Source organism: Pantoea sp. ICBG 1758 (assembly GCF_002928325.1).
Taxonomy (GTDB): Bacteria; Pseudomonadota; Gammaproteobacteria; order Enterobacterales; family Enterobacteriaceae; genus Pantoea; species Pantoea eucrina.
This window is the reverse complement of the sequence record NZ_POWL01000001.1, coordinates 283,213-1,191,630: the sequence shown is the minus strand read 5'-3', so window position 1 is coordinate 1,191,630 and position 908,418 is coordinate 283,213. Positions and strand designations below refer to the sequence as shown.

The window sequence follows — 908,418 nt, the reverse complement described above, 5'->3', positions numbered from 1 at the left end:
CCGGGCGCTTTGAAGTCCGTACCGGTACCACAAACACCTCTAACTATGCATTCAGTCAGTCCCGGTTCACTGCAAAAGGCGTTCAGTGGATAGGTGGGCTATGGACGGCTTATAAAGCACGCCGGGGTGATGTGTGAGGGCACTCCTGACGCCAGAGATAGCCCCGCGCACCGGGATAGTAATCCTGAAGCCCGGCAGTGAGCTCATGAGCCTCTTTCGCGGTCGGGTACTGATCAGCATACCTGACGGCGATATGAGGGACCTGCCATCCGGCCGCATCAACAACACCTCACAGCCGCTTCTGGACGATAAGAGCCTGTCCGGCTTCTTCACCAGTGACAGGGTGATTGCTGCTGCTGGTGGCATGCCATCGCTGACAGGTTGGCTGGAAAGCGTTAACCACTGTCAGCACTCTACACCTGACGGTTATCACTACCATGAGCTGACGGCGCTGCCGGTGGCGAACGGCGCGATCAGAGTCTGCCATCATCATGATAATGAGCTGCGTGATAACGGTGTGCCGGCGGCGCTGGAGAAGGTGGCCACCGCCAATGTATCAGCGTGGATCATCAGCACCGCATGCAACCAGGTAGGACTAAGCCGTGAGCACATCATGACGCTGCCAGAGCTGTGCTGGTGGGCATCTATCAAAGGGGTTATCGATCTCATTCCCGAAGCGCCAGCGCGCCGCCTGCTGCGTCTGAAGAAAGAACCTGACCTGACGGGGACAATCAAAGAGGCTGCTATCAAGCCAGAGCGATCTGGTCAGGAAATCATTCAGGAGGCGGGAGAAGCTGTAAAGCAGGTAATTGGTCTGGCAGCTGACCCTGAATCACCAGAATCATATATGGCTCGCCCGAAGCGTAAGCGCTGGGTAAACGAGAAGTACACACGTTGGGTCAAAGCACAGCCCTGTGCATGCTGCAATAAGCCTGCAGACGACCCGCATCACATCATCGGACACGGACAGGGAGGTATGGGAACGAAAGCGCACGACTTATTTGTGATCCCGCTATGCAGAGCGCATCACGACGAGTTGCACCGCGACCCGGCAGCATTTGAGCAGAAATACGGTAGCCAGATTGAGCTGCTGTTCAGGTTCCTTGATCGCGCGATTGCAGTCGGTGTGATCGGGTCAGATAAAAAGTAAAAACTGTGTGGAGAGATAATATGCGTGACATGTCACTAATATTGGAGCGCTGGGCTGGTTGGGCGCGCTTAGGAAATAACAATATTGGCTACTCAACGATTGCTGCTGGTTTCAAAAGCTTAGTGGTAAATGAAGCAGGGAAAAATTTAACGTGCAGCGACGATGAAGGGTTATTGATTGATTCCTGTATGGCTAAGCTCAAAGAAAAACGCCCTGATGAATATCAAATCATCGTGGAATATTATCTTTTTAATATATCCAAGAGAAAAATAGCGAAGAAATTAAAGTGCGATGAAAAGCTTATAAGAATAAAGGTTAGCATGGGTGAGGGATTTTTAGATGGCTGTTTGTCATGGGTAGACCATGGCTTAAACATCTAATGTGTAAAGCAGGCAATAGCCTGCTTTTTTCAGAGGTGAGGTATTATCCAGTTTATTTTTCTCCAAGTGCCAATAAATGATATGATGGACACTATTAAATTAGATAGCCCAAGTAATACCATGGCAAAATCCAAGCGGAGTGATTTTACAAGCACTGTTTCTGGTATAAACATAGATATAATTGAAAAGACACATGCGAAAATAAGTGTCGTACCAGTGGTTAATAATGTGCTGATTAGTTTTGGTAGTATATTTGTTGCTTTTAATGAGCTGACAATACCATTAGGGTTAGAACCGGCGGAACTGAAAATAGAAATTGCGGCTAACACAAACCCAAAAAGTATACCAGCAACAGTAGACATTACGCCAGCTACGGTGAGAATCTCTACATGTGGCATTGGATTTGAAATATAATAAATCACACACATCAATATGGCGCTAAAAATTATATTTTTTATCACTTTAGCCTTCATAGTCTTCCCTTAAGCTCGGCTTACAGTTCGTATTGGTTCAAGTACTCTTGATTTTCAATTTTAGCACCTATTAACGCAGTGCGCACATCGTTGAAATCAGCATAGCCGTTTATAGTTCTAACATGCTTTTCAGCGATAAGAACCTGGTCTAGTAGACTTTTGGTTTTTACGTCGGATGGTTGGGTGACATTGGCCTTTTTGACTAAAAAAGGAACTTTTTCGATGAGTTCTTTTATGCCCGACTTAACTTCGTCCGATAGGTAGCCTCGTACCAATTTTTTGGTAGAAGCTCTTCCTCTTAGAGTCAGTTTTAAATGAGAGCCGCCCATGCCAGCCATCATTTCAATCATGCTTTTTGAAAAAGAATTAGACAAATCATAATCGGTTGCATTGAATTTCCTTGGTGCTGCTAAAGCAATATCGCAACTCCTCAGGATGCTACCTGTTTCCAATAACTCTTTTACACTATCTTTTTTCCATATTGCCTCGAAAGCAACTGGCTTACTTACATCAGAATGTTGAAAAAGGATAAGGGATAAATCAGAGTCCTTCGGGCCTAAATGATTTTGAGATAAAATCAAAAGGTCTTTCTTGTAATAATATAAAAAATAAGTACGTTCAACTATGTATTTTTTATCATCAAGAAGTATGTTGTGCTCAGCCCAGTTTTCATCACCAATATAAGGAAGGTGAAATCCATCCCGAGAGCATGAAATATAACCGTAATAAAAATCGGCATCAGTATCTTTGTTTAGAAAAACTAACTTTAACTTTTTCTTATCAGAGTTGGTAGTATACCAATTGCTGGTAGGAGTTACTGTTTTTGTATATAAATTCTCGAAGGCAAGTTGAGCATTTGAAACATTCAATTTTGTGCCAGATGAGCTGGTATAGAAGCCTATACGCATTTTTTTTAGATTGTTGTTTGATGCATTACTGTTCACGACCATGTGACAACCCCACCTAAATTATTGAATTTAAAAGTTAACTTTGTTTAATGCTAATGTGCTTGATCTTAATTGGTCTAATGTACCAAAAAAAATTAGCGCGGTCCGCAAAAAGTATCGTAATGTGATAAGAGTCGTTTCTTTGCTCAACCACTTAAGCCATAAATGAGGTTAAGTTTAGGAAGCTTGCTCCACACAATCCCAAAGGCGTTCTGGCATGGCTGGCTCATAACCCAAACCATGCGGGACTGCATATCCCTACGCGCCTTTCATATTGTGCTGAATGGCATTACTAAATAAACCCTGTGGCTGACGGGCCATGTAATTACCGCGTAATGCGTCAGGGTCACATAACAGAAGGTCGCCATGAGCGGCCTTTTTTCGTTTTTGCGCCCGGCCAATCAACACCAGATGACTCTTACCAGATATGGTCGAGGCGCAATTTTTATTTATGACTACAGACAGCACCGACCGTAATCGCGGAGGTGAGCATGAGTATCAACCATATGAGCAAATTAGCTTCGGGAGCGGCATACGGCGCGGCAGGCTCTGCCGTAGCAAATGGCGTGTTAACGAGACTCAGCCCGGATGAATGGAGTGCTGTTGGTGTTATCGCCGGTATTGTTCTGGCGCTGATGACATTTGCCATCAATGCCTATTTCAAAAGGAAAGTTTCTCTGGCGCAGATTAGGGCACTGGAGCAGCGCGGCTACATCGCATCCGATCAGCTGGGAGAGGAATAACAATGGCTATGTCAGCCAGCTTGCGTAACAAACTTATTGCCGCAGCGGGCGGCGGCTCCATGCTTATTGCCTCGCTATTTATTGGTGGCAAAGATGGGGTAGAGGGCCGTGTTTATGAGCCCTACAAAGATGTTGCTGGAGTCTTGACCGTCTGCGATGGACACACGGGCAACGACATTATTAAGGGCAGAAAATATACCGACCGGGAATGTGATCGCTTGTTATGGAATGACCTGCAGCCGGTAAAAAAGGTGGTAGATAGCTTGGTCAAGGTGCCGCTGAATGAATACCAGCGCGCATCGCTTTACAGCTTCACTTACAACGTTGGTGCTTCGGCATTTTCAAAATCAACGTTGCTGAAGAAGCTGAATCAGGGTGATCAAACTGGCGCTTGTGAAGAGTTACGCCGCTGGGTGTATGCCGGCGGTATGAAGTGGCGCGGCCTGATGAATCGTCGTGATATGGAGCGCTCTATGTGCTTGGCGGACGGCCCAAATGGCATTTAGTGGCAGAACATTGATCATCGGAGCCATGCTGATAGTGCTGATTGCAGTTTGCTATATAGCAGATCGCTATCACGACAAATATATAACAGCCAGTGATCTGGCTACTCAGCGCCAGCAGACCATTGACGACATGCAGGCGCGTCAGCGGGATGTGGCCGCCCTTGATGCGAAATATACACAGGAGTTAGCTGATGCTCAGGCGAGTATTGATCAGCTTGAACGTGATGTTGCTACTGGCAAGCGCCGGTTGCAGCTCAACGCCAAATGCCCAGCGATCAACACCACCAGCACCGCCAGCGTGGATGATGCAGCCAGCGCCGGACTTACTGACGCCGCTGAACGGGATTATTTCACCCTCAGAAGCCGAATCGAGTTCGCTGGAAAGCAAATAGCCGGTTTGCAGCAGTACATCAATGAGCAATGCAAATAACCAGAGGTAAGCATGAGCGAAGCTAAACCGCAGGATGGCACCACGATTAAGGGATACCGCACGCTGGATCAGAAAGAAATTGAAGATATGGACGATCTCAAGAACGTCAGCCGTGAGTTTTATCAGTTGCTGGAAAAGCAAAAAGCGTGGGTGCAGGACAAATTATCTGTAACAGGCAACCATTCAGCTGAAGCTCACGAAGCGGGCCGCTGCCTGTCAATTGCTCGCACCAAAATGCAGGAGGCGTGCATGTGGGCATGTCGTGCGGTTGCACGCCCTGATGCAGACTGCTAAAGAATCCAACGGTTAACCAAACAGTAAATCTCTGAAAAACTGATTTAGCTTTCTCACTTATTCTCACCAATGTAAAATGAACCTTCTTTAAAAGGAGGTTTTATGGTCAGTACATGGGGAACTGTTTGTGTTGGTATTATAAGCTCGCTTTCAGCATTAATAGCTTGCTGGATGGCCAATAGTGCAGCTGAAGCAAGGATGAACAAGCAGCTTGAGATTGAAAGACAGAAAGATTGGCATCAGGTAAGGATAAGCAAAGCGGAAGAAGTATATGCATCACTTCTAAAGTATAAAAACTTTGTTTTTAACACGCATATGGATTGGATAGCGCTTGCATCAGGAGAGCAAACGTTAGAATCAATAATTCAGAATATCAAAAATAGACCTGAAAATGATGCTGATATGATGATGGCTCGTTTAGGCGTTTATTTTCCCAAGCTGCTCCCTGACTTCAAACAAGCTAAAGAAATAAACAAGCCAGCAAATCAATGTTACTTTCTTCTTTCAGAGGGAAAAGATATTGATGATGATAAAAGAAAGGAAATGTTGAGGACTATTTTTCATGTGGATGAAGAATTTTGTGCGGCAATGGATGGGCTTCTCGTTAAGTTAAGCCGTGAGGTTGCTCAAGTCTAACCGCCCAAGTGGCGGTTTTATTTTATTCTGAAAATTGCATTCTCAGAGTTCAATTTTCAGAATAAATATAATGAATTATCCGCTATTGGTTTCACCATTGCCGTGCATCTATCACGTATACCCAGCAGGAAATTCTAAATGGACGTAATCATTGATGGTGTGCGCTACGCACCTACGGGTGATCACGCCTGCAGGATTGGTATTGCTATCAGCACACATAATCGTCATGAAGTGCTGCAGCACGCTTTGGAACATCACTTAAAGCATCTGCCGGCCGGTGCGCTGGTTGTCGTGATTGATGACGGTTCAGCCATACCAGTGACCGTGTCTGATGAAATAATGGTTATTCGCTGTGAAGAATCGCGTGGCATTGTTGCAGCTAAGAACGCCAGCCTTGAGGCGTTGATAGATGTAGGGTGTGAGCACCTTTTCCTGTGGGACGATGACGCATGGCCTGTCGCTGGTGGATGGGAGCGTCCATATATCGAATCCCCCGAGCTCCATCTGGCATATCAGTTTCAGGACTTCGCCACCGGCCAAAAGCTTAATGACATTGCGGTACTGTACCGGGACGACAAGCATATAGCCTATACCGGGCAGCGCGGCGTAATGCTTTACTATCATCGCAGCGCTATTGAAAAGGTAGGCGGCTTTGATCCTGTTTATCAGCGTGGCATGTATGAGCATTCAGATTTAGCGTTGCGCATTCATAACGCTGGGCTGACCAGTTGGGCATTCGCTGATGTGGTCGGGTCAGATAAGCTGATTTACTCGCTTGATGAACACCAGGCGGTAGAGCGATCAGTACTAAAGCCTGACCGTGAGGCGCAGGTTAAGCGAAATGTCACCATTCACAATGCCCGCCGGGATGCTGGTTACACCGGCTACGCAGAGTATCGGCAGCAACGTAACGCAGTAATTACCACGCTGCTAACCAGCCAGCCCGACCCACAGCGCGGCGCAAAGATGCCGGCATCACCTCAGGTACTGGATAAGTGGGCTGCATCGGTAAAAGGCGGTGAGGCGGTTGTGCTGGCGGATGAACTGAATACCGCGCCAGCAGGCGCATCGCTGGTGGCTGTTCCTGATGTACAGATGAATGTCTACTTCAGGCGCTGGTTGCATATCTGGCAGTACCTGCGCGATCACCCTGAGCATCAATACGTCTGGTGTACCGATGGCACTGACGTTGAGATGCTGCATGCGCCGTGGGAAGAGATGGAGTCAGGGCGGATATATGTTGGCTCAGAGCCAAAGACATACGCAGACGCCTGGGCTAAACAGAATCACCCCGAGGCTATCTATCAGGCTTTCCTCGCTGACTACCAGCATGACGTAATGCTCAATGCTGGCCTGCTGGGCGGCTCACGTGCTGACGTAATGGCGATAGCGCACGGCATTGTACGGCTTTATTACCACATTGAGTCACTGCGGTTCTGGCATAAAGAGAAAGCCGCCGCAGCAGTCGGGGACATGATCGCCTTTGGCATTGTGGCGCATCGATATGCTGACAGGCTGGTGACCGGCCCGCGCGTTCATACGGTATTTAAGACGGACGGCATCGGTAAAGAATTTGCTTGGTGGAAACATAAATAGGAGAAGGGGCTAAATTTCAGCCCCTTGTAACGCCAATTTTCATCAGCTTATATATTGGATCGAATGCTGAATCCTTGCTGAGTGCCCAGGCGGCAACGCTAAAACAACATTCCAGTTTCCAGTTGATGGGACTGAAATATTTGCAGGAAAGCGTGTATAGAACCCGCCATATGTTCTACAGCTTTCACCTCTTCTGTACTTGTTAAAGTTAGTGTCGTCCATCACCAGAACGTTTATCTGGTGTGAGCACTTCACTGAAACAACTGTTCCTGCCTGTAGATATTTTTTGTCATGCAGAAAAGACATGTAGTTTCCTTTCCCAGAGGTAATCAGCCATCCCTCATTGCTGTGTGCGTCTGTGCCCAAAACACGGACGGGCTGAATACTCAACATATCCTTATATGTAAATCAGCAAAATCCTGATATTCGATCAGTGGTTTTAGGTGCATAAGGTCTATGGAAACCAAATTTATAGTGGTCGGGCATCACACCCGCCGCATGCAGGCAGAACAGCTGGCGTTGTTACTGAGCGGACACCTGCTGATTGATGAAGGCCAACACGGCGCGAACTGGAATCACCGCCGGGCTATTGCGTGGGCCAGCGAGCAGAGCTGCAGAGTTGTGATTGTTGAAGATGATGCGCTACCTGTTGCTGAATTTATTCGGGTGGTGCCGCAATGGCTCACACGCTTCCCTGAAGATATGGTGAGTTTCTATCTGGGTACCGGCAGGCCGCCTCAGTATCAGCTTGAGATAGCCACCAAGCTTATTGACGCCGATAAGCGCCAGGCAGACTACATCACCATCAACAGGCTGATTCATGGCGTCTGCTACAGCGTGCCGGCGCATAAGCTGCAGCAGGTCCTGAGCAGATGGAACTGCGGTTCGCCAGCTGACTATGCAGTCAGCGATGCCTGCGGAGGCGCAGTGATTTATCCATGCTATTCGCTGGTGGATCATGCTGACGATTCTCCGGTAGAGCAGCACCCTGACAGCACACCGCGAACAGAACGCCGCAGGGCGTGGAGGTTGCATGCCTGAGCGTATTCCAAGAGCGTGCCGCAAACGTGGCTGCGCAAAGACAACTACTGACCGTTCAGGCTACTGTCCTGACCATGTCAATGAGGGCTGGCAACAGCATCAGGCAGGTAAGAGCCGGCATGAGCGAGGATATGGCAGTCAGTGGGATATCAGGCGTGCGCGCATTCTGACCCGCGATAAGCACCTGTGCCAGAAGTGCAAGCGCGATGGCAGGGCTGCAGCGGCAAAGACTGTCGATCACATCACTCCCAAAGCACATGGGGGTACCGATGAAGACAGCAACCTTCAGGCATTGTGCTGGTCATGTCACAAGCGCAAGACAGCAACGGAGAGACTCAAATGAGGCAGAAGCGCGTTCAGCTCGCACATATCTATCGAGGCAAGACTTTCATCGGTTATGGCATAGCAGTTGATGGCGAGCTGTTGAGCCAACAGCTGAGCACCACCATTGGCACCGACGCAGCCAGCCGACCGGCAATCACCGCCGTCTTCAATCTTGATGCGGAAATGAACGAGAATCCAGTGCGCATCGACCTGAATGATAATAGTTCGCAATAGATGTCTCATTTGACATTTATTCTCATTAAGTGGGGAGGGCGGGTCAAGAGTTCAGGGCTTTAGACCTAAAGGACCGCCGCCTAGCTTTTTTTCACACCGCCGCAGGTTAGAAACTTTTTTTTGGGGTTCCCTGACCAGGCATTAATAGGAGTTTTTGATTATGCCCGGACCGCCGAAAACCCCGACTCATCTGGCTTTAGTGAAGGGTAACCCTTCCAAACGCGCTGTTAACAAAAACGAACCGAAACCGCCCTCAGGGGTTCCCCCCACGCCAAAGCATTTTGACAAGATGGGGAAGTACTGGTTTAAGCGCATTGGCGAAGAGCTGGACGCGGTCGGCGTACTGACGACGCTGGACGGTCGAGCGCTTGAGTTACTGATCGAGGCTTATACCGAATACCGTCACCACTGCGAAACGCTGGACCGTGAGGGTTACACTTATGCGGTCTATAGCGAAGAGGAGCCTGATGAAGATCAGGAGCGTGAGATCAGAATGATAAAGCCGCATCCGGCAGCAGCTATGAAAGCCGATGCGTGGAAGCGTATAAGAGCGATGCTTGCCGAATTCGGCATGACCCCGGCCAGCCGCTCTAAGGTTGGTGTAAAAGGCCCGGCAGAAGCCGACCCACTGGATGAATTTCTTAAAAAGCGCAAATGATGAATGGCAACTGTTCAGGCTGGTATCCAGTACGCAGAGCGCGTGCTGTCTGGCGAGATAGTTGCTGGCGAACTGGTGCGTCTCGCGTGCCAGCGTTTTCTCAATGATTTAGAGCATGGGCCAGAGCGCGGTATCTACTTCAGCGAGGACCGCGCCCAGCATATTCTCGACTTCTACAACTTTATTCCCCACGTCAAAGGGGGGCTGGCGGGCAAGCCTATTGAGCTCATGCCCTGGCATATCTTCATCCTGATAAATCTGTTCGGGTTCACTATTCCGCTTATCGACGAGATGACCGGCGAACAGGTTTATGACGACGATGGTGATCCGGTTATGGTCCGCCGTTTCCGCACCGCCTACAACGAAGTGGCACGTAAGAACGCCAAATCGACGGTTTCATCCGGTATCGGGCTATATATGACCGGTGCGGATGGTGAGGGCGGCGCAGAGGTTTACTCAGCAGCCACAACCCGCGATCAGGCGCGCATTGTGTTTGATGATGCCAAAAACATGATTAAGAAAGCCCCCCGCACGCTGGGTCGTCTGTTTGGTCACGTGAAGCTGAACATCCATCAGGAGAGGACAGCATCTAAGTTTGAGCCACTTTCCAGCGATGCGAACAACCTGGACGGTCTCAACATCCACTGCGGCATAGTCGACGAGCTTCATGCACACCGTACGCGTGACGTGTGGGACGTTCTTGAAACAGCGACCGGAGCGCGCCTCCAGTCTTTACTTTTCGCCATCACAACGGCTGGAACGAATAAAGAGGGCATCTGCTTTGAGCAGCGTGACTACGCCATCAAGGTGCTGCGCGGCGTGGTGGATGACGACACTTATTTTGCAGTGGTTTACACGCTTGATGAAGATGACGATCCCTTTGATGAGGCCAACTGGCCGAAAGCAAATCCGGGGCTGGGTGTCTGTAAGCGCTGGGACGATATGCGCCGCCTGGCAAAAAAGGCGAAAGAGCAAATTGCAGCCCGGCCAAACTTTTTTACCAAACACCTCAATATCTGGGTCACTGCTGAAAGCGCCTGGATGGATATGGATCGCTGGTCAAAAATGCCTGCCATAGGAGCCGCAGAAGAACGAAAAGCCTGGCCGCTTTGGGTCGGCGTCGATTTGGCAAACAAGATTGATATCTGTGCTGCAGTCAAGGCGTGGCGCGATCCATCCGGTGAAACGCATATGGAAGGGCGATTCTGGTTGCCAGAGGGGCGGCTGGAAACGGCACCGGCGCATATAGCTGAGTTGTATCGTAAATGGGCTGACGCCGGGCATCTTGAGCTGACTGACGGCGATGTCATCGATCACGCCATGATCAAGGCTGACATTGTGGAATGGGTTAAAGGCGACAATATCAAAGAAATTGCGTTTGACCCGTGGAGTGCGGTGCAGTTCAGCCTGTCACTGGCTGAAGAGGGCCTGCCACTGGTGGAAGTGCCTCAGACTGTCAAAAACCTGTCTGAATCCATGAAATCAGTGCAGGCAGAGATTTACGGCAGCAAGTTTCACCATGATGAAAATCCGGTCATGGCCTGGATGATGTCAAACGTCACGGTCAGACTGGACAAAAACGACAACATCTTTCCCAACAAAAGCACGCCGGAAAACAAAATTGATGGCCCGGTTGCGCTGTTTACGGCCAAGAGCCGCATGCTGGTTAACGGCGGAAACGATGCTCAGGACCTGAGCGGCTTCTTTGATTCTCCGATAATGATAGGTTTCTGATGAAAAAGAATAAGCAGCCTGGAAAGGTAAAAAGCGCACTGCTGAACTGGCTGGGTGTACCTATCAGCCTGACAACGGGAACATTCTGGGAGGAGTGGTTTGGTACCAGCAGCAGCGGGCAGGTGGTCACAGCTGATAAAGCTATGCGTCTGTCAGCCGTGTGGGCATGCGTCAGGCTTTTGAGTGAGTCCGTTTCAACCTTGCCGCTGAAGGTTTACGAGCGGCAGGCAGACGGATCGCGTAAAGCAGCAACGAATCACCCGGCCTATGCTGTGCTGTGCCGGAGGCCCAACGGGGAGATGACACCATCACGTTTTATGCTGATGGTAGTCGCCAGCATCTGTCTGCGCGGTAACGCATTCGTAGAAAAGAAGTACATTGGCAATAAGCTGGTTTCACTGATTCCGCTTTTGCCACAAAACATGGTCGTTAAGCGGCTTGATAGCGGAGCGCTGGAATACACATACACCGAAAGCAAGCAGAAGCGCGTTATCCCTCTCAAAAACATTATGCACATTCGCGGGTTCGGGCTGGATGGCGTCTGCGGCATGATGCCCATGATGACTGGTCGGGACGTGATCGGTGCGGCGCTGGCGGTTGAACACTCTGCAGCAAAAATATTTGAGAACGGTATTCAGAGTTCCGGGTTCCTCTCTTCAGAAACCGCTCTGAACGAAGAGCAGCGTGAACGCCTGCGCAGATACATGCAGAACTTTACCAGCTCAAAGAACGCCGGAAAGATAATGGTGCTCGAGGGCGGCATGAAGTATCAGGGCGTCACCATGAACCCTGACGATGCGCAGATGCTGGAAAGCCGCTCATTCAGCATTGAAGAAATCTGCCGCTGGTTCCGCGTGCCGCCGTTTATGGTTGGGCATGCCGACAAACAGAGCAGCTGGGCCTCAAGCGTTGAGGGGATGAACCTGCAGTTTTTGACCAATACCCTGCGGCCACTGCTGGTAAATATCGAACAGGAGATATCGCGCTGCCTGCTGGATGGTGATGACGATCTGTTTGCTGAATTCTCAGTAGAGGGCCTGCTTCGGGCAGACAGTGCTGGCCGATCTGCATACTACACGACCGCGCTGCAGAACGGCTGGATGTCGCGTAATGACGTGCGCCGGCTGGAAAATCTACCGCCCATTGATGGTGGTGATATCTATACGGTTCAGCTGAACCTGACGCCGCTCGATCAGCTGCGTGAAAACAACGTTGGCGCTCAGGCCAGCAATATCATGAAGCTTCACGCCTTTCTTTTCCCGGACATTCCTCCGGAGCAGTCACCGCTCAAGAAAGCGGCTTAGGAGAACCAATGAAGAAAATAAACACTCTTCCGGCGGCGCCGGAGGGGCGGCTTTCTGCGTCCGGAAAACGTGATTTGCCAGCCGCTGCCATTGATCGCTGGGATGGAAGCATTCGCGCCGCTGCGCAGTCAGGCGAAAACACCATCACCATTTTTGATGTCATCGGTGAGGACTGGTGGGGCGATGGTGTGAGCGCAAACCGCATTGCCGCCGCTCTGCGCTCACTCGGCGGGAGTAATGTGACAGTTCACATTAACTCGCCGGGCGGAGACATGTTTGAAGGGCTCGCCATTTATAACCTTCTGCGCGAATACCAGGGGAAAGTGACGGTTAAGGTGTTGGGGCTTGCAGCCTCTGCAGCCTCAATCATCGCAATGGCCGGAGACGAAGTCCAGATAGGCCGCGGTGCTTTTCTGATGATCCACAACGCATGGATTGTGGCCGCCGGCAACCGGAACGACTTCCGGGAGTACGCCGATTATCTGGAGCCGTTTGATAAAGCAATGGCTGATATCTATGCCGCCCGCTCAGGTATGCCGGTGGAAGAAATTCAGTCGCTGATGGACAAAGAGTCCTTTATCGGCGGTGGCGACTCTGTTGCAAAAGGCCTGGCCGATGGGCTGCTCTCGTCTGATGAAATCACCAGTGACGATGAAAGTCCCGCAGCGGCTATCCGCAAAATCGATGCATTTCTGGCGAAGGGCGGCATGCCGCGCTCAGAACGCCGGAAGCACCTGAAAGCTTTGGGCAGCATGCCGGGCGCTGCTGCCAAAGAGAACGACAAGCCGGGCGCTGTCGAAGAAGTAAATCCTGAAGTAATTAACTCCCTCAAATCTGCGCTGGCGTCGCTCGGCGAATAAGGAAAAGAACATGTCTCAAGTAAACGAACTTCTGCAGCAGGTATCGGCCAAGCTGGAAAAGGTTTCATCAGAATTCAGTCAGAAAGCTGATGATGCGCTGGAGCAAGCCCGTAAATCCGGCACTCTTTCAACTGAAACCAAAAATGCCGTGGATAAGATTGCAACCGAACATAACGTGCTGAATGAAGCCTTGAAAACGCTGAAAGCGTCTGTGGGTGATCTGGAGCAGCACGTTGCCAGCATGCCGCTGAACGCGGCTAAAGATATTGTGCAGTCGGTAGGCCAGCAGCTGGTTTCTGCTGAAGTGATGAAAGATATCCGCTCCAGCATGGAGGGCGGCAAGCGTCTGAGCATCCCGGTTAAATCGGAACTGACCACTGTTGACGTTCCGGGGCAAATCATCGCACCTCAGCGCCTGCCGGGCATCGATCAGACTCCAAAGCAGCGCCTCTTCATTCGCGACTTAATTGCGCCAGGGCGCACGCAGTCAAACACGATCTATTACGTGAAGCAGACCGGCTTCACCAACAATGCAGCAGTCGTAGCGGAAAATACCACGAAGCCTTACAGCGAAATTTCTTTTGCTGAAGAGACCACACCGGTACGCACCATCGCGCACATGTTCAAAGCATCTAAACAGATTCTGGACGATTTTGCGCAGCTGCAATCCACTGTAGATGCAGAAATGCGTTACGGCCTGAAGTATGTTGAAGAACAGGAGATTCTCTTTGGTGACGGTACCGGCGCGCATCTGAAAGGCATCATCCCTCAGTCTGTCGCTTTTAATCCGGCTTTCGCTGTAGAAAAGCAGTCCGGTATTGATGTGCTGCGTCTGGCTATGCTGCAGGCTCAGCTGGCGCGCTTCCCGGCATCCGGTCACGTCCTGCACTTCACCGACTGGGCTCGAATTGAGCTGACCAAAGACGAACTGGGTCGCTACATCCTGGCGAACCCGGCGCAACTTACCACGCCGACTCTGTGGGGCCTGCCTGTTGTGGCAACTGAAGCCGCTCAGTTCCTGGGTAAATTCCTGACCGGCGCGTTCAACTCTGGCGCTCAGATTTTTGACCGTGAAGATGCGAACGTTGTTATCTCCACTGAGAACGCCGACGACTTTGAGAAAAACATGATCTCAATTCGCTGTGAAGAGCGTCTGGCGCTGGCGGTATATCGCCCTGAAGCGTTTGTATTTGGCTCACTGACAGGTGCTGGCAGCTAATCATCAGAGCGGCCTTAGGGCCGCTATTTGAGGTAATCATGATCGAGCTTATGACGGTCAAAACTCACTGTCGTATCGATGATGACGACACCAGTGAAGATGACCTGCTTACTATCTATATCGGCGCGGCAAAGCGGCATGTGGAGACTTTTACCCGCAGAACGCTATATGCCACTAACACCGACCCCGGTTATGAAAGCGACGAGGACCGGCTGTTACTGGATGATGATGTGCGTACAGCGATGCTGTTGCTGGCGGGCCACTGGTTCGCTAATCGCGAAGCTGTATCCGATAAATCGCTAAGCGAAATTCCCTTGGCTGTAAACGCGTTACTGCAGCCTTACGTGATTTATGGGGTCTGATATGGCTTGCAAAGGCTGCGCTGCTCGTCGTGAGTGGTTCAAGAGATGGAGTCGAATTGCATATGAACGAGCAACAGGTAAGCGAATTACTTCAAGCAATGAGCGCTCAGACAAAAGCGATAAGCCGCTTGGCTGACTCTAATGAAGCGCTGGCGGCTGTCATGTATCAGGTTTTTTCGGAAGAGATCGATCAGGCCAGCAGTGAGATGCCTGCTCCAAGCTACCTGAACGGAAAGGCGCGGGGGTGACTGATGCAAGCTGGAAGACTCAGACATCGCGTTACCCTTCAGCGTGCTGTTAAAACTCAAAGCCCTGTAACTGGAGCTGCATTAACAACATGGGAGACAGTGGCAATAATTCGTGCAGAAGTTGCTGCAGCATCTGCCAGAGAATTTGTGGCGGCTATGGCATCACAAAGTGAGGTTACAACCCGCATCACAATCCGTTATCGCGAGGGCATAAGCAGCCGTGATCGCATCCTTTTTCGGAACAGAATTTATAACATTGAGGGTGTGCTGCCCGATCCCGAAAGCGGCCGCGTTTACCTTACTCTTCCGTGCTCAGAAGGGGTTAACGATGGCTGATGGTGTTGAATTCTCGCTGACCGGTCTGGATGATCTTTTGGGTAAGCTTGAGGGCGTAAGTGACGATCTGAGGAAGAAGGGAGGGCGGGCAGCGCTCAGGCGTGCAAGCAACATCATTGCTGATAAAGCAAGGTCCAATGCCCGGCGTTTTGACGATCCACAAACAGGGCGAAGCGTGGCCGACAATATAGCCGTTCGCTGGAATGGAAAGTTTTTCAAGCGCACTGGTGATCTTGGTTTTAAGGTCGGCGTTCAATACGGAGCAAAACTGAGCAGGCACCCTGACAAAGCTGTTAATTCACCGACCCCGCACTGGCGGCTGCTTGAATTTGGCACAGAGCATATGGCGGCGCGGCCTTTTATGCGTCCGGCAGCGGATTCCAGCGCTGGTATTGCAATCGATACGTTTGTAACCGAATACGGTAAATCTCTGGATCGCGCTATTGCCCGCGCCCGTAAGAAAGGAGTGCCGCCATGATTGCTCCCATTTTCCCTGTGTGTGCGGCCAGTGAGGCTGTAAATGCACTGATAGGAGGTGAGAGGCTCAGGCTATACCCGTTTGGTCTTCAGGATGACAATGTAATCTATCCATACGCGGTCTGGCAAAACGTGGGCGGTGAGCCTGAGAACTATCTGAACCAGCGGCCTGACGTAGATTCATTTGCTTTGCAGGTGGACATTTTTACCAATACGCCCGACGAGGCGATTGCAGTTGCAACGGCTCTTCGCGACGCCATTGAGCCTCATGCCCACATTGTCCGATGGGGGAGTCAGAGCCGTGACAGTGAAACAAAACGCTACCGCTATTCCTTCGACGTTGATTGGATAGTGCCTCGCTGAAACCCAGTTGATTAACCCGCCGGCCATGAGCCGGTTTTTTTATGTCCGGAGATAACTATGTCTGTACTTTCGCAGGGCACACAACTTTACGGCCTTATCCGTGGCGTTGTTCATGAAATTGAATGCATCACCTCATTCAATCCGGGGAGCAGCCCGGCAGATCAGATTGAGGATACTTGCCTCAGTGAAAAAAACACGCGCACTTATCAAAAAGGATTGCGCACGCCGGGCCAGGCTTCGGTGACAGTGAATGCAGACCCAGATAATGAATCGCATTATCTGTTCTGGCAGCTTGCTGAGATGGATGAATATGCCAACGACATTATTCAGTGGGTTATTGGCTGGTCTGATGGCGAATCAATGCCAACTGTAAGCGATGGTGAAATGGTACTGCCGCCTGACCGTACCTGGTATACCTTTCAGGCGTATGTCAGCGACTTCCCATTTGATTTTCAGGCTAACTCAGTCGTTTCTACTGCAGCAACAATGCAACGCAGTGGCCGCGGTGTCTGGATTCGCAAATCGGGCGCGGGCTCTTAATCTTAAGGGGCTGCGGCCCCGCCTCACACAGGTTAATTATGAAACTGTCACTTGAAGAACTGAAAAAAGCTGGTGCTTTTACCGGGCGTCCGGTTGAGAAGCAAATTTCCTGGAAGCAGGGGGATGCAGAACTTAGCGCCACGATCTTTGTGCGCCCAATGGGGTACCACACGGCCACATCTGATGTGCTGGCAATGGGCGGAAAAGTCGACGGTGTTGCTGGTCGCATAGCAGCATCAATCTGCGATGAAGAGGGTAAGCCAGTCTTTACGCCTGCGGACATTACCGGTGAAGCCGATCCCGAGCGCGGCTCCCTTGATGGTGCGCTGACCATCGCACTGCTGGTGGCGATTCAGGAAGTTAACGATCTGGGAAAGACTTCGAGCTCAGTGCCGAAGACGAATTCTGGTGCGAACTCGTCCTTAACGGCATCGGCGGACGAACTATTGCCGAAGCACGCGAGTGCATCAGCTTCAGAGAGTCCCAAATCTGGGCCAGATTCCGTGAGCGTTTCGGAAGCCTGAATCCGATGATGCGGATGGAATGGGGTGCTGGAGTAATAGCGAGTACCATTGCTAACGTCAATCGTGACGGGAAAACCCCTCCATTCAGCCCGACTGACTTCACTCAGCATTTTACCCAGGTAAAGCAAACGGCAGAGCCTATATCACTTCAAAATGCGATGGCAGAGTGGTCGTAAAAATTAAGTAAGCAGGAGCATTCTTTCTTTCATTTACAACGTAACAGCATTAGGATTTATCCCATCCACTACTAATGGGAATAGGGATATGAAGAAGCTTATAAGCTTGCTGATAACTGCGTTAGTTCTTACAGGATGCGTATCTAAATCCATTAATGATGTAAGGGAAACAGGAGAACATGTAACGCTAGAGTCTAAGCGGGACGTGGATGAGGTATCCCGATGCATCCTTTATAAATGGCAAAACAAGAAAGATATTTTTGGTGGGGTTTTTGGCGCTAATATGCAGCCGTTGCCTAATGGAAACACCATATACGTCGACGGCAATATGTTTATAGCCGACGTTACAAAAAAAGCGGAAAACAAAACTCAGGTTGAATTACATTTAATAAACCTGAGAAATGGCTGGGTTGAGCTCACAAAAACCTGCTTATAAAATTATTGCCAGATAAACCACAGACCCCGCATAGCGGGGTTTTTTATTGCGGAGAATTTATGGCATCTCGTTCACTTGGCACTCTAACGATAGACCTGATTGCAAAAGTGGGTGGCTTCGTTTCTGGTATGGACCGAGCTGAAAGGGCTTCTGCAGATTGGTCCCGACAGGTTAGAGAGGATACGGCTGCCATATCTGCATCTATTGCATCAGTTGGGATAGCCATGCAGGCTGCAGCTATCACTGCAGGGACTGCAGGATTTGCATTGCTGAAATCAACATCTGAGCAAATCAATGCTGTAGACCAGTGGGCGCGTTCACTTAAAATTTCAACACAAGAACTGCTTGCTTGGCAGTATGCTGCTGAAAATGCCGGGGTGGCCGGTGATAACATGGCCGATATATTTAAGGACCTCAGCGACAAAATCGGTGATGCCATCCTTAATAAATCTGGTGACGCTGTAGATGCTCTGGATGCGCTCGGCCTGTCAGCGGAAAAGCTTTCAAAAGCGTCCCCTGATAAGCAAATGCTGGCAATTGGCGAAGCATTATCAAAAATAAGCACTAATGCCGGGAAAATAACAATCCTTGAAAGTTTAGGGAATGACCTTTCAAAGCTCCTGCCGCTTTTTGATAACAATAACGCGAAGCTCAAAGAGTTTATACAGCAGGCAAAAGATTACGGCATTGCGCCTGACCAGCAATCAATTGATGACCTGATTAAAGTAAATGACCTTTTTCAGGATATGGAGGATCAGGTACAAGGCCTCAAAATGGAGATAGCTGCGGGCCTTGCACATGTTGACCTGAGCCCATTAAATAATTCGCTATCAGATATAAAAGAGGTGCTGACAGACCCTAAGGTGTTACAGGGGATTGCAAACCTTGTAAGTGAGGTGGCGCAGCTTGCCGGTTGGCTTATAAAAGCTGCAGCAGGAGCAGGAAAGCTCGCCGCATCGTCTGGAAACCGCATGGCAGCGCTTGGAAATAAGGTGGATTTGAATAATCCTGACCAGGTACAGGCGCGTATCGACTACCTCAATAGCACTTTGAGCGGCAGGTCTGATGGAATGTACGGCGGAAGCCAAACATTCGTCGGCTGGATTTTGGGGAAAGAAGATAGCCTGAAATCTGTTTCTGATGAAATTGCAGGCTTAAATAACCGGCTTGCAGAGCTTAAGAAGAGTAAAAAGGAATTAGCCATTCCGCCCACAGTCAACAGTGATACAGCATCATCGCTTCTGGGCTTCGATTTGGGAGAAGGTGAGACCAACGGTAAACCCCCAAAGCCGAAAAAAGATACAGCCGCTGCAAAACTGGATTCAGCTTTCAAAGCTGTTGAGCGCAATTACATGCGCCAGATTGAGCTTATTGATACTACCGGAAAAAAAACCAATGTAGTGACCGAGCAGCAAAAACTGCAGTTTGATATTGCTGATGGCAAATTACAGGGTCTCAACGATACGCAGAAAAAGCGTCTTGAACTGCTGGCATCGGAAGTTGACCGCCTTAACGCAGTGAAAAAGGCCAATGAAGAGAATGCTAAAGTGGCCGCGTTTGTCGCTAATCTCCAGGCGCAGAACAGTAACGCTCAGTCGTCACTAAATATCGATGTGCAGGGCGCTGGGCTTGGCGATAAGGCGCGTCAGCGCATGAAAGAGCGTCTGGATATAGAGCGCGATTACCTCGATCAACAGCGCGCTCTTCAAACGCAGTATCAATCAGGCGACATATCAAAAGCTGTTTACGATCGCGAAACCAGCGCGCTGAAAGCAGCCATGTCTGAACGCCTGAATATTCAGGAGGACTATTACAAAAGCATGGACGCCATGCAGTCTGACTGGATGAGTGGTGTCAGTGATGGCCTGGCCGACTGGCTTGATACATCCTCAGACTATTCCTCCTCAGCAGCAAATATTATCAGTAGTAGCATGGATAGCGCTCTGGATAACGTGGCTGATATGTTAATGGGGAATAAAGCCAGCTGGAAAGACTGGGCAACATCTATTCTCGGCATGATCACTAAAGTGGGATTGCAGATGGCCGCTGCAAACCTCGTTAGCGGCATAGCCAGCTCTGTGGGAGGAGCATTTGGTAGTGCCGCTACCGGGGGGGCATCCTCAACCGCCGGAAATGCGTTCGATAATGGCGCTTACAGCAACCTAACGCTGAACGCGAAAGGTGGTGTTTACGAGTCTCACGACCTCAGTAAATACAGTGGTTCCATTGTAAGTTCGCCAACACTTTTTGCTTTTGCAAAAGGAGCTGGACTGATGGGTGAGGCAGGGCCCGAAGCTATTATGCCGCTAACGCGTGCAGCTGATGGATCGTTGGGTGTCCGCGCTTTAGGAAGCAGTGGTGGCAGCAGCGGGCTTACGGTCTCGGTTAGTGCGCCAGTTAATATAGCTGGTGGTGGCGCTGGCGAAACAAACACTGCGAATACGACAGCTGCAGCGAAGCAATTGCAGGGCATGATAGAAAAAACCATTAACGATTGGGCAAAAAGCCAAATGTCTCCGGGTGGTGTGCTTTACCGGCCTGGCTAATTGCGATAACTAAATTTGGATAGATCATGGCAATCGATGAATTTAGCTGGTGCGTCAGAACGGGGGCAGCGGAAGAGCTGACTGTGTCGACGCTGGAGGCGCAGTTTGGCGACGGCTATAAACAGGTGGCCAGCACCGGCATCAACAGCGCACGTGAGTCATGGCCGGTATCCTGCAGCGGCAATAAAAATGAAATGGCACAGGTAAGGGCGTTTTTGAAATCTCATGTCACCTCGTCGTGCTGGTGGGTTAATCCGTGGGGTGAGCGTAAGCTCTACCGCGTCAAAGCTGATTCAATCCGGCCCAGCTTCGTTAACGGTAATTTTGTTGAAATTGCTTTTACGCTCGAGCAGGCTTTTGCACCGTGACATGTCACAAGATAACAGGGGCGCATATGCGCCCTTTTTTATTGGGTGAAATATGAGTTTTTTGCAGGATATACAGCAGCTGGAGCCGGGCAGCTTGGTTCAGCTGATTGAGGTGGATGGCACTGATTTTGGCATGGATACCGTACTCCGCTTTCATGCCTACAACATTTCGGCAGAGGGATGGGAATCATTTGCAGCGGACAACCTGCCATCAATTATCTGGCAGGGAAAGGAGTACGATCCGCATCCTTATGAGCTGTCAGGGCTTGAGATGACCAGCTCAGGCTCACAGCCAACCCCGAAACTATCTGTCAGCAATGTGGGAAACTTTGTCGCCGCTCTTTGCCTGCAGTTCGATGATCTGGTTAAAGCCAAAGTGAAGATTCACACCACGATGGCAAAGTACCTGGATGCAGCAAACTGGACGGCAGGAAACCCCAGCGCAAACCCGCAGGAAGAGCGCGTGCAGCTTTTTTACGTGAACGCGAAAACGGCTGAGAACCGTTCAGTGGTTGAATTTGAGCTGTGTTCCCCGTTCGACATCCAGAGCCTGCAGCTACCATCCCGGCAAATTACGCCGGTATGTACCTGGTGCATGCGTGGCTGGTACCGCACCGGCACCGGATGCGACTACGCGGGAAACCGATATTTTACCAAAGACGGCACGCCAACAACTGATCCGTCCAAAGATGTTTGCGGCGGCCGTCTGGCTGACTGTAAGCAGCGTTTTGGCGAAACACAGCCGCTTTCTTTCGGTGGATTCCCGGCGGCTAACCTTCAGGGCAAATAATATGCGTGAAAAGCTTTTGACTGCGATACGTGAGCACGTGGCCGCTGAATATCCAAATGAAGCGTGCGGACTGGTTGTTCAGTCCGGGCGAGTCCAGAAATATATCCCCTGTACCAATACTTCAGAGTCACCAGCCGAGCAGTTTGTGATAGCGCCGGAAGAAAAACGGGCCGCTGAGAAGCAGGGCGCTATTCTGATGGTGATTCATTCGCACCCTGATGTGCCGCAGCTCATACCGTCCGAAAGAGATCGGGTGCTGTGCGATTACTCCGGCGTTGAGTGGGGAATCATGTCATGGCCGGACGGCGATTTCTGTACCATCAGCCCGCGCGGCGACCGGGAACTGGTGGGACGGCAGTGGGTGCTGGGCTATGCAGATTGCTGGACACTAATCATGGACTACTACCGGCAGGAGCATGGGATCACACTCAATAACTGGTCAGTAGATTATGAGTGGTGGCTGGACGGCAGCGAGAACCGCTATGACGATAACTGGCAGGCCGAGGGCTTTGCAGAAGTTGAGCCGGATGATATGCGTGAGGGTGACATGATTATGATGCGTATCCAGTCGCGGGTAACAAATCACGCAGCAATTTATCTGGGCAAAAACCTGATGCTTCACCATAACCAGGGCAATCTTTCAACGCGGATACCGTACGGGGATTATTGGCGCAATCGCACCGTGCGGATTGTTCGTCGTAAGGAGCTGATCGATGCTTAAAACAATGCGGCTGAAAGGTCTGATGGCTAAAAAATTCGGGCGAGTACATCAGTTTCATGTTGCTGACCTGCGCGAGCTGCTGCGGGCCATGTGCTCTCAGGTGCCTGGCTTTAAAAAATATGTCTCTAACGCGCACCTCAGCGGCGTGCGCTTCGCTTTTTTTAGTGGCAAAGAAAACATCGGCATTCAGGAGTTCGATATGTGCTCTTCTGAAAGTGAATTTGAGATGGAGCCGGTGCTGGAAGGAGCAAAGCGCGGCGGCATGCTGCAGATAGTGATCGGTGCCGTTGCGCTGGTGGCCGCTTACTTTACCGCTGGCGCATCTCTTACGGCTATTGGCCTGAGTGCATCTACTGCTACAGGTGTGACTACTGCGCTGACAGGGCTGGGTATCAGCATGATGCTGGGCGGCGTGGTACAAATGCTGACACCGCAGCCCAAATATAACCCTGGAGCATCGTCCAGTACAGACAACAAGCCGAACTATGCCTTTGGCGCACCGGTTAACACAGTTGCAATGGGTTACCCGGTGCCGGTGCTGTACGGCCAGCGTGAGATAGGCGGAGCCATTATCAGCGCTGGCAGCTTTACCAGTGATCAACAGTAATTATTAGTCAAACCAGGCAGACATTTTTTCGCTTGCTTGTGCTTTAACATTGTCATCGATATACATCGAAACAGCAGCCAATGAACCTGCAAGCACGCCCAAATCATCTGAAAAACCAACTACAGGTATTGCATCCGGTACTGCATCGATAGGTAAAACAAAATATGCAAGGGCAGCATAAATTGTTGTTTTAGCCCAAATCGGGGTATCAGGTCTTTGTGCAGCGAAATAAAGCCAGAGTGCTTTCTCTACGACTTCGCTCCCTGCCTTTTTTGCGTATTTAACAATTTTCGACCAAAAACCATCATCGTTGAAATCGTTAGCGGTAGTGAACTTATTTTCCATGTTTCTCTCCTGAATTTAATCGCAATCGATCATCGGCAGTTAATCGCCAGACTTTATCTTTTTATGGATTAATATCGCCATGCATGAATCTGTACATAACTATTTTTCAGGGTGGAAGGGCGGCGGCGGAAAACCGCATACGCCGGGTGAACAGGCGGATGACCTGCTTTCAGTCGCAAAGCTCAAACTGCTGCTGGCTATCTCAGAAGGGGAAATTCAGGGCGATCTGACGCCTCAGCAGATTTATCTGAATGATACTCAGCTTGCCAATGATAACGGCACATATAATTTCACAGGGGTGGTATGGGACTGGCGCAAGGGCACGCAGGACCAGACTTACATTCAGGGAATGCCTGAAATTGATAACGAGCTGGCCGTGGGTGTTACCGTCACGCAGGCCGCACCCTGGACGCGTCAGTACAATAACCTGACGCTGGATGCGGTACGTATTAAGCTGAGTTTGCCTGCGCAGTACGCCTATAAAGATAACGGCGACATGATCGGGACTGAGACGCGCTACGCTATCGATTTGTCTACAGATGGGGGGGCGTGGCGTCAGGTTGTTGACGGCAGATTTAATGGCAAGACAACGTCAGAATACCAGCGCGATCATCGTATAGAGCTGCCTAAAGCCAGTACGGGCTGGTCAATCCGCGTGCGCCGCCTGACCGCTGAATCTACCTCTGCAAAGCTGGTGAACGCCTTTAAGGTTTTCTCGTTTGCTGAAGTGATCGACAGCAAACTGCGTTATCCCAATACCGCGCTGCTTTATATCGAAGTCGATGCCTCCCAGTTTAACGGTCAGGCCCCCAAGATTACCTGCAAACCGAAAGGCAAGCTGGTGCGTGTGCCGACGACATACGATCCCGTCAACCGCACGTACAGCGGCAGCTGGCAGGGCGACTTCAAATACGCCTACACGAATAACCCGGCATGGGTTTTTTATGACCTGGTGCTGGATAAGATTTACGGGATGGGCAACCGCGTCGACGCTTCCATGATTGATAAATGGGAGCTGTACAGCATTGCGCAGTACTGCGACGAGATGGTAGCGAACGGCGCGGGCGGCAAAGAGCCGCGCTTTACCTGCAACGTGTTTATCCAGAGTCAGCAAGACGCCTATACCGTTCTGAAAGATATCGCAGCGGTATTCAGGGGCATCACTTTCTGGGGCAACAGCCAGATTTTTGTTAACGCTGACGTGCCGCAGGTAGACGCCAGCGGCAATGTTGATGTGGATTTTGTTTATCACGCTGCCAACGTGGTCGACGGCCTTTTTACTTATGCCGGCGGCAGCTACAAAAACCGTTATTCCTCATGCCAGGTGGGGTGGTCCGATCCGCGCAACCATTATTCAGATACGGTTGAGGGCGTTTACGATTCAGAGCTGGTAAGGCGATATGACGTCCGCGAAATGACGCTGACAGCAATTGGTTGCACATCTCAGAGCGAGGCGCACCGGCGCGGCCGCTGGGCGATACTGTCAAACGCAAAAGATGGCACGATTTCATTCGGCGTAGGCCTCGATGGCTATATCCCGGTCCCGGCTGAAATCATCGGGGTAGCTGACCCATTCCGCAGCGGTAAACAGAACGGCGGGCGAATCAGCTCAGCCAGTGGTAAAAGCATCAGGCTGGACAGAGCCGTTGATTATGGTCCGGGCGATCGGCTGGTGATGAACCTTCCGGACGGCACCGCGCAGACGCGCACAATCGCGTCCGTCAGCGCTGATAAGCAGACAGTGGCAGTTGCTACCGCTTTTCGTCTCACACCTGACACAGGCGCTGTGTGGGCCATAGATAGCGATAAACTTGCCATCCAGTACTTTCGGGTCACCTCTATTGCTGCAAACGGCGACGGCACCTTTACGGTTGCTGGTGTGCAGCACGATCCGAATAAGTATCGGTACATTGATGACGGCGTCCGGATTGAGCCGGCACCGATTACGGTCACGCCGATCAAGGTTCTCAAAGAGCCGCAGAATATCAAAATCTCTCAGGTCAGTTTCGTTGAGCAGGGGCTGTCAGTTGCCTCTATGCAGGTGACATGGGATCGGGTCCAGGGGGCAATCAGCTATGTTGCGCAGTGGCGCAAAGACAAAGGCGACTGGGTAAACGTCAGCCAGACCAGCGCGCAGGGCTTCAGCATAAACGGTATTTACACCGGCGTTTACGATGTGCGCGTGCGCGCTGTGAATGCGGCTGAGGTGTCCTCCCCGTGGGGGTACGCGGACTCCACGACGCTGACAGGTAAAACCGGCAAGCCCGGCACGCCTGTAAATCTGCTGGCTTCCACAAATGTCGTCTGGGCTATCGATGTCATCTGGGGATTTCCGGAGGGGTCAGGCGACACGGCATATACCGAAGTTCAGGTAGCGACCACAGCAGACGGCCTGAATCCGCAGTTTCTGGCATACGTGCCTTACCCCGGCGTCAGCTATCAGCACGGGCCGATGCCTGCAGGCGTTCACCGTTGGTACAGAGCACGTCTAGTAGACAAAATCGGCAACTCAGGTGACTGGACAGCATTTACAGAAGGCATGACCAACGTCAATGCCAACGATCTCATTGAAGACAGCTTTAAGGACTTCATGGAGTCAGAGGATGGTCAGGCGCTGCTTGATCCCCTTATCACTGACCCTCAGGCGATAGCGGAGGAGATTCTTGCCAACTACGACCATGTAGAACAGCAGTGGGCACACTTTGGCGAAAACAGCGCCGGCATCCTACAGGCGCAAAAAGTAGCGGCGGACGCTGAGAAATCAGTAGCAGAACTGCGCACCGATGTGGTTGCGAAGTTTGACGAGCAGGAAGCCGCTATCTCCGAAAAAATGACGGCATATGCTGATGCTAATGGCGGGTCCGCTATCTACACGCTGAAGGCGGGCATCAAATATGGCGGCACAAACTATGATGCCGGCATGTCCGTAGCTGTAACCATCAACGGCTCCGAAGTAATCACGCGCTTTGCGGTTAACGCCAATCAGTTTGTGGTTGCCAGCGGCAGCGGTAACAACATGTTCTCGCCTTTTATCATCCGTAACGGTCAGGTGCTGATTAATCAGGCTTTCATCGGAGATGGCTGGATTGAGAACGCCATGATCGGCAACTTCATCCAGTCAAATAACTATTCCCCCGGTAGAACAGGGTGGAGCATAAATAAAAATGGCAGCGCCGAATTCTCCGGTGCAACCGTAAGAGGGAAAATTTACGCCAGCGAGGGTGAGCTTAACAATGTTCTGATTAATGAAGACTGCACAATATTGGGAACGCTTAATGCCTCACGCATTAACGGCCCACTCATGCAGAGTAAAAGTTTCGTCTTTGCGCAATCAACCACAAACGCCTCAAATACCGTTTACTGGGATGGGACGAGAGGTAAAGGCGACGTGCCGATGACTCTGACCGGTACCGTGATGCGCTTTAGAAATAACAATCAGACAGAATCGCGTTTGGTTGTTGCCGGGCAGACGATCAATCCGGCGGGTAACCCTGTGTTGTCCAGCGGCGAAATGACCGTTTATTCATTTAGTATAGATATCGGCACAAATTCATCTTCAGTGCAATTTTTTGCAGGCGCGCTTAATCAGGGCAGCGGGCAAAGGTGTACCTGGGTTGCTCAGCTTTTTGCATCGCCTACCGCTAACCAGTTTCACACATAGTTCTTTCATAAAACTTAAATCTTACCCGGCCAGCGCGCCGGGTTTTTTATTGTCCGGAGAAACCTATGCCAGCAGGCACTATTGCTTTAACAAACGGCTCTGCCACAGTCACCGGTAGTGGGACCAGTTTCACATCAGAACTGAAAGCGGGAGATTTTATCTATGTGATGGTCGGCGGCGCTCCTTATACGCTGGTGGCTTCTGCAGTGGGTTCGAACACACAGGTAACACTTGCCATCGCTTATGACGGACCAACATCGTCAGGCCTCGCCTGGGTGGCTGCGCCAGCACTTATGCAGGCTGCGATCACGCAGAAGATTTTAAATGACTTCGCCACCGTGGCTCGCGGCCGCATTCTGGATTTCCAGAACTGGCAAAAAATCTATGGTGACGCACAATCAGTGACTGTTACTCGCCCCGACCGCACTACCTTTACCGGACCCAGCTGGGGATATATGGCAAATCAGTTCAGCAATAAACTGGATAAAGCTAAAAGCCTCGATGATTTGACAGATAAGGTTACAGCCTGGAATAACATTGCGCGGTACGGTTCTACTGCCAACACAGCAGTTCAGGGCAATGACACACGAATTGTTAATGCTATGCAGACAACAGGGGGGCAGTTTTCAGGAAGGGTTGATTTTAGCAGTTCTGGACTTGCAGTATTCCGGGGTGGAGTTAACGTTTATGACACCACATCATATTTTAATTCTCAGGTTTTCATTGGCAATGCCGGTAATGAGCCACTGCAGCTTGGTCCCGGCGGGTCAGGAGGAAATACGTGGCTGCATTTCACAAAATATGGTGGAAGCGACGGCTGGCGTATAGGTGTACTCAATGAGACGAACTTGTATATAAAATATTATGGCAGTGGGGGGAATGGTGCCACCGCTCTAAACCTGCCTTATGGCGGAGTAATTTATAGTTCATCAAATACCACGAAAGCATCAGATGGAACTTTGAAGGCTGCATCACCAGTTGCGCGCATCGTTCAATGCAAAGGTGTCACAGAGCGCAGTGATGTCGATGAGACAGGTTTCGTATGGTGCGGCTGCGGAACAGCGAATGCAGAGGCTGAAGGTATCAGCATTAAGCGATTTGATGCTGGCGTCTATGTCCTTACAGGTTCTGCCGGATTGGCTAAAGAAGGATGGCAGCTTCTTCCGCCTCGTGATCCTCAAGGTTCAGGCGATTTAGGGATTGTGGAAGCTGAAGAAACAGAAAGTGGTGGGCTAAAAATAAGCCTCTACAGGCGACGCTACAGGTTAAATGCTGACAACGGGGATATTGAAGTAGTAAAAGGCGATCTTATCGACGTACCGGTTAACAGCTGGATTGATGTTCGTCTGAATATGCCGGAAAACTCAGTGTTTAACCTGAAGCAGAAAGCCATGCTGGAAGCTGCCGAAAAGGCAGAGCTTGAGTTAGGCAGTTAAAAAAGCCCCGGCAACGGGGCAATTAATACCGATGTAAAGCAGTTTGCATGACTATTTTTTGGCTTCAAGATTTTTGTCAGTTTTTTTTAATATTACATATGCGATGATGCAGCTTGCTACTGCAGATATTATAAAGGCTAATATAATCCCAGTAGTGAAATAGGCTTTGCCGTTTAAAATTTGAGAGTTTATTAGAAATGGTTTTAAAGGATCAAATGCTGCCGCAACAAAAGGGCAAAAGCATAAGAGCAAATTGCTATATCTAGATAGTCTAGGCTCGGAAATGAGTCTACCCTTTCTGTCAAAACAGAAAAGATGGATTAGCGCAATGCTACAGTATGCAAAATTCAGTAATAAAAGCATTGCGGTCCAGAATTTCTTGTCTTTTTCATACATCAATTCCGTGCTGGATAAAAGTCCTAAAATTGTGAACCCAAAAACATAGAAATATGAAAATATTAAAACCAGCCACAGCCATGCTTTAACATTTATTTCGGGAATCTTGAATCCTTTCATGTTGATGTTCCTTGATTGATTTATTTGAAAAGTAAAGTGATACGCTGAGATTATTTATGAACGTAAAAAGTTTATCTTTTATACGTCTAACTTATTGCATATTCTTCAAAGTTGCTCTGATGAAGTGCACAGTTAACTAACTCAATTCATTTCTTACCATCTACCTAAAGCGGCAGTCAAGAAAATCCCTTACGATGGGGCAATCCTGTACCGCGCCGATCTGAGCAGGCTGCGGGATGGGAGCTTAAACAGTAACCATTCACGCCAGCCGCAGCAAATAAATATCCATACTAGGCAACAGCTTCGCAAAAGATATGCCTGACGTATCTTGATCAGATCCACCGATCGATACTACTGTATCTATATACAGTTATTATCAGAGGAGGATTTTATAATGCCACGCGAATACCAGATTAAAGAAGCATTCATCAGTTCTATTAAGCGCGAACCATCAGGCCGCAGCACCGTCACCACTGCTGATTTTGTGATGGAGCTGAAGCGCGTTAACTGGAACTTCACGCTCAAAGCAGCCAACGACTGGATACGGAGTCACACAACCACCTTTCGCGACGTCTCAACGCAGGAGGGTGAGAACATGACGTGGTTCCGGTTCAACCCTAACGGTGGCCTCTGATGGGATTCCCTTCACCGGCGCAGGACTATATAGAGCCGCGGCTCAGCCTCAACTCAGTATTCATTCCAAATCCGGCCACGACATTTCGTGTCGATATACCAGATGGCTTCCTGCTGGTTGATTCAGCCGCGAAGGTAAAACCCGGCAACAGGATTGCTTATCAGTGGAATGGTTATTCAGGGCTGGGCAAGATGTACCGCAACAGCCTGGTGACAGAAGAGGGTGAAGTGATAGAGGGTGAGCCGCTGAATGATGTCATCGTACTGGGAAAGGTGACATGCGAGGTGCGGCACGTTTACGATGATGGCAGACCAACAATTTAAAAGCTGAGCCTTTAAGCGCTCTTTGGCTGGCGCAGAATTTAAAAATTAATTCTGCGCTAGCCGGCATTTACAGAATTACATAAACCACTCGTCAGCCGATTCCCATGTTTCCTGCAGAACCTCAGATACCCGCTCACGATCGGCATCTTTATCTCGCGCCCGCAACACTGATAAGCCATCATTGCTCGCTGTCTTAACTACTACCCTTAATTCACTGTAACTGCGGCTAAGACGCCGTGTGAGCTCTTCCCGCAGTGCATCCATAGACCCTTCAGGCATTTTCCCTGCTTTATCCCTTCCAATGCTTACTTCTACGATCATATACACCTCCTTGCTTACTGAAAAAATGGCACTACCAATTATAGGTAGTGGATGGATATACAGCTTATTTATATACTGTGATTTTATACAGTTCAAATAATGAGAAGTGTAATTCTGAAATTTCCGTTTACTGGCAGGCAATTGCGCTCAAAAAACTGTCGATGTGATTAATTTTTATCAGGCAGCGCGGCATCCAGCTGGAAACTAATTCCAGCTGGATGAGAGGTAAGGAAGATTTATAGAGTAAAAATTAGTTTGTACACATGTGTGTACATAATATTTTCATTTTCAATTTTCACACCCCTGAATCAGCATGAATAAAGGGATTGTCAGCTATTGCAGCCATGTCAGGTAAAGAAGGGTGAAAAAGGGCAGGTAATCCATGGCGGGCGCGGGCACGGTCGCAGGCTTCGTTAACGACGCCATTTTCCCCGGACATCGCAAATTCACGGCAGGGAGAGGGGCGCTGCTCATAGATACCGCAGGAGACGCAGCTACCGGGCTCGCCCTGCAGAGCAACGCAGCGCGGCGTGCGATCGCTGGTGCCGCGCATATTGCGCATCAGCAGGTTTAGCGGCTCGGTGAGTTCGGCTGGCACTGCGCCACCGGCATCATCGGCTTCAGCCCAGTAAAAGGAAACGCGAAAATAGGCGCAGCAGGCGCCACAGGTCATACAAGGGTTAGTTATATCGCTCATCTGATCGCCCGCCACTCCTGAGGCATCGAACCAAAATCACTCGGGATCAGCAAAGTAATCACGTTATGAAACTTCAGCAACCTGTTTTTGATCTTTTTTCGCGCTGGCAAATTTGATCTGTGTCAATTCATTGTTAACTAAGCATTTATTCTGCCAGCCAGTTAATGAAATCTGCGCTGAAAACCGTTACATCTGTGCCGCGAAAATTTTTAATTCAGGCAAAGGAGTGATGATGAAACTGGCAAAATGCGCACTGTTCCTGGCGATGGCGATACCACAGCTGGCGCTGGCTCATCAGGCGGGTGACTTTTTTATGCGCGCCGGTACGGCAACGGTCCGTCCGACAGAGGGGTCAGATAATGTGCTGAACATGGGTGAATTCAGCGTCGATAATGATACGCAGCTGGGGCTGACATTCACCTGGATGGCAACCGACCATATCGGAATTGAGCTGCTGGCTGCCACGCCGTTTCGTCATAAAGTCGGTCTTGGTCCGACCGGTAACCTGGCCACGGTGCGTCAGCTGCCGCCCACGCTGATGGCGCAATACTATTTCCTCGACAGTAACAGCGCGGTACGCCCTTATGCAGGCGTTGGCATCAATTACACCACCTTTTTTGACGCAAAGCTGAATCAGACCGCCAGGGATGCACAGCTCAGCGATTTGAGCGTTAAAGACTCCTGGGGCATTGCGGGTCAGGTGGGGCTCGATTATCAGATTAACCGTGACTGGATGCTGAACGCTTCGCTGTGGTACATGGATATTGATACTGAAGTGAAATTCAGACATCAGGGCGTACAGCAGAATATTAATACGCGTATCGATCCGTTTGTCTTTTTCTTTGGTGCAGGCTATCGCTTCTGAGGCAGAAGAAGGGCGACCTGCCGGCCGCCCTTTTGGTATTACTTGATCTGCATATTATTAACAACAGACTTCACGCCTGCCACGCTGCGCGTAACGGAAACGGCGCGGTTAGCCATCTGTGGCGAGCTGACAAACCCGCTCAGCTGAACCTTACCTTTGAACGTTTCAACATTGATTTCTGTAGATTTCAGCGCTTCATCATTCAGCAGCTGCGCTTTTACTTTCGTGGTGATGACGGTGTCATCAATATAACCGCCGGTGCCTTCTTTGGTTGGCGTTGGCGCACAGGCGCTCAGTGTCAGTGCCACAAATGCAGCCATAAAAATTCCCGCAACGACCTTGAACAATTTCATTTGGTTATCTCCCTGTCATAGATGGATTCACACCGTAACGCAACGGCGCATTTAAGTGTGGGTCGGCCCTGAATAATCGGCAACCTGCTGGCAGAGAAAAAGTGAAAAAAGCTGGCGCTCAGGCAGAAAGGATGGGGGTGGCGGAAAAAAGAGTGTGGCCCCGTCGGAGTGACGGAGCCACAGCGATTAGCGGGTGGCCGCTTTCAGGCCGCTGACAAAGGCTTTCAGCTCACGCAGCAGCGTTGCCGGGTCGCGCTGATTTTTCTCAATGATGCGTACAATGGCGGAACCGGAGATCGCTCCCGCTGCGCCTGCAGCAATCGCTTCACGTACCTGCTCCGGCTCGGAGATGCCGAACCCCTGCAGGGCAGGCGGCGCCTGAAACTCACGCAGTTTATCAATCAGATGGTGAAGCGGCTGACTGGCGCGGTTTTCAGCACCGGTCACCCCTGCGCGCGACAGCAGATAAGTGTAACCGCGGCCATGCTGAGCCAGTTCACGCAGCAGGTCATCGCTGGCATTAGGCGGGCAGATAAAAATCGGCGCAATGTTGTGACGCAGCGCAGCCTGGCGGAAGGGGGCTGACTCTTCAACTGGCACATCAGCGACCAGTACCGAGTCGACGCCCGCGGCGGCACACTGCGCATAGAACGTATCGATGCCGCGGCTGAACACCAGATTAGCGTACATCAGTAAACCAATGGGCAGATCGGGGTATTTCTGCCGCACTACCTGCAGCATTTCAAAGCATTGCGCCACCGTGGTGCCGGCCGCAAAAGCCCGCAGCGTGGCGCTCTGAATGGTGGGTCCATCTGCCAGCGGATCGGAGAAAGGGATCCCCAGCTCCAGCGCATCAGCGCCGCCTTCAACCAGCGTATCGATAATCTGCAGTGAGAGCTCCGGAGAGGGATCGCCCAGCGTAACAAAAGGGACAAACGCGCCTTCCTGACGCGCTGACAGGCGTGAAAACAGCTGATTATAACGCTCCATCAAATCTCTCCTTTCGCTTTAAGCAGATCGTGAACCGTGAAAATATCTTTATCGCCGCGACCGGAAAGGTTAACCACCAGCAGCTGCTCTTTTTCCGGATTTGCCCGCATCATTTTCAGCGCATGGGCCAGCGCATGAGACGATTCCAGGGCCGGAATAATCCCTTCTGCGCGGCACAGCGTTTTAAACGCGTCGAGCGCTTCATCATCGGTAATGGAGACATACTCTGCGCGCCCGATGCTGTTCAGATGCGCGTGCTGCGGACCAACTGACGGAAAGTCGAGGCCGGCGGAGATAGAATAAGACTCTTCAATCTGGCCCTCTTCGGTCTGCATCATTGGCGCTTTCATACCAAAATAGATACCAACCCGGCCGTGCTTCAGTGGCGCGCCGTGCTCGCCGCTTTCAATACCGTGGCCAGCGGGTTCAATACCAATCAGGCCCACGCTGCTCTCTTCAATGAAATCAGCAAACATGCCAATCGCATTGGAGCCGCCGCCTACGCACGCCAGCACGGCATCGGGCAGGCGGCCTTCCGCTTCGAGGATCTGCGCTTTGGTCTCTTCGCCGATCATACGCTGGAATTCGCGCACGATGGTTGGGAAGGGGTGCGGACCTGCTGCGGTTCCCAGCATATAGTGTGCGGTTTCATAGCTGCCTGACCAGTCGCGCAGCGCCTCGTTACAGGCATCTTTCAGCGTAGCTGAGCCGCTGTGAACCGGGATCACTTCCGCGCCCATCAACCGCATCCGGAACACATTGGGAGACTGACGCTCAACATCTTTCGCCCCCATATAAATACGGCACTTCATGCCGAGCAGCGCGCAGGCGAGCGCGGAGGCGACACCATGCTGGCCGGCGCCGGTTTCCGCAATGATCTCATTTTTCCCCATTCGCTTTGCCAGCAGCGCCTGACCCAGTACCTGATTGGTTTTATGCGCGCCGCCATGCAGCAGATCTTCGCGCTTCAGATAGAGGCGGGTTTTCGTCCCCTGAGTCAGATTACGGCACAGGGTCAGCGCCGTCGGACGACCAGCGTAATTTTTCAGCAGATCGGTAAACTCCTGCTGAAACTCAGGATCGCGCTGCGCTTCAACAAAAGCAGCTTCCAGCTGGCGCAGAGCCGGCATCAGGATTTGCGGAACGTACTGGCCGCCAAATTCACCAAAATAGGGATTCAATAACGTCGACATAATTGATCTTTCCTCAACGGCCCGCACTGGCGGGCCAGCAACATTAGTAAGCGCGTAATGTGGTAAATACCGCAGCAATTTTGCCGGCATCTTTTATGCCAGGGGCGGACTCCACGCCGGAGTTAAAATCAAGACCAGCGCAGCCCAGCTGGGCTGCCGTCACGCAGTTATCAGCGGCGAGACCGCCAGCCAGCAGCACGTTGTCCAGCGACTCTCCCTGCAGCAGCGACCAGTCAAACTGCTGCCCGCTGCCGCCCTGGCCATTATCAAACACGTAGCGATCAACGTGCGGCCAGTCGCGCGCCGGCAGGCTCTCTTTGACACTCAGCGCTTTCCAGATTTGCGTCTGTGGCGGCAGCGCCTGACGCAGCGTGGCAACATAGTCGCGATCTTCGGCGCCATGCAACTGCACTGCTGCCAGATTTAGCTCTACCGCCAACGTGACAACGTCACCAACCGGCGCATTACGAAACACGCCCACATAGCGCAGCGGCGCTGCGGCCATCACGCGGTGTGCCTGGACAGTATCGATTTTGCGCGGTGAGCCTTCAGCAAAAATCAGACCGCCATACAGGGCTCCCGCTTCACTGGCGGCGCGCGCCGCTTCCGGCTGCGTCAGGCCGCACACTTTATTATCACCCAGCAGCACGCGACGTACCGCAGCTGCCAGGTCAGCCTCTTCCATCAGCGCCGAGCCGATGAGAAAACCGTTAGCAAAGCGGCTCAGCTCACGCACCTGCGCATAATTATGAATACCGGATTCACTGATGACCGTGACGCCGTGACTGAGGCGCGGTGCCAGCTCGCGGGTGCGGTTAAGATCGATCGAAAGATCGCGCAGGTCGCGGTTGTTGATGCCCACCACCTGAGCGTCGAGGGCAATCGCCCGTTCCAGCTCCGCCTCATTGCTGACTTCGGTCAGGATGCCCATGTTCAGGCTGTGAGCCACTGCGGCGAGCTGCCGGTACTGTTCATCATCCAGTACGGAGAGCATCAGCAGGATGGCGTCCGCCTGGTAGTGGCGCGCCAGGTAGATCTGATAGGGGTCGATGATAAAATCTTTGCACAGCACGGGCTGGGTCACCGCCGCGCTGACAATCGGCAGAAAAGCGAAGTCACCCTGAAAATATTTCTCATCCGTCAGTACCGAAATGGCAGACGCGTGATGACGATAGACGGCGGCGATGGCGGCAGGATCGAAATCCTCGCGGATCACCCCTTTTGACGGTGACGCTTTTTTACACTCAAGGATAAAAACGGTGCGGGTGCCGCGCAGGGCGTCATAAAAAGAGCGCGTTGCCGGCTGCAGTTCCGGGTGGAATGTCTCCAGCGGCTGCTGCTGCTGACGCTCTGCTATCCAGATCGCCTTATCCTGCACAATTTTCTCTAATACGGTGCCTTTAATACTCATCTCATCCTCTCGCTGCCAGTGCAACCACGCGCTCATAAGCCTGTCCGCTGCGAATCGCGGCAATGGCCCGCTCCGCGTTGTCGCGCAGGTCTTCATGACCAAACACTTTCAGCAGCATCGCCACGTTAACGGCGACCGCCTGCTCATGCGCGGGCTCTCCTTTACCCTGAAGTAAACGGGTCAGAATGTCACGGTTTTCTTCCGGCGTCCCGCCCGCCAGCGCCTCTTTGTCATGCATGCCAAAACCAAAGTCATCCGGCGTCAGCTGATAGCAGGTAATTTCCCCTTCGCGCAGCTCAGCCACCTGCGTGGCGCTGTGCAGAGCGACCTCATCCATTCCGCCGCCGTGGACCACAGCGGCCCGCTGATAGCCGAGCACCTTCAGCGTTTGCGCGATGGGCAGCACCAGCTCCGGGCTGTACACGCCAATCACCGCCAGCGGCGGTCGGGCCGGATTGATCAGCGGGCCGAGCACGTTGAACAGCGTGCGCGATTTCAGCTGCTGACGCACCGGCATTGCGTGACGAAAGCCGGTATGGTACTGCGGCGCAAACAGGAAACAGACATTAAGATCGTCCAGCGCCTGGCGCGCCTGCTGCGCGGGCATGTCCAGATTAATACCAAACGCTGCCAGCAGATCGGAGGAGCCGGATTTGCTGGAGACGCTGCGATTACCATGTTTGGCCACTTTAAGGCCGCAGGTTGCGGCCACAAACGCGCTGGCGGTCGAGATATTAATGCTGTTACTGCCGTCGCCTCCGGTGCCGACGATATCAGCAAACGCATAGTCAGGACGCGGGAAAGGTTTGGCATCAGCCAGCAGCGCCGATGCGGCGCCGGCTATCTCCTGTGGCTGCTCGCCGCGCACTTTCATGGCAATCAGCGCTGCGGCCAGCTGAGTGGGCTCCAGCTGACCGGTAATAATGGCGCTGAACAGCTGGTGGCTCTCCGCCTGGCTCAGCGTTTGCGCCTGATACAGTTTTTCCAGAATAGTTTGCATCTTTATCTCCCTGTTACTGCGCCAGCGCCCAGGCCAGCGTCTGCTCAAGCAGGCGTGCGCCCTGGGTGGTGAGAATCGATTCAGGATGGAACTGAAAGCCGCAGACGCGATCGGCATCATGCCGCACGGCCATGACCATGCCGTTGTAGCTGGCGTTAACCGTCAGCTCAGCGGGCGTATTACTCCCCACCAGCGAGTGATAGCGTGCCACCGGCAGCGGATTACTCAGGCCGCTGAACATCGCGCTGCCGTCATGCTCTACCGCAGACGCCTTACCATGCAGAATTTCACCCGCCTGGCCCACGTGGCCGCCATACGCTTCAACGATAGCCTGATGACCCAGACAGATACCGATAATGGGGAGCTGGCCGCGCAGCGCCTGCAGCAGGGCTGGCATACAGCCCGCATCAGCCGGCGCGCCAGGACCGGGTGACAGCATCAGCACCGGATTTTCCATCTGCTGCAGCCGCGCAATCAGCGTCTCAGCCGGCACGCTGTTGCGGTAGATCACTACGTTGTGACCAAAGCTGCGCAGCTGATCCACCAGGTTATAGGTAAACGAGTCGATATTATCGAGCAGCAGGATATCAGCCATCAGAACATCTCCTTGCAGTGGTGCGCGGTTGCGATAGCGCGCAGAACTGCGCGTGCTTTGTTGCGGCTTTCATCCGCTTCAGCCTGCGGGACAGAATCCAGCACCACGCCGGCACCCGCCTGCACGGTAGCCACACCTTCTTCGACCCAGGCGGAACGGATCACGATGCAGGTATCGAGATCGCCGGTCGCCGTGAAGTAGCCCACGGCACCGCCGTAACTGCCGCGCCGCGTGCCCTCTTTTTCAGCAATCAGCTGCATGGCGCGTACTTTAGGCGCGCCGCTCAGCGTGCCCATATTCATACAGGCGCGGTAGGCGTGCAGGACATCCAGATCGTCACGCAGCGTGCCGACCACGCGGGAGACCAGATGCATAACAAAAGAGTAGCGGTCAACTTTGGTCAGATCGGCAACGTAACGACTGCCGGGTTTGCAGATACGGGCAAGGTCGTTACGCGCCAGATCCACCAGCATCAGATGTTCGGCCAGCTCTTTATGATCGGTACGCATCTCCAGCTCGATACGGCTGTCGAGATCGCGATCCAGCGAGCCGTCGGCATGGCGGCCGCGCGGGCGGGTGCCGGCAATGGGGTAGATCTCAATCTGGCGCGACTGCGCGTCATACTTAAGCGAGCTTTCCGGTGAGGCACCAAACAGGGCGAATTCCCGATCCTGCATAAAGAACATATAGGGGCTGGGATTGCTGTTCTTCAGCGTTTCATAAGCGGCAAGCGGTGACGGACAGGGTAGCGAGAAGCGGCGCGACGGCACGACCTGGAAAATTTCACCGATGCGGATAGCCTGCTGCAGCGACGCCACCACCTCGCAGTAAGCATCATCGCTCTGGCTGGTGCTGAGCGTCATCTGTTCCACGCGCTGCACCGGCAGGGCGGGCGCCGGCTGTGTCATCTGGCCGTGCAGCTGCTCAATACGGCTCTGCAGACGCTGAAACTCACTGGTTGACGGCGTAAACAGGCTCGCCTGCAGGCGGGCTGAACCCTGCTGGTGGTCGATAATCAGCAGCGTTTCCGCCAGATAGAAGCAGTAGTCGGGACAGCACTGGTCGTTGCGCAGCGCCGGCAGCGCTTCAAAGCCGGCGACCAGGTCGTAAGCAAACAGTCCGCCCAGCAGCATCGCTTCACGCTCATCGGCAGGTGTATTAACCAGTTGCGGAATCAGACGCAGCGCATCAAACACCGAGAAGGCTTTTAGCCGCGAATCTTCATCCTGTACATCATTCGCCGTAGCAAAATGCAGCTCACGACCATCCGGACGAACGTCGATTTTTACGCTCTCAGGCAGAGCGGCATCCAGCAACGGCAGCAGGGCACGGCCATTTTCAGAGAGCGCCTGTAAAGTCACGGTCTGACCAAGGGCGCTGATGCGCAGTGCACTATCAACAATCAGCAGGCTTTTCAGATTTTTTTTGCTGTCGATGTCCGCAGACTCAAGCAGCAGAGTGGCCGGACGTGCGCCGCACAGTTGATGAAACACCGCGGCCGGATCTTCGCGATAGGGTGCGTTTCCGGTAATCAACTTCAATGTAGGTTTCGCATTTGCCATGATAATTTCTCTGAAATTCGCTCAAAAAAAAGCCCGCATGGTGGCGGGCTCAGGTATCTGCACAGGAATCAGGCTTGTGCACAATAACGCCACCCGTTACAGGAAGACGTACGCCAGCTATCTGTTAACCGCATTGCTACCTGACTCATGGCAGATACCCACTGTGTGTGAACTTGTGTACTAGTTAACTGGTTCGGGTGAAAAATGTCAATACCCTTTCTCAGTTAACAACAAAATCGCTATCATGCCCGCTGATTTTTAGCCGTGCTCCGGAGTTACTTTGTCAGATATTAGCCGTTTCCCGCTTTACGATCTTCACAGCCATACCCGCGCCTCCGATGGATTGCTGACCCCAGCGGCCCTGGTTCAGCGCGCGGTTGATAAGCAAGTTGGCGTGCTGGCCATTACCGATCACGATACGGTCGCGGGCGTTGCTGAGGCGCAGGCGTTTGCACAGGAGCAGAAACTGCCGATAAAAGTGCTGGCCGGTCTGGAAGCGTCCACGCTGTGGGAAAATCACGAAATTCATATCGCAGGCCTGAATATCGATTGCGATCATCCGGCACTTAAGGCCTTTCTGGCAGCGCAGCACCAGTGTCGTTATGAGCGGGCGCTGCAGATTGCTGAACGGCTGGAGCGGGCCCGCATCCCCGACGCACTGGCGGGCGCACAGCGGCTGGCACAGGGTGGGGTGATTACGCGCGGTCATTTTGCCCGTTATCTGATTGAACAGGGTAAAGCTGAGAATATGGCCCAGGTGTTCAAACACTATCTGGCGCGTGGCAAAACCGGCTATGTGCCACCACAATGGTGTACAATTGAACAAGCTATTGAAGCTATTCATCATTCCGGCGGCGTCGCGGTGCTGGCGCATCCGGGACGCTACGGCCTGTCGGCAAAATGGCTGAAGCGGCTGATTGCCTTTTTCGCACAAGCGGGAGGCGACGCGATCGAGGTGGCGCAGTGTCAGCAGCCGCCTAACGAACGCACCCAGCTGGCAGGCTATGCGCGCGATAATCAACTGGCAGCATCGCAGGGGTCCGACTTTCACCAACCCTGTCCCTGGATTGAGCTGGGGCGTAAACTCTGGCTGCCGGGTGGCGTTGAACCCGTCTGGGAACGCTTTCCCGCTCTGGCCCCCGCTTCAACTGCCTGAGACAGATGACAAGAGGTTTTTATGAGTCAACGTTTTCACATTCATCCTGATAACCCGCAGCCGCGCCTGATTAATCAGGCGGTGGATTATCTCAATAAAGGCAGCGTCATTGTCTATCCCACCGACTCCGGCTATGCGCTGGGGTGCCGGCTGGAAGAAAAAAACGCGATGGAACGTATCTGCCGTATCCGTCAGCTGGATGGTAACCACAACTTTACGCTGATGTGTCGCGACCTCTCAGAGCTTTCGGTTTACTCTCAGGTCGACAACTCAGCCTTTCGTATCCTGAAAAACAACACCCCAGGTAATTACACTTTTATTCTCAAGGCGACGAAAGAGGTGCCGCGCCGCCTGATGAATGACAAACGCAAAACCATCGGGCTGCGCGTGCCTTCGCATCCGGTTGCGCTGGCGCTGCTTGAGCGACTGAATGAGCCGATGATGTCGACATCACTGATGCTGCCCGGTAATGACTTTACGGAATCCGATCCGGAAGAGATCCAGCACAGCATCGGAAAACTGGTCGATCTGATCCTCGATGGCGGCACGCTGGGGCAACAGCCAACGACGGTTGTCGACCTGACGGAAGACACGCCGGTCGTGGTGCGCGCAGGTGCCGGAGATACGCGGCCATTTAGCTAATCGCCCGGCCAGGCCAGGTGTCGCTACGTGACAGGCGCCTGGCTGAGATTGCGCTCAAGCCAGCGCTTAAAATCGCCATAGGGAATATAGAGTGACACATCTTTAAGGATCACTTTTCTGCTACGTCTGTTCGCAATTTCATGACTGTATCCCACAATCACTCCGGCAATGGTTTCATCACTGTTATAGACCGCGCCGCCTGACATTCCCTGAGTCACACCCGCATTAGATGCCATTGCCATACAGGGTTTTTTATTCCAGCGATTAGTAATAGCCGTGCGCGCCAAATTAACGCCGCTCGATTCAACCGGCATGGCAGAAATAAAACTGTAGCCATACATTTTAATCGCTTCTCCGGGCGCGCTGGTACGAAACCTGGCCAGCGTATCAGGACTATTTTTGTGATAAATAATCGCAACGTCGCAATAAGGATGATAGGCCTTAACGCGCTGCACAGACGTTTTAGCAACGTGCGCCGCTGTCAGGCTGTACTCCGGCGTAAGGGGAATAGTTGTACCGAGAACACCCAAACCCAGCACTGTCGGCACGCCTGTTACGCTCATATCAACATGTTCAAGCGCCGCTTTGCTGTATTCAGTCTGTCCAACGGAACAACCGGTTAGCGCCAGCGCGAACAGCGCCGGGCAAAGTACGGTTATTTTCATTGTTACGATCTTCTTTAAGGCGCGTCAGTAACATCCCTGGTGAGGAGAGCAGACACGCTAATTAATTATGTCAGCATGTACGGGCATATAGACGGGATATTTTCCGTTAAAACAGCCGTCATGCAGAGTGACGTTAATAATTTGTTATAAATAGCTTTAGGCTTAATAAAATAATATTTCTTCGAATCTACATCTGGCCTGCTGCTTTATTTTACACCGCTTTTATTTATGCACAAATTCAGCGCGCTAATAGATGGCAATAAAACAGAATATAGAGCCTTAAACCAACCTGTAGCGCGGATTATACGCACAACCTACTCAGGGCGAGGTGAAATTTTGTTTTAAGCTGGTTGGGTAGATGATTGTGTGGTTTTCGTAAGCGATAGCACTATTTTGCCGTGCAGCCGGGGCCTGAGCGGTTTTAGCGGGTTCATTGCTTTAAAGCGATTTCCCCGGTCGGGCTCATCAGGCATCAATATAATACGAGCTTCTCTATCGCCAGGTCATTGACCAGGCTGTAAACAGGAGAGTGTCAGGGATAAAAACGCCTGTCGTCATGAACGGCAAAACCGGCAGAGGCGGGAAAACGCCGGCCGGCTATTATCGGCAGCAAAGTTAAAGGTGTTAACGCAACCTTAGCTGGTGTAAAATCGCAGGCCGTTTGCATCCGGTCAGATTGATGCGCAACGTTAACAGTTTCTGACAGAGGACGTGGTAATCCCGCTGTCTTACCCATTCTTACCACGACGCCTGGGAAGGCGACAACGAGGCAGCTCCATGAGCGAAAAATTACAGAAAGTATTAGCGCGCGCCGGTCACGGCTCGCGCCGCGAAATCGAAACCATGATTTCCGCCGGACGCGTCAGCGTAGATGGCAAACTGGCCACGCTGGGCGATCGCATTGAAAATGACAAAAGCCTGAAAATTCGTATTGATGGTCACCTGGTCTCTATTGCCGAGTCCACTACGGAAGTGTGCCGCGTGCTGGCTTATTACAAGCCGGAAGGGGAGCTTTGTACCCGTAACGATCCGGAAGGGCGCCCAACCGTGTTTGACCGCCTGCCGCGCCTGCGTGGATCGCGCTGGGTGGCAGTGGGTCGTCTGGACGTTAACACCTGCGGTCTGCTGCTGTTCACTACCGATGGGGAACTGGCTAACCGTCTGATGCATCCAAGTCGCGAAGTTGAACGCGAATATGCGGTGCGTGTTTTTGGCGAAGTGGGTGACGATAAAGTGCGTCTGCTGAGCAAGGGCGTTCAGCTGGAAGATGGCCCGGCTGCCTTTAAAACCATTAAGTTTGCTGGCGGTGAAGGGATCAATCAGTGGTACAACGTTACCCTTACCGAAGGACGCAACCGCGAAGTGCGTCGTTTATGGGAAGCGGTAGGCGTTCAGGTTAGCCGCCTGATGCGCGTGCGTTATGGTGATATTCAGCTGCCAAAAGGCCTGCCGCGCGGCGGCTGGATGGAGATGGAGCTGCCGGCGGTAAACTACCTGCGTAAGCTGGTGGGCATGCCGGAAGAGACCGTTACCAAAGTTGCCGTTGAGAAAGATCGCCGTCGCACCAAAGCGAATCAGATCCGCCGCGCAGTGAAGCGTCACAGCAGCGCCGGCAATACCACTCAGCGCCGCAGCAGCAAACGCGGCGCCTGATGGCTGTGTGCCGCTGCCCCGGCAGCGGCTACCAGTCAATTCCCTGTTGCGCCTGGATGCCGGCATCAAAGGCATGTTTTACCGGGCGCATCTCAGTCACGGTATCTGCCAGCTCCAGCAGGCGCCGGTGACAGCCGCGTCCGGTAATAATCACGCTTTGCGCAGACGGACGCTGTTGCAGAGCAAGCATCAGCGCCTCCAGATCCAGATAATCCATGCTCACCATATAGGTGATTTCATCAAGGATCACCAGGTCAACATCGCTATCAGCCAGCATGCGTTGTGCCTGCTGCCAGACCTGCTGGCAGGCGATCGTATCCGTGCTGCGGCTCTGGGTCTCCCAGGTAAATCCGGTGGCCATTACCTGAAACTCAACCCCGTGCTGCGCCAGCAGATTACGCTCGCCGTTGGGCCACTCCCCCTTAATGAACTGTACCACTGCCACCTTTTTTCCGTGGCCGCAGGCGCGCAGCGCCGTACCGAAAGCCGCCGTGGTTTTTCCCTTACCGTTACCGGTAAATACCATAACGATACCGCGATGTTCTGTCGCCGCAGCGATGCGCGCGTCAACCTGCTCTTTCAGGCGCTGCTGACGTTGCTGATGGCGATCGCTCATGCGCTGGCCGGACCCGCTTTACGTCCGGGCTGAGCATCGAAGCTCATGCCCGTTTTACGCCGGCTATCATCGCCCATCAGGTAGAGATAAAGCGGCATTAAATCGGCCGGAGTTTTCAGCAGGTTTGCATCCTCCTCCGGAAACGCGCTGGCGCGCATCTTCGTACGCGTGCCGCCGGGATTGATACAGTTTACGCGCAGGGCGTGGTTTTTATACTCATCGGCGAGCACCTGCATCATGCCTTCAGTGGCAAATTTAGAGACGGCGTAAGCGCCCCAGCCGGCGCGCCCGGTGCGGCCTACGCTGGAGGTAGTGAATACCAGCGATCCCGCCTCTGATTTCAGCAACAGCGGCAGCAGAGCCTGCGTCAGATAAAAGGTGGCATCGAGGTTGATCTGCATCACCTCGCGCCAGAGGGCCGGCTCAAGATCGGCCAGCGGAACAATTTCACCCAGAATACCGGCGTTATGCAGCACGCCGTCCAGACGCGGCACGCGCTCAGCAATCTGCGCGGCCAGCTGCTGACATGATTCAGGCGTGGCGGTCGCGAGATCCAGCAGGTATGAGCTGGCGGGCTGCTTATTAAGCTGGTTAATCGCCGCTTCTGTCTGCTGCAGGGTAACGGCGTTACGTCCGAGCAGGATAACGCGGGCGCCGTAGCGGGCATAGGTCAGCGCCGCTTCCCGGCCAATGCCGTCTGATGCGCCGGTAACCAGAATAATGCGGTTTTCGAGTAGATCGCCTTTAGGCTGATAGTGCACAGCAATCTCCTTCAGTCAGTGGTAGAGGTTTCTGGCTTTATGCCTGAATTCGCCAGCCGGTGCAATGCTACAGAGGAGCATTCTGTGCCGCCTGCGGGCTTTTCAGGCGACGAACCGGGTTAAAGCAGTTACACTCAGCTGTTAATTGTAATTCACTGTTTAATAAGGCGGCAGAATGGATTTTTTCTCCAGCTATGGGCTCTTCCTGGCCAAGGCTGTCACGGTAGTGATCGCCATTGCGGCCGTAGTATTTATCATACTGAATGCTGCGCTGCGCAAACGTCATCACGCCGGTCAGCTGCAGGTGACGCATCTGGATGATGAGTATCGTCAGATAAAAGAGGATCTGCAGCTGGCTAAAATGAAGCCGCAGGTACAAAAAGTCTGGCTGAAACAGCATAAAAAAGAAGAGAAGCTGAAAGCGAAAACAGAGAAGCGCAACGCAAAAAACGGCGTCACTGAAACCGCGAAGCCGGTACTCTATGTGCTTGGCTTTAAAGGCAGCATGGACGCGGGTGAAGTCGCCTCCCTGCGTGAAGAAGTATCCGCTGTACTGGCCGTAGCGCAACCGGGTGATGAAGTCCTGCTGCGGCTTGAAAGCCCGGGCGGGGTGGTGCATGGCTACGGTCTGGCAGCGTCGCAGCTGCAGCGCCTGCGCGACGCGGGTCTGCGCCTGACCGCCGCCGTAGATAAAGTGGCCGCCAGCGGCGGATATATGATGGCCTGTGTGGCAGATCGCATTGTCGCCGCGCCGTTCTCCATTATCGGTTCAATCGGCGTTGTGGCGCAGATCCCCAACTTCAACCGGCTGCTGAAGCGCAATGATATTGACGTGGAGCTGCATACTGCAGGCCAGTACAAACGTACCCTGACGCTGTTTGGTGAAAATACCGAAGAGGGGCGTGAGAAGTTCCAGCACGATCTGGATGAAACGCATCAGCTGTTTAAGGGCTTTGTGCAGCAAATGCGTCCGTCGCTGGATATGAACCGGGTAGCGACCGGCGAACACTGGTATGGGCAGCAGGCGCTTGAACTGGGTCTGATTGATGAAATCGGCACCAGTGATGCCCTGATTATCCGGCATATGGAGCGCTTCACCGTGCTGGGCGTACAGTATGCGCGTAAGAAAAAGATGATGGATCGTTTTACCGGCAGCGCCAGCCAGGCGGCAGAACGGCTGTTGCTAAAAATCTGGCAGCGTGGCGAAAAGCCTCTGCTGTAACAGAAACCCGGCTCCGGCCGGGTTTTTTATGCTTAGCAACGGGTGAGTCCCATTTACTTCGGCCGGGTTGTGAAATGAATTCCATTTTTGTCCCGAATTATCCGACTTTTTTTGACAGCGCATTTTCTCCTTCTATATTACCTGCCATTCTGTTGCCACTTATCCGTGTTCACGCCTGCAGCTGGCGCAAAATTAAACAGAGTGCTATTTAAGTTGCGTATCAGATTTTATCAGGTAGAGTGTGGGCGATTCAGCTTTCAGGGAGTTCACACCAGGATGTGTGATGATGTCAGGCGGAAAAAGTGTAGTTAATCATAAGGTTGCGCACACCGTTTTAAACTGAATAGTGGCAGTCCCCGCCAGCTTGAAAATCAGATTGCTGGCAGCAATATTAAACCCACTGGGTTTTGGGGCATTAATCCTCTCCCGTTTATCAGGACGTTTCAATCAGGTAAAGGTACATATGGGTAAAGCACTCGTTATCGTTGAGTCCCCGGCAAAGGCCAAAACAATCAATAAATACCTCGGTAATGACTACGTGGTGAAATCCAGCGTCGGTCATATCCGCGATTTGCCGACCAGTGGTTCAACGACCCGTAAAAGTACTGACGGTGAGAAGGTAAAAACCGGGAAAAAAGTTAAAAAAGATGAAAAGGCGGCGCTGGTCAACCGAATGGGTGTTGATCCGTGGCATGGCTGGGAAGCTGATTATCAGATCCTGCCAGGCAAAGAGAAGGTTGTGTCTGAACTTAAGAGCCTGGCCGCTGACGCCGATCATATCTATCTCGCAACCGACCTTGACCGCGAAGGAGAAGCCATTGCCTGGCACCTGCGTGAAGTCATTGGTGGCGACGACAAGCGTTTCAGCCGGGTGGTGTTTAATGAAATCACCAAAAATGCGATTCGCCAGGCGTTTGAAAAGCCGGGTGAACTGAATATCGAGCGGGTTAATGCCCAGCAGGCGCGCCGTTTTATGGATCGCGTTGTGGGGTATATGGTTTCGCCTCTGCTGTGGAAAAAGATCGCCCGCGGTCTCTCTGCCGGACGCGTTCAGTCGGTAGCGGTACGTCTGGTGGTTGAGCGCGAGCGCGAAATCAAAGCGTTTGTGCCAGAAGAGTACTGGGAGATCGACGCAGATTTTGCTACGCCAAAAGGCGATGCGCTGGCGATGCAGGTGACGCATCAGGGCGACAAAGCGTTTCGTCCGGTTAACCGCGAGCAGACGCACGCGGCGGTCGCGATACTGGAAAAAGCGCGTTATGAAGTGCTGGATCGTGAAGATAAACCGACCAGCAGCAAACCTTCTGCACCTTTTATTACCTCAACGCTGCAGCAGGCTGCGAGCACACGTCTCGGCTTTGGCGTGAAGAAAACCATGATGATGGCGCAGCGGCTTTATGAAGCGGGTCACATCACCTACATGCGTACTGACTCCACGAACCTGAGCCAGGATGCAGTGACCATGGCGCGCGACTATGTCGCCAGCGAGTTCGGCAAAAAATACCTGCCGGAAGCGCCGGTGACCTATACCAGCAAAGATAATTCGCAGGAAGCGCACGAAGCGATTCGCCCGTCAGATGTCAACGTAAGCGCTGAGCAGCTGAAAGATATGGAAGCGGATGCGCAAAAACTTTACCAGCTTATCTGGCGCCAGTTTGTGGCGTGTCAGATGGTTCCGGCTAAATATGACTCCACCACGCTGACCGTAGGCGCAGCCGAATTCAGGCTCAAGGCAAAAGGCCGCACGCTGCGTTTTGATGGCTGGACGCGCGTTATGCCGGCACTGCGTAAAAACGATGAAGACAGGACGCTGCCGCCAGTAGCGGTAGGGGAAATACTGGATCTGACTGCGCTGCAGCCGAGCCAGCATTTTACCAAGCCTCCGGCGCGATTCAGCGAGGCGTCGCTGGTGCGCGAGCTGGAGAAGCGCGGTATTGGCCGTCCCTCAACCTACGCGTCTATTATTTCCACTATCCAGGATCGTGGTTATGTACGCGTTGAGAACCGTCGTTTTTATGCTGAGAAGATGGGTGAGATCGTCACCGACCGGCTGGAAGAAAATTTCCGCGAGCTGATGAATTACGATTTCACCGCTCATATGGAAAACAGCCTCGATCAGGTAGCCAACAATCAGGCGCAGTGGAAAGGCGTTCTCGACTCCTTCTTCAGTGACTTCAGCCAGCAGCTGGAGCAGGCTGAAAAAGATCCGGAAGAGGGCGGCATGCAGCCGAATCAGATGGTGCTGACCTCAATCGACTGCCCGACATGCGGTCGCAAAATGGGCATTCGTACGGCCAGCACCGGCGTATTCCTCGGCTGTTCGGGCTACGCCCTGCCGCCAAAAGAGCGCTGCAAGCAGACCATCAATCTGATCCCGGAAAACGAAGTGCTGAACGTGCTGGAGGGTGACGACGCGGAAACCAACGCGTTACGTGCCCGCCGCCGCTGCGTTAAGTGCGGCACCGCGATGGACAGCTATCTGATTGATAACAGCCGCAAGCTGCACGTTTGTGGTAACAATCCAGAGTGTGATGGCTATGAAATTGAGCAGGGCGAGTTTCGCATCAAGGGCTATGATGGCCCTATAGTCGAGTGCGAGAAATGCGGGTCGGAAATGCACCTTAAGATGGGACGCTTTGGCAAGTATATGGCGTGTACCAACGAAGAGTGTAAAAACACCCGTAAAATCCTGCGCAATGGCGAAGTCGCGCCGCCGAAAGAGGATCCGGTACCGCTGCCTGAGCTGCCGTGCGAGAAGTCAGATGCCTATTTTGTGCTGCGTGACGGAGCAGCCGGCGTCTTCCTTGCGGCTAATACGTTCCCGAAATCGCGCGAGACCCGCGCGCCGCTGGTGGAAGAGCTGAAGCGCTTCGCTGACCGTCTGCCGGAAAAGCTTAAATATCTGGCAGAGGCACCGGCAGCCGATCCGGAAGGAAATAAAACCCTGGTGCGTTTTAGCCGCAAGACAAAACAGCAGTACGTTTCGTCTGAAAAAGAGGGTAAAGCAACCGGCTGGTCAATGTTCTATATTGACGGTAAATGGCAGGAAGCGAAAAAATAACTCTCCGGGGCTGGCATCTGCCAGCCCCGTTTACTTTCCCCGCCTTATAACCTAACGTTCTTTATTCGGTTAAAAACTGATATAGTTGTTATAGTTTTTCTATTCTCAATTCGCTCTGTTCCTCACATCTGCATCATGGGCGGCTGCCGGCACGCACGTTAGTCGCTAACGGGAAGATATAACTATGAAACTGCAGCAGTTGCGCTATATCGTGGAAGTGGTCAATCACAATCTCAACGTCTCATCAACCGCTGAAGGTCTCTATACCTCACAGCCTGGCATCAGCAAACAGGTACGTATGCTTGAAGATGAGCTGGGGGTGCAGATATTTGCCCGCAGCGGCAAACATCTGACGCAGGTTACGCCAGCCGGTGAAGAGATTATCCGCATAGCACGTGAAGTATTATCAAAAGTTGATGCGATTAAATCCGTAGCGGGCGAACACACCTGGCCTGACAAGGGATCGCTTTATGTCGCCACCACGCATACGCAGGCGCGCTATGCGCTGCCGGGCGTAATCAAAGGATTTATCGAGCGCTACCCTCGCGTTTCACTGCATATGCATCAGGGCTCCCCTACGCAGATTGCTGAAGCGGTATCCAAGGGCAACGCTGACTTTGCCATTGCTACTGAAGCCCTGCACCTCTACGACGATCTCATCATGCTGCCCTGTTACCACTGGAATCGTGCGATTGTGGTAACGCCCGACCATCCGCTGGCAGGCAAAGACAACGTGACTATAGAGGAGCTGGCCGATTTCCCACTGGTAACCTACACCTTTGGTTTTACCGGCCGCTCCGAGCTCGATACAGCGTTTAATCGTGCAGGTCTGACCCCGCGTATCGTGTTTACCGCAACTGACGCAGATGTAATTAAAACTTATGTACGGCTTGGCTTAGGTGTGGGTGTGATTGCCAGTATGGCGGTTGACCCGGTAGCCGATCCGGATCTGGTTCGCATTGAAGCTTCAGAGATTTTCACCAATAGTACGACCAAAATAGGCTTCCGCCGCAGCACCTTCCTGCGCAGCTATATGTATGATTTTATTCAGCGATTTGCACCGCATCTCACGCGTGATGTGGTAGACACCGCTGTTGCTCTGCGCTCCAATGACGACATTGAAGCGATGTTCCGCGATATCAAACTCCCTTTCAAATAATTCGCCAAATCATGAATTTACCGGGGTGTCCAGTGGGCACCTTCAGGTTTCCCCTCGCTTAGCGCCATCAGTAGTTCAACAAAAGCTGACATTTTTCTGTAAATAAAACATGCATCACAGGTTTTTTCATTGTTATTAATTAATTGAGAAACAGTACACATTTTTCGGTTCACTTCTTTGCACACTGCCAGGATTATTCCCATACTCCAGTTAACACCTGATGAAGAAGGGCTTTATTACTGAGGTTTCTTATTTAACTCAAATTTAAAGTGGTACTAATTGTTGTTTAACCCAAATTTCAGTCGCCGTTTTTTTAATAGTTCTGAGGTCTGTGTTTTAATAAGGCTAATCAGTTTTCGAAGCTTTGATTAATAGCGTTAATCGTTGTGCTCAATAAAAATAACTGGATTTTTGGACTTAAGAAGTTTAGGATTCATCCTAAATCTTAATCGTTGTTATCAATCGTTTTGTTGAGAGTGATTATCAAAAACTATGGCTACGAGAATAACTGTACAACCCGACTTCCGGGCTAAGAGCACCAAGGTTCAGCGTACCGGTAACACCCGTCGCAAAGCCTGGTTGGCTGTCTTCGCTGCTTCAGCGCTGTTCTGGGTAGTGGTGGCATTAATGATTTGGCGTTTATGGGGCTAAGCCATGTGGGCAAACTCACTCAGTCGTAAATATCCGGTCACTGCACGGCAGCCAAATACACCTGCGTGCAAAGCAAAAGAAGCTCCTGCTGCTGAGCAGTCTGTAGCGATTCCTGCTTCCTGGGATCTGAGTGACAAGCAGCGCAGCTTTATCGAATCTTTTATGGATCCAAAACTCAAATAATTGTTGTTGCACTTATTTTTAGCATCTGATGTTGCTTTGATTTTTTCCGGTTATTCCGGCGGGCCAGCAAAAAGCCCATGACCTTACACTGCAAATAAGCGTCGACAGTAGATTACTGAAGATTAAAGAAAATTTAGCCCGAGAACCGGGAAGGAGTGACGAATGAATACAACCACTTTTTCATGGCTTAGCGTTTATGCTTTCTCATTTGCCTTCTGGGCAGCGGCAGCCTGGGCTCTTATGTAACCGACGCTTCTTATCACCGAATTTATGGAAATGCCCCGACTCAGGTCGGGGCATTTTTGTTTGTAGCACCCAGTGCCCTTTCGGGTTGTTATCAAAACGTTAACGAAAATGTGGTCTATCTTTAAGCTAAACCTTGCACTCTCTGAGGTTTAGCCTAAGGAATTAAAGGAGGAGACATGTCGTTAACATTACGCGAGCAAAGTCAGGATACGCTGGCGGTCGGGGCACACACCTATCATTATTACAGTCTGGCTAAAGCCGCACAGCATACCGGCAATATTGATCGCTTACCGAAATCGATGAAAGTGCTGCTGGAAAACCTGCTGCGCTGGCAGGATGACGAGTCCGTTACCCTTGAAGATATTCAGGCGCTGGCAGACTGGCAGCAAACCGCCCACGCTGACCGGGAGATTGCATATCGTCCGGCACGCGTGCTGATGCAGGATTTTACCGGCGTACCCGCCGTAGTCGATCTTGCCGCTATGCGCGAAGCAGTCGCACGACTGGGCGGAGATGTGGCAAAAGTTAACCCTTTGTCCCCGGTGGATCTGGTTATTGACCACTCCGTAACCGTCGATCGCTTCGGTAACGATGACGCCTTTGGCGAAAACGTCAGGCTGGAGATGGAACGTAATCACGAGCGCTACGTTTTCCTGCGCTGGGGACAGAAAGCGTTCAACCGGTTCCGCGTGGTGCCGCCGGGTACCGGCATCTGTCATCAGGTTAATCTGGAATATCTGGGTAAATCCGTCTGGCATGAAGAGCTGGAGGGCAAAAACGTTGCCTGGCCTGATACGCTGGTGGGTACCGACTCGCATACCACGATGATCAATGCGCTGGGCGTGCTGGGCTGGGGCGTTGGCGGCATCGAAGCGGAAGCGGCTATGCTGGGTCAGCCGGTTTCAATGCTTATTCCCGATGTGGTTGGCTTTAAGCTGACTGGCAAACTGCGTCCGGGCATTACCGCGACCGATCTGGTGCTGACCGTTACCCAGATGCTGCGTAAGCATGGCGTTGTCGGCAAATTTGTCGAATTCTACGGTGACGGGCTGGCCGATCTGCCGCTGGCCGATCGCGCAACAATCGCTAACATGGCACCCGAATATGGTGCCACCTGCGGTTTCTTCCCGATTGATGACGTCACCCTGAGCTATATGACGCTGACCGGGCGCGATGAGCAGCAGGTTAAATTGACGGAAGCGTATGCGAAGCAGCAGGGCCTGTGGCGAAATGCGGGCGACGAGCCGATCTTTACCAGCACGCTGGCGCTGGATATGGCTGACGTCGAATCGAGTATCGCAGGACCTAAGCGCCCGCAGGATCGGGTGGCGCTGGGCGATGTGCCCGCCGCGTTTGCCGCCAGTAATGAGCTGGAGATCAACCACGCACAAAAGCCGCATAAAGCGGTCAGTTACCGCGACAGTGAAACCCGCCAGTCGCATCAGCTTGATGATGGTGCGGTAGTTATTGCCGCGATTACTTCCTGTACCAATACGTCAAACCCCAGCGTGCTGATGGCCGCCGGCCTGCTGGCAAAAAAAGCGGTTGAGCGCGGGCTGAAGCGCCAGCCGTGGGTAAAAGCTTCCCTGGCCCCCGGATCAAAAGTGGTATCTGACTATCTGGCCACAGCCCGTCTCACGCCTTACCTGGACAAACTCGGTTTCAACCTGGTGGGGTATGGCTGTACAACCTGTATTGGTAACTCAGGGCCACTGCCGGATGAGATCGAAAGCGTTATAAAAGAGGGCGATCTGACCGTTGGCGCCGTGCTCTCCGGGAACCGTAATTTTGAAGGCCGTATACATCCGCTGATTAAAACTAACTGGCTGGCTTCACCCCCGCTGGTGGTGGCCTATGCGCTGGCCGGCAATATGAACATCAATCTGCAGAGCGAGCCTATCGGTCAGGATCAGACCGGCAAAGATGTTTATCTCAAAGATATCTGGCCATCACCGGAAGAAATCGCCGCCTCGGTGCAGCTGGTTAACAGCAGCATGTTCCGCAAAGAGTATGCGGAAGTGTTTGACGGGACGCCGGACTGGCAGCAAATCTCCGTGAGTGAAGCGGCAACCTACGACTGGGATGAAGGATCGACCTATATCCGCCTTTCACCTTTCTTTGATGACATGGAGAAAACGCCAAAGCCGGTTGAGGATATTCGCGGCGCCCGTATTCTGGCGATGCTGGGTGACTCAGTCACCACTGACCACATTTCGCCTGCGGGGAGTATTAAGGCTGAGAGTCCGGCGGGACGCTATCTGCTGGCGAAAGGCATAGAGCGTAACGACTTTAACTCCTACGGGTCGCGCCGTGGTAACCATGAAGTAATGATGCGCGGTACCTTTGCCAATATTCGTATCCGCAATGAAATGGTGCCCGGTACGGAAGGCGGCTACACCCGGCATTTTCCGGGTAATGAAACGCTGGCTATTTATGATGCCGCAATGAAATATAAAGAAGAGGGCGTGCCGCTCGCCGTGGTGGCCGGGAAAGAGTACGGTTCAGGTTCCAGCCGCGACTGGGCTGCTAAAGGACCGCGCCTGCAGGGAGTACGCGTCGTGATCGCTGAGTCTTTTGAGCGTATTCACCGTTCAAACCTGATTGGTATGGGGATCCTGCCGCTGGAGTTCCCGGCGGGCGTTACCCGTAAGACGCTGCAGTTAACCGGTGAGGAGCGGATAGATATTGCTGACCTGACGCAGCTGACGCCGGGCTGCACGGTCAATGTTACTCTGACCCGCGCAGACGGCAGTGAGGAGCAGGTGGCCGCACGCTGCCGTATCGATACGGCAACGGAACTGACTTACTACCGCAATGACGGCATACTGCACTATGTTATCCGCAATATGCTGAACTAAAAAAAAGCCGGGCTTGCCCGGCTTCTTTTCTCTCAGGATTTCGGCAGCAGATGCCCCATCTTTTCCGCTTTGGTATCGAGATAGTGGGCATTTTTTGGATTGCGCCCGACGATCAGCGGCACGCGCTCAACAATATTAATGCCCGCTTCGCTGAGGATCTCAACCTTGCGCGGATTATTTGTCAGCAGGCGCACTTCATCGATACCCAGTAATTTGAACATATCAGCGCACAGGGTGAAATCACGCTCATCAGCGGCAAAGCCCAGCTGATGGTTCGCCTCGACGGTGTCATAGCCTTTATCCTGCAGCGCATAGGCGCGGATTTTGTTCAGTAAACCGATATTACGGCCTTCCTGACGGTGATACAGCAGCACCCCGCGCCCCTCTTCAGCAATCGCTGTTAACGCCGCTTCAAGCTGAAAGCCGCAGTCGCAGCGCAGACTGAACAGCGCATCACCGGTCAGACACTCAGAGTGGACACGCGCCAGCACCGGCGTATGATCGCTGATATCACCGTAAACCAGCGCCACATGATCGTGGCCGGTTGCCAGTTCTTCAAAACCTACCATCAGGAAATCTCCCCATGGCGTGGGCAGTTTAGCTTCTGCTACCCGTTTAAGCTGCATGTGATTCTCCAGAACCTTCAGAGGATGCGCTATCATCTTGATAACGCACGGGCCGACTGACCCGAAAATTGTGTCTATTGTGCCATATCCACAAGCAGGCCCGCTAATCAGTCAGAAAGATTGTAGTGATAAAGCACGATTATCCAAGCCGCTTTAGGTATGTTATTCTTTTTTCAGCTAAAGTTATTCAGCAAACGCATTATAACCCGCAGGAAAAGCCAAAGTATGTTGAAAATAGTGCAGCGCACGACTCTGGGTGCCTTTTTATTAATTGCGATGCCACTCTGCGTCTGGCTGTCGGGCTGGCAATGGCAGCCGGGTGAAAGCGGGGGAGTGCTGCGCTTTTTGTTCTGGATGACGGAAACCGTCACCAGCCCGTGGGGGATTATCACCAGCAGCGTGCTGAGCGCCTGGATGCTGTGGTGTCTGCGCTTCCGCCTTAAGCCTGCTATCCTGCTGCTGATTATCATGAATGGCGCGATTCTCGCCGGGCAGTACACGAAGTCATGGATTAAAGAGCAGGTGCAGGAGCCGCGACCCTATGTGGTCTGGCTGGAGCAGCAGCATGGCATCAGCAACGATGAATTTTATCAGCTGAAACGGCAACAGCGGGGCGAGATGGTTAATGGGCTGCTGGCCAGCGATACGCAAATTCCCCGCTGGTTAAAGCAGCACTGGGCATTTGAAACAGGATTTGCTTTTCCTTCCGGCCATACTATGTTTGCTGCCAGCTGGGCGCTGCTGGCAATGGGCCTGCTCTGGCCGCGTCGCCGGGTGGTGACGCTGGTGGTGCTGTTCAGCTGGGCCATTATGGTGATGGGCAGCCGGCTGGTGCTGGGTATGCACTGGCCGCGCGACCTGATTGTCGCAACCCTTATCTCCTGGCTGCTGGTGACCGTCGCGACCTGGCTGGCGCAGCGCTTTTGCGGTCCGCTTACGCTTCCGCCTGATGAGCAGCGCGAAGTCAAAGCGCGCGACGACGGATTGTAATCAGCCGAACTGCCCCCATATAGCTGATTACGCTTGCGCAAAGCCAGCTAACTGATAACGTGAAAGCAGCATGGTACGCGCTTTTTTGGCATACTCTATTGGAAACTCTACGACAGGACGCATTGTGAAATATTTGCTGATTTTTCTGGTGGTACTGGTCATTTTTATCATTTCAGTGACGCTGGGTGCTCACAATGATCAGGTGGTGACGTTCAACTATCTGCTGGCGCAGGGTGAATTTCGTATCTCCACGCTGCTTGCGGTGCTGTTTGGCGCCGGTTTTCTACTGGGCTGGGCAATCTGCGGACTATTCTGGTTACGCATCCGCGTTTCACTGGCACATGCTCAGCGTAAACTGAAGCGTATGCAGGCGCAAAACGAACACGCTTCGGCAGCCACCACCGTATCGACTACAGGTCGTCGGGATTAATGTTCAATGCATGAATTGCTGTTTCTGCTTCTCCCGGTCGCAGCGGCCTACGGCTGGTATATGGGACGACGCAGCGCGTACCAGAATAAGCAACAGGAAGCGAACCGCCTGTCACGAGAGTATGTGGCCGGGGTAAACTTTCTGCTTTCAAATCAGCAGGATAAAGCCGTCGATCTATTCCTCGACATGCTGAAAGAAGACAGTGGTACGGTTGAGGCGCACCTGACGCTCGGTAATCTGTTTCGCTCACGCGGCGAGGTAGATCGCGCTATACGTATTCACCAGTCGCTGATGGAAAGCGCCTCGCTTACCTACGACCAGCGACTGCTGGCGATTCAGCAGCTTGGCCGCGACTATATGGCGGCGGGCCTCTACGATCGCGCAGAAGATATGTTCAGTCAGCTAACGGATGAAACCGATTTTCGCATTGCCGCTCTGCAGCAGCTGCTGCTGATTCATCAGGCAACCAGCGACTGGCAGAAAGCGATCGACGTTGCTGAGAAGCTGGTAAAACTGGGAAAAGAGAAGCAAAAAGGCGAGATTGCGCACTTCTATTGTGAGCTGGCGCTGCAGGCGATGAGCAGTGACGATCTCGATCGCGCAATGTCGCTGCTGAAAAAAGGTGAATCGGCCGATCATCAGAGCGCGCGCGTTTCCATCATGATGGGACGCATCCTGATGGAGCAGGGGGAGTATGCGAAAGCAGCACAGCGTCTGCAGCGGGTGCTGGATCAGGATAAAGAACTGGTCAGCGAAACGCTGCCGATGCTGGAAACCTGCTATCAGCGGCTGGCGCAGCCAGAGGTGTGGGCCGGTTATCTGCAGCGCTGTACCGAAGAGAATACCGGTGCCGCCGCTGAGCTCTATCTGTCAGATATTCTGGAGCAGCAGCAGGGGCCGGAAGCGGCACAGCTCTATATTAATCGCCAGCTGCAGCGTCATCCGACCATGCGCGTCTTCCACCGGCTAATGGACTTTCACCTGCATGAAGCGGAAGATGGCCGGGCAAAAGAGAGTCTGATGGTTCTGCGCGATATGGTTGGTGAACAGATCCGCACCAAACCGCGCTATCGTTGCCATAAATGCGGTTTTACCGCCTACGCACTTTACTGGCACTGCCCATCCTGCCGGGCATGGTCTTCAATAAAACCGATCAGAGGACTTGACGGGCAGTAACAGCTATTTTTAAAAAAAACAGGCACAATAGTTACAACGTACTTTTCTAATAATCGCCTTATCGCGCATCAGACACCGGCATATGGCTCAACAGGTCACGTATCCCGGGCGTAAGATTGTTCTGCCGCAGCATGGCAGGTAGAATGCAGGCCGTTTGTTGCCCCTGTGCCTGCTTATGAGGAAACGTTATGTCTGTAACCCCTTCACCCATTCTGGTGGCGCTCGACTACAGTAATCTGGATGACGCACTGCGATTTGTGGACCGTATTGATCCTGCTCAGTGTCGCCTCAAAGTAGGCAAAGAGATGTTCACGCTGTTTGGTCCGTCAGTGGTCCGGACATTGCAGGCACGCGGATTCGATCTCTTTCTCGATCTGAAATTTCACGATATCCCCAACACCACCGCACATGCCGTAGCCGCTGCCGCAGAGCTGGGCGTCTGGATGGTGAACGTGCACGCCAGCGGGGGAGCACGCATGATGCAGGCTGCACGCGAGGCGCTGCTGCCTTTTGGAAAAGATGCACCGCTGCTGATTGCTGTAACCGTGCTGACCAGCATGGATGAAGAGGATCTGCGCGGACTGGGCATCACCCTGTCACCGGCGCAACAGGCAGAGCGGCTGGCGCGCCTCACGCAACAGTGTGGCCTGGATGGTGTCGTCTGCTCAGCCCATGAAGCGGCTGCATTCAAACAGGCGTTCGGCAGCGAATTTGCGCTGGTCACGCCCGGTATTCGACCGGCAGGCAGCGACGCTGGCGATCAGCGCCGTATTATGACGCCCCTGCAGGCGAAGCAGGCCGGGGTTGATTATATGGTTATCGGCCGTCCGGTTACGCAGTCAGCCGATCCGGCGGCCACGCTGCAGCAGATTATTACATCGTTACAGGAGGCGTAATGGCGCAGGACAATCCACTGGTTTACTCCACCGACAGCGGGCGTATTGTGCCGGCAGAGGAGAAGCCACAGCGACCGCGCGGCGACGGTATTGTACGCATTCAGCGTCAGACCAGCGGACGTAAAGGCAAGGGCGTCTGTCTGATCACCGGTATCGATCTGGACGACAGCGCGCTGGCTACTCTTGCCGCAGAACTGAAGAAAAAGTGCGGCTGCGGGGGGGCGGTAAAAGAGGGCGTGATTGAGATTCAGGGGGATAAACGTGACCTGCTCAAAACGCTGCTCGAAGCCAAAGGCATGAAGGTTAAGCTGGCGGGCGGTTAATGAAAGCGGGCCACGCATTGTGGCCCGGACAAAAAGGTGTCTGCTGTGTAGCCTGCAAAAAATTAACGGTCGATTTGATGGCCGATAATACCGCCCACCGCCGCGCCGCCCACGGTACCCAGGCCACTGCCGTTGGTCAGGACTGAACCACCAATAGCACCGGCACCGGCACCAATTGCCGTGTTGCGATCGCGTTTAGACCAGTTTGAACAGCCGCTCAGCGCAACAACTAATGTTGCTGCCAGCACGGCAACGGATACACGTTTCACTGTTGTAGTCATAGATATCTCCTTGATGATTGGCTCAGAGGCAACAGCAATAAGTATAGATGCCCGACGGCAAAGTTCTTTATTCCCGGATGGAAAAGTTGGGCCAGGCCGCCGGGTTTATGCTGTCTGCCAGCGTAAATATCCTGAAACCGAATGGTCCTGTTTAATTTTAAACGCTGCGGCGCAGTCGTCAGACAGAAAACGCTGAATCTGCGCCGCATTTATGACGAGACAGCGACTTTCCACTGAGCATTCAGCCATTCTTTCCATAACATCCGATCCCCTCTCTGCGCACAATCTCTCTATCACAGACTGGTGGAGAACAATGATGCTGGAAGCGCTAAAGCAGCAGGTACTGGAAGCAAATCTCGATTTACCGCGCTACAACCTGGTCACGTTCACCTGGGGCAACGTCAGCGCCATTGACAGAGAGCAGGGTGTACTGGTGATCAAGCCTTCAGGGGTGCGATATGAAAAGATGCAGCGGGATGACATGGTAGTGGTAGATCTGGAGAGTGGTGCGGTGATCGAAGGCGCGCTACGACCCTCATCGGACACGGCCACGCATCGTGCGCTTTATCAGGCGTGGCCCGATATTGGCGGTATCGTTCATACGCATTCGCGGCATGCAACCATCTGGGCACAGGCAGGACGCGACATACCCGCCTGGGGCACGACCCACGCGGATGATTTCTACGGCACGATCCCCTGCACCCGCGCCATGCTGCGCATGGAGATCGAGCAGGAGTATGAGTGGAATACCGGACAGGTCATCATCGAAACTTTTGCCCATCGTAATATTCAGCCCACCGCAATTCCCGCAGCGCTGGTTAACTCTCACGGGCCTTTCGCATGGGGCAGCGATGCGGCGGCGGCAGTACACAGTGCGGTGGTCCTGGAGGAGGTCGCCTATATGGCGCTGCATACCGAACAGCTGCGAGCTGAACTCCCGCCTATCTCGCAAAATCTGCTGGATCTGCACTACCTGCGCAAACACGGTAAAAACGCGTGGTATGGACAATAAGGCTGTTCTTACAGCCTCAGGCGCCTGCGGGCGCTTTTTTTATCGCAGCATCAGTAAATTCCTGGCTAACGATGCGTGATTCACGCGCGTGCAGTATGCTAAATCGTCTTTATTCACAACGCGTTAGGCGATCTCATGTACTCTGGCTTTCGCTCTGCTCTATCCTGAAATGGCGCTAATGATTTTTCACCCCCCTGTTCAGGGATACTTCTGGATTTTGCTTTATAAATCAATCTCTCATTTGGTCTGGCCTCACTCTGCATTACGCTGATGTGGCGTTAAACGCATCACATAAATATTAGAGGATGAGACTATGACCGTTATTAACCAACCAACCTGCCGCCTGTTTACCGAAGCGGGACAGACCACCCAACTTGTTGCTTACTACGAGGAAGGGCGTCGCACCATGTGGATGATGTTGCGGGCTCAGCCACGCCCAAGCTTCAACCATGAATTAATCGAGGAGATCATGAACCTGAGCTATACGGCTCAGCGCTCCGGACTGCCGATCGATTTCTGGGTAACCGGCTCTTTAGTCCCACAGATGTTCAACGCCGGTGGCGATCTGCGCTTTTTTGTTGAGTGCATTCGCAACAACCGTCGCGAAGCGCTGCGTGCCTATGCCCGGGCCTGCGTCGACTGCATTCACTCGGCGGCTCGCGGGTTTGATACTGGCGCGGTAACGCTGGCGATGATTGAAGGCAGCGCTCTGGGCGGAGGCTTTGAGGCCGCGCTGGCGCACCATTTCATTCTGGCACAGAACAGCGCGCGTCTCGGTTTCCCGGAGATTGCGTTTAATCTGTTCCCGGGAATGGGTGGCTATTCGCTGGTCGCGCGTCGTTCCGGTATGAAGCTGGCAGAAGAGCTGATCTGTGAAGGAGAGTCGCACAGTGCAGAGTGGTATGAGACGCGCGGCCTGGTCGATAAAGTGTTCCAGCCGGGTGAAGCGTACCGCGCGACGCGCACCTTTATCGATACCTTACGGCCTAAGCTGAATGGCGTGCGTGCCATGCTGAAAGCGCGCCAGCGCGTACTGCAGCTGTCACGTGCTGAACTGATGGATATTACGGAGGACTGGGTAGATTATGCCTTTACGCTTGAACCCAAGGATATCGCCTATATGGAGCGCCTGGTGCAGTTACAAAATCGCCACAGTGCTTCATTACGTAAAGCCGGATAACACTTCCGCGCAGCGTTAAACACGGGCAGGATGCTTCAGCCAATGCCCGAGCTGTTCTGCGGGCATTGGTTTGGCGTAAAAATAGCCCTGGCGCCCATCCACACCGTTAGTGAGAACAAATTTCTCTTCCGCTTTGGTTTCAATACCCTCTGCAATCACCTGCAGCTCAAGGGCTTTGGCAACCGCCACAATCGCGCGCACTAAAGATTGCGAAACCGGTTGTTTGTTGATATCCCGGACAAAACTCTGATCCAGCTTAATGGCATCAATGGGTACCCGTGCCAGCTGAGAAAGGGAGGAGTAGCCGGTGCCAAAGTCATCAAGATGTACCTGCGCCCCAAGCTCCTGAAACTGTTTCATGAGCTTAAGCGCACCCGCTTCATTCTCAATCAGGCAGCTTTCAGTTAATTCAATATCGATCGGGGATTCCGTCAGCCCCGCTTCGCCCAGCGCATTTTTCAAATCGCTGTAGATGCTCTGATCGATAAGCTGTTTCGCGGAGACGTTGACGGCAACGCGCAGAAAAATGCCTTCACTGCGCCACTTTATAATCTGCTGCAGCACATTAAGCATGACCCAGCGGCCCAGCGGGACAATGAGACCGGACTCTTCGGCATAGGGGATAAAGTCGCCGGGCGAGACCATGCCGCGTTCCGGAGAGTTCCAGCGTACCAGCGCTTCGGCGCTGCGCACCTCGCCGTCGCGATCGACCTTAGGCTGGTAATAGACCACCAGGTGATCCTGCTCCAGCGCTTTACGCAGATTGGTATCGAGCCAGAGGTATTCAAAGACCCGCTTGTTCATTTCGCTGGTGAAGATGCAGAACTTGCCGCGGCCATTCTCTTTGGCATGATACATGGCCGTATCCGCATTGCGGATCAGGCTTTCGCGATCTTCGCCATGCAGGGGAGCCAGTGAGATCCCGATAGAACAGCCGCTGTAAACCTCAATAAGCCCGATGCGAAAGGGCTGCCGCAGCCGCTCAAGGATACGCGACGACATCGCCTCCAGCGCCGCCTGACTGGTATGCTCAGCCAGCACCACAAATTCATCGCCGCCAAGACGCGCCAGCGTCTGATCTTTGCCCAGGCAGCTGAGGATAGCCAGCGATACCGCCTGCAGCAGCTGATCGCCGAACATATGACCGTAAGCGTCATTTACCTTTTTAAAATTGTCGAGATCGAGGTAGACCACGCCGGTCTGAGAACCGTTCGCCAGCTCCAGTGCCAGGCTAATTTGCTGGTGAATAGCGTTACGATTAGGCAAACCCGTGACCGTATCGGTATTTGCCAGCACCCGAAGCCGCTCCTGTGCCCGTCGCTCTTCGGTGATATCCGTACCGGAACAGATGAGGAAAATTTCATTTTTCCCGCTGCCGCTGTGAACGAACTTATTACGGAACAGAAACAGTCGCTGACCCTTTTTGGTTTTGACCCAGCGCTCAACTTCATACGAATTTCCGTCGCGGAAAAAACCGGTGATATTACGGCGTGAAGCCTGCGCCTCCTGCCGGGTCATAAATAGCTGAAAGACGTTGCGACCGATAACTTCCTGCTCTTTCAGGCCGGTATACTCTTCACTCAAACGATTAAAGCGCTGAATGTTACCGCGCTGGTCGAGGATAACGATAACCGAGTTAGCTTCAGATACCACCTGTTCGGCGAAAGAGAGTCCCTGGGTGAGATCGCGGGCAACCGACGACGTATCACCCCATGCAGAGGCGGTGCCGGCCCAGGTAGACTGGTTCACTTTACGTCCGACAAAGTGCATTGGCACCGGGGTTCCGTGCAGCGGCAGAGTAAGATTAATGCTGGAGGTGATCACCGTCATCGCCCGTAACAGACTGGCCTGCGCCGGAGTAAGCGAAACGGCCAGATTGGTATTGGCATTTTCATCTTCGGCAAAATGCAGTGCGTCACTGTCAGAGGTTAACCGCCAATGGGGGCTGGTGGTGCCAAACAAGGCATACAGCAAGGTTTGCCCCTGTTCATCGGTCATTTAAACTTCCTCCGGCCATGTCTCTAAGACTCTATCTCATTATTTTAGCAACAGTATTCAACCTCCTGCGTAAGCACAAGATGCAAACCGAATATATTTTTGTTTTTATTAAAGAATGGCACGAAAAAGCCCCGAAAACGGGGCTTATAATCATCAGCAGGGACATCTGCCGGGGTTTCCAGCCTGGCTCGGAAAGCGGGCATTGAGACAGTGCCGGTGAAAAGTGCGCTCATCCATGGGCGACATTTCAGGATGATGGAGGCGCATATGCTTCAGATAAGTTTGATAATCGTGCACGCCAACCATTAAACGAAAGCTCTGCTGCAATCCGCGCCAGATTTGCTGCCAGCGGGAGAGCGGCGGGGTATCAGCGGCACTCACTATCAGTAAGCAGCGCTTTATCTGCCAGCCTGCGCCGGGAGGCGTCCAGCGATAGATGGACTCAGACATGGCGTACCTCCTTACGCAGTGAAACCTCTGCTTCGCGCACGGTCGGTGACGTGCTGCGGAGCGCACGACGAATAACAAAGAAGGCGGCAACCAGCATGGTGACTGCAACCAGCATAAAGAAGCCGCACAGCGCCGCGTTGATCTGATTGCTGAAGATAATGGTCTGCATATCCGCCACGCTTTTGGCCGGGGCGATCACGATGCCATTGTCGATGCCCTGCTGAAATTTGCGCGCCTGAGCCAGAAAGCCGATGGCGGGTTTTTCATGAAAAATCTTCTGCCAGCCCGCGGTCATCGAGGTGATAAATAACCATGCGGTAGGGAGAATAGTGACCCACGCGTAGCGCTGTTTTTTCATCTTAAACAGCACCACTGTCCCGAGGATCAGCGCCATTGAGGCGAGCATCTGGTTACCAATGCCGAACAGCGGCCACAGCGTATTGATCCCGCCCAGCGGATCGACCACCCCCTGATAGACAAAAAAGCCCCAGCCGGCAACGGCAACGGTGGTGCCGGCCATATTCCCCAGCCAGGAGCGGTTGCTGCCCATTGCCGGAACCACGGTACCCACTAAGTCCTGCACCATAAAACGGCAGGCGCGGGTGCCGGCATCCACGGCGGTCAGGATAAATAAGGCCTCAAACAGAATGGCAAAGTGATACCAGAACGCCATCATCGCGCGACTGTTGAATACCTCGGTGATGATGTGTGCCATACCCACGGCGAAGGTGGGTGCGCCACCGGCGCGTGAGAGCACCGTACTTTCACCGACGTCACGTGCAATGCCGCTCAGCATCTCCGGCGTGACAACAAAGCCCCAGCCATTAATCACCTGCGACGCGTTCTCGACGGTGGTTCCAATCAGCGCAGCCGGGGAGTTCATGGCGAAGTAGACGCCCGGGTCCAGTACCGAGGCGCAGATCAGCGCCATAATAGCCACGAACGACTCCATCAGCATGGCGCCGTAACCGATAAACCGGATATGGCTTTCGCGCTCTACCAGTTTAGGCGTGGTGCCGCTGGAGACCAGCGCATGAAACCCGGAGATAGCCCCGCAGGCAATAGTGATAAACAAAAACGGGAAGAGCGCACCGGAGAACACCGGGCCGGTGCCATCAATGAATTTTGTGACCGCCGGCATTTTCAGCTCCGGCATAGCAAACAGAATTCCTATTGCCAGCCCGACAATAACGCCAATCTTCAGGAAGGTGGAGAGGTAGTCGCGCGGTGCCAGCAGCAGCCAGACCGGCAGCGAAGAGGCGACGAAACCGTAGATCACCAGCACCCACGTCAGCTCTGTGCCTTTAAGGGTAAAGAAGGGGCCCCAGTAAGGATCGGCGGCCACATCGCCTCCATAGATAATCGCTGCCATCATCAGTACAAAACCGATAAGGGAAACCTCAGCAATTTTTCCCGGACGCAGAAAGCGCATATAGACGCCCATAAACAGCGCAATGGGAATGGTGGCTGCGATGGTGAAGAGTCCCCACGGGCTGTTAGCGAGTGCTTTAACCACCACCAGCGCCAGCGCAGAGAGAATAATGATCATCACGCCCAGCGCACCGAGCATCGTCACCACGCCAGCAAAAGAGCCCAGCTCCTGGCGCGCCATTTCACCCAGCGAGCGCCCGTCACGGCGGGTAGAGATAAACAGGATCAGGAAGTCCTGCACCGCGCCGGCGAGCATCACCCCCACCAGAATCCAGATAGTCCCCGGCAGAAAGCCCATCTGTGCCGCCAGGATCGGTCCGACCAGCGGTCCTGCACCGGCAATGGCGGCAAAGTGGTGACCAAACAGCACCCATTTGTTGGTCGGAACATAATCCAGACCATCGCTGAGGCGCTCTGCCGGCGTACGGCGGCGATCGTCAAGTTCGAAGATGCGGCGGGCGATAAACAGGCTATAGAAGCGGTAGGCGATGCTGTAGCAGGCGACCGATGCAATAACCAGCCAGACCGCATTGACATGTTCGCCGCGACTGAGCGCAAGCATGGCAAATGCGCCAGCACCGATTAACGCCACTGCTAACCAGACGATGCCGGTTTTGACGTTGTTCATGAGTTAACTCCTTGTAGAGGCCGGAAAAACAGGCAAGCGAAATACAACGAGTTAAAAGTAAGGTAAAAAAATGTTAACGAAAGGTAGTAAAAGCAGAAGTGTGAAGCGCGATACAAATTTTAAAGCAGAGCAGAAAAGAAGAGGCGGGATAACAGCTGTTATCCCGCACTATGAGCGCCGTCAGGCTGCCGGGCGGGCAACCACGCTGCGGGTCTCCATGCGCACTTCGGCGATGGTGACATCAATGATATCGGTGACGCGATACACCACTTCACCTTTAATCTGCACCGTGCCGCTCTCCTGCGAGCAGACCAGCTCATCGCGTACCGCATGAATAAACGGCGCCGGAATAAAGGCCACCGCACCGTTTTCCTGCAGGCGTACGCGCATACCACCGCGCGATACATCAATGATCTCGGCGCTGAATTTGCGCTCGCTGCCGGCGAAAGGCGTCAGGAAACGCGCATAAAGCCAGTCACCCACATCGCGCTCAGCCATCCGGTTAAGGCGGCGACGCTCACCCATGATAACCGTAACGTCACTCTGCGGACGGGCAATGCTCTCACCGCGTACAATAGCTTTCAGCAGGCGATGGTTGATCATATCGCCAAACTTACGGATAGGTGAGGTCCACGTTGCATAGGCATCCAGACCCAGACCAAAGTGCGGGCCGGGTTCGGTGCCAATCTCAGCAAAGCTCTGGAAACGGCGAATGCGGCTGTCGAGATACTGTGTCGGCTGCGCGTCGAGTTCGCGACGCATCTGACGGAACCCTTCCAGTGTCGTAATGGCCTGCGGATCGACGGTAATGCCGTGACCAGCCAGCACGCCGGCTACCTGTTCAGCGTTGGCCAGATCGAAGCCGGTGTGCAGGTTGTAGATGCCAAAACCCAGTTTTTTCTGCAGCACGTTCGCCGCGCAGATGTTGGCCAGAATCATCGCCTCTTCAACCATGCGGTTAGCGATACGACGATGTTCAGCGATAATATCCAGCACTTCGCCTTTCTCTCCCAGCAGGAAGCGGAAATCGGGGCGATCTTTAAATACCAGCGCATGGGTCTGACGCCATTCACTGCGCGCCAGGCAGAGACGATGCAGCAGACGGATCTGCTCAGCAATCGCCTCATTTTCCGGCTGCCAGCTGCCGCTGTTTTCCAGCCAGTCTGAGACGTTGTCGTAAACCAGTTTGGCTTTGGATTCAATCCAGGCTGCAAAGAAATGCACGTCGTCAGCGAGTGCGCCATCCGGCTGGACCGTCACCCGGCAGGCGAGCACCGGACGTTTCTCATGCGGGCGCAGCGAACAGATATTATCGGAGAGCTCGCGCGGCAGCATAGGAATGTTAAAGCCGGGAAGGTAGTTGGTAAACGCGCGCCGGGCGGCCAGCTTATCAAGCTCGCTGCCTTCCGCTACGTAAGCGGTCGGATCGGCAATAGCGATGGTCAGCAGCAGGCTGCCATCCGCCTGCGCTTCCGCATAGAGCGCATCGTCCATATCCTGCGTACTGGCGCTGTCGATGGTGACAAAGTTCAGCGCGGTGAGATCTTCACGCGTCAGCTGCTCATTCAGCATTCCGCCGCATTCACTCTCTGGCGCTTCGCGCTCCAGGTTATGGCGCGACAGCGTGACCCACCACGGCGCCAGGTGGTCGTCTGCGGTAACGATAAATTCAGTCAGCTCAGCATAAAAGCCGCGATCGCCTTTCAGCGGATGGCGACGCATTTCAGCCACAGCCCAGTCACCGTTCTGGAAATCGTGCGTCAGACCGCGCACGGCGCGACACTGAATGGCATCTTTCAGCAGCGGATGATCCGGCACGATGGCAAGACGATCGTCTTTTTTCTGCACCCGGCCGACGAAGCGCGTCAGAAACGGCTCAATCAGGGTATCCGGCTCTGCACTTTCACGATCTTTATCGGTGTGGATCACCGCGGTGATACGATCGCCGTGCATCACTTTCTTCATTTGCGGTGGCGGAATGAAGTAGCTTTTCTGAGCATCAACTTCAAGGAAGCCAAAGCCTTTTTCTGTGCCTTTCACAACGCCTTCGGCGCGCGGAGTCTGCGCGTGAAGCTTCTCTTTCAGCTGCGCGAGCAGCGGGTTATCCTGGAACATAATTTAGTCAGTTTCGTGGCCTAAGAGCGGTGGACAGTTTTACGCGAATCAGGGGCGCGCGGCAAGGTTAAAACGGGTTAAAAAGCCGCAGAGCGCGGCTTTTGTTTCAGAGAATAACGCGTAATCAGGCGATACGCTGCGTGGGCAGGGCGGCGCTAAGCGTGAGCTTCACCGGCACCGATTTAGAGGTCGGCGTTCCGCTGATATCGCCGTAGCTTGAGAGCGGTACCAGCGGGTTGGTTTCCGGATAGTAGGCTGCGAGATTCCCGCGCGGAATGTTGTAAGGCACCAGTTTAAAGCCGCTGACGCGACGGGTCAGGCCATCATTCCAGAGGGTTTCAATATCCACCTGCTGACCTTCGGTAAAGCCCAGCGCCGCCATATCCTCAGGATGAATAAACACCACTTCACGCTGACCATAGACGCCGCGATAACGATCGTCGAGACCGTAAATCGTGGTGTTGTACTGATCGTGTGAACGCAGCGTCTGTAGCGTAAACGGCACGGTCACGTCGCTGCCGAGCTGAGGAAACAGCGAGTCGGGCAGGGCGGACGCGCTGAATTCAGCACGCTGCGATGGCGTATTAAAGCGCAGCTCTGCCGCCGCGTTGCCGAGATAAAAACCGCCAGGCTGGTCGCACTTTGTATTGAAATCAGCAAAGCCCGGGATCGTTGCGGCGATATGATCGCGGATAATATTGTAGTCCGCCGCCATGCCGAGCCAGTCGATATGATCGCTGCCCAGCGTCGCGTGGGCGATACCTGCCACAATGGCGGTTTCTGAACGCTGCGTCTCCGCCAGCGGGATGCCCACGCCTTCTGAAGCGTGAACCATACTGAATGAGTCCTCAACGGTAATGAACTGATTACCACCAGCCTGACGATCGCGCTCGGTGCGGCCCAGCGTAGGCAGGATCAGCCCTTCATGACCCGGCACCAGATGACTGCGGTTGAGCTTGGTGCTGATATGCACCGTCAGACCACAGTGCTGCAGCGCGGCTTCCGTAACCGGAGAGTCGGGCGCTGCCGCCGCCAGATTGCCGCCGAGAGCAATCAGCACTTTCACTTCATCACGCAGCATGGCGCCCAGCGCTTCAACGGTATTGTGACCGGCATTACGCGGGGGTTCAAAACCAAAATGGGCGCCCATGGCATCAAGGAAAGGCTTAGAAGGCTTTTCATCGATGCCCATGGTGCGGTTGCCCTGCACGTTGCTGTGGCCACGTACCGGGCAGAGGCCGGCACCTTTTTTACCCAGCTGACCAAACAGCAGCTGCAGGTTGACGATTTCGCGTACGGTGTCGACGGAGTGCTTATGCTGCGTGATCCCCATCGCCCAGGTGATAATCACCCGTTCCGCGCTCTGATAAATGGCCGCCGCTTCGCGGATCTGCGCTTCGCTCAGGCCCGACTGCTGCACAATCTGCTGCCACGAGGTGTTATCTACCGCGTCCAGATAGGCCTCAACGCCCTGCGTGTTTGCGGCGATAAACGTCCGATCGAAAATGCCCGGCTCACCGGCGGCAAGGCGCGCGCGCTCCACTTCCAGCAGCGCTTTCACCATGCCGCGCAGGGCGGCCATATCGCCACCGAGGTTGGGCTGATAGTAGGCGGAACTGATGGTGCCGGCTTTGGATGTGACCACTTCCAGCGGCTTTTGCGGATCGGCAAAGCGCTCCAGACCACGTTCACGCAGGGTATTAAATGTCACAATTTTTGCGCCGTGATCGGCAGCGTGACGCAGGCTGTGCAGCATGCGCGGATGGTTGGTCCCCGGGTTTTGCCCGAGCACAAAAATGGCGTTAGCGTGATCGAAATCGTCGAGACGAATGGTGCCTTTTCCGACACCGATGCTGCGTTTCAGGCCGCTGCCGCTGGCTTCATGGCACATGTTGGAACAGTCAGGGAAGTTATTGGTGCCCATCACACGACCAAACAGCTGATAGAGCCAGGAGGCTTCATTGCTGGCGCGCCCGGAAGTGTAGAGTTCCAGCTGATCGGGATGGTCCATCGCTTTCAGGTGCTGAGCAATCAGCGCAAACGCCGCATCCCAGCTGATGGGTTCATAGTGATCGGTGGTGCTGTTATAGCGCATCGGGTGCGTCAGACGCCCCTGATACTCGAGAAAATAGTCGCTCTGCTGATAGAGCGTGCTGACGCTGTGCTGAGCAAAAAACTCAGGCTCGACCACGCGTCGCGTCGCTTCCCAGGTCACCGCTTTGGCGCCGTTCTCACAGAAGCTAAACGTACTTTTATTATCATCGCCCCAGGCACAGCCGGGGCAGTCGAAGCCGCGCGCTTTGTTCATGCGCATCAGATTACGCATATTTTTCAGGGCAGCTTTGCTGTCAAATACGAAACGGGTGGTCGCTTCCAGTGAACCCCAGCCGCCAGCAGCAGCGCGGTAAGGCTGAATTTTACGTTTAAATTTCATGGTAGTCGCAGGCTTATTGTTTATGAGTTGTTATCAGAATATGTCTTGTGTTGAAAAGAAGTGTGCGACTGAGAACAGAGGTTGTCTAATTGATTGACTTAATTGAGCGATAGGCGGCGTTTATCGCCATGGCGGCAAACTGTGATCTACTTCAAATTACCTCAGCTCTGAGAGACACGCGGCTGCGTAAGCAGCGTAATAGTGGCTAATAATTGCTCTTTCACCGTGTGAAGGAGCGCGTCATGAAACAACTCACCAGCCAAATCCACGCGTTTGGTAAAGCGCTGATGATGCCTATCTCGGTTATCGCCGCCGCTGGCATATTTCTCGGACTGGCCGCCGCGCTGCAGAACCCGGCGATCACCGGTGAAGCCTTTGCACAGATGCAGGTGCCACAGCTGATCATCGGCTTTATCCGCAAGGTTGCCGGTGCACTTTTTGCCAACCTGCCGCTGTTCTTTGCCGTTGCCAGCGCAATCGGGCTGGCGAAAGCGGAGAAACCCACGGCCGCTTTTGCCGCCGTCATTGGTTATCTGATGATGAACACAGGCATCAGCGCCACCCTGGCAGCCAAAGGGCTGACCGCCGCAACCACCACGCCGCAGGCGCTGCAGCAGGCGGGGATGGATCAAACCAGCGCGATGATGCTGTCGGCAGAATATATCCAGATGCTGGGCATTTTTACCTACAACATGAGCGTACTGGGCGGGGTGATTGCCGGGCTGCTTACGGTAGTACTGCACAACCGCTTTTATACTCAGCAGCTTCCGGTGGCGATCAGCTTTTTTGGCGGACGCCGCTTTGTGCCGATTATTACCGTGGTTGTGCTGCCGCTGGCGGGCGTGCTGCTGGCGCTCATCTGGCCAACTATCGGAGCCGGTATTGCCTGGGTCGGAGAGATGATTGGTAAAAGCGGGCAATATGGCGCCTTTCTGCTGGGAGCGTGCGAACGGCTGCTGATCCCGACCGGCCTGCACCATATTCTGAACGAGACGGTGCGCTTTACTCCGATTGGCGGGATGGCCACCGTCGAGGGACAGAGCGTCGTCGGCGCGCTCAATATCTTTAACAGTTCGCTGACGCATCCGGGGGCGATTCCGGATGACACCGTACGCACCGCCACGCAGTTTCTGGCGCAGGGCAAAATCCCGGTCATGATGTTTGGTCTGCCGGCCGCCGCCCTGGCGATCTACCATACGGCCCGTCCGGAGCATAAGCAGCGGGTAAAAGCGCTGGTGCTGGCGGGGGCGCTGACCTCATTTACCACCGGTATTACTGAGCCGCTGGAGTTCTGTTTTATCTTTGTCTCACCGGTACTTTATGTGCTGCATGCGCTGCTGACCGGCCTCTCGTTTATGCTGATGTCGATGCTGCACCTGATGATTGGCAACGTGCAGGGCGGCGCTATCGATCTGGTGGTATTCGGCATTCTCGGCGGCAGTAAGACCCATTGGTGGTGGACGCTGGTGCTGGGTGCCTGTTACGCGCCGCTTTATTACTATCTGTTTCGCCTGGTCATCACGCGTATGGGGGTAGAGACGCCGGGACGCGAGAGTGAAGATGAGCAGAAAGCGCTGCAGGTCACGGCAGACGATCGTACCAGAGTCATTATCAGCGGTCTGGGCGGCGAAGCGAATATAGAGGAAGTCGATTGCTGCTTTACCCGCCTGCGGGTACGCGTCAAGGCAATGAATGAGGTAGTTGATCAGACGCTGCTTTCCACCGGAGCTAACGGCGTTAACCGCGTGACGGAACATGATGTGCAGGTGATCTATGGCCCGCAGGTTGAAAAAATTGCGAATGAAGTCAAACAGGCGCTCGGGGTAAGCTGATTTGTAAGCCTGCTAATAGTGAGGATCGCAATCATTGTTAAAAGCGTCGGGCGGATATTTGCGATAGTAACGCTGCCCTTTCAAGAGCTAAGCCATTGCGAGTGCCGGAGATAAGCGCCGGGTAGGGCATTACCCTGAAGCTGCCTGCGGGCAGCTTTTTTGTGCGCAGCGCTTACCGGTTATGAAGCGCAGAGTGCATAAAAAACCCACCTGTCGGTGGGCTGGCTGAGAACAACGCTGGCTCTTTATCCTGTAAACGCACTTACAGGAATCAGTAACACGTACCGCCAGCATGGTGCGAGCCGGTACCGCCGTGAGGGTGGGTCCCTTTAGGACAGGCAACCGCTGCCGTTGAAAAAACAAATGCTGCAGTTAAAACCAGAAGCGTGGCGACTTTTTTCATTTTTATAGTCCTTTTGCTGTGTGCAATCTTTGCACACCTAATGTATCAGAATAATCCTATAAGTAAATGTTTATTTATCATTAATGCTTATGAGTTATCCCCCAGCCCGTATCGCTTACCGGCTCAGGCAGAGACAGCTGACAGCTGGCCAGACCGCGCTTGCCCCTCTGTTTGCTCTGTCCCGGCATCGTCGGGTAACCAATATGTTATAATCAGGTCATACGTTAAATTGTCTTCGCGGGCAGTATCAGTTTGCCATCGGGTAAGGCTCACCAGCTGCTTTAACAGCAATCTGAAAACGTCTGGCACCACAGTTATCCGCCGTTAGCTCATTGGACAGAGCGCTGGCTACTTAGGGCAGAGAGCGGGGTTAAAATCCCCGACGGCGGTCCAGCCCTCATTTTGCAACATTAAAGGCACTGCATCGGCAGTGCCTTTTTCGTTTTCACCCCCGCCAGTCAAAGCGATTTCAAATCTATCCGTTAGACAGCGGGCATCTTTTACACGCGAATAGCCGTAATCGCGGCCTTCTCATTATGATCAACTAAAGCTGCATCGGGCATTTAGCGGCGGGAAGGATCAGGGAAGTTCCTCAGGTGGCAGTGAGAAGTTTAACCGGGCTTGTTCTGTTCACCCTGTCATCAATCCCTGCACAGAAAAGGAGCCGCAGCTGCCGATACCGGCAAGCCTGCTCAGTGATTGCCCGGTGCCGGCTCTTCCGAAACTGACGACCTGGGGTGACAGCATCCTGCTTAACTTCCGGCTGCTGGATCCACTGAATAAATGCAACGGCAAATTGAGAGCCATCAGCAGGATTGACGAAAACAGAGCCTCGCAGCACGATGCATTCAGGGAATGTTAGCCCTGGTTAGGTGCAACTTTCCATGCGGGTAATTTGGGTGATATAAGAGACCAAATTACCCGCATGGAAGCCATGATGAAAAAATCGTTTTTTTTAGCTCTTGTCGTACTGCTGGCTGGTTGTCAGTCTAATCCGCAATCTCAGGTCAGACTAAAGGCGAAGCAATCTTCTAAATTTCCAACTGCGGTCGAGTTGAAGAATCAATGTGAGTCGCAAATTCCTCAGGCGAAAGCAGACAGAGATACACTTCTGTGGGTATGCCAGTTCACTTCTGCCATACAATATCGCCTCTTTGATACTGATCTATACCGAGGCAAGATCTGCACCCTGCAAGTTACACAGCCAGTAGGCCAGCAGCCTACGGATGTCATGGTGCTTGAAGGAAACCAAAAGCTCTGTGCTGCAGCAGTCGACGCTATAAAGGGAGCCATAGAGTCAGAAACATTTCCTATGCGTCCGAAAAGCATGAATGAAGTTATACCAGTTCGTGTCGCACCTCAGTAGAAAGAGCCGGGCTTCTCTGGAGAAAATCGGCTAACGAATTATCCAGCAAGGAGTAGCGGCCATTGGCAGGTTGTAATTCAGCCAAAGAGCAGCGATTCACACCGTTTTTTAACCGCCCCCAGGCGGTTTTTTGCTGGAATTAATAAGCCAGGCATCTGCCACATCACGGTGTATTAATCAATGGGAAGCAGGTCTCAGCTGCAGCGGTAAAGCCTGGAAACAGGATTGCGTCTCAGTAGAACGGCTATTCAGGACCGGGGAAGGTGTATCGCAATAGCCTGGTGAAAGAAGAGGGTGAGTTGATCGAAGGTGAGCCGCTGAATGATGTCATCGTAATGAGAAGGTAACGTGCGAGATGCGGAACAGAGATGTTTCATTTTGACATTCATGCTGAGCTACCTGATGATCCGCACTCTGTATCTGAGCAATTTTTTATTTATTACGCAGGTTAGTACATAATAATTTTATCAGATGTTTTATAGTTCATAAGTCATTGATAGGTAATCAAAATAGACATAAAACAATTAATTTACCTGTGTAATCTTGAGCGGGAGCGCCATTTTGGTCGGGCGGCAGAAGCGAGTTTTGTCAGCCAGCCCACGCTCTCAATGCGGCTCAAAAACCTCGAGCGTGAGCTGGGGTTATCGCTGATTAACCGCAGTAATAACTTTGACGGCTTTACCCCGGAAGGTGAACGGGTGCTGACCTGGGCGCGGGAAATTGTTTCCGTCTATCAGGGACTGAAGCTGGAGGTTGAATCTCTCAAACATGGCGTAAACGGCACGCTGCGGCTGGGCGTGATGCCGCAGTGCAGCGTGGCGCTGCCGGCGCTGCTTAAAGCGGTCGAGACGCGCTATCCTCAGCTGGACTACCGCGTCGCGGCGATGAGCGCCGATCAGCTACTGGAAGCGCTAAACAGCCATACCGTCGACGGCGGGATCGGCTTTTTTGAGCTCACCGCTCTGCGCGAGCTGCATTTTCAGACGGCACTGCTGAACGACGGCGGGGTGGAAGCGATTTTTAACCCGCAGCACTTTCCGGCGCTGCTGAAGCAGCAGCGGCTCTCACTGCATACCCTGGCGGCGCAGCCGCTCTGTCTGGCTGAACCCACGCGCTATTTCCGGCGCTATCTGGACGGGCAGCTGCGCGAAACCGGCCTGCTGCCGCGTGTAATAGTTGAGAGCGCATCCATTATGCAGCTGCTGCAGAGCGCACAGGTTGGCCTCGGCGTGATGGTTTCACCGTGCGGGCATCTGCTGCCAGAGCTGCTGCAGAATCTGGCACGCCGCCCGATCGATATGGCACCAATGGGACGACAGGCTGCGCTGGTAATCGCAGAGCCGGGACGTGCCTCACCGCTGGCGCAGCACTTTTTTGATGAGGCGCGCCGCCATCTTCATGACTGACGCGTCTCTGCCAGCGCCATAGTAAGCCGGTCTTCCCAGCTGGCCAGCGCCACTCTCTGCAACAGCGTAAACAGGGCGGTATGATCCCAGCCGCTGTTGATCAGCGGCTGCAGGTGGGCGGCACTAAACCGATCGGGCTGACGCGTCAGCTGCCCGCTCAGCGCAGCCACCGCGTCGCGATGATGCGCAGCGTCAGCCAGCAACACTTCCCGCCACTCACCGGCGTAGCGTGTAAAACGCTGACGACAGCCGTGAATACGCGCGCTGACCGCCAGCGCCAGCGCCTCCGCCTCAGGGTTAACCGGCATCAGCTGCTGTTTCAGGCGCTGCAGGCCGCTCAGAACCGGCGCATCATACATCAGCAGCCAGCTCAGCGGCTCCAGATCGCTATCATTCAGACAGTCAGCCTGCGCGCTCAGCTGCTGCGGGCTGGCGTAACGTCGCTCCAGCGGCTTCAGCCCGGGCGAGCAGAGATTATCTTCAGCAAACAGCGTGGCGCAGGCGTCGGGCGGCACTGATGCGCCAGGGATCCAGCGTACCGGCTGTGCCAGCAGCGCCTGCACGCCAGCCACCATCCGCGCCTGAAATCCTGTGAAACCGATAATCTGGGTCAGCGTAATGATATCGGGCTCTGTCAGTCCCACCGCCTCCAGCGCGCCGAGGCTGTGAGCGTTAATCAGCGCCGGCTGCATCGCCAGCTGACGAGCATACTGCGTCATCTGCGTCAGGCGATTGTTGCTCTCGCGGGAAGAGTCGGGACCGGGGAGCGGGTTGAGGCGCGCTGAGTAGTGATTGCACAGGCGCTGAACGCCCGCTACCTGGGCGACCGTCAGGGCCGCGCTCAGCCGGTCGTAGAGTGTCAGCGTATGCGTGTGCGATGCCGTCAGGCTGTCAGGAAACAGCAGCTGGCTTACATCGCGAGCCGCCAGCAGCGCCGGCTGAAAATGGCGAAACAGCGGCTGTAAAACCGTTGCTTCCTGCTGCAGGCCGAGCAGGAATCGATCGTTAACCAGGGCGGCCTCGGGGACCAGCGGGGCGGTGGTGGAGGTGTATGGGCGAGCCTGGCTTTCATACAGCCAGAGGTTATGGCCGGTAAAACGGCGTTGTTCCATAATCCATCCTTTCGCTAAATTCGGGCTGAGCGTACGACGGGAAATTCTGAAAAGCGTGTCGCCACTCGGGGGCAGGCTTATCGTCGCTGATGGTCAGGCGCAGGCAAAAGAATGAAGGGGAATAATTAATATCGAATGGGTATATAGTGCGGTCAGAGAGGGAGTGGGGCGAGTCAGGCTCGCCCCTGCAGAACTTATTTCAGTTCCAGCTCGTTCATTGCAGCGATGCTAAAGCCGCCATCAACGTGAACAACTTCACCGGTGATACCACCTGCCAGGTCGGAGCACAGGAAGGCCGCAGAGTTACCTACGTCTTCAATGGTCACCGTACGGCGAATCGGGGTAACCGCTTCACAGTGAGAGAGCATCTTACGGAAATCTTTGATGCCGGAGGCAGCCAGGGTACGGATTGGACCCGCAGATACGGCGTTGACGCGCACGCCTTCCGGACCCATTGCGTTAGCCATGTAGCGTACGTTAGCTTCCAGCGACGCTTTCGCCAGACCCATAACGTTGTAGTTTGGAATAGCACGCTCTGCGCCCAGATAAGAGAGGGTCAGCAGGGCTGCATTCGGGTTCAGCATCGCGCGGCACTCTTTGGCCATCGCCACGAAGCTGTAAGCGCTGATGTCGTGCGCGATTTTAAAACCTTCGCGGGTCACGGCATTGACGTAGTCACCATCCAGCTGATCGCCCGGGGCAAAGCCGATAGAGTGCACGAAACCGTCAAATTTTGGCCAGGTTTTTGCCAGCTCAGTGAACAGGGCAGTGATGCTCTCATCTTCTGCCACATCGCAAGGCAGAACAATGTCTGAACCCAATTCTTTAGCGAACTCTTCCACACGACCTTTCAGTTTGTCGTTCTGGTAGGTGAAAGCCAGTTCTGCGCCCTGCTTATGCATCGCCTGCGCAATACCGTAGGCGATGGAGAGTTTACTGGCAACGCCAGTAATCAGAATGCGCTTACCGGAAAGAAAACCCATAGCTGTAATCCTTATGGTCATTGTTGTTGGCGGTCGTGATGATTAAAAAGTATACGACCGACGTTAATCGACGTGCGGATTCTAGCACGTCTGTGTCAAATACGGTAAACCGCACCGCGTTTTCCGCGAGACGGGCGGCATTCAGAGCGCGCGCCGCCAGGCTTCAGCGGTCAGCGCTTCACCAAAGTGGCTGGCGATGAGCCTTTTGGTCAGCTCATGCAGCGGCGAGGCTAAAACATCTGCGGTGCCGCCGCGCTCAACCACTTCACCCTGATGCATCACCAGCACCTGATCGCTGATATGTTTCATCATGCCAAGATGCTGCGTGACGTAGATATAGGCGATGCCATGTTTCTCCTGCAGCTCCAGCATCAGGTTAACCAGCTGAGAGCGCATGGTCATATCCAGCGAGGCGAGCGCCTCATCGGCCACGATCACCTTGGGCTGCAGGATCAGCGCCCGCGCCAGCGCCAGGCGCTGCTTCTGGCCCGGCGCCAGCATATGCGGATAGTATCCTGCATGGTCGCGCAGCAGCCCGACCTGACGCAGCGTGCTGATAATACGCTGCTCGCGCGCCTCATCATCCAGCTCCGTATTCAGACGCAGCGGCAGGTCGAGGATCTGACTGACGCGCTGGCGCGGATTCAGCGAGGTCGACGGGTCCTGAAAAATCATCCGGATGCGCTGGCTGCGATAGCCGTAGTCGCCATAGCTCAGCGGATGATCGTCAATCAGCATTTCACCGGCACTGGGAGCCACCATGCCGCTCAGCATCTTGGCCAGCGTGGATTTGCCGGAGCCGTTCTCGCCAATGATTGCCAGCGTCTGCTTTTCACGCAGCGTAAAACTGACATTTTTTACCGCCTCGACGTGCTGGCGACGAAACAGCCCGGTGCGATAGCGATAGGTTTTGCTCAGGTTGCGTACTTCCAGCAGGGTTTCCATTACTGACGCTCCCGGTTAAGCGGAAAGTGACAGGCAAACAGATGCGATTTACTGCCGGTCAGGCGCGGCGTTTCAACGCATTTGCGCTGCGCGTAGGGGCAGCGCGGGCCGAGCCGGCAGCCAATCGGCAGATGCTCCAGCGACGGAATCGCGCCGGAGAGCGTGTTCAGACGGCTTTTGTGCGGTAGCGCGCTGCCAAAATCGGGCATCGCGCGGATCAGCGCCTGCGTGTAGGGGTGGTGCGGCGTGCTCATCAGCTCTTCGCTCTGCGCGGTCTCCACCGTCTGTCCGCAATACATCACGTTAATGCGGTCAGCCCATTTGCTCATGGTGCGCAGATCGTGGCTGATCAGCAGAATCGTGGTGTTGTTATTCTGGTTCAGGCGGCTCAGCAGGCGAAATATCTGCGCCTGGGTGGTAGGCTCCATGGCGTTAGTCGGCTCATCGGCAATCAGCAGGCGCGGCTGATTTGCCAGCGCAATCGCTATCATCACTTTCTGACACTCACCCTCGGTAAGTTCGTAGGGAAAGCTGCGCATAATATCTTTGTGATCGCGAATACCTACCCGGTGCAGTAATTCAATAGCGCGTGCTTTGCGCCAGAACCACAGGCGCTGATACCAGCGGCCCTTATGCGTCCAGCGTGGGATCGCCTGCATCAGCTGGCGGCCGACGCTCTCCGAGGGATCGAGACAGGATTGCGGCTCCTGAAAAATCATCGAGACATTGTGCCCCATGATTTTACGCCGTTCGCGCGGCGAAAGACGCTGCAGATCGATGTCGTCAAACACCATACGATCGGCGGTTACACGCCAGTTATCTTTCGTTACGCCGCAGATCGCTTTAGCCACCAGGCTTTTTCCGGAGCCTGATTCCCCCACCAGCCCGCGGATCTCTCCCTCGCTCAGCGTCAGGTTAATGCGGTCCACCGCCTTGACCGGCCCTTCGGGCGTCATAAACTCAATCGTCAGATTGCGGATATCCAGTAGCGGCATTATTCAGCTCCTGCCTCAACCGCGCGACGGATACCGTCGCCCAGCAGGTTAACAATCAGGACGCTTATCATCAGCGCCGCACCCGGCAGCATCACCGTCCAGGGCGCAACATAGATCAGCTCCAGCGCATCTCCCAGCATCGCTCCCCATTCCGGCGAAGGAAGCTGTGCGCCCAGGTCCAGGAAGCCCAGCGCGGCGATATCCAGGATTGCCATCGACAGTGAGCGGGTAAACTCACCAATCAGCAGCGGCAGGATATTGGGCAGCACCGCGTTCCAGAGAATGCTGAGATTGCGGGCGCCGTCCAGACGCAGCGCCACAACATACTCTTTCTCCAGCTCATCGTGCACGGCGGTGTAGATCTCCCGTACCAGCCGCGGGATCAGCGCCAGCAGCACCGCCAGCATGGCGTGCGCCAGCTGCGGCCCGAGAAAAGCAACCACGATAATCGCCAGCAGCAGTGACGGAATTGACAGCAGCGTATCCAGAACGTGGTTCATCACGGCGGAACGCACGCCGCGCGTCATGCCCGCCAGAATACCCAGCAGCAGCGCGGCCAGCGCGGCCAGCAGCGTCACCACCAGCGCGGAACCCACCGTCGGTGCCACGCCGCTCAACAGACGGCTCAGCACATCACGGCCCAGGTCGTCAGTGCCGAGGAAAAATGAGACGTCGCCGTAGCGTGACCAGGAGGGCGGCAGCAGCTGATAGCCCAGAAACTGCTGATCGATGCCATACGGCGCGATCAGCCGGCCAAACAGGCAGAGCAGCAGCAGCGTGCCAAAGCCATACAGGCCGATCATCGCACCCGTATCGCGGTAGAAGTGATGCCAGCTGAGGCGCAGCGTGCTTGGCAGCCGCTTCTCGGCGTAAACGTTATCGATGGGCATACCACTCCTTGTGCTTTAGCGGGTTCAGGGCGGCGCCAAGAATATCAGAGAGAACGCTGACGATAATCACCAGCCCGCCCGCCACCATTACGCCGGCGGAAATGGCCGCATAATCCTGCTGGCGGATGGCGTTAATCAGCCAGCGTCCCAGACCCGGCCAGTTGAAAACGACTTCGGTGATCATCGCCAGCGTCAGCATGGTCGAAAATTGCAGTCCCAGCCGCGGGATCACCGGTGGCAGGGCGTTATGCAGCACGTGACGGCGGATTACGGTGAAGCGCGACAGGCCGCGGGTAGCCGCCGCTTTAACATAATTTTTATCCATCACTTCACTGGTACTGATGCGCAGCAGCCGGATCACTTCGGTGGTGGGTGCCACGGCGAGCACGATCACCGGCAGCACCATATGTGACAGCGCGCTCAGCAGCATCTCATGACGCCAGCGCGACGGACTCAGCCAGGCGTCGATCAGCGCAAACCCGGTGACATTCTGCACCGGATAAAGCAGGTCGAATCGACCCGATACCGGCAGCCAGCCGAGCGTTAGTGAAAAAAACAGGGTAAACAGCAGCGCCAGCCAGAATACCGGCATGGAAAAGCCCAGCAGCGCCAGCGCGCTGATCGCTCTGTCCGGCCATTTTTTACGCATCACGCCGGCACAGATACCGAGCGGGATCCCGGCCAGCAGCGCGAGCACAAACGCAAGAACGCACAGCTCCAGCGTGGCAGGGAAAACTTCACGCAGCTGCAGATCAACCGGCAGCCCGTTAATGCTGGAGACGCCAAAATCAAACTGCAGCAAACCCTGGGTCCAGAACCACCACGCATCGAGAAGCGACGCGCCTTCGAGCGGCGCGTTTGGGGTGAAATAGCTCAGGCTGAAGCTCACCAGCGACAGCAGAAACAGGGTGATCACCAGCAGCAGCAAACGGCGCAGTAAATAGATAATCATCGGTTACTCTCCGCTCTGCTCATCACGATGTACGCCGGCGAAAGAGGCGTTGCCAAACGGACTCAGTACCAGCCCCTGAATATCGTGCCGGTACGCCTGCACGCGCAGTGAAGAGGCGAGCGGCAATACCGGCAGCTCCTGAGCAAGCAGCTGCTGTGCACGGTCATAGCTTTCAATCCGCGCGGAGAGCTGCTGAGAGAGCAGGGCGCGCTGCAGAGACTCATCGAACGCCGGGGAACACCAGTGAGCATAGTTGGTCTGGGAACGGATCGCCGCACAGCTGAGCAGCGGACGGAAGAAGCTATCAGGATCGTTGCTGTCGGTGGCCCAGCCGCTCAGGGTTAAATCGTGGTTCATCGCCATCAGCTGCGCTTCCTGAAAGCGGCCCTCAACCGGGGTGATAATAACGTTAACGCCGACCTGCGCCAGATCCGCCTGCAGCAGCTCGGCGGTTTTAAGCGGGCTGGGGTTCCAGGACATGGAGGTGGTTGGCACCACCAGACGCAGCGTCAGGTTTTCGATGCCGAGGGCTTTCAGCGCCGCGCGCGATTTGTCCGGATTATATTCCGTTACGCGGGCGTCGCTGTCATAGGCCCACGAGGCGCGCGGCAGGATAGACGCTGCAGTTTCCGCCGTGCCGTAATAAATGGACTCCATCAGGCGCTCATTATTGATTGCCAGCGCCAGCGCGTGCCGCACTTCAGGCCGGTCCAGCGGCGCTTTACGGGTGTTAAACGCCAGATAAGCGATATTCATGCCGGGGCGCAGCGTCATGCGCAAACGCGGATCGTCGCGCAGGATCGAGAGCTGGCTCGCCGCCGGATAAGCCAGTACGTCACACTCGCCGGTCAGCAGTTTTGACAGACGGCCGGTGCCGCCAACGCCCAGGTCAATCACCACCTGCTGCAGGCGCGGTACGCCCTTCCAGTACCAGGGATTACGCGCCAGGCGCAGATACTGCCCGGTACGATACTCGCTCAGCTGATAGGGACCGGTGCCCACCGGTTCGCGATCCAGCTTCTCCTGCTGCCCTTTGGCATCCAGCTGCGCGGCATACTCCTGTGACAGTACCGGCGCGTAGTGGGTAGCGATATGCCATAAAAAAGAGGCGTCAGGCGCGTTCAGGCGGATCTCCACGGTATAGCGATCCAGCTTTTTGACGCTCTGGACGGAGTCGGCAAACTGCAGGCTGTCAAAATAGGGATAGCTGCCGCCGTTAACATTATGCCACGGATGATGCCGGTCAAACATCCGCGCAAAACTGAATACCACATCATCGGCGTTCAGCGTGCGGCGGGGCGTAAAGCTGGCGGTATGCTGGAAAGAGACATTCCGCCGCAGATGAAACCGGTAGGTTGCGCCGTTATCGCGCACTTCCCAGCTCTGCGCCAGATCGGGTATTAAACGATAAGTGTAAGGGTCAACGTCCAGCAGTCTGTCGTAGAGCTGCGCGGCCAGGGTATCAACCACCAGGCCGCTGCTGACCATCTGCGGGTTAAAAGTGTTAACGCTGCCGTTTACACAATAGACAAAGCCGGTCTGACGGATCGATTCCGCAGGCGCAGCAGACGCGCTCAAAGCGCTGAAACTCAGCAGCAGCGAGAAGAGAATTTTTAGCATAGAACTCAACGATTCTGAGGCAATAGCCAGAGTGTATCGCAAACCGGTAAGAGTTCCCAAACTCCCCCGCACGCCAGCAGCAATAACAGCCATATCGTCCAGAAAGCAGGCGCAGTAACTGTGTGGGAATGAGAAAAATTCTCAATAAAGCTTTACAGATGATAATAGGAATGATTATTATTCACCTGCGCTTCACCGGTGGCTCTGCCGGAGAAGAGCACGACATTGCTCACATTGCTTCCAGTATTATGTTGCCCGCCCTGTGCGGGCTTTTTTTTTCTTCCTGACTGGCGCGGCAGCGGCGTTGGCTGCGTTCAGCAGAACCGGTCACATACTGATGTATGCTCCCGGTCGCGGCTTCACTTGCCGCCTTGCTGCCACACCAGTCAGTTTGAAAAAAGGCTGTCTGGTCTGCGGCAGCTGCACTGGCCGCGTTCAGCAGAACCGGTTACATACTGATGTATGCTCCCGGTCGCGGCTTCACTTGCCGCCTTGCTGCCACCTTACTGCTCACTCTCATCCCGTACCTGAATATCATGCTTTTTCATCATTGCCCGCAGCTGATGATAGGTCACACCCAGCAGCCCGGCCGCGCGCCGCTGGTTAAACTTTGCCTGTTGCAGGCTCACTTCCAGCAGCGCGCGCTCCTGCTGATACTGCCACTGGCGCAAATCGAGCGGCAGCGCGGGCAGGGCTGCAGATTCGGCAGGGCGCTGCCGCTCTGCTGAATCTGTGGCACGTGAAGCAAACGGATTGATGATGATCGTGTCCAGCGGCTCTTCGGTGCTGCGGTGACGATACACGGAACGCTCCACGACATTCTTCAGTTCGCGCACGTTGCCGGGCCAGTGGTAAGCCAGCAGCTCCCGCTGCGCACGTTCGCTGAAGCCGGGAAACAGCGGCAGACGCAGCTCGCGACACATCTGAATAGCAAAATGCTCCGCCATAAGCAGAATATCGCTGCGTCGCTGGCGCAGCGGCGGCAGCTGCACCACATCAAAGGCGAGACGATCCAGCAGGTCCGCCCGGAATTTTCCGGCAGCAGCAAGCGCGGGCAGATCTTCATTGGTGGCGCAGACCAGGCGTACATTAACCTGCAGCGCGTGATTACCGCCAACGCGCTCCAGCTGACCATATTCAATTACGCGCAGTAGCTTCTCCTGAACCAGCATCGGTGCGGTCGCCAGCTCATCAAGAAACAGCGTGCCGCCGTCGGCGCGCTCAAAGCGGCCAAGATGACGCTTCTGCGCGCCGGTAAAAGCGCCCGCCTCATGCCCGAAGAGTTCCGAGTCGAGCAGGCTCTCATTAAGCGCTGCACAGTTAAGCGAGATAAAAGGGCCCTGCCAGCGTTCAGACAGATAGTGCAGCCGGCTGGCGATCAGCTCTTTACCGGTGCCGCGCTCACCAATGACCAGCACCGGTTTTTCCAGCGGTGCCAGCTGAGACACCTGCTCCAGCATCTCAAGAAAATTATTCGACTCGCCCAGCAGGTTATCGTTGCCATTAGCCATGATGAATTTCACCAACAGTTGTGTAATTTACTCATCCTGGCCTTTCGCAGCAGGAATGTAAACCCAGCGCACTCAATAAAATCAGCTACTTAAAAGTTGGCACGCATCTTGTAAGCACTACAGGCGTCCCGACCATATACATGACAATATTGAGGAACATCATTATGGGTATTTTTTCTCGTTTCGCTGACATCGTAAACGCTAACATTAACTCGCTGCTTGAGCGCGCAGAAGATCCGCAGAAACTGGTACGCCTGATGATTCAGGAAATGGAAGACACGCTGGTTGAGGTACGTTCAACTTCAGCGCGCGCGCTGGCTGAGAAAAAGCAGCTGCTGCGCCGTATTGAACAGGCTGAGGTCCAGCAGTCGGAGTGGCAGGAAAAAGCGGAGCTGGCTATCAGCAAAGAGAAAGAGGATCTGGCACGCTCTGCGCTGATTGAAAAACAGAAACTCACCGATCTGATTAGCCTGCTGCAGCAGGAATCAACGCAGGTGGATGAGACGCTGGAGCGAATGAAAGGCGAGATCGGCGAGCTGGAAAACAAGCTCGGCGAAACCCGCGCCCGCCAGCAGGCGCTGACGCTGCGCCATCAGGCGGCTTCCTCATCACGCGATGTTCGTCGTCAGCTCGACAGCGGCAAAATTGATGATGCGATGGCGCGCTTTGAGTCCTTTGAACGTCGTATCGACCATATGGAAGCTGAAGCGGAAAGCCAGCGCTTTGGTAAATCAAAAACGCTGGATCAGCAGTTTGCTGAGCTGAAAGCTGATGATGAAATCAGCCAGCAGCTTGCCGCACTGAAAGCCAGAATGAACCGCGGTGAGTGATCGCGTCCGGGCCCGTTTTCGGGCCCGGCTGAAACGGTGTAGATGATTAAGGAGAGTCAATGAGCGCACTTTTTCTTGCCATACCCCTGACGATTTTTGTGCTGTTTGTCGCACCCATCTGGTTATGGCTGCATTACAGCAACCGGCGCAGCGCAGGTGAACTGTCGAATAATGATATGCAGCGGCTGCAGCAGCTGACGCAGGAGGCGCAACGTATGCGCGAGCGCGTTCAGGCGCTGGAAGCGATTCTTGATGCGGAGCATCCAAACTGGAGGCAGCCATGACAGGCGATCGCAAACTCTGGCGCATTCCGCAGCAGGGCAAAGTACGCGGCGTGTGTGCCGGCGTAGCGGAATATCTCGACATACCGGTGCGTCTGCTGCGCGTCATCGTCGTGCTGTCACTGTTCTTTGGCCTGTTTATGATCACCGTGACCGCCTATTTTATTCTCGGCTATGTGCTGGATGAGAAACCGGCCACGCTGCCGGATCAGAAGCAGCCAACGGCCCGTGAACTGCTGGATGAGCTGGCGCTGACCCTGAGCCAGGATGAGCGCAGCGTTCGCGATGTAGAGCGTTACGTGACCTCTGAAACCTTCAGCGTGCGCAGCCGTTTTCGTCAGCTCTGATCCCCGGACCCTCGCGGGTCCGCATCTCAACTCATAAGGGGCTTTATGCACACTCAGCGAATGACTGCTCTGCGCCGTCGCGCAACACCTGCGTTGAAGTCGGCCGGAAAATTCATCATTATCAGTGCGGTAACATATGGTCCCGGCGGGCTCGCCGGCTGGGCTGTTAAATCGGTGGCGCGCCGTCCGCTGCGCCTGTTGCTGGCGGCCGCCCTGGAACCGCTGCTGAGCAGGGCGTTTCGCCGTCTGTCAGCGCGATTCATCAGGGAGAACGATGAAAAAACTGCAAAATGAACTTGTCGCGTTGATGAACCGCGGCGTGGATCGTCATCTGCGCCTGGCGGTCACCGGACTGAGCCGCAGCGGCAAGACCGCGTTTATTACCTCGCTGGTCAATCAGCTGCTGAACGTCCATCACGGCGCGCGCCTGCCGCTGTTTTCAGTGGTACGCGAAGAGCGTTTACTTGGCGTCAAGCGCGTGCCGCAGCGCGAGCTCGGTACGCCGCGCTTTACCTATGATGAAGGGCTGGCTCAGCTCTACGGCGCGCCACCCGCATGGCCCACCCCAACGCGCGGCGTCAGCGAAATGTGCCTCGCGCTGCGCTACCGGCCTGATAACTCACTGCTGCGTCACTTCAAAGATACCGCCACGCTCTATCTTGAGATCGTTGACTATCCCGGTGAATGGCTGCTCGATCTGCCCATGCTGGCGCAGGATTATGTCAGCTGGTCGCGGCAGATGCGCGGGCTGCTGCAGGGCGACAGAGAGAAATGGTCAGCCCGCTGGCGTGAGCTCTGCCATAACCTCGATCCGCTGGCACCCGCTAATGAAAACCAGCTGGCAGAGATTGCCGCCGCCTGGACAGATTATCTGCACCACTGCAAAAGCCAGGGGCTGCACTTTATTCAGCCGGGCCGCTTTGTGCTGCCGGGCGAGATGGCGGGCGCACCGGCGCTGCAGTTTTTCCCGTGGCCCGATGCGGATGAGCAGGCTGTGAGCAAACTGGCACAGGCGCCGGCCGGCAGTAATTTTGTTGTACTGCAGCAGCGGTATAACTACTACTGTTCGCACGTGGTGAAAGGCTTCTATAAAAATTATTTTCTGCGTTTTGACCGGCAAATTGTGCTGGTGGACTGTCTGCAGCCGCTGAACAGCGGGCCGCAGGCGTTTAATGATATGCGTCTGGCGCTGACTCAGCTCATGCAGAGTTTTCATTACGGTCAGCGGACCCTGTTCCGGCGCCTCTTCTCCCCGGTGATAGACAAGCTGCTGTTTGCCGCGACGAAAGCCGATCACATCACCGCCGATCAGCACGCCAATATGGTGTCGTTGCTGCAGCAGCTGGTACAGGATGCCTGGCAGAACGCCGCATTTGAAGGTATCAGCATGGATTGCCTCGGACTGGCCGCCATACAGGCTACCGAAAGCGGCCTGGTGGATCACCGGGGCGAGAAGCTGCCGGCACTGCGCGGTGAGCGGCTGACAGATGGTGAGCCGCTCACCGTTTATCCGGGTGAGGTGCCGCCCCGTTTGCCGGGGAACAGCTTCTGGCAGCAGCAGGGGTTTCAGTTTGAGCAATTCCGGCCGCAATCGCTGGATATAGATCGGCCTCTGCCGCATATCCGCATGGATGCCGCGCTGGAATTTTTACTGGGAGATAAATTGCGATGAGTGATGAGACGCCGTTAAAAGCGCGAATCGATTTTGCCCGTCCGCTCAGCAGCGATGCGCAGCCACCGCTGCGTGCTGCGCAGACGTTTGACGTAAAAACCGCCGATTTTGTCGCAGCGACCGGGGCAGATCCGCTGCCTGAAGGCGCCGGTGAAAAGATGGTGGAGGCGGCGCTGCGACCTAAACGCAGCCTGTGGCGTAAAATAGCCGCTGCGGGCGTGGCGGTGTTCACCGTGAGCGTGCTGGCTCAGGGCGTACAGTTTATGCACGATGCGTGGCAGGCGCGCGACTGGTTTGCCCTGGGCAGCGGGGCGGCAGGCGGGCTGATTGTGCTGGCTGGTGCCGGCGCACTGATTGCGGAGTGGCGGCGTCTGTGGCGGCTGCGCCAGCGCGCAGAATCGCGCGATGTGGCGCGTGACCTGCTGCAGAGTCACGGCATCGGCAAAGCACGCGCCTTTTGTGAAAATCTCGCGCAGCAGGCGCGGCTCGATCAGGCGCATCCGGCGCTGCAGCGCTGGTATGCCGCGCTGCATGAGACGCATAACGATCGCGAGATTGTCACGCTCTACGCACAGCTGGTGCAGCCGGTACTCGATCGCCAGGCGCGCAGTGAAATCAGCCGCCACGCCGCGGAATCGACCCTGATGATTGCCGTCAGCCCGCTGGCGCTGGTGGATATGGCGTTTATCGCCTGGCGTAATCTGCGGCTGGTGAATCGTATCGCCGCGATTTACGGCATCGAACTGGGTTATTTCAGCCGTATCCGTCTGTTTCGTCTGGTGCTGCTCAATATGGCCTTTGCCGGCGCGTCCGAACTGGTGCGCGAAGTGGGGATGGACTGGATGTCGCAGGATATCGCGGCGCGTCTTTCAGCCCGTGCCGCACAGGGTATCGGTGCCGGGTTGCTGACCGCGCGGCTGGGCATAAAAGCGATGGAGCTGTGCCGTCCGCTGCCGTGGCTGGAAGAGGATAAACCCCGCCTTGGCGACTTCCGCCGCGACCTGGTGAGCCAGCTTAAAACCTCGCTGGCAAAAGGCAGCTCCGCCTCAGAGCAGAGTGCTAAATAATCAACGTTCCTGTCACTTTCATTCTGCTCCCATGCTAAAAGGCAACGTAAACGTTGCCTTTTTCGTTTCTTCCCGGCATAAGCAGCTCTGTCTGACCCGGCGAAAAGGGGAATCTGTGCTGCACTGTCAACTTTTCATGACACAGCCCTTCTGGGGTGCTGCAAGTTAGCGTATTATCTCTGAAATCAAAACCTGACTAAGGCTTACTGCCATGCGTTTGGAAGTTTTTTGTCATGACCGAATCGGTCTGGCGCGTGAACTGCTCGACCTGCTGGTCGCCCGCAATATCGATTTACGCGGCATCGAAATTGCCCCGCAGGGCCGCATCTATCTCAGCTTTTCTGCGCTGGAGTTTGACGCTTTCAGCAATTTGATGGCAGAGATCCGGCGCACGCCCGGCGTCACCGACGTGCGTACCGTGGCATATCTGCCCTCTGAGCGCGAACATCGCGCGCTCAGCGCGCTGCTGGTGGCGATGCCGGAGCCGGTCTTCTCTATCGATCTTAAAGGCAAAATTGAGCTGGCCAATCCGGCGGCGCAGCATCTGTTTGCGCTGGATGAGCAGAAAATCCGCAATCACAGCGTGGCGTCACTGATTGGCGGCGTTAATTTTCAGCGCTGGCTGGAGAGCGAACGGGTAGAGGCGCAGACCCAGCATGTGGTGATTCAGGGGCGTGACTTTCTGCTGGAAGCGCGACCCATCTACCTTGCAGACAGCGATGAGCAGGGCGATAACCCGGTGGGCGCAATGATCACGCTGAAGTCCACGGCGCGTATGGGACGTCAGCTGCAGAATCTCAGCGTCACGGATGAGTCCGAGTTTGACCATATCGTGGCGGTGACGCCTAAAATGCGTCAGGTCATTGAGCAGGCGCGTAAACTGGCGATGCACGATGCGCCGCTGCTGATTGTGGGCGATACCGGCACCGGCAAAGATATGCTGGCGCGCGCCTGCCACCTGCGCAGCGCACGCGGTAAAAAACCGTTTCTCGCGCTCAACTGCGGTTCGATTCCGGACGACGTGGCGGAGAGCGAGCTGTTTGGCCACGCGGCCGGCGCCTATCCCAACGCGCTGGAGGGGAAAAAGGGCTTTTTTGAGCAGGCCAGCGGCGGCTCGGTGCTGCTGGACGAAATCGGTGAGATGTCGCCGCGTATGCAGACCAAGCTGCTGCGTTTTCTCAACGACGGGACCTTTCGCCGCGTAGGCGAAGATCATGAAGTGCATGTTGATGTCCGGGTGATCTGCGCCACGCAAAAGAACCTGATTGAGATGGTACAGCGCGGGGAGTTCCGCGAGGATCTCTTTTACCGGCTCAACGTGCTGACGCTGAATCTGCCGCCGCTGCGCGAGCGTCCGCTTGATATTCTGCCGCTGACAGAGATGTTTGTGGCGCGTTTTGCCGATGAGCAGGGGCTGCCGCGCCCGCGCCTGTCACCGCAGCTGCTGCCGTTCCTGACGCGCTACAGCTGGCCGGGCAATGTCCGGCAGCTGAAAAACACGCTCTATCGGGCCATGACGCAGCTGGAAGGTTATGAGCTGCGTCCGCAGGATATCGTGCTGCCGGAGCAGGCGCTGGATGTGTCGCTGGGTGAAGAGGCGCTGGAGGGATCGCTGGATGAGATCACCGGCCGCTTTGAGCGTTCGGTACTGACCCGGCTCTATCTCTCCTATCCCAGCACGCGTAAGCTGGCCAAACGTCTGGGCGTATCGCACACGGCGATTGCCAATAAACTGCGTGAATATGGATTAGGGCAGAAGCGCGGAGAGAGCGAGTAGCTGCGCTGGCCTGTTCTGAACAGTAAAAACCGTCCCGTAAGGACGGTTTTTTATGAGCAACTTACTTCAGCGCGGCCAGCGCTGCATCGTAATCGGGCTCTTCGGTGATCTCATTGACCAGCTGGCTGTAAAGCACCTTGTCATTCTCATCAAGCACCACTACTGCACGGGCGGTCAGGCCTTTTAGCGGGCCGTCAGAGATAGCGACGCCATAATTCTCTTTGAACTCAGAGCCGCGCATAGCGGAAAGCGTGACCACATTGGCGACGTTCTCCGCGCCGCAGAAGCGTGACTGGGCAAACGGCAGGTCAGCTGAAATGCAGAGCACTACGGTGTTGCTGGTATCACCGGAGCGCTCGTTAAACTTGCGAACCGAGGCGGCGCAGACGCCGGTATCGATACTCGGGAAGATGTTCAGCACTTTGCGCTTTCCGGCATAGTCTGCCAGCGAAACATCAGCCAGATCTTTAGTGACCAGCGTAAAAGGCTGCGCCTGCTCGCCTGCCTGCGGGAAGTGGCCGGCAACCGGAACAGGATTACCCTGAAAGTGAACGTTCTGTGACATACAATCTCCTTTTTAAATGAAAAGTCAGCGCAGCGCGCGACTTTACGAAAACCGTTAAAGTTTATGCCATAATTTTTAGGGGTTTACGATTACCTTTCTTACAATAATCGCTCAGCTTCACATCAGGCGCACAATTTTAAGGTGTAAAAATGAGAACAGTGAAGAGTTATCCTGAAGCCTGGCCACTGCATTCGCCGTTCGTTATCTCGCGCGGCAGCCGGACGGAAGCGCAGGTTGTGGTGGTGGAAATTGAAGAGAATGGTATTAAAGGCACCGGAGAAGCGACCCCGTATGCCCGTTATGGTGAGAGCGAGGCCTCAGTGCTGGCGCAGATTGCCGCTCAGCTGCCCGCGCTGCAGCAGGGCTTAACCCGAAGCGCGCTGCAGCAGGCGATGCCGGCGGGTGCGGCGCGCAATGCCATTGATTGTGCGCTCTGGGATCTGGAACGCCAGCAGCATGGGCAGACGCTGGCCGCGCTGTGCGATCGCCCTCTGGCCGGGCAGGTAGCCACGGCGCGCACCATCAGTATCGATACGCCGGAAGCGATGGCCAGCAGCGCGCTGGCGCTGTGGCAGCATGGTGCAAAGCTGCTCAAAGTGAAAATGGATAATCATCTGATCAGTGAGCGGCTGGTAGCGATCCGCAGCGCGGTGCCGGAAGCGACCCTGATTATCGACGCAAATGAATCCTGGGAAGCGGAAGGGCTGGCGGCACGCTGTCAGCTGCTGGCGGATCTAAATATTGCGATGCTGGAGCAGCCGCTGCCCGCCGGGCAGGATGCTGCGCTGGCAAATTTTGTCCATCCGCTGCCGATCTGCGCAGATGAGAGTTGCCATACGCGCGACAGCCTGGCGGAACTGGCGGGGCGCTACGAGATGATCAATATCAAGCTGGATAAAACCGGCGGCCTGACAGAGGCGCTGGCGCTGGCCGCTACCGCGCGTGAGCAGGGATTTACGCTGATGCTGGGCTGTATGCTCTGTACCTCGCGCGCTATCCGGGCCGCGCTGCCGCTGGTTTCACAGGCCGCCTTCACCGATCTGGATGGCCCGACCTGGCTGGCAGCAGATGTCGATCCCGCGCTCTCATTCAGCTATGGCACACTTAATGCGGCGCCTGCCAGCGCAGCAGATTAATCATCGCCTCAAGATAGCGTTCGGTCGCCTCATCAACGGAAATCGGCGGCATTTCCGCCGTAATGCAGAGTAGCCCCAGATCGGCGCACCAGCTGCCAAAAGAACCCGGCGTGGCGTATCCCACGCTGCTTACCACCGGCAATGCGGTCTGCTCACCCAGCCAGCGCGCCAGCGCGCTGTGATGGGGATCGTCGATACAGGCCAGCGGTTCATGCCATGAGACCACCCAGCGCGGCTGCAGCTGATGGATCAGCTGGCACAGCGCGCTGGTTTCGGGTTCGGAGGCGGGCTTCTCACCAGTAGAGAGCACCACATCGCGTGCGTCAGCGGCGCTGTTCCAGCGGTAGTGCGTATCGCCCCGCTGCCAGTTAGCGGCGGGAAAGTTACGGTTGAGATCGACGCCGCGCGCGTTGGCGCGCAGCCCGAGCTGACAGCCGTCCGGATTCACGGCCAGAATGACATGATGGCGGCGCAGGGAGGCTGGCAGCGTCCGCAACGCGGCGGAAAGCGTGGCGATTGCGGCGTTCTCATCGCCGTGAGTGCCGGCGATGATCAGTCCGCTCTCTTCATCAGCTGACTGCGCCGGAAACCAGAGCAGCGGGGCGCCGAGCGCCGAGCGACCATACTGCTGCCAGACCGCATCAAGCTGACCGCGCTGCGGTCGCGGGTGATGAAATGACATATCAGGCTCTCCTGTGAGCGGCTCTGCAAACGAGCGGGGCGCGCGCCTGTCCGGCACTACATTAACGGTAAACAGCAAACCGGGAAATAGCTACATACCAATCAGCAATTTGCGTTACAGTTGCCGGAGTTGCTGGCGACATTACGCACTTCAGGTCGCCCTTTTTTCTGTTAAGGAGTGATGATGAAGCCTCTGTTTTTCCCCACGGCGCTGGCGCTGATCGTCAGCAGCACGTTTTTTCCGGCTACTGCTGCTGAAATACCGGCGGGCGCGCTGCTCGCCAGCCAGCAGACAATTGTTCGCCACATCAAAGATGAACCCGCCTCGCTTGATCCCATGAAAGCCGTGGGATTGCCGGAAATTCAGGTCATGCGCGACCTGTTTGAAGGCCTCACCAGTCAGGATGCAAAAGGCCAGATTGTGCCCGGCGTCGCTGAGAGCTGGAGCAGTAATGACAATAAAATCTGGCTGTTTACGCTGCGCAAAGATGCGCGCTGGTCAGATGGCAGCCCGGTCACTGCGCAGGATTTTGTCTACAGCTGGCAGCGTCTGGTCGATCCGAAAAACAGTTCGCCTTTTGCCTGGTTTGCGGCGCTGAGCGGTATTGAAAATGCGGAAGCGATTACCAAAGGCAGCATGAGTCCGGAGAAACTGGGCGTAACGGCCACCGATGCCACCCATCTGAAAGTGACGCTGTCACGACCGGTGCCGTGGCTGCCAGCCATGATGGCCAACGCCGCGCTGTTTCCCGTGCCGCAAAAAGTTATCCAGGCTGAAGGTGACGCGTGGACCGCACCGGGCAAGCTGGTGGGAAATGGCGCCTATCAGTTACAAACGCGGGTCGTAAACGAAAAGATTGTTCTGGTGCGCAATAAACATTACTGGGACGACAAGCATTCAGTGCTGACGCAGGTGACCTTTCTGCCCATCAATGAAGAGTCCAGCGCCACCAAGCGCTACCGCGCCGGGGATATCGATATCACCGAATCATTCCCGAAAAATATGTTTGCGCTATTGAAAAAGAGTCTGCCGGGTGAGGTCTATACCCCTGACCAGCTCGGGACCTACTACTACGCCTTTAATACGCAGAAAGGACCGACGGCTGATGTGCGCGTGCGTAAAGCGCTTTCGTGGAGTATCGATCGCCGCATTATTGCGGAGAAGGTGCTGGGGACCGGCGAGAAGCCGGCGTGGCATTTTACTCCCGATGTGACGGCCGGTTTTACGTCACAGCAGAGCTATCTGCAGCAGCATAGCCAGCAGGAGCTGAATGCGCAGGCGAAAGCGCTGCTCGCGGCAGCGGGCTACGGTCCAGCTAAGCCGCTGCATCTGACGCTGCTCTATAACACCTCAGAAAGCCATCAGAAAATTGCTATCGCCGTCGCCTCGATGTGGAAAAAGACTCTGGGCGCAGAGGTTACGCTGCAAAACCAGGAGTGGAAAACCTATATCGACAGCCGCAACAGCGGAAATTTTGATGTGATCCGCGCCTCGTGGGTCGGTGATTATAACGAACCCTCTACCTTTCTCAGTCTGCTGACGGCCAGCCACAGCGGGAATATTGCGCGTTTCAACAGCGCGGAGTATGACGCGCTACTGGCGAAAGCGAGTACCGAAACCAGCGTGCAGGCGCGCAATGCAGATTACAACAAAGCGGAGCAGATCATTGCCGACCAGGCACCCATCGCACCGCTATATCAATATACAAACGGCCGCCTGATAAAACCGTGGGTAAAAGGCTATCCCATCACCAACCCGGAAGATGTGGCTTACAGCCGCGAGTTGTGGATTGAAAAGCACTGAGTACCTTGCGTCACGTTTGCATACACCGGCGCGATTGCAACTGAAAGGCGCGGCGCTAGACTGTAGCCTGTTGATTGAGAGCGTGGAGTGGGGACGTGAACGTTATTGAAGGGAAAGCATTACAGGTATCAGATGCCATTATTGCCTGTCAGTTTGATGGCAAAGGTGGCGTTATCGCGATTAAAGATGACGATATCATCCACTGCGAGCGCCACTGCTGGCTGCATCTGAATTACGCGCAGCGCCAGAGCGCGGAGTGGCTGCAGAATACGCCGCTGATCCCCGATGCCGTGCGCGATGCGCTGGCAGGCGACAGTATGCGGCCGCGCGTCACGCGGCTTGGCGACGGCTTTATGATTGTGCTGCGCAGCGTGAACCACAACGCCGACTCGCGTCCCGATCAGCTGGTGGCGATGCGCGTATTCATCAATGACAAACTGATCGTCTCTACGCGCCGCCGCAAAGTCAACGCGATAGATGAAGTGCTCAATGAGCTGCAGCATGGTAATGGCCCGGCAGACGGCGGCAGCTGGCTGGTGGATGTCTGCGACGCGCTGACCGATCACGCCAGCGAATTCATTGAAGATATGCATGACAAGATTATTGAGCTGGAAGATGCGCTGATGGATCAGCAGGTGCCGGCCAGAGGCGAGCTGGCGCTGCTGCGCAAGCAGCTGATCGTCATGCGCCGCTATATGGCACCGCAGCGTGATGTCTATGCGCGACTGGCCAGCGAGAAACTCCCGTGGATGAGTGACGACGACCGGCGACGCATGCAGGACGTGGCGGACCGTCTGGGCCGCGGCCTGGACGATCTCAACGCCGGCGTGGCGCGCACCGGCATCCTCGCTGACGAGGTCGCCTCGCTGCTGGCGGAGTCGATGAACCGCCGGACGTATACCATGTCACTGATGGCGATGATTTTTCTGCCTGCGACCTTTCTTACCGGACTGTTTGGCGTCAACCTCGGTGGCATTCCGGGCGGTAACTGGCAGCACGGTTTTCTGCTGTTTTGTCTGATCCTGCTGCTGATGGTCGGGGGCGTGGCGGTATGGCTGAAAAAACGCAAATGGCTGTAGCAAAAGCGGGAAAAGCTGATCGATATCAACTCACCCTGCGGAAAATCGCGGCACACTCTCTTTCGCAGGTGAATGCAACGTCAGGCGATGGGCGTTGTACTCCATATTGTCTTACTTCCTGTTTGCGAATTACTGCATAGCACAGTTAATTCCTCTGACACCGGCCCCAGGGCCGGTTTTTTTTATGCTGGCTTGTTCAGCAAAGCTTTCCTACGCTTAAAGTACGTTCCGCAACAGGAGAAAGCGATGCAAGCTATCCACGCCAGTGAACCGATCCCAACCGACCCGGTGCCGATTCCGGAGCCTGTTCCGCAGCCGCAGCCCATTCCGGAGCCGGAGCCGCCGCACGATCCCGATGTGCCACCCATCAGCGATCCGCCGCCGCATCAATAAAAAAAGGCGCGTTCCCGCCGGGATACGCGCCTTTGTAGTTCTCAGCAGAACTACTTTATCTCTAATACATCCAGCCGCAGCTTCGCGGTGGCTGCTGCATCCTCATCCGGCTGCCAGCCCGCGGGCTGCATCGGCAGCGTTTCGCGATCGAAGCCAATATCACCACCATCAACCACTTCATCGCCATGGCGGATGCCTTTGAAATCGAACAGGCTGATATCCGCCATATGCGAAGGCACAATGTTCTGCATGGCGCTGAACATGGTTTCAATGCGGCCCGGAAAACGTTTATCCCAGTCGCGCAGCATATCGGCCACCACCTGACGCTGCAGGTTGGGCTGCGAACCGCACAGGTTGCAGGGGATAATCGGGTACTGGCGCGCTTCAGCAAAGCGGATAATATCTTTTTCACGGCAGTAGGCGAGAGGGCGGATAACAATATGCTTGCCGTCATCACTCATCAGCTTGGGCGGCATGCCTTTCATTTTGCCGCCGTAGAACATATTAAGAAACAGCGTCTGCAGGATATCGTCGCGATGATGGCCGAGCGCAATTTTAGTACAGCCCAGTTCGCTGGCGGTGCGATAGAGAATACCGCGACGCAGACGCGAGCAGAGTGAGCAGGTGGTTTTGCCTTCCGGGATCTTCTCTTTAACAATAGAGTAAGTATCTTCGGTGACAATTTTATACTCCACGCCCAGCGTCTCAAGATAAGCGGGCAGAATATGCGCCGGGAAGCCGGGCTGCTTCTGATCGAGATTGACCGCCACCAGCGAAAAATTCACCGGCGCGCTCTGCTGCAGGCTGCGCAGGATCTCCAGCATGGTATAGCTGTCTTTACCGCCTGAGAGACAGACCATGATGCGGTCGCCTTCTTCAATCATGTTGAAGTCAGCAATCGCTTCGCCGACGTTGCGGCGCAGGCGCTTCTGCAGTTTATTGAAGTTGTATTGCTCTTTTTTTGTTACGTCTTGATTTTCTGACATTATTTTCACGCTTGAGAGTGCCGGCGAACAGAACAGGCGGCTGAAACCCGCATTGGCGGTCATAAACCTGTAGTTATGGATGCGTATGGTACGGATTGCGCGCGCGAATACCAGCCTCGCGTGAACGCTTTTAATCTGTTGCCGCATCCGTGGCTAATAATTTTGCTCTGTCTGCGCCTCTATACCATCTCCAGTGACTGCACCCCTTTAATATCCATGACCTTCTCATAAAGGCTGTGGCGCGGTGCCCGGCGGGAGAGTGTGACCTCTACGCTGAGTTCACACAGGCCGCTCTCTTCGTCACGGTTGACCACCGCGATATGCCCGTAGCGGATCCCTTCACGCTGCAGCACCAGTAACACCAGCGGGACGCTTTTGGCTTTCAGATGCACAATCAGCGTATGATGGCGGCCAATCAGCCAGTGGCTGAGGCGGCGAAAAACCTCCAGCACGACCAGCGCCAGCAGCGTGCCATAAATGCCAATTTCATACATCCCGCTACCGATAACCAGACCGATGGCGGCGGTAACCCAGAGGCCCGCTGCGGTAGTCAGGCCTTTTACGATCTGCTTCTGAATAATGATGGTACCGGCCCCGAGAAAGCCCATACCGCTGACGACCTGCGCCGCGATGCGGCTGGGATCAAGACCCACATGGTCGCTGCTGAGCATATCGGCAAAGCCATATTTCGAGACCAGCATAAACAGGGCGCTGCCGATCCCCACCAGAATATGGGTACGCAGACCCGCCTCTTTTGCCCGCATCTGACGCTCAAGTCCGATAAGCCCGCCGAGAACGCCGGCCAGCGCGATGCGTAACAGCATATCGGTTAACATAATTTCCCCTGAGCAATTGAAATAACGGATTATTTTAGAAGATAACCGGCAAAAATCTTCTCTTCAGGATAATTCTGCTTGCAATGAAAGGTCTGAAATTTTGTAAAAAGCTATGTCCGCACTCGATTCGCAGCAGAGGCTGTCATATGCTGTGAGCACTTTTCGTCCCCTGTCCCCGGAGTCCGACTAATGAAAGCTGCCTCTTTACTGCTGGCTGGTGCAGCACTGCTGCTCTCCGCCTGCAGCAGTACCCCTGATAACGAACCGCCGCAGCAGGCGACCGCGGCTCACGTCCAGCCGCACGTCGTGATGTCCGCAATGGCAGAAAGCAGCTGCAGCGGTGCCGGGGGCACGCTGGCATTTTCCCGCCAGCTGGATGGTTCACGTATCGGCATGTGTCAGCTGTCAAACGGCCGCCGCTGCGATGAACAGGCGCTCATGGGTGGCACGTGCGCCCGCTGATGCGGGCGCACCATTTCAGGGCTTAACCCGGTTCGGGCACGCTTCGCCTTGATCGAGCTGCTGCAGATTACCCAGCGTGGTTTCTGAGATGGCGGTCAGGGCTTCTGCGGTCAGAAACGCCTGATGTCCGGTAAACAGCACGTTGTGGCAGGCAGAGAGGCGGCGGAAAATGTCGTCCTGAATAACGTCGTTCGATTTGTCCTCAAAAAACAGATCGCGTTCATTTTCATAGACGTCCATTCCCAGCGACCCGATCTTCTGCTGTTTTAGCGCTTCAATAGCCGCCTGCGAATCGATCAGGCCGCCGCGGCTGGTATTGATGATCATCACGCCATCTTTCATTTCGCTGAACGCCTGCGCGTTAAGCATATGATGATTTTCCGGCGTCATCGGGCAGTGCAGCGTAATCACATCCGAGCGGGCAAACAGCGTTTTCAGATCGACATATTCTGCACCCAGCTCAAGCGCAGCGTCGCTCGGGTAGGGATCACAGGCCAGCAGCTTCATGCCAAATCCTTTCAGGATCCGCAGCGTAGCCACACCGATTTTCCCCGTACCGACCACGCCTGCGGTTTTATTGTGCATGTTGAAGCCGGTCAGGCCATCAAGCGAAAAGTTTGCGTCACGGGTGCGCTGATAAGCGCGATGAATGCGGCGATTCAGCGCCAACATCATACCCACCGTGTGTTCCGCCACCGCTTCCGGGGAGTAGGCGGGCACGCGTACGACCTCCATGCCCAGCTCAGCAGCCGCCTGCAGATCGACGTTATTGAATCCGGCACAGCGCAGGGCAATATACTTAATGCCCAATGCCGCCAGCTCTTCCAGTACCGCTCTGCCGCAGTCGTCATTTACGAAAATACAGACCGCGTCACAGCCGGCAGCATTTTTTGCCGTATCCTCGCTGAGCAGGAAATCAAAGAACACCAGCTCAAATCCAAAACGGGCGTTGACCTGTTCAAAATATTTCTGGTCATAGTGCTTGGTGCTGTAAACCGCAACTTTCATTGTTTCGCTCCTGAAAAATGCCATGTCGGTATCATTAAAGGATAACGGTTTCTGCGCGACTTTGCTTTTCTTCACGCAGCAGGCCAGGCTAACACCTTCATTTGCGAATGATTACGTGCCATCATTTCGGCAGGAAAATATAAACAACAGGATAGTTACCCGCCATGACGCGTGGCCTTCGCCGACTACTTGCCGCCTTGCTGGCGCTGATTCTGCTGCTGCTGGGCCTGCTGCTGACGCTGACGCAGTGGCTGCCACGGCTGGCCGGTATCTGGCTGCCGGATGAGACGCGCATCGAAATTGAGGGCAGGCCGGGCTGGCAGCAGGGCGCAGTGACGTTGCCGCAGCTGCGTTACCTGACGGGCAGCTGTACGCTGGCTAAGGTTGAGCAGGTGGCGCTGGGCCGCTCACAGCAGCGCTGGCAGCTTAGCGCACAGCGCGTCACGCTTAACAGCGCCTGCTGGCAGTCGCTGCCGCCGCAGCCAGCTTCTGCCGTACCGCGTACGCTGGCCGACTGGCAGCAGCGCCTGCCGGGGGCCGATGTACATATCGGCAGGCTGGCCGTCCTGCCGTGGCAGCACTATGCTGGTGAACTCGATCTCACGCTTGCACCGGAACAGCAGCAGCTGCGCTATCGCGGCGATAATCTCAGCCTGAACGCACGCCTGCAGGGCCAGACGCTGACGGTCGACTCTCTTAAGTTACAACATCCTTTTCTGACACAACCGCTGACGTTACATGGCAGCGTAGCGCTGCCCACATTTGCGGATGGCTTGCCGGTAACCGGCGCACTGCAGAGTGAGCTAAGCGTGGCTCAGTGGCCGCAGCCGCTGACGCTGGATCTGCAGTGGCAGCAGCAGCAGGGTAAGCTGATCGTTCAGGAGCAGGGCGATGAGACACCGCTGCTTGAGCTGCCGTGGCAGAGCGACCGCGATACGTTTCAGATCGCCGACGGGCGCTGGCGCTGGCCTCTGGCCAGTCAGATGCTGTCAGGCGGCGTGGGGCTGACCCTGACCGGATGGCAGCAGGGGATGGACAATCTGCGCGTGCAGGGGCGGCTGAATCTGCTGACGCAGGGGCGCGGCGGTAAAGGTAATGTGGTATTGAGCGTCGGGCCGGGACCGCTGCGCGTAACGGATAACGCGCTGCCGCTGCGCATTACCGGCGAGAGTAAATTTGCCGGGCTGCAGCTCTATGGCAGCCTGCCCGGCGAGCTGCGCGGTGCACTCAGCGCGCCGACGCTGACGTTCCAGCCAGGCGCACTGCTGCGCCTGCGCGGCCAGCTGCTGGATCTCCCTGAAGTGGATGAAGCGCGCTGGCCCCTGGCGGGTGTTTCACTTTCAGCGCAGGGCATTGATGGCCGGCTGCAGGCGATTCTGACGGCGCATAAGCGCGACTATGGTCACTTTACGCTGCATCTGGATGGCCGCGCTGCCGCGTTCTGGCCAGACAGCGGCAGCTGGCGCTGGCGCTACTGGGGCGACGGCAAACTGCAGCCGTTTAACGCAGAGTGGGATGTTACAGGCACCGGCAGCTGGCTGGATCAGCGTATTACGCTGGATACGCTCAATACCGGCCTGAATCAGCTGGCGTGGGGGCCGGTGCAGATTGACCGGCCGCGTATCCGGCTCACTGCGCCGCTGCGCTGGCAGCGGGATAGCACGCAGCCCGGTTTTGCAGGCAGTTTTCGTCTTGATGCGGGGCAAACGCACTTCAGCTACGGCGGCTGGCTGCCGCCTGCAGGGCTGACGTTTGATGTGAAAGGTCGCGATCCGGCACGGTTTTTATGGCGCGGTGAACTGCGCGCTGAAGATATCGGCCCGCTGCGCGTGCACGGACGCTGGGATGGTGAGCGGCTACGCGGAGAGGCCTGGTGGCCGGCACAGTCGCTGCGCGTGTTCCAGCCGCTGCTCAGCAGCGACTTAAAAATGCGTATCCGCAGCGGTGAGCTGCGGGCGCAGGTCGCGTTTTCAGCCGGAGCCAGTCAGGCATTTCAGGCTGGCGGCTTCTTTGCGGTTCAGCAGGGCAGCCTGCAGCTGCCGGACAGTGACATCAACGGCATCGACTTTGCGCTGCCGTTTCGCTATCGCGCTCAGCAGTGGCAGCTGGGACGGCGCGGACCGGTTTCGCTGCGTATCCGCGAGGTTAACAATCAGTTTGCGCTGCAGAATATCACGGCCGATCTGCAGGGTTACTATCCCTGGCAGGAGAGACAGCCGCTTACCCTGAGTAACGTGACGCTCGATTTACTGGGCGGGCACGTCAGTATGCCGGCGCTGCGCATGCCGCAGCGCGAAGCGGCCAGGATTTCGCTGCGCCAGATCGATCTCAGCCGGCTGGTAACGGCACTCAAGCCCAAACAGTTTGCTATGTCGGGTAAGGTCAACGGTGAGCTGCCGCTCTGGCTCAGTAATCCGCAGTGGCTGATCAGAAATGGCTGGATCGCTAACAGCGGGCCGCTCACGTTTCGGCTGGATAAGGATACGGCAGACGCGATTGTAAAAGACAATGTCGCCGCCGGGGCAGCGCTGAGCTGGCTGCGTTATCTGGAGATTTCACGCTCCTGGGCCACACTCGATCTGGATAATACCGGTAATCTGGTGATGCAGTCGCAGGTCACCGGCGTCAGCCAGTTCAGCAACCGGCGCCAGACAATCAATCTCAACTATCGTCATCAGGAGAATCTGTTCCAGCTATGGCGCAGCCTGCGCTTTGGCGATAATTTACAATCCTGGGTGGAGCAGAACGCCACCCTGCCATCAAAGAGGGATCCCTGATGATGAGGTTAAGAGGTGCGCTGCTGGCAGGCAGCGTTGTGCTGGCAGGATGCGTACCGCGGATTGAAGTGGCCGCTCCTGATGCGCCGATTACGATAAATATGAACGTGAAAATTGAACATGAGATCCACATCAAGGTGGATAAAGATGTCGAGGCGCTGCTGCAGAATCAGAGCGGGCTGTTCTGATGGCCCGCAACCGAACAATACGCGCCGTTGCGCTGCTGCTGGTTTTGCTGGCCGGGTCTGCCCATGCGCTGACGCTTGATGAGGCGCGGCAGCAAGGGCGGGTCGGGGAAACGCTGAGCGGCTATGTTGCTGCACGGCAGCAGGATGAGGTCACGCTGGCGCTGGTGAGTCGCATCAATGAGGGCCGCCGGATGGCGTATCAGCGCATTGCCGGGGAAAACAAACTCACAACCAGCGACGTCGCGCGGATTGCCGGAGAGAAGCTGGTGAGCCGGGCCAGCGCAGGGGAATATGTGCGCGGCATCAACGGCCAGTGGCTGCAGAAGTAACCGGTGGCGGGAGGCTCAGCGCTTTCCCGCCACCGGGTGTGGCTTGCGAAGGATCTGCTGCTGTCAGGCATTACGCTGCACTGCTGGTACGTAAGACTGCCAGCGCCGGCTGCCCTTCAAGCAGCGCGGCACGCATTTCGTTACGGTCGAAGCTGTGGCGTGTACCATAAATATTTCTTTTGTCATTGTGTATATCATTAAACAGTTTTGAATAGGCGTCATTAACCATCCTCCGGGTTATTGACTGTACTGAGTTAGCACGCTGGCGCCCACTTAAGCTCTGCGAATTACGACGTAAGGTTGCGGAGGTTGCGTTTTTACTTCCAATGTCTTCCTCTACCCGACTGACGCGCTGCTGCATAGTCGGTACGCCATATTTTATATTGTGCCCGATAGTGTTATTTTTTGATAGCGTGAAAAATCTGGCGTTAGCGCCTGAATTAACCGCATAGCGATTAGCCTGATCGCATAGCTTACGCAGATCGATTTCTTTATTTTCTTTTTCTGCCTGATCAATGATGTCACTTATAGCATTAAATATTAGCTCCTGTTTTGCTGCGTTATAAAGAAAGAGAGCATTGGAAGGACTATTGTCATATGCGTTTATTATTTCAGTCATTGATTTACAGCCTTCAGATTTGGTTCTGGCGGTATTTTCAAAGTGTGCTATTTTTTCGCTCTGTTGCTGCCGGAATGTATCTGTCAGTGACGAAATATAACTTTTTATCGATGACCAGAACTGCGCAAATTGATGCTTAATTTGGGTTAGCAATGAGGGCGCGCCTTTATGCCCGGCTGTAGTTTTTGCCTGAGTAGTGACAGGGTCAGGTTTTGCTTCTGCCAGAGAAGATGCTGACACACTCGGTCGGGCGATAGAGATATCCTGTACTCTCGCAACTGGCGCTGCTACAGCCGTCGCTATAACCGGTGCAGCGATAGGGCGTGTTACGGAAGAAGATGGCGTGCGGTTGCCCGTACTATGAAGTTTTTCAAAAGCTGATGTCAGCTGCGAAACCTTCTTTTTAGCTTCAATTACAGCGATTTCGCGTGTGTTTTTAACATTGGCATTCAACTGTGCGTCATAGTTACCCGTTCTTTTAATGGGCATCTCAAACATTTTAATCTTGTCGCTCACACCCGAAAAAGAGTTAACGGTTGCAGTTTGTCCGGGCAGCGTATCGCTTACATGGATATAGCATAACAGTAAGGCCATATTATTCTCCTGGTAAAAAAATTATTATTTGAGTAAAAGTTCAAATGTAGTTCCAGCCTGCACGGCTGGATTTGATTGCGGATTAATCGTGCCACGTTACTGGTGAGAAAACTTTCGTATTTCGATTTTTATTAAAGGTCGGGCGGTGCTGCGCTTTAATTAAAATGCGGGCGCGGGTTGTCAGTAACAGGGTTGAAATCGTAAAGCAGAATGAGAGAGTGATACTGCAGTGTAAATCAAAAAAGCGGGCAGCCGCCGGGAAGCAAAGATATATTGACGTTAAAATAAAAAACCGGGCGCTCAGGCCCGGTAAAATGAAGCAGAATATCTTTTTTTATTAATCAGGCAGAGACGCGCTGTTTAATCGCATCTTTCGCATCAGCGGTCGCTTTGGTCGCCACTTCCGGACCGTAGGCGATACCTTCCGCGAAGACAAACTCAACGTCAGTGATGCCGATAAAGCCAAGGAACAGCTTCACATACGGCGTCAGCAGATCGGTTGGGGTATCTTTGTGGATACCGCCACGGCTGCTCAGGATCACCGCACGTTTGCCTTTAACCAGACCTTCCGGACCCGCTTCGGTGTAGCGGAAAGTCACGCCCGCGCGGGCAATCAGGTCAAAGTAGTTTTTCAGCTGCGTCGGGATGTTGAAATTGTACATCGGTGCCGCAATAACAATGGTGTCATGCGCCTGCAGCTCAGCGATCAGCGCATCAGAGAGCGCCAGCGCCTCCTGCTGACGTGGAGAAAGTGGCGCATCTGAAGGACGCAGAGCACCCACCAGTTCACCATCCAGTACCGGTACCGGATCGGCAGCCAGGTCGCGTACGGTTACGCTGTCGCCGTTGGCGCGCGCTTCTTCAGCGTAAAAATCAGCCAGCTGACCTGACTGTGAATAACCGGCAAGGATACTGGACTTCAGAATTAATACGTGGCTCATAATAGGTTCCTGTGGTTATGCGGCGGGCTTCCCGCTCAATGCGTCATACTCTACGGCGTTCACCGGCAGCGTAAAAGCGTAATAATTCGAGGCCAATGTTCGAATTAATTGAATAAGCCAGCCGGAGCGGCTCAGCCAGCAGGCTGAGAATATGCTATTATGGCGTCCGGTAATTGATTGAATCTGCCGGGAAAGCGTCCCGGCGCCGCGCGTGTTTTCGCCGTGCTGCACTAACAGGTAATCCATCCCTATGTCATCATCCATTGAATCACCTTTAGCACCACTCTGGGCCCGGCTTGATGCGCTGACGCTGCGCGATCGCCAGCGCCTGCAGCGACGTCTGCAGGGTGCGGCAAAGGTGAAAAACAGCGCCGCACAGCAGACCATTGCCGCAGAGCTGGCGGACGAATTCAGCGTTGCCGAACAGCGCATCGCCCGGCGCGTGGCCGGCACCCCGCGCATCACCTTTCCGGAAAATCTGCCGGTCAGCCAGAAGCAGCAGGCGATATCAGACGCGATTCGCGATCATCAGGTAGTGATTGTTGCTGGTGAAACCGGATCGGGTAAAACTACTCAGCTGCCAAAAATCTGCCTCGCGCTGGGACGCGGCGTGAAAGGCCTGATCGGGCACACGCAGCCGCGTCGTCTGGCAGCCCGCACCGTGGCGAGCCGCATCGCGGAAGAGCTGGAGACCGCGCCGGGAAGTACCATCGGCTATAAAGTCCGTTTTACCGATCAGGTCAGCGACAGCACGCAGGTCAAACTGATGACCGACGGTATCCTGCTGGCGGAGATCCAGCAGGACCGGCTGCTGCTGCAGTACGACACCATCATTATTGATGAGGCGCATGAGCGCAGCCTTAACATCGATTTTCTGCTGGGATACCTGCGTGAGCTGCTGCCGCGCCGCCCCGATCTCAAAGTGATCATCACCTCCGCCACTATCGATCCGCAGCGCTTCTCGCGTCACTTTAATAATGCGCCGGTTATCGAAGTGTCAGGCCGGACTTACCCGGTGGAGGTGCGCTACCGGCCTATCGCGGAAGAAGCGGATGAGAGCGATCGCGATCAGCTGCAGGCCATTTTTGACGCCGTGGATGAGCTGGGGCAGGAGAGCCGTGGCGATATATTGATCTTCATGAGCGGGGAGCGTGAGATCCGCGACACGGCCGATGCGCTGATGAAGCGTGATTTGCCGCATACCGAGATCCTGCCGCTCTACGCGCGTCTCTCCAACGCCGAGCAGAATCGCGTGTTTCAGTCCCACAGCGGGCGGCGCATTGTCCTGGCCACGAACGTGGCAGAGACCTCGCTCACCGTGCCGGGCATTAAATATGTCATCGATCCCGGTACCGCGCGAATCAGCCGCTACAGCTATCGCACCAAGGTGCAGCGCCTGCCGATTGAGCCGGTTTCACAGGCTTCGGCAAACCAGCGTAAAGGGCGCTGCGGCCGCGTTTCGGAAGGGATCTGTATCCGGCTTTACTCCGAGGCTGATTTCCTCAGCCGGCCCGCCTTTACCGATCCGGAGATCCTGCGGACCAATCTCGCGTCGGTGATCCTGCAGATGACCGCCCTGGGGCTGGGCGATATTGCGGCGTTCCCGTTTGTGGAAGCGCCTGACAAACGAAATATTCAGGATGGCGTGCGGCTGCTGGAAGAGCTGGGCGCCATTACTCTTAATGAAAATGAGCACTACCGGCTGACGCCGTCCGGTCGTACCCTGGCGCAGCTGCCGGTGGATCCGCGGCTGGCGCGGATGGTGCTGGAGGCGCAGCGCTTTGGCTGCGTGCGCGAAGTGATGATTATCGCGGCGGCGCTCTCGATTCAGGACCCGCGCGAGCGGCCGGTCGAGAAACAGCAGGCGTCCGATGAGAAACATCGCCGCTTTGCTGATAAAGAGTCTGACTTTCTCACCTTTGTTAATCTCTGGAACTATATCCAGGAGCAGCAGAAAGCGCTGTCGGGCAACCAGTTCCGCCGCCAGTGTAAAAGTGACTATCTCAACTATCTGCGCGTGCGCGAATGGCAGGATATCTACACCCAGCTGCGTCAGGTCGTGCGTGAACAGGGGATGCCCGTCAACAGCGAGCCGGCACCTTATCGTGAGGTGCACTGTGCGCTGCTGACCGGCCTGCTGTCGCATATCGGACAGAAAGATGCGGAGAAGCAGGAGTTTACCGGCGCGCGCAACGCCCGCTTTGCCATATTCCCTGGCTCCGGTTTGTTTAAAAAACCGCCGAAATGGACCGTGGTGGCAGAACTGGTAGAAACCAGCCGCCTGTGGGGCCGGGTGGCGGCACGCATCGATCCGGAGTGGATTGAGCCGCTGGCTCAGCACCTTATCAAGCGAAGCTACAGCGAACCGCACTGGGAGAAAGCACAGGGCGCGGTGATGGCTACGGAAAAGGTAACGCTCTACGGGCTGCCCATCGTGCAGGCGCGTAAAGTGAATTACAGCCGCATCGATCCGCAGCTGAGCCGCGAGCTGTTTATTCGCCATGCGCTGGTTGAGGGCGACTGGCAGACGCGCCACGCCTTTTTCCGCACCAACCTGAAGCTGCGCAGTGAAGTTGAGGATCTGGAGCATAAATCACGCCGCCGCGACATTCTGGTGGATGACGAAACGCTGTTTGCGTTTTACGATCGCCGTCTGGGCAAAGAGGTGGTCTCTGCCCGTCACTTTGACAGCTGGTGGAAGCAGGCCAGTAAAGAGAATCCGGACCTGCTCAACTTCGACAAGCAGATGCTGATCAAAGAGGGAGCAGATAAGGTCAGCCAGCTCGACTACCCTAATGTCTGGCAGCAGGGCAACCTGAAGCTGCGGCTCACCTATCAGTTTGAGCCAGGCGCCGATGCGGATGGCGTGACCGTTCATATCCCGCTGCCGCTGCTGAACCAGGTGGATGAAGCGGGTTTTGAGTGGCAGATCCCTGGCGTGCGGCGTGAGCTTATCATCGCGCTGATTAAATCGCTGCCCAAACCGCTGCGCCGCAATTTTGTGCCGGCCCCCAATTACGCGGAAGCGTTTCTCGGTCGCGTTCAGCCGCTGGCACAGCCGCTGCTGGATGCGCTGGAGCGTGAGTTCCGGCGCATGTCAGGCGTGACGATTGAGCGCGATGCCTGGCACTGGGATCAGGTGCCCGATCACCTTAAAATGACGTTCCGCATTGTGGATGAGCACAACCGCAAGCTGCAGGAAGGTAAAGATCTGCATCAGCTGAAACAGGCGCTGAAAGGCAAAGTGCAGGAGACGCTGTCGAAGGTTGCCGATGATGGTCTGGAGCAGAGCGGCCTGCACATCTGGAGTTTTGGCGACCTGCCACAGAGTTATGAGCAGAAGCGCGGCAGCTATCAGGTCAAAGCCTGGCCGGCGCTGGTAGATGAAAAAGATAGCGTGGCGATCCGCCTGTATGACAGTGAAGAGGAGCAGCAGAAGATGATGTGGCGCGGTCAGCGTCGCCTGCTGCTGCTGAACATTCCGTCACCGGTTAAATATCTGCATGAAAAGCTGCCGAATAAAGCCAAGCTCGGGCTCTACTTTAATCCGTATGGCAAAGTGCTGGAGCTGATAGACGACTGTATTGCCTGCGGCGTGGATAAGCTAATGGCGGAGGCGGGCGGCCCCGCGTGGCAGCAGCAGAATTTTGAGCAGCTGCGCGATAAAGTGCGGGCGGAGCTGAACGACACCGTGGTGACGATTGCGCAGCAGGTTGAGCAGATCCTCACCTGCGTGTTCAATATCAACAAATTTCTGAAAGGCCGCGTGGATATGACGCTGGCGCTGGCGCTGGCAGATATCAAACAGCAGATGAGCGGTCTGGTCTATCGCGGATTTGTCACCGGCAACGGCTACGATCGGCTGGGGGATACGCTGCGCTATCTGCAGGGAATCGAGCGCCGTCTGGAGAAGCTGCCCGCCGATCCGCACAGCGATCGCGCCCGCATGCTGAAGGTACAGGCGGTGGAACAGGCGTGGAACGTCTGGCGCAGCAAGCTGCCGCCGCAGCGCCGGGATGATGCCGATGTAGTGGCGATCCGCTGGATGATTGAAGAGCTGCGCATCAGCTACTTTGCTCAGCAGCTGGGTACTCCCTATCCGGTTTCAGATAAGCGGGTGCTGCAGGCGATGGAGCAGCTGAGCTGAATGCATAACGCATGCAGGTGTGCGTGACCGCGCGCCTGCCTGCTTACTCAGCCAGCTCTTCGAGTTTATCTTTAAACGAGGTCACGGCAATGGCCCGGTTGTCCGCGCGATAGCGATCGACCGGCGCCGGAGCCGAACTCTGTACGGCGATGAGCTGCCAGCCATCATCTTTTTTCAGCAGCAGCGGGGAGCCGCTGTCGCCAGGCAGCGTATCGCACTGGTGCGAAAGCACGGCGCGCTGCGCCCAGCCGGTGACTATACAGTCGCTATGCGAATAGAGTGAATCGAGGTGATCGGCCGGATAACCCGCCTGCGTGACTTTGCGTCCGCTCTCTTTGAGCGCGGCGGTGAGATCGCTGCGAGAGCCATCAAACAGCGGGATCGGCACAATACCTGAAGGGGGGTTGTGCAGGATCACCAGACCATAATCGTAAGGCGCGGCGGCAGAGGGCACAATCCAGCCCTCGCCATCGGCCTGCAGGCGCCGCGCCAGCGACGGCTCAACCCGGGCATCTATATCGTGAATTTCGTAACGCCAGCCTTTTTCACCCGCCATAAAGCGCAGCGCAACCGGCTTATCGAATCGGCCTGGCGGTGTCAGCAGGCAGTGGCCGGCGGTCAGGGCCAGATGAGCAGAGATCAGCGTGGCGGTGCAGAGGTTGCCGCTTTCCGTCTCCAGCTGACCAATGGCATCCCAGGGCGCAGCGGCCACGTCGCTTATTGCCTGGCGATGGTCTTTACCAAAAAACAGCGTCTTGATCTCTTCGGGACTCAGCCCGTCTTCATCATCGGCGTGTGCTGTGAGGGTAAAGCCGAAAATACCAATAAATAACAGAATTGCCAGGCGCATAGTTCTCTCGACAGGGAGAATAAAAGGGAGTTTTTGTTATCACGCTTAGGCGATAACTATAGTCGGTGAGCGGTAAAAAAGGGAGAAATATTGGAGTAATCAGCGCGCTACAGCCATCAAATAAAAAAACTGGCCGCGACAATGCCGCAGAGAATCATCACAAAGAGAATAATTTCGAAGCGATAGCGACGCACCATTTTTCGCTACTCCAGTAAATAAACACCCGGCATAACCGGGTGTTTTAAACAACATCGTGGTGTTGGCGCGAACTTATTTCGCTGATTTTTTCATTTTGTGATGCTTTTTAGCTGCCTGCGCTTTCTGCGCAACTTTAGCGTGGTGCTTTTTAGCCGCCTGCGCCTTCTGTGCAGCAGGTTTAGCGGATTTCACGTGGTGCTTTTTGGCAGCCTGCGCTTTCTGTGCAGCGGGCTGAGTTGATTTTTTGTGATGCTTTTTAGCGGCCTGCGCTTTCTGTTCAGCAGGCTTGGTTGCTTTTTTATGATGCTTTTTCGCAGCCTGGGCTTTCTGCGCAGCAGCTTTATGTTTGTGATGCACCATTTTATGTTTAGCTGGCACAGCGGTAGTGGAGCTGGTGGTGGCAGTTGCCGCCGGAGCAGCGGTTGTCTCAGCAGCAAAAGCAGCAGAAGAGAGACCCATAGCAGCGGCGATTACCAGTGCACATAATTTTTTCATCGCTTAATCCTCGGACTATTTTTCATATGTAGCCCACTGCGGGGCCGGTGAAAACACTATATGAAAAAGCGATTTCGCTTTCCGTGAGGGATTGGTATCGGCGTGTAACGGATTGTACAAGGCGGGAAAGTGGCGGCCGTTGCGGCCGCCTGCGGGATCAATCTGCGAGGTAGCGCTGCTCAAGGTGCTGACGGAAATAGTCCGGGTTCAGCGCTTCACCGGTGGCGTTGCGCAGCAGCTGTTCAGTCGGGAAGCGACTGCCGTGCTGCCAGATATTCTGCTGCAGCCAGTCAAATACCGGCTGCAGCTCGCCGTTAAGGATCAGCGTCTCCAGCTGCGGGATCGCGCGCTTAACCGCCTGATAAAGCTGTGCCGCATACATCGCACCCAGCGTATAGGTCGGAAAGTAACCGAACGCGCCGTCGGTCCAGTGGATATCCTGCATACAGCCATCGCGATAGTTGCCACGGGTATCAATGCCGAGCGACTGCTGCATTTTTTCATCCCACAGCGCCGGAATATCCTCTACCTCAATCTCACCTTCAATCAGCGCGCGCTCAATCTCATAGCGCAGAATAACGTGTGCCGGATAGCTCAGCTCATCGGCATCGACGCGGATAAAGCCAGGCTTGACGCGCTGCGCCAGACGAATAAAGTTAGGCGTCTCCAGCGCAGGCTGCTCACCCATCAGCGCGACGACCTGCGGCTGAATATGCTGCAAAAAGGCGCGGCTGCGGCCCAGCTGCATCTCCATAAACAGGCTCTGCGACTCATGAATCGCGGTAGAGCGCGCCAGGGCCACTGGCTGACCGCGCCACTGCTGTGGCAGATTCTGTTCGTAGCGCGCGTGCCCGGTCTCATGGATCACACCCATCATGGCGCTGAGAAACTCGCTTTCGTTGTAGCGCGTGGTGATGCGCACGTCGTCCGGCACACCGCCGCAAAAAGGGTGGGCGCTGACATCAAGACGACCATGATTGAAATCGAAGCCGAGCAGCTTCATTACGCTCAGCCCCAGCTGCTTCTGTGACTCAACGGCAAAGGGTCCCAGCGGCTGAAGCGGCGCCTGCGCCTGCTTTGCCACCGCCCGCTGCAGTAAATCAGGCAGCCAGCTTTTCAGCGCGCCAAAAGTGGCGTCAAGCCGGGCGCTGGTCATGCCTGGCTCATACAGATCCAGCAGCGCGTCATAGCGCGACGTGCTGGCCGCAGCGGCGCGCAGCTGCGCCTCTTCCCGGCTCAGCCGGACAACCTCTTTGAGGTTAGCGCTGAAGCCCTGCCAGTCATTCGCCGGGCGCTGCGATCGCCACGCATGCTCGCAGCGCGAGCCCGCCAGCGATTTTGCTTCGACCAGCGCGGCGGGAAGCAGCGTTGCCTGACGCCAGGCGCGCTGCATCTCCGCCACGTTTGCCTGCTCAACATCGTTCAGCGACTCCTGCTCAGCAGCAGAGAAAAGCCCTTCCAGCGCCGGCGCGGTCAGCAGCTCATGCATAAACACGCTGAGTTCGGCCAGCGCTTCGCCACGCGCCTGACTGCCGCCGGGCGGCATGGTAGTCTGCATATCAACCCCGGCAATCGCACCGAGGTGACCGAAACGGGAAAGGCGCTGAAACGTGCGGGTAAGTTCCTGATAAGCTGATGTCACAGCCAGATCTCCTTAAGCGGGTAAGCGGGGGGGTGTCTCACGCAAGGGTAAATCAACCGGCCAGCAAAAGCGAACGCTGGCGCCGCCGAGCGGCGAGCTCTCGATCACCACCTGACCCTGCAGCGCCTGGGCAATCGAATGGACGATAGCCAGCCCGAGGCCGCAGCCGCCGGTCGCGCGATCGCGGCTGGGATCGAGACGAACGAAAGGCTCAAAAACCCGCTGGCGCTCTTCGGCCGGAATGCCGGGACCATCATCCTCTACCTGCAAAATGCCGGTTGTGCCGTCAAACCAGAGGCTGACGCGCAGCCGCTCAGTAGCGTAGCGCAACGCATTATTGACGAGGTTATCCAGCACCCGCTCCATCAGCCGCATGTCGGCGCTGCCGGTATTCTGCAGCTGCGGAATATCCAGCGCGATCTGCGTGTGCGGCTGCATACTCTGTACATCAGCAATATAGAGCCGCAGCCACTGCGCCAGGTCGAACGACTGCAGATGCAGGTCGACCCGCGGACGGTCCAGCCGGGCATAGGTCAGCAGTTCTTCAATCAGGCTCTCCAGCTGGCCCACATCGCGATTCAGCGCGGCGGACTCCGCCTCTGTCAGGTTATCGCTCATTTCCAGCCGGTAGCGCAGGCGCACCAGCGGCGTGCGCAGCTCGTGGGCGATGCCATCAATCAGCTGTTTTTTGCTGGCCACCAGCGTATTGATGTTATCCGCCATCTGGTTAAACGCCACGCCGAGACTGTGAAGGCTGGAGGTGCTTTCAAAATGGGTGCGCACGTCCAGCTCACCGCGGCCAAAGCGCTCCGCGGCTTTCTCCAGCCGCTGCATCTCCTGCCAGTGCGGACGCAGCCAGATAAATACCGGCAGTGCCAGCGACATACCGATAAACGCCACCAGCGCAATATCCAGCAGCCGCATCTGATGCAGATAAAACAGATAGGGGATAGGCCCGACAGAGAGCACGTAGTGGCTGCGGGGAATATGCTGCAGAAAGGTGTATTGATCGTCGAGCGCGACAATTTCGCCGGCGCGCAGACGTTTCATATCCCTCTCATCAAGCTGGTATTTGCTCATGGGTTCGATATTGAGATCGAAGGAGAGGTCAAGATCGAGACTGCGGATAGTTTTGTTCCAGTCACGCGGCGGGATCTCGCGCAGCTCGCTGCGCATCAGAAACAGCGAGCTGGCCATCAGGTCATTCATCGACTGCCGGCCAGCCCGCTCGGCGGTAAACTTATACACCAGGCCCACCAGCAGGGTCATCACCAGAAAGCAGACAAACAGCAGCAGGTAAAACTGAATAAAGAGCTTTCTCATCAGCTGCGGGTATCCCAGGCCTGAGGCGCAAACAGGTAGCCTTTGTTGCGGATGGTTTTGATGCGAAACGGCTCAGTCGCGCTGTCATAGAGCTTTTTGCGCAGCCGCGAGATAGCCACATCAATACTGCGATCCATGCCGTCATAGCTCACGCCGCGCAGCGTCATCAGCAGCGCGTCGCGATCGAGGATCTCGCCGGCGTGGCTCGCCAGCTGCCACAGCAGATCGAAGTCGGCCGTTGAAAGCGTAATGTTCTCATCAAACAGCAGCACCTGACGGTTCAGCGCATCGATGGTCAGCGAACCAAACCGCAGCACTTTCTGCGACTGCTGCTGTGCCGGCGTGCTCTCCGGCTTGTTGACCACCGCCTGGCGCAGATGCAGACGCAGCCGCGCCAGCAGCACGGCAGGGGGCGTGGTCTTGAGAATGTAGTCATTGGCGCCCATTTCAAGCGCGAGAATATGGTTCATATCGCTGTCGAGCGAGGTCAGCAGGACAATGGGACCACTCCAGTGCGCCCGCAGGTCGCGGCAGAGCGTCATGCCATCTTTACCCGGCAGCATAATATCCAGCAGGACCAGATCCGGCTGGACGTTAAGAATCGTCGCCTCGGCGCGATCGCCGCGCGTTTCGACCACCACGTCAATATCATGGCGACCCAGATAGGCGGCGATCAGCTCGCCGACTTCCGGCTCATCTTCAACATAGACAATTTTGTTCATAGGTAAGCGCGCTGAAAAAGAATGGCAGCAGCATAGCTTTTCCTGGTCCTGAGCACTACGCTACCGCACGAAATATCCCTGTCTCACTGGTATGTATACCGTGAAATGTGCCATTATTAGCGGCGCGTTAAGGCGCAAGGTTCGGAACCGCATTGAAAAACAGGAGGAGTGCGAGGGTGTCTGATAAAGAGCTGGCTTCAGCCGGATACAGTGATCGCATCTGCTTCAATTACAGTGACTTTCTCTCCGCTTCCTGCAAAAAACGCTGGAGCTTTGTTGACGCCATTTACGGTGTCATGCCCATTTTTGGCATGGTAACCCGTAAGTCCGCTCACAGCTTACAGGCCAGCGACGATCATCTGAAAGAATTAGCGTTGCAAATCATTTCAACGCAGGTCAGCGATGAGATCAATATCGCCCGGCTGATTACGCTGGCGGAGCAGCAGCATATCAGCCGGTTTGATATTCAGCTGCCTTATCCGCTCTCTGCGGAACAGCTTGATGGGATCCACCTCGAATACAGCAAACCCCTGAATCTTACACAGCAGAACGATCTGCTGTGCGTCTCCATTCCGGCACTCGCGCATTGATTACTGCGTAAGCTGCCACAGCGCGGGCAGCGATGCCGCCATCAACAGCACAATCGCCATGCGTTCCAGCTGCAGCAGCGGCTTGTCACCGCGTCCGCCGCGGCGCGCGTAGAGAAACAGCAGCAGTCCCGGCGCGTAAAGCACCACGGAGAGCAGCAGATGCAGCGGGCCTGAGGCGTAGAGCAGCCAGAGGCCATACAGCGTGGCACCCAGCCCGATGCTCATCGCCAGCGGTTTCTGCTGGCCGCGCACCACCTTCATCAGATAGAGTCCCACCAGCAGGTAAGGCACCAGAATCATCTCTGAGGCGATCGTGAGCAGGGTATTGTAGTCAGCGCCGGTCAGCGCGATGGCGATCAGGCAAACCTGTACGCTGCCGTTGGTCAGCCACAGCGACGCCGCAGGCGAGTTATGACGGTTCTGTCGGGCGAGGCTGCGCGGAAATGCACCCTGCCGGGCAGCAATAAAGGGAACTTCAGCCGCCATGATGGTCCAGCTGAGATAGGCGCCGCAGACCGAGACAATCAGCCCCGCGGCTATCACCGCATCGCCCCAGTGACCCAGCAGATGCGTCATCAGCCCGGCCATTGACGGGTTGCGCAGCTGCGCCAGCTCAGCGCGCGGGATCACACCCAGCGAGAGCAGCGTGACCAGCAGATAAACCAGCAGCGCCGCCAGCACCGCCAGCAGCGTGGCGCGCCCCACATCCTGTTTATTGCGCGCGCGCGCCGATACCACCACGGCACCCTCAACGCCGATAAAGACCCACAGCGTGATAAGCATGGTCTGCTTGATTTGCTGCCACAGCGGCTGACCCAGCTCAGCGCCGCTGAAATCGAAGCTGAACCGGTCATAATTAAATGCCAGCAGCGCCAGCACCACAAACAGCAGCAGCGGGACCAGCTTGCCAAGCGTGGCCAGCATATTAATGCTCGCTGCGGTCTGCACGCCGCGCAGCACCAGCCAGTGTACCAGCCAGAGCAGCACCGAAGCGCCCAGCATCGCCTGCCAGGTGTTACCGTCGCCAAACACCACGTGCTGCGGCGTATCGGTAAAAAAGCTCAGCGCAGAGAACACAATCACCAGATAAGAGACGTTGGCGATCACGGCGCAGAGCCAGTAGCCCCACGCCGAGCAGAACCCCGTCAGCTCACCAAATCCGGCGCGGGCATAGGTAAAGATACCGCCGTCGAGCTCCGGTTTGAGCCGCGTCAGCAGCAGCATTGCGAGGGAGAGAAAAATGATACCCACCCCGGTGATGAGCCAGCCGATGAGCAGCGCCGCCGGACCCGCGACGGCCGCCATATTTTGCGGCAGACTGAACACGCCCGCGCCAAGCATGGAGCTGAGCACCAGAGCCGTCAGCGCGCTAAGACCTAATTTTTTATCCAAAATGCCTTTCCTGAACAGCAGAGTATGCTGGGTCGTGAACTTTCCGTAGAAGTGTAGTGCACCATCAGGCGCAGATTAAAACGGAATCCCCTGAAAACAGGCGGCAGATTTTACGAGGAGGAGAGGGGGATGGCAATGCAAGAGTATGCAGATTTGTGCAGGAACTATGCAAACAGCAGGGCAGTCTGGCTGCCCCGCTGCATCATTATTTAAACAGGTCGGCGGTAACGGTAAGGTTGCCACCGCTCTGGTTCTGCCACTGGCGCGTGATGTGGTAATACTTCGCGCCTTTGGCGATAGCCCGCTTGCCGACGGCCTCTGAAATCTCAGTCGGCGTCCCGAAGTGATCGGAGAAGGTGATGGTATCAAACGGCTGCATCTGCGCGGCGGTAATCGCATTGACTTCCTGCACGCTGCGGCCGTCTGACTGCTTCACCGTATAGCGTTTGCCGGTTGAACTCTGCGTCTCAAAGAAGCGACCTACATTGGTGCTCGGCGTATCAGAAGAGGCTACGCCCGGCAGCGCCACGCGCGACGCCGCTGCGCCGCCAGCGGCCAGCGCGGCTTTTCCGGCTTCAGAATCAGCAGGAATCGAGTTTGATGTATCCTGGACGATACGCGCTTTGGCATCAGCTTTATAGACATAGGCGGTGACGTACTGATTGCCGCCGTTATTGGCATCAACCTGGCGCACGATAAAGAATGAGGCGGCGCCTTTTTTCTGTGCGGCTCTGGAGATCGCATCATTTACCGCAGGCTGGCTGGAGAAGAAGCCACTGACTGAAACCGTGTCGAACGGTTCAAGGCGGTAGGCTTCCGCTTTCGGCAGCTCTTTAACGCCGTTGATCACGCGATACTGCGTATCGGTCGATGCTTTAGCGGCGTCCGCTTTGTATAAATCTGCGGTGACGCGCCAGTTGCCGCCGTTACCGTTGGTATCATTGATGCCCTGAACGTAAAACGAGTCAGCGCCTTTCTCATCTGCTGCTCTCGAGACTGCGCTGGTGGCATCACCGATTGCGTTGAAGCGGCCGTTGATATTAATACGTTCGAATGGTTTCAGGCCGGCCGCTTGTTCCGGCGTCAGCTCTTTGGCAGCAAACGCGTTAGCTGCCAGCAGCGATAACAGAGTAGACGCCAGAATGGTGTTCTTCAGCTTCATAAAAATGATCCTTCGCCTTACGCAAAATGAGTACGAAAACGTGCTGGACTCTTGATGTATAACAGATTAGCCGCTGATTATTGCATGTAATAATCAGCCTGTCTCAGCCAATTTAGCGTGAATGCCGTATGGATGCATGTCTCTTTTTGCGGCAATATTTTTTCTGAAATCGCGGACGCATCTGTCGGGCAGTTAAGCGCGTAGCCCGTTCAGGCTACGCGCTGCGGTATAGGATGTTGTTAAGCGGGGCAATGGATCAGGACGGGCGTAATCATGCAGGGGCGCCGCAGCGCCCGTGACGGTTAATCCTCTTCATCTTCCTCATCATCACGATCGACCGGCGATTTAAAATCATCCGGCTTGATGGCCAGTAAATCACAGCGCAGATGATCAATAACTTGTTCAGCGGTGTTGCCAAGAAAGGCCGCCGAGAGGCCGGTACGGCCAATCGTACCAAGCACGACAATACCGGCATCCAGCTGTGAAGCGATATCGGGGATCACCTCTTCCGGCAGGCCTTTAGCGACGTGAGTAAACTCTTCACCAATGGAAAATTTCTGTCGCAGCGCTTTCATCGCCACCAGATGCTGACCGCGGATAGCGTCGTTATAGACGCTGGGATCAAAATCGGGCAGCTCAATGGCGATATTAATCGGCGTAACCGGATAAGCGCCCACCAGATGGACTTCGGTGTGATTTACCATTTCCGCCAGACGCGCGGTTTCGCGGATCAGTTTCTGATTCAGCTCATCGTGATGCGGCTCTTCGCTGGCGAGGTTTACCGCCACTACCGCTTTACCGCCTTCCGGCCACGGCTGATCTTTTACCATCCACACCGGGCAGGGACATTTACGCAGCAGATGCCAGTCGGTGGGGGTAAAAATAACCGACTCCAGCCGGTCATGCTGGTGTGCCATTTTCAGCACCAGGTCATGATTGTGCGCCAGCACCTCCTGAATAATCGCTTCAAAAGGGCGGTTGTGCCAGACCACTTTGATTTCGATATCCACGCCGGCATCCAGATAGGCCTGCGCCTGCTCACGGATCCACTCGGTGCGCTGGCTAATCACCCCTTTGCGCATATTGGTGCGCTCATCAGGCGAAAGCAGGGTGGTCATTTCATAGGAGAAATCATAGATAGGCAGAAACGCTTTAATTTTTCCGCCGATGCGTTGATTCAGATAAACCGCGCGACGCAGCGCCGGCTGATCGTCCTGCTGAGGATCGATCGCGACCAGAACATGTTGGTAACGGGACATAGCGCACTCTCCTTAGACCCAGGCCATATGGAATAAAGATAGCCTAAGTTCCGGGCGTGCAGAAGCGGAAAAGGTGTAGCCGGATCAATAAAATAACAATTACTGACCCGGCATTGCCTCAGGCGGGTTGTTCCGCCTGACCCGCCAGCTCAGAGAGCAGGGCGTGATCTTCAATAGTGATATATTTGCCTTTAACAGCCAGCATGCCGCTTTTCTGAAAACGCCCCAGCAGGCGGCTGATGGTTTCAACCGTCAGTCCCAGATAATTGCCGATATCGCCGCGCGTCATGGTCAGCCGGAACTCGCGCTGCGAAAAACCGCGCTGGCCAAAGCGCCGCGAGAGATTCCAGATAAAGGCGGCCAGACGCTCTTCAGCATTTTTTCTGGAGAGCAGCATAATCATATCCTGATCGCCTTTAATCTCTCCGCTCATCAGACGCATCATCTGCTGACGCAGTGCGGGCATTTTGCCTGACAGATCGTCCAGCGTCTCAAAAGGGATTTCGCAGACCATGGCCGTCTCCAGCGCCTGTGCGAAGCCCGGGTGCTTAGCGTTAACGATGGCATCAAACCCGACCAGGTCGCCTGCCAGATGAAAGCCGGTGATCTGCTCGTCGCCCTGTTCGGTAATGGTATAACTCTTGATTGTGCCGGAGCGAATGGCATACAGCGACTTCAGTTCGTCACCCGCCTTGAATAATGTCTGGCCTTTCTGAATCGGCTTTTTACGTTCGATGATGTTGTCCAGCTGATCAAGCTCATGCTCATTCAGTGTGAAAGGAATACACAACTGGCTGATACTGCAATCCTGACAGTGGATCGCACATCCGCCAGACTGAATACGTCGAATGCTGCGTTTTTCCTGGATCATATCTGTACGCTCGATGATTATTGACTGCCGTCAATTTTACCATTTTTCTTCCTGCTGTGAATGCATGCAGGCTGGATCTGGCACAAAAACCTTACAAATAATGGGTATTCGCCCGATTGATCTCACCCGCGCGGCGTTACAGCATCCGGCCTCTGCGGTGCAGACCTTTTACCCCGTACGGCAACCTTTGCTATTCTTCAGTTTTATCAGTATGCCGTGCGCATATGCTTAATCGGGTATGGGGAAACATGATGAACCTTGATGATGAAGACCTGTTCCGCGATGCCATGGGGGATGTCACGCCCCTGAAAGATTGTGCTAATACGCAGTGGCTGCGTGCGCCCTCCACTAAAGCGCCACGGACTGTGCCGCCGGAGAGCGAAGAGAACTTTCTTACGCGCGGTTTTCTGGAGATTGTCCCGCTCACATCACCGCTGGAGTACCGGGCAGAAGGCATTCAGCAGGGCGTCGTGGATAAAGTGCGGCTGGGCAAATATCCGCTGGAGGCCAGCCTGAATCTGCTGCGTCAGCCGGTGGAGACCTGCCGCCAGTCGCTGTTCAGTTTTATGCAGGAAGCGCGCCGGCAGGGGCTGCGTAATTTGCTGATTATTCACGGCAAAGGACGTGATGACGAGTCGCATGCCAACATTGTGCGCAGCTATCTGGCGCGCTGGCTGCAGCAGTTTGATGCGGTGCAGAGCTTCTGTACCGCACAGCCGCAGCACGGCGGTGCGGGCGCGCTTTATGTGAGTTTGCGTAAAACTGAGCAGGCGCGGCTCGACAACCGCGAGCGGCATGCAAAGCGCAGCCGCTAATGGTGAAACTTGCGGATCGTGGCGATCAGCACTTCGGCGCTGAGGCTGAGCGGATAGCCGCTGCGGGTGATGATCCCTACCGGTTCGCCCGGACCGGGTGAGGCGAGCGGCAGTGCATGCAGGGCATGGTGTTCAAGATCCTCCTTGACCGCGCCAGAAGGAACAAACCAGACGTAGTCGTAGCGCAGCGCCAGCTGGCGGGCAAGGGAGGTAGAGGAGGTTTCAACGCAGTCCGGAGGCAAACTGCAGCTCTGCTCATCCAGCATATGCTGCGCGATGCGCCGCGGCGCGGTGCCTTCCGGCGAGATCACCACCGGCCACTGCATGGCGCGGGACAGTGTGACGTTGTCACTTAAAAGCGGATGTTCCGGCCTGACGACCAGCTTCAGTGACTCCAGAAACAGCAACTCATAACTTAACCCCGCCATCATTTCACTGCTGGCCATGCGGCCAATGCCGACATCAAATTCACCGGCGCGCAGCCCGGCCAGCAGCACGTTGTTGTGCAGCGTGGCTACCTGCACCGTGGTGTTTGGCTGCTGCTCATGAAAGCGGTTCAGAATCTGCGGTAACATGCCCATTGCCGCCGTGGTCAGCGCCCCCAGCCGGATAATAACCGGCCGTCCCGGTGCCGGCGCGTTAAAGCTTTGCGCAGCATGATTCAGCGCGTCCAGCACTTTTACTGCGTAAACCAGAAACTGTTCGCCCGCCGTGGTCAGCTGCGCGCCTGAACGCCCGCGATCCAGCAGGCGCGCGCCTGACAGCTCTTCAAGCTCATTCAGGGTCTTGGAGAGCGCAGGCTGGCTCAGGCTGAGCGTCTCTGCTGCACGCCCCAGCGTTCCCTGTTGCGCAACGGCGACGAAAGCGTGCAGATGGCGCAGGCGAATGCGCTGGCTGAAAACCGTGTTTTTATCCATAGGGTCAACGTAATCCGTAAGGGCTGGCGAGAGCAACCAGCAAAAATGCGTTCTGTTAACTTAATTGCAAAATGAATTTAACAAAAGTCTTTTCATACACGGCCTCCCTTAACCCCTTGTTTTTGCAACCTGGTCCCGACAGGCTGAAAAGCAGTTTTTGCAAAAGTATGTTTTATCAGAGGCTTAAATCGTTCTGTTTTTGAGTGAAACGGGCGTCATGTGAAAAAATTGTGCAGTACAGGGTTAACGATGGGCTATCATATCCGCCGTTTTTTTTACCAAAACTGATGACCTTTTTGCTGAACAGCAGGAGTTAAACCGTGACCAGCGCCGAAGCCGTAGATGTTCGCCAGTTAATCAACCGTCATGCGCTGAGCCGCTGGCAGAAACGGCTTATCGCGCTCTGCTTTGTGATTGTGGCACTGGACGGTATGGATATCGCGCTGATGGGGTTCATTGCGCCCGCGCTAAAAGCAGGCTGGGGCGTAACAAACCATCAGCTGGGCATGGTGATCAGCGCCGCGCTGATTGGTCTGGCGCTGGGGGCGATGGTGGCCGGGCCGCTGGCCGACCGCTATGGGCGCCGCATCATGATCCTGCTCAGCGTGCTCTTTTTTGGGCTCTGGACGCTGGCCACCGCGCTGGCGCAGAACATCGAGCAGATGATGCTGTTTCGCTTTCTGACCGGACTGGGGCTGGGCGCCGCCATGCCCAACGTGGGCACGCTGGTGGCGGAATATGCTCCTGAACGTCGCCGATCTTTTATTATCACCGTAGTCTTTTGCGGCTTCACCTTTGGCGCAGCGGCTGGCGGATTCGCAGCATCCTGGCTGCTACCGCGCTACAGCTGGCACGCGGTGTTACTCATGGGCGGCATTTTGCCGTTGCTGGTGCTGCCCTGGCTGATGTATGGCCTGCCGGAGTCGGTGCGTTTTCTGATTCACCAGCGCGCGCCGGCGGCGCGTATACACGCGATCCTTGAGCGTATGCTGCCAGGAGAGGTGGCGCCAGGCAGCCGCTATCACGCCAGTGAAACTCTGAACGTGCGGCGCGGCGCGATAGCTACCGTGGTATCAGAATCCTATCTGTTTGGCAGCCTGATGCTCTGGGGCGGCTATTTTATGGGACTGTTTCTGGTCTACCTTATTGGCAGCTGGCTGCCGTCGCTTATCAACACGCTGGGGATGTCGCTCACCGAGGCCGCGATTGTCACGGCCATGTATCAGGCGGGCGGCACGCTGGGCTCGCTGTTTGCCGGCTGGCTGATGGACCGCATGAACGCCAGTCTTGCGCTGGCGACCATCTACTTCTGCGGCGGCATTGCGATAGTTGCGCTTGGCTTCTCTCCGGCGCAGGTCGGATTGATGAGCGCAATCGCGTTCTGCAGCGGCTTCTGTTTTAACGGCGCCAATACCGGCATGAATGCGCTCTCCGCTCACTTCTATCCCACACACGCCCGCGCCACCGGCTCAAGCTGGATGCACGGCGTAGGCCGTATCGGTGCGATTCTCAGCGCGTTTGCCGGCGCAGAGTTGCTGACGCTGGGCTGGGCGTTTAGCCAGATTTTCCTGCTGCTGGCGATACCGGCCGTGCTGACAACCCTGATGCTGGTGCTCAAGTACCGCTTTGCCGATCCAAAACCGGGCGTGGAGTGACAGGGCGATCACACTTCAGGGAAAATTTTACCTGCGCTGCGTGCCTTGATTTAGAGTAACAGCACTGTTCCGGCTCAGGACCCCTGTTATGGAAAATTTTCTCAGCTCTGATGCGATCCGTACGCTATTTTCACAGGCCATGTCGGCCATGTATCAGCAGGAAGTGCCGCAGTATGGCGCGCTGACGCAGCTGGTCAGCGCGGTTAATGAACGCACGCTGGAAGCGAACCCCGCGCTGAAAGATCGGCTGGCAGCGGCGGATGAGCTGGCGCGGCTGAGCGTTGAACGCCATGGCGCTATCCGGGTCGGGACGGCCGCCGAGCTTTCTCTGCTGCGGGAGATGTTTGCCGTGATGGGCATGGAGCCGGTGGGCTATTACGACCTGTCGCAGGCGGGCGTACCGGTTCACTCCACGGCTTTCCGGCCCGTGAGCGAGGCCGCGCTGCGCCGCAATCCGTTTCGCGTTTTCACGTCGCTGCTGCGTCCTGAGCTGATTGACGATCCGGCGCTGCACGCCCGAGCGATGGCGATACTCGGCGCGCGTGACATCTTTACGCCCGGCTGCCGCAGGCTTATCCGGCGTCATCAGGAGCAGGGCGGCCTCAATGCCAGAGACGCAGCCGCGTTTGTCAGCGAGGCGCTGGAAACGTTTCGCTGGCACGCGCAGACCACGGTGGACAGCAAAACCTATCATGCGCTGAGCCAGCAGCACCGGCTGATCGCTGACGTTGTCTGCTTCCGCGGCTGCCATATCAACCATCTGACGCCGCGTACGCTGGATATCGATCGCGTGCAGGCGCTGATGCCGTCACGCGGTATCGAGCCAAAAGTGCTGATTGAAGGCCCGCCGCGGCGCCAGGTTCCGATCCTGCTGCGGCAGACCAGCTTTAAAGCGCTGGAAGAGGCGGTGCATTTCAGTGACGGTACGCCGGGCACGCACACGGCGCGCTTCGGCGAGATAGAGCAGCGCGGTGCGGCGCTGACCCCGGCCGGCCGGGCTCTGTATGACCGGCTACTGGCTGCCGCGGGCTCCGGCAGCGATAATGCGCAGCATCAGCAGCGCCTCAGTGAGGTATTTCGTGATTTCCCCGATGATGAAGAGACGCTGCGCGAGCAGCAGCTCGCCTGGTTCCGCTATCGTCTGACGGAGCGCGGCGAACAGCAGCCTCCGCGCGCCGGAGAGAGCGTGTCAGCCCTGCTGCAGGCTGGCCGGCTGCAGGCAGAACCTATCGTGTATGAAGATTTTCTGCCAGTCAGCGCGGCGGGCATATTTCAGTCTAATCTGGGTAATGCGGTAACAACGCGCGAGGCGGGTCACGCCAGTCAGGCAGCGTTTGAAGCGGCGCTGGGCGCGTCAGTACAGGATGAGATGGCGCTCTATGCGCAGATGCAGCAGCGCAGTCTGATTCGCTGCGGCATTCACGAGGGATAACAGAGAGCCGGTCAGCGAAATCAGCGATGATTTCAGCAGCCGGCGATTTTTTATCATTATAATGGCAGAAGCATATGCGAATACGCTTCTGCTCAGCGGCACCGTTCAGAACGGTTACGCTTTTTCCCCGATGTAAGCATGGTATTCGATCAAATCCGCCCGTTCAGGATGAAACTCATCTGACCTGCCGGATTCAGCCCCGCCACAATAGACTAAACAGCCTGCCGACAGTAAGCCAAAATATTTGATGATCTCATTCAGCGATCCGGGTCATGTTTCGGCATAATCTGCAAATGCTTTAAGAACATAGACATTTATCGGGTCGCTGCAAATAATGAGGCACGCTTTATCAGGGAACCCGATATGAAAAATGAACCGCGTCTGAGGATCAAGACAGCAGAAGGCGAGCTCAGCGGCCTGATGGATGATGACATCTATGTTTTCAAAGGGATACCTTATGCTGCGCCGCCGACGGGCGCGCTACGCTGGCGGCCACCTCAGCCGGTTACCCCCTGGCAAACCGCACGCGACGCGACCGCGTGGGGAGCAGCGAGCTGGCAAAATCGCGAATACTGCATCGGCATCGGTGGTGGCGATCCGGGCACTTTCAGTGAAGATTGCTTATATCTCAATATCTGGACCCCCGATCCTGAGCCTGGCGCACCGCTGCCGGTGATGGTCTGGCTGCACGGTGGTGGTTTCACCCTCGGTGCCGGCAGCCTGGATCCTTATCAGGGTAAAGCGCTGGCCGCACAGGGCGTGGTAGTGGTCACCCTTAACTACCGGCTGGGCCATCTTGGTTTTTTCTCACATCCCGCGCTGGATGCGCAGTATAAGGCGGGCGCAACCGTCAATAACTTTGCGCTGCTCGACCAGATAGCCGCACTGCAGTGGATCCAGCGCAATATTCCCGCCTTTGGCGGCAACCGTCGCAATATCACGCTATTTGGTGAATCGTCTGGCGCCCGCAGCGTACTCTCTCTCTGCTGTTCACCGCTGGCAGAAGGGCTGTTTCACAAAGGCATCGTCCAGAGCAGCTACAGTCTGCCCGATCTGACGCAGCCGCAGGCGCGGCAGAAGGGAATAGAGGTCGCCGCCCATTTCGGACTGCCGGAGAACGCAACGGCAGAACAGCTGCGCGCGCTGCCCGGCGATGCATTCTGGTCGCTGGCACAGCCGCTGGCGCCGGGACCGGTGGCGATCAGCGGGGATGCCGTGCTGCCAAAGCCGATGCTCGACACCTTTATCGCCGGCCGGCAGCATCGCGTGCCGCTGATGATTGGCAGCAACAGCGATGAAGCCAGCGTACTCAACTATTTTGGGGTCGACGCGCGCGGCGTGCTGCTGCAGATGCGCGAGAAGAACCGCTTCACCTATCGCCTGCTGAAATGGTTATACGACATTCATGATGATGCGCTGCTGGGACGCGCGGTGGCACGCGACATGGCGTTTACCGTCATGCCGCTGCTGATCGCGCAGTCGCAGTCCGGTACCGGCATGCCCGTCTGGCGCTACTGGTTTGACTATGTTTCTGAAAATGCGCGCGATCTCTACCCGCACGGCGCCTGGCACGGTAATGAAATCCCCTATGTGTTTAACGCGCTGGAGACGCTGCCGCCGCCCGATAACCGGCCTTATACTGCCGCGGACAAAACCCTGGCGGCAGAGGTAAGCGCATACTGGGTGGCGTTTGCCAGGGATGCCACTGAATTCAGCTATCGCCTGCGCGGTCGCAATGAAACGGAGTGGCCCGTCTGGCGCACCGGAGAGGATGTCACGCTCGCGTTTGGTGAACAGGGCCGTGCGGTTACCACTTTAAAAAAGCGCTTTATGCGTCGCCGTTTGCGCCTGTTCCGGCTGATGATGCGCAGCCACGTGCAGCTGTAATGCCGGTAGCAGACTGGCGCACGATTGCGTTGCTCCCCCCCGCTGCGCTGGCGCTTATTTAGCTTACAAAACGGTTACATTTTCCCTGCCTGCTGCCGATAACCGCAATATGCCCGATTTTATCGGGCGATAACGCGTATCAATCCAGGGGAACAGGTATGGGTATCTTTAAAAATTTTACGATTCGCGCGGTTTTACTGGCGCTGCTCGGGCTGTTTTGCCTGCTGTGGTGCGGCGTCGGTCTGTTCAGCGTTTATGCGCTGAATGCGCTGGGGAAAGGCAATGAGGTCGATCGCCAGCTGGTGAATCAGATGACGGTGCTGAGCAAAGGCAACGATCAATATTTTCGGGTAGTAACGCGTCTGTCGCGCGTGATGGAGAGCCGTACCGCCGGCGCGGCAATCAGCACAGAAGCCTTTGCCCCCGTTGAGCAGGCGCTCAGCAGCATGAAAGCGCAGCTGGATCAGTTTAAAGCGATGGCACCCGGTCCGATGGATCCGGCAACAGCGCAGAGCGTAATTAACAGCTGGCAGAAACTGCTGGATGAGGGCATTGCGCCGCAGGTCGCGCTGGCGCGCCAGGGCACGCCTGAAGCGTACAAAGCGCAGGCGACCGGCGTGACGCCGGCGCTGAGCCGCGCGTTTGGCGCCACTGCCGAAACCTTTAATCAGTCCGCGGGCAGCAAACTGGATGCAACACGGGTCACGGTAGACCGGCTGACAGGCATGACCAAAGTCATCATCGTGATGGCGGTGGCGGCAGGTCTGCTGATCCTGCTGTTTACGGACAGGTATCTGGTGAGCATGCTGGTCAGGCCGCTGGCGCGGATCCGCGAGCACTTTACGCTGATCGCGCAGGGCGATCTCAGCCAGCCAATTGAGGATGCAGGCCGCAACTGCGTGGGCAAACTGATACCGCTGCTGCGCGCCATGCAGGAGAGCCTGCGCGATGCCGTCAGCGCTATCCGCAGCGGGACAGATAATATCTACCGCGGCGCGTCGGAAATCTCCGCCGGCAACAATGACCTCTCTTCACGCACCGAAGAGCAGGCGGCCGCGCTGGAACAGACCGCGGCCAGCATGGAGCAACTCACCGCGACGGTGAAACTCAACGCCGATAACGCCCGTCAGGCCAGCGCGCTGGCTGATACCGCGACCGGCACCGCGCAGCAGGGTGGTCAGCTGGTAGGCGAAGTGGTTGCCACGATGCAGGGCATTTCCGGCAGCTCGAAGAAAATTGCTGAAATTACCAGCGTCATCAACAGCATCGCTTTCCAGACCAATATCCTGGCGCTCAATGCGGCAGTTGAAGCGGCGCGTGCCGGTGAGCAGGGGCGCGGCTTTGCCGTAGTGGCCAGCGAGGTGCGCAATCTGGCACAGCGCAGCGCCGGAGCCGCAAAAGAGATTGCCAGCCTGATTGCCGACTCGGTGGAGCGGGTGGACAAAGGCTCCGTGCTGGTAAGCAGCGCCGGCACCACGATGGATCAGATCCTGACGTCCGTGCAGGATGTCAGCGAAATTATGAAGCAGATCGCCGCGGCCTCCGAAGAGCAGAGTAAAGGGATCTCGCAGGTTGGCACCGCAGTCACGGAGATGGACAGCGTGACGCAGCAGAACGCCTCGCTGGTTGAGCAGGTCTCTGCGGCGGCGAGCGCGCTGGAGCGGCAGACGGAAGCGCTGCAGCTCTCCGTCGCGCGTTTCCGCCTCTCTGCCGCCGCGCCGGTTCATCATGCGCCGCCGGTTTCCGCTGCTCCGCTGCGTCGTCCGGCGCTGGCTGGCGCTACGCCGGCGGCGAAACCCGCAGCCAGTGAGGAGTGGGTCGCTTTTTAGGCACGGCTGAGCCACGACACCAGCTCAGCGAGCAGCGGCGGGGCGCGCTTATCCTGACGCTGCAGTAAACTGTACGCCGCCCCGGTTGCCACGCTGCCGGGGAACGGCGTCACCAGGCGCTGCGCCAGCAGATCGTTTTCAATCAGCGTGATATCCGCCACCGTAATACCAAACCCCTGTATTGCCGCACTGATAGCGAGATCCATCGTGGCAAAATGCTGATTACGCTGCATCACCAGCTCAATCCGCTGCTGCTGCAGCCAGTGCTGCCAGTCACGCCGGTCTGGCGTCGGATGCAGAAACGTCAGCGCGCTCATCTCTTCAATTCGCTGCGGGATCGCCATCCCGGCGGCCAGCACCGGCGTCAGACGCTCATCAAACAGCCGCAGCGCATCGGGTGGCGGCAGACCATAAACAATCGCCGCATCGAACTCCTCCAGCTGAGAGAGATGCTCCTGGGTCGTGGTCAGCGCGACATGCGTTGCCGGGTAGCGCTGTTCAAACGCAATCAGGCGCGGGAGCAGCCAGCGCATAATGCAGCTGGGCGCTTTCAGCCGCAGCGTCTGCGACGGCTGGCGCGCCCGTTCCGTTACCGCCAGCAGCTGCTGATAGCTATGCTGCAGCTCCGGCAGCAGCGCCGCGCCGCGTTCAGTCAGCCGCAGGCCACGCGCATGGCGCTGAAACAGCGCAAAGCCCAGCCAGTTTTCCAGCGTGGCAATTTTGCGGCTTACCGCACTCTGCGTCAGGTACAGCTCGCGCGCCGCATGCGTCAGATTGAGACAGCGCGCCGTCACCAGAAACGCGTTAATCGCTGTCAGGGGAGGAGCAGAACAGGCCATAACATCCTCAGCTATGCAATTTTCTCATGGCTATTATGACGACAATTCGCTTGTCGTCTCAAGGCGCTATGCGTTGAATAACGATCTGATCTTTCAATCTTACTCTGTCAGTCAGCGAGGCCGCAGCAATGAGCATCACCACGCCAGTTTCTCTCTGTTCAAAACAGCCCGATGTGGGCACCACGATCTTTAGCGTGATCGGTCAGCTCTCGGCCCGCCATCAGGCGATTAACCTGTCGCAGGGCGCCCCCAATTTTCCCTGCGATCCGCTGCTGGTGGAGCTGGTGGCGCAGGCGATGCACGACGGCCAGAATCAGTACGCGCCGATGACAGGCCTGCCGGCGCTGAAAAACGCGCTGGCGGAAAAAGTGCGCACGCTTTATGGCCAGCATTATGATGCTGACAGCGAAGTGCTGATCACCGGCAGCGCCAGCCAGGGGCTCTATATGGCGATTTCAGCCCTGGTGCACGCAGGCGATGAAGTGATTTTTTTTGAGCCAGCCTTCGACAGCTATGCGCCGGTGGTGCGCCTGCAGGGCGCCACGCCGGTAGGGATCAAGCTGCAGCAGCCCGATTTTGCCATTAACTGGGATGAGGTACGCGCCCGTCTCTCACCGCGTACACGCATGATCATTATTAATACGCCGCATAATCCGACCGGACAGGTGCTGACGCCGGCAGACCTGAGCGCGCTGGCGCAGCTGACGCGCAACACCGATATTATTGTGCTGTCAGATGAGGTGTATGAGCATATTCTGTTTGATGGCCGTCAGCATTGCGGTATGGCGACCCATCCGGAACTGGCGCAGCGCAGCGTTATCGTCTCGTCATTTGGCAAAACCTTTCACGTCACCGGCTGGCGGGTTGGCTACGCGCTGGCACCGGCTGCTATCATGGCAGAAATCGTCAAGATCCATCAGTTCATGATGTACGCGGCAGACACGCCGATGCAGGCGGGGTTTGCCTGCTATCTCGCGCAGCCGGAGCACTATCTGCAGCTCGCTGCGCTCTATCAGGCAAAGCGCGACCGGCTGGCCACGCTGTTGCAGGCGTCACCGTTCAGGCTGCTGCCCGCCAGCGGATCCTTTTTTATGCTGGCGAGCTTTCGCGATTTCAGTGACGAGAGCGACAGCGAAATGGTAAAACGTCTTATCGTTGATTACGGCGTGGCGACCATTCCGCTCTCAGCGTTTTATTCAGATGGCACCGATAACCGATTAATCCGTCTTTCGTTTGCTAAAGATGACGCCACACTTGAGGCGGGCGCAGCTGCGCTCTGCCGGGTTACAGGGTAAAAGAGGACATATAATGAAAAAACTAAACGCGCTGTTTATTGCACTGGGCATGATCGCATCGGCACAGACGCTGGCGCAGACCAGCCTGCGCTATGGCGTGGAGTCACAATACCCGCCGTTTGAGAGCCGCAACGCGCACGGCGAGCTGGAAGGCTTTGATATTGAGCTGGGTAACGCCATCTGTAAAACCGGCAACTTCAATTGCAGCTGGGTGGAGAGCAGCTTTGATGCGCTGATCCCAGCGCTGCAGGCGAAAAAGTTTGATGCGATTAACTCCGCGATGAACATCACCGAGGCGCGGGCAAAAAGCATCGATTTCACCAAACCGATTTACCGTATTCCCAGCATGCTGATTGTGAAAGCGGGCGAGAAGCTGCAGCCTTCAGCAGACGCGCTGAAAGGCAAATCGGTCGGCGTGCTGCAGGGCTCTATTCAGGAGACCTATGCGAAGAAACACTGGGAGCCTCAGGGCGTGACGGTAACGTCCTATCAGGATCAGAACCAGGTCTATAACGATATGGTCGCCGGTCGTCTGGACGGCACGCTGGTGATGTCGGCGGCCGGGCAGTCCGGCTTCCTGGATAAGCCGCAGGGGAAAGGTTTTGCCTTTGCCGGCGGACCGGTTGAGGATGACGCTATCCTGGGCACCGGCATCGGTTATGGACTGCGCAAAGGCGACAGCCAGCTGAAAACGGCGCTGGATGAAGCTATCAGCAAGGTTCAGGCGGACGGCACCGTGACCCGGCTGGCAGCCAAATATTTTCCGGGCATTGACGTGACTGCCAGCAAACAGCCCTGATAAAGAGCGGGCAGGCGCAACGCCTGCCCTCTGTCAGGCTGGCCTGGCAGCCAGCGCGCACAGCGCCTCCGCCACCTGATACGACTTCACAAATGAGGGGATCGGCAGAAACTCAAAGCGCGAATGAAAATTGTGCGCGCCGGTAAAAAAGTTAGGCGTCAGCAGACCTTTCGCTGACAGCGCAGAGCCATCGGTGCCACCGCGCATCGGGATCACTTTCGGCGTCACGCCAGCCTGCGCCAGCGCGGCAAACAGCAGATCGATGGCGCGGCGATCTTCACCAATCGCATTGCTGATATTGCTGTAAACGTCGCCGATCGTCAGCGCCACCTTGCCGGTGGGATAGCGGGCGGCAATCTGTTCGGCAACCGTTGCCAGCTGCTGTTTCTTCGCGGCAAAACCCTGCAGATCGAAATCACGAATGGAGGCTTTCAGCACCGCCTGGCTGGCGTTCGCCTGCATCTCATTAAACCAGATATAGCCTTCGCGGCCCTCGGTCTGTTCCGGCGTCGCCTGGCGATCAAAACAGCTGATAAAATCATGCGCCATCAGCAGCGGATTGACCAGCACCCCTTTCCCTGACATCGGATGCGCCGGCACGCCGCTAAACACCAGCTCAGCGCTGGCGCCGTTGAAGCATTCATAGACCACCTCTCCCAGCTCACAGCAGTCGATGGTCCAGGCGAAATCGACGTTAAAACGCCGCTCAAGATCCAGCGCTTTGGCACCGCGCAGCCCAATCTCTTCGTCCGGCACAAACGCGACCACAACATCGCCGTGCGCGCCCTGCAGATTCGCCATGAGCGTCATCACCACGCTTACCGCCGCTTTGTTATCCGCACCCAGCACGCTGGTGCCGTCGCTGAAAATAATCTCCTGACCGCGGTAAGGCAGGATCTCCGGATGTTCCGCCACGCGCAGCCAGATTTGCTGCTCAGCATTAAGACAGAGGTCGTCGCCGGTAAAGGTCAGCGTCTGCGGATGGATATCGGGCGAGAGGCCAACGTCCACGGTATCGATATGGGTAATAAAACCGATACGGGGTGCGCCAGGCGTGTTGCCGGGCTTAACGGCGGTTACGGTGGCGTGCTGGTCAATCTCGACCTGCTGCAGCCCCAGGTCTCGCAGCTCCTGTGCCAGCAGCGCAGCCATCTCATGCTGAGAGGGCGTACTGGGCAGGGTGGTGGCCTTTGCATCACTCTGGCTGGAGACCGCCAGATAACGATAAAACCGCCGGGTCAGTTCCCGGGCAAGCTGGTCTGTCATCACAATTCCTTATCAGTAAGGGTCCGCAGGTGATACGCCTGGCGGTGAAAACATGTTATCAATGAAATAAATAGCGATGCAGACCAACATAAGTCAATAAAAAGCGAGAAACAGTATGAAAATGATGATGAGCAAACTGACGCTAAGCCTGCTGGGCGTGGCTGTGGCGGGCAGCGTATCCGCGAAGACGCTGGTTTACTGTTCTGAAGGCTCCCCGGAAAACTTTAACCCGCAGCTTTATACCTCCGGCACCAGCGTGGATGCCAGCGCCGTACCGCTGTTTGACCGGTTGGTGGACTTCCGTCCCGGCACGACCGATTTACAGCCTGCGCTGGCAGAACGCTGGGAGATCAGCCCCGATGGCAGGGTTTACACCTTCCATCTGCGCAAAGGCGTAAAATTCCACAGCAATAAACTCTTCACGCCGGGACGCGACTTCAATGCGGACGACGTGATTTTTTCTTTTATGCGGCAGATGGATGCAAAAAATCCCTATCACACCGTATCCGGCGGCAACTACGCGAACTTTGAGAGCCTGGAGCTGGCAAAACTCATCACCGCCATTGACCGCGTAGATGATCACACCGTGCGTATCACGCTGGCGCACCCGGAAGCGCCTTTTCTCGCCGATCTGGCGTGGTATTTCGCCTCCATTCATTCCGCCGAGTATGCGGACAAAATGCTGAAGGCGGGCACGCCGGAAAAGGTTGATATGCAGCCGATTGGCACCGGCCCGTTTGAGCTGGTGCAGTATCAGAAAGATTCACGCATTCTGTATAAGGCGTTCCCGGCTTACTGGCAGGGCAAAGCAAAACTGGATCGGCTGATATTTTCAATCACGCCGGACGCCTCGGTGCGACTGGCGAAGCTGGAGAAAAATGAGTGCCAGGTTATGCCGTTCCCGAATCCGGCCGATCTCGATAAGATGCGCAACAATCCCGATCTGACGCTGGAGCAGAAGTCGGGCCTGAACACCGGTTTTCTCTCGTTTAACACCACCAAAGCGCCGCTGGATAATGTGAAGGTGCGCCAGGCGCTCGCAATGGCCATCAATAAACAGGCGATTATCGACGCAATCTTCAAAGGCACCGGCACGGTAGCGAAAAACATTCTGCCGCCGGGCGTCTGGAGCGCGGATCAGCAGCTGAAAGATTACGCCTACGATCCGCAACAGGCCAAAGCGCTGCTGCAGGAGGCGGGCATCAAACCCGGTACCGAAATCGCACTCTGGGCGATGCCGGTGCAGCGCCCCTATAATCCCAACGCGCGCCGGATGGCTGAGATGATTCAGGCGGACTGGGCGCAGGTGGGCATCAAAGCCAGCATCGTCAGCTATGAGTGGGGCGAATACCTTAAGCGGGTCAAGAGCGGCGAGCATCAGGCGGCGCTGATGGGCTGGACCACCGCCACCGGCGATCCGGATAACTTCTTTGGTCCGCTCTACAGCTGCACATCAGCGAATGGCGGCTCCAACTCGTCAAAGTGGTGCTATCAGCCGTTTGAGAAAATCATTACCGCCGCGCGCGCCGAGCAGGATCATGATCGGCGCGTTGCGCTCTATCAGGAAGCGCAGCAGATGATGCATGACCAGATGCCGGCGGTCATGATCGCACACTCCACTATTTTTGAACCGGTGCGCAAGTCGGTCAGCGGCTATCAGGTTGATCCGTTTGGCAAGCACAACTTCTATCCGGTCGATATTAAGCAGTAAGCGCTGGATCTTCTGCGCTCAGCTGCTGCTGCAGGAACGCGAGGAACAGCGTCAGGGCGGCGCTGCGGGGCCGCCCTGACTGCGCCTGCAGCTGGAGTGTACGCTGACTGAGCTGTTCGATATTAATGCTCCGCAGGGCGAGCTGATGCCGTCCGGTCTGGCCGCGTACGGTAAAGGCGCTGCAGATTGTCACCGCCTGCGGCGTCTGCAGCAGAAAGTTAAACAGCGCCGAGAAGTTGTCGCAGGTTAACACCGGCTCAATCAGCTGGCCGCTCATGTGGCTCGCCAGTTCAAACAGCTGGCGTACGGTCGTATTTTGCTGCGGCAGCGCCAGCGGATAGTGGCTGAGCTGCGCCAGCGTAATAGCGGACGCTGCGGCCAGCGGGTGCTGCTGCTGCATCAGGAGCAACACCGGCGCAGGCCAGGAGCCGATAACCTCCACTCCCTGTTCAGCACGCAGGCTGAACTGCAGCGCAATATCGCACGCGCCCTGACGCAGCTGCTCTGCCACACCCTGTGCGTCTGCCACCTGTACCTCAAACAGCGTGGCCGGGTGGTCAGCGCGAAACGCGGCGATCAGAGCCGGTAGCAGGCTGAACGCCAGACCATCGGTACAGGCCACGCGGATCAGCGTGCGCCGCATCGCACGTAATCCGTTGATTTCCGCCAGGGCATACTCCATATCGAGCTGCGTTTTTCGCACGTGATGCGCAAAGATTTCCCCCGCCTCCGTCAGCACCATCCCGCGCGCGTGGCGCTGAAACAGCGGCGTGCCAACCTGCGTCTCCAGCCGCTGTATCTGACGACTGATAGCGGAAACGGCCACGTAGAGCTGCGCGCTGGCCGCGCTGAGCGATCCTTCCCGGGCAACCACCAGAAAATAGCGAAGTTCAGTGCTTAACATCGACGTGCCTCATGATGTGCATGCCTCAGAAACGGGCAGGGAAGCTTTGCTGTAAAAGCAAAGCATACTCGATAAATTGATAATTGTGGCAAAGCAGTGATTTCGTAACTATGTCAGCACAATAACGCAAACAGAGATGCAAACATGACACGAGATCGGGCGATATCAGCCGCGCTGCGCTACTTCGACAGCGGTGAGTTTCAGCAGCTGCTGGCGAGACGCGTGGCGCTGCGCACGGAGAGTCAGCGACCAGATCGTGCGCCGCAGCTGGCGCATTACCTGCGCGAGGAGATCGGCCCGCAGCTGAGCGCGCTCGGTTTTGAGCTGCACTTTATCGCCAACCCGCTGGCGGATAAGCCGCCGTTCCTGGTTGCCATCCGTATGGAAGCGGCGACGCTGCCCACGCTGCTGAGCTATGGTCACGGCGATGTGGTCTTTGGTGACGATGAAAACTGGCGCGCCGATCTGGATCCCTGGCAGCTGACGGCAGAGGGCGATCGCTGGTATGCGCGCGGCAGCGCGGATAATAAAGGCCAGCACTGCATAAATCTGGCGGCGCTGGAGCAGGTCTGGCACGCGCGGGGCGGCCGGCTCGGCTTTAACTGCAAACTGCTGTTTGAAATGGGTGAGGAGATTAGCTCGCCGGGCCTGGCGGAACTCTGCCGGGAACATGCTGCGCTGCTGAAGGCCGATCTCTTTATCGCGTCAGACGGACCGCGCGTCAGCGCACCCCGTCCGACCCTGTTTCTCGGCTCACGCGGCGCGGTAAATTTTCGTCTCACCATCAACGCGCGCGACAACGCCTGTCACTCCGGCAACTGGGGCGGCCTGTTGAGTAACCCCGGTACCCGGCTGGCCCATGCGATCGCAGCACTGATAAGCGCCCGCGGTGAGCTGCAGGTCGCCGCGCTGAAACCTGACTCTCTGACGCCCGCGGTGCGTGCGATCCTGAGCAGCATCCGCGTGGGCGGCATGCCGGGCGATCCTGCGCTTGCCTGCAACTGGGGGGAGCCGGGGCTGACGCCTGCCGAACGCCTTTATGGCTGGAACACGCTGGAAGTGCTGACCTTTATCACCGGCAATCCGGCACGCCCGATGAATGCTATCCCCGCCAGCGCCACGGCGGTATGCCAGCTGCGCTTCGTGGTGGGAACCGACTGGCAGCGGCTGGGCGAGCACGTTACGGCTCACCTTGCCGCCGCAGGCTTTACTGACGTTGAGGTTGAGGTGCTGCACGGATCGCCGGCAACGCGTTTTGATCCGACCGATCCGCTGGTGGAGTGGGTCATGCATACCATGACGGCGCTGTGTGAGCAGCCTCCGGCGCTGCTGCCGAATCTGGGCGGATCGCTGCCGAACGATGTGTTTGCGGACATTCTGGGATTACCGACGCTCTGGGTGCCGCACTCCTATCCGGCCTGCGGGCAGCATGGCGTCAATGAGCATCTGCTGACGCCGGTGGCGCGCGAAGGACTGCAGATCATGACCGCGCTGCTGTGGGATCTGGGCGAGCGGGGTGACGCGCTTATTGCACAGCATCGTGCCAGAGCAGGAGGTGCGCAATGAGCAGCCTGAACCCGGCCGCCACGCTCGCGGGGAGTAAACCTGCGCTGCATAAAACGCTGTTTGCCACCTGCATCGGCAACGCCCTGGAGTGGTTTGATATTGCGGTATATGGATTTTTTGCCAGCTATATTGCCCACGCCTTTTTCCCGGTCAGCGATCCGGCGGTCTCGCTGCTGCTGACCTTTGGCAGTTTTGGCGTCTCATTTCTGATCCGCCCGCTGGGGGCAATCGTGCTGGGTAACTACGCCGATCGCCACGGACGCAAGCGGGCGCTGCTGCTCTCAATCAATCTGATGATGCTGGGCGGGGCGATCATCACTTTTATGCCGGGCTATGCGCACATCGGGCTGCTGGCGCCGCTGCTGATTCTGGTAGCGCGGCTGATTCAGGGATTTTCAGCTGGCGGCGAGTTTGGCAGCTCGACGGCCTTTCTGGTGGAGCACTATCCCGAGCGCAAAGCCTTTATTGCCAGCTGGCAGTTCGCGACCCAGGGAGCCAGTACGCTGATGGCCTCTGCGTTTGGGCTGGGGCTGACGCAGCTGCTGAGCGAAAGTGAAATGCAGGCGTGGGGCTGGCGCATTCCGTTTGCCTTTGGGCTGCTGATTGGTCCGCTGGGTCTCTATATCCGCCGCCATGTGCATGAGCCCGCAAGCTTTGCCGACCGCCCGCCGGAGCCCGCGCCGCTGAAGCGTCTGTTCGGGCGCCAGAAGCAACTGATGCTGCTGGCGATTGGCCTGATGGTGATCTCGACGGCGGTTAACTACATGCTGAACTATGTGCCGACCTGGGCGACCAAAAATCTCCACCTTTCAGGCAGCGCGGCCTTTACCGCTACGCTGCTGGGCGGGGTGATCCTGACGCTGGTGACGCCGCTGATGGGCCTGTGGGCGGAGCGCGTTGGCCGCGCACCGCTGATGTGGGGATCGCTGATACTGTTAATGGTTACCATCTGGCCGGCGTTCCGGCTGTTAGCGAACCATACCACGCCGGTGACGCTGATTTTGCTGGTCTGCTGGATGGCGCTGCTGAAGTCGGTCTACTTCTCCGTGGTGCCTTCAGTGATGGCCGATCTCTTTCCGATGGGCACGCGCGCCAGCGGCATGGCGATCAGCTATAACGTCGCCGTTACCCTCTTTGGCGGCTTTGCGCCCCTGATTTGCACGCTGCTGATTAGCTGGACGGGAAGTAGCCTGGCACCGGGCTATTATCTGATGGCGATGTCGCTGCTGAGCGGCGCGGCGTTGCTCTTTAGCCAGAAGCATATCCGTTAAGGCGCAGACGTCGGCTGCTGCCGCCGCAGCGGTGCCGCTTTACGATCCCGGCACCGCTGCACCGCTGGCGATAAACCAGGCCAGAAACGTTACGCCGGCAACAATAATGGCAATGGGAAACAGCAAACCAATCTTCATAGCAATCCTTATTAAGCGAGCCGGAGCAGCGCGCGATGCGTTTTCATCATGCTGAACAGTTCAAACTGCGTGGCATCCGCGATCTGCCGCAGGCGATCGCCTTTATGGTAGTCAATGTGCTGAATCTGCCCGAGCTGACGCCAGACCACAATAGCGGAGGCGAGCAGCGCACAGTTCTCTTCGCTCTGCAGGCACTCAACCGTGGCGTAGCGGGTTTCATCCAGGGTATTGATAAAAACGCTCAGCGCAGCGGCTGGCACAATCGCCCGGATATCCTCAAGCATGACGTGGCTGACGGCGCGCGACAGAATCAGCGTTACTCGTTTACTGTTCATAACGGTCCCTGTGGAGAGAGTCAGTGGGATTATAAAGGGCAAAACGGACAGGATGCGAGGCGTAATACAAAAAGCGGGCTCCGGCAGCGTGCGTCCCTGCAGCTGCCGGTCGGTCAGTCAGCCATTAGAGCGTAACTGCGGATAGCGGCGGAAAATCGCCACGCACCAGAACAGCGAGAAAAGCCCTATCAGCGCCCCGACGTTACCCACGTCTGAGAGCTGCAGATGCTGGCTGACCTGGCTGCCGAGCAGTGCGCCGGCTCCGATACCGATATTATAAATACCGGAGAAGAGCGACATCGCCACATCGGTGGCATCCGGGGCCAGTGACAGCACGCGAACCTGCATCGCCAGTCCGATCATCATCATCGCCATGCCCCAGATAATACAGAGGGTAATAATGGCGGTCGGGCGCACCGCTGCAAAAATCAGCAGTCCCATACAGAGCGTGATCAGCGCAATAGCAGCGATTAACATCGCAGACGGGAAGCGGTTACCCAGCGTACTGAACAGAATACTGCCGAGAATGCCCGCAGAGCCGAACAGCAGCAGCAGCAGGGTGGTAAAATTGGCATCCGCGTTCGCTACCACCTGCATAAAGGGCTCAATATAGCTATAAGCGGTGTAGTGCGCCGTGACCACCAGCGTCACCAGCAGATACATCGTCACCAGCGCCGGACGGCGGAACAGCATCGGCACGCTGCTGAGTGAGCCGGTATGCTCGCTGGGCAGCCGCGGTAACACACGCACCAGCAGGATCATCAGCACCAGCGCCGAGAGGCCAATCATGCCAAACGTGGTGCGCCAGCCGAGATACTGCCCGATTACGCGCCCGATAGGCACCCCCAGAACCATTGCCAGTGCGGTTCCGGTGGCAAGCATACTCAGCGCCTGCGTTTTCTTACCCGCCGGTGCCACGCGAATAGCCAGCGAGGCAGTAATCGACCAGAACACGGCGTGTGACAGCGCAATCCCGACACGGGACACCACCAGAGAGCGGAAGTCCCAGGCAAACGCTGAGAGCACGTGGCTGCCGGTAAAGAGAATAAACAGCACCGCCAGCAGCAGACGCCGCTCAACGTTGCGCGTCAGCAGCATCAGCGGCAGCGACAGCAGCGCCACCACCCAGGCATAAATGGTGAGCATGATCCCCACATCTGCCGTTTTCATCGTAAAGCTTGCTGCAATATCAGAAAGCAGGCCGACCGGCACAAATTCAGTGGTATTAAAGACAAACGCCGCAATGGCCAGCAGGACAACGCGTAGCCAGGCTGTTTTACGGGAAACGGTAGATGTTTGCATGAAGTTCAAATTAGTCAGACAGCAGGTTAACGGGAGCAGAGACGCCTCAAAGGTGATTTGCGTCACAAATTATCTCTATTGTGGCTGATGAACCGGCAGATGGAAACCTGCTAAGGCTTTTTTATTCCTCTGTTTATTACCGGCATCAGCCGCTGACGGGGAAAAGCGCGGAATTCAGGGCTGACAGAGTGGCGACGTAACCCTTATTTATAACAGTGTGACTTCAGACCAGAATTATCAGAGTCACACCATATGTTTCAGGGCCACGCTATTACAGGGGGTCAGGTTTTTTTTTACACCCACCGGGCAGCAGTGCTCACAGCCCATGGCGCCCGGATAGAATTTACGCGCCTGCTGGATCGCCGCGTTCGGCGCATAAAAAGTGCCAAGAAAGCGCCGCGCAGGGTCGGCAGGGAGGAACGGGCAGCCTTTTGCGTGCACCACATGATTATTGTTATACCCGGCATGTTTATCAACATAGTAAAAAAGCGCCATTAACCACCTCATTGCTGTAAAAAAAAACGTCTGACTATTATTGGAATAGAAAAGATTATAACGATGAATTGCAGTTTTGTTTCAGGTGGACCTGGAGAAAGGTGGCAGAAGCGGAGCCGGGGCGCTCCGCCTGGCCATAAGCGCGGGTCAGAGGCGGCGGCGCAGCAGCAGAAAACCGGTGAGCAGTGCCAGCAGCAGCAGCAGCGTAATAAATAACGTGACGCCCGGCCAGCCGTAACTATGCCAGAACAGGCCGCCCGCCGTACCGGCCAGGCTGGATCCGGCATAGTAGCTGAACAGATAGAGTGAAGAGGCCTGGCCTCGGGCGCGCCGGGCGCGGGTTCCCACCCAACCGCTGGCAACGGCGTGAGCGGCAAAAAAACCGGCGGTAAAGAGCAGCATGCCGGGAACGATCAGCCACAGGGTGGGCGCCAGCGTCAGCAGCAGTCCGGCCAGCATAATAGCGATAGCGCTCAGCATCACCGGCGCGCGCCCAAAGCGGCCGGTCAGGGCTCCTGCTTTTGGCGAACTCCATGAGCCGGTGAGATAGACCAGCGACAGTAATCCTACTACCGCCTGGCTGAGAGTCCACGGCGCACTCATCAGCCGGTAACCAATATAGTTAAACAGGGTGACAAACGCGCCCATCAGCAGAAAGGCTTCGGCAAACAGCAGCGGCAGCCCGCCGTCGCGCCAGTGCAGGCGGAAGTTGATCAGCAGATGGCGCGGGCGGAGCGAGGCGGGGCGGAAGTGACGCGATGCGGGCAGGATTTTCCAGAACATCAGCGCCGCCGCCAGCGAGCAGCAGCCGGTGACGCCAATGGCGATTCGCCAGGAAAAGAGATCGGTGATCACCCCGGTGAGCAGACGGCCGCTCATGCCGCCAATGGAGTTACCGCTGATATAGAGTCCCATCGAAAAAGCCACCACCCGGGGATGCATCTCTTCGCTCAGATAGGTCATGCCAACGGCGGCCACGCCGCTGAGCGACAGGCCGATCAGCGCACGCATCAGCAGAATGGCGTGCCAGCTCTGCATCATCGCCGACAGCAGCGTACACAGCGCCCCCAGCATCAGCGCCGTTACCATCACCGGCTTACGGCCAATAGCGTCTGAAAGCGGACCGGTAAACAGCAGCCCCAGCGCCATCAATCCGGTAGAGAGCGAGAGCGAGATGCTGCTTTGCGCCGGCGTAATGCCAAACTGCTGCGACAGCACCGGCAGAATAGGCTGGACGCAGTAGAGCAGAGCAAAAGTGGCAAGGCCGGCAGAAAACAGCGCCAGCGTCACCGGCAGGAACTGCGGTGAGTCGCGCCCGATGCGGGACGGGGTGGCGTCAGCAGTGACGTCGATAGGGTTACGCCATATCAGCGAGGTAAGGCGGCTCACAGGATATCCTTATTGAGAGAGAGTGATTTACTGTAGAAAGGCGTTAATGAGATGTACAATATATTAATCCTCTCAACTGATATGTTAAAAATATGGCTATCGAGCTGCGTCACCTGCGCTATTTCATTGCTGTCGCTGAGGAGCTGCATTTTGGCCGCGCGGCGCGGCGCCTCAATATTTCTCAGCCGCCGCTCAGCCAGCAGATCCAGCAGCTGGAGCAGAGCATTCAGGCCCGACTGCTGGTGCGCACCAATCGCAGCGTACAGCTGACGCCGGCCGGTGCCGCTTTTCTGCAGGATGCGCGCACTATTCTGCTGCAGGTAAACCAGAGCGCTGACCGGGCGGCACGCATTCATCAGGGGCAGCAGGGCGAACTGCGCATCGGTTTCACCTCATCAGCCCCGTTTACCGGACTGGTTTCCGATGCGCTGTTTCGTTTTCGCCAGCGCTGGCCGGAAGTGCATATTCATATGCAGGAGCACAACACCCGCCAGCAGCTGACGCCGCTGCTTGATGGCCAGCTCGATCTTGGTGTGATGCGCAATACGCCGCTGCCGGCAGATCTGCATTACCAGCTGCTGCTGCGGGAGCCGTTATATGCGGTGATGCACCGCGATCATCCGCTGGCGCAGCACCGCAGCCTCTCCGTTCGCGCCCTGACCGGGGAGCCGTTTATCTTCTTTGACGCGCAGAGCGGTACGGCGCTCTACGGTGACATTCTGGCCCTGCTGCATCGCTATCACGTCAGCCCGGTTATCACGCAGGAGGCGGGTGAGGCGATGACGATTCTGGGACTGGTAGCGACCGGGCTGGGGATCTCGGTATTGCCCGCTGCGTTTGCCCGGGCGCGGCTCGCCGATCTGATCTGGATCCCGCTGGAGGAGAGCGATGCGCGCTCGGAAGTGTGGCTGGTCTGGTCAGCGCTGCGGGAACCCACCGCCCAGATGCGCAACATGCAGGCGCTGATGCTGGAAAACGCTGAAATCTGACGCAATCAGGGCAGACGGAGCCGAACAATCTGTGCGACCAGTCACATTTCCAGCCAAATAGTTAACGCTCTCCGGCAAAGTGCCTCACCATAGCGAATGTTTATTTAGAAGCGCGAAAATATCCGGGAGCAGGGTGTGAATCGGGAGAGTCAGCCTGGTCATATTGACCACATCAAACAGACTAACGCAGGCGTAGTCTACCGTCTGATTGACCAGCATGGGCCGATATCACGTATTGAACTCTCCAGGCGGGCGCAGCTGGCACCCGCCAGCATTACTAAAATTGTACGCGAAATGCTGGATGCGCATCTGGTGCAGGAAACGGAGTTTCAGGAGCCGGGCAGCCGCGGTCGTCCGGCGATTGGTCTCGTGCTTGATACCCTGGCGTGGCACTATCTGGCGATACGTATTCAGCCCGGCGCAATCACGCTGACGCTGCGCGATTTAAGCAGCCGCGCACTGGAAGAGGATCGCCTGCCGCTGCCCGTGACGTCTGACGTGCCGCTGCTGCAGACGCTGCAGACGCTGGTGGATGCGTTCTTTATCCGGCATCAGCAGCGGCTGGAGCGTCTGACAGCTATCGCTATCACCACCCCGGGTCTTATCAACGCCGCCTCCGGCGTGGTGCATCGCATGCCGGGCTATGATGTAGAGGATATGCCGCTGGGCGAAACGCTGGCGCAGCGTTCCGGCCTGCCGGTGTTTGTGCAGCATGACATCTCAGCGTGGACGCTGGCAGAGGCGCAGTCTGGCGCATCGCGCGGCGCGCAGGATGTTATTCAGATTGTTATTGATGAGACCGTAGGCGCAGGGGTCATCAGTGGCGGTCAGCTGCTGCATAAAAGCGGCCGTGCGCTGGTGGAGATAGGGCATACCCAGATCGATCCCTGGGGCCAGCAGTGCTATTGCGGTAATCACGGCTGCCTGGAGACCGTGGCCAGCACTTCCAGTCTGCTGCAGCTGGCGCAGCAGCGGCTGGCGCTACAGCCTGACAGCCCGCTGCATCAGCAGCCGCTGACGCTGGAAAACCTCTGCCGCGCTGCGCAGCAGGGTGACCGGCTGGCGCACGATGCGATTGCCGGCGTGGGGCATCACGTCGGGCGTATGCTGGCGATGATGGTGAATATTTTCAACCCGCAAAAAATTCTTATCGGTTCGCCACTCAATCAGGCGGCAGACGTACTTTTCCCCGCCATAAACAGCACTGTCCGGCAGCAGGCGCTGCCCGCTTACAGCCGCGATCTGGAGCTGGTGCCTGCGTTAATGAGCGATCCCGGTACGCTGGGGGCGGCAGCGCTGATCAAAGATGCCCTCTATAACGGTCATCTGCTGATTAAACTGCTGCAGGGATAACTACAGCCCACCTTAAGTTTGCGCTAACGCAAGCATCCGGCGGCGTCAATTACCTACACTGCCTTCTTCGCAGGCTATCCATGCTGCTTACTGGAAGGAGTGGAACAGGTGAAAACGCTATTTGTCACAGGTACCGATACCGGAGCAGGAAAAACAGTGGTTGCATGCGCGCTGCTGCAATTGCTGGCACAGGCAAACATCTGCGCCGCAGGTTTTAAACCTGTGGCAAAAGAGGCGCGCGCCACGCCGGAAGGATTACGCAACCGCGATGCAGAACTGCTGCAGCAGGCGTCAGGGCTGACGCTCAGCTATCCGGCGGTTAATCCGGTTATTCTGACCGATGATGCGTCCGGACCGGGGGCACGGCAGCATATCGATTACGCGCTGCTGGATCGTCATCTGGCCGATCTGCAGACGCAGGCGGGATATGTGATCGTGGAGGGCACAGGCGGCTGGCGCAGCCTGATAAACGATCGGCAGCCGCTCGCCGGCTGGGTACAGCAGCAGCAGCTGCCGGTCGTGCTGGTCGTGGGGATAAAAACGGGGTGTATTAATCATGCGCTGCTGACAGCGGAGGCGATTGCGCACGATGGCCTGACGCTGGCAGGCTGGGTCGCAAACCGCATCAATCCGGGTTTGGCTCACTATGCGGAGATTGTCAGCGTGCTGCGCGACCGGCTTGCCGCGCCGCTGCTGGGAGAGCTGCCTTATCTGCCGCGCGCTGAGCAGCGCGATCTCACGCGCTATATCGATCCGGAGGCGTTAACCGGGCCGGCGTTTTCCTTTACCAGGGCACAACCCGCAGCCGTCAGCGTGTCAGAACACGATTAACGAGCCACGCGTGCGCCGCTTCCGGCGCACGCAGCGTTCAGGGGTTCAGACGGCGGCGGGTCCGGCCAGAACTGAGATAATCCGCTATGTAATCCTGCGAAATTTCGCCGCTGTAGCGACCATCTTCATCGACAATCGGCATCCAGACGGTATTGTGCTCATACAGCTTTGACAGCACCACGCGCAGGTTCTCTTCAGCTTTACCGGTGACGCGAAAGTGGTGCAGCAGCTCTCCGCACTGGCCGGCAGCGCCGCGCGCTTCGCGCCGCTTCACAAATCCGAGCGGCCTGCCATCCTCATCGACAACCGTAACGGAACGCATATCGTTGTCATCCATGGTGGCAAAGGCCTCTGTAAGCGGCGTACTGCGGCGTACGGTAATGGTGGGCTGCTGGTCAGTGACGTCGCCCGCCTGTACCAGCAGCAGGCGCTTAAGGGTGCGATCCTGACCAACGAAGGATCCGACAAAGTCATTAGCAGGTTTTGCCAGCAGCTCATCCGGGCTGGCGCACTGCACAATTTTTCCCTGACCAAACACCGCAATGCGATCGCCGAGCTTCAGCGCTTCATCAATATCGTGGCTGACCAGCATGACCGTTTTTTTCAGCTGTCGCTGCATCTCCAGAAACTCGTTCTGGATTACTTCGCGGTTTATCGGATCGACGGCGCCAAACGGCTCATCCATCAGCAATACCGGTGGATCGGCGGCCAGGGCGCGGATAACGCCAATACGCTGCTGCTGACCACCGGACATTTCACGCGGATAGCGATGCAAAAATTTAGTCGGGTCCAGCGCCACCATGCTCATCAGCTCCGTAGCCCGTTCGCGGCAGCGCTTTTTATCCCAGCCCAGCATACGCGGCACCACCGTAATATTCTCCTCAATCGTCATGTTCGGAAACAGGCCAATCTGCTGGATCACATAGCCGATGTTGCGGCGCAGCGTTACCGTATCCTAGCCGCTGGTATCCTCTCCGTTGATATAAATCCGGCCGCCACTGGCCGGTATCAGCCGGTTAATCATCTTCAGCGTGGTGGTTTTGCCGCAGCCGGAAGGGCCGAGCAGCACGCACATTTCGCCTGCCGGTACATCCAGGCTGACGTTATCAACCGCATTGAAGGCCGCGCCGCTCTTCTGGGTAAAGGTTTTCGTCAGGTTTTCCAGTTTAATCATTAGCGAATCCCCCTCGGGGTCAGTGCCAGCTGCAGCCGGTGCAGCAGCCAGTCAAGAAAGATAGCCAGCAGACATATCATCAGCGCGCCGGCAATAAGCATGCGTACATCGCTACCGCCGATGCCATCCAGCAGCTGCAGTCCGAGACCGCCTGCACCGATAACGGCGGCGATCGCCATAACGCCGACGTTCATCACCACCGCCGTGCGGATGCCGCCGAAAATCACCGGCAGCGCCATCGGGATCTCTACCCAGCGCAGCCGCTGCCAGAACGTCATACCGATGCCGCGTCCCGCTTCGCGCAGTCCGGAGGGCAGGTTTTCCAGCGCCGTATGGGTGTTCCGCACAATAGGCAGCAGCGAATAGAGAAACACTGCCGTGATGGCGGGCAGGGCGCCGATGCCCTGGCCGATCTGCGAAAACAACGGGATCATCAGCCCGAACAGCGCAATAGTCGGAATGGTCAGTACAATAGTGGCGACGCCCAGCACCGGTGTCGCCAGCCACTTAAAGCGGACAATTAAAATGCCCAGCGGTACGCCAGCCAGGATGGCAAAACCAACCGCCACCAGCACCAGCCAGGTGTGCTGCCAGGTCAGGCCGAGCAGCATCTGCCAGTTATCAGTGATGTAATAGAGGGTATCCATGGTGTCTCCTTACAGCATGTTACGGGTCTGGAGGAAATCGCGTGCAACCTGAGCGGGTGACTGATGATCGATATCCACCCGCTTGTTCATTTCTGAAATAGCGTCATCAGTAATCAATGCTGACAGCTGATTCAGCGCTTTCTCCAGGCCAGGATGTGCAGCGAGCACCTCTTTACGTACCACTGGCGTGACGTTGTAACTGGGGAAGAAGTGCTTATCATCTTTCAATACCAGCAGGTCAAAGCCTTTGACACGGCCATCGGTGGTATAGATCAGGCCGGCGTCCACAAACCCGTCACGGACCGCGTTATAGACCAGGCCGGGATACATCTGACGGATTTGCGGGCGATCGAGCGGCAGTTGATAAACTTTTTGCAGCGGCTTCAGGCCATCGGAGCGACCAGCAAACTCCAGGTCGAGTCCCAGCCGCCAGTTATGCTCCGGATCGCTGGCGCGCACCTGCTCCATTTTGCTGACCAGCTGCGACAGGGTGGTGATACCCTCCTGCTCTGCGCGACGTCGCTGCATGGCGAAAGCGTAAGTGTTGTTCATCGGTGCCGGTTCAAGCCAGACCAGGCCCAGTTTCGCATCCAGCTTTTTTACTGTTTCCCACGCCTGTTCAGGAGACATGGGCTTACTGATGTGGTTAAAAATAATGAGCGAGGTGCCGGTATATTCCCATGTCATATCGATCTGTTTGTTGATCATGGCATTACGGCTGATGGTGGTCGCAATATTGGTCTTAGGGACGATCGTAAACCCGTTTTTCTGCAGCCACAAAACGGACAGGGCAGACAAAATATGCTGTTCAGTAAAGCTTTTGGTTGAGAGCGTAATGGGCGCAGCCGCCAGCGCTGACTGATTAAGCAGTAGCGCAGCGCTCAGGGCCAGCACAGCGCCGCGCAGCCGGTTGAAAAACAGCCTGGTGGGGGTCATCAAAACGTGCTCCATGAGTTAAGTTGCAGCGTGTGGCGAAAGAATGCGGCCCAGCGCGGCCAGCAGCATGTCCAGGATCAGGGCAATCAGCGCGGTAGCGGCCGCACCCAGAATCAGCGTCGGGAAATCGTTCAGATAGATCCCGGGGAAAATCAGCTCGCCATAGCTGCTGGCGCCTATCAAAAAGGCCAGCGGCGCGGTGCCGACGTTAATTGCGGTGGCGATGCGCACGCCGGCTAATATCACCGGCAGCGCGTCCGGCAGCTCAACCTGGCGCAGCCGCTGCAGGCGGGTCATGCCAATGCCTTTAGCCGCCTCGGTCAGCGCAGGTGGAACCGCGCACAGGCCGGCATAGGTATTGCGCACAATGGGCAGCAGCGAGGCAAGAAACAGCGCAATCAGCGCCGGTCGCTCACCGATGCCCACCACGACCATAGCCAGCGCCAGCACGGCCAGAGGCGGGAGGGTATTGCCGACGTTGAAGATCTGCATAACATATTCAGCCTGACGTCGCGCAAAAGGACGGCTCAGCAGAATCCCGGCAGGGATCCCCACCAGCAGGGCGCAGAACATGGACCAGAAAACCAGCCAGAGATGCTGCTGGCCAAGATAGATCAGATCGGTCTGGCGGGCGCGCAGCGTATCCGGACCAATGCCCCAGATCAGAAGCGCAACGAGTAGCGTAAGAGTGAGAAGAGCCAATCCGGTGCGCCGGATCAGCGATGCGTGAGGCATAACCGTTTTCTCCCTGAATAAACAGAACTATCAGCTATGATTGCTCTGCTGAGCGGCAGGATAAGAGGCCGCGTTCGATAGCAAAATTTTATGGTTAAGGTGCGGGTTGCCTGCGTTAATTCGGCATAAATTCACAGATAATTAACCTGACGGCTAAAAGTCTATAGCAATCTCTGATCGGCAACGCCAGCATTTAACGCAAAAAACAGCTGACAGTGAGGGGTCAAAACCGCCTGCAGCCCGCACCGGGTACGGGATGGTATGACAATAAAAAAAATTCATCGAAAAAGGTTACCCTGTCACATAAGCACGGGCTGTGTGGCGGGATAAGAGAGAGTAAAACGGGATAAGGAGCGTTATGTCAGAGCACGCTGAAGTTTTGCGCAGCCATCGTCCATGGATTTTGTTTGCCTGTATGCTGGCTATGTTTATGGCCGCGATTGAGGTGACGATTGTGGCGACGGCGATGCCTACGATCATTGCCGATCTGGGCGGCTTCGCGCAGTTTGGCTGGGTATTTTCTATTTATCTCCTGACGCAGGCGGTGAGCGTGCCGCTTTATGGCCGTTTAGCCGATATATGGGGACGTAAGCGGCTCTTTTTTGTCGGGGTATCGCTGTTTTTGTTTGGCTCAGTGCTGTGCGGCTTTGCTCATACCATGACATGGCTCATTCTGTTCCGCGCCTTTCAGGGGCTGGGAGCGGGTGCCATTATGCCGCTGACCACTACCATTGTGGCGGATATCTACTCCCCGCGTGAACGCGCCACCGTTCAGGGCTGGCTCTCCAGCGTCTGGGGCGTGGCGGCAATTATCGGACCGCTTAGCGGTGCGTGGCTGGTGCAGCACTTTAGCTGGGCGGTGATCTTTTGGGTCAACGTGCCGATAGGGCTGATCTCTATGCTGCTGCTGGCGCGTTTCCTGCCCGCCCGCCCGGTCTCCGCCGCAGGTGCGCTGAATATTACCGGCAGCTGCTGGCTGATGATCAGCGTCACTGCGCTGCTGGTGGCGCTGCTGCAGGCGGAAGCGCTCGGCTACTGGCTGCTGCCGTTTCTGCTGCTGGCAGGCGTGGCAGGCTGGCGTCTCAAACGGCACGAACAGCAGACGGCGGCACCGCTTTTCCCGCTTGCGCTGTGGCGCAGCCGTCTGATTGTGGCAGGCAACGCCGGTAATCTGATTATCGGCGCCACCATGATGGGCATCAGCGCGTTTCTGCCCACCTGGATCCAGGGGATCACCGGCGGTACGCCGCTGCAGGCGGGCAGCGCGCTGGCGATGATGTCAATTGGCTGGCCGATTGCCAGTACGCTCAGCGGTCGCCTGATGCTCGTGACCTCTTATCGCTTCACCGCTCAGCTTGGCGCACTGTTACTGATCGCTGGCAGCGCGCTGCTGCTGCTGCTCCACGCGGAAAGCTCCGTGCTGCAGGCGGGCTTTACGGCCTTTGTTATCGGCACCGGCATGGGCATGACCAGCACCACGTTTCTGGTTTCCGTGCAGAACCATGCGCAGTATGAGATCCGCGGTATCTGTACCGCCTCTATTATGTTCAGCCGGATGCTGGGTTCAGCGCTGGGAACCGCACTGATGGGGGCGGTTTTAAACATCAATCTGGCGCAGCGGCTGCCGCAGGCGGAGGATCCGATGCAAAAAATCATGTCGCCGGAAAGCCGGGAGGCGCTGCCGGTTGCAGAACTGCAGCTCTGGACGACCCAGATTGCCGCATCGCTGCACTGGGTATTTATCGTGGCCTTGCTGATCGCGCTGCTGACGGTGTGGATCGCCTGGCTGATGCCGCGTCAGCGACCGGAGATGGAATAGAAGAGAAGAAGCGGGGCAGCGGCGGCTGCCCCGGTTGCAGGTTACTGCGCTGACATATCCTGAGAGCTGCCGGCGCTGTCGGGTGCGCTACCCTCTGCATCCCGCATATTCTTTTTATAAACAATTTTTTGCGTATCATTTTCACAGTGGCCGACCACCTGACCGCCCGCCTGGTCGGCCTGATCGTTTGGCACGATATCCAGCGTAAAATCTGACTCCGCCACGCCATTACTGACAATTTTTTTACTGATATCGGCGCGAACGCTGTCGCAGGAGGCCTGAGCCATCAGCGGCAGCGTCATCACACCCAGCAGCAGTACCAGAGAACCCTTTTTCATCGCAAACTCCTTGTTGACTGTCTCTCTGAACACTATAGCAGCAGCGCCGCGTTACGGCGCGACCGGACGACCGGTGCGGCGATCGAGGCAGCGCAGGGTATTCTCTTCCCAGTAAGCGTTGACGTTATAGCTCTTGTCGCAGGCGTCGCGGGTATCAAACGCGCGGTCCGCTTTGTCGAACTCTTTCTCTGTCCGGGTATTAATCTTGCTGCGCAGATTACGCGTATCGTTCCACTGCTCTTTACTCTGGCGGGCGGCTTCATTGCTGGCCGCGCTATTGCCATCTTCCACGATCAGGCGATCGGTACGGGCAGCGGCAAAGGGAGCGCTCAGCAGCACGCTGGCCGTCAGCAGCGCCGTAAACAGAACGGAAGCATAGTTTTTCATGATGTTGTCCTTTAGTCAGACCCGGTCAGCCGTGCGAGGCTGTTGCCGTAACAGCGGCTAGTATATCATCCTGCTTTTGCTGCTCACCAGCGGTGTGCAGCGCGTTGAGGGAACAGAGAGCAGAGTTATGCTGATCAAGACCGCACTATTATTTTTCATTACGGCTGTCGCAGAGATTGCGGGCTGTTTCTTGCCCTGGCTCTGGCTGCGTAAAGGGATAAGCGCCTGGCTGCTGTTGCCGGCTGCGACGAGTCTGGCGCTATTTGTCTGGCTGCTCACGCTGCATCCGGCGGCGAGCGGGCGGGTTTACGCGGCGTATGGTGGTGTCTATGTGTTTACAGCGCTGATCTGGCTGCGCGTGGTGGATGGGGTACGGCTGAGCGCATGGGACTGGGCGGGCGCGCTGATAGCGCTGTGCGGAATGCTGATTATTGTCACCGGCTGGGGAAAAGCGTAACAGCGTCACCCGGTACTATCAGGTGACGTTGTCACACACGGTTATGCGTCTTTATGCACTTTCAGCCCGGCGGTGGTCTGGCTGACCGGCATAATCTCCAGCGTGTTGATATTGACGTGCGCTGGCAGCGTGGTTACCCAGTAAACGGCCTCGGTGACATCCTCTGCCGTCAGCGCCGTTGTACCTTCATACACCGCGCCGGCGCGATCGTCATCGCCTTTAAAGCGCACGTTGGAAAATTCCGTTCCGCCTACCAGACCCGGCTCGATATCGGTCACGCGCAGCGCGGTGCCGTGGAGATCGGTACGCAGATTCAGGCTGAACTGGCGCACAAACGCTTTGGTTGCGCCATAGACGTTGCCGCCCGCATAGGGCCAGCTGCCGGCAATGGAACCGATATTGACGATATGCCCGACGTTGCGCTCTACCATGGCAGGCAGCAGCGCCCGGGTCATGAAAACCAGGCCTTTGGTATTGGTGTCGATCATATTCTCCCAGTCATCGACGCTGGCTTTATGGGCTGGCTCAGTGCCCAGCGCCAGGCCGGCGTTGTTGACCAGTACATCAATGTTGCGCCACTCTGCCGGCAGCGCAGCGATGACCTCCTCGATAACGGCACGATTACGCACATCGAGCTGAACGGTATAGAGGTTTTCACCCAGCTCATCCTTCAGCGCCTGCAGCCGTTCGGCGCGCCGCCCGCTGGCGATCACTTTATGGCCTGTGGCAATGAAGCGACGGGTAATACTTTCACCAAACCCCGCAGTAGCACCGGTAACAAAAATAATCATCTCACTGTTCCTTAACTGTTTTCAGGTAGTCCGCGTTTAACCATATCACCATCATTCTTCGCCTGCTGAAAAAAAGCGGTCGGCAAACTCTCTGTCGCCGGAATGCGTTAACAGGGTGCAGGCGTGCACCGCGCTGATGCATCATGGTGCAGCGTGAGCGGTCGCCAGCAGATCTTAACGCCGGTGCAGATGCACGTAATCGTTTGCGCATCCGGTTGCCTCTCTTTTAGCCTAACCTTATGATTTAGCAGGTAAATAACCCTTAACTGGCACGGCTTTTGCACACTCATTTTATCTTACTGAGAGGATGAGTTATGAATGCTGACAACGAGACGCTGCTGCGCGCCAGTTTTTTTGATTTTACCCGCACGGTAGATCAGCCAGAGGCGCTGAGTGACGCCGCACGCTATCTCGCTGATGGTCTGCTCACGCTGCGTGCAGGAAAAATTGTCAGCCTGGAAAGCTGGAGCAGCGCGGCGCTACGGGTGGATAGCCGGCGGGTCACGGACCTGCGCGGCAAGCTGATTGTGCCGGGGTTTATCGATACCCACATTCACTATCCGCAGACGGAAATGATGGGCGCGTTTGGCGAACAGCTGCTGACCTGGCTGAATAACTATACCTTTCCGGTTGAGCAGCAGTATCACTGTGCAACCCATGCGGCAAAGATGTCCGATTTTTTCCTGCAGCAGCTGCTGGCTAACGGTACCACTACCGCACTGGTGTTTGGCACGGTGCATCCGCAGTCGGTTGACGCGCTCTTCAGCGCGGCGGAGCGGCTCAGCATGCGGCTCATTGCCGGTAAAGTGATGATGGACCGCAACGCGCCGGACTACCTGACTGAAACCCCCGAAACGAGCTATCAGCAGACGCGGGCGCTGATTGAGCGCTGGCACCGGCGCGGCCGTCTTGGCTATGCGCTGACCCCACGCTTTGCGCCGACCTCTTCGCCACAGCTGCTGGAACGGGTAGGTCAGCTGCGGAGAGAGTTTCCCGATACCTGGCTGCATACGCACCTGAGTGAAAATCCGCAGGAGGTGGCGTGGGTCAGAGAGCTTTTTCCCGAGCGCAACGGCTATCTCGATGTCTATCACCACTATCAGCTCACCGGCGCACGCAGCGTATTTGCCCACTGCCTGCATCTGCAGGACCATGAGTGGCAGTGCCTGCACGACACCGGTTCAGCCATCGCATTTTGCCCTACTTCAAATCTGTTTCTTGGCAGCGGGCTGTTTGATCTCAAACGCTGCTGGCAGGAGAACGTGCGCATGGGGATCGGCACCGACGTTGGCGCTGGTACCACCTTCAACCTGCTGCAGACGCTGGGCGAGGCGTATAAAGTCGGGCAGCTGCAGCACTATAAGCTGACCGCCTGCGAAGCGCTTTATCGCGCCACGCTGGGCGGGGCGCAGGCGCTGGATCTCGACGATAAAATTGGCAGCTTTACGCCCGGCAAAGAGGCGGATTTTGTGGTGCTGGATCCGGCCGTATCGCCGCTGCAGCAGCTGCGTCATGGCAACAGTAAAGATATCTTCGAGCAGCTATTTGTTCTGATGACGCTGGGTGACGATCGCAACATTGCGCAGACCTGGGTAAATGGCCAGCCGGTGTGGCAAAAAGAGAGGGCGGGCAGCACGCCGGGTTGTTGCCCGCACACCGGCGTGCCAGGATAAAGGCTCTCTGCCGCAGGCTATTGCGGCGTTGCTGATTATCAGGAGCGATAATGAACCGATCCGCCAATCCCTTTTTTAGCGCCAGCACGCTGCCGTATCAGGCGCCGCCGTTCGATCAGATACGCGAAGACGATTTTCTGCCGGCGCTGGAAGCGGGCATCGAAGAGAAGCGCCGCGAAGTCGCCGCGATTATCGCAAACCCTGCGCCACCGGACTTTGCTAATACGTTTGAAGCGCTGGAGCGCAGCGGCCTCTTACTGAGCCGGGTGTGGCAGGTCTTTTCAGCCATGACGGCAGCGAATACGTCGCCACGCCTGCAGGAGGTGGAAGAGATCATTACGCCCGCCCTGGCGGCGCTGCACGATGAGATCTACCTCAATAGCGCGCTCTTCGCCCGGCTGGAGGCAGTCTGGCAGCAGCGCAGTACCGCCTGCCCGGACGCAGAGGCGGTGCGGCTGACGGAGGTTACCCGGCAGGCGTTTCAGCTGGCCGGAGCCAGCCTGAGTGATGATGAAAAACAGCGGCTGCGCGACATCAATCAGGAGCTGGCAGGCCTCAGCACCCGCTTTGGTAACCGGCTGCTGGCGGCGACGCAGTCAGCCGCTTACACCGTCAGCAGCCCGGAGGCGCTGACGGGACTCGACGATGCAGCGCTGGAGCAGGCGCGTGCCGCTGCGGCCGCACGTGGTCTGGATAATCAGTGGCTGATCCCGCTGCAAAACACCACGCAGCAGCCAGCGCTGAGCCGGCTAACCATCCGCGCCACGCGGGAAGCGCTGTTTGAGCAGGCGCTGAAGCGCTGTGAGCGTAACGATGTTAACGATACGCGGCCGCTGGTTTCGCGTATGGCGCAGCTGCGGGCGGAGCAGGCCGCGCTGCTGGGCTATAGCAGCTATGCGGCGTGGAACCTGCAGGATCAGATGGCGAAAACCCCGGATGCCGCGCTGGACTTTATGCGCAATATTGTGCCGGCAGCCTGCGAGCGCGCCGGGCGCGAGGCCGCAGAGATAGAACAGCTGATGGCTGAGCAGCAGCAGAGATTTGACCTGCGCGCCTGGGACTGGAATTTTTACGCAGAGCAGGTGCGCCAGGCGAAATATGACTTTGATGAAGACGCTATTCGCCCCTGGTTCGCGCTGGATAGCGTGCTGGAGCGCGGCGCGTTCTGGGCCGCCACGCAGCTTTACGGTATTCGGTTCAGCCGGCGCCACGATCTGCCGGTCTATCATCCGGATGTGTGCGTCTATGAGATTTTCGACGCCGATGAGACGCCGCTGGCGCTGTTTTATACCGACTTTTTCGCTCGTGATAATAAAAGCGGCGGGGCATGGATGGGCAACTTTGTTGACCAGTCTGCGCTGCTGGATCAGAAACCGGTGATCTACAACGTCTGCAACTATACCAAACCGCAGCCTGGCCAGCCGGCGCTGCTGAGCTGGGATGATGTTATCACGCTGTTCCACGAATTTGGTCATGCGCTGCACGGCCTGTTTGCCAGCCAGCGCTACGCCAGCCTCTCCGGTACGGCCACGCCGCGCGATTTTGTGGAGTTTCCGTCGCAGATTAACGAACACTGGGCCAGTCATGAGGCGGTGTTCGCCAGCTATGCGCGCCACTGGGAAACCGGGGAGCCGATGCCCGCTGCGCTGCGCGAAAAAATGGTACAGGCCGCTACCTTTAATAAAGGTTATGACATGACCGAACTGCTGGCCGCGGCGCTGCTGGATCTGCAGTGGCACTCCCTCTCCGCGCACGATAAGCCACAGGATGTGGAACATTTTGAACGGCAGGCGCTGCAGGCAGAAAACATTGCGCTGTCAGCAGTGCCGCCGCGCTATCGCTCCAGCTATTTTCGTCACATCTGGGGAGGAGGATATGCGGCAGGCTATTACGCCTATATCTGGACGCAGATGCTGGCTGACGATGGTTATCAGGCGTTCACTGAACAGGGTGGCCTGACGCGGGAAAACGGGCAGCGCTTCCGGGATCTGGTCTTGTCACGCGGAAACAGCAGCGATCTGCAGCACGTCTGGCTGAGCTGGCGCGGTAAAGCGCCAGCGCCAGAGCCGATGCTGCGCCATCGCGGATTAAGCGCAGAGTAGGGCAGAAGCGGTGGCGCGCTATCCCATCGGGCCACCGCAGATTGTGTCGCACATGCCAGCCAGCACCCGCTCGCCGCTTTCGGTTTTTAGCTCTTCATACCAGGCTGCCGTCAGCGCGGGCTCTTTACCGTGCGTCACGTCGCAGCGCTTGCGTGCCTTCAGCACCAGGTCGCGGGTGCGGTCCAGCCGGCGCGCCTGATAGCGCAGCAGCGCATCTTCCACCCCCAGCGAATGTGTCGCCAGCGTTTGTGCCAGCACCACGGCATCTTCCATTGCCGCGCAGCCGCCCTGACCAATATCGGGGGTGGTGCTATGGGCTGCATCGCCCAGCAGCGCCACGCGTCCGCGCACAAAGCGGGTAAGGGGTTCGGTATCGTGTATTTCGACCCGGTTAGTGGTGAGCGGATCGAGCTGCGCTATCAGCCGCTGCACCGGTTCGGCCCAGCCAGCGAAATAGCCGCTGAGATCGGCGCGCAGCGTGGTGCGATCCTGAGCGAGGCCGGCAGGTAGCGGCACATCAAAGAAGAAGTAGAAGCGGTTGCCGGCAACCGGCATCAGCGACACGCGCTTGCCGTCGCCGACAAAAGTGGTCCACTGATCGGCGGGTGCAATCGCTTCATCCACGCTAATCAGCCCGTTCCAGTTTACATAGCCCGCATAGCGACGCGCCACGCGCTCGCCCAGAACCGCCTCGCGCAGTACAGAGTGCGTGCCGTCCGCAGCGATCAGCAGGTCGCCTGTGGCTTCGCTGCCGTCGGCAAAGAAAGCGGTAACGCCCTGCGAGGTTTGTTCAGCATGCGTGACGCGCCTGCCAAAGCGAACGCGCGTCCGGCCATAAGTATCAAGCAGCATCGCCTGCAGCCCGGCGCGTGATACCGGCGCAGGATATTCACCGGTGCGCTGCACCAGCGGATCCAGGCTGAAGCGGGTCAGGGGGGCACCGCTTCGCGCATCGTGATAAGCCATCCAGGCCATATTGCCGCTCAGCGCGCGCAGCGGCTGTTTCAGACCGAGGGCATTCAGGCATTTCACGCCGTTAGGCCAGACGGAAATGGCTGCGCCAACCGGTTTCATCTCCGCAACGGCCTCATAGACTTCCGTCTCAAAGCCCGCCCGTTCCAGGGCGATAGCAGCACTCATTCCGCCGATACCGGCGCCAATAACAATCACTTTCATCATGCTCTCCTGTGCTCAGACAGGGAGATATTGCAACTTCTGTACCAGATGCGTGCCAACAGACAGCGTGTTGATAACTATGGTTTTTTATAAAAGAGACATAATGATGAAACGATTGTTGCAGTGCGTTCGCACTTTTATAGTGCAACTCTATGCGCATGAATCTTTTGTTTCATGCGGCATTCTGACCAGATTTTGCGCATACTTAAAGCTTCAGAGCGGAGGATTAATCATGAAGTGGATAATTGCGTTAATGATGGCGTGCAGCGTAAACGCGATGGCGCAGAGCAGCTGGCAGCCGTCGCCCAAATCGCCGTCTGCTATGTTTACTCCGATCGCGTCAAAATGCGATCTGTCGGCCTGTCAGCAAAACTGCTACGTACAGCAGTCACAGTGCAAAAATGATAGCGGCGGCGGATGTGGCTCGCTGGCGCAAATTTGTGTACAGAACTGCACCAGCCAGTGTCGCTGAGTATCAGCGGGTCTCGCGCCAGATGTCGCGCATCGCCAGCTCCAGTTTTTTAAACTGGTGATAGCGCGCGTCGTGGAAGCTGACCCACTCCGGCCGCGGCTGCCGCTCTTCCGGCTGCAGACGCACCGCATGCTGCACCGCATCCGTCAGATCCCGCCACACGCCCACGCCAACGCCTGCACAGAGCGCGGCGCCCAGCGCGCCGGTTTCCGTACACTCTGCCACCCGCACCGGAATATTCAAAACATCGGCAAACATCTGCGGCCAGATGACGCTGCGCGCGGCGCCGCCTGAGAGCGTGGCACGGGTAAATGGGAGGCCGGCAGCGTGCAGCCGGTCAATATGCGCCCGGTGAGCAAAGGTCACGCCCTCAAACAGGGCAAACAGCATATCTGCACGGGTATGCCAGCCGCCCAGCCCGTAAAAGCCGGCGCGGGCCGGTTCCGGTTTGCGGCCGGAGTAGAGGTAGGGGTGATAAAACGGCAGATGCGGATCCTGACGGATCTGCGCCACGCACTCGCTGCTCTGCACCGCGCCTTTTCCTCCGCGCCGGTCGTCAAATTCCCGCAGAAACCAGTTGAGGTTAGCCGCCGAGGTTGCGCTGGCCTCAATCGCCATAAAGCGATCCCGCTCTATCATTGAACTCATGGAAACCGGGCGAAGATAGTCAGGTTTATCCACCACAACCTGATTGATACTCCACGTACCCGCTACGATTGAGGCGTCACCGCAGCTGACGACCCCCGATCCCGCTGCGCTGGCCACCACATCAAACAGACCCGCCACCACCGGTATACCCGCCGGCAAACCGGTGCGTGCCGCCGCCAGCGCGGTAACATAACCGCTGACAGCGCTCGATTCACGCAGCGGCGGCAGCCAGGCTGCTGCCTCCTCAATGTCATAGAGTGCCAGCAGTTCACTGCTGTAATCGCGAACGCGATAGTCAATCAGCCCGGCACCCGCCGCATCTGAATAGTCGCTGCTGAGCGCGTCGCTGAGAAAATGGACGATAACATCTTTAGCGCTCAGTACCGCACCGATCTGCTGCCATATCTGAGGCTGGTGCTGTTTAACCCAGCTCAGCAGCACCGGCGTGGAGGCTGCCCACGGCGTCTGGCGGGAGAGGGTATAAATGGCGTGCTGTTTTTCAGCCTGCTCCAGCGCAGCGACAATATCGTCCGCCCGCCGATCGATCGACTGAATGCCAAGCTGCGGCTGCAGCGCCCGGTCCAGCGTATAGAGGCCATTGCCGTGTCCGGCGGCGCCCACTGCAATGATATCCTGTGCGTCCGTGCCCGCCTGCAGCAGGCAGTGACGGATCGCCTGTTCAGTACCGTGCCGGATGGCGGCTATCGAACGCTCGGCGTAGCCCTCCTGCGGCTGCAGCGTTTCGCCGCTATGCTCAGCCACGGCCAGTATCGTCCCGCTGAGATCAAACAGCACCGCCTTGATCATCGTATTACCGGCATCAATACCCAGGATTTTCATATCCGGCTCCGTAAAACCGCAGAGGAGAGCGCGCACAGAACGTGCGCCAGGTCAGGCGTCAGCCTGCTGATAAAGGGCCAGCGCATCCTCGCCGCTGGCACCCTGATGAATAATGGCCATCAGGGCGGCGACGACCCGGGCAGGAGAGGCGTGCTGATAAACATTGCGCCCATACACCATGCCGCTGGCACCCTGCGCCATCAGCAGCGCGCTTTTGTGCAGTACCGCACCGATCTCGCCTTTACCCCCACCGCGCACCAGCGTCGGACAGCGCGCCGCCTCTACCACGCGGTGAAAATCAGCCGGATTATCGGTTGGATCCGCTTTGATAATATCGGCGCCCAGTTCGCGCGCCAGCCGCACCAGCGGAACAATCTGCTCTGCATCGCCCAGTGAACCGTAGGCGGCCCCCTGACCGGCGGGTGCCATCACCAGCGGCTCAATCATCAGCGGCATGCCGTAGCGGTCGCACGCATGGCGCAGCCGGCCAATATTTTCGATGCACATGCGAAAAATCGCGGGTTCATCGGGGATAAGATAAAGATTCACCACCACGGCGGCCGCATCCAGCTGCAGCGCCGCCAGAACCGGCTCATCGGGATTATGCAGCACTGCCCACATCTCGCGATGGCGCACGGCGTTATAGGCGTTGCCGACGTCGGTGCGCAGCACCAGAGCGGGTTTCGCTCCTTCCGCGCACTGCAGCAGATCTGCCTGTCCGTAATTGAGCTGAATCGCATCGGGCTGCGCGGCAATCAGGTTCTGCATCACCGCGTCAATATTCTCAAGCCCCTGCAGAAAATCGGGTTCATTGGCAATACCGTGATCGACCGCTACGTCCAGACAGCGGCCGTGACGGAATAACCGCTTCATGCGTGCCTTATTGCTCGCTGACATGCTGTGCCTCCTGCTGCATCACCGTAGGGTAGAGGCCATGCAGACCGTGAAAACGCGCCAGCGACGCGCAGCAGCGCTGCAGCTGCTGTACCCGCTGACGCTCGCTCCAGCCCAGCGTCTGCGCCATCAGCAGCGAGATCTCCTGAATGAGCGGCGGGGTCAGCTCGCCGCCGATCGCCAGCGACGTGCGGCGCACCAGCAGATCTTCCAGCTGGCACACCTGCTCATGCTCTGTCAGATAGCGCAGTTCCGTGGCGCTGTAATCGGCGTGATGATGCAGCGGACGGTCGTCATCGCGCAGCAGCGACAGCAGCGGTAAGGCGCGGCTGCCGTAACGTTTTACCAGCTGCGTGACGCGCGGCAGCGGCAGCGCATGCTGCTGCGCCAGCTGGGCGATCCAGGCGGGCTGGGCCGCCGGAGCAGGGAAGTCGCGCCCGCCGCCAATCGCTAAATCAGTGGTGGAAACATGGCGCTTTTCGCCCAGCAGCCGCAGAACGCGATCGGCCGCCTCTTCACCGAAGCGGCGAAAAGTGGTCCACTTACCACCTACCAGACAGAGCGTGCTCCAGGCGCGGGTGGGATCGGGCGGCAGCATCACCAGCGAGTGGTTACGTGATATCTGACCGCTCAGCTTTGCATCACTGGCAGGCAGCGGACGTACGCCGCAAAAGGTGTAGACCACGGCGGACTCCGGCACCACCACCTCAGGAAAGACAAAGCGCAGCGACTCAAGAATATACGCTTTCTCGGCTGCCTCGCAGACCACGTTATCGGGATCGTCAACGCGGATATCCGTTGAGCCGGCCAGGACTTTACCTCCCCACGGATAGAGGATGCAGACGCGCCCCTCCTGATTCTCGAAGTAGACCATTTCACCATCAAGCATGCGCAGCAGCTCCGGATGATCGAGGATCAGATGTGACCCTTTGGTGCCGCCAATCAGTTTCTGCCGGGCGCTTTTGGGCGCGATCTGCTGGTTAAGCCGATCAATCCACGCGCCGCCGGCATTGACCAGCACGTGTGGCTGCAGGCGAAACTGCTCTCCGCTCAGCGTATCTTTCAGCGTGACGCTCTCACCGTCGCTGCTGATTAACTGCATATAATTCAGCGCCAGCGCGTCGCTGCAGGCGCGCTCCGCATCCTCCACCAGCTCAAGCCCCAGCCGTTCAGGGGCGCTGATCCACGCATCATAGTAGCTGGCGCTATATTTCACCCACGGCGCAAAGCCCGGCCAGCGATCGCGGGTTGCCGCCTCGCTTCGTACCTGATGTTTAGGCATGGAGCCATACTGGCGCGTATAGAGGTCATACAGGCTGAGGCCGGTTTTGATCAGCAGCGCACCGCGCCGGGCAGGTTTGTCACTGAGGCGCAGAAACCGTCGCGTGGCGTTGACCATGCCGCCGCCGAAGGTTTCCACCGGCACCGTCGTCCGCAGCGGGAAAACATAGTGCGACGCGTTTTTCAGCAGCCGGTCGCGCTCGATCACCGACTCTTTAACCAGACCAAACTCACCGGTTTCAAGATAGCGCAGGCCGCCATGGATCATGCGCGACAGGGCACCACTTGCCGCCTGACACCAGTCATCGCGCTCCACCAGAATAGCCGGGATGCCCTGAAGGGCCAGTTCGCGAAAGGTACTGATGCCGTTTATGCCGCCTCCGGCAATCAGGACCGGTGTAATCTGACGCTGGCGCAGCCTGTCGAGACGCTCATTACGGGTTAACACAGTAGCCATAGCACGCTCCCTGACGGTGAAGGCTTATCCGTCAAAGGTATAGGAGTGCGCAGCCAAAACGGCAAACCCGCTTACTCAGGATGTGACTCTGTTCACTTACACCACGAATGGGCATGTGGGGTGGGCCGGGGGCGGATATACTATGCGCACCGCTTTTGGTTCTGAGGAATAAGGATTATTCATGCGACGCCGCGTTATGGCTACATTTTTGCTGTTTATCGCCACTTCCGCTGCTGCCCGGGCACCGGATAACATTATTGAGCCGCTGATGGCGCGCTTTGCGGTCCCCGGCATGGCGGTTGCCGTGCTGAACAAGGGCCAGACGACCTTTTATAGTTACGGTGTCACTTCAACCGATCGCGGAGAGCCGGTCACCTCCCGCACGCTGTTTGAGATCGGCTCGCTCAGTAAAACCTTTACCGCCACGCTCGCCAGCTACGCCGTACAGCAGCATAAAATGCAGCTTCGCGACAGCGCCAGCCAGTGGCTGCCTGCTCTGCAGGGCAGCGCGCTCGATCGCGTTACGCTGCTAAACCTGGCGACGCATACCAGCGGCATGCCGCTGTTTGTGCCGGAGGAGGTCACGGATAGCGCGCAGCTGATGCAGTGGTATAAGGCGTGGCAGCCTGAGGCAGAGCCGGGAACAGAGCGCGTCTATTCAAACCTCGGTATCGGTATGCTCGGCATGATAGCGGCGAAGAGCCTGAATATGTCATTTATGCGCGCAATGGAGTCGATGCTGCTGCCGGCGATGGGAATGCATCGTACTTTTCTTCAGGTGCCGCCGCGCGCCATGCCGGATTACGCGCAGGGCTACGATAAACAGAACCGGCCGGTACGCGTGACGCCCGGGCCGCTGGATGCAGAAGCGTATGGGCTGAAATCAACGTCAGAAGATCTGATTCGCTGGATCGGCATTCAGATGGGAGAGGTTAACGTGGTACCTGCCTGGCGGCAGGCGGTGGCTGCCACCCATCAGGGCTATTTTCGCACGGCGGCATTTACGCAGGCGATGATGTGGGAGTACTACCCGCTGCCTGTTACTCAGCAGCAGCTGGTGGCGGGGAACAGCAGCAAAATCATACTTAACGGTATGCGGGCCACGCCGGTTTCTCCTTCTGCGCCGGTGCCGCTGCGCGCCTGGTATAACAAAACCGGCTCAACCAATGGCTTTTCAGCCTATGCGGTGTTTATCCCTTCCCAAAGGGTGGGGCTGATTATGCTGGCCAATAAATGGATACCCAATGACGATCGCGTTATTGCTGCAGATGAGATTATCCGTGCGCTGGCAAAGTGAGGAGAGACGATGAATATACGGGCATTGCGGGCTGAGGATTATGTGGCCTGGCTGCGGTTATGGCAGGGCTACCAGCAGTTTTATCAGACAGAGATTGATGAGGCGACGACCGGCGAAACGTTCCGGCGCATGCTCTCCCGTGCGGAACCGATGTATTGTCTGGTGCTGGAGCAGGGTGGCAGCATGGTGGGGCTGGTGCATTTTCTGACGCATCGCTCCACCTGGACGCGCGGTGACTACTGTTATCTGCAGGACCTGTTTGTCGCAGAAGCGGCGCGCGGTAACGGTGCGGGTGAGGCGCTGATACTGGCCGTCTATGAGCAGGCCAGAGCGCGCGGCTGTTCACGGGTCTACTGGAACACGCAGGAGGGAAACTTCGCCGCACGGGAGCTGTACGACCGGCTGGCAACGAAAACGGAATTTATTCAGTATCGCTATCTGGTAGCACCTTAGTAGTTACAACAAACATTATTATTTTTGTATTAACATAGTTAGCCACCTCTGCGAAAAGAGCCTGACAGAAGAAATAAGCCGCGGGCAGGGCAGCCCGCAGGAACTAAGCTTTTTTTACCTCACACTTTCAAATGAAACCTCCTGCCAACTGTGACCGCGTCCGGTTTTCCGCCACAACCGGCTTGCCATACGCCAGCTGCGTGTTATGAATGAAACGTTATTAACTTTCATTTGAAACCAGAGCGAGAGGTGATTTCTGTGACCACTTTATTCTCTTCAGAGCAGCAGCCCGACGATTTCAGAAAAAGCATTCGTCAGATGAAGCAGCAGCTGCGCCAGCAGATCGGAGATGTGGAGGCGCTGTATAAGCAGGTGCGGGAGAGCGTGGTGACGGAGCTTGCCGCGGCCAGAAATGAAGAGGCGCAGTCTGGTTCCGCCTGGCCCCAGCTGAGCTGGCAGGCGATAGCCGCAGGTGAAATCAGTGAGGCGCAGAAAGCACATATCCGGCGGCGCGGCTGTGTTGTGGTAAAAGGTAATTTCAGCCGCGAATGCGCGCTGGGATGGGATGCATCGATGATGCGTTATCTGGACGATAACGATTTTATGACCGGCTACCGGGGACCGGGAGATGATTTCTTTGGCAATCTTGCGGCGTCGCGGCCGGAAATCTATCCGATTTACTGGAGTCAGGCGCAAATGGCCGCGCGGCAGAGTGAGGCGATGGCTGCCACCCAGCGATTCCTCAATCACCTGTGGCGGTTTGATTCTCAGGGTAAACGCTGGTTTGACCCTGATGTCAGCATTATCTATCCCGACCGCATCCGCCGGCGGCTGCCCGGCACAACCTCTAAAGGGCTCGGTGCGCATACCGATTCCGGTGCGCTGGAGCGCTGGCTGCTGCCGGCTTATCAGCAGGTATTCAGACATATCTTTAATAACCGCTTTGCACAGTACGACCCGTGGGATGCGGCATACCGCACAGAGGTAAATGAATACCAGTCCGGTACTACCACAAAATGTTCGGTATTCCGTACGTTTCAGGGCTGGACGGCGCTCTCTGATATGCAGCCGGGTCAGGGTTTGCTGCACGTTGTGCCGGTGCCGCAGGCAATGGCGTTACTGCTGCTGCGTCCTCTGCTCAGCGATGTACCGGAAGAGGAGCTATGCGGGGTTGAGCCGGGTAAAGTCCTGCCGGTATCGGAGCGCTGGCATCCTGAACTGATTGCCGGACTCTGCTCCATTCCGGCGCTGGAAGCGGGCGATTCCGTATGGTGGCATTGCGATGTGATACATTCTGTCGCGCCGGTAGAAGATCAGCAGGGCTGGGGTAATGTGATGTATATTCCGGCCGCGCCGATGTGCGACAAAAATCGCGCTTACGCGCATCAGGTGGCGCAGGCGCTGACAGAGGGTGTTTCACCCGGTGATTTCCCGCGTGAAGATTATGAGGTTAACTGGCAGGATCGCTTTACGCCCCAGCATCTGAACGCCCGCGGCCGTCAGGCGCTGGGCCTTACTGACTAACTGCAGGACACTATGAACGCACGTCATCAGTCAATTATCGAGCTGCTCAGTGCGCGCGGCAGCGTCAGCGTCAGCGAGCTGGCGCTGACCACCGGCGTCTCTGAAGTCACGATGCGCCAGGATCTTAACCAGCTGGAAAAAGAGGGGCTGTTGCGTCGGGTGCATGGCTCCGCCGTTGCTGCGGGCGGTGACGACGTCAGCGCCCGGATGCAAACCCGCCTTGCCGTAAAAAAACGGCTGGCCGATTATGCCGCCTCTCTGGTGAATGCAGGGGAAACGGTATTTATTGAGGGGGGCAGCACCAATGCGCTGCTGGCACAGGCGCTGAGCGAGCGGCATGACGTTACGCTGGTCACGGTAAGCCACTATATTGCCGGCCTGCTGCGTGAAAAGGGCGGCGACGTCATTATTCTCGGCGGTCTGTTTCAGAAAAGCAGTGAGTCGGTGGTCGGTCCGCTGACCCGGCTCTGTATTCAGCAGCTCAGCTTTCATAAAGTCTTTATCGGCATTGATGGCTGGGATCGCGCCACCGGCTTTACCGGGCGCAACATGCTGCGCTGCGATGTGGTTCATGCGCTGCTGGAAAAGCCTGCGCACACTATTGCGCTGACCGACTCCTCTAAATTTGGTCAGATCCACCCTTATGCGCTGGCGCCGCATCAGCCGTTCAGGCAGCTGATTACCGACAGCGAGCTTGATCCGGCCGCTCAGGCGCTGCTGACGGCGCAGGGAACGGAGGTCACGCAGATTTAACCTGGCGGTGCAGAGCGCTATTTTACTGACCGGTCAGCGTTATATCAGCAGCGCCTGCGCCGTGACCTCATCAGTGATCAGCCCGGAGAGCTGACCGCTGCTCAGCACGGCACGAATAGCCGCCACTTTACTCAGGCCACCCGTCAGCGCCACAATCTCACTGCGGTTCTGGCTGAGCGGCACGGAAAGTGTCCGCGCCGTCAGTGAGTTGTGGATCAGCGTGCCGTCGGCGGCAAAAAAGTGGCCCAGCAATTCTCCCACCGCGCCGGCAGCTGAGAGGGCGTTGATCTCCGCCTCTTCGAGCATGCCGGCTTCAACCAGCTGAGCCGCCGGCTCTACCGTCCCGATACCGACCAGCTTGACCTCACTGCGCGCGGCCATATCAAAAATCTCGCTGACGCCGCGCTGCGCCAGCAGAACATCGCGATCTTCTTCAGTGTTCGCAAAGAACGGCACCGGCATCATGTAAGCCTGCGCGCCGGTTTTGGCGGCGATGCGGTGCATAACATCATGCGGGTTGAGCGCATAGTTGCGCGTCAGGCAGCCCAGCAGCGACACAAAACGCGCCTGTGGTGCCTCAAGGCGCGCCAGCTGATGGATCGCCGCGGAGAGGGTACGGCCATGCCCCAGCCCGAGCGTAATCGCGGGCGCGCCGAGCAGCAGCTGGCGCAGATAGTCCGCGCCAGCCATCCCCAGCGCCCGCACCGGCAGCCCGGTTTCACCCAGATCGGGCGCAACCTGACAAAACCGCAGGCCAAAGTGCTGACGCAGCTTATCCTCCAGCGCCACGCAGTCGAGAATATCGCCATCAATGGTGATTTTTACTGCGCCTTCCGCCACCATGCGCGCAATCAGGCGGTGCGTTTTTACCGAAGGCAGCCCCAGTCGTTTAGCGACTTCAGCCTGAGTCAGGCCGCCTACGTAGTGCAGCCAGGCCGCACGCAGCGCCAGAGAGTCATCACGATCGGCAGAAGCAGGTGCGGATTTCATGTCTTTGTCCATTCAGAGTAGAAGACGACGCGGGCTCCGGCCCGCGTGTTTAGCTGTGCGCTCCGGCGGGCCGGTGCGTCGCCAGATGCAGGTCCGCCACGCCGGTTTCAATATGGCTGGCCCAGAAAGCGACGCTCTCTGCGATCTCCGCCACGGCGCGACTGTCGGTGGGCTCGCGCTCTTTGAAACTCAGCTCCAGGCAGATTTCATTATCCTGCGCGCCGCCACGCGCCAGCGCCTCCAGCAGCGGCTGCGGCTGAATACGGCCGCCGTCATTGTACTGCATTGTAAACGGACGATGCCCGCCTTTATCCATCATGCTCTGCTTGATATGAATGATCGGTGAGCAGCGCGGCACAGCTTCGGCCCAGGCGTAAGGATCGTAATCCTGCGGATCGGCCGAGGTCACATCACCGTGATCAATATCCGCCATCATCCACATTGGCAGGGCAAAATCGCGCTGGCTCAGGCGCTGCTGCAGTGCCAGCGCGGCGGGAATGGTTTCGCCAAACTCGCGCGCCACACTCATCGGCTCCCAGAAAAGATATTTCAGCCCCGCCGCGCGCGCATGTTCAGCGACCTCCTGCCAGCAGTCAGTGGCGATATCGATAAGCGTTTCGCGGCGCTCTGCGTCCCGGAAGTCGCGCTGCGTAAAAATGGCAAATTGCGAGCCGATAGCCACACCGCCCAGTTCAGCGGTGATATCCGCAAAGGTTTTGAACCAGTCAATATAGTAGCGGCGCACCGCAGCATCGGGATGACCAAAGTGGTTCAGTCGCCCGTAGGGGCCGGTCATACCGGAGGTGACGCGCACGCCGGTGGCGTTCAGCGCCTGCTGCATACGACGCGTCATTGCGGTTATCGTCGCGGCAGGCCAGCCCGGATTGATAAATTCATGGGTCAGCTGCAGGTCGCGAATGCGGATCTGTTCCGCCACCGTGATAATTAAGTCGTGCGGATCGGCAAAGCGGTTAACCAGCGGATTCGTATTAAGCGAAAGAGTCAGGGCCATATCAGTTCTCCTGTCCGGCACGGGCGCGCAGCGGGATCACGCGCGCGGAAGCCGCTTCAAACCAGGTGATGAACGCATCGCGCTGCGCCGGGGTAAGGTGCAGCTGATGTTTAGTGCGCCGCCACAGAATATCCTCCGCCTGCTGCGCCCACTCGTGGTCAGCCAGATAGCGTGCTTCTGCTTCATACAGCAGTCCGCCAAAATGGCGTCCCAGATCGCTCAGCGCCGTTGCATCTGCCAGCAGCTGTGCGATGCGCGTTCCATAAAGACGGGCGTAGTGTTTACGCAGCGGCTGCGGCAGCCATGGCCAGCGCGCTTTGCACTGTTCAAGAAAGGTTTCAAAGTCGGCGTCAGCCATATCGCCTCCCGGCAGCGTGGCCGCACGCGTCCAGTCAGCGCCCATCTGCGGAAAGAAGGGGGCTAGCTTCTGCAGGGCGTGCTCTGCCAGCTTGCGGAATGTAGTGATTTTCCCGCCGAAGACGTGCAGCAGCGGCGCATCCTGCTGGTTATCGAGGTCAAACACGTAGTCGCGCGTCACCGCGGAGGGGTTGCCTTTGCCGTCGTCAAACAGCGGACGCACGCCGGAGAAGCGGGTAATAACGTCAGCCGGGCGCAGCTTAACTTTGAAGTAGCGGTTAACGACGTCTAACAGATACTGTTGTTCCGTATCGTCGGCGGTCACCGCTTCCGCTTTGCCTTCCCACGGAATATCCGTCGTGCCAATCAGCGCTTTATCGCCTTCATAAGGATTGATAAAAATCACGCGCTTATCGGTGTTCTGCACCAGATACGCCTGCTGACCCTCCCAGAATTTAGGCACGATAAGGTGTGAGCCTTTCACCAGACGCACCCGGCGCTGGCTGTGGCTCTGCGTCACGTCGCTGACAATGTCCAGCACCCAGGGTCCCGCCGCGTTGACGATTGCCCGCGCAAACAGCGTGCGGCGCTCGCCGCTGCTGACATCTTCAAGGGTTATCTGCCACCTGCCGGCCAGGCGCTGTGCGGCAACGCAGCGCGTGCGCGGCAGAATGGTTGCGCCGCGCTCAGCGGCATCCAGCGCGTTCAGCACCACCAGCCGCGCGTCATCGACCCAGCAGTCGGAGTACTCAAACCCTTTTTTATAGCTGTCGAGCAGCGGGGCGCCTTCGGGATCGCGCGTCAGATCGAGTGAGCGCGTACCGGGCAGTTTCTTACGGCCGCCCAGATGGTCATAGAAGAAGAGGCCGAGCCGTACCAGCCAGGCAGGGCGATCGGAGGGGCTGTGCGGCAGCACAAAGCGCATCGGCCAGATAATATGCGGGGCAGCATTCAGCAGCACTTCCCGCTCAATCAGCGCTTCGCGCACCAGCCGGAACTCATAATACTCCAGGTAGCGCAGGCCGCCGTGCACCAGCTTCCCGGAGCGGGAGGAGGTGCCCTGCGCCAGATCGTCTTTTTCACACATCGCCACCGACAGGCCGCGACCGGCGGCATCACGGGCGATACCGGCGCCGTTAATGCCGCCGCCAATAACAAACAGATCCAGCATAGTGTCACTCATGATTGACTCCGTTACAGGTATTCAGCGCCTGCCAGCAGGCCGGCAGATCGCTGCGGATCTGCTGATAATGAGGAAACAGCGCGTCATAGCGCTGCATCAGATCGGGCTGCGGCGCTTCCGGTGCATCAAGCAGCGGGCGGACCCAGGTTTCGGCACACGCGGCCATAGAAGAGAACGCGCCCACTGCAACCGCGGCCATCATTGCCGCGCCGGCCGCGCCCGCTTCTTCACGCTGGCTGATACGCACCGGGGCACCGATAGCCGCCGCGAGGATCTGCCGCAGCGGCGCTGAGCGCACCGCACCGCCGGTCAGACGGATCTCGCCGGGCCGATCCTGACCCATCGCCTGGTAGCAGTCGCGCGCCGCCATCCCAATTCCCTCTACCACGCCGCGCACCAGGTCTCCAAAAGTGTGCTGATAGTGCAGGCCGGTAAAACCGGCACGCGCGCTGGCATTCACGAAGGGACCGCGTTCGCCCGCCAGTGAAATATAGGGATGAAACAGCAGCGTGCCGGGCGGGGTGCGCGTCAGCCAGCTATCAATCTGCGCCACCAGCCGGGCGTGATCGGTTTCGCAGCCAAAGCTCTGCAGCAGGTCTCCGGCGACATTCAGCAGCCAGTCCAGGTTCAGCGTCGAGGCCATATTGGTCTGAACCTGCGTGACATAACCGGGCCACGGCAGCGGGATCACGTAGCCGGTCTGCGCCGGATTGAGCCAGACATCATCAACAGTAACGCTGCGCAGATGGACGCCGGTTGAACCCACAATCGAACAGGCGGTATTGGCCTCGCCGGTGTGGACGCCCGCGCCCAGCGCCGTCATCGCCATATCCACATAGCCCAGCACTACCGGGGTCCCGGCCCGCAGGCCCGTCAGCGCTGCCGCCTCGCGGGTCAGGGGATGCGTGGTCTCTGTGCCCTCGACAATCTCCGGCAGCAGATGACGCCGGTGCGTCAGCCCCAGCGCGTCAATCACGGTGTCGTCATAGCCGGCGTGACGAAAGTTGCCAAAGGTAAAACTCGCCTCAGACGGGTCGGTGGCGCGTACACCGGTCAGGTTAAGGTAGAGCCAGTCTTTGCAGTGCAGCGCGACGTCAGCCTTTGCCAGCAGTTCAGGAAAGTGCCTGTCCATGTGTGCCAGCTGCGCCCCCTGCTGGCAGGTATTGAGTCCGGTGCCGGTGGCGCTGAAGCGCGCCTGCGCCAGCGGATGCTGATTCAGCGTGGCCACCGTGGGGGCCGCCCGGGCATCGAGCCAGATCCAGGCGTCACCCACTGGCCGATCTTCCGCATCCACCAGCCAGCTGCCGTCCCCCTGAGCCGTCACGGCTAACGCTACTACGCGGACTGCCAGGTTGTCGATATGGTCGCCGAGCTGACGCAGGGCGCTGGCTGCATCCTGCCAGGTTTGTGACATCGACTGCTGCGCTGCGCCACCTGCTGCGCGATAATAGCGGTTACGTACCGACGCGCAGGCCAGCTGTTTGCCGGTCAAATCAAAGGCTACCGCCTTGACCACCGAGGTACCTGAATCCAGGCCCACAATGATATCGTCACTCTCCACCGACACCTCCACCTGGTATGTGCTGCGGGCTGCCTGCGATCCCGCCGTATGCCGTGTTAACGGCGTGTGATTATTATGCTGCTGCTAGTGATACTTCTTTTCTCACTTAGATAACATATCTTTTGTATTAAATTTCAATACAGATAAAATATTTCATTTCACTTAGCGAGCAGGATCACGAAATCACCGCCCGGCTGAGTCACCTCCAGACAACTTATACTCGCCAACATCCCTGACATAAGGGAATTTAAACCTTTATCAGCGGTTGCGGTTCAAACAGCGATCCAGATCGCTCTCCTGAAAAAATCGCCGCCGGGCTGTTGACATTTTAGTCACATCAGCACAATTCTCATCACATTAGTTATCACATATATAACACAGCCAGCGTTAATTCCGGGCTGTTAACCCGATGAGGTGTCGTTATGTCTGATGTTTCAGTGCTCGCACACCAGCTTGACCGGCAGCGCAGGCGTCGCCTGCTGCTGACCGCCGTGCTGAGCTGTGCCGTCATAGCCGGCATTGCTCTGGATACCCACGTTGTCAGAACCGACGCCGCCGGGCAGACGCAGCAGGGCTTTTCACCAGACAGCTGGGCGGAACAGCACTTCCCTGAGGTGAAGCAGAGCGTGGAGCGTCGCGCCGTTGCGGCGCAAACGCTGGCCGCAGCGCTGCAGGCGAACCAGCAGGCCGCCGCCGCGCAGTATGGTGTCGGCTCGCCGCTGCCGGTGATCCCGGTCAGGCTGGAGGGCGTGGTGCAGCCGGGAGAGAAGGGGATTTTTCCGCTGCAGGTCGCCGGCGTGCCGGAGAGCCTGAAAGTACGCCTGCAGACCGGGCCGGCCCTGAGCGGTACCGATCTGCGCGACGCCAGCGGCACTATTCAGTTCGGCGATTTTACCAACCAGATTGAGTATCAGAACGCCGGGGCAGCGCTGAACCGCGCCATGAAAAACAGCGTTCTGGAGAAGCTTGACCGCAACGCGCTGCCGGGCAAGACCGTGGAGGTCATCGGGGTGTTTCGCCTCCTTAATGCCAGTAACTGGCTGATCACACCGGTCAGCGTGGAGGTTAAATGAAACCCTTTCCTGTTAATCCGGCGCTGTTAAAAGGTGAAGTGGTGCTGCAGGCGCGTAACGTCAGCAAGGTGTATGGCTCAACGCATGCGCTAAAAGGCGTGAACTTTGAGATACGCCGCGGCGAAGTCACCACGCTGTTTGGTGAAAACGGCGCCGGCAAGTCGACCTTAATGAAGATTTTATCCGGCGTGATTACGCCAACATCCGGGGAAATTTTGCTCAATGGCGAAAGTAAGCTATTTCACTCCGCCACCGAGGCGCGCGGCTGCGGTATCTCCATTATTCATCAGGAGCTGAATCTCGCGCCCAATATGAATGTCCGTGACAACATCTTCATGGGACGCGAAATCATGGGGGCTACCGGCGTTGACTACGACGAAGAGGCACGGCTGACCCGGCACCTGATGGCGGCGCTCGAAGAGGATATCGATCCGCTGACGCCGGTCGAGAACCTGCGTCTCGGCCAGCAGCAGATTGTGGAGATTGCCCGGGCGCTGTCGGTAAATTCGCAGATCCTGATCATGGATGAACCAACCTCGGCTCTGAGCGCCGCCGAAGTCCGGGTGCTGTTTCAGGTGATCCGCGATCTCACCAGCCAGGGCGTCGCCATCGTTTATATCTCCCATCATCTGGAGGAGGCGCTGGAGATCACCGACCGCGCCGTTGTGTTGCGCGACGGCGTGATGACCGCCTGGGCGCAGCGCAGCGATATCGATCTTGAGTGGATCGTGCGCAACATGGTGGGGGAGCATTTCGATCTCGGCTCGCCGCCGCAGGGTTACGCCTTTGGCCCGCCCGCGCTGACGGTTGAAAACCTGACGGTGAAGAGTAAAACCGGCATCCGGCTGGTAGACAACCTGTCGCTGACCATAAAGGCGGGCGAGATAGTCTGTATTTATGGCCTGATGGGAGCAGGGCGCACGGAGCTGCTGGAGTGCATTGCCGGACGTATTGCGCAGAGCAGCGGCGATATCCGGCTGCAGGAGACGGAGATTAGCCGCTTATCTCTGGCGCAGCGTATCGCTATCGGGCTGGCGCTGGTGCCGGAAGATCGGCAGCGCGACGGACTGGTACAGACCATGAGCGTAGGGGAGAACCTGTCGCTGGCCAGCATCGGTGAGTTTGTCCGGGGACTGATGCTCTCCGCCCGCCGTGAGAAGCAGCTGGTAAGCGATACCATTCGCAACGTCACGGTGAAAACCGCAGGCGGTGACGCGGCGATCGGATCGCTCTCGGGCGGTAATCAGCAAAAAGTTGTGATTGGCAAGATGCTGGCGACGCGGCCCAACGTGCTGCTGCTCGATGAGCCAAGCCGCGGCATCGATATCGGTGCCAAAGCAGAAGTGTTTCGCCTGCTGGCAGAGAGTGCGAAGCAGGGGCTGGCGGTGGTTTATACCACCTCCGAGGTTGGTGAATGTCTTAGCATCGCTCACCGCATCGTGGTGATGAGCAAAGGGCGTATCTCCGCCATTTTCGACGCCAGCGTGAGTAAAGAGCGCATCATGGCGGCGTCGGGTGAAGCACTGGTGGCATAACATGAAAAACGGAGTGAAAAGTATGACCGATCAAACGCAAACGCTGGCCACCTCGCCCGCGGCGAATGCCTCCCGCACTACAAAACAGCTTAACCTGGCCCGCCTGCTGCTGGAGGGACGCGCCTTTATTGCGCTGCTGGTGATTATCGCGACGTTTTCGTTTCTGTCGCCTAACTATTTTAGCGGAGCTAACTTCCTGACGATGGCGTCACACGTGGCGATATTCGGCCTGCCCGCTATCGGTATGCTGCTGGTGATCCTGAATGGCGGCATCGATCTCTCGGTCGGCTCCACGCTGGGACTGGCTGGCGTAATGGCGGGCTTTATGATGCAGGGCATCAGCCTTGAGGCGCTCGGCGTGGTGCTCTATCTGCCGGTGTGGGCCGTGGCGATCCTGACGCTGGTCGTGGGCGCGCTGGTAGGGCTGGTGAACGGCGTACTGATTGCCATCTGCCGCGTACCCGCCTTCGTGGCCACGCTTGGCACTATGTATGTGGCGCGCGGCATTGCGCTCCTGATGACTAACGGTCTGACCTATAACAAGCTTTCCGGCAGTGAATCCCTGGGCAACACCGGCTTTGACTGGCTTGGGTTTAACCGGCTGTTCAACATTCCGGTTGGCGTGCTGGTACTCGGCGCGGTGGCGCTGGCGTGCGGTTTTCTGCTGAGCCGTACCGCGTTTGGCCGCTGGCTCTATGCGTCAGGCGGCAATGAGCGCGCCGCCGATCTCTCCGGCGTGCCGGTGAAACGCGTGAAGATTAGCGTATATGTGCTGTCAGGTATCTGTGCCGCGATGGCGGGGCTGGTGCTCTCTTCGCAGCTCACCTCTGCCGGCCCGACGGCGGGTACCACCTACGAGCTGACGGCGATTGCGGCCGTGGTCATTGGCGGGGCGGCGCTGACCGGCGGGCGCGGTAACGTGCGCGGCACGCTGCTGGGAGCATTCGTGATTGGCTTTCTCTCTGATGGTCTGGTGATTATCGGCGTTTCTGCCTACTGGCAGACGGTGTTTACCGGGGCCGTGATTGTACTGGCCGTGTTACTGAATACGCTGCAGTACGGGCGACGCAGCCGCTGAATTGCGCGCGCCGCTGCGGTGCGCGTTTATCCGTAAAAAAAACCTGTACCCTGATAATAACGGAGTCACTATGTTTACCAAACGTCTTATGCTTGCCGCTACCGTCGCCATCAGCACCTTTGCTGCACCAGGCTGGGCCGATAAAGGTCTGATGACTATTATCGTCAACGATCCCTCTAACCCTTACTGGCTGACGGAGGGCCAGGTCGCGCAGAAGGCGGCTGAAAAACTTGGCTACAGCGCCAAAGTCAGCGCCCATAAAGGCGATACCAACGCGGAAAGCCAGCTGATCGATACCGCCATCACCAATAAGTCTAAAGCGATCATCCTCGATCCCGCCAACGCTGACGGCTCCATCGGCTCGGTGAAAAAAGCGATTGCCGCCAATATTCCGGTGTTTGTCATTAACGCAGAGCTGAATCAGAGCGGGCTGGCGAAAGCGCAGCTGGTTTCAAACAACGCGCAGGGCGCCGCTGCTGGTGCCATGGAGTGGGTGAAGCAGGTGGGCGACAGCGGTAACTATGTTGAGCTGGTAGGACCGCCCTCGGATAACAATGCGGCAACCCGCGCCAACGGCTTTGATACCGTGCTGTCGCAATATCCCGATCTGAAAAAGGCGGGTCAGGAAGTGGCGAACTGGGATCGCACGCAGGGCTTTAACAAGATGCAGTCGCTGCTGCAGGCGAATCCGGATGTCAAAGGCGTGATCAGCGGTAACGATGAGATGGCGCTGGGCGCTATTGCGGCTCTGAAACAGGCCGGCAAACTGGGGCAGATCAAGGTCGGGGGCTTTGACGGCACGCCGGACGCGGTCGATGCGGTGAAAGCCGGCACGCTGGCCTATACCGTTATGCAGCCGGTCGCGCTGTTTGCACAGAAAGCGATTGAGCAGGCAGATACTTTCCTGAAAACCGGAAAAACCGGCGCACCGGCTGAAAAACAGCTGTTTGACTGCGTGCTGATCACCAAAGAGAACGCCGGCAACTTCATTTCACCGTTTGTGCTTAAACAGTAACCGCAGCATCCCCGGCTGGCCGCAGCTGGCCGGGGTGCAGGCGATCGGTTATTTGCATTAATGGGTATAACGCGCTGTAATTACAACTAATCCTGCATTTTACTCCTCTCCGGAACTTATATGGCGCATAACCCACACGACACGCTGCCTGGTGTTTTCACGGCGGATACGCTGCCCGGCGACAGTCGCCAGGCACGCCAGCAGGCGCGCCGCCAGCTGATCGCGGAAGCGGTCATGGCCGAGGGCGCCGTACGAATCGAAGATCTGACCGCGCGGTTTGGTATCAGTCTGATGACCGCACACCGTGATATTGATGAAATGGTCGAGCGCGGCCTGCTGCATAAGTCGCGCGGGGTGGTATCGGCTACCTCAACCAGCCTGGTGGAATCGAGCGATATCTATCGCGCCACGCGCCAGCTGGAGGAGAAGCAGGCGATTGCCGAAGTGGCGGCCAGCTATCTGGAGCCGGGGCAGGCGCTGTTTCTGGATGATTCCACCACGGTGTTTCAGCTGGTGCGGCAGCTGTATGCGAAAGCGCCGCTGACGGTGATCACCAACTCGCTGACCCTGATGAACGAGCTGCGTAACGGGCGGGATATTACCCTGATGGGGCTGGGCGGGCAGTATCACCCCTGGTGTAACGCGTTTATGGGGCGCATGACGCGCGAAGAGATCGCCTCGCTGCGCGCAGATATCTTTTTTGTCAGCATGTCCGCCATTGTGGATGACGCGGTGTTTCATCAGTCAGCAGAGACGGTAGAGACCAAGCGCGCCATGTTTGAGTCGGCACAGAAGCGTATTCTGCTGATGGATCACACCAAGTTTGGCCGGCGCGCGCTGCATCGCTTTGCCGATTTGCGCGAGTTTGACGTGGTGATTGTGAATCAGGGCACGCCGCTGCCGCTGCTGCGTCGCATGCAGGATAACGGGGTCAACGTGGTGGTTGCACCGATCAAGCGCGCCGCTGGCAGCCCGGAGTAAACCGGGCTATTTAACATAATAACAGACCTACCTCATCGGCCAGCGCCTCCAGCCAGACGCAATCAGCAGGACAGCACCCGGCGGGGAGGTATCCTCAGCTGCCTGGCACGGCTGTTCGGTCAGCTTTTTTGCACGGAGAACCAGCTATAACAGCTATCGGCCAGTTTTTTCCCCGCGCGGATAGCGTAGCGTTCGACATAGCGAAACAGCAGCGCAGCCAGCGCGACACTGCCGCTTACCGACAGCGCAAAGACCAGCAGCTTTGTGCCTGCGCTGGCGTCAGCCGGCAGCTGGTTGAGCAGCACGCGGCGCAGCGGATAGTGCACCAGATAGAGGGAGTAAGAGATGTTGCCGAGGAAATTCAGCACCGGCTGCGGCGCTGACTGTCGTTCGTCACTAAGCAGAATGACGCAAGCCATGATAATGGCGGCCAGCCAGTAGCCGCCGTGCAGGCCAAACGGCTGCGGGCCTGTCAATAATGCGATACCCGCCGCGGCGGCGAGCGCTAACCAGACAATGCGTCGTCCGCGGGTGCGCAGCGCCGGCATGTTGCCGCTGACGACCAGTTCGGCCAGCAGCATGCCGGTAATAAACTCAAATACGATGGTATTGCTGCTGAGTTTGATCCACGCCTGCCACCAGGCGTTTACCACCAGGTCCGGAGACGCCTGAGAGGAGAGGGTGACGCTGCCGTTATAGGCCAGCTGAAAGCCGACGGAGGCGGTAAGAAAAATCAGGCTGCAGACCAGGCTGCGCTGACGATAGCTGATACACATTGCCAGCGTAAACAGCGTATAGAACAGCACTTCGTAGGTCAGCGTCCACGGCGGCCCCAGCGCGCTGTAACCAAACACCGGTCCGGCACTGCTGTAGTCCTGCAGGCAAAAGTAGAGTACGCAGCCCATCTGCTGAAATTCACGTTCGTTATAAACCAGCGTCCAGGCCGCCAGCCAGACCAGAAAAAACACCGGCCAGATACGAAAGAAACGCTTAATCAGAAAAGGCAGTGGACGTTCAGCGGAGTGTGCCGTAATAAAGGTCATGATAAAGCCGCTGATGATAAAGAAGATATCGACGCCCAGCGCGCCCGGAATATGCGCCGCCATACCATCCGGTAACAGCAAAGCGTTATGCGCAACAACAACCAGCAGCGCGGCCAGCCCGCGCAGATACTGAACAGAAAGGAACTTCATTTAACACATCCTGTGGCCGATCGGGTGGTCCGGAGGTACTTTGTCAGAAAGTACCACGATAAAAGATGACGCATGAATACATGCTAATTGAATCCCGCCGGGCGGTCGCCGGATTTATGCGTGAGCCGGGGTCGGGCGCAGGTTCTTTTACCAGGGGGCGGGCGCATGTTCACCAGGAGCGCATTAATGCGCCCCCTACAAAATTCGCCGGAGCGCCCGGATAACACGTCATCATTCAACGCACGCCCATAAAACCCACAGGGGCGCCATTAATGGCGCCCAGGCCCGCGCGGTTGTCGGATCCGGATCGCATACGGTTTTGTAGGGGCGCCATTAATGGCGCCCAGGTACGTGCGGCCGATTCTGTATAAATGTCTATTCTGCGATATATTACCGGGTGCCACCTTAATGCGCATAATGTATATTATGTTAAATGATGGATTTCATCCGCAACGACGCAATGACCTCAGACCTCTGTCAGACCGTTTTCCCTGCTACCCGCCTCACCTCTTCCGTTGAGATCATTAGCCTTCTGCTTTTTCTGCTGCAGTCGCCGCTGCTTATCCTGGCGAATACGCTCCACATACTTTTTCATGTCCGCTGCTTTAACCGGTAACGCTTTCTGCCAGAATGCTGCCGGCACATTATAGCTTTCCGGTTCAGCTGCAAATATTGTCATCAGCTGTTCAACGATACGGTACAGTGCCATCTCATACCGCATCAAAATTCTTCAGGATAACTTTTACGCCGCTCTACGCCACTTCAGCTGACGTGTCGATCAGCGCCTGCAGGCGCTGGCGATAAGCGGTGTCGAACTGCGCCGGCACGCGACGAATATAATCAAATGCGTGTTCAGCCGCCTCACCGCTCAGGCTGGCGAGATGCGCGAGCGCCTCGTCGCAGCTGGGGATTAAGCCTTCCTGGTGCTGATAGCGCGGCGGCAGCGCGGTCCAGATTACCGCATCAAGGCAGCGATCCTGCGCCCAGTCGCTAAGCACACCCGGCGTATGCTGCGGCTGCAGCAGTATGCCGACGCCATCTTCACGCTCATTAGGGATCGCCTCGCGCAGACGCAGTGCCGCCACCGCTTCCGGCAGCGAAACGCTCGCCAGTACTGCCCAGTAAACGTTAACTGGTGCCGCGTTCATACAGAGCGCCGTAGCCAGTTCACCGCCATCGCCAATACGACAGAACTCCACCGGCAGCGCCGGACCATCCGCATGCCACTCGCCGGCCACCGGCAGTTCACCAGGTTTCCAGATCAGTGACCCCCATGCTAAACAGGCTATTTTCACCGCTGTCCCCCTATTAATGATGTTATTTAACGCGTGAGCACCCGTTATTAAAGGTAGCGCAGTTCGCGATTCCCGCTACGCTTCCTGCAAATTGCCTGCAGCTCTCACACTTTTCTCGCCGTTTCTCTCACTTTCAGGCGGCCTGTGCCACACTTGCAATACCGTCTATTGGTAAGGAAAACTGATGCGTTATTCTCTTATTGCCCTGGTCTGCACCGCGCTGTGGAGCGCCGGAGCGGGTGCGCAGCCTCTGCCGCAGCGCCCGCCTGATACGCTGGTCCCTGAACAGTATCTCTCCGCAGTTAACACCGATGACAGCATAACCTGGCGACTCTGGGCACCCTCTGCAAAAGCGGTGGATGTGGTCACCGGCGCCACGCCTGACCGCTATGTCGCGCATCCCATGACTAAGGATGAGCGTGGTATCTGGCGCTTTACCAGTGAACCGCTCGCCCCGAGCCTGTATGAATATTTCTTTAACGTAGATGGCTTTCGCAGCATCGATACCGGCAATTCCCTGCCCAAACCACAGCGACAGGTCAATACCAGCCTGATTCTGGTGCCCGGCAGCCTGCTGGATACGCGTCAGGTCCCGCATGGCGAAATCCATACCCTGACCTGGCACTCAGAGGTGCTGAAGCGCGAGCGACAGCTGGCGGTCTGGGTGCCACCGGGCGCGGCGGACGCCGCGGATCCCCTGCCCGTGCTCTATTTCTATCACGGCTTTGGCGACACCGCGCTGTCGGCGGTAACCCAGGGACGCATCCCGCAAATCATGGATAACCTGCTGGCGGAAGGTAAAATTGTCCCGATGCTGGTGGTGATCCCGGATACGGAGACGGATATCAGCGATGCCATCCCCGAGACCTTTGCGCCCGCCTCCCGGCGTGAAACCTTCTATCCGCGTAACGCGCAGGCAGCCGATCGTGAGTTAACGCAGGAGATTATGCCGCGTATCGCTCAGCGCTACCGCGTGCGCAGCGAGGCTGGCGGCCAGGCGCTGGCGGGCCTCTCTCAGGGCGGTTACCAGGCGCTGGTCAGCGGTATGCGGCATCTGGATCGGTTTGCCTGGCTCGGCATCTTCAGCGGCGTCACCACGGAAACCGTGCCTGACTTTCGTGTTACCGCACAGCTGAAAAAGCCCGCCGCAATCAATCGTCAGCTGCGCCTGTTTGCGCTGGCGGCAGGTGACGAAGATATTATCACCGGCCGGGATATGACCGGACTGCAGGCGCTGCTGGAGCAGCAGAAAATCCGGCATGAGTGGCACAGCTATGCCGGTCTCGGGCATGAGATGGATGTCTGGCGTCCGGCTTATATAGCGTTTGTCCGGCAGCTGTTTAAACCTTCAGACGCCTCAGACGCCCGGTAGCGCCCGCCACAGCGTCAGCTGGTTCTCTGCCGGCTGACGCTGATAACTGACCCGATCCACGCTGGCGTAAATCAGCGGCCAGCCCCGGCCGCCCTCAGCCAGCAGAGCGATGTCATCAAAACCGCGCTGCGCGCGCTCCATAAGTGCCTCAGGCACCGGTTGCCCGCTATCGGACAACGTGACGGTGACGCCCTGCTCATCACAGGAAAAATGCACCCGGTAGTGCTGCTGCGCATCATCCTGATAACCGTGGCGGATAATATTGCTCGCCGCCTCGCACAGCGCCAGATCGAGCGGGTAGATCCAGCTCTCCGGCAGCTGCAGCGGCTGCAGAAAACGACGCAGCGCGTTGCCGAGACGGGTCAGGCTGTTGAGCGTAGCGGGCAGCGTCAGCATCTCTGCGGCCATTGCGTGGTGCATAAGCCCCTCCTTATTGCAGCGTACGCAGCGCCTCTTCGCGATCGGCGCACAGCGTAAAGACCCGGTCCATCCGGGTCAGCGTGAACATACTTTTGATGTTGCTGTTCAGGGCACACAGCATCAGCTGGCCGCCGTTAAGTGATTTCAGGATAGAGATCAGCGCGCCCAGACAGCTGCTGTCGATGAAATCCACGCGTGAAAAGTCGAGGATCAGCGCGCGCGTGCCCTGCCGGATCTCCTCCAGCACCTGCTGCTTAAAGGGCAGCGCAACGGCGGCGTCCAGTCGTCGTACCACCGGGGTCAGAATGCGGGTGTTATCGACGGTGTCAGATTCAAACTTCATGTGCAGACTCCTGTTCGTCCGGGTTCAGATGTTCAATAACCAGCAGTGAGATATCGTCGCCTGCCGGTGCGGTACTGTCAGCGGGCAGGTCACGCCAGCGGTTAAGCTGCTGGTGCAGCGTCTGCAGCAGACTCTCTGCCGGCTGGCAAGCCTGCTCCGCGAGCAGCGCCTGCAGCCGCGCCATGCCAAACATCTCCTGCTGTGGATTTTCACACTCTGTAATGCCATCGCTGTAGAGGCAGAGCCGCTCGCCGGGGGCCAGCGTAAAACTCACCTCCTCCCAGCTCAGATCGTTAAGCAGCCCGACCGGCGCACCGCCCTCACCGACGATGCGGATTGTGCCATCGCGCGCCACAATGAGCGGTGGCGGATGCCCGGCCTGACAGAGTCGTCCGGCACCGCTCTGACGATCAATCGCGCCATACACCATAGTGAAATAGCTGGTTACGTCGCTGCTTTGCGCCACAAAGCGCTCATTCAGTATCGCCACCACGTCGGCGGGCGGCGTAATCGTCTCGCCGCTATAGAGAAACCGCTCTACCGTACGGCCATGCAGAAACTGGCGCGCCACCGCTACCGACATCATTGCCGCCGACACGCCATGCCCGGAGACATCGACGCTGTAAAAACCGAGCGCCTGCCCGTCCAGCGGAAAAAAATGAAAAATATCGCCCGAAACCCAGGCCGAAGGTATAAACAGCCAGTCGGCAAACCAGCCGGCGTGATGAATGGCGTGCGGCGGTAATATGCTGCGCTGCAGCGCGGCGGCAGCCTGCAGGTCGGTCTCAATCTGCTGCAGCGCCTGCTGCAGGCTCTGATTGCGGCTCTCCAGCGTCGACTCCAGCTGCAGAATGCGCTCTCCGGCATGCAGGCGCGCCTGCAGCTCGACCCGGTTTACCGGCTTGCGCAGAAAATCATCCGCACCGGCGGCGAAGCCGGCGCGTAGATCGTCGGTGCTTTCACGTACCGTCAGCAGGATCACATAGATATAACGCTGCCGGAACTGCTGGCGCACCTGACGGCACAGCGTCAGCCCGTCCATGACCGGCATCTCCCAGTCGCTGATCAGCAGATTAACCGGATGCTGCCGCAGCAGCGCCAGCGCCTGCTCACCCTCTTCAGCTTCCAGCACGTGATAGCCCCACTGCCGTAGCAGACCGGCCAGCAGCTTACGCCAGGTAAGCGCATCATCAACAATCAGTACCGACTGGGCGGAAACGGGCTGCATATATACCTTCCTAAAACGGCAGGAACCAGATCAGAGATACCGTGCCTTCACGAAACTTTGCATTCGCACTGCTTCTGCCGGGAAAGCGGGTACCGCTATAGTTGCTGTACTGCAACGAGAACGAGCCAGGCGTATAGCCGGCATAGCCAAAGCTGTAGCTGTAATCTCCGTTCCACGGCTGCTGCTGGCTGGCGTGCGGATACCAGAACGCGGTGGCGCGGACGAAGAAGTGCTGTTTAAAGGTGTAACCGCAGCCGCCCAGCATGACCTGCTTGTTGGCGCGCAGATCGTTATCCGCCAGCGAATAGTAGCGCGGCACCCAGCTGTAGCCGAGCTGGCAGGTCAGCGCATCCCCGTCGTTAATCAGCAGGTGACGCTCAAGGGGTTTGGGCAGCGAAAATTTATAGGCAAACGTAAATGCCCCCTGCTCAAAGTAGGTAAAGCGCTTAGTGCCGGAGGGAAACAGATGGTTATCGCCATAGTTGCTGTAGACCAGGCTAAAGGTGTTGGCATGCCAGTCGTCATAGCCAAAGCTGTAGCGGAAATCGGTGGTGTAGCGGTCAAAATCGGTGATCGGTGCGCGCAGGGTGACGTTAGCAAACCAGTAGCTGTAAGGTGAATACTGCAGGCTCAGGTTCAGCAGCTGATTGATCTTCTTTTTTTGCTGCGCAGATTCAGAGCCGTTCGGGATGGTCAGCCACTGCTCTTTCAGCCCGCTGGAAAAACTCAGCGCGCCGGAGAAGGTATCTTTGTTACCGGAAAAGAGTCGTCCCCAGCGGCTGGTAAACACGCCCGCCTGAATCGGCTCACTGCTCTCTGCTCCAGCCCCTTTATCCGAGCCGGTCTCTGCCGCTGAGGCGTTAAACGTGCCTGCCACCAGCATGAACACACCGCACGTTATCCCTGCCCGCTGCCCGAATTCCATCTGATGTCTCCGATCAATTAGGAATAAAACGCCCGCCAATCTCTTTTTTAGCCATCCACCACAGCAGGCCGAGTGCGCCCAGATGGATAGCGGTGTTGCGCAGCCACGCCTGCTGCCACAGATCAAAAGTGACAAACTGGCTGACGCCCAGCACCACAAACACGTGCAGGATAAAGGTGTAAAGCGAATGCTGACCAAGCGGGATCAGAAACCAGCCCGCCACTTTATTGATGGGCCACCAGCAGCGGGTAAGGATCAGATAGACCAGCAGAATCAGGCAGAAGTCGTTGATGACCCGACACGGTCCCAGCGCGTTCTTGGCGGCGAGATGGTGATAAAACCAGTTAAAATCGGCGGGCGGGATGATGTGCAGCAGCAGCGCCGGCGGCATAAACGGATTGGTATGGTTCTGCGCAACAAACATCATCACCAGCGCATAAATCACCATCAGCGTGATCACCACATAGCCTGCCGGGGTGCGCGCCAGCGAGGTCAGCTCATCTTTAAACCAGCCGCAGCACATGCCCAGCACGTAGATCAGCTGCCACGCCAGTAAGGGAAAGGCGAATTCAAACTCGGAAACCGTCAGCCGCAGCGGCCAGCGCTGGTAAGCGAGATAGCCAAGCAGCGAAGCAGCGATAAGCCAGCCCGCGCGTCGCGTCTGCAGCAGCCAGAGGAACAGCGGGCTGACCAGCAGCAGGCAGATATAGAGACCCAGGATCTGCGTCTGATGAGGGCCTATCTGCAGGTAAAGCACAATATTAAACCAGGTCTCTTTGATCTGCGGCGTAGCGGGAAACAGCGCCCAGACCGTACCGGAATAGCGATCGACAAAGTGCGTAACCTCAAAGGTGTTAATCAGCGGCAGCGCGGAGAGCAGCAAAATCAGCAGCACAATGACGATATTCACCAGATAGATCTTCCCGGCCCGCCGCCATAGCGTCCAGCCAATCGTCAGCAGCACCTCTTTTTGCAGCCGCTGCCGGTTGAGCATACCGAGCATAAAGCCGGAAAGGATGACAAACCCTTCAGCCCCCGTAGTCAGGCCAAACCGCTCCCAGGTAAAGATATTGATCGCAGAGAGCAGTTCAGTATGAGCCACGACCATCATCACCAGCGCAATCCCGCGCAGCATATCAATGCGCAGATCGCGCCGGCCAGGCACAGCATAACGCCATGTGTGCGGCACGGTGACAGACGGCGCAGCCGCGACGGCAGATTCGCTCATAACGCATTAGTCCTGCTGATAAAGGATGAGTAAAAACATTAATATAATATATATTTCAGATGTAAGGAAAAGTGTAGCCCCACTGTGTAATAAATCACCTTTTAGCAAATATAGCGCTAAATAAGCTGTTAAAACCGCAGTTTGCCAGCTATATCTTTTCTTATATCGTCATGTTCTGTAAACGTCAGCAACAGAAAGCCAGACGCAAATAATAAATTTTAGTGATCTGTTTTAATATTATTCATTCATTTAGCTTGCCTTAACGCGTTCACCAGGTCAGATGCCCTTTTTTGCAGGATGTGAGACAGGATGCCATGGACCACTACTTTTCCCGTTTTGAACAGCGTCGTCCCCCTCCGGCGCTGCAGACACCGCGCTGGGTTATTATCTGCTGGCAGGTGCTGGCCGTTGCCGGACTGATTCTGGGCGCAAACTACATTCGCTGGCGCTGGATGTCCTCGCTGAACCCTGATGCGCTCTGGTATGCGGTGCCGCTGGCGCTGGCAGAGACCTGCGCCTGGTTTGGCACACTGCTGTTCACTATCAACATCTGGCAGGAGAAAGATCCGCCCTGTCCGCCTGCGCCGGAGGAGATTAACCAGTGTCTGCTGCCGGCGGAACAGTCCGCATCGCGTCCCATCCGGGTTGACCTGTTTATTGCGACCTACTCAGAAGATCCGGAGCTGGTCAGGCTGTCGATTCAGGATGCCTGTAAGGTGCACTATCCCGCCGCTATCGATTACAAGGTGCACGTGCTGGACGATGGTCGTCGCCCGGAGATGCGCGCGGTGTGTGAGCAGGAAGGTGTCAATTACATTACCCGCGACAACAACACCGGGTTCAAGGCGGGCAATATCCGCAACGGCATGGAGCACACTGACGGCGATTTTCTGGTGATCTGCGATGCGGATACCCGTGTTTTCCCGACGCTGCTGGTGCACACGCTGGGCTATTTCCGCGATCCGGACGTCGCCTGGGTGCAGACGCCGCAGTGGTTTTATGACCTGCCTGAAGGTGAGCGTCTGCCGGCATGGCTGCGGCGCCGGACCGGCTGGCCCGGCTGGCTGCTTGGCAGCCTGAGTGAAAAGCTGTTTGGCCCGCTTACCGTGGGCAGCGATCCCTTCTTTAACGATCCGCGTATGTTCTACGACGTGATCCTGCGCCGCCGCAATGCGGCCAACGCGGCGTTCTGCTGCGGTGCCGCCTCTGTCCACCGGCGCGAAGCCGTTATGCAGGCCGCCCTGCGCAGCTACGCGTTTAACGTGGAGGAAGAGATTGCGCGCTTTACGCAGGATATCCGCGATGAGGAGACGCGTCAGGCGCTGTCACAGGCGATGCGACCGCACATTATTGCCGACACGGAGCTAACGCCCTATAAATTCCACGTCTCTGAAGATATCTATACCTCAATCGTACTGCACGGTGACGCCGGTCGCCGCTGGCGTTCGGTGATGCATCCGGGCATTGAATCCAAAATGCTCTCGCCGCAGGATCTGCTGACGTGGATGATCCAGCGCTTTAAGTACGCTGCGGGTTCGCTGGATATTCTGTTTCATGACAAAATTTTCAGCCGCCGCCGCTTTAAGCTGAGCGCGGCACAAACGCTGATGTATGGTACAACGTTCTGGTCCTACCTGGCCTGCATCTGGAACACGGTGTTTCTTATCTCGCCGCTGATCTATCTGTTTACCGGTATTCCGCCGGTGGCCGCTTACTCAACGCCTTTTTACCTGCATTTTCTGCCGTTCTTTATCGTCTCTGAGCTCGCCTTTATGTTCGGCACCTGGGGGCTCTCCGCGTGGGACGGTCGCGCCTCTTATCTGGCGTTCTTCTCTGTCAACCTGCGGGCGCTCGGTACGGTGCTGCGCGGGGAAAAAATCAAGTTTCACGTCACGCCAAAGGAGCGGCAGAGCGGGCGTTTTCTCTACCTGGTGAAGCCGCAGCTGGCGATTGTGGCGCTGACGCTGCTCGGGCTTATCTGGGGCGGTATACAGGTAGCGCGCGGCAACGTCGATGACCCTTCGGGTTACGTCATCAACATTTTCTGGGGAGCCGTCAACATTGCGGCGATGCTGCCTATGATTATGGCTGCGCTCTGGACGCCGCCGGCACAGGAGACGGCAGACCATGAGCCTTAAAGCGGGACTCTATAGCGCACGCAGCTATCTCACCATTCTGATCGGCTTTCTGATCGGCTTTGCCATTGTGCTGTGGGTTGAACATCAGATGCCCACCCGCACGGAAACCACCGATGGAATTATCCTCAGCGAAAGTTTTCCCGCGCTGCCGGAGACGCGCGAGCTGACGTTTGAGGAGGCGGTGTGGGCACGCGTGGCGTGGCAATACTTTGTCAATAACACGCAGCCCAACGGGCTGGCTAACGCGGAAGCGGATAACCCCTGGCTGAGCCTGTGGAGCAGCGGCAGCTATCTGCTGGCAACCATTGCTGCCCGCCAGCTGGAGGTGATTGACGCCGCTGAGTTTGACGACCGCATCGGCTCCGCGCTTGAGGCGCTGGGCAGGCTGCCGCTGCAGCCGGATAAACTTCCCGCCGCTTTTTATCAGGCTGAAACCCTGACCCCGCTCGACCAGGATCCGGCGCGCCCCGGCTCCGCTATCGATATGGGCCGTCTGCTGATGCCGCTGCAGATCCTGCTGTGGCGCTATCCGCAGCACGCTGCCGCCGTACAGCAGCTGCTGGCGGGCTGGCAGCTGAATGCGCTGCTGCAGAGCAGCGGTCCGCAGGGTGCCAGCCTGCCGGTCAATCGCTGGGTGATCCGCAGCGACGACCCGCGCGGCAGCTACGGCTACCGTCTCTATGCGGGCAGCGTGCTGCGGCTGATCAACAGCACCGCGGGACTGGCGGTCAGTCAGCCGCCGGACGGACTCAAGATGATTGAGATCGAGGGGCATGCGGTGCCTGATGAAGGGATCCGCACGCCGTGGGGCAAGCAGCCGTCGCTCATCAGCTCGCCCTATCTGCTGACCGGGCTGGAGCAGGGATTTGACGCGCGCAGCGGTGAGATCAGCTGGCGCATTATGCAGATCCTGCAGCAGCGCACCGGCAAACCTGACTCACGGGGGGATATCAGCGCCGACTACGCCGAACAGGCACCCGATTTCAATGCGGCGCTGCCGGGCCGACAGCCGCAGCGCGGCGCACCACAGCATACCGTCGCCCCGCTGCCCAACCAGGCGCTGCTCTCGGTCCGTACCGCCTTTGCCTGGTATGCCCTGTTCCGCAATCGCTGGAGCGACGCGCTGCGCCAGCAGATGCTGCCGCTGCTGGTGCCCGGCAAAGGCTGGCAGGCGGGATTTAACCCTGACGGCAGCGTGAACGCTGCCCTGAATGCCGATACCAACGCGATGGTGCTGGAGAGCCTCTCCTATATCGCCCACGGACAGCTGCTCTGCCTGGGCTGCCTGTCTCAGCCCCCCGCAACCGCACGCAACAAGGAGCAAGAACGATGAAAGTGCTATCGCTACAACACGCTGGCCTGGCGGGGCTGACGCTGCTGCTGACCCTGTGGATGCTGCCGCTGCAGGCGGCCGTCAGCCTGCCCGCCTCCGACTATAAAAGCCGCCACGGCGAGCTGACCGCGCGGGAGATGCAGGTGGCGCGCAACGCCTGGTCCTATTTTGTCGCCAACTATCAGCCCACTACCGGTCTGGTCAACGCGGTGAATAAATACCCCTCCACCACCATGTGGGACAGCGGCTCTTACCTCGCCGCGCTGACGGCAGCACGCGAGCTGGGGATCATTGATAAAGCGGAGTTTGATCGCCGCTTTTTGCAGTTTATCGCCACGCTGAACAAGCTGGTGCTGTTTCAGAACCAGGTGCCAAACAAAGCCTATAACACCATTACCGGGCAGAAAGTCGATTACCTGAACAAACCGGGCGAGATAGGCTTCTCCGCTATCGATATTGGCCGCATGCTGCTCTGGCTGAAGATTATCAAAGAGCGCTATCCGGAGCATGGCAACAGCATTGATAACGTCGTGCTCGGCTGGGACTTTACCCACGTGGTGGATGAGTGCGGCACGCTCTATGGCGCCTATCTCAATAAGCAGAAGCAGCCTCAGTACGTACAGGAGGGCCGGCTTGGCTATGAAGAGTATGCGGCGGCGGGCTATCAGCTGTGGGGATTTACCACCTGTCAGGCGAGCCGGCCTGAGCCTTATGCGCTGGCGGATATCTACTGCGTGCTGGTGCCCTACGACTCGCGCGATCCGCGGCTGACCAATCAGCATAACTACGTGGTTACCGAATCCTATCTGCTGCATGGCCTGGAGATGGGCTGGGACAACAGCGACGATCGTGAAGCGCGCCCCAACAACCACTCTCATCCGTGGATGAAGAACTTCGCCGATCGGGTCTATCAGGCGCAGGAGAACCGCTACATGATCACCGGTACCCTGACGGCGCGCTCCGAACACCAGCTCGATAAATCCCCCTACTTTGTCTATGACACCGTCTTCAGCGACGGCTTCAACTGGAACACCATCACCGATAAAGGCCAGTATGTGCCCAATGTGGCGGCTGTTTCGCTGAAGGCCGCACTCGGCATGTGGGTGCTGTGGAACTCCCCTTATACCGATCGCCTGTTTGACGCGATTGAAAACGCCGATGAGAAAGACAAAGGCTACTACGAAGGGCTCTATGAGAATGGCGACGGCCCGATCAAAGAGTTCACCGCCAACAACAACGGCATCATGCTGGAAGCGCTGCTGTTCAAAAAACAGGGCAAGCTGCTGCGCTTTAACACTAACGATGCGCGCAGCCGCAGCTATGCGCCCTCCCTGTGGGAAAAGCGCCTGGTAGATCTGTTTGAAGAGAACAACACGCGTCGCAACCGGCCTTTCCTGGAGGTGACGCCCGGCATAAAAACCTGGTGCGATCAGAGCGGGACCGCCGTGCGCAGCGCACCGAAGTGCAGCGCCTGCAAATGCGCCCGCTGCGACAGCAGTGCGCCCGTTAAACTTCCGCCGGTAGCGACCTCATGCCTAAAACCCTAGTGCGTATCACCGGTCTGGTCGTGGCTCTGCTGCTGGCGCTCGGGGCCTGGCTGCTGCTGCGTCACGAGGGAGACGGCTGGCGCTGGCTGGTGAACGGCGGCTGGCACACCACCGCCCGCACCGGCGCGCTGACGCCTGAAGAGCAGCGCTGGGCCGCGGTGGCCTGGCGCTACTTTGAGAATAACAGCGAGGCGAACAGCGGTCTGGTTAGCGGCAGCGACCGGCGGCCGGTGGTCAGCCTGTGGCAGATGGGCGATACCCTGATTGCGCTCACGGCTGCGCGCGAACTGCAGCTTATCGACGATCGCCGTTTTGACCACCAGCTCAGTCAGCTGCTCGGCAGCCTCAATCGCCTTCCGCTCACCCAGAGCGGCGTGCCCAATCTGCTTTATAACAGCCGGACGCTGTCGATGGTGGGCTACAGCAATACGCCACAGGTGATCGGCTGGTCCTCACGCGACATGGCGCGTCTGATGATGGCGCTGCAGGTGGTCGCAACGTTTCACCCGCAGTACGGGGAATATCTGCAGCGCATTATCCTGCGCTGGAACTTCTGCCCGGTGGTGGATAAGCAGGGCCAGCTCAGTGCGGGCATGTGGCAGCAGCAGCAGATGCGCATCCAGCCAGAGGGGCGGCTGGGCGACAGCGAATACAGCGCCGCTGGTTTCGGGCTGTGGGGCTTTGCTAACCAGCAGTCGCTGCAGCCTCCGGCGCAGCACGTCATTATCGACGGGCTGGCGCTGGATATCGACAGCCGCGATCCCCGCACCACCTGGACGCCCGCCGCCCTTACCACGCTGCCCTGGGTGCTGAGCGGAATGGAGTATGGCTGGCAGCTGCCGGGCGCCGACCGCGCGCAGATCCGGCAGCAGCGCCAGCGCGCCAGCCTGGTCTATCAGGTGCAGGAGCGTCGCTGGCAGCGTCAGGGCATTTTAACCGCCCGCAGCGATTTCGCCCTGAACGTCGCGCCGTGGCACGTTAACGACACCATTTTCGCTAACGGCTACGCCTGGAACACGCTGACCGATGACAATAAATGGGTGCCGACGCTGGCGCAGGTCTCCACCCGCGCGGTATTTGGCCTCTGGGCGCTCTGGGACACGCCGTTTACCGATGCGCTGATGCGCACCACCCGGCTGCAGTACGATCCGGCGCGCGGCTGGTATGAAGGCCGCACCGAGGCGACCGGGGAGTACAACCGCGCTATCACGCTCTCTACCAACGCCACAGTACTGGAAGCGCTGCTTTTCAAAACCCACATGAAGCCGCTGATCGACAGCAGAAATAGCGAGAACCGCCAGTTTTTCCGTCAGCAGCTGGCCGATCCGTTCCGTGTGCCGCAGCGCTGTCTGCCGGTCACCGCCCCGCTGGCCGAAGAATAAGGAGAAACTGATGCCGGAAAGCCTGTTACCCAAAGCGCTCGATTCCCTGCGCGCCGCGGTGCTGATGTATGACGCACAGGAGCGGCTGGTGGCGTATAACCAGCAGGTAGTCTGTTTCTACCCCGGAATGGAGCAGCGGATCCGCGTCGGCATGACGCTGACCGAGCTGGCGCAGGATTTTATCGCTTCCGCCTACATGACAGAGGATGACCGCAGCCGTCAGGCGATGATCGATAACCTGATAAGCCGCTGCCGGCTCGACAATCACAGTGAGATGCGGCGCATCGCTAACCGGCAGGTGTTTGTCCAGCATAACCGCACGCCTGAAGGCGGCATCGTCAGTCTGCATATTGACGTCTCGGGCTATACGCTGATTGACGCATCGCGGCGGCAGCTGCACGCTGACTTTGTGCTGGCGGCGGAATCGACCCAGATTGGCATCTGGGACTGGCAGCAGCAGCACGATCTGCTGCAGGTCAACGATGCGCTGCTCAATATGCTGGGCTATCCGCGTGAAACCTGGCACTACAGCGCCACTTTTCTCGATACGCTGCTGCACCCGGACGATCGCGAGCCGCTGCAGCAGCTGTTTGCCTCCGCCAGCAACAAACAGCTGCCGGTATTTGAACGGGAAATTCGCCTGCTGCACCGCAGCGGCAACTATCGCTGGATGCTGCTGTCCGGTCAGGTGGCCAGCGTCACGGTCAGCGGCGAGACGGAGCGCGTCATTGGCACGCTGCAGGATATTACCAAGCGCAAAGAGGCAGAGCAGCTCTCGCTGCAGGCGATTGCCGCTGCGCACGCGGCCAATGAAGCCAAAAGCGCGTTTCTGGCGAACATGAGCCATGAGATCCGCACGCCGATGAACGGCATTCTGGGTATGACCCAGCTCTGTCTCGACACCCGGCTGACTGCGGAGCAGCGCGAGTACATGACGCTGGTCTATCACTCAGCCCACACCCTGCTGCGCATCATTAACGATATTCTCGACTACTCCAAAATAGAGGCGGGAAAAATTGAGCTGGATGAAGAGCGGTTTGAGATCCGCCCGTTCCTGCACGCCGTGGCGCGGCCGCTGATGCCGGCCGCCAGCGAAAAAGCGCTGGAGCTGCTGATTAACGTCACCCCGGATGTTCCCGCCACCTTTCTCGCTGACACCGTACGCCTGCGCCAGATCCTGACCAATCTCATCAGCAACGCGCTGAAGTTTACCCATCAGGGCGAGGTTGAACTGGCCGTGACGCGCGATGCCACGCACAACCGGCTGCGCTTTCAGGTGCGCGACACCGGCATCGGTATTCCACCGGAGAAGCAGCAGCTTATATTTGAATCGTTCAGCCAGGCAGACACCTCGACCACCCGCAAATATGGCGGCACCGGGCTCGGGCTGACCATCTCTGCCCGGCTGGTGGAGCGGCTGGGCGGTTCGCTGACCGTACAGAGTGAACCGGGGCGCGGCAGCACGTTTACCTTCTCTCTGCCATTGCCGGCAGAGACAGAGAGCGATCCGGTGCGGCATTCGCCGCGCCTGGCACCGTTACCGGTACTGGTGGTGGATGACAACGCCACTAACCGCCATCTGCTGAGCGACATGCTGCGCAATATGGGTCTGCAGCCCAGCCTCGCCGCCAGCGCCGCCGATGCGCTGGCGCTGCTGCAGGCGCAGCCGGACTTTCCGCTGATCCTGCTGGATGCGCAGATGCCCGATCGGGATGGCCTTGACCTGGCGCGGGAGATCCGGGCAAACCCGCAGCTGGCAACCAGTCAGATTATTATGCTCAGTTCAATGAGCCGGGCGATGGATGCAGAACAGCTGCGGCAGCTCGGCGTGAATAAGTTTCTGGCTAAACCGATCGATCAGCGTGAGCTCTATGACGCGCTGGCGGGTGCCTCCGGGCAGCGCCAGCCCGCCAGCAGTGCGGAAAGTGCGCCGGCCAGCCCCGTGGCCGACCCCGCCACGCAGGCGCTGCGCATTCTGCTTGCCGAGGACAATCTGGTGAATCAAAAGCTTGCCGCCCATTTCCTCACCCGGCTCGGTCATGAGTTCGCCATCGCCGGTAACGGGCTGGAGGCGCTGACGCTGCTGGAGCAGGATGGCTGGGACCTGGTGCTGATGGATCTGCAGATGCCGGAGCTGGATGGTGAAAAAGCGACGCGTCTGATCCGCGAACGTGAAGCCGCCGCATCGCCGCCCCGCCACCAGCGCATCATTGCCATGACGGCGCACGCGATGAAAGGCGACCAGGAGTACTGCCTGCAGAATGGCTTTGATGGCTACGTCGCCAAGCCGGTTAGCCAGGAGATGCTGCATCAGGAGATCAGCCGGGTCATGGCGCTGCCTGACCCGGCGGCAGGCGACACGCCTGCGCCAGCCGGCAACGCCGCCGCGCTGGCGCAGCAGCTTGGGCTGGACGCGACGCTGCTGCACGAACTGCTGCTGCTGTTTGCCGATTCGCTGACGGAGATCGAAACGCAGCTGCTGACCGCGCTGAGTGAAGGCGACTGGACGAGCGCGTCACGCCACTGCCACAAGCTGCGGGGCGAAGCCGCCATATTTGGATTCACAGACTTAACCCATACGCTGCAGACCGCTGAAACGCAGATCCGCCAGGGTGACGCCATCGATGCCGCCCGGCTGCGCGAAAGCCTGATACACGAGTGTACGCGGGTGCGTCAGCAGCTGCGCGCCCTGCTGGAGGAGAAGTGATGCGTGGTTTACTGTCCCTGTTACTGATAGTCAGCCTGCCCGCAGCCGCAGCCAGCGAGGTGCCGGTCAGCTGGTCGCTGGCCGGACAATGGCGCGTGCATGACGCGAATACGCCCGGCTTTGAGGGCTGGCGCGAAGCGGACAGAAAATGGCCGACGCTGCGCGTCCCTGCCAACTGGTATAGCGCCGGTCGCGATCATCAGGGCGCGCTCTGGTACCGCCATGAGTTCTCGCTGCCGCCGCTGCAGGCGGACCAGCGGGCGACGCTGGAGTTTGACGGGGTCGATTACATGGCTGACGTCTGGCTCAACGGCCGGCGGCTGGCGCAGCATGAGGGATATTTCCAGCGCTTTGCTGTCGATCTCACTGACAGCCTGCGCCGCTACAACCGGCTGGCCGTGCGGGTCGACAGCCCGCGCGAGGCGACGCCGGGCACTTGGCCGCTGCACAAGAACCTGATGAAAGGGATCCTGAACCAGCACGATACGCGTCCCGGCGGAGCCTGGAGCGATCGCGGTCAGGAGGCGAACTCCGGCGGCATCTGGGCGCCGGTACGGCTGCGCATCAGCCGGGGGGCAACGATCGATCGGCTGATCCTGCGTCCCGACTGGTCTCAGGGGCTGGCGCAGCCGCAGCTCTCTGCCGGGCTGCACTACCGCGCCCCGGTCGCGGCTGACGTCACGCTGACCCTGCGCGCCACACCGGATAACTTTCCCGGCCAGGCGTTTGAGCTGCAGCAGCGCGTACGGCTGGAGGCGACCGGCGATACGCCCGCGCATCTGCAGGTCACGCTGCCGATGCCGGCGGCGCGGCTGTGGTGGCCGGTGGGCTACGGCAAACCCCATCTTTATCAGGTCAGCGCCACGCTCCGTGACGATCGCGGCGTGATGGATCGGCGCAGCAGCCGCACCGGTCTGCGCAAGGTGGAGGCGCTGGAAAATAATCAGGGCTGGCGCATCAACGATCGGCGGATCTTTGTTCGCGGCACCAACTACATCGGTTCCCCGTGGCTCAGCACCATGAACAAAGCGCGCTATCTGCGCGATTTTACGCTGGTGGAGAAGATGAACGCTAACGCTATCCGCGTGCATGGTCACGTGGCGGGCCGGGCGCTTTATGAGGCGGCTGACGAGCGCGGCCTGCTGATCTGGCAGGATGTGCCGCTGCAGTGGGGCTATAACGACTCTGCCGCCTTTGCGGATAACGCGGTGGCGCAGACCCGCGCCATGACCGCGCAGTTTGGCAACTCGCCGGCTATCGTGGTCTGGGGCGGCCAGAACGAGCCGCCGTTTAACTCGCCGTGGATGGAGAAGCGCTTTCCCGACTGGCATAAAGATCTTAACCGCACCCTGACCCGGCGCGTGGCAGAGGCGCTGGCGGAAGATCGCAGCCGCATTGTGCATCCTTACTCTGCTGTGGAAGAGCACTACTGGGCAGGCTGGTATTTTGGCACGCTGAATAATCTGCTTGAGCCGGCGAAAACGGCCACCGTCACGGAGTTCGGTGCGCAGGCGCTGCCCGATCTGGCCACCCTGAAGAGCATCATTCCGCGCCGCGAATGGTGGCCAGCCTCAACCGAACCCGGCGATCCGCTCTGGACGCGCTGGAAATATCACAATTTCCAGCCGATCCAGACGTTTAAAAACGCGGGCATCAGCCGGGGCAAGAACATCCATGACTTTATCAAAAACACCCAGCGCTATCAGGCGCAGCTGGTCGCCGTGGCTGCCGAGAGCTACCGGCGGCAGCGCTTCCAGCCGGTGACCGCGCTGTTTCAGTTTATGTTTGTGGAAACCTGGCCCTCAATCAACTGGGGCGTGGTGGATTACCTGCGTCAGCCGAAAGCGGGCTATTACGCCCTGCAGCGCGCCTACCAGCCGCTGCTGCCCTCTATCGATCCGCATACCCTGAACTGGCAGGCCGCCAGACCCGGCGCGCTGTCACTCTGGGTAATTAACGATCTGCCGCAGGCGTTTCCGGCGCTTACGCTGCGCTGGCGCGCCACTCAGCAGGGTCATCTGCTCGCGCGCGGTGAACGGCAGGTCGCGGCGGCGGCTGATACCGGCAGTAACGTGCTTGATGTGCCGCTCACCCCCGTCAGCGCTACTCCGCTGCGGGTGCAGACCTGGCTTATCGACGCACAGGGTAAAACGCTGGCAGAAAACCAGCTGGAGCTGGAGGTGGCACCCGCCGACGCCAGATAACTGCCCGCCCGGCACGGCAGCGGGCGTGGCGGTTTACTCATCGTTGGTAAAGCGACCGACGCGGGTGGCGCCGGCGAGCGCGTGACCTTTAAGCTGAGCGATCAGCGCATCATGCGTCAGCCCGGCCGGCAGCCTGTCCGGCGGCAGATCGGTGGCGATAATCACAAAGTTGTAGTGATGCATGCCGCTGCCCGCAGGCGGACAGGGTCCATAGTAGTGCGCCGTGCCTGGGCTGTTGGTGCCGCCGGTATAACCGGTTCCCCTGCTCAGCTCGCCGCGCGCAAACTGCTGCCGATCCGCCGGAATGTTATAGGCGACCATATGCACCACGCCCAGCCCTTTCGCACCCACCGGATCGGTCATCAGCAGCGCAAAGCTGCGTGTGCCCGGCGGCGCATCGCGCCAGCTGAAGGCGGGTGAGAGGTTCTCGCCGCTGCACGCCGGATTGCCCGGTTTATTGCCGGCAAACGCCTTCTGCAGCATACCGCCATCCTGAAAATCGGGCGACTGCAGGGTAAATACCGGCGCGGCCAGCGCGCTGACCGGCAGCGCCAGCGCCAGTAACGCCATTTTTACGCTGTTCATAACAAGCTCCCGTAATAAATCGCTGAGCATCAAGTATATAACCTGTTCAGCCGCGCGCGGGCGACTACACTGCTAATCGCGCCCTCTTACCCGCAAGGAGTCCGGGATGTCTGTCCCACCGCTGTCGCACTTTCTACCCGCCACGCGCCTGTGGTTTACACAGACGTTCGATCAGGCGACGCCGGTTCAGCAGGCGGCCTGGGAGGCGATCGCCGGCGGCAGCCATACGCTGGTTGTGGCGCCGACCGGCTCCGGCAAAACGCTGGCGGCGTTTCTGCACGCCATCGATGCGCTGTTTCGCGAGCGCAGTCCGGATGCCGCCGTTGCGCACGAAGAAACCACGCGCGTGCTTTATATCTCGCCGGTTAAAGCGCTGGCCGCCGACGTGGCACGCAACCTGCAGCTGCCGCTGGCGGGCGTCAGCGCATGTCGTCAGCAGCAGGGCGAGCCGGCCATCACGCTCCGTTGCGGGATCCGCAGCGGCGATACCCCGGCGCGCGAGCGGGCAGCGCTGCGCCGCCATCCGCCCGATATCTTAATCACCACGCCGGAGTCGCTCTATCTGCTGCTGACCTCGCAGGCGCGCGATACGCTGCGCGGCGTCACCAGCATCATCGTTGATGAAATTCATGCGCTGGCGGGCAACAAACGCGGCGCCCATCTGGCCCTGTCGCTGGAGCGGCTCGATGCGCAGCTGGCCCGGCCGGCGCAGCGTATCGGGTTATCCGCAACGGTAAACCCGCCGGAGACCGTGGCGCGCTTTCTGGCCGGTCGCCGCCCGGTCACTCTCGTCAACCCGCCGCTGCTGCGCCCGCTGCAGCTCCGCGTCACGGTCCCGGTGCCGGATCTCACGGCTCCCCCGCCGCTGCCGGGGAGCGAAAGCGAAGCCGGCGCGCTCTGGCCGCATCTGGAAGCGGGAATACTGGCCGCGGTGCTGCGCCATCACACCACGCTGGTGTTTACCAATTCGCGCGCGCTGGCAGAGAAGCTGACGGCGCGCCTTAACGCCCGCTGGCAGCAGCAGCAGCGCGATGACGCTGCAGAGATTGCACGTGCGCACCACGGCTCCGTTGCCCGGGAGCAGCGCCTGCTGATCGAGAGCGCGCTGAAGAGCGGTGCGCTGCGCTGCGTGGTGGCCACCTCCAGCCTGGAACTGGGGATCGATATGGGCAGCGTCGGACAGGTGATTCAGGTCGGTACGCCGCCGTCGGTCGCCAGCGCCCTGCAGCGCACCGGACGCGCCGGACACCGGCCGGGCAGCACGCCGCAGGGGGAATTCTGGCCCCGATCGCGCAGCGATCTGCTGCAGACGGCGGTGATCGTCACGGCGATGCTGGCGGGCGAAACGGAGCCGCTGACCGTGCCGGAAAACCCGCTGGATATTCTTGCCCAGCAGACCATCGCTGCCGCCGCCATAGCGCCGCTGGAGGCTGGCCGCTGGTTTAAGCAAGTCACGCGCAGCGCGCCTTTTCTGACGCTGTCGCGGCACGATTACGATGCGGTGCTGGCGATGCTGACGGGACGCGACGACACTGACGCTTTCGCCCTGCTGCGCCCGCGGCTGATCCACGATCCGCAGACGGATCGCATCACGGCCCGGCCCGGCGCAAAGCTGCTGGCGATTATGCACGCCGGCGCCATTCCCGATCGCGGCAGCGTCAGCGTGATGCTGCCGGAGGGTGAGGCGCAGGCCGGTACCCGCCGCGTGGGCGAGCTGGATGAGGAGATGGTTTACGGCTCGCGCGTCAATGACATCGTGACGCTGGGAGCCACAACCTGGCGTATTCAGCAGATTATGCGCGACCGGGTGATTGTCACACCGGCACCGGGACGCACCGCACGGCTGCCGTTCTGGCAGGCGGATGCGCCCGGACGCGCCGCATCGCTCGGCGCGGCGCGCGGCCGCTATCTGCGTCAGGCCGCAAACGGCACGGCAGAAGACCCGGCGCTGGACGCGCACGCCCGGCGTAATCTGCAGACGCTGCTGCGTGAGCAACAGGTGGCGACCGGACAGCTGCCGGACGATCGCACGCTGCTGATTGAGCGCTGTGCGGACGACAGCGGCGACTGGCGCATTATTCTGCACTCGCCGTGGGGCAGACGCGTACACGCGCCCTGGGCGCTGGCGCTGGCCGATCGGCTCGCGGAACAGCATGGCATAATGGCTGACGTGGTCGCCAGCGACGACGGCATTGTGACGCGTCTGCCGCCGCATGCCACATTTTCACTTTCCGACTGGCTGCAGTTTACGCCGGATGAGTTACAGCAGCGGGTCAGCCGCGCCGTCAGCGGATCGCCGCTGTTTGCCGCCCGCTTTCGCGAATGCGCCGCCCGCGCCCTGCTGCTGCCGGGTCAGCGTGCCGGGCAGCGCACCCCGCTCTGGCAGCAGCGGCTGCGCGCCGCAGAGCTGTTTGACGCCGTGCGGCCGTTCCCGGATTTTCCGCTGCTGCGGGAAACCGCGCGTGAATGCCTGCAGGATGTCTATGATCTGCCCGCGCTGCAGCAGCTGATGGCGCAGATCCGCGCCGGAGAGGTGCAGCTGCGCGAGGTAACAACTGACGCGCCCTCGCCCTTCGCTGCCGCGCTGCTGACCGGCCATCTGGCTGACGCCGATCGCCGGGCGGTGCCGCAGGCTGAGCAGCTGGCCGCACTGCTGGCGCTGGATACGTCACTGCTCAGCGAGCTGATCGGGGCGCTGCCGCCAGAGCAGCTGCTGGACGCAAACGTCATTGCGCAGACGGAAGCGCTGCTGCAGCGCCTGACGCCAGCACGCCAGGCTACCGGCGAGGAAACGGTGGTGGATCTGCTGCGCGAACTGGGGCCGCTCAGCGCCGGAGAGATAGCCCGGCGCTACCGGGGCGCGCCGCCGCTGGCAAACGTGCTGGAGACCCTGCAGCAGGCGGGCCGGATCCTGCCGGTTACGTCTGGTGCGCAGGCCTGTTTTGCGGTCGCAGAAGATGCCGCCCGCCTGCAGGCGCTCTCCGGTGGCGGCAGCGCAGTGCCGGAGAGCGCGGTTCGCCCGCTGCAGGGGCTGGTCAGCCGCTATCTGCAGACGCACACGCTGGTAAGAGCCAGCCAGGTCGCCCGGCATTTTGGCCTCGACGCCGGCACGGCAGAGAGGCTGCTGGCGGAGACGCCGGGTGTCGTCAAAAGCGAACCCGCCTCCGGCGGGGTGCAGTGGATCGCCGCGCCGGTATTCCGGCGTCTGCGGCTGGCATCGCTGCAGGCGGCGCGTGAGGCGACCCAACCCGCTGCGCCGGCGGCATGGGTGCAGGCGCTGACGGAGCGCCACGCGCTTACCGCCCGGCTCAGCGGTACAGAGGGTCTGCGCCGGGTGATCGCGCAGCTGGCCGGCGTGGCCCTGCCTGCCGGGCTGTGGGAGAGCCAGATTTTTCCGGCGCGTATCGCTGATTACCAGCCCGCGCTGCTGGATGAACTGCTGGCGAGCGGCGAGGTGCTCTGGCGCGGCAGCCGCGCAGCCGGCACGCGACAGGAGCGGGTGGAACTCTGCCCGGCTGACGCCGCTGCCGCAATCATGACGCCACCGGCGGAGACGCAAGTCGTGACGCTGTCACCTCTGCAGCAGCGTATCGTGGCGCACCTGCAGCAGCACGGCAGCGCAACCTTCCTGCAGCTGCAGCTCGCCACCGAGAGCGACGCCGGTGATGGTGCGTCACCGGAAACCGACGCGGCGCTGTGGGATCTTGTGTGGCGTGGCTGGATCACGTCGCAGAGCTGGCAGCCGCTGCGGATGCCGCCGCTGCGCAGCAAAACGCGTCCGGCACGCCGTCGCCGCATGGCCGGACGCCATTTTGGCGCGGCACCCGGCGGCGCCGGGCGTCCGGCCCTGGCCGCCACCGTGACGCTGCCCGGCAGCTGGACGCTGCTGAATATCAGACCGGCGTCCGATACGGTGCGGGCGCTGGCGCTGACCCGCGCCCTGCTGGACCGCAGCGGCGTGGCAACGCACGGCGCCGCCCGCAGCAGCGCGATCCCCGGTGGTTTTCCGGCGCTGCAGCCGGTGCTGCGCGCGATGGAGGATGCCGGACACCTGCTGCGCGGGCGTTTTGTCAGCGGCATGGGGGCCGCGCAGTTCGCTGAGCCGGCGCTGATTGAGCGTATCCGTCAGCTGCAGCGCGCGCCGTCCGCTGCGACGCTGGCGCTGGCTACGCTGGATCCGGCTAATCCGTTTGGCACCCAGCTGCCGTGGCCGCTGACCCTCTCCGGGACGAAACCGCTGCGGCGCAGCGGCAGCTGGGTGGTGCTGTTTCAGGGAGAGCCGCTGCTCTGGCTGCCGCCCGGCGGTAAACAGCTGCATACGTTTATGGCAGATATATCGCCGGAGATCCTGCAGCAGGCGCTTGGCGCGCTAGCCGCGGCCCTCCGGCGCGAGCCGCGCCTGCGCTTTACGCTGGAGCAGATTGATGGTTCTCCGGCCAGCCAGTCGCCGCTGACGGCGCTGCTGAAACCGGCAGGCTTTGCGCGCGTACCGGGCGGCTACAGCTGGGATGGCTGAGCGCGCAGGCGCAGAGCGTGCTGCTGCAGGGCGGCGCGCTGGCCGGCGGTCGCCTCCGGCCACGCCAGCTGCGGAAACAGATAGAGCCGGACGCTGAACAGATGAAACAGCGGCGTAAACAGGCGTTCATCATCCAGCGCCAGCGCTTCCAGCTGCAGCAGCAGCAGATCCAGCGTCTGCTGCAGTTCAGCGTGCGGGGCGCTCTGCAGCGACTTCAGCCGCTGCTTCAGAAAGCGTCCCAGCTCATAGAAAAACGCCCCGCTGTCGAGCAGGTAATTACCCAGCAGCACCCGGTGCCGCGCATAGTAGTCGAAGCTGTTGACGCCCAGCCACACCTCATTAAGCAGCATACCGGCGCTGCTCATATCTGACTGCGGATCGAGACGCAGACGCGGCAGCACCATGTTGACCTTATCCAGCATCAGGCTGATAAAGCGCTGCCGGGCCGGCAGGGATGAGCCGTTGCGCTCAATCTCCTTAATAAAGCGCAGCAGCTCGCGCAGTCCGCGCCGCACCGCGCGCCGCGCACTCCACGACGGCCGCTTGTTGCGCATAATGGCCGTGGCGATCGCGGCAAACAGGACACCGGTCACCGAGGCTATGGCGTTATTCACCAGCAGCACCAGATCCGGCTTCAGATGGTGACCAAAACCGATCAGTCCCGGGATCTGAATCGCCACGCTCAGGCCAATCAGGTTGGTTGCCGGGCGGGCGATTGTCAGCGCCAGCATAATAAGCCCCGGCGCCATGCAGATTATCAGCGCCTCAAACGAGGTCGCCTGCGGCAGCAGCAGCGCGACATACACCAGGCTGATACCAATGGCGATCAGCACGCCGCGCACGAACAGCTTCATTGAGGTGAGCGGCGTATCGAGGCTGGCGAAAAAAGAGCTCAGGATCGCCGCCATAACCGGGGCAGACGCACCGTCGCGCCACCCGCTTCCCATCCACAGCAGGCAGCTGCCAAAGGTGGCGCAGAAAGCGGTCAGCGCCGAAAGACGGATAAGCCCGCGATCAAAGAAGCGGTGGGTGCGTCTGCCGCGCGCCAGTGCGGTGTCACCCGACAAATCGCTCACCATGCCACTGACGCTCTGATACGCCCCGGCGATGCGCACAAAGTCGATCATGCGCTCCAGCAGCCCGCTCAGCAGCAGGCAGTGTTCCACCGGCAGCTCGCCGGCGCGCCACGCCGCGTTGATCTGCGCCTGCCGGTGGGTCAGCTCCAGCTGAATGCCGATCACATCGCCCGGCGCCTCTCCGTCGCTGAGCCACTGCAGGAACTGCTGAAATCCCTGCGCCACATAGTCAGGCAGCAGGATATTGCGTGCGGCCAGGCGCTGCAGGCGCAGCTCGATGGCGGTCAGCGTCGGGATAAGATAGGAGAGATGCTGATACTGCGCGCTGACTAAGCGGATCAGCCGCCGGGCAGCGTCACCCTCATAGACGCAGTGGGTGATCAGAATTTCCACCTGCTGCGGTGCGGTAGCCATCTGCGTCAGGATCGCTTCCCGCTCGGGCGAGACGGCGCTAACCGGCCCGGAGAGCAGATCGTGACAGAGCCGGCGGCCGGTGAGATACCACTGCGTCACGCTCTGCTCCAGCAGGCTGCGCATGGAGACCGGAAACAGCAGGCCGTGTATCAGGCTGCTGCAGACAATGCCTAAGGTGATCTCTTCAATACGCGACAGCACCGTACTGGTAATGCCCCACGGCGTGTAAACTTCCGGAAACCCCATAATCGCCGCGCTGTAGCCCGCCAGCATAAACACATAGCTTTTGGGCGTCCGGTCATGCAGTGAGAGCCAGAGACAGCCGCTGACCCAGAGTGAAATCACCAGGCTGAACAGCAGCGGATGCGCCACCGTCAGCGGAAAAATCAGAAAGATAAACAGGCCGCCCAGTAGCGTGCCGAGCAGACGAAACAGCGATTTAGAGATGGTCGAGGCGGAGTAGAGCTGCGAAGCGACAAACACCGTCGTCAGCGCCCAGGCGGGGCGATCCAGGTTAATCTCCAGCGCCAGCCAGAGCGCCAGAAACGCAGCGAGCGTGGTTTTTAAGGCAAAGAACAGAGCGGGTCGGGTAAGCCACGGCATGTCACAGGGACCAGAAGGCACTAAGTGCGGCGTATCCTGCCAGATTGCTGCCTGCGCTCACGCAGATAACTACGACAAATTGTTTCGTCATCAAAATTTATGCTGGATGATACGCCCCGCGTGTGCGGTTATCCGTTAACGCCGCTTATCGAAGCTGCCGGTGCCGCAGCGACCAGCGTAGTGGCTGCACGGCACCGGAGGGAATCGTCCGGTTAACAGATAAAATGTGTCGGCGATCACATTTCTCAGCTGTGCGGCGGCTCCATAAAATTATTTTGTGCAGACCGCCGCCTGCACAGCCGTCAGTAGTGCACGATCGTCACCCAGTTGGCATCGCTGCCCACCGGCGCTTCACCGGTGCGCGTCAGCGCCCCGCTTTGCGGATCGATGCGGTAACTGCCAATCACCGCGCTCTTCTCGCCGCTGACCACCAGCCCGCGTCCGTCCGGGGTAATGGCAAACCCGCGCGGCTGCTTCTCCACCGGCCAGCTGCCCGCTAACGTCAGCGCCCCGCTCTCTGCATCTACCCGGTAGCCGCTCAGCGTACTGCTGGTGCGCTCGCTGACGTAGAGAAAGCGCCCGTCCGGCGTGAGATGAATATCGGCGGCCCAGATACGCGGCGTGGGATCGCTGTATCCCGGCGGCCGTTCGCGCCCCTCTGCCAGATGATAAGAGGCGGCAACCGCGCTGGGGGATTCAGCAACTTTTACCAGCGCCCCGTTCGCCTCACGCCGGAACTGCGTGATCACCCCGCCCATTTCGCCAATGTTATACAGAAAGCGCCCGTCTGCGGACATTACCGAGTGGCGCGGGCCGTTGTTTTTAGCCGTAGCGACATACCCGCTGCCGAGCGCGGCCAGCGTGCCGCTGTCGCTCAGCGTCAGCTGCAGCACGCGGTCGGTGCCGAGGTTGCCGACATACACCGTTTTGCCGGCTGGATCCGCAATGGCCGAGTGAGCGGCAGGCCCGGTGGCGTACCGGCTCACCGGCGGTGCGCTGAGTGTCGCTTCCGGCGTCAGCCGGTATACATCAACGACGTTACCATCATACGAAGCCGCCAGCAGAAAACGCCCCTGCGGCTCAGCGACGATCCAGGGATAACTGGCGGCGGCGGGCACCTGCTGCTTCTGCGTCAGGTCGCCGCTGCGGCGATCAATCACCCAGCTTGCCAGCTGCAGCGGCTTGCTGCGGATCGCCGCATAAAGATGGGTTTTATCGATGCTGAGCGCCAGCGGCATCACCTTGCCGTCCGCCGGAGTATGGCCCAGCAGGTGCAGAGCGCCGTGCTGATCCAGACTGTAGCGCGCAATCGTGCCGTCGCCGGCTTCTGAAACATAGACGTAAGTCTGCGCCAGCAGCGGCGTACTGCCTGCCAGCGTCGCCAGCAGCAGCGCGGCGCGTAACGGTTTTATCATAACAATCTCCGGGTCAGGAAACGGCACATGCGAAGCAGCACGGTCCGGGGGGATCTGGCAATCGGTCGCTCTTATATAACACCCTTCCGCGAATGAGTGACAAACTATTGCGGCAGACCGGTCGCGCAATATCCGCTAACGGCAGTGCGCTTATCCTCAGCTACACTTGCCTCACCCGTTTGTCATAAGAGAGGTAACTATGTCGCAACACGCTGTATCAAACCAGGCCTGGCTGCTGGCTTCCCGTCCCGAGGGCGAACCGGTAAAAGAGAACTTCCGGCTGGTGGAACAACCGGTGCCGGAGATCAAAGAGGGTGAGATGCTGCTGCGCACGGTGTGGCTGTCGCTGGATCCCTATATGCGTGGCCGCATGGATGACGGTAAATCCTATGCGCCGCCGGCGGAACTCGACCAGCCGATGGTTGGCGGCACGGTGTGTCAGGTTGAGTCATCAAAGCACAGCGATTTTAAAGCGGGCGACTGGGTGCTGGCCCAGAGCGGCTGGCAGACCTATGCGGTTTCTGATGGCGAAGGCGTGGCAAAGCTCGGCGAGCTGGCTCACCCCTCCTGGGCGCTCGGCATTCTCGGCATGCCCGGTTTTACCGCCTATATGGGACTGATGGACATTGGTCAGCCTAAAAAGGGCGAAACGCTGGTAGTGGCGGCGGCGACCGGTCCGGTCGGCGCGACCGTGGGCCAGCTGGGCAAGCTTAACGGCTGCCGCGTGGTGGGCGTCGCCGGGGGTGAAGAGAAGTGCCGCTATGCGATTGAAAAGCTCGGCTTCTCCGCCTGTATCAATCACCACAGTGATGACTTTGCCGACCAGCTGGCTGCGGCCTGCCCGGACGGTATCGATATCTATTACGAGAACGTCGGCGGTAAAGTGTTTGACGCGGTATTCCCGCTGCTGAACACCGCTGCCCGCGTTCCGGTCTGCGGCCTCGTCTCGGGCTACAGCAGCCGCGACCTGCCGCCGGGACCTGACCGCACGCCGCTGATCATGGCGGGGATCCTGAAACGCCGTATCCGCATGCAGGGCTTTATCATCTTCCAGGACTACGGCGACCGCTATCCTGAGTTTCTGAAAGCGATGACGCCGCTGGTTGAGCAGGAGAAGGTGCACTATCGCGAGCATGTGATTGAGGGGCTGGAGAATGCACCGCAGGCGTTCTTCGATATGCTCAATGGCAAAAACTTCGGTAAAACCGTGGTGAAAGTCAGCTGATACCTCCCGCCCGGGTGCCGCCACGGCACCCGGTTTTACCTCACGGCAATAACGGTAAAACGCACCGCTACCCGGCCTGCTACGCTCTCTCCCCCACAACAGGAGGCAGCATGAGTTCCATTATCGATCTTTTCGCTCAGCATAAGAGTGAGCGCAGCTATACCGATCAGCCCGTAGAGGATGCGGTACTTGAGCGAATTATTTCAGCGGCGTACTACGCGCCTACCTCGGTCAACTCCCAGCAGGTATCCGTCGTCGTCACCCGCGACGCCGCGCAGCGCCAGCAGATTGCCGCCATTGCCGGCGGGCAGCCGTGGATCGCGAAAGCGCCCGTGTTTCTGACCTTTGTCCTGGATATGCATAAGTCGCGCCTGGCGATAGAAGCCAGCGGCCGTGAGCAGATTGCGCAGCAGAGTATTGAAAGCGTGGTCTCCGGCGCCACCGATGTGGGCATTGCGCTGGGATCGGTCATGGCCGCCGCGCGGGCTGAGGGGCTGGGTATTGTGCCGATTGGCGGCATCCGCCGCGATCCGGAAGCGATGATCGCACTGCTGGATCTGCCCGACTATACCTTCCCGGTTGCCGGGGTGGTCATCGGCCACGTCGACCAGCCTGCGCACCAGAAGCCGCGTCTGCCGCTGCCGACTTTCCGCCACGAAGAGCGTTATCAGCAGGCGGATCTGCCGCAGCATATCGCTGATTACAACGCGCAGCTGGTGCAGCACTGGCAAACTACCGGCCGCAGCGATGGCGAGAGCTGGAGCGACAGCGTCAGCGGCTACTACCAGCACATTTACTTCCCGCACGTGCTGGCGGCGCTCCATAAACAGGGATTTGGCACCGATAAATAATCCGATCCGCCCGCAGGCCGGGCGGATAATCCGGGGCTTAACGCCCCTTTTTTTTGCGGCCGGGCTGGGTAAAGCGTTTGCGGTTCGCGCCCTGGCCCCCCGCTTTATCGCCCTGCTTTGCAGCCGCAGCGGGCGCTTTTTTCGCCGGCGACGCCGTTTTTTTCTTCGCCTGCGCCTGCCGGGTTTTAGTATCTTCTGATGACGAATCCTCAATCAGCTTAAACAGATCGATCAGTTCATCATCGGTCAGATCGCGCCACTCGCCGAGCGGAATCCCCTTCAGGCTGACGTTCATGATGCGCGTACGCTCAAGCTTCGTCACCTCATAGCCAAAGTGTTTGGTCATGCGGCGGATCTGGCGATTGAGCCCCTGCACCAGAATAATGCGGAACACAAACGTCGACTCTTTTTTAACTTTGCACTTTTTTGTTACCGTGCCCAGCATCGGCACGCCACCCGCCATGCCCGCGATAAATTCATCAGTGATCGGTTTATCAACCGTCACCACATACTCTTTTTCGTGGTTATTACCGGCGCGCAGAATTTTGTTAACCAGATCGCCGTGGTTGGTGAGGAAAATTAACCCCTGCGAATCTTTATCCAGCCGGCCGATAGGAAACACGCGCTTGCTGTGGTTCACAAAGTCGCCGATATTGTCGCGCTCACCCTCTTCCATGGTGGTAACAATGCCGGTGGGTTTGTTAAGCGCAATCAGCACCAGATCGTCGGCGTCACGCGGCTCAATCAGCTGGCCATTCACCCTGACCTCATCTCCGGCGTACACCTGAGCACCGACGGCGGCGCGTTTACCGTTAATAAATACGTTGCCCTGTTCGATATAGCGATCGGCATCGCGGCGCGAGCAGATTCCGCTCTCGCTGATGTATTTGTTCAGGCGGGTAGATAAGTCAGGCAGCATGGTTCCTCCGAAAAAAAACGGACTATACCTCAACTGCCGCCGTTGCGTAAGGCTGTCGCACCTTCCGCGTACGCGCATAAATCCCTGCACACTGCAGGGTTGTTTAGCGTCAGACGCCAGGCGACAATCCCCGGCCACTGTTTCTGGCTTCTCACGGATTTTCTATGACACAACCACAACCGGCGAGCCGACTGGCCTCGCTGCGCCTGTTTCTGGCCCGCTTCTGGCCACATCCCCTGCCCGTGGCGCGCAGACAGCGCCTGCTGGCCAGCCTCGGAGCCGGGCTGGGCCTTATGCTGACGAGTCTCATCAGCCACTGGATGCTGGGTGCGGTAAACCTGTGGTTTGTCGCGCCAATGGGAGCGTCTGCGGTGCTGCTGTTTGGCCTGCCCAATAGCCCGCTGGCGCAGCCGTGGTCGATTATTGGCGGTAACCTCGTTGCCGGCGTTATTGGCGTGACCACGGCACTGCTGATCCCGCAGCCGGCACTGGCGTGCGGAGTAGCCGCCTGTCTCGCTATTGCGGTGATGTTTCAGCTGCGCTGTCTGCACCCGCCCAGCGGCGCGGTGGCGCTGACGGCGATTCTCGGCGGCGGCAGCGTGGCGCAGCTCGGCTACCACTTTGTGCTGACGCCGGTGATGCTTAACTCTGTCTGCCTCGCGCTGCTGGCGATCGTATTTAATAACCTCGCCGGACGCCGCTATCCTCATCCGCTGGCGGCCGCCGAGGCGAAACCGCAGCCGGTGGCGATGCCGGTTCCGCTCACGCGCGACGACCTGCATCAGGCGCTGGAGAGCGGGCCCCTGCTGGATATTGATGAGGACGATCTGCAGCTGCTGCTGCAGCGCGCCGAAGAGATTGCAATCCGGCGCGTTCAGATACGCTAAAGCGCGCTTTAGCGCGCCTGTACCAGGCTCAGCACCGTGCGGATATTCTGCGCCGAGGTCGCGATGATATCGATGGCCCCGGTGCGCAGCGCCCCGAGTATCGCCATCGCCTTGGTATTCTCTGCGGCTATCGCGATCACGCACGGGATCCGGCGCAGCTCATCAATGCTCAGCCCGATCACGCGCTCATTCATGACCGTCTCCACCGCTTCACCGCGGGCGTTGAAAAAGTCATAGCCGGCAATATCACCGGTCACACCCTGATTAACACTGGCGTCGATAATTTCACGCGGGGTAAACCAGCCCAGCTTCACCATGTAGCTGTTCTCATTCATATCCCCGATCCCCACCAGCGCCACATCCGCTTTACGCGCGCGATCCAGCGTCTCTTTTACCGTACCGTTCTGCATAAAGCTGTCGCGCAGCGCGCGGTTCTCCACGTAGGCGGGGGCATAGAGCGTTTCGCTACTGCCGCCAAACTTCTTTGCCAGCCGGCGGCTGATGTGATCGGCGTTGATGGCGTCGCCCGGGCGGTGCGTGCCGCCAATACCGCTGATAAACAGGCAGTTGCGGTCGGGCACCTGACCCGGATGATCGGCCACCGCCGCCACGTTACGCCCCTGACCGACAGCGACGATAGCGTTATCTTTCAGCGTCTGCGCCAGATGGGCAGACACCAGCGCGGCTACCTGACGGCGCTGCTCGTCGCTGTCGGCGGAATCCAGCGCAATCAGCGCCCGCTGCAGGCGCGGAAAAGAGCGCTGCAGCTGCTGCTCCAGCCGGGTACTGAAAACCGGATGGTAGCGCACGCTGATTTCCACAATGCCCTCTTCGCGCGCGCGTTTAAGCAGTCGCCCGACCTTGATGCGCGAGATACCAAATTTACGCGCGATCTCCTCCTGCGTGATGGCATCCTGATAGTAGGCGACGGCAATCTCGGTCAGCAGCTCAGCATCCTGACCCGGCGTGGTATTCTCCATCTCTTCTCTGTCCTGTGTAACGCGGTCGTAAGCAGCCGTAAGTTATAGCACTCATCGCGGCCGCCCCGCTATGCTCTGCCACCGGCGAGCGCGCTGGCCTCTTCAATAATCTGCGCCAGCGCCTGCGGGTCGTGAGCAAAGCGGCCAAGAAACAGGCCATCCACATCACTGCCCAGTCGCTGGATCAGACCCGGTCCGGCGCTGCCGCCATATATCACCTTCAGCGTAATACCGGCGGGCAGCGGCAGCGTCCGCAGCCCGGCGCAGACGGTACGAATATAGCTGTCGGGGGCCGGCTGCGGCGCGCCAATGGCCCACTGGGGTTCATAGGCAAACAGAATCTCGCCCCGCAGGCGATGCGCCGCCGCCTGCGCCAGCGCATCGTTAAGCTCTGCGGCACAGAGCGCAATCGCCTCCGCGGGCGTGCCCTGCTCCGACTCGCCAATACAGAGCACCGGCGTCAGCCCGTGCTGTAGCGATATCGCCACTTTGGCGGCAATCTGCGCCGCATCCTCGCGGAAGTGTCGCCGCCGCTCCGCATGACCGATTTCAGCCAGCGAACAGCCCAGCTCCTGCAGCATGCTGGCGCTGACTTCACCGGTCCAGGCGCCATTTTCCGCCTGGCAAACATCCTGTCCGCCAATGCGTACCGGCGTGCCCGCGAAGATCTCCGCTACGGCAGGGATCGCCGGATAGGCGGGCAGGATAAACAGGCCGACCCTGCCGCTTCTGATCGCCGGGTGATCGGCCAGGCTGGCGACCTCGCGGCACCATGCCAGCGTTTGCTGATAGCCAAAGTACATTTTGAGACTGACACCAAGTAAGCGTTGTGGCTGAGACATCATGCAGCTCCCGGTTATAGCGCGCCCTGACCCTGATGGTCATTTGTTCATATGAACAGTAAACGAATTAATGAACCTGTTTCAATGCGCGTTCAGAGGATCTGTGACCTGGCGCAAGGCCCTGTCGCGCCTTAAAACCTGCCACCTGACTCATCTATCGCGATCGCGCTCACAAAACCATCATATTACAAATGAACATGCATTGAACAAATGTTTAACCCTGTGGCACGCTGTGATCCACGCCTGGATGCAGGCCCTTTTTCTTTACCGGAGAACCGCTATGAAAACGATTGCAATCGGTGCTGATGATGCGGCTGTCGATCTGAAAAATATCATTAAGACGCTGCTGGAAACGCAGGGTTATACCGTGACAGATTTTACCAACGATGCTGATAACGCCCGCCCTATGTACCCGGATGTTGCCTGGGCGCTGGCGACCGCGATTCAGCGGCAGGAGTTTGCGCGCGGCATCCTGCTCTGCGGCACCGGTATTGGCGTAGCCATCGTGGCCAATAAAGTGCCCGGCGTGCGGGCAGCGCAGTGTCACGACACTTTCTCTGCCGAGCGGGCGCGTAAAAGCAATAATGCCCAGATCATGACGCTGGGCGCGCGCGTGGTGGGTCCGGAGCTGGCAAAAAATATTGTGAATGCGTGGCTGGCGGCGGAGTTTGAGGGGGGCGGTTCTGCGGCAAAAGTAGAAAAGATAGATTTTTACGAGCACGCGGCGCAGCGCTGATCGCCCCTTCTGCCCGGCGCGCGGGGTGTTCCGGACAGGGTGAGTGGCGCTCGCTTCAGATTGCGTAACTAATCAGGCAAGCGCAGCGCATGCTGCTACGCTTAAAGGCTGAGATTACCCTTACAAAATCTGGAGATATTATGAGCAGTGATAATCGCAAACCGACCACCACGGATGCGGGCATTCCGGTAGCCAGCGATGAACACTCCCTGTCGGTCGGGCCTGATGGTCCGCTGGTGCTGCACGATCACTATCTGATTGAACAGATGGCCAACTTTAACCGCGAGCGTATTCCGGAGCGTCAGCCCCATGCAAAAGGCAGCGGCGCATTTGGCCATTTTGAAGTGACAGAAGATGTCAGCCGCTATACCAAAGCCGCCGTTTTCCAGCCCGGAACCCGCACTGATGTGGTGATGCGCTTCTCCACCGTAGCCGGTGAACGCGGCAGCCCGGATACCTGGCGCGATCCGCGCGGCTTCTCTATCAAGTTTTACACCACCGAAGGCAACTACGACATGGTGGGCAATAACACGCCGGTGTTTTTTATCCGCGACCCGATGAAGTTTCAGCACTTTATCCGCTCGCAGAAGCGCCGGGCGGATAACAACCTGCGCGATAACGATATGCAGTGGGATTTCTGGACCCTCTCACCCGAATCTGCGCACCAGGTGACCTGGCTGATGGGCGACCGCGGCATTCCGAAAAGCTGGCGCCACATGAACGGCTACTCCAGCCATACCTATATGTGGGTTAACGCCGCTGGTGAGAAGTTCTGGGTGAAATATCATTTTAAAACCGATCAGGGCATTGAGTTCCTGACGCAGGAGAATGCCGACACGCTGGCCGGTCAGGATGGCGACTACCATACGCGCGACCTGTTTAATTCTATCAAAGAAGGCAATTTTCCGAGCTGGACGCTCTATATGCAGATCATGCCGTTTGCAGAAGCGGACAGCTACCGCTACAACCCGTTTGATCTGACCAAAGTCTGGCCGCACGACGACTATCCGCTGATCAAAGTCGGTAAACTGACGCTGGATCGCAACCCCACCGATAACCATGCCCAGATTGAACAGGCGGCGTTTGAGCCGAATAACCTGGTTCCCGGTATCGGCCTGAGCCCGGACAAAATGCTGATGGGCCGTATTTTCGCCTATGCAGATGCGCACCGTGCACGTCTTGGCGTTAACTATAAGCAGATCCCGGTGAACGCGCCGCAGGCGCCGGTCAACAGCTACAGCAAAGATGGTGCGATGCGCATTAATCCGGTCTCCGATCCGGTCTATGCGCCTAACTCCAAAGGTGGTCCGGTGGCCGATGGCGAGCGCTACCCTACCGATTCCACCTGGCAGTCGCAGGGCGATATGGTGCGTTCACCTTATACGCTGCGCAAAGATGACGATGATTTCGGCCAGGCGAATCAGCTGGTGAATAAAGTGATGGATGATGCCGCACGCGATCGTCTGGTAAACAACGTTGCCGGTCACCTGCTTAACGGCGTGGAGGAGCCGGTGCTGTCGCGCGCTTTCACCTACTGGCGTAATATCGACAAAACTATTGGCGATCGTATTGCGCAGAAAGTGCAGAGTGAACGTGCGAAAGCGTAATCTCTGATGCAGCGTCCCGCCGGGCGGCGGGACGCTGGTTAACCCTGGTGTGATACGTCCTTCTTTACTTCAGACGAAACGCTACCACGCTGTCGCCCGCTTTGGTGCCGAGCGATCCGTGCCCCCCCGCCGCGATTACTACATACTGCTTGCCATCTTTACCCATATAGGTTGACGGCGTGGCCTGTGCGCCTGCGCTGAGTTCGGTCTGCCACAACAGCTCGCCGGTGGTGCTGTCATAGGCGCGGAAGAAGTTATCTGCCGTCGCACCGTGGAACACCAGATCGCCAGCGGTCAGCAGCGGCCCACCGTGTGCCACCATCCCCATCGGGAATCCCAGCGGGAAGCGGCCTGGCAGGAAAGTGGTTTTCAGGTTCTTCGTGGTGCCGATACGACGCAGCCACTCCGTTTTCCCGGTTTTCAGATCAACCCCCACCAGGCGGCCCCACGGCGGTGCAATGCAGGGAATACCCAGACCCGACGCGAGCTGCTGAATGTGGATCGCATAGTCGCCGTGAAAGTTTTCATTCCAGTAAGGCTGACCATCTTTGGTGAACAGGCGCTCGGTCGCCGTCTGCGGCGTGCGCTTGATCAGATTATATTTATACGCCAGGCGTACCGGCGCAGCGATCAGCATCTGGCGCTCCGGATCGACCGCGACGGATCCCCAGTTAAAGACGCCAATATTGCCCGGGAACACCAGCGTGCCCGCCTCGGTAGCTGGCGTCCACGGATTGCCATCATAACGCAGACGATGAAAATCGATCCGGCAGGCGATCTGGTCAAACGGCGTAATGCCCCACATCGATTTTTCCGTCAGCGCCTGCGGAATAAAGTTCAGGCTGGAGACCGGCTGCGTGGCGGCAAATTTTTCGCCGGGAACGCCGCCTTCAGTCGAGACTTTCACTTCGTTCACCGGATAAACCGGCTGGCCGGTCAGACGATTCAGCACAAACAGGTTGCCGGTTTTGGTCGGCAGGATCACTACCGGCTGCTTCTGGCCCTGATAATCGATATCCAGCAGTGAAGGCTGTGACGGGTTGTCGCGATCCCACAAATCGTGGTGCGAGCTCTGATAGCGCCACTTAAACGCACCGGTCTGCAGATCCAGCGCCACCAGCGTGTCGCGGAACTTCTCGGTGTTACTGTCAGCGTCGCGTTCAATCCCCACTTCATCCGGTGATGCATTACCAAAGGGAACGTAGACCAGGCCATTTTTGACATCGGCGCTCAGCGTTGCCCAGGCAACCGGCGTATCCTGCGGATAGCGCTTATCTGCGGCAATCGGCGCGGTCACATCCGGCGTGGCCGGATCGAAATTCCACACCAGGCGGCCACTCTGCGCGTCATAGGCACGAATGACGCCGGAAGGATTGCCTTTCTCAAAGCCGTTATCCATGACCGATCCACCCACGATCACCAGATTACCGGCCACCAGCGGAGCAGACGTCTGCATCAGCGCGTGCGGGCGGATCTCACCCATGTTTGCGCGCAGATCCACCACGCCATCGCGGCCAAAATCAGGGCAGCGCTTGCCGCTGTCGGCATCCAGCGCAATCAGGCGCGCATCGGTGGTGGCGTTGAAGATACGCTTACGGCAAAGCGCAGGCGCACTGCTGCTGGTTTGTGCAACCGGTGCGGCGTAGTAGCTGACGCCGCGGCATGTCTGATGCTGCTGAAGATAAGAGCGGTTTTTCTCCGGCGTATATTTCCATTTCACCGCCCCGCTTTCCGGATTGAGCGCGTGGACTTCATTATGCGGCGTGCAGAGATAGAGCATATCGTTGGCTTTCAGCGGCGTCGCCTCAAACGTATACTCGGTGGCATCGCTCTCCTGACGCATATCACCGGTATGATACTCCCAGGCGACTTCAAGGTTACTGACGTTCGCTTTGCTGATCTGTTTCAGCGCTGAGAAGCGTTGCCCCGCTGGCGTACCGCCATAGGCGGCCCACTCATTTTCTGCGCCAGGCTCGTTTACCGGCTCGCGTGCATTGGTGATGGTACCGGCCTGCGGCAGCGGATCGTAAAAACAGAGACCGATGACGACCAGCACCATAATTGCCACGGTGCCGCCGAGCAGCGGATGAAAACGGCGTTCGCCGCGGGTAAGCGGCCTGACAACCCACGGCATCGCCAGCCACAGGCCGATCACGCCAAACAGGTCGCCGCGCGGGATCCACTGCCACTTATCAAATCCCGCTTCCCAGACGATCCACGCCAGCGTGATCCACATCAGTACCGCATAGAGCGTCAGCGCACTGCGCTGTTTGCGGAACAGTAAAACAGCCGTCAGCAGTAATCCTGCCCCCATCATCGCGTAGAACGCGCTGCCTCCATTGAGTAACAGCTGACCACCCATATAGAGCAGCGCTATCGCCAGTATCGCCATTACGATACTGGTGAGTTTTGTTATCATGCCAATCCCTCAGTTTTGTTCATTAATTTATGCCGTTACGACATCGCAGCAATTCCAACAAAATATTAACTTATGTAAGCACTGTGTAAAAACCCGTGAGTTTATGTGTTGTCAGATCCGCTAATGAATCAAGCGTTGCTTAAGGCTTGCCGTCAGCGACAGGCTCACCATGTGACTGAAATCACGTTTAATTTTGATAGATTTAATTAATCATTGCCGCAGCGATTGCGCACCTTTTGCTAACTCACTGGCATAACAGATGGCGTGAGCGCGTGCACGATAACAGGCCCGGCATCATAAAAATGATTACCGTCAGGCTCGCTGAATGGCTTAAATGAGGGGCAATAGGGCCAGCAGCACGCTTTGATGAAATTGATTAACGGGTCCGCGCAGCCGGTATACGAATTATCCTGGCGTAAATTGCCTGCTGCCATTTAATTTGCCGCTACGCCTGACAATTCTTCCGATTGGTTTTACGTTGAGCCGGGGTTTAATCATTAAATAACGCAGCGTAATTTCAGTTTGGGAATTTCCTCAGCCTCTGTTTTTTCAGGAAGAGTGATATAAATCACCTGACTGCTCTATAGCAGATCCGCAGATAAAAAGAAGGTTATTATGATCAGCGCAGATTCCCTTTATCGTAAAATACGGTTTCCATTTAAATTTACACACGCAGCGTTAAAATTCCCGGTTGCCCAGGCACATGCGCGGCAATATCAGGTGATGTCACCTGAACAGACGATCGATTTGCTGCTCAGTAACGACAGGTTATCCGTATGCCGGTATGGGGATGGAGAACTGGAGATGACACTGTTTAAAAATATTGGCTTTCAGTCATTTGATGAGCGTCTTTCTATCAGACTGAAAGAGATCATGCGGCGCGGTACGCGTGACGATAACCCCTGCCTGCTCTGCATGCCGGATGCTTTTCGCTCCACCCGCAATATGCGTTTTGGCTCAGCCCTGTTCTGGTTTTTTCATAAAGCCTTTTTCTTTCGCCGCTATGAGCCTTTATTAAAAAAAACGTATCAGTATGGAAATACTTCGGTAACGCGTCCTTATCATGATTATATTGATAAACAGCAGGCGACCCGCGTATTTGCTAAATTCAAACAGCTTTTTTACGACAAAAAAATATTGATCGTTGAAGGCAGCGGCACCCGGCTGGGTATCGGCAACGATTTAATGGACGGCGCACGCGAAATAAAGCGTATTACCACGCTAAACCGTAATGCATTTTCAGTCTATAACCAGCTCTATACCAGTGTGCTGGCGCATGCCCGCGAGTATGACTTAGTGCTGATTTCGCTGGGTCCGACGGCGACCGTGCTGGCTTACGATCTCAGTCAGCAGGGGATCCGCTGTATTGATACCGGGCATATCGATATTGAATATGAGTGGATGCGCAGTGCGGCGCGTACCAAAACGGAAATTGCGGGCAAGAATGTCAATGAAGCGGGCGTGTTGCTGAGCGACGATCAGCACGACACGGATGAGCACTATCGTGGTCAGATTTTACTGCATGTCGGATTACCTCAGGAGCCGATGGTGAATGGCGTGATCCTGCAGCAGCCCGTGGTGTAATTCTGCACCCTCAATGCACGCTTAAGCATCCAGTCTGGTGCAGCGCAGCAACCTTTACGTTTCCCGAAGCATAAAGTGCTTGCTGTTCTGCCCGGTTTTATCCCTCTTCGCGCTGATATGACCCGGCTCAGAGATTCTGGCATTACCTTTGCTTACTCATTCCTGTGTTCTTCACAGGAGTTATGCCATGAAAGCCTCTGCTGTCCGCTACCGTATCTTTTCATTATTGTTCCTTATTGCGCTGATTAATTACGTTGACCGCGGTGCACTCTCCTTCGCTGCGCAGGCCATTTCGCAGCAGTTCCATTTCAGTAAGGTCGAGCTGGGCGCCGTGCTGGGGTACTTTGGTTTTGGCTATCTGTTTGGCTCGCTCTGCGGCGGTTTTCTCGCCGACCGGTTTGGCACGCGCAAAGTGTGGCTGATGGCCGGCGTGCTCTGGTCGCTGCTGGAGATCGCCACGGCCTGGGCAGGTGAAATTGGCGTGGCGCTGTTTGGCGGCTCCGCCATCATGGGGTTCGCCGCGCTGCGCGTACTGTTTGGCTTTGCCGAGGGTCCTGCCTACGCGCTGATGAACAAGACAATTGCGCACTGGGCGCCGGATAATGAACGCGGCATGGCGCTGGGTATCGGCCTGCTGAGTACGCAGGTAGGCTCGCTGCTGACCGCCCCCATCGCGGTTGGCCTGCTGCTGCTGACCAACGACTGGCGCATGATGTTTATCCTGCTTGGCGTCTTTTCGCTGCTGGCGATGCTGCTGTTTGCCCGCTACTTCGCCGATACGCCGCAGCGGCATCCGGCGGCGAACGACGCTGAGCGTGCGCTTATTGTACAGGGGCAGCGTGCTGAAGCGCATGATGAGCGCCCGTTACCCTGGTGGCGCTTTTTCACCAGCCGCACGCTGGTGTGTAATGCGCTGGGCTATTTCAGTTTTCTCTATATCACCTTTACGCTGGTCACCTGGCTGCCAAAATATCTGCAGGATAATTTTCATTATGACCTGCACTCGCTCTGGTATATCGCCATGATCCCGTGGAGCGGAGCCTGTCTGACGGTGCTGCTCGGCGGACGCCTCGCCGATCGTTTGCTGGCGCGAACCGGAAATCTGCGGCTGGCCCGCAATGGCTTTGCGGCGATTACGCTCTGCGCCACCGCCTGCTGCTTTATGGCCATCCCGTTTGCCGGTTCGGCGGCCGCGATCATCGCCCTGATGACGCTGGGAAACGCACTCAATGCGCTGGTCAATAATGTTTACTGGTCGGTGGTTATAGACGTTACGCCAAAGGCGTCGGTGGGTGCATTCAGCGGGATGACGCTGGCAATTGCTAACCTGGCCGCCATTATTTCACCCATGCTGTGCGGCTGGCTGGCGGAGTATTACGGCTATAACGCCATGTTTACCGCGACTGCCGTTATCGCCTTTGTCAGTATGCTGGCCATGACATTGCTGCAGCCAGAGAAACGCCTGCAGTCAGCCCCCGCCGTTTCGTCAGCACCGGCCGCCAACGTCATTTTGTAGGGGCGCCATTTATGGCGCCCTGGCCCGGGATATACATCCGCCTTCACGGGCCGCATTAATGCGGCCCCTACGGAAGATATCTACGCCATTCCGTAGGGGCGCCATTTATGGCGCCCTGGCGTCCACCTTCACGGACCGCCTGAGCGGCCACGAAAAAAGGCGGAGGGGTGAGCTCCGCCTTGTTTCAAGTTCCGGTCAGTGCGCCTGACCGGTCAGTTGCAAAAGGGCAACGATGATTTGCAGGATGATCCGGACGATGTCCAGGAGTAATCGTACAAGTTCCATCACTTTCCTTCTCCTCTGACAGGAGCGCGCGCCGTTCAGCGGCCGGGGCCCTGACCCTACCCGCCGGCCGCCTGAGCACATCTGTGAGGAGCGCTGAGCGGCACTCATTGCTAAAGCCACAGGCCAGCACCACCTGGAACCTGCCGGGATTTGACTATCCGCGCCCCTGAGAGTCATCAGAAAGCAACGATACTCCGCCCGCACTCAACACTGTATAACCATACAGTAATTTCCTGAAACTTGAAATATTTCCCGTCACATTTTATGATTCGCTGTGTGAGGAGTGCTGAGCACCCCGTTCGCCGCGCGGTTACCCGCCGCTTAAGCGAACCAAAAAAAAGGATTTGGCTGACCAGCCAAATCCTTTTCTATTTTTACCGGTAAAAATTACTGCGCCGCGCTGATGCGCCAGATCGCATCCCCCGCATCGTCCGCTATCAGTACCCCACCCTGATTATCCGTTGCCAGTCCCACTGGCAGACCACGCACGTTCTTCTCATCGTCCGTCAGGAATCCGGTGACTACCGGCTGTGGCTTACCGACCGGCATGCCGTTTTCAAATTTAACCCATACTACTTTGTAGCCATTAAGCGGCGTCCGGTTCCAGCTGCCGTGCTCGCTGATAAACGCGCCGCCGCGATACTGCGGCATATTGTCCGCGCCGTAGAACAGCAGTCCGAGCGGTGCAACGTGCGAGCTCAGGGCGTAGTCCGGCTTGATCGCTTTCGCCACCATGTCAGGCCGCTGCGGCCGGACCCGGTCATCCACGTGCTGGCCAAAATAGCTCCAGGGCCAGCCGTAGAAGCCGTTATCCTGCACGGAGGTCATATAGTCAGGAACCAGATCGGACCCGATTTCATCGCGCTCATTCGCGATCGCCCACAGCTTGCCGCTCTGCGGCTCCCACTGCAGTCCGGTAGGATTGCGGATGCCGCTGGCGTAAATGCGGCTCGCCCCGCTGGCGGCATCCACCTCCCAGATCGCTGCGCGCTGATATTCCGCACCCAGTCCGTTTTCGGTGATGTTGCTGTTAGACCCGACGCCAACATAGAGTTTACTGCCATCCTGGCTGGCGAGCAGCGCCTTGGTCCAGTGATGGTTAAGCTCGCCACCCGGCAGCGCCGTGACCTCTTCCGGCGCGGTGCGGATCTCCGTCTGCCCGGTCTGATAAGGGAACTTCACCAGGCTGTCGGCATTGGCAACGTAGAGCGTGTTGCCAATCAGCTGCATACCAAAGGGCGCATTCAGGTTTTCGATAAAGAGATGCTGCTCCCATTTACCGTTAACGTTACGCAGCAGTGAGATACGGTTGCCGCCCGGCGCACCTTTGCCTGAGGATTTCTGCACAATGCCCATAATAAGCTGCTTCGGCGCCGTGACCGGATTTTTTACCCCGTTGGCCTCGGCCACCAGCACATCTCCGTTTGGCAGTACGTAGAGCTGGCGCGGGTGCATCAGCTTCGCCGGGATCCGCTCTATCTTCAGTCCGTCCGCCACCTTTGGCGTTTCGCCGGTTTTCCACGGCGTCCCTTCCGGTACCTGCATAGGCGGCATGAAAAAGTTCTGCGCTTTAGGCAGCTCGGGATTGGGTCCGGTCTGTTTTTGCGGATCGAGAGAAGATCCGCTGTCGCAGGCGCTCAGTAGCGCAGCAAGACTGACAGCACTCAGAATGCGCAGTTTCATGGACGACCTCCCGGGATACGGCGCGCGCGCAGCGCCAGCTGTACGTTGGCGATCAGCAGCAGCGCCACCACGATGGTCGACAGCGTGACGCCCATGGGCACCACCGCATACGCATCACGGCTATGGATAAAGGCGTTAACTATGGCCACCAGCACCGCCAGCAGCGAGAGCCAGAAATGCATTTTCTCACCGGCAGTGACGCCGCGAAACAGATGAATCAGGCTGATAATTCGCGGCAGAATAGCCAGCAGCAGACCAAATACAATCAGCCAGCTGGCGGCTTTGGTCCACATCACCACAAAGGTCTGCAGATAGAGGATGTCAAACAGCCAGGCGGCAAAAAAAAAGCCCAGCGGCAGTGGTTCCAGCAAGGCATACAGCGTAATGCCGAACGCCGACTTTCCCGAGGTATGAAACATGGCACGCTCCCTTTAGAGTTTTCAGACGGCGGCGAGCCGACAGGCTTCGCGACGCCGCCAGAGAAATATTAGTAAAGATAAAGGGTAATGCGCAGAAAACCGGCAAAAAAGCTAACAGTGTGGCCGGTAGTGTGCCAGTTCGCGCGCATCGTGGCTGCAAAACAGCGCAACACCGCTTTGGGGCTGCAGCGAGAGTTCGCGCAGCCGCTGCTGATTAATACGCCACGCTTCGCGATCGCTGCACATTAGCCGCTGATAGGCGCGCAGGCCCGGCGTACAGTGCCGCTGGGTGTGATGCATCTCTCCGCGATAAAACCAGGCGTCTCCCCCATGCAGCAGCCAGCCACCGCCGTGGCGGATCGCCACGCCTGCGTGTCCGGCGGTGTGTCCCGGCAGCGGCACCAGCAGGATCTCATCGCTGAGATCGTCAATCGCTCTTACCGCATCAAACCCGAACCAGCGTTCACCCTCGCTGGCGTAGCCGCGCCAGCCATCGTGCGCGGTCCACTGCTGTGGCCGGAAGCGCTGACGCGCCAGCCAGCTCTGCTCACGTCCGCTGCGTACCGTATCAAGCTCACGCTGCAGAAGATGGATCCGCGCCGCCGGAAAATCACTGATGCCGCCTGCGTGATCAAAATCGAGATGGGTCAGAATAATATGACGCACATCTTCCGCCTGAAAACCCAGCAGCTGAATTTGCGCCAGCGCGCTCATCTGCTCACTGTAACGAATATTATTCAGCAGACGAAAAAAACCAGAGAGCCGGCGTTCCGGATAGCGCATATCATTAATTCCCAGTCCGGTATCCACCAGAATCAGGCCGTGGCGATCGCTTTCAATTAACAGACAATGACACACCAGTTCAGCAAAGGGACCCCGGCTGAAGCCATCAAACAGCGCCCCGCCCAGCGGGCACATGCAACCACAGTTCAGATGATGAATACGCATACTCTCCCTCACTGCGGCGCCCGAAAATATCCCGCCGCGATAATCAGAAATTAGTCTGTTATTCAGGTATGCATCAGTTGCGGCATTATTGCAAAAATTTAATTGCTGCCTTCAATAAAGCCAGCCGCAAAAAAATAAAATAACCGCAGCGCCGGGATAATTGTCCGGATAATTATTACTTTCCTGTTTTAAAGATTATTAATCAGCGCAAATTGAACCAGCTATTATTAAAAAAGGCGCCCGCAGGCGCCCTCTGTTATCCGCTGAACTGTTCAGCCCACCATAAACGCAGCAGCAGTCCCCAGCGGCTGCTCCAGCCGCTGGTGGTACTGACAACACGGCCCTGATAGAGCACGATAAACGTCGGCGTGGCGGCGATTTGCCAGCGCTGGCCCAGCTCGCCGCGCGCGTCGTTAACGGCTAACCCCTGCAGGCCTTTTTTTGCCAGCCACCGGGTCACCTGCGTATCAGAACCCGAGCGCAGCGCCACGCTGACTACCGGCACGCCCTGCTGGCTGAGCTTCGCCACAACCGGCGTGGTCAGTTTGCAGACGCCGCACCAGCTGGCCCAGACGTAAACCAGCACCGGTTTCGATGCGCTCAGCCCGGCCAGGCTCTGCTCACCCTGCAGCGTAGTAAGCGGCTGCTGGGCCAGATCGGCAGGCAGCTGCGGCGCGCGCAGCCAGTCGACCGCCAGCATAATCAGCACGCCTGCCAGCAGCAGCCAGAGCGCTTCACGCAGCCAGCGCTTCAGCCGGCTCACGGTGCCGCCTTCAGCGCATCTTTCACGGCCGCCTCCAGCTGGGCATAAGGCACCGCACCGCTGATCAGCTGATTACCCACCAGCGTGGCCGGGGTTCCCTGCACGCCCAGCTGCTGCGCCAGCGTCAGGTTGTGATTAATGGTATCCAGGCTCGCTTTGCTCGGTGTCGACAGGCTGATACCGGTTTTTTTCAGCGCGGCGCTGATGCTGGCCTCGTCGTGATTGCCTTTTTTCGCCATCAGCTTTTCATGCAGCTTCAGAAAGTTTTTTGGCTGCTGCTCCCAGACCGTCAGCGCCAGCCGCGCTGAACTCAGCGAGCTTTCGGCACGATAAGGCAGCGGCTTAATGACCACCGCAACCTGCGGATGCGCTTTCAGCAGCGTGGTGATATCACCCTCAAATTTTTTGCAAAATACGCAGTTGTAATCGGTGAAGTAGACCAGCGTCAGCGCCGGTTTTTCAGCGCCGATGCGGGGTGAACCGGCATCGCTGAACAGCATGTCACGATTTTTTTCAACCATTTGCGCCACCACGTTCTGCTGCTGTCGCGCGGCTTCTTTATCAAAGGCATCAGCGGCCTCAGCCAGTATGGCGGGATTCTGTACCAGCGTTTCGCGGATCAGCGCTTTGATGCGCGCCTCCTGCTCCGGCGTAAAAGGAGCGGCAGCCAGTACCGGTGCGCTCAGCAGCAGCATTGCAAACAGAGATTTTTTCATTATTTTTTCGCCTTACTCAGTGTGGAAAGCACCGCGTCGCGACTCAGCAGCGGTGACAAAATCTGACCCTGCGGCAGCGCCGGGCCATAAATCTGATTAAACGGAATCGCCGCCCGATCGCGCTGGCGCAGAAAGTCGCCAATGGCGGGGTCGGGCTGTGTCCAGTCGCCGCGCAGCAGCACGATATCGTCAGCGCTCAGCGCGGCACGAACGTCAGGCTGATTCAGCACCCGGGACTTATTGACCTTGCAGGTAATGCACCAGTCAGCGGTGATATCGACAAACACACGCCGGTTCTGCTGCAGCGCCGCGGCGATAGCCTGCTCTGACAGCGGCTGCCAGCGCAGTTCACCGGCATCCTCTGCCGGACGCATCAGCAGGAACAGCGCGCTCGCTACCGTCAGCGCGATGGCGACGGCGCCCGCCTGCTGCAGCGCGCGGCGGCGCAGCAGCCAGATTAGCAGCAGCAACAGCAGCGCGGCGGCCAGCAGGCCTGCTGCACCACTGCCCCAGTGCGGGATCAGCAGCGTAACCAGCCAGAGCGTCGCCAGCAGCATCAGAGTGCCCAGCAGCGTACGCAGATGCACCATCCAGCGTCCCGGACGCGGCAGCCAGCGTGCGACGCCCGGCAGCGCGGCCACCAGCAGCCACGGTACGCTCATGCCGATACCCAGCGCCGCAAACAGCAGCCAGAGCTGGGGCAGTGGCGCGGTCAGCGCATAGGCTACCGCCGTGCCGAGAAATGGCGCGCTGCAGGGCGTTGCCAGCAGAGTGGCAAACGCACCCTGCGCAAAATGCCCCGCTAATCCATTCCCCTGGTGCGTGGCCAGCCGGGTGTTGAAGGCGGAGGGCAGACGGAAATGCAGCAGATCAAACAGGCTGGCGCTGAACAGAAACATGACGCCGGTCATCAGCAGCAGGAATCTGCTGCTCTGGAACTGTATGCCCCAGCCCAGCGCCTGACCGCTCAGGCGCAGCGCGCTCATCAGGAGTGCCAGCAGCAAAAAGGAGAAGAGGATCCCGGCGCTGGAGGCCAGAAACTGCAGGCGCGTCTGGCGGCGCGTCTGACCCTGCTGCTGCACCAGACCGCTGAGCTTGATCGCCATGACCGGCAGCACGCAGGGCATCAGATTCAGCACCAGGCCGCCGAGCAGCGCCAGCAGCAGCACCGACCAGAGCGTCGCGCGCGTCCCGCCGCTCAGCAGGGGCTCTGCCTCAATAGTCACCTGGCTCTGCTGCGCCAGCCCCTTATCGCCGATCACCAGCGACAGCTGGCGGCCGCGCAGGTCGGGTGCCGCATCGCCCCATTCATCGGTCACGGCCACGCGCGCGCTGAGCGTGTTGCCCTGCACGCTGATCACCGGTGCTGCCAGCATGCTGCCCGCCGGATAGTCAAAGAAGAGTTCCGGCGTGCTCCAGCCCGCCTGACGTACCGCGCGGATCTGCAGCTCACCGTTAACAAAACTGGCATTGAGCTGGTCAGTCAGGCCGGAGTCAGGCGGAACCTCTCCCATCGCGCGGGCAAAGTCGCGGTCAAACGCCGCCGCGGGCGGCCGGGTCAGATCGAGGCTGAACGGAAAATCCGTCAGGATACAGACGTCGCTGCACGTAGAGAGCGTCAGCGTGCCGGTAAGCGTATCGCTGCCCGGCGGGCGCTGCAGCACGCTCGGCAGCGTGACAGTGCCTTTATAGCCCTGCGTGGTCAGCCCGCTGACGTCAAAGCGCGCCGGTACAGGCCAGAACCACTGAGCGCTAATGCCGGGCGTCTGCCAGGCGATGACGGGTGCCACGCCGCCTTCTCCCGGCGTGCGCCAGTAGGTTTTCCAGCCGGGTTCCAGATGAATATCCAGCAGCAGCCGGGTGTCGCCCGCCTGCGGCGCGGCGCGCAGGCGCACCTCAGCGTGGCTGTTTTGCGCGTTGCGCAGCCAGCCGGTATCCGCAGCCTGCGCACTCAGCACGCAGCCTGCCAGCAGGAGCAGCAGGCTCCTGATTAAAACAGTCATGATAAATTCTCCGGTAAATAACAGGGGGTACGCGAAACAGCGTGCGGTGTTATTCCCGGAAGACGCAGAGCGTAAGATGTCGCCGTCGCAGCGGCGGACGGTGCGACTGATGACGCCAGAAGAAAGAGAGGCGTTGCGGAACGGCAAGCGCGGCGACCAGCGCCATGACAAGCATCAGCAGCGGCAGCGCCGCATCAAAGACCGGCGTGCTGGCGCTGAGGGATTTTGCGCTCAGCGCACAGGGCTTGTCACTGCTGGCGGAGGCATCCTGCGCGCCGGACTCACTCAACACGGCAGAGACGGTAACAGGCTGAACGGGCATACTGAAGCTGCGCTGTACCAGACAAAATGCCAGCACCAGACAGGCGAGTGCCAGGATCCACGTTGCGCGTTGGGGCGATATCATCATGCCGCAGCCTCAGAGAAAAGTGCGGGCATTTTATGTAACGCCGCCGCAAACGCCAAGTTTTGCCGTGTAAACTTTTGTCGGGACAGGCAGCGGCGCCGGTGTGTACCGGTTTAGTGCCGGTTGATCAGCAGCCGCCAGCGCCGCCGCTGACGCACCAGCCGCCGGAAAAGCTGCTGCATGCGCGGCAGCGTCAGGGCAGAGACCGCCTCAGGCGTCAGGATCGCGCCGCCCGCTTCGCGCCGCAGCAGATCCTGCGCCACCTGCCGGTTAGCGTACGGCTGGCAGCGTTCCCGCAGCGTCTGCTGCCATGCGTGCAGCATTTCGGCATCACACTCGCTCAGCGCCGTCTTCATATCCAGCAGAAAGCGCCGGCAGTGGGCCAGCAGGCGTACCCAGTCGATATCGGGCGACTGCAGCGCAAACAGCAGTCCATCCACATCGGCGCAGCGCTCATAGCGGGCCGTGACCACGTAGCCTATCTGTTGATCCACACGCAGCCGCTGAAAAAAGCGCGGTGCCAGAAACAGCCCCAGCGCCTGCAGCGCCGCCAGGCTGATATCATCCGGCGTCGTCAGGGGGATAAACAGCAGCAGCGCCTGGTCGCGCCCCTGGCAGGCGACGGGCGTAATGCCGCGCCGCAGCGGTGGCGGCGCAGAGGGCGCTGTCTGTTGCCTGAGGCTCGCCAGACTCTGGGCGGCGCAGTGATTGAGGTGCCGATCGTGCCCGCACCACGCCGCCTGCCAGCCGCGGACTGCCGCCGGATACAGCAGCTGAAACGGCAGCGTCTGCAGCAGCTGGCGGATAACAATGGTCGCGGGTTCAGGCGGGTCGCCGGCCTCATCCGCTGCGCTCAGCTGCGCCGTGATAGCCGGCAGCAGCTGCCAGGCCACGGCGGCGTCGGCCGGAATATCCAGCAGCAGCTGCCAGATCCCCTGCTGCTGCTGCCAGACGCCACGCCCACCCAGATGACGCAGCTCTGCCAGCAATGGCCGCAAACGCCGCTGACAGGCCACTCCCGCGTGGTTAGCCAGCGGCTGGTAGCACGCCGGGCGCAGCAGCAGCGTCTCCGCCGGCTCAACCGGCAGCGCCTGCGGTAACGCGGCTGCGCTGCCGCAAAAACCTGCCGCGGCAGCCTGCAGGGCGCGCGGCGGAAACTGCCAGCGCACCGCCGCCGGTAAGCCACCGCAAAGCACGCTGCTGCTGCAGCGCAGCGTAAATCCCTGCGTGATGCAGGTCAGAGCATCGCTCAGCGGCTGCCGGGTCAGCAGGCGCAGCCGGCCAGCCTGCGTCAGCTGGCGGATCGCCAGGACAAGGTCAGGAGGCAGATCGGCCGCAGGCGCTTCTGCTGCCGCCCGCAGCCGCAGCTGACGCAGCGGCGTCTCAGCGCGGAAGTCGCGCTGCGCCAGCTGCAGATAGTGCTGATGCTGGCGCTGCGTATTGTGCTGCACGGCCTGCAGATGCTGCCAGACGCGCTGCTCTATATGTCGGGCCTGCGCAGGTGAGATCTTCGCTGCACTGAAGCGCAGCGCGAGCAGCGCGTGCCGGGTATCCTGCCACAGCCAGCTGACCTGCAGCGTGTCACACGCGCCCTCACTGCGCAGCTGATGCAGCAGGCCGCCTTCAGCCTCATCGAGCCAGTAGCTGCGCAGGAGAGTGACACTGTCACTAAGTGTGCGATCGAAGGGGGTTAAAAGCGTCAGCCAGAATGCGTTCTCACCCGGCAGCTCAAGCTGCGCGAGCGCATGGCTGCCGGGCTGCCGGGGCACCACCGGCAGCGCCGGTACCTCGCCGCCCGGCAGGCGATCAAAAGCTGCGGCCAGCGTTGCCAGCTCATCCAGCGACTGCGGCCCGGAGAGCCAGAGCTCCAGACTATTTGCCGTAAAGCGGGTCTGATGGAAGTGGCGCAGCGTACGCTGCAGCTCCGTGACGTTGTCACCAAAAGCCGCCCTGCTGCCGGCGCGAAAGCGCCTGAAGCGCCCGCCCAGCGCGTGCAGCAGCGCCGCCTCGCTCAGCGTCTCGCTGTGGCTCTGCAGCAGCTGATACTCGGCATCGATAACGGCGCACTCCTGGCGGATGGCGTCAGGCGCGAGGTTCGGGGCGATCAGCATATCCGCCAGCCGCGTGATGCCGCCTTCCAGCGCGGCGGCCGGCAGCTGAAAAAACCACGCGCTGCGGCTGAGCTGAGTGGTGGCGTTGACCTCGCCGCCCTGCTGCTGCACCCATGGCATCAGGCGCTGGCTGCCACTGAAGCGCGCGCTGTCGCAGAACAGCAGATGTTCAAGCAGATGCGCCAGTCCCGGCCAGCGATCGGGCTCATGCAGGCTGCCGGCCCCGACCTGCACCAGCGCCGCGGCCTCGCGGGCGTCAGGCTGGTGATACAGGTGGCAGCGCAGGCCGCTGGCCAGCGTCAGGGTACGCTGCATCATCAGAGACGCTGTTTGACAATCAGCGCGGAGTTGGCCCGGTTGCGGAACTGCAGCTGGGCAATTTTAATATCGCTGCAGTTTGCCTCACGCCGCGCCTCGAGGATCTGCCCGTGATGCGGCGATTTGCTGCAGACCGGATCGGTATTATCAGCGTTACCGGTCAGCATATACGCCTGACAGCGGCAGCCGCCGAAATCTTTCTCTTTCTCATCGCAGGAGCGGCACGGCTCCGGCATCCAGTCAAAGCCGCGGTAGCGGTTAAAACCAAACGAGTCATACCAAATCGACTGCAGGCTCTGCGTCAGTACGGAGGGAAATTCAACCGGCAGCTGGCGCGCGCTGTGACAGGGTAACGCGGTGCCTTCCGGGGTTACGCTGAGGAAAATTGAGCCCCACCCGCCCATGCACGGCTTGGGACGCTCTTCATAATAGTCCGGCGTCACAAACAGCAGATTGGTCAGGTTGCCGCTCTCGCTCATGCGCGCCCGGTAGCGTGCGACCGTCTCTTCCGCACGGGCGATCTGCTCGCGCGTCGGCAGCAGCCCCTCGCGGTTCAGGTGCGCCCAGCCGTAAAACTGGCAGGTTGCCAGCTCAACGTCATCGGCATCCAGCTCGATACAGAGGTCGATGATTTTATCGATCTGATCGATGTTATGCCGATGCAGTACAAAGTTCAGCACCATCGGGTAGCCATGCTTTTTCACTGCCCGCGCCATCTCCAGCTTCTGCTGAAACGCTTTTTGCGAGCCAGCCAGCGCGGCGTTCAGCGTTTCATCGCTGGCCTGAAAGCTGATCTGAATATGGTCCAGACCGGCGTCCGCAAAGGCGTCGAGCTTTTTCTCTGTCAGGCCAATGCCGGAGGTGATCAGGTTGGTGTAAAAGCCAAGGTCGCGCGCGGCGCGGATCAGCTCGGGCAGATCTTTGCGTACCAGCGGCTCGCCGCCGGAGAAGCCGAGCTGTACGCTACCCATGGCGCGCGCCTGGCTGAACACCTCAATCCACTGTTCGGTGGTCAGCTCTTTCTCCTGCTGCGCAAAATCGAGCGGATTAGAGCAGTAAGGACACTGCAGCGGGCAGCGATAGGTCAGCTCCGCCAGCAGCCAGAGCGGCGCATTGACGGCAGGTTTATTCGGGTTCACGACACTGGATCCATTTCTGTTCAACGGCTGACTGCAGGAAATCTTTCACGTCGTCGCCGACGCCGCCAGCCTCGGGAAAACGGGCGTCAAGCGTGCTGACGATCGCGGCCACATCCTGCTTACCGGTCACCAGCTCCAGGATGGCCGCTGCCGTTTCATTCAGTTTCGCCATGCCTTCCGGATAGAGCACGACGTGGCTCTGCTGCGCGGCTTCCCACTGCAGACGATAACCGCGCCGGAAAGCGGGGATCAGGGTATCTTTCATGCGCTTACACCAGTCTTGTTGTGTGCCAGGCCGCCCGATTGGTGACCGTATGATAAGGCGGACGCTGCAGCACATAGGCCATAGTCATGGCGTCAAGCATCGTCCAGAGAATATCGAGTTTAAACTGCAGGATCTCCAGCATGCGGTTCTGCTGTTCCGCCGTGGTAAAGCGCTCCAGCGCCAGCGCCAGCCCGTGCTCAACGTCGCGGTTAGCCTGGCTCAGGCGGCTGCGGAAGTAGAAATACCCCTCCTCTTTGATCCACGGATAGTGCTGCGGCCAGCTGTCGAGGCGCGACTGATGGATCTGCGGCGCAAACAGCTCGGTCAGGGAACTGCACGCCGCTTCCTGCCAGTCAGCGCGCCGGGCAAAATTGAGATAGGCGTCAACGGCAAACCGTACGCCGGGCAGCACGTGCTGCTCCGACAGCAGCGCCTCACGCGTCAGGCCTACCGCCTCACCCAGCTGCAGCCAGGCTTCAATGCCGCCATCGCCATCGTGACTGCCGTCGTGATCGAGAATGCGCTGTACCCACTTACGCCGCGTGGCCGGATCGGGGCAGTTGGCCATGATCGCGGCATCTTTCAGCGGAATAGTGGTCTGGTAATAGAAACGGTTTGCGACCCAGCCCTGGATCTGCTCGCGCGTTGCCTCACCGTTATGCATCGCTTTATGGTAAGGGTGATGAATATGGTAGTAAGCGCCTTTGGCGCGCAGCGCCTGTTCAAACGCCTCGGGGGTCAGAGCGTCGGTGATCACGATGCGGACTCCTGCAGATGGATCGCCATCCCGTCCTGGCTCACTTCAATGCCCTGCTGCGTCAGAAACTGGCGCTGCGGCGAGTGTTCGTCGAGGATCGGATTGGTGTTGTTAATATGAATAAGAATTTTGCGCTTTGCCGGCAGCGCGGCCAGTAGCGCCATCAGGCCCTGCTCTTCAGCCAGTGCCAGATGGCCCATCGCCCGTCCGGTATTTTTGCCGACGCCTGTGGTCAGCAGTTCATCATCCTGCCAGACGGTGCCGTCAATCAGCAGGCAGTCCGCTTTCTGCAGCCACGGCATGATCACCCCATCCGGTTCGCCCAGACCCGGCGCATAGAGCAGCGTCTGTCCGCTGGCGCGGTTTTCTATAAACAGCGCCACGTTGTGCCCCGGCAGCGGCCGGTCGCGGTACGGAGAGTAAGGGGGGGCGTTGCTGAGAATCGGGATCGCAGTAAACTGCAGATCGGGACAAACCGCCACGCTGAACGGCTCAAGCGGCGTCAGCGCATGATGCTTCAGGCCGCCGTTCCAGTGCTGCAGCATGGTAAAGACAGGAAAACCGCTGGTAAGGTCGGCATGCACTTCAGGGGTGCACCATACCTGATGCGGGCAGCCTTCGCGCAGGCTGAGCAGCCCGGTGGTGTGGTCAATCTGACTGTCGGTCAGAATAATACTGCCGATCGCGGTGCCGCGCAGCACCCCTTTTTTCACCAGCTCAGGCGTCTGCGCAATCTGCTGACTGATATCAGGCGAGGCGTTGCATAACACCCAATTTTCTCCGTCATCACTGACGATAATTGAGGACTGGGTGCGCGCCTGCGCCTGAATGGTGCCGTTACGCAGACCGCTGCAGTTGGCGCAGTTACAGTTCCACTGCGGAAAGCCACCGCCTGCCGCTGAACCGAGAACTTTAATAAACATGTGAAAGACCGAAGCAGAAAAAGAGAATGCCCGCACGAGCGGCGGGCAGAGAGTCTTAGCGGTTGGAGATGTACAGTGTCACTTCCAGGCCCAGACGCAGGTCAACAAACTCAGGTTTTTTCCACATAGTGTTCTTCCTCATCAATGAAAACGCAGAGCAGGCTCTGCCATAAATGCCGCTGGCGACTGCAGGCAGTACACCAGGCGCGGCGATGTTGCGCCAATGTCGCGCGGAGATCAACCCTGATTCATCAGGGAAACGCGGTTCAGGCCTGCCAGATCTGACGCAGCACGCGCTGCCAGTTGCCCCACGCGAGCTGTTCAGTCAATGCCTGATCATAGCCGAGACTTTGCAATAGCGCATAGAGCCGCGGTAAACCGGTAACATCTTTTAACGTCGCTGGTACGCTGATGCCGTCAAAATCCGATCCCAGCGCCACGTGATCGCGGCCCATAATAGCGATCAGATGCGCGGCGTGTTTAACAATTTCCGTCAGCGCGGTGCTGTCATCGCGTTTTCCGTCACTGCGCAGGAAGGCGTTGCCGAAATTTATCCCCACCACGCCGCCGCTGTCGCGAATGGCACGCAGCTGATCGTCAGTCAGATTGCGCGGCTGTGCGCAGAGCGCGTGTGCGTTGGAGTGCGTGGCGACCAGCGGCAGCGTGCTGAGCCGCGCCGTCTGCCAGAAGGCTTTTTCATTCATATGCGAGAGATCGATAACCATACGCTGCTGACAGGCCAGCGTAATCAGCTGCTCCCCCTCCTCCGTCAGCCCGTCACCGCTGTCGGGCGATCCGGGAAACGCGCCGGTGACGCCGTGACCAAAGCGGTTAGGCAGATTCCAGAATGGCCCGATGCTGCGTACGCCAGCCTGATAAAACGCCTGCAGATCTGCGCCGGCACCGTCGAAACCGTCGGCGCCTTCGATATGCGCCACCAGCGCCAGTACGCCATCGCGCCGGCAGGCGGCAATCTCCTCCGCGTTCAGGCAGAGCCGGGCGCGTCCGCCTGATTCCGCCGCCAGCGTTTTCAGAATCGCGAGCTGCTGCCAGAGAATGGTGAGCGGCGGCAGCTGCTCCCCGGCGCGCTCAGGCGCCACCTCGCTGAGATAGCCAGCCGGGGGCACAAACAGCGCAAACAGCCCGCCGCCAAAGCCGCCCTGCTGCATGCGCGGAAAGTCGAGATGCCCGGTTTCTGTACCGGAGAAAAATGCGCGCGCCGGATCGTCGCGATGATGCAGCCAGAGCCGCAGTAACAGGTCGTTGTGACCGTCGAACGTAATAAATGACATAGCCTGCCTGAGCCGGAAACCGTGCCGCTATGCTACGCGCCCGCACCGCTTTCGCCAACCTGTCCGTTTTGCACGCGTGGTTGTCCGCTACGCGCAGGCGGGCAGCGATCCACCTGCGCCACACTACAGGCTCTGCTAAAGGAGACGACGATGCTGACTCACCCTGCTGATAAATATTACCCGACCCCTGTGCTGCCGCTGGCCGATCGCCAGTGGCCGTCGCGCCAGCTCACTCACGCGCCGCGCTGGCTCTCAACGGATCTGCGCGACGGCAACCAGGCACTGGCGGTGCCGATGGACAGCGCCCGCAAGCTGGCGTTCTGGCAGCTGCTGCTGCGCTGCGGCTTCAGCGAAATTGAGGTGGCCTTTCCTGCCGCATCGCAGACCGACTATGCGTTTGTGCGGGAACTGATCGAGAAAGATCACATTCCGCCCCATGTCACCATTCAGGTGCTCACCCAGGCGCGCAGCGATCTGATCGATCGCACGTTCGACGCGCTGACGGGCGTCCGGCAGGCGATTGTTCATCTCTACAACGCCACCGCCCCGCTGTTTCGCGAGCGTGTCTTCTGCCAGAGCAAAGCGGAGATTGTCGCCCTGGCGTGCAGCGCCGCCCGCCAGATCCGCGACCGCTGTGCCGCGCAGCCTGATACGGCGTGGACGTTTCAGTATTCACCGGAAACGTTCTGCTTTACCGAGCCGGACTTTGCGCTGGAGATTTGTGAAGCGGTAGCGGCGATCTGGCAGCCTGGCCCGCAGCGACCGATGATTATCAACCTGCCCGCCACGGTGGAAGTGAACACGCCTAACGTCTACGCCGATCAGATTGAATACTTCTGCCGCCACTTCAGTCAGCGTGCGGCGGTGACCATCAGCGTACATCCGCACAACGATCGCGGTACCGGCACCGCCTGCGCCGAGCTGGCGCTACTGGCGGGGGCCGATCGCGTCGAGGGCTGCCTGTTTGGCAACGGCGAGCGCACCGGCAACGTTGATCTGGTGACGCTGGCGCTGAACCTCTACACCCAGGGCGTGGCACCGGGGCTTGATTTCAGCGATATGCAGCAGGTGATTGAGACGGTGACGGCGTGTAATCAGCTGCCGCTGCATCCGCGCCACCCTTATGCCGGTGAGCTGGTCTTTACCGCCTTTTCCGGCTCCCATCAGGACGCCATCCGCAAAGGCTTTGCCGAACGTGCAGCGCGGCAGGAAACCCGCTGGCAGATCCCTTACCTGCCGCTCGATCCGCGCGACATTGGCTGCAGCTATGAAGCGGTGATCCGGGTTAACAGCCAGTCGGGCAAAGGCGGCAGTGCCTGGCTGCTGGAACAGAACCACGGACTGCAGCTGCCGCGCGCGCTGCAGCAGGATTTCAGCCAGCGGGTGCAGCAGCAGACTGACACGAACGGCGGCGAGATGACGCATCATGCCCTCTGGCAGCTGTTCTGCCACCACTACGGCCTGACGCAGCCGGCGCGCCAGCTTGACACGGCGGAGAGCCAGAGTGACGAACGGGCAACGTGTATCCGCCTGCAGTTTACGACGGCATCGGGCGGGCGCATGCTGAATGGCAGCGGTAACGGCCTGCTTTCCGCCGCCGTCAGCGCGCTGCAGCAGCACTACGGGCGCGCAATCGCCATTGAGGATTACCATGAACATACGCTGGGTAAACGCAGCGACAGTCGCTCGGTTGCCTATATCTGCTGTACTGACGCAAACGGCAAACGCGCCTGGGGGGTCGGAATCGACAGTGACGTAACGCGCGCCTCGCTGCAGGCGCTGCTCAATGCGGCGAACGCCTTTCTGCCGGCGGAAAGTAGCCCGCCGGTGAAACGCCCAGCACGCGGCGAAACATCGCGCTGAACGCACCCGGGCTCTCGTAGCCGAGATCCAGCGCCACCCGCAACACGCTCTCTCCCTGCGCCAGCCGCATCAGCGCCTGGCTCAGCCGGGCGCGCCGCAGCCAGTCGCCAAAGCGCAGTCCGGTTTCGCGGCTGAAATGGCGCGACAGCGTGCGCTCTGCCACGCAGAGTTCCGCCGCGGCCTGCGTCAGCGTCCACGGCTCTCCTGCGCTCTGCTGGATCCGGGTACAGAGCGCCAGCAGGCGCGGGCTTTGCGGCATCGGCAGGTCAAACGGCAGCACATTCATCACCCTGATCTCATCGAGGATCAGCTCATAAATGCGTTCGCTGCGGCTGCCGGGAGAGTAGCCCTCCGGCAGCGACAGCGCGCTCACGATCAGTTCACGCAGCAGCGCGGAGATCTGCACCACCTGACAGCTGGCCGGCAGATCAGCGCGCGCCAGCGGATCGATAAACAGCGTGCGGGCAGCGACCTGGCCGCCCGTCTGCAGCGCATGCCGCGTGCCGGCTGGCAGCCAGACCCCGCGGCTGGGCGGCACCATCCAGCTGCCGTGCGCCGTCTCCACCCGTATCACGCCGCTCAGAGTATGGATCAGCTGCGCACAGGTGTGATAGTGCCACGGCTCGCGGGCACCGTGCGCGTAATCGTGCGCAAAGGGTATCAGCGGGCGCCGGGAAAAATCGAAGCTTATCTGTTTACTCATCTCCGCGCTTCAGCCAGGCGTAGACGGAGGCCAGATCCTGTTCGCCGTAGCCCGCCTCCACTGCCTGCTGCCAGAGCTGCGCAATGTTCTCCAGCGCCGGCAGCCGGGTCTCTCCCGCCGCCTCCAGCGCCAGTTTCGCATCCTTCAGTGCCCAGGTAAGCTGCATCTGCGGGGTGTAGTCGTCGCTGGCAATCGCGCCGAGTTTGACCTTCGCGTAGGGGGCCGCCAGCGGACCGCCCTCCAGCACCTGCCACAGATCGTCAGTGCTGAAACCAAACTGCTCTGCCAGCCGCGTGCTCTCGGCCAGGCTCTGCATCAGGCCAATCAGCCAGCTGTTCACCACCAGCTTCATGCGCGAGCTGGCGCCCGCCTCGCCCAGCCACTGCGTGCCTTTGCCGATCGCGGCAAACACCTGTTCAGCATCCTCAGCCCGCGTGCGGTCACCGCTGGCCAGCACCAGAATCTGGGCGTTTTCCGCCGGCGCTTTGGTGCCGGAGACCGGCGCATCAATAACGTTGATATCGGGACGCGCCGCGGCGATCTGTGCGATCAGCGCGTCGGTTGCCGCGACGCCAATGGTGCCCATCTGTACCAGAGTGGCATTCTGCTTCAGCACCGGCGCGATGCGCGCCGCCACGTCGCGGGTGGTATCTCCATCGGCCAGCATCGTGATCACCACATCCGCCTGCGCAGCAGCAGCTTCCGCGCTGCCGCTCAGCTGCAGGCCTGCCGCCTCCAGATCTTCTCCTTTAGACCGGGTACGATTCCAGCCCTGCACGCGAAACCCTTTTTTCAGTAAGCTGGCGGCGAACGCATGGCCCATCGCTCCCAGACCCAGTACGGCTACAACCGGTTGCTGACGCATTTTCTCTCCTGATGATGTAAGCACTTCTCTTTACAGTGACAGAAAGCGTAGTACGCAGCCAGAGGTGCGTGGCGCGACGATAACGTTTTCATCATACCGGCCACGATCCGCGCGGTTTTTTACGCTTTTCAATCAAATGACATAACCGGTAACATACCGCTCACTGAGCTTTTCTGATTTCTCTCTTTTTCTGACGGTTTTGATTATGAATATTGCTTTACTGCGTCAGGCGCTGCTGCTGCCGGCGCTCCTGCCGCTGCCGCTGCTCGCCGCAGATAACGCAGAGCGTACGCTGGTGGTCAGCGCGGCACCCGCGGCCAGCGGCCTCTCTGAACTCGATACGCCCGCTGCGGTAAGCGTCGTGAGCGGCGAGGATATGCGCCGGGCCGCGCCGCGCGTCAATCTGTCGGAGAACCTCGCCAGCGTGCCTGGCCTGCAGATACTCAACCGGCAGAACTACGCCCAGGATCTGCAGCTCTCGGTGCGCGGCTTTGGCTCGCGCTCAACGTTTGGCGTACGCGGCGTTCGTCTTTACGTCGACGGTATCCCCGCTACCATGCCGGACGGCCAGGGGCAGACATCGAATATCGATATCGGCTCGGTGGCGCACGTGGACGTGCTGCGCGGCCCCTTTTCAGCGCTCTATGGCAACGCATCAGGCGGCGTGATTAACGTTGAAACCGCCAGCGGCGAACAGCCCCCTGTGCTGGAAGCGGGCAGCTGGTACGGCAGCTTTGGCAGCTGGCGCAACAGCATAAAGGCCAGCGGTGCGACGGGAGACGGCACGCAGCCGGGCGACGTCAGCTACACCCTTTCCGCTTCACGGTTTACCACCCACGGTTATCGCGACCACAGCGCCGCACAGAAAAACCTCGGTAACGCAAAGCTCGGCGTGCGCATTGATGAGGTGAGTACCCTGACGCTGCTGTTTAACAGCGTGCATCTGGAGGCGCAGGATCCGGGCGGCCTGACCGACGCACAGTGGCGCGATAATCCGCGTCAGGTTGCCAGTAATGTCTCTCTCTATGACGCCCGCAAAAGCGTGGATCAGACCCAGGCGGGCGTGCGCTATCAGCGCGAGATGAGCGAGCATGACGACCTGAGCCTGATGCTCTGGGCCGGCGAGCGTGAAACCACGCAGTATCAGTCCATTCCGGTTGTGGCGCAGAACAGACCCGGTCATCCCGGCGGCGTGATTGCGCTGACGCGCCACTATCAGGGTATCGATACGCGCTGGACCCATCGCGACGCGCTGTTCAGCGTGCCGGTGACGCTGACCGGCGGTCTCGACTATGAGACCATGACGGAAAAGCGCAAGGGCTACCGCAACTTTACCCCGGACGGCACGCTGGGCGTGCAGGGCGAGCGCCGCCGCGATGAGCGCAACCGGATCTGGAACCTCGATCCCTATTTACAGAGCGCCTGGCAGCTGACGGACGCGTGGTCGCTGGATGCGGGCGTGCGCTTCAGCACGGTGAACTTTACCTCGGACGATCGCTACGTTACCGAAAGCGATCCCGACGACAGCGGCAGCCGTCGCTATCACCGCTGGCTGCCGGCCGCCGCGCTGAATTACGCTATCGATTCGGGCTGGAACGCTTACCTCTCCGCCGGACGCGGCTTCGAGACCCCCACGCTGAATGAGCTCTCCTATCGCGCCCGCGGTACCAGCGGCCTGAACCTGGATCTGCAGCCCGCCACCAGCGAGACGCTGGAACTCGGCACGAAAAAACGCCTCGGCAACGGAATGCTCAGCGCCGCGCTGTTTCAGACCGATACCCGCAATGAGATTGTTTCAGCCGGCAGCTATGAAGGACGCTCAACCTTTAAAAACGCCGGTGAGACGCGCCGCCGCGGCCTGGAGCTGGCGTTCGATCAGCAGATTGGCTATGACTGGCAGCTGAAAGCGGCGTGGACGCTGCTGGACGCCCGTTACCGCAGTAACGCCTGCGGTGACGAGAGCTGTCGCGGCCATCGTATTCCGGGCATTGCGCGTAACATGGCCTATGCAGGCATAGCGTATGCGCCGGAACAGGGCTTTTACGCCGGGGCTGACGTGCGCTATCTGAGCGATATTGCGGCCAATGACGAGAACAGCGTGCGGGCGCCCGCCTACACGCTGGCTGGTCTGAACAGCGGCTACAAGTGGCACATCAGCGACTGGATGCTGGATCTGTTTGGCCGCGTGGATAACCTGCTGGATCGCCACTATATCGGCTCGGTGATTGTGAATGAGAGCAACGGACGCTACTACGAACCGGCGCCGGGTCGTAATTACAGCGCCGGTCTTAATGTAAGCTACACCTTTAACTGACCGCCCGGTGCCTGACCAAATCAGGCACCGGCAGGCCTTACTCCGCCAGCAGCGCCAGTACCTCTGCGGTGCTGCCGGTCTCACCCAGACGCGGAAAAATGCGCGTGACGCTGTTTTCATGCGTGTGCGCATCGAGGCAGGTCATGGCGTCGGTGGCCAGCGTCACGTTATAGCCGAGCGCATACGCCTCGCGCGCGGTCGACTCTACGCCAATGCTGGTGGCAATGCCGCACACCACCACCTGCGTGACGCCGCGCTGCTGCAGCTGCGCGTGCAGGTCGGTCTGATGAAATGCACCCCAGGTTTTTTTCGTGATGCAGATGTCATCCGCTTGCGGCTGCATCTCCGGCACCAGATCTGCCCAGTCGGCAGGTAAATCAGCGTCATGGCGCGGCATCTCATTGCGCCCCGGCGCGCCGCCCGCGACGTTAACCCGTACGACCGGCAGACTGCGCGCGTGAAACGCGCCAGCCAGCTCACCGGCGCGCGCAATCACGTCGTCAGCGCTCAGCGGTGCCACCGGCAAACGGACAATGCCGTGCTGCAGGTCAATGATAATCAGGGCGGTGTGTGCATCAAGCGTGGTTAGTGCCATGGGGACTCCTCGTCAGTTCGTTAGCAGAGAGATAGTGTATCAGACTGTGGAAACGCAGCGGCGTGGCGAGCGGATTCGCGTAACTGTGCGGTTTATCGGCGGCAAACTGATACGCCTCACCCGCCCGCAGCCGCTGCGCGCCCTGCTCCAGGCCCAGCAGCAGCTCGCCCTCCAGCACCACCACCTGTTCAATGACCCCGGCCTCGTGGGCAGAGGAGCTGCTCTGCGCGCCGCCGGCGAGCGTCACCTCAAGCAGATCAACCCCTACCCGGCTATCAAACGGCAGCAGCGGGCGAACCTGCATCTGTGCGCTGGCCTCGCTGAATACCGTGGTGCTGGCGGAGTGTGGCGCGCTGCCGTGGATAAAGCGGGAGAATGGCACGTTGAAGCCGGTCACAATCTTCCACAGCGTAGCTACCGTGGGGCTCGATTCGCCGCGCTCAATCTGTCCCAGCATCGCTTTACTGACGCCGGTACGGGCGGCCGCCAGCGTCAGGCTCCAGCCCCGATCCTGACGCAGCTGCTTCAGCGTCTGGCCTAACTCGTGTTGCAGATTATCCATATCGTCTCCTGAAAGCGTACCCTCCAGTGTATCACTTGTCGCGGCAGGGCACGCGTGCCACAATGTGCGTTATAACGCACAACAGGACGTTTTCTATGCATCTGGCTGACACCCGCTCTCTCCCGTTTATTCCGCTGCTGGTCGCCGGTTTTGTCGCCGTGCTGGTCGGCTACAGCAGCAGCGCTGCCATTATCTGGCAGGCGGCGCAGGCGGCGGGAGCCACACCGGCGCAGACCGCCGGCTGGTTTACCATGCTGGGGCTGGCGATGGGGGTGGCCACGCTGGCGCTCTCGCTGCGCACCCGCCTGCCGGTTATTGCGGCCTGGTCAACGCCGGGTGCAGCGCTGCTGGCGACCAGCGTGGAGGGGCTAAACCTGAATGAGGTCATCGGGGTGTTTGTGGCGGTTAACCTGCTGATCCTGCTGAGCGGCGTAACCGGGATATTTGCCCGGCTGATGCGCTTTATTCCGCCCGCGCTCGCGGCGGCGATGCTGGCGGGTATTTTACTGCGCTACGGCATCGGCACCTTTACCGGCCTGGAAAGCAACGCCGTGCTGTGCGGCACCATGTGCCTGGTCTGGCTGCTCTGTCGCCGCTGGCTGCCGCGCTACGCCATTATTCTGGCGCTAATCGCCGGGGCGGGCGTCACGCTGCTTCAGCAAAGCGTGATCCTGCCGCCGGACTCCTTCAGCTTTGCCCTGCCGGCATTTGTGATGCCGCACTTTACGCTTGCCGCTCTGACCGGCGTCGCGCTGCCCTGTTTTCTTATCACCATGGCCTCACAGAATGCGCCCGGTATCGCCACGCTGCAGGCGCACGGCTATCAGCCGCCGGTCTCCATGCTGACCAGCTGGACCGGGGCCATCGCGCTGCTCTGCTCGCCGTTTGGCGGCTTTTCGGTCTGCGTGGGGGCGATCTCAGCCGCTATCTGTATGGGCGATGAGGTCGACCCCGATCCGGCGCGCCGCTGGATCGCCGCCGTCTGCGCCGGGGGGTTCTATCTGCTGGCCGGGCTGTGCGGCGCGCTGATTGCAGCGCTGCTCGGCGCGCTGCCCGCCGTGCTGATTGCGACGCTGGCGGGTCTTGCGCTGCTTAATACCCTCGCCGGCAGTTTGCAGCGCGCGCTGCAGGAGCCGGATCAGCGCGACAGCGCCATTATTACCGTGATGATCACCGCCAGCGGCATCTCTCTGGCCGGTATCGGCTCCGCCTTCTGGGGCATGGCGGGCGGCGTGCTGGTCCATCTGCTGCTGACCGCTCGTCGCCGCGGTTAATCCGTAACCACTTCATACCGGAGCCGGGGAAAAACAGCCTGTTTACCCCCTCTTTTCGCGCCTTTGATTTTCCGTATTTGGCTTAAGATCACTTTTACGCCATCAATACACGATGTTTTGCACGTGACCTCCATCGATAAGGGCCAACGAGTGGCAAAAACTTTTCTGCGCAGCGGCAAGCTGGATTCGGTACTGGCTCTGGGTGAGAGCGGCCAGCCGGTATGGATCTCCGCGCTGCAAATTCGCGAAACGCTGCGGCTGCGTCATCAGGATGCGCTCGCCAGCTGTCTCGCTATTCCGCAAGCCAGCGACAGCGGCGATCGCCTTGACTGGTACGCCCCGCACGCGGGTAAGGTCAAATCCTGGCTCGCCGCCAGCGACAGCGAGCGGCGCCGGGCGCTGGAGCTGCTGACGCAGTACCAGCAGGCGCTGCAGGCGCTGAGCGAACGCGCGCGCGCGGCGGACAAGCCGGCGCTGCGTCTGTTTGGTGCGCTGCTGGGCAAAAGCTTTCAGTTTCCCGATCAGCAATATGTCTATCTGGTTGACGCTAAACCGGTGATCACCTTCTGGGGCTTTGTGGATCCGCTGGCGCGCACGCGCGATGACGCCCTTGCCTGCCTGCGCGACACGCTGGAGCTGACGCTGCCGGCGCTGGTAGCAGAACCTGAGCCCTCCGTCATACCGGAGCCGGTGCGTACTGAACCGGTTGCTGAGCCTGAACCAGAAACTAAACCTGAACCTGAAGCCGTTACGGCGTCTGAGCCGGTATCGCCTGAGGCACCGCCGGTGGCAGAACCGGCAGCGCCCGCTCCGGTCCGCCGCCCGTCCCGCCTGCGCCCGCTTGCCCTGCTGCTGCCGGCGGCGGCAGTAGCCGCGGGCGTCACGCTCTGGATGCAGCGCAGCGAAACGCCTGCGCCCGCGGCTGACCTGACGGCAGCCGTAGCCCCCGCCCCGGTCAGCGCGCCGGTTCTGCCCGGCGTACTGGTCAAAGCCGCGACGCTCTCCGCGACGCTGCCGCAGCGTATGGCTGCGGCTCCCGCGGCACCGGCGGACGCCGCACCGCCAGAAATTGTGGCGGAACATACCGAAGCGGCAAAGGCGGATGACCTGGTTATGACCACGGATGACGCCCGCCTCGGCTCGGTGAAATTTATCGACGGCACCTGGCGCGTGACGCTGCGGCAGACCAACCTGCCTACCGGCAAACCACCCAGCCTGCGTTATAAAATCCGCAACGGCAAAGGCACCGCCTGGATCAGTCAGGGCGATAATATTCGCTGTAAAGCGGATATCACCGCTGCGATGACCAGCGCCGGAACCATGGTGGTACGCAGCCGCTATACCGCCAGCTGCAGCGACAAGTCGCGCTATCGCATGCCGGAGCTGATATGCAAAGCGGGCGACGGTATTGCCAGCTGTAACGCACAGTATGGGGCTGAACAGGCCTTCCCGTTGACGATTAAGCGTGAGAGTAAGTAACCATGTTGGCTCCTCTGATTGATGACAAACAGAAAATCACGCTGATTGAAGCGAGCGGCGTGCAGTTTCTCGACTTTGGTCTGCGCCTGCCTTCTGCTCAGGCGCGCCGCCAGTTTGTGCGCCAGACCGCCAACGGTCCGCTGCTGCGCCTGCACGTGGATGGCAATAACGGTAAATTCCTGCTCTACCCGGAGGAGGGAGGCGCGGCCGAGGTCGTACGCCCGGAGTCGGATGTCGCCCTGACCGACTCCCTCGCCCTGCTGGCTAATCAGTGGCTGCCGCTGCCGGTGCTGCGCTGCACCAGCGGTCGCCGCTTTATCGGCGGTCCCGATAACTGGGCGCGCGCCCGCCTTGCGCCGCTCAGCGAACCGGATGCAGCGGGCCATACGCACCGCATTACCCTCGCCTTTGACACTCGGCTGGTAACGGAAGCAGAAGGCGGTGAACAGCTCGGCCTGAGCGCGGCCGACGCGCAGAACGGCGTGAGTTTTGCGCTGGCGTGGCACAACTATGAGCTGGGCGAGTTTCTTGACCTGACCTGGGTCGACGGCTGGCTGCGTGAGACCTTTGTGCAGCGGGCGGTCGCGCTGGAATCGCGCGGGGAGCTGGCGCTGACGCAGGCGCTGCGCGAGTTTGAGTATCAGGCGCATTATCTCAATCTGCTGGAGCTGCTGGGTGAGCAGCTCGATCTGGCGGAGATCGCTATTCAGGCGGCGTCGCTGCAAACCCCGGCGGTCAGTGTGGATCTCATTCTCGATGTCGGCAACTCGCATACCTGCGGCATTCTGGTGGAGGATCACCCGGAAGAGAGCAACGGCCTGCGTCAGACGTATGAGATGCAGCTGCGCGATTTATCGCAGCCGCACCGCGTGTATAACGAACTGTTCGACAGCCGGCTGGAGTTCGCAGAGGCGAGCTTTGGCAAAGCGAGTTTCTCACTGCAGAGCGGGCGCGATAACGCATTTATGTGGCCTTCGCTGACCCGCGTGGGGCGCGAAGCGAGCCGTCTGGCGCTGCAGCGCGCCGGCACGGAAGGCAGCACCGGTATCTCCAGCCCGCGTCGTTATCTGTGGGATGAGGCGCGCTATCAGCCAGGCTGGCGCTTTAACGCTGGCGGTCAGAGCGAAGAGGCGCAGGCTATTGCGCTGCCCTTTACGCTGATGATCAACGATGAGGGAGAGCCGCTGCAGGCGCTGCCGGAAGAGAATCGCCTGCCGGTGTTTTCCGCCAGCTACAGCCGCAGCGCGCTGATGACCTTTATGCTCTGCGAGCTGCTGGCGCAGGCGATGATGCAGATGAACAGCGTTGCACAGCGCCAGCGCATGCCGCAGAGCCAGGCGCCGCGCCAGCTGCGGCATGTGATCCTGACGCTGCCCTCCGCGATGCCCAAGCCGGAGCGGGAGATATTTCGCCGCCGCATGCAGGAGGCGCTCGCGCTGGTGTGGCAGGCTGAGGGGTGGGACGCCGCGCCCGCGCACCGCCCGCTGCCGGATGTGCAGATGGAGTGGGACGAAGCCACCTGCGGCCAGATGGTGTGGCTGTTTAATGAAACGCAGGTGAACTTTGCCGGGCGGGCGGAAGATTTTTTCAGCAGTATGGCGCGCCCCGATCGCCCGCGTGAGAGCGATGAGCTGCCGGGCAAAAGCCTGCGCATCGCCTCAATCGACATCGGCGGTGGCACCACCGACCTCGCGATCACCCAGTACCGGCTGGATGATGGCCAGGGCAATAATGTGAAAATTACGCCGCGCCTGCTGTTTCGCGAAGGCTTTAAGGTTGCCGGCGATGATATTCTGCTGGATGTGATCCAGCTCTGGATCCTGCCGGCGCTGCAGCAGAGTCTGCAAAAAGCGGGCGTCACCCTGCCCGAGCCGCTGATGCAGAAGCTGTTTGGCCACGACAGCCGGATGGATGGACAGGCGACGCTGCGTCAGCAGGTTACGCTGCAGCTGTTTATCCCGCTGGCGCAGGCGGTGCTGGAGCGGTATGAGAACTGGGATCCGCTCGACAGCCACAGCGAGATCAACGCGCTGTTTGGCGAACTGGTGCCGCAGCAGCCGGCAGGCGCGGTGCTGGCGTTTGTGAATGGCGAAATTCAGCGCACGCTGGGCAGCGAGAGCCGGTTTGATCTGCTGCAGGTGCCGCTGGTGGTCAGTATGGCGCAGCTGCACGGCGAATTTTTGCAGCACCGTATGGCTATTATCCCGGCGCTGCGCGCCATGTGCGAAGTGGTGTCGCTCTATCAGTGTGATGTTCTGCTGCTGACCGGCCGGCCGTCGCGTTTCCCCGGCATCCAGGCGCTGGTGCGTCACCTGCAGCCGCTGCCGGGCAGCCGTATTCTGTCGCTGGAGGGGTATCACACCAGCGACTGGTATCCGTTTAATAAACAGGGACGCATCGATAACCCGAAATCAACCGCGGCGGTGGGCGCGATGCTCTGCCTGCTGGCGCTCGATCTGCGTCTCAGCAGCTTCTGGTTCCGCGCCGGTGATTTTGAGCCCTATTCGACCATTCGCTATCTTGGCGTTCTGGATGAAAATGCCACGCTCAGCGATGATAATCTCTGCTACAGCGAAATCGATCTCGACAGCAGCAGTTTTGCCCTGGATCGCAAAAGCAGCTTTCGCATTCGCGGCAACGTCTGCCTCGGTTTTCGTCAGCTGGAGAACGACCGCTGGCCGGCGTCGCCGCTCTACAGCCTGAGCATTACCGACCCGCAGCTGGCGCGCAAAGTCGCGGGCGAAAGCGTGCTGCGTATTAAGCTGGCAGCAGAGCCGGGACCAGATAATAACGGGCCGGAGCGGCTGATCCTCAGCGACGCGCGGCTGGATGATGGCACGCGGGTGCCGCTGGAGCAGCTGAGCCTGAAGCTCAATACCCTTTCCGGCAGCGGCAATGCCAACGCGCAATACTGGATTGATAGCGGCTCGATCAAGCGTATTTAGGTTATAAATCAATTACTTAATGTGATTTGTCGCTGAAAAAACATACTACATTTCACGACAAATCACACCAAAGCGCTACATATAAATCAATAACTTACGATCTCATTTCGAACGCCATTTAACACGCTTTGATAAGCTTTTCCCCTTCGAGAATGCGACCATGAAATCTCGGTGAATCACTAATGCAACTGGAGAGGAAATGAGAGGAGAACTTATCTGGAAAAATTAACCTGATCAATTAATGGTCGTTTAAGTGTATAGCAAAGCCCCTTCTGGGGCTTTCTCATTTGTAATTTTAAATGAGTAAAAAAATGAAAAAATCTAAAACACATCGTCCGATTATAAATATATATTTTTATTCTCCTGGTAATATCATGAGTAAGGAACCTGACTTAATTATTGATAATAAGATTGAAAGAAATCAATTTTCAACCCGAAATGAGTTTGAGAAAATCATAAAGAGAAAAAAGTTAAACTCTTTTGCTTTCCGGTTTTCTAAGGGCAAAACTGACAAAAGGATGACATCTGAAAGCTTTCATGACTTTTGGATTGAAAGAGGTTGGGGAATCAGAAGGAGCGTCAAAAATGATCGTAACCTGGCTAAAATTTTAAGGCGTCTTATGCCTAAAATTCAACATTCAGCGCGCTGGGTTTACCGTGGAGAAAGTCTGGATGATTTCAAAAAAGGGAAAGTAGGCTTTTGCTGGACAGAAAAAAAAGAAGTTGCCTATAAATTTGCGAAATATGTAAACAATTCTGGCTCAGGCGGAATTTTGTTGAAAGCCTTTGCCTCCAGTGAGGCCATCCTCGCGGGACTGCACCCAAGAAATGAAAGTTCTGTTTTGCAAGAATTTGAAATCACTGTTAATCCTTTCATGCTTGACGAGATTGAAATAATCGAAGTCTACCCTCATGAAGTTGAATAATACCCCTTGATTAGAAGGCAAACCTTAATTTGCCTTAACCAGTCTAATTAGCATGTTTTGAGAGGTTTTTTAAAATCAAGCCTTTAGAATGCAACTTTTTAAGTTGGTTATTCCTAATGATTAAACTCCTTTCAACAATCCCTCTCATTTCATGTTTAATCGGCTGTTCTGATCCTAGCGCCCCATTATGTTATGCGAAAATGAAATTAGGAGAAAAAGTCTACGAAGTGCCCATTTTTTCCTTTAATGGAATGCCTGATAGAGAATATTTAGCTGGAGGTCCAGTTTTTGGATGGACTAATAAATATCAATTCACGGATTTTTCGCAATGCGATAATAAGATTTGGTAATAATCATCTGTATTAAAAAGGAGACGATATGAATTCCATGATTGATTCAAAAAAATTTACTTATGGCGCAATCTCTATCATGAGTATGATTTCGCTTATTGATGGCACACCCGCACCAGAACAGGAAGAAGAGATGAATCGAGTTATCCTGGAAAATGAAAGAATACATTCTAATCTTGAATATGCTTTTAAAGTTAAATCAGAAGTCGAAAAGAAATTGAAATTAGATTTCGCAGAAACCTCTGAAGATATACTTTTAGATCTTGCCAAAATGAAAATAAACAAGAAAGATTCTTTTGATATTGTTGAATTAGGCATTGAATTTTTGAAATTCACAGACGTAATTTCATTACGAAAGGTTGGTGTCATTTCTTATTTCGCGTCAATTCTGAATGTTTCTCTTTCTCAACCTGTTTTTTCTCTCATTGGATAATGAATATTGGCGCTCATCTGAGCGCCTTCATCCTTCTGCGCATGTCACACACTCTGATAAGTTTTCCCTTTTCAATATGTAATCATATGTCAGCTGATGTAAGCAAAAAGGAGAAGATATTATGTATGAAATTCTTGAACATATTATTGAATTCAAGCGAGATGAAATCGCTGTAACGAAAAAACTGGTTTCGTTAGGCGCACTTGCTGAAATATCCTACAAGTTAGGACGTCGAGATTTTGTTTCGGCCCTGCGGCGTAATCTCAAGTTTGGAACCCCTGCCATCATTGCTGAGATCAAGAAGGCAAGCCCGTTCACCGATCTTGTTCGTCCTGATTACTACCCAAAGGAAATCGCCCTGTCTTATCAATTCGGCGGAGCTGTATGTTTATCGGTCGTCACTGATGAACAGTTCTGTCAGGGTTGCCCCCAAGACATCATAGACGTTCGTCATAGTGCTGACCTGCCCGTTTTACGCAAAGACTTTATTGTTGACCTCTATCAGGTCTATGAATCATCAGCGATAGGCGCTGATTGCATCTTACTTAATCCAGCTCTTCTGGATGACGTCCAGCTGAATGAATTTGAATCTTTAGCCAATGATCTTTGTATGGCTGTTCTTGTTGAGGTGCAAACGCCTCAAGAGCTTGAACGCGCTTTACATATGAAAACGCCGCTCATTGGCTTGAATAATCGTAATTTAACGACGCTCAAGGCTTCAATTGAAACCACACTCAGGATTTGCGACCAGGTTCCTGACGATCGAATTGTGGTCAGTGAAGCAGGGATAACAACACCAAATGATGTTTCGAGACTCAGAGAAGCAGGCATTAATAGTTTTCTGGTTGGAGATGACCTGATGCGTGCTGAGTTTCCTGGCTGGGAACTTGAGAAGCTGTTTTTCAAAGCATGAAGGAAAGGCGCTCACTGAGCGCCTTCTGTTTTTCTCGCTCAGACTGAGAAGTAAAGACTGATTTTTCCGGTAATGTGCCCCTTCTGATTTCACGGATTCGGAAGGTTTCAATGCAGTTTGATAAGCTATATGCCATTCAGATTTTAAAACTCTTCAAGGACTCAGAGCAAGACCACCTGACGGTTTTAGACATCAACGAAAGCGGCATTAACATTAAGACCTCAAAGTTCTATCACCACCTGAACCACCTCAATTTAGATGGTCTGGTTGAGCTGTGTAATGGCGATGAGGGTATTGGCTACTTCCCTGCCCCGATAGATGATGGGAGCATGGGGAAATGGAACATTCTTGATCTGAGAATGACACCGCGCGGTTATCAGTATCTGGAATCGTTATGAAAAAATGGCGCTCAATGAGCGCCTTACTTTCAATTCAGCGTTTCAGAGTTAAAGGGGTGTTCGGATAGTGGCTTCTCGTCTAGGAACTGGGACAGAAAATCCACCAGCCTTTCAAAATGCTCGCCATGTGGTCGCATACTTTTAAGAACAGCGATATGAGAACGCTGATACGGTTCCGGCATCATGCGAAAGAACAAGCCGAAAGCGAATTTTAATGCTTCGATTTCCTTCCCCACTTCATCAAGATCATCAATCCTGGTGTCAATTCTGAAGTTATAAATCACATTCATCTTATTTTTGTTCATATTACTTGATCCAGTATGACAAATGACGCTTGAAGGGAACGCCGAGATCGAGAGCGAACTGTTCAATGACAGAGATTTTCGGCGCGGTGATTTTCACGTTTTTTTTCAGATACTGAACACCTATATCGATCGCCAGTGCAGCGAAATCGGGACGCAATTGCATCGCGCGAACCTCAGCAAACAGTAAATCTGAGCCGTGGAAAAAATCATCTTTCAGTCGCTTCTCGATATGCTTTTTCGCCTGTATGACAAAATCATAATTCATAGCCATATCTTCATTCGCAAGGATCAGGCTCATCGCAGCCTTCTTTTCCTTAATGGTGGCGGGCTTATGAATGAAAGAGATCAGAGTGATGAGGGCGACGGTCACATAGGCAAATTTCTGTGCTTCAGTGGTGTTATTCATACTTTTCGATACTATCCAGCCTTTAAAAAAGAAAAGCGCTCTGAGAGCGCCTGAGAGCGTTTAAGCGGTAAGACGCGCAAGATCTGGACTATGCGGACGATCCCGATAGAACTTGCGAGACTTCTCACTAACACACGGACACGGAGAAACCTTAGAGGCTGAATTCATCTGAAGGATCTCTTGCATCTTCGCGCTGAGATAATCGGGGTCGTGAGTCACCCGCGCCCTGAACTCTGATGGCGTGCAACCGCAATAGCGACGGAACAAACGCGCCAGAGATTGCTGACTTGAAAAGCCGTTGTCATAACAGATATGAGTGATGCGGCTCTTAGTCCGAGCGAGCGCTTTTGCGACCTCTAAAACCCGACTCATGCGAATGTATTCAGACAACGTGTAACCCGTCACCTCACGAAATAAGCGTTGAAAATGCCAATGTGTATAGCCGCTCAGTTTTGTGACATCCGACGCCTGAATTTCAGTATTAATGTGATCGTTGATCCAATGTGTCATTTCTATGACAGTCAAGACACGAACGTTATAATTTCCGCTGTTCATTGTTCCGCACCTCAATATTAACTGAATCCCTGAACATCCAAATCAAATACATGTTCGATTCGGCATAAAGCAAAATAAATATACGAAAATTTAAAAAGCGCATTGCTTGTGATTTTGCAATTCATCCGCCGTGGTAAAACAAATATTCAACTTTCTCAACAACTTAAGGAGAACCTGAAAATGTTAAGACTCATTGGATTATTAATGGCTATTGCTGGCGCGCTATTTCTCTGCGAACACTTCCTTTTGGCGAAAGAATCTTTCGCTTCTGAGGTCGATCTCAGTACGATTCACGAAGATATTAATAATCTAATAACCGTTGTTACTGAATGTTTCTTTATTCTCTTTGGTCTTGTCCTGCTTGCTGGTAATTTCACTGAACGAAAAAAATCTGAGTCTGTGATTAAGCGAACGCATAATCTGACTGAAATTGAAGTTTCAACCCTCGTTCATGAAACCCCGACAGGATCATTCGAGCTGGATGAATCCTCTGTTGAAGAGTTGGCGCTGTCGTATCAGACAGAGTGTCCTCACCGGAATGTAAATGACATTATCAGTCTGAAAAGTCTGGAAATTGCGGCAATTACCCAACTGCTCCCATCGGCGGTGCGAGACCTGTTCGAACCTTTACTGAGGTCAAAGTTGGTTCAGTTCGATGACTCCCGAACAGGTGCGTGAGATACCTACGTTGCCGTTTAAATACATAAGTAATGATTTCGCTCAGATTGTGCATCCCTGTGCGATTCGGTAAGTAATAATCCCTCCTCGTAATGTTCTGCCGCGTAGCGTTAGAATGTTTCGCAGACGTTTGAGGATATTCCTTATCTTTACTTTGCTGTGTGACTTTCGCCGGTTGGCTAACCGGCTTTTTTTCTTCCACCCTCTGACGAATGACCCGCATAGAAACGAATTCGATCGCCTCGAACAGGTCAACAGATTGTTCCATCACAGTCACTTCAACCGGCTTAACCTCTTCTGCTACTGATTCCAGTGAATCACAAACAGATTCACTCCACTCAGTAAACCAGCGCGCAAATTTCACTTCGTTCAGCGAAAGCTTCTGGCTATCGGGTTTATGACGAGAAAGCGTGAAAAGCGCATAACCCAGAATTGAAAGTGACACTTCCACCACCGAACCACGATGGATCGTCTTCACTTCGGTTTTCGCCATGACGATTTCAGAATGGTTCTCGTCAAGAAGCTGGAAAAATTCTGTCTTGTTCATCGGTTTACCTTGTAAACATTTTTGTTTCGCATTCAGTCCATCTTAACGAGACGATTGAGCGCTGTAAACATTTTTGATGACAAAATACCAGCGGTGGGGAAAGCTCAGTTTGATACGCGGGAGGGTCAGAATGGGCAATAATGACGGCCTGTCAAAGCAGTTGGCAGACCTAACAACCTGGATTACTATCGAGTTAACTTGACTCAACCGGCTTCAGCTTATCCACTGAAGCCGGTTTTTTTATGGCAGCTTCATAAACATTCATTCACTGTAATCAGTAACGCCTTAAGTTTTAACCTCGTTCTCTTTTGAAATCACAATCACGGTTTGGTCCTGAATGTTTTCACTCGATTTAAGAATCATTTCGCTCCAGTCCTCCTGAAAAGCATCCCAGTTAGGGATCACGAAGATTTCCTGGCCATCGCTCTTAATCACATTCATTTTCGGGTTCATGAAGGCACTGGTAAGCCGCCCTTCCCAGAAATGCGCGCTTGCAAGGGTCATCGGCCCAGGCGTGATCCCGATATTGTATTGGTTTAAAAAATAATCAAAAAATTTTGTGGCCAGAAACTGAAAGGCATCAGGTTGACCGGGGACAAGCGAACTCCATACAAGACATTGAGTCAGCTTTTTGTTCAGAGAGGAATAATTTGAGAGGTTTAAAATATGATCGGAAGGAAGGTCGAAGAGACGGATAAGGAAAAGTGTTTCAGGATCAGGGTCAGAGGATATGATCCGAAACTCATTGCAGATAACAGAGCTTACCAGCCGATAAGGCTCAGGCAAAATGAAACCAGGTATCGAACTCACTTTTCCAACGTAATTCATGAACATCTTTGAATTTTCACGGTTAAGGCTGTTGTCGTTCAAAAGAACAGTAATTTGAGAGTTCTGCATGTGAAATACCTTTATTTTTTATCAAAAATTTCACAGCATTTTAATAATCACACTCCCTTTTCCCTCCCAATTCATGCGAATTTTTATCTTTATATGCGGTCTAAGCGACAATTCATTGAGCAAAAAATCATCAGGAATTAAGATTTCGCTTAGATTGATCCATTTTCAAAATTGTTCAGAGGTATTATTTAGATGAGCCATGTGCCTTTGGCTCTGCCACGGATGATCTTCATCCTAAACTTACTCTCTCTGGTTTCTTGCCAGAATACCCATCGGAAACGATGGGTTTTTTTTATTTTAAATATGGCCACCACGAAGGCCAGTCAGCTGATTTTTAAAAGAGTCTTGATCGCCATCTTCAAGATAACCTAAAGCATCAATCAGGCTTTTGATTTTTTGCTTTTCGTCTTCAAGTTGAGAAGACATGTCCTTAATGATTTTCTGTTGAGCATGAGCGGTTGTCAAAAGCAATCCGTTCATCTCCATGAGGTCAATACTTTTGTAAGCATCATCATCTGGAGTGGTGTTTACCGCTTCAGGAAGTAACATTTCAAGTTCCTGAGCGATTACACCAAATCGATGATATTTCCCTTTAACGATAATCTCACTATCAATGAATTTTCCCGCTTCATCCTGGATTTTCTTAGTGGCTTTATAATCTTTAAAATTAAAACAAACTGGATGAACCCTTTCGATTATCGAAATCGCCAGTTCCTCATCGGCATCAATGATATTTTCTTTCAGCCTTTCATCTGAATCGCTCAAAGAGATGATTTTTGTTGCACCATCCACAATCAGCATTACCTGATTAGCACCGACATCAGTAAACGCTCTGATTCGTCCACCTACAGACTGATTTCCATTGGGACAATCTAAAATCCCATCGTATGAGAACGTAAACGCTGTTTCCTGAATAGTATTATCCTGGTTGACAACACGGACATGAAGACCTCCGACACCCCCTCCACGGTTAATGACAATATCGCCCTCACCCTGACCGCCGGTTTCATTCCAGAGAAAGTGCATCCCCTGAGCGGCAACATTATTGTTAATACTGCCATTAACGCTCATGGTTGAGGTATGTACCCAAAGACCATTGAAATCGACGTTGGATATGTTCAGAAAGGATGCCTGAACGGTTCCCCCATTGAAGGACAGACCAAAGAAATTGTTATCATTATTAAGTTGGAATTGTTGTGTGGCCCTCACGATTGGCGCAACCGTTGTTCCTGCGCTATCGACTGCAACCAGCTGTCCCTCTTCCCCTGGCATGGTCCATGTTTTTGTGGCTACGGTCGATGTGCTGGCATCAATCAGACGGATTTCACCCGTGACACCCGTTCCCCATGTGACGCGAGGCCGAAAAGCAAGTGTTGCAAAGTCAGTGCCGTTCAGTTGATAGACCGAACGTAAATCGCCACCGAACGTCACGGTTCCTGAATCAGGTGCGGAGGCATCACCATTAATGACGTTAAAGTTCGTATCAGCTGCATTAAATGTGCCTGACACACGAATGATCCACATCCCTGAAGCAGAGGGTGGACGAACTTCATTGATCCCATTTTGATAAACCCCGCTCGAACGAGAGGCATCAATATTCATTTGTGAAAGTCCTGTCACGGCACTATATCCACTCAGGGGATGCATAACGTTATTAACAGTGACAACGGGGGAAGCTGAACCTTGCGCTGAATTCCAACTCAGCCAAACCTGACCATCAAAAGTTGAACCGAACTGAGCTGTGATGTTCGGCAATGCACTGGAACGGATTTCACCTGGCAACATGCCATCTTCATCACCACGAAGGAAAACCCCCTGAATGGAACCGGACTGGCGACCATTCAAATCAGGAAGCCGGAATGTTGTAGAACCATCACCGTCAGAATAATAGGCTCGTGGTCCAGTCGTTCCTGTCCAGTTAGCCTCTTCTGTGCTGACAAACAGCCCTGAAGCAACAGCGTTCCAGAGGTCGGGATAGTCTGAACGGTTCAGCATCTGACCATCAGCAGCAAGATAGCCAGCAGGTAAAGAGGCGCGTGTTCCATTCATCCACATCACAGCACCGATGAAATTATTCATCACGCCGTTAAGTGTTGCGCCATTTGATCCGCCACCACCAGCAACCGCTGAATTCAATTGCCTTAAAGTCACCAATTCGGCATCACGAGAAGCATCCACACCAACAGAAACCGAGCCTTTGAATGCGACTGACGAATCGCTTGCTGACGCAATACCAGCATCATCGAGGGTGATCAGCTGCCCTTCATCATCGGGAAGGGTCCATATCTTAACCACTTCAGCGTCAGGATTATCATCCGTAACCAGCGTGGAATCTGTAAGAACGATTTCACTAGTGGCTGGTGTGGTCCCATCTGAAACTGTTCTAAGTTCTGTGAAAGCACTTGAACCACCAGAGGCAATAGATCCTTTAAAAAACACATCGTTCGTGTCTGTGTTGATGTGGTCAATGGCTTCGGCCAACGCGTTGTTATTCTCAAGTGCGGATGCGGCATCTTCTGCCCTGTCGGCGCTCTTTCTGGCGTTAGTTGCGCTTTCAGCTGAATCACTTGCTGAACTGGCGGCATTGGTTTCTGATGTGGCGGCGGCTGACGCGCTGTCAGATGCATCACTGGCGCTTTGAGCGGCGTTCGATTCGCTGGTTCCCGCTGAGGTCGCACTATCTGCGGCATTCCCTTCACTGGTTGCCGCATTGGTTTCACTGGTTGCGGCTGCGCTCTGACTTTCTGCTGCTGCCTGCTGGCTGGCAGCGGCGGCATCTTCAGAGGATTTGGCGTTGGTTTCGGATGTGCTGGCGTTTGTTTCACTTGCTGCGGCTGCTGTCGCACTTTTAGCGGCTGCTGCTGCACTTGCTGAGGCCTGATCGAGTTCATCGCCGATTGAGCTGGCTGAATCGGCGGCTTGCTGAGCGCTGTCGGCTGCATTGGTTGCTGATGTGCTGGCATCTGAGGAACTTTGCGCAGCGGCATCTTCAGAGGCTTTGGCATTCGTTTCGCTCGTGGCGGCTGCTGTCGCGGCTGCGCTGGTCTGGTCTGCGATCTGCTGCGCTTTATCAAGGTCTGTTGCATTAATTCCTTTCGACACTTTTACCCAACTCGGACCCGAGATTTTCGTTCCATCAGGTGCGATGATAGTCACATCCCCATCAACGGTCAGAAGTTGGTTCCAGTTCGCTTTGTCTGTATTCAGCTCACGAATAGCCAGGGTAGTCTGATTGATCAGATCAGTCGGAACAGACACGAGTTGAGCACCTGAAATCACACGATAGCTTAACCCTGAGGCTGTCGGTCCAGTAAAGTCGCCTGAAAGTGTTAATTCTGTGTCTGAAGGGACTGACGTCACCGGCAATGTATAGTTCGTACCACCATCAGTACAAAGCAGATATTCACCATTTTCAACTTCTGTAGTGAAAGAGGTTCCGTCGCCCGTGACAGATGAGCTTCCATTCGTTAATGAAATCGAACCTGCTGGCATAATTACGCCTCATCGATATTTAATGCATTAGATGAAAGTTGTTTAAATAAAGAATGAATTACCGATTTTAAAGGGGGTTTATCTTCTATAGGCTTAAAGAATATTTATCCGATGTGGTTTTCTGATTTAAATATTGCCTGCACGAAGAGAGTTCAGATTATCTTTGAATGCATTCTGATCATCATCGGCAAGATAACCCAATGCCTCAATAAGTGATTTTATTGTTGCTTGTGATTTGTTCAGTTCGTCTTTTAATGTGGCTTTTTCTTTGCGAAGATTCTGAACACAAACAATCATGTCAGCCAGAATAGCGCGGTCTTTGACACCCATTACTTCAAACTTGTTCCCATCCTTATCAGTGTTTTCTCCTCCCAAATTGGTATAGCAAGGATCGATTTCATCCATTTCCTGGGCGATATAACCCCTGTCCTTTTCGCCGGTTTTCCACCACTCGAACTCAATGACCTTAATAGCATCGATCCGTTCGCCAGAACCGACTTTCACTGGTTGGATATTATCTTTCAGGCGAACATCCGACCCACCTGTAACAAACTGCCCCCCTGGTGAATAAGCATTGCCATCTTGCCTGAAAAACCAGTTATGATCGGTTCCATAACCATTCAGGTTGAAAATTCCTTGTGAATAATTTCCGACATATTCCTGGTGATACATGCCAAAAAATGCACCGCGAGCATCTCCGCCGACCCCTCGTCCAAACAACATTGAACGAACAGCTGGTGAATTAAGGAAATCGCCATTATTAGGCGTGCCGGTAGCCGTAACAGCGGCAGCAATATCAGCATTTGATGACAGGATTTCACCATTTAGCGCTGTCATTCCGCCAGGAACGACCATCGCACCATTACCTGTCATGAAGAAGTTCCGTGATGCCCCCCCATCTTGCGACACCTCAAACACCAGACCACCATCAGCTGAATTACGGTATGCCCGCATCTGGCCGAAGCTTTGCGCCGTTTCTGAACGATAGTTTCCGCCGTTGCGATTATTGTCGCTTCCGGTTCCTGATCCTTCACGGTAAGTCATGCCTGATCGACTGAAGATAACAGTGTCTGTCAAAATCTCGTCTGTGGTTTTATCGATAATATCCAGCATTGCTACGGGTGTTTGACCTACTGTCAAATTAACGCGCAGCTGAGCTGCTGCGAGGTTATTTCCGCCCGCGTTATAGATAGAATCGATTACACCTCCATTGACGACAGAACCTGAAGCCGGAAGCGCTTCATCCGCTGTGATGACCTGAAAGCTTGTATCGGCTTTGAATATGCCATTAACCCGAATCATCCAAATACCCAGGGCGGATGAGGGACGAATCTCAGTAGGAGAACGTCCGTATCCTGCATAGCTCTTGCTGGCGTCAAAAGTCAGATCATTGCCCGTTAGCGGCGTATTCTGGACTATTGGAGAAGCGCCAACCGCAGGCGAACTTATGTTGTTATTAACGTATGGTGCGCCATAGGCTTTATCTGTTGTCCCTTTACCTATAGCGCCCCTAACTTGCGAGTTTGTCTTATTGATCACTCCTACCGCGCCACCTGCTGACCATGAGCCAACTATGTTTGGTGCGCCGTCCTGATGAGCTTTACCGACATTAGGGTTAACGACTCCTACGCCTCGCAAATACAGGTTAGGAACGGAGGTGGATTGCGTCCCGTTCAGGTCAGGAAGTCGGAATGTCGTTGAACCATCACCTGTTGAATAAGAGGCCTGGTTATTGTGCCCCCCCGAATCAATACCCGCCAGCCAGTCATCGTCAGAAACTGAGATGAAAAATCCACTTTCAACAGCATTCCACAAGTCAGGATAATCTGCACGATTCAGAATCTGTCCATCAGCGGGGAGATAACCCGGCCAGATCGCAGCTCGCGAACCGTTAAACCATTCAACCGCACCCAACGCATTATTCATCACGCCATTTAGTGTTGGACCGCCTGAAACAGAACCCGCTGTTGCCGATCGCAACTGGCGAAGGGTCACGAGATCATTATCTTTTACCGCTTCAACCCCAACACTGACAGCGCCGTCAAAGGTCACATTGCTTTCTGAAACGGATTCGATGCCGGTATCAGCAAGCCGGATTAATTGGCCTTCTTCATCTGGCATAGACCACGTTTTAATGACTGTCGCGTCCGGCTCTTCATCGGTAACACCCGTATTATCGGTGAGGACGATTTCGCTTGTTGCGGGTGTGGTTCCATCTGAAATAGTGCGTAATTCCGTGAATGCACTTGTTGCACCTGATGCGATTGAGGCTTTAAAAAACACATCATGGGTATCGGTGTCGATGTGATCGATGGCGTTCGCAAGTGCGTTATTGTTCTCCAGTGCATCGGCTGCGGCCTCTGCACGATCTGCGCTTGCGCTGGCGCTGGTGGCGTTATCTGCCGAATCACTCGCTGAACTTGCGGCGTTAGTTTCTGATGTGGCGGAAGCGGTGGCGCTGTCTGCTGAGTCGCTCGCGCTCTGCGATGCGTTCTGCTCGCTGGTGGCTGCGGCATTTGCACTATCTGCGGCATTCGCTTCACTGCTTGCCGCATTAGTTTCACTGGCGGCGGCTGCGCTCTGACTTTCTGCTGCGGTCTGCTGGCTGGCAGCGGCGGCATCTTCAGAAGCTTTGGCGTTGGTTTCTGATGTGCTTGCGTTTGCTTCGCTGGCTGCGGCGTCTGTTGCACTTTTAGCGGCGGCTGCTGCACTTGCTGACGCCTGATCGAGTTCATCGCCGATTGAGCTGGCTGAATCGGCGGCTTGCTGAGCGCTTTCGGCGGCATTTGTTGCTGAAGTGCTGGCATCTGATGAACTTTGCGCGGCGGCATCCTCAGAAGCTTTGGCGTTCGTTTCACTTGTGGCAGCAGCTGTCGCGGCGGCGCTGGTCTGGTCTGCGATTTGCTGCGCCTTATCAAGATTGGTCGCATCAATCCCTTTTGAGACGGCTGGCCAGCTCGGCCCCGTGGTTTGCGTTCCGTCAGGATTGGTAATGGTCACATTACCATCTTCGGTCAGCAGTTTTTGCCAGTTGGCCCGATCTGCCTGGTCCTGAAGAAGTGCGTTCGTAACCTGTGTTATTAGCCGAGTGGGAATAGCTTGCATCTGTGATGAGGGGATGACGTTAAACGGTAATTCGCTCTTAGTCGGTCCAGCAAAAACAGGTTTAATCGTCAGGCTAGTATCACTTGAGATTGCGCTGACAGGATAAGCATAACTGATTCCGTCGCTCGTAAAGGCGATGTAATCACCAATTTTTACTTCATTTGTGAAGGAGGTTCCTTCTCCTGTGACAGTTCCGCTTCCGTTCGTTAAAGAAATCGAGCCTGCTGGCATAATTTCGCCCTATCTATATTTAAATCATCTGAAGGAAAAATCGTTTAACTATGAGAGAAGTTTTTTCTTATAAAAACAAAAAAAATTTAATAAATTAAAGTTAAAGAATATATAAAAAAGCCTGGCTAACGGGCCTCAGTTAATTAGCTAGTTAGTGAAAAATGATATTTTGTTTATCTGTGCTCTTACTTGCACGGACAAGCTATGTCGATAAAGTTATTGTCATACTTTTCAGAACGAACTTGCCGCCCAGGCCACTCCGCTAGTGCTTCTCATGACGAGAATGTTTCCCGTAAATGTCACAGCCCCATTATAATTTCGGCTATTAACACGAAGATAAATCGCCTCAGTAGCATCAAAAGAAGAAGCAGGAATATTCACTGTTACAGTTTGATTTCTTGCGCCACTTTGGTTACCAGCTTCAAAGGAATAACCCACGGAACCATTTGCAGTTACAAAGTCAACCACGTTTCTTTCACCACCGAAATTAAATTGAATGGGTTGAGTGAACGTCGCAATGCGAGGGAAAGGAGCGCCGGGGAATGTACAAATCAAATATAATTGGCCTTTTACGATTGAATTAGGATTACTTAGCTGTGAACCAAGATGAAACAAATTGCCTTCACCACGGCTATCAGACCCAATAATCAGATCACCCTGGATGTTTTGCGCACGAAGAAGCTGAACATCACAGGTTCCATCGATTGTGACGTTGGACATATGGCCACTAGTGGCTTCAATGTCTCCACGAACCGTCACGCCACTGAATTCAGCACCGCCGTTTTTGTTAATGGACCAGCCTGTCGATCCTGAAACATAATTGTTCGACTGAATGAAATCCCCGATCTTCGCATTCGTGATCGAGGCGTCCTGAATGAAAGCCTGATTAATAAAGGTCTGGCCGTTGAAGACGCTGAACGCCAGCTGAAACTGACTCGGATCGGAACCTGAATAAATCCCGAACTGGTTGGCGTTGAAGATGGTGGTCGCGGTATAGCCACCCGCACCATTAGGCGCAACACCGAGCGCGAACCCTGCACCATAAAACGTTCCCCCCCGTGTCACACCCGCACGAAGCGAGAACGTCGCCGTTCCGGTTCCATCATCCTGAATGTTGGCGGTCAGTTTGGTATCAACAAGGGCTGACGTATCATCCTGAACGGCCTGAAGCTGCGTTTCAAAGGTCGCTATGGAAGATTGAGCATCGGCAAGGGCTTGTTGAACCGTTGTGATCGAGGAATTAATGTCGCCGAATTCAGCCTGAACTTCCGTATCAAGCTCAGCGAGTGCCTGAGTATTATCGGCAACCGTGGTCTGAACAGTCAGAATTGAGGCCTTCACCTCGCCATACTGCTGAAACTGAAGATTGCTCGTGGCGTTATTAGCCAGCGAGTTCTGAAGAACCGCCTGAGAGAGGTCATCGAGGTTGTCGGTCATCTGCTGGAAAGCGGGTGACGCCTCAATCTCATTACTGATGTCGCCGATAATATCTGGGATGTTGTCCGATGCCTGACCTCTTATCCAGTCCGTATAGCCTGACTCATTTCCTGATTTGTCCACCAGCTGCGCGCGGAACCAGAATCCCTGACCCGAAAGCAATCCCTGCATCACATAAACATGGCTGGGATAAGCGACATCAGAAAGCAACGTGGCATCCGTTCCATCGGCATTCGTTGCATATTGAATTGTGGTCTTCAACGTGTCTTCGGTGTTGTCCGGGAATCCCCAGGTTAATGTGATGCCCCAGACAATATCCGTTGTTGCACTGAACCCGAGTGGCTTCGGTGGGTTGCCGACCTTGCCGGTTAATTCGACCGGATCAGATGTGGTCCAGCCAGATGAAATCTCAGCGGCATTAATGGCGCGAACCCGAACCGTGTAAGTGCCGGTATAGATTGCCGGAACCTCAAATGAAATCGTTGAGGTGCGCGGCACATTGATCCAGTTACCCGAATTGCGCCGCCATTGTGCCTCATAGGCAAGCGCGTTCGCGGTCGGATCCCACTGAACGCGCATGGTTTGAAGGCTGATTCCTTGATTCACCACGCTGTATTCACCGATCACGATGTTTTGTGGGGCATTCTGTGTGCCTGCGGGAATGACACTGACAGGACGTGAATCGAGCTGCGCGCCGGTATCGATGGCATCATATTTTGAGGGATCGTAAGTGCTACCGGTAATGCTGAAATTACCGTCATCGTCCATCGAGATCATCGAGACGCGATAGAGTTGCGCCAGCACGTCGGCGGATTCCACCACCCACACCGATTCCGCCTCAGGCGTTTCTGAATAAGCCGTTGAGACGGTCACAAGGTTTTCAGCGATCGACTCAATCGTTCTCGCCTCAGAAATCCCCGAAGGCAGGTTAAGCTGAAGCCTGTCGCCTTCACTCGCATCAGGCGTTCTGTCGAGAGTAATGACACGACCGTTCACGGAACGGATTCGCCCACCGGCAATCCTGCCTGAAAGGTATTCATCCGCAACGGCGATGATATAGCCTGGAAGCGGAATATCACCATCAAGCCCCACCTGAAACGTGATCACCCGGTCCTGAACGTTGGTTAAAATCCCCCACCGACCGCGCCGATCTGCTTCGCTCTGGCGGGTGCAGGCGATCGCCGTCAGTTCGAGCTGATTAAACGTCTTGTAACGGTTAACAAGATCGGGTTCAAACACCGGCTGAACCGCATCCGCATACCCGTTATCAGGATCGGAATAAGACACCAGTGCTGAGGTATAGCGCGTTTTGGTGTTCGAGCTGGAGTAAGCAAACTGACCATCGATCACATTGGCGTTTGTATAGTTGTAATCGACATCGCGCGGCATATCCGCCAGCGCCACAATCTGATCGCCTGCCCAGTACGTCATTCCCCGGAATATCGCCGCAAAGTCGCGAAAGACGGTATAAGCATCCGAGCGGTTCTGAACATACACATCGCATTTAAAACGCGGTTCGGTTCCGCTGCCGCCCTTTCCGTCTGGAACCAGCTCATCGCAATACTGGGCGACAGTATAGAGCGTCCATTTATCGATGTTGTCGGCGGTCAGCCTGTCACCGAGTCCGAACCGATCGGTGACAACAAGATCATAAAAGACCCAGGCAGGATTATCGGTCCACGCGAATTTAAACGTGCCGTCCCATTCGCCTGAATAGGTGCGCGCATCTGGATCGTAATTATCCGGCACACGGATAATTCGCCCTTTCGGCTCACAGGTGATTTGAGGAACGTTCCCGGAAAACTGACGGGAATCAAATTCCATATAAAGAAGCGCGGTCAGCGGATAGCGAAGTTTGGCATCGATAACTTCGGTATAGCTTTCGAGCGTCATGGTATCGCCGACGCGCGCGGAATTCTGAACCGGCGTGGTTCGGGTTAAACGAACGGTCCATGTCGAACCATCCTGCGGCAAATCGACGCGATGGCTTCGCTCATAGCCCGTTGTTGTCTTGCCGGTAACAGCGGTATCAATGACCGTCTGAAATGCGCCGCCATCCGTTGAGACCGAGATGTTATAGGCGATCGAATACCCATTCAGATCCCCGTTATCTTCCTGTTCGAACAACGATGGCCACTGAATGCGAAGACGTATCGCCGACAGCGTGGAATCCGTAAACGTTCGGGTAAAGCCGGACGTTTCTGTGATGGCTGTTCCCACCGCAATTTCGTTTTCTGTTCCCGGCAAACCCTGAATATAAGTCTGGTCCTGGGTGCCTGGGCGAAACTCCCATGTCACCCCGCTGAAGTTACTTGACCCATCCGCGTTATTCAGAGGTGTGCCATCGAGAAAAATATTCTGTCCGGTCAACTCACCGCCAAATTCCCCTTCACCCAGTGCGATAAGGATTTTCTCTTTCGCGACAGACTGAAGATCATCCGGCTGTTCGACCGGCGTTCGTGGCGAGGATGAGCCGCCCTTATTACCTGAAATCTCTTTCTTTGCCATATCGCGCCCATAAAAAAAGACCGCCTGGGCGGTCTATTCGGATGACAAAAGTTATTGCTGGTCTTCGACGTAGATTCCGGCGGAGACGATCGCCCCACCGATTCGCCGTTTCCCATAAAGCAGCGGAACCGGATAGCCCTGAGAGGCGGTGTTGGTGGGCTGGCCAAAGGCATATGACGGCTGATTATCAGAATCGTCTTTGTACGATAAGCCCTGCGCCTGAGGAGAAAGCATCTGGACCACCCCACCGAGCGTGACGGCCACGCCAGCCTGGAAGACAAAGTTACTTCCGGCAATGGCTGAACCCCACGGCGCGAAGGTCGCGATAGCTATTAACGCCACACCGACAATCGTCTGAAGCAGACCCGCGCGCTTACTGCCCATGATGACCGGCACGATTCGGATCACATCACCTGAGACAGGTTTTTTCAGATCATCGAAACCGATATTTTGTTTGCCTGTAAAAACCGAAAACGTGAGGCCTCGCTTTCGGCTCGAAATCATGTATTTCTCAAAGCCTTTAATGGTGGCCGCCAGCGCGGGACAGGCTTCCTGTGTGCGGGAAATCAGTCGGTGATGCACCTTCCCGAAGGTTTTACCCAGCACGCCACCCAACTCGATTCGCGTCAGCATTTCAGTCATGGGTGTTCCTTATTGCTGGTCTTCAACATAAACTCCGGCGGAGATAACCGCACCACCGATGCGACGCCTGCCATAAAGAAGTGGCACGGGATAACCTTGAGCGGCGGTATTCACGGCGGGGCCAAAGGCATATGACGGCGCATTGTCTGCATCATCCTTATGCGCGAGACCAGGCGGTTGTGGGGATAGCATCTGGATCACCCCGCCTATCAACATCGCCCCGCCAAACTTCGCAATCCCCGCTCCAACGGCTGATGCTGTTCCGCCCGTGAAGTAACTGATGGCCACGCCGACCACCACCAGCACCGCCCCGATGATCGTCTGAAAAAGACCGCTGCGTTTACTGCCAATGAGGACCGGCACTATCTTGATCGTCTCGCCGGTAACGGGATAACTCAGCTCTTCGAAGCTGATGTTTGTCTTGTCTTTGAAAACCGAGAAGGTCAGGCCGCGTCGCTTGCTGGTGATCATGAAAGATTCAAACCCTTTAATCGTGGCGGCGAGCGCGCGCGCAGCTTCCTGCGTTCGCGTGATAGAACGATAATGCACTTTCCCGAAGGTTCGACCGAGCACCCCGCCCAGTTCGATTCGGGTCATTACTTCAGCCATATTTCACCCACAAAAAAACCCGCTCAAGGCGGGTTTGCTGCGCTGTTCGGAAAGCCAGACAAATAAGCGGCGGCGAACCGCCGCTATCAGCCCCTTACCGTTTAAGTTCGTAGCTCAAACCTGCATCGACCTCGATGAGCTTCGTTTTCACACGAAAATCACAAAGTCTGTCTCGTTCTAACCACACACTCGCGAGGATGGTGAGACAGATCAGGACAGCTATCGCTGTCGCCTTGTTTAGCATTTTGAGCCTCCTTAATTGCCTTACGGCGGGTAAGGGGCTAGAATCATGTTGTCTAGGCATGAAACCGGCCCCAGTTGAGTTGAAAAATTCGCTGGGGCTTTCTTCTGTCTGCCGACAACTCACGCTCCCGACACACATCCGAAAGCGCAGCGCCGGTATTTTATTGTTCTGTGAAACAGAAAAATGCTCAATCTATGCGCCTCTTCCCCTGATCAACAAAAGCATTATCAAATATCTGAATAATCACGTTTAACATTAACCAGCTTCGGCTTGCTTTTATCTCAATGAGACTTAAGCTAAGGATTTATAACCCACCATGCGTGATCCTTTTTGATAAATCAGCGACGAAAAGGTGTCGGTTTTTTCCATTTGAATGAAGAATCTTTTTTTTCTTCTTCTTTAGATTGCATGGTTTTGCGTTTTCTCAGAACAATTTTGACTGCTTTAGCTTTAACAATCTCGCGGTCATGTTTGCTGAATCCACCCTTTGGAGAATTTATTTCAGCCTTGTTAATTTTTTCTTGAACGTCTCTCTTCTCATCTTCCGTTAACGAGACGTGATGGCTGAGTTTCGGGGTTTGAACGAATCTGATCCGTGAGAGTTCATCATCAGTAACAATTGCCCCCAGAAGTTGTTCGAATGAAACCGGTTGGGTTTTCCGACTCTTCCGAATCAACTGAGCACATAACTTGAGAACCTTACGCCGATATGGCGAAGGCAACCGCTTAACCTCAAGCTTCTTCTCTTCATGCTCAAGTATATTAATGATGAGCTTTCGCTCTTCATCTGAAAATTGAACGTTCAGATTCATGCTGTTACCTCGTGAACGTGGTATGTCCACGTAACCTGTGCTTCAATTAGTGTCTTCATAACCTCTCCTGGAGTTTTTAATGAAGAGCGTGAAGAAATGATTCATTATCACGGCGGTCCCATTACGCCTGAGACCTGCGCCATCCGTGCATGGAAAGCCCGTCATGCGTTTATCTCTTTTGCTTACCCCAAACAAATTCATCTCGCGTCTGAATACTGCCAGTCATTCGCACTGGACAACGGCGCGTTTACGGCATGGAAAGCCGCTGGGGGGAACAAAACAGACTGGGACGATTATTATGAGTTTGTGGCGCGCTGGAAAAATCATCCGGGATTCGATTTTGCGATCATCCCTGACGTTATCGACGGCGGCGAATCAGAGAATGATGCCCTGCTTGAGGAATGGCCTCACGGCGATTTTTCCGGCGTGCCGGTCTGGCATATGAACGAAAGTCCAGAGCGGTTTATTCGCCTGTGTTCGGTATATCACCGGGTCGCGATTGGCAGTTGCGGAGAATATGACGTTTCACGGCCAAAAATCGCTGTGGCGCGCATGAAAGACATCATTCGGCATGTTACCGACACGCATAATCAGCCGATTGCGAAGCTCCACGGTTTACGGATGCTCAATCCGCAAATATTCACTGAACTGCCGCTTGCCAGTGCTGACAGTACAAACGTTGCAAGGAACATCGGCATCGATAAGGCCTGGAAAGGCGCTTATGCGCCCGCCTCAAAAGAAACACGCGCGGCGTTGATGGTTGAGCGTATCGAATCGCATAACAGTCCGGGTGAATTGAGGTATTCCGGGAAAGCGGATCGCGTCCAAAATCCATTACAACTCGCTATATGAGGGAAAGGAATGAAACGGATTTCACCCATCCCTTCAAGAATGAACGCTGACTGACTCAATGCCTGCCCTAATAAAAAACCCGCCGAAGCGGGTTTAAAGAAACGTATTATCAGACTTGTAACGATCTGAAAATGGCGGCAAGTTGCATATAGTCAGCCTCACCTGTTGCAGCTTCGACAATCGCGCTCTCAAGAACATCGCGGTCATTTCGCAGCGTTATGCCATTGCATAAGAGAAATTGCATTGCCACAACAAACGCCGTCCGCTTATTGCCATCATTAAAAATATGTCCTCTTGCGATAGCGACTGTATATAGACCAGCAATCACAAAAAGATCTGGCTCGATCTCACCATAAGAGAGCGCATTATTAATGCGAAAGGCGACAGATTCCGCTCGACCTGCATCAGATATGCCCGATAAGCCAGGCGAACGCCTTAAAATATAGTCGTGCGCCTCTATGATCCCTTTCCCATCGATCAGTTTCATCGATCGGAAAGTGCCTCGATCACATCACCATGCCGCTCAAAGATGAAACTCAATTCCTGTTCGATTTTCAACCGTTTAAAGGCCTCATAATCTTCAAACGAAATGACCGCCTTCAGAGGTTTTCCGCGTTGGGTTAACACGACATCCTCAGTTCCGTTCATGATTTCCGCCATGTTCTGACGGGCTTCTGCGCTACTCATTTGCATAAGATGACCTCTTGTTATGTACATCTTTAATATACATATAAGAGGGGCAAAAGTAAAAAAATAAACCCGTGTGCGTCAATCAAAAAACCCGCCGAAGCGGGTTTGTGTTACTTGATAGACGTGGGATGGATGCCTAAGGGATCATCACCGATTGAGGAAATCCGAAAGCGTTTCGTTTCATGAGGTTTTAAGGTCACGGAAATCTCTTTGAAAAGACTATCAGCGGACACTGAACACAATCCACGGCCTTGATCATCGCCTTTGAAACCTAATAAATGATCACCATGAGGAACGGCGATGGTAAGGGTTTCGCCGGTATCGATTCGCGCAATATCCATTCCGTCAAGCGTAGGCACGCCATAACATCCGCCCATCATATAACCAGTATCGCGGGTAATGGTGATCGCGGCATCGCCTTTGCCATGATAGGAAATCCGATCGGCGGGAACGTGTTTCGCCTGAGAAGGACTGACAGGCGACGTTGCGCATCCGGCTAACATTAACGCGCTGAGTAAGAGAAGACCTGTTTTTTTCATGATAAACCTGTGAAGCATTTTTGTTTACAGATAGTTTACCGTCATGATCATCGCAGATTTTTCTTTTAATGCGAAAAAGCGGTTAGTCATTCCACTGAACATCCTCATAAAACCTTTCATTTTACTCAAAAAGTGTGTGATACCTGACAATCTTGATCGTCCTTTCCCGCCAGTACCCGCCGTAAGGGGTTCGATTGCTGGGACGGCCATAAAGATGATGAAGCATCATGTTCCCTTCGAGATAGATGCCCGCGTGGTTCCACTTCTTACTTTGGATCTGCATCATAATGAGGTCGCCAGGTTGAGGTTTGCCGACAAATTCCCGAAATCCGCAATCAAACCAGTTATCCCGATAAAGGTTTTCAGGGTGGCCATCTTCCCACCACGGAAAATTAACGCGGTAATCGTGAAGTTCGATGCCGTGAACCTGCCGAAAGTAGCTCATCACCAGCCCCCAGCAATCCGTGTGACCGAGCACAAACGGACGTTCGATAAGCGGTAATTCACCCCGAGGATAAATCCATTTCAAATCCCCTTCAGGCCAGCTCACGATGACCCACGGTACACAGGAATCATCACACATCGCCCGATCGAGCTGACTCGGTTGCGTGGTGGCGTCTGGATGGCTATGCACAATCGCAGAAATGACGCCTAAATCCTCAGCGGCGGCGAAGTCTTTGGGATTGAGAATGAACTGATCAGTCGGGCTGGCGGAAAGGTTCTGGCAGGGAAAATAAAACTCCTGCTCGCTATTCTGGACCATGACGCCGCAACATTCTGACGGGTAATCTAGTTTTGCGTGCTCAAATATGGCGTTTTTAATTTGCTGGTTCATGATACCGCCCATAAAAAACCCCGCTTTCGCGGGGTTCGGCTTAACCATAAATTTCGGTCAGTATTGGAGAATGTTCGGGCAAATCGATGTGTTTGAACGTGACCAGATCTTTAGCGGCGACATACTCAATCACCGATCTGTCAAGGGCATTCAGAAAGCCCCGCTCGTTCGAATCAAGATAAACGAGAATTTCCTGATGAAAGGCTGGTCCGTAGAAATTCATTCGCGCCTGAGAAACGGATTTAGGTGGGATCTCTTTTTTCTGCCAGCCCGTTATGTCTCCCAGAGACTGGACCCGAACAAACTCATCATAATAGTGATAATAGAAATAGTTCTCGTAATAGAGTGAAAGATAAATTAAGGCAAAGCAAAGTTGATTTTTGAAATGGTTTTCCCGATCTTTCAGCGCTTTTCGCAGGAGCGGATTCTGAATATAGCTGAGCGCCACATCATAATGAATGTCTCCGGCGGGTGAAATAATCCATTCAAATTCCATCATAAGACCCCCTTAAAAAGTGGCGCTCAGGCCAACATTCCAGCCAATGTTATCGGCTTTGCTGTTGCTGGCCGTGGTCGAGACAGCGGCATAAGCGTTAATGACCTGACCGAGCGGCATGTTCGCACCCACGGTGAAATCAACCCAGTTTTTATCTCGCTCAGAGACCGACGTTTCAAAAGCGGTTTGGGTGGATTTGATCCCGGCGCGGACGTCTGAATTCGTGTCGCCCCATGCATGGTTATACTTCACCTGTGCAAACGGGTTCACCGGTAAGTTTTTGGTGTCGATGCGCCAGCCAATGGATCCGGTCTGGGTATGTGCATCCTGCGCACCGAAACGCATCGCCGATTCACTGTTACCTTCTTCGCTGTACCCGCCAACATGAACATAATCCAGTGAATAACCGAGAACGGGACTCGTTGAAACAGTGTCTGTAATCGGGAAATCCCAGCCAGTAAGAACGCGAAACCCTAAATCCTTGCCGCTCGCGCTGCCGTCTTCCGTCTTCCGATAGGAACCCAGATTGAAGGAACGGTGAATGCTGTCAAAGTCCAGATCGGCATAATGCAAATCGCCACTGATCCAGCCCCGGTTAAACAGACGAAGTTGGCTATAAACCCCGAACATATTACCGCGAAGCTTATAATTAAAATCACCTGTCGGATGTTCCCGGTTGTCGCTGGTGGCATAAAGCAAACCGACTTGCCAGTTTGGAAGGACGTTATAACCAAAGCCGAACGTGAAGTTCGAGGTATTGGCATTGCCATTACTCGAATTATCGTCGGTGTCGTTGATATGCTGACCGGCATAGCCAAAGAATGAGGTGAAATCACCTTTAGGACCGTTCTCGCGCAGCTGCTGAAGGTTCCCGTCCAGTGAACTCTGGGTGTCTCCTATCAACGCCTGAGGGGCAACAGAGAGCGCGCCGACCTGTTGAGGGGCGTTCAGGATAGACTGAATATAATCCGCGATGATGGCGTGAACAGCAGGCGTGGGATGAAAGCGGTCCGCAAACAGATAGTTTTCATCTTTGTTGAAGCCTGGCTGATCAGAATGGCATTCGTTGGCAGCGGTTCCGGTCGGACAAGCAGTCCCGACCGTATTCGTCAGACCGAATTTCGCCGGATCGGCAATGATGTCATCGAACAAACCGGCCATATCCGCCCGCACGATGTTCCCGTGAAGTTGAGAGAGACCCGCATCTTCCTGCTGATTGTAAGAATCCGCCAGCTGGTTCACCTCACCATCAAGCGCCTTCCAGCTGGAAAACAGCTTATCCGCGATTGTTTGCTGCTGAGTGGGATCAGAGGATGAAGCGCTAGCCAACTTCACAAACGCCGCATGAACGGCGGCTTCGCGCGACGCAAGGTCGGGTGTCTTCACACTGTTCAGCGCCTGATAAACGGCTGCAACCGCCTGAGGACCGAGCGACGAGGCGACCGTTTCCGCCACAAAGGGCGTATTGCCCAGATGGGGAACATTCGGGACAATGACTGTTCCCGCACCGGCATCGAGAAGTTCTTTAACCTGACTCACGGCGGCGTTCGCGCTGTTGGTGATGGTCTGCGTAGCAGTGGCGGGATTTTCAGGGGCATTGGCGACATCGTTAGAGCCTATCCAGTGGATATAAACGCCATGCGGATCCGCTTTGCCGCCCGTGGATGCGAGGTAGTTAGCGACCTGATCCTGAGTATTGACGTTCTCGGGGTTCAGTCCCGGTAACGCATCCGCGTTTGCCTGGGCAAAGTTATTTCCGCCTTGTGAAGAAGGCTTAAGCGTTAAGCCATAATGAGATGCCAGATGATCATCATAAAGGGCATTTTTATCGCCATCCACAGTAAAGCGCCCCACGTTACCGCTATCACTCAGACTGTCACCAAATACGGTCATCGAGGAAAAATGTTGCGCGAACACCGGCATCGAGAGTGCCGACAGAATGCTTCCCGTGATGAAAGACTTCTTAAAACCACTTTTCATGAAATCTCCAAAAACCTCAAAATTAGAATTTATTTTCAACACTTTAAAGAACAGAGCGGTTTTCAAGATCTCAAAACCGTCAACTGATTATCTTTAAATCAATGTTTAGGAAATCTCATTCTGAGCGAAAATAACTTAGGTATTCGATGAGGTTTTTGAGGGAAAAAAAACCCGCTTTCGCGGGTTGGGTCTTATTCGGAATGATTTCGGATAAATTCGACCACCAGGTCGTCAAACCGTTCGGGTTCCTCAATAAAGGGCATATGCCCGCTATTGTTAAACAGAACGAATAATGAATTGACGATCTTGTTCGCAATAAAACGGCCTGAGATCGGTGGACATACCCAGTCATGCTCACCTGAAATAATCAGGGTGGGAACGGTTATCTTCTGAATCTCATCACTCAGATCGTAATTCGGAATGATATTCGCCACAAAGTGATCCATCACTCGGGTCGTCGGAACACTGTAGCGGATCACGGGCAAAAACATGTTTTCATTACCCGGCGCGAGATAGTAAGGGCCGACCTGATTCAGGAACTTGCGATGAACTTCAATGCGCTTTTTGTCCATCATCTCTTCAAGGCTGGCAGGCATAAAGAGCTTCGTCGCAATGGACACCACCTCTTGCGGCGCGCGTTTAACCAGCGTCGGCGTTTTCTGGGATTCCTTTTCGCCTGGCGTAAACTGATGGCCCGCGCTGGTATTACACAACACCAGACCTTCAACCAAATCAGGATGGCGAAGCGCCACCATCAGCGAGACAAAACCGCCAGCCGAATGGCCCAGGAAAAACGCTTTCTTGATCCCGAGATAATCACAAAGTGCTTTGGCATCATCAGCACAATTTTCGAGGGTGATCGACTCAAGAGGCACATCAGAAGATCGGCCCTGTCCCCGCATATCCCAGTAAATGAGATTAAAGGGAAGCGCAAGCGGATCAAGGCCCGGACGAAGATAGCCATGATCAAACCCCAGACCACCATGCACCACGACAACCGTGGGTTTTTCCTTGAGTTGTGATGTAACCGCATCGAGCTTTTCACCCACCACATCGAAGAAAATGCTCATGTCGTTAATTTTTGCAAACATAGGCTCAGTCCTTTGTCATTTGCTCAAGGAAAAAATCTTTCACTTTCTCAAAGAAATCGATCGGCTTTTCAGCGAAACTCAGATGGCAGGAGTCCGGGAATTCGACATAAACGGAACCGGGGATCTTACTGTACATCAGGCGCGAACCGCTGGGTGGCGTCAGCCAGTCATGAGCACCGGCAACGATCAGCGTCGGTGCGGAAATCTTATCCAGCTCATTACGTAAATCGTAAGCGGGATAAAGCTCGGTGACAAAGTGATCCAGCATGGCCACGTTCATTCCTGTGTAACCAAAAACACCGTCGTAAAGATCCATAAACTGATCCGCAAAAAAGAACGGACCGACCGTCTTCAGCATTTCATCCACCAGCCCGCGCGTTAACGTCTCTTCCGTCACGACACCTGGCGCATAAACCCGAAGGCAGGTTTCCACCACTTTTTCGCAGGCACGTTCAGACAGCATGGGATTCGGTGCGACCTGATCATGAACCTTGTGAACACTGGGTGCAGTATTGACCAGCACCAACGCTTTCAGGCGATCATAGTGACGCAGGGCAAAATGCAGCGCCACGAATCCGCCTGCGCAGTGTCCGACAATATAGACTTTCCCGAGACCGAGATAATCGATAAGGCCCGCCACATCATCCGCCATCGATTCGAAGGTGATTTTGCGAACATCAGTGACGTCAGTTCGGCCCGAACCCGGCAAATCCAGATAAATCACCTGCCCCAGCAGGCTCAGCGGATCCATCGTATTACGGAGATAACCGTGATCAAAACCGGAAGCGCAGTGAATCACAATAAAGGTGGCGCGAGGTTTTAATTTGGAGGTCTGAGCATTCAGGCCTTCTCCAACAACATCAAAAAAAATCTTTTTACCATTCACATTTGCAAACATAAAAACCTCTCTTAAAGTTAAAGGCCAGAGGTAAGAATCAAATCCCTTTGACAGGGTTTTACAACGACACCATCACTACACTTGAATATTCTTATTAATGAATCCTTTTACCTGATCGTAAAAACGATCGGGTTCCTCAATAAAAAGAAAATGCCCAGAGTCGTTAAATACGACAAAATCGCAATGTTGCATTTTTTTTGCGAGCATATGGGAACCAACAGAAGGCGTCGCCCAGTCATGGAAGCCTGACATAATCAACGCAGGCGTTTTCACCAGGCTGATTTTCCCGAGCGACGTAAAGAAAGGATTCAGACTCCGAAAATGATTCACCATGTTCATCTTGTAATGAACATTCATCCAGATGGAATCGAAGCGATCCATATTTTTCGGAGCCATATAATACGGCCCGACGCGCGTTGCATAATCGACAAAGGTTGCTTCGCTGAGCGGATTCGGATTAAAGAAAAAATTATGGGCAACATCGAGCAACTCACCCTGAACACGATCTTTCAGGAATGGGGTCGGATAACCCTCTTCATCCTTGCCAGGAAGAACCGTCATCCCCATCGAGCTTGAGACCAGAATCAGACCCTTCACTTTTCCCGGATGACGGATCGCGAGTTTCTGGGCGATGAAGCTCCCTGAGGCGTGACCAAAGACAAACACCGATTCCAGACCGAGATAAGTAATCAGTGCGGCCACATCATCCGCCATCGTGTCGAACTGAATCGTCGACATTGGCACATCAGATGAACGGCCCTGACCGCGCATATCGGCGTAAATAATCTGATAATCGGAGGAGAGGTTATCCAGTGACGGACGCAAATAAGCATGGCCATAACCATAGCCGCCTGACAGTGCGAGCATCACTGGCTTATTCGTAGACGGATCATCCATGTTTTCAAATTCGGTATCGACAACATCAAAGAACAATGTGGCATCGTTTAACTGAGCTAACATGAACACCTCACTCCAGAAGATGATTTGATAATAAGAAAGGCGAATAAATAAGCTGCACAAACTGAGCGATCAGGTTCTTAATAGCGACGTGCCGGGGAACCCCCCGAACGATAAGGGGTTATCTTGTCCGAAACGCAATTTACAGCCGGTAATGGTTCCCGAGCAGGTGTCGAGGCTCGGATCAGAGACAGGATTATTGAATTTGTCGAAATAATTGGTCCCGGCATAATCACAACCATCACCGGATCGGTATTTCCCTCTCATGCACCATGTACACACCGCATGAAGCTGCCGGGTCGGAATTTGCAGCCCCTGAAGGTCCATCGGACTCGACAGCTGAAATTCTACCTGTACTTTGGTTTCACTCGATTTCGAGTCGATGTAGAACACCCGAAGTTTTTCTTGCGTCGGATCGGCGTTCGCATTGCCGTCCGGGAAATTGGCCGCATCGAGATAGGTCGCGAGCGTGTCATGAATCGACACCTTCGCCTGAAGCATGTCCTGAAACTGCAAACAGAGCGCGGTAATCGATCCATTCAGGTTCGCAACCGTTAGCCGTGGACTCGGTGCGCTCCCGGTTGTCGATACCTCCAGGCCTTCGATTTTACAGGGCCATGCGGAATATTCCTGACCTTGCCAGAATATCGATTTAGCGGGTAATTTCGTTTCATCGCCACCTGCTGCCAGAATTTCGGCTTCGGTGTGTGCGATGTTATGGGCATGGAAACGAAGCACTTCATCCACGCCAAACGCGGAACCGTCAACTTCGTAAAGTCGGATTTCAGATCCGGGTTCAAGTTTCTGATAGTCACTGGTTAAGCTCATGGGGCATAGGCCTGAACGAAGGTGGTGGTCATTTCAAAGAGACCCGCACCGAGCGCGGTGGGGTTATAAGAGGAACAGCGATAGAGACCCAGATCTTCGCCAGGAGGTTGCCAGGCGAAGGCGCGATAGCCCTGATGATCGTCGAGAAAATCTTTAATTTCGCCAATAAAAGATTCTGTGCCTGTAAAGGTCAGGTTCCAGTTCTGGCTGCGGGTATTGATGCCGTTTCCGGCAACCTGGGTATAACCGTCACCGAACTGGACAGATCGAACATTAAACGTCATGTCACCCGATGCGTTAATGCGTGCGCACCAGGTAAAAGTGTCGATAGCCATAGCTCCGCCCTAGCGTTTTCCGCGAACCACACGACCAATATCGCCATCATCACGCAAATCGCGCGCGAGATTGCGCTTATAGCGTTCATCAACGAAGCGTCCGATCTCATTACCGAACTGACGCCAGTCTGCGCTGTTCGTGGTGGACTGCGATCCGCTGTCAGAAATCGTGATGTTGACCTGAACACCACCCGCCGGAGCCTGAACGCCGGAATTCAGGCCGCTCGCTTTCACACCCAGCGAACCATCTGCGGCGCGCTGAAGGGGAATAATCGCCTCAGGCCCATCTTCGCCCATCAGGCCAGCGCCACTCGCGAACCGGAACATCGTCGGCGAGCTGACGACAGAATTACTGAAGGCGCTTAAGCCGCTGGCATAGATGCCCCCTTTCGCGTTCGCCGTGGTTCCGCCACCGAAGAAGCTCGAAATCCCGGAAATCGCGGAACTGAACAACCCACCTGATCCGCTGAACAGATTCGAGGCGGCGGCCTGAAGGGCCACTTTCTCGATCATCTGGAGAACGGACACACTCCACTGTTTCCAGCTCACGGTGTTCCCTTCCAGGGCGGAATTCACATTATCCAGCGCGGAAGACATGGCCGAACTCACATCATCTTCAACGGTCGAGGAGATGTCAGAGGTTTGTTCCACCCAGTTCTGAAAACCGGTCGATGCGCCATCGAGCCAGTCGCCCTGAAGTTGGTCCAGTTTTTTATAGTAATCCTGCTGATCGCTGATCCGGGTCTGAAGGGCTTTCTGAAGCGCGGCGGTTTCACGGGTATACACATCGGCATCTATATCCCCGCGTGTGCGTTGGTTATCCAGATCCTGTTGTTGCTGAAGATAATCCTGGCGAATGCTGATGATGTCCTGAAGGCGTTGCTTTTCGGTATCGCTCAAACCAAACCCGGACGTGTTGACGTTGTTCGAGGCACGGGCGTTCAGGTTCTGGTTCTGAAGATTGGTCATGTATTGCTGAACCGTCAGATTATCCTGATTCGCCTTTTTCACGGCGTTCAGGCGGTCCACTTCTGTCGCCAGATCGCGAAGGCGGGTTTTCTGGGTGTCATTGAGCGTTTTGAGGTTGCCGCTTTGCAGATTGAAATTCAGCTTCTGAAGTTCTGTTACCTGCTGACCACGCTGGGCGCTGGTGTTGATGGTGGCGATCATGCGCTGATATTGAAGTGTGGCGTTATTGTATGTGCTCGCCAGCTGCTTCGCGGCCTGATTGGCCTGATTGGTCTCGCCGGTATTGAGTTTATAATTTGAGGTGCGCGTTGCGGCCTGAGTGGGAAGATGAATGTTGCCCAGTCCGAGTGAATTCAAGCCGGAGTTTTGCTGGGCGTTATAGGCGGCATATCCTCCTGCTTTAAACCGGTCCCCCACCTGAGAGAGTAACGAGGTGAACTGAGCAGCACGGGCGGCAATGGTTCCGAAATCCGCCACCAGGCTCGCGACACCACCAACCAGCGTCGTTAAGCCCTGAAGCACGGTCGGATCGGTGAAGACTTTTCTCAGCTGATCCAGCCCGCGTTGAAGCGGGGACAAATCGACCTGAGCCAGCCCCGCCGCAATCTGCGTTTTAAGACCGTCAACCTGTCCTTCAAGATCGCGAAAGAAGTTCGACACCTTCACCAGTCCCTGAATCTGGTCTTCGCTCGGAGCCAGACCGTAATCTTTCGCGTCTTCCTTAAATTTATTCAGCTGCTTGTTGTTATCCTCCAGCAGCGGCAACAGGCGAGAACCGTCATTCACCAAGCTTTCGAGGATATTGGTTTTGCCTGCCGTCGAAATATTCGACTTGTTTAAGGCGTCCCCGATTTCCGTGAGGATCTTATCAGGCGAGAGTTTTTGCAGCTTCTGCGCAGAAAGCCCGAGGGTATCGAGCGCCTGAGCGGCATCACCGGACTTGTTCAGAACGGCATCACCGATTTTATCGTTGATGTCTTTGAAGATGTCGGAAATCTGATCGCCTGCTATGCCTGCCTGTTTGGCGGCATATTGCCACTGAAGAAGATTTGTAGTGGAAATGCCCAGTGATTTCGCCCAGCGATCGGTTTCTGTCACCTGGTCGGCGGTATTCTTGACGAGCGACAGAGTTGCTGAACCGATACCCGCTGCGGCACTGCCAGCGGCGACGGCAACGCCTGCGAGCGCTGCGCCAACCTCCAGGGCGGCGGCTTTGGTGTTACGTCGCCATTTATCGGCGGCGCGCTCAGATTGGTTCATACCGCTGATAAACCCGCCGACTTTGGCGATCAGGTCTATCGTAAGCGTACCGAGGGATCGCGTTGCCATAATATCCCCATAAAAAAACCCGCCGAAGCGGGTTTGTTTTTACAAGTAAGACCGAAGACACCTCTTCAGCTCTCTTAAATACTCTTTGCCGAGCCAGTGGGGCATGTTCTCATAAATTGGCCCAATCTCATGAAAATTCATTTCAAATAGCTCAGAGGCCGATCTGTTAGGGTCTTTGTGAATAAACTGAAGTGCCTGAAGAAGGATCATGTCATAATTCAATGCAGGAGGACCATCCTGATAATTTACAATATAACCTATCCCGTTCTTTAAAAGCCTTGCCCGATCAAGCGCGTCATAACGAGAAGTCGATCGTTTGTTAATCAGATAAGCGCCATAAAAGGAGAAAATAAATCCCAGCGCGAGTAGAATATAAGATCCGCGAATTTTCTGAAAGAAAGGATCATGATTCATCAGGTTGTGAAGTGTAAGCAGTGTGACAAACAAGCTAATAAATAAAATGACAATGCCTTTGGATCTGTATCGTTTCATGTAACCTCTTTATTATAAAAAGTACAGCAAAACGATTTTAATAAAGGGCAACGTCAAATCTTATCAATCAGAGCGATAGTTAGAAGCCTAACTAATGCCAAGTATTCATGGCATCCTCAAGCGAAATGGGTCCATCATCATCAGGTTCTGGTTCGCTGAAGTGCTGTGTGAAATCGGTGGGCTGGAAGAGCGGTTTTGCGGGATCGCGATGGGCGTTCGCAATGACCGAGGCCACCACACCACCTGACCATTCCGTTCGAAGACCGGCATTCAGAGAGCCATATTTATGTCGGTAAAGCGCCCAAAGTTGATATTCAGGGCGGGACAGGGATTCTTTCGCCTCTGCAATGGTTTTCCCGCCGATTCCGTTCAGCACTAGCTCACACCAGAATTCGTCTTCTTCGGTGAGCTGGTAGCCTTCCCCAGATCATTCACTTCCTGAATGGCCACCAGCAGTGCAACAGTCAACGCGCCATCAAGCGGCCCGCGATCGGGATTGGCTTCGCCGGTAATGTCAGCAACCGTGAACACCGGCTTTCCTTCTTCATCACAGACCGATGCCGCGATGCGTCCGGCGATGCCGTCGATTTTACCGCCGATCGCCATGATGTCAGAGGTTGCAGCCTGATACCCCATCGGACGAATGAACACGGTCGCCTGAAAGGTGTCTTTGCCCTGCTGCCATTCGATCTCACGTTCAACCGGCCTTCCGGTAAACGCACCGAGGTTTTCAAGATTTTCGAGGGTGAGTTTCATTTTTTGTCCATGAAAAAACCCGCACGAGGCGGGTTCTGTGAAAGCTGCGCTTTGCGACAATTCTTCGCCTGATGGCGGGGACGAACCCCGCCTTCAGACCCCTTAACTGTTAAGTTCGTAGCTCAACCCGGCGTCAACCTCAAAGACATTCGTTTTAATGCGAACATCACAGAGCCTGTCACGTTCCAGCCAGATAACAGCCAGAATGGTTAAACAGATGATCGCAGCCATAACTGCGCCTTTGTTTTGCATGGTTGAGCCTCCAAACTTGCCTTTCGGCGGTTAAGGGGCTACTCTTGTGTTGCGAAGACAAGGGTCGCCCCCTCCAAATGATAAAAAGTTTGCTGGGGGCTTTCTTTTGCCTGCCGATCACTGATGCTCACGACAAACAGCCGAAAGCGCAGCAATGAGATCTTAACAGAATCGAAATCAGAGAGAAATGAAAAACCCGCCGAAGCGGGCTGTGAGGCTTAAGATGAAAAAGACTTTAACTTTTCATCATGAAGGCTAAACATAAATTGTTGCGAACCGTTATTGAAATAATCGACCTCAATAATCGCGTTTTTGTGTTTCTTCGCCTCTTTAATGAAGGCCTGACCGTCAGTCATATACATAACATTGTTCGGATAGGTATTTATCATTTCAAGATGGAAACGATGAACTTTACCGCCATCAAAACTCACTGAGGCATAACAGCCGTCATAACCGCATTCAAATTGACCGTTATTGGTGGTTAAGTAAACCTCGCGAACGGGCGCATGAGGTTTATATTTTTTCATATTCAGATTGCCGCTGACGGTCATAATATGAAGCCAGGTATCGCGATCATACGGAAAAGCAAATTTGATTTTATTCTGTGATGCATTGTCACCATATTCTTTAATGGTGTGACGAAGCTGGTCATTTTCAAAATGATATTGCCAGTTTTTAATCACCTTCACTTTTTCAGTCACGGGGGTGGTTGGCAGTGACAGATTCAAACTGTTCATCTTCGTCAGGGTTTCATGCTTCACATCTTCAACGGGTTTGACGGGTTCAACCGGATTCGCCTCAACATACCACTGAAAACCGATAACCGCTGCCGCAACAATCAAACCACCCTTCCAACGTAAATTTTTCATTATTTCCCCCTCAACTCAATGAAGGGGATTATACAATGTATATACTTATGTCAGGTTGCCAAATGTGCTACGAACCCGCATCCGCGACCTTAGGAACCCAGATCCCCGCGCCCGAACGCTGGATTGTGCCGGTTGACTGAACCACGGTGTTCGCCTGGAAATCAAACGGGAAATCGGACACATATCCTTTGAAAACATACCAGGTCCGATCGGATGGGAGGATCAAACCATCAACGGCATTATCGGAATCCGTACTATCAACCGTGGGTTCGGAATCCCCATCACTCCACCCGATAGCAAATACCAGATCGGACTGGTCGGCGGTTTCGGCGAGATTACTCAACATCAGATGACTCTGGTTATTCGGATCCGCGTTCAGGGTCAGCGAAGCCTGCGCCGGGGTGCGCAGCCCTTTTTTATAGGTGCGCGTGCTCTTTTCGCTTAGACAAGTATCTTCAATCTGATCGGCTGGAGAAGAGCCGGGGTTAAAGGCAGTGATACATTCAATCTCCCCGACTGTGACATTGTTATAAACCCAGAGTTGGGTTCCTTGCGTTAAAACAGACATGATTTTCTCCACGCGAAAAAAAACCGCCCTGAGGCGGCTGGGTGGGATGGGTTATCGAAGAACCATCCAGTCAACGTCGAACGAATAGCGATAACTTTTGGTTTCATCATCCTGGACGTGATCGCCCCAGCGGGTGATGTAGGAATGCGGCTCGATGGCATCCCGGATCGCCAGCGCGATATTTCGGGCCTCTGCGGCGGTCTTTGCGAAAACGTCGACCTGAAGCGAGAACATATCGACATCCGGCAAGGTTCCCAGAAACATCTGCGGTGAACCGGCATAGTTCTGAAATGTGCCATAGGGATAGGTGGCCTTTTCAGGTTTATTGGCAAAATCATAAAAGCGGAGAATGGTCGGCCCGAGATATTTCATCACATCAGGACTTTGGGCGAGCACTTCGAAAATAGGTGCATTCATCATGATGGCTGGCTCCGCTTTCGGGCGCGCTTGATGGCGCGATCGAGGGATTTTTCATACTCGGTGGTAAAGGTATGCAGCACATCATTCATGCTGGCTTCCATCGCCGGTCGCATTATCGGGCGCGCCCGCATTTTTTCGGTTCCGAATTCGAGTAATCGCCAGTGTGGGGTCGGCGCGTTCTCTCCCAGATCGGGATGGTTTACAAGAACAGCACCATGTAAAACCCCAATGCGAAAAGCAATATTTCCATGCTGTTTGAACTCCCGACCATTCCAGCGAAGCGCAATATTATCTTCAATGCTTCGCCCGGTATGCGGATCATCTACGCGTGCGGCGATTTGCTGCGCACGCCTCACGATAATGTTCCCGGCTTTGCGAAGTGCAGCGCGCCCGCCTCTGCGCCTGAGGTCATCAGACACTTCGAACAGCTTACCCAGAAGGGAATCCACCCCCACGATCGAGAAATCAACACCATCAGCCATCGTTTACCCCTTCTGTGCAAGGTAAGGTCATGTAATCCAGGCCGGACCAGAGATCGGGAAGAATGGCCGCGATGTTGTAAATTTTCCCCCGGAACAGGATCCGCCAGTCGCTGGTCACATCATCCCGATAACGCATCGTGATGCGCGCCCGGATTTCTGACTGAATCGCGTTGGCGGCGATAAATTCCCGTCCTGAGAGTGGCGCGACCTCCGCCCATACTGACGCTTGTGTTTCCCAGATTTCGGTGATGTCACCGGTAATCGGATCCTGAATGTCGCGATGAGACTGAAGGTCGACATAATGCTTTAATATGCCCGCTTTCATCGGTCATCCTCGCGGTTTCCCGTTCAGGTAAATTTGAGCGGGATGATCATCGTCTTCAGACAGGAATGAATCGTAAATCACGGCCACGAGGCTTTCATTCGATTCAGCGAGTCGGTTTATCGCGGCTGTCTGTTGGCTGAGTGCCTGGATCAGATTTTCTTCCAAAGGTGCGTTCATAAGCTAAACGGGCCATTTTTTTAAGCCACGCACGACGCGCAGCACATCCGGCGCAGGCCATGACCCCTCCTTAAACAATCGTGGGTTTACGAAGTGAATAAATCAGGCTGGTGACGGTAAACGGGAGATAACCCTGATGGTAAGTGGTTTCTTCTTCCCCATTTCGCACACGATCGAGAATGCCGATTAAAAGCAGGGTCGCCATCTTTACCCGATCGAGTTCGTTCGTTCCCTCAATCACCGCGCCATTATCATCGACCAGCAGATCGCGCGAACTCTGGATGTAATCCAGAATGGCGGCGCTGGCCGAATAGATTTTTTGCTGAAGCTCATCATCTCCGGCAGTCTGATCGATGCGAAGATGCGCTTTCGCCTCATCAAGCGTCACGAAGGCGATCATGAATTGCTCCTTCCATCCCGCCCTTTTTTAACGGCGAGCCGCCAGCCTGTTGAACCGACATCGTTAGGCCGGTTATCGGTTTCTTCGTAGCAGTGCCAGATAGAACCGCCGAACGTCACGCAGTCGCCAGGGTAATAGGTCTGTCCAGCCTGATAGACATCACGGTAAATCATCACAGGAAGAGTGAAATCCCGCTCTTCGGTTTCGCCGTTTGATTTACTCATGCGAACCGTAAAGTGACGATCCCCTTCAACGTTCACATCGATGTCATTCAGCCCGTTCACCACACATTCAAATCCGCTCAGACCTGAGGTTTTCTGGTAAGCCCGCCATAATCCGCCGTTATGAATGGCATAGGTTCCGCGCGGATAGCTCTTATTGACGTTAATTTCAGGTAACACCTCGATCTGAAGGCCGTCTTTTCCGTCCTCACCCTTACCCGGTTCAGGTGCAGGCAGCGCGGCGACGGCGTTCTGAACCGCTTCGGCGATCATTTTGGCAAAGTCGGGCAGCTCAATCGGTTCCGGGTCCGGGAACTGAATACCGGCAACCGCACCGGCGACGAGCGCGGCAATGTCAGGTAACGGTTCTGGTTCTTTCGGTTGAGGGATCTCGATGGCAGCAACGGCTTCTCTCACCATTTTTTCAATATCCGGTAAGGGTTCGGGTTCAGGCATCGGGTATTCAGACACGGCACGCTCTAACAGCCTCGCAATGTCGGGTAATGGTTCAGGATCTTTGGGTTTGGGTATCTCGATAGCGGACACCGCCTCCTGAATCATTGCCTTTATATCCGGCAGTGGCTGCGGTTCGGGGATCGGGATGTCGATACCCTTAACCGCCTCTTCCACGAGCTGTTGAATATCAGGCAACGGCTCGGGGTCTTTAGGTTGAGGGATCGCGATAGAGGACACGGCCTCCTGGACCATTGCTTTTATATCCGGCAGTGGCTGAGGTTCGGGGATCGGGATGTCGATGCCCTTCATTGCTTCTTCCACCATCTGCTGAATATCGGGCAATGGCTCAGGGTCTTTCGGCTGCGGGATCGCGATAGACGACACGGCTTCCTTAACCATCGCTTTAATATCTGGTAGTGGCTTCGGCTCAGGGATCGGGATGTCGATGCCCTTCACCGCCTCTTCCACCAGCTGCTGAATATCGGGTAGCGGCTCAGGTTCAGGAAGATCAATTTCACTCACCGCTTTTTGAATCATCGATGCAAAATCCGGTAAGGGTTCGATCTCAGGAACCGGAATTTGCCTCATCACCTCGCGAGCGATGGCCTTCACATCAGGCTCAGGTGGGGTGAACGCCTCAATCGCATCACTGATCATGGCCGGAATGTCCGGCAGCGGCGAAGGTTCCGGTAACCTGATGTTCTCAATGGCCGATTTGATGATGGTTTTAAAATCCGGGAGCGGCTCAGGCTTCGGCAACTCAATCGCCGCGACGGCAAGATCAACCGCTTCTTTCACCATCACCGAGAAATCGGGCAACGGTTCAGGCTGGTAAACCTCAATGCGATCAACCGCTGCATTCACCATCTTTTCCACATCAGGCAGCGGTTCCGGTTGAGGGATCTCAATCTCTGAAACGGCTTTCTCTATCATTTGAGCGAAATCCGGTAGCGGCTCAGGCTGAGGGATCGGGATGGCCTCGATAGCTGATTTCACCATTGCACCAATATCGGGCAAGGGTTCGGGCTGAGGGATCGTGATGCGAGACACCGCCTCTTCGACCATCGCTTTAATGTCCGGCAGCGGTTCGGGTTCGGGCTGAACAAATTGTTCCACCACCTGATCAATAATCGCCTCAATGTCAGGCGGAATGGCGGGTTCAGGTTTCGGGATCTCGATTTCACCCACGGCTTTTCGGACCATTTCAGCAATATCTTCAGCCGAAGGATCACCTTCACGGGCAACACGCACCGCATTCAGAACCATTTCCGCTATATCCGGTAACGGTTCATGTACCGGGATCGGGATATGCGACACCGCGTCCTTAACGATAGCGGGAATATCGGGTAATTCCGGCGCATCTGGAATTTCAATCATCGCATAGACCATCGAGGCAATGGCAGATTCATCGACAGCGTTCTTTTCGATCTCTTCCACTTCTTTTTTCAGGTCAAGCACGAGTTCTTTATGTTCGGTCAGCAATGTATGACATTTAAGATTGATCTCGTAAGCTTCCTGAAGATTTTTATTGAGATAAGCAATCGTATTATCTTTATCTTCAAGGTGAGGTTGAAATTCATCCCGAATATTATCGACGGCTTCTTTAATAATCTCATGCGTCGACTGACCGAGCGTTTTTATTAATGACATTTCGCGTTCTGAAATCATTTCATTCTCGTTATTTTCGCTATGTTCATAATAAAGGATTAAGGCGCGAACATTCTCAGCTTCATTTTCGGTAAGAGGTTGATTAGGATCAGGTTGATTCGAGGCGGGTGGATTATTATCAGAGCTGTCATCATCAGAATTAATCGATGAAGATCCTGAGCTTGAGGAAAAGGGATTATCCTGCGCATCACGTTTCGCCAGCGCTTCCAGTGAATAATTCTGCTGCTGAAGATAAGGCGTATCACCCCCTTCAACCGGATCCATATTTTCCTTAATGCGCGCCTCATTCGGGGCAAGGAAACCGGCTCCGATGCCGTCGCCATAGGATTTATATCGCGCGGCGGTGTCCATTCTCAGAAGACGGCTGTGGTCGAACTCTACACAGGTCTGATCGTTCAAATCGAACGTATCCGCAAGCAGGCCTTCTATGGCCGTCATATGAACCTGAAGGCACTGTGAGTAATACGCCTGCTCAAGCGCCTCGATGTTGTTATAAGACGGGGTTTGACCGGTATCGATTTTATAGAGCGGGACGCGAAAGGTTGACGCCACGAGCTGATTCGACAGATTGAGCTGTTCCACCAGCTGCGAATCCGTCGCGGTCTGCGCCACGGCGACGAAAGCCGCGCCATCAGCAAGCAAGGCTGTTTTACCTGCATTCTCGCCCGTATAACCTTCGTTCCAGTTATCTTTAATCTCGCGCGCTTTATCCGCATCCACCGATCCGGGGACAGTGATGATCCCGCCAGGCTTGCCACCGTTCTTAAAGGTATGTGCGGAATTTCGTAACATCGCCTCACCGCCGATCGCAGCCAGCCCAGAGGCATAGACGGGTGAGAGTCCGCAAAGCGGATGAAAGAAAGTGTTGAAGCGATCGTGAATCAGTTCACGAGCTGGGACATAAAGCCCACCTGGCAAGCCGTTCAGCTCATCGGTCAGGATGGAATAGAAGATTTCACCATCATCGGAAATATAGGGGATCACACGACGCGGATCTAACACGCGCAGCTGGCGCACGCGCCCCGCTTCATCCCGAAGTTTGAGAATATACGCGTTTCCGTGTGCCAGCTTTGAAATCATCCAGAGTTCAAAGAACTGCATGGAGGTTTGATAGAAATTCGGTTTCTCAAGGAGTGGCGTGAGTTCTGGATTGTTCACCTTCACCCACACCCCGTTAGACTGGCGACGCTTAACGGCCACGGGCATCTTTGCAATATCGGCAGAGATCAGCGAAATACAGCTGAAGATGGCCGGAAACGCTAAAACACTGTCCAGCCTGATTTCAATGTTGCGTTGCCATGCTCCGCCGAAAGGCTCAAGAACCCGACTCCATGCCCCAGCATGAAGCGAATGGAGGGCTTTAGATTTTTCTTTGGGCTTTCGCCGGAGGAAATTGAACATCTATCAAACCTCATTCGCTGATTTTTTAGATTTGCGTGGCTTTATGGTTTTTTCGAGGGTGGGAAGGATTTCAACGAAACCACCCATCTGAAGGATGAGGGCGTGATCGCCGCGAATGAATTTCTTCTCCCCGGCGAAACTGTCATGCGTGGCTTTTAAGTAGCGAACCTGAATCATAATTGTGGGCGGGGTGAACCCCGCCCTTCTCCTTAGCTGCCAGCGGTGACGCTGTAATCCACGCCGGTCACAACGGAAACCGCCGCTTCACGACGACGCGCCCAGTTGATCCAGCGTTCGGCACGGACCGCGACGCTGTTCGTCTGGAACATGCTCACCAGCTCGATCGGGGTTGGGGTGAGCGAATCGTGAGTGGGGGTGGACTGCATTTCCAGAGACGCTTCGGTTGAAATGTCGATGGCTACGCCGCCATCATCAGCCAGATAGATGTTCGGGGCGTCCACCAGGATCAGCGAATCATCGATGTACTGAGACACAAGCACCGGCAGGCCGTTGAACGTACCGCCGAACATGGTCATGTCAGGGTATTCACGTTGCCCCAGCGCATTTTTACGCTGAGAAAGCGTCAGCGCGGTTGTGCTGGACATCAGCCACACTGCGCCGGTTGGCGACAGGTTGGCATCGATGAACACAGACAGCGCAATGTTCGCATCTTGATCGGGAATACCTGTTGAAGGCGAAGAAGCTGCACCGTTGGTAACGGATGCTGGCGAAACCCCATCAACCGCCGTTTTGGTCGGATCGATAAAGTCTTTATCCAGGCGCTCGATCACGGCATCGGCCAGCGACTGGCGAACCAGCGATTCAGCGGATGGCGTGGAGAGGCGGATCACCTCATCGGTCAGGACGGCAATCGCGGCGACTTTGGTGAACCCTAAGGTGATCTGGCTGAAGTCGAAGCTGGTCAGCGGTTTCGCCTTCCCTTCTCCCACCCAGTTCGCCGCACCGCCTGAGTTCTGCCCTTTAATGCGAACGTTGAACGGAATACGGGTGAAACCGGGGATGCCATTCGCACCGAAACGGCCAATGATGGTTTGGGGACGCAGGAAATCGATGAAATCTGCGGTGTAATCCTGCACGGTCACAAGATTACCGGCCCAGTTTGGATCAGAAGTAGACCCCGCACTGATGAGATCCTTCATCACAGACTGAAGTTTTACATCATCAGGGTATTGATGTTTAGCCAGATAGGCCGCTTCTGATTTCACGCCTTTGGTTGCGGCCAGCAGTTTCGCCATACGGGCAAAACCGATGCCTTTTTCAAGCTGCTTTTCGACGTGGATCACAGCTGGCGCCTGGACAGTTTTGGTCGTGTTCACCACATCGCCGCCTGCTGCGGGTTGAACCGGTTTGGCACTGGCGGCTTTCTGAGCTTCCAGATCGCGCAGTCGTCCCAGATGCGAATCAATGCTTTTCACTTCATCACTGAGTTCGTCATATTTTTCGGTTTCTTCCGCATCAAGGGTGCGGCCTTCGGCATAAGCCTTTTCCATGACTTCCGCGCGTTCGGCGTCAAGAGACGCGCGTTTGGTCTCAAACGATTTGATTTGTTCGCCTACGTTCATTTTTTTACTCTTGGGTGTGATGGATTTGGTCATCAGTGCTGAAGCGCCAGCGGGGGTTTTAAGGTGAACAACTTTTGGAAGTTGTTTTTGGGAAGCTTCGGAAGTGCCTGACGCGGCGCGAAGCTCCTGATCGATCGATTTCACGGTTGAAATCGTGCCTTCTGCATTAGCCGGAACCGTCACAACAGAAAGTTCGTACCATTCCCATGATGAAAAGCGGATCCCGCCATCATCAATAAAGGCGTATTCAATCGGGCGAAACCCGATCGATAACCCCTTAACCAGTCCGAGCCGGATAGACTGCCACGCCTCATCGAGACGCGCGGCGAGCTGGCTTGGGGCATCAGCCCGCGCGAGCTGGGCCTTTATTTCTATCCCCTCATCCGTCACGCGCGCGGACGTGACTTCACCGATCGGGGAAAGGTGGTCATGTTGCCAGAGAAGCGGGATCGGCAAACTGAACTGAGCACCGTCCGGCATCACCACATCCCCATAACGATCGGGCGTGGGTGTCGTTGCGATGCCGGTAATTTGCCGGGTGTTCTCGTTAACGGCTTTCAGCTGTAACAGGCTCACGGCGCGTTGATTATTCATCACGCGAGCCTCAGCGAGTGGATGCCCGAACGCGGGCTTAGATTGTGAATTTTTTGATCAAAGGCTTTGATAACCTGCCTGTGTCTCGCCGTTAAAGCGCGATTTCACAGAAGGACAAACCGTTGATAAAAACAAAGAAAGGCCAAAATTTAAGGAATCTCCGTCTTCCCGTTCACCAACGGGAAGAAATCAAACGTTTTTCAATCTCGATCGCAGTGTTGGCCATAACCGTCATGCTGCTTTGTTTCTTGAAAACGTAAAGGAGTCGCTATGTTCTCAAAAAGTTATGAAGTCGATCCCAAACACATTGATTTTCAGGGCGTGATGGACGGGCTTTATTACCCGTTCTATTTCGAATGGGCGCGCCATGATTATCTTTATGAAGAAATGGGCGTTGACATCGAACAGCTTTTTGAGCAAGGCCAGATGTATGTGGTTCTTGAGTACAATCTGAAATACCGGAAAAGTGTTCGTCGGGGTGAAACGGTTGTTGTGACCTGTGAGGCGGAGAAGCACGCGAAGCCGAATCGGATCAACATGGTTCAGAAGATGTTTCTCGATGGAACCATTGCGGCGGAGGCGGTATTTACCTGCACCTGTCTTTATCATGGTCGCCCGGTCATCCCGAAAGCGTTCTTTTCCAGTCTTAACTTTAAATAATCTTCAGGGCGATTCGTTCGCCCTTTTCCTTCATTTCTTTCAAGGACATCTTTGCTGACACATGAAAATTAAAAAGATTTTCTCAAAATTTTTCGGCCTGTCAGGCCCGCAATATAAAGAAGTGGATGGCGTGCGTTATTACACCATCGATAATCATGTTGCTCGCGTGGAAATTGAAGAAGAGACGGGTTTTTATGTTGGATACTTTGAAGAAATGCGCGCGATGTCTTGCTTTTATGCATTTTATGAAGTCGACATTCCTGCTAATGGCGCTGAGGCACTGAAAACCTATCTCAATCATTGCAACCTTTATAATATCAATCCCTACAAGGAATAAAAAAAAGGAGCCGAACGGCTCCTTTTTCTTTATCCCCAGAATGATTCCGAATCGAATGTATAGGGACGGATATAAGGGGGAAGGTCTTCTTCCCGATATTCGCAATCGAGGTAAACGATGAAGCCCATCACCGGAACTGTTATCGATCGGCCATGCCTGACGCCAATATTGCTTAACACTTCATCAGGACTGAATTCGCCGCTTTGTCTCATCGCGACGAGATTAATTAAGAGATCAGACGTTTTCATTTTTTTGCCGTTTTAGTAAAAAAAACCCGATTCTCGCAAATTTTTTACGCCAGAAAATCATAATCCATGCGATTAAAGGCATAAAAAAAGCCGCTTTCGCGGCTTGTTTTCAGTCTTTACGTTTTTCTAACGCATTAATAACATGTCTGGCACGGTCTACTTCATCCGATTTAACCGCCCAGATCAGCGCCAGCGCCCAGCCGATGAACGTCCAACCGAAGAAGATGTTGGTGAGCATGATCGCCCAGATGTTCATGCGGTAACGCAGGATCCCGATAAAAGTCGGAAGAAAATAAAGCACGAGGAAAATAAACACAGACATAATCTAACCTTATTGCTAACTCATAGCGAATATCGCCAAACCTTGAGATACATAGTAGATACTTTGTATCTACATTGCAAGGGTTTTCACTTAAAGATTCAGATTGTCGGTGATTGACAGATATTTAACGGATCAAAGCGAGCGGAAGCGAGACACAAAAAAACCGCTTTCGCGGCTTGGAGGTTAAATCATATTAAAAAACGCTTCATCAAATCGGGCGCTGAGTGAATCCTCATGCTGCTGGATAACAGAATTCAGCTCATGCATCGCGTCAGCTGATCCTTTAACGCCTGCTGAGCGCAGTTCCTGCTGAAGAGAAACCATTAAGCGCTGAATCGCCTCAACATGGGCTTTCTGCGATGCCAGCAAAGCCAGGTCGCGGATCTGATATTCTTCGTGTTTCATGCTAGCTCCTGAGTCTTCATCTCGATTTTATATATACATTGTATATACTCAAAGCGAGGCGATCAAGCCTCAGATAAAGAAAACCCCGTAATCTTTCTTCGTGGGTCCGGGGTTAAGGGCCATCAGTGATACGGCATCGAACAAGGCCATCAGGGGATCGATTTTGCCCACCCCACTCGCCTGTTTGGTGATAAGGGTGGCATTACTTGAGGTGACGATTTTCGCGTTCCCGACACACCAGTTCATCAGCGGTTGTTTCGCATGGATCAGTGTGCCTTCGGCAAGCTTGCGTTCAGTGGTCTTAATCGCGCCTCCGAGACGCCAGCCCTGGCTGATGCCAATGATGGAATCCTGAGGAAGGCCCGCTTCAACCATCGCATCGAGCAACATGCCCACCCCCGCTGGGTCCATTCCGACCTTATCGAGGAGGCCAGCATTGAAGATTTGCATCACCATCTGGCTGATTTGTTCAAAATCCTCGCCGACTTCATCGATAATCGTGAAATCACCGTTGGCAACGAAATCATTCAGACGGCTCTCTTCGCTCTTGCGTCGTTCGATCGCCTTACGGGTTGCCCAACCATGCGACCATGAAAGCCATTCGCGCGAATGCTTATCGCGTCCGACGATTGTCAGCCCCAGCAGGTCATCCAGGCCACCGCCATCGATACCCACACAAATCACTTCAGAACGTTTCAGGATGGAATCGAACGTGATTGAATCATCCTGCTGGGACTCCCAGTAATCCGCACCCGGCCACCGATCGTTTCGCAGGTTAAGGCCGATTTCTATGTTCAGGTGTTTGGCCAGAAACTGCTGATATGTGCCATCCGTTTTGTGCTGGTACTTCTTAAACTCACCTTCAAGCCAGTCACGGTTGACCGATCGTCCGATGTTCGGATTGGTGATATAGAAGTTATTCGGATCTTCGTAAGCCTTGCTTTCAATCATGTCTTGCGGGAATTCATACAAAATTCCGAGCGTTTTGGGGTCTTTAATGATCCCGTCTCGCACATCGCGCCAGTAATCGAGCTTCTGTTTGAAGATACCGGCGGGAGGTTCATCGCTTTGCGTGGTGAGGAAAATTACCCATCCTTCATTTCGGGAAACCTGACCACCCAGGGCTTCCATGAACATCGATTCAGCTTTAGCGCGTTTACCGAATATCCACAATTCATCCACCAGCACCCGCCCGGACTTCTTACCGGACACCGTATCGGTATCGGCGGCAACCACTTTGAGGGAATTGCGATTCACCCGATGGGTAATGGTGCGGGTATGGTCCTGAACGTGAAAAATATCTGACAGCTCTTCATCGGATCGGATCATCGATGCAGCCGGTTTAAAACTGTTATCCGCCACCTCTTTCGTCGGAGCCAGAATCAGGTGTTCTTCATCCTCGCGCCAGCACAAAATCAGGGCCGTCATCATTACGCCTGCGGCGATGGTCGACTTCGTGTTTTTTTTGCTGATGAGAAGGCCATATTCTCTGATCTTCTGAAACCCGGTTTCAACGTCATAGCCGCCGAAGATCGCTTTCACGAAATCAAAGATGAACTGATCGCAACATTCCCCGAAGGTGGGCTTGCCGGGGAGATCTGACACGCGGAGTTTTTTGAAAATGTTAAGCGCAATCTCAGCCGTTTCAGGATAAATCGGCGGAGGGATGATCGATTTTTTATTCAGTAATCGTTCGGCCCAGTCAGGGCAATCGGTACGCCATTCCATCGAAGACCTTTGTCTAAAATAAGCTCGGAATGAGAATCTTTAGGTCGAGGTAATCGATAAGTTCTCAAAACCTAGCGAGAGGATGTCTGAAAATGCGATCGAGCCGAATAATCGAAAACTTTACGCTTCACAAAGATTATCAAACGACCGAAGAACTGACGCGCCAGCTTGAACTGGTGAAATTTACACTTGGGCTTTTCTTTCGTCCGCTCCCCCTCGCCCATCAGATGGAACTGATCGGTTTAATGGAAAAGCTGGGCGGTGATTTTAAGGAAATGGGGGACTATCTTCGCCAGTTTAAGCAGGAAAAGGACGCCCCTGAGGTTGTTTTAACCGCTAAATCACGTTATTAACGACAATTTTAGGCGGTGTCATGGCTGAAAAAGCCCCTGCCGCCTTCTTCGCCGCCATGTTCTTCGCCTCTTTCTTCCCGGTTTCACCGACTTTAGCGGACACATAAGGCGCAAGCTTCGCGGCGGCATCCATTGCCAGCTTCGGATCGGTGTAAAGATGCTGGTTCATGATCATCTCAAGGACCACGAGAGGATCTTTAATCTTTTTCGAGGTGACGAGTTTAGGAACAGGCGGATCTTCAGACACCTCTTCAGGAAGGTCCGCCGGTTGCGGGATAACAGGTTGCGGAACCGGCTCAGGCGCAGGAGCTGGCGCGGGATTCATCGCCTTAATGCGTTCAATGTATTCCAGAACGTCTTTATCCTTTGATAGCTCGTGACCTTTATATTTTGCACTTGCCGCACTGTAACCGGCTTTAATGGCGGACTGAGTTTTATTATTACCACTCATCCAGTGTTCGGCAAAATTCCTTTTTTTTGTGGTGAGCATAACGATGTCTCTTTCTACATTTATTTTTCTAAAGCCATACGGATTTGTGAACCGTTTTTCAGTGTATAATCACAATACGTCAGCCCGTTATGTTGGGTAGCCTTGTTGCCTGGATTATTCACAGAAACGACTGGGCTTGCCTCATCAGAGATCGGGTCAATGCCCTTCCATTTGCATTCCAGTGTGGAAGGAGAGCAGTAAATGAAACCGGGGATCCCGTCTTCAATCTGGACTTTCCCATTGGTGCGGACGTTTTCAGGCAAAGGACACCTCACTTCCGCCGCAATGGCAGCACAAGAAACAAAAGACAGGATTGAAATAAGCATTATTTTCTTAAACATGGGGTAATTCTCCTTACTTTTTGAAGAGATTAGGGAATTTTGGCGTTATTTTTTCTTTGAATCGTGTTTTTTGGCGAATAATTTCGCGTGAGAAAGGCAATCTTCGAATATTTTGCCCTTTTTGCCTGATGAGGTTGCTCGTTGAAAAAAGGCGACACCTTCACGCGCGCCAGCACTCGCCGCTGACTTATCGAATCCGAGACGAAGGAGTTCGGACGCAATATTGCTTTCGATAAATTCAAGATAATTCATGAGATGATCACCCGTATTTTTTCAAAACCGGGAAGTTAGATTTCTATGTAAAATAAAAATCCGCCATAAAGGCGGATTTAGGAAATATGTTATAAAAAATAAATAGTTATTTCTTTAACAAAGAAAGTCGGATCTGATCACCTGAATCAAGCTTGTAATCACAATACGTTAAGCCGTTGTGTTCGGTCGCTATGCTGCCACTGGTCAGCGATACCACTTTATGTCCTTCGGTGGCAAAAGGATCGAATCCTTTCCAGGAACATTCTGAAGAGGAAGGTGAACAGTAAATCATGCTTGAAATACCGTCAGAATCTTTTTCAATATGGGTAGAAACAACGGTATCAGGAGCCGGACAATCGACCGCTTGAGCAAGGCCAGAGAACGAAACAGCAGCAAAAAAAGAGCCAATAAGCATTATTTTCTTCATATTGCATGTCCTTAAGGTCTGTATATTGATGAATTACTGATTTTCCTTTTAAAGGAGACTCTATTTTATCGCTCATTCTTTTTGAGTGGTTTGTTTTTTTGCAAACTGCTTCGCGTGAAATAAGCAATCGTCGAAAATCTTTCATTCCCGACTTGATGACTAGTGGAGGTGAAAATAAAAAATGCTTTCGCACACTTCGAGTTGAAGTGGAGTTTTGTCGAAACACAGTTTTGTTAATTGCTTTGGAAGATTTTTTTCAATCGTTGTCATACTTCTTCCAGCATTTCAATTTCAAAGCCAGGCAATTCCAGTTGAGAAAGTTTATTCACGACATCTTCAGCATTTCGAATCTGACGTTTTTCCTTTTTCCTTAACTGCATTAATCCGCTTCCTTTCTGACCATGTTCTTCAAACGAATATCGTTCAGCTAACGTGACGCGCGTTTGCATTTGAGCGATTGTCATGGTTTTAAAGGCTGAAAAGTCCATAAAATTGACATTTATTCGCCCTTCTAACTCGTCCATCCGGTCAAAAACGCGCGCCTGAGCGTCATAATCGTAAGACATTGCCATCAGACAAGCCTCGCGACGGGGGAATTTATAGATTTTGCGGGTGTTGGCTGCGCCCTTACCCGTTGTGAACGTATCATCGGCTAAAAATTTAGCCGATGATAAACCGAGCACTTTCGGTACTTTAGCGATGAAATTCTTATGGAGTAACTCAGGGAAATTTTTACAAGGAAACGTCTTCCCTTCCTGTTCTGCTTTTTTCGCCCGGACATCATTGATGAAACCAACAAGCTCAAGACTTGTCATGGTGGCCACATCCGGGGCGGGCAAAAATATCGGTAGGTCGCTCATTTACCCTCCTCATGAGTCGGGTGATTAAACAGATACCTGAAAACGATCTACTGGTTAAAAGTCAAGGTAGATCACCTGTCAGAACGAAAAAAAAAATTTAAGTGATTGGGGGCGAGGTTTAAAAAGACTTGACATTACTATTTTTTTTACCCCCCCCACTTATTGGGCACAAAAAAAATCAACCACCTAAGTGATTGATTTTATTATTTAATTTCAAATCAGTTGATTTAATTCAACTCGAAATAAAATTATTGATTGAGTCAACCTTTATCAGGTGAGCCATAGTCGTTATAAAACGCATTCAACGCGGTATGGAATGCATTAAGATGATCTTTAAATTTTTCTTCAGGTACTAATAGAAAATTATCACCACTTTTTGAAGTGAGGCGATGACCGAAGAGTGGGTTCCTGTGATGAATAAGATCTAAAATCTGCTGCGCTTCCTCAGCGGGAAGGTCTTTCAATGTATCAAAAAATCCCATAGATTTTTTCCTCAAGATATATAAATCAATTCAGGGTTTAAATTAAAATCAGATTATTTAACAAGCAGTCCGCTAATCTCTTCTTGAAATTTGTTTTGAACATCTTCAATTGCAGAATGAAAGTCACTAAAAAATGATTTAACTTTTTCTTCAGGTACAAGCAGAAAATTATCGCCACTCTTTGAAGTCAGTCGGTGAACCGATGTGAGGTCACCAGAATCAATAGAGTTCAAAAGATCTGGAATCTTTGCAGGATCCAAAGGCTTAGAGTTACCGAATAAAGACATATTATTAATCCTCAACATTATGAAAATATTGAATCTTAAGAATCTAAGATTCAGACCATGTGGTTACTACAATACTCGCCCCACCTGGCGATTTCGCTTTTATATAAATCACCGTGGGCGGACGAATTTCGAGAACATCAGATCGGAGCATATGCCAGTAAGAACTGGATGCTGAATCGGCATACATAACCGCGCCGATCAATGTTGTGATATGAGCACCATTGGAGCCATCCGTTATCTGAACGGGATCTGACGTTAAGTTTTTAATGTCCGACATAGTGCCTCGTTAGTATAAGAAACGAATGGTGGTGATATAGCGTGACGACCATGCCAGCGAAGAGAACGGAATAACGGCCTGATTATTCGTGAACGACACTATCGCTCTTGAATTATCGGAATAGTCGATCTGAATTTGTGTTGCGAGGCCAGGATTCGTCACAATCGCTTTTGCCGCTTTCCGGGTGTTCTGCTCAGTTTCACCATTGAAGATGGGTGAAGTCGGAACGGTTCCGGGTTCAATCTGCGGCGCGGTAGCTTGCATATTCTCAGACGTCAATTTGCGATAAACAGACGCAACAAAGGAACCTGTGGGAACGGCTGGACATTTCTCATAAAGATAACTGGTCGTGGTTTCGCGCTGGGTATAAAAGCGAAGTTCTGAAGCCATATCGTTCGTAAAAGGCAGAATCACGCGTGACCAGTCTGATCCCGTGTTGGGGTTCGTGTCAGGAACCAGAAACGCACCCTTCGTTTCGTTATAGACCCCTACAAAGACTTTCAGGCTTTCAGAATTGATAATGGGAAACTGACTCCCTTCTGAATCTGAAACAGTGATTGTGGTTCCCTGAGGGAACATCCAGCTGGCATTCGTGCCAACCTGGGCAAGATCGGTAATAGCCGAATCAATCGCGTAATTTGTCGTACTTGGTTCGGGTTCGTGGCGACCCATCACCTGACCATTAACATATTCAAGCGGCCATTCGTTTTCAGCGCTCGTGGCAAGATTCCCGGCTTGATCCAGATAAGTATGTGCCGGACCCGTATAAGTGACACGAGAATCTAACGTTTCTGCCGTCATATCGATGGGCGACAAATCTGGGATATTGCTCAGAAACTTAATTCGGGTAAGATAGCGTTCACTCCAGTTCCAGGTGGCAAACGGCAACGAAATCGACGCTTCACCGCTGAAGGGAATGACTGAAATCATTCTGTCATCATAAATCAGCGCCAGACCCTGCGAATTGCCCTGATTAGCGATGGTTACTGAAGAAGCCGCCCTTTCGCCCTGAACATCGCTTTCATTAATAATCGGCGACGTCGAATAGGGATAATTGCTGTTCTCAATTTGTCCGATGCCAGCATGAAAATTTGACGCATCAGCGACGCGCGCAAACCACGAAAACACGTAATTACCATTATTCATTGCATTGGTTTGCGTCAGGAAAACAAACGGAATCCCGGAAGAATTATCGAGATCACGTCCTAACCAAATTCGCGTCCGGCTTTGGGTGGAAACATTTCGGGCAAAAACGAGTCGCGTCCAGTCAGCCGTTAATGAATAAGCCGTGCCAGGCTGGAGATCAATGCCGTTGACATCCTGTGAAACCAGATAGTATTCAGAGATGGCCGGGACAAGACAAATTCCGCCGCCATCCGGTGCGCCTGTCGCATCAACATTCAGGGATGAGCCAGTTGAGACAATCACGTTCGCTGACGTTTCCACGGCGCGACAGTTTTCTTGAAAGTTCGTGGTTTGAGGTTCGGGCAGGCTACGACCGACCGGCTCACCGTTTTTAAATTCAAGCGGCCAGTCATTCTCATCCGACTTCATCAACACACCTGAATCAGACCAGTAAAGATGAGCTGGACCAGAATACGTGACGCGCGGATCGGTTTGTGGGTTTAAAAGATTAATATCATCGGGTGCAGGCGGAACAGGTGTGACCGCCTTACCCTTACCGGCCTCAGAAAAGCCAGTCCAGATTTCAAGCGGGATCACACCTGAACTGTCAACTTTTCCACCCACTATGCGATCAGCCGTAGTAAAGATCATAATGACCTCGGTTAACGAATCATATGCGCGAGTTCATGAATAAACATATCGTAAACATTCCGTGAAATAATCATGACGGGATCGCCCTCTTCACGAATAATTTCGATCGTATCTTGCTCAACCTGATCAAGAATTTCGCTAACGTCATCAATAAATTCAAATTCTGAATAAGATTTCATGTTTTCATGTCCTGCATGGTTTTTTTCTTGTGACAGCCTTCATCACCACAACAGAGGATCTGGGTGTTTTCAATCACATCTTCGCCGCCTAAATAGAGCGGAATAATATGATCCAGCTCGAACCCGTGCGGATATTCGGTCAGTTTGCCGCACATCACACAGCGCGGGTCACGTTGCCAGACTTTCAGCCGACGCTGTTGAAGCGTGACGCCGGTTATCCGTTTATCGGCGACTTTCATCGTTTTCAGCCGATGTGGATTCAGGCTGTTCAGTCTGGGTTTCAGCGTCGTTAATCGGGCCAACGTTCACCCCCAGTGAACAACCGCCAGGCTTTTCGACGCTCACGGCGAGGATGGCCATCAGGATGCACCTCAACCGCCGATAAATCGGCATGGTCCACCAGCGAATAAACGGGATAAATCACCCGGCCTTTATACTTATCCGTGATCGCGGAATCTGCTCCCTTTCGCTCATCCCAGTTTTCGAGAATACGCGGCAAATAATGGGTCGGAACCGAATAACAGACACCATGAAACAAATGGGAAAACATGATGTAATCCAGTCGTTGTTTATCGGAATCGATGAGCCGCATCGCCATTTCAAGCTGCTTATGCGGCGGTCTGCCAGTTCCGAGATAAAAACTCACGATATTGTCAGGAAAACGATCTATCCAGTGATAAACCTGATATTCGAACCCAGCGACAGGTAACGCATCATCTTCAAGAACAATGACACGCTCGTTTTGTTCAGCCGACCATTCCAGCACGCGCCGATGGTTCCAGTTACTGCCGTGATTCTCTTCATCCATAAACAGCATGGCATCAAGCTTCACGGCGAGTTTTTCAGCGACATATTTCCGTGAATGATGCCCAACGACCGCAAACTTTATTTGTGCATCCAAAATGCGAAATCCTTTCCTATTCCATTCGTTTTAAACACGGTATGAACCCGAGGCCCGAAAACCAGACGATGAAAATGGCGATACCCGACGATCCCAAAAGCGACCATATCGCCGACCGCATACGGCTTTTTGCGCTTGTCCCAGAAATTTGAGGATTCGACGTTTGAATAAATCCGCAAAATGCTGTGCGCGAACATCATGACATCTTCACGCGATCCACCCAGCAAACCGGCATTAAGCATCACATCATGAACATGTGCCGCCAGAAATTGCTGATAAACCGGTTCTGGATGATGTTTCGCCACCCAGGAGTCAGCATAGGTTTTCGGCTCAGAACCGACATAAATTTTTCCGGGTTCCATCTGATCCCACGGTTCCCGAAGCATTTCGACATCCGTTCCATCAGTGACCCAGACCTTCTCGATTTCAGGGTGATCGCGCAGATATTGCCAGACGTTAAACCAGCGCAGGAAGTAGACATTCATGCTCGATTCATAAACCGGAAACAGCATCGCCTCTTTCGGTGCGTCGCGCAGCTGGTCCGCGAGTACAACCGCGCGCGCGCCTCGAATTGACGTCGACCACTTTTCCAGTAAGGCCGGATCCACGTCAAAATGGCGATTGCGCTGCGGATCGGGATAACCGGTCAGAAAATTGGTGATGACAACGTTATGGCGATCGTAAATATTCACGAATCCCGAATATTCGGTTTCGCGGCGGTGATTGTAGATCCCCACATTCCGTTTCACCTGTTGTTCGCGTTCGACACGATTCACAGAGCGTTTGATGTTCATGTGTTCGTCGAGGGAATAAATCAGCCGGTTTGACCCTACCACGTCCGCAAACGCCCAGCTGGTCAGCCCGCGATGATAAATGCGCAGCGCGAGATCAGCATGTTCATACATGCCTCGCTGATAAATCGGATCGAACCCACCCGCCGCATTAATCGCGCTGCGGTGATAATAGAGCATCACCCCACGCTGACCGGTGTAAGCAATATGCTTATCATCCTGATAGAGAACCGAGAGATCCCGCAATTTGATGTTAACGGCCAGATCCAGAAACTGATAAGACAGATGCGGTTCAGGGGAATCGATATAAGGTTGATGCCAGTCCTCAACAATCGGCCAGGCGTCATCATCAAACAGAAACAGCTCTTCACAGCCTGCATCGAGCAAGGCGCGAAGGCTGGCGTTTTTCGCCTGAACGATGCCACGAGAAGCGTCGAACCGGATAAGTTCGATCCCTTCAGGCACAATCGCGGGAATCGTTGACCCGTCATCCACCACAACCAGTTTCGCGCCGCCAGGAAGATATTTCAGATGATGTTCGAGCGCTTTGGCGAGCGTATCGGGTCGATTATAGGTGGTAATGGCCACACCGATTTTTGACACTTCCCGCGCGTTTGGGCTGAAGTGAACACCATTAATGACGACATCCATAATCGATCCGTTAATCGTTGCGAGACATGATATTCAGTAAGGCAATGAGCGAGGCGATCTGAACATCATTCGGTTCGACCAGCTCAGATTCCTTTTCAGGGGTTTCCCCTGCTTCACCTTCCTCGTTCGGCCAGTATTTCAGGCTCAAAGAATAACGACCATCATTCGGGGCGAAATTACGCATCACATCTTTCAGCTTCCAGAACAGGATTTCATGCTGGTCATTGAAGCCGCCGTTTTCGGTCTGCGTTTCAATTTCAACGAACTCCGCATTGTCCTGATCGCGCTCACCTGCGCGAAGAATCGATTTAATGCCTGCTTTGCCCACGGTTTGACGCGGACGGCCTTCGATTTTGATACGAACCGGCAAGGGGATCGGAAACTCAGAATGACCGTTTACCCCGGCATTGATGATTTCGCCGTTCTCATCATAGAGAGACCAGTGAAGCGGGGTCTTAAGCTGGGTATAGCCGTTTTCCAGATGCTGGATCGTCAGGTCATACTTTAAGGTGTCGGTCATGTCCGTTGCTCTTGATTTATGTTGTTGCCTTTAAGGGATACCAAAGTAAAAAAATGGCGGCAAGAACCTGCGGATTAGTTCGCACACTTTGACACGACTTAACACACAAAGAAATTACCCTTCTCACTCCGTTATAATCACTTAAGGATTTGAAATGACGCAGATATTGACACCCCATCCAGGCGATGAAATAAAGCGCCTTTTAAAACTGCTGAATGTGACGCAAGGAAGGCTGGCGCATGACATCGGTGAATCACCCGTGCTGGTCGACAGGCTGATCAAACGTAAAACCGCGCTGACGGCAGCGGTAGCTATCAAGATCGCCAAAGCCATCAGCACCACGCCTGAAGCCTTGCTGGAAATGCAGGCTCGCCACGATATTTCCCGTGCAAAACGCAAGGAAGACGCGGAGAACGTGCCGATTTATCCTCTGCCCGATTCACTTCCGCTGGATCGCTCAGATTGAGCCATTAACATTTTTGTTTCATTTAAAGTAACTCTCCCCAACAAAAAAGAGGGAGTTACTTTTCATGAGTGAGAATATTCATCCCCATCCGGGTTTGGTTCTCAAATGTCGTCTGCGTGAATTAAAGCTGGCGTTTTTCGAGCTGGCGCTTCGAATAAATTTTGATGAGGATGAAATGAAAGACGTGATCGACATGAAAATGCCCATGTCTCTCACGCTTTGCACTAAATTATCGCAGTTCTTCAGTGAAGAACTCGATTTCTGGATAAAGCTTCAGGTGAATTATGAACTGAGCCTTGTGGCCTTTGAGACGAGTTATCCCACGCGAGTCAAGCGCGATATAATGTTATTGCCCTTGCCGGACAAGTTCGGCTGATCCTCTTGCCTCAAGGGTATAAATCAAATCGATAAAACAGAGCGCCGCAATCACGCTCAGTTTACTCTTCTCAGTCTGACCGTCCTCAAGACAGGCTTTAGCCTGCAAAAGCTCGTTGCGAGCCTGCGCGAGCTTTTTCATTTCAGAACCGTTCATGTGATCACCTATAAAAACAGCGCGTCGCCAATGCGATCAAGCAAATTCTGAACATTCGGCGTAATGCCATCACCCATTAATGCGACCTCCTGGGCATAGGCATAAATCTTTTCGCACATCGCCTGATCGCTGACGATACGACTCATATTCATGAGAATACGATTCGCGGTCCGGGTGTAATCCGTCGACAGTTTGTCTTCGAGCGAATCCGCAATAATTGCATTGACGAATTTGCTGTTTTGCAACGTAGGTTCATATTCGCGAATATGCTCAATGAGCTTCACCTGTCGTTCCGTGGGATAGCGTTCAGCGAAGGCGATGAGATAAATCACATCGATGAGGATGATGGCAAAGATAAGTTCTTTATCATCCGGGTTCAGGGTTTCTGTGGGTTCGATCATCTTACCTCCTTTAGGTAATCGGTTAAAAACTTAGCGATTTACCTTTGAAGATAACGACCTGAATCGAAAAAGCCTCTTAGTCTGTGCGATCTAAGTAATAATCGACGTCGAGCGCGAGGGTTTCCGCCAGTTCCTGAGCAAGGGTGATCTCGGATTCGGTCAGCTCGCCTTTCTCTTCCACCAGCACCATATAAATGACCTGAACCCGATGCGCCATATTTGGCCAGTCCGCTACCGGTTCCAGCGAAAAGAACAGCTGATCGAGCGCCGTATGAAAATCCCGTTCTAATTCTGCCTGCTGGCGCGACATGAGTTTACGACAGAGAAACCGCCCTTCTTCAGACAGGTCAAGCGCTTCAATCAACTCAGTGATCGCAGGCTTCAGATCCTCATTCACCTCGCCGTTCGCAAACAGCGCCAGATTCATGACGTTAATTCTGGCAATGAATTCCATCAGGGTCAGATCAGAAACTCTCATCATGCCTCCCTCAGCGGTCCCGGTTAGCCTTCAGCAGCAGATAGACGACACCCAGCAACACCCCATCCGAGAAGCTGGCGGCAAGGGTTCCCAGAAAGTGAAAGATCAGAAAGAAAACCAGAAGCCCCGTAAAATAAATATTTTGCGGGTATTTATTATTCAAGGTGATTCTCCAGCCGTAACCCGAGGACCAGGGCGATCTGTTCGAGCACCTTCATTTCTGATTTCTCAATTTCGCCGTCTGCCTCAGCGATGGCCACTGCGACATCAAGCACATCTTCCGCTTCACGCTGATCGCCCTTCACATCCTCGATTTCGCGCATCGCCGCGCGCCGTCCGATCTTGAAATCGGTCTCCAGCAAATTGACGATTTTGGTCGAGATTTCGGCCAGCTCGCTCGTGAAATTATAGAGAACCGGATTCGTCTTCAGCACCTGGTCGATTTTGGCGCGCTCAATCGGATCACAATTCCCATCCGCGAACGCCACCAGCCAGGCTGCATTCACGACAGCTTGCGCCAGATCACGTTTTTCAAATTTGGTGATGTCATTGGTCACGCGGCGAGCGCGTTTCTTTAAGAAACCGAACATATTTTATCCTTTAGAGGGTGAGCCGTTTCCCAGGAGAACATCCAGTGAGAGAGCCGAATGAACCCACCCGACTCACCCTTTAAAGGATCTCTCAGTAAACATCGCTTGGGAAAAGCGACAAAAAAAAGCCTGAACACGAATGTTCAGGCTGTATGAATGGATATACCAGAAGTAAGGAATCAACACACACGTAACATCAACGTTTTTCCGAGCGCTGACATTGCTTTTTGAATTGTGTCAATTTTCGTGGTGTGGTTCAAATTTAAAATGCGGGTGATTTCCTGTCGGGGTAAACCGATGCGTTTCGCGAGTTCGGAGTTTGACACCCCTTGTTCAACCACCTCATTCAGCAACAGCACCTTCGCGGCAATGCTGAGCGGCACGTCAATGAAATGGCCATCGACCTCACCCGGAAGCGGTATCGCCTCGCGCGCCGTGAATCGGTCATCCAGGACAGCGATCAGCGTTTCCCGACAGTTTTGCAAGGCGCACTCTGATGTCTCCCCATGTCCCTGAGCTTCAGGAATGTCACGACAAAAAATGATAAAACCGCAGCTGGAAGGTATAACATCGACCGGGTATCGCATATCACTGTTCATTCTCCGTGTGAAAGACACGAAGTGTAATCAAAATTGTGTCACTCAGCCAGCCAGAACGCTCAAAAAAAAAGCCCTGACTTGCGACAGGGCGAAACGTTAGCAAATGCTACTGGTTGAGGTATGGAATAGCGGTATCAGGTGATAAAATTAAATTGTTCAGAATATAAATTCAAGACTTTACACAAACCAGAAATCACGTCCATTTTTTCAGGCTCAACGTCTTTATTACTTTTCACAACATCAAGCGCCATATTGACGATTTCAACGGCCTCTTCATGATCGAGTTCCATCCGACCCAGATCGGATAAAATCGCTTCCTGTGCATCAGGATAATTAAGCTGAAGGCGTTCTTTCACCTCGTCAAGCGCCTCAAGAGAAAATTCAATCTCCTGAATTAATCGCCGGGAATCATGAAGCTGAATATAAATTTCTTCTAGCTCGTTTTCGGTCTGAGGCCCGGTTGCAAAGGAAACGAGGGACATCGCCGCCACGGCAGCAAACGCAAATTCCTGATTGTGCGTAATTTCTAAATGGTCCATAAGTGGCTTCTCACATTTGGATTATTATTGACAGGTCGGGTTAAGCGCAATTCTAGCCCGCTGCTCGTGTCGCCACATATGCATTTTTGCAATTTCAATCGGATGAAAAATAATCAGCACAAATCACGACGACGTTTCAATGAATGCGAATTTTTGGAAATCGCTCAGATTAATACGCATTCATTTTAGGGGTGAAATAATCTTGTCGATGCCGTTTTATTGTTTGCTGGTTTAAAACGGTCATAATCTAAAGATGTTATCCACTGTTGTTTCAGTTTGGCCTTCATGAAGAAGGCCATTTTTTTGGCCACTACCAAACCAAAAGAGTTCACCCTCGCTCACACACCTTGCCATAAGGAGAAAAACGATCGCAAAACAACTCTTCCGGGGTGGGTAAACGTGTGAGGAGAGTGAAGGCGAGAGTCGTAAACCAGCTTGCAGAGGAGCGGTGTTTCACAGGTTCACCGGACGGTTTCCGACTCTCTGCGTTTAGCTTATGCAGTTTTTTTCAGGCTTTCAAGATAACCCAGGTAGTTTTCGCACGCTTTAATACATATTTTGGTGAGAAACTTTCTTTAAAGCGTTATTCGCGCGTGTCTCCTCCTCAAAACAAACCTGAATTAACTCCTTAAAGACTGGAAACAGGTAGCGATAAAACGACGCCTGTGAGAGTTCCGGCATAATTTGCTTTATCGCACTCCGCAGGTGTTCGCCCTTCACTCGCCTGAAACCGAATCCTTTACACCGACTACAGGTCTTCATGACACGCTGGTGGGTTTCCGCAATCTTCGGCACGTCTCTCACGATGCCACGCCCTTTGCAACTCGGACAGCGGTTTTCTGGCGTCGCCGCAGTACGGCAATAATCTTCATAAGCAAACAGAGCCATCAGATAAATCATCCGGGCGCGCTGACGGCCAGTGAGTTCGGCCACCAGCTTCAGCTTCCCGATTCGCGCCCGTGTGAGCTTCATCAACGCCGTAACCGCTCTATTTTTGTCGTTCTGGCTTAACCCCATCTTGCCAAAGAACGCCGACATGCCAAACCCGGCATTAGCCTCCGCCATGCCGATCGCCGCCATCACCTCGGACATCTGAAGGGTGTCGGCGCTGGTTCCTCGCGGTTCATCACTGACACGGGAGGATTTCGGGAAATGAAAGCGAACGGTTTTTTCCAGATTCATAGCGCCTCCTTACCTGCGCGCAGGCGAATAAGGTGTTCGGTTCGTCGGGAGAAGATCTCTTTGAGGCGAACAAGATAGCTGATGGTGTAGGGTTTGAAGGTGTTATCACATTCCAGGCGGATCACGATTGACAGACCAAACCGATCAATCAGCCCGCGACGCAGATTCGGAATGTTACCGGATAGGTCGCGGTTACAATGCACGCAAGAGGTCACGCAGTTGAACACATTGAAACGCAGCTGACTGGCGCGGGCGCGGGAACGAAAATGACTGGCATCGACAAAAGCGCCTGGTCGATCCGGGTTGTTATCATTCAGAACGCATCCGCAGGCATGACAGGGACGACCGGCATCACGCACCCGAATATATTTATTGAAAGCTTCCTGGGCTTCTTTTAAGAATTCTCGCCGTTCTTTTTGTTTGAAGGGTAATCCGGCACGCTGACGGCGGCGTTCGGCGCGAATGCGGTAGCGCTCATCCTGCTTTCGATTCCAGGCTATGGCACATTGATAGTTAGAACAAACATGCTGCGTTGTCATCCACGGGGTGAACATCAGATCGCAGATGGGGCATCTTTTTTGTTTTGGATGTGTGGTCATCATGATTCCTTTTTTAAAGGCTTAAACATGACGTTGAGGGATAAAAAAGCCAGCAAACGCTGGCTGAAGATGGATTCTAATTTGTTATTGCCAAAGGCGATTAATGAACGACCTTTGCGACGGGGGAATATAGTTCGACATCGGTAAAAAAGCACTGACAACAAAAAAACGCGGGTCAGCGGTCAAACTCTTCTGGGTCTGAACGCCTCGCTTTTGATAATAGGCTATCAGATTGCTCGCTTCATTATCGCTCATCGGGTAATGCTGAAACCATGATCTTTTCATTCGCTGTTCCTTACGTTCCGAAGAAGTTGATCGAAAGTATAAACCTGAGATTTATATTTACATGAATCGCTGGTGGAAAGTGCCTTAATCTCTTTGGGTTCCGTTTTAGGTCGGGGTTTTCGTTTCGGCTTATAAGCATAACCAAAAGCGGGGTAATAAGCGGTAATCCGGTATTTAGCCCCCAAACCTTTCACAATGACCCGCCTGAGCTTGTAATGTTTGAACATCTGAAACACGACATCTTTCAGGAGATAAAACGGAATATTGTTCCGGCAGGTTTTATAAATTTCCTCAACCGTCCCTTCCTGTTTAACAGCAAGATAATCGATCACAATTTTTTCAACCTGATCGATGACCGCCTGATCAATATCATCGTTTTCCATGACACCCCTTTAACTGAAGAAGCGAATCGCTCGCCGCATTGATGGCAACGGTAATATCGTTAAGTCTGAAAGACGCGGTTTTAATCCGTGCGCGGGTATTGGTCTCTTCCCGTTTCAGGTTATCAAGCCCTTCCCGCCGACGCTTTACCTCTGCGCGCAGCGCGCGAAGATCCCAGTCTATGCGGGTCTCTTTTTTGGCAAGGCGAAGCAGATATTCGAACGGTTCAAGGGTGGCGTGACAGTGACGGCAGGTTATTGATCGATGGTATTCATTAACCAGAATGCTCGAATGGGTACAATGCCGAGCCTCAGGCGGCGGTTCTGCTTCGACAAAATTCTTCATTTCATTGATGTCAGCGTTGGGATCCGACCTTTCCCAAATGCTGACCACGTTGTTTTCGTTATCTGATGCCATGATCATTCCTCTTGTTGGCGTTTCAGAGCGAAGTATTCAGAGTTAACGGGGACGCGAACAAAACAGCCAATATCGAGACACCACGCCTGAACCTTCGTCATGAACTGGAACATTTCACCGACCCTGAGCTTAGAGGTATGGCGTAAGGTTTCCCTCACAATCTGAGCGCCTGTCGTGACATCGGTGTAAGTGGTCTCCTCGAAGCCGAGGAAGGTATATTTCATCGCGTCTTTGCACCAGGCGGGTGTGCAAAACGAGCGACCATGAAGGATCAGATACCGGCTCAGTTCACCCATCCAGGCATGGAACATGGCGTTCTGTGAGAGGGTGCGTTTTTCGGACCACGGTTCAAGCCGAAGCCTGAATGAACGACCCGCTCGAAGTTCCGTTTCGAGCGCGCGTTTAATATCGACAAAATTGAGCTGATTTATCCGAATCCCTTCAGCTGGGATTAACATCACTCCTCCTGTTTCTGGTCTCGCTTAAATTCAATGCGCTGACGCGCGATTGAGAGATAATCCGCCTCTTTTTCAATGCCAATAAAATCGAATCCATGAATGGCCGCCGCTTTACCGGTCGACCCGCTGCCCATATAGGGATCGAGAATGGTTCCGCCGGGTGGTGTCACCAGCAAACAAAGCCAGCCCATCAGGCTCGTGGGTTTTACCGTGGGATGATTATTTTTAGATCGTGAATTAGAAACGATTGAAACGCCCTCTTCCCGATCGAGTTTGCCGGTTTTGGCACAATAGAAATAGCGGGCCACGCTGCCTGAATCGTTATATTCACGGCTCAGGTGGTTATCCATGAGGAATTTTGTTCCTTTGACGGTCGTCTGACGGCTCGCCTCGCTCCGGTTCCCTGTGGATGAGGAATGAGGGAAAAGTTTTGTGACCTCAACACTGCCATCATGACAGAAGTTTGCAGGCCAGCGGCCATCGACAAGCGATCCTGTGCCTTCCTCAGGCATTCCTGAAACCGACATCTGTAAACTGTTCCCTCCTGGTTTGTTATGAGAAGGTGGGTTGTAGCGCGTTTCATTTCCAATACGACAGGCATCGATATTTATTGCACCCGTTCCATGCGCGAGAACATTCGCAGCAACCGGCCCGGAAAAAGGTTTACGGGCCATACAAATCGGCTCATGGGCAGGTTTAAGCGCCGTTCCCCAACCATCCCACTCTTTAGCGTGTTCTGAAGTGGGGACCGTCAAATCAAAGTCACTTTTATAACCGGCGCTGTCAGGATTCCCTGACGTGAACTCACCCGTTCCGCCCGCGATGCCGTTTGAGCTATGGCCGATAACGGTCGGTTCAACGCCTTCAGATTTATCGATTGCCTTGCTGATATTGTGAGATTTAGGGAACCCTGACCCGTAAACCCACATAATTTGATCCCTGATTTCAAACCCGGCCATGCGAATCGCTGTCGTCCCTAAATCATAGGTTCGTGCGCCAAAGAAGGAGAGAAGATGACCACCCGGTTTGAGGACGCGAAGACATTCACGCCAGACTGACGGTCCTGGCACAAAACTATCCCAGCTCTTCCCCATGAACCCATTCCCTCGATGTTCGTAATCATCGCCGTTAAGCCAGCGCGTTAAGACTTCGGTCATATCGGGAGGTTTGCTTAAGCCATACGGTGGATCGGTAATGATACTGTCAACAGAGTTTTCAGGCAGGGTTTTAAGCACATCCAAACAGTCACCATGATGCAGATCCAATTTCATAACAGTCTCTTTTACTTCAGGGGAGAAAGTTCACAAATCAAATCTTGGAGAGAATGCCATTCTGGCCAGCATAGCATGGCCAAATTCATCATAGAAACGGTCTGAAATAAGGGCGCGAACGCCCTTTATTTAATGACTGGCTTTCAGCATCGCTTTCATTTTGGCGATATGGCGGCGCGCCACTTCAGGTGATGACGTAATGGTTTTCTGTTCGACTTGTGGGATGGGTGACGGAACAGAAAAACCAGAGGAAAGTTTCGCGGCAAGTTTTTTTATTTCCTGATCACAGACTTTCAGCGCTTCTGAAACGGTTAAGGAAAGGCTCGTCATTTTTGCACTGACAGCCGTCACTAACCAGTATTGCGCGTTATCTTGCCAGGGATAATCTTCAGCAGAACGAAACTGAAAACGGGTTGCCCTGAAACGCATCACGAGATCGTATAGATCGGATGCATCCGGCAAACCGAACTTATTTATTTCCCCTGCTTTGCACCACGATATAAATTCACCAGGCGAAGGAAGAAAAGGCTTATCATGTTGGCGCGCCCTTCTCATTCCGGCTTCTATCTGGTCTGAATGATAAATCTCATTTTCAGCAATGGCTTTTATCCATTGGCGTCGCAGCTCGTTTAATTGCTGCTGATCCTGAATCTGATTCATCATGGCCGGAAAAGTGGCGCGGAGTTGCTTGAATAACACGTTGAAGGTTTCAATCGCTTCTTTCGGTAATATATCCGAACGCTTTTCGTTGTGTGACTGTGCCAGCAAAGAAAGCTGGCGAGTGTCCTGATTTTTTATTGCCTGGGCAAATTGTTTCATAATTCAAGTCCCTCAGCCCAGTCGGTGTTATCAAAATCGAGTTGATTCTGATGTTTCCCGACATTGACTTTTCGGTTCTTCAACTGGGACTGCAAATAAAGACTGTCCCAGTGGTCACGAAGTTTTGTAGGACTTAACACAATTTCTTGCCAAAATCTATCAGAATTGGCCCATTTGAAAACTGTGGCTATCTGCTGGTGATCGCAAGATTCATTCTCGCGAAGTAACCGAATTTGATTCGCCCAACCCGACCAGCTGATTTTTTTGAGCTTGATGCCCAGCCCTTCCACCAGCGAACACATCCATTCAGCGAGGGTAAGATCATCGGCGGTTCCCCAGTGTAGGCCAGAAGGCGATTCAATAGCAGCGTCGGGACGCATGGTAGATCGGGATCCTCGTGAGGATCCAGTTTTTTTCGGTTTCGCCGACATGATCTTTTTAAGATCAGTATTGTTATCAGTATTGTTCTGTGTACCGAGGGGTGTACCGTCAGGTGTACCGGGGGGTGTACCGCCTACCACCTTCAAACCCGCGCCAGCACTGGGATTAGGTGTACCGTGGGGTGTACCGTCAGGTGTACCGAGGGGTGTACCGCGTGATCTGCTTTCAAATTGCGGGTCTACCTCCTGATAATCGCAATAATTTGTGATGAAGATCGTCAGCGCGATCGGGGTGTTCGACATGATGATCATGTTGTGGCGTTCAAAGAACTTCAGGATCCGCAAGACGTGACGTTTTGAGATCGGCGAACCTTCATGGTCATGAATGCGGCTGGCGAGAAGAGTAGATGTCGTGACCAGCTCGCCGGGTTTCAGCTGCCAGTCGCGATTTAAAAACTCAACCGAACGCGGACGAAATGAGGCTTCAGAAAGAAGCCGGATCCAGACGGCGAGTTTAATCGGATCCTTCGCCCAGTCTGCCAGGAGAAGACTTCGAAACAGTGAAAAATGCCCCTGTTTCTGGTTATGCACTTTGTTACCCCTGACCTGATTGTCTTGGGTGAAATCATGCAGCGTGAGACGCGGTTTCACAGACGAACCTCCTTGCGGGAGGCATGGCTAATAACCTTAATAAATGTAATGTTTTTTAGTGCGCGTTTTATTTCGTTTTCGGTGTTATAATGACACCGACACGTTCTGGAATTCATAGATTCACCTCTGAAATTGGTCAGCAAAAGGATCTCCGCCCCACGGAGATCCTTTTTTTATTGTGATTCAGATAGGGTGTTGTGAATGAACAAAGGAAGCGAATTTGGTCGCGTTGCCTTGTTTGAACTTGACGATTCGTGAATAATGTGGGGGCTTAACTTGCTGTGCTATTCCTTCTCAATGCGTTCATTTCCCTCAGGATTTGAACGCATTTCTCTTATCAGGATCTGAGCGACCTCTTTCGCCAGCCTCCGCAAATCCTCATCGTCAACATCATGGCCGATATAGGCCAAAAATCGCGCAAATTTAGGAATGTGAGTTTTTTTCCAGCGAGAAATTTGTGATCGATCAATCCCTATCGCATTCGCGATCTTCTCTGTTCCATGCAGGTTAATCGCGTTTAACAGGGTCGACTCAATCTTTAAAGCCGTGTGAATCTGTGTAGCTCGCATTAGATAAACTCCTGAGTGTTGTCATTGGTATGGGTGCGAACGCTTCTGAGCACTCCGCGAAGGTAGCCGTGACTTAAAGACTGGTCACATTATCTTCAACGATACAGCCTCAGATGTATTTAAAACTTGCCGATACCGATTAACACGATAGACAAGGCTTTAAAGCGTTCACTTTGCTGTTGCGCTATGATGCGCCGCATCAAGCGCGATTACGAAAGTAATCGTCATTTTAAATGCGCAGATTGTTAAAGAGCGTTGAACGATTCCGATCAGGTTCGTGGGAAAAGTTCGGGTAAATCGGGGCGAATCTGGTGTGGTTTGAATTGTCCATCGGTTGCCCGTGCCACCTTGATCACATACTGGGGGGACACATGGTTAACACCGTGAAGCCATTTCCACACCGCCCCTTGTGTGACGCCGCAGGCATCGGCCAGTTTCTTCTGGCTTCCGCTTTGCTCGATGGCGAAACGGATGATTTCATTCACGGGATTTAATTACCTCAGTATTTAAAAGAAAGCAAATCATAACTCTCCAGGTAGTCAATTTTCAACACCTGGACACTACGAGGTTCAAAGATTGAGATGTCACTTGCTGAGCGCCTGAAAGCGATGTTGATTGAACGAGGATATTCACAAGGTGAACTGGCGAGACGGGTTGGCGTCACGCAAGGCACGATTTACAAACTGGCTTCAGGACATGCCAAATCAAGTAAACGCATTGTTGAGATTGCGCAGTCACTCGGTGTGCGCGCGGAGTGGTTGTTGACGGGTAATGGTCCGCAGTATATTACGGAACCCGGCGAGGATAATCCCCTTTCAGGTCAGGAAGAATTGACCGCCGATCCTGAAGGCCTTCAGATTATCGACTTCGCCCTTCCTTATCGCGATGGCGAGATTGCAGTTCCTTTACTCCCTGATATAGATAGTGCTTTTGCTAACTCGCCGTTTCCTTTCACTGAATATAACGGTCCCGTAATGCGAATAGAAAAGGACGTATTGACTGATTTTGGTGTGAATGTAACTGCCGCGAACTTTGTGGCTTTTTTCGTGACCGGCGACAACATGGATCCGGTTATGCCAGAGGGAACGCAGATTCTTGTCGACATGAACGATAAACGGATTGTCGATGGCAAAATGTATGCGCTGGATCAAAGCAGCTGGCGAAAAGTCCGGTTATTATACCGCTCCGGCCCCTCAGAACTTACGCTGAAAAGCTACAATTCCCAGTCTTTCCCGGACGAGAAGATCCCAATGGGAGAGGTCGATATTCTTGGCCGCATCGTTTACCTTCAGCGCAACGTTTAATTACCTTTCAATCACTTATTCCTGATTCGTTTCCATCGGAATAAGTGACTACCTACGGATTAAAAGTACATACTTTGCGACACAAGTCACATTCTGACATCCCTTCTTAAAACCTAAGTAGTTGACCGTTCAAATCTCATGGTATTTAATGGCGCTGTTGAACGGCGCAACTCAATGACGTCGGTCGCCCGGCGGATTCAGGAAGAATGGCAATGGTGCGAACGTCAGGTGTTCATTCCGAACGTTCTCGCTCAGAAAATTCCGAATGAATACTTAGGTTTGTTGGCAAACACAAATCACACAGATTGCGAGTCTTTTTTGTCTCAGCCGTGGTTGTTTAAGTCCATATTCGGGGATCCAGACGGCTTTGGTTTGTGTTTATCTCTTTCGTTAGTGCTGCTAATGCCTTTTGGATCTTAAGTGAAATTTTAATTCGTCCTCTGAAATTTCTGGCCGAGTTATCGTTTGAACGTTTCGTTATAACGTGCATCAACTTAAGACAAAGGAGTTATAATGGCTGCATTAAATACCCTGCCCAACAAACTCTGGAGACCCCTCGGAGAGGTCAAGGCGTTTGTTGAAAAAATGAGTAATGGTGTTCGTCTTCCTCAGATGAGCCAGAAAATAAAAAGCTTCGCCTCGCTCAGCCGCAAAGATAAGGACATTCTGATCCGTTATCTCGATGAACGCGATTGCATCAACGTGATCCAGGCAAGACCTCTCAAAGGTGGGAACCTCTGCACATTCTTTTTTCATCAGAAATATCCCCTGCCCTCGACCATACCCGGATATGACTGGAACGGCATCAAGCCGAAACGCATGATGCCGGTTGAAGATATTCCGAAACACCTTCTTCCCGATGTGGATGAGTCGCCCGAGCCGGATGAGGTAGACGAGCCAGAACCCGTGCCTGAAATAAAATTGGCCGAACCTGTTGCTTCTGTCGATGAACCTGAAACCGATGACGATACACGCGGCAATCAAGCCGAAGATCTACGCAAGCGCGCGCTACAAATGCTGATGGAAGCCGATAAAGCCGATTCGGACAGGACATCAAATCTTATTACCAATGAACTGAAACCTAAAATCGATGATTTTATTGCCCGGTTAAATGTCGCTAATGATGCTGTACAAAGCACACTCGACACCCTTTATGACCAGATGGGTGAAGTCGATAAAATATCGATGGAATTTAAAAAGTTTTGTTCATCACTCTGAATCCTGATTAGGCCCATCTCGGGCCTTTTCTTTTACTGGAGGAACCATGTTCACCCTTACTCAGATCCAGACCCTTTCCCTTCCCCTTCGTCATTATCTTTCCCGCAAAATTCACAATCTGATCGCCTTTTTAAAAGAGAAAGGCGATCCGAGTGTTTATTAATTATGAAGGCCTTATGAAAACCGATTCTGCTTCTCAAAATCTCGCTGAGTTCGAGTTTATTTCAGCCATGCTCGACTGGCTTCAATCAGAGGGTATTACATGCGACTCTCCCTCCATGACAACCGACGCATCAACGACATTATCACCCATTTATCCGATGAGGACCGGGAACACATCCGACACGAGGTCGAACGCCTCCATACGTTAAAAAAACCGAATCCGTTACTCGATGCCGTCGCGGATTACTACCCTAACGAGTTCACCAAAATCGCCGATGAATGGCTGTCCTTCTCCGATGTGGATTATCAGGTAAAGATGTCTGAGCATTTCTGGGATGCCTTAGAGGCGCGCGTGACCCGCGAGTTTGCCATTCAGCGTTATCTCAATGGCGAAAGCTGGGAGGGATAATGGATCCCGGCGTTTATTTTTCCCTCTCTAATGCGGACTATCATCACGGCGACGGCATCAGCAAATCCCAGCTCGATGACATCGCGATCAGCATGGCGGTTTATCAGTGGCGCAAATCCGCCCCGGAAGATGAACTGAAGAAAGAACCCCTGACCTTTGGCACTGCCCTTCATTGCCTTCTCCTTGAGCCGGATGAATTCGACAGTCGCTTTATCGTGTCTCCTGAATTCAACCGGCGCACCAATATCGGAAAGGATGAGGAACGCGCCTTTCTCGGGCGCGCCGCTGCCCTTAAGAAAACCGTGCTTTCCGCCGAGGTATGGCGAAAGCTCGGGCTAATGCGTGATTCGACACTTGCACACCCTTCCGCGCGCTGGCTTCTCGAACAGGCCGGACATGCTGAAGCCTCGATTTACTGGCGCGACAGGGAAACGGATGTGTTATGTCGGATCAGGCCTGATAAGTTCCTGTCCTCGATGCCGGTCATCATCGATGTGAAAAAAGTCGCGGAGATGGCGCGTTTTCCGCGTCACATCGCCGAATTCCGCTATCACGTTCAGGATGCTTTTTATCGTGAAGGGTTTCGTGAGCACTTTGGCGAAACCCCGATGTTCGTGTTCATTGTCGTCAGCGAGTCGATCGAGTGTGGACGCTATCCTGTGCGCGTCTTTTCCCTGACGCCTTATGATGTCGAGGTGGGGACACATCTCTTTCGGGCGAACCTTCGCACCTATGCCGATGCCATTGCCAGACAGGATTTCGGCGGCATTGAAGAAATCACCCGTCCCGACTGGGATAAAAAGAAGGATTTTTTATGAGCAACCTCATTCAACACGATCCCTCAAATACCCGTTCGGCCATCTTTAACCCCACCAGTCTTGAAAAGCTTCAGGCGTTTGCCGAACAGATGGCGCTGAGCCGTGTCACCATTCCCGCGCACCTGAGCGGAAAGCCTGCCGATTGTCTGGCTGTTGCCCTCCAGGCGGTGCAATGGAACATGAATCCCTATTCCGTCGCGCAGAAAACCAGCGTGGTGAACGGCAACCTCTGTTATGAATCGCAGCTGGTGAACGCGATTGTCACCAGCTCGCGCGCGGTGAGTTCCCGCTTTGAATATGAGTATGGTGGACCGTGGGAAAAACATCGCCCTGGCGATCGCACCCCTGCCGCTGAGAAAGGCTTGTTCGTGCGCGTCGGCGCAATCCTTGCCGGTGATACCGAACGGACATGGGGCGAGCCGCTTTACCTTGAGTTTGTGAAGGTAAGGAACTCCCCATTATGGGTCACGGCGACAAAGCAGCAGCTCGGTTATCTCGCCGTGAAATACTGGGCGCGGCTCTATACGCCCGATGTGATTCTGGGCGTATACACGCCGGATGAAATGGGTCAGCCGGTTGAACGGGATGTGACGCCGCCCGCTGCTGCGCCACAAAATGCGCTCGATCTCAATCAGATCATCAACCGATCAGCAGAGGCGCAGCCCGACCCCACCGAGAAAGAAACCCGCACGCCTGCCGAGCTGGTGGAGTCGTTCACCTATGCCGCCCAGAAGGCGAAGACTGTAGAGGAGCTGAACCAGTTCTATCACTACTGCACCGCGCATATCGGGGAAGATTCCGTTCTCTCAGCGGTCGCGACTGAGGTTTATGAGACGCGCCACGCTGAACTTCAGTGAGACACCGACACTTCATTTTTTTAATCCTTTTGTGCGCTAATGCGTAAATCCGCCTGGATCGTGAATTTTTTTAGCGTTGCTTTAGGGAACATGCTCTTGATTTATCGAATAGAGCTATTCAGAGGGAAGTTAATGAATAAGTTACTTAACCGGTTTTCCTGGGATGATCTGAAAATCATTCAGGCGATTGGCGAGTACGGAAACCTGTCGCGGGCTTCGGCTTTTCTTGACATCAATAATTCGACGTTGTTTCGTCGTCTCGGTGCGCTGGAAGAGTTGCTGGGTCTCACCTTGTTTCTTCGTCACCGAACACAATATGTCCCGACTTCAGCGGGCGCGGAACTGATCGCCCTGGCGATGAAGACGCGCGAAGAACTGAAATGCACGCTGAGCAATGTAACCGAAGAGGTCCGGGGTTTTATTGGTGAAATCCGCATAGCCACGAATGACGCCCTGCTTCACGACTATCTCACGCCGCTCATCGCCAGCTTTTCTATCCAGAATCCGCTGATCAGTTTCTTTGTCTCGATAGGAAATGAAGATGTGAACCTTGAGACGGGTGGCGCAGATATAGCGTTCAGGGCAACGAACACCATTCCAGAAACATTATCAGGCCGGAAAGTCGGGATCGCGCGCTGGGCGATTTATGGCAACAAAGCCGAATGGGAAGGCGTAAGCGTCAACATTGAGCAGCTGAAGAATCATCGCTGGCTCGGGTTTACGCCTTCTCTTTCTTGTCTGCGTGCGCATAAGTGGGTGGAGAGCAACGTAGATAAAGACAATATCGTTTACCGAGGAGATTCGGTGTTATCACTGGCAAGCGCCATTCATAACAGGATGGGGATCGGCTTGCTGCCGGTCATGCACTCGCGCCACTATGATGATCTTGTTCGCCTGAGTCCGGTCTTTACCGATATTGAAGAGGAGCTGTGGTTTCTTGCGCATCCTCAGGTCAGGAAATCGGCAAAAATTCGCGAGTTCATTAATCATTGCGCGCAATATATCCAGGAACATGAGGCGGAAATATTCGCTGAATAATCGCTTAGATTGATCCGCTTTTTTGTGAAGGTGATCGTAATGTAGTTATCAGAGGGGCGGATAACCTGACCGCTTTCAATTTGGTTCCTCGCCTTGCTGAGTTGAAAGTGAATCCTCCTGTAGTGTGGCTCCCCTCTAATCCAGTAAGACTGGAATAATAATAATCGAAGTGTCGTGTAGTTCAATCCATTGCCTGAACGGAAACGTTCGGGCTTTTTTTTGTCTTTTTTTCGTTGGTTGTCATATTTCTGTCATATAACGACGCATTGAACCGGTTTATTAAAGTGAGCGGATCAGATTTTATTTTTTCAATTCCCTTTTTGCAAAACTGAAAAAACAAAGATGAGTTGAGTGGGTTATAGTTTTTTCCGTCGACAGGAAAGCCTCAGTTAAAGATTTTCCTAAGACCTTTTAATAACTAAACTCAATTTTAAGGATGTCACATGACTGATATTAAAGCTGTAGCCGTTGAACCTAAAAACCTGCTGAATCCTCATAACCATGCGCTGATTCTGCTGGACCATCAGTCTCAGATGGCGTTCAACGTCAAGTCAATCGACATCGGTTCTCTGCGTTCTAACGCAGCGATTCTGGCTGAAACCGGCAAAGCCTTCGGCGTGCCAACCATCGTTTCAACCATCAGCCGCAGCGACTTCGCCGGTCCGGTCTTCCCGGAAATCACGAAGGTGTTTCCGAACACCAAAGAGTATATCAACCGCACCACCTCGGACGCGATTGAAGATCAGAACTTTGTTAATGCCATCAATGCGACCGGCAAAAAACGTATCGTTATCGCTGGCCTGTGGACCTCAGTTTGCCTGAACGGTCCGGTTCAGGGGCTGCTGGAACAGGGCTTTGAAGTGTATGTTGTGGCTGATGCCTCAGGTGACATGTCTCATGAAGCGCATGTTATGGCGATGCACCGTATGATCCAGTCTGGCGCAGTGCCGATCACCTCAACCGCCTACCTGCTGGAACTTCAGCGTGACTGGGAACGCAAAGAGACCTATCCGGCCACAATGGAAATCTCTCAGGCCCATGCAGGCGCGTTCGGTATCGGCATTCAATATGCCTATGATATGGTTCACGGTAATCGCGGCATTGAATAACCGCGACACCCTCAAATCGGTTTAAAGGTTTCCCCACCAGGGAAAAATAAAACCTGACAATCTGTTGTGCCTCTATCCTCGTTGTGTTCGTCAGGTTTTCCCCCGCTCAGGCGGGGTTTTTCATGTCTGAAATTCATCATCCCCTTTTCTTTTCGCTGGTCGCTTATGACCGGCGCTTTTTTTCGTGGGAGCAATCATGTCTTTTATTACCTTGCGAGAATGGAACAGCCGCCAGCTACTGCCCCGATCAATGGAACAGGTCCGGCGATGGGTCAGAGAAGGCAAGCTTTACCCCGCCCCTTTTCTTGATGGCCGCACATACCTCATTCAGGAAAACGCGGTTCGCATCGATCCGATGCAACCCAAACAATTCACGGCAAACCATCCTAAGCTCGTCCTCGCAGAACGCATCAGGAAGCAAAACAAAAAATAACTTCGCTCAGTCTGATAAATTTCATTTTGTCGTAATGTCATTATCCTCATTCATGGTTAATGCAGGAGTGATGAAGTGGAAGAAGGGTTTTATAAAGTCACATTCGTTCATGCTAATGGCGCGTCAGCTTCTGTGATCGTTAAAGAGGCGCATATTCTGGGCCGGGGTTTATCCATTTCCGTTTATGGATCCTTCTATGGGGCATCCCTGATCCTGAATGTCGCACGCAATAACACCACCAATATTTCCCCCATTCTTGACGATTATCAGGCCTACAGTTTTTCAGGTGGCCTTGAAAAAACAGCCGAAGGTTATGCGTTTGAACTGGACGATCATACTGATATTCCGGTTTACATTACATTTACAAAAACCGCAGATCTCACAGGTGACGAATGTTTGACGGAATTTATCGATTAGTTGTTTCTCACCCCGCCGGTGTTGCCGAGCACTTTCGCGCTGCCGTTCTTGAAGGTGAACTTACCGCATGGAATGCGAATTTTTCATTGTCAGGGTCAGTAAATTATTACAACGCAGAAATTTACCTCCGCACCCTCAACAACGGCTCCTTAAAGGCCTCGGTGATTGGGTCGCGAGGTCATTATTCCTTTCAGGGATTTACGACGATTCACAGTGACGGATTTATCGTCATTGAACCGGATAGTCTTCTGTTGGTTATCGTAGGAATACGAGAAGATAATTATTTACATATATAGCTGGAGTTGGTTGCTATGCAGAAAGTTAACTATTATGCCTGTCAGACGCCCACACGTTTTAGAGAAAGCGAGCGCTGTTCAGTCACCCGCCTTTTAACCCGCCCTGACATCGCCAGGATAAAACAGGTTCTCAACGTCAATTCAGAACAGCTGGCCGATATTTTCGGGGTAAGCCCCTCGCTTGCGAGCGGGTGGGTAAATTGTACTCGCAAACCGATCGGGCCTGCGCGTAAACTGTTGTTGCTGGTGGAACAAAACCCTCAGATTGCAGAACTATTAAAAGCGCTTTAAAGCTTCCCTCGCTCCGCAGGCGTCCTCGCAACGCCTGCTTTTTTTTGAACAAAATTCAGGCTTCTTTTGCATTTAATCACATTGTTGAAGAAATCATTTGCATATAATGGAACAAATTCAACAAATTCTTTACCTACCTTAGGAGATCTCTCAAACCTGAGGTTGAATAATGCATCTGCGAAGCCTGAAGCCCCAGATATTTTCCCGTAAAGTTGAGAAGCCGATCCCCCCAGCTGTTAATGAAAAAAAGAGTTCGCCCTCTTCCCTCTCACCTTCTAACCCGGTCGCCTCAACCGGCGCGCTGAAATGTAAAATCCAGCTTAACCGAAAAGGGAAAGCTGACGTTGAGGTTCTTGAAGGCGGTCCCATCCTTGAGCCACTTCTCAAACAAACCGTTGCGAACGATCGCATGACGTATCAGGCCTGCGACGCCACGCCCGATCGCGAGCGCCATGTTCTGCTGGATAAGCAGGGACGGCTGCTGTCTCTCGCGCGCACACCTGAAGGGTTTATTGGTGTCACACACAGCCAGCAGCCGGACGCCTGGAAATCGGTTGAAAAAAAGGGGCTGTTTCATCGTTCAAAATCCCTTCCTCCGCCTGCCTTATCAGTGAATAACGCGTTCGTTTCAGTCGCCGGAAAAAAAATTCCTCTCCCCGGAAAAGCATTGAACGAAACCTTGACCGAAACCACCTCTGATCCCTCTGGCCGCTACCGGCTGCATATGAAACACCTCTTTCGCTTCAACGACACCACCGCCAGCTGGGAGCCACACGGCAACCAGAGCGAGAAGAAATCGCTTCTCTCTGTCCAGGCGGACGGGAATGTCTGGGCGGTCACGGCTGATAAAAAAATCTCGCCGGTCGCCCCGCTCAAGGGCGGCTTTGAAACCCTGAACGATCAGATCCGTGCCATCGGTTCGACGACGAGCACCAGCGAGAACCGTCAGCCGGTGATCGAACTCGACAGCAAGGTTGAACATTTCTCTGTAAGCCGTGAAGGTCACGCCATCGTTCAGACCGCCAATGATGACGATAAAATTCAGCGCATCCGATGGATCGAGAATATTCGCGAACCCCAGTCAATGGTGGAACTCTATTTGCCCGAGGGAATGAGTTGCCGTAAGACGGCCATCTTTGACAAAACGGTGTTTGCGCTCGATTACCGTGGCGCGCTGCAATGCGCCCCGTTGCCCAGTAAGCATGACCGGGTATTGCATTTCGATTCGGGGGCGATGAACGTCCGCACCCAGAAAATCAATGAGGCGATAAAAAAGATTGTGGGTCCGGGATTTAAGTTTGAAGAGATTGGCAACGTAGAGGATGACCGGCTTCATGTGGTGGTCAAGGACAGCCAGGAAAGGAAGCACTTTATCGCGGTAAAACTTGATCGGGAGAAGGTTGAGGTCGACAGCAGCTGGAACATCACGGACGCGATGATCCTCGATCACCAGAAAGGCCTGACGCCCTTTCAGCCTCAGGAAAAAGACGTTATCGATCTGGACCGGATGGGAAAAGTCACAGTCTATGATAATCGCCCCTATTTTTTGAATGAACGTTCCGGCCAGTGGGAACTGACGAACGAAGATCGTTCAGACCGGCTCAAACTGTCACGCCTGCGCGCGGGTCTTGATGGCCAGCCGTGGATGATAAGCGTTAATTCTGAGGTTAAAAAACTTAAGGTCCGGGAAGCAACCACCAAACTCACCCATTCAAACGCTGTGTTTATGCTCCCTCAGGTCAAGAAATCGGTGAGTATCGATCAGGCGATCTCAGGGATGGAGGAAAACCATTTTCTGAGCGATGTGGCCGCAGCCGATCCGGGAAACGTCATTACGCTCAATCACTATGGCCAGCTCCATTTTCACACAGGAGGTTCTAACCGCATCATCAGCCGTGAACAGCTGGCGGAAATGGCCGACCGGCCCGATTTAAAAGTGTCTGAAATCGCGATGACAAATACCCGCGATCTGGTGATGCTTTCCAGCCGGGGTGAGCTGATGACCATTAATGAACGCCAGTGGTCAGGCGGGAAAATCCATCCGATGCTGACCATCAAGCCGCCGCTCAATTCCGCTGGCGTCCCGACCCGGTTTATCGCGCTTCATACCATTGGACCAGGCATCATTGCGTGTGAAGATCCTCAGCGCGAACTGTGGACGCGTGACGGCGGGGTTTGGGTGAAGACAGCGCCGCGCCAGACTCAGCCCGACAGGATGACCGATCAGCTCGATGCCCTCAAAGAACACGATCATGTCACCCAGTTCGCAAAGGGAAATCTTCGTTTTAAATCCCATGTTCATCTGGGCGGAATGGAAAAACAGCAGAAAGTTAAAACCCCTTTAAGCGCGCGCATAAATGCTTTTGTCTTCCGGCCCACGATGGAATGGCCCCGTCCCCTGAAGAATCTCGGGAACGCGATTCACCATCAGGTATCGGGTCGGGATGGTCTGGCCGATCTCTATAAGGTTCAGCCCGAACTCTCTACGATGATCCGTACTATCCCCGGCCCCGATACGCCGCTTCAGACGCCGGTTAAAACGAAAATTTCCTCGTTGAGTCAGGTCTTCAAAACGCCGGAAGAAGAAAAGCTGTTTCAGGATCTGAATGATTTCGCCGACCTTCTGTCTGCCTCTACCAGCCATTACAGCAAAATTATGGGCAGGCATTATGGGTTTCTTGATGCTGAATTTCGGCCACTGACCAGACCAAAAATAAGACGCAACACCTCATCCCGTTTTAATCCTGCGACGACCCGCGCCACGAACCTCGGGGAAAGCTTCCAGCGTCTGTTGCAATATTACCCGGTCGATCTGGATAACAGCGCCGGAAACCTGCTGGAGAGGATGGTTGAAAAGAAGGTGGTCATCAACGAACAAAAAGATGTCATCCCGATGGGCATGAACCGCGATGCCTTTGACAAAATCGCCCTCGTGAAATCCCGCCTTATCCATGACTGTCTGTGTCTCTATCATCTTCATAAACTCGTGGATGAAATTCAGGAGGGTTTATTACCCAGCGTGAACCGGTCTGAGTTTGTGGAGAAGATGACGGCGCAGGCGGCGTCGTTGCGTTTCAATCTGTGGGACCAGAACCCGGTCAAGGCGTTCACCGATCAAGGCTTTTATAATCATCGCCAGCTGGAAGCGGTCTATGATGCCATTCGACAAACCTCTAAAGCGTTCAGTAAAGAAGATCATGGCGTGAATATCACCTCACGATCCGTTCTTGAGGCGAACACGCAGCACGAACTTCAGCAAAATTTGCTCGACACGCTGAAATCGATGGAGACCGGCGAAAGCATTGCCTTTAGCCGTAACTATGGCGCGAATGCCTCGGTCACCTCTTATTTCAGCTCAGCGGTGTTTATTGGCGCGAATGCGACAGGTCGTCTTGATCGCGGGTTTATGATGAATATCGGACGAACAGAAAATGCCTTCACGGTCTCGTTTGCGCGGTCGTTTGCCGCGTCGGGAACCCTGAGCGTCGCGCTGGTGGATAACCTGTTTTCGGCGTTCGATCCGGCACATCCGGTTTTTCTCGATGCGGGGCATCATTTCCCGATGTCAAAGACCTTACTGTTAGGCGGCGGCGCAACCCTTTCGGGAAGAGACTCGAAAACCTTTCGGGTCACGATGACGGTCGGTGAATCCGAACTCGCCCCGTTTATCGAACAGCTGGTGTCCGGCGAGCTGGATCCCGTTGAGGTGATGAGCCGGGGAAGCCATCACCAGACGGACAAGATCCGCCAGCATGATCTGAACCTGTCATTGTCTGCGCAGGCGAGCGCCTATGTTACCCTTCCGCTCGTCGATAACCGCGTGCCTCATGAAACCTCGATGGTGCGGTTTCGTGCGCAGGCGGGCGCGAGTTTGTCCGTTGCAGGCGGAAGCCGTGAGCGTTCGCGATCGGTAACAGGTGCGGGGCTGGGAATGAGCCGAACCGCAAACCGTGTGACCGGATTCGATCGGGGCGGTGTAGCCGCGCAATTCGACATCCCGACCGGCCCCCGTTTTTTCAGTAATGGCAGCGTGGAAAACGTAACCCTTTATGCCTCTTCGACAGCCGCGTTCACCGCCGCATTTGATAATCGCACGAACCATAAGCTGAGGATTGAACTCACCGACGCCCCTGAGGTGTCTACCACCCAGATTGAGGGGATGATTTCCCGGCTTGAGCGTTACTTTACTGACAATGATTCCCAGATGATGATGGCGAGGCTTAAGCGTAAACGTCCGAATACGCCGGTTGTTTCACCCAAAGATAAACTCGCCGAACTCAACACGCATTTTGCGCAATGGTTTCCCTCTCACGATCCCAACACGCCGTCCCGGTTTGGCGAGCTGCGCGGGCATGGTCATAAAGCCGCCCTGCTGGCCCTTCAGTCGCTGGTTCGGTCTCAGGAGGCATTCGAAAAAAAAGCCCAGCTCATTTCGCGGGCGGAATTTCAGACGACTTATCAGAATCTGGCGCGTCTCGATCACAACAGTTTCAGTCACTATGTCGGGAATATGACCGGTTTCGGCGGCTCACTCAGTAATGCCGACCGGCTTAAGGGAATGATGGAAGACGATCACCAACTTGCGGGTTTTATCGATAAGCTCAGAGAGAACCCGCACGCGATCGCAATGGTCAATCTCGAATTCAATCCAGCCACCCGTGAACGCATCGAGCGGGAATGGGCGCAAGAGAAGCTGACGCAGGAACAGATCGGCGAGCTGCTGAAGGACCGCCGGAATATCCGACTAAAGTCGGTGGTCTTTACTCAGACAATGCGAAAATCGGATGGATTCGCCTCACCGAATTTTATTCTGGGCGGCTCTAATGGCGCGTCGGTTTCGATGACAGAACATTTAGGGACCATTCATTTCAGCTATCTCGATGACAATGAAATGACCCCGGCAAGCTATGTGCTTAAAGGTCGTGTTGCGTTGCGTGAGAACGCGATTACCGCCGCGATGGATTCCGCGCGCGAAGCCGGGTTTGTGCTGCGCGCCATGAACTAACCAAAGGGATCAGGGGGAACACCTGCTTCACGGGCGAGTTCCCGATAGATCTGCCGCACTGAGGCGGCATAGTTGGCGCGAACCTGCTTCAGTTTCAAGGCGGGTCCGGTGTTGTACATGCCCACGGAATCCCATGACCGGCCATACCGCTCGAAGAACCCATTCAGGATCCACGCCCCCGCCGCCACACACACATCAGGTTCAGTGAGTAACCGATTGCGCGTGATGTTGAATTGCCTGAGCCTGCGAAAATGGCTTGAGTTAATTCCCATCATACAGACATCTTCTGTCCGATCGCTGTTGGCATGGTTCACAGCATGGTTATAAAGATGGGATTCCTTTCGGGCAATGGCCTTAAGCAGCAGCGGCTTGATGTGAAACTTTTCCCCGACCCGCTGAAAGCTGTCGGCGTGCGCCATCGGTGTCAGCAGAAAAAGAAGGGCGAAGAGTTGCCCTGAAAAATTCACTTGCACGTTTCATTATCCTCCTATTGTGATGAGATTTAAGTGAAGAAAGCGCGCTTTAGGTTCCAGCGGTGCGGATCTTTGGAACTACTCGGGGATTTTTCTCACATAAAAAAAGCCGGTCACTGATTCCGGCGATGTGATCACTCATTTAAAGGAAACCCGATGAACGTTACCAACAACAATGACGGCTTCAGTCCGAACCTGCCTCCAGCAGGACCGGCCACCAGCGGCCCAGGTAATTTCCCGCCCATGAATAACGCCTTGCCCTCACCCACGGGGAACGGTTCCGCGTTGAACTATGATTCACAAGTCAACCCCAGCACGATCAGCATGGGTAATTCAGCGCTGAATGGGGCGAACGTCATGGCCGCGTCTCCCTTGCAGGATCAGAACCTTTCAGGCGGCCTGATGGGGACGATTGAAGACATGCTTCAGCAGTTCCTGGCGAAGTTACAAAACCTGCTTCGTATGTCGACCGGTGAGAATGATGGTGTGCAGGGTCAGCAACCGGCAACGGCTTCCTCTTCAGCCCTTCAGGATCTTGCCCCACTTGCCGCTTCCGCCGCCGCACCTGCTGCATCCTCTTCGCCGAATGTGGGGAATGTGCGTCTGGCCACGCCATCAGAATCAACCGGTGACACCTCAATGAAAACCAGCGATGCCGATCTTCAGAAGCTGGTGGACAAATACGGCCCGGAATATGAACAGGCCTCGAAAGAAACCGGCGTGCCTGCGAAGCTGCTGGTGGCACTCACGATGCAGGAATCAGGCGGTGACGTTAACGCCAAATCAACGAACCCCGGCAACGGCAAAACCGATTCTGGCATGAACCAGATCAACCCAGACACTTACGCCGGAATGCGCGCCGCGCACCCGGATAAGTTGGGGGCGAACGCAGACGATCCGAAGAATCAGATTATGTGTTCTGCGCTGATGCTCAAAGAAGGCAAAGACAAATTCGGGTCTTATGATGCCGCCCTGCGCGCCTACAATTCAGGCGATGATCAGGTTGATAAAAACGATTTGTCTCACGTCACTTTAGGCGATCCGAATTACGTGAAAGAAGTTAATGCCTATGCGGCGAAGTTTCATTAATATGACAGGCGATCTTCGGATCGCCTTTTTAATATCCTGTGCTCGCGCTTCTCAATCTGTGCGCATTATTTTGAATTATTTCAATCCCGACGATCGAATAATTCAAATTGCATTTCATCAGTTTTTTATTTTGATTTTAAGCAGGTGTTTTTTGTGCTTAATGAAATAGATAAAACCGATTGATACGGGATAATGAGCTATTCATAGCAAAATAACAACAATCTTTATAATGTTTTTTAACTACTTGAATTTAATGAATTCGCTTTCTCAAAACATATAAATGATGTCGCTCCGCCTGTTCTGGTTTGTGACGGTTCCATTATATGGGAATATAAATTAAGTCATATCCTATATAACGTCCTTTATAGACTTTTATAAGTTTATCCCTATACGATAAACGGAACCAGAATCAGTTTATCGACAACGAGAAGAAAAACATGACTCTCATTTGTCGATTACGCGGAGCGGCAATTATGCATTCAGAAATATTACCAATTTTAATTAATGATAATGTCCATGAATTCACGGATTATCTTTCCCATTGGGTCAGTAAACTCGCCCCGCTACCCATCGACTTTCTGATTGAAGGTGAAACAGGCACGGGAAAAGATACGTTCGCGCGCCTGGTGTATGAGGCAAGCGAGCTGACTGGCCCGTTCATCGGCATCAACTGTGCCGCGATCCCTGAAGGCCTGGCAGAAGCTGAATTTTTTGGCAGTGTTCAGGGCGCTTATACAGGCGCGCCAAAAGCCCGCGTCGGGCATATCGAGGCCGCGAATAACGGGATCCTGTATCTCGATGAAATCGACTCGATGCCCCCTTCACTTCAGGCAAAGCTGCTTCGCGTGCTGGAAACCCGTTCGGTGATGCGCTTAGGGGCGACCGACACCACTCAGGTGAATGTTCGCGTCATCGGTGCGGCACAACGTCCGCTGGCTGAGCTGGTGGAAGAAGGTGCATTTCGGGCCGATCTGTTTTTTCGCTTAACGACCGTGAAGCTCTCGCTTCCTGCGCTGCGGGAAAGAGTCGACAGCATTGTGCCAGGGTTCCGGCGCTTTTCCATCGCTGCCGCCAAACAGTTCAAGGTTGACCTTCCGGCAATGGATGAAACGCTGGCTCAGAATTTATTGCTGCATAGCTGGCCTGGCAACATGCGCGAGCTGAAAGCGGCGGCCATGCGTTTTGTGCTCGGGCTGGATGTGCTCGGAACGAATTATTCAACCGGTAAGACCACGCTTAAAGACCGTTTAAGCCAGTTTGAAACCTGCATCATTCAGGACACCCTGACGCGCCATGATAATCAGGTGCATGTCGCGGCCTTCGAGCTGGGGATCCCGACCCGCACGCTTTATAACAAGCTCAAGGCGCTGAATCTGATGGTGAAAACACAAATTTAATGTCAGCACGGGAACCAGAACGCGGTTCTTTTCACTTAATCATTGAATATCCCGATATTCACCTTCGACGTTTAATTTTTAGGAGATCCTCAATATGCCAGTCAGCTCAACAGGTGTTTCAACCGGTGCGGCGAACCAGAACGCCGATCAGTTCCAGGCGCAGATGGACACCATCGAAGCAAAATCCATGCAGAACACCCTGGATAAATCTGAACGTGATGTGAAAGATGCCTATGTGTCAGGCTATCAGAACTCCGTCACCACGATGATCAGTGCCGCAAACCAGGACAAGATCAACTTCTGATGCCGAGGAAGGCCTTCGGGCCTTCCTTTCTGGAGGACCAATGAAGATCACACAAGACGCTTCATCCCTGTTTGCCGGTTCAGGCGACCTGAGTTCTACCCCAACCAGCACACCGACCGCTTCCGATGCCAACCTGTTCACCAACGCCATGAACGATGAGAGCGACAGCCAGCCGATATTAGGCGGCGTGCTGCATCATGCGACCGCGATGTTCGATCAGGTGAACGATGAGAAAAACCGTATCGATACCTCGATGCGGCGTGCGGCGAAGAGTACCGACCCGATGGCCATGAATAAGGTCGAGTCGCAGCTGTCGAACTACTATCTCGAAAACATGATGAATACAAAGATTGTCTCTAAGGCCGTTCAGAGCCTTGATAAAATCACTAACCTGCAATGACCATGAAACGAACGCTGATCGCCGCAAGTCTCTTTCTGTTGGTCGGGTGTGATTCGGATGTGATCCTGAATGCGGGTCTGACCGAACCCGATGCCAACGATATAATTTCTGAACTCGCGCACTATGACATCACCGCCGATAAGCAGATTGATAAAACCGGCGTGACGCTGCTGGTTCCTCAGTCCCAAATCGACCGCTCAGTTCGCATTCTTAATGCTGCCGGTTTACCCCACAAGGCCCGAACCAATCTGGGCGAAATGTTTCAGAAGAATGGCATTATCTCAAGCCCGCTTGAAGAGCGCGCCCGTTATATCTATGCCCTGTCTCAGGAGCTGGAATCCACCCTGTCTCAGATTGATGGTGTGGTGCTGGCGCGCGTGAGTGTCGTTCTCCCTGAACGCGTCGCACCCGGCGAACCTGTTCAGCCTGCGAGCGCATCGGTATTTATCAAATATACCTCTGAACTTGATCCTGATGCCATTCGCCCGCGAATCCACCAGCTGATCGCGGCATCCATTCCCGGTCTGAGTGGGAAAGCGGATGACGGGATCTCCATTGTCTTCTTCCCGGCAGTCCCCTATCACGATCATATCAATATGGTTGCAATCGGTCCTTTCACGATGCTGGAAACCACGTTTGACACGATGAAAATCAGTCTGCTCGTTGTGCTCATCCTTGCCTTGCTGGGCGGTGTTGGCCTGGCGGCATTCCGACAGATTAAGCGCCGTAAGCAACCCGGAACAGAACTGGCGGTGACAAATGATTGACGGTGAACACTGGCTGAACTGGTGGGGCGCGGGGTTTGTGTCGGACATTCATGAATCCTGGCACACCTTGCCCTGGTTTAGTTTCAGCAAGGAAGAAAGGCAGATGCTTTATCAGGAATCGCCCAGCGCGATTTGCGCATTGTGCCAGATAAAACCCAGCAAGATCCCGAACCCCGAAGAGCGGGTGTTAAAGATTATCGACCTCTCTCCGATGCGCCTTCAGGGGATGCTGCGCCTGATCGCGGCACTCAGCAACGGCGACTATGAACACCTTCACGATTTGGATAAGGAATGGTGTGAGCGCATCAGTAAAGCCATCAGGCCCGAAACGTTTTTACCGACAGGCGTGGACTTTCGCGAACCGCCGTTTGCGCTGGCCATCCTTCAGAAAATTTTTCTGCCTGCTGTCTGGGCACGTCTCAGGCTGCGCTTTTATCAGGATCACGTTTTACGGTCGGAAGAAGAAGCCGAGGCCTTTTCTGTGGTGAATCGAAAACGCCTGCGCGCCCTGATCGATGCTGCAATCTGGCGGATGGAGAGTCGATGATTACCCTGCGTGAAATCCCGTTTGATTTTGAACCCGAAATTATTGAAGACGTTCTGATAACCGGGCTTTGGTTTGATCAGCAGTACCAGGCGAAATCCTTGATCGAAGAAACCGAAGCCTATTGTCAGGAACTTATAGAACAGACCAGAAAGGACATCGCTGAGATGGAAAAGAAAGCCAAAACCGAACATGAAGCGCGGCTGGCCCAGATCCTGGAAGAGATGGAAAGTAACTTTCTCGATAAGAGTGAAGGACTGTTTGCCGAATGGCTTTCGCAACGTGAGCGCGAGGCCGATGAGATCACCGATCGCGCGAGAAAACTCGTTGAATCGGTGTTTCTCGCCATCCTTAACCAGTTGCCGGATGAAGACAAGCTTCACGCCGTCTTTCGTCAGATCATGCGCGCCGCCGATAAACGCACCCAGGCGACGCTCTATTTCCATCCCGATAATGAAGCCGAGTTAACCGAATGGCTCTCGGACATTCATCAGGTGATGTGGACCCTCAGTCCTGATGACCAAATGAAAACCGATGAGCTGGTGTTAAAAACCGAAAAAGGCGAACTCTCGCTGAGCTGGCGCGGCTTTCAACAACACCTCGTTTCACGTCTGATGTAAGGAAATCCCATGTCCAATATGTTCGATATTCAAAAGCGTCTCGATCACAATCTCGCGACCTCAAGCCACCACGTCAACGAACTCGCGAAGTCGATGGATGGCCAGTCGCCCACGATGGCCGATCTGTTTGAGTTCAAAAACGCCCTCAGGAAACAGGCCGTCGCGAATCTCGCCGATAACCAGCTGTCGACCCTGAAGCACAACCTCAGCAAATCAATTATTGAATCTATCAGCTGATCCATAGCGGGAAACCTAAGGGCTTCACAGTGTTAAAACGTTCAACGCGCCTCATTCGATCTGCCTTGCTTGCCCTCACCGCGTCATCAGTCAGCCTGAGCGTGATGGCTCAGACGCCGAAGAGCTGGGACGAAGGGGCTTATGCCTACGCGGCTGAGAACACCCCGCTTCGGACAGTTCTTCAGGATTTTGCCGCAAGCCATAGCGTTAACCTGAACATGCCTGAGAGCTTCACCGAAAACGTTCAGGGACGGCTGCGCGCCGATTCCCCAACCGACTTTCTGAACAGGCTCGGTCTTCAGTATCGTTTCCAGTGGTTTGTGTATAACGACACGCTTTATATTTCCCCGCAATCGGATCAGGTCTCGCGGCGAATAAAAGTCTCCGCCGATGCCGCCCCCGATTTAAAGCAGGCGTTAACCGATGTTGGATTACTCGAACCGAAGTTTGGGTTCGGGGAATTGCCTGATGACGGCGTGGTGATTGTGACCGGCCCGCCTGAATATGTTTCGCTGGTGCAGGACTTCAGCGCAAAGGATAAGGACAAGAAAGAGAACAAGGAAATGATGGTGTTTCCGCTGAAATATGCCTCTGTCGCGGACCGAAATATTCAGTACCGTGATAAAACGATTCTTGTTCCGGGTGTCGCCACCATCCTCGCTGAACTGCTGGGTCAGAAAAGCGGTCGTTCCGCCTCGGGGATTCAGCAAACCGCAGGCGGAGACGATTCAGGGCTTAAGGGCCGGATGGAACAAACCATTCGCGACCAGTCGGATTCGATCCTGAACAGCCTGGTGAACGCACAAACGTCCGGGCCAAAAGATGACAGCGAGGATGACGATGATCTTCATCCCTTTGTTTCTGCCGATGTGCGAAATAACGCCCTGTTGATCCGCGACAACCCGAGCAAGCGTGAGGATTATCAGTCGCTGATTTCTCAGATCGACATTCCCCAAAAGCTGGTGGAAATCGATGCGATGATTGTGGATGTCGATCGGAAATCGCTGAACGAGCTGGGCGCGAACCTCAGGGGAACGTTCGGGAACATCAGCGCCGGTTCTACCCTGTTCCGGGGAGCGAGTTCGTTATTCGTCACCGATTATAATCGCTTCTTTAGCCAGATTCAGGCGCTGGAAGGGTCCGGGAATGCCTCTGTCGTAGCGAATCCCTCTATCCTCACGCTTGAGAATCAGCCCGCCGTTATCGACCTGAGTGATACCGCCTTTATTACCGCGACCGGCGAACGGGTGGTGAACATCCAGCCTGTCACGGCGGGAACGAGCTTGCAGGTTGTGCCGCGCGCGATTGGCCGGGGTGAACATCAGACGGTTCAGCTGATGGTGGACATCGAAGACGGCAAGGTTGACCGCGATGATGATCAGGTAGCGACCGGCGATCAGAAAGTCACGATTTCAACGCAGGCGCTTGTTCAGGAAAATGGTTCGCTCGTGATGGGCGGCATCCACTCGCGGGAAACCGGGGACATGAGCCATCGAATCCCCTTGCTGGGTGATATTCCGTATATCGGCCATCTGTTCTCCTACACCCGTCACGAAACCAATCAGCGCGAGCGTCTCTTTATCATCACCCCGCATCTCATCGGCGATCAGGTGGACCCGACGCGCTATATCTCTTCACAGGATCGCCAACTGCTGGCCGACAACCTAAAAGGGATTGAGAACCGCCAGCAGTATTCGGCCCAGCGCGGTGTCATCGAGAATGCATTTCGGGATCTGGCAGAAAACAAAGTGCCTGACGGGTTTGATTCTGGCGGTGAAGGGGTGAACATCAATCAGCTTTGCACCCTGCCACCCGGCCTCATGTTCGATAATACCCGAACCGAGTGGTTTAATAACCGGACCGTTCAGCTCAGCGTGGGGCTGATTAAGAACATGACCTCGCGACCGATTCGCTTTGATGAGGCGAGTTGTTCAGATGATGACGTGCTGGCGGTGGCGGCATGGCCGGGTTCTACCCTTGCACCTGGACAGAAAGCCGAAATCTATGTTGCCTTCCGATCGCGAGGTGAATCGCGCCGGTCGCGTGAATCCCTTCTCTCTTCTCCGTCTCTTATCCGTTATCAGGAGCCGTAATGACCAGGATGATCACACTCTGTTTATTCGCGGCGCTGTTGTCAGCCTGCGCCAGCCATAAAGACAACTGCGAGGATATGTCCTGTCGCCCTCAGTCTGATAATCATCACCTTGTGATCTGGTGGCCCTCCTCGATGCGGGAAGGCGATCAGAATTATTCGACTATGCCGGTCAGGTAATAAAAACGGGAACTGAATCAGCGAATATTTTACTTAATTTATGGCATTACTCGTTATATTCAAACACCAGAGGAATCATCATGCGATTTAATTTAGGTCATCTTCATACGCGAAGCCGGGACATGTCCGAATCTTCCCCTTATGCCGCCACTGCTCAGGATCGGTTCTTCATGCGTAATCAGATGCGTGAAGCCGGGATTGGCGGAAGCGGCCCCTTGACCGATCCGGGTGAAATGGTCGGTCATATGTTCAGCGGCAATATGCGCAATAACCTGTTCGACGGCGCGAACTCTGACAGCTTCGGCATGGGTCAGGATACCGCGAACCTCGGTCTTTCAATGTGGAACAACTCCAGTTCGAACCCGGTCTTTCAGGGCCAGCAGCCAGGCGGCGCGAGCATGGGCGCAGTGGTTCCTGAATCTCATCTTTATTCCATCCTGGAAGAAGTGCTTCGCAAGATGGGGATCAATATGCATGGGTCCATTTTTAACCCGAACGCGAACCCCGCCATTACCGGCGCGATGACTGATGGCCTGACAAGCGGCCTTCAGAATCGCGCGGTGGTGCAGCAGCCGACACCGCCTGTTAACGACGATCCGCAAAGCATGAATCAGGTGGGCAATGCCATCGGCCAGAACCTGAATTGCCGTCTGGCCAGCGGGGCGATCAACAACTGCCGCACCGAAACCCCCGACCAGACCGTGAGCGGCGATAAAGAAACCCGCGAAATGATTGGTCAGTATATGGATCAGCACACCGACCTTTACAGCAAGCCGGAAGGCAAGGACGGCAAACCGCTCGACACCAGCTGGAAAGATGCCCTGTCAAAACAGGATCAGCTGTCGCCGAATTCGCTGGCGCTGGTCAACATTGCACGACAGGATCTGATTACCCATCTTGAAGGGGGAAATGTTGGGGACAATCATCGGGGAGTTGATACTTCTCACGCCCTGCTTAATGCTGATGCTGGGAATACGAATTGCCAGATTGCTCAGCAGCAACGCCAGCAACTGATGACCGTTTAAGCGCGGCTTTAACGAACAAGGGAAGGCTTTCGCCTTCCCTTTTTTATTTGCGTTTGACCTTTCGTTTTGGTTTGTTCAGCCTTAGCTGAAGTTCTCTTAACAGCTCGGGATTAAGATGATCAGGCTTCTTTTCGTCCCTTTCTTTCTTTAAGTCCTCAGAACATTTTTCGTTCAAAATGGGAACCCTTATCGTTATTAGTGACATTGCTCAACGCCACTGTAAGTTAACGATCGACAAGGAAAAAGGATTCCTGAACTATGCGATAACTGGCCTTGCCTGTCACCTCAGCGGGATATAGAATGTATATACGCAGAAAGGGGAAAACATCATGCCAGAATTAATAGACGATGCCGATTTTAATTTCAAACTGAATGAAATCGAAAGGAACGTGATTCACACAGCCGCGTTCTTAGAAAAAGGCGTGGTCGATTTCAAACTTCAGAATTTCACTGTTGCTTCGGGTTATCGATTTGTTAAATCGAAAACTGAAAATCAGTATCGATTGATCACAACTAGCGCTAAGCCGATGACCGCTTACGCTGTTAAACTTGTATTCTCTGATCATATCGTCACGGATTACCGAACCTGTACACAGGTTATGATCTGGCGCTCGACCCGTCCTGATCTTCAGGATGCGATAGGCAGACTCCCCGGCACGTTCTTTTCATACCTTGTTGAAAATTACAATATCGTCGTTTCGGATTCGCAACAGACCGAAGCCGGTCGGCGCTTCTGGGAATACCGAATCATTGAATCTTTACTGTCTGAAGATCGCCATGTGTATGTGTCTGATGGCACTCAGGGCGATCGTGATGGAATCATTCCGCTGACTGAAGTCAACACCGATCATGATTTTTATGAAGTCTGGAGTGAGTTTTGTTGGGGAAAAATTCGGGATGTTCACTCGCTTCGTCTGTTTGTGATTAGCAAGGTGAAACTGATATAACAAAAAAAAGAAGGGTTTCCCCTTCTTTCTTTTTAGATTTCATCGCGTCCATAAAACATTGCTTCAATCTCTTCCTGACACATAGTGTCGAAATCTTCAGGAAGCGTCGCCTGGCCAGCCAGCAAGCCCACGGGGCGTTTCCGTAAAACTCCACCCTTTACTTCTTCAATAGCTTTCATTAAACGTTCATGCGTGACAGGACTTTTCATCAGATATTCTGTATCGTCCATATATCCTCTTAAATCTGTGGATCGATGATATTAATCAGTTTTGAAACGACTTCATCAACCAACGCTTCATCGGCGTCCGTGTAATAGGTTGCACTGCGCGCGATTAAATCCACGGCCTTCAGCTGGTGGCAAAGGACGACACCCCGCAAGTTTCCGTTATGGGTATCGTGTGGCAAGACATTAACGGTCACGCCCTGAGAACGCGCCGCTTCAGCGCCGGTCGAAATGGGACAACACATCGCGACCTTTAGCGCGCGGTTCAAATCGCCATCCGTGATCACAATAAAATAGTGCGGGTCTTTCAATTCATGGCCGAAAACAGGATTCGGATCCATGTGCCAGATTTGACCACGATGGGGAAAAGGTCTTTTTACCATGCCTCGTGACCAACCTTATCTTCTGCAAATCCACGAACCGATTCATTCAACTCGTCAATCTCTTGAGGATCGATTTGGGTAAGAAGTTCGGCGACGGTGAAAGCGCCGCGAGGCTTGCGCCTGGCTTTAACAGAACGAACCTCAAAACTTAAATCATGTTCTTCAAGGGCGATGGTATCGCCAACCATCAAACCATAACGTCGAGCGGTATGGCTTGGAATCGTGAAGATAATTGCCCCGCCTTGCTGCCTGAGTTTTACTGTTTGCATCCTCTGATCTCCTTTGTAGCGATGTAGCACTATAGTAGCACAACCAACACTTAATTCAAGTAAGTTATTAACTATCGCAAAACATATGCAGGATTTAAAATGAAGTTAAAAATTAAAGGAACTATTACACCTGAGCGTATAGCTAAAGCATTTAAAACTGTATTGGAAGAAATGCCATATTATAAAGACCATGTAGAAGAATTTAGAATTAGACAAGCTACGATTTATTTTAACTTTTATCACAAGCCGACAAGAAGATGTGTCAATTTTATTGATAAAAATACTGATAAAGTTTTCGGTGATTATCAAGAAATAATATTTGAAGATCCTAAACCTCCAAAGAAACCAAAAAAGCCAAAATTGAAATTACTTAAAGGAGGGAAGAAATGAAGTTGTGCCTCGTACATGGTACGAGTACAATTGAAGTCCTGACTGGAAGGATGTTTTACTTAACGCTTAATCTTCCTGAAACTCGATGGCCATGCCTGGCTGAAGCGCTTCGATCGACCTGATAAGTCGATAAATCGCCGCAACTGATTTAATGGTTTCACGCGGGATAAAGTCGCCTTCATCCGTGGTCCGGTAAAGGTTGCGCGTCAGCCAGATGTAACGCACCACAGGTTTCTTCGCCGCGTGCGCCATCGCGATCACCTCCTGTGCTTCCTCATCCTTTGCCTTAAACAGCACTTTGGGAAGCGCGGTTTCATCCGGGTTGTAATAGAGACCCACGGCGAAATGCGTCGGATTGACCATCAGCACATCGGCATCATCCACCCGCTTCTGTGAGATACGTTTAACCGGTCCGTTCAGGATTTCATGGGCAACGTGCTTACGATGGCTTTTCGCGTGCGGGTCGCCTTCGAGCTGCTTATATTCGTTCTTGATGTCCTCGTGACTCATGCGGTTCTGTTTGAGATAGAAATATTTCTGGATCGCAAAGTCCGTGACACTGAACACCAGCAGCACACCGATCGCCGTGTGGGTGAGTATCTTCAACAGCGAGACGCCTGCCTTCATGAACCCTTCCAGATCGCCACCGGCTAGACCGGCCAGATCCTGAAGATGCGCGCGCAGCAGCAGCGAGAAAAAACCAATGAGCGCAATCGCCTTCAGCAGACTCACGCCTATCTGAACGAATTGCTTCACCCCGAACATCTGTTTAATTTTGGGAAGTGGATTAAGCGCATCAAATTTCGGTGCAGCAGCAGCGGGCGCAAACAGCAAGCCAATCTGAATCCAGGTCGCAATGGGCCGCACGACGATAACGGTTCCGACCGTCAGAAGCATGAGCACAAACCCAATCAACACCGCCTCACCGGCGACATCGTTAATCGCCTGCGCGAAGGCCACGTTCATCTGTTGCAACGGCAAGAGCATCAGCGCCTGAAGCTTCTGAATGCTCTCATCGAGCATGGCAAAAATCACTTCCATCACCGCCAGCATCACCAGCAGTTTCGGGACGTCCTGGCTTTGGCTCACCTGCCCCTTTTTTCGGTTCTCCTGAAGTTTGTGGTCTGTTGCCTGCTCTGTCTTTTCACCGCTCATAAGGACTCCTGCTAACAATAGAAAATCACTTCCCTATCAAGGGCATGAATTGAAAATCGATGAAATGAGGGAGGTGATAAAATGATTCTGTTATGTGAAAGAGTGAGTCTAAAAAATGAGAATTTATCGTGATTCGGGTTTCCGAACACATTATTTATTGAGTTTCATTGGCGGTTCAATGGAAATAATCAGCTTTGCCTATTTTTATAAGGCGCTAATTGGTTTCATGACCTCAAATATGCTTTTCAGTGTCGCCTTTTTATATGATGGAAAGTATGATTTCCCATCGATATATCATGCCTTGATTATTCTGATATGGGTAGTGATTGCCACGATTTATCAGTTTATAGCGATTAAATATAAAACGGCTTTAACGCGACTTCAGGAAGAAAAATCTATTTTCTATATTCTGAATTTTGCCTTGTTGATGATCTTCATGTTTTATGGTCACTGCGAATGGGTTAATCATATCTTTGGTGACAAACCCACACCCGCGATTTTACCGTTGGTGTCACTGGGCCTTCTGATTATGTTTATTCATAACTTCGTCATCAAAACCGGTCGGTCGAAATATCCAACCAATACAGCAGCAGTGACAAGCACGTATATTATGATGGCTACCGCCTTCACTAATGCGTTTGAAGAACACGATAAGCGCAACTTTGTCATGAAATCCCAGCAGGCAAAACATTATTTCCTTGTTCTGTTTCATTACTTCATCGGTGCGTCAGTGACCTATCTTCTTCAGAAATACATGGATTTTTTCAGTTTAATCCTGTCACTGATGATTCTGGGTGGATTGATCTACACCGAACGACACCCCACTGAACGCTGATCATCCTCACCTAAAGCCGGAACTCTCCGGCTTTTTCATGATTTCCTGATAACCGTCAGCACATCATTCAGATTCGCAATTAAATCGTGAAGGCCTGAAAACTTCACACCCGCCAGATGTTCCAGAACGGGCAGATAGATCACAAAGAACCCCACACCCACCAGACATTTCAGCGGTATGGCCAGCACGTTCGCCTGAATCTGCGGCGAATAAACACTGATAATCCCCACGCCAAATTCAATCAACAGGAGAAGCAAGACCAGCGGACCGGCAAACAACACCATATCCCGGAAGAAGTCCGAAACCTGAATCAGCAGCTGCTTAAATCCGCCTTCCGTGAGTCCGGGTAAAAGATGGTTTACCGGCCATACCCGATAAGAATCCCAGATCACCTGCGTCACCAGCGACAAACCGAAGCTCATCACCAGAAAGACCATCGACCAGCGAAGGAGAATATCCCCGAGCGGCGTGGCGTCCGGTCCCAGTGCCGGGTTCAGCTGACCGGCATTCAATGCGCCGCGCTGCGAGTCGAACAGCGCGCCGACCGATTCAAACAGCCAGAACGGCAGCGCCATCAGATAACCCAGCAGCAAGCCTAACACCACTTCTTTTAAGCCGAGACCGACAATCGACCAGGGCGAAAGTAAAATGTGGGCGATTTCAGGCTGAATGACCGGGGCAACGAAGATTGATAGGGAAACCGCGATACCATTGCGGATCATGCCTCTCAGGGAGGAAAAGGAAAAGATTGGACAGATGAGAAGACAGGGAAGAATGCGTGCCATGCCGAGCGCGGTTGCAATCATGCCCTGAAACAGGAAGGTCAGCAGGCTCTCAAACATCACACCTTCCCGGCGGTCGCCATCATCCGAAAGGCGGTTTCCGTCAGCTCAAACAATTCCAGCCCCACCCAGCGCCCCGATAAGGCCAGCGTGCCGCCCACGGCAATCAGTTTAATCGCGAAGGGCAAAGTCTGGTCCTGAAGCTGCATCACCGACTGAAGCAAGGAAACGATCATGCCGACCACCACGGCCACAATCAGCGCGGGTGCTGACAACATCACCACCAGGATCATCGACTGCTTAAAGAGATACATGACATCCATGATGCCTCACACATAGCTGTAAAAGAGACCGTCCAGCAGGCGTGACCAACCCGACACCATCACGAACAACAGGATTTTCAGGGGAAGTGAAATCGTCATGGGTGAAACCATCTGCATTCCGAGCGCCAGCAGCACGTTTGACACCACCAGATCCACCACCAGGAACGGAATGAAAATCAGGAAGGCGATTTTAAATCCGCTTTGCAGTTCGGAGAGGACAAACGCGGGGATCAGCAATAACAGGTTCTGATGATTCGTCGCAATATTGCCCGCCAGATCTTTCGGCCACATCTTCTGAGCGTTGTCGATGAGGTGGGTCATCACATCCGGGTCGGTGTTCCGGTTCATGAAAGCGGTTAAGGGTTCGATGCCATAATTCAGAGAGTCTTCGAGCTTTTGCGTGCTGGTGGTATCAAGCGGCTTCTCTTTAAAACGCGTCTGCATTCCATCCAGAACCGGGGCCATGACGAACAAGGTGGCGGCGAGCGCGATACCATAGAGCGCCATATTGGGCGGAACCTGCTGAACGCCGATGGCGTTTCGGGTAAGCATCATCACCATCGAGATTTTCAGAAAGCAGGTGGTGATCATCAACAGTAACGGGATGAGGGAAATCGCGCCGAGCAAGATGGCAAGCGCGAGGGGATTAAAAGAGCTGATATTCTCAGGCATGGTTCGCACGGTTCTGCGAGAAGATTGACCCTATCTGAAAACCGAGCGTGCCGTTCACGTTCACCAGCTCCCCTTTTGCAAGTATCTGATTCCCGTGGCACAAGAGCGCCGATCCCGGCAGGGTGTTTTTCACGATGACCGTGGAACCGGCATCGAGGGTTTCGAGTTCCCCGAGGGTCATCGAGACATTCCCGCAACGAACAGACAGCTCAAGCTGTAAATCACTGTACCCGTTCGCGTCTGATGTGTGGATCAGTTCGCCTTCGGCTTCAGGTAGTGTGGTGTCGATTTCAGGGTGTTCGGTATCTTCTGGATTCATCACGGGCTGACCTCGTTTTTCGACAATCGTTAATGCATATTGGTGAGAATTATTGGCATCTGGTTCCAGCTCAAAATAAAATTCGGTCTTTCCGATGAGAAAAACCCCTTCTCCATTGATCGAGATCAAGGGATCGGGCGGTATTAACACATCCCCTTCTTTCAGAAACTGAAAGCGCAACTTCGTCATCGGCACGCGACCCGCTATCAGGGGAAAGGTGATGTTCAGCTCAGTGGGAAATGTCCGGGTCATCGGATCAAGAATCCTTTCAGACATCCAGACATCCAGAAGTTCAAAAGAAACGCGCGCAAGAAAGGTGGTTGTGATGTCATTGAGTTGAATCGAGATCTCTACTGTCAATGATTCCGCTTCCACCTCGTCTGATTCGGTGAAAAACCGAAAGAGTGTCTTAAACTCAGGCCTCATTCGCGCGTTCACCAGCTCATAAAACCACGGCTCAGGCTTCGTTAGCGCCTCAAAGGGCGGAAGGTTTGAGACAATTTTCAGGAATTTCGCCGGGTCAGCGAGACCGATCGCCCCATTGGCACTCATGAGCGGCAAGAACGATGCCCCTGAATGGTCCTCGATAAGCTTTATCTGAAATAACCCATACTCCATTTCTTTACTGAACGTTAATGATCGCCCTGCTCCTATCCAGCGTCGAAAGGTGGCTTGTCTCACAGTGATAAATGGAAAATTCATACTACCTCAATGCGTTTGAAATGAAGACGGACTGGTTTTCCCAGCCGACGCGATAACAAGCGTTCGCCCTCTTTTTCGAAGCCGATCATTTTCATCAGCACTTCAGGATGGAAGCCCAGCGCGACATTCGTTCCCCCATTTGGGAGGCTGGTGAGTTGTGCGCGCACCTCGCCGGTTTCAGGCAGGACCATCGAGAATTCAGCCGGAAGTTGCTCATTCTCTTCGATGCCTTCTGTGAGGTCGGGGATAAGCGCATTGACGGGTGCGGATTCAGGCTCAGGTTCTGTGTCTTCACTCACTTGCAGAAACGGAAACTGAGCATCAGAAACGGGGTCGGCGTGCGGATCGGTTTCCCCCATCAACCAGCGCTTAAAGTCCTGTTCATCGGCTTTCGTCGGTGTGGCTTTTTTTTGTGAGGTGGGCGCGCGGGATGTCGATCGGCTGGTGCGCATCGGCTGTGGGGAGATTTTGGGTTTGGGTGGGGTCTGAGGGTGTTTTACAGGTTTCACGACGACTGGGCCTCTTCAATGATGATTTCCAGCTTCTCGATCTCCCGCTGGCAGGCCGTCACGCTTTCGCGCGCGTTATCCACCAGAATGATCTGGTCCGCAATGAGGGTAATGAGGTCATGATTATCGCTTTCCTGCTTCAGAAGACGGTTGCGAACAACTTTCTCTTTCTCAAGCGTGCGATGGAGTTTTTCATGAAGCAGAACGACGCCGGTATGATGGTTAGCAAATTCATTAATGGCGGTCTGATACTGTTCACGAAAGAGAACCAGCCGCTTTTCGCCTTTTTTGAGGTCGATCTGAAGAGACCTCAGTAAGGATTCATGTTCACACAGTTCCCGTTTCAACCGTCTCAGCTTGCGTTCGCGCAGCGGAAGAAGCGTGTCGAGTATCTTCTTCAGTTCATTTTCAGTTGGGATCTCATCTTCAAACGGCTGCATCATGAAGGGCATCCTCAAGCTTGTTCAGGGTGTGAATAAAGGGTTCGGGATGGTGGTTTTCCTGCTGAAGAAAAGCGTTAATTGCGGACTGAGACTGAACAGCGGTATCGGTGATCGGGTCGTTTCCTGGCTGGTATTCGCCGAGACGGATCAGCATTTCCACCTGGTTATAAGCCGCCATCAGCTGACGGAACCGGCGCGCCATCATCATCTGTTCCGGTTCAACCACGTTCGGCATGGTGCGCGACAGGCTCTGAAGCACATCAATCGCCGGAAAATGGCCCTTCTCTGCGAGCTTTCTGTTCAGGACAATGTGGCCGTCGATCAGCGACCGGACCTCATCGGCGACCGGATCGTTCGTTGAATCCGCTTCCATCAGAACCGAATAGAGCGCCGTGATTGCGCCCGCGCTGGTTTTCCCAGCGCGTTCAAGCAGGCCAGGAAGCAGCGTATAGACTGACGGCGGTAAACCGCCGCGACCAGGTGGTTCACCGAGCGCCAGACCGATTTCACGCTGGGCGCGCGCAAAGCGTGTCAGGGAATCGATGATAAGAAGCACGCTTTTCCCTTTATCGCGAAACGCCTCTGCGATGGCGGTGGCCGTAAAGGCCGCGCGAGCGCGTTCCATGCTGGAACGATCGCTGGTGGCGCAGACCATCACCGTTCGCGCGCGAAGCTCTTCATCCAGCTCGTGCTGAAGAAACTCACCCAACTCGCGACCGCGCTCACCAATCAGCCCAAACACGATCACATCGCACGGAGTATTACGGGCGATTTCAGCGAGAAGCGTGGTTTTTCCACACCCCGCCCCGGCAAACAAGCCCATGCGCTGACCGACACCGAGGGTTATCATCCCGTCGATGGCTCTCACGCCGGTCGACAAGGGTTCATTGATGCGCGGTCTGTCGGTCGCAGGCGGGGCATTACGCAGCACACCTGATGCATCAGGGTTTTCGCTTTCGAGCGCGAACGCCGACAGGGAATCTTCATCCATTGCCCAGCCGAAGCCGTCGAGAACAGACCCTAACAGCCTGTCGCTCACGGCGATTTTATGCGGCTGATAAAGCGGCGTGACCCGCGCACCCTGAGCGATGCCGTTGAGCTGTCCGAGCGCGGAAAGCAACGTGTTTTCAGGGTTGAACCCCACCACTTCCGCCATCACTTCGATATTATCTTTGCCGGTAATGCGACAGAGATCGCCAATACGTGCCCCCGCAAGACTCGCTTCAAGCAAAATCCCCGAGATACCTGTGATCCGGCCATGTACCTGAACCGGCTCCATCGTGACAAGACGAAGTTCAACGTGTGCAAACCATTTCAATAATCCGTTCATTACCATTTCACCGAAATGTTTTCAGGCCCGGTAAACTGGACGCTGTTTTTTGTGATTGTCGATAAGGTAAAGCCGTCTTCCACATCACCGATAAACATTCGGCGACCGCTTTCGGTCACGATGTTGGCGTGTTTGCCTGCGGTGATCTGGACGATTCGAAAAGGTAACGCGAGGATTTTGAGAGTGGTGGCGTTTCTGAGCGGAACATGAATTTCATAATCGTTAGAAAGCGAAACCATCAACCGATTCAGAATGGCCGACTGCGTTTTCGTGATTTGGCCGGTCAAAGACAGCCCCTGATTATCGCCTTCAATCCTCACAGCGTGGTTTAATTCCCTGTCTTCAAGCTTCCTCACCAGTACGCCGCGCACCGCGTCCGCGTCCGCCAGAATCGGTTTCAGATTGCGTGGCGCGGTCTGTGTGGGTGTTGCCATGAAAAACCAGCTCGTGAGCACAATCCCGCCGAGAATACTGAGCATAATCAGGGCCGGTTTAAACCAGGCGGGAAGCGAGGGTTTGAGTTTCAACTTACCGGCGATGGGGTTGAGAAGTTTGCCCTCTGGGTTTACCGGGATCACGCTGCCTGACTGCCACGGCGCGCTGGCGTCACTCACCACCAGCCAGACACCGGAGAGCATGAATGGCTGATCGACATCGAGCGCGAGGGTATCGGTAACAGGCTGGCCATGTGCAAGAAACACCTCTCCTTCGCTCGGGGTGAGCTGCCAGGCCTGTTCGATGCGGGAGAGTTTGGCGTGAAGCGAGGCGATCGCCTCATCACACAGCTGGAGATCGTTTTCTTCGTGATTACCCAGATCCCACTGTTCACCACTGAGCGGAAGCGCGGCCCCCTCATGCTGACCGTTTAACACCCTGAGTTCAAACATCGGTTTCCTCACTTATCAGATCGTCTTCCTGCGCCTGTTCCAGCAAGTCTTCGTTAATATCAATCCGCCCTTCCACGTTGACCGGAATGTTGAATTCCAGCTCAGCAAAGGAGAGAACCGCGACGTGATTGAATTCGTTCTGAATCAGGGTGCGCAGCGGCGCGCGCAAATCCTGCGCCACCAGCATCACCCCCTGGTAAATGGAGCGGTAAGGCGGGAAGACCCCGCGAATCTGGTCCATGAACAGCTTCATGCGTTCCTGATCGAGGGTGAAAAAGGTATCGGTGTTGGTCTGGCGCAACGCCTCACGAAGAATTTCTTCGGTCTCGGGGGTGAGCAACCACGCCAGCATTCCTTCACCGTCTTTGCTGTGCTGATAACAGAGGTGCTCTTTAATATCGATGCGGACCTGATCGATAAGCATCCCGGTATCACGTTCCGAGCCATGCATTAACAGGCTTTCCGTGATGGTTCGAATGGCACGAAGGGAAATGCGTTCCGCCACCAGCCGCTGAAGGACGCTTGAAAGGCGCGCCACGGGAAAGACGCGCTCGAATTCCTGCGCCACCTCCGGCAGGTCGCTCTGAAGCCAGGAGACAATCGCGCGCGTCTCCTGCATCCCGATAAAGCGCGGTGCAGACTGAAACAGCGCTTCTTCCATTTTGGCCAGCAATAAATCGTTTCCGCTCCAGGAGATTTCCCCGCTGGTGAGATAGGGATCATCTTTTGCCAGCCACACAAAATCCTCCTCAGGCGGATCGGTTTCAGCCGGAAGGGTGTTCCCGCTGTTCTGCTGTTCGATATACGGCAGGCGCTGAACGGCGCGTTTATCCTGCGTAATGGTGGCGATCACCTTCGGGATTTCATACACGAGAAACCGAAACTCATCGTCTTTCTGAAGCGTGGTGAACTGGATATTGAACACCGGCAGCGTAAAGCCGAACTGGTTCACGATACGGTTTCGCATACGGCGGATTTCTTCGATGATCTGGATAACGTGCGGATCCCGTTCGCGACCGGCGGGGAAACTCAGCAGAAAGAGCCGCGCGGGGTTGAAGGTACGAAGGTCATTTTCCCCATTCTCTTCGGGGATAACCTGATTTTCATTCTGGCTGGTGGCCGCAACGCGCTTATCGCGCCAGAGTTGAAACACCCCGGACCCAATCGCACCGGTCCCGAGCGTCAGGAAGACGATTGTGGGCATTCCCGGCAAGAGGCTGAAGGCGAACATGCCGACCCCGGCCATAATCCACGCCTTCGGCTGGCGCGTCAGCTGCTCGGTGATCTCTTTGCCGATGTTATGATTCACGGCCTCTTCGTTCGCGGAAACGCGGGTGATCATCATCCCTGAGGTGAGAGAAATCAGCAGCGCAGGGATCTGGTCAATCAGGCCGTCACCGATGGTGAGAATCGAAAAGGTATGCATCGCATCACCGGCACTCATCCCGAGCTGAAGCACGCCGATGCAGAAACCGCCAATGAGGTTAATGGACAGGATCACGATGCCCGCCATTGAATCCCCTTTGACGAACTTCATCGCCCCATCCATCGCCCCGAACAGCTGGCTCTCTTTGGTCAGGTCTTCACGGCGGCGTTTGGCCTGGGCAACCGTAATCAAACCGGCGCGAAGGTCCGAGTCGATCGACATCTGCTTACCCGGCATCGCATCAAGGGTGAAGCGCGCGGCAACTTCCGCCACGCGCTCAGACCCTTTCGTGATAACCAGAAAATTCACCACCGTCAGGATGAGGAACACCACCAGCCCGACAGCGAGGTTCCCGCCGACAACAAAGTTCCCGAACGCGGTAACGATATGTCCGGCATTCTGCTGAAGCAGGATCTGACGTGTGGTGGAAATCGACAGCCCCAGCCGAAACATCGTGGTCAGCAGCAGCACGGAGGGAAACGTTGAAAAGGCGAGCGGCTTCGGCAGAAACATCGCGTTCATGATGAGCAAACATGACATGCTGATATTGCAGGCGATCAGCACATCAATTAACGGTAGCGGCAAGGGAATGATCAGCATGAACACCACCGCCAGCGCGATGAAGCCGCCGACGATTTCCGATCGCTCCATTGCGTGATAAGCAATTTTGTTCAGCAGGTTGAACAGTTGATTCATATCGCGTGGCCCATCCGGTTTTTCTCAAGCTGAGAGAGTTCCCCGTTCAGGGTGCGCACCAGTTTGATCGCGCTGTCGCGATGTTTGCCGTTATCGCCCCAGACGTTTTCCGGCAGGCGCTGGATGAGGCGAAGGAGATGGTTAAAATAAAACGGCTGATGTTGTGACGCTTCCCCCACGGTTTCCAGCCCGAGCTGGATGAGTTGATTCGAATAGAACCCATTGCGGCACATCCCGAGAAGCGTTCGGGTCATGGTATCGACCGACATCGACACCTTGCTGAAACTCTTCCCGATGCGCGTCAGAAACTCTGTCACTTCCATGATCGTCGTGCTCAGGATCTGTGTATCATTCAGCCCGCTCATCAACAGGCGCAACGCCATCGGCGGAATGGACGGAGACAGCGCGGCAATGTCATCGGCCAACGCGCGCTGAAGGGTGCGCAAGGCCGGAACAAACCCTTCGACGCCAAACTTCGACAGCAGCAGATCAAGGACCGAATCAGATGACTGTTGTCCCACGACGCCATCATAATAAAGTTTGCGAAGGGTGCGCTTCTGGGTCCGGTCAGTAGAATGGGTGGCGAACGCACGCGCGGTATTCATACCCGCCGTCACTTCCGCGCCGCGCTCTTCACTGAGCCGATCGAGCATCGCCTGAATTTTTGCCAGCAGTTGCGGCTGGTGGCCTTCCTGTAATCGCATGGCCATCAGACTCAGTGTCGCATAAGCGGACGCCGGATCGTTTTCCACGGCCTCAAGCAGCGCATCAAACTGTTCGCTTTCAGGCGTCTTTTCAAGAATCGCCCTTATTCGCCCTTCCCGCTCTGCCTGTTCCTCATCACTTCCCCCTTCCAGCAACGCATGAAGTTGTTCGATATGGGTAAAGCGCAACGAAAAGTCGCCCTTCTTCGATCGGTTGATTTGCTGCTGGCGTTCGAGGCGCGCGCGGTGCTGATCGATTTGCTGGGCAAGCGACCCTTCCGCCGCGTGTTGAGCCTGTTCGGTTTGAAGTTGGGCGCGATGGATGCGCTGAGGTTTCTGGACCGGTTCCGGTTTTTTACTCGGGTCGAGGGTTTCCAGTAACGCTTCGGTTTCTTCGAGTTTGTTCGGATGAATGCGCGGATGATGGACTTTCATGTTCATGCGGTTGACCTTCTGATCGCTCTTTGAAGGTAAGTGACTAAACCGCCTTTTTGGTTCCAGGTGTTTATTTCTGCCTTAAACCGGGTGTGCCATTAATGGCATGTGTAAAGGTGTGAGATTGCCAATACTGGCAGAATAATCTTCGTCATAAAAGTGACTTGTGTCATTACACCAACGCTTTAAAGCAAGGAATAAAACTGGCATAGCCCATGCAAATAAAACCTCAGTAATTGACTGTGGAGGCGTTATGGTTGCTATGTATGCGAGCTTGTATGAAACTCAGGTGATCGACTGGGAAACGCTGATGATTGAAACCGAGAAGCGTCTTCATAATTTCATCAGAAAACGGGTGTCGAATTTCGCGGATGTTGACGATCTCGTTCAGACCACTTGGCTTGAAGTGCTGGTGCATAAACACCGGTTTAAAGGAACGGCCAAACCGGAATCCTGGGTGTTCGGGATCGCGATGAACCTGGTGAAAATCTATTATAAAGATTCCCATCTTCGCGCCATTACGGCCACGCATGAAAATGCCCTCGATCAGGAATCCAATCGCAAAGATGAACCCGATTACATTCATGAAGGCCATGAACATCTGAAGAAAGCGGTCGAAAAATATCAGGAGATGTCGGTTGAATATCAGCGGTTAATGAAGGTGCTGGTGGAAAACGATGTGGGTTATCAGGAACTGGCGGACAGGCTGGCAATACCTATCGGAACCGTGAGATCGCGACTGTCTCGTTTGCGGGTCTATTTGCGCAAGGAACTGAACTGGGGTTGAATTAAAAAAGGGGAAACAGCCGGTTCCCCTTTGTGTTATGTGCGCCGATCTGCCAGTGTTTTTTCTGACGGTTAATTATTACCGGAAGAGGAAGCGTGTTCAACCCCAATTTGCGCCCCGTCTCGTCCACCGCGCGCGGCGGTCTGACCGGCGGCATAACCCACGCCTTTTTCGCCCGCCTGCGCGGCGGATTCACTGGCAGCTTTTCCGGCGTCAAGTCCGGCTTCTTTGGCTGCACTCAGACCCGCCTTCACACCCCCTTCAGCGGCGGCTTTCGCCCCGGCCTGAATGCCCGCCTGAACCGCTGCGCGACCTACCCCTGCGCCTAAGGCCGCTTCACCAAGTCCGGGGATCAGCAGCGACAACCCGGTTCCGACCCAGCCGATGATGTCGATCATCTTAAAGAAGCCGCCACCCATCTCTTTTTTCTCATCCGGCTCGGTCTTCTGGCCGTCATACATCTCGCGCCTGGCTTTCATTTCATCCGGGGTCTCGATGTCAGCAGGTTTGGGCGCAGGGGCGATCTGATTTGTGCCGTGGGCAATAAAGGCATCGAGATCGCCTTTCGAAATGTTCTTGTCATTGGCCTTGTTAAAGAAATCGCCGCCAGCATGGTGTTTGCCGTTATCGAGCATAGAAAACAGCATTGAGTTCGGCTGAAGAAGCAGCTTCGCCGCATCCCTGACATCCTGAGGCTGATTATCATCATCGGCAATGTGCTGAAGTTTCTTCGGTGTCAGACCGCCTTTCTTGAAAAAGACGTCTTCATTGTTCTTGAGCGTGTTCAGTGCATCACTTTCCTGAACGGTCAGCTTCACGTTATAAGAGGCCTGATCGCATAACGCTTCGCGGGATTCCGTCGCTTTAGGATCGGTCATACCGGTATATTTCGCCCACTCGTTGGGATGATCGGCCATGTATTTCGCGGCGGCCTGTACCTGCGGCGGACATTTATCCAGCGGCTGCGAGCCGTTGGCGATTGCCTTCATGGTTTCAAGGCTGAGACTTTTGGGCAGGCTCTGCGAATAGCGGTAAAGCTCGCGCATGGCATCGTTGCCTGTCATTTCCTGCGCGCCGGTTCCGGGTGGCGCATCAGACGGAACATAGGCGTGAGTGTAGGTTTCCGCTTGCTGTTCTGAATAGGCTTCGAACTCGGGTGTTTTCTTAATGGTCTCGATGTCGTTGGCCGCCAGTTTGCCATCCACTTTCCCCGGCGTAGCCTGGTCAATTTTGCTGAACATATCAGGATCAGAAAGCAACGTGTCGAGCGCCTTCTTCATATCGGGTGGCGTTTTGGGATCATCGGCGAGCTTTTTTAAATCGTCCTTATCCATCGCCTTTTTGATTAACCCCTCATTCCGCCCGAGCGTATTCACGACATCTTCATATGACATGGGTTTATCGGAACCGTCATCCGGCAGAACATTGAGGCCTTTCGGAGGATTGGTGAGTGTGGTGGCCACCTGCGGCGGACGTTGTGAGGTATCAGGGCGGGTGTCTGAAAAGCTGATCCCAGGACGAGTCGGATCGTTGGCGGGCTGCTGAGCGGTCATATCTTGCGGCAACTCGACGAAACCTGTCGTGCTCAGTGTAGATATACGCATCGCGATTCCTTACTTAAGGTTAATTTTCTGTGAAATAATTTGTTCTTATGGGATAGGCATGATCGATTCTCACGCCGTTTTCTGAAAATCCGTAGCCCTCAAAATCATTGATCCCTAAGGCGCGCTCTTCTTCCATCTGATGGGTAAAAGACGGATCCTGATAATGAGGGGTGTTCACGGCAAGGGACGAGCCGTTTAGCAGGTGGTAAGCATGAACGAGTTCATGCGCAAGCGAGATAAAGGCCATCTCCTTGTCTTCCACTATCCATGACTTCTCGTTGTAATCGACATCGACCGAATAATTCGGATTAAAAAAAATCACGGGGATCACCGATTCCCCTTTTGAAGCCACCTCTAACACTTTGCTCAGGTGCTGTGGGTCAGTGGGATTTACAGGGACGTTATGGCGTGCGATTTGCTCCCAGGTGAGCATTCCTGAGGCTTCAGAAATCCCATCCGTATTAACCATGATATGAACACGACGCTCACCCGTGGTGATTTGTCGAATACCATTCAGGATCGCATTTCCATTCCGCCCTGCTTTAATTTTATACAATGCGGAATCGGCCTCTTCATATTCACTCGAATGATTACAGTGAATATCAATTTCCGGGACGGCCATGCTCGGTGAAGTAATGGAATAAGGCATAATCAGCGAGGCCTCAAAAAATAATGCGCACGTAACGGCAAACCATGTTCACGGCGGATCACATTTTCTGAAAGCGTATTATTCGCATGAATGCCCATCCCCACCGCCCGATGTTCCTCAAATTCCTGACCCGAACCCGGAAAATTATCATCAGGATCGGTTGCCGTAGACGTGCCGTTGAGGGTGTGAAACGCATGGATCAGTTCATGCGCCAGACAAACAAAAGACTGGGTTTTATCATTCACATAATAAGGGAAACCCTCATTATCGATATAAATGGACTTATTCGGATTAAAGGAAATCACCGGCATCGCCCCTTCGCCCTTCTGACCATTAGGCTGAACACTGGCTATTTTATGGACAAATTCAAAATGTTCATCCGAGGTGGGATCAGGATTGATGTTATATTTTTTGACCTGTTGTGACGTGAGTTCTGCTGAGAAATCTGTTCCTCCATCCGTTGACATGGCGATGTGAACCCGCTTGTGATCGCGGGTGACACTGTTCAGAAGGTCAAGCAATTGCGCGCCCTTCTCACGGGATTTAAGTTTTTGAATCGCGCCTTCTATCGCAATCAGTTCAGCGGGTTGATTGTAGTGAATGCGAACATGGGGCGCGACGTTACTGAAAACGCTTTGTGCATATGCCATGACCTTCTGTGTCCTTAGTGGTTCGGGGCCAGATGTTCAGCGAGGAAATAACTCGCTCTTAAAGGGATGCCATGATCCGCGCGAACGCCATTTTCAGACAGTTTCGTTCGCGAAAAATCACCCACACCTGTCGCCCTGTCTTCCTCCTGACGCTGACCGGATCCTTCAATCCAGATATGGTCGCGCTGAGAGGCAAGCGATGTGCCGTTTAAGAGATGGAAAGCATGAACCAGTTCATGCGCAAGGGTGAGAAAAGACAATCTCGGATCCAGAACGGAATGGCCAACGCCGAGCGCATCGGTCCAGACTGCCTCATCGGGATGGAAACGGATCATGGCTGAGACACCTTCCCCATATGTGTTATCGGGTTTACGCACGCTGAGCTGGTGGGCGAAATGTTCATGTTGTCGATCCGCTGCGCTGGGATTCACGCCATAACGCGCTATCTGGGCATCCGTGAGCCGACCATGAACAAATGTGCCATTGGTGTGATTATCACAATCTATATAAACTTTCTTCCCATTCGTCATGACCTGGCAGACGGCATTAATCAGCGCGGCCCCGTTTCGACCGGATTTGATGCGTTCAAGCGCAGATTCAGCCACTTCATGATGGCGAGATGAATGAGAACAGATAATGAACTGAGGAACGACGCGGCTGTATGCCATATTATTGATCGGCATGGTTATCTTCCTTCTTCAATCACTGTGATATATTTACGGGCCGTTAAACCCGAACTCTGACGAATGGTGTTTTCTGTAATAAAACGTTCACCATAGGGACCGACACCAATTGCACGGTATTCCTCCAACGCCTGAAGGGGTTTATCCACCGGGTCAAAGTTCCGCATATCTCCGCCCTGATAATTCCCTTTCATTATCCGTTTAGCGTGAATCAGTTCATGCGCAAGATCGAACTGATTATGATCCGTATTACTTTCGCGTCTCGGGGTTCCGCGATGATCAACGAACGTGGATTTCATCGGATTGAAATAAACCGTCGCACTCGTCCCTTCATTTTTAAGATGACGGCCTGGCTTTTTGCAGAGTTCATGAGCGGCTGTTCGCATCAAATTTTGATCGTCAGGATTAATATTTAACCTGGCCATCTGATAACGTGTCAGTCGTGGAGTTGTGATGTTGGTGGTGTTTTTATCCGCGACGATTTTCAACGATCGACCATTGGTTGTGAGGTTGTTAATCTGTTGTAAAAGATAATTTCCGCGACCATTTGCGAGAAGTTTGGCCAGCGCCGATTCTGTCTGAAGATAAGCATCTTCATCTTTATAGAGAATAGTGAATGAAGGAACAACGCACGAGCTGATCTGAACTGTTTGTGGCATGGTATTTATCTCCTATCGATAGCCTAAAAATTGCTTACGGATGGGCATTCCGTGATCGCGACGAATGCCGTTTTCTGAAAGTGGGTTATTCGCATTTTTACCGATGCCCACGGTCCGATCTTCCTCGCGTCTTGCGCCGGTCGAGGGGTCTGTCATATCTTGTTCATAGCCGCCTGAAGATGTCCCTTTTAGCATCCGATAGCAGTGAACGAGTTCATGCGCCAGACTCACAAACGCTTCACTCGGATTATAATCACGGTAAGGAATGCCATTCTGATCAACCCCGAGGCTCTTTTCAGGGTTCCAGTGAATGAGCGCACTGGCTCCTTTCCCTTTAAAACCAAAGAAAGACTTGTGAGTAAGGAGAACGGCATATTGCCGTGACTTTTCAATCGGAATATCAATTCCGATTTTATATTTCTGGATCTCTTCTGGTGAGAATTCAGCGTGAGCGCCATTTTCTAATTCTTTTGAGACCTTCAGTAAAATCCGTTTGCCGCTTCCGGTCAGGTTCGTTATCTCACTGAGAAGATGACGGCCATTATCACCGATATAAATTTTAGCAAGCGCGGATTCTGCGCGTTCAATATCGTGTTGATTTCCTGCGTTAATCAGAATGCCAGTTGAAAAATCACTGACTTTATACTTATAAAGATTCATATTCTCTCCTTAAAAGCGATCTCTACTGCATAAAATAGGCTGCGCGAAGGGGCATATTATGTTCCTTGCGAATCGAGTTTTCTGAAAGGATCCGTCCTGCATATTTCCCCAGCCCCACCGTTCTCATCTCTTCTTCAAGTTTCTTTGAGGCCGAATCCCGGACATTCTCGAAGGCTTGTCCGAGTCGCTTACCCTGAAGAATGTTCAGCGCGTGGATCATCTCGTGGGCAAGACTCAGGAAGGTGTTCTGTGTGCCGTATTTGTATTGCGTCGGAACCCCATAGCGGTTGAGCTGGAGTGAGGCATTCGGATCAATCTCAACGACTGCTGATGTCCCTTCTGTTGGTCTTCCCCCCTTTATTGATGACAGGCCAAACGCTCTCACAAGGTTTTGCGTAGAGAGTCGGTTTTGGTTAAACGGGTTAATATTCTGGTATTTTGTCAGCATCGCAAAGGCAGAAAAACTTTGCTGACGATTGGTTTTAATCGTAATCGTCCGACCGTTTCTCAGGCTCTTCTGAATGTTCACGAGAAGGCTTCGGCCTGCACCTTTACTCGCGATTTTGGCTAACATACTTTCAACTTGTGCGAAGTCATGCTGATCACGATGTTGGATCATGACACCTTGCACAACATTACTTTTTGTTATTATCATTGATTCCTCACTTAGGTTTAGTTTTCGAAATCTATTGAATGTCTTAAAGGAATACCATGTTCATAACGAATGGAATTCTCAGAAATATCGTTTACGGCATATTTTCCGATCCCAATGGCCCTGAACTCTTCTCCTATTCTTGCTGCCATGACACTTTCAATTCCTTCTTCACTCGGTGTTTTATAAAATCCTCGCATCATCCTTAATGCATGAATCAGTTCATGCGCAAGCGAAAGAAACATAATATTCGGGTCATTTGAATGAAGTGCTTTTCCACGGTCATTAATTGACACGGTATGATTTGGATTGAGAAAAATAAAAGCGCTGCTGCCTTCCCCTGCGATGCCAGGATAAATTGGCCGCGCTAAACGCTCAGCCAGCATCTGATGGCTTTTATCAAAGGGATCATTAGCCCATTGATACCGTTCAATCTGATTAGGTGTGAGAACGGCTTTCACTTTTGTTTCACTGAATTGCGTGCAAATGATTGAAACTTTTTGTCCGTGTGTATTTGCCGCCTTCAGGGCTTTTAACAGGCTTAAGCCGTGGGGTTTGCTGGCGATTTTATCAATGGCTTTATCGATTTTATTATATTCAAACATATCTTTAGCGAGAATGTTGATATGCCTGAAGTGATAAGCAACCATGTCGACGGCCATACTTCCTCCTTTAAATCGGACGTTGCGTTAAAAAGTAATGAGCGCGGAGCGGTGCGCCCCATTCCTGACGGATCCGGTTTTCAGTAATATCCCTCACCGCAAATTCATTAATCCCGATGACCCGATTTTCTTCTTCATATTGTTTCGAGTTCGGAAGATAGATTTCAGACATTCCCTGACCCCGAGCATTTCCTCTGAGCATATGTAATGCATGAATGAGTTCATGCGCCAGGGTAAAGAAACCTTCATTACGATCGACCCCAATATAAGGTCGCCCTATCGAATCAATGCTGATCGATTCGCGCGGGTTATAACTGATCGTGGCACTCGTGCCTTCGCTTGCCCCATCCTGACGATTGACTTTAGAAACTTTGGAGGCGATCTTGTGATGGGTTTCATCCTCTTCAGAATACGGAACTCGAAAGCGTGTTATCTGAGATTCTGTCAGACGGGGGGCGGTCACACTCCCACAATCTAATCGCATTTTAATATTTACATTTTTTCCGGCTGCCATATGGCTTTCTATTTCGCGCAATAAGCGGCGGCCAGTCAAACACATCTTTATCTTAAAAAGATCGTCATTGATACGTGTAACTTCATTTGGGTTTTCATAATGAATATAAATATTCGCCGCATCATTGGCTTTTTTAATGTGCATAAAGCGTTATCCAGATTGATAGTAAGATGCCCTTAAGGGGAAGTTGTGTTCATAACGTATTGCATTTTCCGATACCGGGTTGTGATTGAACTTTCCGATGCCTACGGTTCGGAATTCTTCTTTGGCTTCAAGTGAATTAGGGTTTGCGAGATTTTCCATATGTCCGCCTACCCATTCCCCTGACATCATATGAAGACCATGAATAAGCTCATGGGCAAGACTCACAAAGTTCTTTTCTTTATCAAATCCGCGCGAAGGAAAGCCTGTCGCGCTTATTTCCGTTGAGTGTAAGGGGTTCCAGTAAACATGACTCGATGACCCTTCACCTCGTGTTTTATCTGCTTTTATATGGGCCATCTCAGCCGCTTTATCGAGGGATTCGCGTTCAAGTGGATTTTTGATATTAAGGCGATCCATCTGAGATTGCGTCAGGATCGGATGGCATCGGTTTGTGTAATCATTTCCGACAACGACACAAACTCTTTTGTCATCAACCGACACATCCTTAATTTTATCTAATAAGCCTTTTCCGTAAGGCTTGCTATTGAGTTTTATTAAGGCACGCTCAGCATCTTTATAATTTTCTACATCGCGATACACTATTTTAATCTGAGGTGCGATATTGCTTGGAGCCATCCGAGCTGACATGGTTTTTCTCTTTTTTTTATGCCCTGTTAATTGAACCAGGCGCGAAGAGGAAGTTCCATTTCACGTCTGAATGCGTTTTCACTGATGCCTTCGTTTGCGTACTCATTCACCCCTAGCGCGCGTCGCTCTTCATTCGCACGACCTTCTGAACTGGTGTCATCCGTATAGGTTCCTTTAATGATGCGCATGGCGTGGATCAGCTCATGAACAAGATTGGCCTCAACGAGACCCACAACGCGCGTTCGCCCAGAATCGGAACCGACGAGCGTGAGCGCTGAGGTCTGGGCGATATGATGCATCAGCGGAGTCGTTGACGGGTTTTCATGTGGGTTCCAGTAAACCGTGGCGCGCGTCCCTTCACCTTTCACAAATCGCCCCTTCTTCAACGCAAGCGGTCGCGCTGCGTTGATCAGTACCTCATGAGGCTGATCACTGTGAAGATTCAACTTGTTCATTTGGTCGTGGGTCAGGATCGGAAATGTCGCTGAACGGGCATGTTCCGACACGAAAATTTTCACCTCACGACCGTTTTGTGAATGGCGGGTAATCTCACTGAGAAGATTACTCCCGACTGTTGTGGATTTCAGATTAGCAAGTGTATTCTCTGCGTAATCAATGCCCTGCCTGCTTCCTTCCAGCCGCATCGCTGGAACCTGATAAGATTGTACTTTCATTAGTTATCGTCCACTGATTGAAGGCCCTGGTCGAAACTGTGAACCTGCGTCCTGACCGAAAGCGTCATTTGAAGAGAGAGGATAATAAGATCGAGCCTGAAGGCCGAGTTCCTGTCTTATTTTATTTTCTGTTATTTTTTTATTTTCATGTTTGAATGCACCAATAGAACGCGTGCTTTCGTCAAAAATCCCTTCTGATGTACCATCATTAGTATATGTCCCCTTGATAATTCGCATGGCATGAATCAGTTCGCCTGCGAGATTAGCAGCCGGTTCAAGGTTATCAGCAGGATCATATCTGTCATATAAAGAATAACCGAGGGAATTGCCTGTTTGTCCTCTGATTCGGTTAAAGGTCACTTCAGCATAAGTCCCTTCAGCTTTAAATTTCCCTTTCTTTACGGCTAGTTCTCGCGCTTTATTAAGGCTTGTAGCATCATAAGAAAGCGCGCGCAAACCATGTTTCTGAGCCTGAAATTCAGTCAGAAGTGGTCTTGTATGTGACGCACCCCATGAATCTGTGGTAATTTTTACGTTTTTTCCGTTCCTGCTATACCATTCGATTTCTTTTAACAGACTGTTCCCGGCCTGCGTATGTCTGATAATTGACACAAGATTATCGATTTCATCGAGCGATTCAATCGAGTTAGTTGATAAATAAAGCGCATGACATTCTGTAGCGAGTCGAGAAGGCATCGTTATTCCTCCTATTAATCCCAACTTCCATAGCGGTCGCTTTTAAAGGAAACGCCAGGGCGCGCATTTGACCCATTCAAACCAAACGTGTTTTCTGTAAAGGGTCCAGAATCACGAGTATAGAGCGCTAAAGGTTGCCGAATTTTATTCTCGCTTATTGCCTCATCTGCATATTTACCCGAACCAATGGCGCGCATTTCTTCATCTTCATACCCTTTATCACTCTCGTCATTCGTATAGGTTCCTTTAAGAATACGCATGGCATGAATTAATTCATGGGCAAGATTGGCGACCTTTTCATTCATCGATTGCCTATAAGGCGCATAGGTCGTTTCACCACGAGAATCGACAATGTTACCTTCACGTAAATTGAAATGCATATAAGCCGCCGTGCCTTCGGCTTTAAACATCCCCTTCTTAACCGCTAAGGTTCGGGCCGTGTCCATACTTTCCTGATGCAACACGCGGGGATAAAGATCACGAGATGCGGCTTGAGACTCAGTGAGAACCGGAACAGTCTGTGAAGGCATCCACGAATTTTCCATTATGTGAATACTGCGACCATTTCGGGATTCTGATTCAATGGTTTTTAACAAACTCTTTCCGGCAGTCGTGTTTCTGATACGCGTGATCAGCGTATCGATTTCGTTCACATCTTCCTGTCGGTTGGCTTCAATTGAAATTCGAGAGCAGTCTGTTGCAATACTGATCGGCATAGTTGATTCCTTGTAGTTGTTTATCTGCGACGCTGATTCAGCATCGCTTCGGCCTGTCGTCCGCGCTCTAAGTTGCGCTGGTTATTTTCTTTGCTTCCTGTCTCCTGCTTTTTGGTATCCTCGAACCATCGTCCGATTATTTCAAGCGTCACATTCAGCTGTTCGAGCATGGGATAAATCTCTTCGAGATAAATCTTGTCAGTGCTGATGTCAGTCCAGAGGCAAAGTTGTTTTTCTTCTTTATCTGCGGCAATAACGATTCGCGAAGGTTGATCTGGGGTGAGGTTTGCCTGAAGCAACTCAAGCAACAAATCGACGGTAAGGTTTTCTGGCAAAGGCAGGAACGCCAGCATGACCATCGTGTTCACTTCCGTCAGTTCCAGGAAGATCTGACCTGTAGAGAGTACGAACGTATAAAAGCCTTTTTCGTTATAGGGGATTTCTGGAACCTGAAGCTGTTTGAAGAGGGGCTGGAGCTTCTGAAAAAAATCATCGGGTTTCATGTTTTACCTTCTCATTGTGGGTTCATAAATGAGTAAGAAAACCGCCCTTTCGGTTCCAGAGAAAATTGATTACCTAGAAAAAGAAGTCATCGCCATCGAGAGAATATTTCTCGCGAGGCTCGATCCCATGTTCCTTGCGAATGCCGTTCTCCGTGAAGGCGCGCTTTGCATGTTTGCCCAGACCAATCGCACGCGACTCTTCATAAATCAGTCTTTTCTCAAGCTTTGGATCGGTCCATTCATTGTGAACGAGATACGTTCCTTTCATCATCCGGTAAGCGTGAATCAGTTCCCCGGCAAGGTTAGTAAATCCGGCGCTTTCATCTGAAATAGCGAAATGCATTCCTTCATGAAGCACACGAACCGCATAGGTTGGGTTCCATTCGATCGTGGCTGATGTCCCTTCTCCTTTCCGACCAAACGAACGTTTGTTTGAAAGCTTTGTTGAGGTGTCGATGTGCTGCAACTCATGGAAAAAAGCCTGGTCTGGGAACAACCTTTCTTTCTGAGGTTGGGTAAGGACAGGATAGGAATAGTTAAAGTTAATTCGGCTGGGCTGAATTAAACAGGATCGCCCGTCAGTTGAGTATTTTTTGATTTCATCCAGTAACTTTCGCCCCTGCGGTCCTTCTTTAATTTTGGACAACGCCGATTCGGCATCGAGATAGTCAGTCTCCTGGTCATGCCGGATAACGATATGGGGAGCTACCTCGCTCATTCTAATTCGCATCATGATTCACACTCCTTTTTGGTGTAAGGAGTAGGTGAAGATTTTGGTGATATGGTTCCCGATGAGGGAAAAGAAACCCCGCACGAATGGCGGGGTGAAGAGATCAGGCGAAGCCGCCGTTAACGCGAATAACCTGGCCGTTAATCCAGCGACCCAGATCGCCCGCCAGCGCTGAAACGCCGTTTGCGATGTCCTCGGGTGTGCCGATACGGTTCATCGGGTTCTGGTCTTTGAACCAGTTGATCAGGTCTTCAGACTTGCCTTTGAAGAAGAGGTCTGTCCCCGTTGGTCCCGGCGCGATGCCATTCACGGTGATGTTCTTTCCTTTCAGCTCATTCGCCAACACACGGATCAGCCCTTCCACGCCTTCCTTCGAGGCAATGTAAGGTCCATATTGGGGGAAGTTTTTCGCCACTACCGATGACGAAAGCGCGATAATCCGACCGCCTGATGAAACGCATTTCGCGGCGTGCGCCAGAACCAGGAAGGTTCCGATCAGGTTCGTGTCGATCACGCGCTTGAAGGCATCGAGGTTTTCAGGCTCGATTCTTGCCATCGGCATGATCCCCGCGCTGTGAACCACAACGTTCAGTTCGCCGTTCACGCTGCGAACCGTGTCGAACATTTCCATCACTGAAAGCGCGTTCGTCACGTCAGCCTGAACTAGGCACGCCTTTCCCCCGGCATCAACAATTTCTTCGATGAGTTTCGCGGCTTTCTCTTCGTTGCCTGAGTAATGAACAAAAACAATATAGCCATCACTGGCTATCTTCTTCGCGATGGCCTGACCGATGCCACCTGTTGCCCCTGTCACCAGGGCGACTTTTGTGAAGTCATTCATGAGGATGTCCTTAGTTGATGTAAAAGGACGCTTAGAATTGCGTCCTCCTGCATCAATCTAACGAACTTTTAAAACGCTACGTTTTAAGGTGTGCGAATTATTTCGCTCACTTTGATCAGTTTCTTTTTTAAAATCAATTACATTGAAATTTTAGGAGGACAAATGGAATCTACCGATTATTATCCCAACGAATTAATTTCTTATATTAGCCACTATTCTCGCGATGAAATAGCCCTGATTAACTTTTTACTGGCCAATGCTGATCGCATTCACGCACTGCCAGATCGTGGTCTCCCCTCTTTTACTGTCGTTTATCCAGAATTCAGAAGTTTTCTTTTAAAGGAATTCCCCGTTGACGCTGAAGATGATACGCCTTATCTCCACGATGGTTATTTTATTGATGGCGTGATCAATTCCCTTTCCAACAGAAGCTTAGGCGATTATCGTTTTATTACAAATCGTATTTTTAATGGTAATGCCCTCATTACACTTTCAATTCACTTCTCAGAATTTTTGAAAAAATATAAAGGTTTAAAAATTGATTATAAAAAATCAGGCCTGATAGATTCAAAGTTTACACTAAGCGATCTTTATAATGATGATTTTCATGGCTGGGTCATGGAGAATGTCGGCTTTTTAAAAACACATCGGTTTGATAAGCTGGACCTGAATAATCTTATAAATGAGTTCATGGCTATTGGTAATGCTATAGAATCCATTTTAGAATGGCGTCTGGGTATTTTAATTTATCGTTTGATGTTATGGAATCATGGCATTATTCCAACAAGAGAAAATCTTTTTTCTATTGAATGTCAAATTATGGAAATCCAGACGTTATTGAATGACAACAAAAGCTTACTCTTCAAGCTCAGAAGTAAATTCATTTATCGCGCCTGGTCACATGCCAGATTCAGAGCTTCCTTTGAACTCAATATCAAAAAGGCAGCTATCCAGAGTTTCCCGGAATGGGAGCTTCATGAGATCATGAATCCACACAAGCACCCAGAGTTATTTTCAAGTGAGGGTGATCTTAAGACGGTCATAGATGAGATAGCATTTGAAGATGTGGATTTTTAATTGTTCATTTGAGTGTTAATCAAAAAAGAAAAAGCGCCCTGTTAGGCGCTTTATTGTTCTTTATCGCTTAACCTGAACGTCATTCGTTGCTTTCTCGATTTTCCCCGCTTCCTCTGTGACAAAATCATTCACGAGAGACGGAACATCAACACCGGCCTCAGTCAGGATCTGAACGTCATGGGGATTCAGCGACACTTTGACAGAAGGTTTACTGATGACCAGCTTCCCTTCTGTGACTTCAAGCTGAATCTCATCATCCTCTTTCCATCCTAGCTGAAGCAGGACCGAGTTCGGGATTCTTATCGCGGCTGAGTTGCCCCACCGCTTAATCTGCAACGTTAACATTTTTTTCCTCGTCATAATTGTCTCTACATCATAGAGACAACAACCCACGGATTCAAGCTAACGCCAGACCTCGACAGAGGTTATTTTTTGCTCAATCAATTCGAAATTCGGTCGAAACCCATTGTCGCTTGTATCTACAATGTATATACTATTTCCATAGTTAGGCAACGAGAGAGACGAACGAAATGAAAACTAAAGCCGAATTTTTTAAAGAAATGAAAGAGTGTCGTGTAAACGCAACCGCATTCATCACCGTTCATGCGCGCAATGGTTCAACGGTTGCACTTGTAATGCAGCAGTCAGGCGCACCGAATGCGTTTCTCTCTCGTCACAAAGACGGTTCTGAAGCGATGAAAAAAGCGCAGGAAAAATATGAAGAATGGCTGAATGAATTCTTTATGAGCGATGACGAAGTTGTTGAAGCTGATCATGTGGATGCGATTGAAGAAGACCGTCAGGTTCAGGTGCTGCTGATGGAATCTGATGAAGTGGTTGAAATGAACGAAACCGAACTGAAAGACGTGGTTGAGATCACGCACGAAGCGGCGCTGGTGATGAATGAAGAAATTGATGTGTTGTCGCAGCGTCTGGCCGATCGCCGTTGTTATTTCTATTCCGAAGAGCAAATTCACAACGGCCAACAGGAAGAGATCGCCAACTATAAGCGACATGCATTCGATAACGGGCCGAGGATCGTCCAGCACATTCTGAAAGTGATCGTGATTTCAAAGAGCAGATGCAAGTTTTTAAAGGGCTATGTGGAGAGTCCACCACCGCCAGGGGATTTTTTCTTTATGAATGAACATGAACTTCCGTTTTAAACAGTGAGAGAACACGTTATGGCGCGTCGCCGTTCAACAGCCAACAGGGATTTACCCCCAAACCTTTACGTTCGTAATCAGGGATATTACAGCTACAAAGACCCACGGACTGGAAAAGAATATGGTCTGGGCCGCGATAAGCGGTCCGCTGTCACCCAGGCAATCGAAGCGAACCTTGAGCTTTATCAGGATCTTGCGCAGCCGGTTAAGCTTCTTGACCGCATGAATGAGGTGAAGAAGTACACGCTGAACAATTGGCTCGAAACGTATGAGAAAGAACTTGATCGCCGTCAGCTCGCCGCGAAGACGATGGAAAGCTATACACGCTTTCTCAAGACGATTAAGGAAGGCATCGGTCCCTTCCCCATTGAGGACATCGATACAAAGGCGCTCGCGGACTTTCTGGCCCCGTGGCGCGATGACGGTAAGGCAACGATGCACAACCGCATCAGGAACTTCCTGAAGGATGTGTTTGCCACTGCAATCGCGCATGGGGTGATCAAGGTTAACCCGATTGAATACATTAAAACGGAGAAGGTTGAAGTGGCTCGCTCACGTTTGTCGCTTGAGGATTTCAAAAAGATTTGCGCCAGCGTCCCTGATTTCTATCCGTGGGGCAAAGCTTGCTTTGAACTCGCCCTTCTTACCGGTCAGCGTATCGGGGACATTCAGGCGATGAAATGGGAAGATATTCGCAACGGGAAGATTTACGTTATCCAGCAGAAAACCGGATCGCGCGTCGCCATCGATACCCATCACGGTCTGAAGGCGATCGATAAAACGATTAAAGAGGTGCTGGCTGAACTGAAGGTGTTTAAAGATGAAACGGACTATGTGATCCCGGTTTCAGGTGGCCGCGATAAATTGTCGCGCGCGTTCCTGAAGTCCAGGACGAACGCCAAACTGAAGTGGGAAGGAACGCCGCCATCGTTCCATGAAATCCGGTCACTCTCTGCGAGGCTCTACAAGGAAGAGAATGACGGGGAATTCTCACAACGCCTGTTAGGTCACAAGAATTCCGCCATGACTGATAAATATACCGATACGCGAGACAATCGGTTTATCGAGGTCTGAAATGAAACCCGCCGTTGGCGGGTTTTCCACCCACATCTAAAGTTTACACCCAACACTTGCTACCAAAGCCTGCACCTTGTATAGTCATCCTTCCGATATTGGCGTATCAGGTCACTCAAGATGAAAGGTAAAGTTAGCGTTAACGTAGAATTGTCAAATCACAAGTATCTTCTTTCTCACGGTAAGAACGTTTCGGCGATGACCGATGCGTTTTTTGCTGAAGAGGTGCGCAAACTCAAGCGTGAAGCGTTCATTGAAGAAAATCGCGCTGGAATGGCTGAGATAGCGGCCCATACAGAGAAATATGGTTCATTTTCAGATAAATATCGCAGGTGGTAAGGATGCAGTTTGAAGTTTTTCGCCATAAAGGTGGTGGGATTGAATTCGTCGTCGATGTTCAAAGCGATATTATTGATATACCTGGATATAGGATGGTCGCCCCGCTCTATCCTGCTGAGCAATTTTCCAGTAACGTCAATAAAATATTGTTCCCTACCTTCTTCGTTAATGGCGATACTTACCGGATGAAAACCAACGAAATGGCATCGATTCCTGATCGAGCTTTAGGCGACAAAGCCGGATCTCTTTCCGGCCATGCTGAGGAGATCAGGAATGCAATCAATATGCTTTTCTGGGGAATCTGAACTCTTTAACCCGCCTTTCGGCGGGTTTTTCTTTTAGTAATTTCTGAACTGAAGTAGGAACGCGAAGACAAAGAATAACACTCCGCAAATCCGGTTAAACCACACCCCCGATTTCATAATCTTTTCACGGTAACGCCAGATTAATAAGGCAAAGCCGAATTCCACCACCATTTCGCACACAGCGAGCGTCAGGGCGCATTCTATCGCCTGTGTGACTATGCTTGCATCCGGGTCCAGAAAGTTCGGCATGATGGCAATAAAGAACAGCAGCGCGTTAATGTTCAGGATAGCCGACAGGAACCCTTGCCGAAACAATGACGGGTGATTGCCGTCTTTAATATCTTTCGAGCCGTCATAGTGAGATTCGCTGTCCCATAACAAACGAACGCCAATCATCGCCAGATAGAATGACCCGACTGTTTTCAACGCAAGAATGAACCCAGGTGCAGTTTTAAGGAACGGACCCAGTCCGAGGACCGCAATCATCATCAGAATAATAAAACCCAACATGCCACCCGCAATCGTGGCGAGCGCCTTTTTCAGTCCGAACCTCGTGACATGGTTCACGACCATGATTGAATTCGGACCGGGTACGACGCACACTCCACAGCAGGTCAAAAGTAAAAGTAACCAGTTTTCTAGGGTCATTCTTTTTTCTCTTTTCGAAGGATTAAAAGTGAGGTTTCAGCGTAGGATTAGAGGAACTGAAAATGTTCATAAATCCGAGCTATCAAGCGCTCCGGGAAAGTGGGGGTGTGATCTGCATCACAGTTTTCCCGGTACGTTTTCGGATGAATTTCGAATGATTTTGAACTGTTGATTTTATGATTATGAATTTAAAAGGTTTTTTTGATATTGAAATACTGGATCGATACTGGATTGACAGCGGGAGCGTCTGTAAACGATGAGAACGACCAGAAAAACCACCGCCACCCCGGCTAAGCGACTGAGCCTGCTGCGGGAAACGCTGGACAGCGCGCTCGGCTGGATCGATGCCCAGCAGCCGCACTCGCCGCGCCTGGCGCTGGAAGCAGATACGCTGCGCCTGCAGCTGCGCCGCGCGCGCGCTGAGAGCCAGGCGCTGGCGCTGCAGCTGGCGCGTCCGGTTACGCTGGCGCTGTTTGGTCAGTCGCAGGCGGGTAAAGCCTGGCTGCTGAGTGAGATGGTGGGCGATGCGCAGGGTCAGCTGATGACCCGATTCAGCGACAAAGTGCTCAACTATTTTCAGCATATCAATCCCGGTAATCTCGATTTCGCTGCGGCCACGCGCTTTAGTCACCAGCGTGAAGCGACCTCCGGCACGTGGCCGGTTGAGCTGACCCTGCTTAATGAAGCGGAGCTGATCCGATTGCTGCTCGCCAGCGCCCGCATTGAGCGTGACGGCGCGGATATCCGCACCATTGAGACCACGCTGCAGCGCCTGCAGCGTCACCGCCAGAGCGAGCCACAGCCCGGCGCAGAGAGCGACGCGCTCATCACCCTGTGGGGATGGAGCCGCCGTCATCATCGTCACGCGGAAGCGCTGGATCGCCATTTCTGGCCCCAGGCCGCCGAACTGGCCCCCTGGCTGAGCGTTGACGATCGCGTACAGCTTTATGCCCTGCTCTGGCCTGGTCAGCCTGCCCTGAGCGACACGCTGCGTCCGCTGCTGCACCTGCTTCAGCAGCTGCGCCACGCGCCGCGCGTGCTGGCGCCGCTCTCGCTGTTGGTGGATGATGCGCAGCTGCCGGCTGAAAAGCTGATCGGTCACGACGCCGATCTGCAGGAGATGATTGAGGTCTGTCCGGTGGTAGCCAACCGCAGCGGTAAGCCACAGCGGGTCGCGCTCGGCGAGCTGGCGCTGCTGACGCTGGAGCTGACCATACCGCTCAGCTCCACGCCGCGTCAGGCGCTCTATGATGAGGCGGACATGCTGGATCTGCCTGCCCCCGGTACGCTTCCCGATCGCCAGCTGCAGGAGGAGCAGGCACAATTGCGTCTGCGCGATCCGCTGCGTGCGCAGCTGCTGGAGCAGAAGCGCGCCCTGCTGCCCGGTTTTTACGCCACGCGCCAGGGCATTGACCTGATGCTGATCTGCACCGCCGCCAGCCAGCGCCACGACGCCGATCCCGCCGCCAGCGCGCTGCGCGAGTGGCAGATGCAGCAGAGCGTAAGCAGCGGCAGCGAAAAACCGCGTCTGATCTGGGCGATAACCCCTTACGATGCGCGCTATCAGGCGCAGCAGATCAATGTCGACGAGGCGGTGCAGCGTCAGATTGGCCAGCCGGGTCAGAGCTGGGGCTCAATGCTGGCGCAGGATCGCGCAGGCGTCGATCGCATGAGCAGCTGGCTGCAGGAAGAGATGCAGCCCGAGGCGCGTCGCGACCGTCTGGCGCTGCTGACGGGCGCGCTGCAGCAGAAAGTCGCGGCCCGGCTGCAGCCGTGGACAGAAGCGAGCGCCTCGCCCGAGCAGGCGCTGCGTAAACAGACCATCGCCGATACGCTGCTGAAATGTCTGCAGCACCGCACCGGCCTGCACGGTGAGCTGCTGGAGCGGCTGCAGCCGTCGCGTGATGCCGTGCGCCAGCTCTGGCTGAGTCAGAGCAGCGGCGCGGTAACGGCGCACAGCGGCAAGCCCGCTGCGGAGCAAAGCTATTTTGGTATCGGCTTTGAGTTCGATCTGTTCAGCGACGCGCCCGCTCCCGCCGGCGAGCCGCAGCATACGAGCGTCCGCAGCGAGCAGCAGTTTCCGCAGCAGGTTCTGACGCTGTGGCTGGCGCATCTGCGCCAGCTGCCTGAGAACCGCAGCCTGCTGACGCTGCTGAACGTCGACAAGCCCACCATGGAGCTGCTGACCGAGGAGCTGATTGCGGCCAGTTTTCGTCTTAAGCTGCTGGCAAGGCTGCAGAGTGCGCTGAATGAGCCGGACAGCAGCACGCATGAAGCACGCACCGATCGTCAGGTTTCGCGCGCCATGACGGTGCTGGGTGATTTTGTCGCCTGGCTCGGTTTTTTACAGCGTCCGGAGAGCGAGCGCCCTGAAAGTCGCGTAAACCGGGGGCAGACGATTTTTTCCCGTCCGCCCGCGCCGAGCGTCAGCTTCTCGTCAGGCCAGCGCCTGACGCGCCTGACGGCTGCGCCCGCTAATCATACGGCGTTCTACATCTATGACTGGCTGGTCGGACTCAACCAGCTGATTGTGGAGAATAATGGTTATACGGGCGGCAGCGATCTGCCCGCCGGCGCGCGGCAGACGCTGTCGGTGCTGCTGCTGCCGCTGCACGCCTGATCAGCGCCAGACCAGGCGCAGCTCGCCCTCCAGCAGCTGCGCCGCCTCCTCAAGCAGCGCCAGTACCGGCGCAAACTCCGCCTGCTGCGCGGCCTGCTCTGCATGTATCAGGCAGATCGTTGCCGGCAGCGCCATGCCGCCGGTCAGCCAGTCCCACAGCGCGTCCAGATTTGCGCCGACAGCAGCAGGCGCACCGCTCTGCGCATTCAGCGCCTGATAAAACGCCGCGCGGTCGCGCAGCGTGGCGAAGTCGATATCTATAGTCAGCACGCTCAGTGCACCTTTCTGAAACTGCGATAGTGATCGCGGGTGAGGTAGATCAGCCCGTCGGAGGAGTAGATCAGACGGTCAGCGCCGCGGCGCCCGCAGCGATAATTGACGTCCGCCTCATACCACTGCCGTCCCGCCTGACGCGGCAGCTGCTGTTCGCGATTGCTGAAGCGGTCACCGCCGATGGCGCGTCCTGGCAGAACCTCGCACAGATTGCCTTTATCCGGCTCCCAGCCCTGACGGCGCGCGGCCGCTTTGGTCAGGTAAAAATCGGGCAGACGCTGATGCTGCACCAGCCAGTCCGCAACGCGTTCAGCCTGCGTCAGCGCATCAATGGTGGCAGAAGAAGAAGTTGTGGCGTGGCCAGCCGTGGGATCGGCAGGCGGAGTGCTAACCTGTGGCCGCAGCGCGGTCCAGCAAACAATGACGATCGCCAGCAGGCCGATCCAGCGTAATATTGACATCGCATCACCCCTGAAAAAAGGAGGTCAGCATAGCAGATTCAGGCGGGAAATCGACGCGGGCCAGCGTGGCTGGCCCTGGCGGAGAACTTACTGCATGGCACCGGGTGCATGTGAAGCGTGACGACGCCACGCGCCGGGCGCTACGCCATACTGGCGCTTAAAGCTGCGGTTAAACGACTGCTGTGAATCAAAACCCAGCGAAATCGCTACGTTCAGAATAGGCTCGTTGGTCGTGGTGAGCCGGTCCGCTGATTTTTTCAGCTTTTTCGCCCGGATATATTCGCCCAGCGGATAACCGGTGTGCTCTTTGAACATACGCTGCAGGTGCCATTTGGAGTAGCCCGCCCGGTCAGCCACGGTATCAAGATCCAGCCGTGCTTCGATATTGTTATCGATCCAGTCAATCAGATCGTGCATAAACGCGTCGCTCATCATCCCATTCTCTCCCGTCGCCGTTACGAACAGTATCAGTATCAGTTGCAGTTACACTTTAAGGGTGACTGACTATCGCACTTAATGCAAGTTTTATTATTACATTAAATGCCGCACATAAAGCAGGGTTTTTCTCTCTGCGCTGAGCGCCCGTCAGACCGCACATAAAGTGTATCAGATATTCTTGCAGATGCACTTCGCCGCGACCTACACTCCTCCCGATTAATGCAATCGTTAAAGTTGCATATTTTTACGTCGTCTTTCGTGCTTCATCAACGTGGAATAACAATAATGTCCGGAAAAAAAGACAGGGTTCGTCAGGCTATTGGCCTGGCAGGCGCGGCACTGCTGGCAGGTTTGCTGGCGGGTTGCGATCGCGGCGTGGCGCAAAACGCTCCGCCGCCGCCGCCGGAGGTGAGTGCGGCACAGGTGATCCGGCAGCAGGTCAGCGAATGGGATAACTTCAATGGCCGGATCGAGGCGGTCGAGAGCGTTCAGCTGCGCCCGCGCGTTTCCGGCTATATCGACCAGGTAAACTATCGCGAAGGCGATGAGGTTAAAAAAGGTCAGGTGCTGTTCACCATTGATGACCGCAGCTACCGTGCCGCACTGGCGCAGGCTGAGGCGCAGCTCGCCGGTGCGCGCACGCAGGCGGCGCTGGCGCGCAGTGAATCGGATCGTACCGATAAGCTGATCAACAGCCAGGTGGTGTCCCGCGAGATCTGGCAGCAGCGTCGTTCGGCCACGCAGCAGGCGCAGGCGAGCGTGCAGGCGGCGCTGGCGGCGGTTGATATGGCCCGCCTCAACCTGAGTTTTACCCGCGTGACCGCCCCGATTGATGGCCGCGCCAGCCGCGCGCTGATCACCGCCGGCAATCTGGTCACCGCAGGCGACAGCGCCAGCGTGCTGACCACGCTGGTTTCCCAGGATCGGATGTATGTCTGGTTTGATGTCGATGAGGCGACATTTCTGCACTATCAGCAGCTGGCGCGCCAGGGCGAACAGCGCGGCGCCCTGCCGCTGCAGGTTTCCCTGACCGGCGAACACGGCTATCCGCATCGCGGCACGGTGGATTTTCTGGATAACCAGCTTACTGCCAGTACCGGCACCATTCGCATGCGCGCGCTGCTCGATAACCCGCAGCGTGAACTGACGCCGGGGCTGTTTGCCCGCGTCCGGCTGCCGGGTCGTGCCGATTTCACCGCGCTGCTGATTGATGACAAGGCGATTCTCACCGATCAGGACCGCCGCTATGTCTACATTGTTGATGCCGAAGGCAAAGCGCAGCGGCGCGATATCCAGCCTGGCGATCTCTCTGGCGGACTGCGTATTGTTCAGCAGGGTCTGCAGCCAGGCGATCGCGTGATCGTAAACGGTCTGCAAAAAGTCTTTATGCCCGGCATGCCGGTACAGGCTCACTCAGTCGCGATGCGCCCCGCTCCTTAACCGAGACCCTACTCTATGGATTTCTCTCGTTTTTTTATCGACCGTCCCATTTTTGCGGCGGTGCTGTCGATACTGATTTTTGCCACCGGGTTAATTGCGATCCCGCTGCTGCCGATCAGCGAATATCCGGATGTGGTGCCGCCCAGCGTGCAGGTACGCGCCGAATATCCTGGCGCTAACCCAAAAGCGATCGCGGATTCCGTGGCGACCCCGCTGGAAGAGGCGATCAACGGCGTTGAAAATATGATGTACATGAAGTCGGTGGCCGGCTCCGATGGCGTACTGGTCACTACCGTGACCTTCCGCCCCGGCACCGATCCCGATCGGGCGCAGGTACAGGTGCAGAACCGCGTGGCGCAGGCTGAGGCGCGTCTGCCGGAAGCGGTACGCCAGCTGGGGCTGACCACCCAGAAAATGTCGCCCACGCTGACGCTGGTTGTGCATCTTTTCTCCCCGCACGGCAAGTATGATTCGCTCTACCTGCGCAACTACGCCACCCTGAAGGTGAAAGATGAGCTGGCACGCCTCCCCGGCGTCGGCCAGATTCAGATCTTCGGCGCGGGTGAGTATGCGATGCGCGTCTGGCTCGATCCCAACAAAGTCGCCGCGCGCGGCATGACGGCCGCAGAGGTGATTACCGCCATGCGTGAGCAGAACGTACAGGTCTCCGCCGGACAGCTTGGCGCGGAACCGACCCGCAAAGCCAGCGATTTCCTGCTCTCTATCAATACCCAGGGTCTGCTGGAGAGCGAAGAGCAGTTTGGTGACATTATCCTGAAAAGCACGGCTGACGGCTCTCTGGTACGGCTGCGCGACGTGGCGCGTATTGAGATGGGCTCCGGCAGCTACGCCCTGCGCTCTCAGCTGAATAACAAGGATGCGGTCGGCATCGGTATTTTCCAGGCGCCAGGCGCGAACGCTATCGATCTCTCCGACGCGGTGCGGGCCAAAATGAACGAGCTGGCCACGCGCTTCCCGGAGGATGTGCAGTGGGCTGCACCTTACGATCCCACGGTGTTTGTTCGCGACTCTATTCACGCCGTGGTGCAGACGCTGTTTGAAGCCATTGCGCTGGTTGTCCTGGTTGTGATCCTGTTTCTCCAGACCTGGCGCGCGTCGATTATTCCGCTGCTGGCGGTACCAGTTTCCGTGGTTGGCACCTTTAGCGTGCTCTGGCTGCTGGGTTTCTCACTCAATACGCTCAGCCTCTTCGGGCTGGTGCTGGCTATCGGCATCGTGGTGGATGACGCCATCGTGGTGGTTGAGAACGTTGAGCGCAATATCGAACAGGGTCTGACGCCGGTGGCCGCCGCGCACCAGGCGATGCGCGAGGTGTCCGGTCCGATTATCGCCATTGCGCTGGTGCTCTGCGCGGTGTTTGTGCCGATGGCGTTTCTCTCCGGCGTGACCGGGCAGTTCTATAAGCAGTTTGCCGTGACCATCGCTATCTCGACGGTGATCTCCGCCATTAACTCGCTGACGCTCTCGCCGGCGCTGGCGGCTAAACTGCTGAAAGCCCATGACGCGCCTAAAGATCTGCCTGGCCGGCTGATTGACCGCCTGTTTGGCTGGCTGTTTCGCCCGTTCAACCGTTTTTTCCAGCGCAGTGCAACAGGCTATGAATCCCTGGTAGGCACCACGCTGCGCCGGCGCGGCGCGGTGTTTGCGGTTTATCTGCTGCTGCTTGCCGGCGCAGGCCTGCTGTTTCACAGCGTGCCGGGCGGTTTTATTCCCACGCAGGATAAGCTCTATCTGATTGGCGGCGTAAAAATGCCGGAAGGCGCTTCGCTGGCGCGCACCGATGCGGTGATCCGCGAGATGAGCGAGATTGGCATGCATACTGACGGCGTCGCCTATGCGGTTGCGTTTCCCGGCCTGAACGCGCTGCAGTTTACCAATACGCCTAACGCCGGCACGGTGTTTTTTGGCCTGAAACCGTTCAGCGAACGGACGCGCAGCGCGGCAGAGATCAACGCGGAGCTGAATGCAAAAATTGCTAAGATTCAGCAGGGCTTTGGCTTCTCAATTATGCCACCGCCGATTCTGGGTCTGGGCCAGGGATCGGGGTATTCGCTTTATGTGCAGGATCGCGGTGGCCTCGGCTATGGCGCACTGCAGGAGGCTATTAACACCCTCTCCGGTGCCGTGATGCAGACGCCGGGCATGATGTTTCCGATCTCCTCCTATCAGGCCAATGTCCCGCAGCTGGATGTGCAGGTCGATCGCGACAAAGCCCGTGCACAGGGCGTGGCGTTACCCGATCTCTTTACCACGCTGCAGGTCTATCTCGGCTCCGCCTACGTGAACGATTTTAATAAATTTGGCCGTACCTGGCGCGTGATGGCGCAGGCGGACGGCGATTTCCGTGACAGCGTTGAGGATATTACTTCGTTGCGTACCCGTAATGACCGGGGCGAAATGGTGCCGGTCGGCAGCATGGTGCATGTCGCCACCACCTACGGCCCCGATCCGGTGATCCGCTATAACGGCTATCCCGCTGCGGATCTGATTGGCGATGCCGATCCGCGCGTGCTCTCTTCCGCGCTGGCGATGACGCAGCTGGAGATGATGTCAGAGCAGATGCTGCCCAACGGCATGAATATCGAATGGACTGACCTGAGCTATCAGCAGGCGACCCAGGGCAACAGCGCACTGATCGTTTTCCCGGTTGCGGTCCTGCTGGCGTTTCTGGTACTGGCAGCGCTCTATGAGAGCTGGACGCTGCCGCTGGCGGTGATCCTGATTGTCCCGGTCACCATGCTTTCCGCGCTGGCGGGCGTCTGGCTGACCGGCGGTGATAATAACGTGTTTGTCCAGGTCGGGCTGGTGGTGCTGATGGGGCTGGCGTGCAAAAACGCCATTCTGATCGTGGAGTTTGCCCGTGAGCTGGAGATGCAGGGTAAAAGCGTGACCGCTGCCGCGCTGGAGGCGTGTCGTCTGCGCCTGCGGCCGATTGTGATGACCTCGATTGCCTTTATCGCCGGTACGGTTCCGCTGATTCTGGGTGAAGGGGCTGGCGCAGAAGTGCGCGGTGTGACCGGTATAACCGTGTTTGCCGGGATGCTTGGCGTGACCCTGTTTGGCCTGTTCCTGACGCCGGTGTTCTACGTTACGCTGCGCAAGCTGGTAACGCGCCGCACGCGTGCGGAAAGCGCAACGTCACTTTAAAAGCGGTACAAATGGAAAAGCCCGGCTGAAGCCGGGCTTTTTTATATCCTCTTGACCGTCGGACGCGCATGCAGTGCCGGTATCAACGGGTTTTCTGGCAGAGTCCGGCGGGTTCAGCGTCCGGCAGCGGTTCGCAATTGCTGGTATCGTTGCTTTTCAGTTCGTTCAGCGCATCCGCCACGGTGCGCGTCTCCAGCACTTTCAGCGATGCCTCTTCCGCCTCCTGAGCAATCGATTTGAAATACCAGCAGAGGTTGGCGCTGACCAGACAGCGCGGTGCAACATCCGGCCGCGACGCCCACAGTTTTTTGTCTTCAATGACTGACGTATAGATATCGCGTAGCGTGATCTCTGCTGCGGGCCGGCCCAGGTGAATGGAGCCGGTGCGACCCAGCGTCGAAACAATAATGCCGTCGCGCGTCAGCGGAACCATCAGCTTACGAATAAAGCTGGGATTCGCCTCCAGACCATACGCCAGAATAGCGCTGGTCGAGCGTTTTCCCAGTTGCTCCGCCATCGCGACGCTTAAAACCATCTGCAGAGCTGTCGGGAAGCGATAATCTAACATTTCAATATCCTGAGTTGCGGCTTATCTTTTTGTTTTTATAGCGCGTCAATGAGTGAACAATGAGCAATAAATATAACAAACACTGTTGCTTTTTAGAAGCAACCCCAACCGCACAGGGCACGGATTCCCCATCTGCGGCCCGGTTAGCGCACAAGCTGCTTAGTTTTGCACGGACGACGCCTGCGCCGGTAACTGCTGCTTAAGCAGCGCCACCAGCATAACGTTTATACCCGCCAGCCCGCACAGTACCCAGAGGGTCACGTCAGCGCCGGCATGCGCTGCCAGCCAGCCCCCCGCCAGCGGCGTCAGCGCCTGTCCGATCAGCGCCGGGCGCGCCATACGACCGGTGATAACGGCATACTGTTCCGGTCTGACAACGGCCAGCGGCAGCGTACCGCGCACGATGGCCCGCAAACCGTTTCCTGCGCCATAGAGCACCATAGCGACCAGCGCCATTGCCGGAAACAGCGCCAGCAGCAGCAGCCCTGCTGCCACCAGTCCCACAGAGAACAGAGCGGTCCATATGGGATGACTACGTTTAAACATTACATCCAGAAGCCGCGATCCAATCTGACAGGGACCGAGAACGGCACTCAGCGCCAGCGCTGCGCTCAGCGAATAGCCCCCGGACTGAAGCAGCGTAATAAGCTGAACCGAGATGGCGGTCATAATAACCGAAGCGAGGGTAAAAATGGCGCACAGCAGCCAGAAAAGTCGCGGCGAGAGCGCGCTCTGCAGAGTGTCAGAGATCGCGCCGGTCCGGCCTCCCCTGCTCCCGGTTTGCGTGACCGGCGCCGGCAGCGCATAGCGGTAGGCGGGAAAGACCAGCAGAGTAAGCAGCGCAGCAATGATGAAACAGGCATCACGCCAGCCGGCGAGCGCAATCAGCCATGCCGTTCCCGGCCAGACCAGCGTGGTGCATAAGCCCGAAATCAGCGTCACGCCGGTGATAGTGCTGCGCGCCTGTCCGCCATAGAGCGTGCCGAGCGTTGCAAACAGCGCATCGTAAAGGCTCATTGCCATTCCTGTGCCAATCAGCAGCCAGGCGGCAAAAAACCAGCCAGGCTGGTAGCTCATCCCCATCACCACCAGCCCTGACGCCATTACCACACCGCCGCCTGCCAGTATCAGCGGCCCGTAACCACGGGCAATCAGTCGTCCGCTGAGTGGCGCCAGCAAGCCGGAGACCAGGATGCCGAGCGACAGCGCCCCATAAACCCACTGCTGAGACCAGCCGGTTTCAGCAATAATCGGAGCGGCCATCACCGCCATCAGGTAGAACGACCCGCCCCAGGAAAGGATCTGAACCGCACCCAGCGTAATAATGGCGGGTATCGCGGGTTTTGAATGATAGTGCACGGGCGCTTTCCGTATCAGATAAAGCATTGTTATATCATGGATATTCTGCAGGCTGAACCTTCTTCTTGTCAGGCCATTATTGGTCTCCGGGGCTGATTCTGGTAAAACTTAAATTTTAAAAGTTTGTTGTAACTAAACTGGAAGCTTGTCAGCGGCGCAGGCACAGGTACATTAAGTATGTTGTAACAAAGGAGAAGATTATGGCTCGCTACGATTTAGTCGCTGATTTACATGAGTGCGTTAACACGCTGGAACAGCGCCTTGGTGCGCTGCGCACCAGCATTGAGCAGCAGCCGCTGCTGGTGGCGCGCGTGTTCAGCCTGCCGGCAATTGAAAAAGGGCACGAACATGATGAGATTGACAAAATAGCGGTGACGCAGCATCTGGGCAAAAGCGCGCGTGAGATGGCCCTCACCCACTACTGCCGGCTGTTTATGCAGCATCAGTCAGAAAAGATCAGTACCAAAGCGGCCGTGCGGCTGCCGGGAGCAATCTGTATTGAGGCGGACGAGCAGGCCGCTGAGCAGATCACGCAGCAGGTCAGCGAAATCAACGCGCTTAAACAGCGGCTGGAGCAGCTCATCACCGTAGAGTCCGGCTTGCCGAGCGAGGCCCGCTTTGAATTTGTGCATCAGCATCTGCGCGGGCTGATTACGCTGAACGCCTATCGCAACGTGCCCCTGCTCAATGCGCCGGATACGCTGCGCTTTGGCTGGGCGAACAAAAACATCATTAAAAATCTGACGCGGGAAGCCGTTATTGAGCAGCTGGAACGCAGCCTGAAAGCGAATCGCGCTCAGGCTCCCTGGACGCGTGAGCAGTGGGCAGAAAAAGTGCAGCTGGAGCTGGAACTGGTGCGATCGCTGCCCGCAGGCGCAAAGCTGAAAATCAAGCGGCCGGTTAAAGTGCAGCCTATTGCCCGCGTCTGGCGCGCCAGCGAGAAGAAACAGACGCAGCTGGCCTGCCCCTCTCCGCTGCTGGTGCTGTGTCGTGATAAAACCCAGGTGCCGGTGCTGGGCGAACTGCTGGATTATGATGCAGAGAATATCGCCCACCGCTATAAGCCGCTGGCGCAGCCGCTGCATCTGATCATCCCGCGCCTGCACCTCTGGAGCGACCGCCTCGCCTGATGAAGCGGCCGCCACCTGCAGGATTACGCTTTCATGCTGCCAACCATCTCTTCCGGGCGCACCCAGGCATCAAACTGCGCCTCATCGAGATAACCGAGCTGCAGCGCGGCTGCTTTAAGCGTCAGCCCCTCTTTATGGGCCTTTTTGGCAATTTCGGCTGCTTTATCATAGCCAATGTGCGTGTTCAGCGCGGTCACCAGCATCAGCGACTCATTCAGCAGCTGATCGATACGCTCCCGCACCGGTTCAATACCGGTTGCACAGTGATGATTAAAGCTGTCCATGCCGTCGGCCAGCAGCCGCACCGACTGCAGGAAGTTATGGATGACCATAGGACGGAATACGTTCAGCTCAAAGTTGCCGGACGCGCCGCCCATATTGATCGCTACGTCGTTACCCAGCACCTGACAGCAGAGCATGGTCATCGCCTCGCACTGGGTCGGATTGACTTTGCCCGGCATAATGGAGCTGCCCGGCTCATTTTCCGGGATACTGATTTCGCCGATGCCGCAGCGCGGGCCGGATGAGAGCCAGCGGACGTCGTTGGCAATTTTCATCAGCGACGCCGCCAGACCTTTCAGCGCGCCGTGCGCGTGCACCAGCGCATCGCAGGTCGCCAGCGCTTCAAATTTATTGGGTGCGGTGATGAACGGCTGACCGGTCAGCGCGGCCAGCGCCTGCGCCACGCGGACGGCATATTCAGGATGCGTATTCAGGCCGGTGCCTACGGCGGTGCCGCCCAGCGCCAGCTCGGTCAGATGGGGAATGCTGTTTTCAACGTGCTTCAGATTATGCTCCAGCATCGCCACCCAGCCTGAGATCTCCTGTCCCAGCGTCAGCGGCGTGGCATCCTGCAGGTGCGTACGGCCAATTTTCACAATATCACTGAATGCATCCGCTTTACCGGCCAGCGTGGTTTTCAGCACCTCCAGCTGCGGAATGAGCTGCTCGCGCAGTGCCGTAACGGCCGCCACGTGCATAGCGGTAGGAAAAACGTCGTTAGAGCTCTGGCTTTTATTGACATCATCATTAGGGTGCACCAGCCGCGCCATACCGCGCTCGCCGCCGAGGATCTCGCTCGCGCGGTTAGCCAGGACTTCATTCATATTCATATTGGTCTGCGTGCCGGAGCCGGTCTGCCAGATCGCCAGCGGAAACTGATCGGCGTGCTGGTTTGCCAGCACTTCATCCGCCGCGCGGATAATTGCTGTCGCGCGATCGTCCGGCAGCAGCTGCAGATCGCGGTTAACCTCTGCCGCTGCCCGCTTGGTCTGCGCCAGCGCGCGGACCAGCTCAACCGGCATTTTCTCGGTTGAGATACGAAAATGCTCCAGCGAGCGTTGCGTCTGTGCGCCCCAGAGTTTATCTGCCGGCACATCAACAGGACCCATTGAATCTTTTTCAGTGCGACTGGCTGCCATAGCCCTCTTCTCCTTTCTCAGTAGTGAAAGCAATCCCCGGGCGCGGCCTCTTACCGCCCCGCTTCAGGCCGGATTGTTATCCGAATCAATAAAACAGTATGCGGGCACATCGCGTTTCCTGCACACAGGTCGCGCTAATTGCTGAAATTTTCTGCTTTACTGGGCAATAACTGTTCAGCTGAGGGCGCAACATGCATAAATTGAACAACTCACTGCAGTACTACGACTGGGGCAGCACAACGGCGTTAACGGAACTTTATGGTATTGCCGATCCGCAGGGCCGGCCGCTGGCAGAGCTGTGGATGGGCGCGCATCCGAAAAGCCCGTCCACGCTGATTGTTGACGGCCGGCACGCCTCGCTGCGCGATTTCATTGCGCGCGATCCGGTCGCCATGCTGGGAAGCGCCGTTGCCGACCGGTTCGGTGAACTGCCGTTTCTGTTCAAAGTGCTCTGCGCGGCGAAAGCGCTCTCGGTGCAGGCGCATCCCGATAAGCGCGCAGCTGCCGCCGGTTTTGCCCGTGAAAATGCAGCCGGCATTGCGGTGGATGCGCCGCAGCGCAGCTATAAAGATGCCAGCCATAAACCGGAACTGCTCTATGCGCTGACCCCTTTTCAGGCGCTGAACGGCTTCCGCGAGCGGCCCGAAATGGTATCGCTGCTGAGCGCGGTAGCGGGCGCCCATCCGCAAATCGGGCACTTTATTGAGCAGGCCAGCCCGGACGCCCTTGCCCGCCTGTTTGCCACGCTGTTCTCGCTGCAGGGGGATGAAAAAAGGCGCGCGCTGGCGATCCTTTGTTCAGCGGCTGCGGCACACGATGAGGAGCCGTGGCTGACTGTGCGGCAGCTGGCGGCTGATTACCCGGATGATAACGGCCTGTTTGCACCACTGCTGCTTAACCTGCTGCTGCTGCAGCCCGGCGAAGCGATGTTTCTCTCTGCCGGCACGCCGCACGCTTACCTGCAGGGCACTGCACTCGAGGTCATGGCTAACTCAGATAATGTGCTGCGCGCCGGCCTGACGCCAAAATTTATCGATATGCCGGAGCTGCTGGCTAACCTGAACTTTACCCCCCGCGCCGCCGATACGCTGCGGCTGCAGCCTGAGCGCGATGCGCAGGCGCTCTGTTTCCCGGTGCCGGTTAATGATTTTTCCTTTGCCATCCACCTGCTTTCTGCCGTAGCGCAGCCGCTGGCACCGGCCAGCGCCGCCCTGCTGTTCTGTATTGAGGGAGAAGCGCGGCTCGCCAGCGCGGATAGCCAGCTTGTCCTGCAGCCAGGCGAATCCTGTTTTGTCGCCGCCAGCGAGCCCCCGGTTGCGGCCTCAGGCAGCGGACGCCTGGCGCGCGTCTTCAGTATGCTTACTGCAGACGGCTGACGCTGCGCGCGTTAACTGCTATTCTTTCAGACTATTACTTTAAACGCCTGCGGGCGTTTTTCTTCACCCGGCGCGTCACCCCGACGGGACGCGGACGCAAGGATAAGGATGACTCAGCGATGAAAAAGACTCAGGTTGCAGCAGGTGTGATTGTCGCGCTCGGTGTGGTTTGGACCGGCGCAGCGTGGTTTACCGGCAAGCAGATTGAGAGCCACAAGGATGAGATGCTGCAACAGGCCAACAGCCAGATTAACGCCTGGTCCCCCAACAGCCGCCTGACGCTGAGCTATCAAGACTATCAGCGCGGCCTGTTCAGCAGCAGCACGAAACTGGTTGTGCAGGCGAGCTCCCAAACGGTGGATAATCCGCTGCTTAAGCCGGGCCAGACCATTGTGCTGAATGAGACCATCGATCACGGTCCTTTCCCGTTTGCGCAACTGAAGCGCGGTAATATTCTGCCCGCGATGGCCTCGGTGCATTCCGAGCTTGCCAATACCGATGCGGTGAAAAAGCTGTTCGCGCTGACCGACGGTAAATCACTGGTTGCCGCCGATACGCGCATTGGCTACAGCGGGGCTACCGACACTGCACTGACGCTGCTGCCGGTGGATTACAGCAACGCGCAGACCGGTGACCGGCTGGCCACCAACGGCGGCAAGCTCGACGTCAGCGCCGACAGCAAAGGCGATAAAGTCAGTCTGAAAGGTGAGTTCTCCAGCATCGCCGTCACCAGTAAAAACCAGCTGGAGCAGCCGGTGCTGTTTACGCTTAACGGTCTGGCGCTGGGCGGTGATACTCACCTGAGTCCGGAAGGCGTGCGCGTGGGCGATCAGACCATCACGCTGGATAAACTGGAAGCCAGCATCAACGGCCAGCAGGGAATGACGCTGCAGAAAATTGACGGCAAATCCTCTTTTGATAATAAAGAGGGCAAGATTGGCGGCACTATCGATTATAAAGTGGGCGATATCAACCTGCAGCAGCAGCCGTTTGGTGAAGCGCGTCTGGCGATGAAATTTTCGCAGTTTGATGCGCAGGCGGTGAAAACTTTTTCTGACACCTACAACGCGCAGATGCAGGATCTGCTGCGCCAGCCGGGTGTTGCCGACGATCCGATTCGCTATCAGGCCAGCGTTCAGACCATTCTGCGTAACAACCTGCCGCTGCTGCTGAAAGGTGCGCCGGCGGTCAGCATTGCCCCGCTGAGCTGGAAAAATGATAAGGGTGAGAGCACGTTCAACCTGAATATCGGCTTCAACGATCCGGCCGCCGTCAGCGGCGAGGCGCAGAGCCTGGGTGCCGCGGTAGATCGCATGCTGAAAACGCTGGATGGCAAACTGAATATCAATATGCCGATGGCGACAGAAGCGATGCGTCATGTCGGCCTGGCCGAAGGATATCAGGGCGATGATGCGCAGAAGCTGGCGGATCAGCAGGTCAAAGGCGTGGCTGCGATGGGCCAGATGTTCCGTCTGACGCAGCAGCAGGATAATAACATTGTGACCAGCCTGCAGTATGCAAACGGGCAGGTAACGATGAACGGCGACAAGATGTCACTGGAGCAGTTCCTCTCCCGCTATATGCTGGGTATGCCAACCAGTGAAGGCATGCCGCAGTAACCGGCACTGTGCGCCGCTTCATCCTGCGGGAAGAAGCGGCGCTTTACCGCTTTAATATTCACCATCTGCACCCTGCTTTGCGCAAATCGCTGGCGCAGTTGCGCAAGATATTTTTATAATGCTCTGCACTTTATTCCTGACAAGCGAGTGCGCCATGATCGACCAGCAGCTTCCTCTTACCGATATTCACCGCCACCTTGATGGCAATATCCGCGCCCAAACTATTCTCGATCTCGGCCGCCAGTTTAATCTCTCTCTGCCCGCCAGCTCTCTTGACGCGCTGCGTCCCCACGTGCAGGTCACCGCGAACGAGCCCGATCTGGTGAGTTTTCTGCAAAAGCTCGACTGGGGCGTCAAAGTGCTGGGCGATCTTGACGCCTGCCGCCGCATTGCGCTGGAAAATGTCGAAGATGCGGCGCGTGCCGGTATTCACTATGCAGAACTGCGCTTCTCGCCGGGCTATATGGCGATGACCCATAACCTGCCGGTGGCGGGCGTGACAGAAGCGGTGATTGACGGCGTACGCGCAGGCGTGAAGCAGTACGGTGTGGATGTTAATCTGATTGGCATTATGAGCCGCACCTTTGGCGAAGAGGCGTGCCTGCGCGAGCTGGAAGGATTACTGGCCCATCGCGACGGTATCACCGCCGTGGATCTGGCCGGCGATGAGCTGGGCTTCCCCGGCAGTGAGTTCCTGAGCCACTTCAACCGGGCGCGTGACGCTGGCTTCCGTATTACCGTACACGCCGGCGAAGCGGCGGGTCCGGAGAGTATCTGGCAGGCGATTCGTGAACTGGGCGCGGAGCGTATCGGTCACGGCGTTAAAGCGATAGAGGATCGTGCGCTGATGGATTTCCTGGCTGAGCAGCGTATCGGCATCGAATCCTGCCTGACCTCAAACATTCAGACCAGCACCGTCTCCTCGCTGGAGAAACACCCGCTGAAAGCGTTTCTGCAGCATGGCATTCTGGCCACGCTGAATACTGACGATCCGGCGGTTCAGGGCGTGGAGCTGGCGCATGAATATGAGGTGGCGGCCCCCGCGGCCGGCCTCTCTGCGGCAGAGATCCGCCAGGCGCAGGAGAATGGCGTGGCGATTGCGTTTCTGAGCGAAGCGGAGAAAACGGCGCTGCGCCAGCGCGTAGCGGGCTAAGGCTGAACACGCGCCGCCGCTGGGCGGCGCGCAACATCAGCGTGGTGACATCGTCTGACGCTTCTCTGCAGACTGCAGACCCAGCTCAATCAGCTCCATGACCTGTATCGCCTCTTCAGCCCGCACCGGGTTCTGCCCCGTGCCGGCTATCGCATCGCGGATTGCCGCATAGTAGGCCGGATAGTTACCCGGCTGCGTCAGCAGCTCCTGCTCCACCAGCATATCGCCTTCTGCCAGCGTCAGCGTGCCGTTGCGCATGTCGTAGCCCCACTCCTGCTGCGGCGGTCTGGCACCCGATTTCAGACGATCCTCCTGCGGATCGAGGCCATACTTTACGTAGCTGCCACGCGTGCCGTGTACCACAAAGCGCGGTGACTCTGCTGCCACCAGCATGCTGGCGTGCAGCACCACGCGACGCGTCGGATAGGTCAGCACCGCATGAAAGTAGTCAGTGGTTTGCGCGCCAGGGCGCAGCTCTGCCATGTCCACGTTGATCGCCACCGGCATGCCAAACAGCTGCAGCGCCTGATCCAGCACGTGCGGGCCGAGGTCAAACCAGATACCGCTGCCCGGTCCTTTCATTTCGCGCCAGCGCTGGCGCACTTCCGGGCGGAAGCGGTCAAAATGCGACTCCAGATAGCGTACCTCGCCCAGCGTGCCCTCGCCGAGCAGCGTTTTTAGCGTCAGAAAATCGCTGTCCCAGCGGCGGTTATGGAAGACCGACAGCAGCAGCCCTTTCGATTTTGCCAGCTGATCAAGCTCACGCGCCTGCGAGAGCGTGACGGTAAAAGGCTTGTCGACGACCACATGCTTGCCGGCATTCAGGGCCGCTTTGGCCAGCGGAAAGTGGGTGTCATTGGGGGTGGGGATCACAATCAGCTGCAGGGTGGGATCGTCCAGCAGCGCCTGCGGATCGGCAACGACCTGTACAGAGGGCCAGTCAGCGTGCACTTTACCGGCATCGCTGCTGGAGATCGCTGCCAGTTCCATTTCAGCTGTTCCGGCGATTAAAGGGGCATGAAAGGTTTTACTGGCAAAGCCATAGCCTATCAGGCCGACACGTAGTTTATCGCTCATTCTCACTCCTTTTGTCATATACCCGACTGATTTAAGACGAATCAGCCGGTGAGAACAAGGCGGAATCAGCTGAAAGAGATCGCCCGGCCGGGTTCCGGCCAGTTCTGCTGCGCTTCAAGCGCGTCGTGCGCCTCCTGGCTGCGGCGGCGAAAATCACTCGGGCTGACGCCTGTGCGTTTGCGAAACACGCGTGAAAAGTAGAGCTGATCGTCATAGCCCACTTCCCGCCCCACGGAGGCGATAGGCTCCTGCGTGGTCTGCAGCAGCAGCTTGGCGCGGATCACCCGCTGATCTTCTCGCCAGCGCAGCAGATTGATGCCCATCTGTTCGCGAAACAGATGCGCCAGCCGCGAAGGAGATAAACAGACATGCCGTGCCACCTCCTCAATTTTGACTTCGCTGGCAAGATGGTTGGTCACGTACTGGCAGGCTTCAATCACGCGCGGATCGCGAATCTGCTGATGGCTGCGCGGATCCTCTTCCACCGCGCGCAGCAGCAGACGCTCCAGCAGGTTCATGGCCAGCTCTTCAGCAAAGCGGCGACCGGAATTGTGGGTCTGCTCAATACTGGCAAACAGGCGATCAAACTCGCCGCATAACGCTTCAGTCAGGCGCAGCCGGCCCACGCCCTGCTTCTGCTCCTGCCACTCCAGCCAGTCAATCCAGTAGGCGCGCGGCCGGAAATAGACCCAGCGATGGTGCCAGCACGGGCTGTCGGGCGACCGTCCATAATAATGGGGTGTTTTCGGCTGAAACAGCAGCAGATCGCCCGGCTCACAGTCAAAGGCGGATTCGCCGTCAAAAACCCGGCCTTTACCGCGAATGGTGAGGTTAAGAATATAGCCCTTCATCCCCAGCGGGCGGTCGATAAAAAAATCGAGCGGCTCCTGCGCGTTAATCGGCGTGAGTCCCGCGACCAGCCAGGCGTTAAACGGATAGCCCGGCAGCAGGGGGTTCTGTTGTTCACTGGGGGGTTCGCGATGGTACATAGTGCCCTCACTCTCTGCATGACGCGCGGCGCAACACCCGTTGCGCCGACGGAATCAAACGGCTCTGTTTTTCTGTTTGTAGCGATCGAAAATCACTGCGGCTAACAGTATCAGACCACGCACGACATACTGTGAGAATGGCGAGATATTCAGTAAATTCATCGCATTCTCTACGGTACCCAGGATCAGAACCCCTGCCACCACATATGAAATTTTACCGATGCCGCCTTTCAGCGAGACGCCGCCCAGCACGCAGGCAGAGATCACAATCAGCTCATAGCCCAGCGAGGTCATGGGCTGACCGCTGGTCATGCGCGAGGCCAGAATAATGCCCGCCGCCGCTGAAACCAGCCCGGAAAGGATAAAGATAATGATGCGGGTCCGCACCACCGGCACGCCGGCCAGCCGGGCGGCTTCTTCATTGCCGCCAATCGCCAGCGTGTTGCGGCCAAAGGTGGTTTTATTCAGCAGGAAGCCAAACGCGATCATGGTGGCAATCGTGAGCCAGATAGGCGCCGGCACCCCGAGCCAGTTGGCATAGCCCAGCGCAAAAAAGCGCTCATCTTCAATCCCTACCGCTTTACCGTCAGAGAAGATATAGGCCAGGCCGCGCACAATCTGCATCGTTGCCAGCGTGGTGATCAGGGCATTAATTTTCAGCCGGGCGATAACAAATCCGTTAACAAAACCGGTTGCCATGCCAAGCAGCAGCCCGGCAGCCACGCCAATCCACAGGCTTTCGGTCATGTTGATCACCACCGCCGTCACTACGCCGGCGCAGGCGATAACCGAGGCGATGGAGAGATCAAAGTCGCCCGATGCCAGGCAAAACAGCATGCCGCAGGCCACCATGCCGGACATCGACATCGCCAGGCCCAGCCCTTTCATATTGATAAAGGTGCCGAAGTTCGGCACAAAAATGGCGCAGACAATAAACAGCAGTGCAAAAACCACCAGCATGCCGAAATTATCCCAGATACGCCCCAGCTGCAGGCCGCTGCGCTGCACCGGTGGCGTGTTGGAAGTGGTAGATGAAGCCATTGTTGCTCTCCTGTACATCAGGCCACGGCGGCCGTTTGAGGGGTTTTCGGCATCGCCAGACTGAGCGTCAGCTGTTCGGTTGCCGTGTCGTGCGTCAGTTCTCCGGCAATTTCACCTTCGCGCATGACAATAATGCGGTCGGCGAGGCCCATGACTTCGGGCAGATCGCTCGATGCAAACAGCACCGCAATCCCTTTGCCTGCCAGTTGATAAATCAGGTTGTAGATCTCATGTTTTGCGCCAACGTCAATACCGCGCGTCGGCTCATCCAGCATGATCACGTTCATCTCTTCTGAGAGCCAGCGGCCCAGAATGGCCTTTTGCTGGTTGCCACCGGAGAGATTCATGATCAGCTGGTGCGGGCCAGGCGTTTTGATATTGAGCGAACGGATGTGGCTTTCTGCATTTTTCGCCTCCCAGCCGGGCCTGATCAGGCAACCCGCCGTGAGGTTATGCCGCCGCGCGCTGATATTGATGTTCTCCCGCACGGAGTGCACCGGAATGATGCCTTCCGCTTTACGATCTTCGGGACAGAGCATAATGCCCGCCCGGATGGCGTCGATCGGCTGACGGATCGCGAGCGGCCTGCCATCAAGTGAAACCGTGCCGCTACGCAGCTGCGTGGCGCCAAACAGCCCTTTCATCAGCTCGCTGCGTCCGGCGCCCACCAGACCAAACAGTCCTACAATTTCTCCGGCGCGCACGCTGAACGAAATGGGCATGCGCACCCCTTTCGCCTCGACCTGGTCGAGCTGAAGACGCACGGCGCCCAGCTCGCGGGGCGCATAGCCATAGATGTCACCCAGGTTGCGCCCGACCATCGCCTCGACCAGATCGTCATGATGGGTATTGGGCATATCCGTAAAGGTGCGCACATAGCGGCCATCTTTAAACACGGTAATCGCATCGCTCAGGGCAAAAATCTCCTCCATGCGGTGCGATACATAAAGCACCACCCGTCCTTCAGCGCGCAGCTGACGGATAACGCGAAACAGATGCTCAATTTCACGGGCTGAGAGTGAGCTGGTCGGCTCATCAAAGGCGATAATGCGGGCATTGCGCGCCAGCGCCTTGGCGATCTCCACCATCTGCCACTGCCCCAGCGACAGATATTTCAGCGGCATGTCGGGATCGATATCCATCCCGAGATTTTTCAGCTGCAGGCCCGCTTCGTAGCGCAGCAGCTTGCGGTTTACCAGGCCGCGTTTATGCGGCAGCTGGCCGAGATAGATATTCTCCGCCACGCTCATTTCCGGCACCAGGTGTAGCTCCTGGTAGATAATGGCTACGCCGGCATCCAGCGCCTCAACCGTATTACTGAAGCGCTTCGCCTCGCCTTTGATGCGGATTTCACCGCTCGTGGGCTGGTAGCTGCCGCTGAGAATTTTCAGCAGCGTCGATTTTCCCGCGCCGTTTTCGCCCATCAGCGCGTGCACCTCACCGGCGCGGCACTCAAAACCGATATCCTGCAGGGCTTTTACGCCAGGAAAGGTTTTGCTGATGCCATGAAAAGAGAGAAATGCCTGATCGGTCTCCATGGATACTCCTGATAGTGCCTGTCGGATTTCAGGTGCGCATAAATGCGCACCCTGTGCGTTACATCAATCCTTTCTTCGCCAGTTCGGTTTTGAAGTTATCGCGGGTGATCAGCACCACATCTGTCACCTCAGTAAATCTGGCGGGCTCTTCGCCTTTAGTGACCCAGTTGTAAAGCATCTGGCTGCTCTTATAACCGTGAACGTCCGGGCTGGGCAGCAGCGAACCATAGAAACCGGTCGCAGAGCCTTTAGAGAGTTCGCTGATCGCATCCACGCCGTTGATGCCGATACCGATCACATCTGCTGCTTTAAAGCCCTGACCTTCTGTGGCGCGCACGCCGCCCAGCACGGTGTTATCGTTCATACCGACAATCAGCCAGTGTTTGACTTCCGGGTGCTGCACCAGCAGGGAGTTACCGGCATCAAACGCGCCGGGGATATCGTTGGATTTGGTAGGAACCTGATAAATCTGCTTCTCAGGGAAGCCTGCTGCTTTAATGGCCGCCATAGAGCCGCCGGTACGACGACGCGCCGTATCCAGCTCGTTAGCAGTGATCGCCATTACCGCGGTCTCTTTAACGTCCCAGCCGCGCTTCTGCATCTCTTTATAGAGTTCCTGACCCTGGCGCTCGCCGATCTTCGTTGCCGCCATCATCACCAGCGGAACGGTCTCCATCGGCTTGCCTTTCGCTGTGACAAACTGGTCATCTACCGCGATTACTTTCAGATCGTAGCTGCGCGCTTTTGCCATAATGGCCGAACCGAGTTTGGGATCGGGGGTGCAGATGACAAAACCTTTTGCGCCGCTGGCCGCCAGGCTGTCGATGGCGTTAAGCGTTTTTTCACCATCCGGTACAGCAATTTTAATCACTTCAAAACCCAGATCTTTGCCCGCTTTATCGGCAAATTTCCATTCGGTCTGGAACCACGGCTCCTCTGGCTGTTTAACGAGAAAACCGAGCTTCATCGTCTCGGCGATAGCGGAATGTGACATAACCGCGGCGAGGCTGACGGCCGCCAGCGCTTTAGTGAATTTATGCATGATGCTCTCCGGCACAATGGTGTTTTATCGCTGTTATTAACGTTTTTGTGTAAACGCTACCATCTGAATTCTGCTTTCGTGTACAGCGCAAAATCAGCGCGTTAGCTCAAGAGTTGCTGAAAGGCTGTGCAAACGCTGGGCTAGTTGTAGCGAGAAACGCGGCGCAAAATGTAGAGCGGTATCACATAGCAAAACGAAGGCAAAAATATCCATATATTCAGCAAAATTAACCGGTGTCTGACTTTTGCGGCCGATCACACAACCTGTCCGATGACAGAAAAGTACATATTCTCAGCCGCTGATGACTAACGGCTTATGGCATTGCCTCGCAGGATAGAACCCAGATAACTCACACAGGAGAATCCCGATGGGTGCTGGCGCCATAACAATTGGGCTGGATTTTGGCAGTGACTCAGTGCGTGCGCTGGCGGTTGACTGCCACAGCGGCAAAGAGCTGGAAAAAGCGGTGGTCAACTATCCGCGCTGGGCGCAGGGCCAGTTCTGCGACGCGCACGCCAACCGGTTTCGTCATCATCCGCAGGACTATATCGATGCGCTGGAGCAGGCGCTGGTCAGCGTGATTCAGGCGTTAACACCCGCGCAGCGCGCAGCGGTTGCCGGCATCGGCGTGGATACAACCGGATCAACACCGGCCCCTGTCGATCGCAACGGCAATGTACTGGCGCTGCGTCCGGAGTTTGCGGCGAATCCCAACGCCATGTTTGTGTTGTGGAAAGATCACACCGCGATTGAGGAAGCTGAAGAGATCACCCGTCTCTGCCACAGCGGGCGCTTTACCGACTACACCCGCTATATCGGCGGCATTTACTCATCTGAATGGTTCTGGGCCAAAATCTTACACGTCTCGCGGGAGGATGCTGCCGTGCGGGAGGCGGCGGTCTCCTGGGTTGAACTCTGCGACTGGGTGCCGGCGCTGCTAAGCGGTACGACCGCCCCCGATAAGCTGCGCCGCGGGCGCTGCGCCGCCGGGCATAAATCGCTCTGGCATCCGGAGTGGCAGGGCCTGCCGGACGTGGCCTTTCTCAACGCGCTTGATCCGATGCTGACAGAACAGCTCGACTCGCCGCTGTTTACCGATACCTGGACCGCTGACCTGCCGGTTGGCACGCTGAGCGCTGAATGGGCTGCCCGCCTTGGGTTATCTGAACAGGTGGTCATCTCTGGCGGCGCCTTTGACTGCCATATGGGTGCGGTTGGTGCCGGTGCTCAGCCCTATACGCTGGTTAAAGTCATCGGTACATCGACCTGCGATATTCTGATTGCAGACAGCGAAACCGTCGGCGATCGTGCTATCCGGGGCATCTGCGGCCAGGTTGACGGCAGCGTCGTTCCCGGCGCCATTGGCTGTGAAGCGGGCCAGTCTGCTTTTGGCGATATCTACGCCTGGTTCAGCCGCCTGCTCGGCTGGCCTCTGCAGCAGGCTGCGCAGCGCCACCCTGAGCTGCAGCCGCAGCTGGCTGCGCTGCAGCAGGATCTGATCCGCGAACTCACCGAAGCGTGGGCCGCTAATCCGCAGCTCGATCATCTGCCGGTGGTGCTGGACTGGTTTAACGGACGCCGCACCCCGGATGCAAACCAGCGGCTGAAAGGTGTGATCACCGATCTCAACCTGGGCACCGATGCGCCGGCTTTGTTTGGCGGTCTGATCGCCGCCACCGCTTTTGGTGCGCGGGCGATTATGGAGTGTTTTGAACAGCAGGCGATCCCGGTAAAGAGCATCCTGACGCTGGGGGGAATTGCCCGCAAGTCCCCTGCCATTATGCAGGCGTGTTGCGATGTGATGAACCGCCCGCTGGATATTGTCGCCTCAGACGAGTGCTGCGCGCTGGGCGCGGCAATTTTTGCGGCCGTGGCGGCGGAAGTCTATCCCGATGTACCTGCCGCGCAGCAGGTGATGGCCAGCCCGGTTGCCGTCACGCTGCAGCCCGACGCACAACGCGTAGCGGCATATCAGCAGCTCTATCAACGTTATCAAAACTGGTGTGAGGCAGCTGAACCGCAGTACGCGCCGCGCACCCTATCCGCACAGTAAAGGAGTGGTTTAATGGAACAGCATAACGCACAGCAGGTGTGGTTTGTTATCGGTACACAGCACCTCTACGGCGCGGAAACATTGCGCCAGGTGGAAGAGCACGCCCGTCAGGTGATGGAAGGACTCAATCAGGCTGGCACGCTGCCGGTACCGCTGGTGCTGCAGCCGCTGGTTAAATCGCCGGATGAAGCGCTGGCGCTCTGCCGGGCAGCGAATCACGATAATCAGTGCGTCGGCATCATCACCTGGCTGCACACGTTTTCGCCGGCAAAAATGTGGATCGGCGGATTGAGCGTGCTGAATAAACCACTGCTGCAGTTCCATACTCAGTTCAACGCAGAGATCCCGTGGGACAGTATGGATATGGATTTTATGAACCTGAACCAGACCGCACACGGCGGCCGCGAATTCGGTTTCATCGGCGCCCGCATGGGACTGCAGCACAACGTCATCACCGGCCACTGGCAGGATCGCACCAGCCAGCAGCGTATCGGCCGCTGGATCAACGCGGCGCTGGCAAAACAGGCCAGCCAGCAGCTTAAGGTTGCCCGCTTTGGCGATAATATGCGGGAAGTTGCCGTAACCGAAGGTGATAAAGTTGCCGCACAGATCCAGTTTGGCTACGCCGTTAACGGCTGGGGCGTGGGCGACCTGGTCGAGGTGATCAATGGCGTCAGCGACGGTGACGTCAGCGCGCTGATCGATGAGTATGAAAGTCAGTATCTCTTCAGCGAGGCGGCAGCCGTTAACGGTGACAAACGGCAGAACGTGCTGGATGCAGCGCGCATTGAGCTGGGCCTGAAGCGCTTCCTGGAGGATGAAGGCTGTAAAGCGTTCACGACCAACTTCCAGACGCTGCACGGTATGACGCAGCTGCCGGGACTGGCGGTGCAGCGTCTGATGGGCCAGGGCTATGGCTTTGCCGGCGAGGGCGACTGGAAAACCGCAGCGCTGCTGCACATTCTCAAAGTGCAGGCGGGCGCACGTGCCGGCGGCACCTCCTTTATGGAGGATTACACGTATCACTTCTCTCCGGGCAACGATCTGGTACTGGGTTCGCACATGCTGGAAGTCTGCCCTTCCATTGCCAAAGAGGAGAAGCCGCTGATTGACGTCCAGTTCCTGGGAATTGGCGGTAAGGCCGATCCGGCGCGTCTGATTTTCTCAACGCCTGCCGGACGCGCGATCAATGCCAGCGTAATTGATCTTGGCGATCGTTTCCGCCTGCTGGTTAACGTAGTGGATGCGATTGAACAGCCTGAACCGCTGCCGAAGCTGCCGGTTGCCCGCGCGCTATGGCGCGCCCAGCCGTCGCTGGCAACTGCGTCAGAAGCGTGGATCCTCGGCGGCGGTGCGCACCATACGGTATTCAGTCAGGCGCTGGATCTGGAGGATATGTATCTCTACGGCGAACTGAACGGAATTGAAGTGATGGTGATCGATGAAGAAACCCGCCTGCCTGCGTTTAAGGATGCGCTGCGCTGGAACGAAGTTTATTACCGTTTAGCCCGCTGATTCCGATTACTGATCCAACGCTAAGCCGCGCATCGTCGCGGCTTTTTAATGCCTGAAATTCCCGGTTTAAAACCGGCCAGGGAGCCGATCTCGGCCAGGGGCGCATAAATGCGCCCCCTACGGGGAGAATGGTGATGCTGTGCTGTAGGGGCGGCATTTATGCCGCCCTGGTTGCAGCGGATACCTGATGTGTGAAGATTGGGCTCTGGCAACGAGCGAGAATGCTGGCAGGACGCCGGGTTCCTTTGCGATCGCCCCGGGCTTTACTGACCGTGGTAGTCGGCCAGGGGGCGTATAGCCCGGGAGCCGATCTCGGCCAGGGGCGCATTAATGCGCCCCCTACGAGGCAGAATGGTACTGAATGCGCCCCCTACGAGGCAGAATGGTACTGAATGCGCCCCCTACGAGAAAGAATGGTGCTAAATGCTTCCCCTACGGGGTGAGGCGTTTTACCGGGGCGTTTTGCTGGCGATCCCACATTACGGTTAACATGCGCTGCAGCGCGATAAAAGCAAACAGCAGGATGCCGATAGCAATCTTGGTCCACCACGAACTTAGCGTGCCGTCGAAATTAATCCACGTCTGGATCAGTCCCTGAATCAGTACCCCAAACAGCGTGCCGAGCACGGTGCCAACGCCGCCGGACAGCAGCGTACCGCCAATCACTACCGAAGCAATCGCATCCAGCTCTACGCCCAGCCCGGCCAGCGCGTATCCGGCGGAGGTATAGATAGAAAACACAATACCGGCCAGGGTCGCCAGCGTCGTAGAGAGCATATACACCTTAATGGTCGTCGCTCGGGTCGAAACGCCCATCAGCTGCGCCGAGGTAAGATTGCCGCCAATGGCGTATACCTGATTTCCGAACCGGGTACGGTGCGCCAGAATAATCCCTCCTGCGACCACCACCAGCATAATTACCGCCAGCAGGCTCAGCCGCCCGCCGCCGGGGATTTTCCAGGCCAGGCCTGACAGCGTGGCGTAAAGAGGATGATCAATCGGAATAGAATTCTCTGACACCAGGTAACTGCAGCCGCGCAGAAAAAACATCCCTGCCAGCGTAATAATAAACGCCGGGATCTTCAGCGCATCAATCAGCCAGCCCATCATGGCGCCAAACAGCGCCCCCAGCGCAAGAATCAAGGCAAACGCCAGCAGCGGATCAAGGTGGAAATCACCGATAATGCGGGCCAGAAACACGCCGGTAAAGGCGATTACCGCGCCAACGGAGAGGTCGATCCCGCCGGACAAAATCACAAAGGTCATGCCTACGGCGATAATGCCAAGAAAAGCGTTATCCGTCAGAATATTGCAGATAACCCGTGTTGATGCGAAGCCCGGAAACTGGCTCAGACAGAACAGATACCCCGCCACAAACACCAGCAGCGTAATCATCAATGGCAAATGACGCTTTATCATTTTGAACGCCTCCCCTTCAGCATGGCGATAAACCGCGGCGACTGCAGCAGCAGCACGCACATCACAACCACCGCTTTCACCACCTGGTTTAGTTCCGGCGGGAACCCTGACAACAGGATCCCGGTATTCATCGACTGGATAATCAGGGCGCCAATCAGCGACAGCACCAGATTAAAGCGACCGCCCATCAGCGAGGCTCCGCCAATCACCACGGCCAGAATGGCATCCAGCTCCAGCCACAGGCCGGCGTTATTGGCGTCAGCACCCCGGATATCAGCCGCGACAATCAGCCCGGCCACCGCTGCACATAAGCCGCTAATCACATAGGTCGACATCACCACCAGCCAGCCGTTAACGCCTGCGTTACGCGCCGCGCGCAGGTTGATACCTACCGCTTCGATAAACAGGCCCAGCGCTGTTTTGCGCGTCAGCAGCCAGACAGCCAGCGCCACCAGCAGCGTGATCCACACCGGCACCGGCAACCAGAGCAGCGAACCGCTGCCAAACCACGCCAGGCTTTCGCTGTTAAACGTCACGATCTGCCCCTGCGTAATCAGCTGCGCTACGCCCCGCCCCGCCACCATCAGAATCAGCGTGGCGACAAACGGCTGAATTTTCAGCAGTGCCACCAGTATCCCATTCCACAGGCCACATAGCAGACCGGTGCCGAGCGTTGCCAGCACAATCACGCCCAGGCTATGTCCGGCAACGGTCAGCGTGGCTGCGGTTGCGCCCGCAATAGCCATTACTGCGCCCACAGAGAGATCGATCCCGCCGGTAGCGATGACCAGCGTCATGCCCACGGCGAGCAGCGCTACCGGCGCGGCGCGGTTCAGAATATCGATCGGGCTGCCAAACAGACGACCATCCTGAATATGAATGGCAAAAAAGTTATTCGCCACCAGGCTGTCAATCAGCAGCACCAGAATCAGTGCCACAAGCTGTGGCATACCCGGAGGCAGCTTCAGCTTACGTCTTTCAGGTTTTGACTGTGTCATAGACGATTCAGGCATGTTGTGCACCTCCCTCGGCGATCGCGTTCACAATGGACGCCACGGAGAGCTGCTCGAGTGGGATTTCAGCCACCTGCTTCAGATCGCGCATAATCAGGACGCGATCGGCGTAGCCAACCAGCTCTTCCAGTTCAGAAGAGATGACCAGCAGCGCCAGACCATCCGCGCAGAGCGATTCGATCAAACGAATAATCTCAGCGTGCGCACCGACATCGATGCCGCGCGTTGGCTCATCCAGGATCAGAAACTGCGGTTTGGTCACCAGCCAGCGCGACAGCAGCACCTTCTGCTGATTGCCGCCTGACAGCAACTCGATCGGCTGGTCGGCATGCGGCGTACGGATGCCGAGGCTTTTAATGAAACGTTCGGCAATCGCCTGCTGCTCGCGACGCTTAATCGGACGCAGCCAGCCGCGCTGCGCCTGCAGCGCCAGAATAATATTCTCACGCACGGAAGCCGCACCAATAATGCCATCCGTTTTGCGATCTTCAGGACAGAATCCCATACCCAGGCGGGATGCCTGCGCCGGCGTGCGAATAGTCTGCAGCTTGCCTTTAATACGCGCGGTGCCGCGATCGGCACGCCGGATGCCAAACAGCACCTCTGCGGTTTCAGTACGGCCTGAACCCAGCAGACCCGCCAGACCCACCACCTCGCCTGGCCTGACCTGCAGGCTGAAAGGCTCAATGGTTCCTTTCCTGCCATAATCCTCAAACGCCACTACCGGCTGATCGCTGCGCAGGGTGCTGCCCTGTCGCTGCAGCGCGGTCTCCAGCAGCTCGCGCCCCAGCATCAGTTTAATCAGCTCTATCTGTGGTAGCGAAGCGGTATCACGCGTGGCGATAAACTGGCCGTTGCGTAATACGGTAATGCGGTCGGTAATACGGTACACCTGGTCAAGAAAGTGGGTTACAAAGATCAGACTCATGCCTCTGGCACGCAGCTGCGCCATGAGCGTAAACAGCATCTCTACTTCACTGGCGTCCAGACTGGCCGTAGGCTCATCCAGAATCAGTATCTGTGCCGACAAATCGACCGCGCGGCAGATAGCGATAATCTGCTGCATGGCGACAGAGTAATGTCCGAGCGGGCGCGTCACATCCAGCGCAAAGCCGTAATTGCGCATCAGTGTATCCGCATCACGGTTCATTTTCCGGCGATCGACCATGCCAAAGCGCTTTGGCTCACGGCCGATATAGAGGTTATCTGCTACCGACATATTTGGCAGCAGGTTAACTTCCTGATAGACCGTACCGATCCCGGCGCGCTGCGCATCCGCCGTACTGTGGGGCGTGATTGCTTCTCCGTTAAGGGTGATGCTACCGGCATCGCGTGAATAGACGCCGGTCAGCACTTTAATCAGCGTTGATTTGCCGGCGCCGTTTTCACCCAGCAGCGCCATAATCTCGCCTTTGCGGATAGTGAATGACACATTATCCAGCGCTTTTACGCCGGGAAATCCTTTACTGATGCCGCTCAGCGTGAGCAGCGGTGTATCATCAATGGTGCTCATCAGGCTCTACCTCGCTGATGTCAGCAGAGCCGCCCCGCAGGGCGGCTGCGGGGATCAGTAACCCATGTTTTTCTTTTTATCGAGTTCTGTCTGGGCATCCGCCGGCAGGAAGAGCTTCGACTCCGTTTTAATGATTTTAGGCGGCATGGTGCCATCTTTCTTAAACTTCTCAAGCGCATCAAACGCCGGGCCAGCCATATCCGGCGTCAGCTCGACGTTGGCATTTGCCTCACCGGCCAGCATCGCTTTATAGATATCCGGTACGCCATCGATTGAACCAGTCAGAATATCTTTGCCCGGCTTCAGGCCCGCTTCTTTTATCGCCTGAATGGCACCGATTGCCATATCATCATTGTGGGCATAGACCATGCAGATGTTTTTGCCGTTATTTTCAGCTTTAATAAAGCTCTCCATCACCTCTTTACCTTTACTGCGGGTAAAGTCACCAGACTGGGAACGGATCACCTTAATGTTGTTATGTCCGGCTATCGCTTCGGCAAACCCTTTTTTACGATCGATGGCCACACTGGCGCCGACCGTTCCCTGCAGCTCTACGACGTTACACTGCTTGTCGCCCACGGTTTTCACCAGCCAGTCGCCAATCAGCTTGCCTTCCAGCACGTTGTCCGCCGTCACCACAGCCATATAGAGAGATTTGTCCTTAACAACAATGGCGCGATCCAGCAGGAAAACCGGAATTTTGGCATCTTTTGCTTCTTCAAGTACCGGTTCCCAGCCGGTCTGCACCACCGGCGCGATGAAGATGGCGTCCACCCCCTGAGCAATAAACGAACGTACTGCTTTAATCTGGTTTTCCTGCTTCTGCTGACCATCAGCAATTTTCAGCGTAATGCCGCGCTTTTTAGCCTCGCTTTTTGCGACGCTGGTTTCGGCAGCACGCCAGCCCGATTCTGAACCAACCTGCGAGAATCCCACTGTCATATCAGCGGCCAGCACCGGCGTGCTGAGCGCGGCGCTCACCATGGCGGTCAGGAGTAAACGTTTCCACATAGTTTTCATTCCTCTGAAGGGAGTGTGTAGTCGGGGTACAAACGCAGATTAAGCCTGACGTAATTCAGGTAAAACTAGCGCGACATAACTCACAAAACAGAATGATTTAAAGGGGTTACGCCTAAATAGCATCATCAGCTCGCGGCAGGTTTATGGATAAAACAGCTGAGTTTTAATATCCGAAGGGGCAAATAACTGTAATAAACAGAACTGGTTAGATTTGAACGGGCTGGAAGCGATTACAACCGCTGCGTAAAGAATGGTTATGCTGTTGTTCATAAAGCAATAAGCAATTTTGTGATAACCCGCACACTCTATCAGCGGCTACGCTGGCTTAATTATTTTATTTTGCATTTAAGACTTAATTACCGGCGAAAAATAAATGCAATAAATGTTGCCGTTATCATCTGTTAGATTTTCTCACAGCATCGGAAATAAGGTGTCTGTGAAATAGATGTTTGGCTGTTATACCCCGAAACATTACTCAAAAAATCGCTGCTGATGAAGTAATTACTCCACCTGGTCTGAATTTTAAATTTTTTTAACACCGATATATAGACAGCAGCAGCGCGCTCCCTATACTTGAGCCTTCTTTCGTTCTTTCTGTTCAATGGCAATCATGACTGCGCTGGATTACCTGCTAAAATTTCGCAAAGTGAATAATCTTGAGAGTCTGGAAAAACTCTACGATCATCTCAACTATTCGCTGACTGATGATAATGACATCATCAATATGTATCGTGCTGCCGATCATCGCCGCGCTGAACTGGTCTCTGGTGGCCGATTATACGATCTGGGCTGCGTGCCTAAATCAGTGTGGCGCTATGTGGTTTAATTATGTCTGAATCTGTTCACTCACCGCGCATCGGGGGCTGGCTGTTACTGCCGCTGGCCTGGCTGATTATGACCATGCTAACCAGCGCGCTGGTTGTCGCGCTTTATCTGCGCCCCCTGTTTGACAGCGAGCTGCGTACCACGCTGTTTTCACACGCTAATCTGCTGTTATCACAGTGGCTGGTCTCCCTGCTGACGGCCGCTGCGGTCTGGCTCTACAGCATCTGGGTATGCTGGATATTCTGCAGACGTTCGCGACGCCTGCCACGGCACTACACCATCTGGCTGCTGATGACCGTCGTGCTGGCGCTGAAAACCTTTGCGTTCACGCCGGTTGCAGACGGCAAAGCGCTGCAGACCCTGCTTCTGACGCTGCTGGCCGCGGCCCTGTTTGTGCCCTACTTTAAGCGCTCCCGACGGGTTAAACAGACCTTCACCGCTCTGTAATGATGCGTTATTCGTCAGGAATTTAATTCTGCGTGCTCTCAGAGCTGCTCTCGCCGGGGTAAAGGTTGAGATGTAGCTCTCATTTCCGGATAATAAATGCCTTTAGGCTTCCCGGGTTAAACCATGACCGATTACTTGCTTCTCTTTGTTGGCACAGTGCTGGTGAACAACTTCGTGTTGGTCAAATTCCTCGGCCTTTGCCCGTTCATGGGCGTGTCAAAAAAACTGGAAACGGCCATTGGCATGGGGCTTGCCACTACGTTTGTTATCACGCTCGCTTCGGTGTGTGCGTGGCTGGTTAACCATCTGATTCTGATCCCGCTGGATCTGGTTTATCTGCGTACGATGTCCTACATCCTGGTAATTGCCGTAGTGGTGCAGTTCACAGAAATGGTGGTGCGGAAAACCAGTCCGTCACTCTACCGGCTGCTGGGGATCTTCCTGCCGCTGATCACCACCAACTGTGCGGTACTGGGTGTGCCATTACTGAGCGTTAATCTCAACCATACGTTTCTGCAGGCTGCGCTCTATGGCTTTAGCGCCTCGCTGGGCTTTTCACTGGTGATGGTGCTGTTTGCCGGCATGCGTGAACGTCTTGTGCTGGCTAACGTGCCGGCACCGTTTAAAGGTAACTCTATCGCCCTGATTACCGCTGGCCTGATGGCGCTGGCGTTTATGGGCTTTACCGGTCTGGTGAAATTCTGATATGACCGCTATCTGGATAGCAATCGCTGTACTCAGCGCGCTGGGGCTGATTTTTGGTGGCCTGCTCGGCTACGCTTCGCGCCGTTTTGAAGTTGAAGAAGACCCTATTGTCGAACAGATTGATGCCGTACTGCCACAAAGCCAGTGCGGTCAGTGCGGCTACCCCGGATGTCGTCCCTATGCGGATGCCGTCGGCAACAACGGGGAAGCGATTAACAAGTGCGCCCCGGGTGGCGAGCAGACCATGCTCAGGCTGGCGGAGCTGCTGAACGTTGAGCCGCAGCCACTCGATGGCGGTGCCGAAATCCTTACGCCGGTGCGCACCGTGGCGTGGATCGACGAAGAGAACTGTATCGGCTGCACCAAGTGCATTCAGGCGTGTCCGGTGGATGCGATCGTCGGCGCCACGCGCGCCATGCATACCGTGCTCAGCGACGTCTGCACGGGCTGCGACCTGTGTGTGGCTCCCTGCCCGACTGACTGCATTGAAATGCGCCCGGTCGCCACCACTCCAGCAAGCTGGAAGTGGGATCTCAACACCATTCCTGTAAAAGTGATCCCGGCAGAACATCATGCTTAATCTGTTAAATCTGTTTCGCAAAGAGAAGCTGTGGGATTTTCAGGGCGGTATTCATCCGCCGGAAATGAAAACACAGTCTAACGGTATGCCGCTGAGCACGCTGCCGCTGCCTGAACAGTTTGTTATTCCCCTGAAACAGCATATTGGCCATGAGGGTGAGATCTGCGTCTCGCCAGGCGATCGCGTGCTGCGCGGCCAGCCGCTCACCTTTGGCAGCGGACGCATGCTGCCGGTACACGCGCCAACCTCAGGCACTATAGAGGCTATCGCGCCACATATGACGGCGCACCCGTCCGGGCTCTCAGAGCTGTGCATTTTCCTGCGCGCTGACGGTGAAGATCGCTGGATTGAACGTGATGCGCAGCCCGACTACCGTGCGCTGAGCCGGGAAGAGGTTATCCGACGCATTCACAGCGCCGGCGTAGCGGGCCTGGGTGGCGCCGGGTTCCCCACCGCCACTAAACTGCGTGGCGGCCTGCAGGGTGTCAAAACGTTAATCATCAATGCCGCAGAGTGCGAGCCTTATATCACCGCTGACGATCGGCTGATGCAGGATTACGCCGCTGAAGTGCTGGAAGGCTGCCGGATCCTTGCCTGGGTACTGCAGGCGGAACGCGTTCTGGTGGGTATTGAAGATAACAAACCTGAAGCGATAGTTGCCCTGAAACAGGCGCTGCGCGGCGAGCGCGATATTGAGATCCGGGTTATCCCGACAAAATATCCCTCTGGCGGGGCCAAACAGCTGACCAAAATCCTGACCGGGCGGGAAGTGCCGCACGGCGGACGCTCAACCGATATTGGTGTGCTGATGCAGAACGTCGGCACCGCCTGGGCGGTTAAGCGTGCGATCGTTGATGGTGAACCCATCACCGAGCGCGTGGTCACGCTGACCGGCGACGCGATTGCGCAACCGCGCAACGTCTGGGGGCGTCTTGGCACCCCGGTAAGTCATCTGCTGCGTCAGGTCGGTTTTCAGCCGGGGCCGCGTCAGATGGTGATCATGGGCGGGCCGCTGATGGGCTTTACCCTGCCTTCCCTCGACGTGCCGGTTGTGAAAATCACCAACTGTATTCTGGCGCCTGCCGCCAGCGAAATGGCTGCGCCGCAGGAAGAGCAATCCTGCATTCGCTGCAGCGCCTGCGCCGACGCCTGTCCGGCGAAGCTGCTGCCGCAGCAGCTCTACTGGTATAGCCAGGGCGGCGATCATGAAAAAGCGCGCGCGCATAATATCGATGACTGTATTGAATGCGGGGCCTGCGCTTACGTTTGCCCGAGTAATATTCCGCTGGTTCAGTATTACCGGCAGGAAAAAGCTGAGCTGCGTGCCATCGATCTTGAAGCGAAGCGCACGGCGGAGGCTAAGGCACGCTTTGAGGCGCGTCAGGCGCGGTTAGAACGTGAGAAACTGGCGCGCGAGGCGCGTCATGAAGAGGCGAAGCAGCGCGTTGCACGCAGCGATAACGGTGAACGCGACGCCGCTGCTGCACGTATTAAGGCGCGTCAGGCGAAAACGCCAGAGCAGGAACTGGCCGAACGCGAAGCGCGTCACGCACAGGCGCTGGCACAGCAGGCAGCAACCCAGGCAGAGACGCAGCCGGTTACCCGTCAGACAGGCGACCCGCGTAAAGCGGCGGTGGAAGCCGCGATTGCCCGGGCGAAAGCGAAAAAAGCGGCTCAGCCAGAGAGCGAGACTGCGGCAGAGAGCGACCCGCGTAAAGCGGCTGTGGAAGCCGCGATTGCGCGGGCAAAAGCGAAAAAGGCGGCAACCGAGCGTCCTGAGGCCACTCCTGCTGCGATGCCAGCAGCAGAGGCACCTGAGCCGGTAACGGAAGACGATCCGCGCAAAGCCGCCGTCGCCGCCGCTATTGCCCGCGCCAAAGCGAAAAAAGCGGCCGCGCAGGCCACAACCGCAGACGAGCCGGTCGCCGCAACGCCTGCGCCGGCAACGGAAGACGATCCGCGCAAGGCCGCCGTCGCCGCCGCCATTGCCCGCGCCAAAGCGAAAAAAGCGACCGCGCAGGCCACAACCGCAGACGAGCCGGTCGCCGCAACGCCTGCGCCGGCAACGGAAGACGATCCGCGCAAAGCCGCCGTCGCCGCCGCCATTGCCCGCGCCAAAGCGAAAAAAGCGGCCGCGCAGTCGGAAAGCTCGCTGCCGCCGGCGGTATCCGCTGAACCTGAACCTGAAGACCCACGCAAAGCGGCCATCGCTGCGGCGGTCGCCCGTGCTAAAGCGCGTAAAGCGCAGCAGCAGCCTTCGACCACTGAGGAATAAATGGCCTTTCGTATCGCAAGCTCTCCCTATACTCATAACCGGCGCAGCACCGGTAACATTATGCTACTGGTGGTACTGGCGGCCCTGCCCGGCATGGCGGCGCAGTGGTATTTCTTTGGCAGCGGTTTTCTTATCCAGGTTGTGCTGGCTATTGCGACGGCGCTGCTGACCGAAGCGGCGATACTGCGGTTGCGCCACAGCGCCGTAAAGCCGGTGCTGGCAGATAACTCAGCCCTGCTGACGGCGCTGCTGCTCGGGATCAGCCTGCCGCCGCTTGCCCCCTGGTGGCTGATTGTTCTGGGCACCCTGTTTGCGATTCTGATTGCCAAACAGCTCTATGGCGGCCTGGGCCAGAATCCGTTCAACCCGGCAATGGTCGGCTACGTTGTGCTGCTGATCTCTTTTCCGGTGCAGATGACCAGCTGGCTGCCGCCCGATGCGCTGCAGGCGGTAAAACCGGATCTGATGGATTCACTCAGTATGGTGTTTCGCGGCCATACGCTGGCCGGCGATACCATGCAGCAGCTGCAGCTCGGGGTGGATGGCATCAGTCAGGCCACGCCGCTCGATACGTTTAAAACCGGACTGCGCGCCGGCCACAGCGCCGAAGAGCTTCACGCTCAGCCAATCTACGCCGGGGTACTGGCGGGACTGGGCTGGCAGTGGGTCAACCTGGGTTACCTGCTGGGCGGCATGCTGCTGCTGGCAAAAAATGCGATTCGCTGGCATATCCCGGCCAGCATGCTCGCCTCGCTGGCGGTATGCGCCACGCTCGGCTGGATCTTCTCGCCTGAGACGCTTAATACACCGCTCACCCACCTCTTTTCGGGTGCGACCATGCTGGGCGCATTCTTTATCGCTACCGATCCGGTTACCGCCTCCACCACTAACCGGGGGCGTCTGATCTACGGTGCGCTGATCGGTCTGCTGGTCTGGCTGATCCGCAGCTTTGGCGGCTATCCGGATGGCGTGGCGTTCGCCGTGCTGCTGGCAAATATCTGCGTGCCGCTGATTGACTACTATACTCAGCCGCGCGTTTATGGTCACCGGAAGGATTAAGGTATGATCGACGCTATTCGCAAAAACGCAGTAACGCTGGGGATGTTTGCAGTGGTGACGACCGGCGTAACCGCCGTGGTGAACTATGTGACCAAACCCACCGTTGAGCATCAGACTGCGCTGCAGCAGAAAAACCTGCTGGATCAGGTGGTACCGACCGCGCTGTACGATAATGCTATTCAGCAGGAGTGTTATCTGGTGCACAATGCGGCGCTGGGTAATGAGCAGCCGCATCACCTCTATATTGCCCGTAAAGGCGACAAGCCGGTGGCCGCAGCGCTGGAAAGTACCGCCCCCGATGGCTACTCCGGCGCCATTCAGCTCCTGGTAGGCGCTGACTTCAGCGGTACCGTGCTGGGCGTGCGCGTCATTGAACACCATGAAACGCCCGGGCTGGGTGATAAAATTGAGCTGCGCATCTCTGACTGGATCAACAGCTTTAATGGAAAACAGATTAAAGGGGCCGATGACCCGCATTTTGCCGTGAAGAAAGATGGCGGCGATTTCGATCAGTTTACCGGTGCGACCATTACGCCGCGCGCGGTGGTTAACGCCACTAAACGCACGGCGCTCTATATTGAAACGCTGCCAGCGACGTTGCGTTCGCTGCCGGAATGTGGAGAAACACCATGAGTGAAGCGAAAAATCTGCTGATTGGCGGTTTATGGAAAAATAACTCTGCGCTGGTACAGCTGCTGGGACTCTGTCCGCTGCTGGCGGTGACCTCCACCGCAACCAATGCCCTGGGGCTGGGGCTGGCCACGACGCTGGTGCTGACCATTACCAACAGTGCAATTTCCGCCTCACGCCGCTGGGTACCGGCAGATATCCGTATCCCGATTTATGTGATGATTATCGCCTCGGTTGTCAGCTGCGTTCAGATGCTGATCAACGCTTACGCCTACGGTCTTTATCAGTCGCTGGGGATCTTTATTCCGCTGATCGTCACTAACTGTATTGTCGTGGGCCGTGCTGAAGCGGTAGCGTCAAAAAGCAGTATCCCGCTATCCGCGCTGGATGGGTTCGCTATCGGTATGGGAGCGACCTGCGCCATGGTCACGCTGGGATCCATTCGCGAACTGATTGGCAGCGGTACGCTGTTCAACGGTGCCGATCAGCTGCTCGGCCCGTGGGCAACCTCACTGCGCATCGAAGTCGTGCACTTTGATTCACCGATGCTGCTGGCTATGCTGCCACCCGGCGCCTTCATCGGTCTGGGTATGCTGCTGGCAGGAAAGTATCTTATCGATCAGAAAATGAAACAGCGCGCCGCGCTGCGCGCTGAAGCGGAAGCTAAAACAGTGGCTGCGCCAGGTGAAATCGGGAAAGCGGTGTGAATAAAGAGAAGCGCCTGCAGATCCTGACCCGTCTGCGCGATAACAACCCGCATCCGACCACTGAGCTGCAGTTCAGCTCGCCATTTGAACTGCTGATTGCGGTACTGCTTTCGGCTCAGGCGACCGATGTCAGCGTGAACAAAGCCACGGCCCGGCTCTATCCGGTCGCGAACACCCCGGCGGCCATGCTGGCGCTTGGCGTCGACGGCGTCAAAGAGTACATCAAGACAATCGGGCTGTTTAACAGCAAAGCGGAAAACGTGATTAAAACCTGCCGCATATTGCTGGAACAGCATGGCGGCGCGGTGCCGGAAGATCGGGCCGCACTTGAGGCGCTGCCGGGTGTCGGGCGTAAAACCGCTAACGTGGTGCTGAACACCGCCTTTGGCTGGCCCACCATCGCCGTCGACACGCATATCTTTCGCGTCAGTAACCGCACGCGTTTTGCGCCGGGTAAAAATGTGGAAGAGGTTGAAGAGAAACTGCTTAAAGTGGTGCCTGCCGCGTTTAAGGTCGACTGCCATCACTGGCTGATTCTGCACGGGCGTTATACCTGCATAGCACGCAAGCCGCGCTGCGGCGCCTGCCTGATCGAAGACCTGTGCGAATACCGTGATAAGACGGAGATCTGAGCGCGGTGCCGGGGTCAGCGGCACCGCATTCTCCTGTCTGTTTACGCTTCCGGATGGCTCAGCGTAGCCCGTACATGCGGCAAACACTGCGGATAGTGCTGCTGAATAAACTCAATCATCTTTTCCCGCACGTAGCAGCGTAAGTCAAACGCGGTAGGCGAGTTATGTGCCGTCATCAGCAGCCTGATCGTCATGGTTTTTTCGGTTGTTTCCGTTACCTGCAGCACCTGCGTTTCCCGATCCCAGAGCCGGGTTTCATTGAGCACCTTCTCAAAATGCTCGCGCAGCGGTTCCAGCGGCATAGAGTAATCAAGATAAAGAAAGACGGAACCTAAAATCTGTGCGTTATTACGCGTCCAGTTCTGGAACGGATTTTCTGTAAAGTAGGTTATCGGCAATACCAGCCGGCGCAGATCCCAGAGACGCACCACAACATAGGTCAGATTAATTTCTTCAATCCAGCCCCACTCTTTTTCTACCACCACCGCATCATCAATTTTTATCGGCTGCGTAAATGCAATCTGAATACCGGCAAACAGATTGACCAGCGATTTCTGTAATGCAAAGCCAATAATAATACCGGCAACGCCTGCCCCGGCGAGAATCGTCGTGCCAAACTTACGCACACCCGGAAAGCTAAGCAAAATCAACGACAAACAGAGCGTTACCAGCACAACAATCACAACTTTTTTTACATACATGATCTGCGTGCGGATTTTTCGCGCGCGCAGATTATTTGAGATATTAATGTCATAACGGATAAAGAGCATGTCCTGCGCGACATTGATCATCCTGATCATCAGCGAGCAGAAGGATAATATAATAAAGATGTGCAGAGCGGCATTAATAAAGCCCAGCGACTCCGGCTGAATATTCACATAATCTACGCCGGCGCTGATGAATAACAGCGGTAAAATAAGAAACATCGAGCCGCGCAGATGTTTTTCGAGAGATTTAAACAGTTTTTTATCCCGTCCCTGCCAGTAACGAATCAGGCTGAGAAGGATATATCGCGCCAGAAAGCCCATTGCGAGCGACAGTGTGACGAGTAATACAGCAGGCACCCATTGCGGAGCACCAGATAACTCACCCAGTATCAACGGCATCATCTTCCCTCATGGTTTACTGACGGCACTGCACCGCCAGTACGCTGAACATCTGGCCGGTTTCACGCCGGCCCCCGGAATTGTACTGACATGAGTATATGAAATTTATGATAAACCGCGTCTGCCCACGGCTGTTTATTCGTCTGAAAGGATGAGTTGATGTTTCAGTTAAGCCGTGAACAGCGTTCAGCGCTGGCTGGCATCAGCGTTTTCGTTCGTTCCCTCAATAAAAAGAGATTTGCTGCACGAACAGCGCGCCATTTCTTTTTTCATGCGGCTAATTAATTGGAGAATTTGTGCGCTGGATCAACTAATTAGCTTTCCGGAAACCCCGCCCTGCTCTTTTAGCTCAATAATCAACCTATTATGCTCATAATTCACGCGAAAACAGCAGCATATATCGTATAAATATTCAGCAACAGTCTGTTATTCCGCTTTATGCCTCTCAGGCGGTTTGTTTCAGTAAAGGGGTTTACCAAACTTATGCGCTGCGTGTTTATTCTGTTACAATCGTTTTACACCCTATTAAACACTAAATCATTGCGCTTAGCCGCAGAGATTGCCCTGCCGGCATTCGCTACGCCAGCGTGTAAAAAATGCTTGCCCTGTGGCCCCGATTCAGCCAAATTAGGCGCCGTTTTTCCTTTCTAATAACAATGTTGCGCGGGATGACCCAGACCGACGCAGACTTAATTCCTGTTACAAAACAGGCGATGTATAAACTGAGGTATACGTGTCAACTGCAAACAAACACACTGACGAGGCAGTAAGCCTCAACGCCTTCCGGCAACCTAAAGCATTTTATCTGATCTTCTCTATCGAGCTGTGGGAGCGTTTCGGCTACTACGGCTTACAGGCCATTATGGCCGTCTATCTGGTCAAACAGCTGGGGATGTCTGAAGCGGACTCCATTACGCTGTTTACCTCCTTTAGCGCCCTGGTTTACGGTCTGGTGGCTATCGGCGGCTGGCTGGGTGACAAAGTACTCGGCACCAAGCGCGTCATTGTGCTGGGCGTCATGGTGCTGGCACTCGGCTATGCGCTGATCGCATTTTCCGGGCATGACACCACTCTGGTTTATGTCGGCATGGCGACCATTGCTGTGGGCAGCGGCCTGTTCAAAGCGAACCCCTCTTCGCTGCTCTCCACCTGCTACGCCAAAGACGATCCGCGCATCGACGGCGCATTTACCATGTTCTATATGTCGATCAACATTGGCTCGCTGTTCTCAATGATGCTGACGCCGTGGCTGGCAGCAAAATATGGCTGGGGTGCCGCTTTCTCTCTCTCCGTCGTGGGGCTGGTGATCACGCTGCTTAACTTCCTGTTCTTTAAGCGGCTGGTGAAAGAGTATGGGTCAAAGCCCGACTTTGCTCCGCTGCAGGTGGGTAAACTGCTGCTGACCATCGTGGGCGTTGCAGTGCTGATCGCACTCGCCACCTGGCTGCTGCATCATCAAAGCATTGCGCGCATAACGCTCGGCGTTGTCGCACTGGGCATTGTTCTGATCTTTGCCAAAGAAGCGTTCACGCTGCAGGGTGCCGCGCGCCGTAAAATGATTGTGGCGTTTCTGCTGATGGTGGAAGCGATTGTCTTCTTTGTGCTCTATATGCAGATGCCGACTTCGCTCAACTTCTTTGCGATCCGCAACGTTGAACACGCCATTTTCGGCATCGCGTTTGAGCCGGAGCAGTTCCAGGCGCTGAATCCGTTCTGGATCATGGTCGCCAGCCCGCTGCTGGCCGCAGTCTATAACAAGCTGGGCGATAAGCTGCCGATGCCGCACAAATTTGCCATTGGCATGGTGCTCTGCTCCGGCGCGTTTCTGGTGCTGCCGCTCGGCGCCGGCTTTGCAAATCAGGCAGGTATTGTCTCCGTTAACTGGCTGATCCTGAGCTATGCCCTGCAGAGTATCGGTGAGCTGATGATCTCCGGCCTGGGTCTGGCCATGGTCGCGCAGCTGGTGCCACAGCGTCTGATGGGCTTTATCATGGGCTCATGGTTCCTGACTACCGCAGGCGCAGCAATGATCGCCGGTAAGGTGGCCAACCTGATGGCGGTGCCGCAGGATGTCACCGATCCGCACACTTCCCTGGCGGTCTACAGCCAGGTATTCCAGCAGATTGGTATTGCCACCGGTGTGATTGCCCTGCTGATGCTGGTTACCGCCCCGCTGCTCAACCGCATGACGCAGGATACCGCTGAGGGTGCGCTGAAGCGCGCCGGCGCCAGCGAATAACCGCATCCGGCTCCGCGCTGCGCACGCCTGTTACTGCGCACCGGAGCCGTTTTTCAGCTGATAAGTCCCTTCCCATCTCTCTTTTTCCCTTGTAGTTTACTCAGAGTCCGCTATCCGGCGTGCCATGTTTGTCACGTCACTCATATCATTTGTTGAGGAGATGCAACAATGAAACTCTATTGCAAGCCCGGCGCCTGTTCCCTCTCCCCCCATATCGTCGCCCGCGAATGCGGCCTCGACTTTACGCAGGTTAATGTTGATCTGCAGAAGAAACTGACGGAACAGGGTGAGGATTACTGGCAGATTAACCCTAAAGGTCAGGTTCCGGCGCTGCAGTTTGATGACGGGACGATACTGACTGAAGGCGTGGCGATTGTGCAGTATCTGGCGGATCTCAAACCTGATTACCATCTGCTGGCTCCGACCGGCAGCCTGACGCGCTACCATACGCTGGAGTGGCTGAGCTTTATCAGCAGCGAGCTGCATAAAGGGTTTTCGCCGCTGTTCCGCCCCGATACGCCAGACGCGTACAAACCGCAGCTGCGTGCCCAGCTGGAGAAGAAGTTTCAGCTGGTCAATGCGGCGCTGGAAGACAAGCAGTGGCTGCTGGGCACGCGCTATACCGTAGCCGATATCTATCTGTATGTGGTGACGCGCTGGGCGAAAGCGGTGAAGCTGCAGCTGGATGAGATGCCGGCGCTGGACGCGTGGTTTGCCCGCGTGGGTGAGCGTCCGGCGGTTCAGGCGGCGCTGCAGGCAGAGGGGCTGGCGTAAACAGTGCGACAGGCCGGCGCTGAAACCGGCCTGCCGTGCAGTCAGAGTTTTTCTGCCGCGAAATGCTGCTGCGGCTGCGCGATAGCGTCCTGTGCCGCGACCAGCTGCAGCTCATACTCTCCCATTTCATGGGTTTTCAGCATCACTTCATATACCGCTGCAGTAACATGCTCCAGCGCCTGCTGCAGCGATTTGCCGTGCAGCAGATCCACCAGCAGCAGACCGCTGGTCAGATCGCCTACGCCTACCGGCTGACGCACGCCAAAGTCCACCAGCGGACGGCTGATATGCCAGCACTCATCAGCGGTAACCAGCAGCATCTCAAAGCGGTCGCTGCGCCGGCCGGCACGGGCCAGATGTTTAACCAGCACCACTTTCGGTCCCTGCGCAATCAGCAGACGCGCCGCATCCACCGCCTGCTCAACGTCAGCCACCGTCTGTCCGCTCAGCATCTCCAGTTCAAGCAGGTTAGGTGCAATCAGATCGCTGGCGGGCAGCGCCTGTTTGCAGTGAAACTCCGCTACGCCCGGTGCCACAATACAGCCTTTCTCAGGATGCCCCATCACCGGATCGCAGAAAAACCAGGCGTCCGGGTTGGCGGCTTTGACTTCACGCACAATCGCCAGAATCTGCTCGCCCTGTTCGGCTGAACCCAGGTAACCGCTGAGTACGGCATCACAGGTTTTAAGGCGATCGATGGCGGCGATACCTTTGACGATATCGGTCAGATGGCTGGCCGGCATCACCGTACCGGTCCAGTGACCATACTGCGTGTGATTAGAAAACTGAACGGTATTGAGCGGCCAAACGTTTGCGCCCATGCGGCGCATCGGGAACTCTGCCGCGCTATTACCGGCGTGGCCAAACACCACGTGAGACTGAATTGCGAGAATATTTTTCATTATAACCCTGTACTGCCTTGCCATGAAAAAGGGCCGGAAACCGGCCCTGACACCTTACTGCCAGTTTATCAGGCAGTAGTGTTTTTTGCCGCGACGCAGCAGCGTAAAGCGGCCAAACAGCTTGTCGCTGTCGCTGAAACGATACTCGGCATCCGCCTGTTTTTCTCCGTTCACAGAGACCGCATTAGAGCCGATCATCGTCCGGGCCTGGCCGCGCGACGGCACCAGCTCTGCGGCAACCAGCGCCTGCTGCAGATCGTCTTCCGCGCTGAGCGTGATAACCGGCATGCCGTCCTGTGCCAGCTGCTCAAAGTCTGCTTCGGTCATGTCGCTCAGGCTGCCTGAGAACAGGCTCTCGGTGATCCTTCTGGCCGCAGCCAGTCCTGCATCACCGTGCACCAGGCGCGTAACCTGCTCGGCCAGCACGTACTGGGCGCGTGGCGCTTTGCCGCTGTTTTTGTCCTCTTCTTCGAGCGCGTTAATCTCATCCAGGCTCATAAAGGTAAAGAACTTCAGGAAGCGGTAGACATCTGCGTCAGCGGTGTTGATCCAGAACTGGTAAAACTTGTAAGGACTGGTTTTTTTCGCATCCAGCCAGACCGCGCCGCCTTCTGTTTTACCGAACTTGGTGCCATCTGATTTTGTAATAAGCGGCACGGTCAGGCCAAAGGCCTGCTGCTGATGCAGACGACGGGTCAGGTCGATACCGGAGGTGATATTTCCCCACTGATCGGAGCCACCAATCTGCAGCACCACGCCATAACGCTTGTAAAGCTCGGCAAAATCGTAGCCCTGCAGCAGGTTGTAAGAGAACTCCGTGTAGGAGATCCCCTGATCCTCACGATTCAGACGCTGTTTAACCGCTTCCCGGTTGATCATCTGATTAACAGAGAAGTGCTTGCCGATATCGCGCAGGAAAGTCAGCACGTTCATGCCACCAAACCAGTCGTAGTTGTTAGCCGCGATAGCGCTGTTATCGCCGCAGTCAAAGCTAAGGAACGGGGCAACCTGGTTGCGGATCTTCTCTACCCACTCGCCTACGGTTTCACTGGTATTGAGTTTACGTTCCGCGGCTTTAAAGCTGGGATCGCCAATCAGACCGGTGGCTCCACCCACCAGCGCAACCGGCTTGTGGCCGGCATCCTGAAAACGCTTCAGGCAGAGCAGCGGCACCAGATGGCCCAAATGCAAGCTGTCAGCGGTAGGGTCAAAGCCGCAATAGAGGGCAATTGGCCCTTGCGCCAGTCGCTCTGCTAACGCTTCTTCATCCGTTACCTGGGCCACAAGGCCACGTTCCTGCAATTGTTGTATCAGGTTACTGCTGGTCATCACTGACTCCAAATTGATCGGGCTGCACCTGGGCTGGTACACAGCTTTCCGCTACGATGCGGAGACGAAAAAAAAGAGGGCTATAGCATAAAGCGCTGACGCTCACGGCGCCAGCGCTGAAACGGGGAAAAGCGGGTTTTACGGTGCTAACCGGTCAATCGTCCAGCCATTCTCACTGCGCTGATAGAGAAAACGATCGTGCAGCCGGTGTTCGCCGCCCTGCCAGAACTCAATGGCAGAAAACCGCACGCGGTATCCGCCCCAGAACGAGGGCAGCGGGACGTCGCCCTGCTGAAATTTCTGCGTAAGTTCCAGAAACTTGCTCTCCAGTACGCTGCGCGCAGAGATACGGCTCGACTGTTTAGAAACCCAGGCACCAATCTGGCTGTCGCGGGGGCGGCTATGGAAATATTTTATGACCTCCAGCGGCGAGAGCTTCTCCGCCTCGCCCAGCACCATCACCTGACGCTCCAGAAAGTGCCACGGGAGATGCAGCGAGATGCGCGGGTTTTCTGCCAGCTGCAGCGCTTTACGGCTGCCAAGGTTGGTATAAAAGACAAAGCCTGCAGCATCGTAGTGCTTGAGCAGCACAATGCGCTGATAAGGCTGACCGCTGCTGTCTACCGTCGCCACCGTCATGGCGGTGGGATCGGGCAGCTGCGCGGCACACGCCTGCTGCAGCCACTGTTCAAACAGGACCAGAGGATCGTCCGGCAAATCTTTGCGCCGCAAGCCGCCGCGGGTATATTCCCGGCGCAGATGGGCAATCTGTTGCAGGCTGTCGCTGTCGCTCATAGCGTCTCTCTTAATCGTATTAAGACCGGTTGGTGTTCGCCGCGTCCTGCAGTTCGCAGTCGTTGATAATGATTCTGTCATTGCGCTCAACAAAAGCGCTGTTGCCTTTCGACCAGAAAACGTAGTGGTCGTCACTGTAGCGCGCGCCCGACGCGGAGACGGTCTGTTTCAGCGTCAGCGGCTTGCCATCAAGAATAAAGCTGACCTCTTCTTTGCTGTTATCCAGCGTGACCGTCAGCGGCAGCGTGCCGCACTGGTAGTGCAGCGTTTCGGGCTGCGGGGCCGGCTTCTGCAGCATACCGCAGCCGCTCAGTGCCAGGCAGCCCGCTGCCAGCATATATCTCTTCATTACTTCTCCTTATCGTGTCGGCCGGCTATTTGCCGGATAGATAGCACCCAGCACGCTCATTTCACGCGCCCCGGTGACCGCAGGCAGATTGCCTGGCAGGCCAGAGAGGGTCCGGAACGCCAGCCAGGCAAAGGCCAGCGCTTCCATATCATCGCCGCTGACGCCCGCGGCATCGGTAGTGGTCACCTCGGTGCCGGGAAGATGCGCCGCGAGCCGCCCCATGAGCAGCGGATTGCGGCCACCTCCGCCGCACACCAGCAGACGGTCACAGCCGTTACTGAGCTGGATCTGCTGTGCAATTGTCAGCGCCGTCAGTTCGCTTAGCGTAGCCTGCACATCCTCCGGTGCCAGCGCAGGAAAAGCCTGTAGCTGACGCTCTATCCAGTCAGGATTAAAGTACTCACGCCCGGTGCTTTTCGGCGGCGGCAGCGCAAACCAGGGATCGTTCAGCATCTGCTCCAGCAGCGCGGGTACCACCTGCCCGCTGGCGGCCCAGGTCCCGTTATGATCGTAGCTTACCCCCTGATGACGCCAGATCCAGGCATCAATCAGCATATTGCCGGGTCCGGTATCAAAGCCCCGCACCGGCTGCCCCGGGATCAGCAGCGACAGGTTAGCGATGCCGCCAATATTCAGCACCATGCGGCGTTCACTGCTGTCCATGAGCAGCGCCTGATGAAACGCAGGCACCAGCGGCGCACCCTGCCCGCCCAGCGCCATATCGCGCCGGCGAAAATCGCCGACTACGGTCACGCCGGTGGCGGCGGCAATCTGGTTATTATCGCCAATCTGCAGCGTATTAGGGGCGATGCTGCCGGGTTCATGCCAGACGGTCTGACCGTGGCAGCCGATAGCCACAATGTCATCGGCTTCCAGCGCCTGCTGACGCATCAGGGTGACCACCGCTTCAGCAAACAGCTTACCCAGCTCGGTGTCCAGCTGCCCGAGCTGCGACAGCGTCAGCGGCTGTCCCTGGCATATAGCCAGTACCCGCTGCCGCAGTGCGGGCGGAAACGGGTGACAGTAGCTCGCCTGCTGCGCCACCATGTGACGGTCGATCGCCGCCAGCACCACGTCCACGCCATCCAGACTGGTGCCTGACATCACTCCTATATAGCGTCCTGACTTTATCACGATAGCTCCTCGTTATCCGGCGGGCGCCGGCGCCGGCACTCTGCTGATGCCGCCTTTCTAATATGATGATAACTTTCTGCTTTTCACTCTGCCATGCGCAGTGCAGCAGAGCAGAAATATTTTTACCGGCGGATTGAATTTTTGTTGATGAGGCATACTCTATGCTGCGACTCTGGTACTGATTGTGCGGCATGGCATCCATGCGTCGCTTTCTGTCTTATACTCTGTGCAGAGCAGGATGAGAACATGGCGTTTTTTATAAAGGAGCTTTCTGATGATTAAGCGTTTCATAGCCGTGGCCCTCGCTGGTGTAACGCTGGCAGGCTGTGTCAGCAATGACACCCTCTCAGGCGATGTTTACAGCGCCAGTGAAGCCAAGCAGGTCCAAAATGTGTCATACGGCACGCTGGTGTCAGTGCGCCCGGTTAAGATTCAGGGTGGCGATGACAGCAATGTCATTGGTGCAATTGGCGGTGCGGTGCTGGGTGGTTTCCTGGGTAACACCATCGGTGGTGGTGCAGGTCGCAGCCTGGCGACGGCGGGCGGTGCGGTGCTGGGCGGCGTTGCGGGCCAGGGCGTACAGGGTGCCGTTAACAAATCTAACGGCGTTGAGCTGGAAATCCGCAAAGACGATGGTAATACCATCATGGTCGTGCAGAAGCAGGATGCGAGCCGCTACTCACCAGGCCAGCGCGTGGTACTGGCCTCTAACGGCAGCCAGGTCACAGTCTCTCCGCGCTAACTCTGACGCGCAAAAAAACCGACGCCTGGCGTCGGTTTTTTATTTTTCGCGATGCTGTAATTCGAGAATATTTTTCTCAAGCCGCGCAATCAGCGTGACCATCTGATTGATCTCCTCGGCGCTGATGCCAGCCAGGATATCGTCGCGGGTTGCATCAATAACGTGCTCTACCTGCCCGATAATCGGTGCGGCTTCTTTGGTCAGCCTGATGCGTTTCGCCCGCCGATCGTTTGCGCAGGTAGAGCGGGTGATCAGTCCCTTCTCTTCCAGCTGATCCAGCGTGCGCACCAGCGAAGGCTGCTCAATACCGATCGCTTTAGCCAGCTGGATCTGCGACTGTTCTGGCGGAAGTTGATGAATATTATGCAAAGTCACCCAGTGCGTTTGTGTCAGCTCCAGCGGCTTCAGGCGCTGATCGATTAACGCGCGCCAGATGCGCACCAGGCGCGACAGGTCGGTTCCAAGTGGCGTATCCATTTCATCTCCTTATAATTAGCTTGCTAGCTATCAAGCCAGATTTTACACTATTTTGCGAGTTTACAGGACAAAATACAAATAGCAGGCCAGACGTAGTGGATATCGCTACGCTTATCATGACATTGCCTGAGTCAACAAAGGATGATGACACATGCCCACCCCTGATTTTCCTGCAGCAGCGCCCCTGACCGATCTGGTCTTTGGTGCCTCACTGCTGTTTCCGCCGCTGTTTAAGGCCGTGCTGCTCGGCTTTTTTTTCTGGCTGCTGATCCATCCTCTGCTGCGCGACCGGCTCTATGCCGGTGATATCTGGCACCCCACTCTGCTGGATCTCTCACTGTTTGTGCTTTGCGTGTCAGCCGCGCTGTGGCTGGTGCAATATGGATAACCGACCATGACCTTTAATCCCCTGAAATATTTCTCGACCCTGATTGTTTTTGCGCTGGCGCTGCTGGCCGCCTGGTGGATGTGGAATACCTACATGCAGGCGCCCTGGACACGCGACGGCAAAGTGCGCGCTGAACTGGTTGATGTGACGCCTGAGATCTCCGGCCGCATTACTCAGCTGCGAGTGCGGGACAATCAGCGCGTACACAAAGGCGACGTGCTGCTTGAGCTTGATGCAAAACCGTGGCAAATCGCGGTAGCGAGCGCTGAAGCACAGCTGGCGAAAGCACAGAGCGATCTGGCAAAAGCGCAGCATGAAGCGCGGCGGCGGGCAGAACTGCCGCGTAATGTTATTTCAGCAGAAGATCGGGATATCGCTCAGCTAACCGCTGAAGCGGCTGCCGCTACGGAGAAAGCGGCGCAGGCGACGCTGGATCAGGCGCGCTGGAATCTGCAGCAGACCACACTGACGGCTCCCACCGATGGCTGGATAACCAATCTGACGCTGCGTCCTGGCAACTATGCGACGGCGGGAACACCGCTGTTTGCACTGGTTGACAGTCATTCATGGTATGTCGTGGGCTATTTTGAAGAGACTAAACTGCGCCATATCCAGCGCGGTGCCGCAGCGCGAATTGCGCTCTATAGCGATGGCACCCGGCTGCAGGGAGAAGTAGAAAGCATCGGCAGCGCTATCTACGACCAGAGCGTAGCGACCGACAGCGGCCTGGTGCCGGATATCAAACCCAATGTTCCCTGGGTGCGGCTGGCGCAGCGGGTACCGGTACGTATCCGGCTGACGCAGCTGCCCGCTAATGTCCGGCTGGTTGCGGGCACCACCTGTACCATCTCTGTTGCGCACTGAGGCGAGCATGAAACTGCACTGGCTGGCGTGGCATAACCTGCCCTGGATCAGAGCCACACGCGGTGAATGGCGGAGCGCCCTGCGCATTAGCCTGGCGATGTGCCTGGCCCTGACTATGGCGTATCTGCTGCAGCTGGATGAGCCCTACTGGGCGATGACGTCGGCGGCGGTCGTGAGCTTTCCCGGACTGGGGGGTGCAATCAGTAAAAGCCTGGGGCGGATCGCCGGCAGCCTTACCGGCGCGCTCGCCGCGCTGCTGATTGCCGGTCACACGCTAAATGAGCCATGGCTGTTTGCTTTTTTTATGGCCAGCTGGCTGGCGCTCTGCACCTGGATCGCCAGCCATTATCAAAACAATGTCGCTTACGCTTTTTCCCTCGCTGGCTACACCGCCGCTATCATCGCGTTCAGCAGCGTTAACGTCAGCGACACGGCTGAGCTCTGGACGATTACCCAGGCGCGCGTCTGTGAAGTCATCACCGGTATTCTCTGTGCGGGCATAATGCTGATGCTGCTGCCCGCTACCTCAGATGGCAGCCATCTGATGCGCTCGCTGCAGCAGATGCATCAGCGTCTGCTGCAGCACGCACGTTTGCTGCTGCAGGAGCGCGGCGAAACAGCCCATCTTGCTCATGAGCAGGTTATCAGTGAAATTCTGACCATGAATCTGCTGCGCATTCAGGCATTCTGGAGCCATTACCGCTACCGCCGGCAGAATAGCGTGCTGAACTATGTGCTCCACCAGCAGCTGCGGCTGACCAGCATGCTCTCAGGCCTGCGCCGTATGCTGCTCAACTGGCCCGATGCACCGGACGACGTGCAGGAGGCGTTAGCGCAGGTGCTGGAGCAGCTTACCCGGCCGCAGTGCGATAAATATTGCATCGCGCGCATCCTGAGCCGCGTGACGCCGCCTGACAGCGGTGATTTTCGTCAGCGCGCTTTTGTCACGCGTCTGCATACCTTCTGCCGCCTCTGGCTGGACGTGCAGCGCTGGATCCGTCTGCTGCAGCACCCCGAAACCGGCGTCCGTTTTCAGCCACCGCGCGTTCCGGCACTGTCGCGTGAAGCTGACAGCGTTGAGGCGGCCTGGAGCGCCCTGCGCACGTTTACCGTTATTATGCTGGGCTGTGCTTTCTGGATTGTTACCCGCTGGGAATCGGGTGCCGCAGCGCTGACGCTGACGGCTATCGCCAGCGTACTTTACGCCTCAGCCCCTTCGCCCGGCGGCAGCGTTCTGCTGCTGCTGCGTACTCTGCTCTGGCTGTCGCTGTTCAGTTTTCTGTTTCAGTATGGATTGATGGTGCAGATCAATGCGCTGGGCGGGTTTTTAGCCGTGCTTTTTCCGCTACTGCTGACGCTGCAGCTCTTCAGGTTACAGCAGAAAAAACGGGCGGCGCTGTGGGGGCAGTTCATTGTGTTCATGGGATCGTTTATCGCCGTCACCAATCCGCCTGAGTGGGATTTTCAGCGTTTTATTAATGACAACCTGGCAAAGGTGTGCGGCGTGTTGCTGGCGTGGATGGCCTTTCAGCTGCTGCGGCCGGGTTCTGATATGCGCCGCAGCCGCCGTTATATCCACGCTATTCGTTACGCTTTTCTCGACCAGCTGCGCAGACGACCACGCCTGAGCGAATATCGTTTTGAATCACATATCTATCACCATATCGGCCAGCTGACGCAGAGCCGCGATGCGCAGGCCCGTCTCTGGCTGCTGCGCTGGGGCGTTGTTCTGCTGAACTGCTCGCATATTGTCTGGCAGCTGCGCCAGTGGCAGCCTGCGGATAGCGCGCTGGCGCAGCTGCGCGACCAGAGTATTCAGGATCTGCACCCGATCATGAGCCGGCGCGGCGTGCAGCATCGCGCCCTGGAGCAGACGCTGCAGGCGCTTGATAAACAGATATCCCGGCCCGGTTCAGAGGTCAGCGGTGAAGCGAATACGCTGGCAGGCATGTTATGGCAGCTTCGCTGTGCGCTGGCTCAGCTGCAGCAGGCGCTGCCGGAGTAATTACCGGCAATATTTTGCCCACTGATTCTGAAAATCGGTTTGCAGCTGCGCCAGCGTTTTACGATCTTCAAACCGGCTTTTATCCTGTTCGCTCTCCGGCCTGATCACCAGCGCTTTTTCATCATAAGAGTAGATAAAGCGGCGGGTCAGCGTGGTTCCGGTAAAGCTGCGCCCCTGAATTGAGCCGCAGACCACCGGGATAGTCTGCGTATAGATCGCCGTATTGAGGAAATTGGTTTCGCTGGCGCTACGCAGCACGTTCTGGCAATGGTGCTTTTCCAGCTGCTGCACGCTGTGCGGCGTCAGCCACTCCCGGCCGCGGGCGATATGCTCGCAGCTGGCGCGCAGCGGACTGGTATCTATATTGCGCTGCAGCTGACGGCTGGCGTCGAGACGCAGCTGCGTATCCCTGGGCCGATCGCACCCTGCAAGTAACAGTGCCAGCAGCACTATCCCTAAGCTTTTCATTCCTGCCCCTGAGTGGTTCCCTGACTGTATCGCTATGATAGAGCGGAATAATCGTCCTGAGTAGCATTAAACGGTGTCAGAATTTTATTGCAGCGGGCAGCCCTTGCTGCGCTACCCGCGGTTGATCAGATTACGCCACAGGCAAGACGCGCCCCTCCGCCTCCCAGCGGTTCAGGATGATCGGCATGGTTATCACCGCCCACGTGAACCATCAGCGCCTTACCTTTAATATCACTGAGCGATTTCAGACGCGGCGCAACCACCGGATAGCTGGCTTTGCCGTCATCTGTAACATAGAGGGCCGGCAGATCGCCGAGGTGCCCGTCGGCATAAGGACCGAGATGTTTGCCGCTGTTCTGCGGATCAAGATGGCCACCTGCAGCGCCGGCTGCCACGGTTTTCCCCTGCGACTCGCCAGGTTCACAGCTGCCTTTAGCATGCACATGGAAACCATGGATGCCCGGTTTCATACCGGATAACGCCGGGGTAAATTGCAAACCGTAGTCCGTTTCCGTAATGGTCACTTTACCCACGGCCTCGCCGACGCCCTGGGCGGAAACCTGATGCAGCGTGACCTCCTGAGAAGCAGCGCTGGCACCGGCCGAACAGGCCAGCGTAATAAGAGCAATAAGCGTTCTTTTCATAACGTCTCCTTACGGTTGATAGACCCGATAAGTCTGGACGCTTTTTGCCCGCGCTGCTGCAGTTTGACGAAGCTTTACGCTTCAGGGCACATCGTAGCCGAGCGCGGCTTTACGGATACGGAACCACTGCTGGCGATTAAGCGTCAGCGCAGCCGCCTCTGCCGCCTGACCGATGCGGCCGGTTTTACCGGAGCCGATGATCGGCAGTGGCCGGGATGGCAGCATCATAATCCAGGCATAGACCACCTGCTCAATCGTGGCCGCACCGATCTCCCGCTGAACCTGGCTCAGCTCGTCGCGCAGCGGCTGGTAGTGTGGATCGCTGAACAGACGGCCGCCGCCGAGGCAGGACCACGCCATAGGACGCATCCGCGCCTGCTGACACTGATCGAGCGTGCCATCCAGCAGCGCGGTCTGCTCCAGCGGCGAGATCTCCAGCTGGTTGGTCACCAGCGTAAACGGCAGGCGCGACTGCAGCAGCGAAAACTGCGCCGGGGTAAAATTTGAGACGCCAAAATGACGCACTTTACCGCTCTGGTGCAGCTGCATAAACGCTTCGGCCACTTCATCGGCATCCATTAGCGGATCGGGACGATGGATCAGCAGCAGGTCGAGGTAGTCAGTCGCAAAATGCGTGAGCGAGTTTTCCGCACTGCGAAGAATGTGGCTGGCATCGGTGATATAGTGTCCGATCTGATGCTCAGGTTTGGCCCGCGTTGCGATGCCGCACTTAGTCACAATCTGCAGCTGTTCGCGCAGCTGTGGCGCCAGGCGCAGCGCAGCGCCAAACGCCGCCTCGCACTGATAGTCACCGTAGATATCCGCATGATCGACCGTGGTCAGCCCGAGGGAGAGATGATACTCAATGAATGAGACCAGCTGCTGTGGTGTCATCCCCCACTCCATTAACCGCCAGTAGCCGACCACCAGAGGAGAGAACGCCGGCCCCTGAGGGGAGATAGCCTGTGGTTGTAACATAACAAAACTCCCTGCATTGAATGTTAAAAAAGGGAGTATAACGAAATGAGGACAGAAGCGGCGTTTAAAACAGCGAGGGCTGCTGCGGATCCTGATCCGCATCCGGTTTTTGCTGACGCTGCAGGCGCAGATAGCGCTGCCGGCACAGCCTTAGCACTTCACGCTTCTGCGCATCGCTGAAGCGCATCCAGTTAAAACGCTCTTCACGACTTCGCAGGCAGCCGCGACAATAGCCGCGCGCATCGGTCTGACAGATGCCGCGACAGGGGCTGGGTACCGGGAAAAACTCGAGTTGTTCAGCCACATCTGCCTCTGATTCGCTACGGGATAACATAGTGATAACAGTTTCCGCGTGAACTGCAAGCTGCGGTGCTAAAAGAAAGCGTGCCTGCCCGGCTCTCTGATCTAATCAATAAGTGTTATTTAACTTTAACAATAACGTCATCTGAAGTGCGTTTAAGGTTATCCTCAGATTTCTTCTCTACTGTGCGTCCATTCTGACTTGATAATGAACCTCAATGAAACCTGCCATTAAGTTACAGTGTCACGAAAACCGGTTTAATCTGCTGGCTGCCCTGCTGTTCGCGCTGATTCTGAACGCGCTGTTTCTGCAACAGGCGTGGAAAATCATCACCTATACCCGTCTGCACGACTACCTTTTTGCTGCCAGCATGCCGGTCGTGCTGACGGCCGCATTTTATCTTCTGTTTTGCCTGTTTGCCTGGCCATGGGTTCGCAAGCCACTGCTGATCGTACTGGTACTGATCAGTGCAGCAGCCAGCTACTTTATGTTCAGCTTTGGGACGGTAATCGACACCAATATGGTGGCCAACGTCTTTGAATCCAGCGTACAGGAGGCGGGTGCGCTGGTAAGCCCGCGCTGGCTGGTCTGGATGCTGCTGATGGGGTTGCTGCCGGTGCTGCTTATCGCCTTCGTGCGCGTCAGGCGCAGTCAGCGCTGGTGGTGGAGCATCCTGCAGCGGCTGGCGGGAGCGCTGGGGGCGCTGCTGGTGATCCTGCTGATGGCTGCCCTGTTCTACAAAGATTATGCGTCGCTGATCCGTAACAACAAAGGGCTGGTAAAAATGATCACGCCAGCCAATGTGATTAGCGGTGCTGGCCATTATGTCGATAAGCGCTATCTGCAGGGCAGCCAGGCGCTGATTAAAATCGGGCAGGATGCCCGCAAAGGCCCGCTGATCGCGCAGGCAGCTAAAAAAACCCTGGTGGTGCTGGTTGTGGGAGAAACGGCACGCGCGGAGAACTTTTCGCTGGGCGGCTATGCGCGCCAGACCAATCCGGAGCTGCAGAAGCAGCAGGTGATTTACTATCCGCATGCGACCTCCTGCGGCACCGAGACGGCGGTTTCTGTACCCTGCATGTTCTCGGTGATGCCGCGCGAGCATTACGATGCTGACCTGGCACATCACCAGGAGGGCGTACTGGATGTGCTGGCGCACGCCGGAGTCAGCGTATTGTGGCGCGAGAATGATGGTGGCTGTAAAGGCGCCTGCGACCGCGTGCCGCACACTGACATGACGCAGTGGTCGTTACCGCAATACTGCCATAGCGGATTCTGCCTCGATGACGTGCTGCTGCACCGCTTCGATAACTACGTTGACAGTTTACATAACGACAGCGTGATCGTGCTGCATCAGATGGGAAGCCACGGCCCGGCCTACTATCTGCGCTATCCGGCTGCGTTCCGTCGTTTTACACCCACCTGCGACAGTAATCAGATTCAGGATTGCGATCCGCAGGCGCTGGTCAACACCTATGACAATACCCTGCTTTATACCGACAGCATGCTTAGCCAGACTATCGACAAGCTAAAAGCGCTGAGCGACCGCTTTAACGTGGCGCTGGTTTATCTTTCGGATCATGGTGAGTCGCTGGGCGAACACGGTATGTACCTGCACGGCGCGCCCTGGATGCTCGCCCCGTCACAGCAGACGCATATTCCGCTGCTGATGTGGTTCTCACCCGGCTATGCCAGCGCGTTTCATCTGGATGAAAGCTGTCTGCGGCGGCAGGCCGCAACGCAACCGGTCTCCCAGGATAACCTGTTTCATACGCTGCTGGGCCTGTTTGACATCCGGACGCAGGTTTATCAGCCGCAGCTGGATATGATCAAATCGTGCCAGCAGAAAAGCTGACGCTTGCATTAGACCGACTGGTCTACTAGGCTTTTGCTCATGAATAAAAGTGTGCAACGTAATGAAACCCGTGAACACCTGCTCGCTACCGGCGAGCAGGTTTGTCTGCAGCGCGGCTTTACCGGAATGGGACTTAACGAAGTACTCACGCTGGCGGCCGTGCCGAAAGGGTCCTTCTATTACTATTTCCGCTCTAAAGAGGCGTTTGGCGTTGCGCTGCTGGAGCGCTATTTCGTCAATTATCTGCAGCAGATCAATCAGCAGCTGACGCTGCCATCCCTGCCTGCACGTCAGCGGCTGCTGGCGCATTTTCGTTCAGGCCGGCAGCTGTTTGCTGAGCAGGGGCTTATTATGGGCTGCCTGGGCGTCAAGCTGTCGGCTGAGGTATGCGATCTCTCAGAGCCGATGCGCGATGCGCTGCAGCGCGGCGCCAGCGCCATTATTGCCGCTTACGCACACTGCCTGACCGAGGCAGCGGCTGAACAGCCGCTGCTATTTAATCAGACTCCGGTGCAGCTTGCGCAGCGTTGCTATCTGCTCTGGCTGGGCGCCAGTCTGCAGAGCAAAATTTCCCGCGAACCAGATCCGATTAATCTGGCACTCAGCACTATCGAACAGTGGCTTAACGGCCCGCATTTTTAAAACAGATGTTTATAGACGACCGGTCTAATAGAGGAATTACTATGGCGAGCAAACAGCTATTTTCCCCGCTGAAAGTGGGTGCAGTTACCGTTCCTAACCGCGTATTCATGGCACCGCTGACGCGGCTGCGCAGCATTGAGCCGGGTGATGTTCCCACGCCGATGATGGCTGAGTACTACCAGCAGCGTGCCGGAGCGGGCCTGATTATTACTGAAGCGACGCAGGTCTCTTTTCAGGCTAAAGGCTATGCGGGCGCACCAGGCCTGCATACGCAGCAGCAGATTGATGCATGGAAGATGATCAACGAAGGCATTCACGCTGCTCAGGGCCACGTTGCGGTCCAGCTGTGGCATACCGGCCGCATTTCACATTACAGCGTGCAGCCAGAAGGCAATGCACCGGTTGCGCCTTCTGCCCTGCCAGCCGGTACCCGTACCTCGCTGCGCGCCGCTGACGGCAGCGTGTATCGCGAAGAGACCTCCGTGCCGCGCGAACTGACCGTCGATGAAATTAAACAGATTGTGCAGGATTTCGGCCAGGCTGCAGCCAATGCCCGCGAGGCTGGCTTTGACCTGCTTGAGCTGCACTCAGCGCACGGCTATCTGATGCACCAGTTCCTGTCGCCTGACTCAAACAAGCGCGACGACGAGTATGGCGGCTCGATTGAAAAGCGCGGCCGCTTTGCGCTGGAAGTTGTGGATGCAGCGATCGCCAACTGGTCTGCCGATCGCGTCGGGATCCGCGTTTCACCTGTCGGGGCGTTCCAGAACCTGGAAAATGGCCCGGACGAAGAGGAAGCTGCGCTCTGGTATATCAGTGAACTGGGCAAACGCGGCCTGGCCTATCTGCACCTTTCTGAGCCAGACTGGGCGGGTGGCAAACCTTACACTGATGCGTTCCGCGAAAAAGTCCGCACGGCTTTCCCCGGTGTGATCATCGGTGCCGGCGCCTACAGCGTGGAAAAAGCGGATGATTTGATCGCGCGCGGCCTGATTGATGCCGTGGCGTTTGGCCGCGACTTTATTGCCAACCCGGACCTGGTTGCCCGCCTGCAGCAGGATGCTCCGCTTAACCCGCAGCGCCCGGAGAGTTTCTACGGCGGCGGTGCGGAAGGTTACATCGACTACCCGACGCTGTAACCGGCAGCTGCCGCATAACGATGCGGCAGCCCCGTCACCCGCTATACTTGTACTGTTTCTGCGTCAAAATCTGACCATGTTAAAAAAGAGGATGTTATGCGTTTACTTCACACCATGTTACGCGTTGGCGATCTGCAACGCTCAATTGACTTCTATACCCGCGTGCTGGGTATGCGCGTGCTGCGTCAGAGTGAAAATGCAGAATATAAATATACTCTGGCATTTGTTGGCTACACCGAAGAGAGCGAAGGTGCGGTCATTGAGCTGACCTATAACTGGGGTACGGAAAAATATGACCTTGGGAACGCCTATGGTCACATCGCGCTGGGCGTAGACGATGTCGCCGCAACCTGCGAGCGCATCCGTAGCGCGGGCGGCAACGTAACCCGTGAGGCGGGCCCGGTTAAAGGTGGCAGCACGATTATTGCGTTTGTTGAAGATCCCGATGGCTATAAAATTGAGCTGATTGAAAACAAGCATGCCGGTAATGGCCTTGGTAACTGATGCCTGACGCCAGCCCGCAAATTTGCGGGCTGGTTTTTCTCATCTGCTGCACCCTCCCGCCTTTTTTGCCATAATGCGCGCTGCCCTTTTCACTGCTATGAGATCCTGATGTCTGAATCGAACGCCCAGAACGCCCTTAACCAACGCTTTCGCGGCTTTTATCCGGTAGTTATCGATGTCGAAACCGCCGGTTTTAATGCGCAGACTGATGCGCTGCTGGAGATTGCCGCCACGACCCTGAAAATGGATGAGGATGGCTGGCTGCAGCGTGACGAAACCCAGCATTTTCACATTGAACCCTTTGCAGGTGCCCTTCTTCATCCTGAAGCGCTGGCGTTTACCGGTATCGATCCTGCGAACCCGCTGCGCGGCGCAGTGAGCGAATATGAAGCGCTGCACGCCATCTTTAAACAGGTGCGCAAAGGGCTTAAAGAGAGCGGCTGCAACCGGGCGATTATTGTGGCGCATAATGCCAACTTTGATCACAGCTTCGTTACGGCGGCGGCTGAGCGCGCCAGCCTGAAACGCAACCCCTTTCATCCGTTTGCCACCTTTGATACGGCGGCGCTGAGCGGGCTGGTGCTGGGACAGACGGTGCTGGCAAAAGCGTGCAAGGCGGCAGGTATCGATTTTGACAGCACGCAGGCGCACTCGGCGCTTTATGATACAGAGCAGACGGCAATGCTGTTTTGCGAGCTGGTAAACCGCTGGAAACGTTTAGGTGGCTGGCCGCTGGCGCTAAATGACGCTGAGGCAGAGAGCGAAGCGTCAGGCGAAAGCGCGGCAGAGTAAGAGAATGAAAAAGGCCGGCACAGCGCCGGCCTTTTAATTTATTCCGCTTCTTTGTGTTTCTCAGCGGTTTCTTTGATCAGCGGCTGAAGTTCACCGCGCTGGAACATCTCAACGATGATGTCGCAGCCGCCGACCAGCTCCCCATCCACCCACAGCTGCGGGAAGGTTGGCCAGTTAGCGTATTTTGGCAGTTCAGCACGGATATCAGGATTCTGCAGGATATCAACATACGCGAAGCGTTCGCCACAGGCAGAGAGCGCCTGAACAGCCTGAGCTGAGAAGCCGCAGCTTGGCAGTTTTGGCGATCCTTTCATATACAGCAGGATCGGGTTTTCTGCGATCTGGCGCTGAATTTTTTCAACAGTACTCATTTTTGCCTTCCTTAATTCTTCACTTCGTGTTTGTTTATTGTAGCGACTTCATCCCGCGACTGAAATCGGGAATTTGCCTCGCTGCGGCATGAATCGCCATGTTTGTTAAGTTTGCCGCCACGGGCGTATGACGAAGTGTGTATTAATACACGATTAGCAATAAATATGCTGCGTTAACCGCCTGAAACCGCTCATTTTTGCTGCACAGCCCTTGTGTTGATGGATTTAATAAAAAAGACCTTACCTTTTGTAAAAAAAGTGGATTAGAATCAATCCGGCGCTGATCGCTGATCAGAATTTTCTAATATTGCCGCGGTCTGCTTCTGCAGCCTGCCGAACCTGTAACCGGACTATGCGTTTACTGATTACGCTTTTCATACTGGCTTTTGCTCAGCTGTTTTTTAACGTGGCCGCTGCTTCACCGCACAAGCCGGTTAACGCCAGCCTGCAGAAAGCGGAGAAAAAGAGTGCGCGCGACGATGAGCGCCGCAAACGACGTCCGGTTAAAACCTCGGCTAAAAAAACACGCGTCACGCCCGTACAAAAAGTTAAATCGAAAAAAAGCCTGCACGCAGAACCGCCTGCGACTTCCCGTACCGCCCGTAAAAAAGCGCCCGCCCTCTCCGCCAGCAAAAAATATGGTCATCAGCGTACCAGCCGGAAAATAGCGGCCGCGGAAGAGAGTACCGATGCGCTGACCGGTATCAGGCTCAGCAAATCCCACCGTCTGCGCTACCAGAAGGCGCGTGAAACCGCCATGACTAAACTTATGGGCCAGCTGGGCAAACCTTATCAGTGGGGTGGCACCTCTCCGCTTACCGGATTCGATTGCAGTGGCCTGGTCTGGTACGCCTACAAAGATCTGGTCCGTTTCAAACTGCCGCGCACGGCCAACGAAATGTATCATCTGCGCGATGCCGCTCCCATCAAGCGCGAAATGCTGGAGAAAGGGGATCTGGTGTTTTTCCGCATCAATAATCGCGGTACAGCCGATCATGTTGGCGTTTATCTGGGTAACGGCAAATTTATTCAGTCGCCGCGTACCGGCAAGGATATTCAGATCAGCGCGCTGGGTGAAGATTACTGGCAGAAGCACTATGTTGGCGCACGCCGCATGATGACACCTAAAACCATTCGTTAGCGGTTGCGCAACACGCCGCGCGCGTTTTGGCCTGAACACATACCGGCTGCCGTAATCTAAATATTTTCGCCTGACCTCAGGTAAAAATCTCGTTTTATGCCCCTCACCTTGCTAGAATCGCCGCCTTTCGTTGCGCAACACCTTTTGCGCACGCTGCTGTCATTATCTGTTACGGTTAATTACTCGCCTTAAATCAGCCATTTTTATGCTGAAACCGGGCAGAAAACCCTGCGCAGACGCAAACGTTTAACACTATACTTATCATAAAGTTGCGATAGGTTTAAGAGGTCCATTTTCATGGCAACAATTAAAGATGTGGCAAAACGCGCTGGCGTATCAACGACCACGGTTTCGCACGTCATCAATAAAACGCGCTTTGTCGCTGAAGAGACGCGTAATGCCGTGTGGGAGGCGATTAAAGCGCTGCACTACTCTCCCAGCGCCGTGGCGCGCAGCCTGAAGGTTAATCACACGAAAACATTGGGTCTGCTGGCGACATCCAGCGAAGCCCCCTACTTTGCTGAAATCATTGAAGCGATTGAAAACCACTGCTTCGCTCAGGGCTATACGCTGATTCTGGGCAATGCGCACAATGACCTGCAAAAACAGCGCGCCTATCTGTCGATGATGGCGCAAAAGCGGGTAGATGGCCTGCTGGTGATGTGCTCTGAGTATCCGGACGATCTGCTTCAGATGCTGGAAGAGAATCGCAATATTCCGATGGTGGTCATGGACTGGGGCGCTTCCCGCGGTGATTTTACCGATACCGTGCAGGATAACGCCTTTCAGGGCGGCTATCTGGCCGGCCGTTACCTGATCGAGCGGGGTCATCGCGATATTGGCGCTATTCCGGGCCAGCTGGAGCGCAATACCGGCGGCGGACGGCACGCCGGCTTCCTGCAGGCGATGCAGGAAGCGGGGATCGCGGTGCGTGCGGAGTGGATCGTACAGGGCGATTTTGAGCCGGAGTCGGGTTATCAGGCGATGCAGCAGATCCTGAGCCAGAAGCAGCGGCCTACCGCTGTGTTCTGCGGCGGCGATATTATGGCAATGGGCGCCATCTGCGCTGCTGATGAGATGGGCCTGCGCGTACCGCAGGATATTTCGGTGATCGGCTATGATAATGTGCGCAACGCCCGCTACTTTACGCCGGCGCTGACGACGGTGCATCAGCCCAAAGCTCAGCTGGGTGAGAAAGCGCTGGAGATGCTGCTGGACCGCATTACCAGTAAACGTGAAGAGCCGCAAACAATTGAAGTTCAGCCCAGTCTGATTGAGCGTCGCTCCGTCGGGGATGGTCCGTTTCGCGACTATCGCCGCTAAGCGCGGCGCTCGCTGAGCCACTCATGGTTTAGCGTCTCAGCATCCCCCAGGTATTCCAGCAGCCAGGTCAGCGCCGCCGACGCCCGCTGCTCGGCCCAGCTGACGCAGCAGGGACTCTCCGGAAAGGGCTGCGGTAATATCAGCTCCACCAGCGCGCCGCTATCCAGTAGCGGCCGCGCCAGATGTCCCGGGATCATCCCCACGCACAGGCCAGCCTGCAGGCAGTCGATTCCGGTTTCCCACTCCGGCACCACCAGCCGGCGCTGATTATCCAGCGTCCAGGTCATGCGGCGCGGCAGCGCGCGCGACGTATCTTCCAGCACCAGCGACGGCCAGGCGCGCAGCGCCTCTTCGTCAGGATGCGCGCTCTGCGCCAGTGGATGATCCGGACTGACCACGCAGCGCCAGTTAAGGGCGCCCATATCCTGAAAAGCAAAGCGTCCGCCAACCGGGATCGCCTGCGTGGCGCCGATGGCTACGTCAACCCGGCCATCGGCCAGCGCATCCCATACGCCGTTAAACACTTCATAGCTGATGATCAGCTCCATATCGGGAAAGTGGCGATAGAAATCTTTCACCAGCTGGCGCGTGCGCTGCGGCTTGACGATACAATCAACGGCAATAGTGAGCTGGCCGCGCCAGCCGTTGGCCAGCTGCTGACACTGGCGTCGCGTTGCCAGCATTTTTTTGATAACAGAGCGGCCTTCTCGCACAAAATGCTCGCCGGCCGGCGTCAGGACCACCTCCCGATGCTGGCGTTCAAACAGCTCCACGGCAAGCCAGCTCTCCAGCTGCCTGATGGTATAGCTGATAGCAGAAGGCACGCGGTGCAGCTCCTGCGCTGCCGCGCTGAAACTGCCGGTGCGGGCGACGGCATCCGCCACCTCAAGTGCATATTCAGACCACATATTTTTGCCTTCAAAAAATTTAACAGCACTCTGCAAATATTAGCGTTTCACAAAGCTGACTGCACCCTTTTACACTCCTTCGCGTTTCCCTGCCGAATGAGAAAAATAGTGATGTCATCTAAAGGATTTCTGCCCTATCTGGCGCTGCTGAGCATGCTCGGCTTTCTCGCCACGGATATGTATCTGCCCGCATTCAGCGACATGCAGCGTGATTTTGCCACCGCTCCGGGTGTTATCAGCGCCAGCCTGAGCCTGTTTCTGGCGGGCTTTGCCTGTGCGCAGGTGGGCTGGGGACTTCTCTCTGACCGCATTGGCCGCAAACCGGTTTTACTGGCGGGCCTCTCAATCTTTGCCCTGAGCTGTCTGGCCATGCTATGGGCCGACAACGTCTGGCTGATGCTGGCGCTGCGCTTTATTCAGGCTGTGGGCGTCTGTGCCGCCGCCGTGAGCTGGCAGGCGCTGGTTATCGATCGCTACCCTAAAGCGCAGGCCAATAAAGTGTTTGCCACTATCATGCCGCTGGTGGCGCTCTCTCCTGCTCTGGCTCCGCTGCTGGGTGCCTGGCTGATGAGTCATTTTCACTGGCGCACTATTTTCCTGGTGCTGACGCTGATTACCCTGGTGCTGCTGGCAGGTACCCTCAGACTTCGCTCGCCGCGTATCTCTCAGGCGGCGCGCGGCGATCAGCCGGGCTGGCTGACGCTGCTCGCTACCCGCGCCTACAGCGGCAACGTGCTGATTTACTCCGCCTGCTCTGCCAGCTTCTTTGCCTGGCTGACGGGTTCACCCTTTATTCTGGCGGCCGCGGGCTTAACCCCGGCCGATATCGGGCTCAGCTATGTGCCGCAGACGATTGCCTTCCTTATTGGCGGTTTTGGCTGTCGTGCGCTGCTTAATCGCTTTCAGGGCGCGCAGCTGCTGCCCTGGCTGCTGCTGATTTACAGTCTGAGCATTATGAGCCTCTTTGCCGTTGCGCTGCTTCCCGCGCCGTCGCTTTTTGGCCTGCTGCTGCCTTTCTGCGGTATGGCGCTGGCAAACGGCGCTATCTATCCGATTGTGGTTGCCAGCGCGCTGGCGCCGTTCCCGCACGCCAGCGGTAAAGCTGCAGGTTTACAGAATCTGCTGCAGCTTGGCTTATGCTTCCTTGCCAGCCTGATTGTCTCGGCTGGTTTGCAGCAGGCGCTTTATCACACTACGCTGGTAATGGTAAGTACGGTGGTGCTCGCCTGGATGGGCTTCGTCTGGCAGCGCGCAACAGCTAAATCAGCCGATATCGCCCATCCCTGCGAAGACAACGCATAAGCCGGTCTGGTGCTATTTTGCCAGAGAGCGATCCGCCCGCATTCGCGCCGCGGGTCGCTATCTCTTCTGACATTCATAACAATAACAGCGCTCCCGGTCTTTCCGGGACAGCATCTGCGTGCGGCCAGGCCGCTGCGCATTGCGTGAGTCCGGACTATTCATACCTCTGTTAATGTGGTTTAGCTGCGCACGGCACCACCCTGCGTTCTTTCACAGACCTGATGCAGATCCTTCTGTTTCCCAGGTCATATTTACAAGGTGATGGAGAAGCTATGAGTTCATCATGTGCAGAAGCAGTCACTCCCGAAGAGAATCCGTGGTTTCGTATTGCCCGGGAGTTACTTGAACAGGCAGATATTCGCGTTAATGGTTCACGACCGTGGGATATTCAGGTTCATCATGCTGACTTTTTTAAGCGCGTGATGCAGGAAGGCTCACTGGGTCTGGGCGAAAGTTACATGGATGGGTGGTGGACGTGTGAACGACTGGATATGTTTTTTCATCGCGCGCTCAGACATCATCTCGATCATCAGCTGCCGCACCACTTTAAGGATACGCTGCGTATCGCCGCTGCCCGGCTGACCAATCTGCAATCAAAAAAACGCGCCTGGCAGGTCGGCAGAGCGCACTACGATTTGGGTAATGACCTGTTCAGCCTGATGCTGGACCCGTTTATGCAGTACTCCTGCGGCTACTGGCCTCATGCGCAAACGCTGGAAGCGGCGCAGGAAGCCAAGCTGGATCTGATCTGCCGCAAACTGCAGCTTGAACCCGGCATGTCTCTGCTGGATATCGGCTGCGGCTGGGGCGGGCTGGCGGAGTTTGCTGCCCGCCGCTACGGTGTCAGCGTATATGGCGTCACTATCTCCCAGGAGCAGCAAAAGATGGCACAGCAGCGCTGCGCCGGACTGGACGTCACGATACTGCTGCAGGATTATCGCGACCTTGAGCAGCAGTTTGACCGCATCGTTTCCGTCGGGATGTTTGAGCACGTTGGCCCGAAAAATTATGCGACCTACTTCAGGGTGGTTAACCGCAACCTGAAACCCGGCGGCCTCTTTCTGCTGCACACCATCGGGGCGGTAAGAACCGATATGCGGGTAGATCCGTGGATCGATAAATATATTTTCCCGAACGGCTGCCTGCCCTCTGTGCGACAGATAGCGGACGCCAGCGAGCCTTATTTTATTATGGAAGACTGGCACAACTTCGGGACCGATTATGACACCACGCTTATGGCGTGGCATACGCGTTTTTTGGCGGCGTGGCCGCAGCTCTCTGCCCGCTATGATGAGCGTTTTAAGCGTATGTTCAGCTACTATCTCAATGCGTGTGCTGGTGCCTTTCGCGCCCGGGATATTCAGCTGTGGCAGGTGATGTTCAGTCGCGGCTATGAAGGCGGGCTGCGCGTTGCGCGCTAGGTTAAAAAGGCGCGCTGCGCGCCTTTACTGAAGTTTATTCTGCCGGTCCGGCCGGCGCTGTTGCTGCGGCAATCAGGGCGGCTTCACGCTGCGCCATAACGCGCTCAACGGTATCCACAATCGCCTGCGTTTGCGGATCGATTTCGATATTGACCTTATGCCCCAGCTTTTTGCTTCCCAGCGTGGTGCGCTCCAGCGTTTCCGGGATCAGGTGGACGCAGAATTTGGTTTTGGTCACATCGCCGACCGTCAGGCTGATGCCATCAATACCGATATAGCCTTTGCGCAGAATATATTTTATCTGTTCTGCATCCTGCAGTCTGAACCAGACTTCGCGGTTATTTTCCGACTGAATAATTTTGCAGATTTCAGCGGTGGTCATAATATGACCCGACATCAGGTGTCCGCCAATTTCATCGCTGAATTTAGCCGCACGCTCAATATTGACTCTGTCACCCACCTGCAGCGCACCCAGATTGGTAATGCGCAGCGTCTCTTTAATCAGGTCAAAGCTGACCCGATCCTCTTCGATGGCCGTTACGGTCAGGCAGCAGCCGTTGTGCGCTACAGACGCCCCCAGCTCCAGCCCTGGCAGCAGGGCTGCATCAAGACGTACAGTATGAGTGCGAAACAGCTCTTTCTCTTCAATGGCGACAATTTCCGCCACGCCCTGCACAATACCCGTAAACATAACTATCCTCTCCACGCGTTTGTCTTAGCTTATCACAGCCTGCCAGCACAACTTAATTTGCGCATGCGCAATGGTTGCATAAAAGGCAAATAAATTTGTTATCATTATTTGTTCCGCGTGCGGGCTCTGGCTGCATTGAGCGCGCATTCGCCGGGAATAGTCTCTCTTTCTCTTAATCAAACAGGTGATACGTGCAGAAGTATTTAACAGAAGCGCGTCAGCTGCTGACCCTCGCAATCCCGGTGATCCTCGCTCAGGTAGCCCAGACTGCGATGGGATTTGTAGATACCGTTATGGCCGGTGCGGTAAGCGCCACGGATATGGCCGCCGTTGCTGTTGGCACCTCTATCTGGCTTCCCGCCATTCTTTTTGGTCACGGTCTGCTACTGGCACTGACGCCAGCCGTTGCGCAACTCAACGGGTCCGGACGACGTGAACGCATTGCCGAGCAGGTGCGCCAGGGGTACTGGCTGGCACTGGCCGTTTCGCTTGTCATTATGGTTGTGTTATGGAATGCGGGCTATCTTATCCGCGCAATGCATGACATTGACGCCGATCTGGCCATTAAAGCGGAAGGTTACCTGCATGCGCTGCTCTGGGGCGCACCAGGCTATCTTTTTTTCCAGGTGGCGCGTAACCAGTGCGACGGTCTGGCTAAAACCAAACCCGCCATGCTGCTGGGCTTTCTCGGACTGCTGACCAACATTCCGCTGAACTACATCTTCATTTATGGCCACTTTGGTATGCCGCGTCTCGGCGGCGTGGGGTGCGGCGTGGCAACCGCCTCCGTCTACTGGGTGATGTTTCTGGTTATGCGCTTCTGGCTCCGGCGTATGCCGGCGATGCGCGATATTCGCATGGCCTCACGCTGGTCAGCGCCCTCGCGCGCTATTCTCACGCGGCTCTTTTCGCTGGGGTTACCGGTAGCGCTGGCGCTGTTCTTTGAAGTTACGCTGTTTGCCGTAGTGGCGCTGCTGGTTTCACCACTGGGCATTGTGAATGTCGCAGGACACCAGATCGCGCTCAACTTCAGCTCACTGATGTTTGTCCTGCCACTGTCGCTGGGGGTAGCCACCACGATTCGCGTGGGTTACCGGCTGGGTGAAGGCTCGGCGGAAGGTGCACGCACCGCCGCCTGGACCGGTCAGGGCGTGGGCATCGCCATGGCGGCCTGCACTGCCCTGTTTACCGTCACGTTCCGTCACGATATCGCCGCGCTCTATACGGCGAACCCTGCGGTCATTACGCTGGCTGCCCAGCTGATGCTGCTGGCTGCGATCTATCAGTTCTCCGATTCGATTCAGGTTATCGGCAGCGGGATCCTGCGCGGTTATAAAGATACCCGCTCGATCTTTTTCATTACGCTGATCGCTTACTGGGTATTGGGACTGCCGGCAGGCTATATCCTGGCGCTGACTGACTGGATTGTTCCGGCGCTGGGTCCGGCCGGATTCTGGTGCGGGTTTATTGTGGGCCTGACCTCTGCCGCCGCGATGATGATCTGGCGTATTCGCCGTATGCAGCGTCTGCCTGCAGAGGTTATTCTGGCGCGGGCGGCGCGCTAAGTGGCTGAGCGGGCGTTTATCTGGCCCGCAATGCTGAAAAAAGCGACGCTTCGCACAGATGCTGGTCAGTCGTCCCGATTTTCTGTTTTTTTCCCTTGCCAGGTTTCCGGCGTACCGTTAATATTCGTCCCCGCTGTCGCCCTGACAGCGTGTTGCGCTCTTAGCTCAGTTGGTTAGAGCACCACCTTGACATGGTGGGGGTCGATGGTTCGAGTCCATTAGAGCGCACCAAGTGCGTCCGTAGCTCAGTTGGTTAGAGCACCACCTTGACATGGTGGGGGTCGGTGGTTCGAGTCCACTCGGACGCACCAGTTTGCTGTATTGCGCGCTCTTAGCTCAGTTGGTTAGAGCACCACCTTGACATGGTGGGGGTCGATGGTTCGAGTCCATTAGAGCGCACCACTTCGCTGTATCCTCTTCTTGCGCAACGTCGCTTTCCTTGATTCAGGTCGTTATCCCCTGCTGCTTTTATATTGGTTTTCGCATACTTAGCGATTATACTATGGCTCGTTGTTTCACCTGAAAGGTTTCAGCGCTGACGTGCCTATGCCATCAATGTCTCTGATTTGCGCAACGCCGCTCTGCCGGCCTGCTTCTGCAACGCATAACTTCCCTGCACGCTCAGTTCCTGTCACCTATTCTTACTTCTGTATTATCCGTAGCCACAATCGTCACATTTTCACTTCGGTGCTCCGCGCATCGGATACCGACCTTTATCATCCATCACAACATACAGATATCTGACATGAAAAAGACCAAGATTGTTTGTACTATCGGGCCGAAAACCGAATCAGAAGAGATGCTGACCCAGCTGCTGGAAGCAGGCATGAACGTTATGCGTCTCAACTTCTCGCACGGTGATTACGCCGAACATGGTCAGCGCATCGCAAATATGCGTGCCGTCATGGAAAAAACGGGGCATCAGGCCGCGATTCTGCTGGACACCAAAGGACCGGAAATCCGCACCATGAAGCTGGAGGGTGGCAACGACGTTTCACTCAAGGCGGGCCAGACCTTTACCTTTACCACCGATCAGTCTGTGATTGGTAATCATGAACGCGTCGCTGTTACCTATGCCGGTTTTACTGAAGATCTGAAAATTGGCAACACGGTTCTGGTTGACGATGGCCTGATTGGCATGACCGTTACTGAAGTCACGGAAAACAGCGTAGTGTGTGAAGTGCTGAATAACGGCGACCTCGGCGAAAACAAAGGCGTTAACCTGCCTGGCGTCTCTATCCAGCTGCCTGCACTGGCAGAAAAAGATAAGCGCGATCTGATTTTTGGCTGCGAGCAGGGAGTGGACTTTGTCGCCGCGTCGTTTATTCGTAAACGCTCTGACGTGCTGGAGATCCGCGAGCATCTGAAAGCGCATGGCGGCGAAAACATCCAGATCATCTCTAAGATCGAAAACCAGGAAGGCCTTAACAACTTCGATGAAATTCTTGAAGCGTCTGACGGCATCATGGTTGCGCGTGGCGATCTGGGCGTAGAGATCCCGGTTGAAGAGGTTATCTTCGCGCAGAAGATGATGATCAAAAAGTGCAACAAAGCCCGCAAAGTGGTCATCACTGCTACGCAGATGCTCGACTCCATGATCAAAAACCCGCGCCCTACCCGTGCTGAAGCGGGCGACGTGGCTAACGCCATTCTTGACGGTACTGACGCTGTGATGCTGTCTGGTGAGAGCGCCAAAGGCCGCTATCCGCTGGAGTCGGTCACGATCATGGCCACCATCTGTGAGCGTACCGATCGCGTGATGAAGTCACGCATCGACGAGCTGAAAGATTCCCGCAAGCTGCGTATTACGGAAGCTGTCTGCCGTGGTGCCGTTGAGACCGCAGAGAAACTGGAAGCACCACTGATTGTTGTAGCCACCGAGGGCGGTAAATCAGCAAAATCAGTACGTAAGTACTTCCCGGATGCAACCATTCTCGCCCTGACGACCAACCAGACCACTGCCCGTCAGCTGATCCTGAGCAAAGGTATCGAGACTCGCCTGGTCGCCCGCATTGAATCAACCGATGATTTCTATCGCATTGGTAAAGAGCTGGCGCTGGAAAGCGGCTACGCGCAGAAAGGTGATGTGGTTGTGATGGTTTCAGGTGCCCTGGTGCCAAGCGGAACTACTAACACCGCTTCCGTGCACGTGATTTGATTTAACGTCACACTTTATTTAAACAAGCGCCTTAACCGGCGCTTTTTTTATTCCATCGCTAATCTATAATCAGAAAAATTCAAATCGAAAATAACTATTCAATATGTTGTGGAATTAAGGTTAATCCGATTAAATCCCTCTGTTTTCGCTAAATATTTTCATCATATTCTGCCAGATGCTGCTTCTTTGAGCGAACGATCAAATTTAAGCATGTTCTCATCAAAAATTTATTCTCAACTTAAAAAGCTTTGTGCAATACTTGTAACGCTACATGGAGATTAACTTAATCTAGAGGGTATAAAATGAAACGTACTAAACTGGTACTGGGCGCGGTAATCCTGGGTTCAACTCTGCTGGCTGGTTGCTCAAGCAACGCTAAAATCGACCAGCTGTCTTCAGACGTTCAGACTCTGAACGCTAAAGTTGACCAGCTGAGCAACGACGTGAACGCAGTGCGTTCTGACGTTCAGGCTGCTAAAGATGACGCAGCTCGCGCTAACCAGCGTCTGGACAACCAGGCTCACTCTTACCGTAAGTAAGAGTTCTGGTTTGAAAAATGGTGCCCTGGTGGCACCATTTTTTTTGTCCTAATTCCAGCGCCCGGTGGCGCTGTCTGACCGGCTGACTTCAGCCCTGCGGCTCTGCTGCAACCTGCTCTGCCGTCTCTGCGGCAACCGGCTCGCCGCTGCTGACCAGCACCGGCATACCTGAACGGCGCGTCATCGCCTCCTCAATCAGCGCACTGTCGCTTTTCGCACTGCGGCTAAAGGCTTTCAGAGCGGTGCTGCGCACCAGCGGCTGCGTCTGCGGATCATCTTTTTCACTGCGCGACAGCGGCTGATGAACCTCAATATAGCGTTTACCGTCTGGTTCGATGGCGTATTTCACCGGCTGATTAACAATCTGAACGCGCGTGCCTGCCGGGACGCTGTTGAACAGCGCTTCAATATCAGCGGGACGCAGGCGAATACAGCCGGAGCTGACGCGCATGCCGATGCCAAAGTCAGCGTTAGTGCCGTGAATCAGGTAGTGTCCCTTGCCATACGCCAGACGCAGGGCGAATAGCCCCATCGGATTGTCAGGGCCGGCCGGAACCGTCACCGGCAGCGTCACGCCCTCTTTCGCATAGCGCTTGCGAATATTTGGCGTCGGTGTCCAGGTCGGGTTGGGAATTTTCTGGCTGATACGCGTTACCATGTCGGGCGTCGCAGCGCCTAACTGGCCAATGCCGATTGGATAGACCACCACGCGGTTTTCTCCCGGCGGATAGTAGTAGAGGCGCAGCTCAGCCAGATTAACCACAATCCCTTTGCGCGGCGCATCCGGCAACAGCATTTGCAGCGGCACGGTGATCTGCGTACCTGCCGCCGGCAGCCAGGGATCAACGCCGGGGTTTGCTTCCAGCAGGCCGAGCAGTCCTGTGCTGTAGCGCGCTGCCACGCTCTCCAGCGGCTGTTTGTTATCAGAGATAGTGGTCAGAACGTTTTCGCCGATCAGGCGGCTGTCGTCGGCAGGGAGAGGATATTCAGTAGCCATTGAAGGTGCAGAGAGTCCAAAGCAGGACAGCAGCAGTGCACCAGCTAAACGTAACGCAGGTTTCATGCAGGTTTCTCTTTCTGGATGGAAAAGACCCCGGCTAAACCGGGGTCTGAAGAGTGTACCTTAGCAGAGCTGCTGAGCGTTATGACGGATAGCGCGGATCATCGCTTCCAGCCCCTGAGAACGCGTCGGCGTCAGGTGCTGAGTCAGCGCCAGTTCCGCAAACCAGTGGCGCACATCCAGCTCGAGGATCTCCTGCGGTTTCAGCCCCTGATAGAGACTAAATACTACTGCAATCAATCCCTTAACAATAGCTGCGTCGCTATCCCCTTCAAACGCCATCGATCCATCCGCCTGCGGCGTCATGCGGATCCAGACCTGGCTCTGACAGCCTGAAATGACATACTCAGGCTGATGCAGGCTTTCAGAGGATTCTGGTAATTTTGCACCCAGCTCAATGATGTAAAGGTACTTCTCTTCCCAGTTAGCGCAACGATTAAAGTTGCGCACCAGCTTCTCTTTTTCCGGCAGGTTCGCCATCTGTTACTCCTGAAATCTGCTTAGCCCAGCAGGCGATGGATACGCGTCAGGCCAGCGGCCAGCCGATCTGCCTCATCTTCGGTATTATAGAGCGCGAAGGAGGCGCGACACATCGCCGGTACGGCATAGTGGCGCATCAGCGGCATCGCACAGTGGTGACCGGTGCGAATGGCAATACCATACTGATCGAGGAAGCTGCCAACGTCAAAGGCGTGATGTTTACCCAGGTTAAAGGCGATTACCCCGCTGCGCTGCGCTGGACCATAAAGCACGATGTCCGGTACTGAAGCGAGTTTGTCCAGCGCGTAACGCATCAGCGCGCTTTCGCGTGCATGAATAGCATCAAGACCCAGTTCACTTACCCAATTCAGTGCAGCACCCAGACCGATGATACCGCCGGTATTAGGCGTACCCGCTTCAAAGCGCCACGGCGCGCTGTTCCAGGTGGTTCCCACCGGCAGCATGACCTGGTCAATCATGGCCCCCCCGCCTTCCCACGGCGGCATCTGCTCCTGTAGCGCTTTACGCGCATAGAGTACGCCGATACCGGTCGGACCGTAAATCTTATGTCCGGAGAAAACGTAGAAATCACAGTCGATATCCTGCACGTCAACGGCGTGATGCATCACCGCCTGCGCGCCATCAATCAGTGTCACCAGGCCGGCTGCTTTCGCCTGAGCGACCAGCGCCTTAACCGGGTTAACGGTGCCCAGCACGTTAGAGACGTGCGTGACCGCCAGCAGCCGGGTACGGCTGTCGATAAGCGAAGCAAGCTGCTCTGTAGCCAGTTCACCGCTATCGCTGAGCGGCAGGACGCGGATCTCAGCACCGGTGCGCTGTGCCACCATCTGCCACGGCACGATGTTAGCGTGATGCTCCATCTCGGTAATGATGAGATTGTCACCGGGCTGCAGCTGACTGCCGCCCCAGCTATTGGCTACCAGATTAATGCCTTCGGTTGTGCCTTTAACAAAGATAATCTCTTCATGCGAAGCCGCATTCAGAAAGGCCGCAGCCTGCGCGCGTACCGCTTCCATATCGCTGGTGGCCTGCGCGCTAAGCGAATGGATGCCGCGATGCACGGCGGCGTAGCCGTGCTGGTAAAAATGACTTTCCGCGTTGATTACCGCGAGCGGACGCTGCGCGCTGGCCGCGCTGTCAAGGTAGGCCAGCGGGTGTCCGTTGACCTCACGACTCAGGATCGGAAACTCCGCTCTGACTCGTTCGGAATCGAAACTCATGAATGTACTCCAGGGAAACGCTGTGAGATGCGTGCCAGCACCGCCTGACGCAGAATGTCATCATCCAGCGTTTCGGTCAGTTCGGCGGCAAAAGCGTGGATGATCATCTGCTGCGCCGCTTCTTCAGCGATACCGCGCGAGCGCAGATAAAACATCTGCTCATCATCAATGCGGCCGATGGTGGCACCATGGCTGCATTTTACGTCATCGGCGTAGATCTCCAGCTGTGGCTTGGTATCGACTTCCGCCAGCCGGCCCAGCAGCAGATTATTGTTGGTCATCTGGCCATCGGTTTTCAGCGCGTGCTGTGCCACTTTGATGTGACCATTGAAGACGGCACGGCCTTTTTCGCGCGAAATGGTTTTATGCAGCTGACGACTCAGGCAGTGGCCTTTGTTGTGCTCCAGATAGCTGCGGGTATCTGCGATTTCGCTGCCCACCGGCAGGACCAGGCTGTTCATTGCCAGCTCGCTGTTTTCGCCATTCAGCTGCGTGCTGGTGTTATGACGTGACAGGCCGGCGCCCAGCAGGAAGCTGGTGCTGCTGACGCGCGCATCCTGACCCATCACAATGTCATTATGCGCAAAGTGATAGCTGCTGCTGGTTTCAAAGGCGAGCTTGGTATGTTTCAGCTGCGCATTATCCGCTACGGCAAAGGTGATCCGCGCGCCGGTAAAGTGCGCCGCGTCATTCAGCGTGACATAGTGCTCAACGATTTCCGCTACCGCACTCTGCTCCAGCTCTACATGATGACGATGGTGCACGGTATTGAGCGCATCTGCCTGACCGCTGGTGATATGCAGCAGGTAGAGTGGGCGGGTAGCCGCTTTGCCGCGCGCCAGACGAATCGTCGTCACCTCTTCTGCCAGGCTCTCTGTCAGATGCAGGAAGATCTCCGGCTGTACCGGCGCCGGCAAATCGCGACGCTCCGCTGCCTGAACGTGCTGGATCTCAAACAGATCGGTTTCCGTGCTGCTCAGCGCAGGCTGGAAGCGGCCATCAACAAATACCAGTCGTACCGCGTCCAGCGGCAGCGCCAGCGCATCCGCCTGCTCACGGCTGAGACTCTGCGCGGAAGGCAGCACAAAGTGCTGTCCCAGCAGGCTCTCCAGCGATGTATATTTCCAGTTTTCATGCTTGCGGGTGGGCAAGCCTTCACGCATCAGCTGCTGCCAGTGCTGCTGCGCCTGCAGCGAGCGCTGCTCGCCGCGAGACTCAAACAGATGGTGCCACTGCTGCAGGGCATTATCACTCTTCGTCGGTAAGCCAGCCATAGCCTTGCTCCTCCAGCTGTTTCACCAGTGAAAAGTCGCCAGACTTAACGATTTTACCCTGATAAAGAACGTGCACGTGATCCGGCTTAATGTAATCCAGGATACGCTGATAGTGCGTTACGATGATGAAAGAGCGCTTACCGTCGCGCAGGCTGTTAACGCCCTCAGACACGATTTTCAGGGCATCAATATCCAGACCCGAATCGGTCTCATCGAGAATGCAGAGTTCCGGCTCCAGCGCCGCCATCTGCAGAATATCATTGCGCTTCTTCTCACCACCGGAGAAGCCGACGTTAACTGAACGCGTCAGCAAATCTTCCGGCATTTTCAGCAGCTTGATCTTATCTTCGATAAAATCCTGGAAGTCGAAGCGATCCAGCTCTTCCTGCTCGCGATATTTGCGTACTGCATTAACGGAGGTCTGCAGGAAAAACTGGTTGCTGACACCCGGGATCTCTACCGGGTACTGGAACGCCATAAAGATGCCTTCTCCGGCACGCTCTTCAGGTTCCAGCGCCAGCAGATCTTTCTCTTTAAAGGTGACGGAGCCACCGGTGATCTCGTAATCTTCGCGACCCGCCAGCGTTGCTGAAAGCGTACTTTTACCTGAGCCATTCGGGCCCATAATGGCGTGGACTTCACCTGGTTTAACTTCCAGGTTCAGACCGCGCAAAATCTCTTTATCTTCAACGCTAACCTGTAAATCTTTAATACTTAACATACTTATTCCTTCACATTGCTTCCGGCAACGCGTGTGGCATCAGCCGACACTGTGCTCAAGGCTGATCGCTAACAGTTTTTGTGCTTCCACGGCAAATTCCAGTGGCAGCTCGGAGAAAACATCTTTACAGAAGCCGTTGACGATCATAGAGATCGCATCTTCTTCGCTGATGCCGCGCTGCAGGCAGTAGAACATCTGATCTTCGCCAATACGTGACGTAGTGGCTTCATGCTCAAGCTGCGCTGTGTTGTTGCGCGTTTCTACATACGGGAAAGTATGCGCACCGCAATCGGGACCAATCAGCATCGAGTCACACTGCGTAAAGTTACGCGCATTGGTTGCCGTCGGCATGATTTTCACCAGACCGCGGTAGGTATTCTGGCTTTTACCCGCCGATATCCCTTTAGAGATAATGGTCGATTTGGTGTTTTTACCGATATGGATCATTTTGGTACCGGTATCCGCCTGCTGGCGACCGCTGGTCAGGGCAACCGAGTAGAACTCACCTACGGAGTAGTCACCGCGCAGGATACAGCTTGGATATTTCCAGGTAATCGCAGAGCCGGTCTCAGACTGCGTCCAGGACATCTTGCTGTGATCGCCTTCGCACAGGGCGCGCTTGGTAACGAAGTTGAGGATACCGCCCTCACCTTCGCCGCCAGGGAACCAGTTCTGTACCGTGGAATATTTCACTTCAGCATTTTTATGGATGATGACTTCAACGACCGCTGCGTGCAGCTGATAAGTGTCACGTACCGGCGCCGAGCAGCCCTCGATATAGCTGACATAGCTGTCTTCATCTGCAATCAGAATGGTGCGCTCAAACTGACCTGTTTTCGCCGCGTTGATGCGGAAATAGGTCGACAGCTCCATCGGGCAGCGTACCCCTTTCGGGATATAAACAAAGGTGCCATCGGAGGCTACCGCTGAGTTAAGCGCAGCAAAGAAGTTATCATTGTGTGGCACGACAGTACCCAGATACTTCTGTACCAGTTCCGGATGGTCATGGATCGCTTCACCAAATGAGCAGAAGATAATGCCCTGTTTGGCCAGCTTGTCACGGTAGGTGGTTGAGACCGACACGGAATCGAAAATCGCATCGACAGCGACCTCTTTACCTTCACGTACCGGAACACCCAGCTGATTAAACGCGTCTTCCACTTCCTGAGTCAGGTAGTCACTGGAGGCCACGCTGCCCGACGCCTGGGTTGCACCCGGCTCAGATGCGCAGCTGTCGTCACAGTTCCCGCATGATGGCGCAGAAAAGTAGCTGTAATCCTGATAGTCGAGCTTGTCATAGTGCGCTTTTAACCAGTGCGGCTCTTCCATTTCAAGCCAGGCACGGAAAGCCTTGAGCCGGAACTCAAGCATCCATTCGGGTTCATTACGTTTAGCCGAGATCGCACGCACGACATCTTCATTAATGCCGTGTGCCAGTTCGTCGGTTTGTAACCGGGTAAAGAAGCCCTCTTTGTAGTTGAGCTTGCCTTCCCAAGTCTGTACATCATCAGATGCTTCGCTATGTCGTGACATATTTCACTTACTCGACGCCAAAGCTTTCACCGCACCCGCAGGCGTGCTGAGCTTTAGGGTTATTGAATTTAAAGATCTGGTTCAGGCCTTCACGGACGTAGTCCAGCTCGGTGCCGTCGACAAACGGCATTGCCTGAAGCGGCACAAAGAGTTTTGCGCCAAACTGCTCAAACTGCAGATCGTCATCGGCTGGCTCTTTTACCAGATCCATGACATAACCAAAACCGGCACAGCCAGATTGTTTCACGCTCAGTTTCAGACCCTTTACTTCCGGGTCCTGTTCAACCAGAGTCAGGATCTGTTTCGCTGCCGACTCGGTCAGCGTAAGTCCTTTCCAGACAAAATCGTCAGGCGAAAAGGACGCGGCGTTTACTGATGACATCGTTGTACCTCGCAAGTCTGGACCTTCTCAGGCTATCCCCCTATGGTAGTGATATCGCCTATCACTTCAACCTCTTGTTTTGCAGGGATAATCATCTCGTGCTGTTTTTTCTGCTTAATTATTAAGCATAGTCCCTTTAGTACGGCCTGTAACAGACAGTTTTTATTCGGGACAAATATTACAACCTATTGATATCGTCACATTTTATAAAAACCGGCCCTAAAGCAATTAACCTGTATACAGGTTACGCCTTTACCGAATGTAAAGAGATTGTTATTGCCGATTTTAGTAACAGGTTACAGACATCAATATATTTCTTTAGCGGGAATTGCATTCCTGACGCAGTTTAATATGATAATGATTATCATTAACTATTTAGGCGGCGCTATGACACGTACCGTTTCAGCCTGGTTACAACACAAAATCAGCGACTACCGATTTGCCGTGCGCGACATCACCGTAGATTTTTATCTGGCCGAAGCCAGACTCAACCGGCCAGAGTGCTCACTGGAGCAGCTGCGCCGGTTTAACGATACCTGCCTGGATATGGCGGAAATCTGCGATATCAACGGCGACGATCGCAGCTATCTGCACGCCTTAGGCAAGCTGCACCATCGCCTGATTCAGGAGATGGGCAACGATGACCGTGACCGGCTGTTTCGCCTGCAGGCGTATCAGTTCGCCCGCCAGTCGCTGACGCATTTATGCCAAAAGCTTGCACAAAGCGGCGACTGGGACCAGATAACGGGCCTGCAGCGTGATTTTGTCCGCCACGCTGGCTGGATATTCTAATCCAGCTTTGTGACGGCTCCTACATTTTGTTTACATCAATTCCAGCAGCGCCTGTAAAGGATGACGCATGCCGTTGCCTTCGGCACGTTTCACCTGGCTGCGACAGGAAAAGCCGGTCGCCAGACAGCGCTGGCGCGGCAGCCGCTGCAGCTGCGGATGCCAGGAGAGCGCATAGATGCCGAGCGAGTTCTCCAGATGCTGCGCCTCGTGGCCATACGTCCCCGCCATGCCGCAGCAGCCGGTATTGATATTTTCCAGCCGGGCACCGAAGCGGGCAAATATCTTCTGCCATTGATCCGGCGTAGCGGGCAGCGCGGTCACTTCCGTACAGTGCGCAAACAGATACCAGGGCTCGCCGCTGACCGGCTGATTTACGCCATCAGCCAGCGCCTGCTGCAGCCACTCATGCACCAGTAGCACGCTGAAATCACCGCGCTTGCTTTTCAGTACCTGCTGATACTCATCGCGATAGCAGAGCACAGTGGCCGGGTCGACCCCGACCATCGGGATCCCCAGTTTTGCCACCCGATTGAGCAGTTCAGCAGTTTTCGCTGCGGTACGGGCGAAACGCTGCAGAAACCCCTTAACATGCTGCGCTTTGCCGTTGGGAGAGAAAGGCAGCAGCACCGGACGGTAACCCAGCTTTTCAATCAGTGAAATAAAGTCGGTCACCAGCTGCGCTTCGTAGTAGCTGGTAAACGGGTCCTGCACCACCAGCACGCACTGCTGCCGCGCTGCGCTATCCATCGCTTCCAGCTGCTCCAGCGTCAGGTTCATTGCCGGATGCCCGCTCAGACGCTGTTTAAGGTTAGGTGCGGAGAGCTGAGGCAAATCCACCATACCGATATGCGTTTTGCTGAATTCGCGCATCCACGGCTGCTGCAGGAAGAAATTGAACACCTTTGGCGCTTTCGCCATCAGCGGCGCATAGCTCTCTACGCTGGCCACCAGGTGATCGCTGACCGGTCGCAGATAGCGCGTATGGTAAAGTTGTAAAAAGCGCGCGCGGAAATCGGGCACATCGATTTTAATCGGGCACTGGGTCGAACAGGCTTTACAGGCCAGACAGCCCGACATCGCCTCTTTTACCTCATGGGAAAAATCGTACTCTCCGCGGTTAGCGTGCCAGCTGTTACGCGTACGCTGGATCAGCATACGCAGGCTGGCTCCCTGCTGCGGCAGCGCCTGCTCAAGCTGGTCAGGATCAACGCCCTGCTCCGACAGCAGGCGCAGCCATTCACGCGTCAGCGTCGCGCGTCCTTTCGGCGAGTGAATACGATTGCGGGTGATTTTCATCGACGGACACATCGGGCTGCGCACATCAAAATTGAAGCAGAGGCCGTTGCCGTTGCACTCCATCGCGCCGCGCCAGCTGGTGCGTACCGTCAGCGGGATCTGACGATCCAGATCGCCGCGCATCGCGCCATTCACCTGCATCATCGGCGCATCGCTCTCCAGCGGCGTGCAGATTTTACCCGGATTCAGCCGGTTATCGGGATCGAACGCGCGTTTGATACGACGCAGCTCGGTAAACAGCGTTTCACCGAAAAAGGCCGGACTATACTGCGCGCGGAAACCTTTGCCATGCTCCCCCCACAGTAACCCGCCGTAACGGGCCGTCAGCGCGACCACTTCATCTGAAATCTGCTTCATCAGCAGCACCTGCTGCGGATCGCACATATCCAGTGCCGGACGCACGTGCAGCACGCCCGCATCAACATGGCCAAACATACCGTAGCTCAGGCCGTGGCTATCCAGCAGCGCGCGAAACTCACCAATATAATCGGCCAGCTGCTCCGGCGGCACCGCCGTATCTTCCACAAACGGAATTGGCTTGGCGCGCCCCTGTGCATTGCCCAGCAGGCCAACCGCCTTCTTACGCATCGCGTAAATACGCTCGACCTCAGCCAGTTCATTACAGATCTGATAACCTATGACGCCACCCTGCCGCTCAGCCATCAGCGTATCCAGCCGGTCGCAGAGACGGGCGATTTGCTGTTCGATAAGTGCGCCATCATCGCCGGCAAACTCCACGATATTCAGTCCCAGCATCGTTTTATCCGGGATATCGGTGATCAGTTCTTTAACGGAGTGCCAGACAATATCTTCCCGCGCCAGATTCAGTACTTTTGAATCCACCGTCTCCACTGACAGCGCCTGCGCTTTTACCATAAATGAAGCGTTGCGCAGCGCGGAGTCGAAAGACTCATATTTAACGTTAACCAGACGACGGACTTTGGGGATTGGCGTGATATCAAGACGCGCTTCCGTAATAAACGCCAGCGTGCCCTCGGCACCGCACAACAGCCGCGTGAGATCGACCTGCTGCATGTCATCACTGAAGACGTGGCGTAAATCGTAACCGGTCAGGAAGCGGTTAAGCTTTGGAAATTTTTCAAGGATCAGCGCGCGCTGCTCACGACAGCTTTGCAGCACCGTCTGGTAGATGCGGCCCTCAGGCGTCGGCGTTGCGGCGAGCTGCTCCGCCAGCGCCACCGGTATGGCGCGCGTATCAAGGATATCGCCGCCCAGCAGCACCGCGCGTAACCCCTCGACATGATCGGAAGTTTTACCATATACCAGCGATCCCTGACCTGAGGCATCGGTGTTGATCATGCCGCCCAGCGTGGCGCGGTTACTGGTGGAGAGCTCCGGGGAAAAGAAGAAACCGTATGGCCGGAGCCAGGCGTTGAGCTGATCTTTCACTACTCCCGCCTCAACCCGCACCCAGCCCTGTTCGGTGTTGATCTCCAGAATGCGGTTCATGTAGCGCGACATATCAACCACAATGCCCTGATTCAGCGACTGTCCGTTAGTGCCGGTGCCGCCGCCGCGTGGCGTAAACGTCAGGCTGGCAAAAGCGTCCTCACCGGCGAGCCGCGCAATCAGAGCGATATCTGCGGTCGAACGCGGAAACAGTGCCGCATCCGGCAGAAGCTGATAGATGCTGTTATCCGTAGAGAGTGAGAGACGGTCGGCATAGCTGGTAGCGGTATCGCCGGTAAAACCCTGCTCTTTGAGCGCCTGCAAAAAGGCGAGAACTTGCTGAACCAGGCCAGGAGCCTGCGGAATTTGTGGGATCATGGTGTCGTGACCGGGATGTTGTAAACGTTTGCGTAGTAATTTTTTAACGTCTGGTTGTATCACATTTTTTTCCTGTCTGCTGGCATTTCCCTTCCCCGCTTCTGTGGCCCTGCTTTTCCTGTTTAATTTTCAGGAAATAGCGCATGATGATCCCGGGCCAGGGGCCCTTCCTGAAGGATTAACTGAGGTTAAATCGCTGTTATGAAAAGCCTGCAACGCGGTGTGGATCTGCCGCAACTGCTGTTCTCACTGATGTTTATTTTGCTGATGATTATCGCCTGTCTCTGGGTGGTACAGCCTTTTATTCTGGGCTTTGCCTGGGCAAGCATGGTTGTTATCGCAACCTGGCCACTCATGATTCGCCTGCAGCATCTGCTGTGGGGACGCCGCTCCCTGGCCGTTATCGCCATGACGATTCTGCTGCTGCTGCTGTTTATCATTCCGATTGCGCTGCTGGTCAGCAGCCTGATTGACAACAGCGCCCCGGTTATCGCCTGGGCTACTCAGCGCCATCTGCTGATGCCGGAATTCGCCTGGCTGCGGGAGATCCCGTATGCCGGCAACAAGCTCTATGTCAGTTACCATAAGCTGGTGGATGGAGGCGGTTCAGCGATCATGCGTCAGGTGCAGCCCTATATTGGTCGCACCACGGGCTTCTTTGTCGCACAGGCGGGACATTTTGGCCGCTTTATGCTGCATCTGGCGCTGATGCTGTTATTCAGCGTGCTGCTTTACTGGCGCGGTGAGCAGGTGGGACAGGGTATCCGCCACTTCGCCTACCGTATGGGGGGGCCCCGTGGCGATGCTGCGGTGCTGCTGGCCGGACAGGCAATACGGGCCGTTGCGCTGGGTGTTGTCGTCACGGCGCTGGTGCAGGGGGTATTAGGCGGGATCGGACTGGCGATCTCGGGCATACCTTATGCCACGCTGCTGACGGTGCTGATGATCCTGACCTGCCTGGTCCAGCTGGGTCCGCTGATTGTTCTGGTACCCGCGATTATCTGGCTCTACTGGAGCGGTGATACGACGTGGGGCACGGTGCTGCTGGTCTGGAGCTGTATTGTCGGCACGCTCGACAACGTGTTACGTCCGGTGCTGATTCGCATGGGTGCCGATTTACCCATGATTCTGATCCTCTCAGGTGTTATCGGCGGCCTGATCGCCTTTGGCATGATTGGCCTATTTATCGGCCCGGTCGTGCTGGCGGTCTCTTATCGCCTGGTTTCAGTCTGGATGCACGAGGCTCCGGCGCCGGATGATGATGTGGAAACGGCAATTGAAGCGCTGACAGAGCATGAAGAGCTGCCCTGATACCTCTGATGGTCGCAGCGGCCTGAACATTCATGCCCGGGCATTTTTCAGGCACGCTGTTTTTCATAAACGGTTTTTAAGAAAAAACGCGCTTTTTAGCGCTTAACGACGTTTCGCTGGCTGGAATGATTATTTTTCATACTGAATCGCCCGATGCAGCGGGCAAAAGAGGCGATAAAAGATTATCAGCTTTAAACTAATAAGAGGATTCTTAAAGACTATAGCAGGCGCAATAAATAATATGTTTCTCATGTTGGAAATCAACCTACTGATTTTTAAACAACCTTTTTCCCCTGAGTAACGTAAAAGAATTGCTGTGTGTAGTCTTTGCCCATCCCCTGTGATGGGCTTTTTTTTGGCCTGCATTCAGCGCCCGCTGTAGCACTGCATGCTATCTGAACAGGCGGGATGCTTAGCAGCTAAAAATCAGGGTTATTATGCTGAAACAGTGGCTCATCCGCAGCTTAAGCCTGCATGAATCATGACGCGTACGGTATAACCTTACGCGCCATGCTCAGAGGTTAAGCGCGCTGAGCAGAGTCAATCTCAGCCAGGCTCAGCCAGGTTTCCACCACCGTATCCGGATTAAGCGACAGGCTGTCAATGCCCTGCTCCATCAGCCACGCGGCAAAATCCTGATGATCTGAAGGACCCTGTCCGCAGATACCGACATATTTGCCCTGTTTTTTTGCGGCCTGAATCGCCATCGAAAGCAGCGCTTTCACCGCTTCATTGCGCTCATCAAACAGAGCAGACACCACGCCAGAATCGCGATCCAGCCCCAGTGCCAGCTGCGTCATATCGTTGGAACCGATGGAGAAACCGTCGAAGTGCTGCAAAAACTGTTCTGCCAGCAGCGCGTTTGACGGGATTTCACACATCATAATCACCTTCAGACCCGCTTCACCGCGCTTCAGCCCGTGCTTCGCCAGTTCAGCCACGACCGCTTCCGCCTGGTCAACGGTGCGCACAAAAGGCACCATGATTTCAACGTTACTCAGCCCCATCTCATTGCGCACCCGCTTCACGGCTTCGCACTCCAGCGCAAAACAGTCGCGGAAGCTGTCAGCAACGTAGCGCCCGGCCCCCCGGAAGCCAAGCATCGGGTTCTCCTCTTCCGGCTCGTAGCGCTCTCCGCCGACCAGATTGGCGTACTCGTTCGATTTAAAATCGGACAGGCGCACAATCACGCGCTTCGGCGCAAAGGCGGCGCCCAGGGTAGCAATCCCCTCCGTCAGGCGCGCGATATAGAACTCAACCGGATCGTCAAAGCCTTTCATCATCTGGCGGATCTGCTGCTGTAGCTCCGGCGTCTGCTGATCAAACTCCAGCAGCGCTTTAGGATGCACGCCGATCATGCGGTTGATAATAAACTCCAGCCGCGCCAGACCCACGCCCTCGTTGGGCAGACAGGCGAAGTCAAACGCGCGATCGGGATTACCGACGTTCATCATGATCTTAAGCGGCAGATCGGGCATCGAGTCGACCTGAGAGCTGGCGATCTCAAAATCGAGCAGGTCATTGTAGACGTAGCCGGTATCGCCTTCGGCGCAGGAAACCGTCACTTTATGCCCGTCACGCAGGTGATCGGTGGCATCACCACATCCCACCACCGCCGGGATCCCCAGCTCACGTGCAATGATCGCCGCATGGCAGGTGCGTCCGCCGCGGTTGGTCACGATAGCCGACGCTTTTTTCATGATAGGTTCCCAGTCCGGGTCCGTCATATCGGTGACCAGCACGTCGCCCTTCTCAATGCGGTGCATTTCGCTGATATCGTGGATCACCTTGACTTCACCCGCACCGATACGGTGACCGATGGCGCGTCCTTCAACCAGCACCTGGCCCGTGCCCTGCAGGCTGTAGCGCTCCATCACCTGACCATTCGAGCGTACGGTTTCCGGTCGCGCCTGTACGATATAGAGCTTGCCGGTATGCCCGTCTTTTGCCCACTCGATGTCCATCGGGCGCTTGTAGTGCTGTTCAATCAGCACCGCCTGGCGTGCCAGCGCCTGTACTTCGTCGTCGGTCAGGCTGAAACGATCGCGCGTTGCCTGCTCCACATCCTCAATGCGCACCTGCTCGCCATGCGTCTGAGAATCGGCATACACCATGCGGATTTTTTTAGACCCCATCGTCCGCCTGACAATAGCCGGGCGGTTTGCCGCCAGCGTCGGTTTATGCACATAAAACTCATCCGGGTTGACCGCACCCTGTACCACCATCTCACCCAGCCCCCAGGCTGAAGTGATAAAGACGACCTGATCAAAACCTGACTCAGTATCAATGGTAAACATCACGCCAGAGGCGGCAAGATCGGAGCGAACCATACGCTGCACCCCGGCCGAGAGCGCCACGCCGCGATGATCGTAGCCCTGATGCACGCGGTATGAGATAGCCCGATCGTTAAACAGCGAGGCGTATACGTGCTTAACCGCCACCAGCACGGCATCAAACCCCTGTACGTTGAGGAAGGTCTCCTGCTGCCCGGCGAATGAGGCGTCAGGCATATCCTCGGCAGTCGCGGATGAGCGGACGGCAAAAGAGGCGTCGGCATCATCAGCAGAAAGCTGCTCATAAGCAGTACGAATAGCCGCTTCCAGCGCCGGCTGAAACGGCGTGTCCACGACCCACTGGCGGATCTGCTTGCCCGCCTGGGCCAGCGCCGCCACGTCATCAATATCCGTGATATCCAGTAGTGCATAAATGCGCTGGTTCAGTCCGCTTTGGTCGAGAAACTGATTAAACGCGTCAGACGTCGTGGCAAAGCCGTTCGGGACGGATACGCCCAGCGACGACAAATTGGTAATCATTTCTCCAAGAGAGGCATTTTTGCCTCCCACCCGATCAACATCATGCATGCCAAGCTGGTTATACCAGAGCACTAGCGATTGTTGGTCTTGATTGGACATTGAGATGATCCTTTTAAATGATTAGGGCACATGGAACATTTTGCTATTCGCCACAGCAGCCTGGCATAACTGGTTTATAAAGACTAAGTGTTGAATCGTTAAAGCAAAAAAAGAGAGACAAAATCAGACTATTACCTGCCGGGGCTGACGTTGCGCAAACGGCACTATTATTACTAACAGCTTGCTGCAATAACGAATTTTCCATTTTTATAGCATTATCAGCGGATTGCTGTTGCGCAAACGACATCAGACAGAGTCTGCGCGTCATTTATGAAACTGTGGCGGGCGCGGACGTTTATTTATCGCTTTTTCTTTATGATGCTATTAACGTCAGGTATGACATTATTCCGGTCTGAGCACGGCGGCATATGGATATTTCATTTCGATTTAATTTGAAATGAAATCGGTTAATTCACTATTCATTCAGAGAGCACTTTTCAATGAGCACTGAACGCAGCGTGTTTTATATTTCAGACGGCACCGCCATTACAGCAGAAGTGCTGGGCCACGCGGTGCTCTCGCAGTTTCCGGTTGATACGCACAGCGTTACCCTGCCGTTTGTAGAAAACGTGCAGCGCGCCCAGGCGGTCAAAGCGCAGATCAACGCGCTCTGGCAGCGCAGCGGCGTGCGGCCGCTGGTCTTTTTTTCCATCGTTACGCCTGAGGTTCGCGACATCATTCTGGAGAGTGAGGGGTTTTGTCAGGATATTGTGCAGGCGCTGGTGGCTCCCCTGCAGAGTGAACTGGGCGTCTCCTCTATGCCGGTGGCACACCGCACTCACGGGCTGACCGCGAATAACCTGGGTAAATATGATGCGCGTATCGCCGCGATTGACTACACCCTGGCGCATGATGACGGGATCTCACTGCGCGGACTCGAAGATGCTCAGGTGATCCTGCTGGGCGTTTCGCGCTGTGGCAAAACCCCGACCAGCCTCTATCTTGCCATGCAGTTTGGTATTCGCGCAGCCAACTACCCCTTTATTGCCGATGATATGGATAACCTCAAGCTTCCTCCTGCGCTGCGCGCGCATCAGCACAAGCTGTTCGGGCTGACCATTGATCCGGAACGGCTGGCGGCCATTCGCCAGGAACGGGCGGAGAATACCCGCTACGCCTCGCTACGCCAGTGCCGGCTGGAAGTGGGTGAAGTGGAAGCGCTGTTCCGTACACATCAGATTCGCTACCTCAATAGTACCAACTACTCGGTCGAGGAGATTGCCACCAAAATCCTCGACATTATGGGGCTGGAGCGACATATGTACTGACTGATGCGCTAAGCGGCCCGCGTATTTATTATCTCTGTGATTTTGCTGGTTGAATTCAGGACGCATTGGTTTATTGTGAACCTCATCACTTCCCGATATATCACCGCTGCGAAGAACCTGTTTGAGAGCCACTATGAATAAAACTGATGAACTGCGTACGGCGCGAATTGGCAGCCTGATTACGCCCGCCGCGCTGGCCAGCCAGCACCCGCTATCGTCTGATATCGCAGAGAGCGTTACGGCCGCGCGCCAGCATATTGCGCGCATTCTGACCGGCGAGGATCCGCGCCTGCTGGTCATAATCGGGCCCTGTTCGCTGCATGACCCGCGCGCTGCGCTGGATTATGCGGCACGCCTGCAGCAGCTGCGCGAGCAGTATCAGGACCGGCTGGAAATCGTCATGCGCGCCTATTTTGAGAAACCGCGTACCGTGGTGGGCTGGAAAGGGCTGATTTCCGATCCCGACCTTGACGGCAGCTTTGATGTCAATCGCGGTATTGCTATCGCCCGCAAGCTGTTGCTGGATATCAATGCGCTGGGTCTGCCAACGGCGACTGAATTCCTCGATATGGTCATCGGCCAGTTTATAGCCGATCTCATCAGCTGGGGTGCCATTGGCGCCCGCACCACTGAAAGCCAGATCCATCGCGAAATGGCCTCTGCGCTCTCCTGCCCGGTAGGGTTTAAAAACGGCACGGACGGTAACGTACAGATCGCCGTCGACGCCATTCGTGCTGCCCGCGCCAGCCATATGTTCCTCTCGCCGGATAAAGCGGGCCAGATGACCATTTATCAGACCAGCGGCAATCCGCACGGTCATGTGATCCTGCGCGGCGGGCGTCAGCCAAACTATCATGCGGAAGATGTGGCGGCGGCGGCAGCCAGCCTGCGTGAGTTCAGCCTGTCTGAGCAGATGGTGATCGATTTCAGTCACGGCAACTGCCTTAAGCAGCATCGTCGCCAGCGTGATGTGGCGCGCGATATCGCCGCGCAGATCCGCGCCGGTTCGCGAGCGGTAGCAGGCGTTATGATTGAGAGTTTTCTGCAGGAAGGAAACCAGAAAGTGGTGGCTGGTCAGCCGCTGGTGTACGGCCAGTCGATTACCGATCCCTGCCTCGGCTGGGACGATAGCGCGGCGGTACTGGCAGAGCTGGCTGCCGCCGTCGACAGCCGTTTCTGATATCAGCTGGAGCAGCTGACCTCCAGCGTTTTACTCCACTCCGGCGGCCGCTGGCGCAACGTCGCGCTGCTGGCCGCTTCATCAAAGGGGTGCTGCAGCGCCAGATGCAGCTCTTTAAGGGCCGCAGTCTCGCCCCGCTCCACCTCTTCAATCACCTGCTGGGCAAGATAGTTACGCAGCACGATGGCGGGGTTGGCCGCCTGCATCACCGCCTGCCGTTCGCTGTCGCTGGCCTCATCCTGCAGCAGTCGCTGCTGATAGCTGCTATACCAGCGATCAAACGCGTCGCGATCGATAAACTCATCGCGCAGCGGCGAACGCCTTTCCTGCTGTTCGGTATAGCTGAGCTGACGAAACGTAAAGGTGTAATCGCTGTGCTCATTGCTCATCAGCGCCAGCAGGTTGCTCAGAATCGTATTATCCTCTGCCTGCGGCGTCAGCAGGCCAAGTTTCGCCCGCATGCGCTCTCCCCAGACGCGCATCAGTTCAGGCTCATAGTGGCTCAGCGCCTGCTTCAGCTGCTCCGTGGTCAGCAATCCCGACAGCGCGTGCGCCAGCCGGTTGAGGTTCCACAGGCCAACCGTCGGCTGATTATTAAACGCATAGCGCCCCTGATAGTCACTGTGGTTGCAGATAAAGGCGGGATCGTACTCATCAAGAAAGCCGTAAGGACCGTAATCCAGCGTCAGGCCGAGAATCGACATGTTATCTGTGTTCATCACTCCGTGAGCAAAGCCTGCGCTCTGCCACAGTGCGATCAGGCGGGCGGTACGTTTTGCCACATCCGTGAACCACAGCAGATAGCGATCCGGTTCCGCCTCAAGGTGCGGCCAGTGATGACGAATCGCATAGTCTGCCAGCTGGCGTACTTTATCCGTCTCCCCTGCGTAATAGAAGTGTTCAAAGTGACCAAAACGCAGATGGCTCTCCGCAATACGCATCAGCATCGCGCCGCGCTCCTGCGTTTCGCGCAGCACCGGTTCGTCACCGATGGCCAGCGCCAGGGCGCGCGTCCCGGGAATACCCAAATGGTGTAACGCTTCTGAAGCGAGAAACTCCCGCACGCTTGAGCGGATCACCGCCCGTCCATCTCCCATGCGGGAATAAGGGGTTAAGCCTGCGCCTTTCAGATGCCAGTCCAGCTTGCGCCCATCTTCCAGCTGCTGCTCACCCAGCAGCAGGCCGCGTCCGTCACCCAGCTGCCCGGCCCAGACGCCAAACTGATGGCCGCTATACACCTGAGCGAGCGGAGCCATGCCTGGCAGCAGCGCCTGACCGCTCCATACGCCGTGGCCGTCGCCGGCAAACAGCTCCGCATCCAGCGCCATTTCCGCCGCCAGCGGCGCATTATGATAGAGGAGACGCCCTCCCGCCAGCGGCGTGGGCTGCAGCGATGTGTAATATCCGGTCAGCTCCTGCTGCCAGCTATTGATAAATTGCATATATACTCCAGAGGTGCTTAATAATGCAGCACCAGGATAGCGTGTAGAGAGTAAAGGATAGTCTGGCACGGGGCGCCCGGGAAAAACAGCGCCTGAATTACTGCTGCGAGGGTGTGGTCTGCGTCAGAAAAGGAGTGATGAGATCTTCTAACCGTTCCGCTTTAACCACCGGGAACACGTTACCCTGAATATGCACGCCGCTCAGATCGCTGACTTTGCTCAGCAGGCGCGCATCATCGATACCAGAAATAATAATTTGCTGCGTATAGCCGCTGAAATTATCGATAACCGTCTGCATAAAAGGGATAAAGGAGGCGCGCTTCGCCAGATTCTGGATAAATAATTTATCCAGCTTCAGGACGCTAAACAGCGAATCATAGACTGCCGTTGCCGGGGCTTTGCCAGCTCCGAATTGTGAAAGCGATAAACGGAATTGATGATTAAGTCGGGATAAAACCGGATGCGCTTTGCCGGCAGATAATTGCGGAAACGTTTCGCTGATATCCATTACGATAAATGGCAGCTGTTTAAATTTCCTTAACAGAATTTCACTCTCTAACAGCGTTTCAGCCAGCGATTCGTCAATTCTCATTAGCGCATCAACATGATTACGCTCAAAGAAAGCGCGGTGCTTTTCCAGGATTAAAAGCTGAGCCTGCAGCAGCCTTAACTGCTGACTGGCATCGAGCTGCGGCAACAGTAAATCCTGTGGCAACGTAATTGGCGCACTGTCATGAACAAATTGTGTAACCAGCTCAACCGCAGTGAGCTGGCCCTCCAGCGTATAAGCCGGATAAAACCAGGTTTCCGACTGATAGTCGGCCGAAATATGGACTTTCATTTTTTACAGCCAGAGGCAGTGGCAATGAAGGCATCGTATATCAATGAAAAGAGTCAGGCAATAGCACCAAACGCCGGAAGAGAAGGTGTTTTAGCGCCTAATGCAAGCTATTAATCATTAAATTATACTTAAGCCAAATACGCCGTGTTAATATCCACAATGATAAAATCTTTAGCTCTATTTTTAGTAGTAATTTGTCAGGTGGTAAAGTACCAATTTTAATGAGAGCTTTATTTCAGCAAAAAAAGAACCCATTGTGCGAATTAAGCTCTCTTTTCGCCGCGCTATTTCATTCATCCAGAATGCAACTTGTCATATTCTGCGCGCCTGCCAGAAGACCCTCTGCCAGTAAACATTATTGAGCGAAGAGCGAATAACGCCTTTGCTGGTAGAGGCGTGTATAAAGGTGTTGTTGCTGGCATATATACCGACATGCAGCCCGTTTTCGCCGCTGCCGGTTTTGAAAAACAGCAGATCGCCAGGCAGCAAATCACGTGGATCGATACGGTTGCCGATTTTTGTCTGAGCGCGTGTGGAGCGTGGCAGCGCGATGTCAAAGCGATCGCGGAACGTCAGCAGGACAAAGCCGGAGCAGTCAACCCCACGCGGACTGAGGCCACCATAGCGGTACGGCGTGCCCTGCCAGCGGCTGAGCTGATAGTTGAGCCGGGTCTGCACTGCGGCAGGATCTGAGAGACGGGAATCAGGCGGAGGCGCATGATGACTGCACCCTGTGACCATCAGCACGAATAGCAGAATAAGTAACCGCATAGCCTGTTCCCTGTCAGCCCGATCCGGCAGACACTGTAGCCGTAAACGCGCGCGGTGTGCAAGTCAGGAGAGCAGCAGCAGACGCCCCTGCGGTGTATCCACCTCTGTCAACTCTGTCTGAAACAGCGGCGCAAGCCGGGCGGCCGTCAGCACCTCATGCGCCCTGCCCTGATATTTCAGCTCTCCCTGATGCAGCAACCAGACGCGATCCGCGTAGCGCAGCGTATGATTCAGGTCGTGACTGCTGGTGATCACGCCGATGCCGGCGGCGCAAAGCTGCTGCAGAAGCCGGGTGACGCCCTGCTGCTGCGCCACATCCAGCGCGCTCATCGGCTCATCGAGCAGCAGCAGGCTGCCCTGCGGATTGATGTCAGGATGGATTTGCAGTATCACCGCCAGCAGGCGCACCCGCTGCCACTCCCCTCCGGAGAGCTGCGTCAGAGCGCTCTCCAGCTTATGATGCAGACTCAGCTGCGACAGCAAACGCGCCAGCACGTTATTCAGCTCTGTGCCAGCACCACGCGGCAGATGCATCTGCAGGTAGTGCCAGACCGGCATCGCGCCGGGCGCAGGCTGCTGCTGAGGCAGCCAGCCACGCTGCTGAGCCAGCGCCTCTCCTGACAGCGCAGCAACAGCGGTGCCGTTAAGCAGCAGCTCTCCGCGCGGAGTCGCAAGACCGCTGAGCGCCTCCAGCAGGGTGCTCTTTCCGGCGCCGTTAGCGCCCACCAGATGTACCCACTCCCCGCGCGCGAGAGCGAGATCCAGCGGCGCCAGCCGGCCGGGGCAGCTCAGACCGTGACACGCCAGCAGCATGTCAGGCGGTCAGCGCCTGCTCAATACGCTTAAGCACCTGCGGCGCATCCGGAGCCATATCGGGTGAAAAACGGGCGATAATGTTACCCTGTTTATCGACCAGGAACTTCTCGAAGTTCCACAGGATATCGCCGGGTTCTGCCGGCGCCCGGCCTTTCGCTATCATACGCTCAAGAAAACCGCTCTCCTCCGGACGTTCAGCTTCCGGCTGGGCGCTGACCAGCGTGCGATAGAGCGGATGGCGCTGCGCGCCGTTAACGTCCGTCTTATCAAACAGAGGAAACGTCACGCCATACGTGGTGCTGCAAAACGTCCGGATCTCTTCGTTAGTGCCCGGCTCCTGCTCCAGGAACTGGTTGCAGGGAAAGCCCAGCACGCTAAAGCCCCGCGCCTGAAACGCTTTATGGAGTGACTCAAGCTGCTCATACTGCGGCGTCAGTCCGCAGCGGGAGGCGACGTTCACTACCAGCAGTACGCGGTCACGCCAGGCCTCCAGCGTAGTGGCGGTACCATCAAGGGTTTTCAGCGGGATCTGATACAACGTCATGGTGTTCTCCTGTGTCCGTCAGATAACGCCAGCCGCAGCTAGCGTGAAGATTTTACTAAAAGCAGAATAAACAGCGGTGCGCCCAGCGTCGCGGTCACCACGCCTATCGGCAGTTCAGCAGAGGTCAGCAGCAGCCGCGCAAGAATATCCGCCGCCAGCAGCACTGCCGCACCCGCCAGTGCTGCTGCAGGCAGCAGATAGCGATGATCGCTGATGCCGCTCAGCCGCAGAAGATGCGGGACAACCAGCCCGACAAAGCCGATCGCCCCCGCCAGCGCCACGCTGACGCCTGTCAGCCAGCCCATGGCCAGCACCAGCAGGTTACGCCACAGCTGCAGCGGTAAGCCGAGCTGCCGCGCAGACGTCTCGCCCAGCGCCAGCAGATTCAGCGTGCGCGCACTGCACAGCAGCGCGGCGATTACCGGCATCAGGCTGAGTATCAGCCAGCCATAGCGCCAGTCAACGCCGCCAAAGCCTCCCATCATCCAGTACATCAGCTGACGCAGGTCGAGCGTGGTACTGAAGTAGACTGCCCACGTCATCACAGCGCTGCAGATAATACCCAGCGCCACACCGGTAAGCAGTAAGCGACTGCTGGCGAGCTGACGATGGGCAAAATGCAGCAGGATCAGCGTAATTGCCAGGGCGCCAGCCATCGCCGCCAGCGCCAGGCTCCACAGGGAGCCGCTGCCGAGCAGCACGCCCAGTACTACTCCCACGCCGGCACCGTTAGAGACGCCGAGCAGTCCCGGCTCAGCCAGCGGATTTGTAAACAGCGCCTGCATAACGGTACCGCAGAGCGCCAGCGCGGCGCCTGTCGCAATAACGGCCAGCGTACGCGGCAGACGGATCTGCCAGACAAACAGCTCGCCCTGCGGGGTAAACCATTCGGCAGGCAGCAGCCAGCGCTCGCCGGCACACAGGCTGAGCAGGCTGAGCAGCAACAGCAGCGCGGCGAGCAGCAGCAGTGTACGCCGGCTACGGCGACCGGTCTGACGGGCAAGCTGATCGAGCAGAGTCATAAGCGAGGCAGTTAAGCAGGAGAATGTCACGATTGTAGAGGGATTATGGCAAAAAGAAAGCCATCCCCCTGCAGGCTGGCACAGTAATAAAAAAGGCCGCTGAGCGGCCTTTTTATCATACTGAAATCAGTCAGCATCCTTCGGTGACGCGTTTTCAACGCGGCTTTTCAGCTTTTGCCCCGGACGGAAGGTCACCACACGGCGCGCGGTGATAGGAATATCCTCTCCCGTTTTCGGGTTACGGCCCGGACGCTGGTTTTTGTCGCGCAGATCAAAGTTACCAAATCCGGACAGCTTAACCTGTTCTCCATTTTCCAGCGCGCGGCGAACTTCTTCGAAAAAAAGCTCGACCAACTCTTTGGCGTCGCGTTTGCTCAACCCGAGTTTTTCAAACAGATATTCTGACATTTCAGCTTTTGTAAGCGCCATAGGTTCAATCCCTCAAGGTTGCCTGGAATCGCTCTTTTAATGCTGCTACACATCTGGCAACGGTCGCAGCAATCTCCTCTTCTTCGAGTGTCCGGCTGGTATCCTGCAAAATCAGGCTAATCGCAAGGCTCTTTTCGCCTTCGTTCACGCCTTTACCACGGTACACGTCAAACAAGTTTACGCCAACTACCTGATTTACGCCAACTTTCTTACACTCTGCGATGATATCTGCTGCAGGGACGCTTTCTGCCACCACAACAGCGATATCACGGCGGTTAGCCGGGAAGCGTGAAATCTCACGCGCGTCAGGCAGGACGCGGTCTGCAACCTTATTCCAAAGCAGTTCAAACACTAAGGTACGACCGTTGAGATCCAGCTTGCGTTCCAGCTCCGGGTGAACCACCCCGATAAATCCGATTTGTTCATTGTCCAGCCAGATAGCCGCTGTTTGTCCGGGATGCAGCGCCGGATTGGCAGCCGCGCGGAATGAAATCGCTTCAGATTTGCCGGTTAATTCCAGCAGCGACTCTAAATCGCCTTTCAAATCATAGAAGTCAACCGGCTGACGCGCCAGATCCCAGTGCTCTTCGTCACGATGACCGCTGATTACGCCCGCCAGCATAAGATCCTGGCGAATGCCGAGATCGGCCTGCGTATCAGGCACAAAGCGCAGACCGCTCTCGAACAGGCGCACACGCCCCTGCTGGCGATTCTGGTTGTAAACTACTGAGCTGAGCAGACCGGTCCAGAGTGACAGGCGCATTGCTGACATATCGCTGGAGATAGGGCTTGGCAGGATAAGCGCCTCTTCCCCCGGATGCAGCAGCTGCTGCACTTTAGGATCGACAAAGCTGTAGGTGATCGCTTCCTGATAGCCTTTGTCTGTCAGCAGCGTTTTCGCCCGCTTCAGCGACAGGCTGGCTTCACGATGCTGCGTCATAATCAGGCTGGCTTTTACCGGCACATCAGGGATGTTGTTGTAGCCGTAAACGCGGGCAACCTCTTCAACCAGATCTTCCTCAATCGCCATATCAAAACGCCAGCTCGGTGCCACCGCTTTCCACTCGCCTTCGCCCTGCGTGACCTCGCAGCCGAGACGGGTCAGGATATCTGTCACCTGTTCGTCGGCGATAACGTGGCCAATCAGGCGATCGAGTTTTGTACGGCGCAGCGTAATCGTGGCGCGCGGCGGCAGTTTACAGGCATCAGTCTGATCGATAACCGGACCGGCTTCACCACCGCAGATATCCAGCAGCAGGCGGGTCGCACGTTCAATCGCTGTATGCTGCAGCGCCGGATCGACACCACGCTCATAGCGATGTGACGCATCAGTATGCAGTCCGTGGCGGCGTGCGCGGCCGGTAATGGCCAGCGGATCAAAGTAGGCGCACTCAAACAGCACGTTACGTGTCGCTTCATTTACGCCTGAGTGCTCACCGCCAAAAATACCGCCCATCGCCAGCGCCTGCTGGTGATCGGCAATAACCAGCGTGTCATTTTGCAATTTTGCTTCGGTGCCATCCAGCAGGGTCAGCGTCTCATTCTCCTGCGCCATACGCACCACAATGCCGCCGCTGATGCGGTCGAGATCGAAGGCGTGCATCGGTTGACCCAGCTCAAGCAGCACATAGTTAGTGACATCGACCACCGGGTCAATTGAGCGAATGCCGCAGCGGCGCAGTTTCTCACGCATCCAGAGCGGCGTTTCAGCTTTGACATTGATACCTTTAATTACGCGTCCCAGGTAGCGCGGACAGGCGTCGGTAGCGTCGATGCGGATTGGGAATGTATCGGTAATGGTCGCCGCAACCGGTTCTGCTGCAGGCGCCGTCAGCGGCAGTCCGTTAACCACGGCCACATCACGCGCCACGCCGGCGATGCTCAGACAGTCCGCACGGTTTGGCGTCACGCTGATCTCGATAGTATTGTCATCCAGCTTCAGGTAGTCGCGAATGTCGCATCCTACTGGCGCATCGGCTGGCAGTTCGATAATACCGTTGTGATCGTCGGAAATACCCAGCTCTGAGAAGGAGCAGAGCATGCCTTCAGAAGGCTCGCCGCGCAGTTTGGCCGCTTTGATTTTGAAATCACCTGGCAGTACGGCACCCACGGTAGCCACTGCCACTTTCAGTCCCTGGCGGCAGTTAGGCGCGCCGCAGACGATATCCAGCAGACGATCGCCGCCGACATTGATTTTGGTTACGCGCAGTTTATCCGCGTTCGGGTGCTGGCCGCACTCCACCACTTCACCCACGACTACGCCATGAAACGCGCCGGCAACGGGATCAACACCATCAACCTCAAGGCCTGCCATGGTGATCTGTTCAGACAGCGCAGCGCTGTCCAGGGCTGGATTTACCCATTCGCGTAACCAGAGTTCACTGAATTTCATTGGATAACCTGCCCTTATTTAAATTGTTTGAGGAAACGTAAATCATTTTCGAAGAAAGCACGCAGATCGGTGACGCCATAGCGCAGCATGGTCAGACGTTCCATTCCCATACCAAAGGCGAAGCCGGAGTAAATTTCCGGATCGATGCCGACGTTACGCAGTACATTCGGATGCACCATGCCGCAGCCCAGTACTTCCAGCCATTTGCCATTTTTGCCCATTACATCCACTTCCGCTGAAGGTTCAGTAAAGGGGAAGTAGCTCGGGCGGAAGCGGATCTGCAGATTCTCTTCAAAGAAGTTATTCAGGAAATCGTGCAGCGTTCCTTTCAGGTTGGTAAAGCTGATGTCTTTATCGACAATCAGGCCTTCCATCTGGTGGAACATCGGCGTGTGGGTCTGATCGTAATCATTACGGTAAACGCGGCCCGGCGCGATAATACGGATCGGCGGCTGCTGATTTTTCATGGTGCGGATCTGCACGCCTGAGGTCTGCGTACGCAGCAGGCGCGTGGCATCAAACCAGAAGGTGTCATGATCGGCGCGGGCCGGATGGTGACCCGGAATATTCAGCGCGTCGAAGTTATGATAGTCATCTTCAATTTCCGGTCCGGTCACCACGGCAAAACCCAGCTCGCCGAAAAAGTTTTCGATGCGGTCAATGGTGCGCGTTACCGGATGCAGACCGCCGTTTTCGCTGCGGCGTCCGGGCAGTGAGACATCAATCGTTTCTGCCGCCAGGCGCGCATTCAGCGCCGCACTCTCCAGCGTATTTTTACGGGCGTTAAGATGATCCTGTACCTGCTGTTTTGCTTCGTTAATCACCGCACCTGCCGCCGGGCGCTCTTCAGCCGGCAGTTCACGCAGGGTGGTCATCTGCAGGGTAAGGTGCCCTTTTTTACCCAGAAATTCGACGCGTACAGCGTCCAGAGCGGCGATATCCGACGCCTCGTCGATGGCGGCCGTGGCACGGGCCACCAGGTCTGCGAGTTGGGACATGATTTCCTCTTCTTCCAGCCGGGCTGGTCAGTTCTTGTTGGGATCCGGGATCCGATTAAGTCTCGCCAGAAACAAAAAAGCCTCCACGAGGGAGGCTTTCAGCGCGATTTTTCGTTTCTTTTCTTATGCGCACAAGCCCCTGATGTTCAGGCGCTAAAGTAAAAAAAGAAACGGAAAAGAGCAGCGTGCATGCTTGCATTACCTTGAGAAAATTAAAAACCGCCCTATTGAAATGCCCGGCGGCGAAAATGTCAATCTTTTGCGTGAGTTGCAGGTAATAAAAAAGGGAGCAAGCTCCCTTTTTTACCTGACTTACGCCAGAGCTGATTTCGCTTTTTCTACCAGAGCAGCGAAGGCTGCTTTGTCGAATACAGCGATGTCAGCCAGGATTTTACGGTCAATCTCAATGGACGCTTTTTTCAGGCCATTGATGAAACGGCTGTAAGACATACCGTTCTGACGCGCCGCTGCGTTGATACGCGCGATCCACAGCTGACGGAACTGACGCTTACGCTGACGACGGTCGCGGTAAGCATACTGACCAGCTTTGATAACAGCCTGGAAAGCAACGCGGTAAACACGTGAACGTGCACCGTAGTAGCCTTTAGCTTGTTTTAAGATTTTTTTGTGACGTGCGCGAGCAATTACACCACGTTTTACGCGAGCCATGAGCTCTCCTTAATCATATTCTGTTTTGCCGGTGCTCTGCTGGCGATAAGCCTTACAGCGCGACGGGCGAATTAAAAAAAATTTACTTATGCGTACGGCAGGCAGGCAATAACCAGACCCAGATCGCCTTTAGACACCAGGCCTTTTGGACGCAGGTGACGTTTACGCTTAGTAGACTTTTTGGTCAGAATATGACGCAGGTTTGCGTGCTTACGCTTGAAGCCGCCAGAGGCGGTCTTCTTGAAGCGCTTAGCCGCGCCACGTACAGTTTTAATCTTTGGCATTTTTACAAATATCCACTTCGCATTGTTAAAAAAATGAACCAGACAGGCGAATAATCCCGCACAGCGCGAACGCTGCGCGGCATCATTACTTGAAAGCCTACTGTTTCTTCTTAGGTGCGAGCACCATAATCATCTGGCGGCCTTCGATCTTCGAAGGGAAGGACTCGACCACTGCCAGATCGATATCTTCACACAGATCTTTACGGACGCGGTTAAGCACTTCCATACCGATCTGCTGGTGCGCCATCTCACGACCGCGGAAACGCAGCGTGATTTTGGCTTTATCGCCCTCTTCCAGAAAGCGCATCAGGCTGCGGAGTTTTACCTGATAGTCGCCATCATCAGTACCAGGACGGAATTTAATTTCCTTAACCTGGATAACTTTCTGCTTCTTCTTCTGTTCCTTAGAAGACTTACTCTTTTCATAAAGGAACTTGCCGTAATCCATAATACGGCATACCGGCGGTTCGGCGTTCGGGCTGATTTCAACTAAATCTACGCCAGCTTCTTCAGCTTTCTCAATCGCTTCGCGTAGAGAGACAATGCCAAGTTGCTCGCCGTCAACGCCAGTGAGGCGCACTTCGGTGGCTCGGATTTCGCCGTTAATACGGTTTGGACGCGTCGGTTGTACTCGTTTTCCGCCTTTAATAACCTTATTCCTCTAATTGGTGAAGATGTCGGCTGCGAATCTCTTGTTGCAGCTTCTCAACAAACACATCTACGTCCATGCTCCCGAGGTCTTTACCACGGCGGGTGCGCACGGCAACTTTGCCTGCTTCCACCTCTTTCTCACCGCAAACCAGCATATAAGGGACGCGACGCAATGTGTGCTCGCGGATTTTAAAGCCTATCTTCTCGTTTCTCAAGTCTGCTTTGACACGAATGCCAGCATTTTGCAGTTTCTTTGTCAGTTCACTGACATATTCTGCCTGACTGTCAGTGATATTCATCACTACAGCCTGTACCGGTGCCAGCCAGCTCGGGAAGAAACCAGCGAACTCTTCAGTCAGAATACCGATAAAGCGCTCCATAGAGCCCAGAATCGCACGGTGAATCATCACCGGTGTCTGACGGTCGTTGTTTTCACCCACATAGGTGGCATCAAGACGTTTTGGCAGAGAAAAGTCTAGCTGAACCGTGCCACACTGCCAGGCACGATCGAGACAATCATACAGGGTGAACTCGATTTTCGGGCCGTAGAATGCCCCTTCACCCGGCTGATACTCAAAGGGGATATCATTCTCTTTCAATGCTTCGGCCAGGTCAACCTCTGCGCGATCCCACATCTCATCGGTACCGATGCGTTTTTCCGGACGGGTAGACAACTTCACGACGATTTTTTCAAAACCGAACGTGCTGTACATGTCGTACACCATACGAATACAGCTGTTTACTTCGTCGCGCACCTGATCTTCAGTACAGAATACGTGAGCATCATCCTGCGTAAAGCCGCGTACGCGCATCAGACCATGGAGCGCACCCGATGGCTCGTTACGGTGGCAGCTACCGAACTCTGCCATACGCAGCGGCAGATCGCGATAGGACTTCAGACCCTGATTGAAGATCTGCACGTGACCCGGGCAGTTCATCGGTTTAATGCAATATTCGCGGTTTTCTGAAGAGGTGGTAAACATCGCCTCTTTGTAGTTTTCCCAGTGGCCGGTTTTTTCCCACAGCACGCGGTCCATCATAAACGGACCTTTTACTTCCTGGTAATCATACTCTTTCAGTTTGGTACGGACAAAAACTTCCAGCTCGCGGAAAATCGTCCAGCCGTCATTGTGCCAGAACACCATGCCCGGCGCCTCTTCCTGCATATGGTAGAGATCGAGCTGTTTACCAATTTTGCGATGATCGCGTTTTGCTGCTTCTTCCAGGCGCTGCAGATAGGCTGACAGCTGCTTCTTATCTGCCCAGGCCGTGCCGTAAATACGCTGCAGCATTTTGTTATCGCTGTTGCCGCGCCAGTAAGCGCCCGCAATTTTCTGCAGCTTAAAATGGTGGCAGAAGCGCATGTTCGGCACGTGCGGACCGCGGCACATATCCACATACTCTTCATGATGATAGAGGCCAGGACGATCGTCGTGACTGATATTCTCATCAAGGATTGTGGTTTTATAGCTTTCGCCACGCGCAGCAAAGACGTCGCGCGCTTCCTGCCAGCTGACTTTTTTCTTTACCACGTTGTAATTGGTTTCAGCCAGCTGGTGCATACGCTTTTCCAGCTGTTCCAGATCTTCCTGCGTCAGCGTGTGGTCGAGATCGACGTCATAATAGAAGCCGTTATCGATGACCGGGCCAATCGCCATTTTGGTATCAGGCCACAGCTGTTTAATAGCATGGCCCAGCAGGTGCGCGCAGGAGTGCCGGATAATCTCCAGACCCGCTTCATCTTTTGCGGTGATGATTGCTACCTGAGCATCTTCGGTGATGGGATCAACCGCATCTACCAGCTCACCGTTTACGCGACCGGCGATACAGGCTTTCGCCAGGCCGGGACCAATATCCAGCGCAATATCCATTACGCTGACCGGGTGGTCAAAAACGCGCTGGCTGCCGTCAGGAAGAGTAATTACTGGCATTTTATATCCTTAAATTGCAGTGGTAAGCCACACGAAAGCCTACATGCAACACTGTGTTTGGTGTGTGTACCCGGCGTGATGTCAGACCCACATTGTCGTAATGACGCCAGGCGCATAAAGCGGCAAATATGATAACAGCTTTCACCCTGCAGCAAAACCCGCCTTGCGGGCTAAGTCTAAGCAAACACGAAAAAAAACCGCCGTGCAGCCTGAGCCGGACGGCGGTTTTCTGGTATGGCAGTTACATTGCGTAGGAGAGCTGAATCGTGGTTTTGGTATCGGTACGATCGGGCGCGGACTCTGGCGGATTGTTGTTCCAGGTCACGTTGTAGCCCATCTTCAGCGCAAAGTGCTCATTGATGGCGACCTGCAGGGCCGTTTCTGAGTTCACCGTAGTATCTTCGCCGAAGCTGCTCAGCACGGATACACCCTGAATGAATTTCGTGGTATCCGTCAGCTGCCACTGATAGCTGACTGCGCCATAGCCCAGCGCTTTGGTCTCATGCCCGCCGTCGTGAAAGTCGTCGTAACGTACGCCCGGACCAAATTCCGCGCGCAGAGAGTGCACCGGACCGTTGAGGATCTGGCGACCATAACCGGCCGTCAGCACGTCGCGGGAATCGTAACCATTCAGACGATCGCTCAGCCAGCTGGCCTGACCAAACAGATAATCAGCGCTGTTCATGTTGTAGCGGCTGCGGCCACCGATATTGTAGGTTTCAGATGAACGCTCATCGTTGGATGAGGTGTTCGCCGCGTTGCCCCACAGGCTGTAAGCCGTTGAGGTCTGATACCAGGTCATGCTGGTTGAAGCCGTCAGCGAAGAGCTGGTGGTGTTACCGGTTTGCGCCAGGTAACCGGCTGATGCGCTGCCTTCAAACGGCTGTTTGGCCGTTGAAGGATCATCCATTGAGGTGAAGACAGCGTTATCAGCAAAAGCCTGGTGACAAAATGCTCCGGCAGAGAGCAGAAAAATAGCGGACAGCTTATTAAGAACTTTCATTAAAGGGTGATCCGTGCGGCAATTTAAAAACAGGTGAGTCTGCAGCGTTTTTACCGGCAATCAATGCAATTTACTGTAAGTTTTGTAAAAAATTATGAGGCGGCATCAGGCCGTTCCCTGCATCAACCAGCATGATACGTTGCAGACGCGTTCACTAACGGCGCGCATTATAGGTGCCGTTCAGAGAAATAACAGCCCGCAATTATCAGGAATTTTGCCGCTGCTGACACAGCCTTACGCTGCAACTGAACAAAATTCGCTCTCAGCTGTGGGGTGGACTACGCTGAAATCTGTTTGGTTACAGTGAGGTGAGAAAATGAGCACGCTGGACGTTATGAGTTACGTTGTCACTTTCCACTATCAGGAGTCGGGGCTAAGCGATCTTCAATCGCTGACCAGCGCTATGGTCAATAGCGGATATAGCACCACCCTGCACGATGCTGAAGGACATCCGCATGAACTGGGAACCAACAGCTTCGGCATTGTCAGCACGCTGACGCCTGAAGCGGTTTCGGAGCAGGCTGCGCGTATTGCAGAGGTGGCATTGCATCAGTCTCCGCAGACAAAGGTTACAACGCTGCAGCAATTTTTGCAGAACCCTGTCTGAGGCCGCCGGTAAAACTGGCCTTGCCTATTTTTTGCGCGCTACAATTGCAGCGATATCGCGATTAACGAGGAGCCCGCCATGTGGTCAGCCATCAGCCGCCTGTTAAGCGAACAGACTCAGCCAGCAGAGATTACGCAGCGCGAGCCCCTGCCCGGCGGGGATATCCATCCCGCCTGGCGTATCCGCTACGGCGATCTGGATGTCTTCGTCAAGTGCAACACCCATGACCGGCTGGACCTGTTCCGCTGGGAGGCCGATCAGCTCAGTCTGCTGGCGCGCACGCAGACAGTCCGGGTGCCGACCGTCTACGGCGTCGGCAGCACGCGCGACGCCAGTTTTCTTCTGCTGGAGTATATTCCGCCGCAGCCGCTCAGCGCGGAAGCGGGTTATCAGCTCGGGCAGCAGCTGGCGCGCCTGCATCAATGGAGTGAGCAGCGCCAGTTCGGACTCGATTTCGATAATAATATTACCACTACCCTGCAGCCCAATAGCTGGCTGCGGCGCTGGTCGCTGTTTTTTGCGGAGCAGCGTATCGGCTGGCAGCTGCAGCTGGCAGCGGAACGCGGTGTGACCTATGGTGACATGAATCAGATTATTGACAGCGTTCAGCAGGCGCTGGCTCATCATCATCCGCAGCCTTCGCTACTGCATGGCGATCTCTGGCCTGCCAACTGTGCAGATAGCAGCAGCGGGCCATGGATTTTCGATCCTGCCTGCTACTGGGGTGACCGCGAATGCGACCTGGCGATGCTGAGTTATTACCATGAACTGCCGCGTGAGATCATGCAGGGCTATCACGCAGAGTGGCCGCTGGCAGAGGGATTTTCGCAACGCCAGCCTGTATATCAGCTCTATTACCTGCTGAACCGCGCGAACGTTTTTTCCGGCCAGTGGCAGGAGGAGGCGCAGTTTGCCGTCAGTCAGCTGCTTAGCGACGACAAACTGGCGCAGGATCGGGCCAGACCGGCCTGATGATTTAAAGCATGCCCAGCAGCGTCAGTAAAAAGTAGCCGGCAACAGCAATAATTACTGGCAGGATATAGAGCGGAAAAATCTGCAGCAGAATAGTGTGGTGCGGGACGCGGATTTTTTCCTCAAGCTGCGCGCGCGTGCGGCCTTCGCTGCCCTTTGCCTGCTCCAGAATCAGCTGATCTTCAATGCCCTCTTTAACATGCCGCGACTGGCGCCACATGCGCGCACCCGATGCCTGTAAAGCCATGCCGATGAAAATCAGCGCATAAACGATCCAGAAACCGATATTTGCCCCGCCGTGAAAATCGGGCACCGGCGAGTTGTGCCAGAACGGATTGAGAAACGACGTATTGAATTTAAGCATGTCCACCATGACATGGATAAAATCCAGCAATACGGCATCCAGTCCGGGCTGCTTTACGCTGTGCTGATATAAATAACCGAGCATGGAAACAATTGTCGACAGCAGTGCCGGAATGAAAATGATCCAGCCAGCCACGCGCTTAAGGATGGCGACCTGGCCAGCCTGTTGGTATGTCATGCAGACTTTCCTATACAGATAATTATTTTGCCCTAAGTCTACCTGCAGTCGGCGATTTTTTCCTGAAAAATGCGTTACCTGTCGCGTCCTTGTTTTCGCACTCTGGCGTGATAAGGTGGCGCAAACCGCTAAGAAGGATATTGTCATGCGCTATCGTCGTCCGGTGTACGCCGCTATTTTTGATATGGATGGTTTACTGATTGATTCTGAACCGCTGTGGGATCAGGCTGAGATGGAGGTACTGGCAAGCCTTGGCGTTGACGTCAGTCGTCGCGCGAAGCTGCCTGACACGCTTGGCCTGCGCATCGATCAGACCGTACGCATGTGGTATGAGGCACAGCCGTGGCAGGGTGCGACTCAGGCCGACGTCACGGCGCGTATTATCGATCGTACGCTATCGCTGATCGAAGCGCAGCAGCCGCTGCTGCCCGGTGTCGATCAGGCGCTGCGGCTCTGTCAGCAGCAGGGGCTGCGGATTGCGCTCGCTTCCGCTTCGCCGCTGGCCATGCTGGAGCGGGTGCTGGAGATGTTCCGGCTGCGGCCCTGCTTTTCCGCCCTCGCCTCCGCTGAAGCGCTGCCGCTGAGCAAACCTCATCCGCAGGTCTATCTGAATGCGGCAGCGGCGCTTGATATCGATCCGCTTAACTGTGTGGCGCTGGAAGACTCCTTCAACGGCATGATCGCCTGTAAAGCGGCGCGCATGCGTTCTATTGTGGTGCCTGCGGCTGCACACTACGCGGATGCCCGCTGGGCGCTGGCAGATGTGCGGCTGCCGAGCCTGACGGAACTGCGCGCAGAGCATCTGTTTAACTGACCGCAGGGTGTATGGCGCAGTCTGATACAGCGGTCAGCCAGCGCGAAAATAATTCACTCTTCGTTACAGCGTCACCGTTCTCATTTACTGGATAAATCCCTATACTGGATGCATTGACAGTTTTGTATCCGGATTTAATCATGACGGCCGAAGGCCATATAATTTTTGCTATCGCCAGCGCTATTTTTGCCAAGCGTGCTGAGCTGACACCGGTTCTGGCTGCGGCGGACTGGTGGCATCTGGTTCCCGCTACGCTGCTGACCTGCCTGCTGCCGGATATCGACCACCCCCGATCCACGCTGGGCCAGCGTTTTCGCTGGCTCTCTCAGCCCATCGCGCGGGCGTTTGGACATCGCGGTTTTACCCACAGTTTGCTGGCAGTGGCTATCAGCCTGTGGCTGTTTAAAGTGAACGTGCCGGCAGACTGGTTTCTGCCGGCGGATGTGCTGCAGGGACTGACGCTGGGCTACCTGAGCCATATCGTGGCTGACATGCTGACGCCAGCTGGCGTTCCGCTGCTGTGGCCCTGCCGCTGGCGCTTTCGTCTGCCTATTCTCAGAAGCCAGAGCGGTAATCAGCTGGAGCGGATACTTTGTCTGGGACTGGTGGTTGCGGCGCTCTGGTTTCCGGCTGGCATGCCTGCTTTTGGTGCAAACGGCTGGCCGCAGCAGCTGTTTGATACACTGCAATCCAGCGTGAACCGGTTAATTAATCCGCTAAACGGCTAATAATTACGCCATATTAAACAAAAAGTTATAACCCATACTTTTTGGGTATAAGCCTGCACTTAATTGTGCTGCTAACATCCCTGACATTCTCTGATAGAAATTTACGTTACGCTATGCCGCCTGCACTTTGCAGGACGGCATCTTTCTGGAGTTAAGTATGGATTTCCCTCTTATTATCAACATAGTGGTCTTTGCCGCTCTGCTGGTGCTGCTTAACCGCATTGGCAACCAGAGCTGGAGCCTGTCAAAGCGCGTACTGACCGGCCTGGTGCTGGGCGTGCTGTTTGGCCTGGCGCTTCAGGCGGTTTATGGCGAAAACAGCGCAGTGGTTAAGGATTCGATCGGCTGGTTTAATCTGGTCGGTAATGGCTATGTACAGCTGCTGCAGATGATTGTTATGCCGCTGGTATTCGCCTCAATACTGAGCGCGGTGGCGCGTCTGCATAACGCCTCCTCGCTGGGCAAAATCAGCGTGCTGACCATCGGTGTACTGCTGTTTACCACGGCTATCTCCGCGCTGGTCGGCGTGATGGTGACCGGCCTCTTCCACCTCAGCGCTGAAGGGCTGGTGCAGGGTGCGCAGGAGACCGCGCGTCTGAATGCTATTCAGAGCAACTATGCGGGTAAAGTCGCCGATCTCAGCACGCCGCAGCTGCTGCTCTCTTTCATCCCTAAAAACCCGTTTGCCGATCTGGCAGGCGCGAACCCGACCTCCATTATCAGTGTCGTTATCTTTGCTGCTTTCCTCGGCGTCGCTGCACTGCATCTGCTGCGCGATGATAAAGTGAAAGGTGAACGCGTACTGGCCGCGATTGATACGCTGCAGTCCTGGGTGATGAAACTGGTGCGCCTGATCATGAAGCTGACGCCATATGGCGTACTGGCTCTGATGACTAAAGTGGTCGCCGGCTCTAACCTGCACGATATCGTTAAGCTGGGCAGCTTTGTTCTCGCCTCCTATCTTGGCCTTGCGATTATGTTTGGCGTGCATGCGCTGCTGCTGTCGATCAACGGCATCAATCCGCTGCGCTTCTTCCGCAAAGTATGGCCGGTGATCACTTTCGCTTTCACCAGCCGCTCCAGCGCGGCCAGCATTCCGCTGAATGTGGAAACGCAGACGCGCCGTCTCGGCGTGCCGGAAGCGATTGCCAGCTTTTCCGCCTCCTTCGGTGCCACAATTGGTCAGAACGGCTGTGCCGGACTCTATCCGACAATGCTGGCCGTGATGGTTGCTCCTACTGTCGGTATTAACCCGTTTGATCCGGTCTGGATCGCCACGCTGGTCGGGATCGTCACCCTGAGTTCCGCTGGCGTAGCCGGTGTGGGCGGCGGTGCTACCTTTGCTGCGCTGATTGTGCTGCCGGCAATGGGGCTGCCGGTGACGCTGGTCGCGCTGCTGATTTCCATTGAGCCGCTGATTGATATGGGCCGTACCGCGCTCAACGTGAACGGTTCAATGACGGCCGGTTCGCTGACCAGCCGCTGGCTGGGTCAGACCGACAAAAAAATTCTGGAGAGCGATGAGCACGCCGAACTGGCGCATCGCTAAGCGCTGACTTCAGCATGAAAAAGGGCCCGTCTCAGACGGGCCCTTTTTTATTCAGCAAAAAAGAGTTACTGCGCAACCTGCGGATCGGTGTCGTACTCTTTGCAGCTCTGGAAGCCGTAGTTCATCACGCGACCGGTATCGTTGTAGCTGACAAAATAGGTCTGCATTTTGCCATCGCGCTCGCCGATAACGTAAGTCTGGCAGGTGCCACGCGCGTGCGCCATGGTGACTTCGGTCGAAGCCGGACCCGCAATCTGACGCACCTGTTCACGCGTCATGCCTTTTTTAACATCTTTTACCACCGGTTTGGTGACATAACTTTCCGCGCGATCGTAAGTGGTACAACCAGACAGAGCAGCCAGCGTCATAGCGGCAGCGATACATCCCAGCACTTTATTCATTTTTTGTTCCTCATACTTTGTCCATGTCGGAATAAGCCTGGAACACAAATTCAGATTTATCAACCTGGTGGCGACGCTTTTAGATGCGTTCATCGCAATATATCCGGAGTAAAAAAGCTGTGCTGCTGCGCCCTGCTCCGTATAATCGCGCGGTTAACTTTTTACCCGGCTCAGAGGCCCCATGACATCTGCACACCCTAACCGGCTGGTTTACGCCATCACGCTCGGACTTCTGGCGGCGCTCGGACCGCTCTGTATCGACCTCTATCTCCCCGCGCTGCCTGAACTGGCGCGCGATCTGCACACGCAGACCTCCACCGCTCAGCTCAGTCTGACTGCCGGCCTGCTGGGCCTCGGGGCGGGACAGCTGCTATTTGGTCCCATGAGCGATAAATTTGGCCGCATCCGGCCCCTGCTGCTGTCGCTGCTGCTGCTGTTTATTGCCTCTGTCGGCTGCGCGCTGGCAAAAGATATCCATTCGCTACTGATTGCCCGCCTGTTTGAGGGGCTGGCTGGCGCTGGCGGTGCCGTGCTGTCGCGCGCTATAGCCCGGGATATGTATAGCGGACACGAGCTGACGCGCTTTTTTGCGCTGCTGATGCTGGTCAACGGCCTTGCACCGGTGGGAGCGCCGGTACTGGGCGGCGCGCTGATGACAATCATGAGCTGGCGCGGCATTTTTCTCGTACTGGCGGCGATCGCCATTCTGCTGATTCTGCTGGCGCGCTGGCAGCTGCATGAGACGCTGCCGCCTGCACGCCGTAGCCAGGGCTCTCTGTTTTCCGCCTGGGCGGCGCTGGGCCAGGTCGTTACGCATCGGCCCTTTATGGGTTTTTGCCTGACGCAGGGCTTTATGATGTCAGGCATGTTTGCCTATATCGGCGCCTCGCCGTTTGTGCTGCAGCAGATCTACGGCCTCTCGCCTCAGGCGTTCAGCCTCTGCTTTGCTGCCAACGGGTGCGGCCTGATTATCGCCTCACAAACCAGCGCACGGCTCTGTCCGCTCTGGGGCGAATACCGGGTGCTTAAGGGCGGGCTGACGCTGGCATTTGTCGCCTCCGCCACCCTGCTGACCGCCGCGCTGAGCGACGCCGCCCTGCCGGTTATTCTGGTGGCGCTATTTTTCTCTATTGCCAGTAACGGTGTAATCGCAACCACCGCCGCATCGCTGGCGATGCAGAGTCAGGGGCACCGCGCCGGCAGTGCTTCTGCGGTTATCGGCGTCACCATGTTTACGCTGGGCGCCATCAGCGTGCCGGTTAGCGGCGTGGGCGGGACCTCGGTTATCAGCATGAGCGCCACCATTTTCGGCTGCTTTATGCTGGCAATCCTGATGTTTACCCTGCTGGCGCAGCGGCCTGAAAGCGCCTGATTCAGCAGCAAACCGTCTGCGCCAGTCGCCGTTTGGCTTGTTGTTTTGCGGCCAAGGCGTTAGCTTTAGCTGATGTTACGCATCATGCCGTCAGGCTTCTGACTTGAGGAGAGGTTCATGTCACTGCAGCAGGAAATTATTCAGGCCCTTGGTGTTAAACCCGCTATCGATCCGCAGCAGGAGATCCGCGTCAGCGTCGATTTCCTGAAAGCGTACCTGAAAGCGCATCCTTTTCTGAAAACGCTGGTGCTGGGCATCAGCGGCGGGCAGGACTCAACGCTGACCGGTAAGCTGGCGCAGATGGCGGTCAGCGAACTGCGTCATGAGACCGGCGATAAAGAGTACACCTTTATTGCCGTGCGCCTGCCGTATGGTAAACAGGCCGACGAGCAGGATTGTCAGGATGCGCTGGCGTTTATTCAGCCCGATCGTACCCTGGTGGTCAATATCAAAGAGGCGGTGCTGGCGAGCGAGCGCGCACTGCAGGAAGCGGGTATCGCGCTGTCAGATTTTGTCCGCGGTAACGAAAAGGCGCGTGAACGCATGAAGGCGCAGTACAGCATCGCCGGCATGACCAAAGGTATCGTGCTGGGCACCGATCACGCGGCGGAAGCGGTGACCGGTTTTTATACCAAATATGGCGATGGCGGCAGCGACGTGAACCCGATCTTTCGCCTTAACAAAGGCCAGGGTAAACAGCTGCTGAAGGCGCTGGGCTGTCCGGAGCACCTCTGGATGAAACATCCCACGGCCGATCTTGAAGACGATCGTCCCGGCCTGCAGGATGAGGTGGCGCTTGGCGTAACCTATCAGCAGATCGATGATTATCTGGAAGGCAAAACCATCAATGCCGAATCGGCGAAAATTATCGAGGGCTGGTACACCAAAACCGAACATAAGCGCCGTATGCCGGTGACTGTGTTTGACGACTACTGGAAAAAGTAGCTCCTCCCTGCGACTCTCCCTCTGCGGAGAGAGAGTCGCGCCTCGCTTGCCACTGGCGATAAAAGCAGCACGCTGATACACTGTATACAAAACCAGTAAGCGGAGCATTCTTTGGTCAGACGAGCAACCAGCCATCGCCTCGACTTTGACGCGGCGGCAATCTATCAATATCCCGAACACCTGCGCCAGTGGCTTGAAGGGCTGCCTAAAGTGCCCGGCGTCTATACCTTTCACGGCGAGAGTGAAAATCTGCCTCTTTATATCGGCAAAAGCATTAATTTGCGCAGCCGGGTGATGGCGCATTTTCGCACCACGGATGAAGCGAGCATGCTGCGTCAGGCGCGGCGCGTAAGCTGGATCCCCACCGCCGGCGATATTGGCGCGCAGCTGCTGGAAGCACAGATGATTAAAACGCAGCAGCCGTTATTTAATAAGCGCCTGCGCAAAAATCGTCAGCTCTGCTCACTTCAGCTGGGAGAAGGCGCGCCGGAAGTGGTCTATGCAAAAGATGTCGATTTCTCTCGTTCACCCGATCTCTACGGGCTGTTTCGCAGCCGTTTTGCCGCGCTGGAGAAGCTTAAAAGCATGGCCGATGAGCTGCAGCTCTGTCACGGCCTGCTTGGGCTGGAGAGCCTGCGGCCAGGGCGCGGCTGCTTTCGCGCAGCACTGAAGCGCTGTGCCGGCGCCTGCTGCGGAAAAGAGAGTGTTGAAGCGCACCAGCAGCGGCTCCGCGAGGGGCTGGAACGCTTTCGCGTGGTGTGCTGGCCGTGGGAAGGCCCGGTTGGCATGGTGGAGCGCGGCGCTGAGATGACACAAATCCATGTGATCGATCACTGGTTCTGGCTGGGTTCTGTTGCCACTGAAGCGGAAGCGCGCCAGCTGCAGCGCGCGCGCCAGGGGTTTGATCACGACGGCTATAAAATTCTCTGCCGTCCGCTGCTTTCCGGCGAGTTCCCGCTGATAGAGCTATAAAAAAAACCGCCGACGCTGTTCAGGGCGGTACTCTGCCCTGAACAGCGCCGGCGGTCTTAATCCGGATCGATCACGGTGTGTGTTTACTCACCGTCAGCAGGCGGTGGTGGCATTTTACCATCGTGTGGCGCTTTTTCCGTCAGGCGCGTTTCGAAATTGGCGTTGTACTGCTTTTTCTGTTCCGGCGTGAGCACATTGTAGATTTTGTTCTGGGTTTCCATCATGCGTACCGCATTCTCTTTGGCGTTTGCGGTCATTTTCTCAGCCTGTGCTTCCGCTTTGCTGCGATCGAAGCTGTCGGCGGCAATAATGGCATGGTTCGCGCGGCGCGCCTCCGGCGACGGGCGCTGCATCTCTTTATGACCATCCTGCATGATGGTGCGGATCTGTGTTTTCTGCGCATCGGTCAGAGTAATGCCTTTAAACATCTCCATACCGTGATGACGCATCGGCTTATGCATCGGCTTTTCAGTGCCGGCCGGCGGTGGCGTCAGGTTATCGGCCGCAGCGTGGACGATATTGGCGGCACCCAGTGCCATTGCGGTAGCCAGAAAAACAGAAGTCAGTTTACGCATAATATTGTCCTTTCTTGTCAGTTATATGACGACAGCCTGTGTCGCGTCTTCGGAAACAAGCATACGACGCTGAACGTCAACTACTCAGAACCTGAGTAAAGCCCTGAAAGCATAGAAGATAGATATCGTGCGATCGTGGAGAGATTGCGAAGAATTACGTGAGAAAATGCAAAAAAGTATGACAATAGCGGGAAAATGGCAGGAATTAAGGAGGAGTGTAATGAGTTTGCCCGCGCCGGGAAAGCAAAATGTTAAGCGATCGCTATCAGCATGGCTGACGCCATCAGGCGTCAGCCATGCTGCGGCCGTTTAATGCGCCGGCATCTGTGCGTTCTCTTCCGTCAGCATCAGCCCGGCGCGTAATCCCGGCGCCACCTGCGGATTGGGAAACAGTACATATTCCCGCGCCTGCTGTACGTAATAGCGCGTGTCGCCCTCTTCTGCCAGCAGCGTGCCCTGGGGAAACGCGGTGAAATTCAGCGTGTCCGCGCTCATATGCAGCGTAAATCCCTCTCCCTGACGGGTGATTTGTTGTGAAACGTGATAGCGCCGCGGCTGCGTATGCGGCTGCGGCCATGTTTCGCCCTCCAGCAGCGCAGCGAGTGCCCGCTGCACTGCCCTGAACTGCGTGAGATCATTTTCACCAAACGGCAGCGCCTTACCCAGTTCCAGCGTCGAACTCGCCGCATGATGATGCTCACAACTATAGTGGGTGAAGGTGCCGCCCGGCGCACGATGAAAAACCAGCGCCTCCAGCTCAGCTGCGGCCAGCCACTGCATAAACGTATCCGGCCACGGTCGCGCGTTCGCGGGCATAACGGCAAAGCGTGGATAATAAGAGCCACGAATAGCGGTATGCAGATCAAGATGCCAGCGCGACGTCTGCCTGTGGCAGCTGCGCCAGAATCGCTCCATCACCTGTTCCAGCTGCAGGGCGCGCTGTGCCTCACTGGTTTCACTGACCCGCTGCCAGCGGCCACCAAACAGCCGGTTGAGATCGTACTGCTGATAGCGACGGCCGCTGCGCAGCGCCGCCGGATTACCCAGTATCACCAGCAGCCGCACCGCCAGCGGTTTTTCTCCGCTAAGTAGCGGCGCCAGCAGCTGCTCCACTATCTCCACCGGCGCGGTTTCATTGCCGTGGATCCCGGCTGACAGCACCAGCGCCCGGTCGCAGTGCGTCAGCGGCGTCAGCGAGAGGATCCCTTCCGCCTGCCACTGCCAGCGCAGATAAGCTGTCTCGCCCTGCGTGACGGCAGGCGGCGTGCCCGCCAGCGTCTGCTGTAAAAAACTGCGCATATTTTCTCCTTAATCCTGCCTCAGCCTCAGCGCTGAAAGGCGTAGACGCTGCCCAGCTTCAGCAGCTGCGTCAGCGCATCCAGAGCGTCACGCCCCTCCTGCAGCAGCGCCGGATCGGCTAAATCCGCCTGCGTGAGATAGTCGCGATAGTGGCGTTCTGCCCACTGGCTGAGCTGCGTAAACAGCTGCTCGTTCATCATTACCGCCGGGTTGACCGCCCGCTGCTCTTCTGCCGTCAACACGACCCGCAGGCGCAGGCAGGCTGGCCCGCCGCCGTTGCACATGCTTTCACGCAGATCGAATACCGTGAGCTCCCGAATCGGTCCGCCGCTCTCTGCCAGCTCCGTCAGATAAGCCCAGACGCCCGGATGCTGCCGTGCCTCTTCGGGCAGTATCAGCCGCATACCGCCATCGGGGTGCTGCAGCAGCTGACTGTTGAAGAGATAGGTCGCCACCGCGTCGCTGACGGATACGCGCGCGCGCGGCACCACGATGGCGGTAAACCCCGGCACCCGCTCTGCCAGCTGCTCCAGCAATGCAGGCTGATTGACGAAAGCCTCTTCGTGACAGAACAGCACCTGCTGATTACTGACGGCAATCACGTCGTTATGGAAAACGCCCTGATCGATCACCGCCGGGTTCTGCTGCACGAAGAGCGTGCGCGCCTCGTCAAGCTGATGCAGACGCGCGACCGCTCTGCTCGCTTCCAGCGTCTGGCGCGCCGGATAGCGTTCCGGCGTGATGCCGGCGTGCTGCCCTTCGCGCCCATAGACGAACAGCTGCAGGCCGGCGTCGCCGTAGCGCGCTCCGAAGCGATTATGATTCGCGGCCCCTTCGTCACCAAACAGCGCCACCTGAGGCAGCGCGTCATGCACGCAGAAACGCTGCGGGTCGCGGAAGATCGCCCGCAGCAGATCAGCCGTTTCCGGTGCTTCAATGGACCGGTGAAACTTATTATTCAGATTGGCAACGGTAAAATGAACGCGTCCGTCACCGCTGTCTGCCGAGGGCGATACGGTGGCCGCGTTGGCAACCCACATCGCCGAGGCTGAACTGGCGGCTGAGAGCAGCTGCGGCGCCTGCTGCGCAGCGCGCGCCAGCACCTGCGCGTCACTGCCGTAAAAACCGAGCTGGCGCAGCAGCGGCAAATTAGGTCGCTCGTGCGGCGGGATCACGCCCTGCAGATAGCCGAGATCGGCCAGCGCTTTCATTTTGCGCAGTCCCTGCAGCACCGCCAGTCTGGGATTAGAGGGCTGCAGCTGATTGCGGGTTGACGCCTCATTACCAAATGAGAGGCCCGCGTAGTGGTGCGTCAGGCCAACCAGTCCATCAAAATTGACTTCAGCTGCGTTCATGGCGCGCTCCCTGAGCAGAGAAATCGAGACCCGGCGAGAGCGTATCGGGCAGGGCCAGACTGCTGCTCTCCAGGGTTGCCATCGGCCAGGCGCAGTAATCCGCAGCGTACCAGGCGCTGGCGCGGTGGTTGCCGGAGGCGCCAATGCCGCCAAACGGCGCGGTGCTGGCCGCACCGGTAAGCGGCTTGTTCCAGTTGACGATACCGGCGCGCGCCTCCAGCAGCAGCTGATCAAACTGCGCCCGCTGCGGTGAGATCAGACCGCATGAGAGGCCATAGCGCGTGGCGTTAGCCAGCGTAATCGCCTCGCTGTAGTCGTCATAACGGATGATTTGCAGCAGCGGTCCGAACACCTCCTCATCCGGCAGCGCACTTACATGGGTCATATCGATAATGCCTGGCGTAATAAGTGCGCGCTGGCGATCCGGCCACTGCATATTCAGCAGCACTTCACCGCCCAGCGCCACGCGCTGCTGCCACGCCTGATAGATCTGTCCGGCCGCCGCAGGCGAAATGACGCTGCCCATAAATGGCTGTGGCTCAGCATTCCACGCTGCGGGCTGCAGCCGGGCGCTGACGGCCACCAGCCGCTGCAGAAACGCGTCGCCCGCCGCGCCACGTTTTACCAGCAGGCGACGTGCGCAGGTGCAGCGCTGCCCGGCAGAAATAAAAGCTGACTGGATGGCGATATGTACGGCGCCATCAATATCCGCCGGATCTTCCACAATCAGCGCATTATTGCCACCCATCTCCAGCGCGAGCATCTTCTCCGGCTGGCCGGCAAACTGCCGGTGCAGGTGATACCCGGTAGCCGCGCTGCCGGTAAACAGGACGCCATCAATCTGCTCTGCCTGTGCCAGCGCCTGGCCGCTTTCCCGTCCGCCCTGCACCATATTGATGACCCCCGCCGGGAGCGCTGCCTGCTGCCAGAGCTGCACGGTGCGTTCCGCGGTCAGCGGCGTCAGCTCGCTCGGCTTAAACACCACGCAGTTTCCTGCCAGTAGCGCGGGCACAATGTGGCCATTTGGCAGATGCCCCGGAAAATTATAGGGCCCGAATACCGCCAGTACACCGTGCGGACGATGGCGCAGTGCGCTTTCACCCGACTGCTGTTCGCCGGTACGGGCGTGATACGCTTTCACTGAAATGGCAATTTTATTGATCATCGCCTGCACTTCCGTCAGCGTCTCCCAGCGCGGCTTGCCGGTTTCCTGTGAGATGATCTCCGCCAGCTCCACCTTATGCTGCTCCAGCAGCGCGGCAAAGGTTTCAATCCCTGCCTGACGTGCCGTGAACGGCAGGCGCGCCCAGTGCGGGAACGCTGCGCGGGCTGCCGCACAGGCGGCGCTGACCTGAGCCGCAGAGGCGGCGTTGCCCTGCCACAGCTGTTCGCCTGAGACCGGATCGGCTTTTGTGAAGAGGTCACCGTCGCCGCGCAGCCACTGATTATTAATAAAGTGCGTCATGCCTGTTTCTCCTCACGGCAGAGTGTTACAACCCGTAGCGCATCACCATATTCACAGCGCAGCGCCTGACGCTGGCTCTCACTGAGGCAGACGTGACCGGCGGCGATATCCACCGGCAGTAGCGTGGCGCGAAACTGCTGATAGTTGCTGTTAGCGACCAGGCAGAGCGGCCAGTGCGCCTGCGCGTCACCGGCGCCTGCCGGCAGCAGCGTACTTTTGCGAATGGCCCGGATACGATCAATTTCACACTCCAGCGTCGGTCCGCCATCAAAGATGTCGACATAGTTCTGATAGCGAAAACCTTCCGCTTCCAGCACCGCGCGCGCCGGCGCCGTTTTCGGGTGTACTTCACCAATGACGCGCTGCGCTGCCTCGCTGAGATAGTGAATATAGAGCGGATGTTTCGGCATCAGCTCTGCGATAAACGCTTTCTGACCGGTACCGCTGAGAAAATCAGCCTGGCGAAACGGCATAGAGAAGAAATGGCTGCCCACGCTCTCCCAGAAAGGGGAATGACCGCTGTCATCGCTGACGCCGCGCATCTCTGCCACCACGTTGCGCATAAAGCGATCGCGGAAGTTCGCCATAAAAAGAAAGCGTGATTTAGAGAGTAAATAGCCGTTTCTGCCGTCGCGGTAGTCGGGATCGAGAAATAGCGTACAGAGTTCGCTGCTGCCGGTGTGATCGTTGCTGAGCGACAGCACTGGCAGGCTGGCATACACGTTCAGCTCTCTGGAGGCGTGTACCTGCGTGCCAACCCGGAAGTTGTACCACGGCTCCTGCAACCCGACCGCCACTTCAATCGCGCAGATCCCCACGGCCCGGTTATCGTCACTGTCGGCCAGCACAAAGACGTAACCCTGTTCAGCGCGCGGCAGCGCCCCCTGCCAGGTCAGCAGTGAACGCTCAATACGCGCCTGCAGCGTGGCGCTGTCTTCCGGCAGCGAGGTAAGGCCGCCGCCGGTTTTACCCGCCAGCAGAAGCAGCTGCGCCAGGTCATCATGTTCAACCGGGCGGATCACCATCATGATGTGGCTCCTCTGAGAATACGTTCACAGGCGCGCTCAAAACGCGCCAGCCCCTGCTGCACCTCCTCCTGGCTGATGTTTAGCGCGGGCGCAAAGCGCACGACGCTGGCACCGGCAATCAGGACCATGACGCCCTCTTCGGCGGCCGTCAGGTTGAACTGTTTGGCTTTTCCGGCGAAATCGTCGTTGAGTACGGCGCCAATCAGCAGCCCGAGGCCGCGAATAGTTTTAAACACCGGCAGCCGCTGGTTAATCGCCTGAAGCTGATCAACAAACCACTGATGCCGCTCGGTCACGCCAGCGAGGAAAGCGGGCCGGTTGACCAGCTCCAGTACTTTACCCGCTACCGCGCCTGCCAGCGGGTTACCGCCATAAGTGGTACCGTGGGTGCCCACCCCCATTACCTGCGCCAGATCCTCACGCGTCAGCATGGCACCAATCGGAAAGCCGCCGCCCAGCGCTTTTGCGGTACTCAGCACATCCGGCGTAACGCCATAGTGCATATAGGCGTAAAGCGATCCGGTGCGTCCCACACCGCTCTGCACTTCATCAAAAATCAGCAGCGCCTGATGGCGGTCGCACAGCTCCCGCAGGCCGCGCAGGAAGGCTGCATCGGCAGGTAAGACGCCGCCCTCGCCCTGAATCGGTTCAACAATCACGGCGCAGGTGTTGTCGTTAATCAGCGCGGCGGCCGATTCCAGGTGATTAAACTGCGCATGCTGAATGGCCGGCGGCAGCGGCGCAAAGTCGCGCGAATAGGCGGGCTGGCCGCCAGCCGACACCGTAAACAGGGTGCGGCCATGAAAAGCGTTAGTGAACGCCACAATGCCGCTTTTTTGATCGCCGAAACGGTCGTGTGCCACTTTGCGCGCCAGCTTAAGCGCAGCTTCGTTCGCCTCAGCGCCGGAGTTGCAGAAGAAAACGCGGTCGGCAAAGGTGGCATCAATCAGCTGTTTTGCCAGCCGCAATACCGGCTCGTTGGTATAGCCATTGCCGGTATGCCACAGCTTTGCCGCCTGCTCTGTCAGCGCTTGCTGCAGCGCCGGGTGTGCATGACCCAGCGCATTCACTGCGATCCCGCCAGCAAAATCGATATACTCTTTGCCCTGTTGATCCCACAACCGCGATCCTTCAGCCCGTACCGGTATAAAGGTTGCGGGTGCATAGACCGGCATCATCCATTGATCAAAATCGTGACGTGTAACCTGCAGTGACATAGCCGGATCTCCTGCCTCACCCCGGGTGAAGCTATTGTTTTAAAATTGTTAAGAGTGCGTAATCAGCAGCCCGACTATAAGGTGCAGCAAGCGTGCCAGCCAGAGGGAATAATGCATAAAACGGAGTCAGCGACGAAATTTCAATGGGTTACGGCAGGCTGCTATTCACTTATTTTGCATAAAAAGTGAATATTACGGTTGCGCCGCCGCAATGGCAGCAAATTATTTAGCGGATTTATGCATTTATGGAAGGAAATGTTGCTTTTGTGATCGCACAGCAAATATTTCGCCATAACAGGGCAGATGGCGCGCGCTGGCAGCGCAGCACGCGCTATCGTGGTGCGAAAAAGCGCCTTCGCGCACGGGGGCGATCAGGGCGCCATGATATCGAAGCTGTCCTGGTTTTGTGGCACCAGTGCTACCGGCGGCTGCAGCTGAAGATCGATCCAGTTTGACGTCACCCGCTGCTGTTTGCTGTCTTCAACCGTTACCGACAGACGATAGTGATTCGTTGCGCCTGGCGACGTGTCCCAGGCGGGCATAATAATACTCCAGCCCTGCGGATCGTCAGGCCGGGTCCCCGGCGTCAGGCTCAGCGCCTGCGTGTCGCCCTGCCAGCTTACTTTACGTACCGGATTCGCGCTGCGGATCTGCACTTTCAGCGACAGACTCTCACCAGGATTCAACTGCCACGGCGGCGTGGCGAGAAAAACAGAGAAGGTTTTTCGCTGGCGAAAAGCCAGAACCGGCGTCGAGCTGCGCGTCACCGTATCGTAGCGGCTGCCGCGCAGCGAACGGGTGGCTGCAACGTTATCCGGGCTGAGCTGCTGGCTGAGCGCCACGCCGAACCGGTAGTTAAGGTGCAGCCCGAGCTGATCCTGACTCTCCCCTTCGCTGCTGGTTTTGTGGCTGGCGGAAACGGTGACCAGCGGCACTGGCGTATAGGAGAGGCCCAGCGTCAGCGCAGAGGGGTTGTGATACGTGTTGCCGGAGTTGAACAGATCGACATTGTTGCCCAGATACTGCTGCCAGCTAACGGAGACGCCCAGCTGACGATAAAACGGCAGATAGCCGCGCGTGGTAACGTCATAACCGCGCGCCAGCCGCTGCTGCTGAAACGGATTGCGGTTGCGCCAGCCTGAGAGCGGCGTGTAGTAGTTGGCTGAAAAGCGCAAAAAGTCAGACCAGGCCTCCGTACCCACTGATGCCCGCTGCAGCCCGCTGTCGAACATACGATCGACAAATCCGTTATAACCAAGCAGCCAGTTGCCCGCCACCCAGCGCTGACCCAGGCCAGCATTACCAATCAGCCCGTCATCCGTCTGATGCACGCCCAGCTCGCTGAAGGTCAGATAGTTATAGCGATCGGCCCACGGCGTCAGCAGCGACGCCCCGCTGCCGCTGAAGTTACCTTCCATGTCGACATTAAGATCAATCTGCGCCTGCCCGTAGGGCGACAGCAGCAGCTGCCCTTCATCCGCCACCCGGGTGGCCACCTCATCGCGAAAGTGATTAAACGCCCAGATCCCCGCCTGCTGCCCGAGCGACGTCTCACTGTCACCGTTCTGGCTCGCTTCGCCGATGCTCTTTGCGATGGTCGCCAGTTTTTTACTTAAGACGTCGCTATCAGCGTTATAGCCCAGCGCCGGCAGGTCATCGGCCATTTGCCGGAAGTGAGCGGGATCGGTAAAGGGCGCGTCAGCCACGCGGGTAGCGGTCGTCAGCGCCAGCGCAGGCAGCGCTACGCCAGTCAGGCAGAATGGCAGAAGTGTGCGGATAAGCAGTGGCAACATAAAATCAGCTATCGTTTCGGTAATAAAGTAGACGGCGATCACAAAACGGCAGATCTAACCTTATCACACTCTGCTGATTCTGCAGGCAATTTAGGAGGATTTACGGAAAGCGGTGCGGGCGTATGGCAGAGCAGTGCAGAGACAGACCGGGTGCCTGTCTCTGCGCTGCGGTTAAAAACCTAAGCTGTCCAGCAGATCATCAACCTGATCCTGACTGGAGACCACGCCAGGGGCATTAGCGTGGATCTGCGGGCCGTTCAGCAGGCTGGTGGCCTCTTTGCGCGCCGCCGCGTTTGCCTCTGGCATGTTCTCCAGCAGCACCATCAGCAGCTGCCGTTCAATTTCCTGGATGACATCCATCATGCGCTTGATCACCTGACCCGTGAGGTCCTGAAAATCCTGCGCCATCATAATATCCAGCAGCTGCTTGTTGGTGAATGACGTATGCTGCGGCACCTCAGCGAGAAACTCACGCGTATCCGAAACCAACTCGCGCGCATCAGCAAGCTCAATCGGGTTTTCAAACCACGCATCCCAGCGCCCTTTTAACTGCGTGGCGCCCGCTTCCATCTTATCCTGATGCGGCTGTGACGCTTCCACGCTGTTCAGCGCACGTTCTGCTGCCTGCGCCGTCATCTGTACTACATAATCCAGACGATCGCGGGCATCCGGGATCGCTTCTGCGGCTTCGGCAATCGCCTGATCCAGCCCGAGTTCACGCAGGCTGTCGCGCAGCATACGCGTCAGCGAGCCAATTCGGACAATAATGTCGTGTGCCGAGGCTTCTTCAGTTGATTTCGGAAGGTCGCTCATCACATCTCCTTACATGCCCAGTTTTTCGAATATTTTACCCAGCTTCTCTTCCAGCGTGGCGGCGGTGAAAGGTTTCACTACGTAGCCGCTGGCGCCAGCCTGAGCGGCAGCAATAATGTTCTCTTTCTTCGCTTCTGCCGTCACCATCAGCACCGGCAGCTTGCTCAGCGTGGCGTCGGCGCGAATGGTCTGCAGCAGCTGCAGGCCATCCATGTTTGGCATGTTCCAGTCAGAGACCACGAAGTCGAAGCCGCCTGCGCGCAGTTTATTCAGCGCATCAACGCCATCCTCGGCTTCTTCAACGTTATTGAAACCCAGCTCTTTCAGCAGGTTGCGGACGATGCGACGCATGGTGTTAAAGTCGTCCACTACCAAAAAGCGCATATTTTTATCAGCCATATCTACTCCTGTGTTGTCTCGTCCGGCAGGACGGGCTCGTTAAATTCGCAATGCCTGTCCGGCGCTAATTTTTGCCAGCATATGCTGGCTGATGTGGCCCAGATCGACCACTTCACTGGTGCCGCCCATCGCTATTGCTTCGCGCGGCATGCCAAATACCACACAGCTGGCTTCATCCTGCGCGATGGTCCAGGCGCCTGCGCGATGCATTTCCAGCATCCCGGCCGCGCCGTCATTTCCCATCCCGGTCAGAATGACGCCCACTGCATTTCGTCCTGCATTGACGGCCACCGAGCGAAACAGCACATCCACAGAGGGTTTGTGCCGGTTAACCGGCGGGCCATCATTAAGTTTTACAACGTAGTTCGCTCCGCTACGCCCCAGCTCCATATGCATTGCGCCTGGCGCGATATAGGCGTGACCCGGCAGAATACGTTCGCCATCCTCCGCCTCTTTCACGGTGATCTGGCAGAGCTTGTTCAGCCGCTCGGCAAACGAGCGGGTAAATCCCGGCGGCATATGCTGCGTGATAAGCAGCGCCGGACTGGTCGCCGGCAGCGGCTGCAGTACATGGCGGATCGCTTCCGTACCGCCGGTGGACGAGCCGATCGCAATCAGCTTTTCACTGCTGAGCAGCGGACCCGCTTTCAGCGTGACCGGCGCCGGCGACACGGTGCGTGTATGCAGCTTCGCCCGCGCCGCGCCGCGAATTTTGTCGGCGATCATCTGGCTGTAAGCCAGCATGCCCTCGCGGATCCCCAGCTGCGGTTTCGTGACAAAATCCACCGCGCCCAGCTCCAGCGCGCGCAGCGTGACTTCCGAACCCTTACCGGTGAGAGAGGAGACCATCACCACCGGCATCGGCCGCAGACGCATCAGTTTTTCCAGAAAGTCGAGGCCATCCATACGCGGCATCTCAACATCCAGCGTCAGCACCTGCGGGTTGTACTGTTTGATTAAATCCCGCGCTACCAGCGGGTCCGGTGCCGTCGCAACCATCTCCATATCGGGATGGCTGTTGATGATCTCCGTCATCAGCTGGCGCATCAGCGCCGAGTCATCCACGCACATCACGGTGATTTTGCTCATCGTCTTTCCTTAGTCAGCCCATACACGGTCTGCCCGCGCAGCCAGAACTCTTTGCTGATCTGGCTGAAGTTTTCTGAATGCCCGGCAAACAGCACTCCGCCCGGCTTCAGCAGCGGAACAAAACGGCGCAGGATTTTTTCCTGAGTCTCTTTATCGAAGTAGATCATTACGTTGCGGCAAAAAATAGCGTCAAACGGGCCAGGCAGCGCCCACTCATTAGCCAGCAGATTAAGCTGCGAGTAGTGCACCATACCTGCCAGCTCAGGGCGGACGCGCACCATGCCTTCATGCGGGCCGGTGCCGCGCAGAAAGAAACGCTGCAGCTGCGATTGCGACAGCGTGCGCAGCTCCTCCTGGCGATAGACGCCCGCTACCGCTTTCTCCAGCACCTGCGTGTCGATGTCGCTGGCGTGAACCTGAAATTTGCCAGGTCCGGTGCCCAGCGTTTCAGCCAGCGTCATCGCAATGGAATAGGGCTCTTCGCCGGTTGACGCGGCCGTACTCCAGACGCTGTAGCTGCCGCTGCGTTTCCGGGCGTGTTCTGCCAGGATCGGGAAATGATGCGCTTCGCGAAAAAACGAGGTCAGGTTAGTGGTCAGCGCATTGATAAACGCCTGCCACTCTGCGCTGTTTGGATCCTGTTCAAGCAGCGCCAGATAGCGGCCGAAATCGTCGATATTCAGCGTCCGCAGCCGGCGAACCAGGCGGTTGTAGACCATCTCACGCTTATGATCGGCCAGGACAATACCCGCGCGCTGATAGATCAGCTGGCTGATACGACGAAAGTGCGTATCGGAAAGCGGCAGACGCTGTACCATCTGCGCAAGCAGCGTGGTCGGCTCATTTTGATCGAGGAACGTCGATTTCTTCATCTCGGGCCATCCGGCAACAAACTGTTAAGTGATAGTTCTCTGATTGCTACGCTGCTGCCGGTACTTACCGGGTAAGCGGGCCGCCCAAAGCGGCCCGGCTGCATTAAAAGGTTTCCCAGTTATCATCAGCGCCGCGTGCGCCAGTAGCGGGTGCCAGCGCTTTTTGCGCAACCGGCGATACCTTTTTTAACGCTGTAGATACGTTAACGGCCTGCGCGACAAATTCTTTACCAATATTGAACACGGCAACGGATTGTTTCAGGCGGCTGGCCTGCTCTTCCAGAGCGGCAGCGGCCGTCGCAGACTCTTCAACCAGCGCGGCGTTTTGCTGTGTTACCCGGTCCATTTCCGTCACGGCCACGCCCACCTGGTCGATACCTTTGCTCTGCTCATCGGAGGCGGAGGCGATTTCACCCATGATATCGGTCACTCGCGTTACGGCGCTGACGATCTCACTCATGGTTTCACCTGCGCTTTCGACCAGCACCGAGCCGGTGTTAACGCGGCTGACAGAGTCTTCAATCAGCGCTTTGATCTCTTTCGCCGCCTGAGCGCTGCGTTGTGCCAGACTGCGCACTTCACCTGCAACCACCGCAAACCCGCGTCCCTGTTCACCGGCGCGTGCCGCTTCTACGGCAGCGTTCAGCGCCAGGATATTGGTCTGGAATGCGATACCGTCAATAACGCTGGTGATGTCCGCAATTTTCTTCGAGCTGCCGGCGATATCTTTCATGGTGCTCACCACGCCATCGACCACTTTGCCGCCCTGCTGCGCGGTCTCTGAGGCGTTAAGCGCCAGCTGCGAGGCCTGACGTGCATTTTCTGCATTCAGTTTCACCGTTGCGGTAAGCTGCTCCATGCTGGCAGCCGTCTGCTCCAGCGAAGCTGCCTGCTGTTCGGTACGGGAAGAGAGGTCGTTATTGCCCATCGCGATTTCACTCGCGCCGGTATAGATAGCGTCAGATCCATCGCGTACGGTACGCACCGTGCGCGCCAGCTCCTGCTGCATCTCTGCCAGCGAACTGAGCAGATCGCCCACTTCGTTACGTACGCTGACGTCAATACTCTGGGTCAGATCGCCCCGCGCAATGTGGCGGATATGTTCAATGCTCTGCTTCAGCGGCCGGATCAGCGCTGAGCGCATTCCGCTCCAGACCAGCATAATCACCAGCAGCGTCACCAGCAGGGTGCCCAGCACCAGCATAATGGCGTGACGATATGCGCTCTCATTGGCGTCAACGCCCTGCTGCGCCAGGCCCAGATTAGTAGTGAGCCAGGCGTTGTAATCCTTTTCAAATTTGTCCTGCAGACTCTGCGTAGGCTGATCGACAAACCCTTTGAAGTTGCCTGAGCCGAGGAAAACCACCAGCTCAGCCAGCGCATCGCGGTAGGCTTTATAGTTGGCCTGCAGCGCCAGCACGTTCGCAGCGCTTTTGCCCTGCTCCGAAAGGCTGGCATTAAAATCGGCAAAGCCCGCATCGGCGGTTTGCAGCTCCTCATTGGCGAGCGCAACCAGCTCTTTCACCGTGGCCCCCGATCCTGCCATCTGGCTATCCTGTAAATAGCGAATACCGGCGCGGTTTAGCGTATTACGCGCCTGCACCAGCGATACCCAGGAGGTGCCCATGGCGCGCTGCAGGGTACTAAGGCGCTGGTTATAGGCAAAATTATCTTTATCAGCTTTTACCGTTGAGAAGAACATCCCACCGGAAAAGAGCTGCAGCAGCGCAAACAGCGCCAGCACGCAGAGCAGGCCGGAAACAACACGAATACGACTAAACATAAACACCTCATTGGTTGGCGGATCGCTGTAGTTATCGGCGTGGATGAGGGGATCTTTATGCACGCGGCGCGCAGTTTATGCGTTGGGTGCAGAGGTGGCAGTAAGGCAGACCGGGCCAGGAGCGCATTAATGCGCTCCCTGCGGGATTAACGGGCTGGCATTCATGCCGGTGTCTGATTAGCCGTGAATGCGCAGTGTATAAGCATGCAGGGTCGGCATTTATGCCGACCTGGTAAAATCCCTTAAAACGTTTCCCAGTTCGTATCGCTGGCCGGGGCGGCGGTAGCGGCTTTGCGCGCCGGGCTGCGCAGCGGCTGCGGTTTTCTGCTCTCTGTCAGACGCTGAGCGGCCGGCGCTGCAGTACGCGGAATATGAAACACGGCAACCGACTGACTCAGCCTGCTCGCCTGCGCTTCCAGTGAAGCGGCGGCGGCGGCGGACTCCTCGACCAGAGCGGCGTTTTGCTGCGTCACGCGATCCATCTCAGTGACCGCGTGACCCACCTGATCAATACCGCGACTCTGTTCATCTGACGCCGAGGCGATCTCGCCCATGATATCGGTGACGCGCGTGACGGCACCGACAATATCGCTCATGGTGTCACCGGCGGTACCGACCAGCTGCGAACCGGCGTTAACCCGCGTGACCGACTCTTCGATCAGCCCTTTGATCTCTTTCGCCGCCTGAGCGCTGCGCTGTGCCAGACTGCGCACCTCACCCGCCACAACAGCAAAGCCGCGGCCCTGCTCACCGGCGCGTGCCGCTTCAACGGCAGCGTTGAGCGCCAGAATATTCGTCTGGAACGCAATGCCGTCGATAACGCTGATAATATCGGCAATCTTCTTTGAACTACCGGCAATATCACTCATGGTGCGCACAACACCTTCCACCACGTCACCGCCTTTACGGGCAGTATCAGAAGCGCTCAGCGCCAGCTGCGACGCCTGACGGGCATTTTCAGCGTTCTGTTTTACCGTAGCGGTCAGCTGTTCCATGCTGGCAGCCGTCTGTTCCAGCGAGGCCGCCTGCTCTTCGGTGCGGGCGGAAAGGTCATTGTTGCCGGCAGAGATTTCGCTGGCACCGGTGAAAATCGCATCGGAGCCGTCGCGCACATCGCTGACGGTACGCACCAGCGACTGCTGCATCTCATGCAGGCTGGCCGCCAGCTGGCTCATCTCATTGCGTCCTTCCACCTGAATCGGCTGGGTCAGGTCGCCGGATGCGATATGTCGGATATGCCCCAGCAGCGCGTGCAGCGGACGGATCAGCACCACCCGCAGGCCAAACCAGCAACCTGCAATCACCGCGATCACCACGACCATCACCGCGGCCAGCAGCCACATCATGGTGGTAAAGGCGCGCTGGTTCTGGACGACGCCTTTCGCCGCGAGTTCCGCCTGGGCAGTACGCCACTCTTCATAGGTCGCTTTCATTTTGACCTGGCGCGCCTCAATATTCTGCGCAAACATACCCTGCAGATCGTTGGCTTTCAGGCGATCGAGCATCGCTTTCAGGCCGTCGTTAAACGCGTTGTAGTCAGACTCCAGCCGTTCGGTTAAGGCTTCCGGCAGGCCCGGTGTGGAAGGAAGGTTGTAGTAACGCTGGTAGTGCTCTGCGGCCACGCTCAGCTGCTTTTCCGTCTGGGCAATCAGCGCATTGAGCTGTCCGCCGTTGGTTTGCGCTGCCATACTGCCCTGCATACGCAGCATAGCGCGGTTGAGCACGGTGCGGGTCTGATTAAGCTCAATCCACGCATCCGACATAGCGGCAACATTATTGGTAGAGGTCTGTGCGACGGCAAACGCCTCTTTATCTTTGTTCAGCGCTGACCAGAACAGGCCGCCCGAGAGCAGCTGCAGCGCGCCAAAAATCAGCAGCACGGCGATCAGACTGGTAACGACGTTGATACGTTTTAACATGGTGTCTCCAGGAAGAATTTTGACACCCTGTTATCGACGCCAGCCGCAATTAATTGAGGCGGTTTACGCTTCTTTGCGCCAGTCCGGTCCTATTGAAGCTTTTGAGCCTGATTAATAACTAAAAAAATTGCCCTCCGTCACGCATGACAGAGGGCATAACGACACTCAGAAGGTTTCCCAGTGGCTCTCTGCGCCTGTGGTCGTGGCCGCACGACGCGGTGCGGCAGCAACTGCAACTGCAGGCGGGGCAATCTGCGGATGACGCACGCCAGTCACCTGCGCAGCGCCTCGCGTAATGCGGAACAGCGCCACCGACTGGCTGAGGCGGCTGGCCTGCGCCTCCAGTGAAGCAGCAGCTGAGGCCGACTCTTCAACCAGCGCCGCGTTTTGCTGGGTGACCCGATCCATTTCAGTGACCGCGTGACCCACCTGATCGATACCCCGGCTCTGCTCGTCAGACGCTGAAGCAATTTCGCCCATGATATCGGTGACGCGCGTCACCGCACTGACTATCTCACCCATGGTCTCACCGGCGCTCTCTACCAGCACGGAACCACTGTTAACGCGCCGGACTGAGTCTTCAATCAGCCCTTTGATCTCTTTGGCCGCCTGAGCGCTGCGCTGCGCCAGACTGCGTACCTCACCGGCCACAACGGCAAAGCCGCGGCCCTGCTCGCCAGCGCGGGCGGCTTCCACCGCAGCGTTAAGCGCCAGAATATTGGTCTGAAATGCAATGCCGTCAATGACGCTGATAATGTCAGCGATTTTCTTTGAACTGCCGGCAATATCTTTCATTGTCGAGACTACGCCCTCGACAACCGTGCCGCCTTTCTGCGCCGTGCCTGAAGCGGTCAGCGCCAGCTGCGACGCCTGACGGGCATTTTCAGCATTCTGCTTCACCGTTGCCGTCAGCTGCTCCATGCTGGCCGCCGTCTGCTCCAGTGATGCAGCCTGCTGCTCGGTGCGCGCCGAAAGATCGTTATTACCGGCGGAGATCTCACTCGCCCCGGTAAAGATCGCATCCGCGCCGTCGCGCACGTCGCTGACCGTGCGCGTCAGCGCCTGCTGCATCTCATGCAGGCTGGTGGCCAGCTGACTCATCTCATTGCGCCCGGTGATGGTAATCGGCTGGGTAAGATCGCCCTGCGCAATATGCCGGATATGCTGGATGCTCTGATTAAGCGGCTGGATGAGTATCCGGCGCAGCCCGAACCAGCACAGAACACCAACGGCAATCACGACGGTCATAACGGCACCAATCAGCCAGAGCATACGGGCATAAGCCGCGCTGTTTTCTTCTGCGCCAGCCTGCGTAAGACGGTTCTGGTCGGCCCGCCAGCGCGTGTAATCAGCGTAAAAGGCGCTCTGGCTGGGCGCTACCGGCGCTTTATAGGCCTGTACCATATCTTTATTTTGCAGCGCGGCCTGCATTGCAGCCAGCGCCTGACTGTAAGCGCTGTAGCTCTGCTCCAGCTGCTGATTAAGCTGTTTATCCAGCCCCGGCGTATCAGGCAGATTACGGAACAGAGTAAAGTTGTCCGCAGCTCGCTGCTGGAAATCCCGACTCTGTAAGTAAAGTTCGCTGACATCAGCCTCTTTCCCCTCCAGTTTACCGGTAGTGATGCGCAGCAGCATACGCGTCAACACCACCCGGCTCTGGTTAAGGCTCATATAAGCATCGGTGATCGCCGCAAGATTCTGCGCAGAGAGCTGTGAGGCAGAAAAACTGGTTTTGTCATGATGCAGTGCGCGGATAAACAGCGATCCGGACGTCAGCTGCAGGGCAGCAAAAAGTACCAGTACCACCAGCAGGCTGGTGACAACACGAATTCGGGTAAACATAATGGGGTCCATCGAAACAGGATAGTGGTAAAGAAAACGGGCCGCTCTGAGGCGGCCCGGCGGTAAGGTTTATACGCTGCGCAGCGTATCCATCAGCGCCATCTCTTCGCTGCTGAGCAGCTTTTCAATGTCGACCAGAATCAGCATGCGCTCGCCCAGCGCGCCGAGTCCGGTCAGATACTCGGTAGACATCGTCACGGCGAACTCCGGTGCCGGCCGGATCTGCTCATGCGTCAGCGACAGCACATCGGAAACGCCATCCACCACAATGCCGACCACGCGATGCTCCAGATTGAGCACAATCACCACGGTGTTATCGTTGTACTCGACGTCCGGCTGCGAAAACTTCACGCGCAGGTCGATAATTGGCACGATGACGCCGCGCAGGTTGGTCACCCCTTTGATAAATTCCGGCGTATTGGCGATGCGCGTGACCTGATCGTAGCCGCGGATCTCCTGTACTTTAAGAATATCGATGCCGTACTCTTCATCACCCAGGGTGAATACCAGAAACTCCTGGCCGACGGTTTCGCCAGCGATTTTGGTCACGGTTGCCATGTCAGTCATTTTTTTGCCCTTTATTTATCAGTTATGCTGCGGCACCGGCCACACGCTTTTCACGGTTCAGCGACTGCAGTGCGGAGACGTCCACAATCAGCGCTACGCTGCCATCCCCCAGAATGGTGGCAGCAGAGATACCCGGCACTTTGCGGTAGTTACTCTCCAGGTTTTTCACCACCACCTGATGCTGACCGATTAACTGATCGACCAGCAGCGCATAGCGGCGGCCCGCACTCTGCAGAATAACCACGATCCCCTGCGTCGCATCGGTTTTGGCATTCTGCACATCAAAGACGTTCCACAGCTCAACCAGCGGCAGATATTCGCCGCGCACTTCCAGCACGCGCTCTCCGCCAGCCAGCGGCTTCAGCTCTTCTGCCGTTGGCTGCAGCGACTCCATGACGGCGTTCAGCGGCAGGATAAAGACTTCATCCGCTACGCGTACCGACATGCCATCCAGGATTGCCAGCGTCAGCGGCAGCAGAATACGAATGGTTGTGCCTTTGCCCTGTTTTGACGCAATCTCGACATGGCCACCCATCTCCTGGATATTACGTTTCACCACGTCCATACCCACGCCGCGTCCGGAGACATCGGTGACCTGCTCAGCGGTAGAGAAGCCGGGAGCGAAGATCAGCATGCCGACCTCTTCATCACTCATGCTGTCGCTGACCGGCAGCCCTGAAGAGAGCGCTTTAGCCAGAATGCGCTCGCGATTCAGGCCAGCTCCGTCGTCGATCACCTCAATACAGATATTGCCGCCCTGGTGCTCAGCAGAGAGCGTCAGATTACCCGTGGCGGTTTTATTGGTTGCCAGGCGTTTTTCCGGTGTTTCGATACCGTGATCCAGACTGTTGCGCACCAGGTGAGTTAACGGATCGATAATGCGCTCAATCAGGCTCTTATCCAGCTCGGTTGAGCTGCCCAGCAGCGTCAGCTCAACTTCTTTACCGAGCTTGCTCGCGAGGTCGCGTACCAGACGCGGGAAGCGGCTGAACACATACTCCATCGGCATCATACGAATCGACATCACCGACTCCTGCAGGTCGCGCGCGTTGCGCTCCAGCTGGCCCATGCTGTTGAGAAGATCGCCATGGGCGACCGGATCCAGCGCACCGGAACGCTGCGCCAGCATCGACTGGGTAATGACCAGCTCGCCGACCAGGTTAATCAGCTGATCCACTTTCTCCACCGCCACGCGAATACTGCTGGATTCGCTCGCTTTGGCCGGCGCCGCGGCGCGCTTGCTTTCGCGTTTTACTGCCGGTGTGATATCCGTTACCGTCGCGCTCTGCGGCGGCGCGGTTACCGTTTCAGCTGCTGCTTCTGCAAGCGGGGCGGCGGCATCTGCCTGCGGGAAGCGGATCTGCGCTTCATCGATGACAAAGCAGAGCACCGCAACGATGTCATCTTTATCGACACCTTCAATCGTGGCTTCCAGCGAATGCGTGCCTTTAACGACGTCGGTGACGCTGCCGAGGTTGCTCAGCTCCTCCAGCATCAGCTCTGGCTCTTTCTCTTTAAGATCGACCAGCTGCAGGCGCAGGCCGCGGCTGGCAGCCTTCGCCGCTGCAGGGATATCGACTACCGCAGCAGCAGGCGCTTCAGGCAGAATACCTTTCGCTTCCAGTGCCAGTTGACGCAGCGCCTCGCAGATGTAGTTAAAGCTCTCCGCATTAGGCTCCTGCGCAGTTTTATACGCATCGAGCTGTTCCTGCATAATATCTTTGGTTTCCAAAAACAGGTTGATGATGTCGGTGCTGAGCTGCATTTCGCCGCGGCGCGCACCATCCAGAATGTTCTCCAGGATATGGGTTGTCTCCTGTAAAACCGTAAAGCCAAACGTGCCCGCCCCGCCCTTGATAGAGTGAGCGGCACGAAAAATGGCATTTAACTGCTCGGCATCGGGCTCCTGGGGATCCAGTCCCAACAGGTGTTGCTCCATGTCCGCTAACAGCTCATCGGCCTCGTCAAAAAACGTCTGGTAAAAATCGCTGATGTCCATGCTCACGGGATCACCTCGGCTGTGAGGGTTGGTCTGGTGTTACCGCACCCGCAGCGGGCGCTGCGGTGACGGCGGGCGCTGCCGGAGCCGCCGAAGCGGTCGGTGCGGTCGCTGCCGACGCAGCCGGTCCGGCTGGTGCAGTGATAGTGGGAATCATATGTGCCGGATCGCTGACCTGAACGGCATCGCTTTCGGCATTCTCTTTTTCTATGGCGGCTTCAGTATCATGATTTAATACCAGCAGGCTGATACGGCGGTTGACCGCATCATCAGCGCCACGGTTTTTAAGCTTCATCGTGGCGGCCATCCCCACGACGCGCAGCATTTTGTTGCTGTCCAGCCCCCCGATAACCAGCTCCCGGCGGGACGCATTTGCCCGATCGGCGGAGAGTTCCCAGTTACTGTAGCCGCGTTCACCGCTGGCATACTGAAAGTCATCGGTGTGACCAGAGAGGCTGATTTTGTTCGGAATATCGTTCAGCAGCGGCGCAACCGCGCGCAGAATATCGCGCATATAGGGTTCAACCTCGGCGCTGCCGGTTTTAAACATCGGGCGGTTCTGGCTGTCGATAATCTGAATACGCAGCCCCTCCTCCACCATGTTAATAATCAGATGCGGCCGCAGCGCTTTCAGGCGAGGATCGGCTTCAATCAGCTGATCGAGCTTTTCGCGCAGCCGGTTAAGACGGATCTCATCCAGCTGGCGCTTTTGTGCATCCATATCCACCTGCTTTCTGACTTCGCCTTTCTGCTGGGTCGGATCGTCTCCGCCCCCCGGGATCGGGCTCTCGCTGTCGCTGCTGCGTGGTCCGCCCGTAACCGCAACTTTAAGCGGGGTTTTGAAATACTCGGCGATCTGAACCAGCTCCTGCGGATTGGCAATTGAGATCAGCCACATCACCATAAAGAACGCCATCATCGCCGTCATAAAGTCGGCATAGGCAATTTTCCATGAGCCGTGGCTGCCTTCATGCTTTTTATGTTTGCGCCGTTTAACCAGCACAATCGGGCGATTGTCGTGCTTCATGAACTCTGGTCCGAAGTCTGTTTAGCCGGGTTTTTAGCGTTGCGCACGTGCTCTTCCAGTTCAGTAAACGAAGGACGCTCTGTGGAATAAAGCGTTTTACGTCCAAACTCGACGGCGATCTGCGGGGCATACCCGTTCAGGCTGGAAAGCAGCGTAACCTTCACGCACTGCATCATCTTGGTGGTCTCGGCGCACTTCTGACGCAATACCGACGCGAGCGGTGAAATAAAGCCGTAGGCCAGCAGGATGCCGAGGAAGGTGCCCACCATGGCGTGCGCAATTAGCGCGCCCAGCTCTGCCGCCGGACGATCGGCTGACGCCAGCGCATGCACGACCCCCATTACCGCTGCAACAATGCCGAATGCCGGCAAGCCATCGCCGATGGCAGATAAACTTTGCGCTGGTACTTCGCACTCATGCTCATAGGTCTCGATCTCTTCATCCATCAGCGCTTCAATTTCAAAGGCATTCATGTTTCCGCTGACCATCAGACGCAAATAGTCGGTAATAAAATCCACTAACTGTTTATCGGTTAAAATACGCGGATAATTAGCAAAAATTTCGCTCTGCGAGGGATCTTCAATATCGCGTTCCAGCGACAGCATGCCCTGCTGACGGGATTTCGCCATCAGCCGATAAAGCAGCGCCATCAAATCCATATAGACCGCTTTATTATATTTAGAGCCGCGCATCAGCAGCGGCAGCGCCTTAAGCGTCTTCTTAATAGACTTACCGTTATTACCGACCAGAAATGCGCCGATACCTGCCCCGCCAATGATCAGCAGTTCAGATGGCTGATAAAGCGCCCCTAAATGGCCGCCGACCATCAGATAACCGCCCAGCACGGAACCAAGGACCACGATATAACCCAGAATAATCAGCACAAAAACATCCTTACGTCCGTAACGTGTTGGTGGAAGTTAAGCCAGAGGGCCGCAGGCGATATTCACAAATCGGAGGCAAAAAAAAGCAGCGGGGGTAACCCGCTGCTGGATGGCTTCCACAATGCGAACATACTTAAACGGCGCGTTTAACCTGTTCATCCAGCAGTTGTGGAAAGGTATCGGCAGTATCTGCAGAAAGTTTACGTCTTTTTACGGCACGTGAAGGCGGCTGGCACAGGCTGCAGACAAAGCTGCCCGCGGGCTGATGTGCATGATTGATAAAGCTGCCGTGACAGCTTTTGCAGTCAGAGAGTTCCAGCATCCCACTTTCAACGAATCGCACCAGGGTCCAGGCGCGCGTCAGCGCCAACAGCGGGCCCTCGTCCGATTGCGGACACTGCTCAAGGTAGAGACGGTAGGCCTGGATAACAGCCTCCACGCCGCTGCTTAAGCCGGTTTTGAGTAAAAACTGCCAGGCGTTACAGAACATCGAGGCGTGAATATTCTGTTCCCACGTCATGAACCAGTCGGTAGAGAATGGCAGCATACCTTTTGGCGGCGGCGCACCGCGCAGCTCTTTATATAATTTAATTAAGCGACCACGACTTAATTGCGTTTCACTCTCCAGCATCTGCAGACGGGCACCCAGCGTGATCAGCTCCATAGCCAGCTGAATATCACGCGCTTCCTGAACGATACTTTTATCGCTCATTATACTGCCCTCTTTTTGGTGCTGGTTTCAGTTTTTGAAACGCTGCGCAGCAGACGGCTGGATAACAGGATCCCGGTGTGAATTTGCTGCAGATCGTCGACACGTGATTCCTGCGTCAGACGATTAATTAAATTGTGATCGGTAAAGCGGAACTGACATACCAGCTGATTCGTTTCAGCCAGCTTTACCATTTCAGGTAAGGTTAACTGAGCGAGTGCATCTGCCATTGCTTCATCAATACCCAGACGAAACATAGCTGAAGGTTTTTCCTGGTTAATTAAGCGCTGCGCGAGCAGTAAATATGACAGATTGATGTCATATATATGTTTTAGTAATTCTGATGTTCCCATTTTTTCCATCCTGATAGACGCGGCATATATACGGCCACAGAATTTAATCTCTATGGTTCGGGTTGCTGGTTGGTAAATCTAAAGATGGCAAAAAATAAAATCAGGCATAAGCCAACATATATTTAATTGTTTCATTTCCTACCGGGACATTCAGTAGTAGCAGTCAAAATTCCAGGCCATTTTTTCCTGAGTCTTAACCTTCTTCCCTGATGTCTTTTTATCGTTTTTTAAGACTAATCTGAAAACAACGCAAATCTATATGGTCTCCATCCGACATACAACGTGACCGGACCGGAATTTTAGATAAAGTGTGATCTGCGTCACACTTTTAAGGCAAATTTTTTAACCGAAGCTTCAGGGATGCTTGCGTTTTGTCTATTTTTTGCTCAATTTTCAATTTTTCCGCTAATATTTCCTAAGGAATTTCTCATATTTCCGTTTAGTCGACACAGGTCACGTTATGCCGATCCTTTTGTTGCCATGTTGCGGTTATCTCATCACAACCCACTACCCCGGACCTCTGTTGCAGCACAAAACACCAGAAACACCCTTATTTTATAAGTTTTAAATTAATCACTTACAGGGAATATTGCCAGGTGGCATCACTCCCGCATCGTAAACAGCATGTAAAACGTGATGGCGCCTGACAAATGAAGTGTCAAGACAACGTCAGCAAAGGTGAGAAAACGGGTATGGATGTAACTGGCTGTTACATTAGCAAAATGAATGGGTGGTACAGAAAACGCACTGATGTATAACTATCATCGGCATGACCAGAGAAAACTTTAGCTCTGATAACAAAACTTACAAAATCACGGCTGTTTTTGCGCCAGATCCCGCATATTGCTCGCTCATCAACCGGTTAGCGGCACGACATATGAAATCGATTTCTTCTGTATTGCCGCTTCGGTTTCATCGCTTTTTACCGGAGCGCATGCGGATAAGCCGATCGGTAACAGTGAACGGGATGACAAATATGCTTAGCCGGGTTTCTCTTTTTAATAACGCTTTTTGGCGGGCGCACGGCAATAAAAAAGGGAGTGCATTAATGCACTCCCCCATAATCGCTTTCAGCTACCGGTTATGCCAGCTTCTGAAACGTGGCAACTTTATTTGCCGTCCCGTGATCGTCGCCGCGCGCGGGCAGCGCATTGAGATCGTGCAGGAACGTTTCGCGCCAGTGTGAAATATCCTGTTTACGCAGCACCGCCATCATATCGTTATAGCGGGTAATGCGTTCCGTACGTGACATGGTGAGCGCCTTATCCAGCGCCGCAGCCACTTCGTCACGATCGTAAGGATTCACAATAAGCGCCGAGGTCAGCTCGTTCGCTGCACCGGCAAAGCGTGACAGAACCAGCACGCCCGGGTCATCCGGATCCTGTGCCGCCACATACTCTTTCGCAACCAGGTTCATCCCGTCACGCAGAGGTGTCACCAGGCCAACATCGGTGAGACGAAAAATTTTCATCAGCAGACGGCGATCAAAATGCTGGTTGAGATAGTAAAGAGGCGTCCACCCCAGCGTGCCATATTTACCGTTGATGCGGCCCGCTTCGGTCTCCAGCTGGTGGCGGATGTCCTGATAGGCCTGCACATCGCCCCGCGAGGTCGGCGCAATCTGCGAGTAACGAATTTTCCCGCGATGCTGCGGGAAGTTTTCCAGCAGCGCTTCATAAGCCAGAAAACGCTCGGGCAGACCTTTGGAATAATCGAGGCGCTCACAGGCGATGATGTTTTTGGCATCGCCCAGTTCACGCTTCATTGCAGCCATCTTAGGTGGCAGCGGCCCTTCCGCCATCTCTTTGATCGCGTCAGGTTCAATACCAATTGGATAGACTTCGGTCATAAACGTATTGCCGTAAGCCCGATGCTTTTTCTCGCCTTTGTTTTGCAGCTGCGTCTGCTGACTCAGGCTGTCAAGAAACGCAACCCGGTCAGATTCGGTCTGGAAGCCCAGCAGATCATAATCGCTCAGCATCTCCAGCAGTTCCTGATGCGGCGGCAGCGCATTGAAGATTTCCGGCGTCGGGAAAGGAATATGTAAAAAGAAACCGATTCTGTTCGTCACGCCCAGCTTACGCAGCTCGGCTGCAAACGGCAGCAGATGATAATCATGGATCCACAGCACATCATCAGACTGAATCAGCGGTTTGAGACGATGAGCCAGCGCCGTATTGACCCGGCAGTACCCTTCCCAGGCTTCACGCTGATATTGCACCAGATCGAGCCGGTAGTGGAAAGCGGGCCAGATCACTGTGTTAGAGAACTGGCAGTAGTATTGATCATAATCGTTCTGGTTGAGCGGGAAAGAAGCATAGGTGATCCCATCGTGCTCCAGTTTTGCCAGCGGCTCTTCCTCTTCACCCGAATATTCGCTGATCTCTCCGTTCCAGCCAAACCACAAACCACCGGTATTTTTAAGCGCATCAAGAATACCTACGGCCAGGCCGCCTGCGCTGCTTTTGCTTCCGTCGGGGATAGCAATACGGTTAGATACCACGACTAAACGACTCATAACCTGAACTCCTTACCAATATTGTCATGCTCTAATTGTAATAATAGTTGCTCCAGCCACTGCCAGACAGCGTTGGTGTCCGGCAGCCGGTAGCGCGCTTCACTGGGGCCTTCGCCAACTTTGACAGAGATGCCCTGTAGCGCATTGACCGCAAGAAAGCCTTTTTCATCGGTGAGATCGTCACCCACAAACACCGGAATACGTCCTGCAAAAGGCGCTTCCTGCATAAAAGTGTTAATGGCCGCACCTTTATCGATTCCCTGAGGTTTGATTTCGACCACGCATTTGCCCGGCTGCAGCGTGAGCTCAGAGAAGCGGCTAACAATCTGTTCCGCCAGCTGCATAATTGCCTGCTCATGCTCAGGGGCGTTGCGGAAATGCAGCGCAAACGCCATGCCTTTAGCCTCCAGCACTGCCCCTGGCCACTGGCTGAATGCCTGTTCCAGCTCATCATGCAGCGCTGAGGCAACCGTATCCGGCAGTGCATGACGATGAATCTGACCGGTTGCATCGCGGCGCTCTGCGCCGTGCACGCCCGCCGCCGGCGCTTCAAGCGGCGCTGCCAGCTTATCCAGCTGGGATATTGGCCGTCCGGAGACCAGCGCCAGCGCACCGTGGCTGAGATTAGAGATCTGCTGCAGATGCTGACGAACGCGGGCGGGAATGGTGACCTGATCGGGCTGTGCTTCAATGGCTGCCAGCGTGCCGTCAACGTCAAAAAAGAAGGCGTAAAGGCCGCCGCTTAACGACGGCAGGGTATTGATCTCGCTTACCACAGATGTCACGTCTCCTCCTTTTAAGGGTAAAAATCAGGATGTTCAGAGGCGTGCTGCAGATAAAACGCTTAGGGTAAACCACTAATAAATGCGCAACCTTTCCGGGTTAACGCCATGTATAACTGCATAACCTGACGCACAATGAACATCGGCAGCAATAAGTGTAGACCTTATTACGCTTTTTGCCATAAAAGTTGCTGGCCGGAGAAAATAGCATCCGGTTTACCGCTCTGCCCTGCATTTTAATAATCAAAGAAACGATAATAAAAAAATAATAAATGTGTACAGCAGCGGTAAATATGTATGACTTTTTCCTCTGCACTAATTCAGATTATTCCTGTAGCCAGCAGCGGCGTCCTGTAAAAATTAACACAAGAATGAATCCCGGAATGAGAACCGCTTCATCCCGCATAAAGAAATTCTTAAAAAGAGCTGTGCATCCCGTTTTTTTACCGCTTCAGTTGCAGCGGAATTGACCTGAATGATGCATTTATGCACACTGACGCGGGTCAACGATATCGATGATAAAGAGCGATATAATGGTGCAAAATTACAGTCAGCGCGTCCATTTTTACTACTGCATTCTGGTTGCGCTTAAAATCCATGCTCAATCCAAAAAAAGCGCTCATCTGCGGGGGAAAAATAATTTCCTGCTGAAGTGGCTGCGTAATGCGCAGAACAATACGATTTTCCATCCGGATATTACCAGCGAAATTGAGTGGCTGCGTAGCAAGATCATCAGCGCCGGACCCGATGCCGATCTGGAGCCGATGCTGCAATACGTATATGAAACGGCGAAACGCGCGGAAAGTTTACGTTACGGCCTCTGAGGCCGCCTCCGGCCTGCGTTAAGAGAGACGCAATTTAATGAGTTTATTTGCCTGCAGAAGCTTATTCACCCGCGATAAAAACGCAGGCGAATAAAAGCGGTTTCAATATTTACGTCACTCCCTGTTTTGCGCTACCGCAGCGCTGACCAGCTACTCCTGCCAGTCATTATTTTCAGCCTGCCGTCGTGCAAAAAGTGATACCGCTTAAACCCTTATTGCGCGGTTTCAGCAGATCGCTATCACATCCCGCACGCCATTCGCGTATTATCGCCCGTCAGGAGTGTGTACCACTCTGCGTCGCACGTGGCGCAGACTTCATGGAGAATCCGCATAATGGCATTGACTATTCGCCACGCCCGGCCGGAAGACGCCGGCTTACTGCAGCAGCTGGGGCGTATGACCTACAGCGCGCACTTTAAACACCTGTGGGTCTCTGCAGATGAAATGGATGCGTTTATCAGCAAAGAGTACGGCATGGATGCGCTTGCCAGCAGCCTGACCGATGCCAGTGAAAGCTGGCTGATTGCTGAGTCAGCGCAGCCTATCGGTTTTGCCAAAGTAAAGTGGAGTGTGCCGGTGCCCGATTCCGGGATGCGGGGTGCTCAGCTTTGCAAGCTCTATCTCGATCCGCAGGAAACAGGCAAAAACGTCGGAAGACGGATGTTTGAGAGCATCATTGCCAGCGCGCGCAGCCGGCAGGAAGGCTACCTGTGGCTGGAAGTGATGGACGCTAATGTCAGAGCCAGAAAATTCTATGAGGCGTTTGGCATGCAGCATATTAAAGATATTCCTTTTGTCACCGCCTCACAGCAGAGCGTGCTGCAGATTCTGGGGATGCTGATTTGATCCGCCTGCCCTGCGTATCTGACTCAGGGCGAAAAGCCTCTCTGGCTCACATATCTGATTAATTTTGCCAATTATTCCGGATAACCGCCTTAAACCGCTCCGACATCACTGGCCTGTTTAATTCGCTATGCTGCTAATTTAATGACGCTTTTTAATTCTGGCTGCAGCTTTTATATTTTGTGCGCCATAAAAAAATCTTTAAAAGTGCTTTAAAACAATTACTTAATTATATTTTCCGCTTCGCTTGCAGAGACTGCATTCACCATTATTCTTTAAAACGTACCACGCACATAACTGCAATGATTCATCATGTTATTAAACACTCTTCAAGAGGCTATATCATGACTCAGCACAGAGGCGGTTCAGGTAACTTCGCAGACGATAAGCAGAAAGCATCTGACGCGGGCAAAAAAGGTGGACAGAAAAGCGGCAGCGGAAGCGGCGGCAGCTTTAAAGATGACCCTAAAAAAGCATCTGAAGCAGGCAAAAAAGGTGGCCAGAGCAGCCGTAAAGGTTCCTGATTAGCCAGCAGCACAGGGATGTGCTGCAGTTCACCTCTTCGCTCTCTTCTCACTCTCCTCGCTTTAATCTGCCGTTACGCTTGCTGTTTCTCCTGCTGCAGACAACTCTTAAAGTCGTTTTACTTTCCCGGTTTTGCTCCAGACTTAACTTTTAATACTGAAAGGATTTACGCCCGTCATGAAACGTTTTTTATGCTCGCTGTTCAGCAGCCCTGAATCCTTACTGCAGGTCATGACACAACAGGATATCACTGAGTCGATGGAGGATGGTGACAGAATTATAATCGATGAAGATGGCAACGCCTCGGTCAACCCGCTCAGTCCTGAAGTCCATAAAGATTTTGCTGAACACGTTTCAACTCTGAAGGAAATTTAAATGGGCACGGCGATTTTCATGGTTCTGATGGTATGCGGTTACTGGTATACCAGCCGCGATATGTCCAGCCGGCTAAAAATAAAGCGCTCATTCGGCTGGGACGTCTATTTTCTGATTGCCCTTTACGGCTGCATTTTTGTTGTACAAGGGGTGCTGGCAACGGCTATTGTCTGGCTCCTGCTGCTGGGCGCCTCGTTTGCGAATAACACGTTCGGCCTGAGTGCTGAACATCATGCTAACTGGCACGTCGATTTTATGACCTGGAGCTTTCTGGGCATCCAGGCACCGGTGGTCATTATGCTGACCTTTGCGGTGATATTTTGTGTTTACCGCTCCAACTGGGCCGGCAGCGCCCGCCTGACACCCGGCAGCCGTAAAGAGTTATATCAGCGCCTCTCGCGTTCTAACGGTATTGAACAGCTGCTGCTGCACTGCATGGAAGAGGGTGAACTGGCATGGGTTACGCTGAAGTCCCGCCGGATTTACATTGGCATGATCCACGCCGCCACGTTTGAATTTCCCGGCACGGCAAATATCGTGATGATCCCGATGCTGAGCGGCTATCGCGATGCGCGCACGCTGAATCTTGCGATTGAGCACAACTATAGCCGCTGGTATCACGAGCATGAGATCAGTTTCCTCTCCTCACCGAAAAGCGCCCTCGATTTTCGTAAGGTGCTGATGGTTGATCAGATTGAGAGCCTCTCCCTGTTCGACCCGGCCAGCGCCTCCGCGCTGGCTCTGGGGAAAAAACGCTATCAGCGCCGCCGTATGCCGCCTAAACACCCCTGAGAGATGACGCTGAGGACGCAGCGGCTCGCCAGCGCCAGTTGCGTACCTCAGGCACATCTTCACCATACTCCCGCACCCAGGCGTGATGCGCCGCAAGACGCGCCTGCAGATCGTCCAGCAGATCCGGATGATCTTCAGCCACGCCGGGCACATGCAGCAGCGCAGCCTGCGCCAGATGATAGCGATCGAGCCGGTTCAGCACGGTCATATCAAAAGGCGTGGTGGTAGTGCCCTCTTCGTTAAATCCATGCACGTGAAAATTACAATGATTATTACGCTGATAAGTCAGACGATGGATCAGCCCCGGATAGCCGTGGAAGGCAAAGATTACCGGCTTGTCAGCGGTAAACAGGTGCTCAAACTCCGCCTCGCTTTTGCCATGCGGATGCTGCTCATCACTCTGCAGCGCCATCAGATCAACAACGTTTACTACGCGCACGCGCAGCGACGGCAGTAACTCCCGCAGCAGATCGACCGCCGCCAGCGTTTCCATAGTCGGTACATCGCCTGCACACGCCATCACCACGTCAGGTTCATCTGTGCAGCTGGCCCACTGCCAGATGCCCATGCCCGCTTCACAGTGCGCAATCGCGCTATCGATATCGAGCCACTGTGGTGAGGGCTGCTTACCCGCCACGATGACATTGATGCGATCCCAGGTACGCAGACAGTGATCGCCCGTCCAGAGCAGACAGTTGGCATCAGGCGGCAGCCAGACGCGCACTATGTCTGCCTTTTTGTTCACAACGTGATCGAGAAAACCAGGGTCCTGATGGCTGTAGCCGTTATGATCCTGACGCCAGACGTGAGACGAAAGCAGATAATTCAGGGAAGAGACTGGCTGCCGCCACGGCAGTTTGCGCGACACTTTCAGCCATTTAGCGTGCTGGTTAAACATGGAGTCGACAATATGAATAAACGCTTCATAGCAGTTGAACAGGCCGTGACGCCCGGTAAGCAGATAGCCCTCCAGCCAGCCCTGACATTGATGCTCGCTCAGAATCTCCATCACGCGTCCGTCGCGTCCCAGCTGTTCATCCCACGGCTCCAGCGGCGCCATCCAGCTGCGGCTGGTGGCGTCAAATACCGGCGACAACCGGTTTGAAGCGGTCTCATCCGGACCAAAAAGACGGAAATTATCGCTATTGAGGCGAAAAATTTCGCGCAGATAGAGGCCAAACTGATGCGTCGCTTCGCCCTGCTCTGCGCCCGATGCGCTGAGCCCGAGCGCAAACTGCCGGATATCAGGCGTGGCAAGCGGCCGCCGCAGCCGCCCGCCGTTGGCGTAAGGGGTCGCACTCATCCGTTTATCACCCGCCGGAGCCAGCGCCCGTAGTTCAGCGTTTAAACGTCCACTGGCGTCAAACAGCGTTTCAGGCTGATAACTGCGCAGCCACGCTTCGAGGATCTGCCTGTGCGCCTCATCCTCGCGGCATCCGGCGACCGGCACCTGATGCGCGCGCCAGAATCCTTCGACCCTTTTGCCATCAACCTCTTTGGGTCCTGTCCAGCCTTTTGGCGTGCGCAGCACGATCATCGGCCAGCGCGGTATCTCTTCACTATGGGTGCCACTGCGCGCCCGCTGCTGGATGGATGCGATAGTATCAAAAGCGCGATCCAGCGTAGTGGCCATCTCCTGATGCATGCGCTGTGGATCATCGCCACAGACAAAGAGCGGCTCATAGCCATACCCGCTGAAGAGCTGCTGCAAATCTTCGTCGCTGGTGCGCCCCAGCAGCGTCGGATTAGCGATCTTGTAGCCATTGAGGTGAAGAACAGGCAATACGGCCCCGTCACGCTGCGGATTAAGAAAATGGATCCCGTGCCAGCTGGCGGCCAGCGGACCGGTCTCTGCTTCACCGTCACCAATAACGCAGGGCACAATTAAATCCGGATGATCGAATGCGGCGCCAAAAGCGTGCGAGAGCGAATAGCCCAGCTCTCCCCCTTCATTGATTGAGCCTGGCGTTTCAGGCGCCGCATGGCTCGGAATGCCGCCGGGGAAAGAGAACTGTTTGAACAGACGCTGCATACCCTGCTCATCTTCACTGACCTGCGGGTAGATTTCACTGTAGGTTCCCTCCAGCCAGCTATTGGCCACCATACCGGGGCCGCCATGCCCGGGGCCGCAGACGTAAAGCAGGTCAGCGTTGCGCTGGCGAATAACGCGGTTGAGGTGGGCATAGATAAAATTGAGTCCGGGCGTGGTCCCCCAGTGTCCCAGCAATCTTGGTTTAATGTGCTCAGGCAGCAACGTTTCACGCAGCAGCGGATTCGCCATCAGGTAGATTTGGCCCACAGACAGATAGTTCGCTGCTCGCCAGTAGCGATCAAGCAGTTCCAGTTCAGCCGTAGTCACAGAGTCGGTCATCACCTCTTCTCCTCGTTACAGGGTAATAACTAACCTTAATCGAGAAAACAACATGCTGCGAATCAGCCCGCCGACAATATTCATCTGATGCTTCAATAAATTAATTGTTAACCGAAGCGCATAATTATATTTAAACGATGCGGTAATTGTCGCTGCGCTTAAATATAATAAAGACTACAAAATCAGACTCTGCAGATAATTCTTATAAGCACATAATCAAACCGTCCCGCTTGCAGATTAAAGAAACGCGATTACTATTAAATACGCAGCTCGCACATGATTGGTCATTCAGATCATGTCATTATCAACTCATGAAGAGGAAATATATTATGACTCAACATCGAGGCGGTTCAGGTAATTTCGCAGACGACAAACAGCGGGCATCTGAAGCGGGTAAAAAAGGCGGACAGCATAGCGGCGGAAGTTTCGGCAACGACCGTGAAAAGGCGTCTGACGCTGGCAAGAAAGGGAGTCAAAGCGGCAATCGCGGCGCCTGACAGCTTATTTCAGGGATAAACTCTGCGGCGCAGTGATTGCGCGTTTAATGACTATTCCGCATCAGAGAACGCTAACCTCTGCTGTCTGAAATCTCATATTAATGAATAAACTGCATACGTCATTTGACGTCTGCTTTGCTGTTTATTACTGCATGGAGAACGCTTATGAAAGTTGAATCTTTGCTCGACCTTTTTATTCACGATCTTTCAGATGTTTATAGTGCAGAAAAACAGATTACCCGCGCGCTGCCCAAAATGGCGCGTGCAGCTTCTGATGAAACGCTTAAAGCAGCTTTTAAACAACATCTGGAAGAGACCCAGGGACAAATTGATCGTCTTGATCAGGCAGTGGAAGCGCACGAAGAATTACGCATTAAACGCATGAAGTGCCATGCGCTGGAAGGTCTGGTAGAGGAAGCGCAGGAGCTGATTGACGCGACCGAAGCGGGCCCGGTGCGTGATGCTGGCCTGATAGGCGCGGCGCAGAAAGTTGAACACTACGAAATTGCCACCTACGGCACGCTGGTGGCCATGGCCAAAAAGCTGGGCCTCGATCAGGCCGCCAGTCTGCTGGCAGAAACGCTGGCTGAAGAAAAATCTACCGATGAAAAACTCACAACCATTGCGGAACAGCAGTAACGCATTATTACAAAGGCCAGCCTATCGGCCTGACTGTTAACACTGAGGTGAGCCATGTTTCGACACGTTAAAAAATTGCAGTACACCGTCAGGGTAAGTGAACCGAATCCCGGACTGGCCAATCTGCTTCTGGAGCAGTTTGGCGGCCCGCAGGGCGAACTGGCAGCTGCCATGCGCTATTTTACTCAGGGTCTGGGAGATGACGATCTCGGACGCCGTGACATGCTGATGGACATTGCGACCGAAGAGCTGAGCCATCTTGAAATTATCGGTTCGCTGGTAGGTATGCTTAATAAAGGGGCCAAAGGCAAGCTGGCTGAAGGCACGGAAGCGGAGGGCGAACTTTATCGCTCTATTACCGGTGCGGGTAATGACAGTCATCTTACCTCTATTCTCTATGGTGGCGGCCCGCCGCTGACAAACTCAGGTGGCGTGCCATGGACCGCAGCGTATATCGATACTATTGGCGAAGTGACGGCGGATTTGCGCTCCAATATCGCCGCGGAGTCACGCGCTAAGATTATTTATGAACGCCTGATTAATGTGACTGATGACGTCGGCGTAAAAGATGCGCTGGGCTTTCTGATGACGCGTGAAGCCGCCCACCAGCTCTCTTTTGAAAAGGCGCTCTACTCTATCCGCAATAACTTTCCGCCGGGTAAACTGCCGCCAATCGAAGAGTATGCGCATACTTATTTCAGTATGTCTGACGGGGATGATGTACGCGGCAGCTGGAATTCAGATGAGAACTTCAACTATGTCGCCGATCCTCAGCCTGCCGTAGATGGCGGCGATGGTCACGCCTCAGTGGTGCTCTCTGCGGATGAAGCGGCAGCGCTGAAGGCTATGGCTACCAGAACCGCCTCAAATCCTGATGTTAATCCGGAAACCGGTGCTGAACTGGGCAGTGAAAAGCCACAGACGTAACCCGTAAGGAGAGATCAATGCATCATAAACCTGTACAGCGTGCTCACGCAGGTTATCAGCCTGATAAAGATGAGCCTGAACTGCCTGATGATGATGCGGGCAGTGCGCCAGAATCGGGTGATAAGCAGCCTGAATAGACGCCCCTCCTTTTGACCGCCTTCGGGCGGTTTTTTCATCATAAAAGTAATTTTTTTATTGGCGTAAGCCAGCCTGAGGCGCAGAAAAAATAAGCGAGACGGTAAAAGTACGTTAATTAACGCAGCAAACTCAGCACGTTAAAATTTTTATTTTTTTATTCTGGCGTTTTTCTGATTCTGGTCTATGTTCCTTTAGTCACGTTAGTACCAATAATCACTATAAGAAGTTAAGGAACTTTTATGGATTTCGCTCGATTTAAAACACGGTTACAGCAATGGGAGCATTTGCACTTTACCAGCGTAGAATTACAGCAGCGCGATGGCCGCTTTGAAATCTACGCTACTGCAGCAGAGCATCAGACGCTCAGCCAGCTCTTTATCTGCAATGTCAGCAATGAATCTGCCGCGCAGGAAGAGATAAAACAGCTGCAAAGCTGGCTGCAAAAAATTAAGTCCGGCAGAAGTAAGCGTCTGAATGCGCGCCCGGTTCGTCAGGTCACGGTAAATGTCCCTGGAGTGAGCCTGAGCCGTTAAGCAACCGAATAGCTATTTCAGCGTTAATCAGGCAGATGTACAACTTTAAACTGAATGACGTTAATTAAGTGCGCTGCCTTTAATTAACTGTACAAATCAGCTAAAAGTGTACAGAAAAGAAAGAAACGCCTGAGCAGGATTGAAAGGAAAATGGGAGAAGCTCTTCACGGATGGAAGAGCAGAAAGCGTGGTCAGGCATCGTCTGGCGTATAGCCAACAACAATTTCCAGTGTGCGACGCAGAACGTCAGCTTCAGCGCTGCCACTGGCCGATTCCAGCGCCATAATCAGGTAAAGAATAATCGACTTATTAGTCACTCGTCCCTCAGTAGCAAGGATGCTGCGTATTACCCCATCCAGCACCTGTGACTCATCGCTTAACGCATGGCCGGCATCGCGAAAATGCGCAGCCAGCTCATTATCAGGCAGCACATTGTATAAGTTTTGAAAATCTGCCATTTTTCCGTCTCAAACTGTTAAAGATAAGGCCGCAGTATACCTTATCGGGCTGGATTAATGTTTACGGCTATTGCCGGATGACTGGTCATTGCCAAACAGGGGATGAACGTTATCTTTTTCCGGTTCGTTTCGTTGTTGCTGACCAAGAGAAATGCTGGTCCGGACCTCTTTCAGGGCCATGCTGATTGCGGTGCGATACTCTTCATCGGTGGCCTGCATCTGCATATTCTGCAGCTCTGCCATCAGCGCGTGGGTATTAACAGGCCCGGAGCGCTGAAGCAGCGTCAGGGCAGCTTCACCGATGATTTCGTCTATACTCTTCTGGTGTTTGCTCATCTTCATAGTGAATCTCTGTTTGCCGCCACTTCAAGATGAAGTACGACAGTAAAACAGCGCCACGCAGTGCGTGGCGCGATACAGCTGGTCACAGGTTATACATGAGGTTGTGCACTCTTCCCTGTTTACTTAGTCTGAATATAACCCGGTCGTAAATCTGGTATTAGCTTTCCCGCTCAAACAGCAAGCCGATAAGCTGATGATAATGCTGCTCTTCTTCTGCTTCTGTTGCCAGTTCAAGGCGACGTAACAGCTTAGTGCAAATGGATTTGCGATTCAGGTTGCGGCCTTCACGCAGAATCTCCACGACAATCTGTCCCAGCGTTTCCTGCTGAGACGGCAGCGATGCTTTACTAAAGTAGTTGGCAATCGCCTCAACTGAGTTCGGAGCATATCCGTTCTGGCGCATAAGTGACTCCCGTAAAATGTTAAAATTAACAATAAAAAAGTGGAAATCTAACCTGTTGTACAGGATTCCCAAAAAACTTGTACAGAGAATAATGAATGGTGAGGTAAGTTTTTTTTGCAAAAAGTGCTATCAGATGAGGATTGAGACAAATTTACGCACATTTTCAGACGGGAGATCAGCGGGAAGTGCGCTCATCGCCGCCACAGGCTGACGATGAGCAGGGAGCTTAATGGCGGCGTGCACCGGTGCCGGCAACGGTAACGCTATCCGATCGCTCTGACAGCGCTTTTAACGGCGAATCAGAACGACGGTCGGCCTGCTCTGTAGAGCGATAGTCCAGCAGCCACTGCTGCGCCTCATGGATCTGGCTGTCGCGCACCGCATCTGTTTCGCGGCAAGCCATCTGATGCAGTTCAGCCGTGAGGGATGCCAGAGTCACATCTGCACGGCGCATCATTAACGCCCAGGCGGCTTCCCCAATAACCGGATACTCATTTTTCATACTTTACCTCCTGAGAATGTGAGCTTGCGCCAGGTTCTCAAATTTCAGTATAGACCACTACTGGCAAATGTCGTCCGTTATAGCTACACGCCCGGCGGCATTGCGCCATACGATATTTATCCCTTTGCCAGATCTGTTATTTATCGCCCTGCCCTTGCCCCGCTACGCTTATATTTCCATGCAGAATCTGTAATTACCATACGACAGAACCCCTGCCTGATTAATAATCAATCCCTTCGGATTGACCCGCCCCGCTTAATATATTCTTCTGCTGAGTTCATATTAACCAGATAAAACGGACTCACCATCTATAATAATTATCATCCGGCAACGTTTATTTAATCGAAGCGTGGCTGACTGACATTTTAATAATAAATCGGGATGCATATATGGATCGGAAATTAATCGAAACGGCAACTATTCTGGGCGATCTTCTGCTTGAAAGAAAACTGACTGTCACCACCGCAGAATCCTGTACTTCAGGCTGGGTCGGCTCTACCCTCGCGGCCGTCGGCCAGAGCAGCCAGTTTTACAGCAGCGGCTTTATTACTTATACCGATCAGGCGAAACATCGGGTGCTGAACGTCAGTGAAGAGACGCTGGCACGTGACAGCGCCGTCAGCGAAGCCGCCGTGCGTGAAATGGCTGCAGGCGCAAAAGCGCTTTCCGGCGACGATAGCAGCATTGCAGTGAGCGGTTATGCCGGACCAGATGGCGGTGAGGATGGTACACCAGCCGGCACCGTCTGGTTTGCCTGGGGCCTGCCTGATGGCACTATTCAGACCTGTTGTCAGCGTTTTTCCGGCGAAAGCGAAGAGGTCGTCCGGCAGGCAACAAAATATAGTCTTGAGCAGCTGACGGCACGACTCCAGGCTCTGCTCAGCCAGTCCGCCCCGGACAGCTGAGTACGTTTTACCTGAACAGCCTGTGCGGTCTGCGATTATCGGGTTGAATTCCGCTCCGTTCACCCGCACTCTTAAGCTTTCGACCTGACAGGAGTAAATGTAATGGCAACCGAATATGCGATCGTTGCGGGCGGCTGTTTCTGGTGTACCGAAGCCGTTTTTAAAGATGTAATTGGTGTTGAATCGGTTGAAAGCGGCTATACCGGCGGGGAGCGCCCTGATCCGACTTATGAGCAGGTATGCAGCGGGGCAACCGGTCATGCTGAAGCTATCCGTATCGGGTTTGATCCGGCGCAGATAAGCTACGGCGATCTGCTGGATATCAGTTTTGCCACGCACGATCCTACCCAGCTTAATCGTCAGGGAAATGATATCGGAACGCAGTACCGCTCAGCGATTTTCCCTGCTAATGCTGAACAGGAAGCAGAAGCGATTGCAGCCATTGCGCGCGCGCAGGAAGATCATGATGTGCCGGTGGTGACAACCGTAGAACCGCTCAAAACCTGGTATCCGGCGGAAGCCTACCATCAGGACTACTGGGAAGGTGCGGGTCAGCGCAACGGCTACTGCATGGCAGTCATCCCGCCTAAACTGCAGAAGCTGCGTAAAAGCTTCGCCAGTCGTGTGAAAACCGCTTAAGTTCTGCATACCGTCTTATCTGCAGGCCATTATTCAGAGTGGCCTGTTATATTTTCCGCAACCGCGCCGCCATTATCCGTCATAATAGGCCCCTTTTCCGCTAAGTGAACGCCACCATGACGCCTTCAGTCCCTGCTACGCCGATGCGCCGGCGGACAATGAAACTTAATACGCTGGTCACGCTGATGCTGAGCGCCGTGATTGTCCTGGTGCTGTGTACCGTGCATATGTTCTATTTCTTTCAGATTGGTGCCTCTACCCGGTCACAGCTGGAAGATAAAGCGATGGCCGTCGCGCGTACGCTGGCCACATCGCCAGATGTTCAGCGAGCGCTGCTGCTCTCCCCCGCTGAAGCTCATCTGCAGCCGGTCGCAAAAGCGGTTGAGACCAGCAATAATCTGCTGTTTATCACGATCACTAATATGGCGGGCATACGCTACTCCCATCGTAATCCGGAACTGGTTGGTCAGCATTTCATCGGCAACGATATTCAGCCTGCGCTGCGCGGTCAGGAAAATGTCTCTGTTAATCAGGGCTCCCTGGTTCGGGCACTGCGTGTTTTTACCCCGGTGTTCAATGCCCAGCATCAGCAGATTGGGGTGGTGGCTATCGGTATCTCACTGGATGCCGTCACCGATCAGATTAACCAGAGCCGCTGGATCATCCTCTGGACTATTCTTATCGGCGCGCTGGCGGGCGCGCTGGGTACGCTGATCCTGGTGCGCGTGCTGAAACGTATTCTGTTCGGGCTGGAACCTTATGAGATTTCTACCCTGTTTGAGCAGCGTCAGGCCATTCTCAATTCCGTCAAAGAGGGCGTGGTGGCGATGGACGATCGGCATGAAGTGACGCTGATCAATCAGGCTGCCTGCCATCTGCTGAGCGACGCAGCACAGACGCAGCGCGCGCCTGATGAAAGCTGGCGCGCTGACACCACCGCCGTCGAACCGCAGCTGCGCAGCGTGCTGCAGAGCGGACAGGCGCGGCGCGATGAGGAGATTAACGTGAATGGCCGACTGCTGCTGACCAATACCGTTCCGGTACGCACGGCGGAGCGGATTATTGGCGCGGTCTGTACGTTCAGGGATAAAACTGAGATCAGCCAGCTGATGCAGCGCTTAAGCGGCATGGTAAACTATGTCGACGCCCTGCGTGAACGCTCGCACGAGTTTATGAACAAGCTGCATGTGATCCTCGGCCTGCTGCATATGAAAAACTATGCGCAGGTTGAAGCGTATATCCTGAAAACCGCCAATAACTATCAGACAGAGATCGGCTTTTTGCTGGATAAGATCAAATCCCCGGTGATTGCGGGGATCCTGTTAAGTAAAATCAATCGCGCCTCAGACTGCGGGCACCGGCTCACTATCAGCGACGCCAGCTACCTGCCAGACAGCGGCAGCGAAGCGCAGATGGCGGCGCTGATTACCGTAACCGGCAATCTGGTCGAGAACGCGCTTGATGCGCTGCGCGAGCAGACCGAAGGAGAGATCCACCTGATGCTCCATTATCAAAACGGCTGGCTGACCTGCGAAGTGAGCGACGACGGACCGGGCATTGATGCTGCGCATCTGGCGACCATTTTTGATAAAGGTTTCTCCACCAAAGGCGAAAACCGCGGAGTCGGACTGTTTCTGCTTAAGCAGCAGGTGGAAAGCCTTGGCGGCAGCGTCAGCGCAGAGTCTGAGCCCGGCGTATTCACGCAATTTTTAGTCCAGCTACCCTGGGATAAAGGAAATTAAACCGCATGATTAATGTTTTAGTGGTTGACGATGATGCCATGGTTGCCGAACTCAACCGCAGTTTTATCGGTCAGGTACCCGGTTTTAACTGCTGTGGTACGGCGGCAACGCTGCAGCAGGCGCGCGATTTTTTATTCAATAGCGACACGCCGATCGATCTGCTGCTGCTGGATATCTATATGCAGCAGGAGAATGGCCTGGATCTGCTGCCTGAGCTGCGAAAAGCGCAAAGCCCGACAGAAGTGATTATTATCTCCTCTGCGGCTGATGCAGAAAATATCAAAACATCGCTGCACTACGGGGTGGTGGATTATCTTATTAAGCCGTTTCAGTTTCCGCGTTTTGAAGAGGCGCTGACCAGCTGGCAGCAGAAAAAATCGCTGATGGATAACCACCAGCACTATCAGCAATCTGACGTCGATCTGCTGATCCACGGCAATCCGGCAACGCATCACGACAATAAGCGTCTGCCCAAAGGCCTGACGCCACAAACGCTGCGCACGCTCTGTCAGTGGATAGATGCGCACCCCGCACAGGAATTCTCGACCGATGAGCTGGCTGCAGAGGTGAATATTTCACGCGTCTCCTGCCGCAAATATCTCATCTGGCTGGCGCAGATCAATATTCTGTTTACCAGCATTCACTATGGCGCCACCGGACGTCCGGTCTATCGCTATCGTCTGCAGCCGGAATATCGCTCGCTGCTGCAGCAATATTGTCAGTAGTGCAGTTTCCACGTGGTATCAGCTGGCCGGAATCGGTAGTGACGCGGTGAAGAGCAGACGATCTGCCGATCGCGGGTGACAAAAATGGCATCGATGTCGGACTGGCTGGCGAGCCAGTTCAGTCCCTGTTCTGTGCCCATGCCATACAGTAGCGTGGTATAGATGTCGCCATCCAGCGAGCGGTCACTTATCACCGTCACGCTTAACAGTTCATTATCCAGCGGATAGCCGGTACGCGGGTCAAAAATATGGTGCCAGCAGCGCCCCTGCTGTTCAAAGTAACGCTCATAGATCCCGGACGTGACGACTGATTTCTCCCGCACCTCGATTACGCCGAGTAACGCGTTATCGTCAGCAAAGGGCTTTTTCAGCCCAATTTGCCACCCCTGCGGTTCATGCAGGGGCGCACCCAGCGTCTGCACATTGCCGCCAAGATTGATCAGCGCCTGCGTCACTCCCTGCTGACGCAGCCACTGCTGCACCCGATCGGCAATATAGCCTTTGGCTATGGCACCGAGATCGATCTCCATACCGCGCTGCGGCAGATAAACCGACTGCGCCGCAGCGTCCAGCACGACCTGATGCGGGTTGGTAAGGGGCAACAGCGCGGTGATGTCAGCGGCAGCGGGCACGCTGTTGCCCTGAAAACCAATTTTCCAGCGCTTAACTATCGGACCAATGGCGAAGTTGAACGCGCTGTCCGGCAGCGTGCTGACCGTATGGGCCACCTGAATCAGATTAAACACTGCGGGACTGACCGCCACCGGTCGCTCGCCAGCGGCATGGTTAATTGCCATGACCTCTGACTGCACCCGGTTGACGGTAAACAGATTCTCCTGCTGTGCAATCAGGCGAAACACCTGCTGTGCCAGCGCGGCGTTATTTTCAAAGAGTTTCAGCAGCACAGGCGATCCCATTTGAACGGCTGAATAGCTGTAGACACCTGCCTCGTTAGCCATAGTTGCCTCATTACTACCGGTGCCCGCGCAGACGGGCACCGGTGCAGGTTAATTACCTAAGGCGAGTTTAGCGGCGTTATGCCCCGCTTTGATACCAAAGATGATGATATCCGCTACGGCATTCCCGCCGATGCGGTTGGCGCCGTGAATACCGCCGACCACTTCCCCGGCAGCCCAGGCGCCGGTGATCGCCTGGTTCTGCGCATTCAGCACTGCGGTTTCCGTGTTGATGGTGACGCCACCCATGGTGTGATGAACGCCAGGCGCCACGCGAATAGCGTAGTAAGGCCCCTGATTCAGCGGATGGCGCAGCGCCGTTTTGCGGCCAAAATCTTCGTCATGCTGGTTAATCACACACTCATTGTAGCGACCCAGCGTACTCTGCAGTGATTCCTGGTCCATATTGAGCTTAACCGCCAGCTCGTGCGGCGTGGGTGCGCTGATGACAAATCCTTTGGCGATATATTCATCAGCGGCTTTGTTATTACGGCGCACCTGCTCATCGAAGATGATCCAGGCACTTTTCTCCGGCAGCGCAATAATCTCCGCAGAGACTTTATCGCGCGTCTCCATTTCGTTATAGAAACGCTTGCCCGCCTGGCTTACCAGAATTGCCCCGCCGCCGCGCATCGCTTCTGAAATCAGATAGGAGGTGGTCTGTTCAACCGTGGGATGGATCTGAATCTCGCCCATATCAACCGTACCGGCGCCAATATGCTGCAGCATCGCAATGCCGCTGCCGGTGGCGCCGGCGTGGTTAGTCGTGACAAAGCCATCCAGTTCCGGGCGATATTTCACTACCATCTCCCGGTTGGCGCTGAAGCCGCCGGTGGCAACAATCACACTTTTTGCGTTGAGAATGCGGCTGTCGTTATACTCATCCACCACCTTAACCCCGGTTACCACGCCGTTTTCACACAGAATTTCAGCGACTGAGGTCTCAAGCAGCACCTCAATGTTGCGCTGGTTAACATTTTTCACCAGCCCGCTGATCAGGAAGCCCCCTACCGCTGAGCGATCTTCAGGCCGGTGCGTACGGTCAATGCTCATTCCGCCCGTGATAGTGATATCGCTGAGCTCAATCTGCTTCGCTGCCAGCCACTCAATGGCTTCCGGCGCGCGTTCGACAAACTCATGCAGCAGTTGCGGATTATTTTTACCTTTACCGCCTTTCAGCGTCTCTTCATAAAACAGCGCTTTGCTGTCTTCAATGCCTTTCAGCCTCTGATAGCGCGTCTCGGCGGCATTCATCCCCACTGACGCCTTAATGGTATTTCCGCCAATGGTGGGCATTTTTTCAATCAGTACCACGCGGGCGCCGTCGTCATGTGCCTGAATAGCCGCCGCGAGACCTGCGCCGCCGGTGCCGATGACCACAACATCGTAATTGACCGGCGCGTTCGGGTTGCCCCCTTCCTCAATCACATACTCTTTGCTGGAGGTTGCCAGCGCACGCGATACCGCTTTTTTCAGCGCCTCGCTTTGCGTAGTGGCCCCGGTAACCGCATCGACGTGCGGACTGTTTGCAACCAGAATGCGCTCGCGCAGGCTTTCAAACGTACTGGTGAAGTCAACATCCAGCGCCGGATCCGGCACCAGTTCGATGTCGGTAATACGATCGGTATCCAGCGTGACGTTGATTTTCAGCTTCAGCGCTTCCGCCTCTACCTTCGCCTGATACACACCGGCTTTATATTTGCGATGGCCGTCGCTGACGTCGCGGATCATGGCGTCCACCAGCGAGAAGCGCCAGAGCGGCTCCGGAATTGTCAGCTCCTCGCGTTTGGTACTGTCGATGTAGAGTTCAAGGTGCTCATTGTTAATAATGCGATTCGCCCAGTTGGGCCAGGCGATACAGGCTTTCCCGACGGCAACCAGATCGAAGCCCGATTCCAGCGCCAGTTCGGCATCCTCTTTATTCACCACGCCGCCGACGCCAATAACCGGAATGCGGGCCAGCTGTGCTGAACGCTGCGCAATGTATTTGGTAATCAGAGGCGTGGGGTCGCTGGTGTCAACAATGGAAGGACGTAGCAGCTGACCGACGGAGAAGTGCACGTAATCAAGGCCGCGCGCGGCGAGCTTCTCCAGCAAATAGAGGGTGTCATCCCAGCGGATACCGGGCACTTCAATCTCTTCCGGTGAAAAGCGATAGCCGATAATAAAGTCTGCGGCAGCAAAGCGATCGGCCATCTGATGCGTGATTTCCAGGACCTCCAGCGGAAAGCGCGCCCGGTTATCGCGACTGCCGCCCCATTTGTCGCTGCGCTGGTTGGAGTTAGGCGAATAGAACTGCTGGATCAGATAGGTATTGGCACCGTGAATTTCCACGCCATCAAAACCCGCTTTGATGGCACGGTTCACCGCATCACCAAACTTTTTGATCATGACATCGACTTCATCTGCGGTCAGCGCCTGCGGTGTGGTGGCCCCTTCGCGCGGCGCCGCGATGGCGCTGGGCGCGACAGGCGTTTTCCCGCCAATCAGCGCCGGCTCAACCATGCGGCCACCGTGGTAAATCTGCAGGATAGCTTTAGAACCCTGAGATTTGATCGCGTGGGCTATTCTGGCCAGTCCCGGGATCTTGTTGTCGCTGTCGATGGCGATGGCGCCAGGAAATGCCGGACCACGATTATCGATAAACGCACACTCTACGATGACGGTGCCGATTGTGCCGGCACGCACCCGATAGTAGTCAACCAGATCGCTGGTGACGCCACCGTCGTAATAGCCGGTACAGGTTGTCATGGGTGCCATCACCAGACGATTTTTCAGCACGGCACCTTTAGGCAAGGTAAGGGGTTTTAAGAGCGGGGTAAGCGTGTTCATGATAAGCGACTCCGAAAATCAAAAATGAAATTCAATTCCTGGCAGTGTGACCGGTTAAATAATTAAAGTGGTCCGACTTCATGCTGTAAATATAACATTTAATTTAGTTACATAACTTATATCATTAGTTATATAAACTACCGATAAGGAAAGCCTATTTTCAGCAGGGAAGGAGCGTAACGCGTTCCGCTAAGTTTCGTTCAAAACTTGATTAAAATCAAAGTTAATTCAACTCACAAAAATAAACTATATATTTCATTGATTTAAAAATAACACGCCTGCCAGATATTGGAAAGAAAGCGCTTCACATCCTGCATTATATCGTGAGGCACGCCCTGAATAAGCGTCATAACACACTGAAAATAACGCAGATAAAAATAAGCGCTCCATTTTATTGATCTGGATCAAAATAGGTATTTTAATTAATCGCATCATAACGGCATAAATTAGATAATTCGCGAAACAAAATTGCTTTCTGCTTTAACACAAGCGTCATGAACTTCCTGTACTGATGCCGCAAAATGGATCATCCAGGTATAAAGGCACTGGTACTGATATCGCATTCTTCTCAACGTGCAGACAAAAACTATGAACCTATCAACGCAATCGCATGAACCCACCAAAGCGCCGCCTGCGGCGCCGGGTAAAAAAAATCGCCTGCTGATGCTCTGCCTGCCGGTACTGGTTGCACTCCTGTTGCTGCTGGTGCCGACGCCTGCCGGACTGGAGCCCTACGCCTGGCACTTCTTCGCCATTTTTGTCGGTGTTATTGTCGGCCTGATTTTTGAGCCGCTGCCGGGCGCCGTGATTGGGCTTACCGGCGTGGTGGTCATCGCGCTGTTTAGCCAGTGGGTGCTGTTTAGCCCGGCAGAGCTGGCCGACCCGGCATTTAAAACGGCAGCGCAGTCGTTCAAATGGGCAGTCAGCGGCTTCGGCAACTCTACGGTCTGGCTGATTTTTGGCGCCTTTATGTTTGCAGCCGGCTACGATAAAACGCAGTTTGGCCGCCGGCTGGCGCTGATTCTGGTAAAATACCTCGGTCGCCGCAGTCTGACGCTGGGCTACGCGATTACTTTCGCTGACCTGCTGCTGGCGCCGTTTACGCCGTCTAACACCGCCCGCAGCGGCGGGACTATCTATCCGATTATTGCCAACCTGCCGCCGCTCTATGGCTCTAAGCCTAATGACCCCAGCGCCCGCAAAATCGGCTCTTATCTGATGTGGGTGGCGATTACCGCAGCCTGTATCACCAGCTCGATGTTTCTCTCTGCGCTGGCCCCTAACCTGCTCGCACTAGCCCTGGTTAAGAGCGTTATTGGTTTCGATATCAGCTGGGGGATGTGGTTCCTCGCTTTCCTGCCGCTGGGGATCCTGCTGATTCTCACCATGCCGCTGCTGGCTTACTGGCTCTATCCGCCGGAAGTCAAAGTCAATGATGAGGTACCGCGCTGGGCGACCGCCGAGCTGGAAAAGCTGGGCCACCTGTCGCGCAATGAGATCCTGCTGCTGCTGTTTGTCGTCGCGGCGCTGATGATGTGGATTTTCGCAACGGCATGGATAGAGCCCGCTATGGCCGCGCTGCTGGTGATTGTGCTGATGCTCTGGACCGGCGTACTTAACTGGAGTGATATCACCAGCAATAAAGCCGCCTGGAACACCTTTGCCTGGTTTGCCACGCTGGTGGCGCTGGCCGATGGTCTGGCACGCGTCGGTTTTATTGCCTGGCTGGGCAAAGAGGGGGCGGTGCTGCTACAGGGTTACGATCCTCAGGTCTCCGCAGTGGTGCTGCTGATTGCCTTTTATCTGCTGCACTATCTGTTTGCCAGCACCACGGCGCATACCACTGCCCTGCTGCCCGCCATGCTGACTATCGCCGCCTCAATTCCAGGCATTAATATGCCGGTGTTCTGCCTGATGATGTGTACCTCGCTGGGTGTGATGGGCATTATCACCCCTTACGGTACCGGCCCAAGCCCTATCTATTACGGCAGCGGCTATCTGCCGACCAAAGATTACTGGCGGCTTGGCACCATCTTTGGCGCCCTCTTCCTGGTGGCGCTGATGGTTATCGCTTATCCCTGGATGGTTATGATGTTCTGATGATGTTGCTTTGATGTTAAAAAACGCAGCCGCGTCAGCCTGTTTCAGTGTTACTATGCTCGCCAGTCAGCTCCTGATACGGGCTGGCGAGAGAAAATAGCACTACAGATCGCCTAATTTGCCGCCCGCCGCGCAGGCGGGCAACACGAAGCTAAGTGAGCCAACATGTCGAACAAACCCTTCTATTACCAGAACCCCTTTCCTCTCGCCAAAGATGATACTGAATATTACCTGCTGAGCCGCGAGCACGTTTCGGTCGCCAGCTTTGAGGGCGAGGAGGTGCTGAAAGTCGCACCAGAAGCGCTGACGCTGCTGGCTCAGCAGGCGTTTCATGACGCCTCTTTTATGCTGCGCGCCTCACACCAGCAGCAGGTTGCCGCTATTCTGGCGGATGATGAAGCGAGTCAGAATGATAAGTATGTCGCGCTGCAGTTTCTGCGTAACTCAGAAATCGCTGCTAAAGGCGTACTGCCAACCTGCCAGGATACCGGCACCGCGATTATCATGGGTAAAAAAGGCCAGCGCGTCTGGACCGGCGGCGGCGATGAAGCGGCGCTGTCGCAGGGCGTCTATAACACCTATATCGAAGATAATCTGCGCTACTCGCAGAACGCCCCGCTGGATATGTACAAAGAGGTCAATACCGGCACCAATCTGCCGGCCCAGATCGATCTCTACAGCGTGGATGGCGATGAGTATAAGTTCCTCTGCATCGCTAAAGGCGGTGGTTCAGCGAACAAGACCTACCTCTATCAGGAAACCAAAGCGTTAATCACGCCGGCAAAATTAAAAAACTACCTGATTGATAAAATGATGTCGCTCGGCACCGCTGCCTGTCCGCCCTACCATATTGCATTTGTGATCGGTGGCACCTCTGCGGAGAGCACGCTAAAAACGGTTAAGCTCGCCTCAACGCATTACTATGACTCGCTGCCAACGGAAGGCAACGAGCACGGTCAGGCGTTTCGCGATATCGTGCTGGAGCAGGAACTGCTGGAAGCGTCGCAGCAGCTCGGACTGGGCGCGCAGTTTGGCGGTAAATATTTCGCTCACGACATTCGCGTGGTCAGACTGCCGCGTCACGGTGCCTCCTGCCCGGTAGGCATGGGCGTCTCCTGTTCTGCTGACCGTAACATCAAAGCTAAAATCAACCGCGATGGCATCTGGATTGAGAAGCTGGAAGATAATCCGGGACGCTATATTCCGGAAGCGCTGCGCCAGCAGGGCGAAGGCGAAGTGGTGCAGGTAGATCTTAATCGCCCGATGCAGGATATTCTGGCCCAGCTCTCCGCTTATCCGGTGGCTACCCGCCTGTCGCTGAACGGCACCATTATTGTGGCGCGCGACATCGCTCACGCCAAACTCAAAGAGCGTATCGATAATGGTGAAGGGCTGCCGCAGTACATTAAAGATCATCCGGTCTACTATGCCGGTCCGGCCAAAACGCCGGAAGGACACGCGTCCGGTTCACTCGGCCCTACCACCGCAGGCCGGATGGACTCTTATGTCGATCTGCTGCAGTCGCACGGCGGTAGCATGGTAATGCTGGCCAAAGGTAACCGCAGCAAACAGGTGACTGACGCCTGCCATAAGCATGGCGGATTCTACCTGGGCAGTATTGGCGGCCCGGCAGCGGTACTGGCGCAGCAGAGTATTAAAAGCCTTGAGTGCGTTGAGTATGCCGAACTGGGCATGGAGGCGATCTGGAAAATTGAAGTGGAAAATTTCCCGGCGTTTATTCTGGTCGATGACAAAGGTAACGATTTCTTCCAGCAGATCCACAATCAGTGCTCTGCCTGCGTAAAGTAAAGCGCTGAAGCAGACCCTGTAAAAAATCCGCGGCACCAGGCTGCGGATTTTTTTATTAATCTGAGAGCGCTTTCTTATGCGCGCAGCGACATTTCCCGCGCGGCGTCGCGCTCGGCACTCTGCTGGCGCGCATGCTGCAACGCATCATAAGTGGGCAGATTGACGCTGATAATGTCCTGTTCGACCGCATCCAGCACCTCATCGTGCTGCTCCATATAATCATATCCTGCGTTCATGATCTCTCCTTTGCGCAGAGGCGTTTCTCATATCCTGTCCTGCAAAGATGACAGGTTTATGAAAATATAGCCTCTGCAGCGACCGCCGGTACGAAAATCAGAAGAACCCGAGCGGCTGTGTGCTGTAGCTCACCAGCAGATTTTTAGTTTGCTGATAGTGATCCAGCATCATTTTATGCGTCTCCCGCCCGATGCCCGATTTCTTATAGCCGCCAAACGCAGCGTGAGCCGGATAGAGATGGTAGCAGTTAGTCCAGACGCGTCCGGCTTTGATTGCTCTCCCCATACGGTATGCGCGGTTGATATCCCGCGTCCAGACGCCAGCGCCAAGCCCGTAAATCGAATCATTAGCAATGGCCAGCGCCTCCGCTTCATCTTTAAACGTCAGTACGCCGACCACCGGTCCGAAAATCTCTTCCTGAAATACGCGCATGCTGTTGTTGCCTTTCAGCAGCGTGGGCTGAATATAGTAGCCGCCGCTGAAGGCTTCGCCAATCTGCTCAACGTTACCACCGTGCAGCACTTCCGCCCCTTCCTGCTGCGCAATCTCAAGATAAGAGAGGATCTTATCAAACTGCTGCTGCGACGCCTGAGCGCCAATCATGGTTTCCGTATCCAGCGGATCGCCACGTTTAATGGTTTTGATGCGCTTCATCACGGCCGCCATAAAGGGCTCAAAAATCGATTCCTGCACCAGCGCGCGCGACGGACAGGTACAGACCTCACCCTGGTTCAGGAAGCCGAGCACAACCCCCTCGGCCGCTTTCTCAATAAAGCTCTCCTCCGCCTGCATGATATCTTCGAAAAAGATATTTGGTGATTTTCCGCCCAGCTCCACCGTGGACGGGATCAGGCTTTTTGCCGCCAGCTCCAGAATATGGCCGCCGGTCGCTGTTGAGCCGGTAAATGCGATCTTGGCAATGCCCGGATGCGATGCCAGCGCTTCGCCCGCCTCTTTGCCGTAGCCGTGCACCACGTTAATGACGCCGGGCGGGACCAGATCTTTGATCAACTCAACAAACAGCGTGATGGAAAGCGGCGTCTGCTCGGCCGGTTTCAGCACCACGCAGTTACCTGCGCCCAGCGCCGGTGCCAGCTTCCAGGCGGCCATTAGCAGCGGGAAGTTCCACGGAATGATCTGCCCCACCACGCCCAGCGGTTCATGGAAGTGATAGGCGGCCGTGAACTCATCGATTTCGGCGGCGCTGCCTTCCTGCGCCCGGACACAGCCGGCAAAATAGCGGAAATGGTCCACCGCCAGCGGCAGGTCAGCGGCCAGCGTTTCGCGTACCGGCTTGCCGTTATCCCAGGTTTCATTAACGGCGATATATTCCAGATTCTGCTCCAGGCGGTCAGCAATCTTCAGTAACACCAGCGAGCGCGCCTGCGGTGAGGTCTTGCCCCACTGCTCTGCCGCCGCCTGGGCCGCCGCGACCGCATTATCAACATCTGCCCGATCGGAACGCGGGAATTCGCCAATTGCGCTGCCATTAACCGGTGAGGTGTTGGTAAAATAGTGACCGTTAACCGGCGCAGTAAACTCGCCGTTGATAAAGTTGCCATACTGCGATTGCAGAGTGATCAGAGAACCCTGTTCTCCCGGAGCAGCGTAACGCATGGTATTTCCCCTTACAGAGCGAATGGAAGTTAACAACTTTTAAACTGTTGATTAACATTGCGCGATCGTTTTTAGCCTGTCAGGTCTGCAGGCGGGAAACTGTGAGCCGACGCGGGAAATCGGTGTTAAAGCGGGACAGAATCATTTGTGCCGGAATGTTCTGAGTTTGGCTTTTTTGCCGCGCTAAAGCGAAACCTGAGCGTTATCTGTGGTCAATACCCTGCAGACCACAGATTCAGGAGAGAAAGATGCTGGCTTCAGCCATGATGCTAATGCGGGCCAAAGCGAACTTTGTACAGCAATTTATTCGCGATCCGCGCACAATCGGCAGCGTCACCCCTTCATCAGCGGCGTTATGCCGCTGTATGTGCAATGCGGTAGAGTGGGATAGCAGCCTGCGGGTGGCTGAACTGGGCGCCGGCGATGGCGTGCTGACCCGCCAGCTGCTGTCGCGTATGGTACCGGCCGCGCAGCTTGACGTGTTTGAAATTAATCCGCAGCTGGCAGCAGAACTGCGTCAGTGGCACGATCCGCGCATGCAGGTCCAGGCACACTCAGCGGAGCTGCTGCAGGGTGAATATGACGCTATTTTTTCCGGCCTGCCGCTGCTGTCGCTGCCTGCGGCCACGCGTCACACCATTCTGAGCGCGGTGCATAATGCGCTGGCGCCCCAGGGCGTATTTGTCCAGTTTCAGTACACCTCGCTCACCCGGCACGATCTGTCGCGCTATTTTGTCTGGCAGCGGCAGCGGGTGCTGAAAAACATGCCGCCCGCCTGGGTCTATCGCTGTCAGCGCTGCGACGCTTCCTGATCCCGGGGCCGTACCTGCTGCCAGAAGCGCTGCAGCAGCGTACGCGCCCAGTCAGTATCCCCCATTACCGCGCTATCCGGCTGTACGTCAGCCGGTGTACAGGCCGTCATGATCTCGCGACTGAACTCCGGATGAAACTGAACGGAAAATGCCTGCGGCGAGTAGCGTAACACCTGACACGCATCCAGCGCTGAGCGCGCCAGAACCGTGGCCTGCGGCGGCGGGGCCAGTACCGACTGCCGGTGCGACAGCCAGGCGGAAAAGTGCGCCGGCAGTCCGTTCAGCCAGGCATCCGAAGCGGTCCGCGTCACGGTCTGCAGCCCGCGCTCCCAGCCGCGGGGATTATTGCCCACCTCACCCCCCAGCGCATACGCCATCAGCTGATGGCCGTAGCAGACGCCAAGCAGCGGCAGCTGCGCCTCTATTGCGCCGCGTATCCAGGCCGCAGTGCGCTCACTCCATCCTGCGTGGTCGGTTACCATCGCCCAGGAGCCGCTGAGGATCGCCCCGCTAATCTCCTGCCAGCCGGGAAGTGCGTCACCCCGGTGCGGACGCACGATAATATAGTCATCCGCCTGCAGCTGCAGCGCGTCAATAAACCACGCAGGCTGTTCGCCAATTTTCGCCACCACCTGCGGGGGCGGAACTTCAAGCTGTATTAATGCCAGGGGTAAAGTATAACGCTCCGTCATTGCCGGCATGCTCCTCTGCTGCGTCCGCTGTTAAGCTCTACTGTGACAGCAATTGCCAGCCGTGTCTTATGTTATTCCGCAACATGCTTATGCAGAAGCGGATGTCAGGATAGCGCTCAGATAATAGTATGTTGTAATTATAAGGTGGCGATTTTGCTGTTGAGTGCTAAACCGCCAGGTTGATGTGTCCTGTGCGGCAGGCTTCATGCCATTATTAAGCGTAAGTTCATTTTTCTGTGAAGGATAACAGCGTGGCCGTACGGCATTTTTTTCTGATTCTGTTTGTGGTTTCAATCTGGGCGTTTAACAACGTGGCGGTTAAATGGGGCCTTCTGGAGCTGCCGCCGCTGTTTCTGACGTGGATGCGCTTTGTCGTGGTCGCTCTGATCCTGGTGCCCTTTTGCCGTGTCACGCGCGCGCAGCTGCCGTGGCTCATCACCCTCGCGTTTACCTTTGGCTTTATGCATTTCTCGCTGCTGTTTGTCGGCATGCGCTATACCGATGCCGGTACGGCGGCTATCGTTGTACAGCTGGGCACACCCATTGCGATGCTGCTGGCGATGGCGATCCTGAAAGAGAAGCTGCGGCTGGTGCAGCTGTGCGGCATCGCTATCTCTCTGAGCGGCGTGGCCGTGCTCTCCGGCAGCCCGACTATCCCCGCCTGGTGGGTACTCTGTATCCTGCTGTGCAGCGCGTTTGGCTGGGCGGTCAGCAACATGATTGTCAAAAAGTCGCCGCCTATCAGTCCGCTGACGCTGACCGGCTGGATCTCATTCCTCGCCGTGCCGCTGGTTGGCGCTGCCTCATGGCTGACGGAGTCGAATCAGTTCAGCGCCCTTAAAGCAGCGGGCTGGCACGGCTGGTTCGGCATTCTTTACAGCGCTATCGCCTCTTCGATTGTTGCCTATACGCTGTGGTACGCCCTGCTGAAAAAATATAATGTTAATCTGATCATGCCCTATTCGCTGCTGACGCCGGTGCTGGCTGTCATCATGGGCGTGACGGTGCTGGGCGACAGCATGAACAGTTTCAAAGTATTTGGCGCATCGCTGGTGGTGCTGGGCACCGCCATTGCCGTGCTTAACCTGCGCAATCTGCGCATGCACGCACGTTTTCCGCGTCTGCGCCGGCGTTAGTCTCTCTTGGCTTAACCTGCATCCGCCGGAGTCTGCAGGCTTCAGCCGCACGTCACTGCTTGTTGTGCAGCTGCAGCGAACGTCTCCGGCAGCAGCTCCCCCTGCGGGGAGCGATTACGCCTGCGGCGTATCGTCTTCGCTCAGCTCATCATACATCGTCTGGATCGCCTCGCGGCTCAGCTCAGCCAGCGTACGATAAAACGCCGTGGTGGCGTGCGCTTCAACTTTGCCGAGGAACGCACCGCACCACGGCAGCAGATAAGATTCAAACAGCGCGCGCTGCGCGTCTGATTCATCTTCTGCAGACTGATCTTCCAGCCACGACGCCGCCAGCAGCAGTACGCCAAAGTGATCGGCAGGCGCGTCACTGAGCGGCATGCCGCGCGCGCTGAGAAACGCCCGGATCTCCGCTTCCGGCGCGCCTTCCGGCCACTGTGACGCGTAAGGCGGCACGCTGCACTCCTGACCGACAAACAGCGCGTTGTAATCCGCTGCCAGCGCCTGCGGATCGCTGCTCTGCTGCAGACGCGTCAGCAGCGCATCCTGCTCCAGCGGCCACTGTGCCTGCATTTTGCCTTCGCGCAGCAGCGTAAACAGCGGCATCAGCAGCGGATCCTGGGGCTGACGGTTAAACAGGGAGCCGATCACCCGGCAAAGCATAGAAAATTCATTCATCTGGCAGCATTCCTCACTACAACATTAAAAATCCAGTAATTCCGCGATCCGTTTACCGCTGCGTTGCTCCAGAAAATCGAGCAGGCGGCGCGGCGTGACATTTAACACCCGATCTTCAGGGAAATCCACCTCGCGCGTAATGCGCAGGCAGTGCTCAAAATGCCCCAGCGTAAAGGCGGTATGGGAATCGGAGCCAAATGCCAGCTGTCCGCCCGCGTCACGCACCGCCTCCGCAATCGCGCGGCAGTTAGGTTCACTGCCCGGACGCGAATGGGTAAACGAGGAGTTATTGATCTCCAGCGCCACGTTGTAGTGGGCTGCGGCTTCGGCAATGGCGCGAATATCCACCGGGAATTTGGGATTGCCCGGATGGCTGATGATATGCACCAGCCCGCCTGCCATCGCGGCGATCATCGCCTCAGTATGGTGCGCTTTGTCGCGCGGCGTGTAGACCGGCTCGTGAAACCCCGCCACGATCAGATCCAGGGCATCCAGCATCGGCCCGCTGCAGTCGATCTCGCCCTGCTGATTTTTAATGTTCGCTTCAATTCCGCGCAGGATCCCCACGCCGTCAATAACCCGCGGCCAGATACGCATATTAATGAAATGCCAGTGATGCGGCGCATCCGCCATATCGGGGCCGTGGTCGGTAATGGCAAATAGCTTCAGGCCGTTCTGTTTCGCCTGGGCGACATAGTCATGCAGCGTGCTGTAGGCGTGCGTACTGGCTACGGTGTGCATATGCAGGTCAACGGGATACATATTTTGCTCCTCTGAGATAAATTAATAGCCGCGCTGGCGATCCACGCGCCCCGGGGGCTGCTGCCCTTTTTCCAGCTGCTGAATGGCGCTGGCAATAGCGTCCATCGCCTGCTCCGGCAGCGTAATAGCGGCACTGTGGGGCGTGATGGTGACGTGCGGATGCTGCCAGAGCGCATCGTCCGCTGGCAGCGGCTCCTGCTGAAAGACATCCAGCGCGGCGGCGGCAAGTTGCCCGCTGTTAAGCGCTGCCAGCAGGTCCGCTTCAACCACGTGCGCGCCGCGCGCCAGGTTAAGAAAGTATGCGCCGTGCGGCAGCGCGCGCAGGAAATCAGCGTTGATAAGATCGGTGGTTTCCGGCGTGGCGGGCAGCAGATCAATCACGACCTGGCAGCCGGCAAGGAAGTCGTGCAGCGCGGCGGCACCGTGGAAGGCGTGCACGCCAGGCAGGCTCTTCGGCGTGCGACTCCAGCAGCGCAGCGGGAATCCCCACTGCTGCAGGCTCTCCAGCACGCTGCGGCCCAGTACGCCCGCGCCAAGCACGCCAATGGTGAAGGCGTCGCGCGCCGGCAGCGGCAGCGGCTGCCAGCAGTGCGCCTGCTGCTGGCGCTGATAGTCAGCAAAGCGGCGATACCAGCCCAGCACGCACCAGTTCGCATACTCCTGCATCTGCTGTGCCATGCCGGTATCCTCAAGGCGATACAGCGGCACCTGGGCGCTGAGCCTGTCAGAATGCTGACGCTGCTGCTGCAGAAGTTCATCGACGCCCGCTCCCATCGCGAACACTCCCTTCAGGCTTCGCTGCGCCAGCATCTCCACCGGCGGCGAACGTACAACGGCATAATCTGCACGACCACTATCGCCCGGCTGCCACAGCCGGACTTCCGCGTCCGGCAGCCGCCGGCCGAGGCCCGTGAGCCAGCGCTGCGCGTCCATTGACGGGTGATACCAGATAATCTTCATACGCCTCCTTATTTTCTTTCAGCCTCCGGTAAACCGCGCGGCGGAGCAAGTAAAAACCGTCAGCGGCAACAATTTCCCACGTAATTACCCGGCAGCGCTTCACATTTCCATCGCCCTGCAGCGCCAGCCAGCACGATAGCGACTAAAGTTGGTTGAGTGGTCAATACGTTAGCGCACCACGTTTTCGGACAAGGAGAAAAACCGATGAGAAAAAATGTCATATTGATGCCCGCGCGCCTCTCTCTGCTGCTTACCACTGCCCTGCTGGCAACCAGCACGCTGGCCCATGCCGAAACCGGAAGCCGGATGCTGAGCCAGCAGCCGCAGCCGCCCGATGTACGCCTGGGGCCGCTCTTCAGCGCCGTGCAGAAAGCGCAGTTCTATCCCGATCAGAAAACCTTTGCTGACGCGATCCCGAAATACGATCCCGCCTCGATTCTCGCTGACTGGCAGATGCAAAAGAAGCAGCGCAATTTCGATCTCAAACGCTTCGTTGACATGAACTTTACCCTGCCCAAAGAGCAGGATAAATATGTACCGCCCGCCGGGCAGAGCCTGCGTGAGCATATCAACGGTCTGTGGCCGGTGCTGACGCGCAGCACGCCTGATGCCAGCCAGTATGATTCACTGCTGCCGCTGCCGAAGCCTTACGTTGTGCCGGGCGGACGTTTCCGCGAGGTCTATTACTGGGACAGCTATTTCACCATGCTGGGCCTGGCGGAAAGCGGTAACTGGGACCGCGTGCAGGATATGGTCGATAACTTTGCCACCGAACTCGATCGCTACGGGCATATCCCTAACGGCAACCGCAGCTATTATCTCAGCCGGTCACAGCCGCCGTTCTTTAGCCTGATGGTGGACCTGCTGGCCACGCATAAAGGCGATGAGGTTTACCGGCACTATCAGCCGCAGCTGCAGAAAGAGTATGACTACTGGATGGCTGACAGCGACAGCGTGGCGGCCGGTCACGCCAGCAAGCGGGTGGTAAAGCTCTCCGATGGCACCCTGCTTAATCGCTACTGGGACGCACGCGACGTGCCGCGTACAGAATCCTGGCTGGACGATGTGAATACGGCAGAAAAAACCCCGGAACGTGACAAACCGCAGCTCTGGCGCGATCTGCGCGCCGGCGCGGCGTCGGGCTGGGATTTCAGCTCGCGCTGGTTTACCGATGCGCATAGTCTCGCTTCGATCCGCACCACAGCGCTGGTGCCGGTCGATCTCAACAGCCTGCTGTTTCATCTGGAGCAGACGCTGTCAAAATCAGCCAGGCTGGCAAAACAGGATGACCAGGCAAAAGCCTTTGCTGCGGCGGCAGAAAAACGCCAGGCCGCAATCAATCGTTATCTGTGGGATGAGAAACAGGGCTGGTATGCTGATTACGATTTCAGTAAAAAACAGGTTCACAACCAGCTAACGGCGGCCGCTCTTTTCCCGCTCTATATGCAGCTGGCCGGAGATAAACAGGCTGAACGTACCGCCTCTGCAGTTGAAAAACAGCTGCTTAAACCTGGTGGTCTGGTGACAACCACGGTCAATAATGGCCAGCAGTGGGATGCACCTAATGGCTGGGCTCCGCTGCAGTGGGTAGCGGTAGAGGGGCTGGAGCATTATAACCAGCCGCAGCTGGCACGACAGATTGGCCAGCGCTTTCTGCAAAACGTCCAGCAGACCTATGACAAAGAGCATAAGCTGGTAGAAAAATATGTGGTTGAGGGCGCGCAGCTGGGCGGTGGCGGTGGCGGCGAATATCCGCTGCAGGATGGCTTTGGCTGGACCAACGGCGTGACGCTGATGCTGCTGGATAAATATTGCCCGAAAGAAAAAACCTGTAACAGCGCCAGTGATATCCCTGATATGCCGGCGCTGCAGCGCGCGAATTAATTTCGCACCGGCTACAGCCGAAAAAAAACCGCAGCCCCGGGGCCGCGGTTTTTTTTATGCGGGCAGAATTAACTGCGCACTTTACGGTAGATAAACAGCACGACAATGGCGCCGATTACCGCGACAACAAAGCTGCCGAAGTTGAACCCGTCAACTCTGCCAAAACCAAACAGGGTACTGATCCAGCCGCCGACAACCGCACCGATAATACCCAGTACCACGGTCAGGATAAAGCCGCCGCCATCTTTACCTGGCATAATCCACTTAGCGAGAATACCGGCGATCAGACCAAAAATAATCCATGAAAGAATACCCATTTGTTGCTCCTTACGTTATGAATCAAGGTGTTCACTGCGATAAGTATAGACGGGATTTTTTTCCCTGCAGCGCGACTGCCGCTTTAATCATCAGCCAGCCGCTAAAGCTTCAGAGCGTTACGCCGATAATCGTCGCATAACGATGATATGCGCAGCAGCGGGGAGCAGGATGTGAAAGATGCCGATAACGAACAGTATCTCAAGCGGGGTACGTTAGCGGTTTTGAATGTGATGAGGGATCTGTCGCGCTACCAAACTCCGCTAATGGTGACGTTTAATCGCGGGCAGTTTATCAGCCGCCTGCTGGTTGCCGATGAGGAGTGCATCATTTTCGATCTGGGCAGCAATGCGCTGAGCAATGAGTGGGTGCTGGAGAGTCCCGACTTCAGCGTCTGCGCCGAAACCTACGGCGCCAAAATTGAGTTCACCCTCGCTGCCCTGACGCTGGTTGAATATGAAGGCTTACCCGCATTCAGCGCACCGCTGCCGGCGTGCGCCTGGCAAATCCAGCGCCGCGAATTTTTCCGCATCAACGCCCCGCTGGAGCCGGTTTTCTGGTGTTACACCCGGTGGCCGGACGGCAGCCAGGCGCGCTTTCGCCTGCAGGATCTTTCGCTGGGCGGGGTCGGGGTATTGCCGGAAGGGCCGCTGCCGGAGGGCCTTACCCGGGGGGATAAGTTCAGCCAGCTGCGGGTTGAGCTGGGTGAATTTGGTCAGTTTGAGGTCACCGCAGAGCTGCTGCATATTGGCGAGCGCAGCGTAGTCCGTAAAGGCGAAGCCTGCGTAATACCGCGGCTGAGCTTTCGTTTCACTGCCATTGAGCCCGTGCAGGAGCGCCAGCTGCAGCAGGTGATCTTCGCGCTTGAACGGCTGGCACGCGATAAGGCGAGCCGCTTTCAGTAACTGCCGTTACGCCTGCAGGATATCTCAGACAGGCTATGCTTCTCCTTGCCCTTTATTTTAACCAGCGCCCGGCAAGGAGAAACTCCCCCATGGAAAACTGGCTTTCAGCCTCTGGCTGGCAACGCATTTTTCTTAATCAAACCGTCTGGATCAACAGCGCCATCATCCTCTTTGGCACCCTTATTGTCTGGTGGCTGTTGCGCACCGCTATCCGCTTTGTTTCGAATCGTATCGCCCGCTACAGCGAACAGCGCCATGTGCGTTTCACTGCCATTCTTGTTGAGATCCTGCGCAGCACCAGCCAGTCGCTGCTGCTGATCTTCTCACTGCTGATTTCGCTGAAGTTTGCGGACCTGCCGGCCAACTGGAGCGTGGCGATTGCCCACAGCTGGTTCCTCGCGCTGATTTTGCAGTTCACGCTGTGGATCGACTGCGGCATCCGTTTATGGCTGAAAAGCATGCTGCGCGATCCGCTGCACGTACGTAATCCGGTCACCACCGTGATCCTCGGCATTCTGCTGCGGGTGGTGGTATGGGTAATGATGCTGCTGGCGATCCTCTCCAACATGGGCATCGACATTACCGCACTGGTGGCCAGTTTAGGCGTCGGCGGTATCGCCATTGCGCTGGCGATTCAGACCGTGCTGAGCGATGTGTTTGCGTCGCTGGCGATCGGCTTTGATAAACCGTTTGAGCACGGTGATTTTATTGTATTCGGCGATATTGCGGGTTCCATTGAGCACATCGGCCTGAAAACCACGCGTCTGCGAAGCCTCGGCGGCGAACAGATTGTCTGCTCAAACACCATTCTGTTACAGCAGACGATCCACAACTACAAACGGATGCAGCAGCGGCGCATCGTGTTTAAGTTCGGCATTAACTACGGTACGCCGGCGGAGAAAGTGCGGCAGATTGGCGGCATGGTGAAAACGATTATCGAAGGCGTGCCCGACACCCGTTTTGACCGGGCGCACTTTCTCTCGTTTGATGAGTCGCAGCTGACGTTTGAAGTGGTCTATTTCGTGCTGAGCGCGGATTACAATGTTTATATGGATATTCAGCAGGAGATTAACCTGCAGCTGATGGCGCAGCTGGAGCAGAAGCAGATCCGCTTCGCCTTCCCGATGCGCCGCGTCGAGTTTACCGGTGGGGTACTGCCGCGTATCAATCTCAGCGATGCGTCCAACGAAGCACCGGCACAGAGTGCGCAGCGCTAAGCTGCGCACCGCGCGCTAGCCAATTGTGCGGTAGGCGGTGGTCACTTTCCACAGATAGCGCGGTGCCTGCGCGGCCGGATGTTTGTTTTGCACGTGCTGGTAAAACTCATCCGGCGACATCGCGTTAATCATCGCAATGGCGCGGTCGCGGTCGCGTGAGAAGGTGCGCAGTAGCGCACCGGCTCCATTGGCATAGGAGACAATGGTGGCGTAGCGCAGCGTCAGCGGATCGCGGATACCGGCCAGCGCCGACTCCTGCAGAATACGCAGATAGGCGACCCCGATATCGATGTTTTTAGCCGGATCGCGCAGCTCGGCCGTTGAGGGCTGCCCGTGACGGCCCTGCACGCGATAGACTTCGCGCCCCGCCGTCGAGGCTTTGATCTGCATCAGACCCACCGCGTTAGAGCGGCTTACTGCAGCAGGATTACCGCCCGATTCGACACTGATAATGGCGCTGATTAACTTCTCATCAACGCCATAATGAGTGGCAGCATCTTCTGTAAACAGCGCCCAGGCATCATTAATTTTTGAGGGCGGAGCCTGAGTGAGAGGCGTATTGCGCTCAGGCACTCTGGGTTTTTCCGGTTCACTGGCACAGCCTGCCAGCAGTAAAGCAGAGAGCATAAGTAGTCGAAATTTCACTGTTTTTCAGGTTCCGCTATAAGAGAGGCGCAGGCTATCATAGCCATGACGGCCGGCAGTAAAATTACCGTTATTCTGAAAATGACAAAATTCATTTTGCTGTCGTGACGCCGTTCACGCAGTTTGTCACTATGCACACTTAAGCAGAGAGCAGGAAAAGCGCAATGCACCCAGCCCGTTCCTTTCGTTTAATCGCCCCTTCTGGCTATTGCCACAACCAGGATGCTGCCCGGCGCGGCATTGAGCGGCTTCAGCATGCAGGCCACCGGGTGGAGAATGGCGCAGTGGTTGCCCGCCGCTTTCAGCGCTTTGCCGGTACGGACGCAGAACGTCTGGCGGATATCAATGCGCTGGCTGCATCAGACCCGCTGCCGGACATTATTCTGGCAGTGCGCGGTGGCTACGGTGCGACCCGCCTGCTGGACAAGCTGGATTACCGCGGTATCGCGCAGCGTCTCAGCAGTGAGCCAGTCGCGCTGTGCGGCCACAGTGACTTTACCGCTATTCAGCTGGCGCTGCTGGCGCAGACCGGCCTGATAAGCTTCAGCGGCCCGATGCTGGCCGGTAATTTCGGCGCGGATCCCGTTTCAGCGTTTACCGAACACCATTTCTGGCAGGCCATTTCCTCTCCGGAACTGAGAGTAAACTGGCAGAGTGAAAGCCCGGACTGCGGCAGCTGGCAGGGCCGCCTGTGGGGCGGTAACCTGGCGATGATCTGCGCGCTGGTTGGTACGCCGTGGCTGCCGCAGATTGAAGGCGGCATTCTGGTGATTGAAGATGTCAATGAACATCCGTTTCGCATCGAGCGCATGCTGCTGCAGCTGCAGCAGTGCGGCATTCTGGCGCGTCAGCAGGCGATTATTACCGGTAGTTTTACCAGTACCTCCCTCAGCGCCTATGATAACGGCTTCGGTTTCGACACTGTCTGGCAGCGCCTGCGCGATGAGTATCAGCTGCCGGTGATAAGCGATCTGGCGTTTGGACATGCGCCTGATACCGTCACGCTGCCGCTGGGTGCGCATGCTACGCTTGATATGAGTGCCGGCAACGCGCGGCTCAGCATCACCGGACATCCGGTGCTGCGATAATATGACATGCAGGAGATCGCCCTCTGAAGCCGCTTTATGAAGACTTATGGATCTCCACACCGGAATTTCCCGCTGAAGAGACCGCTAATGACCTGATGATGCATGGCTTTATGCTGCGGCATCCGCGCGGCAACCTGCTGATTGGCCGGGTTGAGAATCCGCTTGATCATGAGTTTCTGGCAGAGGCGGGTGGCGTTATTCGTCACTATCTTACGCACTGGCATGAGGCGGCACCGGGAGCACGGCTTATTCAGCAGCGCTTCAGCAGTGCGCTTTACTGCCACAGCCGCTCGCTGGGGCCGGTTAGCCTGGTGGTTGAGCCGGATGAAACCTTTACCCGCAGGGAGGTGCATTTTGGCGACTTCCATCTGCTGCCAACGCCCGGCCATACGCCGGGCAGCAGCAGCTATCTTTACCACTCTCCGCTCGGGCAGACCTATCTGTTTGTCGGCGACACCCTCACCTGCGACTACAACCGCTGGATCAGCGTGCTCAAGCCTGACAGTAATCCTGCCGAGCTGCAGCAGTCGCTGGAACTCTACCGCACGCTGCGACCCGATGTGGTGCTGATGAGCACCACGCGGGGTCACCTTTCATGGGTAAAGACTGATCTGTCCGGCTGGCTGGCAGCGATTGACGAAGCGGAGCAGTCGCCACTGGATCTGCGACAGCAGCCGCTGCTGTAGTCAGAGAGCTTTGGTGAGATAGTGGCGCTGATGATGGCGCGGATAGTTATTCAGGCTGAACCGGAGCTGATAACCCTGTTTTTCATAGAACGGACGCGCCTGAAAGCTTGCCGTATCCACCTGCGCATAGACGCAACCCCGCGCCCGCGCTTCGTTCTCTGCTGCCGTTATCAGCCGGGTGCCGGCCCCCTGCCCGCGCAGCGCGTCACTGACCCACAGCATGTCGATACGCAGCCAGTTACCGCAGGTTGATCCTGTCAGGCCTGCTATTTTTCCGCCGTCTGCATCATGAATAAACACGCCCAGCACTTTGATCTCGCTGACGTCAATAAAGCGGCTGTTGAACGCGTTAAGACCCTGTCTGATATCGTCGAGATCCTGCGCAGTAACGCTGTCGGTAACGCTGAGTGACATGGTGTTGTTCCTGTCGGTGTTAAGAAGAGGCGTGCTGACGATCGTCATAACGATCAAGAGAGACGATGGCGGCATCGCGCTTCACTGAACGCTGACAGGGAACCAGTTTGTCGCTCTGCGCATAAACAAAAAAGGTTTCACCGCTCTCTTTATTGATGACCAGCCGGTCGCCGTTGCGGAACCTCGTGATGGCAACGCTGTCGCCCCCTTCAAGGTGGAAACGCTGTTGTCCGGCGGCCACCTGAAAATGCCGCTTCGGCCACATCAGCGTGCTGAGCCCGTAACTGGCGCGGGATACCGTCATCGTGGCCCGCCCCGGACAGGTGATCTGAAATTCACTTTCGCTCCATGCCGGCGCAATCTGACAGGCCAGCAGGCCCGCGGCTATAACCAGAATTTTCATGCTGTTTTTCGCCTGAGTGTGATGTAAAGGTTCGCAGGGTAACATAGCGGGAAGCAGATTAATGCATGGCGTGCCGTACATCAGAGCGGGCGCGCCGAACATCTACATAGTAATAAAGCAGAAACAAAGCCGATATTGCATCGGCCTGAAGCTTACTCTGCGGCCACCTGAGCGGCCACCAGCATCAATGCCAGTCCGGCATCTTCTGGATCGAATTTATGCATCACATCGTGGATCGCCGTAACACAGTTTATGACCTGTTTTTTCTTATCGGCGTCCAGCTGATCTATCGCCTGCTGAAGAATCATTAAGCTGGCTTCTTCTTCTCTCATTCAATTACCCTGTCTTTTTCCTGTCTGGTGCACTGCGCTGGCAAGAATACCGTTTATCTGCTACCAAAGTCACCCCCTTACCTGCTTACCGCTTAACAGTTAAACAAAATGCAAATGGGAAGTGCAGCCAGACCTGCTATGCTCATATAAGCGATACGCGTTATCGTGCCACTGTCAGACAGGGAAAGAACCAGGAACAGGACCATGTTAAGACTGACTTATTTCATCATTATTATTGCGCTGACAGGCTGCAGCTCGACGCCAAAAGGGGTGGATTGTCCCGGTGAGGTGACCACGATTTATGGTCAGTCGCTGGGAAACACTCACGCCTGGATTTTTGATCTGGCGACCGCTTTCTCCGTCAGACGTGACAACGTCACGGTAAGCAGTGGCCCGCTCCACTCGACCGATCGCTTCCGCTATATCCCCTCTGCCATTACGACCGAAGGTTTTTATGCCCAGCGCCTGAGCGATAAACAGTTCCGGCTTATCAATCCTTACGAAAACACCATGATCACCTGGCAGTGTCCATAGCCCGTGCACCCCGCCGCGGGATAGTTTATTGTCAGGGTTTACGCTTGCGGCAGATACCGATAATGGAAAAGAGTCTCGATAATAACGGCTACATCGATTTCCCCTTCCCGGCCACCACCAATGAAGATGGCTCAGTGAATCCCTGCGGGTTTGATCTGACGCAGCAGCCCGAGCGGATCGACGAAATTAAAGCGGGTAATGATTCTGAAAATATGCGCCGGCTGCTGGAAGAGGTGAATCTGCAGGAGGGACTCTTTATGACGCTCGCCTGCGATCGTCAGCAGCGTGAAGACAGCGTCTGCGGATTTATCGACATCGCTTTTCGTCCGGATGTACTGCATACGCATGATGAAGCTGAACAGCTGGAAGCACGCTTTGAGCACTACCTCGGCTGTCAGGAGAGTCAGCATGAGATGCCTGCCGGCTCGCTGGTCAACTATGCGCGCGCCGTGCTGGACTGGGGCTGGTCGCCGCTGCACCTGCGTCAGCAGCGCTATGAAAAAGTGACCGTCCGGTTTTACTGCCAGCAGCCCGAGGATGCTGAGTGGTGTTTTGATCATTTACGCCACTTCCTGGTGAGCTGGTACCCCTCCTGGCGCTGCCGTCAGGGGTAAACCGTTCCTGAACAAGCGTCGTTAAACAGAGATTGTTACATAACCTTTACCGCTGTCGGGTTGCCGGTCCGCCATTCTCTGACTACGCTGAAAGTGACATTCACCACTATCAGGGAGTCAACATGACTGACAAAGCGGAAGCAAAATTGAATGAAGCAGCAGGTGCAGTTCAGGAGAAATTTGGCGAACTGACGGGTTCTTCCCGTCATCAGGCAAAAGGTGCAGCACGGCGCTATCCGGCGCAGGCGAGCTATGCCGTACAGGATGCAGCTGATTGCGTGGTGAGGTCGGTCCGTGATAACCCGACTACGGGTCTGGCCGTGGCTGCCAGCATCGGCGTGATCGTCGGTTTCCTGCTGGGCCGCAAATAATCTGGTCAGCGGGGCCAGCCGGCCCCGCTGTTCCTGCGCTTACGCCGCCGCGCGTCGTGCTTTATAGCGCGCTACCATGGTACGCAGCGCCTGATAGATTAATCCCGCATACAGACTCATTACCACTGCCATGCCCGGCTCTTTTCCCTGCGCCTGCCAGGAGACAAACCACATAAACACGCCCCACAGCAGTGAAAAAAGTAGCCAGCCTTTCACAAACTTCACGATACCCTGCATAGTCTCTCCCCCGATACTGAGCGCTGACGATAGCGGCTTCTGCTGCAAAAGGCACGGCTATCCGGTTCAGGATGTTAACTGCTTCAAACTATGAGACTAGCCAGCGCGCAGATGGCACGGGTAATTATCTGATGCCGCTCGTCAGTCAGGCGGGCTTAGTGGTATAACTGCAGCCGGCAGTCAGCGGTGCTGAACTATTTTCTGACTGACACCGCAATTGCGCACGCGTCGCTTATCGCCCCATACGGCTTTATGCTTGAATTCCCGCCACCCCGGACCGGCTACTGATTAACATGAGCTACTTCTATACATTCCAGAATTTTCTTGCCGGTGACACGGCGCTTGCGGCAACGGTCAGCCTGCTGCTGCTGGTCGCGGCGGCGATGATTGCGCACTTTATCTGTAAATTTTTTGTGGTAAAGGTGGTGCGTAAAGTCTTTTTCAGCGCGCATAAAAATCAGGTACCGCTGGATAAAGATGTCCGCCTGTCGGAAAAACTCTCTAATTTTATTCCGGTCATTATCGTCTACTATCTGCTGCAGTTTATGCCGGGTCTGCCGCAGCATCTGCAGATTGCGGTCAAGACCATCTGCGGCATTCTGTTTTTTATCTATCTTTCGCTGTTCTTTACGGAAGTGCTGGAGATCATCAACATCTCCTATACCAAAAAGTCGCGGCGTAAAAATCACTCGATTAAAGGCTATATCCAGATCGGTAAGATTCTGGTGCACATCCTCTCTGCGATCATGATCCTGGCAATTATGTCGAATAAGTCGCCGGTGATTATCATTTCCAGTCTGGGTGCGGTGGCGGCCGTTCTCATGCTGGTATTTCAGCACACGCTGCTGTCGCTGGTGGCCAACATTCAGGTTTCATCCAATGATGTGCTGCAGCTCGGTGACTGGATTGAGATGCCGGATAACGGCATCAGTGGTGAGGTCATCGATATTGCGCTGCACACCATTACTATTCGCAACTGGGACAACACGCTGTCGCGCATTCCCACGAAGAATTTTCTGACCGAAACCTATACCAACTGGCAGGCAATGTTCTCCTCCGGTGCGCGGCGTATCATGCGCAGCTTCTATCTTGACCAGACCTCAATTCGCTTTCTGGACTATGAGCTGGTGCAGCAGATGATGCAGATACGCGGGGTCAGTGAGCAGCTTTCCGTGCTGATGGATGGACGTGAACCCAGCGCGCCAGGCGACCGCTGGTTTGCCGAAAATGGCCTGACTAATCTGACCATATTTCGTAAATATCTGACCGCCTGGCTGACGCAGCGCGATGATATTAAGAAAGATATGTATATCGTGGTACGGGCACTCAAACCCTCACCCGAAGGGCTACCGGTTGAGGTCTACTGCTTTACCTCTTCCGTCATGTGGGCTGATTACGAAGATTCACAGTCAGCGATATTTGAGTATATCTATGCCATCGTCGGACAGTTCGCCCTGCGGATTTATCAGCATCCGGGCGGCCACGATTTCTGGCGCCTGTCGCAGGCGCGCGATGAGACGCTGCGTCAGAGCGATACAGCTGGCGAATAAAAAACGGGAGCCAGTGGCTCCCGTTTTGCACTCTGCCTGAAGCAGATTACATGTTGCTGATGATCGCGTCGCCAAACTCTGAACATTTCAGCAATTTAGCGCCATCCATCAGACGTTCGAAGTCATAGGTCACGGTTTTAGCCGCAATTGCGCCTTCCATACCTTTGACAATCAGATCAGCCGCTTCAAACCACTCCATGTGACGCAGCATCATCTCAGCAGACAGGATCACTGAACCCGGGTTCACTTTATCCTGACCCGCATATTTTGGTGCAGTCCCGTGCGTGGCTTCAAACAGCGCGCACTCGTCACCGATGTTTGCGCCAGGTGCGATACCGATACCACCAACCTGTGCCGCCAGGGCGTCAGAGATGTAGTCGCCGTTCAGGTTCATACAGGCAATAACGTCATACTCTGCCGGACGCAGCAGGATCTGCTGCAGGAAAGCATCTGCAATCACATCCTTGACGATGATCTCTTTGCCGGTATTTGGATTGTTGAATTTCATCCACGGGCCACCGTCAATCAGCTCACCACCAAACTCCTCTTTCACCAGCTGGTAGCCCCAGTCCTTGAAAGAACCTTCGGTGAACTTCATGATGTTGCCTTTATGAACCAGCGTCAGCGAATCACGATCGTTAGTGATGGTGTATTCTAGCGCCGCACGGACCAGGCGTTTGGTACCCTCTTCCGAGCACGGCTTCACGCCGATACCGCACTGCTGCGGGAAGCGAATTTTCTTCACGCCCATCTCTTCACGCAGGAATTTGATCACTTTATCCGCTTCCGGCGTACCCGCTTTCCATTCGATACCGGCATAGATATCTTCGGAGTTCTCACGGAAGATCACCATATCGGTCTCTTCCGGACGTTTGACCGGGCTTGGCGTGCCTTTGTAGTAGCGTACCGGACGCAGGCAGACGTAAAGGTCCAGCTCCTGACGCAGTGCCACGTTCAGCGAGCGAATACCGCCGCCAACCGGGGTGGTCAGTGGGCCTTTGATGGCAACGCGGTACTCTTTGATTAAATCCAGGGTTTCCTGCGGCAGCCAGACATCCTGGCCGTAAAGTTCTGTTGATTTCTCACCAGTAAAGATTTCCATCCAGGAAATTTTACGCTCGCCGTTGTAGGCTTTCTTCACGGCAGCATCAACCACTTTCAGCATGACCGGGGAAACGTCAACGCCGATACCATCACCCTCGATGTAAGGAATGATTGGGTTATGCGGGACATTCAGTTTGCCCTGATCAAGGGTGATTTTCTGACCTTCTGCCGGAACAACTACTTTGCTTTCCATTAACCTCTCCTTCGAGCGATTTTTTGTTAATGATTTGTAAGATGCGGGTCAATACTACTTGAATATTTCCCCTACGCCAATCACCGTAATTTCGCGTTATAATGCGCCGATTGTTACTTACTGCAAAGCTCATGCGAAAAACATCTCAGAAAATTCACCCACCTAAACGCACCGCGGCGTCACGCCACGCTGCGCGCCGCCCGGCACGTCCGGCCGGCCCGCGCCGCGTGATTTTATTTAACAAACCCTTTGATGTGCTGCCGCAATTCAGCGACGACGCCGGGCGCCGCACGCTGAAAGACTTTATTCCGGTCAGCGACGTCTACGCGGCAGGCCGTCTGGATCGCGACAGTGAGGGGCTGATGCTGCTGACCAACGATGGCGCGCTGCAGGCGCAGCTTACTCAGCCCGGCAGGCGCACGGGGAAAATTTACTTTGTTCAGGTCGAGGGCGTGCCGCAGGAATCAGATTTATCCCGGCTGCGCAGCGGCGTTGAGCTTAACGACGGCATAACGCTGCCGGCGGGTATCGAAGCGGTCAGTGAGCCGGAGTGGCTATGGCCGCGCACGCCACCAGTGCGCGAACGCAAAACCATCCCCACCAGCTGGCTGAAAATCACCCTGTATGAAGGGCGCAACCGGCAGGTACGACGCATGACGGCGCATATCGGTTTCCCGACCCTGCGCCTGATTCGCTTTGCGCTGGGAGAGCATCAGCTTAATGGGCTTGCTCCCGGCGAGTGGCGCGATATCAGCGCTGAGTTTCAATAACCGCAGGTTAATCAGAGCGAGCGAACGATGTTTAAACCTCATGTAACCGTCGCCTGTCTGGTACAGGCGCAGGATAAACTGCTGGTGGTTGAGGAGCGTGTCGCCGGACGCGTGACCTGGAATCAGCCAGCGGGCCATCTCGAAGCGGATGAGACGCTGCAGGAAGCGGCGCTGCGCGAGCTGTATGAAGAGACCGGTATCTACGCAGAGCTGCACTATTTTCTTGGCGTGCAGCAGTGGATTGCGCCGGATAATACACCTTTTGTGCGGTTTCTCTTTGGTGTTGATCTGCCAGCGCCGTGCGTGACCACGCCGCTCGACAGCGATATCGATTGCTGCTGGTGGCTAACACCCGAGCAAATTCTTACGTCCGATCAGCTACGTTCGCCGCTGGTCGCGGAGAGCGTGCGGCTGTGGCAACAGGGCGTGCGCTACCCGCTACAGCTGGTGGCGCCGTTTAACTGGCCGTTTCACAAGGGTGCGCATACCGTGACTCCATGATAGAATGCGCCGCCTGTTTTACTGTAATCAAGAGTGCGTCATGTCTGACAACAGCCAGAAAAAAGTAATCGTCGGAATGTCCGGCGGCGTCGATTCTTCCGTTTCCGCGTGGCTACTGCAGCAGCAGGGCTACCAGGTTGAAGGCCTGTTCATGAAGAACTGGGAGGAGGATGACGGCGAGGAGTATTGCACCGCCGCAGACGATCTGGCTGATGCACAAGCCGTGTGTGACAAGCTCGGCATAAAACTGCACAAAATTAATTTTGCCGCTGAGTACTGGGACAATGTGTTCGAGCATTTTCTCGACGAATATAAGGCGGGGCGCACGCCTAATCCCGATATTCTCTGCAATAAAGAGATCAAATTTAAAGCCTTTCTTGAGTTCGCTGCTGAAGACCTCGGCGCAGATTATATCGCGACCGGCCACTATGTGCGTCGGGCCGACGTGGCGGGCAAAAGCCAGCTGCTGCGCGGACTCGATGGCAATAAAGATCAGAGCTATTTCCTCTACACCCTGAGCCACCAGCAGATCGCCCAGAGCCTGTTTCCGGTCGGTGAACTGGAGAAGCCGGAAGTGCGCCGCATTGCCGAAGAGCTGGATCTGATTACCGCAAAGAAAAAAGATTCTACCGGCATCTGCTTTATCGGCGAGCGCAAGTTTCGCGATTTCCTCGGCCGTTACCTGCCTGCGCAACCGGGCGAAATTGAGACGGTCGAGGGTGAAATTGTCGGTGAGCATCAGGGGCTGATGTACCATACGCTCGGTCAGCGCAAAGGTCTGGGCATTGGCGGCCGCAAAGAGAGCAATGACGATCCCTGGTACGTGGTGGACAAAGATGTCGCACGTAACCGGCTGATTGTCGCCCAGGGCGGCGACCATCCGCGCCTGATGTCTGTGGGCCTGATTGCCCAGCAACTGCACTGGGTCGATCGTCAGCCGGTGACCTCCCCGCTGCGCTGCACGGTTAAAACCCGCTACCGCCAGAGTGACATCCCGTGTGAAATCCTGCCGCTTGGCGACGATCGCATCGAGGTGCGTTTCGATGAAGCGGTTGCAGCGGTGACGCCGGGCCAGTCTGCGGTGTTCTATCTGGATGACGTCTGTCTCGGTGGCGGTATTATTGAGCAGCGTCTGCCGCTGCCTGAGGCGTAAAACGGCGCCGCTGATTTTTCTGCAGGAGTAGAGCGTGGCTAAAAATTTTTATGATATTACGCTGGCGCTGGCGGGCATTTGCCAGGCCACACAGCTGACGCAGCAGCTGGCGCATCAGGGCCAGTGCGACAGCGCGGCGCTGCAGGTATCCATACGCAGCCTGCTTGATCTCAATCCCGCCTCCACGCTGGCGGTATATGGTAATGACGAAGCCAATCTGCGCACCGGTCTGGAGACCTTGATGGCAGTGCTGAACAGCGGCAGCCGTCAGGGTGCCAGTGCGGAAGTGACGCGCTACACGCTGGGTCTGATGGTGCTGGAGCGCAAGCTCAGCGGCAACAAAACCGCGCTGGCGGCGCTGGCACAGCGTATCGGCCAGCTCGATCGTCAGCTGGCGCACTATGGTCCCGAATCTGACACCATTACCAGCGCCATGGCGGGCATCTATGTCGATATCATCAGCCCGCTGGGCCCGCGCATTCAGGTTACCGGCTCACCGCAGGTGCTGCAAAATACTCAGGTACAGAACAAAGTACGCGCGGCGCTGCTGGCGGGGATCCGTTCAGCGGTGCTCTGGCAGCAGTGTGGCGGTGGCCGCCTGCAGCTGATGTTTTCGCGTCAGCGCCTGCTGAATGAAGCCAAAGCTATTTTATCCCGGCTGGGTCCGGCGTATTAAACGCTGCCCTGCCCTCATCTGTTAACGTTTCAGGAGTTGCACTGATGGAATTATCCTCTCTGACCGCCGTCTCACCCGTTGATGGCCGTTACGGCGATAAAGTCAGCCCGCTGCGCGCCATTTTCAGTGAGTTTGGTTTACTGAAATTCCGCGTGGAAGTGGAAGTTCGCTGGTTACAGAAACTGGCTGCGACCGCAGAGATCAGGGAAGTTCCTGCATTTGATGCTGACGCAAACGCTTTCCTTGACGCGATTGTCAGCAATTTTGATGAAACTGACGCTGCACGCATCAAAACCATAGAGCGCACTACGAATCACGATGTCAAAGCGGTTGAATACTTTCTGAAAGAGAAAGTGGCTGATGTGCCTGCGCTGCAGGCGGTCTCTGAGTTTATCCACTTCGCCTGCACCTCTGAAGATATCAATAACCTCTCCCATGCGCTGATGCTGGAAACCGCACGCCGCGACGTTATCACGCCCTACTGGCAGAAAATCATCGCTGCGGTGAAGGGACTGGCGCAGGAGTATCGCGATATTCCGCTGCTCTCCCGTACGCACGGCCAGCCCGCTACCCCTTCAACCATGGGCAAAGAGATGGCCAACGTCGCCTACCGCATGGAGCGGCAGCTGCGTCAGCTGGGCAACATTGAGGTGCTGGGCAAAATCAACGGCGCCGTCGGCAACTACAACGCGCACATCGCTGCTTATCCGGAAGCGGACTGGCATCAGATCAGCGAAGAGTTTGTCACCTCGCTTGGCATTACCTGGAACCCCTACACCACGCAGATTGAGCCGCACGACTACATTGCAGAGCTGTTTGACTGTATCGCGCGTTTCAACACTATCCTGATCGATTTTGATCGCGATATCTGGGGCTACGTTGCACTGAACCACTTCAAACAGAAAACCATCGCGGGCGAAATTGGCTCCTCAACGATGCCGCACAAGGTCAACCCTATCGACTTTGAAAACTCTGAGGGTAATTTAGGTCTGGCAAACGCGGTACTGCAGCACCTCGCCAGCAAGCTCCCGGTGTCACGCTGGCAGCGCGATCTCACCGACTCAACCGTTCTGCGCAACCTCGGCGTCGGCGTCGGCTATGCCCTGATTGCCTATCAGTCCACGCTGAAGGGCATCTCAAAACTGGAGGTGAATCGCGATCGCCTGCTGGATGAGCTGGATCACAACTGGGAAGTGCTTGCCGAGCCGATTCAGACCGTGATGCGCCGTTACGGGATTGAAAAACCCTACGAAAAGCTTAAAGAGCTGACGCGCGGCAAGCGCGTGGATGCGGCGGGCATGCAGGCCTTTATCGACAGCCTGGCGCTGCCGGAAGAGGAGAAAGTGCGCCTGAAGCAGATGACCCCGGCTAACTATCTGGGCCGCGCGGTGCAAATGGTCGATGACCTGAAGTAATTCCGCCTGCACAGGCGCGCACCGCGCGCCTGTTGCGTTGTTCTCTGGTTTAGCTCCCTTCACGTATACTCACTTTATTATCACTGAGTTTGCAGGTAAGGAAAAAGTATGCGTGTTCTGGTTGTGGAAGATAATGCTCTGCTGCGCCACCATCTCGCCGTTCAGCTGCGTGATATGGGGCATCAGGTTGATGCCGCTGAAGATGCGAAAGAAGCTGACTACTTTCTTCAGGAACATCTGCCTGACATTGCGCTGGTTGATCTTGGCCTGCCCGACGAAGATGGCATGTCGCTGATTCGCCGCTGGCGCAGCGACGCGGTGCGCCAGCCGATCCTGGTACTGACCGCACGCGAAGGCTGGCAGGCAAAAGTTGAAGCCCTGGAAGCTGGCGCGGACGACTACGTTACCAAGCCTTTTCATATTGAGGAGGTTGCTGCCCGCCTGCAGGCGCTGATGCGCCGCAATAGCGGCCACGCATCGCAGATCATCTCCCTGCCGCCGTTTCAGGTCGACCTGTCACGTCGCGAGCTGGCGGTGAACGACGTGCCGGTGAAGCTGACAGCATTTGAATATACGATTGCGGAAACGCTGATCCGCAACGCGGGTAAAGTGGTCAGCAAAGATTCGCTGATGCTGCAGCTCTATCCTGACGCTGAACTGCGCGAAAGCCATACCATCGATGTGCTGATGGGCCGTCTGCGCAAGAAAATCCTTGCACTGCATCCGACCGAAGTGATCAACACGGTACGCGGTCAGGGCTACCGTTTCGATCTCTGACGCCATGAACTGGTTTCGCCAGCTGCGCCCGCTCTCACTCCGTACCCGCTTTCTGCTGGCGACCGCCGCCGTGGTCCTGTTTATCTCTCTCTCCTATGGCATGGTCGCGGTTATCGGCTATGTCGTGAGTTTCGATAAAAATACCTACCGCGTGCTGCGCGGTGAAAGTAACCTCTTTTTCACTCTGGCGCAGTGGCAGGATAACAAACTCACCATCGCGCAGCCGGAGCGCATGACGCTGAATTTCCCGACGCTGGTCTTTATCTACGATGAGCGCGGCAAGCTGCTGTGGCAGCAGCGCGACGTGCCGGAGATCCGGGAAAAAATTCAGCCCGAGTGGCTGCTGAAGCCTGACTTTTATGAAATTGACACCAGCAACCGCACCAGCCTGACGGCATTAGGCGATAACATTCAGGCGCAGCAGCAGCTGCACGCGCTGGACAGCAACAGTAACGACACCTTTACCCATTCGGTTGCGGTGAATCGCTACGATGCGACAGTCAACCTGCCGGCGATGACCATTGTGGTGGTGGATTCCATCCCGCAAGAGCTGCAGCACTCAGACGTAGTCTGGTCATGGTTCAGCTATGTGCTGGCGGCTAACCTGCTGCTGGTGATCCCGCTGCTCTGGCTGGCCGCTCACTGGAGCCTGCGCCCGATTGGCGATCTCACCGCGCAGGTGCGCGAGCTGGAGACCGGTCAGCGGGAAAACCTGGGCGACAACCCGCCGCAGGAGCTGAAAAGCCTGGTGCGCAACCTTAACCTGCTGCTGACCAACGAGCGTCAGCGCTATACCCGCTACCGCACCACGCTCTCAGATTTAACCCACAGCCTGAAAACACCGCTGGCAGTGCTGCAGAGTACGCTGCGATCGCTGCGCAACGGCAAATCACTCACCATCGAACAGGCGGAGCCGGTGATGCTGGAGCAGATCAGCCGTATTTCACAGCAGACGGGTTACTATCTGCATCGCGCCAGCATGCAGGCCGACCACAATCCGCTGCAGCGTGATTTTCACTCGGTTTCCGCCCTGCTCGACAGCCTCTGCTCTGCGCTCAACAAGGTTTACCAGCGCAAAGGCGTGGAGATCACGCTCGACATTCCCCCCGAGCTGGTGTTTGTCGGCGATCAGAACGATTTTATGGAAGTGCTCGGCAACGTACTCGATAACGCCTGTAAATATTGCCTGGAGTTTATTGAAGTCAGCACGCGCCAGACTGACCAGGCGCTGCATCTGTTTATCGACGATGACGGGCCGGGTATTCCTGAAAGCAAGCGCGATCTGATTTTTGTCCGCGGCCAGCGGGCCGATACGCTGCGGCCGGGACAGGGGCTGGGGCTGGCGGTGGTGCGGGATATTCTTGAACAGTATGCCGGAACCGTCAGCGCCTCTGCCAGCCCGCTGGGCGGCACGCGCATGGAAGTGGTGTTCCGGCGGCAGGAAGTTACACATCACCGCGAGTAGAACCGGCTGCGGACTGTTATACTTGCCAGCAATTATTGCTCCAACCGGAACGCTTCGTATGGATTATCAGCTCGATATCAACCAGACCGACTTTATTCAGCGCTACTGGCAGAAACGCCCGGTCGTGCTTAAGCGCGGCTTCAAAAATTTCGTGGATCCCCTCTCGCCGGATGAGCTGGCGGGACTGGCGATGGAAAATGAGGTGGACAGCCGCCTCGTCAGCCACCATAACGACAAATGGCAGGTCAGCCACGGCCCGTTTGAGAGCTATGACCATCTGGGTGAAAGCAACTGGTCGCTGCTGGTTCAGGCGGTTAACCACTGGCATGAGGGCTCTGCTGCCCTGATGCGCCCGTTCCGCTTTCTGCCCGACTGGCGCATCGACGATCTGATGATCTCGTTTTCAGTCCCGGGCGGCGGCGTGGGTCCGCATTTCGACCAGTATGATGTCTTTATCATTCAGGGTACCGGCCGCCGGCGCTGGCGCGTGGGTGAAAAGGTCCCGATGAAACAGCACTGCCCGCATCCCGATTTGCTGCAGGTTGCGCCGTTTGACGCCATTATCGATGAAGAGCTGGAGCCGGGCGATATTCTCTACATTCCGCCGGGCTTCCCGCACGAGGGCTACTCGCTGGAAAATGCGCTCAACTATTCAGTCGGGTTCCGGGCGCCAAATGGCCGCGAGCTGATCAGCGGCTTTGCTGATTATATGCTGGCCCATGAGCTGGGCAGTTATCGCTACAGCGATCCGGAAGTACCTTCACGCAGCTGCCCGTCGCGGATCCTGCCTTCTGAAGTTGAAGGCATTCGTCAGGTTATGCTGGATGTGATCAACCAGCCGGAGCAGTTCAGCCAGTGGTTTGGCGAATTTATTTCGCAGTCGCGCCATGAGCTGGACGTGGCGCCACCGGAGCCGCCGTATCAGCCGGATGAGATTTACGATGCGCTGCAGCAGGGTGACACGCTGACGCGGCTTGGCGGCCTGCGCGTACTGACGCTGGGTGATGCCGTCTATGTTAATGGCGAGCAGATCACCAGCCAGCATCCGCAGGTACTGGCCGCGCTGGCGCACCAGCATGAACTTGCTCTGGCAGATTTTGGTGACGCGCTGGATGACCCGTCACTGCTGGCGCAGCTGGCCGGTCTGGTAAACAGCGGCTACTGGTTCTTCGCTGATTAAAACCATGCGCCTCTCCCGCTTCCGGGAGAGGCGCTCTTCTGCGTTATGTCCGCTTCTCTGCCGCCAGCGCAGAGAGTCGCACAATCACTTCTGTCGCTTTTTGCATCACATTCAGTGAGGCAAACTCATGTTTGCCGTGGTAGTTATAGCCACCGGTAAAGATATTCGGACAGGGCAGCCCTTTCCACGACAGCGCGGAACCGTCAGTGCCGCCACGGATCGGCTTCACGTCAGGCTCAATGCCGCAGTCGCGCATCGCCTGCAGCGCCAGCTCAATAATATGCGGATGCGGCTCCACTTTTTCGCGCATATTGCGATAGCTGTCGCTGATCTCGACTTTAACCGAACATTCGCTCTGCAGCCCTTTGCCCACCCGCTGTCCGATGTTCTCCAGCAGCTGTTTGCGCTGTTCATAGCTGTCTGCATCAAAATCGCGGATCAGATACATCAGCTCAGCGTGCTCCACCGTGCCTTTGATAGAGTGCAGATGGAAAAAGCCTTCGTAGCCGTCGGTAAACTGCGGCTTCTCCTGAGCAGGCAGCTCGGCGTGGAAGCGCATCGCCAGATCCAGCGCATTCACCATGACATTCTTTGCGCTGCCGGGATGAACGTTATTCCCGGTGATATAGACCATCGCAGTTGCGGCGTTGAAGTTCTCAAACTCAAACTCGCCGAGACCGCTGCCATCCATGGTGTAAGCCCAGTCAGCCGCAAACCCTTCCACGTCGAAGTGCGACGTGCCGCGGCCGATCTCCTCATCCGGCGTAAAGGCAACCCGGATAGCGCCGTGCGGCACGTCACCCTTTGCCAGCTCCGCCATCGCCGTCATAATCTCCGCAATGCCCGCTTTATCATCCGCACCCAGCAGCGTTTTGCCGTCGGTCGTGATCAACGTATGTCCGGTCAGCTTATGCAGCACCGGGAACATCACCGGCGACAGCACTTCATCCCCGTTACCCAGCGCAATGTCGCCGCCGCGATAGTTCTCCACGATCTGCGGATTGACGTTTTTCGCCGTGTAGTCGGGCGAGGTATCCATATGAGAAATAAAGCCGATAACCGGCACTGGCCAGTCGACGTTGGCCGGCAGCGTACCCATTACGCAGCAGTGGTCGCTCAGCGATACATCGACAAAGCCCAGTGCAATCAGCTCTTCCTGCAGCTGACGCGCCAGGATCCACTGCCCCTCACTGCTCGGCACCTGCCGCGCCTGCGGTTTAGCCTGCGTCTCTATCGCTACGTAGCGCAGAAAGCGTTCCAGTAACTGTTCCATCCGTTATCCCCCTGTTTAAGCCGGTGTTATTATTGCGGCGGCAGCTGCCCGCCGTGTTGCGCGATATCACTCTTCTTTAGGTTAGCCTGCCTGCCATAGCGTGTACCAGGTAAATTATTGCCGGCTGGCCTGTCACGCACAGTTCAGTAGTTTGCCCTCTTTTCCAGGTAATTCAGCGGTAAATTATGGCATTAGATAAATTTTCAGGTATTATCCCGCCTTCACTACGGCTCGCTGTCGCCGGCAGCGAGCCGCTATCCTGATCCCTTCAGACTGAGTGACTAAAATGACGCAAACATGCGCACAACAGGCGCTGGTTACGCTTTCTGGCATCAGTAAAGCTTTCGATGGGAAAACCATCATCTCTGATTTCAACCTGCATATCGGACACGGAGAGTTTATTACTCTGCTGGGCCCGTCAGGCTGCGGGAAAACCACCATTCTGCGCCTGCTTGCCGGACTGGAAACCACCGACAGCGGCCGCATCACGCTGGATGGCAGCGATATTACCGATACGCCCGCCGAGCAGCGTCATATCAATACTGTGTTTCAGAGCTACGCGCTGTTTCCGCATATGTCCGTGTTTGAGAACGTCGCATTCGGTCTGCGCATGCAGAAGCGCCCCGCCGGTGAGATCGTTCAGCGCGTTAATGAAGCGCTGGCCATGGTGCAGCTGGAGAGTTTCGCCGACCGGCGCCCGCATCAGCTTTCAGGGGGACAGCAGCAGCGGGTCGCTATCGCCCGCGCCGTGGTTAACCAGCCAAAAGTCCTGCTGCTGGATGAGTCTCTCTCGGCGCTGGATTATAAGCTGCGTCGTCAGATGCAGAACGAGCTGAAAGCGCTGCAGCGCAAACTGGGCATCACCTTTGTTTTTGTCACCCACGATCAGGAAGAGGCGCTCTCTATGTCAGATCGTATCGTGGTGATGCGCGACGGTCGCATTGAGCAGGATGGCACGCCGCGTGAAATTTATGAAGAGCCGGGCAACCTGTTTGTGGCGCGTTTTATCGGTGAAATCAACGTCTTTGACGCCGAGGTGATCGCGTGCGACCGCGCGCCCACCATCCGCGCGCGCGTTGAAGGCATCGCCTGCGATCTGCACTGCCCGTTTCCGGTAGCGCCCGGTGATAAACTGCACGTGCTGCTGCGCCCGGAAGATCTGCGCGTTGAAGAGATTGCTCATGACAGCCGCAGCGAGTATCTGACCGGTTTTGTTCGCGACCGCAGCTATAAAGGCATGACCCTGGAGTCCTCGGTGGAGCTGGAGAACGGCAAGCTGCTGACGGTCAGTGAATTCTTCAACGAAGATGACCCCGATTTTGACCACTCGCTGAATCAAAAAATGGCCATCCGCTGGGTGCCGGACTGGGAGGTGGTACTGCCCTATGAAACTGATGCGTAATCGTCTGCAGAAAGCGATTGTTGCCCTGATTGTCAGCTGGCTGACGCTGTTTGTGCTGCTGCCCAATCTGATGATTATCGTCACCAGCTTTCTGACGCGCGATGATGCGCACTTTGTCAGCATGGTACTGACCTTTGATAACTACCGCCGCCTGCTCGACCCGCTCTATGCCAGCGTGCTGCTGCATTCACTGAATATGGCGTTTATCGCTACCCTGTGCTGTCTGCTGCTGGGCTATCCGTTTGCCTGGTGCCTGACCCGCCTCTCGCCGCGGCTGCGTCCGCTGATGCTGTTTTTGCTGATTGTCCCCTTCTGGACCAACTCGCTGATCCGCATCTATGGGCTGAAAATCTTTCTCAGCACCCGCGGCTGGCTGAACGACTTTCTGCTCTGGCTCGGCGTAACAGATAAGCCCTTTCGCATCATGTTCACCTCTGAAGCGGTGATTCTGGGGTTAATCTATATCCTGCTGCCGTTTATGGTACTGCCGCTTTACTCCAGCCTGGAGAAGCTTGACCGATCGTATCTTGAAGCGGCGCGCGATCTCGGTGCCAGTAAGCTGCAGACGTTTGTACGCATTATTCTGCCGCTGACTTTGCCCGGCATTGTCGCGGGCTCCCTGCTGGTATTTATCCCGGCGATGGGCATGTTTTACGTTGCCGACCTTATGGGCGGCGCCAGAAATCTGCTGATCGGAAATATTATCAAAAGCCAGTTCCTGAACATTCGCGACTGGCCCTCTGGCGCAGCCACCAGCGTGGTGATGACGCTGCTGATGGGCATTATGCTGCTGTTTTACTGGCGGGCGGCGCGGCTGCTGAATAACCGTATGGATCTCTCATGATGGCGCGTCTGCTACGCGGCGGCTTTATGGCCGCAATCTATGCCTGGTTCTATATTCCGATGATTATCCTGATCGTGAACTCCTTCAATGCCTCGCGCTTTGGCATTAACTGGCAGGGATTCAGCACGCGCTGGTATCAGCTGCTGCTGAACAACAACAGTCTGATTCAGGCAGCGCAGCACTCACTTATCATGGGTGTGATCTCCGCAACCTGCGCCACGCTGATTGGCGCGCTTACGGCTGTTGCGCTCTACCGTTACCGTTTTCGCGGTAAGCCCTTTGTCAGCGGGATGCTGTTTGTGGTGATGATGTCGCCGGATATTGTTATGGCGATCTCCCTGCTGGTGCTGTTTATGCTGCTGGGGATCTCGCTCGGCTTCTGGTCGCTGCTGTTTTCGCATATCACCTTCTGCCTGCCTTTTGTGGTGATCACCGTTTACTCGAGGCTGAAAGGGTTTGATGTGCGCATGCTGGAGGCGGCAAAAGATCTCGGTGCCAGTGAAGTGACGATTCTGCGTAAAATTCTGCTGCCGCTGGCGATGCCGGCCGTGGCAGCGGGCTGGCTGCTGAGTTTTACCCTCTCTATGGATGATGTGGTGGTCTCATCATTCGTTACCGGGCCGGGTTTCGAAATCCTGCCGCTGAAGATCTACTCCATGGTGAAAGTTGGTGTTTCACCCGAGGTGAACGCGCTGGCGACGATCCTGCTGCTGCTGTCGCTGCTGCTGGTGGCGATCAGTCAGCTACTGCTCCGTGATAAAACCCAATAGAGGATACCCCATGAAAAAACACGCTTGCTGGCTGATAGCGGGAGCGATGGCGCTGTGTATGCAGAGCGCGCAGGCTGACAATAAAACGCTCTACTTCTATAACTGGACAGAGTATGTGCCGCCGGGTCTGCTGGAGCAGTTTACCAAAGAGACCGGGATCAAAGTGATCTACTCCACCTATGAATCCAATGAGAGCATGTACGCCAAGCTGAAAACCTGGAAAGATGGCGCTTACGATCTGGTGGTGCCTTCGACCTATTTTGTCGCCAAAATGCGCAATGAGGGGATGCTGCAGAAGATCGATAAATCGCAGCTGAGCAACTTTAAAAATCTCGATCCCGACCTGCTCAACAAGCCGTTCGATCCCGATAACGACTACTCCATTCCCTATATCTGGGGCGCGACCGCTATCGGTGTCAACAGCGATGAGATCGATCCTAAAACGATCACCCGCTGGGCCGACCTCTGGAAGCCGGAATATAAGCAGAGTCTGCTGCTGACGGACGATGCGCGCGAAGTGTTCCAGGTGGCGCTGCGCAAGCTCGGTTATTCCGGCAACACGCAGGACCCGGCGCAGATCGCTGCCGCGTCAGAAGAGCTGAAAAAGCTGATGCCGAACGTGCTGGCGTTTAACTCCGATAATCCGGGCAACCCGTTTATGGAGGGCGAAGTCAACGTCGGTATGATCTGGAACGGCTCCGCTTACGTGGCGCGTCAGGCGGGCACGCCGCTGAGCATTGTCTGGCCGGAAGAAGGCGGCATTTTCTGGATGGATAACCTGGCGATCCCGGCCAATGCGAAAAACCGGGAGGGGGCGCTGAAGCTGATTAACTTCCTGCTGCGCCCCGATGTGGCAGCTCAGGTGGCGGAAACCATCGGTTACCCGACGCCAAATCTGGCGGCAAAAAAGCTGCTGCCTGCGGCCGTTGCGCAGGATCCGTCACTCTATCCGCCTGCTGACGTCATCAGAAAAGGCGAGTGGCAGAATGATGTCGGAGCCGCCAGCATACAGTATGAAACGCTGTTTCAGCAGCTGAAAGCGGGCCGCTGAAAGGCGTAACGGGCGCCGCACAGGCGCCCGGTTTAGTGCTCCAGGCTCTGCAGCAGGCGCTGCACAAACGCCGGTACCTCTTCGCTCGCCAGGCCATATTTTCCTTCGGCAAACTCATTGCCCACCTGACTTGGCTCCAGGTTCAGCTCAACCGTATGCGCGCCCTGCAGCGTGGCTTCATGTACAAATCCGGCGGCAGGATAGACATGGCCTGAGGTGCCGATGGCGATAAACAGATCCACCTGCTGCATCGCCTCATAGATCTCTTCCATGCCGAGCGGCATTTCGCCGAACCACACCACGTGCGGCCGCAGCCGCGCCGGAAACTGGCAGCAGGTGCAGCGATCGTCGGCGGTCACGTCGCGATGCCACGCCACCACCTGGCCACTCTCCTCACAGCGCACTTTCAGCAGTTCGCCATGCATATGCAGCACGCGCTGGCTGCCGGCACGCTCGTGCAGATTATCGATGTTCTGTGTGACCAGCAGAAAGTTATCGCCCAGCGCCTGTTCCAGCTCTGCCAGCGCCAGATGTGCGGCGTTAGGCTGGATCTCCGGCTGCTGCAGCTGCTGGCGGCGGATATTATAAAAGCGCTGCACCAGCGCCGGATCGCGGCGAAAGCCCTCCGGCGTAGCAACATCTTCAATACGATGTTCTTCCCACAGGCCGTCGGAGGCGCGAAAAGTACGAATGCCCGATTCAGCAGAGATGCCGGCACCGGTCAGTACCACCACGCGCGGCAGCGGATGCGCGGCGAGTTCAGCGCTGCGATCGCGCTCAAAGATGCGCTGGCGAAAGCGCTGATGCACTTTACGGCGGTTTTTCCGGTCGCGGGCGAGCCTCAGGCGGCGGCGCTGTATGCGCATAAAAACTCCTTGATCTGCGGCGCAGTACGCCGTGTTTCGGGTGTTGTAGTGGGCAATACTGTCCCGGTAATAGCGACTGCGTGGCGACACCACCGTACGCAGGCGCTGAAACCGGACGCAGCCGCCGGAGCGGCTGCGTCAGGGCGGTTACTGACCGCTCAGCACGCGGGCCGGATCGAGGCGGCTGGCGCGTCGCGCCGGGTACCAGCTGGCGATCAGGCTCAGCACGATAGCGGTTACCAGTACAATGACAACATCCAGCCAGTGCAGTTCCGACGGCAGAAAGTCGATAAAATAGATATCGCCTGCCAGCAGCGTATGCCCGGTCAGATGTTCGATGCCGCGCATCACCGGCGTCAGGTTCAGCGCCACCAGCACACCGGTGACAACGCCGCTGACGCTGCCCAGCAGGCCCGCCAGCAGCCCGTACCAGATAAAGATAGCGCGGATAAGCCCATCTTTCGCCCCCAGGGTACGCAGTACGGCAATGTCTGCGCTCTTATCTTTAACTGCCATCACCAGCGTGGAAACGATATTGAAACAGGCGACGCCAATCACCAGCACCATCGCCAGATACATAATGGCGCGGATCATCTGGATATCGCGATACATATAGCCGTAGGTGCCAATCCAGCTTTTGATATAAACATAGGCGTGGGCTACCTCACCGGCCGTGCGCACCAGCTTTTGCGCCTGAAACGGATCGCTCATCTTCAGTGCGATACCGCTGACGCTGTCGCCCAGGCCCAGATAGCGCTGCGCATCCGCCAGCGGAACCAGCGCCAGGCTGTGATCGAGCATGCCGCTCAGCTGAAGAATACCGCTGACCTGCAGCCGGATGCGCTTTGGCTGCTGCAGCTTATTATCCGCGCTGCTGTTAGGGATCATGATGGTGATCCAGCTGCCCTGCTTCACGTTCAGTGATTTGGCGATACCGCCGCCCAAAATAATCTGCTGCCTGCCGGCGGCAAACTGTGCCCAGGCGTCGCCGGCGACAAACTGCGGCAGTGCGCTGAGACGCGACTCCTGCTGCGGATCAACCCCTTTGACCTGCAGCGCCTGTAGCCTGGCGCCGCTCTCAATCAATCCGGTAAAATTAACGTAGGGGGCCGCCGCCGCGATGCCAGGCACCTGCTCCATCGGGGCGATCAGAGATTGCCAGTCGCGCAGCGGCCCTTCGACCGGCTCAATTTCACCATGCGGAACGACAGCCAGAATGCGGTTATTCAGCTCACGCTCAAAACCGTTCATGGCGCTGAGGCCGATGATCAGTACCGCCACGCCCAGCGCAATTCCCACGGTGGAGATCACTGAAATCAGCGATACCATGCCGCCGCGCCGCCGGCCCCGGCTGAAACGCAGCCCCAGCAACAGCGAGAGTGAAGAGGTCATGCCTCTGCTCCCAGCGTCAGGCGATCGCTCAGCTGTCCGTCACGCATCTCCATCTGCCGCGTCAGCCGTTTTGCCAGCTGCAGATCGTGAGTCACCACCAGAAACGCCGTGCCCTGACGCACGTTAAGCTCGCCCAGCAGTTCAAATATCGCGTCGGCGTTGCGCGCATCGAGATTGCCGGTGGGCTCATCCGCCATCACCAGACGTGGACGGTTAACCAGCGCCCGGGCAATCGCCACGCGCTGACGCTCGCCGCCTGAGAGCTCAGAAGGACGATGCGCGGCGCGCTTCTCCAGCCCGACCGCCGCCAGCATTTCGCGGGCGCGACTCTCAGCTTCCGCTTTGGCGGTTTTGCCAATCAGCAGCGGCATCGCCACGTTCTCCAGCGCGCTGAAGTCAGGCAGCAGGTGATGGAACTGATAGATAAAGCCCAGTTCGCGGTTGCGCAGCTCCGCTTTTGCGGCGGCGCTCATGCCATTAAGCGAGCGGCCATCAAACACCACGTCGCCCGAGGTCGGCGCATCCAGCCCGCCCAGCAGATGCAGGAGCGTACTTTTACCAGAGCCGGAGCTGCCGACAATCGCCGCCAGCTCGCCGGGCTGCAGGCTGAAAGCCACGTTGCGCAGCACGTCGGTCTGCACGCTGCCTTCCTGATAGCGTTTGCACAGGTCGCGACACTGCAACAAAGGGGTATTACTCATAACGTAAAGCCTCAGCGGGTTGAACGGCGGCAGCGCGCCAGGAGGGGTAAAGGGTTGAGAGCAGCGCAACCGTCATTGAAATCAGGGCGATCATCACCACCTGCCAGGGATTGATGTCCACCGGCAGCGCCGCGCCATCGAGAAACAGGCCGATGACCGGCATCAGCGTGTTCAGCTGGCTGGCAAGCAGCACGCCAAGCAGCGCACCCAGCAGCGCGCCAATAATACCGGCACTCGCGCCCTGCACCATAAAGACCGCGACAATCTGCCGCCGGGTTAAGCCCTGCGTCTGCAGAATCGCCACTTCGCCCTGCTTCTCCATAATCAGCAGACCCAGCGAGGTGATGATATTGAACGCCGCTACGGCGATAATCAGACTCAGCAGCAGCCCCATCATATTTTTTTCCATGCGTACGGCCTGGAAAAGATCGCCTTTGCGCTCGCGCCAGTCTTTCCACACCGTGCCCTGCGGCAGCGGCTGGGTACTCAGCGTATCCACGCTCAGCGGCTTTTCCAGCCAGAGCCGCCAGCCGGTGATGCTGCCTGCCGGATAGCGCATAACGCGCGATGCATCCTGCTGATTAACGAGGATCTGGTAACCATCTACCTCACTATTTGCCGCGTAAGTCCCGGCAACGGTAAAGATGCGCTGGCTGGGCAGGCGCCCGACCGGCGTAAACTGGCTGACCGAAGGCACCATCAGACGCAGCGCGTCGCCCCGCTTCACGCCGAGCTGTGCGGCGAGCTGCTCACCGAGGATCACATTATATTTGCCCGCCTGCAGCACCTGCTGCTGCGTGTTAACCAGGTAAGGCGTGAGCGGATCGGGTTCGTCCGGATTAACCCCCAGCATCACGCCGACCGAGACGTTGTGCGCACTCTGCAGCACCACATCGGCCGTGGTCAGGGGAGCAACGCGCGTGACGCCCTGCAGCTTCAGGCTGTCAGCCGGCAGCTGCTGCGGATCGATACTGCCTTTGTCACTGGTAATGAGCGCCTGCGGCATCAGCCCCAGGATATTCCCCTCCAGCTCACGCTCAAAGCCGTTCATCACCGACAGCACGGTCACCAGCGCCATTACGCCCAGGGTAATACCGATAGTTGAGAGCCAGGAGACGAAGCGACCGAAGCGGTCTGAAGCCCGTCCACGCATGTAGCGTAAACCGATAAATAGCGCAACTGGTTGATACATGAGTTCCGTTCTGGCCATTGCCTGATAATAAGGTAGAGGGATGATAATGGAGCCGCCTGCTTTATGAAACCTCTAACCCACTGAGTGATGAGCGAAGTTGCATCAAAATGCGTCCCTGCCGCGCCACAGGAGAGATTTCTTTCGCCGCAACGGTTCTGCCCCGCCGTGCGGCCGGATAAAAGCTGTACGAACGGTTGCCGCTGGCGGCGCGCGCATACCATCACTGGCATATCGGGACTATTATATCTGTCAGGCTGATAGCGCGGAGTCGCTGTCGCTCCCTTCCGGCCTGCCTGCGGGCACAATGGAGAGATGATCATCAGGGCAGTTTATGGAATGATGACGCCCTGAAATACAAGGAGAGCACGTCGAGACCCTATGTCGGAACAGCATCGTTATACCCTGCCTGCCAAAGCAGGAGACCATCGTCAGCTCGGCCAGCTGGTCGGCGCCGCGCAGGCGGTTGAGTGCGCCAGTATCACCGAACGCCATCAGGGTCCGGTGTTGATGATCACCCCGGATATGCAGTCCGCGCTGCGGCTGCAGGAGGAGATCCGTCAGTTTACCGACCTGCCGGTGATTAATCTGCCGGACTGGGAAACGCTGCCCTACGACAGCTTTTCGCCCCATCAGGATATTATTTCAGCGCGCCTCTCTACGCTTTACCAGCTGCCGATGCTGGCTCGCGGCATGCTGATTCTGCCGGTCAATACGCTGATGCAGCGCGTCTGCCCGCACAGCTTCCTGCACGGGCACGCGCTGGTGATGCAGCAGGGACAAAAACTGTCCCGCGACGCGCTGCGCGATCAGCTGGAACAGGCGGGTTACCGCCACGTCGATCAGGTGATGGAGCATGGCGAATATGCCACGCGCGGTGCCCTGCTCGATCTCTTCCCGATGGGCAGCGACCAGCCCTATCGCATCGACTTTTTTGATGATGAAATTGACAGCCTGCGCCTGTTCGACGTCGACAGCCAGCGCACGCTGGAGTCAGTGGATGCGATTAATCTCCTGCCGGCGCACGAATTTCCTACGGACAAAGCGGCGATTGAGCTGTTTCGCACCCGCTGGCGCGAGATTTTCGACGTGCGCCGCGAGCCGGAGCATATCTATCAGCAGGTCAGTAAAGGCACGCTGCCCTCCGGCATCGAATACTGGCAGCCGCTGTTTTTTGAGCAGCCGCTGCCCACGCTGTTCAGCTACCTGCCCGCCAGCACGCTGGTGCTGAACAGCGGCGATCTGGCTGGCAGCGCGGAGCGCTTCTGGCAGGATGCGCACGCCCGCTTTGAAAACCGGCGCATCGACCCGATGCGCCCGCTGCTGGAGCCGGCCACGCTCTGGCTGCGGCCCGATGCGCTGCTCAGCGAACTGAAAGCCTGGCCGCGCATGCAGCTCACGGCAGAAACGCTGCCGGAAAAAGCCGCCAATACCAACCTGGCCTATGAACCGCTGCCGGAACTGACCGTGCAGGCCCAGGCGAAAGCACCACTCGACCTGCTGCGCCAGTTTCTGGAGCAGTTCAGCGGCCAGGTTATTTTCTCGGTAGAGAGCGAAGGCCGCCGGGAAAGCCTGCAGGAGCTGCTGGCGCGCATTAAGCTACGCCCTCAGCCGGTTGAACACTTCAGCGAAGCAGCGGCTCAGCCTTACAGCCTGATGATTGGCGCCAGCGAGCGTGGCTTTATCGATACGCTGCGCAATCGCGCGCTGATCTGTGAAAGCGATTTGCTGGGCGAGCGCGTCAGCCGTCGCCGGCAGGATAATCGCCGCACCATCAATCCGGACGTGCTGATCCGCAACCTGGCGGAGCTACATCCCGGGCAGCCGGTGGTGCATCTGGAGCACGGCGTCGGACGCTATATCGGACTCACCACCCTTGAGGCCGGCGGGATTGTGGCGGAGTACCTGATGCTCTCCTACGCCGGCGACGCCAAGCTTTATGTGCCGGTCTCCTCACTGCATCTGATCAGCCGCTACGCCGGCGGCGCCGATGACAATGCGCCGCTGCACAAGCTGGGCAGCGACGCCTGGTCACGCGCGCGGCAGAAAGCGGCGGAAAAGGTACGTGACGTGGCGGCGGAACTGCTGGATATCTACGCCCAGCGTGCTGCGAAGAGCGGCTACGCCTTTAAGCACGATCGCGAACAGTACCGGCTGTTCTGCGAGGGCTTCCCGTTTGAAACCACCCCGGATCAGGCGCAGGCGATTAACGCCGTGCTGAGTGATATGTGCCAGCCGCTGGCCATGGATCGCCTGGTGTGTGGCGACGTGGGCTTTGGTAAAACGGAAGTGGCAATGCGCGCGGCGTTTCTGGCCGTAGAGAACACTAAGCAGGTGGCGGTACTGGTTCCCACCACCCTGCTGGCGCAGCAGCACTATGACAACTTCCGCGATCGCTTTGCCAACTGGCCGGTGCGTATCGAGATGCTGTCACGCTTCCGCAGCGCGAAAGAGCAGGCACAGGTGCTGGAGCAGGCGAGCGAAGGCAAAATCGATATTCTGATCGGCACGCACAAACTGCTGATGAGCGATCTCAAATGGCGCGACCTCGGGCTGCTGATTGTGGATGAAGAGCACCGCTTTGGCGTGCGGCACAAAGAGCGCATCAAGGCGATGCGCGCCGACGTCGATATCCTGACGCTGACCGCTACGCCTATTCCGCGTACGCTGAATATGGCGATGAGCGGCATGCGCGATCTGTCGATTATCGCCACGCCGCCTGCCCGTCGCCTGGCGGTGAAAACCTTTGTGCGCGAATATGACAGCCTGGTGGTGCGCGAAGCGATTCTGCGCGAGGTGCTGCGCGGTGGTCAGGTTTACTACCTCTATAACGACGTGGAAAACATTGAGAAAGCGGCGCAGCGGCTGGCGGATCTGGTGCCGGAAGCGCGTATCGCGATTGGTCACGGCCAGATGCGCGAGCGCGATCTGGAGCGGGTAATGAACGATTTCCATCATCAGCGTTTTAATGTACTGGTCTGTACCACCATCATTGAAACCGGTATCGATGTACCCAGCGCCAACACCATCATCATTGAACGTGCCGATCACTTTGGTCTGGCGCAGCTGCACCAGCTGCGCGGGCGCGTTGGCCGCTCGCACCATCAGGCCTACGCCTGGCTGCTGACACCGCACCCGAAAGCGATGACCACCGATGCCCAGAAGCGGCTGGAGGCGATCGCCTCGCTGGAAGATTTAGGCGCCGGCTTTGCGCTGGCGACGCACGATCTTGAAATCCGCGGCGCCGGTGAGCTGCTGGGCGAGGATCAGAGCGGTCAGATGGAGAGCATCGGCTTTACGCTCTATATGGAGCTGCTGGAAAATGCGGTGGATGCTCTGAAAGCGGGACGCGAGCCGTCGCTGGAAGATCTCACCAGCAATCAGACCGAGATTGAACTGCGGATGCCGGCGCTGCTGCCCGACGATTTCATTCCCGATGTCAGCACCCGTCTTTCACTCTATAAGCGGGTTGCCAGCGCCGCCGACGAGCAGGATCTGGCTGAACTGCGGGTAGAGATGATTGACCGCTTTGGCAAACTGCCTGACGCCGCGCGCAATCTGCTGGATATCGCCGCGCTGCGCCTGGCCGCGCGCGAGCTGGGCGTGCGCAAAATTGAAGCCAGTGACAAAGGCGGCTTCTTTGAGTTTGCCCCGCAGAACCAGATCGATCCCGGCTGGCTGATTAGCCTGCTGCAGAAAGATCCGGCACAGTGGAAGCTGGATGGCCCGACGCGGCTGCGCTTCACGCGCGATCTGGCTGAACGCAAGCTGCGCATGGAGTGGGTTCAGGAGTTTATCACCGAACTGGCAAAGCACCGGCTGCCGGCGGGCTGATGCAAAAGAAAAAAGCGCCTTACGGCGCTTTTTTATCTGGTTTGCTGTGAAATAGCTTTGCCCAATCAGGCCTGATTCGAATTCAGGATGAGCTGACCGTTGCGATCAAGCGGGATGCGGGTGCCAGGGTCATTCTCCATACGGATTTTGCCCTGCTGGTCGCCTATTTTATAGGTCACATCATAACCCAGCATCTTTTCCTGTTTACTGTATACCGTTCTGCAGCGCTGTTCGCTGGTGGTGTAGGTGTCCCGCTCCTGCAGAGCGCCCTGCACCTGATTACCGCCGTAGCCGCCGGCCAGCGCACCCGCTACGGTAGCCACATCGCGACCGCGACCGCCGCCGAACTGATGACCCAGCACGCCGCCCGCGACGGCACCCAGCACCGAACCGGCAATGCGGTTCTCATCCTGTACCGGACGACGGTGCGTCAGCGTAACGTTACGGCACTCCTGACGCGGCTGTTTGATACTCTCTTTAATCGGGGTGGCTGACAGCACCTGAGCAAATTGCGGACCGCGATCAAACACGTTCATGCTGGCGACCGCCGCCACGCCCAGCGCTGCTGCTACGCCGATTCCGATACCCGCAAGCATTGATTTATTCACAGGAATATCCTCCTGACAGTGTTACCGCGCATTCCCGTCGCTACAGGCTGTAGCGGAGGCATAACCGGCGTGCGCGCCGCGCCGTGTTCCTGAAGATAAGTTTTGCAGATGGTCCGGAATTGCAACATCAGATTAATGGAGGAAACGCAGCGTAAGCGCAGCAGGGCCAGCTTTTAGGAGAGTTCCGAGCCGCGGATTCGGGGCGGGTAATGTTGCGGTGAACTGATGATTATCAGCAGCTTATTGCGGGCAAAACGGGAGCGGGCGACACTGTGTCGCCCGCTATTGATTAGTGCAGTTTAAGTCGCGGACGCAGTACGCGGTTCAGACTGCCAACCAGCATCATCAGGCCGGTCTTGAAATATCCATGGAGCGCAATCTGGTGCATACGATACAGAGAGATGTAGACAAAGCGCGCAATGCGCCCTTCCACCATCATTGAGCCGCGCATCAGGTTACCCATCAGACTGCCCACGGTGGTAAAGCGCGACAGCGAAACCAGCGAGCCGTGATCTTTATAAACGTACGCTTTCAGCGGCTTGCCTTTACGCTGTGCGAGGATGTTATCCAGCACCCGTGACGCCATCTGATGCGCCGACTGCGCGCGCGGCGGCACGAAGCCGCCACCTGGCAGCGCACAGGAGGCGCAGTCGCCGAGCGCGTAGATATTTTCATCGCGCGTGGTCTGCAGCGTCTCTTTAACCACCAGCTGGTTAATGCGGTTGGTCTCCAGGCCGCCGATCTCTTTCATAAAGTCAGGCGCTTTGATGCCTGCTGCCCACACCATCAGATCGGCAGCAATATACTCACCCTCTTTGGTGTTAAGCCCTTTCGCATCGGCGCTGGTCACCATGGTCTGCGTCAGAACGCGTACGCCCAGTTTGGTCAGCTCCTGATGGGCCGCCGCAGAGATGCGCGGTGGCAGCGCAGGCAGAATGCGCTCACCCGCTTCCACCAGCGTGACGTTGAGCGCGCTGCTGTCGAGACCTTTGTAGCCGTAGCTGTGCAGCTGCTTCACCGCATTGTAGAGTTCAGCGGAGAGCTCCACGCCGGTGGCGCCGCCGCCAACAATGGCGATATTCACTTTCTGCAATTCGCCTTCGCTGGCGGAAAAACGCAGGAACTGATTCAGCATCTCATTATGGAAGCGACGCGCCTGATGCGGATTGTCGAGGAAGATGCAGTGATCTTTCACGCCCGGCGTACCAAAATCGTTGGACGTACTGCCCAGCGCCACCACCAGACGATCCCACGCCAGCTCACGCTGCGGCACCAGAATCTCACCCTGAGCGTCGCGGATTTCTGCCAGTTCAATGGTTTTGCGGTCGCGGTGGATCTGCGTCAGCGATCCCAGCTGAAACTGAAAGCCGTGGTTACGGGCGTGAGCCAGATAGCTCAGCGCGTCAATGCCCTCATCCATAGAGCCGGTCGCCACCTCATGCAGCAGCGGTTTCCAGAGATGACTGTGGTTGCGGTCAACCAGAATAATCTCCGCTTTTTTGCTGCGCCCCAGCTTATGCCCCAGCTGCGTTGCCAGCTCCAGGCCACCGGCGCCTCCGCCAATAATGACGATCTTTTCCATGGTTGTAGTCAATGCAGACCCCCTCAAAGTTGTAAACCAAAAGTTAATTAATGGTTAAATAAAACCTTAATAAACATAGGGTTGGCGATGTTTAATCGCGCGCTGAGGGCAGAATATCACGCCGGTCTAACCAGATCATAAGGAAATTGATGCAGATCAATCTTTCGCGGGGATTATCAGAATGTTACACGTTTTGTGAATAGCATCACACGACAAACGCCGCATTCCCCCAGGGAACGCGGCGCTTCGCAACGCTTACTGCTGTGCGTTATGCGCCAGCCAACGCGCCTGCAGATTGCTGAGCTGACGCTGATTCTGCCGCCAGCGCGCGCTGCTCTGCAGCTCATCCAGCGTATGCTGCCCGCGATGCCAGAGCCGTGCAATACGTTCTGCCGGACCCGCCTGCAGATTATCCAGCACGCTAATGGCGCCCGACCGCTGGTTGCAGACCAGAATCATATCGCAACCGGCATCCAGCGACTGCTGCGCCCGTTCGGCGTAGCTGCCCATCACGGCGGCGCCCTCCATTGAGAGATCGTCGGAGAAGATCACGCCGTCAAAGGCGAGCTCCTGACGCAGCACTTGCTGCAACCAGTAAGGCGAGCCGCTGGCGGGCAGCGGATCGACCTGGGTGTAGATAACGTGGGCCGGCATCACTGCATCCAGCAGCTGTTCACTGATGAGCTGCTGAAAAATAGCCATATCGTGCTGGCGCAGCGTGGCGGCGTCGCGCGTATCACGCGGTGTCTCTTTATGCGAATCCGCGCTGACCGCGCCGTGGCCGGGAAAATGTTTACCGGTGGTTTTCATACCGGCTTCGCGCATGCCGTTAATAAAGCGCCGCGCGATCTGCAGCGCAATGGCCGGATCGGCATGAAACGCCCGATCGCCGATTGCGGCGCTGATGTGGCCGATATCGAGCACCGGTGCAAAGCTGATATCGATATCGAGCCCGGTGATCTCCGCCGCCATCTGCCAGCCCGCCTGCTGCGCCAGCTCGCCTGCCGCAGTCAAATCGTGCAGGGCAGCAAAGGACTGCATTGCCGGCAGCTGCGTGAAGCCTTCGCGGAAACGCTGCACGCGCCCGCCTTCCTGATCCACCGCCACCACCAGCCGGTTACGGGAAGCGGCGCGGATCTGACGCACCAGCTCGCGGAGCTGAGCAACGTCATGAAAGTTGCGCGTAAACAGAATAAGTCCGCCCACCAGCGGGTGCTGCAATATCTCGCGCTCTTCTGCGTCCAGCGTATAGCCCGCCACGTCCAGCATCAGCGGGCCGGGTGCATTGATTGTCATAGCTCAGTTCCTGAATTAAATATCCTGCCAGCTGGTCTGCGCCAGCTGCTGTAAAGTTGCCTCGCCGCTCTGCTCGGCGCGCAGCTGATACCAGCTCGCCATCAGCAGCTGCAGCCACGGCTGCCAGCGCGCGATCTGACGCGCCAGCACGGCCGCATCCATGTGCGTCCGTGCGGCATACTCTTCTGTCCACGCCGCTGCCTGCGCCGGCGCCCATGCACAGATGGCAGCCAGCTCCAGCGCCACGTCGCCATCGGCTGCATACTCCCAGTCAATCAGCCTCAGCCCGGCTGGCGTCGCGATCACATTGCCCGGATGGACATCCATATGCAGCGGCGCAAGGCGCAGCGGGCGCGGTTCCCCCTGTCGCTGCAGCCGCTGCAGGCGCGCCAGCCAGCGCCAGTGCCGCTGGCGGCAGCGCTGCCAGTAGAGCTGCAACAGCGGCAGCAGCCGCAGGGGATAGCCGGTCAGCGGCTGCCGGTGCAGCGTGCTTACCAGCGCCACTATTGCGCTGCGCTGTGCGTCAAAGGCGGCAGGCGTCAGCGCCTCACCCGGCAGCCAGCGCTGCAGCAGCCACGGGGAGCGCCAGCTGAGCGGCTCCGGCCCCAGGCCGGCGTTACGCAGCTGGCGTAAAATACGGTATTCGCGCTGCCGGTTAACAAAAGGAATCGGCTGCAGAGGCGTGCGCCGGGCCAGCAGCGTCTCCTGCCCGCCCGCAATCTGAAAACTGTTGCCGCTCAGACCCGGCAGCGCGAAAAAATAGCCGGCGGCGGGTGCCGTCGGCCACTGGTGCTGCACCAGGTCAACCAGTGCGGGATCAGGGTTGTGTTGCACCATTACCTGACCAGATGATTTCGCCGGTCTGCACCAGCATCAGCTGCATCTGCAGCGTGGGTGACTTCACCTCGCCTTTCGCATTGCTGTAAAGCACATACTGCGCGTTTACGATGCGCGCCAGTCCAATCGCTTTGCTGCGCGAGTTCAGACTATCTTCCGGTGAGAGGCCCAGCGTCTGGCGAGCCTGATTCAGCTGATCATCAGATACCAGGGTAAACTTGCCGTTGTTCGCCAGCGCGCTCTGAATGGCACTGGTGGCTTTTTCGGTCTGCAGCGCGCCGTTGGTGCTGTTTTTAAGGCGATCGACCAGCAGCACGCTGCCCGGATTCACCCCGGCAGACTGCACCATATTGGCCACCAGCGGTGAGACGCTGGCGCTCCAGTTAATGGTCTTTAGCTTAGGCGGCTGCGGCACATTTTGTGGCGGCGGCACGGGTTGCGGCTCCGGCTGCGGTTCCGGCTGAACCGGGGTCGTCGGCTGCGTCGGTTCGACCGGCGCCGGCGTCTGCTGTTTTACCACACAGCCGGTAAGCATCAGCGCAAACAGTAGCGCGCCAGAACGTTGAACACTGCGGATCACGGGGTTACTCCTTAGAGATAAAGATAAAGCCGCACTTTGCTGGCGGTAAGATTGCCCATTTGCGAAGCCACCATCACGCTGCCGTGTGCGGGAACAGTTTGCGTCTGTGCCGGCTCCTGCGGCTCAATTTCCAGTCCCTTATCGTCATACCAGTAGAAACGATAATGAACCGTAACAGGCGCTTCACGCAGATTCTGCAGCGTGCTGGCCGCCTGCAGCTGACCGTCGCGGCTGGTAAGCTGTGGCTCGTCAGTAATAATCCCCGCTGACAGCACGGATGACTCCATCACCAGCGATTGCGAGGTATTAATCATCGGTTTATCACTACTGCAGCCTGCCAGAGTCAATAATAGCAGGCCGCTCAGCCATCGACGCATATCAGGTCCGCCTGAGGTTAATAAGCAAGCATCGGGCCCAGGGGTTCACCACCCACCAGGTGCATGTGTATATGATAGACCTCCTGACCGCCGTGGCGATTGCAGTTCATGATCAGGCGATAGCCATCTTCAGCAATGCCTTCATCGCGGGCAATTTTCGCCGCCACGGTGATCATCCGCCCGAGCGCATGTTCATGCGCAGGCTTAACGTCGTTCGTCGTGGGGATCAGGACATTAGGGATAATCAGCACGTGAGTGGGCGCTTTGGGTGCAATATCACGAAAGGCGGTGACCAGTTCATCCTGGTAGATAATATCGGCCGGAATTTCACGGCGAATGATTTTACTGAAAATAGTCTCTTCAGCCATGGTGCGGTTCCTTTTTACCTGAGTCAGTCTGGCAGTATGCGCGAGAAAATCCGCTTCTTTCAACCTTCTCCCGGCTTTTCTTCACTGACTGGCTGCTTTTACAGCGTCGCGCAGACAAACAAAAACCCCCTCACGGGAGGGGGTTTTCAGTAACGGTGCACAATCTTACTGCAAAGGCGTTACATGCTGCGGATGTAATCATCCATTTCCGTTTTCAGATTATCTGATTTAGTGCCAAAGATAGCCTGTACACCGGAACCGGCAACCACAACGCCGCGGGCGCCCAGGTTTTTCAGCTCAGCCTGATCAACCTTTGCCACATCGGCCACGCTGACGCGCAGACGGGTAATACAGGCATCCAGATTGGTGATGTTCTCTTTGCCGCCAAAGGCGCTGACCAGCTTGCCCGCCATTTCACTGCCGGTGACGCTGCTCTGCTCAATCGCGGTATCTTCACGACCTGGCGTTTTCAGATTCAGTTTTACAATCAGCACGCGGAAAACGGTGTAGTAAACCAGGCCGTAGATGATGCCAACAATCGGGAACAGCCAGATTTTGCTGCTGTTACCGCTCAGGACGATAAAATCGATCAGGCCGTGCGAGAAGCTGGTACCGTCACGCATACCCAGCAGGATACAGATAGGGAACGCCAGACCTGCCAGAATCGCGTGGATCACGTAGAGGATCGGTGCCACGAACATGAAAGAGAACTCAATCGGTTCGGTAATACCGGTCAGGAACGAGGTCAGCGCGGCAGAGATCATGATACCGCCAACTTTGGCACGGTTCTCAGGCTTCGCCGAATGCCAGATAGCAATAGCAGCAGCCGGCAGACCATACATTTTAAACAGGAAGCCGCCTGAGAGTTTACCGGCAGTCGGGTCTCCCGCCATGTAACGCGGGATATCGCCGTGGAATACCTGGCCGGCCGCATTGGTGAACTCACCAATCTGCATCTGAAAAGGAACGTTCCAGATATGATGCAGGCCGAAAGGCACCAGCGCACGCTCAATCACGCCGTAGATGCCAAAAGCGACAACCGGGTTCTGATACGCAGCCCACTGGGAGAAATCCTGAATTGCCGTACCCACCGGTGGCCAGATAAACGACAGCACAATACCGGTAAAGATAGCGGTCAGACCGGAAATAATCGGAACAAAGCGTTTACCGGCAAAGAAGCCGAGGTACTCCGGCAGCTTGATACGGTAAAAGCGGTTAAACATATAGGCAGCAATCGCACCGGCAATGATCCCGCCCAGTACGCCGGTGTCCGCCAGATGCTTCGCTTCAATCTCTGCGGCTGGCAGATGCAGTACCAGCGGCGCCACGACCGCCAGCGTTTTAACCATAATGCCGTAAGCGACAACCGCCGCCAGTGCTGACACGCCGTCGTTATTGGTAAAGCCCAGCGCCACACCGATCGCAAAAATCAGCGGCATATTGGCGAACACCGATCCGCCCGCCTCGGCCATGACGTGGGAGACCACGGCCGGCAGCCAGCTGAAGTTTGCAGAACCAACACCTAACAAAATACCGGCAATCGGCAGAACCGATACCGGCAACATTAGCGATTTACCTACTTTCTGCAGGTTCGCAAATGCGTTCTTGAACATAGAAGCTCCTGAGTATGAGTGCATAGTTGCGCGATGCGCGTGGCAGCGGGGGAGGTTCCGCAGCCGGGTGACGCTGAGCGTCTTTTGATTTATTACGAAGAGTAAAATAAATGGGGGCGCGTTACTTTGACGGCTATCACGTTTCCTCAATGAGAGCCGGCAGCTTTCAGCACTTTCTGACTGACCTGCCGGATAATAGCGCAATAAAACACTGCCTGCGTCGGGAATAACCTGACGCAGGCAGTTCATTACGGATTAATTACAGCGTTTGAAATAAAGCTCAGGCGCCCAGACGCGTCATAGGAATGTGAAACAGGCGTGAGAAATTCTCCGTAGTCGTCGCGGCCAGGGTCTCGATATTCACCCCTTTCAGCACCGCCATATAATCGGCCACGTCGCGGGTAAATGCAGGCTGGTTCTCTTTACCGCGATGCGGCACCGGCGCGAGATAGGGAGAATCTGTCTCTACCAGCATCCGATCCAGTGGCACAAAGCGCGCGGCATCGCGGATCTGCTCCGCATTACGGAACGTCAGAATACCGGAAAAGGAGATATAAAAGCCGAGATCCAGAAGCTTAGCTGCGGTTGCGCGATCTTCGGTAAAACAGTGCAGCACGCCGCCGCACTTTTCGACCTGCTCTTCACGCAGGATCGCCAGCGTATCGTCACGGGCGTCCCGGGTATGCACGATGATCGGCTTATTCAGCGCAATACCGGTGCGAATATGTTCGCGGAAAGCGGCCTGCTGCTGCGCTTTGGTCTCCTGCTGATAGAAGTAGTCGAGGCCGGTTTCACCCAGCGCTACCACCTGCTCTTCCGCTGCCAGGCGACGAAACTCCGCCACATCCCAGGGTTCATCCTGGTTCAGCGGGTGAACGCCGCAGGCCAGCGCAATATTCTGTCGCTCGCCGACCAGCGCTTTGATGCGATAGTAGTCTGGCAGCGTGGTGGCAATTGCCAGCATAAATTTTACGTCGCGCGCGGCGGCTTTGGCGATAACGTCATCCAGGTCGCGGTGCTGGTTTTCATAGTCAAGGCCATCGAGGTGGCAATGGGAATCAACAATAAACATAATTTTCTCGGATATTTACGGGCTGATGACAGGCGGTGCCAGTAAACGGCTCCACGCCAGCAGCCGGTCGGTCAGAATAAGTTCGCGGTTAAGCGATGCAACGTGCAGCAGCTGTTCGCGACAGGCGAGCCACTGCTGTGCGCTGCTGTTCAGGGCACTGCTGTTCAGCCGCCGGGCCAGCGCGGTCACCACATCAGGCCGATCGCCATTACTCAGCCACGCCGCAGCACCCTGCTGCATTTTCATGGCGTCCACCAGCAGCGAGATAAGCCAGCTGAGGCGATCGGTCACGTCATCACTGTTCAGCGCAGGCAGTAGCTGCAGAATGTCATCATTCAGCACCGCGATCAGCGTATCGCACAGTGCCTGACGCGTCTGCCAGCGCGCGGGCTGCAGCAGCGCCAGCGCTGCGGCGGGCGCACCGCTGCTCAGACGCAGCGCAGCGCGCAGCGCCGCTTCTGGCTGTGTTACTTCACGGCCCAGCCAGGCGAGGCTCTGCGACTCCTCCGGCGGAATTAGCGGCCAGCTGAGACAGCGGCTGCGCAGCGTAGCCAGCAACCGGGAGGACTCACGCACGCTGAGAAAGAACCAGCAGTTTGCGGGTGGCTCCTCCAGCGTTTTCAGCAGCGCATTGGCAGCCGCTTCCGTCAGCTGCGCGGCGTCCGGCAGCCAGACCACTTTCGCACCGCCCTGCTGCGCAAAATGATAGAGCTTTTCCGTGACGTCGCGCACAGCATCCACGCCCAGCGACGCCTTTCCTTTTTCTGCTTCCAGCCGATACCAGTCCGGATGCGTATGCGCCTGCATCAGTTCACAGCCGTGGCACGCGCCGCAGCTTTTAGCGCCTTCCCGCCGCTGACACATCAGCCAGCGGCTAACGCCCCACACCAGCGCGTCATCCCCCATACCTTCAGCTGCCTGCAGCAGCAGCGCATGATGCGCTGCGCCCTCCTGGTGACGGGCAATAATCTGCCGGTAGGGCTGGTTCAGCCACGGATACCAGTTCATGGGCGCTGCCCGGCCAGCCAGCGATGCAGGGCCGCTTTAAGTGACGTTGTCACCTCATCGATAGCCTGCGTTGCATCAACAGTGACGATGCTGGCGTCCGCCTGCGCCAGCGCAAGGTAGCGCGCGCGGGTCCGCTCGAAAAAGCGCAGCGACTCCTGCTCAATGCGGTCCAGCGCGCCGCGCGCACGGGCGCGCTGCAAGCCGATTTCCGGCGTCACATCGAGATAAAGCGTGAGGTCGGGGCGAAAATCGCCCAGCACCGCATCGCGCAGCGTGGTCATCAGCGCGGCATCCATTTCACGGCCACCACCCTGATAAGCCTGCGAGGAGAGATCGTGACGATCGCCCACTACCCACGCGCCGCGCGCCAGCGCCGGCTTGATCACGTTTTCTACCAGCTGCACCCGGGCGGCGTAGAGCATCAGCAGCTCCGCTTTGTCGGTAACCTGTTCACCTTCAATACCCTGCTTTACCAGCACCCGCAGCTGTTCCGCCAGCGGTGTGCCGCCCGGCTCACGGGTAAAGACGATGTCGTGGATACCGTGCTGCTGCAAAACTTCCACCACCGCCTCGCGCGCGGTGGTTTTGCCGGCGCCTTCCAGCCCCTCAATGACAATAAACTTACTCTTCATTTTTTTCCTTCAGCGCCTGACGATAAGCCTGTACCGCCCGGTTATGGCTGGCAAGGTTGGTGGTAAAGGTATGCCCGCCTTTGCCATCCGCAACAAAATAGAGATAGCTGCTCTTTTCCGGATGCGCAGCGGCTTCCAGCGAGGCGCGTCCGGGCATCGCAATCGGTCCCGGCGGCAGGCCGCTGATGCTGTAGGTATTATAGGCGGTCGGCGTGTCGAGATCGCTGCGCGTCAGCGTGCCGTTATAGCGCTCACCCATCCCGTAGATAACGGTGGGATCGGTCTGGAGCTTCATTCCGGTCCGCAGACGATTAATAAATACTGACGCTACCCGCGCGCGCTCCTCGCTTACGCCGGTCTCTTTCTCGATGATTGACGCCATCGTCACCAGATCCCGCGGCGCTTTGTAGGGCAGATTCGCCATGCGCGTCTGCCAGACCTCATCGACCAGCTTGTTCATGCGGAGATGCGCCCGCGTCAGCACCGCCACGTCCGTAGTATTGGCAGTATAGAGATAGGTGTCGGGATAGAAGCTGCCTTCAAGCTGTGCCGCGTCCAGCTTCAGCGCCGCCGCTACGCTGGTAAAGCTGTCGTCCGGCAGCGTATGCTTCAGATAAGGCGCTTTGCGCAGCTCGCTCAGCCACTCGCTGAGGCGTGAGCCCTCGATAAAACGAAGCGGAAACTGCGCCTCTTTACCGCTGGCCAGCAGCTGCAGCAGCTGACGTACGGTCATGCCCTGTTCCAGCCGGTAGGTACCCGCTTTAAACTCCGCCAGCTCCGGCTGCAGCCTGAGCAACGGCCCAAACCAGATAGTGTGCGGAATAATATGCTGGCTCTCCAGCTGCGCTTCCAGCACAACGCGTCCGCTACCCGCCGGCAGCGTATAGAGCGTTTCCTGGTGAATGGTCAGCGGCGTATCTGCCAGGCGCTCTGTCTGCCAGTAGCTAAACGCGGCAGCGGCGGCAGCGATAACTGCCGCGCCCGCAATAATTTTTTTGATTCGACTCATGTTACGTCCATTTTCTGGCAACAGGTAAAAAGTTGCTGGTACAGCGTGCGTTCACTGAAAATAATGTTATCGATTTGCCGCACCGGCAGCACCGGCATCAGTGCATTACAGATCACGACTTCATCAGCGCAAAGTACGCTTTCGCGCGGCGCGCTGATTTCCTGACAAGCCTGGCCGCTGGCCGCCAGCTGCGCCATCAGAAAACGTCGCATAATGCCGTTTACGCCCGCCTGGCCAAGGTGAGGCGTAAAAATCTGGTTGCCGCGGCGCCAGAAGAGATTGGCAGCGCAGCATTCTACCACGCATCCCGCGGTGTCCAGTACCAGCGCCTCATCAGCATCCGTCTCATCAAGGTGGTGGCGAATCATCACCTGCTCCAGCCGGTTGAGATGTTTGATGCCCGCCAGCAGCGGATTGCGCGCCAGCGGCACCGGGCTGGTAATCAGCCTCACCCCCTGCTGCTGCAGCGCGGCGTAATGGTGCGGCCAGGGGGAGAGCGAGAGGATGCGCACCGGGTCCTGACAGCCGCGCCGGCTGTAGCCGCGTCCGCCAGCTCCCGGCGTCAGGATGATCTTCATCACTGCCCGGTCGTGCCCCTGCGCAATGCAACGCATTTCATCTGCCAGCAGCGTCAGGTCGGGCAGCGGCAGCAGAAGCTGCCTGCACCCCTGCTCCAGGCGCTGCAGATGCGCCTCAGCCATCACGACGCTGCCGTTACGCACGGCGGCCGTGGTGAAACAGCCGTCGCCAAACTGGACAGCTCGATCGCTGGCCGGCAGCATTGTTTGCGGGATACCGTTAATCCACACCGCGCGCTCCTCAGGCAGTCAGCCCTGAAATGATCTCACCTGCCCGGACAGTTGTGCTGAAGAGCAGATCAGAAAAAAGGCCCGCATTGCGGGCCTCTGTTCGGCAGAATAGCGATTATACCTTGCGGAAGATCAGCGAGCCGTTGGTGCCGCCAAATCCAAAGGAGTTACATAGTGTATACTCCAGACCGCTAACCTGACGCGCCGTATGCGGCACAAAGTCCAGATCGCAACCCTCATCCGGATTATCCAGATTGATGGTTGGCGGTACAACCTGGTCGCGCAGGGCCAGAACCGAATAGATCGCTTCTACGGCACCGGCAGCACCCAGCAGGTGACCCGTCATCGATTTGGTCGAGCTGACCATAACGCTGTGCGCTGAGGCGCCAAATACGGATTTCACCGCCTGCGCTTCAGCTTTATCACCGGCTGGCGTAGAGGTGCCGTGCGCGTTAACATAGCCGATCTGAGCCGGGTCGAGTCGGGCATCACGCAGCGCGTTGACCATCGCTGCAGCGGCGCCTGAGCCATCTTCCGGCGGTGACGTCATGTGGTAAGCATCGCTGCTCATGCCAAAACCAACGATTTCAGCATAGATTTTCGCACCGCGCTTTTTGGCGTGCTCATACTCTTCCAGAACCACAATACCGGCGCCGTCACCCAGTACAAACCCGTCACGATCTTTATCCCACGGACGGCTGGCCGCCTGCGGATTGTCGTTTCGTGTTGAGAGCGCACGCGCCGCGCCAAAGCCGCCAACGCCCAGAGGCGTACTGGCTTTCTCTGCGCCACCCGCCAGCATCACATCAGCATCATCGTAAGCGATGATACGTGCAGCGTGGCCGATGTTATGAACGCCTGAGGTGCAGGCCGTTGCAATCGAAATACTCGGGCCTTTCAGGCCATACATAATAGTGAGATGACCGGCGACCATATTAACAATGGTAGAAGGTACGAAGAACGGGCTGATTTTGCGCGGGCCGCCTTTAACCAGCGAGCTGTGGTTCTCTTCGATCAGACCCAGTCCGCCAATACCTGAACCAATAGCCGCGCCGATACGTCCGGCATTCTCATCAGTTACGACCAGACCGGAGTCCGCCATAGCCTGAATGCCAGCCGCGATACCATACTGGATGAAATCGTCCATCTTGCGCTGATCTTTCCGCGAGATGTACTCATCACAATTAAAATCTTTCACCAGGCCCGCAAAACGCGTTGCATAAGCACTGGCATCAAAATGGTCGATCAGGGTAATGCCGCTCTGACCGGCAAGGAGAGCACTCCAGGTAGACTCTACGGTATTGCCGACAGGAGACAACATGCCAAGACCGGTCACAACTACACGACGCTTAGACACGTTCGTCCTCCAGGGAGGGAAAAATAACGCTATGTGGGGCAAACATAAAACTCAGGCGGTCATATGACCGCCTGAAGATATTCATTAGCCTTGATGGCTAGTGACGTAATCGATCGCTGCCTGAACGGTAGTGATTTTCTCAGCTTCTTCGTCTGGAATTTCAGTATCAAACTCTTCTTCCAGAGCCATTACCAGCTCAACGGTGTCAAGAGAATCTGCACCCAGGTCTTCAACGAAAGAAGCAGTGTTAACCACTTCGTCTTCTTTAACGCCCAGCTGCTCAGCTACGATTTTCTTAACGCGTTGTTCGATATCGCTCATACTATTTAATTTCCTATCAAAACTCGCTTTCGCGATGGTTTTCGTAGTGTATAAAATGGTGAAAAAGATGCAACAAAATCCCGGCTGGTCGAACCACGATTTTGCGCTATTCTGCGGTGTTTACCGCAAATAATGCAAATGATTTCGTGATTATCAGACCATGTACATGCCGCCATTGACGTGCAGCGTTTCACCTGTGATGTAGGCTGCTTCGTCAGAGGCTAAGAATGCAACAGCATTGGCAATTTCCTGCGGGTCGCCTAAACGGCCTGCAGGCACTTCTGCCAGAATGCCCGAGCGCTGATCTTCATTCAGTGCACGCGTCATGTCCGTCTCAATAAAGCCCGGAGCCACGACGTTTACGGTAATGCCACGTGACGCGACTTCACGCGCCAGTGATTTGCTAAAGCCAATTAAACCCGCCTTTGCTGCAGCGTAGTTAGCCTGGCCCGCGTTACCCATGGTCCCAACTACAGAACCGATGGTAATGATACGGCCCACACGTTTTTTCATCATGGCACGCATGACCGCCTTGGAGAGGCGGAAAACTGATGTCAGGTTGGTATTAAGAATATCATCCCACTCATCATCTTTCATGCGCATCAGCAGATTGTCACGCGTGATGCCTGCATTATTGACTAAAATATCCACTTCGCCAAATTCAGCGCGCACTTTTGCCAGCACGTCATCGATAGAGGCTGCATCCGTCACATTCAGCGCCAGGCCTTTGCCGTTGTCGCCAAGATAGGCGCTGATGGCTTCAGCTCCGCTTTCGCTGGTTGCTGTGCCGATAACTTTTGCGCCGCGCGCCGCCAGTGTCTCTGCAATGGCCCGGCCAATACCGCGGCTTGCGCCCGTTACCAGCGCAACTTTACCTTCAAAATTCATGATTTTCCTCTTATTCCTGAGAGAGAGCCGCAGAAAGCGACGCAGGATCGTTCACGGCAGTAGCCGTCAGGTTATCAGCAATCCGTTTGGTCAGACCGGTCAGGACTTTGCCCGGACCCATCTCCAGCAGCTGAGTCACACCCTGTTCTGCAATAAATTGTACTGATTCGGTCCAGCGTACCGGGCTATAAAGCTGACGTACCAGCGCGTTGCGGATAGCCGCAGCATCGTTTTCGCATTTGACATCAACATTATTCACTACCGGCACATCTGGCGCATTAAAGGCGATCTCTTCAAGCGCAACAGCAAGCTTAACTGCAGCAGGCTTCATCAGCGCACAGTGCGATGGCACGCTGACCGGCAGTGGCAGCGCACGTTTCGCGCCGGCCGCTTTACAGGCAGCGCCAGCACGCTCAACGGCGTCTTTGTTACCGGCAATCACCACCTGGCCTGGCGAGTTGAAATTCACCGGCGAGACCACTTCACCCTGCGCACTCTCTTCACAGGCTTTACGAATCGCCTCATCATCGAGACCGATAATTGCCTGCATAGCTCCCGTCCCTTCCGGAACCGCCTCCTGCATCAGCTTGCCGCGCAGTTCTACCAGCTTAATGGCATCTGCAAACGCCAGCACGCCTGCGCAAACCAGCGCCGAGTACTCACCCAGGCTGTGGCCTGCCAGCAGCACCGGCTGAGCGCCCTGTTTCTGCTGCCAGACGCGATAGATAGCGACTGAAGCTGCCAGCAAAGCGGGCTGCGTCTGCCAGGTTTTGTTCAGCTCTTCAGCCGGCCCCTGCTGAACCAGCTGCCACAGATCGTAGCCCAGCGCATCAGATGCTTCGCGAAACGTCGCTTCAACCTGAGGGTTGTCAGCAGCGAGTTCAGCCAGCATGCCAACGGTCTGAGATCCCTGTCCCGGGAAAACAAAAGCTAATTGCGTCATCTGTCCTTCCTGTCAATCAAAAGCGTACCAGCGCAGAACCCCAGGTAAAACCACCACCAAAGGCTTCCAGCAAAATCAGTTGTCCCGGCTTGATGCGGCCATCACGCACTGCTTCATCCAGCGCGCTCGGCACCGAAGCCGCAGAGGTGTTTCCGTGACGATCGAGCGTGACCACAACTTTGTCCAGGCCCATGCCGAGTTTACGGGCAGTTGCGCTGATAATGCGCAGATTTGCCTGATGCGGCACCAGCCAGTCGAGCGCGCTGCGATCGAGATTATTCGCCTGCAGCGTCTCATCAACGATATGCGCCAGCTCGGTTACCGCAACTTTAAAGACTTCATTACCCGCCATGGTCAGGTAGGCAGGTTCATCCTGACGCGCGCGATCCTGATAAGGCAGGGTCAGCAGCTGGCCATAGCGGCCATCGGCATGCAGATGGGTCGAGAGTATACCCGGCTCGCTGCTCTGGCCCAGTACCACGGCGCCCGCGCCGTCGCCAAACAGAATAATTGTCCCGCGATCGCTGGGATCAAGCGTACGCGCCAGGACATCAGCACCAATCACCAGCGCGTGTTTAACCGCCCCGTTTTTAATATATTGATCGGCAACGCTCAGCGCATAGGTAAAGCCGGCACAGGCGGCGCCAAGATCGAAGGCTGCGCAGTCGTTTATCTCCAGCATCTGCTGAATCATGCATGCGGAGCTGGGGAACGCGTGGCTGGATGAAGTTGTGGCGACGATAATCAGACCAATGTCGCTGGCGGCAACGCCGGCCATTTCCAGCGCGCGCTGTGCGGCGTTAAAGCCCATGCTGGCAACCGTTTCATCCGGTGCAGCAATACGGCGCTCGCGAATGCCGGTACGGGTGACAATCCACTCGTCTGAGGTTTCCACCATTTTTTCCAGATCGGCATTGGTGCGGATCTGTTCAGGCAGATAGCTGCCTGTTCCGATAATTTTGGTATACATCTACGCTTTGTCACTCCTGGCTAATACAGCGTCAAGGCGCGCGGCAATTCTTTCGGGAACTTGCTTACGCACCGCCTGCTCTGCCTGTTCTATCGCCACAGCGAATGCCTGAATATTGGCCGCGCCGTGGCTTTTGATCACTGTTCCGCGCAATCCTAACAGACAAGCGCCGTTATACTGGTCGGGGTTTAGATGACCGAAACGCCTGATCATACGCTTTTTCAGCCAGCGTCCCAGCAGTTTCAGCCACCAGGTCCCTTTACCTTTATTACCTTCGCCTGACGATTTCAGCAGCGACAGAAACAGCCGCACCACACCTTCCATCGTTTTCAGCGTTACATTACCGGCAAAGCCATCGCACACCAGCACATCTGTTTTGCCGGTCAGCAGCTCGTTACCTTCAAGATAACCAATATAGTTGATCTGAGGGCTTGCCCGCAGAACCGCAGATGCGGCGCGAATCGACTCAAGCCCTTTGGTCTCTTCCTGACCAATATTGAGCAGCGCAACGCGCGGTTGCCGGATCTCCAGCACCTCTTCCGCCATGACAGCTCCCATGATGGCAAACTGCACCAGCATATCGCTGTCAGAGTCGACGTTAGCCCCCAGATCAAGAATGACCGTTTTGCCCTGCTGCTGATGGGGCAGAACGGTCATCAGTGCCGGACGTGCAATGCCGTCCAGCGGTTTTAACAGGAGTTTAGCCAGCCCCATCAGCGCACCGGTATTACCGGCACTGATACAGGCCTGCGCCTTACCGGCCACAACCAGATCCAGCGCCACGCGCATAGAACTGCCACGGCTCTGACGGATGGCCTGCGAAGGCTTCGCATCACTTGCAATAACCGATTCGGCAGGGATAACCTGCACACGCCTCAAAAGTGAGGAATCCGCTTTGGCAAGAAATGACGAGATTGTGTCGGGATCGCCGACCAGAAGAAGAACCAGCTGCGAATGAGAGGCCAGTGCCTGCAAGGCTGCAGGCACTGTCACGCAGGGACCGAAGTCCCCGCCCATGGCATCAACTGCCAGGGTCAAACGTGTCAAGGTATCGCCTTGCGTAACCGCAAAGAATTACTTGGTGATAACCTTGCGACCGCGGTAGTAACCATCCGCAGTGATATGGTGACGCAGATGAGTTTCGCCAGAAACTTTATCTACTGACAGAGCGGCAGTGGTCAGGGCATCGTGCGAACGACGCATGCCACGCTTGGAACGGGTTGGTTTATTCTGTTGTACGGCCATGGACCTTACTCCTATTACTTACGCTTTAAACTGGCTAATACGGCAAATGGATTTGGTTTTTCTGCCTCTTCAGGCAGCTTACCAAAGACCATGTCCGCGTCGGACACTTCACAGTGTTCAGAATCATGCACCGGAACCACCGGCAGTGCGAGGATGAGCTCATCTTCTATCACTGCCAGCAGGTCGATCTCACCAAAATCGTTGACATCAACCGGCTCGTAGGCTTCCGGTAGTGCCTCAGCCTGGTCGTCAGAAGAGACCGGACTAAAGCAATAGCTTACGTGTACAGCTTGCGGAAATGGCTGGTTGCAGCGTTGACACATTAACGTCACCTGCACATCCGCCGTTCCTTGCAGAACCGCGAGGCGCTGGTTGTCAACCGCAAACGACATGGTACATTCCACATCACTGTCCACACTCACGACCGTTTCGGCCAGACGCGCCACCAATTCAGGTGCATAAACACCATGATAATCCAGGCGTTTTTGCGCGGCGCGGACCGGATCGAGCGTCAGGGGTAATTTTACCTTTTGCATAGGGCGCGCATATTAACTTTGTAACGTCTTAGAGTCAAAGAAAAAGGCCGTTTTACGGCATCTTTCACCTGCTATTCGCATCCAGTGCGGCGCATAGTTTAAAATGCCCGTCATGTTTACGCTATCTATTCTGTAAAAAAATGATGATGCCACTGGTTTTAGCCTCAACCTCCCCGTTTCGTCAGGCGCTGCTCAGCAAGCTTGGCGTACCGTTTGTGACTGCTGCGCCTGACTGCGATGAGATCCCGCAGCCCGAAGAGAGTGCGCCTGAACTGGTGCAGCGCCTGGCGCTGGCCAAAGCGCAGGCGCTGGCTGCGCAGTTTCCGGATCGCTGGATTATCGGCTCCGACCAGGTGTGCGTACTGGAGGGCGCTATCGCCGGCAAGCCGCACACCCGCGAAAACGCCTGCCGCCAGCTGGCTCAGGCGAGCGGAAAAGCGATTGTGTTTTATACCGGGCTGGCGCTGCTGCAGCCCGCCAGCCGGCAGCAGTTTGTGCTGTATGAGCCCTTTACAGTGCACTTCCGCACGCTGAGCAGTCAGGAGATAGCGTGCTACGTTGAGCTGGAGCAGCCGCTGGCGTGCGCCGGCAGCTTTAAAAGCGAAGGACTTGGCATTTGTCTGTTCGACAGGCTGGAGGGGCGCGACCCGAATACGCTGGTCGGGCTGCCGCTGATTGCACTTAATCAGCTGCTGATTAAGGCCGGCATCAACCCGCTGGGCTGATGCCGGTATCGTCAGCTTTTTTTCTGCCGCAGTCTGGTCAGGCAGTGTCTGAGTGCCGCATCCAGCGGCGCCTCCATGCGTAATGTTTCGCCGGTGGCAGGATGCGTAAACGTCAGCGCTGCCGCGTGCAGAAACAGGCGCGATAACCCCGTGCCAGCCAGCTGACGATCAAATTCGCGATCGCCATAGCGATCGTCAAAGGCGATCGGATGGCCACCATGCAGGGTATGCACGCGGATCTGATGCGTGCGGCCGGTCACCGGGCTGGCTTTAACCAGCGTCGCCAGCCCAAAACGCTCTTCTACTTTGAACCGGGTTTCTGAAGGCTTGCCTTCTGCGCTGACGCGCACTACCCGCTCTCCGCTCTGCAGAATGTTTTTCAGCAGCGGAGCCTGCACCACTTTCAGATGAGAAGGCCAGTCGCCGCGTACCAGCGCCAGATAATCTTTCTGCATCCCCTTTTCACGCAGCTGCTCATGCAATGAGCGCAGCGCCGAACGCTTCTTAGCCACCAGCAATACGCCTGAGGTGTCGCGATCCAGCCGGTGTACCAGCTCCAGAAAACGCGCCTCCGGACGCAGTGCCCGCAGCCCTTCAATAACCCCAAAGCTCAGGCCGCTGCCGCCGTGTACTGCCGTACCGGACGGCTTATTCAGCACCAGCAGATGATCGTCCTCATACAGAATGGCATCCGCTAACGCCGCGACTTTATCAAGCTTTGGCGACACGGCCTGCTCTTCCCGCTCTGCGACCCGCACCGGTGGTACGCGGACTTCATCGCCATCCTCAAGCTTATATTCAGGCTTCACGCGTTTTTTATTTACCCGCACTTCGCCTTTCCGCAGAATGCGATAAATCATGCTCTTTGGCACCCCTTTGAGCTGGGTGCGCAAAAAGTTGTCTATACGTTGTCCGGCATTTTCAGCCGTGATGGCGACAAAATGTACGCCAGGATTCTCTGTTTTCATGCCGGCGATTCTAAATAGTGTCCCCTGATAGCGCCACCCCTTTTTCTGTGCTTAACTCTCTCAGGTTTCAGGCTTCTGACCGCTCAAAACGGTGGCTTTTTCGGCAAACTGCCGATTAGCCCCGCAAATGAACAGGTTAAGAGCCTACAAACTTCACAGCTCGACAAAAGTCGCCTTGCTATATGCGGGTGAGCAGTGGAATAATGCTGCTGTTTCTGCACCAGAAAGATTCGGGCAGAAAAAGAGCGAAATTAAGGTAATTTGCCGGATAAAACGAGCACGCTGCAATGGCGTAAGACGTGATGCTTTATCAGGCACTTAGCGGGCTGCGGGTTGCGGCCTGGACAACAGACTGGGATGTGTGGATTTTCAAAAATTTTGTATTATTTCCACCTTCAGGCGCTGGTTTTCCTTATGAAAAGCAGGCCACCGACAAGATTTGCGCCCCTTTAGCCGCCGACAACCGTGAGGTTGACGTCAGTGCATGCAGACACGGGGCCATCGGTTGATTCTCGTCCAGGGTAACGATGCCCGCAGCTTTATCACTCATGTGAGAATAACGAGTAAGTCACGATGAAAAGAATGTTAATTAACGCAACTCAGCAGGAGGAGTTGCGCGTTGCCCTTGTTGACGGTCAGCGTCTGTACGATCTGGATATCGAAAGCCCCGGACACGAGCAGAAAAAAGCCAATATCTACAAAGGTAAAATCACCCGCGTTGAACCCAGCCTTGAAGCGGCATTTGTCGATTATGGCGCTGAGCGTCACGGTTTCCTCCCTCTGAAAGAAATCTCCCGCGAATACTTCCCAGCTAACTACAACGCGCACGGCCGTCCTAACATCAAAGATGTGCTGCGTGAAGGCCAGGAAGTGATCGTTCAGATTGATAAAGAAGAGCGCGGTAATAAAGGCGCTGCACTTACTACCTTTATCTCTCTCGCAGGCAGCTACCTGGTTCTGATGCCTAACAACCCGCGCGCCGGAGGCATCTCCCGCCGGATTGAAGGCGATGACCGCACTGAACTGAAAGAGGCACTTTCCGCGCTGGAATTGCCGGAAGGCATGGGCCTGATTGTACGCACCGCAGGCGTGGGAAAATCAGCTGAGTCGCTGCAGTGGGATCTGAGCTTCCGTCTCAAGCACTGGGAAGCGATCAAAAAAGCGGCAGAGAGCCGTCCTGCACCCTTCCTGATCCATCAGGAAAGCAACGTCATTGTGCGCGCTTTCCGCGACTACCTGCGTCAGGACATTGGTGAAATTCTTATCGATAATCCTAAAGTGCTGGAGCTGGCGCGTCAGCATATCGCTGCGCTGGGCCGCCCTGACTTTAGCAGCAAGATCAAACTCTACACCGGTGAAATTCCGCTGTTCAGCCACTACCAGATTGAGTCGCAGATCGAGTCCGCCTTCCAGCGTGAAGTCCGTCTGCCTTCTGGCGGCTCAATTGTTATCGACAGCACCGAAGCGTTAACCGCGATCGATATCAACTCCGCTCGTGCAACCCGCGGCGGCGACATCGAAGAAACGGCCTTCAATACTAACCTTGAAGCAGCCGATGAGATTGCCCGCCAGCTGCGCCTGCGCGACCTCGGTGGCCTGATCGTTATCGACTTTATCGATATGACGCCGGTCCGTCATCAGCGCGCCGTAGAGAACCGGCTGCGCGAAGCGGTACGTCAGGATCGTGCACGCATTCAGATTAGCCATATCTCCCGTTTTGGTCTGCTGGAGATGTCGCGTCAGCGTCTCAGCCCGTCACTGGGTGAGTCGAGCCATCACGTCTGCCCGCGCTGTAGCGGTACGGGTACCATCCGCGATAACGAATCACTGTCACTCTCTATTCTGCGTCTGATTGAAGAAGAAGCGCTGAAAGATAACACCAAAGAAGTACACGCTATTGTGCCGGTGCCGGTTGCCTCCTACCTGCTGAACGAAAAACGTGAAGCGGTGAGTGCGATCGAGAAGCGTCAGGGTGGCGTACGCGCCATTATCGTGCCTAACGATCAAATGGAAACGCCGCACTACTCCGTGCTGCGCGTGCGCAAAGGTGAAGAGACACAAACGCTCTCTTATCATCTGCCGAAGCTGCACGAAGCTGAAATGGCGCTGCCATCAGAAGAGGATCACGCCGAGCGCCGTCGTCCGGAACAGCCTGCACTGGCCGCCTTTGTGATGCCAGATGCCCCGCCTGCACCGGTTGAAGTCACTGCCGAAAAACCTGCAGCGAAAAGCGAGCCAACCGCACAGGCTACAGCGCGTCCTGCGGCTGCGGCTGCCACCGTCAGTACGGGTCTTGTGGGTCGCCTGCTTAACGGTCTGAAAAAGCTGTTTGCAGGTGATACTCCGGCAGCAGCCCCGGCGGAAGCACAGCCTCAGCAGGCGAGTAAGCCGGCAGAAGAAGAGAGCAGCACGCAGCAGCGTGGTGAACGCCGTAACCGTCGCAACAATAATCGTCGCGATCGCACGCCGCGTAATGGCGAGCAGGCTCAGAACCGTGAGCCGCGTGAAGCGCGCGAGCCACGGGAAGCCCGTGAGCCCCGTGAAGCGCGCGAGCCGCGTGAAGCCCGTGAGCCACGTGAAAATCGTGAACCGCGTGACAATCAGGAGAATCGTCGCAACAAGCGTCCGAACGAGCCGCGTGCCGAGCGCCCGGTCCTGACTGAAGAGCAGCAGCAGCAGCGCGATGAACAGCAGCAGCAACGTCGCGAACAGCGTGCCGAGCGTCAGCGTCGTCGTCAGGAAGAGAAGCGTGCTCAGCAGCAGGAAGAGAAAGCCGTTGAGTCCGTTACAACCGAAGAGATCCCTGCAGTTGACGCAGCGGTACAGGAAGAAGAGCGCGTTCAGGTCATGCCACGTCGCAAGCCGCGTCAGCTGACTCAGCGTATCCGCAGTGGCGAGGTTATGGAAGCATCACCAGCCGCAGCGCAGCCAGAGGCAGCAGCGGAGATTGCACCGCCGGTTAACACCGCTGAGCAGCCGGAAATGAGTGATGAGCAGGATGATAACGAGAACCGTGAAGGCGCGAACATGCCACGCCGTTCACGTCGTTCTCCGCGTCATCTGCGCGTCAGTGGTCAGCGCCGCCGTCGCTATCGCGATGAGCGCTATCCGCTGCAGTCGCCGATGCCGCTTGAAGCTGCAGCCGCCTCGCCAGAGATGGCATCAGGTAAAGTCTGGGTTTCCTATCCGGTTACGCAGACGCACGAGCAGTTCACCTCTCAGGCGCCGCTGAACGAAATGACCGAATATGGTTATCAGGATGCAGCAGACGCGCTGCCGGTGGCTGCCGAAGCCGCCTCAGCGGGCGTGCCGCAGCCTGAAACGTCAGAGGTTGTACATCAGGCTGAACCGCAGGCGCACACCGAAGTGCCAGTGGTAAACACCGATGACCTGACGCCTGTTGCCGCGCCGGTTGATCATGAGCCTGCCGTTATCTCTGCCGCCGATGAAGCGGTGGCGCAGGAGACGGCTGCGGAAGCCGAGCCTGCGATCGTAACTGAGAACGTGTCAGAAGAAGCGCCACAGCCTGCTGTGCAGGATGCTGTACAGCCAACTGTGACCGAAGCCGCTGCCGCAGCAGAACAGGCACCGGCGGATGTGACTCCTGCTGTTGAAACGCAGGTTGAAAAGGTGCTGTCAGCGCCAGTCGCGGCGGAAGCCCCTGCTGCGCCAGTGGCTGAACCTCATGCGCCGGTTCCGGCACGCGATGTGTCAGTTGAGCAGTCAGAGCCACGCTTTAAGCTGCACGCCACGGCACCAATGACCCGCGCGCCAGCACCGGCCTGGGAACCAGAGCCGGCACGTCACAGCGACTGGGTACGTCCGCCGTTCAGCTTTGAAGGCCGCGGCTCTGCCGGTGGTCACAGCGCGACGCATCAGGCTACCGCACCGGCAACCCGTCCGGACAGCGTGTAACTCTGCGCGGATAAAAAAACAAAACCCCGGCTGGTCCGGGGTTTTTTATTGCCTGCTGTTTACCGGGAGCGGCCTGAACCGCAGCCAAAAAAAACCCACCGCCCGCGAAGGCGATGGGAAAAACAAGCGCACCCGGTTAAGTACGCTGAATGTCAGGTCAGTTACGAATTAAGCTGGAACAGCGACATCTTTGACATATCGCTAAAGGTTTTATACGACGCCTGCAGGGCTGTCTGCTGCATGGTGTAGCTGGAGATCGCCTGGGTGTAGTCAACCTGTACCAGATCGCTCATCTGCGTGGTCATGATGGTATTGCGATCGTCACCCTGCTGATTGAGCGCACTCACCTCAGCCATCTGGATCCCCACAGCAGAACGTACCGTCAGCACGTTATTCAGTGAGTTGCTCAGCCCGCGGTTGGTTTTATCCATTGCGGCCTGAAACGCCTGCTTTGTGGCGTCGTCCGCGTTATCCTGCGGCGTTTTCAGCGCGGCAATTGCGCTGTCGAGCATGCTGAACAGGCTGGTCTCGCTGGTGCCGTTATCGGGCTCTGGCTTTGCATTGCTGGTGATCGCCATAAACACGGACTTACCGGTGCTGCCCACCTGCATGGTGCGGCTTTCATCGACTTTCTGCGTAATCGGCTCATCCCCGCCCACATAGGCCACGCCGGTGCTGCTATCGCTAAACGGCGGCGCATCGGTCTTATAGCCGGCAAAAATATAGCGCCCGTTACCATCCTGACTGTTTGCCTGGTTCAGCAACTGCGCGCGCAGCCCTTCCAGCTGCGTAGCCAGGGAGCCACGATCTTCATCACTCAGGGTGCCGGTGGAGGCATTTACGATGGTGGTCTGCGCATCCTGTATGGTACTGACCACGCTGGAGAGCGCATTCTCTTCCATCGAGAGGCTCTGATTAGCAAAACTGCGTGCCGTGGCATACTGGCTGCTTTTTACCTGCGACTGTGACAGCACCACCGCGCGTGAGGCTGCGATAGGATCGTCAGAGGGATTACTGACCCGCAGCCCGGTTGCCAGCTGCTGGCCTACCTTCAGCCAGGAGGATTGCGAGTCGGTGATCCCGCGCACCTGCTGGTCAAAAATCATACTTGAGCTAAGACGCACTTTCTTCTCTCCTCTGCTTAGCTGCGAATGCCCATCAGCGCATTAAACACCGCGCTGGCGGTCTGCAATACCTGCGCATTCGCCATATAAAACTGCTGATACTTCGTCAGGTTGGCGTACTCTTCATCAAGGTTAACGCCGGAGACGGACTGCTGCCGGTTGTTCAGCTGCGTGACCACGTTTTTCTGCGTGGTGCTGGCGGTTTCCAGCGAGTTGGTTTTATTACCTACGCTGCTGACAAGGCTGGCATAAGCCTGCGCAATCGTTGCATTTCCGTTAACCAGCTTGCTGTCCTGCAGATCGAGCAGCTTCTGTGCGTTGCGGTTGTCGCTTTCGCCGCTGCCTTTCGCTGCTGCTGCTGCGATCTCTGACTCGCTGGTGATGGCAACCGACATGCCGCCAATCACGTTCTGTACCGGCTTAACCAGAAAACTGTCACCGCTCTTCGCGCTGCCGCTGACCGTCAGCTGCAGACCATCAAAATTCAGCGTGCCGTCGGCCGCCGGCGCTACGTCAAAACGCACGTTATCGGCAGCACGGGTAACGGACCAGGTGCCGCTCTCATAGCTAACGGTATAGTTGGACGCTTTCAGGGCGCTGGCGTCACTCCAGCTGGCGCTGACCGATGCCGTTGAGGTGTTTTTCAGGTTGCTGACCACATCCGGACTGCCGATAGTAAAGAACGCTTTTCCTGCGTTGCCTTCGCTGTCAAAACCGCCCTGATGCACGTCGTTAAATGCGGTGGTAAACGCTGCGGCCAGCTGGCCCAGCTGGTTCTGGGCGCCGTCCAGATCCTGCGTACGAAACGCCAGCAATCCACCCAGCGAGCCGGTGGTCAGCGTTTTTTCCGGGATCGCTACGTTACCGGCCTGTTTGTCGCTGTAGCCAACGGTAAGGCGCGTAGAGTCGGCGCCCGAAGGCATCGCCACCAGGCTGGTCGCATTACGACCGTTAACCAGGGTGATATTGCCTGCTGAGACGATATAGCTGCCATCCTGCTGCGCAACTTTCACGCCCACCACGTTGTTCAGACTATTGACCAGCTGATCGCGCTGATCCAGCAGATCGTTAGGCGCAGCGCCACCGCCGGTGGTGAGCTTTGCAATCTGCGTATTGAGGTCGGCAATCTGGCGTGTAAAGGTATTGACCTGATCGACGCTGGCAGCGATATCGGTATTCACGCTGGTCTGCATGTTATTAAGGTATTGCGCCGTGGTCTGGAACTGATTAACCAGCCCCTGGGCATAACTCAGCATCGACTGACGCGCTGACGGATCGTTGGCGTTACTGACCACGTTCTGTACGTTGGTAAAAAAGCTCTGAATCGATGTTGAGAGGCTGGTGGTAGACGTAGAGAGCAGATCGTCGATATTGGAGATCTGATTATGCTGGGTATTGACCGCGCTGTAGCTGGCGCTGGAGCCACGCAGCTGCGTCGTGATGAACTCATCATACTCACGCTGTACGCCGCTGACATTCACGCCGTTGCCATAATAGCTGTTGCCCTGCAGCGTGCTGTTAGCCTGCGACAGCAGAATAGTCTGCCGCGAGTAGCCCGCCACGGTATAGTTACTGATGTTGTTACTGGTGGTGCTTAATGCGGCCTGTGCGGCGCTCAGCCCGCTCATTGCGGAGTTAATTATACTGGACATCTCGGTTCCTTTCTTTCCCGTTAACCGGGCTGGCAGTCATCAGTGCAGTTGTGCGGACGGCAGGCGCCCGCAACATATGAAGGTTATCGGCGTGCTTAAGGGAAACTTGAGGCTAAGACGTCAGAACAGATCGGTGATATCCTGGCCGTAAGCTTTTACGACTTTTTCGCCCATGTTTTTGAATTGCTGAATCATTCCCACCAGTTTTTGCGCATATTTCGGATCGGTAGCGTAACCCGCCGCCTGCAGCGCGCGCGCGCCCTGTTCAGCACTCGGCGCGCTGGTGACCGCCGCATAGCGCGGATTTTTCGACAGCAGGCGCACATAGTCGGTCAGCGCCTCAAGGTAGGAGCCATAGACGCGGAAGCTGGCGCGCACTTTCTTCGCCTCACCCGCCTCATACTCGGTGGTCATGATATCCGTGGTTTCGCCTTTCCAGTCGCCGCTCGCCTTGATACCAAACACGTTATAGCTCGGCTTGCCGTCGCGGGTCAGGATCTGACGTTGACCCCAGCCCGACTCCAGCGCCGCCTGCGCCAGAATCAGGTGGTGCGGTATACCGCTCTGCTGGCTGGCGAGTTTCGCCGGCTGCGCCAGCTGGGCGATAAACTCACTGCTGTCAGAAGGCAGGTTCGCAGGCGTTACCGGCAGACGCGGTACCGCTTTGCGCACAATCTGTTCCAGCTGCATTGGCACGCTGTTGCTGCTGCTGTAGATAAAGCTGTTATCCAGCTTCATCGGCAGCGTGCCGGCCCGCTCATCCGGTGCCTGCGCGGGCTGCATCTGTTTGACAATCGTGTCAGCCAGACCCAGTCCGCGTTTGCCTATATCCTGCGCAATCTGCTGATCGTAGAGCGAGGTGTAGAGTCGCGTCTGGTCGTTGCTCAGCGCGCCATCCTGCGGCAGCGCGTCGCGCATGCTTTTCAGCATCATCTGCACAAACATGCCCTCTACCTGTTTCGCCACCTGCAGCGCTTTTCCTTTGGGATCGGCAGCGGCCTGGCGTTTCAGCTCGTTCAGCGAGCGGCTGTCATACGCCGCATTGTTCAGCGATTGCATATCGGTCATCAGATGATTTCCAGCTTCGCGCGCAGACAGCCTGCGCTCTCCATCGATTGCAGAATCGACATCAGCTCTATCGGCGTTGCACCCAGCGCATTCAGGGCACGCACCACATTGTTCAGATTTGCGCTGGCGTTGACGCGCTGCAGTGCGCCACCGCTCTGCCGCAGATCGATCTGCGTCTGCGTTGTCGCCACCGTCTGCCCGCCGGCCAGCGGCGTATCAGGCTGACTGACGTTCTGCTGCTGATTCACCGTCACCGACAGATTCCCCTGCGCCACTGCACAGGTGTTCAGCGTAACCTCGCGGTTCATCACCACCGTGCCGGTGCGTGAGTTGACGATCACTTTGGCATCTTCCAGCGGCACAGAGACATCGATGTTCTGGATCTCCGCCAGCGCCCGCACCTGAGAGCTGTTGTTGGGTGAGACGCGGATCTGCACGGTGCGTGCATCCAGCGGCAGTGCCGACCCGACGCCGCGGCTGTTGATGGCATCCGCAATGCGCTGCGCCATGGTGAAATCTTCATTATTCAGCTGCAGGTTAATGGTGTTCTGGCTGCCAAAGTTGCTCTGCAGCTCGCGTTCAACGGTGGCACCGCCGGTAATACGGCCGCCGTTAAGCTGGTTAACCTGTACGCTGCTGCCGCCGGCCGACGCGCCCGCGCCGCCAACCAGAATATTTCCCTGCGCCAGCGCATACACCTGATTATCCACCCCTTTCATCGGCGTCATCAGCAGCGTACCGCCGCGCAGGCTTTTGGCATTACCCAGCGAAGAGACCACGACGTCCAGCGTCTGTCCCTGACGGGCAAACGAAGGCAGCTTCGCTGTCACCATTACTGCCGCCACGTTTTTCAGCTGCATATTGGTGCCAGCCGGCACGGTGATCCCCAGCTGGGAGAGCATGTTGCTGACCGTCTGGGTGGTGAACGGTGTCTGGGTGGTCTGATCTCCGGTACCGTCCAGTCCCACCACCAGCCCATAGCCAATCAGCTGGTTTTCGCGCACGCCCTGGATGCTGGTCAAATCGCGAATGCGATCTGCCTGCGCCATCAGACTGCTGACAGCGAGCAGTAAACCGAGACCCGCGCGCAGCAAAATACTTTTTTTCATCATGACCTCTTACATCGGCGAGATGTTCAGGAAGAAGCGCTGGAACCAGCCCATAGTCTGCGCCTCATTGATATAACCGTTACCTACGTACTCAATGCGCGCATCGGCCACCTGAGTAGAGAGCACGGCGTTGCTGGCACTGATGGTGCGCGGATTGACCACGCCAGAGAAACGAATAAACTCGGTGCCCTGATTAATCTCAATCTGTTTCTCACCCACGACGCGCAGGTTGCCGTTAGAGAGCACCTGATTCACGGTCACGGTGATGGTACCGGTAAAGGTGTTGTTGGCGGTGGCGCCCCCTTTACCTGCAAAATCATTTTTGCCGCCGGCGCTCAGTGCGGCTTTCTCACCGCCTGCGCCCAGCAGGCCTTCCAGCCCGGTCGGCACGCCGGTTACGCCAAAGCTGTTGCTGCCATTGCGGTTAGCGCTGGCGGAGGAGCTTTTGCTCGCGCTGACGTTCTCCTGCAGCGTGATGGTCAGCGTGTCACCAATATTGCGTGGACGACGATCCTCAAACAGCGGCTGGTAGCCGTAGTTCAGCGGCGCAACGCCCTGAAAAATAGAGCCGTTCACCACCGGTGGCGCAGACGGCGTAGGTTCTGCCGTGGTTACCCCTTGTACCAGTGGCGTGCGCGGCACCAGCGCACAACCGTTGAGCGTCAGTAGCAGCGTCGCTACTAACCAATGACCAGGCTTGAGAATCGCTTGCTTCGCCACGGAGTTCTGACCTTCTGTATGTTCTTAATCGGGCCAGCGGAGTGGCCCAACGATCCCGGCGTTAAAGCTGGGTGAGTTTCTGCAGCATCTGATCGGAGGTACTGATCGCCTTGCTGTTAATTTCATACGCGCGCTGCGTCTGGATCATGGTCACCAGCTCTTCCGCCACGTTGACGTTTGAGGTTTCCACATATCCCTGATAGAGCAGGCCTGCGCCGTTCTGACCAGGCGTGCTCTCAGTAGGCGCGCCGGACGCCTGCGTTTCCTGATAGAGGTTCTCGCCGACGCTGTCGAGACCGGCATCGTTCATAAAGGTGCTCAGCGTGAGCTGGCCCACCTGTGCGGGCTGCGCCTGCCCCTGCTGCGTCACCGTAACCACACCGTCGCGGGCAATCGTGATGCTGGTGGCGTTTGCCGGGATCGTGATACCCGGCTGTACCGGGAACCCGGCGTTGGTCACCAGCTGACCATTCTGATCCACCTGGAAAGAGCCATCACGCGTATAGGCAGAGGTGCCATCCGGCATCTGCACCTGAAAATAACCCTGTCCGTTTACCGCCACATCTTTTGAGTTGCTGGTCTGCGACAGGTTGCCCTGGTTATGCAGACGCTCAGTGGTAACCGGGCGTACACCGGTACCGATCTGCAGACCAGACGGCAGCGTAGTCTGCTCAGAGGATTGCGCACCAGGCTGACGCAGCGTCTGATACATCAGATCTTCGAAGACCGCGCGCGAACGCTTAAAGCCGTTGGTGCTGACGTTTGCCAGGTTGTTGGCAATGACGTCCATATTGGTTTGCTGTGCGTCAAGACCGGTTTTCGCGATCCATAAAGAACGAATCATTCTGTTTTCCTTACGCCTTAGCTGCTCATATTGAGCAGCTGATTAGCGCGCTGTTCGTTTTCATCAACGTTTGAGATCACTTTCATCTGCATCTCAAACCGTCGGGCGTTGGCGATCATATCGACCATGGTTTCAACCGGCTTGACGTTGCTGCCTTCCAGCACGCCCGGCATCACCTGCACCGTCGCGTCGTTAGCCAGCGCAGCACCGCGCTGCGCCTGGGTCGCCGCGCTGGGGCGAAACATGCCGTCGTCACCGCGCGTCAGCTCCTGCCCGGTGGCGCGCACCAGCTTGAGCCGGCCGAGCTGAACCGTGGCGTTAGGCGCATCGCCCGCATTGAGTGCGGTGATCGAGCCATCTGCCGCGATGGTGAGCTGGGCACCCTGCGGCACCGCAATCGGTCCGCCGTCACCCATGACGGGATTGCCCTGAATGGTCAGCTGACCGGTGGGACTGATCTGCATATTCCCGTTACGGGTATAGGCTTCACTGCCATCCGCGGTGCGTACGGCCAGCCAGCCATCCTGCTGTACCGCTACATCCAGCGGACGCTCGGTGTAGTCGAGCGAACCCTGCGTCATATCAGCACCCGGCGTTGAGGCGGCTACCAGCGTGCGCGTTGGCAGAGACCAGCCGCTGACCGGCACCGCGCGCAGCGCATTCAGCTGCGCCCGGAAGCCCGGTGTCGAAGCATTGGCGAGGTTGCTGGCGGTAACAGACTGCTGCTCCATCGTCTGACTGGCCGCGCCCATCGCGGTATATATTGCGTGATCCATAAAGCAATCCCGTTAGCGTATTAACGAAGGTTAACCAAGGTGTTAAGGATCTGATCCTGGGTTTTAATGGTCTGGCTATTCGCCTGGTAGTTACGCTGTGCCACGATCATATTCACCAGCTCTTTACTCAGATCGACGTTGGAGGCTTCCAGCGCACCAGAGGTCAGGCTGCCGTAGGTGCCGGTACCGGCCAGACCGATAGCCGCCTGCCCGGATGAGCTGGAGGCGGACCAGACGTTATCCCCTTCTGACTTCAGCCCTTCCGGGTTAGAGAAGCTGGCCAGCACGATCTGACCCAGCAGCTGGGTTTTACGGTTGGAGTAAGTCCCGCTGATGGTGCCGTCATCGTTAATGGTGTAGCCGGTGAGGTCGCCAGGCGCATAGCCATCCTGCGTCGGGTTACCAAAGTTAGTCGCGCCGGTGTTCTGCTGCAGGCTGCCCAGCACGCTCAGTGCAATCGGCTGGCCCGCTGCGGCGCCGTTAGAGCCGTCAATGGTCAGGCCGATGGTGTTAGCGGAGGTCAGCTTGCCGCTGGTGTCAAAGGTCATCGTAAAGTTACCGGCGGTTTTACCGGTGGTAGAGTCGATCGCGTGCACCGCCCAGGTATTATCCGCGCTCTTGGCGTAGTAGAGATCCAGCGCGTGATCGTTACCCTGCGAGTCATACACGGTCACGGTGCTTTTCGCGTTATAGCTGTCCACTTTGCTGGTATCAAACGGCGTGACGGTCGGGATCGCATCGGTTGAGTTCAGGTTAGACACCAGCGTCGCGCTGCTGGTGGCGCGCGCTGACATCTGCGTGGTGGGAATGCTCAGCGCAATCGGGTTCGCACCGTTCTGGATGGTTGGCGGGGTGCCGTTTGCCGGATAGCCGGTCACTTTCATCCCCTGGGTGTTCACCAGGTTACGGTTCTCATCCAGCGTAAACTGACCGTTGCGTGAATAGAACACGCCGCCGCTGGCGTCGGTCATACGGAAGAAGCCGTTACCGCTCAGCGCCACATCCAGCCCGCGGCTGGTTGAGGTGGTGGTGCCGTCATTGAAGTTCTGGATCACCGCCGCCACTTTGGTTCCCATACCGACGTTAGAGCCTGCGAACATATCGGCAAAGGCGATGGTGCTCGACTTAAAGCCCGCCGTGGCGGAGTTGGCGATGTTGTTACCAATGACATCAAGGTTGCTGGAAGCAGCACCCAGGCCGCTCACCGCTTGTGAAAAAGACATGTAATCTCTCCTGCTAAGGGGTTAGTCAGAGAATCTGACGAATTTCATCGAGAGTCGCGGAGCCCATGGTGCCGAGATCCAGTTTCGCGGTGTTGTTCACGGTGCTGACGCCATTGACATAGGCGTAGTTCAGCGGCTGTGCCACCAGCTGTGTGCTGCCATTGCTGGCGGCGAGTGCTACAGAATATTTGCCATCCGGCGCGACGCTGCCGTCATCGAGCTTGCCATCCCAGGAGAAGGTGTGTACCCCTGCGGTCAGGCCACCCAGATCGATGTTACGCACCACGTTGCCGTTGGCATCTTTGATGGTCACGCCGGTGCCGGTTGACGCCGTGCCCAGCTCCACACCAAACGGCGTCGTGGTGCCTTTACCGACCAGCACCTGATCGCCTTTGACCATCACGCCATGCCCAATCAGCGTTGAGCTCTGCAGTGACTGGCTGGTGCTGATCTGGCCGGAAATCGATCCCAGCGTGGTGTTCAGCTTCTCAATCCCGCTCAGGGTGTTGATCTGCGCCAGCTGCGTGGTGAGCTGGCTGTTATCCATCGGATTGGTCGGATCCTGGTTCTGCATCTGCGTCACCAGCATGTTCAGAAACTGGTTCTGCAGCTCCTGTGCGCTGTTACCGGTGCCGGCCGAGCCGGAACTCAGGATCGTCGGGTCGAGATTGTCTTTAATGCCTACGGTTAAGCTCATCGTATCTCTCCGTTACTGCCCGATGGTGAGCGTTTTCATCATCATCGACTTCACTGTGTTCAGGACTTCGACGTTGGCCTGATAACTGCGCGACGCAGACATGGTGTTGACCGTTTCAGCCACCACATCCACATTGGGCATTTTGACGTAGCCTTTCTGATCGGCCATCGGATTGCCCGGGTCATAGACCAGTTTTGCGGGCGTGGGATCGTTGACCACGCCCGCCACTTTAACGCCGCCGGTGGCCGCGCCCTGGGCGGCATTGGTCTGGAAAATAACCTGCTTCGCCACGTAAGGCTGTCCATCCGGTCCGGTTACGCTGTCGGCGTTGGCCAGGTTACTGGCGCTGACGTTAAGCCGCTGCGACTGCGCGGTCATCGCCGAGCCGGCGATATCAAATATATTCAGCAATGCCATGCTTATTGCCCCTGCAGTACGCTCATCATGCCTTTAATCTGGCTGCTGATGAGGGTGAGATCGGTTTGATACTTCAGGCTGTTATCGGCGAACTGCGTACGCTCGCGATCCATATCGACCGTGTTGCCATCTGCAGCGGGCTGGTCGGGAATGCGATACAGCAGATCCATCGCGGGCTGCGCCTGCGTTTGTGCTTCAATATGGCGCGATGAGGTCACATTCAGCGCCAGACCGCTGCCCTGCGCGCGGCCGTTCTGCATCACTTTGTTCAGCTGGCTGGCAAAGTCGATATCGCGCGCCTGATACCCGGGGGTATCCGCATTAGCGATATTTGACGCCAGAATCTCCTGACGCTGTGCACGCAGGTTTAACGCTTCGGTACCGAATCGCAGTGCGGCATCGAGTTTGTCGAGCATGCTTCCTCCGCGAATGAAAATTTTGAGCTGACAGCTTAATCGGGGGATTGCAAGGGCGATCGTCTGAATAACAGCAAAAACCACGGCTATTTTTACCCTTGATTTTTTTTTGCAGCGGGTAGACTCATCAGCAACTTTCAGTGGGAGGCGTTATGCGCAGAGCATCACAAGGGCTGTTTCTGGCGGTACTGCTGCTGGCGCTGCCAGGCTATGCGGCCGATCTGAACGCGCAGCTGACATCCTATTTTAAAGCGCGCGATCCGCAGCACGCCGCTGGCATGGTGGTTATTGTTCGTACCCCATCCGCACAGTGGCCCGCCTGTGAGACGCCGCAGCTGCAGCTGCCCGGTAACAGCCGTCAGTGGGGTAATCTGAGCATTGCCGCCAGCTGCGGACAAAATCGCCGCTATCTGCAGGTGCAGGTGCAGGTGACCGGTGACTATCTGGTCGCGAATCACCAGCTCACGCGCGGCACTGCCGTCAGCGCGGCTGATTTCAGAACGGAAACGGGCCGGCTCGATACGCTGCCGGCTCGCGCGCTGGTTGACGGCACGCATCTCGCAGAGGCGATTGCCCTGCGGGATATACCGCCCGGGCAGCCGGTTACCGCCTCAATGCTGCGCCAGCCGTGGCGGGTTAAAACCGGTCAGTCGGTGATGGTCACGGCGAGCGGCGACGGCTTTAATGCCAGCAGCGAAGGCCGCGCGCTGAGCAATGCCGGCGTCGCGCAGACGGTGCGGGTACGTATGGGAAATGGTCAGGTGGTAAGCGGTCGCGTCGGCGAGGATGGGAATATTCTGATATCACTCTAAAGCGCTAAAGAACAGAGGTGTTCAGCCGATAGAGATAACAGCTAAAATATAACCCTATGCCGATTCAGTGGGCGCATTCCACTGTACTTACAGGAGCCAAGCCATGAACGTCGACAAAACCGAACCGTCAAAACCGGTCAGCACGGTACAACCCCGTGACGCCAGCGACAACGCAGGCAGAATCCGTCAGAACTCCGCGCCGGCCGCCCCTGCCGCCAGCGAAAAGAGTGCCGAAGTCAGTCTGAGCTCAAGTCAGGCACAGCTGCTGGAGCCCAGCAGTCGCGATATTAATACCGCTCGCGTTGAGCAGTTAAAAACCGCCATCCGCAATGGCGATCTGAAAATGGATACCGGCAAAATTGCGGATGCATTAATTGCCGATACCCGGAAATATTTAGAAGGCTACTGATCCCGATGGATAATCTGCTGACCACCCTGGATAAAATGCAGGATGTACTGGCTTCACTGACTCAGATCATTGAGGAAGAGCAGCAGCAGCTCGCAGCCGGTCAGGTTAACGGCAACCTGCTGCAGCGCATTACTGAAGATAAAGCCGCGCTGCTGACAACCTTAAATTATCTGGATGAGATGCGCCATAATACGGAGAAAACGCTCGGTATAGAGGCGCCCTATCGCGGTCAGCAGGATATCGCCCGGCGCTGGGCCACTATCGCGCGCGTCACGCAGCAGCTGCGCGACGCCAATCAGCATAACGGACTGCTACTGCAGCATCAGGTCGCGTTTACCCGCGATGCGCTGCAGGTGCTGAAGCCGCATCAGACCCAGGCATTTTATGGCCCGGACGGACGCGGACTGGGCCAAACCACGCTGCGCAGCAAAGGCTGACGCCTTAGCCGCGACCAGGGCAGCCGGGCTGCCCTGGCAATGCACACTCAGGCAACAGTGCGGCGGGCAAAATCGCGCGGCCGGAACCCGAGCGCGCCAAGCACCACAAAATAGGCTCCCCCGCCGACGGCACAGACCGCCGCCAGGCGCACCAGCCGCCAGGCCATCTCGCCCTCTTCCCAGGCAGGCATCACCTGCAGCATCCCCAGCAGCGCGGCGGCCATGACCGCAACCGCGATAAACAGGCGTAATAAGAAACCCATCCAGCCTGGCTGTGGCTGAAAAATATCCTGTTTGCGCAGCTGCCAGTAGAGCAGCGCGGCGTTGAGGCAGGCCGCCAGCCCAATCGACAGCGACAGCCCCGCATGTTTCAGCGGACCGATAAACGCCAGATTCATCAGCTGCGTCATAATCAGCGTCACTATCGCTATCTTCACCGGCGTTTTAATATCCTGCCGCGAGTAGAATCCTGGCGCCAGCACCTTGACCACAATCAGCCCCATCAGGCCGACGGAATAGGCGATCAGCGCGCGCTGCGTCATTGCCGCATCAAACGCGGTAAATTTCCCGTACTGAAACAGCGCCACCGTCAGCGGTCCGGCCAGAATGCCCAGCGCCACCGCGCAGGGCAGCGCCAGCAGAAAACAGAGGCGCAATCCCCAGTCCATCAGCCGCGAATACTCAGCCTGGTTGCCGCTGGAGAAGCTCTTCGCCAGCGACGGCAGCAGAATGGTCCCCAGCGCCACGCCCAGCACGCCAGAGGGAAACTCCATCAGGCGGTCAGCGTAGTACATCCAGGAGACGGAACCTGACACCAGAAAGGAGGCGAAAATGGTATTGATGATAAGGGAAATCTGGCTGACCGATACGCCGAGGATCGCCGGTCCCATCTGGCGCATCACGCGCCAGACGCCGGCATCGCGCAGATTAATGCGCGGCAGCACCAGCATACCAATCTTCTTCAGGTGCGGCAGCTGGTAGCCAAGCTGCAGCACGCCGCCTACCACCACCGCCCACGCCAGCGCCATAATTGGCGGATTAAAGTGCGGTGCGGCAAATAGCGCAAAGCCGAGCATGCTGATATTCAGCAGCGTGGGCGCAAACGCCGGAACCGAAAAGCGATTCCAGGTGTTGAGGATCGCCCCCGCCAGCGACGCCAGCGAGATCAGCATAATATAGGGGAACGTCACCCGCAGCAGCGCGCTGGTGAGGGCAAATTTATCGGCGGTATCCGCAAAGCCAGGGGCCGTGATCATAATCACCCAGGGCGCGGCGAGCATGCCCAGTACCGTCACCACAGCCAGCGCCAGCGTCAGCAGGCCTGACACATACGCCACAAAGACCTGCGTCGCCTCTTCACCCTGCTTCGCTTTGTACTCCGCCAGAATCGGGACAAACGCCTGCGAGAACGCGCCCTCGGCAAAAATCCGGCGCAGCAGGTTGGGCAGCTTAAACGCTACAAAAAACGCATCCGTCGCCATTCCGGCGCCAAATACGCGCGCCACAATGGCATCGCGGGCAAAGCCCAGCACGCGGGAAAACAGGGTCATCGAACTGACCGCAGCCAGCGATTTTAGCAAATTCATAATGAAGGGTGCGTCCTGAAAAAGTCGGGAAAAAGCGCCATGCAGCACGGGCATCCGCGATGCCCGGCGTTAGTCTACTGAGGTCGCGGCAAATGACCAGTACCGAGTGTTACAAGGCGTTATTCCCGCTCCACCTCGCGGATCAGTTTTTCTGTCAGACGCTGCGCCACCAGCGCCTGCTCGCCGCTGGTTTCAGGCATAGTCTGATTTTCCACGCAGCGGATAAAGTGATGCGCCGCGCCGGTAAAACCGCGCTGCGTCAGATGGCTTTGCCACGCAGGCGGCACCTCACGCAGCAGCCCGCGGCTGTTCTCCTGCTGCCAGTCGCGCATCTCCTCAATCTGGTAGTAGTCTCCGTCGCAGACCGCAGTGACCACCTCCCGCTGCGTGCCGGCGCGCCGGTGCATACTGGTAGAGACCTGCAGCCCGCCGGCGCTGAAATGGTGCTCTGCGTAGAGCAGTGCGCCTTCATCTGTGGTCCGGATATGGCCATCACCCGGCTGCAGTTTGCCCCCCGCCAGCCACAGGGCGGTATCCACCACGTGCAGATAATCATCCAGCAGCGTAAAGCGCAGCCCCTGCGGACCCACGCTGTCCATGCGATGCTTTTCAATCCGCAGCGAGGCGGCGCGCGGCATTTCCTGCTTCAGCTGCTGATAGCGCGGGGCAAAGCGCCGGTTAAACGCCACCATGAGTTTGCGCTGCCGTTTTTCCGCCAGCGCGACCAGCGCTTCAGCCTGCTGCAGCGTCTCTGCCAACGGCTTATCCACGCAGACATCTTTGCCCGCCAGCAACAGGGCCTGAACCACTTCAAAATGTGAGGCGGTGCTGCTGTGCACGAACACGGCGTCGCAGGCGGCGGCCAGGGCGTCAAGCCGGTCAAAACAGGGAATACGATAGCGGGCGCATACCGCCTCCGCCTTAACCTGATTGGGTGAAAACGCCCCCACCAGCTGCCAGCTTTCTGCCTGCGAGAGCACCGGCAGCCAGGCTTTCTGCGCAATCCCGCCTAAACCGGCAATACCAATTCGCAGCGTCATCTTAATGCTCCTGTGCCAGCAGCTGAGTCAGCTGCATCTGCAGTTCAGCCACCTGCTGCTCCAGCGCGGCAACCCGATCGCTAAGCTCCGCTTCACCGGCGGCGGGAGACGGCGAGCAGGTCGTCTCCTCTGCGGCCAGCAGGTGCCGGTAGCGGCTTTCGCGGCGGCCCGGCTCACGCGCCATTTTTGCCACCAGCGGTCCCTCCTGCCGGCTCATCAGCCCCTCCAGCGTCTGTTCGGTCTCACTGACATCGCTGAACTCATACAGCCTGCCGCTGCGGGTACGCAGCTCGCCTGGCGTTTGCGCCCCGCGCAGCAGCAGCAGGGTCATCACCGCGACTTCGGCGGCGCTGAGCTGCAGCTGACCAAACGCAGAGTTACAGAAGCGCTGCGCATATTTGCTGACCCGCTGGCTGGCGCCGCTGCTGGCGGTGACCAGGTGCTTTTTAACCAGCTCATCCAGCTGCGCCTGCACCTCCTCTTCGCTGAGCGTCATAACCGGCTCGCGGTTCGATTTCTGATTACAGGCGGCTACCACACCGTTCAGCGACAGAGGGTAATATTCAGGCGTAGCGATCTGCTTTTCCAGCAGCGCACCCAGCACGCGTAGCGCCTGGGAAGAGAGCGCGATTTTCATGGATCCGTTTCCTTTTAAAATTGAGTGCGCTTATCCGGCGTCCACGCGTGCCAGGTCAGCGCCGTCAGTACGTGATCCTGCCAGCAGCCATCAATAAGCAGATAGTTTTTTGCATAGCCTTCCTGCTCGAAGCCGAGCCGTGCCAGCAGATCGCCGCTGCGCTGATTGTGCGGCATATAGTTAGCCATAATGCGGTGCATGCGCTGCTGTCGCTGCATATAGCGAATAGCCGACTGCAGCGCTTCAAACATCATGCCCTGCCCCTGCCACTTTTCGCCCAGCGAATAGCCGAGATAGCAGGCGTGAAAGGAGCCACGCAGCACGTTGCTGAAATTTGCCACGCCGCGGATCTCATGTTCATCGGGGTCCATCAGCACAAAATAGAAAGCTGAGCCCTGCTTATGCAGATCGCCAATCAGGCCGAGCCGCGCCTGCCAGCCGGAGGGATAGCAGTGGCTGTCATCGCGCACCGGCTCCCACGGTTTGAGGAACGCGCGGTTTTCTGCGTAATAGTCTGCCAGCCGCCAGGCGTCGCGTTCATGCACCAGACGCACCACCAGACGATCGGTCGTAAGCCGCACGCGCGGGCCTGCAGAGCGATAGCCAAACATCGAATCTCCTGAAATCCTTAGCGAAAGAGAGCGGAACGCCGCTGGCGTTTTCTTCACTATAACCGCCCCACAGGCTGCGACACAACGTTGCTGAACAGGGGCAGGGTTTGCCCCTTCCACGGTTCTCTTCCATACTTCCGGCAGGATCGGAAAAAGGGTGAATCCCTCACCCGGAAAACCACAGGAGAAACGGGATGAAACTTTACATCTACGATCACTGCCCCTTCTGCGTCAAAGCGCGCATGATTTTTGGCTTAAAGAATCTGCCGGTAGAACTGGTGGTTATGCTCAATGATGACGAGGCGACGCCGGTAAAATTAATCGGCCAGAAAATGGCGCCGGTATTGCAAAAAGCGGACGGCAGCGCCATGCCGGAGAGCATGGATATTGTGCATTGGGTAGACAAACAGGATGGCGAACCGCTGCTGACCGGCAGAACCAATCCCGCTATCGCCGACTGGCTGCGCCACGTCAACGGCTATATCAATAAGCTTTTAATCCCGCGTATCGCCGATGCTGCTTTTGCTGAATTTGCCACCCCGGAAGCGCGACGCTATTTTCACGATAAAAAAGAGGCGAGCCTCGGTGATTTCACCGAGCTGCGTAAACATGCGCCTGGCCTGATCAAGAAGATCAGTGACGATCTGCGCCAGCTGGATCGGCTGATTGTGAAGCCTAACGCCGTTAACGGCGAGCTGTCCGAGGATGATATCAACCTCTTCCCGCTGCTGCGCTCACTGACGCTGGTGTCCGGCATCGACTGGCCAAGCCGCGTCACCGATTACCGCGATAACATGGCGAAACAGACGCAGGTTAATCTGCTCTCTTCTATCGCCGCCTGAATGTTAAACCGGGAGGAACCCGTTCGCGGGTTTCTCATCTTATCTGATGACACCTTGCGCCGATTCAGGCAGGCTTAGCGCTGTTTGCCACACCGGAACGAGGATGCAATGAAAAAGAAATTTTATGGGATCGCGGCGCTGTTCGGCATGCTGCTGCTCAGCGGCTGTAATCAGTTGACGCAATACACCATCACGGAACAGGAAGTGAACCAGGCGCTGCAAAAGCGCAACAATTTTGAAAAAGAGATCGGCGTATCCGGCCTTATCAATGCGCATATCGTACTCAGCGATCTCAGCAGTGAAATCGGACGTGAAGAACCTGACCGCGTCACCCTCTCCGGTAAAGCGAAAATTGATGTCACCTCACTGTTTGGTCCGCAGCAGGCTGAGATGCTGCTGAAAATGAAGGCACAGCCGGTTTATAACGCGCAGGAAGGCGCTATCTATCTGCACAACCTGTCGATTGTTGATGCGCAGGTCGTACCGGAAAAAATGGCGTCGATTGTGAAAACGCTGACCCCCTATCTCAATCAGTCCCTGCAGCACTATTTCAATGAACGGCCCGCCTACCTGCTGAGCGCTGACCGCAGTAAAGGCGAAGCGCTGGCGAAAAAGCTGGCGAAAGGACTGGAAGTCAAACCGGGTCAGCTGGTGATCCCTTTCACCGACTGATACCGTCCCGTGCGGCCAGCGTTTATCTGGCCGCACGGGTCATCGCTTTCCGGCGATAAAAAGCCGTGCAAACGGTTGCCTGCCCGCTTAAGATATCGCCCCGGCCTGAATGCGCCATTCTGTTTTCACTTAAGCCGGAGCCTGACCATGACCTCTCAACCTCAGCACATCACCATTCGCCGCCCTGATGACTGGCATATCCACCTGCGCGACGGCGTGATGCTTGAAAGCGTACTGCCCTATACCAGCGCCGTGAATGGCCGGGCGATTGTCATGCCAAATCTGGTGCCGCCGGTCACCAGCGTGGCGGCGGCCCGTGAGTATCGCGCGCGCATTCTTGCCGCCCTGCCCGCTGCGCACAATTTTACGCCGCTGATGACCTGCTATCTGACCGATTCACTCGAACCCGATGAGATTGAAGCGGGGTTTCGCGCGGGCGTGTTCACCGCTGCCAAGCTCTATCCGGCACACGCTACCACTAACTCAAGCCACGGCGTAACAAACACCTCGGCGATTGCTGCGGTGCTGGATCGCATGCAGCAGATTGGTATGCCGATGCTGGTGCATGGTGAAGTCACTGATTCCCACATTGATATTTTTGATCGCGAAGCGCGCTTTATTGAGACCGTACTGCATCCGCTGCGCCAGCAGTTTCCCGGCCTGAAAGTAGTCATGGAGCACATCACCACAAAAGAGGCCGCTGACTATGTGGCTGAGGGCAACGCGCTGCTGGGCGCAACCATCACGCCGCAGCATCTGATGTTTAACCGTAACCATATGCTGGTGGGCGGGATCCGTCCTCATCTTTATTGCCTGCCTGTTCTGAAGCGCAACACACATCAGCAGGCGCTGCGTCAGCTGGTAGCCAGCGGCCATCCGCGCGTTTTCCTTGGCACCGATACTGCGCCCCACCTGCGGCATGCCAAAGAAGCAAGCTGCGGCTGTGCGGGCGTCTTCAACGCGCCGACCTCTCTGCCTGCCTACCTTACCGTGTTTGAAGAGCTTAACGCCCTGCAGCACTTTGAAGCGTTCTGCTCAGAAAACGGTCCGAATTTTTACGGCCTGCCGCTTAACGAGGGAACGCTGACGCTGGTCCGCGAACCCTGGCTGGTGGCTGAAAGCGTCACCGCAGGCGACGATACGCTGGTGCCATTTCTTGCCGGCGAAACGCTGAACTGGCGCATTAAAGAATAAGCGATAACTGCTTGCCTTCGGCATTAATATACTGTACAAATAACCAGTATATTAAACCGGAGGCGTCTATGCGTATCGATATTACCGTAGCGAAAAACCGCCCGCTGCCCGCAGGTGCACTCGATGCGCTTAGCGCGGAGCTTTCCCGTCGTATTGCACACGATTTTCCTGAAGGCGAGCACCACGTTAATGTGCGCTATGCCACCGGGAATCAGCTGAGCGTGACCGGCGGCTGTAAAACTTCACGCGACCGCATTACCGATCTCCTGCAGGAAACCTGGGAAAGCGCCGACGACTGGTTTACTCACGATTAACCGCCAATGTGCCGTTTTTGCCGGGTTTCGCCCCGGCTTTTTTTGTTTCATTTCCCCTCGCCAGAAAAACAGCCGCCATCTAGACTCAGGTTTATCGATCCCCTATTCTTGCCTCGCCATGCTTACAGGAGGTGTTTGACAGATGATCACAGATAAACCCGAAGAGGCGATGACCTTTGGTGAACTGCTGGCGCTCATTGCCGAGCAGCAGCGCCGTTTAACCGTCCTTGAAACTGCCTTTACCAGTCTGACGCTTTCGCTCGATGCGCCCGCAGTCCAGCTGCTTGCCCATAACCTGACGCAGGAAGCGCAGAACCAGCAGCACGATGCCTCGCTGCAGCAGCAATTTTTCCGCCTGGCGAAGACGCTCCGGCAGCGCACAGATCCGCTCTCTGCTGAAGCGCAGCCCTGATATTCCGCGACTGAGTCCGGCATGTTCCGCTGAAGTTTCTGTCGCTTTCGCCGATAAAACAGGTAATGTTGCCGGGCTGGTTACGTCTGTAGCAGGAAACCAGCCCGTCATCTTCCGGCGCTTTTACAGCATTTTCTGGTGCATTTCGCAGTCATATAGCCGCATTTCATTACTATTGACCTGTCTGACCGCTATTTCATGTTATAATTAGCTCGCTAGTGCATGTAGCAGCCGCATTGAACCTCAAGAAGCACTTCGTTTAACGAGTAATAAGGAGGTTATAATGGACAGTAATAAAGACGTCATCCAGACTCATCCCCTGATTGGATGGGACATCAGCACCGTTGACAGCTATGACGCCATGATGATACGCCTGCACTCGCTCTCCTCGCAGGATCAAAAAGAAGAAGAAGCTGACGTCGGTTTGACCTACTGGTTAACCACTGACGTTGCCAGACAGTTTATCTCCATACTGGAAGCTGGCATTGCTAAAATAGAATCTACTGAGCAAAACCTGCGCGATAGTCGCAAGCACTGATCGTTCCTGTTGCGCGAAAAAGGCACCCATCGGGTGCCTTTTTCATATCGCTCCCGCTTTTGGTATGCTGTTGAAAAATTTCGCCGTTTTGCAGGAGTGTTCGTGTCATGGTTTACGATCTGATTATCGTGGGCAGTGGGTCAGTCGGGGCCGCTGCGGGTTTCTACGCTACGCAGGCTGGCTTATCGGTGCTAATGATCGACAGCGCGCATCCCCCGCATCAGCAGGGAACACATCACGGCGAGACCCGCCTGATTCGCCACGCCTATGGTGAAGGAGAGCGTTATGTGCCGCTGGTACTGCGCGCCCAGTCACTGTGGGATGCGCTGGAGCAGCAGAGCGGCGAGCGTATCATGCATCGCAGCGGCATTCTCAACCTGGCACCCGCTCATTCGCCATTCATTGAGAACGTTATTCACAGTGCGAAAACCTGGCAGCTGGATGTCCAGCTACTGCAGGCGGATGAGGTGCGACAGCGCTGGCCGCAGTTTACCGTGCCGGATGGCTACATCGGCGTCTTTGAGCCGAAGTCGGGCTATCTGAAATGTGAAGAGGCGGTGCGCAGCTGGATAAAACTGGCTGAACAGGCTGGCTGTGCACAGCTGTTTAATTGCCCGGTCAGCGATATCGGTCGCGACGGCGAGCTGCAGCAGGTCACCACGCTGGATGGGATCTATCGTGCGCGCAAGCTGCTGGTCAGCGCCGGTACCTGGGTCAGCGAGCTAATAGCCGATCTGCCGGTTACGCCAGTGCGTAAAGTGTTTGCCTGGTATCAGGCTGACGGCCGCTACAGTGAAAACAATCACTTTCCCGGTTTTACCGTAGAGACGCCAGACGGCAGTCACTTTTACGGGTTTCCAGCAGATAATAACGCCCTTAAAGTGGGCCGGCACGATGGTGGTCAGGTCATGCAGACCCCGCAGGATCGCAAACCTTTTGGTGCTGTGGCCTCAGATGGCAGCGAAGCGTTTCGCTTTTTGCGGCAGTTCCTGCCCGGCGTCGGCGTCTGTTTACACGGCGAGGCGTGCAGCTATGACAATACCCCTGATGAAGATTTTATTATCGATACCCTGCCGGATGAACCCAACCGCTTAATCATTACCGGCCTTAGCGGTCACGGTTTTAAATTTGCCAGCGTTCTGGGCGAGCTTGCCAGCGAATTTGCTCAGGATAAACCTTTCAGTTTCGATCTTACGCCCTTTTCTTTACGGCGATTTTCCTGATACTCAGGCTGGCAGCACCGCAGCTGCCAGCCCTCCCGTTTACATTTGTTTACGCCCGACACTCAATAATGCCTCATCCTGTGTAGTAATTATATTTATTACCTTAAAATGCCCTGCTTTCAGTCAATATTACTGAAGCAGTAGCGCGCCGCTATTTTAAAATTTTGACAACGATCCGCTTTTTTATAGAAAAGTAAGGCTCATTGCTTTTAGTTAATGAATTAAGGATGCTTGCAGCACTTATTTCATGGACAGGAATAAAGGCTATGTGGCGCAACACTGCAGATCGATTCGGCCTGCTCTCAATTATTATCCACTGGAGCATGGCGGTTGCCCTCTATGCGATGTTTGCCCTGGGATTATGGATGACAGGCCTGGGCTATTATGACAGCTGGTATCATACTGCACCGGACATTCATAAAAGCGTCGGGACAATACTGTTTATTCTGCTGTTGCTGCGCCTGCTCTGGCGCTGGCACTCCCCTGTACCCGCCCCGCTCGCCAGCTATTCTGCCACGGTGCGCCGTACCGCCCGGGGTGTGCATGCCCTGCTTTATCTGCTTTTCCTCCTGCTGCTCGTTAGCGGCTATCTGATTTCGACCGCTGACGGTAAACCGGTCTCTGTATTTGGCTGGTTTAACCTGCCGGTAGTCGTTGCTGGCGGACCACAGCAGGCGGACCTGGCAGGCACGCTGCATTTGTGGCTGGCCTGGAGCCTGGTTCTGCTTTCAGCGCTGCATGCGCTGGGGGCGGTTAAACATCATATTATCGATCGGGACGCGACGCTCAGGCGCATGCTCGGTTTACGCTCACGTTCACTCTCTCAAAAGGATGTATCATGATCAGAAAAACGCTTCTGGCCGTCAGTGCCGCCGCGCTGTTTGCCACCAGCCTTAATGCCAGCGCCGCAGAGTATAAAATTGATAAAGAGGGGCAGCACGCATTTGTACAGTTTCGTATTCAGCACCTCGGCTATAGCTGGTTATATGGCACATTCAAAGATTTTGACGGCGGATTCACCTTTGACGATGCTAATCCGGCAGCCGATAAAGTGAATGTCACCATTAATACCGGAAGTCTGGATACCAATCATGCTGAGCGCGACAAACACCTGCGCAGCGCAGATTTCCTTAATACCAGCAAATATCCTCAGGCAACGTTTACCTCAACAGAGGTTAAAAAAGAGGGAGAGCGTTATAAAGTCACCGGCAATCTGACGCTGAACGGCGTAACAAAACCCATTACGCTGGATGCGCGCCTGATGGGTGAAGGTAAAGATCCGTGGGGCGGTTACCGGGCAGGTTTTGAAGCCAGCGGCGAGGTCGTTCTGAAAGAGTTTAATATCAGCAAGGATCTGGGCCCTGCCTCTCAAAAGGCTGAGCTGATTATCTCTGTAGAGGGAGTACGTCAGTAAGCGGCAAGCCGCCTGAGATCACTTCCTCAGGCGGCACCCGTCATTATGACTTATCGGGCGCGGGAATGGTCATCGTCATATTCAGCAGACCACGCGATTTGTTAAACACCTTATTGCCGTTTTCGCGTCCGGCACGACGTGCGCGCTGCTCTTCAGGCGACAGTTTTGCCTCTTCCATGCAGATTGGGCTGCAGCAGTTCTGATATTTTTCAGCGCAGGCGGGACACTGAATAAACAGCAGATGGCAACCGTCATTAACACAGTTAGTATGGCTGTCGCATGGCGTACCGCACTGATGGCAGCTGGAGAGAATATCATCAGAAATACGCTCGCCCATACGCTCATCAAAGACAAAATTTTTGCCTTTGAAACGCACCGGTAATCCCTGCTCGCGCGCGCGGCGCGTATATTCAATAATGCCGCCTTCAATGTGATAAACATCATCAAAGCCGTTATGCTTCATCCAGGCGCTCGCTTTTTCGCAGCGAATACCGCCGGTGCAGTACATCACAATTTTTTTATCTTTCTTATCCTGCAGCATATCGACTGCCATGGGCAGCTGATCGCGGAAGGTATCCGCAGGCACTTCCAGCGCATTATCAAAATGGCCCACTTCAAACTCATAGTGGTTACGCATGTCGACAAATACGGCATCAGGATCGTCCAGCATCGCATTAACGTCTGCTGCCTTCAGGTAGCTGCCCACATCGCTGGCGTCAAAACTGCCGTCGTCGATGCCATCGGCAACAATACGGTCGCGCACTTTCAGGCGCAGCACCCAGAATGATTTACCGTCATCGTCCAGCGCAATATTCATACGCAGATTATTCAGCGCCGGATCAAAAGCGTACAGCATCGCTTTCATCGCTTCATATTTCCCGGCCGGCACGCTGATCTGCGCGTTAATCCCTTCCCGGGCCACATAGACACGACCAAATACGCTAAGCTGCGTCAGCGCAATATAGAGGCGATCGCGGAACGCTTTGGGATCGGCAATCTGGAAATATTTATAAAAAGAGACTGTCGTACGCGGCTCTGTTTCCGCCAGCATGCGATCTTTCAGCTCTTTATTGGAAACGAGGTTATGTAACACTGGCATGGTGAACACCTGTTAGCAATGAGAGAATTTCAGGGCGCACATGATACCTGAATTCACAGCTGTGCCTAGCCCCCGAACCGAATTGGTGGTGATACACGCGTGCCGATTTTCTGCGCTGTTCGTCTGTTAATGCGGCAAACACCAGCCTGACGGGTGTTGTGAACGCGGTGTGATTACAGTTAACGACAAAAAATGGCATAATTGCGTTAAATAACAGAAACCGGACTCTCTGGTACAGAACGCAGGATACTGATTCTTCCATGACCCAACTTCCGCAATTTACCCGTGAACTGCTTCATCCGCGCTACTGGCTCACCTGGCTGGGCATTGGATTTTTATACGTGCTGGTTTTACTTCCCTACCCGCTTCTGTATGCATTTGGTTGCGGCCTGGGGCGTATTGCCATGCGTTTTATGAAGCGCCGCACAGAGGTTGCGCGACGCAATCTGGAGCTCTGCTTTCCTGATATGCCCGTCAGCGACCGCGAGGCGATGGTTAAACACAACTTTGAATCAGTCGGAATGGGACTGATTGAAACCGGCATGGCCTGGTTCTGGCCCGACTGGCGTATCCGTAAATGGGTTAAGCCGGAAGGACTGGAGAATGTGACTCAGGCGCTGGCAGAAAAGCGCGGAATTCTGCTGATCGGTATGCATTTTCTGACGCTTGAGCTGGGCGCTCGCGTTTTCGGCATGTACAACCCGGGTATTGGTGTGTATCGCCCGAACGATAACAGACTGCTCGACTGGCTGCAGACCTGGGGCCGGATGCGCTCAAATAAAAGTATGCTGGATCGCAAAGATCTCAAAGGCATGATCCGGGCACTGAAGAGTAATGACATCATCTGGTACGCGCCGGATCACGACTACGGCCCGCGCAGCAGCGTGTTTGCCCCTTTCTTTGCCGTTAAGGAAGCAGCCACCACAACCGGAACCCATATGCTGATTCGGCTGGCTAATCCCAGCGTGGTGCCTTTCCTGGCACGTCGTCTGCCGGACGGACGCGGCTACGAGCTGAAACTGATGCCGGATATTCGCCATCAGTTCTCACTGGAGAGTGAGCTTGATACGGCAACGGTGATGAACCGCGTTGTTGAAGAGACGGTGTTACTCGCGCCTGAGCAATATATGTGGCTGCACCGCCGCTTTAAAACCCGTCCGGAAGGCCAGCCGTCGCGCTACTGATGCAGCACAGCGTTCAGGCTATCAGCGATATCTGATAGCCTGAACCGCACCTGATATGTCCATCAGATCCAGCATTATTTCTGGTTTCGTCTGAAAATCATTAGCTCCGGTAACAGGTTATGTTACCGGATTTGCCTGCACAGGCGCTCTGCAGCAGGCAATCAGCCGTCTGACACCGGCTTTCTGGGCCACACTTATCAATTAAAAGAGTGCAATCTGGTCCTGATCATCTATAATTCCAGGCCTAATCCTATTTATTTTTTTCAAAATCGTTTGACTTACTTATCAATGCAGAAAAATTGACTTACTTTACAATGCGTTGTCGATAAAACAGGCTGCTTATTCCATATTGTCATTTTAAAAATTTTTTTAATTACTTTATTACACTGGTTCACTCTGCTGATTCCGGTTAATTTCAGTTGCAACAGTTAACCAATTAACTGTTCTCAGAAAAAATAAAAAAGATTACACACAGCAAATCTCATGCAGGACAAAATAATATGAACAAAGGTCATTATTATTACGTTACGATCGGTACCGATCAGGAAGGCTATCACCTGCTGCATCGTAAAGAGTGCAAACGGATGCCGCTTAAAGAAGATATGGTGTTTATTGGCACCCTCTATAACCTGAATCAGGCGCTGGCCACCGCGCGTATTAACTTCAAAAAAGTAAAGCCGTGTATCAAATGCTGTATTCGCTACTCTGCACCGGTAATGCGCGAAACTGTCCGTCCGGTTCTGCACTTTCCGCAAAAAATGCTCTGATGCGTATGGGCGGGTGATTTTTTCCTCACCCGCCCGTACTGCTCGCCTGCCCGCCTGCGTTCTGCAAATTTTCGTCTATCCTTCTGTAAAATCCCCTTTTTACAGTCAAGGAGTCATTAATGGATCTGTTCAGCACCTTAGAAGAAGCAATTGAAGCCGCACGTGAAGAGTTTATGACCAGCCAGCAGGGCGTATCCGAAGAGGATGTCAACGTCAGCCAGTTTGGCCTGCAAAAATATGTCATGCAGGATGGCGACATCATGTGGCAGGCGGAGTTCTTTGCCAGTGAAGATGAACAGGGTGATTGCCTGCCGCTGCTTAGCGGTGAGGCGGCGCAGGCGGTATTTGACGGCGATTTCGACGAAATTGAGATGCGTCAGGAGTGGCAGTCTGAAAATACCCTGCACGAATGGGATGATGGCGAATTTCAGCTGGCGCCACAGCGCGATCTTGAAGAGGGTGAAGTGGCTGCTGAAGAGTGGGAAGATGACAACACGGATTCAGATAATCTGGCGTAATCTCACTCATAAGGCCCATGCTGCGCGTCAACCGGCAGCAGCAGCGTGTCCACTATCAGCGACAGCGGCAGATCGAGGATGGTGACGATGCGCCACGGGCCGTCGCGCACATCCCACTGTACGCCGGGATAATAGTGGTTACCGTGCCCCTGTCCGGGCACGGTACGGCTGATAATGCTGCCGCACCCGCTCAGCATCAGCACACTGCCTGCCAGTATGACCGCCAGAACGCTTTTCACATCGCTTATCCTCACTGATTGACCTGCTACTATACCTGCCCTGCCCGGCTTTAGCAGCGGCAATAAAAAAGCGGCATCGCTGCCGCTTTTACTGTTTTACTGCTGCTCAGGCACGCGGTGGCAGTGCCTGCGGATTCAGCGTCAGCTTCTGATAGCTCTCCAGCCACTGATGATACTTATCCGCGTTTTCCCACAGCCGGGTATGCACGCGCGCCAGAACCACAGGATCGCTGATCAGCTGCAGACGCTGTTCGCGATTCAGTTTTTCCGGTGCATCGCTCAGCGCCTGATCGACATGCCGGTCACGGGCGTGATCCAGCAGCGTGCTCTGTTTATGACGCGACGTAGCCAGTGCGGTTGCCAGCGCATTGAACGCCGGGTTAAACAGCGCATGCATAAAGCCATGCTTCAGCGCCCGCTCGCGGTTGAGCTGCAGATAGTGATCTGTATCAACCAGCTCTTTTGGCGGCTCATACTCTTCCGGGATCAGGAACAGTTTCGCCCGCCGGCTTTTCAGACCCACGGTCGCGCGGCTCGACATCACCGACACAAACGGCGACAGGATCAGCGAGAAGACAATAGGTGCCAGCCACCACAGGAAGTTGAGGTCCAGCACACCCATGCCCACGGCCCAGACGATGCCAAGCAGCATCTGCGAACCGTGACGGCGGAACGCTTCGCTCCACGGAGTGGCATCATCATCACGCTGCGGTGAATTCCAGACCACCTCCCAGCCGAGGAAGGCGCTGACCACAAACACGGTGTGGAACAGCATGCGCACCGGCGCCAGCAGCACCGAGAACAGCATCTCCAGCATCAGCGAGATGAACAGACGCAGCGCGCCGCCATAAGCTTTAGCCCCTTTGCACCAAATCAGCACCACGCTCAGCAGCTTCGGCAGGAACAGCAGTACCAGCGTAGTGGAAAAGAGCGCAATAGCCAGATCGGGACGCCATTGCGGCCAGACCGGGAAGAGCTGACGCGGCTGCAGGAAGTAGGTCGGCTCCATCAGGGTATGGACCACCTGCAACGCCGTGGAAAGCGCAAGGAACATAAACCAGAGCGGCGCCGAGAGATAGGACATAACGCCGGTCAGGAAGACGGCACGGTGCACCGGATGCATCCCTTTTACCAGGAACAGGCGGAAGTTCATCAGGTTACCGTGACACCAGCGACGGTCGCGCTTTAGCTCATCCAGCAGGTTAGGCGGCAGCTCCTCATAAGAACCCGGCAAATCGTACGCGATCCAGACGCCCCAGCCGGCGCGACGCATCAGCGCAGCTTCAACAAAGTCGTGCGAAAGAATTGAACCGGCAAATGAGCCTTCACCCGGCAGCGGCGCCAGCGCACAGTGCTCAATAAAGGGCTGTACGCGAATAATGGCGTTATGTCCCCAGTAGTGCGACTCGCCCAGCTGCCAGAAGTGCAGCCCTGCGGTAAACAGCGGCCCGTAAACGCGGGTGGCAAACTGCTGGCAGCGCGCATAGAGCGTATCCATACCGGAGGCTTTTGGCGAAGACTGGATAATCCCGGCATTCGGGTTCGCTTCCATCATACGTACCAGACCGGTCAGGCACTCACCGCTCATCACGCTGTCAGCGTCCAGCACCACCATGTAGCTGTAGTTGCTGCCCCAGCGGCGACAGAAGTCATCGATGTTACCGCTTTTGCGCTTCACGCGGCGACGGCGGCGACGGTAAAAAATCTTGCCCGCTCCGCCCACGTCGCGTACCAGCTCCATCCACGCTTTTTGCTCAGCAATCGCAATATCTGCATCGTAGCTGTCGCTGAGAATGTAGACATCAAAATGCTCAGCATTCCCGGTGCGCTTTACCGACTCCCAGGTAGCGCGCAGTCCGGCAAAAACACGCTCCACATCTTCGTTACAGATAGGCATGATCAGCGCGGTGCGGTGCTCCGGGTTCAGCGGCTCATCACCCGTGGTTGAGTAAGAGATACTGTATTTATCGCGTCCAATCAGCAGCTGCAGGAACCCCATCAGCGCCGTCCAGAAGCCCGCCGATACCCAGCAGAACAGAATAGCGAACAGGAACAGAATGCCGGTCTGCAGAATATAAGGCAGGATCAGCTTCACCGACTCGATCCAGTTCTGCTGAAACAGCCCGACAGGATCGAGCAGCGTCCAGCCCTGATAAGGCAGAATGGTTTTCATATACCAGGTCGCGACCACGGTCTGCGCGATGGTCAGAATCAGCAGCGTATAGCGGCGCATCGAACCAACATGACGCCACTTATCCTCCGCGCGCTGCTCCTCTGCGGTTGCGTAACGCGGTTGCACTTTTTGCCCGCGCAGCGAGTTCCAGGCGCGCGCCAGCGGATTGGTACGCCAGGCTTCCGGGAACATCAGCGAGCGTTTAACCGGCGGCATCGCTTTTAACGTCGTGCGATCGAGATAATCTTTACTGAACTGCTGGCCATCCGCTACCGCATCCGGCCATGTCATCGCTATGCGTGATGAGACAGATTTCAGCGGCGCATCGTCAGGCCGATCGCTGGCTGCGTTATCCTGCCCCAGCACCGTATGAATGGCGTGGAAGGCGGGCGCATTTTGCAGCGATGTGCTGAGCCGCGCGCGACCTGCCGCATCAAGCGGCAGCGCCTCCACATAAGATTGAGGTAAAAAAGTCGATTTATTCATTGGCAGGTAACTGATAGCTCCAGGTTTCCGTCAATGTCTTGTCACCGCTTACCAGCGCGGCGCGCATTTCGGTTGATTGCTTGCTGTCTTTCACGCGCAGACGCAGCACCAGACGCCAGCCTTTGGTCACCGGATTGTAGCGTACGCTCTGCTCAACCACTTCGGCGTTATCGCCAACGCTAACCTGCGGTGCTACCTGCGTATCCTCCGGCAGCATGCTCATCGCTTTACCGGTGAAGTCGAGGGTAAAGGCGACAGAACCATCAGGCTGGCGGACCAGATTAGACTGTTTCACATCACCCGCAGAACGCAGGGTATCTTTGACCCAGGCAACATCATCCTGATGCAGCTGATTCTCATCGCGGGTGAAGTGCAGACGATAGTTGAAATTCATCTCTTTGCCCGCGTCAGGCAGTTTTTCCGGCGTCCAGAAGGCGACGATGTTGTCATTGGTCTCATCCGCAGTCGGGATCTCAACCAGCTCAACGCGCCCTTTACCCCAGTCACCCTGCGGCTCAACCCAGGCGCTTGGACGCATATCATAGCGATCGTCGAGATCCTGATAGTGGCTGAAGTCGCGTCCGCGCTGCAGCAGACCAAAACCTTTCGGGTTTTCAATCGTAAAGGTGCTGACCGCCAGATGGCGTGGATTGTTCAGCGGGCGCCAGATCCATTCACCGTTACCGGCGTGGATCGAGAGGCCGTTGGAGTCGTGCAGCTCCTGACGGAAGTTGCTGACCGGCGAAGGCTGATTAGCACCAAACAGGAACATACTGGTCAGCGGTGCCACGCCCAGTTTACCCACGTTATCACGCAGATAAACTTTAGACTGCACATCCACCACCGAGGCTTTGCCTGGCTTCAGCACAAAGCGGTAGGCTCCCGCAGCGCGAGGTGAATCAAGCAGCGCGTAAATAACCAGCTGCTTCGCCTGAGGTTTCGGGCGCTCGATCCAGAACTCTTTAAAGCGCGGGAACTCTTCACCAGAGGGCAGCGCGGTGTCAATTGCCAGACCGCGTGCGGAAAGACCATAGACCTGGTCTTCCCCGATTACGCGGAAGTAGCTGGCACCAAGGAAGCTGCTGATCTCATCCTGCTTTCCTTTGTTATTCAGCGGATAGAGTACTTTGAATCCGGCAAAGCCGAGATTTTTTACCGCATCAGCGTCATGTTTGACGTTGCCGAAATTGAAATAAGCCGGATCGTATTTAATTTCACGCACCGATGAGGCGGTGACTTCGTTAATCTTCACCGGCGTGTCGAAGTACATCCCCTGATGGTAAAACTCGAGCTTAAACGGCGTGCGCAGCTTGCCCCAGTATGCCTTGTCGTGGTTAAACTGGATCTGCTGATAATCCGCAAATTTCATTTCACGAAATTGAGAGGGTAAATTACTTTTTGGCGCTTCAAAACCTTTACCTGCCAGGGCCTTAGCCTGTTTTGCCACATCATCAATGTTAAACGCCCAGCTATTATTTGCGTACAGCGCCAGCAGTACTGCTGCGCTGGTCCAGCGCATCTTCACCAGCCCGCTATTATTTTTCACTTTATTTAGCACATCCCCCCCTTTCGTGTGCTCAGATCAAACCCACTCATCTTAATGGATTATTCGGTTTTCCGACAGCTTATGTAAAACATTGTTCCGCGCAGCGCCAAGCCTCCAGAGCACTTTTCGGAATATTAAACCCGGCAGTTTAAGAAACAGAATCAACTGATAGTATAGGCTGTTAACCGGCAACAGAATGTTCTGCTGCACGATCTGGTTTCAGGGTGAAACCAGCCTGTATAGGATGAACCGGAAGCTTATGAGCGCTGTAAAACCTGAACGCGAATATTTTCTCGACTCGATTCGAGCTTACCTGATGCTGCTGGGGGTGCCGTTTCACGTCTCGCTGATCTACTCGACACAGCGCTGGTCCGTAAACAGCCAGGATGCCACGCTGTGGCTGACCATTTTTAACGATTTCATCCATGCATTTCGCATGCAGGTGTTTTTTGTTATCTCCGGCTATTTTTCCTACATGCTTTATCTGCGCTACCAGCCGGCACGCTGGCTGAAAGTCAGGCTGGAGCGCGTGGGCATTCCGCTGCTCGCCGCTATCCCGCTGATTACGCTGCCGCAGTTCTTTCTGCTGAAATATCTCACTCACAAGCTTGATGGCTGGGATCGCTTTTCAGCGTATGACAAATACAATGCTCTGGCGTGGGATCTGATCTCGCACCTCTGGTTTCTACTGGTCCTGGTGATCCTGACGGCGCTGGGTATGCTGACATTTCGCTGGCTGCGCAACCAGCAAAGCACGCGTAACTATCAGCAGACAGGCTGGGGTAGCGTAACGCTGGCACTGCTGGGCTACGCGCTACTGTGGTGCCTGCTGCGTCGCACGCTGCTGCTGCTGACGCCGGGCATCATGATGGATGGACTCTTTACCATTGCGGTCATGCAAACGCTGACGTATCTGCCGTTCTTTATGCTGGGCGCGCTGAGCTGGAAACATCCGCCGCTGAAAGCGCTGTTTGTGCGGTTCAACCCGCTGATCTGCTTTGGCACCGTGCCGGTCTTTATCGCCTACTACCTGAATCAGCGCTATGGCAACGGCGACGGCTGGCTCTATGAGACCGATATGCTGCTTTCAACGCTGATGGGCGTGTGCATGCTGAACGTCTGCTATAGCGTCGGGCACCGCCTGCTGAACAGCCACTCTCCGCGTATCGTTTATCTGGTTAACGCCTCGCTGTTTATCTATCTCGTCCATCATCCGCTCACTATCCTGTATGGGATATATGTGACGCCGCACATCAGCAATAACACGCTGGGTTTCTTTGTTGGGCTGATAACGGTATTTGCCGCAGCGTTTGCGCTTTATGAGATCCACCTGCGTATCCCGCTGCTGCGCTTTCTGTTTTCCGGCAAAAAGGCGGCGCAGAAAGGGTGAGGCTGCACCGGCGGCGCGTTTCAGCGCGCCGCTACAGCAGCCACTCTACCGGCAGCCGCCATACCAGCCGCACCAGCAGGCGCTGCAGCAGCGTTGACTGCGGTTCATGTTTATGTACCACTTCTGCGCCCTGCTCATCCTGTTCTATCCAGTTCACCCGGCCCCACTTGTCCAGCCGCAGCGTCCAGGCCCGATGTTGCATACCGCGACTGAAGCGATCATGCGTCTGGCGCGCCAGGGCTTCACTCTCAATGACCAGTCCCATTTCGGTGTTCAGCACCGCAGAGCGGGGGTCAAAATTAAATGAACCCACAAAGACTTTGCGATTATCAACGGTAAACGTTTTTGCATGCAGGCTGGAGCCGGAGTTACCCGTTAACCCGCGATCGTGCGGTGGTTCGCCGGCGTGTGCCTGAGGTTTCAGCTCATATAGCGCAATACCGTGACGCAGCAACTTTTTTCGCCAGCGCGCATACCCGGCATGCACCACGGTGACATCATTGGCCGCCAGTGAGTTGGTCAGTACGGCGATACGCACGCCGCGCCGGCGCAGTGACAATAGCTGCGCCACCCCGGCGCGGGTCGGGACAAAATAGGCTGAGATAATATCGAACTGCTGCTGTGGCGTGCCGATGACCTCCAGCATCCGCTGCGGCAGCAGGCTGCTGCGTCTGGCTTTGCCCAGCCCTTTGCGCGGATCGTCGCTCAGCAGGCGCGCCTCAGCCCAGGTCATCGCCAGCGCGCCCTGCTCCAGCTGGCTGACAAAATCGGAGTGGTTAAGACGCGCCAGATAACGCTGCACCGCCTCGCTCTGCTGCCACTCCGGCGGCAGGCGCACCGCTTCGCCCTCATCGCTGCGCACGTCCACTACGCTGCGCAGCGGCGATACCGCCTGGCTATGCCAGTAGCGCTCGAAATCTGCGGTAACCTCATCGACGACCGGCCCGATGGCCAGCACGTCGAGATCGGTAAACAGGGGCTCATTGCCGGTACCAAAATATTCATCCCCGACGTTGCGCCCCCCCACCAGCGTTGCGGCGCCATCTACCGTCAGACTTTTATTATGCATCCGGCGATTGAGGCGCGCGAAGTCAGTCAGGTAGCCCAGCGCGCGCAGCGTGCGGAATGAAAACGGGTTAAACAGCCTGACCGAAATGTTCGGATGACGTTCCAGCTCCGCCAGCGTGTTATCCAGCCCCGGCGTATTGTTATCATCCAGCAGTAAGCGCACCCTGATACCGCGGCCGGCAGCGTCCAGCAGCGCGCTGAATAGCAGGCGTCCGGACATGTCGTTATGCCAGATATAGTACTGCACATCGATAGTGTGCCGCGCCATGCTCATCAGCAGGTAACGCGCAGCAAACGCGTCAAGCCCGTCGTTAAGCGGATGGATGCCGCTCAGGCCGGGATGCTGCGCGCACTGCTGCGCCACGCTTTGCCGTAATTCATCGCCCGCGGCTAACTGGCCGGGCAGCGCTGCTGCTTCGCTCATACTGGATCCCTGAATACGTAATCACGCTTATTATTGGCATTGTCGCTGTGGCAGGCAACCTGCATGCCTGACCGGCAGAGCCGGCTGCTAATTTAGTCTAGACTTAGCCCGTGGTTCTGCATCGGGCGATTACCCTGAGGAGTGAAATATGACCGCGTTACTGCCTCATTATCAACCCCGGCTTTTTCGCAGTTTTTTTCAGGGCAGCTTTCCCTGCTCTACCGCCTGTCGCAGCGGCGGCCGCCGTCTGGATATGGTTGTCAGTAGCGGACACGATATGCTGCTGGACAAAGATTACGCCGCGCTGGTGCGGGAAGGTTTGCTCACGGCGCGCGACGGTGCGCGCTGGCATCTGATTGAAGCGACGCCTGACCACTACGACTGGCGCTCCTTTCTGCCAATGATCCATGCGGCCGCACGCCACAATATGCAGATTATCTGGGAGCTGGCGCATTTTGGTTATCCGGCGCACCTCGATATCTGGAAACCGGCGTTCGTTGAGCACTTTGCCCGCTATGCACGCGCTATGGCACAGCTGATGCGCGATGAGGGCGTGGAGCAGCCGTTTTTTACCCCGATTAATCAAATCTCATTCTGGGCCTGGGCCGGGGCTGATGTTTCATGGCTCGATCCTTACGCCAGCGAACGCGGACGCGATCTGAAGCGCCAGCTGGTGCGCGCCTCGCTGGCCGCGATGCATGCGATCCGCGATGTCTATCCTGAAGCACGCTTTGTGCTGACCGATCCGCTGGTGCAGATCGCTGCCGATCCGGATAAGCCAGAGAGTGCCGGGCATGCTGCCCGGCAGCATGAGATGCAGTTTGAAGCATGGGACTGGCTGGCCGGGCGCGCTGAACCGGGACTCGGCGGACAGGCGGACTTTCTCGATATTCTGGGCCTGAACTACTATCCCGACAACCACTGGTTCTGGTCAGGCGATACCCTGCCACCCGATCATCCGCAGCGTCAGCCCCTGCACCAGCTGCTGCTGGCGTGCTGGCAGCGCTATCAGCGTCCGCTGCTGCTGGCGGAAACGGGGGCTGAAGGCGATGCGCGCGCGCCATGGCTGCGGCACGTCAGTGCGGAAGCGCGGCTGGCGCTGGCTCAGGGCGTTGCGCTGGAGGGAATTTCACTCTATCCGGTGGTGGAGTATCCCGCCTGGGCGGACGATCGCCGCTCTCCCGGCGCCCTGTTCGGGCTGGGCGATCCTAACGGTAATCGTACTCTGCATGAGGGACTGGCCCTGGAGCTGCGCGGTCAGCAGATCAAATGGCAGCGTCAGGAGCGCTGAGCGTGACGGGAAGCGGGCGCACAGCTTCTGGCGTCCTGCAGCGTATCGGCAGGACGGCGCACATCGGTAAGCCAGGTCATGGTAACAAGAAAAATCACGCCAATCAGACAGGCACAGAGTAAGGCGATGATAGCGATCAGTTTATCGTCGCGAGCGTCCATTTAGCTCTCCTTGCAGGCGTTGATACTGCGTTGCAGGCGTTAGCTCATCCACAGAGTGAGCATCAGGACAAAGATTATAAGCGTTACCGAAGTGACCGCAAGAACCACGATAGCGAAGTGCGCATCATCAAGCGGTTGACGGTGAGACTCGTCGTTATCGTCAGGTGGGGCCGGCAAACTCATGAAAACTCAATAGCGTAAGCAGAATCAGGGCAAAATTGCGCGCTGAGTGTAATGGAAAGTGATAAATATTTCACGACTATTTCTGTGCGAAACAGATACCGCACGTGACTTTATTACTTTCCTGCTACCGCCAGGATCCCGCTTCAGGCGGCGTGCCAGCCGCCACCCAGCGCCCGATAGAGATCGATTTGCGCCTGCAGCAGATTATTTTTTACCGAGACAATATTAAGCTGCGTGCTGAACAGCGTACGCTGTGCATCAAGCTCATCAAGATACGAAGCATAACCATTCTGATAGCGATTGCGGGCAATCCGGTACGCTTCCGCTACAAACTGCTCCTGCTTTTGCAGTTCCGCCAGCTGCTCCTGATTACGGCGGATCGCATCCAGCGCATCCTCTGTTTCTGAGAAAGCGTTACGCACCGTTTTTTCATAGCTATAGAGCGCCTGATTGCGCGTAGCCATCTGCACGTCAACCTGTGCCGTCAGCGCTTCGCGATTAAGCAGCGGTGCCAGGATACTGCCCCCCAGGCTCCAGAGACGAAACGGATTATCCAGTAGCGTGTGCAGCTCGCTGCTTTGCAGCGTGCCGCTGGCGGTGAGGTTGAGTGAAGGCAGCAGTCTGGCGCGTGCGGACGCCAGAGAGGCATCTGCTGCCAGCAGCTCACGCTGCGCCTGAACAATGTCGGGACGCCGGTTCAGCAGCTGCGACGGCAGCAGCGCAGGCAGAGCGTGCGGCCGGATGTTGTCAAAGTGATGGCTGCGTGCGATTTCACGCGGGTTCATGCCCGCCAGGACGCTTAATGCGTTCTCCTGCTGCGCGATCTGATGCTGCAGCTGCGGAATTTGCGCGCTGGCCGTCTGGTACTCTGACTCCGCCTGCATCCACTCCAGTCGCGACGTATAGCCGGTTTCAAACTGGCGCCGGGCAAGCTGGCGGGAGTTTTCGCGCGTTGCCAGCGTCGCCTGCGTCACGCGCAGCTGTTCATCCAGCGAGGCAAGCGTAACGTAGCCCGATGCCACTGAGCTGGCAACGGTAAGCTCAGCCGCCGCCGCAGCAGCACGCTGCGCCTCCAGCGTCGCCTCCGCCGCGCGTATGCTGTTACTGCGGCTGCCCCAGAGATCGACCTCATAATTAGCCTGCAGTAAACCCTGAAACACCGCGCTTTCATAAGGCTGGCCGGTTGCCGCCGAGAGCGAACGCTGACGGCTGGCAGCCACACCGGCAGAGAGCGCCGGAAAGTTATCGCCCTGCGCTGCGCGCACCTGCGCCCGGTACTGATCGACCCGCGCCCGGGCAAGAAGAATATCGCTATTATATTTCAGTGCCTGACTGACCAGACGATTCAGATCGCTGTCGCCAAAGGTGCGCCACCATGCGGCTTCCGGCGGTGCCTGCGGTCCGGTCCGATCGCGCCACTGCTCCGGGATGGGCAGCGAAGCGGGCGCTTTTTCAACCTGGGTCGCACAGCCGCTGAGCAGTAGCAGCGCAAGTGATAAAGGTAGCAGCAGCTTCACGGCGTCTCCTTCGCCGGCTCTGCGGCAGTATCGATGCTGACCTCCACTGACATGCCCGGACGCAGCAGCTGCTGCGCATCGGGATCAAGGCCGATCCGTACCGGAATGCGCTGCGCAATCTTCACAAAGTTTCCGGTGGCATTGTCGGGGGAGATGGCGCTGAACTCTGAGCCAGCCGCAGGAGAGATAAACTCTACTCTGCCGCTGAAGCGCCGGCCATTAAGCGCATCAACGCTAAACGTCACCGGTAAGCCCGGGCGAATATGCGCCAGCTGCGTCTCTTTAAAATTGGCAATCACCCACTTTTTATCCGGCACCACCGAAGTGAGACGCGTACCGGCGGTAACATAGGTTCCTTTACGCACGGAGAGCTGTCCCAGCTGACCACTATCAGGCGCCACAATCCGGGTGTTAGCAAGGTCGATATTCGCCAGCTCCAGCGCCGCACGTGCGTTAGCCACGTCAGCCTCCAGCGAAGCGCGGTTTACTACCACCGTTTGCAGATTCTGTTGCGCTACGGCAACCTGCGCTTCGGCCTGCCGCATCTGCGCCTGCGCCTGCGCATCCGCGGCACGCGACGCATCACGCTCGCGCACCGAAAGCGACCCATCCGACGCCAGATTTTCCACCCGTTTCAGGTCGAGCCCGCTTTTCTGCCTCTGTGCCCGGGCATTCTCCAGCGCGGCTTTATTGCTGAGAATGGTCGCTTCAGCGCTTTTTCGCTGCTGCTGATTATTTTTCAGTGCCGCCACTTTCATCTCCAGCTGCGCCTGAGCCTGATGCACGCGCTGACGATAGATACGATCGTCAATGGTCATCAGCAGCTCGCCCTGCTTCACCGGCTGCAGATCCACAACTTCAACGCCGGTCAGATAGCCGCTGACCTGCGGACTGATAAAGGTGATCTGACCGCGCACATAGGCGTTTTCCGTGGTCTGTACGCTGCTGGTAAACGGCCAGAGCTGCCAGGCATAAAGAATTACCAGCACACCCACAATCACAATTCCCGCGCCAGCGGCGATAGAAAGCGTGCGGCGGCGATGCGCACGTTCGCGCTCAGCCACCTGCAGATCATCCTGTTGACTCATCTCTTCTCCGTTTAGTTCGCTGAGGGCGCTGTCTGACGCGGCTCATCATGATGATTTTTCGCCTGCCGCCACGCAAGATAACGCTGACGCGACAGCCGCCATAATACCCACAGCAGCGTGCACATCGCCAGGGCTGCCGTGAGCAGATAAGTGTCATTATACGCAAGGACGTTCGCCTGCAGCGTGGCGACGGTCTGCAGCTGGATGCTGCTCTGGGCGCCCAGCAGCACGCTATCGGTCAGCTGACTGCGAAACAGCGCGCTGTACTGATCCAGCCGTTCCGTCACGTTAGGATCGAGCTGCGAGAGTTTGTCGGCCAGCAGGCTGGAGTGATACTTCTCCCGCCAGGTCTGAAACGTTCCGAGAATGGCTGAACCAATCAGCCCGCCCAGATTCTGGCTCATACCAAACAGCACCACAAAGCTGACCAGGTTTTTCGGCTGCGTCACCACGCTGCCGATCCCCAGCAGCATCGCTGGCGCCAGGAAAAAGGCGCTGCTGAAGCCCAGCAGGAACTGGCTAAAATAGAGGTTGTGCGCGCGCGTCAGCGGATTTGACTGCGCGTCCATCAGCGAAGCCACAATCATAATCGCCAGCGAGGTCACAATTGGCCAGTTAAGCTGGCCAGGCTTGATGGTCAGCGCACTGGCGATGATGCCGCAGATGACGCCGGCAATAATGGCCAGCGCCAGGCCATGCAGCTGATCGTTAAGCAGCCCCAGCTGCTGCAAAAAGCCGATCGCCCCGGTGTTCTGCTCAGCCAGCACAATACGGATCATGATCATGGCGATACCCAGCCGGACAATCATGCCGCTACTCAGCCAGCGGGTGTTGATCAGTGGATTGGTCCGGTTATGCTCCACCACAACGGCTGAAACAATCAGCACCAGCGCCAGCACCAGACAGACGCCCAGCCACGGCGTGGTAAACCACCATTCGATGCGTCCCAGTGACAGCACACCGCACAGCAGCGCCATACCCGGTGCCAGCAGCAGAAACGTGACAAAATCGAGTTTTTCAAACGCTTTAATGCGGTCTCCCGGGGGCAGCCTGACCACCAGCACGCAGCCGAGCGCAATCAGCGCCAGCCCAAGCTCAAACAGATAGAGACCACGCCACTCCTCCAGCTGCAGCAGCTCGGTAGAAAAGAGTCGCGCCAGCGGGATCGCCAGCTGGGAAGCCGTGATACCGATCACCAGCGCTTTCAGCCGGTGTTTTGCCGGCCACGCCTGTACCTGATAGTAGATCCCCAGCGAACTGAGCGCGGCAGCCACCATTCCGTGTGCGGTGCGCACAATGATGGCGGAACTGAGATCGTTGGCGAACAGATGAAAAAACGCCACGATGACATACAGCACCAGAAACGCTTCGGTAAACAGCCGCAGGCCAAACTGCTGGCGAAATTTTACCAGCAGCAGGTTAATTGAAATGTTTCCCATCACATAAACCGCCGGCAGCCAGGCGATCTCATTGCTGTAAGCGGCAAACGTCCCCTGCAGATTGGTCAGGTTTGCCGTGACCAGCGCGTTGCTGAGCGCGCCGGTCAGCGTGATCAGCAAGCCAATCAGGCCAAACGCGACGCGCTTGCCTGGCGAATGCAGCGGCGTGGAGGGGGAGCCTGGCAGCATCGGCTTTTCATGCGGCAGCCATTCCCGCTGCGCGTAGGGATTACGTCTGGCCATGCTCAGGCGCTACCCAGACGATCGAGCAGCTGCTGCAGCACCGTCTCCGTGACAGCCAGCGCAGCGGGATCGATATCAGCCAGCAGCTGACTGCGCAGATCGTCTGCCTGCGCTTTGACCTGAGTAAACGCCTGCTCTCCCTGCGTCGTCAGCACCAGCAGACGCTTACGCCGATCTTCGGGCGTTTGCAGACGAGCCAGCAGCTGCTGCTTCACAAGCCGATCCACCAGTGGCACCACGCTCGCGTCCTCCAGACCCAGCTGCTGCGCCAGCGCTTTCTGCGTCAGCGGCTGACTGGCGGTGGCGACGCTGGCAATCGCCATCCAGCTGCTCATACTCAAATCGCTCTCTTTCAGCCGGCGATCGACCGCCAGCCGCCATGCGTGAGCCGTCTGATGTAAAAGCCGGGAAAAGGGCTGCGGGTAGTCGGTCAAGATTAGCCACCTAATGGTTAGATACCTAACTAAAAGAAGGCGTAATTATAATTCACGCCGCTATAAAAGGGAAAAGGTTGTATCGATTTGAGATAAAAACCTGTACATGTCAGACCACAGCCTGCCGTAACCCCCGCTAACCGGCTAATATCGCACAAAATGCTTAAGAAATTAGTTGTACACAAACCCTTTTTTTGTATAACTTTAGCGCCATGAATCGGCTGACGATTCAGTAACGAATGATGCTTTTGCGTCGCCTCTGCAGGTGTTTTTGGATTTCCACCTGCAGAGGTTATTTTTTTACCCTGCTGCTCTCTCTCTTTCGCTGGTCTGGGCCACCAATGACCGGTAACATTCGCACGCTAAACATCCTGTTTTTCTGCTGCCTCGCTGCCGCATACGCTTTATAACTTAAGAGTCCGCACACGTTATGAATTCACAAACCGATCGCAATAGTGCTGACGCGGGCGATTTAACGGTCGCCCGCGTTCTGCGTTCACCCGCCCTGCTTACCCGCGAATGCCTGGCCGGGGTGATCACCGCGCTGGCACTCATTCCTGAAGTTATCTCTTTCTCTGTTATTGCGGGCGTTGATCCTAAAGTCAGCCTGATCGCTTCGGTCGTGCTCTGTCTGACGCTCTCACTGCTGGGCGGGCGTCCGGCGATGGTGACCGCGGCGGCCGGTTCAGTGGCGCTGGTTATTGGCCCGATGGTTCATGCGCACGGCGTGGCCTATATTCTGCCTGCCGTGATTCTGGCGGGCATTATTCAGATTGTGTTTGGCGTCGCCGGCCTTTCGCGCATGATGCGTTATATCCCGCGTTCGGTGATGCTGGGCTTTGTCAACGCGCTGGGCGTACTGATTTTCTTTGCGCAGGTGCCGCACGTCTGGGGCCACTCTGCGCTGGTCTGGGGCCTGTTTGCCGCCACGCTGGCCATTGTGCTGCTGCTGCCGCGCGTACTGAAAAGTGTTCCCTCACCGCTGGTTGCCATTGTCGTGGTTACCGCCGTCGCTCTGCTGCTCGGTTATCGCGTACCCAGCGTGGGCGATGAAGGTCCGATGAGCGCCGGGCTGCCCGGGTTTACCGAACTGCTGGTGCCGCTGAACCTGCAGACGCTGCAGATCGTCTGGCCCGCCGCGCTCTCCGTTGCGTTTGTTGGCCTGATGGAGTCGCTGCTGACGGCAAAGCTGGTGGACGATCTTACCGACACGCCATCAGGAAAACGGCGCGAATCCTGGGCGCTGGGCATTGGCAATATTCTCGCCGGTTTCTACGGCGGCATCGCCGGCTGCGCCATGATTGGGCAGACAATTGTCAACGTCGAGCTGGGCCGCGCGCGTACCCGGATTTCAACCATAGCGGCGGCACTGGTACTGCTGCTGCTGGTTACTGGCCTGAGCCATATCATGGCGCAGATCCCGATGGTGGTTCTGGCGGGCATTATGATGGTGGTGGCGGTGAAGACCGTTAACTGGCACAGCCTGCAACCCGCAACGCTGAAACGGATGCCGTGGTCAGAGACGCTGGTGATGGTGGTGACTGTCGCGATCACCGTCTGGACCAGCAACCTGGCGATTGGCGTGCTGCTCGGCGTGATTCTGGCCATGATGCTGTTTGCCCGGCGTATCGCCCATGTTATTCATGCCGAGCGCACGCTCAGCCCGGAAGGGGATCGGGTTCACTACACCGTACGCGGTCCGCTATTTTTCGCCAGCAGTAATGACCTGTTCGAGCACTTTGATTATGGCCACGATCCGAGCCAGGTCACTATCGATCTGACGCACGCTCAGATCTGGGACGCCTCCAGCGTCGCCGCGCTGGACGCTATCGAATACCGTTATCAGCGTCACGGTGCCACAGTTACCTTTATCGGTCTGGATAACCGCAGCAGCGATTTTCGCGATCGCCTGAGCGGCAACCTCGGTTAATCCGCCTGTCAGCAGGGCGCCTCTGAGCGCCCTGCCCGCGCGCTCCGCGCTGTTTCTGCCCGTCCTTATGTCTTAAATCTCCCGTTTCGCTTGCAAGTTAGCCCTTCAGCGGCTTTGCTTAACGGCGCAACGCGCTGATTGGCAGGCGTATAAAAGCAGTTTATTAAGGGGATTGTATGTCGTGGATTATGAAAGCAGGTCTGGTAGCGGTTACGCTTTTTTCACTGGCAGGCTGCATGCAGCATAGTGATGCCGTGGGTGCCGACGGTCGTCCGCACGCACCAAGTAACCAGCCGGTGCCAGGCGCCAGCGAAGGCGAAGGCCCGGTCGGCCAGCCGCAGGGTTAATTTTCGCTACCCGGCTGCGCCGGGTAGTTATTGCCCGTTCGGGGTATTGACAGGCTTTCTTTGCTGACATCCCGGGTATGAAATCGGGGTTAGCTGTTAGCTTTACTCTTTGCCGACTTTGTCATAAGCAGACCGCGCCAGGGCTATTTTTTGCGGCTCTCTCTCAGCTCTTCTCTCCGATGACAGGTCCTGAAGCCCGTGAGTCCGGTTAATATCAGGGAGACGCTCTGTCATGACTTCCTGAGCTAATTGGCCTAACAACGTATCTACTTCTCTCTCATCCGGTCGCGCTACGGATACCTTTTTTTCTATCAGGCCTGCTACCTGATTGAACAGGTGCTGCTCTTCAGCAACCAGCTTTTCAGTAACTCTCTCCATGTCAGTCAGACGTTGCTTTAGCTCTCCCTCAGTGAGATTTTTCTGCAGAGCCCAGGTGAAAGCCGTAATAGCAGCGTCAGCTTCATTTCTTAACCGGTCTGCCGTACTGATAATCGGCCCCAGATTAGCCGGCACACTCATCTTACGCGCTGCAGCCGTTCCGGATTTGGCTGCCAGCGCTTGCAGTATGGCCTGCATTTTCTTCCCCATCTCTTCTCTTGTACTCTGCCAGGCATCCATGCGGGCATGATAATCCCGGCTGACACGGGCATCGATTTCGCTTCTCTCACGGGCATGTCTGGCCCTGAGATCCTGCCCCCCGGCAACCATATTATCAACGTGGCGATTGAAGGCGTTCCACGCCTGGCGGTCCGCTTCCCTGCGTTTTGCCCGATCTGCTGCTGCCTTAAGTGCCAGCCTTTCTCTGTCCTGCTGAATATTCCTGTCTCGTCGCGAAAGAAGCCCGGTCAGCCTCTGCTCTTTCTGTATAAAACCTTCACGAGTGCTCAGCTGGGTCAACTTTTCTCTGATGCGCTCAGCTTCAGGCGATGGCGCTGCAGACGATCCGGGCTTCCATGCCGTGCCGATGTCAGGATCCCGCTCCAGCTCCGCAGATAATGCGCGCGCAGCTCGCTGAGCCTGCGCACCCTTTCCTGCCGTACTCAAAGTGCGGATCAACCCATCATTCCAGGGGTGCATATTTTGCTGACCACGGTTTTCCAGCAGATGATCCTTTAGCGGGTTGAGCATTGAGGCCAGGGGGGGGGCGCCTGTCGGGTTTTCTTCACTTTTAAGGGTATCGTCTAGTGTCTCAAAGTAATCCGTCGCCAGAGCCTGGCTGAACTCACTGCTCATTTGTGAATAGCCGGCAGGGGAAATATCTTTATCTAAAATAGTCTCAAGCATCTCTTTACCCGGATGGCGCGCCACATCAGCCAGCTGCGGACCCAATTTAAGCAGGGCATTGAGTTCGCGCTGCCGATCCTGGTTCGGCATTCCGTGCTGATGTTTCAGCGTTGTCAGGGTTCTGATTGAGCGTAATTTCTTTATTTCAGGTGAGGCGATCTCAGAAGAGGGGTTATCCGGCGCTGAAGCGAGAACAGCATCGCCGGCCGGCAGTGCATCGGACCAGGCTTTTTTCAGCTGAGAAGCGGTGACCGCAAAGCCAGCCTCTTTTAAATCCTTTAATACCTGTTCTTCACTGCGGCGGGAGGGTAAATCAGTTTCCTTTAGCCAGGCGCTCAGTGCTGAGCGCGTTACCGCACCACTGCTGCTGCTCGCCAGTGAGGCTAAGGGCGTCGGCCTGTCCGGCAAGACGGTTTCAGCAGATTTTGCGAAGGCTGGCGCATCGGGACAATGGTTGCCGATAACTCTGAAGTTGCTTTCGTTTACGTACTCAAGGCTATTTTTACTGACCAGAATATGGGACAACCGTATATCGGAGGTGTCAACCAACCGGATTGACGTATCCGGAAAAATCCTGCCTATGATTTTTTTTAACTTTGAGCGGGTATTTAACTCTTTATCAGACACGCCGATTTTATAAACAGAAAATGGAGAAGCGACAATAATCTCAATGGGTTTATTCGGGTTAAGCGCTTTTATTTCTTTCAGTACATCTTTAAGGGCGTTCTTATCTGTGGCTATTGTTAAGTGCGCTCCTGCTAAAAAATTTTCATGTCTGAAAGTAATCGTAAGGCAGCTGCTGACTCCCGGATAGCAGATACGATCGCGGGCTACGCCGGTTTTATCTTCTCTGAGCACCACGGCTGCCGCAACAGGCTCCTGGTCACGGGCCGCAACATGCGTAGTAACCGGCTGCGCCGCTTCACCAAAAGCCAGTTTATACGGGGGTAATTCGCCATATCGATAGCCATGAGGTTTACCAATATTAAAAAATTCACGCTCTCTGTTGTTGAGCTGATCGAGAGCAGAAAGCAGCGTTAGCTTGTCTATCTTTCCTGCTTTGAGCAATCGCCCGCCATGCTGCAGTATCAGTTGTGGTACGGAAATAAACTCGTTTTTATCCGCCTCACTATCAGCATCTACTTTGAGGAGGAGTTTCCCTTCTGCCATAAATTTTTTAGCTGTTTTCTCATGGCTACTGAAAGATAATATGGCTCCCTGGCTGCTGTGCCCGGCAGTATGCTCAAACAACTTTGCCAGATAATCATCAAAACATTCCTCCTCGTTTTCCTGCGTATTGCGGGTTACCCCCGCGCTCGTCACAGTATGCGGATCCGCATAGTGGGCACGATACAGAAACCCATCTTTTATAGCGTAATCGGCGTCTCTTATTTTCTGTTCACAATCAAAACAGACATCCCGCTTATTAAAAATATTGCTTAACAGCGTTCCCGACTGGTTTTTTTTCAGCGTTGCCGCCAGCGCCAGGTGCTCTATGACATAGGGATCGCTAAAGAATGAGTCCAGAGATACACAGCCCTCTGGTGACGTGGCATCAGCCGGAGGCAGAGCAACAGGAACAGACTGCGCCGATGCTTTGTTAATAGTAAACATAGTAATCTCCATATCTTTACTGGCTTTGCGCCGGGATCCCTTCCGGCAGCAGCAATCACATTTTAAAGCGCAGACTTCTGACGTGAAAACCCGGAAAAATTGGGTTTATCGATAAGGTGGATGACTGGTTTGCCCGAAATCCGCGATGCGGCAAAAAGTATAGATGCGGCTTTTGAAGAACAACTTTCATAAATCGACCATTAACTACGCTATGCAGCGTTGCCAGCACCTGCCCGGTGCTTTATCAATTAATCGCAGGAAAAACATGAATCATGTCACCTGCGCAGGTTCTGTTTTGCAGTGAAAGATCAAAACGGCTGTTATCCAGGTATTATGATTTGGGATTGGTTATACAGGCACGCATGGTGGGGCGTCAGGAATGAAAAACAGCAGACACAAAAAAACCGCCTGAAGGCGGTTACGACATTACTTATAGCGCTTTTTTAATTCGGTGTTTTGTATGGTGCCCGGGGCGGGACTTGAACCCGCACGACCATAAGCCGAGGGATTTTAAATCCCTTGTGTCTACCGATTTCACCACCCGGGCAGGGTGTAAACTGGAGGCGCGTCCCGGAGTCGAACCGAGGTAGACGGATTTGCAATCCGTTGCATGGCCACTCTGCCAACGCGCCTTTATTCTGATGTGCAACCGGTCAGTGACCCATTGCTGAAACTGGAGCGGGAAACGAGACTCGAACTCGCGACCCCGACCTTGGCAAGGTCGTGCTCTACCAACTGAGCTATTCCCGCATAACTGCTGCTTTACCGAACTTGCTGTTTTTATTCAGCTTCTTGCAGCTGTGCTGCCGTTCGATGCGATGCATTCTACTTATCTCACGCAGTGAGTCAATAAAATTATCACCCACTGCGTCTGTTTGCTGCTTTTTGAATCGTATCGATCAGCTATCGAGCAGATCGCCGCGTGCTGCGCTCAGATACTGAAACATCGACCAGAATGTCAGCACTGCCGCGATATAGAGTGCGACCACGCCAACGCCTACTACCGTAGCATCAGGACGCCACAGCAGCGCAACCAGTGAGAGCATCTGCGCCGTGGTTTTGACTTTACCAATCCATGAGACGGCAACGCTGCTGCGCTTGCCAATTTCCGCCATCCATTCACGCAGCGCAGAGATAATAATCTCGCGGGCGATCATGGTGGCAGCAGGCAGGGTTATCCACCACGCGTGGAAATATTCCGCAACCAGCACCAGCGCCATAGCGACCATGACCTTATCAGCCACCGGATCGAGAAATGCACCAAAGCGCGTGGTTTGTTTCCAGCGACGCGCCAGAAAGCCGTCAAACCAGTCCGTTATGGCGGCAATAACAAAAATCAGCGCTGTCGCAAAAGGCGCCCAGTAAAACGGCAGGTAGAACGCCAGTACAAAAAAAGGAATCAAAAAAACGCGAAACAGGGTAAGACACGTTGGGATGTTATATTGCATATGCCAGTAACTGTCTGGTGTGTGTAGGGTTTAACGTATGTTCCTACATTGCCCCCCCTGTTTCAATGTTAGTGTTTCAGCGAGTGGTATATTTTTTCAGCCAGGGCAAAGGAGATACCGGGCACGCGGGCGATTTCATCCACGCTGGCGTTCATCAGCGGCTGCAGGCCTCCCATATACTTCAGCAGCTGCTGACGCCGTTTAGGTCCGATGCCTTCAATACTTTCCAGCGCGCTGGTGTTCTTCACTTTGGCGCGTTTTTTACGGTGGCCTGAAATTGCATGATTGTGAGCATCATCACGAATATGCTGAATGACATGCAGGGCTGGCGAATCCGGCGGCAGAGAAACGCCCTCACCTTCCGCTTCAAAAAACAGCGTTTCCAGTCCCGCCTTGCGATCGCTGCCTTTAGCGACACCAAGCAGAATCGGGTGCTGTTTATCCCAGCTGACATCCAGTTCCGCAAATACCTCTTTCGCCTGCGCCAGCTGACCCTTACCGCCATCAATCAAAATGACATCCGGAATTTTATCCTGCTCCAGCGCTTTGCCATAACGGCGGCGCAGCACCTGATTCATCGCCGCGTAATCGTCGCCCGGCGTGATCCCTTCAATATTGTAACGCCGGTAATCAGAACGCAGCGGGCCATCCTGATTAAACACCACGCAGGAGGCGATAGTCTGCTCACCCATGGTATGGCTGATATCAAAACACTCCATGCGCTGAATGCTCTCCAGCTTCAGCCAGGAAGCCAGCGCGGCAAGCCGCTGCTGAATAGTGGAGTGCTGCGACAGCTTAGTGGTCAGCGCCGTTGCCGCGTTGGTGCGCGCCAGCTTGAGATAGCGTGCCCGATCGCCGCGCGGCTTGGTCTGTATATTGACTTTGCGACCAGCCAGCGTACTGAGTGATTCAGCCAGCAGGTTGCGTTCTGCCAGGTTAAAATCCAGCAGGATCTCTCCGGGCAGGGTGCGCGCCTCGCTTCCCTGCAGATAAAACTGCCCGACAAAGGTCTGCACCACTTCCGTCAGCTCAGTGTCAGGCGGGACTTTGGGGAAATAGCTGCGGCTTCCCAGTACTTTCCCCTGGCGGATAAACAGCACGTGCAGACAGGCCATGCCCGCATCATAGGCCACGCCCATGACATCAAGATCGTCACCCTGATTTGAGACAAACTGTTTTTCAGTAATGCGGCGTACGGCCTGAATCTGATCGCGCAGCCGCCCCGCCTCTTCAAAACGCAATCCCTGACTTGCCGCCTCCATATGCGCTACCAGCTGGTTGATGACCTGATCATCTTTACCGGCCAGAAACAGCCGCACATAGTCTGTCTGCCGGGCATACTCCTCTTCGCTGACCAGACCGGCTACGCACGGACCGAGGCAGCGTCCAATCTGATACTGCAAACAGGGACGCGAGCGATTGCGATAGACGCTGTTCTCACACTGGCGAATAGGAAAGACTTTCTGCAGCAGGCCCAGCGTCTCGCGTACCGCATAGCCATTTGGAAACGGACCGAAATATTCCCCTTTGGCGTGTTTGGCACCGCGATGCATCGCCAGCCGGGGGTGCGTATCGCCACTAAGAAAAATATATGGATACGATTTATCATCGCGCAGCAGCACGTTATAGCGTGGCTGGTAAAGCTTGATGTAGTTATGCTCCAGCAGCAGCGCTTCTGTCTCAGTATGCGTGACCGTAACGTCGATATTGCAAATATTACTGACCAGCACATCCGTTTTACGGCTGCCAGTCTGCGCACGAAAGTAGCTGCTGAGGCGTTTTTTAAGGTCTTTGGCTTTACCGACATAGATCACCGTACCGGCCGCGTCATACATTCGGTAGACGCCAGGCTGGCTGGTTACGGTGCTGAGAAAGGCTTTGGGATTAAAGAGTTCACTCACTACTTATTAATGGCTCCGCGTTGAACAGACCATGACGAATGGCCAGATGCGTTAACTCTACATCACCGCTGATGTTTAGCTTACTGAACATACGATAGCGGTAGCTGTTAACGGTTTTCGGGCTCAGGTTCAACTGTTCGGATATCTCCGTAACTTTTTGTCCCCGGGTAATCATCAGCATAATCTGCAATTCCCGTTCCGACAAACAACTGAAGGGCGATTCCGCTTTCTGCGGCTCGATTTGGCTCAGCGCCATTTGCTGAGCGATATCTGAGGCGATATAGCGCTGTCCAGCGTGGACGGCGCGAATGGCGCTGACCACCTCCTGAGGCGCAGCGCCTTTGCTCAGATAGCCTGAGGCGCCCGCCTGCATTACCCGGGCCGGCAGCGGGTTTTCGGTGTGAATAGTCAGCATAATGATGCGAATATCGGGGTTGTAGCGGACAATTTTGCGCGTCGCTTCCAGTCCGCCGATACCCGGCATATTCATGTCCATCAGAACGACATTCACCGTGTGCTGACGGCACCATTTTACTGCATCCTCTCCGCACGCCGCTTCGCCGGCAATGACCAGTCCTTTGATATCTTCCAGAATGCGACGAATACCGGCACGTACCAGTTCATGGTCATCAACAAGCAGCAGGCTGATCAACGGGACATACTCCGCAGGTTAGAAAGGTAATTAAAAAAGAGCGTAATCTTAGCGTTTTTTATGCGCATTGAACATCAGACATACCAGAACAACCTGCGACGCAATGATCTAAATCAAATAATTAAATCTTTTCAGAAAAAAATCCATTTTCTGCAAACTAAACAGCTTTTTTATTTAACATTTCATTGAATAACAGCATGTTGTAATAAATCTGCCTGTTTTCTTTTTTTAAGCCAAAAAAGTATCAGGCGAGCCAAAACGGTCTGCACTGCCCTGCCTTTAACTGGATCGAATAATGATTTTTCTGGCCTCTGAATGAGAAAGCAAACCTATGATATACTCTCTGTTTTATGCACGGAAAGACAGAATCTGTGTAAATCGATACCACCAGGGAGTTGAAGATGAGTGATGAAGATTTCGTAACGTCGCGTGACACTCAGGCACTGGCTGATGAAGTTGCCTGCCTCAAAATGATGATTACTCTGATTCTCAAAGGCATGGGACAGGCAGACGCCGGTAAAGTAATTATCAATATGGAACGCTATGTGCAAAATGCGCTAGCTGATAAGCCCCAGGCTGAAGTATTCAGCAACACGATCCGTCAGATCAAAACCGCTTACCGTCAGTAAGCGGCCAGCCCCGTGCGCTGCACGGGGTATTAATTGTGCGCCTGCCAGTTAACGGAGACGCCGAGCGAAGGCAGCACCTCTTCCGGACTAAAGCGCCGCGTGCCGCGATATTTTTCCGCCAGTGCCGGCTGTTCAACCGGGATACGGATAGCGAACAGATTATCTTCCGACTGGATCAACCCTGGCGTCAGCGGTTCATAAACCACATTATGCTGTGCAAACATCTTCTCCAGCATCGGCGTGGCCGAGCTAATCAGATACTCCATGCCGCTCAGCTCTGCCAGCTGCACCGAGTGCCACAGGATATTCAGCGGTAATTCCGCATCCACCTCCAGCCGTGCTGAGTAGCGTGACATCTCCCAAACCTTATCCTGCGCAAACGGCAGAATAATACCTTCAGCCACTTCCGGTTCATGCCACGGCAGTAATCGCGCGCAGCCACAAATGCCTTTACGTGCATTCCAGGCGATAAGCCAGGTCACGTCTGAACGGTCGTAGCGATCGTACTCCTGCCCCGGTGTGCTCAGCCGCGGAGGAATTGACCAGCCTTCGCCACGCGCAAACACGCTATAACGATAGGTACCCAGTTCGGCTAGCAGTGAGGAAGGCATATCCTTTAGCTGTGTTTGAATTATTTTCATCATGCGCCTCTGACATCCCCATGTGTGCAATGATTTTTATCGTGCCAGCCTGGCTAAGTTTCCGGCGCAGGGTAGACAACTCAATACGGATAGGGAACTACCAGTATTAGTAGTTGCCTTTTGCTATATCAGACCTGTCGCTGCGGCATAACACGCTATCTGCGTTTTATTTGAAACGTTAAAACGTTTTTGCATGTTTTTTTGGTGAAAATTCACCGTATGTTCTGATATTGCCAAAATAAGCGAAATCTCTGCCGAGGTTTTTCCTTCAGCTGTCCATTTCAAAATTTCCAGCTCCCGCTCGCTAAATCCCTTAGCCAGCACCACCATTGAGCTATCTTTTAAGCGCTCAAGAACCCGTAAGCTCAGATCCGCCAGAAAGTTTATCTGTACCTCAAGCTCAACGGTGCGGTGCCTGGAGCGTCCGGGCTGACGTGATGCTATTGATAATATACCAATGGCACGATTTGATGCCATCGCTGAGCAAGAAAAGCCGCTCAGGAGTCCCGCTGCCTGCGCATCTGGCCAAAGATTAGCCGCCCCGGTGAAAATCTCAGCACACCACTCAATCCCTTTTCCGGGCTGCTGACAAAGCCGCAGTACAGGATCGACGGCATAGTAGTTATGCCGCTCATAATGCAGGATCCAGGATTCAGGGTAGGTGCTGAACAGGAAAAAACGCGGTCGGGTGAAGGGAACCGGCTGCTGCACAAAAAAGGCAAAGAAGTCGAATCCCAGAGCGACGATTTGCTTTTGCAACAGTGCTTTTAATTGCACCACCTCCGTCAACCCCTGAAACGCTTTTGCTGTTTCGGCTCGCCAGACAAAATAATTATCGGTAGTCATTATTATCCTGACGTATTTAACGTCTTTTATTAACCTGATGCTTGTCCGATTATATCGGTGAGACGTAATCTGAACAGAATGAATAAAAAGGCTCCTGCTGTAGATTGCGTTATACAGCCGGAAAGTTATCGAATTGTTGCCATAAAGCGAGCGCCGCAGTGACCTGACTGCCAGGCCTCAGGCGCATAAAGATACGTGAAACCAGCATAGGATTTTTCTGATAAAGTTTCAATATTCCACCCATTAAAATTAATTATTAGATGGATAAAAGTTTAGCATCGATTTTAAGTAAAATAATGATTAGCAGAGACATTTACCTTCAGTTAAAAGCGCTAAATGATTTAGTCATGGACGGTTTTTAATTCCACTGATAAATAAAGTTACCTCCGGCAATCGGCAACCCTGAGCTATCTGTATCTGCACCACGCTGATGCCTGCGCCATGCGCGACTACGCATTTTATCGGCATAAACTGCCTGCCGCAGTTGCATACGCTGTCATCAGCCGCTGGAATGAAAACAGAGTGAGGCGGATAACCAATATAATTCTGTTTTAACGCGATGATGTCCGCTGCAGATAGCCTGAACAATCTGACGCTGGCACCCGATTTTTCTTTTGGAGAGTAAATAAATTCACCAGAGATATCTCATTATTAAAACAGATGAGTGTTATTTAAGGCAGACTTATTTCAAACATAAAAATTAGTCGGGTAATGGTTCTCATTTGTAATCACGCCTTCTGCGTCTTTGAGGGACTGGATCTAAAATAGCGTTGGCGCAAATTAACTATTAAGCCTGCCCGGCTTTTAAAATTAACAGCCTGCCGCATCAGCGGCAGAATCCACCGCCGCGCATGCCCAGATGAAAGTGTGTGGTATGAGCTGCGTTGTAGTCTGGTCCCAGTGCGTTTCCAAAGCTGGCACAGCCGTTGCGCCAGAGTGCATGCAAACCCGCCGCGCTGCTGGCAGGCTGCTGCCAGTTTCTGGCGACCCGTAACCAGCGGCCATCGGCCAGCTGAAAAGCGGTGACATCCCACGCCTCTGCCGTAGCGTGTTCGCTGCGGCGTCCCTCCTGGCGATGATAGACGTTGCGGCAGGCGTAGCTGCCAACATGCTCAATACGCCGCAGCGGACTGGTGATACCCGCCTGCTGTAATGCAGCATTACTGCGCGTGACATACATCGTACTTGCCACGGCCATCGGACAGCTGGCAAGAAAACTGCTGCTGAGCGTAACCGGCCCAAACTGGCTGATACGAACCGGCTGTTCAATTGTGCAGTTACCCCGCACCGGAGGCGTCGTGCGAAAACTTACCCGTCCCTGCGCACTGGCGCGCTCCAGCACCGCCAGACAGGCGGCTGGATCGTGACGCAGTTTCTCCAGCTTGTAACGTGTTATCCAGCCTGGCGCATCCGTGACGTTAAGCGGAATAAACGGATTCCACTGCGCCGGAAGCTGCGATTTCAGCCAGGGCAAGCTCCACCACCCCACCAGAGCAATTATTCCTGTCGCAATGAGTGCGCGCACGGTCTCTGCCTTATCACTTTGCAAACCTGTGACTAAGTGTAGCTGGCTTGCCTCATCTGCCTGTTCTTCCGGGAAAAAGTGCTGCTTATTTACGCAAAGTGACTAAAAGAGCAACCATGTAAATATTTGCTGACAGAGCAAAAAACGCAAAAGGTCACAAAGGTTAAAAAACAATTACCAGACCCGGTGGCCTTTCCTCTATCTTATGCGCTCTTGCCCTGTGCAAAGGCACGTATTTCAACAGCCATCAGAGCTGACACAACATCAAGACAGGAAAGCTATCTTTATGGTTGATCAATCCAAAGCAGCCCTCAGTGAGGCTGAACAGCCGGAAAAACTCCGGCGCAACCTGCATAACCGTCATATTCAGCTTATTGCGATTGGCGGCGCTATCGGAACCGGGCTCTTTATGGGGTCAGGCAAAACCATCAGCCTGGCGGGGCCGTCGATCGTTTTTGTTTATATGATCATCGGCTTCATGCTGTTTTTTGTTATGCGCGCAATGGGAGAGCTGCTGCTCTCTAATCTGGAATATAAATCGTTCAGCGATTTCGCGGCCGATCTGCTCGGCCCGTGGGCGGGCTATTTTACCGGCTGGACTTACTGGTTCTGCTGGGTCGTTACCGGCATCGCTGACGTGGTCGCCATCAGCGCCTATTTTCAGCTCTGGTTCCCCGGATTCTCTATCTGGATGAGCGCGCTGCTGTGCGTCTTTGTCTTTCTGGCGCTGAATATTGCCACGGTCAAACTCTTCGGGGAAATGGAGTTCTGGTTCGCAATTATCAAAATTGTCGCCATTGTTGCCCTGATTATTACCGGTATTGTGCTGGTCAGTACGCACTACCCTTCACCCGGCGGCAGCACGGCATCGCTCAGCAATATCTGGCAGCATGGCGGGATGTTCCCGAAAGGGCTGAGCGGCTTTTTCGCCGGCTTCCAGATTGCCGTGTTCGCTTTTGTCGGTATTGAGCTGGTAGGCACCGCCGCGGCAGAGACCAAAGATCCGCACAAGGTCCTGCCCCGCGCCATCAATGCCATACCGCTGCGCATTATTATGTTTTACGTTCTGGCGCTGCTGGTGATTATGGCCGTTACGCCATGGAATCAGGTGATGCCGGATCGCAGCCCGTTTGTAGAGATGTTTGTGCTGATTGGCCTGCCCGCTGCTGCGAGCATCGTTAACTTTGTGGTACTGACCTCAGCGGCCTCGTCAGCCAACAGCGGCATCTTCTCTACCAGCCGCATGCTGTATGGCCTGGCAGAACAGGGGGTAGCGCATAAGGCGTTTGGTCGTCTCTCCGCGCGCGCCGTGCCCACCACCGGCCTGTTCTTCTCCTGTCTCTGTCTGCTGGGCGGCGTCGCGCTGATCTACCTGATCCCGGACGTGATGACGGTGTTTACCATGGTGACCACGGTATCCGCCATTCTGTTTATGTTTGTCTGGACCATCATTCTCTGCAGCTACCTGGCCTACCGTAAACAGCATCCGCAGCGTCACGCGTCGTCAACGTTTAAGATGCCGCTGGGCAAAATTATGTGCTGGGTCTGCATGGCATTTTTTGCTTTCGTGCTGGTGCTGCTGACGCTGCAGGAGGATACCCGTCAGGCGCTGTTGGTTACGCCGCTGTGGTTTATGCTGCTCACCATGGGCTGGCTGCTGCGACGCCGTAAAGCCTGATCCCGTTCTTTTTAAGGCCCGCATCAGCGGGCCTTTTCCATTTATAACCGCTGCCGGAACTGATGCCAGGTACGCTGGAGTGACGGGCGTGCGGCCGTCTCACGCTGCGGCGCCGCTGCAGGCGCTTCCGGCCTGCCAAGATTAAAAGTAAAGGTGTAATCGGGCGCCTCACCCATACGCAAATCGCTAATCAGCGTATTGCCCGCCTGCTGACGCAGCGCGTAAAAACCGTGACTGAACCAGACAACGCGCTCCGTATGCCACTGCCCTTTGAAAGGTGTCAGCAGCGCCATCTGACGATCGTGCCACGCAATCTGTAACGGCCGCCGGGGTGAAAACAGCGACCAGTACGCTTCGCCATAGCGATCCGGCGTAATAATGACCGTACGCCAGACCAGCGTGTTGAACGCCGTCGGCGTGACCAGCAGCCGCTGTGATACAACGTGTTGCTGCGCCAGCTGCTGTTCAATCTGCCGCGTGGCGACGCCCTGTATCACCATGCTCCAGCCCAGATAAAGCGTGCTGATTAACAGGCCCAGGCGGGTCCAGCGCACGCCGGTGGCATCACGCCGCCATAGCGCTACGCCCAGTGCGATAAGCAGCGGCAGCGTATAGAGCGGATCGACAATAAACATACTGCCGATGGCAAACGGATAGTCAGTGAGCGGCAGCCCAAGCTGCGTACCATACACGGTAGTGAGATCGAGCAGCGGATGGGTGATCAGCGCCAGCCAGAGGGCCAGGCACCAGCTGCGCCAGTGCGCTTTGCTGCGGGTGATCCCGGCGGCCAGCCAGCCGGCCAGCGGTGCCAGCAGCGTCAGGATCAGCAGCGCATGGCTCTCGGTGCGATGCAGCGTCATATTGCGTATTGCGTCGCCGTGATCGACGAACACATCCAGATCCGGCAGCGTGCCGGCGACTGCCCCCGCCAGGGCCGCCTGCCATACCGGTACCCGGCGGTTCATGACGGCAACGGTAACTGCAGCGCCCAGCGCCAGTTGCGACAGCGAATCCATGCTTCTCCTCCCTCAATCGTTAGCGCACGCGAATGCCTTCGATAATCATCCGCTCTACGTTCTGCAACGTCTGTGCAAAAAAGTCGGGATCCTGCAGCGTCTGCCCGGTGACCGCCTCAACCTGCGAGGCAAAGTCAGCATAGTGCTGCGTGGTGGCCCAGAGCATAAAAAAGAGATGCTGCGGCTGAATGGCAGCCAGCTGTCCGGCGCTGATCCACTGCTCGACTATTGCCGCCTTACTCTCTACCAGCGCTTTCAGGTCGCCCGCCAGTTCACCACGCAGCAGTGGTGCGCCCTGCAGCATCTCCAGACAGAACAGCCGCGATGCCTGAGGATAATCGCGGGAGACCTCAAGCTTCAGGCGAATATAGTGGCGAATGGCCGTCAGGGGATCCTGGTCGGCGCGCAGCGCGCGCAGCGGTGCCAGCCAGACATCCAGAATCTCTTTCAGCACGGCGACATACAACACTTCCTTTGAAGGGTAATAGTAGAGCAGATTCGTTTTTGACACCTCTGCTCCCTCAGCCACCCGGTCAAGGCTGGTGCCATGAATACCGAACTGGGAAAACAGCGCCAGCGCCGCCTGCAGGATAGCGGCGCGTTTTGCGGTCGCCGCCTGCGAACGACGGCGCGGTTTTTTCTCATCATTTTTCATGCTGTTACCTCTCCCTGTCGTGAATTCACATCATAACACAGCTGGCAGATATGGCGGGCTGCACCTTTTTTGCCCGATGGCTGCCTGATTGCTGTGCATTTGTTTTGACCAAATGGTCTGAAAATCGCGGTGCCGTCCCGGCTGGCCGATCGGCGGTTCATATCCTGATGATAAATATAAAAATTATTTATGTGGCACGCGACTTGCAACCAAGAGAGAGAGCGCCGCCCGCAGGATGCGTGCAGGAAGCAGCGCAGCGCGTGAAACCGTCCTATCAATGCAAAGAGGTGACATATGAAAATTGGTGTCTTTGTTCCGATTGGCAATAACGGCTGGCTGATCTCTACGCATGCGCCGCAGTACATGCCTACTTTTGAACTCAATAAAGCGATTGTGCAGCGCGCTGAGCACTATCACTTCGATTTTGCACTCTCAATGATCAAGCTGCGCGGCTTCGGCGGCAAAACGGAGTTCTGGGATCACAATATGGAGTCCTTTACGCTGATGGCCGGCCTGGCGGCGGTCACCTCGCGGATTGAGATCTACGCCACGGCTGCCACGCTGACGCTGCCACCCGCCATCGTGGCGCGTATGGCTGCGACCATCGACTCAATTTCTGGCGGACGCTTTGGCGTAAACCTCGTCACTGGCTGGCAGAAACCAGAGTATGAGCAGATGGGGATCTGGCCGGGCGATGACTATTTTGCCAGCCGTTATCAATACCTGACTGAGTATGTCACGGTGCTGCGCGATTTATGGGGAACCGGCCAGAGCGACTTCAAAGGTGATTTTTTCACGATGAACGACTGTCGCGTCAGTCCACGGCCGCAGAAGCCGATGAAGGTGATATGCGCCGGACAGAGTGATGCGGGCATGGCATTTTCAGCTCAGCATGCCGACTATAACTTTTGCTTTGGTAAGGGCGTTAATACGCCAGCCGCCTTTGCACCGACCGCAGCCCGCATGAAGCTTGCTGCTGAGCAGGCGGGCCGCGACGTCGGCTCCTACGTTCTGTTTATGATCATCGCCGCCGAGAGCGACGAAGCGGCCCGCGCAAAATGGGAGCACTACAAAGCTGGCGCCGACGAAGAGGCACTCGCGTGGCTCACGACTCAGAGCCAGCAGGATACCCGTTCAGGCAGCGATACTAACGTGCGTCAGATGGCTGACCCGACCTCCGCCGTTAACATCAATATGGGCACGTTAGTTGGCTCCTTTGCCAGCGTGGCACGCATGCTGGATGAAGTGGCTCAGGTTGATGGTACGCACGGCGTGCTGCTGACCTTTGATGATTTCCTGGAGGGTATTGAAGCGTTCGGCCAGCGCATACAGCCGCTGATGCAGTGCCGTCGCAACGTGATCGCTGCGGCGCAGGAGGTAGCATAATGAAAACCGTCACCTGCGCACACACCGGCACCACACCGCATATCACTCTGCCCGCCCGTCCGGAGGCGATCGCCCTGCCTCCGGCTCAGAGCGCGCTGATTGTCGTCGACATGCAGAATGCCTACGCCACTGAAGGCGGCTATCTCGACCTGGCGGGATTTGATGTCTCTGCCACCGAGCCGGTTATCGCCAGAATTCATCAGGCGGTCACCGCGGCACGCGCTGCCGGCGTACAGATTATCTGGTTCCAGAACGGCTGGGACAGCGATTACACCGAGGCGGGCGATGCGGGCTCCCCCAATTTTCACAAATCTAATGCGCTGAAAACCATGCGCCGCCAGCCTGAGCTGCAGGGCACCCTGCTGGCGAAAGGCACCTGGGATTATGCGCTGGTGGATGCGCTGACGCCCGAACCGGGCGATATCGTGCTGCCAAAACCGCGCTACAGCGGCTTTTTCAATACGCCGCTCGACAGCATGCTGCGCAGCCGCGGGATCCGTCATCTGATTTTTACCGGCATCGCCACCAACGTCTGCGTCGAGTCCACGCTGCGTGACGGCTTCTTTCTGGAATATTTCGGCGTGGTACTGGCTGACGCCACGCATCAGGCCGGACCTGATTTTGCGCAGCAGGCCGCGCTGTTCAATATCGAAACGTTTTTCGGCTGGGTCAGCGATACACAAACGTTCTGCGAAGCCCTGCAGGGTCAGTAACTTTTCGCTATCAGGAGATCAGACTATGCCCAAACGCGTCATTATCCCGGCTGGCAGCAGTACGCCGATCGCCCCGTTCGTACCCGGAACGCTGGCTGACGGCGTGGTGTACGTTTCCGGCACCCTGCCGTTCGATGCGGACAATAACGTGGTTCACGTCGGCGATGCGGCCGCGCAAACCCGCCACGTGCTGGAGACCATCAAAAACGTCATTGAAACCGCCGGCGGCTGCATGGCTGATGTCACGTTCAACTCTATTTTCATTACCGACTGGCAGCACTACGCCGCCGTGAATCAGGTCTATGCCGACTATTTTCCCGGCGATAAGCCCGCGCGCTTCTGTATTCAGTGCGGTCTGGTAAAACCTGACGCGCTGGTTGAGATTGCGTCTGTGGCGCACATCGGACAGGCGGAGGCGTAATGAAGCTGGATATCCACGGGTTGACCACTGCCGATGCGCCCACGCTGGTCCTCGCATCAGGCCTTGGTGGCGTTGCCGGATTCTGGCAGCCACAGCTGGCGGCGCTCAGCACCCGCTACCGCGTTGTCACATACGATCAGCGCGGCACCGGGCGCAGTGCAGCGCCGCTGCCTGAGGGTTACAGCCTGGCAATGATGGCAGCCGAGCTGGCGGAGGCGCTGGAACAGCATCAGATCGCGCGCTACAGCGTGGCTGGCCATGCGCTTGGGGGGCTGATTGGTTTGCAAATGGCGCTGGATCACCCCGATCGGGTTGAGCGCGTGGCGGTCATTAACGGCTGGCTGACGCTCAGCCCCCATACCGCGCGCTGTTTTAAGGTCAGAGAGGATCTGCTGCTGCAGGCGGGTACCGAAGCCTTTGTACGCGCTCAGCCGCTGTTTCTCTATCCTGCCGAATGGCTGGCGCAGCATCAGGCGCGCGCTGAGGCAGAAGAGAGGCATCACCAGCAGCACTTTCAGGGCGCACAGAATCTGTTGCGTCGTCTGCACGCGCTGAAAACGGCAGATTTTCGTGCCTGCGCCGCGCGCATCACCCAGCCGGTGCTGGCGATCTGCAGCCAGGACGATCTGCTGGTGCCGTGGAGCTGTTCAGCACAGCTGGCGGCAGCGCTGCCGCAGGGCCAGCTGCTGACCATGCCGTGGGGCGGCCACGCCATGAGCGTGACCGATAGCGATAATTTTAACACGCTGCTGCTGCGCTGGCTGGCTGAGACCGCTCAGCCCGCCTGTCTGGCAGCGGGCTGAGATCAGGAGTCTGAACATGAGCCTACATGCCCTTCCGGATTTACCCACAGTCGATCGCGACACCTTTCGCAACGCTATGGCGCAGCTGGGTGCAGCCGTTAATGTTATCACCACCGATGGCCCGGCAGGCGTGGCTGGCTTTACCGCCTCCGCCGTCTGCAGCGTGACCGACTCCCCGCCGACGCTGCTGGTCTGCCTGAACCGCTCCGCCTCAGCCTGGCCGGCGTTTCGCGATAACCGTGCACTCTGCGTCAATACCCTCTCGGCAGACCAGCACGCCCTTTCCACGCTGTTCGGGGGCAAAACCGCGATGGCGGATCGCTTTGCCGCCGCGCAGTGGCAGACGCTTGCCAGCGGTGCTCCGCTGCTGGAGGCCGCGCTGATCTCCTTTGACTGCGAGATAACACAGCGGGTCAGCGTTGGCACACACGATATTCTGTTCTGTACGGTGCTGGCCGTGGCCCAGGGCGAGGCGCGCCAGGGGCTCGCCTGGTTCGATCGCGGTTATCACACCTTCTCCCGGCAGGATGCCCGCTGATACCGCATAACGCGGCCTGTTCTACTCACTCTCAGGAGATGATCTATGGCGAGTACCTGGTTTCCACGCTGGCGCGTTAAGTCAGCAATGACCGACGACGGCTTGATTGCCCCGGACGAGACGCTGCCGCTCGGGCAGACGCTGGTGCTTGGGCTGCAGCATGCGGTCGCAATGTTTGGCGCAACGGTACTGATGCCGCTGCTGATGGGGCTGGATGCCAATCTCGCTGTGTTACTCTCCGGGATCGGTACGCTGCTGTTCTTTTTTATTACCGGCGGGCGCGTACCGAGCTATCTCGGTTCCAGCGCCGCTTTTGTGGGCGTAGTGATTGCGGTCACCGGTTTCACCGGCCAGGGCCTTAACACTCACCTCTCCGTGGCGCTGGGCGGCATTATCGCCTGCGGCGCGCTCTATACCCTGATTGGTCTGATTGTGATGAAAGTGGGTACCGGCTGGATTGAGCGCCTGATGCCGCCGGTCGTCACCGGCGCCGTCGTTATGGCGATTGGCCTGAACCTGGCGCCGATTGCGGTGCACAGTGTTTCTGCCACCCTGTTCGACAGCTGGATGGCGGTGCTGACGGTGCTCTGTATCGGACTGGTGGCGGTCATGACGCGCGGGCTGGTACAGCGCCTGTTGATCCTGGTAGGGCTGATCGTGGCCTGGGCGTTCTATGCGCTGCTGACCAATGGCTTCGGCCTCGGTAAACCGGTGGATTTCAGCGGCGTGGCGCACGCCGCCTGGTTTGGCGTGCCGCATACGACTGCCCCTGTGTTCGACCTGCAGGCGATAGTGATGATTGCGCCGGTCGCCATTATTCTGGTCGCTGAAAATCTGGGGCATATTAAAGCGGTAGCAGCTATGACCGGACGCAATCTCGATCCGTGGATGGGCCGGGCGTTTGTTGGCGACGGTCTGGCCACTATGCTCTCTGGCTCTGCCGGCGGCAGCGGCGTGACAACCTATGCCGAAAACATAGGCGTCATGGCGGTTACGCGCGTCTACTCTACGCTGGCGTTCGTCGCCGCGGCCCTGATCGCAATACTGCTGGGTTTTTCACCGAAATTTGGCGCACTCATCCATACCGTGCCAGCACCGGTCATAGGCGGCGCGTCTATCGTGGTATTTGGCCTGATTGCGGTGGCCGGTGCCCGTATCTGGCTGCAGAATCAGGTCGATCTCGGGCAGAACGGTAATCTGATCATGGTCGCTACCACGCTGGTTCTGGGCGCCGGCGATTTTGCGCTTAAGATCGGCAGCTTCACGCTCGGCGGTATCGGCACCGCGACCTTTGGCGCCATTATCCTGAACGCAATTCTGCAGCACCGTAGCCGCGCGCCGGCCGGTTCAGCTGCACAGCCACACGGTTAAGGCTTCTGCGGTGCCTCATCGGGCACCGCTTTCTTACGCCGCAGCCGCAGCTCACTGACAATCACGCCACAGACAATCAGCGCACCGCCCAGCAGCGCGGCCGCAGGCAGTCGCTCCCCCGCGAGACGCCCGACAATTCCCGCCCAGACCGGCTCTCCGGCATAAATTACCGTAGCGCGTACCGGTGACACACTGCGCTGGGCCCAGTTCATCGTCACCTGAATCAGGGCGCTGGCGGCGCCCAGGCCTGCAGCGCTCAGCACCAGCGGCAGAGAAAACGACGGCAGCGCTTCACCGTTCGGGATCATAAACAGAAAGGCGCAAGCGGAGGCGACCAGCAGCTGCACCAGCGTTACCCGCCGCACATCCACCTGTCCGGCATAGCGGCTAATCAGAATGATCTCGGCAGCAATCGCCAGCGTGCTCAGCAGGGTCGCGCTCTCCCCGGCGCTGAGGGCGATGCCGCTCTGCTGCGGCCCCGCCACCAGCACCAGGCCGCTGAACGCCAGCGCAATGCCCAGCCATGCCATAATGCCCGGCGGCCGGCGCAGCACCAGCCACTGCAGCAGCGGCACCACCGGAACATAGAGCGCCGTTAGAAAGGCAGACTGGCTGCTGGAGATAGTCTGCATCCCCCAGGTTTGCAGGCCATAACCGCCCGCAATAGCCAGGCCAATCATTGTGCCCGCTCTGATTTCAAGCCAGGTCAGCGCGCGCAGATAGCGCCAGAAAAAACAGGCCAGCAGCAGTGACGCCGTGGCAAATCGCAGTCCGACAAAAAAAAACGGACCGGAGTATGCCATGGCGCGGTGCACCACCAGAAACGTGCCGCCCCAGACCATGGTGATGAAAATCAGCACCAGTTCCTGACGGGTAATGCGCAGATAAGGACGTGCAGGTAACGCAGACATAGAACACCTGATAAGTAGCCAGGCGTCATTCTGGCGTAACCCGGCCCGCAGGCGCAACAGCCGGCCGGGGTTATCTGCTCAGCGTGCAGCAATGTGATTCGCGTTCAGAATTACGACTCATCTGAAAAAATGCCATTTTAATACTAAAAATCATAACGTTAACTTTTTAAGCGTGCTAAATCTCAGCGGGCAGCAGCGCCATTTCCCGGCAGCCCGCGCATGCTCTTCTATACTCTTTTTACTTATCTTACCGGGAGGTTAGAACCACAATGGCAAAAGTTCTGGTGCTCTATTACTCAATGTATGGACATGTGGAAACCATGGCGCAGGCGGTTGCAGAAGGCGTGCAGCGCGTCAGCGGAGCCGAAGTGACTATTTTGCGCGTGCCGGAGAGTATGGATGCGGCGCGTTTTGCTGAGGTTGGTGGCAAGGTCGATCAGCAGGCAGCTGAGGCAACGCCGGACGATCTGACGCAGTATGATGCCATTATCGTCGGCACGCCGACCCGCTTTGGCAACATGTCAGGCCAGATGCGCAACTTCTGGGACCGTACCGGCGGGCTGTGGGCCTCGGGCGCACTGCACGGAAAACTGGCCAGCGTGTTTACTTCTACCGGTACCGGCGGGGGCCAGGAACTGACGATAACGTCAGTATGGACTACGCTTGCCCATCACGGCATGGTCATTATTCCAATCGGCTACGGCACTAAAGAGATGTTTGATATCTCACAGGTGCGCGGCGGAACGCCTTATGGTGCGTCGACGCTGGCAGGCGGCGATGGTTCACGCCAGCCCACGCCTGAAGAGCTGCAAATTGCCCGCTATCAGGGTGAACATGTCGCCACTCTGGCGGTAAAACTCAAAGGATAAACTCAACAGGAGATCATTATGTCTACAGACCAGTCCAGAGCACATCGCGTCGGCGAATGGGCGAAAATTCGTCAGACGTCCCCGGAAATTGCAGAAGCGATCTTTGAAGTTGCCAATTACGATGAAAAACTGGCAGAGCAGATCTGGGAGCAGCAGGGCAATGATGATGTGCTGATGCGCGCGTTTGATAAAACCGATCAGGATGTTCTGACATGGGACAACGTCCCTGTCGAGCGCAAAAACGTGTGAGAACCGGCGGGCATGGCCCGCCTTTTTTATGGCAACACCAACAGGGGGACGCGATGACGGCTTACCAGAGCATCAATCCGGCAAATAATCAGCTGCTGAAAAACTGGGAGACACATGATGACGCCCGCGTGTACCAGGCGCTCGAAACCGCAGATGCGCTCTACCACTCAGCCTGGAGCAAAGGTGATATCCAGCCACGCCTCCAGGTGCTGAGCCGCCTGGCCGATCTCATGGATCAGCGCAAAGAGGAGCTGGCCACCATAGCGAGTCGTGAAATGGGCAAGCTGATTGGTCAGAGCCGTGGTGAAGTCAGCATCTGCATCAGCATTGCGCGATATTACGCTGAGCATGCCGCTGCTTTTCTGCAGCCTCAGCCCTACGCCAGCGAAATCGGGGAAGCCTGGGTGGAATATCATCCGATTGGCGTTATCGTTGCGGTTGAACCATGGAACTTCCCTTATTATCAGCTGATGCGTGTTCTGGCACCTAATCTGGCGCTGGGTAATCCGGTGCTGGCAAAACATGCCAATATTGTGCCGCACTGCGCGGATATCTTTGAGCAACTGGTACGTGAAGCGGGTGCACCAGAAGGTGCCTGGAGTAACCTGTTTATCTCCAATGAGCAGGTGGCGGATCTTATCGCTGACGATCGCGTTCAGGGCGTGGCGCTGACCGGCTCCGAACGCGCCGGCAGTGCGGTTGCACAGCAGGCGGGCAAACACCTGAAAAAATCCACCCTTGAACTGGGTGGCAATGACGTCTTTATTGTTCTGGACGATGCTGACCTGGATGAAGCGGTACGCCAGGGCGCGCAGGCACGTCTGAGCAACTGCGGACAGGTCTGCACCGCTGCTAAACGGTTTATTGTGCATGCGCAGATCGCCGAGGCGTTCATGAGCAAATTCAGCGCCGCGCTGCAGTCCGCTGTGCCGGGCGATCCACTGGATGAAAAAACCACGCTCGGACCGCTCTCTTCCCTTGATGCGCGTGACCGGCTGGCGCGACAGGTTGAAGAGGCGGTAGAGCATGGCGCAGAGCTGCGCTTTGGCGGGCGCATTATTGAAGGCGTCGGATGCTATTATCAGCCCACTCTGCTGACCGGGCTGACGCCCGATAATCCCGCTTATTATCAGGAGTTTTTTGGCCCGGTTGCGCAGCTCTATATTGCAGAGAGTGATGAGGCTGCCGTGGCGCTGGCGAACGATTCGCACTATGGCCTTGGCGGATCTATCTGGACGCGGGATATTGCGCGCGCGCGCCGGCTGGCGTCACAGATTGAGACCGGCATGGTGTTTATCAATTCACAGAGTGACACCGCAGCTGAGCTCCCCTTTGGCGGGATAAAACGCTCCGGTTACGGGCGTGAACTTTCCGATCTCGGTCTGAAAGAGTTTGCCAATCAGAAGCTGGTGGTTATTGCCGGCTGACGACCAAAAAAAACCCCGCCAGAGCGGGGTTTTTTATAGCCTGCTGCCGGTTAACCTGCGGTAGCAGGTTGCTGAGCTGGCTTTGCCTCAGCGGCGGGTTTACCGGATGCCGCCTCCGGCTGCGCGTTTTGCGCTGCAGCAGCATCAGCTTTCGCTTTATCTTCTGCTGCTTTGTCCGCTTTCGCTTTATCAGCCGCCGCTTTATCAGCGGCTGCTTTGTCCGCTTTCGCCTTATCAGCAGCGGTTTTCTCTGCGGCAGCGTCTGCTTTCGCCTTATCTGCGGCGGCGTCTGCTTTCGCTTTATCAGCAGCCGCCTGTTCAGCTTTATCTTTAGCTTTAGCGTTATCGTCAGCCGGTTTCTCTGCGGCAGCTTTCGCGTCCGGCGCACTGTCTGCAGCCTGCTGCGGCTTCGCTTCCTGCACGGCCGCAGGCTGCATGGGCGTCCCCTGCAGTGCGCTGTTCAGTGCCGCAGAGAACTGCTCCCAGCTGCAATAGCCATTGGCATCAGTATCACAGCCGGCAAGCTGCAGCGTGACACGTTTTGGCGGGTTTTTGAGGCTCAGCACATCTGCGTTACGCAGCTGATCGGCGGTCTGATAGACATACTCTATTTTCAGCAGATCTTTGTTATTTTTGCCATCGTGCCAGCGTTCAAATACAACCTGTCCGCCGATAGGGGTTTTCTCATCGTTGCCCGGCAGAGTGTAAGGCTTCACCTGCAGCGCGCTGAGCAGCGAGGCGATATTTGAATCATGCCCTACCATCAGCGTTACTTTAGGTGCGCTGGCCTTATCTTCATCAACCAGCTGGCTGCGGATGTAATCCACCAGCGGTGCAGCAACTTCACGCGCAACCTCTGGCGAGCTGAAGAGCGCATCCTGATAACCGTTTTTGACTGACGCCAGCTCTTTCCACTGCTCAGGCGTTTTAATCTGCCCCCAGGCAACCTGCTCTGCCGGGAAACCTTCGTAATATTGCAGCGTGAACGCATCAACAAGGGAATTACCGATTTTCAGCGGACCGCTGACGCCTGGCTCTTTGCCATTATCTGCGCTGAAAGTGTTATCACCGCTGTCCAGCGTGCACTGCTTTTTACCATTGCAGGCAGGCGACGATTTATAATCAACAATCTTTTCCAGACGCTGCAGCGCAGGCTTCAGTGCCAGCTTCTCATTCTCTGCCGTCATCGCCGCCAGCGCTTTTTTGTTAAACGCTTCGCTGTCATCGGTAATCACCGGATTAAAGATGGGATCCATCGTTCCCATGGCATCCTGATGCGTTACCGCAACGTCACAGCCAGGAAAGGCACCCGCAGCAAAAAACTGTGCGGTCGCAACGGTGCGCTGAAGGCTATTTGCATAAATGAAAACATCGCTGGTATCCGGGCAATTGCCGCCAGCCAGCAGCCCCTGCTGCGTCAGCCACTGACGGGTATATTTACCCATATAGACTTCCAGCACGCCGCCTTTGGTGGTGAGTTCACCGCCCGGCACATCCCATTGCGGCCAGCTCTTTTTAGTGGATTGCTCCAGTGCGCTGCCGTTTGTCGCCAGCGGCGCACGCAGATTGTGACGGCTCAGCATCAGCACCTGCTGCAGCTGCATATCCCCTTCTGCTGCGGTCGCTGACAGGCTTACCGGAAGCGCCGCAACAACTGACAACGCGCAAAGACTCAGTTTTTTGATCATTGTGCCCATTCCATAATTCATCAGTGAAACACTCTGGCATTCAAACGATTAGCCCGCCAAAGAGCGAATTACCGCACAGTGTAACTCAGCTTGCTGACGAAAATCGCCCGCTGTTTATAAAAACTGTGAATGGACTATAGCAGCAAACGTCAGGGTTAGAGCAGCAGGAAGGGTCGGGGCGGGAAAAGCAAAAAGCCCGCATCGCTGCGGGCTTCTTTAAATTTGGCGGAGGAAGAGAGATTCGAACTCTCGGATGGTTTCCCATCGGCGGTTTTCAAGACCGCTGCCTTAAGCCACTCGGCCATCCCTCCGGATACAGATTGTACTTTATCTGCAGAGATAAAGTGGCGGAGGAGGAGAGATTCGAACTCTCGGATGGTTTCCCATCGGCGGTTTTCAAGACCGCTGCCTTAAGCCACTCGGCCACCCCTCCGCAATGAGGCGCACTATAAACATCCCCCAGGATGATGTAAAGCGATGAATGAATCGTTCGCCTGAAAAACAGCCAAATTTGTTTTTTTCGCCGTCAAAAACAGCATTCTGCTTACTGAAACAGCAATTTATCGCGTAAAGATGGGTAAAACGCCTTTGCTGTTCTGACCCCGCTGCGTATTCTCAGCGCATGTAAGGTGTCCTCTCTCTTTAAGGAGTAAATGATGGACAAAATTATCAGCTCATCACAGCAACAATCTCTGATCGGCACTCATAAAGTCCTGCGTAATACCTATTTTCTGCTCGGCCTGACACTGGCGTTTTCTGCAGTGACCGCCACGCTGAGCACGGTCTATGCACTCCCCTCACCCGGCCTGATCCTGATGCTGGTAGGTTTTTATGGTTTGATGTTTCTGACTTACCGTCTGGCAAATAGTCCGGCCGGAATAGCAGCAGCGTTCGCCTTCACCGGCTTCCTCGGCTACTGCCTGGGGCCTATCCTCAGTTCGTTTCTGAGCGCGGGCATGGGCGATGTTATCGCCATGGCGCTGGGCGGCACGGCGCTGGTCTTCTTCTGCTGTTCAGCCTATGTACTGACTACCCGGCGCGACATGTCATTCCTTGGCGGTATGATGATGGCAGGCTTTGTCGTTCTGCTGGTTGCAGTCGTAGCAAATCTGTTCCTGCAGCTGCCGGCCCTGCATCTGGCTATCAGCGCGCTTTTCATCCTCTTCTCTGCAGGGGCCATTCTGTGGGAGACCAGTAACATTATTCATGGTGGCGAGACCAACTACATCCGCGCGACCGTTGGACTCTACGTCTCTCTCTATAACATCTTTGTCAGCCTGCTGAGCCTGCTGGGTTTCGCTAACCGCGACTAACGCTGCAGCGCACAAAAAGCAAACCCCGCTCTGGCGGGGTTTTTGCTTTTCCAGGCGGCGGGAATTTACAATAAGCGCAGATAACAGATGAGGAAAACGCGTGATTGTTAACGGCAGTGAGATTGTAACGGATGCAGAAGGCTATCTGACTAACCACGCAGACTGGTGTGAAGAGGTAGCGCTGGCGATCGCCCGGCAGGAAAACATTGAGATGAGCGAGGCTCACTGGGAGGTCGTCCACTTTGTACGCGACTTCTACCAGGAATTTAACACCTCGCCTGCAGTGCGCATGCTGGTAAAGGCGATGGCGAAAAAGTATGGCGAGGAAAAAGGCAACAGCCGCTATCTGTTCCGCCTCTTTCCGGACGGCCCGGCAAAGCAGGCGACAAAAATTGCCGGCCTGCCTAAACCCGCAAAGTGTCTCTGATCAGCCAGTGGTAAAGCTGGCCGGTCGTTCGGCCGGATCACAGGGCCTGGTCACGACGTTGTCCACCCGCGCACTGCGCGGCCCGCCTGCCTGAAGCCAGCTGATTAGCGTTTCGACCTGCCGTTCCGGACCGCAGGCCAGCACTTCGACGCTGCCATCGGACTGATTACGGGCGTAACCGGTCAGGCCCAGCGCTTTCGCCTGCTGCTGGGTGTGATAACGAAAGCCCACGCCCTGTACCATGCCATATACCCGGATTGTGCAGCTGCGTTCAGCCATAGTGCCTTTCCCCTATTCCGCGTTGCAATTTGGCGCCATCCGCCGGAAAATAGCGCCTCATTTTTTCAGGTAAGCATAGCAAACTATGACCGTTCGATTGATTCTCACCAAGGGACGTGAAAAATCCCTGCTCCGCCGTCATCCCTGGGTCTTTTCCGGCGCCGTTGCGCGCATGGAAGGAAAAGCGCAGTCTGGCGAAACTATTGATATCTGCGACAGCTCTGGCAAATGGCTGGCACGTGCCGCTTATTCACCGGAGTCGCAAATTCGCGCACGTGTCTGGAGCTGGCAACAGGATGAATCAATCGATATCGCCTTCTTTGTTCGCCGTTTAGAGCAGGCGCAACAGTGGCGTGACTGGCTGGCGACCCGCGACGGACTCGATAGCTATCGCCTGATCGCTGGCGAATCAGATGGTATGCCCGGCGTAACCATCGATCGCTTTGGTCATTTTCTGGTACTGCAGCTTCTGTCCGCAGGGGCAGAGTATCAGCGGCCTGCCATTGTCTCTGCGCTGCAGCAGTGCTATCCGGAGTGCGCTATCTACGATCGTTCCGACGTCGCCGTGCGTAAGAAAGAGGGGCTGCCGCTGGCACAGGGCCCGGTGAGCGGCGAACTGCCGCCTGCCCTGCTGCCTATTACCGAGCACGGTATGAAACTGCTGGTAGATATTCAGGGCGGCCATAAGACCGGCTACTATCTTGATCAGCGCGACAGCCGTTATGCCACCCGTCGCTATGCGCAGGACGCGCGCGTGCTTAACTGCTTCTCTTATACCGGCGGATTTGCCATTTCGGCGCTGCTCGGTGGCTGTCGCGAAGTGCTGAGCGTGGATACCTCACAGGATGCGCTGGACGTAGCAAAACAGAACGTTGAGCTGAACGGGCTCGACGTGTCGCGGGCACAGTTCCTGCGGGATGACGTTTTTAAACTGCTGCGCCGCTATCGTGATGCAGGCGAAAAGTTTGATCTGATTATTATGGATCCGCCTAAATTCGTTGAGAACAAAAACCAGCTGATGGGCGCCTGCCGTGGCTATAAAGATATCAATATGCTGGCGATGCAGCTGCTTAATCCAGGCGGTATTCTGCTGACGTTCTCCTGCTCCGGCCTGATGGCTACGGATTTATTTCAGAAGATTGTGGCCGATGCGGCGCTGGATGCCGGACGTGATGTACAATTTATAGAGCAGTTCCGTCAGGCGGCCGATCACCCGGTAATAGCCAGCTATCCGGAAGGTCTCTATCTGAAAGGTTTTGCCTGCCGCGTACTGTGACTTGAAAACCTGATCCCTGCCCCCATATTTAGTGGCAGGTAAAGTTTTGGGAGGTCGCAATGATTGCCAGTAAATTTGGAATTGGACAGCAGGTCCGGCATCGTCTTTCTGGCGTGCTGGGTGTCATCGTCGATGTTGACCCTGAGTATTCGCTGGATGAGCCGGAACTGGATGAAGTTGGTGCAACGGAAACACTGCGTGCCGCCCCCTGGTATCATGTGGTGATGGAAGATGAAGAGGGTGAACAGGTGCACACCTACGTTGCAGAAGTGCAGCTGGCGGGTGAAACGCTGTTCGAGCACCCAGAGCAGCCCTCTATGGATGAGCTGGCCGCCTCTATCCGGCAGCAGCTGCAGGCACCCAGCCTGCGACATTAATTATATCGGCGACGCAGGTCGCCGTTTTATTGTCTGATTCAGGCTGGCGTAATATTCAGACGCGGGATTTCAATCTTCGGACAGCGGTCCATAATCACCGTCAGGCCAGCATCACTTGCCAGCACGGCCGCCTGCTCATTGATAACGCCGAGCTGCAGCCACAGCGTTTTCGCGCCAATCGCAATAGCGTCCTGTGCCACCTCCCATGCCGCCTCAGCATTACGGAATACATCTACCATATCGACTTTACCGGGGATTTCTGCCAGTGAAGCGTAGGCGGTCTGCCCCATCAGCTGCTGCCCCGCCAGTTTAGGGCTCACCGGAATCACCTCATATCCCTGATCCAGTAAGTAACGCATCACGCCATAGCTGGGACGAGCCGGTTTGTCGCTGGCCCCCACCAGTGCGATACGACGGGTATTCATCAGCACATCACGAATTGTTTGATCGTTCATTCATTTCCCCTTCTCTTTATTGCCAGAGTGTAGCTGCCCTTTCCGCTCGCGGCGCAAGCCGCAAAGATGAAATGTTTGCGCCAGGGCACGAATAAATATGTTTAAATGTAAATTTAGTGCCATAATGAAATACTTTGCTACACATCACTGATTACCCGCCATATTTCGGGAGTAGAAATGAAGCTGTCACCGGCTGTCACAGGCATTATTGCGCTGCTTGTCACAGCATCCTGCCCCGCCATTACGCTTAAACTCGATCCGCAGATTGATTTGCTGGTGCTTGACGGGCGGAAAATTGCCGGCTCACTATTAAAAGGCGCAGACAGCCTTGAGCTGGAACAGGGGCAGCATCAGTTTCTGTTTCGCGTTGAGAAACCCTGTCCTGACGCAACCCATTTCCAGTCAGTGCCGATGATTGTCACATTTACCGCGGAAGCACACTCTGTGGCGATCCACCTGCCCTCGCTGAACAGCCGGCGTGAACGCAGCACGTTTAATAAGCTCCTAAACTTCAGGCTGATTGATGAGCGGGGCACAGAAATTGCCAGCCTGCGCGATCGTCTGCCGCAGAGCAGCAGCGGTGACATGATGCAGGCGATGATGGCTTATAACCGCGCAGCACAGACGGCATCCGTACTGCGCTTTGCTGCTCCTTCGGCGACAGCAGTAAGCGAAAACCCCGATTTTGCCTGGCAGGATGCCAGCGATTTGCCCTCAATACAGCGCTGGTTTAAACGCTTTGATGCAGCAACCCGGCAAAAGTTACTGAGCTGGATGAAAACGTTACGCACCAGCTAGCGCCTCACTTTTCCTGGCGCTGCCTGGCTCAGGCTTTACGCGCTACCGGTACACCCAGCTCACGCAGCTGTTCAACAAAGCGCGACGGACAGGCTTTATTAAACAGCAGCCACACCTGTTCACGTGCCCGCGTCATAGCCACATAAGCGAGGCGCCGCTCTTCCGCATCGGGAAAATCTTCCACGGGTGGCAGCAGCCCCTCCTCCAGCACCGACTCACGCGCCGGAGCCGGAAAGCCATCGGCTCCCTGATGGAGGCCGGTCAGGATGACGTACTCCGCCTGCTGACCTTTACTGGCATGGATTGTCATAAACTCCAGCTGTAATCCGGGCCAGCGCGTTTTTGCCCGGTCCAGCAGCGCCGGACGCAGATGATGGTAGCGCGCCAGCAGCAAAATCCTCTCTTCCGGTTTCGCAAATCCGCTGAGTTTGTCCAGCAGCCCCTCCAGCTGATCGTCCGGCAGCAGCGTTACCGCCTTTTTACTTCCTTTGCTCAGACTGGTGAGCGTTTTTTTCAGCTGGTGCGGATTTTGCTGGATAAAACCATTAGCAATGTCAGCAATGCGGCTATTGAAGCGATAGGTGGTATCCAGCACGCAGCTGTCGCCGTCGCCAAAATAGTGGTGAAAAGCGGTGGTCAGATTGAGCTTAGCGCCGCTAAAACGGTAGATTGCCTGCCAGTCATCGCCTGCAGCAAACAGGCTGGTATGAGCATTCTGCGCGCGCAACGCCTTTAAAAGTGCGGCACGCTGCGGCGAGATATCCTGAAACTCATCGACCAGAATATGCTTCCAGGGGCTGATAAAACGTCTTTTTTCCAGCACCTCTGTCGCCTGCTGGATCAGGCCGGCAAAATCAACGGCGCCCTCCGCTTTAAGCGCACTTTTCCAGGCTTTCAGTAGCGGAGCCATCAGTTTTATCCGCTTACTGAAGCTATCGCGCCACGCTTCCGGAGCGGCCGCGATTGTTTCCGCCTGATTACCGCTCTGCATCCGCAGCAGGCCCAGCCACTGCTCAAGACGCGGCGCCAGCCGCTGCGCGATAGCGCTATCCTGCCAGAATGCGCCGTCCGGCAACGTCCACGCCAGATCCTCCTCCAGCCACTGACGCCAGCCGCTGGCCTGCGCCTTTTTAGCCGCGCACTGGTCGCGCCAGCTCTCCAGTAGCAGCTGGCGACGGGCAGCGCTGTCACTCTCCAGCTGGCTGATAACCGGCGGCTTGCGGCCACTCTCGCGAATAATATGCAGCGCCAGCGCATGAAAGGTACGCGCCTGCAACGCCTTTACGTTAAGTTGCGTGTCCAGGCGTTGATTTATCTCTTCTGCAGCCTCCCGGCCAAATGCCAGCAGCAGTATCTGGTCAGGATGAGCCAGTCGCCGCTGCAGCAGCCAGCCAGCACGTGCCACCAGCACGGCGGTTTTACCGCTGCCTGCACCCGCCAGGACCAGCAACGTCTCTTCACCATTAACCACCGCTTCTGCCTGCGCACGATTAAGCGGTGAGCGCTCAACCGTGGCGAAAAAATCCGGATTTGCCTGAATCACCTGCTCGCTCCAGCGACGGTTACGCTGGCGAATTGTGGCTTCGCCCTGCTCCAGCCACTGCCGGCAGCGATGCCAGCGTTCACGACAGTTATCCAGCGCCTCCAGGCGCGCCAGCGGCAGCGGCAGTGCCGCAATCGTCTCGTTAACCCGGGCCAGGATAGCAGCCAGCTCACTTCGCTTTAGCCAGCGATCCTCTGCGGTCAGCTGCGAAATATGCTGCAGCAGCTCATCCAGCACGCCCGTACTGATATGGCTCATTTCAGCGCTCCACTGCTGCCAGGCGTGCTGCAGATAGTGATAAAAACGCTGCGTCTCCTGCCACTCGGTACCATGCAGCCGCACCACCTGATTCTCCGCCAGCAAAAACTCCAGCTCGCCCCATACCAGACCGCGTTTGCAGCTGATATCCAGCAGCTGATTAAACGGAATAAGGTATTCATGACGATCGCCGCTGACTTCAACACCGGCGGTCAGCAAACGCACCCGGTTGTAAGGATGCTGCGCCAGACGTTTACCCATTGCTGTTGCTTTCAGTTCCATGTCCGCATCATCAGGTGAAATTCAGTTATTGCGCAGTTTACCTGTCAGACACTTGGCGCTCCAGCCTTAAAACAGGCTAAACTTGGCGGCACATATTGCGGATTGCAAAAGGAAAAACGCGTTATGCGCACCGTTCTTAATATTCTGAATTTTATCCTTGGCGGCTTTCTCACTACGCTTGGCTGGCTCTTTGCCACGCTGGTCAGCATTGTGCTGATTTTTACGCTACCGCTGACGCGCTCCTGCTGGGAAATCACAAAACTTTCGCTGGTTCCGTTCGGCAATGAAGCGGTTCACGTTGATGTACTGCGTCCTGACAGCAAAAGTGCGTTTCTCAACGCTGGCGGTACATTTCTGAACATCTTCTGGCTTATTTTCTTTGGCTGGTGGCTTTGCGTAATGCATATTTCAACCGGAATCATGCAATGTCTGAGCATTATCGGTATTCCCACCGGGCTGGCGCACTTTAAGCTGGCTGCGATTTCACTCTGGCCGGTTGGCCGTCGGGTGGTCAGCGTGGAAGAGGCACAGGCAGCGCGTGAAGCTAACGCGCGCAGCCGCTACTGAGGATCCGGTTTATGTCCGACGCTATGCCCGCCTGGCGCCGCTATCTGTTTAACAGCAGCCTGCGCTATCTGCTGCGTATTTTTCTGGCGCTGTCGGGCTGCGCTGCGTTTCCCTGGTGGCTGCAGCAGGTAGAGTGGACCATTCCGCTTACGCTGGGGGTGGTCGCTGCCGCGCTGGCCGATCTTGACGACCGCTGGACAGGCCGTCTGCGCAATCTGATCATCACCCTGTGCTGCTTCTGTATCGCGTCGGTCTCCGTTGAGCTGCTTTTCCCCAGACCCTGGGCGTTCACTGCCGGCCTGGCGCTCTCAAGCTGGGGATTTATCCTGCTGGGCGCGCTTGGCCAGCGTTACGCGACCATCGCGTTTGGTGCCCTGCTGATTGCGGTATATACCATGCTGGGTATCGGGCTCTTTCCACAGTGGTGGATGCAGCCCGCGCTGCTGCTGACGGGAGCACTCTGGTACAACCTGCTGACCTTTATTGGCCACCTGATGTTTCCGGTGCGACCCGTTCAGGAGCAGCTGGCGGCCAGCTTTTCCCAGCTGGCGCGTTATCTTGAGGCGAAAGCAAACCTGTTTGATCCGGACGGCGGTGAGCAGGATGATGCCGCTCTGATTGCCACCGCAATGGCTAACAGCCAGTTAGTCGCGCAGCTGAATCAGACTAAAAATACCATTCAGAGCCGGCTGCGCGGCGATCGGGGTTCACGCAGTACCCGCCGCAGTCTGCATTACTATTTTGTGGCGCAGGATATTCATGAGCGCGCCAGCTCTTCGCACATACAGTATCACCAGCTGCGAAATAACTGGCGTTACAACGAAATCCTGTTCCGTTTTCAGCGTCTGCTGAATATGCAGGCGCAGGCGTGTCGCCAGCTGGCTGAAACGATCGTATTGCGCCAGCGCTGGCATCACAGCAGCCATTTCGAGCGTGCTTTTGCGCGCCTTGAGACGGCCCTTGAGCGACTGCAGCAAAGCGACCCGGATGCCGGACATACCGCCCCGCTCTCCTGGTTACTGCGTAATCTGCGCGCCATTGATGCACAACTTGCTTCGCTTGCTTCAGAACAGCAGCTGTTTGAGACGCCGCTGCAGAGTGAGCACCATCTTTCGCGTGACACGCTGCGTGGCTGGTCCGATATACGTCTGCGTCTGAGCCGTCATCTTACGCCCGCGTCTCCGCTGTTTCGCCACGCTATCCGAATGTCGCTGGTGCTCTGTATAGGTTATGCCTTTATTCAGATTACCGGGCTGCAGCGCGGTTACTGGATACTGCTTACCAGCCTGTTTGTCTGTCAGCCCAACTATAACGCCACGCGTCGCCGGCTGGCGCTGCGTATCGGGGGGACGCTGGCAGGTGTGGCAATCGGGCTGCCGGTGCTGTGGCTGGTGCCCTCGGTGGAGGGGCAGCTGCTGCTGATCGTCCTCAGCGGCGTGCTGTTTTTTGCTTTCCGTCAGATTCAGTATGCGCAGGCCACGCTGTTTATTACCCTGCTGGTACTGCTCTGCTTCAATTTACTGGGTGAAGGCTTTGACGTGGCCCTGCCGCGTATTGTTGATACGCTTCTGGGATGCGGACTCGCCTGGCTGGCGGTGGCGTTTGTCTGGCCTGACTGGCGTTTTCGCAAGCTCACCACAATAGCCGATCGCGCGCTGAATGCTAACTGCCGCTATCTGGATGCCATTATGGAACAGTATCATCAGGGCAAAGATAACCGGCTGGCTTACCGGGTCGCACGCCGGGATGCGCACAACGCTGACGCCGAACTCGCTTCTGTGGTATCGAACATAAATAGTGAACGCCGGGCAGATCAGACGCTGCGGGAGCACGCCTTCAGACTGCTCTGTCTTAATCACTCGTTTCTGAGCTATATCTCAGCGCTGGGTGCACATCGCACCCGCTTATCATCGGGGAAACTGCTCACGCTGCTTGATGACGCCGTCTGTTTTGTTGAGGATGTTTTACAGATTGAGTGCGTGACAAACGATCGGGTAGCCGCGATGCAACATACGCTTCAGCAGCGCATCGGCGAACTGAAAACCAGCTCTGAAGCCCAGGCACCTCTGATTTTGCAGCAGCTCGATTTACTGATCACGCTGCTGCCTGAGATCGCCCGCCTGCGCCGCGCCCTGGCGCAGGCCTGAAACAGTAACAGCGGCTCCCGGGTTTACCGGCGTAGCCGCTCCTGGTACCAGCTGCTCAGCGCCTCTTTTACGTCTGCCGGAAGCGCCGCCTGATGATGGCCAGAGATCGCTCCTTCCAGTGCCAGCAGCGTTTTCAACCCGACATGCTTGTTGACGCTGCGCAGCTTAAGCCAGCTCTGTCGTGACCCCATCTCCTGCAGTGATTCCACCGAGCTGATCCCCGCTTTATGCAGCATCAGCTCCATACGCAAACTGAGATTAGGAAGATCTTTGAGCCGCAGCGAAATATGTTTTACTGCAGCATCAGCCTGTGCCGCCTGCAGGGAGCTGGCTGACAAACTGATCAGCTGTCTCCTGTCCTGCCATAGCTGCTGATCCACTTTGAAGTAGCTCAGGGTGACAGGGATACCGCGCTTGCGGTAAACCAGCGGCTCCAGCGGCCGCTGAACGGCATAAAGCCGCAGCGCCTCACTGGCGCGCAGGTAGAGCGTGTCATTATCAATATAGGCGAACACCACGCGCTCAATAGCCAGCGCATAGCCGCCAAACTGCGTACGCGACTCTATATCTCCCAGAACCGACAGGGCGTCGATCGATTGTTCCACTACCTCATTTTTTCGCTTCATCATGTCCCTTTTCCTCATTCCTTGTGCAGGGTATTTCCTATAAAACAGTGACTATTCATTTAGTTAGAAGATAAAAAAAACGATTTACTGATTCAACGAATAAAACGCTTTTGGTGCCATCTTCTGCCAGTTTTGAGAGACATTTTCAGAAAATGAAGTTGATCTCTGTTAATTTAAACAGTACTGTACATTCATCCAGTTCACTACTGAGCGAGTATATTATGCGCACGCATTTCTCTGGCCCTGTTGATCGTTCCTCCTGGTTAGCGCCTTCCACTGCAGTTCAGCCGTCAATGGGCGGTATAACGGAATTACGCTACAGTGAGCATCCTGGCATGATGCAATTGCTTCTGCTTCCGGTGCTCAAACAGCTGAGCGAACAGTCACGCTGGCAGCTCTGGCTGACGCCAGCGCATAAAGTCAGCCGCCGCTGGATCCAGCAGTCTGGTCTGCCGCTTGAGAAAAGTATGCATATTACTGAATCAAACCGGATCAGTACGGTTGAGAACATGGCGAAAGCGCTGCGTACCGGAAATTACAGCGTAGTGCTGGCCTGGATACCCTGTGAACTGCAAGAGAATGAGCGTCAGATGCTGCAGCAGGCAGCAGAAGAAGGCGAAGCTTTGGGTCTGATTATGCGCCCGGAAGAAGCTGATATCATTTCTGCCAGACAACCCGGAAGCACAAAAATTCCCTCGGATTTGTTTCATTAAGTAAAAAGTGAGATTTATCTCAGCTTTTTTTTCCGGCCTGTTGCCGCTAAGCTACTGATAATGTTCCCGCCAGTCAGGACAAGGGCTTAGCTGCAATTCTCTATTTACAGACCGAAAATTTTGCCCCGTCAATTGTTAAAATGTGTGTATTTACACCTGTTTTTTTACCTGCTCACCTCACATCATACTTGTAAGTTTTCAATCTCGTTGTAGACTTTAGCTCGCCAGGGTGCTCAATAACCTCCGTTTTTTCGGTAGAGTCATAAGCGAGCGTTCAGACCCGGCGAAGGATTACAACCAAGAGCAACCTTTTTGCTCATTGCCTATTTGGATGATAACGAGGCGCAAAATGAAAAAGACAGCTATCGCAATTGCAGTGGCACTGGCTGGCTTCGCTACCGTAGCGCAGGCCGCTCCTAAAGATGACACCTGGTACACCGGTGCTAAACTGGGCTGGTCTCAGTATCACGATACTGGTTACTACGGTAACGGTTACGCGAACAACGACGGTCCAACTCACGAATCTCAGCTGGGCGCAGGTGCTTTCCTGGGCTATCAGGCGAACCCATACCTGGGCTTCGAGCTGGGCTATGACTGGCTGGGCCGTATGCCTAACAAAGGCGACAACATCAACGGCGCATTCAAAGCGCAGGGCGTTCAGCTGGCAGCTAAACTGAGCTACCCGATTGCTGATGACCTTGACGTGTACACCCGTCTGGGTGGCATGGTATGGCGTGCAGATTCTACCCAGAACAACACTCTGACCGGCGAACGCCGCAGCGACCACGACACCGGCGTTTCTCCGCTGGCTGCAGTGGGTGTTGAATACGCAGTGACCAAGAACTGGGCAACCCGTCTGGATTACCAGTGGGTTAACAACATTGGTGATGCAGGTACCGTTGGCGCGCGTCCAGACAACGGCATGCTGAGCGTAGGCGTTGCATACCGCTTCGGTCAGGATGAAGCTGCTGCACCAATCGCTGCACCAGCTCCGGCACCAGCTCCGGTTGTTGAAACCAAGCGTTTCACTCTGAAATCTGACGTGCTGTTCACCTTCAACAAATCTACCCTGAAGCCAGAAGGTCAGCAGGCTCTGGATCAGCTGTACAGCCAGCTGAGCTCAATGGATCCTAAAGATGGTTCCGTTGTAGTTCTGGGCTTTACCGATCGCATCGGTTCAGACCAGTACAACCAGAAACTGTCTGAGAAACGTGCTCAGTCTGTTGTCGACTACCTGGTATCTAAAGGTATCCCGGCTAACAAAATCTCTGCACGTGGCATGGGCGAATCCAACCCGGTTACTGGCAACACCTGTGACAGCGTGAAAGGCCGTAATGCCCTGATCGACTGCCTGGGTCCAGACCGTCGCGTTGAGATCGACGTGAAAGGCATCAAAGACGTTGTAACTCAGCCACAGGCTTAAGTTATCGCGTAAAAAAAACCCCGCTCCGGCGGGGTTTTTTGTTTCTGCTATCTGCTTACTTTTTGTTCTCTTCGCTGCCTAAGATGGCCTGCAGATCCTGCTTTAACGTAGACATCTGACTGGCATATTTCTCTTTCCGTTCGGCATCTTCAATCAGCTGTACAATTGTCTCAGAGAGCGTGCAGTGGCGACGCTGCGCCAGGCCCGCCAGCCGTTGCCACACCAGATATTCTAAATCGATAGATTTTTTACGCGTATGCTGGTGTTCAGCATTGAAGTGACGCTTGCGGCGGGCACGTATGGTTTGCTTCAGGCGATTTTCCAGACCCGGATGAATATGCTGCGCAATCCACTGGTTCACCTCAACCGGCGTATTTTCCAGCGCAAGCAGCGCGTCAACCGCAGCCTGTGCCGCGCTGAGCTCCAGATAGCGGGTGATTAGCTCCCCCTCCCGATGTTTTTTCACCAGGTATTTCCATTTCCATCCACTTTCCAGATTTTCAAGCTGCTGGTATTTCATCGGAATCCCACCGTGACCACGTAACAACTTAAGAATAACAGCTTTTTTGCGCGATGCAGCAACGAAAAACATGTTGCTCCTGTCACATTCACTACCGGAACTCGCCGTGATAAACCCGGTTGTATCCTGTATAATCACGCTTTTCCTAAATCAGACTAATGCGAATATTTTGACCAGCAACCAACTTACGTGGCAAGCCCTGCAGCCAGATAGCACCCCCTGGCAGACCCTCTTTTCAACGGTTTCACTGAAAGATAGCGATAGCCTTGCCGCGGTTCAGCCGCGTTTGCTGAATGCGCTGGCGCATTTACACCATCAGTCTGCGGGTTTTCCGCTGCTACTGTTACGCAGCCAGGAAAATAGCGACTATCTCGCCTGGATTGCCGGGGCCGCACGGCGTTTTCAGCCTGATGCCGGGCAGCTCTATGGCGGTGACTATCATGTGATGGGCGACACCGTTACGCTGCTGCCGCCTTCAGATATCAACCGTCCTTTTACCAGTAGCGGCGGCGTGTTTTATGCTGACTGGATCGAAGCAGAGCAGCTGTTTGGCTGCGTGCGTCAGTATAAGGATCGCGTGATGCCTGAGCCCGGGCTGCTGCATCGCGCCAACGGCGGCACGCTGATCCTGTCTATCAATACGCTGCTGGCACAGCCCCTGCTCTGGCTGCGCCTGCGCCGGTGTATCGAACTGCAGCAGTTTGAGTGGTATTCGCAGGATGAGCGACAGCCCCTGCCGGTGACAATTCCAGCTCTGCCGCTCAGCGTCCGCCTGGTTCTGTGCGGCGATCGCGATGCGCTGGCCAGCTTTCAGGAGCTGGATGCCGAAGTGCACGAAATGGCGCTCTACAGTGAGTTTGAAGAGAACCTGCAGATTGCCGATGAGAGCGATATGCTCAACTGGTGTCAGTGGGTTCTGACGCAGGCAGCACGGGCAGACCTTAATGCACCGGAGGCTGATTTCTGGCCACCGCTGCTGACGGAAGCGGTACGTTTTTCCGGCGATCAGGATACGCTGCCGCTCTGTCCGCGCTGGCTGAGGCGACAGCTGCATGAGGCCGCCCTGCACGGCGACATCATTAATGGTGAAGCGCTGACGGAGGCGCTTGAAGCACGCCAGTGGCGGGAAAACTACCTTACTGAACGCATGCGCGATGAGATCCTGCTAAATCAGATCATGATTGAAACAGATGGCGAGGTTATCGGACAGATCAATGGCCTGTCGGTTATTGAGTTTCCGGGGCACCCGCGTGCCTGGGGTGAGCCGTCACGTATTACCTGTGTGGTGCACCCAGGCGATGGTGAACTCAACGACGTGGAGCGTAAAGCTGAGCTGGGCGGTAATATTCATGCCAAAGGCATGATGATTATGCAGGCCTATCTGATTGCTGAGCTGGAACTCGATCAGCCGCTGCCCTTCTCCGCTTCGATGGTGTTTGAGCAATCTTACTCTGAAGTGGATGGTGACAGCGCCTCGCTGGCTGAGCTGTGCGCATTAATCAGCGCGCTGGCTAATCAGCCGCTGAGCCAGCAGATTGCGGTGACCGGCTCTGTTGATCAGTTTGGTAATGTGCAGCCGGTCGGTGGCCTCAACGAAAAAATCGAAGGCTTTTTTCATGTCTGCCAGGCGCGTGAGCTGACCGGTAAGCAGGGCGTCATTCTGCCTGCCTCTAACGTGCGTCATCTCAGTCTTAGTCAGGAGATCGTTGACGCGGTGAAAGCAGGAGAGTTTCATCTGTGGGCAATTGACCGTATCGATGAAGCCCTGCCGCTGCTGACCGGCGTGGCGTGGCAGAGCGAGAGCGGTGAATCGCTGCTGACTATGATTCAGACCCGCATTACGCAGTTTAACCAGCAGGAATCTGCACCCCGCCCGTGGCCGTTACGCTGGCTTAACTGGTTTAACCACAAATAGGGGCATTGCCCGGCGTACAACTGTTCGCTAATATTCGGGCTTCACTAAAAGAAGGCATATTGAGAACATGGTAGATAAACGCGAATCCTATAGCAAAGAAGACCTGGTTGCCTCAGGTCGCGGCGAACTGTTCGGCGAAAATGGGCCACCGCTGCCCTCTGACAACATGTTGATGATGGACCGTGTGGTCAAAATGACCGAAGATGGCGGTAACTTCGACAAAGGTTTTGTTGAAGCTGAACTGGATATCCGCCCCGACCTCTGGTTCTTCGATTGCCATTTCAAAGGCGATCCGGTTATGCCTGGCTGTCTGGGCCTGGATGCCATGTGGCAGCTGGTTGGTTTCTATCTCGGCTGGTTAGGCGCGGAAGGCAAAGGCCGTGCGCTGGGCGTGGGCGAAGTGAAGTTTACCGGTCAGGTGCTGCCAACAGCGAAAAAAGTGACCTATAAAATTCACTTCAAGCGCGTAATCAACCGCAAGCTGGTGATGGGTGTTGCAGATGGTGAAGTCTTTGTTGACGGTAATCTGATCTACACCGCTACCGATCTGAAAGTCGGTCTGTTTAAAGATACCTCTGCGTTCTGATCCTGCTTAACAAAACCTCCGCCGCGGCGGAGGTTTTCCCTTTGCTGACATCCGGCAGGGCTACGCCACCGCCGACCTGTCCTCCATGGCCTGACGCCAGCCTCCCAGCCAGTGAGACCGCGCATCGATCAGTTGATAGGGGCACAGCTCCTTAGAGCGGCCAGTAATGCCGGCCTGATAACCGCGTGAATGTGCACGTTCTAAACGGTCTCTCTTCTGTCTCTTCATACCGCGTTTCCCTCATTTCAGGTCTGGTGGAATCTGGTGGAAAGAAAGAGTGGCGAATTAATGTTCAGCCACAGTAAAGTTCTAACCCCAATGCGCAGAAAAAGCAATGCGCAAAATTCACGCCAGCGTCACGGTTTTGCCGTTAAAACGACATAAAGAAATGTCAAAGCAGTGTCTATGTTTCTGATTAGGCAAAAAAAAGCCCCCGATCTCCGGTGCAACGTTGCTACGAAGAATCAGGGACTTAGCAGTTATCTAAACCAATTCCTAATTTAGCGAAGCCACACTGTCTGCGATCTGCTGTGCGGTCTGCTGCCAGCCTGCAGCCAGCGTGCGGACCAGCGCATCATAACCATCCTCATTTTGCGGCAACGTCACACTAAAGCTGCGCTTGATAAGCTGATCCTGATGCTGCAGCAGCCATTCACCGCTGACCACGACCCGCCCGTCGTAACGTCCCTGAAACCCACTTACGCTGACGTTAAGCGTATCGTAGCCCTCTCCATGCGGTGACGCGGCGACCACGCGGCCCGGCAGCGCCTGGCTCAGATTAGTAATCAGCGTCTGCTGCAGCTGCTGATCGAGCGGGCTGGCCCAGAGATTGTTGGTGGCAATGACATATTTAACATCGCTGGTCTGATAAACCAGTCCGTTGCCTGCCAGATAATCAGGCACGTTCACATGTTCCACCCAGAGCATCGGCTGGCTGCTGCCCGCGCTGCTGGCGACGCGTACCGTACTGCTGCCTGCCGGCAGCTGATAGTAGGTGGTGTCGATGGTTGTGCTGCACCCTGCCAGCAGCAACATAGCTCCTGCGATGATGGCTTTTTTCACTGTTTCGCCCTCTTTGGCTGCGGATCCTGGCCTGGCTTCGCTTCAAATACCAGGGCATTGCTTTTCGCATTCAGCGTTTTCAGCACTGGCTGCAGCTCACGCAGCACCTGATCAAGCCGCTGCATATCTCCCACCAGTTTATTGTACGCTGGCGATCCCGGCTGCAGCCCTTTCATGCTGCGGTTGAGTTCACGCAGCGTCTGCTGCATATCAGCAGGCAATGTTTTCATTGCCGGACTGCCGGTAAGCTGGTTCAGATTATTCAGCGTATTCTGCAGCTGACGCAGCGTGCGCTGACTCTCTTTCAGCGTGCCGGTCGCCTCATTAATCATCGGATTAAGCGGCAGCGCGTTGATCTTATCCAGCGCCGCCATCAGCTTCTGCTGGATCTGGCTGAGACCACCGCTGACGGTAGGGATCACCTCAAGACCTGCTACGCTGTTCGGTCCTTTATAGGCTGGCGCTTTATCGTAGAAATCGAGATCGACAAACAGCGCGCCGGAGAGCAGGTTGCCGGTTTTCAGCGTGCCGCGCAGGCCACGTTTCTTCCCATCCTGCAGATGCTGCTCCAGATTAAAATCACTGCCCAGTCGTGCGGTAAAGCGATCGGGTTCGATGCGAATCAGCACCGGCACGCGATAATCTGTGTTCAGCGCCTGGTCCATACCCGGGATCATATAAGGCACCTGCGCGACGGTTCCCAGACGAATACCGCGGAACTCAACCGGTGCACCCACCTGCAGGCCGCGAATCGAATCACTGAAGAACATCAGGAAATCAGTGTGTCGGGTATAGAGTGAATCCTGAATGCTGCGCTGATCGTCATACAGATGATAATCCGCTTTGTTCTGTGCGACCTCACCCAGATCCCAGCCATCCGGTACGTCAAAGCTGACGCCGCCGCTAAACAGCGTGGTCAGTGAACCCATCTCCACGCGCATCCCCGAAGCAGACATATCAACGGCAATGCCGCTGTCTTTCCAGAAACGCACATTCGTGGTCACCAGCCGGTCATAAGGCGCAGTGACAAACAGCTGATAGGTCATCATACGTTTGTCAGTATCAAAGGTGCTGGTTTCCACCGTGCCGACGCGGTAACCGCGGAACAGCACCGGATCGCCCGGATTGAGCTGACCCGCTTTGTTGCTGTCGAGCACAATGCGGACCCCTTTCGCATCCGGCGGCGCCAGCGGCGGTGAATCGAGCAGCTGATAATGCTCCGGCTGTTCGCCTTTTGCACCGGGCTGCAGCTCGATATAGGCGCCTGAAAGCAGTGTGCCAAGACCGGTGATCCCTTCGCGTCCAATCTGCGGTTTAACCACCCAGAACACGCTGTCTTTATAAAGCAGCTTCTCCATGCCGGCGTTCAGACGGGCTGTGATCTCGACGTGATGCAAATCGTCAGTCAGCACCGCACTCTCTACGGTGCCCACATCCACACTGCGGCTTTTGATAGTGGTTTTACCCGCCACGATGCCTTCGGCGTTTTCGGTGATCAGCGTCACCAGCGGCCCCTGATGGCTGAAGTGATAAAAAAGGATCCACCCGCCGATCAACAGCGTAACGATGGGTACGATCCAGACTGGCGACCAGCGTTTGATCTGATCGACCTTAGCAGTCCCGTGATTGTTGTCCGTCAAGACGCGACTCCTTACGTTCAGTTTCCTGTTGGCGATCCCAAATCAGACGCGGATCGAATGTAATAGCGGCAAACATGGTCAATATCACCACCAGGGCAAACAGCAGCGCGCCCGGTGCGGGATAGACGTTCATCAGCTGTCCCATGCGCACCAGCGCAGAGAGCACGGCGATAACAAACACATCGATCATCGACCAGCGACCAACAAACTCCACCACTTCGTAGATCAGATGCATTTTTTCGCCATCCCGCTGGCCGCGCCCGCTGGCGTGCCAGCAGAGCCAGCCAATAGCGACCATTTTCAGCGAGGGCACCATAATACTGGCGATAAAAATCACCAGTGCAACGGGCCAGGAACCATCGCTCATCAGCAGGATAACGCCGCCCATGATCGTTGAGGGATACTGGGAACCCAGCGTCTCAGTCACCATGATCGGCATAATATTAGACGGGATATAAAGCATAACGGAAGTCAGCAGCAGCGCCAGCGTCCACTGCAGGCTATGTCTGCGGCGCGGTGCCGCGGCTACCCCGCAGCGATCGCAGCGCGGCTGCGTCGCCGGCAGAATAGCTGTACAGCAGGGGCAGCTGCGCAGCCCCTGCTGCAGACCACTTTTTCCCGCCTGCGGCGTAAACGGCAGCGCGGGCAGCGCGTCGATTTGTTGCCAGACCCAGCGCCGATCCACACACTGAAACGCGCGCAGCTGCAGCAGGCAGAACAGGCACCAGGGCCAGAAGCTGCTGCCTAAGCCGATCTCGCCATACGCCATCAGCTTGACGAAGCTCACCAGCACGCCGGCCATAAAGATCTCTGCCATGCCCCAGCTGCGCAGCTGAAAAAGAATACGCGCCAGTCCCCGCCGCAGCGGGTGCGGCAGAGCAATCCGGTTGACCAGCAGCACAATCGTCACCATGCAGAAAGCCGGAATACCCTGTACAAACAGCAGAAACAGGGAAGCCAGGCTGCGGTAATCCTCCCGCACCATGACGCGCGGGATCTCCGGCAGCGTAATGTGGCTGGAGAGACCGGCGACGTGCATATCGATAAACGGAAACAGATTGGCCAGCAACAGCATAAACAGCGCCGCCAGCGCATAACCGGTTGGACGCTTGCGCGGTTCATGCCAGTTAGCCAGCAGCTGCGTATGGCAGCGCGGGCAGCGGGCACGGCTGCCCGCCGGCACAGCGGGCAGCCTGACGGTTAAATCACACTGTGGACAGAGCATCCACTGCTGCGCCTGCGGCGACGTTGCGCACATGCCCTTTTCCTCTGTGTTATGCGCCGTTTTTCAGCGCTTCCAGCTCTTCCCAGCGGGCAAAGGCGGTTTCCAGCTCCTGCTCCGTCTGCGCCAGCGTATCCAGCACCGGCTGCGTTTTTTCATGCGGCTGACTGAAGAAATCGGGATGGCTCATCTGCGCCTGCAGCTCACCAATCCGCGCTTCCAGCTGCTCCAGCTTTTGCGGCAGCTGTTCCAGTTCACGCGTCAGGTTATAGCTTAGCTTGCCTGCGCTGCGTTTGGCGGTTTCATTTTTTTCAGCTGTTTTCACCGGTGCGGAAACCGTCGGGGCAACACGCGTCTGTTTGTACGCCGCGCGCTGCTGCTGCGCATCATGATAGCCGCCCACAAACGCGCCCACTTCGCCGTTGCCTTCAAATATCCAGCATTCGGTAACGGTGTTATCCACAAACTGACGATCGTGGCTGACCAGCAGTACGGTGCCCTGATATCCGTCGACCAGCTCTTCCAGCAGCTCCAGCGTTTCAACGTCCAGATCGTTGGTCGGTTCATCGAGGATCAGCAGGTTGCTGGGCTTCAGGAACAGCCGCGCCAGCAGCAGGCGATTGCGCTCTCCGCCCGACAGCGCGCGTACCGGCGTCATGGCGCGTTTCGGATGGAACAGAAAGTCCTGCAGGTAACCCAGTACGTGACGGGGTTTGCCGTTGACCATAACTTCCTGTTTGCCTTCCGCGAGGTTATCCATCACGGTCCGGTCCGGATCAAGTTCAGCGCGATGCTGATCGAAATAGGCAATTTCAAGCTTGGTGCCGCAGTGCACCCGCCCGCTGTCCGCTTTCAGCTGCCCCAGCATCAGGCGCAGCAGAGTGGTTTTTCCGCAGCCGTTAGGCCCAATCAGCGCAATCTTATCGCCGCGCTGGACCTGGGCTGAAAAGTCTTTAACCAGCGTTTTGCCTTCCACGCCGTAGTTTACGTTCTCCAGCTCAAAGACAATTTTTCCGGAGCGGGCCGCTTCGCCGACCTGCATATTGGCTTTGCCCATCACGTCACGACGCTCGGAACGTTCACGACGCAGCGCTTTCAGTGCCCGCACGCGGCCTTCATTGCGGGTACGACGCGCCTTGATCCCCTGACGGATCCACACCTCTTCCTGCGCCAGTTTGCGGTCAAATTCAGCATTCTGCATCTCCTCAACCCGCAGCGCCTCCTCTTTACCCACCAGGAACTGATCGTAATCTCCCGGCCAGGAGACCAGCTTGCCGCGATCGAGATCGACAATGCGCGTCGCCATATTGCGGATAAACGAGCGGTCATGCGAAATAAACACGATGCTGCCGGTAAAGGTTTTCAGAAACGTTTCCAGCCAGTCGATGGTTTCAATATCGAGGTGGTTAGTAGGCTCATCCAGCATCAGCACGCGTGGATTACTGACCAGCGCCCGGCCCAGGGCCGCTTTACGCAGCCAGCCGCCGGAGAGCGAAGAGAGTTCTGTATCAGCCTGCAGGCCAATCTGCTGCAGAACATCGTTGATACGGCTGTCGAGCTGCCAGAGATTCTGGTGATCGAGAATCGTCTGCAGCCGGCCCATTTCATTGAGGTTTTTCTCGCTCGGATCCTCCATCACTTTGTGCGAAATGGCGTGATAGGCTTTGAGATGCTCCGCCTGCTCGGCCACGCCCTCAGCGACAAAGTCATACACCGAACCGGTAATGTTACGCGGCGGATCCTGCTGCAGGCGCGAAACGATCAGGTCCTGCTCATAGATGATACGCCCATCATCCAGCGGCTGTTCGCCGTTGATGATTTTCATTAATGTGGATTTACCGGCACCGTTACGGCCCACCAGACAGACGCGTTCGCCCTCTTCGATGTGCAGTTCGGTATTATCCAGCAGCGGTGCATCACTGAATGAGAGGTAAGCACCATGGATACTGATCAACGACATATAAATTATTCCTTACCGGCGTGGCTGACCAGCCAGCAGTTGTGAATTTGACGATTACGGGCAAAGTCCTGTGACAGGGTTTTTTGCGTGATCTCCTGCGCCTGCAGACCGAGCCGTTGCAGGCCCTCCAGATCCATTTTGAAGCCGCGCTTGTTGTTGGAGAACATAATGGTGCCGCCGCGACGCAGCATGCGCTTCAGGTTTTGCAGCAGCATCAGATGATCGCGCTGCACATCAAAATCCGCCTCCATACGCTTGGAGTTGGAGAAGGTCGGCGGATCGATAAAAATCAGGTCAAACTGCTCGTCGCTTTCACGCAGCCAGCTCAGGCAGTCGGCGTGCAGCAGGCGATGCTGACGGCCGGTCAGACCATTAATACGCAGGTTGCGCTCCGCCCACTCAAGATAGGTGCGCGACATATCAACCGTAGTGGTGGATTTTGCCCCGCCCAGCCCGGCGTGCACGCTGGCGCTGCCGGTGTAAGAGAACAGGTTCAGGAAGTCTTTACCTTTACTCATCTGGCCGAGCATCTGCCGCGCGATACGGTGATCGAGGAACAGGCCGGTATCAAGGTAGTCAGTAAGATTAACCAGCAGCCGGGCATTGAACTCCTGCACTTCAAAGAATTCGCCCTTTTCTCCCAGCTTCTGATACTGATTTTTGCCCTTTTGCCGCTCGCGGGTTTTCAGCACCAACCTGTTAGCCGGGATCTCCAGCACGCTGAGCGTGGCGCTGATAACATCAAACAGCCGCTGGCGCGCTTTGGCCGCGTCGATGGTTTTTGGTGGCGCGTATTCCTGCACCACCACCCAGTCGGCGTAGCGATCCACTGCGACATTGTATTCCGGCAGATCGGCATCATAGAGGCGATAGCACTCAATGCCCGACTGACGCGCCCATTTCTCCAGCTTCTTCAGGTTTTTGCGCAGGCGGTTTGCAAAATCTTCCGCAATCTGCGCGCTGCCAGCCGCACCGGACGCCGCCAGCTGATAATTTTTCTGCACGCACTCCAGCGGGCCATTTTTCGCTTTAAACTGGCGCTCCGCGCGCAGCTGCAGGCAGCTCAGCAGATCGGGTGAGGCGCTGAACAGCGACAGATTCCAGCCGCCAAACTGCTGCTTCATAATGCGGCCCAGCTGGCTGTGCAGCGCAATCAGCGCCGGCTCGCTCTCCAGACGCTCACCATAAGGCGGGTTACTCAGCACCGTTCCGGTCACGCTTTTATCGTCAAGCGGATTACTCAGCTTCAGCACATCCTGCTGCGCAAAGGTAAAAAGCTCAAAGACGCCGGCACGACGCGCGTTAGCGCGCGCCCACTCCAGCACGCGGCCATCGTTATCATAACCAAAGAAGCGTGCCTGGGCGGCTGCGGTGCCAGCCCGCGCGCGCTGCAGCGCTTCGCTGCGCAGCTCCTGCCACAGCGCTGCGTTATGCTGCTTCCAGCGGCTAAAGCCCCAGTGGCTGCGCAGCAGACCCGGCGCGCGATCGCAGGCAACTAAGGCCGCCTCAATCAGTAGCGTGCCGGAACCGCACATGGGATCCAGCAGCGGCGTTTCCGGCTGCCAGCCGGAACGCATAACAATGGCAGCCGCCAGATTCTCTTTCAGCGGCGCCTGACCGGTCTGCTGACGATAGCCGCGCTGATGCAGCGCGGTGCCGCTGAGATCCAGTGCGATGCTGACGCGATCTTTATTCAGCCAGGCGTTAATGCGAATACCCGGCTGCTCGCGATCCACGCTGGGGCGCGGCAGATCCTGACGGGTAAAGCAGTCAACGATCGCATCTTTAATTCGCAGCGCGCCAAACTGGCTGTTGCGGATGACGTCGTTGGTGCCGCTGAAATGGATGGCAAAGGTGGTTTCGCTGTCAAACAGCTCAGCCCAGGGGATACTCTGCGCGCCGACATAGAGATCGAGGTCACTCCAGACACCGAATTCTCCCAGCGGCAGCAAAATACGTGAAGCCAGACGGCTCCACAGCAGGCTTTGATACATTACGCGATCGTCGGCACGGAAGTGGACGCCGCCCTGCACCACCTGCAAATCCTGCGCGCCCAGCGCGTCCAGCTCAGTTTTCAACAGCTCTTCGAGCCCACGCGCCGTACTGGCAAACAGAGAATTCATATCGTCACTTATACTCTTGCTAAAATTGCTGCGCATTATAGCGAATCAGCGTCCTATGTCATAAAGTTAGCTTCTTTTTGTCTGCATGGAGCGATGATGATTACCTTATCCCGTCTTTATATTCACCCGGTCAAATCGATGCGCGGCCTGCAGCAGTCGCATGCACAGGTGCTGCAGAGCGGTCTGGCATTTGATCGCATCTTTATGATCACCGAGCCTGACGGAACGTTCATCACCGCCCGGCAGTTTCCGCAACTGGTGCGTTTTACGCCGGTTGTGCTGCCGGATGGCCTGCTGATTAACGCGCCGGACGGTCAGCAGGCGCTGATCCGCTATGCCGACTTTGCAGCAGAAGAGAGCGAAACCGTTGTCTGGGGCAACACCTTTACTGCCCGCATCGCGCCGGAAGCGATTAACCGCTGGCTGAGCGACTATTTTCCGCGCCCGGTACAGCTGCGCTGGACAGGTGAGACGCCGACGCGGCGCGTAAAGCGCTTTGACGCCGTGCCGCTCGGCTTTGCCGACGGCTATCCGTTTCTGCTGGTCAATATGGCGTCGATGCAGGATCTGCAGCAGCGCTGCCCGGCTGGCGTACGCGTAGAGCAGTTTCGCCCTAACCTGGTGGTCAGCGGTGCCCCCGCCTGGGATGAAGATAGCTGGAAGCGGCTGCAAATCGGTGACGTTGAGTTTGTCGTGCCGAAACCGTGCAGCCGCTGCGTATTTACTACTATCGGGACGGAGAACGGAGAGAAACATCCGGCGGGTGAGCCGCTGACCACGCTGCAGGGCTTTCGCAGCGCGCAGGATAGCAGCGGTGATATCGATTTTGGCCTGAATCTGATCGCCCTGAACAGCGGGCTGATCCGTAGCGGCGACAGCGTGACGATTCTGGAACGCCATACCCCGCGCGCCTACGGTGCCGGCAAGAGTGAAGCTCTGCTGACAGCAGAGACAGGCGCGCCTGCCAGCGTCACCATTACCTGTCAGGGCCGGCGTTTTGAGGGAGATAATCAGCAGGTATTACTGGAGCAGCTGGAGATGGCCGGGTTTCGTATTCCCTACTCCTGCCGGGCCGGGCTGTGCGGCAGCTGCAGAGTCACGCTGGTCGCCGGCACCGTCAGGCCGTTAAAGCAGAGCGCCGTACGTGCTGACGGCACTATTCTGAGCTGCAGCTGTATTCCAGACAGTGATATTGAGCTGGGATAAAATCTAAACCGCGCGCGCGTACCAGGTCGCCAGCTGCAGCGGCTGCAGGCGATCGTTCATGATTTTGATCGCATCGCCAAGCTGCATGCTTTTTCCCGCCATGCTCAGTGCCGGCTGCGCCACCAGACAGAGCGCCGCGTTTTCACTGCTTTCTACTACCAGCAGCTGTGCCTGCTCACCGCTCTCGGCCAGCGTAGCCGTGACCATATCGCCCGCGACCGGCTGCCAGCTATGTTTGTGGCTGATGAAGTGCCAGCTTTTTGGCATCAGCGGCTTGAGGAAGCGGCTTGCCACCAGCGCATTCAGGATCAGCTCGGCACGCTGATGAGCAGATAATTCACTCTCACGACAGCGGTCGTCGAAACTAAAATAGAGTGCGGCATCATCGACGCAAAATCCGCTGCTGTTAAAAGCGTCGGGCGTCAGCATTTTGCGGGAGAAGCGGGAGCGGAAGAGTGTGCCATCAGCCAAATCAAGCATCATACGGTCATGCTCGGCGTCATAATACCAGCGCCAGTTGTCATCGGGTTTGATTTTCATGATGTGCCTTGTGGGATTCTGCTGCGCTAAATGGCGCCTAAAAAATAAAATATCGCTTTAAGCAAAAAGCTGAAAAATAGAACAACAGGGGAAAATATAAACGAGCCAGAGGGAGAAATAAACCCCCTGGCCGGGGAAAGTGAGATATGTCTTAGAGGTGGGTCACGATATCTTTAATTAAAGCCGGTCCCTGATAAATAAATCCGGAGTATATCTGCACCAGGGTGGCGCCCGCGGCAATTTTTTCCCGTGCGGCGATGAGTGAATCTATTCCACCGGCACCAATAACAGGTAAGCGCCCCTGCAGCTCCTGCGCCAGCCGGCGGATTACCTCTGTGCTGCGCGCCTGAACCGGGCGTCCGCTCAGGCCGCCCGCTTCATCTGCATGTTTAAGTCCGCTGACCAGCGTACGGTCCAGCGTGGTATTGGTTGCAATCACACCATCAATCTGGTGACGCATCAGGCTGTCAGCAACCTGGATTAATTCCTCCTCAGACAGATCCGGCGCAATCTTTACGGCCACCGGAACATATTTAAGGTGTCGCTGCTGTAGTTCCTGCTGTTTTAATTTAATCGCCGCCAGCAAATCGTCCAGCGCATCGCCATATTGCAGCGTACGCAGACCCGGCGTGTTAGGTGAAGAGATATTTATCGCAATATAACCCGCATGGGCGTAGACCTTCTCCATGCAGATCAGGTAATCCTCTTTCCCCTGCTCAACCGGGGTATCTTTATTCTTGCCAATATTGATCCCCAGTACGCCTTTAAATCGCGCTTTTTTGACGTTCTCTACCAGATGATCAACCCCGTGGTTATTAAATCCCATGCGGTTAATGATGCCGCCCGCCTCAACCAGACGGAACATACGCGGTTTATCATTTCCGGGCTGCGCACGCGGCGTTACCGTACCGACTTCAATAAAACCAAACCCCATTGCGCCAAACGCATCAATGCACTCCGCGTTTTTATCCAGCCCGGCCGCCAGACCCAGCGGGTTGGGAAACGTCAGGCCCATACAGCTTACCGGACGCGCCGGCAGCGACTGCCGAATCAGCCCCTCCAGCGGCGTACCGCTGATAAAACGCAGCTGCTGGAAAGTGAGTTCATGCGCGCGCTCGGGATCGAGTTTAAACAGGGCGGGCCGGACGATGGGATATAACATGCACTCTCCTGAATGGCAGTAAAGGAAGAAACAGCGGGTGCACGGGAATACGTGCGCCAGAATGGTAAGGTGCTCTGGCGCAAAAGTAAATTAGTGACAAACCTCAGAACAGGATCGCGATCAACGGCGGGATGAATAACGACTCAGGCGATTACGGCACGCCTGCAGACCGTGATAGAGCGGCGGACAATACCAGAGCAGTTTCAGCCGGGTATTATGCCGTAATACGCGCCGCACCAGACTGTTTACCCGCGGCTGCCACTCGGCAGGTACTTTAATGCGGTGTTTACGGATCTGTGCCAGGCAGCCATGCATAATGGTCTGATAGTAGTCATTCAGTAATACCTCATCCTGCGGCAGCTGATGCTCTCGTAAAAACGCTTCACTGCTGTCGCGGGCGATAAAGTAGTTTTTTATCCAGGAGAAGTCGCGGGTGCTTTGCGACAGCGAACTCTGCATAAAGCGCTTGTAGTAGTAGCTCTCGCCGGTGCAGTAGAAACTGTGCGCCTGCATATAGAGCGCGAACATAAAAGGCGCATCTTCATGATTCTGAATCGGCAGGAAACTCAGCCCCAGCCGCTCAATCAGCTGCCGGGAAATGATGCTGCTCCAGATCACCCGGTGCGCCGACTGATGCTGGATCAGCGTGCGCAGACTTTCGCTGCCGCCGGAGAAAAGGCCGCTGACGTGACGCTGATGAATCGTCTGATAGTGGCGCTGCGGTTCCGGGACGTCGAAAAACATTTTTGCGCCGAAGCAGAACAGCTCAAGTCCGGTATGCTGCGCCTGCGCGCGCCGGAAATCGGCAAACAGAGTGGCGGAGATAAAGTCATCGGCATCCATAAAATAGAGGAAATCGCCGGTGGCGACCGCCAGCCCTTTCATCCGCGCTGCGCTGACGCCGCCGCGGTTGCCGCTCAGCAAAGTGACCTGCGGATGCGCCTCAGCGAACGCCGTAAGCCAGCTCACGCTCTCATCCGTTGAGCCGTCGTCAATGATAATAATCTCATCTGCCGGCGACGTCTGCTGCAGCAGCGACTGCATCGTCTCCGGCAGCCACGGGGCGCAGTTCCAGTTCGGAATAATGACCGATATAGTCGGGACGGAGCGCGACGTCATACTTATCCTCTTTCTTCAGCATTAACAACGGGTGTACGGCGCAGGCGCTTCAGCACCAGGCTATGCAGCAGACAGCAGACGCCGAGATTCACGGCACCAATCAATGCCAGCCAGAGCAGATTAATCCAGCGATTCTGATTCCACTCAATAGGCAGCAGCGTGCTCAGGCCGGCAATCAGGCCCGATACCGCCCAGATCAGCGCCACGTCGCGCGTCAGCCAGCTGAAGTGGATACCCGGCGCAAAACGACGGTGTACCAGCCATGCCCAGCCAACCAGGTAGAAAATGTTCTGCGCCAGCCACAGCCAGCCGGTTCCCAGCGCGCCGTAGTGAATCGCACACCAGATGTTAAGCGGCACCAGCAGAATGGCAAACAGGGTAAAGCCCTGCATATGGAGTTTTAGGTTGCCATTCACGTACTGCAGGTGATAGAGCAAGCCACAGATCGCCTGAATTCCGCTGCCTAAGGCGTAAAGCGTCAGGACAAAAGCCATCTCATCGACAATCTGCGTTTTTTGCGTCCACGCCCAGAGCAGCGGACCAGAATAGCAGGCGATAGTGATACTGAGCGGGGCCATAAAAATGGCGACTGCCTGCGTGGTGTAACGGTAGAGACGCAGAGATTCCGCATCGCCCTGCTGCCGGGTTTTCATGCCGGTCATGCGCGGCACAATCGCCTGCATAATCGGGCTGCTGAGCAGCAGGATACCAGTCGCCGCCGTTGCCACGACGGTAAAGGATCCGTACTCGCTCAGCGGCAGGGTTTTAGACAGCACCAGACGGTCAATCTGCGAGATAAACGTCCAGATTGCGCTGGAGAACGCGGCGCTCAGCGCAAAGCGAATAAAAGGCCTCAGCACCTCTTTCAGGTCGCTGCGCTTCTCTTTGCGCGCGGCGTGCGGGATAAGCTGATACGCCTTCCAGATGCAGCAGCCCGCCTCGGCGATGGAGACCAGCAGCTGCCAGATAAAGAATGTCAGCACGGCGTTGGCGAAGAGCTGGATCACCAGCACCGCACCAAAGGTGCGCAGCGTGGTAATAGTCAGGTTAACGCCATTCAGCCAGACCTGATGTTCAAAGCCGATGATCACGCTGCGATAGGGACTGGTGCGCCAGCGAATGGCCGCGGTGATCACCATAATTGCCACGGCGATAACCACATCGCCGGCCGGCAAATGACGCGCATCCAGCCAGTGTGTCGCTATCCAGGGCGTTGCCAGCCAGCCCAGCACCACCAGCACCAGCGTGGAAAAAAGGAAAAAGCGCGTCAGGGTGGTAAACAGCGCCGGAAACCAGACAAATTCTTCCTGATTAGCGCGGTAGCGCGCCGCTTCACGCATCAGCGTGGTGGAGACGCCCGCATCCAGCAGCTGCAGCCAGGTCAGTAATATAGAAAAGAAGCCAACCAGGCCATACGCTTCCATCCCCAGATTCTGAATATAGAGCGGCACCACTAAAATACCTGACAGCGTCAGGTAGATCTGCCCGACATAGTTGGCAATCGCATTACGTTTGATAGACATAAAAGTATGGGGGTCTGGGTATTTTTCTCAATGTCTTCAAGCGTGACACAAAAATGTGACAGCGCCCACAGGAGTAATTCTTAAAAACCACCTGGCATTCACGCCGCAGCTTTTTCTTAAATTCATCAATAAAAAACAGAGATCGGGCCATTTTATCCGCCGCTGCTCTGTGAGCCCGACTGGCAGCGCAGGCAGTAGCGTTTCGCAGGCAGCAGATCGGCAGCAGGATCCGTTTGCCGTTTTAAAGCTTTTGATTGCCGGATAAATCATTTACCCCTTTTCCGGCGCTCTGGCAGGATTAAGACAATCAGTTCTCAATTAAACATTATCGATAACTTTTTGTTATAAGGAGCAGGTATGCGGATCCTAACGCTGGCGGGCAGCCCCCGTTTCCCTTCACGTTCGACGGCGCTGCTGACGCTTTGCCAGCGCCAGCTGGAAGCCCGGGGCGCCGAAGTTATTGCGTGGAATATTCACAATTTTCCGCCGGAAGATTTGATCCATGCCCGTTTCGACTCCCCTGCCCTGAATGCGTTTAAAGCTGACATCGCCAGCGCGACCGGCGTCATTATTTCTACTCCTGTCTATAAAGCGTCATTTGCAGGTGCGCTAAAAACTGTCCTGGATCTGCTGCCGGAGCGGGCGCTGGAAGAAAAAGTCGTACTGCCGCTGGCAAGTGGCGGCAGCGTGGCACATATGCTGGCGCTTGATTACGGGCTTAAACCGGTACTGAGCGCGCTGAAAGCGCAGGAGGTGTTACAGGGAGTATTTGCGCAGGATCTGCAGATTACGCATTACGACCGCCAGCCGGAATTTGCCAGCGATCTCACTTCCCGTATTGATGATGCGCTGGAGAACTTCTGGCTTGCGCTGCAGCGCCGTCATCTGCCTTTTGCCCGGGCTGTCTGAGGAGAGACTATCGTGAAACGACTTATAACGGCTCTGCTGCTCCCGGCGCTGGCTGCCCTGTTTACCCTGACGGCCAGCGCAGCGGACGCGCCTTCTCAGATCCGTATCGGCTACCAGAAAGGCTCGGTCAGCATGGTGCTGGCAAAATCGCACCGGCTGCTGGAGCAGCGTTTTCCGGCGATGGCAATTAAGTGGATTGAGTTTCCTGCCGGCCCGCAAATGCTGGAAGCGCTTAACATCGGCAGTATCGATTTAGGCAGCACCGGGGATATTCCTCCGCTCTTTGCGCAGGCCGCCGGGGCCGATCTGCTTTATGTCGGATCGGAACCCGCGAAACCTAAAGCAGAAGTGATCCTGGTACCGCAGAACAGCCCCATCCACAGCGTGGCCGATCTGAAAGGCCGCAAAGTTGCTTTTCAGAAAGGCTCCAGCTCGCACAATCTGCTGCTGCGCGCGCTGCAGCAGGCGGGCCTGAGTTTCGCTGATATTCAGCCGGTCTATCTGACGCCAGCCGATGCCCGCGCGGCGTTTCAGCAGGGTAACGTTGACGCCTGGGCGATCTGGGATCCTTATTACTCAGCCGCTCTGCAGCAGGGCAACGTGCGCGTCCTCACTGACGGCAGCACGCTGAACCTGACCGGCTCTTTCTATCTGGCGACCCGACAGTTTGCTGAAGCCAGTCCCGACACCCTCAGCCAGGTGCTGGCCACCTTCAGCGAGGCGGATGCGCTGACGCAGAGCCAGCGAACGCAGAGTATCGACCTGCTGGCGCAGGCGATGGGCCTGCCAAAACCGGTCCTGGCGAGCTATCTCGACCATCGTCCGCCCACCACGATTACCCCCGTCAGTGCACGCACCGCCGCCGCGCAGCAGCACACTGCCGATCTGTTTTACGCCAGCCATCTGTTGCCGGTAAAACTCACCATCGCTGACCGCATCTGGCAACCCCGGACGGCCCATTAATAAGGAACAATACAATGAGCATATCTGTTTTCTGGTTTCTTCCCACGCACGGCGATGGTCACTATCTGGGAACCGCCGAAGGCGCCCGTCCGGTAGATCACGGTTATCTGCAGCAGATAGCACAGGCCGCTGACCGGCTGGGCTTTGGCGGCGTGCTGATCCCGACCGGCCGCTCCTGCGAAGATGCCTGGCTGGTCGCTGCCTCACTGATTCCGGTAACGCAGCGCCTGCGCTTTCTGGTGGCACTGCGTCCTGGCGTGATCTCACCGACCCAGGCAGCGCGTCAGGCGGCAACGCTGGATCGCCTCTCTAATGGTCGTGCGCTGTTTAACCTGGTGACCGGTGGCGATCCGGAAGAGCTGGCGGGCGATGGCGTTTTTCTCGACCATCGCGAACGCTATGCAGAATCGGCGGAATTTACCCGCATCTGGCGACGTGTTTCTGAAGGCGAAACGGTGGACTATGAGGGCAAACACGTCAAAGTGCGCGGTGCGCGCCTGATGTTCCGTTCGGTACAGCAGCCGCGTCCGCCACTCTGGTTCGGCGGCTCTTCTGATGCCGCGCAGGATCTGGCTGCTGAACAGGTTGACGTCTATCTCACCTGGGGAGAGCCGCCCGCGCTGGTTAAAGAGAAGATTGAGCAGGTGCGCGCCAAAGCCGCAGCGCAGGGGCGCACGGTGCGCTTCGGTATTCGTCTGCACGTGATTGTGCGCGAAACGAACGAAGAGGCGTGGCAGGCCGCGGATCGGCTTATTTCACATCTGGATGACGCCACGATTGCCAAAGCACAGGCGGCGTTTGCGCGCACGGATTCGGTCGGACAGCAGCGGATGGCTGCCCTGCACGGCGGCCAGCGCGATAAGCTGGAGATCAGTCCGAACCTCTGGGCTGGGGTTGGCCTGGTACGCGGCGGAGCCGGTACTGCGCTGGTCGGCGACGGGCCAACTGTCGCAGAACGTATGCGCGAATATCAGGCTCTGGGGATTGAGACCTTTATCCTTTCTGGCTATCCGCATCTGGAAGAAGCGTACCGCGTCGGCGAGCTGCTGTTTCCCCATCTTGACCTGGCCGTGCCGGAAGTGCCAAAACCGCGCGTCGTGCAGGCGCATGGCGAAGCTGTGGCCAATGATTTTACGCCACAGAAAGTTGCGCAAAGCTAAGGAGTCACCATGTCTGAGCAGATAAAAACGCTGCGCAATGCGCTGCTGCCCTGGCTGCTGCCGGTGGGAATAGTGGCGATATGGCAGCTCGCTTCGTCGCAGGGCTGGCTCTCCACGCGTATTTTACCGGCGCCGGAGAAAATTGTGACCGCCTTCTGGCAGCTGACCGCCAGCGGTGAACTGTGGCAGCACCTGGCCATCAGCAGCTGGCGCGCACTAATCGGTTTTGCTATCGGCGGCACGATCGGGCTGGCGCTCGGACTCATCACCGGTACATCGCGCACCGGTGAGCGTCTGCTGGATACCTCGCTACAGATGCTGCGCAACGTGCCGCATCTGGCGCTGATCCCGCTGGTGATCCTCTGGTTTGGCATTGATGAATCGGCCAAAATTTTCCTGGTCGCACTCGGTACGCTGTTTCCGATCTACCTCAATACCTATCACGGGATCCGCAATATCGATCGCGGGCTGATAGAGATGGCGCGCAGCTATGGCCTCTCCGGCTGGTCGCTGTTTGCGCAGGTTATCCTGCCTGGCGCCCTGCCCGGCATCATGGTCGGGGTGCGCTTTGCGCTGGGTCTGATGTGGCTGACGCTGATTGTGGCTGAAACCATCTCGGCCAACTCCGGTATCGGCTATCTGGCGATGAACGCGCGCGAATTTTTGCAAACTGACGTGGTCGTGGTGGCCATTATTCTTTATGCCCTGCTGGGCAAACTGGCAGACGTGGCGGCGCAGCTGCTGGAGCGTATCTGGCTGCGCTGGCACCCGGCCTGGCAACTGAAGGAGAGCAACGCATGAGCAATGCCGTACAGAACCCGGCGCGCCTGATCAGCGGCACGCCGGTCGCCATCAGTAACCTCTCTAAGCACTATGGCAATCGTACTATTCTTGACCAGGTCAGCCTGCATATTCCGGCCGGGCAGTTTGTTGCCGTGGTCGGGCGCAGCGGCTGCGGTAAAAGCACCCTGCTGCGGCTGCTGGCCGGACTGGAAGTCGCCAGTCAGGGTGAGCTGCTGGCAGGCAACGCGCCGCTGGCCGCGGCGCGCGACGATACGCGACTGATGTTCCAGGATGCGCGTCTGCTGCCGTGGAAAAAAGTGATCGATAACGTCGGACTCGGCTTACGCGGCCGCGAATGGCGCAGCGCCGCGCTGGAGGCACTGGAGGCCGTGGGGCTTGCCGATCGCGCAAATGAGTGGCCTGCTGCCCTCTCAGGTGGACAGAAGCAGCGCGTGGCGCTGGCGCGGGCGCTGATCCACCGTCCTGGCTTACTGCTGCTCGATGAACCGCTGGGCGCGCTGGATGCCTTAACCCGCATTGAGATGCAGGGGCTGATCGAATCACTCTGGCAGCAGCACAATTTTACGGTACTGCTGGTGACGCATGATGTCAGCGAGGCGGTGGCGCTGGCCGATCGGGTGTTACTGATTGAAGAGGGTAAAATCGGGCTCGACCTGTCGATCGATTTGCCGCGTCCGCGCCGCAAAGGCTCGGCGCGGCTGGCGGAGCTGGAAGCGAGCGTACTGGATCGGGTGATGACGCGCAGCGCCGCTGAGCAGCCGCTGCGCTTTGCCCGGCAGCGTTAACTGCCCTGCCCGCTGGCGGGTCTGTCCGCCAGCGGGCTGTGCATCAGTGATGCAGCAGGTCATCCACCACCTGCGCTTTACTCAGCTGGTAAGGGAAGAACGTGGGCCAGTTTTCCAGTTCATCAAACAGCGCAGCCTGCGAGACATTACCCGTAAAAATGTGGAAGTGGGATGACTTACGCGGGCTGATAATGTGATCGCTGAACTGTACAAAGTGCGGCGCTTTACTGGCTTTATCAGTGCATTCAAACAGATAACGTACCCCTCTTTTACCGGAAACGTAGTTGAGCACCTTGTAACCTTTATAGGCATATTTACAGCTGCTGACCGCGCCTTTTTCGGTAAATTCCATCACGTCGTTTTCAATGCCGATGTCAGTGATATCGCTGGCATAGCCGGTGAGATAGTACTGTTTAATGTCGCTGAACGAGCGCGTTTTATCGGCTGCCGCTTTTTTTTGAAATACCGGATCCAGTGAGCCATCTCTGGCATAGGGATAAACGGACTGCCATACCCCTTCCCAGTCGGAAAGCGGCCGATCTTTCACATCGCCATCGGCAAAGATGCCGCTGGCCGCACGCACCTCTTTTTCACTCAGTGGAGCACCGTGCGAATGACCGCCGTGTGCAAACGCTGCTGAACTGCAGGCCAGCCCCAGAAATAATGTCCAGTACGCTACTTTCATCTTAATATACTCACGCTTTGTTTTATTGATGTTATAACATAACATATAAGTCAGCGTAACGCACCCTGCCGGATTAGCGGCCAAAGTAGTGATTTATGAGAAGGTTTGGCGCGCCATACTGTAGTGCCCGCATGGCCGCAAAAGGGCAGCCGCAACCGGTGACGGTTGCGGCTGCGGAGGATTACGCGTTCAGCGCTTTGGTGATTTTCTCATAGAGATCGCCGGAAAGATTATCCAGCCCCTTTAGCTGCTGCAGTGCCTGGCGCATTAACGCCTGACGTCCTGCATCATAGCGCTTCAGGCGGATCAGGGGTTCAATCATGCGTGCGGCCACCTGCGGGTTACGCGTGTTGAGATCGGTCAGCATTTCAACCAGGAACTGATAACCGCTGCCATCCTGCGCGTGAAACGCCGCCGGGTTGCCCGCCGCGAATGCGCCAATCAGCGCCCGGATGCGGTTGGGGTTACCCATGGTGAAGGAGCGATGGTTCAGCAGCGCACGCACGTTGCGTAACACTTCTGGTGCCGGGCTGGTCGCCTGCAGCATAAACCATTTATCCATGACCAGACCGTCCTGATGCCAGCGCTCATCCCAGGCGGCCAGTAGCGCGTCGCGGCACGGCAGCTGTGCCATCACCGCTGCCGAGAGCGCCGCCAGCGCATCAGTCATATTCGTGGCGTGCGCATACTGCGCCTGAACCAGACGATCGGCCTGCGTCGTATTTCCCAGAGCCAGATAGCTCAGGCAGACATTCTTCAGCGCGCGCCGGCCAATTTCCGCATGATCAACGCGATATTCGCTGCTCTGGCTGGCCAGATAGAGCGCATAGCACTCGTCGTTCAGCTCGTTTGCCAGCGTGCGCATCAGCGCATGGCGTACGGCGGCAATCGCCTGTGGATCGATGATATCGAACAGCTCTGCTATCTCATTTTCTGATGGCAGGGTCAGGATCAGCGCCATCAGCGCCGGATCGCCCTGCTCATCCAGCAGCACCGCCCGGAAAGCGTCAGCAACGTGCAGAGGCAGCGACAGCGGCTGGCCCTGCTGGTAGCGCGCGACGTTGAGACGAATATAGGTTGCGAGCAGACTCTGCGCCGCATCCCAGCGGGAAAACTCATTGCTCGCGTGACGCATCAGGAAGGTGAGCTGTGCGTCGCTCCACTTATAATCGAGTTTTACCGGTGCAGAGAATTCACGCAGCAGTGACGGCACCGGCTGAAAATAGACGTTATCAAAGACAAACGTCTGGAACGCCTGCGTCACGTTCAGCACGTGATGTACCGGCTGGCCGTTATGCTGTAGCGGGATCACTTTGCCTTCGTTATCGTAGAGTTCGATATCCAGCGGAATGTGCAGCGGCAGCTTCTCCTGACCATCTGCGGTTGGCGGCGTATGCTGGGTCACGTGCAGGGTATACTGCTCCAGCTCCGGATTATAGTCATCGCGCACGCTCACGACCGGCGTGCCTGACTGGCTGTACCAGCGACGGAACTGGGTTAAATCGACGCCAGAGGCATCTTCCATCGCCTGGACAAAATCGTCGCAGGTTGCCGCACTGCCGTCGTGACGTTCAAAGTAGCACTGCATGCCCTGCTGAAACTTCTCTTCACCCAGCAGCGTGTGCATCATGCGGATCACTTCCGATCCCTTCTCGTACACCGTCAGGGTATAGAAGTTATTCATCTCTATAACCTGATCCGGCCGGATCGGGTGCGCCATCGGGCTGGCATCTTCGGCAAACTGCGCACCGCGCATCACCCGCACGTTATCAATACGATTCACCGCGCGGGAGCCGAGATCGGAGCTGAACTCCTGATCGCGGAATACCGTCAGACCCTCTTTCAGGCTGAGCTGGAACCAGTCGCGACAGGTGACGCGGTTACCGGTCCAGTTATGGAAATATTCATGGCCGATCACCGCCTCGATGCCGAGATAATCTTTATCCGTCGCGGTTTCCGCTTTTGCCAGCACATATTTGGAGTTAAAGACGTTGAGGCCTTTGTTCTCCATCGCGCCCATATTGAAGAAATCCACGGCGACAATCATAAAGATATCGAGGTCATATTCGAGACCAAAACGCTCTTCATCCCACTTCATGCTGGCTTTCAGCGAGGTCATTGCCCAGTCGGCACGATCGAGATTACCGCGGTCAACAAAGATCTCCAGCGCGACGTCGCGCCCTGAACGGGTGGTAAAACTGTCGCGCAGCACATCAAAATCACCTGCCACCAGCGCAAACAGATAGCAGGGTTTCGGGAACGGATCCTGCCACGTCACCCAGTGACGCCCGTCGTCCAGCTCGCCGCTCTTTAGCTTGTTACCGTTGGAGAGCAGATACGGGTAGCGCACCGGGTCGGCCCGGAGCGTGGTGGTAAAGCGCGCCAGAACGTCAGGACGATCCAGGTACCAGGTGATGTGCCGGAAACCCTCCGCCTCACACTGGGTGCAGAGCGCCTCGCCCGACTGATACAGCCCTTCCAGCGCGCTGTTTTTAGCCGGATGGATCAGGTTTACAATGCGCAGCGTGAAGTTGTCAGGCAGCTGACTGAGGATCAGCGCCCCCGCCTCTTCGCGATAGTGCGGCCAGGGCGCGCCATCTACCGTCAGCTCAACCAGCGTTAACGCTTCACCATCAAGATGCAGATCGGCGTCTGCTGCGCCGAGACGTTTGACCTGACTGATGGCTGTTACGCGTGTTTCTGTTGCATCCAGATCAAACGTCAGGTCGATATCCGTAATGGTGTAATCAGGCGCCCGGTAGTCGTGGCGATATTTAATGTGCGGCTGTTGCGTCATATATCCTTCTCGCATCGTTGTTATGTTGAGGCCATCCTGTTGCGGTGGCGCAAATATCTCAAAGTCTAAGCGGCCTGACGGCGAGTTGCCATGCGCAATGCGCGCTGGCGCAGAAAAGGCTACAATTCAGTAACAATGGCACAATTGTCCCTCGACCCGCCACCTGCAAATGTGGTGTGATCGCAGAGATTACTGTTTTATACTCCTGCGTCTTTAGGATTTTGTTAAACACCGGGCTCTGCTCCGCGGAAGAGGATGCTGAAACGCACCATGACTGGACACGCTTCCCCGATTTTGACCACGCTGCTTGATACCGATGCGTACAAGCTTCATATGCAGCAGGCCGTATATCATCGTTACTACGATGTCCCGGTTACCGCAGAATTTCGCTGTCGCAGCGATGAACAGCTTGGCCGGTATGCCAGCGAGATTCGCGCGCAAATTGATACTTTGCAAGATCTGACCCTGAGCGACGATGAGTTTGCCTGGCTCAGTAACCTGCCTTTTTTCCAGCACGACTATCTGACCTGGCTACGCGCCTTTCGCTTCAATCCGGCGCAGGTTGAGGTACGGGACGAGCGGGGCCAGCTGCGCATCCAGATCCGCGGCCCGTGGCGTGAGGTCATTCTGTGGGAAGTGCCGCTGCTGGCGCTGATCAGTGAAGTGGTACATCGCCACCGCACGCCGCAGATCGCCGCAGAGCAGGCGGTCGCGCATCTGCAGCAAAAACTTTCAGCCTTTCAGACGCAGGTTGCCGATCTCGATATGTCGCGCTTTCAGCTGATGGATTTCGGCACGCGCCGCCGCTATTCACAGGAGGTGCAGGAAGCGATTGTCAGTACGCTGAAAGCGGAGTTTCCATGGCTGGTGGGCACCAGTAATTACGATCTGGCGCGTCGTCTGCAGCTGACGCCGGTCGGCACCCAGGCCCATGAGTGGTTTCAGGCGCATCAGCAGATCAGCCCGGTGCTGGCCAACAGCCAGCGCGCGGCGCTGCAGTCGTGGCTGGATGAGTATGATAACCAGCTGGGCATTGCGCTCACGGACTGCATCACCATGGACGCCTTTTTGCGCGATTTTGGTCCCGGCTTTGCCCATCGCTATCAGGGACTGCGCCACGACTCCGGCGATCCGGTTGAGTGGGGCGAGAAAGCCGTTGCGCACTATGAGCGGCTCGGTATCGATCCGCGCAGCAAAACGCTGGTGTTCTCTGACAATCTCAACCTGGATAAAGCGCTGGCGCTCTATCGTCACTTTGGTCAGCGTGCCAACGTGGTGTTTGGTATTGGCACGCGCCTGACCTGCGACATTCCGGGCGTAACGCCGCTTAACATCGTGATTAAACTGGTCAGCTGCAATGGCAAACCGGTCGCTAAACTCTCTGACAGCCCGGGTAAAACGATTTGTCAGGATAAAGCCTTTGTGCGTGCACTGCGCAAAGCATTTGACCTGCCGCTGGTTAAACGCGCCAGCTGACCTGCCCCGGGCAGGGTTCACTCCCCTGCCCGCCGCCATTAAAATCACTCACTTCCCGCAATTTTGCTTGTTTCCTGATGGCTCGCAAGTAACATAGCAACACCCCTGAACGTGGGAGAATTGGCTGTTTCTGTCAGCACCGTACGTCACCTGTGACGATAGCGAGATGCGACGGGACACCCGTTATTTCATCTATATATAGAGAGATTTTTATGAGCGTAGTGCCTGTAGCGGATGTACTGCACGGCCGGGTCGCGGTTGACAGTGAAGTCACCGTACGCGGCTGGGTGCGTACCCGAAGAGATTCCAAAGCCGGTCTTTCCTTTATCGCCGTTTATGACGGCTCCTGCTTTAATCCCGTTCAGGCTGTCGTCAATAATTCTCTGAATAATTATCAGGATGAAGTGCTGCGTCTGACCACCGGCTGCTCGGTCATTGTCACCGGCACCGTGGTGGAATCACCGGGCCAGGGCCAGGCATTTGAGCTGCAGGCCACCCGTGTTGAAGTGACCGGCTGGGTTGACGATCCTGACACTTACCCGATGGCTGCCAAACGTCACAGCATCGAGTATCTGCGCGAAGTGGCTCACCTGCGCCCGCGTACTAACCTGGTTGGCGCCGTCGCGCGCGTGCGTCATACCCTGGCGCAGGCGCTGCATCGCTTTTTCCATGAGAACGGCTATTTCTGGGTTTCCACGCCGCTGATCACCGCATCAGATACGGAAGGCGCAGGCGAAATGTTCCGCGTATCGACGCTGGATATGGAAAACCTGCCGCGCGATCCGCAGGGTAAAGTGGATTATGACAAAGATTTCTTCGGTAAAGAGGCGTTCCTGACCGTATCAGGCCAGCTGAATGCTGAAACGTATGCCTGTGCGTTGTCAAAAGTCTACACCTTTGGCCCAACGTTCCGTGCGGAAAACTCCAACACCAGCCGTCACCTGGCGGAATTCTGGATGCTGGAGCCGGAAGTGGCGTTTGCCACGCTGGATGACGCCGCAGCGCTGGCTGAAGCGATGCTGAAATATGTCTTCAAAGCTGTACTGAATGAACGTGCCGATGACATGGCGTTCTTCGCCGAGCGCGTGGATAAAGATGCCGTTGCGCGCCTTGAGCGTTTTGTTACCACCGATTTTGCACAGGTAGACTATACCGACGCAGTTGACATATTGCTGAAGAGCGGCCAGAGCTTTGAAAACCCGGTTGCATGGGGTGTGGATCTCTCTTCTGAACATGAGCGCTACCTGGCCGAAAAACACTTCAAGGCGCCGGTGGTGGTGAAGAACTACCCGAAAGATATTAAAGCGTTCTACATGCGTATGAATGATGACGGTAAAACCGTAGCGGCAATGGACGTGCTGGCACCGGGCATTGGTGAAATCATTGGTGGATCGCAGCGTGAAGAGCGGCTGGATGTGCTGGATGCCCGTCTGGCAGAGATGGGGCTGAATAAAGAGGATTACTGGTGGTATCGCGACCTGCGTCGTTACGGCACCGTACCGCACGCCGGCTTTGGTTTAGGGTTTGAACGTTTGATCGCCTATGTCACCGGCGTACAAAATGTAAGGGACGTTATCCCCTTCCCGCGTACCCCGCGCAACGCGAATTTCTGATTTCTCCAATTAAATATAAGAAATTCATATATATACCGAGGTCGGCACTGCCGGCCTTTTTTTATTTTTGTAAATCTTGAGATATCTCACAAAGTTCCGTAATTATTACAAATTGTCACACAATTTTTCTTTTTGATACTCAATTAGGAGATTTGAATCATTTTCGGGCTAGAAATAGCAACTGCGGAGTGAAAAGATGCGTGCAGACATATGAGACACCAAACTTCTTTCAGGGTTCCTGTAAAGTTTTCCTGACGGCAGTGGCAGGTGTCCAGATAACTCCAATGAGGGTAATAAATAATGATGAAGCGCAACATTCTTGCAGTGGTTATCCCTGCTCTGTTAGCTGCCGGTGCAGCAAATGCAGCAGAAATCTATAACAAAGATGGCAACAAACTGGACCTCTACGGAAAAGTTGACGCACGCCACACATTCTCTGACGACGCTGGCAACGATGGCGACGCCTCTTATGTGCGCTTTGGTTTCAAGGGTGAAACGCAGATTACCGACCAGCTGACCGGCTACGGCCAGTGGGAATACAACATCCAGGCAAACGTTGCTGAATCTCAGGGTACTGAAGGTTCCAAAACCCGTCTGGGCTTTGCCGGTCTGAAATTTGGCGACTACGGCTCATTCGACTACGGTCGTAACTACGGCGTAGGCTACGATCCACTGGCGTGGACCGACGTTCTGCCAGTATTCGGCGGCGACTCTGGCCGTTCTGACAACTTTATGCTGGGTCGTTCTAACGGTCTGGCGACCTACCGCAACAGCAACTTCTTTGGTCTGGTTGATGGCCTGGCGTTCGCTGCTCAGTATCAGGGCAAAAACGAAGAGTCCGCCAATGGCCGTAGCGCAGATCGCGCAAACGGCGACGGCTGGGGTACTTCTTTAACCTATACCTCTGAGATCGGCGTAGGCATCTCTGCTGCGTACACCTCTTCTGACCGTACCAACGGCCAGCAGGCTAACTTCTACGGTAACGGCAGCGAGAAAGCTGACGCCTGGTCAACCGCGCTGAAATATGACGCGAACAACGTGTACCTGGCTGCGATGTACGGTGAGAGCCGTAACTCAACCTGGATCAGCACTGCTGCTAACGGCGCGACCCCGGCCCTTGCTGGTGCAGTAAACAAAGAGCAGAAGTTTGAAGCCGTTGCTCAGTACCAGTTCGACTTCGGTCTGCGTCCATCCCTGGCTTACGTCCAGTCTAAAGGCAAGGATATCGAGACCTGGGGCGATCAGGACCTGTATAAGTACGTTTCAGTGGGTACTTATTACTACTTCAACAAAAACATGTCTACCTATGTTGACTACCAGATCAACCTGATGGATGACAACGACTTTACCCGCGCAGCTGGCATCACTACTGATGACACCGTTGGCGTAGGCCTGGTTTACCAGTTCTGATTCTGCGAATCAGCACGGTTTAACCACGTAAAACGGAGCCTGATGGCTCCGTTTTTCTTTTCAGTGATCTACCTCGCAATTAGCAGTGCTTATATCCGCCACCGGCACAATTCTTTTTGAGATGGCCGGTTGGCAAGCCTCGCGTCTGACGTTAACCTGATAGCTCATTTCGCTAAAGTTCACCCAAACGGAACTGACTCATGTTTGAATCTATCTCTGCCGCACCTGCCGACCCTATTCTGGGGCTGGCCGATCTGTTTCGCGCTGATGACCGTCCGCATAAAATTAATCTGGGCATTGGCGTATACAAAGATGAAACCGGAAAAACGCCGGTGCTGACCAGCGTGAAAAAAGCTGAGCAGTACCTGCTGGAAAATGAGACGACCAAAAACTATCTGAGCATTGACGGCCTGCCCGATTTTGCCCGCTGCACTCAGGCGCTGCTGTTTGGCAACGACAGCCCGCTTATCGCCGCAGGCCGCGCCTGCACGGCGCAGACGCCAGGCGGCACCGGTGCCCTGCGCGTGGCGGCGGATTTTCTCGCCACGCAGACCAGCGTTAAACGCGTCTGGGTAAGCAATCCAAGCTGGCCAAACCATAAAAACGTGTTTAACGCTGCCGGCCTCGAGGTGTGTGAATATCAGTACTACGACGCCGCAAACCACACGCTCGATTTCGACGGCATGCTGGCAGCGCTGCAGCAGGCGCAGGCGGGCGACGTGGTGCTGTTCCACGGCTGCTGCCATAACCCGACCGGCATCGACCCGACGCGCGAGCAGTGGCAACAGCTCGCAACGCTGTCACAGGAAAAGGGCTGGCTGCCGCTGTTTGACTTCGCCTATCAGGGTTTTGCACGCGGTCTGGACGAAGATGCTGAAGGCCTGCGCATTTTTGCCGCAGCCCACCAGGAGCTGCTGGTTGCCAGCTCCTACTCTAAGAACTTTGGTCTCTATAACGAGCGCGTCGGCGCCCTGACGCTGGTAGCGGCCAGCAGCGACGCGGCTAAAACCGCGTTCAGCCAGGTGAAATACAGCATCCGTGCCAACTACTCCAATCCGCCGTCGCACGGCGCTGCCGTTGTCGCCACTATCCTCAGCAATGAGGCGCTGCGGACTATCTGGGTACAGGAGCTGACCGATATGCGTCAGCGTATTCAGCGTATGCGTCAGCTGTTTGTGAACACGCTGGCAGAAAAAGGCGCGCGCCAGGATTTCAGCTTCATCATCAAACAGAACGGCATGTTCTCATTCAGCGGCCTGACCAAAGATCAGGTCGTGCGTCTGCGTGATGAATTCGGCGTGTACGCGGTAAACTCAGGTCGCGTTAACGTGGCAGGCATGACGCCGGATAATATGTCGGCGCTGTGTGAAGCGATAGTCGCAGTACTCTAAGCGAAATGCGTGAACAGGCGGCGGGTGAGGCTCTCACCCGCCGCTTTTTTTATGGCTACTGCAGGAAAGGATTGGTCAGACGCTCACGTCCCAGCGTGGATACCGGCCCGTGCCCGGGTACAAACGCAATGTCGTCGCCCAGCGGCAGCAGGTTGGTTTTGATGGCGTTGATCAGATCGCTGTGGCTGCCCTGCGGGAAGTCGGTGCGCCCGACGCCGCCGCTAAAGATTATGTCTCCTGAGATAAGCAGCTTTCCGGCGCGATCGAAAAAGACAATGTGCCCCGGGGTATGACCCGGACAGTGCAGCACCTCCAGCGCCACGTTGCCCAGCTCTACCACATCACCCTCTTCCAGCCAGCGATCCGGCGTCAGCGGTGCACACTCCGGCAGCCCAAACATCCGGCTCTGCGTGGGCAGATTATCGAGCCAGACTTTGTCCAGCTGATGCGGGCCGGTCACCGGTATCTGGAAATGGGCCGCCAGCTCAGCCGCCGCGCCGGCATGGTCGAGGTGGCCGTGCGTCAGCAAAATCTGCGACGGCTTCAGGCCGCGCTCCGCCAGCGCCGCTTTGATGGTTTCCGCATCGCCGCCAGGATCGACCAGGGCTGCAATGCCCGTCTCTTCATCCCAGATAGCTGAACAGTTTTGCGAAAAGGCGGTAACCGGAATAATGTGATAATTCATAACGCTCCATGACCGGCACACGCAGCGCTGCCGGCATCAGGACCAGTGCCTTGCAGGCCCGGTATCTATGTGTACGAAGTTGCTGCGTGGATAATATCCTACACCACCCGCGCGCATAGATAACGCTGCTTTACGCACGTTACTCAGGGCAATGCCCTCAATATGGAAATCCATCGCCTGGCCTTTGGTGTGATAGCTATGCTTCGCCACGCCAGGGCCCGATTCGCGCAGCATGTTGTTGGTCGACAGCGTACGATAGCCTGAGATGAGCTGTACCGGTTTACGGGTATCCAGCAGCGCCTGCAGGCGGTAGAGCTGATCAAACAGATGGGGATCGATGCTTTTCACTTTATTTGCGCGGTAGTCGCGGAAAAAGTGATTAAGACGCGCCAGTTCGTCGCGATCGTAGCTTTTACCGTTGAAAAACTCGGTTTTGAGGGTTTCACCGGTATGCATGTTGCTGAGCGTCAGAATACGCGGACGTGAGGTCGACACAGAGGCCAGCGCTGAGCCGGGGAGCAGGGAGAGGCCTGCTGCTGCGCCGCCAAGCAGCAGTAAGCGGCGGCGCTGAGAATCGATATTAGCCATGAAACGAGGTTACCTGAATAAAACACATTGAATGTGTAAAAAGTACACAAGGCCGCACAGTAACGGCAGCATGGATATCAGTCAACCCGGAATCTGTCTCAGAATGTGCAAAACCCGACCAGAAGCAAATTTCTGGCCGGGTTTCAGGGGCGTTTCGCTTATCAACAATCTGGCGAAAATCAGCACGCTACAGCAGGAGCTGTCCTGCCCGGGCCAGCACCTGGCTGCCGGAGCGCGCCGTATTATCATAATTGTAAATATCTGTACGATATTGCGCCTGCCCGTCATCGCTGACCCAGGCGGTCAGATAGTACAGATTGACCGGGATACGATGCCGAATCGGCACATAGCGCGTGTCACCCTGCTTCAGCGTGCTGGAAATACGGCTGTCGTTCCAGCCAGCATCCTGCAGCAGCAGGTTAGCCAGATCGGAGGCTTTATTTACGCGTACGCAGCCGGAGCTGAGTGCGCGAATATCGCGCTGAAACAGGCCGTGGTTTGGCGTATCGTGCAGATAGATGGCGTCTGAACTGGGCATATTAAACTTATAACGTCCCAATGAATTGGTGGCGCCCGGTGCCTGACGGATGCGATACGGGAAGCTGGCAGCAGAAACCATCTGCCAGTTGATCATCGTCGGGTCGATCACTTCAGCGTCAGCGCTCCAGCCTGACAGCAGCGTATAGCCGTGCCGATAGAGATAACCAGGATCCTGTTTCACCTTCGGCACAATATCCTGACGCACCAGCGTGGTTGGCACGTTCCACGGCGGATTGAGCACCACGTTGTTCAGCGCACTGCGCATAAGCGGCGTTTTGCGATCGGGCCGTCCGACAATAACCCGCGATGAGAGCACCGTGCTGCCGTTGTTATAGTAGGTCAGCGAATAGTTGGGAATATTCACCATTATCCCGTTATGCATATCATCCGGCAGCAGCCGCAGACGCTGAATGTTCAGCGCCAGCAGTGAGGCGCGCATCTGCGGTGAGACATTCAGCCACTCGCGGGTGCGCGGGCCAATTGCGCCGTCATCCGCCAGCCCCTGCCAGTGCTGAAAGCGCTTCACGCCCTCAACCAGCGCAGTGTCATAGATATTGCCGGCTGCAGAAGGCGATCCGGCCAGTATATTTCCTGCTGGCTGCGGCGTCGGGGCCGGAAGATCGGTGACGCTGGTGGCGGAAGGACTTACTGCCACCGGCTGGCTTTCAGCAACCGGCACGGCGCCCGCCGGCACTGCATCTTCATCCGGTGCAGGCGTAGTGGCGTGGTCAGATGCGGTCAGCATACCGGTGCGCTGAAGAATTTCCCGCAGCGCTGGCACATCATCGCTGACCTGCCCCGGACGCAGCGTTGCTTTGTCACGCAGCTGCGGCCAGGGACGATTATCCGTCAGCAGCGTCTTCAGCGCCGCATGCATCGGCTGATACTGCGGATGCTGCGGCTGCAGTGAGGCCACAAACGCGCGGCTGCCGCCAGCGTTAACCGCGTTCTGCCACTGATTGATCGCTGACAGCGACGGCATGGTAAGCCTGTAAGGCACATTGCTGTAAAGCCAGGTTTCACCCTGCGCCGGTACGCCCGCCACAAACTGCAGGTAACCCAGCATGGCATCGCTCAGCACCACGTCGCGCGCAAAGCCTTTAATGTCCGGATCGGTCAGCCGCTCAACCCAGCGGCTGAACTGTGGCTGCACGCCTGAAAGCGCGACCTCAGCCAGCTGCTGCTGAAACGCCTGCACCGTATCGCGGTCCTGCCAGAGCGGCGCCATTCCGCGCGCGGCATAAAGACCCGCCAGACCCGGCAGGTAAAAAGGGCGATCGCTGGCGCTGAATGCCTGCAGGATCTGCTGCTGGCTGGCCGCCACTGACGTGGTGCCGTGCCCGCCGGCTGTCATGCTGGCGGTTTGTGCAGCCTGCCCCGCGGCCAGTGGCAAGCCTGCCAGCACGGCACTAAACACCAGCGCCATGCGATTAAATCTGAACGTTTTACTCAGCAACATCCCTGCCCCCTGTTACCTGAGACGCAGCCTGCCCTGTGCGCTGCGTACAACCTGTACTTTCATGATGAGTATATAAAGAAAAAACGGCATTCGCCTCTCAGGGCCAATGCCGTTTACAGATTAACGCTGGTTGCGCGGTTTAACCAGTCAGGCGCTTAGCTATTTTGCGTTTCCAGCCCCTGCTCGCTTTGCGCCGTTTTTACCGGTGCCGGATCGGCGGAAAAACCACGCAGGCCCACTACGTGCACATGCTCCGTATTGTTAAATACTTTACGAACCAGTTTATAAGTGGTGCCTTTTTCCGGACTGATATTTTCCGGCGCGGCGATCACCAGCTGCATCTCCAGACGCTCGCAGAGTTCAAACAGCGTCGCGATTGAACGGGCATCCAGACGCGCCGCTTCATCAAGGAACAGCAGACGGCACGGTGAGATATCTTTGCCGCGCAGACGACGCGACTCCTCTTCCCAGCTCTGCACCACCATCACCAGAATTGACATCCCGGTACCAATCGCCTCGCCGGTTGAGAGCGCCCCGCTTTCCGCGCGCAGCCAGCCGTCGGAGCCGCGATTTACTTCAACTTCCATTTCCAGATAGTTGCGATAATCCAGCAGCTCCTCACCGATGGTCTGCGGCGTACGCTGGCCCATATCAATCTGCGGGTTAAGACGCTGATAAAGTTTGGCCAGCGCTTCCGAGAATGTCAGCCGGTTACTGGTAAAGAGATCCTGATGCTGTTCGTGCTCTTCGGAGAGCGTATCCAGCAGCGTGGCGTGTGTCTCACGCACGTTGACGTTAAGCCGTACGCTCTTCACCTGACCAAAACTCACCGTCTGCAGCCCCTGGTTCAGCTGCCGGATGCGGTTCTGTTCGCGCTGAATAGTCTTGCGAATAATATTGGCCGCACTGCGTGAGCTGATCGCCAGCGTCTGCTCGCGCGCCGTCAGCTCTTCGGTCAGACGGTTCAGCTCAATCTCCATCTGCTCAATCGCCTCGACCGGATCGTCAGTGCGGATAATATCCTGACGGATACGCTCGCGCAGATGCTGATAAACGGCGATAAAGAACTGAATTTTACGCTCCGGGCGCTTGGGATCTTCCGACATGCGCAGAACATCACGCAGATGCTCATTATCCGCCACCGCAAGGCGCAGCGCGCCCAGGGCTTTATCGGACATTGAGCGCAGCTCGTCACCGCTCATATAGGCCAGCTCGCGCCGGTGCAGCCGTCGTTCCACGCCGTTGTCTTTCACCAGACGCAGTACGGAGCACCAGCCCGCCTTGGCACTGACCACCTGCTCACGCAGGATGCGATAATCGCGCTCCAGCTTACGCAGCTTTTTCTGCAGGCTGTCCATTTCTGCTTCGCAGAACGTCAGCTGTTTCTCCAGCTGGTTACGCCGCGCCCGGTTATGGCTGAGCGCGGTATAGAGTTCATCGCGCCGGATACGCGCCCGCTCTTCCGCGCTGGCATCGGCGTGAACGCCGATATCCTGCATCTCCTGCTGCAGCTCTTTCAGCATGTCGCGTTTCGCATCGTGCGAACTGCGCAGCGAGGCCAGCACCTGCGAGTACTGCGTCAGCTGCGCCTGATGTTCACGCAGGCGTTCACGGGCGCGGCTGCGCTCGCCTTCAGCCTGCTCCAGGCGCTGCCGTAGCTTATCAGAGAGATCGCTGTTACCGGTCAGCATCCCGGCTGAATCGCCATAGCTGAAGTGGGCGCGGCGCTGTACCACCTCCGTCAGCGCAAATGCCTGCTGGCGCGCGCTGAGCTGCTGCGCCTGCGCCTGCTGGTAGTCGCGCTGCAGCTGATCGTGCTGCTGCGGATCGTTCTGCAGCACCGCCACCAGCGACTCCAGCTTGCTGAGTTTGCTGCCGTGCTGGTGCAGGAAGCGCGCCGCCTCCTGCGCCTCTTCCACCCGCTCACGGATCTCTTCGCAGCGATCCGGCAGGGTGTCATCCAGCAGCAGGTTAACGCGAGGCAGCAGGCGGTTAAGCTGGGCGACGCCGTCGCGCGCCTGTTCAAACTGTGCACGCTGCTGCTGATTATTACTCTCATGCTGCGCCAGACCGCGCTCCAGCTCACTGCGCCGGCCGTTAAGCTGGCGGATTTGCGCTTCCGGATCCTCATCAAACGCTACCGCCAGATGACTGCCGATAAAGCGGCTGAAAGACTGGTGCAGACGCTGCGTTTTCTGTACGTCAAAAGAGAGCGTCGCATAACGTTCTGCCAGCCTGTCACGTTCAATACCCAGCAATTCAAGCTGATTTTCACGTGCGGCGCGGCCAAACAGCGGCACCTTAGGAAAACGCGAATAGCGCCACTGACGCTCTGCGACTTTGACCACGACAGCTTTATCCAGCTCATCTACGCTGAAGACGCTGTCATCAAAGGATTGCGGATCGCCCTCAATCAGATAGAGATCTTCCGGGCACTCTTCCAGCCCTTCGAGCTGTTCGCGTATCAGCGCCAGATCCGGCACCACGATGGCGTGGCGCGAAGGTCCATAGAGCGCAGAAAAATAGGGGGCATCGTCCAGCGTGACATCATCATAAATTTCGGAGAGCAGCACGCCGCCAAAGCGCTCTGCCAGCTGCGTGAGGCGCGCATCTTCTGCGCCGCCTGGCTGGCTGAGGCGTTCAATCTGCTGCTCAACGTCGCGTTTACGCGCCGCAATTTCATCTCGCTCTACGGTGGTTTCACGCTCGCGCTCCAGCAGCTGCTGCATAAAGGCGGTCACCTGCTGACTGCTGCTCAGCTGCTCACCTGTCTGTTCGCTAAGCTGCGTCAGGATCTCCTGAGCGGCCAGCCAGTGCGGGGCGCGTGCCGTCAGCGTTGCGATACGTTCGCGCAGCTGTTCCAGCTCCTGACGCATCTGCATGCGCTGTTCACCGGCATCGGCAACGCTGGCGCTGAGCTGCTCAATCTGCGCTTCCAGCTCGCGCTGCAGCCCTTCCAGCGCGTCTGCTTCATAGTGCTGGCCCTGACGTTTGCAGAACTCTGCCAGCAGGCGTTCAGCCTCATGCTGCTCGCGCAGGCGACCTTCTGATTCGTTAAGACGCAGCCGCAGTGACGCCAGCTGATCGGCATAATGACGCTGATTCGCGGCGTCGCGCAGCAGCTGGCGACCCACCTGCCAGGCGTCCTGACGGCTGACCTCACCGGCAATGCTGGTTACCAGCGCCAGCGCCTGCTCAAACTGGCTGTGTGCGGCTTCCGCCATACTCAGTTTCTGCTCCAGCCGCAGCAGCTGGCTGGTCGCCTCTTCGTCGCGTGCCTGGAACGTCTCCAGCCAGTCAGCGGCGTTATCAATCGTCAGGTCCGGCAGCTGGCAGCGCGTACGGGCTTTCTCCAGTGCCTGCAGCGCCTGCTGATACTGAATAGAGCGCGTCTGCTGAACATCCAGCGCCTGCTGGAAATCAGCCAGCTGACTTTTCAGCTCATCCACTTCAATTTCAGCGGCTTCGGCGCGCGCCTCATTCTCTTCCTGGATCTCACGCGCTTCAGCTACAACCTCATTCTGCTCTTCCAGCCGGTAGCTCAGCTCTTCAAGATCGGCATCATAACGCGCGATTTTCTCCTGCTGGCGCATTGCGGTCTGCACCAGATTAAGATGATCGCTGGCCGCCTGATAATCGATCTCCAGATCGCTTTCAGCGGCGCTATGCTCAGCCAGCTCACGCGCCATTTCCACGTGACGATACTGCTCCGACACCAGCTGGTTGCGGCTGCTGAACAGCTCATTGCGCAGCTGAAGCGCCCCGTCCAGATGTACCCGCCGTTCGTTCGCATGACGCATATAGTCAGCTGAGACGTAGCTGGTCGCCTCAGAGATCAGATGCTTGAACAGATCGCGATCGGACTGCGTCACGCGAATCGCTTCCAGCGTCATGCGGTTCTCACGCAGTGCCGCTTCCATATCCTGAAACGCTTTACGCACGCCGCCGTTTTCCGGCAGCAGATAGTCGCGCAGCGAACGGGTGATGGCGCTGGAGATACCGCCGTAAAGCGACGCCTCAATCAGCCGGTAGAATTTACTGCGATCGCTGGCTGAACGCAGGCGACGCGGCACCACGCCGAGTTCAAACAGCATGGCGTGATAGTCAGTAATGGAGCTGTACTGGCGGAACTGCACGCCTTCCTGTGCTTCAACGCGATCTTTAACCTCTGTCAGCGGCAGTACACGCGCCTGACGGCTGTTAAGGATCTCGGTCAGCATGTCCGTGGGCAGCGCATCTGCGGGCAGGCCATGAATACTGAACGGTTTAATATCCACTTTCTTATCGCGCCCGGCCACCTGCTGCAGACGCACCCCGACCACAACGCGCTGATGGCGTGAGTTGACGACATCCAGCACTGAATAGCAGACGCCAGCGCGCAGTTTACCGTGCAGACCCTTATCGCGGGAGCCTGACGTGGCGCCTGCTTCCGTGGTATTACGGAAGTGCAGCAGGGTTAAATCGGGGATCATCGCCGTAACAAACGCGGCCATGGTGGTGGATTTACCGGCACCGTTACCGCCTGAAAGCGTGGTAACCAGTTCATCGAGATCAAAGGTGCGGGCAAAAAAGCCATTCCAGTTGATCAGTGTCAGCGAACGAAATTTACCGCGTTCAATCATACCTGCTTCTCCTCCGCGTTATCAGTCGCATCACTGCTCTCCGCATGTTCACTCTCCTGCTCCGCCTCATCGGCTGTTGCAGAAACGGCAGCCTCTTCGGGTGTCATCGCTTCACCCACGCGGATCAGACGCAGCTGCGCCTCACGCGGATCGTCGCCGCTGCGCACGTCAGCACCAAAGCGAAAGACTGATTCCATAATGCGAAATTTGCTGCTGTCATTACCCATAAACCACACCATTCCCAGGCGGCGCAGACGGCTCAGTGAGGCGCGCATCTTCTCCTGCAGGCGGGTGCGATCGAGATCGGAACCGGTTGAGCGCTGATTGACCAGCTTAAGCAGCTTGTGTTCATCCGCCAGCGACAGCAGCTCATCATAGAGCTCCTGCTGGGTAAAAATACCCTCGTTTGCCAGACGCTCCGGGCTCAGATAGAGGTAGCAGAGAATTTTGCCTACCATCATATCCAGCTCAGAGAGCACCGAGCGTGGGATCAGCGTGGTTGAGCGCGGCCGCAGGTAGAAAAAGCCTTCTGGCGCGCGGATCAGCTCCACGTTATAGCGGGCATAAAACTCTTCAAGATAGGTTTGGTAGTCCATCAGAAAAGCGTGATTATCCAGCTCTTCAATACCGATATGCCGGCCCGCGCGCAGCTGACTGTCGAGCGCCGGAAAAAGGGGATTGGCCAGCGCCAGTGCCAGTTTAACCGGCATCACTTGTTCAATATTTGTCGATGACATGCGCCTGCACCTTGGCTCCGTAATCATTAATGGTCTGCCATTCTGCTGGCAAACCGGCTAAATCTGCTTCAGCAACGCCCAGCCGCACCGCCTGATCGATCACGATACGCGCCAGATCGAAATGGCGCGCGCGCGGATATTGCGCCAGGTATTCGCGCATGACGGTGGCAAGGTGCAGCGGTTTTTGCTCGCGACGATACACAGCCAGCGCCTCTTCAATCATGGCGGCCAGCTGCTCGCGGATCTCGTTAAACTCTTCATACTCCATTTCCGGCGGAAGCTCGCCCATGACCTCATCGTTACGCAGCGTCATCTCTTCATCGCGCATATCGAGCAAGCGGTCAGCGCTGGCGTAAGTCAGCATCCACGGCTGATCAAAATAGTTCTGTACCGACTGACGCAGCCGCTGTGCAAAGACCCGGTTCTTATCCATATCAATCGCGGTACGGATAAACTTGTGTACATGACGGTCATAGCCGATCCACAGATCAATCGCCTGCTGGCCCCAGCTGATAATGCGATCGAGTTTGTTCTGCAGGTCATAAACCAGTTTGTCGACGAAACCGAGATCGGGACTGCTCAGCGTGGCATCCTGAATGCGCAGCAGGTTAGCCTGCAGCTTATCCCCCGCCGCTTCCAGCGTATCCTGCAGTTCACGCAGCGTGCCGGAGGTCTCAGAGAGCAGCAGTTCACAGCTGGAGATCGCGGCGCGCCAGTCTTTGTTGAGCAGCGCGGCGATATCATTTTTTACCGTCTGCTGCTGCTCATCCATCAGGCGCTGCGTCATATCGATGCTGTCAAAAATCTCAGCAACCGAATATTTCAGCGGAGCAAATACGTTGCGGTGCCAGTGAAACTCATCGCCATCTTCTTCAGCGGCGTCAGCAGCGCGCTTCAGCTCCTGACCCACAATTGAGAGCTGCATTGAGAGGCGCAGCGTGGAGAATTCGCGCTGGCGGATATAGTAGTCGGTGATGCCAATTCCCAGCGGCGTCAGGCGGTAGATAGCGTGCCCTTCAGACACCTCGCTGGTAAACCGGTTAAGCAGTCGCTGCCGTACCAGGTCGTTAATCGCATTGTTCGCACGCACCTGTACGGTTTCATGCGTCTGTTCAAACGCTTTGCTGACGTGACGAAAGGCGTCGGTCAGCTCACCTTCACTCATTTCACCGTCCATGCGCTCACCGTTAAGGGTAGCGATGGCCAGCAAAAAGGCCAGACGTTCTACCGGCAGCGCAAGCGAGAAATCGTTTTTGCGTGCCCAGGCCACCAGTTCTGGCACCGTCTGGGAAAAATCGCTCATAGTTGATCCTTTTACCTGGGTTTGCGCGCCGTCACATGGATATAACGCCCTAAGCTTAAAAAGGGCTCCTGACGACAGTAGCGCCGCTCCATTTCAATAATCTCTTCCACGCTCTTACCTGCACCGGGCTGCGGTTTCATGTAATCACTGAACACGCGAACACCGGTGCGCTGCTCAATCACAAAACCGCACTGCGTCAGCCACTGATAGACGTCCTGCGGTTCGCGCGGAAAATCGGGCGACAGGGTACGCTTTTTGCGTTTGGTCATATTGGCGCGCAGGTAGCCGAAATTACCCAGCGTAAGCGTGCGAAACGTCAGCCCGTGCGCGTTGTAAAACATCAGCGACAGCACACCGCCTGGTTTCAGCGTCTGCCACAGCGCCTGCAGCACGGCCAGCGGATCGGCCACCCACTCCAGTACCGCGTGAAACAATACCAGATCGACTGGCGTATCCAAATGCTCGCCTACCTGCTGAGCGCTGACTTGCCGGAACTGCATATTGTGGCTGACGCCGGTTTCCCGTGCGTGGTCCGCCGCCAGTTTCAGCATTTCACCGGAGAGATCGCAGAGCGTGACCTGATGCCCGCGGGCAGCGAGTCCGCTGGAGATTTGCCCCACGCCGCCGCCAGCATCCAGCACAGAGAGCGGTCCGGCAGGCAGTGACGGCAGCAGCGCCTCCAGCTCATCCCACAGAATGGCCTGACGCACCAGCCCTTTGCGGGTGCCGTAAATGTTTTGCGAGAATTTATCCGCCAGATCGTCGAAATTACGATCCTGCATGGTGTGCGCTCCGGTTTGCGGCAGTTAACTTGTGCTATTTTGTCACAGGCTCACCAGGAATGAACCTTTCACGCTGCAGTAACTGTCTGGCTGCTGTTTTTTCAGACAAAAGGAGTAAAAAAGGATGTTATTTGCCTTAAAAAAAGTCATTGGCGGCTTGCTTCTGCCTTTGCCGCTGCTGTTACTGCTGATGGCAGCCGGACTTTTGCTGCTCTGGCTGACGCGCTGGCAAAAAAGCGCCAAAGTTTTACTCTCCGTCAGCTGGCTGCTGCTGCTGCTGCTGAGCCTGCAGCCGGTGGCCGACCGCCTGCTGCTGCCGCTGGAAAACCGCTACCCGACGTGGAACGGTACAACGCCGGTGGCCTGGATTGTGGTGCTGGGCGGCGGTTATACCTGGAACCCGGACTGGGCGCCCGGCTCTAACCTGATTGGTAACAGCCTGCCGCGCGTGACGGAGGGCGTAAGGCAGTGGCGACGCAACCCGCAGGCCAAAATGATTTTTACCGGTGCGGCGGCAGGCCAGAATCCGCGCAGCAACGCCGCGGTTGCCGCCGACGTCGCGATGAGCCTTGGCGTACCGCATAGCGCCATCATTACGCTTGATTCGCCGAAAGATACCGCTGAAGAGGCGCAGGCGGTAAAACAGATGACGGGCAATAGCGCATTTCTGCTGGTCACCTCCGCCAATCATCTGCCGCGTGCGATGGCTTTTTTTCACCACGCCGGGCTGGCACCGATCCCCGCGCCGGCAAATCAGATGGCGATCGTCTCGCCGCTTAACGGCTGGGAGCGTGCGCTGCCCTCGCCACTCTGGCTGAGCCACAGTGAACGGGCTATCTATGAGACGCTGGGACAGATCTGGCAGCACCTGCGCGGTCAGTCGGGCAGCCGTGACGACGCTGCGCCCTGATGTCAGAAAGAGAAAGTGTCAGACAGAGCCAGCGGCGTGGCGCCTGCTGGCCTGACAAAGAGAGTTAACGCTGCATCGCCGCGCGTACGCGCGCCAGATCTTCTGGTGTATCCACGCCCACGCTCGGGATAGTTGTGGCAACCGCCACATGAATTTTTTCGCCATACCAGAGCACGCGCAGCTGCTCCAGTAGCTCAATCTGCTCCAGCGCGCAGGGTTGCCAGGCGACATAGCGGCGAATAAAGCCGGCGCGGTAGGCATAAATACCGATATGCCTCAGCAGCGTATCTCCCGCCTGCTCGCGCGACTGCGCATAGCGCTCGCGATCCCAGGGAATGGTGGCCCGCGAGAAATAGAGCGCGTAGCCCTGCCGGTCGGTTACCACTTTAACCGCGTTCGGATTAAACGCCTCATCGGCATCTGCGATCGGCACCGCCAGCGTGGCCATGCCAGCCTCTGCCGCGGCGAGATTGTCCGCCACCTGACGCACGATACCGGCCGGGATCATCGGCTCATCGCCCTGCACGTTGACAATGATAGTGTCATCGTCAAAGTTGCAGGCTTCAATGACTTCAGCCAGCCGCTCGGTGCCGGACTGATGATCGGCCCGCGTCATACAGACTTCACCGCCGGCCGCAGTTACTGCTGCAGCGACTTCGGGGTGATCGGTTGCGACGATTACGCGATCGGCTCCCGACTCCCGCGCACGCTCCATGACGTGCACGACCATGGGCTTACCGTGGATATCGACCAGCGGTTTACCCGGCAGACGCGTCGAAGCGTAGCGCGCCGGAATGATAGCAACAAAACTCATGGATGGATCTCTTCAGCCGTCAGCGTTCGCGCCTCGGTTTCCAGCAGCACCGGAATGCCATCCCGCACCGGGAATGCCAGTCCGTCAGGCTTGCAGATAAGCTCCTGCTGCGCCTTGTTGAAGTAGAGTTTTCCGTTACAAACCGGACAGGCCACAATCTCAAGTAAACGGTGATCCATACTTTTCTCCTTTCAGGATCGGGGTCAGTTAGTCAGCATACCATAGCGGTTGCCAGACTCTATTACGCGCCGCGGGCCAGCCGGGTGATATCGTCGAGCAGCGGTGCCACTGCCGCACCGGAAAGCTGCGCCTCTACCGGCAGATACCACCAGTTGTCGCGCGCAAACTTACGGCACTTCACCGCATCTTTCTCCGTCATCAGCAGACATTGTCCGCTCAGCGTCAGGCCGGCAAGCTCCGGCTCGCTGTAAGCGTGATGATCGGCAAACGCGATTTCCGCTACCGTTTTAATGCCCTGCTGCTGCAGCGTGGTGAAAAAGCGCGGCGGATGGCCAATACCGGCCATCGCCACAATATCTGGCAGCGCACTGAGCGCAGCGGTTTCGCCCGATAGCAGGTTAACCGCCCGACCCGGCTGCAGCGTCATGGCAATTTCCGGACTGGTGGCATTGCCACCATTAACGATCACCGCATCCACCTGCTGCAGCCGGTGCGCACGCTCCCGCATAGGCCCGGCGGGTAACCACCAGCCGTTGCCAAAGCGGCGCACGCCATCCACCACCACAATTTCGCGATCGCGCTGCAGCGCATAATGCTGCAGGCCATCATCCGTGATGATGATGTCCAGCGAATGCGCCGCCAGCAGCGCTTCGATAGCCTGACGGCGCCGGGGCGCCACGGCAACCGGTACGCCGGTGCGTTGTGCAATCAGCACGGGTTCATCCCCGGCCTCGGCCGTTGAGGTTTCCCCGGTTACCAGCAGCGGATAGTGTGCCGCTTTCCCCCCGTAGCCGCGTGACACCACGCCCGGACGCAGCCCGCGCGCCTGCAGCGCTTCTGTCAGCCAGATTACTACCGGCGTCTTACCGTTGCCGCCTGCCGTCAGGTTACCGACCACCACCACCGGACACGGTGCCCGCCAGCTCTGCTGCCAGCCACGCTGATAGCTCAGGCGAATCAGCCAGGTGATAGCACCATACAGCAGGCTAAGCGGCCACAGCAGCAGCCACAGCGGCGAGCGCCCGCTCCAGATGCGTTCAATCATTGACCGAACTGTAACTTATGCAGCTGTGCATAAGCCCCTTTCTCCGCCAGCAGCAGTTCATGCGTACCGCGTTCAACAATATGGCCATCCTCGACCACCACGATCTCATCTGCTTTTTCAATGGTAGAGAGACGGTGTGCGATCACCAGCGAGGTCCGGTTTTTCTGCAGCTCATCCAGCGCCGACTGAATGGCGCGTTCTGACTCCGTATCCAGCGCAGATGTCGCCTCATCCAGAATCAGAATCGGGCAGTCGCGCAGCAGCGCGCGCGCAATCGCAATACGCTGGCGCTGACCACCGGAGAGCAGTACGCCGTTTTCACCGATAACCGTATCCAGGCCTTTATCCATTTTGTTAATGAAATCCATAGCGTGCGCCATGGTGGCGGCCTGTTCAATCTGTGCCCGGCTATAGTCACCGTTACGCGCATAAGCGATGTTATTGGCGATGGTGTCATTAAACAGATGCACATTCTGCGATACCAGCGCTACCTGATTACGCAATGAGCGCAGGGTATATTCACGCAGATCGTGCCCATCCAGCAGAATTTCGCCGGAATCGATATCATAAAAGCGCGTCAGCAGGCTGGCCATGGTCGATTTGCCCGAGCCGGAGCGGCCGACCAGTGCAACCGTTTTACCCGCCGGCAGCGTCAGGTTAATATCGCGCAGCGCCGGGATCTCACGCCCCGGATAGGTAAAGGTCACGTTGCGAAACTCAACGTCGCCTTTAGCGCGTTCAACCGTGCGCGTGCCGTTATCCACTTCCTGCTCACTGTCGAGGATGGAGAACAGCGTCTGGCAGGCTGCCATACCGCGCTGAAACTGGGCGTTAACGTTAGTCAGCGATTTCAGCGGACGCATCAGGGCAATCATGGAAGAGAAGACCACGGTAATGGTACCGGCGGTCAGCGTTTCCATCACGCTGGGGAAGCTGGCGGCATAGAGTACAAACGCCAGCGCCAGCGAGGCGATAAGCTGAATCACCGGATCGGAGATGGAAGAGGCAGAAACCAGTTTCATCCCCTGCTGACGCATTTTATTGCTGACCTGAGAGAAACGTTCCGCTTCCACTTCCTGACCGCCAAAAATCAGCACTTCTTTGTGCCCTTTCAGCATCTGTTCTGCGCTGGTGGTGACCTGTCCCATGGTGTTCTGCATGTTTCGGCTGATGTTGCGGAAGCGCTTTGAAACGGTGCGGATAGCGAACGAGACCAGCGGTGCCAGCAGGATCAAAATCAGTGAGAGCTGCCAGCTGTAGTAGAACATCATGATAAACAGGCCGATGATCGAGGCGCCCTCGCGCACCACGGTTACCAGAGCACTGGATGAGGAGGAGGCCACCTGTTCTGAGTCATAGGTAATACGCGACAGTAGCGTGCCGGTAGACTGCTGATCAAAGAACGCCACCGGCATTCCCATCATGTGTCCGAACAGACGACGACGCATGTTCATCACCACATTACCTGACACCCAGGAGATGCAGTAGCTGGAGATATAGCTGGTGACGCCACGTATCAGCATCAGGCCCATGACAGCCAGCGGCATCCACAGCAGAACAGATTTGTCCGCTTTACCGAAACCATCATCCAGTAAAGGTTTCAACAGGGAGAGCATTAGGGTGTCGCCTGCCGCATTCAGCACCAGTGCCACGGCGGAGACGATAAGGCCAGCCTTGTGCGGCGCAATCATTGGCCAGAGCCGGCGGAATGTCTGCCAGGTTGAGAGATCTTTGTCTTGATGCATTATTTATTCACGCTGTTTGAAATAGCCGCTCATTCTACCTGGAATCATCTTTTACGCCAAACCACTGATGATACCAGCGCGGCTTTATTTGCTCGCGCAGCCCCTGCATCTGCCAGCGGCCCTGGCTGACACGAATGCGAACCTGCCCCGAGCGTGCGGTATCTGCCCAGCGATAGCCCTGCTCCTGGTAACGCTTTACCACTGAGCGGGCGGGCATACGCCAGGCGTTATAGCGCGCCACAGAAGCCACCGCCGCTTCGCCCGCTATATGCCGGAGAAACAGGGGCGTAGAGGAGGTCCGGCTGCCGTGGTGCGGCACCTGAAGCAGTGTAGCCTGCAACTGACCCTTTTCCAGCGCTGCCAGTTTGCGTTCCCCCGCCTGCTCCAGATCGCCAGTCAGCAGCAAACTGACCTGGCCATCATCCACCCGCACCACGCACGAATCATTATTGTGCCCCGCTACCGGCAGTGCTGGCGGCCACAGGGCGGTAAAACGCAGCCGCCCCCACTGCCACTGCTGGCCACGCACACAAGGCAGATGGCCGGGTTCTCCCAGCGCGCTGCGGATCGCCAGCGCCGGGCGGGCACGTAGCAGCGCGTTCAGCCCGCCACGGTGATCGAGATGCCGGTGACTCAGTATGACGCCCTGCAGCGTGCGTCCGGTGTAGTTCAGCCAGGGCAAAATAGTGCGCTCGCCGGCATCGCCCTGCTGCCACGCCGGCCCGGTGTCATACAGTACCACCTCCCTTCCCTGCGTGATCGCAACCGCCAGACCATGACCAATATCGAGAAAATCGATTTGCCAGTCGCTCTGCTGCGCGTCAGTGCGCCCCAGCAGCAGTGCCAGCAGCAGGCTGGCGAAACGGACCGACGTACGGGCAATCAGCCCGCTGCGCCACAACAGCAATCCGCCCCAGACTACTATGACAGCGGGCAGCGTCTGATGCAGGCTCAGCCAGCCGGCGGGCAGCCACTGGAGCGCCTGCACCAGATAGTCCACTGAACGATCGGCTAACCACCACAGCGGCTGTGCCGCCTGTTGCAGTGGCACCAGCAGCGCCAGCAGCAGCAGCGGCACCGTAATAAATGAGATAACCGGCACGGCCAGCAGGTTGGCCAGCAGCGCAGTCAGGCTGATGCCCTGAAACAGAAAGATCTGCAGCGGCGCCATCAGAATCATCATGCCGAGCTGCAGGTGCAGTAGCTGCAGCGGCAGCCAGCGACGTTGCGTACGATAAGGATATGGCAGAGCAAACCAGCTGAACCAGATAATCAGCATCGCTACCGCCAGGGCCGAGAGCCAGAAGCTCTCCGACAGGACCGCCAGCGGATCAAACAGAAGCAGTGTGCCCACGCACAGCAGCCAGATTTGCCAGGCGCTGAGCTGCCAGCCCGCTGCGCGTATAGCGCTCCAGAGCGTCAGCGCGAGCATGGCCCGCTGCGCGGGCGCATGGCTGCCGGCGATCCAGCAGTAGAGAGCAGCGGTCAGCCAGCTGACGATCAGCGGAAACCGCCAGCTGATATAGCGGGCAGGTAACGCAAACTGTATCGCACGCGCCAGCAGCCAGCCACCAGTGGCCGCCAGCGCAATATGCATTCCGGAAATGGCCATCAGGTGCGCGGTGCCGGTATCGCGCAGAAGCTGTCGCAGCGACGCCAGCATCTGCGATCGATCGCCAAAAGCCAGCGCCTGCAGAATTGCCGGCTGCTTAAGCTCCGCGAGCGCGGCCTGATAGCGAGCCACCAGGGTTGCCCGCAGGCTGCAGCGTTCTGACATCTGCTGCTGATGCATGATACGCCCCTGCAGCGGCATATGATTTGCAACCCGCACGCGCTGCAGATCGTATCCGCCTTCATTCAGGCGACCATGTACTGCCCGCAGCCGCAGCCGCATGTGCCAGCGCTGCCCTGCGCACCAGTTTTCTGTGTTATTCACATTACTGATTTGTACAAACAGCGGCGGAAACTGCAGCCGCCCGTCAACGCGGATAAGCCTGACCAGCAGCAGGTTTTGCCGGGTGTCGACCGCGCTGACGCTGACCGTGGCGTCGACCGGCCGTCGGGTGAGCAGCTCCATCGCATTCAGCAGGCTGCGCGCTTCACCCTGTGCCCAGCACGCCACCAGCAGCGCTATCCCTGCCAGCACGGCAGCTTTATGCGACCAATGCAGTAAAAAAATAGCGATGAGAGTCAGTACGGCCAGCGTGATGCCGGATGGGATCTGCGGCAGCAGCAGCAGAGGCAGGGTGGCAAGAATGGCGATACCTGCGCCAGTGGTCCATGTAATGTGCATATTTCTCTCCGTCAGACAGCACCATTGTGCGGCAGTCAGTGAGAGAAAAAAGCTTACGTCATATGGATTTGCGTCAGCGCGCCGGTACTTTTTCAGGTGCAGTGATAGGCATTACAGCGCGGCGGGATCGCGCTCGCAAATCACAGAGTGGCAGCAAAAAAAAACGACACCCGGAGGTGTCGCTTTATGGTTCGGTAACGGCTTAGCCGTAGATATTTGCACGGTCACGCAGTTCTTTGCCTGGTTTAAAGTGGGGAACGTATTTACCTTCCAGTTCCACTTTGTCACCCGTTTTCGGGTTACGACCAGTGCGCGGTGCGCGGTAGTGCAAAGAAAAGCTGCCGAATCCCCGGATTTCGATGCGCTCACCCTGTGCCAGCGTAGTGGCCATGTGCTCGAGCATCTCTTTGACCGCATCCTCAACGACTTTCGCCGGAATATGAGTATGCTGGCCAGCAAGTCTTTCAATCAGTTCTGACTTGGTCATGAATCCTCCGGTTAATCCCTGTTTGGAAAGGTATGACAGCTTTTACCGAAACCGGACGATATGACTATCGTCCGGTGCTTCGGGTCGATTACTCGCCTTTAGCCGCTTTGAACGCTTCAGCCATTGCGTTAGAGAAGTTGCTCTCATCCTGTTTGGTGTTAACAGTGTTGATAGCTTCTTTCTCGTCAGCCTGGTCTTTTGCACGTACAGACAGGCTCACAACGCGGTTCTTACGGTCAACGCCAGTGAATTTAGCTTCAACGTCGTCGCCTACGCTCAGAACCTGAGTCGCGTCTTCGATGCGATCCAGTGAAGCTTCAGAAGCGCGCAGGTAACCCTCTACGCCATCAGCTAATTCTACTGTAGCACCTTTCGCGTCAACTGCAGTGACTTTACCAGTCACGATAGCGCCTTTCTTGTTCAGGGTGATGTAGTTGTTGAATGGATCTTCAGCCAACTGCTTCACGCCCAGAGAGATGCGCTCGCGCTCTGCATCAACCTGCAGTACAACGGCAGCGATTTCGTCGCCTTTCTTGTACTCGCGTACGGCTTCTTCGCCGGTTGCGTTCCAGGAGATGTCAGACAGGTGAACCAGACCGTCGATGCCACCGTCCAGGCCGATGAAGATACCGAAGTCAGTGATTGACTTGATTTTACCTTCAACGCGATCGCCTTTGTTGTGGGTCTCTGCGAACTGCTGCCATGGGTTAGATTTGCACTGCTTCAGACCCAGGGAGATACGACGACGCTCTTCGTCGATGTCCAGAACCATAACTTCAACAACATCGCCCACGTTAACAACTTTAGATGGGTGAATGTTCTTGTTGGTCCAGTCCATTTCAGAAACGTGTACCAGACCTTCAACGCCCTCTTCGATTTCTACGAAGCAGCCGTAATCAGTCAGGTTGGTTACACGACCGGTCAGGCGGGTGCCTTCCGGATAGCGCTTAGCGATAGCAACCCATGGATCTTCGCCCAGCTGTTTCAGGCCCAGAGATACGCGGGTACGCTCGCGGTCGAACTTCAGCACTTTAACAGTGATTTCGTCGCCCACGTTGACAATTTCGCTTGGATGCTTAACGCGTTTCCATGCCATGTCGGTGATGTGCAGCAGGCCGTCAACGCCGCCCAGGTCAACGAATGCGCCGTAGTCAGTGAGGTTCTTAACGATACCTTTGACTTCCATGCCTTCCTGCAGGTTTTCCAGCAGCTGATCGCGCTCAGCGCTGTTTTCAGATTCGATAACGGCACGACGTGAAACCACGACGTTGTTACGTTTCTGATCAAGCTTGATTACTTTGAATTCAAGCTCTTTGCCTTCCAGATGCAGAGTATCGCGAACCGGACGCACGTCAACCAGTGAACCTGGCAGGAACGCACGAATACCGTTCAGCTCAACTGTGAAGCCACCTTTAACTTTGCCGTTGATAACACCGGTAACAGTTTCAGCGTCTTCGTAAGCTTTTTCCAGCGTGATCCAAGCTTCATGACGTTTAGCTTTCTCACGGGACAGCAGGGTTTCACCGAAGCCGTCTTCTACTGCGTCCAGAGCAACGTCAACTTCGTCGCCCACCTGGATTTCCAGTTCGCCAGCTGCGTTCTTGAACTGCTCTGCAGGAATTGCAGATTCAGATTTCAGACCCGCATCAACCAGCACGACGTCTTTGTCGATAGAGACAACAACGCCACGAACAATGGAACCCGGACGGGTTTCGATTTCTTTCAGGGACTCTTCAAAGAGTTGAGCAAAAGATTCAGTCATATTGATAATCTTAGGATTCTTCAATTTAACGTCCACCTGACGTCACTGTCGGATGGGGTTGTTTCACATGCCCTGCACCGGTTCCGTGGTACAGGGTTACAGCAATTCTGTCACCGAAAGATTATACACCCAGTTTCTGCCGGGCGTAATCAAGCGCCTGCTCAATCACCTGCTCAATCGACATGCTGGTTGAATCCAGCACCAGAGCATCAGCGGCAGGCACTAAAGGGGCGATAGCGCGATTACGATCGCGGTCGTCGCGTTCCTTTATCTCGGATAAAAGGCGCTCAAAGTTAACATCAATGCCGCTTTTCTGCAACTGCAGCATACGTCGCTGAGCACGTTCTTCCGGGCTGGCATCAAGGAAAATCTTCACTGGCGCATCGGGGAAAACCACCGTGCCCATATCACGCCCGTCGGCAATCAGGCCAGGTTCTTCACGGAAAGCGCGCTGGCGACGCAGCAGCGCTTCGCGCACGCGCGGAAAGGCTGCAACGCGTGAGGCGGTGTTGCTTACCTCCTGCGTGCGGATCGCGCTGGTCACGTCCTCACCTTCCAGCACCACCTGCATCTCGCCGTCAGCCGAAAGAAAACGCACGTCAAGATGAGCGGCAATAGGTACCAGCGCCTCTTCAGATTCAATATCTACCTGGTGATGCAGCGCGGCGAGCGCCAGCACGCGGTAGATCGCGCCAGAATCGAGCAGGTGCCACTGCAATGACTCCGCCATCGCTTTGCATAATGTCCCTTTGCCTGCGCCGCTTGGGCCATCGATAGTAATTACCGGGGCGATTACCGTCATTGTTCTCTCCTGTTACAGCCTGCTTATTAACAGTCTCTTAGACTATCTGAATTGCGCAGTAGTATACGCTGCCTGCGGCCGGTTAGTTACCCCCGCACACCGACAGCGGTGACAGTTTGCGCTTTTTCAGATGAATTTCTGTGCAGAAAGACCAGCGGAGTACAAAGCGATCCGGCGCCAGCGCGCCGGATCGGGCTATCAGGAGGCGTGGCTGACTTTTGCCAGCTGCTGGAAATAGTCCGGAAACGTTTTGGCCGTGCAGCCGGGATCGAGAATTGTTACCGGCGTATCGGACAGCGCGACCAGCGAAAAGCACATCGCCATACGGTGATCGTTATAGGTGCCGATATCCGCATGCCGGAGCTGCGCAGGTGGTGTAATCCGGATAAAATCGTGGCCCTCTTCGACTTCTGCACCCACTTTACGCAGCTCAGTTGCCATCGCCGCCAGCCGATCGGTTTCTTTCACGCGCCAGTTGTAAATATTACGCATCAGCGTTGTGCCCTGCGCAAACAGCGCCGTCGTCGCGATAGTCATCGCAGCATCCGGAATGTGGTTCATATCCATGTCGATGGCGTTCAGTTCGCCACGCGTACAGGCGATATAGTCATCCCCCCACTCGATAACCGCACCCATGCTTTCCAGCACGTCAGCAAAGCGAATATCGCCCTGTACGCTGTTGCGGCCAATGCCGGTAACCCGAACGGTGCCGCCACGAATGGCTGCTGCGGCGAGAAAATAGGAGGCTGAAGAGGCGTCACCTTCCACCAGATAATCGCCCGGTGACTGGTACTGCTGCTGGCCTTTCACAATAAAGCGCTGATAATTCTGGTTTTCAACCTCTACGCCAAAGCAGCGCATCAGATGCAGCGTGATATCAATATACGGTTTAGAGACCAGCTCGCCTTTGATCGTGATACAGGTATCCTGCTGCGCCAGCGGTGCCGTCATCAGCAGCGCAGTCAGGAACTGGCTGGAGACGCTGCCGTCTACGCTGACGTCGCCGCCACTGAATCCACCGTTCAGGCGCAGCGGTGGGTAATCACTCTGTTCCAGATAATCAATTCTGGCACCGCCCTGACGTAGCGCATCGACCAGGTGACCGATAGGACGCTCTTTCATGCGCGGCTCACCGGTTAATACCACGTCGTGATCGCCCAGGCAGAGTGCAGCAGCCAGTGGACGCATAGCGGTACCCGCGTTGCCGAGAAACAGCTCCAGCGGCTGTTGCGCATGAAGGGCGCCACCGTTGCCTGTGACTTCGCATACGGTGCGGTCAGGAGAAAGCGTGTAGCTGACGCCCAGCGCCTGCAGCGCAGTAAGCATGTGCTTTACATCATCGCTATCCAGCAGGTTAGTCAGACGCGTTGTGCCGTTAGCCAGCGCGGCCAGCAGCAGTGCACGGTTTGAAACGCTTTTTGAACCCGGCAGGTTGACCGTGCCGTCGATGCGGGCAATCGGTTGAAGAGTGAGGGAGTCCTGCATGTGAAACGAAATCTCCAAAAATACGAAACCCCGTCTGGTGACGGGGCCTGATACCAGACAAGCTGGCGTGAAACACAGATTAGCCGTGGCGACGCTCGAACTCTGTCATAAATTCAGTCAGCGCCTTAACGCCTTCCAGCGGCATGGCATTGTAGATAGACGCGCGCATACCGCCTACGACACGATGGCCCTTCAGCGCATGCAGGCCTGCTTTCAGCGACTCTTCCAGGAACAGTGCATCAAGTGAGGCATCCGCCAGCTGGAACGGCACATTCATACGCGAGCGGTTTGCGCTGGCAACCTCATTACGATAAAAACTGCTGTTATCAATGGTGCCATAGAGCAGTTCAGCCTTTGCCTGATTCAGCTTATCCATCTCACCAATACCGCCCTGCTCCTTCAGCCATTTAAAGACCAGACCAGAAAGATACCAGGCGAAGGTGGGCGGCGTGTTAAACATTGAGTCGTTTTCTGCCAGCACGCTGTAGTCAAGAATGGAAGGAACATGGCGCTGTGCTTTGCCCAGTAGATCCTCACGTACCACCACCAGCGTCAGTCCTGCCGGACCAATATTTTTCTGCGCACCGGCATAAATTACGCCATAGCGGCTGACGTCGATCGGCCGGGAAAGAATGGTAGAAGAGAGATCGGCAACCACAATTTTGTCGCCAAAATCGGGCTCTTCATCAATCGCCAGACCATCAATGGTTTCGTTAGGGCAGAAATGCACGTAAGCAGCACTGTCGCTCAGCTGCCAGTCGCGCATCGGCAGCAGCGCGCGCTTGCCGTCCAGCGTGGTTTTGATGTCGATCGCGTTTGGCGTGCAATATTTTTCTGCTTCTTTAATTGCACTGTGTGCCCAGTAGCCGCCATCGATATAATCAGCAGTGGTCGCTTCACCCAGCAGGTTACCCGGGACAGCCGCAAACTGCGCGCGGGCGCCACCGTGACAGAATAAAACTTTGTAGTTGGCCGGGATTTTAAGCAGATCGCGAAAATCCTGTTCCGCCGCTTCCGCCACGGCCATAAACTCTTTACTGCGGTGGCTAATCTCCATCACTGACGTGCCTAAACCATGCCAGTTGGTCAGCTCCTGCTCTGCGCGACGAAGTACTTCCACCGGCAGCATTGCCGGGCCGGAGCTAAAATTGTAAACCTGCGTCATGTCCCCTCACCACTCTCAGCTTGAACGGTTATGAATCTCTCCCCGGTTTTATCATTGCCTCCGGGCGGCTGCAATCATTTATCCGGCCGCGATCACATTTCTGGCGCCCGCTCCGCCGCAGCTTATATTACAAATGTAACGCACTGCGGGATATTGTGAGGCGGGCTGCACCAGGCCTGCGCGGCAGCGGCCCGCTGCTGTCCGTACCGGCGTCATGCAGAGAGAAAATGCCAGCGATGATAGCGCCACTGCGGTAAAACCCGTATTATTGCGCGCTTTACGCCCACCTTATCGACTTGAGAGAGCGCCACTATGACGCAAACGTTTATTCCAGGAAAAGATGCTGCGCTGGAAGACTCCATCGCCCGTTTCCAGCAGAAGCTGCAGGATCTGGGTTTTAATATTGAAGAGGCTTCATGGCTGAATCCGGTTCCGCACGTCTGGTCCGTACATATTCGCGATCGCGATTGCCCGCTCTGCTTTACCAATGGCAAGGGCGCGAGTAAAAAAGCGGCGCTGGCTTCCGCGCTGGGTGAATATTTTGAGCGTCTCTCAACCAACTACTTTTTCGCAGACTTCTGGCTGGGCAAATCCATCGCGAATGGCGATTTTGTTCACTATCCCAATGAGAAGTGGTTTCCTCTGCCGGCTGATGAAAGCCTGCCTGAAGGCATTCTTGATGCGCGCCTGCGTAAGTTCTACGATCCGGACGACAGCCTGAGCGCCGCTGATTTAATCGATCTGCAGTCCGGTAATACAGAGCGCGGCATTTGCGGCCTGCCGTTTACGCGCCAGTCCGATCAGCAGACTGTTTATATCCCGATGAACATTATCGGCAACCTCTATGTCTCCAACGGCATGTCCGCAGGCAATACCGCTAATGAAGCGCGCGTACAGGGGCTGTCTGAGGTTTTTGAGCGTCATATTAAAAACCGTATTATCGCTGAATCTATCAGCCTGCCGGAAATTCCGGCTGAGGTGATGCAGCGTTATCCTGATGTCATTGAAGCTATCGGACGCCTGGAAGCAGAAGGCTTTCCTATCTTCGCTTATGACGCCTCTCTGGGTGGCAACTATCCGGTTATCTGCGTGGTGCTGTTCAATCCGGCCAATGGCACCTGCTTCGCCTCATTTGGTGCCCATCCTGACTTTGGTGTGGCGCTGGAGCGTACCGTTACCGAACTTCTGCAGGGTCGGGGTCTCAAGGATCTCGATGTCTTCACGCCACCGACTTTTGACGATGAAGAAGTGGCTGAACATGCCAACCTGGAGACGCACTTTATCGATTCCAGCGGCCTGATCTCCTGGGATATGTTTAAAGATGAGGCAGACTATCCGTTTGTGGACTGGAGCTTTGCCGGCACGACCCAGGAGGAGTTCGCTACGCTGATGGCGATCTTCGCTGCGGAAGATAAAGAAGTCTATATCGCAGATTACGAACATCTGGACGTGTATGCCTGCCGCATTATCGTACCGGGCATGTCTGATATCTATCCGGCTGAAGATCTGCTGCTGGCGAATAACAACATGGGCGCTTCACTGCGCGAAACCCTGCTGGCGCTGCCGGCCAGTGAGTGGCAGCCTGAGGAGTATCTGGCACTCATTGAACAGCTGGATGAAGAGGGTCATGACGACTTTACCCGCGTGCGTGAGCTGCTGGGCCTTGCCACCGGTAAAGATAATGGCTGGTACACGCTGCGTATCGGCGAGCTAAAAGCGATGCTGGCGCTGGCGGGAGGCGATCTCGATCAGGCGCTGATCTGGACGGAGTGGACCATGGAGTTCAACCAGTCTATTTTCAGCGCGGAGCGTGCTAATTACTACCGCTGCCTGCAGACGCTGCTGCTGCTGGCCATGGAAGACGAGCGTGAACCGGTGCAGTATCATCGTGCGTTTGTCCGGATGTATGGTCAGGCGGCAGTTGATGCCGCATCCGCTGCGCTGAGCGGTGAAGCGCCGTTTTATGGTCTGCAGGCCATTGATGAAGATCTCCATGCGCTGCCTGCCCATCAGGCGCTGCTGGCCGCCTATGAAAAACTGCAGGCGGCAAAACGTCGCTACTGGTCCGCTGCATAACCGCTGCGCCAGGTGGTTTGATGACTCATCTGAAACCGGTATGGCCAGGCGGTCATACCGGTTTTTTTAACCGTATGAAATGCTGATTAAAATAATAATGTAAATTTTAAAATTATTTTTTTATAATATATTCATTAGCTTAAATGATTTTAACGCTGCATTCCTTCTCCTCTTCCGCTCAAAGATGATCCATATCAATTCCGCTGCTCACCCGCTTTGTTAGCATCTCCTCAGACCTGTTACGGAGAGCGTAAGCGTGAAAGCTGACAACCCCTTTAATGCTTTACTGCCTGCGGCAATGGCTAAAGTTGCTGAAGAAGCGGGTGTCTATAAAGCGACTAAACATCCCCTGACAACCTTTTTCCTTGCCATTACCGCCGGCGTCTTTATCTCAATCGCATTTGTGTTCTATATCACTGCAACCACCGGCAGCGCGCCGCTGCCCTGGGGCATAGCCAGGCTGATCGGGGGCATCTGCTTTTCACTGGGTCTGATGCTGGTAGTGGTATGCGGGGCCGATCTTTTTACCTCAACGGTGCTCATCGTCGTGGCTAAAGCCAGCGGGCGTATCAGCTGGCTGCAGCTGGCCCGTCACTGGCTCAATGTCTACATCGGTAATCTGTGCGGCGCGCTCTTTTTCGTCATGCTGATCTGGCTGGCGGGTGAGCATATGGTTGCCGGGGGTGCCTGGGGTCTTAATCTGCTGCAAACCGCCGATCACAAGATGCATCACAGTTTTATACAGGCCGTTGCGCTGGGTACGCTGGCCAATCTGCTGGTCTGCCTGGCCGTCTGGATGAGCTATTCCGGCCGCAGCCTGACTGACAAGATGATTGCCATGATTCTGCCGGTGGCGATGTTTGTTGGCAGCGGCTTCGAGCACAGCATCGCCAACATGTTTCTGATCCCGATGGCCATCCTGATCCGCGATTTTGCCGCACCGGAATTCTGGCAGCTCACCGGCGCCACTGCCGCTCAGTTTCCGGCACTCAATCTCAGCGACTTCGTTTTCAACAATCTGATCCCGGTTACGCTCGGCAATATTATTGGCGGTGGTGTGCTGGTTGGATTGACTTACTGGGTTATTTATCTGCGCGGCTCCGCGCCGGCAGCGTGATTGCGGCCGGGGGCAGCGATGCGTCCGGCAAGAAAGTCTCCTTACATAAGGCAGGTATATCATGTCCGAACTGAATGAAAAAATGGCAGCAGCCTGGAAAGGATTTAAGGCCGGCGAGTGGAAAACCCGCGTCAACGTACGCGACTTTATCCAGCTGAACTATACGCCGTATGAAGGCGATGAAGCATTTCTCGCGGGTGCCACCCCCGCCACAACGGCACTGTGGAACCGCGTGCTGGAAGGGATCAAAATTGAAAACCGCACGCATGCACCGGTGGACTTTGATACCGATCTGGCTTCAACCATTACCTCGCACGACGCAGGTTATATCGATAAATCTCTGGAAACCATCGTTGGGCTGCAGACTGAAGCACCGCTGAAACGCGCCATTATTCCCTTTGGCGGCATCAAAATGGTGGAAGGCTCTTGTAAGGTCTACGGTCGCGAACTCGATCCGGCGCTGAAAAAAATCTTTACGGATTACCGTAAAACCCATAACCAGGGGGTATTTGATGTCTATACGCCCGATATTCTGCGCTGCCGTAAATCAGGCGTCCTGACCGGCCTGCCTGACGCCTACGGCCGTGGTCGTATCATCGGCGATTACCGTCGCGTTGCGCTCTACGGCATTGACTATCTGATGCAGGACAAAGTGGCGCAGTTCACATCGCTGCAGCACGATATGGAAAACGGCGTGGATCTGGAAGCCACTATTCGCCTGCGCGAGGAGATCGCTGAACAGCATCGCGCGCTGGGCCAGATCAAAGCGATGGCGGCAAAATATGGTTGTGATATCTCGCTGCCGGCTACCACCGCACAGGAAGCGGTACAGTGGACCTACTTTGGTTATCTGGCGGCAGTAAAATCGCAAAACGGTGCCGCCATGTCGTTTGGCCGCGTGTCTACTTTCCTCGATATCTATATTGAACGTGATATGCAGGCTGGCAGGCTCACCGAAGAGCAGGCGCAGGAGCTGATTGACCATCTGGTCATGAAGCTGCGCATGGTGCGTTTCCTGCGCACGCCGGAATATGATGAGCTCTTCTCAGGCGACCCTATCTGGGCGACCGAATCACTCGCCGGTATGGGCGTTGACGGGCGCACCCTGGTGACCAAAAATACGTTCCGCTTCCTGAATACGCTGTACACCATGGGTCCCTCCCCTGAACCCAACATGACCATTCTCTGGTCCGAGAAGCTGCCGCTCAACTTTAAGAAATATGCGGCTAAAGTCTCCATCGATACCTCGTCGCTGCAGTATGAAAATGACGATCTGATGCGTCCTGACTTTGATAATGACGACTACGCTATCGCCTGCTGCGTCAGCCCGATGATTGTCGGCAAGCAGATGCAGTTCTTTGGCGCACGCGCCAACCTAGCTAAAACGCTGCTGTACGCTATCAATGGCGGGGTTGATGAAAAACTCAAAATGCAGGTCGGACCGAAAGAAGCGCCGATTACTGATGAAGTACTCGACTTTGACACGGTCATGGCGCGTATGGATCACTTTATGGACTGGCTGGCGAAGCAGTATGTCACCGCGCTGAACATTATCCACTTCATGCATGATAAATACAGCTATGAAGCTGCGCTGATGGCGCTGCACGATCGCGACGTTTATCGCACCATGGCGTGTGGTATTGCCGGGCTATCAGTGGCAGCGGACTCCCTCTCCGCCATCAAATATGCACGGGTAAAACCGGTGCGTGATGCGGATGGGCTGGCCACCGACTTTGAGATTGAGGGCGACTATCCGCAATTTGGCAATAACGACCCGCGCGTAGACGATCTGGCCTGCGACCTGGTAGAGCGGTTTATGAAAAAAATTCAGCGGCTGCAGACCTATCGCAATGCCGTGCCGACCCAGTCCGTGCTGACCATTACCTCAAATGTGGTATACGGTAAAAAAACCGGTAATACCCCGGATGGCCGCCGCGCCGGCGCGCCGTTTGGTCCGGGGGCTAACCCGATGCACGGACGCGATCAAAAAGGTGCCGTGGCCTCGCTGACCTCGGTGGCTAAACTGCCATTTGCCTATGCAAAAGATGGTATCTCCTACACCTTCTCTATCGTGCCCAACGCGCTCGGCAAAAATGATGAGGTAAGAAAATCAAACCTGGCGGGCCTGATGGATGGCTATTTCCATCATGAAGCGGCGCTGGAAGGCGGTCAGCATCTGAATGTTAACGTCATGAATCGCGATATGCTGCTGGACGCAATGGCGCATCCGGAAAATTATCCGCAGCTCACCATACGCGTTTCAGGTTATGCGGTACGGTTTAACTCGCTGACCCGGGAGCAGCAGCAGGATGTGATCACCCGGACCTTCACTGCCTCACTCTGATGATAAACAGGGCTCCCTGACAGGAGCCCTGCTTCAGAGTCCGTTTTGCCAGCGTGCTGACGCGGGAACGCTGGCAAAACGGACTTCCCTGCTGAGCACAACAGAGATTGTGCTGCCTGAAACAGGCCAAACCGGAGAACCATCGCTATGTCTGCTGTCGGTCGCATTCACTCTATTGAATCCTGCGGGACCGTTGACGGTCCTGGCATCCGTTTTATCACCTTTTTTCAGGGCTGCCTGATGCGCTGCCTCTACTGCCATAATCGCGATACCTGGGATACTCACGCGGGTAAAACAGCGACGGTTGAAGAGCTGATGCGGGATGTGATCGCCTGTCGCCATTATATGAACGCGTCAGGCGGTGGTGTGACCGCCTCCGGCGGAGAAGCGATCCTGCAGGCTGAATTTGTGCGCGACTGGTTCCGCGCCTGTAAGCAGGCGGGCATTCACACCTGCCTTGATACCAACGGCTTTGTGCGGCGCTACGATCCGGTAATCGATGAGCTGCTGGAGGTCACCGACTTAGTGATGCTCGATCTGAAACAGATTAACGATGAGATCCATGAAATTCTGGTCGGCGTTTCCAATTACCGCACGCTCGATTTTGCCCGCTACCTGCAGAAGAAAAACAAACGCACCTGGATCCGCTACGTGGTTGTGCCGGGCTATTCAGATGATGACGACTCTGCACACCGCCTCGGCAGGTTTACCGCTGACATGCAGAATGTGGAAAAAATAGAGCTGCTTCCCTATCACGAGCTGGGCAAGCATAAATGGGAGGCTATGGGGGAAACGTACCAGCTGGCTGGCGTCAGGCCACCAGCCAGAGAGACGATGGAGCGGATTAAAGCGATTCTGGCAGGCTACGGGCACAGCGTGATGTACTAAGACCCGCGCGCGCGACCTGCTCTCTGATATTTACACCTGTCAGGCGTGCGCCACCGGCGTCGCATGATGATCGGCTTTGCGCAGCAGCATGACCAGATAGACCAGTGCCACCGCAGCGATCATCACAAACAGCAGCTGGTCAGAGTAACGCTGCATTAGCATTGAAGTCATTGCCGGCCCCACCAGGCTGCCCACGGTATAGCTGAACAGCAGCGCCTGATTCATCGCCACCAGCTCATGGTGCGCAACGGTTTCACAGGCCCATGACATGGCAACCGGATAGAGCGTAAAGCCTGCCAGCCCCAGCACAAACAGCGCCGGCGCCATCGCCGTATCGCCCAGCATCGCCACGGCGCCGAGGATCACGACAAACACCTGCACGCGCAGGACCATCAGGCGTCCAAAGCGATCGGCCAGACGCCCGACGGGCCACTGTCCGATAATACCGGAGCTCACAAGCAGCGCCATCCAGTAGCCTACTGAGGCGTCACTCATACCGCGATGCGACAGATAGAGCGGCATCAGTCCATAGAGCGAGCCCAGCACAATGCCGGAGATGATGCAGCCATTGATGCCCAGACGTGAACTGCGGCGGCGCAGCATGCTCCAGATACGCGTAGTGGACGCCTCTTCGCTCTCTCCGGCCGTGCTCACCTGCACAAAAAGCAGTGGCAGCATAGCGCAGACAATCAGTGCCGTGACCCAGGGGATCACGTGCAGCAGTTCAGTGGACACGCTGCTGACCAGCAGCTGCCCGGCTACCGTACCGAGATAATAGACAATCATATAGGCAGCCAGCAGCTGACCGCGGTTACGCACCGTACCGCTGCAGAGCAGAGCGCTTTCAACCACTACCCAGATCAGCGCGCAGCCCACGCCGGCGCTGAAGCGCAGCAGCGTCCAGCTGGAGAAGCCTTCCAGCAGCACCATTCCCATTGTCGCCAGGGCAAACAGCACGCTGGCAAAATAGAAGCAGCGATTAAAGCCGTAGCGCGCAATCAGCCAGCCAGCCAGCAGCGTGCCCGCCAGATTACCGGTGTAATAGGCGGAACTCGCCATCCCTACCTGCCAGGTAGGCAGCTGCTCATGGGCAAGCCAGAGCGGCACCAGCGTATTAAGCACAGCGATAGAAACCGTCATCAGCATTAAGCCGCAGAGCAGCAGCAGGACGGGGCGCGACCAGGTAAGCATAAGGATAAAACCAATGGAAAGAAGCGAGAATTGCGCGCAGTTTGCCACTGGAAAATGGAAAGTCAACGAACAGAAAAACAGCACCGCACAATTTGCTGCTGAACAATTTATTTTTTTTATCTTCAGGAGGTTAGAAGCATCATCGCCAGAGCAGAATTAAAATCTATCGCTATGAATTTACAGATTTTTAGCGCTTAACCGCTGCTTCTCTTCGATAACGTTTATTTGTGATAGCTTTGCCGCAAAATCGGATTGCTGCGCACGGCATCGCCCATAAAAAAACCCGGCCAGAGCCGGGTTCTTTTAATCAGCGGACAATCAGCCGATATACTCCAGACCGCCCATATAAGGACGCAGTACGTCCGGTATGGCAATGCGGCCATCTGCCTGCTGATAGTTTTCCAGAACCGCGACCAGCGTACGCCCCACCGCCAGACCCGATCCGTTCAGCGTGTGCAGCAGACGCGGCTTTTTATCGCTCTTGCTGCGGCAGCGTGCCTGCATACGACGCGCCTGGAAATCCCACATGTTGGAGCAGGAAGAGATTTCACGATAGGTATCCTGCGCCGGCAGCCAGACTTCGAGATCGTAGGTTTTAACCGCGCCAAAGCCCATATCGCCGGTGCAGAGCAGCACTTTACGGTATGGCAGATTAAGCAGCTGCAGCACTTTCTCCGCATGACCGGTCAGCGCTTCCAGCGCATCCATAGAGGTTTCCGGCGCCACAATCTGCACCATTTCCACTTTATCAAACTGGTGCATACGGATCAGCCCGCGCGTGTCACGACCGTATGAACCCGCTTCAGAGCGGAAACAGGGCGTGTGTGCGGTCAGCCTGATCGGCAAACTCTCTTCTTCAACGATTTCATCACGCACCAGGTTGGTCAGCGGCACTTCCGCGGTAGGGATCAGCGCATAGTTGCTGCTACCCGCTTCTTCACCCAGCGGTTTGGTGTGAAACAGATCTTCGCCAAATTTTGGCAGCTGCCCGGTGCCATACAGCGTATCGTGGTTAACAAGATACGGCACATAGGTTTCCAGGTAGCCATGTTCCTGCGTGTGCAGATCGATCATAAACTGGCTCAGAGCGCGATGCAGACGCGCAATCTGGCCCTGCATGACGATAAAGCGAGAGCCGGTCAGTTTAACAGCGGCGGCAAAATCGAGCCCCCTGACAGATTCACCCAGCTCTACGTGATCTTTTACAGGGAAATCAAACTGGCGCGGCTCGCCCCAGCGGCTGATTTCCAGATTCTCACTGTCATCTTTACCCAGAGGAACGTCATCAGCTGGCAGATTGGGCAGCGCCAGCGCAAAATCGCGGATCTCATTTTGCAGCACATCCAGTTCCGCTTTTGCCGCATCCAGACGTTCACCCAGCGTATTCACTTCCTGACGCAGCGGCTCGATATCTTCCCCACGGGCTTTTGCCTGGCCGATGGATTTGGATCGGGCATTACGCTCAGCCTGCAGATTTTCGGTTTCGACCTGCAGTACTTTACGGCGCTCTTCTAAGGAGCGCAGCGTATCCACATCCAGTTTAAATCCCCGGCGTGCCAGTTTTTCTGCGACTGCGTCTGGCTCGTTACGCAGCAGATTGGGATCGAGCATGCTTATCCTGTGTAATAAAAGGTTGATTGAAAAATGAGGGGTTGCATCCCACTGGAATGCAATGAATTCCTTACTCACCTTACCGTAACGCGTTTATCAGCGGTAGCGTTTTATCGGGCTATTTTCATCCTGCTCAGCCAGCCAGGCGAGTTTTTCACCGATCTTTCCTTCCAGTCCGCGCGGCACAGGATGGTAATAGCGGACATCGCGCATTTCCGGCGGGAAAAAGACTTCGCCGGCCGCATAGGCGTTGGGTTCATCATGCGCATAGCGATAGCTTTTACCCAGCCCCATCTCTTTCATCAGCTTTGTCGGCGCATTACGCAGATGATCCGGCACATCGTAATCAGGATGCTCGCGCGCATCGCGCAGCGCCGCTTTGAAAGCCGTGTACACTGCGTTGCTTTTCGGCGCACATGCCAGATAGACAATCGCCTGCGCAATCGCACGCTCGCCTTCTGCCGGCCCGACGCGCGTAAAGCAGTCCCAGGCTGAAATGGCTACCTGCATGGCGCGCGGATCGGCATTTCCGACATCTTCCGAGGCGATAGCCAGCAGACGCCGTGCGACATAGAGCGGATCCCCGCCGGCGGTAATAATCCGGGCGTACCAGTAGAGCGCCGCGTCGGGCGCAGAGCCGCGCACCGATTTGTGCAGCGCCGAGATGAGATCGTAAAAGCGATCGCCCTGGTTATCAAAGCGCGCCGCACGCTCGCCAGCCACTTCGGTCAGCAGCTGCGGCGTCAGCTCCCGCTTGCCCTGCGCGCTGACATCTGCCATATCCGCCATCATTTCCAGCGTATTCAGCGCACGGCGCGCGTCACCGCTTACCAGTTCGGCAATCATCCGGCGCGTAGCGTCAGGCAGCACGATATCACTGTCACCATAGCCGCGAGTGCTGTCTTCCATCGCCTGCGTCAGCACCTCCTCAATCTCCTCTGTCGTCAGTGATTTGAGCAGATAGACGCGCGCACGCGACAGCAGCGCAGAGTTGAGTTCAAACGAAGGGTTTTCCGTGGTAGCACCGATAAATGTGATGGTGCCATCTTCGATATGTGGCAGAAAGGCATCCTGCTGGCTTTTATTGAAGCGATGGACCTCATCCACAAACAGGATAGTGCGGCGGCCGGCGTGGCGGTTTTGCCGGGCGCGCTCAATTGCCTCACGAATATCTTTTACGCCTGACGTGACCGCTGAGATGCGTTCCACATCAGCATTACCGTAGTGCGCGATGATCTCTGCCAGCGTGGTCTTGCCGGTGCCCGGCGGTCCCCACAGAATCATCGAGTGCAGCTGCCCGGCTTCAATCGCCCGCGGCAGCGGTTTGCCAGGGGCCAGCAGATGCTGCTGGCCGATATACTCCTGAAGCGTCGTAGGCCGCATTCTGGCGGCCAGCGGTTTAAACGCATTTGAAGGGGCAAAATCCAGAGAGAGATTACTCAACTCAACCTCACTGACGCTGGTCGTCTACCGTTACCCCTTTTGGTGGCGTAAAGGTAAATTTATCGGGACTGATAGCACCATTTTTCTGGCTCTTCAGCTGGTAGCTGCTGCGCTGGCCATCCTGCTCAACCGCGCTGAACTGATTGATAGTGCCCGATGACGATACGTTGATGGTGAACTGTTTCAGGTTGCCGTCTCTGTTTTTTGGCGTCAGCTCAAAGCTGTCACCCTGCTGTTTGATGTTGTACTGCTTCCAGTCGCTGGGCTGATTGCGGGCAATAAGCATAAATGGCGTATTGCTGGTGGCATTCTGCAGCAGGCTCACGCTGGCCTGTTCAACAAACGGATTGTAGAACCACAGGTTTTTACCGTCGGAGACAATAACGCTCTCATCCGGCGCCGTCATGTGCCAGTTAAACAGGCTGGGACGCTTAACCCACAGCTCGCCTTCACCATCCTGCACATTGGCACCGCTGCCGTCGGTGACTTTCTGGCTAAAGCTGGCATGGAAACTGTTTACTTTGTTCAGGCGCTGCTGCAGGTCGCCGGAGGCATCCGCCAGCGCTGATGCTGAAACAAAACCGGCCAGCAGGCCACAGGCAATAACGCGTAATTTCATCTGATTCGATTCCTTATTCACTGTTCCTGATACTCACTGCTATTAAACGTAGTTGCCGTATTGTCTCTTCGACAGAAGAAAAAGCCGAAAGGTCCCAAAGATATGGGGATTGCGCAACAGATAAACAATGGGCCAGTTGTTAACTGGCCCATCAGGAAAGTTGTGCTGTCAGCCGGCGTTACATTTCATGTGGCGGCGGCGAAAGCACCTCGCGGTTACCGTTATGGCCCGGCTCAGAAACAATCCCCTGCGCTTCCATCTGCTCAATGATACGTGCCGCACGGTTATAGCCGATACGGAACTGACGCTGTACACCAGAGATAGAGGCGCGACGTTTCTCAACCACAAAGGAGACGGCCTGATCGAATAGCGGATCGAGCTCTTCATCACCATCCATCCCGCCTGCGCCGCCTTCGCTCTCCTCGCCCGCGGTGATGCTGTCGATATACTGCGGGCGTCCGCGCGCTTTCCAGTCCTGCACGACAGCATGAACTTCCTGATCGCGCACGAATGCGCCGTGCACGCGTACCGGCATTGAGGAGTTAGGTGGCATATAGAGCATATCACCCATTCCCAGCAGCGATTCTGCGCCGCCCTGATCGAGGATGGTACGCGAGTCAATCTTACTTGATACCGTAAAAGCGATACGCGTAGGAATGTTGGCTTTAATCAGACCGGTAATCACGTCAACCGACGGACGCTGGGTTGCCAGCACCAGGTGAATACCGGCAGCACGCGCTTTCTGCGCCAGACGCGCTATCAGCTCTTCTACCTTTTTACCCACCGCCATCATCAGGTCGGCAAACTCATCCACCAGCACAACGATATAGGGCAGCTTCTCCAGTACGGGCGGCGTCATGTCCATGCTGTCACCCGGCTTCCAGAACGGATCGGGAATCGGACGGCCCATCGCCGCAGCCTGCTCAATTTTTTCGTTATAACCGGCGAGGTTACGTACGCCCAGCGCAGACATCAGTTTGTAGCGACGCTCCATCTCCACCACGCTCCAGCGCAGCGCGTTAGCAGCGTCTTTCATGTCGGTGACCACCTCGGTAAGCAGGTGCGGGATCCCTTCATAAACTGACAGCTCAAGCATTTTCGGGTCGATCATGATAAAGCGCACCTCTTCCGGGGTCGCTTTATAGAGCATACTGATGATCATGGTATTAACGCCAACCGACTTACCGGAACCGGTGGTACCGGCAACCAGCAGGTGTGGCATTTTTGCCAGATCGGCGACAACAGGCTGTCCGGAGATATCTTTACCCAGCACCACTGACAAAGGAGAAGGATTATCGCGGAACTTATCACAATCCAGCACTTCACGCAGATAGACCGTCTGACGATGTTTGTTCGGCAGCTCAAGTCCAACGTAAGGTTTACCGGGGATCACCTCTACCACACGCACTGCCACGGCTGACAGTGAACGCGCCAGATCGCGGGAAAGGTTTGAGATCCTCGCCGCTTTAACGCCCGGCGCCAGATCGAGCTCAAAGCGGGTGATCACCGGACCCGGAGAGATCCCTACCACTTCCGCTTTTACCCGGTAGTCAGCCAGACGCGCTTCAACCAGGCGCGCCGTCTGTTCCAGAGCAAACATATCCACCGGCTCTTCTTCTTCCGGAGGAGCCGTCAGCAGCTCAAGTACCGGAAGCGGCGTGGAAGGTTTTTCCAGCGGTCGTTCATGACGCACCAGGAAAGGGTGAAACAGACTATCCTGCGCCGGTACGGCCGGTGCTGCGGCAGGCTCTGCTGACGGTGCGGCTTGCTGCTGCCACTCTACGGCTGGTTCGGCTGCCGGTGCGGCTGGCTGCTGCCACTGCGCGGCTGGTGCTGCTGCCGGTGCGGCTGGTTCGGCTGCCGGTGCAGCTGACTGCTGCCACTGCGCGGCTGGTTCGGCTGCCGGTGCAGCTGACTGCTGCCACTGCGCGGCTGGTTCGGCTGCCGGTGAAGCTGACTGCTGCCACTGCGCTTCAGGCTCCGGCGTTGCCGCAATAGTAAACAGCGGTTCACTCGGCGTATCATCAACCAGATCTTTCATCGGCGAGAAGTCAAAAGCAGCCGAGGTATCCAGATTAAACACCGGCGCTTTTTCTTCCTGCGGTGCGCTGTAACGCTGCTGCTGCTGCGCCGCAAACTGGCTCGCCAGCTGCGCCTGATGCTGCGCCTCCTGATCGTCCTCTTCAGTATGCGACTCCCAGCTTTCACCATAGCGCTGCTGCTGCTGTGACTGAAATGCATCACGCAGCTGCGCTTCCTGAAGCGTAGCCTCTTCCTCATACTGTGGCTGATGCAGCGTGGCGCTCACGTCGGGCTGTTGCTGCTCTGCTTCTTCGCGCGCTTTCTCCTCTGCCATACGCTGTGAAGGCAGTTTGATGCCATAAGAGGCGAGTTCACGTCGGGTCGGCAGTTTAACTTTGTTAGGTCGCGGCAGCTCCGGACCAATCCCCTGTTTTACCTGCGGGTTACGATCGCGCTCAGGCACAATGTCAAAAACAGGCGACAGCGACTCTTCCGCACGCTGTACGGCCGCGGTGGCAGTACCTGTGGCCGCGGCGGCCGTGAATGCAGGGGCGGCAGCAGAGAAGCGATCGGCACTTTGCCAGTCGCCCATGCGCGGGCCATCTTCATCCGGTGCAGCAGGCGACGCGACAGGCTCTGCCGGCAGTTCAAAATGATAAAGCGGTGGCGTCTGCGGTGCTGGCGTGGCGGTCACAACCGGTTGAGATGTGACCGGTTGCGGCACGGCAGCCTGCGTAACTGCTGGCTCCGCCGTCGGTGCAGGTTCTGCTACGGCAGCCGAAGCGGGCGGTGCCTGACGGGCAGCTTCACTGACCGCAGAAAGCGCCGCAGCGGTTGCGCTGGACGCTTTAGCCAGCAGCGGTTCGCTGGCCAGCTCAGCAGAGAGTGCAGGCGCAGACGCAGGCGCTCGCGGCGCAGCCAGCAAAACATCCTCTTCGTCAGCAGCCTGAGACGCCACAACCGGGCGCAATGGGATATCCGCTTCCTCTTCATACTCATCCTCTTCCCAGCGATCGTCATGACGAGAGCGGTTGCTGGCAAAAGTCAGCACGCCCATCACTACGCTCCCGATTTTTTCAGCGATAGCGAGCCATGACCAGCCGGTATAGAGCGTGATGCCTGCGGCCCAGATACAGAGCAGCGTCAGCGTGCCGGTTGCACCATGCAGCCACGGCGCCATGGCATTGCTGACCAGACTGCCAATCACCCCGCCTGAGGCAAAGTACCAGATATCATCCACGTTCAGCGCAGCCAGTCCGCAGGTGGTCACCACCAGTGCCAGCACGCCTATCAGGCGCAATCCAACGGCAAAATAGTCGATATAATCCTGCCGATCGCGCTGACGGAAAGTGATCCAGCACAGCCCCAGGATAACGGGTGGAATGGCATAGGCCATCACGCCAAAGATAAACAGCAAAGTATCTGCCAGCCAGGCACCTGGACTACCCCCGATATTGTGGATAGGTTCATGCCATGCGGTCTGGGACCAGCTGGGATCGGAAGGGTTAAAACTGACCAGTGACACCATCAGATAGATGGCGAACAAGGCTACAAGGATGAGCAACGCCTCGAGCAGACGACGTCCACTGCTCAGCGGTTGTAACGAAACATCTTTATCTTCTGTGTATTCCTGGCTCAAGAGAACTCTCCAGGTGCCTGTAAAATAAGAAGGCAACAGCGCCGGAAGAGCCCGACGCTGGTCCTGTATGAATTCACAGGAGTGTACCTAAATCCTGCACGCTTTGCACCTTCCCTGCGTTAGCGGGTTTTAATGACCAGCCGGTTACTCTGTTTCACCTCTTCCATCACGACATAGGTGCGGGTGTCGTTTACGCCTGGCAGGCGCAGCAAGGTTTCTCCCAGCAGTTTACGATAGGCAGACATATCAGGCACGCGGGTTTTCAGCAGATAGTCAAAGTCACCGGAAACGAGGTGACACTCTTGAGTTTCCTCAAGTTTTTGCACTGCGGCGTTAAATTGCTCAAACACGTCAGGGGCACCGCGATTCAGAGTAATCTCAACAAATACCAGCAGGGATGCATCAAGGTAGTGCGGGTTAAGCTGAGCGGTGTAGCCGAGGATAAAGCCCTGTCGCTCCAGGCGGCGAACACGCTCAAGGCATGGCGTTGGCGAAAGGCCTACGCGCTTGGAAAGCTCAACATTGGAGATACGGCCATCTTTTTGCAGTTCATTCAGGATATTTCTGTCGATACGATCCAGATCTTTTCCGGGGCGCTTTTTATTGTCTACCATTATTATTGTCTCTCTTAATTCCTTCCCTATGCCTGCCACAACCCTGAAAAATGCGTATTCCAGAGCCTTACTGAATTGAAGACCATAAGCCTGTGCAGTCGCGCACCATCCGTATGACGCATGCTGTCTGTCCACATCATGCGTCATTACCAATGTCAGGCTGAGATTTTCTGACGCCACCGCGCAAAACAGCAATCAATTACCGTTCTGAACCGCCAGAGACTCTCTGCTTCTTCCAATGTTTTCGCAAATGCGCAGGCGATTGTCAAAGTAAAACATCTAAATTCAGTACAAGATGCCAGATACCGTGCTGGAGCCCTGTTTTTAAATGATATTTTCAGGGCGGTGATGCCTTTTATTTACTCAGAATGCACTCTTTTAGCGCAACGCTGCAGCAAAGATGCGTTTCATCGTCTACGCCGCTTGCAGCAATTGCTAACAAAATGGTGCAAAGCTTTTTTTGCTGTCCTAATTTCCCTACAATCAAAATCACTGTTGTCAGAAACACACTGAGGGATGCATGAGTACGGCCAAACACAGCAAACTGCTTATCCTGGGCTCAGGCCCAGCCGGTTATACCGCTGCAGTTTATGCGGCACGCGCTAACCTGAATCCGGTTCTGATTACCGGTCTGGAAAAGGGCGGCCAGCTTACGACGACCACCGAAGTTGAAAACTGGCCAGGCGACCCGCATGACCTGACCGGGCCGTCGCTGATGGAGCGTATGCATGCGCATGCCGAAAAATTCAACACTGAAATCCTGTTCGATCATATTCATACCGTTGACCTGCAGCAGCGCCCTTTCCGCCTGACCGGCGACAGCGGCGAATATACGGCGGACGCCCTGATTATTGCGACGGGTGCATCTGCACGCTATCTGGGTCTGCCTTCTGAAGAGGCATTTAAGGGCCGTGGCGTCTCTGCCTGTGCGACCTGCGACGGTTTTTTCTATCGCAACCAGAAAGTTGCGGTGATCGGCGGAGGCAATACTGCTGTTGAAGAGGCGCTGTACCTTGCCAACATCGCGTCTGAGGTGCACCTGATTCACCGCCGCGACACCTTCCGCGCAGAGAAAATTCTGATCGACCGGCTGATGGAAAAAGTGCGCAGCGGCAACATTGTGCTGCATACGCACCGCACGCTGGAAGAAGTGACCGGTGACCAGATGGGTGTGACCGGCGTGAAGCTGCTGGCAACTAACGGTGAGCCTGCAGAATCGCTTGAGGTCGCAGGCCTGTTTGTCGCCATCGGCCACAGTCCAAACACCGCCATTTTTGAGGGCCAGCTGGCGCTGGAAAATGGCTACATTAAGGTGCAGTCCGGCCTGCACGGTAACGCCACGCAGACCAGTATTCCGGGCGTCTTTGCCGCAGGCGATGTGATGGATCACACTTATCGTCAGGCGATTACCTCTGCCGGTACCGGCTGTATGGCAGCGCTGGATGCAGAGCGCTATCTGGATGGGCTGGTTAAAATCGATCGGTAACGTGTTAATAACCTGATCATAATCAAAGTGAGGCGACCTGTTCAGGTCGCCTTTTTTATGTACCGCGTGCTAAAGTGCTGCCGACCGCAATAACCGGATACTTTATCGGGTTTTCGCCCTGTTTTAGAAGAGCAGACGACAGTATGAATAAATCACGGCAAAAGCGCCTGCTGGGCTGGTTACGGCAGCAGCGGGCCTCCGGCGCTACCGCCCTGCGGCTGGCTGCGCTATGCGGCTTTGCCTCCGCACTCGTTCTTATCGCCCAGGCGTGGCTGATGGCTACGCTACTGCAGCAGCTGGTTGTCTCCGATCGGCCCCGCTCGTCGCTGGTCACTCAGTTTCTGCTGTTGCTGTTCTGTTTTCTGTTGCGTGCCGGCTTTAACTATGGCCGGGAGATGGTAGGCTTCCGCGCCGGTCTCGCCATCCGGCGGGCGCTGCGGCGCCAGCTGCTTGATCGCATCGATGCGCTCGGACCGGCCTGGATACAGGGCAGACCTGCCGGCAGCTGGTCAACGCTGCTGCTTGAGCAGATTGAACAGCTGCAGGAATATTATGCGCGTTATCTGCCACAGATGACGCTGGCGGTTGCTATTCCCTGCGCAATTTTGCTAGCTGTGTTTCCCGTTAACTGGGCTGCAGGGCTGATCCTGCTGGTCACCGCTCCGCTGATCCCGCTATTTATGGCGCTGGTGGGCATGGGCGCAGCGGACGCCAGCCGGCGTAACTTTCTCGCGCTATCGCGCCTGAGCGGCGATTTTTACGATCGTCTGCGCGGACGCGACACGCTGCGGCTGTTTCACCGCGCAGCGGCTGAGAAGCAGGCTATTGCCGCCAGCACCGATAGCTTTCGGCAGCGGACAATGGACGTGCTGCGCCTCGCTTTTCTCTCCTCGGCGGTGCTGGAATTTTTCGCCTCGCTGGCGATTGCCGTTGTCGCCGTCTATTTTGGTTTTTCTTACCTTGGCGAATTTAATTTTGGTCATTATGGTACTGGCGTAACGCTGTTTGCCGGCTTTCTTGCGCTAATCCTTGCGCCGGAGTTTTTCCAGCCGCTGCGCGATCTGGGTACCTTTTATCACGCCAAAGCGCAGGCGGCAGGCGCAGCAGATGCGCTGGAAACGTTTCTGCAGGCGACACCGGATGCCCGGCCACAGGGGCCAGTTCGCCCGTGGTGTGACGAGGCTCCTCTGACGCTGACCGCAGAGGATCTGGTGGTAATGAGTCCTGGCGGCCACGCGCTGACGCAGCCGCTTAACTTTACCCTGCGCGCAGGCTGCCGGGTCGCGCTGGTCGGTGAAAGCGGCGCAGGCAAAACCGTGCTGATGAACGCGCTGCTCGGTTTTCTGCCCTGGCAGGGCGTGCTGCGGGCCAATGGCGTGGATCTGCGCCATATCGATCGTGCAGAGTGGCAGCGGCAGCTTGCCTGGGTGGGACAGAATCCGCAGCTGCCTGCACAAACGCTGCGCGATAACCTGATGCCGGATCGACCCGTTGAGGAGAGCAGACTGCAGGCTGTATTAGCCCAGGCTGGCGTAAGCGCATTTCTGACGAGCCTGCCGCTGGGGCTGGATACGCCGACTGGCGAGGATGGTGTCGGGCTTTCTGTTGGTCAGGCTCAGCGGATTGCGGTTGCCCGTGCGCTGCTGAAGCCGGCAAAACTGCTGCTGCTGGATGAACCGGGTTCAGGTCTGGACAGCACCAGCGAATATCACGTCATGCAGGCGCTTAACCAGGCGGCACGGCAGCAGACAACGTTAATGATTACGCACCAGCTGCATGATCTGGCGCAGTGGGATGAAGTGTGGGTCATGCAGCAGGGTGCGCTGGTACAGCAGGGAAGCTGGCAGCAGCTCAGCAGGGAGCCCGGGCTGCTGCAGGAGATGATACGGCAACGTCAGCAGGAGGTTTCACTGTGCGCTCAATAATGCCTTTTCTGCGTCTGTTCCGGCAGCACCCCTGGCGCCTGGGATTGGGGATCGCGCTGGCTATCCTCACCCTGCTTGCCAGTGTGAGCCTGCTTACGCTCTCGGGCTGGTTTCTGGCTGCCTCCTCGCTGGCAGGGCTGGCCGGGCTCTACGCCTTCAACTATATGCTGCCGGCGGCAGGCGTGCGCGGTGCCGCGATTATACGCACCGCCGCGCGTTATTTTGAGCGTCTTGTCAGTCATGACGCCACTTTCCGGGTGCTGCAGCATCTGCGTGTCTACACCTTCAGCCGCCTGATGGCGCTGGCACCTGAGCAGCTATCGCGCTTTCGTCATGGCGAGCTGCTGAATCGTTTTGTCAGCGATGTCGATACGCTCGATCATCTCTACCTGCGTATTATTTCGCCCCTGGCCGGTGCGGCAGTGGTCATTATCGTCGTAACCTGCAGTCTCTCTCTGCTCAGCCTGCCTCTGGCGCTGCTCTTAGGCGGCAGCATGCTGCTGACCCTGCTGCTGCTGCCCGCCCTCTTCTGTTATTTTGGTCAGGCTTCCGGCGCGCGTATCGCCCGCTCTCAGGCGAGCTGGCGGCTGCAGCTTGCTGGCTGGCTCATGGCTCAGGCTGAGCTAAAAATCTATGGTGCAGCGACGGCCTGGCGTCAGCGGCTGGACAGCACAGAGCAGCAGTGGCAGCGCGCGCAGCAACAGCAGCATCACCTGCAGGCGTTTGCGCAGAGCCTGCTGCTGCTGATAGCCGGTCTGACCGTAACGCTGTTGCTGTGGGTGTCAGCTGCTTCTGTCGGGGGCGCAGCGATTGCGCTGTTTCTGTTCTGTGGCCTCGCGGCGTTTGAAGCGCTGGCACCGGTTGCCGGCGCTTTTCTGCCGCTGGCGCAGGTCAGCAGCGCCGCACGGCGCGTGCAGGAGATTATCGACCAGCCGCCTGCCATCTATTTTCCGCCAGCCATGCCGAATACGGCGCCGGGTATCAGCCTCACGCTGGATAACGTTTCATTTAGCTATCCGCAGCGCCCGGAGCCGGTATTAGCGCATTTTTCACTGCAGCTGCGACAAGGCGAACGTATCGCTCTGCTCGGCCCGACCGGCTGCGGTAAATCGAGCCTGCTGGCGCTTATCACCCGTAGCCGGGAAGCCACCGCGGGAAGTATTCAGCTTAATGATACTCCGCTCTCACAGTGGGATGAGACCAGCCTGCGGCAGCGTATCAGCGTGGTGACGCAGCGCGTGCATCTTTTCAGCCAGACGCTGCGGGACAACCTCTTACTGGCGCGCCCCACGGCCAGCGACAGTGAGCTGACAGCCGCTCTGACACAGGCCGGGCTCGGCTTTCTGGCTGAACAGCCTGACGGACTGGATAGCTGGATGGGTGAAGGCGGCAGACCCCTTTCCGGCGGCGAACTGCGGCGGCTGGCCATCGCCCGCGCCCTGCTGCACAACGGCGATCTCTGGCTGCTGGATGAACCCACTGAAGGGCTGGACGCCACGACCGAGCAGCACATTCTGCAATTACTGCTGCGGGTCAGCAAGGGTAAGACGCTGATTATGGTGACACATCGCCTGCAGGGTCTGGAGAAGATGGATCGCATCTGCGTCATGGATCAGGGCGCCATTGTGGAATCAGGTTCTCATGACGTATTAATCTCAAAAGCGGGTCGCTACTGGCGTTTCCGTCAGCGCTTTGCGTTATAGTCTGGAGATGACGCTTCTGAGTAGCTGATGCCATGAGACTGGTACAACTTTCACGTGATTCACTGCACTTCCCGCCGCCGGAAATGGCGCTGCGCGAACCAAACGGTTTGCTGGCGATGGGCGGCGATCTCTCGCCTGCACGTCTGATTAACGCCTACCAGCACGGTATTTTTCCCTGGTTTTCGCCCGGCGATCCGATTCTCTGGTGGTCGCCCGATCCGCGGGCCGTGCTGATGCCAGACGCCTTTCATCTCAGCCGGAGCATGGCGCGTTTTCACCGTCGCTCTCCCTATCGCGTGACCATGAACCACGCCTTTGCACAGGTACTTGAAGGCTGCGCGACCGGACGTCAGGAGGGAACCTGGATCACTTTTGAGGTCAAACGCGCCTGGCTGCGCCTGTATGAACTGGGGCATGCGCACTCTGTTGAAGTGTGGCATGAAAATAGCCTGGTCGGGGGTATGTACGGTCTGGCGCTCGGCCAGATGTTCTGCGGAGAATCGATGTTCAGCCGGCAGGAAAACGCTTCAAAAACCGCGCTGTGGGTATTTTCGCAGCACTTCCGGGCTCATCAGGGCAGGCTTATCGATTGTCAGGTGCTTAATCCCCATACGGCATCGCTCGGCGCAACGGAAATTCCGCGCGCTGACTATCTGCAGGAGCTAAAAAAGCTGGCGTGGCAGCCGGTTGCTGAAGGATGCTGGCAGACGCAGACCCTTTTTTAGCCCTCTCCGCAGATGTTTTGCACACAAATCCACATAAAAGTGATACAATAAGCGAGTTTGGTATGTCGTCCGCGCTTCGCTGTGGCGAGCCGGAATTGCCAGGCTGGGAATCTCACCTGTTTCCTGAAACTGTTTCATCCACCCCAGCCGGGCCGGTTGCTGCAGATTCTTAGCCCGCTAATCCCCCGCAGACGTCAACAACACCCGAATTTATCCGTACTGCACGCGCGACAGCGCGACGCACGGCGAAGCGTTGGCAAAAACAGCCAACGTTTCTTTACATAAATCATGGAATTCGGCATTATCTTGCCGGTTCAACAGTTTGGTAGTTCACCCAGAGGATTCGATGGCCAAAGAAGACAATATTGAAATGCAGGGTACCGTACTGGATACGTTACCTAACACCATGTTCCGCGTAGAGCTTGAAAACGGGCACGTGGTTACCGCTCATATCTCCGGTAAAATGCGCAAAAACTATATCCGCATCCTGACGGGTGACAAAGTCACTGTAGAGTTGACCCCGTACGACCTGAGCAAAGGCCGCATTGTCTTCCGCAGTCGCTAAGCTGCTGCACACGTCGCGGGCTGGTTAAGTTTCCAGCCGCAAAAAAAAGGCCGGATAATTATCCGGCCTTTTGTTTTATTGCCCTGGCATTAGTGCACAGTGCCTTCCGTTTTGCGCTTCTCTGCGCTCAGGAAGTGATAAGTAAGCTGGTTTTTTTCTTTATCCAGCGCCACTGACACAGAGCCACCATCCACCAGCGAACCAAACAGCAGTTCATTGGCCAGCGGTTTTTTCAGGCTTTCCTGAACCGTACGCGCCATCGGACGCGCGCCCATCGCCTTATCGTAGCCTTTTTCTGCCAGCCAGTCGCGCGCGTCGTCGCTCACTTCCAGTGAGACGCCCTTCGCATCCAGCTGCGCCTGCAGTTCAACAATAAACTTATCGACGACCTGATGGATCACCTCAGCAGAGAGGTGACGGAACCAGATAATGTTGTCGAGACGGTTGCGGAACTCTGGCGTAAAGATCTTTTTGATCTCCTCCATCGCATCCGTACTGTTATCCTGCTGAATCAGACCGATTGACTTACGTTCAGTTTCGCGTACGCCGGCGTTAGTGGTCATGACCAGCACCACGTTACGGAAGTCCGCTTTGCGCCCGTTGTTGTCGGTCAGCATACCGTTATCCATAACCTGCAGCAGCAGGTTAAAGACATCCGGGTGCGCTTTCTCAATTTCATCCAGCAGCACCACAGCGTGCGGATGCTTGATCACCGCATCCGTTAACAGACCGCCCTGGTCAAAGCCCACATAGCCAGGAGGTGCGCCAATCAGACGGCTGACCGTATGGCGCTCCATATATTCCGACATATCAAAACGCAGCAGCTCAATGCCCAGCGCTTTCGCCAGCTGCACGGTGACTTCTGTTTTACCTACCCCGGTCGGACCGGCGAACAGGAAGGAGCCGACCGGCTTGCGATCCTGACCCAGACCAGCGCGACTCATTTTAATCGCTTCGGTCAGTGCCTCAATCGCATTATCCTGGCCAAATACCAGCATTTTCAGGCGGTCGCCCAGGTTTTTCAGCGTATCGCGATCGGTGGCCGATACGCTCTGTTCCGGTATACGTGCAATCCGTGCCACAACCGATTCAATATCGGATACGTTAACGGTTTTCTTACGCTTGCTCACCGGCACGAGACGCGCCCGCGCGCCCGCTTCATCGATGACGTCAATGGCTTTATCCGGCAGATGACGATCGTTGATATATTTGACCGCCAGCTCTACCGCGGCACGCACCGCCTTCGCGGTATAACGCACGTCATGATGCGCTTCATATTTCGGCTTCAGTCCGTTGAGGATCTGCACGGTCTCTTCAACCGAAGGCTCAGTAATATCAATTTTCTGGAAGCGGCGCGCCAGTGCGCGATCTTTCTCGAAAATATTGCTGAACTCCTGATAGGTTGTGGAACCCATCACGCGGATTTTACCGCTGGAGAGCAGTGGCTTAATCAGGTTAGCGGCATCCACCTGCCCGCCCGATGCTGCACCGGCACCGATGATGGTGTGGATCTCATCAATAAACAGGATGCTGTTGTTATCCTGCTCCAGCTGTTTGAGCAGCGCTTTAAAGCGCTTTTCAAAATCGCCGCGATATTTGGTGCCCGCCAGCAGAGAGCCGATATCCAGTGAATAGATAGTGCACTCTTTCATCACCTCAGGTACATCACCCTGCACAATACGCCAGGCGAGCCCTTCAGCAATCGCGGTTTTACCTACGCCCGATTCACCCACCAGCAGCGGATTGTTTTTACGCCGGCGGCACAGCACCTGCACGGCGCGCTCCAGCTCTTTTTCACGCCCGATAAGCGGGTCGATACCGCCAACGCGAGCAAGCTGGTTAAGATTGGTGGTGAAGTTCTCCATACGCTCCTCCCCGCCTGCCTGCTCTTCATTGACCGGATTGTCCGCGTTATTCTGCGACTGGCCGGGCTCATCTTTACGTGTGCCGTGAGAGATGAAATTCACCACATCGAGACGGCTGATTTCATGTTTGCGCAGCAGATAAGCCGCCTGCGACTCCTGCTCGCTGAAAATGGCAACCAGGACATTGGCGCCTGCAACTTCACTGCGACCGGAAGATTGAACGTGGAATACCGCCCGCTGCAGCACGCGCTGGAAGCTGAGCGTAGGTTGCGTATCGCGCTCAGCTTCGCCGACCGGCAGCACCGGCGTGGTTTGTTCGATGAAGGCTTCGAGTTCCTGACGCAGAGCCACAATATCCACCGTACAGGCTTCCAGTGCCTCTCTGGCCGACGGGTTACTGAGCAGTGCCAGTAACAGATGTTCGACGGTCATAAACTCGTGACGGTGCTCGCGCGCTCTGGCGAAAGCCATGTTTAAACTGAGTTCCAGTTCTTGATTGAGCATTTGGCACCTCCCCCAATTATCGCTCTGACTGCCTGTTTCCTATATGGAGACAGGTTCAGGCTTTTTCCAGCGTACACAGCAAAGGATGTTGATTCTCTCTGGCATAGTTGTTCACCTGCGCAGCTTTTGTCTCTGCTACTTCAGCGGTGAAAACACCGCAGACTGCCTTTCCATGATAGTGAACTTTCAGCATCAGTTGCGTGGCGCGTTCAATATCATAAGAAAAGAACTTTTGCAGAACGTCAATAACAAATTCCATAGGTGTATAATCGTCATTATTCAGGATGACTTTATACATTGAAGGCGGCTTTAACCCTTCACGTACTTTGTCTTCGGCCAGGTGTTCAAAATTAAGCCAGTCGTTTGTGTTTGCCATAATCGTCCATTGGAATTCTGCGTTGCGGTCATGCATTTTAGCCTGCACTAACCTGAAGTTTAACACGTCTGTCAAGCCGGGTTTGCTATCGCTGCTATCGGTACGAAAAGCAGATGCGCGACCTGTATCACAAAATTCTCAATAGCGTTAACTGCCTCAAATTTTGGTGATTTTCTGCCCATGCATCCGGGTCGATTGCTTGACGATAAGGTCCGTTTCTCTACATTCTACATGCACAAGCTGATTGAGTTTTAAACAACCGCGACTCACAGCTGCGATGACCTCACCTACTTATCAGAATGTCTTGCGAGGGAAGTAAAAGCATGGAGACGGGTACTGTTAAATGGTTCAACAACGCCAAGGGCTTCGGCTTTATTTGTCCGGTTGGCGGTGGCGATGACATCTTTGCGCACTACTCCACCATTCAGATGGAGGGTTACAGAACGCTTAAAGCGGGTCAGCACGTTCAGTTTGATGTTCACGAAGGGCCAAAAGGCAACCATGCCAGTCTGATTGTCCCCTGTGAGGCGTCGCTGCATTCCTGACCGGCGCAGCGCGCGGTTATTCTGACCACTCCGCCCCTGAAATGCCAGCCGGTAACGCTGGCATTTTACTTTTCATCCTATCCTGCACGCCGCTGTGCCAGCATTTTTACCTGATTAAAAAGCGCTCTGAACAGCGGCGGAATCGCCTGCGGGCCGCGCTCCCCGGCTGCCAGCGCCACGGCAATGGCCAGCTCAGGCTTAGAGCTGTGATGGATCGCCTGCGTAATAATACGCCGTGGCGTCATCGCAATGTTTAACGGCAGGTGCGCCATCTGATGATAGACCGCGCGGAATCCGTGCTGATAGAGAAAGTGTTCAATGTCAGCTGCCGGAAACTGCGTCAGGTGCACCTCTTCCTTTTCGTGGGTCAGCAGCTGGCTGCGGGTGGTCGCCGCATATTTCTTTCCTGCCTCATCGCCATCGGTCAATACGTGCCAGGCAATTCCCATACGCCGGGCAAATTTCAGCAGCGGCTTCAGGCCTGCCTGGGCAAACTCGATCACCCGGATCCCTTCTGCGGCAAAATGATCGCCCTGCTGTCGCGCCAGCTCGTTAACGATCCACACCTCCGTCTCGCCCTCTACCAGCAGCCAGCAGCGGGCAAACAGCGCGGCGGGTCGATTAACGCGAATATGAAACGCGATGCGGCGATGATCCTCGGCGCTCAGCCCCGCTTCGCCGATACGCCACGCCGCTACGCGGCTCGCTTCACGCACCAGACGGCAGAGGTTTTCCAGCGGCGTCTGGGAAACCAGTTCACCTGAATTGGTGGTGACCAGCCGCTGCAGCGGCAGCAGCGTCAGTAAATTCCAGGTAACCGAAAGCATTATCGGGTGCAGCCGGGTTTCAGGATCCTCGACCAGCAGAACAGGCTGGGCGCCGTCTGGCAGCGCATTGCTGCCGGGCAGCAGTGCCAGCAGCCGCAGCTGCACCTCGCGACGATGCTCTGCACTAGCCCCCGCCAGCAGCCGGTTAAGCGCATCCAGCGCCTGCCAGCCTGCGCTGCCGTCGCGCAGTTCCGGTGCCATTCGCGGGTGACTGACGCCGGGTTGCTGAACGAGAAAATAGTGCGCCATCAGCTGCTGCATTGTCTGTACGCCCTGCAGCAGCACCTCATCGCTCACCGCCCGGCCGCCCGCCGCGCGATTGAGCTGCTGTAACACGCTCTGCAGCGCCTGCAGACCCGGATCCCGACCCTCACCGCCTGGTTCATGCGTCCGATGGCGCTGTCCGAACCGCGCATCGCGTAAACGCAGCACCGGATGGTGCTGCCGCAGCCAGCTTATCGCCGCCACCGTCGGCTCCGCTGCCAGCAGCTGATTACGCGCGTCAATGAAACGCCAGCTGCTTTTCACACCGTTTGCTTTGCAGGTAGCCCGCAGACTGAAGCGCAGATAACTCCCCTGCTCATCATGCTGCCAGAAAGGCTGCAGCAGGGTATTTTCCCGCTCTGCTTCACAGGCGCGAAAGCGCACCACTATCTGTAGTGTGCGCCAGCGTGCCGCGGGGGCCGCGGCGGGGAAATGGAAATCCTCTTCGCTGAGGGTGGCGTGCGCGCTGGCCGGATCCAGCATGAGTGAGAACGCGTCCAGCAGGCTTGATTTGCCCCAGGCGTTTTCACCTATCAGAAGATTCGTCATCGTAAGCGGCAGCGAGAGCTGATTAATGCCGCGAAAGCCGCTGATATCAATATGATCCAGAATCATAGGGTTATCCTGTACAGAGGTTGCCTGAGCATGGTGTACGGTGGCGTATGGGTCAAGGCGCAAATTATCCGCAGACGGTGATTTACAGCGTGCGCTTTTTTGATTAGCGTGGCGTCCTTTTCCCACGGACGGATGTTCGCTATGTATGGTCTGATGATTATTCTGCTGCCGCTGATTGCTGGTTATCTGCTGCATCTGCAGCAGCCGGTACTGCTACGCGCGGTGGCGCGGCTGCTCAGTGCGCTGGTCTATATCATTCTGTTTTTTATGGGCGTGAGCCTGGCATTTCTTGATAATCTCAGCACGAATTTGCTCACCATTTTTTATACCGCTTTTATCTCTGGTCTCTTGATTCTCGCCTGTTCGCTGCTGGCGTTCTGGCTGCTTGAGCAGCGTCTGCCGTGGCGGCATCAGCATAAAGCGCAGGCGCTGCCGTCGCGTCTCGCGATGGCGCTGGACTCACTCAAGCTGTGCGGCTCGGTGCTGGGCGGATTTCTGCTCGGCCTGACGCAGTGGGCTCCGCTGCGCCATGCGGCCACCGTCAGCGAATATGCCCTGATCCTGATGCTGTTTCTGGTGGGCGTTCAGCTGCGCAGCAGCGGCATGACGCTGCGGCAGATTACGCTTAACCGGCGGGGTGCGCTGGTGGCGGCCGTGTCGCTGGCTGGCGCACTGGCCGGAGGCGCACTCGCCGCTGTCTGCCTTGGACTGCCGCTCAAAACCGGCCTCGCGCTGGCCAGCGGCTTTGGCTGGTATTCGCTTTCCGGCATTCTGATGACGGACGCGTTTGGTCCCGTTATCGGCAGCGCAGCGTTCTTTAACGATCTGCTGCGTGAGCTGATCACAATTATGCTGATCCCGCTGCTTATTACCCGGCACCGCAGTATGACGCTGGGCCTGAGCGGTGCCACCTCCATGGATTTCACCCTGCCGATTCTGCAGCGTGCCGGCGGCATGGAGATCGTCCCTGCAGCCATCGTGCACGGCTTTATTATGAGCCTGCTGGCCCCGGTGCTGATCGCCTTTTTTTCCGCCTGACGGGTCTGCAGCGCACTTTTTCACGGCTGGCGCGCAGCGGCTTCGTCTACGCTTTCTGACTGACAGATTTTTGCCATCAGCATAGATGGCCCCCCATCAGAAAGGAGCAAATGATGAAACAAACTGTGGCCGCCCTGCTGGCACAAACGCTGGAGAGCGCAGGCGTAAAACGTATCTGGGGCGTAACCGGTGATTCGCTTAACGGCCTGAGTGACAGCCTGAATCGCATGGGTACGATTGAATGGATGCCAACGCGACATGAAGAGGTGGCCGCGTTTGCCGCCGGTGCAGAAGCGCAAATCAGCGGCGAGCTGGCGGTCTGCGCCGGCTCCTGCGGTCCCGGTAACCTGCACCTGATTAACGGGCTGTTTGACTGCCATCGTAACAATGTGCCGGTGCTGGCGATTGCCGCGCATATTCCTTCCAGCGAAATTGGCAGCGGCTATTTTCAGGAGACGCATCCGCAGGAGCTGTTTCGCGAATGCAGCCACTACTGTGAGCTGGTCTCTAATCCGGAGCAGCTGCCGCAGGTTCTGGGCATCGCCATGCGTAAAGCGATCCTCAACCGCGGGGTCTCTGTGATTGTCCTGCCGGGTGACGTGGCGCTGCAGCCCGCCCCGAAAAGTGCGCGCAGCGAATGGTATCCGCCGCAGCTGCCACAGGTCGTGCCGGCCGCAGCGGAGCTCGCTACCCTGGCGGAAACGCTTAACGGCGCGGGCAATATTACGCTGATGTGCGGCAGCGGCTGCGCCGGTGCCCATGCTGAAGTTGTCGCCCTGGCAGAACGGCTTAAGGCGCCGGTAGTGCACGCACTGCGCGGCAAAGAACACATCGAATATGACAACCCGTATGATGTTGGTATGACCGGGCTGATTGGTTTCTCTTCCGGCTATCACGCCATGATGAATGCCGACACCCTGATCCTGCTCGGCACGAAATTCCCCTACCGTGCCTTCTACCCCGCCAGCGCCCGCATCATTCAGATCGATATCAACCCCGGCAGCCTGGGGGCGCACAGCCATGTCGATATGCCGCTGGTGGGTGACGTTAAAGCCACGATCCAGGCGCTGCTGCCGCAGCTTGAGGTGCATGACGATCGCCATCATCTCGATCGTGCGCTGGAGCACTACGCTGACGCCCGCAAGAGCCTGGACGATCTGGCAACCGCAAACGACAACCAGGCGATCCATCCCCAGTATCTGGCACAGCAGATCAGCCGCTACGCCGCTGACGACGCCATCTTTACCTGCGATGTCGGCACGCCCACCGTCTGGGCGGCGCGCTATCTGCAGATGAACGGCAAACGGCGCCTGCTAGGCTCGTTTAATCACGGCTCTATGGCGAATGCGATGCCGCAGGCGCTGGGTGCGCAGGCTATCAACAGAGAGCGTCAGGTGGTGGCGCTGTGCGGCGACGGTGGCTTCAGTATGCTGATGGGAGACTTTATCTCGGTAGCGCAGCTGAAACTGCCGGTTAAGCTGGTGATTTTTAACAACAGCGTGCTGGGCTTTGTGGCAATGGAGATGAAAGCGGGCGGTTATCTTACCGACGGCACCGACCTGGAAAATCCTGATTTTGCTGCGATTGCCGCCGCCTGCGGCATCAAAGGTATCCGGGTTGAAAAAGCGTCAGATCTCAATGCGGCGCTGGAGCAGGCTTTTGCGCATGATGGCCCGGTCCTGGTGGATGTGCATACGGCTAAAGAGGAGCTGTCGATGCCGCCGCAAATCAAAGCGGAGCAGGCAAAAGGCTTTAGTCTCTATATGCTGCGCGCCATCCTCAACGGACGCGGCAATGAGATCACCGAGCTGGCGAAAACCAACTGGCTGCGGTAAAACAAAGCTCCTGCCGGACAGGCAATAATGCGGGCGAACAGCCCGCTTTTTCTTTCAGGAGAGCCACGTGATCGATTTGCGCAGTGATACCGTAACCCGCCCGAGTGCGGCGATGCTGGACGCCATGATGAACGCCGCCACCGGAGATGACGTCTATCGTGACGATCCCACGGTCAATGCACTGGAAGCCGAAGCGGCAGCGACAAGCGGCAAAGCGGCCGCGCTGTTCTTTCCTACCGGCACCCAGGCTAATCTGGTGGCGCTGCTGTGCCACTGCCAGCGCGGCGATGAATATATCGTTGGCCAGCAGGCGCACAACTACAAATATGAAGCGGGGGGCGCGGCGGTGCTGGGCAGTATTCAGCCTCAGCCAATCCTTGCCGCGGAGGATGGTACCCTGCCGCTGGCGGACGTGGCCGCTGCGATTAAGCCGGACGATATTCATTTTGCCCGCACCCGCCTGCTGAGTCTGGAAAATACTCATCACGGCAGAGTACTGCCGCTCAGCTATCTGGAGCAGGCGTGGCACTTTACCCGCGAACGCGGGCTGGCGCTGCATATTGATGGCGCACGTATCTTTAATGCCGTGGTGGCACAGCAGGTGACGCTGGCAGAAATTGCACGCTACTGCGATACGCTGACTATCTGCCTCTCAAAGGGACTGGGCACGCCGGTAGGCTCGCTGCTGTGCGGCGACAGCGCTTATATAGAGCAGGCGCGGCGCTGGCGTAAAATGACCGGTGGCGGTATGCGCCAGGCGGGCATTCTGGCGGCGGCCGGACGCTATGCGCTGCAGCACAACGTGACCCGGCTGCAGGAGGATCATGACAACGCCGCGTGGCTGGCAGAGCAGCTGCGCGCGCTGGGTGTGGAGGTGATAAGCCAGCAGACAAACATGCTGTTTGTGCAGGTTCCGCCAGAGCAGACAGATGCGCTGCAGCGCTGGATGCACGCCGCCGATATTCTTATCAGCGTGGGCGCCCGGACGCGCATGGTGACCCATCTCGATGTGTCCCGCGCCGATCTGCAGCAGGTCGTCGCACGCTGGCAGGCGTTTCTGCAGTCAGCGGGCTGACCGCTAGCGCGCTGCGCCATACTGTGCCAGCAGCGCCCGGGCTATCGCCAGCGTCTCTGCGTCAGCAACGCCCCGGTAGTCGCGCGGGCGGAAGTGCATCTGAAAGGCCGCAATCAGCCGGCGCTGCATCTCAGGCGTTGTCGCGCCCGCCACGTCATAGCCATACTGCTGCAGCGCTGTCAGCAGCGGCTGCGGATCTACAACGCTGCTGGCAGACTGCCCCGCCAGATAACGGGCAGTAATCGCCGGATCGGGCCAGGCGCCGCTTCCCTGCGCGGCCAGCTGCTGCCAGGGAAAGAGCGGACCCGGGTCCTGCTTGCGCTGCGGCGCAATATCGCTGTGGCCCACGATATTTTCGGGCGCAATAGCGTAACGCTGCTGCAGATCGCGCAGCAGCGCCGCCAGTACGGTGATTTGATCGGCTGTATAAGGCTGCCACCTTAGCCCGGTTAGCGTACGCTGATAGCCTGCATTGACTATCTCAATCCCTACAGACGTGTCATTAATCCGGGTTGCACCGCGCCAGAAACTGGGCCCGGCATGCCAGGCAAGCTGCTGCTCCGGCACCAGCTGCCAGACCACTCCCCTTCCCGATCTCTGCGGCGGCTGGCGCGGGATCAGATAGTGTGCGCTGACCTGCCGATCGGTCAGGGTTGCCAGCGAAGAGGAGAAATCGTCCGCGGTGTAGTGGATCACTACAACTTTAATGCGCGGTCGCGCGCCCTGCGCCGGATGAGTGGTATCGGCCCAGTAACCCTGACGCGCTTCCATTGAGGAGTGACAGGCGCTGAGCAGCAGCGCCATCGCTGTAACCAGCAGTAAACGCATTAGCGCACGATAACGGCGGTGCCGGAGACGCTGACCATCAGCATACTGCTGTCTTTACCCACGGTTTCGTAATCGATATCGATACCGACTACCGCGTTAGCGCCCAGCGCTTTCGCCTGATCGCCCAGCTCCTTAAACGCAATCTCCCGCGCCTTGCGCAGCTCTTTTTCATAGGCACCTGAGCGGCCCCCTACGATATCGCGGATACCGGCGAAGAAATCGCGAAAAATATTGGCGCCCAAAATCGCCTCGCCGGTCACAACGCCGCAGTATTCAGTAATGCTGTGGCCTTCCAGAGTTGGTGTCGTCGAAAATTTCATGGTTATCTCCTGAAGATGTCGATGGAACCCGCACGCATGGTGCTGAAAAAGCACGACTATACTCTATGCTAAAACCCATGCTTTGCCACAGAACAATAAGGAACCGGAGATGAGAATCAAAGCCCTTGCACTGCTGGCATCAGCAGCAACGCTGCTGAGCGCCTGTACCACCGTAGAGCCGGTTATCAGGGATAATGGCCCGCGCAGTGCGTCCTGTATCGATGGCGGGCCGGATAGCGTGGCGCAACAGTTTTATGATTTACGCGTGAAGGCACCCTCAGCAGGCCTGCCTGACCCTGCGCTGCTGGCCAGATATCGCCCTTATCTGAGCAATCATCTTTATCAGACGCTGCTGCAGGCGCGGGAAAAACGCAATCAGCCGGCAGAGTGGCGTCAGGGCGATCTCTTTTCCAGCCTGGCGCAGGGGCCGGATGCTGCTGAGGTTGACAACGCCTCTTCGATCCCCAATCGCGATGCGCGAAATATCCCGCTACGCGTTACGCTGACACGCGGTGATAAACAGTGGCGCGATGAGGTGCTGATGATCCGCGAAGGCGAGTGCTGGGTGGTGCAGGATGTGCGCTATATGGCAGCGTGGCCGCATGCCGGTGGCGGCTCACTCAGCCAGCTGCTGGAGCAGAAAAAATAGCGCATTTTTTTGTTATCCTGCTCACACATTAGGGTGCCACATCGGTAGAGAGCCCCTGACCGGTGTTAACGTCAGGCGTGAAAGTCGCGCAAACCACGCCTGATGCAGGCCGCACAATTTTCTGCTGCACCGGAGCGGGTAATGCGCTGTTTAATAAATTTTAAGTCACCCGATTTGCATAACTATGCCGGGAACGTTAAGATTTGCGGCACTATTTGCTCTCTATTTTTCCGCGCATGAGTATTCAATTAAACGCTATTAACTGCTTTTACGGTGCCCATCAGGCGCTGTCTGACATCAACCTGGAGTGTCCGCAGGGAGAGACGCTGGTGCTGCTCGGTCCCAGCGGTGCCGGGAAGAGCTCACTCCTGCGCGTACTCAATCTGCTGGAGCTGCCGCGTTCTGGTACGCTGCAGATTGCCGGCAACCAGTTTGACTTTACCAAAACGCCTGCTGACAGCGCGATTCGCGAGCTGCGCCAGAACGTCGGCATGGTATTCCAGCAATATAACCTCTGGCCCCACCTGACGGTTATGCAAAACCTCACTGAGGCTCCCTGCCGGGTGCTGGGCCTGACAAAAGAGGCGGCGCGCGCGCGTGCCGATAAGCTGCTGGAGCGCCTGCGCCTGACGCCTTATGCCGATCGTTTTCCGCTGCACCTCTCCGGTGGTCAGCAGCAGCGCGTGGCGATTGCCCGCGCGCTGATGATGGAGCCGCAGGTGCTGCTGTTCGATGAGCCCACCGCCGCGCTCGATCCGGAAATTACCGCGCAGATCGTGACGATTATTCGTGAACTGGCACAGACGCAGATCACGCAGGTTATTGTGACCCACGAGGTAGAAGTGGCGCGCAAAACCGCCAGCCGCGTGGTCTATATGGAGAATGGTCACATCATTGAACAGGGTGATGCCAGCCGCTTTACACAGCCGCAAACCGATGCGTTTGCACACTATCTTTCGCACTAAGTCAGGATGCTAATAATGAAAAAAGTTGTACTTGCTGCCCTGCTCACCACGCTGAGCCTGAGCGCTTCCGCTGCACAGACGCTGCGTTTCGCTACCGAAGCCTCTTATCCGCCGTTTGAATTCGTTGACGCTGAGAACAAAATTCAGGGATTCGATGTCGATCTCGCTAACGCCCTTTGCAAAGAGATGGATGCGACCTGCACCTTTACTAATCAGGCGTTCGACAGCCTGATCCCCAGCCTGAAATTCCGCCGTTTTGACGCGGTAATGGCCGGTATGGACATCACGCCGGAACGTGAAAAGCAGGTGCTGTTCAGCAAGCCTTACTACGATAACTCTGCCACCTTTATTGCGCAGAAAGGCAAGCTGGCTGATGTTGCTGCCCTTAAAGGCAAGCGCGTCGGCGTACAAAACGGTACCACCCACCAGAAGTTCCTGACTGACAAGCATAGCGATATTACTATCGTGCCTTACGACAGTTATCAGAACGCCGTACTGGATCTGAAAAATGGCCGCATCGATGCCGTCTTTGGTGATACCGCCGTGGTCAATGAATGGCTGAAGCAGAACGCAACGCTGGCACCGCTGGGTGAAAAGGTCACGGATAAAGATTACTTTGGCACCGGCCTGGGCATCGCCGTGCGTCAGGGCAACGCTGAACTGCAGGGTAAGTTCAACGCGGCACTGGATAAGATCAAAGCTGACGGCACCTACAAGACTATCTACAGCAAATGGTTCCAGCAGTAATCTCTGATGAATGAAATGATCTCACTTGCAAGTGCCGCCGGGATAACCGTCGGCCTTGCTGTTTGTGCGCTGATCGCCGGCCTTGTGCTGGCAATGCTGTTTGCTGGCTGGGAGTCGCTGCGCATAAAACCGCTGGCGTGGGTCGGCACCGTGCTGGTCACGCTGATCCGCGGTCTGCCGGAAATCCTGGTCGTCCTTTTTATCTATTTTGGTGCCTCACAGCTGCTGCTGACGCTCTCTGACGGTTTCAGTCTTAATCTGGGCCTGGTGACTATTCCGGTGCAGCTGCAGATTGAGAACTTTGATGTCAGCCCGTTTCTCTGCGGGGTGATTGCGCTGGCTATGCTCTATTCCGCCTATGCATCACAGACGCTGCGCGGTGCGCTGAAAGCAGTACCGGCAGGCCAGTGGGAATCTGGTCAGGCGCTGGGGATGAAAAAGTCTGCCATCTTTTTCCGGCTGATTATGCCGCAAATGTGGCGACATGCGCTGCCGGGCCTCGGCAACCAGTGGCTGGTGCTGCTGAAAGATACGGCGCTGGTGTCGCTGATTAGCGTTAACGACCTGATGCTGCAGACGAAAAGTATCGCTACGCGTACGCAGGAACCTTTTACCTGGTATCTGGTGGCTGCCGCTATCTATCTGTTGATTACGCTCTTCAGTCAGGCGATTTTACGCCGTATTGAACTACGCACCACGCGTTTTGAGCGGGGAGCCTGACGCATGCTCGACTATTTACCCGAACTGTTAAAAGGTCTGCATACCAGCTTAACGCTGACGCTGGCCTCACTGGCGGCCGCGCTGCTGCTGTCGCTGCTCTGTACTGTCGTGCTGGCGCTGAAAGTCCCGGTCGCCAGCCTGCTGGTAAGAGGCTATATCACGCTGTTTACCGGTACTCCCCTGCTGGTGCAGATTTTCCTGATCTACTACGGGCCAGGCCAGTTTCCCGCTATTCAGAGCGTACCCTGGCTCTGGCATCTGCTGTCGCAGCCCTGGCTGTGCGCGATGCTGGCGCTTTCGCTCAACAGCGCCGCCTACACCACCCAGCTATTTTATGGTGCGGTACGCGCTATTCCGGCGGGTCAGTGGCAGTCATGCGCCGCGCTCGGCATGAACCGCAAAGATACGCTGCGTATTTTGCTACCCTATGCGTTTAAGCGCGCCCTCTCCTCCTATTCCAACGAGGTGGTGCTGGTGTTTAAAAGCACCTCGCTGGCCTACACCATTACGCTGATGGAAGTGATGGGCCACGGTCAGATGCTCTACGGACGCACCTATGACGTTACGGTGTATGCGGCGGCGGGTCTGATCTATCTGGTGGTTAACGGCGCGCTGACGCTGCTGATGCGGCTGATAGAGAAACGCGCACTGGTATTTGAGCAGCGCAGCTAATCGCCACCGGAGCGGTTGCTTGTGCGCCATGCCGGCGTCAGAGCAGCCGCCCATTACAAAGCCTTACTTATCCAAAATAATTGCATAAAAATTCATTCAATGGCATTGTGTCACGCATTCCGCTTCTGGCTTGCTTATGAGAATGACATGATGAAAAAATGGATTATCGCCGCAGCGCTCGCTGCGGTTACTGTGAATGCTTATGCAGCTGAAAAAATACGTTTTGCCGTTTCCGCTACCTATCCGCCGTTTGAATCACTGGATCACGACAATCAGATTGTGGGCTTTGATATCGATCTGGCGAAAGCGCTCTGTGCAAAAATCAAAGCGGAGTGCACGTTCACAAATAATGCGTTTGACAGCCTGATCCCGTCACTGAAGTTCCGCCGTTATGATGCGGTGATTTCCGGTATGGATATTACCGCCGAGCGCAGTAAGCAGGTCGATTTCAGCCAGCCTTACTATGCCAACTCCGCTATCGTCATTGCCCGTAAAGGAGAGTTCAGCGATTTCAGCCAGCTGAAAGGCAAGCGTATCGGCGTAGAGAACGGCACCACTCACCAGAAATATCTGACTGAAAAGCATCCGGACGTGGTAGCGGTCGCGTATGACAGCTATCAGAATGCGATTCTCGACCTGAAAAACGGCCGCCTCAATGGCGTATTTGGCGACAGCGCCGTGGTCAGTCAGTGGCTGAAAGCCAATGAGGATCTCACTACCGTGGGCGAGCACGTGACCGATGCCGGATACTTTGGCAACGGGCTGGGTATTGCCGTGCGTAAGGGTAACAGTGACCTGCTGAATGAGTTCAATACCGCGCTGGCGGCTCTGAAAGCTGACGGCAGCTGGCAGCAGATCAACCAGAAGTGGTTCCCTGAGTAATTTCTCTTCTCAGCGCGTGCTGCGTTATGCAGCACGCGCCCGATCGTTACGCGTCAGCAGACATAACACTTCAAAATGAGCAGTGTGCGGGAACATATCAAACAGCTGCACTTTTTGTATGTTGTAATCACTAAGCCGGGCAATATCCTGCGCCAGGGTGGCAGGATTGCAGCTGGAGTAAAGAATAAAAGCCGGAGCCATGTTGCTTAAATAGTCGCACAGCTCGCTGCCAATGCCGCGGCGCGGCGGATTAACCAGCACCAGCTGCGGGACATCTTCCCGTGAGGTAGCGAAACGGGTGGAATCCAGAGCGGCAAAGTGCACCTTCTCCAGCCCCAGCTGCTGCGCCGATTGCTGCGCACAGGCTATCGCTTCAGAGCTGATTTCAATGCCCGTCAGCGTCATCTCCGGGGTGGCGCAGTGCAGGCCAAATCCACCCACGCCGCAAAAAAGATCCCACATACTGGTCACGTCCAGCTCCGCTACCCAGTCGCGCGCGGTGGCGTAAAGCGCGGCCGCCACCTGCGGGTTGGTCTGGAAAAAGCTTTGCGGACGGATATAAAGCGGTACCTGGTTAAAGCGTTCCGGCAGCGCCTGCTGCGCGGTGAGCGCAATCTCTTCCTCCCCCTCCAGAATCGCCATATGTACCGGCTGTATATTGGCAGAGATCACCTTCAGCTGCGGCAGCTGCTGCTGCAGCCACGGCAGTGCCGCCTGCAGCTGCGGCACCTTACTGGCTGAACGCAGCACAAAACGCAGCATCATGCCGCCCTCGCTGCTTTCTGTCAGCAGCAGAAACTTCAGTTCGCCGCGCCTGCGCGTCACGCTGTAAGGCGTAAGACCGGCACGGGCGATAAAGGGTTTGAGCAGCGCAAACACCGGCGCAAAGCTGGCGGGATAGAGCGGACAGGCGCAGAGATCGACCGGTTCGCCGTCAGGTGCCACCAGACCAAAAACCGGGCGCTCCACGCTGCCGCTGACGACCATTTTGGCCTTATTGCGAAACCCCTGCTCCGCCGACGTCACCGGACGCCGCCAGTCGCTGACCGGCATCGCTGCAAGCAGCTGAGCAAGCCGCGCCTGCTTATCGCTGACCTGCTGTGGATAGGGTTTCTCCAGCCACTGACATGAACGGCAGCGGCCAGCGTCATAAAGCGCGCAATGCATGGAACAACCTGTACTCGGAGAAAAAATGGGGGGCGATTGTATCACCGGATGCGGAAAAATGCGTGACTGCTGGCCGGCACAAACAGCAGCAGCACAATCAGCACGTCCGGCAATTTCTGCTGCAGCGTGTGGTGAATAATCTGCAGATTGTTTTCACCCGAAATACTGAATATCTCCGGATAGATCCAGCCCACCGACGCCATCAGCATATAGAACAGCGCCACAACCTGGCTGAGCGTATAGCCCCAGCGGCCGCGATTGCTGCCGCGCATCAGGGTAAAAGCACAGCGCAGTTCAAACAGAAAAATCAGCTGGCTGGCGATAAATATCAGGGTGGAGTCCCAGGCCTGTGCGCTGCGGTGCACAAAGTTAGCCATCTCCTCATAGCCCAGCTCGCCAGCCATCATCATCACGCTGAGGCAGCGGGTAATAATAATCGCGATACCGGCAATCGTTACCGGCACCGGCGTTGAGCTCAACACAGCGTTTTTCAGCGTTTCCGACATCACCCAGGCTCCATAAGAAAAGGCTGGCAACGCCAGCCTTGCTTATAGTGGCAAACTCACGGGATTTCAGCCACGTTTTGCTTTCTGAATATCACGCAAACGCTGTTTTTCTTCATGCGCCATAAAGCGCCAGGCGATGAAACCGACCAGCCCGACCACAAACAGAATAATCGACGCCAGCGCGTTGATCTCCGGATTCACCCCGCGTCGTACCGTGGCAAAGATCGCCATCGGCAGCGTGGTCGCTCCCGGACCGGTAACAAAACTGGCGATCACGAGGTCATCAAGCGACAGCGTAAAGGCCAGCAGCCAGCCGGTTACAATGGCGGGCGCAATCATCGGCACGGTGATCACAAAGAACACCTTCAGCGGCGTGGCGCCCAGATCCATCGCGGCCTCTTCAATAGAGCGATCCAGTTCGCGCAGGCGGGCGTTGATCACGACCGCAACATAAGCGGTACAGAATGTGACGTGCGCCAGCCAGATAGTCAGCATGCCGCGGTCGCCCGGCCAGCCCAGCGTGTTCGCCATCGCCACAAACAGCAGCAGCAGCGACAGACCGGTAATCACGTCAGGCATAACCAGCGGTGCGGTCAGCATAAAGGCGAAACCGCTGTGACCGCGAAAGCGGCCAAAGCGCACAATGATCACCGCCGCCAGGGTACCCAGTATCACGGCCATGGTGGCTGAAAGCCCGGCAATGGTCAGGCTCAGCCCGACGGCATCGAGCATCGCCTCATCCTGAAACAGCACGCGATACCAGTGAAAAGAGAAGCTCTCCCACACCGTTACCAGCTGCGAGCTGTTAAAGGAGTAAACCACCAGCAGCAGCATGGGCGCATAGAGAAACAGAAAGCAGAGCACCAGAATAGCGGTACGCCACGGCGAGCGAATAACCGGTAGCTGATTCATGCTTTCTCTCCCGCAGCGCGATTTTGATGCTTGTGGAACCAGATAATCGGCAGGATCAGGATCAGCAGAATGGTTACCGCCAGCGCGGAGGCCACCGGCCAGTCGCGGTTATTAAAAAACTCCTGCCAGAGAATGCGACCAATCATAATACTGTCCGGGCCGCCCAGCAGTTCCGGGATCACATACTCCCCTACCGCCGGTATGAACACCAGCATCGACCCGGCGATAATGCCGCCTTTGGTCAGCGGCACAATCACGCTGAAAAAGGTTTTCAGCGGACGCGCGCCTAAGTCCAGCGACGCTTCCACCAGCGAATAGTCGATACGCGTCAGCGCGGTATAGATCGGCAGCACCATAAAGGGCAGATAGCAGTAAACAATACCGATATAGACCGCTGTATTGGTGTAGAGGATCACCAGCGGATGATCGATAACGCCAAGCCACAGCAAAAAGCGATTCAGAATGCCGTTATTGTTCAGTAACCCCATCCAGGCGTAAACGCGCACCAGGAATGATGTCCAGGAGGGCAGGATCACCAGCAGCAGCAGTATGGTGCGCATCGACGGCTTGCTGTGCGCAACCGCCCAGGCGAGCGGATAGGCGATAAGCAGGCAAATTACCGTGGAGATCGCCGCCACTTTAAGCGAGGTCAGGTAGGCTTCAGCGTAAAGCGGATCGTCCGTCAGCGTAAAATAGTTGCCGAGGTTCAGCACGACATTCAGCTGGTCATCCGCCCAGGTCACCAGGTCAGTGTAAGGCGGGATGGCGCGGGCGATATCGGCAAAGCTGATTTTAAGCACAATCAGAAACGGCAGCAGGAACAGCAAAATCAGCCACAGGTAAGGCAGCGTAATCACCAGTTTGCGTCCGTGCTGCATCTTCATGCGGGTCGCCCAGCGCTGCAGTGGCGTGCCCGCCAGTACCGGCTGAGGCCGTGGAGAAATCTGACTCATAACTGCCCCCTAGACCGTCAGAACCACACAGCTGTCCGCATCCCAGCAGAGACGCACTTCATCTCCCCAGACGGGCGCACCTTTGCGAAAACGATGCGCGTTCTGCAGCTGCGCGCTGATCATCTGTCCACTGTGCAGGCGCACGTGGTAAATCGACAGATCGCCCAGATAGGCGATATGCGCCACCTCGCCCACGGCAAAGTTGCAGCCGTCAGCCGGTACCGTATCGCACAGCATCACCTTTTCCGGGCGCAGCGCAATGTGGACCGGGACATTGTCGACAATGGAGACATCCGTCTGGACCTTCAGCGGATGCATCAGGCCGGGGCTATCAATCACCACGCCCTCGTCACGCCGCTCGCGCAGCAGCCCCTCAAACACGTTAACCGAGCCGATAAACTCTGCGCTATAGCGGCTGGTAGGATGCTCATAAATCTCTTCCGGCTCACCAATCTGCACAAACTTACCGCGATTCATGATGGCAATACGTCCGGCCATAGTCATCGCCTCTTCCTGATCGTGCGTGACCATGACGCAGGTAGCACCCACGCGCTCCAGAATATCCACCACCTCATGCTGCATGCGATCGCGCAGTTTTTTATCCAGTGCACCCATCGGCTCATCCAGCAGCAGCAGTTTGGGCCGTTTTGCCAGGCTGCGGGCCAGCGCCACGCGCTGACGCTGCCCGCCTGAGAGCTGATGCGGTTTGCGGCTGGCGTACTCCTGCATATGCACCAGCGCCAGCATCTCCGCCACGCGGCTGGCGATTTCTGCTTTGGATAATTTATCCTGCTTCAGGCCAAAGGCGATGTTTTGCTCCACTGTCATATGCGGAAACAGCGCGTAGGACTGAAACATCATATTGATAGGGCGCTGATAGGGCGGCACGTGAGAGAGATCCTGACCATCCAGCACGATCTGGCCGCTGCTGGGGATCTCAAATCCTGCCAGCATGCGCAGCAGCGTCGATTTGCCGCAGCCAGATGCACCCAGCAGGGCAAAGATTTCACCTTTGTAGATAGTCAGGCTGACATCATCTACGGCGTGCTGACCCTCAAACGATTTGGTCAGGTTACGGATCTCCAGCAGCGGCGTTAATGCCTTTGCTGATTTACTCTGGGGACGGGAAATCGCGTCGTTCACTAACATTTCTCCGGCGCTAAGCGGGGTAGCGCGGCACAGCCAGCCGCTGGAATGGCACAGCAGAGGCCCGTACTGCGCCTCTGCTGTGGTTACCGGTCAGGGATATCGTTCAGAACGAATCACTTACCACTTTTTACTTTAGTCCATGCGCGGGTGCGTGCGCGATCCAGTTTCGGATCCTGGACCTTGAGCACAAACAGCTTCGCCATCGCGTCCGGCGTCGGGAAGATGCCCGGATTGTTGCGGACGTCGGCGTTAATCAGCGGCAGCGACGCTTTATTGCCGTTGGCATAATTGATTTTGTTGGATACCTCAGCGATCACTTTCGGCTCCATGATGTAGTTCAGCCACTGATAGGCAGCATCCATATTTTTCGCATCTTTCGGGATCGCCATCATGTCAAAGAACGCCAGGGCGCCCTCTTTCGGCACGCTATAGCCCAGGTGAACGCCGTTATTTGCTTTTTCAGCGCGATCTTTCGCCTGCAGAATATCGCCAGACCAGCCTATCGCCACGCAGGTGTTACCATTCGCCAGGTCGTTGATATATTGCGACGAGTGGAAATAGCGAATATTTGGCCGCAGTTTCATCAGCAGATCGGTCGCCGCTCCGGTGTAATCTTTGGCGTCAGCGCTGTTGGGATCTTTGCCAAGATAGTTCAGCACCGTGGCGAAGATCTCTTCCGGCGCGTCCAGGAAAGAGACACCGCAGCTTTTCAGTTTTTCGAGGTTTTCCGGTTTCAGCACCAGATCCCAGCTGTTAACCGGCGCGTCCGCACCGAGCGCGGCTTTGACTTTCTCAACGTTATAACCGATGCCGGTGGTGCCCCACAGATAAGGAATCGCGTATTTATTGCCAGGATCGTGCTGTGCCACTTTGGCCATCAGGTCCGGATCGAGGTTTTTGTAGTTCGGCAGTTTACTTTTGTCGAGTTCCTGAAACACGCCCGACTGCAGCTGGCGCGCCAGAAAACTGGATGAGGGCACCACAACATCATAGCCGGTGCTGCCCGCCATCAGTTTGCCTTCCAGCACTTCATTGGAGTCAAAGACGTCATACACAACTTTGATGCCGGTCTGCTTTTCAAAGTTGGGCACCGTATCGGCCGCAATATAATCGGACCAGTTATAGACGTGCAGCGTTTTATCTTCTGCCTGAGCAGCAACAGCTGATGCCATTACCACACCAGCCACTGCGGCTGGCAACCATTTTTTTGTCTGGTTGTTCATCTGTTATTTTCTCCTGAACGGGTCAATAAACGCTGCATACAGCCGATCCGATGATTTCCTGTCTGAAAATAGCCAGACATACAATGAATCACTCTTCAGCGGACGTTAAATAGTAAATACCTATAGCCAGTCTCGGGAGAGTGAGCCAGCAACCTGCAAATGGGTAGCTATGCAGATGCGTAACGGCGGGCCTTCCCTGAAATCAGTATAGCGCTGCTGAGCGGTAGCCTGTCCGGCACAGCTTCGCAAGAATAGCCCCCCTGATCTCTGCGCACCAGACCCCAGCGTAAAAAACGCCTTTTTACGATATTTTATGCACTTTTGTGCTATGTGGTCTGGCAGTTACGGCATAAAGCATGACTAAAATCTGGCGGGAGCGGGCAAATAACAGAATAAAAAATGGCAGGAGAAAATCAGAAAGAAAACTGCCGCAGTCTGCGGCAGTGAATATAAAGCGGAATTAGTGTAAAACCCCTGAACTGCTGACCCCGGAAGGACGCTCCTCCTCCTCACCCATCATCAGCAGGTGATTCGCAAAGGCTTCCATAATCACCATAGAAACCCCCTCTTCACTCTGCTTCATAAAGTGCGTGAACTGACTGAAGGTGATGCCGGCGGTAACACTCAGGGACTGACAGACAATCAGCTTGGGCAGATTATCATCCTGAATATCGATAAAAGCTTTGATGGTCAGCGAGCTGGCATTAATTTGCGACAGATCGCCGACCAGCGGAATAAGCGCTGTGGGTTTAACTTCAGCCAGCGCAGAAAACAGAATAACGTTATCCACCAGGTCAATTTTTGCGTCAAACACCCCGTCAAAATTCTGCATGTGCGGCAGATGTAATGCCTGACAGGCATCACATTCGAACCAGGTGATATTTTGTTGATCCAGCCAGCGACGCAGCATGTCGATGTCAGGAACGACCAGTGAATCCATCGCTATTTCCTGTGGGGTGAATAAATAAGCGCCTTAGCTTACGGAAAAATGGGGTCAGATGCCACGAAAACCACCGGAAAACGCTATCTAGCCACCGGTTTTAGGACGATAGCCGGGGCAGGCGTGCTGCTCAATCCAGTCGATCATCATAGTGGCAATATCCAGGCCCGTGCAGCCCTCAATACCTTCCAGACCGGGTGAGGCGTTGACCTCCATGACCAGCGGACCGCGGCTGGCACGCAGAATATCGACACCCGCCACGGCCAGCCCCAGCGTTGCTGCGGCTTTAATGGCGATGTCACGCTCCCGGTCGCTGATAGTAACAGGGTGCGCGGTGCCGCCACGATGCAGATTTGAGCGGAATTCCCCCTCTTTTGCCTCACGCCCGATGGCAGCCACCACGCGATCGCCAATAACCAGACAGCGAATATCGCGGCCCCGCGCTTCTTTAATAAACTCCTGCACCAGAATATGCGCATTGAGACCGCGAAACGCATCAATCACGCTTTCGGCGGCCTGACGCGTCTCTGCCAGCACGACGCCAATCCCCTGGGTGCCTTCCACCAGCTTAACCACCAGCGGCGCCCCGCCCACCATGCGGATCAGATCGCCGGTATCATCCGGCGAGGAAGCGATACCGGTCACCGGCATATCAATGCCCTCGCGCGCCAGCAGCTGCAGCGAGCGCAGCTTGTCGCGGGCGCGGGTGATCGCCACCGATTCATTGAGCGGGTAGCTGCCAAGCAGCTCAAACTGGCGCAGCACCGCGGTGCCATAAAAAGTTGTGGCCGTGCCGATTCGCGGGATCACCGCATCAAAATGACCGAGTATCTCACCCTGATAATGCACGGCCGGCAGCGCTGCGTTGATATTCATATAGCAGGAGAGCGGATCGATCATCGCAATCTGATGCCCGCGTGCCTCAGCGGCTGCGCGCAGCCGCTGACTGGAGTAAAGCGTGCTGTCGCGGGTAAGAAGCGCCATTTTCATGCGGCAGTCCTCCTGACTTAACGCGTCGCCCAGCCCTGACTGTGCAGATAGTCGAGCATAAACGGACGCGTCTCTTTAACGATCAGGCGCTGGATGAGATCGCTCCAGGTTTCGGAACGCTGGTTGCTGTCGCGCTGCTGATAGTACTCCGTGATTTGCTGGTCATACTCTGCCAGCACTGTTTTATCTACCTGATGATAGCTGTTTTCATGGACCAGCATCGCCTGCGGCATACGGGGTTTCACATCCGGAGAGGCTGACGGATAGCCGATACAGAAGCCAAACAGCGGCAGCACAAATTTTGGCAGCTCCAGCAGCGCGGTCACGTCCGCAATGTTATTGCGGATCCCGCCGATAAAAACGCCACCCAGCCCAAGCGACTCGGCGGCCACCATCGCATTTTGCGCCATTAGCGCGGTATCCACACAGCCCAGCAGCAGCTGTTCAGCACGACCCAGCTGAGCATCCGGGCAGATTTGCAGATGGCGGTTAAAATCGGCGCAGAAGACCCAAAACTCCGGTGCATCCGTTACCCATGACTGGCCGCCCGCCAGCTCCGCCAGCGCGCGGCGCTTTTCGCGATCGGTGATGCGTACGATGGATGAGCACTGCAGAAAACTGGAGGTAGAAGCCGCCTGCGCTGCAGCAATAATCGCGCGGCGCTGAGCGTCATCAATACCCTGCTCAGTAAAAGCACGAATGGAACGGTGGCTGCATAGCAGATCGATTGTCGGCGTCATTATGTTCTCCGGTTATTTCCTGGTGTGAGTATGATCAAAAAGGTGCGGGGCCATGACTTTGGCGGTACGCCACATAATCAGCCATGCCGCAGGCAGCATCAGCGCAATGCCCAGCAAAAAAAGTAGCGTAGCCAGCGGCTTTTGCCCAATTGCGGCAGGCGCTGGCAGCCAGTTATTCATCAGCAAAAGCGCGCCGGCTACTGAGCAGGCGCCCAGCGCCTCAAGCAGCAACACGGGTTTTGGCAATCTTGCAAAGTTACGCATCGTGATACCTCTGCTGTTTGCGGGTCTGGTTCGGCGTATCGCTGCTGCCAGCATAGCCGTCAGGGATAGCGTACATCCATCAGAGTAACAGGTATTTTCTGCTTCTCTTAAGCAGCATGAGCGGGCATGATGTGAACCATTATTCACGCTGTGCTGTGACTTTGCTCACAAAACAGCAGCGGAAGGAGAGAAGCAATGATTGCAGTGATTTTTGGCCGTTCAGGATGCCCTTATTGCGTACGCGCTAAAGAGTTAGCCGCTAAGCTGACCAGCGACCAGGATAGCTTCAACTACCAGTATGTTGATATTCAGGCAACCGGCATCACTAAAGCCGATCTGGAAGCGCGCGCCGGTAAACCAGTGACCACGGTGCCGCAGATTTTTATCGACGATCGACACATCGGTGGTTACACCGAATTTGCTGCCTGGACTAAAGAGAATCTTGGCATAGAGGCATAAAAAAACGGGCCATAAGGCCCGTTTTTTAATCGATGCGCATAGCCAGCATAATGCGCAGCAGACGAACCAGTAGCGCACCACACCCTGCCCAGAATAACGCACTCAGACTCCAGGCCAGCCCCATCAGCGGCGTATGACTGACCTGCTCAGTCAGCATGACCCAGCTCATCCCCAGCAGCGTTCCCGCTATCGCTGACCACAGCGTTGACACCATCGGGCTGGCGGGCTGCAGCAGCGCAATCGCTACCCCAGGCAACAGAAACAGCAGGAGTTCTGGCTGACCATGCCGCATATGGAGCGGCACGCTCCAGAAGTGGTGGGCAAAAATAAACACCAGCGTATAAAGCGTCGCGCCTGACGCGAATGCGGACCAGCGATGGCTGCGCTGCAACATAACAATCCTCAACGTTAACGTTAAAACAGAACTTTTAATGCCTGGCGCACATGCGTGGAAATAAATAGAAACAGCTACAAACAGAAAGAGTGAGCAATGCGGATAGCTGAAGCAAATAATAATGTTTAGAATAATGTCGCTTCAGAATCGGGCGGGACAGGAAGGCCAGCCCCGGCGTTTACCGCTCTGATTAAGATAGCTAAAAATCCTCCTCCTATCAACCTGTTACACGTGAATAAGAAGTTAAAACTGTGAACATTAACGTCGCAGAATTGTTAAGCAAAAATGACGTTCTGTTATTATTTGTCGTATTAGCGCTCGGCCTCTGTCTGGGAAAACTGCGTCTTGGTTCCGTCCAGCTGGGTAATTCAATTGGCGTACTGGTTGTCTCTCTGATTTTAGGCCAGCAGCATTTTGCGATTAATACCGACGCTCTGAGCCTGGGTTTTATGCTGTTTATTTTTTGTGTCGGCGTGGAGGCGGGACCCAACTTCTTTTCTATCTTTTTCCGCGACGGTAAAAACTATTTTTTCTTAGCCATTGTGATGGTGGTCAGTGCGCTACTGGTCGCACTGATTCTTGGCAATCTGTTTGGCTGGGATATCGGCCTTACGGCGGGCATGCTGGCAGGGTCAATGACCTCAACGCCGGTGCTGGTCGGTGCCGGCGATACGCTGCGGCAGAGCATCAGCGATCCGCGTCAGTTAAGTATGATGCAGGATAATCTGAGCCTCGGCTACGCCCTGACCTATCTGGTGGGGCTGGTCAGCCTGATTTTCGGCGCCCGCTATCTGCCCCGGTTGCAGCATCAGGATCTGCCCACCTGCGCCCAGCAAATTGCCCGCGAACGCGGTCTGGATGCTGACAGCCAGCGTAAGGTTTTTTTACCGGTGATCCGCGCCTATCGCGTCGGACCGGAGCTGGTAGCCTGGAGCGGCGGCAAAAACCTGCGCGAGCTGGGTATCCATCGTCAGACCGGCTGCTATATAGAACGCCTGCGGCGTAACGGCATTCTCGCCAGCCCGGACGGAGATGCCATGCTGCAGCTGGGCGATGAGATCTCACTGGTAGGTTATCCTGACGCCCACGCCCGGCTCGATGCCAGCTTCCGCAATGGTAAAGAGGTGTTCGACCGCGATCTGCTCGATATGCGCATCGTCACCGAGGAGATTGTGGTCAAGAACCACAATGCGGTAAATAAGCGGCTCAGCCATCTTAAACTCACCGATCATGGCTGCTTTCTGAATCGGGTGATCCGCAGCCAGATTGAGATGCCGATCGATGACAGCATCATGCTCAATAAAGGCGATGTGCTGCAGGTCAGCGGTGAAGCGCGCCGTGTTAAAAGCCTGGCCGATCGCATCGGCTTTATTGCCATTCACAGTCAGATGACTGACCTGCTCGCTTTCTGCGCCTTTTTTATCATCGGCCTGATGATAGGGATGATCACGTTTCAGTTCAGCAATTTCAGCTTTGGTATTGGTAACGCTGCCGGCCTGCTGTTTGCCGGCATCATGCTGGGCTTCCTGCGCGCCAACCACCCTACCTTTGGCTATATTCCGCAGGGTGCCCTGACCATGCTGAAAGAGTTCGGACTGATGGTCTTTATGGCAGGCGTCGGGCTCAGCGCCGGCAGTGGACTGCAGCACGGGCTCGGCAGCGCCGGTGCCCTGATGCTGCTGAGCGGGCTGCTGGTCAGCCTGGTGCCGGTGGTTATCTGCTATCTGTTTGGCGCTTACGTGCTGCGCATGAACCGCGCGCTGCTGTTTGGTGCCATCATGGGCGCACGCACCTGTGCGCCAGCCATGGAGATTATCAGCGATACCGCACGCAGTAATATTCCGGCGCTGGGCTATGCCGGCACCTATGCGATTGCCAATGTGCTACTGACGCTGGCCGGCACGCTGATTGTGATTATCTGGCCAGTGCTGGCGGGATAAATTATTTTTGTCTGTCGGGAACCTTTACCGGCCGCCAGCGTCTGAATAAGTGCCACTGCTTTTCTTTGAAATCCCCGGATTGAGGAGCCCGCCAGTCTTTTTGACTGACGGGTTTTTTTATATCTGACGCGGGTGCCTTAAGGTTGCGCTAAGCGAATCGCGCCATGCTGTGATCCTGACTTTTTTAACGATCACTCTTCATGCAACTGTCATCAAAGTTAAACACTTCCACAACCTGCTACCGGAATCGGAGCGGGACTATTTATTCTTTATCACTCCGCTTTTACGCTATCAACTTCATTTTACTGGCAATTCTGGCAGCCCTGTTTATTTACTTATCACGTAATGAGCAGCCTGACATCGCTATCAGCCAGTACTGGTTTGATCCGCTTACGCAGCGCTTTCCCTGGCAGCACAACCGCTGGCTGGATCTCATTAATCATCGCATCGCTAAGGATGTGATTATTGCCGGGGCCGTGCTGCTGCTGTTTCAGGGTATACGCACCCGCAATGCGCGGCAGATGCTGGTTGCGCTGCTGTTTGGTCTTGGCCCGCTGGTGGTGGGGATCATCAAAGCACACAGCGCGCACTCCTGCCCCTGGGATCTGGCGATGTTTGGCGGTAAGGCGCTCTCTTTTCCGTTGCTGGGCAGCGTACCTGCCGGCAGCGGACCCGGCGGCTGCTTTCCGGGCGGACATGCATCGAGTGGCTTTGCGGTGATGGCGCTGTTTTTTCTCTGGTGGCCGGAGCATCCACGCCGCGCCCTGCTGGCGCTGCTGGCAGGTGTCGCCCTGGGTTTACTGATGGGTTTTGGTCAGGTAATGCGCGGTGCGCACTTTTTTTCGCACAATTTATGGGCCGGCTGGTGGGTCTGGCTGGCACAGCTGCTGACAGTGGCCGGTATATCTTTTTGGGTTAACAAAACGAGGATAGCTAAACGGGATGGAAGCAATTAACCACACCCTTTTTTTATGGATCAATGCCACGCCAGCGTCACCGGCCTGGCTGCTGAATCTGGCAACGTTTGTCGCCAAAGATCTGATTGCGATTGTGCCGCTGCTGATTGTGGCTCTCTGGCTGTGGGGACCGCGTGAGCAGGTGCAGTCTCAGCGCGCGCTGGTACTGAAAACCGGTATAGCGCTTATCTATGCGCTGCTGATCTCCTGGTGTACCGGCCAGCTGCTGCCCCATCCGCGCCCCTTTGCTATCGGCTTTGGACACCAGTTTCTGATGCACGCCGCAGATGACTCCTACCCGAGCGATCACGGCACAACTATTTTTACCTTTGCCCTCGCCTTTATTTTCTGGCACCGGCTCTGGTCCGGCATCCTGCTGCTGGCTATCGGCAGCGCTATCGCCTGGTCGCGCATCTATCTGGGCGTTCACTGGCCGCTGGATATGATCGGCGGGTTCCTGGTCGGTATGCTGGGCTGCCTGGCCTCGCAGATGGCATGGCAGCTCTATGGCGATCGCCTGCTGGCACTGACGCATCAGGTTTATCGCGTGCTGTTTGCAATGCCGATTCGTAAGGGCTGGATCAGGGATTAGGAGCACTGAGCAGCGTGGGGCTGGGCGCTGAGCAGCGCGGGGCACTTAGAGATTAGCGCTGAGCAGCGCGCGGCAACAGAGGGGTTCCGCCCGCCAGGCTTCTGGCAGTTTCAGCGGCATTACCGCACGCGGACGGGCTAAGGGGCGGGTGGGCGCGCCCCTTAGCAATCCGCGCCCCGCGCCGTCCTCGCGAATTCCCGGGCTTATCCCTCCGGCCTTTACGGACCGCGCGGATTCGCTCCTGCTCAACCCGCGCTCTCGCCGGCGTCCTGCCGGCTCGCCCTGGCCGTCACTCTGCGCCCGGCGCTGCGGATGGCGCCCCTCCTCCCCGCCTGTAAATTTTTCATTTTGTTTTTTTAAAAGTGTTGCGGTGTGGTCTGAAGCTTCTTCACGAAACCTTCAGCCATAAAAAACGTAAGAAAAAGAGAAAAAAGCAGCAGCCGGGGGAAGCGCCATCCGGGTCCGCCGAGGGAAGGCACGGTTCCGGGATGAGCCGACAGGACGTCGGCGAAAGGGCGCGGTGAGCAGGAGCGAATGGCGGCCGGTCCCGGGGAAGCGGGCTTGAGCGAGGGAACCGCGCAGCGGCGGATGGGGCTGGCGCAGGGCCGGGGAGTGCAGAGGGCGCGGCCAGGCGTCCTCTGCCCGGTCGCCGTGCCGGGGCACAGGCTGCTGCCGCCGCTGACGGCGAACGGAACCGGCCCCGGAGCAAACGGAACCGGCCCCGGGGCAGCAGCGCCGTGCCGGAGCACAGGCCGCCGCCGCAACTGACGGCGAACGGAACCGGCGCTTAATCTGCGCCCCCGCAGCTGACGGCGAACGGATCCAGCCCCCGTGGGGCGAACGGAACCGGCCCGTAACCAGCCCCCGCGTCCTAACTAAACCACTTCCCGAACCAGCCGTGGAATTTCATCATAATAAAATCCCAGATCCGCCCGACAAAGCCGCCTTCCGGTATGGCTTCCATCGCCACCAGCGGGCGCTGCTCGATGGTTTTTCCATCCAGCTGGAAATCGATAGTGCCGACAACCTGATTTTTAGCGATGGGGGCTTCCAGCTGCGGCGTATTCAGGGTAAAGCTCGCTTTCAGATTTTTCATCTGACCTTTAGGTACGGTAATCGCCGCATCTTTCGCCACGCCGAGATCCACTTCTCCCTTATCACCAAACCAGACGCGCTGGCGGGCAAACGGCTTATCTGCTTTGATAGGCGTTACCGTTTCATAAAAACGGAATCCCCAGGTCAGCAGCTTTTCACTTTCGCGAAAACGAATGGCGTCGGTTTGTGCGCCCAGCACGACCGAGATCAGACGCATATCGCCATCAACGGCAGACGCCACCAGATTGTTGCCTGCGCCTGAGGTATGTCCGGTTTTAATGCCGTCCACTTTCAGGTTGGAGCTCCAGAGCAGCCGGTTGCGGTTGCGCTGCTTAATATTGTTAAACGTGAACTCTTTCTCGCTGTTCAGCGCATACTCGTCCGGCACATCGCTTATCAGCCGCTGGCCGATAATCGCCATATCGCGGGCGGTGCTGTACTGCCCTTCCGCGTCCAGACCGTGCACCGTCATAAAATGCGTATTTTGCAGACCGAAGGCTTTAACGTAGTTATTCATCAGCCCGATAAAGGCATCCTGGCTGCCGGCAACATAATCTGCCAGCGCAATACAGGCATCGTTGCCGGACTGAATAACAATGCCTTTATTTAATTCTGATACCGGAATACGGTCGCCGGGCTTGAGGAACATCAGCGATGAGCCGCGCAGCTTTGGATTACCGGTCGCCCAGGCATCCTGGCCAATCGTCACCATATCACCGTTGTGAATCTTTCCTGATTTCAGCGCCTGCCCTACCACATAGCTGGTCATCATCTTGGTCAGACTGGCAGGATCGAGCCGCTGATCGGCATTCGATTCAGCCAGAACTTTGCCGCTGTTATAGTCCATCAGAACCCAGGCTTTGGCCTCGATTTGCGGGGCAGCCGGAGCGTCAACGGCCTGAGAAACAGCCGGGAAAATAAACAACAGCGAGGAGGCAGCCAGGGGCCGTAATAACGATGCGCAAAGGTGTAGTTTCATGGGCGTAACCAGATTGTCCTTGTAAAATCGGGGCTTTCGCGGGCGGGGAAGATCTCGTGTAAAACGCTAACGGTTCACGCTGGCGAAAAAAACCGTTGAATCGTAAAGTTAATTAAGTTTTCTTATATTAATCCAGGTCAACATCCTGTCCGGTCCAGTGTAAGCCGTCAGCGGTGGTATAAAACTGCGCACAATTCTGAATTTGTCCGGAAAAGCTAAGCCTGTCACAAAATTCCGCTACGCTGGGATCAGTCAGCCTGAGGAGAGCGTTATGGATCTTGCCGTGTTCGATCTTGATGAAACCCTGATATGTGATGACAGCACCAGCCTCTGGTTGCGCTGGCTGGTGTCACAGGGGTTTGCGCCTGAAACAGTGATTGATGAGGATCGCAGGCTGATGCAGCGTTATTACGCCGGCGAGCTGCCCATTGAAGAGTATATGCACACCACGCTGGCACCGCTGGCTGGCATGGCCACGCCGACCGTGGCTGGCTGGATAAGACGCTTTATCCACCGTGACATTCTGCCGCGTGTGTTTCCTGCCGCACGGGAGCGCATTCAGTGGCATCAGCAGCGTGGTGATAAGGTGCTGATCGTGACCGCCAGTGGCGATCACCTTGCCATTCCTATCGCTGAACGTCTGGGCGTGGACGGTGCGCTGGCCATTCATGCTGAAGTTGTTGATGCCCGCTACAGCGGCTCTATGCTCGGCACCGCAACCTATCGCGAAGGTAAAGTGGTTCGCCTGCGCGACTGGCAGGCCCGTCAGCAGGCGCTCAGTTTCACACGCACCTGGGCCTACAGCGACTCGTTTAATGACCTGCCGCTGCTGGCCTGGGCTGACCACGCCTGGGCAGTCAATCCGGATGCGCGCCTGCAGCATGAGGCGGAGCAGCGCGGCTGGCAGATTTGCCGCTGGGCGCGCTGATTAGTTACCTGTTTCAGCCTGCTCCGGCTGCACGCCTACCCGGAGCAATTTACCGCTGGCTTCATCGGTCAGTACGTAAAGCCAGCCATCCGGCCCCTGACGCACATCGCGGATACGTTCATTACGATCGCTCAGCAGCCGCTCCTCCTCCGTGACCCGATCGCCCTCAACGCGCAGCCGGATCAGGCTTTTATCTTTCAGTGCACCGATAAACAGCGCGTTTTTCCACTGCGGAAAGCGCGTACTGGTGTAGAACGCCATGCCGCTGAGAGCCGGTGACACTTTCCACCAGAACAGCGGCTGGTCGGTTCCTGCGACCTGCGTGCCCTTCGCTTCCGGCACCGGCTGCCCGCTGTAATCGATGCCGTACGTGGCAAGCGGCCAGCCATAGTTGTGGCCTTTCTCCAGCCGGTTTACCTCATCGCCGCCGCGCGGCCCGTGCTCACTCTCCCACATCTCTCCCGTCCTGGGATTCAGCGCCAGCCCCTGAGGATTACGCACGCCATAGCTCCAGATCTCCGGACGGGCGCCCTGGGTGTGAACAAACGGATTATCCTGCGGTACGCCGCCCTCCTGCGTCAGGCGAACAATTTTTCCTGACAGCTTATCCAGCTGCTGGGCGCTGCTGCTGACAAAATTGTCGCCAAACGCCACATAGAGAAAGCCCTGCCGGTCAAAGGCGAGCCGGGTACCGATATTGGCACCACCGGAGAGTTTAGGCGTCTGCTCCAGCACCACGCGAAACCCGTTAAGCTTCTGCATATCCTCGCTCAGCTGACCGTAACCCACGACGCCACCGGCACGCCCGCGGCTATCGGCCGTGGTGTAACTCAGCCATACGCGGCGGCTTTGCGCGAAATCAGGTGCCGGAACCACATCCAGTAACCCGCCCTGCCGCTCAGCCCAGACCTGCGGCACGCCCTGAATCGGCTTCGACAGGCCGCCCTCAGGCTGCCAGCTGCGCAGCTGACCGGTGCGCTCGGTGATAAGCAGCGTGCGGTTATCCGGCAAAAAAGCCACCGACCAGGGATGAGAGAGGTTGTCCTGCAGCACCTCTACCGCCACATCCGCAGCCAGCGCCAGAGAAGAACAGCTTAGTGCGCCGGAAATCAGCGCTGCTCGCCAGATATGCATAGGTTGCTCCTGTATTCGCTCTGCCGTTAAGGGTAGACAGCGCGCACGCAGCAGCGGGGGAAATTTACAAAACATTAAGCCCGGCGCAGGCCGGGCTGGAGGAGATTACTCGAAGCAGGTTTCAGGGTTGTCAGACAGGCAGATAAACTCTGCGCCGCCTTTGGTCAGGGCGTTGATTTTCCCCGTTTCGATATCGTAAACCCAGCCGTGCAGACGCAGCTTGCCTTTACGCAAAGCAACCGAGACGGAAGGATGCGTTTTGATATTGTTCAGCTGCGCTATAACGTTCTCTTTCACCATCTCATTAAGGCGCACCTCAACAGAATCGTAGTTGCGCTCGTCAACCACGGCTTTTGCGGCGTTAGCGTAGTGCAGCCAGTGATCGACCGCCGGCATGTTTTCCAGATCGGCGTTGGAGGCGATCGCGTTCATTGCGCCACAGTTGGAGTGACCGCAAATAATGATTTCCGTTACGCCCAGCGCCAGTACCGCATACTCGATGGTGGCAGAGACGCCGCCTGGCTCCGGGCCAAACGGTGGCACAATGTTGCCGGCGTTGCGGATCACAAACAGCTGCCCTGGCTCCTGCTGCGTGACCAGCTCCGGCACCAGACGGCTGTCTGAACAGGAGATAAACAGCGCTTTAGGATTCTGGTTGGAAGCCAGACTCTTGAAAAGATCCTTCCTTTCAGGGAATACGTTCTGTTGAAAATTCAGAAAACCTTTGACGATCTCTTGCATTTGTCTGCTCTCACTCTATGCACTGCTGCGCTGTCATCGCATAGCCTGCCAGCGCACGCGTTTAAATTCTTCAGCGTTGAGAATAAGTTACCTTCAACAACCCGTCATTTAAGCAAAATCGCAGCAACCGCACAACCCGCTGCGGGCTGAAATACCCGGCGTCAGGCTGCGCCGTGCACTCTAAGCATAGCGCTGCATTCACATTCTGCAGGCAGGCAGATTGTTGCTTCAGCTATACATTTTCCGCTGCAACCTCTGTACAATCGCGCTCCTGTCCATACTAATTATGATGAATTTTTATCCTTATGAGCCATGTCACTAATCCGCCACGCGTGGGCTTCGTCTCACTCGGTTGTCCTAAAAACCTCGTTGACTCAGAACGTATCCTGACGGAACTGCGTACTGAAGGCTATGACGTGGTACCACGCTACGATGACGCGGAGATCGTTATCGTTAATACCTGCGGATTTATTGACAGCGCGGTTCAGGAATCTCTGGAAGCGATTGGTGAAGCGCTGAATGAAAACGGCAAAGTGATCGTCACCGGCTGTCTGGGTGCCAAAGTGGATCAGATCCGCGAAGTGCATCCGAAAGTGCTGGAGATTACCGGTCCGCACAGCTATGAGCAGGTGCTTGAGCACGTGCATACCTATGTACCTAAACCTGTTCATAACCCGTTTCTGAGCCTGGTGCCTGAGCAGGGCGTGAAACTGACGCCGCGCCACTACGCCTATCTGAAAATCTCGGAAGGCTGCAACCACCGCTGTACGTTCTGTATTATTCCGTCCATGCGCGGCGATCTCGACAGTCGTCCGATTGGCAGCGTGCTGGATGAAGCGAAGCGTCTGGCTGAGTCAGGCGTGAAAGAGCTGCTGGTGATCTCGCAGGATACGTCTGCTTACGGCGTGGATGTGAAACATCGTACCGGTTTCTGGAACGGTGCGCCGGTAAAAACCAGCATGGTGAGCCTGTGTGAACAGCTGGCAAAACTCGGCGTCTGGGTACGCCTGCACTATGTTTATCCCTATCCGCACGTGGATGATGTCATCCCGCTGATGGCAGAAGGCAAAATTTTGCCCTACCTCGACATTCCGCTGCAGCACGCCAGCCCGCGCATCCTGAAGCTGATGAAGCGTCCGGGCGCCGTGGAGCGTACGCTGGAGCGCATCAAGCGCTGGCGTGAGATCTGTCCGGAGCTGACGCTGCGCTCTACGTTTATCGTGGGCTTCCCGGGTGAAACCGAAGAAGATTTCCAGATGCTGCTCGATTTTCTGAAAGAGGCGCGCCTCGATCGCGTAGGCTGCTTCCAGTACAGCCCGGTAGAAGGCGCCACCGCCAATCAGCTGCCGGATCCGGTTCCGGAAGAGGTAAAACAGGCGCGCTTTGACCGCTTTATGCAGCTGCAGCAGCAGATCTCCAGCGAACGCCTGCAGGAGAAAGTGGGCCGCGAAATACTGGTCATCATTGACGAAGTGGATGAAGAAGGTGCCGTCGGACGCAGCATGGCAGACGCACCGGAAATCGACGGTGCCGTCTATCTCAACGGCGACCGGCAGGTAAAAGCAGGTGATGTGGTGCGGGTGAAAGTGGAGCACGCGGACGAATACGATCTGTGGGGCAGCCGCATCTAACCATATTTCTGCTGGTGCGCTTTTTTACGCTTCAGATAATCTTCGTCGGCGCGTAATTTATCCCAGCATACTTTAAAGATGGCCGCCGCTGCGGCCTTCTCTTTTTCTACCGTGCGCGGCAGCTCTTTGCCATCCGCATCATATTTACGTCCCCCCTGATGATTGCTGTAGCGCCGGGCGCGCGTATACCCCATCTGAATAAATTTACGCGCCATATCCATACCGACAAAATCATCTTTCTCGCGATACGCTTCAAACAGCTGCATAATTTTTTCCGAGGACTCTTTCGCTACCTCTACGGTACGAAAACGCCACCAGGGCAAAATTTCGCTTTTGTAAGGTTCCACCATCAGTACGCCCTGCTCGCCCCGCCCCACGCGATAAAGCTCAGGGTGCTGTCGCAAATCAAGATTTTTATAATCCTGCTGATAATCAAACGGTTCCATCTCTCTTCTCCTTTGCGCCCTGAGCTGCCACCGGGACGGCTTTGCGCCGGCAGCATCCTTACCGGCGGAGCAACGTCCTGCGCAACGGCCCGGGGAAAATCTGTGAAAGCGTTATCGCTGCTCCTTTAATATTAGACACTTTTAGTAGCCCGGGCCGGTTCGCTGCTCAGCTTTTCAGTTTTGGATCCAGCGCATCGCGCAGGCCGTCACCCAGCAGGTTAAACGCCAGAACGGTCAGGAAAATCGCCAGGCTGGGGAAAATAGCGACGTGAGGCGCCATCACCATATCCGCTCGCGCTTCATTCAGCATTGCTCCCCACTCCGGCGTAGGCGGCTGTGCGCCGAGCCCCAGAAAAGAGAGGCTGGCGGCGGTGATAATTGAGGTACCAATACGCATGGTGAAATAGACCATGATGGAGGAAATCGTGCCGGGCAAAATATGCCGGAAAATAATCGTGCGATCTGACGCGCCAATGCTGCGCGCCGACTCGATATAGGTCTGCTGCTTGAGCACCAGCGTGTTACCGCGCACCAGCCGGGCGAACGCAGGTATGCTGAAAATCGCCACCGCCACAATAACGTTGCTCATCCCGCTGCCCATAATGGCGACGACCGCTATCGCCAGCAGAATACCGGGAAAGGCAAACAGCACGTCGCAGATGCGCATAATCAGCCGATCCCACCAGCCCTCATAGTACCCCGCCAGCAGACCCAGCAGCGTACCGATCAACGCGCCGATAATGACAGAGAAGAATCCCGCCATCAGTGAAATACGGGTGCCTGCCAGCACCCGGCTGAAAATGTCCCGCCCCAGCGAGTCCACGCCAAACAGGTGCAGCCACGACGGCCCTTCATTCAGACGATCGTAGTCAAAATAGTTTTCCGCATCGAAAGGCGCGATCCACGGCGCAATAAAGGCCAGTACAATCAGCAGCAGGACAAAGCTGCCCGCCAGCAGCGCCACATGCTGCTGGCGAAAACGGCGCCAGAACTCACGCCACGGGGTACGCACCCGGTTTTCCGTCAGGTGCGGCAGCTGTTTCACCACCGCATCGCGTCGCCAGTTTTTCAATCGCGACTCCTTATTTGTAGCGAATAGCCGGATTGATTGCCGCGTAAAGCATATCGACAATCAGATTGATCAGGATAAATTCCAGTGAAAACAGCAGAACTTCCGCCTGAATCACCGGGTAATCCCGCATCTCCACGGAGTCCACCAGCAGGCGACCGAGGCCAGGCCAGTTAAACACCACCTCCACCACGATCGATCCTCCCAGCAGAAAACCAAACTGCAGGCCCATCATCGTGACCACCGGGATCAGGGCGTTGCGCAGCCCATGTTTCACCACCACCAGCGATTCGCGCACGCCTTTAGCCCGGGCGGTGCGCATGTAATCTTCCTGCAAAACCTCAATAAATGAGGCGCGGGTAAAGCGCGCCATAATCGCGGCAACGGCAGCGCCCAGCGTGAGAGAAGGCAGAATATAGTGCTGCCAGCTATCTGCGCCCACGGTGGGCAGCCAGCCCAGCTCCACCGAAAAGATCTGCATCAGCAGCATACCCAGCGCAAAGGCCGGGAACGAGATGCCGGAAACCGCCAGCGTCATGCCGATGCGATCGGGCCAGCGGTTGCGCCACACGGCAGAGACAATACCCAGCGCCATACCCAGCAGCACTGACCACGCCATACTGGTCAGCGTCAGCCACAGCGTCGGGTAGAAGCGCTGCGCAATTTCGTCCGCCACCGGGCGTTTTGAGACCAGCGACTGGCCAAACTCTCCCTGCAGCGCATTGAAAATAAAATGCCAGAACTGCTGGATCAGCGGCTGATCCAGCCCGAGTTCGCTGCGTACCAGCGCAACAACGGAGGCATCCGCTTCGGGGCCGGCAATCAGACGAGCCGGATCGCCGGGCAGCAGATGTACAAACAGAAACACCAGTACGGCAACAATCAGCAGCGTGGGGATCAGTCCCAGCAAGCGTTTTAAAAAGTAGTTGAGCATGCAACATCCTGCGCAGCAGCGGCCAGCCGGAGCGGCTGGCCAGTCTGGTTACTTCAGATCCGCTTCGTCGAAATTAAACGAGGTATCCGGCATGACGTAGAACCCGGTCAGGTTTTTGTTGCTGGCCGAGAGCAGCTGCTCGACAACCAGCGGGATCCACGGATGGTCATTCCAGATGCGATCCTGCGCATCTTTATAGAGCTGCGCTTTGCGTTCACGATCGGTGGTCTTTAATGCATCAGCCAGATCTTTATCCACCTGCGGATTACTGTAAAACGCGGTATTGAAGATCGCTGGCGGCCAGGAGGTCGTGGCGAACAGCGGCGTCAGCGCCCAGTCGGCCTCACCGGTCGAGGCGGACCAGCCGGTATAAAACATGCGTACGCCACTCTCTTTTTGCCCTTTGCTTTCCACTTCCGCAGCGCGCTGTCCGGCATCCATAGCGGTGACTTTCACCTTCACGCCCACCTGCGCCAGCTGCTGCTGGGTAAACTGCAGCACTTTCTGCGCCGTGCTGTGGTTATGCGAGGACCAGAGCGTGGTCTCAAAGCCGTTGCCGTAGCCCGCTTCTTTCAGCAGCGCCCGCGCTTTAGCCGGATCGTATTTGATAGCCGGATAACGCTGAGCGAAATCGATAGAGGGCGGCACGATACCGGTAGCGGGCGTGGCATACCCGGCAAACGCCACTTTTGCCAGCGCCTCGCGGTTAATGGCATATTCCAGCGCCTCACGCACTTTCGGGTTATCAAACGGCTTTTGCGTGACGTTCAGGCTGATATAACGCTGCATGATCGAAGGCGTGGTAATGACGTTCAGCTTAGCGTTACTTTCAAGGCGTTTGGCCTGCTCAAAAGGCACCGGAAAAGCAAACGTCGCCTCGCCGGTCTGCAGCATGGCCGCACGGGTGTTGTTATCCACGATAGGACGCCAGGTAATGGTATCGAGTTTCGGATAGCCCGGCTTCCAGTATCCCGCCCACTTTTTCACTTTGACAAAATCGGTCTGATTCCAGGTTTCAAACACATAAGGGCCGGTGCCGACCGGATGGAAGCCAATCTCTTTGCCATACTTTTTCAACGCGGTGGGCGAAATCATCGCCGCCGCCGGATGCGCCAGGTTGTTGATAAACGCTGAAAAAGGCTGCTTCAGCGTGATTTTTACCGTGAGCGGATCGACCACTTCCGTGGTCGCAATATATTTGAACAGGTTATAGCGTTTGAGATGGTTATCAGGATTACTGGCGCGATCGAGGTTCACCTTAACCGCCTCAGCGTTGAAATCGGTACCATCCTGAAATTTAATGCCGGAACGCAGTTTGATGGTGTAAGTGAGCCCGTCATCACTGGCCTGAGAGCTTTCGGCCAGCACGTTTACCAGCTTCATCTCTTTATCAAAGCTGAACAGCCCCTGATAGAAAGATTTGGCAACCGCCTGCGACAAGGTGTCGTTGGCGTCGTAAGGATCCAGCGTGGTAAAGGTTGAGCTCACGGCAATGACCGCATCTTTTGCCGCCCAGGCGGGCAGCGTCAGCGCAGCGCTCAGCACGCCAGCGGTGATAATCCCGTTACGCATAATCTGGTGCATGATGGTGCTTCTCCTGTAGTCCCTTGTGCTGCGTCCTGGGTTCAGGACGCTATGTTATTCGTCAGGCGCCACCGATCGCATGGCGTGCCACAAAGTGTCCTGGCGCCACCTCCAGCAGCGGCGCGACGTCCGGCTCATCCCCCAGCGGACGTACGGCGCTGGGGATCTCATCAACCATTAACGCCCGTTCGCGATGCCGGTGTGCCGGGTCCGCCACCGGTACGGCCGCCATCAGTTTGCGGGTATAAGGATGACGCGGCTGCTCAAACACCGCCTGGCGCGGTCCTGTCTCAACGATCTGCCCCAGATACATCACCGCTACACGGTGGCTGATACGCTCCACCACCGCCATATCATGCGAAATGAACAGAAAAGCGATGCCGGTTTCCCGCTGCAGATCCAGCATCAGATTGATAATCTGCGCCTGGACCGAGACATCCAGCGCTGACACGGACTCATCCGCAATGACCACTTTGGGATTCAGCGCCAGCGCTCGCGCAATACAGATGCGCTGCCGCTGGCCGCCTGAGAACTCATGCGGGTAGCGCTGCGCATGCTCCGGCTGCAGCCCTACCCGCTCCAGCAGCCAGGCAACGCGCTTCTCCGCCTGCGCGCGGCTCATCACGCGATGGACCAGCAGCGGCTCCATCACAGAAAAGCCTACCGTGAGGCGCGGATCGAGCGAGGCGTAGGGATCCTGAAAAATAAACTGAATATCGCGCCGCAGCGCCGCCAGCGCGCTCCCCTGCAGCGCGTCGATACGCTGACCGTTAAAGGTGATGCTGCCGCCCTGACTGGCGACCAGCCGCAGCAGTGAACGACCGGTGGTCGATTTACCGCATCCCGACTCGCCAACCAGCGCCAGCGTCTCTCCGGCATAGAGATCAAAGCTCACCTTCTCTACCGCGTGCACCCGGCGCGTAACCCGGTTAAAGAGACCGCTACGCAGGTCGAAGCGGGTTGTCAGATCGCGCACCTGCAGCACCGGCGGGCGATCGCGACGCACGGTATCCTGCGGCAGAGCCGGCGCCTCCTGCCCGGTGGTGCTCAGCAGAGGAAATTTTGCCGGCAGTGGCTGCCCGCTCATCGCGCCCAGCCGGGGCACGGCCGCCAGCAGCGCGCGGGTATAAGGCTGAGCCGGCGCGTTAAACAGCTGCTGCACCGGCGCCTGTTCGATAACATCGCCGCGATACATGACCTGCACGCGATCGGCCATTTCAGCGACGACGCCCATATCGTGCGTGATAAAAATCACGCCCATCTGCATCTCTTTTTGCAGCACGCGGATAAGCTGCAGGATCTGCGCCTGAATAGTGACATCCAGCGCCGTCGTCGGCTCATCGGCAATCAGCAGTGCGGGCCGGCAGGAGAGCGCCATCGCAATCATGACGCGCTGGCGCATCCCGCCAGAGAGCTGATGCGGATAACGCGACAGGATAGCGTGCGCATCCGGAATGCGTACCAGATCCAGCATGCGCCGCGCTTCAGCGAGCGCCTGCTGATGGCTCATCTTCTGGTGTAGTCGTACTGACTCAGCAATCTGTTCGCCCACGGTAAATACCGGATTCAGCGAGGTCATCGGCTCCTGAAAGATCATCGCCATGTCAGCGCCGCGCACCTGCCGCATCTGACCGGGCGACGCGCGCATGACGTCCAGGATCTCCCCGTTTCGGCGACGCAGCTTTATCTCACCGCTGATCTCGCTGCCCGCCTGCTGAATCAGGCGCATCAGCGCCAGTGACGTCACTGATTTCCCTGAGCCAGACTCCCCGACCAGCGCCAGGGTTTCTCCCCGCAGCAGATCGAGCGAAAGATGACGCACCGCTTCAGTTTTACTCTCTTCATGCTGAAAAGTGACGCACAGATCGCGTACCGCCAGCACCTGTTGCTGTTCCATTCTGCCTGCTCCTTAGCTGTCGCGGTAAATGGCCACCTCAACGGCACCCTCAACGTAAGCAAAACCCCGGTACATGCCTTCGCTGTTAAACGGCAGTGCAAGGTTACCCTGTGCATCAACCGCAATCAGCCCGCCGCTGCCTTCCAGCTCCGTAATAGTGTCGTGGATGACGCTGGCGGTCGCCTGCTGCAGCGAGCGTCCTGCATATTTCATCTGTGCCGCAACATCATAAGCGGCCAGCGTTCGCATAAAGACTTCGCCGGTACCGGTGCAGGAGACAGCAACGCTGTCGTTGCTGGCATAGCAGCCGGCGCCAATCAGCGGCGAGTCGCCCACGCGGCCAGCCTGCTTGTTGGTCATGCCACCGGTTGAAGTCGCCGCGGCAAGATTGCCGTGCAGATCCAGCGCTACCGCACCCACGGTGCCGAGTTTGCGATCCTCATCCAGCGGCGTAGCAGCCGCGTCGTGATCGAGCTGCGTGGTGTTGCTGTCGCGCACGCGCAGCAGCTGCGCCAGGCGTTCTGGCGTTGAGAAAAAGTCAGCGGCAACGGGTTCCAGCCCCTGCGCCACGGCAAAGGCTTCTGCGCCGGCGCCGATCAGTAGCACGTGGGGACTCGCCTCCAGCACTTTACGCGCGGCGAGGATCGGATGTTCAATATGGCTGACGCCCGCTACTGCGCCCGCCTGCAGCGTGCGGCCATCCATGATGCTGGCGTCCAGCTCGTGTGTGCCCTGATGAGTGAACACCGCGCCCCGTCCGGCATTAAACAGCGGGCACGCCTCCAGCCGCCGCACCGCGTCAGTCACCGCATCCAGCGCGCTGCCGCCCGCGGCCAGAATCTGCTGCCCCGCTGCGACAATGTCGTGCAGCTGCTGCCGGTATTGCTGCTCGCGCGTCGCGCTCATGGTACTGCGGGAAAGCGCGCCCGCGCCGCCGTGGATAGCGATTACTGCCCTGGTCATTAGCTGCACCTGTCAGGATTATCAGCAGAAAAAACACTGATTTAGAATGGTTTTCATCATTTTCAGACAATTTTCGACTATAGGAAGCACCCGGCAGCTTGTAAAGCAGAAAGTGCATCAGCCCTCATAACCTTTTCTCAGGCTTTATATCTTTTTCCTTTGCCGGCAGGCCCCATTGGCGGCTCACCGCGCGATCTGTGCGGCCGCGCCAAACGGGTCTGGCCTTACGCCAGCGCCTTAACCCATAATAGGTGACATCTGACATTTATCCGCCAGGGAGCGATATGGAACCCAACACCGCAGGCTTAATTTCACTGGAAGAGGCGCAGCACATGATGCTGCAACCGCTGCAACCGGTCAGCGGGACTGAACAGGTTAGCCTGGCTAATGCTGCCGGGCGCATTACCGCAGAGGCGGTGGTTTCACCGCTGGATGTCCCCTCATTTGATAACTCCGCAATGGATGGCTACGCGGTACGGCTGAGCGATCTCGGCGCTGGCGCGCCGCTTGCCGTGGCGGGCAAAGCCTTTGCCGGTTCTCCCTGGCACGGTGAATGGCCGGCAGGCAGCGCGATCCGTATTATGACCGGCGCTCCGATACCGGCAGGCTGCGACGCGGTAGTCATGCAGGAGCAAACGGAGCAGCACGCGGATGGTATTGTGATGACGGCGCCGGTAAGCGCAGGCCAGAATATCCGCCGTATTGGTGAAGATATTCGCGCCGGGCATCAGGTTCTGGCAGCGGGGGTGCGGCTGGGTGCCGCTGAGCTGCCGCTGCTCGCCTCGCTGGGCATTGCCAGGGTAACGGTACGGCGCAGGCTGCGCGTGGCGATATTCTCCACCGGGGATGAGCTGCAGGCGGTGGGTGAACCGCTGGCAGAGGGCCAGATTTATGACACCAATCGCCTTACCGTCTCTCTGATGCTCAGCAAGCTGGGCTGCGACGTCATCGACCTCGGCGTTATCGCGGACGACCCGGCCGCGCTGCGTCACGCCTTTACCACAGCAGACAGCCAGGCTGATGTGGTCATCAGCACCGGCGGTGTCTCCGTGGGCGAAGCTGATTTTACCCGGGAGATCCTCAACGAACTCGGATCTGTCAGCTTCTGGAAGCTGGCGATCAAGCCAGGTAAACCGTTCGCTTTCGGCCAGCTGGCGAATAGCCTGTTCTGCGGGCTGCCGGGCAATCCGGTCTCCGCCGCCGTGACCTTTTATCAGCTGGTGCAGCCGCTGCTGGTCAGGCTGAGCGGCCAGACAACGCCGGCAATGCCGCTGCGCCAGCGTGCGCGAACGCTGGATCGCCTGAAAAAATCGCCGGGGCGCCTCGATTTTCAGCGTGGCGTGCTCAGCCGCAGCAGCGAAGGTGTGCTGGAGGTGCGCTCCACCGGTGCACAGGGTTCACATGTTTTCAGTTCGTTTGCGCTGGCCGACTGCTTTATTGTGCTGGAGCGCGAACGCGGTACGGCAGAAGCGGGTGAATGGGTTGAGGTTGAGCCCTTTAACAGCCTGCTGGAGGGGTAATGTCACGCGAACTGACGCATGAAGAGATGCTGCGCTATAACCGGCAGATTGTCCTGCGCGGCTTCGACTTTACCGCACAGGAGCAGCTCGCTGAGTCACGCGTGCTGATCGTCGGCCTGGGGGGGCTGGGATGCGCGGCTGCCCCCTGGCTCGCCTCCGCCGGCGTGGGGTATCTGACGCTGCTCGATTTTGATACCGTCAGCCTGAGCAATCTGCAGCGGCAGATCCTGCATCGTGATGAGACGATTGGCCAGCCCAAAGTAGAATCAGCGCGCGCGCAGCTGGCGGCAATCAATCCGCACTGCATTATTGAAACCTGTGACGTGCAGGCCGACGATGCGACGCTGAGCGCACTGATTGCGCGGCATGACGCGGTGCTGGACTGCACAGATAATGTGGCTACGCGTGAGCAGCTGAACCGCCTCTGTTTCCGGCAAAAAGTCCCGCTGATTTCCGGTGCGGCGATCCGCATGGAAGGTCAGCTAAGCGTTTTTACCTGGCAGCCTGGCGAGCCCTGTTACCGCTGTATCAGCCGCCTGTTTGGCGAACAGACGCTGAGCTGCGTGGAAGCTGGCGTCATGGCCCCGCTGGTGGGCGTAATCGGCGCGATGCAGGCGATGGAGACGCTGAAACTGCTTACCGCGTTTGGTGAACCCGCCCGCTCTCGCCTGCTGATGTATGACGCAATGCGCGCTGAATTTCGCAGCATGAAAGTGATGCAGGACGCACACTGTGACGTGTGTGGCTCCCCCTGAAATGCAAACAGGCCGCCCGGTGGGGCGGCCTGTTAAGCAGACAGAATGAGCAGGATTATGAAATGCCCTGACTGCGCAGGTAATCTTCATAGTTGCCGGTGAAGTCAACGATGCGCTCACCTTTCATCTCCATCACGCGCGTCGCCAGCGAGCTGACAAATTCACGGTCATGTGAAACAAAGATCAGCGTGCCTTCATACATCTCCAGCGCCATGTTCAGTGATTCGATCGATTCCATATCCAGGTGGTTGGTCGGCTCATCCATAATCAGAATGTTAGGCTTCTGCATCATCAGCTTGCCAAACAGCATCCGGCCTTTCTCACCGCCCGACAGCACTTTGGCCGGTTTTTTGATGTCATCATGGCTGAACAGTAAGCGGCCCAGTACGCTGCGCACGGCCTGTTCATCATCGCCATCCTGCTTCCACTGGCTCATCCAGTCGAACACGCTAACGTCTTCGGCAAAATCTTCGGCATGATCCTGTGCGTAATAGCCGATGCGCGCATTTTCAGACCATTTAACGCTGCCGCTGTCCGGCGTTAATTCGCCCACCAGCGTTTTCAGCAGCGTGGATTTACCGATACCATTGGCACCCAGAATTGCCAGCTTCTCGCCCACTTCCAGCATCAGATTCAGCTTATTAAAGAGCGGGCCGTTATCAAATCCTTTCGTCAGCGCTTCAACTTCCAGCGCATTACGGAATAATTTCTTATCCTGCTCAAAGCGAATATAAGGGTTCTGACGACTGGAGGCTTTGACTTCATCCAGTTTGATTTTATCAATCTGTTTTGCGCGCGATGTTGCCTGACGGGATTTAGAGGCGTTAGCACTGAAGCGGCTGACAAAAGATTGCAGGTCAGCAATCTGCGCTTTCTTTTTCGCGTTATCGGCCAGCAGACGTTCGCGCGCCTGCGTCGCCGCGGTCATATATTCATCATAATTACCGGGATAAACGCGCAGCTCACCATAATCAAGATCCGCCATATGGGTGCAGACCATATTTAAAAAGTGACGGTCATGCGAAATGATGATCATGGTACTGTTACGATCGTTCAGCACCTGCTCAAGCCAGCGGATAGTATCAATATCCAGGTTGTTCGTCGGCTCATCAAGCAGCAGAATATCGGGATTAGAGAACAGCGCCTGCGCCAGCAGCACACGCAGTTTCCAGCCCGGTGCGATTTCGCTCATCGGCCCGTAATGCTGCTCCACCGGAATACCGACGCCCAGCAATAACTCACCGGCCCTGGATTCCGCGCTATATCCATCCATTTCACCGTAGGCGACTTCGAGATCGGCAACTTTGTAGCCTTCTGCTTCACTCATTTCTGGCAGTGCGTAAATACGATCGCGCTCTTCTTTTACGGCCCAGAGTTCCTGATGCCCCATTATGACCGTATCCAGCACACTATATTGTTCAAAGGCAAACTGATCCTGACGAAGCTTACCAATACGCTCGTTGGGATCGAGTGAGACATTGCCGTTGGTAGGCACCAGATCGCCGCCCAGTATTTTCATAAAGGTCGATTTACCGCTGCCGTTTGCACCGATTAAACCGTAACGGTTACCCCCGCCAAACTTAACGGAGATATTTTCAAACAGCGGCTTGCTGCCGAACTGCATAGTGATATTGCTGGAAACTAACACGGCATTGACCTTTGTTACACGGTGGATGAAAAAACAGCGGGCATTATGCCAGAGATGGGCTATATGAGCCAGTCTGCGCCTGGCGTTGGCGCAGCTTTTACGCAAAGGGATTGTTAGCAGACGCAAAATAGTGTTGCCGGCATCCGGCAGCAGACGCTTCTCGCCTGCCGACGTTACGTCATCGTTATCAGTTAGCGCAGTTTGTTACACAAATTAAAACGTCAGCCAATAAAAAAAACCGGGGGCAATATGCCCCCGGCTCCCATATACAAGGATTGCGTCGCTTATTTAATCAGGAAACTGTCCAGGCTCTTGCCGGCATCCAGCGCTTTTTTAATCGCTGCTGGCGTGCGGCCCTGACCGGTCCAGGATTTTTCATCACCGTTTTCGTCGGTATAAGTATATTTAGCCGGACGCGGTGCGCGCTTGGCGCGTTTTTTACCGGTTTCAAGTGCGCCCAGTAATTCGTTAGGATCGATGCCATCAGCCAGCAACATTTCGCGATATTTAGACAGCTTCTCTTCTTTTTCGCGGTTTTGCGCTTCTTCGGCTTCAACTTCTTCACGACGCTCAGTCACAACGACAGTTAATTTTTCCAGAATCTCTTCCAGATCGCTCAGTGGCAGTTCACGCGCCTGCGCACGTAATGTGCGAATGTTGTTCAGTACTTTAAATGCGTCACTCATCACAATGTCCTTGTTTAAGGGGTATAAATAAACTGTAGCGGCAAGATTACCCAATTCAAATAAAAAAATAAATTAATTTTGCAGACCGGATTATTCTTAACAGGTTCGCTTATTGTTATTGTTCAGTAAGGATAACCCTCACCGGTTAACATTAAGCGTTAATAAACTGATAAGGTTTCCCGGCAGCTGTTGCATTGATATCGATTTCATTTGCTAATCCCGCGAGCGAAACAAGTAGTTAGCAAAATTTTAGTTTGTGACATTCTGCAGGCGAAGCGTAAAAATAATTAATCATGTATCCGTTATTCACTTTTAATGCGCGTTTTAATGATGTGGCTCTCAGCCTGACTGACAGACTAAAAAGAAAAACCGGCCTGCGCCGGTTTTATCAGGGAAATCTATTTTTAACTACCCTTTTGGGCCGATGGCCTCATTACCTGACGCGGCGATGTTTCCGTCAGCCAGTCGCGCAGATAATGTTCAATCTGCTCCAGTGAACGATTACGGGTTTCCGGTACGCAGCAGACAACAAACAGCGTTCCGAACAAGCCGGCTGCGGCAAAAATAAAAAAGGCACCTGACAGCCCCACCCATGCAAGCAGCAGCGGAAACAGTAACGAGATAGTAAAATTAGTCAGCCACATGGCAAATACCGCCCCGCCCATAAATATACCGCGCAGCCGCGTCGGAAAAATTTCGGATAAGAGCAGCCAGGTAACCGGCGATAACGCTCCCTGCTGAAAACTTAAAAACAGCAGCATGCCCAGCAGGACCATATAGCTGCGCAGCATATCAGGCTGACCGTTTACCATTTCCGGCATGAAGTAGCTGACGGCCCCGATCAGAACCAGGCAGGCGGTACATCCTATCTGTCCGATAAGCGCGAGGGGGCGGCGTCCGATACGCCCAAGCAGCCAGATCCCCGCAAAGGTCATCAGCACTGAGATAACGCCATTGGCGATAGTAGCAACCAATGCCGCATTATCATCCATACCGACTGCTTTCAGCATTACCGGCGCATAGTACATGATGGTGTTGACGCCGGTGAGCTGCTGAATAGCGGCTATGCCTGTGCCGATGAAAAAGAGCTTCAGCAGCCAGGGCTGGCGTAACTCCCGCAGGCGTGGGCGCTGCTGCTGCTCCTCTTCCAGCGTCTCAGTGATTTCGGTCATCTCCCACTCCACGTCCTCACGTGCGCGGGTCCGCTCCAGGACTCTGCGGGCTTCAGCCAGACGCCCCTTCATGGCATACCAGCGCGGCGTATCCGGCATAAACATCATGCCAAACCAGAGCAGCACTGCGGGCAGCGTCGCCACCGCCAGCATCCAGCGCCAGGTACTCTCACCGCCCCAGGCGGCATGAAACCCGGCATTGGAGATATAAGCCAGCATCTGGCCGGAGACGATCATCAGCTCCTGCATTGTGACCAGCTGACCGCGTTTATTGGCAGGTGCCATCTCCGCAATGTAAACCGGAACGGTGGCAGACGCGCCGCCGACGGCGACCCCGAGGATCAGGCGGAAGAAAATCATCCATTCAGCATCCGGCGCCAGCGCCGTGCCCAGCGCGCCGGCCGCAAAAATGGTTGCCAGTACCAGAATGATTTTTCTCCGCCCGACCGCTGCGGCAAAATGCCCCGATATCAGCGCACCAAATGCCGCACCAAACAGCAGGCTGCTGGTGACAAGGCCGGTGGTTAATGGCGTCAGATGTATATCATCCCCCATGAATAGCAGTGCGCCGGAGATAACGCCGGTGTCATAGCCGAACAGCAGTCCGCCGAGGGTGGCAACGGCCGCAATAACTTTAACAAAGGGTTCAGTACGCGTATTACTGTTCGGCCCTGAGGCTTTATTGAGGGTAAGCCAGGTTTCACGAGGCATAACTAACTCCATTTCTGAAAGATGCATCAAAAATAGAGTATTTTTGCCATAAAAATTAAATATGAAATTTTAGTTTTGCCATGTTCATCATAACTGATGCCAGGAAATCAGATGCCGATCACATAAACTCAGCGTGAATCTCTTTTTATGTCAGCGACAATACGCTCAAAATTTAATCCTTACATAAAAAGGAACATTTATTTCAATTATCAGGTCGTCCCGGTGGCGGGACGACCCGGGGGTCAGTTGACCTGCGTGGCCGGACCAAATACTGCGTAATCCGGCAGAGTCACCTGCTGATAATTTTCCCAGCCGCCGCCCAGCGCTTTATAGAGCGCGACCAGATCGAGCGCGCTTTGCGTACGCGCCTGAACCGACTGTGCTTTTGCCTGCGCCAGCTGCCGCTGCGCATCCAGCACGTCAAGAAAGGTCGTCAGGCCCTGTCGATAGCTGTCGCTGGCCAGGTCGAATGTCCGCTGCAGTGCGCCGGTGGTTTCATCCAGCGCGGTAACCTGCTGCTGATCCGCCCGGTAGCTGACCAGCGCATTCTCCACATCCTGCAGCGCCGTCAGCACTGTCTGCCGGTAATCCAGCGCGGCGCTGGCCTGCTGTGCCCGCGCCAGCTTCACGCTGGAAACCAGCCGTCCGCCCTGGAAAATCGGAATAGAGAGTGACGGACCGATGCTGAAAAAGTGGCTGCTCCAGTCATCAAGGTAGCTGGCGTCGGTGTTCCTGACCCCGAGCTGCCCCGTCAGGGAGAGATCCGGGAAGAGGCTGGCAACCGAGACGCCAATATTGGCGGTCTGCGCGTGAAGCGTGGCTTCAGCCTGACGAATATCGGGCCGCCGGCGCGCCAGCGTCGCCGGGATCCCTACCGGTACCAGACCTGGCAAGGCCGGCAGCGCTTTCGCCGTCATCAGCTCACTATCCAGCGCACCGGGCGTTTTACCGAGCAGGACCGCCAGACCGTTCATCGCCTGCCGCGCCTGCGCCTCATACTGCGGCAGCTGCGCATTAAGCGAGGCGAGCTGCGCCCGGGCATTTTCCACATTTGTCGCCGGTGCCAGCCCGTTTTGCTGCTGGCTTTGCGTCAGCTCCCAGGTCTCCTGCGCCACCTTTATCTGCGTCTGCAGCGTAGCCAGCACCGCCTGCGCCCCGCGCAGCTGCAGATAGGCGCGCGCCACTTCAGCTTCCACTGAAATCAGCACGTCGTCACGCTGTGCGACAGCCGCCTGCTGCTGCGCATCGGCGGCCTCCATCTGCCGGCGTACCTTGCCCCAGATATCCAGCTCCCAGCTGGCATCAAAGCTGCCCTGATAGAGCGTTACGGAATGGTTCAGTCCATCCAGCTGTCCGGCGATATCATCATCCACCCGATCGTATACGCCGTTGGATTTCAGCAGACCTTTCAGGCCCAGCTGCTGGCGCGTGACTTTAGCTGAGCCATTCAGCGCGGGAAACAGCCCCCCGCGCGCCTGCGCCAGCTGCTGCCGCGCACCGGCGATGCGTAACACCGCCTGCTGCAGCGAGAGGTTACCGCTGATGGCGCGATCGATCAGGCTATTGAGCTGCGGATCGTTAAAGCTGCGCCACCAGAGCGGGTTGGGTGCGGCGGCCAGTGGCTTAGAGGTTTCCTGTGACGACAGTGCGCGAAAGCTGCCGGGCGTCTGCGGGCGCGGGGCCTGATAGTCGGGGCCGACGGCACAACCCGCCAGCAGCAGCGTCAGCGGCAGCGCAACGCGTGAAAAGGTTCTCATTTTAGTGTGCTCCTGCACTGCCTTCGCTCTTAATCGGCGAAAGTAACCAACATAGAGGGATCAGTATCATGGCGACGATGCTCAGTCCCGTAAACACGTCGATATAGGCCAGAATGCGCGCCTGAGCGATCATCTCCTGATAGAGCTGACCCGCGGCAAGCTGCAGCGGATCGCCAGCTACCTGCGTAAAATCGCGGATCGCCTGAGCCCACTGCTGCAGTGTCAGGTTGAACTGCTCATTCAGCGGCGACATGTTATGCACCATGTGCGCGGAACGCACCTGTTCACGCTCGGTGATCCCGGCGGTTGCCAGTGAGATACCGATAGAGCCGGCCACGTTACGAAACATGGTAAACAGCGCGGACGCATCGGCGTTAAGCTTCTGCGGGATGGTGACAAACGCAATGGTGGTAAGCGGAACAAACAGAAAGCCCAGCCCGATAGATTGCGCGCTGCGCATCATCACCAGGGTTTTAAAATCCACGTCCGGCGTCAGCGTACTGGAGTAAAAAAAGGCCAGCGCCAGGCAGCTGAAGCCGAAGGCGATAATATAGCGAGTCTGCACAACTGGCATCAGCTTCAGTACCAGCGGAATGGTCAGCACGATCAATACGGCTCCGGGCGACAGCACCAGTCCTGACCAGGTGGCGGTATACCCCAGATCCTGCTGCGCCAGCTGCGGCAGCACCACTGAGCTGCCGTAGAGGATCATAGCCATACCGGCCATCAGCAGACCGGCGACCCAGAAGTTGCGATCTTTCATCACGCGGATATCCACGACCGGCTTACGCGCATAAAGCAGCCAGTAGACCGCGCCCACCAGCCCCACCGCGGCCAGCATGGCGAACAGACGAATAAAGTGCGAAGCGAACCAGTCTTCATCTTCACCGCGATCGAGAAACACCTGCAGACAGCCAAGGCCAAGCGTGATCAGGCTGATGCCGATATAGTCAATTTTCAGCCGGCCTTTATCCCACTTGCGCTCCCACGGCGGATCTTCAAGCAGCTGGTAAATCGCCAGCACGGTTAAAATCCCTACCGGAATATTAATAAAGAAGACCCAGCGCCAGCTGTAATTGTCGGTGATCCAGCCGCCCAGCGTCGGGCCAATCACCGGTGCTACGATAATCGCAATCGAAGAGAGGCCAAAAGCTTTGCCGCGATCGGCAGGCTTGAAGTAGTCGAGCAGTACCGATTGCTGAACCGGCTGCAGGCCACCGCCAAAAAAGCCCTGCAGCACACGAAACAGAATGATTTGCCACAGCTCGGTGGCAATGCCGCAGAGAAACGAGCAGATAGTGAACATCACAATACAGATCAAAAAGAACTGCTTGCGACCAAACAGACGGCTGAAGAAGGCGGAGATCGGCAGCACAATGCCATTCGCAACCAGGTAGGAGGTGAGTACCCAGGTGGATTCGTCATAGCTGGAGGAGAGCGAACCCGCAATATGCGGCAGCGCAACGTTTACGATGGTGGTGTCCAGGATCTCCATGAACACCGCCAGCGTAACCGTGATGGCGACCAGCCAGGGGTTGCTGGCCGGGCGCCAGCTCTCGCCTGCACTCATTCTACTGTCACCTCAGGCTCTACCGAGAGTCCAAGCGGCAGTGGATGAGCAGGATCCAGTCCGCTATCGATAACGATTTTAACCGGGACGCGCTGCACAATTTTCACATAGTTACCGGTAGCGTTTTCCGACGGGAAGGCGGAGAAACGTGAGCCTGACCCCATCTGGATGCTGTCGACGTGGCCGTGCAGTTTCATATCAGGCCATGCGTCCACGCTGATCTCGACTTTGTCACCCGGATTCATGCGCGCCAGCTGTGACTCTTTAAAATTAGCGGTGATCCAGATGTCGGGTGACACCAGCGAAAAAAGGGCTGACCCCGCCTGCACCAGCGTACCGAGCTGCACGTTGCGTTTGGTGACAAAACCGTCGTAAGGGGCACGCACTTCGGTGTAAGAGAGATTGAGCTCTGCGGTATTAAGCTGCGCCTGCGCCTGTTCCACCTGCTGCTGGCGCGCTTCCACATTTGTTTCCTGTTGCCGGATCTGCAGTTTGACCTGTGAGGCGACCTCAACCTGCGCTTTAGCACTCTGCAGCTGCGCTTCCGCTGAGCGCAGCTGCGCCGCGGCGGTATCGATATTACGCTGAGACGTGGCGCGGGGATCCACGCCGCGCTGCCGGCGGTAATCCGCCTGCGCATTAAGTAAGTTCGCCTGCGCGCTCGCCTGCTGCGCCAGCGCCTGATCGCGCTGCGCCGGATACTGCACGCGCGACAGCGCCAGCTGCGCCTGCGCCTGATGCAGCTGAGCCTGAGCCAGCCCCAGCTGTGCTTTTGCCTGATCGCGCTGTGCAGCACTGTCGCGCGGATCGATCACCACCAGCAGATCGCCTTTTTTCACCCGCTGGTTATCTTTTACCAGCAGCTGCACCACGTAGCCTGAGGCTTTAGGTGCCACGGTAACGGCGTTACCTTCCGTAAAGGCGTCATCGGTGGTTTCAATATTGCGGGTGGTAAACCAGAACCAGAACCCCACTATCAGCATAATCACCACAACAATCGCGAGAATAATCAGCGGCTTTTTACCCGGCCGCTTACGCGGCTGATCGTCATCCTGATTATCTTTGTCCTGTTGCTGCTGCTGGCTGTTGTCCTGCTGCGGATCGTTGTCGTTATCTGACGGCTTCTGCGGGTCCTGCTGCTGATTTTCGCTCATAATTTGTCATCACTGGCTGAAAGCCCGATCCCCGGGCATAAACGGTCAACTTAACATTAGATAATAAATTGACAAATTCCAGTGTAACTTTACATAAGCAGAGACGGGCGGCACGTTATGCCACAGCGGTGGCTAAGGCGCTGAAGAGCCAGCGCCCGCACTCAGTGAAGCCACTGCAGCAGCAGCCAGCCGCACAGCATTGACCACGCCAGCATCGGCAGTGAGAAGAGATGAAAACGCCACCAGACTTTTTTATCCTGCGCCATGCGCAGCGCAATCAGGTTCGCCAGCGATCCCGGCAGCAGGCCAAAGCCGCCAATATTCACCGCCCAGGCAAGCACCACAGAGGGATCGGTTTTTTGCAGCAGCAGGATAGTGGCCGGGACATTACTGATAAACTGCGACAGGCCGATAGCCAGTAAATAGATACCGCCCTCCCCCAGCTGTCCGATACGGGCAAACCATGGCTGCAGCGCAGGCAGATGCATGAGCAAAAAGACGTCGATAAACATTGCGACAAAAACCAGCAGCAGGCTCCAGTCAATGGCGGCCAGCACCCCTCGCGCCATGATCAAAAAGCAGGCGGCGACCAGCAGCAGCGCCCAGCCCGTTATCTTCAGCTCCAGCGCCACGATAAATACGATATAGAGCAGCAGGCTGACGCTGAACAGGCGCCGGCTCCACTGCTGCGCACCGGCGTTACTGTGTTTATCTATGTGCTGCGCCGGGAAGCTCCACCAGGTCAGCGCGACCAGCGTTATCATCAGCACGGCTGCCAGCGGCAGCATCTGCAGGATGAATCCGCCCACGCTCAGCAAGCCGTGACTCCACAGCAGGATATTTTGCGGATTGCCGACCGGGGTCAGCAGCGATCCGGCGTTAACCGCCAGTGCTTCAAAGATAATGAGCCGCGAGACCGGCAGATGTGAAAATTTACGCAGCGTCAGCGTCAGCGGTACCAGAATAAATAGCGCGACATCGTTGGTCAGAAAGGTTGAAAGCAGCGCGGCGGCGCAGACCATAAACAGCGCCAGCGCACGTTCATGCTGAAAGCGCTGAATCAGGCGGGCGCCCAGTACGTCAAAATAACCGCTGTTCTCCAGCCCTTTCGTCAGCATCAGCAGGCCGGTCAGCGTCATGATGGTCTGCCAGTCGACGGAAGCCGGCAGCTGCGACCAGCGATACTCTGCCAGCGGCAGCAGTATCACACCCAGCAGTAACAACAAATGCAAAATACGGTCACGCATTAAGGATCGAAGCACGATGGGCATGATAGCGGCAGGCCTTATAAGTTAGCGATTCTCATAAAATTTCTGAAAGACGGCCAGGGTTTCGTCGCTGACGTGATGTTCCAGCCCTTCAGAGTCGCGGCGTGCGGTCTCCGGGCTGACGCCTAATGCCAGCAAAAACGTTTCAACGATATGGTGGCGAACGCGGCTCGCCTCGGCGAGTTTTTCACCTTCCGGCGTCAGGAAGACGCCACGATAGGGCACCTGCTCTACCAGGCCGGTGGTGCTCAGGCGCTTCAGCATTTTTGCCACGGTAGGCTGGGATACGCCAAGGCGCGCCGCCATATCCACCTGACGCGCCTCACCAAATTCACGAATGAGATCGGAGATCAGCTCGACGTAATCATCAATCAGTTCACGACGATGAGCTTCGCGCACCTGACGAAAGCCTTCAACATGCTCCTCAATATCCTTAAGCGGCCCCTGAGGGGTATTGATGGCATTTTTCGCACGACGACTCATTAAGCTTCCTCTTTATTATCTGCCGCACCTTACCTGCCGTGCGGACTGGCTGCGCTCATTGTAAACCAGGCGCAAATAAGCACAAATTTTTCATGAATAGTGTTGGCTAAAGAGTATAGCCAATGCTATCTTTGTACATGATGTAAGCGAAAAGCGTGAAAAGGCAGCAATGTCCGGTACGCAACAACGCTTATGCATCATCTGTTATTCATGGGGAGGTGAAGATGAGCACCCTGAAAAACTGCCTTGATTGCGGCAAATGCCCGCAAGCCGCTCAGCGCAAGCCCGCTTTTGATATCAAATCGCTGCTCTGCCTGTTCAGCCGCTCGCCCTTTGCGCTCCGCCTGATGCTGCTGGAAAAGCTCGCAGGCAAGAAGTGCGAACGCCCGTGCAACCAGATTATCTGGCGCGGCTGAAAGCCCGCAAGGCTACTGCTTAACCCGCCCGATGGCGGGTTTTTGTTTTTCTGCTCTGCTGCACCGGCACCCTCTTCAGGCAAAAAAAAACGGCCCCCTGCGGGACCGTTTCATGTGCAACTCTGGTCTAAGCTAAACTTAGAAGCTGTAGCCGACGCCAGCGATCCAGGTGCCTACGTCAACGTTGCGGATGCGGCTCTGCTCGTAGCCTACGTCCAGTGCAACGTTTTCAATTGGGTTGAACTGCATACCTGCGCCGTAAGCGATGCCTACGTCGCTGCTGTCAGATTTAGACTGACCGGCAGATTCGTTCTGCTGGAATTTACCGTAGCCGATACCTACAACGCCGTAGATGCTCGCCCAGTCGTTCAGACGGTAAGCCGGGCCGCCGGTGAAGCCGTAGTACTGGCCTTTGTTATAAACGCCATCTTCAGTACGATCTTTTTCGGTGTAGGTGAAAGAACCGATCCAGCCCAGTGGGTTTGAACCGTCTTCGTAGCGGTATTTCAGGTTGAAGCCGTTAGCTTTGTTAGCAACGCCCTGATAATCGCTCTGTGCGTAACCGCCAGAAACGGTGCTCTGTGCCATGGCTGAGCCAGCAGAAACTGCCAGTACACAAGCCAGTGCTGAAAGACATGCAATTTTTTTCATAACCACCTCAAATGTGAAAATACTTCTCTCCTGACAACGCTAAAAATATAACAAAAGTTAGGGAGAAACTCTGCCCGGATTTTGTTGTCCAAGAGATTGTTTGGTGTAACAGAAAGTTAATGAAGTTTCCTATGTCATTCATTTTACTTATAAAATGCCTCCCTGTTTAGTTCAATAATTCTGCGAACAAAAAATGCCTTTAAGTAAATTCTTAAAGTAATTTGACAATTCTTTACAAAATTGGCCCTGTAAACGGCTCTTTTTTAGCCATTTTCTGAAGCGAAACTGGCCTTATTTTTTCCCGTCAGCCTGCAATTGCTTTAAGCTACTCTCCTTCGCTCACCCCTCATTTCCGGAATCGACAACAGGATGTCTGCGCCTCTTTCTCGTAAAAATAGCTTTCCCGTATGGCTGCCCATTGTGATTTTGCTCTTCGCTATGATGTCGCTGCAGGGTGGCGCCTCGCTGGCAAAATCACTGTTTGACGTCGCGGGCGCGCCCGGCATCACTGCGCTGCGTCTCGGACTCGGTACGCTGCTGCTTTGTCTCTTTTTCAAACCCTGGCGTTTGCACTTTACTCCGGCGCAGCGTAAACCCCTGCTGATTTACGGCCTGGCGCTCGGCTGTATGAACTTTCTGTTTTACCTCGCCCTGCGGACAATCCCGCTGGGTGTGGGCGTGGCGCTGGAGTTTCTCGGTCCGCTGGCGCTGGCGCTGGCAGGCGCGCGCCGCCTGCTTGATTTTCTCTGGATAGCGCTGGCAGTCGCCGGGCTCTGGTTTCTGCTGCCAATCGGTGACGGCATCAGCCATATTGATCCGCTCGGCGCACTGCTGGCAGTAGGTGCCGGCGTCTGCTGGGCAATCTATATCCTCTCCGGACAGCGTGCCGGCGCGGAGCACGGCCCGGCAACGGTGGCAATGGGCTCGCTTATCGCTTCTGTTATCTTCGTGCCGCTGGGACTGCTGTTTGCCTCCCCCGGCATCTGGCACTGGGAGATCCTGCCGCTGGCGCTGCTGATCGCCCTGCTCTCCAGCGCAATTCCCTATTCACTGGAGATGATTGCCATGACCCGCCTGCCGGCGCGGATTTTTGGCACCCTGATGAGCCTCGAACCGGCTGTCGCGGCCCTTTCCGGCATGCTGTTTCTGGGTGAACAGCTTACCCTGCCGCAGTGGTCAGGACTGCTGGCGATTATCGCCGCGTCGGCAGGCACCACGCTGACCATGCGCCAGAAAGCCCGTCTGAAAGAAGTCGCCTGAGTTACGCTTAATTAACGCTGTCTATCGCAGCCTGTTATTTCAGCAGGCTGCGCCGGCATCCGGAATCATTATCATTCCGTTATTGCATCGCCGGGCCGTTATTATTTTGTCACACAGATAACATCTTTAAGACCTATATAATAAGCCATTGATTATGGTTACTTAATTCATGATTGCATCCGCAACGCTGCATGACGTCTTTATCTATCTCTGCTATCGGCCAGATCGCTTCAGCATATTTTATAACAGCTGCTATACTTATTTCCGTGCTTGATTAGGACAACATCAATTAGAGGACATAAATGATGAGTACCGCAAAACTGGTTAAAAACAACGCTTCCGATCTGATTTACACCCGCAATGATGTGGCTGACAGCGAAAAGAAAGCCACCATTGAGGTGCTCAACCGTCTGGTTGTGGAATTCATTGACCTGTCCCTGATCACCAAACAGGCGCACTGGAACATGCGTGGCGCAAACTTTATTGGCGTGCATGAGATGCTGGATGGTTTCCGTGCTGCTATCACCGAACATCAGGACACCATCGCTGAGCGCGTGATCCAGCTGGGTGGCGTAGCGCTGGGTACCACGCAGGTCGTGAATGATAAAACGCCGCTGCAGAGCTATCCGCTGAACATTCACAGCGTTCAGGATCACCTGAAAGCCCTGGCCGATCGCTACGCCATTGTGGCTAACGATACCCGCAAAGCGATCACCGAAGTCAAAGATGAAGATACTGCCGATATCTTTACCGCAGCGTCCCGTGACCTCGACAAGTTCCTGTGGTTTATTGAAGCCAATATCGAATAATCATCAGAGGCGGGTTAACCCGCCTTTTTTTATTGCTTCAGATCCGCTTTTTTGACCCTGTTAACACTTCTTTCATCCCACCCTTTCCTTGTCATTATCCTGATGCACACTGTGGCTGCACCAAAAATGTTTCATGCACCATAATAGTGCCCACAAATGGTGCAAACGATCATTTTTCTGCAAAATCGTGTCAGCTGACAGCCCTGCCGCCGGTAATTTCGGGCTGTTATTAAAGTTGGCATAATTTTTTCATATGACAGTCGTAGTGCAGACCATCAGGTCTGCAGAGCAATAAAGGATAAAATGATGAAGTCTCTGTTTAATGTCTCTGTGGCCGCGCTGGCGCTGGCCTTTTCTCTTTCTTCTACTGCCGCAGATAAAAAACTGATTGTCGCAACCGACACCGCATTTGTTCCTTTCGAGTTTAAGCAGGGCGACAAATATGTGGGTTTTGATATCGACCTGTGGGATGCGGTGGCAAAAGAGCTGAAGCTCGATTACACCCTGAAACCTATGGATTTCAGCGGTATTATTCCGGCTCTGCAAACCAAAAATGTCGATCTGGCGCTGGCCGGTATTACCATTACTGACGAACGCAAAAAAGCTATCGACTTCTCTGATGGCTACTATAAAAGCGGTCTGCTGGTGATGGTGCGCAATAACGAAAACGAGATCAAAGGCATTGACGATCTCAATGGCAAAACCGTTGCGGTAAAAAGCGGAACCGGTTCGGTGGACTACGCCAAAGCGCATATCAAGACCAAAGATTTGCGTCAGTTCCCGAATATCGATAACGCCTATATGGAGCTGGGAACCAATCGCGCCGACGCCGTGCTGCATGATACGCCGAATATTCTCTACTTTATCAACACCGCCGGCAAAGGTCGTTTCAAAGCGGTTGGTGAGTCTATTGAAGCTCAGCAGTATGGTGTGGCGCTGCCAAAAGGCAGTGATGAACTGCGTGACAAAATCAACGGCGCGCTGAAAACGCTGCGCGACAACGGTACGTACAACACAATCTATAAAAAATGGTTCGGTACTGAGCCAAAATAATGCCTGCATAAGCGGGCTTATGCAGCAGGGCGCCCTTTGCGCCCTGCTTTTACCTTTTCCATTGCAACATATTCCGGAGTAACACCATGGAGTTTGACTGGAGCGTCATCTGGCCAGCCCTGCCGATTCTGATCGAAGGCGCCAAAATGACCCTGCTGATTTCCGTTCTTGGCCTGATAGGCGGCCTGATTATCGGCCTGGTGGCTGGCTTTGCCCGCGCCTACGGTGGCTGGATCACCAATAACGTCGCGCTGGTATTTATTGAGCTGATCCGCGGCACACCCATTGTCGTGCAGGTCATGTTTATTTACTTTGCGCTGCCAATGGCTTTTCCCGATCTGCGCATCGATCCTTTCACGGCGGCAGTCGTGACCATCATGATCAACTCAGGCGCCTATATTGCTGAGATTACGCGCGGCGCCGTGCTCTCTATCAACAAAGGCTTTCGCGAAGCGGGACTGGCGCTGGGCCTGTCACGCCGCGAGACCCTGCGCTATGTGATTATGCCGCTGGCCCTGCGCCGTATGCTCCCGCCGCTGGGCAACCAGTGGATTGTCAGTATTAAAGATACCTCGCTGTTTATTGTTATCGGCGTGGCGGAACTGACGCGACAGGGCCAGGAGATTATTGCCGGTAACTTCCGTGCGCTGGAGATCTGGAGCGCGGTTGCCATTATCTATCTGATTATTACGCTGGTGTTGAGCTTTGTGCTGCGCCGTATTGAGAAAAGGGTGAAAATCCTGTGATTGAATTTAAAAACGTCTCTAAAAATTTCGGTCAGACGCAGGTTCTGCACGACATCAATCTGAAAATTAATCAGGGCGAAGTGGTGGTGATTATCGGTCCTTCCGGTTCCGGTAAATCCACGCTGCTGCGCTGTATCAACAAACTGGAAGAGATCACCAGCGGCGAACTGATTGTGGACGGCATGAAAGTCAACGATCCGAAAGTTGATGAGCGGCTGATCCGTCAGGAAGCGGGTATGGTGTTTCAGCAGTTTCATCTGTTTCCGCAGATGAGCGCGCTGGATAACGTCGCCTTTGGTCCGATTCGCGTCCGCGGCGCGAAAAAAGAGGAGGCCCACAGGCTGGCGCGCGAGCTGCTGGGCAAAGTGGGCCTGGCGGAACGGGCGCATCATTTTCCGGCTGAACTCTCCGGCGGTCAGCAGCAGCGCGTGGCCATTGCGCGGGCGCTGGCCGTGAAGCCAAAAATGATGCTGTTTGATGAGCCGACGTCCGCGCTCGATCCGGAGCTGCGTCATGAAGTTCTGAAAGTGATGCAGGATCTGGCCGAGGAAGGCATGACGATGGTGATCGTCACGCATGAAGTGGGGTTTGCACAGAAAGTCGCGTCGCGCCTGATCTTCATTGATAAAGGTACGATTGCGGAAGATGGCGATCCGGATACCCTGATTACCGCGCCGCCAAGCGAACGTCTGCGCGAGTTCCTGCAGCACGTTTCCTGACGCGCTGCGCGCGCTGAATAAGGCCGCACCGGGTAACCGGGCGGCCTTTTTATCGGGTGATACGCTTAGCGCTTCATCCGCTGCGCGCGGGTGGCGGGCGTCATAAAGCTCCAGGCGAGGAAGCGGCTCTGTTTCTGACCCTGCGCCATATTGACGATGCGCACCTCACAGGCCTCCGCCGCAAGCCGATCGCGCAGCGCCGGTAAGTTCTCTTTTCGCGAAACCAGCGATGTAAACCAGACAATGCTGCTGCCCTGCGCGACGCTCTCATCGATCATCCTGCCGATAAACGCCAGCTCGCCCCCTTCACACCATAACTCAGTCTGCTGACCGCCAAAATTGAGCGGCGCGTTCTGCTTCAGTCCCAGATTGCGTACTTTGCGCTGGCTGCCCGCTGCAGCATCAGTTGCCGATGCGTGAAACGGCGGATTGCACATCACGGCATGGTAGCGCTCATTTTTATGGATCACGCCGCTGAAAATCGCCTGCGGCTGTTTCTGGCGACGCAGACGTACCGCACGCTGCAGGCCGGGATTACCCGCCACAATCTGGCTGGCGGCGGTAATCGCCTCAGCGCTGGTATCCGTACCGGTAAAACGCCAGCCATACTCGGCGTGGCCAATCAGGGGATAAATGCAGTTGGCGCCGCAGCCAATATCCATGACGTCCAGATCGCGCGGGATCGCCCCGCCGTTATCACCCGCCAGCAGATCGGCCAGCGCGTGAACGTAATCAGCACGCCCCGGTACCGGCGGCGTCAGATACCCTTCCGGCAGCTGCCAGTTAAGGTTATAAAAGAGCTTCAGCAGCGCCTGATTAAGCAGCATTACCGCCTGCGGATCGGCGAAATCGATCGACTGCTCGCCGTGACCGTTAGGACGAACCTTCGGCGCAAGCGGCGGATGCGCGGCAATCAGCGCAGGAAAATCGTAACGCCCCTGATGGCGATTACGTGGATGAAAGGGCGCACTGGCGGCTGGCTTATTCATAGTCTCTCCGGAAAGTAAGGCGGGCGTAAGATACTCCGGCTGCCGCCAGCGCACAATCCGCTTACCGCAATTTTACGTTTACACCAGACTCTCTGCGAACCCTTTTACTGCAATGCACGCCGCCTGCCGCGACGTGCCTTCACCCTGACTCAGGAGTTTTTATGACGCGCCATCGCTACAGCTACCAGCCCCGGACCGGACACGGCCTGCCCCACGATCCGCTGAACGCCATTATCGGTCCGCGTCCGATTGGCTGGATCAGCTCCCGGAGCGGCAGCGGCCAGGATAATCTTGCGCCGTACAGCTTTTTTAACTGTTTTAATTACCAGCCTCCGATCATCGGCTTTGCCAGCAGCGGCTGGAAAGACAGCGTGCAGAACATCAGCGAAAGCAAGGTGTTTGTCTGGAATCTGGCCACGCGTCCGCTGGCGGAAGCGATGAACGAAAGCTCCGCCTCGGTCAGCAGCGATGAGTTCGCGCTCGCGGGCCTGACGCCGGTTGCCGCTTCCCATATCGACTGCAGCATGGTGGCAGAGAGCCCGGTTAACTTTGAGTGTCGCCTGACGCAGCTGATCCGGCTGCAGGATGCGCAGGGCGGGGAGCTGGAGAGCTGGCTGGTGCTGGGTGAAGCGGTCGCCATTCATATTGATGAAGCCCTGCTGGAGGATGGCATTTACCAGACCGCCAGAGCGCAGCCGATTCTGCGCGCCGGGGGGCCTTCTGCCTATTACGGCATCAGTGAGGCGCAGCGTTTTGATCTGGTCCGCCCGGACGCCCGTAAGCGGTAAGCGTTTAACGCTTTCCTGCCGCCAGCAGCGCGCCGATCAGCTGCTGCAGCACCGGCTGCAGCTGTGAGGCGCGCGCTGGCTGCCAGGCAAAAGTCAGCGACTCATCCATATAGTTGTGCTGCGCCAGCTCCAGCTGTACCGCCTCGACGCCCTGCGCCGGCTGACCATAGGCGCGCGTAATATAACCGCCTTTAAAACGGCCATTCAGCACCCAGCTATAGCGCTGCTGAGCCTTACACACCTGCCCCAGCGCGTCGCTCACCGCCGCTGAGCAGCTGGCGCCATCACTGGTTCCCAGGTTCAGATCGGGCAACACGCCGCTGAACAGCCGGGGCACCCGTGAAGCGATAGAGTGCGCATCAAACAGCAGCGCATAGCCATATTGCGCTTTCAGGCGCGCCAGCTCCTGCTGCAGCTGCTGATGATAGGGCTGCCAGAGGGTCTGCAGATAGCGCTGACGCGTCGCCCGATCCGGCGTCATGCCTGGTCTGAACACCGGCGTGCCGTCAAACAGCGTCTCTGGCCAGAGTCCGGTAGTGGCGGTGGTATAGAGCGGCCGGTCGTCAGGCGGCCGGTTGAGATCGATAACGAAACGGGAATAGCGTCCGGTCAGCACGCTGGCGCCAATATCCTGCGCAAAATCGTACAGCTGCGGCAGATGCCAGTCGGTGTCCGGCAGCGGGCGTGCCGCGTCGCTCAGCCCCGCCTCAACCTCCGGCGTAAGCTGCGTACCGGCATGCGGTATTGAGATCAGCAGCGGCAGCCTGCCCGGTACAAAATCAAAGCTCATTGTGCTTCTCCACGATAGATAACCCGGCACGGCAATTCGCCGCCCAGCCAGTAAGCCAGCTCGCCCGGACGCGTCAGCGGCCAGTGAACAAAGCTGGCGACTTTGCCCGCCTCCAGTGAGCCGTGCGTCTGATGCAGACCCAGCGCTTTCGCGCCCCACAGCGTCACCCCCGCCAGCGCCTCCTCCGGCGTCATGCCAAACAGCGTACAGCCCATATTCATCATCAGCCGCAGTGAAAGCGCGGGTGATGTCCCTGGATTAGCATCGCTGGCGAGCGCCATCGGGACGCCGTAGCGGCGGAACAGCGCGACCGGTGGCCGCTGCGTTTCGCGCAGCAGATAGAACGCTCCCGGCAGCAGCACAGCAACGGTGCCATGCTCTGCCATCGCGCGGACATCCTCCTCGCTGGCGTACTCCAGATGGTCAGCGGAGAGCGCGCCATAGCGTGCGGCCAGCGCCGCCCCGCCCTGCGCCGAGAGCTGCTCAGCGTGCAGTTTGACCGGCAGATCCAGCGCGCGCGCCGCATCAAACACCGCGCTGACCTGCGCAGGCGACAGCGCAAGATGTTCACAGAACGCATCCACCGCATCCGCCAGCCCCTCCTCTTTTACCCGTGGCAGCAGCCGCTGGCAGATAATATCGATCCAGCCCTGCGGATTGGCGTGAAACGCCGGCGGGATCGCATGTGCGGCCAGGCAGGTTGCGATGACATCAGCCGGCACGCCGGCTGCCAGCTGGCGTATGGCCCGCAGCATTTTCAGTTCGCTCTCTTCATCAAGCCCGTAACCCGATTTGATTTCTACCGTGGTGACGCCCTCCGCCAGCAGATGCGCCAGCCGCCCGCGCGCTGACGCCACCAGCGCCTCATGTGAGGCGGACCGCGTGGCGCGTACCGTGGCGAGAATACCGCCGCCCTGCGCAGCAATTTCTGCATAGCTGGCACCGTTGAGACGCTGCTCAAATTCCGCGCTGCGATCGCCGGCGAACAACAGATGCGTATGGCAATCCACCAGCCCCGGCGTGATGATGCCGCCGCTAAACGTATGCCGCTGACGCGGCGCAAATGCCGGCAGTTCATTGCGCGCCCCGACCCATATCAGTACGCCGTTATCCACGGCCAGCGCGCCATCGGTGATGATGTTGTAGCGCCCGTCGCGCAGCGTAACGATATCTGCGCCCAGCCACAGGCTGTCGATCTGCTTCGCGTCTCTCATGCCCTGTTCCCTGCGTACGGGCGATTTACACACCCGGTTAAAGTATGTATATGTATATACAACTTTCCAGCCTGAAGGATCAACCATGACCACCTATTTTGCCCCGCGCGCTCAGCTGGCAGATGGCTGGCACAGCCACGTGACGCTGGAGGTCAGCGACGCCGGTTTTATCACCCGCGTTACGCCAGATAGCGCGCCGGGCGCTGCTATACCGCTGGCGGGGGCCGTCATTCCCGCCATGACCAACCTGCACTCGCACGCTTTTCAGCGCGCGATGGCGGGACTGGCTGAGGTGGCGGGCGATCCGCAGGACAGCTTCTGGACCTGGCGCGAGCTGATGTATCGCATGGTAGCGCGGCTGACGCCGCAGCAGGTGGGCGACATTGCGACCTGGCTCTATATTGAGCTGCTGAAAGGGGGCTACAGTCAGGTTGCTGAGTTTCACTATCTGCATCACGATCCGCAGGGCCAGCCCTATCCGGATGATGCCATGCTGCAGCAGCTGATGCTGGCCGCTGAGCGCACCGGCATCGGCCAGACGCTGCTGCCGGTGCTTTACAGTTACAGCAGTTTTGGCGCACAGCCCGCCAGCGCCGGACAGCGCCGTTTTATCCAGCAGACCGGCGCTTATCTGCAGCAGCTGCAGCGCGTGGCCGCGGTCTGCGCAGATAAACCGCTGCTGAACTACGGCGTCTGTTTTCATTCGCTGCGCGCGGTCAGCGAAGCGCAGATGCACGACGTGCTGGCCGCAGCGCCGGGCGATCTGCCGGTCCATATCCACATTGCCGAGCAGGAAAAAGAGGTCAGCGACAGCCTGGCGTGGAGCGGTGAGCGTCCCATCGCCTGGCTGATGCGCCGCTTTAACGTTGATGCACGCTGGTGCCTGATCCACGCCACCCATCCGGATGAGAGCGAGCTGCAGCAGCTCGCCGCCAGCGGTGCCGTTGCGGGATTATGCCCGACGACTGAAGCCAACCTCGGCGACGGTATTTTTCCGGCGAGTACCTATATTGCCCGGGGCGGACGCTGGGGGATCGGCTCTGACAGCCACGTCTCGGTCAGCGCCCGTGAGGAGCTGCGCTGGCTGGAGTACGGGCAGCGGCTGCGCGACAGGCGGCGTAACCGTCTGGCGCTGCCGCAGCAGCCGTCGGTAGGCGATCTGCTGTGGCAGCAGGCTGCGGCCGGGGGCGCTCAGGCGTGTGGCATCCGCAGCGGCGTGCTGGCACCCGGCCTGCGCGCCGACTGGCTGGTACTGCGCGACGACCCGCTGCTCAGCGCAACCCCTTCCGATGCGCTGCTCAATCGCTGGCTGTTTGCCGGCGCGCGCAGCGGGATCCGCGATACGTTTGTCGCCGGCCGGCAGGTGATCGCGGACGGCCAGCATGCAGAAGAGGCGCAGGCGGCCATCCGCGTTGCCGACGCGCTGCGGGCGCTGCAGTGATCCGCCGCTTTTGCCACGACGCGCTGCCGGTCAGCCGCTGGCGCAACGGCGGCGGCGAGACGCGCGAAATCGTCAGCTTTCCCCCCGGCGCGGCGGATTTCGCCTGGCGGGCCAGCATCGCCACGCTTGACGCCAGCGGCCCTTTTTCGCTGTTTCCTGGCGTGGATCGGGTGATTACCCTGCTGCAGGGCGACAGCCCGCTGCTGCAGAGCGGCGGGCTGACGCACCGGCTGCAGCCCTGTCAGCCGTGGCGCTTCGCCGGAGAAGCCCCGGTGCAGGCGACAGTGCACGGCCGCTGCAGCGATTTCAATATCATGACCCGCCGCGACAGCTGGCGGGCGGAGGTCAGCATCCTGCAGCAGGCACCGCAGCAGAGCCGGCACGGGGTGGCGTATGTGTTAGCCGGTGCGTGGCAGTACGCCTCCGGCGAGGTCCTGCACCAGACGCAGGGGATCTGGTGGCTGGATGAGCCACTGACGCTGACACCGCAGAGCTGCGATGCCCTGCTGCTCTGGTGCCGGCTCAGCCGTGTCCTTTAAAACGTCCCAGCAGCTTATAGCGCGAGCCGGGATAGAGCAGCCGCGCATAGGTCACGATCTTACTGTCGCTCCACGTCTGCCGCCGAATCAATAAGCATGGTTCGTGCTCCTCCAGCGCGAGATGCCTGCGCTGGCGCAAATCGGGCAGTACCGCCTCAACAATATGCTCGCCAGCGGTCAGCGGCGCGACCCGCATCAGATAGGTATAAGGGGTAACGCTGTGATAATCCTGCTTCAGGTAGTCCGGCGCCATCTGCGGGTTCACCAGGCGATCTTCCAGCTGTACCGGCAGATCGTTTTCGTAATGCACCATCAGCGAATGAAACAGCGGCTGGCCGGTGCGCATCCCCAGCAGCGCCGCCTGCTCCGGATCCGCCCGCCCCTGCGTCAGGGTCAGGATCTGGCAGCGGTGCTGATGACCGCGCTGCGCAATCTCATCCGCAATATTGTGCACCTCCAGCATCGCCGTGTAGCCTTTCATCTCCGCGACAAAGGTGCCCACCCCCTGCATACGCAGCAGGTAGCCCTCGGCGGTGAGTTCACGCAGCGCGCGGTTGATGGTCATCCGGCTCACGCCCAGCTCGCTGACCAGCTCGCTCTCGGAGGGCACACGCTGCCTGGCTTTCCACTCTCCCGCGCGGATCTGGCTGATAATCGCCTGTTTGACGCGCTGGTAAATCGGTGCCGGTTCATCGCCCATTGCGGCGGCTAACTGCGCCAGTGCCGTTTGCTCGGTCATCTGCTGTTCCTTTCTGCTCTGAGAAGGAAAGTTTACTGTTCCGCCAGGCAGATGTATAGACATGCAGTAGTGCAGCGCAGCGGCTGCGGGTGCAGAGGCTGCTGCTTTAGCGTGCATCAAATTGGCTGATTAGCCTGCCTGCCCGCAGTGCGGCACATTTCACAAATTGCAGTGAAACTGGCATAGCGCTTGCTACTTGTATAGACAGGAATAACAAACCTGTGCTTCACTCGGTTTACCGCGGGTGAAGTAACCTGACGCATGGCGTTAAGAAGCGTGACTTTTCCCGCCACTTACTTGTATATACAGGAGTAGATCATGTCGCATGCACTGCAGGAAATCTGCCTGGAACCCGGTAAGGTGGATCTCGCGACCCTGCGCACTATCTATCAGCAGCCGGTGACGTTACACCTGACGCCAGCGGCGCGCAGTGCTATTCACCGCGCTCATGCGACCGTCGACGATATCGTCGCGTCCGGCAGCGTGGTGTATGGCATTAATACCGGCTTTGGCAAGCTGGCACAGACGCAAATTCCCGCTGCCCGCCTGGCTGAGCTGCAGCGTAACCTGGTGCTGTCGCACAGCGTTGGCCTCGGCGATCTGCTGCCGGATAACGTCACGCGTCTGGTGGTTGCCAGCAAGATTATCAGTCTGGCGCGCGGTCATTCCGGCGTCCGTATTGAGCTGGTGGATGCCCTGCTGGCGCTGTTTAACGCCGGCGTGATGCCCTCTATTCCGGCTAAGGGCTCAGTAGGCGCGTCTGGCGATCTGGCTCCGCTGGCACACCTGTCGCTGATGCTGCTGGGTGAAGGCGAGGTGCGCATTGCCGGTGAACGGCGGCCGGCAACGGAAGGTCTGGCGCGCGCCGGACTGACGCCGATTGTCCTCGGGCCAAAAGAGGGACTGGCGCTGCTGAACGGAACCCAGGTCTCAGCGGCCCTGGCGCTGCGCGGCCTGTTTGAAGCGGAAAATCTCTTTGCTGCTGCACTGATGGCGGGCGCGCTCTCGCTGGAGGCGATTAAAGGCTCGGTTAAACCCTATGATGCGCGCATTCATCAGGCGCGCGGCCAGCCTGGCCAGATCGCTGTCGCCGCCGCCGTCAGCTCGCTGCTCAGCGGCAGCGGGATCCTGCAGTCGCACACCCACTGCGGACGCGTCCAGGATCCCTACTCTGTCCGCTGCGTGCCGCAGGTGATGGGGGCCTGCCTTGATAATCTCAGCCACGCCGCGCGCGTCCTGCAGATTGAGGCCAATGCCGCCTCCGATAACCCGCTGGTTTTCAGCGACAGCGGTGAAGTGATCTCCGGGGGCAACTTCCACGCCGAGCCGGTGGCGTTTGCGGCTGACATTATTGCGCTCGCCGTGGCCGAAATAGGTGCTATCTCCGAGCGCCGTCTGGCGCTGCTGCTCGACAGCACTCTCTCCGGCCTGCCGCCTTTCCTGGTGCAGGATGGCGGCGTCAACTCCGGCTTTATGATTGCCCAGGTGACCGCTGCCGCGCTGGCATCAGAAAACAAATCGCTGGCGCACCCTGGCAGCGTAGACAGCCTGCCTACGTCAGCGAATCAGGAAGATCACGTCTCTATGGCCACCTATGCAGCACGCCGTCTCGGGGAGATGTGTTTTAACACCGCTGCGGTGGTCGGCATTGAAGCGATGGCCGCAGCCCAGGGCATTGAGTTTCACCGGCCGCTGCAGAGTTCGGCCATCCTTGAACAGGAGATGCAGCGCATTCGCAGCAGGGTGGCGTTTCTTGCCAGCGACCGCCTGCTGGCACCCGATATCGAAGCGATGCGTCTGTGGGCTGCGGGTACGCAGTGGCCCGACGCGCTAATAACCTTGCTGCCGAGCCAGCGCCAGAACCAGCACTGAGGAGTGAATCATGAGCGAAACCCTGACGCAGGCCGTGGCCCGCGAAATCCGTGCCCCGCATGGCAGTGAACTGCACTGCGCTAACTGGCTTATCGAAGCGGCCTGGCGCATGATCCAGAATAACCTCGACCCCGATGTCGCCGAACGTCCGGACGATCTGGTGGTCTACGGTGGCATCGGCAAAGCCGCACGTAACTGGCCCTGTTTTGAGCAGATCCTGCGCTCGCTGCGCCTGCTGCAGCCGGATGAGACGCTGCTGATCCAGTCCGGTAAACCGGTGGGCGTGTTTCGCACCCATGCCGATGCACCGCGCGTGCTGCTGGCTAACTCCAACCTGGTACCGCACTGGGCGAACTGGGATCACTTTCATGAGCTGGATCGCGCCGGCCTGATGATGTATGGCCAGATGACCGCCGGCTCGTGGATCTACATTGGCGCCCAGGGCATTGTGCAGGGAACGTTTGAGACCTTCGCCGAAGCGGGACGGCAGCACTATAATGGCGATCTTACCGGCCGCTGGATCCTCACCGCGGGCCTCGGCGGCATGGGCGGCGCACAGCCGCTGGCCGGCGTGCTGGCGGGTGCCTGCGTATTAGCGATTGAGTGCCAGGAGTCGCGCATCGATTTTCGCCTGCGCACCCGCTATCTCGATCACAAAGCGCGTACGCTGGATGAGGCGCTGGCGCTGATTGAACAGGCCACGGCGGCAAAAGAGGCGATCTCTGTCGGCCTGCTGGGCAATGCGGCGGAGATCCTGCCGGAGCTGGTAAACCGCGCCCGCGCCGGCGGCATACGCCCCGATATCGTGACCGATCAGACTTCTGCGCACGATCCGGTCAACGGCTATCTGCCGCAGGGCTGGGAGGTGGCACGCTGGCAGGCGGAGCGCCAGCGCAATCCGAAAGGCGTTGAACAGGCGGCGCGCGCCTCCATGGCGGTGCACGTCCGGGCCATGCTCGATTTTCACCATATGGGCGTGCCGACCGTGGACTACGGCAATAATATCCGGCAGGTGGCGCTGGACGAGGGGGTCAGCAACGCTTTTGACTTCCCTGGTTTTGTTCCCGCCTATATCCGCCCGCTGTTCTGCGAGGGCAAAGGCCCGTTTCGCTGGGTGGCGCTCTCGGGCGATCCGGAAGACATTTATAAAACGGACGCAAAATTAAAGTCGCTGTTTCCGGATAACCTCAATCTGCATCGCTGGCTCGACATGGCGCAGGCGCGTATCGCTTTTCAGGGCCTGCCCGCCCGTATCTGCTGGCTCGGACTGGGCGAACGCCATCTGGCCGCGCTGGCGTTCAACGAGATGGTACGCAGAGGCGAGCTGAAAGCGCCGGTAGTGATTGGCCGCGATCATCTCGACTGCGGTTCAGTGGCATCGCCTAACCGCGAAACGGAAGCGATGCGCGACGGCTCGGACGCGGTCTCTGACTGGCCGCTGCTTAACGCGCTGCTGAATACGGCCGGTGGCGCCACCTGGGTCAGCCTGCATCATGGCGGCGGCGTCGGCATGGGTTTTTCCCAGCACGCCGGCGTCGTAATTGTCTGTGACGGTACGCCGGGGGCGGATGCACGGCTGGCGCGCGTTCTGTGGAATGACCCGGCCACCGGGGTAATGCGCCATGCCGATGCCGGCTACGAGCAGGCGCAGGCGTGCGCCGTGCGGCACGGGCTGAACCTGCCGATGCTAACGTAATGGCCGTTTACGCAGGGAAGCGTAGCCGCTATCAGTGAGGGTTGTATATTCCACAAGGATATAATCTATAGCCAAATTATTCCTTTTAGCGATAGACGCTCCGACGACATATCACTACAGTGATGACTTATCCCCTGCGCTGGCGCGCGTTGCAAACGGAGCCCTCTGTTATGAGTCTGCCTGCTCTCCTGCTGGAAAATGCCCTTAACTGGCGTCATCAGTTACATCAACTGCCTGAGCTGGGCTATCAGGAACAGCAGACCAGCGAGCTGGTCGCCCGCGTACTGGAGCAGGCCGGGCTTCAGGTATTCCGCGGCATAGCGGGCACCGGCGTCATTGGTACGCTGGAGAACGGTCCGGGGCCGGTGATTGGGCTGCGCGCTGATATGGATGCGCTGCCGATCACAGAAAAAGGCAGCGCGGCGTGGAAATCGACCCGGCCCGGCGTGATGCACGCCTGCGGTCACGACGGCCATACCGCTATTCTGCTGGCCGCCGCCTGCCAGCTCGCCGCCACGCGCGATTTCAGCGGCACCATCCACTTTCTGTTTCAGCCCGCCGAAGAGAACCTCGGCGGCGCACGCCGCATGGTAGAAGAAGGTCTTTTCTCGCGCTTCCCTATGGATGCCGTCTATGCAATGCACAACTGGCCCGGACTGCCGCTCGGCACGCTGGCGGTGAATCCGGGGGCGATGATGGCGTCGCTCGACTCTTTTGAGATCACCCTTTCCGGCCGCAGCTGCCATGCGGCCATGCCGGAAAGCGGCGCCGATCCGATGGTCGTGGCGGCTGAGCTGGTGCTGGCGCTGCAGACCATCCCTTCACGCCGCCTTTCGCCGCTGGCGTCCGCCGTGGTGAGCGTGACGCAGATCCACGGCGGCGAGGCGATTAACGTCATCCCGGAGCAGATCACGCTGCGCGGCACGGTACGCTGTCTGCAGCCGGAGGTGCGCGAGCGGGTGCGCGGCCTGATTGAAGAGTTTGTGACCGCGCTGCCGCGACCGTTTGGCGTCAGCGGTGACATTCACTGGTATCCCGGCTATCCGGTGACCGCAAATCACCCTGCCCCGGCACAGCAGGTGCGCGAGGTGGCGGAGCAGATGCTGGGGGACGCGCAGGTAAAATGGGCGTGCAGCCCGTCAATGGCGTCAGAAGATTTCGCCTGTATGCTGGAAGCCTGTCCGGGCGCCTACTTCTGGCTGGGCGCCGACGGCGAGGTGCCTTCTGCGCCGCTGCACAACGCAAGCTACGATTTTAATGATGCGCTGCTGCCGGTGGGGATTACTTTCTGGCAGAAACTGGTGGAGAGCGTACTGGCGAAACGCTGAGCCGCTGCCGTCTGCTAAACCGGGTGCGCAGCACGCCCTGCACTGCGCTTACATGCCCGCCTGCTGCAGCCTGATCTCAGCAGCAGATAAGTTTGCCGCTTCACCCGTTGCCACCAGGCAGCAGGCGAGCTGCAGCCGCAGCGACTGCGGCACGGCACGCGTGCCGTTCAGCACCTCATCACTCCAGCGCGCGGTGGTTTCAGCCTGTTTGTTCTCCGGCAGCGCTTCCACACGCTCCGGCTGCCGCTCAACCCAGATCTGCGCCTCACCCGCCGCGCCGGCAATATAGTTGATCGCCGGACAGCGCAGCGGACTGGCATACACCTCGCCTTCCGTGCCGTTGAGCAGAATAGCGGGCGCGTCTATCGCCTGGAAAAATGCGCCGACGCGCGGCACATATTCAGGATGCGACACGCTGGCAAGACGCAGCGCGGCGCGTTCGGCAAACGGCGTGGCCAGCTTTGCCAGCGTATGCGCGCTGTTGCGCACGCCCATCCGCCAGCGCAGCGCCAGCTGTCTGGCCACAGGCGGACAGAGGTTATCGATGGTGATAAACGCCAGCTCGCCGTTATCCAGCGCCGCCTGCGCCTGCGCGGCGGTCGTTACCGCCGCGATGCCTGATGCGGCAAGCACCGCTTCACTGGTTACGCGCGTGGCGTCTTCGCTGACACCGTGCAGCAGCACCGGAAAGCCCAGCTTTACCAGCAGCCGCGCCAGCAGCGGCGTCAGATTGCCCTGACGGCGCGCGCCGTTATAGCTGGGGATCACAATCGGCATCGGCCGGCCGGCCGGCGCCTGCAGCCGCAGCATACGCTGTTGCATGGCGTGATAGAAACCGCGCATCTCCGCTTCGCCTTCGCCTTTAATCCGCAGCGCAATCAGGATCGCACCCAGCTCCAGCTCCGGCACCTCGTCTGCCAGCATGGCGCTGTAGAGCGCCACCGCAGTGTCGAAATCGATATCGCGCGCATGGTTTTTACCGCGCCCGATCTCTTTAATAATTTTATTCAGTTCCATAGTTACGCTTCCTGCTTTCTGGGCGCGCCGCAGTGCGGCGGCCGGAACGAGTAGCCGCTCAGCGCGGCTACTCAGGCTTTTCGTTTGCGCCTGGCGCTTTTTTTCTCTTCCGGCACCGCAGGCTGCTCGATCGGAAATACCGGCAGCGCCGCCAGCAGCCGGCTGCCGTAGCTTTTGCTGAGCAGACGGCGATCGTAGATCACAATCTCACCAAAACAGTGATGACTGCGGATCAGGCGCCCGACCTGCTGTATCAGCGTAAACGAGGCGCTGGGCAGGCTCTGGACTTCAAACGGATAGCGGCGCAGGCTTTTCAGCCACTCGCCTTCGGTCAAAATTACCGGACTGTCTACCGGCGGGAAAGCGATTTTATGAATATGCACCTGCGACAGCAGATCGCCTTTAAGATCGAGCCCTTCGGCAAACGACTGCAGGCCCACCAGAATGCTGCTGTTTCCTGCGGCCACCCGTTCGCGATGCAGCGTCACCAGCCGGGAGCGCGGCTGATCGCCCTGCACCAGCATCGTGAGACGCAGCTCCGGCAGCTGCGCAACAAACTGCTGCATCGCCCGTCCGCTGGCAAACAGCACCAGCACGCCTTTATGTTCCCCTTCCGCCATCTGCTGGCGGAAAAAGCGCGCCATTTCGGCGATGTGCTCCGCTTCGTTTGCCAGCAGCGGCTCATAGCGCATCTGCGGGATCACCAGCTTGCCCTGGTCGACATGATTAAACGGAGAATCGAGCGCTACAAAACGATCGCCCGCTTTCTCACTCAGTCCCGACATCTCCTGCAGGCGGCTGAAGCTGCTGAGCGAACGCAGCGTGGCTGATGTCACGACCACATGCGGAATTTTACGCCACAGCAGCTTCTCCAGCTGGTCGCTGACGCGGATGCCGGCACAGTGAAACAGCAGGTGCGCCTGCCCCTCGCGCACTTCACGCGTCACCCATTTGGAGACCGGCGCGTTTGAGGCTTTTTCCATTGCGGCCAGCCGCCAGAGTTTGCTGATGGCTTCTAACCAGCCAAAGTGCCGGTTGAGCTGCAGAATCGCTTTATGCAGGCGCATAATATCCGCCTTACCGGTCTGCTCGCCCAGCTCATTCAGCAGCCCCTCACTCAGACCGCGCAGCGCGTCGCTAAGCTTAAACAGTCGCGCACAGAGCGTGAGCAGCGCTTCCGGCAGCTCCCCCAGCACAAAACGAAACTCACCCGGCTGATTATCGGGCGGCAGCAGCGGATTGAGCGCCTGACTCAGCGTCTGTAGCAGCTCGCGCATCTCTTCGCAGTGCTGTTTGAGCCGTTCAGGATTGGTCAGCGGCGGGGGCGATTTGGGGCGGAACTGCGCCATGATCGTCTCCACCAGCCGTATGAAGAGATCGAGCTGCAGCCCGCTCCAGCCTGGCGTGATCTCGGCGCTCATCTCCAGCGCGTCACGCGCCACTTCCGGCAGATGGTGGCCCTCATCCAGTATCAGCATCAGATGCTTTGCCGGCGGCAGCACCGACTCATTTTCCATAGCTGCCATTACCAGCGCATGGTTTGCGACGACGACGTCAGCCTGTTCAATCTCGCGCCGGGCGACAAAAAAGGGACATTCACGATACCAGCGGCAGTGGTGAGCCAGACAGTTGGCTTTATCGGTCGAGAGGCGCCGCCACAGGCTGTCATCGATCGCCTTCTCCGCGTGATCGCGCAGGCCATCCCATGTATGGCGGCTGAGATCTTTCTCCAGCCCGGAACAGATTTTCTGCTCCTCTTTTGAGCCGGTCACCGCCTCTTCATCCAGATAGAACAGCAGGTCGCCCTGCTGATCGTCGCTGGCGGCCAGCGCGGCCAGATTACGCGGGCAGACATAGCGTCCGCGGCCAAAGGCCGCCGTAAAGGTGAGATCGGGGATGATCTTTTTCAGCAGCGGGAGATCTTTGGTGAAAATCTGATCCTGCAGCGCCACGTTAGCTGTGCTGATCACCAGCCGTTTTTCATCGGCACGGCTTACCGCAATGCCGGGGATCAGATAAGAGAGCGTTTTACCCACGCCGGTAGGGGCTTCAATAGCCAGATGGCGCCCCTCATCGCCCGCCAGACTTTTTGCCACTTCGGCAATCATCTGGCGCTGCGGCGCGCGCGGGATAAAGTCAGGAACCTGCTGCTGCAGCGCCTTATACCATTGCGCAATCTGGCTTTTAATCGCTGCTGTCAGAGCCATAATTATTACTGTTGAGTTAATCCGGCCTGTATTTTTACACAGTAATCTGGCAGCGTCAGCCTCAGCGCATCTTTTTTCGCACCCGCTGCCCGTTACAGCAGTTTGTACATCAGGGTGGTCGCCTCCATAACCCCTTCCGTTGAGCAGGCATAGTGCGGTATCTCTCCGGCGCTCTGCCAGCCCAGAGAGAGATAGAGCTGGCTGGCCACGTCTCCGCTGCGGGTATCCAGCACCAGCAGCGTTTTTTTCTGCGCCCGGGCCAGGTCTTCCGCCTGCAGCATCAGCTGACGCGCAATGCCCTGCCGTCGACGCTGCGGGTGCACCAGCAGCTTGCTGATTTCTGCGCGGTGATAACCGTTAGGCATCGGGCTGCCGCTCAATGTTACGGTCGCCACCGGGATCTGATCCTGCCAGGCCACCAGCAAAATATGGCTTTCATCTGCCAGCGCAGCGGCTCTCGCCTGCCAGAAGCGCTCTATAACCTGCCGATCGCCGGCGTCGGTAAAGCCCACGCTGGCACCGTCTGCGACACAGGCCTGCAGCAGATCGCTCAGCGGAGCGATAGCGTGTGCTGCGCTGGCAGCAGTAAGCTGAGAAAACGCGATCATGGTTTGCATACCGCCAGAATATAGCGGGCGCCCGCTTGCGCATCGGCGCTGAAGGCGGAGCGTCCCGTCAGGTGAAAACGCAGGCAATCGCCGGCAGCCAGCGTCCAGCGCTGCTGCTCCATCACGATCGTTAAGCCGCCGCTCTGCAGCCAGATATGCTGCTCAAGCCCCTGAAGAGGAGGCGTGTCATAGTAAATATGTGCGCCTGGCGGGAGTACCCCTTCAATCAATTCTGTTTTAAACTGCCTTGCGGGAGGAGAAAGGGTGCGACGCTGAAAGCCGCTATCGGGATCGCGCCAGCAGGTTTGCTGGTCAGCTTTTATCAGCAGCAACGTCTCATCTTCGACCTCCTGCAACAGACGTGACATTGTCACGCCATAAGTAAGACATAACCGGTTAAGCAATGCTGCGGTAGGACTGGTCTCAGCGCGTTCAATGCGCGACAATGAGGCCCGGCTGATGCCTGTCGCCTGAGCGAGTTCATCCAGCGACCAGCCCTGCTGTTCGCGAAGCTCAGCGAGCCGCAGCGCCAGCCGGTTATCCGTTTCAGTTACTGACATAGTGCCCTCTCAGATATGAGAAACTTCTCTCTTATTTGAGAATTAACCGAAAATCGGGAAAAAACTCAAGTTGTACAATAAAATAAAGATTGTACAAGGCAGCCCCGACGGTTAAGGTGTTTTTATGCAGGTCGCAATATTTGAGGACATTATGGCCTTATACAGTATCGGCGATGTTGCCGAGCGCTGTGGAATAAACCCGGTAACACTTCGCGCCTGGCAGCGACGTTACGGTCTGTTAAAGCCTCAGCGCACCGAAGGTGGTCATCGACAATTTGATGATGAAGATGTTCAGCGTATCGAAGAGATTAAACGCTGGATAGAGAGCGGCGTGCCCGTCGGTAAAGTAAAAGCGCTGCTTGAGGGTGAAACGGTCAACGTGCACGACGGCTGGACTGCGCTGCAGGAAGAGCTGATGAGCGTGTTGCGCCACGTCCGCGCGTCAAAGCTGCGCACCAAGATTGCCACCATCGGTCGTGAGCATCCGATTGATGCACTGATCGATCACGTTTTTGTGCCGGTACGCCAGCGTCTGGGTCTCGATCAAAACACTGCCCGCACGATGTGCAGCCTGCTGGACGGCGCTATCATCGATTACGTCGCGTTTTGTCTGGCGGGTGCCCGCAAAAAACCAGGTAAAGATGCGCTGATTATCGGCTGGGCCGTGGAAGATCGCACCCGAATCTGGCTGGAAGCCTGGCGTCTGGCACAGCACGGCTGGCGCATGGATGTGCTGGCTGAACCGCTGGATATGCCGCGCCCTGAGCTCTTTCCGGGACAGCATCTGTTTATCTGGACCGGGAAACGGCCAACGCGGCGTCAGCAGGAGCAGTTTGAACACTGGCAGGCGCAGGGGTTTTCCATACAGATGCACGAACCGGCTTAATGTAAAACCGCACGTCAGGCCTTTTTCCTCTGCCGGGCGCGCGTTATCATGCCTGACTCACGGCATTAATCAGGTACTGCAATGAACTGGAATAAAATTTTTATCGGTACGCTGTTCGCCATCATGGCGATAGGCGGTATGGGTGGCATGATGCTGGTAGGCTACAGCCTTATTCTGCATACCCGGTAAACCAGCGCTGCACCCGCTCCAGCAGCCGGTCGCAAATCAGCGCCAGCAGCGCAACCAGTATGGCTCCCTGAATGACATAGGCGGTGTTAAAGCCGCTCAGACCAATGATAACGGGCGAACCCAGACTGGCCGCGCCTACCGTTGACGCGATAGCCGCAGTCCCGATATTGATCATCACCGATGTGCGTATACCCGCCATCATCACCGGCGCAGCCAGCGCCAGTTCAATCTGCCAGAGGCGCCGCCACGGCCCCATGCCAAGCCCGGTTGCGATCTCCCGGTTACTGGCCGGCACGCTCTCAATACCCGCCAGCGTCCCCTGCAATACCGGCAGTACGCCATAAAGAAACAGCGCGACAATTGCAGGCGTTGCGCCAAATCCCATCACCGGTACGGCAATCGCTAACACCGCAACCGGCGGAATGGTCTGTCCTGCCGCAGCCAGCGTCTCCAGCGTTGGCCGGAACGCCTCGCCAGCGCGGCGCGTGGCAAAAATTGCCCCGCCCACGCCCACAATCGTTGCCAGCAGAGTGCCGCTGGCGACCAGCCAGAGATGGGCCAGCGTCAGACGCCAGAAGCTCTCCTGCTGATAGAGCGGACGCTCCAGCCGGGGAAACCACCAGGCAAACAGCGCCTCACTGTGCGGTAATCCCCACAGCAGCAGTAAAAACAGCCCAATCAGCCAGCTAAGCGGCTCGCGTAACAGGCGCTTCATTGCGCCTCCCGCGGGCGCAGCAGATCGCTGAAATGCAACACGCCCACCCGCTGCTGCTGCTGATCCACCACCGGTAAGGTATCGGTCCCGCGTGCGATAAACTGCGACAGCGCTTCACGCAGCGACAGCGCAGCGGTAATCGGCTCGGCATCAACCCATTCGCCGCGGCGCGCCATGCTGCCCGCCTGCCCCAGCGCCAGCAGCCGCACGCCCAGCTCGCTGCGGCCAAAAAAGTTGCGGACAAAGTCGCTGGCGGGCTGCGTCAGCAGCGTAACCGGTGCGCCCTGCTGCACAATCTTACCGTTATCCATCAATACCAGCTGGTCAGCCAGCGTCAGCGCCTCATCAATATCGTGCGTCACCAGCACGATGGTGCGGCCGGTAAGCCGCTGAATGCGCAGCATCTCCTGCTGCAGCGCCTGGCGGTTTACCGGATCGAGCGCCCCGAAAGGCTCATCCATCAGCAGCAGTTCCGGATCGGCAGCCAGCGCGCGCGCTACCCCCACCCGCTGCTGCTGCCCGCCGGAGAGCTGATGCGGATAGCGGGTCGCCAGCCGGGGATCGAGATTCAGCAGTGCCAGCAGCTCTGCCACCCGTGCCGCAATTTTCTGCGCGGGCCAGCCCAGCAGCGATGGCACGGTGGCGATGTTTTTCGCCACGCTCCAGTGCGGGAATAAGCCGATTGACTGAATGGCGTAGCCGATGCGCCGGCGCAGTGCGCGGACGTTCATCTGGCCGATAGGCTCGCCCACAAAGCGGATCTCGCCGCTGTCATGCTCCACCAGCCGGTTGATCATCTTCAGCAGGGTCGATTTACCGGAGCCGGATGTGCCGATCAGAACCGTAAAACTCCCCTGGCCGATCTGCAAAGAGAGATCGGAAATCGCCGTTTTACCGGCAAACTGTTTGCTCACGTTATGAAATTCAATCATCTTTTCTCTCCAGCAGCGCGGACAGCAGCCGCAGCAGCGCATCACAGAGTACCGCCAGCGCCACTACCGGGATCACCCCCAGCAGAACCAGATCCAGCGCGCTGCTCAGCAATCCCTGAAAGACGATAGCCCCGAAGCCGCCGGCACCAATCAGCGCCGCCACGACTGCCAGACCCACGGTTTGCACCACCAACACCCGCAAACCGGCAAGCCAGACCGGCAGCGCCAGCGGCAGCTCCGCCAGCCAGAACTGCTGTCCGGAACTCATGCCCATGGCGCGTGCGGTTTCGCGTACTTCAGGCGGCACCTGCTCCAGCCCGGCCACCACGCTGCGTACCAGCGGCAGCAGCGCATAGAGCACCAGCGCAATCAGCGCCGGCGCCATACCGATACCGCTGATGCCAAAACGGCCGAGTACGGGAAAATGTGCAGCCAGCCCGGCCAGCGGCGCAATAAGCAGGCCGAAGAGCGCCACAGAGGGAATGGTCTGGATAAGATTCAGCAGGCTGAATACCGGCCGCTGCCAGCCAGGACGGCGCGCAATAGCCAGCCCCAGCGGCACCCCCGCCAGCAGCACCGGCATCAGCGTACCGCAGACCAGCAGCAGATGCTGGCTAAAGGCCGCATGGAACGTGGTGCTGCGGCTGGCATACTCTTTCAGCAGCGAAAGCTGATCCAGCCAGCCGGTCAGTAAAAACAGCAGCGGCAGCACGCCGGTCTGCAGATTCAGCAGAATGCGCCAGACAACCTGCCGGCTTATCGCTCTGATCGCTTCTGCTGCCAGCAGCAGCGATAATCCGGCCGCACACCATAAACCGCTGCCAAACGCCGTGCGCGCCAGCGGCGAACTGCTGCGCGCCAGCTCGCTGGCACCGCTGCCGCCGAGGCCGATAAGCAGTGCAAACAGACCCTGCGCGCCCAGCAGGGTTAGCAGAGCCGTACGCCGGCCCGGCGGCCCGAACAGGCTCAGCCAGAGCAGCGCGATCGGCAGCGCCAGCCAGCCGGCGTGCGCAACCTGCCACACCATCAGCGGCTCGCCCGATACCAGCCGGTTAGCCGCAAAGCGCAGAAATGGCAGCGTCAGCAGCGTCAGCGTGATAAGCGCCGTCAGCAGCAGCGTGACCGGCTGACGGCCGGGGCGCAGCAGCAGCTGTCGCACCTTTTACAGCAACTTGTTCTGCTGCAGCCACGCGGTTGCGACCTGGCTGGCGTCCTGCCCTTCTACCGCAATCTGCGCATTAAGCTGCTGCAGCGTTTTTTCATCCAGCTTGCTGAACACCGGCTGCAGCCACTCTGCCATCTGCGGATACTGCTTCAGTACCGCTTCACGCACGACCGGCGCCGGCGCATAGATTGGCTGTACGCCTTTGGGATCGCTCAGCGTCTGCAGACCCAGCGCCGCGACCGGGCCATCCGTTCCGTACGCCATCGCCGCATTGACGCCAGAGGTTTTCTGCGCCGCGGCTTTAATGGTGACCGCCGTATCGCCGCCTGCCAGCGAAAGCAGCTGCGACTGATTGAGTTTGAAGTTATACGCTTTTTCAAACGCCGGCAGGGCATCACCGCGTTCAATAAATTCCGCAGAGGCAGCCAGTTTGAACGTGCCGCCCTGTTTCAGATACGCGCTGAGATCGTCAAGCGAGTTCAGCTTATTCTGCTGCGCCACGTCGCCACGCACGGCGATGGTCCAGGTGTTATTGGCGGGTGCCGGCGTCAGCCAGATAAGATGATTCTTCTCTGCATCGAGCTGTCTGACTTTCTCATAACCCTGCTGCGCATTTTTCCACGCGCTCGCTTTTTCATCGTTAAAAAAGAAAGCGCCGTTGCCGGTATATTCCGGATAGATATCCAGCTCGCCCGCGACGATGGCACCGCGAACAACCTGCGTATTGCCGAGCTGAATTTTGTTGACGGTTTTGACCCCGTGCTTATTGAGCACCTGCAGAATAATATTGCCCAGCAGCGAGCCTTCTGTATCGATTTTCGACCCGACCTTGACCGCATCGGCGGCGTGCGCCGCGCCCATGCTCAGCGACAGGGCAATCAGCCCCAGTAACCCCTGTTTAATCATGATGTTTTCCTTATGCCCTGTTTAGCACCCGGTGATAAACAAGCGTAGCCTGGCGCAGCAGGCGACGGGAAAAAAGCGCAGATTTTACGTCTGTTTTGTTAAGCCGGGCAAAAATTGCCCCGCACAGAAGGCGCGAGGTGTGTCCGGAGAGAGGGGCGTGTCAGGCGGTGAGGCGAAAGTCACCCAGCGTATGCGGAATACGCGGGAAGGTGTGCAGAAACCATGGCGTAAACTGTTCCGGCTCGGTCTCCATCTGCTGCTGGATCTGCCCGACTGAACGGTAGCACCAGGCGTCCGCTTCTTCCGGGTTCAGCACCGGCTCTTCATCGCTGATGGCAAAGAAGACGTGTCCATACTCATGTTCAATCAGGCCGTTACTTAGCGGCAGGTTGTAGCTCAGCTCAAATACCGGCGTCAGCGCCAGGTTCAGTCCCATCTCTTCACGCAGACGGCGCTCAGCGGCATCGAGCGTCGGCTCCTGCGGAAACGGATGACTGCAGCAGGTATTACTCCAGAGTCCGCCGCAGTGGTATTTGCTGCTGGCACGCCGCTGCAGCAGCAGCTCATGACGCGAATTAAACACGTAAACCGTTACTGCGCGATGCAGTAAGCCTTTTTCATGCACTTCCAGCTTTTCCATCTTGCCGGTGGGACGATCGAGGTGGTCAACAAGAATAACTTCTATGGCAGGCATGAGGGCTCCTTCAGAAAAATCCCTGCTATTGTACACAATCGCCGTGGCAGCAGCGGAGAAAAAGGCGCACGTTTCGTGCGCTGGCGCGGTAAAAAATAAGCTTAGCAGGCATAATCTGAATCGGCGAAGAAGAAGGTATGCAGAGGTAAAGCACAATGAGATTGCGGCAGCCTGTAAGCCGCCGCAATAGTGATGAGTGCGGTTATAGTCTGAAGCTCTGCACCACCTGTTCCAGCTGCACGCTCTGCTCCTCCATTGCACGCGCGGCTGAAGAGACCTGCTCTACCAGCGCGGCGTTCTGCTGCGTGCTGCCATCCAGCTGCGTGATCGCGACGTTAACCTGATCGATACCCATGCTCTGCTCACGGCTGGCGGACATAATTTCGCTCATCAGGGTGGTGACGCTGCTGACGCCCTGCATCAGCTCATCCATGGTCTGTCCCGCCTGCTCAACCAGCTGGCTGCCGGTATCAATATTTGCCACTGACTCTTCAATCAGCTTTTTAATCTCGCGCGCTGAGTTAGCTGAGCGCTGCGCAAGGTTGCGTACTTCTGAGGCCACCACCGCAAAACCGCGCCCCTGCTCTCCGGCGCGCGCCGCTTCAACCGCCGCGTTCAGGGCCAGAATGTTGGTCTGAAACGCGATGCTGTCGATGACGCTGATGATATCGACGACTTTACGCGATGAGTGGTGGATCTCCCCCATAGTGGTCACGACCTGACGCACCACTTCACTGCCGCGCGCCGCCACGGTGGCTGCGCCGTCAGCCAGCTGATTAGCGTGGGTGGCGTTATCGGCGTTTTGGCGCACGGTGCCGGTCAGCTCCTCCATTGAGGCTGCCGTCTCGACAATGGAGCTGGCCTGCGATTCGGTGCGCGCAGAGAGATCGGCGTTGCCGCTGGCAATTTCGCGCGAGGCCGCCGTGATCGCCAGCGCGCTGTCGCCCACCTGACGCATCAGCCCCTGCAGGTAGCTGATGAACTGGTTAAAGCTCTCAGCCACGGCGTTAAATTCCGGGCTATTGCTGGCAGGCAGGCGCTGTGTGAGGTCGGCGCCGCCGGTTGAGAGTGCTTCAATATTTTTGTGCAGCACGCCCAGACGCTTCATCATTGCGCGGACAAAGCCCAGCGATACCAGCAGCAGAATAATAGCCAGCGGGATCTGTACCACGCCCAGCCGCGTCAGCATACTGTGCGTCTGTGCATCCAGCAGGCTGGAGGGGACGTCGCTGGCGAGATACCACGGGCTGCCGGGGATCGCCTGCAGGAACAGCGTATGCTCACCATCCTCACCGCTAAACGTTGTCTGCGCCGGCTCGCTCCCCGCCTGCGTCAGCAGCGACTTCAGCGCAGTGGCCATCGGCAGCCGGGTATCGCTCAGGTTTTCCAGCTTTGGCGCACCGTCCAGCAGCGCCGCGTTCCCGACCACTTTGCCATCCGCTTCAACAATCAGCACGCGGCCTTTAATGGCGTCACCCATCTGCTTCGCCAGCTGATTAAAAAAGCCCAGCGTGACATCGATTGTGGCGACGCCCCAGACGCTGCCGTCGCGATAGATAGCCATCGCACAGTTGGTACGCGGCTGCGGGCTGGCCGCATCCTGATAGGCTTTGGCCCAGGCGCACTGCCCTTTTGCTGCCGCCATACCCGCTTTGTACCACGGCTGCTCCCAGTACTTATCGGCCGCATCGGAGTTCCAGTAAGTATTGACCTGCAGCTGATTGCTGGCGTTGCGCGCAAAGAAGGTGCTGTCTTTCTCTTTTGCCGGATCGCGCCGGTTCGGCAGCGGCCAGATCCCGCCGCCAAATACGTTGCTGTCCTGGTACTGGTTTACCAGCGCCGGCAGCAGCGTCTCTATCGTTGCGCTCTCCATCACGCCCGCTGCTTCCGTTATCGCCCGCTGCTGCGCCTGAACCCGGTTCATCTGCTCAACAATGCGTCCGGCCAGACCATCAACTTCATAGCGCACCAGGCGGCTCTCATTCTGACTCAGCTGCGGTGCGATAAACTGATTGATCACCAGTACAGTGACCAGCATCAGCACAACAAAAAATGCGACCAGCGTCGCGGTGAAACGGGATTGTGTCGTTTTAAACATTCGGATGCCCTTACCCTGGTTGGCGAGTTGCCTGATCGAGGTTAACGGCGTGTTAATGGGGAACTTGAGAGGCGCGGGATCACAAAAAAAGCAAATAGTTGAATCGGGTGACTATTTTTACAGGGTAGGAATAACCGGCGATAAGCAGAGCGGAGAATTGACTGCCTGGAGACAGCGCGCCCCTCTTCACAGAAGAAGGGCGGGCGTTTACTGAGGCGCCACCACCACCTCCTGACGCGGACGGAAGATATGGCTGTTACCCTCCGCCAGCAGCCGCTGAAGCAGCTGCTGTCCGCCCTGTTCATCCGACTGCGCAAAGTGGCGTTCCGCTTCGGTGATCGGCGTCGCCCAGAGCAGTTCCGGCCGATCGCCGTCGCGCTTCGGCAATCGCAGCGACACCGCCTCCGGTGCCAGCGCGTTAGCCAGCAGAAAGCTTTCAAAGCCGACCGGCGCCACTTCAGATGCCAGCGTATGCCCTTCGCCAATCCACGTCAGCCGCGCCCACGGCAGATGGGCAAACTCAGCCAGCGCGCTCGCCATCTGCACCGCGTTGGCCTCGGTCATCACCTCGCCATCTACCGCCAGCGCCAGCTCAACCCGCCGGTACTGGGGAGCCAGCTCTTCAAACAGATAATCGACCTGCGGCATTGGACGAATGCTCATTCCCAGCGTGACAAAATACCAGACGCCGTTATGCCAGTGCTGAGAAAGCGCCATCGGCGGCCAGCTGCCCTGATCGATAGCGTAATATTTGACCGACTCACCCCACCGCGCCTGGTAGACCTGCAGCATTTCATGCTGGATTTTTTCCCACTGCTGGTCGTCGTGCCAGTCGCGCCAGAAGTGACGTTGCTGCTCAGCACGCGCATAGTATTCATTGGTGGAGGCGGAACCCAGCGGCGCCGTGAGGCGGTTTTTCCTGATGCAGCCGGCTGAGAAGCTGACCTGTTTGCTCTGATAGAGACTCCAGCCGGGGATCACCGCCAGCAGCTGGCCGTAGTACCACAGGGCAGCACCGGTATCATCCGGCTCCCACAGTACCTGCAGGCCTGCGGGATCGAGCATCGGCTCCGCCTCCAGCGTGCGGCAATACTCTGCGCTCAGCAGCGGCGCGATCCCCTGCTCCATCGCTTCGCGATCTTCCTCTGCCGGTGCCGGCAGAAGGTTGCGCAGCCAGCAGCCGCGAACAGCGTACTGGCTGCGAAACAGGTCGTTGGGCCAGATATAAAAATAGGCGGTGCGCGCATCCTGTTCGACGATCGCGGTTAAAGTATGTTGCTGATTCGGCACCTCAGCAATCAGAGGGTAACTGGTCATAACGCCTCGACAATGCCTGGAGGGATCCATTTTCCCCGAGAATAGAGCAGGATCGGCACTCGCGCCATGTGAGACAAGGGTAAAACTCTCAAAGTGCGGTTGCGCTCGCGCTGAGCGTCTGGCTTTGCTTCAGCGGTAGCGGGCGTCACGCCCCATACGCTGCATCGCCCGCGACCAGGCGCCGCGCTGTATCGACCAGCGCAGCAGGCGCGCCAGCAGCAGCATCTGCCGGTCGGTGCGCCACTGCGTCAGCGGGCTGACCGGGCGCTGCAGCTGCTGCTGTGCCCACGCCGGCAGCAGACCGATCCCCGCCTGCAGCATGGTGCGCATTGCCGGTCGCGCCTGCCAGCCGGGTGCCGGTGCATTCATCAGCAGCGCCATCACCTCCTGCGTGCGCGCATCAAAACAGAGTTCCGGGCGTATCGCCTGCAGATAGTGCTCAACGTCGGTGACGCTGCATGGCACCTGCTCTGCGCCCAGCGCAATCGCCACCTGCGCCGCCTCCTGATAGTAGCGATCCTGCTCAGCCCGGCTGAGCGCCGGGTTTTTATAGCGCAGATGGGCCGCCAGAAAACGGCTGGTTTCCGCCACGTGCACCCAGGTCAGCAGATGCGGATCGCTGGCCGCGTAAGGATTACCGTTGCTGTCCGTGCCGCTGACCTGCAGATGGATGCGCTTCACCCGCTCAATCAGCGTCCGGGCATCGGCACTGTTGCCAAAGGTCGTTACGGCGATGAACTGGCTGGTGCGGCGCAGCCGGCCGAGCATATCCTGACGGAAGCTGGAGTGATCCCAGACCCCGGCCAGCGCCGCCGGATGCAGCATCTGCAGCATCAGGGCGCTGATACCGCCGCAGAGCATCGCCGGAAAATCACCGTGGATGCGCCAGATAGTGGAGTCGGGGCCGAACAGGCCGGGATCGCCGGGCGGCTGTGAGAGGTCAAACTCGTTGAGTGCCAGCCCGTTAAGGCGAAAGATCTGCTGTTCAATGCGATTGCGAAGCGTCATGGTGGCGTGGTGTCGGATAAAAAGGCGTCAGGGATAGCGCTCCCGGCCTGGCGACCGGGAGACGCGGTTATCCGTTAAAGATAGTCGAACTGCGCATCCTGAGTGCGTACGGAATCCAGGCCAATCATAACGTTAAATTTGCCGGGTTCCGCCACGTGCTGCATCTGCTGGTTCCAGAATTTCAGCGCGTCAGCATCAATCGTAAAGCGCACGGTTTGTGACTCACCGGCTTTCAGCATAATGCGCCGGAAGTCGCGCAGCTCCTGAACCGGACGGCTGATACTCGCCACCGGATCGTTGAGATACATCTGTACCACCGTTGCCCCGTCGCGTTTACCGCTGTTGGTCACCGTTACGCTCGCTTCAATGCTGCCGCTGCGCGGCATCGTGCGGGCGGAGAGCGTCACCGGTGAAACGGTAAAGCGGGTATAGCTCAGGCCGTAACCAAACGGATAAAGCGGGCCGTTGATGGTGTCGTAGTAGTGAGAAGTATATTTATTCGGCTTTTCCGGATTATAAGGTCGCCCGGTTGGCAGATGATTGTAGTAAAGCGGGATCTGCCCCACTGAGCGCGGGAACGTGACCGGCAGCTTGCCGGAAGGGTTGTAATCGCCAAACAGCACGTCCGCGATAGCATTGCCGCCTTCGGTGCCGCTGAACCAGGTTTCCAGCATCGCATCCGCCATGCGGTCTTCATTCACCAGCGTCAGCGGCCGGCCATTCATCAGCACAATCACCAGCGGCTTGCCGGTGGCTTTCAGGGCCGCCAGTAATTTCTGCTGGCTGGCCGGGATCGCCAGTTCGCTGCGGCTGGACGCTTCATGCGCCATGCCCTGCGCTTCACCCACCGCAGCGACGACCACATCCGCCTTCTCTGCCTGGGCTACCGCCTCATCAATCATCTGCTGCGGTGTGCGTGTATCGACGCTCACCGCCTGCTCGTAAAGATTGAGGAAGCCCTGAATACCTTTGTTGTCAGAAACGTTAGCCCCTTTGGCGTACAGCAGCGTGCCTTTGTCCGCCATGGCATTGCGCATCCCCTGCAGCAGCGTCACTGACTGCTTTGCCACACCCGCGGCTGACCAGCTGCCCATGATATCGCGCTGGCTGTCCGCCAGCGGTCCCACCAGCGCAACGGTCGCGTCACGCTTCAGCGGCAGCGTCTCGTGCCAGTTCTTGAGCAGCACTATGCTCTTGCGCGCCACGTCGCGCGCTTCAGCACGGTGCAGACGGCTCTCAGCGTTGGTATCCTGCGGATCGCTGCTCTGCGGTCCGAGGTGGCTGTACGGATCGTTAAACAGCCCCATGTCATATTTCACGTTGAGCACGTGACGGGCGGCATCATCAATTTCACGCATACTCACCGCCCCGCTTTTCACCAGCGCCGGCAAATATTTACTGTAGTACTCATCGCTCATGCTCATGTCGATGCCTGACTTCAGCGCAATGCGCACCGCATCCTGCGGATCGCTCGCCACACCATGTTTGATCAGCTCTTTAATCGCGCCGTGATCGCTGATGGTAATACCTTTAAATTTCCACTGGTCACGCAGCAGATCTTTCAGCAGCCAGCCATCGGCGGTGGCCGGGGTGCCGTTCAGCGAATTCAGCGCCACCATCACGCCACCGCTGCCGGCATCGAGCGAGGCTTTATAAGGCGGCAGGTAGTCCTGTGCCAGCCGCTGCGGACTCATATCCACGGTGTTGTAGTCACGCCCGCCTTCCACCGCGCCGTAGGCGGCAAAATGTTTCACGCTGGTCATCACGGCGTAACGATCGGCCGGGCTTTTGCCCTGCATCGCTCTGACCATGGCGCTGCCCATCTGCGACGTAAGATAAGTATCTTCGCCAAAGCCTTCTGAGCCACGCCCCCAGCGCGGTTCGCGGCTGACATCCACCATCGGTGCCCAGGTCATATTCAGACCATCATCCGCGGCCTCATAAGCAGAAATACGTCCCACTTCACCAATCGCATCGCGATCCCAGCTGGCCGCGAGGCCCAGCGGAATCGGAAAAATAGTGCGCTGCCCGTGCACCACATCGTAGGCAAAAAAGAGCGGGATTTTCAGGCGGCTGAGCTGCATCACCTGATCCTGCATGGCGCGAATATCCTGGCGGGTGACGGTATTAAAAATCGCCCCAACCTGACCCTGCTGGATCATGTCGCGAATCGCCTCTTTCGGCGTGTCGGGTCCGACGCTGATCAGCCGCATCTGGCCGATTTTCTCATCCAGCGTCATTTTGCTGAGCAGCTGGCTGACATACGCGTCGCGCGCCTGCTCCGTCAGGGGATGTGTTTCACGCAGCGTATCGGCAAACGCCGGCTGCAGAGCCAGGGAGACCGCGAGGCTAACAGAGTAAATCCATTTCATCAGGTTGGGTTCTCTTAAGTAACTGCGCACAATAAAGATTACCGGGGCAGTGTGCCACAAGATGAGGATAGCAGGTAGCCGCCTTTGTCACACGGCGACCAGAGCCGCGCCGCGTGCTACAGTAGAAACGCCACGTTAACGACAAGGACAGGCTCATGAATTCTCACCTTTCTCACCCTGCACTGGTTGCCGACCTGCGCCGTCTGGTTGGTGCCTCTCATCTGCTGACTGACGCGGAGCAGACCGCGCGCTACCGGACCGGCTTTCGCTCCGGCGCGGGCGATGCGCTGGCGGTGGTCTTTCCGGGGTCGCTGCTTGAACTCTGGCGGGTCCTGCAGGCGCTGGTCAGCGCGGACGCCATTATCCTGATGCAGGCGGCAAATACCGGCCTGACGGAGGGTTCCACCCCCAGCGGCAACGATTACGATCGTCCGGTGGTGATCGTCAGCACCCTGCGTCTCGACCGGCTGCAGCTGATTGATGGCGGCAAACAGATCCTCGCTTTTCCCGGCAGCACGCTTTATCAGCTGGAAAAAACGCTCAAACCGCTCGGGCGCGAGCCGCATTCGGTCATTGGCTCCTCCTGTATCGGTGCGTCGGTGCTGGGCGGGATCTGTAACAACTCCGGCGGCTCGCTGATCAAACGCGGACCGGCCTACAGTGAGATGGCGCTGTTTGCGCAGGTGGACGCCAGCGGTAAACTCAAGCTGGTTAACCATCTGGGAATCGATCTGGGCCACTCACCGGAAGAGATCCTCGGGCGGCTGGATGATGAGCGCTGGCAGCAGAGCGACGTGCGCTGGGATGAGCGCCACGCCTCGGACCATGAATACGCCGGGCGGGTACGTGATATTCACGCCGATACGCCGGCGCGCTTTAACGCTGACGCCCGCCGGCTGTTTGAAGCCTCCGGCTGCGCCGGTAAGCTTGCGGTGTTTGCCGTGCGTCTGGATACCTTTCCGACCGAGCCACAACAGCAGGTATTCTATATCGGCACCAACGACCCCGCCGTGCTGGGCGACATCCGCCGTCATATCCTGGCAGAGTTCACCCATCTGCCGGTGGCGGGTGAATATATGCACCGCGATATCTTCGATATTGCCGAAGTGTACGGCAAAGATACTTTCGTGATGATCGACAAGCTCGGCACCGATAAGATGCCGCTCTTTTTCACCCTCAAGGGCCGGGTTGATGCCTGGCTGAACAAGCTCAGCTTTGTGAAGCCGCACTTCACCGACCGTCTGCTGCAGCGTATCAGTCGCCTGTTCCCGGCCCATCTGCCGAAACGTCTTAAGCACTATCGCGATAAGTATGAGCACCACCTGATGCTGAAGATGTCCGGCGAAGGCGTTGCCGAAGCGCAGGCGTATCTGCAGGACTATTTCCGTGAGGGTGGCGGCGAGTTTTTCGCCTGCGACAGCAAAGAGGGATCGCATGCCTTTTTGCATCGGTTTGCCGCCGCCGGTGCCGCCGTGCGCTATCACGCGGTGCATGCGGATGAAGTGGAGGATATTCTGGCGCTGGATATCGCCCTGCGCCGCAACGATGAAGCCTGGTTTGAACAGCTGCCGCCGGAGTTTGATAACGATCTGATCCACCGGCTCTACTATGGCCACTTCTTCTGCCACGTGTTCCATCAGGATTACATTGTGAAAAAAGGCGTGGATGTGCACGCGCTGAAAGAGAGGATGCTGGCGCTGCTCAGCGCGCGCGGGGCAGAGTATCCGGCGGAACATAACGTCGGCCATCTCTACAAAGCGAAACCGCAGCTGCAGGCGTTTTATCGTGAACTGGACCCGACCAATACCTTCAATCCCGGCATCGGTAAAACCAGCAAGCAGAAAGGCTGGGCAGTCAAAGCCTGAGACCGGTCGTCATGTGCAGGGTGGTCCGATAACCACCCTGCCATTGACTCAGGATTGCGGCGCATCCTGCTCCTGCGTAGCCGCCGCCAGAGCGCGGCGCTCGATGATCATGGTCTGCGGCGCCGACAGCACAATGCCCTCTTTACGCAGCCGCGTCAGAATATCGAACAGCAGATCGCTTTTCGCACCCGAAATCTGGCGCTGGCTGGCGACGTTGCCGGTTACGCTCAGCACTATGCCCGACGGGGTAAGATCTTTAAACGATACCGAAGGTTCAGGCGTCTCCAGAATGCGCTCATTCTCGTTATAGACCTCCAGCAGCAGCTCGCGCACCCGCACCGGATCGATATCGAGCGGGAACGTCAGCTGAATGGTCACCACCCCCTGTGCATTGCCCATAGTGGCATTACGTACGTTCTGTGAAATCAGCTGCGAATTAGGCACGATCACCGTTGACTTGTCGCCCAGCTGAATCTCCGTGGCGCGAACGTTAATCCGCCGGATATCGCCCTCAATGCCGCTGATGCTGACCAGGTCGCCTACCTTGACCGGCCGTTCGGTGAGCAGGATCAGACCGGAAATAAAGTTTTTAACGATCTCCTGCAGACCAAAACCGATACCCACCGATAGCGCGCTGACAATCCACGCCAGCTTGTTCCACTGCAGCCCCATGATGGAGAGCGTCAGCAGGATAATCAGCACGTAGCCGATATTGCTGAACAGCGTCACCAGCGAGACGCGCATGCCGATATCCATAGTGGTTTTCGGCAGAAAATCGTTATCCAGCCAGCGGCGCACTGAGCGCAATATCCAGATGCCCGCTACCAGGCAAATAAGAGCATTTACCATATGCGCCGGTACGATATTCAGCGACTCCAGCCCTTTGCCACCCCAGAACTCAATGACTTTCTGAATAAGCTCTACCGGCGTGGAGGAGGCGAACGTGCCGGTCATCAGCGCCAGCGCCACAATCCCCATCAGCAGCGCTTTACCCAGCGCGCTGAGCAGCGTGGCGGCCTGCTGCAGATAGCGCTCATCGATATTGAGCGAACTCTGCAGGCGGCGCCCGGCGGCGCTGCTGGTGGAAAACAGGCTTTCACAGCCGTCGGTAATGACGTGGCTTAAAAAATAGAAGGAGCCAAACAGGATCCCGCACCACACCACCTCGTAGCCCAGAAAGCGCGCCAGCGTCACATAGCCGATTGTCAGTGAAATCAGAATCGCAACGGCAGTCAGCGTGAGCGCCAGCTGAACCAGCCCGACCACCGTCGGACGCGCCTCTGGCGGATTGCCGAGCCGGGCCATCCGGCGGCGCACGCGGTTGGTACGCATACTGATAGCGAGCCCGGTGCTGCCAATCAGCAGCGCGGTCAGGCCATTAGCAAAAATCGTCGTGCTGAGACTGGTACCTACCGTGTAGTTAAACGCTTCTGCGGTCTGAAAGATAAACACCAGCGCAGCGGTAATCGGCGGGAACGGCTTCAGCGCCAGCGCAACCTCATTAGAGATGGCCGGCAGACGCCAGCTGGGACGACGGGTCGAGAGAAACGCCCGTCCCAGACCGGCAATCAGCCCGCAGTAGACGCTCAGCTGCACCAGGCGGGTAACAAAATCCTGTACGTCGCCGGAGACTTCATCCCGGCGGGTAAACGCCAGCGCGCTAAAGTTAAAGGTCAGCACCACTGCAGCCAGCGTGGTCAGCGCGATGGCAGCCGCGAGGAAGCTGCGCCGCAGCCGCCCTTCCGGCAGCTTGTTAATACTCACCCAGGCGAGAAACTCTTCGCTGTAGCGCCGTCCCAGCGTCATCACCAGCATCGCCGCCACCAGCCAGCCGATGGTACCGACGCGCCAGTCCGGCTCCCACGACAGTGCCGCCGACGCCTTCAGCTCCGTAATAAAGTCACTGATTTTTTCGCCGTCGAGATCCTGACGGCTCACCAGCGGCGCCCAGAAGCGCGGGCCAAAAATACTGCCGGAATTGAGCGCCAGCTGATTTTTCAGCTGATCGCGGCGCAGGTTCACAATCTGCGAAGAGAGCACCAGCGCACCGTTTTTAATGCCTTCTGCCTGCTTGATCTGATCGTCCAGCTTGCCTTTCTGGTTTTCCAGCGAGCGGCGCTTGCGCGTCACCTCCGGCGTCTCTTTAACGCCGCTGTCCGCTTTGGGCGCGGGACCCAGTACCGCCAGCTGCGCATCAAGCTGCTGGCGCTGCGGAACTAACGCCTGTCCCAGCGTCTCTGCATTGCCCGACAGCTCCAGCGCCATCTCATTAAGCTGGTTGAGCTGGTTTTCGCTGGTTTCTCCCGAGACCTGTCCTTTGATCTTATCGAGAATTTTTTGCATTTTTGGCAGCTCAACCGCCGGATTCGCCTGCGGCGGCGCTTCTTCTTCCTGTGCCGGCTGCTGTTGCGTCACATCGGGCGCGTCATCCGCCTGGCTCAGCGCGGGCACGCACAGCATGAGCAGTAACAGCGGAACAGTGAAAAAACGAAACTTGATCATAGAACGACATTCCAGCGAAAAAGCCAGTTAAACGAGTGTGGCGGCCAGTACAGGAGGTCGCCGCCGGGATGAAAACAGGTGTGATAAGGCTAAATCAGGGTACTGATGATACGCCAGTTTGCAAGTGGCGCGCCCCTCCTGCTGGCGGGCGCATCCTCGCCGTTACTCCACTACCGTATTGCTGGTGGTGAGGCCCGCTTTCTGTTTTTTATATGCCAGCGCTGCCGCCGGAACCGGGGCCGCTTTACCGGTTTCCAGCCAGTCGCGCAGGCGATTAGCATCGGCAAAGTGGGTATATTTACCAAACGCATCCAGTACCACCAGTGCCACCGGGCGGTTGTTGATCACGGTACGCATCACCAGGCAGTGGCCCGCCTCATCGGTATAGCCTGTTTTCGTCAGCTGGATCCGCCAGCCCTCTTTGTAAACCAGGTGATTGGTGTTGCGGAACGGCAGTGCGTAGTTCGGGTGCTGAAACACCGCCGTCTGCTCTTTTGTGGTACTGAGCTGGCCCAGCAGCGGATACTGACGCGTCGCTTTCAGCAACTTAACCAGATCGCTGGCGCTGGAGACGTTCTGCGTGGAGAGACCGGTGGGTTCCACATAGCGCGTATGCGTCATACCCAGCGCGCGCGCTTTGGCATTCATGGCGCGGATAAAGGCGTTATAGCCGCCCGGATAGTGGTGCGCCAGACTGGCCGCCGCGCGGTTTTCAGACGACATCAGCGCCAGCAGCAGCATCGAGCGGCGGCTGATTTCGCTGTTGAGTTTGACGCGCGAAAACACGCCGCGCATCTCGCGCGTCTGGCTGATATCTACCGAAAGCATCTCATCCATCGGCAGCTTTGCATCCAGCACAACCATCGCCGTCATCACTTTGGTAATGGAGGCGATAGGCCGCACGCGGTCAGGATGGCTGGAGAACAGCACCTTGCCGGTATCGAGATCAACAATCATTGCGCTGCCGGAGGCGATTTGCGGCTGGGCCAGCGGTGCCAGACCCGACAGCGCGGCCGGTGCAGCCAGTACAGGTGTTACCGCCGCCGGGGCCGTCATAAACAGCGCCAGCGACAGCAGAGAAACAGGTAATTTAACAGACATCGTGTCAGTGAGATCCGATCAGGAGTTTTGCGCTGTGAAAGCTCCACAGGCCGCCCGCATCAGGCCTGTCAGGGTGCGGGCTGGCAGCGGCATAATACGCGCAAATGCGGCAAATTTCTTAGTGAGATTGTTTCCGGGCGTTAAAAAGGCCGCAGTTATGTGCGGCCTCAGAAAAAAGCAGGGAAATCAGAACAGCCTTGGTCCATAGCCCCACAGCACAACCGTCAGCGCCAGCAGCACTTCAAATACCAGTACCCCTATCGCCAGCGTTGAACCGGAGAAGCGCATGCTCTCTTCGCGGTCGATATTCAAAAACACCGGGATGCCGACATAGAGCAGGTAGCCGGTGTAGACCAGCGCCACGGCACCCGCCAGTACGCAGAGCCATACCAGCGGATAAAGTGCGACCAGACCGCTGAGAAACAGCGGCGTGGCGACATAGCCGGCGAACACGGTACAGCGCTGAATACCGGGACGCTGCGGATAGTCGCGCGCCATCCAGTGAATGACCCGCCCCATTACCGCGACGCCACCCAGAATTAACAGATAAAAGAGAATACCCAGACCGAGGCCAGTGAGCAGATTGAGCTGAATAAAGCGATTGTCGCCCAGATTCCAGCCAAATTGTGTCGTGCCGATAAAGGCGCAGATAACCGGTATCGCTGCCATCAGCAGCACGTGATGCGTGTAATGATGTGAAACGCTTTCGTTTTCCTGCTTGATATGGCGCATTTCCTGATTCGGATGCGCCAGAAGACCCCAGACATGATTCATAAAATCACTCCTCTGATGCAGTGGGCCGCCCCTTTAGCATTCAGTCAGACTCCGACAGGCAGCGTCTCTTCAAGTATAACCAGCGCGCCTGTTTTTGCGGCCCGCTGCACAAAAAAAGCCGCCTGCAGCTACACTGCTCAGGTGTCTGTTCTGTCCAGGGAGAAAAAATTGCATCTCGATATCAATGGATTAATCACCCAGTATGGCTATCTGGCCCTGATGATTGGCTGTATTGCCGAAGGGGAAACCTTTACCTTGCTGGGCGGCGTGGCGGCGCATGAGGGGCTGCTGCACTACGGCGGCGTGGTGCTGGCGGCGATGGCAGGCGGCATCATTGGTGACCAGCTGCTGTTCTGGCTTGGCCGCCGCTACGGTACGCGCATTTTGCGCCGCTTCAGTAAACATCAGGCGACGATTGGCAAAGCTAACCGTCTGATCCAGAAGCGTCCCAGCCTGTTTGTTATCGGCGTGCGCTTTATGTACGGTTTTCGCCTGATTGGGCCGATTATCATCGGCACCAGCCGTCTGAAGCCGCTGCGCTTTTTTGTGCTTAATATTATCGGGGCTGCGCTCTGGGCGCTGATTTTTGTCACGCTGGGCTATTTTGCCGGCGAAATCATTGCGCCCTGGCTGCATAAGCTCGATCAGCATCTTAAACATCTGGTCTGGCTGGCGGCGGCTATCGTCACCGGTATTGTCTTACGCTATCTGATCCGCCGCTGGAACCACCGCCGCGCCGGTTAACTGTGGTAGCCTTTGAACTGCGGATTCGCCAGAGTGAATCCGCCATCACACGCTCTCCTCGCTGTTAACGATTTTTCAGTACAGAAGTTATCCATCCGTGCCACGGCGCTGCCCGGCCAGCCGTTTCGTCTATAGTTAACAGTCAGATAAGGTACCGGAGGCGGGATGAGCAAAATTAAACGCAGAATTGATGACCACGGCGTAATCGGCGATTTGCGCACCTGCGCCCTGATCGCAAACGACGGCACTATCGACTATCTCTGCTGGCCAGAGCTGGACAGCCCTTCTGTCTTTGCGGCGCTGCTCGACAGCGAAGAGGCGGGCCGTTTTACCCTTGCGCCTGACTGGCCGCAGGCGCGTCGCCAGCAGCTCTACCTGCCTGATACCAATATTCTGCAGACCCGCTGGCTGGCCGATGAGGGGGTGGCGGAGATCACCGACTATATGCCGATCTGCGATGAGAGCAGCAAAGTCCCGCGGCTGGTACGCCGGGTAAAAATGGTGCGCGGCACCGCTACTTTTCAGCTGGTCTGCGCGCCGCGTCACGATTACGCCCGGGCTGAGACGCGTGCTGAAGTGCGCGAAAGCGGCGTGGCCTTTCTGGCGGAGGGGCAGCCCGCGCTGCGCCTGAGCGCCACGCTGCCGCTGCGCTGCGAAAATCAGGCGGCGGTAGCGGAATTTACGCTGCAGAGTGGCGAACACGCGGAGTTTGTCTTTGGCAACGATGACGATCCGCACGTTGAAACCATCTCAACGGCGCGCTGCTTTCAGGATACGCTCGATTACTGGCTGCGCTGGAGCAATCACAGCTCCTATCAGGGGCGCTGGCGTGAAATGGTGACGCGTTCAGCGCTGACGCTGAAGCTGCTTACCTCACATGAACATGGTTCGATCGCCGCCGCCGCCACCTTTGGCCTGCCGGAGGAGCTGGGCGGCGAGCGCAACTGGGACTACCGCGCCTCCTGGATCCGCGACGCCTCGTTCAGCATGTATGCGCTGATGCGCCTTGGCTATGTAGAGGAGGCGCACGATTTTACCCGCTGGGTCGGCCGCTGCGTTGAACACAGCCATGATGACACGCCGCATCTGCAGGTGATGTATCGTCTCGATAGCGGCACTGAACTGCATGAAAGCGAACTGCTGAACCTCTCTGGCTACGCCGATTCACGGCCGGTTCGCATCGGTAATGACGCGTGGCGTCAGACGCAGCTTGATATTTATGGCGAGCTGATGGACGCCATCTATCTGGCCAACAAATATGGCGACGCCATCTCCCACCGCGGCTGGCTGCACGTCTCCAGCATGATTGATTACGTCTGCGACAACTGGAACCAGCCGGACGCCGGCATCTGGGAGATGCGCGGTGAGCCGGAGCATTTTCTCCACTCGCGCCTGATGTGCTGGGTGGCGCTGGATCGCGCGCTGCGGCTGGGCATGAAGCGTTCACTGCCGATGCCTTACGATCGCTGGGACCGGGTGCGCAGCGAGATCCGCGACGATATCTGGCAGAACTTCTGGAACGCCGACCTGGGGCATTTCACTGCGACGCGCGGCGGCACCGCTCTGGATGCCTCAATGCTGCTGATGCCGCTGGTGCGCTTTGTCAGCTCCACCGACCCCGACTGGCTGGCTACGCTGGATGCCATCAAGGCTAACCTGGTCAGCGATGGTCTGGTACGGCGCTATAATATCAGCGAAACACCGGCTGACGGACTGGCCGGCGGCGAAGGCGCTTTTGTCGCCTGCTCTTTCTGGTATGTGGAGTGCCTGGCGCGCGCCGGCCGGGTGCAGGAGGCGCACTTTGAGTTTGAGAAGCTGCTGAGCTATGCCAACCCGCTGGGTCTGTATGCCGAAGAGTTTACTGAACGCGGCTATGCCCTGGGTAACGTTCCGCAGGCGCTCAGCCACCTGGCGCTGATCAGTGCCGCCTTTTTTCTTAACCGTAAACTCAGCGGTGAAGTCACGCTCTGGCAGCCCTGACTATTCACAATTTGGGGCATTGCGCCAACAGATTTATCTGTGAAGAAGGACTTTTTGCGTAAAGTATCTTCAGGCAGTAAAAATCATCATTCCCATCGCCGCGGCAATGCACATATAATGCGCAGCGGGTCACACTGACCACGATGGATTCGATACTCTGACAAGCCTGAAACACGGCCATAACGACTTGTAAAAACATGAAAAAAAGCATTCGCGCGTTCGCTTCACTAGCTCTTGCCCTGGCCGCTTTCAGCCAGTCAGCCTTTGCTGTCGTCTATCCGCTCCCTGCAGCGAATAGCCGCCTGATTGGCGAAAACATTGAAATCACCGTGCCGGAAGAGAGTAAACTTCCGCTGGAAGCTTTTGCTGCTCAGTATCAGATGGGCCTCAGCAATATGCTGGAAGCGAACCCCGGCGTTGACGTTTACCTGCCTAAAGCGGGCAGCAAAATGGTGATCCCACAGCAGCTGATCCTGCCTGACGCGCCGCGTGAAGGCATCGTGATCAACAGCGCCGAGATGCGTCTCTACTACTACCCGAAAGGCACTAAGACCGTGGTCGTGCTGCCTATCGGTATCGGTGAGCTGGGGAAAGATACCCCGGTTAACTGGACCACCAAAGTAGAGCGTAAAAAAGCGGGCCCGACCTGGACGCCAACCAAAGCGATGCACGCTGAATATGCGGCACGCGGCGAGAGCATCCCGGCGGTCTTCCCGGCTGGCCCGGATAACCCGATGGGTCTGCACGCGCTCTATATCGGCCGCCTGTATGCGATTCACGGGACTAACGCCAACTTCGGTATCGGCCTGCGCGTCAGCCACGGCTGCGTCCGCCTGCGTGCCGACGATATCAAATGGCTGTTTGACAACGTGCCGGTCGGCACCCGCGTGCAGTTTATCGACCAGCCGGTTAAAGCGACCGTTGAGCCGGATGGTTCACGCTGGATTGAGGTGCACAACCCGCTCTCCACCACGGAAGAGCAGTTCAACTCGCGTGAGCTGGTACCGATCAATCTGACGTCAGCCGTGACAAAAGTGGTTGCTGACGCCAGCACCCGTCAGGATGCGGTCAACAACGCCATCCAGGCACGCAGCGGTATGCCGACCAAAATCAACGGTCAGGCCGATGATGCGCAGCCGGCAGCAATTGCCGTGCAGGAATCGGCTGATGCGATGCCAAAAGAGGAACCGATGACGCCGCAGGGCGCAACGGCCGTTGCACCGCCAGCCGATCAGCCTGCTGCACAACCGCAGGCAGAACAGCAGCCGGCACCGGTCGATCAGGCGCAGCCAGCGACCAGCAGCAGCCTCTGATATCGTTCTGACGCCGTCAGAAAAGCCAGCCTCCGGGCTGGCTTTTTTATTGCCATCATCATTCTGTCACACTGCAGGCGTATCACACTGCCAGTAGCGGATGCCGTGGGTGCATCCGATCATCAATGGGGTGTGTCATGGCTGAAACCAGTTTACCGGCGGCGCGCGGACGTCCCGATCTGCAGCGCGGCAGCGGTCCGCTCTCCCGCATATTGTTTCTGCTGCTGCTGGCCGCAGGGCTGATTTTTACCGGGGTTAACCTGTTTAACGATGTGGCGGAAACCGGCGCGGTGGTCACCACCTATACGCCCTTTGTGCTGCTGACGCTGGCGTTGCTGATTGCGCTGGGATTTGAATTTGTGAATGGCTTTCACGACACCGCCAATGCCGTAGCCACGGTGATCTACACCCATTCTCTGACGCCCGGCGTGGCGGTGGTCTGGTCCGGCATCTGCAACTTTCTTGGCGTGCTGCTCTCCAGCGGCGTGGTGGCGTTTGGCATTATTTCGCTGCTGCCGGTCGAGCTTATTCTGCAGGCGGGCAGCGGACACGGCTTTGCCATGGTCTATGCGCTGCTCTTCTCTGCCATTATCTGGAATCTGGGAACCTGGTATTTTGGTCTGCCGAGCTCCTCATCCCATACGCTGATTGGCTCCATCATCGGCGTCGGCGTAGCGAATGCGCTGCTGCATGGCCGCAGCGGCACCAGCGGCGTTGACTGGGATCAGGCGCTGAAAGTGGGCTACGCTCTGTTGCTCTCGCCGATCGTGGGATTTGTCTGCGCGGCTCTGCTGCTGCTGGCGCTGAAAGCGCTGGTGCGTAATCGTCAGCTCTATCAGGCGCCCGACAGCGCCCGCCCGCCGCCGGTCTGGATCCGCGGGCTGCTGATCCTGACCTGCACCGGCGTCTCTTTTGCACACGGCTCTAATGATGGTCAGAAAGGCATGGGGCTTATCATGCTGATTCTGGTCGGCACGATGCCCATTGCCTATGCGCTGAACCGGTCGCTGCCGCCGGAGCAGATCCCGCGCGTCGCCGCGCTGGCGCAGGTCACGGAGCAGCAGCTGCTGACGCTGCAGCCGGCACCCGGGGCGATGCCGGCACCGCGTACGGTACTGACTGAGTTTGTCCGCAGCCGTCAGCCCCGGCCTCAGGTGCTGCCGGCGCTGGGCCTGCTGCTGGGTGATATCAGCGATCAGATCCGGCGCTACGGCTCGGTGAATAATATTCCGGCACAGGCGGTGACCAATACCCGTAACGATATGTACCTGGCTTCGGAGAGTATCCGGCATCTGCAGAGCAGCAGCGTAACGCTGCCCGAAGAGACCGCCCGCAATCTCAGCGCCGTGAAGCGCGAGCTGGACAGCGCCACGCGCTTTATTCCGCTCTGGGTAAAAGTGGTGGTGGCGCTGGCGCTGGGTCTGGGCACGCTGGTGGGCTGGCGACGTATCGTCATTACGGTAGGCGAGCGCATCGGCAAATCGCATCTCAGCTATGCCCAGGGTGCCAGCGCCGAACTGGTTGCGATGGCGACTATCGGCGCAGCTGATGCGTTTGGCCTGCCGGTCTCCACCACGCACGTGCTCTCATCGGGCGTGGCGGGAACCATGGCCGCAAACCGTTCCGGCCTGCAGCTTGCCACGCTGCGCAACCTGGCGATGGCCTGGATCCTGACGCTGCCGGTCTCCGTGCTGCTGGCGGGCGTGCTTTATGCGCTATTTGCCCGGATATGAGCGCCGGTAAAGCAAAAAAAAGCCAGCACGGAGGCTGGCTTTTACTGTGGAAAGCGCATAACGCCTAGCGCACCAGGCGCGCCGCATAGCGCTCAATCGCTGCGGCGATATCGGCAGATACCCGCAGCGTCCGCACTTCGCTGAAGAGATCGTTCGCTTCGGCGTAGGCTTTACGCAGATAGCCCAGCCACTGTTTGATGCGCGCAACGTGGTAGTTGCCGGTATCTCCCTGCTTCTCCAGCTGGGTATACTTCAGCAGCAGCGCCACCACGTCAGGCCAGGCCATTGGCGCCTCGTTATGCTTCACCACGCGCCCGAGGTTAGGCACATTCAGCGCACCGCGGCCCAGCATCACCGCATCGCAGCCGGTGATACGCATACAGGCCTGCGCATCTTCCCAGCTCCAGATCTCACCGTTGGCGATAACCGGGATCGAGAGCCGCTGACGAATTTCGCCAATCGCCTGCCAGTTAATGCATTCAGCCCGGTAGCCATCCTCTTTGGTGCGGCCGTGTACCACCAGCTCGCTGGCCCCCGCCTGCTGTACCGCATCGGCAATTTCAAAGCGGCGATCGCTGCCATCCCAGCCGAGCCGCACTTTAACCGTGACCGGCAGGTGATCCGGCACGGCGGCACGCATCGCCTGCGCGGCGCGGTAAATCAGCTCCGGATCTTTCAGCAGCGTGGCGCCGCCGCCGCTGCCGTTAACCAGCTTTGACGGACAGCCGCAGTTAAGATCGACGCCCCACGAGCCGAGTTCAGCTGCGCGGGCGGCGTTTTCTGCCAGCCAGGCGGGGTGCTGTCCCAGCAGCTGCAGCCGCACCCGCGTACCGGATGGCGTGCGGCTCTGGTGGCGCAGCTCCGGACAGAGGCGATAGAACGACTTTACCGGCAGCAGCTGATCGACCACGCGCAGAAACTCAGTCACGCAGAGATCGTAATCATTGACGCCGGAGAGCAGTTCACGCACCAGTGAATCCAGTACGCCCTCCATCGGAGCCAGTAACACCCGCATCGCGTTATGCGTTCCCGTTGCCTTTGGCAGCCGGACGACGTGAACGTGCCGGTTTGCCCGCGTGACCTGTCGCCGGACCGTTACCGCTCTGACGACGCGGCGCGCGCGACTCACTCTGCGGACGTGCCGCACCGTTGCCCTGACGCTGACCGCCGCCGGAGCGACCGGCGTTGCCGCCCTGCCCCTGACCACGACCGCGCGGCTGCTGCTGGCGACCATTCTGGATCGGCTCCGCTTTAATGCTCGGATCCGGCTCAAACCCCGGCAGCGCGATGCGCGGTATTTCACGCTTCAGGAGGCGTTCGATATCACGCAGCAGCTTGTGCTCATCAACGCAGACCAGCGACAGCGCGGCGCCGGTTGCCGCCGCGCGTCCGGTACGGCCGATACGGTGTACGTAATCTTCCGCTACGTTTGGCAGCTCATAGTTCACTACGTGCGGCAGCTCTTCGATATCAAGACCGCGTGCGGCGATATCGGTAGCGACCAGCACGCGAATGCTGCCCGATTTGAAATCAGCCAGCGCGCGGGTACGGGCGCCCTGACTCTTATTACCGTGGATAGCCGCCGCGGTGATGCCATCTTTGTTCAGCTGCTCAGCCAGATGGTTGGCACCATGCTTGGTACGGGTAAACACCAGTACCTGCTGCCAGTTGTCACGGCCAATCATCAGCGACAGCAGTTCCCGCTTGCGCTTTTTATCAACAAAGTGCACCTGCTGCGACACCTGCTCTGACGCGGTGTTGCGGCGGGCCACTTCTACCTGCTCCGGATTAGTCAGCAGTTTTTCTGCCAGCGTTTTGATTTCGTCGGAGAAGGTTGCTGAGAACAGCAGGTTCTGACGCTTCGCCGGCAGCTTCGCCAGGACGCGACGGATATCGTGAATAAAGCCCATATCGAGCATGCGATCGGCTTCATCCAGCACCAGAATTTCTACCTGCGAGAGATCAACCGCATTCTGATGCGCCAGATCCAGCAGGCGGCCTGGCGTCGCCACCAGTACGTCAACGCCGCCGCGCAGTTTCATCATCTGCGGATTAATGCTGACGCCACCAAATACCACCAGAGAACGCATGTTCAGGTACTGGCTGTATTCGCGCACGTTCTCACCGACCTGTGCGGCCAGCTCACGCGTTGGCGTCAGGATCAGCGCGCGCACCGGGCGGCGGCCGCGTGCAGCGGCAGGGTTTTCAGAAAGACGCTGCAGCAGAGGCAGCGTAAAACCGGCGGTTTTACCGGTACCGGTCTGGGCGCTCGCCAGCAGGTCACGGCCAGCCAGCACTACGGGAATTGCCTGACGCTGAATTGGCGTCGGTTCGCGATAGCCCTGTTCTGCTACCGCACGCAAAATATCGGCATTCAAGCCGAGAGAGTCAAAGGACATGCAGGTGTATTACTCCGAACCGCCCTGATCGCGCTGCGCGATGTAGTTTTCAGGGGGGATATGACGCAGCCCCGGGGGCCTGCGTGTGAAAAGGGCACAAACTACCATGCGTAAGGAGGCGAGTGTACCAGCTTTCACTGCGCACTGCGACCTGCAAAACAGGCACGTCGCTGGTTGCTGCTGCGTGACGTGAGGTGCAGCAGGCAATAAAAAGGGAGCCTTTAAGGCTCCCTGACTGGCGGGATGCGCAGCGGTCAGCTACGCTTTTTCTCCACGCGGGGGGCAGGTTCTCTGGCCAGCAAAGAAACCAGCGCCGGGCCCACCAGCATCACGACGCCCAGGCAACCAATCAGCAGGTTGTTATGGAAAAAGCGTGAGATCAGGAACAGCGTCAGCATCGCTGCGCCAAAATAGTAGGTTGTGGTGACCTCTTCCAGAGTGTCACCCATACGGCGTAAACGGGCACTACGCTGCAGGGCCAGCATGGAGATAAACACCACTGCATAAGCTGCCACCAGGGTACTGCTCACTTCAACCAGTGCCTTATGTTTCCAGCCCCAGACCAGTGCGGCAATCACCAGCAGATGCGTGGCGATGTGCAGACAGGTTTGACCGGTAACAATCTGAACACGATTAGACCATTTCATACTTTTCTCCTGGCAGACCCAACAGGTCGCCCAAGTGTATCTGACCGAAGCCAGACGGATTTCCTCAATGTAAAACAAATTTCAGATAAGACCTTAATTTTCTCGCCCTGGCACCACCCGTTTGTGACAAAGACTACACTTTGTTCTATTCATGATGAAAAGGAGCGCGTCGCAGTATGCCACAAAACACGCAAGGATTTTCATTTAAAGTCCTGACGATCAATACCCATAAAGGTTTCACCACGTTTAATCGTCGTTTTATTCTGCCGGAATTACGCGACGCCGTACGCGCCACATCAGCGGATATCGTCTTTTTACAGGAGGTAATGGGTACCCACGCTATTCATGCCGCACAGATAGAAGCGTGGCCTGAGAACTCACATTATGAGTATCTGGCTGACACCATGTGGCACGACTTCGCCTATGGCCGCAACGCGGTTTATCCCGAAGGCCACCACGGCAACGCGATACTGTCACGCTTTCCTATTGCTGAATATCAAAATCGCGACATTTCTGTTGCTGGCAGCGAAAAGCGCGGCATGCTGCACTGCCAGATTACGCTGCCCGACCGGGCGCAGCCGCTGCATGTCATTTGCGTCCATCTTGGCCTGAAAGAGAAGCATCGGCTGACGCAGATGAAGATGATGTGCGATGTGATCAACGCGCTGCCAGCGGATGCACCGCTGGTCGTGGCCGGGGATTTCAACGACTGGCAGGTGCGCGCTAACCGTTTTCTGCAGCGCGGTGCCGGTTTGAAAGAGGTGTTCAGCCTGAAAAATGGCCGGCCGGCGCGCACGTTCCCGGCACGCTTTCCGCTCTTACGCCTCGATCGTATCTATATTCGTAATGCGTCCGTCAGCCAGCCCTGGGCGCTGCCGGTCAAACCCTGGTCTCATCTGTCCGATCATGCGCCGCTGGCGGTGGAGATATTCCTATGAATTTCAACTGGCGTGACGGCAACCAGCTGCGCCTGCTGGAGAATGGCGAAGCGTTTTTTCCGCGCGTATCGGGTGCCATCCAGCGCGCCGAGCGCACGCTGCTGCTCGAAACCTTTATTCTCTTTGAAGATAACGTAGGTAAGGCGCTGCACCGTGACCTGCTGGCGGCGGCACAGCGCGGCGTGAAGGTCGAAGTCATGGTAGATGGCTATGGCTCTCCCGATCTCTCTGATGAGTTTGTTAATACCCTTACGGAGGCGGGCGTTCGGTTTATCTACTACGATCCGCGCCCGCTGGTCATGGGGATGCGTACCAATCTTTTTCGCCGTCTGCACCGTAAAATCGTGGTGATCGATGAGCAGATCGCCTTTGTCGGCGGCATCAATTTCTCGGCTGAGCACAACACCGATTACGGTCCGGAAGCGAAACAGGATTATGCCGTGGAGGTAAAGGGGCCGGTGGTGATCGATATCGCCCGCTTTGTCCAGATGGCGATGGGCAGCGATCAGATCACCCGCCGCTGGTGGGGAAAACCGTCAAGACATGTGGCCGTTAATGCCCAGCCCGGCAGCGCTCAGGTGCTGTTTGTTTATCGCGACAACAATGAACACCGCGACGACATTGAGCAGCACTATCTGGATATGCTGCGCAAAGCGAAACGCGACGTGATTATCGCTAATGCCTACTTCTTCCCTGGCTATCGCCTGCTGCGCGAGATGCGCAACGCTGCCCGGCGCGGCGTGCGCGTGCGGCTGATTGTGCAGGGTGAGCCCGATATGCCGATTGTGAAAGTAGGAGCCGAGCTGCTCTATAACTATCTGGTGGATGGCGGCGTGGAGGTCTATGAGTATTGCCGCCGGCCACTGCATGGCAAGGTCGCGGTACAGGATCAGCACTGGACCACCGTCGGCTCCAGTAACCTCGATCCGCTGAGCCTGTCGCTTAATCTTGAAGCTAACCTGATCATTCACGACCGCGCATTCAACCAGACGCTGCGCGATAATCTGGAAGGCCTGATTCAGCACGACTGCGTGCGCGTCCAGGATGACAAACTGCCGCCGCGTAACTGGTGGCAGTTAACCAAAGGCGTCATTGTCTTCCACTTTCTGCGCCACTTCCCGGCCATTGCTGGCTGGCTGCCTGCGCATACGCCTCAGCTATCCCAGGTCTCGCCTCCGGTTCAGCCTGAGATGGAGACGCAGGATCGGGTGGAAGCCAATAATGAAGGAGCGAAATCCTGATGAGCAAAAAGAATCCGAAGTGGCGGCTGGCGAAAAAAATTCTCACGTGGCTCTTTTTTATTGCCGTCGTTGTTCTGCTGGTGGTCTACGCGCGCAAAGTCAACTGGGAAGATGTCTACAAGGTTATCACCGGCTACAACCGCTATGTGGTGCTGGGTGCCGCCGGGCTGGTGATTGTCAGTTATATTACCTACGGCTTATACGATCTGATTGGCCGGGTCTACTGCGGCCATAAGCTATCGAAGCGGCAGGTGATGCTGGTGTCGTTTATCTGCTACGCCTTTAATCTGACGCTCAGCACCTGGGTGGGCGGCGTCGCCATGCGCTACCGCCTCTATTCACGCCTGGGCCTTTCAGGCAGCACCATTACCCGCATTTTTTCACTGAGCATTGCCACTAACTGGCTTGGCTATATTTTGCTGGGCGGCGTGGTGTTTGTCTCCGGCATGGTGCCGATTCCGCCGCGCTGGTTTATTGGTGAAGGCACGCTGCGTATCATCGGTGGTGCACTGCTGCTGCTGACGGCAGTCTATCTCTGGGCCTGCGCCTTTGCGAAAAAGCGGCAGTGGACGGTGAAGGGCCAGCGGCTGCAGCTGCCTTCACTGCGTATGGCGCTGTTCCAGTTTGCCGTCTCCTGCGCAAACTGGATGGTGATGGGCACCATTATCTGGCTGCTGCTGATGCGTGAAGTGGACTATCCCATCGTACTGGGCGTGCTGCTGATCAGCAGTATTGCCGGCGTCATTATTCATATTCCGGCGGGTATCGGCGTGCTGGAAGCGGTGTTTCTGGCGCTGCTGAGCGGACAGCACGCCTCACACGGTGAAATTATCGCCGCGCTGCTTGCCTACCGTGTTCTCTACTTCATTCTGCCGCTGCTGCTGGCGCTGGTGCTGTATCTCTGGCTGGAGAGCCGGGCGAAGCATCTGCGACACAAAAATCAGCAGAAAATGGCAGAGCAGTAACCGCAGCTGGAAGGATAAAAAACGGGGGCGCATCGCTGCGCCCCCGGTAAAGATAAAGCCGGCGTCTTAGCGGCGGTTGCCGAAAATCCGCAGCAGCATCAAAAACAGATTGATGAAGTCGAGGTAGAGCGTCAGCGCCCCCATAATGGAGTAGCGACGCAGGTTTTCGCTATCGCGGGCGTCAATATTTTCACCCACCGCTTTCAGTTTCTGCGTGTCATAGGCGGTCAGCCCCACAAACACCACCACGCCGATATAGGTAATAGCCCACATAAGCGCCGGGCTTTTCAGCCAGAAGTTCACCAGCGACGCCAGCACGATACCAATCAGCGCCATAAACAGCAGGCTGCCGATACGGCTCAGATCGCGTTTGGTGGTGTAGCCGTAAAAGCTCATCGCCCCAAACATTCCGGCGGTAACAAAAAAGGTGCTGGCGATAGACGAGTAGGTGTAAACCAGAAAAATACTCGCCATGGTCAGGCCGGTCAGCGCCGAATAGAGCATAAATAGCGCCGTCGCCACGGCCCCGCTCATACGCTGGACCAGACCCGACAGCACAAAGACCAGCGCCAGCTGTGCGATGATCAGGCCAAAGAAGGTAATGCGGTTAGCGAACACCAACTCCATGACCGCAGGCGTACGCGCGGCAAACCAGGAGACAAACGCGGTGAGCAGCAGGCCGCAGGTCATCCAGCCGTACACCTGAGCCATATAGGCCTGCAGCCCGGCCGACGCCGGCTGCACAAACGAATCATTACGTGGATATCGATCCATGATGCACCTCTCAAATAGAAATTACAGGGTCAGAGTGAAGTGTATACCATGCCGCCTCAACGGCGCGTCATACACTGCTGATATCGGCTGTTAACCCGCTGGGCAAACCACGCGGTGGTGAGATTACGGGTAATTTTCGGGCTCTCCAGTTTGATCCCCGGCAGCATCTCACGCGGCACCCGCTTGCCCGCCATTTTATCCGCCAGAATAAAGGTCTGTTTCCACAAGGTTGTATTGCTGAAGTCCGCCGTATCCCCTTTTTCCAGATCGCGGCGAATTTCCCGGTCGCTCATATCGAGGCGTTTGCCCAGCGTACGCACCGCCAGCTCAGTCGAGCCCGCCTGCTCGCTGCCATAATTGATCAGGTCGCCATCCAGCGCGAGGCGGATCCCACTGGCGCGCGCAATCGCGGCCTGAAACGCCGCGTTGCGGCTGGCATACCAGCCTGCGTTAAAGTCGGCAAAGCGATAGAGCGGCTGACTATAGTCTGCCGGATAGCCCAGCAGATGCTTCGTGCCGAACCAGATCCCTCCGCGCCGGCTGAACACCTCGCGCCGGATCGAACCATCGATGGCATACGGGTAGCCCTGCGCATGCGCCTCGGCAAAGGCAACGCTTACCTGCATCGGCCCGCCGGTGTGTACCGGGTTCAGCCTGCCAAACAGCGTCTGCCCCATCGGCACCATATCGATAAAATCATCAAAAATGGCGCTCAGCTCCTTTTCACTGCGCACCTTGTCCAGCCGCGCGGCGTAGCTTTCACCATTGGAGGATTTGATCAGCAGCGCAGTCCGCACCAGAAATGCCGGAATGTGCAGCTTTGCCGCGCGCCGGTCAATCTCCCCCCAGGCAATTTTTGGCAGCCCGGGCACCGCAGCATCGGCGCTGAAATTTGACTCCTGCCCGGCGACGGCGATCACCGCGCACAGATTGCTGGCGCTCGTATCGAGCTGCTGGACACGGAAAGCGGTATAGATGTCATCAGCCCAGGCTGATTTTTGCGTCACGTACCCGGGCAGCAGCTGCTCAATCTGCGCTTTAACATCTGCGGGCTGGCGCGCCGGCGCCTGCGGCTCTTTTTTACTGCTGCAGCCGGCCACGATCAGCGCGGTCAGCAGAAGCGCGCCGCGGCGTAAGAAGGTTGGTTTCATCCTGCTCCCTGATAAAAAAATGCGTGCTTCAGGCACGTTGCGGGCGCGAGGCTCCCGGCCCCCGCCCTGTCCGTTATTACTCCCAGCGCGCCGCTGCCTGATGGTCGCTGTCACGCGCATCCACCCAGCGATCCCCCTCCGGGGTGGCTTCGCGCTTCCAGAACGGCGCACGGGTTTTAAGATAATCCATAATAAATTCTGCGGCTGCGAATGCGCTGCCGCGGTGTGCGCTGCTGACGCCCACCAGCACTATCTCATCACCGGGAAAGAGTTCACCCACGCGATGGATCACTGTTATCTGCTGCAATGGCCAGCGCTGCCGGGCAGCCTCAGCGATTTCCGCCAGCGCTTTTTCCGTCATACCCGGATAGTGCTCCAGCGTCAGCGCCGCTACGTCGGCGCCGAGGTTATGATTGCGCACTTTACCGGTGAAGGTAACGATAGCGCCATCCCGATCGTCTGCGGCCAGCAGCCGGTATTCAGCACCGGTATCAAACGGCTCGGGGCCAACGCGAATACGGGTTGTCATGGTTAACCTCCGGTGACCGGCGGGAAAAACGCCACTTCATCACCCGCCTGCAGCGGATGCGTCATGGGGACCAGCGTCTGATTGACTGCGGCCAGCAGCCTGCCCGATTCCAGCGCCAGCGCCCAGCGGTCGCTGCGCTGCGCCAGTGCAGCACGCAGTGCCGCCACGTCAGGATAGGCTTCCGGCAGCGTCAGCTCGCTGGTGCCGGTCAGCTCACGCACCTGGGCAAAAAACAGGACTTTAATCATGGCTGACCGCCCTGAAGTCACCTGACTTCCCGCCGCTTTTGCTCAGCAGGCGCAGCTGGTCAATCACGATATCTTTCTGCACCGCTTTGCACATGTCGTAGATGGTCAGCGCCGCCACGGAAGCGGCCGTCAGCGCCTCCATCTCCACTCCGGTTTTACCGGTCAGGCGGCAGCGCGCGGTGACGCGTACCCGGCTCTGCGCCGGTTCCGCTTCCAGCGTCACTTCCACTTTACTCAGCATCAGCGGATGACAGAGCGGTATCAGCTCCCAGGTGCGCTTTGCCGCCTGAATGCCGGCGATACGGGCCGTGGCAAAGACATCGCCTTTATGATGGCTGCCTTCCATGATCATCTGCAGCGTGGCAGGTGACATCAAAACCAGCGCCTCCGCCTGCGCTTCGCGCACGGTTTCATTTTTGCCGGAGACATCAACCATGTGGGCTTCGCCAGCGGCGTTAATATGCGTTAACTGATTCATACAGTGACTTTCTTCAGATGAGAGACAAAATTACAGGGCCGGGTGCGCGCATCCAGCTGATCGGCGATGATACGTTCCCAGCCGCAGCGGCAGGCGCTGGTGGAGCCTGGCAGGGCAAAAATCAGGGTCTGATTGGCGAGGCCGGCAACGGCACGCGACTGCAGCGTTGCGCTGCCGATATCTTCATACGAGAACATACGGAACAGTTCGCCAAAGCCGTCAATTTCGCGGTCAAACAGCGGCAGCAGCGCTTCCGGCGTACTGTTTTTGCTGTTAAAGCCGGTGCCGCCGTTCACAATCACCACCTGGATATCGTCGCTGGCGATCCAGCGCGATACCGTGGCGCGAATGCGGTAGCGATTGTCAGGCAGAATAGCGTGATCCACCACCTGATGCCCCGCGTCCGCCAGCGCCTCACGCAGATAGTCTCCTGAGGTGTCACTCGCCGCATCGCGGCTGTCGGATATGGTCAGCACCGCGGCAGTCAGAGCGGTAAACTCGCCGGTTGGTTTAGCCATGGCTGTAACTCCTGTGTTTAGCCACCAATGAAAGAGAGATTTTGCGTAATACCGGTCTGGCCCTGATGCAGAAAGTGGGTCTGCTTTTTCTGGCCAAGACTATGGGCGATACGCGCCTGCAGCTCGTCCTGCTGTGCATCGGAGGCGAGCAGATCGCGCAGCTCTACCCCACCGTCGCCAAACAGGCACAGGTGCAGTTTACCGGTGGCCGAGACGCGCAGCCGGTTGCAGCTGGCGCAGAAATCTTTTTCATAAGGCATAATCAGGCCGACCTCACCCTGATAGTCGGGATGACGAAATACCTGTGCCGGCCCGTCGCTGCGGCCGCGCGGCTGCCGCTGCCAGCCCTGCACGATCAGCCGGTCGCGGATCACCTCACCGGAGATATGGTGACGCCGGAACAGATCGCCCCCTTCACCGGTTTCCATCAGCTCAATAAAACGCAGCTGAATCGGACGCGTGCGGATCCAGGCCAGAAACGTATCCAGACTCTGGCTGTTAACATCACGCATCAGCACGCTGTTAACTTTGACTTTTTCGAATCCGGCGTCAAACGCGGCGTCGATACCGGCCATAACCTCAGCAAATTTGTTCTGCCCGGTGATGGCATGAAACTGCCGCGCATCCAGGCTGTCCACGCTGACGTTAATGTGCGTCAGCCCTGCATCGCGCCATGACTGTACGTCACGCGCCATGCGATAGCCGTTGGTGGTCACCGCAATCTGTCGCAGCGCGGCGTTTTCACGCACGGCAGCGATGATGTCGGTAAAATCGCGACGCATCGAGGGTTCACCGCCGGTAAGCCGGATCTTCTCCGTTCCCGCGGCGGTAAAGGCGCGGGTCACCCGGCGGATCTCATCCAGCGAGAGAAAGCTTTTGTTGCGGGTACTGCCAGGCTTGTAGCCGTCCGGCAGACAGTAAGTACAACGGAAATTACATACATCCGTGATCGACAGGCGCAAATAGTAGAAGCTGCGCGCCCAGGCATCTGTAAATTGTGGCACCTTAACACCTTTCCAAAGTCGGGAGATGCAGGCATTTCTTTCTGCACCCTGGCAGCATGACGCTGCGGCCAGGCGGCCCTATCATTTGACTTAGGCGCGCAAGGCTTGGGAGTTTGTTGTCATTGAGGACAACGCGGTCTCTGGATGGTAGCGCGCTTTGCGTCAGTCAGCCAGTCACTGCGTGCGTTGTATAACATGATATATAACGATTTTTCGCGGCATTATCGCAGCAGAATAGGCTAAACTGCGCCACATGACGCTGCCCCCGGCAGCAAAGAATTGGCTTTCAGCGCAGTGGACCGATAAGGAGCAGCATGAATCGAACGCTGGCAGATTTAGATCGCGTGGTGGCACTGGGCGGCGGACACGGCCTGGGCCGCGTCATGTCAGCGCTGGCGCCGCTGGGCTCGCGACTCACCGGTATAGTGACCACCACGGACAATGGCGGCTCCACCGGACGTATCCGCCGTTCAGAGGGGGGGATCGCCTGGGGAGACATGCGCAACTGTCTTAATCAGCTGATCACCGAGCCCAGCGTCGCTTCCGCGATGTTTGAATACCGTTTTGCCGGTAACGGCGAACTGGCGGGCCACAATCTTGGCAACCTGATCCTGAAAGCGCTGGATCATCTCAGCGTGCGTCCGCTGGAAGCGATTAACATTATCCGCAATCTGCTCAAGGTTGATGCGTTTCTCATCCCGATGTCAGAGCAGCCGGTTGATCTGGTCGCGCAGGATGCAGAAGGCAACATGGTGTATGGCGAAACCGCGATTGATGAGATGCGTCAGGCGCCTCAGGCGCTGATGCTGCATCCGGCGGTTAATCCCACCCGCGAAGCGCTGGACGCCGTGGCTGAAGCCGATCTGATCCTGATTGGCCCGGGCAGTTTCTATACCAGCCTGATGCCGATTTTGCTGATGGAAGAGATGGCGCGCGCGCTGCGGCGTACGCCCGCTACGATGGTATTTATTGGCAATCTTGGCCGCGAGCTTAGCCCGGCAGCCGCCCGTCTTAGCGTGGCAGATAAGCTGGCCATTATGGAGCAGGCGATTGGTAAACGGGTTATTGATGCCGTAGTGATCAGCCCGACTGCCGACACGCAGGGTCTGGCGCAGCGCATTATTGTGCAGGAGCCGCTGGAAGCTGAAGATATCCGTTATCGCCACGATCGACAGCTTCTGCGCCTGGCGCTGGAGCACGCCATCCAGGCGCTTTAAAGCCGCCAGCCGTATAAATACGCCAGGGCCGCATAAATGCGGCCCCTACAGATATTGGTGTAGGGGCGCCATTTATGGCGCCCTGGTCGCGTATGAATTCGCGGAATAAACGTAGGGGCGCCATTCATGGCGCCCTGGTTGCGTACAAATCCGGTGGTGAATGAATACGCCAGGGCCGCATGAATGCGGCCCTCTACGGAATGCGGCCGCTGTGTAATGCGGCTCCTGCGGAATGCGGCACGGGTTGGTGGTTATGAGGCGGCAATAAACAGTTCGCGCAGCTCATGCAGCCGGTCGCGCAGGCTGGCGGCTTCTTCAAACTCCAGGTTTTGCGCATGCTGCTGCATCTGCGCTTCCAGTTCGTGAATTTTCTTCTGCATCGCCTGTGGCGTAAGCGCCAGGTAATCAGCATCATTCTCTGCTGCCGTGCGCGTGGCCGTTTTGCCTTTGCCGCGCGTTTTCACCACGTTTTTGCCCAGCTCAAGAATATCCGTGATCTTCTTATTCAGCCCCTGCGGCACAATGCCGTGCTCGGTGTTGTAGCGCTCCTGCTTCTCGCGACGTCGCTCTGTCTCTTCAATCGCGCGTGCCATAGAGGGCGTGATTTTATCAGCATAAAGAATCGCTTTGCCGTTCACGTTACGCGCTGCACGACCAATCGTCTGGATCAGGGAGCGTTCTGAACGCAGGAAGCCCTCTTTGTCGGCGTCGAGAATCGCCACCAGGGAGACCTCCGGCATATCAAGTCCCTCACGCAGCAGGTTAATCCCTACCAGCACGTCAAACTCGCCCAGGCGCAGGTCGCGAATAATCTCCATGCGCTCAACGGTATCGATATCAGAGTGCAGATAGCGCACCTTCTCACCATGCTCTTCAAGATATTCAGTGAGGTCTTCAGCCATACGCTTGGTCAGCGTCGTCACCAGCACGCGTTCGTTGATCTCCACGCGTTTGCGGATTTCAGAGAGCAGATCATCCACCTGTGTGCCGACCGGGCGCACCTCAAGAATGGGATCGAGCAGACCTGTCGGACGCACTACCTGATCGATCACTTCCGTGCCCGATTTTTCCAGCTCATATTTACCCGGCGTGGCGGAGACATAAATGGTCTGCGGGGCCAGCGCCTCAAACTCTTCAAACCGAAGCGGACGGTTGTCCAGCGCGGACGGCAGGCGGAAGCCGTACTCCACCAGCGTCTCTTTACGCGCGCGGTCGCCGCGATACATGCCGCCAATCTGCGGAATAGTAACGTGCGACTCATCCACCACCAGCAGACCATCGGCCGGCAGATAGTCAAACAGGGTCGGCGGCGCTTCACCCGGTCCGCGTCCCGAGAGATAGCGCGAGTAGTTCTCAATCCCCGAGCAGTAACCCAGCTCGTTCATCATCTCCAGGTCAAACTGGGTGCGCTGCGTAATGCGCTGCTCTTCCAGCAGCTTGTTATTTTCCAGCAGCACCTTACGGCGCAGGGCCAGCTCATCTTTGATCTCTTCCATCGCCTGCAGGATGCGCTCGCGCGGCGTAACGTAGTGCGTTTTGGGATAGATGGTAAAGCGCGGGATCACTGACTCAATTTGTCCGGTAAGCGGATCAAATAGTGAGAGCCGCTCAACCTCTTCATCAAACAGCTCCACCCGCAGAGCCATATCGTCGGACTCCGCCGGGAAGATATCGATCACCTCCCCGCGCACGCGGAACGTACCGCGCTGAAACGCCTGATCGTTACGCGCATACTGCAGCTCAGCCAGACGCCGTAAGATACTGCGCTGATCGATGATCATACCGCGCGTCAGATGCAGCATCATTTTCAGATAGAGATCGGGATCGCCCAGACCATAAATTGCCGAGACCGACGCGACCACGATGACATCGCGTCGTTCCAGCATCGCTTTGGTGGCGGAGAGGCGCATCTGCTCAATGTGCTCGTTCACCGCCGCATCTTTTTCGATAAAGGTGTCAGAACTCGGCACATAGGCTTCAGGCTGATAGTAGTCATAGTAAGAGACGAAAAATTCTACCGCGTTGTCCGGGAAAAACTCTTTCATCTCCCCATAGAGCTGCGCCGCCAGCGTTTTGTTAGGCGCCAGCACCATCGTCGGCCGGTTGAGATCGGCAATCACATTGGCAACGGTAAAGGTTTTGCCCGATCCCGTTACGCCGAGCAGGGTCTGATGCGCAAGGCCATCTTCCAGCCCCTCCTCCAGACGGCGGATCGCTTCAGGCTGATCGCCTGAAGGCTTAAAGGCGGAGTTGAGTTTAAAGACTTTGCTCATGATTTCAGAATTCCTGCTGAAGAAAAGGGCTGGCAGGCTGATAATTCTACTCTGCTATGGCGATTTTGCCAGAAAAAAACACTGGATATATTTACAGATAAACGTCACGATGGTCCTGCTGCCCGTGGCGCCGCTTCAGAGGCACTAAAGCGGCAGCTGGCTAAAATATGTCGCGCCAGGTTATCCCCAGGCGGGCCGGGCTTTTAACAATTGTCAAGAGAACGTCATTAAAATGCAGCGGTAAACTTCAGCCGGAGTTTTACAGGCTTGCTTTTAGATAACATACTGAATTTAATGAAAATAGACCAAAAGCCCAGTTTCGCAGCATAATGTATCCAGGCCGCGTATTTCCTCGCTTGCGCCCGGTTTTCAGTCGCTAATGCACAAGGTTATCCACAGGAATAGTGGATAAGTGAAGCCAGCCCCGAGCCCGCAGGCTGTGTATAAAAAATCCCGCCCTCTTCTGCGCTAACAAAAAAATTTTTTTTATGATTATTTTTCCAGCAGGGCTGGCGCAATTAACTATTCTTTTTTGATTCCACAGCGCCGCCACGCCTGGGCTGCGCTGTTTTCCTGCGCTGGCCCGCTGCCTTATTAATGAACAGATGCACCAGAAAAGCTTAGTAATCAGCACCGTCAAAGTGCAGCAGCTTAATCACCCCTTTTCACAGTTAAGATTTCCTGATGTTTAAGGCGCGATGATGGACATTTATTAACGCCAGAAGTGCAGGATTGTCACTCTGGCCCGTTGCTTGCATCTTTTTAGCAGCGGCAGAACATTCAGGTTTAACAGGGATGCCCTGATGTCTGATACCACCGCGTTACTTAATCTGTCACTGCATGCCAGACGACACAGAGCGGGTGCATTCAGGCTAACTATCTGTAAGGAGAAGATCAGATGCTGAGTTTACGTTCGGTGAATCAGTTTTATGGCCAGAATCAGATTCTGTGGGATGTCGATCTTGATCTGCCTCCGGGATCCTGCACCGGCGTGCTGGGCAGTCCGGGGATGGGGAAAACCACGCTGGTAAACTGCATTATGGGCCATCTGCCGGTCAACAGCGGCTCTATCTGCTGGCAGGAGGCGGGCTATCCGCCGGAGAACCTGCTGCTGCAGCCCGCCGTGCAGCGGGCGCGGATGGGCATCGGATATGTGCCGCAAAAGCGCCATATCTTTACGCAGATGAGCGTTGAGGACAATCTGCTGATCGCCCTGCTGGCGGCTGAAGATGAGCGCAACCGCGCCATTCCGGAGATGGTGTTTGAGCTGTTTCCCGCGCTCTATTCACTGCGCCATCAGCGCAGCGGTGAGCTGCCGGTTAATCTGCAGCAGCAGCTGGCACTGGCGCGCGCGCTGGTACTGAAACCGCGCCTGCTGATCCTCGATGAGCCTTCCGGTACGATGTCGCCGTGGCTGGAGGAGGAGACGGGCAACCTGATCCGGCGGCTCAACCGGGAGTATGGCCTGACCATCCTGCTGCTGGAGCAGCACGTCTCGTTTATACGCCGCGTCGCCGACTACTTTCTGCTGCTGCACCGCGGACGTAATGTGGCGCAGGGGCGCGTTGCGCAGCTGGACGATCTTACCGTGAACAAATGGCTGACGCCGGCCTGATGTCTTAAGGGATGCTTATCGCTCAGGGCAGCGTCAGGTAGCGTCCGCAGGTCGCCTGCTCCGTCCCGGATGCCAGCCAGGGGATTTCGCCCAGAAACGGCGCGTCGATGCGCTGGCGCAGCGACGCAATATATTCACGATGCCGCTTGCCCGGCGGCTGAATATCGTTTGCGATCCAGCCTGCCAGTGGTAAGCCGGCTGCCTTGATCGCCGCAGCGGTCAGCATGGCGTGATTAATACAGCCCAGCTTTACGCCCACCACCAGGATCACCGGCAGCTGCTCTGCGATGACCCAGTCCGCATAGGTCTGCGTCTCAGAAAGCGGCGTAAACCAGCCGCCCGCCCCCTCAACCAGCAGCCATTCAGCCTGCGCTTCCACGCTGCGCAGACCCGCCGAGAGCTGTGCAAAGTCGATCGGCCTGCCCTCTTCTGCGCTCACGATATGCGGTGAGGTCGGTTCCATAAATGCCAGCGGGTTAACCTGCTCATAGCGCAGCGGCACGCTGCTGTAGCGCTGCAGCGCCAACGCATCGCTGTTGCGCACGCCCTCCGCCGTCATCTCACAGCCCGACGCTACCGGTTTATACCCTGCCGTACGCAGCCCGGCCGCGCTGGCCGCCTGCAGCAGCGCGCCGCTGGCAACTGTTTTTCCCACTTCGGTGTCGGTTCCGGTGATAAACCAGCGTTTCATTTTTGCAAAACTCCATACATCAGGTGATAAGTGAGGCGATAGCCCTGTTCATCCTGCGGCCAGTGCCGCTCAAGCTGCGCCAGCTGCTGACGCGTCAGTACGCTGTTGCTGCGTCCGCCGTGCAGGTGGGTCGCGCCAATTCCCTTCAGCGAGCGCATCGCACTCAGCGCATCCGGAAAGTGCAGCGTAACGATCTGCTGTGTGCTGCGCAGCGGCTGCGCCCGCGCGGCAGCGGTAACCTCACCCGCCTGAAGAAAGCGGTTGGCGTGACGACGGGAATCTATCGCTGCCCATGCGCGATCCACCTCCGGCAGCGATCCCGCCAGCAGCGTGGAAAAAAGCGCGGTGCCGCCGGGCCGCAGCACGCGATAAAATTGCTGCAGAGCCACGCTCAGATCGCTGCTCCACTGCACCGCCAGGTTGCTCCAGACGCCATCCACGCTGCCGTCAGCCAGCGGCAGCCGGTCGATATCGCCCTGCAGATAATGGTGTGCCGATCGCTGGGCGCGCGCGGCGTCCAGCATCGGCAAAGAGAGATCGAGCGCGGTTACCCGACGGTCGCGATCGCGCCAGTACCGGCTGTACCAGCCGGTGCCGCAGCCGGCATCGAGCAGGTGCGGACCAAATCCGGCTGGCGCACAGGCCAGCAGCGCATCGCCGCTCAGGCGCTGCAGCGCGGCGTGCTGCTCATAGTGTGGCGCGGCGCGTCCAAACGCCTGCGCCACCGCCTGCTTGTTAACCTGCAGCGTCATACAGCGCCTCCAGCAGCGCGTCGATATCTTCCGGCTCATGCGCCGCCGTAAGGGTAATGCGCAGCCGGGCCGTACCGGGCGGCACGGTAGGCGGGCGGATGGCGCTGACCCAGCATCCCGCCTGCGCCAGCCGCTGCGAGAGCGCCAGCGCGGCCGCGTTCTCCCCCACAATCAGCGGCTGAATGGCACTCTCTGAGGCGGGAAGGCTCCACGGCAGCTGCGCTGCGCCGGCGCGAAAGCGGCTGATATTGGCCCGCAGTCGTGCCCGCAGCGCATCGCCCTGCTGCACCTGCTGCAGCGCCGCCAGCAGCGCGCAGCACTGCGCCGGCGGCATGGCGGTAGAGTAAATAAGGTGGCGCGAGAACTGTTCAACGTAATCGGCGGTCGCATCATCGCACAGCAGCGCTGCGCCGCTGACGCCAAAGCCTTTGCCAAACGTCACCACCAGCAGCTCAGGTTTCACCTGCTGCTGCCAGCAGCTGCCGCGCCCCTGTTCACCGCTCACGCCAATGCCGTGCGCGTCATCGACCAGCAGCCAGCCGTCCGCAGCCCGGGTCGCCGCAGCAATCTCTGCCAGCGGTGCGCTGTCACCATCCATACTGAAAACGCCTTCGGTGACCACCAGCGTGGCGCCCGCCCCCGGCTGCGCCAGCAGCTTTTGCAGACTTGCCGGCTGATTATGCGCAAAACGCCGCAGCGTGGCCGGGCTGTGACTGGCAGCATCCAGCAGCGACGCGTGCGCCAGTTTGTCCGCCACGATGCGGTCCTGCTTCTGCGCCAGCAGATGAACAATCGCCTGGTTGGCGGCAAAGCCGGAGATAAACAGCAGCGCACGTGAATAGCCGAGCCAGCCTGCCAGCTGCTGCTCCAGCTCTGCGTGATAACGGCTATAGCCGGTCACATACGCGGACGCCCCTGCCCCGGCTCCCGCCTGCGCCGCACCCTGCTGCCAGGCCGCAATCACCGCCGGATGCTGGCTCAGCCCGAGATAGTCGTTACCGGAGAAGTGGCGATAGCGCTGACCGTCCAGCGTGATTTCCCGCACGCTGTTCTGCTCAACACAGCGCCGGTAGCGCCAGCCATCCGCGTCCCGGCGCGCCTGCAGCGCCCCGGTAATACGTTCAGCCCACATTTACACCGCCGCGTTGTAAAACTGCGGCGTGTCGGCCTCAGCCAGCTGCGCCTGCAGCTGATGCTGCTGTGCGTTATCCCCGCTCGCGGTTGTGGTATGTTCCGGATTCAGCCCCAGCTTGCGGAACAGGATCAGATCTTTATCCTCCTCCGGATTGGGCGTGGTCAGCAGTTTGCAGCCATAGAAAATAGAGTTAGCGCCCGCCATAAAACACATCGCCTGCGTCTGCTCGCTCATCTGCTCACGCCCCGCTGAGAGACGCACGTGCGAAGAGGGCATCATGATGCGCGCTACGGCGATAGTGCGGATAAAATCAAACGGCTCCACGTCAGCGTTATCCGCCATCGGCGTGCCTTTGACTTTTACCAGCATGTTGATCGGCACGCTCTCTGGCGGCACCGGCAGGTTTGCCAGCTGCACCAGCAGTCCGGCGCGATCCGTCACCGTTTCACCCAGACCGACAATGCCGCCGGAGCAGACCTTGATACCGGCCCCACGCACTTTATCCAGCGTATCGAGACGCTCCTGGTAGGTACGGGTCGTGATGACGCTGCCGTAAAATTCCGGTGAGGTATCCAGGTTATGGTTGTAGAAATCGAGTCCGGCCTCTGCCAGACGCTGCGCCTGGTTTTGTTCCAGCGTTCCCAGCGTCATGCAGGTTTCCATGCCGAGCGCTTTCACGCCCTGCACCATCTGCTCCAGATAAGGCATATCGCGTTCGTGCGGGTTTTTCCATGCGGCGCCCATGCAGAAACGGCTGGAGCCGGCCGCTTTAGCTTTACGCGCCGAGGCGAGCACCGCCTCCACCTCCATCAGCCGTTCTGACTCCAGTCCGGTTTTGTAGCGCGCGCTCTGCGGGCAATATTTACAATCTTCCGGGCAGGCGCCGGTTTTAATCGACAGCAGCGTGCTGACCTGTACCTGACGTGGGTCAAAATGCTGGCGATGCACCTGCTGCGCCTCAAACATCAGTTCCAGAAAAGGTTTATCAAACAGGGCCTGGGCCTGGGCCAGTGTCCAGCGGTTAGCCATTACATACTCCAAAAAGGGGTTCATCCCGACAATGATCGTGGTTATACTTGTAAACTAAATCTTTTCAAAATGGTTTACAAGACAGATGTTCACGCCTGACGACCTCGATTTTGACCGCCAGCATATCTGGCATCCCTACACCTCAATGCGCGACCCGCTGCCCTGTTATCCGGTGGTGGCCGCCCAGGGTTGCCAGCTGCAGCTGGCAGATGGACGCGAGCTGGTTGACGGTATGTCGTCATGGTGGGCGGCGATCCACGGCTACAATCATCCGCGTCTCAACCAGGCACTGCAGCAGCAGATGGCGCAGATGTCACACGTGATGTTCGGCGGTATTACCCATCCGGCAGCAGTCGCGCTGAGCCGTCAGCTGGTGGCGATGACGCCTGAAGCGCTGGAGTGCGTGTTTCTGGCTGACTCCGGATCCATTGCGGTGGAAGTCGCGATGAAAATGGCGCTACAGTACTGGCTGGGTCGCGGCGAGAGGCGCCAGACATTCCTGACGCTGAAGCGCGGCTATCACGGCGATACGTTTGCGGCGATGGCGGTATGCGATCCGGAAAACTCAATGCACAGCCTGTGGCGTGGCTATCTGCCGGAGCATCTGTTTGCCGCTGCGCCGCAGTGCGGTTTCACTGATACATGGGATGATGCCGATTTCAGCGACTTCGCCCGGCTGGCGGAGCAGCACCATCGCGACATTGCCGCGGTGATCCTCGAACCGATTGTGCAGGGTGCGGGCGGGATGCGCTTTTACCATCCGCGCTATCTGCAGCAGGTGCGGGCGCTGTGCGATCGCTACGGGCTGCTGCTGATAGCCGATGAGATCGCCACCGGCTTCGGCCGCAGCGGGAAACTGTTTGCCTGTGAACACGCGGGCGTGACGCCCGATATTTTATGCCTCGGCAAAGCGCTGACCGGCGGGATGATGACGCTCGCCGCCACGCTGACCACGCGCGAGGTGGCTGACACCATCAGCCGCAGCGCCGCTGGCTGCTTCATGCATGGCCCGACCTTTATGGGCAACCCGCTGGCGTGCGCAGTTGCCGCTGAAAGCCTGGCCATGGTGGCGGAAGGCGAGTGGCAGACGCAGGTCGCGGCGATTGAGCTGCAGCTGCAGCGGGAGCTGCTGCCGCTGCAGGCGCATCCCGCCGTGGCGCAGGCGCGCGTGCTGGGTGCCATTGGCGTTATCGAAACGCATCAGCCGGTGAATATGGCCGCGCTGCAGCAGTTCTTTGTTGAGCGCGGCGTCTGGATCCGCCCGTTTGGCCGGCTCATCTATCTGATGCCACCTTATCTGATTTCTGCGCAGGCGCTGAGCCAGCTCACCCGCGCCATTCGGGACGCGCTGGATCACACCGGCCATTTTCAGCCCTGACGCCGCTGGTATCTGCGGCGGTTTTGCACCATGATGGCCTTCCGCGATTAGCAAAAAGGAGGAGTTATGCGCCTGTTTAGTCAGGATTTTAACGACGGCGATAAGATGCCAGAGCGCCACGTGTTTAACGGCATGGGTTATCAGGGCGATAACCTGTCGCCCCATCTCGCCTGGGATGAGGTGCCGGAAGGCACTAAGAGCTTTGTTGTCACCTGCTACGATCCCGATGCGCCGACCGGCTCCGGCTGGTGGCACTGGGTGGTAGCCAATATTCCGGCTGAGGTCACGGTGTTGCCGCAGGGCGCCGGTTCCGGCGTGGCGGAGCTGCCTGAAAGCGCTATCCAGACCCGTACCGACTTCGGTCAGACCGGCTACGGCGGTGCCGCGCCGCCGCAGGGAGAATCACACCGCTACATTTTCAGCGTGCACGCGCTGGACGTGGAGACGCTGGATGTGGATGAAGGCGCCAGCGGCGCAATGGTCGGCTTTAACGTGCATTTCCATGCGCTTGCCAGCGCATCGGTTACGGTAAAATACGCCTGATCGCACCGGGCGCGCTTCGCTGCGCACCCTGATAAAGGTCGCCTCTGAGGGCGACCTTGCGTGACATCATCACGCCAGCGCGAGGATCGCTACCCACATCGGCCCCTGCCCGACCGCATAACGCGCCAGCGGCTGCAGCAGGCCACGCTCCGCAATCCGGTACACTTCAATATGATGCGATTTCTGTCCCGCAGCCACCAGGTAAGCGCCACGGCTATCGATATTAAAACCGCGCGGCTGCGTTTCCGTTGGCTGATGGCCCTCAATGGTCAGCGCATCGCCCGCTTCACTGACGCTGAACACGGTAATCGTGCTGCTGGTGCGATCGCAGGCGTAGAGCGACCGGCCATCCGGTGTGATATGAATATCTGCCGCCCAGCGTGTGCCGCTGAAATCAGCCGGCATCATATCCAGACTCTGTACGCACCTCATCTCGCCCTGCAGTGACCAGACATCCACCGTGCTGTTGAGTTCATTGACCACATAGCCATAAGCGCCGCCGGGATGAAACGCCATATGGCGCGGGCCTGCGCCTGCGGCAGTATTGACGTCTGCCTGCGCGTGCGGCGTCAGCGTGCCATCCTGATGCAGCTGAAAACGGCAGATGCGATCCTGCTTCAGCGCCGGCACCAGCAGCGTCTCGTTATCCAGGTCGATGTTGGCGGAGTGGCATCCCTCAAGGCCGTTGATCACCTGCGACGGGGCCTGCGGCAGTCCGTTCTCATCCAGCGGACTGATGCTGACGCAGGCGTCGTTATAGGAGCCGCAAAAGAGAAACCGGCCTTCGCGATCGGTGGAGATATGCGTCGGGCTGCCTGGCAGCGGCGCTTCACCCGCCAGCGTCAGCGTTCCGTCTGCGGCGATGCGGTAGGCGAGCACGCGAAAATCGGGACGTACGCCCACATAAAGAAAATCTTTTTTCGGGCTCACCACCATTGGCTGCACCTGACCGGCCACATCGGTAACCTGCAGTAGCGTCAGCGCGCCATCTTCCTGAAGCTGCCAGGCGTGGATCTGCTGGCTCTCGGGACTGGCGGTATACACGACTTGTTTCATGCGTTTTTCCTTATTCGCTGCCTGATGAAAGGGATAACTGTAGCCTGTTTCAGCCGGCTACGCTGGCGGGATTTTTGCCCGCTTTTTTGTCTCAGCGCGGCTGGCAGGTGTAGACTTGATGCCTGGTTATTCAAAGACGGAACCCGTAATGAGCTATCGCGTAATCGCCCTCGATCTGGATGGCACCCTGCTGACACCCAATAAAACTATTCTGCCTGAATCGCTGGAGGCGCTGGCCCGCGCGCAGCAGGCGGGCGTTAAAGTGCTGATCGTTACCGGTCGCCATCACTGCGCTATCCACCCTTTTTATCAGGCGCTGCAGCTTGATACACCCGCAATCTGCTGTAACGGTACCTATTTGTATGATTATCAGGCAAAAAAAGTGCTGGCCGCCGATCCGCTGGCGAAAAGTCAGGCTGCAAGGGTAATAGAGATGCTTGATGAGGAGAACATTCACGGTCTGCTGTACGTCGACGATGCCATGCTCTACCAGGAGCCGACCGGTCACGTCACCCGCACGCTGAACTGGGCGCAATCGCTGCCGGAAGCGCAGCGCCCGCTGTTCCTGCAGGTGCCCAGCCTGGCGCAGGCGGCGCAGGATGCTGAAGCGATCTGGAAGTTTGCCCTGTCACATCCGGATACCCGCGCATTACAGCAGTTTGCTGAACGCACCGAAGCGGAGCTGGGCCTGGCGTGTGAATGGTCATGGCACGATCAGGTTGATATCGCCCAGGCGGGTAACAGCAAAGGCAAATGCCTGGCGCAGTGGGTGGAGAGCCAGGGCTTCAGCATGCAGGAGGTGCTGGCGTTTGGCGATAACTATAACGACCTTAGCATGCTGGAGCAGGTGGGACTGGGCGTTGCAATGGGCAACGCCGATGATGCCATCAAAGCGCGCGCGGCCGAGGTGACCGGCACCAACCTTGAGCCGGGCATTGCAGAGATTATTCGCCGGGAAGTGCTGTGACGGCAGCCGCCTCCGTCAGGCAATAACTGAAACGCTTTTGAGCTGGACATAGAGCCACTGATCGACGCGAATGCCCAGCTCATCGCGTGCCCACGGCGTGATGCGTGCCCAGAGCTCGCTGCTGCCGATGCGGACCCTGACTTCGACCTGATCGTCAATATCCAGCAGCTCCATGACCTGCGCAGGCAGAATGTTACGCACGGAGGTATGCTGGGCTGGCTGCAGCGCCAGTGAGACATCGGCTGACGCGATGCGAATGCGCAGCGTGCTTTTTGCTGGCAGGTTAACGCGACTCACCCAGATATGCTGATCGCCCAGCAGCAGTGCGGTCATGGGATAGTAAGGATGCTGCTCCAGCACCTGCACGCGCAGCACGCTGGTGCGTTCGCTGACCGGCAGCCAGGGGCGCATTGCGCTGCTGCTCCAGACTTTCTCCAGCGGGCCTGCCGCTTTAACGCTGCCGTTATCCAGCACCAGCACGTTGTCCGCGAGCTGCACAATCTCATCCAGGCTGTGCGAAACGTAGAGCACCGGCACGGCAATCTGCTTTGTCAGCTGCTGCAGCCACGGCAGCAGCTCACGCTTGCGCGGCAGATCCAGTGACGCCAGGGGTTCATCCATCAGCAGCAGATCGGGCGCACTCAGCAGCGCCCGGCCAATCGCCACGCGCTGTTTTTCACCGCCTGAAAGCGTGGCCGGAAAGCGATCCAGCAGCGCATCCAGTCCCAGCAGCGTCACCAGCTGCGCAAACTGCGGCTTCATTGATGCGGCCATGCTGTACTGCAGATTGCCGCGCACCCGATAGTGCGGAAAGAGTCGCGCGTCCTGAAACACATAGCCGATACGCCGCTGCTCCGGCGGCAGATTGATGCCGCGCGCGCTGTCAAACAGCAGCCGCTCATTGATCTGTATGCGGCCCAGCTGCGGCTGGGTCAGGCCGCTGATAGCGTTGATCAGCGACGTTTTACCCGCGCCCGAGACGCCAAACACGGCGGTAATACCGTGCGCCGGCAGCGTCGTATCCAGCTCCAGCAAATGATCACCCAGCCGCTGGGAAAACTGCAGCGTCAGCATCAGGCGATCCCCCAGCGTTTGCGGCCCCAGCGCGCCAGTAATTCTGACGCCACCAGCGACAGCAGCGCCAGTGCGATAGCCACCGCACAGAGCCGCGCGGCGGTGCTTTCTGCACCCGGCGTTTCAATCAGGGAAAACATCGCGGAAGGAATGGTACGGGTTTCTCCGGGGATATTGGAGACAAAGGTGATCGTGGCGCCAAACTCCCCCAGCGAACGGGCAAACGCCAGCACGGTACCGGCAATAATGCCCGGCAGCGTCAGCGGCAGCGTAATAGTAAAGAAGACCCGCCAGCGCCCCGCTCCCAGCGTTCGCGCGGCCTGCTCCAGCCGGGTATCCACCGCCTCCAGCGCCAGCCGGATGGCGCGCACCATCAGCGGAAATGCCATCACCGCCGCCGCCAGCGCCGCACCGCGCCAGCTGAAGGCGAAGGTAAAGCCAAACCACTCCCAGAGCCAGGCACCGATCGCGCCGCGACGTCCCAGCGCCAGCAGCAGCAGATAGCCCACCACTACCGGCGGCAGCACCAGCGGCAGATGCACCAGGCTATCGAGCAGCGTTTTACCCGGAAAACGGCAGCGTGCCAGAATCCAGGCCATGAGAATGCCAAACGGCAGGCTGCACAGCACCGCCACGCAGGAAACTTTCAGGCTGAGCGCAACAGCCTGCCACTCGGGATCGCTCAGTATCATTTTTTCGGCGTAAATCCATACTGTTTAAAAATAGCTGCGGCCTCAGGTCCCTGCAGATAGTGCCAGAAGGCGCTGACCGCCGCGTTCTGATGCGCTTTGACTATGGCCATCGGATACTCCACCGGCGGATGAGAATCGGCGGGAAAACGCCCGGCTACAACAACCTCTTTACTCGCGACGGCGTCAGATCCATACACGATGCCATAGGGGGTTTCGTTACGCTCAACCAGCGCCAGCGCGGCGCGCACGTTGCTGGCTGGCGCAAGCTGTGACGCGAGCTGCTGCCAGGCGCCCAGCTTCTGCAGCGCTGCTTTGGCGTAAATCCCGGCGGGCACATGTGCCGGATCGCCCACCGCCAGACGCTGCCCCTGCAGCAGATTTTTCCAGTTGGTGGCGGCAGAGATGGTTACGGGTGCCGCGCCGGCAGCTTTAGGCGCGATCAGCACCAGATCGTTACCCAACAGCGTTACGCGCGTCTCCGCTTCAATACTCTGTTTTGCCGCCGCGTCATCCATCCACTGCTGATCGGCAGAGATAAAGAGATCGGCCGGCGCGCCCTGTTCAATCTGGCGTGCCAGCGTAGAGGAGGAGGCAAACGAGGAGACCACTTCGGTCCCACTCTGCTGCTGATAGCGGGTAGCGATCTCCTGCAGCGCATTGGTCAGTGATGCTGCAGCAAACACCGTAATTTTATCAGCCGCCACCGCCTGGCCCGCCAGCGAAAGGGTCAGCGTAGCCGTAGCCAGCCAGTAAGAAGATTTGTTCAGCATGTCAGACTCCCTGTTTCGTTGTATACCAAATGATACAACGCCTGGGCAGATGCCGCTATGCGCAGCATGCGGATAAATATTATCAGAGTGGGTATCGGCAGGAGCGGGCGGAAATTGATAAAAAAACGCCCGCAGCGTGCGGGCGGGTCAATCAGTGCTGTGAGCTTTTCGCCGGGCGGTCATTGCGGCGGCCAAATTTGGAGATAATGTTAAACACCTCTCCGAGGCCGTAAATCAGACCCAGCATAATCGCCATCACAATCGGCACCATGATGACCGCGACGGCCAGGCTTTTTATCAGTTCCAGCATGGAAACCTCACGCAGAATTTAAAAAAGTGATTGTAGCGGCAGCGGAAAAAAAGGCACTGCCCTTTTCGTGCTTTTACTTTACGCCGTACACTACCCGCTTCCGACTAAAGGAGCTGACATGCAAGCCGATCTCTCACTTCATATTCGTCTTCAGCAGAAACTGTTTGCCGATCCGCGCCGTATTGAACTGCTGCGGCGGGTTGCTGAGACGGGGTCAATCAGTCAGGGTGCCCGGCTGGCGGGCATCAGTTATAAAAGCGCCTGGGACGCCATCAACGAGATGAACCAGCTGGCGGATGAGACGCTGGTTGAGCGGGCTACCGGCGGCAAAGGCGGCGGCGGCGCCCGTCTGACGCGCTATGGCACACGACTGATCCAGCTGTTCGATCTGCTGGCGCAGATCCAGCAGAAAGCGTTTGATGCCCTGCAGCAGGATAACCTGCCGCTCGACAGCCTGCTGGCTGCGATTGCGCGCTTCTCGCTGCAGACCAGCGCGCGTAATCAGCTGTTTGCCACCGTGCGCAGCCGTGATAACCGGCCGGTACAGCAGCATATTGAGGTGGTATTGGCCGATGGCGTGACCCCGGTTAACGTGGCGCTGACCGCGCGCAGCGCGCAGCGGCTGCAGCTGGTACCCGGAAAAGAGGTGCTGGTGCTGATTAAAGCGCCGTGGATCCGGCTCGGTGACGAAGGAGAACCCGGCGATAACGCCCTCTCTGCTCAGGTCAGCGCCATTGAAGAGGGAGAAGAGATGAGCGAAGTGCTGCTGACGCTGAGCGGTGGTGAAACGCTGTGCGCTACCCTGAGCGCAGCGCAGCTGGCGCAACAGCCGCTGCGGCCAGGCGACGCAGTCACCGCCTGCTTTAGCGCTGAACAGGCGATTATTGCCACGCTAATCTGACGCCTCTGCCCTGATTGACTTCCGTAGCAGCGGCCGTTACAACAGTAACAACGATGCACAAACCGGAATACATCATGTCTTTATTGCAGATTTCGCAAGGCACATTTCATCTTAGTCACCATCGCGCGCTCAGCATTAACGCGCTGACCGTTCAGCGCGGTGAGAGCTGGGCCTTTGTTGGCGCTAACGGCAGCGGTAAATCTGCCCTGGCCCGGGTGCTGGCAGGTGAACTTAACGCGGGAAAAGGCCACTTCAGCAGCGATTTTCGCCGGCCGATCCGCCTCTCATTTGAGCAGCTGCAGCAGCTGGTGAGTGAGGAGTGGGAGCGCAATAACACCGATATGCTCAGCGAAGGGGAAGAGGATACCGGCCGCACCGCTGCAGAGATCGTCCAGGCGGACGTCAGCGATGAAGCCCGCTGCCGCGCGCTGGCGCAGCAGTTTGGTATCCAGGATTTGCTGGATCGCCGCTTCAAATATCTCTCTACCGGTGAAACCCGCAAAACTCTGCTTTGTCAGGCGCTGATGGCAGAGCCGGATCTGCTGATCCTTGATGAGCCGTTTGACGGGCTGGACGTCGCGTCGCGCGCCAGCCTCACCGCGCTGCTGCAGCAGCTGCATACGCAGGGCTATACGCTGGTGCTGGTGCTGAACCGGTTTGAAGATATCCCCGATTTCATTCAGCAGGCGGGCGTGCTGGCAGAGTGCACCCTGACCCACGCCGGTGACCGCAGGACGCTGCTGGCGGAAGCGCTGGTGGCCCAGCTGGCGCACAGCGAACGATTGCAGGGCATGGCGCTGCCGGAGGCAGATCGCCCCGATCTGCTGCCGGCGCTGGCCGTTGACACGCCACGCGTAATACTGCGTCATGGCAGGGTCGCCTATGATGATTGTCCTATCATCGATAACCTCAGCTGGCAGGTTAACGCCGGCGAACACTGGCAGATTACCGGGCCAAACGGCGCCGGCAAATCCACCCTGCTTAGCCTGGTGACCGGCGATCATCCGCAGGGCTACAGCAACGACTTAACGCTGTTTGGCATCCGGCGCGGCAGCGGCGAAACCATCTGGGATATTAAGCAGCATATCGGCTACGTCAGCAGCAGCCTGCACCTTGACTACCGGGTAAGCTGCAGCGTGCGCACCGTGGTGCTCTCCGGCTTTTTTGACTCGATTGGCCTTTACCAGGCCGTTTCAGAGCGGCAGAAAGCGCTGGCGCGTCAGTGGCTGGCGCTGCTCGGCATGGATAACGCGCTGGCAGATGCCCCTTTTCACAGCCTCTCCTGGGGTCAGCAGCGGCTGGTGCTGATTGCGCGCGCGCTGGTTAAGCATCCCGCCCTGCTGATTCTGGATGAGCCGCTGCAGGGGCTGGACCCGATTAACCGTCAGCTGGTACGCCGCTTTACGGATGTGCTGATTGGTGAAGGCCGCACCCAGCTGCTGTTCGTCTCGCACCACGCTGAAGATGCGCCGCGCTGTATTACCCATCGCCTCAGCTTTGTCAAAACCCCGCAGGGTTACTGTTATCAGCAGGAGGCGTTGCGCACGCCGCAGCCCTGACCGCGTTCTGCCCCGCTTACTCTGCCTTGCCGATCGCCTGCTCCGTCAGGCAGGCGACCGGTGCCTCACCTGCTAATGTAATCGCTACCACTAATCTGTGCTAAATTTGAATCCATCTGTTTCACAGACCGCAAAATTAAGAATAAGCGACTTGTGTAAACGATACCATTTATCCAGACTTGATCACGCTTTTGCCTGCGGGCATATGCTAGTTTGAGCGCAGAAAACGTTTACTGTTTGCCGTTACCAGGACAAGTTATGCAAAAATTTAATCCGGTGGATCATCCGCATCGCCGCTATAACCCGTTAACCGATCAGTGGGTCCTGGTGTCACCGCACCGGGCGAAACGCCCGTGGCAGGGCGCGCAGGAGACGCCAGCGCGTGAGACGCTGCCGGCGCACGATCCCGACTGCTTCCTGTGCGCGGGCAATACCCGTATCACCGGTGATAAAAACCCTGATTACACCAACACCTATGTTTTCACTAACGACTTTGCTGCGCTGATGGAGGAGACCCCGGATGCACCGCAGAGCGACGACCTGCTAATGCGCTGTGAAAGCGCCCGCGGCACCAGCCGGGTGATCTGCTTTTCGCCCGATCACAGCAAAACGCTGCCGGAGCTGTCGCTGAGCAACCTCGAAGCCATTGTTGCGACCTGGCAGCAGCAGAGCGCTGAGCTGGGACAGCACTATCCGTGGGTGCAGGTGTTTGAGAACAAAGGCGCGGCCATGGGCTGCTCCAATCCGCATCCGCACGGTCAGATCTGGGCTAACAGCTTTCTGCCTAATGAAGCGCAGAAAGAGGATGATAACCAGCGCCGTTACTATGCCGAAAAAGGCACGCCGCTGCTGCTGGATTACGCGGCACGCGAGCAGCAGGACGGCAGCCGTACCGTCGTGGAGACGGCACACTGGATCGCCGTAGTACCGTGGTGGGCCGCCTGGCCGTTTGAAACCCTGCTGCTGCCAAAAACGCACGTAAAACGCCTGACCGAACTCAGCGCAGAGCAGAGCAGCGACCTGGCGCGCGCGCTTAAGCTGCTGACCAGCCGCTATGACAATCTGTTCCAGTGCTCATTCCCCTATTCGATGGGCTGGCACGGCGCGCCGTTTACCGAAGAGGCCGGCGATCACTGGCAGCTGCATGCGCACTTCTATCCACCGCTGCTGCGCTCGGCAACGGTGCGTAAATTTATGGTCGGCTATGAGATGCTGGCTGAAACCCAACGTGATTTAACGGCGGAGCAGGCAGCAGAACGTCTGCGCTCTGTCAGCGATATCCATTTTCGTGAGGCGCAATAAATGTCTTTGAAATCGACTACCCGGCAGCTGTTCGCTGACACCTTTGGTTATGCTGCCACCCATACCATTCAGGCGCCGGGCCGCGTCAATCTGATTGGTGAACACACCGATTACAACGACGGCTTTGTGCTGCCGTGCGCTATCGATTATCAGACGGTAATCGCCTGCGCACGCCGCGACGATCGCCAGGTCCGGGTGATCGCCATGGATTATGACAACCAGCAGGATAGCTTCTCGCTGGATGCGCCGATCGAACCGGTAAAAGAGCCGATGTGGGCCAACTATGTGCGCGGCGTGGTGAAACACCTGCAGCAGCGTGACGCCGGCACCGGCGGCGTGGATATGGTGATCAGCGGCAACGTGCCGCAGGGCGCCGGCCTCAGCTCCTCTGCGTCACTGGAAGTGGCCGTCGGCACGGTATTCCGTGAACTCTGGCAGCTGGATCTCGATGGCGCGGCGATTGCGGTCAACGGCCAGGAGGCGGAGAACCAGTTTGTTGGCTGTAACTGCGGCATTATGGATCAGCTGATTTCAGCACTCGGCAAACAGGATCACGCCATGCTGCTCGACTGCCGCACCCTGGCGACCCGTGCGGTGCCGATGCCGGACAACGTAGCCGTGGTTATTATCAACAGCAATTTCCGCCGCTCGCTGGTAGGCAGTGAATATAATACCCGCCGCGAGCAGTGTGAGACCGGCGCGCGCTTCTTTAACAAACCGGCGCTGCGCGACGTCACGCTGGAGGAGTTTGAAGCACGCGAGCATGAGCTGGATAAGCTGGTGGCGAAGCGCGTGCGTCATGTTATTACCGAAAACGCCCGGACGCTGGAAGCGGCCGACGCGCTGAGTCAGGGCGATCTTGAACGCATGGGCGAGCTGATGGCGGCTTCACACGCCTCTATGCGCGACGATTTTGAGATCACCGTGCCGGCAATCGATCAGCTGGTGGCGATTGTTAAACAGGAAGTGGGTCCGCACGGCGGCGTGCGCATGACCGGCGGCGGCTTTGGCGGCTGCATCGTGGCGCTGATGCCGGCAGAGCGGGTAGATCAGGTCAGAGCGGCCGTGGCGGAAAAATATGAAGCGCAGACCGGTATCAAAGAGACCTTCTACGTCTGCAAGGCCTCAGAGGGAGCGGGTCAATGGTAAGCGACGTCAACTCCCATGCGCCAGACGGACAGCCGTGGCGCATCACGGTTCTGCGCAACCGTCACGGCATGGTGGCCACCTTTATGGACTGGGGTGCCACCTGGCTTTCGGCGCGCGTGCCGATGCAGGATGGCAGCGTGCGTGAAGCGCTGCTGGGCTGCGCCACGCCGTCAGATTATCTGCATCAGGACGCCTATCTCGGCGCCACGATTGGCCGCTACGCCAACCGCATCGCGCAGGCTGAGCTAAAGACGCTTAATCTGAAGCTGGCTGCCAATCAGGGGCCGCATCAGCTGCACGGCGGGCCGGAAGGGTTTGACAAACGCCGCTGGCAGATTGTCAGCCAGAGCGACAGCAGCGTGCACTACCGGCTCGACTCGCCGGATGGCGATCAGGGCTATCCGGGTAATCTTATCGCCTCCGTGACCTATGAACTCACGGAGGATAATACGCTGGCGATCCGCTATCAGGCGGAGACCGATCGCGCCTGCCCGGTTAACCTGACAAATCACGCCTACTTTAACCTTGATGCGCATCATGGCGACGCCCGCCAGCATCGGTTACAACTGCAGGCAGATCGTTACCTGCCGGTAGACAGCGCGGGCATCCCCGCTGCGCCGCTGAAAGCCGTTGCGGCGACCAGCTTCGACTTCCGCCAGCCTAAGCGCGTGGCGGACGAGTTTCTGGCTGATGCCGATCAGCAGGCGGTCAAAGGCTACGATCACGCGTTTTTACTGAACGCGGCAGGCGACATTACGCAGTGTGCCGCCGGGCTATGGTCCGCTGACGGCGCGCTGCAGCTCAGCGTGTTTACCACGGCACCTGCGCTGCAGTTCTATACCGGCAACTACCTGGCGGGAACGCGCGCCCGCGAGCAGGAGAGCTATACTGCTTTCCAGGGCATTGCGCTGGAGAGTGAATTTTTACCCGATTCGCCTAACCATAGCGAGTGGCCGCAGCCCGATTGCTGGCTGCAACCCGGTGACATCTGGCGCTCAGAGACGCGGTATCGCTTTACGGCACACTGAGACGACGGCTGAAAAACGCGCACTGCGTATGCGACAGACTTACGCCGTGCGCCGTTTTCCGTTATGGTATGGCGCTATCAGTGTGCCGCCGCTTCAGGCGGCCGCAGCCGGGTTCATTACTAATCTACTTAAGCATTAAGGAGTAAAGCTATGGCCGTAACTAAGCTGGTTCTGGTCCGCCACGGCGAAAGCCAGTGGAATCAGGAAAACCGCTTCACCGGATGGTATGATGTGGATCTCTCTGACAAAGGTCGTACCGAAGCGAAAGCGGCGGGTCAGCTGCTGAAGAAAGAGGGCTTCGTGTTCGATTTCGCCTATACCTCCGTGCTGAAACGTGCCATCCACACTCTGTGGAACGTGCTGGATGAACTGGATCAGGCCTGGCTGCCGGTAGAAAAAACCTGGCGTCTGAATGAGCGTCACTACGGTGCGCTGCAGGGTCTGGATAAAGCAGAAACCGCGGCTAAATATGGTGATGACCAGGTTAAGCAGTGGCGTCGTGGTTTTGCCATTACTCCGCCAGAACTGGATCGCAGCGATGAGCGTTTCCCCGGCCATGATGCACGTTATAAATCACTGACCGATGCACAGCTGCCAACGACCGAAAGCCTGGCGCTGACCATTGATCGCGTCATCCCTTACTGGAACGAGACCATTCTGCCGCGCATCAAAAGCGGTGAGAAAGTTATCATCGCCGCACACGGTAACTCGCTGCGCGCACTGGTAAAATATCTCGATAACATGAGCGAAGATGAGATCCTCGAACTGAACATCCCGACCGGCGTGCCGCTGGTGTATGAGTTCGATGAAAACTTCAAGCCAATCAAACACTACTATCTGGGTGATGCCGATGAGATCGCAGCGAAAGCCGCGGCCGTGGCAAACCAGGGTAAAGCGAAGTAAACCTCCGCAGTAAACCTGAAGGCCAGACGTTTGTCTGGCCTTTTTTATGACTTACTTTCAGCCGCGACGGGTACGGATCGCCTGCGCCAGCTGACGCAGCGCTGTTTCCGTATCTTCCCAGCCAATACAGGCATCGGTTACGCTCTGGCCGTACACCAGCGGCTTCCCGCTCTCCAGGCTCTGATTGCCTTCAACCAGATGGCTCTCAATCATCACGCCGGTAATCGCCTGCTCGCCGCCGGCAATCTGCTGTGCCACATCTTCCGCCACAACCATCTGCCGCTGGAACTGCTTGCTGCTGTTGGCATGGCTGAAATCGATCATCACCTGCGGACGCAGGCCCGCTTTTTCCAGCCCGCTCTTCACTGCCGCAACGTGCTCAGCGCTGTAGTTTGGCTCTCTGCCGCCGCGCAGGATGATGTGGCAATCTTCATTGCCGCGCGTCTCAACGATAGCCGAGTGCCCATATTTGGTTACTGACAGGAAGCAGTGCGGCGCGCTGGCCGCGCCAATGGCGTCAATAGCGACTTTGATCGTGCCGTCGGTGCCATTTTTGAACCCTACCGGACAGGAGAGACCGGAAGAGAGTTCGCGATGCACCTGCGATTCGGTGGTGCGTGCACCGATGGCGCCCCAGCTCATCAGATCGGCCATATATTGCGGCGTGATCATATCCAGAAACTCGCCGGCAGCCGGCAGACCGGTGTCGTTGATATCCACCAGCAGCTTACGCGCCAGACGCAGTCCTTCATTAATCTGAAAGCTGCCATCCATGTGGGGATCGTTAATCAGCCCTTTCCAGCCCACCGTGGTGCGCGGCTTTTCAAAATAGACGCGCATCACCACTTCCAGCTCGCCGCTCAGCTCATCGCGCAGCGTCAGCAGGCGTGCAGCGTACTCTTTCGCCGCTGCCGTGTCGTGGATTGAGCAGGGACCGATCACCACCAGCAGGCGATCGTCCTCGCCATGCAAAATGCGGTGAATGGCCTGACGCGCCTGCGATACGGTCGCCGCCGCGCGCTCCGTTGCCGGATATTTCTCCAGCAGCGCTACCGGGGGAAGTAACTCTTTGATCTCTTTAATGCGTAAATCGTCGTTCTGGTAATCCATACTTATTCCATTCAGATTTTCGCCCTGCGTGCGCCGGACGTAACCCCTTCAATCTATCCCTTCAGCCGGCATGAGTAAATTAAGAGCGTTATGAAAATGCTTTTGTCTCATTTGCATTTATAGAGCCATAGACTAAGCTTTTAAACGTAAGCACTGAGGAACGAGTCGCTTACACTATATATTTTTACGCCGAACACTCCTGACGAAATTTAATTTCGTTACGGCCCGCTTTTTTCGTCACACAGCACCCGTGGGTGTCAAACGGCAACTATCCATTTATTACAGGAGCATAATGATGAATAAGTTTGCAATTGTTTTTCTGACGGCAGCAATGACTCTGGGTAGCGGTGCAGCGATGGCTGCAAACAACAATGGACAGGCCAACGCATCAGCTGAAGCGGGTGCGGCAGCGGGCGGCGCAAAACAGAATCTGCCTCCGCACAATGTTGATAATAGCGATATCAACACCGGCAACACCAATACCAACGGCGCAGCAATGTCAGGCACTGAGTCAGGCGATATGTCTGCCAAAGAGGTGCACAAAAACACCATGTGTAAAGATGGCCGCTGCCCGGACATGAACAAAAAAGTCGAAACCAAATCGGGTAGCGACAACGTGAATACCAAAACCGACGGCACAACTCAGTAAGAGATGTCTCTGCGGTAATCAGGGCGAGCGCAGGCTCGCCCTTTATTTTTGCCGGCCCCGCTTTTCCGCTATGCTAACCGCCATGAAATTCACAGGAACGGTGACATGGCTACCCTACTGCTTATTGACGATCACCCGCTGGTTGAAGTCGCACTTCAGGCTGCCTGCCAGCACGCCCCTATTCCTCTGCAGCTCTATGCCGCCGCTGATGAATCTCAGGCACGCGCCTGCCTGCAGCAGCATAATATTGACGTCATTATTCTTGATATCGGCCTGCCGGATTGTGATGGTCTGGAGCTGCTGCGCCGCCTGCGCGCCCGCGATGCACAGCGCCCGGTGCTGATCTACTCTGCACAGCAGAGCCGCCACACCTTACTGAGCGCCGCTTCGCTGGGGGCGGCAGGCTATGTGGTGAAAAGCCAGAGCATGGCTCAGCTGCTCAGCGCCATCCTTGCAGTGCTGGGGGGACAGCAGGCCTTTCCGCCGCTGCCGGAGCGCCTGGACCTGCCGTTGACGGAGAAAGAGCAGCAGATTGTAGCGCTGCTGGTGCGCGGCCTCTCTAACCTGCAGATTGGTGAGCAGCTGCATATCAGCAATAAAACCGTCAGCACGCATAAAAAAAATATCATGGCCAAGACCGGCGTGACCTCGGTGGTTGAGCTGGCTGAACTGTGGAAAGCGCAGCAGTGAAGCAGCTCTGGCTGCTCTGCTTACTGCTGGTAGCCGGCGCACGCGCTGAACTGCTGCCCGCCAGCAACGTCATGCTGCCTGCGGTTATGCCGGTGCCTCACGCTGCGCCACCGCCCGCCACGCAGCTGCGCGTGGCGGTGCCGGTGCAAAATAGCGCGCCCTGGTCGATGCGCATCGGCGATCGCCTGTGGGGCATTGATGCTGACTATCTCAGCGCCCTCAGCCAGCAGAGCGGCGTACGGTTTCAGCTGCAGGGCTACCCTGACCGGAGCGCGCAGCTGCAGGCGCTGAAGCGCGGTGAGGTGGACCTGGTTTTGACGACTGAAAGCGCACCGCTGCCTGCCGGCGCCTCGCTCAGCGCCAGCTGGTTCAGCACGCCGCTCCGTATTTACCGCAACCGTGCAAATCAGCGCGCGGTAATGTTTAACAGCGATAACGCTCAGCTGACGATTGCCGGCAGCACGCTGACGCAGCTGCCGCCGGAGCTGGCAGCGCGCCACCGCTGGCATCCGCTGGCCGGCAACTTACAGGCGCTCTACGCCCTGCTCAATCAGCAGAGTGATTATCTGGTCGCCGATGAAGCCAGCGCCGGCTTTCTGCTCAGCCAGCTGCAGCAGGGAGAGATCTACCAGATCACCGCCGATCCGGATGCGGTACTGACGCTGCGCACGATCGCCCGCGATCCGGCGCTGACAACATGGATCGATGCGCAGCTTCGCCTGCTGCCGGCGGAGTTCAGCCGGCAGGTTGCTCAGCGCTGGAGCCCGCCGCTGCCGCGCTATCAGGATACGCAGACGCTGATGCTCAGCCCGGCAGAGCAGCAGTGGCTGGCGGCGCATCCCGTTGTCACCTACGCCGCCGCGCCAGATAATGCCCCCTGGAGCTACCGGGACGCCAGCGGTAATGCGCGCGGCTTTGGTATTGACCTGCTTAATGCGCTGGGCCAGAGCACCGGCATCCGCTTCACGCCGCGCTGGGTCGCTAACCCGCAGCAGGCGCAGGCGCTGCTGGCACAGCAGGCGGTGATGCTTACGCTGCTGGAGCCTCTGGATACGCCCGATGCGGCCTCCACCACGCTTCCGGTATGGCGTGCTATCTGGGGCGTTTACAGCCGGATGCCGCTTGCGCCTGCCGACTGGTCCTCGCTGCAGGGCAAACGTCTTGGCGTACTGCGCGGCGATCTGGCCCGTCAGCTGCTGCCGCCGGGTATTACGCCACAGTGGTTTGACGACCGCACCCGGCTCTGGCAGGCGCTCGGCAGCGGACAGATTGATGCGCTGGTGGATAATGTGATCTCAGCACGCTGGCGGCTGGCCAGCCGCGATGACAGCGCGCTGCGTCTGGCGTTTGCCGCCAGCGATATCGCCTGGCCGATGGCGCCCCGGGTAACCCCGCAGCAGCCGCAGCTGCGCGCCCTGCTCGATCGCGCGCTGCAGCAGATACCGCCAGAAACGCTGAACCAGATGCGGGCAAGCTGGGCGCAGCCGCCGCAGCCCGGCAGCACGATGATGATGCGCAGCATACCAAAACTGCTGCTGTTTGCAGCGGCGCTGATTATTGCAGGGCTGCTGCTGCTGCAGCTGCGTCACGTGCTGCAGCAGCGGCGTGAACGGCGGCAGCGCGCAGAAGCGGAGCGCGCCAGTGCGGCTAAAAGCCAGTTTCTCGCGACCGTCAGTCATGAACTGCGCACGCCGATGCAGGCGATCCTTGGCCTGCTGGAGCTGGAACAGCAGCAGCATGTGCCCTCACGGGTCGCGCTGATGCACAGCAGCGCCCGCTCGCTAATGGCGCTGCTGAACGATTTGCAGGATCATGCGCGGATTGAGAATCAGAGTTTCCGCCTGAATCCGCACCCGCTGAATCTCTCCCGCTGGCTGCAGCAGCAGCGGCAGCTTTACCATCCGCTGATGCGCCCCGGCGGTCCGCAGCTGCGCGTAACGGCCCTGACGCCGCTGCCCGCCAGCGTGCTGCTGGATAGCGATCGCCTGCAGCAGGTCATTAATAACCTGGTGGCTAATGCACTGAAGTTCACCCGTGAAGGCGAAATAAGCCTTACGCTGGCGGCAGAGGAGCAGATTACGCTTGTTGTGACGGACAGCGGCAGCGGCATTCCGCTCAGCGAACAGGCACACCTGTTTGAGCCATGGTATCAGGCGCCGTCTGGCCGGCGTCATGCGGTACAGGGCAGCGGTCTGGGGCTCTTTATCTGCCGGGAAATCGTACAGCGAATGGGTGGTACGCTGCAGCTGAGCTCTGCGCCGGGCCAGGGCACACGCGTCAGCGTAACGCTGCCGCTGACGCCCTGTGACATTGCGGATGCCGGCGACGATCCGGTCTGGCCGCGCTATCCGCAGCTGCGGGTGGCGATTGTTGACGATCATCCCGCTAATCTGCTGGTGCTGCAGCAGCAGCTGGCTGCTTTTGGCATTCAGGCTGAGACCTTTGATGCGGGACGCGCCCTGCTGCTCGCCGATGCCAGGCAGCCGTTTGATGTGCTGTTTATCGATCAGATGATGCCGCATCCCGATGGCCTGACGCTGCTGCGCATTCTGCGCCGCCGCCAGCGGCAGCGACCACACCCTGCCCTGCGCGTGATCTGTTCCGCCGACGTGCAGCGCTTGCGCCTGCCGCTGCAGGCGCATGAGGCGCAGCTGGTGAAGCCCGTTACGCTGCAGGCGCTGGCCGCGCTGCTGGCGCAGGCGCAGTCCGATCCGCTGGCGCAGCTGCCGGCAACGCTGCAGCAGCTGGCTCAGCACGACGCCAGCTGGCTGCCGCGCATCTGTGAAACGCTGCAGCGCGCCGTTACGCAGGATCGCGATGCGCTGCTGCAGGCCAGCGGGCAGCGCGACTGGGCGGCGATTGAAAAAGCGGCTCACCGCCTGAAAGGCAGCTGGCTGATGCTGGGCATTGAAGATGCCGCCGGAGCGTGTCAGCAGCTGATTGACGCCGCGAAACAGCAGCAGCTCCATCCTGACACGCTCAATTTACTGATATTATTAACCAACAGGCTACTCAACCAACTGGAACGCTATGGCACACTCTCACTCTCACGGTGACCACAATGCTAATCGCACCCGCCTGGCGGCGGCGTTTAGCGTCACGGCACTGTTTATGCTGGCCGAAGTGATCGGCGGCCTTCTTTCAGGTTCACTGGCGCTGCTGGCCGACGCCGGACATATGCTGACCGACGCCGCCGCCCTGCTGATGGCGCTGCTGGCGGTGCAGTTTGCGCGCCGTAAACCCAATGCGCGGCATACCTTTGGCCTGCTGCGTCTGACCACCCTGGCGGCGTTTGTAAACGCGATTGCGCTGCTGGTGATCACCGTGCTGATTGTCTGGGAGGCGATCCGGCGTTTTACTCATCCGCAGCCGATTGAGGGCGGCCTGATGCTCGGTATCGCTATCGCCGGGCTGTTTGCTAACCTGCTTTCATTCTGGCTGCTGCATCGCGGCAGCGGCGAGAAAAATCTCAACGTGCGCGCCGCCGCGCTGCACGTCATGGGCGATCTGCTTGGTTCGGTGGGCGCCATTGCCGCCGCGGTTATCGTTATGCTTACCGGCTGGACGCCCATCGATCCGATTCTTTCACTGCTGGTTTCCGTGCTGGTGGTGCGCAGCGCCTGGGCGCTGCTGCGTGAAAGCCTGCATGAGCTGCTGGAGGGTGCACCGGTGAATATCAATATTGATAAGCTGGCGCGCGAGCTGAAGCTGAACATCGATGAGGTGCGTAACGTTCACCATATTCACCTGTGGCAGGTGGGAGAGAAGCCAGTGCTTACGCTGCATGTTCAGGTGGTGCCGCCGTACGATCACGACGGCCTGCTGCGAAAAATTCATCACTATCTGCATCAGCACTATCAGATTGAACATGCCACGGTGCAGATGGAGTATCAGGCGTGCAGCCTGCCCGACTGCGCGCTCGGTTCAGAACACGCCGCTGATGACGATCATCATACGGTGCTGGACGGACACGCGCATCATCATCACTAACCCGCCAGCGCACGTGAGCCCTGCTCGCGTGCGCTCTGTATCCACAGACGCGAGCCGTTCAGCGCAATCAGCGTGAGAATGGCGTACTCCAGCGACATCGCATATACCCCCTGCCGGGCAAAAATCATTACGCTAATGACGTTGATGACCACCCACAGCAGCCAGTTTTCGACATATTTACGCGTCATCAGAATCATTGCCACGACAGAGAGCACCATCATGCAGGAATCCCAGAAGGGAAACGCGTCAGGCTGCAGCTGCGGCATGCTGACCTGCAGGCCGATTCCCTGCATGATCTGCACTGCGCTGCGGGTAAGGAAGCCAAACACCACATCGATATAGCGCGTCATCAGCGCAATCGCAATAACGCAGGCGGCGCCCCATGCCAGCGCTTTCGGCAGCGACAGCCAGTGAATTTTTAACGCGCGCTCATGGTCACTGGTTTGCCGGCTCCATGCGTACCAGCCATAGAGATTGGCGACAAAGAAAAAGAGCTGCAGCAGCAGGCTGGCATAGAGCTGGATCTGAAAGAAAATCACCGCAAACAGCGTGACGTTGATCAGACCAAACAGGTAATTACTGATTTTTTCCTGGCTTGCCAGCCAGATACAGAGCAGCCCGGCCAGCGTGCCGAACGCTTCAATCCATGAGAGATCGTATCCGCCGGCGCCCAGAGGGATATGTACCAGGATATTTTGCGTGCTGAAAATGTCCATTACTGGCTCCTGTGCCTGAAATGCAGGGTGCGTAAAAGAGCGGTTCGCCTGCCGCCGATCCGGTGGCGCACTACCGCATCAGTGTTTTATGTAATTAACAACAGAAGCCACGAAAATACTACAAAGCATAATAAATCGCTATTTAGTTTTTTATACTAAACAACCGGCGCACCCGGCTCTTTACCTGCCCGCTCCAGCTCCAGCAAAAACGCCTTAACCGGCAGGCCACCGGCAAAGCCGGTCAGTTTGCCGTTGCTGCCAATGACGCGGTGGCATGGAGCCATAATAGAGAGCGGGTTTTTGCCGTTGGCAGCCCCCACCGCGCGTACGGCTTTGGGATGCCCAATCTGCTCGGCTATCTGCCGGTAGCTGCGCGTCTCTCCAAATGGGATGGTCAGCAGGGCGGCCCATACCTTTTGCTGGAACGGCGTGCCGTACGGGTCGTAGCTCAGGGTAAAACGCTGCCGGGAGCCGGCAAAATACTCCTGCAGCTGACGCTCCGCCTCGCACAACACCGGGTGCGACTCGTTACGTGACAGCGGCGTCAGCGGCACGCGCTGCGATCCTTCATTTTCCCACAGCACGGCTGCCAGGCCTTTATCGCTGGCAATCAGCGTCAGCTCGCCGACCGGCGTCACGATGGTTTTAGTATGGTACATAACAGATCTCCGCAGTGGATGACTCCCGACTATTATTGCATTAATCGCGCCGCAAACTGGCTGTTTTCGGACAGGCACATAAACTGATTAGCTGTCCGAAAGCAGCGTGTTTCCGCACCCGGACTGCGCCATGATGCCCTCTATTTACCGGAGAAGACGATGCTTGATCCTGAAATTGCTTACCAGGCGCTGACGTCGCGCGACAGTCGCTTTGACGGGCTGCTCTACGTGGGCGTAACCTCAACCGGTATTTACTGTCGTCCTGTCTGTCCGGTGCGCAAACCGCTGCTGAAAAACTGCCGCTTTTTTCATAACGCAGAAGCAGCGGAAAAGGCGCGCTTTCGCCCGTGCCTGCGCTGCCGCCCGGAGCTGGCGCCGGGATTTGCGCCGGTAGATAACCATCACCGCATTGCCGATCGTCTGATCCGTCGCGTTGAAGAGGGCATGCTGGAGGAGCAGACCTCGCTGGCAGATATTGCCGGTGAGTTCTTTCTGAGTGAACGTCAGCTGCGGCGCGTTATTCAGCAGGAGCTGGGCGTTTCGCCGCTGGAGCTGCGTCAGACGCGGCGTATGCTGCTGGCCAAACAGCTGCTGACCGAAACCGCGCTGCCCGTAACGGAGATCGCTTACGCCAGCGGCTTTCGCAGCCTGCGCCGCTTTAATGATGTGTTTCAGGCGCGCTATCACATGACGCCTTCCGCGCTGCGTAAGCGGAGCCAGCCGGAAGGCGCTGCGCTGCCACAGCAGAGCGCCACCCTGCAGCTGAGCTACCGTCCACCCTATGACTGGGCGGCGATGCTGGAGTTTCTTGAAGCGCACGTCATGAAGCAGGCTGAGTGGGTGGCCGATGGCGCTTATCACCGCACCGTCGCGCTGGGCGGCTGTCGCGGCTGGGTGCGCGTCAGCGCCCTGCCCGATAAGCATGCGCTGCAGGTTGAGTTCACTACCACACTGACGCCGGTGCTGCCTGCCCTGCTGCGCCGGCTGCGCGATCTGTTCGATCTGGATGCTCAGCCGCAGGCGGTGAGCGAGCTACTGGGCCGCGATCCGCTGCTGGCAGAGAGCCTGGCGCGCCACCCGGGCCTGCGCGTGCCCGGCGCATTCGATGCGTTTGAGTTAAGCGTGCGCGCGATTCTCGGCCAGCAGGTTACGGTAAAAGCGGCTGTAACGCTCAGCAGCCGTCTGACGGAGCGCTTTGGCGAGCCGCTGGAGACGCCCTGGCCAGCACTCTCCCGCCTCTCTCCGGACGCGGCCACGCTGGCAGCAGCAACGGTCGATGATATTGCGGTGCTCGGCATAGTCAGCGCCCGTTCAAATGCGATTATCGCACTGGCCCACGCCTGCGCCAGCGGCGCGCTGCGCTTTAACGGATCTCTGCCGCCGGATACCGTACAGCAGCAGCTGCTGGCGCTGAAGGGGGTCGGCCCGTGGACCGCCAGCTATATCGCCATGCGGGCGCTACGCTGGCCTGATGCTTTCCCGAAAGAGGATATCGCTATCCGTAATAATCTCGGTGGCGTAACGGCCAGAGAGGCAGAGCAGCTATCGCAGGTCTGGCGGCCATGGCGCAGCTATGCCGTGCAGCATATCTGGAAAAGCCTGATGCCCGAAAAAGCCTCCCGGAAAAAGCCGGCACGGTAGCGGCCAGGGCGCCATAAATGGCGCCCCTGCGGATAGATGGGCATATTCCGTCAACGCAAACGCATTACCGCTCCTCATACCCGTAGGGGTCGCATTAATGCGAACCTGGCGTGTTAATGCGCCCCTGACGCGTTCATTAACCATCGGGGGTTATACGCGGCCAGGACGCCATAAATGGCGCCCCTACGTATGGATGGGCATATTCCGTCAATGCATTACCGCTCCCCATACCCGTAGGGGTCGCATTAATGCGACCCTGGTGTATTAATGCGCGTCTGTGGGGGGGCATTACCGTACTGCGGAAAACGAAAAAAGCGCCCGTTGGGCGCTTTTTTCTGAATCTGGTGGGTCGTGCAGGATTCGAACCTGCGACCAATTGATTAAAAGTCAACTGCTCTACCAACTGAGCTAACGACCCGCTGTGGAAGCGGCTTACAACTTTAAACTTGATGGTGGGTCGTGCAGGATTCGAACCTGCGACCAATTGATTAAAAGTCAACTGCTCTACCAACTGAGCTAACGACCCATCAAGGTTGTGAAGCTAACTGAAGAACCCGCCTGAACCTGTGGTTGAGATGGTGGGTCGTGCAGGATTCGAACCTGCGACCAATTGATTAAAAGTCAACTGCTCTACCAACTGAGCTAACGACCCATCTTCAGCGTCGCCGATACGCATTTACATATGTCCCGGCAACGGCGGCATATATTACTGATTTAGCGGGAGGGCGCAACCCTTATTTTCCCGCAGATAGCTCAACTGCTTACCTTTCAGGCGGCAAGACCAGAAATCAGGCGAAATCTGGTCTTTTTCGTACAAATTACAATCCGGCCAGCCGCTTTTGCGCCTGCTTTGCTGACTCACTATCCGGGAACTGCTTGATCACCTGCTGATAAACCGCTTTGGCTTTTGCCGTGTCTTTTTTATCCTGCATGATCACGCCAACCTTAAACAGCGCTTCCGCCGCTTTCGGTGATTTGGGATAGTTCTTCACCACCGTGGCAAAATAGTAAGCCGCATCGTCCTTCTTGCCTTTGTTGTAATGCAGCTGCCCCAGCCAGTAGTTGGCATTTGGCTGATAGGTAGAGTCAGGATACTTCTTCACCCATGCCTGCAGTGCAGAGATAGCCTGATCGTACTGCTTCTTCTCCAGAATCAGCGCGACGGCAGCGTTGTAATCGGTATTTGCATCGCCGGTTTGTGCAGGTGCGGCAGCCGTATTACTGCTACCCGCATCAGCGTTTCCCGCTGCGGCACCGGCAGCATCAGCGTTACCGCCGCTCTGTGCAGCGGACTGGCTGCTGCTTAACGTGTCGAGCTGCTGGTAAAGCTGCTTCTGACGCTCAACCGCCTGGTTAAGCTGATAGCTGTTCTGCTGGATCTGCCCGCGCAGGGAATCGATGTCGCTCTGATTATCGCTCATCTGCTGCTGTAACTGCTGCAGCAGCTGCGCCTGAGCATTGGAGATACGTTCAAGAGTGGTGACACGGTCTTCGACCGAGCCTGAGCCAACGCTACTGATTGACGCCTGGGCATTAGCGGCCCAGGGGGCCGCTACGCCAACCAGTAACGACAGACCCGCAAGGGATAGTCTGAAGTTACTAATCATATGATTCTCTTAGTAAACCAGTACGGCACGACGGTTTTTAGCATACGCTGATTCGTCATGGCCCAGTACGGCTGGTTTCTCTTTACCGTAAGATACGATAGACATCTGATCGGCAGAGACGCCTTTGCCCTGCAGATACATTTTCACTGCGTTAGCACGACGCTCGCCCAGCGCGATGTTGTACTCTGGCGTGCCACGCTCATCCGCATGACCTTCGATAGTCACTTTGTAAGACGGGTTGCCGCGCAGGAAAGCTGCGTGCTGATCCAGCATCTGAGCATAGTCAGACTGCACGTCATACTTGTCCAGACCGAAGTAAACGATGTTGTTCTGCTGCAGCTGCTGCATCTGCAGACGCGCCTGCTCGTCAGAAGACATGTTGCCGCCGTTCATGCCAGCGCCAGAGCCCGCACCGTACGCACCATCAGCACCCATACCGGACTGATCGTTGTTGTTGTTTTTGTGTGAGCTACAAGCAGCGACTGCAATCACTGGCAGAGCCAGCATTAAACCCTTCAGCATTTTGTTCAGTTGCATTTCTTTATCCTATTATTTTGTTTGCCATACATTGACTCCCCCGCCGACGAGGCAAGGGAGCGATGCATCACAGATACGGCGACCAGGCAGGTGATTTTACCTGTCCATCAGTTGCCGGAAGACGCGCTTTGAAACGCCCGTCAGTTGAAACCAGCTGCAGCACGGATCCCATCCCCTGAGTAGAGCTGTAGATAACCATGGTGCCGTTTGGTGCCAGACTTGGCGTTTCATCCAGGAACGTGTCCGTTAACGTCTGAACGGCTCCCGTTTCCAGATCCTGTTTGGCGACGTGCTGCGCGCCACCGGCGCTGCTGATCATCACCATGGTTTTACCGTCGGTCGACACATCCGCATCCTGGTTCTGTTTGCCTTCCCAGGTAATACGCTGTGGCGCGCCGCCGTTAACACCGACTTTATAAATCTGCGGTGCACCCGCCTGATCCGAGGTATACGCCAGGGTCTGGCTATCCGGGAACCAGGTTGGCTCAGTGCTGTTATAGCGGCCGTCTGTTACCTGACGGATCTGACCTGAGCCCAGGTCCATTACATAGAGATTCAGGCTGCCCGTTTTAGAGAGGGCGAAAGCCAGCTTAGAACCATCCGGTGAGAACGATGGTGCACCGTTGTGACGCGGGAAGGAGGCAACCTGACGAATAGCGCCATTTGCCAGCGTCTGGATCACCAGCGCTGATTTGCCACTCTCAAACGTAACGTAGGCCAGTTTGCTGCCGTCAGGTGACCAGGCCGGTGACATCAGCGGCTGCGGTGAACGGTGTACCACAAACTGGTTGTAACCATCGTAGTCAGACACGCGCAGCTCATACGGGAACTGGCCGCCGTTGGTCTGCACAACATAAGCGATACGGGTGCGGAATGCGCCTTTAATGCCGGTCAGCTTCTCAAAGACTTCGTCACTGGCGGTATGCGCCGCATAGCGCAGCCACTGTTTTGTTACTTTGAAGGAGTTTTGTGCCAGTACGCTGCCCGGTGCACCCCCGGTGTCGACCAGCTGATAGGCGACCTGATAGCTGCCATCGGCGTTAGGTGAGACCTGACCGACCACCACGGCATCAATACCCAGCGCGCTCCATGCGGCAGGCTGAACTTCCTGCGCACTGCCGGGCTGCTGCGGCAGACGTGAGCGATCCAGCGGATTAAATTTACCACTGTTGCGCACGTCAGCTGCCACAATACCGCCGACATCTTCTGGCGCCGCGCCAGGTCCGGCCCATTTAAACGGTACTACACCAATCGGACGGGCAGTGTTAACGCCCTGCGTAATTTCAATGCGTACTTCTGCGTGCAGCACAGCGGCCCACAGCAGTACAAAAAAACCTAAGGTTACACGAAGTGCCTGCTTCATCTTATCTCCCTTACCTGAACCTGAGTTCACGATAATTCGCACAGTTCCTGAAAAAACACGAGTATTTTATAGAATACGGCAAGCTAACCTTAGTTCAACCTGCCGTACGTTACTGCATTATTGCGGCCTGAAACGCATTGGTGCGTTTTTAAACACTTCATACACCGCCTGCGAAGGTGGCTTAGGTATACGCGCCTGCTTCGCAGCGGCAATGGCAGCCTGGCAAAGTGCCGGATCGCCCCCTTCCGATTTCACATCAATCAGCAGCCCATCGGGTGCCAGCTTAATACGTAAATCGCAGCTCTTACCGCGATAGAGATCGGCATCATAGAAGCGGCTTTGGATGGCGCTGGTGATCTGGCCCAGATAGGCGTTGACCTCAGCACCCGATGCACCCGCTTTCTTCTGATTGCCCTGCCCTGCTGCACCACCGCCGCCGGCTGCAGCGCCACTCTTCGGCGCGTTTTTACCGGAGGAGAGGCCGCCCAGCAGATCGTCAACATCGCTTTCGCCCTGCGCGGCTTCAGCAGCAGCCTTTTTCTTCGCGTCCGCGGCTGCTTTGGCTTTCGCCGCTGCATCTGCTTTTGCTTTAGCGGCTGCATCCGCTTTCGCTTTGGCAGCGGCGTCTGCTTTCGCTTTTGCCTCAGCGGCCGCCTTCTCTTTAGCCGCTTCAGCTGCTTTCTCTTTAGCAGCTTCCGCAGCTTTCTCCTTCGCCGCCTCTGCTGCTTTCTCTTTGGCTTCCTGCGCAGCTTTGGCTTTCGCCTCTGCCGCTGCTTTAGCTTTGGCATCGGCCTCTGCCTGCGCTTTCGCTTCCGCCTGCGCTTTAGCTTTCGCCTCAGCTGCCGCTTTCTCTTTTGCAGCATCCGCTGCCGCTGCTTTCGCCTGCTCTTCTGCCTGTTTCTTCGCCTCGGCAGCAGCCTGCTTCGCTTCAGCCGCTGCGGTTGCTTTCGCTTCTGCTGCTGCTTTAGCGCGCGCGTCTGCTTCTGCTTTTGCATCCGCTTTCGCCTGTGCGGCAGCGGCTTCAGCCGCTTTTTGCTGCTCCTGAGCCTGCTTTGCAGCCGTTTCGGCCGCTTTCTGCTGCTCAGCCTGCTGTTTAGCCTGCTCTTTCGCTTCCTGCTGCGCCTGCAGCCGCTCTTTTTCCAGCGCTTTCAGACGCTGCTGCTCGGCGGCCTGCTTCTGCTGTAGCTCTTCCGCCTGCTGCTGCGCCTGCTTTTTCCGCTGCTGTTCCGCACGCTGGCTGTCGCTCTGCTGATTTTGCTGACGATTATATTGTTCAACCACAGCCCCGGGATCGACCATGACGGCATCAATATCGCTACCGCCGCCGCCGCCGCTCGCTTCAATATGTTCGTTGAACGAGCTCCAGATCAGCAGCGCAATCAGCACGATGTGCAGCGCCACCGAAACGATAATTGCGCGTTTCAACTTCTGGTTCTGTTCGGTTGCCTTCGACACTCTCGGTTCCCAAAAACAAGTCGCGTTAAATCGGCTGCGTCATCAGACCGACTGATTTGACGCCAGCCTGATGAAGCAGGTTCAGCGCTTTAATGATTTCGTCGTAAGGCACATCTTTGGCCCCGCCAATCAGAAACACGGTTTTAGGATTGGCTTCAATACGACGCTGCGCTTCACTCACAACCTGCTCAGGCGGCAGCTGGGTCATACGATCGTGATCCACCACCAGGCTGTATTGTCCTACACCGGCCACTTCAACAATTACCGGCGGATTATCATCGCTGGCAACTGTTTTGGAGTCAGTGGCGTCCGGCAGATCAACTTCCACGCTCTGCGTAATGATTGGCGCGGTTGCCATAAAGATAAGCAGCAGCACCAGCAGCACATCGAGCAGCGGAACAATGTTGATTTCCGACTTAAGATCGCGGCGTCCGCGACCACGGGTTCTGGCCATCGTAAACCTCGACTTACTTCGTATTGTCGCTAGAGAAAGCCTGACGATGCAGGATAGCCGTGAACTCTTCCATAAAGTTATCGTAACCCTGCTCCAGCTTGTTGACGCGCTGGTTCAGACGGTTATAGGCCATGACCGCCGGGATCGCGGCAAACAGGCCGATCGCGGTGGCGATCAGCGCTTCTGCGATACCCGGTGCCACCATCTGCAGCGTGGCCTGCTTGACTGCGCCCAGCGCGATGAAAGCGTGCATGATCCCCCATACGGTACCAAACAGACCGATATAGGGGCTGATAGAACCCACGGTGCCGAGGAAAGGAATATGGTTTTCCAGCGCTTCCAGCTCGCGGTTCATAGAGATACGCATGGCGCGGCTGGCGCCCTCGACCACCGCTTCCGGCGCATGGCTGTTTACGCGATGCAGGCGGGCAAACTCTTTAAAGCCGGCGTAGAAAATTTGTTCCGAACCGCCCAGCTCATCACGACGCCCCTGGCTCTCCTGATAGAGACGCGAGAGTTCGATACCGGACCAGAACTTATCTTCAAAGGCGTCCGCTTCGCGTCCTGCCGCATTCAGAATGCGCGTACGCTGGATGATGATTGCCCAGGAGGCAATAGAAAAGCCGATCAAAATCAACATGATAAGTTTGACCAGAAGGCTCGCCTTCAGGAACAAATCAAGAACATTCATGTCAGTCACTGCTTGAACTCCGCGACAATAGACTTGGGAAGCGCAATCGGCTTCATCAGGTGTGGGTTAATGCAGGCGATCAGGACATCCGCCTCGTTGAGCACCCTGCCTTCAGCATTGACGATACGCTGGGTGAAGGTCATGGTTGCGCGGGTCATTGAGGTCACTTCGGTCTGTATCTCCAGAAGGTCATCAAGGCGAGCCGCGGCGATGAACTCCACCGTCATGCGCCGTACCACAAATGCGACCTGCTCTTCTAACAGGACGTGTTGATTGAAATGGCGCTGACGCAGCATTTCGGTACGTGCTCGTTCATAAAAAGCAAGATAGCTGGCGTGGTAAACCACACCTCCGGCATCGGTATCTTCATAGTAGACCCGCACCGGCCAGCGAAACAGCGTTGTACTCACTCTACATCCCGGTCTCATTTTTAAACGTTGCTACTATACGCAAGAGCGATCCGCTTGGGAATGGTCCGCCAGAGCCAGAAGAAAATAATTATCTGACGGTAACAACCAGAAGGAATTACTCAACATTTCCTGACCTGATGCTGACAAAAGTCCTGGTCTGCAGTCAGGCGAGTGTGCCGTTAACAGGCACAAAAAAAGGGCCCGTCCGGACCCCTTTATTACCCCATGCTACCGGCCAGCATGCTGACCGATCAGGCATTGTCATCCTGTGCACGGTTTGCATCTCTCTGCTCCAGCGCCAGGGCGGTGATCACACCTAATGCGCAGGCCAGCAGCGTGCCGAGGATCCAGGCAAAATACCACATGCAAAAGCTCCTTAATCAGTAGAGAGAGTGCGTGTTGCGTTCAATATCATCTTGGGTAATGCGACCGAACATTTTGTAGTAGCACCAGCTGGTGTAGGCCAGAATGATCGGCACAAAGATGAGTGCGGCGATGGTCATAATCTTCAGCGTCAGCAGGCTGGAGGTGGCATCCCAGAGGGTCAGGCTGCTACCCGGCACGGTGCTGGAGGGCATGATAAACGGGAACAGCGCAATACCGGCGGTCATGATGACGCAGGCCAGCGTCAGGGAAGAGAAGATGAACGCCCAGGCGCCCCGCTCGCCGCGCGAACAAAGTAGTGTAAGCAGCGGCAGAACAGCGCCCAGCAGCGGAAACGCCCACAGCAGCGGCATCTGCTCAAAATTACGCAGCCAGGCACCCGCCTCGCGCACCACCTCTTTGCCCAGTGGATTAGAGGCTGCGTGGTGATCGATAACGCTTTTCACTACATAGCCGTCAAGGCCATATTTTACCCACAAGCCCGCCAGCACGAAGGCGATGAGCATCACCAGCGCCCCCGCCTGCGCCCCGCTGCGCGCACGTAAATGCAGCTCACCGCAGGTGCGCATCTGCAGATAGGTGGCGCCCTGGGTCAGGATCATCGCCACGCTGATGACTCCCGCCAGCAGGCCAAATGGATTGAGCAGCTGGAAGAAATTGCCGGTATAGAACAGACGCAGATAGCTATCTGCATGAAACGGCACCCCCTGCAGCAGATTGCCAAAGGCAACGCCTATCACCAGCGGCGGAACAAAACTGCCGGCAAAGATGCCCCAGTCCCACACGGCACGCCAGCGCCTGTCTTCAATTTTGGATCGATAATCAAAACCCACCGGGCGAAAAAAGAGCGAGGCGAGCACCAGAATCATGGCGACATAGAAACCAGAGAAGGCGGCGGCATAGACCATGGGCCAGGCGGCAAACAGCGCACCGCCAGCCGTGATCAGCCAGACCTGATTGCCGTCCCAGTGCGGTGCAATCGTGTTGATCATAATACGGCGCTCGGTGTCGCTGCGTCCGAGCACGGGCGTCAGCATACCGACCCCCATATCAAAACCGTCCGCCACGGCAAAGCCGATCAGCAGTATGCCAATCAGCAGCCACCAGACAAAACGTAACACTTCGTAGTCAAACATGGTTGCTCTCCTTTAGCCGCGCTCTGGCTGCGTAGCGATCTGCACTGATTCATTGTGATAGCGGCCGGTTTTCAGGCTGCCCGGCCCCAGGCGGGCAAACCGGAACATCAGATACATCTCTGCCACCAGAAACAGCGTGTAGAGTCCGCAAATCAGCGTCATCGAAAACAGCACGTCTCCCACGGTCAGCGAAGAGTTCGCTACGGCGGTGGGTAACACTTCACCGATTGCCCACGGCTGACGCCCGTACTCCGCAACAAACCAGCCCGCCTCGATAGCGATCCACGGCAGCGGAATGCCATACAGTGCGGCTTTCAGCAGCCAGCGCTGCTGACCGATCCGGTCGCGGACTACGCTCCAGAATGAGAGGGCAATAATCGCCAGCAACAGCGCGCCGCACAGCACCATGATACGGAAGGCAAAATAGAGCGGCGCCACGCGCGGAATGGCGTCTTTCACCGCCTGTTGTATCTGCGCTTCGCTGGCATCGGTGACCGTCGGGGTGTAGCGCTTAAGCAGCAGGCCGTAGCCAAGATCCTGCTTGCTGGCTTCAAACGCGCGGCGGACTTCCGGGTCCTGATTGCCGCTGCGCAGCGCATTGAGCAGGCCATACGCTTTGATGCCGTTACGGATCCGCACCTCATGCTGCGCCTGCAGTTCTTTCAGGCCGGTAACGGGTTTATCCACTGAGCGCGTGGCGATAAGGCCAAGCAGATACGGAATCTGAATCGCATATTTGTTCTCCTGCGTCTCCTGATTCGGTATACCAAATAGCGTAAAGGCGGCGGGTGCCGGCTGGGTCTCCCACTCCGCCTCGATTGCAGCCAGTTTGGTTTTCTGGACATCCCCCATCTCGTAGCCCGACTCATCGCCGAGTACAATCACCGAGAGCACCGCCGCCATGCCAAAACTGGCCGCAATGGCAAAGGAGCGGCGGGCAAACGCCACATCACGCCCTTTAAGCAGATACCAGCCGCTGATCCCCAGAACAAACATGGCGCCAGCGGTATAGCCCGCCGCCACGGTATGCACAAATTTCACCTGTGCGACCGGGTTAAGCACCAGCTCTGAAAAGCTCAGCATTTCCATACGCATGGTTTCAGCGTTGAATGCTGCGGCGATGGGATTTTGCATCCAGCCATTGGCCACCAGGATCCAGAGCGCAGAGAGGTTGGATCCCAGCGCCACCAGCCAGGTGACCGCCAGATGCTGAACTTTGCCCAACCGATCCCAGCCAAAGAAAAACAGGCCAACAAAGGTGGATTCAAGAAAGAACGCCATTAATCCTTCAATGGCCAGCGGTGCCCCGAAAATATCGCCGACGTAATGGGAGTAATAGGACCAGTTAGTGCCGAACTGAAACTCCATGGTGAGTCCGGTGGCCACGCCCAGCGCAAAGTTGATGCCAAACAACTTGCCCCAGAATTTGGTCATATCTTTATAAATCTGTTTGCCCGACAGCACGTAGACGGTTTCCATGATCGCCAGCAGAAACGCCATACCCAGCGTTAATGGTACGAACAGAAAGTGGTACATCGCCGTCAGGGCAAACTGTAAGCGCGACAGCTCGACAATATCTAACATGAGAACTCCTTGCTCTTCGCATGCCGCTGTGTTGCCGGACGGTAAACGGCGCAACAGCGTGCAGGAACGGCTGATTATTAATTCCGGTTTTATTACCCGCAGATAGCGCAATCTGCGGCCCGAAATGAGCGAGTAATAGTGGTGATAATTCCCTGAAAATATCGCCTCACATTTCTGTCATGCAGGCGTCAGCGTCAGATGCCACAATATTGATCCGGGGGCATACGACTCAGACGGCTGTTATCCGTGGCAAAACTGTGATTTGATGCAGCGCAATTTATACCGGCCGGGTTGTTTTTAGCCAGCAGTAAAGTTTGCTATAACACGCTATTATTTGATCTGGATTAAGATATAAAGTTTACGAATATGTAGCCTGAAAGAGTTGTTAAAGCGATGTCAAAAGCTGCCGCGTTTAATTAAAATTACGATTACCTTTTCTGTGAGTTATTAACTTTAAAATCCGCCGCGCAGGATAATAAATAAAAACCGCTACGCTGCAGGCATAAAAAAAGCCACCCGCAGGTGGCTTATGCTTATTCAGTCAGCGCAATCAGTTAGCAGGCAGAACTGCTTTTACCGCATCACCGATATCGGCCAGGCTGCGGACAGTTTTCACACCTGCCGCTTCCAGCGCAGCAAACTTCTCGTCAGCCGTGCCTTTACCGCCGGCAATGATGGCGCCAGCATGGCCCATACGTTTGCCTTTCGGCGCCGTTACGCCTGCGATATAGCCGACAACCGGCTTGGTGACGTGCTCTTTGATAAAGGCTGCCGCTTCTTCTTCCGCGCTGCCGCCGATTTCACCGATCATCACAATCGCTTCGGTCTGCGGATCGTCCTGGAACATCTGCAGAATATCGATGAAGTTAGAGCCCGGGATCGGGTCGCCACCGATACCGACACAGGTAGACTGGCCATAGCCAATATCTGTGGTCTGCTTAACCGCTTCATAGGTCAGGGTGCCGGAACGTGACACGATGCCCACGCGGCCTGGCTGGTGAATGTGGCCTGGCATAATGCCGATTTTGCATTCGCCTGGGGTGATCACGCCAGGGCAGTTAGGGCCAATCATGCGCACGCCTGCTTCATCCAGCTTCATTTTCACAGTCAGCATATCCAGCGTCGGGATACCTTCAGTGATGGTGATGATCAGCTTGATGCCCGCGTCGATCGCTTCCAGGATACCGTCTTTGCAAAACGGAGCCGGAACGTAGATAACCGTGGCCGTTGCGCCGGTCGCTTCTACCGCTTCACGCACGGTATTGAACACCGGCAGGCCCAGATGGGTGGTGCCGCCTTTACCTGGCGTTACGCCGCCAACCAGCTGCGTGCCATAGGCCAGCGCCTGCTCAGAGTGAAAAGTCCCCTGCCCACCGGTGAAACCCTGACAGATGACTTTGGTGTTCTTGTCGATCAGAATGGACATTATTTACCCTCCGCTGCAGCAACAACACGCTGTGCCGCGTCTGTCAGGCTGGTTGCTGCAATGATGTTCAGACCGCTGTCCGCCAGTTTCTTAGCGCCCAGCTCAGCGTTGTTACCTTCCAGACGTACCACTACCGGCACGTTGACACCCACTTCTGCCACTGCGCCGATGATGCCATCAGCGATCAGATCGCAACGGACAATACCGCCGAAGATGTTAACGAATACCGCTTTTACCGCGTCGTCAGAGAGGATGATTTTGAAGGCTTCGGTTACGCGCTCTTTAGTTGCGCCGCCGCCGACATCAAGGAAGTTTGCAGGCTGGCCACCGTGATGCTTCACGATATCCATTGTGCCCATCGCCAGACCCGCGCCGTTGACCATACAGCCAATGTTGCCTTCCAGCGCGACATAGTTCAGCTCCCACTGCGTTGCGTGCGCTTCGCGTGGATCTTCCTGGCTTGGATCGCGCATTTCGCGCAGTTCAGGCTGGCGGAACAGCGCGTTGCCGTCTGCACCCAGCTTGCCATCCAGGCAGATCAGGTCGCCCTGCTTGGTGATCACCAGCGGGTTGATCTCAACCATCGCCAGATCGCGCTCCAGGAACATGGTAGCCAGACCCATAAAGATTTTGGTGAACTGGCTGACCTGCTTACCGGTCAGACCCAGTTTGAACGCCAGTTCGCGGCCCTGGTATGGCTGCGGTCCCGCTAACGGGTCGAGCGCCATTTTGTGGATCAGGTGCGGAGTCTCTTCCGCCACCTTTTCAATTTCCACACCGCCTTCGGTTGATGCCATGAAGATCACGCGGCGCGTAGCGCGATCGACGACCGCACCCAGATAGAGTTCCTGATCGATATCGGTTGCCGCTTCAACCAGAATCTGGTTAACCGGCTGGCCCAGCGCATCTGTCTGATAGGTCACCAGACGTTTACCCAGCCAGTGCTCAGCAAATGCACGGATCTCTTCTTTACTTTTCACTACCTTCACGCCGCCCGCTTTACCACGGCCACCGGCATGAACCTGACATTTCACTACCCACGGGCCTGCGCCAATTTTTGAGGCGGCTTCTTCGGCTTCACGTGGCGTGGTGCAGGCATAACCAGTCGGTGCTGGCATACCATACCGTGCAAACAGCTGCTTCGCCTGGTATTCGTGTAAGTTCATGATGTTCTATCCATTCAGATCTGAAACATTTAAATGTGGGCGCGCATCGCTGCGCGCCCGGCGAAAATCAGACATCCAGCAGCAGACGAGCCGGATCTTCCAGCATCTCTTTCACTGCGACCAGATAGCCTACCGATTCACGGCCATCGATCAGACGGTGATCGTAAGAGAGCGCCAGATACATCATCGGCAGGATCACCACCTGACCATTGACCGCCATTGGACGATCTTTAATGGCGTGCATGCCCAGAATGGCGCTCTGCGGCGGGTTAATGATTGGCGTTGACATCAGCGAACCAAACACGCCGCCGTTGGTGATGGTGAAGTTACCGCCGGTCAGCTCTTCAACTGTCAGCTTGCCATCACGGCCTTTCACCGCCAGCTCTTTAATTTTCTTCTCGATATCCGCCATGCTCAGCGCATCCACATCTTTCAGCACTGGCGTCACCAGACCGCGCGGCGTAGAAACGGCGATGCTGACATCGAAGTAGTTGTGGTACACCACATCTTCGCCATCGATAGAGGCGTTCACTTCCGGGAAGCGCTTCAGGGCTTCAACGACCGCTTTGATGTAGAAGGACATAAAGCCCAGGCGTACACCGTGACGTTTTTCAAACGCCTCACCATACTGCTTGCGCAGATCCATGATGGGCTTCATGTTGATTTCGTTGAACGTGGTCAGCATGGCGGTGCTGTTTTTCGCTTCCAGCAGACGCTCAGCCACGCGTTTGCGCAGGCGGGTCATCGGCACGCGCTTCTCGCTGCGGTTAGCAACCGGAGCCGGAGCCGCCGCTTCAGCAGCCGGAGCCGCTTTCGCTTCCGGCTTTTTCGCCAGGTGCTTTTCAATATCTTCGCGCGTCAGTCGGCCACCCACGCCGGTGCCTTTGATCTGGCTGGCGTCGAGATTGTTTTCCGCGATCAGGCGGCGTACAGCAGGGCTCAGCGCGTCGCTGCTCTCTTCTTCCAGCGACGCGGACTGGCGCTGTGCCGGTGCAGATTCATTGCTCTCAACTTTCGCTGAGGTCTCTTTCCCGCCGCTGTTGCCCTCTTTCAGGCGACCAAGCAGCTGGCGCGAGGTGACGGTAGCACCCTCTTCTTCCAGCACGGCTTCCAGAATACCATCAGCAGCAGCAGGAACTTCCAGCACCACTTTATCGGTTTCAATTTCGACCAGCACTTCATCACGGCTGACTGCATCGCCAGGTTTTTTGTGCCAGGTTGCAACCGTTGCGTCCGCTACGGATTCAGGTAAATCGGGAACGAGAATTTCTACGCTACTCATTTTCTTTCCTTTTTATTAACCAAGGTTCAGCGCGTCGTTGACCAGGTCTTGCTGCTGTTGTTGATGTACGGACATATAGCCCACGGCCGGTGAAGCAGATGCCGGACGGCCTGCGTAACGCAGCGACGCACCAAAGGGAACCACTTCGCGGAAATGATGCTGACTGCAATACCATGCGCCCTGATTGAGCGGCTCTTCCTGACACCAGACGAAATCCTGGACATCGGCGTAATCTTTTAACGCTTCCTGTACCGCTTTGTGCGGGAAAGGATAGAGCTGCTCGATGCGCACAATGGCAACATCGCTCTGCTCGTTTTTGCGACGCTGTTCCAGCAGATCGTAGTAGACCTTACCTGAACAGAGCACCACGCGTTTAACCTGCTGCGGATCGAGCGCATCGATCTCGCCAATCGCCGGCTGGAAGCTGCCGTTTGCCAGATCGTCCAGGCTGGAGATCGCCAGCGGATGCCGCAGCAGCGACTTAGGCGACATCACAATCAGCGGACGGCGCATACCGCGCAGCGCCTGACGACGCAGCATGTGGTAAACCTGAGCCGGGGTAGATGGCACGCAAACCTGCATATTCTGCTCAGCGCAGAGCTGCAGATAACGCTCCAGGCGCGCTGAGGAGTGCTCCGGACCCTGACCTTCATAGCCGTGCGGCAGCAGCATCACCAGGCCACACATGCGGCCCCACTTCTGCTCGCCCGAGCTGATGAACTGATCGATAACCACCTGTGCGCCGTTGGCAAAGTCACCAAACTGCGCTTCCCAGATGGTCAGCACGCGCGGCTCTGCGGTGGCGTAGCCATATTCAAACGCCAGTACCGCCTCTTCCGACAGCACGGAGTCCCAGACTTTGAACTCTCCCTGACCATTATGAATATGGTGCAGCGGCGTATAGGTAGAGCCATTCAGCTGGTTGTGGATCACCGCATGGCGGTGGAAGAAGGTGCCGCGTCCGGAATCTTCGCCAGAGAGACGCACCGGAATGCCTTCATCCACCAGCGTGGCGTAGGCCAGATTCTCTGCCCCGCCCCAGTCAAACGGTTTGTTGCCTTCCGCCATCTCTTTGCGGTCGTTGTAAATTTTGGCCACGCGCGACTGCACTTCAACCGCTTCCGGAACCGTGCTGATACGGCGCGCCAGCTCCTGCAGGCGTTTCAGCTCAACCGTTTCCGGGTAGCTCTCATCCCACTCGTGGTTGAGATAAGGGGACCAGGTAAACGAGTGCAGGCTCATCGGGCGCCATTCCGGCACCACGCACTCACCGGCATCCAGCGCATCGCGATAGAGGTTAACCAGTTCAGTGGCATCTTCCTGCGAGGCTACGCCCTGGCTCTGCAGGCGGTCGGCGTAAAGTTTACGCGGCGTCGGATGCTTTTTAATCTTCTGATACATCAGCGGCTGCGTTGCACTTGGCTCATCCGCTTCGTTATGGCCATGACGGCGATAGCAGACCAGATCGATAAAGACATCACGCTTAAAGGTGTTGCGGTAGTCGAGCGCCAGACGGGTAACAAAAGCAACGGCTTCCGGATCGTCCGCGTTCACGTGGAAAATAGGTGCCAGCACCATCTTACCGATATCAGTACAATAAGGCGTGGAGCGCGCATCTCTTGGATTTGACGTGGTAAAGCCAACCTGGTTATTGATCACGATACGCACCGTACCGCCAACTTCATAACCACGCGCCTGCGACATGTTCAGGGTTTCCTGCACCACACCCTGACCAATTACCGCTGCGTCACCGTGAATAGTGATAGGCAGAACTTTGTTACTGCCCGGCTCAGAGAGACGATCGAGGCGGGCGCGTACGGAGCCCATGACAACCGGGCTGACAATCTCCAGATGCGACGGGTTAAACGCCAGTGCCAGATGCACCAGGCCCCCTTCGGTTTCAACATCGGAAGAGAAGCCCATGTGGTATTTCACATCACCGGTACCCAGATGCTCTTTGTGCTTGCCGGCGAACTCATCAAACAGATCCTGCGGCTTTTTGCCCAGTACGTTGATCAGCACGTTCAGACGTCCGCGGTGCGCCATACCCAGCACCACTTCGCGCGTGCCGCTTTTCCCTGCGTGGCGAATCATTTCGCGCAGCATAGGCACCAGCGCATCGCCACCTTCCAGTGAGAAGCGTTTGGCGCCGGGGAATTTCGCCCCAAGATATTTTTCCAGACCTTCGGCTGCGGTCAGCTCTTTCAGGAAGCCTTTTTTCTCTTCCGCGCTGAATGAAGCCTGTCCAGCCACTGATTCAAGACGCTGCTGGATCCAGCGTTTCTCTTCAGTGTTGTTGATGTGCATATACTCTGCGCCAATCGACCCGCAGTAGGTCTGCTGCAGGGCGGCGTAGAGATCGGCCAGCTTCATCGTCTCTTTGCCAATCGCAAATGAGCCTACGTTGAAGCTTTCCTGAAAATCGGCGTCGGTCAGATCGTGAAAGGCCGGGTCGAGATCGGCCACGATATCCTGTTTCCACAGGCCAAGCGGATCAAGATTAGCGTGCTGATGGCCGCGGAAACGGAACGCGTTAATCAGCTGCAGGACTTTAACCTGTTTGGAGTTAGTAGCCGGATCGGTAACGGTAGAGGTGTAGCGGGTAGCATCCTTCGCCAGGCGGCGGAAATAGTCACGCGTCGTGGAGTGAAACTGCTCTGGTTTTACGCCGGTACCTGGCAACTGCTGGAACAGGTCGCGCCACACTTCATCAACAGAGTCAGGATCGGTCAGGAAATCCTCATAGAGTTGCTCTATGTAAGACTGGTTCGCGCCGGCCAGCCAGGAGGAGTCCAGCCAGGGTTTCATCGCGCTGTTCTGCATTGTGATCCCTTAAGCATTAAGCTGCTTTTTATGAGGTTTCATTTGTTGCCGCTTTCACGGCTTGCCGTAGTGAGTTCAGCGATACGAACCTGTGCGCTACCGGCGCCGGGCCCGTAAGGGAACCTTTATAAGCGTGGTCAGCACCGCGCTTATAGAGGCTTCCATACGCTGCCGGGAACCTGAGTTCCCGGCAGGACTTCTTAGCTTTACGCCCCGCGCTGCAGCAGCATCGACTTGATATGGCCGATGGCGCGCGTCGGGTTCAGCCCTTTCGGACATACGCTCACACAGTTCATGATGCTGTGACAGCGGAATACGCTGAAAGCATCACTCAGATTGTCGAGACGCGCATCCGTTTCCGTGTCGCGGCTGTCAATCAGGAAGCGATAGGCAGCCAGCAGACCGGCCGGACCGATAAACTTATCCGGGTTCCACCAGAACGACGGGCAGGAGGTTGAGCAGCAGGCGCAGAGAATACACTCATACAGGCCATCAAGGTGCTCACGCTCCGACGGGCTCTGCAGATGCTCACGCGCTGGCGGATTCTCACCGTTGTTCAGCAGGAACGGTTTGATTTTCTCATACTGCGTATAGAACTGGCTCATGTCGACCACCAGATCGCGCACCACCGGCAGACCTGGCAGCGGGCGAATCACGATCTTTTTACTGCCGTTACCCAGTGCTGAGACCGGAGTAATGCAGGCCAGACCATTTTTGCCGTTCATGTTCAGACCATCTGAGCCGCAGACACCCTCGCGGCACGAGCGACGAAACGCCAGCGTTGGATCCTGCTCTTTCAGCCGAATCAGCGCATCCAGCAGCATCATGTCGCGCCCGTCTTCCGACTCCAGGGTGTAATCCTGCATGCGCGGCTTGTCATCGACGTCCGGGTTATAACGGTAGATTGAAAATTCGAGTTTCATCATGACCTCCGCAATTAATAGGTACGCGCTTTCGGCGGGAAGGCCGCGCGCAGTTTCGGCTGCATGTTCACCTCACGGCGCGTCATGCTTTCCGTTTGCGGAACATAGAGACTGTGACACAGCCAGTTTGCATCATCACGCTCCGGATAGTCGAAGCGGCTATGTGCGCCACGGCTTTCAGTGCGGAAGTTTGCAGCAACCGCGGTTGCATAAGCGGTTTCCATCAGGTTATCCAGCTCCAGACATTCGATACGCTGCGTATTGAAATCGGGTGAGCGGTCATCCAGACGCGCACTCTTCAGACGCTCGCGAATCGCTTTCAGCTCGGCCAGGCCTTCACGCATGGCGTCACCTTCGCGGAACACCGAGAAGTTGTTCTGCATGCAGCGCTGCAGCGCTTTGCGGATTTCCACCGGATCTTCACCCGTGGTGTTAGTTTCCCAGCGATTGAAGCGCGCCATCGCCGCATCGATCTCTTCCGCGGTAGCATCGCGCAGCTCGCCCTGCTCAGCGATACACTCCATCAGGTGCACCCCTGCCGCGCGACCAAATACCACCAGATCCAGCAGTGAGTTACCGCCCAGACGGTTAGCACCGTGCACCGATACGCAGGCGATCTCGCCAACCGCAAACAGGCCCGGGATCACTTCATCTTCGCCCTGTTCATTCACGCGCAGCGCCTGTCCGGTGACGCGGGTCGGAATACCGCCCATCATGTAGTGACAGGTTGGAATAACCGGAATCGGCTCTTTAACCGGATCGACATGCGCAAAGGTGCGCGACAACTCAAGAATGCCAGGCAGGCGCGACTCAAGCACCTCAGCCCCAAGATGATCGAGCTTCAGTTTGATATGCGGACCCCACGGGCCATCGCAGCCGCGACCTTCACGGATCTCAACCATCATTGAACGCGCAACAACATCACGGCCCGCCAGATCTTTGGCGTTTGGCGCATAGCGCTCCATGAAGCGTTCGCCATGTTTGTTCAGCAGATAGCCGCCTTCACCACGGCAGCCCTCGGTGACCAGCACGCCCGCACCCGCAATACCGGTCGGGTGGAACTGCCACATCTCCATATCCTGCATCGGTACGCCGGCACGGATTGCCATGCCAACGCCGTCGCCGGTATTGATGTGTGCGTTAGTGGTGGACTGGTAGATACGTCCCGCGCCGCCGGTTGCCAGAATAGTCGCTTTGGCTTTGAAGTAGACGGTTTCACCGGTTTCAATGCAGATAGCGGTACAACCCACAATCGCACCATCTGCGTTTTTCACCAGATCCAGCGCATACCATTCGGAGAAGATGGTGGTTTTGTTTTTCAGGTTCTGCTGATACAGCGTATGCAGCAGCGCGTGACCGGTACGGTCAGCGGCCGCAGCGGTACGTGCGGCCTGCTCGCCGCCAAAGTTTTTGGACTGGCCACCAAATGGACGCTGATAAACGCGGCCATCGTCTAAACGGGAGAACGGCAGTCCCATATGCTCCAGCTCCAGAATCGCTTCCGGACCGGTTTTACACATATATTCGATCGCGTCCTGGTCCCCGATGTAGTCGGAACCTTTTACGGTATCGTACATATGCCATTCCCAGTTATCGTCATGGGTGTTACCCAGCGCAACGGTAATGCCGCCCTGCGCCGATACGGTATGGGAACGGGTTGGAAAAACTTTCGATAACAGGGCACAGCTCTGGCCCGACTGGGAGATTTGCAGTGCCGCGCGCATACCCGCGCCACCTGCGCCGATCACCACGGCATCAAATTCTCTGACTGGCAAATTCATTTACACACCCCACACAACAACAGTGCCATAAACGGCATACGACAACAGCGCGACCACAATAACCAGCTGCAGCAACAAACGCGGCGCCAGCGCTTTCACGTAGTCAGTCAGTACCTGCCACATACCGATCCAGCCGTGAACCAGAATGGAGAACAGGGTCAGCAGCGTAAACACTTTGGTGAAGGAGGAGGCGAAAAAGCCGCGCCAGACATCATAGGTCAGCGTATCGGTCATGACGACGAAACCGAGCAGATAGATGATGTAGAGCGTAATCAGGATTGCGGAAGCACGGACCAGAAGCCAGTCGTGGATACCGTTGCGTCCTAAAGCAGAAGCATTGCTTACCATACGAGGACTCCAGCCAGAATTGAGAGCACGACAGTGATAACAAAAACCGCCTGCGCGGTACGGGTTCCCACCTGCAGGGTCTCTGCGGTAAAGCCAAAATCTGCCAGCATATGACGGATACCGCTTGCCGCATGATAGGCCAGCGCGGTCAGAATGCCCCACATAATGAATTTGGCAAAGAAGCTATCCATGATGGATGCCGCCTGCTGAAAACCTTCGGGAGAGGAGAGAGAGAGACCCAGTAACCAGAGCAGAATTCCGAGAGCGACAAACGTAATCACGCCGGAGACGCGGTGGAGAATGGACGATATTGCAGTAACGGGAAACCGGATCGTCGTGAGATCCAAGTTAACAGGTCTTTGTTTTTTCACGGTTTTGCCCACACAGCTCTTTTTTATTTTGCTTCCTCCGGTCCTGAGTTGCAGCAGAGCACTGAGCGTGTTCAGACAACAACCGCCACCAAAATAGCAACATCCAGTGTTAAATGAAGCGGGTAAAACGCTGGGTGGCTCCTGGTGTCAGGGTATTCCGGAGACCTGGCGGCAGTATAGGACGATCACATTCTGATTACAATTCCCCTACAATCTGTTTGGTCACATTTAAGCTGAACAGTGATCAGGGTCACGATTTTCACAAAATATACATTTTTAATTATCTGATTTGACAATAGATCAACATTTCAGTTACAAACAATCGCACTAAAGCCCTATGATGCACAAAAGTTATGGGGATACACTTTCCCCTAAGCTCAAGTTATGTAACATTGCCCTAACGAGCAACATAAACCGTCAGGTTATTGGTTACCAAGAAGTTATGTCGTGACAGGATCTTTAACATCTGCGATGAGCGCCATGTCATGTCCGAATATCCTTGCCCCGGATGCCTTAGTACTGCGTAACCTCATTACGTGCAGGTTATTGCCAGGTGATAATCTGAAGCGAGTGGTGTTACGCAACATGCGAACTATTCTGGTGTCTAAAGATCCTTACTTACCCAGGCGCTATGGAGACGAAAAATGACAGATAAAAAAGTGACGCTGACCCTACAAGACAACAACACGCTTGAACTGGATGTGATGCAAGGCACGCTGGGACAGGATGTTGTTGACGTCCGCGCCCTTGGCTCACAAGGCCTGTTTACATTTGACCCCGGCTTTACCTCTACCGCGTCGTGTGAATCCAAAATAACGTTTATTGATGGTGATGAAGGCATTCTGCTGCATCGCGGTTTCCCGATTGACCAGCTGGCGACCCACTCAAATTATCTGGAAGTCTGTTATATCCTGCTGTACGGCGAAGCGCCTACTCAGGAGCAGTTCAAAGAGTTCTGCACGACCGTTACCCGTCACACCATGATTCACGAGCAGATCACCCGTCTGTTCCACGGTTTCCGTCGTGACTCACACCCGATGGCCGTTATGTGCGGCGTAACCGGTGCGCTGGCCGCGTTCTATCACGACTCGCTGGATGTAAACATTGAGCGCCATCGCGAAATCGCTGCGTTCCGCCTGCTGTCGAAAATGCCTACCATGGCAGCCATGTGTTACAAATATTCTATCGGTCAGCCTTTTGTTTATCCGCGTAACGACCTCTCCTATGCCGGCAACTTCCTGCATATGATGTTTGCCACACCGTGTGAAGAGTACAAAGTGAATCCGGTGCTTGAGCGCGCGATGGATCGTATTCTGATCCTGCACGCCGATCACGAACAGAACGCCTCCACCTCTACCGTACGTACCGCAGGGTCATCCGGGGCTAACCCGTTTGCCTGTATCGCGGCCGGTATCGCTTCACTCTGGGGGCCGGCACATGGCGGCGCCAACGAAGCTACCCTGCGTATGCTGGAAGAGATCAGCACCGTAGAGCACATTCCGGAGTTTGTGCGCCGTGCTAAAGATAAGAATGACTCGTTCCGCCTGATGGGCTTTGGTCACCGCGTTTACAAGAACTACGATCCGCGCGCCACCGTGATGCGTGAGACCTGCCATGAAGTGCTCAATGAGCTGGGTATGAAAGATGACCTGCTGGAAGTGGCGATGGAGCTGGAACACATTGCGCTGAACGACCCCTACTTTATCGAGCGTAAACTCTATCCAAACGTCGATTTCTACTCCGGCATCATTCTGAAAGCGATGGGCATCCCTTCTTCAATGTTTACCGTAATCTTTGCGATGGCGCGTACCGTTGGCTGGATTGCACACTGGAAAGAGATGCACGATGAAGGCATGAAAATTGCCCGTCCGCGTCAGCTCTATACCGGTTATACCGAGCGTCCGTTTGAGTCAGCACTGAAAAAATAAGCGCCGTCACGCCATAAAAAAGGGCAGATTCTTCTGCCCTTTTCTTTTGCCCGCAATCTGCCCACGTCTGGCTACAGCTGGCACCCCGGACACCAGTAAAAAGGACGTGATGAGAGCACGCCTTTCTCAATCAGCGTACCGCAGCGCCGGCACTTTTTGCCCTGCCGGTGAAAGACTTCAAAGCGAAACGCCGCCTCTTCATGATACTTCTTCATGCTGCCACGCATTTTGTAAGAGAGACGCGGGATCGCCAGCAGCGCGTCACTGAGCCTGTCGAGCTGAGCGTCATCCAGATCCTGCGCCCGGTGCTGCGCGCGCAGTCCGGCGTGCCACAGGATCTCCACCCGCAGATAGTTACCCAGCCCGGCCAGAAAAGCCTGATCCAGCAGCAGGCCGCTGAACTGCCGGCGCCGGAACCGCGGCGAAAGCAGGCGTTCGCGCACCTCCGCGACAGTCAGCGTGGCATCCAGCACATCCGGCCCGACGCGCTGCAGAAACGGGTGTGCACCGAGCGTGTCCGCATTCAGCAGTTCAATATCAGACGCGCTGTAAAGCAGAATGGCTTTATCGGCGCTCTCCAGCCGCACCCGCAGCTGCCGGGTGGTCGCGGGCTGCGTGCCTGCGGCAACGACTCGCCAGACGCCGTAGAGCTGATTGTGACTGTAAAGCGTCAGGCCATTAGAGAAGTGGGTCAGCAGCGCTTTACCGCGCGTTTCAATAGCGTTAACCGTTTCGCCCAGCAAGGCGGGCTCATAGGTTTTCAGCGATGGAAAAGCAAACCACACATCGGTAAGGGGCTTGCCCACGATAGCGGCTTCCAGCTGATCCGCCGCCCGGCGGATCTCCGGTCCCTCTGGCATACAGACTCCTGATTAGTGTGTTGCGCCACCCGCAACACGGATGTCGTCATGGGTGTTCATCATGACCTGAATGGCGATCTCCAGCGCCTGCGTCACGCTGCTAACGGACATGCTCGGCGCGCCAGGATGATTCACCGCCTGCTGCGGCATCCAGGGAATGTGCATAAATCCGCCGCGTGCCGGACTGCCGTGGGTGTGCAGCCAGTGCAGCAGAGAGTACATCACGCTGTTGCAGGTAAAGGTGCCGGCCGTTTGCGAAACCGAGGCGGGAATGCCTGCCTCCCGCAGCGAGGCGACTATCGCTTTAATGGGCAGCGTGGCAAAGTAGGCCGCCGGGCCTCCCGCTACGACCGGCTCATCCACCGGCTGCTGCTGCTGGTTATCGGGGATACGCGCATCGTGAATATTGATCGCTACCCGCTCCAGCGTAATATCGCAGCGACCGCCCGCCTGCCCCACGCAGAGAATGCCATCGGGCTGCAGCGTAGTCAGCGCGTCAGTCAGCACCGCACCGCAGGTTGCAAACACCACCGGCAGCTGGCGTACCACTACCCGCACGCCAGCCAGCATTTTACCGTCAAAGTCGCGCACCGCCTCCCAGGAAGGATTGAGACGCTCACCGCCAAACGGCTCAAAAGCCGTTAACAACACCGTTTTCATTACTGCCTCACAAAAACATCAGGAAGTAGAGCAGGAAAATATTCACTAACAAGAGTAGTACACCGGTAGGAACCTGAGCCTTGATCACCGCATTCCGATCCGGCAGCTCCAGCAGGCGCGCGGGCACGATGTTGAAGTTTGCTGCCATCGGTGTCATCAGCGTCCCGCAGTAGCCGGAAAACATGCCGATCGCCGCCATGACGGCCGGGTTTCCGCCATGCTGCAGCACCAGAATCGGGATGCCGACGCCGGCCGTCACAATCGGGAACGCGGCAAAGGCGTTGCCCATTACCATCGTCAGCAGCGCCATTCCTCCGGCATAGACCGCCACCGCAATCAGCCGGTTATCCACCGCCAGATAGTGTTCAGTGAGATGCGAAATCGCGCTGCCGACGCCGGCGCTGGTAAACAGCAACCCCAGCGTGGCGAGGATCTGCGGCAGAATAAACGCCCAGCCTACCGCATCCAGCAGGCGCCGTGTCTCCTGCATCGACTGCAGCGGCTTTTCCCGCGTAAACGCCAGTGCAATCAGCCAGCCCAGAATACAGCCCACCATCATTGAAAACAGCGTCACCAGCGTAGCGTGGTTGCCCGCGCCAAACACCTGCTCCTGCAGTCCGGGAATATGATTAAACGCCAGTACGCCAATCACCGTAACCAGCGGTATCGCCAGGGCGGGTAAGAACAGCTTATTGCCCAGCCGTCTGGCGCTGGCCTGTTTCTCCTCATCCGTACGCTGATGATAGCGCCCGAGGCGTACCCCACCACAGCCGGCGATCAGCGCCATCACAACCACGACCACCCCGGTGGCAATATGCAGCCAGCGGCGGCCCAGCTCAGCGTCGCCGGCCCACTGCCCTGCCAGCTGATAAGCGCCATCACCAATCAGAAAAATCAGGCCATAGAGCGCCCAGAAGAGACCGGTGGTCAGACGGCGCGGATTGGCGCGGTCTCCCCAGGAGAGCAGCGCCACCACCAGCAGAATCGCCCCTGCCAGCCACATCAGATATTGTTGCTGAAACATTACTTCTCCTCCCTGGCGTGCAGCGCCTGCTGATTCAGCGCACCCAGCTCACGCGACAGCTGGCGATCCAGCCGCACCAGCCGGGCCGAGTGGATAAGAAAGGCGCACAGCGCGGTCGGGATGCCCCACAGCGCAATATGCAGCGGCTCGGTGGTAATGCCGGCTGATTCCTGCATAAAGTTATGCATAAAGATAATCGCGCCGAACGCGACAAAGATATCCTCACCAAAGAAAAGGCCGACGTTATCCGTTGCGGCAGACATGGCGCGCAGCCGGTGACGTATCTCCGGCGAAACCTCACCATAGCGGTTCTCCGTCGCCCCCTCCGCCATCGGTGCCAACAGCGGACGCACCATCTGCGGATGGCCGCCCAGGCTGGTCAGCCCCAGCGCGGCGGTTGCTTCGCGCACAAACAGGTAAACGATAAGCAGACGGCCGGCGGTGGCAGTTTTGATCTGCGCAATCCAGCTCTGGGCACGCTCTTTCAGCCCGTGGCGTTCCAGCAATCCGATTACCGCCAGCGGCAGCAGCAGGATCAGCGGCAGATTGCGCGTATTGAGAAAGCCGGAACCGAGTTTTTCCAGAATGTCGCCGAGCGGCATCTGCGCCGCGAGGCCAGTAACAAAGCCCGCGACGATCACCACCAGCACCGGATTAAAGCGTAATAAAAAGCCAATAATGATGGCCAGGATCCCCAGCAGGGGCCAGAGGTTGACAACGTTTTCCATGATTTTCCTCACTGAAAACAAAAAAGCCCGGCCGTAGCAGGCCGGGCGAAAAAGGGACGTTATGCGCTGCTGACGGCAATCTGCTCAGCAGCAAACGCGGCACGCAGCGTACGGGCAAACTGCAGCGCGTGTGCGCCATCACCGTGCAGGCAGACCGTCTCCGCGTTGACGGCGACCCACTCACCGCTCACGCTTTGCACCTGCTGCTGCTTTACCATAGCCAGCGTCTGCGCCAGCGCCTGGCCGGCATCCTCAATCAGCGCGCCTGGCTGGCTGCGCGGCACCAGCGCCCCGCTCGCCAGATAGCCGCGATCGGCAAACACCTCTTCGCGGGTGCGCAGGCCATACCGGGCACCTGCCGCAATCAGCTCGCTGCCCGCCAGGCCAACCAGAATAAGCTGAGCATCCACCGCCCGTACTGCCCGGGCAATCGCGTCAGCGAGCTGCGGATCGGCGGCGGCCTGGTTATAAAGCATGCCGTGCGGCTTAACGTGAAACAGCCGCGCGCCTTCACTTTCCGTCATGCTTTTCAGCGCGCCAATCTGATAGATCATCTGGGCATAGACTGTCTCCGGCGGCAGCTGCATCGCCGTGCGACCGAAGTTCTCGCGGTCGGGAAAGCCGGGATGAGCGCCAATCGCCACCCCTGACGCATTGGCCCAGCGCACCGACTGCAGCATGGTCTGCGCATCACCGGCGTGAAAACCGCAGGCGATATTGGCAGAGCTTACCAGCATCAGCAGTTCCCGATCGCTGCTGCTGCCTTCGCCGAGATCGGCATTCAGATCAATTTTCATGCGTAAGCCCCCAGGCTATCTGATCCAGCGCGCGCTGCTGCTGCTGTTTCGCCAGCAGCGCCTCCTCCAGCGTGCACGGAATAAAGTGAATCGGTTCGCCGAGCCGGATTTGCGCCAGCTGATAAATATCCGCCTCGATAATGCAGGCGATCCGCGGATAGCCGCCGGTGGTCTGTGCATCCGCCATCAGCACAATAGGCTGACCGTTTGGCGGCACCTGCACCACGCCAGGCACCAGACCATGTGAGAGCAGATCGCGCGTGGCGGTCCGCTGCAGGCTGTCGCCCTGCAGGCGATATCCCATACGGTTACTCTGCGGGCTCAGTTTCCACGGGTTACGCCAGAATGCCTCCTGCGCCTCCTGGGTAAATTCGCTATATTCCGGACCCGGCAGCGCACGAATGCGGTTCCCCCACAGCAGCTGGCGCACGCCCGCCGGCTGGCTGAAGCGGCGGGTTGGCTCGCCCAGCGGCAGACGATCGCCATCCTGCAGCCTGCGGCCCTGCCAGCCGCCAAACGCAGCTTTCAGATCGGTGCTGTGCGAGCCCAGCATTTCTGCTACCGCAAACCCGCCGTTTACCGCCAGATAACTGCGCATGCCGCTGGTTGGCATGGATAGCGTAAGAACCTGACCACGCCGCACCGGCAGGCGCCATCCGGTCCAGACCGGCTTGCCATCCAGCTCAGCGTTACAGGCGGCTCCCGTCAGCGCAAACCAGCCGTCGCGCTGAAACTCCGCCCTGAACTGACCCAGCACAATCTCCAGTACCGCGCTGTTCTCGCTGTTACCCACCAGCATATTTGCGGTACGCATGGAGGGCTCATCCAGCGCACCGCTCAGGCTGACGCCCAGCTGACGCCAGCCGTGCCGCCCGCGATCTTGTACCGAGGTCATTAACCCGGCGCGTAAAATATTCAGCATATGCCCTCCTTCTGCGGCACAAACCGAATGCGATCGCCGGGGCGCATCAGCGTGGGCGGCTGCTTAAGCGGATCAAACAGGCTGAGTGGCGTATGGCCAATCAGC

At 56.2% G+C, this 908,418-nt stretch carries 877 protein-coding genes, 12 tRNA genes, 1 other RNA gene, 2 pseudogenes, 1 riboswitch and 1 other annotated feature (2 of these 894 cut by a window edge); of the genes and pseudogenes, 374 read left to right on the top strand and 518 right to left on the bottom strand.

Features of this window, described 5'->3' with window-relative positions; genetic code table 11:
* The 3 genes in view from C1Y41_RS05840 to C1Y41_RS05830 are tightly spaced (at most 20 nt apart) and all read left to right on the top strand, a layout consistent with a single transcriptional unit that may run on beyond the window.
* Positions 1-137, top strand: the final stretch of a protein-coding gene (locus C1Y41_RS05840) for a phage antirepressor KilAC domain-containing protein (protein WP_104085055.1). 607 nt of this gene lie to the left of the window's left edge; only the last 137 of its 744 coding nucleotides appear in the window; its start codon lies off the left edge, out of view; it ends in the stop codon at positions 135-137.
* The gene (locus C1Y41_RS05835) at positions 134-1,150 is read left to right on the top strand and encodes a DUF968 domain-containing protein (protein ID WP_104085054.1); all 1,017 of its coding nucleotides are present in this window, start codon (positions 134-136) and stop codon (positions 1,148-1,150) included. The genes C1Y41_RS05840 and C1Y41_RS05835 overlap by 4 nt, the downstream gene beginning before the upstream one ends.
* Before the next feature lie 20 nt (positions 1,151-1,170).
* A complete protein-coding gene (locus C1Y41_RS05830) occupies positions 1,171-1,530 on the top strand; it encodes an antiterminator Q family protein (RefSeq protein WP_104085053.1) in 360 nt (119 codons plus the stop codon).
* A 29-nt stretch (positions 1,531-1,559) separates the two neighbouring features.
* Here the strand turns inward: C1Y41_RS05830 and C1Y41_RS20010 are convergent, their stop codons facing one another.
* Positions 1,560-2,003, bottom strand: a complete 444-nt coding sequence (locus C1Y41_RS20010; RefSeq protein ID WP_158249865.1) for a hypothetical protein — start codon at positions 2,001-2,003, stop codon at positions 1,560-1,562.
* A gap of 20 nt (positions 2,004-2,023) precedes the next feature.
* Positions 2,024-2,953: a DUF6731 family protein gene (locus C1Y41_RS05820; protein ID WP_104085051.1), complete on the bottom strand. Its 930-nt coding sequence runs from the start codon at positions 2,951-2,953 to the stop codon at positions 2,024-2,026.
* 488 nt (positions 2,954-3,441) lie between these two features.
* Between C1Y41_RS05820 and C1Y41_RS05815 the strand changes: the two genes are divergently transcribed.
* The 6 genes from C1Y41_RS05815 to C1Y41_RS05790 all read left to right on the top strand — a co-directional run bounded on the left by C1Y41_RS05815 (position 3,442) and on the right by C1Y41_RS05790 (position 7,155).
* Entirely contained in the window at positions 3,442-3,693 is a 252-nt protein-coding gene (locus C1Y41_RS05815; RefSeq protein ID WP_104085050.1) for a phage holin, read from the top strand.
* 2 nt (positions 3,694-3,695) lie between these two features.
* Complete coding sequence (locus C1Y41_RS05810) at positions 3,696-4,199, top strand: lysozyme (protein WP_104085049.1); 504 nt, start codon at positions 3,696-3,698, stop codon at positions 4,197-4,199.
* The gene (locus tag C1Y41_RS05805; RefSeq protein ID WP_104085048.1) at positions 4,189-4,629 is read left to right on the top strand and encodes a lysis protein; all 441 of its coding nucleotides are present in this window, start codon (positions 4,189-4,191) and stop codon (positions 4,627-4,629) included. Before C1Y41_RS05810 ends, C1Y41_RS05805 begins: the two co-directional genes overlap by 11 nt.
* 12 nt (positions 4,630-4,641) lie before the next feature.
* Positions 4,642-4,923 carry a hypothetical protein gene (locus C1Y41_RS05800; RefSeq protein WP_104085047.1) on the top strand — a complete coding sequence of 94 codons (282 nt, stop codon included), beginning with the start codon at positions 4,642-4,644 and terminating at the stop codon, positions 4,921-4,923.
* Positions 4,924-5,025: 102 nt separating this feature from the next.
* The gene (locus C1Y41_RS05795) at positions 5,026-5,559 is read left to right on the top strand and encodes a hypothetical protein (protein ID WP_104085046.1); all 534 of its coding nucleotides are present in this window, start codon (positions 5,026-5,028) and stop codon (positions 5,557-5,559) included.
* A 138-nt stretch (positions 5,560-5,697) separates the two neighbouring features.
* A complete protein-coding gene (locus C1Y41_RS05790; RefSeq protein ID WP_104085045.1) occupies positions 5,698-7,155 on the top strand; it encodes a glycosyltransferase family 2 protein in 1,458 nt (485 codons plus the stop codon).
* A 42-nt stretch (positions 7,156-7,197) separates the two neighbouring features.
* Here C1Y41_RS05790 and C1Y41_RS05785 read toward each other — a convergent pair whose 3' ends face one another.
* Positions 7,198-7,461 carry a DUF1883 domain-containing protein gene (locus C1Y41_RS05785; RefSeq protein ID WP_104085353.1) on the bottom strand — a complete coding sequence of 88 codons (264 nt, stop codon included), beginning with the start codon at positions 7,459-7,461 and terminating at the stop codon, positions 7,198-7,200.
* A gap of 150 nt (positions 7,462-7,611) precedes the next feature.
* Here C1Y41_RS05785 and C1Y41_RS05780 point away from each other — a divergent pair, with 150 nt between their 5' ends.
* The 21 genes from C1Y41_RS05780 to C1Y41_RS05685 all read left to right on the top strand — a co-directional run bounded on the left by C1Y41_RS05780 (position 7,612) and on the right by C1Y41_RS05685 (position 23,023).
* A complete protein-coding gene (locus C1Y41_RS05780) occupies positions 7,612-8,196 on the top strand; it encodes a hypothetical protein (protein WP_104085044.1) in 585 nt (194 codons plus the stop codon).
* Positions 8,189-8,539 carry an HNH endonuclease gene (locus tag C1Y41_RS05775; RefSeq protein ID WP_104085043.1) on the top strand — a complete coding sequence of 117 codons (351 nt, stop codon included), beginning with the start codon at positions 8,189-8,191 and terminating at the stop codon, positions 8,537-8,539. Before C1Y41_RS05780 ends, C1Y41_RS05775 begins: the two co-directional genes overlap by 8 nt.
* Complete coding sequence (locus tag C1Y41_RS05770) at positions 8,500-8,754, top strand: hypothetical protein (protein ID WP_233207415.1); 255 nt, start codon at positions 8,500-8,502, stop codon at positions 8,752-8,754. Before C1Y41_RS05775 ends, C1Y41_RS05770 begins: the two co-directional genes overlap by 40 nt.
* A 160-nt stretch (positions 8,755-8,914) precedes the next feature.
* Positions 8,915-9,412 carry a phage terminase small subunit P27 family gene (locus C1Y41_RS05765; RefSeq protein WP_104085041.1) on the top strand — a complete coding sequence of 166 codons (498 nt, stop codon included), beginning with the start codon at positions 8,915-8,917 and terminating at the stop codon, positions 9,410-9,412.
* 3 nt (positions 9,413-9,415) lie between these two features.
* Positions 9,416-11,146, top strand: a complete 1,731-nt coding sequence (locus tag C1Y41_RS05760) for a terminase large subunit (protein WP_104085040.1) — start codon at positions 9,416-9,418, stop codon at positions 11,144-11,146.
* Positions 11,146-12,450 (top strand): phage portal protein, encoded by a 1,305-nt coding sequence (locus tag C1Y41_RS05755; protein WP_104085039.1) that lies wholly within the window; start codon positions 11,146-11,148, stop codon positions 12,448-12,450. Before C1Y41_RS05760 ends, C1Y41_RS05755 begins: the two co-directional genes overlap by 1 nt.
* A gap of 8 nt (positions 12,451-12,458) precedes the next feature.
* Positions 12,459-13,310, top strand: a complete 852-nt coding sequence (locus C1Y41_RS05750) for a head maturation protease, ClpP-related (protein ID WP_104085038.1) — start codon at positions 12,459-12,461, stop codon at positions 13,308-13,310.
* A gap of 10 nt (positions 13,311-13,320) precedes the next feature.
* Complete coding sequence (locus C1Y41_RS05745; protein WP_104085037.1) at positions 13,321-14,529, top strand: phage major capsid protein; 1,209 nt, start codon at positions 13,321-13,323, stop codon at positions 14,527-14,529.
* A gap of 38 nt (positions 14,530-14,567) precedes the next feature.
* A complete protein-coding gene (locus C1Y41_RS05740) occupies positions 14,568-14,891 on the top strand; it encodes a head-tail connector protein (protein ID WP_199181675.1) in 324 nt (107 codons plus the stop codon).
* A gap of 62 nt (positions 14,892-14,953) precedes the next feature.
* The gene (locus tag C1Y41_RS20005; protein WP_158249864.1) at positions 14,954-15,139 is read left to right on the top strand and encodes a hypothetical protein; all 186 of its coding nucleotides are present in this window, start codon (positions 14,954-14,956) and stop codon (positions 15,137-15,139) included.
* A gap of 3 nt (positions 15,140-15,142) precedes the next feature.
* Entirely contained in the window at positions 15,143-15,475 is a 333-nt protein-coding gene (locus C1Y41_RS05735; RefSeq protein ID WP_104085035.1) for a phage head closure protein, read from the top strand.
* Positions 15,468-15,953 carry an HK97-gp10 family putative phage morphogenesis protein gene (locus C1Y41_RS05730; RefSeq protein WP_104085034.1) on the top strand — a complete coding sequence of 162 codons (486 nt, stop codon included), beginning with the start codon at positions 15,468-15,470 and terminating at the stop codon, positions 15,951-15,953. Before C1Y41_RS05735 ends, C1Y41_RS05730 begins: the two co-directional genes overlap by 8 nt.
* Positions 15,950-16,315: a DUF3168 domain-containing protein gene (locus C1Y41_RS05725; protein ID WP_104085033.1), complete on the top strand. Its 366-nt coding sequence runs from the start codon at positions 15,950-15,952 to the stop codon at positions 16,313-16,315. Before C1Y41_RS05730 ends, C1Y41_RS05725 begins: the two co-directional genes overlap by 4 nt.
* A 57-nt stretch (positions 16,316-16,372) precedes the next feature.
* A complete protein-coding gene (locus C1Y41_RS05720) occupies positions 16,373-16,855 on the top strand; it encodes a phage tail tube protein (protein WP_104085032.1) in 483 nt (160 codons plus the stop codon).
* 38 nt (positions 16,856-16,893) lie between these two features.
* Positions 16,894-17,379, top strand: a complete 486-nt coding sequence (locus tag C1Y41_RS05715) for a phage tail assembly chaperone family protein, TAC (protein WP_104085031.1) — start codon at positions 16,894-16,896, stop codon at positions 17,377-17,379.
* Between the two features lie 264 nt (positions 17,380-17,643).
* Positions 17,644-17,991, top strand: a complete 348-nt coding sequence (locus tag C1Y41_RS05710) for a hypothetical protein (RefSeq protein ID WP_104085030.1) — start codon at positions 17,644-17,646, stop codon at positions 17,989-17,991.
* Between the two features lie 59 nt (positions 17,992-18,050).
* Complete coding sequence (locus C1Y41_RS05705; RefSeq protein WP_104085029.1) at positions 18,051-20,537, top strand: phage tail tape measure protein; 2,487 nt, start codon at positions 18,051-18,053, stop codon at positions 20,535-20,537.
* A 26-nt stretch (positions 20,538-20,563) separates the two neighbouring features.
* Positions 20,564-20,905: a phage tail protein gene (locus tag C1Y41_RS05700; RefSeq protein ID WP_104085028.1), complete on the top strand. Its 342-nt coding sequence runs from the start codon at positions 20,564-20,566 to the stop codon at positions 20,903-20,905.
* A gap of 52 nt (positions 20,906-20,957) precedes the next feature.
* A complete protein-coding gene (locus tag C1Y41_RS05695) occupies positions 20,958-21,695 on the top strand; it encodes a phage minor tail protein L (protein ID WP_104085027.1) in 738 nt (245 codons plus the stop codon).
* A gap of 1 nt (position 21,696) precedes the next feature.
* Positions 21,697-22,416: a C40 family peptidase gene (locus tag C1Y41_RS05690; RefSeq protein ID WP_104085026.1), complete on the top strand. Its 720-nt coding sequence runs from the start codon at positions 21,697-21,699 to the stop codon at positions 22,414-22,416.
* Entirely contained in the window at positions 22,409-23,023 is a 615-nt protein-coding gene (locus tag C1Y41_RS05685) for a tail assembly protein (protein ID WP_104085025.1), read from the top strand. The genes C1Y41_RS05690 and C1Y41_RS05685 overlap by 8 nt, the downstream gene beginning before the upstream one ends.
* A gap of 3 nt (positions 23,024-23,026) precedes the next feature.
* Here C1Y41_RS05685 and C1Y41_RS05680 read toward each other — a convergent pair whose 3' ends face one another.
* Positions 23,027-23,368, bottom strand: coding sequence for a YkvA family protein (locus C1Y41_RS05680; protein ID WP_104085024.1), 342 nt, complete (start codon positions 23,366-23,368; stop codon positions 23,027-23,029).
* A 79-nt stretch (positions 23,369-23,447) separates the two neighbouring features.
* Here C1Y41_RS05680 and C1Y41_RS05675 point away from each other — a divergent pair, with 79 nt between their 5' ends.
* Together C1Y41_RS05675 and C1Y41_RS20170 are read left to right on the top strand one after the other, a co-directional pair.
* Positions 23,448-27,029 carry a DUF1983 domain-containing protein gene (locus C1Y41_RS05675; protein ID WP_104085023.1) on the top strand — a complete coding sequence of 1,194 codons (3,582 nt, stop codon included), beginning with the start codon at positions 23,448-23,450 and terminating at the stop codon, positions 27,027-27,029.
* A gap of 65 nt (positions 27,030-27,094) precedes the next feature.
* Positions 27,095-28,465 (top strand): hypothetical protein, encoded by a 1,371-nt coding sequence (locus tag C1Y41_RS20170; protein ID WP_233207414.1) that lies wholly within the window; start codon positions 27,095-27,097, stop codon positions 28,463-28,465.
* 51 nt (positions 28,466-28,516) lie between these two features.
* Here the strand turns inward: C1Y41_RS20170 and C1Y41_RS05665 are convergent, their stop codons facing one another.
* Entirely contained in the window at positions 28,517-28,981 is a 465-nt protein-coding gene (locus tag C1Y41_RS05665) for a hypothetical protein (protein WP_104085022.1), read from the bottom strand.
* A 394-nt stretch (positions 28,982-29,375) separates the two neighbouring features.
* On the opposite strand from C1Y41_RS05665, the gene C1Y41_RS05660 reads away from it, so the two are divergent.
* Both C1Y41_RS05660 and C1Y41_RS05655 read left to right on the top strand, forming a co-directional pair.
* Positions 29,376-29,615 (top strand): DNA polymerase V, encoded by a 240-nt coding sequence (locus tag C1Y41_RS05660; RefSeq protein ID WP_199181674.1) that lies wholly within the window; start codon positions 29,376-29,378, stop codon positions 29,613-29,615.
* A complete protein-coding gene (locus C1Y41_RS05655) occupies positions 29,615-29,938 on the top strand; it encodes a phage repressor protein (RefSeq protein ID WP_104085021.1) in 324 nt (107 codons plus the stop codon). The genes C1Y41_RS05660 and C1Y41_RS05655 overlap by 1 nt, the downstream gene beginning before the upstream one ends.
* A 75-nt stretch (positions 29,939-30,013) precedes the next feature.
* Here the strand turns inward: C1Y41_RS05655 and C1Y41_RS05650 are convergent, their stop codons facing one another.
* Both C1Y41_RS05650 and C1Y41_RS05645 read right to left on the bottom strand, forming a co-directional pair.
* Positions 30,014-30,259: a DinI-like family protein gene (locus tag C1Y41_RS05650; RefSeq protein WP_104085020.1), complete on the bottom strand. Its 246-nt coding sequence runs from the start codon at positions 30,257-30,259 to the stop codon at positions 30,014-30,016.
* Positions 30,260-30,554: 295 nt separating this feature from the next.
* Positions 30,555-30,956: a YkgJ family cysteine cluster protein gene (locus C1Y41_RS05645; RefSeq protein ID WP_104085019.1), complete on the bottom strand. Its 402-nt coding sequence runs from the start codon at positions 30,954-30,956 to the stop codon at positions 30,555-30,557.
* Positions 30,957-31,188: 232 nt separating this feature from the next.
* Here C1Y41_RS05645 and ompW point away from each other — a divergent pair, with 232 nt between their 5' ends.
* The gene (gene ompW, locus C1Y41_RS05640) at positions 31,189-31,821 is read left to right on the top strand and encodes an outer membrane protein OmpW (protein ID WP_039384618.1); all 633 of its coding nucleotides are present in this window, start codon (positions 31,189-31,191) and stop codon (positions 31,819-31,821) included.
* Positions 31,822-31,859: 38 nt separating this feature from the next.
* Here ompW and C1Y41_RS05635 read toward each other — a convergent pair whose 3' ends face one another.
* The 6 genes and pseudogenes from C1Y41_RS05635 to C1Y41_RS05605 form a co-directional block, all read right to left on the bottom strand.
* Positions 31,860-32,174 carry a BON domain-containing protein gene (locus C1Y41_RS05635; protein WP_039384615.1) on the bottom strand — a complete coding sequence of 105 codons (315 nt, stop codon included), beginning with the start codon at positions 32,172-32,174 and terminating at the stop codon, positions 31,860-31,862.
* A 186-nt stretch (positions 32,175-32,360) separates the two neighbouring features.
* The gene (gene trpA, locus C1Y41_RS05630) at positions 32,361-33,164 is read right to left on the bottom strand and encodes a tryptophan synthase subunit alpha (protein ID WP_039384612.1); all 804 of its coding nucleotides are present in this window, start codon (positions 33,162-33,164) and stop codon (positions 32,361-32,363) included.
* Positions 33,164-34,357: a tryptophan synthase subunit beta gene (gene trpB / locus C1Y41_RS05625; RefSeq protein WP_039384608.1), complete on the bottom strand. Its 1,194-nt coding sequence runs from the start codon at positions 34,355-34,357 to the stop codon at positions 33,164-33,166. The genes trpA and trpB overlap by 1 nt, the downstream gene beginning before the upstream one ends.
* Positions 34,358-34,400: 43 nt before the next feature.
* Entirely contained in the window at positions 34,401-35,762 is a 1,362-nt protein-coding gene (gene trpCF / locus C1Y41_RS05620; RefSeq protein WP_199181686.1) for a bifunctional indole-3-glycerol-phosphate synthase TrpC/phosphoribosylanthranilate isomerase TrpF, read from the bottom strand.
* A 7-nt stretch (positions 35,763-35,769) separates the two neighbouring features.
* Positions 35,770-37,363: pseudogene (trpD, locus tag C1Y41_RS20165) on the bottom strand (bifunctional anthranilate synthase glutamate amidotransferase component TrpG/anthranilate phosphoribosyltransferase TrpD).
* Entirely contained in the window at positions 37,363-38,925 is a 1,563-nt protein-coding gene (locus C1Y41_RS05605) for an anthranilate synthase component 1 (protein WP_104085017.1), read from the bottom strand. The pseudogene trpD and the gene C1Y41_RS05605 overlap by 1 nt, the downstream one beginning before the upstream one ends.
* Before the next feature lie 280 nt (positions 38,926-39,205).
* Here C1Y41_RS05605 and C1Y41_RS05600 point away from each other — a divergent pair, with 280 nt between their 5' ends.
* Together C1Y41_RS05600 and C1Y41_RS05595 are read left to right on the top strand one after the other, a co-directional pair.
* Complete coding sequence (locus C1Y41_RS05600; RefSeq protein ID WP_039384594.1) at positions 39,206-40,081, top strand: PHP domain-containing protein; 876 nt, start codon at positions 39,206-39,208, stop codon at positions 40,079-40,081.
* 21 nt (positions 40,082-40,102) lie between these two features.
* Positions 40,103-40,723 carry an L-threonylcarbamoyladenylate synthase gene (locus C1Y41_RS05595; RefSeq protein ID WP_039384591.1) on the top strand — a complete coding sequence of 207 codons (621 nt, stop codon included), beginning with the start codon at positions 40,103-40,105 and terminating at the stop codon, positions 40,721-40,723.
* 23 nt (positions 40,724-40,746) lie between these two features.
* On the opposite strand, the gene C1Y41_RS05590 is transcribed toward C1Y41_RS05595, so the two are convergent.
* Positions 40,747-41,388 carry a hypothetical protein gene (locus tag C1Y41_RS05590; RefSeq protein ID WP_039384588.1) on the bottom strand — a complete coding sequence of 214 codons (642 nt, stop codon included), beginning with the start codon at positions 41,386-41,388 and terminating at the stop codon, positions 40,747-40,749.
* A gap of 777 nt (positions 41,389-42,165) precedes the next feature.
* Between C1Y41_RS05590 and rluB the strand changes: the two genes are divergently transcribed.
* The gene (rluB, locus tag C1Y41_RS05585; protein WP_071668861.1) at positions 42,166-43,041 is read left to right on the top strand and encodes a 23S rRNA pseudouridine(2605) synthase RluB; all 876 of its coding nucleotides are present in this window, start codon (positions 42,166-42,168) and stop codon (positions 43,039-43,041) included.
* A gap of 28 nt (positions 43,042-43,069) precedes the next feature.
* On the opposite strand, the gene cobO is transcribed toward rluB, so the two are convergent.
* Together cobO and C1Y41_RS05575 are read right to left on the bottom strand one after the other, a co-directional pair.
* Positions 43,070-43,657, bottom strand: coding sequence for a cob(I)yrinic acid a,c-diamide adenosyltransferase (gene cobO / locus C1Y41_RS05580; RefSeq protein ID WP_039384586.1), 588 nt, complete (start codon positions 43,655-43,657; stop codon positions 43,070-43,072).
* Positions 43,654-44,418 carry a YciK family oxidoreductase gene (locus tag C1Y41_RS05575; protein ID WP_039384584.1) on the bottom strand — a complete coding sequence of 255 codons (765 nt, stop codon included), beginning with the start codon at positions 44,416-44,418 and terminating at the stop codon, positions 43,654-43,656. Before C1Y41_RS05575 ends, cobO begins: the two co-directional genes overlap by 4 nt.
* A gap of 175 nt (positions 44,419-44,593) precedes the next feature.
* On the opposite strand from C1Y41_RS05575, the gene sohB reads away from it, so the two are divergent.
* From sohB to acnA, 6 genes are all read left to right on the top strand, one after another.
* Positions 44,594-45,640 carry a protease SohB gene (gene sohB / locus C1Y41_RS05570; protein ID WP_039384581.1) on the top strand — a complete coding sequence of 349 codons (1,047 nt, stop codon included), beginning with the start codon at positions 44,594-44,596 and terminating at the stop codon, positions 45,638-45,640.
* A 463-nt stretch (positions 45,641-46,103) separates the two neighbouring features.
* Positions 46,104-48,701, top strand: coding sequence for a type I DNA topoisomerase (gene topA / locus C1Y41_RS05565; protein ID WP_104085016.1), 2,598 nt, complete (start codon positions 46,104-46,106; stop codon positions 48,699-48,701).
* Positions 48,702-48,885: 184 nt separating this feature from the next.
* Positions 48,886-49,860, top strand: a complete 975-nt coding sequence (gene cysB, locus C1Y41_RS05560; RefSeq protein WP_039384577.1) for an HTH-type transcriptional regulator CysB — start codon at positions 48,886-48,888, stop codon at positions 49,858-49,860.
* Positions 49,861-50,352: 492 nt separating this feature from the next.
* Entirely contained in the window at positions 50,353-50,511 is a 159-nt protein-coding gene (locus C1Y41_RS05555) for a YmiA family putative membrane protein (RefSeq protein WP_071668859.1), read from the top strand.
* 3 nt (positions 50,512-50,514) lie between these two features.
* Entirely contained in the window at positions 50,515-50,694 is a 180-nt protein-coding gene (locus C1Y41_RS05550; protein ID WP_039384574.1) for a hypothetical protein, read from the top strand.
* Between the two features lie 422 nt (positions 50,695-51,116).
* Positions 51,117-53,798, top strand: coding sequence for an aconitate hydratase AcnA (acnA, locus tag C1Y41_RS05545; protein WP_104085015.1), 2,682 nt, complete (start codon positions 51,117-51,119; stop codon positions 53,796-53,798).
* A 32-nt stretch (positions 53,799-53,830) separates the two neighbouring features.
* On the opposite strand, the gene ribA is transcribed toward acnA, so the two are convergent.
* Entirely contained in the window at positions 53,831-54,424 is a 594-nt protein-coding gene (gene ribA / locus C1Y41_RS05540; RefSeq protein ID WP_039384570.1) for a GTP cyclohydrolase II, read from the bottom strand.
* A 225-nt stretch (positions 54,425-54,649) separates the two neighbouring features.
* On the opposite strand from ribA, the gene pgpB reads away from it, so the two are divergent.
* The 5 genes from pgpB (at position 54,650) to yciH (ending at position 58,239) form a co-directional block, all read left to right on the top strand.
* A complete protein-coding gene (gene pgpB, locus C1Y41_RS05535) occupies positions 54,650-55,414 on the top strand; it encodes a phosphatidylglycerophosphatase B (RefSeq protein WP_039384568.1) in 765 nt (254 codons plus the stop codon).
* Between the two features lie 124 nt (positions 55,415-55,538).
* A complete protein-coding gene (locus C1Y41_RS05530; RefSeq protein WP_039384565.1) occupies positions 55,539-55,844 on the top strand; it encodes a LapA family protein in 306 nt (101 codons plus the stop codon).
* A 6-nt stretch (positions 55,845-55,850) separates the two neighbouring features.
* Positions 55,851-57,020, top strand: coding sequence for a lipopolysaccharide assembly protein LapB (gene lapB, locus C1Y41_RS05525; RefSeq protein ID WP_039384563.1), 1,170 nt, complete (start codon positions 55,851-55,853; stop codon positions 57,018-57,020).
* 188 nt (positions 57,021-57,208) lie between these two features.
* On the top strand, positions 57,209-57,916 hold the full coding sequence (gene pyrF, locus C1Y41_RS05520; protein WP_039384561.1) for an orotidine-5'-phosphate decarboxylase: 708 nt from the start codon (positions 57,209-57,211) through the stop codon (positions 57,914-57,916).
* Positions 57,916-58,239, top strand: coding sequence for a stress response translation initiation inhibitor YciH (gene yciH, locus C1Y41_RS05515; protein ID WP_039384559.1), 324 nt, complete (start codon positions 57,916-57,918; stop codon positions 58,237-58,239). Before pyrF ends, yciH begins: the two co-directional genes overlap by 1 nt.
* 62 nt (positions 58,240-58,301) lie before the next feature.
* Here the strand turns inward: yciH and osmB are convergent, their stop codons facing one another.
* Positions 58,302-58,520: an osmotically-inducible lipoprotein OsmB gene (gene osmB / locus C1Y41_RS05510; protein WP_039384556.1), complete on the bottom strand. Its 219-nt coding sequence runs from the start codon at positions 58,518-58,520 to the stop codon at positions 58,302-58,304.
* Positions 58,521-58,836: 316 nt separating this feature from the next.
* On the opposite strand from osmB, the gene araD reads away from it, so the two are divergent.
* Both araD and C1Y41_RS05500 read left to right on the top strand, forming a co-directional pair.
* Positions 58,837-59,532: an L-ribulose-5-phosphate 4-epimerase gene (araD, locus tag C1Y41_RS05505; protein ID WP_094110959.1), complete on the top strand. Its 696-nt coding sequence runs from the start codon at positions 58,837-58,839 to the stop codon at positions 59,530-59,532.
* Positions 59,533-59,845: 313 nt separating this feature from the next.
* Positions 59,846-60,712, top strand: a complete 867-nt coding sequence (locus tag C1Y41_RS05500; RefSeq protein ID WP_039384553.1) for a crotonase/enoyl-CoA hydratase family protein — start codon at positions 59,846-59,848, stop codon at positions 60,710-60,712.
* 15 nt (positions 60,713-60,727) lie between these two features.
* On the opposite strand, the gene pdeR is transcribed toward C1Y41_RS05500, so the two are convergent.
* From pdeR to C1Y41_RS05475, 5 genes are all read right to left on the bottom strand, one after another.
* Positions 60,728-62,710, bottom strand: coding sequence for a cyclic di-GMP phosphodiesterase (gene pdeR / locus C1Y41_RS05495; protein ID WP_039384551.1), 1,983 nt, complete (start codon positions 62,708-62,710; stop codon positions 60,728-60,730).
* A 153-nt stretch (positions 62,711-62,863) separates the two neighbouring features.
* Positions 62,864-63,160 (bottom strand): YbdD/YjiX family protein, encoded by a 297-nt coding sequence (locus C1Y41_RS05490; RefSeq protein ID WP_104085014.1) that lies wholly within the window; start codon positions 63,158-63,160, stop codon positions 62,864-62,866.
* On the bottom strand, positions 63,153-65,219 hold the full coding sequence (locus tag C1Y41_RS05485; RefSeq protein ID WP_094110939.1) for a carbon starvation CstA family protein: 2,067 nt from the start codon (positions 65,217-65,219) through the stop codon (positions 63,153-63,155). The genes C1Y41_RS05490 and C1Y41_RS05485 overlap by 8 nt, the downstream gene beginning before the upstream one ends.
* A 180-nt stretch (positions 65,220-65,399) precedes the next feature.
* Positions 65,400-67,334, bottom strand: coding sequence for an exoribonuclease II (locus C1Y41_RS05480; RefSeq protein WP_104085013.1), 1,935 nt, complete (start codon positions 67,332-67,334; stop codon positions 65,400-65,402).
* Between the two features lie 124 nt (positions 67,335-67,458).
* The gene (locus tag C1Y41_RS05475) at positions 67,459-69,768 is read right to left on the bottom strand and encodes an FdhF/YdeP family oxidoreductase (protein WP_039384537.1); all 2,310 of its coding nucleotides are present in this window, start codon (positions 69,766-69,768) and stop codon (positions 67,459-67,461) included.
* A gap of 242 nt (positions 69,769-70,010) precedes the next feature.
* On the opposite strand from C1Y41_RS05475, the gene C1Y41_RS05470 reads away from it, so the two are divergent.
* The 4 genes from C1Y41_RS05470 to C1Y41_RS05455 all read left to right on the top strand — a co-directional run bounded on the left by C1Y41_RS05470 (position 70,011) and on the right by C1Y41_RS05455 (position 74,775).
* Positions 70,011-71,600 carry a PTS transporter subunit EIIC gene (locus C1Y41_RS05470; protein WP_104085012.1) on the top strand — a complete coding sequence of 530 codons (1,590 nt, stop codon included), beginning with the start codon at positions 70,011-70,013 and terminating at the stop codon, positions 71,598-71,600.
* Between the two features lie 721 nt (positions 71,601-72,321).
* Positions 72,322-72,396 (top strand) — tRNA-Lys (locus C1Y41_RS05465).
* A 541-nt stretch (positions 72,397-72,937) separates the two neighbouring features.
* The gene (locus C1Y41_RS05460) at positions 72,938-73,369 is read left to right on the top strand and encodes a cell envelope integrity TolA C-terminal domain-containing protein (protein WP_233207413.1); all 432 of its coding nucleotides are present in this window, start codon (positions 72,938-72,940) and stop codon (positions 73,367-73,369) included.
* A gap of 509 nt (positions 73,370-73,878) precedes the next feature.
* The gene (locus tag C1Y41_RS05455; RefSeq protein ID WP_039384523.1) at positions 73,879-74,775 is read left to right on the top strand and encodes a LysR family transcriptional regulator; all 897 of its coding nucleotides are present in this window, start codon (positions 73,879-73,881) and stop codon (positions 74,773-74,775) included.
* Here C1Y41_RS05455 and C1Y41_RS05450 read toward each other — a convergent pair.
* The 8 genes from C1Y41_RS05450 to pspF form a co-directional block, all read right to left on the bottom strand.
* Positions 74,766-75,887 (bottom strand): oxidoreductase, encoded by a 1,122-nt coding sequence (locus C1Y41_RS05450; protein ID WP_104085010.1) that lies wholly within the window; start codon positions 75,885-75,887, stop codon positions 74,766-74,768. The genes C1Y41_RS05455 and C1Y41_RS05450 overlap by 10 nt on opposite strands.
* A gap of 194 nt (positions 75,888-76,081) precedes the next feature.
* Entirely contained in the window at positions 76,082-76,870 is a 789-nt protein-coding gene (gene fabI, locus C1Y41_RS05445; RefSeq protein WP_039384517.1) for an enoyl-ACP reductase FabI, read from the bottom strand.
* A 141-nt stretch (positions 76,871-77,011) separates the two neighbouring features.
* Complete coding sequence (gene sapF / locus C1Y41_RS05440; protein WP_039384515.1) at positions 77,012-77,815, bottom strand: putrescine export ABC transporter ATP-binding protein SapF; 804 nt, start codon at positions 77,813-77,815, stop codon at positions 77,012-77,014.
* Entirely contained in the window at positions 77,815-78,810 is a 996-nt protein-coding gene (sapD, locus tag C1Y41_RS05435; RefSeq protein ID WP_039384513.1) for a putrescine export ABC transporter ATP-binding protein SapD, read from the bottom strand. The genes sapF and sapD overlap by 1 nt, the downstream gene beginning before the upstream one ends.
* Positions 78,810-79,700, bottom strand: a complete 891-nt coding sequence (gene sapC / locus C1Y41_RS05430) for a putrescine export ABC transporter permease SapC (RefSeq protein ID WP_039384510.1) — start codon at positions 79,698-79,700, stop codon at positions 78,810-78,812. The genes sapD and sapC overlap by 1 nt, the downstream gene beginning before the upstream one ends.
* Positions 79,687-80,652 (bottom strand): putrescine export ABC transporter permease SapB, encoded by a 966-nt coding sequence (gene sapB / locus C1Y41_RS05425; protein WP_071668853.1) that lies wholly within the window; start codon positions 80,650-80,652, stop codon positions 79,687-79,689. The genes sapC and sapB overlap by 14 nt, the downstream gene beginning before the upstream one ends.
* A 3-nt stretch (positions 80,653-80,655) precedes the next feature.
* Complete coding sequence (gene sapA / locus C1Y41_RS05420) at positions 80,656-82,272, bottom strand: ABC transporter substrate-binding protein SapA (protein ID WP_104085009.1); 1,617 nt, start codon at positions 82,270-82,272, stop codon at positions 80,656-80,658.
* Positions 82,273-82,775: 503 nt separating this feature from the next.
* A complete protein-coding gene (gene pspF, locus C1Y41_RS05410) occupies positions 82,776-83,783 on the bottom strand; it encodes a phage shock protein operon transcriptional activator (protein WP_104085007.1) in 1,008 nt (335 codons plus the stop codon).
* Between the two features lie 164 nt (positions 83,784-83,947).
* Between pspF and pspA the strand changes: the two genes are divergently transcribed.
* The 7 genes from pspA to tyrR all read left to right on the top strand — a co-directional run bounded on the left by pspA (position 83,948) and on the right by tyrR (position 89,757).
* Positions 83,948-84,613, top strand: coding sequence for a phage shock protein PspA (gene pspA / locus C1Y41_RS05405; RefSeq protein ID WP_071668851.1), 666 nt, complete (start codon positions 83,948-83,950; stop codon positions 84,611-84,613).
* 59 nt (positions 84,614-84,672) lie between these two features.
* Positions 84,673-84,897, top strand: coding sequence for an envelope stress response membrane protein PspB (pspB, locus tag C1Y41_RS05400; RefSeq protein WP_039384488.1), 225 nt, complete (start codon positions 84,673-84,675; stop codon positions 84,895-84,897).
* On the top strand, positions 84,894-85,241 hold the full coding sequence (gene pspC / locus C1Y41_RS05395; protein ID WP_039384486.1) for an envelope stress response membrane protein PspC: 348 nt from the start codon (positions 84,894-84,896) through the stop codon (positions 85,239-85,241). The genes pspB and pspC overlap by 4 nt, the downstream gene beginning before the upstream one ends.
* A gap of 45 nt (positions 85,242-85,286) precedes the next feature.
* Entirely contained in the window at positions 85,287-85,535 is a 249-nt protein-coding gene (pspD, locus tag C1Y41_RS05390) for a phage shock protein PspD (RefSeq protein ID WP_039384485.1), read from the top strand.
* Entirely contained in the window at positions 85,516-86,913 is a 1,398-nt protein-coding gene (locus C1Y41_RS05385; protein WP_104085006.1) for a YcjX family protein, read from the top strand. The genes pspD and C1Y41_RS05385 overlap by 20 nt, the downstream gene beginning before the upstream one ends.
* Positions 86,910-87,980 carry a YcjF family protein gene (locus C1Y41_RS05380; RefSeq protein ID WP_039384483.1) on the top strand — a complete coding sequence of 357 codons (1,071 nt, stop codon included), beginning with the start codon at positions 86,910-86,912 and terminating at the stop codon, positions 87,978-87,980. The genes C1Y41_RS05385 and C1Y41_RS05380 overlap by 4 nt, the downstream gene beginning before the upstream one ends.
* A 211-nt stretch (positions 87,981-88,191) precedes the next feature.
* Positions 88,192-89,757, top strand: a complete 1,566-nt coding sequence (gene tyrR / locus C1Y41_RS05375; protein WP_104085005.1) for a transcriptional regulator TyrR — start codon at positions 88,192-88,194, stop codon at positions 89,755-89,757.
* A 61-nt stretch (positions 89,758-89,818) separates the two neighbouring features.
* On the opposite strand, the gene tpx is transcribed toward tyrR, so the two are convergent.
* Entirely contained in the window at positions 89,819-90,322 is a 504-nt protein-coding gene (tpx, locus tag C1Y41_RS05370) for a thiol peroxidase (protein WP_039384481.1), read from the bottom strand.
* A gap of 149 nt (positions 90,323-90,471) precedes the next feature.
* Here tpx and ycjG point away from each other — a divergent pair, with 149 nt between their 5' ends.
* Complete coding sequence (gene ycjG / locus C1Y41_RS05365) at positions 90,472-91,458, top strand: L-Ala-D/L-Glu epimerase (protein WP_039384480.1); 987 nt, start codon at positions 90,472-90,474, stop codon at positions 91,456-91,458.
* On the opposite strand, the gene mpaA is transcribed toward ycjG, so the two are convergent.
* Complete coding sequence (gene mpaA / locus C1Y41_RS05360; RefSeq protein WP_039384479.1) at positions 91,427-92,140, bottom strand: murein tripeptide amidase MpaA; 714 nt, start codon at positions 92,138-92,140, stop codon at positions 91,427-91,429. The genes ycjG and mpaA overlap by 32 nt on opposite strands.
* A 183-nt stretch (positions 92,141-92,323) precedes the next feature.
* On the opposite strand from mpaA, the gene C1Y41_RS05355 reads away from it, so the two are divergent.
* The 3 genes from C1Y41_RS05355 (at position 92,324) to C1Y41_RS20095 (ending at position 95,415) form a co-directional block, all read left to right on the top strand.
* Positions 92,324-93,943 carry an ABC transporter substrate-binding protein gene (locus tag C1Y41_RS05355; RefSeq protein WP_104085004.1) on the top strand — a complete coding sequence of 540 codons (1,620 nt, stop codon included), beginning with the start codon at positions 92,324-92,326 and terminating at the stop codon, positions 93,941-93,943.
* Positions 93,944-94,038: 95 nt separating this feature from the next.
* Positions 94,039-95,022: a zinc transporter ZntB gene (zntB, locus tag C1Y41_RS05350; RefSeq protein ID WP_039384477.1), complete on the top strand. Its 984-nt coding sequence runs from the start codon at positions 94,039-94,041 to the stop codon at positions 95,020-95,022.
* A 246-nt stretch (positions 95,023-95,268) separates the two neighbouring features.
* Positions 95,269-95,415 carry a hypothetical protein gene (locus C1Y41_RS20095; protein ID WP_166713867.1) on the top strand — a complete coding sequence of 49 codons (147 nt, stop codon included), beginning with the start codon at positions 95,269-95,271 and terminating at the stop codon, positions 95,413-95,415.
* 50 nt (positions 95,416-95,465) lie between these two features.
* Here the strand turns inward: C1Y41_RS20095 and ttcA are convergent, their stop codons facing one another.
* Positions 95,466-96,401, bottom strand: coding sequence for a tRNA 2-thiocytidine(32) synthetase TtcA (gene ttcA, locus C1Y41_RS05345; protein ID WP_104085350.1), 936 nt, complete (start codon positions 96,399-96,401; stop codon positions 95,466-95,468).
* Positions 96,402-96,580: 179 nt separating this feature from the next.
* Positions 96,581-97,237 carry an MgtC/SapB family protein gene (locus tag C1Y41_RS05340; protein ID WP_039384476.1) on the bottom strand — a complete coding sequence of 219 codons (657 nt, stop codon included), beginning with the start codon at positions 97,235-97,237 and terminating at the stop codon, positions 96,581-96,583.
* 189 nt (positions 97,238-97,426) lie between these two features.
* Here C1Y41_RS05340 and C1Y41_RS05335 point away from each other — a divergent pair, with 189 nt between their 5' ends.
* A complete protein-coding gene (locus tag C1Y41_RS05335; RefSeq protein ID WP_039384475.1) occupies positions 97,427-97,699 on the top strand; it encodes a DUF333 domain-containing protein in 273 nt (90 codons plus the stop codon).
* Positions 97,700-97,714: 15 nt separating this feature from the next.
* On the opposite strand, the gene C1Y41_RS05330 is transcribed toward C1Y41_RS05335, so the two are convergent.
* Positions 97,715-98,707, bottom strand: coding sequence for a 2-hydroxyacid dehydrogenase (locus C1Y41_RS05330; RefSeq protein WP_104085003.1), 993 nt, complete (start codon positions 98,705-98,707; stop codon positions 97,715-97,717).
* Between the two features lie 164 nt (positions 98,708-98,871).
* Between C1Y41_RS05330 and C1Y41_RS05325 the strand changes: the two genes are divergently transcribed.
* From C1Y41_RS05325 to C1Y41_RS05315, 3 genes are read left to right on the top strand one after another with little or no spacing between them, the layout of a single operon-like run.
* A complete protein-coding gene (locus tag C1Y41_RS05325; RefSeq protein ID WP_104085002.1) occupies positions 98,872-101,484 on the top strand; it encodes a YdbH family protein in 2,613 nt (870 codons plus the stop codon).
* Positions 101,485-101,486: 2 nt separating this feature from the next.
* Positions 101,487-101,672, top strand: coding sequence for a YnbE family lipoprotein (locus C1Y41_RS05320; protein WP_039385947.1), 186 nt, complete (start codon positions 101,487-101,489; stop codon positions 101,670-101,672).
* Entirely contained in the window at positions 101,672-102,001 is a 330-nt protein-coding gene (locus C1Y41_RS05315) for a YdbL family protein (RefSeq protein WP_039384472.1), read from the top strand. Before C1Y41_RS05320 ends, C1Y41_RS05315 begins: the two co-directional genes overlap by 1 nt.
* A gap of 70 nt (positions 102,002-102,071) precedes the next feature.
* Here C1Y41_RS05315 and C1Y41_RS05310 read toward each other — a convergent pair whose 3' ends face one another.
* The 3 genes from C1Y41_RS05310 to C1Y41_RS19860 form a co-directional block, all read right to left on the bottom strand.
* Positions 102,072-103,214 (bottom strand): hypothetical protein, encoded by a 1,143-nt coding sequence (locus C1Y41_RS05310; protein WP_104085000.1) that lies wholly within the window; start codon positions 103,212-103,214, stop codon positions 102,072-102,074.
* A 341-nt stretch (positions 103,215-103,555) separates the two neighbouring features.
* Positions 103,556-104,155: an FMN-dependent NADH-azoreductase gene (azoR, locus tag C1Y41_RS05305; protein ID WP_094110923.1), complete on the bottom strand. Its 600-nt coding sequence runs from the start codon at positions 104,153-104,155 to the stop codon at positions 103,556-103,558.
* Positions 104,156-104,170: 15 nt separating this feature from the next.
* Positions 104,171-104,419, bottom strand: coding sequence for a hypothetical protein (locus C1Y41_RS19860; RefSeq protein ID WP_145339057.1), 249 nt, complete (start codon positions 104,417-104,419; stop codon positions 104,171-104,173).
* Here C1Y41_RS19860 and hrpA point away from each other — a divergent pair.
* Complete coding sequence (gene hrpA, locus C1Y41_RS05300; RefSeq protein WP_104084999.1) at positions 104,406-108,302, top strand: ATP-dependent RNA helicase HrpA; 3,897 nt, start codon at positions 104,406-104,408, stop codon at positions 108,300-108,302. The two genes, C1Y41_RS19860 and hrpA, sit on opposite strands and share 14 nt — an antisense overlap.
* A 43-nt stretch (positions 108,303-108,345) precedes the next feature.
* Here the strand turns inward: hrpA and C1Y41_RS05295 are convergent, their stop codons facing one another.
* From C1Y41_RS05295 to rstA, 5 genes are all read right to left on the bottom strand, one after another.
* Positions 108,346-109,152, bottom strand: coding sequence for a serine protease (locus C1Y41_RS05295; protein WP_039384464.1), 807 nt, complete (start codon positions 109,150-109,152; stop codon positions 108,346-108,348).
* 270 nt (positions 109,153-109,422) lie between these two features.
* Positions 109,423-109,845 carry an acid resistance repetitive basic protein Asr gene (gene asr / locus C1Y41_RS05290; protein ID WP_104084998.1) on the bottom strand — a complete coding sequence of 141 codons (423 nt, stop codon included), beginning with the start codon at positions 109,843-109,845 and terminating at the stop codon, positions 109,423-109,425.
* Positions 109,846-110,002: 157 nt separating this feature from the next.
* Positions 110,003-111,487 carry a carboxypeptidase M32 gene (locus tag C1Y41_RS05285; protein ID WP_039384459.1) on the bottom strand — a complete coding sequence of 495 codons (1,485 nt, stop codon included), beginning with the start codon at positions 111,485-111,487 and terminating at the stop codon, positions 110,003-110,005.
* 12 nt (positions 111,488-111,499) lie between these two features.
* A complete protein-coding gene (gene rstB, locus C1Y41_RS05280; protein ID WP_039384456.1) occupies positions 111,500-112,810 on the bottom strand; it encodes a two-component system sensor histidine kinase RstB in 1,311 nt (436 codons plus the stop codon).
* Positions 112,810-113,532 (bottom strand): two-component system response regulator RstA, encoded by a 723-nt coding sequence (rstA, locus tag C1Y41_RS05275; RefSeq protein WP_039384454.1) that lies wholly within the window; start codon positions 113,530-113,532, stop codon positions 112,810-112,812. The genes rstB and rstA overlap by 1 nt, the downstream gene beginning before the upstream one ends.
* A gap of 176 nt (positions 113,533-113,708) precedes the next feature.
* Between rstA and C1Y41_RS05270 the strand changes: the two genes are divergently transcribed.
* Positions 113,709-114,122, top strand: a complete 414-nt coding sequence (locus C1Y41_RS05270; protein ID WP_039384453.1) for a hypothetical protein — start codon at positions 113,709-113,711, stop codon at positions 114,120-114,122.
* Here the strand turns inward: C1Y41_RS05270 and C1Y41_RS05265 are convergent, their stop codons facing one another.
* The 4 genes from C1Y41_RS05265 to C1Y41_RS05250 all read right to left on the bottom strand — a co-directional run bounded on the left by C1Y41_RS05265 (position 114,123) and on the right by C1Y41_RS05250 (position 118,806).
* Complete coding sequence (locus C1Y41_RS05265; protein ID WP_039384450.1) at positions 114,123-115,514, bottom strand: basic amino acid/polyamine antiporter; 1,392 nt, start codon at positions 115,512-115,514, stop codon at positions 114,123-114,125.
* Between the two features lie 205 nt (positions 115,515-115,719).
* Complete coding sequence (gene ydgH / locus C1Y41_RS05260; protein ID WP_039384446.1) at positions 115,720-116,676, bottom strand: DUF1471 family protein YdgH; 957 nt, start codon at positions 116,674-116,676, stop codon at positions 115,720-115,722.
* A 302-nt stretch (positions 116,677-116,978) separates the two neighbouring features.
* Entirely contained in the window at positions 116,979-117,935 is a 957-nt protein-coding gene (uspE, locus tag C1Y41_RS05255; protein WP_071668843.1) for a universal stress protein UspE, read from the bottom strand.
* A 118-nt stretch (positions 117,936-118,053) separates the two neighbouring features.
* Entirely contained in the window at positions 118,054-118,806 is a 753-nt protein-coding gene (locus C1Y41_RS05250; RefSeq protein ID WP_039384441.1) for an FNR family transcription factor, read from the bottom strand.
* Positions 118,807-119,057: 251 nt separating this feature from the next.
* On the opposite strand from C1Y41_RS05250, the gene smrA reads away from it, so the two are divergent.
* Positions 119,058-119,621, top strand: coding sequence for a DNA endonuclease SmrA (gene smrA / locus C1Y41_RS05245; RefSeq protein ID WP_104084997.1), 564 nt, complete (start codon positions 119,058-119,060; stop codon positions 119,619-119,621).
* Here the strand turns inward: smrA and C1Y41_RS05240 are convergent.
* Positions 119,618-120,538: a LysR substrate-binding domain-containing protein gene (locus C1Y41_RS05240; protein ID WP_104084996.1), complete on the bottom strand. Its 921-nt coding sequence runs from the start codon at positions 120,536-120,538 to the stop codon at positions 119,618-119,620. The two genes, smrA and C1Y41_RS05240, sit on opposite strands and share 4 nt — an antisense overlap.
* 320 nt (positions 120,539-120,858) lie before the next feature.
* On the opposite strand from C1Y41_RS05240, the gene C1Y41_RS05235 reads away from it, so the two are divergent.
* From C1Y41_RS05235 to C1Y41_RS05220, 4 genes are all read left to right on the top strand, one after another.
* Positions 120,859-122,193 (top strand): aromatic acid/H+ symport family MFS transporter, encoded by a 1,335-nt coding sequence (locus tag C1Y41_RS05235; protein WP_104084995.1) that lies wholly within the window; start codon positions 120,859-120,861, stop codon positions 122,191-122,193.
* A gap of 88 nt (positions 122,194-122,281) precedes the next feature.
* Positions 122,282-123,625 (top strand): VOC family protein, encoded by a 1,344-nt coding sequence (locus tag C1Y41_RS05230; protein ID WP_104084994.1) that lies wholly within the window; start codon positions 122,282-122,284, stop codon positions 123,623-123,625.
* A gap of 363 nt (positions 123,626-123,988) precedes the next feature.
* A complete protein-coding gene (locus C1Y41_RS05225; protein ID WP_104084993.1) occupies positions 123,989-125,512 on the top strand; it encodes a carboxylesterase/lipase family protein in 1,524 nt (507 codons plus the stop codon).
* Positions 125,513-125,670: 158 nt separating this feature from the next.
* Positions 125,671-127,341, top strand: a complete 1,671-nt coding sequence (locus C1Y41_RS05220; protein WP_104084992.1) for a methyl-accepting chemotaxis protein — start codon at positions 125,671-125,673, stop codon at positions 127,339-127,341.
* Here C1Y41_RS05220 and C1Y41_RS05215 read toward each other — a convergent pair.
* Positions 127,338-128,180, bottom strand: a complete 843-nt coding sequence (locus C1Y41_RS05215) for a LysR substrate-binding domain-containing protein (RefSeq protein ID WP_104084991.1) — start codon at positions 128,178-128,180, stop codon at positions 127,338-127,340. The two genes, C1Y41_RS05220 and C1Y41_RS05215, sit on opposite strands and share 4 nt — an antisense overlap.
* A 128-nt stretch (positions 128,181-128,308) precedes the next feature.
* Here C1Y41_RS05215 and C1Y41_RS05210 point away from each other — a divergent pair, with 128 nt between their 5' ends.
* Together C1Y41_RS05210 and C1Y41_RS05205 are read left to right on the top strand one after the other, a co-directional pair.
* Positions 128,309-129,475 (top strand): methionine aminotransferase, encoded by a 1,167-nt coding sequence (locus tag C1Y41_RS05210; protein ID WP_039384423.1) that lies wholly within the window; start codon positions 128,309-128,311, stop codon positions 129,473-129,475.
* A 13-nt stretch (positions 129,476-129,488) separates the two neighbouring features.
* Positions 129,489-130,274, top strand: a complete 786-nt coding sequence (locus tag C1Y41_RS05205) for a transporter substrate-binding domain-containing protein (protein ID WP_039384421.1) — start codon at positions 129,489-129,491, stop codon at positions 130,272-130,274.
* A 33-nt stretch (positions 130,275-130,307) separates the two neighbouring features.
* Here the strand turns inward: C1Y41_RS05205 and pepT (C1Y41_RS05200) are convergent, their stop codons facing one another.
* Positions 130,308-131,540 carry a peptidase T gene (gene pepT / locus C1Y41_RS05200; protein ID WP_104084990.1) on the bottom strand — a complete coding sequence of 411 codons (1,233 nt, stop codon included), beginning with the start codon at positions 131,538-131,540 and terminating at the stop codon, positions 130,308-130,310.
* Positions 131,541-131,664: 124 nt separating this feature from the next.
* Here pepT (C1Y41_RS05200) and C1Y41_RS05195 point away from each other — a divergent pair, with 124 nt between their 5' ends.
* Positions 131,665-133,251 (top strand): ABC transporter substrate-binding protein, encoded by a 1,587-nt coding sequence (locus C1Y41_RS05195; RefSeq protein WP_199181685.1) that lies wholly within the window; start codon positions 131,665-131,667, stop codon positions 133,249-133,251.
* Here C1Y41_RS05195 and C1Y41_RS05190 read toward each other — a convergent pair.
* On the bottom strand, positions 133,241-134,155 hold the full coding sequence (locus C1Y41_RS05190) for a LysR family transcriptional regulator (protein ID WP_071668836.1): 915 nt from the start codon (positions 134,153-134,155) through the stop codon (positions 133,241-133,243). The genes C1Y41_RS05195 and C1Y41_RS05190 overlap by 11 nt on opposite strands.
* 144 nt (positions 134,156-134,299) lie before the next feature.
* Here C1Y41_RS05190 and C1Y41_RS05185 point away from each other — a divergent pair, with 144 nt between their 5' ends.
* Both C1Y41_RS05185 and C1Y41_RS05180 read left to right on the top strand, forming a co-directional pair.
* Positions 134,300-135,721 (top strand): M20 family metallopeptidase, encoded by a 1,422-nt coding sequence (locus C1Y41_RS05185; protein WP_104084988.1) that lies wholly within the window; start codon positions 134,300-134,302, stop codon positions 135,719-135,721.
* On the top strand, positions 135,718-136,992 hold the full coding sequence (locus C1Y41_RS05180; protein ID WP_104084987.1) for an MFS transporter: 1,275 nt from the start codon (positions 135,718-135,720) through the stop codon (positions 136,990-136,992). Before C1Y41_RS05185 ends, C1Y41_RS05180 begins: the two co-directional genes overlap by 4 nt.
* 39 nt (positions 136,993-137,031) lie before the next feature.
* Here C1Y41_RS05180 and C1Y41_RS19855 read toward each other — a convergent pair whose 3' ends face one another.
* From C1Y41_RS19855 to C1Y41_RS05160, 5 genes are all read right to left on the bottom strand, one after another.
* Positions 137,032-137,130, bottom strand: coding sequence for a YoaK family small membrane protein (locus tag C1Y41_RS19855; protein WP_139239671.1), 99 nt, complete (start codon positions 137,128-137,130; stop codon positions 137,032-137,034).
* 11 nt (positions 137,131-137,141) lie between these two features.
* Positions 137,142-137,465, bottom strand: coding sequence for a hypothetical protein (locus C1Y41_RS05175; RefSeq protein WP_039384405.1), 324 nt, complete (start codon positions 137,463-137,465; stop codon positions 137,142-137,144).
* Positions 137,466-137,582: 117 nt separating this feature from the next.
* Positions 137,583-138,767: a sugar transporter gene (locus tag C1Y41_RS05170; RefSeq protein WP_094110957.1), complete on the bottom strand. Its 1,185-nt coding sequence runs from the start codon at positions 138,765-138,767 to the stop codon at positions 137,583-137,585.
* Positions 138,768-139,010: 243 nt separating this feature from the next.
* Entirely contained in the window at positions 139,011-139,262 is a 252-nt protein-coding gene (locus C1Y41_RS05165; protein WP_071668833.1) for a hypothetical protein, read from the bottom strand.
* A gap of 147 nt (positions 139,263-139,409) precedes the next feature.
* The gene (locus tag C1Y41_RS05160) at positions 139,410-140,615 is read right to left on the bottom strand and encodes an MFS transporter (protein ID WP_223811754.1); all 1,206 of its coding nucleotides are present in this window, start codon (positions 140,613-140,615) and stop codon (positions 139,410-139,412) included.
* Between the two features lie 128 nt (positions 140,616-140,743).
* Between C1Y41_RS05160 and C1Y41_RS05155 the strand changes: the two genes are divergently transcribed.
* From C1Y41_RS05155 to bioD (C1Y41_RS05145), 3 genes are all read left to right on the top strand, one after another.
* Positions 140,744-141,640 carry a LysR family transcriptional regulator gene (locus C1Y41_RS05155; protein WP_104084986.1) on the top strand — a complete coding sequence of 299 codons (897 nt, stop codon included), beginning with the start codon at positions 140,744-140,746 and terminating at the stop codon, positions 141,638-141,640.
* Positions 141,641-141,775: 135 nt separating this feature from the next.
* Complete coding sequence (locus C1Y41_RS05150; RefSeq protein WP_104084985.1) at positions 141,776-142,993, top strand: ROK family transcriptional regulator; 1,218 nt, start codon at positions 141,776-141,778, stop codon at positions 142,991-142,993.
* A gap of 108 nt (positions 142,994-143,101) precedes the next feature.
* Positions 143,102-143,824, top strand: coding sequence for a dethiobiotin synthase (bioD, locus tag C1Y41_RS05145; RefSeq protein WP_104084984.1), 723 nt, complete (start codon positions 143,102-143,104; stop codon positions 143,822-143,824).
* Positions 143,825-143,861: 37 nt separating this feature from the next.
* Here bioD (C1Y41_RS05145) and osmV read toward each other — a convergent pair.
* The 4 genes and pseudogenes from osmV to C1Y41_RS05125 all read right to left on the bottom strand — a co-directional run bounded on the left by osmV (position 143,862) and on the right by C1Y41_RS05125 (position 147,316).
* Positions 143,862-144,998 (bottom strand): annotated as a pseudogene (osmV, locus tag C1Y41_RS05140) (osmoprotectant ABC transporter ATP-binding protein OsmV).
* On the bottom strand, positions 144,998-145,645 hold the full coding sequence (gene osmW / locus C1Y41_RS05135) for an osmoprotectant ABC transporter permease OsmW (protein WP_039384394.1): 648 nt from the start codon (positions 145,643-145,645) through the stop codon (positions 144,998-145,000). The pseudogene osmV and the gene osmW overlap by 1 nt, the downstream one beginning before the upstream one ends.
* A gap of 9 nt (positions 145,646-145,654) precedes the next feature.
* A complete protein-coding gene (locus C1Y41_RS05130; RefSeq protein WP_104084983.1) occupies positions 145,655-146,581 on the bottom strand; it encodes a glycine betaine ABC transporter substrate-binding protein in 927 nt (308 codons plus the stop codon).
* 18 nt (positions 146,582-146,599) lie between these two features.
* Complete coding sequence (locus C1Y41_RS05125) at positions 146,600-147,316, bottom strand: ABC transporter permease (RefSeq protein ID WP_104084982.1); 717 nt, start codon at positions 147,314-147,316, stop codon at positions 146,600-146,602.
* A 358-nt stretch (positions 147,317-147,674) separates the two neighbouring features.
* On the opposite strand from C1Y41_RS05125, the gene C1Y41_RS05120 reads away from it, so the two are divergent.
* On the top strand, positions 147,675-149,135 hold the full coding sequence (locus C1Y41_RS05120; protein ID WP_104084981.1) for an MDR family MFS transporter: 1,461 nt from the start codon (positions 147,675-147,677) through the stop codon (positions 149,133-149,135).
* 41 nt (positions 149,136-149,176) lie between these two features.
* Here C1Y41_RS05120 and C1Y41_RS05115 read toward each other — a convergent pair whose 3' ends face one another.
* Together C1Y41_RS05115 and C1Y41_RS05110 are read right to left on the bottom strand one after the other, a co-directional pair.
* Entirely contained in the window at positions 149,177-149,473 is a 297-nt protein-coding gene (locus tag C1Y41_RS05115) for a DUF1161 domain-containing protein (protein WP_039384385.1), read from the bottom strand.
* Between the two features lie 51 nt (positions 149,474-149,524).
* Complete coding sequence (locus C1Y41_RS05110; protein WP_039384383.1) at positions 149,525-149,860, bottom strand: DUF1283 family protein; 336 nt, start codon at positions 149,858-149,860, stop codon at positions 149,525-149,527.
* 127 nt (positions 149,861-149,987) lie between these two features.
* On the opposite strand from C1Y41_RS05110, the gene C1Y41_RS05105 reads away from it, so the two are divergent.
* Positions 149,988-150,317 (top strand): YnfA family protein, encoded by a 330-nt coding sequence (locus C1Y41_RS05105; protein ID WP_104084980.1) that lies wholly within the window; start codon positions 149,988-149,990, stop codon positions 150,315-150,317.
* 41 nt (positions 150,318-150,358) lie between these two features.
* On the opposite strand, the gene ydfG is transcribed toward C1Y41_RS05105, so the two are convergent.
* Entirely contained in the window at positions 150,359-151,108 is a 750-nt protein-coding gene (gene ydfG / locus C1Y41_RS05100; protein ID WP_039384381.1) for a bifunctional NADP-dependent 3-hydroxy acid dehydrogenase/3-hydroxypropionate dehydrogenase YdfG, read from the bottom strand.
* A 314-nt stretch (positions 151,109-151,422) separates the two neighbouring features.
* Here ydfG and guaD point away from each other — a divergent pair, with 314 nt between their 5' ends.
* Positions 151,423-152,781, top strand: coding sequence for a guanine deaminase (guaD, locus tag C1Y41_RS05095; RefSeq protein ID WP_104084979.1), 1,359 nt, complete (start codon positions 151,423-151,425; stop codon positions 152,779-152,781).
* Between the two features lie 50 nt (positions 152,782-152,831).
* Entirely contained in the window at positions 152,832-154,883 is a 2,052-nt protein-coding gene (dcp, locus tag C1Y41_RS05090; RefSeq protein ID WP_104084978.1) for a peptidyl-dipeptidase Dcp, read from the top strand.
* Positions 154,884-154,901: 18 nt separating this feature from the next.
* Here the strand turns inward: dcp and hpxO are convergent, their stop codons facing one another.
* The gene (gene hpxO, locus C1Y41_RS05085; RefSeq protein WP_039384376.1) at positions 154,902-156,059 is read right to left on the bottom strand and encodes an FAD-dependent urate hydroxylase HpxO; all 1,158 of its coding nucleotides are present in this window, start codon (positions 156,057-156,059) and stop codon (positions 154,902-154,904) included.
* Positions 156,060-156,291: 232 nt separating this feature from the next.
* Between hpxO and C1Y41_RS05080 the strand changes: the two genes are divergently transcribed.
* Positions 156,292-156,531, top strand: a complete 240-nt coding sequence (locus C1Y41_RS05080; RefSeq protein ID WP_039384375.1) for a hypothetical protein — start codon at positions 156,292-156,294, stop codon at positions 156,529-156,531.
* 3 nt (positions 156,532-156,534) lie between these two features.
* Here the strand turns inward: C1Y41_RS05080 and C1Y41_RS05075 are convergent, their stop codons facing one another.
* Genes C1Y41_RS05075 through C1Y41_RS05065 form a run of 3 tightly spaced genes read right to left on the bottom strand, consistent with a single transcriptional unit; the run spans position 156,535 to position 160,651 of the window.
* Positions 156,535-158,019: an FGGY-family carbohydrate kinase gene (locus C1Y41_RS05075; protein WP_039384372.1), complete on the bottom strand. Its 1,485-nt coding sequence runs from the start codon at positions 158,017-158,019 to the stop codon at positions 156,535-156,537.
* Between the two features lie 51 nt (positions 158,020-158,070).
* The gene (locus C1Y41_RS05070; protein WP_104084977.1) at positions 158,071-158,916 is read right to left on the bottom strand and encodes a class I fructose-bisphosphate aldolase; all 846 of its coding nucleotides are present in this window, start codon (positions 158,914-158,916) and stop codon (positions 158,071-158,073) included.
* Positions 158,900-160,651: a glycerol-3-phosphate dehydrogenase/oxidase gene (locus C1Y41_RS05065; RefSeq protein ID WP_039384369.1), complete on the bottom strand. Its 1,752-nt coding sequence runs from the start codon at positions 160,649-160,651 to the stop codon at positions 158,900-158,902. The genes C1Y41_RS05070 and C1Y41_RS05065 overlap by 17 nt, the downstream gene beginning before the upstream one ends.
* Positions 160,652-160,832: 181 nt before the next feature.
* On the opposite strand from C1Y41_RS05065, the gene ampC reads away from it, so the two are divergent.
* From ampC to C1Y41_RS05045, 4 genes are all read left to right on the top strand, one after another.
* Positions 160,833-161,948: a class C beta-lactamase gene (gene ampC, locus C1Y41_RS05060; protein ID WP_104084976.1), complete on the top strand. Its 1,116-nt coding sequence runs from the start codon at positions 160,833-160,835 to the stop codon at positions 161,946-161,948.
* A gap of 9 nt (positions 161,949-161,957) precedes the next feature.
* Positions 161,958-162,401 (top strand): GNAT family N-acetyltransferase, encoded by a 444-nt coding sequence (locus C1Y41_RS05055; RefSeq protein WP_104084975.1) that lies wholly within the window; start codon positions 161,958-161,960, stop codon positions 162,399-162,401.
* 318 nt (positions 162,402-162,719) lie between these two features.
* Positions 162,720-163,925: a YbiU family protein gene (locus tag C1Y41_RS05050; protein ID WP_369826785.1), complete on the top strand. Its 1,206-nt coding sequence runs from the start codon at positions 162,720-162,722 to the stop codon at positions 163,923-163,925.
* A 12-nt stretch (positions 163,926-163,937) separates the two neighbouring features.
* Complete coding sequence (locus tag C1Y41_RS05045) at positions 163,938-164,678, top strand: DNA-binding transcriptional regulator YciT (RefSeq protein WP_039384365.1); 741 nt, start codon at positions 163,938-163,940, stop codon at positions 164,676-164,678.
* 39 nt (positions 164,679-164,717) lie between these two features.
* On the opposite strand, the gene C1Y41_RS05040 is transcribed toward C1Y41_RS05045, so the two are convergent.
* Genes C1Y41_RS05040 through C1Y41_RS05025 form a run of 4 tightly spaced genes read right to left on the bottom strand, consistent with a single transcriptional unit; the run spans position 164,718 to position 169,781 of the window.
* On the bottom strand, positions 164,718-165,668 hold the full coding sequence (locus C1Y41_RS05040) for a sugar-binding transcriptional regulator (RefSeq protein WP_104085349.1): 951 nt from the start codon (positions 165,666-165,668) through the stop codon (positions 164,718-164,720).
* A gap of 49 nt (positions 165,669-165,717) precedes the next feature.
* Positions 165,718-166,680 carry a sugar phosphate isomerase/epimerase gene (locus C1Y41_RS05035; RefSeq protein WP_039384364.1) on the bottom strand — a complete coding sequence of 321 codons (963 nt, stop codon included), beginning with the start codon at positions 166,678-166,680 and terminating at the stop codon, positions 165,718-165,720.
* Between the two features lies 1 nt (position 166,681).
* Positions 166,682-168,220, bottom strand: coding sequence for a glycerol-3-phosphate dehydrogenase (locus C1Y41_RS05030; protein ID WP_104084974.1), 1,539 nt, complete (start codon positions 168,218-168,220; stop codon positions 166,682-166,684).
* Complete coding sequence (locus C1Y41_RS05025) at positions 168,213-169,781, bottom strand: FGGY-family carbohydrate kinase (protein ID WP_104085348.1); 1,569 nt, start codon at positions 169,779-169,781, stop codon at positions 168,213-168,215. The genes C1Y41_RS05030 and C1Y41_RS05025 overlap by 8 nt, the downstream gene beginning before the upstream one ends.
* A gap of 422 nt (positions 169,782-170,203) precedes the next feature.
* Here C1Y41_RS05025 and C1Y41_RS05020 point away from each other — a divergent pair, with 422 nt between their 5' ends.
* The 5 genes from C1Y41_RS05020 to C1Y41_RS05000 all read left to right on the top strand — a co-directional run bounded on the left by C1Y41_RS05020 (position 170,204) and on the right by C1Y41_RS05000 (position 175,463).
* Complete coding sequence (locus C1Y41_RS05020) at positions 170,204-170,854, top strand: DUF2291 family protein (RefSeq protein ID WP_104084973.1); 651 nt, start codon at positions 170,204-170,206, stop codon at positions 170,852-170,854.
* Entirely contained in the window at positions 170,851-172,389 is a 1,539-nt protein-coding gene (locus C1Y41_RS05015) for a sugar ABC transporter ATP-binding protein (protein ID WP_094110895.1), read from the top strand. Before C1Y41_RS05020 ends, C1Y41_RS05015 begins: the two co-directional genes overlap by 4 nt.
* Before the next feature lie 22 nt (positions 172,390-172,411).
* Positions 172,412-173,467, top strand: coding sequence for an ABC transporter permease (locus tag C1Y41_RS05010; RefSeq protein WP_071668920.1), 1,056 nt, complete (start codon positions 172,412-172,414; stop codon positions 173,465-173,467).
* Between the two features lie 70 nt (positions 173,468-173,537).
* Positions 173,538-174,482 carry a D-ribose ABC transporter substrate-binding protein gene (locus tag C1Y41_RS05005; RefSeq protein WP_104085346.1) on the top strand — a complete coding sequence of 315 codons (945 nt, stop codon included), beginning with the start codon at positions 173,538-173,540 and terminating at the stop codon, positions 174,480-174,482.
* 120 nt (positions 174,483-174,602) lie between these two features.
* Positions 174,603-175,463, top strand: coding sequence for a DeoR/GlpR family DNA-binding transcription regulator (locus tag C1Y41_RS05000; RefSeq protein WP_039384361.1), 861 nt, complete (start codon positions 174,603-174,605; stop codon positions 175,461-175,463).
* A 119-nt stretch (positions 175,464-175,582) separates the two neighbouring features.
* Here the strand turns inward: C1Y41_RS05000 and C1Y41_RS04995 are convergent, their stop codons facing one another.
* From C1Y41_RS04995 to C1Y41_RS04985, 3 genes are all read right to left on the bottom strand, one after another.
* Positions 175,583-176,656 carry an acyltransferase gene (locus tag C1Y41_RS04995; protein ID WP_104084972.1) on the bottom strand — a complete coding sequence of 358 codons (1,074 nt, stop codon included), beginning with the start codon at positions 176,654-176,656 and terminating at the stop codon, positions 175,583-175,585.
* Between the two features lie 466 nt (positions 176,657-177,122).
* The gene (locus C1Y41_RS04990; RefSeq protein ID WP_146065229.1) at positions 177,123-177,365 is read right to left on the bottom strand and encodes a hypothetical protein; all 243 of its coding nucleotides are present in this window, start codon (positions 177,363-177,365) and stop codon (positions 177,123-177,125) included.
* Positions 177,366-177,408: 43 nt separating this feature from the next.
* Positions 177,409-177,951, bottom strand: a complete 543-nt coding sequence (locus C1Y41_RS04985; RefSeq protein ID WP_104084970.1) for a hypothetical protein — start codon at positions 177,949-177,951, stop codon at positions 177,409-177,411.
* Positions 177,952-178,135: 184 nt separating this feature from the next.
* Here C1Y41_RS04985 and C1Y41_RS04980 point away from each other — a divergent pair, with 184 nt between their 5' ends.
* A complete protein-coding gene (locus tag C1Y41_RS04980; protein ID WP_104084969.1) occupies positions 178,136-179,323 on the top strand; it encodes an esterase in 1,188 nt (395 codons plus the stop codon).
* Here C1Y41_RS04980 and C1Y41_RS04975 read toward each other — a convergent pair.
* From C1Y41_RS04975 to opgC, 5 genes are read right to left on the bottom strand one after another with little or no spacing between them, the layout of a single operon-like run.
* Positions 179,309-179,743: an ATP-binding protein gene (locus C1Y41_RS04975; protein WP_052246490.1), complete on the bottom strand. Its 435-nt coding sequence runs from the start codon at positions 179,741-179,743 to the stop codon at positions 179,309-179,311. The two genes, C1Y41_RS04980 and C1Y41_RS04975, sit on opposite strands and share 15 nt — an antisense overlap.
* A 10-nt stretch (positions 179,744-179,753) precedes the next feature.
* Positions 179,754-180,086: an STAS domain-containing protein gene (locus C1Y41_RS04970; protein WP_104084968.1), complete on the bottom strand. Its 333-nt coding sequence runs from the start codon at positions 180,084-180,086 to the stop codon at positions 179,754-179,756.
* Entirely contained in the window at positions 180,076-181,314 is a 1,239-nt protein-coding gene (locus C1Y41_RS04965; RefSeq protein ID WP_104084967.1) for a PP2C family protein-serine/threonine phosphatase, read from the bottom strand. Before C1Y41_RS04965 ends, C1Y41_RS04970 begins: the two co-directional genes overlap by 11 nt.
* A 10-nt stretch (positions 181,315-181,324) precedes the next feature.
* Positions 181,325-182,197 (bottom strand): hypothetical protein, encoded by an 873-nt coding sequence (locus C1Y41_RS04960; RefSeq protein ID WP_233207412.1) that lies wholly within the window; start codon positions 182,195-182,197, stop codon positions 181,325-181,327.
* Between the two features lie 55 nt (positions 182,198-182,252).
* Complete coding sequence (opgC, locus tag C1Y41_RS04955; protein WP_104084966.1) at positions 182,253-183,467, bottom strand: OpgC domain-containing protein; 1,215 nt, start codon at positions 183,465-183,467, stop codon at positions 182,253-182,255.
* Between the two features lie 314 nt (positions 183,468-183,781).
* Here opgC and C1Y41_RS04950 point away from each other — a divergent pair, with 314 nt between their 5' ends.
* Genes C1Y41_RS04950 through C1Y41_RS04925 form a run of 6 tightly spaced genes read left to right on the top strand, consistent with a single transcriptional unit; the run spans position 183,782 to position 194,778 of the window.
* The gene (locus C1Y41_RS04950; protein WP_104084965.1) at positions 183,782-185,605 is read left to right on the top strand and encodes a glycosyltransferase; all 1,824 of its coding nucleotides are present in this window, start codon (positions 183,782-183,784) and stop codon (positions 185,603-185,605) included.
* Positions 185,595-186,938 carry a DUF3131 domain-containing protein gene (locus tag C1Y41_RS04945; protein ID WP_039384349.1) on the top strand — a complete coding sequence of 448 codons (1,344 nt, stop codon included), beginning with the start codon at positions 185,595-185,597 and terminating at the stop codon, positions 186,936-186,938. The genes C1Y41_RS04950 and C1Y41_RS04945 overlap by 11 nt, the downstream gene beginning before the upstream one ends.
* A 59-nt stretch (positions 186,939-186,997) precedes the next feature.
* Positions 186,998-188,485 (top strand): DUF3131 domain-containing protein, encoded by a 1,488-nt coding sequence (locus C1Y41_RS04940; RefSeq protein WP_233207424.1) that lies wholly within the window; start codon positions 186,998-187,000, stop codon positions 188,483-188,485.
* Complete coding sequence (locus C1Y41_RS04935) at positions 188,470-189,867, top strand: DUF3131 domain-containing protein (protein ID WP_039384347.1); 1,398 nt, start codon at positions 188,470-188,472, stop codon at positions 189,865-189,867. Before C1Y41_RS04940 ends, C1Y41_RS04935 begins: the two co-directional genes overlap by 16 nt.
* Positions 189,868-189,877: 10 nt before the next feature.
* A complete protein-coding gene (locus C1Y41_RS04930; protein ID WP_104084963.1) occupies positions 189,878-192,574 on the top strand; it encodes a response regulator in 2,697 nt (898 codons plus the stop codon).
* Positions 192,574-194,778, top strand: coding sequence for a sugar-binding domain-containing protein (locus C1Y41_RS04925; RefSeq protein ID WP_104084962.1), 2,205 nt, complete (start codon positions 192,574-192,576; stop codon positions 194,776-194,778). The genes C1Y41_RS04930 and C1Y41_RS04925 overlap by 1 nt, the downstream gene beginning before the upstream one ends.
* A gap of 33 nt (positions 194,779-194,811) precedes the next feature.
* On the opposite strand, the gene C1Y41_RS04920 is transcribed toward C1Y41_RS04925, so the two are convergent.
* Positions 194,812-195,363 carry a YbhB/YbcL family Raf kinase inhibitor-like protein gene (locus tag C1Y41_RS04920; protein WP_104084961.1) on the bottom strand — a complete coding sequence of 184 codons (552 nt, stop codon included), beginning with the start codon at positions 195,361-195,363 and terminating at the stop codon, positions 194,812-194,814.
* A gap of 106 nt (positions 195,364-195,469) precedes the next feature.
* Between C1Y41_RS04920 and C1Y41_RS04915 the strand changes: the two genes are divergently transcribed.
* A complete protein-coding gene (locus tag C1Y41_RS04915; RefSeq protein ID WP_104084960.1) occupies positions 195,470-199,879 on the top strand; it encodes an ATP-dependent helicase in 4,410 nt (1,469 codons plus the stop codon).
* Here the strand turns inward: C1Y41_RS04915 and C1Y41_RS04910 are convergent.
* Positions 199,861-201,972, bottom strand: a complete 2,112-nt coding sequence (locus C1Y41_RS04910; RefSeq protein ID WP_039384337.1) for an FUSC family protein — start codon at positions 201,970-201,972, stop codon at positions 199,861-199,863. The two genes, C1Y41_RS04915 and C1Y41_RS04910, sit on opposite strands and share 19 nt — an antisense overlap.
* Positions 201,973-202,274: 302 nt before the next feature.
* Entirely contained in the window at positions 202,275-203,387 is a 1,113-nt protein-coding gene (locus tag C1Y41_RS04905) for a beta-propeller fold lactonase family protein (RefSeq protein WP_104084959.1), read from the bottom strand.
* 199 nt (positions 203,388-203,586) lie between these two features.
* On the opposite strand from C1Y41_RS04905, the gene C1Y41_RS04900 reads away from it, so the two are divergent.
* Entirely contained in the window at positions 203,587-204,612 is a 1,026-nt protein-coding gene (locus C1Y41_RS04900) for an NADP-dependent oxidoreductase (protein WP_104084958.1), read from the top strand.
* 110 nt (positions 204,613-204,722) lie between these two features.
* Complete coding sequence (locus tag C1Y41_RS04895; protein WP_104084957.1) at positions 204,723-205,463, top strand: nitroreductase family protein; 741 nt, start codon at positions 204,723-204,725, stop codon at positions 205,461-205,463.
* A 37-nt stretch (positions 205,464-205,500) separates the two neighbouring features.
* Here C1Y41_RS04895 and rluF read toward each other — a convergent pair whose 3' ends face one another.
* Complete coding sequence (gene rluF / locus C1Y41_RS04890) at positions 205,501-206,382, bottom strand: 23S rRNA pseudouridine(2604) synthase RluF (protein ID WP_039384328.1); 882 nt, start codon at positions 206,380-206,382, stop codon at positions 205,501-205,503.
* 164 nt (positions 206,383-206,546) lie between these two features.
* Here rluF and C1Y41_RS04885 point away from each other — a divergent pair, with 164 nt between their 5' ends.
* Positions 206,547-207,269, top strand: a complete 723-nt coding sequence (locus C1Y41_RS04885) for an HPP family protein (protein WP_039384326.1) — start codon at positions 206,547-206,549, stop codon at positions 207,267-207,269.
* A gap of 8 nt (positions 207,270-207,277) precedes the next feature.
* On the opposite strand, the gene C1Y41_RS04880 is transcribed toward C1Y41_RS04885, so the two are convergent.
* A complete protein-coding gene (locus C1Y41_RS04880; protein WP_039384324.1) occupies positions 207,278-208,249 on the bottom strand; it encodes a sugar-binding transcriptional regulator in 972 nt (323 codons plus the stop codon).
* A 68-nt stretch (positions 208,250-208,317) separates the two neighbouring features.
* Positions 208,318-209,091 carry a triose-phosphate isomerase family protein gene (locus tag C1Y41_RS04875; RefSeq protein ID WP_039385861.1) on the bottom strand — a complete coding sequence of 258 codons (774 nt, stop codon included), beginning with the start codon at positions 209,089-209,091 and terminating at the stop codon, positions 208,318-208,320.
* A 280-nt stretch (positions 209,092-209,371) separates the two neighbouring features.
* Between C1Y41_RS04875 and C1Y41_RS04870 the strand changes: the two genes are divergently transcribed.
* The gene (locus C1Y41_RS04870; RefSeq protein WP_039384323.1) at positions 209,372-209,827 is read left to right on the top strand and encodes an RpiB/LacA/LacB family sugar-phosphate isomerase; all 456 of its coding nucleotides are present in this window, start codon (positions 209,372-209,374) and stop codon (positions 209,825-209,827) included.
* Between the two features lie 140 nt (positions 209,828-209,967).
* On the top strand, positions 209,968-211,434 hold the full coding sequence (locus C1Y41_RS04865) for a catalase (protein ID WP_039384321.1): 1,467 nt from the start codon (positions 209,968-209,970) through the stop codon (positions 211,432-211,434).
* Between the two features lie 64 nt (positions 211,435-211,498).
* Here the strand turns inward: C1Y41_RS04865 and C1Y41_RS04860 are convergent, their stop codons facing one another.
* Positions 211,499-213,853 (bottom strand): membrane-bound PQQ-dependent dehydrogenase, glucose/quinate/shikimate family, encoded by a 2,355-nt coding sequence (locus tag C1Y41_RS04860; RefSeq protein ID WP_071668808.1) that lies wholly within the window; start codon positions 213,851-213,853, stop codon positions 211,499-211,501.
* 615 nt (positions 213,854-214,468) lie between these two features.
* Here C1Y41_RS04860 and C1Y41_RS04855 point away from each other — a divergent pair.
* Together C1Y41_RS04855 and C1Y41_RS04850 are read left to right on the top strand one after the other, a co-directional pair.
* On the top strand, positions 214,469-215,437 hold the full coding sequence (locus C1Y41_RS04855) for a GT-D fold domain-containing glycosyltransferase (RefSeq protein ID WP_039384317.1): 969 nt from the start codon (positions 214,469-214,471) through the stop codon (positions 215,435-215,437).
* Positions 215,438-215,624: 187 nt separating this feature from the next.
* Positions 215,625-216,953: an MFS transporter gene (locus C1Y41_RS04850; RefSeq protein WP_104084956.1), complete on the top strand. Its 1,329-nt coding sequence runs from the start codon at positions 215,625-215,627 to the stop codon at positions 216,951-216,953.
* A gap of 672 nt (positions 216,954-217,625) precedes the next feature.
* Here C1Y41_RS04850 and C1Y41_RS04845 read toward each other — a convergent pair.
* The 14 genes from C1Y41_RS04845 to C1Y41_RS04780 form a co-directional block, all read right to left on the bottom strand.
* A complete protein-coding gene (locus C1Y41_RS04845; protein WP_104084955.1) occupies positions 217,626-218,921 on the bottom strand; it encodes a sorbosone dehydrogenase family protein in 1,296 nt (431 codons plus the stop codon).
* Positions 218,918-219,340 carry a DUF2231 domain-containing protein gene (locus C1Y41_RS04840; RefSeq protein WP_104084954.1) on the bottom strand — a complete coding sequence of 141 codons (423 nt, stop codon included), beginning with the start codon at positions 219,338-219,340 and terminating at the stop codon, positions 218,918-218,920. Before C1Y41_RS04840 ends, C1Y41_RS04845 begins: the two co-directional genes overlap by 4 nt.
* Before the next feature lie 111 nt (positions 219,341-219,451).
* The gene (locus C1Y41_RS04835; protein WP_071668805.1) at positions 219,452-220,288 is read right to left on the bottom strand and encodes an MBL fold metallo-hydrolase; all 837 of its coding nucleotides are present in this window, start codon (positions 220,286-220,288) and stop codon (positions 219,452-219,454) included.
* A 256-nt stretch (positions 220,289-220,544) separates the two neighbouring features.
* Positions 220,545-221,051, bottom strand: a complete 507-nt coding sequence (locus C1Y41_RS04830) for a protein disulfide oxidoreductase (protein ID WP_071668804.1) — start codon at positions 221,049-221,051, stop codon at positions 220,545-220,547.
* Positions 221,048-221,767 (bottom strand): DsbA family protein, encoded by a 720-nt coding sequence (locus C1Y41_RS04825; RefSeq protein ID WP_071668803.1) that lies wholly within the window; start codon positions 221,765-221,767, stop codon positions 221,048-221,050. Before C1Y41_RS04825 ends, C1Y41_RS04830 begins: the two co-directional genes overlap by 4 nt.
* Positions 221,767-223,770, bottom strand: a complete 2,004-nt coding sequence (locus C1Y41_RS04820) for a protein-disulfide reductase DsbD (RefSeq protein WP_104084953.1) — start codon at positions 223,768-223,770, stop codon at positions 221,767-221,769. The genes C1Y41_RS04825 and C1Y41_RS04820 overlap by 1 nt, the downstream gene beginning before the upstream one ends.
* A gap of 49 nt (positions 223,771-223,819) precedes the next feature.
* Positions 223,820-224,179: a hypothetical protein gene (locus C1Y41_RS04815; RefSeq protein WP_071668802.1), complete on the bottom strand. Its 360-nt coding sequence runs from the start codon at positions 224,177-224,179 to the stop codon at positions 223,820-223,822.
* 110 nt (positions 224,180-224,289) lie between these two features.
* Positions 224,290-226,605, bottom strand: coding sequence for a pyrroloquinoline quinone biosynthesis protein PqqF (gene pqqF, locus C1Y41_RS04810; protein WP_104084952.1), 2,316 nt, complete (start codon positions 226,603-226,605; stop codon positions 224,290-224,292).
* Positions 226,605-227,744, bottom strand: a complete 1,140-nt coding sequence (gene pqqE, locus C1Y41_RS04805) for a pyrroloquinoline quinone biosynthesis protein PqqE (protein WP_039384272.1) — start codon at positions 227,742-227,744, stop codon at positions 226,605-226,607. Before pqqE ends, pqqF begins: the two co-directional genes overlap by 1 nt.
* On the bottom strand, positions 227,731-228,009 hold the full coding sequence (gene pqqD, locus C1Y41_RS04800) for a pyrroloquinoline quinone biosynthesis peptide chaperone PqqD (protein WP_039384271.1): 279 nt from the start codon (positions 228,007-228,009) through the stop codon (positions 227,731-227,733). Before pqqD ends, pqqE begins: the two co-directional genes overlap by 14 nt.
* 4 nt (positions 228,010-228,013) lie before the next feature.
* Positions 228,014-228,769, bottom strand: coding sequence for a pyrroloquinoline-quinone synthase PqqC (gene pqqC / locus C1Y41_RS04795; protein ID WP_104084951.1), 756 nt, complete (start codon positions 228,767-228,769; stop codon positions 228,014-228,016).
* Complete coding sequence (pqqB, locus tag C1Y41_RS04790) at positions 228,763-229,689, bottom strand: pyrroloquinoline quinone biosynthesis protein PqqB (RefSeq protein WP_039384267.1); 927 nt, start codon at positions 229,687-229,689, stop codon at positions 228,763-228,765. The genes pqqC and pqqB overlap by 7 nt, the downstream gene beginning before the upstream one ends.
* Positions 229,690-229,744: 55 nt before the next feature.
* Complete coding sequence (gene pqqA / locus C1Y41_RS04785; RefSeq protein WP_010617686.1) at positions 229,745-229,816, bottom strand: pyrroloquinoline quinone precursor peptide PqqA; 72 nt, start codon at positions 229,814-229,816, stop codon at positions 229,745-229,747.
* A 139-nt stretch (positions 229,817-229,955) separates the two neighbouring features.
* The gene (locus tag C1Y41_RS04780; protein WP_039384263.1) at positions 229,956-230,981 is read right to left on the bottom strand and encodes a dipeptidase; all 1,026 of its coding nucleotides are present in this window, start codon (positions 230,979-230,981) and stop codon (positions 229,956-229,958) included.
* Between the two features lie 150 nt (positions 230,982-231,131).
* On the opposite strand from C1Y41_RS04780, the gene leuA reads away from it, so the two are divergent.
* Positions 231,132-232,844 carry a 2-isopropylmalate synthase gene (gene leuA / locus C1Y41_RS04775; RefSeq protein ID WP_071668799.1) on the top strand — a complete coding sequence of 571 codons (1,713 nt, stop codon included), beginning with the start codon at positions 231,132-231,134 and terminating at the stop codon, positions 232,842-232,844.
* Here the strand turns inward: leuA and C1Y41_RS04770 are convergent.
* Positions 232,765-233,547, bottom strand: a complete 783-nt coding sequence (locus C1Y41_RS04770; RefSeq protein ID WP_104084950.1) for a helix-turn-helix transcriptional regulator — start codon at positions 233,545-233,547, stop codon at positions 232,765-232,767. The genes leuA and C1Y41_RS04770 overlap by 80 nt on opposite strands.
* The gene (locus C1Y41_RS04765) at positions 233,540-234,412 is read right to left on the bottom strand and encodes an NAD(P)-dependent oxidoreductase (protein ID WP_071668798.1); all 873 of its coding nucleotides are present in this window, start codon (positions 234,410-234,412) and stop codon (positions 233,540-233,542) included. The genes C1Y41_RS04770 and C1Y41_RS04765 overlap by 8 nt, the downstream gene beginning before the upstream one ends.
* 205 nt (positions 234,413-234,617) lie before the next feature.
* Between C1Y41_RS04765 and pqqU the strand changes: the two genes are divergently transcribed.
* The gene (gene pqqU / locus C1Y41_RS04760; protein ID WP_199181673.1) at positions 234,618-236,726 is read left to right on the top strand and encodes a TonB-dependent receptor PqqU; all 2,109 of its coding nucleotides are present in this window, start codon (positions 234,618-234,620) and stop codon (positions 236,724-236,726) included.
* Between the two features lie 37 nt (positions 236,727-236,763).
* On the opposite strand, the gene C1Y41_RS04755 is transcribed toward pqqU, so the two are convergent.
* Both C1Y41_RS04755 and C1Y41_RS04750 read right to left on the bottom strand, forming a co-directional pair.
* Positions 236,764-237,321: an isochorismatase family protein gene (locus tag C1Y41_RS04755; RefSeq protein WP_039384252.1), complete on the bottom strand. Its 558-nt coding sequence runs from the start codon at positions 237,319-237,321 to the stop codon at positions 236,764-236,766.
* Positions 237,302-237,883, bottom strand: a complete 582-nt coding sequence (locus C1Y41_RS04750; protein ID WP_104084949.1) for a helix-turn-helix transcriptional regulator — start codon at positions 237,881-237,883, stop codon at positions 237,302-237,304. The genes C1Y41_RS04755 and C1Y41_RS04750 overlap by 20 nt, the downstream gene beginning before the upstream one ends.
* Before the next feature lie 95 nt (positions 237,884-237,978).
* Here C1Y41_RS04750 and C1Y41_RS04745 point away from each other — a divergent pair, with 95 nt between their 5' ends.
* From C1Y41_RS04745 to C1Y41_RS04715, 7 genes are all read left to right on the top strand, one after another.
* Positions 237,979-239,157, top strand: a complete 1,179-nt coding sequence (locus tag C1Y41_RS04745) for a benzoate/H(+) symporter BenE family transporter (protein WP_039384248.1) — start codon at positions 237,979-237,981, stop codon at positions 239,155-239,157.
* A 150-nt stretch (positions 239,158-239,307) separates the two neighbouring features.
* Positions 239,308-240,636, top strand: coding sequence for an SrfA family protein (locus C1Y41_RS04740; protein ID WP_039384246.1), 1,329 nt, complete (start codon positions 239,308-239,310; stop codon positions 240,634-240,636).
* Between the two features lie 2 nt (positions 240,637-240,638).
* A complete protein-coding gene (locus tag C1Y41_RS04735) occupies positions 240,639-243,581 on the top strand; it encodes a virulence factor SrfB (protein ID WP_104084948.1) in 2,943 nt (980 codons plus the stop codon).
* Positions 243,582-243,892: 311 nt separating this feature from the next.
* Positions 243,893-244,507 (top strand): hypothetical protein, encoded by a 615-nt coding sequence (locus C1Y41_RS04730; protein ID WP_146065228.1) that lies wholly within the window; start codon positions 243,893-243,895, stop codon positions 244,505-244,507.
* Positions 244,508-244,885: 378 nt separating this feature from the next.
* A complete protein-coding gene (locus tag C1Y41_RS04725) occupies positions 244,886-245,290 on the top strand; it encodes a hypothetical protein (protein ID WP_104084946.1) in 405 nt (134 codons plus the stop codon).
* 121 nt (positions 245,291-245,411) lie between these two features.
* Positions 245,412-246,203, top strand: coding sequence for an indole-3-glycerol phosphate synthase TrpC (trpC, locus tag C1Y41_RS04720; RefSeq protein ID WP_199181672.1), 792 nt, complete (start codon positions 245,412-245,414; stop codon positions 246,201-246,203).
* A gap of 110 nt (positions 246,204-246,313) precedes the next feature.
* Positions 246,314-246,601 (top strand): hypothetical protein, encoded by a 288-nt coding sequence (locus C1Y41_RS04715; RefSeq protein ID WP_104084944.1) that lies wholly within the window; start codon positions 246,314-246,316, stop codon positions 246,599-246,601.
* A 29-nt stretch (positions 246,602-246,630) separates the two neighbouring features.
* Here C1Y41_RS04715 and C1Y41_RS04710 read toward each other — a convergent pair whose 3' ends face one another.
* The 3 genes from C1Y41_RS04710 to C1Y41_RS04700 are packed head-to-tail and all read right to left on the bottom strand — an operon-like array spanning position 246,631 to position 247,867.
* Entirely contained in the window at positions 246,631-246,906 is a 276-nt protein-coding gene (locus C1Y41_RS04710; RefSeq protein ID WP_104084943.1) for a hypothetical protein, read from the bottom strand.
* 1 nt (position 246,907) lies between these two features.
* The gene (locus tag C1Y41_RS04705) at positions 246,908-247,312 is read right to left on the bottom strand and encodes a hypothetical protein (RefSeq protein ID WP_104084942.1); all 405 of its coding nucleotides are present in this window, start codon (positions 247,310-247,312) and stop codon (positions 246,908-246,910) included.
* A gap of 60 nt (positions 247,313-247,372) precedes the next feature.
* Entirely contained in the window at positions 247,373-247,867 is a 495-nt protein-coding gene (locus tag C1Y41_RS04700; protein ID WP_104084941.1) for an AraC family transcriptional regulator, read from the bottom strand.
* A gap of 180 nt (positions 247,868-248,047) precedes the next feature.
* On the opposite strand from C1Y41_RS04700, the gene C1Y41_RS19850 reads away from it, so the two are divergent.
* Positions 248,048-248,545 carry a hypothetical protein gene (locus C1Y41_RS19850; RefSeq protein WP_146065227.1) on the top strand — a complete coding sequence of 166 codons (498 nt, stop codon included), beginning with the start codon at positions 248,048-248,050 and terminating at the stop codon, positions 248,543-248,545.
* Here C1Y41_RS19850 and C1Y41_RS04695 read toward each other — a convergent pair.
* The 9 genes from C1Y41_RS04695 to C1Y41_RS04655 all read right to left on the bottom strand — a co-directional run bounded on the left by C1Y41_RS04695 (position 248,451) and on the right by C1Y41_RS04655 (position 263,069).
* On the bottom strand, positions 248,451-249,092 hold the full coding sequence (locus tag C1Y41_RS04695; RefSeq protein WP_104084940.1) for a hypothetical protein: 642 nt from the start codon (positions 249,090-249,092) through the stop codon (positions 248,451-248,453). The genes C1Y41_RS19850 and C1Y41_RS04695 overlap by 95 nt on opposite strands.
* Before the next feature lie 285 nt (positions 249,093-249,377).
* Positions 249,378-249,989 carry a hypothetical protein gene (locus C1Y41_RS04690; RefSeq protein WP_104084939.1) on the bottom strand — a complete coding sequence of 204 codons (612 nt, stop codon included), beginning with the start codon at positions 249,987-249,989 and terminating at the stop codon, positions 249,378-249,380.
* 297 nt (positions 249,990-250,286) lie between these two features.
* Positions 250,287-253,481 carry a tail fiber domain-containing protein gene (locus C1Y41_RS04685; protein ID WP_104084938.1) on the bottom strand — a complete coding sequence of 1,065 codons (3,195 nt, stop codon included), beginning with the start codon at positions 253,479-253,481 and terminating at the stop codon, positions 250,287-250,289.
* A gap of 126 nt (positions 253,482-253,607) precedes the next feature.
* On the bottom strand, positions 253,608-256,817 hold the full coding sequence (locus tag C1Y41_RS04680) for a tail fiber domain-containing protein (protein ID WP_104084937.1): 3,210 nt from the start codon (positions 256,815-256,817) through the stop codon (positions 253,608-253,610).
* 231 nt (positions 256,818-257,048) lie between these two features.
* Positions 257,049-260,762, bottom strand: a complete 3,714-nt coding sequence (locus tag C1Y41_RS04675) for a host specificity protein J (RefSeq protein WP_104084936.1) — start codon at positions 260,760-260,762, stop codon at positions 257,049-257,051.
* 51 nt (positions 260,763-260,813) lie between these two features.
* Entirely contained in the window at positions 260,814-261,404 is a 591-nt protein-coding gene (locus C1Y41_RS04670) for a tail assembly protein (RefSeq protein ID WP_104084935.1), read from the bottom strand.
* A 9-nt stretch (positions 261,405-261,413) separates the two neighbouring features.
* Complete coding sequence (locus C1Y41_RS04665) at positions 261,414-262,013, bottom strand: tail assembly protein (RefSeq protein WP_104084934.1); 600 nt, start codon at positions 262,011-262,013, stop codon at positions 261,414-261,416.
* Positions 262,014-262,107: 94 nt separating this feature from the next.
* Entirely contained in the window at positions 262,108-262,257 is a 150-nt protein-coding gene (locus C1Y41_RS20425; RefSeq protein WP_104084933.1) for a Hok/Gef family protein, read from the bottom strand.
* A 338-nt stretch (positions 262,258-262,595) separates the two neighbouring features.
* Positions 262,596-263,069, bottom strand: coding sequence for a hypothetical protein (locus tag C1Y41_RS04655; RefSeq protein WP_104084932.1), 474 nt, complete (start codon positions 263,067-263,069; stop codon positions 262,596-262,598).
* Positions 263,070-263,165: 96 nt separating this feature from the next.
* On the opposite strand from C1Y41_RS04655, the gene C1Y41_RS04650 reads away from it, so the two are divergent.
* Positions 263,166-263,921: a hypothetical protein gene (locus C1Y41_RS04650; RefSeq protein ID WP_104084931.1), complete on the top strand. Its 756-nt coding sequence runs from the start codon at positions 263,166-263,168 to the stop codon at positions 263,919-263,921.
* A gap of 109 nt (positions 263,922-264,030) precedes the next feature.
* Here C1Y41_RS04650 and C1Y41_RS04645 read toward each other — a convergent pair whose 3' ends face one another.
* The 24 genes from C1Y41_RS04645 to C1Y41_RS04530 form a co-directional block, all read right to left on the bottom strand.
* Entirely contained in the window at positions 264,031-264,408 is a 378-nt protein-coding gene (locus C1Y41_RS04645; RefSeq protein WP_104084930.1) for a type II toxin-antitoxin system death-on-curing family toxin, read from the bottom strand.
* Positions 264,405-264,614 (bottom strand): type II toxin-antitoxin system prevent-host-death family antitoxin, encoded by a 210-nt coding sequence (locus C1Y41_RS04640; protein ID WP_158249863.1) that lies wholly within the window; start codon positions 264,612-264,614, stop codon positions 264,405-264,407. Before C1Y41_RS04640 ends, C1Y41_RS04645 begins: the two co-directional genes overlap by 4 nt.
* A gap of 107 nt (positions 264,615-264,721) precedes the next feature.
* Complete coding sequence (locus C1Y41_RS04635) at positions 264,722-265,150, bottom strand: hypothetical protein (RefSeq protein WP_104084928.1); 429 nt, start codon at positions 265,148-265,150, stop codon at positions 264,722-264,724.
* Positions 265,151-265,271: 121 nt separating this feature from the next.
* Positions 265,272-265,985, bottom strand: coding sequence for a C40 family peptidase (locus C1Y41_RS04630; protein WP_104085342.1), 714 nt, complete (start codon positions 265,983-265,985; stop codon positions 265,272-265,274).
* A gap of 40 nt (positions 265,986-266,025) precedes the next feature.
* On the bottom strand, positions 266,026-266,484 hold the full coding sequence (locus C1Y41_RS04625) for a hypothetical protein (RefSeq protein WP_104084927.1): 459 nt from the start codon (positions 266,482-266,484) through the stop codon (positions 266,026-266,028).
* A gap of 9 nt (positions 266,485-266,493) precedes the next feature.
* Positions 266,494-268,527: an autotransporter outer membrane beta-barrel domain-containing protein gene (locus C1Y41_RS04620; protein ID WP_369826768.1), complete on the bottom strand. Its 2,034-nt coding sequence runs from the start codon at positions 268,525-268,527 to the stop codon at positions 266,494-266,496.
* A 125-nt stretch (positions 268,528-268,652) separates the two neighbouring features.
* A complete protein-coding gene (locus C1Y41_RS04615) occupies positions 268,653-269,552 on the bottom strand; it encodes an alpha/beta fold hydrolase (RefSeq protein WP_104084926.1) in 900 nt (299 codons plus the stop codon).
* 4 nt (positions 269,553-269,556) lie between these two features.
* Positions 269,557-270,438 (bottom strand): alpha/beta fold hydrolase, encoded by an 882-nt coding sequence (locus tag C1Y41_RS04610; RefSeq protein WP_158249862.1) that lies wholly within the window; start codon positions 270,436-270,438, stop codon positions 269,557-269,559.
* An 87-nt stretch (positions 270,439-270,525) separates the two neighbouring features.
* Entirely contained in the window at positions 270,526-271,410 is an 885-nt protein-coding gene (locus tag C1Y41_RS04605; protein WP_104084924.1) for an alpha/beta fold hydrolase, read from the bottom strand.
* Positions 271,411-271,479: 69 nt separating this feature from the next.
* Positions 271,480-272,235: a phage minor tail protein L gene (locus tag C1Y41_RS04600; RefSeq protein WP_104084923.1), complete on the bottom strand. Its 756-nt coding sequence runs from the start codon at positions 272,233-272,235 to the stop codon at positions 271,480-271,482.
* Positions 272,232-272,570: a phage tail protein gene (locus C1Y41_RS04595; RefSeq protein WP_104084922.1), complete on the bottom strand. Its 339-nt coding sequence runs from the start codon at positions 272,568-272,570 to the stop codon at positions 272,232-272,234. The genes C1Y41_RS04600 and C1Y41_RS04595 overlap by 4 nt, the downstream gene beginning before the upstream one ends.
* A 9-nt stretch (positions 272,571-272,579) precedes the next feature.
* On the bottom strand, positions 272,580-274,868 hold the full coding sequence (locus C1Y41_RS04590; protein ID WP_104084921.1) for a phage tail tape measure protein: 2,289 nt from the start codon (positions 274,866-274,868) through the stop codon (positions 272,580-272,582).
* Between the two features lie 39 nt (positions 274,869-274,907).
* Positions 274,908-275,360, bottom strand: coding sequence for a hypothetical protein (locus C1Y41_RS04585; protein WP_104084920.1), 453 nt, complete (start codon positions 275,358-275,360; stop codon positions 274,908-274,910).
* 91 nt (positions 275,361-275,451) lie between these two features.
* Entirely contained in the window at positions 275,452-275,736 is a 285-nt protein-coding gene (locus C1Y41_RS04580) for a phage tail protein (RefSeq protein WP_369826767.1), read from the bottom strand.
* Positions 275,736-276,116, bottom strand: coding sequence for a phage tail assembly chaperone family protein, TAC (locus C1Y41_RS04575; protein WP_104084919.1), 381 nt, complete (start codon positions 276,114-276,116; stop codon positions 275,736-275,738). The genes C1Y41_RS04580 and C1Y41_RS04575 overlap by 1 nt, the downstream gene beginning before the upstream one ends.
* Positions 276,117-276,218: 102 nt before the next feature.
* Positions 276,219-276,368, bottom strand: coding sequence for a Hok/Gef family protein (locus C1Y41_RS04570; RefSeq protein WP_104084918.1), 150 nt, complete (start codon positions 276,366-276,368; stop codon positions 276,219-276,221).
* 218 nt (positions 276,369-276,586) lie between these two features.
* On the bottom strand, positions 276,587-277,237 hold the full coding sequence (locus tag C1Y41_RS04565; protein ID WP_104084917.1) for a hypothetical protein: 651 nt from the start codon (positions 277,235-277,237) through the stop codon (positions 276,587-276,589).
* 67 nt (positions 277,238-277,304) lie between these two features.
* The gene (locus tag C1Y41_RS04560; RefSeq protein ID WP_104084916.1) at positions 277,305-277,805 is read right to left on the bottom strand and encodes a phage tail tube protein; all 501 of its coding nucleotides are present in this window, start codon (positions 277,803-277,805) and stop codon (positions 277,305-277,307) included.
* Between the two features lie 51 nt (positions 277,806-277,856).
* Entirely contained in the window at positions 277,857-278,225 is a 369-nt protein-coding gene (locus C1Y41_RS04555) for a DUF3168 domain-containing protein (RefSeq protein WP_369826766.1), read from the bottom strand.
* Entirely contained in the window at positions 278,222-278,707 is a 486-nt protein-coding gene (locus C1Y41_RS04550; protein WP_104084915.1) for an HK97-gp10 family putative phage morphogenesis protein, read from the bottom strand. Before C1Y41_RS04550 ends, C1Y41_RS04555 begins: the two co-directional genes overlap by 4 nt.
* A complete protein-coding gene (locus tag C1Y41_RS04545; RefSeq protein WP_104084914.1) occupies positions 278,700-279,032 on the bottom strand; it encodes a phage head closure protein in 333 nt (110 codons plus the stop codon). Before C1Y41_RS04545 ends, C1Y41_RS04550 begins: the two co-directional genes overlap by 8 nt.
* A gap of 247 nt (positions 279,033-279,279) precedes the next feature.
* Positions 279,280-279,609, bottom strand: coding sequence for a head-tail connector protein (locus tag C1Y41_RS04540; RefSeq protein WP_104084913.1), 330 nt, complete (start codon positions 279,607-279,609; stop codon positions 279,280-279,282).
* A complete protein-coding gene (locus C1Y41_RS04535; protein WP_104084912.1) occupies positions 279,606-283,355 on the bottom strand; it encodes a phage portal protein in 3,750 nt (1,249 codons plus the stop codon). The genes C1Y41_RS04540 and C1Y41_RS04535 overlap by 4 nt, the downstream gene beginning before the upstream one ends.
* Before the next feature lie 209 nt (positions 283,356-283,564).
* Positions 283,565-285,532: a phage major capsid protein gene (locus C1Y41_RS04530; RefSeq protein ID WP_104084911.1), complete on the bottom strand. Its 1,968-nt coding sequence runs from the start codon at positions 285,530-285,532 to the stop codon at positions 283,565-283,567.
* 270 nt (positions 285,533-285,802) lie between these two features.
* Here C1Y41_RS04530 and C1Y41_RS04525 point away from each other — a divergent pair, with 270 nt between their 5' ends.
* A complete protein-coding gene (locus C1Y41_RS04525) occupies positions 285,803-286,192 on the top strand; it encodes an acyl-CoA thioesterase (protein ID WP_104084910.1) in 390 nt (129 codons plus the stop codon).
* 61 nt (positions 286,193-286,253) lie between these two features.
* The gene (locus tag C1Y41_RS04520) at positions 286,254-286,529 is read left to right on the top strand and encodes a hypothetical protein (protein WP_104084909.1); all 276 of its coding nucleotides are present in this window, start codon (positions 286,254-286,256) and stop codon (positions 286,527-286,529) included.
* A 29-nt stretch (positions 286,530-286,558) separates the two neighbouring features.
* Here C1Y41_RS04520 and C1Y41_RS19840 read toward each other — a convergent pair whose 3' ends face one another.
* From C1Y41_RS19840 to C1Y41_RS04505, 4 genes are all read right to left on the bottom strand, one after another.
* A complete protein-coding gene (locus C1Y41_RS19840; RefSeq protein WP_146065225.1) occupies positions 286,559-286,777 on the bottom strand; it encodes a hypothetical protein in 219 nt (72 codons plus the stop codon).
* Positions 286,778-286,886: 109 nt separating this feature from the next.
* Entirely contained in the window at positions 286,887-287,099 is a 213-nt protein-coding gene (locus C1Y41_RS04515) for a superinfection immunity protein (RefSeq protein WP_104084908.1), read from the bottom strand.
* A 183-nt stretch (positions 287,100-287,282) separates the two neighbouring features.
* Positions 287,283-287,504: a hypothetical protein gene (locus C1Y41_RS04510; RefSeq protein WP_104084907.1), complete on the bottom strand. Its 222-nt coding sequence runs from the start codon at positions 287,502-287,504 to the stop codon at positions 287,283-287,285.
* Positions 287,505-287,573: 69 nt separating this feature from the next.
* A complete protein-coding gene (locus tag C1Y41_RS04505; protein ID WP_104084906.1) occupies positions 287,574-289,232 on the bottom strand; it encodes a terminase large subunit in 1,659 nt (552 codons plus the stop codon).
* 92 nt (positions 289,233-289,324) lie between these two features.
* On the opposite strand from C1Y41_RS04505, the gene C1Y41_RS04500 reads away from it, so the two are divergent.
* The gene (locus tag C1Y41_RS04500) at positions 289,325-289,585 is read left to right on the top strand and encodes a hypothetical protein (RefSeq protein WP_104084905.1); all 261 of its coding nucleotides are present in this window, start codon (positions 289,325-289,327) and stop codon (positions 289,583-289,585) included.
* Here C1Y41_RS04500 and C1Y41_RS04495 read toward each other — a convergent pair.
* The 13 genes from C1Y41_RS04495 to C1Y41_RS04445 form a co-directional block, all read right to left on the bottom strand.
* Positions 289,569-290,075 carry a terminase small subunit gene (locus C1Y41_RS04495; RefSeq protein WP_104084904.1) on the bottom strand — a complete coding sequence of 169 codons (507 nt, stop codon included), beginning with the start codon at positions 290,073-290,075 and terminating at the stop codon, positions 289,569-289,571. The genes C1Y41_RS04500 and C1Y41_RS04495 overlap by 17 nt on opposite strands.
* Before the next feature lie 20 nt (positions 290,076-290,095).
* Positions 290,096-290,416 (bottom strand): hypothetical protein, encoded by a 321-nt coding sequence (locus tag C1Y41_RS04490; protein ID WP_104084903.1) that lies wholly within the window; start codon positions 290,414-290,416, stop codon positions 290,096-290,098.
* Positions 290,417-290,461: 45 nt separating this feature from the next.
* On the bottom strand, positions 290,462-290,668 hold the full coding sequence (locus C1Y41_RS04485; RefSeq protein WP_104084902.1) for a hypothetical protein: 207 nt from the start codon (positions 290,666-290,668) through the stop codon (positions 290,462-290,464).
* A gap of 106 nt (positions 290,669-290,774) precedes the next feature.
* Complete coding sequence (locus C1Y41_RS19835) at positions 290,775-291,095, bottom strand: DUF3757 domain-containing protein (RefSeq protein WP_146065224.1); 321 nt, start codon at positions 291,093-291,095, stop codon at positions 290,775-290,777.
* Positions 291,096-291,361: 266 nt separating this feature from the next.
* A complete protein-coding gene (locus C1Y41_RS04480; protein WP_104084901.1) occupies positions 291,362-291,955 on the bottom strand; it encodes a Rha family transcriptional regulator in 594 nt (197 codons plus the stop codon).
* A 260-nt stretch (positions 291,956-292,215) separates the two neighbouring features.
* Positions 292,216-292,437 carry a hypothetical protein gene (locus tag C1Y41_RS04475; protein ID WP_104084900.1) on the bottom strand — a complete coding sequence of 74 codons (222 nt, stop codon included), beginning with the start codon at positions 292,435-292,437 and terminating at the stop codon, positions 292,216-292,218.
* 53 nt (positions 292,438-292,490) lie between these two features.
* Positions 292,491-292,724, bottom strand: coding sequence for a hypothetical protein (locus C1Y41_RS04470; protein ID WP_104084899.1), 234 nt, complete (start codon positions 292,722-292,724; stop codon positions 292,491-292,493).
* A gap of 286 nt (positions 292,725-293,010) precedes the next feature.
* Positions 293,011-294,777, bottom strand: a complete 1,767-nt coding sequence (locus C1Y41_RS04465; RefSeq protein ID WP_146065223.1) for a hypothetical protein — start codon at positions 294,775-294,777, stop codon at positions 293,011-293,013.
* Between the two features lie 11 nt (positions 294,778-294,788).
* Complete coding sequence (locus tag C1Y41_RS19995) at positions 294,789-294,956, bottom strand: hypothetical protein (protein WP_158249861.1); 168 nt, start codon at positions 294,954-294,956, stop codon at positions 294,789-294,791.
* Entirely contained in the window at positions 294,953-295,258 is a 306-nt protein-coding gene (locus C1Y41_RS04460) for an HNH endonuclease signature motif containing protein (RefSeq protein ID WP_104084897.1), read from the bottom strand. The genes C1Y41_RS19995 and C1Y41_RS04460 overlap by 4 nt, the downstream gene beginning before the upstream one ends.
* Positions 295,246-295,860, bottom strand: coding sequence for a hypothetical protein (locus C1Y41_RS04455; protein WP_104084896.1), 615 nt, complete (start codon positions 295,858-295,860; stop codon positions 295,246-295,248). The genes C1Y41_RS04460 and C1Y41_RS04455 overlap by 13 nt, the downstream gene beginning before the upstream one ends.
* Positions 295,842-297,299: a glycosyltransferase family 2 protein gene (locus C1Y41_RS04450; RefSeq protein WP_104084895.1), complete on the bottom strand. Its 1,458-nt coding sequence runs from the start codon at positions 297,297-297,299 to the stop codon at positions 295,842-295,844. The genes C1Y41_RS04455 and C1Y41_RS04450 overlap by 19 nt, the downstream gene beginning before the upstream one ends.
* Before the next feature lie 10 nt (positions 297,300-297,309).
* A complete protein-coding gene (locus tag C1Y41_RS04445; RefSeq protein ID WP_104084894.1) occupies positions 297,310-297,819 on the bottom strand; it encodes a hypothetical protein in 510 nt (169 codons plus the stop codon).
* 154 nt (positions 297,820-297,973) lie between these two features.
* Between C1Y41_RS04445 and C1Y41_RS04440 the strand changes: the two genes are divergently transcribed.
* On the top strand, positions 297,974-298,285 hold the full coding sequence (locus C1Y41_RS04440; RefSeq protein ID WP_104084893.1) for a HigA family addiction module antitoxin: 312 nt from the start codon (positions 297,974-297,976) through the stop codon (positions 298,283-298,285).
* A 64-nt stretch (positions 298,286-298,349) separates the two neighbouring features.
* Positions 298,350-298,661 carry a hypothetical protein gene (locus C1Y41_RS04435; protein ID WP_104084892.1) on the top strand — a complete coding sequence of 104 codons (312 nt, stop codon included), beginning with the start codon at positions 298,350-298,352 and terminating at the stop codon, positions 298,659-298,661.
* On the opposite strand, the gene C1Y41_RS19830 is transcribed toward C1Y41_RS04435, so the two are convergent.
* The 17 genes from C1Y41_RS19830 to C1Y41_RS04355 all read right to left on the bottom strand — a co-directional run bounded on the left by C1Y41_RS19830 (position 298,632) and on the right by C1Y41_RS04355 (position 308,921).
* The gene (locus tag C1Y41_RS19830; protein WP_146065222.1) at positions 298,632-298,817 is read right to left on the bottom strand and encodes a hypothetical protein; all 186 of its coding nucleotides are present in this window, start codon (positions 298,815-298,817) and stop codon (positions 298,632-298,634) included. The two genes, C1Y41_RS04435 and C1Y41_RS19830, sit on opposite strands and share 30 nt — an antisense overlap.
* A gap of 8 nt (positions 298,818-298,825) precedes the next feature.
* Positions 298,826-299,218, bottom strand: coding sequence for a hypothetical protein (locus C1Y41_RS04430; protein ID WP_104084891.1), 393 nt, complete (start codon positions 299,216-299,218; stop codon positions 298,826-298,828).
* 76 nt (positions 299,219-299,294) lie between these two features.
* Positions 299,295-299,645 carry a hypothetical protein gene (locus tag C1Y41_RS04425; protein WP_158249860.1) on the bottom strand — a complete coding sequence of 117 codons (351 nt, stop codon included), beginning with the start codon at positions 299,643-299,645 and terminating at the stop codon, positions 299,295-299,297.
* A gap of 61 nt (positions 299,646-299,706) precedes the next feature.
* Complete coding sequence (locus tag C1Y41_RS19990; protein WP_158249859.1) at positions 299,707-299,859, bottom strand: hypothetical protein; 153 nt, start codon at positions 299,857-299,859, stop codon at positions 299,707-299,709.
* Positions 299,852-300,286: a tellurite resistance TerB family protein gene (locus tag C1Y41_RS04420; RefSeq protein WP_104084889.1), complete on the bottom strand. Its 435-nt coding sequence runs from the start codon at positions 300,284-300,286 to the stop codon at positions 299,852-299,854. The genes C1Y41_RS19990 and C1Y41_RS04420 overlap by 8 nt, the downstream gene beginning before the upstream one ends.
* Positions 300,287-300,465: 179 nt before the next feature.
* The gene (locus tag C1Y41_RS04415; protein WP_104085338.1) at positions 300,466-300,873 is read right to left on the bottom strand and encodes a type II toxin-antitoxin system HicB family antitoxin; all 408 of its coding nucleotides are present in this window, start codon (positions 300,871-300,873) and stop codon (positions 300,466-300,468) included.
* A gap of 146 nt (positions 300,874-301,019) precedes the next feature.
* A complete protein-coding gene (locus C1Y41_RS04410; RefSeq protein WP_104084888.1) occupies positions 301,020-301,424 on the bottom strand; it encodes a hypothetical protein in 405 nt (134 codons plus the stop codon).
* Positions 301,425-301,970: 546 nt separating this feature from the next.
* Positions 301,971-302,606 (bottom strand): antitermination protein, encoded by a 636-nt coding sequence (locus C1Y41_RS04405; protein WP_104084887.1) that lies wholly within the window; start codon positions 302,604-302,606, stop codon positions 301,971-301,973.
* Positions 302,603-303,208, bottom strand: a complete 606-nt coding sequence (locus tag C1Y41_RS04400) for a recombination protein NinG (protein ID WP_104084886.1) — start codon at positions 303,206-303,208, stop codon at positions 302,603-302,605. Before C1Y41_RS04400 ends, C1Y41_RS04405 begins: the two co-directional genes overlap by 4 nt.
* 278 nt (positions 303,209-303,486) lie before the next feature.
* Positions 303,487-303,873, bottom strand: a complete 387-nt coding sequence (locus tag C1Y41_RS04390; protein WP_104084884.1) for a hypothetical protein — start codon at positions 303,871-303,873, stop codon at positions 303,487-303,489.
* Entirely contained in the window at positions 303,860-304,288 is a 429-nt protein-coding gene (locus tag C1Y41_RS04385; protein WP_233207411.1) for a hypothetical protein, read from the bottom strand. The genes C1Y41_RS04390 and C1Y41_RS04385 overlap by 14 nt, the downstream gene beginning before the upstream one ends.
* Positions 304,289-304,290: 2 nt before the next feature.
* A complete protein-coding gene (locus C1Y41_RS04380) occupies positions 304,291-304,746 on the bottom strand; it encodes a recombination protein NinB (protein ID WP_233207410.1) in 456 nt (151 codons plus the stop codon).
* A complete protein-coding gene (locus C1Y41_RS04375; RefSeq protein WP_104084882.1) occupies positions 304,746-306,017 on the bottom strand; it encodes a DNA methyltransferase in 1,272 nt (423 codons plus the stop codon). The genes C1Y41_RS04380 and C1Y41_RS04375 overlap by 1 nt, the downstream gene beginning before the upstream one ends.
* A 129-nt stretch (positions 306,018-306,146) precedes the next feature.
* Entirely contained in the window at positions 306,147-306,836 is a 690-nt protein-coding gene (locus C1Y41_RS04370) for a replication protein P (protein WP_104084881.1), read from the bottom strand.
* A complete protein-coding gene (locus C1Y41_RS04365; RefSeq protein WP_104084880.1) occupies positions 306,833-307,867 on the bottom strand; it encodes a replication protein in 1,035 nt (344 codons plus the stop codon). Before C1Y41_RS04365 ends, C1Y41_RS04370 begins: the two co-directional genes overlap by 4 nt.
* Positions 307,868-308,151: 284 nt before the next feature.
* Entirely contained in the window at positions 308,152-308,436 is a 285-nt protein-coding gene (locus C1Y41_RS04360; RefSeq protein WP_104084879.1) for a CII family transcriptional regulator, read from the bottom strand.
* A gap of 269 nt (positions 308,437-308,705) precedes the next feature.
* Positions 308,706-308,921, bottom strand: a complete 216-nt coding sequence (locus C1Y41_RS04355; protein WP_104084878.1) for a helix-turn-helix domain-containing protein — start codon at positions 308,919-308,921, stop codon at positions 308,706-308,708.
* 96 nt (positions 308,922-309,017) lie between these two features.
* Here C1Y41_RS04355 and C1Y41_RS04350 point away from each other — a divergent pair, with 96 nt between their 5' ends.
* The 12 genes from C1Y41_RS04350 to C1Y41_RS04300 all read left to right on the top strand — a co-directional run bounded on the left by C1Y41_RS04350 (position 309,018) and on the right by C1Y41_RS04300 (position 321,793).
* On the top strand, positions 309,018-309,740 hold the full coding sequence (locus C1Y41_RS04350; protein ID WP_104084877.1) for a S24 family peptidase: 723 nt from the start codon (positions 309,018-309,020) through the stop codon (positions 309,738-309,740).
* 513 nt (positions 309,741-310,253) lie between these two features.
* Positions 310,254-310,958, top strand: a complete 705-nt coding sequence (locus tag C1Y41_RS04345; protein ID WP_104084876.1) for a hypothetical protein — start codon at positions 310,254-310,256, stop codon at positions 310,956-310,958.
* A gap of 262 nt (positions 310,959-311,220) precedes the next feature.
* Positions 311,221-311,529 (top strand): hypothetical protein, encoded by a 309-nt coding sequence (locus C1Y41_RS04340; RefSeq protein WP_104084875.1) that lies wholly within the window; start codon positions 311,221-311,223, stop codon positions 311,527-311,529.
* Entirely contained in the window at positions 311,529-312,347 is an 819-nt protein-coding gene (locus tag C1Y41_RS04335) for a PD-(D/E)XK nuclease-like domain-containing protein (protein ID WP_104084874.1), read from the top strand. Before C1Y41_RS04340 ends, C1Y41_RS04335 begins: the two co-directional genes overlap by 1 nt.
* A complete protein-coding gene (locus C1Y41_RS04330) occupies positions 312,344-313,204 on the top strand; it encodes a RecT family recombinase (RefSeq protein WP_104084873.1) in 861 nt (286 codons plus the stop codon). Before C1Y41_RS04335 ends, C1Y41_RS04330 begins: the two co-directional genes overlap by 4 nt.
* Before the next feature lie 132 nt (positions 313,205-313,336).
* On the top strand, positions 313,337-314,242 hold the full coding sequence (locus C1Y41_RS04325; protein WP_104084872.1) for a LysR family transcriptional regulator: 906 nt from the start codon (positions 313,337-313,339) through the stop codon (positions 314,240-314,242).
* A 443-nt stretch (positions 314,243-314,685) separates the two neighbouring features.
* A complete protein-coding gene (locus tag C1Y41_RS04320; protein ID WP_104084871.1) occupies positions 314,686-315,351 on the top strand; it encodes a hydrolase in 666 nt (221 codons plus the stop codon).
* A gap of 196 nt (positions 315,352-315,547) precedes the next feature.
* Complete coding sequence (locus C1Y41_RS04315; protein ID WP_104084870.1) at positions 315,548-315,784, top strand: excisionase; 237 nt, start codon at positions 315,548-315,550, stop codon at positions 315,782-315,784.
* 75 nt (positions 315,785-315,859) lie between these two features.
* Positions 315,860-316,201, top strand: a complete 342-nt coding sequence (locus C1Y41_RS04310; RefSeq protein WP_104084869.1) for a hypothetical protein — start codon at positions 315,860-315,862, stop codon at positions 316,199-316,201.
* Positions 316,177-316,497 (top strand): hypothetical protein, encoded by a 321-nt coding sequence (locus C1Y41_RS20160; protein WP_233207409.1) that lies wholly within the window; start codon positions 316,177-316,179, stop codon positions 316,495-316,497. Before C1Y41_RS04310 ends, C1Y41_RS20160 begins: the two co-directional genes overlap by 25 nt.
* Before the next feature lie 15 nt (positions 316,498-316,512).
* Positions 316,513-316,788 (top strand): DNA-binding transcriptional regulator, encoded by a 276-nt coding sequence (locus C1Y41_RS04305; protein ID WP_104084868.1) that lies wholly within the window; start codon positions 316,513-316,515, stop codon positions 316,786-316,788.
* A 169-nt stretch (positions 316,789-316,957) separates the two neighbouring features.
* A complete protein-coding gene (locus C1Y41_RS04300; protein ID WP_104084867.1) occupies positions 316,958-321,793 on the top strand; it encodes an AvrE-family type 3 secretion system effector in 4,836 nt (1,611 codons plus the stop codon).
* On the opposite strand, the gene C1Y41_RS04295 is transcribed toward C1Y41_RS04300, so the two are convergent.
* On the bottom strand, positions 321,790-322,266 hold the full coding sequence (locus tag C1Y41_RS04295; protein WP_233207408.1) for a lytic transglycosylase domain-containing protein: 477 nt from the start codon (positions 322,264-322,266) through the stop codon (positions 321,790-321,792). The two genes, C1Y41_RS04300 and C1Y41_RS04295, sit on opposite strands and share 4 nt — an antisense overlap.
* A gap of 156 nt (positions 322,267-322,422) precedes the next feature.
* Between C1Y41_RS04295 and C1Y41_RS04290 the strand changes: the two genes are divergently transcribed.
* From C1Y41_RS04290 to C1Y41_RS04235, 12 genes are all read left to right on the top strand, one after another.
* Positions 322,423-323,355: a transglycosylase SLT domain-containing protein gene (locus tag C1Y41_RS04290; RefSeq protein WP_104084866.1), complete on the top strand. Its 933-nt coding sequence runs from the start codon at positions 322,423-322,425 to the stop codon at positions 323,353-323,355.
* A 473-nt stretch (positions 323,356-323,828) separates the two neighbouring features.
* A complete protein-coding gene (locus tag C1Y41_RS04285) occupies positions 323,829-324,752 on the top strand; it encodes a sigma-54 dependent transcriptional regulator (RefSeq protein ID WP_158249858.1) in 924 nt (307 codons plus the stop codon).
* Between the two features lie 94 nt (positions 324,753-324,846).
* Entirely contained in the window at positions 324,847-325,056 is a 210-nt protein-coding gene (locus C1Y41_RS04280; protein WP_104084864.1) for a hypothetical protein, read from the top strand.
* A 40-nt stretch (positions 325,057-325,096) separates the two neighbouring features.
* On the top strand, positions 325,097-325,456 hold the full coding sequence (locus C1Y41_RS04275; protein WP_104084863.1) for an EscI/YscI/HrpB family type III secretion system inner rod protein: 360 nt from the start codon (positions 325,097-325,099) through the stop codon (positions 325,454-325,456).
* On the top strand, positions 325,453-326,223 hold the full coding sequence (gene sctJ / locus C1Y41_RS04270; RefSeq protein WP_104084862.1) for a type III secretion system inner membrane ring lipoprotein SctJ: 771 nt from the start codon (positions 325,453-325,455) through the stop codon (positions 326,221-326,223). Before C1Y41_RS04275 ends, sctJ begins: the two co-directional genes overlap by 4 nt.
* Positions 326,216-326,770: a hypothetical protein gene (locus tag C1Y41_RS04265; protein ID WP_104084861.1), complete on the top strand. Its 555-nt coding sequence runs from the start codon at positions 326,216-326,218 to the stop codon at positions 326,768-326,770. Before sctJ ends, C1Y41_RS04265 begins: the two co-directional genes overlap by 8 nt.
* Positions 326,767-327,387 carry a type III secretion system stator protein SctL gene (gene sctL, locus C1Y41_RS04260; RefSeq protein ID WP_104084860.1) on the top strand — a complete coding sequence of 207 codons (621 nt, stop codon included), beginning with the start codon at positions 326,767-326,769 and terminating at the stop codon, positions 327,385-327,387. The genes C1Y41_RS04265 and sctL overlap by 4 nt, the downstream gene beginning before the upstream one ends.
* Before the next feature lie 9 nt (positions 327,388-327,396).
* On the top strand, positions 327,397-327,624 hold the full coding sequence (locus C1Y41_RS04255; RefSeq protein WP_104084859.1) for a type III secretion protein HrpF: 228 nt from the start codon (positions 327,397-327,399) through the stop codon (positions 327,622-327,624).
* A 104-nt stretch (positions 327,625-327,728) separates the two neighbouring features.
* Positions 327,729-329,717 carry a type III secretion system outer membrane ring subunit SctC gene (gene sctC, locus C1Y41_RS04250; RefSeq protein WP_104084858.1) on the top strand — a complete coding sequence of 663 codons (1,989 nt, stop codon included), beginning with the start codon at positions 327,729-327,731 and terminating at the stop codon, positions 329,715-329,717.
* On the top strand, positions 329,717-329,896 hold the full coding sequence (gene hrpT / locus C1Y41_RS20400; RefSeq protein WP_104084857.1) for an HrpT family type III secretion system protein: 180 nt from the start codon (positions 329,717-329,719) through the stop codon (positions 329,894-329,896). Before sctC ends, hrpT begins: the two co-directional genes overlap by 1 nt.
* A 122-nt stretch (positions 329,897-330,018) precedes the next feature.
* Positions 330,019-330,921 (top strand): hypothetical protein, encoded by a 903-nt coding sequence (locus C1Y41_RS04240; RefSeq protein ID WP_146065220.1) that lies wholly within the window; start codon positions 330,019-330,021, stop codon positions 330,919-330,921.
* 329 nt (positions 330,922-331,250) lie between these two features.
* Positions 331,251-331,868, top strand: coding sequence for a hypothetical protein (locus C1Y41_RS04235; protein ID WP_104084855.1), 618 nt, complete (start codon positions 331,251-331,253; stop codon positions 331,866-331,868).
* A gap of 32 nt (positions 331,869-331,900) precedes the next feature.
* On the opposite strand, the gene C1Y41_RS04230 is transcribed toward C1Y41_RS04235, so the two are convergent.
* Genes C1Y41_RS04230 through C1Y41_RS04220 form a run of 3 tightly spaced genes read right to left on the bottom strand, consistent with a single transcriptional unit; the run spans position 331,901 to position 332,744 of the window.
* Complete coding sequence (locus tag C1Y41_RS04230; protein ID WP_104084854.1) at positions 331,901-332,098, bottom strand: hypothetical protein; 198 nt, start codon at positions 332,096-332,098, stop codon at positions 331,901-331,903.
* Between the two features lie 8 nt (positions 332,099-332,106).
* Positions 332,107-332,475, bottom strand: a complete 369-nt coding sequence (locus C1Y41_RS04225) for a type II toxin-antitoxin system PemK/MazF family toxin (RefSeq protein ID WP_104084853.1) — start codon at positions 332,473-332,475, stop codon at positions 332,107-332,109.
* Entirely contained in the window at positions 332,469-332,744 is a 276-nt protein-coding gene (locus tag C1Y41_RS04220; protein WP_104084852.1) for a hypothetical protein, read from the bottom strand. The genes C1Y41_RS04225 and C1Y41_RS04220 overlap by 7 nt, the downstream gene beginning before the upstream one ends.
* Before the next feature lie 99 nt (positions 332,745-332,843).
* On the opposite strand from C1Y41_RS04220, the gene C1Y41_RS04215 reads away from it, so the two are divergent.
* The gene (locus C1Y41_RS04215; RefSeq protein WP_104084851.1) at positions 332,844-333,134 is read left to right on the top strand and encodes a hypothetical protein; all 291 of its coding nucleotides are present in this window, start codon (positions 332,844-332,846) and stop codon (positions 333,132-333,134) included.
* A 66-nt stretch (positions 333,135-333,200) separates the two neighbouring features.
* On the opposite strand, the gene sctU is transcribed toward C1Y41_RS04215, so the two are convergent.
* A complete protein-coding gene (gene sctU / locus C1Y41_RS04210) occupies positions 333,201-334,289 on the bottom strand; it encodes a type III secretion system export apparatus subunit SctU (RefSeq protein WP_104084850.1) in 1,089 nt (362 codons plus the stop codon).
* A 115-nt stretch (positions 334,290-334,404) separates the two neighbouring features.
* Between sctU and C1Y41_RS04205 the strand changes: the two genes are divergently transcribed.
* Positions 334,405-335,124, top strand: coding sequence for a DUF1275 family protein (locus C1Y41_RS04205; RefSeq protein ID WP_104084849.1), 720 nt, complete (start codon positions 334,405-334,407; stop codon positions 335,122-335,124).
* A 35-nt stretch (positions 335,125-335,159) separates the two neighbouring features.
* On the opposite strand, the gene sctT is transcribed toward C1Y41_RS04205, so the two are convergent.
* From sctT to sctW, 10 genes are read right to left on the bottom strand one after another with little or no spacing between them, the layout of a single operon-like run.
* The gene (gene sctT, locus C1Y41_RS04200) at positions 335,160-335,966 is read right to left on the bottom strand and encodes a type III secretion system export apparatus subunit SctT (RefSeq protein ID WP_104084848.1); all 807 of its coding nucleotides are present in this window, start codon (positions 335,964-335,966) and stop codon (positions 335,160-335,162) included.
* On the bottom strand, positions 335,966-336,229 hold the full coding sequence (sctS, locus tag C1Y41_RS04195; RefSeq protein WP_104084847.1) for a type III secretion system export apparatus subunit SctS: 264 nt from the start codon (positions 336,227-336,229) through the stop codon (positions 335,966-335,968). Before sctS ends, sctT begins: the two co-directional genes overlap by 1 nt.
* Before the next feature lie 6 nt (positions 336,230-336,235).
* Positions 336,236-336,901: a type III secretion system export apparatus subunit SctR gene (gene sctR, locus C1Y41_RS04190; protein ID WP_104084846.1), complete on the bottom strand. Its 666-nt coding sequence runs from the start codon at positions 336,899-336,901 to the stop codon at positions 336,236-336,238.
* The gene (locus tag C1Y41_RS04185; RefSeq protein WP_104084845.1) at positions 336,894-337,922 is read right to left on the bottom strand and encodes a FliM/FliN family flagellar motor switch protein; all 1,029 of its coding nucleotides are present in this window, start codon (positions 337,920-337,922) and stop codon (positions 336,894-336,896) included. The genes sctR and C1Y41_RS04185 overlap by 8 nt, the downstream gene beginning before the upstream one ends.
* On the bottom strand, positions 337,919-338,431 hold the full coding sequence (locus tag C1Y41_RS04180) for a type III secretion system HrpP C-terminal domain-containing protein (RefSeq protein WP_146065219.1): 513 nt from the start codon (positions 338,429-338,431) through the stop codon (positions 337,919-337,921). Before C1Y41_RS04180 ends, C1Y41_RS04185 begins: the two co-directional genes overlap by 4 nt.
* A complete protein-coding gene (locus tag C1Y41_RS04175; protein WP_104084843.1) occupies positions 338,428-338,874 on the bottom strand; it encodes a hypothetical protein in 447 nt (148 codons plus the stop codon). The genes C1Y41_RS04180 and C1Y41_RS04175 overlap by 4 nt, the downstream gene beginning before the upstream one ends.
* A complete protein-coding gene (locus C1Y41_RS04170; RefSeq protein WP_104084842.1) occupies positions 338,858-340,210 on the bottom strand; it encodes a FliI/YscN family ATPase in 1,353 nt (450 codons plus the stop codon). The genes C1Y41_RS04175 and C1Y41_RS04170 overlap by 17 nt, the downstream gene beginning before the upstream one ends.
* On the bottom strand, positions 340,204-341,091 hold the full coding sequence (locus C1Y41_RS04165) for an FHA domain-containing protein (protein WP_104084841.1): 888 nt from the start codon (positions 341,089-341,091) through the stop codon (positions 340,204-340,206). The genes C1Y41_RS04170 and C1Y41_RS04165 overlap by 7 nt, the downstream gene beginning before the upstream one ends.
* The gene (gene sctV, locus C1Y41_RS04160) at positions 341,084-343,213 is read right to left on the bottom strand and encodes a type III secretion system export apparatus subunit SctV (RefSeq protein WP_104084840.1); all 2,130 of its coding nucleotides are present in this window, start codon (positions 343,211-343,213) and stop codon (positions 341,084-341,086) included. Before sctV ends, C1Y41_RS04165 begins: the two co-directional genes overlap by 8 nt.
* Positions 343,210-344,358 carry a type III secretion system gatekeeper subunit SctW gene (gene sctW, locus C1Y41_RS04155; RefSeq protein ID WP_104084839.1) on the bottom strand — a complete coding sequence of 383 codons (1,149 nt, stop codon included), beginning with the start codon at positions 344,356-344,358 and terminating at the stop codon, positions 343,210-343,212. Before sctW ends, sctV begins: the two co-directional genes overlap by 4 nt.
* Positions 344,359-344,605: 247 nt before the next feature.
* Between sctW and C1Y41_RS04150 the strand changes: the two genes are divergently transcribed.
* Positions 344,606-345,139: an RNA polymerase sigma factor gene (locus C1Y41_RS04150; RefSeq protein ID WP_104084838.1), complete on the top strand. Its 534-nt coding sequence runs from the start codon at positions 344,606-344,608 to the stop codon at positions 345,137-345,139.
* Positions 345,140-345,210: 71 nt separating this feature from the next.
* Here the strand turns inward: C1Y41_RS04150 and C1Y41_RS04145 are convergent, their stop codons facing one another.
* The 16 genes from C1Y41_RS04145 to C1Y41_RS04070 all read right to left on the bottom strand — a co-directional run bounded on the left by C1Y41_RS04145 (position 345,211) and on the right by C1Y41_RS04070 (position 356,824).
* The gene (locus C1Y41_RS04145) at positions 345,211-346,743 is read right to left on the bottom strand and encodes an HrpF/NolX family T3SS translocon protein (RefSeq protein ID WP_104084837.1); all 1,533 of its coding nucleotides are present in this window, start codon (positions 346,741-346,743) and stop codon (positions 345,211-345,213) included.
* Between the two features lie 19 nt (positions 346,744-346,762).
* The gene (locus tag C1Y41_RS04140; RefSeq protein ID WP_104084836.1) at positions 346,763-347,392 is read right to left on the bottom strand and encodes a M91 family zinc metallopeptidase; all 630 of its coding nucleotides are present in this window, start codon (positions 347,390-347,392) and stop codon (positions 346,763-346,765) included.
* Positions 347,393-347,394: 2 nt separating this feature from the next.
* Positions 347,395-348,042 carry a M91 family zinc metallopeptidase gene (locus C1Y41_RS04135; RefSeq protein ID WP_104084835.1) on the bottom strand — a complete coding sequence of 216 codons (648 nt, stop codon included), beginning with the start codon at positions 348,040-348,042 and terminating at the stop codon, positions 347,395-347,397.
* A 14-nt stretch (positions 348,043-348,056) separates the two neighbouring features.
* Positions 348,057-348,725 (bottom strand): M91 family zinc metallopeptidase, encoded by a 669-nt coding sequence (locus tag C1Y41_RS04130; RefSeq protein ID WP_104084834.1) that lies wholly within the window; start codon positions 348,723-348,725, stop codon positions 348,057-348,059.
* 2 nt (positions 348,726-348,727) lie between these two features.
* A complete protein-coding gene (locus C1Y41_RS04125) occupies positions 348,728-349,384 on the bottom strand; it encodes a M91 family zinc metallopeptidase (protein ID WP_104084833.1) in 657 nt (218 codons plus the stop codon).
* Positions 349,385-349,396: 12 nt separating this feature from the next.
* On the bottom strand, positions 349,397-350,044 hold the full coding sequence (gene xopG, locus C1Y41_RS04120; RefSeq protein ID WP_104084832.1) for a XopG/HopH/AvrPtoH family type III secretion system effector: 648 nt from the start codon (positions 350,042-350,044) through the stop codon (positions 349,397-349,399).
* 22 nt (positions 350,045-350,066) lie between these two features.
* Positions 350,067-350,663 (bottom strand): M91 family zinc metallopeptidase, encoded by a 597-nt coding sequence (locus C1Y41_RS04115; protein ID WP_158249857.1) that lies wholly within the window; start codon positions 350,661-350,663, stop codon positions 350,067-350,069.
* A 53-nt stretch (positions 350,664-350,716) separates the two neighbouring features.
* Positions 350,717-351,358, bottom strand: a complete 642-nt coding sequence (locus C1Y41_RS04110; RefSeq protein WP_104084830.1) for a M91 family zinc metallopeptidase — start codon at positions 351,356-351,358, stop codon at positions 350,717-350,719.
* Between the two features lie 10 nt (positions 351,359-351,368).
* Positions 351,369-352,016: a M91 family zinc metallopeptidase gene (locus C1Y41_RS04105; protein ID WP_104084829.1), complete on the bottom strand. Its 648-nt coding sequence runs from the start codon at positions 352,014-352,016 to the stop codon at positions 351,369-351,371.
* A gap of 6 nt (positions 352,017-352,022) precedes the next feature.
* A complete protein-coding gene (gene xopG, locus C1Y41_RS04100) occupies positions 352,023-352,664 on the bottom strand; it encodes a XopG/HopH/AvrPtoH family type III secretion system effector (RefSeq protein WP_104084828.1) in 642 nt (213 codons plus the stop codon).
* A 26-nt stretch (positions 352,665-352,690) separates the two neighbouring features.
* A complete protein-coding gene (locus tag C1Y41_RS04095) occupies positions 352,691-353,338 on the bottom strand; it encodes a M91 family zinc metallopeptidase (protein WP_104084827.1) in 648 nt (215 codons plus the stop codon).
* A 3-nt stretch (positions 353,339-353,341) separates the two neighbouring features.
* On the bottom strand, positions 353,342-354,034 hold the full coding sequence (locus tag C1Y41_RS04090) for a M91 family zinc metallopeptidase (protein ID WP_104084826.1): 693 nt from the start codon (positions 354,032-354,034) through the stop codon (positions 353,342-353,344).
* Positions 354,035-354,048: 14 nt separating this feature from the next.
* Positions 354,049-354,750: a M91 family zinc metallopeptidase gene (locus C1Y41_RS04085; protein WP_104084825.1), complete on the bottom strand. Its 702-nt coding sequence runs from the start codon at positions 354,748-354,750 to the stop codon at positions 354,049-354,051.
* 20 nt (positions 354,751-354,770) lie between these two features.
* Positions 354,771-355,253, bottom strand: coding sequence for a CesT family type III secretion system chaperone (locus C1Y41_RS04080; RefSeq protein WP_104084824.1), 483 nt, complete (start codon positions 355,251-355,253; stop codon positions 354,771-354,773).
* 73 nt (positions 355,254-355,326) lie between these two features.
* The gene (locus tag C1Y41_RS04075; RefSeq protein WP_104084823.1) at positions 355,327-355,986 is read right to left on the bottom strand and encodes a M91 family zinc metallopeptidase; all 660 of its coding nucleotides are present in this window, start codon (positions 355,984-355,986) and stop codon (positions 355,327-355,329) included.
* A gap of 100 nt (positions 355,987-356,086) precedes the next feature.
* Positions 356,087-356,824, bottom strand: a complete 738-nt coding sequence (locus C1Y41_RS04070) for an SDR family oxidoreductase (RefSeq protein ID WP_104084822.1) — start codon at positions 356,822-356,824, stop codon at positions 356,087-356,089.
* A 162-nt stretch (positions 356,825-356,986) separates the two neighbouring features.
* Between C1Y41_RS04070 and C1Y41_RS04065 the strand changes: the two genes are divergently transcribed.
* Positions 356,987-357,901 (top strand): DUF29 family protein, encoded by a 915-nt coding sequence (locus C1Y41_RS04065; RefSeq protein ID WP_146065218.1) that lies wholly within the window; start codon positions 356,987-356,989, stop codon positions 357,899-357,901.
* A 60-nt stretch (positions 357,902-357,961) separates the two neighbouring features.
* On the opposite strand, the gene C1Y41_RS04060 is transcribed toward C1Y41_RS04065, so the two are convergent.
* A complete protein-coding gene (locus C1Y41_RS04060) occupies positions 357,962-358,246 on the bottom strand; it encodes an AbrB/MazE/SpoVT family DNA-binding domain-containing protein (RefSeq protein WP_158249856.1) in 285 nt (94 codons plus the stop codon).
* 185 nt (positions 358,247-358,431) lie between these two features.
* Here C1Y41_RS04060 and C1Y41_RS04055 point away from each other — a divergent pair, with 185 nt between their 5' ends.
* From C1Y41_RS04055 to C1Y41_RS04040, 4 genes are all read left to right on the top strand, one after another.
* On the top strand, positions 358,432-359,067 hold the full coding sequence (locus C1Y41_RS04055) for a hypothetical protein (protein WP_104084819.1): 636 nt from the start codon (positions 358,432-358,434) through the stop codon (positions 359,065-359,067).
* An 18-nt stretch (positions 359,068-359,085) separates the two neighbouring features.
* Positions 359,086-360,141 (top strand): site-specific integrase, encoded by a 1,056-nt coding sequence (locus tag C1Y41_RS04050; protein WP_104084818.1) that lies wholly within the window; start codon positions 359,086-359,088, stop codon positions 360,139-360,141.
* A 120-nt stretch (positions 360,142-360,261) separates the two neighbouring features.
* A complete protein-coding gene (locus C1Y41_RS04045) occupies positions 360,262-360,480 on the top strand; it encodes a type II toxin-antitoxin system CcdA family antitoxin (protein WP_104084817.1) in 219 nt (72 codons plus the stop codon).
* Positions 360,481-360,482: 2 nt separating this feature from the next.
* Positions 360,483-360,785: a CcdB family protein gene (locus C1Y41_RS04040; RefSeq protein ID WP_104084816.1), complete on the top strand. Its 303-nt coding sequence runs from the start codon at positions 360,483-360,485 to the stop codon at positions 360,783-360,785.
* A 33-nt stretch (positions 360,786-360,818) separates the two neighbouring features.
* On the opposite strand, the gene C1Y41_RS04035 is transcribed toward C1Y41_RS04040, so the two are convergent.
* A complete protein-coding gene (locus C1Y41_RS04035; protein WP_104084815.1) occupies positions 360,819-361,433 on the bottom strand; it encodes a LysE family translocator in 615 nt (204 codons plus the stop codon).
* 256 nt (positions 361,434-361,689) lie between these two features.
* On the opposite strand from C1Y41_RS04035, the gene C1Y41_RS04030 reads away from it, so the two are divergent.
* Complete coding sequence (locus tag C1Y41_RS04030; protein WP_104084814.1) at positions 361,690-364,053, top strand: virulence factor SrfC family protein; 2,364 nt, start codon at positions 361,690-361,692, stop codon at positions 364,051-364,053.
* Here the strand turns inward: C1Y41_RS04030 and C1Y41_RS04025 are convergent, their stop codons facing one another.
* From C1Y41_RS04025 to C1Y41_RS04015, 3 genes are all read right to left on the bottom strand, one after another.
* On the bottom strand, positions 364,054-364,323 hold the full coding sequence (locus tag C1Y41_RS04025; RefSeq protein ID WP_039384240.1) for a barstar family protein: 270 nt from the start codon (positions 364,321-364,323) through the stop codon (positions 364,054-364,056). It abuts the gene before it with no gap.
* 2 nt (positions 364,324-364,325) lie between these two features.
* On the bottom strand, positions 364,326-364,787 hold the full coding sequence (locus C1Y41_RS04020; protein WP_104084813.1) for a ribonuclease domain-containing protein: 462 nt from the start codon (positions 364,785-364,787) through the stop codon (positions 364,326-364,328).
* Positions 364,788-364,874: 87 nt separating this feature from the next.
* Entirely contained in the window at positions 364,875-365,222 is a 348-nt protein-coding gene (locus C1Y41_RS04015) for a helix-turn-helix domain-containing protein (RefSeq protein WP_039384236.1), read from the bottom strand.
* A 288-nt stretch (positions 365,223-365,510) separates the two neighbouring features.
* On the opposite strand from C1Y41_RS04015, the gene C1Y41_RS04010 reads away from it, so the two are divergent.
* Positions 365,511-366,665, top strand: coding sequence for an efflux RND transporter periplasmic adaptor subunit (locus C1Y41_RS04010; protein ID WP_104084812.1), 1,155 nt, complete (start codon positions 365,511-365,513; stop codon positions 366,663-366,665).
* A 15-nt stretch (positions 366,666-366,680) separates the two neighbouring features.
* On the top strand, positions 366,681-369,833 hold the full coding sequence (locus tag C1Y41_RS04005) for an efflux RND transporter permease subunit (RefSeq protein ID WP_104084811.1): 3,153 nt from the start codon (positions 366,681-366,683) through the stop codon (positions 369,831-369,833).
* Between the two features lie 82 nt (positions 369,834-369,915).
* Here the strand turns inward: C1Y41_RS04005 and C1Y41_RS04000 are convergent, their stop codons facing one another.
* The gene (locus C1Y41_RS04000) at positions 369,916-370,401 is read right to left on the bottom strand and encodes an Rrf2 family transcriptional regulator (RefSeq protein ID WP_039384233.1); all 486 of its coding nucleotides are present in this window, start codon (positions 370,399-370,401) and stop codon (positions 369,916-369,918) included.
* Positions 370,402-370,560: 159 nt separating this feature from the next.
* Complete coding sequence (locus tag C1Y41_RS03995) at positions 370,561-371,760, bottom strand: MFS transporter (protein WP_104085335.1); 1,200 nt, start codon at positions 371,758-371,760, stop codon at positions 370,561-370,563.
* A 200-nt stretch (positions 371,761-371,960) separates the two neighbouring features.
* Between C1Y41_RS03995 and tus the strand changes: the two genes are divergently transcribed.
* Positions 371,961-372,890 carry a DNA replication terminus site-binding protein gene (tus, locus tag C1Y41_RS03990; protein ID WP_104084810.1) on the top strand — a complete coding sequence of 310 codons (930 nt, stop codon included), beginning with the start codon at positions 371,961-371,963 and terminating at the stop codon, positions 372,888-372,890.
* Between the two features lie 23 nt (positions 372,891-372,913).
* Here tus and fumC read toward each other — a convergent pair whose 3' ends face one another.
* Positions 372,914-374,311, bottom strand: a complete 1,398-nt coding sequence (gene fumC / locus C1Y41_RS03985; protein WP_071668791.1) for a class II fumarate hydratase — start codon at positions 374,309-374,311, stop codon at positions 372,914-372,916.
* 191 nt (positions 374,312-374,502) lie between these two features.
* On the opposite strand from fumC, the gene manA reads away from it, so the two are divergent.
* From manA to add, 3 genes are all read left to right on the top strand, one after another.
* Positions 374,503-375,687 (top strand): mannose-6-phosphate isomerase, encoded by a 1,185-nt coding sequence (gene manA, locus C1Y41_RS03980; RefSeq protein ID WP_104084809.1) that lies wholly within the window; start codon positions 374,503-374,505, stop codon positions 375,685-375,687.
* Positions 375,688-375,806: 119 nt separating this feature from the next.
* A complete protein-coding gene (locus tag C1Y41_RS03975) occupies positions 375,807-377,306 on the top strand; it encodes a YdgA family protein (RefSeq protein WP_039384229.1) in 1,500 nt (499 codons plus the stop codon).
* A gap of 154 nt (positions 377,307-377,460) precedes the next feature.
* On the top strand, positions 377,461-378,459 hold the full coding sequence (add, locus tag C1Y41_RS03970; protein ID WP_039384227.1) for an adenosine deaminase: 999 nt from the start codon (positions 377,461-377,463) through the stop codon (positions 378,457-378,459).
* A 36-nt stretch (positions 378,460-378,495) separates the two neighbouring features.
* Here the strand turns inward: add and C1Y41_RS03965 are convergent, their stop codons facing one another.
* The 5 genes from C1Y41_RS03965 to C1Y41_RS03945 all read right to left on the bottom strand — a co-directional run bounded on the left by C1Y41_RS03965 (position 378,496) and on the right by C1Y41_RS03945 (position 384,146).
* Positions 378,496-379,536, bottom strand: coding sequence for an oxidoreductase (locus C1Y41_RS03965; RefSeq protein WP_071668789.1), 1,041 nt, complete (start codon positions 379,534-379,536; stop codon positions 378,496-378,498).
* 65 nt (positions 379,537-379,601) lie between these two features.
* Positions 379,602-380,525 carry an arabinose operon transcriptional regulator AraC gene (araC, locus tag C1Y41_RS03960; RefSeq protein WP_104084808.1) on the bottom strand — a complete coding sequence of 308 codons (924 nt, stop codon included), beginning with the start codon at positions 380,523-380,525 and terminating at the stop codon, positions 379,602-379,604.
* A 54-nt stretch (positions 380,526-380,579) separates the two neighbouring features.
* Complete coding sequence (gene araH / locus C1Y41_RS03955) at positions 380,580-381,566, bottom strand: L-arabinose ABC transporter permease AraH (RefSeq protein ID WP_039384220.1); 987 nt, start codon at positions 381,564-381,566, stop codon at positions 380,580-380,582.
* A 17-nt stretch (positions 381,567-381,583) separates the two neighbouring features.
* Complete coding sequence (gene araG / locus C1Y41_RS03950; protein ID WP_071668788.1) at positions 381,584-383,104, bottom strand: L-arabinose ABC transporter ATP-binding protein AraG; 1,521 nt, start codon at positions 383,102-383,104, stop codon at positions 381,584-381,586.
* A 58-nt stretch (positions 383,105-383,162) separates the two neighbouring features.
* Complete coding sequence (locus C1Y41_RS03945) at positions 383,163-384,146, bottom strand: arabinose ABC transporter substrate-binding protein (protein WP_104084807.1); 984 nt, start codon at positions 384,144-384,146, stop codon at positions 383,163-383,165.
* A 367-nt stretch (positions 384,147-384,513) separates the two neighbouring features.
* Between C1Y41_RS03945 and C1Y41_RS03940 the strand changes: the two genes are divergently transcribed.
* Positions 384,514-386,199: a ribulokinase gene (locus tag C1Y41_RS03940; protein ID WP_104084806.1), complete on the top strand. Its 1,686-nt coding sequence runs from the start codon at positions 384,514-384,516 to the stop codon at positions 386,197-386,199.
* A gap of 12 nt (positions 386,200-386,211) precedes the next feature.
* Positions 386,212-387,714 (top strand): L-arabinose isomerase, encoded by a 1,503-nt coding sequence (araA, locus tag C1Y41_RS03935; RefSeq protein ID WP_071668785.1) that lies wholly within the window; start codon positions 386,212-386,214, stop codon positions 387,712-387,714.
* Positions 387,715-388,146: 432 nt separating this feature from the next.
* Here araA and yjfF read toward each other — a convergent pair whose 3' ends face one another.
* From yjfF to ytfQ, 4 genes are read right to left on the bottom strand one after another with little or no spacing between them, the layout of a single operon-like run.
* The gene (yjfF, locus tag C1Y41_RS03930; protein ID WP_039384209.1) at positions 388,147-389,133 is read right to left on the bottom strand and encodes a galactofuranose ABC transporter, permease protein YjfF; all 987 of its coding nucleotides are present in this window, start codon (positions 389,131-389,133) and stop codon (positions 388,147-388,149) included.
* Positions 389,130-390,146 (bottom strand): galactofuranose ABC transporter, ATP-binding protein YtfT, encoded by a 1,017-nt coding sequence (gene ytfT, locus C1Y41_RS03925; protein WP_104084805.1) that lies wholly within the window; start codon positions 390,144-390,146, stop codon positions 389,130-389,132. Before ytfT ends, yjfF begins: the two co-directional genes overlap by 4 nt.
* Positions 390,139-391,659 carry a sugar ABC transporter ATP-binding protein gene (locus C1Y41_RS03920; RefSeq protein ID WP_071668783.1) on the bottom strand — a complete coding sequence of 507 codons (1,521 nt, stop codon included), beginning with the start codon at positions 391,657-391,659 and terminating at the stop codon, positions 390,139-390,141. Before C1Y41_RS03920 ends, ytfT begins: the two co-directional genes overlap by 8 nt.
* A gap of 54 nt (positions 391,660-391,713) precedes the next feature.
* The gene (gene ytfQ / locus C1Y41_RS03915) at positions 391,714-392,670 is read right to left on the bottom strand and encodes a galactofuranose ABC transporter, galactofuranose-binding protein YtfQ (protein WP_071668782.1); all 957 of its coding nucleotides are present in this window, start codon (positions 392,668-392,670) and stop codon (positions 391,714-391,716) included.
* Between the two features lie 619 nt (positions 392,671-393,289).
* On the opposite strand from ytfQ, the gene ydgT reads away from it, so the two are divergent.
* The 9 genes from ydgT to nth all read left to right on the top strand — a co-directional run bounded on the left by ydgT (position 393,290) and on the right by nth (position 400,539).
* Positions 393,290-393,505, top strand: a complete 216-nt coding sequence (gene ydgT, locus C1Y41_RS03910) for a transcription modulator YdgT (protein ID WP_039384201.1) — start codon at positions 393,290-393,292, stop codon at positions 393,503-393,505.
* 2 nt (positions 393,506-393,507) lie between these two features.
* Positions 393,508-393,951, top strand: coding sequence for a DUF2569 domain-containing protein (locus C1Y41_RS03905; RefSeq protein ID WP_039384199.1), 444 nt, complete (start codon positions 393,508-393,510; stop codon positions 393,949-393,951).
* 123 nt (positions 393,952-394,074) lie between these two features.
* Positions 394,075-394,656, top strand: a complete 582-nt coding sequence (gene rsxA / locus C1Y41_RS03900; RefSeq protein WP_094111270.1) for an electron transport complex subunit RsxA — start codon at positions 394,075-394,077, stop codon at positions 394,654-394,656.
* A 1-nt stretch (position 394,657) separates the two neighbouring features.
* Complete coding sequence (gene rsxB / locus C1Y41_RS03895) at positions 394,658-395,236, top strand: electron transport complex subunit RsxB (RefSeq protein ID WP_039384193.1); 579 nt, start codon at positions 394,658-394,660, stop codon at positions 395,234-395,236.
* Positions 395,229-397,511, top strand: a complete 2,283-nt coding sequence (gene rsxC / locus C1Y41_RS03890; RefSeq protein ID WP_104084804.1) for an electron transport complex subunit RsxC — start codon at positions 395,229-395,231, stop codon at positions 397,509-397,511. The genes rsxB and rsxC overlap by 8 nt, the downstream gene beginning before the upstream one ends.
* Positions 397,512-398,570, top strand: coding sequence for an electron transport complex subunit RsxD (rsxD, locus tag C1Y41_RS03885; protein ID WP_039384187.1), 1,059 nt, complete (start codon positions 397,512-397,514; stop codon positions 398,568-398,570).
* A 3-nt stretch (positions 398,571-398,573) separates the two neighbouring features.
* Entirely contained in the window at positions 398,574-399,203 is a 630-nt protein-coding gene (gene rsxG / locus C1Y41_RS03880; RefSeq protein WP_039384184.1) for an electron transport complex subunit RsxG, read from the top strand.
* Positions 399,200-399,907 carry an electron transport complex subunit E gene (locus tag C1Y41_RS03875; protein ID WP_039384182.1) on the top strand — a complete coding sequence of 236 codons (708 nt, stop codon included), beginning with the start codon at positions 399,200-399,202 and terminating at the stop codon, positions 399,905-399,907. The genes rsxG and C1Y41_RS03875 overlap by 4 nt, the downstream gene beginning before the upstream one ends.
* Positions 399,904-400,539 (top strand): endonuclease III, encoded by a 636-nt coding sequence (gene nth, locus C1Y41_RS03870; protein ID WP_039384179.1) that lies wholly within the window; start codon positions 399,904-399,906, stop codon positions 400,537-400,539. Before C1Y41_RS03875 ends, nth begins: the two co-directional genes overlap by 4 nt.
* A gap of 41 nt (positions 400,540-400,580) precedes the next feature.
* Here nth and C1Y41_RS03865 read toward each other — a convergent pair whose 3' ends face one another.
* Complete coding sequence (locus C1Y41_RS03865) at positions 400,581-401,645, bottom strand: mechanosensitive ion channel family protein (protein WP_039385834.1); 1,065 nt, start codon at positions 401,643-401,645, stop codon at positions 400,581-400,583.
* Between the two features lie 733 nt (positions 401,646-402,378).
* Here C1Y41_RS03865 and dtpA point away from each other — a divergent pair.
* Entirely contained in the window at positions 402,379-403,884 is a 1,506-nt protein-coding gene (gene dtpA, locus C1Y41_RS03860; RefSeq protein ID WP_039384176.1) for a dipeptide/tripeptide permease DtpA, read from the top strand.
* 168 nt (positions 403,885-404,052) lie between these two features.
* Positions 404,053-404,658 carry a glutathione transferase GstA gene (gstA, locus tag C1Y41_RS03855; RefSeq protein WP_039384173.1) on the top strand — a complete coding sequence of 202 codons (606 nt, stop codon included), beginning with the start codon at positions 404,053-404,055 and terminating at the stop codon, positions 404,656-404,658.
* Positions 404,659-404,699: 41 nt separating this feature from the next.
* Here gstA and pdxY read toward each other — a convergent pair whose 3' ends face one another.
* From pdxY to anmK, 5 genes are all read right to left on the bottom strand, one after another.
* Complete coding sequence (gene pdxY, locus C1Y41_RS03850; RefSeq protein ID WP_039384169.1) at positions 404,700-405,560, bottom strand: pyridoxal kinase PdxY; 861 nt, start codon at positions 405,558-405,560, stop codon at positions 404,700-404,702.
* Between the two features lie 54 nt (positions 405,561-405,614).
* The gene (gene tyrS / locus C1Y41_RS03845; RefSeq protein WP_039384166.1) at positions 405,615-406,889 is read right to left on the bottom strand and encodes a tyrosine--tRNA ligase; all 1,275 of its coding nucleotides are present in this window, start codon (positions 406,887-406,889) and stop codon (positions 405,615-405,617) included.
* A 138-nt stretch (positions 406,890-407,027) separates the two neighbouring features.
* Positions 407,028-407,684, bottom strand: coding sequence for a pyridoxamine 5'-phosphate oxidase (gene pdxH, locus C1Y41_RS03840; protein ID WP_071668777.1), 657 nt, complete (start codon positions 407,682-407,684; stop codon positions 407,028-407,030).
* Between the two features lie 19 nt (positions 407,685-407,703).
* A complete protein-coding gene (locus C1Y41_RS03835) occupies positions 407,704-408,033 on the bottom strand; it encodes an MliC family protein (RefSeq protein WP_039384161.1) in 330 nt (109 codons plus the stop codon).
* A 9-nt stretch (positions 408,034-408,042) separates the two neighbouring features.
* The gene (gene anmK, locus C1Y41_RS03830; protein WP_104085334.1) at positions 408,043-409,164 is read right to left on the bottom strand and encodes an anhydro-N-acetylmuramic acid kinase; all 1,122 of its coding nucleotides are present in this window, start codon (positions 409,162-409,164) and stop codon (positions 408,043-408,045) included.
* Between the two features lie 277 nt (positions 409,165-409,441).
* On the opposite strand from anmK, the gene slyB reads away from it, so the two are divergent.
* A complete protein-coding gene (gene slyB / locus C1Y41_RS03825; RefSeq protein ID WP_039384159.1) occupies positions 409,442-409,909 on the top strand; it encodes an outer membrane lipoprotein SlyB in 468 nt (155 codons plus the stop codon).
* Positions 409,910-409,948: 39 nt separating this feature from the next.
* Here slyB and slyA read toward each other — a convergent pair whose 3' ends face one another.
* The gene (gene slyA, locus C1Y41_RS03820) at positions 409,949-410,386 is read right to left on the bottom strand and encodes a transcriptional regulator SlyA (RefSeq protein ID WP_039384157.1); all 438 of its coding nucleotides are present in this window, start codon (positions 410,384-410,386) and stop codon (positions 409,949-409,951) included.
* 151 nt (positions 410,387-410,537) lie between these two features.
* Here slyA and C1Y41_RS03815 point away from each other — a divergent pair, with 151 nt between their 5' ends.
* From C1Y41_RS03815 to C1Y41_RS03805, 3 genes are read left to right on the top strand one after another with little or no spacing between them, the layout of a single operon-like run.
* Positions 410,538-410,774, top strand: a complete 237-nt coding sequence (locus C1Y41_RS03815; RefSeq protein WP_039384154.1) for a DUF1656 domain-containing protein — start codon at positions 410,538-410,540, stop codon at positions 410,772-410,774.
* 6 nt (positions 410,775-410,780) lie between these two features.
* Positions 410,781-411,638 carry an HlyD family secretion protein gene (locus tag C1Y41_RS03810; RefSeq protein WP_104084803.1) on the top strand — a complete coding sequence of 286 codons (858 nt, stop codon included), beginning with the start codon at positions 410,781-410,783 and terminating at the stop codon, positions 411,636-411,638.
* 7 nt (positions 411,639-411,645) lie between these two features.
* Positions 411,646-413,643 (top strand): FUSC family protein, encoded by a 1,998-nt coding sequence (locus C1Y41_RS03805; protein ID WP_071668776.1) that lies wholly within the window; start codon positions 411,646-411,648, stop codon positions 413,641-413,643.
* Here C1Y41_RS03805 and C1Y41_RS03800 read toward each other — a convergent pair whose 3' ends face one another.
* From C1Y41_RS03800 to C1Y41_RS03785, 4 genes are all read right to left on the bottom strand, one after another.
* Positions 413,644-414,111: a hypothetical protein gene (locus tag C1Y41_RS03800; RefSeq protein WP_039384148.1), complete on the bottom strand. Its 468-nt coding sequence runs from the start codon at positions 414,109-414,111 to the stop codon at positions 413,644-413,646.
* A gap of 125 nt (positions 414,112-414,236) precedes the next feature.
* The gene (gene sodC, locus C1Y41_RS03795; RefSeq protein ID WP_094111264.1) at positions 414,237-414,755 is read right to left on the bottom strand and encodes a superoxide dismutase family protein; all 519 of its coding nucleotides are present in this window, start codon (positions 414,753-414,755) and stop codon (positions 414,237-414,239) included.
* An 81-nt stretch (positions 414,756-414,836) separates the two neighbouring features.
* On the bottom strand, positions 414,837-415,733 hold the full coding sequence (locus tag C1Y41_RS03790; protein WP_039384145.1) for an aldo/keto reductase family oxidoreductase: 897 nt from the start codon (positions 415,731-415,733) through the stop codon (positions 414,837-414,839).
* A gap of 64 nt (positions 415,734-415,797) precedes the next feature.
* Positions 415,798-416,067, bottom strand: coding sequence for a DUF1289 domain-containing protein (locus tag C1Y41_RS03785; protein WP_199181671.1), 270 nt, complete (start codon positions 416,065-416,067; stop codon positions 415,798-415,800).
* A gap of 184 nt (positions 416,068-416,251) precedes the next feature.
* Between C1Y41_RS03785 and eptA the strand changes: the two genes are divergently transcribed.
* The 5 genes from eptA (at position 416,252) to rnt (ending at position 420,966) form a co-directional block, all read left to right on the top strand.
* Complete coding sequence (eptA, locus tag C1Y41_RS03780) at positions 416,252-417,889, top strand: phosphoethanolamine transferase EptA (RefSeq protein WP_104084802.1); 1,638 nt, start codon at positions 416,252-416,254, stop codon at positions 417,887-417,889.
* A 39-nt stretch (positions 417,890-417,928) separates the two neighbouring features.
* The gene (locus C1Y41_RS03775) at positions 417,929-418,531 is read left to right on the top strand and encodes a TetR/AcrR family transcriptional regulator (protein WP_039384141.1); all 603 of its coding nucleotides are present in this window, start codon (positions 417,929-417,931) and stop codon (positions 418,529-418,531) included.
* A 41-nt stretch (positions 418,532-418,572) separates the two neighbouring features.
* Positions 418,573-419,670: an alkene reductase gene (locus C1Y41_RS03770; protein ID WP_039384139.1), complete on the top strand. Its 1,098-nt coding sequence runs from the start codon at positions 418,573-418,575 to the stop codon at positions 419,668-419,670.
* 96 nt (positions 419,671-419,766) lie between these two features.
* Positions 419,767-420,174 (top strand): lactoylglutathione lyase, encoded by a 408-nt coding sequence (gloA, locus tag C1Y41_RS03765; RefSeq protein ID WP_039384137.1) that lies wholly within the window; start codon positions 419,767-419,769, stop codon positions 420,172-420,174.
* Between the two features lie 108 nt (positions 420,175-420,282).
* Positions 420,283-420,966: a ribonuclease T gene (rnt, locus tag C1Y41_RS03760; protein WP_039384135.1), complete on the top strand. Its 684-nt coding sequence runs from the start codon at positions 420,283-420,285 to the stop codon at positions 420,964-420,966.
* 38 nt (positions 420,967-421,004) lie between these two features.
* Here the strand turns inward: rnt and C1Y41_RS03755 are convergent, their stop codons facing one another.
* A complete protein-coding gene (locus C1Y41_RS03755) occupies positions 421,005-421,337 on the bottom strand; it encodes a Grx4 family monothiol glutaredoxin (RefSeq protein WP_021506217.1) in 333 nt (110 codons plus the stop codon).
* A 352-nt stretch (positions 421,338-421,689) separates the two neighbouring features.
* Here C1Y41_RS03755 and C1Y41_RS03750 point away from each other — a divergent pair, with 352 nt between their 5' ends.
* Together C1Y41_RS03750 and purR are read left to right on the top strand one after the other, a co-directional pair.
* On the top strand, positions 421,690-422,478 hold the full coding sequence (locus C1Y41_RS03750; RefSeq protein ID WP_039384133.1) for a C40 family peptidase: 789 nt from the start codon (positions 421,690-421,692) through the stop codon (positions 422,476-422,478).
* Positions 422,479-422,775: 297 nt separating this feature from the next.
* Complete coding sequence (gene purR, locus C1Y41_RS03745) at positions 422,776-423,801, top strand: HTH-type transcriptional repressor PurR (RefSeq protein ID WP_039384130.1); 1,026 nt, start codon at positions 422,776-422,778, stop codon at positions 423,799-423,801.
* On the opposite strand, the gene punR is transcribed toward purR, so the two are convergent.
* Positions 423,798-424,709: a DNA-binding transcriptional activator PunR gene (gene punR, locus C1Y41_RS03740; protein ID WP_104085333.1), complete on the bottom strand. Its 912-nt coding sequence runs from the start codon at positions 424,707-424,709 to the stop codon at positions 423,798-423,800. The two genes, purR and punR, sit on opposite strands and share 4 nt — an antisense overlap.
* Positions 424,710-424,817: 108 nt before the next feature.
* Between punR and punC the strand changes: the two genes are divergently transcribed.
* Complete coding sequence (gene punC, locus C1Y41_RS03735) at positions 424,818-426,011, top strand: purine nucleoside transporter PunC (RefSeq protein WP_039384127.1); 1,194 nt, start codon at positions 424,818-424,820, stop codon at positions 426,009-426,011.
* A gap of 272 nt (positions 426,012-426,283) precedes the next feature.
* Entirely contained in the window at positions 426,284-427,432 is a 1,149-nt protein-coding gene (cfa, locus tag C1Y41_RS03730) for a cyclopropane fatty acyl phospholipid synthase (RefSeq protein ID WP_071668774.1), read from the top strand.
* A gap of 34 nt (positions 427,433-427,466) precedes the next feature.
* On the opposite strand, the gene C1Y41_RS03725 is transcribed toward cfa, so the two are convergent.
* Positions 427,467-428,123, bottom strand: coding sequence for a riboflavin synthase (locus tag C1Y41_RS03725; protein ID WP_039384122.1), 657 nt, complete (start codon positions 428,121-428,123; stop codon positions 427,467-427,469).
* A 191-nt stretch (positions 428,124-428,314) separates the two neighbouring features.
* Between C1Y41_RS03725 and C1Y41_RS03720 the strand changes: the two genes are divergently transcribed.
* The 6 genes from C1Y41_RS03720 to C1Y41_RS03695 all read left to right on the top strand — a co-directional run bounded on the left by C1Y41_RS03720 (position 428,315) and on the right by C1Y41_RS03695 (position 432,385).
* Positions 428,315-429,688: an MATE family efflux transporter gene (locus C1Y41_RS03720; RefSeq protein WP_104084801.1), complete on the top strand. Its 1,374-nt coding sequence runs from the start codon at positions 428,315-428,317 to the stop codon at positions 429,686-429,688.
* A 154-nt stretch (positions 429,689-429,842) separates the two neighbouring features.
* Positions 429,843-429,919: transfer RNA gene (locus C1Y41_RS03715), tRNA-Val, on the top strand.
* Positions 429,920-429,922: 3 nt separating this feature from the next.
* Positions 429,923-429,999: transfer RNA gene (locus C1Y41_RS03710), tRNA-Val, on the top strand.
* Positions 430,000-430,013: 14 nt separating this feature from the next.
* A tRNA-Val gene (locus C1Y41_RS03705) sits at positions 430,014-430,090 on the top strand.
* 343 nt (positions 430,091-430,433) lie between these two features.
* On the top strand, positions 430,434-431,846 hold the full coding sequence (gene pykF / locus C1Y41_RS03700; RefSeq protein WP_039384119.1) for a pyruvate kinase PykF: 1,413 nt from the start codon (positions 430,434-430,436) through the stop codon (positions 431,844-431,846).
* 302 nt (positions 431,847-432,148) lie between these two features.
* Complete coding sequence (locus tag C1Y41_RS03695; RefSeq protein ID WP_039384115.1) at positions 432,149-432,385, top strand: major outer membrane lipoprotein; 237 nt, start codon at positions 432,149-432,151, stop codon at positions 432,383-432,385.
* An 88-nt stretch (positions 432,386-432,473) separates the two neighbouring features.
* Here C1Y41_RS03695 and C1Y41_RS03690 read toward each other — a convergent pair whose 3' ends face one another.
* The 7 genes from C1Y41_RS03690 to sufA are packed head-to-tail and all read right to left on the bottom strand — an operon-like array spanning position 432,474 to position 439,076.
* On the bottom strand, positions 432,474-433,448 hold the full coding sequence (locus tag C1Y41_RS03690) for a L,D-transpeptidase family protein (protein WP_039384113.1): 975 nt from the start codon (positions 433,446-433,448) through the stop codon (positions 432,474-432,476).
* A gap of 60 nt (positions 433,449-433,508) precedes the next feature.
* The gene (gene sufE / locus C1Y41_RS03685; RefSeq protein ID WP_071668772.1) at positions 433,509-433,925 is read right to left on the bottom strand and encodes a cysteine desulfuration protein SufE; all 417 of its coding nucleotides are present in this window, start codon (positions 433,923-433,925) and stop codon (positions 433,509-433,511) included.
* Positions 433,926-433,945: 20 nt separating this feature from the next.
* Positions 433,946-435,166, bottom strand: coding sequence for a cysteine desulfurase SufS (sufS, locus tag C1Y41_RS03680; protein ID WP_104084800.1), 1,221 nt, complete (start codon positions 435,164-435,166; stop codon positions 433,946-433,948).
* Positions 435,163-436,440: a Fe-S cluster assembly protein SufD gene (gene sufD / locus C1Y41_RS03675; protein WP_039384107.1), complete on the bottom strand. Its 1,278-nt coding sequence runs from the start codon at positions 436,438-436,440 to the stop codon at positions 435,163-435,165. Before sufD ends, sufS begins: the two co-directional genes overlap by 4 nt.
* Positions 436,415-437,161 (bottom strand): Fe-S cluster assembly ATPase SufC, encoded by a 747-nt coding sequence (gene sufC / locus C1Y41_RS03670; RefSeq protein ID WP_039384106.1) that lies wholly within the window; start codon positions 437,159-437,161, stop codon positions 436,415-436,417. Before sufC ends, sufD begins: the two co-directional genes overlap by 26 nt.
* A 39-nt stretch (positions 437,162-437,200) precedes the next feature.
* Positions 437,201-438,694: a Fe-S cluster assembly protein SufB gene (gene sufB, locus C1Y41_RS03665; protein ID WP_039384104.1), complete on the bottom strand. Its 1,494-nt coding sequence runs from the start codon at positions 438,692-438,694 to the stop codon at positions 437,201-437,203.
* 7 nt (positions 438,695-438,701) lie between these two features.
* The gene (gene sufA, locus C1Y41_RS03660) at positions 438,702-439,076 is read right to left on the bottom strand and encodes a Fe-S cluster assembly scaffold SufA (protein WP_039384102.1); all 375 of its coding nucleotides are present in this window, start codon (positions 439,074-439,076) and stop codon (positions 438,702-438,704) included.
* A 387-nt stretch (positions 439,077-439,463) separates the two neighbouring features.
* On the opposite strand from sufA, the gene C1Y41_RS03655 reads away from it, so the two are divergent.
* Entirely contained in the window at positions 439,464-439,868 is a 405-nt protein-coding gene (locus tag C1Y41_RS03655) for a hypothetical protein (RefSeq protein WP_039385821.1), read from the top strand.
* 30 nt (positions 439,869-439,898) lie between these two features.
* Here the strand turns inward: C1Y41_RS03655 and C1Y41_RS03650 are convergent, their stop codons facing one another.
* Positions 439,899-442,952 (bottom strand): FAD-binding and (Fe-S)-binding domain-containing protein, encoded by a 3,054-nt coding sequence (locus tag C1Y41_RS03650; protein WP_104084799.1) that lies wholly within the window; start codon positions 442,950-442,952, stop codon positions 439,899-439,901.
* A gap of 201 nt (positions 442,953-443,153) precedes the next feature.
* Here C1Y41_RS03650 and ydiK point away from each other — a divergent pair, with 201 nt between their 5' ends.
* Together ydiK and rprA are read left to right on the top strand one after the other, a co-directional pair.
* Positions 443,154-444,263, top strand: coding sequence for an AI-2E family transporter YdiK (gene ydiK / locus C1Y41_RS03645; RefSeq protein WP_039384098.1), 1,110 nt, complete (start codon positions 443,154-443,156; stop codon positions 444,261-444,263).
* A 250-nt stretch (positions 444,264-444,513) separates the two neighbouring features.
* Positions 444,514-444,622, top strand: an RNA gene (gene rprA, locus C1Y41_RS03640) — antisense sRNA RprA.
* A gap of 162 nt (positions 444,623-444,784) precedes the next feature.
* On the opposite strand, the gene ppsA is transcribed toward rprA, so the two are convergent.
* Positions 444,785-447,175: a phosphoenolpyruvate synthase gene (gene ppsA, locus C1Y41_RS03635; RefSeq protein WP_071668771.1), complete on the bottom strand. Its 2,391-nt coding sequence runs from the start codon at positions 447,173-447,175 to the stop codon at positions 444,785-444,787.
* Between the two features lie 440 nt (positions 447,176-447,615).
* Between ppsA and C1Y41_RS03630 the strand changes: the two genes are divergently transcribed.
* Both C1Y41_RS03630 and C1Y41_RS03625 read left to right on the top strand, forming a co-directional pair.
* Positions 447,616-448,443, top strand: a complete 828-nt coding sequence (locus C1Y41_RS03630) for a pyruvate, water dikinase regulatory protein (RefSeq protein ID WP_039384092.1) — start codon at positions 447,616-447,618, stop codon at positions 448,441-448,443.
* A gap of 133 nt (positions 448,444-448,576) precedes the next feature.
* Positions 448,577-449,623: a 3-deoxy-7-phosphoheptulonate synthase gene (locus C1Y41_RS03625; protein ID WP_104084798.1), complete on the top strand. Its 1,047-nt coding sequence runs from the start codon at positions 448,577-448,579 to the stop codon at positions 449,621-449,623.
* 2 nt (positions 449,624-449,625) lie between these two features.
* Here the strand turns inward: C1Y41_RS03625 and C1Y41_RS03620 are convergent, their stop codons facing one another.
* The 15 genes from C1Y41_RS03620 to C1Y41_RS03555 all read right to left on the bottom strand — a co-directional run bounded on the left by C1Y41_RS03620 (position 449,626) and on the right by C1Y41_RS03555 (position 463,416).
* Positions 449,626-451,065 carry a YdiU family protein gene (locus tag C1Y41_RS03620; protein ID WP_071668770.1) on the bottom strand — a complete coding sequence of 480 codons (1,440 nt, stop codon included), beginning with the start codon at positions 451,063-451,065 and terminating at the stop codon, positions 449,626-449,628.
* 97 nt (positions 451,066-451,162) lie between these two features.
* On the bottom strand, positions 451,163-451,906 hold the full coding sequence (locus C1Y41_RS03615; RefSeq protein WP_039384082.1) for an EAL domain-containing protein: 744 nt from the start codon (positions 451,904-451,906) through the stop codon (positions 451,163-451,165).
* A gap of 312 nt (positions 451,907-452,218) precedes the next feature.
* Positions 452,219-452,677, bottom strand: a complete 459-nt coding sequence (locus tag C1Y41_RS03610) for an NlpC/P60 family protein (protein ID WP_039384078.1) — start codon at positions 452,675-452,677, stop codon at positions 452,219-452,221.
* 63 nt (positions 452,678-452,740) lie between these two features.
* Positions 452,741-453,490 (bottom strand): vitamin B12 ABC transporter ATP-binding protein BtuD, encoded by a 750-nt coding sequence (btuD, locus tag C1Y41_RS03605; RefSeq protein ID WP_104084797.1) that lies wholly within the window; start codon positions 453,488-453,490, stop codon positions 452,741-452,743.
* A 1-nt stretch (position 453,491) separates the two neighbouring features.
* Positions 453,492-454,037 carry a glutathione peroxidase gene (locus C1Y41_RS03600; protein WP_039384072.1) on the bottom strand — a complete coding sequence of 182 codons (546 nt, stop codon included), beginning with the start codon at positions 454,035-454,037 and terminating at the stop codon, positions 453,492-453,494.
* A gap of 38 nt (positions 454,038-454,075) precedes the next feature.
* A complete protein-coding gene (gene btuC / locus C1Y41_RS03595) occupies positions 454,076-455,059 on the bottom strand; it encodes a vitamin B12 ABC transporter permease BtuC (RefSeq protein WP_039384070.1) in 984 nt (327 codons plus the stop codon).
* Positions 455,060-455,185: 126 nt separating this feature from the next.
* A complete protein-coding gene (gene ihfA / locus C1Y41_RS03590; RefSeq protein ID WP_021506246.1) occupies positions 455,186-455,488 on the bottom strand; it encodes an integration host factor subunit alpha in 303 nt (100 codons plus the stop codon).
* Positions 455,489-455,492: 4 nt separating this feature from the next.
* Positions 455,493-457,880 carry a phenylalanine--tRNA ligase subunit beta gene (pheT, locus tag C1Y41_RS03585; protein WP_039384067.1) on the bottom strand — a complete coding sequence of 796 codons (2,388 nt, stop codon included), beginning with the start codon at positions 457,878-457,880 and terminating at the stop codon, positions 455,493-455,495.
* A 14-nt stretch (positions 457,881-457,894) separates the two neighbouring features.
* On the bottom strand, positions 457,895-458,878 hold the full coding sequence (gene pheS, locus C1Y41_RS03580) for a phenylalanine--tRNA ligase subunit alpha (protein ID WP_039384066.1): 984 nt from the start codon (positions 458,876-458,878) through the stop codon (positions 457,895-457,897).
* 70 nt (positions 458,879-458,948) lie between these two features.
* Positions 458,949-459,074 (bottom strand) — a sequence feature (Phe leader region).
* A complete protein-coding gene (gene pheM / locus C1Y41_RS19985) occupies positions 459,025-459,069 on the bottom strand; it encodes a pheST operon leader peptide PheM (protein WP_139074214.1) in 45 nt (14 codons plus the stop codon). It overlaps the preceding feature by 45 nt.
* A 116-nt stretch (positions 459,075-459,190) precedes the next feature.
* On the bottom strand, positions 459,191-459,547 hold the full coding sequence (gene rplT, locus C1Y41_RS03575) for a 50S ribosomal protein L20 (protein ID WP_039384062.1): 357 nt from the start codon (positions 459,545-459,547) through the stop codon (positions 459,191-459,193).
* Positions 459,548-459,633: 86 nt separating this feature from the next.
* Positions 459,634-459,831 carry a 50S ribosomal protein L35 gene (rpmI, locus tag C1Y41_RS03570; protein WP_010275699.1) on the bottom strand — a complete coding sequence of 66 codons (198 nt, stop codon included), beginning with the start codon at positions 459,829-459,831 and terminating at the stop codon, positions 459,634-459,636.
* Positions 459,832-459,928: 97 nt separating this feature from the next.
* Positions 459,929-460,480: a translation initiation factor IF-3 gene (gene infC, locus C1Y41_RS03565; RefSeq protein ID WP_039384061.1), complete on the bottom strand. Its 552-nt coding sequence runs from the start codon at positions 460,478-460,480 to the stop codon at positions 459,929-459,931.
* A 4-nt stretch (positions 460,481-460,484) separates the two neighbouring features.
* A complete protein-coding gene (thrS, locus tag C1Y41_RS03560; protein ID WP_104084796.1) occupies positions 460,485-462,413 on the bottom strand; it encodes a threonine--tRNA ligase in 1,929 nt (642 codons plus the stop codon).
* Positions 462,414-462,654: 241 nt separating this feature from the next.
* On the bottom strand, positions 462,655-463,416 hold the full coding sequence (locus C1Y41_RS03555; RefSeq protein WP_039384056.1) for a YdiY family protein: 762 nt from the start codon (positions 463,414-463,416) through the stop codon (positions 462,655-462,657).
* Between the two features lie 316 nt (positions 463,417-463,732).
* Between C1Y41_RS03555 and ghoS the strand changes: the two genes are divergently transcribed.
* Positions 463,733-464,023 (top strand): type V toxin-antitoxin system endoribonuclease antitoxin GhoS, encoded by a 291-nt coding sequence (gene ghoS / locus C1Y41_RS03550; protein ID WP_039384054.1) that lies wholly within the window; start codon positions 463,733-463,735, stop codon positions 464,021-464,023.
* Between the two features lie 78 nt (positions 464,024-464,101).
* Positions 464,102-464,995: a fructosamine kinase family protein gene (locus C1Y41_RS03545; RefSeq protein ID WP_094111903.1), complete on the top strand. Its 894-nt coding sequence runs from the start codon at positions 464,102-464,104 to the stop codon at positions 464,993-464,995.
* Positions 464,996-464,999: 4 nt separating this feature from the next.
* Here C1Y41_RS03545 and C1Y41_RS03540 read toward each other — a convergent pair whose 3' ends face one another.
* Positions 465,000-465,536, bottom strand: a complete 537-nt coding sequence (locus C1Y41_RS03540) for a YniB family protein (protein ID WP_039384049.1) — start codon at positions 465,534-465,536, stop codon at positions 465,000-465,002.
* Between the two features lie 145 nt (positions 465,537-465,681).
* Here C1Y41_RS03540 and hxpB point away from each other — a divergent pair, with 145 nt between their 5' ends.
* The 3 genes from hxpB to C1Y41_RS03525 all read left to right on the top strand — a co-directional run bounded on the left by hxpB (position 465,682) and on the right by C1Y41_RS03525 (position 468,627).
* On the top strand, positions 465,682-466,350 hold the full coding sequence (gene hxpB, locus C1Y41_RS03535) for a hexitol phosphatase HxpB (protein WP_104084795.1): 669 nt from the start codon (positions 465,682-465,684) through the stop codon (positions 466,348-466,350).
* A gap of 140 nt (positions 466,351-466,490) precedes the next feature.
* A complete protein-coding gene (locus C1Y41_RS03530) occupies positions 466,491-467,078 on the top strand; it encodes a metal-dependent hydrolase (RefSeq protein ID WP_039384043.1) in 588 nt (195 codons plus the stop codon).
* A gap of 157 nt (positions 467,079-467,235) precedes the next feature.
* Positions 467,236-468,627: an L-cystine transporter gene (locus C1Y41_RS03525; protein ID WP_071668767.1), complete on the top strand. Its 1,392-nt coding sequence runs from the start codon at positions 467,236-467,238 to the stop codon at positions 468,625-468,627.
* 65 nt (positions 468,628-468,692) lie between these two features.
* Here the strand turns inward: C1Y41_RS03525 and osmE are convergent, their stop codons facing one another.
* Positions 468,693-469,028 carry an osmotically-inducible lipoprotein OsmE gene (osmE, locus tag C1Y41_RS03520; RefSeq protein WP_039384034.1) on the bottom strand — a complete coding sequence of 112 codons (336 nt, stop codon included), beginning with the start codon at positions 469,026-469,028 and terminating at the stop codon, positions 468,693-468,695.
* Positions 469,029-469,209: 181 nt separating this feature from the next.
* Between osmE and C1Y41_RS03515 the strand changes: the two genes are divergently transcribed.
* The 3 genes from C1Y41_RS03515 (at position 469,210) to cho (ending at position 472,317) form a co-directional block, all read left to right on the top strand.
* Entirely contained in the window at positions 469,210-470,400 is a 1,191-nt protein-coding gene (locus C1Y41_RS03515; protein WP_039384031.1) for a multidrug effflux MFS transporter, read from the top strand.
* A 117-nt stretch (positions 470,401-470,517) separates the two neighbouring features.
* Positions 470,518-471,345: an ammonia-dependent NAD(+) synthetase gene (nadE, locus tag C1Y41_RS03510; protein ID WP_039384028.1), complete on the top strand. Its 828-nt coding sequence runs from the start codon at positions 470,518-470,520 to the stop codon at positions 471,343-471,345.
* A 111-nt stretch (positions 471,346-471,456) separates the two neighbouring features.
* The gene (gene cho, locus C1Y41_RS03505; protein WP_039384025.1) at positions 471,457-472,317 is read left to right on the top strand and encodes an excinuclease Cho; all 861 of its coding nucleotides are present in this window, start codon (positions 471,457-471,459) and stop codon (positions 472,315-472,317) included.
* 83 nt (positions 472,318-472,400) lie between these two features.
* Here cho and spy read toward each other — a convergent pair whose 3' ends face one another.
* From spy to otsB, 22 genes are all read right to left on the bottom strand, one after another.
* Positions 472,401-472,892 (bottom strand): ATP-independent periplasmic protein-refolding chaperone Spy, encoded by a 492-nt coding sequence (gene spy, locus C1Y41_RS03500; protein WP_039384024.1) that lies wholly within the window; start codon positions 472,890-472,892, stop codon positions 472,401-472,403.
* A gap of 309 nt (positions 472,893-473,201) precedes the next feature.
* Entirely contained in the window at positions 473,202-474,191 is a 990-nt protein-coding gene (gene astE, locus C1Y41_RS03495) for a succinylglutamate desuccinylase (protein WP_104084794.1), read from the bottom strand.
* Positions 474,192-474,217: 26 nt separating this feature from the next.
* Positions 474,218-475,546: an N-succinylarginine dihydrolase gene (gene astB / locus C1Y41_RS03490; protein ID WP_039384020.1), complete on the bottom strand. Its 1,329-nt coding sequence runs from the start codon at positions 475,544-475,546 to the stop codon at positions 474,218-474,220.
* Positions 475,533-477,011 (bottom strand): succinylglutamate-semialdehyde dehydrogenase, encoded by a 1,479-nt coding sequence (astD, locus tag C1Y41_RS03485; RefSeq protein ID WP_104084793.1) that lies wholly within the window; start codon positions 477,009-477,011, stop codon positions 475,533-475,535. The genes astB and astD overlap by 14 nt, the downstream gene beginning before the upstream one ends.
* Positions 477,008-478,039 carry an arginine N-succinyltransferase gene (astA, locus tag C1Y41_RS03480; RefSeq protein ID WP_039384017.1) on the bottom strand — a complete coding sequence of 344 codons (1,032 nt, stop codon included), beginning with the start codon at positions 478,037-478,039 and terminating at the stop codon, positions 477,008-477,010. Before astA ends, astD begins: the two co-directional genes overlap by 4 nt.
* Positions 478,036-479,256, bottom strand: a complete 1,221-nt coding sequence (locus C1Y41_RS03475) for an aspartate aminotransferase family protein (RefSeq protein WP_104084792.1) — start codon at positions 479,254-479,256, stop codon at positions 478,036-478,038. The genes astA and C1Y41_RS03475 overlap by 4 nt, the downstream gene beginning before the upstream one ends.
* 371 nt (positions 479,257-479,627) lie before the next feature.
* Entirely contained in the window at positions 479,628-481,049 is a 1,422-nt protein-coding gene (locus tag C1Y41_RS03470) for a YchO/YchP family invasin (RefSeq protein ID WP_104085332.1), read from the bottom strand.
* Between the two features lie 171 nt (positions 481,050-481,220).
* Positions 481,221-481,862, bottom strand: coding sequence for a protein phosphatase CheZ (cheZ, locus tag C1Y41_RS03465; RefSeq protein ID WP_039384014.1), 642 nt, complete (start codon positions 481,860-481,862; stop codon positions 481,221-481,223).
* Between the two features lie 9 nt (positions 481,863-481,871).
* Positions 481,872-482,261 (bottom strand): chemotaxis response regulator CheY, encoded by a 390-nt coding sequence (gene cheY, locus C1Y41_RS03460; RefSeq protein WP_039384013.1) that lies wholly within the window; start codon positions 482,259-482,261, stop codon positions 481,872-481,874.
* A gap of 39 nt (positions 482,262-482,300) precedes the next feature.
* On the bottom strand, positions 482,301-483,350 hold the full coding sequence (locus C1Y41_RS03455; protein ID WP_039384011.1) for a chemotaxis response regulator protein-glutamate methylesterase: 1,050 nt from the start codon (positions 483,348-483,350) through the stop codon (positions 482,301-482,303).
* A complete protein-coding gene (cheR, locus tag C1Y41_RS03450; RefSeq protein WP_039384010.1) occupies positions 483,347-484,222 on the bottom strand; it encodes a protein-glutamate O-methyltransferase CheR in 876 nt (291 codons plus the stop codon). Before cheR ends, C1Y41_RS03455 begins: the two co-directional genes overlap by 4 nt.
* Before the next feature lie 103 nt (positions 484,223-484,325).
* Complete coding sequence (locus C1Y41_RS03445) at positions 484,326-486,005, bottom strand: methyl-accepting chemotaxis protein (RefSeq protein ID WP_039385812.1); 1,680 nt, start codon at positions 486,003-486,005, stop codon at positions 484,326-484,328.
* A 242-nt stretch (positions 486,006-486,247) separates the two neighbouring features.
* Positions 486,248-487,924 (bottom strand): methyl-accepting chemotaxis protein, encoded by a 1,677-nt coding sequence (locus tag C1Y41_RS03440; protein ID WP_071668764.1) that lies wholly within the window; start codon positions 487,922-487,924, stop codon positions 486,248-486,250.
* A gap of 165 nt (positions 487,925-488,089) precedes the next feature.
* Positions 488,090-489,766 carry a methyl-accepting chemotaxis protein gene (locus tag C1Y41_RS03435; RefSeq protein ID WP_039384005.1) on the bottom strand — a complete coding sequence of 559 codons (1,677 nt, stop codon included), beginning with the start codon at positions 489,764-489,766 and terminating at the stop codon, positions 488,090-488,092.
* Positions 489,767-489,835: 69 nt separating this feature from the next.
* Entirely contained in the window at positions 489,836-490,333 is a 498-nt protein-coding gene (cheW, locus tag C1Y41_RS03430; protein WP_039384003.1) for a chemotaxis protein CheW, read from the bottom strand.
* 22 nt (positions 490,334-490,355) lie between these two features.
* Positions 490,356-492,332 (bottom strand): chemotaxis protein CheA, encoded by a 1,977-nt coding sequence (gene cheA / locus C1Y41_RS03425; RefSeq protein ID WP_186368976.1) that lies wholly within the window; start codon positions 492,330-492,332, stop codon positions 490,356-490,358.
* 10 nt (positions 492,333-492,342) lie between these two features.
* Positions 492,343-493,359 (bottom strand): flagellar motor protein MotB, encoded by a 1,017-nt coding sequence (gene motB, locus C1Y41_RS03420; RefSeq protein WP_039383998.1) that lies wholly within the window; start codon positions 493,357-493,359, stop codon positions 492,343-492,345.
* Positions 493,356-494,243 (bottom strand): flagellar motor stator protein MotA, encoded by an 888-nt coding sequence (gene motA / locus C1Y41_RS03415; protein ID WP_039383995.1) that lies wholly within the window; start codon positions 494,241-494,243, stop codon positions 493,356-493,358. Before motA ends, motB begins: the two co-directional genes overlap by 4 nt.
* Positions 494,244-494,376: 133 nt before the next feature.
* Complete coding sequence (flhC, locus tag C1Y41_RS03410) at positions 494,377-494,955, bottom strand: flagellar transcriptional regulator FlhC (RefSeq protein ID WP_071668763.1); 579 nt, start codon at positions 494,953-494,955, stop codon at positions 494,377-494,379.
* A complete protein-coding gene (gene flhD, locus C1Y41_RS03405) occupies positions 494,955-495,305 on the bottom strand; it encodes a flagellar transcriptional regulator FlhD (RefSeq protein WP_065649518.1) in 351 nt (116 codons plus the stop codon). The genes flhC and flhD overlap by 1 nt, the downstream gene beginning before the upstream one ends.
* A gap of 1,081 nt (positions 495,306-496,386) precedes the next feature.
* Positions 496,387-497,823, bottom strand: a complete 1,437-nt coding sequence (gene otsA, locus C1Y41_RS03400; protein ID WP_039383988.1) for an alpha,alpha-trehalose-phosphate synthase — start codon at positions 497,821-497,823, stop codon at positions 496,387-496,389.
* Positions 497,820-498,608 (bottom strand): trehalose-phosphatase, encoded by a 789-nt coding sequence (otsB, locus tag C1Y41_RS03395; protein WP_039383986.1) that lies wholly within the window; start codon positions 498,606-498,608, stop codon positions 497,820-497,822. The genes otsA and otsB overlap by 4 nt, the downstream gene beginning before the upstream one ends.
* A 530-nt stretch (positions 498,609-499,138) precedes the next feature.
* On the opposite strand from otsB, the gene C1Y41_RS03390 reads away from it, so the two are divergent.
* The 5 genes from C1Y41_RS03390 to C1Y41_RS03370 all read left to right on the top strand — a co-directional run bounded on the left by C1Y41_RS03390 (position 499,139) and on the right by C1Y41_RS03370 (position 501,964).
* On the top strand, positions 499,139-499,429 hold the full coding sequence (locus C1Y41_RS03390) for a DUF2913 family protein (RefSeq protein WP_039383983.1): 291 nt from the start codon (positions 499,139-499,141) through the stop codon (positions 499,427-499,429).
* A 333-nt stretch (positions 499,430-499,762) separates the two neighbouring features.
* Positions 499,763-500,275 carry a GNAT family N-acetyltransferase gene (locus tag C1Y41_RS03385; RefSeq protein ID WP_094111794.1) on the top strand — a complete coding sequence of 171 codons (513 nt, stop codon included), beginning with the start codon at positions 499,763-499,765 and terminating at the stop codon, positions 500,273-500,275.
* Between the two features lie 341 nt (positions 500,276-500,616).
* On the top strand, positions 500,617-500,796 hold the full coding sequence (locus C1Y41_RS03380; protein ID WP_039383978.1) for a KGG domain-containing protein: 180 nt from the start codon (positions 500,617-500,619) through the stop codon (positions 500,794-500,796).
* Between the two features lie 178 nt (positions 500,797-500,974).
* Positions 500,975-501,172 (top strand): hypothetical protein, encoded by a 198-nt coding sequence (locus C1Y41_RS03375; protein ID WP_094111795.1) that lies wholly within the window; start codon positions 500,975-500,977, stop codon positions 501,170-501,172.
* Positions 501,173-501,964 (top strand): hypothetical protein, encoded by a 792-nt coding sequence (locus C1Y41_RS03370; RefSeq protein ID WP_039383973.1) that lies wholly within the window; start codon positions 501,173-501,175, stop codon positions 501,962-501,964.
* On the opposite strand, the gene C1Y41_RS03365 is transcribed toward C1Y41_RS03370, so the two are convergent.
* Positions 501,951-504,335, bottom strand: coding sequence for a phosphoketolase (locus C1Y41_RS03365; protein WP_104084790.1), 2,385 nt, complete (start codon positions 504,333-504,335; stop codon positions 501,951-501,953). The genes C1Y41_RS03370 and C1Y41_RS03365 overlap by 14 nt on opposite strands.
* Before the next feature lie 329 nt (positions 504,336-504,664).
* On the opposite strand from C1Y41_RS03365, the gene C1Y41_RS03360 reads away from it, so the two are divergent.
* The 4 genes from C1Y41_RS03360 (at position 504,665) to C1Y41_RS03345 (ending at position 507,069) form a co-directional block, all read left to right on the top strand.
* Positions 504,665-504,832 (top strand): general stress protein, encoded by a 168-nt coding sequence (locus tag C1Y41_RS03360; RefSeq protein WP_094111797.1) that lies wholly within the window; start codon positions 504,665-504,667, stop codon positions 504,830-504,832.
* 165 nt (positions 504,833-504,997) lie between these two features.
* Positions 504,998-505,471, top strand: a complete 474-nt coding sequence (locus C1Y41_RS03355) for a ferritin-like domain-containing protein (RefSeq protein ID WP_039383968.1) — start codon at positions 504,998-505,000, stop codon at positions 505,469-505,471.
* Positions 505,472-505,525: 54 nt separating this feature from the next.
* Complete coding sequence (locus C1Y41_RS03350) at positions 505,526-506,398, top strand: manganese catalase family protein (RefSeq protein ID WP_039383967.1); 873 nt, start codon at positions 505,526-505,528, stop codon at positions 506,396-506,398.
* A gap of 377 nt (positions 506,399-506,775) precedes the next feature.
* Entirely contained in the window at positions 506,776-507,069 is a 294-nt protein-coding gene (locus C1Y41_RS03345; RefSeq protein ID WP_052246483.1) for a hypothetical protein, read from the top strand.
* 191 nt (positions 507,070-507,260) lie between these two features.
* On the opposite strand, the gene C1Y41_RS03340 is transcribed toward C1Y41_RS03345, so the two are convergent.
* From C1Y41_RS03340 to C1Y41_RS03325, 4 genes are all read right to left on the bottom strand, one after another.
* Positions 507,261-507,527 (bottom strand): biofilm development regulator YmgB/AriR family protein, encoded by a 267-nt coding sequence (locus C1Y41_RS03340; protein ID WP_039383965.1) that lies wholly within the window; start codon positions 507,525-507,527, stop codon positions 507,261-507,263.
* A gap of 54 nt (positions 507,528-507,581) precedes the next feature.
* Positions 507,582-507,869: a hypothetical protein gene (locus tag C1Y41_RS03335; protein ID WP_039383963.1), complete on the bottom strand. Its 288-nt coding sequence runs from the start codon at positions 507,867-507,869 to the stop codon at positions 507,582-507,584.
* Between the two features lie 157 nt (positions 507,870-508,026).
* A complete protein-coding gene (gene ycgZ, locus C1Y41_RS03330; protein WP_039383960.1) occupies positions 508,027-508,272 on the bottom strand; it encodes a regulatory protein YcgZ in 246 nt (81 codons plus the stop codon).
* A gap of 226 nt (positions 508,273-508,498) precedes the next feature.
* Positions 508,499-508,774 carry a hypothetical protein gene (locus tag C1Y41_RS03325; RefSeq protein WP_104084789.1) on the bottom strand — a complete coding sequence of 92 codons (276 nt, stop codon included), beginning with the start codon at positions 508,772-508,774 and terminating at the stop codon, positions 508,499-508,501.
* 389 nt (positions 508,775-509,163) lie between these two features.
* On the opposite strand from C1Y41_RS03325, the gene C1Y41_RS03320 reads away from it, so the two are divergent.
* From C1Y41_RS03320 to dcuR, 4 genes are all read left to right on the top strand, one after another.
* A complete protein-coding gene (locus tag C1Y41_RS03320) occupies positions 509,164-509,679 on the top strand; it encodes a CinA family protein (RefSeq protein WP_104084788.1) in 516 nt (171 codons plus the stop codon).
* A gap of 102 nt (positions 509,680-509,781) precedes the next feature.
* Positions 509,782-510,318, top strand: a complete 537-nt coding sequence (gene msrA / locus C1Y41_RS03315; RefSeq protein WP_039383953.1) for a peptide-methionine (S)-S-oxide reductase MsrA — start codon at positions 509,782-509,784, stop codon at positions 510,316-510,318.
* Positions 510,319-510,476: 158 nt separating this feature from the next.
* Positions 510,477-512,060 (top strand): sensor histidine kinase, encoded by a 1,584-nt coding sequence (locus C1Y41_RS03310; protein ID WP_233207404.1) that lies wholly within the window; start codon positions 510,477-510,479, stop codon positions 512,058-512,060.
* Positions 512,061-512,065: 5 nt separating this feature from the next.
* Positions 512,066-512,785: a two-component system response regulator DcuR gene (dcuR, locus tag C1Y41_RS03305; RefSeq protein WP_039383949.1), complete on the top strand. Its 720-nt coding sequence runs from the start codon at positions 512,066-512,068 to the stop codon at positions 512,783-512,785.
* Here dcuR and C1Y41_RS03300 read toward each other — a convergent pair.
* Together C1Y41_RS03300 and C1Y41_RS03295 are read right to left on the bottom strand one after the other, a co-directional pair.
* Positions 512,779-513,744, bottom strand: a complete 966-nt coding sequence (locus C1Y41_RS03300) for an FAD:protein FMN transferase (RefSeq protein ID WP_104084786.1) — start codon at positions 513,742-513,744, stop codon at positions 512,779-512,781. The two genes, dcuR and C1Y41_RS03300, sit on opposite strands and share 7 nt — an antisense overlap.
* Before the next feature lie 48 nt (positions 513,745-513,792).
* On the bottom strand, positions 513,793-516,573 hold the full coding sequence (locus C1Y41_RS03295) for a flavocytochrome c (protein ID WP_104084785.1): 2,781 nt from the start codon (positions 516,571-516,573) through the stop codon (positions 513,793-513,795).
* A 588-nt stretch (positions 516,574-517,161) separates the two neighbouring features.
* On the opposite strand from C1Y41_RS03295, the gene C1Y41_RS03290 reads away from it, so the two are divergent.
* Positions 517,162-518,673, top strand: coding sequence for an anion permease (locus C1Y41_RS03290; RefSeq protein WP_104084784.1), 1,512 nt, complete (start codon positions 517,162-517,164; stop codon positions 518,671-518,673).
* A gap of 165 nt (positions 518,674-518,838) precedes the next feature.
* Positions 518,839-520,482 (top strand): class I fumarate hydratase FumA, encoded by a 1,644-nt coding sequence (fumA, locus tag C1Y41_RS03285; RefSeq protein ID WP_071668755.1) that lies wholly within the window; start codon positions 518,839-518,841, stop codon positions 520,480-520,482.
* A 74-nt stretch (positions 520,483-520,556) separates the two neighbouring features.
* On the opposite strand, the gene C1Y41_RS19980 is transcribed toward fumA, so the two are convergent.
* Together C1Y41_RS19980 and C1Y41_RS03280 are read right to left on the bottom strand one after the other, a co-directional pair.
* On the bottom strand, positions 520,557-520,718 hold the full coding sequence (locus C1Y41_RS19980) for a hypothetical protein (RefSeq protein ID WP_158086449.1): 162 nt from the start codon (positions 520,716-520,718) through the stop codon (positions 520,557-520,559).
* A 97-nt stretch (positions 520,719-520,815) separates the two neighbouring features.
* The gene (locus C1Y41_RS03280) at positions 520,816-522,336 is read right to left on the bottom strand and encodes an aldehyde dehydrogenase family protein (protein ID WP_039383936.1); all 1,521 of its coding nucleotides are present in this window, start codon (positions 522,334-522,336) and stop codon (positions 520,816-520,818) included.
* Positions 522,337-522,584: 248 nt separating this feature from the next.
* On the opposite strand from C1Y41_RS03280, the gene C1Y41_RS03275 reads away from it, so the two are divergent.
* Positions 522,585-523,148: a class I SAM-dependent methyltransferase gene (locus C1Y41_RS03275; RefSeq protein ID WP_039383934.1), complete on the top strand. Its 564-nt coding sequence runs from the start codon at positions 522,585-522,587 to the stop codon at positions 523,146-523,148.
* On the opposite strand, the gene C1Y41_RS03270 is transcribed toward C1Y41_RS03275, so the two are convergent.
* Complete coding sequence (locus C1Y41_RS03270) at positions 523,127-523,840, bottom strand: glutamine amidotransferase (protein ID WP_104085331.1); 714 nt, start codon at positions 523,838-523,840, stop codon at positions 523,127-523,129. The two genes, C1Y41_RS03275 and C1Y41_RS03270, sit on opposite strands and share 22 nt — an antisense overlap.
* A gap of 251 nt (positions 523,841-524,091) precedes the next feature.
* Between C1Y41_RS03270 and C1Y41_RS03265 the strand changes: the two genes are divergently transcribed.
* The gene (locus C1Y41_RS03265) at positions 524,092-524,976 is read left to right on the top strand and encodes a DMT family transporter (RefSeq protein WP_071668913.1); all 885 of its coding nucleotides are present in this window, start codon (positions 524,092-524,094) and stop codon (positions 524,974-524,976) included.
* Between the two features lie 114 nt (positions 524,977-525,090).
* Here C1Y41_RS03265 and C1Y41_RS03260 read toward each other — a convergent pair whose 3' ends face one another.
* The 3 genes from C1Y41_RS03260 to ghrA are packed head-to-tail and all read right to left on the bottom strand — an operon-like array spanning position 525,091 to position 527,373.
* The gene (locus C1Y41_RS03260; RefSeq protein WP_039383933.1) at positions 525,091-525,651 is read right to left on the bottom strand and encodes a molecular chaperone; all 561 of its coding nucleotides are present in this window, start codon (positions 525,649-525,651) and stop codon (positions 525,091-525,093) included.
* A 24-nt stretch (positions 525,652-525,675) separates the two neighbouring features.
* The gene (locus C1Y41_RS03255) at positions 525,676-526,413 is read right to left on the bottom strand and encodes a phosphatase (protein WP_094111804.1); all 738 of its coding nucleotides are present in this window, start codon (positions 526,411-526,413) and stop codon (positions 525,676-525,678) included.
* 21 nt (positions 526,414-526,434) lie between these two features.
* A complete protein-coding gene (ghrA, locus tag C1Y41_RS03250) occupies positions 526,435-527,373 on the bottom strand; it encodes a glyoxylate/hydroxypyruvate reductase GhrA (RefSeq protein WP_104084783.1) in 939 nt (312 codons plus the stop codon).
* Between the two features lie 204 nt (positions 527,374-527,577).
* Here ghrA and treA point away from each other — a divergent pair, with 204 nt between their 5' ends.
* Positions 527,578-529,257 carry an alpha,alpha-trehalase TreA gene (gene treA, locus C1Y41_RS03245; protein WP_104084782.1) on the top strand — a complete coding sequence of 560 codons (1,680 nt, stop codon included), beginning with the start codon at positions 527,578-527,580 and terminating at the stop codon, positions 529,255-529,257.
* Between the two features lie 68 nt (positions 529,258-529,325).
* On the opposite strand, the gene C1Y41_RS03240 is transcribed toward treA, so the two are convergent.
* Entirely contained in the window at positions 529,326-529,574 is a 249-nt protein-coding gene (locus tag C1Y41_RS03240; protein WP_039383925.1) for a GlsB/YeaQ/YmgE family stress response membrane protein, read from the bottom strand.
* Positions 529,575-529,745: 171 nt separating this feature from the next.
* Here C1Y41_RS03240 and C1Y41_RS03235 point away from each other — a divergent pair, with 171 nt between their 5' ends.
* Both C1Y41_RS03235 and C1Y41_RS03230 read left to right on the top strand, forming a co-directional pair.
* Entirely contained in the window at positions 529,746-530,477 is a 732-nt protein-coding gene (locus C1Y41_RS03235; protein WP_094111807.1) for a flagellar brake protein, read from the top strand.
* Between the two features lie 89 nt (positions 530,478-530,566).
* On the top strand, positions 530,567-531,694 hold the full coding sequence (locus C1Y41_RS03230) for a mechanosensitive ion channel family protein (RefSeq protein ID WP_039383923.1): 1,128 nt from the start codon (positions 530,567-530,569) through the stop codon (positions 531,692-531,694).
* A 15-nt stretch (positions 531,695-531,709) separates the two neighbouring features.
* Here the strand turns inward: C1Y41_RS03230 and emtA are convergent, their stop codons facing one another.
* On the bottom strand, positions 531,710-532,339 hold the full coding sequence (emtA, locus tag C1Y41_RS03225) for a membrane-bound lytic murein transglycosylase EmtA (protein ID WP_082032656.1): 630 nt from the start codon (positions 532,337-532,339) through the stop codon (positions 531,710-531,712).
* A 164-nt stretch (positions 532,340-532,503) separates the two neighbouring features.
* On the opposite strand from emtA, the gene ldcA reads away from it, so the two are divergent.
* Both ldcA and C1Y41_RS03215 read left to right on the top strand, forming a co-directional pair.
* On the top strand, positions 532,504-533,427 hold the full coding sequence (gene ldcA, locus C1Y41_RS03220; RefSeq protein WP_104084781.1) for a muramoyltetrapeptide carboxypeptidase: 924 nt from the start codon (positions 532,504-532,506) through the stop codon (positions 533,425-533,427).
* A gap of 23 nt (positions 533,428-533,450) precedes the next feature.
* On the top strand, positions 533,451-534,113 hold the full coding sequence (locus C1Y41_RS03215) for an MBL fold metallo-hydrolase (protein WP_094111809.1): 663 nt from the start codon (positions 533,451-533,453) through the stop codon (positions 534,111-534,113).
* On the opposite strand, the gene C1Y41_RS03210 is transcribed toward C1Y41_RS03215, so the two are convergent.
* The 3 genes from C1Y41_RS03210 to C1Y41_RS03200 form a co-directional block, all read right to left on the bottom strand.
* The gene (locus C1Y41_RS03210) at positions 534,114-534,527 is read right to left on the bottom strand and encodes an N-acetyltransferase (RefSeq protein WP_039383918.1); all 414 of its coding nucleotides are present in this window, start codon (positions 534,525-534,527) and stop codon (positions 534,114-534,116) included.
* A 19-nt stretch (positions 534,528-534,546) separates the two neighbouring features.
* Positions 534,547-534,930: a hypothetical protein gene (locus C1Y41_RS03205; RefSeq protein WP_039383917.1), complete on the bottom strand. Its 384-nt coding sequence runs from the start codon at positions 534,928-534,930 to the stop codon at positions 534,547-534,549.
* Positions 534,931-535,082: 152 nt separating this feature from the next.
* Positions 535,083-535,262 carry a hypothetical protein gene (locus C1Y41_RS03200; RefSeq protein WP_094111811.1) on the bottom strand — a complete coding sequence of 60 codons (180 nt, stop codon included), beginning with the start codon at positions 535,260-535,262 and terminating at the stop codon, positions 535,083-535,085.
* Positions 535,263-535,466: 204 nt separating this feature from the next.
* Between C1Y41_RS03200 and C1Y41_RS03195 the strand changes: the two genes are divergently transcribed.
* The 3 genes from C1Y41_RS03195 to C1Y41_RS03185 all read left to right on the top strand — a co-directional run bounded on the left by C1Y41_RS03195 (position 535,467) and on the right by C1Y41_RS03185 (position 536,781).
* Positions 535,467-535,796 carry a hypothetical protein gene (locus C1Y41_RS03195; protein WP_039383913.1) on the top strand — a complete coding sequence of 110 codons (330 nt, stop codon included), beginning with the start codon at positions 535,467-535,469 and terminating at the stop codon, positions 535,794-535,796.
* 62 nt (positions 535,797-535,858) lie between these two features.
* Positions 535,859-536,410: a hypothetical protein gene (locus C1Y41_RS03190; protein WP_071668751.1), complete on the top strand. Its 552-nt coding sequence runs from the start codon at positions 535,859-535,861 to the stop codon at positions 536,408-536,410.
* A gap of 122 nt (positions 536,411-536,532) precedes the next feature.
* Positions 536,533-536,781, top strand: a complete 249-nt coding sequence (locus tag C1Y41_RS03185; protein WP_065649559.1) for a YqjD family protein — start codon at positions 536,533-536,535, stop codon at positions 536,779-536,781.
* A 39-nt stretch (positions 536,782-536,820) separates the two neighbouring features.
* Here the strand turns inward: C1Y41_RS03185 and C1Y41_RS03180 are convergent, their stop codons facing one another.
* Complete coding sequence (locus C1Y41_RS03180) at positions 536,821-537,018, bottom strand: DUF6404 family protein (protein ID WP_039383907.1); 198 nt, start codon at positions 537,016-537,018, stop codon at positions 536,821-536,823.
* A 293-nt stretch (positions 537,019-537,311) separates the two neighbouring features.
* Here C1Y41_RS03180 and C1Y41_RS03175 point away from each other — a divergent pair, with 293 nt between their 5' ends.
* Positions 537,312-538,568 carry a mechanosensitive ion channel family protein gene (locus tag C1Y41_RS03175; protein WP_039383905.1) on the top strand — a complete coding sequence of 419 codons (1,257 nt, stop codon included), beginning with the start codon at positions 537,312-537,314 and terminating at the stop codon, positions 538,566-538,568.
* Positions 538,569-538,614: 46 nt separating this feature from the next.
* On the opposite strand, the gene icd is transcribed toward C1Y41_RS03175, so the two are convergent.
* Positions 538,615-539,865: an NADP-dependent isocitrate dehydrogenase gene (icd, locus tag C1Y41_RS03170; protein ID WP_039383903.1), complete on the bottom strand. Its 1,251-nt coding sequence runs from the start codon at positions 539,863-539,865 to the stop codon at positions 538,615-538,617.
* A 131-nt stretch (positions 539,866-539,996) separates the two neighbouring features.
* On the opposite strand from icd, the gene rluE reads away from it, so the two are divergent.
* The 8 genes from rluE (at position 539,997) to C1Y41_RS03130 (ending at position 547,802) form a co-directional block, all read left to right on the top strand.
* Positions 539,997-540,635 carry a 23S rRNA pseudouridine(2457) synthase RluE gene (gene rluE / locus C1Y41_RS03165; RefSeq protein ID WP_349918292.1) on the top strand — a complete coding sequence of 213 codons (639 nt, stop codon included), beginning with the start codon at positions 539,997-539,999 and terminating at the stop codon, positions 540,633-540,635.
* A gap of 27 nt (positions 540,636-540,662) precedes the next feature.
* Positions 540,663-541,136 carry an NUDIX domain-containing protein gene (locus tag C1Y41_RS03160; RefSeq protein ID WP_104084779.1) on the top strand — a complete coding sequence of 158 codons (474 nt, stop codon included), beginning with the start codon at positions 540,663-540,665 and terminating at the stop codon, positions 541,134-541,136.
* Between the two features lie 40 nt (positions 541,137-541,176).
* Positions 541,177-542,289, top strand: a complete 1,113-nt coding sequence (gene mnmA, locus C1Y41_RS03155) for a tRNA 2-thiouridine(34) synthase MnmA (RefSeq protein WP_039385800.1) — start codon at positions 541,177-541,179, stop codon at positions 542,287-542,289.
* A 34-nt stretch (positions 542,290-542,323) separates the two neighbouring features.
* Complete coding sequence (gene hflD, locus C1Y41_RS03150; RefSeq protein WP_039383897.1) at positions 542,324-542,965, top strand: high frequency lysogenization protein HflD; 642 nt, start codon at positions 542,324-542,326, stop codon at positions 542,963-542,965.
* 44 nt (positions 542,966-543,009) lie between these two features.
* Entirely contained in the window at positions 543,010-544,380 is a 1,371-nt protein-coding gene (purB, locus tag C1Y41_RS03145; protein WP_039383895.1) for an adenylosuccinate lyase, read from the top strand.
* 108 nt (positions 544,381-544,488) lie between these two features.
* Complete coding sequence (phoP, locus tag C1Y41_RS03140; RefSeq protein WP_039383893.1) at positions 544,489-545,157, top strand: two-component system response regulator PhoP; 669 nt, start codon at positions 544,489-544,491, stop codon at positions 545,155-545,157.
* A gap of 4 nt (positions 545,158-545,161) precedes the next feature.
* Entirely contained in the window at positions 545,162-546,622 is a 1,461-nt protein-coding gene (gene phoQ, locus C1Y41_RS03135; protein WP_071668747.1) for a two-component system sensor histidine kinase PhoQ, read from the top strand.
* A 58-nt stretch (positions 546,623-546,680) separates the two neighbouring features.
* Positions 546,681-547,802, top strand: a complete 1,122-nt coding sequence (locus C1Y41_RS03130; protein WP_039383889.1) for a cupin domain-containing protein — start codon at positions 546,681-546,683, stop codon at positions 547,800-547,802.
* Positions 547,803-547,845: 43 nt separating this feature from the next.
* On the opposite strand, the gene pepT (C1Y41_RS03125) is transcribed toward C1Y41_RS03130, so the two are convergent.
* Positions 547,846-549,075, bottom strand: a complete 1,230-nt coding sequence (pepT, locus tag C1Y41_RS03125; protein WP_039383887.1) for a peptidase T — start codon at positions 549,073-549,075, stop codon at positions 547,846-547,848.
* A gap of 286 nt (positions 549,076-549,361) precedes the next feature.
* Between pepT (C1Y41_RS03125) and potA the strand changes: the two genes are divergently transcribed.
* The 4 genes from potA to potD are packed head-to-tail and all read left to right on the top strand — an operon-like array spanning position 549,362 to position 553,142.
* The gene (gene potA, locus C1Y41_RS03120; RefSeq protein WP_039383885.1) at positions 549,362-550,477 is read left to right on the top strand and encodes a spermidine/putrescine ABC transporter ATP-binding protein PotA; all 1,116 of its coding nucleotides are present in this window, start codon (positions 549,362-549,364) and stop codon (positions 550,475-550,477) included.
* The gene (gene potB / locus C1Y41_RS03115) at positions 550,470-551,321 is read left to right on the top strand and encodes a spermidine/putrescine ABC transporter permease PotB (RefSeq protein WP_199181684.1); all 852 of its coding nucleotides are present in this window, start codon (positions 550,470-550,472) and stop codon (positions 551,319-551,321) included. The genes potA and potB overlap by 8 nt, the downstream gene beginning before the upstream one ends.
* Complete coding sequence (gene potC / locus C1Y41_RS03110; RefSeq protein ID WP_071668745.1) at positions 551,318-552,091, top strand: spermidine/putrescine ABC transporter permease PotC; 774 nt, start codon at positions 551,318-551,320, stop codon at positions 552,089-552,091. The genes potB and potC overlap by 4 nt, the downstream gene beginning before the upstream one ends.
* A 10-nt stretch (positions 552,092-552,101) precedes the next feature.
* On the top strand, positions 552,102-553,142 hold the full coding sequence (gene potD / locus C1Y41_RS03105; RefSeq protein WP_071668744.1) for a spermidine/putrescine ABC transporter substrate-binding protein PotD: 1,041 nt from the start codon (positions 552,102-552,104) through the stop codon (positions 553,140-553,142).
* Positions 553,143-553,174: 32 nt separating this feature from the next.
* Here potD and cobB read toward each other — a convergent pair whose 3' ends face one another.
* The 4 genes from cobB to lolC all read right to left on the bottom strand — a co-directional run bounded on the left by cobB (position 553,175) and on the right by lolC (position 557,293).
* Positions 553,175-554,008: a Sir2 family NAD+-dependent deacetylase gene (gene cobB / locus C1Y41_RS03100; protein WP_071668743.1), complete on the bottom strand. Its 834-nt coding sequence runs from the start codon at positions 554,006-554,008 to the stop codon at positions 553,175-553,177.
* A gap of 147 nt (positions 554,009-554,155) precedes the next feature.
* The gene (gene lolE / locus C1Y41_RS03095; protein ID WP_039383878.1) at positions 554,156-555,400 is read right to left on the bottom strand and encodes a lipoprotein-releasing ABC transporter permease subunit LolE; all 1,245 of its coding nucleotides are present in this window, start codon (positions 555,398-555,400) and stop codon (positions 554,156-554,158) included.
* A complete protein-coding gene (gene lolD / locus C1Y41_RS03090) occupies positions 555,397-556,101 on the bottom strand; it encodes a lipoprotein-releasing ABC transporter ATP-binding protein LolD (RefSeq protein ID WP_039383877.1) in 705 nt (234 codons plus the stop codon). Before lolD ends, lolE begins: the two co-directional genes overlap by 4 nt.
* On the bottom strand, positions 556,094-557,293 hold the full coding sequence (gene lolC, locus C1Y41_RS03085) for a lipoprotein-releasing ABC transporter permease subunit LolC (protein ID WP_039383875.1): 1,200 nt from the start codon (positions 557,291-557,293) through the stop codon (positions 556,094-556,096). Before lolC ends, lolD begins: the two co-directional genes overlap by 8 nt.
* 378 nt (positions 557,294-557,671) lie before the next feature.
* On the opposite strand from lolC, the gene mfd reads away from it, so the two are divergent.
* A complete protein-coding gene (gene mfd, locus C1Y41_RS03080) occupies positions 557,672-561,124 on the top strand; it encodes a transcription-repair coupling factor (RefSeq protein WP_104084778.1) in 3,453 nt (1,150 codons plus the stop codon).
* Between the two features lie 65 nt (positions 561,125-561,189).
* On the opposite strand, the gene C1Y41_RS03075 is transcribed toward mfd, so the two are convergent.
* From C1Y41_RS03075 to yceD, 21 genes are all read right to left on the bottom strand, one after another.
* Complete coding sequence (locus C1Y41_RS03075) at positions 561,190-561,732, bottom strand: glycine zipper 2TM domain-containing protein (protein WP_039383872.1); 543 nt, start codon at positions 561,730-561,732, stop codon at positions 561,190-561,192.
* Positions 561,733-562,021: 289 nt separating this feature from the next.
* The gene (locus C1Y41_RS03070; protein WP_071668742.1) at positions 562,022-563,326 is read right to left on the bottom strand and encodes an NAD(P)/FAD-dependent oxidoreductase; all 1,305 of its coding nucleotides are present in this window, start codon (positions 563,324-563,326) and stop codon (positions 562,022-562,024) included.
* 243 nt (positions 563,327-563,569) lie between these two features.
* A complete protein-coding gene (gene nagZ, locus C1Y41_RS03065) occupies positions 563,570-564,610 on the bottom strand; it encodes a beta-N-acetylhexosaminidase (protein WP_104084777.1) in 1,041 nt (346 codons plus the stop codon).
* A 15-nt stretch (positions 564,611-564,625) separates the two neighbouring features.
* A complete protein-coding gene (thiK, locus tag C1Y41_RS03060; RefSeq protein WP_104084776.1) occupies positions 564,626-565,447 on the bottom strand; it encodes a thiamine kinase in 822 nt (273 codons plus the stop codon).
* Positions 565,428-566,027, bottom strand: coding sequence for a penicillin-binding protein activator LpoB (lpoB, locus tag C1Y41_RS03055; protein WP_071668740.1), 600 nt, complete (start codon positions 566,025-566,027; stop codon positions 565,428-565,430). The genes thiK and lpoB overlap by 20 nt, the downstream gene beginning before the upstream one ends.
* Positions 566,028-566,038: 11 nt before the next feature.
* Positions 566,039-566,404, bottom strand: coding sequence for a YcfL family protein (locus C1Y41_RS03050; RefSeq protein WP_039383863.1), 366 nt, complete (start codon positions 566,402-566,404; stop codon positions 566,039-566,041).
* Between the two features lie 17 nt (positions 566,405-566,421).
* On the bottom strand, positions 566,422-566,772 hold the full coding sequence (hinT, locus tag C1Y41_RS03045) for a purine nucleoside phosphoramidase (RefSeq protein WP_039383861.1): 351 nt from the start codon (positions 566,770-566,772) through the stop codon (positions 566,422-566,424).
* Positions 566,773-566,951: 179 nt separating this feature from the next.
* The gene (ptsG, locus tag C1Y41_RS03040) at positions 566,952-568,385 is read right to left on the bottom strand and encodes a PTS glucose transporter subunit IIBC (protein ID WP_039383858.1); all 1,434 of its coding nucleotides are present in this window, start codon (positions 568,383-568,385) and stop codon (positions 566,952-566,954) included.
* A 280-nt stretch (positions 568,386-568,665) separates the two neighbouring features.
* Positions 568,666-569,457 carry a metal-dependent hydrolase gene (locus tag C1Y41_RS03035; protein ID WP_104084775.1) on the bottom strand — a complete coding sequence of 264 codons (792 nt, stop codon included), beginning with the start codon at positions 569,455-569,457 and terminating at the stop codon, positions 568,666-568,668.
* Positions 569,458-569,472: 15 nt separating this feature from the next.
* Positions 569,473-570,465, bottom strand: a complete 993-nt coding sequence (gene holB / locus C1Y41_RS03030) for a DNA polymerase III subunit delta' (RefSeq protein WP_104084774.1) — start codon at positions 570,463-570,465, stop codon at positions 569,473-569,475.
* Positions 570,462-571,097 carry a dTMP kinase gene (gene tmk, locus C1Y41_RS03025; RefSeq protein WP_039383850.1) on the bottom strand — a complete coding sequence of 212 codons (636 nt, stop codon included), beginning with the start codon at positions 571,095-571,097 and terminating at the stop codon, positions 570,462-570,464. The genes holB and tmk overlap by 4 nt, the downstream gene beginning before the upstream one ends.
* Positions 571,087-572,106, bottom strand: a complete 1,020-nt coding sequence (gene mltG / locus C1Y41_RS03020) for an endolytic transglycosylase MltG (RefSeq protein ID WP_104084773.1) — start codon at positions 572,104-572,106, stop codon at positions 571,087-571,089. Before mltG ends, tmk begins: the two co-directional genes overlap by 11 nt.
* Positions 572,103-572,915, bottom strand: a complete 813-nt coding sequence (gene pabC, locus C1Y41_RS03015) for an aminodeoxychorismate lyase (protein ID WP_104084772.1) — start codon at positions 572,913-572,915, stop codon at positions 572,103-572,105. Before pabC ends, mltG begins: the two co-directional genes overlap by 4 nt.
* A gap of 115 nt (positions 572,916-573,030) precedes the next feature.
* Complete coding sequence (gene fabF, locus C1Y41_RS03010; RefSeq protein ID WP_039383844.1) at positions 573,031-574,272, bottom strand: beta-ketoacyl-ACP synthase II; 1,242 nt, start codon at positions 574,270-574,272, stop codon at positions 573,031-573,033.
* 84 nt (positions 574,273-574,356) lie between these two features.
* Entirely contained in the window at positions 574,357-574,593 is a 237-nt protein-coding gene (gene acpP, locus C1Y41_RS03005; protein WP_039383843.1) for an acyl carrier protein, read from the bottom strand.
* Positions 574,594-574,746: 153 nt separating this feature from the next.
* Entirely contained in the window at positions 574,747-575,481 is a 735-nt protein-coding gene (gene fabG, locus C1Y41_RS03000; protein ID WP_039383840.1) for a 3-oxoacyl-ACP reductase FabG, read from the bottom strand.
* Positions 575,482-575,491: 10 nt separating this feature from the next.
* Entirely contained in the window at positions 575,492-576,424 is a 933-nt protein-coding gene (gene fabD, locus C1Y41_RS02995) for an ACP S-malonyltransferase (protein ID WP_071668737.1), read from the bottom strand.
* Positions 576,425-576,440: 16 nt separating this feature from the next.
* On the bottom strand, positions 576,441-577,394 hold the full coding sequence (locus tag C1Y41_RS02990) for a beta-ketoacyl-ACP synthase III (protein WP_039383834.1): 954 nt from the start codon (positions 577,392-577,394) through the stop codon (positions 576,441-576,443).
* Positions 577,395-578,441 (bottom strand): phosphate acyltransferase PlsX, encoded by a 1,047-nt coding sequence (gene plsX / locus C1Y41_RS02985; protein ID WP_104084771.1) that lies wholly within the window; start codon positions 578,439-578,441, stop codon positions 577,395-577,397.
* A 27-nt stretch (positions 578,442-578,468) separates the two neighbouring features.
* Positions 578,469-578,639 carry a 50S ribosomal protein L32 gene (rpmF, locus tag C1Y41_RS02980; protein ID WP_007885783.1) on the bottom strand — a complete coding sequence of 57 codons (171 nt, stop codon included), beginning with the start codon at positions 578,637-578,639 and terminating at the stop codon, positions 578,469-578,471.
* A 14-nt stretch (positions 578,640-578,653) separates the two neighbouring features.
* A complete protein-coding gene (yceD, locus tag C1Y41_RS02975; RefSeq protein WP_039383829.1) occupies positions 578,654-579,175 on the bottom strand; it encodes a 23S rRNA accumulation protein YceD in 522 nt (173 codons plus the stop codon).
* A 140-nt stretch (positions 579,176-579,315) separates the two neighbouring features.
* Between yceD and C1Y41_RS02970 the strand changes: the two genes are divergently transcribed.
* Positions 579,316-579,900: a nucleoside triphosphate pyrophosphatase gene (locus C1Y41_RS02970; protein ID WP_104084770.1), complete on the top strand. Its 585-nt coding sequence runs from the start codon at positions 579,316-579,318 to the stop codon at positions 579,898-579,900.
* Positions 579,901-579,911: 11 nt separating this feature from the next.
* On the opposite strand, the gene rluC is transcribed toward C1Y41_RS02970, so the two are convergent.
* Positions 579,912-580,868 carry a 23S rRNA pseudouridine(955/2504/2580) synthase RluC gene (gene rluC / locus C1Y41_RS02965; RefSeq protein WP_104084769.1) on the bottom strand — a complete coding sequence of 319 codons (957 nt, stop codon included), beginning with the start codon at positions 580,866-580,868 and terminating at the stop codon, positions 579,912-579,914.
* A 299-nt stretch (positions 580,869-581,167) separates the two neighbouring features.
* Here rluC and C1Y41_RS02960 point away from each other — a divergent pair, with 299 nt between their 5' ends.
* Positions 581,168-581,377 (top strand): hypothetical protein, encoded by a 210-nt coding sequence (locus C1Y41_RS02960; RefSeq protein ID WP_139074200.1) that lies wholly within the window; start codon positions 581,168-581,170, stop codon positions 581,375-581,377.
* A gap of 64 nt (positions 581,378-581,441) precedes the next feature.
* Positions 581,442-584,783, top strand: coding sequence for a ribonuclease E (rne, locus tag C1Y41_RS02955; protein WP_104084768.1), 3,342 nt, complete (start codon positions 581,442-581,444; stop codon positions 584,781-584,783).
* A gap of 161 nt (positions 584,784-584,944) precedes the next feature.
* Here the strand turns inward: rne and flgL are convergent, their stop codons facing one another.
* From flgL to flgB, 11 genes are all read right to left on the bottom strand, one after another.
* A complete protein-coding gene (flgL, locus tag C1Y41_RS02950) occupies positions 584,945-585,907 on the bottom strand; it encodes a flagellar hook-associated protein FlgL (protein WP_039383815.1) in 963 nt (320 codons plus the stop codon).
* Between the two features lie 17 nt (positions 585,908-585,924).
* Entirely contained in the window at positions 585,925-587,559 is a 1,635-nt protein-coding gene (flgK, locus tag C1Y41_RS02945) for a flagellar hook-associated protein FlgK (RefSeq protein ID WP_104084767.1), read from the bottom strand.
* Positions 587,560-587,679: 120 nt separating this feature from the next.
* Positions 587,680-588,627: a flagellar assembly peptidoglycan hydrolase FlgJ gene (gene flgJ, locus C1Y41_RS02940; RefSeq protein WP_071668730.1), complete on the bottom strand. Its 948-nt coding sequence runs from the start codon at positions 588,625-588,627 to the stop codon at positions 587,680-587,682.
* Positions 588,627-589,676 carry a flagellar basal body P-ring protein FlgI gene (locus C1Y41_RS02935; protein WP_233207422.1) on the bottom strand — a complete coding sequence of 350 codons (1,050 nt, stop codon included), beginning with the start codon at positions 589,674-589,676 and terminating at the stop codon, positions 588,627-588,629. Before C1Y41_RS02935 ends, flgJ begins: the two co-directional genes overlap by 1 nt.
* 69 nt (positions 589,677-589,745) lie before the next feature.
* A complete protein-coding gene (locus C1Y41_RS02930; protein WP_039383804.1) occupies positions 589,746-590,456 on the bottom strand; it encodes a flagellar basal body L-ring protein FlgH in 711 nt (236 codons plus the stop codon).
* Between the two features lie 61 nt (positions 590,457-590,517).
* Entirely contained in the window at positions 590,518-591,300 is a 783-nt protein-coding gene (flgG, locus tag C1Y41_RS02925) for a flagellar basal-body rod protein FlgG (protein WP_039383803.1), read from the bottom strand.
* Between the two features lie 17 nt (positions 591,301-591,317).
* On the bottom strand, positions 591,318-592,076 hold the full coding sequence (locus tag C1Y41_RS02920) for a flagellar basal body rod protein FlgF (protein WP_039383802.1): 759 nt from the start codon (positions 592,074-592,076) through the stop codon (positions 591,318-591,320).
* A 20-nt stretch (positions 592,077-592,096) separates the two neighbouring features.
* Positions 592,097-593,299 carry a flagellar hook protein FlgE gene (gene flgE / locus C1Y41_RS02915; RefSeq protein ID WP_039383799.1) on the bottom strand — a complete coding sequence of 401 codons (1,203 nt, stop codon included), beginning with the start codon at positions 593,297-593,299 and terminating at the stop codon, positions 592,097-592,099.
* A gap of 25 nt (positions 593,300-593,324) precedes the next feature.
* Positions 593,325-593,996 (bottom strand): flagellar hook assembly protein FlgD, encoded by a 672-nt coding sequence (flgD, locus tag C1Y41_RS02910; protein WP_071668728.1) that lies wholly within the window; start codon positions 593,994-593,996, stop codon positions 593,325-593,327.
* A gap of 12 nt (positions 593,997-594,008) precedes the next feature.
* Positions 594,009-594,413 (bottom strand): flagellar basal body rod protein FlgC, encoded by a 405-nt coding sequence (flgC, locus tag C1Y41_RS02905; protein WP_039383794.1) that lies wholly within the window; start codon positions 594,411-594,413, stop codon positions 594,009-594,011.
* Positions 594,414-594,415: 2 nt separating this feature from the next.
* On the bottom strand, positions 594,416-594,829 hold the full coding sequence (flgB, locus tag C1Y41_RS02900; protein WP_039383791.1) for a flagellar basal body rod protein FlgB: 414 nt from the start codon (positions 594,827-594,829) through the stop codon (positions 594,416-594,418).
* Positions 594,830-594,981: 152 nt separating this feature from the next.
* Here flgB and flgA point away from each other — a divergent pair, with 152 nt between their 5' ends.
* The 3 genes from flgA (at position 594,982) to flgN (ending at position 596,487) form a co-directional block, all read left to right on the top strand.
* Positions 594,982-595,641, top strand: coding sequence for a flagellar basal body P-ring formation chaperone FlgA (flgA, locus tag C1Y41_RS02895; RefSeq protein WP_039383788.1), 660 nt, complete (start codon positions 594,982-594,984; stop codon positions 595,639-595,641).
* 103 nt (positions 595,642-595,744) lie between these two features.
* Positions 595,745-596,050: a flagellar biosynthesis anti-sigma factor FlgM gene (gene flgM, locus C1Y41_RS02890; protein ID WP_039383785.1), complete on the top strand. Its 306-nt coding sequence runs from the start codon at positions 595,745-595,747 to the stop codon at positions 596,048-596,050.
* A gap of 5 nt (positions 596,051-596,055) precedes the next feature.
* Positions 596,056-596,487 (top strand): flagellar export chaperone FlgN, encoded by a 432-nt coding sequence (gene flgN / locus C1Y41_RS02885; protein ID WP_104084766.1) that lies wholly within the window; start codon positions 596,056-596,058, stop codon positions 596,485-596,487.
* Positions 596,488-596,534: 47 nt separating this feature from the next.
* Here flgN and murJ read toward each other — a convergent pair whose 3' ends face one another.
* The 4 genes from murJ to rimJ all read right to left on the bottom strand — a co-directional run bounded on the left by murJ (position 596,535) and on the right by rimJ (position 600,361).
* Positions 596,535-598,073 (bottom strand): murein biosynthesis integral membrane protein MurJ, encoded by a 1,539-nt coding sequence (gene murJ, locus C1Y41_RS02880; RefSeq protein ID WP_039385797.1) that lies wholly within the window; start codon positions 598,071-598,073, stop codon positions 596,535-596,537.
* Positions 598,074-598,192: 119 nt separating this feature from the next.
* Complete coding sequence (locus C1Y41_RS02875) at positions 598,193-599,113, bottom strand: Gfo/Idh/MocA family protein (RefSeq protein ID WP_094111369.1); 921 nt, start codon at positions 599,111-599,113, stop codon at positions 598,193-598,195.
* Between the two features lies 1 nt (position 599,114).
* On the bottom strand, positions 599,115-599,750 hold the full coding sequence (locus tag C1Y41_RS02870) for a YceH family protein (RefSeq protein ID WP_094111368.1): 636 nt from the start codon (positions 599,748-599,750) through the stop codon (positions 599,115-599,117).
* A 14-nt stretch (positions 599,751-599,764) separates the two neighbouring features.
* The gene (rimJ, locus tag C1Y41_RS02865; protein ID WP_039383776.1) at positions 599,765-600,361 is read right to left on the bottom strand and encodes a ribosomal protein S5-alanine N-acetyltransferase; all 597 of its coding nucleotides are present in this window, start codon (positions 600,359-600,361) and stop codon (positions 599,765-599,767) included.
* 194 nt (positions 600,362-600,555) lie between these two features.
* Between rimJ and grxB the strand changes: the two genes are divergently transcribed.
* The 9 genes from grxB to C1Y41_RS02820 all read left to right on the top strand — a co-directional run bounded on the left by grxB (position 600,556) and on the right by C1Y41_RS02820 (position 606,970).
* Positions 600,556-601,203, top strand: coding sequence for a glutaredoxin 2 (gene grxB, locus C1Y41_RS02860; protein ID WP_039383774.1), 648 nt, complete (start codon positions 600,556-600,558; stop codon positions 601,201-601,203).
* Positions 601,204-601,311: 108 nt separating this feature from the next.
* Entirely contained in the window at positions 601,312-601,875 is a 564-nt protein-coding gene (locus C1Y41_RS02855) for a lipoprotein (RefSeq protein WP_039383772.1), read from the top strand.
* A gap of 147 nt (positions 601,876-602,022) precedes the next feature.
* Positions 602,023-603,069 (top strand): dihydroorotase, encoded by a 1,047-nt coding sequence (gene pyrC, locus C1Y41_RS02850; protein WP_104084765.1) that lies wholly within the window; start codon positions 602,023-602,025, stop codon positions 603,067-603,069.
* Between the two features lie 68 nt (positions 603,070-603,137).
* Positions 603,138-603,383, top strand: a complete 246-nt coding sequence (dinI, locus tag C1Y41_RS02845) for a DNA damage-inducible protein I (protein ID WP_039383767.1) — start codon at positions 603,138-603,140, stop codon at positions 603,381-603,383.
* A 142-nt stretch (positions 603,384-603,525) separates the two neighbouring features.
* A complete protein-coding gene (locus C1Y41_RS02840; RefSeq protein WP_094111367.1) occupies positions 603,526-603,795 on the top strand; it encodes a hypothetical protein in 270 nt (89 codons plus the stop codon).
* Positions 603,796-604,078: 283 nt separating this feature from the next.
* Positions 604,079-604,333, top strand: a complete 255-nt coding sequence (bssS, locus tag C1Y41_RS02835; protein WP_039383762.1) for a biofilm formation regulator BssS — start codon at positions 604,079-604,081, stop codon at positions 604,331-604,333.
* Between the two features lie 107 nt (positions 604,334-604,440).
* Positions 604,441-605,556, top strand: a complete 1,116-nt coding sequence (gene solA / locus C1Y41_RS02830) for an N-methyl-L-tryptophan oxidase (protein WP_039383761.1) — start codon at positions 604,441-604,443, stop codon at positions 605,554-605,556.
* 266 nt (positions 605,557-605,822) lie between these two features.
* Entirely contained in the window at positions 605,823-606,398 is a 576-nt protein-coding gene (locus tag C1Y41_RS02825; RefSeq protein ID WP_071668724.1) for a cytochrome b, read from the top strand.
* Positions 606,395-606,970 (top strand): YceI family protein, encoded by a 576-nt coding sequence (locus C1Y41_RS02820; protein WP_039383760.1) that lies wholly within the window; start codon positions 606,395-606,397, stop codon positions 606,968-606,970. Before C1Y41_RS02825 ends, C1Y41_RS02820 begins: the two co-directional genes overlap by 4 nt.
* A gap of 43 nt (positions 606,971-607,013) precedes the next feature.
* Here C1Y41_RS02820 and C1Y41_RS02815 read toward each other — a convergent pair whose 3' ends face one another.
* Positions 607,014-608,069, bottom strand: coding sequence for a rhodanese-related sulfurtransferase (locus C1Y41_RS02815; protein WP_039383757.1), 1,056 nt, complete (start codon positions 608,067-608,069; stop codon positions 607,014-607,016).
* 260 nt (positions 608,070-608,329) lie between these two features.
* On the opposite strand from C1Y41_RS02815, the gene C1Y41_RS02810 reads away from it, so the two are divergent.
* The 3 genes from C1Y41_RS02810 (at position 608,330) to C1Y41_RS02800 (ending at position 610,538) form a co-directional block, all read left to right on the top strand.
* A complete protein-coding gene (locus tag C1Y41_RS02810; protein ID WP_039383756.1) occupies positions 608,330-609,253 on the top strand; it encodes a Kdo(2)-lipid IV(A) acyltransferase in 924 nt (307 codons plus the stop codon).
* A gap of 500 nt (positions 609,254-609,753) precedes the next feature.
* Complete coding sequence (locus tag C1Y41_RS02805; RefSeq protein WP_065649626.1) at positions 609,754-610,020, top strand: hypothetical protein; 267 nt, start codon at positions 609,754-609,756, stop codon at positions 610,018-610,020.
* Positions 610,021-610,139: 119 nt separating this feature from the next.
* Positions 610,140-610,538, top strand: a complete 399-nt coding sequence (locus tag C1Y41_RS02800; protein WP_071668723.1) for a MysB family protein — start codon at positions 610,140-610,142, stop codon at positions 610,536-610,538.
* Between the two features lie 2 nt (positions 610,539-610,540).
* On the opposite strand, the gene C1Y41_RS02795 is transcribed toward C1Y41_RS02800, so the two are convergent.
* From C1Y41_RS02795 to C1Y41_RS02785, 3 genes are all read right to left on the bottom strand, one after another.
* Positions 610,541-610,777 carry a YceK/YidQ family lipoprotein gene (locus tag C1Y41_RS02795; protein WP_039383751.1) on the bottom strand — a complete coding sequence of 79 codons (237 nt, stop codon included), beginning with the start codon at positions 610,775-610,777 and terminating at the stop codon, positions 610,541-610,543.
* A gap of 106 nt (positions 610,778-610,883) precedes the next feature.
* A complete protein-coding gene (mdoH, locus tag C1Y41_RS02790) occupies positions 610,884-613,436 on the bottom strand; it encodes a glucans biosynthesis glucosyltransferase MdoH (RefSeq protein ID WP_104084764.1) in 2,553 nt (850 codons plus the stop codon).
* Positions 613,429-614,964, bottom strand: a complete 1,536-nt coding sequence (locus C1Y41_RS02785; protein WP_175540467.1) for a glucan biosynthesis protein G — start codon at positions 614,962-614,964, stop codon at positions 613,429-613,431. The genes mdoH and C1Y41_RS02785 overlap by 8 nt, the downstream gene beginning before the upstream one ends.
* Positions 614,965-615,241: 277 nt before the next feature.
* On the opposite strand from C1Y41_RS02785, the gene mdoC reads away from it, so the two are divergent.
* On the top strand, positions 615,242-616,372 hold the full coding sequence (mdoC, locus tag C1Y41_RS02780) for a glucans biosynthesis protein MdoC (RefSeq protein WP_039385787.1): 1,131 nt from the start codon (positions 615,242-615,244) through the stop codon (positions 616,370-616,372).
* Positions 616,373-616,403: 31 nt separating this feature from the next.
* Here mdoC and C1Y41_RS02775 read toward each other — a convergent pair whose 3' ends face one another.
* A complete protein-coding gene (locus C1Y41_RS02775; RefSeq protein WP_039383744.1) occupies positions 616,404-617,864 on the bottom strand; it encodes a phosphatidylserine/phosphatidylglycerophosphate/cardiolipin synthase family protein in 1,461 nt (486 codons plus the stop codon).
* Positions 617,865-618,012: 148 nt separating this feature from the next.
* Between C1Y41_RS02775 and C1Y41_RS02770 the strand changes: the two genes are divergently transcribed.
* Positions 618,013-619,155, top strand: coding sequence for a beta-glucosidase (locus tag C1Y41_RS02770; RefSeq protein ID WP_104084763.1), 1,143 nt, complete (start codon positions 618,013-618,015; stop codon positions 619,153-619,155).
* Here the strand turns inward: C1Y41_RS02770 and C1Y41_RS20090 are convergent.
* From C1Y41_RS20090 to C1Y41_RS02750, 5 genes are all read right to left on the bottom strand, one after another.
* Positions 619,143-619,316, bottom strand: coding sequence for a hypothetical protein (locus tag C1Y41_RS20090; RefSeq protein ID WP_158086437.1), 174 nt, complete (start codon positions 619,314-619,316; stop codon positions 619,143-619,145). The genes C1Y41_RS02770 and C1Y41_RS20090 overlap by 13 nt on opposite strands.
* 326 nt (positions 619,317-619,642) lie before the next feature.
* Positions 619,643-621,016 carry an efflux transporter outer membrane subunit gene (locus C1Y41_RS02765; RefSeq protein WP_104084762.1) on the bottom strand — a complete coding sequence of 458 codons (1,374 nt, stop codon included), beginning with the start codon at positions 621,014-621,016 and terminating at the stop codon, positions 619,643-619,645.
* Positions 621,013-622,104 (bottom strand): HlyD family secretion protein, encoded by a 1,092-nt coding sequence (locus C1Y41_RS02760; protein WP_039383736.1) that lies wholly within the window; start codon positions 622,102-622,104, stop codon positions 621,013-621,015. The genes C1Y41_RS02765 and C1Y41_RS02760 overlap by 4 nt, the downstream gene beginning before the upstream one ends.
* 11 nt (positions 622,105-622,115) lie before the next feature.
* Positions 622,116-623,786, bottom strand: a complete 1,671-nt coding sequence (locus C1Y41_RS02755; protein WP_104084761.1) for an MFS transporter — start codon at positions 623,784-623,786, stop codon at positions 622,116-622,118.
* 2 nt (positions 623,787-623,788) lie between these two features.
* The gene (locus tag C1Y41_RS02750; protein WP_039383731.1) at positions 623,789-624,220 is read right to left on the bottom strand and encodes a MarR family winged helix-turn-helix transcriptional regulator; all 432 of its coding nucleotides are present in this window, start codon (positions 624,218-624,220) and stop codon (positions 623,789-623,791) included.
* A 430-nt stretch (positions 624,221-624,650) separates the two neighbouring features.
* On the opposite strand from C1Y41_RS02750, the gene C1Y41_RS02745 reads away from it, so the two are divergent.
* Together C1Y41_RS02745 and C1Y41_RS20085 are read left to right on the top strand one after the other, a co-directional pair.
* Positions 624,651-626,150: a SulP family inorganic anion transporter gene (locus tag C1Y41_RS02745; RefSeq protein ID WP_104084760.1), complete on the top strand. Its 1,500-nt coding sequence runs from the start codon at positions 624,651-624,653 to the stop codon at positions 626,148-626,150.
* A 176-nt stretch (positions 626,151-626,326) separates the two neighbouring features.
* A complete protein-coding gene (locus C1Y41_RS20085) occupies positions 626,327-626,497 on the top strand; it encodes a hypothetical protein (protein ID WP_039383726.1) in 171 nt (56 codons plus the stop codon).
* Positions 626,498-626,599: 102 nt separating this feature from the next.
* Here C1Y41_RS20085 and C1Y41_RS02740 read toward each other — a convergent pair whose 3' ends face one another.
* The 7 genes from C1Y41_RS02740 to uvrY form a co-directional block, all read right to left on the bottom strand.
* Positions 626,600-629,395, bottom strand: a complete 2,796-nt coding sequence (locus tag C1Y41_RS02740) for a hypothetical protein (protein ID WP_146065217.1) — start codon at positions 629,393-629,395, stop codon at positions 626,600-626,602.
* Positions 629,396-629,856: 461 nt separating this feature from the next.
* A tRNA-Leu gene (locus C1Y41_RS02735) sits at positions 629,857-629,942 on the bottom strand.
* Between the two features lie 11 nt (positions 629,943-629,953).
* Positions 629,954-630,027, bottom strand: a tRNA-Cys gene (locus tag C1Y41_RS02730).
* Positions 630,028-630,069: 42 nt separating this feature from the next.
* A tRNA-Gly gene (locus C1Y41_RS02725) sits at positions 630,070-630,145 on the bottom strand.
* Between the two features lie 149 nt (positions 630,146-630,294).
* The gene (gene pgsA / locus C1Y41_RS02720; protein WP_039383718.1) at positions 630,295-630,843 is read right to left on the bottom strand and encodes a CDP-diacylglycerol--glycerol-3-phosphate 3-phosphatidyltransferase; all 549 of its coding nucleotides are present in this window, start codon (positions 630,841-630,843) and stop codon (positions 630,295-630,297) included.
* A 68-nt stretch (positions 630,844-630,911) separates the two neighbouring features.
* Complete coding sequence (uvrC, locus tag C1Y41_RS02715) at positions 630,912-632,744, bottom strand: excinuclease ABC subunit UvrC (RefSeq protein WP_039383716.1); 1,833 nt, start codon at positions 632,742-632,744, stop codon at positions 630,912-630,914.
* Positions 632,737-633,396, bottom strand: coding sequence for a UvrY/SirA/GacA family response regulator transcription factor (uvrY, locus tag C1Y41_RS02710; RefSeq protein WP_039383715.1), 660 nt, complete (start codon positions 633,394-633,396; stop codon positions 632,737-632,739). The genes uvrC and uvrY overlap by 8 nt, the downstream gene beginning before the upstream one ends.
* A gap of 401 nt (positions 633,397-633,797) precedes the next feature.
* Here uvrY and C1Y41_RS02705 point away from each other — a divergent pair, with 401 nt between their 5' ends.
* On the top strand, positions 633,798-634,025 hold the full coding sequence (locus tag C1Y41_RS02705) for a DUF2594 family protein (protein ID WP_039383713.1): 228 nt from the start codon (positions 633,798-633,800) through the stop codon (positions 634,023-634,025).
* A gap of 29 nt (positions 634,026-634,054) precedes the next feature.
* Here C1Y41_RS02705 and C1Y41_RS02700 read toward each other — a convergent pair whose 3' ends face one another.
* The 3 genes from C1Y41_RS02700 to C1Y41_RS02690 form a co-directional block, all read right to left on the bottom strand.
* Positions 634,055-634,666, bottom strand: a complete 612-nt coding sequence (locus C1Y41_RS02700; RefSeq protein WP_071668718.1) for an acyl-homoserine-lactone synthase — start codon at positions 634,664-634,666, stop codon at positions 634,055-634,057.
* 123 nt (positions 634,667-634,789) lie between these two features.
* On the bottom strand, positions 634,790-635,512 hold the full coding sequence (gene sdiA / locus C1Y41_RS02695; RefSeq protein ID WP_104084758.1) for a transcriptional regulator SdiA: 723 nt from the start codon (positions 635,510-635,512) through the stop codon (positions 634,790-634,792).
* A gap of 826 nt (positions 635,513-636,338) precedes the next feature.
* Positions 636,339-637,037, bottom strand: coding sequence for an extensin family protein (locus C1Y41_RS02690; RefSeq protein WP_039385784.1), 699 nt, complete (start codon positions 637,035-637,037; stop codon positions 636,339-636,341).
* Positions 637,038-637,323: 286 nt separating this feature from the next.
* On the opposite strand from C1Y41_RS02690, the gene cycA reads away from it, so the two are divergent.
* Complete coding sequence (cycA, locus tag C1Y41_RS02685) at positions 637,324-638,715, top strand: D-serine/D-alanine/glycine transporter (protein WP_104084757.1); 1,392 nt, start codon at positions 637,324-637,326, stop codon at positions 638,713-638,715.
* Between the two features lie 41 nt (positions 638,716-638,756).
* Here the strand turns inward: cycA and C1Y41_RS02680 are convergent, their stop codons facing one another.
* Positions 638,757-639,731 carry a metal-dependent hydrolase gene (locus C1Y41_RS02680; RefSeq protein ID WP_104084756.1) on the bottom strand — a complete coding sequence of 325 codons (975 nt, stop codon included), beginning with the start codon at positions 639,729-639,731 and terminating at the stop codon, positions 638,757-638,759.
* Between the two features lie 19 nt (positions 639,732-639,750).
* The gene (gene rutR / locus C1Y41_RS02675; RefSeq protein WP_104084755.1) at positions 639,751-640,386 is read right to left on the bottom strand and encodes an HTH-type transcriptional regulator RutR; all 636 of its coding nucleotides are present in this window, start codon (positions 640,384-640,386) and stop codon (positions 639,751-639,753) included.
* Positions 640,387-640,680: 294 nt separating this feature from the next.
* On the opposite strand from rutR, the gene rutA reads away from it, so the two are divergent.
* From rutA to rutG, 6 genes are read left to right on the top strand one after another with little or no spacing between them, the layout of a single operon-like run.
* Complete coding sequence (gene rutA, locus C1Y41_RS02670; protein ID WP_094111354.1) at positions 640,681-641,772, top strand: pyrimidine utilization protein A; 1,092 nt, start codon at positions 640,681-640,683, stop codon at positions 641,770-641,772.
* Entirely contained in the window at positions 641,772-642,485 is a 714-nt protein-coding gene (gene rutB / locus C1Y41_RS02665; RefSeq protein ID WP_104084754.1) for a pyrimidine utilization protein B, read from the top strand. Before rutA ends, rutB begins: the two co-directional genes overlap by 1 nt.
* Positions 642,486-642,510: 25 nt before the next feature.
* On the top strand, positions 642,511-642,906 hold the full coding sequence (gene rutC, locus C1Y41_RS02660) for a pyrimidine utilization protein C (RefSeq protein WP_039383696.1): 396 nt from the start codon (positions 642,511-642,513) through the stop codon (positions 642,904-642,906).
* The gene (rutD, locus tag C1Y41_RS02655; protein WP_104084753.1) at positions 642,906-643,709 is read left to right on the top strand and encodes a pyrimidine utilization protein D; all 804 of its coding nucleotides are present in this window, start codon (positions 642,906-642,908) and stop codon (positions 643,707-643,709) included. The genes rutC and rutD overlap by 1 nt, the downstream gene beginning before the upstream one ends.
* A 16-nt stretch (positions 643,710-643,725) precedes the next feature.
* Complete coding sequence (rutF, locus tag C1Y41_RS02650) at positions 643,726-644,247, top strand: NADH-dependent FMN reductase RutF (protein ID WP_104084752.1); 522 nt, start codon at positions 643,726-643,728, stop codon at positions 644,245-644,247.
* Between the two features lie 45 nt (positions 644,248-644,292).
* Positions 644,293-645,618, top strand: a complete 1,326-nt coding sequence (rutG, locus tag C1Y41_RS02645; RefSeq protein WP_104084751.1) for a pyrimidine utilization transport protein G — start codon at positions 644,293-644,295, stop codon at positions 645,616-645,618.
* Here rutG and C1Y41_RS02640 read toward each other — a convergent pair.
* A complete protein-coding gene (locus C1Y41_RS02640; RefSeq protein WP_104084750.1) occupies positions 645,615-646,529 on the bottom strand; it encodes a DMT family transporter in 915 nt (304 codons plus the stop codon). The genes rutG and C1Y41_RS02640 overlap by 4 nt on opposite strands.
* 269 nt (positions 646,530-646,798) lie before the next feature.
* Here C1Y41_RS02640 and wrbA point away from each other — a divergent pair, with 269 nt between their 5' ends.
* Genes wrbA through C1Y41_RS02625 form a run of 3 tightly spaced genes read left to right on the top strand, consistent with a single transcriptional unit; the run spans position 646,799 to position 649,074 of the window.
* Positions 646,799-647,398 carry an NAD(P)H:quinone oxidoreductase gene (wrbA, locus tag C1Y41_RS02635; RefSeq protein ID WP_065649652.1) on the top strand — a complete coding sequence of 200 codons (600 nt, stop codon included), beginning with the start codon at positions 646,799-646,801 and terminating at the stop codon, positions 647,396-647,398.
* Positions 647,399-647,416: 18 nt separating this feature from the next.
* Complete coding sequence (locus C1Y41_RS02630) at positions 647,417-647,647, top strand: YccJ family protein (protein ID WP_039383674.1); 231 nt, start codon at positions 647,417-647,419, stop codon at positions 647,645-647,647.
* A 53-nt stretch (positions 647,648-647,700) separates the two neighbouring features.
* A complete protein-coding gene (locus C1Y41_RS02625; protein ID WP_104084749.1) occupies positions 647,701-649,074 on the top strand; it encodes an NAD-dependent succinate-semialdehyde dehydrogenase in 1,374 nt (457 codons plus the stop codon).
* A 50-nt stretch (positions 649,075-649,124) separates the two neighbouring features.
* Here C1Y41_RS02625 and agp read toward each other — a convergent pair whose 3' ends face one another.
* The 3 genes from agp to C1Y41_RS02610 all read right to left on the bottom strand — a co-directional run bounded on the left by agp (position 649,125) and on the right by C1Y41_RS02610 (position 651,195).
* Positions 649,125-650,762 (bottom strand): bifunctional glucose-1-phosphatase/inositol phosphatase, encoded by a 1,638-nt coding sequence (agp, locus tag C1Y41_RS02620; protein WP_082032653.1) that lies wholly within the window; start codon positions 650,760-650,762, stop codon positions 649,125-649,127.
* Positions 650,763-650,985: 223 nt separating this feature from the next.
* Positions 650,986-651,073: transfer RNA gene (locus tag C1Y41_RS02615), tRNA-Ser, on the bottom strand.
* Positions 651,074-651,107: 34 nt separating this feature from the next.
* Positions 651,108-651,195 (bottom strand) — tRNA-Ser (locus C1Y41_RS02610).
* Between the two features lie 223 nt (positions 651,196-651,418).
* On the opposite strand from C1Y41_RS02610, the gene yccA reads away from it, so the two are divergent.
* Complete coding sequence (yccA, locus tag C1Y41_RS02605) at positions 651,419-652,075, top strand: FtsH protease modulator YccA (protein ID WP_039383670.1); 657 nt, start codon at positions 651,419-651,421, stop codon at positions 652,073-652,075.
* Between the two features lie 100 nt (positions 652,076-652,175).
* A complete protein-coding gene (locus C1Y41_RS02600) occupies positions 652,176-652,502 on the top strand; it encodes a TusE/DsrC/DsvC family sulfur relay protein (RefSeq protein WP_094111453.1) in 327 nt (108 codons plus the stop codon).
* Here C1Y41_RS02600 and yccX read toward each other — a convergent pair whose 3' ends face one another.
* Complete coding sequence (gene yccX, locus C1Y41_RS02595) at positions 652,503-652,781, bottom strand: acylphosphatase (protein WP_104084748.1); 279 nt, start codon at positions 652,779-652,781, stop codon at positions 652,503-652,505.
* A gap of 85 nt (positions 652,782-652,866) precedes the next feature.
* Here yccX and rlmI point away from each other — a divergent pair, with 85 nt between their 5' ends.
* Both rlmI and hspQ read left to right on the top strand, forming a co-directional pair.
* Positions 652,867-654,057 carry a 23S rRNA (cytosine(1962)-C(5))-methyltransferase RlmI gene (gene rlmI, locus C1Y41_RS02590; RefSeq protein WP_039383665.1) on the top strand — a complete coding sequence of 397 codons (1,191 nt, stop codon included), beginning with the start codon at positions 652,867-652,869 and terminating at the stop codon, positions 654,055-654,057.
* A 59-nt stretch (positions 654,058-654,116) separates the two neighbouring features.
* Positions 654,117-654,434 carry a heat shock protein HspQ gene (hspQ, locus tag C1Y41_RS02585; protein ID WP_039383664.1) on the top strand — a complete coding sequence of 106 codons (318 nt, stop codon included), beginning with the start codon at positions 654,117-654,119 and terminating at the stop codon, positions 654,432-654,434.
* Between the two features lie 38 nt (positions 654,435-654,472).
* On the opposite strand, the gene C1Y41_RS02580 is transcribed toward hspQ, so the two are convergent.
* Positions 654,473-654,889, bottom strand: coding sequence for a CoA-binding protein (locus tag C1Y41_RS02580; RefSeq protein WP_039383662.1), 417 nt, complete (start codon positions 654,887-654,889; stop codon positions 654,473-654,475).
* Between the two features lie 177 nt (positions 654,890-655,066).
* Here C1Y41_RS02580 and C1Y41_RS02575 point away from each other — a divergent pair, with 177 nt between their 5' ends.
* Entirely contained in the window at positions 655,067-655,687 is a 621-nt protein-coding gene (locus C1Y41_RS02575; RefSeq protein ID WP_039383659.1) for a DUF2057 family protein, read from the top strand.
* A 28-nt stretch (positions 655,688-655,715) separates the two neighbouring features.
* Here C1Y41_RS02575 and helD read toward each other — a convergent pair whose 3' ends face one another.
* A complete protein-coding gene (gene helD / locus C1Y41_RS02570) occupies positions 655,716-657,770 on the bottom strand; it encodes a DNA helicase IV (protein ID WP_104084747.1) in 2,055 nt (684 codons plus the stop codon).
* A gap of 123 nt (positions 657,771-657,893) precedes the next feature.
* Between helD and C1Y41_RS02565 the strand changes: the two genes are divergently transcribed.
* A complete protein-coding gene (locus C1Y41_RS02565) occupies positions 657,894-658,337 on the top strand; it encodes a YccF domain-containing protein (protein WP_104084746.1) in 444 nt (147 codons plus the stop codon).
* Positions 658,338-658,348: 11 nt separating this feature from the next.
* Positions 658,349-660,484, top strand: coding sequence for a YccS family putative transporter (gene yccS / locus C1Y41_RS02560; protein ID WP_104084745.1), 2,136 nt, complete (start codon positions 658,349-658,351; stop codon positions 660,482-660,484).
* 23 nt (positions 660,485-660,507) lie between these two features.
* On the opposite strand, the gene C1Y41_RS02555 is transcribed toward yccS, so the two are convergent.
* Complete coding sequence (locus tag C1Y41_RS02555; protein ID WP_094111488.1) at positions 660,508-661,110, bottom strand: TfoX/Sxy family DNA transformation protein; 603 nt, start codon at positions 661,108-661,110, stop codon at positions 660,508-660,510.
* Positions 661,111-661,331: 221 nt separating this feature from the next.
* Here C1Y41_RS02555 and sulA point away from each other — a divergent pair, with 221 nt between their 5' ends.
* Together sulA and ompA are read left to right on the top strand one after the other, a co-directional pair.
* Positions 661,332-661,823, top strand: coding sequence for an SOS-induced cell division inhibitor SulA (gene sulA / locus C1Y41_RS02550; protein WP_104084744.1), 492 nt, complete (start codon positions 661,332-661,334; stop codon positions 661,821-661,823).
* Positions 661,824-662,172: 349 nt separating this feature from the next.
* Entirely contained in the window at positions 662,173-663,246 is a 1,074-nt protein-coding gene (gene ompA / locus C1Y41_RS02545) for a porin OmpA (protein ID WP_039383647.1), read from the top strand.
* A gap of 55 nt (positions 663,247-663,301) precedes the next feature.
* Here the strand turns inward: ompA and matP are convergent, their stop codons facing one another.
* Positions 663,302-663,766 carry a macrodomain Ter protein MatP gene (gene matP / locus C1Y41_RS02540; RefSeq protein WP_139074201.1) on the bottom strand — a complete coding sequence of 155 codons (465 nt, stop codon included), beginning with the start codon at positions 663,764-663,766 and terminating at the stop codon, positions 663,302-663,304.
* Positions 663,767-663,836: 70 nt separating this feature from the next.
* Here matP and C1Y41_RS02535 point away from each other — a divergent pair, with 70 nt between their 5' ends.
* Positions 663,837-665,681: a Lon protease family protein gene (locus C1Y41_RS02535; protein WP_104084743.1), complete on the top strand. Its 1,845-nt coding sequence runs from the start codon at positions 663,837-663,839 to the stop codon at positions 665,679-665,681.
* Between the two features lie 67 nt (positions 665,682-665,748).
* On the top strand, positions 665,749-666,267 hold the full coding sequence (fabA, locus tag C1Y41_RS02530; protein ID WP_039383641.1) for a bifunctional 3-hydroxydecanoyl-ACP dehydratase/trans-2-decenoyl-ACP isomerase: 519 nt from the start codon (positions 665,749-665,751) through the stop codon (positions 666,265-666,267).
* Between the two features lie 60 nt (positions 666,268-666,327).
* Here the strand turns inward: fabA and rmf are convergent, their stop codons facing one another.
* The 6 genes from rmf to rlmKL form a co-directional block, all read right to left on the bottom strand.
* The gene (gene rmf, locus C1Y41_RS02525) at positions 666,328-666,495 is read right to left on the bottom strand and encodes a ribosome modulation factor (protein ID WP_071668711.1); all 168 of its coding nucleotides are present in this window, start codon (positions 666,493-666,495) and stop codon (positions 666,328-666,330) included.
* Between the two features lie 267 nt (positions 666,496-666,762).
* Entirely contained in the window at positions 666,763-667,329 is a 567-nt protein-coding gene (pqiC, locus tag C1Y41_RS02520; RefSeq protein WP_094111461.1) for a membrane integrity-associated transporter subunit PqiC, read from the bottom strand.
* On the bottom strand, positions 667,326-668,969 hold the full coding sequence (gene pqiB, locus C1Y41_RS02515) for an intermembrane transport protein PqiB (protein WP_039383639.1): 1,644 nt from the start codon (positions 668,967-668,969) through the stop codon (positions 667,326-667,328). Before pqiB ends, pqiC begins: the two co-directional genes overlap by 4 nt.
* The gene (gene pqiA / locus C1Y41_RS02510; RefSeq protein WP_104084742.1) at positions 668,941-670,227 is read right to left on the bottom strand and encodes a membrane integrity-associated transporter subunit PqiA; all 1,287 of its coding nucleotides are present in this window, start codon (positions 670,225-670,227) and stop codon (positions 668,941-668,943) included. The genes pqiB and pqiA overlap by 29 nt, the downstream gene beginning before the upstream one ends.
* A gap of 16 nt (positions 670,228-670,243) precedes the next feature.
* Positions 670,244-672,151: an ABC transporter ATP-binding protein gene (locus tag C1Y41_RS02505; RefSeq protein WP_039383636.1), complete on the bottom strand. Its 1,908-nt coding sequence runs from the start codon at positions 672,149-672,151 to the stop codon at positions 670,244-670,246.
* 5 nt (positions 672,152-672,156) lie between these two features.
* Positions 672,157-674,274 carry a bifunctional 23S rRNA (guanine(2069)-N(7))-methyltransferase RlmK/23S rRNA (guanine(2445)-N(2))-methyltransferase RlmL gene (gene rlmKL, locus C1Y41_RS02500; protein ID WP_104084741.1) on the bottom strand — a complete coding sequence of 706 codons (2,118 nt, stop codon included), beginning with the start codon at positions 674,272-674,274 and terminating at the stop codon, positions 672,157-672,159.
* A gap of 96 nt (positions 674,275-674,370) precedes the next feature.
* On the opposite strand from rlmKL, the gene C1Y41_RS02495 reads away from it, so the two are divergent.
* The gene (locus C1Y41_RS02495; RefSeq protein WP_104084740.1) at positions 674,371-675,480 is read left to right on the top strand and encodes a YcbX family protein; all 1,110 of its coding nucleotides are present in this window, start codon (positions 674,371-674,373) and stop codon (positions 675,478-675,480) included.
* Between the two features lie 3 nt (positions 675,481-675,483).
* Here C1Y41_RS02495 and C1Y41_RS02490 read toward each other — a convergent pair whose 3' ends face one another.
* The 4 genes from C1Y41_RS02490 to C1Y41_RS02475 all read right to left on the bottom strand — a co-directional run bounded on the left by C1Y41_RS02490 (position 675,484) and on the right by C1Y41_RS02475 (position 679,824).
* Positions 675,484-676,020, bottom strand: coding sequence for a cell division protein ZapC (locus C1Y41_RS02490; protein ID WP_039383627.1), 537 nt, complete (start codon positions 676,018-676,020; stop codon positions 675,484-675,486).
* 151 nt (positions 676,021-676,171) lie between these two features.
* Positions 676,172-677,182, bottom strand: coding sequence for a quinone-dependent dihydroorotate dehydrogenase (gene pyrD, locus C1Y41_RS02485; RefSeq protein WP_104084739.1), 1,011 nt, complete (start codon positions 677,180-677,182; stop codon positions 676,172-676,174).
* A gap of 120 nt (positions 677,183-677,302) precedes the next feature.
* On the bottom strand, positions 677,303-678,301 hold the full coding sequence (locus C1Y41_RS02480; protein ID WP_104084738.1) for a glycosyltransferase: 999 nt from the start codon (positions 678,299-678,301) through the stop codon (positions 677,303-677,305).
* 2 nt (positions 678,302-678,303) lie between these two features.
* Positions 678,304-679,824: a lipopolysaccharide biosynthesis protein gene (locus C1Y41_RS02475; protein ID WP_104084737.1), complete on the bottom strand. Its 1,521-nt coding sequence runs from the start codon at positions 679,822-679,824 to the stop codon at positions 678,304-678,306.
* 357 nt (positions 679,825-680,181) lie between these two features.
* On the opposite strand from C1Y41_RS02475, the gene ssuE reads away from it, so the two are divergent.
* The 5 genes from ssuE to ssuB are packed head-to-tail and all read left to right on the top strand — an operon-like array spanning position 680,182 to position 684,445.
* Positions 680,182-680,733: an NADPH-dependent FMN reductase gene (gene ssuE / locus C1Y41_RS02470; protein WP_104084736.1), complete on the top strand. Its 552-nt coding sequence runs from the start codon at positions 680,182-680,184 to the stop codon at positions 680,731-680,733.
* 12 nt (positions 680,734-680,745) lie between these two features.
* Positions 680,746-681,696 carry a sulfonate ABC transporter substrate-binding protein gene (locus C1Y41_RS02465; RefSeq protein WP_104084735.1) on the top strand — a complete coding sequence of 317 codons (951 nt, stop codon included), beginning with the start codon at positions 680,746-680,748 and terminating at the stop codon, positions 681,694-681,696.
* Positions 681,697-681,710: 14 nt separating this feature from the next.
* Positions 681,711-682,856, top strand: coding sequence for an FMNH2-dependent alkanesulfonate monooxygenase (ssuD, locus tag C1Y41_RS02460; RefSeq protein WP_071668708.1), 1,146 nt, complete (start codon positions 681,711-681,713; stop codon positions 682,854-682,856).
* A 9-nt stretch (positions 682,857-682,865) separates the two neighbouring features.
* Positions 682,866-683,657, top strand: a complete 792-nt coding sequence (ssuC, locus tag C1Y41_RS02455) for an aliphatic sulfonate ABC transporter permease SsuC (RefSeq protein ID WP_094111471.1) — start codon at positions 682,866-682,868, stop codon at positions 683,655-683,657.
* A complete protein-coding gene (ssuB, locus tag C1Y41_RS02450; RefSeq protein WP_104084734.1) occupies positions 683,654-684,445 on the top strand; it encodes an aliphatic sulfonates ABC transporter ATP-binding protein in 792 nt (263 codons plus the stop codon). Before ssuC ends, ssuB begins: the two co-directional genes overlap by 4 nt.
* A 43-nt stretch (positions 684,446-684,488) precedes the next feature.
* Here ssuB and zinT read toward each other — a convergent pair whose 3' ends face one another.
* Positions 684,489-685,130 (bottom strand): metal-binding protein ZinT, encoded by a 642-nt coding sequence (gene zinT / locus C1Y41_RS02445; protein WP_104085330.1) that lies wholly within the window; start codon positions 685,128-685,130, stop codon positions 684,489-684,491.
* A gap of 181 nt (positions 685,131-685,311) precedes the next feature.
* Positions 685,312-687,927 carry an aminopeptidase N gene (gene pepN, locus C1Y41_RS02440; RefSeq protein WP_104084733.1) on the bottom strand — a complete coding sequence of 872 codons (2,616 nt, stop codon included), beginning with the start codon at positions 687,925-687,927 and terminating at the stop codon, positions 685,312-685,314.
* A gap of 270 nt (positions 687,928-688,197) precedes the next feature.
* On the opposite strand from pepN, the gene pncB reads away from it, so the two are divergent.
* From pncB to C1Y41_RS02420, 4 genes are all read left to right on the top strand, one after another.
* Complete coding sequence (gene pncB, locus C1Y41_RS02435; protein WP_039385774.1) at positions 688,198-689,403, top strand: nicotinate phosphoribosyltransferase; 1,206 nt, start codon at positions 688,198-688,200, stop codon at positions 689,401-689,403.
* A gap of 212 nt (positions 689,404-689,615) precedes the next feature.
* Complete coding sequence (gene asnS, locus C1Y41_RS02430) at positions 689,616-691,016, top strand: asparagine--tRNA ligase (protein WP_104084732.1); 1,401 nt, start codon at positions 689,616-689,618, stop codon at positions 691,014-691,016.
* Between the two features lie 300 nt (positions 691,017-691,316).
* A complete protein-coding gene (gene ompC / locus C1Y41_RS02425) occupies positions 691,317-692,426 on the top strand; it encodes a porin OmpC (RefSeq protein ID WP_071668705.1) in 1,110 nt (369 codons plus the stop codon).
* Positions 692,427-692,626: 200 nt separating this feature from the next.
* Complete coding sequence (locus tag C1Y41_RS02420) at positions 692,627-693,817, top strand: amino acid aminotransferase (RefSeq protein ID WP_094111475.1); 1,191 nt, start codon at positions 692,627-692,629, stop codon at positions 693,815-693,817.
* 55 nt (positions 693,818-693,872) lie between these two features.
* Here C1Y41_RS02420 and C1Y41_RS02415 read toward each other — a convergent pair whose 3' ends face one another.
* The 7 genes from C1Y41_RS02415 to cmoM all read right to left on the bottom strand — a co-directional run bounded on the left by C1Y41_RS02415 (position 693,873) and on the right by cmoM (position 704,533).
* On the bottom strand, positions 693,873-694,502 hold the full coding sequence (locus C1Y41_RS02415) for an MBL fold metallo-hydrolase (RefSeq protein ID WP_104084731.1): 630 nt from the start codon (positions 694,500-694,502) through the stop codon (positions 693,873-693,875).
* Between the two features lie 36 nt (positions 694,503-694,538).
* On the bottom strand, positions 694,539-695,090 hold the full coding sequence (locus C1Y41_RS02410) for a YcbK family protein (RefSeq protein WP_039383591.1): 552 nt from the start codon (positions 695,088-695,090) through the stop codon (positions 694,539-694,541).
* Positions 695,091-695,277: 187 nt separating this feature from the next.
* Positions 695,278-697,056, bottom strand: a complete 1,779-nt coding sequence (ldtD, locus tag C1Y41_RS02405) for a L,D-transpeptidase (protein WP_369826784.1) — start codon at positions 697,054-697,056, stop codon at positions 695,278-695,280.
* A gap of 188 nt (positions 697,057-697,244) precedes the next feature.
* The gene (mukB, locus tag C1Y41_RS02400) at positions 697,245-701,711 is read right to left on the bottom strand and encodes a chromosome partition protein MukB (protein ID WP_039383586.1); all 4,467 of its coding nucleotides are present in this window, start codon (positions 701,709-701,711) and stop codon (positions 697,245-697,247) included.
* Entirely contained in the window at positions 701,708-702,448 is a 741-nt protein-coding gene (gene mukE / locus C1Y41_RS02395; protein ID WP_039383583.1) for a chromosome partition protein MukE, read from the bottom strand. The genes mukB and mukE overlap by 4 nt, the downstream gene beginning before the upstream one ends.
* Entirely contained in the window at positions 702,429-703,751 is a 1,323-nt protein-coding gene (mukF, locus tag C1Y41_RS02390) for a chromosome partition protein MukF (RefSeq protein WP_039383581.1), read from the bottom strand. The genes mukE and mukF overlap by 20 nt, the downstream gene beginning before the upstream one ends.
* 11 nt (positions 703,752-703,762) lie before the next feature.
* Positions 703,763-704,533, bottom strand: a complete 771-nt coding sequence (cmoM, locus tag C1Y41_RS02385) for a tRNA uridine 5-oxyacetic acid(34) methyltransferase CmoM (RefSeq protein WP_039383578.1) — start codon at positions 704,531-704,533, stop codon at positions 703,763-703,765.
* A 124-nt stretch (positions 704,534-704,657) separates the two neighbouring features.
* On the opposite strand from cmoM, the gene elyC reads away from it, so the two are divergent.
* Positions 704,658-705,443 carry an envelope biogenesis factor ElyC gene (gene elyC, locus C1Y41_RS02380; RefSeq protein ID WP_071668702.1) on the top strand — a complete coding sequence of 262 codons (786 nt, stop codon included), beginning with the start codon at positions 704,658-704,660 and terminating at the stop codon, positions 705,441-705,443.
* Positions 705,444-705,507: 64 nt separating this feature from the next.
* On the opposite strand, the gene kdsB is transcribed toward elyC, so the two are convergent.
* The 10 genes from kdsB to serC all read right to left on the bottom strand — a co-directional run bounded on the left by kdsB (position 705,508) and on the right by serC (position 717,221).
* Entirely contained in the window at positions 705,508-706,257 is a 750-nt protein-coding gene (kdsB, locus tag C1Y41_RS02375) for a 3-deoxy-manno-octulosonate cytidylyltransferase (RefSeq protein WP_104084729.1), read from the bottom strand.
* Positions 706,254-706,436, bottom strand: a complete 183-nt coding sequence (locus tag C1Y41_RS02370; RefSeq protein WP_039383570.1) for a Trm112 family protein — start codon at positions 706,434-706,436, stop codon at positions 706,254-706,256. The genes kdsB and C1Y41_RS02370 overlap by 4 nt, the downstream gene beginning before the upstream one ends.
* Before the next feature lie 62 nt (positions 706,437-706,498).
* Positions 706,499-707,482, bottom strand: a complete 984-nt coding sequence (gene lpxK, locus C1Y41_RS02365; RefSeq protein ID WP_039383567.1) for a tetraacyldisaccharide 4'-kinase — start codon at positions 707,480-707,482, stop codon at positions 706,499-706,501.
* Positions 707,479-709,227: a lipid A ABC transporter ATP-binding protein/permease MsbA gene (msbA, locus tag C1Y41_RS02360; RefSeq protein WP_104084728.1), complete on the bottom strand. Its 1,749-nt coding sequence runs from the start codon at positions 709,225-709,227 to the stop codon at positions 707,479-707,481. The genes lpxK and msbA overlap by 4 nt, the downstream gene beginning before the upstream one ends.
* Positions 709,228-709,261: 34 nt before the next feature.
* Positions 709,262-711,520, bottom strand: coding sequence for a DNA internalization-related competence protein ComEC/Rec2 (locus tag C1Y41_RS02355; RefSeq protein ID WP_104084727.1), 2,259 nt, complete (start codon positions 711,518-711,520; stop codon positions 709,262-709,264).
* 202 nt (positions 711,521-711,722) lie between these two features.
* Positions 711,723-712,007, bottom strand: coding sequence for an integration host factor subunit beta (gene ihfB / locus C1Y41_RS02350; RefSeq protein ID WP_010618275.1), 285 nt, complete (start codon positions 712,005-712,007; stop codon positions 711,723-711,725).
* Between the two features lie 88 nt (positions 712,008-712,095).
* Positions 712,096-713,769 (bottom strand): 30S ribosomal protein S1, encoded by a 1,674-nt coding sequence (rpsA, locus tag C1Y41_RS02345; protein ID WP_052246478.1) that lies wholly within the window; start codon positions 713,767-713,769, stop codon positions 712,096-712,098.
* Positions 713,770-713,890: 121 nt separating this feature from the next.
* On the bottom strand, positions 713,891-714,571 hold the full coding sequence (cmk, locus tag C1Y41_RS02340; protein WP_071668700.1) for a (d)CMP kinase: 681 nt from the start codon (positions 714,569-714,571) through the stop codon (positions 713,891-713,893).
* A 198-nt stretch (positions 714,572-714,769) separates the two neighbouring features.
* Positions 714,770-716,056 carry a 3-phosphoshikimate 1-carboxyvinyltransferase gene (gene aroA, locus C1Y41_RS02335; RefSeq protein ID WP_094111481.1) on the bottom strand — a complete coding sequence of 429 codons (1,287 nt, stop codon included), beginning with the start codon at positions 716,054-716,056 and terminating at the stop codon, positions 714,770-714,772.
* A gap of 79 nt (positions 716,057-716,135) precedes the next feature.
* Positions 716,136-717,221 (bottom strand): 3-phosphoserine/phosphohydroxythreonine transaminase, encoded by a 1,086-nt coding sequence (serC, locus tag C1Y41_RS02330; protein WP_039383552.1) that lies wholly within the window; start codon positions 717,219-717,221, stop codon positions 716,136-716,138.
* Positions 717,222-717,533: 312 nt separating this feature from the next.
* On the opposite strand from serC, the gene ycaO reads away from it, so the two are divergent.
* The 4 genes from ycaO to pflA all read left to right on the top strand — a co-directional run bounded on the left by ycaO (position 717,534) and on the right by pflA (position 723,646).
* Positions 717,534-719,297, top strand: coding sequence for a 30S ribosomal protein S12 methylthiotransferase accessory factor YcaO (ycaO, locus tag C1Y41_RS02325; RefSeq protein WP_094111483.1), 1,764 nt, complete (start codon positions 717,534-717,536; stop codon positions 719,295-719,297).
* Between the two features lie 256 nt (positions 719,298-719,553).
* Positions 719,554-720,414 carry a formate transporter FocA gene (gene focA / locus C1Y41_RS02320; protein ID WP_039383550.1) on the top strand — a complete coding sequence of 287 codons (861 nt, stop codon included), beginning with the start codon at positions 719,554-719,556 and terminating at the stop codon, positions 720,412-720,414.
* 61 nt (positions 720,415-720,475) lie between these two features.
* On the top strand, positions 720,476-722,758 hold the full coding sequence (gene pflB, locus C1Y41_RS02315; protein WP_104084726.1) for a formate C-acetyltransferase: 2,283 nt from the start codon (positions 720,476-720,478) through the stop codon (positions 722,756-722,758).
* A 147-nt stretch (positions 722,759-722,905) separates the two neighbouring features.
* On the top strand, positions 722,906-723,646 hold the full coding sequence (gene pflA / locus C1Y41_RS02310; protein WP_104084725.1) for a pyruvate formate lyase 1-activating protein: 741 nt from the start codon (positions 722,906-722,908) through the stop codon (positions 723,644-723,646).
* A gap of 39 nt (positions 723,647-723,685) precedes the next feature.
* On the opposite strand, the gene C1Y41_RS02305 is transcribed toward pflA, so the two are convergent.
* The gene (locus C1Y41_RS02305; protein WP_039383545.1) at positions 723,686-724,837 is read right to left on the bottom strand and encodes an MFS transporter; all 1,152 of its coding nucleotides are present in this window, start codon (positions 724,835-724,837) and stop codon (positions 723,686-723,688) included.
* Between the two features lie 13 nt (positions 724,838-724,850).
* On the opposite strand from C1Y41_RS02305, the gene C1Y41_RS19975 reads away from it, so the two are divergent.
* A complete protein-coding gene (locus C1Y41_RS19975) occupies positions 724,851-724,997 on the top strand; it encodes a hypothetical protein (RefSeq protein ID WP_158249855.1) in 147 nt (48 codons plus the stop codon).
* A gap of 158 nt (positions 724,998-725,155) precedes the next feature.
* On the opposite strand, the gene serS is transcribed toward C1Y41_RS19975, so the two are convergent.
* The 5 genes from serS to lrp form a co-directional block, all read right to left on the bottom strand.
* Positions 725,156-726,448 (bottom strand): serine--tRNA ligase, encoded by a 1,293-nt coding sequence (gene serS / locus C1Y41_RS02300; RefSeq protein WP_039383543.1) that lies wholly within the window; start codon positions 726,446-726,448, stop codon positions 725,156-725,158.
* A 96-nt stretch (positions 726,449-726,544) separates the two neighbouring features.
* A complete protein-coding gene (locus tag C1Y41_RS02295; RefSeq protein ID WP_104084724.1) occupies positions 726,545-727,891 on the bottom strand; it encodes a replication-associated recombination protein A in 1,347 nt (448 codons plus the stop codon).
* 7 nt (positions 727,892-727,898) lie between these two features.
* Positions 727,899-728,510, bottom strand: coding sequence for an outer membrane lipoprotein chaperone LolA (gene lolA, locus C1Y41_RS02290; RefSeq protein ID WP_104084723.1), 612 nt, complete (start codon positions 728,508-728,510; stop codon positions 727,899-727,901).
* A 178-nt stretch (positions 728,511-728,688) separates the two neighbouring features.
* On the bottom strand, positions 728,689-732,171 hold the full coding sequence (locus tag C1Y41_RS02285) for a DNA translocase FtsK 4TM domain-containing protein (RefSeq protein ID WP_104084722.1): 3,483 nt from the start codon (positions 732,169-732,171) through the stop codon (positions 728,689-728,691).
* Between the two features lie 119 nt (positions 732,172-732,290).
* Positions 732,291-732,785, bottom strand: coding sequence for a leucine-responsive transcriptional regulator Lrp (lrp, locus tag C1Y41_RS02280; RefSeq protein WP_006118610.1), 495 nt, complete (start codon positions 732,783-732,785; stop codon positions 732,291-732,293).
* Positions 732,786-733,305: 520 nt separating this feature from the next.
* Here lrp and trxB point away from each other — a divergent pair.
* From trxB to infA, 5 genes are all read left to right on the top strand, one after another.
* A complete protein-coding gene (gene trxB / locus C1Y41_RS02275) occupies positions 733,306-734,271 on the top strand; it encodes a thioredoxin-disulfide reductase (protein WP_104084721.1) in 966 nt (321 codons plus the stop codon).
* 143 nt (positions 734,272-734,414) lie between these two features.
* Positions 734,415-736,196: a cysteine/glutathione ABC transporter permease/ATP-binding protein CydD gene (gene cydD, locus C1Y41_RS02270; protein ID WP_104084720.1), complete on the top strand. Its 1,782-nt coding sequence runs from the start codon at positions 734,415-734,417 to the stop codon at positions 736,194-736,196.
* Positions 736,184-737,899, top strand: a complete 1,716-nt coding sequence (cydC, locus tag C1Y41_RS02265; RefSeq protein ID WP_104084719.1) for a cysteine/glutathione ABC transporter ATP-binding protein/permease CydC — start codon at positions 736,184-736,186, stop codon at positions 737,897-737,899. The genes cydD and cydC overlap by 13 nt, the downstream gene beginning before the upstream one ends.
* Before the next feature lie 32 nt (positions 737,900-737,931).
* Positions 737,932-738,624 (top strand): leucyl/phenylalanyl-tRNA--protein transferase, encoded by a 693-nt coding sequence (gene aat / locus C1Y41_RS02260; protein WP_104084718.1) that lies wholly within the window; start codon positions 737,932-737,934, stop codon positions 738,622-738,624.
* Positions 738,625-738,970: 346 nt separating this feature from the next.
* Positions 738,971-739,189, top strand: a complete 219-nt coding sequence (gene infA, locus C1Y41_RS02255) for a translation initiation factor IF-1 (RefSeq protein WP_002211347.1) — start codon at positions 738,971-738,973, stop codon at positions 739,187-739,189.
* 89 nt (positions 739,190-739,278) lie between these two features.
* Here infA and clpA read toward each other — a convergent pair whose 3' ends face one another.
* Together clpA and clpS are read right to left on the bottom strand one after the other, a co-directional pair.
* A complete protein-coding gene (clpA, locus tag C1Y41_RS02250; RefSeq protein ID WP_039383524.1) occupies positions 739,279-741,558 on the bottom strand; it encodes an ATP-dependent Clp protease ATP-binding subunit ClpA in 2,280 nt (759 codons plus the stop codon).
* Between the two features lie 55 nt (positions 741,559-741,613).
* The gene (clpS, locus tag C1Y41_RS02245) at positions 741,614-741,934 is read right to left on the bottom strand and encodes an ATP-dependent Clp protease adapter ClpS (protein WP_039385772.1); all 321 of its coding nucleotides are present in this window, start codon (positions 741,932-741,934) and stop codon (positions 741,614-741,616) included.
* 323 nt (positions 741,935-742,257) lie between these two features.
* Between clpS and cspD the strand changes: the two genes are divergently transcribed.
* Complete coding sequence (gene cspD / locus C1Y41_RS02240) at positions 742,258-742,479, top strand: cold shock-like protein CspD (protein ID WP_071668677.1); 222 nt, start codon at positions 742,258-742,260, stop codon at positions 742,477-742,479.
* Between the two features lie 77 nt (positions 742,480-742,556).
* Here the strand turns inward: cspD and C1Y41_RS02235 are convergent, their stop codons facing one another.
* Positions 742,557-744,185: an ATP-dependent endonuclease gene (locus C1Y41_RS02235; protein WP_104084717.1), complete on the bottom strand. Its 1,629-nt coding sequence runs from the start codon at positions 744,183-744,185 to the stop codon at positions 742,557-742,559.
* Positions 744,186-744,326: 141 nt separating this feature from the next.
* Here C1Y41_RS02235 and C1Y41_RS02230 point away from each other — a divergent pair, with 141 nt between their 5' ends.
* From C1Y41_RS02230 to ltaE, 3 genes are all read left to right on the top strand, one after another.
* Positions 744,327-745,223: a lysine exporter LysO family protein gene (locus C1Y41_RS02230; RefSeq protein WP_071668675.1), complete on the top strand. Its 897-nt coding sequence runs from the start codon at positions 744,327-744,329 to the stop codon at positions 745,221-745,223.
* A gap of 113 nt (positions 745,224-745,336) precedes the next feature.
* The gene (gene poxB / locus C1Y41_RS02225; RefSeq protein ID WP_104084716.1) at positions 745,337-747,058 is read left to right on the top strand and encodes a ubiquinone-dependent pyruvate dehydrogenase; all 1,722 of its coding nucleotides are present in this window, start codon (positions 745,337-745,339) and stop codon (positions 747,056-747,058) included.
* Between the two features lie 67 nt (positions 747,059-747,125).
* On the top strand, positions 747,126-748,133 hold the full coding sequence (ltaE, locus tag C1Y41_RS02220; protein WP_104084715.1) for a low-specificity L-threonine aldolase: 1,008 nt from the start codon (positions 747,126-747,128) through the stop codon (positions 748,131-748,133).
* Positions 748,134-748,136: 3 nt separating this feature from the next.
* On the opposite strand, the gene C1Y41_RS02215 is transcribed toward ltaE, so the two are convergent.
* Together C1Y41_RS02215 and C1Y41_RS02210 are read right to left on the bottom strand one after the other, a co-directional pair.
* Positions 748,137-748,961 carry an N-acetylmuramoyl-L-alanine amidase gene (locus tag C1Y41_RS02215; protein WP_104084714.1) on the bottom strand — a complete coding sequence of 275 codons (825 nt, stop codon included), beginning with the start codon at positions 748,959-748,961 and terminating at the stop codon, positions 748,137-748,139.
* Complete coding sequence (locus C1Y41_RS02210) at positions 748,961-749,281, bottom strand: heavy metal-binding domain-containing protein (RefSeq protein WP_039383506.1); 321 nt, start codon at positions 749,279-749,281, stop codon at positions 748,961-748,963. Before C1Y41_RS02210 ends, C1Y41_RS02215 begins: the two co-directional genes overlap by 1 nt.
* Before the next feature lie 109 nt (positions 749,282-749,390).
* Between C1Y41_RS02210 and C1Y41_RS02205 the strand changes: the two genes are divergently transcribed.
* The 6 genes from C1Y41_RS02205 to artJ (C1Y41_RS02180) all read left to right on the top strand — a co-directional run bounded on the left by C1Y41_RS02205 (position 749,391) and on the right by artJ (C1Y41_RS02180) (position 753,916).
* Positions 749,391-749,930, top strand: a complete 540-nt coding sequence (locus C1Y41_RS02205; RefSeq protein ID WP_104084713.1) for a lipoprotein — start codon at positions 749,391-749,393, stop codon at positions 749,928-749,930.
* 236 nt (positions 749,931-750,166) lie between these two features.
* A complete protein-coding gene (gene artP / locus C1Y41_RS02200) occupies positions 750,167-750,895 on the top strand; it encodes an arginine ABC transporter ATP-binding protein ArtP (RefSeq protein ID WP_039383501.1) in 729 nt (242 codons plus the stop codon).
* 15 nt (positions 750,896-750,910) lie between these two features.
* Entirely contained in the window at positions 750,911-751,642 is a 732-nt protein-coding gene (gene artJ / locus C1Y41_RS02195) for an arginine ABC transporter substrate-binding protein (protein WP_071668670.1), read from the top strand.
* Between the two features lie 6 nt (positions 751,643-751,648).
* Entirely contained in the window at positions 751,649-752,362 is a 714-nt protein-coding gene (gene artQ, locus C1Y41_RS02190) for an arginine ABC transporter permease ArtQ (RefSeq protein ID WP_071668669.1), read from the top strand.
* 3 nt (positions 752,363-752,365) lie between these two features.
* Entirely contained in the window at positions 752,366-753,034 is a 669-nt protein-coding gene (gene artM / locus C1Y41_RS02185) for an arginine ABC transporter permease ArtM (protein ID WP_094111973.1), read from the top strand.
* A gap of 150 nt (positions 753,035-753,184) precedes the next feature.
* Positions 753,185-753,916, top strand: coding sequence for an arginine ABC transporter substrate-binding protein (gene artJ, locus C1Y41_RS02180; RefSeq protein WP_039383495.1), 732 nt, complete (start codon positions 753,185-753,187; stop codon positions 753,914-753,916).
* Positions 753,917-753,940: 24 nt separating this feature from the next.
* Here artJ (C1Y41_RS02180) and rlmC read toward each other — a convergent pair whose 3' ends face one another.
* From rlmC to C1Y41_RS02130, 10 genes are all read right to left on the bottom strand, one after another.
* The gene (gene rlmC, locus C1Y41_RS02175) at positions 753,941-755,083 is read right to left on the bottom strand and encodes a 23S rRNA (uracil(747)-C(5))-methyltransferase RlmC (protein WP_104084712.1); all 1,143 of its coding nucleotides are present in this window, start codon (positions 755,081-755,083) and stop codon (positions 753,941-753,943) included.
* 41 nt (positions 755,084-755,124) lie between these two features.
* Positions 755,125-755,589 carry a YbjO family protein gene (locus tag C1Y41_RS02170; RefSeq protein WP_104084711.1) on the bottom strand — a complete coding sequence of 155 codons (465 nt, stop codon included), beginning with the start codon at positions 755,587-755,589 and terminating at the stop codon, positions 755,125-755,127.
* A 66-nt stretch (positions 755,590-755,655) separates the two neighbouring features.
* On the bottom strand, positions 755,656-756,501 hold the full coding sequence (gene potI, locus C1Y41_RS02165; RefSeq protein ID WP_071668666.1) for a putrescine ABC transporter permease PotI: 846 nt from the start codon (positions 756,499-756,501) through the stop codon (positions 755,656-755,658).
* Positions 756,498-757,454, bottom strand: coding sequence for a putrescine ABC transporter permease PotH (gene potH / locus C1Y41_RS02160; protein WP_104084710.1), 957 nt, complete (start codon positions 757,452-757,454; stop codon positions 756,498-756,500). Before potH ends, potI begins: the two co-directional genes overlap by 4 nt.
* A gap of 9 nt (positions 757,455-757,463) precedes the next feature.
* Positions 757,464-758,597, bottom strand: a complete 1,134-nt coding sequence (gene potG, locus C1Y41_RS02155) for a putrescine ABC transporter ATP-binding subunit PotG (protein WP_148310066.1) — start codon at positions 758,595-758,597, stop codon at positions 757,464-757,466.
* 119 nt (positions 758,598-758,716) lie between these two features.
* Complete coding sequence (gene potF / locus C1Y41_RS02150; protein WP_071668664.1) at positions 758,717-759,826, bottom strand: spermidine/putrescine ABC transporter substrate-binding protein PotF; 1,110 nt, start codon at positions 759,824-759,826, stop codon at positions 758,717-758,719.
* Positions 759,827-760,286: 460 nt separating this feature from the next.
* Entirely contained in the window at positions 760,287-760,766 is a 480-nt protein-coding gene (locus C1Y41_RS02145; protein ID WP_039383479.1) for a YbjN domain-containing protein, read from the bottom strand.
* Between the two features lie 87 nt (positions 760,767-760,853).
* On the bottom strand, positions 760,854-761,756 hold the full coding sequence (rimK, locus tag C1Y41_RS02140) for a 30S ribosomal protein S6--L-glutamate ligase (RefSeq protein ID WP_071668663.1): 903 nt from the start codon (positions 761,754-761,756) through the stop codon (positions 760,854-760,856).
* A 17-nt stretch (positions 761,757-761,773) separates the two neighbouring features.
* Complete coding sequence (nfsA, locus tag C1Y41_RS02135) at positions 761,774-762,496, bottom strand: oxygen-insensitive NADPH nitroreductase (RefSeq protein WP_039383474.1); 723 nt, start codon at positions 762,494-762,496, stop codon at positions 761,774-761,776.
* Positions 762,497-762,508: 12 nt separating this feature from the next.
* Positions 762,509-762,760 (bottom strand): DUF1418 family protein, encoded by a 252-nt coding sequence (locus C1Y41_RS02130; protein WP_104084709.1) that lies wholly within the window; start codon positions 762,758-762,760, stop codon positions 762,509-762,511.
* 195 nt (positions 762,761-762,955) lie between these two features.
* On the opposite strand from C1Y41_RS02130, the gene C1Y41_RS02125 reads away from it, so the two are divergent.
* The gene (locus C1Y41_RS02125) at positions 762,956-763,219 is read left to right on the top strand and encodes a GrxA family glutaredoxin (RefSeq protein WP_039383469.1); all 264 of its coding nucleotides are present in this window, start codon (positions 762,956-762,958) and stop codon (positions 763,217-763,219) included.
* Between the two features lie 25 nt (positions 763,220-763,244).
* On the opposite strand, the gene ybjM is transcribed toward C1Y41_RS02125, so the two are convergent.
* Positions 763,245-763,613 (bottom strand): inner membrane protein YbjM, encoded by a 369-nt coding sequence (ybjM, locus tag C1Y41_RS02120; protein WP_039383466.1) that lies wholly within the window; start codon positions 763,611-763,613, stop codon positions 763,245-763,247.
* A 251-nt stretch (positions 763,614-763,864) separates the two neighbouring features.
* Here ybjM and C1Y41_RS02115 point away from each other — a divergent pair, with 251 nt between their 5' ends.
* From C1Y41_RS02115 to ybjG, 3 genes are all read left to right on the top strand, one after another.
* Positions 763,865-765,553 (top strand): aspartate:alanine antiporter, encoded by a 1,689-nt coding sequence (locus tag C1Y41_RS02115; protein ID WP_039383465.1) that lies wholly within the window; start codon positions 763,865-763,867, stop codon positions 765,551-765,553.
* 200 nt (positions 765,554-765,753) lie between these two features.
* Positions 765,754-766,509 carry a phosphatase PAP2 family protein gene (locus C1Y41_RS02110; protein ID WP_039383464.1) on the top strand — a complete coding sequence of 252 codons (756 nt, stop codon included), beginning with the start codon at positions 765,754-765,756 and terminating at the stop codon, positions 766,507-766,509.
* A complete protein-coding gene (gene ybjG, locus C1Y41_RS02105) occupies positions 766,496-767,101 on the top strand; it encodes an undecaprenyl-diphosphate phosphatase (protein WP_104084708.1) in 606 nt (201 codons plus the stop codon). Before C1Y41_RS02110 ends, ybjG begins: the two co-directional genes overlap by 14 nt.
* Before the next feature lie 871 nt (positions 767,102-767,972).
* Here ybjG and C1Y41_RS02095 read toward each other — a convergent pair.
* Complete coding sequence (locus C1Y41_RS02095; protein ID WP_071669030.1) at positions 767,973-769,175, bottom strand: serine hydrolase; 1,203 nt, start codon at positions 769,173-769,175, stop codon at positions 767,973-767,975.
* Between the two features lie 271 nt (positions 769,176-769,446).
* On the opposite strand from C1Y41_RS02095, the gene C1Y41_RS02090 reads away from it, so the two are divergent.
* Positions 769,447-770,103 carry an HAD family phosphatase gene (locus C1Y41_RS02090; RefSeq protein WP_039383460.1) on the top strand — a complete coding sequence of 219 codons (657 nt, stop codon included), beginning with the start codon at positions 769,447-769,449 and terminating at the stop codon, positions 770,101-770,103.
* Here C1Y41_RS02090 and C1Y41_RS02085 read toward each other — a convergent pair whose 3' ends face one another.
* Together C1Y41_RS02085 and C1Y41_RS02080 are read right to left on the bottom strand one after the other, a co-directional pair.
* Positions 770,104-771,237 carry a PQQ-dependent sugar dehydrogenase gene (locus C1Y41_RS02085; protein ID WP_104084706.1) on the bottom strand — a complete coding sequence of 378 codons (1,134 nt, stop codon included), beginning with the start codon at positions 771,235-771,237 and terminating at the stop codon, positions 770,104-770,106.
* A gap of 105 nt (positions 771,238-771,342) precedes the next feature.
* Positions 771,343-771,978 carry a carbonic anhydrase gene (locus tag C1Y41_RS02080; RefSeq protein WP_039383457.1) on the bottom strand — a complete coding sequence of 212 codons (636 nt, stop codon included), beginning with the start codon at positions 771,976-771,978 and terminating at the stop codon, positions 771,343-771,345.
* Positions 771,979-772,283: 305 nt separating this feature from the next.
* On the opposite strand from C1Y41_RS02080, the gene rimO reads away from it, so the two are divergent.
* Positions 772,284-773,609: a 30S ribosomal protein S12 methylthiotransferase RimO gene (rimO, locus tag C1Y41_RS02075; protein WP_065649744.1), complete on the top strand. Its 1,326-nt coding sequence runs from the start codon at positions 772,284-772,286 to the stop codon at positions 773,607-773,609.
* Here the strand turns inward: rimO and C1Y41_RS02070 are convergent.
* The 6 genes from C1Y41_RS02070 to C1Y41_RS02045 all read right to left on the bottom strand — a co-directional run bounded on the left by C1Y41_RS02070 (position 773,606) and on the right by C1Y41_RS02045 (position 780,502).
* Complete coding sequence (locus tag C1Y41_RS02070) at positions 773,606-774,055, bottom strand: DUF4385 domain-containing protein (protein WP_039383453.1); 450 nt, start codon at positions 774,053-774,055, stop codon at positions 773,606-773,608. The genes rimO and C1Y41_RS02070 overlap by 4 nt on opposite strands.
* Before the next feature lie 166 nt (positions 774,056-774,221).
* Complete coding sequence (gene gsiD / locus C1Y41_RS02065) at positions 774,222-775,127, bottom strand: glutathione ABC transporter permease GsiD (RefSeq protein WP_039383451.1); 906 nt, start codon at positions 775,125-775,127, stop codon at positions 774,222-774,224.
* A gap of 10 nt (positions 775,128-775,137) precedes the next feature.
* The gene (gene gsiC, locus C1Y41_RS02060; RefSeq protein WP_039383449.1) at positions 775,138-776,058 is read right to left on the bottom strand and encodes a glutathione ABC transporter permease GsiC; all 921 of its coding nucleotides are present in this window, start codon (positions 776,056-776,058) and stop codon (positions 775,138-775,140) included.
* 48 nt (positions 776,059-776,106) lie between these two features.
* Positions 776,107-777,642, bottom strand: coding sequence for a glutathione ABC transporter substrate-binding protein GsiB (gsiB, locus tag C1Y41_RS02055; protein ID WP_094111989.1), 1,536 nt, complete (start codon positions 777,640-777,642; stop codon positions 776,107-776,109).
* A gap of 61 nt (positions 777,643-777,703) precedes the next feature.
* Entirely contained in the window at positions 777,704-779,539 is a 1,836-nt protein-coding gene (locus tag C1Y41_RS02050) for a dipeptide ABC transporter ATP-binding protein (protein WP_094111988.1), read from the bottom strand.
* 12 nt (positions 779,540-779,551) lie between these two features.
* The gene (locus tag C1Y41_RS02045) at positions 779,552-780,502 is read right to left on the bottom strand and encodes an isoaspartyl peptidase/L-asparaginase family protein (protein WP_104084705.1); all 951 of its coding nucleotides are present in this window, start codon (positions 780,500-780,502) and stop codon (positions 779,552-779,554) included.
* Positions 780,503-780,786: 284 nt separating this feature from the next.
* Here C1Y41_RS02045 and moeA point away from each other — a divergent pair, with 284 nt between their 5' ends.
* Together moeA and moeB are read left to right on the top strand one after the other, a co-directional pair.
* On the top strand, positions 780,787-782,022 hold the full coding sequence (gene moeA / locus C1Y41_RS02040) for a molybdopterin molybdotransferase MoeA (protein ID WP_071669027.1): 1,236 nt from the start codon (positions 780,787-780,789) through the stop codon (positions 782,020-782,022).
* On the top strand, positions 782,022-782,777 hold the full coding sequence (moeB, locus tag C1Y41_RS02035; RefSeq protein WP_039383436.1) for a molybdopterin-synthase adenylyltransferase MoeB: 756 nt from the start codon (positions 782,022-782,024) through the stop codon (positions 782,775-782,777). The genes moeA and moeB overlap by 1 nt, the downstream gene beginning before the upstream one ends.
* Positions 782,778-782,832: 55 nt before the next feature.
* On the opposite strand, the gene C1Y41_RS02030 is transcribed toward moeB, so the two are convergent.
* From C1Y41_RS02030 to mntR, 8 genes are all read right to left on the bottom strand, one after another.
* Positions 782,833-784,425 carry an ABC-F family ATPase gene (locus tag C1Y41_RS02030; protein ID WP_104084704.1) on the bottom strand — a complete coding sequence of 531 codons (1,593 nt, stop codon included), beginning with the start codon at positions 784,423-784,425 and terminating at the stop codon, positions 782,833-782,835.
* A gap of 284 nt (positions 784,426-784,709) precedes the next feature.
* Positions 784,710-785,111, bottom strand: coding sequence for an H-NS family nucleoid-associated regulatory protein (locus C1Y41_RS02025; RefSeq protein ID WP_039383432.1), 402 nt, complete (start codon positions 785,109-785,111; stop codon positions 784,710-784,712).
* Between the two features lie 404 nt (positions 785,112-785,515).
* Entirely contained in the window at positions 785,516-786,994 is a 1,479-nt protein-coding gene (locus C1Y41_RS02020) for a sugar porter family MFS transporter (RefSeq protein WP_104084703.1), read from the bottom strand.
* Between the two features lie 242 nt (positions 786,995-787,236).
* Entirely contained in the window at positions 787,237-788,751 is a 1,515-nt protein-coding gene (locus tag C1Y41_RS02015; RefSeq protein ID WP_104084702.1) for an efflux transporter outer membrane subunit, read from the bottom strand.
* Position 788,752: 1 nt separating this feature from the next.
* Entirely contained in the window at positions 788,753-790,321 is a 1,569-nt protein-coding gene (locus tag C1Y41_RS02010; protein WP_071669025.1) for a DHA2 family efflux MFS transporter permease subunit, read from the bottom strand.
* Positions 790,318-791,475, bottom strand: coding sequence for an HlyD family secretion protein (locus C1Y41_RS02005; RefSeq protein ID WP_104084701.1), 1,158 nt, complete (start codon positions 791,473-791,475; stop codon positions 790,318-790,320). Before C1Y41_RS02005 ends, C1Y41_RS02010 begins: the two co-directional genes overlap by 4 nt.
* Positions 791,476-791,636: 161 nt before the next feature.
* A complete protein-coding gene (locus tag C1Y41_RS02000; protein WP_104084700.1) occupies positions 791,637-792,746 on the bottom strand; it encodes an SLC13 family permease in 1,110 nt (369 codons plus the stop codon).
* Positions 792,747-792,767: 21 nt separating this feature from the next.
* On the bottom strand, positions 792,768-793,226 hold the full coding sequence (gene mntR, locus C1Y41_RS01995) for a manganese-binding transcriptional regulator MntR (RefSeq protein ID WP_039383416.1): 459 nt from the start codon (positions 793,224-793,226) through the stop codon (positions 792,768-792,770).
* Positions 793,227-793,450: 224 nt separating this feature from the next.
* Here mntR and C1Y41_RS01990 point away from each other — a divergent pair, with 224 nt between their 5' ends.
* Positions 793,451-793,642 (top strand): hypothetical protein, encoded by a 192-nt coding sequence (locus tag C1Y41_RS01990; RefSeq protein ID WP_071669023.1) that lies wholly within the window; start codon positions 793,451-793,453, stop codon positions 793,640-793,642.
* 138 nt (positions 793,643-793,780) lie between these two features.
* Here C1Y41_RS01990 and ompX read toward each other — a convergent pair whose 3' ends face one another.
* Positions 793,781-794,293: an outer membrane protein OmpX gene (gene ompX / locus C1Y41_RS01985; RefSeq protein ID WP_094111982.1), complete on the bottom strand. Its 513-nt coding sequence runs from the start codon at positions 794,291-794,293 to the stop codon at positions 793,781-793,783.
* 369 nt (positions 794,294-794,662) lie between these two features.
* Here ompX and rhtA point away from each other — a divergent pair, with 369 nt between their 5' ends.
* The 5 genes from rhtA to glnQ all read left to right on the top strand — a co-directional run bounded on the left by rhtA (position 794,663) and on the right by glnQ (position 798,880).
* Positions 794,663-795,553: a threonine/homoserine exporter RhtA gene (rhtA, locus tag C1Y41_RS01980; protein ID WP_094111981.1), complete on the top strand. Its 891-nt coding sequence runs from the start codon at positions 794,663-794,665 to the stop codon at positions 795,551-795,553.
* A 305-nt stretch (positions 795,554-795,858) separates the two neighbouring features.
* Positions 795,859-796,362 carry a DNA starvation/stationary phase protection protein Dps gene (dps, locus tag C1Y41_RS01975; RefSeq protein ID WP_039383410.1) on the top strand — a complete coding sequence of 168 codons (504 nt, stop codon included), beginning with the start codon at positions 795,859-795,861 and terminating at the stop codon, positions 796,360-796,362.
* Between the two features lie 306 nt (positions 796,363-796,668).
* Positions 796,669-797,415, top strand: a complete 747-nt coding sequence (glnH, locus tag C1Y41_RS01970) for a glutamine ABC transporter substrate-binding protein GlnH (RefSeq protein WP_039383409.1) — start codon at positions 796,669-796,671, stop codon at positions 797,413-797,415.
* An 86-nt stretch (positions 797,416-797,501) separates the two neighbouring features.
* Complete coding sequence (gene glnP / locus C1Y41_RS01965; RefSeq protein WP_039383407.1) at positions 797,502-798,161, top strand: glutamine ABC transporter permease GlnP; 660 nt, start codon at positions 797,502-797,504, stop codon at positions 798,159-798,161.
* Complete coding sequence (glnQ, locus tag C1Y41_RS01960; RefSeq protein ID WP_039383405.1) at positions 798,158-798,880, top strand: glutamine ABC transporter ATP-binding protein GlnQ; 723 nt, start codon at positions 798,158-798,160, stop codon at positions 798,878-798,880. Before glnP ends, glnQ begins: the two co-directional genes overlap by 4 nt.
* A gap of 65 nt (positions 798,881-798,945) precedes the next feature.
* Here the strand turns inward: glnQ and rlmF are convergent, their stop codons facing one another.
* Positions 798,946-799,869 (bottom strand): 23S rRNA (adenine(1618)-N(6))-methyltransferase RlmF, encoded by a 924-nt coding sequence (rlmF, locus tag C1Y41_RS01955; RefSeq protein WP_104084699.1) that lies wholly within the window; start codon positions 799,867-799,869, stop codon positions 798,946-798,948.
* Between the two features lie 161 nt (positions 799,870-800,030).
* Here rlmF and C1Y41_RS01950 point away from each other — a divergent pair, with 161 nt between their 5' ends.
* Positions 800,031-800,657: a flavin reductase family protein gene (locus C1Y41_RS01950; RefSeq protein ID WP_071669021.1), complete on the top strand. Its 627-nt coding sequence runs from the start codon at positions 800,031-800,033 to the stop codon at positions 800,655-800,657.
* Positions 800,658-800,661: 4 nt separating this feature from the next.
* Here C1Y41_RS01950 and hutG read toward each other — a convergent pair whose 3' ends face one another.
* Entirely contained in the window at positions 800,662-801,447 is a 786-nt protein-coding gene (gene hutG, locus C1Y41_RS01945) for an N-formylglutamate deformylase (RefSeq protein WP_104084698.1), read from the bottom strand.
* Positions 801,444-802,661 (bottom strand): imidazolonepropionase, encoded by a 1,218-nt coding sequence (gene hutI, locus C1Y41_RS01940; RefSeq protein WP_104084697.1) that lies wholly within the window; start codon positions 802,659-802,661, stop codon positions 801,444-801,446. The genes hutG and hutI overlap by 4 nt, the downstream gene beginning before the upstream one ends.
* 85 nt (positions 802,662-802,746) lie before the next feature.
* Between hutI and C1Y41_RS01935 the strand changes: the two genes are divergently transcribed.
* Positions 802,747-804,102: a formimidoylglutamate deiminase gene (locus C1Y41_RS01935; RefSeq protein ID WP_104084696.1), complete on the top strand. Its 1,356-nt coding sequence runs from the start codon at positions 802,747-802,749 to the stop codon at positions 804,100-804,102.
* Positions 804,099-804,641 (top strand): HutD family protein, encoded by a 543-nt coding sequence (locus C1Y41_RS01930; protein ID WP_071669018.1) that lies wholly within the window; start codon positions 804,099-804,101, stop codon positions 804,639-804,641. Before C1Y41_RS01935 ends, C1Y41_RS01930 begins: the two co-directional genes overlap by 4 nt.
* Here the strand turns inward: C1Y41_RS01930 and hutC are convergent.
* Positions 804,625-805,380 (bottom strand): histidine utilization repressor, encoded by a 756-nt coding sequence (gene hutC, locus C1Y41_RS01925; RefSeq protein WP_039383392.1) that lies wholly within the window; start codon positions 805,378-805,380, stop codon positions 804,625-804,627. The genes C1Y41_RS01930 and hutC overlap by 17 nt on opposite strands.
* 318 nt (positions 805,381-805,698) lie before the next feature.
* Here hutC and hutH point away from each other — a divergent pair, with 318 nt between their 5' ends.
* The 3 genes from hutH (at position 805,699) to C1Y41_RS01910 (ending at position 810,276) form a co-directional block, all read left to right on the top strand.
* Positions 805,699-807,252 carry a histidine ammonia-lyase gene (hutH, locus tag C1Y41_RS01920; RefSeq protein ID WP_039383390.1) on the top strand — a complete coding sequence of 518 codons (1,554 nt, stop codon included), beginning with the start codon at positions 805,699-805,701 and terminating at the stop codon, positions 807,250-807,252.
* Positions 807,253-807,262: 10 nt separating this feature from the next.
* A complete protein-coding gene (hutU, locus tag C1Y41_RS01915) occupies positions 807,263-808,948 on the top strand; it encodes a urocanate hydratase (protein WP_104084695.1) in 1,686 nt (561 codons plus the stop codon).
* Positions 808,949-809,118: 170 nt separating this feature from the next.
* Positions 809,119-810,276 carry a M20 aminoacylase family protein gene (locus C1Y41_RS01910; RefSeq protein WP_071669016.1) on the top strand — a complete coding sequence of 386 codons (1,158 nt, stop codon included), beginning with the start codon at positions 809,119-809,121 and terminating at the stop codon, positions 810,274-810,276.
* 48 nt (positions 810,277-810,324) lie between these two features.
* Here the strand turns inward: C1Y41_RS01910 and ybiB are convergent, their stop codons facing one another.
* From ybiB to C1Y41_RS01890, 4 genes are all read right to left on the bottom strand, one after another.
* The gene (gene ybiB / locus C1Y41_RS01905; RefSeq protein ID WP_039383385.1) at positions 810,325-811,293 is read right to left on the bottom strand and encodes a DNA-binding protein YbiB; all 969 of its coding nucleotides are present in this window, start codon (positions 811,291-811,293) and stop codon (positions 810,325-810,327) included.
* Positions 811,294-811,364: 71 nt separating this feature from the next.
* Positions 811,365-813,500 (bottom strand): ATP-dependent DNA helicase DinG, encoded by a 2,136-nt coding sequence (gene dinG, locus C1Y41_RS01900; protein ID WP_071669015.1) that lies wholly within the window; start codon positions 813,498-813,500, stop codon positions 811,365-811,367.
* 92 nt (positions 813,501-813,592) lie between these two features.
* Positions 813,593-814,108, bottom strand: a complete 516-nt coding sequence (locus C1Y41_RS01895) for a GNAT family N-acetyltransferase (protein WP_104084694.1) — start codon at positions 814,106-814,108, stop codon at positions 813,593-813,595.
* Entirely contained in the window at positions 814,105-814,668 is a 564-nt protein-coding gene (locus C1Y41_RS01890) for a helix-turn-helix domain-containing protein (protein ID WP_104084693.1), read from the bottom strand. Before C1Y41_RS01890 ends, C1Y41_RS01895 begins: the two co-directional genes overlap by 4 nt.
* 151 nt (positions 814,669-814,819) lie before the next feature.
* Here C1Y41_RS01890 and C1Y41_RS01885 point away from each other — a divergent pair, with 151 nt between their 5' ends.
* Complete coding sequence (locus C1Y41_RS01885) at positions 814,820-815,554, top strand: MerR family transcriptional regulator (protein WP_039385767.1); 735 nt, start codon at positions 814,820-814,822, stop codon at positions 815,552-815,554.
* A 169-nt stretch (positions 815,555-815,723) separates the two neighbouring features.
* Here C1Y41_RS01885 and C1Y41_RS01880 read toward each other — a convergent pair whose 3' ends face one another.
* From C1Y41_RS01880 to bglX, 9 genes are all read right to left on the bottom strand, one after another.
* Positions 815,724-816,458 (bottom strand): ABC transporter permease, encoded by a 735-nt coding sequence (locus C1Y41_RS01880; protein ID WP_104084692.1) that lies wholly within the window; start codon positions 816,456-816,458, stop codon positions 815,724-815,726.
* Complete coding sequence (locus C1Y41_RS01875; protein WP_104084691.1) at positions 816,455-817,390, bottom strand: ABC transporter ATP-binding protein; 936 nt, start codon at positions 817,388-817,390, stop codon at positions 816,455-816,457. Before C1Y41_RS01875 ends, C1Y41_RS01880 begins: the two co-directional genes overlap by 4 nt.
* A complete protein-coding gene (locus C1Y41_RS01870) occupies positions 817,383-818,549 on the bottom strand; it encodes an ABC transporter permease (RefSeq protein WP_104084690.1) in 1,167 nt (388 codons plus the stop codon). The genes C1Y41_RS01875 and C1Y41_RS01870 overlap by 8 nt, the downstream gene beginning before the upstream one ends.
* Before the next feature lie 3 nt (positions 818,550-818,552).
* Positions 818,553-819,461, bottom strand: coding sequence for an ABC transporter substrate-binding protein (locus C1Y41_RS01865; RefSeq protein ID WP_071669013.1), 909 nt, complete (start codon positions 819,459-819,461; stop codon positions 818,553-818,555).
* A 160-nt stretch (positions 819,462-819,621) separates the two neighbouring features.
* On the bottom strand, positions 819,622-820,155 hold the full coding sequence (gene idi, locus C1Y41_RS01860; RefSeq protein ID WP_039383369.1) for an isopentenyl-diphosphate Delta-isomerase: 534 nt from the start codon (positions 820,153-820,155) through the stop codon (positions 819,622-819,624).
* Positions 820,156-820,357: 202 nt separating this feature from the next.
* On the bottom strand, positions 820,358-822,253 hold the full coding sequence (locus C1Y41_RS01855) for a methyl-accepting chemotaxis protein (protein WP_071669012.1): 1,896 nt from the start codon (positions 822,251-822,253) through the stop codon (positions 820,358-820,360).
* A gap of 207 nt (positions 822,254-822,460) precedes the next feature.
* Complete coding sequence (locus tag C1Y41_RS01850; RefSeq protein ID WP_104084689.1) at positions 822,461-823,570, bottom strand: suppressor of fused domain protein; 1,110 nt, start codon at positions 823,568-823,570, stop codon at positions 822,461-822,463.
* A 129-nt stretch (positions 823,571-823,699) separates the two neighbouring features.
* Positions 823,700-824,578 carry an oxygenase MpaB family protein gene (locus C1Y41_RS01845; RefSeq protein ID WP_039383363.1) on the bottom strand — a complete coding sequence of 293 codons (879 nt, stop codon included), beginning with the start codon at positions 824,576-824,578 and terminating at the stop codon, positions 823,700-823,702.
* 74 nt (positions 824,579-824,652) lie between these two features.
* Complete coding sequence (gene bglX, locus C1Y41_RS01840; protein ID WP_104084688.1) at positions 824,653-826,950, bottom strand: beta-glucosidase BglX; 2,298 nt, start codon at positions 826,948-826,950, stop codon at positions 824,653-824,655.
* A 155-nt stretch (positions 826,951-827,105) separates the two neighbouring features.
* Between bglX and dld the strand changes: the two genes are divergently transcribed.
* On the top strand, positions 827,106-828,815 hold the full coding sequence (gene dld / locus C1Y41_RS01835; RefSeq protein ID WP_039383358.1) for a D-lactate dehydrogenase: 1,710 nt from the start codon (positions 827,106-827,108) through the stop codon (positions 828,813-828,815).
* A gap of 48 nt (positions 828,816-828,863) precedes the next feature.
* Here dld and C1Y41_RS01830 read toward each other — a convergent pair whose 3' ends face one another.
* The 3 genes from C1Y41_RS01830 to C1Y41_RS01820 form a co-directional block, all read right to left on the bottom strand.
* Complete coding sequence (locus C1Y41_RS01830) at positions 828,864-831,317, bottom strand: DUF3772 domain-containing protein (RefSeq protein WP_039383355.1); 2,454 nt, start codon at positions 831,315-831,317, stop codon at positions 828,864-828,866.
* A gap of 162 nt (positions 831,318-831,479) precedes the next feature.
* A complete protein-coding gene (gene pbpG / locus C1Y41_RS01825) occupies positions 831,480-832,418 on the bottom strand; it encodes a D-alanyl-D-alanine endopeptidase (protein ID WP_094112243.1) in 939 nt (312 codons plus the stop codon).
* Positions 832,419-832,604: 186 nt separating this feature from the next.
* A complete protein-coding gene (locus tag C1Y41_RS01820; protein WP_039383350.1) occupies positions 832,605-833,192 on the bottom strand; it encodes a Yip1 family protein in 588 nt (195 codons plus the stop codon).
* Positions 833,193-833,360: 168 nt separating this feature from the next.
* Between C1Y41_RS01820 and C1Y41_RS01815 the strand changes: the two genes are divergently transcribed.
* From C1Y41_RS01815 to C1Y41_RS01800, 4 genes are all read left to right on the top strand, one after another.
* Entirely contained in the window at positions 833,361-833,936 is a 576-nt protein-coding gene (locus C1Y41_RS01815) for a DedA family protein (RefSeq protein WP_039385764.1), read from the top strand.
* Between the two features lie 165 nt (positions 833,937-834,101).
* Positions 834,102-835,916, top strand: coding sequence for a glycoside hydrolase family 15 protein (locus C1Y41_RS01810; protein ID WP_104084687.1), 1,815 nt, complete (start codon positions 834,102-834,104; stop codon positions 835,914-835,916).
* Between the two features lie 197 nt (positions 835,917-836,113).
* Positions 836,114-837,229 (top strand): L,D-transpeptidase family protein, encoded by a 1,116-nt coding sequence (locus C1Y41_RS01805; RefSeq protein ID WP_104084686.1) that lies wholly within the window; start codon positions 836,114-836,116, stop codon positions 837,227-837,229.
* Positions 837,230-837,366: 137 nt separating this feature from the next.
* Positions 837,367-838,962 carry an inorganic phosphate transporter gene (locus tag C1Y41_RS01800; RefSeq protein ID WP_104084685.1) on the top strand — a complete coding sequence of 532 codons (1,596 nt, stop codon included), beginning with the start codon at positions 837,367-837,369 and terminating at the stop codon, positions 838,960-838,962.
* 64 nt (positions 838,963-839,026) lie between these two features.
* Here C1Y41_RS01800 and dusC read toward each other — a convergent pair whose 3' ends face one another.
* The 3 genes from dusC to C1Y41_RS01785 all read right to left on the bottom strand — a co-directional run bounded on the left by dusC (position 839,027) and on the right by C1Y41_RS01785 (position 842,008).
* Positions 839,027-839,977, bottom strand: a complete 951-nt coding sequence (dusC, locus tag C1Y41_RS01795) for a tRNA dihydrouridine(16) synthase DusC (protein ID WP_104084684.1) — start codon at positions 839,975-839,977, stop codon at positions 839,027-839,029.
* A 4-nt stretch (positions 839,978-839,981) separates the two neighbouring features.
* Positions 839,982-841,361 (bottom strand): ATP-dependent RNA helicase RhlE, encoded by a 1,380-nt coding sequence (gene rhlE / locus C1Y41_RS01790; RefSeq protein WP_104084683.1) that lies wholly within the window; start codon positions 841,359-841,361, stop codon positions 839,982-839,984.
* A 254-nt stretch (positions 841,362-841,615) separates the two neighbouring features.
* Complete coding sequence (locus tag C1Y41_RS01785) at positions 841,616-842,008, bottom strand: YbhQ family protein (RefSeq protein ID WP_039383339.1); 393 nt, start codon at positions 842,006-842,008, stop codon at positions 841,616-841,618.
* Positions 842,009-842,184: 176 nt separating this feature from the next.
* On the opposite strand from C1Y41_RS01785, the gene C1Y41_RS01780 reads away from it, so the two are divergent.
* Genes C1Y41_RS01780 through C1Y41_RS01770 form a run of 3 tightly spaced genes read left to right on the top strand, consistent with a single transcriptional unit; the run spans position 842,185 to position 845,152 of the window.
* The gene (locus C1Y41_RS01780) at positions 842,185-842,946 is read left to right on the top strand and encodes an endonuclease/exonuclease/phosphatase family protein (RefSeq protein WP_104084682.1); all 762 of its coding nucleotides are present in this window, start codon (positions 842,185-842,187) and stop codon (positions 842,944-842,946) included.
* On the top strand, positions 842,943-844,187 hold the full coding sequence (clsB, locus tag C1Y41_RS01775; protein ID WP_039383337.1) for a cardiolipin synthase ClsB: 1,245 nt from the start codon (positions 842,943-842,945) through the stop codon (positions 844,185-844,187). The genes C1Y41_RS01780 and clsB overlap by 4 nt, the downstream gene beginning before the upstream one ends.
* Entirely contained in the window at positions 844,187-845,152 is a 966-nt protein-coding gene (locus tag C1Y41_RS01770) for a lysylphosphatidylglycerol synthase domain-containing protein (protein ID WP_104084681.1), read from the top strand. The genes clsB and C1Y41_RS01770 overlap by 1 nt, the downstream gene beginning before the upstream one ends.
* A 66-nt stretch (positions 845,153-845,218) precedes the next feature.
* Here C1Y41_RS01770 and C1Y41_RS01765 read toward each other — a convergent pair whose 3' ends face one another.
* The 7 genes from C1Y41_RS01765 to moaA all read right to left on the bottom strand — a co-directional run bounded on the left by C1Y41_RS01765 (position 845,219) and on the right by moaA (position 849,854).
* Entirely contained in the window at positions 845,219-845,926 is a 708-nt protein-coding gene (locus C1Y41_RS01765; RefSeq protein ID WP_039383334.1) for a Bax inhibitor-1/YccA family protein, read from the bottom strand.
* Positions 845,927-845,982: 56 nt separating this feature from the next.
* Positions 845,983-847,077, bottom strand: coding sequence for a DUF1615 domain-containing protein (locus C1Y41_RS01760; protein WP_104084680.1), 1,095 nt, complete (start codon positions 847,075-847,077; stop codon positions 845,983-845,985).
* A 76-nt stretch (positions 847,078-847,153) separates the two neighbouring features.
* On the bottom strand, positions 847,154-847,606 hold the full coding sequence (moaE, locus tag C1Y41_RS01755; RefSeq protein WP_039383330.1) for a molybdopterin synthase catalytic subunit MoaE: 453 nt from the start codon (positions 847,604-847,606) through the stop codon (positions 847,154-847,156).
* Positions 847,607-847,608: 2 nt separating this feature from the next.
* Entirely contained in the window at positions 847,609-847,854 is a 246-nt protein-coding gene (gene moaD / locus C1Y41_RS01750; protein WP_094112270.1) for a molybdopterin synthase sulfur carrier subunit, read from the bottom strand.
* Positions 847,847-848,332 (bottom strand): cyclic pyranopterin monophosphate synthase MoaC, encoded by a 486-nt coding sequence (gene moaC / locus C1Y41_RS01745; protein WP_039383325.1) that lies wholly within the window; start codon positions 848,330-848,332, stop codon positions 847,847-847,849. Before moaC ends, moaD begins: the two co-directional genes overlap by 8 nt.
* The gene (moaB, locus tag C1Y41_RS01740; protein ID WP_039383322.1) at positions 848,329-848,850 is read right to left on the bottom strand and encodes a molybdenum cofactor biosynthesis protein B; all 522 of its coding nucleotides are present in this window, start codon (positions 848,848-848,850) and stop codon (positions 848,329-848,331) included. The genes moaC and moaB overlap by 4 nt, the downstream gene beginning before the upstream one ends.
* Positions 848,851-848,867: 17 nt before the next feature.
* Positions 848,868-849,854, bottom strand: a complete 987-nt coding sequence (gene moaA, locus C1Y41_RS01735) for a GTP 3',8-cyclase MoaA (protein ID WP_039383320.1) — start codon at positions 849,852-849,854, stop codon at positions 848,868-848,870.
* Positions 849,844-849,978, bottom strand: a riboswitch (molybdenum cofactor riboswitch). (Overlaps the previous gene by 11 nt.)
* A gap of 190 nt (positions 849,979-850,168) precedes the next feature.
* On the opposite strand from moaA, the gene yvcK reads away from it, so the two are divergent.
* Positions 850,169-851,071, top strand: a complete 903-nt coding sequence (yvcK, locus tag C1Y41_RS01730) for a uridine diphosphate-N-acetylglucosamine-binding protein YvcK (protein WP_039383318.1) — start codon at positions 850,169-850,171, stop codon at positions 851,069-851,071.
* A gap of 251 nt (positions 851,072-851,322) precedes the next feature.
* On the opposite strand, the gene uvrB is transcribed toward yvcK, so the two are convergent.
* On the bottom strand, positions 851,323-853,344 hold the full coding sequence (gene uvrB / locus C1Y41_RS01725) for an excinuclease ABC subunit UvrB (protein WP_039383316.1): 2,022 nt from the start codon (positions 853,342-853,344) through the stop codon (positions 851,323-851,325).
* A gap of 898 nt (positions 853,345-854,242) precedes the next feature.
* Here uvrB and C1Y41_RS01720 point away from each other — a divergent pair.
* A complete protein-coding gene (locus tag C1Y41_RS01720; RefSeq protein WP_094112315.1) occupies positions 854,243-854,959 on the top strand; it encodes an ABC transporter ATP-binding protein in 717 nt (238 codons plus the stop codon).
* Between the two features lie 22 nt (positions 854,960-854,981).
* Here the strand turns inward: C1Y41_RS01720 and bioD (C1Y41_RS01715) are convergent, their stop codons facing one another.
* Genes bioD (C1Y41_RS01715) through bioB form a run of 4 tightly spaced genes read right to left on the bottom strand, consistent with a single transcriptional unit; the run spans position 854,982 to position 858,566 of the window.
* Positions 854,982-855,650: a dethiobiotin synthase gene (bioD, locus tag C1Y41_RS01715; protein ID WP_071669003.1), complete on the bottom strand. Its 669-nt coding sequence runs from the start codon at positions 855,648-855,650 to the stop codon at positions 854,982-854,984.
* Positions 855,647-856,402, bottom strand: coding sequence for a malonyl-ACP O-methyltransferase BioC (bioC, locus tag C1Y41_RS01710; RefSeq protein WP_104084679.1), 756 nt, complete (start codon positions 856,400-856,402; stop codon positions 855,647-855,649). The genes bioD (C1Y41_RS01715) and bioC overlap by 4 nt, the downstream gene beginning before the upstream one ends.
* Positions 856,386-857,534 (bottom strand): 8-amino-7-oxononanoate synthase, encoded by a 1,149-nt coding sequence (bioF, locus tag C1Y41_RS01705; protein WP_104084678.1) that lies wholly within the window; start codon positions 857,532-857,534, stop codon positions 856,386-856,388. Before bioF ends, bioC begins: the two co-directional genes overlap by 17 nt.
* Positions 857,535-858,566, bottom strand: a complete 1,032-nt coding sequence (bioB, locus tag C1Y41_RS01700) for a biotin synthase BioB (RefSeq protein ID WP_071669001.1) — start codon at positions 858,564-858,566, stop codon at positions 857,535-857,537.
* 85 nt (positions 858,567-858,651) lie between these two features.
* Between bioB and bioA the strand changes: the two genes are divergently transcribed.
* Both bioA and C1Y41_RS01690 read left to right on the top strand, forming a co-directional pair.
* Positions 858,652-859,944, top strand: a complete 1,293-nt coding sequence (gene bioA, locus C1Y41_RS01695; protein WP_104084677.1) for an adenosylmethionine--8-amino-7-oxononanoate transaminase — start codon at positions 858,652-858,654, stop codon at positions 859,942-859,944.
* Between the two features lie 66 nt (positions 859,945-860,010).
* Positions 860,011-860,487, top strand: a complete 477-nt coding sequence (locus C1Y41_RS01690; protein WP_065649814.1) for a kinase inhibitor — start codon at positions 860,011-860,013, stop codon at positions 860,485-860,487.
* A 69-nt stretch (positions 860,488-860,556) separates the two neighbouring features.
* On the opposite strand, the gene pgl is transcribed toward C1Y41_RS01690, so the two are convergent.
* The gene (pgl, locus tag C1Y41_RS01685) at positions 860,557-861,543 is read right to left on the bottom strand and encodes a 6-phosphogluconolactonase (protein ID WP_039383299.1); all 987 of its coding nucleotides are present in this window, start codon (positions 861,541-861,543) and stop codon (positions 860,557-860,559) included.
* A gap of 148 nt (positions 861,544-861,691) precedes the next feature.
* On the opposite strand from pgl, the gene C1Y41_RS01680 reads away from it, so the two are divergent.
* Positions 861,692-862,510 carry a pyridoxal phosphatase gene (locus tag C1Y41_RS01680; protein ID WP_104084676.1) on the top strand — a complete coding sequence of 273 codons (819 nt, stop codon included), beginning with the start codon at positions 861,692-861,694 and terminating at the stop codon, positions 862,508-862,510.
* Between the two features lie 15 nt (positions 862,511-862,525).
* On the opposite strand, the gene modC is transcribed toward C1Y41_RS01680, so the two are convergent.
* From modC to C1Y41_RS01660, 4 genes are all read right to left on the bottom strand, one after another.
* The gene (gene modC, locus C1Y41_RS01675; protein WP_039383294.1) at positions 862,526-863,584 is read right to left on the bottom strand and encodes a molybdenum ABC transporter ATP-binding protein ModC; all 1,059 of its coding nucleotides are present in this window, start codon (positions 863,582-863,584) and stop codon (positions 862,526-862,528) included.
* Positions 863,584-864,276, bottom strand: a complete 693-nt coding sequence (gene modB, locus C1Y41_RS01670; protein ID WP_039383292.1) for a molybdate ABC transporter permease subunit — start codon at positions 864,274-864,276, stop codon at positions 863,584-863,586. The genes modC and modB overlap by 1 nt, the downstream gene beginning before the upstream one ends.
* On the bottom strand, positions 864,273-865,046 hold the full coding sequence (modA, locus tag C1Y41_RS01665) for a molybdate ABC transporter substrate-binding protein (protein ID WP_039383290.1): 774 nt from the start codon (positions 865,044-865,046) through the stop codon (positions 864,273-864,275). Before modA ends, modB begins: the two co-directional genes overlap by 4 nt.
* Positions 865,047-865,197: 151 nt before the next feature.
* Positions 865,198-865,356 carry an AcrZ family multidrug efflux pump-associated protein gene (locus C1Y41_RS01660; RefSeq protein ID WP_039383289.1) on the bottom strand — a complete coding sequence of 53 codons (159 nt, stop codon included), beginning with the start codon at positions 865,354-865,356 and terminating at the stop codon, positions 865,198-865,200.
* 118 nt (positions 865,357-865,474) lie between these two features.
* Between C1Y41_RS01660 and modE the strand changes: the two genes are divergently transcribed.
* The 6 genes from modE to gpmA all read left to right on the top strand — a co-directional run bounded on the left by modE (position 865,475) and on the right by gpmA (position 872,198).
* Entirely contained in the window at positions 865,475-866,257 is a 783-nt protein-coding gene (modE, locus tag C1Y41_RS01655) for a molybdenum-dependent transcriptional regulator (RefSeq protein WP_071668998.1), read from the top strand.
* Between the two features lie 74 nt (positions 866,258-866,331).
* Positions 866,332-867,816 carry a molybdate ABC transporter ATP-binding protein ModF gene (modF, locus tag C1Y41_RS01650; protein ID WP_071668997.1) on the top strand — a complete coding sequence of 495 codons (1,485 nt, stop codon included), beginning with the start codon at positions 866,332-866,334 and terminating at the stop codon, positions 867,814-867,816.
* Between the two features lie 258 nt (positions 867,817-868,074).
* On the top strand, positions 868,075-869,118 hold the full coding sequence (galT, locus tag C1Y41_RS01645) for a galactose-1-phosphate uridylyltransferase (protein ID WP_039383281.1): 1,044 nt from the start codon (positions 868,075-868,077) through the stop codon (positions 869,116-869,118).
* Positions 869,119-870,267 (top strand): galactokinase, encoded by a 1,149-nt coding sequence (gene galK, locus C1Y41_RS01640; protein WP_094112180.1) that lies wholly within the window; start codon positions 869,119-869,121, stop codon positions 870,265-870,267.
* Positions 870,261-871,295 (top strand): galactose-1-epimerase, encoded by a 1,035-nt coding sequence (gene galM / locus C1Y41_RS01635; protein ID WP_104084675.1) that lies wholly within the window; start codon positions 870,261-870,263, stop codon positions 871,293-871,295. Before galK ends, galM begins: the two co-directional genes overlap by 7 nt.
* Before the next feature lie 150 nt (positions 871,296-871,445).
* Positions 871,446-872,198 carry a 2,3-diphosphoglycerate-dependent phosphoglycerate mutase gene (gpmA, locus tag C1Y41_RS01630; protein WP_104084674.1) on the top strand — a complete coding sequence of 251 codons (753 nt, stop codon included), beginning with the start codon at positions 871,446-871,448 and terminating at the stop codon, positions 872,196-872,198.
* A gap of 57 nt (positions 872,199-872,255) precedes the next feature.
* Here gpmA and aroG read toward each other — a convergent pair whose 3' ends face one another.
* Complete coding sequence (gene aroG, locus C1Y41_RS01625) at positions 872,256-873,308, bottom strand: 3-deoxy-7-phosphoheptulonate synthase AroG (protein WP_039383273.1); 1,053 nt, start codon at positions 873,306-873,308, stop codon at positions 872,256-872,258.
* A 295-nt stretch (positions 873,309-873,603) separates the two neighbouring features.
* On the opposite strand from aroG, the gene C1Y41_RS01620 reads away from it, so the two are divergent.
* The 4 genes from C1Y41_RS01620 (at position 873,604) to zitB (ending at position 878,637) form a co-directional block, all read left to right on the top strand.
* Complete coding sequence (locus C1Y41_RS01620) at positions 873,604-873,957, top strand: YbgS-like family protein (protein WP_082032651.1); 354 nt, start codon at positions 873,604-873,606, stop codon at positions 873,955-873,957.
* Between the two features lie 105 nt (positions 873,958-874,062).
* Positions 874,063-874,647 (top strand): response regulator transcription factor, encoded by a 585-nt coding sequence (locus tag C1Y41_RS01615; protein ID WP_039383269.1) that lies wholly within the window; start codon positions 874,063-874,065, stop codon positions 874,645-874,647.
* Positions 874,629-877,703 carry an ATP-binding protein gene (locus tag C1Y41_RS01610; protein WP_104084673.1) on the top strand — a complete coding sequence of 1,025 codons (3,075 nt, stop codon included), beginning with the start codon at positions 874,629-874,631 and terminating at the stop codon, positions 877,701-877,703. The genes C1Y41_RS01615 and C1Y41_RS01610 overlap by 19 nt, the downstream gene beginning before the upstream one ends.
* Positions 877,678-878,637 (top strand): CDF family zinc transporter ZitB, encoded by a 960-nt coding sequence (gene zitB, locus C1Y41_RS01605; protein WP_104084672.1) that lies wholly within the window; start codon positions 877,678-877,680, stop codon positions 878,635-878,637. The genes C1Y41_RS01610 and zitB overlap by 26 nt, the downstream gene beginning before the upstream one ends.
* Here the strand turns inward: zitB and pnuC are convergent.
* Positions 878,634-879,353, bottom strand: coding sequence for a nicotinamide riboside transporter PnuC (pnuC, locus tag C1Y41_RS01600; RefSeq protein ID WP_104084671.1), 720 nt, complete (start codon positions 879,351-879,353; stop codon positions 878,634-878,636). The genes zitB and pnuC overlap by 4 nt on opposite strands.
* A 155-nt stretch (positions 879,354-879,508) precedes the next feature.
* Positions 879,509-880,012 carry a methylated-DNA--[protein]-cysteine S-methyltransferase gene (locus tag C1Y41_RS01595; protein ID WP_104084670.1) on the bottom strand — a complete coding sequence of 168 codons (504 nt, stop codon included), beginning with the start codon at positions 880,010-880,012 and terminating at the stop codon, positions 879,509-879,511.
* A gap of 159 nt (positions 880,013-880,171) precedes the next feature.
* Between C1Y41_RS01595 and C1Y41_RS01590 the strand changes: the two genes are divergently transcribed.
* Positions 880,172-881,653, top strand: a complete 1,482-nt coding sequence (locus C1Y41_RS01590) for an AlkA N-terminal domain-containing protein (RefSeq protein WP_039383254.1) — start codon at positions 880,172-880,174, stop codon at positions 881,651-881,653.
* 342 nt (positions 881,654-881,995) lie between these two features.
* Here the strand turns inward: C1Y41_RS01590 and C1Y41_RS01585 are convergent.
* The 21 genes from C1Y41_RS01585 to sdhC form a co-directional block, all read right to left on the bottom strand.
* Positions 881,996-882,071 (bottom strand) — tRNA-Lys (locus C1Y41_RS01585).
* 32 nt (positions 882,072-882,103) lie between these two features.
* Positions 882,104-882,179 (bottom strand) — tRNA-Lys (locus C1Y41_RS01580).
* Positions 882,180-882,229: 50 nt separating this feature from the next.
* Positions 882,230-882,305, bottom strand: a tRNA-Lys gene (locus C1Y41_RS01575).
* Between the two features lie 166 nt (positions 882,306-882,471).
* Positions 882,472-883,260: a cell division protein CpoB gene (gene cpoB, locus C1Y41_RS01570; protein WP_071668993.1), complete on the bottom strand. Its 789-nt coding sequence runs from the start codon at positions 883,258-883,260 to the stop codon at positions 882,472-882,474.
* A gap of 9 nt (positions 883,261-883,269) precedes the next feature.
* Positions 883,270-883,797, bottom strand: a complete 528-nt coding sequence (gene pal / locus C1Y41_RS01565) for a peptidoglycan-associated lipoprotein Pal (RefSeq protein ID WP_039383250.1) — start codon at positions 883,795-883,797, stop codon at positions 883,270-883,272.
* A 67-nt stretch (positions 883,798-883,864) separates the two neighbouring features.
* A complete protein-coding gene (gene tolB / locus C1Y41_RS01560; RefSeq protein WP_039383247.1) occupies positions 883,865-885,160 on the bottom strand; it encodes a Tol-Pal system beta propeller repeat protein TolB in 1,296 nt (431 codons plus the stop codon).
* Between the two features lie 117 nt (positions 885,161-885,277).
* Complete coding sequence (tolA, locus tag C1Y41_RS01555) at positions 885,278-886,615, bottom strand: cell envelope integrity protein TolA (protein WP_104084669.1); 1,338 nt, start codon at positions 886,613-886,615, stop codon at positions 885,278-885,280.
* A gap of 25 nt (positions 886,616-886,640) precedes the next feature.
* Entirely contained in the window at positions 886,641-887,069 is a 429-nt protein-coding gene (gene tolR, locus C1Y41_RS01550) for a colicin uptake protein TolR (RefSeq protein ID WP_039383244.1), read from the bottom strand.
* 13 nt (positions 887,070-887,082) lie between these two features.
* On the bottom strand, positions 887,083-887,769 hold the full coding sequence (gene tolQ, locus C1Y41_RS01545) for a Tol-Pal system protein TolQ (RefSeq protein WP_071668991.1): 687 nt from the start codon (positions 887,767-887,769) through the stop codon (positions 887,083-887,085).
* Entirely contained in the window at positions 887,766-888,170 is a 405-nt protein-coding gene (gene ybgC / locus C1Y41_RS01540; protein ID WP_039383240.1) for a tol-pal system-associated acyl-CoA thioesterase, read from the bottom strand. Before ybgC ends, tolQ begins: the two co-directional genes overlap by 4 nt.
* Before the next feature lie 251 nt (positions 888,171-888,421).
* Positions 888,422-888,535 (bottom strand): cytochrome bd-I oxidase subunit CydX, encoded by a 114-nt coding sequence (gene cydX / locus C1Y41_RS01535; RefSeq protein WP_071668990.1) that lies wholly within the window; start codon positions 888,533-888,535, stop codon positions 888,422-888,424.
* Positions 888,536-888,550: 15 nt separating this feature from the next.
* Positions 888,551-889,690 (bottom strand): cytochrome d ubiquinol oxidase subunit II, encoded by a 1,140-nt coding sequence (gene cydB / locus C1Y41_RS01530; protein ID WP_104084668.1) that lies wholly within the window; start codon positions 889,688-889,690, stop codon positions 888,551-888,553.
* A 12-nt stretch (positions 889,691-889,702) separates the two neighbouring features.
* Positions 889,703-891,274 (bottom strand): cytochrome ubiquinol oxidase subunit I, encoded by a 1,572-nt coding sequence (gene cydA / locus C1Y41_RS01525; protein ID WP_094111659.1) that lies wholly within the window; start codon positions 891,272-891,274, stop codon positions 889,703-889,705.
* Positions 891,275-891,824: 550 nt separating this feature from the next.
* Positions 891,825-892,700 (bottom strand): succinate--CoA ligase subunit alpha, encoded by an 876-nt coding sequence (sucD, locus tag C1Y41_RS01520; RefSeq protein ID WP_039383236.1) that lies wholly within the window; start codon positions 892,698-892,700, stop codon positions 891,825-891,827.
* On the bottom strand, positions 892,700-893,866 hold the full coding sequence (sucC, locus tag C1Y41_RS01515) for an ADP-forming succinate--CoA ligase subunit beta (RefSeq protein ID WP_039383235.1): 1,167 nt from the start codon (positions 893,864-893,866) through the stop codon (positions 892,700-892,702). The genes sucD and sucC overlap by 1 nt, the downstream gene beginning before the upstream one ends.
* Before the next feature lie 67 nt (positions 893,867-893,933).
* Positions 893,934-895,148: a 2-oxoglutarate dehydrogenase complex dihydrolipoyllysine-residue succinyltransferase gene (odhB, locus tag C1Y41_RS01510; protein WP_039383234.1), complete on the bottom strand. Its 1,215-nt coding sequence runs from the start codon at positions 895,146-895,148 to the stop codon at positions 893,934-893,936.
* 15 nt (positions 895,149-895,163) lie between these two features.
* Positions 895,164-897,971, bottom strand: a complete 2,808-nt coding sequence (gene sucA, locus C1Y41_RS01505) for a 2-oxoglutarate dehydrogenase E1 component (protein WP_104084667.1) — start codon at positions 897,969-897,971, stop codon at positions 895,164-895,166.
* Between the two features lie 206 nt (positions 897,972-898,177).
* The gene (locus tag C1Y41_RS01500) at positions 898,178-898,894 is read right to left on the bottom strand and encodes a succinate dehydrogenase iron-sulfur subunit (protein WP_039383229.1); all 717 of its coding nucleotides are present in this window, start codon (positions 898,892-898,894) and stop codon (positions 898,178-898,180) included.
* Positions 898,895-898,908: 14 nt separating this feature from the next.
* Entirely contained in the window at positions 898,909-900,675 is a 1,767-nt protein-coding gene (gene sdhA / locus C1Y41_RS01495) for a succinate dehydrogenase flavoprotein subunit (RefSeq protein WP_104084666.1), read from the bottom strand.
* Positions 900,676-901,023, bottom strand: a complete 348-nt coding sequence (gene sdhD, locus C1Y41_RS01490; protein WP_071668989.1) for a succinate dehydrogenase membrane anchor subunit — start codon at positions 901,021-901,023, stop codon at positions 900,676-900,678.
* Entirely contained in the window at positions 901,017-901,406 is a 390-nt protein-coding gene (gene sdhC / locus C1Y41_RS01485) for a succinate dehydrogenase cytochrome b556 subunit (RefSeq protein WP_039383221.1), read from the bottom strand. Before sdhC ends, sdhD begins: the two co-directional genes overlap by 7 nt.
* A gap of 632 nt (positions 901,407-902,038) precedes the next feature.
* On the opposite strand from sdhC, the gene C1Y41_RS01480 reads away from it, so the two are divergent.
* Positions 902,039-903,322: a citrate synthase gene (locus C1Y41_RS01480; RefSeq protein WP_039383219.1), complete on the top strand. Its 1,284-nt coding sequence runs from the start codon at positions 902,039-902,041 to the stop codon at positions 903,320-903,322.
* Positions 903,323-903,393: 71 nt separating this feature from the next.
* On the opposite strand, the gene nei is transcribed toward C1Y41_RS01480, so the two are convergent.
* The 7 genes in view from nei to pxpB are tightly spaced (at most 59 nt apart) and all read right to left on the bottom strand, a layout consistent with a single transcriptional unit that may run on beyond the window.
* A complete protein-coding gene (gene nei / locus C1Y41_RS01475; RefSeq protein ID WP_094111658.1) occupies positions 903,394-904,182 on the bottom strand; it encodes an endonuclease VIII in 789 nt (262 codons plus the stop codon).
* A 12-nt stretch (positions 904,183-904,194) separates the two neighbouring features.
* Positions 904,195-904,842 carry a pyroglutamyl-peptidase I gene (gene pcp, locus C1Y41_RS01470; RefSeq protein ID WP_039383214.1) on the bottom strand — a complete coding sequence of 216 codons (648 nt, stop codon included), beginning with the start codon at positions 904,840-904,842 and terminating at the stop codon, positions 904,195-904,197.
* 7 nt (positions 904,843-904,849) lie between these two features.
* On the bottom strand, positions 904,850-905,866 hold the full coding sequence (locus C1Y41_RS01465; RefSeq protein WP_039383212.1) for a DUF979 domain-containing protein: 1,017 nt from the start codon (positions 905,864-905,866) through the stop codon (positions 904,850-904,852).
* The gene (locus C1Y41_RS01460; protein ID WP_039383210.1) at positions 905,866-906,594 is read right to left on the bottom strand and encodes a DUF969 domain-containing protein; all 729 of its coding nucleotides are present in this window, start codon (positions 906,592-906,594) and stop codon (positions 905,866-905,868) included. Before C1Y41_RS01460 ends, C1Y41_RS01465 begins: the two co-directional genes overlap by 1 nt.
* A gap of 59 nt (positions 906,595-906,653) precedes the next feature.
* Positions 906,654-907,391 (bottom strand): 5-oxoprolinase subunit PxpA, encoded by a 738-nt coding sequence (pxpA, locus tag C1Y41_RS01455; RefSeq protein WP_039383208.1) that lies wholly within the window; start codon positions 907,389-907,391, stop codon positions 906,654-906,656.
* The gene (pxpC, locus tag C1Y41_RS01450; protein ID WP_039383205.1) at positions 907,381-908,313 is read right to left on the bottom strand and encodes a 5-oxoprolinase subunit PxpC; all 933 of its coding nucleotides are present in this window, start codon (positions 908,311-908,313) and stop codon (positions 907,381-907,383) included. The genes pxpA and pxpC overlap by 11 nt, the downstream gene beginning before the upstream one ends.
* Positions 908,307-908,418: the 3' end of a 5-oxoprolinase subunit PxpB gene (pxpB, locus tag C1Y41_RS01445; protein ID WP_104084665.1), read on the bottom strand. Its footprint extends 548 nt past the window's final position; only the last 112 of its 660 coding nucleotides appear in the window; its start codon lies off the right edge, out of view; the stop codon is at positions 908,307-908,309. Before pxpB ends, pxpC begins: the two co-directional genes overlap by 7 nt.

What these genes read in the sequence shown, in the direction of transcription:
- C1Y41_RS04715 (WP_104084944.1), top strand. Translation starts at nt 246,314, where the DNA reads ATGCAGTTTGATAAGCTATATGCCATTCAGATTTTAAAACTCTTCAAG.
- C1Y41_RS03815 (WP_039384154.1), top strand. Translation starts at nt 410,538, where the DNA reads ATGCCCACCCCTGATTTTCCTGCAGCAGCGCCCCTGACCGATCTGGTC.
- moeB (WP_039383436.1), top strand. Translation starts at nt 782,022, where the DNA reads ATGTCACGCGAACTGACGCATGAAGAGATGCTGCGCTATAACCGGCAG.
- C1Y41_RS04980 (WP_104084969.1), top strand. Translation starts at nt 178,136, where the DNA reads ATGCGTTATTCTCTTATTGCCCTGGTCTGCACCGCGCTGTGGAGCGCC.
- C1Y41_RS04225 (WP_104084853.1), bottom strand. Translation starts at nt 332,475, where the DNA reads ATGGTAAAAAGACCTTTTCCCCATCGTGGTCAAATCTGGCACATGGAT.
- araD (WP_094110959.1), top strand. Translation starts at nt 58,837, where the DNA reads ATGCTGGAAGCGCTAAAGCAGCAGGTACTGGAAGCAAATCTCGATTTA.
- C1Y41_RS04940 (WP_233207424.1), top strand. Translation starts at nt 186,998, where the DNA reads ATGCTGCCGCTGCAGGCGGCCGTCAGCCTGCCCGCCTCCGACTATAAA.
- C1Y41_RS03035 (WP_104084775.1), bottom strand. Translation starts at nt 569,457, where the DNA reads ATGTTTATTGTTGATTCCCATTGCCACCTCGATGGCCTTGACTATGAA.
- C1Y41_RS02630 (WP_039383674.1), top strand. Translation starts at nt 647,417, where the DNA reads ATGTCTACAGACCAGTCCAGAGCACATCGCGTCGGCGAATGGGCGAAA.
- C1Y41_RS05335 (WP_039384475.1), top strand. Translation starts at nt 97,427, where the DNA reads ATGAAAGCTGCCTCTTTACTGCTGGCTGGTGCAGCACTGCTGCTCTCC.
- C1Y41_RS04570 (WP_104084918.1), bottom strand. Translation starts at nt 276,368, where the DNA reads ATGCAAAACAAAGGCGCAGTTATGGCTGCGATCATCTGTTTAACCATT.
- C1Y41_RS01890 (WP_104084693.1), bottom strand. Translation starts at nt 814,668, where the DNA reads ATGTCAGTAACTGAAACGGATAACCGGCTGGCGCTGCGGCTCGCTGAG.
- grxB (WP_039383774.1), top strand. Translation starts at nt 600,556, where the DNA reads ATGAAACTTTACATCTACGATCACTGCCCCTTCTGCGTCAAAGCGCGC.
- C1Y41_RS03195 (WP_039383913.1), top strand. Translation starts at nt 535,467, where the DNA reads ATGTTAAGACTGACTTATTTCATCATTATTATTGCGCTGACAGGCTGC.
- C1Y41_RS20005 (WP_158249864.1), top strand. Translation starts at nt 14,954, where the DNA reads ATGAACGAGCAACAGGTAAGCGAATTACTTCAAGCAATGAGCGCTCAG.
- spy (WP_039384024.1), bottom strand. Translation starts at nt 472,892, where the DNA reads ATGCGTAAACTGACTTCTGTTTTTCTGGCTACCGCAATGGCACTGGGT.
- C1Y41_RS05380 (WP_039384483.1), top strand. Translation starts at nt 86,910, where the DNA reads ATGAGTGATGAGACGCCGTTAAAAGCGCGAATCGATTTTGCCCGTCCG.
- C1Y41_RS04700 (WP_104084941.1), bottom strand. Translation starts at nt 247,867, where the DNA reads ATGAACAGCGGAAATTATAACGTTCGTGTCTTGACTGTCATAGAAATG.
- C1Y41_RS04765 (WP_071668798.1), bottom strand. Translation starts at nt 234,412, where the DNA reads ATGCGTCAGCAACCGGTTGTAGCCGTACTGGGTCTGGGAGCGATGGGC.
- C1Y41_RS03455 (WP_039384011.1), bottom strand. Translation starts at nt 483,350, where the DNA reads ATGAGCAAAATCACCGTGATGTGCGTGGATGACTCGGCGCTGATGCGC.
- C1Y41_RS04140 (WP_104084836.1), bottom strand. Translation starts at nt 347,392, where the DNA reads ATGCCTTATTCCATTACTTCACCGAGCATGGCCGTCCCGGAAATTGAT.
- cheR (WP_039384010.1), bottom strand. Translation starts at nt 484,222, where the DNA reads ATGAAGAAATCGACGTTCCTCGATCAAAATGAGCCGACCACGCTGCTT.
- bioC (WP_104084679.1), bottom strand. Translation starts at nt 856,402, where the DNA reads ATGACGCTGCAGGTTAACAAGCAGGCGGTGGCGCAGGCGTTTGGACGC.
- C1Y41_RS04780 (WP_039384263.1), bottom strand. Translation starts at nt 230,981, where the DNA reads ATGTCATTTATTACGTTCGACGGTCACAACGACCTGTTACTGCGGCTC.
- sctJ (WP_104084862.1), top strand. Translation starts at nt 325,453, where the DNA reads ATGACCATGAAACGAACGCTGATCGCCGCAAGTCTCTTTCTGTTGGTC.
- C1Y41_RS03350 (WP_039383967.1), top strand. Translation starts at nt 505,526, where the DNA reads ATGTTTCGACACGTTAAAAAATTGCAGTACACCGTCAGGGTAAGTGAA.
- C1Y41_RS05315 (WP_039384472.1), top strand. Translation starts at nt 101,672, where the DNA reads ATGGCCCGCAACCGAACAATACGCGCCGTTGCGCTGCTGCTGGTTTTG.
- C1Y41_RS05320 (WP_039385947.1), top strand. Translation starts at nt 101,487, where the DNA reads ATGAGGTTAAGAGGTGCGCTGCTGGCAGGCAGCGTTGTGCTGGCAGGA.
- sulA (WP_104084744.1), top strand. Translation starts at nt 661,332, where the DNA reads ATGCGCACGCATTTCTCTGGCCCTGTTGATCGTTCCTCCTGGTTAGCG.
- C1Y41_RS04575 (WP_104084919.1), bottom strand. Translation starts at nt 276,116, where the DNA reads ATGAAACTCACCCTCGAAAATCTTGAAAACCTCGGTGCGTTTACCGGA.
- clsB (WP_039383337.1), top strand. Translation starts at nt 842,943, where the DNA reads ATGAATTTCAACTGGCGTGACGGCAACCAGCTGCGCCTGCTGGAGAAT.
- C1Y41_RS04465 (WP_146065223.1), bottom strand. Translation starts at nt 294,777, where the DNA reads ATGATCTTTACTACGGCTGATCGCATAGTGGGTGGAAAAGTTGACAGT.
- rnt (WP_039384135.1), top strand. Translation starts at nt 420,283, where the DNA reads ATGTCTGAATCGAACGCCCAGAACGCCCTTAACCAACGCTTTCGCGGC.
- C1Y41_RS05010 (WP_071668920.1), top strand. Translation starts at nt 172,412, where the DNA reads ATGACCGATCAAACGCAAACGCTGGCCACCTCGCCCGCGGCGAATGCC.
- moaB (WP_039383322.1), bottom strand. Translation starts at nt 848,850, where the DNA reads ATGGCTAAACCAACCGGCGAGTTTACCGCTCTGACTGCCGCGGTGCTG.
- C1Y41_RS03290 (WP_104084784.1), top strand. Translation starts at nt 517,162, where the DNA reads ATGAACCTATCAACGCAATCGCATGAACCCACCAAAGCGCCGCCTGCG.
- C1Y41_RS04360 (WP_104084879.1), bottom strand. Translation starts at nt 308,436, where the DNA reads ATGCGAGCTACACAGATTCACACGGCTTTAAAGATTGAGTCGACCCTG.
- C1Y41_RS19980 (WP_158086449.1), bottom strand. Translation starts at nt 520,718, where the DNA reads ATGAACGCAGGATATGATTATATGGAGCAGCACGATGAGGTGCTGGAT.
- C1Y41_RS04540 (WP_104084913.1), bottom strand. Translation starts at nt 279,609, where the DNA reads ATGATCGCCTTCGTGACGCTTGATGAGGCGAAAGCGCATCTTCGCATC.
- nei (WP_094111658.1), bottom strand. Translation starts at nt 904,182, where the DNA reads ATGCCAGAGGGACCGGAGATCCGCCGGGCGGCGGATCAGCTGGAAGCC.
- C1Y41_RS04275 (WP_104084863.1), top strand. Translation starts at nt 325,097, where the DNA reads ATGAAGATCACACAAGACGCTTCATCCCTGTTTGCCGGTTCAGGCGAC.
- sctS (WP_104084847.1), bottom strand. Translation starts at nt 336,229, where the DNA reads ATGGATGTCATGTATCTCTTTAAGCAGTCGATGATCCTGGTGGTGATG.
- artQ (WP_071668669.1), top strand. Translation starts at nt 751,649, where the DNA reads ATGAATGAAATGATCTCACTTGCAAGTGCCGCCGGGATAACCGTCGGC.
- C1Y41_RS03270 (WP_104085331.1), bottom strand. Translation starts at nt 523,840, where the DNA reads ATGACGGAGCGTTATACTTTACCCCTGGCATTAATACAGCTTGAAGTT.
- moaD (WP_094112270.1), bottom strand. Translation starts at nt 847,854, where the DNA reads ATGATTAAAGTCCTGTTTTTTGCCCAGGTGCGTGAGCTGACCGGCACC.
- pepT (WP_104084990.1), bottom strand. Translation starts at nt 131,540, where the DNA reads ATGACAGACCAGCTTGCCCGGGAACTGACCCGGCGGTTTTATCGTTAT.
- C1Y41_RS03545 (WP_094111903.1), top strand. Translation starts at nt 464,102, where the DNA reads ATGTGGTCAGCCATCAGCCGCCTGTTAAGCGAACAGACTCAGCCAGCA.
- C1Y41_RS04370 (WP_104084881.1), bottom strand. Translation starts at nt 306,836, where the DNA reads ATGAAACAATTTGCCCAGGCAATAAAAAATCAGGACACTCGCCAGCTT.
- clpA (WP_039383524.1), bottom strand. Translation starts at nt 741,558, where the DNA reads ATGCTCAATCAAGAACTGGAACTCAGTTTAAACATGGCTTTCGCCAGA.
- cmoM (WP_039383578.1), bottom strand. Translation starts at nt 704,533, where the DNA reads ATGCAGGATCGTAATTTCGACGATCTGGCGGATAAATTCTCGCAAAAC.
- C1Y41_RS04965 (WP_104084967.1), bottom strand. Translation starts at nt 181,314, where the DNA reads ATGCAGCCCGTTTCCGCCCAGTCGGTACTGATTGTTGATGATGCGCTT.
- cmk (WP_071668700.1), bottom strand. Translation starts at nt 714,571, where the DNA reads ATGACGGTAATCGCCCCGGTAATTACTATCGATGGCCCAAGCGGCGCA.
- C1Y41_RS02370 (WP_039383570.1), bottom strand. Translation starts at nt 706,436, where the DNA reads ATGGATCACCGTTTACTTGAGATTGTGGCCTGTCCGGTTTGTAACGGA.
- tmk (WP_039383850.1), bottom strand. Translation starts at nt 571,097, where the DNA reads ATGAAGAGTAAGTTTATTGTCATTGAGGGGCTGGAAGGCGCCGGCAAA.
- C1Y41_RS04725 (WP_104084946.1), top strand. Translation starts at nt 244,886, where the DNA reads ATGAATTCCATGATTGATTCAAAAAAATTTACTTATGGCGCAATCTCT.
- galK (WP_094112180.1), top strand. Translation starts at nt 869,119, where the DNA reads ATGTCTTTGAAATCGACTACCCGGCAGCTGTTCGCTGACACCTTTGGT.
- azoR (WP_094110923.1), bottom strand. Translation starts at nt 104,155, where the DNA reads ATGAGCCACGTATTAATTCTGAAGTCCAGTATCCTTGCCGGTTATTCA.
- C1Y41_RS02415 (WP_104084731.1), bottom strand. Translation starts at nt 694,502, where the DNA reads ATGAATTATCACATTATTCCGGTTACCGCCTTTTCGCAAAACTGTTCA.
- C1Y41_RS03190 (WP_071668751.1), top strand. Translation starts at nt 535,859, where the DNA reads ATGGAAAAGAGTCTCGATAATAACGGCTACATCGATTTCCCCTTCCCG.
- sctW (WP_104084839.1), bottom strand. Translation starts at nt 344,358, where the DNA reads ATGAACATGAAAGTCCATCATCCGCGCATTCATCCGAACAAACTCGAA.
- C1Y41_RS20085 (WP_039383726.1), top strand. Translation starts at nt 626,327, where the DNA reads ATGTCGTGGATTATGAAAGCAGGTCTGGTAGCGGTTACGCTTTTTTCA.
- C1Y41_RS01895 (WP_104084694.1), bottom strand. Translation starts at nt 814,108, where the DNA reads ATGATCGCGTTTTCTCAGCTTACTGCTGCCAGCGCAGCACACGCTATC.
- slyB (WP_039384159.1), top strand. Translation starts at nt 409,442, where the DNA reads ATGATTAAGCGTTTCATAGCCGTGGCCCTCGCTGGTGTAACGCTGGCA.
- C1Y41_RS02130 (WP_104084709.1), bottom strand. Translation starts at nt 762,760, where the DNA reads ATGCGTAACTTTGCAAGATTGCCAAAACCCGTGTTGCTGCTTGAGGCG.
- C1Y41_RS04330 (WP_104084873.1), top strand. Translation starts at nt 312,344, where the DNA reads ATGAGCAACCTCATTCAACACGATCCCTCAAATACCCGTTCGGCCATC.
- C1Y41_RS04665 (WP_104084934.1), bottom strand. Translation starts at nt 262,013, where the DNA reads ATGGCTGAAGTAATGACCCGAATCGAACTGGGCGGGGTGCTCGGTCGA.
- C1Y41_RS03835 (WP_039384161.1), bottom strand. Translation starts at nt 408,033, where the DNA reads ATGAAGAGATATATGCTGGCAGCGGGCTGCCTGGCACTGAGCGGCTGC.
- C1Y41_RS05480 (WP_104085013.1), bottom strand. Translation starts at nt 67,334, where the DNA reads ATGTTCCAGGATAACCCGCTGCTCGCGCAGCTGAAAGAGAAGCTTCAC.
- hutG (WP_104084698.1), bottom strand. Translation starts at nt 801,447, where the DNA reads ATGAGCTTTGATTTTGTACCGGGCAGGCTGCCGCTGCTGATCTCAATA.
- C1Y41_RS04920 (WP_104084961.1), bottom strand. Translation starts at nt 195,363, where the DNA reads ATGAACAGCGTAAAAATGGCGTTACTGGCGCTGGCGCTGCCGGTCAGC.
- ihfA (WP_021506246.1), bottom strand. Translation starts at nt 455,488, where the DNA reads ATGGCGCTTACAAAAGCTGAAATGTCAGAATATCTGTTTGAAAAACTC.
- gstA (WP_039384173.1), top strand. Translation starts at nt 404,053, where the DNA reads ATGAAACTCTATTGCAAGCCCGGCGCCTGTTCCCTCTCCCCCCATATC.
- lolC (WP_039383875.1), bottom strand. Translation starts at nt 557,293, where the DNA reads ATGTATCAACCAGTTGCGCTATTTATCGGTTTACGCTACATGCGTGGA.
- sufE (WP_071668772.1), bottom strand. Translation starts at nt 433,925, where the DNA reads ATGGCGAACCTGCCGGAAAAAGAGAAGCTGGTGCGCAACTTTAATCGT.
- C1Y41_RS01460 (WP_039383210.1), bottom strand. Translation starts at nt 906,594, where the DNA reads ATGGAAAACGTTGTCAACCTCTGGCCCCTGCTGGGGATCCTGGCCATC.
- dcp (WP_104084978.1), top strand. Translation starts at nt 152,832, where the DNA reads ATGAACCGATCCGCCAATCCCTTTTTTAGCGCCAGCACGCTGCCGTAT.
- C1Y41_RS05645 (WP_104085019.1), bottom strand. Translation starts at nt 30,956, where the DNA reads ATGAGCGATATAACTAACCCTTGTATGACCTGTGGCGCCTGCTGCGCC.
- tolB (WP_039383247.1), bottom strand. Translation starts at nt 885,160, where the DNA reads ATGAAGCAGGCACTTCGTGTAACCTTAGGTTTTTTTGTACTGCTGTGG.
- C1Y41_RS05330 (WP_104085003.1), bottom strand. Translation starts at nt 98,707, where the DNA reads ATGAAAGTTGCGGTTTACAGCACCAAGCACTATGACCAGAAATATTTT.
- pykF (WP_039384119.1), top strand. Translation starts at nt 430,434, where the DNA reads ATGAAAAAGACCAAGATTGTTTGTACTATCGGGCCGAAAACCGAATCA.
- cydD (WP_104084720.1), top strand. Translation starts at nt 734,415, where the DNA reads ATGAATAAATCACGGCAAAAGCGCCTGCTGGGCTGGTTACGGCAGCAG.
- C1Y41_RS04440 (WP_104084893.1), top strand. Translation starts at nt 297,974, where the DNA reads ATGACGCAGATATTGACACCCCATCCAGGCGATGAAATAAAGCGCCTT.
- C1Y41_RS02820 (WP_039383760.1), top strand. Translation starts at nt 606,395, where the DNA reads ATGATCAGAAAAACGCTTCTGGCCGTCAGTGCCGCCGCGCTGTTTGCC.
- pheT (WP_039384067.1), bottom strand. Translation starts at nt 457,880, where the DNA reads ATGAAATTCAGTGAACTCTGGTTACGCGAATGGGTAAATCCAGCCCTG.
- C1Y41_RS04150 (WP_104084838.1), top strand. Translation starts at nt 344,606, where the DNA reads ATGGTTGCTATGTATGCGAGCTTGTATGAAACTCAGGTGATCGACTGG.
- ssuC (WP_094111471.1), top strand. Translation starts at nt 682,866, where the DNA reads ATGTCTGAGCAGATAAAAACGCTGCGCAATGCGCTGCTGCCCTGGCTG.
- C1Y41_RS04750 (WP_104084949.1), bottom strand. Translation starts at nt 237,883, where the DNA reads ATGGATAATCTGCAACACGAGTTAGGCCAGACGCTGAAGCAGCTGCGT.
- C1Y41_RS01500 (WP_039383229.1), bottom strand. Translation starts at nt 898,894, where the DNA reads ATGAAACTCGAATTTTCAATCTACCGTTATAACCCGGACGTCGATGAC.
- ydgH (WP_039384446.1), bottom strand. Translation starts at nt 116,676, where the DNA reads ATGAAGCTGAAGAACACCATTCTGGCGTCTACTCTGTTATCGCTGCTG.
- C1Y41_RS02490 (WP_039383627.1), bottom strand. Translation starts at nt 676,020, where the DNA reads ATGAAAATCAAACCCGATGACAACTGGCGCTGGTATTATGACGCCGAG.
- pspB (WP_039384488.1), top strand. Translation starts at nt 84,673, where the DNA reads ATGAGCGCACTTTTTCTTGCCATACCCCTGACGATTTTTGTGCTGTTT.
- C1Y41_RS02095 (WP_071669030.1), bottom strand. Translation starts at nt 769,175, where the DNA reads ATGAAACTACACCTTTGCGCATCGTTATTACGGCCCCTGGCTGCCTCC.
- C1Y41_RS19830 (WP_146065222.1), bottom strand. Translation starts at nt 298,817, where the DNA reads ATGAACGGTTCTGAAATGAAAAAGCTCGCGCAGGCTCGCAACGAGCTT.
- C1Y41_RS03800 (WP_039384148.1), bottom strand. Translation starts at nt 414,111, where the DNA reads ATGAAAAGCTTAGGGATAGTGCTGCTGGCACTGTTACTTGCAGGGTGC.
- C1Y41_RS20160 (WP_233207409.1), top strand. Translation starts at nt 316,177, where the DNA reads ATGTTTGACGGAATTTATCGATTAGTTGTTTCTCACCCCGCCGGTGTT.
- hrpT (WP_104084857.1), top strand. Translation starts at nt 329,717, where the DNA reads ATGACCAGGATGATCACACTCTGTTTATTCGCGGCGCTGTTGTCAGCC.
- nfsA (WP_039383474.1), bottom strand. Translation starts at nt 762,496, where the DNA reads ATGACGCCGACAATCGATCTGCTATGCAGCCACCGTTCCATTCGTGCT.
- C1Y41_RS04080 (WP_104084824.1), bottom strand. Translation starts at nt 355,253, where the DNA reads ATGAAACCCGATGATTTTTTTCAGAAGCTCCAGCCCCTCTTCAAACAG.
- C1Y41_RS04220 (WP_104084852.1), bottom strand. Translation starts at nt 332,744, where the DNA reads ATGCAAACAGTAAAACTCAGGCAGCAAGGCGGGGCAATTATCTTCACG.
- holB (WP_104084774.1), bottom strand. Translation starts at nt 570,465, where the DNA reads ATGAACTGGTATCCGTGGCTGAACCAGCCCTACCGGCAGATTATTGCC.
- C1Y41_RS04000 (WP_039384233.1), bottom strand. Translation starts at nt 370,401, where the DNA reads ATGTTAGATTATCGCTTCCCGACAGCTCTGCAGATGGTTTTAAGCGTC.
- C1Y41_RS04995 (WP_104084972.1), bottom strand. Translation starts at nt 176,656, where the DNA reads ATGAAGTTCCTTTCTGTTCAGTATCTGCGCGGGCTGGCCGCGCTGCTG.
- pcp (WP_039383214.1), bottom strand. Translation starts at nt 904,842, where the DNA reads ATGAAAACGGTGTTGTTAACGGCTTTTGAGCCGTTTGGCGGTGAGCGT.
- hrpA (WP_104084999.1), top strand. Translation starts at nt 104,406, where the DNA reads ATGTCATCATCCATTGAATCACCTTTAGCACCACTCTGGGCCCGGCTT.
- C1Y41_RS04325 (WP_104084872.1), top strand. Translation starts at nt 313,337, where the DNA reads ATGAATAAGTTACTTAACCGGTTTTCCTGGGATGATCTGAAAATCATT.
- C1Y41_RS02110 (WP_039383464.1), top strand. Translation starts at nt 765,754, where the DNA reads ATGCAACTGTCATCAAAGTTAAACACTTCCACAACCTGCTACCGGAAT.
- C1Y41_RS04095 (WP_104084827.1), bottom strand. Translation starts at nt 353,338, where the DNA reads ATGAAAGTACAATCTTATCAGGTTCCAGCGATGCGGCTGGAAGGAAGC.
- purR (WP_039384130.1), top strand. Translation starts at nt 422,776, where the DNA reads ATGGCAACAATTAAAGATGTGGCAAAACGCGCTGGCGTATCAACGACC.
- topA (WP_104085016.1), top strand. Translation starts at nt 46,104, where the DNA reads ATGGGTAAAGCACTCGTTATCGTTGAGTCCCCGGCAAAGGCCAAAACA.
- C1Y41_RS04635 (WP_104084928.1), bottom strand. Translation starts at nt 265,150, where the DNA reads ATGAAAAAAACAGGTCTTCTCTTACTCAGCGCGTTAATGTTAGCCGGA.
- aat (WP_104084718.1), top strand. Translation starts at nt 737,932, where the DNA reads ATGAGACTGGTACAACTTTCACGTGATTCACTGCACTTCCCGCCGCCG.
- tyrR (WP_104085005.1), top strand. Translation starts at nt 88,192, where the DNA reads ATGCGTTTGGAAGTTTTTTGTCATGACCGAATCGGTCTGGCGCGTGAA.
- C1Y41_RS04480 (WP_104084901.1), bottom strand. Translation starts at nt 291,955, where the DNA reads ATGAGCGACCTACCGATATTTTTGCCCGCCCCGGATGTGGCCACCATG.
- C1Y41_RS04185 (WP_104084845.1), bottom strand. Translation starts at nt 337,922, where the DNA reads ATGAATTTTCCATTTATCACTGTGAGACAAGCCACCTTTCGACGCTGG.
- sufS (WP_104084800.1), bottom strand. Translation starts at nt 435,166, where the DNA reads ATGAGTTTCGATTCCGAACGAGTCAGAGCGGAGTTTCCGATCCTGAGT.
- C1Y41_RS04390 (WP_104084884.1), bottom strand. Translation starts at nt 303,873, where the DNA reads ATGGAAAACGATGATATTGATCAGGCGGTCATCGATCAGGTTGAAAAA.
- C1Y41_RS03295 (WP_104084785.1), bottom strand. Translation starts at nt 516,573, where the DNA reads ATGAACACGCTTACCCCGCTCTTAAAACCCCTTACCTTGCCTAAAGGT.
- C1Y41_RS01850 (WP_104084689.1), bottom strand. Translation starts at nt 823,570, where the DNA reads ATGACCAGTTACCCTCTGATTGCTGAGGTGCCGAATCAGCAACATACT.
- C1Y41_RS03180 (WP_039383907.1), bottom strand. Translation starts at nt 537,018, where the DNA reads ATGCAGGGTATCGTGAAGTTTGTGAAAGGCTGGCTACTTTTTTCACTG.
- uvrB (WP_039383316.1), bottom strand. Translation starts at nt 853,344, where the DNA reads ATGAGCAAAGTCTTTAAACTCAACTCCGCCTTTAAGCCTTCAGGCGAT.
- C1Y41_RS03375 (WP_094111795.1), top strand. Translation starts at nt 500,975, where the DNA reads ATGAAACGTTTTTTATGCTCGCTGTTCAGCAGCCCTGAATCCTTACTG.
- C1Y41_RS03440 (WP_071668764.1), bottom strand. Translation starts at nt 487,924, where the DNA reads ATGTTAAAACGTATCAACGTCGTTACCAGTCTGATCGCCGTGCTGCTG.
- C1Y41_RS04875 (WP_039385861.1), bottom strand. Translation starts at nt 209,091, where the DNA reads ATGTCTCAGCCACAACGCTTACTTGGTGTCAGTCTCAAAATGTACTTT.
- tyrS (WP_039384166.1), bottom strand. Translation starts at nt 406,889, where the DNA reads ATGACCAGCAGTAACCTGATACAACAATTGCAGGAACGTGGCCTTGTG.
- pgpB (WP_039384568.1), top strand. Translation starts at nt 54,650, where the DNA reads ATGTTGAAAATAGTGCAGCGCACGACTCTGGGTGCCTTTTTATTAATT.
- C1Y41_RS05740 (WP_199181675.1), top strand. Translation starts at nt 14,568, where the DNA reads ATGATCGAGCTTATGACGGTCAAAACTCACTGTCGTATCGATGATGAC.
- tus (WP_104084810.1), top strand. Translation starts at nt 371,961, where the DNA reads ATGGCTCGCTACGATTTAGTCGCTGATTTACATGAGTGCGTTAACACG.
- C1Y41_RS01765 (WP_039383334.1), bottom strand. Translation starts at nt 845,926, where the DNA reads ATGGATCGATATCCACGTAATGATTCGTTTGTGCAGCCGGCGTCGGCC.
- sapA (WP_104085009.1), bottom strand. Translation starts at nt 82,272, where the DNA reads ATGCTAAAAATTCTCTTCTCGCTGCTGCTGAGTTTCAGCGCTTTGAGC.
- icd (WP_039383903.1), bottom strand. Translation starts at nt 539,865, where the DNA reads ATGGAAAGCAAAGTAGTTGTTCCGGCAGAAGGTCAGAAAATCACCCTT.
- elyC (WP_071668702.1), top strand. Translation starts at nt 704,658, where the DNA reads ATGTTATTTGCCTTAAAAAAAGTCATTGGCGGCTTGCTTCTGCCTTTG.
- C1Y41_RS05605 (WP_104085017.1), bottom strand. Translation starts at nt 38,925, where the DNA reads ATGGCAAATGCGAAACCTACATTGAAGTTGATTACCGGAAACGCACCC.
- C1Y41_RS01770 (WP_104084681.1), top strand. Translation starts at nt 844,187, where the DNA reads ATGAGCAAAAAGAATCCGAAGTGGCGGCTGGCGAAAAAAATTCTCACG.
- C1Y41_RS02990 (WP_039383834.1), bottom strand. Translation starts at nt 577,394, where the DNA reads ATGTATACCAAAATTATCGGAACAGGCAGCTATCTGCCTGAACAGATC.
- C1Y41_RS04385 (WP_233207411.1), bottom strand. Translation starts at nt 304,288, where the DNA reads ATGGCATCAGATAACGAAAACAACGTGGTCAGCATTTGGGAAAGGTCG.
- C1Y41_RS05595 (WP_039384591.1), top strand. Translation starts at nt 40,103, where the DNA reads ATGAGTCAACGTTTTCACATTCATCCTGATAACCCGCAGCCGCGCCTG.
- C1Y41_RS04090 (WP_104084826.1), bottom strand. Translation starts at nt 354,034, where the DNA reads ATGCCTTCTCGACTCGCTACAGAATGTCATGCGCTTTATTTATCAACT.
- C1Y41_RS02005 (WP_104084701.1), bottom strand. Translation starts at nt 791,475, where the DNA reads ATGAGCGAAAATCAGCAGCAGGACCCGCAGAAGCCGTCAGATAACGAC.
- rutD (WP_104084753.1), top strand. Translation starts at nt 642,906, where the DNA reads ATGAAGCTGGATATCCACGGGTTGACCACTGCCGATGCGCCCACGCTG.
- msbA (WP_104084728.1), bottom strand. Translation starts at nt 709,227, where the DNA reads ATGCATCAAGACAAAGATCTCTCAACCTGGCAGACATTCCGCCGGCTC.
- C1Y41_RS04685 (WP_104084938.1), bottom strand. Translation starts at nt 253,481, where the DNA reads ATGCCAGCAGGTTCGATTTCATTAACGAATGGAAGCTCATCTGTCACG.
- C1Y41_RS05830 (WP_104085053.1), top strand. Translation starts at nt 1,171, where the DNA reads ATGCGTGACATGTCACTAATATTGGAGCGCTGGGCTGGTTGGGCGCGC.
- rhtA (WP_094111981.1), top strand. Translation starts at nt 794,663, where the DNA reads ATGTCTGCGCCTCTTTCTCGTAAAAATAGCTTTCCCGTATGGCTGCCC.
- C1Y41_RS02875 (WP_094111369.1), bottom strand. Translation starts at nt 599,113, where the DNA reads ATGACGCTGCGAATTGGTATTGCCGGTTTAGGCGGGATTGCGCAGAAA.
- C1Y41_RS05485 (WP_094110939.1), bottom strand. Translation starts at nt 65,219, where the DNA reads ATGAACAACGTCAAAACCGGCATCGTCTGGTTAGCAGTGGCGTTAATC.
- acnA (WP_104085015.1), top strand. Translation starts at nt 51,117, where the DNA reads ATGTCGTTAACATTACGCGAGCAAAGTCAGGATACGCTGGCGGTCGGG.
- C1Y41_RS05470 (WP_104085012.1), top strand. Translation starts at nt 70,011, where the DNA reads ATGAAACAACTCACCAGCCAAATCCACGCGTTTGGTAAAGCGCTGATG.
- C1Y41_RS04475 (WP_104084900.1), bottom strand. Translation starts at nt 292,437, where the DNA reads ATGGGATTTTTTGATACATTGAAAGACCTTCCCGCTGAGGAAGCGCAG.
- C1Y41_RS04350 (WP_104084877.1), top strand. Translation starts at nt 309,018, where the DNA reads ATGTCACTTGCTGAGCGCCTGAAAGCGATGTTGATTGAACGAGGATAT.
- yccX (WP_104084748.1), bottom strand. Translation starts at nt 652,781, where the DNA reads ATGGCTGAACGCAGCTGCACAATCCGGGTATATGGCATGGTACAGGGC.
- C1Y41_RS04880 (WP_039384324.1), bottom strand. Translation starts at nt 208,249, where the DNA reads ATGGAGAATACCACGCCGGGTCAGGATGCTGAGCTGCTGACCGAGATT.
- C1Y41_RS01880 (WP_104084692.1), bottom strand. Translation starts at nt 816,458, where the DNA reads ATGAAGCGCCTGTTACGCGAGCCGCTTAGCTGGCTGATTGGGCTGTTT.
- C1Y41_RS04175 (WP_104084843.1), bottom strand. Translation starts at nt 338,874, where the DNA reads ATGATGCAGCCGTTTGAAGATGAGATCCCAACTGAAAATGAACTGAAG.
- yvcK (WP_039383318.1), top strand. Translation starts at nt 850,169, where the DNA reads ATGAATCGAACGCTGGCAGATTTAGATCGCGTGGTGGCACTGGGCGGC.
- pepT (WP_039383887.1), bottom strand. Translation starts at nt 549,075, where the DNA reads ATGGAACAGTTACTGGAACGCTTTCTGCGCTACGTAGCGATAGAGACG.
- phoP (WP_039383893.1), top strand. Translation starts at nt 544,489, where the DNA reads ATGCGTGTTCTGGTTGTGGAAGATAATGCTCTGCTGCGCCACCATCTC.
- C1Y41_RS03200 (WP_094111811.1), bottom strand. Translation starts at nt 535,262, where the DNA reads ATGAGAGAAGAAGAAGCCAGCTTAATGATTCTTCAGCAGGCGATAGAT.
- C1Y41_RS04445 (WP_104084894.1), bottom strand. Translation starts at nt 297,819, where the DNA reads ATGACCGACACCTTAAAGTATGACCTGACGATCCAGCATCTGGAAAAC.
- astD (WP_104084793.1), bottom strand. Translation starts at nt 477,011, where the DNA reads ATGACGCACTTTATTAATAATCAGTGGCTGCGCGGCGACGGTGACCTC.
- moeA (WP_071669027.1), top strand. Translation starts at nt 780,787, where the DNA reads ATGGAACCCAACACCGCAGGCTTAATTTCACTGGAAGAGGCGCAGCAC.
- C1Y41_RS03475 (WP_104084792.1), bottom strand. Translation starts at nt 479,256, where the DNA reads ATGTCACTGCAGGTTACACGTCACGATTTTGATCAATGGATGATGCCG.
- C1Y41_RS19860 (WP_145339057.1), bottom strand. Translation starts at nt 104,419, where the DNA reads ATGGATGATGACATAGGGATGGATTACCTGTTAGTGCAGCACGGCGAA.
- C1Y41_RS01885 (WP_039385767.1), top strand. Translation starts at nt 814,820, where the DNA reads ATGGCCTTATACAGTATCGGCGATGTTGCCGAGCGCTGTGGAATAAAC.
- C1Y41_RS03050 (WP_039383863.1), bottom strand. Translation starts at nt 566,404, where the DNA reads ATGCGTCGATGGCTGAGCGGCCTGCTATTATTGACTCTGGCAGGCTGC.
- C1Y41_RS05015 (WP_094110895.1), top strand. Translation starts at nt 170,851, where the DNA reads ATGAAACCCTTTCCTGTTAATCCGGCGCTGTTAAAAGGTGAAGTGGTG.
- pqqD (WP_039384271.1), bottom strand. Translation starts at nt 228,009, where the DNA reads ATGAAAGATACCCTGATCCCCGCTTTCCGGCGCGGTTATCGTCTGCAG.
- C1Y41_RS03355 (WP_039383968.1), top strand. Translation starts at nt 504,998, where the DNA reads ATGAAAGTTGAATCTTTGCTCGACCTTTTTATTCACGATCTTTCAGAT.
- cheA (WP_186368976.1), bottom strand. Translation starts at nt 492,332, where the DNA reads ATGGACATCAGCGATTTTTACCAGACGTTTTTTGACGAGGCCGATGAG.
- fumA (WP_071668755.1), top strand. Translation starts at nt 518,839, where the DNA reads ATGTCGAACAAACCCTTCTATTACCAGAACCCCTTTCCTCTCGCCAAA.
- rhlE (WP_104084683.1), bottom strand. Translation starts at nt 841,361, where the DNA reads ATGTCCTTTGACTCTCTCGGCTTGAATGCCGATATTTTGCGTGCGGTA.
- C1Y41_RS03275 (WP_039383934.1), top strand. Translation starts at nt 522,585, where the DNA reads ATGCTGGCTTCAGCCATGATGCTAATGCGGGCCAAAGCGAACTTTGTA.
- bioD (WP_071669003.1), bottom strand. Translation starts at nt 855,650, where the DNA reads ATGAAACGCTGGTTTATCACCGGAACCGACACCGAAGTGGGAAAAACA.
- C1Y41_RS05045 (WP_039384365.1), top strand. Translation starts at nt 163,938, where the DNA reads ATGAACGCACGTCATCAGTCAATTATCGAGCTGCTCAGTGCGCGCGGC.
- C1Y41_RS05110 (WP_039384383.1), bottom strand. Translation starts at nt 149,860, where the DNA reads ATGAAAAACTATGCTTCCGTTCTGTTTACGGCGCTGCTGACGGCCAGC.
- C1Y41_RS04405 (WP_104084887.1), bottom strand. Translation starts at nt 302,606, where the DNA reads ATGAATCTGGAAAAAACCGTTCGCTTTCATTTCCCGAAATCCTCCCGT.
- C1Y41_RS01950 (WP_071669021.1), top strand. Translation starts at nt 800,031, where the DNA reads ATGACGCGCCATCGCTACAGCTACCAGCCCCGGACCGGACACGGCCTG.
- C1Y41_RS04860 (WP_071668808.1), bottom strand. Translation starts at nt 213,853, where the DNA reads ATGATAACAAAACTCACCAGTATCGTAATGGCGATACTGGCGATAGCG.
- C1Y41_RS03515 (WP_039384031.1), top strand. Translation starts at nt 469,210, where the DNA reads ATGACATCTGCACACCCTAACCGGCTGGTTTACGCCATCACGCTCGGA.
- C1Y41_RS02025 (WP_039383432.1), bottom strand. Translation starts at nt 785,111, where the DNA reads ATGAGTGACGCATTTAAAGTACTGAACAACATTCGCACATTACGTGCG.
- pncB (WP_039385774.1), top strand. Translation starts at nt 688,198, where the DNA reads ATGACTGGACACGCTTCCCCGATTTTGACCACGCTGCTTGATACCGAT.
- sohB (WP_039384581.1), top strand. Translation starts at nt 44,594, where the DNA reads ATGGATTTTTTCTCCAGCTATGGGCTCTTCCTGGCCAAGGCTGTCACG.
- rpmI (WP_010275699.1), bottom strand. Translation starts at nt 459,831, where the DNA reads ATGCCAAAGATTAAAACTGTACGTGGCGCGGCTAAGCGCTTCAAGAAG.
- manA (WP_104084809.1), top strand. Translation starts at nt 374,503, where the DNA reads ATGCATAAATTGAACAACTCACTGCAGTACTACGACTGGGGCAGCACA.
- ptsG (WP_039383858.1), bottom strand. Translation starts at nt 568,385, where the DNA reads ATGTTCAAGAACGCATTTGCGAACCTGCAGAAAGTAGGTAAATCGCTA.
- rpsA (WP_052246478.1), bottom strand. Translation starts at nt 713,769, where the DNA reads ATGACTGAATCTTTTGCTCAACTCTTTGAAGAGTCCCTGAAAGAAATC.
- dcuR (WP_039383949.1), top strand. Translation starts at nt 512,066, where the DNA reads ATGATTAATGTTTTAGTGGTTGACGATGATGCCATGGTTGCCGAACTC.
- hpxO (WP_039384376.1), bottom strand. Translation starts at nt 156,059, where the DNA reads ATGAAAGTGATTGTTATTGGCGCCGGTATCGGCGGAATGAGTGCTGCT.
- sctU (WP_104084850.1), bottom strand. Translation starts at nt 334,289, where the DNA reads ATGAGCGGTGAAAAGACAGAGCAGGCAACAGACCACAAACTTCAGGAG.
- C1Y41_RS01910 (WP_071669016.1), top strand. Translation starts at nt 809,119, where the DNA reads ATGAGTCTGCCTGCTCTCCTGCTGGAAAATGCCCTTAACTGGCGTCAT.
- C1Y41_RS05450 (WP_104085010.1), bottom strand. Translation starts at nt 75,887, where the DNA reads ATGGAACAACGCCGTTTTACCGGCCATAACCTCTGGCTGTATGAAAGC.
- C1Y41_RS04680 (WP_104084937.1), bottom strand. Translation starts at nt 256,817, where the DNA reads ATGCCAGCAGGCTCGATTTCTTTAACGAACGGAAGCGGAACTGTCACA.
- ldcA (WP_104084781.1), top strand. Translation starts at nt 532,504, where the DNA reads ATGCACCCAGCCCGTTCCTTTCGTTTAATCGCCCCTTCTGGCTATTGC.
- C1Y41_RS05325 (WP_104085002.1), top strand. Translation starts at nt 98,872, where the DNA reads ATGACGCGTGGCCTTCGCCGACTACTTGCCGCCTTGCTGGCGCTGATT.
- rlmF (WP_104084699.1), bottom strand. Translation starts at nt 799,869, where the DNA reads ATGAATAAGCCAGCCGCCAGTGCGCCCTTTCATCCACGTAATCGCCAT.
- C1Y41_RS04565 (WP_104084917.1), bottom strand. Translation starts at nt 277,237, where the DNA reads ATGAAAAATTTACGTTGGAAGGGTGGTTTGATTGTTGCGGCAGCGGTT.
- C1Y41_RS03370 (WP_039383973.1), top strand. Translation starts at nt 501,173, where the DNA reads ATGGGCACGGCGATTTTCATGGTTCTGATGGTATGCGGTTACTGGTAT.
- C1Y41_RS02480 (WP_104084738.1), bottom strand. Translation starts at nt 678,301, where the DNA reads ATGACGTCGCGCTCCGTCCCGACTATATCGGTCATTATTCCGAACTGG.
- odhB (WP_039383234.1), bottom strand. Translation starts at nt 895,148, where the DNA reads ATGAGTAGCGTAGAAATTCTCGTTCCCGATTTACCTGAATCCGTAGCG.
- C1Y41_RS03810 (WP_104084803.1), top strand. Translation starts at nt 410,781, where the DNA reads ATGACCTTTAATCCCCTGAAATATTTCTCGACCCTGATTGTTTTTGCG.
- dps (WP_039383410.1), top strand. Translation starts at nt 795,859, where the DNA reads ATGAGTACCGCAAAACTGGTTAAAAACAACGCTTCCGATCTGATTTAC.
- C1Y41_RS05195 (WP_199181685.1), top strand. Translation starts at nt 131,665, where the DNA reads ATGATGAGCAAACTGACGCTAAGCCTGCTGGGCGTGGCTGTGGCGGGC.
- C1Y41_RS04340 (WP_104084875.1), top strand. Translation starts at nt 311,221, where the DNA reads ATGCGACTCTCCCTCCATGACAACCGACGCATCAACGACATTATCACC.
- C1Y41_RS04085 (WP_104084825.1), bottom strand. Translation starts at nt 354,750, where the DNA reads ATGCCGATCAGTATTGCAACAGACTGCTCTCGAATTTCAATTGAAGCC.
- idi (WP_039383369.1), bottom strand. Translation starts at nt 820,155, where the DNA reads ATGCCTGCCATAGAAGTTATTCTTGTTGACCACCTCGATCGTCCCACC.
- pheS (WP_039384066.1), bottom strand. Translation starts at nt 458,878, where the DNA reads ATGTCCCAACTCGCAGACCTGGTGGCCCGTGCCACGGCCGCCATCGAC.
- C1Y41_RS04950 (WP_104084965.1), top strand. Translation starts at nt 183,782, where the DNA reads ATGGACCACTACTTTTCCCGTTTTGAACAGCGTCGTCCCCCTCCGGCG.
- C1Y41_RS04625 (WP_104084927.1), bottom strand. Translation starts at nt 266,484, where the DNA reads ATGATGGAATTTGAATGGATTATTTCACCCGCCGGAGACATTCATTAT.
- C1Y41_RS03175 (WP_039383905.1), top strand. Translation starts at nt 537,312, where the DNA reads ATGAGCTACTTCTATACATTCCAGAATTTTCTTGCCGGTGACACGGCG.
- C1Y41_RS02215 (WP_104084714.1), bottom strand. Translation starts at nt 748,961, where the DNA reads ATGCGTTTACTGCTGGTTACAGCGATGGCGCTGCTGCTCAGCGCCTGT.
- ydgT (WP_039384201.1), top strand. Translation starts at nt 393,290, where the DNA reads ATGACTGCGCTGGATTACCTGCTAAAATTTCGCAAAGTGAATAATCTT.
- pdxY (WP_039384169.1), bottom strand. Translation starts at nt 405,560, where the DNA reads ATGAAAAATATTCTCGCAATTCAGTCTCACGTGGTGTTTGGCCACGCC.
- C1Y41_RS05820 (WP_104085051.1), bottom strand. Translation starts at nt 2,953, where the DNA reads ATGGTCGTGAACAGTAATGCATCAAACAACAATCTAAAAAAAATGCGT.
- C1Y41_RS04285 (WP_158249858.1), top strand. Translation starts at nt 323,829, where the DNA reads ATGCATTCAGAAATATTACCAATTTTAATTAATGATAATGTCCATGAA.
- C1Y41_RS05590 (WP_039384588.1), bottom strand. Translation starts at nt 41,388, where the DNA reads ATGAAAATAACCGTACTTTGCCCGGCGCTGTTCGCGCTGGCGCTAACC.
- C1Y41_RS02080 (WP_039383457.1), bottom strand. Translation starts at nt 771,978, where the DNA reads ATGCAAGAGATCGTCAAAGGTTTTCTGAATTTTCAACAGAACGTATTC.
- sucA (WP_104084667.1), bottom strand. Translation starts at nt 897,971, where the DNA reads ATGCAGAACAGCGCGATGAAACCCTGGCTGGACTCCTCCTGGCTGGCC.
- C1Y41_RS19840 (WP_146065225.1), bottom strand. Translation starts at nt 286,777, where the DNA reads ATGAAAACGTCTGATCTCTTAATTAATCTCGTCGCGATGAGACAAAGC.
- xopG (WP_104084832.1), bottom strand. Translation starts at nt 350,044, where the DNA reads ATGAATCTTTATAAGTATAAAGTCAGTGATTTTTCAACTGGCATTCTG.
- mdoH (WP_104084764.1), bottom strand. Translation starts at nt 613,436, where the DNA reads ATGAATAAATCGACTTTTTTACCTCAATCTTATGTGGAGGCGCTGCCG.
- C1Y41_RS02145 (WP_039383479.1), bottom strand. Translation starts at nt 760,766, where the DNA reads ATGGATTCACTGGTCGTTCCTGACATCGACATGCTGCGTCGCTGGCTG.
- C1Y41_RS04345 (WP_104084876.1), top strand. Translation starts at nt 310,254, where the DNA reads ATGGCTGCATTAAATACCCTGCCCAACAAACTCTGGAGACCCCTCGGA.
- ompX (WP_094111982.1), bottom strand. Translation starts at nt 794,293, where the DNA reads ATGAAAAAAATTGCATGTCTTTCAGCACTGGCTTGTGTACTGGCAGTT.
- helD (WP_104084747.1), bottom strand. Translation starts at nt 657,770, where the DNA reads ATGGAACTGAAAGCAACAGCAATGGGTAAACGTCTGGCGCAGCATCCT.
- sufD (WP_039384107.1), bottom strand. Translation starts at nt 436,440, where the DNA reads ATGGCTGGCTTACCGACGAAGAGTGATAATGCCCTGCAGCAGTGGCAC.
- hinT (WP_039383861.1), bottom strand. Translation starts at nt 566,772, where the DNA reads ATGGCTGAAGAGACTATTTTCAGTAAAATCATTCGCCGTGAAATTCCG.
- C1Y41_RS03940 (WP_104084806.1), top strand. Translation starts at nt 384,514, where the DNA reads ATGGGTGCTGGCGCCATAACAATTGGGCTGGATTTTGGCAGTGACTCA.
- C1Y41_RS05000 (WP_039384361.1), top strand. Translation starts at nt 174,603, where the DNA reads ATGGCGCATAACCCACACGACACGCTGCCTGGTGTTTTCACGGCGGAT.
- C1Y41_RS02680 (WP_104084756.1), bottom strand. Translation starts at nt 639,731, where the DNA reads ATGGATTCGCTGTCGCAACTGGCGCTGGGCGCTGCAGTTACCGTTGCC.
- msrA (WP_039383953.1), top strand. Translation starts at nt 509,782, where the DNA reads ATGGCAACCGAATATGCGATCGTTGCGGGCGGCTGTTTCTGGTGTACC.
- flhD (WP_065649518.1), bottom strand. Translation starts at nt 495,305, where the DNA reads ATGGGAACATCAGAATTACTAAAACATATATATGACATCAATCTGTCA.
- cysB (WP_039384577.1), top strand. Translation starts at nt 48,886, where the DNA reads ATGAAACTGCAGCAGTTGCGCTATATCGTGGAAGTGGTCAATCACAAT.
- dusC (WP_104084684.1), bottom strand. Translation starts at nt 839,977, where the DNA reads ATGCGGGTGTTACTGGCTCCGATGGAGGGCGTACTGGATTCACTGGTG.
- flgJ (WP_071668730.1), bottom strand. Translation starts at nt 588,627, where the DNA reads ATGACCGATATGCAATCGCTGAACAATGCGGCGTATGACAGCCGCTCG.
- fabG (WP_039383840.1), bottom strand. Translation starts at nt 575,481, where the DNA reads ATGAATTTTGAAGGTAAAGTTGCGCTGGTAACGGGCGCAAGCCGCGGT.
- ycaO (WP_094111483.1), top strand. Translation starts at nt 717,534, where the DNA reads ATGACGCAAACGTTTATTCCAGGAAAAGATGCTGCGCTGGAAGACTCC.
- astA (WP_039384017.1), bottom strand. Translation starts at nt 478,039, where the DNA reads ATGATGGTGATCCGCCCGGTTGAACATGATGACCTGGCGCAGCTGCTT.
- C1Y41_RS03945 (WP_104084807.1), bottom strand. Translation starts at nt 384,146, where the DNA reads ATGCATAAATTCACTAAAGCGCTGGCGGCCGTCAGCCTCGCCGCGGTT.
- C1Y41_RS05775 (WP_104085043.1), top strand. Translation starts at nt 8,189, where the DNA reads ATGCCTGAGCGTATTCCAAGAGCGTGCCGCAAACGTGGCTGCGCAAAG.
- C1Y41_RS02420 (WP_094111475.1), top strand. Translation starts at nt 692,627, where the DNA reads ATGTTTGAATCTATCTCTGCCGCACCTGCCGACCCTATTCTGGGGCTG.
- C1Y41_RS01465 (WP_039383212.1), bottom strand. Translation starts at nt 905,866, where the DNA reads ATGTTTCAGCAACAATATCTGATGTGGCTGGCAGGGGCGATTCTGCTG.
- C1Y41_RS03360 (WP_094111797.1), top strand. Translation starts at nt 504,665, where the DNA reads ATGACTCAACATCGAGGCGGTTCAGGTAATTTCGCAGACGACAAACAG.
- mukE (WP_039383583.1), bottom strand. Translation starts at nt 702,448, where the DNA reads ATGTCATCGACAAATATTGAACAAGTGATGCCGGTTAAACTGGCACTG.
- C1Y41_RS05720 (WP_104085032.1), top strand. Translation starts at nt 16,373, where the DNA reads ATGTCTGTACTTTCGCAGGGCACACAACTTTACGGCCTTATCCGTGGC.
- potI (WP_071668666.1), bottom strand. Translation starts at nt 756,501, where the DNA reads ATGAATCAGCTACCGGTTATTCGCTCGCCGTGGCGTACCGCTATTCTG.
- pqiA (WP_104084742.1), bottom strand. Translation starts at nt 670,227, where the DNA reads ATGTGCGCAACGTCGCCGCAGGCGCAGCAGTGGATGCTCTGTCCACAG.
- agp (WP_082032653.1), bottom strand. Translation starts at nt 650,762, where the DNA reads ATGATCAAAAAACTGAGTCTTTGCGCGTTGTCAGTTGTTGCGGCGCTT.
- ppsA (WP_071668771.1), bottom strand. Translation starts at nt 447,175, where the DNA reads ATGTCCAATCAAGACCAACAATCGCTAGTGCTCTGGTATAACCAGCTT.
- sctV (WP_104084840.1), bottom strand. Translation starts at nt 343,213, where the DNA reads ATGAATCAACTGTTCAACCTGCTGAACAAAATTGCTTATCACGCAATG.
- C1Y41_RS05555 (WP_071668859.1), top strand. Translation starts at nt 50,353, where the DNA reads ATGGCTACGAGAATAACTGTACAACCCGACTTCCGGGCTAAGAGCACC.
- potC (WP_071668745.1), top strand. Translation starts at nt 551,318, where the DNA reads ATGATGGCGCGTCTGCTACGCGGCGGCTTTATGGCCGCAATCTATGCC.
- C1Y41_RS04840 (WP_104084954.1), bottom strand. Translation starts at nt 219,340, where the DNA reads ATGTTTCATACCTCGGGAAAGTCGGCGTTCGGCATTACGCTGTATGCC.
- C1Y41_RS04845 (WP_104084955.1), bottom strand. Translation starts at nt 218,921, where the DNA reads ATGAAACTGCGCATTCTGAGTGCTGTCAGTCTTGCTGCGCTACTGAGC.
- pspC (WP_039384486.1), top strand. Translation starts at nt 84,894, where the DNA reads ATGACAGGCGATCGCAAACTCTGGCGCATTCCGCAGCAGGGCAAAGTA.
- zitB (WP_104084672.1), top strand. Translation starts at nt 877,678, where the DNA reads ATGGCACACTCTCACTCTCACGGTGACCACAATGCTAATCGCACCCGC.
- ompW (WP_039384618.1), top strand. Translation starts at nt 31,189, where the DNA reads ATGAAACTGGCAAAATGCGCACTGTTCCTGGCGATGGCGATACCACAG.
- C1Y41_RS04850 (WP_104084956.1), top strand. Translation starts at nt 215,625, where the DNA reads ATGAAAGCCTCTGCTGTCCGCTACCGTATCTTTTCATTATTGTTCCTT.
- C1Y41_RS04895 (WP_104084957.1), top strand. Translation starts at nt 204,723, where the DNA reads ATGAGTTCCATTATCGATCTTTTCGCTCAGCATAAGAGTGAGCGCAGC.
- rutG (WP_104084751.1), top strand. Translation starts at nt 644,293, where the DNA reads ATGGCGAGTACCTGGTTTCCACGCTGGCGCGTTAAGTCAGCAATGACC.
- C1Y41_RS04035 (WP_104084815.1), bottom strand. Translation starts at nt 361,433, where the DNA reads ATGACCCTAGAAAACTGGTTACTTTTACTTTTGACCTGCTGTGGAGTG.
- rlmC (WP_104084712.1), bottom strand. Translation starts at nt 755,083, where the DNA reads ATGCATTGCGCGCTTTATGACGCTGGCCGCTGCCGTTCATGTCAGTGG.
- potH (WP_104084710.1), bottom strand. Translation starts at nt 757,454, where the DNA reads ATGAGTCAGATTTCTCCACGGCCTCAGCCGGTACTGGCGGGCACGCCA.
- C1Y41_RS05055 (WP_104084975.1), top strand. Translation starts at nt 161,958, where the DNA reads ATGAATATACGGGCATTGCGGGCTGAGGATTATGTGGCCTGGCTGCGG.
- C1Y41_RS05745 (WP_104085037.1), top strand. Translation starts at nt 13,321, where the DNA reads ATGTCTCAAGTAAACGAACTTCTGCAGCAGGTATCGGCCAAGCTGGAA.
- sodC (WP_094111264.1), bottom strand. Translation starts at nt 414,755, where the DNA reads ATGAAAAGAACGCTTATTGCTCTTATTACGCTGGCCTGTTCGGCCGGT.
- C1Y41_RS05385 (WP_104085006.1), top strand. Translation starts at nt 85,516, where the DNA reads ATGAAAAAACTGCAAAATGAACTTGTCGCGTTGATGAACCGCGGCGTG.
- mnmA (WP_039385800.1), top strand. Translation starts at nt 541,177, where the DNA reads ATGTCTGACAACAGCCAGAAAAAAGTAATCGTCGGAATGTCCGGCGGC.
- purB (WP_039383895.1), top strand. Translation starts at nt 543,010, where the DNA reads ATGGAATTATCCTCTCTGACCGCCGTCTCACCCGTTGATGGCCGTTAC.
- osmE (WP_039384034.1), bottom strand. Translation starts at nt 469,028, where the DNA reads ATGAATAAAGTGCTGGGATGTATCGCTGCCGCTATGACGCTGGCTGCT.
- C1Y41_RS01810 (WP_104084687.1), top strand. Translation starts at nt 834,102, where the DNA reads ATGAGCAAAATTAAACGCAGAATTGATGACCACGGCGTAATCGGCGAT.
- yceD (WP_039383829.1), bottom strand. Translation starts at nt 579,175, where the DNA reads ATGCAAAAGGTAAAATTACCCCTGACGCTCGATCCGGTCCGCGCCGCG.
- hutU (WP_104084695.1), top strand. Translation starts at nt 807,263, where the DNA reads ATGAGCGAAACCCTGACGCAGGCCGTGGCCCGCGAAATCCGTGCCCCG.
- C1Y41_RS02625 (WP_104084749.1), top strand. Translation starts at nt 647,701, where the DNA reads ATGACGGCTTACCAGAGCATCAATCCGGCAAATAATCAGCTGCTGAAA.
- sctC (WP_104084858.1), top strand. Translation starts at nt 327,729, where the DNA reads ATGGCTCAGACGCCGAAGAGCTGGGACGAAGGGGCTTATGCCTACGCG.
- C1Y41_RS02475 (WP_104084737.1), bottom strand. Translation starts at nt 679,824, where the DNA reads ATGTCTATCAAACGTAATGCGATTGCCAACTATGTCGGGCAGATCTAC.
- araG (WP_071668788.1), bottom strand. Translation starts at nt 383,104, where the DNA reads ATGGAGACCGATCAGGCATTTCTCTCTTTTCATGGCATCAGCAAAACC.
- C1Y41_RS04130 (WP_104084834.1), bottom strand. Translation starts at nt 348,725, where the DNA reads ATGCCGATCAATAATATGGCATACAGCCGCGTCGTTCCTCAGTTCATT.
- rpmF (WP_007885783.1), bottom strand. Translation starts at nt 578,639, where the DNA reads ATGGCCGTACAACAGAATAAACCAACCCGTTCCAAGCGTGGCATGCGT.
- C1Y41_RS03630 (WP_039384092.1), top strand. Translation starts at nt 447,616, where the DNA reads ATGAGCACTGAACGCAGCGTGTTTTATATTTCAGACGGCACCGCCATT.
- C1Y41_RS05650 (WP_104085020.1), bottom strand. Translation starts at nt 30,259, where the DNA reads ATGATCGTAGAAGTAAGCATTGGAAGGGATAAAGCAGGGAAAATGCCT.
- araC (WP_104084808.1), bottom strand. Translation starts at nt 380,525, where the DNA reads ATGTACCATCGCGAACCCCCCAGTGAACAACAGAACCCCCTGCTGCCG.
- sctL (WP_104084860.1), top strand. Translation starts at nt 326,767, where the DNA reads ATGATTACCCTGCGTGAAATCCCGTTTGATTTTGAACCCGAAATTATT.
- C1Y41_RS05765 (WP_104085041.1), top strand. Translation starts at nt 8,915, where the DNA reads ATGCCCGGACCGCCGAAAACCCCGACTCATCTGGCTTTAGTGAAGGGT.
- C1Y41_RS05725 (WP_104085033.1), top strand. Translation starts at nt 15,950, where the DNA reads ATGATTGCTCCCATTTTCCCTGTGTGTGCGGCCAGTGAGGCTGTAAAT.
- sapD (WP_039384513.1), bottom strand. Translation starts at nt 78,810, where the DNA reads ATGCCGCTACTGGATATCCGCAATCTGACGATTGAGTTTATGACGCCC.
- flgE (WP_039383799.1), bottom strand. Translation starts at nt 593,299, where the DNA reads ATGTCTTTTTCACAAGCGGTGAGCGGCCTGGGTGCTGCTTCCAGCAAC.
- C1Y41_RS05125 (WP_104084982.1), bottom strand. Translation starts at nt 147,316, where the DNA reads ATGCCTCACGCATCGCTGATCCGGCGCACCGGATTGGCTCTTCTCACT.
- pbpG (WP_094112243.1), bottom strand. Translation starts at nt 832,418, where the DNA reads ATGTCTGTTAAATTACCTGTTTCTCTGCTGTCGCTGGCGCTGTTTATG.
- C1Y41_RS01990 (WP_071669023.1), top strand. Translation starts at nt 793,451, where the DNA reads ATGAGCACCCTGAAAAACTGCCTTGATTGCGGCAAATGCCCGCAAGCC.
- poxB (WP_104084716.1), top strand. Translation starts at nt 745,337, where the DNA reads ATGAAACAAACTGTGGCCGCCCTGCTGGCACAAACGCTGGAGAGCGCA.
- C1Y41_RS05220 (WP_104084992.1), top strand. Translation starts at nt 125,671, where the DNA reads ATGGGTATCTTTAAAAATTTTACGATTCGCGCGGTTTTACTGGCGCTG.
- C1Y41_RS02805 (WP_065649626.1), top strand. Translation starts at nt 609,754, where the DNA reads ATGAACAAAGGTCATTATTATTACGTTACGATCGGTACCGATCAGGAA.
- pspF (WP_104085007.1), bottom strand. Translation starts at nt 83,783, where the DNA reads ATGGCTAATGGCAACGATAACCTGCTGGGCGAGTCGAATAATTTTCTT.
- C1Y41_RS05105 (WP_104084980.1), top strand. Translation starts at nt 149,988, where the DNA reads ATGCTGATCAAGACCGCACTATTATTTTTCATTACGGCTGTCGCAGAG.
- lolA (WP_104084723.1), bottom strand. Translation starts at nt 728,510, where the DNA reads ATGAAATTACGCGTTATTGCCTGTGGCCTGCTGGCCGGTTTTGTTTCA.
- C1Y41_RS04510 (WP_104084907.1), bottom strand. Translation starts at nt 287,504, where the DNA reads ATGAAACACGAAGAATATCAGATCCGCGACCTGGCTTTGCTGGCATCG.
- rlmKL (WP_104084741.1), bottom strand. Translation starts at nt 674,274, where the DNA reads ATGAATTCTCTGTTTGCCAGTACGGCGCGTGGGCTCGAAGAGCTGTTG.
- C1Y41_RS04015 (WP_039384236.1), bottom strand. Translation starts at nt 365,222, where the DNA reads ATGATGAGCGACGCGTTTATGCACGATCTGATTGACTGGATCGATAAC.
- ompA (WP_039383647.1), top strand. Translation starts at nt 662,173, where the DNA reads ATGAAAAAGACAGCTATCGCAATTGCAGTGGCACTGGCTGGCTTCGCT.
- C1Y41_RS04910 (WP_039384337.1), bottom strand. Translation starts at nt 201,972, where the DNA reads ATGCCGTGGCTTACCCGACCCGCTCTGTTCTTTGCCTTAAAAACCACG.
- C1Y41_RS04400 (WP_104084886.1), bottom strand. Translation starts at nt 303,208, where the DNA reads ATGATGACCACACATCCAAAACAAAAAAGATGCCCCATCTGCGATCTG.
- hutI (WP_104084697.1), bottom strand. Translation starts at nt 802,661, where the DNA reads ATGAGAGACGCGAAGCAGATCGACAGCCTGTGGCTGGGCGCAGATATC.
- ycjG (WP_039384480.1), top strand. Translation starts at nt 90,472, where the DNA reads ATGAGAACAGTGAAGAGTTATCCTGAAGCCTGGCCACTGCATTCGCCG.
- C1Y41_RS04530 (WP_104084911.1), bottom strand. Translation starts at nt 285,532, where the DNA reads ATGAATAATCAACGCGCCGTGAGCCTGTTACAGCTGAAAGCCGTTAAC.
- C1Y41_RS05810 (WP_104085049.1), top strand. Translation starts at nt 3,696, where the DNA reads ATGGCTATGTCAGCCAGCTTGCGTAACAAACTTATTGCCGCAGCGGGC.
- rimJ (WP_039383776.1), bottom strand. Translation starts at nt 600,361, where the DNA reads ATGTTTGGCTATCGCTCTGCAGGCCCGCGCGTGCGGCTTACGACCGAT.
- cheW (WP_039384003.1), bottom strand. Translation starts at nt 490,333, where the DNA reads ATGACTGACATGGCAACCGTGACCAAAATCGCTGGCGAAACCGTCGGC.
- C1Y41_RS05550 (WP_039384574.1), top strand. Translation starts at nt 50,515, where the DNA reads ATGTGGGCAAACTCACTCAGTCGTAAATATCCGGTCACTGCACGGCAG.
- gpmA (WP_104084674.1), top strand. Translation starts at nt 871,446, where the DNA reads ATGGCCGTAACTAAGCTGGTTCTGGTCCGCCACGGCGAAAGCCAGTGG.
- C1Y41_RS04695 (WP_104084940.1), bottom strand. Translation starts at nt 249,092, where the DNA reads ATGAACAAGACAGAATTTTTCCAGCTTCTTGACGAGAACCATTCTGAA.
- C1Y41_RS05240 (WP_104084996.1), bottom strand. Translation starts at nt 120,538, where the DNA reads ATGGATAAAAACACGGTTTTCAGCCAGCGCATTCGCCTGCGCCATCTG.
- C1Y41_RS05355 (WP_104085004.1), top strand. Translation starts at nt 92,324, where the DNA reads ATGAAGCCTCTGTTTTTCCCCACGGCGCTGGCGCTGATCGTCAGCAGC.
- C1Y41_RS03875 (WP_039384182.1), top strand. Translation starts at nt 399,200, where the DNA reads ATGAGTGAAGCGAAAAATCTGCTGATTGGCGGTTTATGGAAAAATAAC.
- artJ (WP_071668670.1), top strand. Translation starts at nt 750,911, where the DNA reads ATGAAAAAAGTTGTACTTGCTGCCCTGCTCACCACGCTGAGCCTGAGC.
- eptA (WP_104084802.1), top strand. Translation starts at nt 416,252, where the DNA reads ATGAAACCTGCCATTAAGTTACAGTGTCACGAAAACCGGTTTAATCTG.
- C1Y41_RS03620 (WP_071668770.1), bottom strand. Translation starts at nt 451,065, where the DNA reads ATGCAATTTATCAATAGCTGGCAGCAGGAGCTGACCGGATATTACACA.
- lolD (WP_039383877.1), bottom strand. Translation starts at nt 556,101, where the DNA reads ATGAGTAATACCCCTTTGTTGCAGTGTCGCGACCTGTGCAAACGCTAT.
- moaC (WP_039383325.1), bottom strand. Translation starts at nt 848,332, where the DNA reads ATGAATCAGTTAACGCATATTAACGCCGCTGGCGAAGCCCACATGGTT.
- C1Y41_RS04415 (WP_104085338.1), bottom strand. Translation starts at nt 300,873, where the DNA reads ATGCGATACCCGGTCGATGTTATACCTTCCAGCTGCGGTTTTATCATT.
- C1Y41_RS04525 (WP_104084910.1), top strand. Translation starts at nt 285,803, where the DNA reads ATGTTCTCAAAAAGTTATGAAGTCGATCCCAAACACATTGATTTTCAG.
- bglX (WP_104084688.1), bottom strand. Translation starts at nt 826,950, where the DNA reads ATGAAATGGATTTACTCTGTTAGCCTCGCGGTCTCCCTGGCTCTGCAG.
- C1Y41_RS04290 (WP_104084866.1), top strand. Translation starts at nt 322,423, where the DNA reads ATGAACGTTACCAACAACAATGACGGCTTCAGTCCGAACCTGCCTCCA.
- lrp (WP_006118610.1), bottom strand. Translation starts at nt 732,785, where the DNA reads ATGGTAGACAATAAAAAGCGCCCCGGAAAAGATCTGGATCGTATCGAC.
- C1Y41_RS04820 (WP_104084953.1), bottom strand. Translation starts at nt 223,770, where the DNA reads ATGACTGTTTTAATCAGGAGCCTGCTGCTCCTGCTGGCAGGCTGCGTG.
- araA (WP_071668785.1), top strand. Translation starts at nt 386,212, where the DNA reads ATGGAACAGCATAACGCACAGCAGGTGTGGTTTGTTATCGGTACACAG.
- artM (WP_094111973.1), top strand. Translation starts at nt 752,366, where the DNA reads ATGCTCGACTATTTACCCGAACTGTTAAAAGGTCTGCATACCAGCTTA.
- C1Y41_RS05230 (WP_104084994.1), top strand. Translation starts at nt 122,282, where the DNA reads ATGGAAAATTTTCTCAGCTCTGATGCGATCCGTACGCTATTTTCACAG.
- C1Y41_RS04215 (WP_104084851.1), top strand. Translation starts at nt 332,844, where the DNA reads ATGAAGTTAAAAATTAAAGGAACTATTACACCTGAGCGTATAGCTAAA.
- C1Y41_RS05800 (WP_104085047.1), top strand. Translation starts at nt 4,642, where the DNA reads ATGAGCGAAGCTAAACCGCAGGATGGCACCACGATTAAGGGATACCGC.
- C1Y41_RS04320 (WP_104084871.1), top strand. Translation starts at nt 314,686, where the DNA reads ATGACTGATATTAAAGCTGTAGCCGTTGAACCTAAAAACCTGCTGAAT.
- C1Y41_RS05250 (WP_039384441.1), bottom strand. Translation starts at nt 118,806, where the DNA reads ATGATCCAGGAAAAACGCAGCATTCGACGTATTCAGTCTGGCGGATGT.
- trpC (WP_199181672.1), top strand. Translation starts at nt 245,412, where the DNA reads ATGTATGAAATTCTTGAACATATTATTGAATTCAAGCGAGATGAAATC.
- C1Y41_RS03725 (WP_039384122.1), bottom strand. Translation starts at nt 428,123, where the DNA reads ATGTTTACGGGTATTGTGCAGGGCGTGGCGGAAATTGTCGCCATTGAA.
- glnH (WP_039383409.1), top strand. Translation starts at nt 796,669, where the DNA reads ATGAAGTCTCTGTTTAATGTCTCTGTGGCCGCGCTGGCGCTGGCCTTT.
- C1Y41_RS01935 (WP_104084696.1), top strand. Translation starts at nt 802,747, where the DNA reads ATGACCACCTATTTTGCCCCGCGCGCTCAGCTGGCAGATGGCTGGCAC.
- C1Y41_RS03345 (WP_052246483.1), top strand. Translation starts at nt 506,776, where the DNA reads ATGGATTTCGCTCGATTTAAAACACGGTTACAGCAATGGGAGCATTTG.
- hutC (WP_039383392.1), bottom strand. Translation starts at nt 805,380, where the DNA reads ATGACCGAGCAAACGGCACTGGCGCAGTTAGCCGCCGCAATGGGCGAT.
- C1Y41_RS03160 (WP_104084779.1), top strand. Translation starts at nt 540,663, where the DNA reads ATGTTTAAACCTCATGTAACCGTCGCCTGTCTGGTACAGGCGCAGGAT.
- C1Y41_RS04975 (WP_052246490.1), bottom strand. Translation starts at nt 179,743, where the DNA reads ATGCACCACGCAATGGCCGCAGAGATGCTGACGCTGCCCGCTACGCTC.
- C1Y41_RS02640 (WP_104084750.1), bottom strand. Translation starts at nt 646,529, where the DNA reads ATGTCTGCGTTACCTGCACGTCCTTATCTGCGCATTACCCGTCAGGAA.
- artJ (WP_039383495.1), top strand. Translation starts at nt 753,185, where the DNA reads ATGAAAAAATGGATTATCGCCGCAGCGCTCGCTGCGGTTACTGTGAAT.
- bioB (WP_071669001.1), bottom strand. Translation starts at nt 858,566, where the DNA reads ATGGCTAACCGCTGGACACTGGCCCAGGCCCAGGCCCTGTTTGATAAA.
- osmB (WP_039384556.1), bottom strand. Translation starts at nt 58,520, where the DNA reads ATGACTACAACAGTGAAACGTGTATCCGTTGCCGTGCTGGCAGCAACA.
- add (WP_039384227.1), top strand. Translation starts at nt 377,461, where the DNA reads ATGATCGACCAGCAGCTTCCTCTTACCGATATTCACCGCCACCTTGAT.
- sufB (WP_039384104.1), bottom strand. Translation starts at nt 438,694, where the DNA reads ATGTCACGACATAGCGAAGCATCTGATGATGTACAGACTTGGGAAGGC.
- C1Y41_RS02800 (WP_071668723.1), top strand. Translation starts at nt 610,140, where the DNA reads ATGGATCTGTTCAGCACCTTAGAAGAAGCAATTGAAGCCGCACGTGAA.
- flhC (WP_071668763.1), bottom strand. Translation starts at nt 494,955, where the DNA reads ATGAGCGATAAAAGTATCGTTCAGGAAGCGCGTGATATTCAGCTGGCT.
- flgN (WP_104084766.1), top strand. Translation starts at nt 596,056, where the DNA reads ATGGATAATCTGCTGACCACCCTGGATAAAATGCAGGATGTACTGGCT.
- C1Y41_RS03435 (WP_039384005.1), bottom strand. Translation starts at nt 489,766, where the DNA reads ATGTTTACCCGAATTCGTGTTGTCACCAGCCTGCTGGTGGTACTGGTA.
- C1Y41_RS02210 (WP_039383506.1), bottom strand. Translation starts at nt 749,281, where the DNA reads ATGAAATTTTCGACGACACCAACTCTGGAAGGCCACAGCATTACTGAA.
- C1Y41_RS04075 (WP_104084823.1), bottom strand. Translation starts at nt 355,986, where the DNA reads ATGATGCGAATTAGAATGAGCGAGGTAGCTCCCCATATCGTTATCCGG.
- cfa (WP_071668774.1), top strand. Translation starts at nt 426,284, where the DNA reads ATGAGTTCATCATGTGCAGAAGCAGTCACTCCCGAAGAGAATCCGTGG.
- C1Y41_RS02565 (WP_104084746.1), top strand. Translation starts at nt 657,894, where the DNA reads ATGCGCACCGTTCTTAATATTCTGAATTTTATCCTTGGCGGCTTTCTC.
- yjfF (WP_039384209.1), bottom strand. Translation starts at nt 389,133, where the DNA reads ATGATAAAGCGTCATTTGCCATTGATGATTACGCTGCTGGTGTTTGTG.
- pgl (WP_039383299.1), bottom strand. Translation starts at nt 861,543, where the DNA reads ATGAAACAAGTCGTGTATACCGCCAGTCCCGAGAGCCAGCAGATCCAC.
- rutA (WP_094111354.1), top strand. Translation starts at nt 640,681, where the DNA reads ATGAAAATTGGTGTCTTTGTTCCGATTGGCAATAACGGCTGGCTGATC.
- C1Y41_RS01720 (WP_094112315.1), top strand. Translation starts at nt 854,243, where the DNA reads ATGCTGAGTTTACGTTCGGTGAATCAGTTTTATGGCCAGAATCAGATT.
- C1Y41_RS20095 (WP_166713867.1), top strand. Translation starts at nt 95,269, where the DNA reads ATGCAAGCTATCCACGCCAGTGAACCGATCCCAACCGACCCGGTGCCG.
- pspD (WP_039384485.1), top strand. Translation starts at nt 85,287, where the DNA reads ATGCACACTCAGCGAATGACTGCTCTGCGCCGTCGCGCAACACCTGCG.
- C1Y41_RS04005 (WP_104084811.1), top strand. Translation starts at nt 366,681, where the DNA reads ATGGATTTCTCTCGTTTTTTTATCGACCGTCCCATTTTTGCGGCGGTG.
- sufA (WP_039384102.1), bottom strand. Translation starts at nt 439,076, where the DNA reads ATGTCATCAGTAAACGCCGCGTCCTTTTCGCCTGACGATTTTGTCTGG.
- motB (WP_039383998.1), bottom strand. Translation starts at nt 493,359, where the DNA reads ATGAAGCACGACAATCGCCCGATTGTGCTGGTTAAACGGCGCAAACAT.
- C1Y41_RS05005 (WP_104085346.1), top strand. Translation starts at nt 173,538, where the DNA reads ATGTTTACCAAACGTCTTATGCTTGCCGCTACCGTCGCCATCAGCACC.
- C1Y41_RS03210 (WP_039383918.1), bottom strand. Translation starts at nt 534,527, where the DNA reads ATGTCACTCAGCGTTACCGACAGCGTTACTGCGCAGGATCTCGACGAT.
- C1Y41_RS04030 (WP_104084814.1), top strand. Translation starts at nt 361,690, where the DNA reads ATGAGAACGACCAGAAAAACCACCGCCACCCCGGCTAAGCGACTGAGC.
- C1Y41_RS04825 (WP_071668803.1), bottom strand. Translation starts at nt 221,767, where the DNA reads ATGAAAAAATCTCTGTTTGCAATGCTGCTGCTGAGCGCACCGGTACTG.
- btuC (WP_039384070.1), bottom strand. Translation starts at nt 455,059, where the DNA reads ATGACTCTGCTCGATCAGCTTGCCCGTCAGACCGGTCGCCGTAGCCGG.
- C1Y41_RS04555 (WP_369826766.1), bottom strand. Translation starts at nt 278,225, where the DNA reads ATGATGAATGCACCTATTTTCGAAGTGCTCGCCCAAAGTCCTGATGTG.
- C1Y41_RS04545 (WP_104084914.1), bottom strand. Translation starts at nt 279,032, where the DNA reads ATGAAAGCGGGCATATTAAAGCATTATGTCGACCTTCAGTCTCATCGC.
- C1Y41_RS01480 (WP_039383219.1), top strand. Translation starts at nt 902,039, where the DNA reads ATGACAGATAAAAAAGTGACGCTGACCCTACAAGACAACAACACGCTT.
- cobO (WP_039384586.1), bottom strand. Translation starts at nt 43,657, where the DNA reads ATGAGCGATCGCCATCAGCAACGTCAGCAGCGCCTGAAAGAGCAGGTT.
- C1Y41_RS03530 (WP_039384043.1), top strand. Translation starts at nt 466,491, where the DNA reads ATGACGGCCGAAGGCCATATAATTTTTGCTATCGCCAGCGCTATTTTT.
- pnuC (WP_104084671.1), bottom strand. Translation starts at nt 879,353, where the DNA reads ATGGACATTTTCAGCACGCAAAATATCCTGGTACATATCCCTCTGGGC.
- C1Y41_RS02535 (WP_104084743.1), top strand. Translation starts at nt 663,837, where the DNA reads ATGTTGCTCCTGTCACATTCACTACCGGAACTCGCCGTGATAAACCCG.
- C1Y41_RS04925 (WP_104084962.1), top strand. Translation starts at nt 192,574, where the DNA reads ATGCGTGGTTTACTGTCCCTGTTACTGATAGTCAGCCTGCCCGCAGCC.
- C1Y41_RS05760 (WP_104085040.1), top strand. Translation starts at nt 9,416, where the DNA reads ATGGCAACTGTTCAGGCTGGTATCCAGTACGCAGAGCGCGTGCTGTCT.
- C1Y41_RS04755 (WP_039384252.1), bottom strand. Translation starts at nt 237,321, where the DNA reads ATGGCACTAACCACGCTTGATGCACACACCGCCCTGATTATCATTGAC.
- C1Y41_RS01620 (WP_082032651.1), top strand. Translation starts at nt 873,604, where the DNA reads ATGAATAAGTTTGCAATTGTTTTTCTGACGGCAGCAATGACTCTGGGT.
- matP (WP_139074201.1), bottom strand. Translation starts at nt 663,766, where the DNA reads ATGAAATACCAGCAGCTTGAAAATCTGGAAAGTGGATGGAAATGGAAA.
- C1Y41_RS04060 (WP_158249856.1), bottom strand. Translation starts at nt 358,246, where the DNA reads ATGTTAACGTTGCAGATTAAGCGGTGGGGCAACTCAGCCGCGATAAGA.
- C1Y41_RS05295 (WP_039384464.1), bottom strand. Translation starts at nt 109,152, where the DNA reads ATGCGCCTGGCAATTCTGTTATTTATTGGTATTTTCGGCTTTACCCTC.
- rstB (WP_039384456.1), bottom strand. Translation starts at nt 112,810, where the DNA reads ATGAGAAAGCTCTTTATTCAGTTTTACCTGCTGCTGTTTGTCTGCTTT.
- C1Y41_RS03205 (WP_039383917.1), bottom strand. Translation starts at nt 534,930, where the DNA reads ATGAAAATTCTGGTTATAGCCGCGGGCCTGCTGGCCTGTCAGATTGCG.
- ycgZ (WP_039383960.1), bottom strand. Translation starts at nt 508,272, where the DNA reads ATGCGCCAGAACGGATATGCTCCGAACTCAGTTGAGGCGATTGCCAAC.
- C1Y41_RS04410 (WP_104084888.1), bottom strand. Translation starts at nt 301,424, where the DNA reads ATGGACCATTTAGAAATTACGCACAATCAGGAATTTGCGTTTGCTGCC.
- C1Y41_RS04590 (WP_104084921.1), bottom strand. Translation starts at nt 274,868, where the DNA reads ATGGCAACGCGATCCCTCGGTACGCTTACGATAGACCTGATCGCCAAA.
- flgK (WP_104084767.1), bottom strand. Translation starts at nt 587,559, where the DNA reads ATGTCCAGTATAATTAACTCCGCAATGAGCGGGCTGAGCGCCGCACAG.
- C1Y41_RS05710 (WP_104085030.1), top strand. Translation starts at nt 17,644, where the DNA reads ATGAAGAAGCTTATAAGCTTGCTGATAACTGCGTTAGTTCTTACAGGA.
- C1Y41_RS03770 (WP_039384139.1), top strand. Translation starts at nt 418,573, where the DNA reads ATGGCGAGCAAACAGCTATTTTCCCCGCTGAAAGTGGGTGCAGTTACC.
- C1Y41_RS05165 (WP_071668833.1), bottom strand. Translation starts at nt 139,262, where the DNA reads ATGGCGCTTTTTTACTATGTTGATAAACATGCCGGGTATAACAATAAT.
- gsiC (WP_039383449.1), bottom strand. Translation starts at nt 776,058, where the DNA reads ATGCTCAACTACTTTTTAAAACGCTTGCTGGGACTGATCCCCACGCTG.
- C1Y41_RS03340 (WP_039383965.1), bottom strand. Translation starts at nt 507,527, where the DNA reads ATGGCAGATTTTCAAAACTTATACAATGTGCTGCCTGATAATGAGCTG.
- C1Y41_RS02700 (WP_071668718.1), bottom strand. Translation starts at nt 634,666, where the DNA reads ATGAAAATAATTCAAACACAGCTAAAGGATATGCCTTCCTCACTGCTA.
- C1Y41_RS04205 (WP_104084849.1), top strand. Translation starts at nt 334,405, where the DNA reads ATGAGAATTTATCGTGATTCGGGTTTCCGAACACATTATTTATTGAGT.
- C1Y41_RS05080 (WP_039384375.1), top strand. Translation starts at nt 156,292, where the DNA reads ATGAAGTGGATAATTGCGTTAATGATGGCGTGCAGCGTAAACGCGATG.
- C1Y41_RS05675 (WP_104085023.1), top strand. Translation starts at nt 23,448, where the DNA reads ATGCATGAATCTGTACATAACTATTTTTCAGGGTGGAAGGGCGGCGGC.
- C1Y41_RS04010 (WP_104084812.1), top strand. Translation starts at nt 365,511, where the DNA reads ATGTCCGGAAAAAAAGACAGGGTTCGTCAGGCTATTGGCCTGGCAGGC.
- C1Y41_RS02125 (WP_039383469.1), top strand. Translation starts at nt 762,956, where the DNA reads ATGATTGCAGTGATTTTTGGCCGTTCAGGATGCCCTTATTGCGTACGC.
- gsiB (WP_094111989.1), bottom strand. Translation starts at nt 777,642, where the DNA reads ATGCACCAGATTATGCGTAACGGGATTATCACCGCTGGCGTGCTGAGC.
- C1Y41_RS03320 (WP_104084788.1), top strand. Translation starts at nt 509,164, where the DNA reads ATGGATCGGAAATTAATCGAAACGGCAACTATTCTGGGCGATCTTCTG.
- C1Y41_RS03600 (WP_039384072.1), bottom strand. Translation starts at nt 454,037, where the DNA reads ATGACGTTGTATCAGATCCCGCTGAAAACCCTTGATGGTACCGCCACT.
- ssuD (WP_071668708.1), top strand. Translation starts at nt 681,711, where the DNA reads ATGAGCATATCTGTTTTCTGGTTTCTTCCCACGCACGGCGATGGTCAC.
- C1Y41_RS02815 (WP_039383757.1), bottom strand. Translation starts at nt 608,069, where the DNA reads ATGCCAGTGTTACATAACCTCGTTTCCAATAAAGAGCTGAAAGATCGC.
- pdeR (WP_039384551.1), bottom strand. Translation starts at nt 62,710, where the DNA reads ATGACCGATGAACAGGGGCAAACCTTGCTGTATGCCTTGTTTGGCACC.
- C1Y41_RS03690 (WP_039384113.1), bottom strand. Translation starts at nt 433,448, where the DNA reads ATGAAACCTGCGTTACGTTTAGCTGGTGCACTGCTGCTGTCCTGCTTT.
- C1Y41_RS02410 (WP_039383591.1), bottom strand. Translation starts at nt 695,090, where the DNA reads ATGGCTAATATCGATTCTCAGCGCCGCCGCTTACTGCTGCTTGGCGGC.
- C1Y41_RS01595 (WP_104084670.1), bottom strand. Translation starts at nt 880,012, where the DNA reads ATGTACCATACTAAAACCATCGTGACGCCGGTCGGCGAGCTGACGCTG.
- C1Y41_RS05035 (WP_039384364.1), bottom strand. Translation starts at nt 166,680, where the DNA reads ATGGCCCTGACTCTTTCGCTTAATACGAATCCGCTGGTTAACCGCTTT.
- C1Y41_RS02230 (WP_071668675.1), top strand. Translation starts at nt 744,327, where the DNA reads ATGTATGGTCTGATGATTATTCTGCTGCCGCTGATTGCTGGTTATCTG.
- hspQ (WP_039383664.1), top strand. Translation starts at nt 654,117, where the DNA reads ATGATTGCCAGTAAATTTGGAATTGGACAGCAGGTCCGGCATCGTCTT.
- C1Y41_RS05795 (WP_104085046.1), top strand. Translation starts at nt 5,026, where the DNA reads ATGGTCAGTACATGGGGAACTGTTTGTGTTGGTATTATAAGCTCGCTT.
- C1Y41_RS04020 (WP_104084813.1), bottom strand. Translation starts at nt 364,787, where the DNA reads ATGTCAATATTACGCTGGATCGGCCTGCTGGCGATCGTCATTGTTTGC.
- C1Y41_RS03280 (WP_039383936.1), bottom strand. Translation starts at nt 522,336, where the DNA reads ATGCGTTACGCTGCTCCGGGAGAACAGGGTTCTCTGATCACTCTGCAA.
- mfd (WP_104084778.1), top strand. Translation starts at nt 557,672, where the DNA reads ATGTCGGAACAGCATCGTTATACCCTGCCTGCCAAAGCAGGAGACCAT.
- C1Y41_RS02575 (WP_039383659.1), top strand. Translation starts at nt 655,067, where the DNA reads ATGAAGCTGTCACCGGCTGTCACAGGCATTATTGCGCTGCTTGTCACA.
- pqqF (WP_104084952.1), bottom strand. Translation starts at nt 226,605, where the DNA reads ATGATGCAGCGTACCCTGACGCTGGCCAGCGGCCTGCGCTGCCACCTG.
- rne (WP_104084768.1), top strand. Translation starts at nt 581,442, where the DNA reads ATGAAAAGAATGTTAATTAACGCAACTCAGCAGGAGGAGTTGCGCGTT.
- C1Y41_RS03525 (WP_071668767.1), top strand. Translation starts at nt 467,236, where the DNA reads ATGGATTTCCCTCTTATTATCAACATAGTGGTCTTTGCCGCTCTGCTG.
- C1Y41_RS03785 (WP_199181671.1), bottom strand. Translation starts at nt 416,067, where the DNA reads ATGTTATCCCGTAGCGAATCAGAGGCAGATGTGGCTGAACAACTCGAG.
- C1Y41_RS05805 (WP_104085048.1), top strand. Translation starts at nt 4,189, where the DNA reads ATGGCATTTAGTGGCAGAACATTGATCATCGGAGCCATGCTGATAGTG.
- C1Y41_RS02085 (WP_104084706.1), bottom strand. Translation starts at nt 771,237, where the DNA reads ATGCATATCTGGCGAGCAGCGCTGATTTCCGGCGCACTAAGCTGTTCT.
- C1Y41_RS01615 (WP_039383269.1), top strand. Translation starts at nt 874,063, where the DNA reads ATGGCTACCCTACTGCTTATTGACGATCACCCGCTGGTTGAAGTCGCA.
- rluF (WP_039384328.1), bottom strand. Translation starts at nt 206,382, where the DNA reads ATGCTGCCTGACTTATCTACCCGCCTGAACAAATACATCAGCGAGAGC.
- ssuE (WP_104084736.1), top strand. Translation starts at nt 680,182, where the DNA reads ATGCGGATCCTAACGCTGGCGGGCAGCCCCCGTTTCCCTTCACGTTCG.
- C1Y41_RS01760 (WP_104084680.1), bottom strand. Translation starts at nt 847,077, where the DNA reads ATGAAACCAACCTTCTTACGCCGCGGCGCGCTTCTGCTGACCGCGCTG.
- C1Y41_RS02770 (WP_104084763.1), top strand. Translation starts at nt 618,013, where the DNA reads ATGACCGCGTTACTGCCTCATTATCAACCCCGGCTTTTTCGCAGTTTT.
- C1Y41_RS04905 (WP_104084959.1), bottom strand. Translation starts at nt 203,387, where the DNA reads ATGATAAAACCGTTACGCGCCGCGCTGCTGCTGGCGACGCTGGCAGGC.
- C1Y41_RS03805 (WP_071668776.1), top strand. Translation starts at nt 411,646, where the DNA reads ATGAAACTGCACTGGCTGGCGTGGCATAACCTGCCCTGGATCAGAGCC.
- solA (WP_039383761.1), top strand. Translation starts at nt 604,441, where the DNA reads ATGGTTTACGATCTGATTATCGTGGGCAGTGGGTCAGTCGGGGCCGCT.
- C1Y41_RS04630 (WP_104085342.1), bottom strand. Translation starts at nt 265,985, where the DNA reads ATGAACCAGCAAATTAAAAACGCCATATTTGAGCACGCAAAACTAGAT.
- C1Y41_RS02505 (WP_039383636.1), bottom strand. Translation starts at nt 672,151, where the DNA reads ATGTCGTTGATCAGTATCCATGGTGCTTACCTCTCATTCAGTGATGCA.
- C1Y41_RS04240 (WP_146065220.1), top strand. Translation starts at nt 330,019, where the DNA reads ATGTCCGAATCTTCCCCTTATGCCGCCACTGCTCAGGATCGGTTCTTC.
- C1Y41_RS03540 (WP_039384049.1), bottom strand. Translation starts at nt 465,536, where the DNA reads ATGACATACCAACAGGCTGGCCAGGTCGCCATCCTTAAGCGCGTGGCT.
- C1Y41_RS03390 (WP_039383983.1), top strand. Translation starts at nt 499,139, where the DNA reads ATGGTGCAAAATTACAGTCAGCGCGTCCATTTTTACTACTGCATTCTG.
- C1Y41_RS04930 (WP_104084963.1), top strand. Translation starts at nt 189,878, where the DNA reads ATGCCGGAAAGCCTGTTACCCAAAGCGCTCGATTCCCTGCGCGCCGCG.
- guaD (WP_104084979.1), top strand. Translation starts at nt 151,423, where the DNA reads ATGAATGCTGACAACGAGACGCTGCTGCGCGCCAGTTTTTTTGATTTT.
- C1Y41_RS02555 (WP_094111488.1), bottom strand. Translation starts at nt 661,110, where the DNA reads ATGAAGCGAAAAAATGAGGTAGTGGAACAATCGATCGACGCCCTGTCG.
- rutR (WP_104084755.1), bottom strand. Translation starts at nt 640,386, where the DNA reads ATGAAAAATGATGAGAAAAAACCGCGCCGTCGTTCGCAGGCGGCGACC.
- C1Y41_RS04650 (WP_104084931.1), top strand. Translation starts at nt 263,166, where the DNA reads ATGATTCATTATCACGGCGGTCCCATTACGCCTGAGACCTGCGCCATC.
- C1Y41_RS03775 (WP_039384141.1), top strand. Translation starts at nt 417,929, where the DNA reads ATGAATAAAAGTGTGCAACGTAATGAAACCCGTGAACACCTGCTCGCT.
- serS (WP_039383543.1), bottom strand. Translation starts at nt 726,448, where the DNA reads ATGCTCGATCCCAATCTGCTGCGTAACGAGCCAGACGCAGTCGCAGAA.
- C1Y41_RS04935 (WP_039384347.1), top strand. Translation starts at nt 188,470, where the DNA reads ATGCCTAAAACCCTAGTGCGTATCACCGGTCTGGTCGTGGCTCTGCTG.
- sucC (WP_039383235.1), bottom strand. Translation starts at nt 893,866, where the DNA reads ATGAACTTACACGAATACCAGGCGAAGCAGCTGTTTGCACGGTATGGT.
- C1Y41_RS05815 (WP_104085050.1), top strand. Translation starts at nt 3,442, where the DNA reads ATGAGTATCAACCATATGAGCAAATTAGCTTCGGGAGCGGCATACGGC.
- C1Y41_RS04055 (WP_104084819.1), top strand. Translation starts at nt 358,432, where the DNA reads ATGAAAACTAAAGCCGAATTTTTTAAAGAAATGAAAGAGTGTCGTGTA.
- C1Y41_RS04730 (WP_146065228.1), top strand. Translation starts at nt 243,893, where the DNA reads ATGAAAAAATCTAAAACACATCGTCCGATTATAAATATATATTTTTAT.
- C1Y41_RS05205 (WP_039384421.1), top strand. Translation starts at nt 129,489, where the DNA reads ATGAAAAAACTAAACGCGCTGTTTATTGCACTGGGCATGATCGCATCG.
- zinT (WP_104085330.1), bottom strand. Translation starts at nt 685,130, where the DNA reads ATGAAAGTAGCGTACTGGACATTATTTCTGGGGCTGGCCTGCAGTTCA.
- flgM (WP_039383785.1), top strand. Translation starts at nt 595,745, where the DNA reads ATGAACGTCGACAAAACCGAACCGTCAAAACCGGTCAGCACGGTACAA.
- C1Y41_RS04420 (WP_104084889.1), bottom strand. Translation starts at nt 300,286, where the DNA reads ATGTTCGGTTTCTTAAAGAAACGCGCTCGCCGCGTGACCAATGACATC.
- C1Y41_RS05730 (WP_104085034.1), top strand. Translation starts at nt 15,468, where the DNA reads ATGGCTGATGGTGTTGAATTCTCGCTGACCGGTCTGGATGATCTTTTG.
- pflB (WP_104084726.1), top strand. Translation starts at nt 720,476, where the DNA reads ATGTCCGAACTGAATGAAAAAATGGCAGCAGCCTGGAAAGGATTTAAG.
- C1Y41_RS02050 (WP_094111988.1), bottom strand. Translation starts at nt 779,539, where the DNA reads ATGGAACAGCAACAGGTGCTGGCGGTACGCGATCTGTGCGTCACTTTT.
- sdhA (WP_104084666.1), bottom strand. Translation starts at nt 900,675, where the DNA reads ATGAATTTGCCAGTCAGAGAATTTGATGCCGTGGTGATCGGCGCAGGT.
- xopG (WP_104084828.1), bottom strand. Translation starts at nt 352,664, where the DNA reads ATGTCAGCTCGGATGGCTCCAAGCAATATCGCACCTCAGATTAAAATA.
- C1Y41_RS02855 (WP_039383772.1), top strand. Translation starts at nt 601,312, where the DNA reads ATGAAAAAGAAATTTTATGGGATCGCGGCGCTGTTCGGCATGCTGCTG.
- C1Y41_RS19850 (WP_146065227.1), top strand. Translation starts at nt 248,048, where the DNA reads ATGTTAAGACTCATTGGATTATTAATGGCTATTGCTGGCGCGCTATTT.
- C1Y41_RS01855 (WP_071669012.1), bottom strand. Translation starts at nt 822,253, where the DNA reads ATGTTTAAAACGACACAATCCCGTTTCACCGCGACGCTGGTCGCATTT.
- ghoS (WP_039384054.1), top strand. Translation starts at nt 463,733, where the DNA reads ATGAGCACGCTGGACGTTATGAGTTACGTTGTCACTTTCCACTATCAG.
- cydB (WP_104084668.1), bottom strand. Translation starts at nt 889,690, where the DNA reads ATGTTTGACTACGAAGTGTTACGTTTTGTCTGGTGGCTGCTGATTGGC.
- mukB (WP_039383586.1), bottom strand. Translation starts at nt 701,711, where the DNA reads ATGATTGAACGCGGTAAATTTCGTTCGCTGACACTGATCAACTGGAAT.
- sapF (WP_039384515.1), bottom strand. Translation starts at nt 77,815, where the DNA reads ATGGAAACCCTGCTGGAAGTACGCAACCTGAGCAAAACCTATCGCTAT.
- C1Y41_RS04585 (WP_104084920.1), bottom strand. Translation starts at nt 275,360, where the DNA reads ATGAAACGATACAGATCCAAAGGCATTGTCATTTTATTTATTAGCTTG.
- C1Y41_RS01820 (WP_039383350.1), bottom strand. Translation starts at nt 833,192, where the DNA reads ATGAATCATGTCTGGGGTCTTCTGGCGCATCCGAATCAGGAAATGCGC.
- C1Y41_RS03240 (WP_039383925.1), bottom strand. Translation starts at nt 529,574, where the DNA reads ATGGGTATTCTTTCATGGATTATTTTTGGTCTGATCGCCGGTATTCTC.
- C1Y41_RS04105 (WP_104084829.1), bottom strand. Translation starts at nt 352,016, where the DNA reads ATGCACATTAAAAAAGCCAATGATGCGGCGAATATTTATATTCATTAT.
- punR (WP_104085333.1), bottom strand. Translation starts at nt 424,709, where the DNA reads ATGTGGTCTGAATATGCACTTGAGGTGGCGGATGCCGTCGCCCGCACC.
- C1Y41_RS04870 (WP_039384323.1), top strand. Translation starts at nt 209,372, where the DNA reads ATGAAAACGATTGCAATCGGTGCTGATGATGCGGCTGTCGATCTGAAA.
- sufC (WP_039384106.1), bottom strand. Translation starts at nt 437,161, where the DNA reads ATGTTAAGTATTAAAGATTTACAGGTTAGCGTTGAAGATAAAGAGATT.
- C1Y41_RS01690 (WP_065649814.1), top strand. Translation starts at nt 860,011, where the DNA reads ATGCGCCTGTTTAGTCAGGATTTTAACGACGGCGATAAGATGCCAGAG.
- slyA (WP_039384157.1), bottom strand. Translation starts at nt 410,386, where the DNA reads ATGGATACGCCACTTGGAACCGACCTGTCGCGCCTGGTGCGCATCTGG.
- C1Y41_RS01830 (WP_039383355.1), bottom strand. Translation starts at nt 831,317, where the DNA reads ATGATCAAGTTTCGTTTTTTCACTGTTCCGCTGTTACTGCTCATGCTG.
- ttcA (WP_104085350.1), bottom strand. Translation starts at nt 96,401, where the DNA reads ATGTCAGAAAATCAAGACGTAACAAAAAAAGAGCAATACAACTTCAAT.
- ribA (WP_039384570.1), bottom strand. Translation starts at nt 54,424, where the DNA reads ATGCAGCTTAAACGGGTAGCAGAAGCTAAACTGCCCACGCCATGGGGA.
- C1Y41_RS04900 (WP_104084958.1), top strand. Translation starts at nt 203,587, where the DNA reads ATGTCGCAACACGCTGTATCAAACCAGGCCTGGCTGCTGGCTTCCCGT.
- C1Y41_RS05680 (WP_104085024.1), bottom strand. Translation starts at nt 23,368, where the DNA reads ATGGAAAATAAGTTCACTACCGCTAACGATTTCAACGATGATGGTTTT.
- C1Y41_RS04045 (WP_104084817.1), top strand. Translation starts at nt 360,262, where the DNA reads ATGAAAGGTAAAGTTAGCGTTAACGTAGAATTGTCAAATCACAAGTAT.
- rutF (WP_104084752.1), top strand. Translation starts at nt 643,726, where the DNA reads ATGAGCCTACATGCCCTTCCGGATTTACCCACAGTCGATCGCGACACC.
- C1Y41_RS04125 (WP_104084833.1), bottom strand. Translation starts at nt 349,384, where the DNA reads ATGCCACAAACAGTTCAGATCAGCTCGTGCGTTGTTCCTTCATTCACT.
- bioF (WP_104084678.1), bottom strand. Translation starts at nt 857,534, where the DNA reads ATGTGGGCTGAACGTATTACCGGGGCGCTGCAGGCGCGCCGGGACGCG.
- C1Y41_RS04745 (WP_039384248.1), top strand. Translation starts at nt 237,979, where the DNA reads ATGCATCTGGCTGACACCCGCTCTCTCCCGTTTATTCCGCTGCTGGTC.
- cpoB (WP_071668993.1), bottom strand. Translation starts at nt 883,260, where the DNA reads ATGATTAGTAACTTCAGACTATCCCTTGCGGGTCTGTCGTTACTGGTT.
- dinI (WP_039383767.1), top strand. Translation starts at nt 603,138, where the DNA reads ATGCGTATCGATATTACCGTAGCGAAAAACCGCCCGCTGCCCGCAGGT.
- C1Y41_RS05785 (WP_104085353.1), bottom strand. Translation starts at nt 7,461, where the DNA reads ATGTCTTTTCTGCATGACAAAAAATATCTACAGGCAGGAACAGTTGTT.
- fumC (WP_071668791.1), bottom strand. Translation starts at nt 374,311, where the DNA reads ATGGCAGCCAGTCGCACTGAAAAAGATTCAATGGGTCCTGTTGATGTG.
- sctT (WP_104084848.1), bottom strand. Translation starts at nt 335,966, where the DNA reads ATGTTTGAGAGCCTGCTGACCTTCCTGTTTCAGGGCATGATTGCAACC.
- btuD (WP_104084797.1), bottom strand. Translation starts at nt 453,490, where the DNA reads ATGCTGCTGGCGTGTCACGGTCTGAGCTGCCCCGGCCGGCTGGCGCCG.
- ydfG (WP_039384381.1), bottom strand. Translation starts at nt 151,108, where the DNA reads ATGATTATTTTTGTTACCGGTGCTACTGCGGGGTTTGGTGAAAGTATT.
- C1Y41_RS04535 (WP_104084912.1), bottom strand. Translation starts at nt 283,355, where the DNA reads ATGTTCAATTTCCTCCGGCGAAAGCCCAAAGAAAAATCTAAAGCCCTC.
- osmW (WP_039384394.1), bottom strand. Translation starts at nt 145,645, where the DNA reads ATGGATACCCTCTATTACATCACTGATAACTGGCAGATGCTGCTCGGC.
- C1Y41_RS04550 (WP_104084915.1), bottom strand. Translation starts at nt 278,707, where the DNA reads ATGGCTGATGGTGTTGATTTCTCGATCGTGGGGGTGGATTCCCTTCTG.
- ybiB (WP_039383385.1), bottom strand. Translation starts at nt 811,293, where the DNA reads ATGGAACTGAATAAAATTATTAAAGAGATCGGGCGCGGTAAAAACCAT.
- C1Y41_RS02205 (WP_104084713.1), top strand. Translation starts at nt 749,391, where the DNA reads ATGAGAATCAAAGCCCTTGCACTGCTGGCATCAGCAGCAACGCTGCTG.
- C1Y41_RS04380 (WP_233207410.1), bottom strand. Translation starts at nt 304,746, where the DNA reads ATGTTAATCCCAGCTGAAGGGATTCGGATAAATCAGCTCAATTTTGTC.
- smrA (WP_104084997.1), top strand. Translation starts at nt 119,058, where the DNA reads ATGAACCTTGATGATGAAGACCTGTTCCGCGATGCCATGGGGGATGTC.
- C1Y41_RS03615 (WP_039384082.1), bottom strand. Translation starts at nt 451,906, where the DNA reads ATGAAAGTCCATATTTCGGCCGACTATCAGTCGGAAACCTGGTTTTAT.
- wrbA (WP_065649652.1), top strand. Translation starts at nt 646,799, where the DNA reads ATGGCAAAAGTTCTGGTGCTCTATTACTCAATGTATGGACATGTGGAA.
- C1Y41_RS05155 (WP_104084986.1), top strand. Translation starts at nt 140,744, where the DNA reads ATGGCTATCGAGCTGCGTCACCTGCGCTATTTCATTGCTGTCGCTGAG.
- C1Y41_RS02870 (WP_094111368.1), bottom strand. Translation starts at nt 599,750, where the DNA reads ATGAAAATCGCGCTCTCTTCCCAGGCGCTACGCGTGCTGGGTGCGCTG.
- aroG (WP_039383273.1), bottom strand. Translation starts at nt 873,308, where the DNA reads ATGGATTACCAGAACGACGATTTACGCATTAAAGAGATCAAAGAGTTA.
- C1Y41_RS04605 (WP_104084924.1), bottom strand. Translation starts at nt 271,410, where the DNA reads ATGTTAGCTCAGTTAAACGATGCCACATTGTTCTTTGATGTTGTCGAT.
- C1Y41_RS04615 (WP_104084926.1), bottom strand. Translation starts at nt 269,552, where the DNA reads ATGTTTGCAAAAATTAACGACATGAGCATTTTCTTCGATGTGGTGGGT.
- clpS (WP_039385772.1), bottom strand. Translation starts at nt 741,934, where the DNA reads ATGGCAAACACAAACGACTGGCTTAATTTTGAACACCTGGCCGAAGAC.
- C1Y41_RS20090 (WP_158086437.1), bottom strand. Translation starts at nt 619,316, where the DNA reads ATGGACGCTCGCGACGATAAACTGATCGCTATCATCGCCTTACTCTGT.
- C1Y41_RS04375 (WP_104084882.1), bottom strand. Translation starts at nt 306,017, where the DNA reads ATGAAATTGGATCTGCATCATGGTGACTGTTTGGATGTGCTTAAAACC.
- pdxH (WP_071668777.1), bottom strand. Translation starts at nt 407,684, where the DNA reads ATGAGCGACAGCGACAGCCTGCAACAGATTGCCCATCTGCGCCGGGAA.
- araH (WP_039384220.1), bottom strand. Translation starts at nt 381,566, where the DNA reads ATGGCTTCATCTACCACTTCCAACACGCCACCGGTGCAGCGCAGCGGC.
- C1Y41_RS01845 (WP_039383363.1), bottom strand. Translation starts at nt 824,578, where the DNA reads ATGACGCTTCGCAATCGCATTGAACAGCAGATCTTTCGCCTTAACGGG.
- nagZ (WP_104084777.1), bottom strand. Translation starts at nt 564,610, where the DNA reads ATGACAATCAATGCACCCGGCCCGCTGATGCTGGACGTGGCGGGCTAT.
- C1Y41_RS05175 (WP_039384405.1), bottom strand. Translation starts at nt 137,465, where the DNA reads ATGAACAGTAAACGAGTAACGCTGATTCTGTCGCGCGCCGTCAGCCAC.
- mltG (WP_104084773.1), bottom strand. Translation starts at nt 572,106, where the DNA reads ATGAGTCGAATCAAAAAAATTATTGCGGGCGCGGCAGTTATCGCTGCC.
- C1Y41_RS01680 (WP_104084676.1), top strand. Translation starts at nt 861,692, where the DNA reads ATGAGCTATCGCGTAATCGCCCTCGATCTGGATGGCACCCTGCTGACA.
- C1Y41_RS04600 (WP_104084923.1), bottom strand. Translation starts at nt 272,235, where the DNA reads ATGAGCTTAACCAGTGACTATCAGAAACTTGAACCCGGATCTGAAATC.
- C1Y41_RS04970 (WP_104084968.1), bottom strand. Translation starts at nt 180,086, where the DNA reads ATGAAGTTTGAATCTGACACCGTCGATAACACCCGCATTCTGACCCCG.
- C1Y41_RS03445 (WP_039385812.1), bottom strand. Translation starts at nt 486,005, where the DNA reads ATGTTTAGTCGTATTCGTGTTGTTTCCGGCCTGCTCTGCGTGCTGGCG.
- pqqU (WP_199181673.1), top strand. Translation starts at nt 234,618, where the DNA reads ATGAATATTGCTTTACTGCGTCAGGCGCTGCTGCTGCCGGCGCTCCTG.
- C1Y41_RS05180 (WP_104084987.1), top strand. Translation starts at nt 135,718, where the DNA reads ATGAGCAGCCTGAACCCGGCCGCCACGCTCGCGGGGAGTAAACCTGCG.
- C1Y41_RS03380 (WP_039383978.1), top strand. Translation starts at nt 500,617, where the DNA reads ATGACTCAGCACAGAGGCGGTTCAGGTAACTTCGCAGACGATAAGCAG.
- yccA (WP_039383670.1), top strand. Translation starts at nt 651,419, where the DNA reads ATGGACAAAATTATCAGCTCATCACAGCAACAATCTCTGATCGGCACT.
- C1Y41_RS05695 (WP_104085027.1), top strand. Translation starts at nt 20,958, where the DNA reads ATGAGTTTTTTGCAGGATATACAGCAGCTGGAGCCGGGCAGCTTGGTT.
- C1Y41_RS03555 (WP_039384056.1), bottom strand. Translation starts at nt 463,416, where the DNA reads ATGAAAGTTCTTAATAAGCTGTCCGCTATTTTTCTGCTCTCTGCCGGA.
- galM (WP_104084675.1), top strand. Translation starts at nt 870,261, where the DNA reads ATGGTAAGCGACGTCAACTCCCATGCGCCAGACGGACAGCCGTGGCGC.
- C1Y41_RS04305 (WP_104084868.1), top strand. Translation starts at nt 316,513, where the DNA reads ATGCAGAAAGTTAACTATTATGCCTGTCAGACGCCCACACGTTTTAGA.
- C1Y41_RS01785 (WP_039383339.1), bottom strand. Translation starts at nt 842,008, where the DNA reads ATGAAATGGTCTAATCGTGTTCAGATTGTTACCGGTCAAACCTGTCTG.
- C1Y41_RS01805 (WP_104084686.1), top strand. Translation starts at nt 836,114, where the DNA reads ATGAAAAAAAGCATTCGCGCGTTCGCTTCACTAGCTCTTGCCCTGGCC.
- fabD (WP_071668737.1), bottom strand. Translation starts at nt 576,424, where the DNA reads ATGACGCAATTAGCTTTTGTTTTCCCGGGACAGGGATCTCAGACCGTT.
- C1Y41_RS02810 (WP_039383756.1), top strand. Translation starts at nt 608,330, where the DNA reads ATGACCCAACTTCCGCAATTTACCCGTGAACTGCTTCATCCGCGCTAC.
- lapB (WP_039384563.1), top strand. Translation starts at nt 55,851, where the DNA reads ATGCATGAATTGCTGTTTCTGCTTCTCCCGGTCGCAGCGGCCTACGGC.
- C1Y41_RS02970 (WP_104084770.1), top strand. Translation starts at nt 579,316, where the DNA reads ATGATGATGCCACTGGTTTTAGCCTCAACCTCCCCGTTTCGTCAGGCG.
- cobB (WP_071668743.1), bottom strand. Translation starts at nt 554,008, where the DNA reads ATGCGCATACAGCGCCGCCGCCTGAGGCTCGCCCGCGACCGGAAAAAC.
- C1Y41_RS05185 (WP_104084988.1), top strand. Translation starts at nt 134,300, where the DNA reads ATGACACGAGATCGGGCGATATCAGCCGCGCTGCGCTACTTCGACAGC.
- C1Y41_RS02170 (WP_104084711.1), bottom strand. Translation starts at nt 755,589, where the DNA reads ATGTCGGAAACGCTGAAAAACGCTGTGTTGAGCTCAACGCCGGTGCCG.
- lolE (WP_039383878.1), bottom strand. Translation starts at nt 555,400, where the DNA reads ATGACCTCTTCACTCTCGCTGTTGCTGGGGCTGCGTTTCAGCCGGGGC.
- C1Y41_RS05685 (WP_104085025.1), top strand. Translation starts at nt 22,409, where the DNA reads ATGCTTAAAACAATGCGGCTGAAAGGTCTGATGGCTAAAAAATTCGGG.
- thrS (WP_104084796.1), bottom strand. Translation starts at nt 462,413, where the DNA reads ATGCCAGTAATTACTCTTCCTGACGGCAGCCAGCGCGTTTTTGACCAC.
- cheY (WP_039384013.1), bottom strand. Translation starts at nt 482,261, where the DNA reads ATGGCTGATAAAAATATGCGCTTTTTGGTAGTGGACGACTTTAACACC.
- lpxK (WP_039383567.1), bottom strand. Translation starts at nt 707,482, where the DNA reads ATGATTGAACGCATCTGGAGCGGGCGCTCGCCGCTGTGGCTGCTGCTG.
- C1Y41_RS04710 (WP_104084943.1), bottom strand. Translation starts at nt 246,906, where the DNA reads ATGAACAAAAATAAGATGAATGTGATTTATAACTTCAGAATTGACACC.
- C1Y41_RS04990 (WP_146065229.1), bottom strand. Translation starts at nt 177,365, where the DNA reads ATGGCACTGTACCGTATCGTTGAACAGCTGATGACAATATTTGCAGCT.
- C1Y41_RS05040 (WP_104085349.1), bottom strand. Translation starts at nt 165,668, where the DNA reads ATGAAATCCGCACCTGCTTCTGCCGATCGTGATGACTCTCTGGCGCTG.
- hxpB (WP_104084795.1), top strand. Translation starts at nt 465,682, where the DNA reads ATGCGCTATCGTCGTCCGGTGTACGCCGCTATTTTTGATATGGATGGT.
- C1Y41_RS02745 (WP_104084760.1), top strand. Translation starts at nt 624,651, where the DNA reads ATGAATTCACAAACCGATCGCAATAGTGCTGACGCGGGCGATTTAACG.
- potA (WP_039383885.1), top strand. Translation starts at nt 549,362, where the DNA reads ATGACGCAAACATGCGCACAACAGGCGCTGGTTACGCTTTCTGGCATC.
- C1Y41_RS04520 (WP_104084909.1), top strand. Translation starts at nt 286,254, where the DNA reads ATGAAAATTAAAAAGATTTTCTCAAAATTTTTCGGCCTGTCAGGCCCG.
- C1Y41_RS04430 (WP_104084891.1), bottom strand. Translation starts at nt 299,218, where the DNA reads ATGATCGAACCCACAGAAACCCTGAACCCGGATGATAAAGAACTTATC.
- rmf (WP_071668711.1), bottom strand. Translation starts at nt 666,495, where the DNA reads ATGAAGAGACAGAAGAGAGACCGTTTAGAACGTGCACATTCACGCGGT.
- C1Y41_RS04515 (WP_104084908.1), bottom strand. Translation starts at nt 287,099, where the DNA reads ATGTCTGTGTTTATTTTCCTCGTGCTTTATTTTCTTCCGACTTTTATC.
- C1Y41_RS05635 (WP_039384615.1), bottom strand. Translation starts at nt 32,174, where the DNA reads ATGAAATTGTTCAAGGTCGTTGCGGGAATTTTTATGGCTGCATTTGTG.
- C1Y41_RS02920 (WP_039383802.1), bottom strand. Translation starts at nt 592,076, where the DNA reads ATGGATCACGCAATATATACCGCGATGGGCGCGGCCAGTCAGACGATG.
- C1Y41_RS03470 (WP_104085332.1), bottom strand. Translation starts at nt 481,049, where the DNA reads ATGTTGCCACTGCTTATCCGCACACTTCTGCCATTCTGCCTGACTGGC.
- C1Y41_RS04960 (WP_233207412.1), bottom strand. Translation starts at nt 182,197, where the DNA reads ATGCTGGTGGCAGGCACGTTTAACGCCTCAGCGGCAGAGACCGGCTCG.
- pqqB (WP_039384267.1), bottom strand. Translation starts at nt 229,689, where the DNA reads ATGTTTATTAAAGTTCTCGGTTCAGCGGCAGGCGGTGGCTTTCCGCAG.
- flgB (WP_039383791.1), bottom strand. Translation starts at nt 594,829, where the DNA reads ATGCTCGACAAACTCGATGCCGCACTGCGATTCGGTACCGAAGCGTTA.
- C1Y41_RS05070 (WP_104084977.1), bottom strand. Translation starts at nt 158,916, where the DNA reads ATGTCAGCGAGCAATAAGGCACGCATGAAGCGGTTATTCCGTCACGGC.
- C1Y41_RS20170 (WP_233207414.1), top strand. Translation starts at nt 27,095, where the DNA reads ATGCCAGCAGGCACTATTGCTTTAACAAACGGCTCTGCCACAGTCACC.
- potB (WP_199181684.1), top strand. Translation starts at nt 550,470, where the DNA reads ATGCGTAATCGTCTGCAGAAAGCGATTGTTGCCCTGATTGTCAGCTGG.
- C1Y41_RS05210 (WP_039384423.1), top strand. Translation starts at nt 128,309, where the DNA reads ATGAGCATCACCACGCCAGTTTCTCTCTGTTCAAAACAGCCCGATGTG.
- C1Y41_RS04655 (WP_104084932.1), bottom strand. Translation starts at nt 263,069, where the DNA reads ATGAATCTGAACGTTCAATTTTCAGATGAAGAGCGAAAGCTCATCATT.
- trpA (WP_039384612.1), bottom strand. Translation starts at nt 33,164, where the DNA reads ATGGAGCGTTATAATCAGCTGTTTTCACGCCTGTCAGCGCGTCAGGAA.
- C1Y41_RS04470 (WP_104084899.1), bottom strand. Translation starts at nt 292,724, where the DNA reads ATGTCTTTATTCGGTAACTCTAAGCCTTTGGATCCTGCAAAGATTCCA.
- C1Y41_RS04500 (WP_104084905.1), top strand. Translation starts at nt 289,325, where the DNA reads ATGCGATCGAGCCGAATAATCGAAAACTTTACGCTTCACAAAGATTAT.
- pgsA (WP_039383718.1), bottom strand. Translation starts at nt 630,843, where the DNA reads ATGCAATATAACATCCCAACGTGTCTTACCCTGTTTCGCGTTTTTTTG.
- pyrC (WP_104084765.1), top strand. Translation starts at nt 602,023, where the DNA reads ATGACCTCTCAACCTCAGCACATCACCATTCGCCGCCCTGATGACTGG.
- modC (WP_039383294.1), bottom strand. Translation starts at nt 863,584, where the DNA reads ATGCTGACGCTGCAGTTTTCCCAGCGGCTGGGTGATCATTTGCTGGAG.
- flgA (WP_039383788.1), top strand. Translation starts at nt 594,982, where the DNA reads ATGCGCAGAGCATCACAAGGGCTGTTTCTGGCGGTACTGCTGCTGGCG.
- C1Y41_RS04485 (WP_104084902.1), bottom strand. Translation starts at nt 290,668, where the DNA reads ATGAATTATCTTGAATTTATCGAAAGCAATATTGCGTCCGAACTCCTT.
- C1Y41_RS05120 (WP_104084981.1), top strand. Translation starts at nt 147,675, where the DNA reads ATGTCAGAGCACGCTGAAGTTTTGCGCAGCCATCGTCCATGGATTTTG.
- ybjM (WP_039383466.1), bottom strand. Translation starts at nt 763,613, where the DNA reads ATGTTGCAGCGCAGCCATCGCTGGTCCGCATTCGCGTCAGGCGCGACG.
- rsxA (WP_094111270.1), top strand. Translation starts at nt 394,075, where the DNA reads ATGACCGATTACTTGCTTCTCTTTGTTGGCACAGTGCTGGTGAACAAC.
- C1Y41_RS04690 (WP_104084939.1), bottom strand. Translation starts at nt 249,989, where the DNA reads ATGCAGAACTCTCAAATTACTGTTCTTTTGAACGACAACAGCCTTAAC.
- C1Y41_RS01800 (WP_104084685.1), top strand. Translation starts at nt 837,367, where the DNA reads ATGGCTGAAACCAGTTTACCGGCGGCGCGCGGACGTCCCGATCTGCAG.
- sucD (WP_039383236.1), bottom strand. Translation starts at nt 892,700, where the DNA reads ATGTCCATTCTGATCGACAAGAACACCAAAGTCATCTGTCAGGGTTTC.
- rluB (WP_071668861.1), top strand. Translation starts at nt 42,166, where the DNA reads ATGAGCGAAAAATTACAGAAAGTATTAGCGCGCGCCGGTCACGGCTCG.
- potF (WP_071668664.1), bottom strand. Translation starts at nt 759,826, where the DNA reads ATGAACAACCAGACAAAAAAATGGTTGCCAGCCGCAGTGGCTGGTGTG.
- C1Y41_RS02935 (WP_233207422.1), bottom strand. Translation starts at nt 589,676, where the DNA reads ATGGCGCAGGCAGATCGCATTCGCGATTTGACCAGCATCCAGGGCGTG.
- C1Y41_RS04915 (WP_104084960.1), top strand. Translation starts at nt 195,470, where the DNA reads ATGTCTGTCCCACCGCTGTCGCACTTTCTACCCGCCACGCGCCTGTGG.
- C1Y41_RS04560 (WP_104084916.1), bottom strand. Translation starts at nt 277,805, where the DNA reads ATGTCTGTTTTAACGCAAGGAACCCAACTCTGGGTTTATAACAATGTC.
- cspD (WP_071668677.1), top strand. Translation starts at nt 742,258, where the DNA reads ATGGAGACGGGTACTGTTAAATGGTTCAACAACGCCAAGGGCTTCGGC.
- bioA (WP_104084677.1), top strand. Translation starts at nt 858,652, where the DNA reads ATGTTCACGCCTGACGACCTCGATTTTGACCGCCAGCATATCTGGCAT.
- C1Y41_RS05310 (WP_104085000.1), bottom strand. Translation starts at nt 103,214, where the DNA reads ATGGCCTTACTGTTATGCTATATCCATGTAAGCGATACGCTGCCCGGA.
- trxB (WP_104084721.1), top strand. Translation starts at nt 733,306, where the DNA reads ATGAGTACGGCCAAACACAGCAAACTGCTTATCCTGGGCTCAGGCCCA.
- cheZ (WP_039384014.1), bottom strand. Translation starts at nt 481,862, where the DNA reads ATGAGCGACCTTCCGAAATCAACTGAAGAAGCCTCGGCACACGACATT.
- C1Y41_RS04945 (WP_039384349.1), top strand. Translation starts at nt 185,595, where the DNA reads ATGAGCCTTAAAGCGGGACTCTATAGCGCACGCAGCTATCTCACCATT.
- C1Y41_RS05750 (WP_104085038.1), top strand. Translation starts at nt 12,459, where the DNA reads ATGAAGAAAATAAACACTCTTCCGGCGGCGCCGGAGGGGCGGCTTTCT.
- sctR (WP_104084846.1), bottom strand. Translation starts at nt 336,901, where the DNA reads ATGCCTGAGAATATCAGCTCTTTTAATCCCCTCGCGCTTGCCATCTTG.
- C1Y41_RS05115 (WP_039384385.1), bottom strand. Translation starts at nt 149,473, where the DNA reads ATGAAAAAGGGTTCTCTGGTACTGCTGCTGGGTGTGATGACGCTGCCG.
- C1Y41_RS01875 (WP_104084691.1), bottom strand. Translation starts at nt 817,390, where the DNA reads ATGATTGAATTTCATAACGTGAGCAAACAGTTTGCCGGTAAAACGGCG.
- C1Y41_RS19835 (WP_146065224.1), bottom strand. Translation starts at nt 291,095, where the DNA reads ATGAAGAAAATAATGCTTATTGGCTCTTTTTTTGCTGCTGTTTCGTTC.
- C1Y41_RS02020 (WP_104084703.1), bottom strand. Translation starts at nt 786,994, where the DNA reads ATGCCTCGTGAAACCTGGCTTACCCTCAATAAAGCCTCAGGGCCGAAC.
- C1Y41_RS05075 (WP_039384372.1), bottom strand. Translation starts at nt 158,019, where the DNA reads ATGAAAATCCTGGGTATTGATGCCGGTAATACGATGATCAAGGCGGTG.
- C1Y41_RS19975 (WP_158249855.1), top strand. Translation starts at nt 724,851, where the DNA reads ATGGAAAGAAGCGAGAATTGCGCGCAGTTTGCCACTGGAAAATGGAAA.
- C1Y41_RS05065 (WP_039384369.1), bottom strand. Translation starts at nt 160,651, where the DNA reads ATGGCTACTGTGTTAACCCGTAATGAGCGTCTCGACAGGCTGCGCCAG.
- C1Y41_RS04450 (WP_104084895.1), bottom strand. Translation starts at nt 297,299, where the DNA reads ATGGATGTCGTCATTAATGGTGTTCACTTCAGCCCAAACGCGCGGGAA.
- flgD (WP_071668728.1), bottom strand. Translation starts at nt 593,996, where the DNA reads ATGAGCTTAACCGTAGGCATTAAAGACAATCTCGACCCGACGATCCTG.
- murJ (WP_039385797.1), bottom strand. Translation starts at nt 598,073, where the DNA reads ATGAATTTGCTAAAATCGCTGGCTGCGGTCAGTTCGATGACCCTGTTT.
- C1Y41_RS05735 (WP_104085035.1), top strand. Translation starts at nt 15,143, where the DNA reads ATGCAAGCTGGAAGACTCAGACATCGCGTTACCCTTCAGCGTGCTGTT.
- glnP (WP_039383407.1), top strand. Translation starts at nt 797,502, where the DNA reads ATGGAGTTTGACTGGAGCGTCATCTGGCCAGCCCTGCCGATTCTGATC.
- C1Y41_RS04885 (WP_039384326.1), top strand. Translation starts at nt 206,547, where the DNA reads ATGACACAACCACAACCGGCGAGCCGACTGGCCTCGCTGCGCCTGTTT.
- C1Y41_RS02070 (WP_039383453.1), bottom strand. Translation starts at nt 774,055, where the DNA reads ATGGAACCGTTTGATTATCAGCAGGATTATAAAAATCTTGATTTGCGA.
- C1Y41_RS03385 (WP_094111794.1), top strand. Translation starts at nt 499,763, where the DNA reads ATGGCATTGACTATTCGCCACGCCCGGCCGGAAGACGCCGGCTTACTG.
- phoQ (WP_071668747.1), top strand. Translation starts at nt 545,162, where the DNA reads ATGAACTGGTTTCGCCAGCTGCGCCCGCTCTCACTCCGTACCCGCTTT.
- ybjG (WP_104084708.1), top strand. Translation starts at nt 766,496, where the DNA reads ATGGAAGCAATTAACCACACCCTTTTTTTATGGATCAATGCCACGCCA.
- C1Y41_RS04280 (WP_104084864.1), top strand. Translation starts at nt 324,847, where the DNA reads ATGCCAGTCAGCTCAACAGGTGTTTCAACCGGTGCGGCGAACCAGAAC.
- C1Y41_RS04835 (WP_071668805.1), bottom strand. Translation starts at nt 220,288, where the DNA reads ATGCGTATTCATCATCTGAACTGTGGTTGCATGTGCCCGCTGGGCGGG.
- C1Y41_RS02015 (WP_104084702.1), bottom strand. Translation starts at nt 788,751, where the DNA reads ATGAGAACCTTTTCACGCGTTGCGCTGCCGCTGACGCTGCTGCTGGCG.
- C1Y41_RS04640 (WP_158249863.1), bottom strand. Translation starts at nt 264,614, where the DNA reads ATGCAAATGAGTAGCGCAGAAGCCCGTCAGAACATGGCGGAAATCATG.
- C1Y41_RS04705 (WP_104084942.1), bottom strand. Translation starts at nt 247,312, where the DNA reads ATGAATAACACCACTGAAGCACAGAAATTTGCCTATGTGACCGTCGCC.
- sdhD (WP_071668989.1), bottom strand. Translation starts at nt 901,023, where the DNA reads ATGGTAAGCAATGCTTCTGCTTTAGGACGCAACGGTATCCACGACTGG.
- C1Y41_RS03650 (WP_104084799.1), bottom strand. Translation starts at nt 442,952, where the DNA reads ATGATCCCACAAATTCCGCAGGCTCCTGGCCTGGTTCAGCAAGTTCTC.
- sapB (WP_071668853.1), bottom strand. Translation starts at nt 80,652, where the DNA reads ATGATTATCTATTTACTGCGCCGTTTGCTGCTGCTGGTGATCACCCTG.
- rsxD (WP_039384187.1), top strand. Translation starts at nt 397,512, where the DNA reads ATGGCCTTTCGTATCGCAAGCTCTCCCTATACTCATAACCGGCGCAGC.
- C1Y41_RS03755 (WP_021506217.1), bottom strand. Translation starts at nt 421,337, where the DNA reads ATGAGTACTGTTGAAAAAATTCAGCGCCAGATCGCAGAAAACCCGATC.
- gloA (WP_039384137.1), top strand. Translation starts at nt 419,767, where the DNA reads ATGCGTTTACTTCACACCATGTTACGCGTTGGCGATCTGCAACGCTCA.
- C1Y41_RS03260 (WP_039383933.1), bottom strand. Translation starts at nt 525,651, where the DNA reads ATGAATGAATTTTCTATGCTTTGCCGGGTGATCGGCTCCCTGTTTAAC.
- rutB (WP_104084754.1), top strand. Translation starts at nt 641,772, where the DNA reads ATGAAAACCGTCACCTGCGCACACACCGGCACCACACCGCATATCACT.
- serC (WP_039383552.1), bottom strand. Translation starts at nt 717,221, where the DNA reads ATGACGCAGGTTTACAATTTTAGCTCCGGCCCGGCAATGCTGCCGGTG.
- thiK (WP_104084776.1), bottom strand. Translation starts at nt 565,447, where the DNA reads ATGGTGCAACACAACCCTGATCCCGCACTGGTTGACCTGGTGCAGCAC.
- ampC (WP_104084976.1), top strand. Translation starts at nt 160,833, where the DNA reads ATGCGACGCCGCGTTATGGCTACATTTTTGCTGTTTATCGCCACTTCC.
- C1Y41_RS05500 (WP_039384553.1), top strand. Translation starts at nt 59,846, where the DNA reads ATGACCGTTATTAACCAACCAACCTGCCGCCTGTTTACCGAAGCGGGA.
- C1Y41_RS20010 (WP_158249865.1), bottom strand. Translation starts at nt 2,003, where the DNA reads ATGAAGGCTAAAGTGATAAAAAATATAATTTTTAGCGCCATATTGATG.
- C1Y41_RS04435 (WP_104084892.1), top strand. Translation starts at nt 298,350, where the DNA reads ATGAGTGAGAATATTCATCCCCATCCGGGTTTGGTTCTCAAATGTCGT.
- C1Y41_RS04040 (WP_104084816.1), top strand. Translation starts at nt 360,483, where the DNA reads ATGCAGTTTGAAGTTTTTCGCCATAAAGGTGGTGGGATTGAATTCGTC.
- trpB (WP_039384608.1), bottom strand. Translation starts at nt 34,357, where the DNA reads ATGTCGACGTTATTGAATCCCTATTTTGGTGAATTTGGCGGCCAGTAC.
- C1Y41_RS05475 (WP_039384537.1), bottom strand. Translation starts at nt 69,768, where the DNA reads ATGAAATTTAAACGTAAAATTCAGCCTTACCGCGCTGCTGCTGGCGGC.
- rsxG (WP_039384184.1), top strand. Translation starts at nt 398,574, where the DNA reads ATGATCGACGCTATTCGCAAAAACGCAGTAACGCTGGGGATGTTTGCA.
- C1Y41_RS03625 (WP_104084798.1), top strand. Translation starts at nt 448,577, where the DNA reads ATGAATAAAACTGATGAACTGCGTACGGCGCGAATTGGCAGCCTGATT.
- ompC (WP_071668705.1), top strand. Translation starts at nt 691,317, where the DNA reads ATGATGAAGCGCAACATTCTTGCAGTGGTTATCCCTGCTCTGTTAGCT.
- C1Y41_RS04135 (WP_104084835.1), bottom strand. Translation starts at nt 348,042, where the DNA reads ATGGCATATGCACAAAGCGTTTTCAGTAACGTCGCGCCCCATGTTCGC.
- C1Y41_RS04815 (WP_071668802.1), bottom strand. Translation starts at nt 224,179, where the DNA reads ATGATGATATCGCCCCAACGCGCAACGTGGATCCTGGCACTCGCCTGT.
- fabI (WP_039384517.1), bottom strand. Translation starts at nt 76,870, where the DNA reads ATGGGTTTTCTTTCCGGTAAGCGCATTCTGATTACTGGCGTTGCCAGT.
- mpaA (WP_039384479.1), bottom strand. Translation starts at nt 92,140, where the DNA reads ATGTCATTTCATCACCCGCGACCGCAGCGCGGTCAGCTTGATGCGGTC.
- dinG (WP_071669015.1), bottom strand. Translation starts at nt 813,500, where the DNA reads ATGGCTCTGACAGCAGCGATTAAAAGCCAGATTGCGCAATGGTATAAG.
- C1Y41_RS02235 (WP_104084717.1), bottom strand. Translation starts at nt 744,185, where the DNA reads ATGATTCTGGATCATATTGATATCAGCGGCTTTCGCGGCATTAATCAG.
- C1Y41_RS03310 (WP_233207404.1), top strand. Translation starts at nt 510,477, where the DNA reads ATGAAACTTAATACGCTGGTCACGCTGATGCTGAGCGCCGTGATTGTC.
- C1Y41_RS04865 (WP_039384321.1), top strand. Translation starts at nt 209,968, where the DNA reads ATGAGCAGTGATAATCGCAAACCGACCACCACGGATGCGGGCATTCCG.
- C1Y41_RS02495 (WP_104084740.1), top strand. Translation starts at nt 674,371, where the DNA reads ATGATTACCTTATCCCGTCTTTATATTCACCCGGTCAAATCGATGCGC.
- uspE (WP_071668843.1), bottom strand. Translation starts at nt 117,935, where the DNA reads ATGTCCCGTTACCAACATGTTCTGGTCGCGATCGATCCTCAGCAGGAC.
- aroA (WP_094111481.1), bottom strand. Translation starts at nt 716,056, where the DNA reads ATGCAGGACTCCCTCACTCTTCAACCGATTGCCCGCATCGACGGCACG.
- sdiA (WP_104084758.1), bottom strand. Translation starts at nt 635,512, where the DNA reads ATGACTACCGATAATTATTTTGTCTGGCGAGCCGAAACAGCAAAAGCG.
- C1Y41_RS04505 (WP_104084906.1), bottom strand. Translation starts at nt 289,232, where the DNA reads ATGGAATGGCGTACCGATTGCCCTGACTGGGCCGAACGATTACTGAAT.
- ytfT (WP_104084805.1), bottom strand. Translation starts at nt 390,146, where the DNA reads ATGCCTGAATCGTCTATGACACAGTCAAAACCTGAAAGACGTAAGCTG.
- C1Y41_RS03130 (WP_039383889.1), top strand. Translation starts at nt 546,681, where the DNA reads ATGGATTATCAGCTCGATATCAACCAGACCGACTTTATTCAGCGCTAC.
- ydiK (WP_039384098.1), top strand. Translation starts at nt 443,154, where the DNA reads ATGAAAAGCCTGCAACGCGGTGTGGATCTGCCGCAACTGCTGTTCTCA.
- treA (WP_104084782.1), top strand. Translation starts at nt 527,578, where the DNA reads ATGAGAAAAAATGTCATATTGATGCCCGCGCGCCTCTCTCTGCTGCTT.
- rlmI (WP_039383665.1), top strand. Translation starts at nt 652,867, where the DNA reads ATGACCGTTCGATTGATTCTCACCAAGGGACGTGAAAAATCCCTGCTC.
- C1Y41_RS04115 (WP_158249857.1), bottom strand. Translation starts at nt 350,663, where the DNA reads ATGATCCAACATCGTGATCAGCATGACTTCGCACAAGTTGAAAGTATG.
- C1Y41_RS02305 (WP_039383545.1), bottom strand. Translation starts at nt 724,837, where the DNA reads ATGCTTACCTGGTCGCGCCCCGTCCTGCTGCTGCTCTGCGGCTTAATG.
- C1Y41_RS05715 (WP_104085031.1), top strand. Translation starts at nt 16,894, where the DNA reads ATGAAACTGTCACTTGAAGAACTGAAAAAAGCTGGTGCTTTTACCGGG.
- C1Y41_RS05215 (WP_104084991.1), bottom strand. Translation starts at nt 128,180, where the DNA reads ATGGCCTGTTCTGCTCCTCCCCTGACAGCGATTAACGCGTTTCTGGTG.
- cydX (WP_071668990.1), bottom strand. Translation starts at nt 888,535, where the DNA reads ATGTGGTATTTTGCCTGGATCCTCGGCACGCTGCTGGCCTGCGCATTA.
- pepN (WP_104084733.1), bottom strand. Translation starts at nt 687,927, where the DNA reads ATGACGCAACAGCCGCACATTAAATATCGCCACGACTACCGGGCGCCT.
- pxpC (WP_039383205.1), bottom strand. Translation starts at nt 908,313, where the DNA reads ATGCTGAATATTTTACGCGCCGGGTTAATGACCTCGGTACAAGATCGC.
- rplT (WP_039384062.1), bottom strand. Translation starts at nt 459,547, where the DNA reads ATGGCTCGCGTAAAACGTGGTGTAATTGCTCGCGCACGTCACAAAAAA.
- C1Y41_RS03905 (WP_039384199.1), top strand. Translation starts at nt 393,508, where the DNA reads ATGTCTGAATCTGTTCACTCACCGCGCATCGGGGGCTGGCTGTTACTG.
- pyrD (WP_104084739.1), bottom strand. Translation starts at nt 677,182, where the DNA reads ATGTTATATCCCATCGTCCGGCCCGCCCTGTTTAAACTCGATCCCGAG.
- flgG (WP_039383803.1), bottom strand. Translation starts at nt 591,300, where the DNA reads ATGATTCGTTCTTTATGGATCGCGAAAACCGGTCTTGACGCACAGCAA.
- pflA (WP_104084725.1), top strand. Translation starts at nt 722,906, where the DNA reads ATGTCTGCTGTCGGTCGCATTCACTCTATTGAATCCTGCGGGACCGTT.
- C1Y41_RS04235 (WP_104084855.1), top strand. Translation starts at nt 331,251, where the DNA reads ATGCCAGAATTAATAGACGATGCCGATTTTAATTTCAAACTGAATGAA.
- C1Y41_RS01865 (WP_071669013.1), bottom strand. Translation starts at nt 819,461, where the DNA reads ATGATTAAACAGGGGTTACTGGGGCTGATTGCCCTGTCGCTGAGCATG.
- C1Y41_RS05665 (WP_104085022.1), bottom strand. Translation starts at nt 28,981, where the DNA reads ATGAAAGGATTCAAGATTCCCGAAATAAATGTTAAAGCATGGCTGTGG.
- C1Y41_RS04670 (WP_104084935.1), bottom strand. Translation starts at nt 261,404, where the DNA reads ATGACTGAAATGCTGACGCGAATCGAGTTGGGTGGCGTGCTGGGTAAA.
- C1Y41_RS04335 (WP_104084874.1), top strand. Translation starts at nt 311,529, where the DNA reads ATGGATCCCGGCGTTTATTTTTCCCTCTCTAATGCGGACTATCATCAC.
- C1Y41_RS05755 (WP_104085039.1), top strand. Translation starts at nt 11,146, where the DNA reads ATGAAAAAGAATAAGCAGCCTGGAAAGGTAAAAAGCGCACTGCTGAAC.
- C1Y41_RS02740 (WP_146065217.1), bottom strand. Translation starts at nt 629,395, where the DNA reads ATGTTTACTATTAACAAAGCATCGGCGCAGTCTGTTCCTGTTGCTCTG.
- C1Y41_RS02090 (WP_039383460.1), top strand. Translation starts at nt 769,447, where the DNA reads ATGGATCTTGCCGTGTTCGATCTTGATGAAACCCTGATATGTGATGAC.
- infA (WP_002211347.1), top strand. Translation starts at nt 738,971, where the DNA reads ATGGCCAAAGAAGACAATATTGAAATGCAGGGTACCGTACTGGATACG.
- C1Y41_RS04490 (WP_104084903.1), bottom strand. Translation starts at nt 290,416, where the DNA reads ATGTTTAAGAAAATAATGCTTATTTCAATCCTGTCTTTTGTTTCTTGT.
- C1Y41_RS05790 (WP_104085045.1), top strand. Translation starts at nt 5,698, where the DNA reads ATGGACGTAATCATTGATGGTGTGCGCTACGCACCTACGGGTGATCAC.
- C1Y41_RS03655 (WP_039385821.1), top strand. Translation starts at nt 439,464, where the DNA reads ATGACACGTACCGTTTCAGCCTGGTTACAACACAAAATCAGCGACTAC.
- rsxB (WP_039384193.1), top strand. Translation starts at nt 394,658, where the DNA reads ATGACCGCTATCTGGATAGCAATCGCTGTACTCAGCGCGCTGGGGCTG.
- C1Y41_RS04595 (WP_104084922.1), bottom strand. Translation starts at nt 272,570, where the DNA reads ATGGCTATCGACACTTTTACCTGGTGCGCACGCATTAACGCATCGGGT.
- artP (WP_039383501.1), top strand. Translation starts at nt 750,167, where the DNA reads ATGAGTATTCAATTAAACGCTATTAACTGCTTTTACGGTGCCCATCAG.
- modB (WP_039383292.1), bottom strand. Translation starts at nt 864,276, where the DNA reads ATGATACTGAGCGATCCCGAGTGGCAGGCTGTTGCGCTCAGCCTGAAA.
- C1Y41_RS04300 (WP_104084867.1), top strand. Translation starts at nt 316,958, where the DNA reads ATGCATCTGCGAAGCCTGAAGCCCCAGATATTTTCCCGTAAAGTTGAG.
- tolR (WP_039383244.1), bottom strand. Translation starts at nt 887,069, where the DNA reads ATGGCCAGAACCCGTGGTCGCGGACGCCGCGATCTTAAGTCGGAAATC.
- rluC (WP_104084769.1), bottom strand. Translation starts at nt 580,868, where the DNA reads ATGAAAACAGAGAATCCTGGCGTACATTTTGTCGCCATCACGGCTGAA.
- C1Y41_RS02760 (WP_039383736.1), bottom strand. Translation starts at nt 622,104, where the DNA reads ATGAGTCAACAGGATGATCTGCAGGTGGCTGAGCGCGAACGTGCGCAT.
- C1Y41_RS05225 (WP_104084993.1), top strand. Translation starts at nt 123,989, where the DNA reads ATGAAAAATGAACCGCGTCTGAGGATCAAGACAGCAGAAGGCGAGCTC.
- rimK (WP_071668663.1), bottom strand. Translation starts at nt 761,756, where the DNA reads ATGAAAATGGCGCTTCTTACCCGCGACAGCACGCTTTACTCCAGTCAG.
- C1Y41_RS05770 (WP_233207415.1), top strand. Translation starts at nt 8,500, where the DNA reads ATGTCACAAGCGCAAGACAGCAACGGAGAGACTCAAATGAGGCAGAAG.
- mntR (WP_039383416.1), bottom strand. Translation starts at nt 793,226, where the DNA reads ATGAGTCGTCGTGCGAAAAATGCCATCAATACCCCTCAGGGGCCGCTT.
- astE (WP_104084794.1), bottom strand. Translation starts at nt 474,191, where the DNA reads ATGCGCAGTTTTTTACAGCAGACGCTGGCGGGCACGCCGCCTGCCGTC.
- C1Y41_RS05130 (WP_104084983.1), bottom strand. Translation starts at nt 146,581, where the DNA reads ATGACCCCCACCAGGCTGTTTTTCAACCGGCTGCGCGGCGCTGTGCTG.
- ssuB (WP_104084734.1), top strand. Translation starts at nt 683,654, where the DNA reads ATGAGCAATGCCGTACAGAACCCGGCGCGCCTGATCAGCGGCACGCCG.
- C1Y41_RS05700 (WP_104085028.1), top strand. Translation starts at nt 20,564, where the DNA reads ATGGCAATCGATGAATTTAGCTGGTGCGTCAGAACGGGGGCAGCGGAA.
- potD (WP_071668744.1), top strand. Translation starts at nt 552,102, where the DNA reads ATGAAAAAACACGCTTGCTGGCTGATAGCGGGAGCGATGGCGCTGTGT.
- C1Y41_RS03335 (WP_039383963.1), bottom strand. Translation starts at nt 507,869, where the DNA reads ATGAAGATGAGCAAACACCAGAAGAGTATAGACGAAATCATCGGTGAA.
- cycA (WP_104084757.1), top strand. Translation starts at nt 637,324, where the DNA reads ATGGTTGATCAATCCAAAGCAGCCCTCAGTGAGGCTGAACAGCCGGAA.
- C1Y41_RS03300 (WP_104084786.1), bottom strand. Translation starts at nt 513,744, where the DNA reads ATGGCTAACGAGGCAGGTGTCTACAGCTATTCAGCCGTTCAAATGGGA.
- pal (WP_039383250.1), bottom strand. Translation starts at nt 883,797, where the DNA reads ATGCAACTGAACAAAATGCTGAAGGGTTTAATGCTGGCTCTGCCAGTG.
- flgC (WP_039383794.1), bottom strand. Translation starts at nt 594,413, where the DNA reads ATGGCATTGCTGAATATATTTGATATCGCCGGCTCGGCGATGACCGCG.
- pyrF (WP_039384561.1), top strand. Translation starts at nt 57,209, where the DNA reads ATGTCTGTAACCCCTTCACCCATTCTGGTGGCGCTCGACTACAGTAAT.
- C1Y41_RS04050 (WP_104084818.1), top strand. Translation starts at nt 359,086, where the DNA reads ATGGCGCGTCGCCGTTCAACAGCCAACAGGGATTTACCCCCAAACCTT.
- rluE (WP_349918292.1), top strand. Translation starts at nt 539,997, where the DNA reads ATGCGAAAAACATCTCAGAAAATTCACCCACCTAAACGCACCGCGGCG.
- leuA (WP_071668799.1), top strand. Translation starts at nt 231,132, where the DNA reads ATGCTGACTCACCCTGCTGATAAATATTACCCGACCCCTGTGCTGCCG.
- C1Y41_RS02705 (WP_039383713.1), top strand. Translation starts at nt 633,798, where the DNA reads ATGAGTGATGAAGATTTCGTAACGTCGCGTGACACTCAGGCACTGGCT.
- C1Y41_RS03695 (WP_039384115.1), top strand. Translation starts at nt 432,149, where the DNA reads ATGAAACGTACTAAACTGGTACTGGGCGCGGTAATCCTGGGTTCAACT.
- tpx (WP_039384481.1), bottom strand. Translation starts at nt 90,322, where the DNA reads ATGTCACAGAACGTTCACTTTCAGGGTAATCCTGTTCCGGTTGCCGGC.
- C1Y41_RS04855 (WP_039384317.1), top strand. Translation starts at nt 214,469, where the DNA reads ATGATCAGCGCAGATTCCCTTTATCGTAAAATACGGTTTCCATTTAAA.
- C1Y41_RS04735 (WP_104084948.1), top strand. Translation starts at nt 240,639, where the DNA reads ATGTTGGCTCCTCTGATTGATGACAAACAGAAAATCACGCTGATTGAA.
- C1Y41_RS05460 (WP_233207413.1), top strand. Translation starts at nt 72,938, where the DNA reads ATGATGAAAAAATCGTTTTTTTTAGCTCTTGTCGTACTGCTGGCTGGT.
- modA (WP_039383290.1), bottom strand. Translation starts at nt 865,046, where the DNA reads ATGCTGAACAAATCTTCTTACTGGCTGGCTACGGCTACGCTGACCCTT.
- asr (WP_104084998.1), bottom strand. Translation starts at nt 109,845, where the DNA reads ATGAAAAAATTATGTGCACTGGTAATCGCCGCTGCTATGGGTCTCTCT.
- C1Y41_RS05190 (WP_071668836.1), bottom strand. Translation starts at nt 134,155, where the DNA reads ATGTTAAGCACTGAACTTCGCTATTTTCTGGTGGTTGCCCGGGAAGGA.
- C1Y41_RS02000 (WP_104084700.1), bottom strand. Translation starts at nt 792,746, where the DNA reads ATGCCCATCGTGCTTCGATCCTTAATGCGTGACCGTATTTTGCATTTG.
- rsxC (WP_104084804.1), top strand. Translation starts at nt 395,229, where the DNA reads ATGCTTAATCTGTTAAATCTGTTTCGCAAAGAGAAGCTGTGGGATTTT.
- C1Y41_RS03185 (WP_065649559.1), top strand. Translation starts at nt 536,533, where the DNA reads ATGACTGACAAAGCGGAAGCAAAATTGAATGAAGCAGCAGGTGCAGTT.
- modF (WP_071668997.1), top strand. Translation starts at nt 866,332, where the DNA reads ATGTCTTTATTGCAGATTTCGCAAGGCACATTTCATCTTAGTCACCAT.
- C1Y41_RS04425 (WP_158249860.1), bottom strand. Translation starts at nt 299,645, where the DNA reads ATGAATCTGGCGCTGTTTGCGAACGGCGAGGTGAATGAGGATCTGAAG.
- C1Y41_RS03865 (WP_039385834.1), bottom strand. Translation starts at nt 401,645, where the DNA reads ATGCCGTTGATACTGGGTGAGTTATCTGGTGCTCCGCAATGGGTGCCT.
- cydA (WP_094111659.1), bottom strand. Translation starts at nt 891,274, where the DNA reads ATGTTAGATATTGTCGAGCTGTCGCGCTTACAGTTTGCCCTGACGGCG.
- C1Y41_RS04675 (WP_104084936.1), bottom strand. Translation starts at nt 260,762, where the DNA reads ATGGCAAAGAAAGAGATTTCAGGTAATAAGGGCGGCTCATCCTCGCCA.
- mukF (WP_039383581.1), bottom strand. Translation starts at nt 703,751, where the DNA reads ATGAGCGATTTTTCCCAGACGGTGCCAGAACTGGTGGCCTGGGCACGC.
- C1Y41_RS03790 (WP_039384145.1), bottom strand. Translation starts at nt 415,733, where the DNA reads ATGTTACAACCACAGGCTATCTCCCCTCAGGGGCCGGCGTTCTCTCCT.
- mdoC (WP_039385787.1), top strand. Translation starts at nt 615,242, where the DNA reads ATGAGCGCTGTAAAACCTGAACGCGAATATTTTCTCGACTCGATTCGA.
- C1Y41_RS04065 (WP_146065218.1), top strand. Translation starts at nt 356,987, where the DNA reads ATGGAATCTACCGATTATTATCCCAACGAATTAATTTCTTATATTAGC.
- C1Y41_RS01780 (WP_104084682.1), top strand. Translation starts at nt 842,185, where the DNA reads ATGCCACAAAACACGCAAGGATTTTCATTTAAAGTCCTGACGATCAAT.
- C1Y41_RS02775 (WP_039383744.1), bottom strand. Translation starts at nt 617,864, where the DNA reads ATGAGCGAAGCAGCAGCGCTGCCCGGCCAGTTAGCCGCGGGCGATGAA.
- C1Y41_RS02755 (WP_104084761.1), bottom strand. Translation starts at nt 623,786, where the DNA reads ATGGCCAGACGTAATCCCTACGCGCAGCGGGAATGGCTGCCGCATGAA.
- C1Y41_RS05340 (WP_039384476.1), bottom strand. Translation starts at nt 97,237, where the DNA reads ATGTTAACCGATATGCTGTTACGCATCGCGCTGGCCGGCGTTCTCGGC.
- kdsB (WP_104084729.1), bottom strand. Translation starts at nt 706,257, where the DNA reads ATGAGTTTTGTTGCTATCATTCCGGCGCGCTACGCTTCGACGCGTCTG.
- yccS (WP_104084745.1), top strand. Translation starts at nt 658,349, where the DNA reads ATGTCCGACGCTATGCCCGCCTGGCGCCGCTATCTGTTTAACAGCAGC.
- rstA (WP_039384454.1), bottom strand. Translation starts at nt 113,532, where the DNA reads ATGAACAAAATTGTCTATGTTGAAGATGAGCCGGAAGTCGGCGAGCTG.
- C1Y41_RS01590 (WP_039383254.1), top strand. Translation starts at nt 880,172, where the DNA reads ATGCTTGATCCTGAAATTGCTTACCAGGCGCTGACGTCGCGCGACAGT.
- C1Y41_RS02010 (WP_071669025.1), bottom strand. Translation starts at nt 790,321, where the DNA reads ATGAGTGCAGGCGAGAGCTGGCGCCCGGCCAGCAACCCCTGGCTGGTC.
- dld (WP_039383358.1), top strand. Translation starts at nt 827,106, where the DNA reads ATGAATTCTCACCTTTCTCACCCTGCACTGGTTGCCGACCTGCGCCGT.
- otsA (WP_039383988.1), bottom strand. Translation starts at nt 497,823, where the DNA reads ATGAGTCGTTTAGTCGTGGTATCTAACCGTATTGCTATCCCCGACGGA.
- C1Y41_RS04145 (WP_104084837.1), bottom strand. Translation starts at nt 346,743, where the DNA reads ATGCGTATATCTACACTGAGCACGACAGGTTTCGTCGAGTTGCCGCAA.
- C1Y41_RS02825 (WP_071668724.1), top strand. Translation starts at nt 605,823, where the DNA reads ATGTGGCGCAACACTGCAGATCGATTCGGCCTGCTCTCAATTATTATC.
- rutC (WP_039383696.1), top strand. Translation starts at nt 642,511, where the DNA reads ATGCCCAAACGCGTCATTATCCCGGCTGGCAGCAGTACGCCGATCGCC.
- modE (WP_071668998.1), top strand. Translation starts at nt 865,475, where the DNA reads ATGCAAGCCGATCTCTCACTTCATATTCGTCTTCAGCAGAAACTGTTT.
- C1Y41_RS02045 (WP_104084705.1), bottom strand. Translation starts at nt 780,502, where the DNA reads ATGACCAGGGCAGTAATCGCTATCCACGGCGGCGCGGGCGCGCTTTCC.
- ghrA (WP_104084783.1), bottom strand. Translation starts at nt 527,373, where the DNA reads ATGAAGATTATCTGGTATCACCCGTCAATGGACGCGCAGCGCTGGCTC.
- C1Y41_RS02840 (WP_094111367.1), top strand. Translation starts at nt 603,526, where the DNA reads ATGATCACAGATAAACCCGAAGAGGCGATGACCTTTGGTGAACTGCTG.
- C1Y41_RS05030 (WP_104084974.1), bottom strand. Translation starts at nt 168,220, where the DNA reads ATGAGTGACACTATGCTGGATCTGTTTGTTATTGGCGGCGGCATTAAC.
- C1Y41_RS02580 (WP_039383662.1), bottom strand. Translation starts at nt 654,889, where the DNA reads ATGAACGATCAAACAATTCGTGATGTGCTGATGAATACCCGTCGTATC.
- ytfQ (WP_071668782.1), bottom strand. Translation starts at nt 392,670, where the DNA reads ATGTGGAAACGTTTACTCCTGACCGCCATGGTGAGCGCCGCGCTCAGC.
- C1Y41_RS19855 (WP_139239671.1), bottom strand. Translation starts at nt 137,130, where the DNA reads ATGAAGATTGGTTTGCTGTTTCCCATTGCCATTATTGTTGCCGGCGTA.
- sapC (WP_039384510.1), bottom strand. Translation starts at nt 79,700, where the DNA reads ATGCCCATCGATAACGTTTACGCCGAGAAGCGGCTGCCAAGCACGCTG.
- C1Y41_RS05660 (WP_199181674.1), top strand. Translation starts at nt 29,376, where the DNA reads ATGCCACGCGAATACCAGATTAAAGAAGCATTCATCAGTTCTATTAAG.
- asnS (WP_104084732.1), top strand. Translation starts at nt 689,616, where the DNA reads ATGAGCGTAGTGCCTGTAGCGGATGTACTGCACGGCCGGGTCGCGGTT.
- C1Y41_RS03365 (WP_104084790.1), bottom strand. Translation starts at nt 504,335, where the DNA reads ATGACCGACTCTGTGACTACGGCTGAACTGGAACTGCTTGATCGCTAC.
- C1Y41_RS05490 (WP_104085014.1), bottom strand. Translation starts at nt 63,160, where the DNA reads ATGTCTGAGTCCATCTATCGCTGGACGCCTCCCGGCGCAGGCTGGCAG.
- fabA (WP_039383641.1), top strand. Translation starts at nt 665,749, where the DNA reads ATGGTAGATAAACGCGAATCCTATAGCAAAGAAGACCTGGTTGCCTCA.
- nadE (WP_039384028.1), top strand. Translation starts at nt 470,518, where the DNA reads ATGTCACTGCAGCAGGAAATTATTCAGGCCCTTGGTGTTAAACCCGCT.
- C1Y41_RS01660 (WP_039383289.1), bottom strand. Translation starts at nt 865,356, where the DNA reads ATGCTGGAACTGATAAAAAGCCTGGCCGTCGCGGTCATCATGGTGCCG.
- C1Y41_RS04170 (WP_104084842.1), bottom strand. Translation starts at nt 340,210, where the DNA reads ATGGTAATGAACGGATTATTGAAATGGTTTGCACACGTTGAACTTCGT.
- C1Y41_RS05690 (WP_104085026.1), top strand. Translation starts at nt 21,697, where the DNA reads ATGCGTGAAAAGCTTTTGACTGCGATACGTGAGCACGTGGCCGCTGAA.
- astB (WP_039384020.1), bottom strand. Translation starts at nt 475,546, where the DNA reads ATGAACGCAGCTGAAGTCAATTTTGATGGACTGGTTGGCCTGACGCAC.
- C1Y41_RS03750 (WP_039384133.1), top strand. Translation starts at nt 421,690, where the DNA reads ATGCGTTTACTGATTACGCTTTTCATACTGGCTTTTGCTCAGCTGTTT.
- C1Y41_RS04770 (WP_104084950.1), bottom strand. Translation starts at nt 233,547, where the DNA reads ATGAGTAAACAGATAAGCTTCGATTTTTCCCGGCGCCCGCTGATACCC.
- hutH (WP_039383390.1), top strand. Translation starts at nt 805,699, where the DNA reads ATGTCGCATGCACTGCAGGAAATCTGCCTGGAACCCGGTAAGGTGGAT.
- C1Y41_RS04110 (WP_104084830.1), bottom strand. Translation starts at nt 351,358, where the DNA reads ATGGCCGTCGACATGGTTGCTTATCACTTCAGGCATATCAACATTCTC.
- C1Y41_RS03325 (WP_104084789.1), bottom strand. Translation starts at nt 508,774, where the DNA reads ATGAAAAATGAGTATCCGGTTATTGGGGAAGCCGCCTGGGCGTTAATG.
- bssS (WP_039383762.1), top strand. Translation starts at nt 604,079, where the DNA reads ATGGACAGTAATAAAGACGTCATCCAGACTCATCCCCTGATTGGATGG.
- pxpA (WP_039383208.1), bottom strand. Translation starts at nt 907,391, where the DNA reads ATGAAAATTGATCTGAATGCCGATCTCGGCGAAGGCAGCAGCAGCGAT.
- acpP (WP_039383843.1), bottom strand. Translation starts at nt 574,593, where the DNA reads ATGAGCGATATCGAACAACGCGTTAAGAAAATCGTAGCTGAGCAGCTG.
- C1Y41_RS04165 (WP_104084841.1), bottom strand. Translation starts at nt 341,091, where the DNA reads ATGTTTGAACTCAGGGTGTTAAACGGTCAGCATGAGGGGGCCGCGCTT.
- rimO (WP_065649744.1), top strand. Translation starts at nt 772,284, where the DNA reads ATGAGCCATGTCACTAATCCGCCACGCGTGGGCTTCGTCTCACTCGGT.
- C1Y41_RS05655 (WP_104085021.1), top strand. Translation starts at nt 29,615, where the DNA reads ATGGGATTCCCTTCACCGGCGCAGGACTATATAGAGCCGCGGCTCAGC.
- C1Y41_RS05780 (WP_104085044.1), top strand. Translation starts at nt 7,612, where the DNA reads ATGGAAACCAAATTTATAGTGGTCGGGCATCACACCCGCCGCATGCAG.
- C1Y41_RS05050 (WP_369826785.1), top strand. Translation starts at nt 162,720, where the DNA reads ATGAAGCAGCAGCTGCGCCAGCAGATCGGAGATGTGGAGGCGCTGTAT.
- C1Y41_RS04265 (WP_104084861.1), top strand. Translation starts at nt 326,216, where the DNA reads ATGATTGACGGTGAACACTGGCTGAACTGGTGGGGCGCGGGGTTTGTG.
- C1Y41_RS03255 (WP_094111804.1), bottom strand. Translation starts at nt 526,413, where the DNA reads ATGTATCCCGTTGACCTGCATATGCACACCGTAGCCAGTACGCACGCC.
- C1Y41_RS04230 (WP_104084854.1), bottom strand. Translation starts at nt 332,098, where the DNA reads ATGGACGATACAGAATATCTGATGAAAAGTCCTGTCACGCATGAACGT.
- C1Y41_RS05170 (WP_094110957.1), bottom strand. Translation starts at nt 138,767, where the DNA reads ATGCAAACATCTACCGTTTCCCGTAAAACAGCCTGGCTACGCGTTGTC.
- C1Y41_RS04645 (WP_104084930.1), bottom strand. Translation starts at nt 264,408, where the DNA reads ATGAAACTGATCGATGGGAAAGGGATCATAGAGGCGCACGACTATATT.
- galT (WP_039383281.1), top strand. Translation starts at nt 868,075, where the DNA reads ATGCAAAAATTTAATCCGGTGGATCATCCGCATCGCCGCTATAACCCG.
- C1Y41_RS19995 (WP_158249861.1), bottom strand. Translation starts at nt 294,956, where the DNA reads ATGAAATCTTATTCAGAATTTGAATTTATTGATGACGTTAGCGAAATT.
- ihfB (WP_010618275.1), bottom strand. Translation starts at nt 712,007, where the DNA reads ATGACCAAGTCAGAACTGATTGAAAGACTTGCTGGCCAGCATACTCAT.
- ldtD (WP_369826784.1), bottom strand. Translation starts at nt 697,056, where the DNA reads ATGGCGCTGGTGTTTAGTGCCGTGCTGGCAGGCTTGCCACTGGCCGCG.
- opgC (WP_104084966.1), bottom strand. Translation starts at nt 183,467, where the DNA reads ATGAGCGAATCTGCCGTCGCGGCTGCGCCGTCTGTCACCGTGCCGCAC.
- C1Y41_RS04495 (WP_104084904.1), bottom strand. Translation starts at nt 290,075, where the DNA reads ATGCTCACCACAAAAAAAAGGAATTTTGCCGAACACTGGATGAGTGGT.
- C1Y41_RS04070 (WP_104084822.1), bottom strand. Translation starts at nt 356,824, where the DNA reads ATGAATGACTTCACAAAAGTCGCCCTGGTGACAGGGGCAACAGGTGGC.
- pspA (WP_071668851.1), top strand. Translation starts at nt 83,948, where the DNA reads ATGGGTATTTTTTCTCGTTTCGCTGACATCGTAAACGCTAACATTAAC.
- yciH (WP_039384559.1), top strand. Translation starts at nt 57,916, where the DNA reads ATGGCGCAGGACAATCCACTGGTTTACTCCACCGACAGCGGGCGTATT.
- C1Y41_RS04315 (WP_104084870.1), top strand. Translation starts at nt 315,548, where the DNA reads ATGTCTTTTATTACCTTGCGAGAATGGAACAGCCGCCAGCTACTGCCC.
- C1Y41_RS03920 (WP_071668783.1), bottom strand. Translation starts at nt 391,659, where the DNA reads ATGAGCACCATTGATGATACACCGCTGCTCACGCTGAGCGGCATCAGT.
- C1Y41_RS05705 (WP_104085029.1), top strand. Translation starts at nt 18,051, where the DNA reads ATGGCATCTCGTTCACTTGGCACTCTAACGATAGACCTGATTGCAAAA.
- C1Y41_RS04255 (WP_104084859.1), top strand. Translation starts at nt 327,397, where the DNA reads ATGTCCAATATGTTCGATATTCAAAAGCGTCTCGATCACAATCTCGCG.
- moaE (WP_039383330.1), bottom strand. Translation starts at nt 847,606, where the DNA reads ATGACAACCCGTATTCGCGTTGGCCCCGAGCCGTTTGATACCGGTGCT.
- C1Y41_RS02355 (WP_104084727.1), bottom strand. Translation starts at nt 711,520, where the DNA reads ATGCACATTACATGGACCACTGGCGCAGGTATCGCCATTCTTGCCACC.
- C1Y41_RS03975 (WP_039384229.1), top strand. Translation starts at nt 375,807, where the DNA reads ATGAAAAAGACTCAGGTTGCAGCAGGTGTGATTGTCGCGCTCGGTGTG.
- C1Y41_RS20425 (WP_104084933.1), bottom strand. Translation starts at nt 262,257, where the DNA reads ATGCTAAACAAGGCGACAGCGATAGCTGTCCTGATCTGTCTCACCATC.
- C1Y41_RS03610 (WP_039384078.1), bottom strand. Translation starts at nt 452,677, where the DNA reads ATGCGGTTACTTATTCTGCTATTCGTGCTGATGGTCACAGGGTGCAGT.
- C1Y41_RS03230 (WP_039383923.1), top strand. Translation starts at nt 530,567, where the DNA reads ATGGAAAACTGGCTTTCAGCCTCTGGCTGGCAACGCATTTTTCTTAAT.
- C1Y41_RS05020 (WP_104084973.1), top strand. Translation starts at nt 170,204, where the DNA reads ATGTCTGATGTTTCAGTGCTCGCACACCAGCTTGACCGGCAGCGCAGG.
- C1Y41_RS03965 (WP_071668789.1), bottom strand. Translation starts at nt 379,536, where the DNA reads ATGAGCGATAAACTACGTGTCGGCCTGATAGGCTATGGCTTTGCCAGT.